The organism is Plantibacter sp. VKM Ac-2880 (assembly GCF_015351235.1).
Lineage (GTDB): Bacteria > Actinomycetota > Actinomycetes > Actinomycetales > Microbacteriaceae > Plantibacter.
In genome coordinates this window covers 1-893,516 of the sequence record NZ_JADKSJ010000001.1, presented here as the reverse complement: position 1 = coordinate 893,516, position 893,516 = coordinate 1, and the positions used below count along the sequence as shown (strand labels likewise).

General features: G+C 69.8%; 880 protein-coding genes, 4 tRNA genes and 4 pseudogenes (1 of these 888 running past the window's edge). 446 read left to right on the top strand and 442 right to left on the bottom strand.

Going from position 1 to position 893,516, the window contains the following annotated elements:
- Both ITJ57_RS04420 and thrC read left to right on the top strand, forming a co-directional pair.
- Window positions 1-845, top strand: partial view of a low specificity L-threonine aldolase gene (locus ITJ57_RS04420; RefSeq protein ID WP_194669028.1) — the 3' portion only. Its footprint begins 265 nt before the window's first position; 845 of the gene's 1,110 nt are visible here — the last part of the coding sequence; its start codon lies beyond the left edge, outside the window; it ends in the stop codon at window positions 843-845.
- An 86-nt stretch (window positions 846-931) separates the two neighbouring features.
- On the top strand, window positions 932-2,377 hold the full coding sequence (gene thrC / locus ITJ57_RS04415) for a threonine synthase (protein WP_194669027.1): 1,446 nt from the start codon (window positions 932-934) through the stop codon (window positions 2,375-2,377).
- 15 nt (window positions 2,378-2,392) lie between these two features.
- On the opposite strand, the gene ITJ57_RS04410 is transcribed toward thrC, so the two are convergent.
- On the bottom strand, window positions 2,393-3,841 hold the full coding sequence (locus ITJ57_RS04410; protein ID WP_194669026.1) for a lipase maturation factor family protein: 1,449 nt from the start codon (window positions 3,839-3,841) through the stop codon (window positions 2,393-2,395).
- 125 nt (window positions 3,842-3,966) lie between these two features.
- Here ITJ57_RS04410 and ITJ57_RS04405 point away from each other — a divergent pair, with 125 nt between their 5' ends.
- Window positions 3,967-4,344 (top strand): hypothetical protein, encoded by a 378-nt coding sequence (locus ITJ57_RS04405; protein ID WP_194669025.1) that lies wholly within the window; start codon window positions 3,967-3,969, stop codon window positions 4,342-4,344.
- A 61-nt stretch (window positions 4,345-4,405) separates the two neighbouring features.
- Entirely contained in the window at window positions 4,406-4,750 is a 345-nt protein-coding gene (locus ITJ57_RS04400) for a hypothetical protein (RefSeq protein ID WP_194669024.1), read from the top strand.
- A gap of 54 nt (window positions 4,751-4,804) precedes the next feature.
- On the opposite strand, the gene ITJ57_RS04395 is transcribed toward ITJ57_RS04400, so the two are convergent.
- Entirely contained in the window at window positions 4,805-5,761 is a 957-nt protein-coding gene (locus ITJ57_RS04395; protein ID WP_194669023.1) for an NADP-dependent oxidoreductase, read from the bottom strand.
- Between the two features lie 174 nt (window positions 5,762-5,935).
- Here ITJ57_RS04395 and acs point away from each other — a divergent pair, with 174 nt between their 5' ends.
- Together acs and ITJ57_RS04385 are read left to right on the top strand one after the other, a co-directional pair.
- Complete coding sequence (gene acs, locus ITJ57_RS04390) at window positions 5,936-8,032, top strand: acetate--CoA ligase (RefSeq protein WP_194669022.1); 2,097 nt, start codon at window positions 5,936-5,938, stop codon at window positions 8,030-8,032.
- Window positions 8,033-8,111: 79 nt separating this feature from the next.
- A complete protein-coding gene (locus tag ITJ57_RS04385; protein WP_056008984.1) occupies window positions 8,112-8,693 on the top strand; it encodes a nitroreductase family protein in 582 nt (193 codons plus the stop codon).
- A gap of 93 nt (window positions 8,694-8,786) precedes the next feature.
- Here ITJ57_RS04385 and ITJ57_RS04380 read toward each other — a convergent pair whose 3' ends face one another.
- From ITJ57_RS04380 to ITJ57_RS04370, 3 genes are all read right to left on the bottom strand, one after another.
- Window positions 8,787-9,413, bottom strand: a complete 627-nt coding sequence (locus tag ITJ57_RS04380) for a DUF1345 domain-containing protein (RefSeq protein WP_194669021.1) — start codon at window positions 9,411-9,413, stop codon at window positions 8,787-8,789.
- Window positions 9,414-9,500: 87 nt separating this feature from the next.
- Complete coding sequence (locus ITJ57_RS04375) at window positions 9,501-9,920, bottom strand: hypothetical protein (RefSeq protein WP_194669020.1); 420 nt, start codon at window positions 9,918-9,920, stop codon at window positions 9,501-9,503.
- 124 nt (window positions 9,921-10,044) lie between these two features.
- Window positions 10,045-12,207 carry an ATP-dependent Clp protease ATP-binding subunit gene (locus ITJ57_RS04370; protein WP_194669019.1) on the bottom strand — a complete coding sequence of 721 codons (2,163 nt, stop codon included), beginning with the start codon at window positions 12,205-12,207 and terminating at the stop codon, window positions 10,045-10,047.
- Between the two features lie 121 nt (window positions 12,208-12,328).
- On the opposite strand from ITJ57_RS04370, the gene ITJ57_RS04365 reads away from it, so the two are divergent.
- The 4 genes from ITJ57_RS04365 to ITJ57_RS04350 are packed head-to-tail and all read left to right on the top strand — an operon-like array spanning window position 12,329 to window position 16,199.
- Window positions 12,329-13,279, top strand: coding sequence for a siderophore-interacting protein (locus tag ITJ57_RS04365; RefSeq protein ID WP_082455934.1), 951 nt, complete (start codon window positions 12,329-12,331; stop codon window positions 13,277-13,279).
- Between the two features lie 4 nt (window positions 13,280-13,283).
- The gene (locus tag ITJ57_RS04360) at window positions 13,284-14,354 is read left to right on the top strand and encodes an iron chelate uptake ABC transporter family permease subunit (RefSeq protein WP_370582189.1); all 1,071 of its coding nucleotides are present in this window, start codon (window positions 13,284-13,286) and stop codon (window positions 14,352-14,354) included.
- Window positions 14,351-15,394, top strand: coding sequence for an iron chelate uptake ABC transporter family permease subunit (locus ITJ57_RS04355; RefSeq protein ID WP_194669018.1), 1,044 nt, complete (start codon window positions 14,351-14,353; stop codon window positions 15,392-15,394). Before ITJ57_RS04360 ends, ITJ57_RS04355 begins: the two co-directional genes overlap by 4 nt.
- Before the next feature lies 1 nt (window position 15,395).
- The gene (locus tag ITJ57_RS04350) at window positions 15,396-16,199 is read left to right on the top strand and encodes an ABC transporter ATP-binding protein (RefSeq protein ID WP_194669017.1); all 804 of its coding nucleotides are present in this window, start codon (window positions 15,396-15,398) and stop codon (window positions 16,197-16,199) included.
- Window positions 16,200-16,357: 158 nt separating this feature from the next.
- Here ITJ57_RS04350 and ITJ57_RS04345 read toward each other — a convergent pair whose 3' ends face one another.
- Window positions 16,358-17,203, bottom strand: a complete 846-nt coding sequence (locus tag ITJ57_RS04345) for a hypothetical protein (RefSeq protein WP_194669016.1) — start codon at window positions 17,201-17,203, stop codon at window positions 16,358-16,360.
- Complete coding sequence (locus ITJ57_RS04340; protein WP_194669015.1) at window positions 17,200-17,757, bottom strand: hypothetical protein; 558 nt, start codon at window positions 17,755-17,757, stop codon at window positions 17,200-17,202. Before ITJ57_RS04340 ends, ITJ57_RS04345 begins: the two co-directional genes overlap by 4 nt.
- 176 nt (window positions 17,758-17,933) lie before the next feature.
- Here ITJ57_RS04340 and ITJ57_RS04335 point away from each other — a divergent pair, with 176 nt between their 5' ends.
- Entirely contained in the window at window positions 17,934-18,935 is a 1,002-nt protein-coding gene (locus ITJ57_RS04335; RefSeq protein WP_228506475.1) for an iron-siderophore ABC transporter substrate-binding protein, read from the top strand.
- A 97-nt stretch (window positions 18,936-19,032) separates the two neighbouring features.
- Here ITJ57_RS04335 and ITJ57_RS04330 read toward each other — a convergent pair whose 3' ends face one another.
- Both ITJ57_RS04330 and ITJ57_RS04325 read right to left on the bottom strand, forming a co-directional pair.
- The gene (locus ITJ57_RS04330) at window positions 19,033-20,772 is read right to left on the bottom strand and encodes a hypothetical protein (RefSeq protein WP_194669013.1); all 1,740 of its coding nucleotides are present in this window, start codon (window positions 20,770-20,772) and stop codon (window positions 19,033-19,035) included.
- A complete protein-coding gene (locus ITJ57_RS04325) occupies window positions 20,769-21,437 on the bottom strand; it encodes an ABC transporter ATP-binding protein (protein ID WP_194669012.1) in 669 nt (222 codons plus the stop codon). The genes ITJ57_RS04330 and ITJ57_RS04325 overlap by 4 nt, the downstream gene beginning before the upstream one ends.
- A gap of 104 nt (window positions 21,438-21,541) precedes the next feature.
- Between ITJ57_RS04325 and ITJ57_RS04320 the strand changes: the two genes are divergently transcribed.
- The gene (locus ITJ57_RS04320) at window positions 21,542-23,794 is read left to right on the top strand and encodes a glycoside hydrolase family 3 protein (RefSeq protein WP_194669011.1); all 2,253 of its coding nucleotides are present in this window, start codon (window positions 21,542-21,544) and stop codon (window positions 23,792-23,794) included.
- An 18-nt stretch (window positions 23,795-23,812) separates the two neighbouring features.
- Here the strand turns inward: ITJ57_RS04320 and ITJ57_RS04315 are convergent, their stop codons facing one another.
- From ITJ57_RS04315 to lanKC (ITJ57_RS04240), 16 genes are all read right to left on the bottom strand, one after another.
- Window positions 23,813-25,273, bottom strand: coding sequence for a glycosyltransferase (locus tag ITJ57_RS04315; protein ID WP_194669010.1), 1,461 nt, complete (start codon window positions 25,271-25,273; stop codon window positions 23,813-23,815).
- 9 nt (window positions 25,274-25,282) lie between these two features.
- Window positions 25,283-26,488: a glycosyltransferase gene (locus tag ITJ57_RS04310; RefSeq protein ID WP_194669009.1), complete on the bottom strand. Its 1,206-nt coding sequence runs from the start codon at window positions 26,486-26,488 to the stop codon at window positions 25,283-25,285.
- A 36-nt stretch (window positions 26,489-26,524) separates the two neighbouring features.
- On the bottom strand, window positions 26,525-27,091 hold the full coding sequence (locus tag ITJ57_RS04305) for a DUF2017 family protein (RefSeq protein ID WP_194669008.1): 567 nt from the start codon (window positions 27,089-27,091) through the stop codon (window positions 26,525-26,527).
- Complete coding sequence (clpS, locus tag ITJ57_RS04300) at window positions 27,088-27,324, bottom strand: ATP-dependent Clp protease adapter ClpS (protein WP_370582358.1); 237 nt, start codon at window positions 27,322-27,324, stop codon at window positions 27,088-27,090. The genes ITJ57_RS04305 and clpS overlap by 4 nt, the downstream gene beginning before the upstream one ends.
- Window positions 27,325-27,424: 100 nt before the next feature.
- Window positions 27,425-29,224: a HAMP domain-containing sensor histidine kinase gene (locus ITJ57_RS04295; protein WP_194669007.1), complete on the bottom strand. Its 1,800-nt coding sequence runs from the start codon at window positions 29,222-29,224 to the stop codon at window positions 27,425-27,427.
- A 104-nt stretch (window positions 29,225-29,328) separates the two neighbouring features.
- Window positions 29,329-30,246, bottom strand: coding sequence for a DUF817 domain-containing protein (locus ITJ57_RS04290; RefSeq protein WP_194669006.1), 918 nt, complete (start codon window positions 30,244-30,246; stop codon window positions 29,329-29,331).
- A 107-nt stretch (window positions 30,247-30,353) separates the two neighbouring features.
- The gene (locus ITJ57_RS04285) at window positions 30,354-31,556 is read right to left on the bottom strand and encodes a methyltransferase (RefSeq protein ID WP_194669005.1); all 1,203 of its coding nucleotides are present in this window, start codon (window positions 31,554-31,556) and stop codon (window positions 30,354-30,356) included.
- Between the two features lie 42 nt (window positions 31,557-31,598).
- On the bottom strand, window positions 31,599-32,261 hold the full coding sequence (locus ITJ57_RS04280) for a hypothetical protein (RefSeq protein WP_194669004.1): 663 nt from the start codon (window positions 32,259-32,261) through the stop codon (window positions 31,599-31,601).
- A gap of 78 nt (window positions 32,262-32,339) precedes the next feature.
- Complete coding sequence (locus ITJ57_RS04275) at window positions 32,340-32,756, bottom strand: heat shock protein transcriptional repressor HspR (RefSeq protein WP_056009042.1); 417 nt, start codon at window positions 32,754-32,756, stop codon at window positions 32,340-32,342.
- A 24-nt stretch (window positions 32,757-32,780) separates the two neighbouring features.
- Complete coding sequence (locus tag ITJ57_RS04270) at window positions 32,781-33,782, bottom strand: DnaJ C-terminal domain-containing protein (RefSeq protein ID WP_194669003.1); 1,002 nt, start codon at window positions 33,780-33,782, stop codon at window positions 32,781-32,783.
- Window positions 33,783-33,784: 2 nt separating this feature from the next.
- On the bottom strand, window positions 33,785-34,459 hold the full coding sequence (locus ITJ57_RS04265; protein WP_194669002.1) for a nucleotide exchange factor GrpE: 675 nt from the start codon (window positions 34,457-34,459) through the stop codon (window positions 33,785-33,787).
- A 2-nt stretch (window positions 34,460-34,461) separates the two neighbouring features.
- Window positions 34,462-36,324 carry a molecular chaperone DnaK gene (gene dnaK, locus ITJ57_RS04260; RefSeq protein ID WP_194669001.1) on the bottom strand — a complete coding sequence of 621 codons (1,863 nt, stop codon included), beginning with the start codon at window positions 36,322-36,324 and terminating at the stop codon, window positions 34,462-34,464.
- Window positions 36,325-36,686: 362 nt separating this feature from the next.
- Window positions 36,687-39,269: an ATP-dependent Clp protease ATP-binding subunit gene (locus ITJ57_RS04255; protein WP_194669000.1), complete on the bottom strand. Its 2,583-nt coding sequence runs from the start codon at window positions 39,267-39,269 to the stop codon at window positions 36,687-36,689.
- A 97-nt stretch (window positions 39,270-39,366) separates the two neighbouring features.
- Window positions 39,367-40,740, bottom strand: coding sequence for an FtsX-like permease family protein (locus tag ITJ57_RS04250; protein ID WP_194668999.1), 1,374 nt, complete (start codon window positions 40,738-40,740; stop codon window positions 39,367-39,369).
- 2 nt (window positions 40,741-40,742) lie between these two features.
- Window positions 40,743-41,414, bottom strand: a complete 672-nt coding sequence (locus ITJ57_RS04245) for an ABC transporter ATP-binding protein (RefSeq protein ID WP_370582186.1) — start codon at window positions 41,412-41,414, stop codon at window positions 40,743-40,745.
- A 292-nt stretch (window positions 41,415-41,706) separates the two neighbouring features.
- On the bottom strand, window positions 41,707-44,361 hold the full coding sequence (gene lanKC / locus ITJ57_RS04240; protein ID WP_194668997.1) for a class III lanthionine synthetase LanKC: 2,655 nt from the start codon (window positions 44,359-44,361) through the stop codon (window positions 41,707-41,709).
- Between the two features lie 110 nt (window positions 44,362-44,471).
- Here lanKC (ITJ57_RS04240) and ITJ57_RS04235 point away from each other — a divergent pair, with 110 nt between their 5' ends.
- The 4 genes from ITJ57_RS04235 (at window position 44,472) to ITJ57_RS04220 (ending at window position 48,107) form a co-directional block, all read left to right on the top strand.
- Window positions 44,472-45,938, top strand: coding sequence for an MFS transporter (locus ITJ57_RS04235; protein ID WP_194668996.1), 1,467 nt, complete (start codon window positions 44,472-44,474; stop codon window positions 45,936-45,938).
- Window positions 45,939-46,003: 65 nt separating this feature from the next.
- A complete protein-coding gene (locus ITJ57_RS04230) occupies window positions 46,004-46,576 on the top strand; it encodes a winged helix-turn-helix domain-containing protein (RefSeq protein ID WP_194668995.1) in 573 nt (190 codons plus the stop codon).
- Window positions 46,577-46,602: 26 nt separating this feature from the next.
- The gene (locus ITJ57_RS04225; RefSeq protein ID WP_194668994.1) at window positions 46,603-47,700 is read left to right on the top strand and encodes a serine hydrolase; all 1,098 of its coding nucleotides are present in this window, start codon (window positions 46,603-46,605) and stop codon (window positions 47,698-47,700) included.
- Window positions 47,697-48,107, top strand: a complete 411-nt coding sequence (locus ITJ57_RS04220) for a hypothetical protein (protein ID WP_194668993.1) — start codon at window positions 47,697-47,699, stop codon at window positions 48,105-48,107. The genes ITJ57_RS04225 and ITJ57_RS04220 overlap by 4 nt, the downstream gene beginning before the upstream one ends.
- Window positions 48,108-48,125: 18 nt before the next feature.
- Here ITJ57_RS04220 and ITJ57_RS04215 read toward each other — a convergent pair whose 3' ends face one another.
- The 4 genes from ITJ57_RS04215 to ITJ57_RS04200 are packed head-to-tail and all read right to left on the bottom strand — an operon-like array spanning window position 48,126 to window position 51,666.
- Window positions 48,126-48,542, bottom strand: coding sequence for an RbsD/FucU family protein (locus tag ITJ57_RS04215; protein ID WP_194668992.1), 417 nt, complete (start codon window positions 48,540-48,542; stop codon window positions 48,126-48,128).
- A 49-nt stretch (window positions 48,543-48,591) separates the two neighbouring features.
- Window positions 48,592-49,431 carry an amidohydrolase gene (locus ITJ57_RS04210; RefSeq protein ID WP_194668991.1) on the bottom strand — a complete coding sequence of 280 codons (840 nt, stop codon included), beginning with the start codon at window positions 49,429-49,431 and terminating at the stop codon, window positions 48,592-48,594.
- The gene (locus ITJ57_RS04205; RefSeq protein ID WP_194668990.1) at window positions 49,431-50,384 is read right to left on the bottom strand and encodes an aldo/keto reductase; all 954 of its coding nucleotides are present in this window, start codon (window positions 50,382-50,384) and stop codon (window positions 49,431-49,433) included. The genes ITJ57_RS04210 and ITJ57_RS04205 overlap by 1 nt, the downstream gene beginning before the upstream one ends.
- Window positions 50,377-51,666, bottom strand: a complete 1,290-nt coding sequence (locus ITJ57_RS04200; protein ID WP_194668989.1) for an L-fuconate dehydratase — start codon at window positions 51,664-51,666, stop codon at window positions 50,377-50,379. The genes ITJ57_RS04205 and ITJ57_RS04200 overlap by 8 nt, the downstream gene beginning before the upstream one ends.
- Window positions 51,667-51,847: 181 nt before the next feature.
- Between ITJ57_RS04200 and ITJ57_RS04195 the strand changes: the two genes are divergently transcribed.
- Complete coding sequence (locus ITJ57_RS04195) at window positions 51,848-52,759, top strand: fumarylacetoacetate hydrolase family protein (protein ID WP_194668988.1); 912 nt, start codon at window positions 51,848-51,850, stop codon at window positions 52,757-52,759.
- Window positions 52,756-53,526: an SDR family NAD(P)-dependent oxidoreductase gene (locus ITJ57_RS04190; protein WP_194668987.1), complete on the top strand. Its 771-nt coding sequence runs from the start codon at window positions 52,756-52,758 to the stop codon at window positions 53,524-53,526. The genes ITJ57_RS04195 and ITJ57_RS04190 overlap by 4 nt, the downstream gene beginning before the upstream one ends.
- Window positions 53,527-53,650: 124 nt before the next feature.
- On the opposite strand, the gene ITJ57_RS19280 is transcribed toward ITJ57_RS04190, so the two are convergent.
- Window positions 53,651-54,313 (bottom strand): MarR family winged helix-turn-helix transcriptional regulator, encoded by a 663-nt coding sequence (locus ITJ57_RS19280; protein WP_228506471.1) that lies wholly within the window; start codon window positions 54,311-54,313, stop codon window positions 53,651-53,653.
- Between the two features lie 53 nt (window positions 54,314-54,366).
- On the opposite strand from ITJ57_RS19280, the gene ITJ57_RS04180 reads away from it, so the two are divergent.
- On the top strand, window positions 54,367-55,128 hold the full coding sequence (locus ITJ57_RS04180; protein WP_194668986.1) for a hypothetical protein: 762 nt from the start codon (window positions 54,367-54,369) through the stop codon (window positions 55,126-55,128).
- 295 nt (window positions 55,129-55,423) lie between these two features.
- Here ITJ57_RS04180 and ITJ57_RS04175 read toward each other — a convergent pair whose 3' ends face one another.
- The 6 genes from ITJ57_RS04175 to ITJ57_RS04150 all read right to left on the bottom strand — a co-directional run bounded on the left by ITJ57_RS04175 (window position 55,424) and on the right by ITJ57_RS04150 (window position 63,346).
- On the bottom strand, window positions 55,424-56,635 hold the full coding sequence (locus tag ITJ57_RS04175; RefSeq protein ID WP_194668985.1) for a family 1 glycosylhydrolase: 1,212 nt from the start codon (window positions 56,633-56,635) through the stop codon (window positions 55,424-55,426).
- Between the two features lie 97 nt (window positions 56,636-56,732).
- Complete coding sequence (locus ITJ57_RS04170) at window positions 56,733-58,502, bottom strand: ABC transporter ATP-binding protein (RefSeq protein ID WP_194668984.1); 1,770 nt, start codon at window positions 58,500-58,502, stop codon at window positions 56,733-56,735.
- Window positions 58,499-59,419 (bottom strand): ABC transporter permease, encoded by a 921-nt coding sequence (locus tag ITJ57_RS04165; RefSeq protein WP_194668983.1) that lies wholly within the window; start codon window positions 59,417-59,419, stop codon window positions 58,499-58,501. Before ITJ57_RS04165 ends, ITJ57_RS04170 begins: the two co-directional genes overlap by 4 nt.
- Window positions 59,416-60,387 (bottom strand): ABC transporter permease, encoded by a 972-nt coding sequence (locus ITJ57_RS04160; protein WP_056011596.1) that lies wholly within the window; start codon window positions 60,385-60,387, stop codon window positions 59,416-59,418. The genes ITJ57_RS04165 and ITJ57_RS04160 overlap by 4 nt, the downstream gene beginning before the upstream one ends.
- 8 nt (window positions 60,388-60,395) lie before the next feature.
- Window positions 60,396-62,072 carry an ABC transporter substrate-binding protein gene (locus ITJ57_RS04155; RefSeq protein ID WP_194668982.1) on the bottom strand — a complete coding sequence of 559 codons (1,677 nt, stop codon included), beginning with the start codon at window positions 62,070-62,072 and terminating at the stop codon, window positions 60,396-60,398.
- Window positions 62,073-62,224: 152 nt separating this feature from the next.
- Window positions 62,225-63,346 carry a LacI family DNA-binding transcriptional regulator gene (locus tag ITJ57_RS04150; protein ID WP_194668981.1) on the bottom strand — a complete coding sequence of 374 codons (1,122 nt, stop codon included), beginning with the start codon at window positions 63,344-63,346 and terminating at the stop codon, window positions 62,225-62,227.
- A 218-nt stretch (window positions 63,347-63,564) separates the two neighbouring features.
- Here ITJ57_RS04150 and ITJ57_RS04145 point away from each other — a divergent pair, with 218 nt between their 5' ends.
- Window positions 63,565-64,365, top strand: coding sequence for an isocitrate lyase/phosphoenolpyruvate mutase family protein (locus tag ITJ57_RS04145; RefSeq protein WP_194668980.1), 801 nt, complete (start codon window positions 63,565-63,567; stop codon window positions 64,363-64,365).
- Between the two features lie 129 nt (window positions 64,366-64,494).
- Here ITJ57_RS04145 and ITJ57_RS04140 read toward each other — a convergent pair whose 3' ends face one another.
- Genes ITJ57_RS04140 through ITJ57_RS04115 form a run of 6 tightly spaced genes read right to left on the bottom strand, consistent with a single transcriptional unit; the run spans window position 64,495 to window position 69,700 of the window.
- Entirely contained in the window at window positions 64,495-65,361 is an 867-nt protein-coding gene (locus ITJ57_RS04140; protein ID WP_194668979.1) for a prenyltransferase, read from the bottom strand.
- Entirely contained in the window at window positions 65,358-65,738 is a 381-nt protein-coding gene (locus ITJ57_RS04135; protein ID WP_194668978.1) for a lycopene cyclase domain-containing protein, read from the bottom strand. Before ITJ57_RS04135 ends, ITJ57_RS04140 begins: the two co-directional genes overlap by 4 nt.
- The gene (locus tag ITJ57_RS04130; protein ID WP_194668977.1) at window positions 65,735-66,088 is read right to left on the bottom strand and encodes a lycopene cyclase domain-containing protein; all 354 of its coding nucleotides are present in this window, start codon (window positions 66,086-66,088) and stop codon (window positions 65,735-65,737) included. Before ITJ57_RS04130 ends, ITJ57_RS04135 begins: the two co-directional genes overlap by 4 nt.
- Window positions 66,088-67,668: a phytoene desaturase family protein gene (gene crtI, locus ITJ57_RS04125; RefSeq protein ID WP_194668976.1), complete on the bottom strand. Its 1,581-nt coding sequence runs from the start codon at window positions 67,666-67,668 to the stop codon at window positions 66,088-66,090. The genes ITJ57_RS04130 and crtI overlap by 1 nt, the downstream gene beginning before the upstream one ends.
- Window positions 67,665-68,630, bottom strand: coding sequence for a phytoene/squalene synthase family protein (locus ITJ57_RS04120; RefSeq protein ID WP_194668975.1), 966 nt, complete (start codon window positions 68,628-68,630; stop codon window positions 67,665-67,667). The genes crtI and ITJ57_RS04120 overlap by 4 nt, the downstream gene beginning before the upstream one ends.
- Window positions 68,627-69,700 carry a polyprenyl synthetase family protein gene (locus ITJ57_RS04115; protein WP_194668974.1) on the bottom strand — a complete coding sequence of 358 codons (1,074 nt, stop codon included), beginning with the start codon at window positions 69,698-69,700 and terminating at the stop codon, window positions 68,627-68,629. The genes ITJ57_RS04120 and ITJ57_RS04115 overlap by 4 nt, the downstream gene beginning before the upstream one ends.
- An 85-nt stretch (window positions 69,701-69,785) precedes the next feature.
- Between ITJ57_RS04115 and idi the strand changes: the two genes are divergently transcribed.
- Window positions 69,786-70,331 (top strand): isopentenyl-diphosphate Delta-isomerase, encoded by a 546-nt coding sequence (idi, locus tag ITJ57_RS04110; RefSeq protein WP_194668973.1) that lies wholly within the window; start codon window positions 69,786-69,788, stop codon window positions 70,329-70,331.
- A 39-nt stretch (window positions 70,332-70,370) separates the two neighbouring features.
- On the opposite strand, the gene ITJ57_RS04105 is transcribed toward idi, so the two are convergent.
- Together ITJ57_RS04105 and ITJ57_RS04100 are read right to left on the bottom strand one after the other, a co-directional pair.
- Complete coding sequence (locus ITJ57_RS04105) at window positions 70,371-70,808, bottom strand: YdeI/OmpD-associated family protein (RefSeq protein WP_194668972.1); 438 nt, start codon at window positions 70,806-70,808, stop codon at window positions 70,371-70,373.
- Window positions 70,805-71,728 carry an EamA family transporter gene (locus ITJ57_RS04100; RefSeq protein WP_194668971.1) on the bottom strand — a complete coding sequence of 308 codons (924 nt, stop codon included), beginning with the start codon at window positions 71,726-71,728 and terminating at the stop codon, window positions 70,805-70,807. Before ITJ57_RS04100 ends, ITJ57_RS04105 begins: the two co-directional genes overlap by 4 nt.
- A gap of 45 nt (window positions 71,729-71,773) precedes the next feature.
- Between ITJ57_RS04100 and ITJ57_RS04095 the strand changes: the two genes are divergently transcribed.
- On the top strand, window positions 71,774-72,253 hold the full coding sequence (locus tag ITJ57_RS04095; RefSeq protein WP_194668970.1) for a MarR family winged helix-turn-helix transcriptional regulator: 480 nt from the start codon (window positions 71,774-71,776) through the stop codon (window positions 72,251-72,253).
- Between the two features lie 18 nt (window positions 72,254-72,271).
- Here the strand turns inward: ITJ57_RS04095 and ITJ57_RS04090 are convergent, their stop codons facing one another.
- The gene (locus ITJ57_RS04090; protein WP_194668969.1) at window positions 72,272-72,799 is read right to left on the bottom strand and encodes a hypothetical protein; all 528 of its coding nucleotides are present in this window, start codon (window positions 72,797-72,799) and stop codon (window positions 72,272-72,274) included.
- A gap of 63 nt (window positions 72,800-72,862) precedes the next feature.
- Window positions 72,863-73,453: a dCTP deaminase gene (gene dcd, locus ITJ57_RS04085; protein ID WP_056009122.1), complete on the bottom strand. Its 591-nt coding sequence runs from the start codon at window positions 73,451-73,453 to the stop codon at window positions 72,863-72,865.
- Between the two features lie 135 nt (window positions 73,454-73,588).
- On the opposite strand from dcd, the gene ITJ57_RS04080 reads away from it, so the two are divergent.
- Window positions 73,589-74,338, top strand: coding sequence for a type 1 glutamine amidotransferase (locus ITJ57_RS04080; RefSeq protein WP_194668968.1), 750 nt, complete (start codon window positions 73,589-73,591; stop codon window positions 74,336-74,338).
- Between the two features lie 91 nt (window positions 74,339-74,429).
- Here the strand turns inward: ITJ57_RS04080 and ITJ57_RS04075 are convergent, their stop codons facing one another.
- From ITJ57_RS04075 to hxlB, 5 genes are all read right to left on the bottom strand, one after another.
- Window positions 74,430-74,594: a hypothetical protein gene (locus tag ITJ57_RS04075; protein ID WP_162852292.1), complete on the bottom strand. Its 165-nt coding sequence runs from the start codon at window positions 74,592-74,594 to the stop codon at window positions 74,430-74,432.
- A 153-nt stretch (window positions 74,595-74,747) separates the two neighbouring features.
- Window positions 74,748-74,924 (bottom strand): hypothetical protein, encoded by a 177-nt coding sequence (locus ITJ57_RS04070; protein ID WP_194668967.1) that lies wholly within the window; start codon window positions 74,922-74,924, stop codon window positions 74,748-74,750.
- An 80-nt stretch (window positions 74,925-75,004) separates the two neighbouring features.
- On the bottom strand, window positions 75,005-76,537 hold the full coding sequence (locus ITJ57_RS04065; protein ID WP_194668966.1) for a carboxylesterase/lipase family protein: 1,533 nt from the start codon (window positions 76,535-76,537) through the stop codon (window positions 75,005-75,007).
- A 268-nt stretch (window positions 76,538-76,805) separates the two neighbouring features.
- The gene (gene hxlA / locus ITJ57_RS04060) at window positions 76,806-77,432 is read right to left on the bottom strand and encodes a 3-hexulose-6-phosphate synthase (RefSeq protein WP_056779385.1); all 627 of its coding nucleotides are present in this window, start codon (window positions 77,430-77,432) and stop codon (window positions 76,806-76,808) included.
- A 69-nt stretch (window positions 77,433-77,501) separates the two neighbouring features.
- Window positions 77,502-78,122: a 6-phospho-3-hexuloisomerase gene (gene hxlB / locus ITJ57_RS04055; RefSeq protein ID WP_194668965.1), complete on the bottom strand. Its 621-nt coding sequence runs from the start codon at window positions 78,120-78,122 to the stop codon at window positions 77,502-77,504.
- Window positions 78,123-78,223: 101 nt separating this feature from the next.
- Between hxlB and ITJ57_RS04050 the strand changes: the two genes are divergently transcribed.
- Entirely contained in the window at window positions 78,224-79,504 is a 1,281-nt protein-coding gene (locus ITJ57_RS04050) for a LuxR C-terminal-related transcriptional regulator (protein WP_194668964.1), read from the top strand.
- 42 nt (window positions 79,505-79,546) lie between these two features.
- Here the strand turns inward: ITJ57_RS04050 and ITJ57_RS04045 are convergent, their stop codons facing one another.
- The 7 genes from ITJ57_RS04045 to ITJ57_RS04015 all read right to left on the bottom strand — a co-directional run bounded on the left by ITJ57_RS04045 (window position 79,547) and on the right by ITJ57_RS04015 (window position 84,214).
- A complete protein-coding gene (locus tag ITJ57_RS04045) occupies window positions 79,547-80,140 on the bottom strand; it encodes a short chain dehydrogenase (RefSeq protein ID WP_194668963.1) in 594 nt (197 codons plus the stop codon).
- A gap of 38 nt (window positions 80,141-80,178) precedes the next feature.
- Window positions 80,179-80,802, bottom strand: coding sequence for a hypothetical protein (locus ITJ57_RS04040; protein ID WP_194668962.1), 624 nt, complete (start codon window positions 80,800-80,802; stop codon window positions 80,179-80,181).
- Entirely contained in the window at window positions 80,799-81,566 is a 768-nt protein-coding gene (locus ITJ57_RS04035; protein WP_194668961.1) for a hypothetical protein, read from the bottom strand. Before ITJ57_RS04035 ends, ITJ57_RS04040 begins: the two co-directional genes overlap by 4 nt.
- Entirely contained in the window at window positions 81,563-81,946 is a 384-nt protein-coding gene (locus tag ITJ57_RS04030; protein ID WP_194668960.1) for a PadR family transcriptional regulator, read from the bottom strand. Before ITJ57_RS04030 ends, ITJ57_RS04035 begins: the two co-directional genes overlap by 4 nt.
- A 79-nt stretch (window positions 81,947-82,025) precedes the next feature.
- Complete coding sequence (locus ITJ57_RS04025) at window positions 82,026-82,637, bottom strand: DUF1349 domain-containing protein (RefSeq protein WP_194668959.1); 612 nt, start codon at window positions 82,635-82,637, stop codon at window positions 82,026-82,028.
- 23 nt (window positions 82,638-82,660) lie between these two features.
- Entirely contained in the window at window positions 82,661-83,320 is a 660-nt protein-coding gene (locus ITJ57_RS04020; RefSeq protein WP_194668958.1) for a YigZ family protein, read from the bottom strand.
- Window positions 83,321-83,350: 30 nt separating this feature from the next.
- On the bottom strand, window positions 83,351-84,214 hold the full coding sequence (locus tag ITJ57_RS04015) for a CPBP family intramembrane glutamic endopeptidase (protein WP_194668957.1): 864 nt from the start codon (window positions 84,212-84,214) through the stop codon (window positions 83,351-83,353).
- Between the two features lie 132 nt (window positions 84,215-84,346).
- Here ITJ57_RS04015 and ITJ57_RS04010 point away from each other — a divergent pair, with 132 nt between their 5' ends.
- Both ITJ57_RS04010 and ITJ57_RS04005 read left to right on the top strand, forming a co-directional pair.
- Window positions 84,347-84,727 carry a metalloregulator ArsR/SmtB family transcription factor gene (locus ITJ57_RS04010; RefSeq protein ID WP_194668956.1) on the top strand — a complete coding sequence of 127 codons (381 nt, stop codon included), beginning with the start codon at window positions 84,347-84,349 and terminating at the stop codon, window positions 84,725-84,727.
- Between the two features lie 27 nt (window positions 84,728-84,754).
- Complete coding sequence (locus tag ITJ57_RS04005) at window positions 84,755-85,240, top strand: SRPBCC domain-containing protein (protein WP_194668955.1); 486 nt, start codon at window positions 84,755-84,757, stop codon at window positions 85,238-85,240.
- A 77-nt stretch (window positions 85,241-85,317) separates the two neighbouring features.
- On the opposite strand, the gene ITJ57_RS04000 is transcribed toward ITJ57_RS04005, so the two are convergent.
- Window positions 85,318-85,812 carry an FBP domain-containing protein gene (locus ITJ57_RS04000; RefSeq protein ID WP_194668954.1) on the bottom strand — a complete coding sequence of 165 codons (495 nt, stop codon included), beginning with the start codon at window positions 85,810-85,812 and terminating at the stop codon, window positions 85,318-85,320.
- A gap of 328 nt (window positions 85,813-86,140) precedes the next feature.
- Here ITJ57_RS04000 and ITJ57_RS03995 point away from each other — a divergent pair, with 328 nt between their 5' ends.
- Window positions 86,141-87,349, top strand: a complete 1,209-nt coding sequence (locus ITJ57_RS03995) for a cysteine desulfurase-like protein (RefSeq protein ID WP_194668953.1) — start codon at window positions 86,141-86,143, stop codon at window positions 87,347-87,349.
- 11 nt (window positions 87,350-87,360) lie between these two features.
- Here the strand turns inward: ITJ57_RS03995 and ITJ57_RS03990 are convergent, their stop codons facing one another.
- Complete coding sequence (locus ITJ57_RS03990; protein WP_194668952.1) at window positions 87,361-87,657, bottom strand: hypothetical protein; 297 nt, start codon at window positions 87,655-87,657, stop codon at window positions 87,361-87,363.
- Between the two features lie 98 nt (window positions 87,658-87,755).
- Window positions 87,756-88,238, bottom strand: coding sequence for a MarR family winged helix-turn-helix transcriptional regulator (locus ITJ57_RS03985; RefSeq protein ID WP_194668951.1), 483 nt, complete (start codon window positions 88,236-88,238; stop codon window positions 87,756-87,758).
- An 82-nt stretch (window positions 88,239-88,320) separates the two neighbouring features.
- Here ITJ57_RS03985 and ITJ57_RS03980 point away from each other — a divergent pair, with 82 nt between their 5' ends.
- A complete protein-coding gene (locus tag ITJ57_RS03980) occupies window positions 88,321-89,205 on the top strand; it encodes a PD40 domain-containing protein (protein WP_194668950.1) in 885 nt (294 codons plus the stop codon).
- 26 nt (window positions 89,206-89,231) lie between these two features.
- Window positions 89,232-89,930 (top strand): IclR family transcriptional regulator, encoded by a 699-nt coding sequence (locus ITJ57_RS03975; protein ID WP_194668949.1) that lies wholly within the window; start codon window positions 89,232-89,234, stop codon window positions 89,928-89,930.
- Window positions 89,931-89,936: 6 nt separating this feature from the next.
- Here ITJ57_RS03975 and ITJ57_RS03970 read toward each other — a convergent pair whose 3' ends face one another.
- Window positions 89,937-91,310 (bottom strand): MFS transporter, encoded by a 1,374-nt coding sequence (locus ITJ57_RS03970; protein ID WP_194668948.1) that lies wholly within the window; start codon window positions 91,308-91,310, stop codon window positions 89,937-89,939.
- Window positions 91,311-91,466: 156 nt separating this feature from the next.
- Here ITJ57_RS03970 and ITJ57_RS03965 point away from each other — a divergent pair, with 156 nt between their 5' ends.
- The 8 genes from ITJ57_RS03965 to ITJ57_RS03930 all read left to right on the top strand — a co-directional run bounded on the left by ITJ57_RS03965 (window position 91,467) and on the right by ITJ57_RS03930 (window position 99,379).
- Window positions 91,467-92,249, top strand: coding sequence for a 2-keto-4-pentenoate hydratase (locus ITJ57_RS03965; protein ID WP_194668947.1), 783 nt, complete (start codon window positions 91,467-91,469; stop codon window positions 92,247-92,249).
- A complete protein-coding gene (locus tag ITJ57_RS03960; RefSeq protein ID WP_194668946.1) occupies window positions 92,234-93,046 on the top strand; it encodes an HpcH/HpaI aldolase/citrate lyase family protein in 813 nt (270 codons plus the stop codon). Before ITJ57_RS03965 ends, ITJ57_RS03960 begins: the two co-directional genes overlap by 16 nt.
- 58 nt (window positions 93,047-93,104) lie before the next feature.
- Entirely contained in the window at window positions 93,105-94,643 is a 1,539-nt protein-coding gene (locus ITJ57_RS03955; RefSeq protein WP_194668945.1) for a fumarylacetoacetate hydrolase family protein, read from the top strand.
- Complete coding sequence (locus ITJ57_RS03950; RefSeq protein WP_194668944.1) at window positions 94,640-95,368, top strand: GntR family transcriptional regulator; 729 nt, start codon at window positions 94,640-94,642, stop codon at window positions 95,366-95,368. The genes ITJ57_RS03955 and ITJ57_RS03950 overlap by 4 nt, the downstream gene beginning before the upstream one ends.
- Entirely contained in the window at window positions 95,365-96,879 is a 1,515-nt protein-coding gene (hpaE, locus tag ITJ57_RS03945; RefSeq protein ID WP_194668943.1) for a 5-carboxymethyl-2-hydroxymuconate semialdehyde dehydrogenase, read from the top strand. The genes ITJ57_RS03950 and hpaE overlap by 4 nt, the downstream gene beginning before the upstream one ends.
- 52 nt (window positions 96,880-96,931) lie before the next feature.
- Window positions 96,932-98,071 (top strand): 3,4-dihydroxyphenylacetate 2,3-dioxygenase, encoded by a 1,140-nt coding sequence (gene hpaD / locus ITJ57_RS03940; RefSeq protein ID WP_194668942.1) that lies wholly within the window; start codon window positions 96,932-96,934, stop codon window positions 98,069-98,071.
- Window positions 98,072-98,165: 94 nt separating this feature from the next.
- Window positions 98,166-98,768 carry a GNAT family N-acetyltransferase gene (locus ITJ57_RS03935; RefSeq protein ID WP_194668941.1) on the top strand — a complete coding sequence of 201 codons (603 nt, stop codon included), beginning with the start codon at window positions 98,166-98,168 and terminating at the stop codon, window positions 98,766-98,768.
- Window positions 98,765-99,379 (top strand): DUF6578 domain-containing protein, encoded by a 615-nt coding sequence (locus ITJ57_RS03930; RefSeq protein WP_194668940.1) that lies wholly within the window; start codon window positions 98,765-98,767, stop codon window positions 99,377-99,379. Before ITJ57_RS03935 ends, ITJ57_RS03930 begins: the two co-directional genes overlap by 4 nt.
- A 44-nt stretch (window positions 99,380-99,423) precedes the next feature.
- Here the strand turns inward: ITJ57_RS03930 and ITJ57_RS03925 are convergent, their stop codons facing one another.
- Window positions 99,424-100,026 carry a TetR/AcrR family transcriptional regulator gene (locus tag ITJ57_RS03925; RefSeq protein ID WP_370582179.1) on the bottom strand — a complete coding sequence of 201 codons (603 nt, stop codon included), beginning with the start codon at window positions 100,024-100,026 and terminating at the stop codon, window positions 99,424-99,426.
- A gap of 21 nt (window positions 100,027-100,047) precedes the next feature.
- On the opposite strand from ITJ57_RS03925, the gene ITJ57_RS03920 reads away from it, so the two are divergent.
- The 4 genes from ITJ57_RS03920 to ITJ57_RS03905 all read left to right on the top strand — a co-directional run bounded on the left by ITJ57_RS03920 (window position 100,048) and on the right by ITJ57_RS03905 (window position 104,691).
- Complete coding sequence (locus ITJ57_RS03920) at window positions 100,048-101,244, top strand: DUF418 domain-containing protein (RefSeq protein ID WP_370582178.1); 1,197 nt, start codon at window positions 100,048-100,050, stop codon at window positions 101,242-101,244.
- Window positions 101,245-101,248: 4 nt separating this feature from the next.
- A complete protein-coding gene (locus tag ITJ57_RS03915) occupies window positions 101,249-102,646 on the top strand; it encodes an epoxide hydrolase N-terminal domain-containing protein (RefSeq protein WP_194668938.1) in 1,398 nt (465 codons plus the stop codon).
- 154 nt (window positions 102,647-102,800) lie between these two features.
- Window positions 102,801-104,036, top strand: coding sequence for an MFS transporter (locus ITJ57_RS03910; protein WP_194668937.1), 1,236 nt, complete (start codon window positions 102,801-102,803; stop codon window positions 104,034-104,036).
- Between the two features lie 61 nt (window positions 104,037-104,097).
- Window positions 104,098-104,691 carry a class I SAM-dependent methyltransferase gene (locus ITJ57_RS03905; RefSeq protein ID WP_194668936.1) on the top strand — a complete coding sequence of 198 codons (594 nt, stop codon included), beginning with the start codon at window positions 104,098-104,100 and terminating at the stop codon, window positions 104,689-104,691.
- 40 nt (window positions 104,692-104,731) lie between these two features.
- Here the strand turns inward: ITJ57_RS03905 and ITJ57_RS03900 are convergent, their stop codons facing one another.
- Entirely contained in the window at window positions 104,732-105,715 is a 984-nt protein-coding gene (locus tag ITJ57_RS03900; RefSeq protein WP_194668935.1) for an alpha/beta fold hydrolase, read from the bottom strand.
- A gap of 128 nt (window positions 105,716-105,843) precedes the next feature.
- On the opposite strand from ITJ57_RS03900, the gene ITJ57_RS03895 reads away from it, so the two are divergent.
- Together ITJ57_RS03895 and ITJ57_RS03890 are read left to right on the top strand one after the other, a co-directional pair.
- A complete protein-coding gene (locus ITJ57_RS03895) occupies window positions 105,844-107,073 on the top strand; it encodes an FAD-dependent monooxygenase (RefSeq protein WP_194668934.1) in 1,230 nt (409 codons plus the stop codon).
- Window positions 107,070-107,834 carry a YqjF family protein gene (locus ITJ57_RS03890; RefSeq protein WP_370582177.1) on the top strand — a complete coding sequence of 255 codons (765 nt, stop codon included), beginning with the start codon at window positions 107,070-107,072 and terminating at the stop codon, window positions 107,832-107,834. Before ITJ57_RS03895 ends, ITJ57_RS03890 begins: the two co-directional genes overlap by 4 nt.
- 6 nt (window positions 107,835-107,840) lie before the next feature.
- Here ITJ57_RS03890 and ITJ57_RS03885 read toward each other — a convergent pair whose 3' ends face one another.
- Window positions 107,841-108,326, bottom strand: a complete 486-nt coding sequence (locus ITJ57_RS03885) for an SRPBCC family protein (RefSeq protein ID WP_194668933.1) — start codon at window positions 108,324-108,326, stop codon at window positions 107,841-107,843.
- 57 nt (window positions 108,327-108,383) lie between these two features.
- Between ITJ57_RS03885 and ITJ57_RS03880 the strand changes: the two genes are divergently transcribed.
- Together ITJ57_RS03880 and ITJ57_RS03875 are read left to right on the top strand one after the other, a co-directional pair.
- Window positions 108,384-108,929, top strand: coding sequence for a TetR/AcrR family transcriptional regulator (locus tag ITJ57_RS03880; protein WP_194668932.1), 546 nt, complete (start codon window positions 108,384-108,386; stop codon window positions 108,927-108,929).
- 80 nt (window positions 108,930-109,009) lie between these two features.
- Window positions 109,010-110,062 carry a medium chain dehydrogenase/reductase family protein gene (locus tag ITJ57_RS03875; RefSeq protein ID WP_194668931.1) on the top strand — a complete coding sequence of 351 codons (1,053 nt, stop codon included), beginning with the start codon at window positions 109,010-109,012 and terminating at the stop codon, window positions 110,060-110,062.
- On the opposite strand, the gene ITJ57_RS03870 is transcribed toward ITJ57_RS03875, so the two are convergent.
- Window positions 110,034-110,750 (bottom strand): Pr6Pr family membrane protein, encoded by a 717-nt coding sequence (locus ITJ57_RS03870; protein WP_194668930.1) that lies wholly within the window; start codon window positions 110,748-110,750, stop codon window positions 110,034-110,036. The genes ITJ57_RS03875 and ITJ57_RS03870 overlap by 29 nt on opposite strands.
- 56 nt (window positions 110,751-110,806) lie before the next feature.
- Window positions 110,807-111,280 (bottom strand): DUF2000 domain-containing protein, encoded by a 474-nt coding sequence (locus ITJ57_RS03865; protein WP_194668929.1) that lies wholly within the window; start codon window positions 111,278-111,280, stop codon window positions 110,807-110,809.
- A gap of 106 nt (window positions 111,281-111,386) precedes the next feature.
- Here ITJ57_RS03865 and ITJ57_RS03860 point away from each other — a divergent pair, with 106 nt between their 5' ends.
- Window positions 111,387-111,851 (top strand): Lrp/AsnC family transcriptional regulator, encoded by a 465-nt coding sequence (locus ITJ57_RS03860; protein ID WP_194668928.1) that lies wholly within the window; start codon window positions 111,387-111,389, stop codon window positions 111,849-111,851.
- A 19-nt stretch (window positions 111,852-111,870) separates the two neighbouring features.
- Here ITJ57_RS03860 and ITJ57_RS03855 read toward each other — a convergent pair whose 3' ends face one another.
- On the bottom strand, window positions 111,871-112,503 hold the full coding sequence (locus ITJ57_RS03855) for an alpha/beta hydrolase (RefSeq protein ID WP_194668927.1): 633 nt from the start codon (window positions 112,501-112,503) through the stop codon (window positions 111,871-111,873).
- Window positions 112,500-113,414 (bottom strand): VOC family protein, encoded by a 915-nt coding sequence (locus ITJ57_RS03850; protein WP_194668926.1) that lies wholly within the window; start codon window positions 113,412-113,414, stop codon window positions 112,500-112,502. Before ITJ57_RS03850 ends, ITJ57_RS03855 begins: the two co-directional genes overlap by 4 nt.
- Window positions 113,415-113,580: 166 nt before the next feature.
- On the opposite strand from ITJ57_RS03850, the gene ITJ57_RS03845 reads away from it, so the two are divergent.
- Genes ITJ57_RS03845 through ITJ57_RS03835 form a run of 3 tightly spaced genes read left to right on the top strand, consistent with a single transcriptional unit; the run spans window position 113,581 to window position 115,347 of the window.
- Window positions 113,581-114,036 carry a phage holin family protein gene (locus tag ITJ57_RS03845; RefSeq protein WP_082455948.1) on the top strand — a complete coding sequence of 152 codons (456 nt, stop codon included), beginning with the start codon at window positions 113,581-113,583 and terminating at the stop codon, window positions 114,034-114,036.
- Window positions 114,033-114,275 carry a DUF3618 domain-containing protein gene (locus ITJ57_RS03840; protein ID WP_056009218.1) on the top strand — a complete coding sequence of 81 codons (243 nt, stop codon included), beginning with the start codon at window positions 114,033-114,035 and terminating at the stop codon, window positions 114,273-114,275. Before ITJ57_RS03845 ends, ITJ57_RS03840 begins: the two co-directional genes overlap by 4 nt.
- Entirely contained in the window at window positions 114,268-115,347 is a 1,080-nt protein-coding gene (locus ITJ57_RS03835; RefSeq protein ID WP_370582176.1) for a YihY/virulence factor BrkB family protein, read from the top strand. The genes ITJ57_RS03840 and ITJ57_RS03835 overlap by 8 nt, the downstream gene beginning before the upstream one ends.
- Window positions 115,348-115,429: 82 nt before the next feature.
- Here ITJ57_RS03835 and ITJ57_RS03830 read toward each other — a convergent pair whose 3' ends face one another.
- From ITJ57_RS03830 to ITJ57_RS03820, 3 genes are all read right to left on the bottom strand, one after another.
- The gene (locus ITJ57_RS03830) at window positions 115,430-116,326 is read right to left on the bottom strand and encodes an SDR family oxidoreductase (RefSeq protein ID WP_194668925.1); all 897 of its coding nucleotides are present in this window, start codon (window positions 116,324-116,326) and stop codon (window positions 115,430-115,432) included.
- A 49-nt stretch (window positions 116,327-116,375) separates the two neighbouring features.
- Entirely contained in the window at window positions 116,376-117,284 is a 909-nt protein-coding gene (locus tag ITJ57_RS03825) for an SMP-30/gluconolactonase/LRE family protein (protein ID WP_194668924.1), read from the bottom strand.
- A 108-nt stretch (window positions 117,285-117,392) separates the two neighbouring features.
- Window positions 117,393-119,177, bottom strand: a complete 1,785-nt coding sequence (locus tag ITJ57_RS03820) for a glycoside hydrolase family 15 protein (protein ID WP_194668923.1) — start codon at window positions 119,175-119,177, stop codon at window positions 117,393-117,395.
- A 187-nt stretch (window positions 119,178-119,364) separates the two neighbouring features.
- On the opposite strand from ITJ57_RS03820, the gene ITJ57_RS03815 reads away from it, so the two are divergent.
- Window positions 119,365-120,204, top strand: coding sequence for an SDR family oxidoreductase (locus ITJ57_RS03815; protein ID WP_194668922.1), 840 nt, complete (start codon window positions 119,365-119,367; stop codon window positions 120,202-120,204).
- Window positions 120,205-120,258: 54 nt separating this feature from the next.
- Here the strand turns inward: ITJ57_RS03815 and ITJ57_RS03810 are convergent, their stop codons facing one another.
- Window positions 120,259-121,455, bottom strand: coding sequence for an FUSC family protein (locus ITJ57_RS03810; protein WP_194668921.1), 1,197 nt, complete (start codon window positions 121,453-121,455; stop codon window positions 120,259-120,261).
- A 117-nt stretch (window positions 121,456-121,572) separates the two neighbouring features.
- On the opposite strand from ITJ57_RS03810, the gene ITJ57_RS19595 reads away from it, so the two are divergent.
- A complete protein-coding gene (locus ITJ57_RS19595; protein WP_255353626.1) occupies window positions 121,573-121,701 on the top strand; it encodes a hypothetical protein in 129 nt (42 codons plus the stop codon).
- A 74-nt stretch (window positions 121,702-121,775) separates the two neighbouring features.
- On the opposite strand, the gene ITJ57_RS03805 is transcribed toward ITJ57_RS19595, so the two are convergent.
- Complete coding sequence (locus ITJ57_RS03805) at window positions 121,776-122,327, bottom strand: Dps family protein (protein WP_194668920.1); 552 nt, start codon at window positions 122,325-122,327, stop codon at window positions 121,776-121,778.
- Between the two features lie 237 nt (window positions 122,328-122,564).
- Here ITJ57_RS03805 and ITJ57_RS03800 point away from each other — a divergent pair, with 237 nt between their 5' ends.
- The 3 genes from ITJ57_RS03800 (at window position 122,565) to ITJ57_RS03790 (ending at window position 123,630) form a co-directional block, all read left to right on the top strand.
- Window positions 122,565-122,885, top strand: coding sequence for a hypothetical protein (locus tag ITJ57_RS03800; RefSeq protein ID WP_056009234.1), 321 nt, complete (start codon window positions 122,565-122,567; stop codon window positions 122,883-122,885).
- Entirely contained in the window at window positions 122,882-123,148 is a 267-nt protein-coding gene (locus tag ITJ57_RS03795) for a hypothetical protein (protein ID WP_194668919.1), read from the top strand. The genes ITJ57_RS03800 and ITJ57_RS03795 overlap by 4 nt, the downstream gene beginning before the upstream one ends.
- 179 nt (window positions 123,149-123,327) lie before the next feature.
- Entirely contained in the window at window positions 123,328-123,630 is a 303-nt protein-coding gene (locus ITJ57_RS03790; protein WP_194668918.1) for a hypothetical protein, read from the top strand.
- A gap of 135 nt (window positions 123,631-123,765) precedes the next feature.
- Here ITJ57_RS03790 and ITJ57_RS03785 read toward each other — a convergent pair whose 3' ends face one another.
- From ITJ57_RS03785 to ITJ57_RS03760, 6 genes are all read right to left on the bottom strand, one after another.
- Complete coding sequence (locus ITJ57_RS03785) at window positions 123,766-126,060, bottom strand: glycoside hydrolase family 3 N-terminal domain-containing protein (protein WP_194668917.1); 2,295 nt, start codon at window positions 126,058-126,060, stop codon at window positions 123,766-123,768.
- The gene (locus ITJ57_RS03780; RefSeq protein ID WP_194668916.1) at window positions 126,057-127,154 is read right to left on the bottom strand and encodes an ABC transporter permease; all 1,098 of its coding nucleotides are present in this window, start codon (window positions 127,152-127,154) and stop codon (window positions 126,057-126,059) included. Before ITJ57_RS03780 ends, ITJ57_RS03785 begins: the two co-directional genes overlap by 4 nt.
- 1 nt (window position 127,155) lies before the next feature.
- Entirely contained in the window at window positions 127,156-128,139 is a 984-nt protein-coding gene (locus ITJ57_RS03775) for an ABC transporter permease (RefSeq protein WP_194668915.1), read from the bottom strand.
- Entirely contained in the window at window positions 128,136-128,951 is an 816-nt protein-coding gene (locus tag ITJ57_RS03770; protein ID WP_194668914.1) for an ABC transporter ATP-binding protein, read from the bottom strand. Before ITJ57_RS03770 ends, ITJ57_RS03775 begins: the two co-directional genes overlap by 4 nt.
- Complete coding sequence (locus tag ITJ57_RS03765) at window positions 128,948-129,799, bottom strand: ABC transporter ATP-binding protein (RefSeq protein WP_194668913.1); 852 nt, start codon at window positions 129,797-129,799, stop codon at window positions 128,948-128,950. Before ITJ57_RS03765 ends, ITJ57_RS03770 begins: the two co-directional genes overlap by 4 nt.
- 85 nt (window positions 129,800-129,884) lie before the next feature.
- Window positions 129,885-131,543 (bottom strand): ABC transporter substrate-binding protein, encoded by a 1,659-nt coding sequence (locus tag ITJ57_RS03760; protein WP_194668912.1) that lies wholly within the window; start codon window positions 131,541-131,543, stop codon window positions 129,885-129,887.
- A 132-nt stretch (window positions 131,544-131,675) separates the two neighbouring features.
- On the opposite strand from ITJ57_RS03760, the gene ITJ57_RS03755 reads away from it, so the two are divergent.
- The 3 genes from ITJ57_RS03755 (at window position 131,676) to ITJ57_RS03745 (ending at window position 134,486) form a co-directional block, all read left to right on the top strand.
- Window positions 131,676-132,323 (top strand): TetR/AcrR family transcriptional regulator, encoded by a 648-nt coding sequence (locus tag ITJ57_RS03755; RefSeq protein ID WP_194668911.1) that lies wholly within the window; start codon window positions 131,676-131,678, stop codon window positions 132,321-132,323.
- A 79-nt stretch (window positions 132,324-132,402) separates the two neighbouring features.
- Window positions 132,403-132,834 carry a hypothetical protein gene (locus tag ITJ57_RS03750; protein ID WP_194668910.1) on the top strand — a complete coding sequence of 144 codons (432 nt, stop codon included), beginning with the start codon at window positions 132,403-132,405 and terminating at the stop codon, window positions 132,832-132,834.
- Window positions 132,835-133,217: 383 nt separating this feature from the next.
- A complete protein-coding gene (locus ITJ57_RS03745; RefSeq protein WP_194668909.1) occupies window positions 133,218-134,486 on the top strand; it encodes an HNH endonuclease signature motif containing protein in 1,269 nt (422 codons plus the stop codon).
- Window positions 134,487-134,758: 272 nt separating this feature from the next.
- Here ITJ57_RS03745 and ITJ57_RS03740 read toward each other — a convergent pair whose 3' ends face one another.
- Together ITJ57_RS03740 and ITJ57_RS03735 are read right to left on the bottom strand one after the other, a co-directional pair.
- On the bottom strand, window positions 134,759-135,364 hold the full coding sequence (locus tag ITJ57_RS03740; RefSeq protein ID WP_194668908.1) for a maleylpyruvate isomerase family mycothiol-dependent enzyme: 606 nt from the start codon (window positions 135,362-135,364) through the stop codon (window positions 134,759-134,761).
- A 15-nt stretch (window positions 135,365-135,379) separates the two neighbouring features.
- Entirely contained in the window at window positions 135,380-135,952 is a 573-nt protein-coding gene (locus ITJ57_RS03735) for a YdeI/OmpD-associated family protein (protein WP_194668907.1), read from the bottom strand.
- Between the two features lie 102 nt (window positions 135,953-136,054).
- Between ITJ57_RS03735 and ITJ57_RS03730 the strand changes: the two genes are divergently transcribed.
- Entirely contained in the window at window positions 136,055-137,017 is a 963-nt protein-coding gene (locus tag ITJ57_RS03730; RefSeq protein WP_228506469.1) for a proline dehydrogenase family protein, read from the top strand.
- A 98-nt stretch (window positions 137,018-137,115) separates the two neighbouring features.
- Here ITJ57_RS03730 and ITJ57_RS03725 read toward each other — a convergent pair whose 3' ends face one another.
- The 7 genes from ITJ57_RS03725 to ITJ57_RS03695 form a co-directional block, all read right to left on the bottom strand.
- Window positions 137,116-137,655, bottom strand: a complete 540-nt coding sequence (locus ITJ57_RS03725) for a flavin reductase family protein (RefSeq protein ID WP_194668906.1) — start codon at window positions 137,653-137,655, stop codon at window positions 137,116-137,118.
- A 59-nt stretch (window positions 137,656-137,714) separates the two neighbouring features.
- Window positions 137,715-138,137: an HIT family protein gene (locus ITJ57_RS03720; RefSeq protein ID WP_194668905.1), complete on the bottom strand. Its 423-nt coding sequence runs from the start codon at window positions 138,135-138,137 to the stop codon at window positions 137,715-137,717.
- A 54-nt stretch (window positions 138,138-138,191) separates the two neighbouring features.
- Window positions 138,192-138,698 (bottom strand): DUF6328 family protein, encoded by a 507-nt coding sequence (locus ITJ57_RS03715; RefSeq protein WP_194668904.1) that lies wholly within the window; start codon window positions 138,696-138,698, stop codon window positions 138,192-138,194.
- Between the two features lie 89 nt (window positions 138,699-138,787).
- Window positions 138,788-140,131, bottom strand: coding sequence for an APC family permease (locus ITJ57_RS03710; RefSeq protein WP_194668903.1), 1,344 nt, complete (start codon window positions 140,129-140,131; stop codon window positions 138,788-138,790).
- Window positions 140,132-140,194: 63 nt separating this feature from the next.
- Complete coding sequence (locus tag ITJ57_RS03705; RefSeq protein ID WP_194668902.1) at window positions 140,195-140,782, bottom strand: SRPBCC family protein; 588 nt, start codon at window positions 140,780-140,782, stop codon at window positions 140,195-140,197.
- Window positions 140,783-140,838: 56 nt separating this feature from the next.
- Window positions 140,839-142,302, bottom strand: a complete 1,464-nt coding sequence (locus tag ITJ57_RS03700; protein WP_194668901.1) for an NAD(P)/FAD-dependent oxidoreductase — start codon at window positions 142,300-142,302, stop codon at window positions 140,839-140,841.
- A 17-nt stretch (window positions 142,303-142,319) separates the two neighbouring features.
- Window positions 142,320-143,318: an SDR family oxidoreductase gene (locus tag ITJ57_RS03695; RefSeq protein WP_194668900.1), complete on the bottom strand. Its 999-nt coding sequence runs from the start codon at window positions 143,316-143,318 to the stop codon at window positions 142,320-142,322.
- A gap of 379 nt (window positions 143,319-143,697) precedes the next feature.
- Between ITJ57_RS03695 and ITJ57_RS03690 the strand changes: the two genes are divergently transcribed.
- A complete protein-coding gene (locus ITJ57_RS03690; protein ID WP_194670288.1) occupies window positions 143,698-144,372 on the top strand; it encodes a DUF6766 family protein in 675 nt (224 codons plus the stop codon).
- A 4-nt stretch (window positions 144,373-144,376) separates the two neighbouring features.
- Here ITJ57_RS03690 and ITJ57_RS03685 read toward each other — a convergent pair whose 3' ends face one another.
- From ITJ57_RS03685 to ITJ57_RS03670, 4 genes are all read right to left on the bottom strand, one after another.
- Window positions 144,377-145,435 carry a YihY/virulence factor BrkB family protein gene (locus ITJ57_RS03685; protein ID WP_194668899.1) on the bottom strand — a complete coding sequence of 353 codons (1,059 nt, stop codon included), beginning with the start codon at window positions 145,433-145,435 and terminating at the stop codon, window positions 144,377-144,379.
- A 154-nt stretch (window positions 145,436-145,589) separates the two neighbouring features.
- On the bottom strand, window positions 145,590-146,222 hold the full coding sequence (locus ITJ57_RS03680; RefSeq protein WP_194668898.1) for a DUF3618 domain-containing protein: 633 nt from the start codon (window positions 146,220-146,222) through the stop codon (window positions 145,590-145,592).
- The gene (locus ITJ57_RS03675; RefSeq protein ID WP_194668897.1) at window positions 146,219-146,635 is read right to left on the bottom strand and encodes a phage holin family protein; all 417 of its coding nucleotides are present in this window, start codon (window positions 146,633-146,635) and stop codon (window positions 146,219-146,221) included. The genes ITJ57_RS03680 and ITJ57_RS03675 overlap by 4 nt, the downstream gene beginning before the upstream one ends.
- On the bottom strand, window positions 146,632-147,438 hold the full coding sequence (locus tag ITJ57_RS03670; RefSeq protein ID WP_194668896.1) for a hypothetical protein: 807 nt from the start codon (window positions 147,436-147,438) through the stop codon (window positions 146,632-146,634). The genes ITJ57_RS03675 and ITJ57_RS03670 overlap by 4 nt, the downstream gene beginning before the upstream one ends.
- A gap of 233 nt (window positions 147,439-147,671) precedes the next feature.
- On the opposite strand from ITJ57_RS03670, the gene ITJ57_RS03665 reads away from it, so the two are divergent.
- Both ITJ57_RS03665 and ITJ57_RS03660 read left to right on the top strand, forming a co-directional pair.
- Complete coding sequence (locus ITJ57_RS03665; protein ID WP_194668895.1) at window positions 147,672-148,376, top strand: GAF and ANTAR domain-containing protein; 705 nt, start codon at window positions 147,672-147,674, stop codon at window positions 148,374-148,376.
- The gene (locus ITJ57_RS03660) at window positions 148,373-149,104 is read left to right on the top strand and encodes a GAF and ANTAR domain-containing protein (protein ID WP_194668894.1); all 732 of its coding nucleotides are present in this window, start codon (window positions 148,373-148,375) and stop codon (window positions 149,102-149,104) included. Before ITJ57_RS03665 ends, ITJ57_RS03660 begins: the two co-directional genes overlap by 4 nt.
- Before the next feature lie 47 nt (window positions 149,105-149,151).
- On the opposite strand, the gene ITJ57_RS03655 is transcribed toward ITJ57_RS03660, so the two are convergent.
- The 4 genes from ITJ57_RS03655 to ITJ57_RS03640 form a co-directional block, all read right to left on the bottom strand.
- Complete coding sequence (locus tag ITJ57_RS03655; protein ID WP_194668893.1) at window positions 149,152-149,607, bottom strand: hypothetical protein; 456 nt, start codon at window positions 149,605-149,607, stop codon at window positions 149,152-149,154.
- A complete protein-coding gene (locus ITJ57_RS03650; protein WP_194668892.1) occupies window positions 149,604-149,924 on the bottom strand; it encodes a hypothetical protein in 321 nt (106 codons plus the stop codon). Before ITJ57_RS03650 ends, ITJ57_RS03655 begins: the two co-directional genes overlap by 4 nt.
- Before the next feature lie 110 nt (window positions 149,925-150,034).
- The gene (gene rfaE2 / locus ITJ57_RS03645) at window positions 150,035-151,552 is read right to left on the bottom strand and encodes a D-glycero-beta-D-manno-heptose 1-phosphate adenylyltransferase (RefSeq protein ID WP_370582173.1); all 1,518 of its coding nucleotides are present in this window, start codon (window positions 151,550-151,552) and stop codon (window positions 150,035-150,037) included.
- Complete coding sequence (locus ITJ57_RS03640) at window positions 151,549-152,952, bottom strand: aldehyde dehydrogenase (protein ID WP_194668891.1); 1,404 nt, start codon at window positions 152,950-152,952, stop codon at window positions 151,549-151,551. The genes rfaE2 and ITJ57_RS03640 overlap by 4 nt, the downstream gene beginning before the upstream one ends.
- A gap of 146 nt (window positions 152,953-153,098) precedes the next feature.
- On the opposite strand from ITJ57_RS03640, the gene ITJ57_RS03635 reads away from it, so the two are divergent.
- On the top strand, window positions 153,099-154,220 hold the full coding sequence (locus tag ITJ57_RS03635; protein ID WP_370582172.1) for a glycosyltransferase family 9 protein: 1,122 nt from the start codon (window positions 153,099-153,101) through the stop codon (window positions 154,218-154,220).
- A gap of 54 nt (window positions 154,221-154,274) precedes the next feature.
- Here the strand turns inward: ITJ57_RS03635 and ITJ57_RS03630 are convergent, their stop codons facing one another.
- From ITJ57_RS03630 to ITJ57_RS03600, 7 genes are read right to left on the bottom strand one after another with little or no spacing between them, the layout of a single operon-like run.
- Entirely contained in the window at window positions 154,275-154,970 is a 696-nt protein-coding gene (locus ITJ57_RS03630; protein ID WP_194668890.1) for an SDR family oxidoreductase, read from the bottom strand.
- A 60-nt stretch (window positions 154,971-155,030) separates the two neighbouring features.
- Window positions 155,031-156,482: a PfkB family carbohydrate kinase gene (locus tag ITJ57_RS03625; protein ID WP_194668889.1), complete on the bottom strand. Its 1,452-nt coding sequence runs from the start codon at window positions 156,480-156,482 to the stop codon at window positions 155,031-155,033.
- Window positions 156,479-157,162: an SIS domain-containing protein gene (locus ITJ57_RS03620; RefSeq protein WP_194668888.1), complete on the bottom strand. Its 684-nt coding sequence runs from the start codon at window positions 157,160-157,162 to the stop codon at window positions 156,479-156,481. The genes ITJ57_RS03625 and ITJ57_RS03620 overlap by 4 nt, the downstream gene beginning before the upstream one ends.
- A complete protein-coding gene (locus ITJ57_RS03615) occupies window positions 157,159-158,412 on the bottom strand; it encodes a glycosyltransferase (RefSeq protein WP_194668887.1) in 1,254 nt (417 codons plus the stop codon). Before ITJ57_RS03615 ends, ITJ57_RS03620 begins: the two co-directional genes overlap by 4 nt.
- Window positions 158,409-159,422 (bottom strand): glycosyltransferase, encoded by a 1,014-nt coding sequence (locus tag ITJ57_RS03610; RefSeq protein ID WP_194668886.1) that lies wholly within the window; start codon window positions 159,420-159,422, stop codon window positions 158,409-158,411. The genes ITJ57_RS03615 and ITJ57_RS03610 overlap by 4 nt, the downstream gene beginning before the upstream one ends.
- Window positions 159,419-160,522: a glycosyltransferase family 9 protein gene (locus tag ITJ57_RS03605; RefSeq protein ID WP_194668885.1), complete on the bottom strand. Its 1,104-nt coding sequence runs from the start codon at window positions 160,520-160,522 to the stop codon at window positions 159,419-159,421. The genes ITJ57_RS03610 and ITJ57_RS03605 overlap by 4 nt, the downstream gene beginning before the upstream one ends.
- The gene (locus ITJ57_RS03600) at window positions 160,519-161,082 is read right to left on the bottom strand and encodes an HAD-IIIA family hydrolase (RefSeq protein WP_228506465.1); all 564 of its coding nucleotides are present in this window, start codon (window positions 161,080-161,082) and stop codon (window positions 160,519-160,521) included. Before ITJ57_RS03600 ends, ITJ57_RS03605 begins: the two co-directional genes overlap by 4 nt.
- 88 nt (window positions 161,083-161,170) lie before the next feature.
- Between ITJ57_RS03600 and ITJ57_RS03595 the strand changes: the two genes are divergently transcribed.
- Window positions 161,171-162,181 carry a glycosyltransferase family 9 protein gene (locus ITJ57_RS03595; RefSeq protein ID WP_194668883.1) on the top strand — a complete coding sequence of 337 codons (1,011 nt, stop codon included), beginning with the start codon at window positions 161,171-161,173 and terminating at the stop codon, window positions 162,179-162,181.
- 5 nt (window positions 162,182-162,186) lie between these two features.
- Here the strand turns inward: ITJ57_RS03595 and ITJ57_RS03590 are convergent, their stop codons facing one another.
- From ITJ57_RS03590 to ITJ57_RS03565, 6 genes are all read right to left on the bottom strand, one after another.
- Complete coding sequence (locus ITJ57_RS03590; protein ID WP_194668882.1) at window positions 162,187-162,957, bottom strand: sigma-70 family RNA polymerase sigma factor; 771 nt, start codon at window positions 162,955-162,957, stop codon at window positions 162,187-162,189.
- A 108-nt stretch (window positions 162,958-163,065) separates the two neighbouring features.
- Window positions 163,066-163,923, bottom strand: a complete 858-nt coding sequence (locus ITJ57_RS03585) for a glycosyltransferase family 2 protein (RefSeq protein ID WP_194668881.1) — start codon at window positions 163,921-163,923, stop codon at window positions 163,066-163,068.
- The gene (locus tag ITJ57_RS03580) at window positions 163,924-164,118 is read right to left on the bottom strand and encodes a DUF2795 domain-containing protein (protein WP_194668880.1); all 195 of its coding nucleotides are present in this window, start codon (window positions 164,116-164,118) and stop codon (window positions 163,924-163,926) included.
- A 62-nt stretch (window positions 164,119-164,180) separates the two neighbouring features.
- Window positions 164,181-164,324 carry a hypothetical protein gene (locus tag ITJ57_RS03575; RefSeq protein WP_194668879.1) on the bottom strand — a complete coding sequence of 48 codons (144 nt, stop codon included), beginning with the start codon at window positions 164,322-164,324 and terminating at the stop codon, window positions 164,181-164,183.
- 75 nt (window positions 164,325-164,399) lie between these two features.
- Window positions 164,400-165,170, bottom strand: a complete 771-nt coding sequence (locus ITJ57_RS03570; RefSeq protein WP_194668878.1) for an MBL fold metallo-hydrolase — start codon at window positions 165,168-165,170, stop codon at window positions 164,400-164,402.
- Window positions 165,171-165,273: 103 nt separating this feature from the next.
- Window positions 165,274-166,155, bottom strand: a complete 882-nt coding sequence (locus tag ITJ57_RS03565; RefSeq protein ID WP_194668877.1) for a manganese catalase family protein — start codon at window positions 166,153-166,155, stop codon at window positions 165,274-165,276.
- 300 nt (window positions 166,156-166,455) lie between these two features.
- Here ITJ57_RS03565 and ITJ57_RS03560 point away from each other — a divergent pair, with 300 nt between their 5' ends.
- From ITJ57_RS03560 to ITJ57_RS03550, 3 genes are read left to right on the top strand one after another with little or no spacing between them, the layout of a single operon-like run.
- Window positions 166,456-166,869, top strand: coding sequence for a CBS domain-containing protein (locus ITJ57_RS03560; protein WP_194668876.1), 414 nt, complete (start codon window positions 166,456-166,458; stop codon window positions 166,867-166,869).
- A gap of 10 nt (window positions 166,870-166,879) precedes the next feature.
- Window positions 166,880-168,028, top strand: a complete 1,149-nt coding sequence (locus ITJ57_RS03555; RefSeq protein ID WP_194668875.1) for a zinc-dependent alcohol dehydrogenase — start codon at window positions 166,880-166,882, stop codon at window positions 168,026-168,028.
- A 22-nt stretch (window positions 168,029-168,050) separates the two neighbouring features.
- Window positions 168,051-168,626: a hypothetical protein gene (locus ITJ57_RS03550; protein WP_194668874.1), complete on the top strand. Its 576-nt coding sequence runs from the start codon at window positions 168,051-168,053 to the stop codon at window positions 168,624-168,626.
- A 38-nt stretch (window positions 168,627-168,664) separates the two neighbouring features.
- Here the strand turns inward: ITJ57_RS03550 and ITJ57_RS03545 are convergent, their stop codons facing one another.
- Genes ITJ57_RS03545 through ITJ57_RS03530 form a run of 4 tightly spaced genes read right to left on the bottom strand, consistent with a single transcriptional unit; the run spans window position 168,665 to window position 171,281 of the window.
- Window positions 168,665-169,327, bottom strand: coding sequence for a dihydrofolate reductase family protein (locus ITJ57_RS03545; RefSeq protein WP_194668873.1), 663 nt, complete (start codon window positions 169,325-169,327; stop codon window positions 168,665-168,667).
- Window positions 169,328-169,369: 42 nt separating this feature from the next.
- Window positions 169,370-170,314 (bottom strand): SDR family oxidoreductase, encoded by a 945-nt coding sequence (locus ITJ57_RS03540; protein WP_194668872.1) that lies wholly within the window; start codon window positions 170,312-170,314, stop codon window positions 169,370-169,372.
- Window positions 170,315-170,349: 35 nt separating this feature from the next.
- The gene (locus ITJ57_RS03535) at window positions 170,350-170,898 is read right to left on the bottom strand and encodes a DUF2231 domain-containing protein (protein ID WP_228506463.1); all 549 of its coding nucleotides are present in this window, start codon (window positions 170,896-170,898) and stop codon (window positions 170,350-170,352) included.
- The gene (locus ITJ57_RS03530; RefSeq protein ID WP_194668871.1) at window positions 170,895-171,281 is read right to left on the bottom strand and encodes a hypothetical protein; all 387 of its coding nucleotides are present in this window, start codon (window positions 171,279-171,281) and stop codon (window positions 170,895-170,897) included. The genes ITJ57_RS03535 and ITJ57_RS03530 overlap by 4 nt, the downstream gene beginning before the upstream one ends.
- A 206-nt stretch (window positions 171,282-171,487) precedes the next feature.
- Here ITJ57_RS03530 and ITJ57_RS03525 point away from each other — a divergent pair, with 206 nt between their 5' ends.
- On the top strand, window positions 171,488-171,778 hold the full coding sequence (locus ITJ57_RS03525; protein WP_194668870.1) for a hypothetical protein: 291 nt from the start codon (window positions 171,488-171,490) through the stop codon (window positions 171,776-171,778).
- A 71-nt stretch (window positions 171,779-171,849) separates the two neighbouring features.
- Window positions 171,850-173,523 (top strand): cytochrome c oxidase subunit I, encoded by a 1,674-nt coding sequence (gene ctaD / locus ITJ57_RS03520; protein ID WP_228506758.1) that lies wholly within the window; start codon window positions 171,850-171,852, stop codon window positions 173,521-173,523.
- Between the two features lie 35 nt (window positions 173,524-173,558).
- Here the strand turns inward: ctaD and ITJ57_RS03515 are convergent, their stop codons facing one another.
- Window positions 173,559-174,863, bottom strand: a complete 1,305-nt coding sequence (locus ITJ57_RS03515) for a cytochrome P450 (protein WP_194668868.1) — start codon at window positions 174,861-174,863, stop codon at window positions 173,559-173,561.
- Between the two features lie 249 nt (window positions 174,864-175,112).
- Between ITJ57_RS03515 and ITJ57_RS03510 the strand changes: the two genes are divergently transcribed.
- Window positions 175,113-175,313 carry a DUF2795 domain-containing protein gene (locus tag ITJ57_RS03510; protein WP_194668867.1) on the top strand — a complete coding sequence of 67 codons (201 nt, stop codon included), beginning with the start codon at window positions 175,113-175,115 and terminating at the stop codon, window positions 175,311-175,313.
- 69 nt (window positions 175,314-175,382) lie between these two features.
- Here the strand turns inward: ITJ57_RS03510 and ITJ57_RS03505 are convergent, their stop codons facing one another.
- Window positions 175,383-176,225 (bottom strand): SDR family oxidoreductase, encoded by an 843-nt coding sequence (locus ITJ57_RS03505; RefSeq protein WP_194668866.1) that lies wholly within the window; start codon window positions 176,223-176,225, stop codon window positions 175,383-175,385.
- A gap of 168 nt (window positions 176,226-176,393) precedes the next feature.
- Here ITJ57_RS03505 and ITJ57_RS03500 point away from each other — a divergent pair, with 168 nt between their 5' ends.
- The gene (locus ITJ57_RS03500) at window positions 176,394-176,699 is read left to right on the top strand and encodes an ATP-dependent DNA ligase (protein ID WP_194668865.1); all 306 of its coding nucleotides are present in this window, start codon (window positions 176,394-176,396) and stop codon (window positions 176,697-176,699) included.
- Between the two features lie 58 nt (window positions 176,700-176,757).
- Here the strand turns inward: ITJ57_RS03500 and ITJ57_RS03495 are convergent, their stop codons facing one another.
- Window positions 176,758-177,099 (bottom strand): hypothetical protein, encoded by a 342-nt coding sequence (locus tag ITJ57_RS03495; RefSeq protein ID WP_194668864.1) that lies wholly within the window; start codon window positions 177,097-177,099, stop codon window positions 176,758-176,760.
- A 103-nt stretch (window positions 177,100-177,202) separates the two neighbouring features.
- Here ITJ57_RS03495 and ITJ57_RS03490 point away from each other — a divergent pair, with 103 nt between their 5' ends.
- Complete coding sequence (locus tag ITJ57_RS03490; RefSeq protein ID WP_194668863.1) at window positions 177,203-177,403, top strand: hypothetical protein; 201 nt, start codon at window positions 177,203-177,205, stop codon at window positions 177,401-177,403.
- Between the two features lie 77 nt (window positions 177,404-177,480).
- Here ITJ57_RS03490 and ITJ57_RS03485 read toward each other — a convergent pair whose 3' ends face one another.
- Window positions 177,481-177,648 carry a hypothetical protein gene (locus ITJ57_RS03485; protein ID WP_157579867.1) on the bottom strand — a complete coding sequence of 56 codons (168 nt, stop codon included), beginning with the start codon at window positions 177,646-177,648 and terminating at the stop codon, window positions 177,481-177,483.
- 87 nt (window positions 177,649-177,735) lie between these two features.
- Window positions 177,736-178,017: a hypothetical protein gene (locus ITJ57_RS03480; protein ID WP_056009279.1), complete on the bottom strand. Its 282-nt coding sequence runs from the start codon at window positions 178,015-178,017 to the stop codon at window positions 177,736-177,738.
- 265 nt (window positions 178,018-178,282) lie between these two features.
- Here ITJ57_RS03480 and ITJ57_RS03475 point away from each other — a divergent pair, with 265 nt between their 5' ends.
- On the top strand, window positions 178,283-178,600 hold the full coding sequence (locus ITJ57_RS03475) for a hypothetical protein (protein WP_194668862.1): 318 nt from the start codon (window positions 178,283-178,285) through the stop codon (window positions 178,598-178,600).
- Between the two features lie 25 nt (window positions 178,601-178,625).
- On the opposite strand, the gene ITJ57_RS03470 is transcribed toward ITJ57_RS03475, so the two are convergent.
- Window positions 178,626-178,892 (bottom strand): Rho termination factor N-terminal domain-containing protein, encoded by a 267-nt coding sequence (locus ITJ57_RS03470; protein WP_194668861.1) that lies wholly within the window; start codon window positions 178,890-178,892, stop codon window positions 178,626-178,628.
- Between the two features lie 133 nt (window positions 178,893-179,025).
- On the opposite strand from ITJ57_RS03470, the gene ITJ57_RS03465 reads away from it, so the two are divergent.
- Window positions 179,026-179,457, top strand: a complete 432-nt coding sequence (locus ITJ57_RS03465) for a MepB family protein (RefSeq protein ID WP_194668860.1) — start codon at window positions 179,026-179,028, stop codon at window positions 179,455-179,457.
- Window positions 179,458-179,482: 25 nt separating this feature from the next.
- Here the strand turns inward: ITJ57_RS03465 and ITJ57_RS03460 are convergent, their stop codons facing one another.
- Together ITJ57_RS03460 and ITJ57_RS03455 are read right to left on the bottom strand one after the other, a co-directional pair.
- Window positions 179,483-180,229, bottom strand: coding sequence for a ThuA domain-containing protein (locus tag ITJ57_RS03460; protein WP_194668859.1), 747 nt, complete (start codon window positions 180,227-180,229; stop codon window positions 179,483-179,485).
- Window positions 180,226-181,362, bottom strand: coding sequence for a Gfo/Idh/MocA family protein (locus ITJ57_RS03455; RefSeq protein ID WP_194668858.1), 1,137 nt, complete (start codon window positions 181,360-181,362; stop codon window positions 180,226-180,228). The genes ITJ57_RS03460 and ITJ57_RS03455 overlap by 4 nt, the downstream gene beginning before the upstream one ends.
- 120 nt (window positions 181,363-181,482) lie before the next feature.
- On the opposite strand from ITJ57_RS03455, the gene ITJ57_RS03450 reads away from it, so the two are divergent.
- Window positions 181,483-182,679, top strand: coding sequence for an ROK family transcriptional regulator (locus ITJ57_RS03450; RefSeq protein WP_194668857.1), 1,197 nt, complete (start codon window positions 181,483-181,485; stop codon window positions 182,677-182,679).
- Between the two features lie 260 nt (window positions 182,680-182,939).
- On the opposite strand, the gene ITJ57_RS03445 is transcribed toward ITJ57_RS03450, so the two are convergent.
- Entirely contained in the window at window positions 182,940-183,944 is a 1,005-nt protein-coding gene (locus tag ITJ57_RS03445) for an SDR family NAD(P)-dependent oxidoreductase (RefSeq protein ID WP_194668856.1), read from the bottom strand.
- 172 nt (window positions 183,945-184,116) lie between these two features.
- Between ITJ57_RS03445 and ITJ57_RS03440 the strand changes: the two genes are divergently transcribed.
- From ITJ57_RS03440 to ITJ57_RS03430, 3 genes are all read left to right on the top strand, one after another.
- Window positions 184,117-184,674, top strand: coding sequence for a TetR/AcrR family transcriptional regulator (locus ITJ57_RS03440; RefSeq protein ID WP_194668855.1), 558 nt, complete (start codon window positions 184,117-184,119; stop codon window positions 184,672-184,674).
- A 107-nt stretch (window positions 184,675-184,781) separates the two neighbouring features.
- Window positions 184,782-185,408, top strand: a complete 627-nt coding sequence (locus ITJ57_RS03435; RefSeq protein ID WP_194668854.1) for an MSMEG_1061 family FMN-dependent PPOX-type flavoprotein — start codon at window positions 184,782-184,784, stop codon at window positions 185,406-185,408.
- Window positions 185,409-185,504: 96 nt separating this feature from the next.
- Window positions 185,505-186,449, top strand: coding sequence for a PDR/VanB family oxidoreductase (locus ITJ57_RS03430; protein ID WP_194668853.1), 945 nt, complete (start codon window positions 185,505-185,507; stop codon window positions 186,447-186,449).
- Between the two features lie 695 nt (window positions 186,450-187,144).
- Here ITJ57_RS03430 and ITJ57_RS03425 read toward each other — a convergent pair.
- Window positions 187,145-187,978 carry a MaoC family dehydratase N-terminal domain-containing protein gene (locus ITJ57_RS03425; protein WP_370582169.1) on the bottom strand — a complete coding sequence of 278 codons (834 nt, stop codon included), beginning with the start codon at window positions 187,976-187,978 and terminating at the stop codon, window positions 187,145-187,147.
- A complete protein-coding gene (locus ITJ57_RS03420) occupies window positions 187,979-189,256 on the bottom strand; it encodes a CaiB/BaiF CoA-transferase family protein (protein ID WP_194668852.1) in 1,278 nt (425 codons plus the stop codon).
- Between the two features lie 228 nt (window positions 189,257-189,484).
- Between ITJ57_RS03420 and ITJ57_RS03415 the strand changes: the two genes are divergently transcribed.
- The 5 genes from ITJ57_RS03415 (at window position 189,485) to ITJ57_RS03395 (ending at window position 194,948) form a co-directional block, all read left to right on the top strand.
- The gene (locus ITJ57_RS03415; RefSeq protein WP_194668851.1) at window positions 189,485-190,495 is read left to right on the top strand and encodes an iron ABC transporter permease; all 1,011 of its coding nucleotides are present in this window, start codon (window positions 189,485-189,487) and stop codon (window positions 190,493-190,495) included.
- Window positions 190,492-191,547 (top strand): FecCD family ABC transporter permease, encoded by a 1,056-nt coding sequence (locus tag ITJ57_RS03410; RefSeq protein WP_370582168.1) that lies wholly within the window; start codon window positions 190,492-190,494, stop codon window positions 191,545-191,547. The genes ITJ57_RS03415 and ITJ57_RS03410 overlap by 4 nt, the downstream gene beginning before the upstream one ends.
- Complete coding sequence (locus ITJ57_RS03405) at window positions 191,544-192,386, top strand: ABC transporter ATP-binding protein (protein WP_228506461.1); 843 nt, start codon at window positions 191,544-191,546, stop codon at window positions 192,384-192,386. Before ITJ57_RS03410 ends, ITJ57_RS03405 begins: the two co-directional genes overlap by 4 nt.
- 60 nt (window positions 192,387-192,446) lie before the next feature.
- Window positions 192,447-193,445 (top strand): ABC transporter substrate-binding protein, encoded by a 999-nt coding sequence (locus tag ITJ57_RS03400; RefSeq protein ID WP_194668850.1) that lies wholly within the window; start codon window positions 192,447-192,449, stop codon window positions 193,443-193,445.
- 141 nt (window positions 193,446-193,586) lie between these two features.
- Window positions 193,587-194,948: an MFS transporter gene (locus tag ITJ57_RS03395; RefSeq protein WP_194668849.1), complete on the top strand. Its 1,362-nt coding sequence runs from the start codon at window positions 193,587-193,589 to the stop codon at window positions 194,946-194,948.
- A 45-nt stretch (window positions 194,949-194,993) separates the two neighbouring features.
- Here ITJ57_RS03395 and ITJ57_RS03390 read toward each other — a convergent pair whose 3' ends face one another.
- The 6 genes from ITJ57_RS03390 to ITJ57_RS03365 all read right to left on the bottom strand — a co-directional run bounded on the left by ITJ57_RS03390 (window position 194,994) and on the right by ITJ57_RS03365 (window position 203,119).
- On the bottom strand, window positions 194,994-195,782 hold the full coding sequence (locus ITJ57_RS03390) for an ABC transporter ATP-binding protein (RefSeq protein ID WP_194668848.1): 789 nt from the start codon (window positions 195,780-195,782) through the stop codon (window positions 194,994-194,996).
- Window positions 195,779-197,602 (bottom strand): dipeptide/oligopeptide/nickel ABC transporter permease/ATP-binding protein, encoded by a 1,824-nt coding sequence (locus ITJ57_RS03385; RefSeq protein WP_194668847.1) that lies wholly within the window; start codon window positions 197,600-197,602, stop codon window positions 195,779-195,781. The genes ITJ57_RS03390 and ITJ57_RS03385 overlap by 4 nt, the downstream gene beginning before the upstream one ends.
- 4 nt (window positions 197,603-197,606) lie before the next feature.
- Entirely contained in the window at window positions 197,607-198,659 is a 1,053-nt protein-coding gene (locus ITJ57_RS03380; RefSeq protein WP_194668846.1) for an ABC transporter permease, read from the bottom strand.
- Window positions 198,660-198,661: 2 nt separating this feature from the next.
- Complete coding sequence (locus tag ITJ57_RS03375; protein WP_194668845.1) at window positions 198,662-200,248, bottom strand: ABC transporter substrate-binding protein; 1,587 nt, start codon at window positions 200,246-200,248, stop codon at window positions 198,662-198,664.
- 130 nt (window positions 200,249-200,378) lie between these two features.
- Window positions 200,379-201,983: a hydantoinase/oxoprolinase N-terminal domain-containing protein gene (locus ITJ57_RS03370; RefSeq protein WP_194668844.1), complete on the bottom strand. Its 1,605-nt coding sequence runs from the start codon at window positions 201,981-201,983 to the stop codon at window positions 200,379-200,381.
- Window positions 201,980-203,119, bottom strand: coding sequence for a DUF917 domain-containing protein (locus ITJ57_RS03365; RefSeq protein WP_194668843.1), 1,140 nt, complete (start codon window positions 203,117-203,119; stop codon window positions 201,980-201,982). Before ITJ57_RS03365 ends, ITJ57_RS03370 begins: the two co-directional genes overlap by 4 nt.
- 73 nt (window positions 203,120-203,192) lie before the next feature.
- Between ITJ57_RS03365 and ITJ57_RS03360 the strand changes: the two genes are divergently transcribed.
- Window positions 203,193-204,692: a CdaR family transcriptional regulator gene (locus tag ITJ57_RS03360; protein ID WP_194668842.1), complete on the top strand. Its 1,500-nt coding sequence runs from the start codon at window positions 203,193-203,195 to the stop codon at window positions 204,690-204,692.
- 129 nt (window positions 204,693-204,821) lie between these two features.
- Here the strand turns inward: ITJ57_RS03360 and ITJ57_RS03355 are convergent, their stop codons facing one another.
- Complete coding sequence (locus ITJ57_RS03355; protein ID WP_194668841.1) at window positions 204,822-205,679, bottom strand: alpha/beta fold hydrolase; 858 nt, start codon at window positions 205,677-205,679, stop codon at window positions 204,822-204,824.
- Window positions 205,680-205,823: 144 nt separating this feature from the next.
- Here ITJ57_RS03355 and ITJ57_RS03350 point away from each other — a divergent pair, with 144 nt between their 5' ends.
- The 3 genes from ITJ57_RS03350 to ITJ57_RS03340 are packed head-to-tail and all read left to right on the top strand — an operon-like array spanning window position 205,824 to window position 208,138.
- A complete protein-coding gene (locus ITJ57_RS03350; protein WP_194668840.1) occupies window positions 205,824-206,471 on the top strand; it encodes a pyridoxal 5'-phosphate synthase in 648 nt (215 codons plus the stop codon).
- Between the two features lie 30 nt (window positions 206,472-206,501).
- Window positions 206,502-206,891 carry a helix-turn-helix domain-containing protein gene (locus ITJ57_RS03345; RefSeq protein ID WP_228506459.1) on the top strand — a complete coding sequence of 130 codons (390 nt, stop codon included), beginning with the start codon at window positions 206,502-206,504 and terminating at the stop codon, window positions 206,889-206,891.
- A complete protein-coding gene (locus ITJ57_RS03340) occupies window positions 206,888-208,138 on the top strand; it encodes a type II toxin-antitoxin system HipA family toxin (protein WP_194668839.1) in 1,251 nt (416 codons plus the stop codon). Before ITJ57_RS03345 ends, ITJ57_RS03340 begins: the two co-directional genes overlap by 4 nt.
- Window positions 208,139-208,171: 33 nt before the next feature.
- Here the strand turns inward: ITJ57_RS03340 and ITJ57_RS03335 are convergent, their stop codons facing one another.
- Window positions 208,172-211,045, bottom strand: a complete 2,874-nt coding sequence (locus ITJ57_RS03335) for an MMPL family transporter (RefSeq protein WP_228506457.1) — start codon at window positions 211,043-211,045, stop codon at window positions 208,172-208,174.
- A 47-nt stretch (window positions 211,046-211,092) separates the two neighbouring features.
- Window positions 211,093-211,740 (bottom strand): TetR/AcrR family transcriptional regulator, encoded by a 648-nt coding sequence (locus ITJ57_RS03330; RefSeq protein ID WP_194668838.1) that lies wholly within the window; start codon window positions 211,738-211,740, stop codon window positions 211,093-211,095.
- A 158-nt stretch (window positions 211,741-211,898) separates the two neighbouring features.
- On the opposite strand from ITJ57_RS03330, the gene ITJ57_RS03325 reads away from it, so the two are divergent.
- Entirely contained in the window at window positions 211,899-213,110 is a 1,212-nt protein-coding gene (locus ITJ57_RS03325; protein ID WP_194668837.1) for an MFS transporter, read from the top strand.
- 40 nt (window positions 213,111-213,150) lie between these two features.
- Here the strand turns inward: ITJ57_RS03325 and ITJ57_RS19735 are convergent, their stop codons facing one another.
- Together ITJ57_RS19735 and ITJ57_RS03315 are read right to left on the bottom strand one after the other, a co-directional pair.
- Window positions 213,151-214,017, bottom strand: a complete 867-nt coding sequence (locus tag ITJ57_RS19735; protein WP_370582165.1) for a helix-turn-helix domain-containing protein — start codon at window positions 214,015-214,017, stop codon at window positions 213,151-213,153.
- Between the two features lie 54 nt (window positions 214,018-214,071).
- Window positions 214,072-215,250: a hypothetical protein gene (locus ITJ57_RS03315; protein WP_194668836.1), complete on the bottom strand. Its 1,179-nt coding sequence runs from the start codon at window positions 215,248-215,250 to the stop codon at window positions 214,072-214,074.
- A gap of 313 nt (window positions 215,251-215,563) precedes the next feature.
- Between ITJ57_RS03315 and kdpF the strand changes: the two genes are divergently transcribed.
- From kdpF to ITJ57_RS03270, 9 genes are all read left to right on the top strand, one after another.
- Window positions 215,564-215,653: a K(+)-transporting ATPase subunit F gene (gene kdpF, locus ITJ57_RS19590; protein ID WP_194668835.1), complete on the top strand. Its 90-nt coding sequence runs from the start codon at window positions 215,564-215,566 to the stop codon at window positions 215,651-215,653.
- Window positions 215,653-217,326 carry a potassium-transporting ATPase subunit KdpA gene (kdpA, locus tag ITJ57_RS03305; protein ID WP_194668834.1) on the top strand — a complete coding sequence of 558 codons (1,674 nt, stop codon included), beginning with the start codon at window positions 215,653-215,655 and terminating at the stop codon, window positions 217,324-217,326. The genes kdpF and kdpA overlap by 1 nt, the downstream gene beginning before the upstream one ends.
- A 3-nt stretch (window positions 217,327-217,329) precedes the next feature.
- On the top strand, window positions 217,330-219,495 hold the full coding sequence (kdpB, locus tag ITJ57_RS03300) for a potassium-transporting ATPase subunit KdpB (protein WP_194668833.1): 2,166 nt from the start codon (window positions 217,330-217,332) through the stop codon (window positions 219,493-219,495).
- 32 nt (window positions 219,496-219,527) lie between these two features.
- Window positions 219,528-220,136, top strand: coding sequence for a potassium-transporting ATPase subunit KdpC (gene kdpC, locus ITJ57_RS03295; RefSeq protein ID WP_194668832.1), 609 nt, complete (start codon window positions 219,528-219,530; stop codon window positions 220,134-220,136).
- Window positions 220,137-220,138: 2 nt separating this feature from the next.
- The gene (locus tag ITJ57_RS03290; protein ID WP_194668831.1) at window positions 220,139-222,634 is read left to right on the top strand and encodes a DUF4118 domain-containing protein; all 2,496 of its coding nucleotides are present in this window, start codon (window positions 220,139-220,141) and stop codon (window positions 222,632-222,634) included.
- The gene (locus ITJ57_RS03285) at window positions 222,631-223,317 is read left to right on the top strand and encodes a response regulator (RefSeq protein WP_194668830.1); all 687 of its coding nucleotides are present in this window, start codon (window positions 222,631-222,633) and stop codon (window positions 223,315-223,317) included. The genes ITJ57_RS03290 and ITJ57_RS03285 overlap by 4 nt, the downstream gene beginning before the upstream one ends.
- A 141-nt stretch (window positions 223,318-223,458) precedes the next feature.
- Window positions 223,459-223,911: an SRPBCC family protein gene (locus tag ITJ57_RS03280; protein ID WP_194668829.1), complete on the top strand. Its 453-nt coding sequence runs from the start codon at window positions 223,459-223,461 to the stop codon at window positions 223,909-223,911.
- A complete protein-coding gene (locus tag ITJ57_RS03275; RefSeq protein WP_194668828.1) occupies window positions 223,901-224,041 on the top strand; it encodes a hypothetical protein in 141 nt (46 codons plus the stop codon). The genes ITJ57_RS03280 and ITJ57_RS03275 overlap by 11 nt, the downstream gene beginning before the upstream one ends.
- Before the next feature lie 51 nt (window positions 224,042-224,092).
- Entirely contained in the window at window positions 224,093-225,322 is a 1,230-nt protein-coding gene (locus ITJ57_RS03270) for an MFS transporter (protein WP_194668827.1), read from the top strand.
- 189 nt (window positions 225,323-225,511) lie between these two features.
- On the opposite strand, the gene ITJ57_RS03265 is transcribed toward ITJ57_RS03270, so the two are convergent.
- The gene (locus ITJ57_RS03265) at window positions 225,512-226,966 is read right to left on the bottom strand and encodes a threonine/serine exporter ThrE family protein (protein WP_228506751.1); all 1,455 of its coding nucleotides are present in this window, start codon (window positions 226,964-226,966) and stop codon (window positions 225,512-225,514) included.
- Between the two features lie 148 nt (window positions 226,967-227,114).
- On the opposite strand from ITJ57_RS03265, the gene ITJ57_RS03260 reads away from it, so the two are divergent.
- The 3 genes from ITJ57_RS03260 (at window position 227,115) to ITJ57_RS03250 (ending at window position 231,521) form a co-directional block, all read left to right on the top strand.
- Entirely contained in the window at window positions 227,115-228,536 is a 1,422-nt protein-coding gene (locus ITJ57_RS03260; protein ID WP_194668825.1) for an HNH endonuclease signature motif containing protein, read from the top strand.
- Window positions 228,537-228,642: 106 nt separating this feature from the next.
- Window positions 228,643-230,067, top strand: coding sequence for an APC family permease (locus ITJ57_RS03255; RefSeq protein WP_194670280.1), 1,425 nt, complete (start codon window positions 228,643-228,645; stop codon window positions 230,065-230,067).
- 83 nt (window positions 230,068-230,150) lie between these two features.
- Window positions 230,151-231,521, top strand: a complete 1,371-nt coding sequence (locus ITJ57_RS03250; RefSeq protein ID WP_194668824.1) for an LLM class flavin-dependent oxidoreductase — start codon at window positions 230,151-230,153, stop codon at window positions 231,519-231,521.
- 257 nt (window positions 231,522-231,778) lie between these two features.
- Here the strand turns inward: ITJ57_RS03250 and ITJ57_RS03245 are convergent, their stop codons facing one another.
- On the bottom strand, window positions 231,779-232,075 hold the full coding sequence (locus ITJ57_RS03245) for a hypothetical protein (protein ID WP_194668823.1): 297 nt from the start codon (window positions 232,073-232,075) through the stop codon (window positions 231,779-231,781).
- Window positions 232,076-232,296: 221 nt separating this feature from the next.
- Between ITJ57_RS03245 and ITJ57_RS03240 the strand changes: the two genes are divergently transcribed.
- Window positions 232,297-232,370: transfer RNA gene (locus ITJ57_RS03240), tRNA-Gly, on the top strand.
- A 121-nt stretch (window positions 232,371-232,491) separates the two neighbouring features.
- On the top strand, window positions 232,492-232,875 hold the full coding sequence (locus tag ITJ57_RS03235; protein ID WP_194668822.1) for a thiol-disulfide oxidoreductase DCC family protein: 384 nt from the start codon (window positions 232,492-232,494) through the stop codon (window positions 232,873-232,875).
- A gap of 74 nt (window positions 232,876-232,949) precedes the next feature.
- Here the strand turns inward: ITJ57_RS03235 and ITJ57_RS03230 are convergent, their stop codons facing one another.
- Genes ITJ57_RS03230 through ITJ57_RS03220 form a run of 3 tightly spaced genes read right to left on the bottom strand, consistent with a single transcriptional unit; the run spans window position 232,950 to window position 236,423 of the window.
- Window positions 232,950-234,575 carry an L-lactate permease gene (locus ITJ57_RS03230; protein WP_194670279.1) on the bottom strand — a complete coding sequence of 542 codons (1,626 nt, stop codon included), beginning with the start codon at window positions 234,573-234,575 and terminating at the stop codon, window positions 232,950-232,952.
- Between the two features lie 5 nt (window positions 234,576-234,580).
- Window positions 234,581-235,534 carry an L-lactate dehydrogenase gene (locus tag ITJ57_RS03225; RefSeq protein WP_194668821.1) on the bottom strand — a complete coding sequence of 318 codons (954 nt, stop codon included), beginning with the start codon at window positions 235,532-235,534 and terminating at the stop codon, window positions 234,581-234,583.
- Between the two features lie 37 nt (window positions 235,535-235,571).
- On the bottom strand, window positions 235,572-236,423 hold the full coding sequence (locus ITJ57_RS03220; protein WP_194668820.1) for a universal stress protein: 852 nt from the start codon (window positions 236,421-236,423) through the stop codon (window positions 235,572-235,574).
- Between the two features lie 123 nt (window positions 236,424-236,546).
- Between ITJ57_RS03220 and ITJ57_RS03215 the strand changes: the two genes are divergently transcribed.
- Entirely contained in the window at window positions 236,547-238,286 is a 1,740-nt protein-coding gene (locus ITJ57_RS03215; protein ID WP_194668819.1) for a GAF domain-containing protein, read from the top strand.
- Entirely contained in the window at window positions 238,283-238,918 is a 636-nt protein-coding gene (locus ITJ57_RS03210; protein ID WP_194668818.1) for a response regulator transcription factor, read from the top strand. Before ITJ57_RS03215 ends, ITJ57_RS03210 begins: the two co-directional genes overlap by 4 nt.
- A gap of 28 nt (window positions 238,919-238,946) precedes the next feature.
- Here ITJ57_RS03210 and ITJ57_RS03205 read toward each other — a convergent pair whose 3' ends face one another.
- Entirely contained in the window at window positions 238,947-239,114 is a 168-nt protein-coding gene (locus ITJ57_RS03205; protein ID WP_194668817.1) for a hypothetical protein, read from the bottom strand.
- Window positions 239,115-239,320: 206 nt separating this feature from the next.
- Here ITJ57_RS03205 and ITJ57_RS03200 point away from each other — a divergent pair, with 206 nt between their 5' ends.
- The 3 genes from ITJ57_RS03200 (at window position 239,321) to ITJ57_RS03190 (ending at window position 240,988) form a co-directional block, all read left to right on the top strand.
- Entirely contained in the window at window positions 239,321-239,809 is a 489-nt protein-coding gene (locus tag ITJ57_RS03200) for an aromatic ring-opening dioxygenase LigA (RefSeq protein WP_194668816.1), read from the top strand.
- A 171-nt stretch (window positions 239,810-239,980) separates the two neighbouring features.
- Entirely contained in the window at window positions 239,981-240,541 is a 561-nt protein-coding gene (locus tag ITJ57_RS03195; RefSeq protein WP_194668815.1) for a GAD-like domain-containing protein, read from the top strand.
- 84 nt (window positions 240,542-240,625) lie between these two features.
- Window positions 240,626-240,988 (top strand): cupin domain-containing protein, encoded by a 363-nt coding sequence (locus ITJ57_RS03190; protein ID WP_194668814.1) that lies wholly within the window; start codon window positions 240,626-240,628, stop codon window positions 240,986-240,988.
- Between the two features lie 18 nt (window positions 240,989-241,006).
- Here the strand turns inward: ITJ57_RS03190 and ITJ57_RS03185 are convergent, their stop codons facing one another.
- Window positions 241,007-241,372: a VOC family protein gene (locus ITJ57_RS03185; protein WP_194668813.1), complete on the bottom strand. Its 366-nt coding sequence runs from the start codon at window positions 241,370-241,372 to the stop codon at window positions 241,007-241,009.
- A 90-nt stretch (window positions 241,373-241,462) separates the two neighbouring features.
- Here ITJ57_RS03185 and ITJ57_RS03180 point away from each other — a divergent pair, with 90 nt between their 5' ends.
- Together ITJ57_RS03180 and ITJ57_RS03175 are read left to right on the top strand one after the other, a co-directional pair.
- Entirely contained in the window at window positions 241,463-242,455 is a 993-nt protein-coding gene (locus tag ITJ57_RS03180) for a YafY family protein (protein ID WP_194668812.1), read from the top strand.
- 43 nt (window positions 242,456-242,498) lie between these two features.
- Window positions 242,499-243,503 (top strand): glycosyl hydrolase family 18 protein, encoded by a 1,005-nt coding sequence (locus ITJ57_RS03175; RefSeq protein ID WP_194668811.1) that lies wholly within the window; start codon window positions 242,499-242,501, stop codon window positions 243,501-243,503.
- Window positions 243,504-243,622: 119 nt separating this feature from the next.
- Here the strand turns inward: ITJ57_RS03175 and ITJ57_RS03170 are convergent, their stop codons facing one another.
- A complete protein-coding gene (locus ITJ57_RS03170; RefSeq protein ID WP_194668810.1) occupies window positions 243,623-244,372 on the bottom strand; it encodes an SDR family NAD(P)-dependent oxidoreductase in 750 nt (249 codons plus the stop codon).
- Between the two features lie 105 nt (window positions 244,373-244,477).
- Between ITJ57_RS03170 and ITJ57_RS03165 the strand changes: the two genes are divergently transcribed.
- Window positions 244,478-245,047, top strand: coding sequence for a TetR/AcrR family transcriptional regulator (locus ITJ57_RS03165; protein ID WP_194668809.1), 570 nt, complete (start codon window positions 244,478-244,480; stop codon window positions 245,045-245,047).
- Window positions 245,048-245,093: 46 nt separating this feature from the next.
- Window positions 245,094-246,128: a YafY family protein gene (locus ITJ57_RS03160; RefSeq protein ID WP_194668808.1), complete on the top strand. Its 1,035-nt coding sequence runs from the start codon at window positions 245,094-245,096 to the stop codon at window positions 246,126-246,128.
- Here ITJ57_RS03160 and ITJ57_RS03155 read toward each other — a convergent pair.
- Window positions 246,112-247,266: an epoxide hydrolase family protein gene (locus ITJ57_RS03155; protein WP_194668807.1), complete on the bottom strand. Its 1,155-nt coding sequence runs from the start codon at window positions 247,264-247,266 to the stop codon at window positions 246,112-246,114. The two genes, ITJ57_RS03160 and ITJ57_RS03155, sit on opposite strands and share 17 nt — an antisense overlap.
- A 152-nt stretch (window positions 247,267-247,418) precedes the next feature.
- On the opposite strand from ITJ57_RS03155, the gene ITJ57_RS03150 reads away from it, so the two are divergent.
- The 3 genes from ITJ57_RS03150 (at window position 247,419) to ITJ57_RS03140 (ending at window position 248,855) form a co-directional block, all read left to right on the top strand.
- Window positions 247,419-247,961 carry a GNAT family N-acetyltransferase gene (locus ITJ57_RS03150; protein WP_194668806.1) on the top strand — a complete coding sequence of 181 codons (543 nt, stop codon included), beginning with the start codon at window positions 247,419-247,421 and terminating at the stop codon, window positions 247,959-247,961.
- A gap of 67 nt (window positions 247,962-248,028) precedes the next feature.
- Window positions 248,029-248,541, top strand: coding sequence for a hypothetical protein (locus tag ITJ57_RS03145; protein WP_194668805.1), 513 nt, complete (start codon window positions 248,029-248,031; stop codon window positions 248,539-248,541).
- Window positions 248,538-248,855 (top strand): transcriptional regulator, encoded by a 318-nt coding sequence (locus tag ITJ57_RS03140; RefSeq protein WP_194668804.1) that lies wholly within the window; start codon window positions 248,538-248,540, stop codon window positions 248,853-248,855. The genes ITJ57_RS03145 and ITJ57_RS03140 overlap by 4 nt, the downstream gene beginning before the upstream one ends.
- A 64-nt stretch (window positions 248,856-248,919) precedes the next feature.
- Here ITJ57_RS03140 and ITJ57_RS03135 read toward each other — a convergent pair whose 3' ends face one another.
- The 5 genes from ITJ57_RS03135 to ITJ57_RS03115 all read right to left on the bottom strand — a co-directional run bounded on the left by ITJ57_RS03135 (window position 248,920) and on the right by ITJ57_RS03115 (window position 254,625).
- Complete coding sequence (locus ITJ57_RS03135) at window positions 248,920-250,743, bottom strand: iron ABC transporter permease (protein WP_194670278.1); 1,824 nt, start codon at window positions 250,741-250,743, stop codon at window positions 248,920-248,922.
- Window positions 250,744-250,846: 103 nt separating this feature from the next.
- Window positions 250,847-251,869 (bottom strand): ABC transporter ATP-binding protein, encoded by a 1,023-nt coding sequence (locus ITJ57_RS03130; protein ID WP_194668803.1) that lies wholly within the window; start codon window positions 251,867-251,869, stop codon window positions 250,847-250,849.
- Window positions 251,870-252,943 carry an extracellular solute-binding protein gene (locus tag ITJ57_RS03125; protein WP_194668802.1) on the bottom strand — a complete coding sequence of 358 codons (1,074 nt, stop codon included), beginning with the start codon at window positions 252,941-252,943 and terminating at the stop codon, window positions 251,870-251,872.
- Between the two features lie 289 nt (window positions 252,944-253,232).
- Complete coding sequence (locus tag ITJ57_RS03120; protein ID WP_194668801.1) at window positions 253,233-253,769, bottom strand: MOSC domain-containing protein; 537 nt, start codon at window positions 253,767-253,769, stop codon at window positions 253,233-253,235.
- Window positions 253,770-253,977: 208 nt separating this feature from the next.
- The gene (locus tag ITJ57_RS03115) at window positions 253,978-254,625 is read right to left on the bottom strand and encodes a TetR-like C-terminal domain-containing protein (protein ID WP_194668800.1); all 648 of its coding nucleotides are present in this window, start codon (window positions 254,623-254,625) and stop codon (window positions 253,978-253,980) included.
- A gap of 60 nt (window positions 254,626-254,685) precedes the next feature.
- Between ITJ57_RS03115 and ITJ57_RS03110 the strand changes: the two genes are divergently transcribed.
- The 4 genes from ITJ57_RS03110 to ITJ57_RS03095 all read left to right on the top strand — a co-directional run bounded on the left by ITJ57_RS03110 (window position 254,686) and on the right by ITJ57_RS03095 (window position 260,265).
- Window positions 254,686-256,095, top strand: a complete 1,410-nt coding sequence (locus ITJ57_RS03110; RefSeq protein WP_228506453.1) for an MFS transporter — start codon at window positions 254,686-254,688, stop codon at window positions 256,093-256,095.
- Between the two features lie 61 nt (window positions 256,096-256,156).
- Complete coding sequence (locus ITJ57_RS03105; RefSeq protein WP_194668799.1) at window positions 256,157-257,053, top strand: serine hydrolase; 897 nt, start codon at window positions 256,157-256,159, stop codon at window positions 257,051-257,053.
- A 139-nt stretch (window positions 257,054-257,192) separates the two neighbouring features.
- Window positions 257,193-258,464 (top strand): MFS transporter, encoded by a 1,272-nt coding sequence (locus tag ITJ57_RS03100; RefSeq protein ID WP_194668798.1) that lies wholly within the window; start codon window positions 257,193-257,195, stop codon window positions 258,462-258,464.
- A 145-nt stretch (window positions 258,465-258,609) separates the two neighbouring features.
- A complete protein-coding gene (locus ITJ57_RS03095) occupies window positions 258,610-260,265 on the top strand; it encodes an ATP-dependent DNA helicase RecQ (RefSeq protein WP_194668797.1) in 1,656 nt (551 codons plus the stop codon).
- Window positions 260,266-260,277: 12 nt separating this feature from the next.
- Here the strand turns inward: ITJ57_RS03095 and ITJ57_RS03090 are convergent, their stop codons facing one another.
- From ITJ57_RS03090 to ITJ57_RS03075, 4 genes are all read right to left on the bottom strand, one after another.
- Entirely contained in the window at window positions 260,278-260,748 is a 471-nt protein-coding gene (locus tag ITJ57_RS03090) for an NUDIX domain-containing protein (protein ID WP_194668796.1), read from the bottom strand.
- Window positions 260,749-260,784: 36 nt separating this feature from the next.
- The gene (locus ITJ57_RS03085; protein ID WP_370582160.1) at window positions 260,785-261,300 is read right to left on the bottom strand and encodes an ASCH domain-containing protein; all 516 of its coding nucleotides are present in this window, start codon (window positions 261,298-261,300) and stop codon (window positions 260,785-260,787) included.
- A 3-nt stretch (window positions 261,301-261,303) separates the two neighbouring features.
- Window positions 261,304-262,518: a M20/M25/M40 family metallo-hydrolase gene (locus ITJ57_RS03080; protein ID WP_194668795.1), complete on the bottom strand. Its 1,215-nt coding sequence runs from the start codon at window positions 262,516-262,518 to the stop codon at window positions 261,304-261,306.
- Between the two features lie 119 nt (window positions 262,519-262,637).
- Complete coding sequence (locus ITJ57_RS03075; protein WP_157579891.1) at window positions 262,638-262,784, bottom strand: hypothetical protein; 147 nt, start codon at window positions 262,782-262,784, stop codon at window positions 262,638-262,640.
- A 100-nt stretch (window positions 262,785-262,884) separates the two neighbouring features.
- Between ITJ57_RS03075 and ITJ57_RS03070 the strand changes: the two genes are divergently transcribed.
- Together ITJ57_RS03070 and ITJ57_RS03065 are read left to right on the top strand one after the other, a co-directional pair.
- Window positions 262,885-263,112: an RNA-binding S4 domain-containing protein gene (locus ITJ57_RS03070; protein WP_056009426.1), complete on the top strand. Its 228-nt coding sequence runs from the start codon at window positions 262,885-262,887 to the stop codon at window positions 263,110-263,112.
- 37 nt (window positions 263,113-263,149) lie between these two features.
- Window positions 263,150-264,007: an SDR family oxidoreductase gene (locus tag ITJ57_RS03065; RefSeq protein ID WP_194668794.1), complete on the top strand. Its 858-nt coding sequence runs from the start codon at window positions 263,150-263,152 to the stop codon at window positions 264,005-264,007.
- A gap of 48 nt (window positions 264,008-264,055) precedes the next feature.
- Here the strand turns inward: ITJ57_RS03065 and ITJ57_RS03060 are convergent, their stop codons facing one another.
- Window positions 264,056-264,349, bottom strand: coding sequence for a hypothetical protein (locus ITJ57_RS03060; RefSeq protein ID WP_194668793.1), 294 nt, complete (start codon window positions 264,347-264,349; stop codon window positions 264,056-264,058).
- 195 nt (window positions 264,350-264,544) lie between these two features.
- On the opposite strand from ITJ57_RS03060, the gene ITJ57_RS03055 reads away from it, so the two are divergent.
- On the top strand, window positions 264,545-264,709 hold the full coding sequence (locus ITJ57_RS03055) for a hypothetical protein (protein ID WP_194668792.1): 165 nt from the start codon (window positions 264,545-264,547) through the stop codon (window positions 264,707-264,709).
- Window positions 264,706-267,687: a helix-turn-helix transcriptional regulator gene (locus ITJ57_RS19660; protein ID WP_194668791.1), complete on the top strand. Its 2,982-nt coding sequence runs from the start codon at window positions 264,706-264,708 to the stop codon at window positions 267,685-267,687. The genes ITJ57_RS03055 and ITJ57_RS19660 overlap by 4 nt, the downstream gene beginning before the upstream one ends.
- Window positions 267,688-267,912: 225 nt before the next feature.
- Here ITJ57_RS19660 and ITJ57_RS03045 read toward each other — a convergent pair whose 3' ends face one another.
- The 5 genes from ITJ57_RS03045 to ITJ57_RS03025 all read right to left on the bottom strand — a co-directional run bounded on the left by ITJ57_RS03045 (window position 267,913) and on the right by ITJ57_RS03025 (window position 271,281).
- A complete protein-coding gene (locus ITJ57_RS03045) occupies window positions 267,913-268,743 on the bottom strand; it encodes a lipopolysaccharide assembly protein LapB (protein ID WP_194668790.1) in 831 nt (276 codons plus the stop codon).
- Between the two features lie 77 nt (window positions 268,744-268,820).
- Window positions 268,821-268,991: a hypothetical protein gene (locus ITJ57_RS03040; RefSeq protein ID WP_194668789.1), complete on the bottom strand. Its 171-nt coding sequence runs from the start codon at window positions 268,989-268,991 to the stop codon at window positions 268,821-268,823.
- A 100-nt stretch (window positions 268,992-269,091) separates the two neighbouring features.
- On the bottom strand, window positions 269,092-269,811 hold the full coding sequence (locus tag ITJ57_RS03035) for a tyrosine-protein phosphatase (RefSeq protein WP_194668788.1): 720 nt from the start codon (window positions 269,809-269,811) through the stop codon (window positions 269,092-269,094).
- Between the two features lie 44 nt (window positions 269,812-269,855).
- Window positions 269,856-270,017: a hypothetical protein gene (locus ITJ57_RS03030; protein ID WP_194668787.1), complete on the bottom strand. Its 162-nt coding sequence runs from the start codon at window positions 270,015-270,017 to the stop codon at window positions 269,856-269,858.
- A 46-nt stretch (window positions 270,018-270,063) separates the two neighbouring features.
- Complete coding sequence (locus tag ITJ57_RS03025) at window positions 270,064-271,281, bottom strand: acyl-CoA desaturase (RefSeq protein WP_194668786.1); 1,218 nt, start codon at window positions 271,279-271,281, stop codon at window positions 270,064-270,066.
- 177 nt (window positions 271,282-271,458) lie between these two features.
- Here ITJ57_RS03025 and ITJ57_RS03020 point away from each other — a divergent pair, with 177 nt between their 5' ends.
- Window positions 271,459-272,208: a GAF and ANTAR domain-containing protein gene (locus tag ITJ57_RS03020; RefSeq protein ID WP_194668785.1), complete on the top strand. Its 750-nt coding sequence runs from the start codon at window positions 271,459-271,461 to the stop codon at window positions 272,206-272,208.
- Between the two features lie 120 nt (window positions 272,209-272,328).
- Entirely contained in the window at window positions 272,329-272,907 is a 579-nt protein-coding gene (locus ITJ57_RS03015; protein WP_056009439.1) for a TerD family protein, read from the top strand.
- 49 nt (window positions 272,908-272,956) lie between these two features.
- Here ITJ57_RS03015 and ITJ57_RS03010 read toward each other — a convergent pair whose 3' ends face one another.
- The 3 genes from ITJ57_RS03010 to ITJ57_RS03000 all read right to left on the bottom strand — a co-directional run bounded on the left by ITJ57_RS03010 (window position 272,957) and on the right by ITJ57_RS03000 (window position 273,755).
- Window positions 272,957-273,127 carry a hypothetical protein gene (locus tag ITJ57_RS03010; protein WP_194668784.1) on the bottom strand — a complete coding sequence of 57 codons (171 nt, stop codon included), beginning with the start codon at window positions 273,125-273,127 and terminating at the stop codon, window positions 272,957-272,959.
- Window positions 273,120-273,416, bottom strand: coding sequence for a hypothetical protein (locus ITJ57_RS03005; protein WP_194668783.1), 297 nt, complete (start codon window positions 273,414-273,416; stop codon window positions 273,120-273,122). Before ITJ57_RS03005 ends, ITJ57_RS03010 begins: the two co-directional genes overlap by 8 nt.
- A gap of 120 nt (window positions 273,417-273,536) precedes the next feature.
- Window positions 273,537-273,755, bottom strand: a complete 219-nt coding sequence (locus tag ITJ57_RS03000) for a hypothetical protein (RefSeq protein ID WP_194668782.1) — start codon at window positions 273,753-273,755, stop codon at window positions 273,537-273,539.
- A 326-nt stretch (window positions 273,756-274,081) separates the two neighbouring features.
- Between ITJ57_RS03000 and ITJ57_RS02995 the strand changes: the two genes are divergently transcribed.
- The 3 genes from ITJ57_RS02995 (at window position 274,082) to ITJ57_RS02985 (ending at window position 276,630) form a co-directional block, all read left to right on the top strand.
- On the top strand, window positions 274,082-275,065 hold the full coding sequence (locus tag ITJ57_RS02995; protein ID WP_194668781.1) for a TerC family protein: 984 nt from the start codon (window positions 274,082-274,084) through the stop codon (window positions 275,063-275,065).
- A gap of 100 nt (window positions 275,066-275,165) precedes the next feature.
- Window positions 275,166-275,879, top strand: coding sequence for an SDR family oxidoreductase (locus tag ITJ57_RS02990; protein WP_194668780.1), 714 nt, complete (start codon window positions 275,166-275,168; stop codon window positions 275,877-275,879).
- 61 nt (window positions 275,880-275,940) lie between these two features.
- Window positions 275,941-276,630 carry an SOS response-associated peptidase gene (locus ITJ57_RS02985; protein ID WP_194668779.1) on the top strand — a complete coding sequence of 230 codons (690 nt, stop codon included), beginning with the start codon at window positions 275,941-275,943 and terminating at the stop codon, window positions 276,628-276,630.
- A 36-nt stretch (window positions 276,631-276,666) separates the two neighbouring features.
- On the opposite strand, the gene ITJ57_RS02980 is transcribed toward ITJ57_RS02985, so the two are convergent.
- The 3 genes from ITJ57_RS02980 to ITJ57_RS02970 form a co-directional block, all read right to left on the bottom strand.
- Window positions 276,667-277,527, bottom strand: coding sequence for an alpha/beta fold hydrolase (locus ITJ57_RS02980; RefSeq protein WP_194668778.1), 861 nt, complete (start codon window positions 277,525-277,527; stop codon window positions 276,667-276,669).
- A gap of 61 nt (window positions 277,528-277,588) precedes the next feature.
- Window positions 277,589-278,584 (bottom strand): NADP-dependent oxidoreductase, encoded by a 996-nt coding sequence (locus ITJ57_RS02975; protein WP_194668777.1) that lies wholly within the window; start codon window positions 278,582-278,584, stop codon window positions 277,589-277,591.
- A gap of 55 nt (window positions 278,585-278,639) precedes the next feature.
- A complete protein-coding gene (locus tag ITJ57_RS02970) occupies window positions 278,640-279,491 on the bottom strand; it encodes an alpha/beta fold hydrolase (protein ID WP_194668776.1) in 852 nt (283 codons plus the stop codon).
- Window positions 279,492-279,574: 83 nt separating this feature from the next.
- Between ITJ57_RS02970 and ITJ57_RS02965 the strand changes: the two genes are divergently transcribed.
- The 6 genes from ITJ57_RS02965 to ITJ57_RS02940 all read left to right on the top strand — a co-directional run bounded on the left by ITJ57_RS02965 (window position 279,575) and on the right by ITJ57_RS02940 (window position 284,284).
- Window positions 279,575-280,216, top strand: a complete 642-nt coding sequence (locus ITJ57_RS02965) for a TetR/AcrR family transcriptional regulator (protein WP_194668775.1) — start codon at window positions 279,575-279,577, stop codon at window positions 280,214-280,216.
- On the top strand, window positions 280,213-281,613 hold the full coding sequence (lpdA, locus tag ITJ57_RS02960; RefSeq protein ID WP_194668774.1) for a dihydrolipoyl dehydrogenase: 1,401 nt from the start codon (window positions 280,213-280,215) through the stop codon (window positions 281,611-281,613). Before ITJ57_RS02965 ends, lpdA begins: the two co-directional genes overlap by 4 nt.
- Before the next feature lie 143 nt (window positions 281,614-281,756).
- Complete coding sequence (locus ITJ57_RS02955; protein WP_194668773.1) at window positions 281,757-282,398, top strand: TetR/AcrR family transcriptional regulator; 642 nt, start codon at window positions 281,757-281,759, stop codon at window positions 282,396-282,398.
- Between the two features lie 56 nt (window positions 282,399-282,454).
- Window positions 282,455-283,255, top strand: a complete 801-nt coding sequence (locus ITJ57_RS02950; protein ID WP_194668772.1) for an MBL fold metallo-hydrolase — start codon at window positions 282,455-282,457, stop codon at window positions 283,253-283,255.
- 79 nt (window positions 283,256-283,334) lie between these two features.
- Window positions 283,335-283,871 (top strand): hypothetical protein, encoded by a 537-nt coding sequence (locus tag ITJ57_RS02945; protein WP_228506451.1) that lies wholly within the window; start codon window positions 283,335-283,337, stop codon window positions 283,869-283,871.
- Between the two features lie 23 nt (window positions 283,872-283,894).
- Window positions 283,895-284,284, top strand: coding sequence for an MmcQ/YjbR family DNA-binding protein (locus ITJ57_RS02940; RefSeq protein ID WP_194668771.1), 390 nt, complete (start codon window positions 283,895-283,897; stop codon window positions 284,282-284,284).
- A 16-nt stretch (window positions 284,285-284,300) separates the two neighbouring features.
- Here the strand turns inward: ITJ57_RS02940 and soxR are convergent, their stop codons facing one another.
- The gene (gene soxR / locus ITJ57_RS02935; RefSeq protein WP_194670274.1) at window positions 284,301-284,708 is read right to left on the bottom strand and encodes a redox-sensitive transcriptional activator SoxR; all 408 of its coding nucleotides are present in this window, start codon (window positions 284,706-284,708) and stop codon (window positions 284,301-284,303) included.
- 235 nt (window positions 284,709-284,943) lie between these two features.
- Here soxR and ITJ57_RS02930 point away from each other — a divergent pair, with 235 nt between their 5' ends.
- The 3 genes from ITJ57_RS02930 to ITJ57_RS02920 are packed head-to-tail and all read left to right on the top strand — an operon-like array spanning window position 284,944 to window position 288,235.
- On the top strand, window positions 284,944-286,173 hold the full coding sequence (locus ITJ57_RS02930) for an ATP-binding protein (protein ID WP_194668770.1): 1,230 nt from the start codon (window positions 284,944-284,946) through the stop codon (window positions 286,171-286,173).
- Window positions 286,170-287,468 (top strand): tetratricopeptide repeat protein, encoded by a 1,299-nt coding sequence (locus ITJ57_RS02925; RefSeq protein ID WP_194668769.1) that lies wholly within the window; start codon window positions 286,170-286,172, stop codon window positions 287,466-287,468. Before ITJ57_RS02930 ends, ITJ57_RS02925 begins: the two co-directional genes overlap by 4 nt.
- Window positions 287,465-288,235 (top strand): hypothetical protein, encoded by a 771-nt coding sequence (locus tag ITJ57_RS02920; protein ID WP_194668768.1) that lies wholly within the window; start codon window positions 287,465-287,467, stop codon window positions 288,233-288,235. Before ITJ57_RS02925 ends, ITJ57_RS02920 begins: the two co-directional genes overlap by 4 nt.
- On the opposite strand, the gene ITJ57_RS02915 is transcribed toward ITJ57_RS02920, so the two are convergent.
- Complete coding sequence (locus tag ITJ57_RS02915; protein WP_194668767.1) at window positions 288,223-288,822, bottom strand: hypothetical protein; 600 nt, start codon at window positions 288,820-288,822, stop codon at window positions 288,223-288,225. The genes ITJ57_RS02920 and ITJ57_RS02915 overlap by 13 nt on opposite strands.
- 46 nt (window positions 288,823-288,868) lie before the next feature.
- Here ITJ57_RS02915 and ITJ57_RS02910 point away from each other — a divergent pair, with 46 nt between their 5' ends.
- Window positions 288,869-289,168, top strand: coding sequence for a hypothetical protein (locus tag ITJ57_RS02910; RefSeq protein WP_194670411.1), 300 nt, complete (start codon window positions 288,869-288,871; stop codon window positions 289,166-289,168).
- 22 nt (window positions 289,169-289,190) lie between these two features.
- On the opposite strand, the gene ITJ57_RS02905 is transcribed toward ITJ57_RS02910, so the two are convergent.
- Window positions 289,191-289,793, bottom strand: coding sequence for a TetR/AcrR family transcriptional regulator (locus ITJ57_RS02905; RefSeq protein ID WP_194668766.1), 603 nt, complete (start codon window positions 289,791-289,793; stop codon window positions 289,191-289,193).
- A gap of 163 nt (window positions 289,794-289,956) precedes the next feature.
- Between ITJ57_RS02905 and ITJ57_RS02900 the strand changes: the two genes are divergently transcribed.
- Both ITJ57_RS02900 and ITJ57_RS02895 read left to right on the top strand, forming a co-directional pair.
- Window positions 289,957-290,940, top strand: coding sequence for a LacI family DNA-binding transcriptional regulator (locus ITJ57_RS02900; RefSeq protein WP_194668765.1), 984 nt, complete (start codon window positions 289,957-289,959; stop codon window positions 290,938-290,940).
- A gap of 114 nt (window positions 290,941-291,054) precedes the next feature.
- Entirely contained in the window at window positions 291,055-291,792 is a 738-nt protein-coding gene (locus tag ITJ57_RS02895; protein WP_194668764.1) for an SDR family oxidoreductase, read from the top strand.
- 45 nt (window positions 291,793-291,837) lie between these two features.
- Here the strand turns inward: ITJ57_RS02895 and ITJ57_RS02890 are convergent, their stop codons facing one another.
- From ITJ57_RS02890 to ITJ57_RS02880, 3 genes are all read right to left on the bottom strand, one after another.
- Entirely contained in the window at window positions 291,838-292,692 is an 855-nt protein-coding gene (locus ITJ57_RS02890; RefSeq protein WP_194668763.1) for a carbohydrate ABC transporter permease, read from the bottom strand.
- A complete protein-coding gene (locus ITJ57_RS02885; protein WP_194668762.1) occupies window positions 292,689-293,633 on the bottom strand; it encodes a carbohydrate ABC transporter permease in 945 nt (314 codons plus the stop codon). Before ITJ57_RS02885 ends, ITJ57_RS02890 begins: the two co-directional genes overlap by 4 nt.
- A gap of 69 nt (window positions 293,634-293,702) precedes the next feature.
- Complete coding sequence (locus ITJ57_RS02880; RefSeq protein WP_194668761.1) at window positions 293,703-295,058, bottom strand: sugar ABC transporter substrate-binding protein; 1,356 nt, start codon at window positions 295,056-295,058, stop codon at window positions 293,703-293,705.
- Between the two features lie 226 nt (window positions 295,059-295,284).
- On the opposite strand from ITJ57_RS02880, the gene ITJ57_RS02875 reads away from it, so the two are divergent.
- A complete protein-coding gene (locus tag ITJ57_RS02875; RefSeq protein WP_194668760.1) occupies window positions 295,285-296,304 on the top strand; it encodes a zinc-binding dehydrogenase in 1,020 nt (339 codons plus the stop codon).
- Between the two features lie 67 nt (window positions 296,305-296,371).
- Window positions 296,372-297,295 carry a PfkB family carbohydrate kinase gene (locus ITJ57_RS02870; protein ID WP_228506447.1) on the top strand — a complete coding sequence of 308 codons (924 nt, stop codon included), beginning with the start codon at window positions 296,372-296,374 and terminating at the stop codon, window positions 297,293-297,295.
- Window positions 297,296-297,312: 17 nt separating this feature from the next.
- On the opposite strand, the gene ITJ57_RS02865 is transcribed toward ITJ57_RS02870, so the two are convergent.
- The 7 genes from ITJ57_RS02865 to ITJ57_RS02835 all read right to left on the bottom strand — a co-directional run bounded on the left by ITJ57_RS02865 (window position 297,313) and on the right by ITJ57_RS02835 (window position 305,563).
- A complete protein-coding gene (locus tag ITJ57_RS02865) occupies window positions 297,313-298,410 on the bottom strand; it encodes a glycoside hydrolase family 172 protein (RefSeq protein WP_194668759.1) in 1,098 nt (365 codons plus the stop codon).
- A gap of 23 nt (window positions 298,411-298,433) precedes the next feature.
- On the bottom strand, window positions 298,434-299,291 hold the full coding sequence (locus ITJ57_RS02860; RefSeq protein WP_194668758.1) for a carbohydrate ABC transporter permease: 858 nt from the start codon (window positions 299,289-299,291) through the stop codon (window positions 298,434-298,436).
- A complete protein-coding gene (locus ITJ57_RS02855) occupies window positions 299,288-300,145 on the bottom strand; it encodes a carbohydrate ABC transporter permease (protein ID WP_194670272.1) in 858 nt (285 codons plus the stop codon). Before ITJ57_RS02855 ends, ITJ57_RS02860 begins: the two co-directional genes overlap by 4 nt.
- 210 nt (window positions 300,146-300,355) lie before the next feature.
- Window positions 300,356-301,690: an ABC transporter substrate-binding protein gene (locus ITJ57_RS02850; protein WP_194668757.1), complete on the bottom strand. Its 1,335-nt coding sequence runs from the start codon at window positions 301,688-301,690 to the stop codon at window positions 300,356-300,358.
- A 144-nt stretch (window positions 301,691-301,834) separates the two neighbouring features.
- Complete coding sequence (locus ITJ57_RS02845) at window positions 301,835-302,866, bottom strand: LacI family DNA-binding transcriptional regulator (RefSeq protein WP_194668756.1); 1,032 nt, start codon at window positions 302,864-302,866, stop codon at window positions 301,835-301,837.
- 145 nt (window positions 302,867-303,011) lie between these two features.
- Entirely contained in the window at window positions 303,012-303,242 is a 231-nt protein-coding gene (locus tag ITJ57_RS02840) for a YbdD/YjiX family protein (RefSeq protein ID WP_194668755.1), read from the bottom strand.
- A complete protein-coding gene (locus tag ITJ57_RS02835; protein WP_194668754.1) occupies window positions 303,242-305,563 on the bottom strand; it encodes a carbon starvation CstA family protein in 2,322 nt (773 codons plus the stop codon). The genes ITJ57_RS02840 and ITJ57_RS02835 overlap by 1 nt, the downstream gene beginning before the upstream one ends.
- A gap of 228 nt (window positions 305,564-305,791) precedes the next feature.
- On the opposite strand from ITJ57_RS02835, the gene ITJ57_RS02830 reads away from it, so the two are divergent.
- On the top strand, window positions 305,792-306,292 hold the full coding sequence (locus ITJ57_RS02830; RefSeq protein WP_194668753.1) for a hypothetical protein: 501 nt from the start codon (window positions 305,792-305,794) through the stop codon (window positions 306,290-306,292).
- Between the two features lie 14 nt (window positions 306,293-306,306).
- On the opposite strand, the gene ITJ57_RS02825 is transcribed toward ITJ57_RS02830, so the two are convergent.
- The 3 genes from ITJ57_RS02825 to ITJ57_RS02815 are packed head-to-tail and all read right to left on the bottom strand — an operon-like array spanning window position 306,307 to window position 308,884.
- A complete protein-coding gene (locus tag ITJ57_RS02825; protein WP_194668752.1) occupies window positions 306,307-307,533 on the bottom strand; it encodes a glycosyltransferase family 1 protein in 1,227 nt (408 codons plus the stop codon).
- Entirely contained in the window at window positions 307,530-308,738 is a 1,209-nt protein-coding gene (rffA, locus tag ITJ57_RS02820; protein WP_228506443.1) for a dTDP-4-amino-4,6-dideoxygalactose transaminase, read from the bottom strand. Before rffA ends, ITJ57_RS02825 begins: the two co-directional genes overlap by 4 nt.
- On the bottom strand, window positions 308,735-308,884 hold the full coding sequence (locus ITJ57_RS02815) for a hypothetical protein (RefSeq protein WP_194668751.1): 150 nt from the start codon (window positions 308,882-308,884) through the stop codon (window positions 308,735-308,737). Before ITJ57_RS02815 ends, rffA begins: the two co-directional genes overlap by 4 nt.
- Before the next feature lie 224 nt (window positions 308,885-309,108).
- Between ITJ57_RS02815 and ITJ57_RS19730 the strand changes: the two genes are divergently transcribed.
- Both ITJ57_RS19730 and ITJ57_RS02805 read left to right on the top strand, forming a co-directional pair.
- Window positions 309,109-309,765, top strand: a complete 657-nt coding sequence (locus ITJ57_RS19730) for a response regulator transcription factor (RefSeq protein ID WP_194668750.1) — start codon at window positions 309,109-309,111, stop codon at window positions 309,763-309,765.
- Window positions 309,762-310,844 carry a sensor histidine kinase gene (locus ITJ57_RS02805; RefSeq protein ID WP_194668749.1) on the top strand — a complete coding sequence of 361 codons (1,083 nt, stop codon included), beginning with the start codon at window positions 309,762-309,764 and terminating at the stop codon, window positions 310,842-310,844. Before ITJ57_RS19730 ends, ITJ57_RS02805 begins: the two co-directional genes overlap by 4 nt.
- Here ITJ57_RS02805 and ITJ57_RS02800 read toward each other — a convergent pair.
- Together ITJ57_RS02800 and ITJ57_RS02795 are read right to left on the bottom strand one after the other, a co-directional pair.
- A complete protein-coding gene (locus tag ITJ57_RS02800) occupies window positions 310,841-311,416 on the bottom strand; it encodes a GNAT family N-acetyltransferase (RefSeq protein ID WP_194668748.1) in 576 nt (191 codons plus the stop codon). The two genes, ITJ57_RS02805 and ITJ57_RS02800, sit on opposite strands and share 4 nt — an antisense overlap.
- On the bottom strand, window positions 311,413-311,745 hold the full coding sequence (locus ITJ57_RS02795; protein WP_194668747.1) for an NIPSNAP family protein: 333 nt from the start codon (window positions 311,743-311,745) through the stop codon (window positions 311,413-311,415). The genes ITJ57_RS02800 and ITJ57_RS02795 overlap by 4 nt, the downstream gene beginning before the upstream one ends.
- A gap of 107 nt (window positions 311,746-311,852) precedes the next feature.
- On the opposite strand from ITJ57_RS02795, the gene ITJ57_RS02790 reads away from it, so the two are divergent.
- The 3 genes from ITJ57_RS02790 to ITJ57_RS02780 are packed head-to-tail and all read left to right on the top strand — an operon-like array spanning window position 311,853 to window position 316,327.
- Window positions 311,853-312,488 (top strand): HEAT repeat domain-containing protein, encoded by a 636-nt coding sequence (locus ITJ57_RS02790; RefSeq protein ID WP_194668746.1) that lies wholly within the window; start codon window positions 311,853-311,855, stop codon window positions 312,486-312,488.
- Window positions 312,489-312,513: 25 nt separating this feature from the next.
- A complete protein-coding gene (locus tag ITJ57_RS02785) occupies window positions 312,514-315,405 on the top strand; it encodes a hypothetical protein (protein ID WP_194668745.1) in 2,892 nt (963 codons plus the stop codon).
- Between the two features lie 37 nt (window positions 315,406-315,442).
- Window positions 315,443-316,327, top strand: a complete 885-nt coding sequence (locus tag ITJ57_RS02780) for a PhzF family phenazine biosynthesis protein (RefSeq protein ID WP_194668744.1) — start codon at window positions 315,443-315,445, stop codon at window positions 316,325-316,327.
- A gap of 111 nt (window positions 316,328-316,438) precedes the next feature.
- Here ITJ57_RS02780 and ITJ57_RS02775 read toward each other — a convergent pair whose 3' ends face one another.
- The 9 genes from ITJ57_RS02775 to ITJ57_RS02735 all read right to left on the bottom strand — a co-directional run bounded on the left by ITJ57_RS02775 (window position 316,439) and on the right by ITJ57_RS02735 (window position 324,901).
- Window positions 316,439-317,206, bottom strand: a complete 768-nt coding sequence (locus tag ITJ57_RS02775) for an ABC transporter ATP-binding protein (protein ID WP_194668743.1) — start codon at window positions 317,204-317,206, stop codon at window positions 316,439-316,441.
- Window positions 317,203-318,279: a FecCD family ABC transporter permease gene (locus ITJ57_RS02770; protein WP_370582153.1), complete on the bottom strand. Its 1,077-nt coding sequence runs from the start codon at window positions 318,277-318,279 to the stop codon at window positions 317,203-317,205. The genes ITJ57_RS02775 and ITJ57_RS02770 overlap by 4 nt, the downstream gene beginning before the upstream one ends.
- An 11-nt stretch (window positions 318,280-318,290) precedes the next feature.
- Window positions 318,291-319,334 (bottom strand): ABC transporter substrate-binding protein, encoded by a 1,044-nt coding sequence (locus ITJ57_RS02765; protein WP_194668742.1) that lies wholly within the window; start codon window positions 319,332-319,334, stop codon window positions 318,291-318,293.
- Window positions 319,335-319,469: 135 nt separating this feature from the next.
- Window positions 319,470-320,084 carry a hypothetical protein gene (locus ITJ57_RS02760; protein ID WP_194668741.1) on the bottom strand — a complete coding sequence of 205 codons (615 nt, stop codon included), beginning with the start codon at window positions 320,082-320,084 and terminating at the stop codon, window positions 319,470-319,472.
- A 27-nt stretch (window positions 320,085-320,111) separates the two neighbouring features.
- On the bottom strand, window positions 320,112-320,774 hold the full coding sequence (locus ITJ57_RS02755) for a response regulator transcription factor (RefSeq protein ID WP_194668740.1): 663 nt from the start codon (window positions 320,772-320,774) through the stop codon (window positions 320,112-320,114).
- A complete protein-coding gene (locus ITJ57_RS02750; protein WP_194668739.1) occupies window positions 320,771-322,012 on the bottom strand; it encodes a sensor histidine kinase in 1,242 nt (413 codons plus the stop codon). Before ITJ57_RS02750 ends, ITJ57_RS02755 begins: the two co-directional genes overlap by 4 nt.
- 68 nt (window positions 322,013-322,080) lie before the next feature.
- The gene (locus tag ITJ57_RS02745) at window positions 322,081-323,313 is read right to left on the bottom strand and encodes a serine hydrolase (protein ID WP_194668738.1); all 1,233 of its coding nucleotides are present in this window, start codon (window positions 323,311-323,313) and stop codon (window positions 322,081-322,083) included.
- Window positions 323,314-323,327: 14 nt separating this feature from the next.
- The gene (locus tag ITJ57_RS02740) at window positions 323,328-324,152 is read right to left on the bottom strand and encodes a hypothetical protein (protein ID WP_194668737.1); all 825 of its coding nucleotides are present in this window, start codon (window positions 324,150-324,152) and stop codon (window positions 323,328-323,330) included.
- Window positions 324,152-324,901 (bottom strand): ABC transporter ATP-binding protein, encoded by a 750-nt coding sequence (locus tag ITJ57_RS02735; RefSeq protein WP_194668736.1) that lies wholly within the window; start codon window positions 324,899-324,901, stop codon window positions 324,152-324,154. Before ITJ57_RS02735 ends, ITJ57_RS02740 begins: the two co-directional genes overlap by 1 nt.
- A gap of 99 nt (window positions 324,902-325,000) precedes the next feature.
- Here ITJ57_RS02735 and ITJ57_RS02730 point away from each other — a divergent pair, with 99 nt between their 5' ends.
- Both ITJ57_RS02730 and ITJ57_RS02725 read left to right on the top strand, forming a co-directional pair.
- Window positions 325,001-325,525, top strand: coding sequence for a hypothetical protein (locus ITJ57_RS02730; protein WP_194668735.1), 525 nt, complete (start codon window positions 325,001-325,003; stop codon window positions 325,523-325,525).
- A gap of 92 nt (window positions 325,526-325,617) precedes the next feature.
- On the top strand, window positions 325,618-326,364 hold the full coding sequence (locus ITJ57_RS02725) for an HAD family hydrolase (RefSeq protein WP_194668734.1): 747 nt from the start codon (window positions 325,618-325,620) through the stop codon (window positions 326,362-326,364).
- A 19-nt stretch (window positions 326,365-326,383) separates the two neighbouring features.
- On the opposite strand, the gene ITJ57_RS02720 is transcribed toward ITJ57_RS02725, so the two are convergent.
- The 3 genes from ITJ57_RS02720 to ITJ57_RS02710 all read right to left on the bottom strand — a co-directional run bounded on the left by ITJ57_RS02720 (window position 326,384) and on the right by ITJ57_RS02710 (window position 329,288).
- Complete coding sequence (locus ITJ57_RS02720) at window positions 326,384-326,827, bottom strand: BLUF domain-containing protein (RefSeq protein WP_370582150.1); 444 nt, start codon at window positions 326,825-326,827, stop codon at window positions 326,384-326,386.
- A 283-nt stretch (window positions 326,828-327,110) separates the two neighbouring features.
- On the bottom strand, window positions 327,111-328,382 hold the full coding sequence (locus tag ITJ57_RS02715; RefSeq protein WP_194668733.1) for an HNH endonuclease signature motif containing protein: 1,272 nt from the start codon (window positions 328,380-328,382) through the stop codon (window positions 327,111-327,113).
- A 231-nt stretch (window positions 328,383-328,613) separates the two neighbouring features.
- On the bottom strand, window positions 328,614-329,288 hold the full coding sequence (locus ITJ57_RS02710) for a hypothetical protein (RefSeq protein WP_194668732.1): 675 nt from the start codon (window positions 329,286-329,288) through the stop codon (window positions 328,614-328,616).
- Here ITJ57_RS02710 and ITJ57_RS02705 point away from each other — a divergent pair.
- Window positions 329,269-330,588: an FAD-dependent oxidoreductase gene (locus tag ITJ57_RS02705; RefSeq protein WP_194668731.1), complete on the top strand. Its 1,320-nt coding sequence runs from the start codon at window positions 329,269-329,271 to the stop codon at window positions 330,586-330,588. The genes ITJ57_RS02710 and ITJ57_RS02705 overlap by 20 nt on opposite strands.
- Here the strand turns inward: ITJ57_RS02705 and ITJ57_RS02700 are convergent.
- Entirely contained in the window at window positions 330,579-331,889 is a 1,311-nt protein-coding gene (locus ITJ57_RS02700; protein WP_194668730.1) for an ABC transporter permease, read from the bottom strand. The two genes, ITJ57_RS02705 and ITJ57_RS02700, sit on opposite strands and share 10 nt — an antisense overlap.
- Window positions 331,886-332,593, bottom strand: a complete 708-nt coding sequence (locus ITJ57_RS02695) for an ABC transporter ATP-binding protein (protein ID WP_194668729.1) — start codon at window positions 332,591-332,593, stop codon at window positions 331,886-331,888. Before ITJ57_RS02695 ends, ITJ57_RS02700 begins: the two co-directional genes overlap by 4 nt.
- 166 nt (window positions 332,594-332,759) lie before the next feature.
- Between ITJ57_RS02695 and ITJ57_RS02690 the strand changes: the two genes are divergently transcribed.
- The 3 genes from ITJ57_RS02690 (at window position 332,760) to ITJ57_RS02680 (ending at window position 336,459) form a co-directional block, all read left to right on the top strand.
- Window positions 332,760-333,995 carry a sensor histidine kinase gene (locus ITJ57_RS02690; RefSeq protein ID WP_194668728.1) on the top strand — a complete coding sequence of 412 codons (1,236 nt, stop codon included), beginning with the start codon at window positions 332,760-332,762 and terminating at the stop codon, window positions 333,993-333,995.
- Window positions 333,992-334,669 (top strand): response regulator transcription factor, encoded by a 678-nt coding sequence (locus tag ITJ57_RS02685; protein ID WP_194668727.1) that lies wholly within the window; start codon window positions 333,992-333,994, stop codon window positions 334,667-334,669. Before ITJ57_RS02690 ends, ITJ57_RS02685 begins: the two co-directional genes overlap by 4 nt.
- Window positions 334,670-335,019: 350 nt before the next feature.
- On the top strand, window positions 335,020-336,459 hold the full coding sequence (locus ITJ57_RS02680; protein ID WP_194668726.1) for a sugar porter family MFS transporter: 1,440 nt from the start codon (window positions 335,020-335,022) through the stop codon (window positions 336,457-336,459).
- Here ITJ57_RS02680 and ITJ57_RS02675 read toward each other — a convergent pair.
- Complete coding sequence (locus ITJ57_RS02675) at window positions 336,446-337,012, bottom strand: manganese efflux pump MntP family protein (RefSeq protein ID WP_194668725.1); 567 nt, start codon at window positions 337,010-337,012, stop codon at window positions 336,446-336,448. The genes ITJ57_RS02680 and ITJ57_RS02675 overlap by 14 nt on opposite strands.
- 215 nt (window positions 337,013-337,227) lie before the next feature.
- Here ITJ57_RS02675 and ITJ57_RS02670 point away from each other — a divergent pair, with 215 nt between their 5' ends.
- Genes ITJ57_RS02670 through ITJ57_RS02655 form a run of 4 tightly spaced genes read left to right on the top strand, consistent with a single transcriptional unit; the run spans window position 337,228 to window position 340,070 of the window.
- Window positions 337,228-337,563 (top strand): helix-turn-helix transcriptional regulator, encoded by a 336-nt coding sequence (locus ITJ57_RS02670; RefSeq protein ID WP_056009546.1) that lies wholly within the window; start codon window positions 337,228-337,230, stop codon window positions 337,561-337,563.
- Window positions 337,560-338,252 (top strand): cation diffusion facilitator family transporter, encoded by a 693-nt coding sequence (locus tag ITJ57_RS02665; protein ID WP_194668724.1) that lies wholly within the window; start codon window positions 337,560-337,562, stop codon window positions 338,250-338,252. The genes ITJ57_RS02670 and ITJ57_RS02665 overlap by 4 nt, the downstream gene beginning before the upstream one ends.
- Before the next feature lie 40 nt (window positions 338,253-338,292).
- The gene (locus ITJ57_RS02660) at window positions 338,293-339,045 is read left to right on the top strand and encodes an enhanced serine sensitivity protein SseB C-terminal domain-containing protein (protein WP_194668723.1); all 753 of its coding nucleotides are present in this window, start codon (window positions 338,293-338,295) and stop codon (window positions 339,043-339,045) included.
- A gap of 38 nt (window positions 339,046-339,083) precedes the next feature.
- Window positions 339,084-340,070, top strand: coding sequence for a hypothetical protein (locus ITJ57_RS02655; protein ID WP_194668722.1), 987 nt, complete (start codon window positions 339,084-339,086; stop codon window positions 340,068-340,070).
- Window positions 340,071-340,096: 26 nt separating this feature from the next.
- Here ITJ57_RS02655 and ITJ57_RS02650 read toward each other — a convergent pair whose 3' ends face one another.
- Together ITJ57_RS02650 and ITJ57_RS02645 are read right to left on the bottom strand one after the other, a co-directional pair.
- Window positions 340,097-340,426: a hypothetical protein gene (locus tag ITJ57_RS02650; RefSeq protein WP_194668721.1), complete on the bottom strand. Its 330-nt coding sequence runs from the start codon at window positions 340,424-340,426 to the stop codon at window positions 340,097-340,099.
- A gap of 105 nt (window positions 340,427-340,531) precedes the next feature.
- Window positions 340,532-340,954 carry an Hsp20/alpha crystallin family protein gene (locus ITJ57_RS02645; protein WP_194668720.1) on the bottom strand — a complete coding sequence of 141 codons (423 nt, stop codon included), beginning with the start codon at window positions 340,952-340,954 and terminating at the stop codon, window positions 340,532-340,534.
- A gap of 159 nt (window positions 340,955-341,113) precedes the next feature.
- On the opposite strand from ITJ57_RS02645, the gene ITJ57_RS02640 reads away from it, so the two are divergent.
- Together ITJ57_RS02640 and ITJ57_RS02635 are read left to right on the top strand one after the other, a co-directional pair.
- Complete coding sequence (locus tag ITJ57_RS02640; protein ID WP_056009556.1) at window positions 341,114-341,398, top strand: MerR family transcriptional regulator; 285 nt, start codon at window positions 341,114-341,116, stop codon at window positions 341,396-341,398.
- Between the two features lie 46 nt (window positions 341,399-341,444).
- Window positions 341,445-342,929, top strand: coding sequence for a serine hydrolase (locus ITJ57_RS02635; RefSeq protein WP_194668719.1), 1,485 nt, complete (start codon window positions 341,445-341,447; stop codon window positions 342,927-342,929).
- Window positions 342,930-343,199: 270 nt separating this feature from the next.
- Here the strand turns inward: ITJ57_RS02635 and ITJ57_RS02630 are convergent, their stop codons facing one another.
- Complete coding sequence (locus ITJ57_RS02630; protein WP_194668718.1) at window positions 343,200-344,468, bottom strand: HNH endonuclease signature motif containing protein; 1,269 nt, start codon at window positions 344,466-344,468, stop codon at window positions 343,200-343,202.
- Between the two features lie 854 nt (window positions 344,469-345,322).
- Here ITJ57_RS02630 and ITJ57_RS02625 point away from each other — a divergent pair.
- Entirely contained in the window at window positions 345,323-346,327 is a 1,005-nt protein-coding gene (locus ITJ57_RS02625) for a zinc-binding dehydrogenase (RefSeq protein ID WP_194668717.1), read from the top strand.
- A 20-nt stretch (window positions 346,328-346,347) separates the two neighbouring features.
- Here the strand turns inward: ITJ57_RS02625 and ITJ57_RS02620 are convergent, their stop codons facing one another.
- The 4 genes from ITJ57_RS02620 to ITJ57_RS02605 all read right to left on the bottom strand — a co-directional run bounded on the left by ITJ57_RS02620 (window position 346,348) and on the right by ITJ57_RS02605 (window position 350,786).
- Window positions 346,348-347,328, bottom strand: coding sequence for a LacI family DNA-binding transcriptional regulator (locus ITJ57_RS02620; protein ID WP_370582357.1), 981 nt, complete (start codon window positions 347,326-347,328; stop codon window positions 346,348-346,350).
- A gap of 88 nt (window positions 347,329-347,416) precedes the next feature.
- Window positions 347,417-348,316 carry a carbohydrate ABC transporter permease gene (locus ITJ57_RS02615; protein WP_194668716.1) on the bottom strand — a complete coding sequence of 300 codons (900 nt, stop codon included), beginning with the start codon at window positions 348,314-348,316 and terminating at the stop codon, window positions 347,417-347,419.
- Window positions 348,313-349,395: a carbohydrate ABC transporter permease gene (locus ITJ57_RS02610; RefSeq protein WP_194668715.1), complete on the bottom strand. Its 1,083-nt coding sequence runs from the start codon at window positions 349,393-349,395 to the stop codon at window positions 348,313-348,315. Before ITJ57_RS02610 ends, ITJ57_RS02615 begins: the two co-directional genes overlap by 4 nt.
- An 89-nt stretch (window positions 349,396-349,484) precedes the next feature.
- Window positions 349,485-350,786, bottom strand: coding sequence for an extracellular solute-binding protein (locus tag ITJ57_RS02605; RefSeq protein ID WP_370582148.1), 1,302 nt, complete (start codon window positions 350,784-350,786; stop codon window positions 349,485-349,487).
- A 236-nt stretch (window positions 350,787-351,022) separates the two neighbouring features.
- Here ITJ57_RS02605 and ITJ57_RS02600 point away from each other — a divergent pair, with 236 nt between their 5' ends.
- Together ITJ57_RS02600 and ITJ57_RS02595 are read left to right on the top strand one after the other, a co-directional pair.
- Window positions 351,023-351,868, top strand: coding sequence for a DNA/RNA non-specific endonuclease (locus ITJ57_RS02600; RefSeq protein ID WP_194668713.1), 846 nt, complete (start codon window positions 351,023-351,025; stop codon window positions 351,866-351,868).
- Window positions 351,869-352,005: 137 nt separating this feature from the next.
- On the top strand, window positions 352,006-353,730 hold the full coding sequence (locus ITJ57_RS02595; RefSeq protein ID WP_194668712.1) for an FAD-dependent oxidoreductase: 1,725 nt from the start codon (window positions 352,006-352,008) through the stop codon (window positions 353,728-353,730).
- Between the two features lie 129 nt (window positions 353,731-353,859).
- Here ITJ57_RS02595 and ITJ57_RS02590 read toward each other — a convergent pair whose 3' ends face one another.
- Complete coding sequence (locus tag ITJ57_RS02590) at window positions 353,860-354,372, bottom strand: MarR family winged helix-turn-helix transcriptional regulator (RefSeq protein WP_228506441.1); 513 nt, start codon at window positions 354,370-354,372, stop codon at window positions 353,860-353,862.
- Between the two features lie 120 nt (window positions 354,373-354,492).
- Window positions 354,493-355,107, bottom strand: a complete 615-nt coding sequence (locus ITJ57_RS02585; RefSeq protein ID WP_194668711.1) for a TetR/AcrR family transcriptional regulator C-terminal domain-containing protein — start codon at window positions 355,105-355,107, stop codon at window positions 354,493-354,495.
- Between the two features lie 112 nt (window positions 355,108-355,219).
- On the opposite strand from ITJ57_RS02585, the gene ITJ57_RS02580 reads away from it, so the two are divergent.
- Genes ITJ57_RS02580 through ITJ57_RS02555 form a run of 6 tightly spaced genes read left to right on the top strand, consistent with a single transcriptional unit; the run spans window position 355,220 to window position 359,760 of the window.
- Window positions 355,220-355,825: a biotin transporter BioY gene (locus tag ITJ57_RS02580; protein WP_194668710.1), complete on the top strand. Its 606-nt coding sequence runs from the start codon at window positions 355,220-355,222 to the stop codon at window positions 355,823-355,825.
- The gene (locus tag ITJ57_RS02575) at window positions 355,822-356,979 is read left to right on the top strand and encodes a class I adenylate-forming enzyme family protein (RefSeq protein ID WP_194668709.1); all 1,158 of its coding nucleotides are present in this window, start codon (window positions 355,822-355,824) and stop codon (window positions 356,977-356,979) included. The genes ITJ57_RS02580 and ITJ57_RS02575 overlap by 4 nt, the downstream gene beginning before the upstream one ends.
- The gene (locus ITJ57_RS02570; protein WP_228506439.1) at window positions 356,969-358,138 is read left to right on the top strand and encodes a thiolase family protein; all 1,170 of its coding nucleotides are present in this window, start codon (window positions 356,969-356,971) and stop codon (window positions 358,136-358,138) included. Before ITJ57_RS02575 ends, ITJ57_RS02570 begins: the two co-directional genes overlap by 11 nt.
- Window positions 358,135-358,842, top strand: a complete 708-nt coding sequence (locus ITJ57_RS02565) for an energy-coupling factor ABC transporter ATP-binding protein (RefSeq protein WP_194668708.1) — start codon at window positions 358,135-358,137, stop codon at window positions 358,840-358,842. The genes ITJ57_RS02570 and ITJ57_RS02565 overlap by 4 nt, the downstream gene beginning before the upstream one ends.
- A 4-nt stretch (window positions 358,843-358,846) precedes the next feature.
- Window positions 358,847-359,443 carry an energy-coupling factor transporter transmembrane protein EcfT gene (locus ITJ57_RS02560; RefSeq protein WP_194668707.1) on the top strand — a complete coding sequence of 199 codons (597 nt, stop codon included), beginning with the start codon at window positions 358,847-358,849 and terminating at the stop codon, window positions 359,441-359,443.
- Window positions 359,440-359,760 carry a CHY zinc finger protein gene (locus tag ITJ57_RS02555; protein ID WP_370582147.1) on the top strand — a complete coding sequence of 107 codons (321 nt, stop codon included), beginning with the start codon at window positions 359,440-359,442 and terminating at the stop codon, window positions 359,758-359,760. Before ITJ57_RS02560 ends, ITJ57_RS02555 begins: the two co-directional genes overlap by 4 nt.
- On the opposite strand, the gene nhaA is transcribed toward ITJ57_RS02555, so the two are convergent.
- A complete protein-coding gene (gene nhaA, locus ITJ57_RS02550; protein ID WP_194668706.1) occupies window positions 359,714-361,030 on the bottom strand; it encodes a Na+/H+ antiporter NhaA in 1,317 nt (438 codons plus the stop codon). The two genes, ITJ57_RS02555 and nhaA, sit on opposite strands and share 47 nt — an antisense overlap.
- A 273-nt stretch (window positions 361,031-361,303) precedes the next feature.
- On the opposite strand from nhaA, the gene ITJ57_RS02545 reads away from it, so the two are divergent.
- Window positions 361,304-361,477, top strand: coding sequence for a CsbD family protein (locus ITJ57_RS02545; protein WP_086472763.1), 174 nt, complete (start codon window positions 361,304-361,306; stop codon window positions 361,475-361,477).
- Window positions 361,478-361,539: 62 nt separating this feature from the next.
- Here the strand turns inward: ITJ57_RS02545 and ITJ57_RS02540 are convergent, their stop codons facing one another.
- On the bottom strand, window positions 361,540-362,205 hold the full coding sequence (locus tag ITJ57_RS02540; RefSeq protein ID WP_194668705.1) for a hypothetical protein: 666 nt from the start codon (window positions 362,203-362,205) through the stop codon (window positions 361,540-361,542).
- A gap of 199 nt (window positions 362,206-362,404) precedes the next feature.
- Here ITJ57_RS02540 and ITJ57_RS02535 point away from each other — a divergent pair, with 199 nt between their 5' ends.
- Both ITJ57_RS02535 and ITJ57_RS02530 read left to right on the top strand, forming a co-directional pair.
- Window positions 362,405-363,925 carry a glycosyltransferase family 39 protein gene (locus tag ITJ57_RS02535; RefSeq protein ID WP_194668704.1) on the top strand — a complete coding sequence of 507 codons (1,521 nt, stop codon included), beginning with the start codon at window positions 362,405-362,407 and terminating at the stop codon, window positions 363,923-363,925.
- Window positions 363,926-363,929: 4 nt separating this feature from the next.
- Window positions 363,930-364,427, top strand: coding sequence for a GtrA family protein (locus ITJ57_RS02530; RefSeq protein ID WP_370582146.1), 498 nt, complete (start codon window positions 363,930-363,932; stop codon window positions 364,425-364,427).
- A 10-nt stretch (window positions 364,428-364,437) separates the two neighbouring features.
- Here ITJ57_RS02530 and ITJ57_RS02525 read toward each other — a convergent pair whose 3' ends face one another.
- Window positions 364,438-364,929 carry a MarR family winged helix-turn-helix transcriptional regulator gene (locus tag ITJ57_RS02525; protein ID WP_194668703.1) on the bottom strand — a complete coding sequence of 164 codons (492 nt, stop codon included), beginning with the start codon at window positions 364,927-364,929 and terminating at the stop codon, window positions 364,438-364,440.
- Between the two features lie 122 nt (window positions 364,930-365,051).
- Between ITJ57_RS02525 and ITJ57_RS02520 the strand changes: the two genes are divergently transcribed.
- From ITJ57_RS02520 to ITJ57_RS02470, 11 genes are all read left to right on the top strand, one after another.
- A complete protein-coding gene (locus ITJ57_RS02520; RefSeq protein ID WP_194668702.1) occupies window positions 365,052-366,278 on the top strand; it encodes a TerC family protein in 1,227 nt (408 codons plus the stop codon).
- A 129-nt stretch (window positions 366,279-366,407) separates the two neighbouring features.
- Window positions 366,408-366,998, top strand: a complete 591-nt coding sequence (locus ITJ57_RS02515; RefSeq protein WP_194668701.1) for a TerD family protein — start codon at window positions 366,408-366,410, stop codon at window positions 366,996-366,998.
- 61 nt (window positions 366,999-367,059) lie between these two features.
- Window positions 367,060-367,638: a TerD family protein gene (locus tag ITJ57_RS02510; RefSeq protein ID WP_194668700.1), complete on the top strand. Its 579-nt coding sequence runs from the start codon at window positions 367,060-367,062 to the stop codon at window positions 367,636-367,638.
- A 53-nt stretch (window positions 367,639-367,691) separates the two neighbouring features.
- The gene (locus tag ITJ57_RS02505; RefSeq protein ID WP_194668699.1) at window positions 367,692-368,903 is read left to right on the top strand and encodes a toxic anion resistance protein; all 1,212 of its coding nucleotides are present in this window, start codon (window positions 367,692-367,694) and stop codon (window positions 368,901-368,903) included.
- A 48-nt stretch (window positions 368,904-368,951) separates the two neighbouring features.
- Window positions 368,952-369,467 (top strand): hypothetical protein, encoded by a 516-nt coding sequence (locus tag ITJ57_RS02500; RefSeq protein WP_194668698.1) that lies wholly within the window; start codon window positions 368,952-368,954, stop codon window positions 369,465-369,467.
- Window positions 369,467-370,018 (top strand): TerD family protein, encoded by a 552-nt coding sequence (locus tag ITJ57_RS02495; RefSeq protein ID WP_194668697.1) that lies wholly within the window; start codon window positions 369,467-369,469, stop codon window positions 370,016-370,018. Before ITJ57_RS02500 ends, ITJ57_RS02495 begins: the two co-directional genes overlap by 1 nt.
- 3 nt (window positions 370,019-370,021) lie before the next feature.
- Window positions 370,022-370,858: a hypothetical protein gene (locus ITJ57_RS02490; RefSeq protein ID WP_194668696.1), complete on the top strand. Its 837-nt coding sequence runs from the start codon at window positions 370,022-370,024 to the stop codon at window positions 370,856-370,858.
- Between the two features lie 2 nt (window positions 370,859-370,860).
- Window positions 370,861-372,054: an HpcH/HpaI aldolase/citrate lyase family protein gene (locus ITJ57_RS02485; RefSeq protein ID WP_194668695.1), complete on the top strand. Its 1,194-nt coding sequence runs from the start codon at window positions 370,861-370,863 to the stop codon at window positions 372,052-372,054.
- A complete protein-coding gene (locus ITJ57_RS02480; protein WP_194668694.1) occupies window positions 372,051-373,442 on the top strand; it encodes a phosphoribosyltransferase domain-containing protein in 1,392 nt (463 codons plus the stop codon). Before ITJ57_RS02485 ends, ITJ57_RS02480 begins: the two co-directional genes overlap by 4 nt.
- A complete protein-coding gene (locus tag ITJ57_RS02475; RefSeq protein ID WP_194668693.1) occupies window positions 373,439-374,593 on the top strand; it encodes a cysteine protease StiP family protein in 1,155 nt (384 codons plus the stop codon). The genes ITJ57_RS02480 and ITJ57_RS02475 overlap by 4 nt, the downstream gene beginning before the upstream one ends.
- Complete coding sequence (locus ITJ57_RS02470; protein WP_194668692.1) at window positions 374,590-375,411, top strand: HAD family hydrolase; 822 nt, start codon at window positions 374,590-374,592, stop codon at window positions 375,409-375,411. Before ITJ57_RS02475 ends, ITJ57_RS02470 begins: the two co-directional genes overlap by 4 nt.
- Window positions 375,412-375,430: 19 nt before the next feature.
- On the opposite strand, the gene ITJ57_RS02465 is transcribed toward ITJ57_RS02470, so the two are convergent.
- Genes ITJ57_RS02465 through ITJ57_RS02455 form a run of 3 tightly spaced genes read right to left on the bottom strand, consistent with a single transcriptional unit; the run spans window position 375,431 to window position 377,698 of the window.
- Window positions 375,431-376,684, bottom strand: coding sequence for a molybdopterin molybdotransferase MoeA (locus ITJ57_RS02465; protein ID WP_194668691.1), 1,254 nt, complete (start codon window positions 376,682-376,684; stop codon window positions 375,431-375,433).
- Complete coding sequence (locus ITJ57_RS02460) at window positions 376,681-376,989, bottom strand: DUF6457 domain-containing protein (protein WP_194668690.1); 309 nt, start codon at window positions 376,987-376,989, stop codon at window positions 376,681-376,683. The genes ITJ57_RS02465 and ITJ57_RS02460 overlap by 4 nt, the downstream gene beginning before the upstream one ends.
- Window positions 376,979-377,698: a molybdenum cofactor guanylyltransferase gene (locus tag ITJ57_RS02455; protein WP_194668689.1), complete on the bottom strand. Its 720-nt coding sequence runs from the start codon at window positions 377,696-377,698 to the stop codon at window positions 376,979-376,981. The genes ITJ57_RS02460 and ITJ57_RS02455 overlap by 11 nt, the downstream gene beginning before the upstream one ends.
- A gap of 93 nt (window positions 377,699-377,791) precedes the next feature.
- Between ITJ57_RS02455 and fdhD the strand changes: the two genes are divergently transcribed.
- Both fdhD and ITJ57_RS02445 read left to right on the top strand, forming a co-directional pair.
- Window positions 377,792-378,685 carry a formate dehydrogenase accessory sulfurtransferase FdhD gene (gene fdhD, locus ITJ57_RS02450; protein WP_194668688.1) on the top strand — a complete coding sequence of 298 codons (894 nt, stop codon included), beginning with the start codon at window positions 377,792-377,794 and terminating at the stop codon, window positions 378,683-378,685.
- Window positions 378,682-380,985, top strand: coding sequence for an FdhF/YdeP family oxidoreductase (locus tag ITJ57_RS02445; RefSeq protein ID WP_194668687.1), 2,304 nt, complete (start codon window positions 378,682-378,684; stop codon window positions 380,983-380,985). The genes fdhD and ITJ57_RS02445 overlap by 4 nt, the downstream gene beginning before the upstream one ends.
- Window positions 380,986-380,998: 13 nt before the next feature.
- Here ITJ57_RS02445 and ITJ57_RS02440 read toward each other — a convergent pair whose 3' ends face one another.
- The 3 genes from ITJ57_RS02440 to ITJ57_RS02430 form a co-directional block, all read right to left on the bottom strand.
- Window positions 380,999-381,259 carry a hypothetical protein gene (locus ITJ57_RS02440; protein WP_194668686.1) on the bottom strand — a complete coding sequence of 87 codons (261 nt, stop codon included), beginning with the start codon at window positions 381,257-381,259 and terminating at the stop codon, window positions 380,999-381,001.
- Window positions 381,260-381,350: 91 nt separating this feature from the next.
- Window positions 381,351-382,295 carry an alpha/beta fold hydrolase gene (locus ITJ57_RS02435; protein ID WP_194668685.1) on the bottom strand — a complete coding sequence of 315 codons (945 nt, stop codon included), beginning with the start codon at window positions 382,293-382,295 and terminating at the stop codon, window positions 381,351-381,353.
- 192 nt (window positions 382,296-382,487) lie between these two features.
- On the bottom strand, window positions 382,488-383,711 hold the full coding sequence (locus ITJ57_RS02430) for a hypothetical protein (protein WP_194668684.1): 1,224 nt from the start codon (window positions 383,709-383,711) through the stop codon (window positions 382,488-382,490).
- Between the two features lie 205 nt (window positions 383,712-383,916).
- Here ITJ57_RS02430 and ITJ57_RS02425 point away from each other — a divergent pair, with 205 nt between their 5' ends.
- Window positions 383,917-384,810 carry a DUF808 domain-containing protein gene (locus tag ITJ57_RS02425; protein ID WP_194668683.1) on the top strand — a complete coding sequence of 298 codons (894 nt, stop codon included), beginning with the start codon at window positions 383,917-383,919 and terminating at the stop codon, window positions 384,808-384,810.
- A 25-nt stretch (window positions 384,811-384,835) separates the two neighbouring features.
- Here ITJ57_RS02425 and ITJ57_RS02420 read toward each other — a convergent pair whose 3' ends face one another.
- From ITJ57_RS02420 to ITJ57_RS02410, 3 genes are all read right to left on the bottom strand, one after another.
- A complete protein-coding gene (locus tag ITJ57_RS02420; RefSeq protein WP_194668682.1) occupies window positions 384,836-385,330 on the bottom strand; it encodes a GNAT family N-acetyltransferase in 495 nt (164 codons plus the stop codon).
- 136 nt (window positions 385,331-385,466) lie between these two features.
- Entirely contained in the window at window positions 385,467-385,799 is a 333-nt protein-coding gene (locus ITJ57_RS02415; RefSeq protein WP_228506437.1) for a DUF4333 domain-containing protein, read from the bottom strand.
- Between the two features lie 158 nt (window positions 385,800-385,957).
- Complete coding sequence (locus ITJ57_RS02410) at window positions 385,958-386,269, bottom strand: metalloregulator ArsR/SmtB family transcription factor (protein WP_056009664.1); 312 nt, start codon at window positions 386,267-386,269, stop codon at window positions 385,958-385,960.
- A gap of 65 nt (window positions 386,270-386,334) precedes the next feature.
- Here ITJ57_RS02410 and ITJ57_RS02405 point away from each other — a divergent pair, with 65 nt between their 5' ends.
- On the top strand, window positions 386,335-387,225 hold the full coding sequence (locus ITJ57_RS02405) for an NAD-dependent epimerase/dehydratase family protein (RefSeq protein ID WP_194668681.1): 891 nt from the start codon (window positions 386,335-386,337) through the stop codon (window positions 387,223-387,225).
- Here ITJ57_RS02405 and ITJ57_RS02400 read toward each other — a convergent pair whose 3' ends face one another.
- Entirely contained in the window at window positions 387,226-388,284 is a 1,059-nt protein-coding gene (locus ITJ57_RS02400) for a LacI family DNA-binding transcriptional regulator (protein ID WP_228506435.1), read from the bottom strand. It lies immediately after the preceding gene.
- Between the two features lie 154 nt (window positions 388,285-388,438).
- Here ITJ57_RS02400 and ITJ57_RS02395 point away from each other — a divergent pair, with 154 nt between their 5' ends.
- On the top strand, window positions 388,439-390,871 hold the full coding sequence (locus ITJ57_RS02395; RefSeq protein ID WP_194668680.1) for a glycoside hydrolase family 2 TIM barrel-domain containing protein: 2,433 nt from the start codon (window positions 388,439-388,441) through the stop codon (window positions 390,869-390,871).
- Window positions 390,872-390,884: 13 nt separating this feature from the next.
- Here ITJ57_RS02395 and ITJ57_RS02390 read toward each other — a convergent pair whose 3' ends face one another.
- Window positions 390,885-391,646 carry an SDR family oxidoreductase gene (locus ITJ57_RS02390; protein WP_194668679.1) on the bottom strand — a complete coding sequence of 254 codons (762 nt, stop codon included), beginning with the start codon at window positions 391,644-391,646 and terminating at the stop codon, window positions 390,885-390,887.
- Between the two features lie 100 nt (window positions 391,647-391,746).
- On the opposite strand from ITJ57_RS02390, the gene ITJ57_RS02385 reads away from it, so the two are divergent.
- Both ITJ57_RS02385 and ITJ57_RS02380 read left to right on the top strand, forming a co-directional pair.
- Complete coding sequence (locus tag ITJ57_RS02385) at window positions 391,747-392,592, top strand: helix-turn-helix transcriptional regulator (RefSeq protein WP_194668678.1); 846 nt, start codon at window positions 391,747-391,749, stop codon at window positions 392,590-392,592.
- 79 nt (window positions 392,593-392,671) lie between these two features.
- Window positions 392,672-393,241, top strand: a complete 570-nt coding sequence (locus ITJ57_RS02380) for a hypothetical protein (protein WP_194668677.1) — start codon at window positions 392,672-392,674, stop codon at window positions 393,239-393,241.
- Window positions 393,242-393,262: 21 nt separating this feature from the next.
- Here ITJ57_RS02380 and ITJ57_RS02375 read toward each other — a convergent pair whose 3' ends face one another.
- Both ITJ57_RS02375 and ITJ57_RS02370 read right to left on the bottom strand, forming a co-directional pair.
- The gene (locus tag ITJ57_RS02375) at window positions 393,263-393,676 is read right to left on the bottom strand and encodes a hypothetical protein (RefSeq protein WP_194668676.1); all 414 of its coding nucleotides are present in this window, start codon (window positions 393,674-393,676) and stop codon (window positions 393,263-393,265) included.
- A 73-nt stretch (window positions 393,677-393,749) separates the two neighbouring features.
- Window positions 393,750-394,451, bottom strand: a complete 702-nt coding sequence (locus tag ITJ57_RS02370; protein WP_194668675.1) for a FadR/GntR family transcriptional regulator — start codon at window positions 394,449-394,451, stop codon at window positions 393,750-393,752.
- 138 nt (window positions 394,452-394,589) lie between these two features.
- On the opposite strand from ITJ57_RS02370, the gene ITJ57_RS02365 reads away from it, so the two are divergent.
- The 4 genes from ITJ57_RS02365 to ITJ57_RS02350 all read left to right on the top strand — a co-directional run bounded on the left by ITJ57_RS02365 (window position 394,590) and on the right by ITJ57_RS02350 (window position 398,042).
- Entirely contained in the window at window positions 394,590-396,275 is a 1,686-nt protein-coding gene (locus ITJ57_RS02365; RefSeq protein WP_194670262.1) for a 2-isopropylmalate synthase, read from the top strand.
- A 52-nt stretch (window positions 396,276-396,327) separates the two neighbouring features.
- A complete protein-coding gene (locus ITJ57_RS02360) occupies window positions 396,328-396,924 on the top strand; it encodes an HAD-IA family hydrolase (RefSeq protein WP_194668674.1) in 597 nt (198 codons plus the stop codon).
- A 111-nt stretch (window positions 396,925-397,035) separates the two neighbouring features.
- On the top strand, window positions 397,036-397,605 hold the full coding sequence (locus ITJ57_RS02355; protein WP_194668673.1) for a dihydrofolate reductase family protein: 570 nt from the start codon (window positions 397,036-397,038) through the stop codon (window positions 397,603-397,605).
- A gap of 20 nt (window positions 397,606-397,625) precedes the next feature.
- Window positions 397,626-398,042, top strand: a complete 417-nt coding sequence (locus ITJ57_RS02350) for a VOC family protein (protein ID WP_194668672.1) — start codon at window positions 397,626-397,628, stop codon at window positions 398,040-398,042.
- 9 nt (window positions 398,043-398,051) lie between these two features.
- Here the strand turns inward: ITJ57_RS02350 and ITJ57_RS19260 are convergent, their stop codons facing one another.
- Window positions 398,052-399,173, bottom strand: coding sequence for an NUDIX domain-containing protein (locus tag ITJ57_RS19260; protein WP_228506433.1), 1,122 nt, complete (start codon window positions 399,171-399,173; stop codon window positions 398,052-398,054).
- A gap of 80 nt (window positions 399,174-399,253) precedes the next feature.
- Here ITJ57_RS19260 and ITJ57_RS02340 point away from each other — a divergent pair, with 80 nt between their 5' ends.
- The 4 genes from ITJ57_RS02340 to ITJ57_RS02325 all read left to right on the top strand — a co-directional run bounded on the left by ITJ57_RS02340 (window position 399,254) and on the right by ITJ57_RS02325 (window position 403,840).
- The gene (locus tag ITJ57_RS02340) at window positions 399,254-400,066 is read left to right on the top strand and encodes an isocitrate lyase/phosphoenolpyruvate mutase family protein (RefSeq protein WP_194668671.1); all 813 of its coding nucleotides are present in this window, start codon (window positions 399,254-399,256) and stop codon (window positions 400,064-400,066) included.
- A 266-nt stretch (window positions 400,067-400,332) separates the two neighbouring features.
- Window positions 400,333-401,229 carry a pentapeptide repeat-containing protein gene (locus tag ITJ57_RS02335; protein ID WP_194668670.1) on the top strand — a complete coding sequence of 299 codons (897 nt, stop codon included), beginning with the start codon at window positions 400,333-400,335 and terminating at the stop codon, window positions 401,227-401,229.
- Window positions 401,230-401,263: 34 nt separating this feature from the next.
- Window positions 401,264-401,800 carry a hypothetical protein gene (locus ITJ57_RS02330; RefSeq protein ID WP_194668669.1) on the top strand — a complete coding sequence of 179 codons (537 nt, stop codon included), beginning with the start codon at window positions 401,264-401,266 and terminating at the stop codon, window positions 401,798-401,800.
- A 126-nt stretch (window positions 401,801-401,926) separates the two neighbouring features.
- The gene (locus ITJ57_RS02325; RefSeq protein WP_194668668.1) at window positions 401,927-403,840 is read left to right on the top strand and encodes an FAD-binding monooxygenase; all 1,914 of its coding nucleotides are present in this window, start codon (window positions 401,927-401,929) and stop codon (window positions 403,838-403,840) included.
- 3 nt (window positions 403,841-403,843) lie between these two features.
- Here ITJ57_RS02325 and ITJ57_RS02320 read toward each other — a convergent pair whose 3' ends face one another.
- Window positions 403,844-404,914, bottom strand: coding sequence for an NAD(P)-dependent alcohol dehydrogenase (locus ITJ57_RS02320; RefSeq protein ID WP_194668667.1), 1,071 nt, complete (start codon window positions 404,912-404,914; stop codon window positions 403,844-403,846).
- Between the two features lie 45 nt (window positions 404,915-404,959).
- Here ITJ57_RS02320 and ITJ57_RS02315 point away from each other — a divergent pair, with 45 nt between their 5' ends.
- A complete protein-coding gene (locus tag ITJ57_RS02315; protein WP_194668666.1) occupies window positions 404,960-405,532 on the top strand; it encodes a TetR/AcrR family transcriptional regulator in 573 nt (190 codons plus the stop codon).
- Between the two features lie 21 nt (window positions 405,533-405,553).
- Here ITJ57_RS02315 and ITJ57_RS02310 read toward each other — a convergent pair whose 3' ends face one another.
- From ITJ57_RS02310 to ITJ57_RS02280, 7 genes are all read right to left on the bottom strand, one after another.
- Window positions 405,554-405,784 (bottom strand): hypothetical protein, encoded by a 231-nt coding sequence (locus tag ITJ57_RS02310; RefSeq protein ID WP_194668665.1) that lies wholly within the window; start codon window positions 405,782-405,784, stop codon window positions 405,554-405,556.
- A 9-nt stretch (window positions 405,785-405,793) separates the two neighbouring features.
- The gene (locus tag ITJ57_RS02305; protein ID WP_194668664.1) at window positions 405,794-407,158 is read right to left on the bottom strand and encodes an acyltransferase; all 1,365 of its coding nucleotides are present in this window, start codon (window positions 407,156-407,158) and stop codon (window positions 405,794-405,796) included.
- Between the two features lie 121 nt (window positions 407,159-407,279).
- Window positions 407,280-407,948, bottom strand: coding sequence for a response regulator transcription factor (locus ITJ57_RS02300; RefSeq protein ID WP_194668663.1), 669 nt, complete (start codon window positions 407,946-407,948; stop codon window positions 407,280-407,282).
- Window positions 407,945-409,186, bottom strand: coding sequence for a sensor histidine kinase (locus ITJ57_RS02295; protein WP_228506431.1), 1,242 nt, complete (start codon window positions 409,184-409,186; stop codon window positions 407,945-407,947). Before ITJ57_RS02295 ends, ITJ57_RS02300 begins: the two co-directional genes overlap by 4 nt.
- Before the next feature lie 5 nt (window positions 409,187-409,191).
- Window positions 409,192-409,869 (bottom strand): DedA family protein, encoded by a 678-nt coding sequence (locus tag ITJ57_RS02290; protein ID WP_194668661.1) that lies wholly within the window; start codon window positions 409,867-409,869, stop codon window positions 409,192-409,194.
- A 112-nt stretch (window positions 409,870-409,981) separates the two neighbouring features.
- Window positions 409,982-411,301 (bottom strand): ammonium transporter, encoded by a 1,320-nt coding sequence (locus ITJ57_RS02285; protein WP_194668660.1) that lies wholly within the window; start codon window positions 411,299-411,301, stop codon window positions 409,982-409,984.
- A 117-nt stretch (window positions 411,302-411,418) separates the two neighbouring features.
- Window positions 411,419-411,805 (bottom strand): hypothetical protein, encoded by a 387-nt coding sequence (locus tag ITJ57_RS02280; RefSeq protein ID WP_194668659.1) that lies wholly within the window; start codon window positions 411,803-411,805, stop codon window positions 411,419-411,421.
- Between the two features lie 181 nt (window positions 411,806-411,986).
- Here ITJ57_RS02280 and ITJ57_RS02275 point away from each other — a divergent pair, with 181 nt between their 5' ends.
- The 3 genes from ITJ57_RS02275 to ITJ57_RS02265 all read left to right on the top strand — a co-directional run bounded on the left by ITJ57_RS02275 (window position 411,987) and on the right by ITJ57_RS02265 (window position 413,401).
- Complete coding sequence (locus ITJ57_RS02275) at window positions 411,987-412,451, top strand: prevent-host-death protein (protein ID WP_194668658.1); 465 nt, start codon at window positions 411,987-411,989, stop codon at window positions 412,449-412,451.
- Between the two features lie 128 nt (window positions 412,452-412,579).
- Window positions 412,580-412,804: a hypothetical protein gene (locus ITJ57_RS19255; protein ID WP_228506429.1), complete on the top strand. Its 225-nt coding sequence runs from the start codon at window positions 412,580-412,582 to the stop codon at window positions 412,802-412,804.
- 39 nt (window positions 412,805-412,843) lie between these two features.
- Complete coding sequence (locus tag ITJ57_RS02265; RefSeq protein WP_194668656.1) at window positions 412,844-413,401, top strand: phosphoribosyltransferase family protein; 558 nt, start codon at window positions 412,844-412,846, stop codon at window positions 413,399-413,401.
- Here ITJ57_RS02265 and ITJ57_RS02260 read toward each other — a convergent pair.
- The 6 genes from ITJ57_RS02260 to ITJ57_RS02235 all read right to left on the bottom strand — a co-directional run bounded on the left by ITJ57_RS02260 (window position 413,398) and on the right by ITJ57_RS02235 (window position 418,885).
- Window positions 413,398-414,135, bottom strand: coding sequence for a TetR/AcrR family transcriptional regulator (locus tag ITJ57_RS02260; protein WP_194668655.1), 738 nt, complete (start codon window positions 414,133-414,135; stop codon window positions 413,398-413,400). The genes ITJ57_RS02265 and ITJ57_RS02260 overlap by 4 nt on opposite strands.
- A 53-nt stretch (window positions 414,136-414,188) precedes the next feature.
- On the bottom strand, window positions 414,189-415,187 hold the full coding sequence (locus tag ITJ57_RS02255) for an alpha/beta fold hydrolase (protein WP_194668654.1): 999 nt from the start codon (window positions 415,185-415,187) through the stop codon (window positions 414,189-414,191).
- Between the two features lie 5 nt (window positions 415,188-415,192).
- Window positions 415,193-416,554: a type III glutamate--ammonia ligase gene (gene glnT, locus ITJ57_RS02250; protein WP_056009729.1), complete on the bottom strand. Its 1,362-nt coding sequence runs from the start codon at window positions 416,552-416,554 to the stop codon at window positions 415,193-415,195.
- A gap of 170 nt (window positions 416,555-416,724) precedes the next feature.
- Entirely contained in the window at window positions 416,725-417,771 is a 1,047-nt protein-coding gene (locus tag ITJ57_RS02245) for an NAD(P)-dependent alcohol dehydrogenase (protein WP_194668653.1), read from the bottom strand.
- Between the two features lie 155 nt (window positions 417,772-417,926).
- Window positions 417,927-418,460: a hypothetical protein gene (locus ITJ57_RS02240; protein WP_194668652.1), complete on the bottom strand. Its 534-nt coding sequence runs from the start codon at window positions 418,458-418,460 to the stop codon at window positions 417,927-417,929.
- Between the two features lie 56 nt (window positions 418,461-418,516).
- Window positions 418,517-418,885, bottom strand: a complete 369-nt coding sequence (locus ITJ57_RS02235; RefSeq protein WP_194668651.1) for a VOC family protein — start codon at window positions 418,883-418,885, stop codon at window positions 418,517-418,519.
- 78 nt (window positions 418,886-418,963) lie between these two features.
- On the opposite strand from ITJ57_RS02235, the gene ITJ57_RS02230 reads away from it, so the two are divergent.
- On the top strand, window positions 418,964-419,410 hold the full coding sequence (locus ITJ57_RS02230; RefSeq protein WP_194668650.1) for a MarR family winged helix-turn-helix transcriptional regulator: 447 nt from the start codon (window positions 418,964-418,966) through the stop codon (window positions 419,408-419,410).
- Between the two features lie 20 nt (window positions 419,411-419,430).
- Here ITJ57_RS02230 and ITJ57_RS02225 read toward each other — a convergent pair whose 3' ends face one another.
- The 4 genes from ITJ57_RS02225 to ITJ57_RS02210 all read right to left on the bottom strand — a co-directional run bounded on the left by ITJ57_RS02225 (window position 419,431) and on the right by ITJ57_RS02210 (window position 425,280).
- A complete protein-coding gene (locus tag ITJ57_RS02225) occupies window positions 419,431-420,561 on the bottom strand; it encodes an epoxide hydrolase family protein (protein WP_194668649.1) in 1,131 nt (376 codons plus the stop codon).
- Between the two features lie 104 nt (window positions 420,562-420,665).
- On the bottom strand, window positions 420,666-421,634 hold the full coding sequence (locus tag ITJ57_RS02220; RefSeq protein WP_194668648.1) for an NAD-dependent epimerase/dehydratase family protein: 969 nt from the start codon (window positions 421,632-421,634) through the stop codon (window positions 420,666-420,668).
- Entirely contained in the window at window positions 421,631-424,300 is a 2,670-nt protein-coding gene (locus ITJ57_RS02215) for an alpha/beta fold hydrolase (RefSeq protein ID WP_370582142.1), read from the bottom strand. The genes ITJ57_RS02220 and ITJ57_RS02215 overlap by 4 nt, the downstream gene beginning before the upstream one ends.
- Window positions 424,294-425,280: a 3-oxoacyl-ACP synthase III gene (locus tag ITJ57_RS02210; RefSeq protein ID WP_255515293.1), complete on the bottom strand. Its 987-nt coding sequence runs from the start codon at window positions 425,278-425,280 to the stop codon at window positions 424,294-424,296. The genes ITJ57_RS02215 and ITJ57_RS02210 overlap by 7 nt, the downstream gene beginning before the upstream one ends.
- Window positions 425,281-425,533: 253 nt before the next feature.
- Between ITJ57_RS02210 and ITJ57_RS02205 the strand changes: the two genes are divergently transcribed.
- On the top strand, window positions 425,534-426,760 hold the full coding sequence (locus ITJ57_RS02205; RefSeq protein WP_194668646.1) for a pyridoxal phosphate-dependent aminotransferase: 1,227 nt from the start codon (window positions 425,534-425,536) through the stop codon (window positions 426,758-426,760).
- Between the two features lie 76 nt (window positions 426,761-426,836).
- Here the strand turns inward: ITJ57_RS02205 and ITJ57_RS02200 are convergent, their stop codons facing one another.
- Window positions 426,837-427,487, bottom strand: coding sequence for a YitT family protein (locus ITJ57_RS02200; protein WP_194668645.1), 651 nt, complete (start codon window positions 427,485-427,487; stop codon window positions 426,837-426,839).
- Window positions 427,488-427,579: 92 nt separating this feature from the next.
- Between ITJ57_RS02200 and ITJ57_RS02195 the strand changes: the two genes are divergently transcribed.
- Complete coding sequence (locus ITJ57_RS02195; RefSeq protein ID WP_194668644.1) at window positions 427,580-428,071, top strand: Lrp/AsnC family transcriptional regulator; 492 nt, start codon at window positions 427,580-427,582, stop codon at window positions 428,069-428,071.
- Window positions 428,072-428,076: 5 nt separating this feature from the next.
- On the opposite strand, the gene ITJ57_RS02190 is transcribed toward ITJ57_RS02195, so the two are convergent.
- Window positions 428,077-429,312, bottom strand: coding sequence for an MFS transporter (locus ITJ57_RS02190; RefSeq protein ID WP_370582141.1), 1,236 nt, complete (start codon window positions 429,310-429,312; stop codon window positions 428,077-428,079).
- An 82-nt stretch (window positions 429,313-429,394) separates the two neighbouring features.
- Between ITJ57_RS02190 and ITJ57_RS02185 the strand changes: the two genes are divergently transcribed.
- A complete protein-coding gene (locus ITJ57_RS02185; protein WP_194668643.1) occupies window positions 429,395-429,709 on the top strand; it encodes a helix-turn-helix transcriptional regulator in 315 nt (104 codons plus the stop codon).
- Window positions 429,710-429,806: 97 nt separating this feature from the next.
- A complete protein-coding gene (locus tag ITJ57_RS02180) occupies window positions 429,807-430,124 on the top strand; it encodes a hypothetical protein (protein ID WP_194668642.1) in 318 nt (105 codons plus the stop codon).
- A 255-nt stretch (window positions 430,125-430,379) separates the two neighbouring features.
- Here ITJ57_RS02180 and ITJ57_RS02175 read toward each other — a convergent pair whose 3' ends face one another.
- Window positions 430,380-430,904, bottom strand: a complete 525-nt coding sequence (locus ITJ57_RS02175; RefSeq protein ID WP_194668641.1) for a MarR family winged helix-turn-helix transcriptional regulator — start codon at window positions 430,902-430,904, stop codon at window positions 430,380-430,382.
- Window positions 430,905-431,035: 131 nt separating this feature from the next.
- Between ITJ57_RS02175 and ITJ57_RS02170 the strand changes: the two genes are divergently transcribed.
- The 4 genes from ITJ57_RS02170 to ITJ57_RS02155 are packed head-to-tail and all read left to right on the top strand — an operon-like array spanning window position 431,036 to window position 432,867.
- A complete protein-coding gene (locus ITJ57_RS02170; RefSeq protein WP_194668640.1) occupies window positions 431,036-431,338 on the top strand; it encodes a hypothetical protein in 303 nt (100 codons plus the stop codon).
- 7 nt (window positions 431,339-431,345) lie between these two features.
- Window positions 431,346-431,897: an RNA polymerase sigma factor gene (locus ITJ57_RS02165; protein WP_056780022.1), complete on the top strand. Its 552-nt coding sequence runs from the start codon at window positions 431,346-431,348 to the stop codon at window positions 431,895-431,897.
- Window positions 431,894-432,514: an Asp23/Gls24 family envelope stress response protein gene (locus ITJ57_RS02160; protein WP_194668639.1), complete on the top strand. Its 621-nt coding sequence runs from the start codon at window positions 431,894-431,896 to the stop codon at window positions 432,512-432,514. The genes ITJ57_RS02165 and ITJ57_RS02160 overlap by 4 nt, the downstream gene beginning before the upstream one ends.
- On the top strand, window positions 432,514-432,867 hold the full coding sequence (locus ITJ57_RS02155) for a hypothetical protein (RefSeq protein WP_194668638.1): 354 nt from the start codon (window positions 432,514-432,516) through the stop codon (window positions 432,865-432,867). The genes ITJ57_RS02160 and ITJ57_RS02155 overlap by 1 nt, the downstream gene beginning before the upstream one ends.
- Window positions 432,868-432,873: 6 nt before the next feature.
- On the opposite strand, the gene ITJ57_RS02150 is transcribed toward ITJ57_RS02155, so the two are convergent.
- The gene (locus ITJ57_RS02150; RefSeq protein ID WP_194668637.1) at window positions 432,874-433,812 is read right to left on the bottom strand and encodes a DMT family transporter; all 939 of its coding nucleotides are present in this window, start codon (window positions 433,810-433,812) and stop codon (window positions 432,874-432,876) included.
- A 72-nt stretch (window positions 433,813-433,884) separates the two neighbouring features.
- On the opposite strand from ITJ57_RS02150, the gene ITJ57_RS02145 reads away from it, so the two are divergent.
- Together ITJ57_RS02145 and ITJ57_RS02140 are read left to right on the top strand one after the other, a co-directional pair.
- Window positions 433,885-434,811: a LysR family transcriptional regulator gene (locus tag ITJ57_RS02145; RefSeq protein ID WP_194668636.1), complete on the top strand. Its 927-nt coding sequence runs from the start codon at window positions 433,885-433,887 to the stop codon at window positions 434,809-434,811.
- A 90-nt stretch (window positions 434,812-434,901) separates the two neighbouring features.
- Window positions 434,902-436,083, top strand: a complete 1,182-nt coding sequence (locus ITJ57_RS02140) for an alcohol dehydrogenase catalytic domain-containing protein (protein WP_194668635.1) — start codon at window positions 434,902-434,904, stop codon at window positions 436,081-436,083.
- Window positions 436,084-436,149: 66 nt separating this feature from the next.
- Here the strand turns inward: ITJ57_RS02140 and ITJ57_RS02135 are convergent, their stop codons facing one another.
- The 5 genes from ITJ57_RS02135 to ITJ57_RS02115 form a co-directional block, all read right to left on the bottom strand.
- Entirely contained in the window at window positions 436,150-437,586 is a 1,437-nt protein-coding gene (locus tag ITJ57_RS02135; RefSeq protein ID WP_194668634.1) for a glucose-6-phosphate dehydrogenase, read from the bottom strand.
- A gap of 110 nt (window positions 437,587-437,696) precedes the next feature.
- A complete protein-coding gene (locus ITJ57_RS02130) occupies window positions 437,697-438,710 on the bottom strand; it encodes a LacI family DNA-binding transcriptional regulator (protein ID WP_194668633.1) in 1,014 nt (337 codons plus the stop codon).
- A 94-nt stretch (window positions 438,711-438,804) separates the two neighbouring features.
- Window positions 438,805-439,710, bottom strand: coding sequence for a carbohydrate ABC transporter permease (locus ITJ57_RS02125; protein ID WP_194668632.1), 906 nt, complete (start codon window positions 439,708-439,710; stop codon window positions 438,805-438,807).
- 3 nt (window positions 439,711-439,713) lie between these two features.
- Complete coding sequence (locus tag ITJ57_RS02120; RefSeq protein ID WP_228506712.1) at window positions 439,714-440,583, bottom strand: carbohydrate ABC transporter permease; 870 nt, start codon at window positions 440,581-440,583, stop codon at window positions 439,714-439,716.
- A gap of 184 nt (window positions 440,584-440,767) precedes the next feature.
- Window positions 440,768-442,069, bottom strand: coding sequence for an ABC transporter substrate-binding protein (locus tag ITJ57_RS02115; RefSeq protein WP_194668630.1), 1,302 nt, complete (start codon window positions 442,067-442,069; stop codon window positions 440,768-440,770).
- Window positions 442,070-442,295: 226 nt separating this feature from the next.
- On the opposite strand from ITJ57_RS02115, the gene ITJ57_RS02110 reads away from it, so the two are divergent.
- Window positions 442,296-444,332 (top strand): beta-galactosidase, encoded by a 2,037-nt coding sequence (locus ITJ57_RS02110; protein ID WP_194668629.1) that lies wholly within the window; start codon window positions 442,296-442,298, stop codon window positions 444,330-444,332.
- 89 nt (window positions 444,333-444,421) lie between these two features.
- Here ITJ57_RS02110 and ITJ57_RS02105 read toward each other — a convergent pair whose 3' ends face one another.
- Both ITJ57_RS02105 and ITJ57_RS02100 read right to left on the bottom strand, forming a co-directional pair.
- Complete coding sequence (locus tag ITJ57_RS02105) at window positions 444,422-445,222, bottom strand: sugar phosphate isomerase/epimerase (protein ID WP_194668628.1); 801 nt, start codon at window positions 445,220-445,222, stop codon at window positions 444,422-444,424.
- Between the two features lie 152 nt (window positions 445,223-445,374).
- Complete coding sequence (locus ITJ57_RS02100; protein ID WP_056009776.1) at window positions 445,375-445,578, bottom strand: three-helix bundle dimerization domain-containing protein; 204 nt, start codon at window positions 445,576-445,578, stop codon at window positions 445,375-445,377.
- 213 nt (window positions 445,579-445,791) lie between these two features.
- On the opposite strand from ITJ57_RS02100, the gene ITJ57_RS02095 reads away from it, so the two are divergent.
- The gene (locus ITJ57_RS02095) at window positions 445,792-446,235 is read left to right on the top strand and encodes a YciI family protein (RefSeq protein WP_194668627.1); all 444 of its coding nucleotides are present in this window, start codon (window positions 445,792-445,794) and stop codon (window positions 446,233-446,235) included.
- 13 nt (window positions 446,236-446,248) lie between these two features.
- A complete protein-coding gene (locus ITJ57_RS02090) occupies window positions 446,249-447,487 on the top strand; it encodes an RNA polymerase sigma factor (RefSeq protein ID WP_194668626.1) in 1,239 nt (412 codons plus the stop codon).
- Window positions 447,488-447,495: 8 nt separating this feature from the next.
- Here ITJ57_RS02090 and ITJ57_RS02085 read toward each other — a convergent pair whose 3' ends face one another.
- The 6 genes from ITJ57_RS02085 to ITJ57_RS02060 form a co-directional block, all read right to left on the bottom strand.
- Window positions 447,496-448,278: a DUF805 domain-containing protein gene (locus tag ITJ57_RS02085; RefSeq protein ID WP_194668625.1), complete on the bottom strand. Its 783-nt coding sequence runs from the start codon at window positions 448,276-448,278 to the stop codon at window positions 447,496-447,498.
- A gap of 69 nt (window positions 448,279-448,347) precedes the next feature.
- Window positions 448,348-448,560 (bottom strand): helix-turn-helix transcriptional regulator, encoded by a 213-nt coding sequence (locus ITJ57_RS02080; RefSeq protein ID WP_194668624.1) that lies wholly within the window; start codon window positions 448,558-448,560, stop codon window positions 448,348-448,350.
- Entirely contained in the window at window positions 448,560-449,045 is a 486-nt protein-coding gene (locus ITJ57_RS02075; protein WP_194668623.1) for a DUF2975 domain-containing protein, read from the bottom strand. The genes ITJ57_RS02080 and ITJ57_RS02075 overlap by 1 nt, the downstream gene beginning before the upstream one ends.
- Window positions 449,046-449,329: 284 nt before the next feature.
- Window positions 449,330-450,475, bottom strand: a complete 1,146-nt coding sequence (locus ITJ57_RS02070) for a zinc-dependent alcohol dehydrogenase (protein ID WP_370582139.1) — start codon at window positions 450,473-450,475, stop codon at window positions 449,330-449,332.
- Window positions 450,476-450,495: 20 nt separating this feature from the next.
- Window positions 450,496-450,960, bottom strand: coding sequence for a hypothetical protein (locus tag ITJ57_RS02065; RefSeq protein WP_194668621.1), 465 nt, complete (start codon window positions 450,958-450,960; stop codon window positions 450,496-450,498).
- 2 nt (window positions 450,961-450,962) lie between these two features.
- Entirely contained in the window at window positions 450,963-452,114 is a 1,152-nt protein-coding gene (locus ITJ57_RS02060; protein ID WP_194668620.1) for a glutathione-independent formaldehyde dehydrogenase, read from the bottom strand.
- A 226-nt stretch (window positions 452,115-452,340) separates the two neighbouring features.
- Between ITJ57_RS02060 and ITJ57_RS19725 the strand changes: the two genes are divergently transcribed.
- Window positions 452,341-453,351, top strand: a complete 1,011-nt coding sequence (locus ITJ57_RS19725) for a LuxR C-terminal-related transcriptional regulator (RefSeq protein WP_194668619.1) — start codon at window positions 452,341-452,343, stop codon at window positions 453,349-453,351.
- Window positions 453,352-453,417: 66 nt separating this feature from the next.
- Window positions 453,418-454,047 (top strand): DUF1345 domain-containing protein, encoded by a 630-nt coding sequence (locus ITJ57_RS02050; RefSeq protein WP_194668618.1) that lies wholly within the window; start codon window positions 453,418-453,420, stop codon window positions 454,045-454,047.
- A gap of 170 nt (window positions 454,048-454,217) precedes the next feature.
- On the opposite strand, the gene ITJ57_RS02045 is transcribed toward ITJ57_RS02050, so the two are convergent.
- The 5 genes from ITJ57_RS02045 to ITJ57_RS02025 form a co-directional block, all read right to left on the bottom strand.
- Window positions 454,218-460,478 (bottom strand): Ig-like domain-containing protein, encoded by a 6,261-nt coding sequence (locus ITJ57_RS02045; protein WP_370582138.1) that lies wholly within the window; start codon window positions 460,476-460,478, stop codon window positions 454,218-454,220.
- Between the two features lie 203 nt (window positions 460,479-460,681).
- On the bottom strand, window positions 460,682-462,655 hold the full coding sequence (locus ITJ57_RS02040) for a glycoside hydrolase family 127 protein (RefSeq protein WP_194668617.1): 1,974 nt from the start codon (window positions 462,653-462,655) through the stop codon (window positions 460,682-460,684).
- A gap of 2 nt (window positions 462,656-462,657) precedes the next feature.
- Window positions 462,658-463,587 (bottom strand): carbohydrate ABC transporter permease, encoded by a 930-nt coding sequence (locus ITJ57_RS02035; RefSeq protein WP_370582137.1) that lies wholly within the window; start codon window positions 463,585-463,587, stop codon window positions 462,658-462,660.
- Window positions 463,588-463,589: 2 nt separating this feature from the next.
- The gene (locus ITJ57_RS02030; RefSeq protein ID WP_056009786.1) at window positions 463,590-464,507 is read right to left on the bottom strand and encodes a carbohydrate ABC transporter permease; all 918 of its coding nucleotides are present in this window, start codon (window positions 464,505-464,507) and stop codon (window positions 463,590-463,592) included.
- Window positions 464,508-464,583: 76 nt separating this feature from the next.
- Complete coding sequence (locus ITJ57_RS02025) at window positions 464,584-465,879, bottom strand: ABC transporter substrate-binding protein (protein ID WP_194668616.1); 1,296 nt, start codon at window positions 465,877-465,879, stop codon at window positions 464,584-464,586.
- A gap of 160 nt (window positions 465,880-466,039) precedes the next feature.
- Here ITJ57_RS02025 and ITJ57_RS02020 point away from each other — a divergent pair, with 160 nt between their 5' ends.
- The 4 genes from ITJ57_RS02020 to ITJ57_RS02005 all read left to right on the top strand — a co-directional run bounded on the left by ITJ57_RS02020 (window position 466,040) and on the right by ITJ57_RS02005 (window position 468,940).
- Window positions 466,040-467,086 (top strand): LacI family DNA-binding transcriptional regulator, encoded by a 1,047-nt coding sequence (locus ITJ57_RS02020; protein ID WP_228506427.1) that lies wholly within the window; start codon window positions 466,040-466,042, stop codon window positions 467,084-467,086.
- Between the two features lie 52 nt (window positions 467,087-467,138).
- Window positions 467,139-467,414 (top strand): hypothetical protein, encoded by a 276-nt coding sequence (locus ITJ57_RS02015; RefSeq protein WP_194668615.1) that lies wholly within the window; start codon window positions 467,139-467,141, stop codon window positions 467,412-467,414.
- Window positions 467,415-467,492: 78 nt separating this feature from the next.
- Window positions 467,493-468,638 carry a hypothetical protein gene (locus ITJ57_RS02010; RefSeq protein WP_194668614.1) on the top strand — a complete coding sequence of 382 codons (1,146 nt, stop codon included), beginning with the start codon at window positions 467,493-467,495 and terminating at the stop codon, window positions 468,636-468,638.
- A gap of 11 nt (window positions 468,639-468,649) precedes the next feature.
- Window positions 468,650-468,940 carry a hypothetical protein gene (locus tag ITJ57_RS02005; RefSeq protein WP_194668613.1) on the top strand — a complete coding sequence of 97 codons (291 nt, stop codon included), beginning with the start codon at window positions 468,650-468,652 and terminating at the stop codon, window positions 468,938-468,940.
- On the opposite strand, the gene ITJ57_RS02000 is transcribed toward ITJ57_RS02005, so the two are convergent.
- The gene (locus ITJ57_RS02000) at window positions 468,937-469,503 is read right to left on the bottom strand and encodes a TetR family transcriptional regulator (protein ID WP_194668612.1); all 567 of its coding nucleotides are present in this window, start codon (window positions 469,501-469,503) and stop codon (window positions 468,937-468,939) included. The two genes, ITJ57_RS02005 and ITJ57_RS02000, sit on opposite strands and share 4 nt — an antisense overlap.
- Window positions 469,504-469,603: 100 nt before the next feature.
- Between ITJ57_RS02000 and ITJ57_RS01995 the strand changes: the two genes are divergently transcribed.
- Complete coding sequence (locus ITJ57_RS01995; RefSeq protein ID WP_194668611.1) at window positions 469,604-470,719, top strand: zinc-binding alcohol dehydrogenase family protein; 1,116 nt, start codon at window positions 469,604-469,606, stop codon at window positions 470,717-470,719.
- Window positions 470,720-470,743: 24 nt separating this feature from the next.
- On the opposite strand, the gene ITJ57_RS01990 is transcribed toward ITJ57_RS01995, so the two are convergent.
- Entirely contained in the window at window positions 470,744-471,328 is a 585-nt protein-coding gene (locus tag ITJ57_RS01990; RefSeq protein WP_194668610.1) for an NADPH-dependent FMN reductase, read from the bottom strand.
- 57 nt (window positions 471,329-471,385) lie between these two features.
- On the opposite strand from ITJ57_RS01990, the gene ITJ57_RS19720 reads away from it, so the two are divergent.
- Window positions 471,386-472,474, top strand: coding sequence for a GrpB family protein (locus tag ITJ57_RS19720; RefSeq protein WP_370582136.1), 1,089 nt, complete (start codon window positions 471,386-471,388; stop codon window positions 472,472-472,474).
- On the opposite strand, the gene ITJ57_RS01980 is transcribed toward ITJ57_RS19720, so the two are convergent.
- Window positions 472,425-473,714 (bottom strand): threonine/serine exporter ThrE family protein, encoded by a 1,290-nt coding sequence (locus ITJ57_RS01980; protein WP_194668609.1) that lies wholly within the window; start codon window positions 473,712-473,714, stop codon window positions 472,425-472,427. The genes ITJ57_RS19720 and ITJ57_RS01980 overlap by 50 nt on opposite strands.
- Window positions 473,715-473,829: 115 nt before the next feature.
- Here ITJ57_RS01980 and ITJ57_RS01975 point away from each other — a divergent pair, with 115 nt between their 5' ends.
- The 3 genes from ITJ57_RS01975 (at window position 473,830) to ITJ57_RS01965 (ending at window position 475,701) form a co-directional block, all read left to right on the top strand.
- Entirely contained in the window at window positions 473,830-474,426 is a 597-nt protein-coding gene (locus ITJ57_RS01975; RefSeq protein ID WP_194668608.1) for a hypothetical protein, read from the top strand.
- Between the two features lie 107 nt (window positions 474,427-474,533).
- On the top strand, window positions 474,534-474,746 hold the full coding sequence (locus ITJ57_RS01970; RefSeq protein WP_194668607.1) for a DUF2945 domain-containing protein: 213 nt from the start codon (window positions 474,534-474,536) through the stop codon (window positions 474,744-474,746).
- 46 nt (window positions 474,747-474,792) lie between these two features.
- Window positions 474,793-475,701: a cation diffusion facilitator family transporter gene (locus ITJ57_RS01965; protein WP_194668606.1), complete on the top strand. Its 909-nt coding sequence runs from the start codon at window positions 474,793-474,795 to the stop codon at window positions 475,699-475,701.
- Between the two features lie 154 nt (window positions 475,702-475,855).
- Here the strand turns inward: ITJ57_RS01965 and ITJ57_RS01960 are convergent, their stop codons facing one another.
- From ITJ57_RS01960 to ITJ57_RS01945, 4 genes are all read right to left on the bottom strand, one after another.
- Window positions 475,856-476,653 carry a cytochrome c oxidase assembly protein gene (locus ITJ57_RS01960; protein ID WP_370582135.1) on the bottom strand — a complete coding sequence of 266 codons (798 nt, stop codon included), beginning with the start codon at window positions 476,651-476,653 and terminating at the stop codon, window positions 475,856-475,858.
- A 2-nt stretch (window positions 476,654-476,655) separates the two neighbouring features.
- The gene (locus tag ITJ57_RS01955; protein ID WP_194668605.1) at window positions 476,656-477,183 is read right to left on the bottom strand and encodes a DUF2243 domain-containing protein; all 528 of its coding nucleotides are present in this window, start codon (window positions 477,181-477,183) and stop codon (window positions 476,656-476,658) included.
- Between the two features lie 72 nt (window positions 477,184-477,255).
- Window positions 477,256-477,486, bottom strand: a complete 231-nt coding sequence (locus ITJ57_RS01950; RefSeq protein ID WP_194668604.1) for a hypothetical protein — start codon at window positions 477,484-477,486, stop codon at window positions 477,256-477,258.
- A 162-nt stretch (window positions 477,487-477,648) separates the two neighbouring features.
- Entirely contained in the window at window positions 477,649-478,206 is a 558-nt protein-coding gene (locus tag ITJ57_RS01945) for a GNAT family N-acetyltransferase (RefSeq protein WP_194668603.1), read from the bottom strand.
- A 102-nt stretch (window positions 478,207-478,308) separates the two neighbouring features.
- Here ITJ57_RS01945 and ITJ57_RS01940 point away from each other — a divergent pair, with 102 nt between their 5' ends.
- The 7 genes from ITJ57_RS01940 (at window position 478,309) to ITJ57_RS01910 (ending at window position 487,165) form a co-directional block, all read left to right on the top strand.
- Complete coding sequence (locus ITJ57_RS01940) at window positions 478,309-479,037, top strand: alpha/beta hydrolase family protein (RefSeq protein ID WP_194668602.1); 729 nt, start codon at window positions 478,309-478,311, stop codon at window positions 479,035-479,037.
- Window positions 479,038-479,386: 349 nt separating this feature from the next.
- A complete protein-coding gene (locus ITJ57_RS01935) occupies window positions 479,387-480,739 on the top strand; it encodes a cytosine permease (protein WP_194668601.1) in 1,353 nt (450 codons plus the stop codon).
- A gap of 57 nt (window positions 480,740-480,796) precedes the next feature.
- Window positions 480,797-482,350: a hydantoinase/oxoprolinase N-terminal domain-containing protein gene (locus tag ITJ57_RS01930; protein ID WP_194668600.1), complete on the top strand. Its 1,554-nt coding sequence runs from the start codon at window positions 480,797-480,799 to the stop codon at window positions 482,348-482,350.
- On the top strand, window positions 482,347-483,450 hold the full coding sequence (locus tag ITJ57_RS01925; RefSeq protein ID WP_194668599.1) for a DUF917 domain-containing protein: 1,104 nt from the start codon (window positions 482,347-482,349) through the stop codon (window positions 483,448-483,450). The genes ITJ57_RS01930 and ITJ57_RS01925 overlap by 4 nt, the downstream gene beginning before the upstream one ends.
- Window positions 483,447-484,595, top strand: coding sequence for a DUF917 domain-containing protein (locus ITJ57_RS01920; protein ID WP_194668598.1), 1,149 nt, complete (start codon window positions 483,447-483,449; stop codon window positions 484,593-484,595). The genes ITJ57_RS01925 and ITJ57_RS01920 overlap by 4 nt, the downstream gene beginning before the upstream one ends.
- 9 nt (window positions 484,596-484,604) lie before the next feature.
- Window positions 484,605-485,660 (top strand): DUF917 domain-containing protein, encoded by a 1,056-nt coding sequence (locus tag ITJ57_RS01915; RefSeq protein ID WP_194668597.1) that lies wholly within the window; start codon window positions 484,605-484,607, stop codon window positions 485,658-485,660.
- Window positions 485,657-487,165, top strand: a complete 1,509-nt coding sequence (locus ITJ57_RS01910; RefSeq protein WP_194668596.1) for a CdaR family transcriptional regulator — start codon at window positions 485,657-485,659, stop codon at window positions 487,163-487,165. Before ITJ57_RS01915 ends, ITJ57_RS01910 begins: the two co-directional genes overlap by 4 nt.
- A 250-nt stretch (window positions 487,166-487,415) precedes the next feature.
- On the opposite strand, the gene pdxY is transcribed toward ITJ57_RS01910, so the two are convergent.
- The gene (pdxY, locus tag ITJ57_RS01905) at window positions 487,416-488,264 is read right to left on the bottom strand and encodes a pyridoxal kinase PdxY (protein WP_194668595.1); all 849 of its coding nucleotides are present in this window, start codon (window positions 488,262-488,264) and stop codon (window positions 487,416-487,418) included.
- A 170-nt stretch (window positions 488,265-488,434) separates the two neighbouring features.
- Between pdxY and ITJ57_RS01900 the strand changes: the two genes are divergently transcribed.
- Complete coding sequence (locus ITJ57_RS01900) at window positions 488,435-489,445, top strand: diacylglycerol kinase family protein (RefSeq protein ID WP_194668594.1); 1,011 nt, start codon at window positions 488,435-488,437, stop codon at window positions 489,443-489,445.
- A gap of 12 nt (window positions 489,446-489,457) precedes the next feature.
- Here ITJ57_RS01900 and ITJ57_RS01895 read toward each other — a convergent pair whose 3' ends face one another.
- Both ITJ57_RS01895 and ITJ57_RS01890 read right to left on the bottom strand, forming a co-directional pair.
- Window positions 489,458-490,768: an MFS transporter gene (locus ITJ57_RS01895; protein WP_194668593.1), complete on the bottom strand. Its 1,311-nt coding sequence runs from the start codon at window positions 490,766-490,768 to the stop codon at window positions 489,458-489,460.
- Window positions 490,769-490,778: 10 nt separating this feature from the next.
- Entirely contained in the window at window positions 490,779-491,057 is a 279-nt protein-coding gene (locus ITJ57_RS01890; protein WP_194668592.1) for a hypothetical protein, read from the bottom strand.
- 206 nt (window positions 491,058-491,263) lie between these two features.
- On the opposite strand from ITJ57_RS01890, the gene ITJ57_RS01885 reads away from it, so the two are divergent.
- Window positions 491,264-491,779 (top strand): GNAT family N-acetyltransferase, encoded by a 516-nt coding sequence (locus ITJ57_RS01885; RefSeq protein WP_194668591.1) that lies wholly within the window; start codon window positions 491,264-491,266, stop codon window positions 491,777-491,779.
- Window positions 491,780-491,880: 101 nt separating this feature from the next.
- On the opposite strand, the gene ITJ57_RS01880 is transcribed toward ITJ57_RS01885, so the two are convergent.
- The 8 genes from ITJ57_RS01880 to ITJ57_RS01845 form a co-directional block, all read right to left on the bottom strand.
- Window positions 491,881-493,800: a hypothetical protein gene (locus ITJ57_RS01880; protein WP_194668590.1), complete on the bottom strand. Its 1,920-nt coding sequence runs from the start codon at window positions 493,798-493,800 to the stop codon at window positions 491,881-491,883.
- A gap of 7 nt (window positions 493,801-493,807) precedes the next feature.
- Window positions 493,808-494,560 carry an SDR family NAD(P)-dependent oxidoreductase gene (locus tag ITJ57_RS01875; RefSeq protein WP_194668589.1) on the bottom strand — a complete coding sequence of 251 codons (753 nt, stop codon included), beginning with the start codon at window positions 494,558-494,560 and terminating at the stop codon, window positions 493,808-493,810.
- A 223-nt stretch (window positions 494,561-494,783) separates the two neighbouring features.
- Window positions 494,784-495,656 carry a phosphogluconate dehydrogenase C-terminal domain-containing protein gene (locus ITJ57_RS01870; protein WP_082455984.1) on the bottom strand — a complete coding sequence of 291 codons (873 nt, stop codon included), beginning with the start codon at window positions 495,654-495,656 and terminating at the stop codon, window positions 494,784-494,786.
- Window positions 495,653-496,450, bottom strand: coding sequence for a sugar phosphate isomerase/epimerase (locus ITJ57_RS01865; protein WP_194668588.1), 798 nt, complete (start codon window positions 496,448-496,450; stop codon window positions 495,653-495,655). Before ITJ57_RS01865 ends, ITJ57_RS01870 begins: the two co-directional genes overlap by 4 nt.
- Complete coding sequence (locus tag ITJ57_RS01860) at window positions 496,447-497,229, bottom strand: triose-phosphate isomerase family protein (protein ID WP_194668587.1); 783 nt, start codon at window positions 497,227-497,229, stop codon at window positions 496,447-496,449. Before ITJ57_RS01860 ends, ITJ57_RS01865 begins: the two co-directional genes overlap by 4 nt.
- Window positions 497,229-497,699, bottom strand: a complete 471-nt coding sequence (locus ITJ57_RS01855; protein WP_056009848.1) for a ribose-5-phosphate isomerase — start codon at window positions 497,697-497,699, stop codon at window positions 497,229-497,231. The genes ITJ57_RS01860 and ITJ57_RS01855 overlap by 1 nt, the downstream gene beginning before the upstream one ends.
- Complete coding sequence (locus ITJ57_RS01850; RefSeq protein ID WP_194668586.1) at window positions 497,696-499,456, bottom strand: dihydroxyacetone kinase family protein; 1,761 nt, start codon at window positions 499,454-499,456, stop codon at window positions 497,696-497,698. The genes ITJ57_RS01855 and ITJ57_RS01850 overlap by 4 nt, the downstream gene beginning before the upstream one ends.
- A complete protein-coding gene (locus tag ITJ57_RS01845) occupies window positions 499,453-500,832 on the bottom strand; it encodes an MFS transporter (protein ID WP_370582134.1) in 1,380 nt (459 codons plus the stop codon). The genes ITJ57_RS01850 and ITJ57_RS01845 overlap by 4 nt, the downstream gene beginning before the upstream one ends.
- Window positions 500,833-501,044: 212 nt before the next feature.
- On the opposite strand from ITJ57_RS01845, the gene ITJ57_RS01840 reads away from it, so the two are divergent.
- Complete coding sequence (locus ITJ57_RS01840; protein WP_194668585.1) at window positions 501,045-501,782, top strand: FadR/GntR family transcriptional regulator; 738 nt, start codon at window positions 501,045-501,047, stop codon at window positions 501,780-501,782.
- Between the two features lie 71 nt (window positions 501,783-501,853).
- Here the strand turns inward: ITJ57_RS01840 and ITJ57_RS01835 are convergent, their stop codons facing one another.
- Window positions 501,854-502,441: an NAD(P)H-dependent oxidoreductase gene (locus ITJ57_RS01835; protein WP_194668584.1), complete on the bottom strand. Its 588-nt coding sequence runs from the start codon at window positions 502,439-502,441 to the stop codon at window positions 501,854-501,856.
- A gap of 225 nt (window positions 502,442-502,666) precedes the next feature.
- Between ITJ57_RS01835 and ITJ57_RS01830 the strand changes: the two genes are divergently transcribed.
- Complete coding sequence (locus ITJ57_RS01830) at window positions 502,667-502,969, top strand: hypothetical protein (protein WP_194668583.1); 303 nt, start codon at window positions 502,667-502,669, stop codon at window positions 502,967-502,969.
- A 5-nt stretch (window positions 502,970-502,974) separates the two neighbouring features.
- A complete protein-coding gene (locus ITJ57_RS01825; RefSeq protein ID WP_194668582.1) occupies window positions 502,975-503,328 on the top strand; it encodes a hypothetical protein in 354 nt (117 codons plus the stop codon).
- 8 nt (window positions 503,329-503,336) lie between these two features.
- Here ITJ57_RS01825 and ITJ57_RS01820 read toward each other — a convergent pair whose 3' ends face one another.
- Both ITJ57_RS01820 and ITJ57_RS01815 read right to left on the bottom strand, forming a co-directional pair.
- Window positions 503,337-503,588 (bottom strand): hypothetical protein, encoded by a 252-nt coding sequence (locus ITJ57_RS01820; protein WP_194668581.1) that lies wholly within the window; start codon window positions 503,586-503,588, stop codon window positions 503,337-503,339.
- On the bottom strand, window positions 503,585-503,893 hold the full coding sequence (locus tag ITJ57_RS01815; RefSeq protein WP_194668580.1) for an ATP-dependent DNA ligase: 309 nt from the start codon (window positions 503,891-503,893) through the stop codon (window positions 503,585-503,587). The genes ITJ57_RS01820 and ITJ57_RS01815 overlap by 4 nt, the downstream gene beginning before the upstream one ends.
- Window positions 503,894-504,085: 192 nt before the next feature.
- Between ITJ57_RS01815 and ITJ57_RS01810 the strand changes: the two genes are divergently transcribed.
- Together ITJ57_RS01810 and ITJ57_RS01805 are read left to right on the top strand one after the other, a co-directional pair.
- On the top strand, window positions 504,086-504,421 hold the full coding sequence (locus ITJ57_RS01810; protein WP_194668579.1) for a hypothetical protein: 336 nt from the start codon (window positions 504,086-504,088) through the stop codon (window positions 504,419-504,421).
- 73 nt (window positions 504,422-504,494) lie between these two features.
- Complete coding sequence (locus ITJ57_RS01805; RefSeq protein WP_194668578.1) at window positions 504,495-505,625, top strand: VanZ family protein; 1,131 nt, start codon at window positions 504,495-504,497, stop codon at window positions 505,623-505,625.
- An 8-nt stretch (window positions 505,626-505,633) separates the two neighbouring features.
- Here ITJ57_RS01805 and ITJ57_RS01800 read toward each other — a convergent pair whose 3' ends face one another.
- Window positions 505,634-506,194, bottom strand: coding sequence for a TetR/AcrR family transcriptional regulator (locus ITJ57_RS01800; RefSeq protein ID WP_228506425.1), 561 nt, complete (start codon window positions 506,192-506,194; stop codon window positions 505,634-505,636).
- A 248-nt stretch (window positions 506,195-506,442) separates the two neighbouring features.
- Between ITJ57_RS01800 and ITJ57_RS01795 the strand changes: the two genes are divergently transcribed.
- The 10 genes from ITJ57_RS01795 to ITJ57_RS01750 all read left to right on the top strand — a co-directional run bounded on the left by ITJ57_RS01795 (window position 506,443) and on the right by ITJ57_RS01750 (window position 522,203).
- Window positions 506,443-507,963 carry an ABC transporter substrate-binding protein gene (locus ITJ57_RS01795; protein ID WP_194668576.1) on the top strand — a complete coding sequence of 507 codons (1,521 nt, stop codon included), beginning with the start codon at window positions 506,443-506,445 and terminating at the stop codon, window positions 507,961-507,963.
- Between the two features lie 173 nt (window positions 507,964-508,136).
- Window positions 508,137-509,078 (top strand): ABC transporter permease, encoded by a 942-nt coding sequence (locus ITJ57_RS01790; RefSeq protein WP_194668575.1) that lies wholly within the window; start codon window positions 508,137-508,139, stop codon window positions 509,076-509,078.
- Window positions 509,075-510,934, top strand: coding sequence for a dipeptide/oligopeptide/nickel ABC transporter permease/ATP-binding protein (locus ITJ57_RS01785; protein ID WP_194668574.1), 1,860 nt, complete (start codon window positions 509,075-509,077; stop codon window positions 510,932-510,934). The genes ITJ57_RS01790 and ITJ57_RS01785 overlap by 4 nt, the downstream gene beginning before the upstream one ends.
- The gene (locus ITJ57_RS01780; protein ID WP_194668573.1) at window positions 510,931-511,782 is read left to right on the top strand and encodes an ATP-binding cassette domain-containing protein; all 852 of its coding nucleotides are present in this window, start codon (window positions 510,931-510,933) and stop codon (window positions 511,780-511,782) included. The genes ITJ57_RS01785 and ITJ57_RS01780 overlap by 4 nt, the downstream gene beginning before the upstream one ends.
- 202 nt (window positions 511,783-511,984) lie before the next feature.
- Window positions 511,985-514,462 (top strand): beta-glucosidase, encoded by a 2,478-nt coding sequence (locus tag ITJ57_RS01775; protein ID WP_194668572.1) that lies wholly within the window; start codon window positions 511,985-511,987, stop codon window positions 514,460-514,462.
- Window positions 514,459-517,287: a family 78 glycoside hydrolase catalytic domain gene (locus ITJ57_RS01770; protein WP_194668571.1), complete on the top strand. Its 2,829-nt coding sequence runs from the start codon at window positions 514,459-514,461 to the stop codon at window positions 517,285-517,287. Before ITJ57_RS01775 ends, ITJ57_RS01770 begins: the two co-directional genes overlap by 4 nt.
- A gap of 111 nt (window positions 517,288-517,398) precedes the next feature.
- A complete protein-coding gene (locus ITJ57_RS01765; RefSeq protein ID WP_194668570.1) occupies window positions 517,399-519,141 on the top strand; it encodes a DUF5605 domain-containing protein in 1,743 nt (580 codons plus the stop codon).
- Between the two features lie 149 nt (window positions 519,142-519,290).
- Entirely contained in the window at window positions 519,291-519,641 is a 351-nt protein-coding gene (locus ITJ57_RS01760; protein WP_194668569.1) for a hypothetical protein, read from the top strand.
- Window positions 519,642-519,666: 25 nt separating this feature from the next.
- On the top strand, window positions 519,667-521,313 hold the full coding sequence (locus ITJ57_RS01755; RefSeq protein WP_194668568.1) for a beta-N-acetylhexosaminidase: 1,647 nt from the start codon (window positions 519,667-519,669) through the stop codon (window positions 521,311-521,313).
- Window positions 521,314-521,459: 146 nt separating this feature from the next.
- Window positions 521,460-522,203, top strand: a complete 744-nt coding sequence (locus ITJ57_RS01750; RefSeq protein WP_194668567.1) for a dienelactone hydrolase family protein — start codon at window positions 521,460-521,462, stop codon at window positions 522,201-522,203.
- 97 nt (window positions 522,204-522,300) lie between these two features.
- Here the strand turns inward: ITJ57_RS01750 and ITJ57_RS01745 are convergent, their stop codons facing one another.
- Entirely contained in the window at window positions 522,301-523,692 is a 1,392-nt protein-coding gene (locus tag ITJ57_RS01745) for a glycine--tRNA ligase (RefSeq protein ID WP_056009877.1), read from the bottom strand.
- Between the two features lie 249 nt (window positions 523,693-523,941).
- Here ITJ57_RS01745 and ITJ57_RS01740 point away from each other — a divergent pair, with 249 nt between their 5' ends.
- Entirely contained in the window at window positions 523,942-526,524 is a 2,583-nt protein-coding gene (locus tag ITJ57_RS01740) for a bifunctional lysylphosphatidylglycerol flippase/synthetase MprF (RefSeq protein ID WP_194668566.1), read from the top strand.
- On the opposite strand, the gene ITJ57_RS01735 is transcribed toward ITJ57_RS01740, so the two are convergent.
- Window positions 526,514-527,554: a LacI family DNA-binding transcriptional regulator gene (locus ITJ57_RS01735; RefSeq protein WP_228506423.1), complete on the bottom strand. Its 1,041-nt coding sequence runs from the start codon at window positions 527,552-527,554 to the stop codon at window positions 526,514-526,516. The two genes, ITJ57_RS01740 and ITJ57_RS01735, sit on opposite strands and share 11 nt — an antisense overlap.
- A gap of 183 nt (window positions 527,555-527,737) precedes the next feature.
- Here ITJ57_RS01735 and ITJ57_RS01730 point away from each other — a divergent pair, with 183 nt between their 5' ends.
- From ITJ57_RS01730 to ITJ57_RS01705, 6 genes are all read left to right on the top strand, one after another.
- A complete protein-coding gene (locus ITJ57_RS01730; protein WP_194668565.1) occupies window positions 527,738-528,946 on the top strand; it encodes a Gfo/Idh/MocA family protein in 1,209 nt (402 codons plus the stop codon).
- 100 nt (window positions 528,947-529,046) lie between these two features.
- Window positions 529,047-530,306, top strand: a complete 1,260-nt coding sequence (locus tag ITJ57_RS01725) for an ABC transporter substrate-binding protein (RefSeq protein ID WP_194668564.1) — start codon at window positions 529,047-529,049, stop codon at window positions 530,304-530,306.
- Between the two features lie 5 nt (window positions 530,307-530,311).
- Window positions 530,312-531,310, top strand: a complete 999-nt coding sequence (locus tag ITJ57_RS01720) for a carbohydrate ABC transporter permease (RefSeq protein WP_194668563.1) — start codon at window positions 530,312-530,314, stop codon at window positions 531,308-531,310.
- 15 nt (window positions 531,311-531,325) lie between these two features.
- Window positions 531,326-532,207: a carbohydrate ABC transporter permease gene (locus ITJ57_RS01715; RefSeq protein WP_056009883.1), complete on the top strand. Its 882-nt coding sequence runs from the start codon at window positions 531,326-531,328 to the stop codon at window positions 532,205-532,207.
- 59 nt (window positions 532,208-532,266) lie between these two features.
- Window positions 532,267-533,046 carry a ThuA domain-containing protein gene (locus tag ITJ57_RS01710; RefSeq protein ID WP_194668562.1) on the top strand — a complete coding sequence of 260 codons (780 nt, stop codon included), beginning with the start codon at window positions 532,267-532,269 and terminating at the stop codon, window positions 533,044-533,046.
- Complete coding sequence (locus tag ITJ57_RS01705; RefSeq protein WP_194668561.1) at window positions 533,043-534,182, top strand: Gfo/Idh/MocA family protein; 1,140 nt, start codon at window positions 533,043-533,045, stop codon at window positions 534,180-534,182. The genes ITJ57_RS01710 and ITJ57_RS01705 overlap by 4 nt, the downstream gene beginning before the upstream one ends.
- A gap of 51 nt (window positions 534,183-534,233) precedes the next feature.
- Here the strand turns inward: ITJ57_RS01705 and ITJ57_RS01700 are convergent, their stop codons facing one another.
- A complete protein-coding gene (locus tag ITJ57_RS01700) occupies window positions 534,234-535,010 on the bottom strand; it encodes a hypothetical protein (RefSeq protein WP_194668560.1) in 777 nt (258 codons plus the stop codon).
- A gap of 87 nt (window positions 535,011-535,097) precedes the next feature.
- Here ITJ57_RS01700 and ITJ57_RS01695 point away from each other — a divergent pair, with 87 nt between their 5' ends.
- Together ITJ57_RS01695 and ITJ57_RS01690 are read left to right on the top strand one after the other, a co-directional pair.
- Window positions 535,098-536,642 (top strand): leucyl aminopeptidase, encoded by a 1,545-nt coding sequence (locus tag ITJ57_RS01695; protein WP_194668559.1) that lies wholly within the window; start codon window positions 535,098-535,100, stop codon window positions 536,640-536,642.
- A 450-nt stretch (window positions 536,643-537,092) separates the two neighbouring features.
- Window positions 537,093-537,737, top strand: a complete 645-nt coding sequence (locus ITJ57_RS01690; RefSeq protein WP_194668558.1) for a cyclopropane-fatty-acyl-phospholipid synthase family protein — start codon at window positions 537,093-537,095, stop codon at window positions 537,735-537,737.
- Between the two features lie 126 nt (window positions 537,738-537,863).
- Here ITJ57_RS01690 and ITJ57_RS01685 read toward each other — a convergent pair whose 3' ends face one another.
- A complete protein-coding gene (locus tag ITJ57_RS01685) occupies window positions 537,864-538,973 on the bottom strand; it encodes a LacI family DNA-binding transcriptional regulator (RefSeq protein WP_194668557.1) in 1,110 nt (369 codons plus the stop codon).
- A 209-nt stretch (window positions 538,974-539,182) separates the two neighbouring features.
- Between ITJ57_RS01685 and ITJ57_RS01680 the strand changes: the two genes are divergently transcribed.
- From ITJ57_RS01680 to ITJ57_RS01660, 5 genes are all read left to right on the top strand, one after another.
- A complete protein-coding gene (locus tag ITJ57_RS01680) occupies window positions 539,183-540,052 on the top strand; it encodes an ABC transporter substrate-binding protein (RefSeq protein ID WP_370582131.1) in 870 nt (289 codons plus the stop codon).
- 75 nt (window positions 540,053-540,127) lie between these two features.
- A complete protein-coding gene (locus ITJ57_RS01675) occupies window positions 540,128-540,916 on the top strand; it encodes an amino acid ABC transporter permease (protein WP_194668555.1) in 789 nt (262 codons plus the stop codon).
- Window positions 540,913-541,683 carry an amino acid ABC transporter ATP-binding protein gene (locus ITJ57_RS01670; protein ID WP_194668554.1) on the top strand — a complete coding sequence of 257 codons (771 nt, stop codon included), beginning with the start codon at window positions 540,913-540,915 and terminating at the stop codon, window positions 541,681-541,683. Before ITJ57_RS01675 ends, ITJ57_RS01670 begins: the two co-directional genes overlap by 4 nt.
- On the top strand, window positions 541,683-542,768 hold the full coding sequence (locus tag ITJ57_RS01665; protein WP_194668553.1) for a Gfo/Idh/MocA family oxidoreductase: 1,086 nt from the start codon (window positions 541,683-541,685) through the stop codon (window positions 542,766-542,768). Before ITJ57_RS01670 ends, ITJ57_RS01665 begins: the two co-directional genes overlap by 1 nt.
- A complete protein-coding gene (locus ITJ57_RS01660) occupies window positions 542,765-543,901 on the top strand; it encodes an FAD-binding oxidoreductase (protein WP_194668552.1) in 1,137 nt (378 codons plus the stop codon). The genes ITJ57_RS01665 and ITJ57_RS01660 overlap by 4 nt, the downstream gene beginning before the upstream one ends.
- A gap of 296 nt (window positions 543,902-544,197) precedes the next feature.
- Here ITJ57_RS01660 and argG read toward each other — a convergent pair whose 3' ends face one another.
- Both argG and ITJ57_RS01650 read right to left on the bottom strand, forming a co-directional pair.
- Window positions 544,198-545,637, bottom strand: coding sequence for an argininosuccinate synthase (gene argG, locus ITJ57_RS01655; protein WP_056009903.1), 1,440 nt, complete (start codon window positions 545,635-545,637; stop codon window positions 544,198-544,200).
- A 352-nt stretch (window positions 545,638-545,989) separates the two neighbouring features.
- Window positions 545,990-547,969 (bottom strand): M13 family metallopeptidase, encoded by a 1,980-nt coding sequence (locus ITJ57_RS01650; RefSeq protein WP_228506421.1) that lies wholly within the window; start codon window positions 547,967-547,969, stop codon window positions 545,990-545,992.
- A gap of 149 nt (window positions 547,970-548,118) precedes the next feature.
- Here ITJ57_RS01650 and ITJ57_RS01645 point away from each other — a divergent pair, with 149 nt between their 5' ends.
- The 7 genes from ITJ57_RS01645 (at window position 548,119) to ITJ57_RS01615 (ending at window position 556,998) form a co-directional block, all read left to right on the top strand.
- Complete coding sequence (locus ITJ57_RS01645; RefSeq protein WP_194668551.1) at window positions 548,119-551,067, top strand: rhomboid family intramembrane serine protease; 2,949 nt, start codon at window positions 548,119-548,121, stop codon at window positions 551,065-551,067.
- A 93-nt stretch (window positions 551,068-551,160) separates the two neighbouring features.
- Complete coding sequence (locus ITJ57_RS01640) at window positions 551,161-552,417, top strand: MATE family efflux transporter (protein WP_194670250.1); 1,257 nt, start codon at window positions 551,161-551,163, stop codon at window positions 552,415-552,417.
- Window positions 552,418-552,515: 98 nt separating this feature from the next.
- Window positions 552,516-553,091 (top strand): hypothetical protein, encoded by a 576-nt coding sequence (locus ITJ57_RS01635; RefSeq protein ID WP_194668550.1) that lies wholly within the window; start codon window positions 552,516-552,518, stop codon window positions 553,089-553,091.
- Window positions 553,092-553,278: 187 nt separating this feature from the next.
- On the top strand, window positions 553,279-554,196 hold the full coding sequence (locus tag ITJ57_RS01630; RefSeq protein WP_194668549.1) for an ABC transporter ATP-binding protein: 918 nt from the start codon (window positions 553,279-553,281) through the stop codon (window positions 554,194-554,196).
- Window positions 554,193-555,077, top strand: a complete 885-nt coding sequence (locus ITJ57_RS01625; RefSeq protein ID WP_194668548.1) for an ABC transporter permease — start codon at window positions 554,193-554,195, stop codon at window positions 555,075-555,077. The genes ITJ57_RS01630 and ITJ57_RS01625 overlap by 4 nt, the downstream gene beginning before the upstream one ends.
- A 35-nt stretch (window positions 555,078-555,112) precedes the next feature.
- Window positions 555,113-556,372 (top strand): sensor histidine kinase, encoded by a 1,260-nt coding sequence (locus ITJ57_RS01620; protein WP_194668547.1) that lies wholly within the window; start codon window positions 555,113-555,115, stop codon window positions 556,370-556,372.
- The gene (locus ITJ57_RS01615) at window positions 556,369-556,998 is read left to right on the top strand and encodes a response regulator transcription factor (RefSeq protein ID WP_285042223.1); all 630 of its coding nucleotides are present in this window, start codon (window positions 556,369-556,371) and stop codon (window positions 556,996-556,998) included. The genes ITJ57_RS01620 and ITJ57_RS01615 overlap by 4 nt, the downstream gene beginning before the upstream one ends.
- Window positions 556,999-557,047: 49 nt before the next feature.
- On the opposite strand, the gene ITJ57_RS01610 is transcribed toward ITJ57_RS01615, so the two are convergent.
- The 4 genes from ITJ57_RS01610 to ITJ57_RS19715 all read right to left on the bottom strand — a co-directional run bounded on the left by ITJ57_RS01610 (window position 557,048) and on the right by ITJ57_RS19715 (window position 561,222).
- On the bottom strand, window positions 557,048-558,352 hold the full coding sequence (locus ITJ57_RS01610; protein WP_194668546.1) for a glycoside hydrolase family 125 protein: 1,305 nt from the start codon (window positions 558,350-558,352) through the stop codon (window positions 557,048-557,050).
- 37 nt (window positions 558,353-558,389) lie between these two features.
- Window positions 558,390-558,791, bottom strand: a complete 402-nt coding sequence (locus ITJ57_RS01605) for a YbjQ family protein (protein ID WP_056009919.1) — start codon at window positions 558,789-558,791, stop codon at window positions 558,390-558,392.
- Entirely contained in the window at window positions 558,788-560,074 is a 1,287-nt protein-coding gene (locus ITJ57_RS01600) for an amidohydrolase (RefSeq protein ID WP_194668545.1), read from the bottom strand. The genes ITJ57_RS01605 and ITJ57_RS01600 overlap by 4 nt, the downstream gene beginning before the upstream one ends.
- Window positions 560,075-560,154: 80 nt before the next feature.
- Entirely contained in the window at window positions 560,155-561,222 is a 1,068-nt protein-coding gene (locus tag ITJ57_RS19715; RefSeq protein WP_370582129.1) for a LacI family DNA-binding transcriptional regulator, read from the bottom strand.
- A gap of 28 nt (window positions 561,223-561,250) precedes the next feature.
- Between ITJ57_RS19715 and ITJ57_RS01590 the strand changes: the two genes are divergently transcribed.
- Entirely contained in the window at window positions 561,251-562,588 is a 1,338-nt protein-coding gene (locus tag ITJ57_RS01590) for an MFS transporter (RefSeq protein WP_370582356.1), read from the top strand.
- Between the two features lie 22 nt (window positions 562,589-562,610).
- Here the strand turns inward: ITJ57_RS01590 and ITJ57_RS01585 are convergent, their stop codons facing one another.
- Window positions 562,611-563,060 carry a hypothetical protein gene (locus tag ITJ57_RS01585; protein ID WP_194668544.1) on the bottom strand — a complete coding sequence of 150 codons (450 nt, stop codon included), beginning with the start codon at window positions 563,058-563,060 and terminating at the stop codon, window positions 562,611-562,613.
- Between the two features lie 115 nt (window positions 563,061-563,175).
- Between ITJ57_RS01585 and nucS the strand changes: the two genes are divergently transcribed.
- The gene (gene nucS, locus ITJ57_RS01580) at window positions 563,176-563,871 is read left to right on the top strand and encodes an endonuclease NucS (protein ID WP_056009922.1); all 696 of its coding nucleotides are present in this window, start codon (window positions 563,176-563,178) and stop codon (window positions 563,869-563,871) included.
- Between the two features lie 200 nt (window positions 563,872-564,071).
- Here the strand turns inward: nucS and ITJ57_RS01575 are convergent, their stop codons facing one another.
- Genes ITJ57_RS01575 through ITJ57_RS01560 form a run of 4 tightly spaced genes read right to left on the bottom strand, consistent with a single transcriptional unit; the run spans window position 564,072 to window position 569,206 of the window.
- A complete protein-coding gene (locus ITJ57_RS01575) occupies window positions 564,072-565,544 on the bottom strand; it encodes a GntP family permease (protein ID WP_194668543.1) in 1,473 nt (490 codons plus the stop codon).
- 37 nt (window positions 565,545-565,581) lie between these two features.
- Window positions 565,582-567,222 carry an amidohydrolase family protein gene (locus tag ITJ57_RS01570; protein WP_370582128.1) on the bottom strand — a complete coding sequence of 547 codons (1,641 nt, stop codon included), beginning with the start codon at window positions 567,220-567,222 and terminating at the stop codon, window positions 565,582-565,584.
- Window positions 567,219-567,878: a bifunctional 4-hydroxy-2-oxoglutarate aldolase/2-dehydro-3-deoxy-phosphogluconate aldolase gene (locus ITJ57_RS01565; protein ID WP_194668542.1), complete on the bottom strand. Its 660-nt coding sequence runs from the start codon at window positions 567,876-567,878 to the stop codon at window positions 567,219-567,221. Before ITJ57_RS01565 ends, ITJ57_RS01570 begins: the two co-directional genes overlap by 4 nt.
- Window positions 567,879-567,901: 23 nt before the next feature.
- Window positions 567,902-569,206, bottom strand: coding sequence for an amino acid deaminase (locus ITJ57_RS01560; protein ID WP_194668541.1), 1,305 nt, complete (start codon window positions 569,204-569,206; stop codon window positions 567,902-567,904).
- Window positions 569,207-569,361: 155 nt separating this feature from the next.
- On the opposite strand from ITJ57_RS01560, the gene ITJ57_RS01555 reads away from it, so the two are divergent.
- The 3 genes from ITJ57_RS01555 to ITJ57_RS01545 all read left to right on the top strand — a co-directional run bounded on the left by ITJ57_RS01555 (window position 569,362) and on the right by ITJ57_RS01545 (window position 571,688).
- On the top strand, window positions 569,362-570,411 hold the full coding sequence (locus ITJ57_RS01555) for a sugar kinase (RefSeq protein ID WP_194668540.1): 1,050 nt from the start codon (window positions 569,362-569,364) through the stop codon (window positions 570,409-570,411).
- Window positions 570,408-571,172: an IclR family transcriptional regulator gene (locus tag ITJ57_RS01550; RefSeq protein WP_194668539.1), complete on the top strand. Its 765-nt coding sequence runs from the start codon at window positions 570,408-570,410 to the stop codon at window positions 571,170-571,172. Before ITJ57_RS01555 ends, ITJ57_RS01550 begins: the two co-directional genes overlap by 4 nt.
- A gap of 111 nt (window positions 571,173-571,283) precedes the next feature.
- On the top strand, window positions 571,284-571,688 hold the full coding sequence (locus ITJ57_RS01545; protein WP_194668538.1) for a RidA family protein: 405 nt from the start codon (window positions 571,284-571,286) through the stop codon (window positions 571,686-571,688).
- Window positions 571,689-571,949: 261 nt separating this feature from the next.
- Here ITJ57_RS01545 and manD (ITJ57_RS01540) read toward each other — a convergent pair whose 3' ends face one another.
- The 3 genes from manD (ITJ57_RS01540) to uxaC all read right to left on the bottom strand — a co-directional run bounded on the left by manD (ITJ57_RS01540) (window position 571,950) and on the right by uxaC (window position 576,129).
- Window positions 571,950-573,188, bottom strand: a complete 1,239-nt coding sequence (manD, locus tag ITJ57_RS01540) for a D-mannonate dehydratase ManD (protein WP_194668537.1) — start codon at window positions 573,186-573,188, stop codon at window positions 571,950-571,952.
- Window positions 573,189-573,250: 62 nt separating this feature from the next.
- A complete protein-coding gene (locus ITJ57_RS01535; protein WP_370582127.1) occupies window positions 573,251-574,720 on the bottom strand; it encodes a mannitol dehydrogenase family protein in 1,470 nt (489 codons plus the stop codon).
- Window positions 574,717-576,129 (bottom strand): glucuronate isomerase, encoded by a 1,413-nt coding sequence (gene uxaC / locus ITJ57_RS01530; protein ID WP_194668536.1) that lies wholly within the window; start codon window positions 576,127-576,129, stop codon window positions 574,717-574,719. Before uxaC ends, ITJ57_RS01535 begins: the two co-directional genes overlap by 4 nt.
- Before the next feature lie 190 nt (window positions 576,130-576,319).
- Between uxaC and ITJ57_RS01525 the strand changes: the two genes are divergently transcribed.
- From ITJ57_RS01525 to ITJ57_RS01490, 8 genes are all read left to right on the top strand, one after another.
- Entirely contained in the window at window positions 576,320-577,582 is a 1,263-nt protein-coding gene (locus ITJ57_RS01525; RefSeq protein ID WP_194668535.1) for a sugar ABC transporter substrate-binding protein, read from the top strand.
- Window positions 577,582-578,553 (top strand): carbohydrate ABC transporter permease, encoded by a 972-nt coding sequence (locus ITJ57_RS19710; RefSeq protein WP_370582126.1) that lies wholly within the window; start codon window positions 577,582-577,584, stop codon window positions 578,551-578,553. The genes ITJ57_RS01525 and ITJ57_RS19710 overlap by 1 nt, the downstream gene beginning before the upstream one ends.
- Window positions 578,550-579,494, top strand: coding sequence for a carbohydrate ABC transporter permease (locus ITJ57_RS01515; protein WP_194668533.1), 945 nt, complete (start codon window positions 578,550-578,552; stop codon window positions 579,492-579,494). Before ITJ57_RS19710 ends, ITJ57_RS01515 begins: the two co-directional genes overlap by 4 nt.
- A 35-nt stretch (window positions 579,495-579,529) precedes the next feature.
- Entirely contained in the window at window positions 579,530-580,348 is an 819-nt protein-coding gene (locus tag ITJ57_RS01510; protein ID WP_194668532.1) for a sugar phosphate isomerase/epimerase, read from the top strand.
- A 51-nt stretch (window positions 580,349-580,399) separates the two neighbouring features.
- The gene (locus ITJ57_RS01505; protein WP_194668531.1) at window positions 580,400-581,497 is read left to right on the top strand and encodes a Gfo/Idh/MocA family protein; all 1,098 of its coding nucleotides are present in this window, start codon (window positions 580,400-580,402) and stop codon (window positions 581,495-581,497) included.
- A complete protein-coding gene (locus ITJ57_RS01500) occupies window positions 581,494-582,375 on the top strand; it encodes a sugar phosphate isomerase/epimerase (protein WP_194668530.1) in 882 nt (293 codons plus the stop codon). Before ITJ57_RS01505 ends, ITJ57_RS01500 begins: the two co-directional genes overlap by 4 nt.
- Window positions 582,376-582,460: 85 nt before the next feature.
- Window positions 582,461-583,543 carry a LacI family DNA-binding transcriptional regulator gene (locus ITJ57_RS01495; RefSeq protein WP_194668529.1) on the top strand — a complete coding sequence of 361 codons (1,083 nt, stop codon included), beginning with the start codon at window positions 582,461-582,463 and terminating at the stop codon, window positions 583,541-583,543.
- On the top strand, window positions 583,540-584,067 hold the full coding sequence (locus ITJ57_RS01490; protein WP_194668528.1) for a GrpB family protein: 528 nt from the start codon (window positions 583,540-583,542) through the stop codon (window positions 584,065-584,067). The genes ITJ57_RS01495 and ITJ57_RS01490 overlap by 4 nt, the downstream gene beginning before the upstream one ends.
- Before the next feature lie 38 nt (window positions 584,068-584,105).
- On the opposite strand, the gene ITJ57_RS01485 is transcribed toward ITJ57_RS01490, so the two are convergent.
- From ITJ57_RS01485 to ITJ57_RS01475, 3 genes are all read right to left on the bottom strand, one after another.
- A complete protein-coding gene (locus tag ITJ57_RS01485; RefSeq protein WP_370582125.1) occupies window positions 584,106-584,861 on the bottom strand; it encodes an alpha/beta fold hydrolase in 756 nt (251 codons plus the stop codon).
- A gap of 153 nt (window positions 584,862-585,014) precedes the next feature.
- Window positions 585,015-585,986: a helix-turn-helix transcriptional regulator gene (locus ITJ57_RS01480; RefSeq protein WP_194668526.1), complete on the bottom strand. Its 972-nt coding sequence runs from the start codon at window positions 585,984-585,986 to the stop codon at window positions 585,015-585,017.
- 95 nt (window positions 585,987-586,081) lie between these two features.
- On the bottom strand, window positions 586,082-587,581 hold the full coding sequence (locus tag ITJ57_RS01475) for a glycoside hydrolase family 36 protein (RefSeq protein ID WP_194668525.1): 1,500 nt from the start codon (window positions 587,579-587,581) through the stop codon (window positions 586,082-586,084).
- Between the two features lie 147 nt (window positions 587,582-587,728).
- Here ITJ57_RS01475 and ITJ57_RS01470 point away from each other — a divergent pair, with 147 nt between their 5' ends.
- On the top strand, window positions 587,729-588,943 hold the full coding sequence (locus tag ITJ57_RS01470) for an ROK family protein (RefSeq protein WP_228506419.1): 1,215 nt from the start codon (window positions 587,729-587,731) through the stop codon (window positions 588,941-588,943).
- Window positions 588,944-588,973: 30 nt separating this feature from the next.
- On the opposite strand, the gene ITJ57_RS01465 is transcribed toward ITJ57_RS01470, so the two are convergent.
- Window positions 588,974-590,032, bottom strand: coding sequence for a Gfo/Idh/MocA family protein (locus ITJ57_RS01465; RefSeq protein ID WP_194668524.1), 1,059 nt, complete (start codon window positions 590,030-590,032; stop codon window positions 588,974-588,976).
- On the bottom strand, window positions 590,029-590,910 hold the full coding sequence (locus ITJ57_RS01460) for a sugar phosphate isomerase/epimerase (RefSeq protein WP_194668523.1): 882 nt from the start codon (window positions 590,908-590,910) through the stop codon (window positions 590,029-590,031). The genes ITJ57_RS01465 and ITJ57_RS01460 overlap by 4 nt, the downstream gene beginning before the upstream one ends.
- Before the next feature lie 107 nt (window positions 590,911-591,017).
- On the opposite strand from ITJ57_RS01460, the gene ITJ57_RS01455 reads away from it, so the two are divergent.
- The 12 genes from ITJ57_RS01455 (at window position 591,018) to ITJ57_RS01400 (ending at window position 599,822) form a co-directional block, all read left to right on the top strand.
- On the top strand, window positions 591,018-591,713 hold the full coding sequence (locus tag ITJ57_RS01455) for an HAD hydrolase-like protein (protein ID WP_370582124.1): 696 nt from the start codon (window positions 591,018-591,020) through the stop codon (window positions 591,711-591,713).
- A gap of 89 nt (window positions 591,714-591,802) precedes the next feature.
- A complete protein-coding gene (locus ITJ57_RS01450) occupies window positions 591,803-592,396 on the top strand; it encodes a sulfite oxidase-like oxidoreductase (RefSeq protein WP_056009970.1) in 594 nt (197 codons plus the stop codon).
- Window positions 592,393-593,121 (top strand): ferredoxin reductase, encoded by a 729-nt coding sequence (locus tag ITJ57_RS01445; protein ID WP_370582123.1) that lies wholly within the window; start codon window positions 592,393-592,395, stop codon window positions 593,119-593,121. Before ITJ57_RS01450 ends, ITJ57_RS01445 begins: the two co-directional genes overlap by 4 nt.
- Window positions 593,121-593,378 carry a DUF6510 family protein gene (locus ITJ57_RS01440; protein ID WP_056009974.1) on the top strand — a complete coding sequence of 86 codons (258 nt, stop codon included), beginning with the start codon at window positions 593,121-593,123 and terminating at the stop codon, window positions 593,376-593,378. Before ITJ57_RS01445 ends, ITJ57_RS01440 begins: the two co-directional genes overlap by 1 nt.
- A gap of 126 nt (window positions 593,379-593,504) precedes the next feature.
- Complete coding sequence (locus ITJ57_RS01435) at window positions 593,505-594,341, top strand: alpha/beta fold hydrolase (protein WP_194668521.1); 837 nt, start codon at window positions 593,505-593,507, stop codon at window positions 594,339-594,341.
- Entirely contained in the window at window positions 594,334-594,918 is a 585-nt protein-coding gene (locus ITJ57_RS19705; RefSeq protein WP_194668520.1) for a TetR-like C-terminal domain-containing protein, read from the top strand. Before ITJ57_RS01435 ends, ITJ57_RS19705 begins: the two co-directional genes overlap by 8 nt.
- 52 nt (window positions 594,919-594,970) lie before the next feature.
- The gene (locus ITJ57_RS01425) at window positions 594,971-595,348 is read left to right on the top strand and encodes a VOC family protein (RefSeq protein WP_194668519.1); all 378 of its coding nucleotides are present in this window, start codon (window positions 594,971-594,973) and stop codon (window positions 595,346-595,348) included.
- A 37-nt stretch (window positions 595,349-595,385) separates the two neighbouring features.
- Window positions 595,386-596,537 carry a ThiF family adenylyltransferase gene (locus tag ITJ57_RS01420; RefSeq protein ID WP_194668518.1) on the top strand — a complete coding sequence of 384 codons (1,152 nt, stop codon included), beginning with the start codon at window positions 595,386-595,388 and terminating at the stop codon, window positions 596,535-596,537.
- A 58-nt stretch (window positions 596,538-596,595) separates the two neighbouring features.
- Complete coding sequence (glp, locus tag ITJ57_RS01415; RefSeq protein ID WP_194668517.1) at window positions 596,596-597,831, top strand: gephyrin-like molybdotransferase Glp; 1,236 nt, start codon at window positions 596,596-596,598, stop codon at window positions 597,829-597,831.
- On the top strand, window positions 597,828-598,817 hold the full coding sequence (gene moaCB, locus ITJ57_RS01410; RefSeq protein ID WP_194668516.1) for a bifunctional molybdenum cofactor biosynthesis protein MoaC/MoaB: 990 nt from the start codon (window positions 597,828-597,830) through the stop codon (window positions 598,815-598,817). The genes glp and moaCB overlap by 4 nt, the downstream gene beginning before the upstream one ends.
- Window positions 598,810-599,238, top strand: coding sequence for a molybdenum cofactor biosynthesis protein MoaE (locus ITJ57_RS01405; protein ID WP_194668515.1), 429 nt, complete (start codon window positions 598,810-598,812; stop codon window positions 599,236-599,238). Before moaCB ends, ITJ57_RS01405 begins: the two co-directional genes overlap by 8 nt.
- A gap of 23 nt (window positions 599,239-599,261) precedes the next feature.
- The gene (locus tag ITJ57_RS01400; protein ID WP_194668514.1) at window positions 599,262-599,822 is read left to right on the top strand and encodes a hypothetical protein; all 561 of its coding nucleotides are present in this window, start codon (window positions 599,262-599,264) and stop codon (window positions 599,820-599,822) included.
- A gap of 52 nt (window positions 599,823-599,874) precedes the next feature.
- Here ITJ57_RS01400 and ITJ57_RS01395 read toward each other — a convergent pair whose 3' ends face one another.
- Window positions 599,875-600,447, bottom strand: a complete 573-nt coding sequence (locus ITJ57_RS01395) for a dihydrofolate reductase family protein (RefSeq protein ID WP_194668513.1) — start codon at window positions 600,445-600,447, stop codon at window positions 599,875-599,877.
- A gap of 64 nt (window positions 600,448-600,511) precedes the next feature.
- Between ITJ57_RS01395 and ITJ57_RS01390 the strand changes: the two genes are divergently transcribed.
- From ITJ57_RS01390 to ITJ57_RS01370, 5 genes are all read left to right on the top strand, one after another.
- Window positions 600,512-600,787, top strand: coding sequence for a DUF1778 domain-containing protein (locus ITJ57_RS01390; RefSeq protein WP_194668512.1), 276 nt, complete (start codon window positions 600,512-600,514; stop codon window positions 600,785-600,787).
- Window positions 600,780-601,283: a GNAT family N-acetyltransferase gene (locus ITJ57_RS01385; protein WP_194668511.1), complete on the top strand. Its 504-nt coding sequence runs from the start codon at window positions 600,780-600,782 to the stop codon at window positions 601,281-601,283. Before ITJ57_RS01390 ends, ITJ57_RS01385 begins: the two co-directional genes overlap by 8 nt.
- A gap of 112 nt (window positions 601,284-601,395) precedes the next feature.
- Complete coding sequence (locus ITJ57_RS01380) at window positions 601,396-603,996, top strand: excinuclease ABC subunit UvrA (RefSeq protein WP_194668510.1); 2,601 nt, start codon at window positions 601,396-601,398, stop codon at window positions 603,994-603,996.
- Window positions 603,997-604,031: 35 nt separating this feature from the next.
- Entirely contained in the window at window positions 604,032-604,574 is a 543-nt protein-coding gene (locus tag ITJ57_RS01375; protein WP_194668509.1) for a hypothetical protein, read from the top strand.
- Window positions 604,575-604,608: 34 nt separating this feature from the next.
- Window positions 604,609-605,082: a BLUF domain-containing protein gene (locus tag ITJ57_RS01370; protein WP_194668508.1), complete on the top strand. Its 474-nt coding sequence runs from the start codon at window positions 604,609-604,611 to the stop codon at window positions 605,080-605,082.
- Here the strand turns inward: ITJ57_RS01370 and ITJ57_RS01365 are convergent.
- Together ITJ57_RS01365 and moaA are read right to left on the bottom strand one after the other, a co-directional pair.
- Window positions 605,079-605,336 (bottom strand): MoaD/ThiS family protein, encoded by a 258-nt coding sequence (locus ITJ57_RS01365; protein ID WP_194668507.1) that lies wholly within the window; start codon window positions 605,334-605,336, stop codon window positions 605,079-605,081. The two genes, ITJ57_RS01370 and ITJ57_RS01365, sit on opposite strands and share 4 nt — an antisense overlap.
- Window positions 605,329-606,396 carry a GTP 3',8-cyclase MoaA gene (gene moaA / locus ITJ57_RS01360; protein WP_056009996.1) on the bottom strand — a complete coding sequence of 356 codons (1,068 nt, stop codon included), beginning with the start codon at window positions 606,394-606,396 and terminating at the stop codon, window positions 605,329-605,331. The genes ITJ57_RS01365 and moaA overlap by 8 nt, the downstream gene beginning before the upstream one ends.
- A 90-nt stretch (window positions 606,397-606,486) precedes the next feature.
- On the opposite strand from moaA, the gene ITJ57_RS01355 reads away from it, so the two are divergent.
- The 3 genes from ITJ57_RS01355 to ITJ57_RS01345 all read left to right on the top strand — a co-directional run bounded on the left by ITJ57_RS01355 (window position 606,487) and on the right by ITJ57_RS01345 (window position 612,148).
- A complete protein-coding gene (locus ITJ57_RS01355; protein ID WP_194668506.1) occupies window positions 606,487-608,052 on the top strand; it encodes a molybdopterin-dependent oxidoreductase in 1,566 nt (521 codons plus the stop codon).
- Between the two features lie 272 nt (window positions 608,053-608,324).
- Window positions 608,325-610,061, top strand: coding sequence for an ABC transporter ATP-binding protein (locus ITJ57_RS01350; RefSeq protein ID WP_194668505.1), 1,737 nt, complete (start codon window positions 608,325-608,327; stop codon window positions 610,059-610,061).
- A gap of 2 nt (window positions 610,062-610,063) precedes the next feature.
- On the top strand, window positions 610,064-612,148 hold the full coding sequence (locus tag ITJ57_RS01345; protein ID WP_370582121.1) for an ABC transporter ATP-binding protein: 2,085 nt from the start codon (window positions 610,064-610,066) through the stop codon (window positions 612,146-612,148).
- 54 nt (window positions 612,149-612,202) lie between these two features.
- Here the strand turns inward: ITJ57_RS01345 and ITJ57_RS01340 are convergent, their stop codons facing one another.
- On the bottom strand, window positions 612,203-613,987 hold the full coding sequence (locus tag ITJ57_RS01340; RefSeq protein ID WP_194668504.1) for a right-handed parallel beta-helix repeat-containing protein: 1,785 nt from the start codon (window positions 613,985-613,987) through the stop codon (window positions 612,203-612,205).
- Window positions 613,988-614,077: 90 nt separating this feature from the next.
- On the opposite strand from ITJ57_RS01340, the gene ITJ57_RS01335 reads away from it, so the two are divergent.
- Entirely contained in the window at window positions 614,078-615,328 is a 1,251-nt protein-coding gene (locus ITJ57_RS01335) for an acyltransferase (RefSeq protein ID WP_194668503.1), read from the top strand.
- Here ITJ57_RS01335 and ITJ57_RS01330 read toward each other — a convergent pair.
- Window positions 615,246-616,346: a hypothetical protein gene (locus tag ITJ57_RS01330; protein WP_194668502.1), complete on the bottom strand. Its 1,101-nt coding sequence runs from the start codon at window positions 616,344-616,346 to the stop codon at window positions 615,246-615,248. The genes ITJ57_RS01335 and ITJ57_RS01330 overlap by 83 nt on opposite strands.
- 10 nt (window positions 616,347-616,356) lie before the next feature.
- Window positions 616,357-616,824, bottom strand: a complete 468-nt coding sequence (locus ITJ57_RS01325; protein ID WP_370582119.1) for an NUDIX domain-containing protein — start codon at window positions 616,822-616,824, stop codon at window positions 616,357-616,359.
- A gap of 97 nt (window positions 616,825-616,921) precedes the next feature.
- Here ITJ57_RS01325 and ITJ57_RS01320 point away from each other — a divergent pair, with 97 nt between their 5' ends.
- Entirely contained in the window at window positions 616,922-617,926 is a 1,005-nt protein-coding gene (locus ITJ57_RS01320) for an aldo/keto reductase (protein ID WP_194670240.1), read from the top strand.
- 155 nt (window positions 617,927-618,081) lie between these two features.
- On the opposite strand, the gene ITJ57_RS01315 is transcribed toward ITJ57_RS01320, so the two are convergent.
- On the bottom strand, window positions 618,082-621,555 hold the full coding sequence (locus ITJ57_RS01315; protein WP_194668501.1) for a bifunctional proline dehydrogenase/L-glutamate gamma-semialdehyde dehydrogenase: 3,474 nt from the start codon (window positions 621,553-621,555) through the stop codon (window positions 618,082-618,084).
- Window positions 621,556-621,643: 88 nt separating this feature from the next.
- On the opposite strand from ITJ57_RS01315, the gene ITJ57_RS01310 reads away from it, so the two are divergent.
- The gene (locus ITJ57_RS01310) at window positions 621,644-622,537 is read left to right on the top strand and encodes a LysR family transcriptional regulator (RefSeq protein WP_194668500.1); all 894 of its coding nucleotides are present in this window, start codon (window positions 621,644-621,646) and stop codon (window positions 622,535-622,537) included.
- 121 nt (window positions 622,538-622,658) lie between these two features.
- On the top strand, window positions 622,659-623,528 hold the full coding sequence (locus ITJ57_RS01305; protein WP_194668499.1) for an aldo/keto reductase: 870 nt from the start codon (window positions 622,659-622,661) through the stop codon (window positions 623,526-623,528).
- Between the two features lie 225 nt (window positions 623,529-623,753).
- Here ITJ57_RS01305 and ITJ57_RS01300 read toward each other — a convergent pair whose 3' ends face one another.
- Window positions 623,754-624,503 carry an IclR family transcriptional regulator gene (locus ITJ57_RS01300; RefSeq protein ID WP_194670239.1) on the bottom strand — a complete coding sequence of 250 codons (750 nt, stop codon included), beginning with the start codon at window positions 624,501-624,503 and terminating at the stop codon, window positions 623,754-623,756.
- A gap of 196 nt (window positions 624,504-624,699) precedes the next feature.
- Here ITJ57_RS01300 and ITJ57_RS01295 point away from each other — a divergent pair, with 196 nt between their 5' ends.
- From ITJ57_RS01295 to ITJ57_RS01285, 3 genes are read left to right on the top strand one after another with little or no spacing between them, the layout of a single operon-like run.
- Window positions 624,700-625,425, top strand: coding sequence for a CoA transferase subunit A (locus tag ITJ57_RS01295; RefSeq protein ID WP_194668498.1), 726 nt, complete (start codon window positions 624,700-624,702; stop codon window positions 625,423-625,425).
- A gap of 5 nt (window positions 625,426-625,430) precedes the next feature.
- On the top strand, window positions 625,431-626,123 hold the full coding sequence (locus ITJ57_RS01290) for a CoA transferase subunit B (RefSeq protein ID WP_056780312.1): 693 nt from the start codon (window positions 625,431-625,433) through the stop codon (window positions 626,121-626,123).
- Window positions 626,120-627,292 (top strand): acetyl-CoA C-acyltransferase, encoded by a 1,173-nt coding sequence (locus tag ITJ57_RS01285; RefSeq protein ID WP_194668497.1) that lies wholly within the window; start codon window positions 626,120-626,122, stop codon window positions 627,290-627,292. The genes ITJ57_RS01290 and ITJ57_RS01285 overlap by 4 nt, the downstream gene beginning before the upstream one ends.
- 27 nt (window positions 627,293-627,319) lie before the next feature.
- Here the strand turns inward: ITJ57_RS01285 and ITJ57_RS01280 are convergent, their stop codons facing one another.
- Together ITJ57_RS01280 and ITJ57_RS01275 are read right to left on the bottom strand one after the other, a co-directional pair.
- A complete protein-coding gene (locus ITJ57_RS01280) occupies window positions 627,320-627,889 on the bottom strand; it encodes a dihydrofolate reductase family protein (RefSeq protein ID WP_194668496.1) in 570 nt (189 codons plus the stop codon).
- 98 nt (window positions 627,890-627,987) lie between these two features.
- Window positions 627,988-629,403 carry a glycoside hydrolase family 30 beta sandwich domain-containing protein gene (locus ITJ57_RS01275; RefSeq protein ID WP_194668495.1) on the bottom strand — a complete coding sequence of 472 codons (1,416 nt, stop codon included), beginning with the start codon at window positions 629,401-629,403 and terminating at the stop codon, window positions 627,988-627,990.
- A 168-nt stretch (window positions 629,404-629,571) separates the two neighbouring features.
- On the opposite strand from ITJ57_RS01275, the gene ITJ57_RS01270 reads away from it, so the two are divergent.
- Window positions 629,572-630,273: an NUDIX domain-containing protein gene (locus ITJ57_RS01270; RefSeq protein ID WP_194668494.1), complete on the top strand. Its 702-nt coding sequence runs from the start codon at window positions 629,572-629,574 to the stop codon at window positions 630,271-630,273.
- Between the two features lie 221 nt (window positions 630,274-630,494).
- Here ITJ57_RS01270 and ITJ57_RS01265 read toward each other — a convergent pair whose 3' ends face one another.
- From ITJ57_RS01265 to ITJ57_RS01255, 3 genes are read right to left on the bottom strand one after another with little or no spacing between them, the layout of a single operon-like run.
- A complete protein-coding gene (locus ITJ57_RS01265; RefSeq protein WP_194668493.1) occupies window positions 630,495-631,823 on the bottom strand; it encodes a M20/M25/M40 family metallo-hydrolase in 1,329 nt (442 codons plus the stop codon).
- Window positions 631,820-632,620 carry a carbon-nitrogen hydrolase family protein gene (locus ITJ57_RS01260; RefSeq protein ID WP_194668492.1) on the bottom strand — a complete coding sequence of 267 codons (801 nt, stop codon included), beginning with the start codon at window positions 632,618-632,620 and terminating at the stop codon, window positions 631,820-631,822. The genes ITJ57_RS01265 and ITJ57_RS01260 overlap by 4 nt, the downstream gene beginning before the upstream one ends.
- Before the next feature lie 58 nt (window positions 632,621-632,678).
- Complete coding sequence (locus ITJ57_RS01255) at window positions 632,679-633,644, bottom strand: DMT family transporter (RefSeq protein ID WP_194668491.1); 966 nt, start codon at window positions 633,642-633,644, stop codon at window positions 632,679-632,681.
- Window positions 633,645-633,715: 71 nt separating this feature from the next.
- Here ITJ57_RS01255 and ITJ57_RS01250 point away from each other — a divergent pair, with 71 nt between their 5' ends.
- The 3 genes from ITJ57_RS01250 to ITJ57_RS01240 all read left to right on the top strand — a co-directional run bounded on the left by ITJ57_RS01250 (window position 633,716) and on the right by ITJ57_RS01240 (window position 637,249).
- Entirely contained in the window at window positions 633,716-634,780 is a 1,065-nt protein-coding gene (locus tag ITJ57_RS01250; RefSeq protein WP_194668490.1) for a phosphotransferase family protein, read from the top strand.
- Window positions 634,781-635,170: 390 nt separating this feature from the next.
- A complete protein-coding gene (locus ITJ57_RS01245; RefSeq protein ID WP_194668489.1) occupies window positions 635,171-636,859 on the top strand; it encodes an ABC-F family ATP-binding cassette domain-containing protein in 1,689 nt (562 codons plus the stop codon).
- A gap of 114 nt (window positions 636,860-636,973) precedes the next feature.
- A complete protein-coding gene (locus ITJ57_RS01240) occupies window positions 636,974-637,249 on the top strand; it encodes a hypothetical protein (RefSeq protein WP_194668488.1) in 276 nt (91 codons plus the stop codon).
- Between the two features lie 18 nt (window positions 637,250-637,267).
- On the opposite strand, the gene ITJ57_RS01235 is transcribed toward ITJ57_RS01240, so the two are convergent.
- The 4 genes from ITJ57_RS01235 to ITJ57_RS01220 form a co-directional block, all read right to left on the bottom strand.
- A complete protein-coding gene (locus tag ITJ57_RS01235; RefSeq protein WP_194668487.1) occupies window positions 637,268-638,221 on the bottom strand; it encodes a helix-turn-helix transcriptional regulator in 954 nt (317 codons plus the stop codon).
- A 76-nt stretch (window positions 638,222-638,297) separates the two neighbouring features.
- Window positions 638,298-638,669 carry a hypothetical protein gene (locus tag ITJ57_RS01230; RefSeq protein ID WP_194668486.1) on the bottom strand — a complete coding sequence of 124 codons (372 nt, stop codon included), beginning with the start codon at window positions 638,667-638,669 and terminating at the stop codon, window positions 638,298-638,300.
- Window positions 638,670-638,757: 88 nt separating this feature from the next.
- The gene (locus ITJ57_RS01225; RefSeq protein WP_056010042.1) at window positions 638,758-639,090 is read right to left on the bottom strand and encodes a hypothetical protein; all 333 of its coding nucleotides are present in this window, start codon (window positions 639,088-639,090) and stop codon (window positions 638,758-638,760) included.
- 141 nt (window positions 639,091-639,231) lie between these two features.
- Window positions 639,232-640,782 carry a deoxyguanosinetriphosphate triphosphohydrolase family protein gene (locus tag ITJ57_RS01220; protein WP_194668485.1) on the bottom strand — a complete coding sequence of 517 codons (1,551 nt, stop codon included), beginning with the start codon at window positions 640,780-640,782 and terminating at the stop codon, window positions 639,232-639,234.
- A 39-nt stretch (window positions 640,783-640,821) separates the two neighbouring features.
- Between ITJ57_RS01220 and ITJ57_RS01215 the strand changes: the two genes are divergently transcribed.
- Both ITJ57_RS01215 and ITJ57_RS01210 read left to right on the top strand, forming a co-directional pair.
- Window positions 640,822-641,403 carry a uracil-DNA glycosylase family protein gene (locus ITJ57_RS01215; RefSeq protein ID WP_194668484.1) on the top strand — a complete coding sequence of 194 codons (582 nt, stop codon included), beginning with the start codon at window positions 640,822-640,824 and terminating at the stop codon, window positions 641,401-641,403.
- Window positions 641,404-641,466: 63 nt separating this feature from the next.
- The gene (locus ITJ57_RS01210) at window positions 641,467-641,931 is read left to right on the top strand and encodes a hypothetical protein (protein WP_194668483.1); all 465 of its coding nucleotides are present in this window, start codon (window positions 641,467-641,469) and stop codon (window positions 641,929-641,931) included.
- Between the two features lie 50 nt (window positions 641,932-641,981).
- Here the strand turns inward: ITJ57_RS01210 and ITJ57_RS01205 are convergent, their stop codons facing one another.
- Window positions 641,982-642,854 carry an alpha/beta fold hydrolase gene (locus ITJ57_RS01205; RefSeq protein WP_194668482.1) on the bottom strand — a complete coding sequence of 291 codons (873 nt, stop codon included), beginning with the start codon at window positions 642,852-642,854 and terminating at the stop codon, window positions 641,982-641,984.
- Between the two features lie 83 nt (window positions 642,855-642,937).
- Here ITJ57_RS01205 and ITJ57_RS01200 point away from each other — a divergent pair, with 83 nt between their 5' ends.
- Window positions 642,938-643,435 carry a CGNR zinc finger domain-containing protein gene (locus ITJ57_RS01200; protein WP_194668481.1) on the top strand — a complete coding sequence of 166 codons (498 nt, stop codon included), beginning with the start codon at window positions 642,938-642,940 and terminating at the stop codon, window positions 643,433-643,435.
- Between the two features lie 41 nt (window positions 643,436-643,476).
- Window positions 643,477-644,304, top strand: a complete 828-nt coding sequence (locus ITJ57_RS01195) for a MerR family transcriptional regulator (protein WP_194668480.1) — start codon at window positions 643,477-643,479, stop codon at window positions 644,302-644,304.
- A 240-nt stretch (window positions 644,305-644,544) separates the two neighbouring features.
- Here the strand turns inward: ITJ57_RS01195 and ITJ57_RS01190 are convergent, their stop codons facing one another.
- Together ITJ57_RS01190 and ITJ57_RS01185 are read right to left on the bottom strand one after the other, a co-directional pair.
- Window positions 644,545-644,997, bottom strand: coding sequence for an NUDIX domain-containing protein (locus ITJ57_RS01190; RefSeq protein ID WP_194668479.1), 453 nt, complete (start codon window positions 644,995-644,997; stop codon window positions 644,545-644,547).
- A gap of 191 nt (window positions 644,998-645,188) precedes the next feature.
- Window positions 645,189-645,611: an ankyrin repeat domain-containing protein gene (locus tag ITJ57_RS01185; protein WP_194668478.1), complete on the bottom strand. Its 423-nt coding sequence runs from the start codon at window positions 645,609-645,611 to the stop codon at window positions 645,189-645,191.
- Window positions 645,612-645,834: 223 nt separating this feature from the next.
- On the opposite strand from ITJ57_RS01185, the gene ITJ57_RS01180 reads away from it, so the two are divergent.
- Window positions 645,835-646,293: a putative immunity protein gene (locus tag ITJ57_RS01180; protein WP_228506417.1), complete on the top strand. Its 459-nt coding sequence runs from the start codon at window positions 645,835-645,837 to the stop codon at window positions 646,291-646,293.
- A gap of 18 nt (window positions 646,294-646,311) precedes the next feature.
- Here the strand turns inward: ITJ57_RS01180 and ITJ57_RS01175 are convergent, their stop codons facing one another.
- Window positions 646,312-646,947, bottom strand: coding sequence for a TetR/AcrR family transcriptional regulator (locus tag ITJ57_RS01175; RefSeq protein WP_194668477.1), 636 nt, complete (start codon window positions 646,945-646,947; stop codon window positions 646,312-646,314).
- A gap of 66 nt (window positions 646,948-647,013) precedes the next feature.
- Between ITJ57_RS01175 and ITJ57_RS01170 the strand changes: the two genes are divergently transcribed.
- On the top strand, window positions 647,014-647,721 hold the full coding sequence (locus tag ITJ57_RS01170; RefSeq protein ID WP_194668476.1) for an NAD(P)H-binding protein: 708 nt from the start codon (window positions 647,014-647,016) through the stop codon (window positions 647,719-647,721).
- On the opposite strand, the gene ITJ57_RS01165 is transcribed toward ITJ57_RS01170, so the two are convergent.
- Window positions 647,709-648,698 carry an aldo/keto reductase gene (locus ITJ57_RS01165; RefSeq protein ID WP_194668475.1) on the bottom strand — a complete coding sequence of 330 codons (990 nt, stop codon included), beginning with the start codon at window positions 648,696-648,698 and terminating at the stop codon, window positions 647,709-647,711. The genes ITJ57_RS01170 and ITJ57_RS01165 overlap by 13 nt on opposite strands.
- A 145-nt stretch (window positions 648,699-648,843) precedes the next feature.
- On the opposite strand from ITJ57_RS01165, the gene ITJ57_RS01160 reads away from it, so the two are divergent.
- Entirely contained in the window at window positions 648,844-649,494 is a 651-nt protein-coding gene (locus ITJ57_RS01160; RefSeq protein ID WP_194668474.1) for a GNAT family N-acetyltransferase, read from the top strand.
- Between the two features lie 94 nt (window positions 649,495-649,588).
- Here ITJ57_RS01160 and ctlX read toward each other — a convergent pair whose 3' ends face one another.
- Together ctlX and ITJ57_RS01150 are read right to left on the bottom strand one after the other, a co-directional pair.
- On the bottom strand, window positions 649,589-650,566 hold the full coding sequence (gene ctlX, locus ITJ57_RS01155; protein WP_194668473.1) for a citrulline utilization hydrolase CtlX: 978 nt from the start codon (window positions 650,564-650,566) through the stop codon (window positions 649,589-649,591).
- A gap of 7 nt (window positions 650,567-650,573) precedes the next feature.
- Window positions 650,574-651,602: an ornithine cyclodeaminase gene (locus tag ITJ57_RS01150; protein WP_194668472.1), complete on the bottom strand. Its 1,029-nt coding sequence runs from the start codon at window positions 651,600-651,602 to the stop codon at window positions 650,574-650,576.
- Between the two features lie 162 nt (window positions 651,603-651,764).
- On the opposite strand from ITJ57_RS01150, the gene ITJ57_RS01145 reads away from it, so the two are divergent.
- Window positions 651,765-652,196, top strand: coding sequence for an Lrp/AsnC family transcriptional regulator (locus ITJ57_RS01145; protein WP_194668471.1), 432 nt, complete (start codon window positions 651,765-651,767; stop codon window positions 652,194-652,196).
- A gap of 2 nt (window positions 652,197-652,198) precedes the next feature.
- Here the strand turns inward: ITJ57_RS01145 and ITJ57_RS01140 are convergent.
- The 9 genes and pseudogenes from ITJ57_RS01140 to ITJ57_RS01100 all read right to left on the bottom strand — a co-directional run bounded on the left by ITJ57_RS01140 (window position 652,199) and on the right by ITJ57_RS01100 (window position 664,698).
- A pseudogene (locus ITJ57_RS01140) lies at window positions 652,199-654,763 on the bottom strand (polynucleotide kinase-phosphatase).
- On the bottom strand, window positions 654,760-656,169 hold the full coding sequence (locus ITJ57_RS01135; RefSeq protein ID WP_194668470.1) for a 3' terminal RNA ribose 2'-O-methyltransferase Hen1: 1,410 nt from the start codon (window positions 656,167-656,169) through the stop codon (window positions 654,760-654,762). Before ITJ57_RS01135 ends, ITJ57_RS01140 begins: the two are co-directional and overlap by 4 nt.
- 82 nt (window positions 656,170-656,251) lie before the next feature.
- A complete protein-coding gene (locus tag ITJ57_RS01130; RefSeq protein WP_194668469.1) occupies window positions 656,252-656,863 on the bottom strand; it encodes a DUF624 domain-containing protein in 612 nt (203 codons plus the stop codon).
- 5 nt (window positions 656,864-656,868) lie between these two features.
- Window positions 656,869-658,836, bottom strand: coding sequence for a heparinase II/III family protein (locus ITJ57_RS01125; RefSeq protein ID WP_194668468.1), 1,968 nt, complete (start codon window positions 658,834-658,836; stop codon window positions 656,869-656,871).
- The gene (locus tag ITJ57_RS01120) at window positions 658,833-660,647 is read right to left on the bottom strand and encodes a heparinase II/III family protein (protein ID WP_194668467.1); all 1,815 of its coding nucleotides are present in this window, start codon (window positions 660,645-660,647) and stop codon (window positions 658,833-658,835) included. Before ITJ57_RS01120 ends, ITJ57_RS01125 begins: the two co-directional genes overlap by 4 nt.
- Window positions 660,644-661,408 (bottom strand): SDR family NAD(P)-dependent oxidoreductase, encoded by a 765-nt coding sequence (locus ITJ57_RS01115; RefSeq protein ID WP_194668466.1) that lies wholly within the window; start codon window positions 661,406-661,408, stop codon window positions 660,644-660,646. The genes ITJ57_RS01120 and ITJ57_RS01115 overlap by 4 nt, the downstream gene beginning before the upstream one ends.
- A gap of 58 nt (window positions 661,409-661,466) precedes the next feature.
- Window positions 661,467-662,411: a carbohydrate ABC transporter permease gene (locus tag ITJ57_RS01110; protein ID WP_194668465.1), complete on the bottom strand. Its 945-nt coding sequence runs from the start codon at window positions 662,409-662,411 to the stop codon at window positions 661,467-661,469.
- A complete protein-coding gene (locus ITJ57_RS01105) occupies window positions 662,408-663,358 on the bottom strand; it encodes a carbohydrate ABC transporter permease (protein ID WP_194668464.1) in 951 nt (316 codons plus the stop codon). Before ITJ57_RS01105 ends, ITJ57_RS01110 begins: the two co-directional genes overlap by 4 nt.
- A gap of 2 nt (window positions 663,359-663,360) precedes the next feature.
- Window positions 663,361-664,698, bottom strand: coding sequence for an extracellular solute-binding protein (locus tag ITJ57_RS01100; RefSeq protein ID WP_194668463.1), 1,338 nt, complete (start codon window positions 664,696-664,698; stop codon window positions 663,361-663,363).
- Between the two features lie 286 nt (window positions 664,699-664,984).
- Here ITJ57_RS01100 and ITJ57_RS01095 point away from each other — a divergent pair, with 286 nt between their 5' ends.
- Window positions 664,985-666,049 (top strand): LacI family DNA-binding transcriptional regulator, encoded by a 1,065-nt coding sequence (locus tag ITJ57_RS01095; protein ID WP_194668462.1) that lies wholly within the window; start codon window positions 664,985-664,987, stop codon window positions 666,047-666,049.
- On the opposite strand, the gene ITJ57_RS01090 is transcribed toward ITJ57_RS01095, so the two are convergent.
- Window positions 666,050-666,529: a hypothetical protein gene (locus tag ITJ57_RS01090; protein WP_194668461.1), complete on the bottom strand. Its 480-nt coding sequence runs from the start codon at window positions 666,527-666,529 to the stop codon at window positions 666,050-666,052.
- A 77-nt stretch (window positions 666,530-666,606) separates the two neighbouring features.
- Here ITJ57_RS01090 and ITJ57_RS01085 point away from each other — a divergent pair, with 77 nt between their 5' ends.
- Window positions 666,607-667,488 (top strand): endonuclease/exonuclease/phosphatase family protein, encoded by an 882-nt coding sequence (locus ITJ57_RS01085; RefSeq protein WP_194668460.1) that lies wholly within the window; start codon window positions 666,607-666,609, stop codon window positions 667,486-667,488.
- A 37-nt stretch (window positions 667,489-667,525) separates the two neighbouring features.
- A complete protein-coding gene (locus ITJ57_RS01080; RefSeq protein WP_194668459.1) occupies window positions 667,526-667,927 on the top strand; it encodes a RidA family protein in 402 nt (133 codons plus the stop codon).
- A 24-nt stretch (window positions 667,928-667,951) separates the two neighbouring features.
- On the opposite strand, the gene ITJ57_RS01075 is transcribed toward ITJ57_RS01080, so the two are convergent.
- From ITJ57_RS01075 to ITJ57_RS01060, 4 genes are read right to left on the bottom strand one after another with little or no spacing between them, the layout of a single operon-like run.
- Complete coding sequence (locus ITJ57_RS01075; RefSeq protein ID WP_194668458.1) at window positions 667,952-668,683, bottom strand: YoaK family protein; 732 nt, start codon at window positions 668,681-668,683, stop codon at window positions 667,952-667,954.
- A gap of 48 nt (window positions 668,684-668,731) precedes the next feature.
- Window positions 668,732-669,700 carry an acetylxylan esterase gene (locus ITJ57_RS01070; RefSeq protein ID WP_194668457.1) on the bottom strand — a complete coding sequence of 323 codons (969 nt, stop codon included), beginning with the start codon at window positions 669,698-669,700 and terminating at the stop codon, window positions 668,732-668,734.
- Between the two features lie 42 nt (window positions 669,701-669,742).
- On the bottom strand, window positions 669,743-670,525 hold the full coding sequence (locus ITJ57_RS01065) for an IclR family transcriptional regulator (RefSeq protein ID WP_194668456.1): 783 nt from the start codon (window positions 670,523-670,525) through the stop codon (window positions 669,743-669,745).
- 53 nt (window positions 670,526-670,578) lie between these two features.
- Window positions 670,579-672,936: an FAD-dependent oxidoreductase gene (locus ITJ57_RS01060; RefSeq protein WP_370582116.1), complete on the bottom strand. Its 2,358-nt coding sequence runs from the start codon at window positions 672,934-672,936 to the stop codon at window positions 670,579-670,581.
- 153 nt (window positions 672,937-673,089) lie between these two features.
- On the opposite strand from ITJ57_RS01060, the gene ITJ57_RS01055 reads away from it, so the two are divergent.
- On the top strand, window positions 673,090-674,439 hold the full coding sequence (locus ITJ57_RS01055) for an MFS transporter (protein WP_194668454.1): 1,350 nt from the start codon (window positions 673,090-673,092) through the stop codon (window positions 674,437-674,439).
- A 64-nt stretch (window positions 674,440-674,503) separates the two neighbouring features.
- Here the strand turns inward: ITJ57_RS01055 and ITJ57_RS19225 are convergent, their stop codons facing one another.
- The 3 genes from ITJ57_RS19225 to ITJ57_RS01040 all read right to left on the bottom strand — a co-directional run bounded on the left by ITJ57_RS19225 (window position 674,504) and on the right by ITJ57_RS01040 (window position 675,907).
- The gene (locus ITJ57_RS19225; protein ID WP_228506414.1) at window positions 674,504-674,878 is read right to left on the bottom strand and encodes a hypothetical protein; all 375 of its coding nucleotides are present in this window, start codon (window positions 674,876-674,878) and stop codon (window positions 674,504-674,506) included.
- 86 nt (window positions 674,879-674,964) lie between these two features.
- Window positions 674,965-675,384: a DoxX family membrane protein gene (locus tag ITJ57_RS01045; RefSeq protein WP_194668453.1), complete on the bottom strand. Its 420-nt coding sequence runs from the start codon at window positions 675,382-675,384 to the stop codon at window positions 674,965-674,967.
- Between the two features lies 1 nt (window position 675,385).
- Complete coding sequence (locus ITJ57_RS01040) at window positions 675,386-675,907, bottom strand: GNAT family N-acetyltransferase (protein WP_194668452.1); 522 nt, start codon at window positions 675,905-675,907, stop codon at window positions 675,386-675,388.
- 81 nt (window positions 675,908-675,988) lie between these two features.
- Here ITJ57_RS01040 and ITJ57_RS01035 point away from each other — a divergent pair, with 81 nt between their 5' ends.
- Both ITJ57_RS01035 and ITJ57_RS01030 read left to right on the top strand, forming a co-directional pair.
- Window positions 675,989-676,528, top strand: a complete 540-nt coding sequence (locus tag ITJ57_RS01035; protein WP_194668451.1) for a hypothetical protein — start codon at window positions 675,989-675,991, stop codon at window positions 676,526-676,528.
- A 97-nt stretch (window positions 676,529-676,625) separates the two neighbouring features.
- Window positions 676,626-677,039 carry a peptidoglycan-binding protein gene (locus ITJ57_RS01030; protein ID WP_194668450.1) on the top strand — a complete coding sequence of 138 codons (414 nt, stop codon included), beginning with the start codon at window positions 676,626-676,628 and terminating at the stop codon, window positions 677,037-677,039.
- Window positions 677,040-677,105: 66 nt separating this feature from the next.
- On the opposite strand, the gene ITJ57_RS01025 is transcribed toward ITJ57_RS01030, so the two are convergent.
- The 5 genes from ITJ57_RS01025 to ITJ57_RS01005 all read right to left on the bottom strand — a co-directional run bounded on the left by ITJ57_RS01025 (window position 677,106) and on the right by ITJ57_RS01005 (window position 684,434).
- On the bottom strand, window positions 677,106-679,208 hold the full coding sequence (locus ITJ57_RS01025) for an alpha-galactosidase (RefSeq protein WP_370582114.1): 2,103 nt from the start codon (window positions 679,206-679,208) through the stop codon (window positions 677,106-677,108).
- 7 nt (window positions 679,209-679,215) lie between these two features.
- Window positions 679,216-680,538 carry an ABC transporter substrate-binding protein gene (locus tag ITJ57_RS01020; protein WP_194668449.1) on the bottom strand — a complete coding sequence of 441 codons (1,323 nt, stop codon included), beginning with the start codon at window positions 680,536-680,538 and terminating at the stop codon, window positions 679,216-679,218.
- 79 nt (window positions 680,539-680,617) lie between these two features.
- A complete protein-coding gene (locus ITJ57_RS01015) occupies window positions 680,618-681,487 on the bottom strand; it encodes a carbohydrate ABC transporter permease (RefSeq protein ID WP_194668448.1) in 870 nt (289 codons plus the stop codon).
- The gene (locus ITJ57_RS01010; protein ID WP_194668447.1) at window positions 681,484-682,428 is read right to left on the bottom strand and encodes a carbohydrate ABC transporter permease; all 945 of its coding nucleotides are present in this window, start codon (window positions 682,426-682,428) and stop codon (window positions 681,484-681,486) included. Before ITJ57_RS01010 ends, ITJ57_RS01015 begins: the two co-directional genes overlap by 4 nt.
- Complete coding sequence (locus tag ITJ57_RS01005) at window positions 682,425-684,434, bottom strand: beta-galactosidase (RefSeq protein WP_194668446.1); 2,010 nt, start codon at window positions 684,432-684,434, stop codon at window positions 682,425-682,427. Before ITJ57_RS01005 ends, ITJ57_RS01010 begins: the two co-directional genes overlap by 4 nt.
- A 149-nt stretch (window positions 684,435-684,583) precedes the next feature.
- On the opposite strand from ITJ57_RS01005, the gene ITJ57_RS01000 reads away from it, so the two are divergent.
- Complete coding sequence (locus ITJ57_RS01000; protein ID WP_056010135.1) at window positions 684,584-685,606, top strand: LacI family DNA-binding transcriptional regulator; 1,023 nt, start codon at window positions 684,584-684,586, stop codon at window positions 685,604-685,606.
- 5 nt (window positions 685,607-685,611) lie between these two features.
- On the opposite strand, the gene ITJ57_RS00995 is transcribed toward ITJ57_RS01000, so the two are convergent.
- On the bottom strand, window positions 685,612-686,250 hold the full coding sequence (locus ITJ57_RS00995) for a hypothetical protein (RefSeq protein ID WP_194668445.1): 639 nt from the start codon (window positions 686,248-686,250) through the stop codon (window positions 685,612-685,614).
- Window positions 686,251-686,463: 213 nt separating this feature from the next.
- Between ITJ57_RS00995 and ITJ57_RS00990 the strand changes: the two genes are divergently transcribed.
- Window positions 686,464-687,078 (top strand): amidase domain-containing protein, encoded by a 615-nt coding sequence (locus ITJ57_RS00990; RefSeq protein ID WP_194668444.1) that lies wholly within the window; start codon window positions 686,464-686,466, stop codon window positions 687,076-687,078.
- Window positions 687,079-687,171: 93 nt separating this feature from the next.
- Here the strand turns inward: ITJ57_RS00990 and ITJ57_RS00985 are convergent, their stop codons facing one another.
- The 6 genes from ITJ57_RS00985 to ITJ57_RS00960 all read right to left on the bottom strand — a co-directional run bounded on the left by ITJ57_RS00985 (window position 687,172) and on the right by ITJ57_RS00960 (window position 693,759).
- Window positions 687,172-687,453 carry a hypothetical protein gene (locus ITJ57_RS00985; protein ID WP_194668443.1) on the bottom strand — a complete coding sequence of 94 codons (282 nt, stop codon included), beginning with the start codon at window positions 687,451-687,453 and terminating at the stop codon, window positions 687,172-687,174.
- Between the two features lie 85 nt (window positions 687,454-687,538).
- Entirely contained in the window at window positions 687,539-688,441 is a 903-nt protein-coding gene (gene rarD / locus ITJ57_RS00980; protein ID WP_194668442.1) for an EamA family transporter RarD, read from the bottom strand.
- A gap of 61 nt (window positions 688,442-688,502) precedes the next feature.
- Window positions 688,503-689,744: a D-mannonate dehydratase ManD gene (gene manD, locus ITJ57_RS00975; RefSeq protein WP_194668441.1), complete on the bottom strand. Its 1,242-nt coding sequence runs from the start codon at window positions 689,742-689,744 to the stop codon at window positions 688,503-688,505.
- 29 nt (window positions 689,745-689,773) lie between these two features.
- Complete coding sequence (locus ITJ57_RS00970; protein WP_194668440.1) at window positions 689,774-691,165, bottom strand: MFS transporter; 1,392 nt, start codon at window positions 691,163-691,165, stop codon at window positions 689,774-689,776.
- A gap of 75 nt (window positions 691,166-691,240) precedes the next feature.
- Complete coding sequence (locus tag ITJ57_RS00965; RefSeq protein WP_194668439.1) at window positions 691,241-692,245, bottom strand: L-idonate 5-dehydrogenase; 1,005 nt, start codon at window positions 692,243-692,245, stop codon at window positions 691,241-691,243.
- Window positions 692,242-693,759: a mannitol dehydrogenase family protein gene (locus ITJ57_RS00960; protein WP_194668438.1), complete on the bottom strand. Its 1,518-nt coding sequence runs from the start codon at window positions 693,757-693,759 to the stop codon at window positions 692,242-692,244. Before ITJ57_RS00960 ends, ITJ57_RS00965 begins: the two co-directional genes overlap by 4 nt.
- Window positions 693,760-693,913: 154 nt before the next feature.
- Between ITJ57_RS00960 and ITJ57_RS00955 the strand changes: the two genes are divergently transcribed.
- Entirely contained in the window at window positions 693,914-694,879 is a 966-nt protein-coding gene (locus ITJ57_RS00955; protein WP_194668437.1) for a LacI family DNA-binding transcriptional regulator, read from the top strand.
- A 10-nt stretch (window positions 694,880-694,889) separates the two neighbouring features.
- Here ITJ57_RS00955 and ITJ57_RS00950 read toward each other — a convergent pair whose 3' ends face one another.
- Window positions 694,890-695,210: an ABC transporter permease gene (locus ITJ57_RS00950; RefSeq protein ID WP_194670236.1), complete on the bottom strand. Its 321-nt coding sequence runs from the start codon at window positions 695,208-695,210 to the stop codon at window positions 694,890-694,892.
- Window positions 695,211-695,275: 65 nt separating this feature from the next.
- Here ITJ57_RS00950 and ITJ57_RS00945 point away from each other — a divergent pair, with 65 nt between their 5' ends.
- Window positions 695,276-696,445 (top strand): low temperature requirement protein A, encoded by a 1,170-nt coding sequence (locus ITJ57_RS00945; RefSeq protein ID WP_228506413.1) that lies wholly within the window; start codon window positions 695,276-695,278, stop codon window positions 696,443-696,445.
- 390 nt (window positions 696,446-696,835) lie between these two features.
- On the opposite strand, the gene ITJ57_RS00940 is transcribed toward ITJ57_RS00945, so the two are convergent.
- From ITJ57_RS00940 to lanKC (ITJ57_RS00925), 4 genes are all read right to left on the bottom strand, one after another.
- On the bottom strand, window positions 696,836-698,566 hold the full coding sequence (locus ITJ57_RS00940) for an ABC transporter ATP-binding protein (protein ID WP_194668436.1): 1,731 nt from the start codon (window positions 698,564-698,566) through the stop codon (window positions 696,836-696,838).
- Window positions 698,563-700,326 carry an ABC transporter permease gene (locus tag ITJ57_RS00935; protein ID WP_194668435.1) on the bottom strand — a complete coding sequence of 588 codons (1,764 nt, stop codon included), beginning with the start codon at window positions 700,324-700,326 and terminating at the stop codon, window positions 698,563-698,565. The genes ITJ57_RS00940 and ITJ57_RS00935 overlap by 4 nt, the downstream gene beginning before the upstream one ends.
- A gap of 161 nt (window positions 700,327-700,487) precedes the next feature.
- Complete coding sequence (locus ITJ57_RS00930) at window positions 700,488-701,210, bottom strand: ABC transporter ATP-binding protein (RefSeq protein WP_194668434.1); 723 nt, start codon at window positions 701,208-701,210, stop codon at window positions 700,488-700,490.
- A gap of 145 nt (window positions 701,211-701,355) precedes the next feature.
- Window positions 701,356-703,962 (bottom strand): class III lanthionine synthetase LanKC, encoded by a 2,607-nt coding sequence (gene lanKC, locus ITJ57_RS00925; protein ID WP_194668433.1) that lies wholly within the window; start codon window positions 703,960-703,962, stop codon window positions 701,356-701,358.
- 292 nt (window positions 703,963-704,254) lie between these two features.
- On the opposite strand from lanKC (ITJ57_RS00925), the gene ITJ57_RS00920 reads away from it, so the two are divergent.
- Both ITJ57_RS00920 and ITJ57_RS00915 read left to right on the top strand, forming a co-directional pair.
- Window positions 704,255-705,541, top strand: a complete 1,287-nt coding sequence (locus ITJ57_RS00920) for a sensor histidine kinase (RefSeq protein WP_194668432.1) — start codon at window positions 704,255-704,257, stop codon at window positions 705,539-705,541.
- Window positions 705,522-706,178: a response regulator transcription factor gene (locus ITJ57_RS00915; RefSeq protein WP_056780485.1), complete on the top strand. Its 657-nt coding sequence runs from the start codon at window positions 705,522-705,524 to the stop codon at window positions 706,176-706,178. Before ITJ57_RS00920 ends, ITJ57_RS00915 begins: the two co-directional genes overlap by 20 nt.
- A gap of 488 nt (window positions 706,179-706,666) precedes the next feature.
- On the opposite strand, the gene ITJ57_RS00910 is transcribed toward ITJ57_RS00915, so the two are convergent.
- Window positions 706,667-706,753 (bottom strand) — tRNA-Leu (locus ITJ57_RS00910).
- A gap of 238 nt (window positions 706,754-706,991) precedes the next feature.
- Here ITJ57_RS00910 and ITJ57_RS00905 point away from each other — a divergent pair.
- From ITJ57_RS00905 to pknB, 7 genes are all read left to right on the top strand, one after another.
- A complete protein-coding gene (locus ITJ57_RS00905; protein WP_194668431.1) occupies window positions 706,992-707,738 on the top strand; it encodes a DUF3662 and FHA domain-containing protein in 747 nt (248 codons plus the stop codon).
- Window positions 707,735-708,271 (top strand): FHA domain-containing protein, encoded by a 537-nt coding sequence (locus ITJ57_RS00900; protein WP_056780487.1) that lies wholly within the window; start codon window positions 707,735-707,737, stop codon window positions 708,269-708,271. Before ITJ57_RS00905 ends, ITJ57_RS00900 begins: the two co-directional genes overlap by 4 nt.
- A gap of 4 nt (window positions 708,272-708,275) precedes the next feature.
- Window positions 708,276-709,520, top strand: coding sequence for a Stp1/IreP family PP2C-type Ser/Thr phosphatase (locus ITJ57_RS00895; RefSeq protein ID WP_056010180.1), 1,245 nt, complete (start codon window positions 708,276-708,278; stop codon window positions 709,518-709,520).
- Window positions 709,510-710,907 (top strand): FtsW/RodA/SpoVE family cell cycle protein, encoded by a 1,398-nt coding sequence (locus tag ITJ57_RS00890; protein ID WP_056780493.1) that lies wholly within the window; start codon window positions 709,510-709,512, stop codon window positions 710,905-710,907. Before ITJ57_RS00895 ends, ITJ57_RS00890 begins: the two co-directional genes overlap by 11 nt.
- Window positions 710,904-712,379 (top strand): penicillin-binding protein 2, encoded by a 1,476-nt coding sequence (locus ITJ57_RS00885; protein ID WP_056010184.1) that lies wholly within the window; start codon window positions 710,904-710,906, stop codon window positions 712,377-712,379. Before ITJ57_RS00890 ends, ITJ57_RS00885 begins: the two co-directional genes overlap by 4 nt.
- Window positions 712,376-714,121 carry a protein kinase gene (locus tag ITJ57_RS00880; RefSeq protein WP_194668430.1) on the top strand — a complete coding sequence of 582 codons (1,746 nt, stop codon included), beginning with the start codon at window positions 712,376-712,378 and terminating at the stop codon, window positions 714,119-714,121. Before ITJ57_RS00885 ends, ITJ57_RS00880 begins: the two co-directional genes overlap by 4 nt.
- A gap of 104 nt (window positions 714,122-714,225) precedes the next feature.
- Window positions 714,226-715,917 (top strand): Stk1 family PASTA domain-containing Ser/Thr kinase, encoded by a 1,692-nt coding sequence (pknB, locus tag ITJ57_RS00875; protein ID WP_056010187.1) that lies wholly within the window; start codon window positions 714,226-714,228, stop codon window positions 715,915-715,917.
- Between the two features lie 80 nt (window positions 715,918-715,997).
- On the opposite strand, the gene ITJ57_RS00870 is transcribed toward pknB, so the two are convergent.
- The 3 genes from ITJ57_RS00870 to ITJ57_RS00860 are packed head-to-tail and all read right to left on the bottom strand — an operon-like array spanning window position 715,998 to window position 717,633.
- Window positions 715,998-716,666, bottom strand: coding sequence for an aminodeoxychorismate/anthranilate synthase component II (locus ITJ57_RS00870; protein WP_194668429.1), 669 nt, complete (start codon window positions 716,664-716,666; stop codon window positions 715,998-716,000).
- Window positions 716,663-716,824, bottom strand: coding sequence for a hypothetical protein (locus ITJ57_RS00865; RefSeq protein ID WP_164488336.1), 162 nt, complete (start codon window positions 716,822-716,824; stop codon window positions 716,663-716,665). The genes ITJ57_RS00870 and ITJ57_RS00865 overlap by 4 nt, the downstream gene beginning before the upstream one ends.
- 2 nt (window positions 716,825-716,826) lie before the next feature.
- Window positions 716,827-717,633 carry a class E sortase gene (locus tag ITJ57_RS00860; protein ID WP_370582112.1) on the bottom strand — a complete coding sequence of 269 codons (807 nt, stop codon included), beginning with the start codon at window positions 717,631-717,633 and terminating at the stop codon, window positions 716,827-716,829.
- A 78-nt stretch (window positions 717,634-717,711) separates the two neighbouring features.
- Here ITJ57_RS00860 and ITJ57_RS00855 point away from each other — a divergent pair, with 78 nt between their 5' ends.
- Window positions 717,712-717,957: a cell division protein CrgA gene (locus ITJ57_RS00855; RefSeq protein ID WP_056010191.1), complete on the top strand. Its 246-nt coding sequence runs from the start codon at window positions 717,712-717,714 to the stop codon at window positions 717,955-717,957.
- A gap of 371 nt (window positions 717,958-718,328) precedes the next feature.
- On the opposite strand, the gene ITJ57_RS00850 is transcribed toward ITJ57_RS00855, so the two are convergent.
- Both ITJ57_RS00850 and ITJ57_RS00845 read right to left on the bottom strand, forming a co-directional pair.
- Complete coding sequence (locus tag ITJ57_RS00850) at window positions 718,329-719,021, bottom strand: rhomboid family intramembrane serine protease (protein WP_228506411.1); 693 nt, start codon at window positions 719,019-719,021, stop codon at window positions 718,329-718,331.
- 165 nt (window positions 719,022-719,186) lie between these two features.
- On the bottom strand, window positions 719,187-719,744 hold the full coding sequence (locus tag ITJ57_RS00845) for a peptidylprolyl isomerase (protein ID WP_056010195.1): 558 nt from the start codon (window positions 719,742-719,744) through the stop codon (window positions 719,187-719,189).
- 104 nt (window positions 719,745-719,848) lie between these two features.
- Between ITJ57_RS00845 and ITJ57_RS00840 the strand changes: the two genes are divergently transcribed.
- Window positions 719,849-720,373 (top strand): hypothetical protein, encoded by a 525-nt coding sequence (locus ITJ57_RS00840; protein ID WP_056010197.1) that lies wholly within the window; start codon window positions 719,849-719,851, stop codon window positions 720,371-720,373.
- A gap of 88 nt (window positions 720,374-720,461) precedes the next feature.
- Here the strand turns inward: ITJ57_RS00840 and ITJ57_RS00835 are convergent, their stop codons facing one another.
- Window positions 720,462-720,884 carry an NUDIX hydrolase gene (locus ITJ57_RS00835; protein ID WP_194668427.1) on the bottom strand — a complete coding sequence of 141 codons (423 nt, stop codon included), beginning with the start codon at window positions 720,882-720,884 and terminating at the stop codon, window positions 720,462-720,464.
- A gap of 888 nt (window positions 720,885-721,772) precedes the next feature.
- Here ITJ57_RS00835 and ITJ57_RS00830 point away from each other — a divergent pair.
- From ITJ57_RS00830 to ITJ57_RS00815, 4 genes are read left to right on the top strand one after another with little or no spacing between them, the layout of a single operon-like run.
- Window positions 721,773-722,702: an ABC transporter ATP-binding protein gene (locus tag ITJ57_RS00830; protein WP_194670233.1), complete on the top strand. Its 930-nt coding sequence runs from the start codon at window positions 721,773-721,775 to the stop codon at window positions 722,700-722,702.
- Complete coding sequence (locus tag ITJ57_RS00825) at window positions 722,699-723,544, top strand: ABC transporter permease (RefSeq protein WP_194668426.1); 846 nt, start codon at window positions 722,699-722,701, stop codon at window positions 723,542-723,544. Before ITJ57_RS00830 ends, ITJ57_RS00825 begins: the two co-directional genes overlap by 4 nt.
- Before the next feature lie 38 nt (window positions 723,545-723,582).
- On the top strand, window positions 723,583-724,818 hold the full coding sequence (locus ITJ57_RS00820; protein ID WP_370582110.1) for a sensor histidine kinase: 1,236 nt from the start codon (window positions 723,583-723,585) through the stop codon (window positions 724,816-724,818).
- Window positions 724,811-725,476, top strand: a complete 666-nt coding sequence (locus tag ITJ57_RS00815) for a response regulator (RefSeq protein ID WP_370582109.1) — start codon at window positions 724,811-724,813, stop codon at window positions 725,474-725,476. Before ITJ57_RS00820 ends, ITJ57_RS00815 begins: the two co-directional genes overlap by 8 nt.
- Before the next feature lie 103 nt (window positions 725,477-725,579).
- Here ITJ57_RS00815 and ITJ57_RS00810 read toward each other — a convergent pair whose 3' ends face one another.
- From ITJ57_RS00810 to dnaA, 11 genes are all read right to left on the bottom strand, one after another.
- Window positions 725,580-727,193 carry a hypothetical protein gene (locus ITJ57_RS00810; RefSeq protein ID WP_194668424.1) on the bottom strand — a complete coding sequence of 538 codons (1,614 nt, stop codon included), beginning with the start codon at window positions 727,191-727,193 and terminating at the stop codon, window positions 725,580-725,582.
- Window positions 727,194-727,557: 364 nt separating this feature from the next.
- A tRNA-Ala gene (locus ITJ57_RS00805) sits at window positions 727,558-727,630 on the bottom strand.
- Window positions 727,631-727,686: 56 nt separating this feature from the next.
- Window positions 727,687-727,760, bottom strand: a tRNA-Ile gene (locus tag ITJ57_RS00800).
- Between the two features lie 73 nt (window positions 727,761-727,833).
- On the bottom strand, window positions 727,834-728,241 hold the full coding sequence (locus ITJ57_RS00795) for a DUF3566 domain-containing protein (protein WP_056010202.1): 408 nt from the start codon (window positions 728,239-728,241) through the stop codon (window positions 727,834-727,836).
- On the bottom strand, window positions 728,231-730,855 hold the full coding sequence (gyrA, locus tag ITJ57_RS00790; RefSeq protein ID WP_194668423.1) for a DNA gyrase subunit A: 2,625 nt from the start codon (window positions 730,853-730,855) through the stop codon (window positions 728,231-728,233). The genes ITJ57_RS00795 and gyrA overlap by 11 nt, the downstream gene beginning before the upstream one ends.
- A gap of 123 nt (window positions 730,856-730,978) precedes the next feature.
- Window positions 730,979-732,988: a DNA topoisomerase (ATP-hydrolyzing) subunit B gene (gyrB, locus tag ITJ57_RS00785; protein WP_194668422.1), complete on the bottom strand. Its 2,010-nt coding sequence runs from the start codon at window positions 732,986-732,988 to the stop codon at window positions 730,979-730,981.
- A 122-nt stretch (window positions 732,989-733,110) separates the two neighbouring features.
- Window positions 733,111-733,635: a DUF721 domain-containing protein gene (locus ITJ57_RS00780; protein WP_194668421.1), complete on the bottom strand. Its 525-nt coding sequence runs from the start codon at window positions 733,633-733,635 to the stop codon at window positions 733,111-733,113.
- Window positions 733,628-734,857 (bottom strand): DNA replication/repair protein RecF, encoded by a 1,230-nt coding sequence (gene recF / locus ITJ57_RS00775; protein WP_194668420.1) that lies wholly within the window; start codon window positions 734,855-734,857, stop codon window positions 733,628-733,630. Before recF ends, ITJ57_RS00780 begins: the two co-directional genes overlap by 8 nt.
- A 157-nt stretch (window positions 734,858-735,014) precedes the next feature.
- The gene (gene gnd / locus ITJ57_RS00770) at window positions 735,015-735,905 is read right to left on the bottom strand and encodes a phosphogluconate dehydrogenase (NAD(+)-dependent, decarboxylating) (protein ID WP_056010210.1); all 891 of its coding nucleotides are present in this window, start codon (window positions 735,903-735,905) and stop codon (window positions 735,015-735,017) included.
- A gap of 17 nt (window positions 735,906-735,922) precedes the next feature.
- Window positions 735,923-737,074: a DNA polymerase III subunit beta gene (dnaN, locus tag ITJ57_RS00765; RefSeq protein WP_056010213.1), complete on the bottom strand. Its 1,152-nt coding sequence runs from the start codon at window positions 737,072-737,074 to the stop codon at window positions 735,923-735,925.
- Window positions 737,075-737,559: 485 nt separating this feature from the next.
- Window positions 737,560-738,981 carry a chromosomal replication initiator protein DnaA gene (gene dnaA / locus ITJ57_RS00760; RefSeq protein WP_194668419.1) on the bottom strand — a complete coding sequence of 474 codons (1,422 nt, stop codon included), beginning with the start codon at window positions 738,979-738,981 and terminating at the stop codon, window positions 737,560-737,562.
- A 327-nt stretch (window positions 738,982-739,308) separates the two neighbouring features.
- Here dnaA and rpmH point away from each other — a divergent pair, with 327 nt between their 5' ends.
- The 8 genes from rpmH to ITJ57_RS00720 all read left to right on the top strand — a co-directional run bounded on the left by rpmH (window position 739,309) and on the right by ITJ57_RS00720 (window position 746,996).
- Window positions 739,309-739,446, top strand: a complete 138-nt coding sequence (rpmH, locus tag ITJ57_RS00755) for a 50S ribosomal protein L34 (RefSeq protein ID WP_056010217.1) — start codon at window positions 739,309-739,311, stop codon at window positions 739,444-739,446.
- On the top strand, window positions 739,385-739,816 hold the full coding sequence (rnpA, locus tag ITJ57_RS00750; protein WP_370582107.1) for a ribonuclease P protein component: 432 nt from the start codon (window positions 739,385-739,387) through the stop codon (window positions 739,814-739,816). The genes rpmH and rnpA overlap by 62 nt, the downstream gene beginning before the upstream one ends.
- Window positions 739,813-740,124 (top strand): membrane protein insertion efficiency factor YidD, encoded by a 312-nt coding sequence (yidD, locus tag ITJ57_RS00745; protein ID WP_082456005.1) that lies wholly within the window; start codon window positions 739,813-739,815, stop codon window positions 740,122-740,124. The genes rnpA and yidD overlap by 4 nt, the downstream gene beginning before the upstream one ends.
- Window positions 740,125-740,133: 9 nt before the next feature.
- The gene (gene yidC / locus ITJ57_RS00740) at window positions 740,134-741,117 is read left to right on the top strand and encodes a membrane protein insertase YidC (protein WP_194668417.1); all 984 of its coding nucleotides are present in this window, start codon (window positions 740,134-740,136) and stop codon (window positions 741,115-741,117) included.
- Between the two features lie 8 nt (window positions 741,118-741,125).
- Entirely contained in the window at window positions 741,126-741,632 is a 507-nt protein-coding gene (locus ITJ57_RS00735; protein ID WP_194668416.1) for a R3H domain-containing nucleic acid-binding protein, read from the top strand.
- Between the two features lie 25 nt (window positions 741,633-741,657).
- Window positions 741,658-742,305 carry a 16S rRNA (guanine(527)-N(7))-methyltransferase RsmG gene (gene rsmG, locus ITJ57_RS00730; protein WP_194668415.1) on the top strand — a complete coding sequence of 216 codons (648 nt, stop codon included), beginning with the start codon at window positions 741,658-741,660 and terminating at the stop codon, window positions 742,303-742,305.
- Between the two features lie 2,661 nt (window positions 742,306-744,966).
- Window positions 744,967-745,947: a ParA family protein gene (locus ITJ57_RS00725; RefSeq protein ID WP_194668414.1), complete on the top strand. Its 981-nt coding sequence runs from the start codon at window positions 744,967-744,969 to the stop codon at window positions 745,945-745,947.
- Window positions 745,947-746,996 carry a ParB/RepB/Spo0J family partition protein gene (locus ITJ57_RS00720; protein ID WP_194668413.1) on the top strand — a complete coding sequence of 350 codons (1,050 nt, stop codon included), beginning with the start codon at window positions 745,947-745,949 and terminating at the stop codon, window positions 746,994-746,996. Before ITJ57_RS00725 ends, ITJ57_RS00720 begins: the two co-directional genes overlap by 1 nt.
- Before the next feature lie 275 nt (window positions 746,997-747,271).
- Here the strand turns inward: ITJ57_RS00720 and trxA are convergent, their stop codons facing one another.
- The 6 genes from trxA to ITJ57_RS00690 form a co-directional block, all read right to left on the bottom strand.
- Window positions 747,272-747,592, bottom strand: a complete 321-nt coding sequence (trxA, locus tag ITJ57_RS00715) for a thioredoxin (RefSeq protein ID WP_056010228.1) — start codon at window positions 747,590-747,592, stop codon at window positions 747,272-747,274.
- A gap of 47 nt (window positions 747,593-747,639) precedes the next feature.
- Complete coding sequence (gene trxB, locus ITJ57_RS00710) at window positions 747,640-748,650, bottom strand: thioredoxin-disulfide reductase (RefSeq protein ID WP_194668412.1); 1,011 nt, start codon at window positions 748,648-748,650, stop codon at window positions 747,640-747,642.
- Window positions 748,651-748,799: 149 nt separating this feature from the next.
- Window positions 748,800-750,416: a murein biosynthesis integral membrane protein MurJ gene (murJ, locus tag ITJ57_RS00705; RefSeq protein WP_194668411.1), complete on the bottom strand. Its 1,617-nt coding sequence runs from the start codon at window positions 750,414-750,416 to the stop codon at window positions 748,800-748,802.
- The gene (locus ITJ57_RS00700; RefSeq protein WP_194668410.1) at window positions 750,409-752,742 is read right to left on the bottom strand and encodes a DUF6049 family protein; all 2,334 of its coding nucleotides are present in this window, start codon (window positions 752,740-752,742) and stop codon (window positions 750,409-750,411) included. The genes murJ and ITJ57_RS00700 overlap by 8 nt, the downstream gene beginning before the upstream one ends.
- A 128-nt stretch (window positions 752,743-752,870) precedes the next feature.
- Window positions 752,871-754,529, bottom strand: coding sequence for a DHA2 family efflux MFS transporter permease subunit (locus tag ITJ57_RS00695; protein ID WP_194668409.1), 1,659 nt, complete (start codon window positions 754,527-754,529; stop codon window positions 752,871-752,873).
- Window positions 754,530-754,656: 127 nt separating this feature from the next.
- A complete protein-coding gene (locus tag ITJ57_RS00690) occupies window positions 754,657-755,037 on the bottom strand; it encodes a hypothetical protein (RefSeq protein WP_194668408.1) in 381 nt (126 codons plus the stop codon).
- 255 nt (window positions 755,038-755,292) lie between these two features.
- Here ITJ57_RS00690 and ITJ57_RS00685 point away from each other — a divergent pair, with 255 nt between their 5' ends.
- The 6 genes from ITJ57_RS00685 to ITJ57_RS00660 all read left to right on the top strand — a co-directional run bounded on the left by ITJ57_RS00685 (window position 755,293) and on the right by ITJ57_RS00660 (window position 764,275).
- Window positions 755,293-758,868 (top strand): efflux RND transporter permease subunit, encoded by a 3,576-nt coding sequence (locus tag ITJ57_RS00685; RefSeq protein ID WP_194668407.1) that lies wholly within the window; start codon window positions 755,293-755,295, stop codon window positions 758,866-758,868.
- Between the two features lie 66 nt (window positions 758,869-758,934).
- The gene (locus tag ITJ57_RS00680; RefSeq protein ID WP_370582106.1) at window positions 758,935-760,467 is read left to right on the top strand and encodes a methyltransferase; all 1,533 of its coding nucleotides are present in this window, start codon (window positions 758,935-758,937) and stop codon (window positions 760,465-760,467) included.
- Between the two features lie 106 nt (window positions 760,468-760,573).
- Complete coding sequence (locus tag ITJ57_RS00675; RefSeq protein WP_194668406.1) at window positions 760,574-761,503, top strand: NAD-dependent epimerase/dehydratase family protein; 930 nt, start codon at window positions 760,574-760,576, stop codon at window positions 761,501-761,503.
- A gap of 116 nt (window positions 761,504-761,619) precedes the next feature.
- Window positions 761,620-762,564, top strand: a complete 945-nt coding sequence (locus ITJ57_RS00670) for a DnaJ domain-containing protein (RefSeq protein ID WP_194668405.1) — start codon at window positions 761,620-761,622, stop codon at window positions 762,562-762,564.
- 89 nt (window positions 762,565-762,653) lie between these two features.
- Window positions 762,654-763,613 (top strand): G5 domain-containing protein, encoded by a 960-nt coding sequence (locus ITJ57_RS00665; protein WP_194668404.1) that lies wholly within the window; start codon window positions 762,654-762,656, stop codon window positions 763,611-763,613.
- A gap of 110 nt (window positions 763,614-763,723) precedes the next feature.
- On the top strand, window positions 763,724-764,275 hold the full coding sequence (locus tag ITJ57_RS00660; protein ID WP_194668403.1) for a type 1 glutamine amidotransferase domain-containing protein: 552 nt from the start codon (window positions 763,724-763,726) through the stop codon (window positions 764,273-764,275).
- 82 nt (window positions 764,276-764,357) lie between these two features.
- On the opposite strand, the gene ITJ57_RS00655 is transcribed toward ITJ57_RS00660, so the two are convergent.
- Both ITJ57_RS00655 and ITJ57_RS00650 read right to left on the bottom strand, forming a co-directional pair.
- On the bottom strand, window positions 764,358-764,621 hold the full coding sequence (locus tag ITJ57_RS00655; protein ID WP_056010248.1) for a GlsB/YeaQ/YmgE family stress response membrane protein: 264 nt from the start codon (window positions 764,619-764,621) through the stop codon (window positions 764,358-764,360).
- A 96-nt stretch (window positions 764,622-764,717) separates the two neighbouring features.
- On the bottom strand, window positions 764,718-764,891 hold the full coding sequence (locus ITJ57_RS00650; protein WP_064294062.1) for a CsbD family protein: 174 nt from the start codon (window positions 764,889-764,891) through the stop codon (window positions 764,718-764,720).
- 195 nt (window positions 764,892-765,086) lie between these two features.
- On the opposite strand from ITJ57_RS00650, the gene ITJ57_RS00645 reads away from it, so the two are divergent.
- On the top strand, window positions 765,087-766,169 hold the full coding sequence (locus tag ITJ57_RS00645) for an alpha/beta hydrolase (protein ID WP_194668402.1): 1,083 nt from the start codon (window positions 765,087-765,089) through the stop codon (window positions 766,167-766,169).
- A gap of 10 nt (window positions 766,170-766,179) precedes the next feature.
- On the opposite strand, the gene ITJ57_RS00640 is transcribed toward ITJ57_RS00645, so the two are convergent.
- On the bottom strand, window positions 766,180-767,103 hold the full coding sequence (locus ITJ57_RS00640; protein WP_194668401.1) for a hypothetical protein: 924 nt from the start codon (window positions 767,101-767,103) through the stop codon (window positions 766,180-766,182).
- A 111-nt stretch (window positions 767,104-767,214) separates the two neighbouring features.
- Window positions 767,215-767,988 (bottom strand): 1-acyl-sn-glycerol-3-phosphate acyltransferase, encoded by a 774-nt coding sequence (locus ITJ57_RS00635; RefSeq protein WP_194668400.1) that lies wholly within the window; start codon window positions 767,986-767,988, stop codon window positions 767,215-767,217.
- 101 nt (window positions 767,989-768,089) lie between these two features.
- Here ITJ57_RS00635 and ITJ57_RS00630 point away from each other — a divergent pair, with 101 nt between their 5' ends.
- The 3 genes from ITJ57_RS00630 (at window position 768,090) to ITJ57_RS00620 (ending at window position 770,876) form a co-directional block, all read left to right on the top strand.
- Entirely contained in the window at window positions 768,090-768,701 is a 612-nt protein-coding gene (locus tag ITJ57_RS00630) for a TetR/AcrR family transcriptional regulator (RefSeq protein ID WP_194668399.1), read from the top strand.
- A gap of 154 nt (window positions 768,702-768,855) precedes the next feature.
- Window positions 768,856-769,302, top strand: coding sequence for a Fur family transcriptional regulator (locus tag ITJ57_RS00625; RefSeq protein WP_194668398.1), 447 nt, complete (start codon window positions 768,856-768,858; stop codon window positions 769,300-769,302).
- Window positions 769,303-769,418: 116 nt separating this feature from the next.
- The gene (locus tag ITJ57_RS00620) at window positions 769,419-770,876 is read left to right on the top strand and encodes a catalase (protein ID WP_194668397.1); all 1,458 of its coding nucleotides are present in this window, start codon (window positions 769,419-769,421) and stop codon (window positions 770,874-770,876) included.
- Between the two features lie 75 nt (window positions 770,877-770,951).
- Here the strand turns inward: ITJ57_RS00620 and ITJ57_RS00615 are convergent, their stop codons facing one another.
- A complete protein-coding gene (locus ITJ57_RS00615) occupies window positions 770,952-771,161 on the bottom strand; it encodes a hypothetical protein (RefSeq protein ID WP_194668396.1) in 210 nt (69 codons plus the stop codon).
- Window positions 771,162-771,266: 105 nt separating this feature from the next.
- Complete coding sequence (locus tag ITJ57_RS00610) at window positions 771,267-771,902, bottom strand: uracil-DNA glycosylase (protein ID WP_082456009.1); 636 nt, start codon at window positions 771,900-771,902, stop codon at window positions 771,267-771,269.
- A 135-nt stretch (window positions 771,903-772,037) separates the two neighbouring features.
- Here ITJ57_RS00610 and ITJ57_RS00605 point away from each other — a divergent pair, with 135 nt between their 5' ends.
- From ITJ57_RS00605 to ITJ57_RS00595, 3 genes are all read left to right on the top strand, one after another.
- A complete protein-coding gene (locus tag ITJ57_RS00605; protein ID WP_194668395.1) occupies window positions 772,038-773,516 on the top strand; it encodes an MFS transporter in 1,479 nt (492 codons plus the stop codon).
- A 63-nt stretch (window positions 773,517-773,579) separates the two neighbouring features.
- Window positions 773,580-774,413 (top strand): siderophore-interacting protein, encoded by an 834-nt coding sequence (locus ITJ57_RS00600; protein ID WP_194668394.1) that lies wholly within the window; start codon window positions 773,580-773,582, stop codon window positions 774,411-774,413.
- A gap of 101 nt (window positions 774,414-774,514) precedes the next feature.
- A complete protein-coding gene (locus ITJ57_RS00595; RefSeq protein ID WP_194668393.1) occupies window positions 774,515-775,384 on the top strand; it encodes a hypothetical protein in 870 nt (289 codons plus the stop codon).
- Window positions 775,385-775,401: 17 nt separating this feature from the next.
- Here ITJ57_RS00595 and ITJ57_RS00590 read toward each other — a convergent pair whose 3' ends face one another.
- A complete protein-coding gene (locus ITJ57_RS00590) occupies window positions 775,402-775,794 on the bottom strand; it encodes a (deoxy)nucleoside triphosphate pyrophosphohydrolase (protein WP_194668392.1) in 393 nt (130 codons plus the stop codon).
- A gap of 221 nt (window positions 775,795-776,015) precedes the next feature.
- On the opposite strand from ITJ57_RS00590, the gene ITJ57_RS00585 reads away from it, so the two are divergent.
- Complete coding sequence (locus ITJ57_RS00585) at window positions 776,016-779,549, top strand: bifunctional RecB family nuclease/DEAD/DEAH box helicase (protein WP_194668391.1); 3,534 nt, start codon at window positions 776,016-776,018, stop codon at window positions 779,547-779,549.
- On the opposite strand, the gene ITJ57_RS00580 is transcribed toward ITJ57_RS00585, so the two are convergent.
- Window positions 779,527-780,147 carry an NAD(P)H-dependent oxidoreductase gene (locus tag ITJ57_RS00580; RefSeq protein ID WP_194668390.1) on the bottom strand — a complete coding sequence of 207 codons (621 nt, stop codon included), beginning with the start codon at window positions 780,145-780,147 and terminating at the stop codon, window positions 779,527-779,529. The genes ITJ57_RS00585 and ITJ57_RS00580 overlap by 23 nt on opposite strands.
- A gap of 93 nt (window positions 780,148-780,240) precedes the next feature.
- Here ITJ57_RS00580 and ITJ57_RS00575 point away from each other — a divergent pair, with 93 nt between their 5' ends.
- The 3 genes from ITJ57_RS00575 to ITJ57_RS00565 all read left to right on the top strand — a co-directional run bounded on the left by ITJ57_RS00575 (window position 780,241) and on the right by ITJ57_RS00565 (window position 783,832).
- Complete coding sequence (locus ITJ57_RS00575) at window positions 780,241-780,822, top strand: TetR/AcrR family transcriptional regulator (RefSeq protein ID WP_370582102.1); 582 nt, start codon at window positions 780,241-780,243, stop codon at window positions 780,820-780,822.
- A gap of 182 nt (window positions 780,823-781,004) precedes the next feature.
- Window positions 781,005-782,486 carry a S1C family serine protease gene (locus ITJ57_RS19220; protein WP_228506405.1) on the top strand — a complete coding sequence of 494 codons (1,482 nt, stop codon included), beginning with the start codon at window positions 781,005-781,007 and terminating at the stop codon, window positions 782,484-782,486.
- 122 nt (window positions 782,487-782,608) lie between these two features.
- Window positions 782,609-783,832 carry a DUF429 domain-containing protein gene (locus tag ITJ57_RS00565; RefSeq protein WP_370582101.1) on the top strand — a complete coding sequence of 408 codons (1,224 nt, stop codon included), beginning with the start codon at window positions 782,609-782,611 and terminating at the stop codon, window positions 783,830-783,832.
- A 6-nt stretch (window positions 783,833-783,838) separates the two neighbouring features.
- Here ITJ57_RS00565 and ITJ57_RS00560 read toward each other — a convergent pair whose 3' ends face one another.
- Both ITJ57_RS00560 and ITJ57_RS00555 read right to left on the bottom strand, forming a co-directional pair.
- Window positions 783,839-784,345 (bottom strand): DUF2809 domain-containing protein, encoded by a 507-nt coding sequence (locus tag ITJ57_RS00560; RefSeq protein ID WP_194668388.1) that lies wholly within the window; start codon window positions 784,343-784,345, stop codon window positions 783,839-783,841.
- Window positions 784,342-785,703: an LssY C-terminal domain-containing protein gene (locus ITJ57_RS00555; RefSeq protein ID WP_370582100.1), complete on the bottom strand. Its 1,362-nt coding sequence runs from the start codon at window positions 785,701-785,703 to the stop codon at window positions 784,342-784,344. The genes ITJ57_RS00560 and ITJ57_RS00555 overlap by 4 nt, the downstream gene beginning before the upstream one ends.
- 64 nt (window positions 785,704-785,767) lie before the next feature.
- Here ITJ57_RS00555 and ITJ57_RS00550 point away from each other — a divergent pair, with 64 nt between their 5' ends.
- Complete coding sequence (locus ITJ57_RS00550) at window positions 785,768-787,051, top strand: M18 family aminopeptidase (RefSeq protein WP_194668387.1); 1,284 nt, start codon at window positions 785,768-785,770, stop codon at window positions 787,049-787,051.
- A 91-nt stretch (window positions 787,052-787,142) separates the two neighbouring features.
- On the opposite strand, the gene ITJ57_RS00545 is transcribed toward ITJ57_RS00550, so the two are convergent.
- The 3 genes from ITJ57_RS00545 to ITJ57_RS00535 form a co-directional block, all read right to left on the bottom strand.
- Window positions 787,143-788,243, bottom strand: a complete 1,101-nt coding sequence (locus tag ITJ57_RS00545) for an NYN domain-containing protein (protein WP_194668386.1) — start codon at window positions 788,241-788,243, stop codon at window positions 787,143-787,145.
- Window positions 788,244-788,309: 66 nt separating this feature from the next.
- Window positions 788,310-789,788, bottom strand: coding sequence for a SulP family inorganic anion transporter (locus tag ITJ57_RS00540; RefSeq protein ID WP_194670228.1), 1,479 nt, complete (start codon window positions 789,786-789,788; stop codon window positions 788,310-788,312).
- 91 nt (window positions 789,789-789,879) lie between these two features.
- Window positions 789,880-791,292 carry an aminopeptidase P family protein gene (locus tag ITJ57_RS00535; RefSeq protein WP_194668385.1) on the bottom strand — a complete coding sequence of 471 codons (1,413 nt, stop codon included), beginning with the start codon at window positions 791,290-791,292 and terminating at the stop codon, window positions 789,880-789,882.
- Between the two features lie 182 nt (window positions 791,293-791,474).
- On the opposite strand from ITJ57_RS00535, the gene ITJ57_RS00530 reads away from it, so the two are divergent.
- On the top strand, window positions 791,475-791,858 hold the full coding sequence (locus tag ITJ57_RS00530) for a hypothetical protein (protein ID WP_228506403.1): 384 nt from the start codon (window positions 791,475-791,477) through the stop codon (window positions 791,856-791,858).
- Between the two features lie 33 nt (window positions 791,859-791,891).
- Here ITJ57_RS00530 and ITJ57_RS00525 read toward each other — a convergent pair whose 3' ends face one another.
- Window positions 791,892-792,452 (bottom strand): Lrp/AsnC family transcriptional regulator, encoded by a 561-nt coding sequence (locus ITJ57_RS00525; protein ID WP_194668384.1) that lies wholly within the window; start codon window positions 792,450-792,452, stop codon window positions 791,892-791,894.
- A 174-nt stretch (window positions 792,453-792,626) separates the two neighbouring features.
- Here ITJ57_RS00525 and ITJ57_RS00520 point away from each other — a divergent pair, with 174 nt between their 5' ends.
- The 5 genes from ITJ57_RS00520 to ITJ57_RS00500 are packed head-to-tail and all read left to right on the top strand — an operon-like array spanning window position 792,627 to window position 797,793.
- Window positions 792,627-794,210, top strand: a complete 1,584-nt coding sequence (locus ITJ57_RS00520) for an ABC transporter substrate-binding protein (protein WP_228506401.1) — start codon at window positions 792,627-792,629, stop codon at window positions 794,208-794,210.
- On the top strand, window positions 794,194-795,267 hold the full coding sequence (locus ITJ57_RS00515; protein WP_056010295.1) for an ABC transporter permease: 1,074 nt from the start codon (window positions 794,194-794,196) through the stop codon (window positions 795,265-795,267). Before ITJ57_RS00520 ends, ITJ57_RS00515 begins: the two co-directional genes overlap by 17 nt.
- On the top strand, window positions 795,264-796,145 hold the full coding sequence (locus ITJ57_RS00510) for an ABC transporter permease (protein WP_056010297.1): 882 nt from the start codon (window positions 795,264-795,266) through the stop codon (window positions 796,143-796,145). Before ITJ57_RS00515 ends, ITJ57_RS00510 begins: the two co-directional genes overlap by 4 nt.
- Window positions 796,146-796,186: 41 nt before the next feature.
- A complete protein-coding gene (locus ITJ57_RS00505; protein WP_194668383.1) occupies window positions 796,187-797,017 on the top strand; it encodes an ABC transporter ATP-binding protein in 831 nt (276 codons plus the stop codon).
- A complete protein-coding gene (locus ITJ57_RS00500; protein ID WP_194668382.1) occupies window positions 797,014-797,793 on the top strand; it encodes an ABC transporter ATP-binding protein in 780 nt (259 codons plus the stop codon). The genes ITJ57_RS00505 and ITJ57_RS00500 overlap by 4 nt, the downstream gene beginning before the upstream one ends.
- A gap of 101 nt (window positions 797,794-797,894) precedes the next feature.
- On the opposite strand, the gene ITJ57_RS00495 is transcribed toward ITJ57_RS00500, so the two are convergent.
- Window positions 797,895-798,662: a DUF1353 domain-containing protein gene (locus ITJ57_RS00495; RefSeq protein WP_194668381.1), complete on the bottom strand. Its 768-nt coding sequence runs from the start codon at window positions 798,660-798,662 to the stop codon at window positions 797,895-797,897.
- Window positions 798,663-798,802: 140 nt separating this feature from the next.
- On the opposite strand from ITJ57_RS00495, the gene ITJ57_RS00490 reads away from it, so the two are divergent.
- Window positions 798,803-799,780 carry a phosphodiesterase gene (locus ITJ57_RS00490; RefSeq protein WP_194668380.1) on the top strand — a complete coding sequence of 326 codons (978 nt, stop codon included), beginning with the start codon at window positions 798,803-798,805 and terminating at the stop codon, window positions 799,778-799,780.
- Window positions 799,781-799,995: 215 nt separating this feature from the next.
- On the top strand, window positions 799,996-801,075 hold the full coding sequence (locus tag ITJ57_RS00485; protein WP_194668379.1) for an SDR family oxidoreductase: 1,080 nt from the start codon (window positions 799,996-799,998) through the stop codon (window positions 801,073-801,075).
- Between the two features lie 117 nt (window positions 801,076-801,192).
- Here ITJ57_RS00485 and ITJ57_RS00480 read toward each other — a convergent pair whose 3' ends face one another.
- Window positions 801,193-802,833, bottom strand: coding sequence for a stealth family protein (locus ITJ57_RS00480; protein WP_370582099.1), 1,641 nt, complete (start codon window positions 802,831-802,833; stop codon window positions 801,193-801,195).
- A 188-nt stretch (window positions 802,834-803,021) separates the two neighbouring features.
- Between ITJ57_RS00480 and ITJ57_RS00475 the strand changes: the two genes are divergently transcribed.
- The 9 genes from ITJ57_RS00475 (at window position 803,022) to ITJ57_RS00435 (ending at window position 814,982) form a co-directional block, all read left to right on the top strand.
- Window positions 803,022-804,473 carry a CCA tRNA nucleotidyltransferase gene (locus tag ITJ57_RS00475; protein ID WP_194668378.1) on the top strand — a complete coding sequence of 484 codons (1,452 nt, stop codon included), beginning with the start codon at window positions 803,022-803,024 and terminating at the stop codon, window positions 804,471-804,473.
- Between the two features lie 85 nt (window positions 804,474-804,558).
- Complete coding sequence (locus ITJ57_RS00470) at window positions 804,559-805,875, top strand: sugar ABC transporter substrate-binding protein (protein WP_194668377.1); 1,317 nt, start codon at window positions 804,559-804,561, stop codon at window positions 805,873-805,875.
- A 27-nt stretch (window positions 805,876-805,902) separates the two neighbouring features.
- Window positions 805,903-806,922, top strand: coding sequence for a D-2-hydroxyacid dehydrogenase (locus ITJ57_RS00465; RefSeq protein WP_194668376.1), 1,020 nt, complete (start codon window positions 805,903-805,905; stop codon window positions 806,920-806,922).
- 220 nt (window positions 806,923-807,142) lie between these two features.
- On the top strand, window positions 807,143-808,774 hold the full coding sequence (locus ITJ57_RS00460; protein ID WP_194668375.1) for an ABC transporter substrate-binding protein: 1,632 nt from the start codon (window positions 807,143-807,145) through the stop codon (window positions 808,772-808,774).
- A gap of 124 nt (window positions 808,775-808,898) precedes the next feature.
- Entirely contained in the window at window positions 808,899-809,972 is a 1,074-nt protein-coding gene (locus ITJ57_RS00455) for an ABC transporter permease (RefSeq protein ID WP_194668374.1), read from the top strand.
- A 2-nt stretch (window positions 809,973-809,974) separates the two neighbouring features.
- The gene (locus ITJ57_RS00450; RefSeq protein WP_194668373.1) at window positions 809,975-811,099 is read left to right on the top strand and encodes an ABC transporter permease; all 1,125 of its coding nucleotides are present in this window, start codon (window positions 809,975-809,977) and stop codon (window positions 811,097-811,099) included.
- Window positions 811,096-812,817: an ABC transporter ATP-binding protein gene (locus ITJ57_RS00445; RefSeq protein ID WP_194668372.1), complete on the top strand. Its 1,722-nt coding sequence runs from the start codon at window positions 811,096-811,098 to the stop codon at window positions 812,815-812,817. The genes ITJ57_RS00450 and ITJ57_RS00445 overlap by 4 nt, the downstream gene beginning before the upstream one ends.
- 135 nt (window positions 812,818-812,952) lie before the next feature.
- Window positions 812,953-814,671 (top strand): bifunctional 3'-5' exonuclease/DNA polymerase, encoded by a 1,719-nt coding sequence (locus ITJ57_RS00440; RefSeq protein ID WP_194668371.1) that lies wholly within the window; start codon window positions 812,953-812,955, stop codon window positions 814,669-814,671.
- Window positions 814,672-814,754: 83 nt separating this feature from the next.
- Window positions 814,755-814,982: a hypothetical protein gene (locus tag ITJ57_RS00435; RefSeq protein ID WP_194668370.1), complete on the top strand. Its 228-nt coding sequence runs from the start codon at window positions 814,755-814,757 to the stop codon at window positions 814,980-814,982.
- Here the strand turns inward: ITJ57_RS00435 and ITJ57_RS00430 are convergent.
- Window positions 814,979-816,322, bottom strand: a complete 1,344-nt coding sequence (locus ITJ57_RS00430) for a heparan-alpha-glucosaminide N-acetyltransferase domain-containing protein (RefSeq protein ID WP_194668369.1) — start codon at window positions 816,320-816,322, stop codon at window positions 814,979-814,981. The genes ITJ57_RS00435 and ITJ57_RS00430 overlap by 4 nt on opposite strands.
- A gap of 204 nt (window positions 816,323-816,526) precedes the next feature.
- Here ITJ57_RS00430 and rpsF point away from each other — a divergent pair, with 204 nt between their 5' ends.
- The 12 genes from rpsF (at window position 816,527) to ITJ57_RS00370 (ending at window position 826,466) form a co-directional block, all read left to right on the top strand.
- The gene (gene rpsF / locus ITJ57_RS00425; protein WP_228506624.1) at window positions 816,527-816,934 is read left to right on the top strand and encodes a 30S ribosomal protein S6; all 408 of its coding nucleotides are present in this window, start codon (window positions 816,527-816,529) and stop codon (window positions 816,932-816,934) included.
- A 5-nt stretch (window positions 816,935-816,939) separates the two neighbouring features.
- Window positions 816,940-817,458, top strand: coding sequence for a single-stranded DNA-binding protein (locus ITJ57_RS00420; protein WP_056010349.1), 519 nt, complete (start codon window positions 816,940-816,942; stop codon window positions 817,456-817,458).
- Between the two features lie 65 nt (window positions 817,459-817,523).
- Entirely contained in the window at window positions 817,524-817,787 is a 264-nt protein-coding gene (gene rpsR, locus ITJ57_RS00415) for a 30S ribosomal protein S18 (protein ID WP_056010351.1), read from the top strand.
- A gap of 12 nt (window positions 817,788-817,799) precedes the next feature.
- Window positions 817,800-818,252 carry a 50S ribosomal protein L9 gene (gene rplI / locus ITJ57_RS00410; protein ID WP_056010352.1) on the top strand — a complete coding sequence of 151 codons (453 nt, stop codon included), beginning with the start codon at window positions 817,800-817,802 and terminating at the stop codon, window positions 818,250-818,252.
- Window positions 818,253-818,828: 576 nt separating this feature from the next.
- Window positions 818,829-820,202, top strand: coding sequence for a replicative DNA helicase (gene dnaB / locus ITJ57_RS00405; protein ID WP_369796480.1), 1,374 nt, complete (start codon window positions 818,829-818,831; stop codon window positions 820,200-820,202).
- Window positions 820,203-820,679: 477 nt separating this feature from the next.
- Window positions 820,680-821,066 carry a MerR family transcriptional regulator gene (locus ITJ57_RS00400; RefSeq protein ID WP_194668368.1) on the top strand — a complete coding sequence of 129 codons (387 nt, stop codon included), beginning with the start codon at window positions 820,680-820,682 and terminating at the stop codon, window positions 821,064-821,066.
- A 132-nt stretch (window positions 821,067-821,198) separates the two neighbouring features.
- Window positions 821,199-821,726 carry a flavin reductase family protein gene (locus ITJ57_RS00395; protein WP_370582098.1) on the top strand — a complete coding sequence of 176 codons (528 nt, stop codon included), beginning with the start codon at window positions 821,199-821,201 and terminating at the stop codon, window positions 821,724-821,726.
- 21 nt (window positions 821,727-821,747) lie between these two features.
- A complete protein-coding gene (locus tag ITJ57_RS00390) occupies window positions 821,748-823,088 on the top strand; it encodes an NtaA/DmoA family FMN-dependent monooxygenase (RefSeq protein WP_194668366.1) in 1,341 nt (446 codons plus the stop codon).
- Between the two features lie 122 nt (window positions 823,089-823,210).
- A complete protein-coding gene (locus ITJ57_RS00385) occupies window positions 823,211-824,698 on the top strand; it encodes a DHA2 family efflux MFS transporter permease subunit (RefSeq protein WP_194668365.1) in 1,488 nt (495 codons plus the stop codon).
- Window positions 824,699-824,978: 280 nt separating this feature from the next.
- Entirely contained in the window at window positions 824,979-825,341 is a 363-nt protein-coding gene (locus ITJ57_RS00380; RefSeq protein ID WP_194668364.1) for a hypothetical protein, read from the top strand.
- A 57-nt stretch (window positions 825,342-825,398) separates the two neighbouring features.
- Window positions 825,399-826,163, top strand: a complete 765-nt coding sequence (locus ITJ57_RS00375) for an SDR family NAD(P)-dependent oxidoreductase (protein WP_194668363.1) — start codon at window positions 825,399-825,401, stop codon at window positions 826,161-826,163.
- 9 nt (window positions 826,164-826,172) lie between these two features.
- Window positions 826,173-826,466, top strand: coding sequence for a Dabb family protein (locus ITJ57_RS00370; protein ID WP_194668362.1), 294 nt, complete (start codon window positions 826,173-826,175; stop codon window positions 826,464-826,466).
- Window positions 826,467-826,542: 76 nt separating this feature from the next.
- On the opposite strand, the pseudogene ITJ57_RS00365 reads toward ITJ57_RS00370, so the two are convergent.
- Window positions 826,543-827,265: pseudogene (locus tag ITJ57_RS00365) on the bottom strand (NADPH-dependent F420 reductase); the annotation flags it as partial.
- 170 nt (window positions 827,266-827,435) lie between these two features.
- Between ITJ57_RS00365 and ITJ57_RS00360 the strand changes: the two are divergent.
- Window positions 827,436-827,621: a hypothetical protein gene (locus ITJ57_RS00360; protein WP_194668360.1), complete on the top strand. Its 186-nt coding sequence runs from the start codon at window positions 827,436-827,438 to the stop codon at window positions 827,619-827,621.
- 54 nt (window positions 827,622-827,675) lie between these two features.
- Here the strand turns inward: ITJ57_RS00360 and ITJ57_RS00355 are convergent.
- From ITJ57_RS00355 to ITJ57_RS00345, 3 genes and pseudogenes are all read right to left on the bottom strand, one after another.
- A pseudogene (locus tag ITJ57_RS00355) lies at window positions 827,676-828,011 on the bottom strand (recombinase family protein); the annotation flags it as partial.
- 113 nt (window positions 828,012-828,124) lie between these two features.
- The gene (locus ITJ57_RS00350; RefSeq protein ID WP_194668358.1) at window positions 828,125-828,448 is read right to left on the bottom strand and encodes a hypothetical protein; all 324 of its coding nucleotides are present in this window, start codon (window positions 828,446-828,448) and stop codon (window positions 828,125-828,127) included.
- 197 nt (window positions 828,449-828,645) lie between these two features.
- On the bottom strand, window positions 828,646-829,467 hold the full coding sequence (locus tag ITJ57_RS00345; protein WP_194668357.1) for an AraC family transcriptional regulator: 822 nt from the start codon (window positions 829,465-829,467) through the stop codon (window positions 828,646-828,648).
- Window positions 829,468-829,577: 110 nt separating this feature from the next.
- Between ITJ57_RS00345 and ITJ57_RS00340 the strand changes: the two genes are divergently transcribed.
- From ITJ57_RS00340 to ITJ57_RS00325, 5 genes are all read left to right on the top strand, one after another.
- Window positions 829,578-830,639, top strand: a complete 1,062-nt coding sequence (locus tag ITJ57_RS00340) for an iron-siderophore ABC transporter substrate-binding protein (protein WP_194668356.1) — start codon at window positions 829,578-829,580, stop codon at window positions 830,637-830,639.
- Window positions 830,602-831,654: a FecCD family ABC transporter permease gene (locus ITJ57_RS19215; protein ID WP_370582355.1), complete on the top strand. Its 1,053-nt coding sequence runs from the start codon at window positions 830,602-830,604 to the stop codon at window positions 831,652-831,654. The genes ITJ57_RS00340 and ITJ57_RS19215 overlap by 38 nt, the downstream gene beginning before the upstream one ends.
- Window positions 831,651-832,703 (top strand): FecCD family ABC transporter permease, encoded by a 1,053-nt coding sequence (locus ITJ57_RS00335; protein WP_370582096.1) that lies wholly within the window; start codon window positions 831,651-831,653, stop codon window positions 832,701-832,703. Before ITJ57_RS19215 ends, ITJ57_RS00335 begins: the two co-directional genes overlap by 4 nt.
- 337 nt (window positions 832,704-833,040) lie before the next feature.
- Entirely contained in the window at window positions 833,041-833,799 is a 759-nt protein-coding gene (locus tag ITJ57_RS00330) for a hypothetical protein (protein WP_194668354.1), read from the top strand.
- Between the two features lie 214 nt (window positions 833,800-834,013).
- Window positions 834,014-834,835 (top strand): ornithine carbamoyltransferase, encoded by an 822-nt coding sequence (locus tag ITJ57_RS00325; RefSeq protein WP_194668353.1) that lies wholly within the window; start codon window positions 834,014-834,016, stop codon window positions 834,833-834,835.
- Window positions 834,836-834,843: 8 nt separating this feature from the next.
- On the opposite strand, the gene ITJ57_RS00320 is transcribed toward ITJ57_RS00325, so the two are convergent.
- Window positions 834,844-835,218, bottom strand: a complete 375-nt coding sequence (locus tag ITJ57_RS00320; protein ID WP_194668352.1) for a hypothetical protein — start codon at window positions 835,216-835,218, stop codon at window positions 834,844-834,846.
- Between the two features lie 206 nt (window positions 835,219-835,424).
- On the opposite strand from ITJ57_RS00320, the gene ITJ57_RS00315 reads away from it, so the two are divergent.
- On the top strand, window positions 835,425-836,063 hold the full coding sequence (locus tag ITJ57_RS00315) for an SHOCT domain-containing protein (RefSeq protein WP_194668351.1): 639 nt from the start codon (window positions 835,425-835,427) through the stop codon (window positions 836,061-836,063).
- A 230-nt stretch (window positions 836,064-836,293) separates the two neighbouring features.
- Here the strand turns inward: ITJ57_RS00315 and ITJ57_RS00310 are convergent, their stop codons facing one another.
- The 6 genes from ITJ57_RS00310 to ITJ57_RS00285 all read right to left on the bottom strand — a co-directional run bounded on the left by ITJ57_RS00310 (window position 836,294) and on the right by ITJ57_RS00285 (window position 844,839).
- The gene (locus ITJ57_RS00310) at window positions 836,294-837,487 is read right to left on the bottom strand and encodes a Fic family protein (RefSeq protein ID WP_370582095.1); all 1,194 of its coding nucleotides are present in this window, start codon (window positions 837,485-837,487) and stop codon (window positions 836,294-836,296) included.
- A gap of 103 nt (window positions 837,488-837,590) precedes the next feature.
- On the bottom strand, window positions 837,591-840,446 hold the full coding sequence (locus ITJ57_RS00305; RefSeq protein WP_194668350.1) for an FAD-binding and (Fe-S)-binding domain-containing protein: 2,856 nt from the start codon (window positions 840,444-840,446) through the stop codon (window positions 837,591-837,593).
- 102 nt (window positions 840,447-840,548) lie between these two features.
- The gene (nagB, locus tag ITJ57_RS00300) at window positions 840,549-841,334 is read right to left on the bottom strand and encodes a glucosamine-6-phosphate deaminase (RefSeq protein WP_194668349.1); all 786 of its coding nucleotides are present in this window, start codon (window positions 841,332-841,334) and stop codon (window positions 840,549-840,551) included.
- Window positions 841,335-841,354: 20 nt separating this feature from the next.
- On the bottom strand, window positions 841,355-842,275 hold the full coding sequence (murQ, locus tag ITJ57_RS00295) for an N-acetylmuramic acid 6-phosphate etherase (protein WP_370582094.1): 921 nt from the start codon (window positions 842,273-842,275) through the stop codon (window positions 841,355-841,357).
- Window positions 842,276-842,341: 66 nt separating this feature from the next.
- Window positions 842,342-843,493 carry an anhydro-N-acetylmuramic acid kinase gene (locus ITJ57_RS00290; protein ID WP_194668348.1) on the bottom strand — a complete coding sequence of 384 codons (1,152 nt, stop codon included), beginning with the start codon at window positions 843,491-843,493 and terminating at the stop codon, window positions 842,342-842,344.
- A gap of 8 nt (window positions 843,494-843,501) precedes the next feature.
- Window positions 843,502-844,839, bottom strand: a complete 1,338-nt coding sequence (locus ITJ57_RS00285; RefSeq protein WP_194668347.1) for an MFS transporter — start codon at window positions 844,837-844,839, stop codon at window positions 843,502-843,504.
- Between the two features lie 164 nt (window positions 844,840-845,003).
- Here ITJ57_RS00285 and ITJ57_RS00280 point away from each other — a divergent pair, with 164 nt between their 5' ends.
- The gene (locus ITJ57_RS00280) at window positions 845,004-845,861 is read left to right on the top strand and encodes a MurR/RpiR family transcriptional regulator (protein ID WP_370582093.1); all 858 of its coding nucleotides are present in this window, start codon (window positions 845,004-845,006) and stop codon (window positions 845,859-845,861) included.
- Window positions 845,862-845,945: 84 nt separating this feature from the next.
- Window positions 845,946-846,392, top strand: coding sequence for a VOC family protein (locus ITJ57_RS00275; protein ID WP_194668345.1), 447 nt, complete (start codon window positions 845,946-845,948; stop codon window positions 846,390-846,392).
- A 50-nt stretch (window positions 846,393-846,442) separates the two neighbouring features.
- On the opposite strand, the gene ITJ57_RS00270 is transcribed toward ITJ57_RS00275, so the two are convergent.
- Entirely contained in the window at window positions 846,443-847,234 is a 792-nt protein-coding gene (locus ITJ57_RS00270) for an SDR family NAD(P)-dependent oxidoreductase (RefSeq protein WP_194668344.1), read from the bottom strand.
- Window positions 847,235-847,337: 103 nt separating this feature from the next.
- Here ITJ57_RS00270 and ITJ57_RS00265 point away from each other — a divergent pair, with 103 nt between their 5' ends.
- Together ITJ57_RS00265 and ITJ57_RS00260 are read left to right on the top strand one after the other, a co-directional pair.
- The gene (locus ITJ57_RS00265; RefSeq protein WP_370582092.1) at window positions 847,338-847,829 is read left to right on the top strand and encodes a MarR family winged helix-turn-helix transcriptional regulator; all 492 of its coding nucleotides are present in this window, start codon (window positions 847,338-847,340) and stop codon (window positions 847,827-847,829) included.
- A gap of 100 nt (window positions 847,830-847,929) precedes the next feature.
- The gene (locus ITJ57_RS00260) at window positions 847,930-848,334 is read left to right on the top strand and encodes a VOC family protein (RefSeq protein ID WP_194668342.1); all 405 of its coding nucleotides are present in this window, start codon (window positions 847,930-847,932) and stop codon (window positions 848,332-848,334) included.
- Here the strand turns inward: ITJ57_RS00260 and ITJ57_RS00255 are convergent.
- Window positions 848,289-848,813 (bottom strand): hypothetical protein, encoded by a 525-nt coding sequence (locus ITJ57_RS00255; RefSeq protein ID WP_194668341.1) that lies wholly within the window; start codon window positions 848,811-848,813, stop codon window positions 848,289-848,291. The genes ITJ57_RS00260 and ITJ57_RS00255 overlap by 46 nt on opposite strands.
- A gap of 120 nt (window positions 848,814-848,933) precedes the next feature.
- Window positions 848,934-849,695, bottom strand: a complete 762-nt coding sequence (locus ITJ57_RS00250) for an SDR family NAD(P)-dependent oxidoreductase (RefSeq protein ID WP_194668340.1) — start codon at window positions 849,693-849,695, stop codon at window positions 848,934-848,936.
- A gap of 176 nt (window positions 849,696-849,871) precedes the next feature.
- Between ITJ57_RS00250 and ITJ57_RS00245 the strand changes: the two genes are divergently transcribed.
- From ITJ57_RS00245 to ITJ57_RS00230, 4 genes are all read left to right on the top strand, one after another.
- Complete coding sequence (locus ITJ57_RS00245) at window positions 849,872-850,480, top strand: hypothetical protein (RefSeq protein ID WP_194668339.1); 609 nt, start codon at window positions 849,872-849,874, stop codon at window positions 850,478-850,480.
- A gap of 34 nt (window positions 850,481-850,514) precedes the next feature.
- Entirely contained in the window at window positions 850,515-851,222 is a 708-nt protein-coding gene (locus ITJ57_RS00240) for a hypothetical protein (RefSeq protein ID WP_194668338.1), read from the top strand.
- Between the two features lie 140 nt (window positions 851,223-851,362).
- Window positions 851,363-851,746 (top strand): cupin domain-containing protein, encoded by a 384-nt coding sequence (locus ITJ57_RS00235; protein WP_194668337.1) that lies wholly within the window; start codon window positions 851,363-851,365, stop codon window positions 851,744-851,746.
- Between the two features lie 112 nt (window positions 851,747-851,858).
- Window positions 851,859-852,326: a lipoprotein gene (locus ITJ57_RS00230; protein WP_194668336.1), complete on the top strand. Its 468-nt coding sequence runs from the start codon at window positions 851,859-851,861 to the stop codon at window positions 852,324-852,326.
- Window positions 852,327-852,392: 66 nt separating this feature from the next.
- Here ITJ57_RS00230 and ITJ57_RS00225 read toward each other — a convergent pair whose 3' ends face one another.
- A complete protein-coding gene (locus ITJ57_RS00225; protein WP_194668335.1) occupies window positions 852,393-853,238 on the bottom strand; it encodes a S41 family peptidase in 846 nt (281 codons plus the stop codon).
- 312 nt (window positions 853,239-853,550) lie between these two features.
- On the opposite strand from ITJ57_RS00225, the gene ITJ57_RS00220 reads away from it, so the two are divergent.
- The 3 genes from ITJ57_RS00220 to ITJ57_RS19570 all read left to right on the top strand — a co-directional run bounded on the left by ITJ57_RS00220 (window position 853,551) and on the right by ITJ57_RS19570 (window position 855,058).
- A complete protein-coding gene (locus tag ITJ57_RS00220; protein ID WP_194668334.1) occupies window positions 853,551-853,958 on the top strand; it encodes an SRPBCC family protein in 408 nt (135 codons plus the stop codon).
- Window positions 853,959-854,092: 134 nt separating this feature from the next.
- A complete protein-coding gene (gene bla, locus ITJ57_RS00215) occupies window positions 854,093-854,893 on the top strand; it encodes a class A beta-lactamase (RefSeq protein ID WP_370582089.1) in 801 nt (266 codons plus the stop codon).
- Between the two features lie 36 nt (window positions 854,894-854,929).
- On the top strand, window positions 854,930-855,058 hold the full coding sequence (locus ITJ57_RS19570; RefSeq protein WP_255515286.1) for a hypothetical protein: 129 nt from the start codon (window positions 854,930-854,932) through the stop codon (window positions 855,056-855,058).
- Here ITJ57_RS19570 and ITJ57_RS00210 read toward each other — a convergent pair.
- Window positions 855,048-856,097: an SDR family oxidoreductase gene (locus tag ITJ57_RS00210; protein ID WP_194668332.1), complete on the bottom strand. Its 1,050-nt coding sequence runs from the start codon at window positions 856,095-856,097 to the stop codon at window positions 855,048-855,050. The two genes, ITJ57_RS19570 and ITJ57_RS00210, sit on opposite strands and share 11 nt — an antisense overlap.
- Before the next feature lie 85 nt (window positions 856,098-856,182).
- Here ITJ57_RS00210 and ITJ57_RS00205 point away from each other — a divergent pair, with 85 nt between their 5' ends.
- From ITJ57_RS00205 to ITJ57_RS00180, 6 genes are all read left to right on the top strand, one after another.
- Window positions 856,183-856,497 (top strand): helix-turn-helix transcriptional regulator, encoded by a 315-nt coding sequence (locus tag ITJ57_RS00205; RefSeq protein ID WP_194668331.1) that lies wholly within the window; start codon window positions 856,183-856,185, stop codon window positions 856,495-856,497.
- A 106-nt stretch (window positions 856,498-856,603) separates the two neighbouring features.
- Window positions 856,604-856,861 carry a hypothetical protein gene (locus tag ITJ57_RS00200; RefSeq protein ID WP_194668330.1) on the top strand — a complete coding sequence of 86 codons (258 nt, stop codon included), beginning with the start codon at window positions 856,604-856,606 and terminating at the stop codon, window positions 856,859-856,861.
- Window positions 856,862-856,948: 87 nt separating this feature from the next.
- Window positions 856,949-857,392 (top strand): hypothetical protein, encoded by a 444-nt coding sequence (locus tag ITJ57_RS00195; RefSeq protein WP_194668329.1) that lies wholly within the window; start codon window positions 856,949-856,951, stop codon window positions 857,390-857,392.
- Window positions 857,385-857,711 carry a transcriptional regulator gene (locus tag ITJ57_RS00190; RefSeq protein ID WP_194668328.1) on the top strand — a complete coding sequence of 109 codons (327 nt, stop codon included), beginning with the start codon at window positions 857,385-857,387 and terminating at the stop codon, window positions 857,709-857,711. The genes ITJ57_RS00195 and ITJ57_RS00190 overlap by 8 nt, the downstream gene beginning before the upstream one ends.
- Window positions 857,712-857,833: 122 nt before the next feature.
- Complete coding sequence (locus tag ITJ57_RS00185; protein WP_194668327.1) at window positions 857,834-858,187, top strand: UBP-type zinc finger domain-containing protein; 354 nt, start codon at window positions 857,834-857,836, stop codon at window positions 858,185-858,187.
- Complete coding sequence (locus ITJ57_RS00180; protein ID WP_194668326.1) at window positions 858,184-859,443, top strand: FAD-dependent oxidoreductase; 1,260 nt, start codon at window positions 858,184-858,186, stop codon at window positions 859,441-859,443. Before ITJ57_RS00185 ends, ITJ57_RS00180 begins: the two co-directional genes overlap by 4 nt.
- A 46-nt stretch (window positions 859,444-859,489) precedes the next feature.
- On the opposite strand, the gene ITJ57_RS00175 is transcribed toward ITJ57_RS00180, so the two are convergent.
- Both ITJ57_RS00175 and ITJ57_RS00170 read right to left on the bottom strand, forming a co-directional pair.
- Complete coding sequence (locus ITJ57_RS00175; RefSeq protein WP_194668325.1) at window positions 859,490-860,710, bottom strand: MFS transporter; 1,221 nt, start codon at window positions 860,708-860,710, stop codon at window positions 859,490-859,492.
- Between the two features lie 31 nt (window positions 860,711-860,741).
- Window positions 860,742-861,557 carry an SDR family NAD(P)-dependent oxidoreductase gene (locus tag ITJ57_RS00170; protein ID WP_228506395.1) on the bottom strand — a complete coding sequence of 272 codons (816 nt, stop codon included), beginning with the start codon at window positions 861,555-861,557 and terminating at the stop codon, window positions 860,742-860,744.
- A gap of 171 nt (window positions 861,558-861,728) precedes the next feature.
- Between ITJ57_RS00170 and ITJ57_RS00165 the strand changes: the two genes are divergently transcribed.
- Entirely contained in the window at window positions 861,729-862,823 is a 1,095-nt protein-coding gene (locus tag ITJ57_RS00165; RefSeq protein ID WP_194668324.1) for a GlxA family transcriptional regulator, read from the top strand.
- On the opposite strand, the gene ITJ57_RS00160 is transcribed toward ITJ57_RS00165, so the two are convergent.
- The 5 genes from ITJ57_RS00160 to ITJ57_RS00140 all read right to left on the bottom strand — a co-directional run bounded on the left by ITJ57_RS00160 (window position 862,820) and on the right by ITJ57_RS00140 (window position 867,604).
- Window positions 862,820-863,620, bottom strand: coding sequence for a family 1 encapsulin nanocompartment shell protein (locus ITJ57_RS00160; RefSeq protein ID WP_194668323.1), 801 nt, complete (start codon window positions 863,618-863,620; stop codon window positions 862,820-862,822). The genes ITJ57_RS00165 and ITJ57_RS00160 overlap by 4 nt on opposite strands.
- Complete coding sequence (locus ITJ57_RS00155) at window positions 863,617-864,702, bottom strand: Dyp-type peroxidase (protein ID WP_194668322.1); 1,086 nt, start codon at window positions 864,700-864,702, stop codon at window positions 863,617-863,619. The genes ITJ57_RS00160 and ITJ57_RS00155 overlap by 4 nt, the downstream gene beginning before the upstream one ends.
- A complete protein-coding gene (locus tag ITJ57_RS00150; protein WP_194668321.1) occupies window positions 864,699-865,613 on the bottom strand; it encodes a CdaR family transcriptional regulator in 915 nt (304 codons plus the stop codon). Before ITJ57_RS00150 ends, ITJ57_RS00155 begins: the two co-directional genes overlap by 4 nt.
- Before the next feature lie 96 nt (window positions 865,614-865,709).
- Window positions 865,710-866,927, bottom strand: a complete 1,218-nt coding sequence (locus ITJ57_RS00145; protein WP_194668320.1) for a cupin domain-containing protein — start codon at window positions 866,925-866,927, stop codon at window positions 865,710-865,712.
- A 116-nt stretch (window positions 866,928-867,043) separates the two neighbouring features.
- Window positions 867,044-867,604 (bottom strand): hypothetical protein, encoded by a 561-nt coding sequence (locus tag ITJ57_RS00140; protein WP_194668319.1) that lies wholly within the window; start codon window positions 867,602-867,604, stop codon window positions 867,044-867,046.
- An 81-nt stretch (window positions 867,605-867,685) separates the two neighbouring features.
- Here ITJ57_RS00140 and ITJ57_RS00135 point away from each other — a divergent pair.
- A pseudogene (locus ITJ57_RS00135) lies at window positions 867,686-868,612 on the top strand (helix-turn-helix transcriptional regulator); the annotation flags it as partial.
- Between the two features lie 38 nt (window positions 868,613-868,650).
- Here ITJ57_RS00135 and ITJ57_RS19210 read toward each other — a convergent pair.
- The 6 genes from ITJ57_RS19210 to ITJ57_RS00110 form a co-directional block, all read right to left on the bottom strand.
- A complete protein-coding gene (locus tag ITJ57_RS19210) occupies window positions 868,651-869,220 on the bottom strand; it encodes a hypothetical protein (protein ID WP_370582088.1) in 570 nt (189 codons plus the stop codon).
- A gap of 114 nt (window positions 869,221-869,334) precedes the next feature.
- Window positions 869,335-870,171, bottom strand: a complete 837-nt coding sequence (locus ITJ57_RS00130) for a helix-turn-helix transcriptional regulator (RefSeq protein WP_194668317.1) — start codon at window positions 870,169-870,171, stop codon at window positions 869,335-869,337.
- A gap of 34 nt (window positions 870,172-870,205) precedes the next feature.
- Window positions 870,206-871,804, bottom strand: coding sequence for a chromosome partitioning protein ParA (locus ITJ57_RS00125; RefSeq protein WP_194668316.1), 1,599 nt, complete (start codon window positions 871,802-871,804; stop codon window positions 870,206-870,208).
- A 123-nt stretch (window positions 871,805-871,927) separates the two neighbouring features.
- Window positions 871,928-872,662, bottom strand: a complete 735-nt coding sequence (locus ITJ57_RS00120) for a FadR/GntR family transcriptional regulator (RefSeq protein WP_194668315.1) — start codon at window positions 872,660-872,662, stop codon at window positions 871,928-871,930.
- A gap of 41 nt (window positions 872,663-872,703) precedes the next feature.
- A complete protein-coding gene (locus ITJ57_RS00115; RefSeq protein WP_194668314.1) occupies window positions 872,704-874,167 on the bottom strand; it encodes an APC family permease in 1,464 nt (487 codons plus the stop codon).
- Window positions 874,168-874,222: 55 nt separating this feature from the next.
- Complete coding sequence (locus ITJ57_RS00110; protein WP_194668313.1) at window positions 874,223-875,002, bottom strand: carbon-nitrogen hydrolase family protein; 780 nt, start codon at window positions 875,000-875,002, stop codon at window positions 874,223-874,225.
- A 124-nt stretch (window positions 875,003-875,126) separates the two neighbouring features.
- Between ITJ57_RS00110 and ITJ57_RS00105 the strand changes: the two genes are divergently transcribed.
- From ITJ57_RS00105 to ITJ57_RS00095, 3 genes are all read left to right on the top strand, one after another.
- Complete coding sequence (locus tag ITJ57_RS00105) at window positions 875,127-876,182, top strand: nitronate monooxygenase (RefSeq protein WP_194668312.1); 1,056 nt, start codon at window positions 875,127-875,129, stop codon at window positions 876,180-876,182.
- Between the two features lie 70 nt (window positions 876,183-876,252).
- Entirely contained in the window at window positions 876,253-876,912 is a 660-nt protein-coding gene (locus ITJ57_RS00100; RefSeq protein WP_370582086.1) for a hypothetical protein, read from the top strand.
- Window positions 876,909-877,175, top strand: a complete 267-nt coding sequence (locus tag ITJ57_RS00095) for a hypothetical protein (protein WP_194668311.1) — start codon at window positions 876,909-876,911, stop codon at window positions 877,173-877,175. The genes ITJ57_RS00100 and ITJ57_RS00095 overlap by 4 nt, the downstream gene beginning before the upstream one ends.
- 217 nt (window positions 877,176-877,392) lie before the next feature.
- Here the strand turns inward: ITJ57_RS00095 and purB are convergent, their stop codons facing one another.
- Window positions 877,393-878,775 (bottom strand): adenylosuccinate lyase, encoded by a 1,383-nt coding sequence (gene purB / locus ITJ57_RS00090; protein WP_194668310.1) that lies wholly within the window; start codon window positions 878,773-878,775, stop codon window positions 877,393-877,395.
- Window positions 878,772-879,299, bottom strand: coding sequence for a low molecular weight protein-tyrosine-phosphatase (locus ITJ57_RS00085; RefSeq protein WP_056010486.1), 528 nt, complete (start codon window positions 879,297-879,299; stop codon window positions 878,772-878,774). The genes purB and ITJ57_RS00085 overlap by 4 nt, the downstream gene beginning before the upstream one ends.
- Window positions 879,300-879,475: 176 nt before the next feature.
- Here ITJ57_RS00085 and ITJ57_RS00080 point away from each other — a divergent pair, with 176 nt between their 5' ends.
- Both ITJ57_RS00080 and ITJ57_RS00075 read left to right on the top strand, forming a co-directional pair.
- A complete protein-coding gene (locus tag ITJ57_RS00080; protein WP_194668309.1) occupies window positions 879,476-879,772 on the top strand; it encodes a hypothetical protein in 297 nt (98 codons plus the stop codon).
- Window positions 879,769-880,044, top strand: a complete 276-nt coding sequence (locus tag ITJ57_RS00075) for a hypothetical protein (RefSeq protein ID WP_194668308.1) — start codon at window positions 879,769-879,771, stop codon at window positions 880,042-880,044. The genes ITJ57_RS00080 and ITJ57_RS00075 overlap by 4 nt, the downstream gene beginning before the upstream one ends.
- Before the next feature lie 242 nt (window positions 880,045-880,286).
- Here ITJ57_RS00075 and ITJ57_RS00070 read toward each other — a convergent pair whose 3' ends face one another.
- Window positions 880,287-880,463, bottom strand: coding sequence for a hypothetical protein (locus ITJ57_RS00070; RefSeq protein ID WP_194668307.1), 177 nt, complete (start codon window positions 880,461-880,463; stop codon window positions 880,287-880,289).
- A gap of 25 nt (window positions 880,464-880,488) precedes the next feature.
- Here ITJ57_RS00070 and ITJ57_RS00065 point away from each other — a divergent pair, with 25 nt between their 5' ends.
- Window positions 880,489-881,205, top strand: a complete 717-nt coding sequence (locus ITJ57_RS00065) for a hypothetical protein (protein WP_194668306.1) — start codon at window positions 880,489-880,491, stop codon at window positions 881,203-881,205.
- A gap of 18 nt (window positions 881,206-881,223) precedes the next feature.
- Here ITJ57_RS00065 and ITJ57_RS00060 read toward each other — a convergent pair whose 3' ends face one another.
- Entirely contained in the window at window positions 881,224-881,616 is a 393-nt protein-coding gene (locus ITJ57_RS00060; RefSeq protein ID WP_194668305.1) for a phage holin family protein, read from the bottom strand.
- Window positions 881,617-881,716: 100 nt separating this feature from the next.
- Here ITJ57_RS00060 and ITJ57_RS00055 point away from each other — a divergent pair, with 100 nt between their 5' ends.
- The 11 genes from ITJ57_RS00055 to ITJ57_RS00005 all read left to right on the top strand — a co-directional run bounded on the left by ITJ57_RS00055 (window position 881,717) and on the right by ITJ57_RS00005 (window position 893,124).
- Window positions 881,717-882,868 (top strand): histidinol-phosphate transaminase, encoded by a 1,152-nt coding sequence (locus tag ITJ57_RS00055; RefSeq protein ID WP_194668304.1) that lies wholly within the window; start codon window positions 881,717-881,719, stop codon window positions 882,866-882,868.
- Complete coding sequence (locus tag ITJ57_RS00050; RefSeq protein WP_194668303.1) at window positions 882,865-884,004, top strand: thiamine pyrophosphate-dependent enzyme; 1,140 nt, start codon at window positions 882,865-882,867, stop codon at window positions 884,002-884,004. Before ITJ57_RS00055 ends, ITJ57_RS00050 begins: the two co-directional genes overlap by 4 nt.
- Window positions 884,001-884,981 carry an alpha-ketoacid dehydrogenase subunit beta gene (locus ITJ57_RS00045; RefSeq protein ID WP_056780751.1) on the top strand — a complete coding sequence of 327 codons (981 nt, stop codon included), beginning with the start codon at window positions 884,001-884,003 and terminating at the stop codon, window positions 884,979-884,981. The genes ITJ57_RS00050 and ITJ57_RS00045 overlap by 4 nt, the downstream gene beginning before the upstream one ends.
- Before the next feature lie 26 nt (window positions 884,982-885,007).
- On the top strand, window positions 885,008-886,384 hold the full coding sequence (locus ITJ57_RS00040; protein ID WP_194668302.1) for a dihydrolipoamide acetyltransferase family protein: 1,377 nt from the start codon (window positions 885,008-885,010) through the stop codon (window positions 886,382-886,384).
- A 110-nt stretch (window positions 886,385-886,494) separates the two neighbouring features.
- On the top strand, window positions 886,495-887,484 hold the full coding sequence (locus ITJ57_RS00035; protein WP_194668301.1) for a metal ABC transporter solute-binding protein, Zn/Mn family: 990 nt from the start codon (window positions 886,495-886,497) through the stop codon (window positions 887,482-887,484).
- Window positions 887,481-888,356, top strand: a complete 876-nt coding sequence (locus ITJ57_RS00030; RefSeq protein WP_194668300.1) for a metal ABC transporter ATP-binding protein — start codon at window positions 887,481-887,483, stop codon at window positions 888,354-888,356. The genes ITJ57_RS00035 and ITJ57_RS00030 overlap by 4 nt, the downstream gene beginning before the upstream one ends.
- Window positions 888,353-889,273 (top strand): metal ABC transporter permease, encoded by a 921-nt coding sequence (locus ITJ57_RS00025; protein ID WP_194668299.1) that lies wholly within the window; start codon window positions 888,353-888,355, stop codon window positions 889,271-889,273. The genes ITJ57_RS00030 and ITJ57_RS00025 overlap by 4 nt, the downstream gene beginning before the upstream one ends.
- Before the next feature lie 92 nt (window positions 889,274-889,365).
- A complete protein-coding gene (locus tag ITJ57_RS00020; RefSeq protein WP_064296039.1) occupies window positions 889,366-889,767 on the top strand; it encodes a Fur family transcriptional regulator in 402 nt (133 codons plus the stop codon).
- A gap of 7 nt (window positions 889,768-889,774) precedes the next feature.
- Window positions 889,775-890,863 carry a permease gene (locus ITJ57_RS00015; protein WP_370582083.1) on the top strand — a complete coding sequence of 363 codons (1,089 nt, stop codon included), beginning with the start codon at window positions 889,775-889,777 and terminating at the stop codon, window positions 890,861-890,863.
- The gene (locus ITJ57_RS00010; protein ID WP_194668298.1) at window positions 890,856-891,668 is read left to right on the top strand and encodes a TIGR03943 family protein; all 813 of its coding nucleotides are present in this window, start codon (window positions 890,856-890,858) and stop codon (window positions 891,666-891,668) included. Before ITJ57_RS00015 ends, ITJ57_RS00010 begins: the two co-directional genes overlap by 8 nt.
- Window positions 891,658-893,124 (top strand): hypothetical protein, encoded by a 1,467-nt coding sequence (locus ITJ57_RS00005; RefSeq protein ID WP_194668297.1) that lies wholly within the window; start codon window positions 891,658-891,660, stop codon window positions 893,122-893,124. Before ITJ57_RS00010 ends, ITJ57_RS00005 begins: the two co-directional genes overlap by 11 nt.
- Window positions 893,125-893,516 lie beyond the last annotated feature (392 nt).

The window sequence follows — 893,516 nt, the reverse complement described above, 5'->3', positions numbered from 1 at the left end:
GCTGGGGAGCCGTCATCTCGGCGACGACCGCGCACATCAACTCCGACGAGGGCGGCGCACCCGAGCGGGTCGGCGGCATCAAGCTCCTCACGGTCGAGGCTCCGGACGGCAAGCTCACGCCTGAGCTGATCGACCGCGAAGCCTGGGGCTGGGGCGACGAGCACCGCGCGCAGCCCCTCGTCGTCTCCATCACCCAGACGAGCGAGCTCGGCACGCTGTACACGCCGGAGGAGATCCGGGCCATCGCCGACCACGCCCACGGGCACGGCATGAAGCTGCACCTCGACGGCGCTCGCATCGCCAACGCCGCGGCAGCCCTGGGGGTGCCGCTGCGGGCGTTCACCACCGATGCCGGCGTCGACGTGCTGTCGTTCGGCGGCACGAAGAACGGACTCATGTTCGGCGAGGCCATCGTCGTCCTCGAGCCCTCGGCGTCGGAGGGCTTGATCTACCTGCGCAAGCTCAACATGCAGTTGGCGTCGAAGATGCGCTTCGGAGCCGCGCAGCTCATCGCCCTGCTCGAACCGGCGGCGGACGGCGGCGACGGCCTGTGGCTGCGCTCGGCCTCCCACGCGAACGCGATGGCGGCTCGCCTGCGCTCCTCGCTCGAGGCCCTCATCGAAGCCGGCGAGGCACCCGGTCTCGGGTTCAGCCAGCCGACCCAGGCGAACGCGGTCTTCGCGACCCTGCCGGCCGGGGTGCCGGACCGCCTGCGCGAACGGTTCCGGTTCTACGACTGGGACGCCGCGAAGGGCGAGGTGCGGTGGATGTGCTCGTTCGACACCACCGAAGCGGACATCGACGCGTTCGTCGCCGCGATCCGAGACGAACTCGCGCGCGCCTAGCTCCTGCGTGACACCCGCCCACGCGCACCCAACCCCGATGTGGCAAGGTTGGTGGTCGGGCTTCCATCCGGATGAGAGAGACGGTCATGCACTATCAGTCGACGCGGGGACACGACCTGCCCCAGCACTTCTCGGACATCCTCCTCGGCGGGCTCGCACCCGACGGCGGGCTCTACCTGCCGGCGGAGTACCCGCAGCTGACGGCCGAGGAGCTCGAGTCGTGGCGCGAGCTCTCCTACGCCGACCTCGCCTTCGCGGTGCTGTCGAAGTTCGCGGACGACATCCCGGCCGCCGACCTCCAGGACATCACGCGCCGCACCTACACCGCCGAGGTCTACTCGAACGGTCGTCAGGGCGACGACGCTTCGCTGATCACCCCGCTGCGCACCCTCGGTGAAGAGGGCGGCACCGAACTCCGGCTCCTCGGTCTGTCCAACGGCCCGACGCTCGCCTTCAAGGACATGGCGATGCAGCTCCTCGGCAACCTCTTCGAGTACACGCTCGCGAAGAGCGGCGACGAGCTGAACATCCTCGGCGCGACCTCCGGCGACACGGGCAGCGCAGCCGAGCACGCCATGCGCGGCAAGACGGGCATCCGGGTCATCATGCTGAGCCCGCACGGCCGCATGAGCAGCTTCCAGCGCGCGCAGATGTTCAGCCTCCAGGACGACAACATCGTGAACCTCGCCGTCGAGGGCAACTTCGACGACTGCCAGGACATCGTGAAGGCCGTCTCGAAGGACGCCCCGTTCAAGGCGCTCCACGCCGTCGGCACCGTCAACTCGATCAACTGGGCCCGCGTCGTCGCCCAGGTCGTGTACTACGTGCACGGCTGGCTGCTCGCCACCGACGGTCCTGGCCAGAAGGTGTCGTTCTCGGTGCCGTCCGGCAACTTCGGGAACGTCTGCGCGGGCCACATCGCGCGCTCGATGGGGCTGCCGATCGACCAGCTCGTCGTCGCCACCAACGAGAACGACGTGCTCGACGAGTTCTTCCGCACCGGCGTGTACCGCCCGCGGTCCGCGGCCGAGACGCACCACACCTCGAGCCCGAGCATGGACATCTCGAAGGCGTCGAACTTCGAGCGCTTCCTCTACGACCTCGTCGGACAGGACGCCTCGCGACTCGGCGAGTTGTTCCGTGCGCTCGACGAGGAGGGCGGGTTCGACCTCTCCGGCACGCCCGAGTTCGAGCGCATCAGCGAGTTCGGGTTCGTCTCCGGCCGCAGCACGCACGCCGACCGGGTCGCGACGATCCGCGACGTGCACGAGCGCTACGGCGTCACGATCGATCCGCACACCGCGGACGGCGTCACGGTCGCCCGACGTCACCTGCGGGAGGGTGTCCCGATGCTCGTCCTCGAGACCGCGCTGCCCGCGAAGTTCGCCGAGATCGTCCGCGAGGCGCTCGGCGAGGAGCCGGAACGCCCGGCGGCGTTCGAGGGCATCGAGGGCCTGGAGCAGCGGTTCGAGATCGTGCCGGCCGACGTCGACCGCATCAAGGCGATCATCGCGGAGCACAGCGGCCGCTGACGCCGAACGGCGCGCTCACTCCCCGAGGGTCATCGGCTCCACCAGCACCCCGAGGCGCGTCCGCACCCACCACGCCCCGGTCTCGCGGCGTTCCCGTCGCGTCGTGAACCGGTACCGCCAGACCGTCACCCGGATCCACCTGGGCGGCCCGTCGGGGAACGGGTCGTCACGGAGCAACGCGAGGGCCGCCCGGTCACCCTGCAGGAGGCGTTCGAGGTACCGCTCGAACCAGGCGGTGTCGCGGACGCCGAGCGCCAGGAACCACAGCAGCCAGTCGAGTCGGAGATGGTACGGCGCGAACTGCGGCGGGCGACGCAGGGGGTCGCCCGGTTTGCCGCGGAACCCGTACTCGCGCCACCCGGTCTCCTCGTCCGGGTCGGCGGCGTCGGTGCCCTCCACGATCAGCTCTCGGCGGACCTTCGTCACCGTGCCGAACGCGCCGTAGGCGTTGACGAGGTGGTAGCGGTTGAAGCTCGCGTTCATCAGCTGTCGGCGCGAGAAGAGGTTGACCAACGGACGGATGCTGAGGAGGAGGAGCCCGGCGGTCACGGCGGTGACGAGGAGCACCCACCAGAGCGGCGACGATCCGGGCTCCGGCGTCGCCGCCCCATCGGGTGGCGGCAGCCAGGGCAGGACCGCACGGAAGCTCCGGTCGTCGACCGCGGCGAACGCGAGGACGACGGTGATCCAGTTCAGCCAGGCGAAGTTGCCGGTGACGATGAGCCAGAGCTGGCTGAGGATGACGAGACCTGCCGCCACCGAGGCGACCGGTTGCGGCGCGAACAGGAACCACGGCACCCCGAGCTGCACGACGTGGTTGCCGACGACCTCCACGCGGTGCGCCCAGCGGGGCAGCCGGTGCGCGTGCCAACTGAACGGGCCGGGCATCGGCTGCGTCTCGTGGTGGAACTCCATCGCCGTCAGGTCGCGCCACTCCCGCCCGCCGCGGATCTTGATCATCCCAGCACCGAACTCCAGCCGGAAGACGAGCCAGCAGAGGAAGAGCAGCACCGGGACCGGCGGCGCCACCGCACCGGAGCCGAGGAAGGCGACGATGAACCCGGCCTCGAGCAGGAGCGTCTCCCAGCCGAACGAGGTGAACGTCTGTCCGACGTTCACGATCGAGAGGTACCCCGCCCAGAGGAGCAGGAACGCCAGCATGGGCAGCCAGGGCGGTCCGAGCTGCGGCAGGCCGACGACGAGGGTCGCGGCGACGAGTGCCCCGCCCCAGGCGACCACCAGCAGCAGCCGGTCGGAGTAATGCCAGTGGAAGAGACTCGGCGACTGGCGGAACCGGATGCGGCGGAGGAAGGACGGGATCGGCAGCAGCCCGCGTTCGCCGAGCAACGCTGGGAACTGGTTCGCCGTCGACACGAATGCGACGAGGAAGATGGCGGCGACCCCTCGCTGCAGGACCTCGCGGGCGATGAACGAGTCACCGGCGTCGAACCAGCTCCAGGTCATCGGCGTCTCCCCTCGCTCCTCGGTCCCTCGGGAGGTCTCACGCTCCCGCGCGGACAGGATAGATCGGTCGGCCGGAGCACACCAGCCCTGCACGGCGCCCGATGCACCGACCTACGCTGGCGGGCATGACCGACACGACGCATGGACCAGACGACCCCACCAGCGCCCGCGAGGAGCCGATCAGCCAGGGCACGGGCGCTCCCCTCCTCGGCGAACCGATCGACGACGGCGGCGCGACCGTCCCCGACGGCACCGACGGCCCGCTCGTCACCGACGCGCAGGACGCCACCCCCGACGGACACGACGGATCCGATCTGGACGACACGGGCGACGAGGTCCCGATCGACCGTCCGACGGACGACCACGCCTTCGACCCCTTCGACGACACCCGCGTCGGCCCCGGCGACGACGAGCTCGCGGACGACATCGACGACGCCGACGACGATTCCGAACTGCAGGACGACGGCACGGCGCCGGAGCTCGGCGAGCAGCGCAGAGGATAGGCGTCCGAGCGCCGTCGGCCAAGCCCGAGCGGTGGGAGCAGGGGATGCCTAGGCTGCCCACATGACCGATCCCATGGATGCAGCAGCAGCAGATGCGCAGCGCGACGCGCTCGCGCACGGTGGACCCGGCGCTCAGGCACACGTGCCCGGCGAGGACGCGACCGACAGTTCCGTCGGCGGCGTCGTCCCAGACGGCGACGCGTTCGACCGCTCGGGCGACGACGCGGCCCCCGGTGACGGCGGCCTGAGCAACGCCGGCGACGGCGTCGGCGGGGACGACGTGGTCGGCGACGCCGGACTCGACGGAGCCGACGACACCGAGGCCTCGCTGGAGGACCTCGACGACGCCGACGACCTCGCGGACCACGCGCCGGTCGGCGACGACAACGGCGAGGGCCCCGAGTAGGAGGTCGCCGACCTCGGTCCCCTGGCATGTCGAGGGGCCGCGGTCAGCTCGTCGTCAGGGGACGAGGATCAGCTTCCCGCTCGGGTGCCCCGTCTCGCTCTCGCGGTGCGCCTCGGCGGCCTCGGCCAGCGGCCGGATCGTGCCGAGCTCGAAGCTGAACCGTCGGTGACCGTCCGATCCGGCCGTGGCGAGCTCGGCGACGGCCGGGATCGCCTCGGCACGCCACGCCTGCTCCTGCTCGGTGAGCGGCAGCGGATTGCCGCCGGACCACGCCTGGATCCCGAGCTCTGCCGCCTTCGCACCGACCACGATCGTCCCGATGTTCCGGCGGTCGTCGACGAGCTCGAAGGAGGTGTCGAGCGCTTCGTCGGTCCCGACGGCGTCCAGCACGCGGTCGATGCCCTGCGGCGCGACCTCGCGGACGCGCTCGACCAGGCCCGGTCCGTAGGCGACCGGGACGGCTCCGAGTTCGCGCAGACGCCCGTGGTTCCGCTCGCTGGCCGTCGCCACGACCGTCGCGCCCAATGCCACGGCGAACTGCACGGCCGCGTGCCCGACTGCGCCTGAGCCGCCGTGGATGAGGAGGGTCGTCCCCTCGGTCACCCCGAGCGAGCGCAGGGCCTGATACGCCGTGCTCACCGGGATGCCGATCGCCGCCGCCTCCTCGAAGCAGACGCCCGCCGGCTTGGCGATGATCTGCTGCGGCGTCACCACGACGTGCGTCGCGTAGGTCCCTGAGGCGTTCGTGATGACGACCTCGTCGCCCACCGACCATCCCTCGACCCCTTCGCCGACCTCGGCGACCACGCCGGAACCGTCGCTCCCGACTCGGCGCGTCCCGGTCAGCTCGCCGCCGCGGATGCCGCTGCGGAGCTTCCAATCGACGGGGTTCACCCCGGCGGCGCGGACCTCGATGACGAGTTCGCCCGGACCGGCGTGCGGGGTCGGAACCTCGACGGTCTCGAGGACGTCTGCGGATCCGAGCTCCCGATACTGGATGACGGTGGCCATGTCGTTCCCTTCTCGTGACGCGGCGGAGCGCCGCTCGTCGACGGTCGCCGCCCTGGAAGGCGGCGTTCCGAGGCTACTCCCGACCCTCCTCCACAGCGCCCCGGGGGTGGCCGAGCATGACGCCGGATGACCGCCGGATGGCAACGGTCGGTGCGGCCCCCGTAGCGTTGGAACATGCCTCCCACTGATGGATCGACGTCCGCCGCGGCCTCCGCGACCATCGCGAACCTGCTCGCCGAGACCCGCAGTTACGCGCCGCCCGCCGACATCGCGCGTGAGGCGAACGTCGGCCCGGGCGAGTGGGCGCGTGCCGCGGCCGACCCCGTCGCGTTCTGGGAGGAACAGGCACGCCGACTCGACTGGGTCACCCCCTGGGAGACGGCGCACACCTGGGAGCCTGCGCGCCCGGTCGACGGCTCCGATCCCGACGACCCCTCGCCGGAACTCACCGTCCCCGCCGCGACCTGGTTCGCCGGGGGCACGCTCAACGTCGCGGTCAACTGCGTCGACCGACACGTCGACGCCGGGCGGGGCGACAAGGTCGCGCTGCACTTCGAGGGCGAACCGGGCGACCGCCGCTCGATCACCTACGCCGAGTTGCAGCGCGAGGTCGCGAAGGCGGCGAACGCCCTCACGGAACTCGGCATCGGGCAGGGCGACCGCGTCGTCATCTACCTCCCCGTGATCCCGGAGACGGTCATCGCGACGCTCGCGGTCGCCCGTATCGGTGCCATCCACTCGCTCGTCTTCGGCGGGTTCTCGGCGGAGGCGCTGCGGTTCCGCGTCGAGGACACGGAGGCGAAGCTCCTCATCACCACCGACGGCCAGTACCGTCGCGGTGCTGCGGTGCCGGTGAAGCAGAACGCCGACGCGGCCGTCGACGGCGTCCCGTCGGTGGAGCACGTCGTCGTGGTGGCGCGGACGGGCGAGGAGACCCCGAACGTGCCATGGACGCCCGGGCGCGACGTCTGGTGGCATGACACGGTCGGCGTCGCCGCCGACACCCATGAGGCCCAGGCCTTCGACGCCGAGACCCCGCTGTTCATCATCTACACGAGCGGCACGACGGGGAAGCCGAAGGGCCTCGTCCACACCTCAGGCGGGTACCTCACCCAGGCTTCCTGGACCCACTGGGCGGTCTTCGACGCCAAGGAAGACGACGTCCACTGGTGCACGGCCGACCTCGCCTGGGTCACGGCGCACACCTACGAGATCTACGGGCCCCTCTCCAACGGCCTCACCCAGGTCATCTATGAGGGCACACCGAACACCCCGCATCAGGCGAGGCACTTCGAGATCATCGAGCGGTACGGGGTGACGACGTACTACACGGCCCCGACGCTCATTCGGACCCTCATGACCTGGTTCCCGGAGGGCCCGCCCCCGGAGCACGACCTCTCGAGCATCCGGCTCCTCGGCACCGTCGGCGAGGCGATCAACCCCGAGGCCTGGATGTGGTTCCGCGAGCGCATCGGGCGCGGTGAGGCCCCCGTCATCGACACCTGGTGGCAGTCGGAGACGGGGTCGGCCGTCATCGCGCCGCTACCCGGCGCGACCATCATCAAGCCGGGCTCAGGAAGTCGCGCCCTGCCGGGCCTGGAAGCGCTCGTCGTCGACGAAGCAGGTGAGACGGTGCCCTACGGTTCCGGCGGGTACCTCGTCGTGAGCCGGTTCGGACCCTCGATCGCGCGCACCGTCTGGGGCAACCCGGAGCGGTACCGCGACTCCTACTGGGCGACGTACTGGAAGCAGGGCTACTTCTTCTCCGGTGACGGCGCGAAGTGGGACGCCGACGGCGACATCTGGGTGCTCGGCCGGGTCGACGACGTCATCAACGTATCGGGCCACCGGCTGTCGACCATCGAGATCGAGTCGGCCCTCGTCTCGCACCCGCACGTCGGCGAGGCCGGCGTGGTCGGGGTGCACGACCCGATCACCGGCAGTGCGATCGCGGCCTTCGTCATCCCGTCCTCACGTTCGCACGGGCCCGAGGCCGACGAGGAGGCGTACTGGCTGGGGCGTTCCGCGAGCCTGGAGGCGGCGCTCCGCGCGCATGTGGCGAACGAGATCGGGCCGATCGCGAAACCGCGCGACGTCTTCGTCGTCCCCGACCTCCCGAAGACGAGGTCGGGCAAGATCATGCGCCGCCTCCTCGGCGACATCGTCGACCGCCGCCCGCTCGGCGACACCACGTCGCTCCAGGACGAGTCGGCCCCGCACCGGATCGCCGAGATCGTGAACGCCGCCCGAATCGAGCAGGCCGGGGAATAGCCCGCGGATCCATGCAGTTGCATCCATCGTCAATGGAGACGCCGACCCTGTTCCATTCCCCGTCCCCCTTTGGAGATCCATGTCCATCGTGACCCGCACCGCCCAGACCGATGCCCCCATCCTCGACGTCCTCGCCGACCGCTGGAGCCCCCGCGCCTTCGTCAGCGAGCCTGTCGACGCGGCGAAGCTGGCCTCCGCGCTCGAAGCCGCACGGTGGTCGCCGAGCGCCAACAACAGCCAGCCCTGGCGGTTCATCGTCGGCACGAAGGGCACGGAGACGTTCGACAAGATCGCCGAGCAGCTGGTGCCGTTCAACCGCGGGTGGGCCGCCCAGGCGGGCGCGCTCGTCGTCGCCGTCGCCGAGACCCTCGACGACGAGGGCAAGGAGCGCCCGTGGGCGATCTACGACCTCGGCCAGGCCATGGCGCACCTGAGCGTCCAGGCCCACAGCGACGGGCTCTTCGCCCACCAGATGGCCGGCTTCTCCGCCGATGGCCTCCGCGAGGCATTCTCCCTGCCGGACGGCCTGCTGCCCTTCACCGTCACGGCCCTCGGCGAACTCGGCGAGCCCGAGCTGCTGCCGGAAGGCATGCTCCGCGACCGCGAGAGCGCTCCGCGCGAGCGTCGCCCCATCGCCGACCTCGTCATCGTCCAGGAGTAGCCCGCTCGCTCCACCCTGCTGCGCAGTCCGGTCCGCCGGGCTGCGCAGTCGTCGTTCCGGGGCCCCTGTCCCGGCCCGTCGACGGGCCAGTCGCTACAGCCCGGCGACGAGGTTGATCACGGTCGCGAGGATCACGGAACCGAAGAGGTACGAGAGCAGCGTGTGCTTCAGCACCGTGCGCCGCAGCTCGCTCGTGCGGAGCGTCGTGTCGGACACCTGGTAGGTCATCCCGAGGTCGAAGGCGAGGTAGGCGAAGTCGCTGTACTGCGGAGCCTCCTCCTGGTTGAAGTCGATCCCGCCCTCCGGTGCCGCGAAGTACATGCGCGCGTACCGCAGCGTGTAGATCGTGTGGATGAGCGCCCAGGAGAGTGCCACGCTCAGCACGGCGAAGCCCGCGAGCACGCCCTGCTCGACGCCGGACGACGCCCGCGCCTGGAGGATGACGACGCTCAGCGCCACGAGGCTCCCGACACTCGCGAGCACGATGAGCACCTCGCTCGTCGTCCGCCCCGGCTCCTCGGATGTCGCGTGCTCCCGCGTCCGGTCCGGGCCCATCCGCCAGATCCTCACCCAGAGCGATCCGACGAAGACCACGCAGGTGGCACCCCAACCGGCGAGGATCGCACCCGCCCAGAACCACTGCAGACCGGCGACCACGCCGACGACCAGGCCGATGAGGGCGGAGACGGACAGCCGGAGTTTCGCGCCGTGCCGAACCATGATCGGTCCTGGTGTCGATGAGCTCACGAGCTGATCGTGGCATCGTCCGCCTGGCTCACGGCGCAGGCTCGCGGCCGACGACGCAGCTCACGCCGGTACGACGAACAGCTCCTCCAGCTCGGCGAAGACGCCGACGGCGAGGCGCTCGAACTGCTCGGCACCGAGCCGGATCGTCTCGTCGGGGACGAGGCCGGTGAACGAGCCCTCCACCGCGTACGTCAGGACGGTACCGACCGTGAACACCCGCTCGTGTTCGATGATCGATGCGACGATGAGTTCCAGCTCATTGAGAGCGCCCGGCCCTCGACCGAGGACCGAGCGCACCCGGTGGACGAAGGGTCGGTCGAGGACGAGCGTCAGGCCGGTGAAGAACTCCGGGTCGACCACGGCCACCGCCGCGGGGTCGGCTCCGGCCTCGGCGAGGGTCGCCCGTCCGGCGATGAGGGCGGCGATCATCGCCTTCGCCTGGTCGACCTCGCGTTGTTCGAAGGTCTTGCGTCCCAGCATGGGCGTCTCCTCGGGTGTCTCGGATCGGGTGCGCCTCACGCTACTCCGCTGTGCGGCCGGTGCGCTCACGACGCGGAACGTGGAGCGACCCGACCCCGGCCTCGCGGTTGATGCGAGCCCAAGGTTAGGCCGGGACCTCCGCGCGTTCGACCGTCAGGCCGTCGCCGTCGAGCGCCAACCCGACGTGGACCGTGTCGCCGTCGCGGATCGACCCGTCGAGGATCGACCGCGCCAGGCGGTCGTCGATCTCCCGCTGCATGAGTCGACGCAGCGGACGGGCACCGTACAGCGGGTCGTACCCGCGCTCCGCGAGCCAGGCCCGGGCATCGGGCGTCACGGCCAGGCGCAGTCGCCGTTCGCCGAGGCGACGCTGCAGGCGGTCGATGTAGAGCTCGACGATCTGGCCGAGCTCCTCCTCGCTGAGCGGCTGGAACACGACGATGTCGTCGAGCCGGTTCACGAACTCCGGTTTGAACGCCTGGCGGACGAGCTGCTGGACGGCCTCCTCCTTCTGCTCGAGGGAGAGCGAGGCGTCCATCAGGTACTGCGAGCCGAGGTTGGACGTCAGCACGAGGATCACGTTCCGGAAGTCGACCGTGCGCCCCTGACCGTCGGTCAGTCGTCCGTCGTCGAGCACCTGGAGCAGGATGTCGAACACCTCCGGGTGCGCCTTCTCCACCTCGTCGAGGAGCACCACCGAGTACGGCCGCCGACGTACGGCCTCGGTCAGCTGGCCGCCCTGCTCGTAGCCGACGTAGCCGGGAGGGGCGCCCACGAGTCGGGAGACCGAGTGCTTCTCGCCGTACTCGGACATGTCGATCCGGACCATGGCCTTCTCGTCGTCGAAGAGGAACTCGGCGAGCGCCTTCGCGAGCTCCGTCTTACCGACACCGGTGGGGCCGAGGAACATGAAGGACCCGGTCGGGCGGTCGGGGTCGGAGATACCGGCCCTGGTGCGGCGGACGGCGTCCGACACAGCGGCGACCGCGCGGTGCTGACCGATGAGGCGGCGGGAGAGTTCCTGCTCGAGGTGCAGCAATTTCTCCGTCTCGCCCTGCAGGAGCCGGCCGACGGGGATACCGGTCCACGCGGCGATCACGGCGGCGATGTCCTCCGCCGTCACCTGGTCGTTGACCATGCGCGGCTCGCCGTCGGCGTCCTGCTCGGCGGACTCCGCCATCGCCAATTCGCGTTCGAGCTGGGGGATGTCGGCGTAGAGGAGCTTCGAGGCCTGCTCGAGCTTGCCCTCGCGTTGCGCGCGTTCGGCCTTGCTGCGGGCGGCGTCGAGTTGCTTCTTGAGGTCGCCGACGCGGTTGAGGCTCGCGCGCTCCTTCTCCCACCGGGCCTGCAGCTCGCCGAGCGCCTGCCGGCGTGTGGCGAGGTCCTCCCGCAGGCGGGCGAGACGTTCCTTCGAGGCGTCGTCCTTCTCCCGTTTCAGCGCGAGTTCTTCGAGCTTCAGGCGGTCGACGCTGCGTCGGAGTTCGTCGATCTCCACCGGGGCGGAGTCGATCTCCATGCGGAGGCGGCTGGCCGCCTCGTCGATGAGGTCGATGGCCTTGTCGGGCAGCTGGCGCGACGTGATGTACCGGTTGGAGAGCGAGGCCGCGGCGACGAGCGCGTTGTCGGCGATGGCCACCTTGTGGTGGGCCTCGTAGCGTTCCTTCAACCCGCGGAGGATGGCGATGGTGTCCTCGACGCTGGGCTCGCCGACGAAGACCTGCTGGAACCGTCGTTCCATGGCGGCGTCCTTCTCGACGAACTCGCGGTACTCGTCGAGGGTGGTCGCGCCGATGAGTCGCAGTTCACCGCGGGCGAGCATGGGCTTGAGCATGTTCGCCGCAGCGACGGAGCCTTCACCACCACCGGCACCCATGAGCACGTGCAGCTCGTCGATGAAGGTGATGATCTGGCCGTCGGACTCGTCGATCTCCTTGAGCACCGCCTTGAGCCGCTCCTCGAACTGTCCGCGGTACATGGCACCTGCCACGAGGGCGGACAGGTCGAGCGACACGAGCTGCTTGCCCTTGAGACTCTCGGCGACGTCGCCCGCGACGATGCGCTGGGCGAGGCCCTCCACGACGGCGGTCTTGCCGACCCCGGGTTCGCCGATGAGGACGGGGTTGTTCTTGGTACGCCTGGTGAGCACCTGGCTCACACGACGGATCTCGGCGTCGCGGCCGATGACCGGGTCGAGCTTGCCCGACGCGGCGATCTCGGTCAGGTTGACGCCGTACTGCTCGAGCGCGCTGCGCTGATCCTCCTGCTGAGGCGTCTGGCCTGCTGGCATCGGTACGGTCTCCTGTTCAAACTTGAGTGAATCTGACTCAAGTTTACCACCGCACTGACCGGTCGACAAGGTCCGAACAGCAGGTGTCCTCCAGCTCATCGAAGGGTAGGCTTACCTATCGATGCCTCGCCTCAGTGAACAGACCCCCGACTCGATCTTCATCCTCCTCGCAGCCGTCGTCCGGCGGATCGAGCAGGTGAGCCCGAGCTATCGGCGGTTCACGTTCACCGGGCCCGAGGTCCAGCACATCGCGGACAACCGCCACGATCAGCGCATCAAACTCCTCTTCCCGCTGCCCGACACCGGGTTCGACGAGCTGCCCATGCACGACGACTGGTACCAGGCCTGGCGGATGCTGCCCAACGACAAGCGCCACCCGATGCGGACCTACACGATCCGCGAGGTCCGGCCGGAGCTCGCCGAGTTCGACGTCGACATCGCCATCCACGGCCGCGTCGGACCGGCCTCCTCCTGGGCGATGGACGCCGAGGTGGGAGACGAGCTGATCGTCAACGTCCCGAACGCGCGGTCCGCCGTGGCGGCGGGCGGCATCGACTGGCACGCACCAGCGACGGTCGATCAAGTCCTCCTCGCCGGCGACGAGACGGCGCTGCCGGCGATCGCCGGCATCCTCGAGAGCCTGCCGGACACCGCCCGCGGGATCGCGGTCGTCGAGCTCCCCCACGCCGACGACGTCGCCGCCCTGTCCACGAAGCCCGACGGCGTCGAGCTCATCGTGCTCCCCCGCGGAACGCAGCCCGTCGGCACCCTCCTCATCCCCGAGGTCGAGCGGATCGCCGGGCGCCTCGCGCCATCCGTCGACACCGCGACGATCGCCACGCAGCCCGCACTGGAGGACGTCGACGTCGACACCCAGCTGCTCTGGGAGGCGCCCGTCAACGCGACCGGAGGGCCGGTCCTCGAGAGCGCGCCGCTCTACGCCTGGCTGGCAGGGGAAGCCTCCGCCATCAAGACCCTCCGCAGGCACCTCGTCTCCGGCTGCGGCGTCGACCGCAAGTCGGTCGCGTTCATGGGCTACTGGCGCCACGGCAGGGCCGAAGACAACCGATGAGCCGGTGAGCGCCGACCTCGACAGCCTGCGGCTCCCGACCGCGGCCGCCCGCGCACGCGAGGCCTCCACCGGCATCGCTCGGACGACGACCGCGCGCTGCCTCCTGCTCGTCGCCGCGCTCCTCCTCCTCGCGGTCATCGCCGCGGGCAGTCTCTTCATCGGTTCCGGCACCATCAGCGCGTCGGAGGTGTGGCGGGCCCTCACGCAGGGCGGCGACGACACGAACGCCATCCTCGTGAGCGGGTTCCGCGTGCCACGCATGCTCCTCGCGATCGGCGTCGGTGCGGCGCTCGGACTCGCCGGGGCGATGATGCAGGCGGTCACCCGCAACCCGCTCGCCGACCCCGGCATCCTCGGCGTCAACGCGGGGGCGTACCTGGCGGTCGTCCTGGCCGTCGCCATCGCCGGGACGGCGGACCTCGGCTCGTACGTCTGGTGGTCGTTCGCCGGCGCGGGAGTCGCGTCCGTCGTGGTCTACGTGATCGGCTCGCGCGGTCGGGCTGGCGCCACCCCGGTTCGCCTCGTCCTGGCCGGAGTCGCCCTCTCCGCGACGCTGCAGGGCGTGACCTTCGCCATCACCATCCGGAACCCGGACATCTTCGACAAGATCCGCTTCTGGCAGGCCGGATCCTTGCAGAACCGCCAGTTGGACGTGTTCCTCGGGGTGCTGCCGTTCCTCGTCGTCGGCGCGCTGCTCGCGCTCGTCGTCTCCCGGTCGCTCAACGCCGTCGCCCTCGGGGACGACCTCGCGACCTCGCTCGGCACGAAGGTCCTCCGGACCCGCGTGCTGTCGGTCGTCGCGATCACCCTCCTGTGCGGTTCGGCCACCGCGGCGGCCGGGCCGATCGCGTTCCTCGGGCTGATGTCGCCCTACCTCGCCCGGGCCGTCGTCGGTCCGGACCAGCGCTGGACGCTGCCGTTCACGATGGCGTTCGCCCCGATCATCTTCCTGCTGTCCGACCTCCTCGGGCGGGTGGCCGTCCCCGGTGAGATGCCCGTCGGGATCGTGACCGCGTTCATCGGGGCGCCCGTGCTGATCGTGCTGATCCGCCGGTCGAAGGCGCAGGGGCTGTGACCGCGTTCGCCGAGCCGGGGCGCCGCACCGTGCGCCTCGGTCCGATCAGCTGGGTGGTGCATCGGCGCGAGCTCGTCGTCGTTGCGATCCTGTCCGTGATCGTCCTCACGGTCGGGGCGTTCGCGCTCACCCAGGGCGAGTACCGCATCCCGCTCGACAAGCTCCTCGCGGCGTTCGCGGGTGACGGTTCGGAGAGCGTGCTGCGGATCGTGCTGGAGTGGCGACTGCCCCGGGTGGTCATCGCGGTGGTCGGAGGCATCGCCCTCGGGCTGTCCGGGGCGATCTTCCAGTCGATCACCCGCAACCCGCTCGGCAGTCCGGACATCATCGGCTTCAACTCCGGGGCCTTCACGGGTGCACTGATCGTCACCCTCGTCGTCGGCGGTGGGTACGCCGCGACGGTCACCGGCGCGCTGGTCGGTGGGCTCGCGACCGCCCTCGTCGTGTACGTCCTCGCCTGGTCGCGGGGCGTCCAGGGGTTCCGGCTCATCGTGATCGGCATCGCGATCAGCGCCGTCCTCAATGCGTTCAACGACTACCTGCAGTTGCGCGCGGACCTCAACGCGGCGATCGCCGCAGCGAGCTGGGGCATGGGTTCCTTGGCCGACCTCGGCTGGAGCGACGTCGTCCCGGTGACGATCGCGGTCGCCGTCCTGGTGCCGCTGCTCGGGCTCCTGTCGCGTCGGCTCGGCATGCTCGAACTCGGTGACGACATCGCGAAGGCGCTCGGCATCCCGGTCGAGCGCACGCGACTGCTGCTGCTCGTCGTCGGGGTCGCCCTGACGGCGACGGTGACCGCGGTCGCCGGCCCGATCGTCTTCGTCGCCCTCGCCGCACCGCAACTCGCCCGACGGCTGACGAAGTCGGCCGGCATCACCCTCGTTCCCTCGGCCGCCATGGGTGCGGCGTTGCTCCTCGTGAGCGACGTCGTGGCCCAACGGATCATCGCCCCGGCCGCACTGCCGGTCGGCGCGGTGACCGTGACCCTCGGTGGCATCTACCTCATCGCCCTGCTCATCACGCAGGCGGGAAAGCGCTGACATGAAGACCGAATCCCCCTCCCCGAGACTCGCCGGCTCCGGCCTCCGCGTCGGATACGACCAGCGGACGATCATCCACGAGCTCGACCTCGCGATCCCCGACGACTCGTTCACCGTCATCGTCGGCCCGAACGCCTGCGGCAAGTCGACGCTCCTCCGCACCCTGGCGCGGTTGCTCAAGCCGACGCAGGGACACGTGCTGCTCGACGGTCAGGAGATCACCCGGTTCCCGTCGAAGGAGGTCGCGAAGCGCATCGGCCTGCTGCCGCAGACGTCGATCGCGCCCGACGGCATCTCGGTGATCGACCTCGTGTCGCGCGGGCGGTACCCGCATCAGTCGATCCTCAAGCGCTGGTCGGCGGCCGATGAAGCGGCCGTGATCGCGGCGATGGAGGCGACGAACGTCGTCGAGCTGTCCGGTCGTCTCGTGGACGAGCTGTCGGGTGGCCAGCGTCAACGCGTGTGGGTCGCGATGGCGCTCGCCCAGGACACCCCGTTGCTGTTGCTCGACGAGCCCACGACGTTCCTCGACATCACGCACCAGGTGGAGCTCCTCGACCTGTTCACCCGCCTCAACCAGGAGGGTGGCCGCACGCTCGTCGCGGTGCTGCACGACCTGAACCAGGCGGCCAGGTATGCGACCCACCTGATCGCGATGCGCGACGGTCGTGTGGTCGCGCAGGGGGCTCCGGCCGACATCGTGACCGCCGAGCTCGTGGAGGAGGTCTTCGGGCTCCGCTGCCGCATCATCGACGACCCCGAGTCGCACACGCCCCTGGTCATCCCACTCACGGGCGCGCACTGACGCGACTCGTCGATCGCGGTCGGTCGCTGCCGGCGCGGTGCGCTGGCCTGAGCGCGGTGCTGCGGGCACGGGCGCGCCCCGGTGACGTGAGCACGGGCCTCCGGAGAGGTGCGCTCACGCCGCCGGGGCTCGCCCACGGCGGTGAACGGGTGCCGGCTTCAGCAGCCGATGGTGGGTTTGCCGGGTCGGCAGGGTTTGTCGACGCCGACCGTCGCGTTGCGGACGATCTGGATGGGGTGCGGGGTGTCCGTCGGGATGCTGAGGGTTCCGCTGACGGGGAGCCACCCGCTGTCGCCGACCCGGTACTCGGCCGCGTACTCCACTTCGGCGGTGATGGTCTTGGTGCCGACGGTCGTGTAGCGGTGGCTGGTCGGGGTCTTGGAGAACTCCGGGAGACCGAGCGAGGCCCAGGTGGCACCGCCCGTGCTGCTGGTGGCGGTCGTGCCGTCGCCGTAATCGATGGTGAAGCCGACGGGGATGAAGTTCACCTCCGCCGTCTGCCCGAGGAGGGTCCCGGAGCGCGTGTGTCCTGATGCGCCGGCGATGACGTTGGTGTGGAGCCCGCGGACGCCCCAGGCGTCGGGTTCGGTGGTGATGGTCGGGGCGGCGGGCGCGAAGCTGATGAGCTCGCGGATGGTGACCGGCTGTGCGGCGGGTGTGGGTTCGAAGCCGGGGATCAGCTCACCGGGAGTGATCGTGTAGCAGTCGTCGGGGCGGATGAGGCTGCACACGGTCCGTTCGCCGTTGGGGCCGTCGGTCACGCCGGGCGGAAGCTCGGCCGAACCGCCGCCGCTTTCACCGCCGCCAGAGCCCCCGGAGCCGCCACCACCGGACCCGGGACGTTCGACGCTGCCGCCGATGTCGACCGAACCGCTGCCGATGCATGCGCCGTTGAGATAGTCCACCTCCGTACAACCGCTCGCGTGGGCGGCGGAGAGCGGCGCGGTGACAGTCATCGCGACCGCTAGGGAGATGACCATGGCTTGAAAGGCTTGCTTGATCATGCGCAGATGTCACTTTCCGAGATGGGGTTCTTGCTGGATATGAGAAGTGCCTCGTTCTCCGAGACCAATTGCATCTCCGTGGCGCGAAGCTCGTCCCGCCCCGGCCTGACAACCGACGCTCCGGTTGCGTCGAGAACATCGACGCCGGTGTAATCGATGCAAGCTCGCACGACCGCCACGACGTGGACAGCGTCCGGTCGGTCCCACCAGTGGACGAGTTCGACTCGCTTCAGTGAGGCCTCCCCCGTGGTGTGCCATCCGTTCGAGGACATCTCGGCGAAGCCCTCAGACTCTGCCTCGGACAGCTCGGGCGTGAATACCTCGTCGAGTTGCTCGAGGTCTTCGCCTGTCGCCCCGATCGTGTTGACGGCAAGGATGAAGGCATCGAGCTTCGCCGTCACAGCCGCCAACGCCTCCTCCTCGTTCGCGAACACCGGCGGCGGCGAACTGCTCGTCGGGGGTGTCGGATCGGGGGCGGTGCACGCGGTCAGGGCGAGGATCGACGCCACGAGGGTGAGGGCGGAGAGAGCGCGAGGTAGTTGAGTGACTGGCATCCATCGACGCTATGGGCGCTGTCCCACCCTCCCAGGGTTATCCACAGAGCAGATATGCCTACACCGACATATGCCGCGCAACGAGTCCTTCCACCAGTCGTTACCGGGACGTGACCCAGGAAGCTTAGGCTTACCTCATCCCCCGCACTCTCTACGGAAAGCAGAACATGCGCCGCATGCCCCGCACCCTCACCGCTGTCGCCGCACTCGCGGTCGCCGGCCTCGCCCTCGCCGGCTGCACCGCCGGGTCCTCCACCGACGACGCGTCCACGGGCACCCTCGGCACCGTCGACACGATGTTCGGCGAGGTGACGGTCCCCGAACCCGCCGGCGACCTCACCGTCGTCGCGCTCGGATGGTCCGACGCGGAGATGGCGCTCTCCCTCGGCGTCGTGCCCGTCGGCGTCTACGACTGGCAGTCCCTCGGAGCCGAGAACAAGGGCGTCGGCCCGTGGGCGACGGAGCTCTTCGGCGACGTCACTCCCGAGATCATCGAGGACAGCGGCGACACCGTCAACTACGAGCAGATCCAGGCCCTCGAGCCCGACCTCATCCTCAACACGCGTTCCGCGGGCGACGAGAAGCAGTACGAGCGGCTCTCCAAGATCGCCCCGACGGTGTTCGCGCCGAAGGGCACCGCCGCGTTCGCGACCCCGTGGGACGTCCAGCTCGAGCAGGTCGCAGCAGCGCTCGGCAAGACCCAGGAGGGCGACGCACTCGTGTCCGCGACGAAGCAGTCGATCAACGAGGCCGCAGACCTCCACCAGGAGTTCGCCGGCCTCACCGCGGTCGCGGCGACGAAGTTCGGCGACGCCTACGGCGCCTACCTCGAGGGTGACGGGCGCTTCGACATCCTCGCCGACCTCGGCTTCCGTCAGAACCCCGCCGTCCTCGACCTCGAGACGGCCGGCTTCTACGCAGCCGTGTCGGCCGAACAGGTCTCCGCCTTCGACGCCGACGTCGCGGTCATGCTCCCGATCGGCTTCACCGCCGCCGAGACGACCAGTGACCCCCTGCTCGCGAGCCTCCCCGTCGTGCAGGACGGCCGCGCCATCGTCCTCGACCCCACCGACGAGCTCACGCAGGCCTACAGCGCTGCATCGGTGCTGAGCATCCCCGTGGTCCTCGAGCAGCTCGTCCCGAAGCTCGCCGAGGCCGCCGCCAAGGTCGCGAAGTAGGCACAGCGGCACCCCGCAAGGGGCTGCACTCGAGAGCCGGACGGAACCGTGTGTTCCCTCCGGCTCTCGTGCTCTCCGCCTCCACCGCCCGCGTCGGTCAGGCCGGCCGCACCAGCGTCCGCAGCCGCATCGCGCCCAGCAACCCGACGAGGAGGAGGCCAGCGAGGAGCAGGGCGACGGCGACCCCTCCCGACACCGGGAAGAGCACGGTCAGCCCGCCACCGACGAGGAACGCCAGCAGGACGGCGTCCGACTGCCACATGAGGACGTTCAGGGACGAGACGTCACCGACGGGCGTCGGGATCGGCATAAGCAGGCCGATCGGCAACGGCCCCTTTGCAGCGTCGAAGACCCGCAGCACGACGAGCCAGGGCCCGAGCAGCAGCCACCACCCCAGTGGTTGCAGGAGCAGGGTCCCGCCGGACGTCGCGACTACCAGGAGGCCGAGCGCGGCTCCGACGCCGCCGAAGCCGAGGACGGCGATGAGGGGTGCGACGGCACCGGTGAGGACGAGCGCACGCGGGCTCCGACCGTAGAGGGTGGGAGCACCGGCGCTGTCGACCCCGTGCCGGACGGCATCGCACCACACACCGACCGCGAGGTAGGCGCCGAACACGGCCGGGAGGGCCAGCATCCATCGCACGCCGTCCGGAAGACCGAGCGCGATGACGACCGCGGCTCCCGACGCGACCAGCATCGACGAGCCGAGCAGCATCCGACCCGGCGTGCGGCGCGCGCCGACGACCGATCGGCGGAGGACGACGAGCCAGAACGGACCACTCATCCGCAGCGGGATCCGACGGCCTCGCGTCGGCGAGGCGCGCAAGCCGCCGACGGCACCGGAGGCGTCGCCGCTCTGCACCATCATCCCGACGCGCTGCCACCGCAGGGCCTGCTCGAGGAGGGGCCCGCTCCGGAGCCGGTCCAGTTCGCGCGGGACGAGCAGGAGCGCGAGGAGCCCGAGGAGGACCAGGGCGACCGCCGGCCACCACACGACCGGCACGCCGACCACCGCGAACCAGCCGCCGCCACCCCAGGTGAACAGCGCCGCCCAATCGCCGGTCGCGAGGGCGCTCCCGAGCACGAGACTCTCGACGCCACCCACGACGGGCGACCAGAGCAGTCCCAGCCATCCCCACGGGGAGAGGAGCAGCCCACCGGGGACGAGCAGCCCGAGGATCCCAGCACCACCGGCGACGGAGGCGATGACGGCGACGGCGCGCCGCGAGCCCTGCTGGCCCACCAGCCAGGCCACCGAGAGGAGGAGCGCGAACCCGAGGGCGCCGATGAGGAGGGCCACGACGGCGGCGGGTGAGGTCGGACCGGAGAGGCCGATCAGCGAGGTGCTCTCGACTGTCGCACCGACCGAGACGGCGGCGGGCTCCCCCGAGACCAGGAGGCGTGACAGCCCGACCACCCCTGCCGCCAGGACGGAGAGCCCCGTCAGCGCGAAGACGGAGGCGATGAAGGGCCTGCGCAGGGTCAGCCGCCTGGGCAGCGGCGAGTCCGCGAGGAACTGCACGGACATGGGGCGGGGCACGACCGGTCCACGCGACCGCCCGCCGAGCACGACGACGATCGTCGCGAGCGCCGCGATCAGCGCGACCACCCCGGGGCGGACGGCCGATACGACGCCGGCGGCATCGGGTTCGATCAGTCCGAGCACCGCGAACCGCACCAGTGGCGCACCCGCGATGAGGGCGGTCAGCAACCCGGCGTAGAGGACGAACGCGATGTCCGCGGCCCGTGGGCGACCGTCGCGCGCGGCGAGGACCGCGCGGCTCGCGCGGAAGATCCGGCGGTCCTCGCGCGCCGTGCCGACGTCGGGGGAAGTCACGGGGCTTCGACCGTGATCGCCTCGTCGGCGATCCGCTCGATGAGTCCGGGATCGTGGCTCGCGAAGACGACCGCCGCTCCGCGCTCCTTCGCGAGGACGATGCGATCGGCGACCAGGGCCCGCCGCTCGGCGTCGAGGCGCTGCTCGGGTTCATCGAGGATGAGCACGTCGAAGGGCCGCACGAGAGCCGTCGCGAGGGCGAACATCTGCGACTGGCCCGAGGAGAGCTCGGTCGTGAACCGTCGCGCGAGCGCGTCGATGCGCAGCTCGGCGAGCAGCTCGTCGGCGGCATCGTCGGCCGCTCCTCCGGTGACACCCCAGGTGGTGGAGATGTACCGCAGGTGTTCGCGGAGCGTCAGGTCGGGGGCATAAGCGGGGGTGCCGACGAGCGCGGACACCGACCGCCGGACCGAGCGGTCGCGGTCGTCGATCGTCCGGCAGCCGATCGTCGCGGTGCCGCTCGACGGGCGCATCCGGCCGCTCAGGATCCGGAGCAGGGTCGTCTTGCCCGAGCCGTTGCGCCCTCGGACGGCGAGCGCCATCCCCCGCTCGACCCGGATGTCCGTCGGCGCCAACAGCGTCTCGCCGTCGATCACGGCGCTGACCTCGTCGGCCTCGATCAGCGGCTGCGTCTCGGCAGCCGGTCCCCCCACGTGTGCCGACATCGTTCCATCCTGGCAGGCGGGTGCCCGGGTGTCCTCCGCCGCGCGACGGATCCGGGCGAGAGCCTCGCGCCGCAGGGGGCCGGCGAGGGTGCAGAATGCAGAGCATGGGAATCGTCACCGGGCGTCGCAACGCTCGTCCGCCGAGACAGCGCCGCGCAGGCGGATCACCCGACCCGGACGCTTACGACGAGGTCGTCCGGCAGATCCGCGACGGGCGGATCGACGCGGACGCCGGTGCCGAGCGGCTCATCGAGCGACTGACCGACCGGGAGCTCCTCGGGCTGCTCGACGGCGACTCCCCGCGGCGCATGCTGCCGCTGATCCCCCTCCTGCTCCACCGTCGGCCGTTCGTGGCAGGCGCGGTCCCGCGCCTCGGGATCCCGGGGATCCGCTTCAGCGACGGTGCTCGCGGTGTGGTCATCGGCTCGTCCACGGCCTTCCCCGTGACGATGGCGCGCGCGGCCACCTGGGATCCGGAGTTGGAGGAGCAGGTCGGGACGGCCATCGGGGCTGAGACCCGTGTGCGCGGCGCGAACTACTCTGCCTCCGTCTGCATCAACCTGCTCCGGCATCCCGCCTGGGGGCGCGCGCAGGAGTGCTACGGCGAGGATCCGGTGCTGACGGGCCGGATGGGTTCGGCGATGACCCGGGGCGTCCGGGTGCACACGATGGCCTGCGTGAAGCACTTCGCCCTCAACTCGATGGAGGACGAACGCTTCGAGGTCGACGTCTCGGTCGACGACCACGCACTGCATGAGGTCTACCTCCCCCACTTCAAGGCCGTGGTCGACGCCGGAGCCGACTCGGTCATGAGCGCCTACAACCGGGTGCGCGGGGAGTACATGGACGTCAACCGGCCACTCCTGACCGGGGTCCTCCGCGAGGAGTGGGGGTTCACCGGGTTCGTGACGAGTGACTGGGTCTTCGGCACCCACGACGCCGTCGGGAGCCTCGAGGCGGGGATGGACGTGGAGATGCCGCTCCGCCTGCGACGGGCGCACGAACTGCCCGCCGCTCTGCGGAAGGGCACCCTCGATCGTGCCACCGTGCTGCAGTCCGCGCGACGCATCCTGCGGACCACGCTCCTGCACGCCGCGACCCGCACCCCGGAGGAACCGCCAGCCGACATCGTGGCCGGGTCGGCGCACCGGGCCCTCGCGAGGCACGTGGCCGAGGAGTCCATCGTCCTCCTCGCCAACGCCCCGGTCGACGGCACACCGCTCCTCCCCCTGCCGTCGACGACGCGTCGGATCGCCGTGCTCGGTCGGCTGGCCGACCAGGAGAACCTCGGCGACCACGGCTCCTCCCGCGTCCGCCCGCCCTCCACGGTCTCGCCGCTGCAGGGGTTGCGGGACGCCCTGCCGCAGGCGGAGATCATGACGGTGCCGTCGCGGGACGTCCGGGCTGCCGTCGCGGCGGCAGCGGCGGCCGAGACGGCGATCGTCGTCGTCGGCTTCGATCAGCACGACGAGGGCGAGTCGGTCGTCACCGGTGGCGTCGACGTCGGCGTGCTGGGGGCGGCCCTCGACTCCGGCCGGCTGCGTGGCGCCATCACCGCGGTCGCCCACCTGGCCTCGCGCTTCGTGCGTGGCGGCGACCGCACCTCGCTCCGGCTCCGCCCCTCGGACGAACGACTCATCCTCGCCGTGACGGCCGCGAACCCGAGGACGGTCGTCGTCCTCGTCGGCGGCAGCGCGATCCTCACCGAGAGCTGGCGCCACCGCGTCCCCGCGCTCGTGCTCGCCTGGTACGGCGGAATGGAGGGCGGTCGAGCGCTGGCCGACGTCCTCACCGGCGTGGTCGAACCCGGCGGGCGACTGCCGTTCGTGATCCCGACCGATCCGGCGCACCTCCCACCGTTCGACCGCACGGCCAAGGCCGTCGTGTACGACGACCGCTGGGGCCAGCGCCGGTTGGACGACGAGGGCCGGAAGCCCGCCTTCCCGTTCGGGTTCGGGCTCGGCTACACGACCATCGACCACGACCTCCTCGGTCACCGATTCGACGCCTCGGGTGGGACCGCCGAGGTCCGCGTGACGAACACCGGCGAGCGTGAGGGGTCCACGGTCGTCCAGCTCTACGCCGCGGACATCGCCAGGGCGCGGCCGGTCTCCCAACTCCTGGGGTTCCGGAAGGTGACCCTGCGGGCAGGTGAGGAGCGGATCGTCCGCGTCAGCCTGGACCCGAACCCGACACTCGAGCGGGACCCGGTCACCCGACGCTGGTCGGCGCGACCGGGCGACTGGATGCTCCAGGCCGCCCAGCACAGCCCGGACGACTGGTCGTCGGCCGTGGCGCTCCGGCACGATGGCGCGGCAGCCGAGGACGACGTCGCGACGGAGGGCGCGGCCGGCTGAGCCGCGGCGGCCGGCCGCTCAGCGCGAGGACGGCGACCCGGACCCGGCGAGTCCGTCCACCCGGACGGCCAGCTCCTCGTCCCGGCCGAGCACGGCCCGCAGGAGTCGTTGCGTGTCGCGGCGGACCGACAGGACGGCGTCGTCGCGGCGCAGGACGAGCGTGCCGTCCGGACCGGTGTAGCGCTGCTGCAGCTCGTCCAGTTCGCGAGCGCGGAGCAGGGCGACCGTGCTCTCGGCGACCGGGTCGACGAGGCGGACGAGTGCCGCCTCCCCCGTCAACTCGCTCGCGACGACGCGACGTGCGCTCGCGTCGAAGATCGTCTTCTGCGCCGCCCTCGTCACGACGAACGGTCGCGACGGCCCGTCGAGCAACCGGCCGACGACGTCCCGCGCGGCGTCCGGGCGACCGATGCGCCGAGCGGCCGCCTGCATCCGCTGCAGCCGCCCCGGTTCGCGCAGGATCTCGTCGATCTTCCAGCCGATCGTCGTCGCGGTGTTGCACCGGACCGCGGCGCCCTGCTCCATGAGGTAGTCACCGTTGCGGACCTCCTGCCCGGGGATGGGGTTCACGAGCACCATCGGGAGCCCGGCCGCCATGCACTCCGACGCCGACAGGCCTCCCGGCTTGCCGACGAAGAGGTCCGCTCGGCGGAGGAGCTGCGGCATCTCGTCCGTGAAGCCGAGCACCGTGTACCGGTCGTCCGTTGGCGAGATGAGCTCCTCGACGCGGTGCCGGAGCGCGTCGTTCCGGCCACACACGATCATGGCGGTGAACGGCGAACGCAGATGCAGCGTCTGCCGGACGACCGCGAGCGCGTAGTCGCCGCCCGAGGCACCCGCGGAGACGAGCAGCGCGGGTGGAGCATCCGGATCGCGTTCGGCCGGGGTGCTGGGCTGGGCGGCGATGGGGATGCCCGTGGCGACGACCCGGTCGGGCGGGAGACCGAGGGCGGTCAGTTGCACACGTCCCTCCTCCCGCGCGAGCGACAGCGAGTGGAAGGCGCTCGTCAGCCACAGGCCCTGGAAGTCGTAGTCCGTCGTGACGACGGCGGTCCGTGCGTCCACGGTGCCGCGCAGGATGAGCGACGCGAGCAGCTGGGCCGGGAGGAAGTGGGTGCAGACGATGGCCGTCGGCTTGAACCGCTTGATCGCCGCGACGACGGGCATCGCGTTCGCCCGGGTCCACGGGTCGAGCGGGCCGCGACGCCGGAACGGCGCGTCGCTGATGTCGTAGCCCCACTCCACGAGCCACGGCGTCTCCTCGACGAGCACGAAGTAGCCCTTGCCGAGGACGTCGCGGTACAGCGAGGTGCTCGCCTGGAGCACGTCGAGGACCTGGACCTCACTGACGTCCGCACGCCCGAGGCAAGCCTGCTCCACGGCTGCGGCCGCACTGTTGTGTCCGGAACCGACCCCCGCCGACAGGATCAGGATGCGTTCGCCGCCCGTGGCGGGGTCCCGTGTCGTCGTCCGCTGCATGAGGCGATGCTAGCGCGCCACTCCATCCGCCACGGCGGCCTCGTAGAGGGCGACGAGCCGGGTGGTCTGGGCCGACTGACGGAGGGTGCGCGCGAGTTCCAGCGGGACGACGGGTGCCGTACCGGCGTCGATGTCGGTGACGGCGCGGCGGATCGATGCGGCGAGCGCCTCGACGCTGCCGTCCGTCGGCTGCCACATCGTGCCGGTGGGCAGTTCGGCGGCGATGTTCGGGTCGCTGATGATCGAGGGCGTGCCGAGGGCGGCGGCCTCGAACACGGTCATGCCCTGCGTCTCGAACCCGATCGAGGTCTGCACGAGGGCGTCGGCGTCGGCGATGGCGCGGAGGGAATCCGGGTAGGACACGCGCCCGGCGAAGACGATGTTGTCGGCGAGGTCGTGCTCCGCGACGAACGCCTGCGCTTTCGACAGCAGGAGGCCGGCCCCGTACAGGCGGAACACCGCGTCGACCTCGGCCAGCCGGACGGCCTCGAGGAACTCCATGAGCCGTTTCTCCTGGCTGAACCGACCGATCCACACGAAGGACGGCAGGCGGTGCGGCACCTGGAGCGTCGTGGCGCGTTCGTCGAGGATCTCATCGAGGACCGCGTCGTCCACACCCGTCGAGAGCACCTCGGCGTCCGCGGTCACGCCCTGCTCGCGGAGGACCCGGGCGAAGTGGTGGGACGGCGCGATGACGACGGCCGCGCGCTTGGCGAACTCCTGAAGGTAAGCCCACACGCCGGTGGGCAGGGTCGAGAGGCGCGGACGGAGCACTCGGCGCTGCCACCAGGAGAGGGCGCCGATGACGAGCTCAGGGGCCGGCATCGTCTGCTCGATCCCGACGTCCATCCGGTTGTGCATCGTGTGCACGGCCGGGATCCCGTGCCGCTCGGCGTACCGGTAGGCGGTGATCGCCTGCCAGAAGTCGGCCTGCACGTGCACGACGTCGACCGGTGGCAGCGCGGCCAGACGCGCGTCGAGCCACCGGTCGGTGAGCCGGCCGGGCACGGTCATGGAGTACTCGCGGTCGAGCGTGATGGGGATCGACGGGGTGTCGAGGTAGTGCGGGTCGTCGTCGTGGGTCTGGTGCATCCGCGGTGCACAGACCGTCACGGTGTGACCGGCCGCCTCCAGGAAGCGCCGCTGCAGACGGATCGAGACCTGGGCCCCGCCGGACGACTCGGGATGCTGGTCGCTGAAGACGAGGATGTGCATGGTCCCCAAGGCTACCCGTGGCGCTCGCGGAGCCGCTCAGGCTTCGTCGAGCACCGCGACGATCGACTCCTGCAGGTAGCCGAGCCAGGAGTAGATCGCGAGCATCAGCTGCGGGTCCTGCTCGTCGTCCGCTTCGGGCGTCGGCGGCTCGAAGCCCTCCGCGTCGTCCTCCTCGATCCCGAGCCGGGCGGCGATGGTGAGCCGGGTGTCGTTGAGGAACCGCAACCACGTCCACGCCGTCTCGCCCTCGAGCGTCACCGCTGCGCCGTCCTCGGGTCCGGTCGACGCGCCGGACACCGAGGCGTCACCGTCGTCCGTCGTGAGCGCGGCCAGCACGGTCCGGGCGGCGTTCACCTTCCCGCCGACGAGGTCGTCGGCGGTGAAGCGACGGAACTCGGCGGCCGCCTCCGGATCGTCGCGGTAGCCCTCCGGTACCAGACGGGCCATCGCGGGGTCGAGTTCGACGGCGTTCGCCAGGCCGGCACGGGTCGCGTCCTCGAGCATCTCGACGAGCTGCCCGGCCAGCTGGCCGAGGATCGAGGTCTCCTGCTCGTCGAGCCGTAGCACGACGGGCCCCGCCGGGGGCCGGACGAAGGCGCTCATGCGTCGGCCTTCGCGAGGGAGGCCCAGAGCCCGTACCCGTGCATGGCTTCGACGTGGCGTTCCATCTCCTCGCGGTTGCCGGTCGCGACGACGGCGCGGCCCTCGTGGTGCACGGCGAGCATGAGTCGTTCGGCCTCCTCGTGCGTGTAGCCGAAGTAGCTGCGGAACACGAGCGAGACGTAGGACATGAGGTTCACCGGATCGTTCCACACGATGGTGACCCACGGTTGCATGGTGAGGGTCGCCTCGTCGACGATCGGCTGGTCGAGGATCTGCGCCATCCTCCAAGCCTCCCACGATGCGTGCGGCGGCGCCTCCCTGCGGGCGGCCGATTCAGGCGGTGGCGGAGGTGCCGGCGCGCGGCTGGCGCAGTGGCAGGGTCACGGTGAAGGTGGAGCCGCGGCCGGGGCGGCTCGACACGGCGATCCACCCGTGGTGCGCTTCGGTGATCGACTTCACGATCGACAGCCCGAGCCCCACACCCGGCTGGGCCTCGTCGCGGACCTCCCTGGCCCGGAAGAAACGGTCGAAGAGCTGCCGCTGGTCGTCCGGCGAGATACCGATACCGGTGTCCGCGACGGTGACGGTGGAGGTGTCGTCGTCCGCGGAGACGGTCAGGACGACGCGACCACCGCGCGGGGTGTACTTCACCGCGTTCGAGAGCAGGTTGTCCAGGACCTGGCGGAGCCTCGACCCGTCACCCTCCAGTTCGACGTGCGGCGGGACCTCGGCGCGGACGGCGACCCCGGCCTCGGAGGCGCGCGGCATGATCGCGGCCACACTCTCCCTGGCGATGTCGCCGAGGTCGGTGAGCGCGATGCGCACCCGCATCTCCGCGTCTCCGGCCGCGAGGAGGTCACCGATGATCGCGTACAACTGCTCGGCGTTGCGCTGGATCGTGGCGACCTCGCGCTCGAGGCCGAGTCCCTTGAGGTCGTGCCCCTCGGTGAGGAGGTCGAGGTACCCGATGATCGAGGTCAGCGGGGTGCGGAGCTCGTGGGAGACGTCGATGAGGAAGGCCTCCCGGAGCGCCACCGCGTTGGCGAGGTCGGTGACGTCGTGACCGACGGTGATGGTCCCGAGGAAGGTGCCGTCCTCGGAGTGCACCTGTCGTGCATTCCCGATGATGGCGCGTTGGTCGCCCGGTTCCCCCACCCAGTACAGCTCGCCGCGGAAGCTCTCCCCGCGGAGCGCCCGGTTGATGACCTGCTGTTCGGGCCGCAACCTCGTGATCCGGTCGGCCGCGTACACGTGGACACCGGAGCGGGTCTTCGGGTCGAACCCTGCCAGCGCAGCCTGTTCGTAGGTCGCCTGGTTGCGGATCGCTGCCGAACCGTCGGGGCGGAAGAAGACCACGGCGGCGTCCACGGACTCCGCCACGGTCGTGGCGACGGCGGCCGCCTCGGTCGCCGCGGCGAGCGCGATGCGCGCGCGTCCCTCGTGCGCACGGAGTTGTCGGGCGGCCAGGTGCACGGTCACGGTGATGATGAGGACGAGCGCCGGCAGGATGCAGATGGCGCCCCAACCGCCGGGCGTCGTCGGCCAGGCTCCCGCGCGCGCCACCGGGACGAGGGAGACGAAGATCGCTCCGAACACCGGCACGGGCAGGGCCGAGACCCCGAACCCACCCGCCAGCCAGAGCACGGGGATCACGATCAGGAGACCGGACGTCGGCAGATTCGGCAGGGTGTCGCGGAAGAACCCCACAGCGAGCATGTCGATCGTCGGAACGAGCACGAGCAGCCCCCGGACCGCACCCGACGCCGGCACCGCGAAGAGCAGGGAGGTCGCCGCGGCAGTGAGGGAGAGCCCGATGAGGAAGTCGGGTGCCAGGAGCGTCCAGGTCGAGGTGAGGCCGATGTACCCACCGAGCATCACGATCGAGGCGATGAACGCGAACTGCGCGCCGGCGAAGAGGTGGTTCGTCCGGGGCAGGGGCGCGACGGCCGCAGCCGGGACGGTGATGCCGACGACCGGCATCGCGGAGGGGCGGGCGGCTTCCGGCCGAACGGGACCGGGCTGCGCGGATTGCGGCCGATCGGCACCCGGCTGCGCGGGACGCGCCTGAACGGGACGCGGCTGCGCGCCGGCACGTTCGCGGAACCGTGGGTCCTGGGGCTGACGCTGGGCCATGGCTGCTCTCCGGAATGGACGAGCGGGACACCGGGATCGGGCCGCTCACTTCGGAACCCTACCGGGTACCGGGACACGCCCGACAATCCCCGGTCCGCGGCGGTTCAGGCCGGACGGGGATCCGGCCGCTTCGGTGGGTAGACCCACGTCACCATCACGACGGAGATCATCATGAGCAGGAACCACGACACGAGCTTCGTCAGCGGCACGAGCTGCCACCCGTCCTCCTGGTTCGGGTAGAGCCAGGCGCCGGTGACGGTACCGATGTTCTCGGCGATCCAGATGAACCCGGCGACGAGGAGGAAGGCGAGCAGCACCGGCATCCGATACGTCCGGCGGAAGACCCGGAAGTGCATGATCGTCCGGGCGAACACGACGAGGACGGCCGCGAGGAGCACCCACCGCAGGTCGACGACGTAGTGCTGGCTGAAGAAGTTGACGTAGATGCCCGCGGCGATCAGGGTGGTCAGCCAGACGCGCGGGTAGCGGTCGAACCGGAGGTCGAACAGCCGGTACACGCGCACCAGGTACGAGCCCACCGCCGCGTACATGAACCCCGTGTACAGCGGCACGGCGCCGAGATGGAGGACCCCGCCGCCGTCGTACTCCCACGACCCGACGCCGGTCTTGAAGAGCTCCATGCCCGTCCCGACGAGGTGGAACAGGACGATCACCCACAGCTCGCGGCCGGTCTCCAGCCGGGTGGCGATCATGACCACCTGGATCACGACGGCGGCGACGACGAGGGCGTCGTTGCGGGCCAGCCAGACGTCGTCCGGGTACCAGAGTCGGGCGGCGACGATGACGAGGAGCATCGCGGCACCGAAGACGCACGCCCAGGCCTGCTTCGCTCCGAACACGAGGAACTCGACGAGCCGTGCGCGCACCCCGCCGCCGGGGGCGTCCCGCAGGAGCCGGTTCGCACGGTCGTCGATCCACCGCTCGACTGCCGTGAGCTCGTGTCCGCCCGCCCGGCGGGAGCCGCGACCCGCTGCGTCGGCTGGCAGGGACGGCTCGGACATCGGGCCAGCATACGGGCCAGTCCCGCACCTGGGCTGAGACCCGGGGCGCCCTCGACTCGGACGCCTCGAACGACTGGGCAGCGCCGCCCGACGTCGACCCTCCGAGGTCAGCTGGTGGTGCCGCCGGTGGCCCGGGGGTGCGAGAGCGTCACCGTGAACTTCTGGTTCCGCGCGAGCTGCGTGGTCGGACCGACGAGCCGTTCGAGCGCCGCCCGGTAGCCGAGGTGCGAGTTCCACACGACGGCGAGGGTGCCGCCCGGCTGCAGGACGCGAGCTGCCTCGGCGAAGAGGTCGTGTGCGACGCCGGTGTGGACGGTGGTGCCGCTGTGGAACGGCGGGTTCAGGACGATGAGGTCGGCTGACGCGTCCGGCTGCGTGGACAGGCCGTCGTCGCGGACGACCGTGATGCGCTCGGCCAACCGGCGGTCCGCGTCGTCGTTGGCGGCGATGGTCGCGGTCGTCGACGTGACCGCGGCGGCGGACTGATCGGTCGCGATGACTGCGAGCTCGGGTCGTTCGATGGCGAGTGACACCGCGAGGACGCCGGTGCCGCAGCCGAGGTCGATGGCCGTCCGGGCTGTCGGCGCGATGTCCGGCAGCAGCTCGAGCAGGAACCGGGTGCCGATGTCGAGCTTCGTGCCCGCGAACGCGGTGCCGGTGGCGGCGATGGTCAGGCCGATGTCGGCGTGGTGCTCGGTGCGCAGCGCGGTCGATGCCGTGGTGTCGGCGTCGGCAGGCCGGCCCTCGGCGCCGACGGCGACCACCGGTCCGCTCGCGCGGAGCACCCGGGACTTCTGCCGGGCCAGGCTCGCGGCGACGGTCGAGAAGCTCCGTCCCAGGACGTCGTTCATCGCGGGCGTCAGGTGCTTCACCCGCCCGCCGGCAAGCAGGCGGACGTCGGCCGTGCTCCAGCGGGCCACGGCGGCGGCGATCTCGTGCAGCGCTTCGAGGTGCTTCGGGAGCTGGAGGAGCACGAGCGATGCGCCCGCGAACAGCTCCTCGCCGAGCGGCAGGTTGCGGAAGCCGTCGTCGAAGCCGAGCCGTTCGGCGTTCGCCGCGAGGGCACGCTCGCCGACCGCGGCGTCCTGGTGGACCCGGACGTCCGTCGCCCCGAGCAGGGCGATCGCGCCGAGCGTCAGCGCGCCGTAGGCGTCACCGACGACGACGATCTCGCCGGCGCCGGGTACCCGCCCGTCGAGGGCCGCGGCCGCTTCGTCGAGCAGCAACCGGTCGGTCGCGTCGACGGCGAAGAGGTTCGATGCCTCGTGATCGGGGAACCGACGCAGGGCGTCGAAGGAGAACTCGGGCATCCCCTCAGCGTACCGGCGGGTCGTCGGCAGGGCTTCGCGGGCTCAGCCGCGGCGCCGCAAGCGCTTCCCCGGTCGCTGCGCCTTCGCGGGTTTCTCCGCCTTCACGGCTCGGAGGACGGCCGGGAAGATGAGGACGCCGAGGCCGGCGGAGACGAGGAGGTTCACGCCGGTCGCGATGGCGATCCCCTGACCGAACGCCCGCACGGTCTCGACCCCGCTCGCGTCCCCGGCCCGCAGGGAGGCGGTCGCTCCGACGACGACGAGGAGGCTGACGACGGCGAAGACGAGCTGCAACGGCACCGTCGCCCACATGCCCCAGTGCGTGACGGCCCCGGCACGACGCACGCCGTGGCTGCGCAGGATCCGCAGACTGAGGGCGATGCCGCCGAGGAAGGCGACGACGCCGACGGCGACGTAGCCCCACACCCAGGCGCCGAACGGCGGCGTCAGGAAGAGCAGGATGAACCCGAACGCGCGTGAGAAGCCGTCGACCCACTCCGCCTCGCCGGCGCCGAAGAGCACGCCGAACAGGATCGACGCACCGATCACGACGAGGGTGACGAGCGGGAGGACCCCGGCGATGACGCCGAAGTACATGAGCGGATAGGCCGAGAGTCCCGTCAGCCGGGCGCCACGTCGCCGCCGGGCGGTCGCCGGAGCGGTCTGTGCCGGATCCGGCTTCGTCACCACGGGCTGCGCGCTCATGCCCCAACCCTACGCATACGACAGCGCACCCGCGCCGTCATCCACTCGGGACGACGACCAGGGGTGCGCGGTGGTCGGTTATTCGGAGAGCGACGGTCGCCAGACGACGACCTCGGTGCGACGGCGGGTGCGGGTGCCGCTCCGCATCGGGACGACACTGCCCTCCATGCCGGCGGCGAACACCCGGTTGCCCGGGGACCGCAGCAGGGCGTTGGCGAGGGCGTGCTCCAGCTCGCGCACCCGACCCTGGAGCGAGGTGACCTCGTTCTCCAGGGTCAGGATGCGGGAGATGCCCTCCAGGCTGACGCCCTCGGCGCTCAGCCGGGAGACCTCCCGGAGCTGGGCGATGTCGCGCATCGAATACCGGCGCGACTTCCCGGCCGTCCTCGTGGGTGACACGAGGCCGAGCCGGTCGTACTGCCGGAGGGTCTGCGGGTGCATGCCGGCGAGCTCAGCAGCCATCGCGATCGCGAAGACCGGCGAGTTCTCGTCCATGCGCCCAATCCCTTCCGGTGGTGCCTAGCCCCGCGCGCGGGCGATGAGCTCGTCGCGGGGATTGTCCTTCGGCTCCAACTCGTGGAACCGTTCGAGTGCTTCCTTCGCCTCGCCGCCGAGGTGTGCCGGAACGACGATCTGCACGACGGCGAGCAGGTCGCCCGTGCCCTTCGTCGTCGCGACGCCCCGACCCTTGACGCGGAGCACGCGTCCGCTCGGCGTACCGGGGGCGACCCGCAGCTTGACGGGTTCGCCGCCGAGCGTCGGAACCTCGATCGTCGCGCCGAGCGCGGCCTCCACGAAAGTGACCGGCACGGTGACGCGGAGGTTCAGACCGTCGCGTTCGAACACGGGATGCTTGCGGACACTCACGGTGACCACGATATCGCCGGCCTCACCGCCGTCCGGACTCGGCTGTCCCTTGCCGCGCAGTCGGATCTTCTGGCCGTCGGACACCCCTGCCGGGATCTTCACCTTGATGGTGCGTCCCTCGGAGGTCTGCAGGGAGATGGTGTCGCCCTGGGTGGCCGTGATGAAGTCGATCGTCGTGTGCGCGGTGATGTCGCGTCCGGGTGTCGGTCCGCCGTAGCCGCGGAACCCGCCGGTCGTCTGGCCGAAGCCACCCTGGCCGAACATGCCGCCCAGGATGTCCTCGTAGCCCGGAGGGGCCTGCTGGTAGCTGTAGCTCTGGCGCCCGCCGCCACCGGCACCCCCACCGAACATCGACCCGAAGACGTCCTCGAAGCCGCCCTGACCGCCGCCGGCGCCCGGAGCGGTGAAGCGTGCTCCACCGCCCATCGCGCGCACGGCGTCGTACTCCTTGCGCTGCTCGGGGTCGCCGAGCACGGAGTGGGCCTCGCTGATCTCCTTGAACTTCGCCTCGGCTTTCGCATCGCCCGGGTTGGAGTCCGGGTGATACTGCCTGGCGAGCTTCCGGTAGACCTTCTTCAGCTCCGCCGGCGTGACATCCTTCGAGACGCCGAGGACCTTGTAGAAGTCCTTGTCGAACCAGTCCTGACTCGCCATGGCTAGCTCGCCGGGACCGCGACGACCACCTTCGCGGCGCGCAGCAGGGTGGAGCCCAGGGTGTATCCGGTCTCCACGACGTCGAGGACGGTCTCGCCCTCGGCGCCCGGGGTGGGCTGCTGGAAGATGGCCTCGTGCACGTTGGGATCGAAGGTCTCTCCGACCGCGCCGAAGGGCTTCAGACCGAGTCGCTCGGCGGAGGTGCGCAGCTTCGCCGCGATCTGCGCGAACGGGGAGTCGCCCTCCAGGTCGCCGTGCTTCTGGGCACGGTCGAGGTCGTCGAGCACTGGCAGCAGGACCTTCGCGACCTCGCCGGTGGTGCGCTCGCGCTCCACCTCGCGGCCGGACTCGGTGCGCTTGCGGTAGTTCGCGTACTCGGCCGTGACGCGCTGCAGGTCGCCGAGGCGTTCTGCGGCGAGCTGCTCGGCGGGCGAGAGCTCGCCTGCCTGCACGGGCTCCTCGGGAGCGGCGTTGAGGATGTCCTCGACGGTCAGCTCGTCCTCGGCACCCGACGCGGCGGCGTCGGCGGATTCGGCAGGTGCGCCCGAGGGGGCCGACGCGTCGGCGTCAGCCCCCTCGGTGCCAGGCTGACGAACCTCGCCGGTCTCCGGGTCGATCCGACGCTTGTCGCGAATGATGGGATCGTCCTGGTTCTGGTTCTGGTTCTCGTCAGTCATGGTTACTTCTTGTCCTTGTCGTCTTCGTCCTCGACGACCTCGGCGTCCACGACGTCCTCATCGGAGGTCGTGTCCTCGGCCGGGGCCTCGGTTCCTGCGGCGGACTCGGAGGCCTGCGCCTGGGCGTAGATGGCCTCACCGAGCTTGACCTGGCTCTCGTTGAGCTTGTCGAACGCGGTCTTCACCGCGTCCTCGTCGTCACCGGCGAGCGCGCTCTTCAGGGCGTCGACGTCGCCCTGGACGTCGGTCTTGACGTCCTCGGGGAGCTTGTCGTCGTTCTCCTTGATGAGCTTGTCGATCGAGTAGGCGAGCTGCTCGGCGCTGTTGCGGACCTCGGCCTGCTCGCGGCGGGCCTTGTCGTCCGCAGCGTGCTCCTCGGCCTCGCGGACCATGCGCTCGATGTCCTCCTTGCCGAGGGACGAGCCACCCGTGATGGTCATCGACTGCTCCTTGCCCGTGCCCTTGTCCTTGGCGGACACGTGCACGATGCCGTTGGCGTCGATGTCGAAGGTGACCTCGACCTGCGGCACACCGCGCGGAGCCGGAGCGATACCGGTCAGCTCGAAGGTGCCGAGGTTCTTGTTGTCGCGGGTGAACTCGCGCTCGCCCTGGAACACCTGGATCGCGACGGACGGCTGGTTGTCGTCGGCCGTGGTGAAGGTCTCGCTCCGCTTGGTGGGGATCGCGGTGTTGCGCTCAATGAGCTTCGTCATGATGCCACCCTTGGTCTCGATACCGAGCGACAGCGGGGTGACGTCGATGAGCAGCACGTCCTTGCGCTCACCCTTCAGCACGCCGGCCTGGAGGGCTGCGCCGACGGCGACGACCTCGTCAGGGTTGACGCCCTTGTTGGGCTCCTGACCACCGGTGAGCTTCTTGACGAGCTCCGCGACGGCGGGCATGCGGGTCGATCCACCGACGAGCACGACGTGCGCGATGTCGGAGACCTTCACGCCGGCCTCGGCGATGACGTCGTTGAACGGCTTGCGGGTGCGCTCGAGCAGGTCCTGCGTGAGCTCCTCGAACTTGGCGCGGCTGAGCGTCTCGTCGAGGTTGGCCGGGCCGTTCTCCGTGAGGGAGAGGTACGGGAGCTGGATCGAGGTCGACATCGAGGAGCTGAGCTCCTTCTTCGCCTGCTCGGCGGCTTCCTTGAGGCGCTGCTTCGCGATCTTGTCGCCCGAGACGTCGACACCGGTCGAGTCCTTGAAGCGCTTGATCAGGTAGTCGACGACGCGCTGGTCCCAGTCGTCGCCGCCGAGGCGGTTGTCACCGGAGGTGGAGCGCACCTGGATGGTGGAGAAGTCGTCGTCCTTGCCCACTTCGAGCAGCGAGACGTCGAAGGTACCGCCACCGAGGTCGAAGACGAGGATGAGCTCGTCCTCCTTGCCGCGGTCGAGGCCGTACGCGAGGGCGGCGGCCGTCGGCTCGTTGATGATGCGGAGCACGTTGAGGCCTGCGACCTCACCGGCCTCCTTCGTGGCCTGACGCTCGGCGTCGTTGAAGTAGGCGGGGACGGTGATGACCGCGTCGGTCACGGTGTCGCCCAGGTACTGCTCGGCGTCGCGCTTGAGCTTGGCCAGGATGCGGGCCGACAGCTCCTGCGGGGTGTACTTCTTGCCGTCGACGTCGAACTTCCAGTCGGTGCCCATGTGGCGCTTGACGCTCGCGATGGTGCGGTCGACGTTGGTGACGGCCTGGCGCTTCGCGGTCTCACCGACGAGCACCTCGCCGTCCTTCGTGAATGCGACGACGGAGGGGGTGGTGCGGAAGCCCTCGGCGTTGGCGATGACGGTGGGTTCTCCACCTTCGAGGACGGCGACCACCGAGTTGGTGGTACCGAGGTCGATGCCTACTGCACGTGCCATGTGTTGGTTCTCCTTGTGTTGACTGCCGGTTCAGAACTCGTCGACCCGGACGGCATGCTTGCCGCTTCCGGCCGACTCGACGAGCTCGGCACCGAGCTGATTGGATGGGTGTTGCCGATGATGCACGAGACTTGAGCCCCGATGACTCAATGTTAGCGAAGGCCCGTTTCGTCGTCAAGAAAGTTGAGTGCGGGCGGCTCAACTCCCAGCGGATGACCAGGGTGCCCTTCGACAAGCTCAGGGACCGGGACGACGACAGGCTCAGGAACCGCCCTTCGACAGGCGCAGGGATCGGGGGCCAGAGACGCCGACAGGCTCAGGGTCCGGAGATCCGGTCCCTGAGCCTGTCGAAGGGGTGATCCCTAGGCCGCGTCGGCGAGCACCGCGGTCTGCTCGGTGACGACGATCGCCCCGTCGCTCGCGCCGACGTGGATGCGGGAGCCCGCAGCGACCCCACCGGCGACGACGAGTTCGGCGATCCGGTCGTCGACCTCGCGCTGGATGAGGCGGCGCAGTGGACGAGCTCCGTACTCCGGCTCGTACCCGAGCTCGGCGAGGAGCGCGAGTGCCGCAGGCGTCGTCTCGAGGGACGCGCCCCGGGCGGCGAGACGCTCGCCGGTGCGGCCGAGCATGAGCCCGACGATCTCCTGCAGCTGTGCCTGGTCGAGCTTCCGGAACAGGACGATCTCGTCGATCCGGTTCAGGAACTCGGGCCGCATCGCCTCACGCAGCTTGCCCATGACCCGGGCACGGAGCGCCTCCTCCGAGCCGAAGCCCGTCGGGTCGTCCGCACCGCCGGCGACGAACCCCATCGCTCCCGACCGGGAGGCGAGGAACTCGGAACCGAGGTTCGAGGTCATGACGACGACCGTGTTGCGGAAGTCGATCGTCCGACCCTGGCCGTCGGTCAGGCGTCCGTCGTCGAGCACCTGCAGGAGCAGGTTGAAGACGTCAGGGTGGGCCTTCTCGATCTCGTCGAAGAGCACGATCGAGTACGGGTTGCGCCGCACACGCTCGGTGAGCTGGCCGGCCTCGTCGAAGCCGACGTACCCGGGAGGGGCACCGACGAGTCGCGACACCGTGTGGCGTTCACCGAACTCGCTCATGTCGAAGCGGATCACCGAGGTGTCGTCGGCGAACAGGGATCCGGCGAGCGCCTTGGCGAGCTCCGTCTTCCCCACACCGGTCGGGCCGAGGAAGAGGAAGCTGCCGACGGGGCGGTTCGCGTCGCCCATGCCGGTCCGGTTGCGACGCACGGCCTTCGAGACCGCGGCGACCGCGTCGTGCTGACCGATGACGCGGGCGTGGAGTTCGTCCTCGAGGCCGGCGAGACGCTCCCGCTCGCCCTCGGTGAGGCGGTTGACGGGGATGCCGGTCGCGCGGGAGACGACGCCGGTGATCTGCGTCTCGTCGACCACGGCGGCGCTGTCCGTCCGGGCACCCGGCCCGCTGGATGCGGCGTCGAGCTTGGCCTGCACCGCGGTGATCTCGTCGCGGACGCGCGAGGCCTCCTCGTAGTGCTCGGCCGAGACCGCGGCGTTCTTCGAGGCCTCGAGGGTCGCGAGCTCCTCGACGAGGGCGCTCACGTCGACCGTCTTGCCGAGCCGCAGCCGGAGCCTGGCGCCGGCCTGGTCGATGAGGTCGATGGCCTTGTCCGGGAGGACGCGGTCCGGCAGGTACCGGGCCGAGAGCTCCACCGCGGCGCGGAGGGCGTCGTCGGTGAAGCGGACGTCGTGGTGCTCCTCGTACGCGGGACGGAGGCCGCCCAGGATGAGGACGGCGTCCTCGATGGAGGGCTCACCGACGCGCACGGGCTGGAACCGACGCTCGAGCGCGGGGTCCTTCTCGATGCCGCGGTACTCGCGGAGCGTGGTCGCACCGATGAGGTGCAGCTCGCCGCGCGCGAGACGAGGCTTGAGGATGTTCCCCGCATCCATGCCGCCTTCGCCGGACCCGCCGGCACCGACGACCGTGTGCACCTCGTCGATGAACACGATGAGCTCGGAGCGGTTCGCCGCGATTTCGTCGAGCAGCCCGGTGAGGCGTTCCTCGAAGTCGCCGCGGTAGCGGGTGCCGGCGACCATGGCGGGCAGGTCGAGCGAGACGACGCGCTTGCCGCGCAGCTGCTCGGGCACGCTGCCGTCGACGATCGCCTGCGCGAGGCCTTCGACGACGGCGGTCTTGCCGACGCCGGCCTCGCCGACGAGCACCGGGTTGTTCTTGGTGCGGCGCGAGAGGATCTCGATGGTCTGCTCGATCTCGTCGGCACGGCCGATCACGGGGTCGAGCGAGCCACCGGCGGCCAGGGCCGTGAGGTCGGTACCGAAGCGGTCGAGCATCGGGGTGTCGGAATCGGTGTCGTCGTCATCCGCGTCGGTCCGGTCCTCGGTCGCCACGCCGGGGTCGCCGACGGTCTGGCGCATGCCCTGCGTGAGCGCGTCGGCCGTGACGCCGGCGCGCGCGAGCACCTCACCGGACGGCGAGTCCTGGTTGATGACGAGGGCGAAGAAGAGGTGTTCCGGGTCGACGTAGGTGGAGCCTGCGGCCCGGGCGACCTGGTAGGCGTGGAACAGGGCTCGCTGCGCGGACGGCGTGATCGCCGGGTCCTTGACGCTCGGCGACGACGCCTGCGGGAGCCGCTGTTCGGCGGCGCGGGCGATGGTCTTGGGGTCGACGCCGAGACGCGCGACGGCGTCCTTCGCGGGCTCCTCGCTCACGATGACGCGCAGGATGTGGAGCGCGTCGAGTTCGTTCTGTCCGCGTTCGAGCGCGAACCGACCGGCGCGCTGGAGGATCTCCTGCGTCCGTGAGGTGAGGAAGCGGCTGAGGTCGATGGTGCGCGCCGAACGCGCCCGCTCGCCCTCGAGGTATCGGGCGAGGAAGTCGTCGAACGACGACGATCCGCCGTCTGCTGCTGCGCCGCCCTGGGTGAAGTCTTCGGGCACGTGAACCTCCTGGATTCAAACTTGAGTGTCGTACGCTCAAGTCCAACGCGGAGCGGCCAAAGCTATTCCCGAGCGCCTTCCGCGTCCCAGCGACCTTTCAGTTAGCGAGCCTGTCCACCGCCGCCCGGCGATGCTCCAGCACCGCAGGCCAAGCAAGGGCGGCAGCCAGCACACAGAAGCCCCCAGCGCCGACCACGAGGCCTGGCCCGACGGCGAGCACCGGGGGCGCCCCCGCTTCGAGGCGGCCGAATGCCTCAGCCTCCACCACCGAGACAGCCGCTGCCGTCAGGAGCCCGAGGACCGTCGCGGTCACGGCATACATGAGGGCTTCGACGACGATGGCGCCGACGACCGACCGGGGACTGACGCCGGCCACAGACAGCAGGGCCCGCTCGTGCGCTCGCTCACGAGCGGCCATCGCCACGACCGTCGCTGTGCCGGCGATCGCCAGGACGACCGTCGGCCCGAGAATGGTCCAGACACCCGAGTGATTGATGCCCTGCTCGCCGGCGATCACGAGCCCGGCCGCCCTCCTGGCGGAATTGGCGGTCTCGAACACGGTGTAGATCGAACTCGCGAGGGCGATCGCGACGTAGAGCGGAACGAGGGAGACGCCGACACGATCCAAGTGGAAGGCGCAGCCGCGACGCGCGAGGTACCAAGCCGTCGAGCATCGACGCGGGACGATCCACGTCCACGCCGCGAGGAACAGCGTCGCGATCCGCGAGACGTGCAGTGCGATCAGCGGGATGATCAGCAACGACAGGAGCATCGCGAGGCCGACGAGGAGACCAAGCCGACTGAACACGTCGCCGCTCGCCGAAGAGACCATCCCAGCCGCCACTGCGAGGACCGCCGCCGACATGACCAGGCTGACCGCGAGCCTGAACGCGATCGGGCGACGGCGGACGACTTCCGCGCTCAGGACTGCGTCGACCGCCGGTACCCGGAGGACCGAGCCGACACCTCGCAGACCGGCGAGCAACAGGATGCCGATGAGCAGGGCCCAGGTCGACAGGAGGGCCGTCGTGCTCGCCGGAACGTCGACGATCGTGGTGACCGCATTGGCCTGCAGTATCCAGCCGGTGAACCGCGGAGCGACCAACATGGCCAGTGGCACCCCGAGCGCTCCGCCCACGGTCCCGAGCACGATCAGCTGCGACACCAGGACGGCGGCGATCCGCAGTGACGACATCCCCGCCAGCTTCCAGGTCGCGAACGGTCGACGCTGGAGTTGCACCGCCAGGGAGACCGCACTCGAGGTGATGACGAGGACGGCGATCGAGGCCATCCCGTACATCGGCGTGCTCAGATTCCGGACGATGCGCTGTTCCCGGACGGGGAGCCCATCGGCGGCCTCCACGAGTGCTCCCACGCTGACGAGGATCGCGTTCGCGAGTGCCAGGAACAGGAGCAGGGAGATCCACACCCGCCACTGTTGCAGGAGTGTGCGGAGGACGAGACCGGCCATCGTCACGCTTCGACGGACGAACGGACGCTGTCCGCGCGGGCCGTCTCGATGGCGGACAGGAGCGCTTCCGGGGTGGCCGATGTCAGCTCGGCGTGAACGGATCCGTCGCAGAGGACCAGCACACGATCCGCACGCGCAGCAGCGTCGAGGTCGTGGGTCACCATCACCATCGTGCGTTCGGGACCGAGCGATCCGAACAGGAGGTCGAGCACGATCCGTCCTGACGACGTGTCGAGTGCACCGGTCGGTTCGTCGGCGAAGACCAGTTCAGCCTGCGACAGCAACACCCGTCCGATCGCGACGCGCTGCCGTTCACCGCCTGACAGCTCATCCGGGCGATGCCGGAGGCGCGAAGACAGTCCGATGTCCGCGGCGACAACTGCGACCGCCTGACGTCCTACCACGCGACCGGCGAAGAGCGCTGGCAACGCGAGGTTGTCCCGCACGTTGAGGGAGGGGATCAGGTTGTAGTCCTGGAACACGAAGCCGACGGACCGCCGCCGGAACCGGGAACGCCCCCGCTCGGACAGGGATGACAGCTCCGCCCCCAACGCCACGACGCGTCCACGTGTCGGAGCGCGGAGACCAGACAAGCAGTGCAGGAGTGTCGACTTCCCGGACCCCGAGGGCCCGACGATGGCCAACGACTCACCGACGGCTACCGAGAGACTCACCCCTCGCAGGACAACGACCGGATCGCGGCGGCGCCGCGAATAGCTGAATGAGAGATCGTGTGCTTCCAGGCTCATCGCTGTGGTGTCTTTCGTCGTTCAGTCACGGTGTCTCCATCAGCACAGGTCGGTCGTGAGCATTGGAGCTGCTGCGCTCGATGTACTCGTGTGCGCAGCAGCCCCCGCTCATCAGCCGCCCGCGCACGCGAACAGGCTGGCCGAACTCTCCGGCTGGTTTTCGCCGCAGGCCCACCAGCTCCAGTTACTGCCTAGCGTTCCGATGCCCCGGTGCGCATCACGGCGCTGAAGGTCGAGAACCTTGTTCATGTTCATCACCTCCTCTCCAATCAGGACTTAGCGAACCCTGGGTTCGCTCGAACAGCCCGGGCTGCTGCATCAGCGGCAGCCAGGACAGGTCTCTTCGACGTTGTGCTGTCAGCGCGGCGAGGATACCTGCACTTCCAGTCGCCAAGTCGGCTGACAGTCGAAGGTAGTTCTCTCCCGCAAACTGCGCCGTTTGCCTCCAACTCAATGCGTCTTGAGCGAGAGCGCTTCGTTGAAGTTCGGCACCGTCTGGAGCGGTCGGAGCCCGGTCCGCGGCGAGCGCTGCGAGAATCCCCGCACGGCCGTTGAACAGGCCAGAAAACGCGTACGTGTGGCTCGTGCAGGCGCGACGTAGGCCGACTGCCGCAAGCGAGACTTGATTGCCGAGTTCGACTCGGTCCTGCAATTGCGCGATCGCCACGAGGACCCCTGCACTGCCTCGAGCAAGATAGGGAAGTGTCCTCGCGTTCTCCGCGTCGTCAATCCCCACGAGGCCATCCGCGTATGACCGCGTACGAGACAGGTCGCGCTCGACTGCTCGGATAGCGAGTCGCATCATGCCCGTGTCATCGCGGTGTCGCGCGAGTGTGGACAGGAACAAGGAGATGCCCGACCATCCAAACAGCAACCCTGCCCGACGGTCGAGTGCCTCAGATGCGCTGGACGCACCGTCGGAGAACAGCTGTGCCGAAATGCGGGCGGCGCACTCCAGCGCAATCTCGAAGTATTCCGAGTCTTCATACTCGAGCGCCGCGCCGACGGCTGAAAGGCCAATCCCCGCGAGTCCACCGAAGAGGTTGAGGCTACGTGTCTTGCCTCGCGCCTCCAGTGATCGATTGATATGGCGCCTCGCTGCATCGTGTGCACCAAGTTCGCTGAGTGCCGCAGCGACGCCCGCAAGGCCGTTGAACAAACCGGGTTTCGTGTCGGGAGGCGAGGTATCGGCCGCGGCGACGAGCCATTCAGAGAGGTCTGACGTGATGTCGACATCCGCTCGCGCAACGGAGAGCAACACTCCGGCAGCGCCGTTTGCAACATTCACCGTGCCGAATGGGTCAACTTGCGCCACATCGCCAGGAAAGAGTGCGCCGGGCGTTGCACGGAGGGACGCCAGAATGCCCTGAGCAAGTCGATCACGCGTGACGGGGTCTCCCAGCCGTTCGACGTCCCACACGGATGGCGACTCAGCCGGTGTCAGCTCGACCCGAGTCGTTAGTTGACACGGGAGTTTGACACAAGCGCGACGGACGATCTCCGCTGCCCTCGAGCCAAACGTCTCCGAGACCACATCTACAGTCCTGTACCAGTGGCTTGGGGCGAGTATCTCGATCGACCTGTTCATCTGAAAGAGAGACGCGGCGATGCGTGACACTGCGAACCAGTCAGCTTCTGCAGCGGTATACCCGTGCGGTGGAGCGTAACCCAGCGCGTTGAAGCTCGACCGCGTTCGACTATTCGGTTGCCGTCCGTCCTCGAGGTCGATGAGGCGAACCGACAGGTCGGCAAGCACAAGGACATTGCCGGGGTGCAGATCACCAGCAACCGCTCCCTGCTCATGAAGCATCGCAACGCACCGTTCGATCGAACTCATGATGCGATCCACACAATCGACGAAGCGCGACTGCTCATCACTGGCTAGGCGTTCCCGACTGAATGGAAAGTTCTTCGCCCCCCATGCACTCAGCGACTCACCCGGGATGTGCTCCATCTCGAGGAAGCGGTGTTCCCAAACGGTGAACATCCGGATGGGCCGTGGAGCAATCTCAAGATGTGCCACATGCGACAGCGTTTCACTCTCGACACTGAGCCGTTCGACTGCGTCGCGTCCGCGCGCATCTAGGCCAGCAAGGGGCCTTGCTTCCTTCACGATCGAGCGGATGGCCCCTCCACCTGACGACGCCTCATAGACTCCGCCGCTGTTCGAGAACTTCAACGGGGTGAGCGAGTCATAGTCATCGAGAGGTGATTGCTCGGCGGGCGCCTCACGGAAGACCTTGATGGCGTGTCGTACTTTGTCGGTCATCGGGACATTGGCAGGCATGTCGAAGTACGGCACGCGAAGGTCGGCGATCAATCGGAACTCGTCGCCGACGAGAGAAAGCACCGGCTCGTCGGTTGCATTGGGGACCATCAGGGGCATGAACCCGCCGTAGCGGAGATACAGCGGACCATCACCGATTCTCACGTCGCTGAGGATGAATGGTCCTGGCTGACCGTCGAGACATGCGGATAGTGAGTCGATCAGGCTATCCAGTTGACGGGAATCGCACGGATACACAGTCACGAACTTTCCGCTCGCAGCCCTGTCGGCGCTCTTCGAGTTTCGTGCCACGAGACCGTCCCGGGTCGGAACGAACTTGAACGACGCGGTCATCGCCACGCATACGTCAACCGTGGCCTGCAGGGTCTCCGCGGCCGTGTCCGGAGTTGCGGAGATGTGGATCTTCCAACCCTGAACGGGTAGGTCCACGTCTGGTGGAGCGCACATCTCCCAGCCGCTTTGCCGGAAGCGGCGCCAGTCGCTGGGGATACCTTCCGGCTGGAATCCGTCATCGCGCCGATGTGCCTTCGCAGCCGAGTAGAAGGGCAGCTCAGGATGACTGAACTGGAAGTACCGCTGGTCCACGGAGGGCCCTCTCTCTGTCTGGTATGTCAAATGTAGAGTTTAAGATGGTCGACCGCAAGGGCCGGTCCGTGCGCTACCGGCCGTTCACCGCGGAGCACTAGCCTCGGTGCATGAGCACGACACCCCCAGGTGGCACCGACGGCACCGGCAAGCGGAGCGGCACCGGCGACGACACGCCACGCCTCGGATCCCGCCCCCGCAACTTCCCGCCTCCACCGCTCGTCGATCCGGACGCGGCGGCGGCCACCGTGGACCTCGACACCTCGCAGGTCGCCGCCGTGAAGGCGCAGTCGGGACGCAAGGGACGCATCTTCGCGTGGAGCCTCTGGGACTGGGGTTCCGCCTCCTTCAACGCCGTCGTCACCACCTTCGTGTTCACCGTTTACCTGACGAGCGACGCCTTCGGCGAGGAGGCCGCGGTGTCCGCCTCGCTCGGATGGGCACTCGCCGCCGCCGGCTTGCTGATCGCGATCCTCGCGCCGGTCGTCGGGCAGCGGTCCGACTCGGCCGGCCGACGGAAGTTCTGGCTCGGCTTCAACACCTACGTCGTCGTCGCGATCACCGCGCTCCTCTTCTTCGTCGCACCCGATCCGAACTTCCTCTGGCTGGGCCTCGTGCTTCTCGCGGTCGGCAACATCGTGTTCGAATTCGCCGGCGTCAACTACAACGCGATGCTCGCGCAGGTCTCGACGCCGTCGTCCATCGGCAAGGTCTCGGGCCTCGGCTGGGGCATGGGGTACATCGGCGGCATCGTGCTGCTGCTCGTCGTGTACTTCGGCTTCATCTCCCCCGAGGTCGGCCTGTTCGGCGTGACGGGCGACGACGGCATGGACGTCCGGGTCGCGATGCTCGTCTCGGCCGCCTGGTTCGGGATCTTTGCCCTCCCGGTGCTGTTCGCGGTGCCCGAGTACCACGCACCCCAGGCCGTCGCCCGACCGCACGTCGGGTTCTTCGCCTCCTACGGCGTGCTCGCGAAGAGCATCGCGGAGCTCTGGCGCGACAGCCGGCAGACGCTGTACTTCCTGCTCGCGAGCGCCGTGTTCCGCGACGGCCTCGCGGGCGTCTTCACCTTCGGTGGTGTCCTGGCCGCAGGCACCTTCGGCTTCTCGCCCGGCGAGGTCATCATCTTCGCCATCGCCGCCAACGTCGTCGCCGGCATCGCGACCATCACGATCGGCCTGCTCGACGACAAGGTCGGCCCGAAGCCGGTCATCGTCGCGTCGCTCATCGGCCTCGTGATCGCCGGCAGCGCGGTCTTCGTCCTGCACGAGGGCGGTGCGACGATCTTCTGGATCTTCGGGCTCATGCTCTGCCTCTTCGTCGGCCCGGCACAGTCCGCGAGCCGCTCGTTCCTGGCACGGATCATCCCGGAGGGCCGTGAGGGCGAGGTCTTCGGCCTCTACGCCACGACCGGGCGCGCCGTCTCCTTCCTCGCACCGACCGCCTTCGCCCTGTTCGTCACCCTCGGCGGCGAGCAGTTCTGGGGCATCCTCGGCATCGTGCTCGTGCTCCTGGTGGGCCTCGGACTCCTCCTCCCGGTCCACGCGAAGCAGGGCCGGCTCTCCGCCCGCCAGTGAACCGAGGCGGGTGACACCGCCCCAGCCTCTTGATTTCGTAATTACGTTATTTGTACACTTGGGTCATGACGACCGTCGACCCTGATGATCACGAGGCACGCCTCCGTCGGCTCGAGGCCGCGGTCTTCGGAGGGCCGAACGGCGACGATCAGACCGCCGAGAACTCCGACGACGTCCCGCCGGACGCCACCTCCGACGACACGTTCTGGGCGCTCCGCGGACTCGAACAACGGACCGCGTCGCTCGAACACGGTGCCGTCCTGTTCACCGGATCCGTCGTCGCCGGCGGGGCACCGGTCAAGTGGCAGTACGCCAGGGCCACCGATGACCTCCTCTCGCTCGGCGAGGACGCCGGATCCGCCGACGTCGCAGCGTCCGTCCCGATCGCGACGACCGCCGCACGACTCGCGGCCATCGGGTCGCCCGTCCGCCTCCGGCTGCTCCTGGCCGTCGCGAACGGCACGACGGCCCTCACCGAGCTCGGCGAGCTCGAGGGCATCGGCACCACCGGCCAGATCTACCACCACGTCCGGGTGCTCACCGCGGCGGGGTGGCTGCAGGCCGCCGGACGAGGACGCGTCGCCGTCCCGCCCACGCGGCTGGTACCACTGCTCGTCGCCGTCGCCGCCATGGAATGACCACCGAACCACGGAGAGGACTCAGCATGACCACCCCAGCAAGCCGCGCGTCCCGATCCAGACGGGTCTGGATCATCGCAGCGGCCAGCACGGCCGTCGCCCTCGCGATCGGCCTCGTCTTCCGGCCGGGCCCGTCCACCCTCCCGGCCGAGGCGACGGGTGACGCGGAGCTCGCAGCGACCGTCCGCGAACTCGCCGGCTCGGATCACCGGGCCCTCCTGGCCGTCGTCGTCACCCCGGACGGCACCCGCACCACGACGATCGGCGCCCAGTCGGACACCCGGTTCGAGATCGGTTCGGTCAGCAAGGCCTTCACGGGGCTGCTGCTCGCCGACGCGATCGAGCGTGGCGAGGTCGCCCCGGACACCACGCTCGGCGAACTCCTCGAACTCGGCGACGCACCCGCCGCCGATGTGACCCTCGAGCAGCTCGCGACCCACAGCTCAGGGCTCCCCCGGCTCCCGATCGACCTCTCGACCATCCTCTCCTCGAGCTGGTTCGCGCTCACGACGGCGAACCCCTACGGCGAAGACCTCGACCAGCTCCTCGAGCAGGCCCGGTCCGCTTCCCTGGACACCCCGAAGGGCACCTACTCCAACCTCGGCTTCGAACTCCTCGGCGCGGCGCTCGGAGCGGCAGCCGGCACGAGCTACGCCGCACTGCTCGAGGAGCGGATCACCGGTCCGATGGGACTCGACTCGACGGCCCCCGTGGGCGATGCGGCCGAGCTCGGCGACCTCGACCTCCTCGGTGAGACCGCCGGCGGACGGACCGCCGACGCATGGACCGGCACGGCGATCGGACCTGCCGGTGGCATCCGCTCGGACACCGAGGATCTCGCCCGCTTCGCGGAACGTCTGGCCGACGGCAGCGCGCCGGGCATCGAGGCACTCGAGCCGAAGGCGGCGTTCGGCGATCGTGAGATCGGATGGGCCTGGATCGTCGACCGCGAGGCCATCGACGGCGACGACCTCGTGTGGCACAACGGCGCGACGGGCGGGTTCGCGTCCTTCGTCGGCGTCGTGCCGGCGACCGGCACCACGGTCGTCCTCGTCTCGGCCACCCAGCAGTCGGTCGACGCGGCAGGCGTCGCCCTCCTCGAGCAGATCGGAGCAGGACGATGACCGAGATCCTCATCCCCGTGGTCGTGTCACTCGTCATCGCCTGGTTCGTCGCCCTCCAGGTCGTCCATGCGTGGTCGACGGGCCGGTGGGCCACGACCGATCGCCATCGACTGGTCGTCGACGCGGTCGACAGCATCGTGATCCTCGCCCTCGTCCGTGCGCTCGCCTCGCCGGTCGGTGTCTGGTCGTGGGTCTGGGTGCTCGCGGTCGCGATCACCGGATTCGGGCTGGCCGGCGCAGCCCTGCGCTGGCGCTCACTCCCCTGGCACGCACCCAAGCCGAAGCGGTCGCTCGATGAACACGGCGCGACGATCGAGACCCCCGTCGAGCCGCGCACCCGCCGTCAGCAGATCACTGCAGGGATGTACGCGGCGGTGGGCATCGCGATCGTCGCGCTCTGCTGGTGAGTACGACGCGGGTCGGGCTCAGGCGCCGGGCGTCACGAGCCCCTTCCGCAGGGTCACGTTCCCGTACTTCCGGGTCTCACCGGTGCGGATGATGAGGAACGCCGTCGCCGCCTCGTCGTAGTAGGCGAAACGGTCGACGAAGCGCGCCGCGTCCTCGGTCGTGCCGGCGGCGGCGATGAGTTCGCGCTGCACCTCGAGCACCGTCCCGTCGGCGCTCGTCATGAGGTCGAGGACCGGCTCGTCGTCGAGCGGGATCACGGTCCGCACCGCCCGCAGCACTTCGGGTGTGGACAGCGTCGGCAGCACGACGACGCGCGCGCCGAGCCGTGCCGCAGGGAAGTGCGCGTCCGCGATCACCACCGCGTCCGAATGTCCCATCGCGTCGAGGTGCAGCAGCAGCTCGCCGCTCAGCATCGGATCGATCCCTGTCAACATGGTGACCTCCTCGTCGGTCTTTCGATCATGTCAGTCTGTCCGTCCACCGTCACGCCACGTCGTCCAGTCGGTACACCCGCGCGGCGGTTCCGCCGAGCAGCAGGTCCCGTTCAGCTGTCGAGAGCGTGCCGACCAGCTCGGTCAACGCCGCCCAGACGGGCGCATACCCGCCACTCGTGAGGGTGATCGGCCAGTCGCCACCGACCATGAGCCGATCGGGACCGAATCCGTCGAGTGCGACGTCCCACGCCCGCCGGGCATCATCGGCAGCGAACCGACGACCGGCCGTGCTGAGCCCCGACACCTTCGCGACGGTGTTCGGCAGCGCGGCGATCGCCCTCAGCTGCGCCGACCAGACGTCGAACCCCGCAGGGTCGGTCGGTGGTTTCGCGAGATGGTCGACGACGATCGTCAGGTCCGTCACCGCTGCTGCGAGCGCCGTGGCATCGGCGAGCAGCCGCGGGAAGGCGTTCGGCACGTCGAGCACGAGGTCGCGCTCAGCGAGCAGCACGGCCAGCCGACGCGCGTCCGGTGTGGCCAACAGGCCGTCGCGCGGGTCGTCGTGGAGGAGCTGGCGCACCCCGCGGAGCAGGCGTCGATCCGCCCAGCGGTCGAGCAGGCGCTCAGCGCGCACGGCATCGTCGATCGGCACCCAACCCACGACGCCTGCGACCCAGTCGTGCGCCTCGGCCGTGTCGAGCAAGAACTCCGTGTCGGCCTCCGTGTCGTCCGCCTGGACGAGGACCGCCGCGTCGACACCGGCCGCACGCAGCTCGGCTCCGGCCTCTTCGGCCGTGACATCCCGACGCAAGGCCTCATCGGCACCGTCGAGCCAGCGGTACCCGTCGGCGCGGTTCCAGAGGTGCAGGTGCGCGTCGACCGTGCGCATCAGCCGAGGAGTCCGCTGGCCTGGAGCTCTGCCCAGAACGTCCCGGGGATGGGCGCCTCGAAGCGCTCGATGTTCTGCACCATCTGCTCCGGGCGGGAGGCACCGACCGCGACCGTCCGCACGGCGGGATGCCGCAGGGGGAACTGGAGCGCGGCGGCGGGCAGCTCGACGTCGAACCGGCGACACACCTCGGCGATGGCGACCGCGCGGTCGAAGACCGCGGGTGGGACGGCGCCGTACTCGTACCGACCGTCCGGATCCGGCACCGAGCGTGCGAGCAGCCCGGAGTTGAACACCGAGGCGGCCACCACCCCGACCCCGTGGTCGAGACAGGCCGGGAGCACCTCCGCCGCGGCGGGCTGCTCGGCGAGCGTGAACCGACCGGCGATCATGATGAGGTCGGTCAGCCCGGTGCGGACGGCGGCGAGGAGCGCCTCGACGTCCATCGAGCCGATACCGACGGCTCCGACGAGCCCCTCGTCACGCAGGGCGGCGAGCGCCGGGATGCCCTCTGCGATCCCGGACTCCGGGTCATTGCGTTCGGGGTCGTGGAGATAGAGCACGTCGACGTGGTCGAGTCCCAGACGTTCGAGGGACTCGTCGAGGGAGCGACGCACACCCGACTCGCTCGCATCCCATTCGCGCCGCAGGGTCGCCGGGACGACGAAGTCGTTGTCGGTGTCGAGCGTCCCCGCGCCGTCCGGGTTCGGGACGAGCAGGCGCCCGACCTTGGTGGACAACACGTACTCGTCGCGCGGCTTCGTGCGGAGGAAGGCACCGAGTCGGCGCTCGGACAGGCCGAGTCCGTAGTGCGGTGCGGTGTCGTAGAACCGGACGCCGTGCTCCCAGGCCGCGTCGAGGATCGCCCAGGCCTCGTCGTCACCGAGCTCCCGGTAGAGGTTGCCGAGGTTGGCGGCGCCGTAGGCGAGGCGGGGGACGAGCAGCTCAGGCATCGGCAGCCCGGAACGTGAACTCGGCGATCGACGTCGCGAGCATCTCGGAGCCGCCACCCGGGGCGAGGGGCGCGCGGTACCGGCCGGCGACGATCTCCACCGGCTCGACGAAGTGCTCGTGGAGGTGGTCGACGAACTCGATCATGCGTCCATCCTCGCTGCCGGAGACGGCGATGAAGTCGAACATCGAGAGGTGTTGGACGGCCTCACAGAGACCGACGCCGCCGGCATGCGGGCACACGGGCACGCCGAACTTCGCCGCCAGCAGGAGGATCGTGACGTTCTCGTTGACCCCGGCCACGCGGGTCGAGTCGATCTGGAGGACCTGGAGGGCGTCCGCCTGCAGGAACTGCTTGAACATGATGCGGTTGGCCATGTGCTCGCCGGTCGCCACCGGGATCGGGGCGACGCCGCGAGCGATGGCCGCATGGCCGAGGATGTCGTCGGGGCTCGTCGGCTCCTCGATCCAGGCGATGTCGTACGGAGCGAGTCGCGCCATCCAGTCGATCGCCTCGGCGACGTCCCAGCGCTGGTTCGCATCGACCGCGATGCGGATGTCCGGACCCACCGCGTTCCGGGCGATGGCGAGGCGACGGACGTCGTCCTCCACGGCACCACCGACCTTGAGCTTCACCTGCGCGAAGCCGTCCGCGACGGCCTCCCGGCAGAGACGGTCGAGCTTCTCGTCGGAGTATCCGAGCCAGCCGGGCGTCGTCGTGTAGGCGGGGTAGCCGGCGGCGAGGAGGGCTTCGGTGCGGGCCGCGCGGCCGGGTTCCGCGTCCCGGAGGATCTCGAGCGCGTCGTCGCGAGTGAGGACGTCGCTCAGGTAGCGGAAGTCGACGAGTTCGACGAGCTGCTCCGGCGTCATGGTGGACAGCAGCTGCCAGAGCGGCAGACCCTCACGTTTCGCCTTGAGGTCCCAGAGGGCGTTCACGACGGCACCGATCGCCATGTGCATGACGCCCTTCTCCGGTCCGAGCCAGCGCAGCTGGGAGTCGTAGACGAGCTCACGCCAGAACGCGCCCATCGCGTCGAGGATCGGCTCGACCTCGCGCCCGAGGAGGTGCTCGCGGAGGGCATGGATGGCGGCCACCTCGACGTCGTTGCCCCGGCCGATCGTGAAGACGAAGCCGTGACCCTCGTGACCGTCGTCCGCGTCGGTGACGAGACGCAGGTACGCGGCCGAATAGTCGGGGTCCGGGTTCATGGCGTCTGAACCGTCGAGGGTGGTCGAGGTCGGGAAGCGGACGTCATGCGTCTCGAATCCGATGATGCTACTCACGGCGGTGTGCTCCTTCGGCTGGTGCCCCGAGCATAAACATCCGATGTCTGTGCTGTCAATGCTGGGATCGACCCGCGAATCCACTCCTATCGTCGACATCCTCGGGGTAGAGTTCAGACGTTATCGGCTAGGAGGCCGGGTCCCTCGCCTACGGACACCCGGCGGAACCGGAAGGATCAGCATGCGCTTCGCCAGACTCGGCCCCGTGGACGAGGAGATCCCCGTCGTGTATTCGGGCGACACCGCCCACGACCTCCGATCGATCACCGCCGACGTGGACGGGGTGTTCCTCGCCGGCGGCGGTGTCGAACGGGCTCGCGCCGCACTCGAGTCCGGCGCCCTCCCCGTGCTCGACGACGCGGGATCCCTCCGGATCGGCGCACCGATCGCGAGGCCGAGCGCCGTCGTCTGCATCGGGATGAACTACGCCGCGCACGCCGCCGAGTCGGGATCCGCGCCACCCGAGATCCCGATCATGTTCCTCAAGACGCCGAACACGGTCGTCGGCCCGAACGACGACGTCCGCATCCCCCGCGGCAGCACGAAGACCGACTGGGAGGTCGAGCTGGGCGTCGTCATCGGCGAACGCACCTCGTACCTCGACAGCCCGGACGAGGCCCTCGGGCGCATCGCCGGCTTCGTCACCGCGAACGACGTCTCGGAGCGGGACTTCCAACTGGCGGTGAGCGGCGGGCAGTGGTCGAAGGGCAAGAGCGCTCCTGGATTCAACCCGACCGGCCCCTGGCTCGTGACGCCGGACGAGGTCGACGCCGGCGCCCTCCGCCTGCGGAGCTGGGTCAACGGCGAACCGCGCCAGGACTCGACCACGGCCGACCTGATCTTCGACGTCGCCACCGTGATCTGGCACCTCAGCCAGTACCTGCAACTCGAACCCGGCGACCTCGTCCTCACCGGCACGCCGGAGGGGGTCGCCCTGTCGGGCCGGTTCCCCTACCTCTCGGCCGGCGACGTGTGCGAGATCGAGATCGAGGGGCTGGGCCGACAGCGGCAGCGCTTCGTCGATCCGGTTCCCGGGGTCGCACCGGCCGCGAAGCCTGCGGAAGCCCTCGCAGCAATGGAGGCCGGCCGATGAGCGACTCGGAGACGGGCGTGTTCGCCGGACTCGTGGCCGTCGTGACCGGCGGAGCCTCCGGCATCGGGGCGGCGATCGTCGACCGCCTGGCTGCGGACGGCGCGAAGGTCGCGATCCTCGACCTCAACCCCGCCGCAGACGGGGATTCCGAGAGCCGACTCTCGGTGCGCACGAACGTCGCCGACGACGCCTCCGTGCGAGCGGCCGTCGACGCCGTCGTCGCCCGGTTCGGTCGCCTCGACATCGTCGTGAACAACGCCGGGATCGGCGCGCAGGGCAGCGTGGAGGACAACGACGACGAGGAATGGCACCGTGTCTTCGACATCAACGTCGTCGGCATGGCCAGGGTCGCCCGGGCAGCGCTCCCCCACCTGCGCGAGTCGCCCGCCGCATCGATCGTGAACACCGCGTCGATCGCGGCGACCGCCGGACTCCCGCAACGCGCGCTCTACTCCGCGACGAAGGGTGCCGTCCTCTCGCTCACCCGGGCGATGGCCGCCGACCACCTGCGCGAGGGCGTGCGGGTGAACTGCGTCAACCCCGGCACGGCCGACACCCCGTGGGTCGGGCGTCTGCTCGACAGCGCCGACGACCCGGCCGCCGAACGCGCAGCCCTCGAAGCACGGCAGCCGCACGGCCGTCTGGTCTCGGCGACCGAGGTCGCGGACGCCGTGGCCTACCTCGCGAGTCCGCGGTCCGGCTCGACGACCGGCACCTCGATCGCCGTCGACGGCGGCATGCAGGAACTGCGCCTGCGTCCCCAGTAACGCGAGGTCGCGCTCGACTCGGTGGTCCAGAACTCAGGCGCGAGTCGGCGCGTCCGACCGCTGCGGAGACGATCCAGCTCGACCCGCCGGGACGCTCCTGAATGGTGAACCACGGAGTCGAGGCTCAGGCGGGCGGGTCCGCGACGTCGGGGCGTGGCCACGCGGCGACGAAACGCTCGAGGAAGGCGGCGAACTGCGCCGCCTCCTCGGACGTGAAGTCCGCGAGCGCCGTGGTCACCGCTTCACGCCGCCCCCGGTGCGCCTCCTGCAGGACCGCGCGACCGGCGGCACTCAGCTGCACCACACTCCGTCGTCCGTCGTTCGGGTCGACCGCGCGGGCGACCTCGCCCCGTTTCGTCGCCTCGGCCACGAGTCGGCTCGCGCGCGGCTGATCGACCCCGATCGCCTCGGCGAGCGCGCTGATACCCATGCCACCGGACGCCGCCTCACGAGCGAGCGCGTCCAGCATCCGGAACCGCGCAGCCTGGGCGATCGCCTGCTCGCGCGGATGCCGGGTGCCACCGCCGGAAGCCCAGGGCCCACCGACGCCGGGCCCGAAGCCCGGACCACGCCCGCGTCCGCGCTCGTCCCCGCCGCCGTGGGCTTCGTGGTGGTGGTCTCCTCCGTGCTCATCGTGATGACGATGCCCGGGGCCGCCACGCCCGCCGCGGCCGCCGAACCGACGGCCTGCCTGGTCCCGCCGGATCTGAGTGAGGGCCTGTTCGATCAGCTCCACCGGGTCGCTTGCTGTGGGTTCGCTGGGCTGCGCTTGACGATCGTCGGACATACATGTCATTATACATTTACATGTAACAGAGCATGCAAATAAGGAGACCACTCATGAACACCCCAACGACTTCCCCAGAGCAGTCCACCAGCCAGTCCGCCCAACGCCCGCTCGGCTTCTGGCTCCGCACCGTCGACCACGCGATCAAGCACTCGATGCACGATGTGCTCGCCGAGGACGGCCTCGGTCGCCGAAGCTGGCGCACCCTCGAGCTCATCGCCTCCGGCGCGACGGGCGTCGACGAGATCGACACGTCACTCCCGCACCGTCGCGGACCGCACGGCCCCGGAGGATCCGGTCGCCGCGGCGGGTTCGGCCCCGGTCGCGGATTCAGCCGTCCTGAGCACACCGCTGAGACGGCGACCGACACCGACGCGGCCGAGCGTCCGAGCGATCACGAGCACGGCCACTCCGGCCACGACCGTGCCTTCGGACACGGCAGGCCCGCCGGGCGCGACTTCGGCCGTGACCACCGCTCCGGCGGTGCACCGTTCGGCCCGGGCCACCACCGCGGACACCGCGGACCCCGTCGCTCGACCGCCGAGATCGTCATGGACTTCGCCGCGCGCGGCTGGGTCACCGTGGACGCCGACGGCATCACCCTGACGGACGCCGGCCGCGAGGCGCACGACGCGCTCCGCACCAAGGTCGACGCAGTCCGCCAGACCGTCGCCGACGCCGTCTCGCCCGAGGACCTCGCGACCACCGTCGCCAGCCTCGGAAGCATCGCCCGCGCGTTCGGCTGGGACGCGCGCACGGCCCGCGGACGCGGCCCAGGTGGTCGCTCCGGTCGCGGCCCTCGCGGCGACCGCTGATCGGTCGCCGGCGTCACCGGCCCATGCAGGCAGACCGCACCGGACCACCACCCGAAGAGCCCCGGGCAGCAACCGCTGCCCGGGGCTCACTCCGTTCGTCCCGCCTGTCCCTAACTCAGGACCTCACCGCGTGTCGGCACCCACCGGCACCCGGGGCCCTCCGACACGCCGCACCTCTCCTGAGTTGGAGAAAACGCGTTCCTCGCCAGACCCATCCGTCCCTAACTCAGGACTTCGCCGCGCGTCGCCGCCCTCCGGTACCCGGGGGCCTCCGACACGCCGCACGTCTCCTGAGTTAGGGACAGGACAGGGCAGCAGCGATACTCCGCTCGTCGGTCAGGCCGTTCGCCTTCGCGACGTTCCCGAGCCACGCGAGACTCGGCTTCGGCGTCCGTACGAAGGTCTCGCGGTCGACGGCGATGAGCCCGAAGGTCGGCCGGAATCCACTCGCCCACTCGTAGTTGTCGAGGGCACTCCAGTGGAGGTAGCCCTCGAGCTGGATGCCGTCCTGGATGCACGCGTGCAACTCGCGCAGCGCACCGTCGGTGTAGTCGATCCGACGCGTGTCGTCGGAGGTCGCGATGCCGTTCTCGGTGATCATGATCGGCACGCCACCAGACAGCTCCCACGCGCTCCGCACACCCTCGGCGGCAGCCGGCGGGTAGAACTCCCACCCGGTGAGGGTCGTCTCGACGCCGTCCTCGACGGGCAGCGGACCCTTCGGCCCGATGAACGTGCGCGTGTACGCCTGGACACCGAGGAAGTCGTCGCCTGCGGACTGCTCGAGGTACCAGTCGTCACGCGGGTAGCCGTACTCGCGGAGCATCTCGTCCGAACCGGGTTCACCGTTCGAGCGGAACGCCTGGGTGGCGATGGTCCAGCCGGACTTCAGTCCCGAGACCTGTGACAGGACCTCACGCGAACGCTTGTGCGATTCGAGCAGCGCGTCGGCGACGAAGAGGTCCGGATTGGGGAGCCCGTACGCGACGAGGTTCGCGGCGTCCTCACCACCGGCGAGCATCGCGGCGATGTTCGGCTCGTTGATCGTGCAGACGTGCTCGACGCCCTCGCCGACGATCGGCAGGGTCAGCTCGGTGTAGCGCGCGAACAGGTCGGCGGCGTCCTTCGCCCGCCAGAACCCGTCACGCTCGAACCAGCGCGGCACCGTGAAGTGCATGAGCGTGACGACCGGGTTGAGGCCGAGCTCGTGCGCGGTGTCGACCATACGCCGGTAGTGGTCGACCTCGGCGCGCGACACGACACCGCGTTCGGGCTCGATGCGTGCCCACTCGATGCTGAAGCGGTAGGTGTTGAGCCCCGCGTCGGCGAGCAGCTGCATGTCCTCGCGGTAGCGGTGGTAGCTGTCCATCGCGTCGCCCGAGGGCTCGACGATGTTCGTCCCGGCTTCGTGCTCGTGCACCCACCAGTTGCTGTTGATGTTGTTGCCCTCGATCTGGTGGGCGGCGGTGGCGGCGCCCCAGAGGAAGCCGTCGGGGAAGGTCAGCACGGGTGTTGCTCCTGTTTCGTGTTCGTGGTTGGGCCCTTCGACGAGCTCAGGGACCGGAAGTGGTGTGGCCCCTCGACAAGCTCAGGGACCAAGGGGCTCAGCGCTTGGCGCGCGCCGGGTTAGGGACCGCGTCGAGCAGCTGGATCGTGTACGGATCCTGCGGGTGCTGCAGGACGTGCGCGGTCTCGCCGCGCTCGACGACGCGACCCTGGTTGAGGACCATGATGTTGTCGGTCACGAGTCGCGCCGACAGCAGGTCGTGCGTGATGTAGAGCATCGACACGCCCCACTGCTCGCGCAGGTCCTCGAGCAGGGCGAGCACGCCGGCCCGGAGCGACACGTCGAGCATCGACACGGGCTCGTCGGCGATGAGCACCTGCGGGTCACTCGCGAGCGCCCGGGCGATCACGACACGCTGCCGCTGTCCACCCGACAACTGGTGCGGCAGCTTCGCCGCGAACTGCTCGACCGGCGAGAGGCCCACCGTCTCCAGGAGCTCGAGCACGCGCCTGCGGACCGCGTCGCCCTTCAGCCCCGTGAAGTTCACGACCGGGCGGGTGAGCGTGTACTCGACGGTGTGGAGCGGGTTCAGCGCCGCGTACGGGTCCTGGAAGATCATCTGCACGTTCTTGTGCAGGTTCCGGATGCCCTTCCGGTTCAGCTGGGCGACGTCGAGGTCGCCGAACCGGACCGCGCCGGACGTCGGCTTCTCGATGCCCGTGATGAGCTTCGCGATCGTCGACTTGCCGGAGCCCGAGGCGCCGACGAGGGCGAGCGACTGCCCGGGTTCCAGCGTGAACGACACGTCGTCGACGGCCGTGACCGCGGACTCTCCACGGCGCGGCGGCGGGTAGATCTTCGAGACGGCGTCCACGATGACCGCCGACTCCGCCGAACGACCGGCGCGCGACGAGGCCTTGCCCGACTCGGAGCTCGCGCTCGTCGCGGTCGGGACGCTCGTCGTGGTGCCGGAGACGGGAGCCGTCCCGCGGTTCGCCCGCGACGGGAAGCCGGGCAGTTCGACGACCGCGGCACGCGGGTCGGCGTAGTGGCTGAGCAGCATCCGGGTGTACGGATCCTGCGGACGCTCGAGGATGTCGCGACTCGGGGCGTCCTCGACGATCCGGCCCTCATGCATGACGAGGACCCGCTGCGTCGCTTCGAGGACGACGCCGAGGTCGTGGCTGATGAGGATGGCGGTGAAGCCCTCCGACTGCTGCAGCTCGGTGATCGTGTCCATGATCGCGTGCTGCACGAGCACGTCGAGCGCGGTGGTCGGCTCGTCGAACACCATGAGTCGCGGTTCGAGCGAGAGGGCGAGCGCGATGGACACGCGCTGGCGCATGCCGCCGGACAGCTCGCCCGGGAAGCGGGCGAGGACCTGCGGGGTGAGCCCGACCTTCTCGACGAGCTCCGCCATCCGTGCGTCCCAGCGGTCGCGGGAGACGTGCCCGTGGGCCTTGAAGATGTCGACGAAGTGGTTGCGGATCGTGCGGACCGGGTTGAGCGCGTTCATGCCCGACTGCAGCACCATGGCGAACCCGCCCTGACGCTGCTCGCGGAGCGCTTCCTCGCCGAGCTCGCGGATGTCGGATCCCCCGAAGAGGATCTGGCCACCGTTGATGCGGGCCGGCGGCTTCTGCAGCCGGGTGGCAGCGAAGCCGAGTGTGGACTTGCCCGAGCCCGACTCGCCGACGAGGCCGATGAACTCACCGGCACCGACGGAGAATGACACGTGGTCGACGGCCTGCACCGGTGCGGCACCGACGGACTCGTAGACGACGGACAGGTCACGGACCTCGAGCAGCGCTCCCGTGCCGGGGGCCGGAGCCGGTGCGCTGTCGGCCTGGAGGTTGACGGCGTTCATCGGGACTTCCCTTCACGGAGGCGCGGGTTGCTGATCGCGTCGACACCGAAGTTGATGAGGGTGAGGCTCATCGCGAGGAGCGCGATGCAGAGACCGGGGGCGAACAGGAGGATCCACTGACCGGTGAGCAGGGCGTTGGAGTTCTGCGCCCAGTAGAGGATCGTTCCCCAGCTGACGATCGACGAGTCGCCGAGTCCGAGGAACTCGAGGCCCGCCTCGGCCAGGATCGCGCTCGTCGCGGCACCGAAGAAGCCACCGGCGATGAGCGAGGTCATGTTCGGGAGGATCTCGTTGAACACGATGCGGAACGGGCGGTCGCCGGAGAAGCGGGCCGCCGTCACGAAGTCCCGCGAACGGAGCGACTGCGTCTGACTGCGGAGCACGCGGGCTCCCCACGCCCACCCGGTGATGACGATGACCGCGACGATCATCACCAGTCCACCGTTCTGGAGGTACGCGGCGATGACGATCATGAGCGGCAGACCCGGCACCACGAGGAACAGGTTGACGATGAAGTTCACGACCTCGGCGCCGAAGCCCTTGATGTAGCCCCAGCTGAGGCCGATCAGGACCGCGACGATCGTCGACAGGATGCCGGCGATGAAACCGACGGTGACGCTGATCTGCGAGCCGTAGATGAGCTGACTGAGGACGTCCTCGCCCGCCGCCGTCGTCCCGAACCAGTGCTCGGGGCTCGAGTCGGCGTTCCGCGGGAAGCCGTCCTGGCTGGCACCGTACGGGGCGAGGAGCGGCGCGAAGATCGCCACGAGGATGAAGAAGCCGAGGATGATCAGGCCGAGGCGAGACTTCCAGTTGGCCCAGAGCGTCGCCGCCGAGCGACCGATGAAGGCGAACTTCCTCGGCGGACGGACGGCCTCGTCGGACTGCAGTGTCTTGACGTGCTGTGTGGTGGTCATCGGCGGGTCCTTGGGTCGAGTACGCCGTACAGGATGTCGACGAGGAAGTTGGCGACGAGCACGCTCACCGTGATGAGCAGGAAGAGCGCCTGCATGAGCGGGTAGTCCTGACCGATCACCGCGTTGAACAGGAGGAAGCCGATACCGGGGTATCCGAACACCTGCTCCACGAGGATCGAGCCACCGACCACACCGCCGAGCGCGAGCCCGAAGCCGGTGAGGTTCGGGAGGATCGCGTTGCGGGCCGCGTACTTGACGGCCACCGTGCGACCGCGGAGCCCGTTCGCCTCGGCGAAGGTCACGTAGTCGTCACCGAGCGTGTTGATCATCGCGTTGCGCATGCCGATGATCCACCCGCCGAGGCTGGTGACGAGGATCGTCAGCGCCGGCAGCACCGCGTGGTACGCGACGTCGACGATGAAGTCCCAGGTGAAGGCCGGTGAGGCCGTCGGTCCGAAGGCGCCCGAGGTCGGGAACCAGTGGAGGACGTACCCGGCGAAGAACAGCAGGAGCAGCGCGGTCCAGAAGTACGGGAACGTGCTCGCGAAGGTACCGGTCAGGGTCGGCAGGGCGTCGAGCCAGGTGTTCCGTCGCCAGGCCGCCAGCACGCCGATGAGCGTGCCGAGGATGAACGCGACGATCGTGACGATGCCGAGCAGGATGATCGTGTACGGGAACGCCTGCCAGATGAGTTCACCGACGGACTGTGGGAAGAAGGTGTAGGAGACCCCGAAGTCGAGGGTGACGACCTGGTGGAGGTACGTGACGTACTGCTCCCACAGGTTGCCACCGGGGACACCGAGCTGCGCCTCGATCGCCGCCCGCGTCGCCGCGGAGACGGGACCGTTCTGCGCGAGCTTCGCGATCGCGGCGTCGGTCGGGGAACCCGGCATCAGCCGCGGCAGGAGGAAGTTCAGCGTGACGGCCGCCCACAGGGTGAGGACGAAGAGGCCGAGTTTGCGCACCATGTACACGGTCACTCACCGTCCTTCCGGAGCTTGAGGTGCGTGAACACGAGGAGCGGGGTCTGGTCGTAGGTCTGGAGCGGCGCGTACGGGTTGTCCGCGTCGGGCCAGCCGGTGAACTTCTTGTCGTTGTAGAGGCCCCAGAGTCCGCCGTAGTACATCCCGATGACCGGGAAGTCGCTGTAGACGATCTGCTGCATCTGGTGGCTCAGCCCCAGGCGGGTCGCCTCGTCGGTGGTCGCCTTGTACTGGGCGAGCAGCGCGTCCATCTGCGGGTTGCGGTAGCGACCGAAGTTGCTGGACGTCGTCTCGCCGAGCGGCTTCGCGAACTCGCTGTTGAAGCTGTTGTTGAAGCCCTGGAACATGATGCCGTTGCCCATGCCGCCCATCGCGACCTCGAAGGTGCCGCTCTGGATGGCCTGCTGGTAGCCCGGGGGCTGCGGCTGCTTGATCTGCACGTCGATGCCGAGGGCACCGAGTTCCTTGCGGACCTCCTGGACCGCGCGCAGCCAGTCGGCGTAGCCGTTGGCCGTCGTGATCGAGAAGCTGAACTGCTTGCCCGCCGCGTCGACGAGCTTGCCGTCCTGCTGTGTGTATCCGGCGGCGGCGAAGGCTTCGAGGGCCCCGGCGGTGTCCTGAGTGATCATGCCCTGGTTCGGCAGGGTCGGGTCGAGTTCGTCCTCCTGGTTCGGGAGCATGAGGCTCGACTGGCCGGCCGCGCCGAGGTAACCCTCCGTTGCCGCGTCGGCGATCTTGTCGCGATCGAGCGCCAGGGCGATGCCGCGACGGACGTCGACGTTGTCGAACGGGGCGACGTCCATGTTGGGCACGAGCCCGATCACGCCGCCCGGCGGGAACCAGAACTTGTTGTGGTCGTTGGCCGCACCCCAGGTGCCTTCGACGTTCGACAGGAACGAGTAGGCCCAGTCGAAGCCCTTCGTCACGATGTCGAGCTCGCCGGTGGCCGCGGGGATCACGAGGTGGTTGACCTCGATCTTGTCGGCCTGCCAGTACGTCTCGTTCTTGTCCATCGTGTACTGCTGGGAGGTGTAGTTGCCGAGGACGTAGGGGCCGGTGCCGACCGGGTTCGGGTTGCGCCAGGTGTCGGGGCTCTTGACGTCCTTCCAGATGTGTTCGGGGACGATGAGCGTCTGCGAGACGATGTCGGCCGCGGGGGCGTCGTCGTCGAGCAGGTGCATGATGACGTGCTGGCCCTTCACCTCGATCGTGTCGATGTGCTGCCAGGCGCCCTTCTGGTCGAGCGTCGGGTACTGCTTGATGAGGTCGAAGGTGAACTTGACGTCCTCAGGCGTGAAGGCCTCGCCGTCCGACCAGGTCGCACCCTCGCGGATCGTGTAGTCGATCGTGCGCGCGTCGGGGAGGTCGACCTTCTCGGCGAGCCACGGCGTCTCCTTGCCGTCGAGCACGTTGATGATCACGAGGGGCTCGTAGATGTAGCTCGAGGCCGAGCGCTTGTTCACGAGGTAGGGGTTGAAGTTCCGCTCGAGCATCGGGGTGCCCTTGTCGGAGGCCAGCAGCATCGTGTCGGCGGGGATCGAGGGATCCGGCTCGCTCTTGATCTGGATGCTGCAGCCGGAGACGAGCAGGGCCGCCGCGGCGATCATCGCCGCCGCTCCGAGTCGTCTGCGCCTGCGGACCTTGGTCCGCTCGTGCGTCGTGTGCGTCATCGCCACCGTCCTTGCTGAAGTCTGTACCCGTTGAGTGTAAGCGCATACATTGCCCTGTGCAACCCGTGTCGTATTTCCCTAACTCAGGAAGGGCTCGGCGTGTCCGCCAACGCACTCGCGCTCCGCGGGCGACACGCCGCTCACGTCCTGAGTTAGGGAAGGGACACGGTGACGCCCGACTCGGAGCTCTCCCGGAGGAGGACCTCGACCGGCAGGCGGACGGACATCGCCGGGAGCTTCGGTTCGGCCAGTCGGCGGGTGAGCGCCTGCACCGAGACCCGGCCGAGGGTCTCCATCGGCTGGCGCACGGTCGTGAGCCTCGGCGTCGAGAGGCGGCCGGCGTCGATGCCGTCGAAGCCCGTGACGATGAGCTCGTCCGGAACCGCCACCCCGGCGATCCGGGCGGCGTCGATGACCCCGAGCGCCATCTGGTCGTTGGCGCAGACGACCGCTCGCGGCAGGCCACCCCGGTTCAGCAGCTCCCGCCCCACCCGGCGACCGCCCTCCCGCGTGAAGTCGCCGCGCAGCGTCGGCGCCTCCGGGACGCTCAGTGAGCGCTCGGCGAGCGCCGCCTGGAAGCCGCTCCAGCGTTCCGCGTCGTCGGGCGAGCCGAGACTGCCCGACACGTACTCGAGCTCGCGGGCACCGAGGTCGTCGATGAGGTGCGCCGTGAGGGTCCGCATGCCCTCGGTGTTGCTCACCGAGACGTGGTCGAGGTCGTCGCCGCGACGGGGCCCGGCCATGACCACGATCGGGACGTGACGCGACAGCCTGGCGAGCTCCTCCTCGCTCGCGCTGCCGGCGAGGACCATCAGCCCGTCGACGCGCCCCGCCATGTCGCGCACGGTCTGCGTCGCCGTCGACCCACGGCCGACACCGACGAGGAGGGCGAAGCCGCTCCGCCAGGACTCGAGCTCGCACCCGCGCAGGACCTCGTCGAAGTACAGGTTCAGCGTCCTCGTGTCGGTCCGTTCGGGGATGTCGCGGACGACGCGGGCTCCCCCGGCAGCGGCCTCGTCACCTTCGAGCGCGATGTCGCCGAGGTCGTCCATGGCGTCGAGCCCCTGGAAGAACAGCCCGATGACACCGGTGCGCCGGGCTGCGAGCCCACGGGCGGCACCACTCGGGACGTACCCGAGTTCCGAGACCGAGGCCAGCACCTTGTCGCGGGTGGCCGGCTTCACGTCGTCCGGACGACCGAGGACCCGCGAGACGGTGGCGATGGAGACGCCCGCGTGGTGCGCGACGTCGTAGACCGTCGGCGGTTTCGTCATGGGAACGCCTTCCTTCGGGGACCAATGATACGCACGGCATCACGATCGCCCGGTCGGCGACGGCCCCGTGATGTCGTGCGGCGGAGGACCGTCTTCCGTGACGGGACACGGCTCTCCGCCCGGTTCGTGCCATCCCAGGACCGCATCGAACCCGAACGTTCGCTGAATTCCGGACGCTTGTCGGACAGCTGGTGGAGGGACGCTGCCAGACTGCGGAGATGACCGATCTGCAGGCGAAAGCCACCCTCCTCAACGCCCTCCACCAGCCGGGCACCCCGCTCATCGTGACCAACGTGTGGGACGCCATCACCGCCAAGGTCGTCTCCGAGGCGCCCGGCGTGGCCGCCCTCGCCTCGGCGAGCCACTCCGTCTCCAACGTGCGCGGCCTCGAAGACGGCGGCGGGCTCGACGTCGACGAGGCGATCGCCGCCGCGAAGATCATCGTGAGCGCCGTCGACCTGCCGGTGACGATCGACTTCGAGAAGGGCTACGCCGACGACGCCGCCGGTGTGCGCGAGAACGTCCGTCGCCTGATCGTCGAGGCCGGTGCCGTCGGCATCAACCTCGAGGACTCCGTCGGCGCCGCGAAGGCGCCCCAGTTCCCGATCGAGGAGGCAGCGGCCCGTGTCGCCGCCGCCCGCGCCGGAGCCGAGGACGCGGGTGTCCCGCTCGTCATCAATGCGCGCGTCGACACCCTCGCCGGCGACCCTGAGGCGTGGGACGAGGCCGTCGCACGCGCCAACGCCTACCTCGAGGCGGGTGCCGACGTGATCTTCTTCCTCGGACTCGGCACGGAGGAGCTCGTCGCGAAGGCGATCGAACAGGTCCACGGCCGCATCTCCGTCATCGGCCACCCGGGCGCCGTGCCGCTCAAGCGCCTGGCGGAGCTCGGCGTCTCCCGGGTCAGCTTCGGACCCGGCACGCTCGGCCTGACGCTCGCCGCCCTGCAGCGCGCCGCGACCGGCCTCACCGAGCTCGGCGAGTACCCCGACGACCTCGGCTTCTCCTTCGAGCTCTGAGCCTCGCGGGCACCTGACCCCACCCTTCCGTTCCCCTAACTCAGGACGCTCCCGGCGTGTCACACCGCTCCCGCCTGCGGGACCGGCGACGCGCCGTGGGGTTCCTGAGTTAGGGAGAGGAAAAAGACGTCAGGACGTCAGGAACCAGTACCAGATGATGAGCATCGTGACGAGGAACCCCGTCAGGAAGTTCAGGCGGAGGAACCGCTTCCAGCCCGCGTTGGCGCCCTCGGCGTCCTCCTCGCGGAGGTTCCAGAACGGCAGCACACTCGCGGCGTAGGGCAGCGCGAGCAGGCCCGCCAACGGGATGGGCCACGGCGTCACGAGCATCAGCGCACCACCGGCGAGGTAGGCGACGAACGCGAACCGAACCGTCGGGGCCGCTCCGATGACCGTCGCGATCGAGCCGATCCCGCCCTCGCGATCCGCGATGATGTCCTGCACCGCACCGAAGGCGTGGCTGGCGATGCCCCACAGGAAGTAGCCGACGAGCAGGGCCCAGAGCGCCGGGGTGAACACCGCGCCGGCCAGCACGAGTCCGTAGACCGCGGGACTCACGAAGTGCGTGCTCGAGGTGAGCGAGTCGAGGAACGGCCGTTCCTTGAACCGCAAGCCGGGCGCACTGTAGGCGACGAGTGCGAAGACGCTGATCGCGAGCACGAGCCAGGACAGCGGCGACCCGACGACGACGAGGTAGACGAGGAACGGGACGTTCGTCGCGATCGCCGCGACGATCGTCAGCCGGTGCATCCGCCGGTCGAGCACCGCGCCCTCCACGCCGCCCTTGCGCGGGTTCCGGAGGTCGGACTCGTAGTCGAACACGTCGTTGATCCCGTACATCGCCAAGTTGTACGGGATGAGGAAGTAGAGCGTCCCGAGCCAGAACGTGAGGTCGAGCTCTCGGGTCGTCAGCAGATAGGCCGCCGCGAACGGGTAGGCGGTGTTGATCCACGACAGCGGTCGTGAGGACAGCACGAGCTGGCCGAGTCGGTTCATGCCGGGTCCTCCTGGGACGGGGATGGGGAGACGGGAGACGGGGCACGACGTTCGAGCAGCACCCAGAGCGACGGGAGCAGGACGGCGGCGGCGATGGCGTAGGCGAAGTCCTCGAGCGGTGCGACACCGATGAAGGCGCCGGAGATGAGCGCGGGGTCGTAGCCGACGAGCCCGATCCCGATCATGACGTTGTCGAACAGGGCGGTCATGAGGAGCAGCACGACGAGCACGCCGCCGACACCGAGCAGCCAGGTGCCGGCCGTCGGGCCACTCGTCGGCGCGCCACGACGACGGCGGGCGTCCATCCGCACGACCGCGAGGAGGGCGACGACCGCCACGACGGCGAGGAACCATGCGTTGAGTCCGGCGTACGTCATCGTCCGCTCACCCCGGTGGCGGTGTCCGTCCGTCGGGCGAAGCGCGCGGTCAGGTGCCGTGCGGCCCCGAAGAGGTTCATCGTCAGGTAGCAGAGGAGGGTCAGGAAGAAGACCTCCTCGATCGGCAGCTCGGGAGCGACCTGCAGACCCGTCATGAACGAGGTCTCGCCGCGGAAGAAGATCCCCAGGCCGATGCCGAACAGGTCCCAGACGAGGAAGAACACGACGCCGACGGGCAGGATGACGGCAGCGCGACGTCGGTCGGCCCAGAAGAACAGGCGGAACCGGCGGTCGAGCATGATCATCCCGGTGATCGAGACGAGGAGTGCGAGCAGGTACAGCAGACCCATCAGTCGGCGGCCACGGGACGTCTGCGCAACGGCTCAGGCATCGGCCCGGTGGTGATGTCACCACGCATGCGCTTCACGACGAGTTCGGCGCTGATGAGGCACATGGGCAGTCCGATGCCGGGGATCGTGGAGCCGCCGGTGTAGTAGAGGCCGTCGACCTTCTTGCTCACGTTGCCGCTGCGGAACATGGCGCTCTGCGAGAGGATGTGCGCCGGCCCGAGGGAGGTGCCCTTCCACACGTTGAGGTCGTTCACGAAGTCGGCGGGACCGACGTCGCGGCGGACGACGATGCGGTCGGCGAGGTCGGGCACGCCGGCCCAGGCGGCGATCTGCGCGATGGCTGCGTCACCGATCTCGGTGACCTGGGCGTCACCGCCGCCGCCGATGGTGGGGTCGGCCGGAATGGGCACGAGGATGAACAGGTTCTCGTGTCCCTCAGGGGCGACGCCGGCGTCGGTGGCGCTCGGGCGGCAGACGTAGAGCGATGCCGGGTCGGGCACGCTCGTCACCTCACCGAAGATGCGGCCGAAGTTGTCGCGCCAGTCGGTGGTGAAGAACAGGCTGTGGTGGAGGAGTTCCGGCAGCTCACCGCGGACGCCGAGCATGACGAGCACCGCGCCGGGGCCGGCCGTCCGCTTCTCCCAGTACTCGGCCGGGTAGGTCTGCAGCTCCCGCGGGAGGAGCGTCGTCTCGGTGTGGTGGAGGTCTGCCGCGGACACGACGTTGTCGGCGTGCAGGAGCTGACGGCGACCGTCGGCGTCGAGGTAGTTGACCCCGGCGACGCGCGAGCGACGACCGGCGGGCATCGTCGTGATGCCCGTGACCTCCGCGCCGGTGACGATCTCGACGCCCTCGGCGCGCGCCAGCTCGGCGATCGTGTCGATGATTCGGGAGAACCCGCCCTGCGGGTAGAGCACGCCGTCCTCGAGGTCGAGGTAGCTCATCAGGTGGTACATGCTCGGTGCGTCGAACGGCGAGGATCCGAGGAAGACCGCCGGATACCCGAGGATCTGCTGCAGGCGGACGTCGGACACCGTACGGGCGGTCAGCGTGTCGAGGTCCTCGGTCAGGAGCTTCGCCAGCTTCGGCATGCGCGCGAGGACCTCGCGGCTCGCGAGCGTGCGGTACGACTCGAAGGTCGTGTAGAGGAAGCTCCGGATCGCGATCTCGTACGTCTCCTTGGCGCTGCGGAGGTACTCGTCCATCTTCGCGCCGGCGCCGGGCTCGACGGATTCGAACAGTGCCAGGTTGTCGGCGCGGTTCGCGGCGAGGTCGAGGTGGCCGTCGCGGCCCTCGGAGTAGACCCGGTAGGCCGGGTCGAGGCGGCCGAGGTCGAGCTGTTCCGCCGCCGAGGTGCCGAGGAGTCGGTAGAAGTGGTCGAAGACCTCCGGCATGAGGTACCAGCTCGGCCCCGTGTCGAAGGTGAACCCGTCCTGCTCCCAGGTGCCGGCCCGCCCGCCGAGCACGTCGCGGCGTTCGAGCAGGGTGACCTGCTGACCGTCGCGGGCGAGCAGGGCCGCGGTGGCGAGTCCGCTGATGCCGCCGCCGATGACGACGGTGCGGTTGGGAGAAGTGGTCATGACAGCGAGCTCTCGTCGATCGTCGGGATGGAGGCGGTGGTGCCGGTGGAGGTGGGCGTCCGGCCGGCGAGCGCGCCAGCGGCGATCCGCAGCTTCACGGGGTCGGGGACGCGCACGCGGGTGCGGACGAGGTCCGACGCGGGCGTCGTGCGGATCCGTCTCGCCAGCTCGGAGAACAGTTCCTGCGCGAGCGCGACGGCACGACGACTCGACTTCGGCAGCTGGGCGAGCACGGCGGCCGAGCGGTCGAGGTCGGCCTCGATGTCGTCGAGCAGGCTGTGCTTCTGTGCTTCGGAGAGGTCGTCGACGGCGACGCCCGGGAAGTAGCTGCGACCCAGTTCGTCGTGGTCGGCCGAGAGGTCTCGCAGGAAGTTGACCTTCTGGAACGCCGCACCGAGGCTCCTGGCCCCGACGACGAACGCAGCGCGCTGGGCGTCGTCGACGTCGTGGCCGCGCAGGAAGATCCGGAGGCACATGAGGCCGACGACCTCGGCGGAGCCGTACACGTAGTCGCGGAAGGTCTCGGGCGTGTGGACGGTCCGCGAGAGGTCCGCCCGCATGGACGCGAAGAACGGCCGGGTGAGGTCGGTCTCGATGCCCGCCGACCGCGCCGTGATGGCGAAGGCGTGCACGACGAGGTTGCTGCTGTACCCCGTCTGGACGGCGTCCTCGGTGTCGCGTTCGAGGGCGTCGAGCATGGCGAGGACCCGCTCGGGGCCCAGCCCGGCGGCCGCGGCGACCCCGTCGACGATCTCGTCGGCGATCCGGACGAGCGCGTAGACGTTCTCCACGTCCTGCCGGATCTCACCACCGAGGAGCCTGGCCGCAAGGCCGAAGGAGGTCGAGTAGCGCCGGATCACGATGCTGGCCGTCTCTTGCGCGACCCGGTCGTAGAGCCGTCGGGCGCCACCGACGGACGAGTCGTCGTTCGGGTGCTCCGCCCCGTTCCCGCCCGCGGTCATCGCGACCGCTCGAGCACCGTGGCCACGATGGGACGGAGTTCCTCCCGGAGCTGCTGCGGGATGCTCGGCGACGCCAGCTGCTCCCAGGCCCGGTTGGCGTAGTCCCCCGCGAGCAGCGTCGCGTGCTGGCGCGCACCCGTGGAGGTGAGGACCTCCCGCAACACGGCGGCACCGTCCTCGTCGAGGTCAGGGTCGCCGAAGAGGTGCTCCACGGCGTGCCATTCGGGCTGCTCGGCGGCGAAGGCCACCATGACCGTGAGCTTGCCCTCGCGGAGGTCGCCGATCGTGGTCTTGCCCGTGGTCTTCGCATCGCCGAAGACCCCGAGGACGTCGTCGATGATCTGGTAGGCGATGCCGATCTGCTGCCCGAACGCACCCAGGGCGTCGATCGTGGCCTCCGGCGCACCGGCAAGGACACCGCCGGACTGCAGCGGCGCCTCGAAGGAGTAGTACGCGGTCTTCAGGCGTTCCATGCGGATGATGTCGTCGACCGTCGGGACGACGCCGCCGACGGTGAAGTCGACGTCGGCGAGTTCACCGGCGGCCGACGCGGAGATGGCGTCGTCGAGGATCTCGCGGAGACGGGTGCGGACCGAGTCGGCGCTGCCGGCGCGGTCGATCAGCCGGTAGGACGCCGACAGGGCGAGGTCGCCGGCGATGACGGCGACGGACATGCCGCGGTGCTCGGCGAGCGGCAGGGGGATGCCGGCGGTCTGGGCGATGTCCCGGTAGCTGCCCGAGACGTTCGGACTGCCGCGCCGCACGAAGTCGCGGTCGATCACGTCGTCGTGCACGATGAGGGCGGTGTGGAGGAGCTCGTAGGCGGCGGCGACGTGGGCTGCGGCGACGACGTCGTCACCACCGAGCGCCTCGTACGCGGTCATGACCATACGGGGCCGGAAACGCTTGCCGCCGGCCATGCTGCGTTCGATGGTCTCCCAGAGCCGCAGGTACCCGGCGCCGCCGAACGACACCGCCTGCGTCTTCGCCAGTTCGAGGAACCGCTCGAGGGCATCCTCGACCTGGTGCTGTTGCCGGTAGGGCACGTCGACGACGTGGTGGGTCTCCATAGCACGAGGCTACTTCACCGAGCCTGGAGATTAGTACGCTAGCTGTCCATTCGCGTTCGTCCCGCTCGTCGGGGACAATGGACACATGTCGGTACCCGAAGAACTCGTCGTCCTGCTCGCCGAGGACGGCACCCGCATCGGCACTACGCCGAAGGCGACCGTCCACACGCAGGAGACGCCCCTCCACCTCGCGTTCTCCTGCCACGTCATCGGTCCCGACGGCCGCATCCTCGTGACCCGCCGCGCGCTGTCGAAGCTGACCTGGCCTGGCGTCTGGACGAACTCGTTCTGCGGACACCCGGGCCCCGACGAGGACAGCGTCGACGCGGTCCTCCGCCGCGCGAGCGCCGAGCTGGGCCTGCCGATCTCGGCTCCGCACCTCGTCCTGCCCGACTTCCGCTACCGCGCCGTCGACGCCTCGGGCGTGGTCGAGTACGAGATCTGTCCGGTCTACGTCGCCTACACCGACGCTGTGCCCGAGCCGAACCCGGCCGAGGTCATGGAATGGGCCTGGGCCGAGCCCGCCTCCCTCCTGGACTCGGTGGAGCGTGCGCCCTTCGCGTTCAGCCCGTGGCTCACGCTGCAGCTGCCGCTCGTCGTCCCGCTCCTCGCGGAGACGCCCGCGCGCTGAGTCCGGCCCCGACGCTGCTCCGGACGCCTCGGCTCGCCGTCACGCGCCGCGCAGCGCCTCCACGGCCACGGCGAGCCGCTTGTCGCGCGTCACGTCCGTCTTCGCGAGAGCGATCGGCTCGGCGAGCGCCCGCTGCCGACTGAACGACAGCGCCCCGTAGGCGGCGAGCGCCTGCCCGTCACCCGCGAGCGCCTGTTCGAGTTCCGGCGGGAGGGGGAAGACCCGGGGAGCCGTGTCGACCTCGAGTTCCACCTCGACCTCGTCACCGCCGGTGACCCCGGCCGCGGCCCGGTTCGCGGCGCTGAGCGCGATGAGGAAGCGGCCGCCCATCGGCGTGATCGTGCTGCGGTAGGTGGTCGCGCCGACGGTCACGACGACCGGGACGCGCTTGCCTGCGCCGAGCTCGTCGATGACGGCGTCGGGGACGAGGATGCCGGTGTTGTTGCCCTGCAGCTCGATGACGGTGTGGAACCTCATGCGCTCAGTATGGTCTTCGGCGCCCGCGCCGTGAAGACCAGGATGAGGGAGCCGGCGACGACCCCGATGCCGAGGAGCTGGCCGAGGCTCAGCCCCTCACCCAGCACGGCGACCCCCAGGAGCACGGCGACGACCGGGCTCAGCAGCCCGAGGAACGAGACGGAGCCGACCGGGAGGACGCCGATGCCTCGGAACCACAGGGCGTAGGCGAGCGCGGTGCCCACGACGGCAAGGTAGGCGTACCCCCCGACCGCGGCGGGATCGGGCGCATCCGTCGGCAGGCCCTCGACGAGGAGCAGCACCGGCACGAGGACGAGACCGCCGGCGACGAGCTGCCAGGCCGTGACCGCGAGCCCGGACACGGGGCTCGACGAACCTGGGCGTCGGCCACCGAGTCGCCGGCCCACCGACGGCCTGCCCCACCGTTTGCTCAGCACCGAGCCGAGCGACATGGACACTGCACCGGCGAGCGCGGCGGCGACCCCGACCGCGTCGAGGCGTGCATCCGCCTGCAGCACGATGAGCGCGACGCCGCCGATCCCCGCGAGGCCGGCCAGGATGCGGCGAAGGGTCAACGCCTCCCCCACGAGCAGACTGGCGAGCACTGCGACGAGGACCGGACCGATTGCGCCCGTGGTGGCTGCGACCCCGCCGGGCAGGCGGTAGGCGGCGAGGAAGAGGAAGGCGAAGAAGGCGCCGATGTTGAGGGTTCCGAGGACGAGGGACCGCCACCACCAGCCACCGACCGGAAGGGTGCGGGTGATCGCGAGCAGCAGCAGTCCGGCGGGCAACGCCCGGAGGACCGCGGCGAGCAGCGGGCGGCCAGGCGGGAGCAGTTCGCTCGTGACCAGGTAGGTGGTCCCCCAGCTGATGGGGGCGAGCGCGGTGATCGCGGTGACACGGAGGTTTTTACTTAGCACTGAGCAAATATAGCTCAGTGCTAAGCGAATCGCTAGAGTGGTCTCATGAGCACCCGCGTCGACGACATCCTGAGCCAGTGGCGAACCGAGCGACCCGACCTCGACGTCTCCCCCATGGCCGTGATCGGACGACTCTCGCGGGCCGCGACGACGGTGGACACCCGCCTCGCGGCGACCTTCGCGGAACACGGCCTCGACAGCGCCTCGTTCGACGTCCTGGCGACCCTCCTCCGCGCCGGCGCACCGCACGAGCTTCCCCCGAAGGACCTCGCCCACTGGTCCATGGTGACGTCGAGCGCGATCGCCCAGCGCGTCAACAAACTCGTCGACCGTGGCCTCGTGACCCGTCGACCGAGCGACCACGACGGACGCGGGACGGTCGTCGCCCTCACGCCGGCGGGGAAGGACCTCGTCGAACAGGCTCTGCCCGACCACCTCGCCGCCGAGGAACGGCTCCTGGCAGGCTTCTCCGCCACCGAACGCGAGCAGCTCGCGTCACTCCTCGAGCGCCTCGCGGGCGCCTGAGCCACCCTGGCGGGAGCCTCAGACGATGCGGCGTCCCTCGTTGTGCTCCTGCAGCCACCAGCTGGCGCCCTCGTCGTCGGACACCCAGCTCTCCCACGTGTAGGACGACTCGGTGATCGCGCTGAAGTTCCACCGGATCAACTTGTCGTCGTTGCGGGTGCCGTCCTGCCGGATGCCGTCCGATCGGTGCGGCGTCGCCACGAGCTGGCAGAACTCGCCACGGCGCGGCTCGACGTAGCTGACCCGCCACGCACCCATCAACCGGTCGTAGACCCGCAACGCAGTACCGACGGTCTCCCAGCCCGACGGCTCGTCGTCATTCACCACGAGCTGGACGTCCTGCACGGCCCGCCCTTCGAGGACGTACGACACGATCCAGCGGAAGTCGGACTCCACCCACTCGCCGGTCTCATCGTCCAGCCGCCTCGAGTGCACGTCCCAGGAGCCGACGAACTGCCCGAACCGCACCATCCGACGCGGGTAGAACGGGGTCGGCCCGTCGGCCGTGATCGCGCTGGCGAAGTCCGGACGCTCTGACGTGCTCATGGCGGAGCCTTTCTACTGGTCCACCAGCGGGCCCGCGGGAGAAACGCCCGCCTCAGACCTCCGTCAGCGCTGCGTCTCGCCGACGTCGGTCCGGTGGAAGTTCTGGAAGGAACGGGAGGCGGTGGGTCCACGCTGTCCCTGATACCGGGAACTGTACTCGCTCGACCCGTAGGGGCGCTCGGCCGGCGAGGTCAACCGGAAGAAGCACATCTGACCGATCTTCATGCCCGGCCACAGCTTGATCGGCAAGGTGGCGACGTTGCTGAGTTCGAGCGTGACGTGCCCCGTGAACCCGGGGTCGATGAAGCCGGCGGTCGAGTGCGTCAGCAGGCCGAGGCGGCCGAGCGAGCTCTTCCCCTCCAGCCGCGCGGCGACGTCGTCCGGGAGGGACACGCGCTCGTAGGTGGACCCGAGGACGAACTCGCCGGGGTGCAGGATGAACGGTTCGTTCGGCAGGGTCTCGATGAGCCGGGTGAGTTCCGGCTGGTCCTCGGCGGGATCGATGAACGGGTACTTGTGGTTGTCGAAGAGCCGGAAGAAGCGATCGAGCCGCACGTCGATCGACGAGGGCTGGATCATCTCCGGCGAGTACGGGTCGAGCGCGATGCGGGAGGCGTCGAGTTCGGCTTTGATGTCACGATCCGAGAGCAGCACGCTGTCAGTGTATCGGCCGGGAGCGCGGCGCCGAGGGCGGGTGCGCTCGCGTGGATTCGCTACGATGCTCGCACGGCGACGACTCCCCCGACCGGGCGGCGAGCAGTCGGCGCCGCAGCGACCCGGAGGCCTCTGATGACCAGACCGCACGTCCTGATCCTGCAACACGTCGCCTGGGAGCAGCCCGCCGTGCTCGGCGAGGTCCTCACGGCGTCCGGCATCGACTGGACGCTCGACACCGTCGTCTCGCGTCGCGAGCTCCCGCCGGAACGCGAGATCACCGGGTTCGACGGACTCGTCCTCCTCGGCGGTCCGATGGGCGCGCTCGACGTGGAGGAACACCCCGGTCTCGGTCTCGAGGCACAGCTCGTCCGCGACGCGACGGTGCTCGGCATCCCCGTGTTCGGCATCTGCCTCGGGCATCAACTCATCGCGACGGCCCTCGGGGCGACGCTCCACAGCGCGTCCGCGCATGAGGTGGGGGTCGGCGACGTCGAGCTGCTCGTGGACGGCGAACTCGGGATGCGAGGCGAACAGGTCCCCGTGCTGCACTGGCACGGCGACGTCGTCGAGGCACCGCACGGGGCCACCGTGTTGGCGTCCTCGCCCTCGACGCCCAACCAGGCGTTCCGGATCGATGACCGGGTGTTCGCAACCCAGTTCCACCTCGAGGTGGACCCGGCGACGCTCGACCACTGGCTCGAGGAGCCCGCGATGCTCCGCGATCTGCCGTTCGTGACGGGCACCGCCGCCGAGGCCGCCGATCGGTTGCGGGCGGAACTCGCCGCCATCGCGGAGCCGATGCGAGCGGCCGGCGAGCGACTGTTCGGAGCCTTCGCCGACGCGGTGCTGCGCCGGACGAGCGTCGACCCGTCGCTGCGCTGAGGACCGAGCCACCGGCGCGCGCCATGGCCGGGACACGGCGAAGCGGCCGGAACCCGGAGGTTCCGACCGCTTCGTGAAGCTCGAGTTCGAGCTAGAGGGCCTTGCGACCCGTGATCGTCCTGATCAAGAACGCGATGATCGCGATCGCGAGCAGCACGAGGCCGACCCACAGCAGGAAGTTGAGGGACTGGACGAACCCACCGGTGATGGCGAGAACGATGGCAACGACGATGACGATGATGAGAAGAATGTTCATGGTGAAGCTCCTTTCGCAGAACTGTGACCACCGTATTGGGGTGCGGTCATTCCGTCCTGGGGTTGACATCGTCCACCGCCGTTCCGATACGCGCGCGGAGCGCCCCCGCGTTGCACACCGCGCGGGGGCTGGGCGACGACGCTTCCGAAGGGGCTACAGCAGGCCCGGCTGGTCCGCCGGGTCGCCGTCGCCGGCTTCGGGACGCGGGTCGTCGTCCGTCGGCGCCGCCATCGGGTCGTCGCTCTCCGGGGCGTTGTCGGGCAGCGCTCGGGAGATGGCCTCCTGGGCGTCGCCGATCGCGTCGTCGATCTCGTCTCGTGGGTCGCTCATGCTGATTCCTTTCGTCGTGTGGAGACCGTAACGCGCGGCACGCGCTCGTGACAGCCCCTGGCGGGACCACCCGGGACGGCCTACGCGGTCGGCGACAGCGTCGGTGACCCGTCCGCGAGCCGTCTGGCTTCGGCGATCACCCGGGCGCTCGCGAACGGTAGCGTGGCCGGCGCGCCCGCGGCGTCGAACACCTCGATGTCCGACGCCGACCGCCCCGCGGGCGCCCAGCCCGGCGAGCCACTCCGGATGAAGGCGACGGCAGCACCGTGGAGTCGGTCCGCCAACTCCTGCGGCGCGGCGGGCCCGGCGACCCGCGTGACGTCCGGGTCGTCGAGGAGGTCGAAGAAGAAGGGGACGTCGAGACAGTGCTCGGCGATGCCGCTGACCGCCGACGGCCAGACGAAGTCGGAGACCCACGTCTCGGCGTCACCGCGCGCCGCCGCCCAACGGATGATGCGCTCACGGAACATGACGTCGCTGAGGAACCGTCCGGCCACGAGGCTGGTGGGCTCACCGGCCTGCGTCGCGACGTAGGCCTCGGCCAGCGCCTCCGGAGCCCCCATGAGGTGCACGGCACGGGCCGGTGGCACGGCGTCGAGGTCGGCCGGTCGCCCGGTGAAGAAGCCGGCGAACTCCTCCCGGGTCGCGCTGACGAGCAGGGGTTTGTCGGCCCCGCGTCCTGCGGCCAGGCCGGCGTCGACCGTGTCCACGAGGAGTTCGCCGTCGACCACGGGTCCGAGGCCCAGGCGGCCGTCCATGGTCGTCATCGCGCGGAGGATGGACTCCGCGTCGCGGGACCCGCCGACGGTCGCTTCGAAGCCCTGCGCCTCGATGAGCGTGGTCTCCGGCACGCTCGCGAAGCCGGCGGCCGTTGGTGCGACCCCGAGGTGGGCGGCGAAGCGCTCGGTCAGCGACCGGGCCTGCTCGACCGGCACGTCGCCGGGGACGCCGGACAGCGAGATCGCCCGGTGGAACAGCCGCTGGGCGGCAGGCGCGGTGAGCAGGGTCATCACCGAGCCACCGCCGGCGGACTGGCCGGCGATGGTCACCTGTCGGGGGTCGCCTCCGAAGGCTTGGATGTTGTCGCGGACCCATTCGAGGGCGAGGATCCAATCGAGGACTCCGCGGTTCGCCGGCGCGTCGGGCAGCCAGCCGAAGCCGTCGAATCCGAGCCGGTACGAGATCGACACGGTGACGACGCCGTCGCGGTTGAACGAGCGGCCGTCGTACCAGGGGCTGGCGGGGGAACCCGCGATGAAGCCGCCGCCGTGGATCCAGACGAGGACCGGGAGTCCGGCGTCGTCTGATGCGGGCGAGGGGTCCGGCGTGAAGACGTTGACGTTGAGGGTCGACTCGCCGGGGATGGACGGCTCGGGGATCGTGGTGATCTCGGCCATGGCCTTCCGCTGCGGCGTCGCGCCGAAGGCGGTGGCGTCGCGCACGCCCTCCCACGGGGCGGTCGGCTCGGGTGCCTGGAAGCGGCGGGCGCCGAACGGGGGTTCGGCGAACGGGATGCCGAGGAAGGCGGACGAGCCGTCTGGCCGACGAACGCCGCGGACCGCACCCGCGATCGTCTGGACGATGGGGTGCGCTGGGGTGGGATCGGGCGTCATCGGCAGGTCCTCCGGGAGCTCGTCCGGCACGATGTGCGACGGACGTCGGGCGGTGATCTGCTCAGTATGCCGCTCGGGACCCCGAATCCCGTCCAACGCTCGGGGTTCACTCAGCCAGCTGTCGGGGAGGCCAGCGCGGTGCTGCCACGTGGGCGCGCCCCGCACGCGTGAGCGCGGGTCTCTGGAGACCCGCGCTCACGTGCAGTGCACCGCGGCCGGCTCAGCGCACCGCGCTGGCCGAACCCGACGAGTGCTGAATTGCGAGAGGTTACGCGACGATCGCGGCGCGGAGCTCGGCGGCGGAAGCGGCCGGGTCGTCGGCCGAGTAGATGGCCCCACCGGCGACGGCGACCTGCGCACCGGCCTGCTGGACCGAGGCGATCGTCGAGGCGTTGACGCCTCCGGCGACCGAGAACGGCACGGCAGCGGCCTCACCGTCAGAGAGGAGCGTCTGGAAGGTGAAGCCCTCCTCCGCCTGCTCATCGAGACCGGCGTGCATCTCGACGAAGGCGGCGCCGAGAGCGGTGACCTCCTTGGCGCGCGCGACCTTGTCGGCGACGCCGATGAGGTCGACGACGACGGACTTGCCGTGCGCCTTGGCGGCCTTCACCGCGCCGACGATGGTGCTGTCGCCGGCGGTGCCGAGCACCGTGACGATGTCCGCACCGGCCGAGAACGCGATGTCGGCTTCGAGCTCGCCGGCGTCCATGGTCTTGAGGTCGGCGAAGACGATCTTGTCGGGGTGGGCGTCCTTGATCGCGGTGACGGCACGGAGGCCCTCGGCCTTGATCAGCGGGGTGCCGAGCTCGAGGATGTCGACGTAGGGCGCGACCTTCCCGGCGAGTTCGAGGGCTGCCTCGGTGGTGAGGACGTCCATGGCTACCTGGAGCTTCATGTGGTGCTGCTTTCTGTCGTGAGGGGAGACGACCGACGTCCGTCGGCCGCGTGGGGAGGATGGGGCGGACTATTCGAGGTTCGCGTGACGCGGCCACAGCTCCTCCGCGCTGACCCCGGCGGACTGCCAGAGGGCGTGGAAGATCGCGTCGCCGAGGAGCATGACCGTCTGCTCGAAGAGACCACCGGAGTACTGCACCGACCGCGTGCCGCCGTGGTCGGTCTTCTGGGCGGCCGGCACGACGACGACCACGGAGGCGAGCCCTGCCAGCTCGGAATCGCCGTCGGTCGTGAGGACGATGACGCCGGCACCGACGGACACCGCGGTCGTGGCCGCGCGGACGATGCCGGCGGTCGTTCCGGACCCACTGGCGACGAGCAGGACGTCGTCCGCGGCGATGGCCGGTGTCGTGGTCTCGCCGACGACGTGCACCGTGCGTCCGAGGTGCATGAGGCGCATGGCGGTCATCCGCAGCGCCAGGCCCGAACGACCGGCACCCAGGACGAAGATCCGCTCGGCCTCCTGGAGCCGCGTGAGGGTCTCTGCGAACGGTGCTGCATCGGCGGAGAGCAGCGCCGTGACGGTGCGATGCAGTTCCGTGTCGATGGCCTCGAGCGCACCCTGCACGGTCGTCGGGGGACGCTGCGGGTCGGTTCCGGGCTGGTGATCAGTGGGCGTCGTACTCGGCATCCATTCATCGTGTCCTCGAACGGGTAGGTACGCCGCTGGCCAGGAGGACGGTTTCGCCTACCCGAACGGGTGGGTTGAACGGGCTGGGGTAGGGTTCGACGATGGACGGACACCGAGACACCTACCCGATGGAACTGCTGCAGGGGATGGCCGTCGTCGCGTCCAGCTCGCTGCTCCGCATCGCCGGCGCCTTTCGGGCGGTCCTCGAACCCGTCGTCCAGCACTCTGCCCTCGTCATCTTCACCGAGGACTGCACCGGACGGCCGCGCAAGAAGGCGGGCGACCCGTCGATCGTCGAGGGCATCACCATCGCCGAGCTGGACGCCGTTCGGCAGCGCACGCCGCGTCGGCGGGACGTCTCAACGCAGGCGGCGCCGACCGCCCGCCCGACGTCCGCCGTCATCGCCGGAGCGGAACGGCCCATCGCGGCCTGGCTGGCCGACACCGGCGCCCTCCTCGTCCTGACCGACCCGCGTGGACCGATCGACGACGCCCTCATCGGCGCGCTCTGGGAGATCGTCGCAGCGGAGATCCGCCAACAGGTCACGACCGCGGCTCCCGACTACCTCCGCGACTCGCGCGCCGCATCGAGCGAGCGGGCGGACGCGATCGCCGAGCTGACCGACGCCCACGCGACGACCCTCGAGTCGATCCTCGCGGTCACCCGGTCGCGGCAGACCACCGCTGAGGACGCTCGCCGGGCGGTCACGGAGATCGCCTCGGCGGCCATGGTCCAGCTCCGCGCCGTCTCCGACCGCGACCGCCAGCTCGCCTCGGAACCCGTCGCGCAGGCGTTCGCGCGGCTGAAGGACGACCTCCGTCCGCTCGCCAGGTTCGGCGGACCGGAGGTGCAGTTCATCGAGCCGCCCGTCGACGGCCGCGCGTTGCCTGGCGAGGTCGCCCACGCCGGGCGCGCCATCGTCCGCGGGACGGTGCTCGCGCTGGTGGAGCAGTCGACCGTCGGGCGGGTGCGCGTGCAGTGGGACTGCGACGGGAGCAACCTCCTCATCGGCATCCGCGACGACGGCCCTGGCGAACTGACGATCGACACGCCGAGCGTGCAGCAGCTCGGTGCGCGCGTCACGGCGTTGCGTGGCGATCTGCAGCTGCAGGCGACGCCGGGCTGGGGCTCGGAGCTGCACGTGACGCTGCCGCTCGATCCACCTCCCGCGGCGCAGAACCGTTCCGGCGCGTCGGCGGCGCTGACGGAGCGGGAGTGGAGCGTGGCGGAGCTGGCGGCCGGCGGGGCACGGAACCGCGCGATCGCCGAAACCCTCACGATCAGCGAGAACACCGTGAAGTTCCACGTCGCCAACGTGCTCCGGAAGCTCGGTGTCGCGAGTCGCGTCGAACTGGCCGCCGCCCTGTCCGCCGGTCGCTGAGCACCCGTCGGATCACGGGCACCGGTCACCGCCTCGGCACCCTCAGTCGAGCGCGAGCACCCGGCCGGTTCCGACGCCCTCGACGGCCTTGACGAAGGCGAGGCCGACCACCTCGGAGGTGACCGGCAGGAAACCGGGGAAGGTGTCGTGGTACCCGGGGGCGTCGGCGAGGACCGTCGGGCTGACCGCGTTGATGCGGATGCCGCGAGGCAGCTCGACGGCGGCGCCGATCACGAACGACTCGAGCGCGCCGTTGGCCATCGACGCGGCGGCACCGCTCGCGATCGCCTCCCGGGCGAGGATGCCGGTGGTGAGGGTGAACGAGCCGCCGTCGCGGACGAACGGGGTCCCGATCCGCACGACGTCGAGCTGGCTCAACACCTTGCCGAGGAACGCGGCACGGTAGTCGTCGCGGCCGAGGGCGTCGAGCGGCTTGAACGGCACGGACCCGACGGCGACGATCACGGCGTCGACCTCGCCGACCTCCGCGAACAGCGCTTCGATCGAGGCCTCGTCGGTCGTGTCGACCGCTGGTGACGTGGACCGCGACACCGCGATCACCTCGTGCCGGTCCCGCAGCGCTGCCTCCGCCGCTCGTCCGATGTGTCCACTCGCGCCGATCAACAGGATTCTCATGCGGGCGACGCTAGCACCGTGCTCGGACAGCGTGCTCGTCAGTGGGCGTCGTCCATCCCGGTGGTGTGGACGGCGTAGCCGTCGCAGCCTCCCAGCCGCCAGTCGTAGGGCTGGTCATCGGGGTTCGTGCCCCAGAGCGCGAGCCGCGCGGCCTCGTCCTCGTCGGCGAGGATCATCCCGCTCGTCGGGTCGGCCAGCTTGGATCGATCGTTCGTCCACGCGTACCAGAACCCTTGATCCGCCATGCATTTCGCGGTGATCTGCCGCTGCTTCTCCCAGATCCCGGTGCTGGGCTCACCCCGGTCGTCGGTCGGCGGGATCACGACGTCGGCCGGGTCGGTCGTGGCGTCGAACCACCCCTCCGGGGTCTTCGAGTAGTCGACGCGGGCCGCGGGCGACTCGGGTGCTCCGGGGTCCTGCGTCGAGTCGGCGGGGACCACGGGCTCGACGGGTGGCAGGTCGTCGATCGACGCCGCCGCTTCTGCCACCGCCTCCATCGACCGCGCGTCATCGGCAGCCGCTCGGGTGTTCGCGACCCCGACGAACACGCCTCCGGCCACGACCGCGAGCACCCCGCTCATCGCGATGCCGAGTCCGATCCGGCGACGGATGGTGCCGGCCGCCCGAGGGGCCGGGGCGTCCTCGAACGTGTCGTGCGTCATGCCGACTCCCCCTGCATCCGTTCGGACCCGCCGGCGTCCCGTCCGATCACCCGTCGACCACCCGGCCACCACCACACGGCGGCGCCGATGAAGCCGAGCGCTGCACCGACGCCGATGGACAGACTCAGCACCCACCAGGGTTCGAGACCGCCATTGTGGGACGTCAGTCGGGAGATCAGGAGGACGCCCGTCGCGCTCACGCGGTACAGGATGTCGCCGGCGAGCAGGCCGACGAGCGCGGCGGCCGGGGCCAGCACGGCCGATCCGAGCCACCGCGACCGCTGACGGAGCGCGAGCAGGAGCCCGACCACCGCCAGCAGCGCGGCGAGCGCCACCCCGACCGCTCCGATCGGCGCTTCGACGACGTCCCCGATCCAGAGCGCACGGACCACGCGGACGAGGAGGAAGACCGCGGCTGCGGCGACCATGACGCCGCCGGTCAGGACGAGGGCGGTGAGGACGTTCCCGGTACGTCTCGTACCGAGCGACACGGGGTCCAGGCCGCGACCCGCGCGGAGCTGTCCGGAGCGCCAGGACAGGTCGTGCGGGATGCCGCGGACGGCACGCAGCAGGATGTCGCGGCGGAGTCGCGTCGGCGGGATCCCTTCCGCGTCCGCCCAGACGGCGTGCTCGTGGAGGTCGGACGCGATCTCGTCCCGACGCTCGCCGGCGACCTCTGGCACGAGGTCGCGGGTGTACCAGCCACACCAGCCGAGTACCCGCCGCGAGGCCGAGCGGTACTGGGGCGTCCGGAGGGCGCTCACGCGATGACCCCTGGCGTCTGCGACCAGGCGGCGCCGGCCGGGCGGGCTGTGGCAGCCGCTTCACTGGCGAGCCTTGCGTGCTCCCGGTCGCGGGCGGTCGCGCCTTCGCCCGTGATCCGGTAGAGCCGACGCCGTGGTCGTCCCTCCCCCTCGGCGACCGCCGGATCCTCCCAGCTCGCCTCGATGAGGCCGGCCTCGGTCATGCGCGACAACGCCTTGTACAGGGTGCCGTGGGCGGTGAGCCCGCCGTCGCCACCCGCGGCGAGCTGCTTGGCGAGCGCGAACCCGTAGAAGCTGCCGTCCGCGGACTGCAGCACCGTGCCGACGTCGAGGATGTCGAGCTCGAGCGGGAAGAGTGTGCCGGGTCGTCTGCGTGCCATGCGATCACTCTAGGAAGATAGGTTCCCAATCGCAAGCGGAGAGCCGCCGGAGCGACACCCGAGCGACACCGATCCTCCGTCAGCTGCCGTCGCGGAGGTCCGACGGCGGCTCGTCGCCGAGCACGATGTGGTCGAAGCGCGCGGTGCACGGCGGACCGACCGGTGCCTGCGACAGGAAGCCCACCTGCACCGGGGCATCGGTGTGGAGTCGGAACAGTCGGACGAAGTCCCAGCGCACCCCGTCCGTCGAGCTGTGGAACGCCCACGCCTCACCCAGCCGGCTGACGCGCATCCACACGGCGTCGTCGTCGACGGGCGTCGAGTTCACGTCGTCCGACCACGTGTTGGTCACGACGCTGACCACCATCGCCTGCCCCTGCGGCGACTGCTCGAAGCAGAGTTTCGCCCAGTGGTCGCCGTCCACCCAGAGCGCGATGGCCCCGGCGTCGAAGGTGCTGCGCTCACTCACGACCGCGATGCGGGCCGACAGCGTGAACCGTTCGGGTGCTGCGAACGCGAGCGCCGTCGCCCCGAGCTCCTGCGCGCCGCCGAGGGAGCTGTTGCTCCAGTCCACCTGCGCGGCGGAGGTCATCGTCAGCGCTCCGGCGTCGGCGTCGTAGTGGACCTGGCCGGCGGTGGAGGTCCAGGCGAGGTCGGGAAGCCCGGCGATGCGGGTCACGTCGGTGTGCATGCTGCGACCCTATCGGTGGGAGATCAGGACGCGCCCGGGACGTCGACGACCCGCTCTGCGCCCACCGTGACCGCGAGCGAGCCGTTGGAGGCCGACGCGATGTCCGCCTCGAGGCGCGCGAGGTGCGCCGGTGGCACCCACAGTTCCAACTCGGCCCGAGCCGCGTACCGCGTCTCGCCGAGCGTCGCGCCGTTGCTCTGCGCCCAGTCCCTGAGGAGGTGGTCGTAGCGACCGGCATCGGCGTGGGGCACGACGAGGGTCGCCTGCGTGAGCGTCTCCCGGCGGACGACCGCCGCGAGGTCGAGCGTCTCGGACGCCGCCGAGGAGTACGCCCGCACGAGGCCGCCGGCACCGAGCTTGACGCCCCCGAAGTACCTCGTGACGACCACGACGACGTCGGTCAACTCCCGCCGGCGCAGGACCTCGAGGATCGGCATGCCGGCGGTGCCGGACGGCTCGCCGTCGTCGGAGGAGCGCGCCTGGTCGCCGAGCAGCCCCGTGACCATCGCGACGCAGTGGTGCCGCGCATCCCAGGCCTGCTTCTTCACGCGGGCGATGACCTGCTCGGCGTCGTCCGGGGAGGCGACCGGGTGCGCCAGCCCGATGAACCGCGACTTCTTGACGACGAGTTCGTGCTCGACCGGCGCCGCGATCGTCGACGGGTACTGCCGCACGGTGGTCATCCTGTCGAGCGTACCGAGCGCGTCGCCGCGCTACGGCCGGAGCACGTCGTCGACGGGTCTGGCCTGCACGTGCCCGCGGACGAAGACGAGTCCGACGACGGCCACGAGCATGATCACGAGGTTCGCCGGCCCAGCGATGGTCAGGAAGACGTTCTGCCCGGCCGCCGCACCCGCGTGGTCGATGCCGCCGGTCGAGAGGAAGAGGGTGGGGTCGAAGAGGGCGTGGAGCAGCATCGGCCAGACGAGGTTGCCGGTCGCGCGCAGCGTCAGGTACATGCACACGCCGAAGCCGAAGGTGTAGACGACGGTGACGAGCACGGTGGTGACCGGTTGACCGGACAGCAGGTTGGCGGAGTGGAGCAGCGCGAACACCAGCGAGGAGATCACCATCACGATCCACTCGGAGCTTCCGGCATCGCGGAGCATCTTCACGATGATGCCGCGGGTGAGGATCTCCTCGGCGAACCCGATGAAGATCCCGGAGAGCATCGCGACCGCGACCACGGAGCCCTGGTAGCTCCCGTAGTCGATGCCGAGCAGTCGCAGGACGATGGCGGCGAGGATCAGAACGGGCGCGATCCACATCCACCAGCGGCCGCGGATCGGCTGCCGGGCGAACAGCTCGCGGAACCAGCCGACGGAGAGGACGAAGGCCGTGAGCAGGAGCGACCCGACGATGAGCGGCAGCATGAGCCCGAAGAACACGCTCTGCGGTGTCGCGAACAGGTCCGCCTCGATCTGGTCGCCGAACAGCTGCCCGACGAGCCAGCCCGCTCCGAGGTAGAGCGCCAGGTAGACGACGGCCAGCACGAACGAGCGCCAGATGCCGCCCTTCGCCCAGAAGTCGTGCCATCCCCGGGTCGTCAGTGTCCGCTGACGTCGCTGCTCGCCCATTCGTCCGCCCTCCCACCGCGCCGGTCCGCGTCGCACACCTGCTCGAACCGTAGTCGAGCGAGGCGCTCTCCGCACGGTCCGCAGTCGACAGGGGGTTGTGCCGACGACGCGAGCCACCTAACCTACAACCAAATGGTTGTACAAACTGACGCAGGACCGGAGCTGTCCACCGACGAGGTGGACCGCCTCTTCCACGCGCTCGCCGATGCGACCCGACGGGACATCCTCACGAGGGTGCTCGCCAGGGAGCAGTCGGTGACGGCACTCGCCGAGCAGTACGAGATGTCGTTCGCCGCCGTCCAGAAGCACGTCGCCGTCCTCGAACGGGCTGCACTCGTGGTGAAGGAACGACGTGGCCGACAGCAGATCGTGCACGGCGACGTCACGACCGTGCAGCGATCCGCCCGCCTCCTGGACGCCTACGCGGACGTCTGGAACCAACGGGCGCTGCGCATCGGGGCGATCCTCGCCGAGGACGGCCCGGAGCGCGGCGACACACCGAACACCCCCTGACACACCGACCGGAAGCAGGACTGGACCATGAGTACGCTCACCGCCGAGAAGGACCTCGACCAGCTCACCTTGACCTTCGTCGCCGAATTCGACGCACCGCCGACGCGTGTCTGGGAGATCTGGGAGGACCCGCGTCAGCTCGAGCGCTGGTGGGGACCGCCGACCTGGCCGGCCACGTTCACGCAGCACACCCTGACCCCGGGGTCCGAGTCCGCGTATTTCATGACCGGGCCGGACGGCGAGCGCGCACACGGCTGGTGGGAGATCACCGCGGCCCGGGCACCCGAATCCCTGAGCTACGAGGACGGGTTCGCCGACGAACACGGCGCACGCCAGGAGGGCATGGGCGTCGTGCACGCCACCGTCACGCTCGAGGCCCTCGGGACCGGCACGCGCATGACCATCGAGAACCGCTTCGACAGCCTCGAACACCTCGAGCAACTGCTGGCGATGGGCATGGAGGAGGGCATGGGGCAGGCGATGGGCCAGATCGACGCCCTCCTCGCGGCGTAGACCGCCCGGACGCCGAACCCTGTGGCAGGTCATCGCCCGCCGCCCCCGGTCACGGGGCGGCGGGCGATGCGGCCTGCTCAGCCGACGCCGTTGAGCACGGAGGAGGTGAACGCGACCGCACGCTGCTGCAGCGTCGCGATGCGCTCCTGCCGCGCAGCCTCAGCGTCGAATCCGACGTAGGCGAGCGGCGGCAGCTTGCGCACGTTGGCCGAGCACTGGAACTCGGCGCACACGAGCGTGCCGACCGTGTCACCGTTCTTCCCGGCCTGGCCGGCACGCTTGGCGCTGGAGAAGACGACGTCGTTGCTGAGGGTCACGTCCTGGCACCAGGCGCACTGGGGCCGGGTCCGTGGCATGGCGTCGGCCTGCCGGAGGAGGATGCCGACGGGCGCTCCGTCGACGATCGTCACGACATAGGCGCGCCGCGGCAGTTTCTTGTCGCGCCACCCGAGGAAGTCGCGGACCTCGAAGTCGATCGTCTCGAGCTCGGCGGGCAGCATCACGTCACTCACCTCTTTGCGTGAGGCGTTGACGAAGGAAGCTCTGATCTGGGAGTCGTTCAGGGGGATCATGTGGTTCACCGGTTTCGGCTGGGCCGTCGGAGCGACGGCGGAGGAACCCTCCGGGCGTTTGAGCGCCGCAGCGGGTACGTCGGGTGCGCGACCCCGTCGGCGGCTCGGATGAGCGCGCTGCACGGGGTCGACGTCCTCACCTGGTGGGTGAGGTGATCGACCGGATGGACTGTGCTCTCGGGCCGGCGTTGGAGACGCCGACGACCTCCAGACGCCCGACACGGGGCGGAGCGATGATCAGGGACACACAGGCACTGTATCAAGCGACGGCGCGCCTGCTCCCCCGTCGTTCCCACCCTCGAAGCTCAGCGCGCGGCAGGATGGACGCATGACCCTCGACGTCGCACGACTCCGGACCGCGTTCCCCTCCCTCGCCTCGGGCATCGCCCACTTCGACGGCCCGGGCGGCACGCAGACACCGCTCGCGGTGGGGCAGGCGATCCTCGACACGCTCACCGGCCCGCTCTCGAACCGCGGCACGTCGGTCGCCTCCGAGCGCCGCTCCGACGACGCGGTCACCGCCTTCCGAGCCGCCTGCGCCGACCTGCTCGCCGCGGACCCGCGCGGGATCGTCTTCGGACGCAGCGCGACCCAGCTCACCTACGACTTCGCGAAGCACTTGTCCCGCGACTGGTCGGCAGGTGACGAGGTCGTGGTGTCCCGCCTCGACCACGATGCGAACGTCCGGCCCTGGATCCAGGCCGCGGAACACACCGGGGCGACCGTCCGGTGGATCGAACTCGACGCCGCGACGGGCGAGCTCGACCTCGACTCGCTCGACGCGGCCCTCAGCGAGCGCACCCGCCTCGTCGCCGTGACGGCGGCGTCGAACCTCATCGGCACGATCCCGCCGGTCCGCACCATCGCAGACCGGGCGCACGCGGCAGGCGCGCTCGTCTGGGTGGACGGCGTCCACTACACGGCGCACCACGTCGTCGACGTCGAAGCGCTCGGCGCCGACTTCTTCGTCTGCTCGCCCTACAAGTTCTTCGGACCGCATTGCGGCGTCCTGGCCGCATCTCCGGCGCTCCTCGAATCGATCCACCCCGACAAACTGCAGCCGTCGACCAACGTGGTGCCGGAGCGCTTCGAGTTCGGCACCCTGCCCTACGAGCTCATGGCCGGCGTGACCGCGGCTGTCGGCGTGCTCGCCACCATCGACCCCGGCGACGCAGAGACCCGACGCGACCGCCTGGTCGCCTCCGCCGCGTCCGTCCACGAGCGGGAGCTCGCACTGCGGACCCGCATCGAGGAGGAACTCGCCGACCTCGCCCCCGACGTCGTGCTGCACTCCCGGGCCGCGGAGCGCACGGCGACCCTGTTCATGACCTTCCCTGGTCGCCGCTCGGCGGACGTCTCGGCGTTCCTCGCGGCCCGCGACGTCCTCGCACCGTCGGGCTCGTTCTACGCGGTCGAACCCTTCGCGGCGCTGGGCCTCGACGACGTCGGTGGCCTGCGGGTCGGCGTCGCCCCGTACACCTCGGACGAGGACGTGGACCGCCTGTTGGACGGTCTCCGCGCGTTCCTCGCGAGCTGACGCACCTCGGCTCAGGAGCGCTTGACGTTCTCCCGACGCCACACGATGACGCCGCTCACGAAGACGATGGCGCCGAGCACGAGGGTGAGGATGCGGAGGAACCCCATCTCGCCGAAGCCGAAGATCACGGGTCCGGCGAAGAGGAACGTCGCGCCGACGAAGAACCAGACGGCCGTGGTGCCGCCGGTGGAGGATCCGGGGCCGGTCGCAGCCGCGTCCGTTGCGGCCGGCTCGGCAGCGCCGGGGTTCGGGGGTGATCCGTCGCCGTGCGGTGCGGGCTCGGGCTCGGGCTCGGTCGATCCGGTCATGGTTCGCTCCGATCCGCCACGCGGTCGGTGGTGCGCGCGGCAACGATCTCCACGCTACGCCGAGCCTTCCGGGGCCGGAATCCCCCAATCGACGGAGATCAGGTCTCGCTGGCGAACATCCGCCCGTCGGGGTCGAGTCGCGTCAGGAGGGCCGCGGAGATCGCGCCGAGCTGCTCGACCTGCTCGGCGCTGAGTGCGTCGAGCACGAGCGACCGGACGTTCCCGACGTGCCCGGGCGCGGCCTGGACGACCTTGTCCCACCCGGCGTCGGTGAGCGTCACGTTCGTCGCGCGTCGGTCCTCCACCACCGGTGAGCGTGCAATGAAGCCCTCCCCCTCGAGACGGGTCAGTACCCGCGACAGTCGTGGGAGCGTCGCGTTCGTGCGGGCGGCCAACGCGGAGGTGCGGAGCGTGCGCTCGGGGGCCTCGGACAGCATCGCGAGGGTGAAGTAGTCGAAGTGCGTGAGGTGCTCGTCTCGCGTCAGCTGCAGGTCGAGGGCCGCAGGGAGGAGCTCGAGCACGGCCGCGAACCGCACCCAGTCCCGCTGCTCCGCGTCGCTCAGCCAGCGGGTGTCCGTCATGGTCCCAGCGTAATGCTTGCCGCTACAACGAAGGCCGCGATCCGACCGTGCGGGCGCCGTCTCGGAGGAGGACGATGGACCCATGACCTTCCGCGCCCTCACCCCCGGCCAGCGTTCCCGGGTCCTTCTCGGCAGCCCGTCCGATGCGGAGCCTGAGGTCCTGTTCGAGACGGACGAACTGCTCGTCGAGGCGCCGAACTGGTCCCTCGACGGAAGCACCCTGTACCTGAACGGGAACGGCCAGCTGTGGTCGCTGAGCGTGGAGGACCCTGGTGCGGGGCTGACCCGGATCGAGTTCACGGGTCTTCCGGAGCTCAACAACGACCACGTGCTCGATCCCGACGGTGACCACATCCTCCTCTCGGCCATGGACAGGCACATCTACCGTGCGGCCCTCTCCGGCGGCTCCGTCACGAAGCTCACCGCCGACGACGACCGCTGGCACTTCCTGCACGGCGTCTCGCCCGACGGCGCGCGCATCGCCTACGTCGAACTCGAGGGCTTCGAGCACCCCGGCCGGCTCGCGGTCGCCCCAGCGGTCGAGGGTGGCGGCCCGGTCACGGTCCTCGACACCGGCGACGGGCACCTCGACGGTCCGGAGTGGTCGCCCGACGGCCGATGGCTGGTCTGCAACACCGAGCACTTCGGCACGGAGCCCGGTCACGCACAGCTCGCCCGGATCCCCGACGGCGGGGGCACCCTCGAACACCTCGTGGCGAGCGACACCGTCGACTGGTTCCCGCACCTCTCCCCCGACGCCCGCCTCGCCTCCTACATCGCGTTCCCCGCCGGGACGATCGGACACCCGGCCGACCTCGACGTCGAGGTCCGGCTCGTCTCGATCGACGACTGGGCGACGCCGCTCCGCCGGTACCCGGTGTTCGGCGGCCAGGGCACGATCAACGTGAACAGCTGGGCACCCGACAGCACGCGCTTCGCGTTCGTCGCCTACCCGACCGCGCCCTGACCGTCGCCACTGGGTACTGTCGAGAGGTGACCGATGCCAGAAGCGCCCATTCGCAGACGCTCTCGCGCGGCATCCGCATCCTCGAGGTCCTCGCCGACGCCCGGGGCCCGCTGACGATCGACGAGCTGAGCACGGCGCTCGGCCTCCACCGCAGCGTCACCTACCGACTCCTCCGCACGCTGGAGGACCACCGACTCGTCGTTCGCGACACCGCCGGTCGAATCGCCCTCGGCTCCCGACTGGCCGCCCTCGCCGCCGGCGTCTCCCACGACCTGCAGGCGGCGGCCCTGCCGGAGCTGACGGCCGTCGCCAACGAACTCGGCATGACCTGCTTCCTCGCGGTGCTCGACGGCGACGAGATCGTCACGCTCGTCAGCGTCGAACCGCGGCACACGATGGGGTCGATCGCGCAGCGGCCGGGCACCCGACACCCGATCGGCGTGGGTGCGCCGGGCAAGGCGATCGCGTCCCGGCTGCCGCGCGCACAGTGGCCCCATACCCTCGACGACGCACATCGCGCCGAGCTGGCGGCGGCCGGCGAACAGGGCTGGGCGTCGAGCCACGACGAGGTCATCACGGGGCTACGGTCGGTCGCCGTGCCGCTCACCGTGCACGGGTCGCCGGCCGCGGCCCTCGCCGTCGTCTACGTCGCGAGCAGCCGCCCCGAGAACGAGATCGCGGCCCGCCTCATCGAGGGGGCCGCGACCATCGCGTCGTCGGTCTGAGCCCGCCTACATCCGCGTGCCGTACACCTGTCCGCGACCCTGCTGCTCCTCGGCCTCGCCACCGAGCGGGATGCCGGTGCGGTCGCGGAGGAGCAGTGTCGCCGCGAATGCGATGACGATCATGCCCGCGATGTAGAACGCGACGCTCGTCGCCGAGCCGGTGAGCTGCACGAGCCAGGTCGCGATCGTGGGCGCGAACGCACCGCCGAGGATCGCACCGATCGCGTACGTGACCGAGACGCCGGTGTACCGGATTGACGCTGGGAACAGTTCGGCGAAGTACGCCGCCTGGGGCCCGTAGGTGAAGCCGTTGCCGATCGTGAACAGCGCCAGTCCGAGGAACAGGAGGACCGGGTTGCCCGTGTTCACCAGGGGGAAGAGGACGAACACGGTGGCGAGGAAGGCGATCCAGCCGATGATGTACGTGTTGCGCCGCCCGATGCGGTCGGACAGCGAGCCGGCGAACCAGGTGACGATCAGCCAGACCACCGCCGAGCCGGTGACCGCGAGGAGGACCGGGGTGCGTTCCATCCCGACGAGTCCGCCGTCGGCGAGGGGCGTGGTCGCGTAGTTCTGGATGTACCCGCCGGTGGTCATGTACCCGGCGGCGTTGTTGCCCGCGAAGGTGAGGGCGGCGAGCAGGACGAGCAGCCAGTGGTGACGGAACAGCTCGACGATCGGGACGCGGCGGCGCTCCTTGTTCCGCGCGAGGGCGACGAAGACGGGGCTCTCGTCGACCTTGCGACGCACGACGTAGCCGACGATGATCAGCACGAAGCTCAGCAGGAACGGGATCCGCCAGCCCCACTCGAGGAACGCGGCACCGGGCGAGATCACACCGGTCATGAGCGCGAGCATGCCGGAGGCGAGCAGCAGCCCGATGGGCACGCCGATCTGCGGGAACGCGCCGAACCGCCCACGCCGGCCGGTGGGTGCGTGCTCGACGGCCATGAGGACCGCGCCACCCCACTCGCCACCGGTGGACAGCCCCTGGAGGATGCGGAGGAAGACGAGCAGTGCCGGCGCGAGGATGCCGATCTGGTCGTAGGTGGGCAACAGACCGATCAGCGTCGTGGCCGCGCCCATGAGGAAGAGCGTGATGACGAGCATGCGCTTGCGCCCGATGCGGTCGCCGAAGTGCCCGGCGACGAACGCCCCGAGTGGGCGGAACAGGAAGCTGACGCCGACGGTCGCGAACGACAGCAGCAGCGCCGCCTGCGGACCGGCCGGTTGGAAGAAGAGCTGCGAGAAGACGAGTCCAGCGGCACTCGCGTAGAGGAAGAAGTCGTACCACTCGACCGTGGTGCCGATGACGGTGGCGAAGGCCACCCGGCGGAGTTCCGCGGGCGTCGTCGCCCGCGCCAGAGATGCGGTTGTCATTGTCTCGAGACCCCTTTGTCCGTCGCGACCCACCGTTGGGCCACCAGAATGTACACCACATCGTATACAATCGTGGGGAACGCGCAAGAGGCAGTCGATGACGACGCACCGTATCGTGATCGCAGACCGCAGTCGACGCAGATGAGGACGGGACCGATGCACGATCACGAACGCCGGGCGATCGCCGCCGAGCTGGCTACCGCCCACGACGAGCGGAGCATCATCCCGCTCCTCACCGCCCGCCACCCCGACATGGGGATCGAGGACTCCTACGCCGTCCAGGCACTCTGGGCCGAGAGCCGGATCGCCGCGGGACACCACGTCGTCGGCCACAAGATCGGCCTCACTTCCAAGGCGATGCAGCAGGCCACCGGGATCACCGAGCCCGACTACGGCGTGATCTTCGACGACCAGGTGTTCGACTCCGGCGCCACCCTCGACTTCGACGCCTACTCGAACGTGCGGGTGGAGGTCGAACTCGCCTTCATCCTCGGCCGCCCACTCCAGGGCCCCGGCTGCTCCATCTTCGAGGTGCTCGACGCGACCGACTACGTCGTGCCGGCGCTCGAGGTCCTCAACTCCCACATCGAATTGGAAGGCCGCACGATCGTCGACACGATCGCCGACAACGCGGCACTCGGGGCGATGGTGCTCGGGGGCACTCCCGTCCGACCCGACGCGATCGACCCCCGCTGGGTGTCCGCGCTCCTCTATCGCAACCAGACGATCGAGGAGTCGGGTGTCGCTGGAGCCGTCCTGGGGCACCCTGCGCTCGGCGTCTCGTGGCTGGTGGGCAAGCTCGCCCAGCACGGCGGCAGCCTCGCAGCCGGGGAGATCATCCTCGCCGGGTCCTTCACGAGACCGATGTGGGTCGAGCGCGGCGACACCGTGCACGCCGAGTACCAGGGACTGGGAGCCGTGACATGCCGATTCGAATGACCTTGCCGCCGACGTTCGGCGAGCGCCTGCGCACCGCCGACCGCCCCCTGGTGGGCATGTGGGTGGTGTCGGGGAGTCCGGTCGCCGCGGAGATCGCCGCGGGCAGCGGCCTCGACCTGCTCCTCATCGACGGCGAGCACTCCGCGAACACGCTCGAGAGCATCCAGCTGCAGCTGCAGCTCGTCGCGGCGTTCCCGGTGTGCCCGCTCGTGCGGGTGCCGTTCGGCGATCCCGTCGTGATCAAGCAGGTCCTCGACCTCGGAGCCCAGAACCTCATCGTGCCCATGGTCGAGTCCGCCGCTCAGGCCGCCGAGCTCGTCCGGGCGGTGCGCTACCCGCCACAGGGTGTCCGCGGGGTCGGCAGCGCCCTGGCCCGATCGTCCCGCTGGAACCGGGTGGACGACTACCTGTCGCTGGCGAACGGTTCGGTGTCGCTGACGGTGCAGATCGAGTCGGTGGACGCCGTCGAGCACGCGGACGAGATCCTCGCGGTGGATGGTGTCGACGCGGTGTTCGTCGGGCCGGCAGACCTCTCGGCCTCGATGGGCCTCCTCGGCCAGCAGGGCCACCCGACGGTGATCGCGGCCGTCGAGCGAGTGCTCGACGCCGCTGCCGCCGCGGGGAAGCCGGCCGGCGTGAACGCCTTCGACCCCGCCGTGGCAGAGCACTACCTCGATCACGGTGCGTCGTTCGTCCTCGTCGGGGCCGACGTCTCGCTGCTCGCGCGGGCCTCAGAGGGCCTGGCTGAGCGCTTCATCGACGGCCGTCGTGCCACTCCTCGCAGCGACGGTTACTGACCCTTCCGCAATCCAAGCGGATCGTATACGATTACATATACCAAGCTGAGGACAGACGATGACGAACCACGATGACGAGGGCGATCTCCGGATCGCTGCGGGCGGCAAGATCATCGCCGTGCACCTCAACTACCCCTCGCGGGCCGCCCAACGCGGACGCACCCCCGCGCACCCCTCGTACTTCCTCAAGCCCTGGTCCTCCGTCGCCCGCAGTGGCGCCACCATCGAGCGGCCGGCCGGCGCGGAACTCCTCGCCTTCGAGGGTGAGATCGCGATCATCATCGGCACCGCGGCCCGGCGCGTCACGGTCGACGACGCCTGGCAGCACGTGTCCGGCGTGACCGCTGCCGACGACTTCGGCCTCTACGACCTACGCACCGCCGACAAGGGCTCGAACCTCCGGTCCAAGGGCGGCGACGGCTACACGCCCCTCGGCCCGGCCGTCATCCCCGCCGACCGCATCGACCCCGCGGCCCTCCGCGTCCGCACCTGGGTCAACGGCGCGCTCGTCCAAGAGGACACGAGCAGCACCCTCCTCTTCCCCTTCGCCCAGCTCATCGCCGACCTCTCGCAGTTGACGACGCTCGAACCCGGCGACGTGATCCTCACGGGCACGCCGGCCGGTTCCTCCGTCGTCGTCCCCGGCGACGTCGTCGAGGTCGAGGTCGATGCCCCGACCGCTCCCGGCGCGCCGACGAGCGGCCGACTCGTGACCACCGTCGTCGAAGGCACCGTGCCCTTCGGCGACGTCGGCTCGAAGCCGGCCGTCGACGACCGGCAGCGCGTCGAGGCCTGGGGCGACGCCGAGCTGGCGGGCGGGCCCTTCGACAAGCTCAGGGACCAGAACGCGCTCGGGGACCAGGGAGCGCTCGGGGACCAGGGGGCCACCTCCCGGGTGGCCGAACCGCTCGACCCTGCGGTAGCCGAGCAGCTCGCCTCGGTCTCGACCGCGACGCTCAGCGCCAAGCTCCGCGCACGCGGCTACACCGAGGTCTTCGTGGAGGGCGTGCACGCCTCACGTCCCGGGACGCGCATGGTCGGTGTCGCCCGCACGCTCCGCTTCGTCGCCCACCGGCCCGACCTCTTCGCCGAACGCGGCAACGGCTTCAACGCGCAGAAGCGCCTCTTCGACACGGTCGAGTCGGGCGAGGTCATCGTCATCGAGGCACGAGGCGAACGCGGGACCGGCACCGTCGGCGACGTCCTCGCCCTGCGCGCCCAGCAGCGCGGTGCGGCCGGGGTGGTCACCGACGGCGGGATCCGCGACGCCGAACAGGTCGCAGGCTTCACGCTCCCGACCTTCTCGCAGGGCCCGCACCCCTCCGTCCTCGGGCGTCGGCACGTGCCGTGGGAGATCGACGTCGCCATCACCTGCGGCGGCGCGACCGTCCTGCCGGGCGACGTGATCGTCGGCGACGGTGACGGGGTCATCGCGATCCCCCGGGCGCTCGCCGCCGAGGTCGCCGCCGAGGCCGTCACGCAGGAGGCCGAGGACGCCTGGATCGCCGAGCAGGTCCTCCAGGGCGCCGCGGTCGACGGCCTCTTCCCCCTGAACGCCGAGTGGCGCGCACGATATGAGAGCGAGCAGGGCCGATGACCGCCGAGCGACCCACCCTGAGCAAGTCCGAGCGGGCCTACCGCTTCATCCGCGAGGGCATCGACGAGGGTCGGTTCGTCCCCGGGTACCGTTTGGTGCTCGGGCAGATCGCCGGCGAGCTCGACATCAGCGTCGTCCCCGTGCGCGAGGCGATCCGCCGCCTCGAGGCGGAGGGGCTCGTCACCTTCGAGCGGAACGTCGGCGCGCAGGTCGCGCTGCTGCAGGAGACCGAGTACCTCTTCACCATGCAGACACTCGCGCTCGTCGAGGGCGCGGCGACGTCGATGAGTGCCGCCTACCTCACCGAGGACCACCTGGCCCGCGCCCACGAGATCAACGAGCGCATGCGCCGCACCCTCGAAGACTTCGACCCGCACGCGTTCACCGCACTCAACCTCGAGTTCCACGCCGTGCTCTTCGAGGAGTGCCCGAACCCCCACGTGCTCGACCTCGTGCACCGCGGTTGGAGCCGTCTCAACGCGCTCCGCGATTCGACGTTCAGCTTCGTGCCCGGCCGCGCGCGGGAGTCCGTCGCGGAACACGACGGCATCCTCGAGCTCATCGTCGCGGGAGCGCAGCCGCTCGAGATCGAGATCGCCGCGCGCGACCACCGCACGGCGACCCTCGACGCGATGCTCGCCTACCAGGCCGACCACAAGCCGCCGAGCGCGGCACCGTTGTCGTCATCGTCGTCATCCACCACCCACCGGAGGAACCACTCATGACCCAGCACGTTCCGGCAGCGCTGCCCGACCGTATCCGGCACTTCATCGACGGCGAGTTCGTCGACTCGGTCGACGGCGACACCTTCGACGTCCTCGACCCGGTGTCGAACGAGACCTACGTGCAGGCCGCTGCGGGCAAGCAGGCCGACATCGACCTCGCCGTCGCGGCCGCCAAGCGCGCCTTCGACGAAGGCCCATGGCCGAAGCTCCTCCCCCGCGAGCGGAGCCGCATCCTGCACCGCGTCGCCGACGCCGTCGAAGCCCAGGACGCCCGACTCGCGGAGCTGGAGAGCTTCGACACCGGCCTGCCGATCACGCAGGCACTCGGGCAGGCGAAGCGGGCCGCCGAGAACTTCCGGTTCTTCGCGGACCTGATCGTCGCCCAGCACGACGACACCTACAAGGTGCCCGGTCGCCAGGTGAACTACGTGAACCGCAAGCCGATCGGCGTCGCCGGGCTCATCACCCCGTGGAACACGCCGTTCATGCTCGAGAGCTGGAAACTCGCCCCTGCGCTCGCGACGGGCAACACGGTCGTGCTGAAGCCGGCCGAGTTCACGCCGCTGTCGGCCAGCCTCTGGGCGGACATCTTCCGTGGAGCCGGCGTGCCCGACGGCGTGTTCAATCTGGTGAACGGCCTCGGTGAGGACGCGGGCGACGCACTCGTGAAGCACCCGGACGTGCCGCTCATCTCCTTCACCGGCGAGAGCAGCACCGGTCAGCTCATCTTCGCGAACGCCGCACCCTTCCTGAAGGGGCTGTCGATGGAGCTCGGCGGCAAGTCGCCGGCGGTCGTGTTCGCCGACGCGGACCTCGACGACGCGATCGACGCGACCGTGTTCGGCGTCTTCTCCCTGAACGGCGAGCGCTGCACGGCGGGCAGCCGCATCCTCGTCGAGCGCAGTGTGTACGACGACTTCGTCGAGCGCTACGCGGAGCGGGCTCGCAACATCGTCGTCGGACACCCGAACGACCCAGCCACCGAGGTCGGTGCCCTCGTGCACCCGGAGCACTACGAGAAGGTCATGGGCTACGTGGAGATCGGCAAGGGCGAGGCCCGCCTCGTCGCCGGTGGCGGGCGGCCGGAGGGCTTCCCGACCGGCAACTACGTCGCACCCACCGTGTTCGCCGACGTCGCCCCCACCGCACGGATCTTCCAGGAGGAGATCTTCGGCCCGGTCGTGGCGATCACGCCGTTCGACTCCGACGAGGAGGCGCTCACGCTCGCGAACGACACGAAGTACGGGCTGGCGGCCTACATCTGGACGAACGACCTGAAGCGTGCGCACACCTTCTCGCAGAACGTGCAGGCCGGGATGGTGTGGCTGAACTCGAACAACGTCCGCGACCTGCGGACCCCGTTCGGCGGCGTGAAGGCGTCGGGGCTGGGGCACGAGGGCGGCTACCGCTCCATCGACTTCTACACCGACCAGCAGGCGGTCCACATCACCCTCAACCAGGCGCACTCCCCGCGCTTCGGCACGGGCGGGCCGCTGCAGCCCGCGCACTGACGCGCCACCCGCGACACCCCTCTCCCATCAGACATCACGCAAGGACGCATCCATGTCGAACCCCATCACCCCTGCCGGCCCCGAGCCCGTCGTGACCGACACCGACCCGATCCCCGCGCCCGGGAACCGGATCCCGACGCCCACCGCCACGCCACCGGACATCCTGCGGTGCGCGTACATGGAGATCGTCGTGACGGACCTCGCGGCGAGCCGGAAGTTCTACGTCGAGGTCCTCGACCTCGTGGTGACGGAGGAGGACGAGCACACGGTCTACCTGCGGAGTTTCGAGGAGTTCATCCACCACAACCTCGTGCTGCGGCAGGGTCCGGTGGCGGCCGTCGCGGCCTTCAGCTACCGGTTGCGGAGCCCGGAGGACCTCGATCGCGCGGTCGCGTTCTACACGGAGCTCGGCTGCCGCGTGGAGCGTCGTGCGGAGGGGTACGTGAGGGGGATCGGCGACTCGGTGCGGGTCGAGGATCCGCTCGGGTTCCCCATCGAGTTCTTCTACGACGTCGAGCACGTCGAGCGTCTGGCATGGCGGTACGAGCTGTACACGCCGGGTGCACTCGTGCGGCTCGACCACTTCAACCAGGTGACGCCGGACGTGCCCCGCGCGGTCGCCCACATGGAGGACCTCGGGTTCCGGGTGACGGAGGACATCCAGGACGAGGCCGGCACCACGTACGCCGCGTGGATGCGGCGGAAGCCGACCGTGCACGACACGGCGATGACGGGTGGCGACGGCCCGCGCATGCACCACGTGGCGTTCGCGACGCACGAGAAGCACAACATCATCGCGATCTGCGACAAGCTCGGCGCCCTGCGCATGTCGGACGTCATCGAGCGTGGGCCTGGTCGTCATGGGGTGTCGAATGCGTTCTACCTGTACATCCGCGACCCCGACGGCCACCGCATCGAGATCTACACGCAGGACTACTACACGGGCGACCCTGACAACCCGGTGGTCACGTGGGACGTGCACGACAACCAGCGTCGCGACTGGTGGGGCAACGCCGTCGTGCCGAGCTGGTACACGGACGCCTCGCTCGTGCTCGACCTCGACGGTGAGCCGAAGCCGGTCCTCTCCCGCACCGACGACTCTGAGCTCGAGGTCACCATCGGTGCCGACGGCTTCTCCTACACCCGCAAGGGCGACGAGGCGCAGGGCTTCAAGCTCGGCAACACGCTCTAGGGCGCGTTTCGTTCGCCCATCTTTGGGCGAACGAACGCCGCTTCGCCCAAAGATGGGCGAATGAACGGGGACTTCCCCTCCCTATGCTGGCCTGATGACGAACCCGGTCGCCTTGGAGAGTTTCACGGGATCCGCACCCGATGCCGTGTGGGACGACGTCACCGCACTGTTCGTGGAGGCGTTCACGGCCGAGCCCTACCTCGAGGACGCGCTCGACCTCGGGACCATCCGCCAGTGGGGTCCCGAACACCTCGGGCACCGTGGTGGGCGGCTCGTCACCGCGTCCACCGATGGACGCCTCGTGGGCTTCGCGCTCGCACACGGGCTCGACGCCGACCCTGCCTGGCTCGGCATCCTCGCGCAGCTCGCCGAGGGAAGCGATGCTGCGGGCGCAGCGCTCGCCCAGCCTGACGACGCGGTCGTCGTCCACGAGCTCGCTGTCACGGCGTCCGAACGCGGACGCGGCATCGGGCGCACCTGCCTCGCCGCGCTGCTGCAGGATCGCACGGAGTCACAGACCTTCATCGGCGTCTACGAGCGCGCGACCGCGGTCGCCGCGATGTACCGCCACTGGGGACTCGATGAGATCGGTCGGGTGCCGATGCCCGGCGATGCGATCGCGCTCCGGGTCCTCACGGCGCCCACCGCCGAGTTGGCGGCGGAGCTCAGCGTTCCGGACCCGGAGGTGGGCGGATGACCCGGCGGACCCTCTGGCTCACCCGCTGGGAGTGGGGCTGCTGCGGCGGCCCCCTGGCGACCGGGCAGCAGGCGACCCTGTCCGTCTGGCCCGTCGACGACGGACAGCGGACCTGGCTGATCGATGAGATCGGGGCCGATCTCGCGGCGCGGATCGACGGTGTCGAGAGGCACCACGAGGAGGAACCCGCTCCGGAGCGCTTGACGGGCACGCTGTCGAGGCTGTCGACGGTGTCCGTGCTCTCGCGCCTCATCCACAGCGAACGCCCTCCGCTGCCACTCGGAGCTCTGCCTGCGGCGAGACGCCTCGTGGGGCCTCCGGGCAGCGGCGAATACATCGGCGTACCGCACTCCCCGTTCGTGACGCACCACGAGACCGTGCCAGGGCCGCCCGTCGTGCAGGAGACGCCGCGGATCCCACCCGGGCGCGGGGCCGACCGCGCCGACGCCCGGTCGGCATCACGCGCCCGGTCAGCAGCACGAGCAGCGGCACACGCGGCCGCGGACGCGGAAGCCGAAGCACATGCAGCGCGCGGGACCGTCCCACCACCGGGTGAGGTCGAGCCCCGACTGGTCGGCTATCTCGTCGAGCTCGACGTCGACGAAGTCTGACGCTGGCGCGAAGCTAGCGCTTCCGCGAACCTGGCCCGCGCGCTTCAGCCCGCGCGCCCGAGGCTGCGCAGCGTCGCATCGATCAGGCGCTCGGCTCGTGACGGCGTCATCCGGTCGGACTGCTCCGCGGCACGCGCCACGGCGATGCCGTCGAGGACGGCCAGGAGAAGTGCCGCGTCGTCGTCGGTGAGGACAGCGTCGGGGAAGGCAGCGACGAGGAGGCGCAGCAGCACGTCTTCGGTGCGCGCCCAGTCCTCGGTGTGGATCGCCCGGATGTCGGCATCGGTGCTCGCGCGCGACGCGAACGCCACCCACACGATCCCGTCCGTGAGGTCCGCGCCCTCGATGCACGCGATCTCACGGCAGAAGACGCGGAGCCGCTCCTCGTCCGAGGTGACGGCCTCGAGACGCCCGGCTACCCGGGCCCGGAACCGCTCGTTCACCTCGGTCATCGCCGCGACGAGCAGGCGGTCCTTCGTCGCGAAATGATGCTGGACGGCACCCACGGAGACACCGGCCTCGCTCGCGACGGTGCGGATCGTCAGCGCGTCGGCGCCTTGCGACGACATGATCCGGAGGAGGGCGTCGACGATCCGAGCCCGACTGCCACCCTCGTCCGCCACCGTCTCCGCCTTCACTTGGTCCACTGGACAGGGTACGGTCTTCCCGTGACCAATACGAGCGTATTGCCGCCGTCGTCCCGACCCTCCGGACGCATCGCTGCCCTCGACGTCGTCCGCGGACTCGCGATCCTCGGCACGCTCGGGACGAACATCTGGGTCTTCTCGCACCCCTGGGGCCTGCTCGGCATGCTCGCCGCCCCGGTCACACCGGAGACCGGGCCCGCCGCCGAGGTGACCCAGCTCGCGCTGATGGCGCTCACCCAGGGCAAGTTCCTCGCCCTGCTCACCCTCATGTTCGGCGTCGGTCTCGTCATCCAGCACGACGCCGCCCGGCGCCGCGAACGCCGTTGGCCCGGCCGCTACCTCTGGCGGGCGACCCTGCTGCTCATCGACGGTGCGGTGAACTACGTCCTCATCGCGGAGTTCGACGTCCTCATGGGCTACGCGATCACCGGCGCGATCGTCGCCTGGCTCCTCCTCACGAGACCGAGGACGCAGCGGGTCATGATCGTCGTCTTCGGCACGCTCCACGTCCTCCTCATCACCGCGATCGTCGCGTTCATCGCCACGACACCGTCGGCGTCCGGTGATCTCGAGCTCCCAGCGGGGCCGAGCCCGTACGCCACCGACTCCTTCCTCGGATTGGCGGCTTTCCGCCTCGACAACCTCGCCGTGTTCCGTGCGGAACCGGTCCTCATCGGCTTCCTCACCCTGGCGATGTTCCTCGCCGGCGCGCACCTCTTCCGCGCCGGCGTCTTCGGTGAGACCGGTGGTCCGCTCCGACGCCGACTCATGATCATCGGCGCCTGCGCCCTGCCGGTCGACCTCGTGCTCGGCATCGCCGGAGGCACCGCTGGGCTTCTCGCCGAGCGCTACCTCGCCGCTCCACTCGTCGCCCTCGGTGTCCTCGGGGCGACCGTCGAGCTGTGCCGGCGCTTCGGCACGGACGGATGGGTCGCACGACGCCTCCAGGAACTCGGCAAGGTCGCCCTGAGTGCGTACCTCCTGCAGAACCTCCTCGGTGGTGCGGTCTTCTATGGCTGGGGCTTCGGCCTCGCCGAGTTCACGGCCGAGTGGCGGGTCCCGGTCACGGTCGCCGCGTTCGTCGTGGTCGCCGCCCTCGTGACCGGCTTCGCCCACCTCTGGCTCCGTCGCTTCGCCCTCGGCCCCGTCGAGTGGCTCTGGAAACGCGGCGCCGAGCTCGGAACGAAACGCTCGGGCGACCGACCCTCGCTACGGTGAGACCATGACCACCGTGCACCTGACCGGCCAGTTGATCTGCGCGACACCGACCGAGGCGGCGACCGTCGAAGCGCATCTCGCGCAGCACCTCGCGCTCACTCGTGCCGAACCGGGCTGCGTGTCGTTCGAGGTGACGCGGTCGCACGACCCGCTCGTCTGGGACGTCGCCGAGGTCTTCGACGGCGACCAGGCGTTCGAAGCGCACCAGACGCGCGTCGCGTCGAGCGAGTGGGGCCGCGCGACCGCCGGCATCGAGCGCCGCTACCAGGTGACGCGGTCGCCAGCGGGTCAGAGCGTCATTGACGTCAGCGCCGACGAGCTCGCCGACCTCCGCCGCCGACTCCGCGACACCCGCTGGCCCGAACGGTGGCCGACGGAGGGCTGGGAGGCCGGCACCGACCAGGACGAGCTGCGGCGGCTCGTCACCTACTGGGCGGACGGCTTCGACTGGACGGCACAGCAGGCGGCGATCAACGCCCTGCCGTGGCACCGGGTCGAGATCGACGGGGCGGACATCAGCTACCTCCGGTTCGACGCCGAGGCTCCGGGTGGGATCCCCATCGTCCTCACGAACGGATGGCCGAGCACCGCCCTCGAACTCGTCGAACTCGCCAGGCGCCTCGCGACGCCGTCCCACTTCGGCGGCGATCCGGCGAGCGCCGTGACCGTCATCGTCCCCGCTCTGCCCGGGCTGCCGTTCTCGCCGCAGCGGCCGACCTTCGGCCAGCAGACTCATGAGCTGTGGCACACCCTGATGACGGAGCACCTCGGTTTCGCCCGGTACGCGGCGCACGGCGGTGACCTCGGGGCGGGGATCACCTCGCGTCTCGGGCAGGCCCACCCCGAGGCCGTCGCCGGCATCCACCTCCTCGCGGTCGCCGCACCGCGCGAGGTCGATGCCGAGACCCTCACCGCGGAGGAGCGGGCACACGTCGCCCGGGTGGAGGTCTGGGACGCCGAGGAGGGTGCGTACGAGCATCAGCACCACACGCGTCCGCTCACCCTGGCCCCGGCGCTGTCCGACTCCCCCGTCGGCCTGCTCTCGTGGATCCTCGAGAAGCACCGGGCCTGGAGCGACTGCGACGGCGACGTCTCGTCCCGCTTCAGCGACGACTACCTCGCGACGCTCGCCTCCGTCTACTGGTTCACGAACGCGATCGGTACCTCGCTCCGCCCGTACTACGAGTTCGCGACCGGGACCACGACGCGTATCGACCGGGTGGACGTGCCGACCGCGGTCGCGCTCTTCCCGCACGATCTGGCGAGCCCGCCGCGCAGCTGGGCAGAGCGGAGCTACGACGTGCGTCGGTACACGGTCCTGCCCCGCGGCGGTCACTTCGCGCCCCATGAAGAGCCCGAGCTCCTCGCGGACGACATCCGGGCGTTCCTGGCGACGCTGTAGCGCACGAAGGTGCGACAGGCGCTGTCACCGGTAGGCTGCCCCACATGTCTCCAGTTCGTGATTGATCGGCCCGTGCGTCGTTCCCGACGCCCGTCGTACCGATCCTGATCACCCGCGCGCCGTTCGGCGTGCCCTTTTCCTGGAGTCTTTCCACTTGTCTGCGACCCCGACAGCACGGTATCTCGACGTGCTCGCTCTCCCCCATGTCCGGCTGACCTTCGGGTCGGCACTCGTCGGCAGATCCGCGTACACGCTGGTCCTGCTCCCCCTGCTCTACGCCGTGTCCGATGCGACCGGTTCGATCGCCCTCGCCGGTGGTGCGGTGGCCGTCTACGGCGCCACGGCGAGCTTCCTCGCCCCGGTCCGGGCCTGGTTCATCGACCGCTTCGGCGCACGTCGCGTCCTGACCGTCCTGATCCTTGTCTTCGGTGCCGCCATCGCGGCCCTGGCCATCGCCTCACTCACCGCAGCCCCCGGAGCGTCGTTGATCGCGCTCGCCGGGCTCGCGGGGGCCTTCGCTCCGCCGCTCGGGCCGACGATGCGCGTCGCGTGGGGTCGACTCACCCCGGACGGCGCCCTCCTCCGGAAAGCGCTCAGCCTGGATGCGGTCGTCGAGGAGCTCCTCTACCTCGCAGGACCCGCGGCAGCCGGGTTGGCCCTCGCCGTCATCGCCCCGGGGACGGCGCTCCTCGTGCCAGCCGCATTCGTCCTCATCGGTGGGCTCCTCTTCGTGAGCACGTCGACCGTCGGTGGTATGGCACCGCAGGATCGCTGCGTCCCCCGGAAGGACCGAGGGCGATCGCTCCTCCTCGATGCACGGTTCATCGCCGTGCTCCTGCCGGTGCTGGTCGCGGGCGCGGTCTCCGGCACGATCAGCGTCGCCGTGCCGGTCGTCCTCGCGGAGCACGGCGGTGCGGCGGCCGCCGGCATCGCCCTCGGCCTCTTCGCCGGCGGGAGCGCCCTCGGCGGATTGCTCTACGGCGCGCTCTCAGTGCCGGGGTCCGCCATCCGCCAGCTGGTCACGCTCGCGGGGGCCCTTCTCGTCGCGGCGTCGCTCATCGCCGCGGTGACCGGGTTCCTCGCCGTCAGCATCGTGCTGGCGGTCGCCGGTCTGTTCTTCTCGCCCATCATGATCGTGTCCTATGTCGCCGCGCACGCGGCCGGCGGGCGGTACCAGCAGAACGCCGCGACGACCTGGGTGAACACGGGTCACAACATCGGTGCGGCGACGGGGAGCGCGCTCGCCGGTGTCCTCATCCAAGCGGCTGGGGCACCCACCGCGGTCGTCGGCATCTGCGCGGCCGCGGTCGCCCTCGTCGTCGTCGCGGCAGCGCTCTCCCGGCTCGCCCCGCGTCGGGTGAGCGCCGCGGACGGATCAGCAGCCTCGTGATCTGGTGCCGGTCAGAGCTCGCCGTCGCGGGGCTCTGGCCGGCACGCGTTACGGTGGCCGGATGAGCACCGTCCGAGACGCCTATGCGGACCGCGCCGCCGAGTACGCGGACGTCCTCGGATCGATGGCCTCGGTGCACCCGTCGGACGTGCAACTCGTGACCTCCTGGGCCGATCGGATCACCGGTCCCGCGATCGACGCCGGCTGTGGGCCGGGTCACTGGACGGCGCACCTCGCCGCACGTGGACTCGACATCCGCGGGGTCGACCTGGTCCCCGACTTCGTCGAGTTTGCCCGCACCCACCACCCGGAGACCCGGTTCGACCTCGGCAGTGTCGACGCCCTCGACGCCGAGACCGACTCGATGGGTGGGGTGCTCGCGTGGTACTCGCTGATCCACCACGATCCCGAGACGATCGGAACGCCGCTCGCGGAGTTCGCGCGCGTCCTCCGGCCGGGCGGCGAGCTGCTCATCGGCTGCTTCGAGGGGCCGACGGTCGAGGCGTTCGACCACGCCGTCGTCACCGCCTATCGGTGGCCGCTCGCAGAGCTGGGCGAACGAATGCGGGACGCTGGCTTCGAGGTCGTGGAGACCCACACGCGGACGACGCTGGATCACCGCCCCCACGGCGCGATCCTCGCCAGGCGCCTCTGAACCGGGCGGATCACCCCGCCCGGCGCACCGCGGCAAAGGCTCAGTCGTGGTCGATCGAGGCGACCGCGTCGGCCACCTGCGATTTGCCTTCCGCCACGCGGTCGTCGTCGTCCGTGACGATGCCGATGGTCTCCACGATCCGCCCCTGCACGGCCTGGAGGACCGCGGCGGGCTGCGGCGCCTCCGGCTCATGGTCGTCGCTCCGGTCCTCGTCCTCCGGGAAGACCTGGAGGCGGTCGTCGTCGCCGTCCGCCACCGTGCGCCTGGCGTGATCGACGCAGAGTTTGGCGACCTCCTCCGCGTGCGCGTACATGACGGAGTGCGCCGCGCCCGGGATCTCCCAGAGCCGTGAGGAGGGGAGCAGTTCACCGACCCGCTCCACCCATTCGCGTGGAGCGACCGCGTCGTACTCGCCACGGATCACGAGCGTGTGCGCTTCGACCTTCGGCAGCGCCTCCTCGATGGGGTAGCTGAGCATCTCCGGGAGGACCCGCGAGAACCACTTGAAGCCGCAGAAGACGTAGGCGCTGATGGCGAGCACCTTGACGGTGAACGGCTCGTGCCAACTCGACTGCAGGAACCGCACCGCCTGGGTGAACACGCGCCGCTGGCCGGGCACGACCACCGGGCCGATGAGGATGAGCGTCGACAGCTCGGGACGACGCGAGACGAGGTCGCTGACGACCTGGCTGCCCATCGAGTGACCGACGATGATCGGATCCTTCAGGTCGAGCTCGTCGATGACCCGGCCGACGAGGTCGGCGTACTCGCGGATCGTGAGCGTCGACGTCGGGTGCGGGACGCCACCGAAACCGGGCAGGTCGAGGGCGTGCACGGGACCGAACTCGTTGAGGTGCGGGGCGAGCCGCTCGAAGTAGGTCGAGGAGACACCGATGCCGGGGATGAGGATGAAGGAGCGGTCGCCGCTGGAGCCCACGGAGTTGACGCGGACGTAGACGTCGCCGTCGTACACGCGATCGACCCGCACACTCCGCTTGCGACGCTTGCGCTCGATCCTCGACATGCCCCAAGCGTACAAGTGGTGGGCACCCGGATGACCGGAGCTGTCAACCGTGCGGGATCCGGCCAGGCGGGCGCGAAGATGGGAGTGACCGGAGCGGCCATCCCTCGCTCCTCGAGAGGTGCACCATCATGACCGTCCCCCGCGTCCTCATCTCCGGAGCCAGCATCGCCGGCCCCTCCCTCGCCTTCTGGCTGAACCGCTACGGCTGGGACACCACCGTCATCGAGCGGGCTCCCGCGTTCCGCGACGGCGGCCAGAACATCGACGTGCGCGGGGCGGCCCGCGAAGTCCTGCGACGTGCCCGCCTCGAGGACGCCGCGAAGGAGGCGACGACCGGTGAACGCGGCACCCGGTTCGTGGGCGACGCCGGCGAGACGATCGCCGAGTTCCCGGTGTCCGAGTCCTCGGAGACCGACGGCGCGACGGCCGAGGTCGAGATCCTCCGCGGCGACCTGGCGCGCATCTTCGTCGACGCGACCGAGGGCGCGACCACCTACCGGTACGGCGACCACATCACCGGGCTCGACGACGACGGCGAGCGGGTGCGCGTGTCGTTCGCGCACGGCGACGAGGAGGACTTCGACCTCGTCGTCGCTGCGGACGGCGTCCGCTCCTCGACGCGCGAGGTGGCGTTCCCTGGCGAAGCGGTCATCAGGTCCCTCGGGCTCGAGATGACGTACCTCACCATCCCCCGCGACGACGCGGACGTCCCCTGGTGGCAGTGGTACTCGGGCATCGGCGGCCGGAGTGTCACCCTGCGTCCGGACCGGCACGGCACCACCCGGGCCGTCCTGACGGAGGTGACCTCCGATCGCGGCGACGGCGTCATGCCGGCACGCCGCGACCTCGAGGCGCAGCGACGGCACCTGCGCAATCGGTTCGCCGGGCTCCCGTGGCAGGCGAACCGGGTCCTCGACGCCCTGGACCACGCCGACGACGTCTACTACGAGTCCATCGGTCAGGTCCGGACGCCGCGCTGGGCGTCCGGCCGGGTCGCCCTGCTCGGTGACGCCGCCTGGTGCGCGTCGCCGGTGAGCGGCATGGGGACGAGCCTGTCGATCGTGGGCGCCTACGTCCTCGCCGGCGAGCTGGCCGCGCACGTGCACCACCGGGACGCGTTCCGCGGGTACGAGCGGATCATGCGTCCGTACGTCGAACAGGCGCAGACGCTCCCGCCGGGCACGCCGCAGCTCGCCAACCCGACCTCGAAGGCCGGTGTCACCGCCTTCCGCACGGCGCTGCGAGTGGCCGGCTCGAAGCCGGCGAAGTTCGTCGGCGCACAGCTCTTCTCGCCGCCGGCCGACACGATCGGTCTGCCGGAGTACGAGCACCTCGAACCCCTCCGGGACCGCGCGTGACCGACGCACCCGGCGTCCGCCTCGCCACCATCTCCCCCACGGCGACGGCGCTCGCAGGTCCCGTCGTGGCGGCCCAGGAGTGGCGACACCTCGCCTTCGTGCACTGGCGGGTCCCGGCGAGCGCCGTCGCTCCGCTCCTTCCGCCTGGTGTCGTCCCTGACGTCTTCGACGGCTCCACCTGGGTCGGGCTGATCGCGTTCGAGCTGGGCGACGCCCGTATCGGACCACTGCCGCCGTCGCCGATCGGCGGGTCGTTCACGGAGGTGAACGTGCGGCTGTACGGGGTCGACGCCGAGGGGCGCCGCGGGGTCGTGTTCCGCTCGCTCGAGGCGTCGAGCCTGCCGGCGGTCCTCGCGGCCCGCGCGATGTTCGGTCTGCCCTACGAGTGGGCGCGGACCGCGCAGCGGCCGACGACGAACGGCTGGGAGTACGCGTCCCGCCGGATCACCGCGTCACCGACGAAGCGCGGTCCCGGGTTCCGGCTCGGGGTCGACGTGGACGGCACCACGACCGTCGACGACGAGCTGTCGCAGTTCCTCACCGCGCGCTGGGGTCTGTTCCAGAGCCGCTTCGGACGGACGCAGTGGTTGCCGAACGAGCATGAGCCGTGGGTGCTCCACCCGGCGCGGGTGACCGCCGTGCGCGACGAGCTGACGGCGGCGGCGGGCCTCCCCGGGATCGTGACACGGGAGCCCGACTCCGTCCTGTTCAGCCCGGGCGTCAACGCCCGCTTCGGGATCGGGTCGTTCCTGCGCCCGTGAACCCGGTCAGTCGGTGGTGGTGACCGCGGCGACGACCACCGGGTCCTCGCACCCGCGCGCGAACCCGCGGATCCGACGGTCGATGTCGCGCTGGAGGACGAACGCACCGATGCGTTCGGCGATGGGAGCCAACCAGCGTGGCTGGCAGGTGAAGTTGTACCGCCACACGGCGAGCGTGCTCCCCTCGTCGCCCTCGACCGCGCTGAACCGCCAACCGCCGGCGAGCCGCTCGAAGAACCACGAGCCCTTCGTCATCTTCATGCCGACGTTGGTGGGCGGGTGGTACGACACGTACTCGCTGACCATGCGGAACCCGAAGCGCTGCACGGTGAAGGTGCGCACGCCCTTCGCCGCGGCCGTCGCGCCGTCGAGGAAGTACTGGCGCCGGATGAACGGGTCCCAGCGCAGCCTGGTCGCGCCGGTGGTCTGGGAGATCGCGAAGGCGACGTCCGGGGTGACGGGCACGGTGCAGCGGGATTCGACGACGGGCATGCCCCATCCTGACACGGGTGCTTGACATCCATCGCTTGTTTGTGTTCAATCAGTCACATGAGCCGATCGACCGCAGAAGACCAGCGCGTGCGCACCATCGCGAGCGCTGTCGAGGTCTTCGCGATCGCGGGCTACCGGGCCACCCCCGTCACGGACGTGGCCAAGGCGGCCAAGATCTCCCCCGCCTACGTCTTCCGCCTCTTCGACGGCAAGCTCGGCCTCTTCGTCGCCGCCGTCGAGCACTGCTACGAGCAGGTGGCGGCCGCCATGTCGGGCGCCGTGGCCGACCACCCCGAGTGGAGCCCGACGGACAGGCTCGACGCGATGACCCAGGCGTACATCGAACTCATCGGCGATCGCAGCCTCATCGCCCTCCAGGTGCACGCTCAGAGCGCGTGCGACGTCCCAGAGATCCAGGAGGCCGTCCGCGCCGGCCTCGCACTCGTCGTCCGCGTGATGTCCCGCGACTCGGGGGCGGACGCGGTCTCCGTGCAGCGCAGTCTCGCCTACGGCCAGCTCTGCCACCTCGTGGTCCAGGCGGGGCTCGGCGACGTCGACGCCGACTGGGCTCGCGTCGTGGACCACGGCATCCGACACGACTGACCCACGACGACCGCCGGTCGTCATCGTTCCATACCCATCGAAGTGACTGTCCAGTCACACACAAAAGAAAGCAGCCCATCATGAACACCACACCGACCCCCGCATCCGAGCTCGCCACCACCCAGGTCGTCCTCCCCGGCCTCGTCGAACCGTCCGGACTCGTCGTCACGACGGGCACCGCGCCGTCGCCCGGCCGCGGACAGATCCTCGTCGAGATGGAGGCGACCGGCATCTCCTTCGCGGAGCAGTCCATGCGGAAGGGCCGCTACCTCGGCCAGCCGGCCTTCCCCTTCGTCCCCGGATACGACCTCGTCGGACGCGTGCTCGCCGTCGGCGACGGTGGCGACCGGAACCTGCTCGGCAAGCGCGTCGCCACCCTGACCAAGACGGGCGCCTGGGCGACCCACGCCCTCGTCGCCGCCCGCGACAGCATCCTCGTGCCCGACGGCGTCAGCTCGGAGGACGCCGAGACGGTCGTCGTGAACGGCGTCACCGCCTGGCAGATGCTCCACCGCACCGCGCGGGTGCGGCCGGGCCAGACGATCCTCCTCTTCGGCGCGAACGGCGGCGTCGGCGGCATCCTCATCCAGCTGGCTCGACTCCACGGCGTGCGGATCATCGGCGCCGCCTCACCACGACACCACGAGGCCCTGCGCGCCGCGGGCGTCATCCCCGTCGACTACGCGGACCCGGCACTCGCCGACCGCGTGCGCGAACTGGCTCCTGACGGCGTCGACGCCGTGTTCGACAACGTCGGCGGGGCGACCACCCGGATGGCGTTCCGGCTCCTCGCCCGTGGTGGTTCACTCGTGACCTACTCGATCATCTCCGTGATGGGCGGTTCCGGTGCCCTGATGACGCCGTTCCTCAAGGCCATCGGGCAGGCGGTGCTGTGGTCCGCCCTTCCGAACGGCCGCAGTGCGACGTTCTACGACCTATGGGCGGGCCACCGACTCCGCCCGGCCCGCTTCCGCCGCCACCTCGAGGCGGACCTCGGCGAGCTCTTCCGGCTCCTCGAGCGCGGCGACCTCACAGCGAACATCGCGGCCCGGTTCCCGCTCAGCGACATCGTCCCCGCAATGGAGCTCGCCGAGTCCCGGACGCTCAACGGCAAGGTCGTGCTGCACCCTTGAGGATCGCCGGCAGCACGCGGTCGACGAGCTTGAGGAGCACGGCGAACACGATCGCGACGACGAGCACCAGCAGTGCGTTCCGCACGGCCCCCGGGAGACCGAGCTGGGTCACGTCGAGGAAGGGGTACGGGTACCAGCCGGTGATCCCGCCGCGGACGAAGGTGAAGACCACCCAGGTGAGCGGCCAGATGAACGCCCAGGCGACCGTGCCCCAGGTGAACCGCGGGCGTGGGCCGAACACGAGCCACGCACCGAGCGTCAGCCAGGGCGAGAGGTAGTGGAACCCGATCGTGATGACGAGCGCCCAGCCGGTGAGGTCCACCTGCGGCGCGAGCACCACGGCGTAGACGATGCCGGTGATGACGATGCTGAGCAGGGCGTCGAGTCGCGCGACCCGCCACAGTCGTCCGTCGCGGAGGGGATCGATGGCGAGGAGGACGGAGACCGTGAGCACGATGAGGTTGCTCAGGATCGTGAAGGCACTGAAGATCCGGGCGAAGCGGGTTGCCAGGCCGACGGACATGTCCACGCCGCCCGAGCGTGCGTCGGCTCCGCCGGTGATGACGAGGACGATCTGGATGACGAGTGAGATCGCGATGATGACGGCGATCAGCAGGTACACCACGCGACTCGTGGCGATGGCCGCGGCGGACGGCGCGCGCTCGGCAGACTGGACAGGGGAACGCACCCGACAACCCTAACCAGCGCCTGGCACCCGTTCCTCCGTAGCGACTGGGCTTGCGCTCAGGCGAGCAACGGCAACCTGCCGACGATGCGGTCCACCCGGTTGCGGGGGCCGACGAGCGCGACCGCCAGCGGGGCGAGGGCCGCGGACGGCGTCTCGGCGACCGCCTGCCGGTACTCGTCGTAGACCCGGGTCAGCTGAGCCACCTCCGGCATGTCGACGACGAGCACCCCGTCGGAGCCGGCCGCTTTGCCCCGGATCGCCGTCAGCTGCTCGACCGATGCAGCGAGCACACTGCATCCCGCCCAGGGCAGGCCGGCATGGCTGGATCCGTCGGCATCGACGGCATCCGGGCCGAGGAGGCCGCGCACCCGGGCACCGATCGCGGCGGAGACGCAGGCAGCAGCGTTCACCGCCCGACCGGCGGGCAGATCCTCCTGGACGACGACGACCCACTTCAGGCGCGCGGACCGGGTGGGTGCGGCCGTGTCGATCTCCTCCGGCGCGAAGCCGACGAGCTGCTCTTCTGTCATGTCTCTCCCTGATGTCGTGCGTGGAACGGCCATCAGGCTATGTCGATCGGCACCGGCTCCGAACTCTGCCCGTACGTCATACGGGGATGCTGCGAGAATCGACCACATGGACGAACTTGATACGGCGATCCTGCGCGAACTGCAACGCGATGCGCGGCGCACCAATCGCGACATCGCGGCGGCAGTCGGCGTCTCCCCCACCACGGCACTCGACCGGACCCGCGGCCTCTTCCGCCGAGGCGTCATCCGCGGTGCACGACTCGACGTCGACCTGCCGTCCATCGGTCGCTCGGTCGAAGCGCTCATCGCGATCCGGATCCGCCCGCCGTCGCGGGTCAACATCGACGCGTTCCGGAGCTGGGCGATCACCCTCCCTGAGACGATCGGGGTCTTCGTCGTGTCCGGGAACGAGGACTTCCTGCTCCAGGTCGCCGTGGCCGACAACGACGCGCTCTACGCGTTCGTGATCGACAAGCTCACGGAGCGCGAGGAGGTGGCCGACGTCCGGACGAGTGTCGTGTACGAACACGTCCGGCCCCAGGTGGTGTCGCCGGCCCAGCCGTCCGACTGAGGAAGCGCTCCGTAAACCGCTAGCGCGCGTGCTCGTCGAGGAAAGCCCGGACGTCGGTGATCTCGGCCTGATCGATGCCGTGCGCGAGCCCGGGATAGGTCCGTTCGGTGAGCGTGGTGTGCAGCGGCAACCAGGCTGCGGTGCGCGCGACGGCCGGCGCGGCGATGACGCGGTCCTCGAGACCACGTCCCCAGAACACCGCGGGCTTCGCGGCGGCGAGCACCTCGTCGCCGGGCTGCGGGGCGCTCAGCACGAACCCGGCGAGGATCACCGGAGCCACGACCCGCTCAGGGCGTGTACGCAGCAGCTGCGAGGCCATGAAGCCGCCCTGCGAGAAGCCGATCGGCACGATGCGCGCCTCAGCGGGGACGTGCTCGTCGATCCAGGCCCAGACCTCGTCCGTGGCGCGGGCGATCGGCTCAGGGTCGGGGTTGCCCGGCGTCGTGATCTCGAACCACGCGGCACCGCCGTGGCCCATTTCGAGCGGCGCACGCAGCGACGCCCACGGCATCCCGAGCGCGAGCGGCTCGACGAGCCCCGTCAGGTCGTGTTCGTGGGAGCCGTAGCCGTGGAGGAGCACGGCGACGGTCGGCGCGGAGGCGGCGGTGTCCGACCAGTCGGCGGATCGGACGTCGCGCAGGGTGGTGGTCATCGGGACAGCAGCTCCTCGGTCGAGAGGTCGGGCAGGGCGACGGTGACGCGCGTGCCCCACGGGTCGGACACGCTCACGGACCGGCCGTCCGCGTCGAACGGGATCGCGTGCGAACGCAGTCGTGCGGTCAGCGTATCGAGGTTCGCGAGGTCGGGGACGGTGATGGCGACGTCCCCGAGGCCGAGCGCGGCCGCCCGCGGGCCGGCGCCCTGGCTGTTCCACACGTTCATCGCGACGTGGTGGTGGTAGCCGCCGGCGGAGGCGAAGACCGCTCCGGGATATTCGGTCTGCGTCGTCTCGAAGCCGAGGGCGTCGACGTAGAACGCGCGGGCCGTCGCGAGGTCGCCGACCTGCAGGTGCACGTGCCCGACGGCGCCGGCGCGGGAGGGGCCGGCGCCGAGGGCGTCCTCGGTGAGGTGCCGCTGCAGGTAGGCGTTGGGATCGAGGTACGTCGTCGTCATGGCGATCTGGTCGCCGGACCGCACCCAGGTGCTGCGCGGGCGGTCCGTGTACAGCTCGACGCCGTTGCCCTCGGGGTCGGTGAAGTAGAACGCCTCGCTCACGAAGTGGTCGCTCGACCCGACGAACTGGCCGCGGGGGTCCTGCGCGGCGCGGTACACGGTCGCCGAGAGACTCGCCTCGTCCTCGAAGAGGAACGCGGTGTGGAAGAGACCGGCCTGGCGGCGGTCCACGGCCGGCAGGTCCGGTGTGTGCACGAGACGCACGAGCGGGGTGTCGCCGCGCCCGAGGACCCGGTGCACCTCGCGGGCACGGCTCCGCTCCTCCAGCGGCTCCATCGCGAACGCGTTGGCGTAGTACCCGGACATGAGGTCCAGATCGCCGACGCGCAGCGTGACCGCGCCCATGGTCGTCTCCGGGGCGAGCAGTCGCTCGTCGAGCACAGTGGACATGCGGTCTCCGTTCGGTGGTGCGGCGATGCGCACGGGGTCGATATTACTTGTAGCTATAACCATTTCGGGGGCACGGTATTCCGGATCACCGGACACGCCTGTCAAGCCCTTGCCTCGCGCGCGCGAGGGGTGTGGGCTGGAGGACCACAACGAGAAGAGTGCTGACATGACCGATGCCAGAAGCGCGGCCGACCGCAGACGGAGTCGCCGCGGACTTCCCCCGATGAAGACCCTCCTCACCGATCTCCGCGAGGACGTCGTCCGCCTCGTCACGGGCGAGATCGCCCTCTTCAAGGCCGAGATGACGAAGAAGGCGAAGGACCTCGGGATCGGGGCCGGCCTGCTCGTCGCAGCCCTCGTGCTCGTCCTCTTCGGATTCGGGACCCTGATCGCCGCGGCCGTCCTCGGCCTCGCGACGGTCCTCCCGGCGTGGCTGGCCGCACTGATCGTCGGCGTCGTCCTGATCCTCGTCGCCGTCATCCTCGCCCTCGTGGGCGTCAAGAAGCTCAAGGCCGGTGCCAAGCCCGTCCCGGAGCGCAGCGTCGAAGCCCTCACCGGCGACCACGTCGCCGACCAGCCGCACCACGACTCGAAGCACGACCGCAAGGAGGCCGCAGCATGAGCGACCAGGACCTCACCCGCCCCACCCCGCCCGAGGGCGCCGGTCTGAACAGCCTCCAGCTCGAGGTCGAGGAGACACGGGAGCACCTCGCGCAGACGCTCGACCTCCTGTTCCGCAAGTTCGACGTCCGCACCGCGGTCGCCTACCACCTCCGGACCACGGCGATCGTCGTCGCCTCGGTGGCCGTCGTCGGTGCCGGCGTGCTGCTCTGGCGCGCGAACCGGGGGCACCGTGTCTGAGAGCACCAAGCAGGGCCGTGAGCGCAGCGACGCGAGCCAGCCGGACGACCCGGAGAACCGGAACGCGGACGACGGCGAGGAGACGATGCGGCCGCAGCGCATCCCTGTCCCGAAGGGCTACGTGCTGAAGCGCACGCTGCACTCCTTCCTCTCCAACCAGTGCACCGACCTGGCCGCAGGACTCACCTACTTCGCGATCCTGTCGCTCTTCCCGGCGGTCCTCGCGCTCGTCTCGATCCTCGGCCTGTTCGGGCAGAGCCGCAGCGGCACCGACGCCCTCCTCGAGATCGTCGGCAACCTCGCACCCGGCGACAGCCTCGGATTCCTGACGGACGCGGTGAACCAGTTCGTCGAGTCGCCCGCCATCGGCTTCGCCCTGATCGCCGGTATCGCCGGTGCCATCTGGTCGGCCTCCGGCTACGTCGGCGGGTTCGGACGCGCGCTCAACCGGATGTACGGCGTGGAGGAGGGCCGCACGATCTGGACCCTGCGGCCCACGCAGCTCATCGTGACCCTCGTGGTCCTGCTCGTCGTGTCGCTGATCGCGATCGCCCTCATCGTCTCCGGCCCGGTCGCCCAGGCCATCGGGCAGGCGGTCGGTCTCGGCGAGACCGGCCTCACCGTCTGGTCGATCGCGAAGTGGCCCGTCATGGCCGTGGCGCTCGTCTTCGTCCTCGCCGTGCTGTATTCGGCCACGCCGAACGTGAAGCCCGCCAAGTTCCGTTGGATCAGCATCGGCGCGCTCGTCGCCCTCGTGATCCTGCTCGTCGCCTCGCTCGGCTTCGGGTTCTACATCGCGAACTTCGGCAACTACGACGCCACCTACGGTTCGCTCGCCGGCATCGTGATCTTCCTGTTGTGGATCTGGATCGCGAACCTGGCGCTGCTGTTCGGCGCCCAGCTCGACATCGAGATCCAGCGTGGTCGCCAGCTGGCGGCGGGGGTCGCGGCGGAGACGGAGTTGCAGCTCCCCCTGCGGTCGGACGCCGCCATCAAGGCCGTCGCCGAGCGCGACGCCAAGGACGTCCTCGAGGGACGTCGGGTCCGCCGCGCCGCAGACCGCGCCGACTGACGACGAGCTGCACGACACGCACAACACACACGACGAAGCGCACGGCCCCGAGGGACCGTGCGCTTCGTCGTATCGCCGACGGTTACGGCGTCGGCATGCCGCCGTTGACGTTGAGCGTCTCGCCGAGCACGTAGCTCGACTCCGGGGAGGCGAGGAAGACGTACGCCGGGGCGAGCTCGGCCGGCTGGCCCATGCGACCGAGCGGGGTGTCCTCGCCGAACTCCGCGATCTTCTCCTGCGGCTGACCGTCGGAGACCTGCAGCGGGGTCCAGATGGGCCCCGGAGCGACCGCGTTGACGCGGATGCCCTTCGGCGCGAGCTGCTGGGCGAGCGCCTTCGTGAAGGCGTTGATGGTCGCCTTCGTAGACGCGTAGTCCACGAGGATGTCCGAGGGCGAGTACGCCTGGATCGATGTGGTGTTGATGATCGACGAACCGGCCGGCAGGTGCGGCAGGGCGGCCTTCGTGATCCAGAACATCGCGTAGACGTTGGTCTTGAAGGTGTCGTCGAACTGCTCGTCGGTGAGGGTGGTGAGGTCCTCGTTGAACTTCTGCTTGCCGCCGTTGTTCACGAGGATGTCGAGGCCGCCGAGGCCCTCGACCGTCTTGGCGACGAGGTCGCGGCAGTAGGCGGGGTCGCGCAGGTCGCCAGGAAGGGTGAGGACTGTCGCGCCGGCGTCCTGGAGGATACCGGCGATGCGCTGCGCGTCCTCCTCCTCCTCGGGGAGGTAGGAGAGCGCCACGGAGGCACCCTCGCGGGCGAAGGCGATCGCGGTGGCGGCACCGATGCCGGAGTCGCCGCCGGTGATGAGCGCCTTGCGGCCGGTGAGCCGCCCGGTGCCCCGGTAGCTCTCCTCACCGAGGTCGGCCTTGGGGTCGAGCTCCGCGTCGAGCCCCGGCTCGGGCTGGTGCTGCTGCTCGGCGGAGATGTGGGCATAGAGCTTCGCCGGGTCGGTGAAGGTGTACTGGTCGTCGGCCATGGTGATGGTCCTCTCGTTCAGTGTGCGGTCGGTGGGTGGTCGGGGTGGGTCAGGTCGGGGTGCCGGCGGGGGCGGCTGCCGAGGTCGACCGACGTCCGTAGGTGTTGACGGGTCGGCCGGTCGCCAGTCCGTCGAATCGGAAGATGGCACCGCTCAGCGGGGCGCGCTCGAGCTCGTCCTCGGAGAGGCCGTCGCGGGACGTGCCGACGAAGAGCGTCGAGAGGTCAGGCCCGCCGAAGGCGACGGAGGTGACGCCGGGCACCGGGACCGCGAGGCGGTCCTCGACGGCGCCGTCCGGGCCCCAACGGAGAACCGTTCCGGCTCCGGAGACGCCGTTCCAGAACCGGCCCTCGGTGTCCAGGGCGAGCCCGTCGGAGTCGTAGTCGACGAGGAAGGGCTCGAGCGGTCCCAGGCGACCGTCCTCGCCGTAGGCGGCACGGTAGACCGTCTTGACGGCGGTGTCGGTGAGGTAGACCGTGCGCCCGTCGTCGGACCATTCGAAGCCGTTGGCGACCCCGAAACCGCCGAGGAGCGTGCGGAGCCCGGTGTCGTCGAGGAGGTACAGCGCCGCGTCGGGCTCGCCGGTGGTCGCGTTCATCGACCCGACGAGGAACCGTCCGAACGGATCGACCTTCGCCTCGTTGCTCCGCATGCCGGCGTGGGCGTGGTCGAGCCAGGCGAGGGTCTCGTCGATGCGTCCGTCCTCATCGAGGGTGGCGATGCGGTCACCGAGCGCGGCGATGTACCCGCTCCCGACACGTGGCTGCACGGCGCTCAGGGGTGGAGGGAGCTCCGTGACGCGGTCGTCGCTCCCGTCGACGGCCCCGTCGATCGGGCCGCGGTGGAGCGTGCCGGCAGCGATGTCGACCCACACGAGCTCGTCTGTGCGGTCGTCCCACCAGATGCTCTCGACGAGGATGGCGGGTGTGTCTCGGAAGACCTGCGGTTGAACATCCATCGCTGCAACGGTACGGATTCCTCGGGCTCCGACCCCGGGGCTTGCAATCCCGAGGCCGAGGGGTTACTCCCGTGCGCGACCGTGCCGCTCGGCGCTGGTCAGCACCGGTCAGCGCCGATCGGTGACCTCCGCGATCGTGAGCGCCGTGTTGATGAGCGCGAGGTGGCTGAGCGCCTGCGGCAGGTTGCCCCAGTGCGCGCCGTTCGCCGGGTCGATCATCTCCGCGAGGATGCCGACATCGTTCGTCATGCCGACGAGTTCGTCCATGGCGTCGATCGCCTCCTCGTGGCGGCCGACGCAGGCGAGGGCGGAGGCTCGCCAGAACGCGCACGCGACGAAGGTGAACTCCTCCTGCTGCACCCCGGAGTAGCGGTACAGCAGTGCGCCGTCGCCCAGCTCGGCCGTCAGCGCGTCGATCGTCGAGGACATGCGCTCGCCCTGGTCGAAGCCGCTCATGGCGTGGAGGAGCACCGAGGCGTCGAGGTCGTCGCTGCCCGGGTGCATGACGTACGCGCCGCGCTCCTCCGACCAGCCGTGCTCGTCGATCCACTCGCGGATCCTCGCCTGCTCGGCCCGCCAACGGTCGGCGCTACCCGCCACCTGCCCGAGCTCCGCCAGGTGCACGGCGTCGCCGAGCGCCTGCCAGCAGCCCATCTTGGACGAGACGTAGTGCTCGTCGTCCGGCAGCTCCCACATGCCGGCGTCGCGGTTGCGCCACAGGTCGCAGGTGCGGTCCGCGACCTCGGCCAGCAACCGACCCGTCTCGACGTCGAGTACGTTGCCGGCGTCGACGTAGGTGCGGCAGATCGCGATCAGGTCCCCGTAGACGCCGAGTTGCAGCTGCCCCTGGGCCGGGTTCCCGCTGACCACCGGGCCGATGCCGCGCCACCCGGCGACGTCGTGCTCGACCACCCCGTCGGGTACACCGCCCTCGAGGCCGTAGAAGATGTGCAGCTCCGGCCCGTTCTCGCGGATGGTCCTGAGCAGCCACGAGACCGCGGCGTGCGTCTCCTCGCGGAGGCCGAAGCGGACGAGCGCGTGCGCGGTGTACGCGAGGTCGCGCACCCAGGCGAACCGATAGTCCCAGTTCTTCGCCCCACGAGGGTTCTCCGGCAGGGACGTCGTCGCCGCGGCGGCGATCGCGCCCGTCGGGCTGAAGATCAGCAGCTTGAGGGCGAGTGCGCTGCGCTGCACCTGCTCGCCCCACGGGCCGTCGTAGGAGAACGCCCGCGACCACGCACGCCAGTTCTCGATCGTCCGGTCGATGCCGGCGTCGACGTTGGCGGGCACCGGCAGGTGGATGGGCTCGCCGTGGGTGGCGACGACGATCAGGAGATGACGGGAGTCCTCGCTCGTGGTGAACCGGCCGGTGAGCTCCGTGGCGCCGGATCCGTCGCCGTCGACCGGTGCCGGGCCGTGCTCGTCGCCGACGACCGCGATCGTCGTGGCCCCGGAGCGGATGATCGGACCGCGGGTGCTGTCCTCGATCCACGGGGACGCCGTGCCGAGCGCGGTCCCCGGTCGCACCCGCCACCGGAACTCGACGCTGCCGGAGATGCCGTCGATGCGGCGGGCGAGCTCGGCCCACGGGAGGCGCCCCGCGATGCCGGTGACGAGGGCGTCGGTGATGGACGCACGCCCGCGCTCGGTGGTGAACGTCGTCCGCAGCACGTTCGTGTTGGCGACATAGCGCCGCTTCACGGTGTACTCGCCCACCGGCTCGAGTTCGATGCACCCGCCGGTGTCGTCGTCGAGGAGCCTCGCGAACACGGGCATCGAACTCAGGTCGGGGATCGGCAGCCAGTCGACCTGACCTCGCATGCCGATGAGGGCGACGGTGCGCCCGTCGCCGATCGGTGCGTACGAACGGAGGTCTTCGCCAGCTGCGGTCATGCGATTCACCCTACGAGCCGCATCCCGGATCCATCGGGGCTGGCGGGGTCCCCACCCGACTGCTAGCACTGTCCACCTCGCCCTGGCCGGGCGTCAACCCCTGGAGGCGGATCTCTCGGATCGGCTTGGGTGGAAGGACCGCACACCGCAGCATGCCCACATCCACAGCAGCACAGGGAGGAACACCATGAATCAGCCCGCTCAGCAGCAGCAGCCGCCCGGAACCGAAGGAGCGCTCACTCCGGAGGCCGACCACGGCGAGACCAGCTATCAGGGCTCCGGCAAGCTCGAGGGCAAGGTCGCCATCATCACGGGTGGTGACAGCGGCATCGGGAAGGCCGTCGCCATCGCCTACGCGCGGGAGGGCGCCGACGTCGTCGTCAGCTACCTCGACGAGGACGAGGATGCGGCCGACACGGTTCGCTGGGTCGAGGAGGCCGGGCGGACCGCGCTCAGCATCGGCGGCGACCTGACGAGCCCCGAGCACTGCCGCGAGATCGTCCGCGCGACCGTCGAGCGCTTCGGCAAGGTCGACATCCTCGTGAGCAATGCGGCGTACCAGATGACCCGCGAGAGCCTCGCCGAGATCCCGGACGAGGAGTGGGACCACACGCTCGCCACGAACCTGAGCGCCTTCTTCCACCTGAGCAAGGCGGCCGTCCCGCACATGGCACCGGGATCGTCGATCATCGCCACCAGCTCGGTGCAGGCCGATGCGCCGACGCCGCAGCTCATGCCGTACGCCATGACGAAGGCCGGTCTCGCGAGCATGACCTCGTCGCTCGCGCAGATGCTGGGCGGCGACGGTATCCGGGTGAACGCCGTCGCCCCCGGCCCCATCTGGACGCCGCTCATCCCGTCCACGATGCCGCCGGAGAAGGTCGAGTCGTTCGGGACGGACACCCCGCTCGGGCGCCCGGGACAGCCCGCCGAGGTCGCGCCACCGTACGTGCTGCTCGCCTCGGACGAGGGCAGCTACATCTCGGGTGCCGTGATCGCGGTCACGGGCGGCAAGCCGATCCTCTGACCGGCGACCGGGCCGACGGGACGTCCCAGATGGGCGTTCCGTCGGCCCCTCCCGTCACTCCGCCTGGTCGGTCCGCTTCGAGCTCTCGACCTCGGCGTAGATGCGTCGGAGTGCGAAGAGCAGGTTCTCCCCGCCAGGGTCGTCGGCCGGGTCGTCGGCCGATCCACTGGCCGATCCACCGTCTGGTCCTGCTCGGTTCACCGCGTCGACGTGGGCCGACCTGACCGCACGCCGAAGCGCGACGAGCGTCCGATCCGAGGTCTCGAGGGCCTCCGGGAGCCGTTCGTCGTCGATCGCGGCGTCGACGAGATTGGCCGCGGCGTCCAAGGCGTCGGCCAGCGTCCCGCGAACCTCCGTCCCGAGCCGCACGGGCACGGGGATCCCCCAGAGGGCAGCGCGGAGCGCGTCGCCGAGTTCCACGACCGCTGGGGCGATCCGCTCGAGCGCCTCCAGCGCACCCTGGTCGCCACGGAAGTCGTGCTTGTTCCATCTGGTCCGCGGGTTGGCACGACGGCTCTCCGCCGCGTCGCGCACGAGTCCCCGTGCGGCGTCGATGTCGTGCCGCAGCGACGTCACGGATCCCTCCCACGGTGGCGGGTCGTCGGGCGCCGGCTCCGTCTCGGACGACAGGGTCGTCGACATGGTGCGGAGGGCGTCGACCATGCGGGCGCGCGCCGCGGTGATGCCCGCGGCCGATTCCCGGACGAACAGTGGCGGCATGATGAGCAGGTTCACGAGCAATCCGACGAGCACGCCGAGCGCCATCTGCACGAGGTAGCCGAGCGAGAACTCGTTCGCGTTGGCACCGCCGATGATGATGACGAAGAGGGCGGCGATGGGCACGTAGTCGCGTCCCTGTCCGAGGCCGGGCAGACCGGCGAGGATCGTGCCGAGCCCGACGGAGAGGGCGACGGACACCCAGCCCGGTGCCGGTGAGACGATGAGCGCCCAGGCGAGGCCGATGCCGAGTCCCAGCCCGATGAGGGTCTGGAAGCTCGACCGCACGGAGTCCATGAGCGTCGGCGTGAGACTCACGAGCGCGCCGAGCGGTGCGTAGTAGGAGAACTCTCCCAGCTCGCCGGGGATGAAGCCGCCGAGGAACCAGGCGGCCGTCGCGGCGATGGCGGTCTTCAGCGCGAGCATCAGCCGCCACGGGCGAAGCGCAGGCGTGATCCAGGCACGGAGCCGCTGCCGGGGTGTGCGGATGCTCCCCGTGCTCGTCTCGCGGGCCTTCACCGGATCATCGCTCATCACAGCCGCCATGCTGGTCTCGCCCTGTCAGGGCGTCAACCCCCACCCGCCGATCAGCTCTGCGGCCTAGCGTTGGTGTCGTCATCTCCGATGGCGACAACCAGGAAGGAAGCGAACATGACGAACGCATCTGCATCATCCTCACGTCCCGACGCGGAGGAGATCCCCGACGGTTCGAGCTCGGACGGCTCCGAATCCACCGATGGTGAGGACACGGCCTCGGGTGGCGGCGCCGAAGACGAGTAGTCGCTGAACCTGGGCGCACGACCTCGGGTGGCGGCGTACGAAGACGAGTGATCGTCTCCGGACGCCGCCCCTGGTCATCGACTGCGGGTCGCCGTCCGGTTCTCCGCGCTGATCATCCACGCGAACTGTTCCAGCTGCTGGATGATCGCGTGGAGGACGTCCGCGCTCGTCGGGTCCTCTTCGTCGACGTCGTCGTGGACCCGACGCATCGTGCCGACGGTCGCTTCCAGTCGGACGGTGATCAGGTCGATCGTCTCGGTCGTGTCGATCTCGCCCTGCGGGTACTCGGGCAGCGTGGTCGTCTCGGCGACGATGTCGCTGCGGCCGTCCGGCACGGCGTGCAGGGCCCGCATCCGCTCGGCGACGGTGTCGCTGAACTCGCGGGCTGCGTCGATGATCTCGTCGAGCTGCAGGTGGGTGTCGCGGAAGTTGCGTCCGACGACGTTCCAGTGGGCCTGCTTGCCCTGGATCGACAATTCGATCAGGTCGACGAGGACCGCCTGCATGTTCTCGTCGAGGGCCTTCGACGCGACGAAGCCCTTCTCCGCGTTCTGACGGCGGGTGGGCTTCGCACCGGTTCCTCCGGCAGCCGATCGGGTCGTGCTGGTCTTCTCTGCTGTTGCCATGGTTTGGCACCTCCTCCACGGGAGGGTACGCACCTCGGGTGAGGATTCCGGGCCCCTTGACACGACCTCCGGATCGTTCCACTCGCGCTCGGGCGTGGGCAGCGGGTGGGCCCTGATTGTGCATCACGCGCGTGCCGAATGTGCACTGGCTGGGAATTCACGGCCTGGAGTCTTATGGTGAAGCATCACATCGCGCGAGACTCCGCGCGACGCACGATGAGGAGAGCACGACCCGCCATGGGAAAACTGATCTACGGTTCCGAGGTCTCGATCACGTTCGAGGATCGGCTGCTGGCTCACCTGCAGTTCGTCATCGGAGGCAAGCTCCGACGGAACGAGGCGTTCTACTTCGGGTGGAAGGACGACCCGCGGGCCGGCGACGGACGCAGCGTGATCTGGATCCACCCCTCGGTGCCGTTGCGCTTCAAGTACTCGGGCAGCGTCCCGATCGACCTCAATCGCGCGTGGATCGACGCGTTGAACGTCACGGCGAACTCGGCGCACGGCCTGTCGGTCATCGCCGAGCCCGCTCCGAACCGGACAGGACAGAACGCATGAGCCGTATGGAGATCGTCTACCAGGGCCTCCCGTATTCCATCGCCGTCACCGACCCGGACGCGTTCCGCGCCGAGGTCCTCGACAGCATCGCCTCCGGAACGTTCCGGTGGTTGCAAGTCGATCGCGGGGAGGGGCAGCTCGAGCCCATCAACCTGCTCATCGGCCCGGGTATCGGCATCGCCATGGGGACGCCCGACGGTGAGTCACAAGACACCCCGGCAGCGACGATGCCCCTGACGGCGGATTCCGACCTCCTCTCCTGACCCCACTGAGCCCCACCGCGCATAGCGCAGATGACCCGTCGAAGGCAACAGTTTCGATCGACGATTTCAAGCTTCCTAGACTTGTCCGGCGGACATTGAAGTGGGTCTCCAGGCTGGCCGCTCGACACCGACGCATCTCGTCGCGTCGATCGACGGAGGTCCGGAGAAGGGCAGACACCATGGGCGCGATCGTCTACGGAACGGGCGAGAACCGTTTCCACCTCGAAGACCGGATGTTGGCTCATGTGAAGACCATCACCCTCATGAAGCTCCGCCGGAACGAGTCGTTCTCGGTGACGCTGCGCGACACCTCGACGGAGCGCGGTCGGGTCACGCTCTGGTTGCACCCGTCGATCCCGTTGCAGTTCAGCTTCGAGTCGGATGAGACGTTCGAGATGGACCGCCCGTTGTTGGAAGACCTCATGCACGGCGCCAACGGCGGCGAAGTCACCGTCCGCTCGGACGTCGAAGAACTGGCCTGACGGACCGTGCACGCGGCATGAAGCCGCTCCGATGGGCCGCACGAACCAGGAGGGGCTTCGTGTGGCCCATCGGAGCGGCTTCACGCCGTCCGAGCGAGTGGATGCAGTGCTGCGGCGCCCCGGTGCGGCAGCGCCTCAGTCCACGACGGTGAAGCGGACCGCGTGCAGCGCCTCGGCCCGTGATGAGCCGCCTACACGCAGCTCGAAGTCCCCGGCCTCGACCACGCGGCGCCCGCGAGTGTCGACGATCGTGCACTCGGCGACCGGCAGCTCGATCGTGACCACCGCGGTCTCGCCCGGCTGGATGGCGACCTGACGGAACGTCTTCAGTTCCTGGTCCGCCCAGCTGACCGACGTGACCAGGTCGCTGACGTACACCTGCACCGTCTCGAGCACAGGACGGGTCCCGGTGTTCCGCACCTCGATCTCCGCACGCACGGTGTCCGTGCGCTCGTGGACGACCTGGTCGAGGCGGGGCTCCCCATACTCGACGGTCGAGTACGACAGGCCGTCGCCGAACGCGAACGCCGGGTCCTGGGTGAGGTCGGCGTAGCGATCGCCGTGCTGGCCGCGGATCTGGTTGTAGTACGTCGGCTGCTGGCCGGCGTGCCGGGCGAACGAGATCGGGAGGCGTCCGGTCGGCTCGATGAGGCCGAGCAGGAGTTCGGCGATCGCTCGACCGCCCTGCATGCCGGGGCTCGCCGCCCACACGATCGCGTCCGCCGCGAGCGCGGACGGCGGGAGGACGAGCGGCTTCGAGGCGAGCAGTACCACCACGAGCGGGGTACCGGTGGCCGCCAGGGCGTCGAGGAGGGCGATCTGACCACCGACGAGTTCGAGGGTCGCGGTGGAGCGGCCTTCGCCCACGAGTTCGATCCGGTCGCCGACCACGGCGACCACCACGTCGGCCTGCTCGGCCTGGGCGACGGCTTCCGCGATGAGTGCCGCGTCCGGCTCGGCCGGGGTGACGAGCGGTGGACGAGGTTGTCCGTCGGGGAAGGTCGCTCCGGTCGGATCCGGCGAGAGCGTGAGGATGCCGGCCCCGAACGCGGTCGTGACCGTGCTGCCCGCCGGTGTCATCGCCCGCAGGCCGTCCAGCACGGTCGTGATCAGCTCGCGCGGCTGGCCGTCGGGCAGCCACCCCGCCTGACCGGAGTTGCCCGCCCAGTCGCCCAACTGCATCTGCGCGTCGTCGGCGAGTGGGCCGACGACGGCGACGCGCACCGGTCCGACCGCGGACGGTGCGACCGCACGGCCGGTCTCGTCGGCACGGTAGCCGCCACTGATCGGCAGGACGCCCTCGTTGCGGAGCAGGACGAGCGAGCGACGAGCGGTCTCGAGGTTGAGGTCGGTGTGTGCCGGCGAACCGATCACCGCGAGTTGCTCGGCCGGGTCCGGGTGCCGTGGGTGTTCGAAGAGCCCGAGGGCGAACTTCAACGTGAGGATGCGACGGACGGCGCGGTCGAGGTCGGACTCCTCGAGCATGCCGCGGTCGAGTGCTTCGAGGGCTCCGTCGAAGAAGCCGGGCGTGTTCATCACCATGTCGTTGCCGGCGCGGATCGCTGCGGCGGAGGCGTGGACGCGGTCGGGGCTCACCTGCTGCTCCCACACCATGCGCCCGACGTTGTCCCAGTCGGTGATGAGGGTCCCCTCGTAGCCCCACTCGTCGCGGAGGACGTCGTTCAGCAACCATTCGTTGACCGTGATCGGGACGCCGTCGATCGACTGGTAGCCGAGCATGAAGCTGGCGCACCCCTCGCGGGCGACGCGCTCGAAGGGCGGCAGGAACCAGGACCGAAGCTTGCGCGGCGAGATGTCGGCTTCGCTCGCGTCCCGGCCGCCCTGCGTCTCGGAGTACCCGGCGAAGTGCTTCGCGGTGGCGAGGATGGCGGTCGGGTCCGTGAGGCCGTCGCCCTGGTAGCCGCGGACCATCGCCGAGGCGAGCTCGCCGATGAGGAACGGGTCCTCGCCGAAGGTCTCCCCCACGCGTCCCCAGCGGAGGTCGCGGGCGATGCAGAGCACGGGCGAGAACGTCCAGTGCACGCCGGTCGCGGCGACCTCGACGGCTGTGGCCCTCGCAACACGTTCGAGCAGCCCGGCGTCCCAGCTGGCGGCCATGGCCAACTGCGTCGGGAAGATCGTCGCACCGAGGTGGAAGGAGTGGCCGTGGATGCAGTCCTCCCCCACGATCAGCGGGATCTGGAGTCGTGTGCGCCTGGTCAACGCATGGGCCGTCGCGAGCCGCTCGGGCGACGCGTGCAGGATCGAGCCCACCTGGGTCTCGAGGACGTGTGCCTCGATGTCGTCGCGCGCGTCGAGCTGCATCATCTGCCCGACCTTCTCGCGCACGGTCATGCGACCGACGAGGTCGTCGACCCGCGCGGCGATCGGCAGGGTGGCGTCGAGGTAGCGGGCGGTCTCGGTCTTCATCGTTCGGTCGCTCCAGCGCGTTCGGGGTCGGTCGTGTCGGGTCGGTCGGTCGTCGGGGTCGTGCGGGCTCGTGTGACCGCTTCGGTACGGACGGCGGTGACGCTCGCCCCCGGCTTGATGCCGCGCTTCCGCAGCGCCCTGGCGCGCTCGCCCGCCGACCGCAGCCGCGGGTTGACGTACTCGTCGATGCCGAAGTTGATGAGCGACAGCGCGACGCCGAGGAGCGCGATGCACACACCGGCTGGCACGTACCACCACCAGAAGTCGGGGAACGCGCCGTTCTGCTGCGCCCAGAACAGGATGGTTCCCCAGTTGAGGTTCGTGATGGGGATGACACCGATGAAGGCGAGCGTGGTGAGGCCGAGGACCGCCGCGGTGACCGTGCCGACGAAGCTCGACGCGATGATGGCGGTGAGGTTCGGCAGCATCTCGACGGTGATGATCCGGAAGAGGGACTCGCCGTTCGCCTTCGCCGCCTGGACGAAGTCCCGGTTCCGCAGAGACATCGTCTGCGCGCGGAGGACCCGGCCGCCCCACGCCCACCCGGTGAGGGCGAGCACGCCGGCGATGAGGAACAGGCTCGGGTCGTCGTACTGCGACGCCACGATGATCATGAGCGGCAGGCCGGGGATGACGAGGAACACGTTCGTCAGGGCCGACAAGGACTCGCTCGTGAACCCGGACACGTACCCGGCGGTGACGCCGATGGCGACCGCGATGATCGTCGCGAAGACCCCGGCCAGGAACCCGACGACCAGAACGCCGCGGGTGCCGTAGATGAGCTGGCTGAGGACGTCCTCGCCCATGTGGGTCGTCCCGAGGAGATGCGCGGCCGACGGCGCCTGCCGGAGCGCGGTGAAGTCCTTCTCCAGCGGTCCGTACGGGGCGAGCAGGTCGCCGAAGACCGCGACGAGGACGAAGAACCCGAGGATGCACAGGCCGGTGATCGACTTGCCGTTGCGGAACATCGCGAACGACGCACCGAACCGGGCGCCCAACGAGCGACCTCGCGGGTTCGGCTTCGGAGCGGTGGCGAGGGCCTCGGTCGTGGCGCGGGCGTCTGCAGTGACGGCCTGGGTGGTGGGGATGGTCATGTCAGGACTCCATCTGGCGGGTGCGGGGGTCGAGCACCGCGTAGGCGACGTCGGCCAGGATGTTCGCGACGAGGACGGTGAGCGTGATGACGAGGAACAGGCCCTGCATGAGCGGGTAGTCCTTCGCCGTCGTGGCGTCGAGCAGGAGTTTGCCGACGCCCGGGTAGGAGAAGACCATCTCCATGACGATCGTGCCGCCGACGATGAAGCCGAGCGAGAGCGCGAAGCTCGACAGCTGCGGCAGCATCGCGTTGCGGGCGGCGTAGTCCACGAGCACCCGGCGGGTGGGGAGGCCCTTCGCCTGCGCGACCGTGACGTAGTCCTCGTCGAGGACGGTCACCATCATGTTGCGCATGCCGAGGATCCACCCGCCGAGCGAGGCGAGCACGATCGTCGCCGCCGGGAGGAAGCCGTGCGCGATCACCTGCCCGATGAAGTCGAGCGTGAACTCCGGTCTCGACCCCTTGCCGTAGGCGTGGGAGGCGGGGAACCAGCCGAGGAGGGTGGAGAACACCGCGATCGCGATGAGTCCCATCCAGAAGTACGGCACGGTGGAGAAGAAGGTGGAGAGCGGGACGATGAAGTCCGCCTTGCTCCCCCGCCGCCAGCCGATGAGGGCGCCGATGGACGTGCCGAGGACGAAGGAGAGGATCGTCGCGATGCCGACGAGGCCGACCGTCCAGGGCAGCGCCGCCGCGATCACGTCGGTGACGGGTGCGAGGCCCTTCGAGAAGGACCGACCGAGGTCGCCCGAGAAGAGCAGCCGCCAGTAGTCGAGGTACTGCTCGAGCAGCGACTTGTCGGCGTCGAGGCCGAACAGGGTGCGGAGCGAGTCGGCGGCCTCGGGGCTGATGCGGCCCTGGTTCTTCGCGATGTACGCCGACACCGGGTCGCCCTTGAGCATGCGTGGCAGGAAGAAGTTGATCGTGATCGCGGCCCAGGCGGTGAACGCGTAGAAGGCGGCGCGGCGGAGGAAGAAGGTCATGGTCGGCTCCCTGCCGATTCGGAGAGCTGCTCGCCGGCGAAGTGGCGGTCCGGGTCTGGTGACGCGTTGCGCAGCGCGAGCGTGTAGGGGTGCTGGGGGCGGAGGATGACGTCGTCGGCGGGACCGCGCTCGACCACCTCGCCGTGGTGCAGGACCATGATCTCGTCGCTGAAGTGGCGCGCGGTCGCGAGGTCGTGCGTGATGTACAGGACCCCCAGCTGCGACTCGCGCTGCAACTCGGCGAGCAGGTTGAGGACCCCGAGTCGGATGGAGACGTCGAGCATCGAGACGGGTTCGTCGGCGATGAGCAGGGAGGGTCGCGAGGCGAGCGCGCGGGCGATGGCGACCCGCTGCCGCTGACCGCCCGACAGCTCGTGTGGGCGCCGGTCGATGGTGCCGGCGGGGTCGAGCTGCACGCGCTCGAGGAGCCGGTGCACCTCGTCTTCGACCTCCGCCTCCGGCACGACGTGGTCGAGGCGCAGCGGACGCTCCAGGTGATGCCGGATCGTGTGCGAGGGGTTCAGCGAGGCGAACGGGTCCTGGAAGACCATGCGGACCTGCTGCCGGTAGCGGCGGAGTGCGCGACCTCGCCGTGGGATGGCCTTCCCGTCGAGCAGGATGTCGCCGCTCGTCGCCCGTTCCAACTGGGTGAGGATCTTCGCGATCGTGGACTTGCCGCTGCCGGACTGCCCGACGAGCGCGAGGGTCTGGCCGGAGCGCAGGGTGAAGCTCACGTCGTCGAGTGCGAGCATGTGGCCGGAGCCGCGCACCCGGTAGCGCTTGGAGACGTGGGAGAACTCGAGGGTGGTCATGCGGTCACTCCGGTCTGTGCGCCGCGGACGAAGTCGCCGCGTTCGCCGGTGAGGCTCGGGAAGGAGGCGAGGAGCTTCCGGGTGTACGGGTCCTTCGCCTGACGGTAGATGCGCTCGGCCGTGTCGATCTCGACGAGGCGGCCGGCGCGCATGACGGCGATGCGGTCGGAGATCTCGAGGAGCAACGGCAGGTCGTGGGTGATGAAGATGACGGAGAAGCCGAACTCGGTGCGCAGCTCGGAGATCTGCTGGAGGATCTCGCGCTGCACGAGCACGTCGAGCGCGGTGGTCGGCTCGTCCATGATCATGAGCTGCGGCTTCAGGGCGAGTGCCATCGCGATCATGACGCGCTGGCGCATGCCGCCGGAGAGTTCGTGCGGGTAGGACTTCAGCCGGTCGCGGCCGACGCCGACGATGTCGAGCAGCTTGCCGGTCTCCTCCCGGCGCTCGGGCCGGGTCATCCCTCGGCGGTGGGTGGTGAAGACGTCGTCCAACTGGCGGCCGATCGAGGTCACCGGGTTCAGGGCGTTCATCGCGCCCTGGAACACCATGGAGGCCTTGTCCCAGCGGAACGCGCGCATCTCCTCCTCGCCGAGCGTGCCGAGGTCGACGTCCTCGCCCGATTCGTCGTGGAAGACGGCGCTGCCACCCGTGATGACGGCCGGTGGTTTGAGGAGCCGTTGCAGGCCATAGGCGAGGGTCGTCTTGCCACAACCGGATTCACCGGCCAGGCCGAGGATCTCGCCGCGACGAAGGGTGAGCGAGACGTCGCGCACGGCTTCGACCGGGGGTTCGACGTCGTAGGTGACGCTGAAGTTGGACACTGTCAGCAGGTCGTCGTTGGTCACTGCGTGAGTCCGTTCTGTGCTGATGAGATGCGGGAGGTGACGGGCGGGGCGGATGAGCGCCCCGCCCGTCGGTGTGTGGGTACCCCTACTTCGCGGCCTTGAGCTGCGTGAGGATGTACACGGCGGTCGGCTGCGTCGGGTCGGCCGGGGCGTACGGGTCGTCCTCGCTCGGCCACCCGGTGTAGTTGCGGGTGTTGTACGAACCGATGAACGGGCGCGTGCCGATCGGCATCGCGGGGACGTCGGAGACGAACAGCTTCTGGACCGTCTCGAGCGCTGCGGCCCGCGTGGCGTCGTCCGTCGCGTTGGCGTAGGCCGAGAGCGCCGCGGTGGCCTCGGGGCTGTCGTAGCGGCCGAAGTTGAAGTCGGCGGCCTCACCCTCGGCGACGAGCCAGCGGCCGTCCATGATGTCGGAGTACAGGTCGTACGGCGTCGAGCCGGTGTCGGTCCAGTGGAGGATCGCCTGGAAGTCGCCGTCCGACTTCGCCGCCCACCAGGTGTCCTGGTCGGGGGTGTCGACGGTGGCGGTGACCCCGAGCGACTTCACCGAGTCGGCGATGAGGCTGATGCCGGTGACGTAGTCGTTCCACCCCTGCGGGACGGACAGGGTGAAGGTGACGACCTCGCCCGAGGGGTCGGTGAGCACGTCGTCGTTCCAGGTGTACCCGGCGTCGGTCAGGACCTGCTTCGCGGCCTTCGCGTCGACGGTGTAGTCCTCGCCCTGGAACTCGGCGGGGATGAACGCGTCGCCGGCCGGTGTCGGCAGTCCGGTGACCGAGCTGAGCTCCGGGACGCCGCCCTCGCGGGCGATCTGCTGGTGCTGTTCGCGGTCGATGACGAGGTTGACGGCCTGCCGGAACGCGGGGTCGTTGAAGGGCTTCGTCTGCGTGTTCACGAACATCGCGTCGACGGCGAGACCGGCGGCCGCCCAGTAGACGTTGTGCTCCTTGTCCTTGTCGAGGTATGCGGACTGCACGTTCGGGATGAAGGCCTGCGCCCAGTCGGCGTCGCCGTTCGCGAGGGCCGTGGTGAGGGCCGTGTTGTCGTTGTACGAGACGTAGTACAGCGTCGGCACGGCCGGCTGCTCGCCCCAGTAGTCGTCGCGGGCGGAGAGTTCGACGCTCTCCGTGCTGAAGCTCGTCAGCGTGTACGGGCCGGTGCCGACGGGCTCGGGGTTCTCGAAGGTGGCCGGGTCGTCGACGGACTCCCAGATGTGCTTCGGGACGATCTGCTTGAGGAGGACCTTGTCCTGCTTCACGAACATCGGGTTCGTGAACGACAGGGTGACGGTGTCGCCCTCGGTCGCGACGCCGGTGAGTCCGAGGGCCGAGTTGTCGAGCTCGGGGTGGTCGATGAACTGCTGGAAGGTGAAGGCGATGTCGTCGGCGCTGAACGCCTCGCCGTCGTTCCAGGTGACGCCGTCGCGAGCGGTCAGGGCGACGGAGGTGTAGTCGTCGGTCCAGGCGATCTCGGACGCGAGCCACGGCTTGGCCTCGGCGCTCGGGTCGACGAGGTTGATGATCGCGAGCGGCTCGAGGATCGCGTTGATGTACCCGAGTTTCATGGCGGACGAGTCGCCGACGTAGGGGTTGTTGGACTCGGTGGCGATCGAGCCGTCGGGCTTCGCGATCGTCAGTGCGGCACCCTTCTCGGGGCCGTCGCTCGACCCGCCGCCACCGGTGCATCCGGTGAGCAGCAGGGCTGTGGCCGCGAACGCGGCCAGCAGTGGGGTTCTCAGCTTCATCGCTTTCTCCTCTTGGGTGTGCGCTGCGGCAGTGCGGCGCAAGTCGGGATTCGGTGATAACTTACTGACCATTCAGTAAGTTGGCAAGCGCGGTATCCTCTCCGCATCGAGGCTCATCGCGGAACGGACGGCATGACCACTGTGAAACGACCCAGCACGGTGAAGCGACAACCGCAGCCGCGTCCCGCGACGGTCGCGCGACGGGCGGAGGTCGTGCGGTCGGCGCTCGACGTCTTCGGTGCGAAGGGGTACGCGAACGGCACGCTCATCGACATCGCGGAACTCGTCGACATGACGCCGGCCGGCATCCTGCACCACTTCGGCTCGAAGGACCAGTTGCTCCTCGAGGTGCTCAGCTACCGCGATGCGACCGACGTCGAGAACCTCGACGACCAGCACATCCCGGGCGGCATCGAACTGTTCAAGCACCTCATCCGTACGGCGGCGACGAACGCGCAGCGGGCGGGGATCGTGCAGGCGTTCGTCGTCCTGTCCGCGGAGTCGGTGACGGAGGACCACCCGGCCAGACACTACTTCGACGACCGCTATCGGACCCTGCGGCGTGAGATCGCCGAGGCGTTCCAGGCGGTGTGTGCTGAGCGCGGCGTCGACGCGCCCGAGACGATCCATCGTGCTGCGGCGTCGATCCTGGCGGTCATGGACGGCCTGCAGGTGCAGTGGCTCATCGACCCCGCCGACGTCGACCTCGCCGAGACGAGTGCCTACGCCATCCGTGTCATCGTGGAGTCGGTGCTCGGCCCGGGGGCGCTGGACGACTGAGCGGGATTCGAGCAGCGCCGTGGGGCTCGCCGGGCTACCGTGAGAGGCGGACCACAACCCAGAGCGGAAGGACGTCGAGATGGCCGAGCGGCAGTCGAGCACGAAGAGTGGATTCAGCGCTGAAGAGCGTGCGGCGATGAAGGAGCGGGCGAAGGAGCTCAAGGCGGCGGCGAACCGCGAGGAGGCGCTGCAGGGTGTCGTCGACGCGATCGCGGACATGGAGGACGCCGACCGGGCGATCGCCGAGCCGCTGCACGAGCTGATCATGGGTGGCGACTACGGTCTCGCTGCGAAGACCTGGTACGGCATGCCCGCCTACGTCGGCGCCGACGGTAAGGCGGTCGTGTTCTTCCAGGCCGCGGCGAAATTCAAGGCGCGCTACGCGACCCTCGGGTTCAACGACTCGGCGAAGCTCGACGACGGCGAGATGTGGCCGACCGCGTTCGGCATCACCGCCTGGAACGACGCCGTCGCGAAGCGGGTCACGGAGCTGCTGGCTCGAGCCGTCTGATCGGAGGCGGTGGCGGCTTCAGGGCCTGTCGCACCGTCGACGAGTCCCACCAACCAGCCCCGGTCACTGAGCCCCATCTGGTCACTGAGCCTGTCGAAGTGCGCCGAGCGGCAGGCTCGCCACCCGACAGAACCCCGCCGACCAGCCCCGGTCACTGAGCTTGTCGAAGTGCTCCGCGCGACAGGCCCCGGACCCGACAAAACCCCGCCAACCAGCCCCGGTCACTGAGCTTGTCGAAGTGCGCCGCACGACAAGCCCCGGACCCGACAAAACCCCGCCAACCAGCCCCGGTCACTGAGCTTGTCGAAGTGCTCACAGAGATGCCTCCACATCCGCCCCCGCTCAGCATCTGGAATGTCAGTGGTCCATGGTGGACTGGAGTCATGACCGAGACCCCCACCGCGGCCCGCGCGAGCGACGAATACGCCGCGCGCCTCGCCGAGTTCTCGGATGAGTACGCGGAGATCAGTCGACTGCGCGCCGTGCTCGACGCGCGTGAAGCGCGATTGCTCGCCCGCTCGGCCGCGTATGCGGATGCGCTCGCGGACGCCGTCGTCCCGGCGATCTATCCACCAGCCGAGCGGCGCGCGCTGTCGCGCCGCTCGACGTGCGCGATGCTCGCGATGGCGACGCGTTCTTCGGAGCGGACGGTCCTGCAGGCGACGGACGATGCCGAGCGGCTGGTGAGCGAGGCGCCCACCGTCCTGGCCGCGCTCGAGACTGGCCGCATCTCGGGCCGGCACGCGCGCACGATCACCGACCAACTCCGCGAGGTGCCCACCGCCGGTCGCGCTTCGTTCCTCGCCGAGGTGCTCCCCCTTGCCGAGCGATCGACCGCCGCCCGCCTGAAGAAGCGCGCGAAAGACCTCCGCGAGCGACTCCACCCGGAGTCCATCACCGCCCGCGCGGTCCGTTCCGAAGCGGACCGCCGCGTCGAGTTCGAGCCCGCCTCGGACGGTATGGCATGGGTCCACCTCTTCACCACCGCGCCCATCGCGCAGGGCATCGTCGAGCGCCTCGAGGCCGCGGCGGCCGAATCACGCAAAGCCGGCGACGCCCGCACGTGCGGCCAGCTCCAAGCCGACGCCCTCGCGGCACTGGCCCTCGCCGGTGTCACCCCAGATGACGTTGCCTCGAACCCCGTCCTCCCGCACCCGATCGAGGTCCAGGAGCACATTAAGCCGACCGTGCAGATCACCGTCCCCGCGCTCAGCATGGCCGGCGTCTCCGACGCACCCGCAACGCTCGACGGGTACGGGCCGATCGATCCCGAGACCGCAGCCCGCATCGCGGTCAACGCGCCCAGCCTGACCCGGATCCTCGTCCAACCGGAAACCGGCGCTGTCCTCTCCGTTGGCCGCGGCCAGTATCGCGTTCCCGCCGACCTGCAGCGGGCGGTGCGCCTCCGAGACGGCACCTGTCGCGCACCCGGCTGCGGGAGACGCGCCAGAGCATGCGACCTCGATCACTCGGTCGCCTGGCAAGACGGCGGAACGACAGACATCGGGAATCTCGCCTGCCTCTGCCGCCATCACCACCGGATGAAGCACCTGCCGGGCTGGAACCTCGACCATGGCCCCGGCGGCGTGCTCGACTGGACCACACCCGACGGCAAACACCACCGCACAGCGCCAGACCCCGCGCCGTTCTAAGCACTTCCGTTCCCTGTCGAAGGGTTCCTCGTGCGCGCTTCGACAAACTCAGTGACCGGGCGTGGTCCGTCGGGAACGATTCGGCCCCTGAGCTTTCCGAAGGGGTTGTCGTGCGCACTTCGACAGGCTCAGTGACCGGCCCAGGTGCGCCCGGAACACGCTGATCCCCGAGCTTGTCGAAGGGCGCCACCCTGTCCCCCGCCGTAGCACTCCCGGTCCCGCAGACTCTCGATCCCTGAGCTTGTCGAAGGGCACATGCCCGCTTCTCCCCCTCAGAATCCCGGCAGGGTGACCCCGGTTGGGCGGCCCGAGACCGCAAGCAGGAGGTCCAGCGCAGAACCGCGGACCTCGGGCCCGCCACCCCAGCTCATGCTGGTGTCGTCAGCGACGAGTCGGACACCCTGCCAGCGTTCCTTGCCGCCGCCCATCGAGACGCGCGTCCGAAGCTGATACTCCAACGCCTGTACGACAGCCGTCGTCGGGTAGCTCGAGCGAAGACGGAGCGGCCGGCGGATGTCCTCGCCGTGCACGACGGCTTCGACGAGCCTGGTCGTGAGGCGCGCCGGCGGCGTGTGGCTCAGCTCGGCGGCAGCGGCCAGGGCTGCAAGCGTCTCCGATGGACGGCCGCGCCGCTCCCGCTCGATGCCGCGTTCGTTGTCGAGGTCGAAGTCGAACCGGGCGGAGATGAGCCGTCGAGCGAATCCCAGACGTGTCGTCTTCGCCGAATCGACGAGGTGCGCCACGACGTCGTGCACATCCCATCCCGCGCAGAGCGACGGGGTGGCCCACTGTGCCTCGCTGAGTCCGGCCAGGTCGGCGACGAGCTTCCGACGCTCGGCATGGACCACCGTCCACACCATCCTCGGTGAAACCGTCATCCGTGCTCCTCCCCGTCACCGATAGTGCTGCTCGCCGAGCGCCGCCTTCGTGACGACGTCGACGATACGAGCGGCCCGGACGGCGGGCGTCTTGATGCCGTTCAATCGGAAGAAGACCCGGAACCGTTCGGTACGACCGAGGGTGGCGAAGTACGCCGCCGCAGCCGGATCGGCATCGAGTGCGGCCTGGAGGTCGGCCGGCATGACCGCATCCTTCTGCCGGTAGGCGGCGTCCCACCGACCGTCTGCCTTCGCCCGGTCGACCTCGGCGAGCCCACCCGGACGCATCCGCCCCTCGTCGATGAGCCGGGCGACGTGCTCCCGGTTGATCTGCGACCACGGACTGTTCTTCCGTCGCGGAGTGAACGCCTGCAAGGTGTAGTCGTCGTCGAGGCGCTTGCTCTGCCCGTCGATCCAGCCATGACAGAGCGCCACGTCGAGCGCCTCCGACCAGGTGATACCCGGTGCCTTCGAGGTCTTCTTGCGCAGCTTCAGCCGCACCCCCGCATCGCTCGGCGCACCGACGAGGTAGGCCTCCCACTCCTCGAGCGTGAGGTCCAGGATCGGTTTCTCCTCGAAGCTCGCCACGTCAGCGAGCGTAGCGCGCACCGCCCACACCGCACAGGTGCTCCTACCGAGCCGGGCACGCAGACGAGATGGGCACGCAGACGGACTAGATAGGGTCGGACCATGCTGATGAACGACGAGACCCTTTCACGCGCCGCCGACACCCTGCGCGCCTGGGCCCTCGACGAGGACCTCAAAGCACGGGTCCTCGCCCACCCGGAGGCCGCCGCCATCGCCCGACGGGTCGCCGTCCGGTACATCGCCGGAGACGATGCCGCTTCGGCGTTGCGACTCCTCGCCGCGAACTCCGACCGCGGGCACCTCGGCAGCATCGAACTCGTCGGCGAGTCCATCCGCGACGCCTGCATCGCCGACGAACAGACGGTCGAGTTCGTCGACCTCGCGCGACGCATCGGCGCGGCAGAGCAGACCGCCACGATCTCCCTGGACCTCTCGCACATCGGCTCGGTGGTCTCCGCCGAGCTCGGTCTCCGGAACGGTCTGACGCTCGCGCAGGCGGCCAGAGACGCCGACACCTCGATCATGATCTCCGCGGAGGGCTCGGACCGCACCGATCTCGTCCTCTCGATCTTCGAGCAGATCGCCGACCGGTTCCCGGAGACTGGCATCACCCTGCAGGCGAGACTCCACCGCACCCCAGCCGATCTCGAGCGCGTGCTCACCCGTCCAGGGCCGGTGCGCGTCGTGAAGGGCGCCTTCCTCGAATCGACCGAGGTGGCTCACCCGCGCGACGCCGCACCGATGACGGCGGCGTACATCGCGATGATCACGCGTCTCGTCCGGGCCGGCCACCGCGTCAACATCGCCACACACGACCCGCACCTGATCGCGGCGCTCGAGGCCGCACTCGGTGATGAGCTGCGCCAGCCGCACGTGGAGTTCGAGATGCTCCAGGGACTCGGCACGGCGTTGCTCGACGATCTCCGCCGCCGCGGCTTCACCACACGCGAGTACCTCGTCTACGGACCCGAGTGGTGGCTCTACGTCCTCAACCGGATCGCAGAGCACCCCGAGCGGGTCATCGAAGCGATCGCGGACATCGGCGCGGTCGCGGCGAGCGTCTGAGGCTCAGCCGGATCGGGAGTCACGGTTTCGGGAGACCCGCGCCGGCGGCTCCGACTGTCAGCTGAGCGCGTCTGAGGCTCATCCCGCCCGGCCGACGCTCAACCGAGCGGGTCGGACTCCAGACGGTGGAAGTTGCGGTTCTGGTAGACGAGTGCCGGCGCGTCCGTCCCGGGCGGGATGACCTCGAGCACCTCGGCGATGACGAGCATCGAGCTGCCGGCCGGCACGCTCTGGACGATCCGGCAGCGCAACGCGGCACGGGCGCTCGGCAGGTAGGGCTCACCGGTCGGGAGCCGTTCCCAGTGCTGCTCCGGCGTGAACCGCGGTTCGCCGGTCTTCGCGAACGCCTTCGCGACCTCCAGGTGGTGATCCGCCAGGAGGTGCACGACGACGGTCCCCGCACTGAGGAGCCCGCCGGCGGAACCCGTCGCGCGGGTGACGGAGAACGACAGCATGGGCGGGTCGACGGCGACGGACGCGACGGATGACGCCGTCAGGCCGACGTCGCCTCGATCGGTTGCGGCACTGATGAGCGCGACGCCGGCCGGGTGGTCGCGGAACGCCGTCTTGAACCCGTCGACGGTCGCGGCACGGGCGAGGGCGTCGGGATCGGTGGACGGCGTGGTGGGAATGGTCATGCTTCAACCGTAGAACCTCAATCGGCCTTGAGGTCAACCCAAGGCGCAGCGAGTTCCAGCTACTCGAACATCTCCGCCAGGAGCTCGTACGGGTCACCGTCGACCCGATGCTGCGACAGCCCATCGGGCCAGAAGGTGACCCCGTCGTCGTCCCAGCAGGGCACGACATGCAGGTGGTAGTGCGGGACGCTCTGGCCGGCATCGGCACCCGACGCACTCAACACGACGACCCCGTTCGCACCGAGCGCCGCCCGCATCGCGCGACCCACCCGCTGCACCAGCGCCGTCGTCGCCTGCAACGCCCGCGGGTCAGCGTCGAGCAGGCCGACACTGTGCGCCCGCGGCACGACGAGCGTGTGCCCCGGTGCGAGCGCCGACTCGGGCAACGGCCGGAACGCGACGGCCTCGTCTTCGCGCTCCACCCAGACGACGTCGGCGGGCTCGTCGCGTATGAGCTGGCAGAAGATACAGGTGTCGGACATCACCCCATTGTCCGGTCGGTCACCAGGCACAGTCGCCCAACACGCGTCGACGACTCAGGCCGCGCGGTCGCGAGCCGCCCGGATCCACCGCGGGCCGACGATCCACACCAGACCGATGAGCACCACGACAGCCCCACCGGCCCACGCCCCGACGGCGGGCGAGGTGACGAAGTCGAACACGAACATCACGATCCCGGCGAACAACAGGGACGCCGCCGCCAGACACACCATGAGGATCCTGCTCGACACCTGCACGAGCTGCGGCTTCGCCCCCTGCCGGAACACGAGCCGGTGCATGGTGACCGGCGCCAACGCGAGCAGCGTCACCGTCACGGCGAGCACGACGAGGATCAGGTAGAGCACGTGGTCGAAGGCGTTCAACTCCCCGAACCGCGGCTGGAACGGCAGCGTGAGGAGGAACCCCGCGAGGATCTGGGTGCCCGTCTGGAGCACCCGGAACTCCTGCAGCAGCTCCGACCAGTTGCGGTCGGAACGCTCATTGAGCGTCTCGTCGCGACCGTCCTCAGGCCGGGCGGCGGCGGTGTCACGGGCGGCGGACATCAGCCGATCCCGTCACCCGACACACGTCGTCCTGTTCGCATGGAGGGATGCTACCGCCGAAGCCGCGAGCGGGCCAAGCGGGCACAGGGTCACTGTGCGGTGACGTCCGAACCGCTCTTCCGACGACGGACCACCCGCGTGATCACGTACAGGACCACACCCACCGCGACGATGATGCCACCGCGCAACCACACCTCGCCGCTCTGCTGCGTGAGGAGGATGAGGCACGACAGGACGGCGAGCACCGGCAGCACCGTCCAGGCACGGAAGTGCTGGTGCTCGACCCGCTCGCGTCGCAACACGAGCACCGCGATGTTCGTGCTCAGGAACACGATGAGGAGGAGCAGGACGACGGTTTCGGCGAGGGTGGCGATGCTGCCCGTCGCGGTGAGGACCATCGCGACACCGGTGGTGACGAGGATCGCGACCCACGGCGTCCCACGCTTTGGCAGCACCTTCGTGAACGCGCTCGGAAGCAGCCCCTGCGACCCCATGCCGTAGGCGAGGCGGCTCGACATGATCATCGTGAGCAATGCGCCGTTCGCGACGGCCACGAGCGCGATGAGGCTGAACAGCCACGCCGGGATGCCCACGCCGGTCGCCTGGATGACCGTCAGCAGCGGGCCGGTCGACTCACCGAGTTCGTCTGCCGGCACGGCGATCGACGCCGCGGTGCCCACGAGGACGTAGAGGACACCGGCCGTCGCGAGCGCACCGAACAGCGCCTTCGGGTACACCCGCGACGGGTCGCGCACCTCCTCGATGACGTTCGCACTCGTCTCGAAGCCGACGAAGGAGTAGTACGCGAGCAGAGCCGCGCCGAACACCGCGATGACGGGGCTGGCACCCTCGGGGAACTGCGTCGCGCGGCCGAGGTCGCCGTTGCCACCACCGAGCATGATCGCGACGGCGACCACCACGAGGACGAGGCCGGTGGTCTCGATCATCGTCATCACGAGATTCGTCCGCACGGACTCCTTGATGCCCCGGGCGTTGATGAGGGCGATGACGATGAGGAACAGCACGGCGCCGAGCACCGGCGGGAGCTCGACGAAGGTCGCGAGGTAGTCGCCGGCGAACGCCAACGCCAGCCCGGAGGCACTCACGACGCCCGCCGCCAGCATGCAGTAGCCGACGAGGAAGGAGACCACCGGCCGCTTGTACGCCCGCTCCGCGAACACGGCCGAGCCGCCCGCCCTCGGGTACTTCGTGACGAGTTCGGCGTACGACGCCGCCGTGAGCAGCGCCAGCAGGAGCGCCACGATCATGGGAACCCAGGTGACCCCGCCGACCTCACCGGCGATCTGACCGATGAGGGCGTAGATCCCGGCACCCAGCACATCGCCGAGGATGAAGAGGTAGAGCATCTTCCCCGAGATGTCCCGTTTCAGGCCGGCCGGTGATTCCTTCGTCGCAGGTTCAGTGGTGCTCATGCTGACACGGTATGGGAGCGGCGAAGAGCGGCGGCGGACCTTGCACCGGCCGCCGCTCATGCGCTACAGGCGGCGCTGGAGCCGACCCGCCAGGAAGAGCAGGGGCGCGGCGACCACCACGAGTGACGCCGTCCTCGCAGCGAACGACCGCTTCGGGAACTCGGCCGGCGCACGGTCCGCCTCCGTCGGTTCGGCCGCGTCCACCGGGTGCGTCCCGCCCGCGCCGCCCTCCGCGAGGTGCGCGAGCCGACGCAGGGTCTCGATGTTCCGGAGGTGCAGGCCGATGTCGAGCAGCCAGACGGGGATCAGGGCACCCGGCCCGGTGACGGCCTGCTCGTGGAGGTGGACGACGCAGCCTCGCTCGTGTGGTTCGACCTCGACCGCGACCCGCGCCTCGCCGATCGGCCAGCCCTTCGGCTGGATGACGAAGCGGTGCGGCGGATCCCACTGCAACACGGTCGTCTCGTCGTTCAACACGGCCGGCCAGACGCCGAAGGAATGGTGCAGCTTGCCGCCGACATGCGGCCAGCGGTCGCCGACGGCACGCATGCGGGACGCACCGACCACCCACGACGGGAAGAGCCACCCGTCGGCGAAGACGGCGAACACCCGATCGGGCGGGCAATCGAGGATGCGGGTGGTGTGGGACACGATGAGGTTCCTTTCGGTGGACAGGTGGCGGCGGTCGGTGATCGGCGGGGTGGTGCTCAATCCGGAGCGAGCGAGGGCATCCGGTCGCGCCCGAAGACGGAGCGGAGCGCGCTGCGGGCGGCGTGCCACCCGGCCAGCCCGTGGACGCCTGGGCCGGGTGGCGTCGAGGACGAGCAGAGGAAGATGCCGGGCGTCGGCGTCCGCCACGGGTCGTTCGACAGCACCGGTCTCGCGACGAGCTGCGCGAAGCTCGCGGCACCGGCGGCGATGTCGCCGAGCACGTAGTTCGGGTTGTACCGCGCCATGTCGCGAGCGGTCATCGATGCGGACGTCAGGATCACGTCGCGGAAGCCCGGGGCGAACCGTTCGATCTGCCGGGTGATCGCCTCCGTCTGGTCGAGCGCGGAGCCACTCGGCACGTGCGTGTACGCCCAGAGGACCTGCGCATCGCCCGGCGCACGTCCCGGGTCGCCGACCGCGGGCTGCGAGATGAGGACGTAGGGCGATCCGCTGTGCCGACCACGAGCGACGTCCCGCTCGGCCGCGGCGATCTCCGGCCGGCTCCCGCCCAGATGGAGGGTCCCCGCCTTCGCGAGTTCGGGGTTCGTCCAGGGGACCGGACCGGACAGGGCGAAGTCGACCTTCGCGACGCCGTCGCCGTACCGGAAGCGGGAGAGGCGGCGGAGGTAGGTGTCGGGGAGCCGGGAACCGGCGATCTCGGCGAGCGCCTTCGGCGTCGTGTCGAACAGCACCGCACGCGCGGACGGGAGCTCGTCGATGGAGCGCACCTCGGTGCCGGTGACGATCTCGCCGCCGTGGGCGAGGAGGTCTGCGGCGAGCGCGTCGACGATCGCCTGGCTGCCGCCGATGGGGATCGGCCAGCCGCGGGCGTGGGCGTAGGCGCCGAGCGACAGGGCCGCCGCCGAGGTGGCGAGGCTCGGCATGGGCCGGATCGAGTGCGCGGCCACCCCGCTCAGCATCGCCGGGGCGGTGTCCTCGCGGAACCGGAGGTTCCAGGCGGGACTCCCCTGCTCGAGCGCCCGCAGGCCGAACCTGGCGACCGTGACCGGGTGACGGGGTACCTGCAGCAGCTTGCCGCCGGTGAACTGCGACACGCGGTCGGCGTCCGCGGCGAGCGGCCCCATGAGCGAGCGCCACGCCGGTCCGTCGCGGCCGAGCGCCTCGGCGGTGCGGTCGATGTCGCGGTAGGCGATACCCGCGCGGCCGTCGTCGAGGGGGTGCGCGTAGGAGATCTCCGGCACCATCAGCTCGATCCGGCGTTCGAGGCCGAAGGAGCGGAAGAACCCCGAAGCGAGCGCCATCGGGTGGACCGCCGAGCAGATGTCGTGGTGGAAGCCCGGGAGGGTGAGTTCCGCGGTCCTGGCCCCGCCGCCGATGGTGTCGCCCCGCTCCACCACCTGCACGTGCAGGCCGGCCCGCGCGAGGGTCACCGCCGCGGCGAGCCCGTTCGGGCCGGCACCGACGACCACCGCATCGAACTCCTCCGTCGACCTGCGCATGCCTGCCCCCACGACGGTCAGCGTCGCTTCGCCGCGCCGGTCACCAGGGCGACACCCGCTGCGACGGCGCCCACCGCGGTCGCGTACACGGCCGGACGGTGCCGGATCGCCCAGGTCTGCGGACTCCAGGAGCGCGCCTTGTCGCTGAACACCCCGCGAGCACCGTGGTCGCCGGGGGCGGGCGTGTAGACGTTGTCGGGCATGCGCGGGTCGTCCTTGTCGGGGGCGAGCTGTCCCGAGTAGCCCGTCCTGGCGAGGAACCAGTCGAGGAACGAACCGGCGAAGCGGTCGCCGAGGATGGTACCGACGGTGGACTCCCCCACCCAGGTGCGTCGTCGCGGCTTGTCGGCGACGTCGGCGATGGCGGTGGCACCCACCTCGGGCTGGTAGATCGGCGGCACGGGCTGCGGGTGCTCGGGCAGCTGCGACTTCACCCAGCTGAACTGGATGGTGTTCAGCGCCGGCATGTCGACCGTCGAGAGCTTGACGGCACTGCCGGCGTGGATGAGTTCCGCGGTCACGGACTCGGTGAACCCGCGCGCACCGAACTTGGACCCGCAGTACGCCGCCTGCAGCGGAATGCCGCGGTGCGCGAGCGCCGAGCCCACCTGGATGACGTGTCCGCGATCGCGCGGGACCATGCGCGAGAGCGCTGCGCGCGTGCCGTTGACGAAGCCGAAGAAGTTGACGGCGACGGCGCGTTCGAAGTCCTTCGGCTCGGTCGTCAGGAAGTCGCCGAACACGCCGACCATGGCGCAGTTGACCCACAGCTCGATGGGTCCGAGCTCGGTCTCGACGCGATCGGCGGCACGTTCGACCGCTTCACGGTCGGCCACGTCGGTCGGCACGGCCAGCGCTCGTCGCCCGGCCTGCTCGACCTCGGCGACGGTCGCCGCGAGTCCGTCCTCACCGCGTGCCAGCACGGCGACGTCCCAGCCACGCTTCGCGAGTTCACGGACCGTCGCCCGGCCGAGCCCTGCCGTACCGCCCGTGACGACTGCGACACCCCGGCTCATCGCACGAACCGTTCGATGGCGGCGGAACATGGAGCTGAGAGGACTCGAGGGGTTGCGATGGTCTGGGGCATGACGCCACGTTAGGGGAGGTCGGCTGTTCGACGCCGCCCCTTGCATTCCCAGGGTCGGCATTCCCAGGGAGGGCGAATCACACACGCTTCCGAGGGGAATCGCAAGCGCGGCGACCGGCCCGGGGATCGGCGTAGTGTCTCGGCCATGAAAATCGTCTTCACCGCGTGGGCATTCGTCGTCGTGATCGGACTGGTCTACCTGTTCGCCATCGGGCTGTCGGGCCGGTGAACGCCATGCGACACCTTCGCGACCACGCCCTGAGCACCGCCCTCATGTCCACCACAGGAATCTGGAATCGGTGAACGCCATGCGACACCTCCGCGACCACGCCCTCAGTATCTTCTTCGGCGCGATCTTCGCCCTCGCCCTCCTCGGCCAGTCCCTCGTCGGGCTCGCCGCGTTCAACGACGACCAGCGCTCCCACGGACTCGCGCCGGTCGGCTTCCTCGAGTTCGTCACGTCCTCGGCGTTCGTCGTCGACGTGGCCGAGAACTGGCAGTCGGAGTTCCTGCAGTTCTTCCTCTTCATCCTCGCCACCGTGTGGCTCGTTCAGCGGGGCTCACCCGAGTCGAAACAGCCTGGCGACGAAGGAATCGGCAGCGACGAGGAACAACTCCTCGGTGAGCACGCACCAGCGGACGCACCGAAGTGGGCGCGCGTGGCCGGGTGGCGGCGGACGCTGTACTCGAACTCGCTGTTGCTCGTCATGGGCGCCGTCTTCCTCGCCTCATGGGCCGCCCAGGCGGTCGCCGGACGGGTCACCTACAACGCCGAGCAACAGGAACACGGGCAACCCCCGGTCGACCTCCTCGGCTACCTCGCCTCCCCCGACTTCTGGAACCGGACCCTGCAGAACTGGCAGTCGGAGTTCCTCGCCGTCGGGTGCATGGTGGTCTTCTCGATCTACCTGCGTCAGCGGGGGTCGTCGGAGTCGAAGCCCGTGGGGACGCCGCACGACGAGACGAGCACGGAGGCGGAGTAGCGGGCTACTCCCCTCCGCGCCCCGCACGCTGCCGGATGCGGCGACCCTCCGCTTCGTCACGCGACTCGGTCCGCTCGGCCTTGTCGCTCGCCCGGGTGTCCCGCGGCGGCAACTGGATCCGCTTCTCGGCCCGGATGCCGGCCTGCAACTCTCGGCCCCGCTCGAGTTCGGCGTCGAACTCGGCCCCGAACAGCAGTGCCAGGTTCGCGATCCACAACCACAGGAGGAACACGATCACCCCGGCGAGGGAGCCGTAGGTCTTGTCGTAGTTCGCGAAGGTGGCGAGGTAGAGGGCGAACGCGCCCGAGGCGATCACGAGCACGACGATCGCGATGACCGCGCCGAGGCTCAGCCAGCGGAACTTCGGCTGTTTGGCGTTCGGCGTCGCGTGGTACAGCACGGCGATGATGAGGACGACCGCCAGGGCGATGACCGGCCACTTGGCGATCGACCACACGAGCTGCACCGTCTCACCGAGGCCGAGCGCGTCGCCGACGGCCTCCGTGACCGGACCGGAGACCACGAGGAGCAACGCGACGAGGAGGATGAGCACCACCGCGACCACGGTGACGATCAGCTGCATCGGTCGGAGCTTCCAGAACGGCCGTCCCTCGTCGATCTCGTAGATACGGTTCATGGCCCGGCTGAACGCGCCGACATAGCCGGACGCGGACCAGAGCGCGACGAGGACACCGGTGAGGAGGGCGAGGCCGGCCCCCGGTGACGACGAGATCGACTCGAGCGGCCCACGGAGCGTGTCGAGCACCTCGGCCGGGCCGACGCTCTGCGCGATACCGAGCACCTGCTCGAGCGCCTCCTCGCTCTGCCCGAACACGCCGAGCAGCGACACGACGGCGATGAGCCCGGGGAACAGGGCGAGGACACCGTAGTAGGTGAGCGCCGCAGCGATGTCGAAGCACTGGTCGGACGTGAACTCGTGGACGGTCTTCTTGAGGACGAACGACCAGGACGGCTTGCGGAGGTCCGTCGGCCCGTCGGGTTTGCGGCGGTCCTCCGGGTCGGGTGCGTCGGTGCGATCGGTACTCCGGACGGTCTCGGCCATGGTGACTCCTTCGGGCCGGTCGGGGCGGTGGACTGGGGCTGGTGCTGGGGGCGGGCTGGTGCTGGTGGTGGGCTGGTGCTGGGGGAACACCACGGCCGGGCCACTCCGCGGATGCGTCGTGGCCCGGCCGTGGTGTCGCCGGCGGCGTCAGTCGCTACTGGTTGGAGTCCTGGACGGCGTGCTTCGCCTGGCTCGCCTCGTCCTTGACGTCCTGGACGGCTCCGCTGGCCTCGGTGCGCACCTGGCCAGCGGCCTCGGTGGCCTCCGACTTCACGGCGTCGACCGCGTCCATCGCCGGCTCACGCAGGTGCTCGGCGGCCTCCTTCGCCGCGTCCGTCACGTCGTCCACGAGCGGCTGCGCCGCGTCCTTGACGGACGACGCCAGGTGGCGCTCCTTGGTGCTGGACGGGAGGAGGGCCGAGACGAGGAGTCCCGCGCCGAAGGCCATGAGCCCGACGGCGATGGGCGCTCCCTCCAGCTTCTCCACCGCCCGCTTCGGAGCTGCGGAGATGGAGCCGCCCGCAGAACCCACCGCGCCGGAAGCCGTGTCGGAGAGGTCCGAGGCGACGCCGAAGACCCGGTCCTTGACGGAGCCGAGGGCGTCCTTCGCCTTGGCCTTCTCCCGATCCATGATCTTCGACGGCGTGACCTTGTCGGCCAGGGCGTCGACATCGCTGCCGAGTTCTGCCCTGGTGCGTTCGATGTCGGCCCGGATCCGGTCCGGGTCGCTGCTGTCGGTCGGTCCTGCGCCACCCGCGGGACCCGTGGTGTTGCTGATGTCGCTCATCGGTTCTCCTCGTTCTTCTTGAGCGTGTCTGGAATGTGCTTCACGGTGTCGATGGTCTGCGGCATGCCCTTCACCTTCTGCATCGCCGACCTGCCGACCACGAACAGGATCGTCGCGACGATCGCCCACACCCCGGCGACGATCAGCGCGGACCAGCCGTTGCCGACCAGGGTGCCGAGCGCCCACCAGAGGGCGATGGAGAGGAAGAACACCGTCATGAGGGCGGCGTACCCGGCACCGCCCATGAGGCCGGCACCGGTTCCCGCGCGCTTCGCGGACTCCCGGACCTCGGCCTTCGCGAGCTCGACCTCCTGACGCATGAGCGTCGAGATGTCGCGCGAGACCTCGCCGAGCAGATCGCCGAGCGAGGTGTTCGCCGCCTGCTGCTCCGAGGGCGTCGGATGATCGGTCATGGTCTGGTCCCCTCGGTGTCACCCACGCCCGCGTCGCCGGCCCCCGTCCCGCCGACGGCGAGGTCGTCGGAGCCGAACTGGTTCGTGGTCTCACCGACACGGCCGGTCGGGTCGCCGACGGGACTCGTCGTGTCGAAGACGGGGTCGCCGACGTTCGGACCGGCAGAGGGCGACGGTACGACCGGCACGCTCGCAGGGGCGAGCTCGACGTCGGCATCGGTGGGATCGGTGGTGACCGGTGCCGGTGGCACGGTCGTCGAGGACGCTGTCGATCGCGGACCCGACGACCCGGTGTCCGACGAGCTCTCCTTCGCCTCGGCGGCCAGGTTCTTCGTCAGCCGACCGGCGACGATCCCTGCGAGCGCCGCGAGGCCGATGAACGTGCCTGGGCTGCGGCGGGCGAAGTCCTTGACCTCGCCGAGGAGCGACCCGGGATCACGCGCGTCGAGCCAGGAGGCGACGGCGTCGGCACGGCTCGCGGCCTGCGACACGAGGTCGGCGGCGATGCCCGGCTGATCGCTCGAACGCGCCATGCCGCCGAGCTCCTCACCGAGCGATCGCAGTCCGGCCGCGACGCGCTGCTGCTGCTGGCCGGCCTGCTCGACGAGTTCGCTGCGGGATTCGTGCAGCAGATCCTTCGCCTGTCGGCGGGCCTCGCCGGCGACCTGGGTGGCCGCGTCCTTCGCGGTTCCGGCGACGTCCCCGGCCGACGCCTTCGCACTGGCCGCGAGGTCGCCCGCCTGTTCCCTGGCCGTGTCGACGGCTCCGCCGTGCCCCGAGGAGGGCGAATCGATATCAGTCATGGGTGAGCCCTTTCTTCATCGAGGCCGCTTCGCTGAGATGCGTGTGCGGCCATGCCATCCAGCCTGCGGAATCCTCCGGGAGGGCGATCGAAGCTGGTCACATGGACCCGACAGGCGTATGCTCTGCGTCCCCGCGCGCGACCGTTCGCAAATCGGATCAACCCGGCACGGACGAGGCGATGCGTTTTACGATGGTGGGCAGAACCCTCGTCGATCGTGGAAGGAGCGGCGTCATGAGCGACACCTTCGCCGTCGTGTACAGCGCGCTCGAACGGGTCGACGACGACGACCAACTCGTCGAGCCGATCCTGCGCCTGCTGCCGCTCTCCGGGGTCTCCATCGCCACCCTCGGCGACGCCCTCAGCGCGGAGACGATCGCGGCGAGCGACTCCCAGGTGGCCCTGCTCGACGAGATCCAGTTCGACCTGACCGAGGGACCCTGCTGGGATGCGGTCGGCAGCGGGCACCCCGTGCTCGAGGCCGCCATCCAGCGCAACGGCTACGCCTTCTGGCCATCGTTCACGGAGGCGATCCGCGGGCACGCGGTCGGCTCGGTCTTCGCCTTCCCGCTGCGCGTCGGCCCGTTGCAGGTGGGCGCCGTCGAGCTCTACGACACCGAGGAGCGCACGCTCGGCGAGCAGGCGGTCGAGGAGATGATGTCGCTGACGCGCCCGCTCAGCCGGTACGTCCTCCGCCGCACGCTCGAGCACGCGAGCCAGCCCGAAACGGAGCAGCTGAAGCCGCACGCACGACGCCGGATCCACCAGGCGACGGGGTTCGTCATCGCCCAGCTCGGACTCGGTGCCGACGACGCCCACCTGTTCATCCAGGCCCAGGCCTTCGCCCAAAACCGGTCCATGGCCGACGTCGCCGAGGACATCCTCGAGCGGCGCACCGGCTACCTGCTGCGCGACGACACGATCGAAGACGATCGATGAGCGGGGAGGGCAGCGGCACAGCGCTCGGTCACGGCGCCGAACTGCTCGAGGTCTTCGCGACACTCGCCGACACCCTCGTCGACGACTACGACGTCGTCGACCTCCTGCAGACCCTCGTGGACGCGAGCGTCGACCTCCTCGACGTCGACGCATCCGGCATCCTGCTCGCCGATCAGCACGGCGACCTCGACCTCATCGCGTCGACGAGCGAGTCGAGCCGGCTCGTCGAGCTGATCCAGCTGAGCGCCGACGAGGGACCGTGCATCGAGAGCTTCCGCGGCGGGACCGCCGTCGCCGTACCGGACATCGGCGCCGTCTCCGCCCGATGGCCGCGGTTCGCCGAGGCTGCGGCCGAGGCCCGGTTCACCTCGGTGTACGCGGTGCCGCTCCGGCTGCGGCGCACCACCATCGGCACCCTCAACCTCTTCCGGACGGCGGGCGAGGATCTGGACGAGCTCGAGACGCGCGCCGCGCAGGCCATGGCCGACGTCGCGACCATCGGCATCCTGCATGAGCGCACGCTGCGGGCGAGCGATGTCGCTCGCGACCAGTTGGAGCGCGCCCTGCAGTCCCGCGTCATCATCGAGCAGGCGAAGGGCGTCGTCGCCTACACGGCCTCGATCTCCGTCGAGGACGCGTTCGACCGGCTCCGGAAGCACGCACGCGGTGCACGTCGGCCGCTCGTGGACGTCGCGCGCGACGTCGTCGAACTGCGCCTGACGCTGTAGCTGGAACTGCAGCGAATCGGAGCAACGGCCCAGCCCAGCCGCAGCGGTCAGCCCGCCTCTGCGGGGTCCTCCTGGTCCGCCGTGCGTCTGCTTCCACGGATCCCGGCCCGGAGCAACAGGACCCCGAGAGCGGTCGTGACGAGCAGGTCGACGGGCGTGAACGAGCTGGGCACGAGCCCGAACAGCTGACGGTCGACGAGGCCGCTCACCGCCACCATCAGCAGGAGGATCCCTGCGGCGACGATCCATCGGTCGCGTCGCTCGCGATCGGTCCTGCCGAGGGTGATGACGAGCAGCGCCCCACCGATACACCCGCGCACGAGGTCGAGCGGCGCATCGACGGCCATGAGACCGTAGAGGTGGCGCCCCTCCATCGGAGCCCCCACGACGGCGAGCACCACGAGCACGATCCCCACCGCACGACCCGTGCGGGCCACAGCGTCGAGGGGGACGGCGGCCCCCGGGTCTCCGAAGGCGTCGGGGAGGCGGATCGGCGGGCTCATCGGCCGGTCCCCGTCCACGCGACGCCGACGAGGACGAGGACCGCGACGAGGCTGAGGGCCACCATCGCGCCATAGAGCGCCGCGAGCGAGCGCAGGCGCCGACGTCCAGCGGTACCCCGCGTCCGTACGACCACCATGGCCGCGTACACGAGGAGCACGGTCGCCGCCGTCCCCCACGCGATCACGGGCTGCACGGTCCCGAGGAGGGCGTACATCCCGACGAGGAGCGCGGCGGTGATGCCTCCGATGACGACCCACGCGTCCCCTCGCGTGGTCGTGAGTGCCGGTTGGTCCCGCATGCGGTTCGAGTCGTCCATCACCCCGACGCTAGGCGTCGCTGACCGTCGGCGATCGAACCTTGACAGCCGCGGGGGGAACGTGGTGCGCTGCGGTGTCGGCACACTGCGATCCGGGGACATGACACCCGTCACGACGTCGGAGCCGTCGACCGGATACGGTCCACGACCCGGGTCGTCGAATGGTCGGGGAGGAAGTCGAGGATGCGCACCTCACCGCCGGCGGCACGGACGACCTCCGTCTCCGCGAGCATCTCGGGGGTGTAGTCGCCGCCCTTCGCGTAGACGTCCGGACGGAGCGCCTCCAGGAGCGCGATCGGGGTGTCGTCGCCGAACGTCGTGAGGTAGTCGATGCAGTCGAGCGCCTCCAGCACGGCGACCCGATCCCCGAGCGGGTTCACGGGCCGTTCCGGGCCCTTGAGCCGGCGGACGGACGCGTCGTCGTTCAGGGCCACCACGAGGACGTCCCCGAGTGCCTTCGCCTGCCGGAGGTGCGTCGTATGCCCGCGATGGATGACGTCGAAGCACCCGTTGGTGAAGACGATGCGGCCCCCTGCCGCACGCCGGTCCGCGAGTGCCTCGACGAGGTCCGGTGCATCGAGGAACCGCGTGCTGCCGCCCCCGCCCGGGTCGCCGAGCGCGCGTTCGACCTCGGCGAGTCGCGCGACCGCGGTGCCCGGTCGCGCCGTGACGACGTCCGCCGCAGCCTGAGCGAACCGGGCACCCACGTCGAGGGGTGCGCCGACGGCGACGGCCGTGGCGAGTGCGGCGACGAAGGTGTCCCCGGCACCCGACGCCTGATGTTCGGGGGCGATCCTCGCTCTGGTGCGCGTCGGCGGATCGCCTGGTCGGAGGACGACGGTGCCGTCGCGGTCGAGCGTGACGACGGCACGCGACGCGCCGGCGGCCGCCAGCAGCTCCTCCTGGGACTCGGCGACGGCCTCGGCCCGCGGAGCACCGGGCCCGAGCGGGTGCCCGAGGAGCAGGCCGGCTTCGAGGGCGTTCGGGGTCACGAGGTCCGGGTGCATCGGCGCCCACCGTCGGCCGTCGTGGGCGTCGACGATCAGGGTGCGGGCCGGCGGCCGATGCCGTGCGAGCCAGGCGACCGTGTCGTCGTCGAAGCACCCGGTGCCGTAGTCGCAGACGATGAGGACGTCGTCCTCGCCCACCGTCGCGAGCGCCTGCCGGAGCGCCGCGCGGTGCGCGTCCGACGGCCCGCCCTTGGGCAGGTGGTCCACCCGCACGACGATCTGGTCGGCACCCACCACGCGGGTCTTGGAGGCCGTGCACACCCCCTCCCGCACCAGGGTGCGGGAGGTGTCCACGCCGGCTCGCCGCAGCAGGGCGTCGAGCGCCCGACCGTCCTCGTCGGCGCCGAGGACCGCGATGAGCGACACCGAGGCTCCGAGTGCCGCGAGGTTCACGGCGGTGTTCGCGGCACCGCCGGCGCACAGCTCCGGCTCGTCGACCTCGACGACCGGTACCGGCGCCTCGCGACTCACCCGGGTGACGTCACCCCGCAACCACCGGTCGAGGATGGCGTCGCCGGCGACGACGACGCGCGGTGCTGCGGCGCGGATCCGGCCCGCGACGTCGAGCAAGGCGACGCGGTCGACGTGCTGGTCGGCGCCACGACCGTCGTCGGTCACGGCGCAGCCTCGAGGTGCACGACCTTCGTCAGGGTCATCTCGTCGAGCAGGCCGGGTCCGTATCCGAAGCCGGAGCCGCTCTCCCCGCGCGGTTCGGCCGAACCACCGGGCGCCCCACCGAACACGGCGTTGACCTTCACCGTGCCGACCGGTAGGTCTGCGACCGCCCGGTGCGCGTGGTCCATCGAACCGGTGAGGACCGTCGCGGCGAGCCCGTACGGGTCGGCTCCGGCGAGACGGACGGCCTCGTCGAAGCTCCCGACGACCATCACCGGCGCCACCGGACCGAAGGTCTCCTCCCGCATCACCCGCATGCCGGGGCGGCAGTCGGCGAGGACCGTCGCCGGGTAGAACGCGCCCGGCCCCTCGGGGACGGTGCCCCCGGTCAGGAGTCTGGCCCCGTCCTCCACCGCGTCGACGACATGCCCGTGCACGATGCCCCGCAACTCGCGGTCGACCAGCGGCCCGGACGCCGTGTCCGCCGTCCACCGCTCCGCCTCGGCGACGAGGGCGGCGAGGAACCGTTCGGCGATGTCGGCGTGCACGAACACGCGTTCCACCGAGGTGCAGATCTGGCCGGCGTTCGCGAAGGCACCGAGCGCCGTCTGGGCCGCCGCCCACGCCGGGTCGACATCGGCGTCGATGAGGATGGCGTCGTTCCCGCCGTTCTCGCGGATCACGTGGGCACCGGTGAGGACGGCGGCGCGGGCGATCCGCGCTCCGGTCGCCGACGACCCGACGTGGGCGATCATCGCCACACCCACGGAGGAGGTGAGCGCCGCGCCCGTGCGTCCGTCCCCCGAGATCGTCACGACGACGCCCGGTGGCAACGCGTCCGCCAACACCGATCCGAGCAGTTCACCCACGTGCGGACAGCGCTCACTCGGCTTGTGCACGACCGTGTTCCCCGTCACCACCGCTGCCGCGATGAGACCGACGGCCACGGCGACCGGGTCGTTCCAGGGGGTGATCACCGCGACGACTCCGCGCGGCTCGGCGACCGTGAAGTCGACGGCCGTCGACGGCCCGCGCAGCGCACGTCCGGCGTGCAACGGGCCGAGTTCCGCAACCTGCCGCGCGGTCGCGATGGCGGCACGGACACCGCCGAGTGCGTCCGCCAACGGCTTGCCCGTCTCCCGGTGGTTCAGCTCGGCCAGCTCCTCCTCGCGGGCGACGAGCGCATCGGCCACGGCGTGGAGCGCCGCGCCCCGCTCGGCAGGCGACTGCGCCGTCCACGCCGGGAAGGAGGCCCCGGCCACCACGACGGCGTCGGCGACCTCGTGCGCGGTCGCGATGCGGACGGACCCCACGGACTCGCCGGTGCGCGGGTCGGTGATGGAGAGGGCGTCGGGCTGCTCGAACCGGTCGGACTCGGTTGCGGCCATCAGGTGGGCGGTCATAGACGCCTCGTACCCAGGCGAACGACCGTTTACACGTGGTGGGCGGGAAGCGTGCAAACGGTTTCGGACGGTGCTCCGCGGGGAACGGTGAAGCCATCGGTGCAGTGAGGCTTCGACGGTCACCGCGATGGAGAGGACGTGAGCACGTGCGACGGACAGGGCTGCAGGAGGACGCGCGGTTCACGGGGGTTCTGAAGATCGCCGTCCTGCGGGGCGGCGGCCTCGGGGACCTCCTGTTCGCGATGCCGGCACTCGACGCACTCGCCGAGGCCTACCCGGAGGCGGAGATCGTGTTGCTCGGCACCCCGCTGCACCGACGACTGCTCGACCAGCGACCCGGTCCGGTCTCACGGGTGGAGGTCCTGCCGACGACCGCCGGGGTGCACAGCGCCGACGGTTCGACCGACGAGGAGGGTACGCGCAGTTTCCTCGAACGTATGCGGTCAGAGGGCTTCGACCTCGCGTGCCAGCTGCACGGCGGCGGCCGCAACTCCAACCCGTTCCTCCTCGGCCTCGGAGCCAAGCACACCGTCGGCACCGCGACCCCGGACGCCGAGCCACTCGAACGCATGCTGCCCTACGTCTACTACCAGCACGAGGTCGTCCGCTGGTTGGAGACCGTCGCTCTCGCGGGCGCGCTCCCGGTGGCCGGCGAGCCCAGGGTGGTGGTGAGCCGCGCCGAACGCGCGCGCGGTCGGTCCCTGCTCGGACGCCGCGGCTCGGGCGTCGTCGTCATCCATCCCGGAGCGACCGACCCGCGGCGACGCTGGCCGACGGAACGGTTCGCAGAACTCGCCCGACGTGCGGCGGCCAGAGGCAACACCGTGGTCTGCGTCGGTGACGCCGGCGATGCGCCGCTCGCGGACCGCATCGCGCAGCAGGCTGCGGCCGACGGCCGGACCGAGGTCGTGTCGCTCGCCGGCAAGCTGTCCCTCTCCGACCTCGTCGGCGTGCTCTCCCGCGCCGACGTGTTCGTCGGCAACGACAGCGGGCCGCGCCACCTGGCGCAGGCGGTCGGCACCTCGACGGTGGGGATCTACTGGGTCGGGAACGTCATCAACGGCGGGCCGCTCAGCCGCGCGACGCAGCGGGTGCACCTGTCCTGGACCACCAGATGCCCGGTGTGCGACCGCGATGTGACGCAGGTGGGGTGGACCGCCGAGCGGTGCGAGCACGACGACTCCTTCGTCGCCGAGGTCGGAGTCGACGAGGTGGACGCCGACGTCGAGGCGCTCCTCAACGCCCGGACCCTCCGCAGCGTCGCCTGAGCCGAGTGCAAGGGCGGGCGCAGGACGCGTCGACAGCTCACCTCGGCCAGCAGCTCACGGCCAGGACGGCTCCTCCTCCGGGCAGACGACGAGCTCACGCAGCTCGACCCCGCGTGGGCGCTCGAGCGCGAAGACGATGGCCGCGGCGACCTCGGCCGGGTCGATGAGCTTGGCGTCGGGTCCCGGCTTGTACTGCTCGTCGCGCCCGTCGAAGAAGCGCGTGTCCATGCCGGCGGGGATCACCGTCGTGACGCCGAGGCGTCCCTTCGACTCCGCCGCCAGCGAGCGCGAGAAACCGAGGACGGCGAACTTCGACGCACAGTAGGCGGTCGCGTCGCCGAGCGCACGGAGGGCGAGCGAGGACGCGATCGTGACCACCCGCCCGTGTGCTGCCTCGAGCGCGGGGAGGGCCCCGCGGACGACGGCCGCCGTACCGAGCAGGTTCACCGCGACGATCCGCTCCCACTCAGCGCCGGGCAGCGCACCGAACGGTGCCGGGCGGTCGATGCCCGCAGCGGTCACCACCGCGTCGAGGCCGCCGACCTCCGTGGCGATGCGGGCGACGAGCTCCTCGGTCGCCCGGGTGTCGGAGACGTCGACGGCGTAGGCGTCGACCGCGTCGGGGTCGACTCGGAGGTCGAGCACGATGGGCCGGCCGCCGTGCTCGCGGACGGCGGCGGCGACCGCGGCGCCGAGGCCGGCGGAGCCGCCGCTGATGAGGACGTTGCCGAGGGGGCGGGTGGAGGTCATGGGGTCCTTTCGGGGTTGATGTCTCAGAGACGTGGTCGTGCAGGGTGCTCGTGCAGCCGGTCAGCCGACGCGGGCGAGGGCTCCGGCGAGGCGGGTGCTCGACCGACCGGGGTGGTACGGGACCGTGACGGTCCGGCCACCCCAGGCCGCGATCACACCGGTCTCAGGCAGGTCGGCAGCGACGTAGTCGCCGCCCTTCACCCAGACGTCCGGCTGGATCCTCCGGAGGACGGCCTCCGGGGTGTCCTCGTCGAACACCACGACGGCGTCGACGCACTCGAGCGCCAGCAGGAGGTCCGACCGGTCGTCCTCGGCCATGATCGGTCGCTCCGGCCCCTTGAGCCGCCGGACGGAGTCGTCGCTGTTGACGCACACGATGAGGCAGTCCCCGAGGGCCCGGGCGGCGGCCAGCGTGCGCGCATGACCGGCGTGGAGGAGGTCGAAGCAGCCGCCGGTCGCGACGACGACACCGCCGCGTTCGCGCGTGGCGTGGGCGACGGCGAGCGCGTCTGCGGAGTCCCCGGGCAGCCGGCTCGTGTTCGCGGGCCGGTCCAGCGAGGCGACCCCACCGCTCGCGACGAACCGCGCCGCGGCGGCGACACCGGCGGCCACCGCGTCGCCGAGCGGTTGCCCGGCGGCGAGTGCGGACGCGACGGTCGCGGCCAGGCGGTCTCCGGCGCCACAGGGATCGGTGGCGTCCGACGGGGTGGCCGGCACGAGGTGCGGGACCGCCGGGGTGCCCCGGTCTCGCCGACGGAGGAGCGCGCCCTTCGCACCGAGGGTCACCAAGACGGCCCCGCATCCCCACGCGTCGAGCAGCGTACCGGCGACGGTGTCCACTCCGGCGATGTCGTCAGCGGAGGACGCGCCTCCCTCGGCCAGCGTGAACGCCTCGCTCCGGTTCGGCGTCACGACCGTGGCGGTCCGCACCGGCGGCGAGCCGTTCTTGTGCGGGTCCCAGACGACGGGGATCCGGCGTCCCGCCGCCTCGAGTGCCTCCCGGAGTCGGGGGTCTGCGGCCACACCGCGGCCGTAGTCGGCGACGACGACCGCGTCCACGGCGTCGAGCGCTGCGAGCATGTCGGCCGTGACCGTCGGCGCTCCTGGTGCTTCGCAGCCCTCGTCGATCCGCACGATGGCCTGCCCGTCGCCACGGACCCGGGTCTTCACCGGCGTCGGCGCCCCGGACGGGCCGGCTAGGACGGTGATGGTCCCGGCACCGGCCGACGACGCGGTCGTGTCGAGTGCAGCGCGCAGCTCCCCCACCCGGTCGTCGTCGCCGAGGGCGGTCACGAGGACGACGTCGACGCCGTCGCGCGCCAGCAGGGTGGCGACGAGTCCGGCCCCACCGGCCCGCGGGACGGACCGGGCGACCGACACCACCGGCACCGGGGCGTCGGGGCTCAGGCGGTCGGCTCGCCCGAGCAGGTCGACGTCGAGCAGCACGTCGCCGACGACGGCGATCCGTGGCCCCCGGTCCCGGGTGCCCGTGATGGGTGGTGTGATGTTCATGCAGTCCTCCCGTTCCCAGCGCTGTCGCGCCGCGCGATGCGATCGTCGAAGACCCGGCACAGCAGGTGCAAGGCGACGAGGTGCGCCTCCTGCGCACCGGCGGCGGGGCCGGGGAGGGCGAGGTGCTCGTCGCACGCCTCGCACAACGGGTTCGGCCCGGTGCCGGTCACGGCCCAGCTCCGCGCACCGACACGTCGTGCGGCCTCCGCGGCCCGGAGGAGGTTGCGACTCCGGCCGCTCGTGGAGAACAGCATGACGACGTCGCCGGCCCTCGCGTGGGCGAGCACCTGCCGCGCGAACACCTCGTCGTAGCCGTAGTCGTTCGCGATGGCGGTGACGCTGGAGCTCTCCGCGTGGAGGGAGACGGCGGAGAACGGACGTCGCTCCCCGTCGAAGCGCCCGACGAGTTCGGCGGTGAGGTGTTGTGCCTCAGCCGCCGAGCCGCCGTTCCCCGCTGCCAGCAGTCGTTGCCCGTGCAGCAGTCGGTCGGCGAGCTCATCGCCCCAGGCCGTGATCCGCGGGAGCTGGTCGCGGAGCGCCTGGATCGCACCGAGGTGGTCGTCGAGGTGGCCGTGCAGGATCCGATCGATCGACGGGGCCGTGGGGTCGGAGACCGTCGGGGCCGATGCTGCGGCGGTCGCCGCCGCAGCGGCCGCCGTCGTCGTGGTGAGGGCGTTCATCGGGTCACCACCGCACCGCTCGACCGGGCGGACCGTCTCGCGCGCCCCAGCACCCGCCGGTAACCGCGTTCGGTGTCGGCCGCGACCCTCGCCCAGGAGTAGCGCGACCTGGTCCGCTCGACACCGGCCGCGCCGAGCGAGGCGAGCAGCTCGGCGTCGTCGAGCAGCACGGCGACGGCGTCCGCGATCGCTCCCGCATCCCGCGGCGGGACGTGCAAGCCGGTCCGGCCGTGGACGACGCTGTCGATGAGCCCGCCGACGGCCGCGGCGACCACCGGGGTACCCGTCGCCATCGCCTCGAGCGGGACGATGCCGAACGGTTCGTACCAGGGCGCGCAGACCACCACATGGGCCGAGCGCAGAGCGGCGGGCAGCTCGTCCTGTCGCACCTGCCCGCGGAACACCACGCGGTCGTCGACACCCAGGGAGCGGGCGTGGGCGAGGAGTCGCTGCACGTCCGGGTCCTCCTGGATGCGGTCGGGGCCACTCGAGCCGCCGAGGACGACGAGTTCGACGTCGTCACGACCGGCGGCGACGAGGGTCGCCAAGGCCGAGATCGTCAGCCCGACGCCCTTCCGCGGCACCAGCCGGCCGACGGTCATGATCCGGAAGCGACGGTCGGCCGTCTCCGAGGGACCGTTCGGGGAGAAGAGTCGCGTGTCCACGCCGCAGGGCACCACGGTGATCCGCGAGCCGGGGACCCCGAGCGCCTTCAGCTCGAAGGCCTCGTCCGAGCAGGTCGCGATGACCTGGTCGACCGAGCGCCCCACCATCGGTTCGAGGTCGACGCGTTCGATCGGGCTCGTGTCCTCGGCCCCCTGGTGCCGACGCTTCACCGTCCCGAGGGCGTGGAAGGTGTGGACGACGGGCGGACGGGATCCGTCGGCACGATCGGCACCCCGCAGGGCGGCGAGACCCGACATCCAGAAGTGGCTGTGCACGATGTCCGGGGTCTCGCGGCTCCAGTCCTCGGCCAGGCGGTCGCCGAACGCGTCCATGTACGGCAGCAGCTCGTCCTTCGGCACGCGCTCCGGCGGTCCCGCGTCCACGTGCACGACCTCCACCCCGTCGCAGAGGCGCACGCGCTCGTCGACCGAGCGGTCCTCCCGCCTGGTGTACACGGTCACCTCGTGCCCGCGGGCGGCGAGCGCCGAGGACAGCTCGGCGACGTGCACGTTCTGCCCGCCGGCGTCGACACCGCCGAGCACGGCGAGTGGACTGGCGTGCTCCGACACCATCGAGATCTTCATCGCAGTCTCCTTTCGAGAGCCGACAGCGGGGTCGGGTGGACGGTCCCGGTCTCCCGGACCTCGGCGAGGACCCGGTCCCAGGTGTGCAGGAAGGCGGGCAGTCCGTAGTGGGCGAGGGCGTGGGCGCGGGCCGCTTCGCCGGTCGCCCTGGCGAGGTCGGGATCGGCGAGGTATCGCCGGGCGGCGTCGCGCAGGGCGTCGAGGTCGTTCGAGACGAGGCCGGCCGCAGGCGGGACGGCTCGGGGTGCCTCGGTGGTCGCGAGCGCGAGGACGGGCATCCCGAGGTGCATCGCCTCGAGGAGTGCGAGACCGAGCGACGTCCAGCGCAGGGGGTGCAGGTACACGCGTCGGCGGGCGAGTTCGCGGTGCAGCTCACCCGTGCGGAGGTCGCCGACCGGGCGGATGCGCTCGGCCGAGGTGCCGAGCGCGGTCGGCAGACCGTCGCCGCCCATGCCGAAGACGTCGACCGGGGCGAGCTCGGTGAAGGCGGGCAAGAGGTCCGTGCCCGTGACCCGCCAGCGGCGGACGGGCTCGTTGATGACGACGCCGAGGCGCTCGAGGGCGCCCGTGTACCGGTGGCCTGGGTCCGCGACGCCGTGCTCGACGACGGTGGTGGGTGCCCGGCCGGTATCCCAGAACATCCGGTTGAAGTGGGTGACGTGCACGACCGGGATGTCCTCGCGATCCGCGAGCGGGTGCACGGCGTCGGTGATCGAGGTCTTCGGGGTGTTGTGCTCGACGAACACGGCGGGCAGGTCCCGCCCCGGCCGCCGCCCGGTGAGGCGCTCGACCGCGTCGACCTCGTCGGGCCGCTGGAGGACGACGACGTCGACGTCCGTCTCCCGGAGCTCTCCGACGGGGATCTCGACGACCGACGCCGGCCAGTCGCGATCGGCGCGGCCGAGTCCCCAGCCGTCGCGCGCGTCGTTCACCGGGAGGAGGTAGTCGTGCCCGCCGCGGACGAAGGCGTCGGTCCAGCCGCCGTGCACGTGCCAGAGGAGGATCCTCATCGCAGGACCTCCTGGGCGTGCCGCCGGCCGGGCGTGGAGCGGACCGCCTCGAACAGCCGTGGGGCGAGTCGTCGGCAGGCGTCGACCACCTCGGCGGGCCGGACGCTCGTCAGGCACGGGTGCCCGGGGATCGGGCAGTCCGTCGCCCGCGTGCCGGCGCAGGCGGCGTGCTGATCACCGAGGAGCACGGTGGGCACGCCGTACGGCGCCCAGCGCACGGCCGGCACCACCGGCGAGAACAGGCTGACCACGGCGGTGCCGACCGCTGCGGCGAGGTGCGCCGGACCGGTGTTGCCGGTGACGACGACGTCGGCCTGCGCCAGGATCGTGGCGAGGGCACCGAGGCCCGTTCCGCCGCCGAGGTCGCGGCCCGCGGTCCCGGCGACGCGACGTGTGAGGGCGGTCTCGGCCGGTCCACCGGTCACGACGACCTCGACCCCGGCCTCGTGCAGGAGGCCGACGGTCTCGGCGTGCAGCTCCTCATGCCACCGTCGCGATGCCACGGAGGCGCCAGGGTGGACGACGACGAAGTGCTCGGGGAGGGTGTGCGGTGCGGGTTCGTCGAGCCGTGCCCGGTCGAGCCGCGCCTGGTCGAGGTGCAGCCGGCCGTCGTCCTCCGACGGCAGGGCGAAGCCACCGGCCGCGGCGATGGCGATGGCACGCTCCGGCTCGGGTTGGTCCTCCGCGAGGTCCTCCCCGGGCCGCAGCCGCACGTCGAGCAGCGAGCCGGCGAAGTCGACGGAGGCTCCGACGATGCGCGGGACACCGTGCGACCGCAGCAGGAGCGCGAGCGGGAGCGGCGACTGATGGAACGAGGTCAGGATGATCGCGGTCTCCGGGCGGCAGTCGTCGATGATCGCGGCGAGCGCCGCCAGGTGCTCCGGGGTGGCCGGCGGGGCGGACTGGGTGATCCACGGGCAGTCCCAGACCACGACGCGGTCGACGCCAGGGAGGAGCCGGGCCGCCGAGGCGCCGATCGAGCTGCACAGGAGCCAGACCTCGTCGACGTCCGGTGACGCCGCGACCGCCCGCACGGCGGGGCCGCTGAGCAGGACGTCGCCGACGCTGTCGAGCCTCGCCACGAGCGCGCGCCGCGTCATCGCCCACCCCGTGCGTCGTGCCCGGCGACGACCGCGGTGAGCACGAGCTCGGCGGCGGCGAGGAGGTCCAGGGCGCGCCGCGGCGCGGCGTCGACCTCCTCGGGGAGGGTCACGGCGGTCGGGACGAGGATCGACATGGCGCCGGCCGCCTCGGCCGCGCCGACGTCGGCACCGATGTCGCCGATGACGACGCAGTGGCCGGGTTCCACGCCGAGTCGCCCCGCAGCCTCGAGGACGAGTCCGGGGGCCGGCTTCCGGCAGTCGCAGCCGGCCTCAGGCGCGTGCGGGCAGATGCACCAGACGTCGAACGGGCCGAGCAGCTCGTCGAGGCGGGCGTTGACGGCGTCGACCTGCTCACGCGTCACGATGCCGCGCCCGATCCCCGACTGGTTGGACACGACTCCGAGCGGCAACCCGCTGCGCCGCAGCAGTTCGACGGCGGCGTGCGCGGTCGGCATCGGCACCACGCGTGCGGGGTCACCGTTGTAGGGCTCGTCGACGACGAGGGTGCCGTCGCGGTCGAAGAGGACCGCGTCGATCGGGGCGGGCAGATCGGTCATGCTTCTGCTCGTCCCCACTTCTCCGACGACGTAAACGTCCTGCTGCGGGGCTCGACCACTCGGTGCCCGACGTGCAATGGTGAGGCGCATGCTGCACCTCGACCCCGAAGACGACGACCGCACCGACGACCGCCCGGAGCTGCTCGCCCTCCGGACCCTGAAACTCGGCGACCTGCTCGTGGCGGTCCCGGCGATCCACGGTCTGCGGCGCGCGTTCCCCGGGCACCGCCTCGTGCTGGCGGTGCCCGGCTGGCTGGAACCCGTCGTCGAGCTGGTGGACGGGGTGGACGCCCTCCTCCCGACGCCGGGACTCGACCACCTCCTGCCCCTCGCACCCGGCCGGGTCGACGTCGCGGTGAACCTGCACGGGAGCGGTCCGGAGAGTCGGCGGCTCATCGACGCGCTCGAAGCGAGGGTCTCGATGGTCCACCACGTGCCCGAGATCGACGGTCCGGAGGTCGACGGCCCTGTCCCGCCGGCGTGGTCACCGCACCTCGGCGAGCGCGCACGGTGGGTGCGCCTCCTCTCCGCCTACGGGGTGGCCGCCGACCCCGACGACGTCGGACTCCGCTCCTCGACGGAGCGCGTCGACGTCGTCGGCGCGGCGGTGGTGCACGTCGGCGCGTTCTACGAGTCGCGGCGCTGGCCGGTCGAGCGCTTCGCCGCCGTCGCCAGGTCCCTGGCCGATGAGGGGCGCCGCGTGGTGTTCACGGGCAGCGCCGGCGAACGCGACCGCGCCCTGCGGGTGGCGGAGCTCGCACGCCTCGACGAGTCCTCGGTGCTGGCCGGACGGATCGGCCTGGCCGAGTTCGCCGGGGTGGTCGAGGACGCGTCGGTGGTCGTGTCGGCGGACACCGGTGCGGCGCATCTGGCGTCGGCCTACCGACGACCGTCGGTCGTCCTGTTCGGGCCGGCGGCCCCGGAGCACTGGGGTCCGCCGCCCGGGCCGCACATCGTGCTCACCGACGCGAGCGTCCGTCGTGGCGACGCGTTCGCGGACACCCCCGATCCGGCCATCCTCGCGGTCGGCGTCGACGACGTCCTGGACGCGGTGGTCCGTGCCGAGCGCACCGCAGCCCGAGGTGACGCCACCGCCTGACCCCGTCAGGCGATCCGACGCCGCCCGGCTTGCTCCGCGCTCGGCTCACCGTGGACGATCCGGTCCCGGAGCAACTCCAGCGAGCGCTTCAGGATGCGCGACACCTGCATCTGCGTGACCCCGACCTCCTTGGCGATCTCCTGCTGGGTGAGGTCCTCCGCGAACCGCAGCTGCAGCACCCGCCGGTCGCGGGGGCTCAGCACCCGGAGCGCCGTCGACAGGATGGCGGCCGACTCGGCGCGCTCCAGGGCGCCGTCCTCGGCGGGGATGATGTCACCGAGGCTCGTCTCATGGTCGAACCCGACGAGGGCGTCGAGCGACGCCGGCCGCAGGTGGTTCTGGCACGCGATGGCCTCCCGCACGAGTTCGTCGCTCGCCCCGAGGTCGGCGGTCAGTTCCGGTACCGACGGGCCGTGCCCGAGCTCCTGGGCGAGGCGCGGTACCGCTTCGGCGACCCGTGCGCGGAGTTCCTGGACCGGCCGTGGCGGCCTGACGAACCAGCCGTGGTCGCGGAGGTGACGCTTGATCTCCCCGGAGATCGTCGGCGAGGCGAACGCCGCGAACGGGCCGCCACGTTCGACGTCGAACCGGCGCGCGGCCTTCACCAGACCGATGTAGGCGACCTGGACCAGGTCCTCGTCCCGCGCGGGGTCGCGCCGGAAGTACCGGCGAGCGATCGCCTCGGCGAGTGACAGGTGCTCCAGCACGAGCGCCTCGGCCTCCTCGCGTCCGAGCACCTCACCAGGGAGCCGTGTGTCCGTTCGATCCATCGTCATGTGCTCCAGGTTCCGAGAAGCGAGGAGGGCACGATCAACGCTTGCCTTCTCCGGGCGGCTGGGGCAGAATCGCGCACCCGTCCGCGAGCACCCGTCCGCGAGCGCGACTCACGCGCGCACCACGTCGAACGCGTCCACCGGTCGGTCCGGGATCGTCGTCGGTGCTTCCAGATGCACGGCACCGCTCGGCAGGATGCCGGCCCCGCCGAAGCGCTCCATCACCCGCCATTGGGCGAGCACGTCCTCCCCGGAGTGCATCGGGGGCAGCTCCTCCCAGAAGCTGAAGCCGCCGGCGGCGAGGAGCGCGTCGCGTCGGTAGAGCACGCAGCCGCCCACCCAGGCGACCTTGTACGCCGACCAACCCCGTTCCGGGATCGGCACGTCCCGCGCGATGTGCGCCAGGTTCGCGGCGTTGTGCAGCGGCCAGCGGTCGAAGGCCGCCGTCCCGCGACGCACCCGCTCCGGGACGACCTCGCCGTCCCAGAGTTCGAACGGCCGTTGCTGCTCGGGCCGTTCGTCGTCCAGGTAGGACAGCCCTTGCACGGCGGCGCCGACGAACCCGCAGTCGAGGGTCCGCAGGGCGTCGTGCAAGCGTTGCAGCTGGCCCGGTTCGAGCCACACGTCGTCGTCGAGGAACAGGACCGCCGGTGCGGTGGCGCGGTCGAGCAGCGACTGGCGGTGCTCCGCGAGCCCCCGGCGCGGGAGGTGCCGGACGAGCCGGACCTCCCGCCCCTGGGCGCGGAGCACCCGCACCATGGCCTGGGTGCTCGGTTGGAGCACGCCGGACCCGTCGTCGGATTGGTCGCTCACGATCACCCGGAACGACGGGTCGTCCTGGGCGGCGAGTCCCGCCAGCGTCACCGCCAGCTCTGCCGCACGCCCGGCCGTCGGGACGAGCACGTCGATCGCGACGTCGTCGTCGACCTCACCGGCCGCCCACCGCTCGGATGGTCGCCGGCTCGTCATTCAGTCTCCCGAGACCGCGCTCGAGACGGCGGTCGGGCCGTCGAACTCGTCCTGGTCGGCCTGTTCGAGCGCCTCGATCACGTCGTCCGGCGCGCCCTGGTCACGGGCGGTCCGGACGAGATCGTCCTTGCTCGCCGGGTAGTCGACCCCCGACAGGTACTTCTGCAGTTCGATGGCGGTGGGCTTCTCAGCCATGGTGTCCCCTGTTCTGTGTGTGATCCGGTGGTGATGTCGGTGTCGGGCGGTTCCCGCCTCGGTCAGCCGACCGCGTCGTCCTCATTCGGCTCGGCAGCGTCGGGCACCTGGTCCTCGGAGCCCTCCGCCTGCGAGGGCTTGTCGACGCCGGCGTCGTCGACCAGGTCGTGGTTCTGCGGGTTGTCCTGCGGTCCGGTGGTCGTCATGGTCCGCTCCTTTCGATGTCGATCGGCGACGGTCGCCGACCGGGGTGTGGTGGGGTCGTTCAGGCGGCGACGTCCTCAGGCGACGCCGGCACGGTTGGCCGCCTCGACGGCCTCGCGGAGATCCCCTCGCCAGGGGGCGCCGTGGCCGGGGAGGAGGGTCCTGGAGCCGAGGGCGGCGAGCACCTCCAGCGATTCGAACGCGAGTCGCGAGTTCGCCGTCGCCGCTCCGGCGACCACACGCGGTCCGGTCTCGCCGGTGTACGGGTCGAGGGTGACGAGCGCGTCACCCGCGATGACGGCACCCCGGTCGGGGAAGTCGAGGGCGCAGTGCCCGAAGGTGTGGCCCGGCGTGAACACGACGGTGGGCGAGCCGGGGACGTCGAGCGTGCCGGATCCGGGCAGCGCCTCCGTCCGCGTCGTGCCCCGCACCCACAGCGCGCCGGCGGCCGTCATCGACGCGAGCGCCGGGAGCGCCGCCGGGTAGCGCAGCGGGTAGCGGGACCGAGGCCGTTCGTGGAGGTACCGGTAGGGGTGCTCCGCGAGCGACGCGTCCTCGTCATGGACGAGCACCCGGCAGCCCAGCTCGTCTCGCAGCCTGGCGGCCGTGCCCAGGTGGTCGAAGTGGGCGTGCGTGATGACGAGCGCCACGACGTCCTCCGGTCGACGGCCGATCGCCGCGAGCGCCTGGAGCAGGTAGCCGTGGGTCGCCGGCAGGCCCGCGTCGACGAGGGTCAGACGGTCCTCATCCTCCACGAGGTAGGTGTTCGTGTACGCGTGCTCGAGCCGGTGGACGCCGGGCGCGACCGATCGGTGGAGGGTCGCGCGTGGGCGACGGGCTCCGGGCATGGGCGGTCCTTCCGGTCGGGGTCGGCGTGCAGGAGTGCGTGCGGTGGCGCGAGCCGCGGTCGACCGTGGGTTCCGGCACGACCGCGGGCCCGCTCCGCGGCGCTCACTCCTTGTGGAGCTTGTCCTGCACGCGTCCCGCGAGCTTCTCGACGGGGTTCGGCAGCTCCGTCGTGCCGTAGAGGCGCGAGTCGGGGTGCGTGGGCGGCGGCATCGGCACGCCGGCCTGGGGCTCGGGCACGTAGGTGAACTCGCCCTTGCCGTCCGGCGTCGGCCCGCTCGCCCAACGTCCGTCGGCCGCAGCCTGTCCGTCGGAGAAGTTGATGTACTGGTAGGAGACGTCCCGATGCTCCTTCTCGATCGGGAAGTTGCTCGGCACCGGCAGATCCTCCACGCCTTCCTCCCGGAGTTCCGCAGCGGCGGCTAGCCACTGGTTCTGATGCATCGTGTCGCGGGCGAGCAGGAACGCCAGCAGGTCTCGCACCCCCGAGTCGTCGGTCATGTGGTACAGCCGCGCCACCTGCACGCGGCCCTGCATCTCCGCGTTCGCGTTCGCGGTGAAGTCGGCGAGCAGGTTTCCACTACTCGTGATGAAGCTGCCCTGCCACGGGTTGCCCATGCTGTCCACGGGTCGTGCTCCGGCGCCGGCGACGATGGCGTGCTGCACGTCGGTGCCACCGATGATCGCCGCGACGGTCGGGTCGTCCTGGACCGCGTCCTCGGTGATCCCCAGCGGCGACTTCTCGAGCAGTTGGGCGATCATCACCGCCAGCATCTCGACGTGTCCCATCTCCTCCGCGCCGATCCCGAACACGAGGTCGCGGTACTTGCCGGGGATGTGCATGTTCCACCCCTGGAACTGGTACTGCAACGCCACGGTGATCTCGCCGTACTGGCCGCCGAGCACCTCCTGCAGCTTCCTCGCGTAGACGGCGTCTGGCTTGTCGGGTGTGGCCGTGTGCTGTAGTTCCTGTCGATGGAAGAACATTGTTCACCTCCTGCACCGCCGGACGGATTCGGGCCGACGTCCCTCGTCGACTCGGCTCGGCGGAACGGCCAGTCAACGCTCCCGGCGCGGCCGGCTCGCGGCACTGGACTTCCTGGTCCGGCGTGTGGACAATACGCGCGCGCGTCGCCGGGACGGTCCCCGCCGTCGCCATCGCCCGCGGGCGCGAAGTCTGCGCCACCGGCCGGGGAATCGCAATGCCCGATCCGCATCCCGTGCGGCTGTCTAGCCTCGGATCACCTGCCGCCCGTCGGGGGTGGCCGATCAGGACGGAGCACGACCATGACGACCGCACGAGACATCATGACGCCAGGCGCCGAGTGTGTGGGCGAACGGGACACCCTCGTCGACGCCGCACGCCGCATGCGCGACCTCGACGTCGGCGCCCTCCCGATCTGCGGCGAGGACGGACGGCTCAAGGGCGTGGTGACCGATCGCGACATCGTCGTCAAGGCTCTCGCCGAGGGACAGGACCCGACCACGGTCGAGGCCGGCACCTTCGGCCAGGGCAAGCCCGTCACCATCGGCGCCGACGACGACGTCCGCGAAGCGCTGCGCACCATGGAGGAGCACCAGGTGCGTCGCCTGCCGGTGATCGACGGCCACGACCTCGTCGGCATGCTCAGCCAGGCCGACGTCGCCCGCCGCCTGAGCGCGACGGAGACCGGCGAGACCGTCGCCGGGATCTCGGAGTGACGGGCGCCGCATGCGAGCGATGACCTACCGCGGGCCGTACAAGGTCCGCGCCGAGGAGAAGGCCGACCCGCGGCTGGAGCACCCGAACGACGCGATCATCCGCGTCACGAGGGCTGCCATCTGCGGGTCCGACCTGCACCTGTACCACGGCATGATGCCGGACACCCGGGTCGGCTCCACCTTCGGCCACGAGTTCGTCGGGGTGGTCGAGTCCGTCGGTTCCAGCGTCGAGCACCTCGCCGTGGGCGACCGGGTGATGGTCCCGTTCCACATCTCGTGCGGCACCTGCTACTTCTGCGCCCGCGGCCTGTTCTCGAACTGCCACAACGTCAACCCGAATGCGACGGCTGTTGGCGGCATCTTCGGGTACTCCCACACCTGCGGCGGCTACGACGGCGGCCAGGCGGAACTCGTCCGGGTGCCGTTCGCCGACGTCGGCCCGCAGCGCATCCCCGACGACATCGACGAGGACGACGCGCTGCTCATGACCGACGCGCTCGCGACCGGGTACTTCGGCGCGCAGCTCGCCGATATCACCGAGGGGCAGACCGTGGTGGTGTTCGGCGCGGGACCGGTCGGGCTGTTCGCGGCCCGCTCGGCCTGGCTCATGGGTGCGGGCCGGGTGATCGTCGTCGACCACCTCGAGTACCGGCTCGCGAAGGCCCGCGAGTTCGCCTTCGCCGAGACGATCAACTTCGGCGAGGTGGACGACATCGTCCTCCGGCTCAAACTCGAGACCGACGGACTCGGCGCCGACACGGTGATCGACGCGGTCGGGGCGGAGGCCGACGGCAACCTCACGCAGCACATCACGGCCGCGAAACTCAAGCTGCAGGGTGGCTCGCCGGTCGCGCTCAACTGGGCGATCGACGCCGTCCGCAAAGGTGGGGTCGTCTCGGTGATGGGCGCGTACGGGCCCATGTTCAGTGCTGTGAAGTTCGGTGACGCCATGAACAAGGGGCTGACATTGCGGATGAACCAGTGCCCCGCGAAACGCCAATGGCCTCGGCTGTTCGAGCACATCAGGGCCGGTCATCTGAAGCCGAGCGAGATCATCACCCACCGCATCCCGCTCGAGCACATCGCGGAGGGGTACCACCTGTTCTCCGCGAAGCTCGACGACTGCATCAAGCCCGTCATCGTGCCGAGCGCGGCCTGAGCGACGGAGGAAGGATCCGACCATGCCCTACACCGCAGACGGCGGACGCCCCACCCCGAGCAGCGAGGAACTCCGCGCGAGGATCCCCGGCTGGGGAGCCGACCTCGACCCGGCCGACCGCCCGTCGGTCCCCCGGGAGTGGCCGCCGACGCCCGCGCCCGGATCGCACTGGGTGAAGCCGGAACCGCAGGAGCAGCACGGGCCTCGCGAGCGGTCGATCGAGCACCTCGAACTCACCCCCGTCTTCGGCACGAGCGTGCCGCTGCGGGGGCTGTCGGGTGCGATCAAGCGCCTGGCCTACCGACGCTACAGCGAGGGCCGCGCCGCGCACTGGCTCCTGCTGCTCCTCGGTGACCGCGTGGACGCCGCCGGGAGCCATGCGCGGTCGTTCCTGACGGTCCGGCCCGACAACCCGATCACCGAGACGGGCGTGCTCGCGGAGACGATGTACTCCGGCTGGAGTTCACGCTTCCGCCGTGGGCGCGTCGATGTCAAGCACCAGTGGATCGACCCGATCCTCGTCGGCGGGCCGTGGCTGCTCGCGCTCGGCCTCGTGTTCCTCGGCGGCCGCCGCGCGGTGCGGATGCTGCGCGGCTGAACCACGACCTGCGGGCCCGCCTCACCCGAGGCGGGCCCTCAGCGTGTCTTCCTCGTGAAGACGTAGTGGACCACGCCGCTCGGCGCCGCCGTCACCTCCACCGTGAAGCAATCCTCCAGGCCTTCGAGCCCGTCCCACAGGCGCACCCCGCGGCCGAGCAGGATCGGGACGACGACGACGTGGAGGTGGTCGACGAGGTCGGCTTCGAGGAAGGCCCGGACGGTCGTCGGGCCCCCGCCGAGCCGGACGTCGAGTCCGTCGGCGAGGGAGGTGGCGAGCGCCAGGGCGTCGACCGGCGACAGCTCGCGGAAGAGGAATGTCGTCCGCCCCACGACGAGGTCCGGTCGCTCGTGGTGCGTGAGGACGACCACCGGACTGTGGAACGGCGGCTCCTCACCCCACCACCCGCGCCAGCTCTCGTCCTCCCAGGGCCCGAGCTGCGGGCCGAACTTCCGGCGGCCCATGATCTCCACACCGATGCGGTCGCCGGTGGCGGACGCGAACGCGTCGTCGACGCCGCGCGTCCCCGCGCCCACCGACTCGTCCTCATGCCCGCTCATCGCCACGAAGGTGTTGGTCGGCAGGAACCAGTGCATGAGCCGGTGTTCCGCATGGCCGAAGGGCGTCTCGAAGGACTGCCCCTCGCCGGTCGCGAAGCCGTCGAGGGAGACGGCGAGATTGTGGACCCTGAGCTTCGTCATGCGCTCACGCTAGCGGCGAGGCATCCGGGTGTCGACGGCGGATCAGGCCGCCGGTGACCGCGGGTCCGGGTCGGCGGGCTCCTCGGAACGCATCCGTTCGCGCACCCCGCCGTCGACGGTGATGCCGGCGGGTCCGGGCACGTGGATCGTCCCGGTGGTCGGCCGAGCCGCAGATGCCCGGGCGAGCTCCCCGTCGATCACCTTCGCCGACACCCGTTTCGTCACGTCGGGCATGAGCTGATGGGAGATCGCAGCCGTGCGGGCCTTCATGCCGGCGGTCTGGTGCTCCTTCGGGTCCGAGCAGGCGGCGACGAGGGCGTCGATGACCACGGAGGGGTCGTCGAGCGCCGCCATCCGCGGCGCTTTCCCCGTGTAGTTGGCCGCGTGGGTCCACCACGGCGTGTCGACCGCCCAGGGCAGTACCGTGCCGACCCGGATGTCGGTGAGGCCGGCCAGGCGGAGTTCCTCGTTGAGCGACCGCGACAGGCTGAGGACGGCGGCCTTCGTCGCCGCGTAGACGGCCTGGTATGCGAGCGGCACCTCGCTGTCGACGGAACCGACGTTGACGACCGTTCCACGACCCTGCTCCCGGAACAACCGCAATGCCACGTGTGCACCGAGGATCAGGCCGGACAGGTTGACGTCGACCGTGCGGAGGTGGTCCTCGACGGGGACGTCCCAGAAATGTCCGAGCGCCCCGATCCCGGCGTTGTTGATCCACACGTCGATCCGACCGAAGCGGTCGGTGGCGGCAGCACGCAACGCGAGGACGTGGTCGGGTCGACTCACGTCGACGGGGACGGCGAGCGCCGTGCCCCCGGCGGCGGTGATCTCTCCGACGAGGCCGTCGAGCACGTCCCCGCGCCTGGCGGCGACGACGACGTTCGCGCCGAGTTGGGCCAGCCGGAGCGCCGTGCCCCGGCCGATCCCGCTGGATGCGCCGGTGATGACGATGACCTGCTCGGCCACCGGATGACGATCGGTCATGGTGCGTCCTTCCTCGGTGACACGTCCAGCCTTCGCTAACGGCGTTCGGCGGCGGGTGCGAGGAACCCGTTGCGCTGCGTCTGTTCCTCGGCCACGCGGACGCCGAACCGATAGGACAGTTCGCCGCCGAGGAAACCGGAGACACCGACGAGTAGGAACGCGGCCCACGCGAGCCCGAGGCCGAGGACGCTCAGTTCGCCCTCCGGCCCGGCCGCGCGGACGATCCAGCTCAGGGCGAACAGCACCACCGCGGCGAGGTTGAACCCCAGGTGCGTGAGCGCGGTCTTGCGGGCCCTCGTGCCCGGGGCGATGACCCGCAGGTCCATGAGGCCGAACACGGCGGCCAACACCGCTCCGACGACCCCGATGCCGATGAGCCACTGCGCACCGACGACGAACGGCTCTCGGTCGTCGGTGAACAGCGACACGATGTCGAAGACGACGCTCGCCGTCCAGGCCCCGATCGGGATCAGCACCACCATCGCGTGGAACGGGTGACCGTAGGGTCCGGCGAGGATCGTCGCCGGGTGCTTCGACCGGACGAGGTCGTCCGCGCCGTTCCGACGGGCGGTCCCGGCGCTCAACGGCGGGCCGTGGTCGCCGGCTGCTCCCGCCGGGTCGGCACGAACGCGACGATCAGGGAGCCGAGACCGACGACGAGGTGGAAGCCGATGTCGAAGCCGGTGAACCCGGTGGGCAGCAGACCGAACATGGTCGGGTCGGCGAAGGCGAGCAGACCCATCACCACGTAGAGCGCACCGCCGATGGCGACCACCGCCCGGACGGCGCCGAGCGGGACGCGGCCGAACCCGACGACGAGCAGGGCGACGGCGAGGACGGTGCGCAGGATGTCGAGCGTCAGGTCGACGTTCATGAGGCCGAAGAGGTGTTCCCCCTCGACGAAGAAGCCGGCGATGGCCAGGATGGCGACGATGATCCCGAGGATGCGGGCGACGTTCCGAATCATGGTTCCTCCTCGATGCGTAGGGAGCCGATCGGCTCGCCATCCACGCTAGGTCGGCCGTTCCGGTCGCTCGGATTGCTTGACTTCCCCGCGGAGCGCGGGTTAGAACGTGCGTCGCGCGGCCCTGGGTGACGGCACGGTTTTTACCAGGTGAGCACTCGGATCGCAAGCGCCGAGAGCGCCCGGAACCGCCGACATAGCGTGCCCGTGTGCAACCAGAACAGTCCGCGACGCCACCGTGCCGAGGTGAGTGGTTCTGCTATCGGCTCCCCGACGGCACCGTCCACTTCTTCACCGACGTCCCTCCCCATACGGAGTGGGTCGTCCATGTCGGCGCGGCCGTCGGGATGCTGAGTTTCCGCCGACTGACACCGATCGGGTGGGGCTGGAGTTACACCATCGAGGACGACCGGCGGGTGATCCTCCCGGGTCGCTCGCACGACTGGGAGGCGACGGCCCAGGCGCTGCTCGCCGGACTGCACGCACGGACGAGGGGTTGAGGGGTGCCATGAGTGCGACGGAGAAGACGACACCGGTCGGGGTGCCCACGGAGGGGAGCCCTCGTGCCGCCATGCGACGCAGCCGACTGCTGGAGGCGGTGACCTCCACCGACCACAAGACGATCGGGTACCTCTACATCGCCACGGCGTTCCTCTACTTCTGCTTCGGTGGCGTCCTCGCGCTGCTCATCCGTGCGGAGCTCTTCGCCCCCGGCATGCAGGTCATCCAGACGAAGGAGCAGTACAACCAGCTGTTCACCATGCACGGCACGATCATGATGCTCATGTTCGCGACCCCGTTGTTCGCCGGCTTCGCGAACGCGCTCATGCCGCTGCAGATCGGTGCACCGGACGTCGCCTTCCCGCGTCTCAACGCGTTCTCGTTCTGGCTGTTCTTCGTCGGCTCGGCCATCGCCGTCAGCGGATACCTCACGCCAGGCGGTGCCGCGGCGTTCGGCTGGACCGCTTACACACCACTGTCGACGGAGACCTTCAGTCCCGAGCTCGGCGGCACCCTCTGGACGATGGGGCTGTTCCTCACGGGCTTCTCGACCATCCTCGGCGCCGTCAACTTCATCACCACGATCATCACGATGCGCGCTCCCGGTATGACCATGTTCCGCATGCCGATCTTCACCTGGAACACGCTCGTCACGTCGATCCTCGTGCTCATGGCGTTCCCGGTGCTCGCTGCGGCGCTCGCGGGGCTCGCCGCCGACCGCATCTTCGGCAGCCACATCTTCGATCCGGGCTTCGGCGGCGCGATCCTCTGGCAGCACCTGTTCTGGTTCTTCGGGCACCCCGAGGTGTACGTGATCGCCCTGCCGTTCTTCGGCATCGTGAGCGAGGTGTTCCCGGCGTTCAGCCGGAAGCCGCTGTTCGGGTACAAGACGATCATCTACGCGACCATCGCCATCGCCGCGCTCTCCGTGACGGTCTGGGCCCACCACATGTACGCGACCGGGTCCGTCCTGCTCCCGTTCTTCGCGCTGATGACCATGCTCATCGCGGTTCCGACGGGGGTGAAGATCTTCAACTGGGTCGGCACGATGTGGCGCGGATCGGTCACCTTCGAGACGCCGATGCTGTGGTCGCTCGGGTTCCTCATCACCTTCGTGTTCGGCGGGCTCACCGGCGTGATCCTGGCGTCACCGCCGCTCGACTTCCACACGCACGACACGTACTTCGTCGTCGCGCACTTCCACTACGTCGTGTTCGGCACGGTCGTGTTCGCCATGTTCGCCGGCTTCTACTTCTGGTGGCCGAAGTGGACGGGCCGGATGCTCGACGAACGGCTCGGGTACTGGCACTTCTGGTTGTTGTTCATCGGGTTCCACACGACGTTCCTCATCCACCACTGGCTCGGCGTCGTCGGCATGCCCCGGCGGTACGCGACCTACAGCCCGCAGGACGGGTTCACGTGGATGCATCAGCTGTCGACCGCGGGTTCGGCGCTCCTCGCGCTCTCGATGCTCCCCTTCTTCTGGAACGTCCTGAAGACGGCCCGGCGAGGCGCGAAGGTCACGGAGGACGATCCGTGGGGTACCGCACGCTCCTTGGAGTGGGCGACCTCCTGCCCGCCACCGCGCCACAACTTCACCTCGATCCCGCGCATCCGCTCGGAGGCGCCGGCCTGGGATCTGCACCACCCGGAGGCTCCGCCGCCCGAGGGCCGTGGTCCGGGGATCGACGCACCCGACGCGGGGACGTCGAAGGACGCGAGGCCTGGCGGCCTCCCGCGCTGAGATGAGGCGGCGGGGCTGCGTGGCCCCGCCGCCACTCAGTGGAACGGACAGCGCGACGCGCCACCGGCCTTCCGCACCCGCCCACCCGACGACGGCATCGTCGGCAGTCGCCGCCGGTTCACCTCGAGGCCTGCGTCGAGGATCGTGACCCGCGGATCGCTCATCACCGCGATCCCGGCGCTCAGACCGGCGATCGCCAGCTTCTCACCCGGGCACCGATGCCCGGTCGCGACCTGCGCACCACCGTGCGGGATGAAGGTCGTCACGGCCTCGTAGTCCTCCACCCCCACGAACCGGCCGGGCGCGAACACGTCCGCCCCCGGCCCCCAAGAGCGGGTGTCGGTGTCGGTGCCGAGGATGTCGAGCAGCACCCGACCGCCCGCAGGAAGCCGCTCGCCGTCGAACTCGATGTCGGTGAGCGCCCAGCCGGGCAGCATCGGGACGAAGGGGGCCGTGCGTCGGATCTCCTGCGCGAAGGCCGTGGCGAACAGCCCGCCGACGAACACACCGCGGTCCGCGGTCTCGGTCGCGATCCGCTCGCGCGACTCGGGGTGATCGTGCAGGGCCTTCGCGGCGAACGCGACGAACCGGGCGACCGCGATCATGGGCCGGAGGACGTTCTGGAGTTCGACGCCCGCGAGGCGTGGTTCGAGCAGCTCCCCCTCCGGGTCCCGGTGCCACGCCCACTCGTGCAGCGCGGTCCCGCGGGACGGCTGCAACGAGCCGTCGCGCACGGCGACGATGAGGCGGCGCGCGTGCCGATCCGACCAGACGCGGTTCCCGATCGCCATGAGGTACGCCGGCGAGTACGGTGCGCCGAAGCCGTCGACGATCTGCGCGAGGCGGGCAGCCCAGCGCGTCCTCGCGGCGGCGGTCCCCGGCACCCCGGCCCATCGCATCACCGCGCGGCCCAACGCCCCGACGGCCGCCTCGTACGCCGAGCGATCGCCGCCGGCGATCCAGGCGTCGAGCTCGCGGCCCCACTCCTCCTCGAGGAGCGGGCGCAGCCGCTCGACCTGCTCGTCCTCGTAGGCGACGTCGACGAAGGTCGCCTTCCGATGCCGGTGCTCCTCGCCGTCGAGGCTGTGCACCGAGCCGTGCCCGAAGAGCGTCTCCTGCACGATGGCCGGCATCGCACCGTGCCTGGCGATCCGCCCCTCGTCGTAGAAGAGGGACACGGCGTCCTCGCCGCGGACGAGGAGCGCCTCGTCGCCGAGAAGCCGCAGCGGGACCGCCCTCGCACCGGCCGGTCGACGCCGCCAGAGACGGGCGCCGAACCCGTACCCACGGGTGAGGAGCGAGAGGGATTCGTCTTGGAGGAGGGCACCGAACTTGGACATGCCTCCATGGTGGCAAGCCCCGCCGAGCTCCCCCAGGGCTTCGCCCCAGGGCGTCGACGTGGTACGCACCTGCACTCCGGGAACGGGTCCGGAGCAGTACCACGTCGTTCACCGGATCGCAAGAGCGCGGTCACCTCCCCGAGCACGAAGGACACTCGAAGAGGGGGAACGGCGCGACCGGACGATCTGTCGGAAGGGCCTACCCGCACGACATCGGGCGCCGCGCCGCGCCCAGAGAGAGGAGCAACGATGTTCACCGAGCTCGATCACTTCCTGCGCAGCATGGAGTACCCGTGCCGGCCGGGCGACCTCGTCCGCGAGGCTCGCCGCGACCTGCTGCCGACGGACCTCGTGGAGGCGCTGGGCTCACTCCCCGAGCGCAGTTACACGAGCCGCTGGGACGTCCTGCACCGCACCTCGATCGCCGAGGCCTTGCCGATCAGCGCCTGAATGCGCGGCAGGCGAGCGGCACCGGTCGAGCACCGGTGCCGCTCTCGTGCGCGCCGCCACTGTCCAGCGCTACTGGCTGTGGGCGGATCGCCAGTCCTGGGCGGTGATGTGCGAGCCGGCCTGCGGCCCCATGAGGAGCATGCCGCCGTCCACGGGGATGGACGCCCCGGTGAGGTAGCTGGAACCCGGCGACGCGAGGAACGCGATGACGGAGGCGATCTCCCGCGCATCGCCCGGACGACCCACGGGGATCCCGGGGCGCTCGGTGTCATGCGGGTCCTCGTCGGTCTGGCCCGTCATGGGCGTCGCGATCTCACCCGGAGCGACGGAGTTCACGGTGATGCCGAACGGGGCGAGTTCGATGGCGGCCGTCTTCACCAGACCGCCGAGCCCGTGCTTCGCCGCGTCGTAAGCGGTGGACCCGACGCGTGGCTGGTGTTCGTGCACGCTCGTGACGGCGATGATCCGTCCGCCGGATCCACCCTCGGCGAGGTGTCGGGCTGCGCGCTGGATGCAGACGAACGCGCCGTCGAGATCGGCGGCGACGACCTCGCGCCACTCCTCGAGCTCGATCTCGAGGAACGGCGTCGAGGCACCGGTTCCGGCGTTGTTCACGAAGACGTCGAGGCCACCGAGCTCGTCACAGAGCCGGTCGACGGCGTCACCGCAGGAGGCGAGGTCGGTGGTGTCGAGCTGGGCGACGACGGCACGGCGGCCGAGGGCACGCACCTCTTCGGCCGTGGCTTCGGCGCCCTCCTCGTCGGTGTACCAGGTGATGCCGACGTCCATCCCGGCTTCGGCGAGCGCGACGGCGGTCGCGCGGCCGATACCGGAGTCGGAGGCGGTGACGATCGCCCGGGTGGGCGAGAAGGCGGTGTCGAGACGGTTGGGCGGGGTCGGAGTGTCAGTCATGACGTCACGGTAGATCGCCCGTCGGGTCCGCTGCGAAGGCTTGCGATCGGGCCCCGGGTGTTGCACCATTCGTGCCCGATCGGTGATTCCGCAACCCCCAAGGACACCGTGGCGCTTCCGGCGACACAGGCCTACCGTGGAAGGACGGGCGTGAGGACAGGAGGACCCATGGGCAAGATGATCTACGACGCAGACGTCAGCGTGACGTTCGACGACCGGGTGCTCGCGCACCTGCAGCACGTGATCGGAGCGAAGCTCCGCCGAGGCGAGGGGTTCTACTTCGGTTGGAAGGACGACCCACGCGCGGGCGACGGCCGCACCACCATCTGGTTGCACCCCGCGATGTCGCTGCGCTTCAAGTACGCGGGCAGTGTCCCGGTCGACTTGAACCGCGCCTGGCTCGAGGTGCTCGCGATCAGCGCGGACTCGACGCACGGGCTCGTCCTCATGCCGGAGCCGGGACCGCGCGTCTGACGCGCACAGACGACAGCGGGCCGACGGTTCCCCGTCGGCCCGCTGTCGTGTGCGGAACTCATCTGGAGCGTTCGTCGAACTCCAGGTCGTCGATGTCGGTCAGCTCCGTCGCCCATTCGGGTCGGGCCGGTTGCAGTTCGGCGGTGCGCTGTTCCAGTTCGATGATGACGGCTTCGTCGAGCGGTTCCTCCGACGCGTTCTCGACGGGCGTCGAGAACAACTGACTCGCTGGGCCGATGAGGAGGTGCGCGAAGCCGATGCTCCCTCCTTCGTTGATCGTCGGCACGGTGACGATGTCGGACTCGCCGGTCTGGGCGAGGGCGCGCGCGTAGCGCAGCAGGGCTTTGCAGGTCTGGTCGGCCATCAGCAGATAGCCGCTCGCGTAATACAGCTTTCTCATACGACCATTCTCGGAAACCGCGCCGGCGGCTCGGCAGACCTTGAATCCCGGGCCGGAAAGGTATACCGGGAGTGGCGCGCGTCCCGTGCGCTATCGTCTGGGCATGACCGACAGCGACCAGACTCCGCACACGCACGACGAGAACCGCCACGACCAGCTGACCACGGCACCGAACGCGACCGAAGCGGACGCGGCTCCCCGCATCGACGTGACCGAACAGGGCGACGGGGTCACGAGGATCGACATCCGCGACGACGCGCAGGTCCGCCCGGGTGCCGACCCCGAGGACACCGACGAGGCCTGAGCCAGGGCCGTCAGCACGACGAAGCGCCGCCGACCCTGGGGTCGGCGGCGCTTCGTCGTTCTGCGGGTTCTGGGGGCTCAGTGGCCGTCCGCGTCGTGCAGTGGTGCGGCGTCCGGCTGCTCGAGCACGTCCGGCTCGTCCTCGGTGTCCTCACCCGTCGGCTCGTCCGGGATCTCGGTCGGAGGGGTGCCCGCGACCATGTCGGGGTCGGTGCCCAATGCGTCTGCTCCGGTGAAGTCGCTCATGTCGCTCCTGCTTCCTGTCGTGTTCGCGGTCCAGCCACCGTAGTCCGGCGGGCCGCTGTACGACCCCCGCTTGACTTCCCATCGCGATCAGGCGACGACGACGTGGAGCCCGCCGGTGATCTCGATCTCCTCGAGCATCTCGGCCGCCATCCGCTCGTCGATCGGCGGCTCGAACTCGGCGTCGAAGGCGAACACGATCGGTTGCTCCGGCGACACCGTGACGGGTTCCGAGGAATGGAACCGCCCACGGTGGAGCTGCAGACGGAACGACTGATCGTCGAGCATGCGCGTCAGGATCACGTGTTCGAGCTGGGCGAGTGTCTGGTCGTCGACCTGTGATCGGAGCGCACCGAGGCGTAGGAATCCCATCGTCAGCTCCCCTCTCAGGTGTGCCACGCTAGCGCGGCGGGCGAGGGCGGCAGGGGCCATTGCGCGGAACGCCCGAGGGGCGGAGAATACGCGCAGGCTGACCGATCAGGTCGGTCGACCGACGCGGTCTGTGGAAAATCGGGCGAACCCCACGGATGTCTCGTATCCTGGCTGTGCGCGGCTCCGACCTGGACCCCGTCGGTTGCGCGCAGATGTCGGCCGTCCGCCGACGGCTGTCTCCCGGGGTCGGAAGTCGAGGGTTCCCATGGGACAACTGGTCTACGGTATGGGCGACGCTCGCGTGCGTCTCGACGACCGCATGCTCGCCCACGTCAAAACGATCGCGTTGATGAAGCTCCGCCGCAACGAGTCGTTCGCGCTGACGGTGCGACAGGATTCCACCTCCGAGGGGCGGACGACGCTCTGGCTGCACCCGTCGATCGCGCTGCAGTTCTCCTTCGACACCGACGAGGTCAGCGAGATGGACCGTTCCTTGCTCGAGTCGTTCATGCACGAGGCGAACACGGGCGAAGTCGTCGTGCATGCGTCGAGCGACGACGGCACCGCCCCCCGGTCGGAGTGACCCAGCCGGTGGCGGCGCCGCGTGCTCAGCTGTTCCGGAGCATCGAGACGAGTTCGCTCTTGCGCTTGCCCGAATACCCGCTCAGGCCGATCTCCTTCGCACGGTCACGGAGCTCGGCGACCGTCCAGTCCTCGTAGGAGCCGGACTCCCCGCCCTTCTCACCGATCGTCGAGCGTCCCTGTTTCGCCGCGGCGTTCGAGATGCGAGCAGCCTTGCTCTTGGACGCTCCGTCGTCGCGCAGCTTCTCGTAGAGTTCCGGGTCCTTCAGTGACGGGTTCTGCTTCCCTGGCATCGGTTCCTCCCTCGGTGGGCGGTCGGCTCGGCGGTCACCGACCTTGTTCCACTGTCCCGCGACCGCCCGCCACGCGCACGGGGTGGTGGATCGCGTGCCCACGCGCTACGCCCGACTGGGATACCGTGGCCGGATGCCGTTCGAAGCGTTCAGGAGCTACGCGACCACGATGGGCATACCGATGCTCGTGACCCCGGAGCCGCAGAACAGCGAGTACGAGTCGGGACTCGCGCAGCTCGGTGCCGAGACCTGGCATCTGCGGACGGCGCGGAACACGCCGACCAAGCCGGGGGCGTTCGTCGCCTTCTGGCGGCGCGACGCGGACGGGGCGACGGCTCCGTTCCGCGACGACGACCGCGCAGCGGGTCTCCTCGTCTTCGTCGAACAGGAGGGCGCACGCGGTGTGTTCCGCTTCACCGGTGCCCACCTCGCCGCGCTCGGCGTCACCTCCGGGAGGCGACCAGGCAAGCGCGGGTTTCGGGTGTACCCGAGTTGGTGTGCTGGTCTGAACGCGCAGGCCACGGCCACGCAACGAGCCCAAGCCCCTGCCTTCCAGGAGTACTGAGCGCTCGGCCGCGGCCTGCGTCGGATCAGGCCAGGAACCAATCCCTCGGGTGCTGGTCGGCGGTCGGCGGGGTGCGCTCGATCGTCGGACGCGCCCACTCGGCGGCGTTCGCCAGCACCCGACGGATGTCGGGGTGGTGGTAGACCGGGTACTCCTGGTCGCCGGGCGAGAAGTAGAAGACCCGCCCACGCCCGCGGTGGTAGGCCACACCCGAGCGGAAGACCTCACCTCCGGCGAAGGTGGAGAGGAACACCTCCTCGTCGGGTCGGGGGATGTCGAAGTGCTCGCCGTACATCTCCTGCCGGTCGATGACGATCGGGTGCGGGACCCCCTGGGCGATCGGGTGGTCGGGCAGCACGGTCCAGACGAGTTCGCGTTCGCCGTCGTTGCGCCACTTGAGCGCGCACGACGTCCCCATCAGGCGCTGGAAGACGCGGGAGTAGTGGCCCGAGTGCAGGACGACGATGCCCATGCCGGCGTGGACATGCCTGACGACGCGTTCGACGACCTCGTCCGACACCTGGTCGTGGGCGATGTGGCCCCACCAGAAGAGGACGTCGGTGTTCGCGAGCGCTTCCTCCGTGAGCCCGTGCTCCGGCTCCTGGAGCGTCGCCGTCGTCACGCTGACGGCCTCGCCGAGCGACTCCTCGAGTCCGTCGGCGATGACCCGGTGGATGCCGTCGGGGTAGTGCCCGAGGACGACCGCGTCACCGCGGGACTCGTGGACGAACTCGTTCCAGACGCGGATACGGATCGGGGACGTGGTGCTCATGCGGGGACCTCCAGTTCGTGCCCGGCGGCAGCCGAGGCGTAGGCGGCGTCGATGACGCGGCTGCGGTGCAGGGCGTACTCGCCGTGGTGACCGGCGAACCGCAGTTCGCCGCCGGCGGACTCGCCCGCACGGATGGTCTCGAGGAACTCCGCGATGACCGACTGGTGGTGGCCGGCCGGTACGTGTACGGCGGGTCGCTCGATCGTCGGCGCACCGGCGACGTCGCGGTAGATCGTCACGGTGCCGTCGGTGTTGTAGTTGTCGACGTGGAGGCGGACGCCGCCCTCGGAGCCGAGGAGTTCGACCGAGATGTCCTCGTGGGCCTTCGAGTAGGACGCCCACGACGCCTCGAGGTGGAGGCTGCCGCCGTCCTCGAAGCGCAGGAGGGCCGACGCGAAGTCCTCGACGTCGAACGCGTGCGTGGACCGACTCGAGACCGGACCGCCGCCCGAGGAGCCACCACGGCCGGCGCGGCCGAGCTCGTTGTAGGCGACCGCGGAGACGTGCGTCACGCGCGGTTCGCCGAGCAGTGACAGGGCGATGTCGAGGACGTGGGAGCCGAGGTCGATGAGCGGTCCGCCGCCCGCGGCCGCTTTGTTCGTGAACCAGGAGTCGATGCCGGGGACGCCCTGCCGACGCAGCCAGGACGCCCGCGAGTGGTAGACGCGGCCGATGGGTTCCTCGGCGAGGTAGCGGGCGAGGTAGGCGACGTCGGCACGACGCCGGTGGTTGTAGGCGACCTCGAGCACGCGGTCGGCGGCCGTCGCCGCCTCCACCATCTCGGCGGCGAGGTCGGCGGTGGTCGCGAGCGGCTTCTCGCAGAAGACGTGCTTCCCGCTGCGGAGTGCAGCGACGGCGATCGGGTGGTGCAGGGCGTTCGGCACGCCGATCGAGACGATGTCGAGGTCGTCGCGGGCGACGAGGTCCTCCCAGTCGGCGTACGTGTCCGGGACGCCGCGGCTCTCGGCGAGTTCGGCGAGCCTGGCCGGTTCCTGGCCCGACAGGGCGACGACCGTCGCGCCGGGGAGGGCGGTGAAGGCGTCGAGGTGGGTGGTCCCGGCGAAGCCGAGGCCGATGACGCCGACCCGGAGGTCCGGAGCCTTCGACGATGACGTGGTGGTGCTCGTGTCCATGCTCGGGCGGATCCTTTCGGGGTGCGGATGCCGGGCACGGAGTCATGACCGGCGGTGGTCGACCTTCGCCACTAAATATAGCGACCATATCTAGTTTTGCAACCCTGCTACAGTCGCCCCATGGTCGAACCGGGGGTCGAGACGGGCCGAGCGAGTGTCGAACTCGTCGCCGCGTACGCCTTCGATCACGGCCCATTCACCGCCAGCGAGGTGATGGACGAGACCGGGCTGACCCGCGCGACCGTCCTCAACGCCTGCGACATCCTCGCCGACCGTGGCTGGATCCGCGAGCTCGACGACGCCCGAGCCGCGGGCGACTACCGGCGGGGCCGGCCCGCGCGGCGCTACGAATTGGCCGCCGACACGGCGTTCGTCGTCGGCCTCGACGTGGGACAGCACCGGGTCGCCGCGCTCGTCGCGACGCTGCGCGGCGACGTCATCGGCCGGGCGGAACTCCCGATCGTGGGCGGCGACGAGGATCCCGACCTCCGCCTCGCGACCGCTCGGGCCGTCGTCGAGCAGGCGACCACCCAGGCCGGCACGACGGCTGGCCAGGTGCTCGTGACGGCGGTCGGGGTCCCGGCTCCGGTCGACGCGCACGGCCGGTCCCCGCGCGGCGACCACGACTACTGGGCTCGGATGAACCCCGACTTCGCGACCCGGCTCGGCCCCTGGGGCGAGGTGGTGCTTGAGAACGACGCCAATCTGGCGGCATCCGCTGAGCGGGCCCTCGGGGCCGTGGCCCGCGAGTCCATCGCCGTCCTCCTCGCGGGTGTGAGCTTCGGCGCCGGCCTCATCGTCGACGGCGTCCTGCTGCACGGCGGCGCCGGTGGTGCCGGCGAGCTCCGCGTGCTCGGCATGGTCGAGGGCGTCGGCTCTTCGGAGGGACTCGACGGCGCGGCCCGGTCCTGGCTGGAGGAGGACCGCCGGACGGGACGGGTGCCCGCGGCGTCGCCGCTCGCCCTGACGCCCGTCGACGCCCTCGACGTGAGCCACATCGTGGACGCCGCCACCCGGGGCGACGCCTACGCGGAAGCGCTCGTCGAGCGACTCGGCGAGCGCCTCGGCCGCGTGTGCGTCGTGCTCGGCAGCCTGCTCGACGTCGAGGAGGTCGTCGTCGCCGGTGGTGTGGCGCGGGTCGCCTCCTCCGTCATCGCCGCCGCCCACCGCTGGCTCGACCAGGGCGTCTACGCGCCGACCCCGCTCGTCCGAGCCTCCGAACTCGGGGCGGACGTCGTGGCGCTCGGCGCCATCACCCGTGCGATCTCGACGATCCGCTCGCAGCCGTGGCGGTTCGCCGCACCGATCACGCACTGAACGGGCGTGCTCGGGGCCTGCGGGGACCGGACTCCGGACACAGCGCAGGGCCCCACCTTCCGCCAAGATCGGTGGGGCCCTGAGTGCGGTGTTACCGCGCTGCGACGGTCGTTCCGGCCGTACTCGTGCAGACCGTTCGCAGGTGACGGGCGACGCTGAGCGCGCCTGTGTCCTTCAACCGTTGCAGAACTCGAGCGCGCACCCGGCCCGAATCGAGCGTTAAGAACCAGGGTTCTTATCAGATCGTCAAGAGCGTCCTCCTACTGCACCGACCACCCACCGTCGGACGGCAGGATCACGCCGTTGACGTTCACCCCGTCGTCGCTCAGGAGGAAGGTGATGGAGGCGGCGAGCTGCTCCGCCGTCGCGATCGTCGGGATCGCCGCCTGGAACGGGCCGAGCCGCGCGGAACCCGCCTCGGACACGTTCGGCGGGAACGGGATACCGGTGGCCACGCCGCCGGGGGCCACGGCGTTCACGCGCACGCCGTGCGGCCCATACATGAACGCGGCGCTCTTGGTCATGCCGACGACCGCGTGCTTGGAGGTCGTGTACGCGTTCCCGGAGGCGTTGCCGCGGAGCCCGGCCTCGGAGGCGATGTTGACGACCGAACCCGAGCCGGCAGCGACCATCGCCGGCAGGACCGCCCTGGTGAGCTTGAAGGCGCCCGTCACGTTCACCCCCATGACGCGGTCCCAGGTCGCGTCGCTCGTCTCGTGCAGCGGTGAGAAGTCGTCGTTGATGCCGGCGACGTTGGCGAGCGCGTCCACGCGGTCACCTGCGGCGGCGACGATCGCGTCGATGTCGCCCTGCTTCGTGATGTCGCCGGCGACGGTCACCACGTCGGCGTCCGGCAGGCTCGCGGCGAGGTCGGCGAGCTTGTCCTCGAACAGGTCGACGGCGACGACCCGGCCACCCTCCCGGGCGACGCGCGACGCCGTCGCCCGACCGATGCCGGAGGCAGCGCCGGTGACGATCACCGTCTTCCCGGCGAACCGTCCGGCGGTGATGCGCTCCTGCCACCCCTCGGGCGCCGCATCGACCGGCGTGACGCCGTCGTTCGCCGCGAGGACGAGCTCGTCGATGAGCGACTGCGGCAGCTTGCCCTGGCTCAGGGCAACCAGCTGCTGGAGCGGCAGGCCGGCGATGGGCGCCAGCTGCGACTCCTCGGTGCCGAGCTGGACGAGGAGCCCGCGGATGAGCGGACCACCGGTGGGGTCGGCGAGCCAGGCGGCGATCGGGGTGTTGGCGGTGAGGACGCTCATGGGGTTCCTTCGTTCTCGGGATGGTGACGCACGGCGGGGTCGCATGGGCCTCGATCCATACCGGACATCATTGTCCGGTACACGTTACGCCGCGCACGGCACGGCCGCCACCCCTCACGGTCGGCTCCCAGCCGGGTGCACCGGAGGCGCCGCGCGGCGTTACGCTACCGGGATGTCGTCCACGCCCCCGAAGCCGAATCGCGGCCCGAGCGCAGGACCCGAGAACCGCCGGGCGCTCGTCGCCGCGGCGCGTCAGGTGTTCGCCGCGGACGGCTTCAGCGCTCCGCTGAGCGCGGTCGCGAAGCGGGCGGGCGTCGGACAGGGCAGCCTGTACCGGCACTTCCCCGACCGACTCTCCCTCGCGCTCGCGGTCCTCGACGAGAACGTCGGCGAGCTGGAGGAGCACGCCGGACTGCCCGAGGCGACCCTCGACACCCTGCTCGACGTGGTGATCGACCAGGCCCTCGTCACCTCACCCTTCGTCGAGGCGATCCTCGGCGAGGGCGACGACCCGCGGGTGATCGCACTCGGCACCCGCCTCGACCGGCTCGCGCACGCCCTGCATGCGAAGGAACTGGCTGCCCACCGCATCGCCGACCACGTCGAGCCCGACGACATCCTCATGGCCATCTCGATGGTGGGTGCGACCCTCACGCGGATCCCCGCATCCCATCGCGCGGACACCGCGGCACGCGCGAAGGCGATGTTCCGTCGATCCTTCAGCCGATGACCCGGCTTGGGACGATGGCACAGGAACCACCCGAACCGTGTGTTGACGGACCATTGATGCGGACGGGGGCCGACCGTAGGGTCGGAGGGACAGAGAAGGGGTCCGCCATGCCGGCCAACGCGTTCGCATCCATCGACGTCGACGCCATCCGTCGCTCGCTCGGCGAACCGGACCCGGCGGCGACGGCCAAGATCATGGATGAGCTGGACGAGAACTGCCTCGCCTTCCTCGCCCACTCGCCGTTCTGCACCATCGCGACCTCCGACGCCGCAGGCACCTGCGACAACTCGCCTCGCGGCGACTACCCGGGGTTCGTCCGCGCACTCGACCCGAGCACCCTCGTCATCCCGGAACGCCTCGGCAACCGGCTCGCCGACTCCCTCCAGAACATCGTGCAGAACGGCCACATCGGCATGCTGTGCTTCGTGCCCGGCATGAGCGAGACCCTGCGCATCAACGGCACCGCCATCGTCACCGACGACCCGGCGCTCATGGCGATGCTCGAGCAGGACCACGTGACACCGCAGCTCGCGATCGTGGTGCGCACCGAGGAGGTCTACCTGCACTGCGGTCGGGCGCTTCTCCGCGGTGGGATCTGGGACGCCGAGATGCAGGAGCTCGCGGACGAGGTGCCGAGCGCCGGCCGCATCTGGGCGAGCATGTCCGGGCTGAGCACCGAGGTCGGCGACGCGATCGACGAGGCCGTCGCCGTCGGCAACCAGAGCCTGTACTGATGGCTGGAAGCAAGAGGAACACCTGATGCGCAACCGCGCGGGCATGACCGGTCCGAATCTCCAGATCGACGACGCCATCGACACAAGGGATCACTGATGCGCAACCGCGCGGGCATGACCCCGCTCATCGTCCAGGAGATCGTGCGCGAGACGCCCACGATCGTCAGTGTGGTGCTCGCCGACCCGGAGGGTCGCCGTCTGCCCGCGTGGGACCCCGGCGCCCACATCGACCTGCAGCTCATCACCCGCCACGAACGGCAGTACTCGCTCTGCGGCGATCCCGCCGACGAGTTCCACTACCGGATCGCGGTCCTCCGCGAACAGCACTCGCGGGGCGCGTCCCACTACATCCACACCTTCCTCCGCGTGGGCAGGAAGGTCTTCATCCGGCCCCCGCGGAACCTGTTCCCGCTCTCCGACGCAAAACGCCACCTGCTCCTCGCCGCCGGCATCGGGATCACGCCGCTGCTCACGATGGCGAGACGACTCGCCGCAGGCGATGCCGACTGGACGCTCGTGTACGCGGTGCGCACCCGCGAGGACGTCGCGTTCGGCCCGGAGCTCGAAGCCCTCGGCGACCACGTGCGGATCCACGTCAGCGGGGAGAGCGGACGGCTCGACCTCGCCGGGCTCCTCGCAGGGCTCGAGCCGGGCACCGACGTGTCCGCCTGCGGCCCGCGCGGCTTCACCGACACCCTCACCGACCTCGCGGAGACCCTGCCGGAGGGCTGCCGACTGCACCTTGAACGGTTCGAACCGAAGCCACGCGCCTACCTGCCGAACACGGCGTTCACCGTGGAGTGCTCGCGCTCCGAGCGCACCGTCGAGGTCACGGCCGGGCAGACGATGCTGCAGGCGATGCAGGCCGAGCGGGTCGGCATCCCCGGCTCGTGCCTACGGGGCGTCTGCGGCTCGTGTGCGGTGCAGGTGGTCGACGGGACGCCGGAGCACCGCGACTCGCTGACGACCGACGACGCATCGATGATCATGTACCCGTGCGTCTCGCGGTCGCTGACGCCGACGCTCGTGATCGACGCCTAGGACGCACGGGAGGCCGGTCCGGTCCCTGAGCCTGTCGAAGGGCGACGCCACCCGGAAGCACTTCGACAAGCTCAGTGACCGAAGCGGGTGCTCCGAGACCGAAGCGAGCGGCACGCCGAACCAAGCACACCGGTCCCTGAGCCTGTCGAAGGGCGACGCCACCCCGGAAGCACTTCGACAAGCTCAGTGACCCAAGCGGGTGCTCCGAGACCGAAGCGAGCGGCACGCCGAACCAAGCACCCCGGTCCCTGAGCCTGTGAAAGGGCGACGCCACCCCGGAAGCACTTCGACAAGCTCAGTGACCCAAGCGGGCGCTCAGTCACCGAAGCGAGCAGCACGCCGAACCAAGCACACCGGCCCCTGAGCCTGCCGAAGGGCAACGCCACCCAGGAAGCACGTCGACAAGCCCAGTGACCCAAGCGGGTGCTCCGAGACCGAAGCGAGCGGCACGCCGAACCAAGCACCCCGGCCCCTGAGCCTGCCGAAGGGCAACGCCACCCCGGAAGCACTTCGACAAGCTCAGTGACCCAAGCGGGTGCTCCGAGACCGAAGCGAGCGGCACGCCGAACCAAGCACACCGGTCCCTGAGCCTGTCGAAGGGCAACGCCACCCCGGAAGCACTTCGACAAGCCCAGTAACCCAAGCGGGCGCGCAGAGACCGAAAGCGGGCGCTCAGCGACCGGCCTGCGCTCCTGTCACGGGCGCCAGGCGGCCTCGGCGGAGGCCAGCACCGTGCCGTCGGTGGCACGCACGACGACCGAGGTGCCCGCAGCGTCATCCGTGCCGACGATGCTGAACGTCGTGTCCACGAGCACCGGCGCCTTCGCCCGGAACCGCACCGACGCGAGTCGGCGACCGTCGGCGTGCGCCGCAAGGGCGTCGAGCACGAGGATGCGGGTCAGCGGACCGTGCACGAGCAGGTCGTCGAGTCCCTCGACGTCGCGCGCCCAGCGGCGGTCGTAGTGGATCCGGTGCGTGTTGCCGGTGACGGCCGAGAACCGGAACAGCTGTCGGGAGTCGAGCGACTGGCGCTCCGACCAGTCGGCACCCTCATCGGGATCGGCCGCGTCCTCCGGAGCCGGTGCCGGTGCCGACACCCGCGGCGACGGGACCGCCGGTTGCGCCTCCAGGAACACGTCGTGCCAGGTGCTGCGCACGGCGACCTCGCCGTCGACGAGGTACTCGCGGACGAGGTCCGCGAAGACGAGACGGCCCGCCCGCCCCTGCTTCTCGACGAGCGAACCGAGACTCGTGCGCTGCGTCACCGGTTCGCCGTAGTGGAGCGGTCGGAGGAACTCCGTGTCCTCCCCCGCGTACATGCGGCGTGGCAGGTCGATGGTCGGCAGCACCCCGTCCTCGGCCGGCGAGCCGTCCTCACGGAGCTGGGCGAACGGCGTCGTGAACGGGAAGTAGACGCCCTCCCACCCGGCGGGGAGCTCCTCGCCGGCGACCGGTTCCGGCATCCCGGTCGCGAAGGTGGTCCGGTACCAGGACGCCGCCCCCGGCTCCAGCCGTTCCTCGCGTTCCACTCAGATCACTCCGTCGGCGCGCAGCCCGGCGATGCGCTCGGCGTCGTACCCGGCGAGCGCCGCGAGGATGTCGTCGGCGTGTTCGCCCATGTGGTTCGCCGGACGGTCGGTGGTCGCGGGGGTGGCGCTCAGCTTGATGGGCTGGCCGAAGGAGCGGAGCGTGCCGAAGGAGCCGTAGTCGGTCTCGACGACCATGTCGCGTTCTGCGGTGCCCGGGTCCTCGACGACCTCGCCGATCGTCTTCACCGCGGTGAGCGGCACGACGTCGCCGGCGAGTTCCTCCAGCTCGGCGCGGGTGCGGTCGGCGAACCAGGAGACGACGAGCGGCTTCACCCGTCGGGCGTAGACCTCCTCGTCGAAGCGCTTCCGCATGGTGTCGATCTCCGGGTCGGCGATCGCCTCGGGTGTCCCGAAGAGTTCGCAGCTCGCCTTCCAGAGTTTGTCGGTGTAGGCGCCGAAGAACACCTGGCCGTCGGCGCAGGGGAACAGTTCGTAGGGGCGCACCCAGGCGTGCTCGTTGCCGGAGGGCGAGGCGACGGTTCCGTCGACGGTGTAGTCGACGACAGCGGTCTCGGTCATGGCGATGATGCTGTCGACCTGGGCGACGTCGACGAGCTGGCCGACCCCGGTGCGCTCGGCGTGCCGGAGGGCCGCGAGCGTGCCGATGACGCCGAACATGGTCGCCGAGAGGTCGCCGATGGTCACGCCGACGCGGACGGGTGGCTGGTCGGCGTAGCCGTTCATCGACCAGAGACCGCCCGCGGCCTGTGCCGTGTTGTCGAACGCCGGGCGACGGCTGCGCGAGCCGGTCTGTCCGTAGCCGGAGATCGCGGTGTAGACGAGCTTCGGGTTGATGGCGGCGAGCGCCTCGTAGGGCAGTCCGAGCTTCGCCATCGTCCCTGGACGGAAGTTCTCGACGAGGACGTCGGCGCTCGCGACGAGGTCGCGCAGCACCTCCTTGCCGGCCTCGCTGGCGAGGTCGAGCGCGAGGCCGAACTTGCCGCGGTTGTACTGGCCGTAGTATCCGCTGAACTCCTCATCGCCGTGGCGGAGGTAGGGCGGGAAGCCACGGGAGACGTCGGGGTCGTTCGGATTCTCGATCTTGATGACGGTGGCGCCGAGGTCGGCGAGCATCGATGCGGCGTAGGGGCCGGCGAGCACGCGGGAGAGGTCGAGGACGACGACGCCTTCGAGGGAGCCGGGCGGGACGGCGAGTCGTTCCGTGGCCGCGAGGATGGTCGCGGTGTCGGCGCCGTTCGGCTGCTGCTGCTCGGTCATGCGTGTCCTCCTGGGCATCGGGCGTGCCGCGTTCCGGCGTCGCGGGAGCACCTTCGCCGTGCTGCATCCGTCTCCATCAACGGTATCGGGCGCTGGAGGATCGACCCATGTGTGAACCGCACACGTGCGCCCGACTTCCATGGGCCGCGACTCCGTCGCGTGCCGGGCTCCGTCCGATACCAGGCGCCCGTGCACGACGACGAGGATAGGTGAGGCTAGGCTTACTTCATGCGCAGCGCGACCCTCCTCCGATCGAGACGCGCGCTCGCCGTCGGCTCCCTCGGAGCCGCCCTGCTCGTGATCGCCCTCGCGAGCCTCATGCTCGGCAGCAACCTCATCAGCCCGGTGGCGGTCGTCACCGCCCTGTTCGACCCGGCCCAGGACACCGGTGCCGTCGTCTGGGGCTCGCGGGTGCCACGGACCGTGCTCGGGATCCTCGTCGGCACGTGCCTCGGGATCGCCGGGGCGGTCATGCAGGGGCAGACCCGGAACCCGCTCGCCGACCCCGGCCTCTTCGGCGTCTCGGCCGGGGCGAGCCTCGCCGTCGTCGTCGGGGTCTACGTCCTCGGCACGAGCTCGGTGGTCACCACCCTCTGGCTGGCCTTGCTCGGTGCCACCGTCGCCAGCGTCGTCGTGTTCTCCGTCGCCGCACTCGGCCGCGGACTCTCGAGCCCCGTGCCGCTCGCGATCGCCGGCACCGCCGTCTCGGCCCTGCTCGTCGCCCTCACCTCCTACCTGGTGCTGTCGGACGAGACGACGCTCGCGGCCTACCGCATCTGGGTGGTCGGCTCGCTCTCCGGGCGGTCGCTCACCGGTGTCGACGCGGCGCTCGTCTTCGCCGGGCTCGGCCTCGTGTTCGCTATCGCGAACGTGCGATCCTTGAACGCCCTGGCGCTCGGGACCGAACTCGCGAACGGACTCGGCGAGAACCTCCTCCGGGCACGCCTCGTCGGGCTCGCGGCGATCACCCTGCTCACGGCGGCGGCCGTCGCGCTGACCGGACCGATCGCCTTCGTCGGACTGACGGCTCCCCACATCGCCCGGACCCTCGTCGGCGGGCATCACGGCTGGCTCCTCGCCGCGTCGGGACTCGTCGGGGCGAGCGTGCTCCTGGCCTGCGACGTGATCGGACGCCTGATCGGCGGCACGGCCGAGGTGCCCGTGGGCGTCGTCCTCACCGTCATCGGTGGCGCGGCCTTCATCATGATCGTGCGGCGCGGACGGATGGCCGAGCTGTGAGCGTCGGTCAGGAGGGGAGCCGGGTGTTCGGCCGCCTGTGGCGCGGTCGGGTCGTCGTCGTCACGAGCGTCTGCCTCGTCGTCGCGCTGGTGTTCGCGCTCCTCGGCATCGTCGCGGGATCCTCCTCGCTGACGATCCCCGACGTCATCACCACCCTGCTCGGCGGCGGGACCGGTGGGCAGGAGCTCATCGTCTTCGAACTCCGCCTCCCCCGCGTCGTCGGCGGCCTGCTCGTCGGCGCCGCCCTCGGCCTCGCCGGGGCGCTCACCCAGACCTTCGCCCGCAACCCACTCGCCACCCCGGACATCCTCGGCGTCACCTCCGGTGCCGCGCTCGGGGCCGTGGCCGCGATCGTCCTCGTCGGCGGCAGCTACTCCGTCGGTGCCGGCGCGCTCAGTCTCGGCCTACCCGCCATGGCCGCGATCGGCGCGCTCGTCACTTCCGCCGCCGTCTACGCGCTGTCCTGGCGCGGCGGGGTGGACAGCTTCCGACTGATCCTCATCGGCATCGGCGCCACCGCGACCCTCGGTGGCATCACGAGTTACCTCATCGCCCGCGCGCAGATCACCGAAGCGGCGGCCGCCGCGCAGTGGCTCGTCGGCAGCCTCTCGGGCATCTCGTGGTCGAGCGTGTGGCCGGTGCTCGTCGCGCTCGTCATCCTCACCCCGATCGCGGTCCTGCAGACGAGCAGCCTCGACATCAGCCAGCTCGGCGACGAGCTGTCGACCGGCCTCGGCGTCGCCGTCCAACGGCACCGGATCATCGTCATCGCGTGCGCGGTCCTGCTCGTCGCCGCGGCCGTGTCGGCTGCGGGGCCGATCGAGTTCGTCGCCTTCGTCGCACCGCAACTCGCCCGCCGGATCGCCCGCACCGGCCGTCCGCCGCTGCTCGCCTCGGCGCTGCTCGGCGCTGTCATCGTGACGGGCGGCGACGCGCTCGTCCGTGGCGTCCTGCCGGGTGAGATCCCGGTGGGCATCATCACCGCGATCGTCGGCGCGCCCTATCTCATCTGGTTGCTGACGCGCCGCAAGGAACGGGAGACCACCGCATGACCAAGCCCGTCATGACCACGAACCAGCACCCGGCCCCCGCCCTCGAGGCCCGCGGCGTCTCGCTCGCCTACGAGCAGACGGTGGTGTTCGAGCAGCTCGACCTCCGCATTGAGTCCGGGCAGGTCACGACCCTCATCGGCGCGAACGGGTGCGGCAAGTCGACCCTGCTGAAGGCGTTCGGTCGGCTCCTCACGCCGACGGCCGGGACCGTCGAGCTCGACGGACGTGCCGTGCGCTCGATCCCGACCCGCGAGGTCGCGCGCCGGCTGGCGATCCTCCCGCAGAAGCCGCTGACGCCGTCCGCGACGACCGTCCGCGACCTCGTCTCCCGCGGGCGGCACCCGCACCAGAGCCTGCTCAAGCCGTGGACGCCCGCCGACACGATCGCCGTCGACGAGGCCCTCGCCGCCACCGGCCTCGAGACGCTCGCCGACCGCGACACCGCCTCACTGTCCGGCGGGCAGCTCCAGCGCGCGTGGATCGCCCTGGTCCTCGCGCAGCGGGCACCGACCATCCTGCTCGACGAGCCGACGACCTTCCTCGACCTCAGCCACCAGCTGGACGTGCTGCGGCTCGTGCGGTCGATCAACCGCGAACGTGGCGCCACCGTCGTCATGGTCCTGCACGACCTCACGCTCGCCGGCCGGTACTCCGACCGCCTCGTCGTCGTGGGCGGCGGTCGGATCATCGCCGACGGCACCCCCTGGGAAGTCCTCACCCCGGCCGTCCTCCGGGAGGCGTTCGACCTCGACGCGATCGTCATCCCCGACCCGAGCAGCGGTTCCCCCCTCATCGTGCCCGTCGACCCCGACGACGCGATCGCCCTCGACGCCGGGTGATCCCGGCGAGCAGGGATTCCGATATCGTTTTGTAACTTAGGTTCGGCTACCCTAAGTATTATGACGATCTCCTCACGCCTCCGCCGCGCCGCACTCGTGCTCGTGCCGGCGCTCGCCCTGGTCGGCCTCGCCGGCTGCTCCCCCTCCGCCGCATCCGACGCCGACAACAGCGGCGCCTGGAGCTACACCGACGACACCGGCACCACCGTCAAGCTCGACAAGCAGCCGGAACGCATCGCGAGCTTCGCCGACTACGCGCTCGGCCTGCACGGCAACGGCGTCGACCCCGTCGCGGTCTTCGGACGCGTCGACGTGGCGACCGACCCGCGCTTCGCGGACTACGACCTCGGCGACACCGCGATCGTCGGCAACAGCTACGGCGAGATCGACCTGGAAGCCCTCGCCGAGGCCGCTCCCGACCTCATCGTGACCGGCCTCTACCCGACCGACCGCGAGGGCACCCTCGACCTCAAGGGCCCGTACTACGGGGTCGCCGACGTCGAGCAGCAGGAGCAGCTCGAGAAGATCGCACCGGTCGTCGCCATCAAGGTCGGCGGCAAGGGCGCCGACGTCATCGCCTCGCTCAACAAGCTGTCCGAGGCGCTCGGAGCCGACGACGACACCATCGCCGCAGCCAAGGAGCGGTACGACGCCGCTGCCGCCGACCTGACCGCCGCCGCGAAGGAGACCGACCTCGAAGTCACGCAGATGTACGCGGACGCCGACGGTGTCTACGTCGTGAAGCCGCAGGACGAGCCGGAGACCGAGCTCTACAGCGAACTCGGCGTGAAGTACACGAACGCGAACCCGGACGGCTACTACTACTGGGACATCTACAGCTGGGAGAACGCGGCCCAGATGATGACCGGTGACGTCCTCCTCGTCAACGTCGAGGGCTTCCAGCAGAGCGACCTCGAGGCGCAGGCGACCTTCGCCTCGCACCCGGCCCTCGTCGCCGGTCAGATCCACTCCTGGAACACCGCCGCCCTCGACTACACCTCGCAGGCGAAGCAGATGGAGAAGCTCGCCGGCGTCCTCCGCGAGTCGAAGGCGCTGTAACCCCGACCGTTCCGCCCATGTGACCTCGACGCACCGAAGCCCCATCGGAGTGTGTCGAGGGCACATGGGCGGTCCTCATGGCAGCCGGTAGCCTCTTCAGGCGTCCGGGCCGTCCCGGTGCGCCCAACACGAAGGAGTGCCATGGCCATCGACAGCGCGCGCGAGAGCGCCCCCCGCGGAACGGACACCGCCCGAGGACAGAGCGACATCGATCGCGACGGGCTCGACTCCCGGGTGCAGCGCCGGCGGGCCATCCTCGCCAGCTCCGTCGGCACGGTCATCGAGTGGTACGACTTCACCCTCTACGGTCTGGCGTCGGCACTCGTGTTCGCCCCACTGTTCTTCCCGGGCGCCGGCGACCTCGCCGGGCTGCTCGGGGCGTTCGCCGGCTTCGCGGTCGGCTTCGGTGCACGCCCCATCGGCGGGCTCATCTTCGCCCACTACGGCGACAAGCTCGGTCGCAAACCCACGCTCCTCATCACGCTGCTCTTCATGGGCGTCGCGACGACGTTCATCGGGCTGCTGCCCACCGCCGAGACCATCGGCATCTGGGCGCCGATCCTCCTCATCGTCCTGCGGATCTTCCAGGGCATGGGATCGGGTGCCGAGTTCGCCGGCGCGATCACGATGGCGAGCGAGTCCGCCGACGTGAAGCACCGCGCGTTCGCAGCCTCCTTCCCCGGCGCCTCCGTCTACGTCGGCATGGCCCTCGCGACGACCGTGTTCGCCGTGGTGAGCGCGCTGCCGACCGAGCAGTTCCAGAGCTGGGGCTGGCGCCTCCCGTTCCTCGCGAGCGTCGTCATCGTCGCCTTCGCGCTCTACTTCCGCCTGCGGGTGAAAGAGACGAAGGCCTTCGAGAGTGCCGAGGAGCGCGGTTCGACCAGCTCCGCACCGCTCGTCGGCGCGATCCGCTCGCACTGGCGCGTGATCATCTGCGGGATGGCGCTGTTCGCGTTCGCGCTGCCGTGGGTCTACGTGGTGCAGGTGTTCTCGCTGTCGTACGTCACGGGCACCCTGACGGTGAACCCGACGGAGGCGCTCATCGGCCTCATCGTCGCCGAGGTCCTCACCATCCCGACGGCGCTGCTCTTCGGCCGCCTCGCCGACCGCATCGGCCGGAAGCCCGTCCTGATGGGCGCTGCGATCTTCGGCGTCCTGTACGCGTTCCCGATGTTCCTGCTCTACAACACGGAACAGTCGGTCGTCGTCGCGCTCGGCCTGATCCTCGGCCTGGCGGTCATCCAGGGCTCCACGATCGGCACCTCAGGGGCACTGCTCGCGGAGATCTTCCCGACGTCGATGCGCTGGAGCGGCATCGCGCTCTCCCGCGAGATCCCAGCGGCGCTCGTCGGCGGCACTGTCCCCCTCGTCGCCACGGCCCTCGTCGCCGCGAGCGGCGGAGCCCCGTGGCTCGTGGCCGCCTACCTGCTCGTGCTCAGTGCGATCGGCATCGTCGGCATCGCGTTCCTCCCGGAGACCCTGCCGCGCAAGCAGCGGGGCTGACCTGAGAGCTGACGACAGGAGCGGCCCGGCCCGACGGCCGGGCCGCTACTCCTCGTCCCAGGTCATGCGGCGGCCCATCACGGGCACGGAGGCCAGGAGCTCACGGGTGTACGCGTCCTCCGGTGCGGCGAGGACCGTCGAGGTCGGGCCCGCCTCCACCACCCGGCCGGCCTGCATGACGCTCACCGAGTCGCACATGTAGTTGACGACGGCGAGGTTGTGGGAGATGAACAGCACCGTGAGGTCGAGTTCGCGCTGCAGCTCGCGCAGCAGGTTGAGGACGATGCCCTGCACCGAGACGTCGAGTGCCGAGGTGATCTCGTCCGCGATGAGCACCTCGGGTTCGGCGGCGAGCGCTCGGGCGATCGTGATGCGCTGCCGCTGACCGCCCGAGAAGGCGGACGGCAGCTCCGAGGCCCGGTCCGGGTCGATCTGCACCCGTTCGAGGAGCTCGCCGACGCGTGACCGCTGCTCCGCGCGACTCCAGGAGCGCCCGGTGGCGCGGGAGCCCTCGGCGATCGACAGGCCGATCGGCATGCGCGGGTCGAGTGCGGAGTACGGGTCTTGGAAGACGAGCTGCACGCGGCGGCGGGCCCGACGAGCGGCGGCGGAGCGTCCGACGATGTCGGCGCCGTTCAGGCGGATGCTCCCGGCCGTCGGGAGGACGAGGCCGACGGCGGCCGCCGCGACGGTCGACTTCCCGGAGCCCGACTCCCCGACGAGCCCGTGGGAGGTGCCGGGCCGGACCGTGAGGTCGAAGCCGTCGACCGCCGTGTGCGCCGAAGCGCCGTGGCCGTAGCGGACGGTGAGGCCGGAGAACTCGAGACCGGTCATGCGCGCTGCCCTTCGGTGGTGGTGATGGGCCCTTCGACAAACGGTTCCTGAGCCTGTCGAAGGGCAGGGACCAGGAACGACTCGCCGATGACCGGGAGCGGCATGGTGCGGTCCGAGGTCATGTCCGGTACGCAGGCGATGAGCCCCTGGGTGTACGGGTGGCGGGCCTCGTGGAGGCGGTCGGCGTCGAGGGACTCGACGATGCGGCCGTCCTTCATGACGAGGATGCGGTCGCAGAAGCCGCTCACGAGGGCGATGTCGTGCGAGATGAGCAGGATCGCGGCGCCGGTCTGGACCTGTGCCTCGTGGAGCACCCGGAGGACCTGCCGTTGCACGGTCACGTCGAGTGCCGTCGTGGGCTCGTCGGCGATGAGCAGCTTGGGGCGTCCCATCAGGCCCATCCCGATCATGGCCCGCTGGCGCATGCCGCCGGACAGTTCGTGCGGGAACTGCTTGAGCCGTTTCGCGGGGAGCGGGATGCGCACCGACTCGAGCGCGGCCTCGGCCCGCTTCGTCGCTTCGGCCGTCGACAGGCCCTCGTGGACCTCGACGGTCTCGCGGAGCTGCTTGCCGATGGTGAGCGAGGGGTTCAACGAGGTGAGCGGGTCCTGGAAGACCATCGCGAGTTCGAGGCCCAGGCGGCTGCGCTCCCCCGCGGTGAGGGGTGCGGTCATGTCGATCCCGCGGAACGTCAGTTCAGACGCCTGCACCGACGAGTCCGGTCCGAGCAGGGCGGCGATCGCCATCGCGCTCACCGACTTGCCGGATCCGGACTCCCCGACGACGCCGACGACCTCGCCGGGCATGATCGTGAGGCTGATCCCGTGGACGCGCTCGACGAGCCGGCCGTCGCGGTCGGGGAACGCGACGCGGAGGTCGCGGACCTCGACGACCGGCGCCTCCTCGGTGGGGACGGCGGCCGTGGCGGCCTCGGCCGCAGCACGCGAGCCGCGTCGTCTGGCGGGCGCCGGCAGGCCGAGCAGCCGCTTCGACGACTCGTTCCAGAGCTCGCCGAGCTGGGTGAAGATGACGCCGCACACGACGAGCGCGATGCCGGGGCCGATCGCGGCCATCGGGTTGCCGTAGATGCGGGCGATGCCGAGGCCGAGCAGGCGACCCCAGTCGTACTCGGGTGCCTGCACACCGAGGCCGAGGAAGGACAGGCCGGCGAACGCGAGGAGTGTGCCGGAGGCCGAGACGGCCGCGTTCACGAGCATCGGCGGCAGCATGTTCGGCATCACGTGCCGGACGAGCACCTCGGCCTGGCCGACGCCGGCGATGCGCGCGGCCTTCACGTAGTCGCGGCCGATGAGCGAGGAGGCGAGCGTGTAGGTGAGGCGTGCAAAGGTCGGCACGCCGGCGAAGCCGACGGCGAGCATCGCCCCGGTCGCGCTGGCACCCCAGATGACGGAGAAGAACAGCGCCATCAGCAGCCACGGGAACGACAGGAGGATGTCGATGAGCGCCGTGACGAGGCGACGCAGCGGGCGCGGCAGCACCGTCGCGACGGCGCCGAGCAGCACGCCGCCGACGACGGAGATCGCCGTCGCGCCGAGCGTCAGCAGCACGGACACCCGCGTCGCGACCATGACCCGCGCGAACACGTCGCGACCGAGCTCGTCGGTGCCGAAGGGGTGGGCGAGGCTCGCGGTGGCGAGGCGGTCGGCGACGGAGGTCGTGTCGGCCGCCGTCCCCCACACGCTCGGGGCGACGACCGCGACCGCGATGATGAGGAGCGCTCCGAGGGCGCCGGTCAGCCCGCGCGGGGTGCGGAGGCGGTCGAGCAGCGGCGAGCGACGGGTGCGGGTGGGTGTGCTCATGGGCTCAGCCCTCCGTGATCGACGAGCGCGGATCGATCGTCGCGAGCGCGACGTCGATGAGGAGGTTGAGGCCGAGGACGAGCATCGCGTACACGAGCACGATGCCCTGGATCATCGGGTAGTCCTTCGACGTGATCGACGACACGATGCTCGTGCCGAGGCCGGGGATCGCGAACACCGTCTCGATGAGCACGGTGCCGGCGACCATGCCCGTGAGGATGATGCCGCCGATCGTGAGCGTCGACGTCACCATGTTCGGCAGCGCGTGCCGCAGGTAGACGAGGTGGGTCGGTAGCCGTTTGCTGCGGGCCGTCGTCATGTACGGCATCTCGAGGACCGCGAGCATCTCGACGTGCACGATGCGCGCCAGGTAGGCCATGGGGCCGACGGCGAGCGCGACCACCGGCAGGATCGCCTGGTCGAACGAGCCCCAACCGGCCGCCGGCAGCACCTTGAGCCCGATGCTGAACACGGCGATGAGACCGACGGCGAGCAGCAGGCTCGGGATAGCGATGAGGACCCCGAGGAGCCCGGAGACCCCGAGGTCGGCGAGGCGGCGACGGCCGGTCCGCGAGGACACCGCGGTGGCGACACCGATGGGGAAGGCGCCGATCGCCGCGAGGAGGAAGGACGCGACCGCGAGGGTGAGGGTCACCGGGAAGCGTTGCGCGATCGTGTCGGCGACCGGACGCTGCGAGCCGATCGCCGTGCCGAAGTCGCCGCGGAACAGGCCGCTGACGTAGTTGACGAACTGCTCCGGGACCGGCACGTTCAGGCCGAGGTCGGCCCTGGTGCGCTCCACGAGCTCGGGGGTCGCGCTGTTCCCGAGTGCCGCCCGCACCGGGTCGCCCGGCACGAGCTGCACGATGAGGAACGTCGCGACGATGACGATGGCGAGGGAGACGAGCACCCGGCCCAGTCGTCGGAGGATGAAGGACGTCCGCGGCGAGAGTCCGCCGAGGACACCACGACCCCCTCGACGCGCGACCGCCGGGCCGCCGGGGCCCGTGGCCTGGTCGGTGGCCTGTCCGGTGGTCACGGTCGAGGGGATCGCCATGATCAGCCGACCATCCGGATGCTCGTCGGGCGGATGAAGTTCGGACGCTCGACCTCGGCGCCGTTCAGGTACAGGAAGTCCTGCGCGTCGGCGATGGGGAACACGTCCGTCCGCTCGATGAGCTTCGCCTCGGCCTGCTGCCACAGGTCGCAGGTCTCCTCAGGTGAGGCCGTCTTGGCCTGCTCGGCCAGGGCCTCGTACTCGGGGTTGTCGACGAACATGAAGTTGTTGCCGCCCTTGTCGGGGGTCTCGCCACCGAAGAAGGTGTTCACGATGACCGGTCCGCCCGGGGCGATCTGGACGAAGCCGGTGTCCCAGTCGAAGGTCGAGAACAGCTGCTCGGACCAGGCGTTCGCGTCGTTGCCCGAGAGCTCCGTCGTGACGCCCAGCTCGTCCCAGGTCTGCTGCACGAGCTCGGCCGCTGCCGCGTGGCTCGGGGTCGCCGCGTCGTAGATGAACTTGATCGTCAGCGGCTCGCCGTCCTTCGAGCGCTTGCCGTCGGAGCCGAGCGTCCAGCCGGCCTCGTCGAGCAGTTCGCCGGACTTCTCGACGTCGGTCTCGGGGAGCGTCCACTGCGGGCCGTCCGCGACGCAGAGGTACGGGCTCTTCACGACGAGCGACTTGGACTCCTCGGCGGTGCCGTCGGTGACGACCTCGCCGACCTGCTCGCGGTCGATCGCGGTGACGAGGGCCTCACGGACGAGCGGGTCGGAGGTGGGGCGTTCCGGGCGCTCGTTGAAGAGCATCTCGCCGATCGGGTTGCGCACGCCCTCGCTGCCGAGACCGGCGGCCTCGACGCGGTCCTGGTCGGCACCGCCGATGCTCGCGGCGTTCACGTCGCCGGAGAGCAGCAGGTTCGCCGCAGTCCCCGGGTCGGTGACGACCCGGACCTCGAAGGTGTCGGGCAGGCCCTTGGTGTCGCTCGTGACATCCCCTGGACCCCAGGTGTAGTCGTCACGCTTCGTGAAGGTGTAGCTGGAGCCGGGCGTCGCCTTGTCCAGCGCGAAGAGGCCGGTTCCGTTCATCGTCTCGACGAGGGAGTCCGGGTCGTCGAGGCCGGCCTGGCAGACCATTTCCACGGTGCCGGTGTTGGCGAGGATGAACGGGTCGGGCGTCGTGCTCGTGACGGTGAGCTGGTTGCCGTCGGCGGTCGCGGTCATCCGCTCGGAGACCTGCGCACCGTAGTAGAAGGTCGCGTTGGCCGGGTCGGCGTTGTAGGTGATGTTCGCCGCGGCCGTCTCAGCGGTGAACGGGGTGCCGTCGGCGCAGGTGATGCCGTCCTTCAGCGTGTACGTGATGGAGGTGGCGTCCTCCTCCCAGCTCTCGGCCAGCCACGGGACGAGCTCGCCGTCGGCGTCGACGTACACGAGCGATTCGTAGTGGAAGCTGATGATCTCGCGGGCCTCGAGGCTGATCCCCGTCATGGGGACGAGGCTGCCGGGGTCGCCACTCATCGCGGTGACGAAGGTGCCGCCGGAGACGTACTCGCCGGAGGAATCCGAGGATTGCGAGGAGGTACACGCGGTGAGGGCCACCGCGGTGAGCGCCGCGGTGGCGAGGGCCGCCGCGGCTTTCTGCTTGCTGTTCATGCTGGATCCTTCGTACTCGGTGGCCGTGGTGCGCGGGTGGCCGGATCAGATGGGGTGAGGTGCGGTGCTGGAATGGCTGTGATGCGTGGTGCCCGGTGCGGTGGTGCGGGGAATCGGCTGGTGCTGCCCGTCAGACGGGTTGTCTCGTCGCGGTCCCGATCCTGGCGAGCGGACCCGCCGCCTTCACGGAGACCTTGAGGGTGGGACGGGTCGCGTACGAGACGGGGGTCTCGAGCACGTCGACGATCTCGACCGTGCGCGGGTCTGCGCCGGCCTGGATCGCCTTCTCGATCGCGGAGCGTCCTGCCTCCTCGATGGCGGCTGCGCGGTCGGCGAAGTCGCAGAGCTGGTCGGAACGCCCGCCGGCGAGCGCGATGGCCGCGCCGACCGCGTTGGCGACGTTGCCGCGCGCGGGGCGGAGCACCTCGCTCGCTCCGAGGACCGAGTCCGGCACGAGGAAGCCGCCACCACCGACCACGACGAGCGGGAGGCCCGTGCGACCGAGCGACATGCGTTCCACGGCGGATTCGATGCGTTCGTGGGCGACCCCGAGGGCGTGTTCGAGCGCCTGGCGGGTCGCGCGGTCGAGCGGCGGCAGCTCCCGGTCGGCGATGCCGAACTGGAGCGATGCGGCGTCGGTGAGCGTCGGGGTGGAGCCGCCGAAGAGCAGGGCCTCCTCGGTGAGCCGGTAGCCGACCGAGTCGTGCCGCGGGACGCCCGTCGCGGTGTCGACGATCGTGCCACCGCCGAGACCGACGCTCAGGATGTCGGGCATGCGGAAGTTCGTGCGCACGCCGCCGACCTCGCGCGGCAGGGTCGACTCGCGGGGGAAGCGGTCGACGAGCACGCCGAGGTCGCTCGTGGTGCCACCGACGTCGATGATGATCGCGTTGTCGGCACCCGAGAGGAACGCGGCACCGCGGATGGAGTTCGCCGGGCCCGAGCCGATCGTCAGGACCGGGTAGCGTGCCGCGTACTCGACGGCCATGAGCGTGCCGTCGTTCTGGGCGAAGTAGGTGGTCGCGTCGAGCTGCTCCTCGGCGACGACCGTGGTGAGGGCGGCCGTGACGTCGCGGGCGACGGCGTAGAGGGCGGCGTTCAGGACGGTCGCGTTCTCCCGCTCAAGGAGCCCGAGCGCGCCGATCTCGTGGCTGAGCGACACCGGGACGTCGACCCCGACGTGGTCCTGGACGAGCGCCTCGACCTCGAGCTCCTGCTCGGGGAAGGACGGGCTGAAGATGCCGCAGACGGCGACCGCGTCGAAGGTGCCGGCCAGGGCGTCGAGTTCGCGCCGGATGAGGTCGCGGTCGAGCGGTGCGATCGGGTAGCCGTCGACGAGGTGGCCGCCGCCCGCGAGGACGCTGCCGGCGAGGACCACGTCGCGCAGCTCCCGCGGCCACCCGGCGAGGGGCGGGAGCGAGGTGGCGGCGGGCGAGCCCAACCTGATGACGACGACCCGACCGAGGTCACGGCGGTTGACGATCGCGTTCGTCGCGTGGGTCGTGCCGAGCATGACGCGCGTCACGAGGCCACGGGCGTCGCCCAGTTGCTCCAGGACGTCGGCGAGGGCGGCGCGGATGCCGCCGGTGACGTCGCGGGTGGTCGGCTGCTTCGTCCACGAGACGACCTCGCCGTCGCCTGCGAGCGCGACGGCGTCGGTGTTGGTCCCGCCGACGTCGATGCCGATGGCGAGTTCGCCCGAGGTGTCCGTGACGGTGCTGGTGCCGGCGTTCATCGGGTCGCTCCCAGGGTCTCGGCCGCACTCGTCGTGCCGAACGGTTCGTAGTCGAGGTCGTAGCCGAACGCCCGGGGGCCGGCGAGTTCGAGGCCGCGCGGTGTCCGCCACAGCGGGTCGCACGCCCAGGCGAGCACGCTCACCCGCTGGCCGAAGCGCAGCATCTCGGTCGAGATCGCGTCGCCCGTCTCCGAGTCGACGATCGTCACGAGGTCGGGCACGCTCACGATGACCGCGCCGTCCTCCATGACCACGAGGTTCTCGTTCTGGATCTCCACCCGGGTGAGGCGACCTCGGTGCTCGCCGATGCCCTCGACCGTCACGGAACCGCGGGTGAAGCCGCCCTCGGTGCGCCGTTCGATGTCGACGACCTTGCCGCCGGTGATGAGCGCGGCTCCGAGTTCGTCGGTGAGCGCCTCGACCGGGTCGGTGGCCGTGAGCAGCCGTCGCCCGACCTGCACGGCCCGGCTCACGCTGCCCTCGATGACGGCGCCGCGGATGGTGTCGCGGTCCATGACGTAGTTCGCGCCGATCGAGATGGCGCCGCTCGCGACCGTGAGGGCGCGGGCGTGACGCTCGAGCCACGACAGGCTGACGGGCCGCAGGATCGAGACGTTGCCGATCACGTCGCTGAGGACGGCGTACCCGGGCGGGAGGTTCGCGACGTTCATCGCCGTCATCGGCGCCTCAGGGAACGCGCGGCCCATGCCGTCGGCGTCGAGGATGCTCAGACCGAGGCTCGCCGCCCACCCGACCGGACCGACGCCGTTGCTGCCGCCGATCTCCGTCGCCATGATCGTCGTGATGCGCTTGCCGGTGAGCCGCTGGATCTCCTCGACGATGATCTCGGCCTGCCCGGTCGCCGCGAGCATCTCGAAGCCCACAGAGGGGGCGCCGATGCCGGACATCGCGACGACGACGTCGTGCTCGTCGAGGTCGGCGACCTGTTTGACCGGCACCGGGCCGTACTGCTCGAGCGCGATCTCGACGCCGAGCTGCGGGGTCTGCACCGCGCCGCCGCCACCGGTGCCGAAGACGGCGCAACCGGCCGCGAGGGCGGGCACGTCGGCCAGGGTGATGCTCGTGACCGGGGTGGCCGACGCCGCGGACCGCGCGGCGGGGTGGTTCGTTGACATGTACCGAGCGTAGGCAGGGGTCGGAATCACGACAATGTTCCCGCAGCCCACACAATCGGGGCAGAATGTGCTCATGGCCCAAGTCACCGTCGCCGACGTCATCCTCCAAGCCGAACATCTCGGCGCTCGCTGCGTCGCCGGCTCACCGGCCGACGTCCTCGTCACCGGTGTGGAGATCCTCGCCCTCGACGAGCTCAATGACGCGACCGAGCACGCCATCGCCGTCGTCACCACCCCGGACGGTGCCGTCCCCCGGCCCTACCAGGTGGACATCGCCATCCGCCGGGCCATCGCGGCGGGGTGTGCGGCGCTCGTGTTCGTCGGCGAGTTCCCCATCGCCGAGACCTCGCGTGCGCTCGCGGGGCGCGGCGGCCTGCCCGTCATCATGAGCCAGGGCATCGCATCCGACCTCGCCGTGCTCATGGACCGCACCATCCGCGGCGGGGCGGAGGAGGCTATGTCGCGCGCCGAGTTCGCGATCCAGCGCGTGATCGCCGCCTCGGCGGCCGAGACGGAGCAGGCCTCCGGTGTCGGGGTCCGCGAGGCGATCCTCGAGGTCGCGAGCACCACGCTCGGCGTCCCGGTCACCCTCGTCGAGGACGCCGGTGCGAGCTGGCTCGAACCCGACGCCGTGTGCATCGGCGAGATCCCCATCGGCCGGGTGCACGCCGAACGCGACGACCCGGCCGCCGCCATCGCGCTCCCCGTCATCGCCTCGGTGTTGTCGCGGGCGCTGCAACGCGAGCTCCACGGCCGGTTCGGGTCGGTGCGCTCCCGGGCGGAGCTCATCATCGAGTTGATCTTCGCGGAGTCCTCCCGCATCGACGGTTTCGCGATGGACGCCGTGCGCGCCGGCCTCCCCCTGCAGCTGTCGCATGCGGTCGCGTGGTTGACGCCGAAGCACGTGAGCGACCCGGACCGCCGTGCGCCGACGGTGCTCGCCCCATCCGTGGAACTGTTCGCCCTGCAGCTCGTCGACCAACGCGACGAGCAGTGGCACCTGGCCATGCGTCGCGACGAGATCGTCGTCATCGCCTCGGAGGAGCTCGGGGCACCGGACCACCAGCGGCGGCTCCGCGACGTCATGGAGCGCATCGTCGCGCACGCCTCGTCGGTGGCCGGGCCGGAGTGGACGTTCACCGTCGGCCTCGGCACGCCGCAGAGCGGGGCCGCGGGGCTGCGGCAGTCGGCGACGGAGGCCAGGGTCGCTGCGGAGGCGGCGATCGCGGGTGGGCGGTTCGGCACGATGGAGGCGACCGACGTCACCGGGCTGCGCCGGGTGCTCCTCGACTTCTACGCGTCACCGCTCAGCCGGACGCTGCTCGACGACATCCTGTCGCCACTCGACGACCTCGGGCCGGAGCGCGCGGCGATCGCGGTCCGCACGCTCCTCGCCTACCTCAGTCATCGGAACTCGCTCGTGCGTGCGGGCGCCGAGCTGAACCTCCACCCGAACGCGGTGAACTACCGGATCCGCCGCATCGAGCAGTCGCTCGAGCTCGACCTCGCGGATCCCGACGTGCGTTTCGCGGCCGAGCTCGCCTGTCGGGTGCGCCTCATCGGCATGCCGTAGGAAACCCCGGTCCCTGTCCCGCCCCGCACGGCCCCTGAGCGTGTCGAAGGGCAACCCCGGTCCCTGTCCCGCCCCGCACGGCCCCTGAGCTTGTCGAAGGGCAGCCCCGGTCCCTGCATTCCGACAAGCTCAATGACCGGACGAAACCTTCTCTGCGTGCCGCGCCACGCGCACGATGCCCGCGGCGAGCGTCGGCCACACCCCCGCCGGGATGAGGTGCCCCATATCGGGCAGGACGTGGAGTTCGGCTGCCGGCATGGCTTCGGCGATGTCCACGGCCGAGCTCCAGTGCAGCACGTCGTCCTCGCGTCCGTGGAGCACGAGGGTGGGCACGGTGACCTCGCGCAACCGGTCGAGTCGCTCGGGCGCGCGGCGCAGGGCCGCCCACTGCCGACTGAAGCCCTCCGGCGCGTAGCCGCGGTCGTACGCCTCGCCCGTGGCCCACACCTCCCACGCGGTGTCCGGCTGGTAGCGGGCGCCGGGGACGGGTGCGGCCAGCTCGGCCATGGCGGCGACGGACTCCTCGCGGCTGTACCGGACGGGGTCGACGAGCAGTTCCGGCCGCTCGCCGTGCAGGATGTAGCGCGGGTCCTGGCCGGGGATCGTCGACAACAGGCCGAGGCTCAGCACGCGCTCGGGGTGCTCGAGGGCGACCATCTGCGCCATCATCCCGCCCATCGAGTGGCCGACGAGGTGCGCCGCTGCGACCCCGAGGTGGTCGAGCACACGGAGGACGTCGTCACCCATGTCGCCGAGCGAGTAGCCGCCGTCGACGTCGTGTTCGCCGCCGAAGCGCTGGGAGAACCCGACGTCGCGGTTGTCGAACCACACCGCCCGGAAGCCCTCGTCCACGAGCATCGCGCGGAATTCGGGGCGCCACGCGATCATCTGCGCGCCACCACCGGCGATGAGCACGATCACCGGGTCGGCGGGGTCACCCTCGACCTCGTAGTAGATCGAGACGTCGTCGGTGTCGGTGTACGGCATGCGGTGCCCACTCTCCTCGTGATCGGCTCCGAGGCTAACCCGCGCCCCGAGCCCGCACCATGTGTCGGTGCACCACGCTTCAAGCGGGGACTGTGCCGGGCACCCAAGGCTCCGGAGCCCGAGCGGCGCGGGTAGGCTCGCGCCATGAGCGCTGAACCCCTCTCCGGAGACGACTCCCTGCACCTGCCCGAGTTCGAGACCCCGCCGACCGAGCCGATGCCGCTCGCCCAGGCGTGGTTGGCCTCGGCCGTGGAGCGCGAGGTGAGCGAGCCCCGTTCGATGACCCTCGCCACTGCAACCGCCGTCGGCGTGGTCAGCGCGCGGACCGTGGACGTGAAGACGATCGACGACCGCGGCCTCGTGTTCGGCACCTCGACCGAGAGTCGCAAGGGCGGGCAGTTGGCGGAGAACCCGAGCGCAGCCCTGCAGGTGTACTGGCGCGAGACGATGCAGCAGCTCCGCTTCGAGGGCCGGGTCGAGCGGTTGAGCGACGAGGAGTCGGACGCGCTGTTCGCCGACCGCTCACCGAAGTCCCGGGCCGCCACAGCGGTCGCGCACCAGTCGACGCCGTTCGCCGACGGCCCGGAGGAGACGCTCGACGCGCTCATCGCCCAGGCGAACGAGCTCCTCGAGCGTTCGGGTGACGACGTGCCGCGACCGGCCACGTGGGTCGGCTACCGGCTCGTCCCCGACATGGTCGAGTTCTGGCACGCCAGCCGCGACCGCATGCACCGGCGCCTCCGCTACCTCGCGGCCGACGGCGGCTGGGTCGTCGACCGCCTGCAGCCGTAACGGGGAGGCGACCACCGGCCGTCTCTCCGTATGGAGAGCATTTCCGCCATTAACGCATATAATGACGAACATGATCGCCATTATCGAGAAGACGCCATCATGGCCGCCGGTCCAGGTCTGAGTCGGGAGATGGTCCGTCTCGGATCGAACGTCCGAGCCTGGCGCAAGATCGTCGGCCTGACGGCGGACATCGTCGCTGAGCGCGCCGGCATTTCGCGGGACACGCTGCGCGCCATCGAGAACGGACGGTCGACCTCCTCCGAGAACCTGTTCGCAGCACTCCGAGCTGTCGGGATCCTGTCCCAGGTCGTCGACGCATCAGATCCTCTGGCGAGTGATTTCGGCTCGCGGAACTTCGCTCGAGCTGGCGTCGAGCGCGTCCGGATTCCTGCACCGACGCCCGCAGACGATCAACGATGACCGTCGACCTGGCGCCCGACCACCTGGTCGAGGCGAACGTGAGCATCGTCCTGCCAGACGGAGTCGAAGTCCCGGCTGGCCGGGTGGCGACCGACGGGCTCCCGGGGTCGGCCGCGCCGGGCATCGTCTTCCGATACGCGGACTCGTTCCTCCTCGAGCCACGCGGCTACGACCTGTCGCCCGACATGCCCCGAAGCGCTGGTCCGCTCCGCGCATGGTCCGGCCGCGAAGCGCTCGGCGCACTCGGCGACGCCATGCCCGACAGCTGGGGGCGTCGGATCATCCGCGCCGGAACGCAGGCGCGAAGCGGTCTGGACTACCTGCTGCACGTGAACGACGAGACCCGTCAGGGCGCCTTACGTTTCGCGGTGGAAGGCACGTTCCTCGGGCGACGCACCCATCCCGTGGCCCAGGTGCACGACCTGCCCCGGATCCTCGCAGCAGCACGGGCATTCGAGACGGGCACCGAGTCCGACGATGAGCTCGCGGTGCTGATCGAGGCAGGGACCAGTGCCGGAGGAGCGCGACCGAAGGCGGTCGTCCGTCATCACGACGCACTCTGGATGGCGAAGTTCGCTCGCGACACCGAATACTCCGACCCGATGGCCTGGGAGGCGACCGCACTCGCGCTCGCGCGTCAGTCGGGTGTCGAGACACCGGACTTCGAGCTGGAACGGATCGCCGAGGGCCGGTCGATCCTGCTCACCAAACGGTTCGACCGCATCGGCGAGCAGCGCATCGGGTATCTCAGTGCTCACTCGCTCACGACGAAACCGGAGAACCAGCCCCTGTCGTACGTCCACCTGGCCGAGGCAGTCGCATTCGCCAGTCCGACCCCGCGAGTGGATCTCGCCGAACTGTTCCGACGAGTCGCGCTCAGCCTGCTCATCGGCAACGTGGACGACCATTTCCGGAACCACGGATTCCTCCGGCAACACACCGGCTGGAAGCTGTCACCCGTCTACGACCTGGAACCGAACAAGCGCCCCGACCGGGTGGAAGCCACTCCCATCACCGAAGGAGGCGAACGATACGGTCGTGACATCCGCGAACTCTGCGAGGTGCACGACGCGTTCCGCCTCTCGGCGACGGCCGCCGCTTCGATCATCCGCGACACAGCGGAGCGCACGATGGACTGGCGGACGGTCGCGATCGGTTACGGCATCTCGCCTGAGGCCGCGGTCGTCGCCGAGCGTGCGTTCGACGGTGACAACCGGCGTCGCGCGTTGGAGATACAGGCTCGGTGACCGGAGGCGCCGGTCACCGAGCCTGGCGAGGCGCTACCTGGGCGCCCGGACGATGACGACGCCGCCGGCGGGCGGCTCGACGACGGCCGTCCCGTTGTCGGCGTCCACCGCGATCACGTAGGCACCGACGGCGACCCGCTGCACGCCGGCCGAGGCCGGGTGCACGATGACGTCGAGGCCCGGCTCCACCCGGGAGACCTGCTGCTCGCCCGGGTCCGGGTCCGTCGTCAGCACGTGCGCCGGGTGCGGCCGCTCGGCGGCAGCCGCTGCCTCACGCCGGGTCAGCTCGCTGGAGGGCGACGCCACGTGGGCGGCGGTCGCCGCGGTCACGCCGGCACCGAGCGCAGCCGTCTCCGCACCGTCGACCGCGCTCCGCGGGGTGTCCTGCTGCGGCGCCGTCGTGACCGAACCGGTGTGGTGGGGGTGGCTGCGTTCGAGCGCGGCGCCCTCCACGTCGACGTTCGGCAGGATGCGGTCGAGCCACTTCGGGATCCACCAGGCGCTCGTTCCGAGGAGATGCATGATCGCCGGGATGAGCAGCATGCGGACGACGAACGCGTCGACGAGCACGCCGAACGCGAGACCGAAGCCGATCGACCGGATCATCGCCGAGTGGGAGAAGATGAACCCGCCGAAGACGGAGATCATGATGATCGCTGCGGCCACGACCACCGTACGACCGGCGTGGAGACCGCGGCGCACCGCGAGTCGGGCCGGAGCGCCGTGGGCGTACGCCTCGCGCATGCCGGACACGAGGAACAGCTGGTAGTCCATCGCGAGGCCGAACAGGATGCCGATCAGGATCGTCGGCAGGAAGCTCAGGATGGGCCCCGGGTCGTGGACGCCGAACACCGGACCGAGCCAGCCCCACTGGAAGATCGCCGTGATGCCACCGAAGGTCGCCGCGAGCGACAGCATGAAGCCGAGCGTCGCGGTGACGGGCACGAGGATCGAGCGGAACACCAGGATCATGATGATGAGCGACAACCCGACCACGAGGGCGAGGTAGAGCGGCAGGGCGTCGGACAGCTGCTTCGAGACGTCGATGTTGCCGCTCGCGCTGCCGGCCACGCCGAGGTCGACGTCGCCTGACAACGGCGACAGGTCGCGGAGGTCGCGGACGAGCTGCTCCGTGGAGACCGCGTTCGGGCCCTCCTCGGGGATCACCTGGAACGCGAGGACGGAGTTGTCGTCCGAGGCGCCGACGGGGGCGACGGCCTTCACGTCCTGCACGTCGGCGATCTTCTGACCGATGCGCACCTGCTCCTCGAGCACCTCGTCGTCGGTCGCGGCGTCCGGCAGGGTCGCGACGAGCAGCGGGCCGTTGACGCCGGCACCGAACTTGTCCTCGATGAGCGTGTAGGACTTGTACTGGGTCGAGTCGACGGCCTCTGAGCTGCCGTCGGGGAGGCCGAGCCGCATGTCGAGGGCCGGCAGGGCGACGACGCCGAGGACGACGAGCCCGGCCACCAGGGTGCCGATCGCGCGGATCGTGCCCATCGGCTTGGTGGGGACGGCGTCGGGGCGCGGGGTGCCGATGGAGGCGCGGGCCTTGCGGCTGAGGATCCGCAGTCCGAGCAGCGACAGCAGCGCCGGCGTGAGGGTGACGGCGAGGAGGATGGCGACGGCCACGCAGATCGCGCCGACGGTGCCCATCATGCCGAGGAACGGGATCCCGGTGACGTTGAGCGCGAGGAGCGCGACGAGCACCGTGGACCCGGCGAACACGACCGCGTTGCCCGAGGTGCCGTTCGCGAGGCCGATGGACTCGTGGAGGTCGACGCCGTCGAGCAGCTGCTTGCGGTGGCGGTTGAGGATGAACAGCGAGTAGTCGATCCCGACGGCGAGCCCGAGCATGACCCCGAGCACCGGCGTGATGGACAGCATGTCGACGACACCGGACATCGCGAGCGAGGCGGTGACGCCCACGCCGACGCCGACGATCGCAGAGACGAGTGGGAGCGATGCGGCGATGACGGTGCCGAGCATGACGAGCAGGGTGATCGCGGCGATGATCAGACCGATGGCCTCACCGACGCCGAACAGCTGCGGGAGGCTCTGCGCGAGCTCGTTGGAGAACTCGACCTCGACGCCTGAGGGCACGTCGTCGGAGACCTGGTCGATGACCGACTGCTTCGTCTCGGGCGTGACCTCCTGCTGGCGCTCCTCGAACACGACGTTCGCGACCGCGGTGGTGTCGTCGGTCGACACGGTGCGGATGCCGGAGGAGAGGTCCAGCAGCTGCGAGGAGAGTTCGAGCTTCGTGCTCTGCTCGTCGAGGGTCGCGAGGTTGTCGGTGATCGTGGTCTGCTGGGCGTCGAGCGCGGCCTGCTGCTGGGTGATCGCCGCCTGCTGCGTGTCGAACTGGGCCTGTGCCGCGGCGGGGAGCGTGCCGCCGGCCGCCTGCTGCGCCTGGGCGAGCGCGGCGCTCAGCTGCGTCTGCGCGGCGGTCAGCTGCTGCTGGCCGGCGTCGAGCTGCGCCTGTCCGTCGGTCAGCTGCGTGCGACCGGCGTCGACCTGCGCCTTGCCGTCGGAGATCTGCTTCGCCTGGTCGGCGATCGTCTCCTGGGTCTCGAAGGGGTTGACCGTGGAGTCGACGCCCTTGAGGTCGGCGGTCTCGTCGAGCAGCTCACCGATCGCGGTCTTCTGCGACTCGGTGAAGGCGTCGCCGTCCTTGGTGTGGAACACCATCGCCCCGGTGCCGCCGGACGCGCTCGGGAACGACTCGGACAGCTGGTCGGTGACCTTCGCCGTCGGCGTGCCGGGGATGGTCACCGCGCTCGAGAGCGTGCCGCCGAACGCGAGGAACGCGCCGACCGAGATGCCGAGGATCACGATCCAGGAGATGAGGACGGCCCACGCGCGGCGCGCGGAGAAGCGTCCGAGGCGATACAGCAGTTCAGCCAAGGGAGTCTCGATTCTTCGGGAGAGGTGCGGGGACGGGGGGGATGGGATCAGTGCGTGGAGCCGTAGCCTGTGCGGACGCTCGCGATGAGCCGTTCCAGCAGGGTGGTCCAGAGTGCACGGGCATCATCGTCCGTGGTGGCGCCGGTGCTCGCGATCCAGTGGTGCGCGAGCACTTCGACGCCGTGCATGAGGGAGGACACGAGGAAGGCGGCCTCGAGTTCGTCGACATCGGTGTTGCGCTCGGCCAGTTCGTGGGCGAGCTCCTGGGTGGTGCGGGAGAAGGTGGCTTGGAAGAGCTGCTGCGGCCGCGAGTCCTCGGGGGCGAAGCCGCCGAGCGCGTTCCAGAGGAAGGCGATGACGCGCGGGATGTCCGTGGTGCGGAGGGCCGCTGCGACGTCCTCGAACATGGAGACCCGCGACCCTGGGCCGGCCGGGCGCGCGTTGACGGCGGCGCGGAAGCTCTCGATCACGACGGCCAGCTCCTCGGTGCAGGAGGTGGTGACGAGGTCGTCGACGGAGGAGAAGTGGTTGAACACCGTACGCCTCGAGACGTCGGCGCGCTCGGCGATGAGGTCGACGTTGAAGCCCGCGATGCCATGCTCCGCGATCATGACGCGGGCAGCGTCGAGGATCGCGCGATGGTGGCGCGCACGCAGGGCGGCGCGTCGATCCTCAGCAGGGGCGGTGGTGGACACGTGGGTACACTACGTGCACCGATGCACGGAGTGCAACTTCTTGACAGCGGGTTCCCCGAGTTGCCAGCAACGCGACACCAGAGCGTCGGCGGACGAACGGTCGGGCCCCGCGGACGGAGCGTCGGGCGGGCGAGGTCAGGCCCCGTCAGACTGGGAGCATGAGCACCCCAGACACCCTCGACTCACCGCGCACCGGCTCCGTCCCCGTCGCCGGCACCCCGCGCGACCGCACCGCCTGGGCGTCCGTCGCCGTGATGATGGCGACGAGCTTCGTGCTCGTGCTCGCCGAGTTCCTCCCGCCGAGTCTCCTGCCGTCCATGGCCGCGTCGCTCGGCATCTCCGAGGGGCAGGCCGGTCAAGCCGTCACGGCGACGGCCTTCGTCGGGTTCCTGACGGCGCCGACCATCGGCATCCTCGTCCCCCGCCTCGACCGCCGCCTGCTGCTCGTGCTCCTCGCAGCCGGTGCCGCGGTCTCGAGTGCGCTCGTCGCGATCTCCGCCGACTTCGTCATGCTGCTCATCGCCCGCCTGCTCCTCGGTGCGGCGCTCGGCGCGTTCTGGGCCATGTCCATCGCGATCGCCGCCCGACTCTCGGCCCCGAAGCACCTCGGTCGCGCGATCATGCTCGTGAACACCGGGACGACCGTCGCGACCGTCGCCGGCGTCCCCGTGGGCACCTACCTCGGGTCGATCATGGACTGGCGGCTCATCTTCGCGGCCGTCGCCGTGATCACCGCCGTCGTCGCCGTCGCGCTGCGGCTCGTCCTCCCACCCGTCGCGCCGGCACCGTCGAGCGGCGGGCTGCGGTCGCTCGTCGACACCCTCCGCGTCCCGGGCATCCGTATGGGCCTGACGGGTCACATCCTCACCGTGCTCGGGCACTTCATCGCGTTCACCTACATCCGGCTCGCGATCGAGCGGGTGCCCGACCTCGACGCGGCCGGCGTCGCCGTGCTGCTCGCCGCCTTCGGGCTCGGCGGCGTGGTCGGCAACTTCGTCATCGGCCTGCTCGTCGACCGACACCTGGCCGCACTCCGCTACGTGGTCCCGGCGCTCATCGGCGTCTCGATCGCCCTCGTGACGGCGTTCCCCGGGCAGCCGTGGATCGTGACCATCGCGATCACCACCTGGGGCATGGGGTTCGGCGCGTGGCTCACGACGCTGAGCACCTGGATGGGCCGGCTCGTCCCCGACCGCATGGAGTCCGGCGGCGGGCTCGTGGTCGCCGGGTTCCAGCTCGCGATCACCGTCGGTGCTGGTGTGGGCGGCATCCTCGTCGACGCGGTCGGCATCGTGCCGGCGCTCATCGTCGCCGCGAGCTCCACGATCGTCGGTGGGGTCATCTTCGGTTCGGCGCGCACCGCCCGCTGATGCAGCAGCGACGTCGGCGCCGAAGGCCGGGGCTCGACGCCTACGCGGCGGCGGCCTCGGCTCGCCAGCGGGCGGGCGTCAGGCCCGTGTACCGCTGGAAGGCACGCGCGAAGCCGTCCTCGGAGGCGTAGCCGAGCTCGCCGGCCAGCTCCGCGACCGTCGCTCCGCCCGTGACGATGAGTCCCTTCGCGGTCTCCATCCGGACCGTCGTGAGATAGGCGCGCGGGGTGTGACCGACGACCTGCCTGAACCGCTCGGCGAACGCGGAGCGCGACATCATGGCGATGCGGGCGAGGCTCTCGAACGTCCACGGGCGACCGGGTTCGGCGTGCAGGGCGTCGAGCACGGCGGCGATGTGCGGGTCGCCGATGCGCTGCAGCCAGCGCTCGGGCGCGCACCCGGCCTCGTTCCAGGACCGGAGGGCGGCGGAGACGATCGTGGTCGCGATCCGGCTGCAGATGACGGCGTCGCCGGGGCGTGCGCGGCCGCTCGGGCCGGGGCACCCCATGCCCTCGATGAGCGCCACCATGGACCGCTCCTGACCGGCGAAGTCCCGCACGGTCAGCGTCTCGGGCAGCGTGTCGGCGACCGCCTGCCGCTGCCGCGACGGTTCGAGACCGACCTCGAGCACCTCGGCGTCGCCGAGCGACAGCAGGACGGTCGTGTGCGCGCGGGGGAAGAACACGAGGTCGCCGGCGTCGAGGTCGAGCGCATCCTCCGGGGTGGTGAGCCGTGCACGCCCGCTCGACACGTACAGGAAGCCAGAGGCCGGGTGCCCCCGATCGAGGCAGGTACCGGCCGCGAGGCGGTCGCGGTACGTGCCGTGGATCGTCCATTCGAGGCTCGCGAGCGCGCGGTCGAGGGTGTCTGGTGCGGACTCGGCGACAGCCGGCAGCGTGAGGGTCACACCTGGCCGAACGCGATCACGCCCGGCGATGTTCCACAGGCGTCCGATTCCGCCTCAGCGACCGTCGACGACGGACATGATCCCGGCGAAGGCGAACGCTCCGGGGATGATGTACAGCAGCGTGCGGGTGATGAGCCAGGTGGCCGCCCCGACGACGCCCCACAGGGCGTGGAAGCGGGCGCGGACCCGGAGTCGTCGGCCTTCCTCGGAGACGACCGTCCGCCCCTTCGTCCACTGCTGCTCGGCCTCCATGGCCTTCCGGGCGGCGTCGAGGACGCTCTCGGCATCCTGACCCACCACCCGTTCGTCGCGGTACCGCTCGGCCTTGCGGACGAGCCGCGGAACGAGGTCGGTGAGGATGGCGTCGACGGCGGTCCACGGTGCCGGGTAGGCGAAGTCGGCGGCGGGCTTGCTGAAGAACACGACCCGGTCGTCGAGGATCTCGACGTTGTAGTACGCGGCGGTGCTGATGAGCGACGACATCACGTCCGGCGTCAGGACGTACCGGGCGTCGACCCCGTAGCCGGAGGGCGCGTAGACGCGGAACCAGCGGTCGAAGTCACCCTCGAGCGAGATCCGACCGCCGCGGTCGAGGCCTGGTGGCAGGTCGCTGCGGACGGTGTCGTTCCTCGTCGCGTCGAGGAGGAGGTGCGGCAGCGGCGCCGGCAGCCGGACCACGAGGTAGTGCCAGTCCCCCGAGCGCTTCGCCTCGTCGAGGAGGTTGCCGAACTCGACCTCGTCGCGGACGAACCGGGGGTCCGACACGAACTGCGGTCCGGGAGTGGAGATGAACGCGTTGTGGTACTTCCCGGTCGTGGTGATGAGCGAGGAGAACATCGCGCGCGACTTCGGCTCCTCGGTGAAGCCGTTCTCCACCGCGGTCAGGTGTCGACGCCACTCCGCCAGGCGAGCCTTCGGTGACGGCGGGCGTTGCGACCAGCGCAGCAGGAACCAGGCGCCGGCGAGCAACCCGACGAGGATGAGCGCGGCGACGACCAGGCCGATGACGTCATCGGGTTCGACGCGACTGTCGTGGTACTCGTCGACACTGATGCCGACCGACACGAGGGCGATCGCGAGGTACCAGAGGACGAGGCTGAAGTAGAGGTGGAAGACCACTCTCCGCCCGGTGGGCACGCCCTTGGACCGGGCCGAGCGGCGCTCCTCCGCGATGGCGGCGGCGACCTCGTCCTCGGGCGCCGTCAGCCACCGCAGGTCCATCGACTCCGTCACCGACACCGACACCGTTCCCCCGTCACCCTCGACCTCCAAGCGTATTGCAGCCGCGGACGCGCGGCGGATCGCGCCGTCCCTGCACACGCACCGTAGGGAGGTCGTGAGGATCGACGCGGAAGGCGTATGGAAACCGTGAGGACCGCCGATCCGGGCTGCTGACGGGTGTTGGCTCTGAGCTGTCCCGAACGGGATGCATCAGCACCACGCACCATTCACACACTGGAGTCCTCTTGCTCGACCTCGTCTACGTGCTCGGCATCATCGCCGTGTTCGCTGTGGTCGGCCTCGTCGCCCGGGGAGTGGAGAGACTGTGATCGTCTTCGAACTCCTCGCCGCCGTCCTGGCCACAGCCGCCGTCGTGTACCTCGTGTACGCGCTCGTGAAACCCGAGAGGTTCTGATGCAGACCCTCTTCGCGGTCCTCCAGGTCTCGACCCTCGTCCTGGTCCTCGTGCTGCTCTACCGTCCGCTCGGCGAGTACCTCGCCCGCGTGTACACCTCCGGGAAGGACTTCGCCGTCGAGCGCGGCTTCTACCGCGTGATCGGTGTCGACGCCCGCTCCGAGCAGACCTGGCAGGCCTACCTCCGGGGGGTGCTCGCCTTCTCGCTCGTCGGCGTCCTCCTCGTCTACGCCCTCCAGCGGGCGCAGGCCGTCCTGCCCTTCGCGCTCGGCCTCCCCGCCGTGCCCGAGGGTCTGTCGTTCAACACGGCCGCGTCCTTCGTCGCCAACACCAACTGGCAGTCGTACTCCCCCGAGGTCACGATGGGCTACACCGTGCAGCTCACGGGCCTCGCGGTGCAGAACTTCGTCTCCGCCGCCGTCGGCATCGCGGTCGCCATCGCCCTCGTCCGCGGCTTCGCGAGCCGGCGCAGCGGCACCATCGGCAACTTCTGGGTCGACCTCACCCGCGGCGCCCTCCGCGTGCTGCTGCCGCTCTCCGTCGTCATGGCGGTCGTGCTCATCGCGGGCGGCACCATCCAGAACCTCAACGGCTTCACCGACGTCACGACCATCACGGGCGCGACGCAGACCATCCCCGGCGGCCCGGTCGCCTCGCAGGAGGCCATCAAGCTCCTCGGCACCAACGGTGGCGGGTTCTTCAACGCGAACTCCGCGCACCCCTTCGAGAACCCGACCGCCTGGACGAGTCTCGTCCAGAACATCCTCATGCTCGCGATCCCGTTCTCCCTGCCGCGCACCTTCGGCCGCATGGTCGGCGACCACAAGCAGGGCTACACGATCCTCGCGGTCATGGGCGTCATCTTCCTCGCGTCGTTCTCGATCCTCACGGCGCTCGAAGCCCGTGGCCTCGGAGCGGCACCGATGGCGGCCGGTGGCGCGATGGAGGGCAAGGAGCAGCGCTTCGGCATCTTCGCCTCGACGCTGTTCGGCTCGACGTCGACGCTCACCTCCACCGGTGCCGTCAACTCGATGCACGACTCCTACACGGCACTCGGCGGCATGATGCCGATGATCAACATGATGCTCGGCGAGATCGCCCCCGGTGGCGTCGGCTCGGGCCTGTACGGCATGCTCGTGCTCGCCGTCATCGCCGTCTTCATCGGTGGGCTGCTCGTCGGCCGAACCCCGGAGTACCTCGGCAAGAAGATCGGCCCGCGGGAGATCAAACTCGCCAGCCTGTACATCCTCGTGACGCCGACGCTCGTCCTCACCGGCACCGCCCTGAGCTTCGCCATCCCCGGCGTCCGCTCGGATGTGGAGACCACGTCGATCTGGAACCCGGGCCTCCATGGCCTCGCCGAGGTGCTCTACGCCTTCACCTCCGCCGCGAACAACAACGGTTCCGCGTTCGCAGGCCTCACGGCGAACACCCCGTGGTTCAACACGGCCCTCGGTGTCGCGATGCTCCTCGGTCGTTTCGTCCCGATCGTGCTCGTCCTCGCGCTCGCCGGTTCGCTGGCCGCGCAGGACCGGGTGCCGTCGACGGCCGGGACACTCCCGACCAACCGGCCGCAGTTCGTCGGCCTCCTCACCGGTGTCGCCGTGATCATCACCGCACTCACCTACTTCCCCGTACTCGCGCTGGGTCCCCTGGCGGAAGGGCTGTCATAAACCATGTCCACCACGCACACGCTTCCCGCCCCGGCGGAACCCGAGCAGGAGCAGGACCACCACCACGAGCCCGCGAAGGCCGCGTTCGGTCCGGCGCAGCTGCTCGCCGCGACACCCGGCGCGTTCCGCAAACTCGACCCGCGGCTCATGGTCAAGAACCCGGTCATGTTCATCGTCGAGGTCGGGGCCGCGCTGACCACCGTCCTCGCGATCGCCGAACCGTTCCTCGGTGGCGCGCAGGAGTCGGGCGGCTCGGCCGTGCCGGCGTCGTTCACCTGGGGCATCGCGATCTGGCTGTGGCTCACGGTCGTGTTCGCGAACCTCGCGGAATCCGTCGCCGAGGGCCGAGGCAAGGCCCAGGCCGACAGCCTCCGCAAGACGCGCACCTCGACGCTCGCCAACCAGGTGACGGCCTACGAACCCGACACCGACCCCTCGGCCGAGCACGCGGCGATCGGGCAGGTCTCCTCCGCCGACCTCACGCTCGGTGACGTCGTCGTCGTGACCGCCGGCGAACTCGTCCCGGGTGACGGCGACATCGTCTGGGGTATCGCCTCGGTCGACGAGTCGGCCATCACGGGCGAGTCGGCCCCGGTCGTCCGCGAGTCCGGTGGCGACCGCAGCGCCGTCACCGGCGGTACCCGGGTGCTGTCCGACCGCATCGTCGTCCGCATCACCTCGAAGCCCGGCGAGACCTTCGTCGACCGCATGATCGGCCTCGTCGAGGGTGCGGCGCGGCAGAAGACGCCGAACGAGATCGCGCTCAACATCCTCCTCGCGAGCCTGTCGATCGTGTTCGTCATCGTCGCGCTCACACTCAACCCGATCGCCTCCTACGCGGCGGCCCCCGTCAGCGTCCCGGTACTCATCGCCCTCCTCGTCTGCCTCATCCCCACGACCATCGGTGCCCTGCTCTCCGCGATCGGCATCGCCGGCATGGACCGCCTCGTGCAGCGGAACGTGCTCGCGATGTCGGGCCGTGCGGTCGAAGCGGCCGGCGACGTCACGACCCTGCTGCTCGACAAGACCGGCACCATCACCTACGGCAACCGTCAGGCGGTCGAGTTCATCGCCCTCCGCGGTGTCACCCCGGACGAGCTCGCGCAGGCCGCCGCCCGGTCCTCGCTCAGCGACCCGACGCCCGAGGGCAAGTCGATCGTCGACCTCGCCGCCGAGCGGGGTGTCCACCTCGGCGGATCCGTCGCCGGTGAGATCGTCCCGTTCACCGCGCAGACCCGCATGAGCGGTCTCGACCAGCCGGACGGCGCGCAGATCCGTAAGGGCGCCGGCTCGGCCGTGCTCGCCTGGGTGCAGGAGTCGACCGCGCTCGACGAGGCGATCCGCGCCGAGCTCCAGGAGCACGTCGAAGCGGTGTCCGCCGGCGGTGGCACCCCGCTGGTGGTGGCGCAGACCGACACCACCGGCACCGCCCGGGTCCTCGGTGTCGTCCGGTTGAAGGACGTCGTCAAGGCCGGCATCGCGGAACGCTTCGCCGAGCTGCGCGCGATGGGCATCCGCACCGTCATGATCACGGGTGACAACCCGCTCACGGCGAAGGCGATCGCCGCGGAGGCCGGGGTCGACGACTTCCTCGCCGAGGCGACGCCCGAGCAGAAGCTCGAACTCATCCGCAAGGAGCAAGAGGGCGGCAACCTCGTCGCGATGACCGGCGACGGCACGAACGACGCCCCGGCGCTCGCGCAGGCCGACGTCGGTGTCGCGATGAACACGGGCACCTCGGCAGCGAAGGAGGCCGGCAACATGGTCGACCTCGACTCCGACCCGACGAAGCTCATCGACATCGTGCGGATCGGCAAGCAGCTGCTCATCACGCGAGGCGCCCTCACGACGTTCTCCATCGCGAACGACGTCGCCAAGTACTTCGCGATCATCCCCGCCATGTTCGCCGGGGTGTTCCCGGGGCTCGCCCTGCTCAACGTCATGCAGCTGCACTCCCCGGCGTCGGCGATCCTCTCGGCGATCATCTTCAACGCGATCATCATCGTGATCCTGATCCCGCTCGCCCTTCGCGGCGTGAAGTACCGACCGCTCAGCGCCTCGAAGGTCCTCAGCCGGAACCTGTTGATCTACGGGCTCGGCGGTGTGATCGCGCCGTTCATCGGCATCAAGCTCATCGACCTCGTCGTGACGCTCATCCCCGGTTTCTAACCCCTCCAGCACACGAAAGCAGACAGAACATCATGAGTGCATCCCGCAGCGGCATCGCCCAGTACTGGGTCGCCATCAGGGCCATGCTCGCCCTCACCGTCGTCCTCGGCGTCGGCTACCCCCTCATCGTCACCGGGATCGGACAGGCGACGATGTCGTGGCAGGCGAACGGATCGGCCGTCACGGAGGGTGGGAAGACGGTCGGCTCGGCGCTCATCGGGCAGTCGTTCACCGACGCCGACGGCAAGCCGCTGCCGCAGTGGTTCCAGTCGCGTCCGTCTGCAGCGGGCGACGGCTACGACGGCGGCGCGTCGAGCGGCAGCAACCTCGGGCCGGAGAACACCGACCTCGTCGCCTCGATCGAGGAGCGCCGGGCGGCCATCGCCGACTTCGAGGGTGTCGACCCGGCGAGCGTCCCGGCCGACGCGCTCACGGCCTCCGCGTCCGGCCTCGACCCGCACATCAGCCCGGCGTACGCGCTGCTGCAGGTGCCCCGCGTCGCCGCCGAACGCGGCCTCGACGAGGACGAGGTCCGCGCCCTCGTCGAGCGCCTGACGCAGGGTCCCGACCTCGGCTACCTTGGGGAGTCCACGGTCAACGTCCTGCAGCTCAACCTCGCCGTGGCAGGACTGGACGGATAACCATGCAGCGCGGACGACTCCGGGTGCTCCTCGGCGCGGCCCCCGGGGTCGGCAAGACCTACGCCATGCTCGAGGAGGGCCACCGCCTCGCCGCGGAGGGCGTCGACGTGGTGGTCGCGGTCGTCGAGACCCACGGTCGGGCCGCGACGGCCGCTCTGACGGAGGGCCTCGAGACGCTGCCGCGTCGAGGCGTCGAGCACCGGGGTGTGACGCTCGACGAGATGGACCTCGAGGCCGTCCTCGCGCGCCGCCCCGGACTCGCCCTCGTCGACGAACTCGCCCACACGAACGCGCCGGGCTCCACGAACGACAAGCGCTGGCAGGACGTCGAAGCCCTGCTCGCCGCCGGCATCCCGGTGCTGTCGACGGTGAACATCCAGCACATCGAGTCGCTCAACGACGTCGTGCGGCAGATCACCGGGGCGCCGCAGCGGGAGACGATCCCGGACGCTGTCCTGCGGGCCGCCGATCAGATCGAGCTCATCGACCTCGCTCCACAGGCCCTCCGCGATCGGCTGGCCGGTGGTCGGGTCTACCCGGCCGAGCGTATCGACGCCGCCCTGTCCAACTACTTCCGCCTCGGCAACCTCACCGCGCTCCGCGAGCTGGCGTTGCTCTGGCTCGCCGACGAGGTCGACTCCGCCCTCCGCGACTACCGCGCCGAACACGGCATCGACAGCACCTGGGAGGCGCGCGAACGGGTCGTCGTGGCCCTCACCGGCGGCCCGGAGGGCGAGACGCTGCTCCGACGCGGCGCCCGGATCGCCGCCCGCTCCTCCGGCGGGGAGCTCATCGCGGTGCACGTGACGACGCAGGACGGCCTCCGCACCGCGAACCCCGGTGCGCTCGCGCAGCAGCGGGCACTCGTCGACACCCTCGGCGGCACCTTCCACCAGGTCGTCGGCGACGACGTGCCTCGAGCCCTCGTGGATTTCGCGAAGGCCGCCAACGCGACCCAGCTCGTCATCGGGGTCAGCCGGCGCAGTCGGCTCTCGGCCGCCGTCACCGGCCCCGGCATCGGCAACACGGTCATCCGCGAGTCCGGCAACATCGACGTCCACATCGTCAACCACGAGGCGGCGGGCGGGCGGTTCCGGCTGCCGAAGCTCGGCGGTGCGCTGAGTGCGCGGCGCCACATCGCCGGCTTCGCCCTCGCGCTGATCGGCGGGCCGCTCGTCACCTGGCTCCTCCACCTCGCGCGCACCGAGGAGTCGATCACGAGCGAGGTGCTGTCCTACCAGCTCCTCGTCGTGCTCGTCGCCCTCGTCGGCGGGTTCTGGCCGGCGGTGTTCGCCGCCGTCCTCTCGGGCGTCACGCTCGACTTCGTCTTCGTCCAACCGCTCTACACCGTGACCATCGACGATCCGGCGCACCTCGTCGCGCTCGTGCTCTACGTCGTCATCGCGGTGATCGTGAGCGGCGTGGTCGACCTCTCGGCGCGTCGTGCCCGGGTGTCGAGGCGCGCGGCGGCGGAGTCCGAACTGCTCGCGACGGTCGCGGGCAGCGTGCTCCGCGGCGAGGGCGCCCTGCAGGCGCTCGTCAGTCGGACCCGCGAGTCGTTCTCGCTGGCGGGGGTCCGGCTCGTGGCGGGCGAGCAGGTCCTCGCGGTCGACGGCGAACCGATCCGCGGCGGCGAGTTCACGAGCATCCCGATCGGCACCCGAGCGGTGCTCGAGCTGCACGGCGGCGTGCTGGCGGCCTCCGACCGCCGACTGCTCGCCGTCATCGCGGCGCAGCTCGACGCCTCGCTCGAGCACACCGATCTGCGCGCCACCGCCCAGGAGGTCGGTCCGCTCGCCGCGACCGACCGGGTGCGGAGCGCGCTGCTCTCCGCGGTCAGTCACGACCTCCGCCGCCCGCTCGCCGCCGCCACCGCCGCGGTGACCGGCCTGCGTGCGACCGACGTCGAGCTGACCACGGCGGACCGCCGCGACCTCCTCGAGACCGCCGACGACAGCCTGCGCACGCTCGCCGCCCTCGTCACGAACCTCCTCGACGTCAGCCGTCTCCAGGCCGGCGTCCTCGCGGTGACGGTCGCGCCGATCGACGTCGAGGACGCGATCCTCCCCGCCTTCGACGAGCTCGGCATCGGGCCGCAGGACGCCGAGCTCGACCTCGCGCCCGACCTCCCGCCCGTCCTCGCCGACGCAGGCCTCCTGCAGCGCGTCATCGTCAACCTCCTGACGAACGCGCAGCGCTTCAGCCCGGACGACACCCCCGTCCGGATCGCGACGAGTGCGTTCCGCGGTGCCGTGGAGATCCGCATCGTCGATCACGGCCCGGGGATCGCACCGGACCGACGTGAAGACGTGTTCGTCCCCTTCCAGCGGCTCGGCGACACCGACAACCTCACGGGCCTCGGCCTCGGTCTCGCCCTCTCCAAGGGCTTCGTGGAGGGGATGGGTGGCACACTCGAACCCGAGGACACCCCGGGCGGAGGTCTCACCATGGTGGTGTCGCTGCCGGCCGTGCCGACCGAGGAGCCAGCAGCCCGATGAAGATCCTGATCGCCGACGACGACCCGCAGATCCTCCGCGCGCTCCGTATCACCCTCACCGCGCGCGGCTACGAGATCATCACCGCCGAGGACGGCACCGCAGCCCTCAACGCCGCGACGGAGCACCGCCCCGACCTCTACCTGCTCGACCTCGGCATGCCGGGACTCGACGGCAAGCAGGTGATCGAGGGGCTGCGCGGGTGGACCGACGCGCCCATCCTCGTGGTGTCCGGGCGGGCCGGATCGACGGACAAGGTCGAGGCGCTCGACGCCGGGGCCGACGACTACGTGACGAAGCCGTTCGCGATCGACGAGCTGCTGGCGCGGATCCGTGCGCTCACCCGGCGGGTGCCGGGAGCCGAGGCGGAACCGACCGTGCAGTTCGACGACATCGTGGTCGACCTCGCCGCGAAGCAGGTCACCCGGCAGGTCCCCGGCGCCACACCGGTCACCGTCCGCCTGACGCCGACGGAGTGGCAGGTGCTCGAACTCCTCCTCCGGAATGCCGGCAAACTCGTCACCCGGCAGATGCTGCTCACGGAGATCTGGGGGCCGACGCACGTGACCGACACCGGCTACCTGCGGCTGTACATCGCCCAGCTGCGGAAGAAGCTCGAGCCTGAGCCGGGCACGCCACGCCATCTGCTCACCGAGGCCGGCATGGGGTACCGCTTCCAGCTCTGAGCCGAGGCCGGGCAGGGTAACAGGTTGCCGCGTCTCCGGCTACGCCCCCGGAATCGCAGCTTGCACGCGTACCGTCGCAATCGCGTTCGGGCTTTCCGGACGAGACACACGCAGGTACCGCAAGCAGAGAGGATGGCTCCCATGACGCAGGTCATCGAAACCATCGACGTGGACGTTCCCGTCTCCGTCGCCTACAACCAGTGGACCCGCTTCGAGGACTTCCCCAAGTTCCTCGACGAGGTCGAGTCCATCACCCAGGTCACCGACGTCCTCACCGAGTGGACCGTCAACGTCGCCGGACAGACCCGCACCTTCGAGGCGGAGATCACCGAGCAGCACCCGGACGAGCGCGTCGCGTGGACGAGCACCGGTGGCGAGGTCGATCACGCCGGCGTCGTCACGTTCCACCGTCTCGAGGACGCGAAGACCCGCGTCACCGTGCAGCTCGACTGGGAGCCCAAGGGCCTCCTCGAGCACCTCGGATCGGCGCTCGGTGTGGACAACCACGCCATCAAGAAGGACCTTGGCAACTTCAAGCAGCTCGTCGAGACCGAGGGTCAGACCGGACAGGGATGGCGTGGCGATGTCGAGTGACGGCCCCCGCCCCGGTCCCCCGCACACGCACGACGACGACGTGAAGGACGCCGTGCCGAACCCCGAGGAGGTCGACCCCGAGACGGGGACCGACGCCGAGGGCGACCCGGTCGAGAACCCTTCGGGCTAGCGACACGGCCCTCCAACCGCATCACCGCCTCACCGCCTCTAGGCTCGGAGCATGAGTGCCCGCGCCGGTCAGGCGAACCCCCGCCCCGCGCTGTCCGCCGATCTCCGGCGGCGGCGCGGGGCGATCTTCGTCTTCATGCTGACGGTCGGGGTCGGCCTGTCGTCGTTCATCGTCCGCACGCCCGCCGTCCGAGACCTCGTCCACGCGAGCACCGCCGAGATGGGCCTCATCCTCTTCGGGATCTCCGTCGGGTCGATGACGGGCATCCTGTCGTCCGCGGCCCTCGTCCGTCGGTTCGGCGCGCGTCGACCGATCGTCATCGGCGGGGCGGCTTTCGTCACGGGGCTGGCTCTGCTCGCCATCACGGCGGGCGCCGGGCAGGGCATCGGTGTCTTCCTCGGTCTCGTCGGCATCGGGCTGGGCTTCGGCCTCGCGGAGATCGCGATCAACATCGAGGGTGCGCTCATCGAGCAGTTGTCCGGCCGATCGATCCTGCCCGTCCTCCACGGCTGCTACAGCCTCGGTTCCGTCATCGGCTCCGTAGCCGGCATCGCACTCACGGCGATCGCCTTCCCCGTGACGATCCACCTGCTGATCGTCGCGGCCGTCGCGCTGGCGGCGTTGGTGTGGGCGATGCCGAAGATCCCGGCCGAGACCGGACGGCAGTCCGACACGGGCGCCGGCTCCCCCGGGATCCGCGCGCAGCTCGCGGTCTGGCGGCAGCAGCGGGTCATCTTCCTCGGCCTCATCGTGCTCGCCCTCGCCCTCGCGGAGGGTGCCGCCGGCGACTGGTTGCCGCTCATCATGGTCGACGGGCACGGCACCACGGCTGCCGTCGGGTCCATCGTCTTCGCCGGGTTCGCGCTCGCCATGACGATCGGTCGGTTCTCCGGCGAGCCGTTGATCGCCCGGTTCGGCAAGGCGAACGTGCTGCGGGTGAGCGCGATCGTCTCAGCCGTCGGCATCGCCCTCGTCGTCTTCTCCGACAACGTGCTCGTCGCGGGGCTCGCGGTCTTGCTGTGGGGACTCGGTGCGGCGCTCGGCTTCCCGGTGACGCTGTCGGCTGCGGGCGAGAGCGACGACCCGACCACGACGGTCGGCGCAGTCGCTTCGGCCGGCTATGTCGCGTTCCTCGTCGGGCCGCCCTTGCTCGGCTTCCTCGGGGAGCACTTCGGGCTGCGGGGTGCGATGATCGTGGTGCTCGCCGTCGTCGTCCTGGCGTCGTTCCTGACGTCCGCGGCGAAGCCGCAGCAGCGGACGGCCATGCCGACCGGGCACTGAGCCTGTCACCCGGTCCCTGAACCGCAACCCCCGGTCCCTGAACCGCAACCCCCGGTTCCTGAGCCGCAACCACCCGGTCCCTGAACCGCACCCCCCGGTCCCTGAACCGCACCCCCCGGTCCCTGAACCGCACCCCCCGGTCCCTGAGCCTGTCGAAGGGCAGCTCCGCTCCCCCGCACCCTCCTCCGCTCAGCGCGGATGCCGCTTGGAACGCCGGATGTACCCGGGCAGCAGCACGCGGCCCGAGACGCCAGTGCGGCGGGCGAGGATCTCGCCGAGGGTGACACCGGCGGCGAGGGCGAGGCCGGTCAGTCCCGCCTGCAGCAGCTGCTCGACCCCTTCGGAACCCTGCTCGCCGTTCACGAGCGCGAGCATGCCGCGGTAGATCGCGAGCCCAGGCAGCAGCGGGACGATCCCGCAGATGGTGAGGATGATCGCCGGGATCCGTAGCCGCGGGCCGAGCGCCTCCGCGGCGAAGCCGATGATGAGCGCGGCGAGCGCACTGGCCGCCGCGGGAGCGACGCCACTGCCGGAGACGAACACGAAGACGGAGAACGCGACCGCGCCGGTGATCCCCGCGAAGAACGCCGCGCGGAGGGCCGCCTGCGAGGCCATCGCCCAGGCGGCCGAGGCCACCGCCGCGCCGACGATCTGCACGGCTACGGGCCAGGGGCTGACGGGGAGGTCGAACAGCACGAGGGAGATGCCGAGGCGCCGGGCGAGGTCGAGGACGCCACCGATGCCGACCACGATCCCGATGGTCAGGAGCATCACCTCGACGAGCCGTCCGCTCGCGGTGACCGGGAACCCGTTGATCGCGTCGTCGGCCGCCCCGACGAGCGACGCGCCGGCGAGGAGGACGACGATGCCCGACGCGACGATGAGGGCGGGCGGCAGGGCCGAGAGGTCGTCAGGTACGTAGGGACTGAGGATCGAGATGAGGACGGCGACGGTCGTGGCGATGGCCGCCCCGGTGAGTTGGAGGAAGAAGACCGGCAGCTTCCAGACGTTCAAGGCGCGGAACGCGCTGTCGATGAGCGCAGTGGTGGCGGCGGCGAGCAGCATCGAGACCACGCCGCCCCCGAGGAGGACGGCGACGGCCGCTGCCATCGTCGACAGGAGCACGGTGACGAAACCTCGCCGGTAGGTGCGGCGTGCGGTGAGGATGCGGTCGAGGTCGCGGTGGGCGGCGCCCAGGCGGGCGTGGAGTTCGTCGCGGACGTCGGCCTCCTCGTCGGGGGCGACGTCGGTGACCGTCATGATCGGTTCGGATCGGTTGGTGATGCCCTCGGCGACCACGACGACCTTGGCGAGCCGGTCGAAGTCGGCGGAGGGCGAGCGCACCACGCGGAGCACGGTGACACCCGGCGACAGCTCGGACCCGTCGTGCGCGATGAGGATCGAGGTGAACGTGAGGTCCACCTGGCACTCGAGGTCGAACGCCCGGCAGACCCGGCGGATGGCATCGGTGACCTCGGCCGCTGCGGCTCCGAGGGCCAGCATCGACTCGCCGATCCGGCCGGCCAGCTCGAGGACTTCACGCACGGGCCGTTCGGCATTGAGGCGGACGACCGTCTGCTCGTCGACGCCGTCCGGCGCCGCTCCTCGGACTCCCCCGGCCAGCTGACTCAGCAGCGAACGCATACCCACTAGCTCATCGTACGAGTCACGGGTGACGGTGCTGTCGCTCTGGCGTTCGGGGCCGGGCTGTGCGAGGTGGTCGGTCCGCGCTGACGCCGGGCCCGGCGAACTGGTCATCTCGAATGTCAGTGGTCCGTGATGGACTGGATCCATGACCGAGAACGACGCGATCCAGGGGCCCGAGGCGCCCGGATCGCCGGGAGTGCCCGCGCACCAGGCGCACCCGAGCGATGCCTTCGCGGCCCGCATCGCGTCGTTCACCGACCGCTTCGTCGACCTCACCCGCCGCCGCGCGGCACTCGACGCCGAGGAGGCACGGCTCCTCGCCGAGGCCTGCTCTTATGCCGATGCGACCGCGTCCGCCCTGGTCTCCTCGGGCACCTCCTCCACCGAGGCCCGCGACCTCGCGCGGCGGTCGATGTGCGCGTCGCTCGCGATCGCCACGAGGATGTCGGAACCGACCCTCCAGGCGCGCATTGGCGACGCCGAAACCCTCGTCCATCACGCGCCCGCCGTGCTCGAGGCGCTCGCGCGGGGCGCCATCAGTGGCGGTCACGCCCGAGCCATCACCGACCAACTCCGCGACGTCCCAGCCGAGGGCCGCGTGGTGTTCCTCGAGCAGGTGCTGCCCGTCGCCACCCGGTCCACGGCCGCTCGCCTCCGGCAGCGCGCGAGGGTGGTGCGCGAGCGGCTGCACCCCGAATCGTTCACCGCTCGGCGCGCACGGTCGATCACCGACCGCCGTGTCGAGCTCGAGGCGGCGGCCGACGGCATGGCCTGGGTGCACCTCTTCACCACGGCCCCGCTGGCGCATGAGATCAGGAACCGGCTCGACGCCGTCGCGGTCCCGGCACGCGTCGCCGGCGACCCTCGAACGCTCGCGCAGCTGCGCGCCGACGCCCTCGCCTCGCTCGCCGTCGCCGGCACGGTGCAGGACGACGCCGACCCCATCCCCGTCGACCCGGAGACGACCGGGACGTTCACGTGGCTCCCCGGTTCCGCGCCGCTCGACGACGCCGCCAGGATCGCCGAGGAGGCGGTCGCCGCCGGGGCCACGCCCTTGCTCGCCGAGCCGGTCGGCATCGAGGCCCGCATCCGGGCCACCGTGCAGATGACCGTTCCGGCACTGTCCGCCCTCGGCGTCACCGATGAACCCGGCGAGCTCGACGGGTACGGCCCGATCGACCCCGACACCGCCGCCCGCCTCGCCGTCACCGCTCCGTCGATGACCCGCATCCTCACGCAGCCGGAAACGGGAGCCGTGTTGTCCGTCGGACGCGGCCAGTACCGGGTGCCGGCAGACCTCGCGCGTGCCGTCCGCCTGCGAGACACCACGTGTCGGGCTCCGGGCTGCGGGCGAGCCGCCCGGAGCTGCGACCTCGACCACTCGGTCGCCTGGCAGGACGGCGGGAGCACGGCGATCGACAACCTCGCCTGTCTCTGCCGGCACCATCACCGACTCAAACATCTGCCGGGCTGGAATCTCGAGCACCATCCAGGCGGCATCCTCACCTGGACCACACCCGACGGCCGACGACACGAGACCAGACCGGAGCTCGCCGAGACGGGTTGAGCGAACCGCATCATCCCGCCTCGGCGAGCGCCCCTGCCTCCCGCGTCTACCATGGGTACCCGTGACTGATCGCCGACTCCCGCTCCTCGCGCAGCTGCGCCGGCGCATGCCGCTCGTCCGCCTCGGTACGGATCCGGCGGAGTCGGGTGGATCCCTCCGCCGCTCGCTCGGGGTGTGGCAGCTCACGATGATCAGCGTCGGTGCCACGCTCGGCACCGGCATCTTCGTCGTACTCGGCACCGCGGTCCCGCTCGCCGGGCCTGCCGTGTGGATCGCCTTCGCGGTCGCCGGGCTCGCAGCGCTCCTGTCGGCACTGTCCTACGCCGAGATGGCCGGCTCGGTGCCCGTCTCCGGGTCCAGCTACTCCTACGCCTACGCGACGATGGGCGAAGGGGTCGCCTGGGTGTGCGGGTGGTGCCTCGTGCTCGAATACGGGGTCTCCGTCGCAGCCGTCGCGGTTGGCGCAGGCCAGTACGTGAACGAGGCGCTCGCGGTGTTCGGCCTCGGCCTCCCGCCCGCACTCGCGAACCCCATCGGTGTCGCCGACGGCCTGATCAACCTGCCGGCCGCAGCCCTCGTGCTGCTGGCCATGCTGCTGCTCGTCCGTGGCGCGAAGGACAGTGCGTGGGCGAACACGGTCATGGTGTTCGTGAAGCTCGCCGTCCTGCTCGTGTTCGTCGTCATCGCGTTCTCGGCGTTCTCCCTCGGCAACTTCGAGCCGCTCGCACCCATGGGTGTCGCCGGGATCGCCGCAGCGTCCAGCCGCCTGTTCTTCTCCTACATCGGCTTCGATGCGGCGTCCACGGCGGGCGACGAGGCGACGAACCCGCGCCGCGACCTGCCGCGCGCGATCATCCTGTCGATGGTCATCGTCACCGCCGTCTACATCCTCGTCGCCATCGCCGCGATCGGGGCCCGCCCGTGGACCGAGTTCGCCGACGACGAGTCCGCGTTCGTCGGGATCCTCACCGAGATCACGGGGCAACCGATCGTCGCGCTCTTCTTCTCGATCGGTGCCGTCATCGCGATCGCGAGCGTCGTCCTCACCGTCTACTACGGCCAGACCCGCATCCTGTACCGCATGGCGCAGGACGGCATGGTGCCTCGGGTGTTCGCTCGGGTCGGTCGCCGCAGCGGCACGCCCGTCGCCGGAACGGTCATCGTCGGCGCGGTCGTCGCCGTGGTCGCCGCGCTCATCCCCCTCGGTGAACTCGCCGACGCCACCAGCATCGGCACCCTGTTCGCGTTCGCGCTCGTGAACCTGTCGGTGATCCTGCTCCGCCGGCTGCGTCCGGACCTCGACCGCAGCTACTCGGTCCCCCTCTTCCCGGTCGTACCGGCGCTCGGCATCGTCATGTGCCTGGGGCTCATGGTGTCGCTCGGCGGGACGACCTGGCTCGTCTTCCTCGTGTGGATGCTCGCCGGGGCGGCCCTGTACCTCGCGTACGGCCGCCGGCACTCCACGGTCGGAGCGCTGAGCGACACGGAGTACGCCGAGGCGCTCGCGGCGGAGGAACCCACCCGGAGCTAATGCGCGCAGCGCAGATGACGCCCTGTTACGGCGATCCCGGATTGCCAGGCGGCGTCCGGGACGGGTGATGCAGGATCGTCCTCATGACTCGTCAGATCCGTTTCAACGCCTTCGACATGAACTGCGTCGCCCACCAGGCGTCGGGCATGTGGCGTCACCCCGACGACCGGTCGAGCACCTACAAGGACCTCTCCTACTGGACGGATCTCGCCCAGTTGTTGGAGCGTGGGAACTTCGACGGCATCTTCATCGCCGACGTCCTCGGCACCTACGACGTGTACGGCGACAGCAATGAGGCCGCGATCCGCAACGGCGCGCAGGTGCCGGTGAACGACCCGATCCTGCTCGTCTCGGCGATGGCCGCGGTGACGAAGCACCTCGGGTTCGGGGTCACCGCGGGCACCGCCTACGAGCACCCGTACCCGTTCGCGCGGCGCATGTCGACGCTCGACCACCTGACCAAGGGTCGCGTGGGCTGGAACGTCGTCACCGGGTACCTGCCGAGCGCGGCACGCAACATGGGGCACGACGACCAGCTCGAGCACGACGAGCGGTACGACGTCGCCGACGAGTACCTCGAGGTCCTCTACAAGCTGTGGGAGGGCTCGTGGGAGGACGACGCGGTGGTGCGCGATCGGGAGACGGGCGTGTTCACCGACCCGACGAAGGTGCACGAGATCGGCCACTTCGGCAAGCACTACACCGTGCCAGGCATCCACCTGTCGGAGCCGTCCACCCAGCGCACGCCCGTGATCTACCAGGCGGGCGCGTCGCCGCGCGGCATCCAGTTCGCAGCGGGCAACGCGGAGGCGATCTTCGTCGGTGCGTCGACGAAGGCGGGGCTGAAGGCGACCGTCAGTCGGATCCGCGACGCGCTGGAGGCGGCCGGTCGCGACCGGTACTCGGCGAAGATCTACACGCTCGTCACGATCATCACCGATGAGACGAGCGAGAAGGCCCAGGCGAAGCACGAGGACTACCTGCAGTACGCGTCGCAGGAGGGTGCGCTCGTGTTCATGTCGGGTTGGATGGGCATCGACCTGTCGCAGTACGACCCCGAGGAGCCGATCGGCAACGTCGAGAGCAACGCCATCCAGTCGGCGGTCGCCAATTACCAGGCGGCCAACGAGGAGGGCGGCGAGTTCAAGGTGAAGGACATCGCGCGTATGGGGGCGATCGGTGGTCTCGGGCCGCGGATCGTCGGGAGTGCGTCGGAGATCGCCGACACTCTGCAGGAGTGGGTGGAGGAGACCGATGTCGACGGCTTCAACCTCGCGTACGCGATCACGCCGGGCACCTTCGAGGACATCGTCGAGTTCGTGATCCCCGAGCTCCGTCGCCGCGGTGCCTACCCGGAGGAGTACGTCGAGGGCAGCCTGCGGCACAAGCTCCACGGTCGTGGAGACCGCCTCCCCGAGGAGCACACGGGTGCCCGCTACCGCTACGCGAAGTAGGTTCTGCTCCCCGGTCCCTGAGCCTGTCGAAGGGCCCACGCACCCACCCAAGCCGATTCCCCGAACCAACCACCCCGGTCCCTGAGCCTGTCGAAGGGCCCGCGCAACCACGCCAGCCGATCACGCAAGCCAACCACCCCGGTCCCTGAGCCTGTCGAAGGGCACCACGCACCCACCCAAGCCGATCCCGCAAACCAACCACCCCGGTCCCTGAGCCTGTCGAAGGGCCCACGGATGCACCCCGCCCTTCGACAAGCTCAGAGACCCAGGATCGCCCGACGCATCACGGAACCGTCCGTGGTTTCGCGGCCGATGACCGGGCCGACGATGGCCCGGGAGCCGTCGTCGAACTCGAGCCCGTAGCGTCCTGGCAGGCCGGTGGCCGCGTTCCGATCGAGGCGCACGGTGATCGGAGACGAGCTCGGCAGCAGGTCGCTGTAATGCACCCGTCCTGCGGAGATGACGCGGCGGGCCACCATGGCGCTCGCCACCCCGAATCCCGCGGCGGCCGCGGTCGCGAGGCCGGCCAGGACGATACCCGCGGTGCGCTGCACGTCGCCTCCTCAGTCCCGTCCCACGCGGGGAACGGTGAACCAGCCTAGCTTCGTGCGCCCCATTGACCGAGCCGATCCCGCTCGCCGACCCGGCGCGGTTCAGTTCCGGTCCCTGAGCTTGTCGAAGGGCGCACGAGAACACCCCGCCCGTCGACAACCCCCAGGGGCCGAACGGGGGCCCGCCGGTTCATGTACGATTACTGAGGACGCTCCGGCGCCACGCGGATGTAGTTCAATGGTAGAACTTCAGCTTCCCAAGCTGATAGCGCGGGTTCGATTCCCGTCATCCGCTCCAAACTACCTGGTCAGGCCGGCGATCTCGTCGCTGAGGCCGATCAGGTACTGCTCTCTCGACGCCCACGGTCATGCGCAGCATCTGTCGCCCATCGCGCGCCCTCGATCTATGATCGACAGTCATGGACCTGAACCGCTCACTGCTCGTGTACGACGGCGACTGCGCCTTCTGCACCACCTGGGTGGAGCGACTCAAGAAGGTCTTGGATGTCTTCCCGGAGGCACAGCCGTGGCAGTGGCTCGACCTGGACGAGGTCGGCCTCACGAACAGCGATGTCACGACCGCCGCCTGGTTCCTGTCGGGCGAGCAGCGGCACCGCGGGCACGCCGCCTTCGCCGCACTGTTGCGCATGCAGCCGGCGTTCGGCTGGCGGTTCCTCGGCAACCTGCTGGTCACACCGCCGTTCTCGTGGGCGGCGCGAGTCGGCTACTTCCTCATCGCCCGCTACCGGCATCGTCTCCCCGGCGGCACGCCCGCCTGCGCACTGCCCCGGCCGACGAGCTAGGCGCCCGGCGGAGCGCTCGTCCAGTGTCGGTCAGCCCGCTCGCCGGCGGCGATGCCCACCTGGACCCCGCCGGCTCAAGCGACCACCACAAACGACAGCACCAACGTCCAGACGCTCAACACGGCGAGGATGCCGACGCTGTAGACGATGGAAGCGCGCAGGATCTCGCTCTCACGACCGGACAAGCCGACCGCACCCGCGGCGATGGCGATCGACTGCGGGGAGATGACCTTGGCTGCGGCACCCCCGGCCGTGTTCGCCGCCACCAGGAGCGTCGCGTCGACGGCGATGCGTCCGGCTGTCGTCGCCTGGAGCTGGGCGAACAAGGTGTTGTTGTTGACGACGGAACCGGTGAGGAAGACGCCGACCCACCCGATGACGGGAGCCAGCAAGGGGAAGAGCGCCCCCGCCCCGGCGAGAGCGGTGCCGATGCTGGCCGAGCCGCCCGACAGGTTCGCGATCTGCGCGAGGACGAGGATCGCGGCGATGAGGATCAACGCCCGCCAGAGGTCCGCAAGGGTGGAGCGGAGTTCCGCCCAGACGACCGCCGCGGTCAGCGACCGTGTGGTCAGGGCGGTGACGATCACCGCGAGGAGGATCGCCGTACCGGTGGCTCCGAGTGGGGACCAGCTCCACACGGTCTGGACCACCGTCCCTCCCGCGGTCGTGATCCGTCCCGTCACCTCCGGGATAGGCACGTCGACCACCGACCACGCCAACCCGCCCCCGGGTGCGAACAGGGCCTTGAACGCCGGTGTGCTCCACACGAACACGAGCACCGTCAGGACGTAGAACGGACTCCACGCCTCAAGGACCTCCCGAGGGGTGTGACGATCCATCTCGACGACCGCGGCGCCGTCCTCACGGAACACGCGGCGCGGCGACCAGACGAACCGCAGCGCGGCGAGGGTGAGCATGCCGAGGAGCCCCGGCAGGATCGCCGCGAGTTCCGGGCCCAAGAAGAGGAGGACGGCGGCCTGGCTGCCACTGAAGACCACGCTGACGGCGAGGGTCGCAGGCCAGGTCTCGCGGAGTCCGCGGAACCCGTCCAGGATCACGACCAGGAGGAACGGGATCAAGAACGTCACCGGCTGCAGGATGAAGGTGAGATCGCGGGAGAGGTCCATGACGTCGACGCCGCCGACCTGAGCACCCACGATGACGGGGATGCCCACCGCGCCGTACGCGCCCGCCGCGAAGTTCGCGACGAGGCTGACCATCGCCGCTCGGACCGGCCGGAACCCCAGCTGGACGAGCATCGCGGCGCAGATCGCGATGGGGACCCCGAAGCCGGCGACACCCTCGAGGAACGCTCCGAAACAGAGACTGATGAGGAGCACCTGGATGCGCTGATCGGGCGAGATCAGCGCGATCGACGAGCGGATGACCGTGAACTTCCCGCTCGCGACCGCCATGCGGTACAACCACACCGACATGACGATGATGTACGCGATCGGCCAGACGGCGTTCAGCACGCCGAGGAGTCCGGCACCCGCGGCCGAGGGAGCGGGCATACCGAACACGCCGATGGCGACGACGAGCTCGGCGGCGAGCGCGACGCCTGCCGCCTGGAGCCCCGTCAGCTTGAAGACGACGAGGCAGAGCAGGAAGATCACGATGGGGACGGCGGCGACGAGGGCGGACAGCCACGGCGCACCGAGCGGGTCGAGGCCTTGGAGCCAGGTGTCCTGAGGTGACATGGTCGTCACCGGTCCAGTCCGGCGATGACCGACGACAACGCTTCTGCGGAGCGCCCGAGCAGCGTCAGTTCCGAGTCGGAGAAGGGGGTGTTCCTCACGGGTTCGGCGCCGGTGGCGCCCACGATCGACGGCACCGACAGCGCGACACCGTCGATCCCGTGGAAGTCCGTCAACACGGTGCTCACCGGCAGCACCGCTCGTTCGTCCTGCAGGACGGCCTCGACGATCCGGGCACTGGAGAGACCGATCGCGTGGTTGGTGGCACCCTTGCCCTTGATCACCCGGTACGCGGCGTCGCGCACGTCGATGGCGATCCGGTCAAGTTCCTCCACCGTCATCCTCGGGCATGTGTCGGTCTCCCATTCGAGGATCGGCACCGGCCCGATCATCGCCTCCGACCAGAGCGGGAACTCCGTGTCGCCGTGTTCTCCGACGATGTTGGCGTGCACGCTGCTCGTCGACACGCCTGCGCGCTGCGCGAGCTTCCACCTCAGACGCGACGTGTCGAGCACGGTGCCCGAGGAGAAGATCCGATGGTGCGGCAGGCCGGACGCCTCGGCGGCGATGACGGTGAGCACATCGCATGGATTGGTGACGAGCATGAACACCGCGTCGGGCGCGACGTCGAGCAGGCCGGGCATCATGCCCTCGATGATCCCCGCGTTCACGTCGGCGAGTTCGGTGCGCGACTGCCCGGGACGCTGCTTGGCCCCGGCGGTGATGACCACGACGTGCGAGCCCTCAGCGACGGCGAGGTCCGAGCCGCCGGTGATCTCACTCGCGCCGACGAACTGGGTGCCGTGCGCCAGGTCCAGCACCTCGGCTTCGACCTTGTCCGTCGCGATGTCGTAGAGCGCGACGTGCCGTGCGGATCCTCGGATCAAGGCCGCGTAGGCGACGCTCGCGCCGACGCTTCCGGCGCCGACGACGGTCAGTTTGCTGTTCTCTCGGGTGGCCATGTTCATTCCTGTCGTTGCGCTGGTGGAGGGACGGATGTCAGGGCAGGACCATGACGGGGACGTTCGCGTTGATGAGCACCTCGTGCAGGGTGCCCCCGACTCCGGGCGCGGCGTTGCGACGGGAACGACCCATGACGAGGAGCGCACGATCCCGTGCGAGGTTGAGCATCGCCTCAGCGGGTCGCCGGTTGGCCAGGTGGCGGCTGATCTGGAGCCCGGGTGCCACTGCTCGAGCCGCCTCGAACGCCTCACGCAGGACAGCCTCGCCCAGCTGCCGTCGCTCGGACGTGGCGTCGACGGCGATGGCATGGACGAGGGCGACGGCGCACTGTCGAGCCACGGCCTCCTCGGCACCGGCGCGGGCCAGACGCGAGGACTCCGGCGTCCCGTCGATCGCCACGAGGACGCCGGCTCGGAATCGGAGATCCGCTGCGGGGACGACCGTGAGCGGACCGGGTACGAGGGCGGCGAGCTGAACACTGCGAGCGCCGAAGAGTCGTCCGTGCGCGTATCCCGTCTTGTCCGACCCGATCACGACGAGGTCGCCGGGTCGAGCGGCGGCCGCCAGCGATGCAGCGACCGGCCCGGTGATGAGCCGGGTTGTGACGGTGATTCCGGGGTGCTGCTGCGTCAAGAGCGCGACCGTCTCCGACAACAACTGTGCACGTGCGTGGTCGCTGTCGCTCGCGCTGGTGCCACTCATGGTTCCGGCGTCGTCGTCGACGACCCCCACCAGGTGCAGGTCACGGTGGTTCCGCGCTGCCCAGGTGACGGCCCAGTCGAGCGCCGCGACCCCTGCCGAGGATCCGTCGAACCCGACGACGCATCGACCGCGTCCTTCGCTCGGCGGTCCGCTCACCGTCATCTGTGCCCGCTGCGGCAGCGTCATTGCCTCTTCCACAGTCGTTCTCCCCTCGTTCTGACGGTGCTGGTAGATTCAACTCTTCAGCGACGCGAGCGCCTGCCATAGGGCCGGAAGTCCCATCGGATCGAACCCTTCCCAAGGAGCCCTGTGCGCACGGACCCATCCATCGGCTTTCCGGAGCTGCCGAGGTCGGAACTCGAGAAGGCCATCGACGAGCTGGTCCAGAAGGCGCAGAGCGTGCTCCAGACGCAGGGGCGGCTCCGCGACCTCCTCTCGGCCACACGCGCGATCTCCGAAGACCTCGATGTGGAGGTCGTGTTGCGGCGCATCACGCAAGCGGCCGTCGATCTCGCCGGCGCACGGTTCGGTGCTCTCGGGGTCATCGGGCCGGATGGGATGCTCGAACAGTTCATCCACGTCGGCATCGACCCGGAGGCGGCACGGTCGATCGGTCATCTCCCCCGCGGGCTCGGTGTCCTGGGCGCGCTCATCGACGACCCGAGCCCGGTGCGTCTCGACCACCTCGCCGACCACGACCGGTTCGTCGGCTTCCCCGACGGGCACCCCCCGATGGAGAGTTTCCTGGGTGTGCCGATCCAGGTCCGAGGACAGGTGTTCGGCAATCTCTACCTCACCGAGCGGGCGGACGGCCCGTTCAGCGCTGAGGACGAGGAGCTCCTGCAGGCCTTGGCCGGCGCTGCAGGCGTCGCGATCGACAACGCGCGGCTGTTCGGCGAATCGCAACGCCGACAGCGCTGGGCGCTCGCTTCGGCCGAAGTGTCCTCCGCGCTCCTCGATCAGGACGGTGCGGACCCGCTCGGGTTGATCGCCGCCTCCGTCATACGCCTGACCGGGGCCGCCGTGGTGGCGCTGGTCGCCCGCACCGACTCCGACGCGTTCGCCACCGACATGGCGTGGGGTGACGACGCGGAGGCGTACCTCGGACGCGTCTTCAGTGCCGCATCGACACCGGCAGCACAGGTCATCGCCTCGGGGAACCCGGCCCTGTCCCTCGGCCTTCCCCGTCCCGGGTCACCAGACCAGAGCGACTTCACCGGCAGTGCCATGATCGTGCCCCTGGCCCGGCCAGGCGGTGCCGACTCCGTCCTCCTCGTGGCCCGCCCCACCGGTTCTGCGCGGTTCGTCGAGCTGGACCTCGACATGATCACGGACTTCGCCGCACAAGCGAGTGTCGCTCTGGAGCTCCGAAGCGCCCGTGAGTCACGGGAACGCGTCACGCTCCTGGAGGATCGGGAGCGGATCGCCCGCGACCTGCACGACAACGTCATCCAACGGTTGTTCGGGGCCGGCCTGGCGCTCAACGGCTTGGACCTGCACGCCCTCCCGACGTCGGCGCGCGCTCGCGTGGACGGGATCTCCGACCTCCTCGACGAGGCGATCTCCGAGATACGGACCTCCGTGTTCGCCCTCCGATCGACACGTCGACCGGAAGCCGTCGCGCGTCACCGTCTCCTCGATGTCGTCGGTGAAGCGGCCGGTTCCTTCCCGACGTCGCCGCGCATCATCTTCGACGGGGAGGTGGACCTCCTGGTGTCGGGCGTGCTGCTCGACGACGTCGAGGCGGTCGTCCGCGAGGGGTTGTCGAACGCCGCTCGTCACGCTCAGGCGACCTCGGTCGCCGTCTCGATCATGATCGAACCGAGTGCGACGCGATCGGCGAGCTCGTCCGTCCTCGTGGTGCGCGTCACCGATGACGGGCTCGGGCTCGGCGACGACGGTCCTCGCGCGGCGAGCGGTATCGCCAATCTCGCCGCGAGGGCGGCCTCGCACGGCGGATCGAGCGACCTGACCCCCGGCGCCGAGCGCGGCAGCGTCCTGATCTGGCGAGCGCCGCTCCCTGAACCCTCGAAGGAATCCTCCCGATGATCCGTGTCTTCCTCCTCGACGACCACGAGCTGGTGCGACGGGGCGTCATCGACGTCATCGAACGCGAACCGGACCTGACGGTGGTCGGAGAAGCCGGCACGGTCCACGACGCGGTCTCCCGGGTCGACGCGACGACCCCCGACGTGGTGGTGCTCGATGTGCGGCTTCCGGACGGATCGGGGGTGGACGCCTGCCGCGACATCCGCTCGGCTCATCCGGAACTCCCCTGCATCATGCTCACCGCGTTCGACGACGACGACGCCCAGCAGGCCGCCGTGCTCGCGGGAGCGCAGGGGTGGCTCTTGAAGGACATCCGCGGCGCCGGTCTCGTGAGCGCCATCCGCCAGGTGAGCGCCGGCGCCCAGCTCATGGACGCGGAACTCGTGCTTCGTGCACGCAGACGACTGCTCGATCACCCCGCGACCGACGAGGCGCGTCTCACGTTGCGCGAGAGTCAGGTGCTGTCGCGCATCACCGAAGGCATGACGAACCGGCAGATCGGGGTGGATCTCGGTCTCGCCGAGAAGACGGTGAAGAACTACGTGTCGGGGTTGCTCGGCAAGATCGGTGTGGAGCGGCGGACTCAGGCTGCGGTGTACGGGCTCACGCACACCAATCGTCCGAGGCCCTGAGGTGGGCGGCCTCGAAGGGTAAGCGCGGTCACGGAGCTGAACGGCGGCCGATCTCCGGCGGAGGACCGTCTGGCGCCGCGGCCCCGTCGATCTTGCCGTCGCGGTGTCGGTCGAGCGTGCCCTTGCGTGCGAGTCGCTCGCGGGTGGCGTGGCACAGCTGCTGCCATCGTGCGGTGTCCACCGTTCGTACCGTCATGCGTTCCTCGATCTGTCGTCGTGTCCTCTCAGGCAACCGCGCGCGGACCTGCCGCGGTAGGGCCGTTCGACCCTCCGCCCCGTCGAACAGCGTCCGAAAACCCATGGGACTTTCGGCCCTCACCTCGCGAACGACGAGCGACGACGATGGTCTTCGAAGGCGCCGCCCCTCCCCCGTCCGCGCAGAACGAACAGGAAGCACACACCATGAGCACCACGACCACCAACAGCGCTGCAGCCACCACGCTCACGTCCCGCACTCGCCTGCTCGCCCGGTGGGCTGGAATCCTCGCCATCGTCGCCGGAATCGTCATGATCGTCGCAGGCGGCGTGGTGTGGGGCGTCGTCAGTTCACAGCTCGCCGACCAGCACATCACGGTGAGCGAGGACGCAGCGTTCCTCGCCAACGCACCGGTGACGGGCCCGTTCAGCGCGTTGGCGCAGGCTGACGCGATCAACATGCACGCCACCGCGATGGCGGACGGCAAGACGTACGCACAGCTCGAGAAGGACGACCCGATCCGAGCGACCGTGATGGACGCCTCGTTCCTCCGCGCTTCGCTCTTCACCTCGGTCGTGTCGTTCGGCGTCGCCGTCTTCGCCATCGGGGTCGGCATCATCCTCGCCCTCCTGGGCTGGGCCACGACGGCACTCAGCCGTGCCGTCCAGGTGGCGGCACCGCAGACGAACCTCTGAGGCCTGTCCCCTCGTCAGTCGTGGCGGAGCCAGTCGTGGCGGAGCGCGGCACCCTCGACGGGTGTCGCGTTCCGCTGTCCTGTTCCGATGCCCTGGCGGATGCGGTCGGGGCGCCGTAGGAGGCCTGGTCCCGCGGACCGCCACGGGCACGCGCCCGGTAACTTGGACATCATGGTTGAGATCTCCGACTTCGTCACGCACGGCCCCGTCCCGGAAGAGCTCATCGAGGAGTATCGGGGCCGCGTCCCGGAGGAACTCGTCGAGGTGTGGGAACGCTACGGGTACGGCACCTTCGGTCACGGCTTCCTGCGCGTCATCGACCCGAGGCGCTACGAGGATCAGGTCGGCGACTGCATCGGTAAGACGCAGGGTGACGGCATCGCCATCCCGATCATGGTCACCGGTCTCGGCGACCTCATCACCTGGGAGCCGAGCATCGGTGTCGTCGGCATCCTCTTCCGCGAGGGGAGAACGGTGGGACTGAACACCTCCGTCGACAACTTCCTCTTCATGGTGGATCTCGACGGCCCCGACGAGCTGTCCGACACCCTGCACTGGGACATCTTCCCGGAGGCGGTCGCGACGCACGGTGACCTCCCCTACGAGCAGTCGTTCGTCTTCGAGCCACTGCTCTCGTTGGGCGGCACGGCCACGGTCGAGAACCTGCGCAAGCGCGAGACCATCGCCTCCATCCAGGTCGCCGTCGACCTCCAGGGCGTCATCGGCCACTGACGAACAGCCGAACGCTCCGCTTGCCCCGGATCGTCACCACTCGTGTGCCTGGTCCACCGCACCTCGCGATGACATCATCGACCCATGAGCACTCCGTCGATCACCCGCGAAACGCTGGCCACCGTGGAGCTGGAGGGTGCGCCGTCCTTCGCCTCCGTCGAGGTGCGCCGCATCACCATCCCCGCGGACGTCCACCCCGGCGCGCACTGGCACAACGGGCCCGTCTTCGGCGTGGTCGAATCGGGTTCCGTGTTCTTCCAAGTGGGCTCCGGAGAGCAGACCGTCCTGCGCGCCGGCGACACCTTCCACGAACCGGCGAACGAGACGATCACCCGCTTCGACGCGACCGACGAGGGCGTCACCTTCCTCGCCTGGTTCCCGGTGCCAGCCGGCATCGAACCGGAGCTCACCATGGGCGAGCCGCCCACCGCGGGCTCCTCGTCCTGACAGCGAGGAAGACGACCGTCAATCGACGGGCGACACGCGGATCACGTTCCCGTCAGGATCCGTCACGACGAACGTCCGGCCGAAGACGTCGTCGTACGGCGGTTCGACGACCGTGACGCCCTTGGCCGTCCACTCCTCGAACAGCTGGTCGACGGCGGACCCCGAGCCGGGGACCATGAGCCCCACTTCGGACGTGCGCGGCGTGCCGGGTACCGCGTGCTCGTTGCGACCCGTCCAGAGCGCGAACAGGACACCCGGAGCCACTGGGAACGCCACGTACCGCGGGCTCGTGAAGACCGGCTCGATCTCGAACAGTTCGCTGTAGAAGGCGGTGGCGGCTCGGGCGTCCTGAACCTGGATCAGAAAGAGGTTCGGTGCAGACATGGAGATCTCCTATCGGTGTGTATCGAGGTGTTCCCAGCCAATCGGCGAATCACGACAGGGCCTGTCAGGTTTCACGAGAACATTGATCCTATGAAGGCCGCCCGACTCCTGAGCCTCCTGCTCCTCCTCCAGACCCGGCAGCGCATGACCACCGTCGAGCTGGCCGAGCGGCTGGAGGTCTCCACGCGGACGATCCTCCGCGACGTCGAAGCCCTCTCGACCGCGGGCGTGCCCGTGTACGCCGAACGCGGCAGATACGGCGGCATCGTGCTCCTTCCCGGCGCTCGGCTGAACGCATCACATCTGGATCCCGCCGAGATGGATTCGCTGGCGGTCGCCGGGCTCGACGACACGCAGCGCGAACAGCTGGGGATCGCGGCCGCTCACGACATGGCCCTGCGGAAGATCGCCGCCCGCCGCACCGGGGACGAAGGCGCGAACCTGGCCGAGCTCGTCATCGTCGAGAACTCGGGGTGGCTCGCCGCCGAGACTCGAGAGCCGGACGTCGCGGATCTGGCGATGACCTTGCGCTCCCGCCCACGGCTTCGGATCCACTACCGCCGAAGCGGTGCCGAACACGCCACCACCCGCGATGTCGACCCCTATGGGCTGGTGTCGAAGTCCGGCCGCTGGTACCTCGTCGCCGATGACGACCGGACGCCGAAGCTCTTCGCGCTCGATCGCCTCGAACGGTACGAGGCACTCCACGGACGGGCAGTGACGCCCGACGGACAAGACCTGCGCTCGGTCTGGACCCGACTCCGCGAGCGCACGGAAGCCCCAGGGCAGGTCGTGGTGACCATCCGACTCCGAGCAAGCCGACTCGACCTCGCCGCACGCATCCTGGGAAGTCGACTACACCCAGCCGGACCGGTCGACGGCGACGGCTGGCAGACCCTGACCGTCACCTATCCCGAGGTCGAAGCCGTGCGTCAGCTGCTGCAATTCGGGGATCACATCGACGTGCTCGCCCCGGCAGCCGCCCGTCGACGCATCGCGGAACTCGCGGCAGACCTCGCCCGCCGGCACGACGACGGACCCGCTTCGAGTCCGGCAGGAGCGCACGAACCGACGCCGCAGTGAGACGCCGGTGCCCGATCGCGTCCGAGGACCGAGAGAATCAGACATGCACACCCGACGGAACCGCCGGAGCGTCCTCGTCGCGCTGACGGTCGCGGCGCTCGCGGTCCCCCTCCTCGTGTCCACCCCCGCGAACGCCGCCGCGGGGCTGCCGATCGAGGGATACCTCATGACGGGGTCAGGCGCGCAGCACCTCGCCCCGAGTGCCGCAGCCCTCTCGCTCGTCGGGATCGACGGCGTCAACCTGTCCTCCAACGGCGCGAAGGTCACAGCGACCCCGAGGGAAGCCGCGGCCATGGTCACCGAGGCGAAGCGGCACGGCCTGAAGACCGAACTCCTCTTCGGCAACTTCGACGCATCCGCGGGCGACTTCTCCCCCGCCGTCGCCACCAAGCTCCTCAGCAGCATGGCGAACCGGAAAGCCGTCATCGCGTCGCTCGTGTCCAGGGTCGAGCGGGGCGGGTTCGACGGCGTGCAGGTCGACCTCGAATCGCTCGACCACACGCACACGGCCGGTCTCACGAGCTTCATGACGGAACTGCGTGCCGCGCTCCCGGCCACGTCGACCATCTCGATGGCCCTCATGGCGACCGACACCGCAGCGGGCTACGCGGACGAGGGCTACGAGCTGAGCGCCCTGAACGCCTCCGTCGGGCGATTCGTCCTCATGGCCTACGACCAGCACGGCCCCACCTGGACCAAGGCAGGCCCCATCGGTGGTGCCCCCTGGGTGAAGAGCGTCCTCACCGCGTTCATCGCGACCGGGGTCCCGAAAGACAAGATCGACCTCGGTGTCGCCGAGTACGCGTACACCTGGCCGGGAGACGGCACCGACGGTGTGCAGCTGACCGTCGCCCAAGCCCGCGCCAAGGCCGGGAAGCGTGCGACGTTCGACGCGAAGCAGCAGGAGTGGACCGCGAAGCTCGCCGACGGCACGGTCATCTGGTGGTCCGACGCCAAGACCCTCGGCCTGCGGAAGGCCCTCGCGACACAGCAGGGCGTGCACGGTCTCGCCGTGTGGGAGCTGAGCCTCGGCGACCCGATCAGCTGACCCGTGGGCGGGCGGCATCAGGGCGACGAACGCGATGACGCTCCCTCCCCCGGAAACGTTGCTGGCGCGCCAGCTCCAGCTGAGGCCACCCGCGTCATCACCGCTCGCGGAGACCAGGCTCAGACCATGCGGCGCATCATCCGTTCGGCGATCCGCAGACCGAACCGCTTCGACAAGACGCGCGAGGACACCAGGGCGAGGATGCTGTTCGCGGCACCGTCGACCACCGACGGTGCCGCCCCGCGCATCGCGCGCCACGCGGTGTCGACGACCTGCTCGGGCGTGCGCTTGTTGGTCGAGGGATTGGACCCCATGCCGGTGTCGGTGTCGCCTGGGGAGACCGCGAAGATCCGGAGCCCGAACGGCCGATTCTCCTCGGACAGCGCCTCGGAGAGGTTGATCACGTAGGACTTCGTCGCGGAGTACGCGGCGAAGTGCGGCATCGCTTGATAGCCGGCCGCACTGCCGATGTTGATGATCGTGCCCGTGCGCTGCGCCCGCATGCGGACGACCGCCGCACGGTTCAGGAGCGTGAGCGCCGTCACGTTCAGCGCCACCAGGTCGCGAAGGTCACGCTCTGCAGTGTCCGAGAGATCCCCCTCGGGCGCGATTCCGGCTGAGTTGACGAGGTGGTCGACGCGCACGAGGCCATCGCTCAGCTCCGCGACCAGCGCATCGACGTCGGCAGTGCGGGTCAGGTCGGCGACGTGCACCTGCGCGACGATCTGGTGGGCCGAGGCGAGCTCGTCCGCCAGGGTCCGCAACGCCTGGCCGGAGCGGGCGACCAGGACGAGGTCGAACCCTTCGGCGGCATACCTGCGTGCGAATTGCGCGCCGATGCCGGAACTGGCCCCGGTGATGACGGCCACGGGGCGAGAGGAGTGAGGCACGATGGGCCTTTCAGTCAGAAACGGATAACCTATCCGCACGGATACTCTATCCGCACCAGACGGTGGTCCGGGTACGCTGTGACGATGGCTACCCCTCGGCGAGACGTTGCTCGGACACGGCTGCACATCCTCGAGGCGGCTCGCTCCCTGGTCGCCGCAGGGGAGACGCCCGCCCTCAACACGGTCGCCCACGCGGCCGACGTCGGTGTCGGGACGGTCTATCGCCACTTCGCGACGGTCGCCGAACTCGAAGAGGCACTGGTCTGGGACCGGTTCGACGCCCTTGCGACGATCCTCCACCAGGCCGGTCCGGAGCACCTCGATCGGGCGCTCTCCGCGCATTTCCGCCTCCTCGTGGAAGACCCCCTGTTCGAGAAGGTCGTCTCGAGACGGGAGACGGCACTGGAACGGACGACGCAGTTGCAGACGGCGTTGATCGAGGACCTCGGGACGCTGATGCAGCGCGCCGCCGCGCTCGGTCACCTGCGGCCGGACGTCGGCCCGGGCCAGGTGCTGCTGCTCCTGTGCGGCATCGCCCACGCCGCTCGTATGGCCCGAATGACGAGCGACGACCCCGACAGTTCGGTGATGTTGCAGATCGTGCTCGAGGGCCTCCGCCCTGACCTGGCCGTGACAGGACACCCCGCCGCCTGACCCCACGAGGACAGGGCGTGTCCTCGGCCTGGAGCATGCTTGGTCCATGTGGGATACGACGTCACGGACGTTCCGACTGCTGGAGCTGCTCCAGCGGAACGGGTTCATGGCCACCGAGCGCTTGGCCGACGACCTCGGCGTGACGACGAGGACCGTGCGCCGCGACGTGGCACGGCTCCGCGATCTCGGGTACCCGGTCGACACGCGCCTCGGTGTCGACGGCGGGTATTCGATCGAACCGGGCGCTGTGCTGCCACCGATCCACCTGACCACCGAGGAGGCGCTCGCCTGCGCACTTGCGCTCCGGCGCTGGCAGGACGACGTCGAAGGGACCCTCGCAGCCGGTTCACTCACGAAGGTCGTCGCATCACTGCCGCCTCGAGCCCGATGGATCGTCGACGCGATCGCAGCCGTCACCCTCGACGCACCCGTGGACGCCCTGGAGCCGATCGACCACCCGACGGTCGACATCAGCCTCCTCGGCGACCTCGCGAGGACATGCCTGGTGCGGCGCCGAGTCGGGTTCGCGTACACGGGGCGGGACGACACCTCGACCCCGCGCCGCGTCGACCCGCACCGACTCGTCAACACGGCACGGCGCTGGTACCTGGTCGCCTTCGACCTCGACGCCGACGCGTGGCGCACGTTCCGCGTCGACCGCATCTCGGAGTTCGCGGCCACTGAGCTGCCCACGAGGGAACGCCAGCTCCCCGATCGGGATGTCGAGGGATGGGTCACCCGACAGCTCACCGTCGGCTGGCAGCAGGTCACCGGCACCGTCCGCGTCCACGCCCCGATCGAGGCGGTGGCCAGGTGGGTCGCGCCGGCGTGGGGCAGCGTCGAAGCGGTGTCCCCCGAGGTCACGGTGGTGCGCGCCGGCGCAGACGGCTACGACGCGATCGCCCGGTGGTTGCTCCTGGTGCAGGCAGACGTGGAGGTCATCGAACCCGACGGCCTGCGGGCCGCATTCGGCAGGGTGGCGGAGCAGGCGGGCCGGGCGGCCAGGTCGAACCCGGCCCCATCGCTTCCGGACGGGCCGGCCCAGGAGACCGACCCGCGACCGGTCACCGGAGCGGTCTGAAGAACGCGGTCAGATCGTCGATGAGCGCCTCCGGTTCCTCGAGGGCGGCGAAGTGGCCACCGCGGTCGGGGACGTCGCTCCACCGGGTGATGGTGTGCTCCCGTTCGGCGTAGGCACGGATGCCGACGTCGTGGGCGAACATGATGACGCCGGTGGGAACGCCGGACGGTTCGTCGACCGCACCCCACGCCGCCTGCTGCGCGTACCCGACGTAGGCGGCGGTGCCGGCGGTCTCGGTGAACCAGTACAGCGAGACGTTCGTCAGCAGGCGATCGAGCGGGACGATCGCCTCAGGGAGCGCCTCGTGCGGCACCGTCCACGCGTGGAACTTGTCGAACATCCACGCGAGGAGGCCGACGGGTGAGTCGACGAGCGCCGCTCCGATCGTCTGCGGCCGGGTGGACTGGATCGCGATGTAGCCGTACTCGTCCCGCATGAAGGCCTGGACCCGTGCGAGGCCGTCGTGTTCCAGCGGGGTGAACCTCGCCAGCTCGGCCTCGCTCGGTGCCTGCAGCGGCATCCCCACCGAGCCGTTGACGTGCACGCCGACCGCGCGCGTCGGCGCTGCCCTCGCCACCTGTGGCGACACCGCCGCGCCGATATCGCTGCCCTGCACGCCGTACCGCTCGTAGCCGAGCCGCTCCATGAGCGTCGCCCACGCCCGCCCGATCCGCGCCGCATCCCAACCGCCCTCGACGACGGGGGTCGAGAACCCGAAGCCGGGCAGCGAGGGGATGACCACGTCGAAGGCGTCAGCCGCCTCTCGCCCGTGAGCCTCGGGGTCACTGAGTGGGCCGATGAGGTCCAGGAACTCGACGAACGATCCCGGCCAGCCGTGGGTGAGCATCAGTGGGAGCGCGCCGTCGACCGCCGAGCGGACGTGGAGGAAGTGGATGGTCTGCCCGTCGATGACCGTCGTGAACTGCGGGAGCCCGTTCAGCGCCTCCTGCTGCGCACGCCAATCGAAGGAATCCGTCCAGTACTCGACCACGCGGCGGAGGTAGTCGACCGGAACCCCCGTCGACCAGTCGTCGCCCGGCAGCGGCGGCGGGAAGCGGGTGGCCCGGAGTCGACACGTGAGCTCGTCGATCGCGTCCTCCGGGATGTCGATCCGGAACGGGTGGATGTCGGTGTGCATCATGGTTTCCTTCCCTCGCGGGTGGGCTCCGATGAGCCGCACCACGCCGGCGACGATAGGGAGGAACGAGGACAGCACCTGTCCGCCGCGAAACGCGCAGAGGTTCGCAGGGCCGGCACGCCCGTCCACCAGGAGACTGCCAAGCTCGACGCATGCCCCTCCCCGTGATCGAATCGCTGACGTCGGAACGCCTCACGCTGGAGGCGCTCTCGGTCGACCATGCCGCGGCGATGGTCGACGTGCTCGCCGACCCGGCCCTGTACACCTTCACGGGTGGGGAAGCGCCGTCGCTCGCCACGCTCACGGCGCGGTACCGGTCGCAGCTGCGCGGACCGGCGGACGGTTCCGAAGCATGGCTCAACTGGATGGTGCGCCGCCACGACACCGACACCCTCATCGGCTTCGTCCAGGCCACGGTGCGCGCAGCGGACGAGGGTGATGTGGACGAGGCCATGCTCGCCGAGATCGCCTGGGTGATCGACCCGACCCACCAGCGGCTCGGGTTCGCAGCCGAGGCCGCCGGCCGGATGGTCACCTGGCTGCAGGCCAACGGGGTGGAGCGGTTCGCCGCGTCGATCCACCCGGAGCACACGGCCTCCCAGCGTGTGGCGCAGCGGCAGGGCCTCCGGCCAACGGCGACGATCGAGGACGGCGAAGTCCGGTGGGAGTCGTCCGCCCCGGAGGCACGCCGGTAGCCAGGCCGAGCGCGCCCGCGGCACAGTCACTTGCGATGATCGCAACCCTCGGCGTAGAGTTGCGACCATGGAAAGTCACTTCGAGGACCCCGTGCCGGACCGACGCCCGGCATCATCCAGCACGTCGCCGTCCGAGGCGCAGACCGCGCTCGACGACATGACCCGCGATCAGGAGCACCTCGCCTCCCGCATCATCACGCCCTGGTGGTACCACCCGGCGCTCGGACTCATCACCGCCGTCTTCGCCGGTGCGCACGCCCTCCCCGGGGCGTGGCCGCTGGGTGCGATCGCCCTCGGGATCGCCGCGATCCCCGTCCTGACCACGACGTACGCCCGGACGGCTGGTGTCGTGGTGACGAAGCCGGCCGGCCCGCGGAGCCGACGGCTGCTCCTGGCCACGCTCCTCGTGCTCGTCGCCGCCATGTCCTGCAGCATCGCGTTCAAGTTCCTCGACGTCTCGCCCTGGTGGGCGCTCGTCCCGGCCGGCGTGACCTTCGTGGCGACCGTCGTCCTCGGACGCCGATACGACGAGGCGCTCCGCCAGGAGATCGCCGCCCCGACGGTGCGACCCGCACGATGAGCACACCGGCACCCGCCTTCAACGAGGTGATCCATGCGCCCCTGCGGCTCCGGATCTGCGGACTGCTCCGCTCTGTCGACGAACTGGAGTTCTCGGTGGTCCGCGACGCCCTCGCCATCGACGACGCCAAGCTCTCGAAGCATCTGAAGGTGCTGGCCGACGCCGAGCTGATCGCCCTCCGCAAGGAACGGTCGTCGACACGCACCGATTCCCGCCGCCTCACCTGGATCGCCCTCACCCCCGCCGGTTCGGCCGCCCTCGAAGCCCACCTCGCCGCCCTGTCGAGCATCGCCGCCGGGGTCCCGGTGGAGTGAGCCGGAGCCCGGCCAGGTCCCTCAGGCGGCGCGATCCGTCAGGATCGGCCCGCACAGCCACACCTCACCGGCGGTCGAAGCCGGGATCCTCCTCGGGGCGGCTCGCGCCGACCGTCGGCGCCGTCGTCGTCGCGGTGGTGGGCGTCGACGCCGTGGCCGCCGCGGCGACCGGACGCACCCGGGATCCGCGCGACCCGTTCCGCGATCGACGCCCGCCGGCCGAGCGCCCGTAGACGAGGTACATGGCGACACCCATGATGATCATGAGCAGCACCGTGTAGACGAAGGTGATCGACATCGAGTCGAGGTTGTTCTCGCCCTCGGTGCTCGCCTTGATCGCGATACCGAGCGGTTCGAACAGCGGCTGATACAGGAACACCGCGGCGTCGTAGTCGTCGAGCAGGCTGTTGAAGTTCAGCGCCGTGATGGCCGCGGCCGTCGGCAGCACGAGCGGGAAGAGCACCTTGCGGAAGGTGAACAGCGACTTCGCGCCGAGGATCCGGGCGGCGTCCTCGAGTGAGTCGGGGATCCCGGCGAACGCGGCCTTCAGCAGGCGGAGCGTGAACGGGATCTTCACGATGATGTACGCGACGAGGAGCAGCACGGTCGTGCCCGTCAGGACGGCACCGCCGAGCAGCGGGTTCGGCCGATCGAAGGTCATGATGAGCCCGAGCGCGATCAGGATCGTCGGCAGGATCCACGGGATGTGCAGCAGGTACTCGAACGTCGCCGTGACCCGGTTGCGGTAGCGCTGGATGATCCGGGAGACGAAGAGCAGCCCGCCGACGACGATCACGGAGGCGAGGGCGCTGTAGACGATGCTGACGATGAACGGTCGGAGCACCGACGGGGTCCCGAACACGGTCACGTAGTTCGCCAGCGTGAAGTCACCGGGGGTGATCACGCCGCGCTGGATCGCTGTCGAATCGAGGAAGGAGAAGAGCACGATGAGCAGCACCGGCGTCACGTACAGGAGGAAGAGCAGGTAGGCCACGACGTGCACGACCACGCTGCCGAGGCGACTCTGGATCCGTTGCTTCTGCAGTGGGGTCGCGACCTTCGCCACCGAGAAGTACACGCCGGACTTCTCCACGCGGTTCATGATCGCCAGCAGCACGATCGTCGCCAGGCCGAGGATGATCGCGAGCAGCGCGGCGAGGTCCTGCGAGCTGGAACTCTTCGAGAACGTGACGATCATCGGCGCGACGGTCTGGAAGTCGGGACCGCCGAGCACGAGTGGCGCGGTGAGTGCCCCGAGGCCGATGAGGAACGTCAGCACCGTCACCGCGAAGATCATCGGTCGGAGTGCCGGGAGCACGATGCGCCACAGGATCGTCCACGTCGACGCGCCCATGTTCCGGGCGGCTTCGATGGTCTGGTAGTCGATCTTGGCGAGCGCCGAGGAGAGGAAGAGCATGTGGTTCGTCGTCGTCGCGAACGTCATCACGATGACGACGGCGAAGAAGCCCGAGAACCAGTTCGGGTCGATGTCCGGGAACACGTTCCGCACCGCGTTGGTGACGAAGCCGTAGCGACCGTAGATGAAGTTGTACCCGGCGGCGAGCACGATGCCGCCGTAGATGAGGGTCGTCGCGTACCCGAGCCAGAGCACTCGCGCCCCGCGCACGACGAAGTACTTCGTCACGAGGACGATGAAGATCCCGACCACGTTCACCGTGACCGACAGCGTCACAGCCAGGAGGAAGCTGTTCGCGAGCGCCTTGAGGGCCCGCTCGGAGCTGAACAGCTTCTCCACCGCGCGGGCGCTGAAGTTCCCGTCGGGGAAGAAGGTCCCCACCAGGAGGTTGAGGTTCGGGAACAGCAGGAACGTGACGACGAACCAGGTGAGGACGACGATCACGATGATGGCGAGCGGCGAGCGGAACATCGGTCCGAGCGTCGAGGGCTTCGCCGAACGTCGGCGACGACGGGGCTTGCCGGCGCCCGCGTCCGTGGCTGCTGCAGGACGGGTCGAGGTGGTCATGTCGGCCTCAGTACTGGAGCACGTGGCTCGGGTCGATGCGCAGCTCGGCGGGCGACCCGGGGCTCAAGGCGTCGGTGCCGCTCTCCACGACCATGGCACGGATCCGACCACCGACGGCCTCGACCGTGTAGGTCGAGTACGCGCCGTGGTAGGAGCGTTCCACGATAGTGCCCTGCAATGCGACCAGACCGGGCGGCGGCGTGCGGTGGTCGTCCGCCGCCACCACGGCGACCTTCTCGAGCCGCAGGTACGCCGACGCCGACGGGTCGAGGGGCGCACCAGCACCCGCCAGCGCCCGGACCGTCTCCGGGGAGAGCTGGTTGATCGCGCCGATGAACGTGCCCACGAACTCGGTGGCGGAGTGGTTGTAGATCTCCTCCGGCGTGCCCAGCTGTTCCACGACGCCCTGGTTGAACACGGCGATCCGGTCGCTCATCGTGAGCGCCTCTTCCTGGTCGTGCGTCACGTACATCGTCGTGATGCCGAGCTCGCTCTGCAGTCGCTTCAGCTGCTCGCGCAACTGCACGCGCAGCTTCGCGTCGAGGTTCGAGAGCGGCTCGTCCAGCAGCAGGATGCGCGGCTTGAGGACGAGCGCGCGGGCGATGGCGACGCGCTGCTGCTGCCCACCGGAGAGCTCGGCGACGTTCTTCTCGAGCTGTTCCGGGGTGAGTTCGACCTGCTCGGCGATCTCGTCGACGAGCTTCGTCGTCTCCGGCCGCTTCGTCTTCCGCACCTGGAGCCCGAACGCGATGTTCTCCCGAACGCTCATGCTCGGGAAGAGGGCGTAGTTCTGGAACACCATCCCGACGCGTCGCTGCTCGCTCGGCAGCCGGGTGACGGTCTTGCCGCCGATGATCAGCTCGCCCGCCGTCGGCTGGATGAAACCGGCGAGGGTGCGCAACGCGGTCGTCTTGCCACAGCCCGACGGGCCGAGGAGGGTGAAGAACTCACCCTCCTCGATCGTCAGGTTGAGGTCCGGGATCGCCAGGTGGTCGCCGAACGCGACCTGGATGCCGTCGTAGGTGATCATCTACGGGAGGTACTCGAGCTCGGTCTTCTCGACCCAGGCTCCGATGTTCTCGCGGACGAACTCGAAGTCGATGTCCTGCTTGGGCAGCGAGTCGATGAGCGCGACGACCTCCGGGAGGGCCTCGGCCTTCGCCTTCTCGTTCACCGGGTAGGCGGAGAACTCCTTCGCGAACGCACCCTGCGTCTCGGCGCTGCCGAACCAGTCGATGAACTTCTGCGCCTGCTGCTCACGCTTCGTGCCCGTGATCTCGGCGATCTGCTCGGTCACGTACGGCACGCCCGACTTCGGGGCGATGACGCCGGTCTTCGTGCCGTACTCGGCGTCGCGGCTCGTGATGCCACTGCTCGGGATCGTGCCGAAGTCGACCTCGCCACGGGTGAGCCGGGCGTACAGGTCGGTGCCCTCGACGGCGGGCGAACCGTTCTTGAAGTACTCCTCGACGACCTTCCAACCCTTGTCGGAGATGCCCAGGTCGCCGTCCGCGTCCTTGTACGGGGCGAGCAGTCCGGCGAGGACGAGCTGCGGGGTGGCCTGGCCGAGGACGGTGTTGACCTCGTACTTGCCCTGGTACTTCGAGTCCTCCCAGAGCTCGGAGAGCTCGGTCGGCGCGTCGGCCTCGGGGATGGTGTTCGTGTCGTAGACGGTGACGATCGCCTGCTCGACGAGCGGCCAGAACGCACCGTCCTTCGGGTCGCCCGAGGCCTGGTCGACCTCGCCGGACCAGGCCGGCTTGTAGGCGGTGATGGCCTTCTCGGCCTTGAGGGTCTCGAAGAACATGTTGTTCAGCCCGAACACGACGTCGCCGACGGGGTTGTTCTTCTCGGCCACGATGCGGTTCGCGAGGTCGGCGCCGCCGAGGCCGACGATCTCGATGTCGATGCCGGCCTTCTTCGCCTCAGCGGTGACCCACTCGCCGCGACCGTCGCCGTTGGAGTTCGTGTAGACGATCAGGGGGCCGGAGGCGTCGCCCCCACCGTCGGATCCAGCGTCGCCTCCCGCGGAGCAGGCACTGAGGCCGAGCGCACCGATGACGAGGGCTGCGATGGCGAGGGAACGGGGCGCTGAACGCTTCACGGGATTCCTTTCGGGACGAACGCCCGGGGTTGCCGGGGTCGCCGCGCATGAGTAACGACGTTGTGACCGCTGATGCAGTCTTCAACCTAGCGTGACGTTTCCCGGTGAACGGGAATTGAACGGATCTACCGTGCCCACTTGACGGGTGACCCGAAATGTCGCAGTCCGACCCGATCCGACCGAAGCCGGCACCGCCCGAGCGGGCACCACCACGGCCGAGCTCCTCCGCGATCGCATCGTGTGGGAGCGGTGCCCGAACGGCTTCATCGCCGCCGGCGGTGGCCTGCCGCTACACCGGTGCGAGCGGTTCCCCGACGCCGTCCGGGAGCTCGACGACGACGTCGTCACCGGGACGCACGACGCCCCCGGCGAGGACGACGCCCATGACCCCCGCCTTGCGGACGGTGCGACCCTCGGCGTCCGTGCCCACCAGCTGCTTGAGGAGGCCGGGTTCGAAGCGGTCGATCTGGACGCACGGGTTGCGGAGGCCGGTCACCTGGACGACGGCGTCCGATCCGAGCCGGAGCACCGCGCCGGTGGGGAGGGCGAGCAGGTCCAGCCCCTCGGTGGTCACGTTCTCACCCAGCTCCCCCGGCGCTACATCGGCGTCGACCTCCTCGAACAGTTCGCGGTGGATCAGGTGCACCTGGCGGAGATTGGGTTGCGTGGGGTCGCGTCGCACACGGGACCGGTGCTGGACCGTCGCCCCGAAGTGCGCATCCCCATCGACACCGAGACCGGCGACGAGCGTGATCGCCTCGCGTCGAGGCTTGGAGAAGCGGTGCTCATCGTCGCTGCTGACCGAGACGATCCGGGCGTGTGTCATCACCCCAGTGTGCACCCGGACGGTCAGCGGCGCAGGATCACCTGATACAGCTTGTGGTCCTGCACCGCCCGATGCGACGTCCGTTTCCCGCCGGCTCCGGGGGACGCGAACGGGGAGGCTGGACCGCTCCGGCGGATCTCCGGCAGCTCGTCACATCGACCTGAGGGCCGCGACCGCCGGGCGGAGTTCCGGGCGCCCAGGTTCTCGGTCAGGAGCGCGACGCCCGGTGGTGACGCTGCCAGTCTGCGGTCGCGACGCCGTTCAGGACGCTCAACACCGTCCGTTCGGCCAGGCCGTCGTCGATCGGCTGGTGCCCGAAGAACGCGCGGTAGTAGATCGGCGCGGCGAGGAGGTCCAGGGTGAGCTCCAGGTCGAGGCCGTCCTGGAGCTCGCCACGCTCGACCGCATGCTCGAGCACCGCACGGGAGGTCGCTCGTCGCGCCTCGAAGTAGTCCCGACGGAACACCTCGCGCAACTCCGGATCCGCTTCGAGGTCGGAGACGAGCCCCGGCAGAGCCCTGGTGATCGGGGAGGCCTGGAAGGTGTCCGACAGGGTGGAGATGCCGGCAATGAGGTCGCAGTGGACACAACCGGTGTCGGGTGTCGGGGTCGTCCCGAGCACGGAGATGAGCGTGTGCACGACCACCCCGGGCAGACTCCCCCAGCGCCGACGCACCGCCGGCTTGCTCGTGCCGGCGGCGGCGGCGACACCCTCGAGCGTCAGCGCACTGTAGGGCACGGTGGCGAGCAGCTCCACGACGGCGCCGGTCACCCTCGCGTCGATCGTGGTGTCTCGCGGGCGGCCCGGTGCCGCCGACGACGACGGCGACCCCTCCGCACGGTCTATTTGCTCCATGCCACCATCGTACTCTAGATTCATTACGTTCCGGAGTGGAATGAAATAAAAGGAGTGGCGATGGACGACGACATGATGACCGACGACACGGGCGGGGTGTTCTCACCGAGGTTCCGTGGCTTCACGATCGGTCTGCTCGCGAGCGTCGGGTCGGTGGCGTTCGAATCCCTCGGGGTCGCGACGATCCTGCCGTCCGTGGCGACCGAGCTCGGCGGCCTGGGCGGGTACGGCTGGGGGCTCTCGGCGCTCATGCTCGCGAACATCGTCGGCACCGTGATCGCGGGCGTCGACATCGACCGTCGAGGACCCGCCAGGACGGTCCTGGTCGGAACCCTCGTCTTCGCATTCGGCTGCCTGCTCGCCGGCCTCGCGCCAGGGTGGGGCGTCTTCATCGTGGCCCGCGCTCTCCAGGGACTGGGCATCGGGGCGATCATGGCCTACGCCTACAGCCTCGTCGGCATCGCGTACCCGGCACGGTTGCAGGCCGTGATGTTCGCGTTCCTCTCCTCGGCGTGGACCATCCCCTCGCTCGTCGGGCCGGTGTTCGCCGGAGCACTCGCATCGCTCCTCGACTGGCGGGTGGTCTTCTGGTCGATCGCGCCGCTCACGTTGCTCCTCCTCCCCCTCGTGCTCCCGGACGCACGACGGTTGGCATCCACTGCGCCGCGTCCGGCCTCGGGCCCGCGCCGACGGATCCCGGCGCCCGTGTGGTTCTCGATCCTGCTCGCCGCCGGCACCGGCGCCGTCCTCCTCGGACTCGAACTCGACGCCCTCCTCGCACTCGTCGCACTCGTGATCGGCGGGCTCGTCGGCGCGATCGTGGCACTGCGATGGATCCTGCCGACCGGAACCCTCCGCCTCCGTCGCGGCGCCCCGACCGGCCTCGTCATCCGGTTCGTCCTGTGCGGCGTCTACTTCGGATCCGAGGCCTTCCTCCCCCTCGGCCTGACGAGCGTCCACGGACTCGGCATCACCCTCGCCGGCCTGGGGCTCGCCGCCGGTGCGCTCGCCTGGACCGCGGGTTCCTTCGCGCAGGCACGCATCGACGCCGTGCGTCCCGGACGGCGCGCACTGGCGACACGCCTCGGCATTCTCGCCCTCGTGGGCGGAGAGCTCATCATGGGCGTCGCCGTCGCGCTGCCCGAGGTGTGGGCCGGATGGGCGGTCATCGGTTGGACCATCGCCGGGATCGGCATGGGTGTCGCTTTCAACGCCGCGACCTCGGCGACGATGTCGACGACGCCGGCCGACAGCGCGGGCAGGGTCAGCGCCAGTCTGCAACTCGCCCAGACGCTCGCCACTGCGACCGTCGCCGGTGTCGGCGGGGCCATCGTCGCCCGGCTCGGAGCGACGACCCCGGCCTTCCTCGCGGTGTTCGGACTGACCGCAGCACTCGGACTCCTCGGCGTCCTGCTCGCCGGACGACTCGACACGGCGCAGGCGGGCGACGGCGAAGGCGGGCACCGGTGAGCGCAGCGTGCGATCGGCTCACCGACGTGATCAGCGGACGCCCGTCGGGCAGACTGGACCGATGAGCCGAGCCGACACCGCCGGAGCGGGCACCACCAGGGCCGAGCTCCTCCGCGACCGCATCGTGTGGGAGGTCGCCGAGCAGGGCTTCGGCGCCCACGGCCTGCACGTGCTCGTCGGCGACGACGAGGCCGGGCACCGGTGGACCGAAGATGTCCGCGAGGACGTCCACTCGGCGGCCAAGGGTGTCTGCGTGCTCGCTGTGGGCTTCGCCGTCGACGAGGGGCTCATCACGATGGACACGACGCTCGGCTCCGTCTTCCCAGACGCTGAGTTCGGCGACGGCACGGCCGACGTCACCCTCCGACGCCTCCTGAACATGACGAGCGGCGTCGACCTCCCCTGGTCGCCGACGCTGCTCACCGACTGGCCCGACCTGACCCTCGAGTTCCTCCGCCGACCGTCACGGGGAGCGGTCTTCCAGTACTCGAACGCCAGCTCCTACACCGCGATGCGCGCGCTGGAGACCCGCGTCGGCGACGTCGGCGCGTACCTCGACCTGCGCCTGCTCGCACCGCTCGGTATCCACGACGCCGAGTGGGAGCGATGCCCGAACGGGTTCATCGCCGCCGGCGGTGGCCTACCACTGCGCACGACGGAGCTCGCGCGCATCGGACGTCTCATCCGCGACCGTGGCCGCTGGCACGACGTGCAGCTCCTCGCATCGGACTGGGTCGACGCGATGCACACCGAGTGGGTGCCGGCCGGCACCGGTCCCGGCTACGAGCGGTACGCGCTCGCCGGGTGGGACGGCCCGGGTGCCGCCTGGCGACTCCACGGCGCCTACGGGCAGCTCCTCGTCTTCGCCGGCGACGCCGTCGTGACCATCACCGCCGAGGACCACGAGGGAGCGGACCGCATCGCGACCTCCGTGTCCGCGTTCCTCGCCGACGCCTAGGCGCGGTCGCCCGTCCTCCTTGCGCGGGGGCCTGCGCAGCGGGCATCATGGCGGGGAACCGCGGCGCCGTGGTGATCGTCGAAGCCCAGGCCGACTTGTCTGCCGACGGATCCCCCGCACCGCCTCGGAGGCATCGTCCATGACGACTGCACGCTCACTCCTGCCCTCGATCCGCGGATCGTTCCGCTCTGCCACCCGCCGGTACGGTGACGTCCTCCGCCATCCCGGGGCGCTGCCGTTCTTCCTCGCCGCAGCGGTCGCCAGACTCGGCGTTGCGATGACCGGGCTCGCGCTGCTGTTCACGATCCACCATGCGACGGGGTCGTTCGCCACCGCGGGCGCGGCCACGGGACTGTTCGCCCTCGCGGAGGCCACCGCAGGGCCGCAGCTCGCACGGATCGTCGACCGGTGGGGCCAGACGGCCACGGTTCCGGCGGCCGTCCTCGTCCACCTCGGCGCGATCGCCGTGGCGATCACGACCGCCGGACACGCGCCGATCTGGGTCACCCTCGCGAGCGTCGTCGTCGCGGGCGCTGCGATCCCGCAGCCCGGCGCGCTGTCCGCTGCGCGCTGGTCCGGGCTCATCCCCGACCCCCTGGCGCTGCGGACCGCGTTCTCCCTGGAGGCGAACGTCAACGACCTCGTGTTCCTGACCGGGCCGATCCTCGCCACGCTCGCCGGCACCCTGCTCCTGCCGGCGGCGGGGTCGGCGGTGGCGGCGACGCTCGTCGCGGTCGGCTGCGTGGTCCTCAGTCTGCAGCGCCGCACGGCACCGGAACCGCGTGGCGCGCGAGCGCCCGTCGAGGGACGCGGCAGGAGCACCCTCCTCGCCCCGCCGTTCCTCGCGACCCTGGGCGTCAACCTCGGGCTGGGATGCTTCTTCGGCGCGGTGCCGCTCCTCGTGACCGCAGCGGCGGCGGCGCAGGGGCTGCAACCGCTGACCGGTGTCGTCCTCGCCTGCTCGAGCGCGGCGAGCATCGCCGCCGGCACGCTCTACGGCGCCGTCCGATCGGTCCCGCGCCCCCAGACGGTGCAGCTGGCGGCGGCGGTCCTGCTCGTCCTGGCCGCACTCGTCGGCGCCGTCTGGCCGGTGCTGACCGGGCTCACGGTCATGCTCGTCGTCGGCGGCGGGGCGGCCATCGCGCCGTTGCTCGCCTCGTCCTCGCAGATCGTGCAGGCGTCGGTCGCTCCGGCGGAGCTCACGCAAGGCTTCACGTGGATCAACTCCGCCTCGGCCTCCGGTATCGCGGCGAGCGCCGCACTCACCGGGGTCCTCATCGCGGGAGGTGGTGTCGGGGCCGCGACACCGCCGCTCGTGATCATGACGTCGGTGGCCCTCGTGTGCGCGGCGGGGGCTCGGGCGAGGTCGGGCCGACGTCGCGAAGATGTCTCGCTCAACCCTCACCGGTGAGGACCGAGGACTGTCAGCTGGGGATGCGACGTCGACCACGTCCGAGCGTAGATCGAGCCTCCGACACCACGGCACCGTGTTGCAGACGCCGTCGCACCCGTCAAGAGGAATCACGACGTCGGTGCCCGGAGGTACCGTCCTGGACATGGGTACTTCACGTCCGGCCGCCGGTTCCATCGATCGCATCGCGCGCGAGGATTTCGGCTGGGACACGCTCCTGCCGGGGCAGCGTGAGGCGATCCAGTCGGCCGTCGCCGGCCGCGACACCCTCGTGGTCCTCGCCACCGGTGGCGGGAAGTCGGCGGTGTACCAGATCGCCGGCGCCCAGCGCGGCGGGGTGACCCTCGTCGTCTCGCCGCTCGTCGCCCTGCAGGCCGATCAGCTCGCCTCGATCGAGGCCGCACCGGCCGCCCCTCCCGCGGTCGCGCTCAACGCCTCGCTCGGTACAGCGGCCATCGAGGCGGCGTGGGAACGCATCGACGAGGGCGGCCCGGTCTACGTGCTGCTGGCTCCGGAACAGCTCGCGAACGAGGAGACCGTCGCGCGGCTCGCGGCGGCCGGTGTCTCCCTGTTCGTCGTCGACGAGGCCCACTGCGTGTCGTCGTGGGGAACCGACTTCCGGCCCGACTACCTGCGGTTGGCGGACGCGCGTCGCGAGCTCGGCGACCCACCCGTGCTCGCCATGACGGCCACCGCCTCGGGCCCCGTGCGCGCGGAGATCATCGAGCGGTTGCGCATGCACGACCCGGACGTGCAGGTGCACGGGGTCGACCGCCCGGAGATCCGCCTGGTCGTGCACCGCCATGAGCGCGAGCCAGAGAAGCGGGCGGCGGTCGTCGAGGAGGCCCGTAGCTGGACCGCCCCCGGACTGGTCTACGTGGCGACGCGCCGGGAGACGGAGCGGTATGCCGAGGAGATCGCCGCCGATGGACGCCGGGTCGCCGCGTACCACGCCGGCTTGAAGCCCAAGGATCGGCGTGCGGTCCACGACCGGTGGCGGGCCGGTGAGCTCGACGTCGTCGTCGCGACCTCCGCGTTCGGCATGGGGATCGACCGCGCCGATGTGCGGTTCGTCCTGCACGCCACGACGACGGAGTCGCTCGACGCGTACTACCAGGAGGTCGGCCGCGCGGGCCGCGACGGCGAGCCCGCCACGACGGTCCTGCACTACCGCGCGGAGGACCTCGGGCTCAGACGGTTCTTCACGAAACGCTCGGTGTCGGAGTCGGCGGTGCGCTCGGTGTGGCGGACGGTCCGTTCCACGCCCGGACTGAGCATCTCCGATCTGGCGGCACAGCTCGATCAGCCGCGACGCACGATCACCCGGGTCGTGAACGACCTCGCGGACGCTCAGCTGGTGGACACCACCGACGGCGTCCGGGCGGTCGACGACATCGGTCCGAAGCGTGCCATCCGAGCCGTCCAAGAGATGCTCGAATCACGGGAACGCATCGCCGAATCGCGGTTGGCGATGATGCGCGCCTACGCCGAGACCTCCCACTGCCGCCGCCGGATGCTGCTCGAGTACTTCGGGGTCGACGCCCCCGAGTGGTGCGGGAACTGCGACGGCTGCGAGCGACACGAGGCGCAGCAGGAACAGGAGCGCCTCGGTTCCGCCACCGGCACGGCCCCACTCCACGTCGACCAGGAGGTGCACCACCGGGAGTGGGGGCCGGGGACCGTCATGGGCGTCGAACCCGACCGCGTCACCATCTTCTTCGAGGCCGAGGGCTACAAGGTCGTGGCCCTCTCGGCACTCGAGACCGGGGTCCTCACCGCTCAGGAGCTCGCCTCGGCCTGAGCGCTGCGCCGGTCAGGCCTCGTCCGCCGGTGCGCGACCGGGGGCGTCGGCGATGACGCGGTCGATCCAGTCGCGTCGTGACAGGTACTGGATGTCGTCCCTGGCGAACCAACCGAGTTCGAGGAGCTCCTCCTGATCGGGGTTCGCCTCGCTCAGCGGCTCGCAGTCGTAGGCGGTGGTCACGTAGCCCACGTGGTCGCCGTTCGGGTAGCGCACCATCATCGGTTCACCGCCGTACACCCCGACGATGCCGCGGATGCGGATGCGGGCACCCGTCTCCTCCAGGACCTCGCGCAGCAGCGCGTCGGCCGGTTCCTCGCCGGGCTCGACGCCGCCACCGATCAGACTCCAGAGGCCGGAGTGGCGATGGCGGGCGAGCAGGAACCGGTCGCCGTCCCTGATGACGGCGGTGACCCCGGGGAGCATGAGGAACGCGGTTCCGATGTGGGAGCGGATCGAGGCGACGTAGTCGGACATCGGCATGCGGGGAGTCTACGGAACGGGCCTGACCGGAACGTGTCAGTCGGCGTGCTCCGGCGGCCACACCACGGCGAAGTACTCGAACACGATCTCCTCGGACTCGGACCACACGGCACCGCGCGCCGCACTGGTCCGCTCCCAGTAGCGCCGGTGTTCGCGCTGCCAGCTCACCAGGGTGCGGTCGTCCTCGCCCTCCGCGAACGCGAAGGCGGCGTCGGCACTCGCGAACGGGCCGACGCGGAGCGAGGTGCTGCGGATGACGATCCGTGGAGCCCCGGTGCTGTCGCAGGCGATCCAATGCGAGCCGATCCGAGGGAGCGGATCGCCGCGATGGGCGAACTCCGACACGAGTTCGGCGGTGGCCCGCTTCGTGCCGCTGAGCACCACGTCGAGGAGCTCGTCGGCGAGGCGCGCCGTGTCGCCGAAGTGCTCGACGGTGTGGTCGGCGTCGTCTGCGTCAACGCCGTCATGATGCGCGGCGTACGCCCGCCACATCGCCCTGGCGGCGTCGAGGTCGGGTGCGGCGACCGGTGCGTCGTCCTGGTTCGGGTCCATGCGTCATTCCTCCCGTGCATCAGCGTTCGTGCGGGCATCGGCGAGCGCATCGCGGGTCGCGGCCATGACCGCCTCAGGGAAGCGACGAAGCTGCTCGACGTCCACCCACTCCTCGGCCGCGTGCAGTCCTCCGCCGGCGGGGCCGCACACGACGGTCGCGATCCCCGCCGCCTGCCACAGCGCCGACTCCATCCAGTAGGGAGCGCCGATCGCGGCTGGCACGGTCTCACCATCGCGGGTGAGCGCGGCCGCCAGGAACTCGGCGAATCGCGCGGCCGGGCCCTGCTCGTCGGCTTCCCAGGCCTCGCGATGATGGGTGAGCCGGGCATCCGTCCGGAGTCCGGGCGTTCGCGCCGCGACCGCGCCGAGCATGGCCCGCACCTCGACGAGGGCGTCCTCGGCGCGTTCGCCGGGCAGCGTGCGTCGTTCGACGACGACAGTGGCCTCGGCGGCGATCGTGAACGGCGCGGTGCCCGCCCGAACGACGGTCGCCGTGAACGAACCGGATTCGAGCAGCGGGTGCGCCGGCCGCTGACGGAGCTCCTGGTCGGCCAGCTCCACCTCCTGCAGCACGTGGCCGAGGGCACGGAGTGCATCAACGCTCAACGCCGGTTGCGAGGAGTGCCCGGCCGTCCCCTGCAGGGTGGCCTCGACGACCGCGTAGCCCCGGTGCGCCGCGACCCGGTCCAGCCAGGTGGGTTCGGCGATGAGGCACACCTCGGCGGTCACACCGCGGTCGGCGAGGTGCTGCAGGACGGCCGCGGCCCCGACGCTCGCATCCTCCTCGTCCGCGACGGCGGTGAAGACGACGGTGCCGGGGTGGCCCTCGCCGGCGAGTCGCTCCGCAGCCACGATCAGCCCCGCAAGCCCCGCCTTCATGTCGCTGGTGCCACGCCCGAAGAGCTTTCCGTCCTCGACGCGCGGCGTGAAGGGGGCGTCCATCCCCTCCACGCCGACGGTGTCGAGGTGCCCGTTGAACACGACAGTGCGTCCCGGCTCCGAGCCTTCGTGGACGGCGACGACACTGACGCGTCGCGGGTCCTCCGGTGCCGGCACGAGGTCGACCGCGAAGCCGGCACCCTCGAGCCGCTGCGCGATGACGGCCGCGATCGCCCCCTCGCCGGGTGCACCGGGCACGAGGCTCGGACTGACGGAGTCGATCGAGACGAGCAGGCGGGCGAGCTCGAGCGCGTCGTCGCCGGGGCTGAGGTCGGACATGCCACGACGATAGCGGGGCGGATCGTCCGGGAACCGCCCGAAGACCAGAACAGGCGCCCGTCTCCCTGAGGGGACTGGTGCCTGAGCTCTTCGCCGACCGCGAGGGTCGTCGATCGGGACTAGCGGTTCTTGACCCGCGTGACCGCGTCGGTGTTCTCCGAACGCGCGTTGCCGGCCTTCTTGTCGGCCTTCGCGGTCCGCTTCTCCTTCAGCGTCTTCGCCGGTGCGGTCTTGCCGCCCTCTTTACGTGCTGACTTCTCGCCCATGTTGGTGCTCCTTTGCGAGCCACGGTGACCCTGTACCGCTGAGGGTACAGCCACATGCCGCCTGCGGACCCCACCCCCAGGACCTTGTTAGCATTCGGGGATGACGAACCCGGCAGAGATCACCGACGTCCCGATCGGCGGCGAGGGCATCCGACTCGGGCAGTTCCTGAAGTTCGCGGGTCTGCTCGACTCCGGCGGAGATGTGAAGGCCGCGATCGCCGACGGCGCCGTGCAGGTCAACGGCGAGGTCGATCGCCGACGCGGTCGGCAGTTGCAGCTCGACGACGTCGTGTCGCTCGAAGGGCGCAGCGTCCGCGTCCGTCCCTGATCGCCCCGCCCTGCATCGCCGCGTCGAGAGGAACCCCGTGAACCCGAGCACACCCCGGCCCATCGCCGTCACCGGATCGACCGGCGCGCTCGGCAGCCTCGTGGCGCAGGACCTCGCCGCCCGCGGGACCGCGCAACGCCTGCTGGTCCGCACCCCCGCGAAGGCGCCGCAGCATCCCCGCAGCACCGTGCACCGGTTCACCTACACCGACCAGGCGGCGGCCCGCGCCGCACTCGAGGGCGTCGACACCCTCTTCATGGTGTCGGGGGCGGAGAGCGCCGACCGCGTCGACCAGCACCGCTCGTTCATCGATGCCGCGGCCGCCGCCGGCGTGCAGCACCTGGTGTACACCTCGTTCGCTGCTGCGGCGCCGGATGCCGTGTTCACGCTGGCGCGCGACCACCACGCGACCGAGGAGCACATCCGAGCGTCGGGTATGCGGTGGACGTTCCTCCGGGACGGCTTCTACCTCGACATCATGGAGGCCCTCGTCGGTGAGGACGGCGTCATCCGTGGGCCGGCCGGCGACGGTCGCGCGTCCTTCGTCGCCCGCGCCGACATCGCCCGGGCCGCCGCGGCGATCCTCGTCGACCCGGCGCCCCACGCCGGTCGCACCTACGACCTCACCGGCCCGGAAGCACTCACGATGGCGGAGGTCGCCGCGACGATCAGCCGCGTCCGCGATCGCGAGGTCACCTTCCACGACGAGACGATCGAGGAGGCCTACGCGTCGCGCGCCTCCTACGGCGCACCCGACTGGGAGGTCGACGCCTGGGTGAGCACCTACACGGCCATCGGCAGCGGCGCGATGGCTGAGGTGAGCCCGGCGATCGAGGACATCACCGGCGTGCCACCGATGGACATGGAGACCTACCTTCGGTCGAACGCGGACTGATCCCGCCTCCGCATCCGTCCCTGAGCGTCGGCCGCCCGGCCGCCCGGATCAGAGGCCGTAGAAGCCGAGCTCCCAGTCGACCGCCTCGGTCGCACTGAGGGCGACCCCGGAGGGCTCGCGCGGACGGACCGGGCGCGGTCCGCGGCGTTCGTTGGTCGTGAAGTAGATCGACGTCCCCGGACTGACGAAGACACTCGCCGAGTCCTCGCCGACGACGTCCAGATCGACGAAGCCGCCGCCCGAGAGCGCTGCCCGCTCCATCGTGTCCTTCAGCTTCGTGATGACGGTGTTCGGGGCCAGGTCGTAGACGAGCCCGCCGAGGGTGAGAGTGCTGCTTTCCATCGTGATGTCCTCAATGAGGTCATGGTGCGTGAACGGCAACCGTACGCCCTCCGCAGCCGGGACGTGCCCCTCATCGCGAAGCCCGCCGCGCCCCACGGCCGGAATAGGGCAGGTGCCCGAGGTAGTGGGGGTACCTCAGAGCGGAACGTTGGTGTCCGAGCACGGCATCCGCAGCCGGCTCGTGGAGGGACAGCCATGATGATCACGAGCGCGACCTACAGCTCGGCCATGTCGGCCGAGACGAGACGGTTCTTCGAGCACCAGCTCGAGCAGGACCTCGAACGGCGGCGGCGACACCGCGAGCGCCTGCTCGACGAGGGCGCTCCCCACCACGACCAGGGTGGGACCATGGAGAGGTGACCCTGCCCGCGACGAGCCCGACGATGATCGGGCGCGCGTCCGACCTCGCTGCGATGCGGTCCGTCTTCGACACCGTCGCCGCGGACGGATCGCGCAGTATGGTCCTGAGCGGCGAAGCCGGGATCGGGAAGACCCGACTATTGACGGAGTTCACCCGGTCGGTCCGCTCGTCGGCGCTCGTGATCACGGGGCAGTGCGTCGACCTCGGCGACGTCGCCGCGCCGTACGCACCCGTGCTGGGCCTCATGAAGGACCTCGTCGCACGACGGAGCCGCGAGGCCGTGCTCGACGCCGCCGGGCCCGGCCGGGCCTCGCTCGAGACCCTCCTGCCGTCGCCCGGTGTGGAGCCGGAGGACCAGCGCGACGGCGGCGTGGGGCGGCTCCACGAGACCGTCGCCGTCCTGCTCGAGGCGCTCTCCCGAGAGCAGCCCGTGGTCGTCGCGATCGAGGACGTCCACTGGGCCGACGGCGCGACCCTCAGCCTGCTCGCGTTCCTCGTGCGCGTCCTGACCGATGCCCACGTGATGATCGTGCTCACCGTCCGCAACGAGGACGTGTCGCGCGGACACCCCCTGCGCGGGTTTCTGGCCGAACTCGACCGCACGAGGCGGGTCGAACGGCACGGCCTCGAGCGTCTGAGCCGCGGCGATGTGCTGCGTCAGGCCATCGCCATCCGCGGCAGCTCGCTCGACACGGTCTCCATCGACAGCGTGTACGCCCGCAGCGAGGGCGTCCCCTTCTTCGTGGAGGAACTCCTGGGACTCGGCGACGACCGCGACGGCGATGATGACGGCGACGATCTGCCCGACACCCTCCGCGAGCTCCTCCTCGCCCGCTACGAACGGCTCACGCCCACCACCCAACAGTTGCTGCGCGTGATCTCCGCCGGCGGTGTCCGCGTCGAGCACGCGCTCCTGGAACGGGTGTTCACCGGCGACCACCACGCCCTCGACGCCGGCGTGCGGGAGGCCATCGGGGCGAACGTCCTCGTCGCGGACGCGACCACCTACGCGTTCCGTCACGCGCTCGTCCGGGAGGCGATCCACGACGACCTGCTGCCGGGCGAACGGACCCGCTTCCACGCCGGGTTCGCCGAGGCCCTGGAGGCCGCGGCCGGGGTCGAACCAGTCGCGGCCGAGGTGTCCTACCACTGGATGCTCGCTCGCGACGTCGGGCGGGCGTTCCCGGCCACCGTGCGAGCCATGGAGCAGGCGCATGCCGCCTTCGCGTACAGCACGGAGGCGCAGCTCGGGGAACGCCTGCTCGAGATCTGGGACCAGATCCCCGAGGCGCAGGACCTCGTCGGCCGCTCACGGTCGGAACTCATGCGACGGACGGCGAGCGCCCTCCGGAACGCGGGCTGGACGGACCGGGCGATCGCCATGGTCGACGAGGTGCTCGCCACGCCGGAGGACCGCGACGACCTCGATCAGGCCAAGCTGCTGCGCGACAAGGCGTTCTACCTCGCGAACCTCGGGCGGCCAGGGTCGGTGGAGCTTCTCGAACAGGCCCTGGCCCGCGTCCCCGCCGACACCCCGGGCGAGCTGCGCGGTGTGCTGCTCACGAGCCTCGCCGCACGACACATGATCATCGGTCGACTGGAGCGGGCGATCGAGTACGCCGACGCCGCCGCGCAGGAGGCCGCGCGCACCGGCTCGGCGCGGAACGCCTCGGTCGCGGCGAACATCGGCGGCATCGCCCGCATCCACCGTGGTGAGCTGGACGCCGGAAGGCCGATGCTCGCGACCGCGGAGTCGCTGGCCGACGGCGACGGCAGCGCGCTCCTCCGGTACCGGGTGAACGCCTCCGACATGGCGAACCTGCTCGGTTCGTACGAGGAGGCGCTCGCATCGGCGCTGGAAGGTGTCGCGCGGGCGAGGGCACTGGGCGTCGAGCGCAGCTCTGGGCTCATCCTGTCGTCGAACGCGGTCGACCCCCTGGTGGCGCTCGGTCGATGGGACGAGGCGGAGGAACGGGTGCACCGCGCGCTTGCGCTGCAGCCGCCGCTCGCGTTCTCCGTGTACCTCCGCCAGTCGCTCATCCTCCTCATGCTGTGGCGTGGCGATGCCGAGACCGCAGCGACGCTCTACCGCCGGTGGCGGAAGGGGATGCTCTCACTGTCTGGCCTGGAGGTGCAGACCCGGTTCGGCGTCGCGCGGGTCGTGATGCAGGTCGGTCTCGCCACCGGCGACCTCGCCGGAGCGTGGTCGCCCGCCGGCGTCGGCGTGTTCGACGCCCCCGACCACCGCCCGATGCCGGCCTACGACCTTCCTGCGCTGGCGGACGCAGCTCGGGTCCTGGCCCAGGTGCGCATCGCCCGGGCAGCTGGCACCCTGGATCTCGAATCCGGGCCGTTCGCCGGCCTCGACGACGCACGCCTCCGGGAGCAGGCGACGCGCTGGCGGGCGCTCATCGCGAAAGAGCGGTTCTGGCCGACCGCACCGCTGTGGAGTGCCCTGGTCGACGCCGAACTCGGCGGGCCGGACGGCACCGGCGAGGACTCCGCAGCCTGGGAGACGGCTCGCGCGATGGCCGAGCGCCCGTTCGCACCGGCGGTGCTCGCGCCGTACACGGCGCTGCGGCTGGCGGAGGCGCTGGTGGCCGCCGGCGATCGTCCCCGGGCGCAGGATGCCCTCATCACGGCCGTCTCGGAGGCGACGACACTCGGCGCCGGGCTCGTCCTCGACGGTGCTCGGGCATTGGCGGCGCGGGCATCGCTGAACCTCGACGGCCGACCTCGGGCACGCACGTCGGGCGGGTCGGTGGAGCTGACCGCGCGCGAACGCCAGGTGCTGCAGCTCGTCGCGGAGGGCCTCAGCAACCCGCAGATCGGTGAGCGCCTGTTCATCAGCGCGAAGACGGCCAGCGTCCACGTCTCGGCCATCCTGCGGAAGCTCGGCGTGTCGACCCGGACCGAGGCCGCGATGGTCGCCGGAGCGAGCGGATTACTCGCGGCGAGCGCCGAGCGACCCGACTGACCCAGCTGGCCCAGCTGGCCCAGCTGGCCCGGACGGCCGTCCTCGCGGCGGGGTGGGTCCCGGCCGAAATCGAGGGAACGTCGGCCGGGAACCCCGACAGGGCGAAAGGGTCCTGTCGGCATCAGCGTAATCACGGACCCGAAAGCGGGACGGGCTGTTGCGTTCTCTGGACAACGGGTGCGTTCGGGAGGGAGACGCCGCTGCCCGGCCCCGGGCGCTCCACCGTCAGCCGGGGAGCTCCCACAGCGGATCGCGCAGCAGCTCGGTCGCGTACCCGTCGCCGCGCGCTGCGGCGATCTCGTAGGCCTGCCTCGCCGCAGCATCGTCGCCGAGCGTGTGGAGCAAGTTGCCGAGCATCCGTGCCGAGCGGGCATCTCCGACGGCAATCGCCCGGAGATAGGCGTCCTGCGCCCGGCCCACATCGTCCGCCCAGTGGTGGATGTCCCCGAGCACGGCCAACGCGTCCGGGCCGTCCGCTGTCACCTGGTCGCGCAACAGTGCGATCGCATCCTCGACGTGGCCGAGCTTCGCGATCGCCAAGGCGCGCCAACACACCCAGATGTCCTCGCTGTCACCGACACGGTCGAGACAGGCGAGCGCCTCGTCCATGTGCTCCTCGTCGTCGTATTGGTCCGCGATGAGACCGCCGAGGATCCCGAAGAGCCTGGGATCCTCCCAGTCGGGGTGGAGCGATACGAAGTCGCGGAGCACCGCCTCGGTGCGAGGATCGCCGAGCCAGTCGAGCGCCTGCGCCAAGGCGAATCCGGCGAGCTCGAGCCCAGCGGCTGCAGAGGCCTCGAACGCGAGGATGGCCGCCTGCGGACGGATGTCGTCCCGATCGGACCAGTCGAGCTCCCACAGGGCGGTGCCGCAGTCATACATCGCATTGGCGAAGGACTCCTCCGGGTCGAAGAAGGTCTCCCAGTGCTCTTCGGTGAACGGGTGCCCGAGCGCAGCCAGAGATGCCCGGACGAGTGCGCACGCGCGTTCCGGTCGACCCTTCGCCCTGAGGTCGAGGAGCGCGGCGATGAGCGCTTCCGACGATTCGAATCGCATCAGCCACCCCATTCCACGTCGCCCGCCACGAGTTGACATCATGGCAGCATCGCCGTGCGCGCTGTGGCGCTCCTGGCTTACCGCCGGTTGTTCAGCGAGCGCTGGACGGCTCCGAATGCGATGGTGCCGACGATGAGGACGAGGCCGATGACGCCGAGCCAGAACAGCCCCTTCAGCACGAAGCCGACGATGGAGAGGACCGCCCAGAGGGCGAGGAGGACGACGATGACGACGGCGAACTTCTGCACGGGTGTGGGTTTCCTGTTCTGGGGGTGATGGCGGCTGGCGGGATCGGGTGACGATCAGGCAGGACCCTAGCAGGACGGCATTTGCGTCGGCCGGAACCGGTCACTCGACGAGGAGCCGACGCAGGCGGATTCGGACCGCCTCGTCGACACCCAGGATGTCGAAGACGGCGTCGACCTCGGCGACGAACGCGCGCACGTGCGGGGTGACCTCGTCGAGGAAGGCGTCGACCTGCTCCGCCGTCCAGGAGGCCTGGCGATCGTGCGTCGGTCCTCCGTGCGGCGCAGCTCCCGCCATGGCACGCACCGACGCCGCGTAGTCGTCGACGATGGCGTCCTCGGGCACACCGGCGTTGGCGAGGAGGAGCGCGCTGACCAGGCCGGTGCGGTCTCGGCCGGCCGCGCAGTGCACGAGGACCCCGGGTTCACTCGAGGCGACCGTCTCCAGCGCGACACGGACAAGGCCCGGCAGGATGCGTACGTTGTGCTGCCAGTACTCGGGCGAATCGAGGATCGGAAGGCAGACCTCGCGGAACTCGGGATCCGCCTGGTCCTCGGTCGGCGCCAGCGTGATGACGAGATCCGCCGGGGGCCGGGCGTCCGGGTCGGCGTCTCGTGCACCGACCTCGTCGGCACTCCGGATATCGACCACGGAGCGCAGCCCCCATCGCGTCGCCGCCGCCCACCCGGCTTCGGTGAGCAGCTCCCGTCGTGGTCCTCGCGCGATCCGCCCGCTGACGGTCACGCCGGTGGACGAGAGCGGCGTCGGCAGGCCGCCGAGGTCTCTCAGGTTGCGCAGGCCGTCCCAGTCCAGGTTCCGCATCCGGCAGAGCGTACCCGACCCGCCTGTGCCGTGCGGCTCAGTCGCTACAGCTTGCGCTTGCTCGCAGCGCGGCGGAGTGCACCGAAGACGATCGTCCCGATGAGGAGGACGATGCCGATGATGCCGAGCCAGAGCAGGCCCTTCAACGCGAACCCGACGATGGAGAGGATCGCCCAGAGGACGAGGAGGACGATGATGATCTGCATGGGGTGGGTTCCTGATTCGTGCGGAGATGGAGCGTGGTGATGGGGCTCAGTGGATGCGGAGCTCGGCGACGAGCGGACACGCGAACGGATCGCGGGCCCCGAGGCCGACCCGGTTGAGGTAGCGGATGACGATGCCGTACGACCGCAGCAGCGTGGTCTCCGTGTACGGCACGTCGAGCGCGGCACAGTGGTCACGCACGAGCCGCCGCGCCTCCTTCAGCGCGGGCCGCGGCATCGACGGGAACAGGTGGTGCTCCACCTGGTAGTTCAGGCCACCCATGAGGAATGACACCCACAGGCCACCGGTGACGTTCCGCGAGGTGCGCACCTGGCGGGAGAAGAAGTCGACGTTCGCGTCGTGGGCGATCGTCGGCATGCCCTTGTGGTTCGGCGCGAAGGACGCGCCCATCATGACGCCGAACACCGCGAACTGCACCCCGAGGAACGCGCACGCCATACCGAACGGCAGGAAGGTGAACACGACGCCGAGGAGGAGACCGAACCGCGCGACGAGCAGCACCCCCTCGAGCAGCCGGTCGCGCCCGCCGGCCCTCGTGCCGACCCCGCTCACGACCGAGCGGATCGCGAGCCAGTGCAGGTTGAGGCCCTCGAGGGTGAGGAGCGGGAAGAACAGCCAGCCCTGGTGGCGGTAGAAGAGCTTCGCCGCCCGGTTGTGCACCGCGCTGACGTCCTCCGGCAGGAAGCGGATCGTGTCGGGCTCGATGTCGGGGTCCTTGCCGACCGTGTTCGGGTTGCCGTGATGACGGGTGTGCTTGTTCATCCACCACGAGTAGCTGAGGCCCACGAGGAAGGTCCCGAGGAAGCGCCCGGCCCGGTCGTTCCAGGCGCGCGACTCGAACACCTGCCGGTGCGCGGCCTCGTGCGAGAGGAACGCGAACTGCGTGAACAGCACGCCGAGGGCCGCGGCCACGAGCAGCTGCCACCAGGACGCCCCGAGCAGGGCGAAGGCCACCCAGCAGCCGGCGGTCGCGAGGACGAGCACGGCGAAGAGGGTCCAGTAGAACGCGTACCGCCGCCGGAGGAGACCGGCTGACTTCACCTGCGCGAGGATCGCGGAGTAACTCGACGTACCGCCGGCCCGCGGCGTGCTGCTCGGACCGGTCTTGCGGAACCCGGTGCTGCGTTCGACCGTCACCGGACCCGCTCCGGCGGGTGGACGGGCGGTGTCGTCGAGGTCGATGATCGCCGACGGCGCGTGGAGGACGGGCCTGATCGGTGCGTGCGCATGATGCTCCCTGGGCATGAACGGATGTGGAGGGATTGTCCGGCGACCGGGGTCTAGGGCAGCGCCCGTTCAGCGTAGGACGGCCCCGGCGACCGATGCAAATCAGAGCGAAACCGATGCGTCCAGGGTGTCTCCGAGGGGTTCCAGCTCGGTTACGGTTGATCCGCTACTCGACAGTTGAGGACGAACCCAGCCATGGACCACACACGCGAAGCACGACTCATCGAAACGTTCGTGACGCTCACCGACAGCCTCATCGACACCTATGACGTCGTCGAGATCCTGCAGCTCCTCGTCGACCGCGCCGTCGAACTCTTCGACGCCGCGGCCGGGGCGATCCACCTCACGGACCGCGACGGCACCCTGAAGGTCGTCGCCTCCACGAGCGAGCGCAGCAGCTTCTTCGGGCTCCTCCAGTTGAACGCCGGTGAGGGACCCTGCATCGCCGCGGTCACCTCGGGCCACCTGGTGACGGTGGAGACGGCCGAGGAACTCCACATCTATTGGCCGAGGTTCGCGGAGGCCGCGAACGAGAGCGGGTACGTCGGTGTCCACGCGATCCCCTTGCGCCTCCGCGACACCATCGTCGGGTCGCTGAACCTGTTCCGTGAGACCGAGGGCGCACTCAACGGTGCCGACGCCCTGGCCGCCCAGGCGCTGGCCGACGTCGCGACGATCAGCCTCCTGCAGCAGCGGTCCATCGAGAACGCGACCCTCGCCACCGCACAACTCCAGCGGGCCCTTGACAGCCGCATCGCGATCGAGCAGGCGAAGGGGTACCTGGCGCGGGCGGCGGGCGTCGACATGGACACCGCGTTCGGCATGATCCGGCAGTACGCCCGGACCCGGCAACGGCGGCTCGGCGATGTCGCCGCCGCGGTCGCCCGCGAAGAGGTGCCGCTCGAGGAGGTCGTCGGCGGGACACCCGTGGCCGCGGACGAGTAGTCCGCCGCCGCTCACGGGGCTTCGTCGTCGGGAAATCGGTCGCAACCCCCTCCACTCTCAGCCGGAACACGGCAGGATGGAGGTTCGAACACCAGACGAGCACTCCCGAAGGAACAACCCATGGCAGGCCTCAGCCTCTCCAAAGGCAGCAACCTCTCACTCACGAAGACCAGCCCTGGTCTGACGATCGCCACGGTCGGCCTCGGCTGGGATCCGCGCACCACCGTCGGCGTGGCGTTCGACCTCGACGCCTCGGCGATCCTCGTCGCGGAGAACGGCAAGATCCGGAGCCCAGCGGACTTCATCTTCTACAACCAGATGTCGACGCCGGACGGCTCGGTCGTGCACCAGGGCGACAACCGCACCGGTGAGGGCGACGGAGACGACGAGCAGATCACGATCGACCTCCGCACCGTCGAAGCCGACGTCTCGCGCATCGTCATCGCGGTCTCCATCCACGACGCCGACAACCGTCGCCAGAACTTCGGTCAGGTCCGCGACGCCTTCTGCCGCGTGCTCGACCAGGACCAGCAGGAGATCGTCCGCTACGACCTCACCGAGGACGCCTCGCAGGAGACGGCGATGCTGTTCGCCGAGATCTACCGCCACAACGGCGAGTGGAAGTTCCGCGCCGTCGGGCAGGGCTATACGACCGGCCTCGCCGGGATCGCCGGCGACTTCGGCGTCCCGCTCGACTGAGGAGCGTGTCCTGCCCTCGGACGTCGGTGCTGGTTGCCGACGTCGGCTGTCAGTCCGCTGCGCCGCCGGACGCGAGATGCGTCCTGAGCACGTCGGCCCGTTGCGCCTCCTGGAAGGACGGGTACGGGCCGGTGCCTGGCGCGTCGTCGAAGATCGACAAGTCGAACTGGTCGTCGATGACGAAGCCCGTCCCGGAGGGCCGGATGTTCGCGTCAGTCATGACCGACACCCCTCGCTCCGGTCGATCGCGCCGGGCCGCCGTTCCAGCTCGGCATCAGCACCGCCTCGATCGTCGCTCGGGCGTCGTCCAGCGAGCCGACCTCCGTGACGCTGCCGATCGGCGGCACCAGTGACGTCACGAGATACCGGCCGGCCACCGCTTCCACGTAGGCCAACAGACTCCGCGCATCCGTCAGCGGATACGACGGATCGGTCGCCCTCCACCCGGCCTCGCCCGTCGGCGACAACAGCACCGCGGCAGGGGCACCGCGCACATCCATCCGGTCCATCCTGGACCCCCTTCCCCGAACGTTGAACATCGACCGTACGTCCGCAGAAGTTTCCTCGAGCGGGTGTTGACAGCAGGAGCAGGAGGAGTCCGTTCTCGCCGATGACGCACCGTGCGCCACTCATCCTGAGCGGTGATCGCGGAGCCGGTTGATGCTTCGGGAGACGGCCGCGGACGACCCACCGGTCATCTTCGTGATCTGGGACATCGAGAAGCCGGCCTCGTGGAGCGCCGCCACCGTCGCATCGAACTGCTCCTCGACCCTGGCCTCCGCTCGGGCCAATTGGTCGTATGCCGCACGCAGCAGACCCATCTCCCGGAACAACGATTGTTCATTCATCCGGCCACCGTAGATTCGGCGGAGAAACGGCCCGGAACGCTTGACTTCATCTCCCCGGAGACCGGCAGCTGACGTCCCCGTCGAACTGAGGCTGGGAAGAACCTGGAGTCGGGTGGGAAACCCTGGGGAGTCCGACCCCCGCGCCGAAGCCGGACTCCCCACCGCCCGTAAGCTGGACGGAGCAAGGGGAGTACTCCTTCGCGGCATGCTCGTCAATACGGACCCACCGTCGGGATCCCGGGGTGCCGGCTCTCATCGAGAGCGGAGAAGACCTTGTTCCGGCGCCGTCGCCGGAACTTCGTGTCCCTCGACCCCTTGGAGCCGTCATGGCCGTCACCCCGCTCATCTGGATCATCACCATCGGTGTCACGATCCTCTTCTTCGTCTACGAGTTCTTCGCGCACGTGCGGAAGCCGCACGAGCCGACGATCGCCGAGTCCGCCCGCTGGTCGATCTTCTACGTCAGCCTCGCGCTGCTCTTCGGCGTCGGCATCGGCATCGTCTCCGGCTGGACGTACGGCGGCGAGTACTTCGCCGGCTACCTGACGGAGAAGGCGTTGTCGATCGACAACCTGTTCGTCTTCCTGATCGTGATGGCCGGCTTCGCCGTGCCGAAGGCGTACCAGCAGAAGGTGCTGATGATCGGTATCATCATCGCCCTCATCATGCGTGGCGCGTTCATCGCCGTCGGCGCCGCCCTCATCGAGAACTACTCCTGGATCTTCTACCTGATGGGCGCGCTGCTGCTGTTCCTCGCGTACCGCCAGGCGTTCAGCGACCACGAGAGCGACCCGGCGAACGGCAAGCTCGTGCGCTTCGCCCGCCGCATCCTCCCCATCACCGACACGTATCACGGCGACCGCCTCTCGGTGAAGATCGACGGCAAGCGCTTCTTCACCCCGATGCTGCTCACCATCGTCGCGATCGGCTTCATCGACCTCGTCTTCGCGGTCGACTCCATCCCGGCGATCTACGGCCTCACCGAGCAGGCGTACATCGTGTTCACGGCGAACGCCTTCGCGCTCATGGGTCTGCGCCAGCTGTTCTTCCTCATCGGCGGCCTGCTCGAGCGACTCGTCTACCTGGCGCAGGGCCTCGCCGTCATCCTCGCCTTCATCGGCGTGAAGCTCGTGTTCCACGCCCTCCACGTCAACGAGCTCCCGTTCATCAACGGCGGGCAGCACATCGACTGGATCCCCGACATCCCGATCTGGTTCTCGCTGCTGTTCATCGCACTGACGATCACGGTGGCGACGGTCGCCTCGCTCGCGAAGACCCGCCGCGACGCACGGGCGGGTCTCGAGCAGTAGTCGCATCCGCAGTACCTGACGGCTACGGGACGACTGTGCTCAGTATCTGACTAGAGTCAGTATTGAGCACAGTCGTCATCGAACGGAAAGCAGACCCACCATGCCCTCACTCACTGGAGCAGTCGTCCTCGTCACCGGCGCGAACGGCGGCATCGGCACCCACTTCGTCCACGAAGCCCTCGCCAGGGGCGCCGCGAAGGTCTACGCGACCGCCCGCACCCCGCGCACGTGGGACGACGAGCGGGTCGTGCCCCTCACCCTCGACGTGACCGACCCGACCTCGATCGCCGCGCTCGTCGAGGCGGCCCCCGACGTCACCGTCCTCATCAACAACGCCGGTGTCGCCGTCGCGACCCCCGGCATCCTCACCCAGACCGATGAGGAGATCCGCAGCAACGTGGAGACCAACTTCCTCGGCCCGCTGTTCCTCGCCCGCGCCTACGCACCCCTGCTCTCGGGGCGCGAGGGCGCGACCATCATCGACCTGCACTCGGCCCTCAGCTGGTACGCGGTCAACGGGATCTACAGTGCGACGAAGGCGGCCCTGTGGTCGGTGACGAACTCGCTCCGCCTCGAACTCCTCCCCGCGGGCGTCCACGTCATCGGCGTGCACGTCGGCTGGGTCGACACCGCGATGGCAGCGCACACCACCGATCCGAAGCTCGACCCGGCGCTGCTCGTCGCGCAGGTCTACGACGCGATGGCCGCCGGAGAGTACGAGGTCCTCGCGGACGACACCTCCCGCCAGGCCCGCGCCGGGCTCAGCGCGCCGCTCGAGGCCGTGTACCCGCGGCTCGCGAAGACCGCCGAGTAGTCGACGCACCAGCACCGCACCAGGGGTCGACCGGCCGCACGTGCGCTCCTATGCTGAGCGCATGTGCGGTCGTTTCGTCGTCACCGATTCCACGTCCACCCTCCTCGCGGACCTCGTGGACGAGTTCGAGGCGCCCGCGCCCGACTACAACGTCGCGCCCACCACGGCGGTGACCGTCGTCAGGACCCGGCACGACGAACGGACCGCGACCGCCGCCCGATGGGGCTTCGTACCGGGCTGGGCGAAGGACTTCGCCAAGCAACGGCCGCAGCCCATCAACGCGCGCATGGAGACGGTCGCGACGGCGTCGATGTTCCGGAAGGCGTTCGCCTCGGCCCGCTGCATCGTTCCCGCCAGCGGGTACTACGAGTGGGTGGTGACCGAGACGGGCAAGCAGCCGCACTTCATCCACGACCCCGATACGGAGCTGGCCATGGCCGGCATCATCAGCGCCTGGCCCGACCCGGGCAAGGCGGAGGACGATCCTGACAAGTGGCGGCTGTCGATGGCGATCATCACCCGCGACGCCCACGTCTCACCGGGGGAGGTCCACGACCGCATGCCCGCCTGCCTCACCCCCGACGGCTACGACGACTGGCTCGGCGACCATCTCGACACCGACCAGCTCCTGCAGCTGCTCGACCGTGAGTCCTTCGCGGTCGCCCACGACCTCACCCACTACGAGGTCACGCGAGACGTGAACAATGTCCGCAACACCGGGCCGCACCTCATCGAGCCACTCCCGGCCTGAGCCGCGCGCTCCCGACAGCCGTCAGCGGGCCGGCGGTCAGCGGGTGAGGAACTCGACCGCGACCGGCACGAACCGCTCGTGGTACTGGAAGATGCCACCGTGACCGCTGTTCGGGTAGATCACCAGTTCGGAGCCGGCGATACGGCGATGCAGGTCGTTCGACAGCACCGAGGGCACCATGCGGTCGTTGTCGCCGTTCGCGATGAGGGTCGGCTGGGTGAGCTTCGACAGATCGGACGGCGCTGAGCGGCCGAAGCGCTGGATCGCCTTCAGCTGCGTCTGGAACGCCTTCGTGCCGATCGGCTTGTCGCGGTCGACGGTGCGCTCGCTCAACCGCTCGACGAACGCCTTCGCGGCACGCTTCCCCTCGGCGTCACGGTTGAAGAACAGGAACTCCTTCGGGTCGGAGCGGGTCAACGTCGCGCGGAGGATGTCGGAGTACGTGGTGCCGACGAGCTTGTCCATGTCCTTCCCACCCCGCGGGCCGGTGCCGGTGAGGACGAGCCGACGCACGAGGTCCGGGTGCTTGACCACGAGGTCCTGGGCGATCATGCCGCCCATCGAGAAGGAGAACACGTCGATCGTCTTGTACCCGAGCGCGCTGATGAAGTCGTACGCGTCGTCGGCCGCGGCCTCGATCGTGGCGGGGACCGTCCCGCTGGACGCGCCGACCCCCTGCTGGTCGAAGGTGATGACGTGGCGGTGCGCCGCGATGGGATCGATGACGCGCGGGTCCCAGTTGTCGAGGGTCGCCGCGAGGTGCACGAAGAACACGACGGGGATCCCGCCCTTCGGCCCGAGCTCGCGGTACGCGTACGTGACGCCGTTCGCGGAGATGGTCTTCGCCGGCGCCTGCGCGTACGAGGTGATGGTCGGTTCGTTCGATGAGCTGCTCATGATGATGCTCCTTCTGGAGGGATGCGGTGTGGTTTCGGGGACGGCTGACGCCGGGTGGCGGTCAGGGATTCCTGATGACGGCCTTGCCTCGGATACCACCGGACGCCAGCGACTCGAGCGCCCGGACGGTGTCGTCGAACGGGAAGATGCGCCCGACGACGGGCCGGAGCACGCCGCGCTCGACGAGCGCCGTGATCTCGCGGAGCTGATCACCGCTCGCGTGCATCCAGAGGAACCGGTACTGCACGTCGAGGCGCTTCGCCTGCTTGCGGACCTTCGCACTGAGGGCGGCGATCGCGAGCCGCAGCACCGCGTTCAGCCCGGCCGCCTTCGCGAACTCCGGCGTCGGAGGACCCGAGATGCCGACGACCGTGCCACCCGGACGCAGCACCCGGAGCGACTTCTCCAGGTTGTCGCCGCCGAGGCTGTCGAGCACGAAATCGTAGTCGGACAACCGCTCGGCGAAATCCTCCGAGCGGTAGTCGACCACGACATCGGCGCCCAGTGACCGGACGAATCCCGCATTGGCGGCGCTGGCCGTGGTCGCGACCTCGGCCCCGAGCTGCTTCGCGAGCTGGATCGCGATCGACCCGACTCCGCCGGCACCCGCGTGGATGAGGACCTTCTGACCGGTCTGCACGTTCCCGATCTCGACGAGTGCCTGCCATGCCGTCAACGCCACGAGCGGGAGGGACCCGGCCTCCTCCATCGTGATCGACGCGGGCTTCAGGGCGACGTCCGCCTCGTCGATGGCGATGCGCTCGGCGAAGGTGCCGATGCGGTGATCGCGGGGGCGGGCGTAGACCTCGTCACCGGGCTTGAACGCTCGGACCGATCCGCCGACGCGGACGACGGTACCGGCGACGTCGTGGCCGAGCACGAGCGGCAGGCGGTACGGCAGGATCTGCTTGAACTCGCCGAGGCGGATCTTCTCGTCGAGTTGGTTGACTCCGGCGGCCTGCACCTGGACGAGGACGTCGTGGTCGCCGACGGTCGGCTCAGGCACCTCGGCTTCGTGCAGTGCGGTCTTGTAGCTCGAGACGGCGAACGCTCTCATGGGGTGGTGCTCCTTGGTCTGGACGGGGTGGGTGAGGTGGGAGGGAGGTCGACGGTCAGCGCTGCAGGAACGAACGCACAGCGGTGACGACCTCGCGGTGGTGCTGGAACACGGCACCATGACCGGCGTCGGGGAGGACGGTGACCGATGCGCCGGGAAAGACCTCGGCGAGCGCCGCGGCGTTGGCGAGCGGCACCATGCGGTCGCTGTCGCCGTGGAGGATCGCCACCGGGCCGTCGAAGGTCGACCTCGCGGGGCGAGGCTGCTTGCCGTAGCGGTGGACGGCGGACAGTTGGGCGCGGAGGACGTTCGGGACTACGGCGCGGTCGCGGTCGCGGGTGCGTTCCTGGAGCCGAGCGGTGTAGTCCTGTGCAGCCTGGCGCCCCGCCGCGGTGCGGGTGAAGAAGAGGCTCGCCTTGGGGTCGGCGCGCCCGAGGATGGCCCGGACGGTGCCGCCGATCATCACGCGGGTCAGGTCGACGAGTTCGGGGCCGCCCGTGGGGCCGCTGCTGATGAGGACCAGTCGCTCGACGGATTCGGGGCCCTTGGCCACCAGTCGCTGTGCGACCATCCCGCCCATCGACAGCCCGAACAGGTCGAAGCGCGTGAGGCCGAGGGCGCGGACGGCGGCGAGCGCGTCATCCGCCATCTCGTCGATGGAGGCGCGGACCGCGCCGTCCGATCGGCCGACGCCGCGGTAGCCGAGCAGGATGACCCGTCGACCCGCGGCGAGGCCGTCGGCGATGCGTGGGTCCCAGTCGTCGAGGTTGGCTCCGAGGTGGTTGAGGGCCACGAGCGGGGTCCCCTCCGCCGGTCCGAGCTCGCGGTAGGCGATCTCGGCTCCGTCGACGGCGATCCTCTCCGTGTCCACCTCGGTGAAGCGGGCGGTGCCTGCCTGCTCGGTCATCTCGTGTCCTTCGGTCGCGTTCCCCGGTTTATCCGAGTAAGCTCAATCATGAGTCAGCTCAGTTCTTTTGTCAAGGAGGTTCCATGCAGACCGATCACCGACCGCCCGGCCGGCGGGAACGCGCCAAACAGGACAAGCGTGAACGGATCATGCTCGCCGCCAAACGCCTCTTCGCACGACACGGCGTGGGCGGGGTGACCACCCAGCAGATCGCCGATGCCGCGGACGTCGCCATCGGCACGCTCTACCTGTACGCCTCGACGAAGGCGGAGCTGCTGATCATGGTCCAGAACCAGAAGTTCGCCGAAGCGATCGACGACGGCCTCGCCGCCGCCCAGGCACCGCGTGACGTCGTGTCGCGGGTGATGGCGCTCATCACGCCCGTCGTCACGTGCGTCCGCGAGCACCCCGAGAACGGCCGCACCTACCTGCATGAACTCGTGTTCGGCGATCCGACGGAGCCGTTCCGTCGCGACGGACTCGCACTCGCCTGGCGGTTGGAGGAGGGTGTCGCAGCGATCCTCCGGCCGGACACCCACGCCGCACCTCATCCCACCGCGGACGCGCCCGCGATCCTCGCCCGCGTGATCTCGGCGATCATGCACGTCACCACCACGGCCACCATCCACCTCCGTCGCCCCGACACCGAGATCCTCGCCGACATCCGCGCGCAGATCTCAGCCGTCCTCATCCGTTCCACCGACATCTCAAGGAGCACCTCATGAGCACCCACTACGACCTCGTCGTCCTCGGAGCCGGACCCGGCGGCTACGTGGCCGCGATCCGCGCCGCCCAGCTCGGCAGGAACGTCGCCGTCATCGAGCAGCAGTACTGGGGTGGCGTGTGCCTCAACGTCGGCTGCATCCCCTCGAAGGCGCTGCTGCGGAACGCCGAGCTCGCCCACACCTTCACCCACCAGGCGGAGCAGTTCGGCATCTCGAGTGAGGTCACCTTCGACTACGGCGCGGCCTTCGACCGGAGTCGCCGCGTCGCCGACGGTCGAGTGAAGGGCGTGCACTTCCTGATGCGGAAGAACGCGATCACTGAGATCGACGGCCGCGGCATCTTCCGCGACGCCGGCACGATCGACGTCGCCCTGACCGCCGGCGGGACCGAGACGGTGACCTTCGACGACGCCATTATCGCGACCGGGTCGACCGTGCGCCTCCTCCCCGGCGTCGAGCTCAGCGAGCGGGTCGTCACCTACGAGTCGCAGATCCTCTCGCGCGAGCTGCCGGCGTCCATCGTCATCGTCGGCGCCGGCGCGATCGGGATGGAGTTCGCCTACGTCCTCGTGAACTACGGCGTGCGGGTGACCATCGTCGAGTACCTGGACCGGGCACTCCCGAACGAGGACGAGGAGGTGTCGAAGGAGATCGCTCGGCAGTATCGGAAGCTCGGCGTCGACCTCGTGACCAGTGCGCGGGTCGACACGATCGTCGACGACGGTGCCGGCGTCACCGTGTCCTACACCGCCGCGAACGGGGCGGCCGAGACCCTGCGCGCAGACAAGGTCCTGATGTCGGTGGGCTTCGCACCGAGGGTCGAGGGCTACGGGTTGGAGCACACCGGTGTGGACCTCACGGAGCGCGGCGCGATCGCCATCGACTCGGTCATGCGCACCTCGGTCCCCCACCTGTACGCGATCGGCGACGTCACCGCGAAATTGCAGCTCGCGCACGTCGCCGAAGCGCAGGGCGTCGTGGCCGCCGAGACGATCGCCGGAGCCGAGACGATGCCCATCGAGGACTACCGGATGATGCCCCGGGCGACCTTCAGCCAGCCGCAGGTCGCCTCCTTCGGACTCACCGAACAGCAGGCGCGCGCCGAGGGCCGCGAGATCGTGGTGTCGACGTTCCCGTTCGTCGCCAACGGCAAGGCGCAGGGGCTCGGCGATCCGAGCGGGTTCGTGAAGCTGATCGCCGACGCGGAGTACGGCGAACTCATCGGTGGCCACCTCATCGGTGCCGATGTCGCCGAGCTGCTCCCCGAACTGACCCTCGCCCAGCGGTGGGACCTCACGGCGACGGAGCTCGCTCGGAACGTCCACACGCACCCGACGCTCGGCGAAGCCCTTCAGGAGGCGATCCACGGGCTGACTGGTCACATGATCAACCTCTGAGCGGTCGGACGGGAGGGCTTCGGAGCCCCTCAGGTTCTTCCCAGACGATCGTCTAAGCTGGACGGCGTCCTCCTCAGACGATCGTCTGATCAGGCCTCAGACACCCACCAGACCGGATGGTCACCCACTTCGAAGGAGCGCCGGTGAGCGGTCTGCGCCAGTACGCGATGAACCAGGTCCGCGACGAGATCATCGACGCCGCCGGCCTCGAGTTCGGGCGGAACGGCTACGCGGGGACCTCGTTCTCCGGCATCGCCGCCGTCATGGGCAAACCGAAGTCGGTCATCGGGTACCACCTCTTCCCGTCCAAGCGGAGCCTCGCGCACGCCGTCATCGCGGAGCAGGACGAACGGTGGCAGGCGGCGGACGCGACCATCGGCGTGCCCTACGGCGCGCTCCGGTGGGTGACGATGATCCTCGCTTCGGCTCGGGAGGCTCAGCGGTCCCCGATCGCCATGGGCGCCATCCGGCTGCTGCACGAACTCCCCCGCATGGACGACCCGGTCTACACGGTGTTCGACTGGCGCGCCTACACGCGCACGAACCTCCGCATGGAGGCCGCCGCGCACGACCTCGACCTGCCCGACCTCGACGGCGTCTCCGACGTCCTGCTCGACGCCTGCTTCGGCCTCGTCACCACGACGGTGGGCGACGACGACGCGGCCGAGCTCCGTTCCCGACTGATCACGCTCATCCGCCCGATCCTCGCGACCGTCGACCCGGCGGGAGCCGCGGCCACGACCGCCGCCGCCGCCGCGCACGAGCTCGTGAGCGGACCGGCCTGACGGTGACCTCCTCAGAATCTGCCTCCGCACCAGTCTCCGCACCCGGAAGGACGCCCATGTCCCAGCGTGAACCAGCGCAGCGCGAAGCCGCACCGGCACCGACCACGCGCAGCACCACCGTCACCGACGGCGTCCACTTCGTCCAGGGCCCGGCGGTCAACTGGATCATCGTCGAGGGCGAACTCGGGCCGATCCTCATCGACACCGGCTACCCGGGCGACGGCGCCGCCGTCACCGCGACCCTCGGCGCCCTCGGCTACGCGGTCGAAGACGTCCGGGCGATCCTCCTCACCCACGGACACGGCGACCACATCGGCAACGCCGCCTTCATCGCCGGGCTCGCCGACTGCGACGTCCTCGCCGCACGCGACGAGATCCCGAACGTGCGACGAGACGTGCTCGAGCAGGTCGGACTCGCCGACGTCCAGCCCCACCTGGAGCGTCCGGGCGTCGCGACCTGGTTGAACCACGCCGTGGAGGCCGGCGGACTCGAGGTCGTGCCGCCCACCGCGGTCGTGGCGGTCGAAGCGGTCCCCGAACTCCGAGGCGCCCTCGGCGTCGAGATCCGGCCGATCCCCCTTCCCGGGCACACGCGCGGCCACCTGGGATTCCTGCTCGTCGAGCGCGGGGTCCTCGTCGCCGGCGACGCCCTGATCACCGCGCACCCGACGAGCCCGCACGACGGACCGCAGCTGCTCCCGGAGATGTTCCACGGCGACCTGCCGCGCGCCCGACAGTCGCTGACGAAGTTGGCCGGGCTCCCGGCGTCGATCGTGCTGCCCGGGCATGGGCCGGCGTTCTTCGGCTCGCCCGCCCAGGCGGCGGCGGAAGCGCTGGCGTTCGGCAGCGCGTTCTGAGCCGCTGGTCGCCGGTGGAACGCCTGCGCTAGCGTTGGCGGGGTCCTGAACCCGTACGCCGAGCCACGAGGAAGTGACCATGCAGAACCCGTTCCGCCGCGACGGCAGCCCGTCCGATGATCGCCCGTCCGACACCAGCCCGAGCGATGAGCAGACGGACGCCACGGACCAGCCGAACCAGGGCCGAACCCTCGAACCGAGTCCCGACGTCCTGGCGCAGCTCGACGCACTCGACGCGGCCTGCCGCACAGCACCAGACGAGATCGACCCGCAGATCCGGCTCTGGCAGGCGGTCGCGTCCCTCGACCGCTGGGTCTTCATCAACCGCGGCACCGACGACGAGCCGCGTCCCTACGCGCTCGCAGCTCAGCCGGGGAACCTCCTCTGCGTATACAGCAGCGGGACGCGGGCCCAGGAGGCGGCCTACGCGAACGGCCTCGTCCCTCCGGACGCCACGGTCTCGCTCCTGGCGGTCCCGATCCCCGCGGCGATCGACTGGGTCCTCTCCTTCGGCGAACGCGGCGTCGTCGGCGTAGCCCTGGACTACCCGCGGCTCGGCTCGTGGGTCCCGCTGCCGAACCTGGCGCGGTTCCGGCCGGCGTCCGAACAGCTCTGAGACGTCCACCCGGGAGGATCACGATGCACGGTGTCGAGCTGCAGGAGCGCGCCGCCCGCCGGACCGACGAGCTGCCGGGGGCGGAGCTCACCCACCCCTTCGGTGAGGAGTGGGACGTGTACAAGGTGCGTGGCAAGGTGTTCATGCTCCAGACCGGGGCCACGGGCGAACCGCTCGTGACCCTGAAGGCGCGCCCCGAGGACAGCCGCAGCCTGCGCGAGGCGTTCCCCGACATCGTCCCCGGCTACCACATGAACAAGCGGCACTGGATCTCGCTCAAGCCGGACGGCGGGCTCGAACCGGCGTTCGTCGACGACCTCGTGACCGAGTCGTACCTCCTCGTCGTCGAGGGCTTGCCGAAACGCCTGCGGCCGGTCGACCCCGCCACCTTCGGGCAGCGCGGCGACGCCTGAGCTCCCGGCAGCGCGCTCAGACCGGGATGCGGCGAGCGCCCGTGCCGGTGTCGCCGAGTTCGTCGTCCGGGTTGAGGAGGGTGCAGGCCTTCATCGAGAGGCAGCCGCACCCGATGCAACCGGTGAGTTCGCGTTCGAGCTGTTCGATGCCGCGTCGGCGCTGTTCGAGGACCTTCTGCCACCGGCGTGAGGCTCGTTGCCAGTCGTCGTGGCTGGGAGTGCTGGTGAGCGGGACGTCGGCGAACGCTTCGGCGACGTCCTCGAGCGGGATGCCGAGGCGTTTCGCGACCGAGATGAGGGCGACACGGCGCAGCATGTGTCGTGGGTACCGGCGCTGGTTTCCGGCCGACCGCTCGGACGCGATGAGGCCGAGGCGCTCGTAGTAGTGGAGGGCTGAGACGGCGACGCCGGTGCGGCGGCTCATCTCGCCGACGCTGAGCAACTCGTCCGGCTGGTGCACGTCGCCTCACCCGCCCTTTCACCAACCGACCTCAAGCCACCTTCAGGTTCGGCCCGCTGTCGACGGTACACCAGCCCGGGGTGACGGATGGGGACCACTCCCCATGCTCGAGCGGGACCGATTCTGACCGGCGACTGTCGCTCATCGGCACCACGCTGGCAGGATGGTCGACATCTGACACGGACCGTGGGGGGACGAGATGACACAGGACGGGGACTTCCTCGAGGTGATCGCCGCCGAGGTGGCGCAGGATCCGCAGAACGCGGCGCTGCGCGAGGACTTCGTCACGCTGCTGCTCCAGCACGACGTGGATCGCGCGGCGGAGGAGGTGTCGACCTTCGAACGGTACGGCGGAGATCCGGCGCGGGTGCGGCTGCTCCGAGCGCGGGTGATGGCGGCGCGGTTGCGCGGTGGCACGACGGGAGGCACCCCGAGTGAGATGCATCCGAACGAGTCGGCACCGGGCTCCTCGACACCGACCCGGCCGGCGGCGGTCCCGACCGCGTCGGCGCCCGACCCGGCACTCGTGCGGATCGGACAACCGAGCCTCTGGGACGCGGAGCGGCCCGCGATCACCCTGGCGGACGTCGCGGGTCTCGCCGACGTCAAGCAGCACCTCGACTCGACGTTCCTCGCTCCGCTGCGCAACCCGGAACTCGCCGCAGCGTTCGGGCAGAAGCCGGGCGGGTCACTCCTCATGTACGGCCCACCCGGGTGCGGGAAGACCTTCATCGCGAAAGCGATCGCCGGAGACCTCGGCGCCTCCTTCATCCACGTCACCCTCGCCGACCTGCTGAGCAAATGGCTGGGCGACAGCGAGAAGGCCATCCAGAGCGTCTTCCACGACGCCCGCGCAGCCGCACCCTGCGTCATCTTCTTCGACGAGTTCGACGCCCTGGGCGGCCGACGCACCTCGGGCGGCGGGTCGCAGTCGATGCGCACGATCGTGACCCAGCTACTCGAAGAGCTCGACGGTGTCGCGAACGAGAACGACGGCGTGTACTTCCTGGCCGCGACCAACCGTCCCTGGGACATCGACCCGGCGCTCCGTCGTCCGGGGCGGATCGACAAGACGGTCCTCGTGCTCCCACCGGACGCCGTGGCTCGGGCCGCCATCCTCCAGGGCGACCTCGAGGGCAAGCCTGCCGAGGGGGTCGACGTCATCGCAGTGGCCGCGGCGACCGAGGGATTCTCCGGTGCCGACATCGCGCAGGTCTCACGGGTCGCCCTGCAGCGGTCGTTGTCGGCGTCGATGGAGTCGGGCGCGATCGTGCCCGTCACCACCGAGGGCTTGCTCGAGGCCGCGGCCGGCCTCATCCCGTCCACGGCGTCCTGGTTCGACCAGGTCGCGCCCGTGCTCGAATACGGGGTCGACGACGGCACGTTCGCCCAACTCCGGACCTACCGCGTGCAGCACGGTCTCCGATGAACGAGCCGATCGGCGTCGAACGCGAGGCCATCGAACACGACCGCGACCTCGCCTGGGAACTCTTCGAGTTCCAGCCACAGCACCCGCGGATCCCCGAACTCGCGATGAGCGTCCTGGCCCGGGCGCCGCAGTTCACCGGGATGATCATCCTGCTGTCCATGCACCGCCAGGCGTGCGGCGACGTCGACGAAGCACGGCGACTCCTCCGGGAGCTGCTCGGACGTCGGGACCGGCAGTTCCTCGGCGCGCTCCGGCGCCTCCGCGACCTCGAGGCGTCCGCCGGTGACTTCGCGGAGGCCATGCGCCTCGGCGAGCTCGTGCTCCGCGAGGATCCCGACGCGGACTGGTTCGACCGCATGGACCTCGCGGCAGCCGTCTCGATGACCGCCGACCCCGAACGGGGTTGGGCGTTGATGGACGAGGCCGTCGAGCTGGCTGGTCGCACCGCGCCGGAGGCGTATGCCGGGGCGCTGGGGCTCCGTGCCCTCCACTTCCTGTCGACCGGCGCCCCGCCCACCCGGTTCCTCGTGGCCGCCCAGCAAGCGATCGAAGCCGACCCGAGCGAGACGACCCTGTCGACCGCCCTGGCCTTCGCCTACCTCTACGACTACCGCCCGCAGGAGGCGGCCGAGCTGCTGGCCCGCGTGCTCCGCGAGGATCCGACGGACGAGGTGGCCCAGGGTGGGATGATCGTCGCCCGCGGGTTCCTCGACCCCATCGAACGCGGGGCCGGCACCATGGACGACCTGCGCCGGGCCGGCATGGGCGAGATCGCGTGGCGGATCCTGCGCGACAAGGTGTTCGAAGCGGGGCTCGCCGAAGCACTCGCCGCGCTGGACCCGCTGCTTCCGGCGGAGCTGGCGTCGTCGCTGCGTCCGCCCCTCGACCGTGATGCCGCGCGTGCCAGCGGCGGAGACGACAAGGTTCTCGCCTGGCGCGACGGACAGCATCCCGGCTCCGGCGGCCTGTGGGGTGACGGGCGGCCCTTCCGACTGCTGAGCGGCGCCGAGGTCGCAGCCCTGGACGAGGCGATCGAACGGGATCCTGAGGCCTGGCCGCAGTGGGACGCCGAGCACGAGTACTTCACCCTGCTCTTCAGCGACGATGCGGACGCCTACCTCTTCGAGGGTGCCGGTGGCCGTCTGTACCGACGCGGCGTGGGCCGCGACGACGAGGAGGTCGCGTCGAGCCTGACGGACTGGCTGTGGGACCGTGTCGCCGCGTTCGGCGGCGTCGATGCCCGCCCGGGACGATCCGCGGTCGCGACGGGCCGACCGCTGACGGAGGAGTCGTGAAGCGGGAGGAGTTGACGGCGCTCGGCGTCGCGGCTGCCGACCGGGGGAACGCGCTGTTCCTCGACGAGGGCGACACGGTCGCGCCGCGGTCGGTGGTGTTCGCACCGATGGACGGTGGGTGGACGGTCTACACGACCGACCATACGGCGAGCCCCGTCGGGAGCACCCGGCGATGGTTCACGACCGAGGAGGCGGCGTTCGACGACATGTACGAGCAACTCCGCGAGCAGTCGAAGCAGCGGATCCGGCCGAGCGTCGTCGAGAGCTATCGACGCATCGGCGTGCTCGGCACGGTGACGGCCATCATGTGGCTCGTGACGGGAGCAGGGTGGCTGTGGATGTCGCCGTTCACCTTCTCCCGGGCAGAGACGCGAGGCACCGGGAACTCGGGTGACCTGGGCGAATTCATCTTCCCGGCGGAGAGGGGCCTCCCGGTCGTCGCGGTCTGCTACGGCCTCGCGTTCATCAACGTCCTCCTCCAGTGGGGCATCGGGCGTCGCGACCATGGCGCCGTCCGCACCCGAGCCATGCAGATCGCCGGCGGAACCGCCTTCTTCGCCGCGGTCGCACTCGTGTGCTTGGCCATCCGCGCCGGTGAGATCGAGGATCTGTCGTTCTGGTTCCCGCCCATCCTCGCCCTGGTGGCCGGGATCGTGGTGTCGCTCGCGCTCTTCGCCGCTCGTACCGCCGACGCCGAGCGGGATGCGGAACTGAACGGATCGACTCCACCGGACCAACCGCGTGGAGCCGCCGGTCAGGGGGCCTGAGCCAGGTCGGGCGCCGGCCAGGACCAGACGACGTCCACCGCCGCCTGCTCCTTCACCGCGGACCGGCGACGGGACGCCTCGCGCTTGGTCGCGGGTGTGGACGGCCCATTCCAGATCCAGTCCTTCGGCACCAGGTGGAAGGCGAGCGTCGCCTGCCCGCGGGGCTCGTCGACCACGAGGACGAGTGCCGCACCGCGATCGCGGACGCGCCACACCACCACGCCTCGCGGTGTCGTGTCATGGGCTCCCACCTCGGCGAGCCGTCGTCCGTACGGATCCTCTTCGGGGTCGAGCGTGGTCTCCCCGTGGAAGTGGTCTCCGCCGTAGAAGTGGATGCACTCCTGCTGGAGGGCGGCGCACACCTCGCGCAGCCGCTCGAGCGCGGATCGGTCCGTCGCACTGATCGTGGCGACGGCCAGGGGGAAGATCACGAGCGCGCCCCGGTCGATCGCCGGGACACCGAGCAGCGGCCAGAAAGAGGGGTGCGTCGCCGCCTGGCGAGGTGAGAGGCCGGCGATCGTGTCGAGGATCCGGGGGCCGTCAGCGAGCAGTTCGAGCCCCGGTGCTTCGGCGATCGGTTCAGTCATCCGCCCAGGCTACCGAGCCGTCGGCGGTGTTCCGTAGGCTTGAGGGGTGAAGCTCATCGCCACCCTCCGCGACCGCGCGACCATCACCACGGAAGCCGCCGCACCCGATGTCGCTGGTCTGCGCGCCGCCGTCCTCGCCGCCACCCCGCCCGGGCACACGCTCGCCGCGCTGCACGGGGGCGGGCGCGTGAACGGCGACCTCGTCGGCACCGCCGTCTACCGGCCCGTCGCGACACGGACGATCGAGGCCGAGGGTCGCGACTACCCGAGTGCGCGGAAGGCCATCGAGGCGTTGGTCCCCGAGGAGCAGGTCGTGCTCTTCGTCCACGCTGTGGACGAAGGCTGACCGGCGACGAGCAGGGAACCGATCAACCGGGCAGGATCGCACGGACCTGCGCGGCGATCTCGTCCACGATCTCGTCGACCGTCCGGGCCGCGTTCACCGTCGCCGCCATGCTCACGAACATGATGGCGGAGACGACGTGGGCGAGCGTGCTCGCGATCTCGGCGGGGACACCGCCGCGGTCGACGAGGACCTCGGCGATGAGCGCCTCGGTCTGCTGGGTGAGGTCGAGCGCCACGCGGTGGTGCGGTTCCTCCGGGTCGCCGAACACGATCTCCCGGAGGTAGGTGCGGCCGTTGTCGATCTGCTTGCGGTTGCACTCGACGACGGGCCGGATCACGGCGAGGACCCCGTCCGTCATCGTCCCGGCGGCGGCCGCAGCCTCACGTCCCTCGGCGAGCGCGTCGGCGTACGTCGAGTTCTGCACGAGCAGCAGCAGCTCGCCCTTCGTCTTCGCGTAGAGGAAGAGCGTCCCGGTACCGATGTCCGCGCGGTCGGCGATCTCCTGCGTCGTCACGTCGTCGACCCCCCGTTCGGTGAAGAGCTCGCCTGCCGCCGCCGTGATGCGGGCCAGCTTGTCGAGCTTGTTCCGTTCGCGTCGGCCGATCGTGCGGTCGTCGATGCTCATGAGGGTTCCTTCGGCATGGGGCGTGGTGGAGGTCCGGCCCCATTGTCCCAGGTCGGCACCAGCGGATCCTCGGGTTGGCAGGAATAGAGTTGGTGCCGCAGCGCCGCCGGAACCAGGCGGTGCGGGGCGATGCGATCGGAGCGGAATGGTCACCATGCGGGATGTGGCTGCGCACGCAGGCGTCAGCGCGAAGACGGTCTCCCGCGTGTTCCGCAATGAGCAGCATGTCTCCGAGTCCGTACGCGAGCGGGTGAACATCTCGATGCGCGAACTGCACTTCGTCCCGAACATGCTCGCACGCACCTTCCGCGAGGGCCGGGCCGCGATGATCGGTGTCGCGATCCCCAACCTGTCGGATTCCTTCTTCGCCTCAGTCGTCGAGGCGGTCGACGAGGTCGCCAAGACGCACGGACACACGATCGCCGTCACGAACCTCGGCAGCGACCCGGAGCACGAGCGCTCGGTCGTGGAGGGGCTGCTCCGGACGCAGATCGATGCGCTGATCATCGCTCCGACGAGCGACGACCAGCGCTATCTCGAGGCATGGTCGTCGAGGACTCCGATCGTCGTGATCGACCGCGAGCCGACGGGGCTCGTGACGGATGTGTTCCTGGAGAACGACCGCCGCGGCGGCGAGCTCGCCGTGCACCACCTGTTCGAGCTGGGGCACCGCCGGATCGCCTTCCTGGGCGCCGACGACGCCGTCGCTACCACGACGCAGCGACTGCTCGGCTTCTGCACCGCGCGCGACGATCTCGGACTGCCGACCGATGAGCGCCTGGTGGCGTTCGCCGGTCCTGGCGAAGCCGGCGGCGCCCTGTCCGGACTCCTCGAACTCTCCGATCCGCCGACAGCCCTGTTCTCCTCGAATGCCCGCACCTCGGTGGAGCTGATCCCCGCACTCCAGCGCCTCGATCGCGACGACCTCGCGTTGGTGAGCTTCGGCGACTTCCCCATGGCCGACCTCCTGAGGCCGTCCATCTCCGTCATCGACCAGAACCCTGGCCGGTTGGGTCGAGCCGCCACGGAACGGGCTCTGCTCCGAGTCGCCGACCCCGACGGCGATTACGAATTGCGGACGGTGTACGACGTCGGGCTCATCGTCCGGGGTTCGTCCGTCGCCCCACCGACGCCGACGACCACCTGATTCCGACCTCGAAGACATCCCCGTCGTCGCGCAGATGACATCGATGTCACAGCCGCCCTAGACTGGGCGCGGGTCGCGCCACGGACGTCGCGACCGGAGAAGGAGCGGTACTCCATGACCATCACAGGCGGACTCACCGGCAAGCGCATCGTCGTGACCGGAGGTGGAGGCGGAATCGGCAGCGAGATCGTCAGGCACCTCGTCGACGCCGACGCACACGTGATCGCCACCGGACGGACGGCCGAGGAGGTCGCCGGCGTCCGGGACGCCTACGGCGTGGAGACGATGGTGTTCGACGTCTCGGTCGAGACCGAAGTCGCGGAGGCCCTGACCGGGTTCGACATCGATGGGCTGGTGAACTGCGCCGGCTTCGGTGGCACCGTGGCGCCGCTCGTCGACGCCGATGCGGACCTGTTCGACCGGGTGATGGGCGTCAACGCGCGCGGGACCTTCCTCACCACCAAGCACGCCGCCAGGTCGATGATCCGTGCCGGGCGAGGCGGATCCATCGTCAACATCTCGAGCCAGGCAGCCTTGGTCGGTCTCGACGGACATGCCTCCTACGCGGCGTCGAAGGCCGCGGTCGACGGATTCACCCGCACGGCCGCCCTCGAACTCGGTCGGCATGGGATCCGGGTGAACGCCGTGAACCCCACCGTCGTCATGACGCCCATGTCGGCGTCGTATTGGGGCCAGCCGGAGATCCAGGATCCGTTCCTCGCGGCCATGCCCCTCGGCCGGTGGGCCACCGAGGCAGACATCGCCGCCCCGGTCGTCTTCCTGCTCGGCGACGGGGCGGCGATGATCACCGGGGTGTCGCTGCCGATCGACGGCGGCTACACGTCCCGCTGATCAGATCGCGAGCCCGGGTCCGGGTCCAGGTCCGGCTCCGGGTCCTCACTTCACCGCGCCCATGGCCAGTCCGCGGACGAGCCGCTTCTGCGCGACCCAACCGGCGATCACCACGGGCAACACCGCGAGGGTGGACGCGGCGCTGAGGGCCGCGAGGAACTGCCCGCGTCCGTCCACGAAGCTCCCGAGGAATGGCGGTGCCGTCCGCGCGGTCGACGCCGTGAGGATGGTCGCCAGGAAGTACTCGTTCCACGCGAAGATGAAGCAGATCAGCGCAGCTGCCGCCAAGCCCGGCGCGACGATGGGCAGGACGATCCGGATGATCTCCGTCCGGACGCCGGCTCCGTCCACGCGCGCCGCCTCCACGATCTCCAGCGGCACCTCGGAGAAGAACGACCGCATCATCCAGATCGCGATCGGCAGGTTGATGCCGATGTACAGCACGGACAGGACGGTGACGTTGTCGAGTCCGCCGATGGTCTTCAGGATCAGATAGAGCGGGATGATCGATGCCGCAACCGGCATGAACCGTGTGGAGATGAAGAAGAACAGCAGATCGCGCCATCCCTTCACCGGTCGGATCGACAGACCGTAGGCAGCTGGGATCGCCAGCAGGAGCACGAAGACGGTCGAGAGCACGCTCACGGTCAACGAGTTGATCAGGTACGGGGCGATCCCCCGACTGAAGACCCCCGCGTACTGGTCGAACGACAGCTCAACGAAGAACGTCGGCGGGCTGGAGGCCGCGTCACGCTCGCTCTTCAGCGAGGTGAAGACCATCCAGAGGATCGGGAAGAACATGGCGAACGCCACGATCCAGGTCAGGATCGTGAGCAGGCTGCCGCGGACGGTGCCGCGACGGCGACGGGTCGGTGGCTTGGCCTGGACGTGAGCGGTCATTTGATTCCTTGCTGCGAGAAGATCCTGAACAACGTGCGGAGCGCGACCGACGCGACGATGATCGTCAGGATGACGGTCACGACGCCGTACGCCGCCGCTTCCCCGACGTTCAGGCCGATGAAGGCGCGTTCGTAGAGCAGGTACGGCAGCGTCTTCGAGCCGCCCGTCCCCTTCGTCATGATGTGGACCGGGTCGAAGACCTGCAGCATGAAGATCGCGCCGAGAAGCACCGACAACTCGATGTACTGCCGGAGGTGGGGAAGCGTGAGCGCCCGGAAGATCCGGAGCGGTCCGGCGCCGTCGACCTGGGCCGCCTCGAGCACGTCCTGACTCTGCCCCTGCAGTCCGGCAAGCAGGATGAGCATCATGAACGGCGTGTACTGCCAGGTGAGGACGCAGATGATCGTGAGAGCCGGATAGTCGGTGTTCCACGCCACCGGGTCGATGCCGACGATGGACAGCAGCCAGTTGAAGATCCCGCTGTTGGCGTCGAAGAGCGACCACTTCCAGATGAGGGCGGCTGCCGCGGGCATCATGAGGAATGGTGTGATGAGCAGCGTCCTGGCGAATCCCTGACCGTGGAACTTCCGGTCGAGCAGGAGCGCGATGAGGAGCCCGAACACGACGGACAGCACCACCGAGCTCCCGGTGATGACGACGGTCGCCCACAGCGAGCTGAAGAAGTCGCCCTTGGTGAACAGGGTGACGTAGTTGTCGATCCCGGCGAACCCGACGTCCGCTGGTTTCAGGAGGTTCCACCGCTGGAAGGAGTAGTAGATGGTGATGAGGAAGGGGATCTGCGTGAGGAGTACGGCGACGATGAGCGCCGGAAGCACGAGCGCCCGGGAGATGGTGGCCTCTCGGCGACTTCGGACGCGGAGGGAGGCCTCGCGGTCCGGGTTCGCGATGGGCGGGGTGGTGACGGTGGTCGATGCCGACATGGGGGTCCCTTGATCGAGGAGCCGGGCGGGTGGGCCGACGGCCGCGTCGACCCACCCACCCGGGCTGGGTCACTTCTTCTGGGCGTCCCCGGCGGCCTGGGCCAGCTTCTGCACGGCGGCCAGAGCGTCGGCGACGCTCGCCCGGCCGGCGTAGACGTCGGCGAAGGACTGCGACGCCTGGTTGCCGAGATCTTGCCACTCCGGGATGCCGATGTACTGGATACCGACGTAGGGCTGTGGCGCGACACCTGGTTGCGCGGGATCGACGGCGAGCATCGACTCACGGGTGATGTCGGCGAACGCCGCCGCAGCCTCCTGGTACTCCGGCAGGTCGTAGGTCGAGACCCGGGTTCCCGGTGGTACGCGACTCCAACCCATCTCGGTTCCGACGAGCTTGGCGTAGTCCTTGTTCGTCGCCCAGTCGATGAACTCCCACGCGGCGTCCTTCTTCTCCGAGGTGGCGGGCACGGCGAGGTTCCACGACCACAGCCAACCGGACGCCTCGGTCTCCTTCACCGGAGCGGGGACGTATCCGACCTTGCCTGCGACACTGCTGGCCTCCGGGTCTTCGACGGTGCCGGCGGCCGACGTCGCGTCGTACCACATGGCCGCCTTGCCCTGCGTGAACAGGTTCAGGCACTCCGTGAAGCCGTAGGAGACGGGGTCCGCCTCACCGGCGTCCTGCACGAGGCTGGAGAAGAACGTCAGCGCTTCGGTGAACCCGGGCTGGTCGATCTGCGCGTTCCAGTCCTCGTCGAACCACGCGCCGCCGAAGGTGTGCACCACGGTGTTGAGCGAGGCGATGCCCTCGCCCCAGCCGGGCTTGCCCCGGAGGCAGATGCCCGCCTGCTCAGGCGTCTTCAGCTGGCGTGCCAGCTCGGCGATCTGGTCCCAGGTGGGGTTGTCCGGCATGGTGAGGCCGGCGGCCGCGAAGATGTCCTTGTTGTACATCATGAAGGAGCTCTCCCCGTAGAACGGGGCGGCGTACAGCTTGTCGTCGACCGAGACGGAGGTGCGGACCGGCTCGAACAGGTCGTCGACGTCGTAGGCGTCGTCGGTGTATTCCGACAGGGAGGTGAGCCAGCCGTTCTCAGCCCAGAGCGGCACCTCGTAGGCACCGATCGTGACGACATCGTATTGGCCGCCCTGGGTCGCGACGTCCTTCGTGACCGCGTCGCGGAGGTCGTTCTCCTCCATCTGGATGAAGTTGACGGTGATGTCGGGGTGCTCGGCTTCGAACTTGTCCTTCAGCTGCTCCATGTCCTTCATCTGGGGATTGCTGACGGTCGCCAGGTTGAGCGTGACCTTGCCGCCGGCGGCTCCTCCACCGCCTCCGGCTCCGGAGCAGCCTGCGAGCGCGACCGCCACCCCGATTGCTGCAGCGCCCGCCACCACCCGCCTGATGTGTTTCGCTGTGTGCGTCATTGGTGAAAAACCTCTCTGTTTTTCGGCGGCCTCTACACCACCGAGGTCAACGTAGCTCGGCGTTGACATCGATGTCAATGGCGTTTTTCCGCGGCCTCTTGTGTGACTGTCATCGATGTCATACGGTGAGCGCATTCGCCGCGGGCGGTCCCGTCGAACCGAACACCCGACGCGGACCGTCCCGCGGAATCACGCACACCCCGGACCGGAGGCGACCATGCCCCAGATGATGCAACGCACGATCGTGCGCGCAGACGAGATCACGTTGATCGAGGTCGAGCGCCCGGAACCCTCGGCAGGCGAGGTGCTCGTCGAGACGATGGTCAGCGGCGTGTGCGGGTCCGACACCCACGCGGCCGCCGGCCATCACCCGTTCATCTCGTTCCCGTACTTCCCCGGGCACGAGGTGGTCGGGGTCGTCCGCGAGGTCGGGGAGGGCGTCGAGGGCGTCGCTGAGGGCGACCATGTGACGGTCGAACCGACGCTGCCGTGCGGTGCGTGCAAGATGTGCCGCACCGAGCGCGGCAACCTCTGCGAGCGTCTCGACTTCTTCGGCTGCGGCCACCCGCAGGGCGGGATGGCCGACTTCTTCACGATCCGGGCCGATCGGCTCCACGTCATCCCGGCCGGTATGTCGGACTGGGACGCGGCGCTCATCGAGCCGCTCGCAACCCCGGTCCACGCGGTCCGACTGGCGGGTGACGTCTCGGGGAGGGCCGTGGTGATCATCGGCGCCGGCACCATCGGCCTGCTGACGCTCGCGGCGGCTCGTCACGCGGGCGCCGCACGGATCGTCATGACCGACGTCCGTGCTGACAAACGGGAGCGGGCGCTGCGGCTCGGTGCCGATGCCGTCGTCGACGGCACGAGGACGGACGCGGTCGAGGCGATCCGCGCCGAGCTGGGCGAGAGCGCTGATGTGGTCTTTGACTGCGTCTCCGTCCAATCGACGGTCGACCAGGCGGTCGCGCTCGCCATGAAGGCTGGGACCGTCGTCATCGTCGGCGTCCCCGCGCGGCCGGTGACCGTGCCGCTCCCCGAGATCCAGGATCGTCAGGTGCGCGTCCAGGGCAGTGCCACCTACCTGGCCGAGGACTTCGAGACCGCAGCTCGGATCATCGCCGCCGGCGAGGTGCGAGCCGCGGACTTCATCACCGCGCGGTATCCGCTGGCGGACGTCGCCGAGGCGTTCGCCGCCGCGATCGACGGCGCGAACGTGAAAGTGGTGGTGACTCGCGAGCCGTGACGATCGACGGGGCGCAAGCCTCCGGCGCCGCGCACGTCCGCCACCTCGGGGAGTACCGTGGTGGCCCATGAAGGAATCAGCGCAGGGTGGGGCGTCACCGGTGGAGGTCGTCGTCGTCGGACAGCTCGGGCGGGACGTCGTCCTGCGGGTCGATCGACACCCGGAAGCGGACGGCAGCGCCGACGTGCTCGAGCGCGTGGAGGTGCTCGGCGGGAAAGGTGCCAACCAGGCGATCGGTCTGCAGCAGCTCGGGGTCCGCGCAGGCCTTGTCGCGGTCGCCGGCGAGGACGACGGCGGAGAGCTGATCCGTCAGCTCGAGGCGGACGGCGTCACCGCCACCGGCGTCGTCCGGCGTGGGCGATCGGCCCTGCTCGTCGACATCGTGGACGGCGGAGGCACCCGCCGGCTCTACGAACACGTTCCGGAGTCGTCCCTCGTCACGGCGGCGGACCTCGAGCGCGCCGCCGCCTCCGGCCTCCTCGACCAGGCGGACACGATGTGCATCCAACTGCAGCAGCCACCGGCGGTGACGCTGGCCGCCGCAGAACTCGCCCGTGCGCGGTCGCTCCGGATCGTGCTGGACGGGGCCGCCACCCAGCACATCCGAGCGCTCCTGCACCTCGCGAACGTCGTGCGTGCCGACGCACCGGAGGCGGAACTGCTGACCGGCCGCACGCTGCACACCGTCGACGCCGCCCGGGCCGCAGCGGAGGAACTGCTCTCCGCCGGGCCCGACCTCGTCGTCCTCACGGTCGCCGGCCAGGGCGAGATGGTCGTGTGGCCGTCGGGCGCCGAATTCATCCCCCTCCGGGACGTCCCGGTCGTCGACCGCACCGGTGCCGGCGACGCGTTCGTCGCCGCCCTCGTCACCGGGCTGCGCGACGGCCTGGGCCCGGCGGCCGCCGCCGACCTCGGTTCACGGGCGGCGGCGCGCACCATCGGCCACCTGGGTGGGCGGCCCGACCTCGGGGGTCTGGCGGCCGCACGATAGGTGGCCCGACGGCGCCCTCACCGCGGGACGCGACCAGCCACATCCGGCAGGGTCGGGAACGGGGTGTGCGGTTCGCTCTGATACCAGTAGGCGACCGAACAGATGTCGTCGGAGCGTTCGAACAGCCCGTGGTCCCACGTGCCGATCTGCTGCACCGTGACCTTGAGCTCGCGCTCGAAGAAGATCGGGTCGGGCAGGTGCCAGCGGTAGACGGCGCGCATCGGTGCCGTCGCGTGGATGAATTCCGAGGCGCCCGTGACATCGGTCGTACTGAAGAACGGGTAGCCGCAGTACGGAGCGCTGAACGGGATCGGGCGGGGCTCAGGGTCACGGCGGAGGGCGTCCTGGAACGCCCACGCGCCGCCCGCGTAGTCCTCGAGGCCGGTGCTGCACAGGGTCGGGAGGTCCGTGTCGCCGTCGAGGAAGAACTTCACCTCCCCCTCCCCCCACCAGAACCGCGACAGCGCCGCGACACCGATGTACGTGCCGAGATAGCGACCGCGTCCGGTGATCCCGTCCACGATCGTGTGGTCCTCGCCGAGCGCGGTCGACGCGTTGGACCGTCGCCACTGCGCGTGGAAGTAGGGGGTGTCCTCCGGGACCTCGTCACCGACGGTGTAGTCCACCTGGAAGAAGACGTGCTCGATGTCGACCGCGTGGTCGCTGTCGATCACGATGCGCGCCCTGCGCCGGAACGGCATGGGGATGTAGCTGTTCATCCCGCCCGTCGGTGCGACGACGATCGGCTCCGAGGTGACGAGCGCCCGCGCAGCGAACCCGTTGCAGAAGAAGTCGCCGAGCGGCGCTTCGACCGACGGTTCGGTCTCGTCGTCCCAGTACATCCGCAACACGAGGTCGCGGAGGACGAACGGGCCGCCCTCGGTGCGGTCGGGGACGGTGATCCAGATGTGACGGATCATGCCGGGGCCGGCGATGTCCGCCAGCTCCAGCCGACCGCCGGCCGGTACGGGGCGCCAGGCGCTCCCCTTGCGTCCGGGTCCGAGATCCGATGCGGTCGCGGCGCCGAGGCCCGGCGCCCCCGTCGGATTCTCAGCGTTGATGGACCGGGACCGGACACCTGTCGGCGCCTGCAGTTCGGTGATGGTGGGAAGCATGGTTCTCCTCGGGTTGGGGTCGGTCACTTGATCGAGCCGACGGTGACACCGCGGCTCAGGGTGCGTTGGAAGATGATGAAGAAGACGAGGGTGGGCAGCAGCGACAGGAGCGACCCGGCGTTCAGCGCCGTGATGTCGATGGAGTTCTGCCCCTGCAGGGTCGCGAGCGCGATCGGGACGGTCTGCACGGACTGGTCCGAGAGGAGGATCAGCGGGATGTAGAACTCGTTCCAGGTCCAGACGAAGAAGAAGACCATCAGGACGGAGAGCGTCGGCCGCATGAGCGGGAACACGACCGACCAGAGGATCCGCCACCGACCGGCACCGTCCAGCGCGGCCGCTTCCAGGAGCCCCGGCGGCAGGGTGGAGATCACACTCGCGAGCAGGTAGGTGCCGAAGGCCGCCTGCAGGACGGTGAACACGATGATGACGCTCCACACGGTGTTGAACGTCCCGGTCGCCTGCGCTCCGTAGAAGAGCGGGTAGATGAGTGCTTCCTGCGGCAGCATGGTCGCGAGCAGGAAGACAGCCAACAGCGCCGTGCTGCCCCTGACCTTGCCGATCCCGATCGCGTAGGCGCTCAGCAGGGAGATCCCCGCGGCGAGCACCGCGACGGAACCGGAGATCACGATGGAGTTCACGAGCGCCCGCGGGTAGTCGACACGCTGCAGGTAGGAGGTGAACGAATCGAGGGTGAAGGCCGTCGGCCAGGCGAGCGGGCCGTGAGCCGAATAGTCGGCTCCGGTCTTGAACGCGTTGAGCACGAGGAGGAGGAGCGGCGCGAGCATCACCGCTGCGACGACGATCGCGAGCGCGAGGATCACCCATCGGAGCGGCCTCGGCCGTCGCACACGCTGCACGGTCGACGTCGGCGCGGTCATGAGCGGGCTCCGTCCGAGGCATCCCGACGCTGCAACCAGAGCATGACGCCCGCGACCACGAAGATCACGATCGACATGGCCGTCGCGATGGCCGAGCCGTAGCCGACCTTCGAGAGCTCGAAGAAGTTGCGGTACGAGTAGTAGGAGGGCACGATCGTCGACCCCTCCGGGCCACCACCCGTGAGGATCAGCACCGGGGCGAACACCTTGAGGGCGCCGACGGTCGCGGTGATCACGACCACGAAGAGTTCCGGCCGGATCTGCGGGATCGTGATGGCGGAGAACCGCCGCCACCAGCCGGCCCCGTCGAGCGCGGCCGCCTCGTAGAGTTCCGGGTCGACCCGTTGGAGTGCGGCCATGAAGATGACCACGGGGTACCCGATCTGGAGCCAGATCAGCATGAGCATCACCGCGTAGATGGCGATGTCCGCGTTCCCGAGCCAGTCCGGAGGATCGGTGACGCCGATCGCCTCGATCACGCTGTTCAGCAGCCCGTTCTGCGTGGCGAGCACCCAGCTCCAGATGAACCCGGCCACGGCGATGGGCAGGATCTGCGGCAGGTAGTAGGTGGCCCGGAGGAACGCAGCCGCCCGGGCACCGAACTCGCGGCCGATGTAGTCGAACAGCATCGCGGCGAGGAGGAGACCGAGCACCGTCGGGATGACGACGATGCCGACGATCATGAAGACGGTGTTCTTGAAGGCGAGCCAGAACTGCGCGTCGCCGAGCAGCTCGGCGTAGTTCCCGAGCCCGTTCCAGCGCATGGGCGAGAGCCCGCCCTTCCACCGGAAGAGACTGACGACGACGTTGACGGCGAAGGGCACGAGGACGATGGCGACGGTGCCGACGATCATCGGCGCCAGGTACCACCAGTAACCCCGGCTACTCGGGCGTCGTCTGCTGGTGCGGTTCGGATGGTGCCGGTCTGGTGGGCGGACCGGCGCTGGGGTGGTGATGGTCATGGGGTTGATCTCCTGGGGTCCAAGCAGCGGATGTCGTGGGAGTGGGGCTCGCTGGGCCGAGGTCGCGACGGGTGCGACCCCGGCCCGGCGTCCGATCCTCGGTCAGCCCTCGTCGACGGCGCGCTTGCCGTCGTCGTAGAACTCCTGGAGCTTCTTCGTGTACTCGGCGGCGGTCTCGTTGCCGTTCGACATCGCGGCCATGTTCGTCTGGATGAAGTCCAGGAAGCCCGGCACCGGGTAGTCGGGGTAGAAGGTCAGGGCGTCGTCGGCGACGAGCTGGTCGAATCGCTCCGTGTAGGCGCGGGTGACCGGATCCGTGATGGTGGAGGAATCTCCCGCCAGCGGCAGGCCACCGTTCTCACCGATGAGGTTCTGGACCTCGGGACTCAGGGTGATGTCGATCCAGTCGTAGGCGAGCTCCTTGTTCGCCGCCTTCGCCGGCACACCCCACAGGTGACCCGACGATCCCATCGACATGTCGGCGCCCGGCAGCGTGAAGTACCCCCAGTCGAACGACGACTGGTCCTTCACGCGGGAGAACGCCCCGTTGTTCCAGATGAGCATGCCGGTGGAGCCGCTCAGGAAGTTGACGATGGCCTGTTCGTAGGTCAGGCCGGCGAGGTCCTCACCGAGGTACCCCTGCTGGATCCAGTCCTCGAATTGGTCGACACCCTGCTTCCAGGGCCCCGTCGAGAAGTCGACGTCACCCTGCAGGAACATGAAGTCGTCGATCTGCTGACGGTCGGCGTACGCCGAGACGAGCGAGTACCAGACCCACATCTGGTTGAACCCCTGGTTCGTCGAGGCCGAGGATGACACCGGGGTGATCCCGGCGGCCTGCAGCTTCGCCATGTCTGCGACGAACTCGTCCATCGTCGTCGGCTCCGCCGTGATGCCGGCCTGCGCGAACAGGTCCTTGTTGTAGTAGAGCGTGACGTACTCGCCGATGTTGGGGATGCCGTACCAGTCGCCCGACCCGGCCTTGCCGGACTCGTCGTACTTGGCGAAGGACTGCATGCCTCCGGTGATCTTGTCGTCCCAGCCGTACTGCTCGACCTGTTCGGTCAACGGCTGCAGCAGCCCTTGGCTCGCGAGTTGGCCGCCGTCCGCGTTGCCCTTGTTGAACTCGACGACGTCGGGAACGGAGTTGCCGCCGAGGACGAGCTTGGCGTTCTTGCGGACCGCGTCGAAGCTGGTCGTCTGGAAGTCGACCTTCACGTCGGGGTGCCGCTCCTGGAACAGCTCCACGGCTCGCGCCCAGCCTTTGCCCTGAGCGGTGGTCGGGTCCTCGTACTGCAGGATCGTGAAGGTCTTGCCGGCGTCGCCGCCGTCGGCGCTGCACGCGGCGAGACTCGTCGCGGTGATGGCGATCACCGCCGTCGTGGCGGCGAGGCGGACCCAGGATCGGGGCCGAGCGGGGGTTCGGGATGGTGCCATGGCGTTGCTCCTTTGCATCGGGTGTTGGGGTGGGACGGGTAGGTGTGGGCAGGATCCGGGGCGGATCCGGGCAGGCTCCCGCCAGCGTGGGGCGCCTCCGTCCGGGACGGAGGCGTCACCCTGCGCGAGGTGGCTGCCGCCGGGTCAGGTGGGAGGGGGTCCGATCGAGTGTCGGATGACGGGCGCGCAGGGCATGAGGCACCCTTCCCGTCCGACACCGTCCAGCGTGCCGTCGAGCCGTTCGATGACCCGATTCACCGCCCATTCACCCATCTGGCGGTGGGGAAGTTGCACGGTGGTCAATCCGGGGTCGAGGGCGTCGTCGACGAACTCCTGGTTGTCGAAGCCGGTGATGGACAGGTCATGCGGGATGGCGAGGCCGAGCCGCCGCGCGACGTGGAAGAAGCCCATCGCCGTCTGGTCGCTGAACGCGAAGACCGCCGTCGGTCGGTCCGGCCGGTCGAGCAAGGCCTCGGCGGGCGCGATCGCGTGACGGGTCGCCGCGTCCTCGGCCACGACGGTGAGCGCCGGGTCCCGCTCGATACCGGCTTCCGCCAGCGCACCGGCGTAGCCCCGCTCCCGCAACCGCGAGGCGATCGGGTACGCGGCCACGTTGCAGAAGCCGATCCGACGGTGTCCCGCGTCGATGAGGAGCTTCGTCGAGGTGTACGCACCGCGCTCCTCGTCGGGCACCACGAAATCGACGGTGGCGTCGCCCTCCCGCTCCGGTCGACCGTCGAGGATGACGACGGGCAGCTTGGCGGGCACGAACGGCACGTCCACCAGCTGGTGGAAGTTGGTCGCGACGATGAGCGCCTCGATGTTCCGTTGCAGCAGCGACTGCACGGCCGGCGTCTGCACCGCCTCGTTGCCGGAGGTGTCGATCAGCATGAGCATGAAGCCGGCGTCCCAGGCCGCCTGCTGGGCGCCCGCGAGCATCTGGCCGGAGAACGGCACGGTGGCGACCTGATCGGACACGACGCCGATCGTCCGGCTCTGCTTCGTCTTCAGGGAGCGCGCGAGGTGGTTGGGCACGTAGCCGAGTTCGTCGGCCACCGCCTGGATCCGGGCCGCCGTCTCAGCGTTCACCCGCCCTGAACCGCGGCCGCTCAGGACGAGGGAGACCGCGGAGACGGAGACGCCGACGTGCAGCGCGACATCCTTCATCGTCAGCATCGCGCCTCCATCGGTCCGAGTGTCAATCGTTTGACTGCAAACGATTGACGTCACGGTATGAGCGTCAAACGCGTTGACGCAACGCGCTGTTATCCAACCGTGACATCTGCCTCTGGACCGGCTGTCGGCGACACTCGCCGGGGGCTCAGCAGCACCGCGAACCGGGCGTGCGGTCCTGCTCCGCGAAGCGCTCCCGCCAGAAGGTGCGCTCGTCGGGGACCGGGGTGTCCGGGTGAACACGTCGGTGGTGCTCGACATAGGTGGCGTAGGCGGTGTCGCCCATCAGCGAGGTGACGAACCACCGCACCGACGCCCAGCCCCGCCGGACCGCGAGCCCCACCGTCCCAGGGCCGGCGGCCGAGCCCGTGCCGGACATCAGTGCCCCGACCGAGCTGGACGCTGGTCGTCGTCCACGGTCGACCACTCGCGCTCGAGCGCCTTCTCCGCCTTCGTCGCGACGATCCCCGATGGTGCGAAGCGACGCGACGGGAGCGCCGGATCCTCCGAACTCGGCCCACCACCCGTGCGGAACGACCGCACGGTGTGGAGGATCGCGAAGAAGATGACGATGATCGCGAGGGTCACGAACAGGATCGACAGCACGCCCTGCACGGTGGTGTTCCGCACGACGGCCTCCATCGCCGCCCGCGTCGGTGCGTTCCCGAAGCTGTCCTCACCGGCGGCGAGCGCCTCGCGGAACGCCGCGTTCTGCGCCCAGTACCCGACGGCGGGGACGGGCGAGAAGATCTTGAACATCGACGCGGTGATCGTCACGACCGCGGTGAAAGCCAACGGCACGGCGACGATCCACAGCCACCGGAAGTTCCCGCGTTTCGCCACGATCGCCATGCAGACCGCGAGCGCGATCGCCGCGAGCAGCTGGTTCGCGATGCCGAACAACGGGAACAGGGTGTTGATGCCGCCGAGCGGATCGGTGACGCCCATGATGAGGATCGCTCCCCATGCAGCGACCATCACGGCCGTGCAGATCCAGGCACCGAGCCGCCAGTCGGGGTCACGGAACTTCGGGATGATGTTGCCGAAGGTGTCCTGCAGCATGAAGCGGGCCACGCGCGTGCCGGCGTCGACGGCGGTGAGGATGAACAGGGCCTCGAACATGATCGCGAAGTGGTACCAGAACGACATGAGCGCGGTGCCGCCGATGAGCTGCTGCATGATGTGCGCGAGGCCGAGGGCGAGTGTCGGTGCACCGCCGGTGCGGGACACGATCGACTCCTCCCCCACGTTCGCGGCGGTCTGCGTGAGCACATCGGGGGTGAGGTTCACCCCGGCGAGCCCGAGCGAGTTCACGAAGGCGACGGCGCCCTCGACCGTGCCGCCGGTCGCCGCGGCGGAGGAGTTCATCGCGAAGTAGATGCCGCGGTCGATGGACAGGGCTGCGACGAGGGCCATGATCGCGACGAACGACTCCATGAGCATGCCGCCGTAACCGATGAAGCGGGTCTGGCGTTCCTTCTCGACGAGTTTCGGCGTGGTGCCTGAGGCGATGAGCGCGTGGAAGCCGGAGAGGGCGCCGCACGCGATCGTGACGAAGAGGAACGGGAAGAGCGAACCACTGACCACCGGACCGGCGTCACCGCCGGCGAACTCGCTGAACGCCGGCACCGTGATCTCCGGACGCACGAGGACGATCGCCCCAGCGAGCATCACGATCGTGCCGATCTTCATGAACGTCGAGAGGTAGTCGCGGGGTGCGAGCAGGAGCCACACGGGGAGGATCGCGGCGACGAAGCCGTAGACGATGATGCCGACGGCGATGACGGTGCGGTCGAGGGTGAACGCCGCGGCGCCCCACTCCGTCTCGGCGACCCAGCCGCCCGCGACGATCGCGAACATGAGGAGGACGAAGCCGATGATGGAGATCTCCGTGATCTTGCCCGGCCGGATGAACCTCAGGTACACACCCATGAACAGCGCGATCGGGATCGTCATCGACACGCTGAAGACACCCCAGGGGCTCTCGCCGAGGGCGTTGACGACGACGAGGGCGAGGATCGCGACGATGATGACCATGATCGCGAGCGTCGCGATGATCGCGGCCGTCCCACCGATCACGCCGAGCTCGTCACGCGCCATCTGGCCGAGGGAGCGGCCGCCGCGGCGCATCGAGAAGAAGAGGACGAGGTAGTCCTGCACGGCACCCGCCAGGATCACCCCGATGATGATCCAGATCGTGCCGGGCAGGTAACCCATCTGCGCGGCGAGCACAGGGCCGACGAGCGGGCCGGCTCCGGCGATCGCGGCGAAGTGGTGCCCGTAGAGGACCCGCCGGTCCGTTGGGACGAAATCCTTGCCGTTGGCGAGGTACTCGGCCGGGGTCGCCCGGCGGTCGTCGGGGCGGAGCAGTTTCCGTTCGATGAGCTTCGAGTAGAAGCGGTAGGCGATGAGATAGGTGCAGACGGCCGCGAACACGAACCAGATGGCGTTGACCGTCTCGCCGCGGACGAGTGCCAGCATCGTCCACGCGAAGCCGCCGAGGAGGGCGATGGCTACCCAGAGGACCACCTTGGCCGGGGTCCAGCGCGGGGCGTGGTCGGCCTCGTCGACCGCAGTGGGTGGGAGCTCCGGATCCTGGACGAGGATGGGTTCCGCCTCGCCCCCACCGGCGGGCTGCCGTGCTCCGCCCCGGTTCGATCCTGCACGTGCTCGGTCCTGTCGTCCGGCGTCGTTGCCCATGACGATTCCTCCCTCAACGGTGGTGTTCGTGCGTCGAGGCTAACAGCGACCCGGCGGTGGGCGCACGTGGGTTCCAGGCCGGGCCCGCGCGATCGAGGTCAAGCACTTGCAGGGTTGGTTCCGGGGTGGTTTCCAGCCGCCGGACGCCTTGGGCCCAGGGTTCGGCGCAAGACTGTTCCAGTCTTTGCTGTTCCGATCGACCGCCCGCCCCATGACCACCGGATCCCCATGACCCTGACGTTCCCCGCTTCGTCCGACGACAGCGTGCAGCGACGTGGGTTGCGTTCGGCGCTCTCCGATGCCGTGCTGCAGGACTTCATCGACGACCTCCCGGTCCCGACCCGACCGTCGGACCTCGCGACCCGCCTGCTGTACCCGCGCTGGCAGGTGTACTCGGACATCCACGAGGGGAAGCTCGTCGCCGAGCGGGTGCGGCGCAACACCCGCCTGCTGAAGGTCGACGTGGAGCGCAACCGTGCATGGATCGCTCACGGGCTCGCCACCCGTCGTGCACGGGCCGGCTCCGTCGTCGACGCGCCCGAGCAGGAGACGCCCGTCTCCGTCGTCATCGTGGACCCCGAGGCCTTGGCGCAGCTGCACGCGATCACCGCGAGCGGTCGGAGTATCCGCGAGGCGGTCGAACACGCGCTGCGGTCGATCGCCACCCCACCGGTGTCGGAGATGCTCCCCGACCTCGACGCCCACCGTCGGCAGGCGCGGGTGGGCTGACGCCGCGCCGGGCGTCAGATGGACGAGCGCATCGCCCGCTCGAACTGCTCGACGAACTGCGCGCCGGGGTCCGACCAGTCGGCGGCTGTGATCGACGCCGAGATGCGCTTGGCGTGCTCGATCGCGTCGGGACGCTCGGCGATGTCGACGAGTCGCCTGGCGATCGCGGCGGGCGACAGGGGCACGTACTCGATGTGCTGACTGTCGAGGACGCCGGTGGTGTTCGGGCTGTCGTTCACGACGGGCACCACCCCGGAGGACATGATCTCCAGCGGGAGCAGCGACATGTCGGTGAGCGACAGCACGAGCCCTGCGGCGCAGCGGTTGTAGACGGCGTTCAGCTCGGAGATGTCCATGGCCGAGCGGTTCACGAACGGGAAGCCCGTCTCATAGCCCGACATGTCCCAGCCGACGAGGTTGATCGTGATGTCGGGGCGCAGCCGGTGGAACTCCGTCAACGCGAGTTCGCCGATCTCCCACCCGCGCCGAGGCGTTGGGGGACGGGCGTAGAAGAGGATCTCGGTGCGCGGTGCGTCGTTCACGTGCGAGTAGTGCTGCTTGTCGACCGAGTAGTCGAAGTGGTCGCAGCTCATGCCGTACTCGTCGGCGACCTTCCTGGCCAACCACGGTCCGGCCGAGAACCCGTGGAACCCGAAGCGGTAGGTGTTCTCGGCGAGGACGTACTCGCTGCTGGCTGGGTAGAACCACGGCTCGAAGTCCTGCACGAACGAGAACCGCTTCGCCGGCCCCTGGTAGCGGAACGCCGGGTAGGCCGTCTGCCAGTCGGAGGACACGACGACGTCCGCGCCAGGCGCGATGCCGGTTGCGGGGTCGTACCGGACGATGTCGGCCTGCAGCTCCGGGTAGGCGCTGCTGGCCGCCATCATCGCCCGGATCCCGGGGATGTCGACGGCGGGCTGCGCTGACGCCTGATACAGGTAGATCGTGAGGCGGTGACCGGCGCGCTCGAGGAACTCCATGAAGCGGAACGCGTTCTGGTGCCCGCCGGAGGTGCGGCTCGGCGGCGAGATCAGCCACGCCACGTCGTAGGGGCGCCTGGGGAACTCGGCGGCGTTGAAGTGCTTCGGCACCGTCCAGTCGGCGGCGATCGCGTCGCTCGGGTACAGGTCGGTCGGCTTCCGGCGCATCGGATTGAACCGTCCGTCGGCGAAGTGCGCGGCACGCCAGAGCGTCGACCGGACACCCTCGCCACGGATGGCGCGGAGCCCCTGCTCGATCATGCCCATATGGAATCCTGTCCCGTCGATGCCGTCATCGCCGTCGTGAGGTCGGGGGTCGCACCGAACGCGCGGACCGCGGCGACGACCCGGTCCACCTCGCCGTCGGTCATCGCCGGCCACAGCGGCAGCCGGACGAGGCGTTCGGCGAACCGGACCGCATGCTGCGGTTCCGACACCACCCGACCGTAGCGCCGACCGGCGGCGCTCGAGTGGAGCGGCACGTAGTGGAAGGCGGCACCGATGCCGTGCGCCTGCAGGTGGCGGAGGAACTCCTGCTGCACCTCCGCGTCCGGGAGCAGGAGGAAGAAGAGGTGTGCGGCGTGGACGCCGCCGGGCGGGTCCATGAGCGTCGCACCGCGATCGTGCGCCCACTCAGCGAGTTCGGCCGCGTACCGGTCCCAGATCCGGTGGCGGTGCGCCTGGATGACGTCGAAGTCACGGAGTTGGGTGTCGAGCACCGCGGCGTTCAGCTCGCTCGGCAGGTAGCTGGAGCCGAGGTCGGCCCAGCTGTACTTGTCGACCTGGCCGCGGAGGAACTGTGCGCGGTCGGTCCCCTTCTCACGCATGATCTCGGCTCGGAGCAGCACGGACTCGTCGTTGATGAGCAGCGCACCGCCCTCGCCGCAGTGCACGTTCTTCGTGTCGTGGAAGCTCTGCGCGGCCATCGTCCCGACCGTTCCGAGCCGGACGCCTGCGCCGGCGACGCCGAGGCCGTGCGCGTTGTCCTCGAGCAGGTGCAGCCCGTGCACAGCGGCGAGACCGAGGAAGGCGGGCACGTCGACGGGGACTCCGCCGTAGTGCATGACCGAGATCGCCCGGGTGCGGGGTCCGATGGCGTCGGCGACGTGCTGCGGGTCCAGGTTGCCCGTCGCCGGGTCGCTGTCGACGAAGACCGGGGTCGCTCCGGCGAGGACGACCGCGTTCGCCGCGGAGGGGAACGTGAAGCTCGGGAGGATCACCTCGTCGCCGGGTCCGATGCCGATCAGCCGGGTCATCATCTCGAGCGCGTGGGTCCCCGAGGTGGTGAGGAGGACGTGCGGGGCGCCCGTGAGCTGCCGGAGTCGGTCGGAGGCCGACGCCGTGAACCGGCCGTCGCCGTGGACGTGGTCCGAGGCGAGCACCTGTTCGAGCTGGTCGAGTTCACCGGCGGCACGGTAGGGCTTCGACAGCGGGATCCGCGGCGAGATCCCGACCTCGGCCATCATCGGCCACCCAGCAGCAGCGCGACGATGAAGACCGCCGCGACGATCACGACCGCGACGATGACGATGGTGGCGATGATCCCGATACCGACGATCGGCGAGTCCTCGACGGTGGCGCGACGCTCACCGTCCCGTCGTCTTGCGCTCACGTGTCGTCCCTCATGCTGATCCCCCCGGATGTCGATCGGGCGGTTCGCACCGACCCACCGGGCATGTTGGAGCCCGCCCGGGTGGTCAAGTATCAGTCGCACGACGATCGTCGCGCATCCTGCTGCGGGCTACTCCACCCCCGCCACCTGGCGGGTTCCCGAACCGGACCGTCACCGCTCCATCCCCGGTGCTCGTAGGGTGAGAGTCGAGCTGAGGAGACCCCGTGATCAGAGTGGCCGTCGTCGACGACGAGGCGTTGGTGCGATCCGGGTTCGAACTCATCCTCGGCGCCGTCGAGGACATCGAGGTCGTCGCCTCCGTCGACGGGGTGGAGGCCGTCGACGCCATCCGCGCGAGTGGTCCCGACGTCGTCCTCCTCGACGTCCGCATGCCGGGCCGGAACGGGCTCGACATCCTCGACGAACTGCAGACGTGGGACGATCCGCCCGTCGTCGCGATCCTGACGACCTTCGACTCCGACGACTACATCGCGCGCGCCCTGCGCAGTGGCGCCGCGGGGTTCCTCGTGAAGGACACCGACCCGGAGCAGCTCCCCATGCTGCTCCGCTCACTGTCGGCAGGCGGCATCGTGCTCTCGCCGCAGGTGTCCCGGACACTCGTCGGCGGTTTCGCCCGAAGTGCCGACCGCGAGGCGGCCCGGCGGCTGTCGGCCTTGACCGGCCGCGAGCAGGACGTGTTGGCGGCGCTGCGGACGGGCGCGTCGAACACGGAGATCGGCGAGGCGCTGCACCTCAGTCGGGCGACGGTGAAGGACCACGTGAGTGCGATCCTCGGCAAGCTCGACGTCACGACCCGGCTCGAGGCGGCGATCATCGCAGAGCGCGCCGGTGTCCGCGCCGACGAGACGGACCACGCATGACCCGTCGCTCCCGGCTCTGGTCGGTCCTCGTCGAACTCGCCATCATCGCGGCGGCCGTCGTCGAGAGCCTCACGACGCTCGAATGGGCGACTCCCTGGGAGTCGGGGCTGGCGATCGCGGCGGCGGTCGGATTGATCTTCCGACGACGGTGGCCGTGGATCGCCCTCCTCTTCGCCGTGCCTGCCTTCACCCTCAACCTCGCGACGCTCGCCGGCCTCGCGTCGCTGTTCTCCGTCGCGGTCCGCGAGCGCCGACGCTGGCGGCTGGTCGCGACGGGCGTCGTCGTCTTCGTCCTCGCGGCCGTGCCGTGGTGGGGTTGGAACTCGGCCAACTACACGATCCTGGCCATCGTCTACGCCGGCCTGTACGCGGCGGCGCCGATCGCGTTGGGCCTGCTCGTGCGCACGAGACGGGAGCTGTTCGACCGGATCCGCGATCTCGAGCAGGTCCGTCGGACCGAGCGGGCGCGCATCGCCTCCGACGTCCTCGTCGAGGAGCGCACGCGCATCGCGAGGGAGATGCACGACGTCGTCTCCCACCAGGTCAGCCTCATCGCCGTCCAGGCGGGGGCGATCCAGGTGCAGACCGAGGAGCCGGGGACGAAGCGGATGGCGGTCACGATCCGTTCGCTCGCCTCGCGCACCCTCGACGAGCTCCGGGACATGGTCACCCTGCTCCGTGCGGAGACGGGGCACGCACCGTTGGCGCCGCAACCGACGGTCGAGGACCTGAGTCGGCTGATCGCCGACAGTGGCATCGACGTCACCGCAGGGATCGAGCTGCCGGACGGGCTCCCGGCCCCGCTGCAGCGTGCGATCTACCGGACGGTGCAGGAGGGCCTCACGAACGCCCGCAAGCACGCGCCTGGAGCACCCGTCGAGCTCCGGGCCAGCGCCTCACCCGACGAGGTCACCGTCGTGATCCGGAACGCCCGTCCGGCTCGGTCGGCGACGACCACGTGGTCGTCGGCGGGCCACGGGCTCGTCGGCCTCACCGAGCGCGCGGAACTCCTCAACGGGACGCTCCTCACCGAGGATGCACCCACCTCCTTCACGCTGACGTTCCGCGCTCCGTACTAGTGGGTGCTCGCGCGGTCGTCAGTGGCGAGCACCGACATCAGGATCGAGTCGACCCATTCGCCGTCCCAGTGGAGGGTGTGGCGCTGACGCCCCTCGACCACGAACCCCGCCTTGACGTAGGAGCGCTCCGCCCGAGGATTGAACGAGTACACGTCGAGGACCACCCGGTGCAGTTTGAGGACGGAGAACGCGTGGTCGAGCACCGCCGTCGTCGCCTCCGTCCCGAAGCCCTGACCGGTCCGGCCGGGAGCCAACGCGATCCGGAAGTTCATCGAGGCGTTGTCCTCGTCGAGCTCGTTGAGCACCACCTCACCGAGGTACTCGCCCGAATCGCTCGCTGTGATGGCCCAGTCGGCCCGGTCGTCCCGCGCGCCGACGGTCGCGAGGTGCCGCTCGATCGCTTCGCGCGGGATGGGTCCACGCGTCCCAGTGAGACGCAGGGTCTCCGGGTCGGCCAGGCCGCGAAGGGTCGGCTCGAGGTGGACCGGGCCGAGCGGGACCAACCGGAGCCTCGGGGTCGTGAGGGTGTCGAGCTTCGAGAGCTTCGAGGTGTCCACCGTCAGAACGGTCATGCCTCCACCCCCTCGTCGCGCTCGTCGCCGAACAGCGGCCGCTGGAACCGGCGCTCGAACCGCAGGATGCAGCCGGTACCGCGGACCAGCTCGTAGGCCTCGATGCACTCCGGGTCCGTCTCGGCCGCGATGCGGTACTGCTCGTACGCGGCGAGCGACGGGAAGGTGAACAGCGCGAACGCCTCGTCGTTGTCGCCCTCCGCGGGGAGGAAGTAACCGTGGTGGTCGCCGCCGAGTCGGTTGACGAGACGGATCCAGCGCCGGCCGTACTCGCTGAAGGTGTCGAGCTGCTCCGGGTCGATCCGGTAGCGCAGGTGGATGGTGATCATGGGTCCCAGTCTGGCGGTTCCCCGACGACCGTCGTCATACGGGGCTTCCGGGACCACCCGACGCCTACGCTGGAACGGTCCCCAGAACGCCACGGAAGGTGATCGAGATGAGTTCCGAGTACGACGACGCGGCCGCGAACGGGCTCGCCCGCGCCCTGCGTGTGCCGGCCTCCTCGGACCGGCTCCAGGCTGCGCTCGCAGCCGGTACCACACCCAAGCCCGCCTACATCGAGGTGCTCGTCGACCGATGCGCCGTCGAACCCGACTTCTTCGTGCGCGACATGCTCACCTGGGCCCTCGTGCGCCACGACCCCGAGGTCACCGTGCCGCGCCTCATCGAGGAACTCGGCTCGGTCTTCCCGCAGGCCCGCAGCCAGGCGCTCCACACCCTGTCGAAGACGGGCGACCCGCGCACCTGGTCGGCGATCACCCTCGCGCTGCTGGAGGACGACGAGGACCAGGTCGCGCGTGCCGCGTGGCGCACCGCCGCCGGTGTCGTCCCCGAGCGCGAGGCACCGGCGCTCGCCGAATTGCTCGCACGCCAGTTCGGGCGCGGCGACCGCGAGGTGCGACTCAGCCTGACCCGCGCGTTCCTCTCCATCGGCGAGCTGGGACGCGACGCGGCCGAGGCAGCGACCACCGACGTCACCCCGGAGCCGGCGCGTTCGCACGCCCGAGCCACCCTCCGCATACTCGACGACCCGGAACTCGACTTCGACGAGGCCCTCACGACCAGCCGCTAGGCGTCTCGCGGATACACTCGACGACGTGATCGGATCGGACGGAACGGGCGAGCTCGACGCACCTGACAGCACCGGCGCATCCGACAGCACCGACACCCGCATCGCGGACCCGGCCCCGAAACACACGCCGCTGTGGACCGTCCTGTCCGCCTGGCTGCTGCGCGTCGAGCGATGGTTACAGTCCCGCGGCGGTTCCCGACTGCGGGGCGTGCTGTGGCAGCTCTGGGGGCTCGTCGCGATCGGCGGCATCCTGCTCCTCGTCGGCCCGGTCATCAACCCGCCGCTGACCCTCGACGACCTCACCGACGAGGCGCCCGACGTCACGGACAGCTGGATCGCCCGCTCCTTCTCCGCCGACTACCACGTCACCACCGACGAGGACGGACGGCTCGTCACCGACGTCGAGGAGCGCATCGACGCCTTCTTCCCGAAGGACCTCGAGGACTCCACCATCGAACGGGTGCTCGCCACCGAGTACGAGGGGCACGCCCTCGACCCGTCCGGCATCACGGTGACCCTCGACGGTGTGGAGCAGGACGTGACCCGGGAGCGGGCGGCGGTCTTCCTGCGACTCGTCGTCGACCCCGGCGAGCGGCTCTCGGGCGACCATGACCTCGTCATCCGGTACCGGCTCTCGGATCTCGCCTACGTCACCCAGGACACCGCCACCGGGCAGCCCGTCGACCTGCTCCGGTGGGACGTCTTCGGACCCGACCTGCAGCAGGCCGTGGCGAAAATCGATGTGCGGGTGACCATCCCGCAGGAGCTCGACGACCGGCTCGTCCGGCAACCGCGCGGCTCCTTCGCCTGGACCCTCGTGGGTGCCGGGCAGTGGCTCACCCCCGAGCCCGACGCGGCACCAGGCGAGGTCACCTACGGCTTCACGGTCGACGACACGGCCCCGCCGCACTCGCAGGCGCGGTTCACGATGCACTTCGAGGCGGGTTCGATCACGATGCCCCCGCAGTCCTGGATCTTCTGGCTGCAGACCTTCGGTCCGGTCCTCCCGATGCTCGTCCTCGCCGCGACGCTCCTCCTGTCGTTCGCCGCCCGGGCCGTCGCGTGGGGCGACGCCCGCGGACGCCCGTGGTACGTCGCCCAGTCGGAGCCGCCTGCCGGCATCTCGCCGCGCATGGCCGCTCACCTCCTCCGGTCGCCCGCGACGATGGAGCTCGCCGAACGGCTCAAGGACGCCGCGATCAGCGGAACGAAGCAGCAGGCCAAGCGACAGGCGCGCCTCATCGCCGCGGCGGGTGCCGCCAAGCGGGCCGGCCGGCTGGGTGATCGACCCCGTGCCCTGCGCCGGTACCTCACGGGGCCGGAACGAGCCGGGCAGGTGCGCGAGGGCCTCCGCCGGGTGCCGAAGGGCTTCGTCCGTGACTGGTTCATCGCCGCACCGATCGCCCTGACGCTCCTCCAGTGGGGCATCGTCAGGCAGCTGTCGCACCAGACCGTCCTGGCGGTGGTGTGGTGGCCGCTCGCCTTCGTCGCGCTCTCGACCGCCTTCGCCGTCATCGTCCTCGCGATCGCGCTGACCGCCAGGCCGTTGACCCGCAAGGGCGCGCTCGTGAAGCAGCATCTCCTCGGCATCCGGGTGTTCGCGGAGCGCACGCAGCTGCTCGACCGCGCCAGCCTCCGCGACCGGCTCCTCCCCTACGCCGTGCTCGGCGCGTCGCCCCGCGCGACCGGCCGACGGGTGGCCGCACTGATCGCCCCGGAGATCACCATGCCGGCCGCCGCGGCCGATCGTGCCTCGCGTGCCGAGGGATCGCGGACCGGCTTCCTCACCGCACCCCGCATCGCCGTCCGCGTGCTCGCCCTGCTCCTCGTGGCAGGCGCGATCGTAGCGGTGAACGTGCTGCCCGCACCCTCGACGGACTCCGCGACGCCTCGTTCGTACACCGGGGACATCGCCGGATCGACCCTCACGCGGATCGCCTCGGCCGAGTTCGACGCGGTCCTGGAGCGGACCGATCGCGACGGCGCCCGACTGCGCACGACCGAACGGCTGGGCGTCGACTTCTCCGACGAGGGCGCGGTGCCCGGACAGGTGGTCCGTGAGTGGCCCGCCGTCGTCGACGGACAGGACCTGGGTCTCACCGTGGACACTGTGACGATCGATGGTGAGGACGCACCCTTCACGACGGAACAGGAGGACGGTCGGCTGCTGCTCCGCACGACCTTCGGCGAGGTGCTCACCGGTCTGCACGACGTCGTGATCCAGACGACCGCCACGACGCCCGCGACAGCGAGCTCCCTCAACGGCCGCGACGTCGACCGGATCCGCTGGGTCGCCCTCCTCGACGGCTGGTCGAGCAGTGCCTCGTTCGACGAGGACGACCCGCCGGAACCGTTCCGGTTCAGTTTCACGGCCGATGACGCGTTCCTCGACGACGCCGTCAGCGCCGGCTGGACCCCGGACGAGGCCGCGCCCTGGCGACCGTCGGCGGCCGAAGACGGATCCGGGCAGGAGACGGCCACGCTCGACCTCGCGCCGGACGACGGACGGTGGCCGCCCGACGCCCGCTACGACGACCTCGGGGCGACCCTCGACCTCCCGGCCGGCACGGTCGCCGGAACCGACGCCGATGCCGCGGCCTGGTCCAGGACGGCGGCGCTGGCACCAGGGCTCCTCACCCTCGTCTTCGCCGGCGTCTCGATCCTCGGAGCCGTGATCGGCGCGATCGGCACCGCGCGGGGCCGCGACCGGGTGCGGGAGCCGGGATTCCTGCGTGATGCGGTGCGCTGGCTGACCCCGGCAGCGCTCGTCGCTGCGATGATGCTCGGTATCCGTGAGCTGGACGCCATCGACGGTGACGACCCCTTCGGCGGCCTGCTGCTCGGCGCCCTCGTCGCCGACGTCGTGGCGGTCCTCGCGTGGTACTTCGTCGCCCTGCGGGGAGGGAAGCGCGCCTGACCTGCGAGGGTCGCAGGCTGCGGGATAGCATCGTCGGATGTCGACCACCGCACCTCTCGAGATCCTGCGCCTCACGGCCTTCGCCGCCGAACCGGGTGGTGGGAATCCGGCCGGAATCGTCGTCGACGCCTCGCAGCTGTCGGACGCCGAGATGCAGACGATCGCCACCGAGGTCGCGTACCCCGAGACGGCGTTCGTCGTCGACACGGGTATCGACGGCGACGACCGCCACGTGCGGCTGCGCTACTTCTCCCCCGGTGCCGAGGTGCCGTTCTGCGGCCATGCCACCATCGCGACGGCCGTCGTCCTCGCCGAGCGCCGAGGTGTCGGTCGGTTCACGCTCGAGACGAACGTCGGACCCCTCGTCGTCGAGACGCATGACGACCCCGAGACCAACTCGATCACCGCGTCGTTCACGAGCGTCGAGCCGACCGTGCGCGATCTCGATCCCGAGGTCGCCGACCGGCTGCTGTCGATCCTCGGGCTCGAGCGGTCGGACCTCGATGAGCGGTGGCCGCTCCGCGAGTCGTTCGCCGGCAACCGGCACCCGGTCGTCGCGGTCCGCGAGCAGGACGTCTTCGACGCCTTCACCTTCGACCCGTCCGCGCTGCGCCGGCTGATGGACGAGCAGGGGTGGGCCGGAACCGTGACGGTCGTGCACTGCCACGGACTCGACGAAGCCGGCATCCTGCTCGTCGAGGCTCGCAACCTCTTCCCCGTCGGGGACATCACCGAGGATCCGGCCACCGGCTCCGCGGCGGCTTCCCTCGGCGGTTACCTGCGCGTGCTCGGTCTCATCGCGCCGCCGGCGCGGATCCTCGTCCGGCAGGGCCACCACGTCGGTGCCCCCAGCCTGCTGACCGTCGACGTCCCGGCCACCGGCGGCATCACCGTGTCGGGGACGGCGAGCCCGATCGGGTGAACAACAGATCGCCCTCCAGCTTTACATCACAGCGGTGTGAATTAAAGCCCAGAGCGATTTGCTTTACTCGGGCGACACGTCGTTCAAGTTTGCTTGAAAGGACGAGTCACTTCAGCCCGATCGGGTGAAGGTGACCACCGGATACCCGCGCTCGGCGTCCATGGTCACCTCGGCTGCCACGCCGTAGACGTCGGCGATGAGTTCCGCGGTGAGCACTGCGCTCGGTGCCCCGGCGGCGACCACCCGGCCGGCGCGGAGCACGACCACGCTGTCGCAGTACATCGCGGCGAGGTTGAGGTCGTGGATGGCGATCACGGTGGTCAGTGGAAGGGCGCAGACGAGGTCGAGGAGCTCCAGCTGGTGCCGGATGTCGAGGTGGTTCGTCGGTTCGTCGAGGAGGAGCTCGCGCGGCTCCTGCGCGAGGGCCCGCGCGATCTGCGCGCGTTGACGCTCGCCTCCGGAGAGGGTGTGCCAGAGGCGCCCGGCCTGGTCGAGCAGGCCGACATGCGCGAGCGCGCGCTCGACGGCGGCATCGTCGGTCGCGGTGTCGCCGCCGAGTCCCGAGCGGTGCGGGATCCGTCCGAGCCGGGCGATGTCCCGCACGGTGATGTCGACGTCGGTCTCGGCGTGCTGGGTCACCGAGGCCACCGAACGCGCGATGCGACGCCGACCGACCGACACGAGGTCGACGCCGTCGAGCGTCACGAGTCCGGCCGTCGGCTTCACGAGGCCGTGGAGCACCCGCAGGAGTGACGACTTGCCCGAACCGTTCGGACCGAGGAGGCCGACGGTCTGTCCCGGTTCCGGGTGCAGGGTGACGCCGTCGACGACGAGCGCACCGCCGCGGTTCCAGGTCACGTTCTCGGCGTGGAGGGTCATACCCGCTTCCTCCTCCGCGCCAGCAGCGCGATGAACACCGGCACCCCGACGAGTGCCGTCCCGACACCGACCGGCAGGGGCGTCGGCGAGAACGCGACCCGCGAGCCGGCGTCCACCCACACCATGAAGATGGCGCCGATGATCGCGGTCGCCGGGATGAGCCGACCGTGCCGCGGGCCGACGAGTAGGCGGGCGGCGTGCGGGAGGACGAGTCCGACGAAGCCGATCGCCCCCGCGACGCTCACGAGGGTCGCCGTCATGAGGGCGGTCGCGACGAGGAGGACCGCGCGCGTCCGCCCCACGTGGATGCCGAGGGACGCGGCGACGTCCTCGCCGAACGCGAAGGCGTCGAGCGCGTGGGCGTACCGCAGGCACAGGAGGGAGCCGGCGACGACGACGATCGCGCACAGGATCACGTCGTCCCAGCGCACGCCTTCGAGCGAGCCGAGCAACCAGAACATCACGCCGCGGGTCTCGTCGGAGTCCGCGAAGGCGAAGATGACCAGTGACGTCAGCGCCGAGAACAGTTGGGTGCTGGCGACGCCGGCGAGCACGACCCGGTCGGTCCCGCCGCCCGACAGCCGGGCCAGCAGGAGCACGAGTCCGAACGCGACGAGGGCTCCGATGAACGCACCACCCGAGAGCCCGATCGATGCGCCGCCGAGTCCGAGGATCCCGATGGCGACCGCCCCGGTCGACGCACCGGAGGAGATCCCGAGGATGAACGGGTCGGCGAGGGGGTTCCGGAGCAGCGACTGCATGATGACGCCGCACAGCCCGAGTCCGGCTCCGCATGCGGCGGCGACGAACGCCCTGGGCAGGCGCTCCTCCCACACGATCGCGTCCTTCGACAGCTTCACCGGGATGTCGGTGAGGCCGAGGTGGTTGGTGACGATGTCGCGCACGTTGACGAGCAGGATGTCGGCCGGACCGAGGGTGATGGCTGCGCCTACGGAGACGAGGAGCAGCAGCACGCCGGCGAGGACGAGGACCCCGGCGATCACCGCGCGGCGGGCTCGGGGCGCGGGCCGCCGGGCGGTGTCGACGTTCGTCGCTGTATCCGGTTTCGTCACCGTGTCGGGGTTCAGAGCTCGTCCTCGTGCTCGACCCACCACGCCTTGATCTTCTCGAGGCCGTCGACGAAGCGGATGGACGGGTTCAGCTCGGCACCGTGGAGGGCGATGTACCGCTGGTTGCGGACCGCGTCCATCGTCTTCGTGAGTGGGTCGGACTCGAGGAACGCGATCTTGTCGTCGAGCCGGTCGCCGGGGAACCGGTCGCGTTGCAGGTCGCCGAGGACGAGCACCTTCGGGTCGCGGTCGACGAGGTCCTCCCAGGTGGTCGCCGGCCAGTCGTCGGTGGCCTCGGTGAAGACGTTCTCGAGGCCTGTGGTCGAGGCGAGGAGCGCGGCCGAGCCGAGCCCGCCACCGACGTAGGGCGTCTTCGTGTCGGCGAACCAGAACGCGACGGTCGTGCCGTCGAAGTCGACACCTTCGGTCGCCTTCGTGGCCCGGGCCTGCAGATCGGCGACGAGTGTCGCCGCGCGGTCGGACACGTCGAAGACCTCGCCCATCTCGGTGATCTCCTGGTACAGCGCGTCGATGGTGAGCGGTGTCGTGCGTGTGCCGCCGCCGTTGATGCTCGTGCCGTTGTCGCAATCGGTGGGCGAGAGGTAGCTGGCGACGCCGGTCTCGGCGAAGCGCTCGCGTGGGGCGACGCCGCCCTCGTTGAAGTGGCGGCCGAAGGAGGCGGTGACGAAGTCCGGGTCCGCGCCGAGGACGACCTCGTACGTGGGGGCGTTGTCGGCCAGCCGCGGGACATCGGTGTTGGCGTCCGCGAGCGAGTCGAGGACGGGGTCCGTCCAGGAGGCGGTGCCGACGATCCGGTCCTCGAGTCCGAGGGAGAGCAGGATCTCGGTCGAGTTCTGGTCGAGGGAGACGACCCGCTGTGGTGCGGCGTCGATCGTGACCTCGGTGCCGCAGTTGTCGAGCGTGAGCGGGTACTCCGTCGCTCCTTGGCCTGCGGCGGCGGTCGCCTCCGGCTCGACGGCTTCGGAGGCACCACAGGCGGAGAGTCCGATGGCGAGGACGGCTGCGAGGGCGAGACTGCTGGCGGCGCGCTGGTGCACGTCGACTCCTTCATTCAGGGCGGGGACCCAGGAAGGATAGCCTTACCTGACTGGAGGGCGCGAATCGGGAGCGGTCTGAACGGTCGAGCCGAAGGATGACCCGTATGACACGCGCTCAACGCGGAGGGTCTGCTGTCAGCAGGTCTGTGGCAGTTCGGATGCGAGCGCATCGAGCAGGTGAACGTCGTACCGGTCTTCGTCCTGAACCGCTGGCACGAGATCTTCCGCCCCCGTTCGTGGCAGTTCCCAGATCACGGTACCGGGACGGAGCTGATCCACCGTGCGATACCACTCCTCGAGGGGGCCGCGTAAGCGGACATGCAGGTCGAAGGTGCGCCGGGACCGTGTCCTGTCGCCGTTCTTCTGACGCCGCAGAGCAGGTTCGTCGGGGAGGGTCAGGAGGACGGCGTCAGCGAACCCGATCTGGCATCGCAGCATCGCCGCGCGGACAGCGGCCAGTTCATGGAGAAAGCGCGCGACCGGAGCCTCGCCGATGCGCGCCAAGCACCATGAATAGTGCAGTTTGAGAGGATCGCTGTCGCACAGAGCCACTCCCACTCGCCGCTCGAGAGCGATCGCTTGCGACCAGCGATCTCCATTCACCCCGGTCCAATACCTCGCCTGAGCCTCCGGGTCGCTTCCATCAGGTTCTTCCCCCGTCGGCGCATACTCGGCGACGAACTCGGCCGCTGCCGCTCGACACCAGGTCGTCTTGCCGGCAGCGCTCGGACCCTCAACCGCAACGATCATTCGACGATCGTAAACGTCCACTGCAGCTCACCGCGGGTCGACCAGCCCGGCGCGGATACCCCACAGCACGGCCTGGAGGCGGTCGCGTGCGCCGGTCTTCTGCAGCAGTCCGGCGAGGTGGTACTTCACCGTGGTGGGTTCGACGAAGAGCCGCTCGGCGATCTCCGCGTTGGACAGGCCCTCCGACAACAGGTGGAGCACGTCGAACTCGCGGTCGGTGAGCGGTGACTCGGCCGGAGCCGTGGCGGCCGGCGCGGTCGTGCTGCGGCGCTCGGAGAACTCGCGCAGGATACGACGGGTGAGCCGTTGGTCGAGCGTGCCTTCCCCCGCGGCGACGGACCGGATAGCGGCAAGCAGCGTCGCCTCGTCCGCCCCCTTCAGCAGGAAGCCCGCCGCCCCGGCCTCAAGCGCGGCGAATACATCCGCGTCGACATCGAAGGTCGTGAGGATGAGCACGTCGGCGTCGAGTTCCGGGTCGGCCGTGATCGTGCGGGTCGCCGCGATGCCGTCGGTGCCCGGCATGCGGATGTCCATGCAGACGAGGTCCGGCCGCAGCTCGCGGGTCAGGCGGATCGCGTCGGCACCGTCGATGGCCTCACCCACGACCTCGATGTCCGCCTCAGCGCCGAGGATCACCGAGAGGCCGGCGCGGACGACGGCCTGGTCGTCGGCGATCAGGAGGCGGATCATGAATCGCTCCGCTGCTCGTCGGGGATGGTCAGGCGGTTGCGCCATCCGCCGTCGTCTGTCGGCGCCGAGGTCAATCGCGCCCCGATGAGCTCGGCCCGCTCGCGCATGCCCCACAGGCCGTAGCCGTCACGGGACGGAGCCGCAGGCCGCTGCGACGACGGGGCGTTCGTCACGGTGAGCTCGATCGTGTCCGCGTCGAACCGCACCAGGACGTGAGCGGTGGCTCCGGGAGCATGCCGGGCGGCGTTCGCCAGCGACTCCTGGACCGTCCGGTACGCGGCCGTCTCCGCGAGCGGACCCAGCACGCGAGGCTCGCCGGTCACGGTGTACGCGACGTGCTGTCCCCGGGACCGCGCCGCCTCGACGAGTTCCGGGATCGCCGCGATCGTCGGGATGGTCGCCGGCCCGAGGGTCGATCCGTCTCCGCCGCCCTGGGCGTCCGCGTCGTCGCTCCGCAGCAGGCCGACCGTCCGCCGCAGGTCGACGAGGGTGGTGCGAGCGTCGGACTGCACCGTCTGGAGCATCGCCCGAGCACGTTCCGGGTCGCGCTCCATCAGCGCGGTGGCCGCCTGTGCACTGACGATGATCCCCGACAGGTGATGCCCGGCGATGTCGTGCAGCTCTCGGGCGAGGGCGGTGCGTTCGGAGCGGAGGTCGTTGAGGGCGCTGATCCGGCGCTCGTTCTCCGCCATGCGCGCCTGGTCCTCGATCGCCGACAGCAACCGCTCGCGCCCCCTGGCGTACTCGGCGACGCCCGCCGGGAGCACGTACTGCAGCACGATCCGCGCGACGGCTGCGAACACGAGGATGAGCGGCTGCTCGGACGACCCGAATGCCATGGCGATGCCGCCGACGACCGTCGTGGCCGCCGCGCCTGTCACCAGCGCGGTCATCACCGTGCGACGCTCCTCGTGACGAGCGAGCGCATAGGTGGCGAGGATCACGCCGAACGAGCCGATCCCGAGTTCTCCACCACTGGACCCGAGGATCACGAGGTCGAGGAGGACCGCCACGCCGAACACCGCGACAGGGTGCCGACGCCGGAAGAGCAGAGCGACGGCCTGGAGCACGACCAGAGCCGCGTGCGCCCACGGCGACACCTGTCCCGGCACGGCGTGCAGCTCGTCGACCCACGGGACGACCCCGAGATACCCCACCGCGCCGGCGAGGACCAGGACCGGCGGGAGCGCCGAGCGCAACCGTGCCGCGACAGGTGCGGGCCGTGCGGACGAGGTCATGGGTCGAGTCAACCACGCCGAGCGCCGACCCCGGCGGGGGTCGACGCTCGGCTGCCGGTGGGAGACGGTCATCGCTCGCAGAGGCTCGCGTCGAGGGCGTCGACGACGATCCGGTACTGCTCCATCAGTCGCTCGTTGTCGTCGGGCGAGACGACCGCCCACGGCAGCGACGTGACGGCGATGGTGACCGCTGTACCGTCGGGGCCGACCGCGTTGCGCGTCTGGGTTCCGGGGATGTCGCCACCGTGCCCCCAGGCGACGCCGCCGCAGCTCAGGGGGTAGCTCTGCAGGCCGAGCCCGTAACCGGCTCCCGGCCAGAGTTCGTCGCCCGCCGGGACCGTGGTCTGCATCTCGGCGAGGGTCTCCTCGTTCAGCAGTTCCCCGTCGAGCAGCGCCTTCATGAAGACGTTGAGCTCGTGCGGCGTCGAGACGAGCGCACCGGCGGACCAGGCGAACGAGGTGTCGAGGGCGGTGAAGTCCACGAGGTCGCCGACGGTCTTCGCGTGGTACCCCTTGGGGTGCTCGCCGCGCAGCTCGCGTTCGCCCGGCGCCGGGAAGTACGTGTGCTCGAGGTCGAGCGGCTTGACGATGCGCTCGTCGATCTGCTGGCCGAGCGCCCGGTCGGTGACGCTCTCGATCATGAGCCCCAGCACGAGGTAGTTCGTGTTGCTGTACTCCCAGCGCTCCCCCGGTGCGAACACGGCCGGCTTCGCGAGGGCGATGTCGAGCATCTCGCGGGGCGAGGTGTAGCGCTCCTGCGCGGCGAACGCGTCAGCGGCGATCTGATCGGCGTACTCGGGGAGCCCCGCCGTGTGCTGCAGCAGCTGCCGGACGGTGATGCGGGTGCCGTCGATCCCGTCGCCGGTGATGAGCCCCGGGAGGTAGGTGTCGATCGGGACGTCGAGGGCGACCTTCCCCTCCTCGACCAGCTGGAGGACGACGGTCGAGACGAACATCTTCGTGTTGCTCGCGATCCGCACCTCGCCGTCGACTTGGGCGGGCTCGTCGGTCGCGAGGTCGCCGATGCCGGCCGCGACGTCGGTCGACGTGCCGTCGGGGCCGATCACCGAAGCGAGCGCCGCGGGGTAGCCGGCGTCGACGAGCGACTGCATCCGGTCCTGCAGCGGGCCGGACTCGGAGCCGGGCCCGGCGGTCTGCTCCGTGGCACTGGTGCAGGCGCTGAGGGAGACGGTCCCGGCGAGGAGGGCGGCGGCGGCCGAAACGGCGATGAGGGTACGGTGACGGTTCTGGGTCTGGTGCTGCGTCTTGGTCGAGGTCTCGGTCTGGTTCTGGTCGTTCATGTGGGTGGGTCCTTTCAGATGTCGCGGCGCGAGAGCGCAGCGGAGGCGGCCGCGGTCAGGGCGGCGGTGAGGGCGACGACGGCGATGATGACGACGGACGGTCCGAGCCCGCCCGTTCCGCCGTGGATGACGCCCTGCGCCAGGGCGACGGGCAGGAACTGGGTCCAGACGGGCAGCACCCCGCCGGTGACGAGCTGGAACATGGAGACGACGACCGGTTCGAGGAAGAGGATCGCGATCATCGTCAGGACGCCGGCGAGTTGTGTGCGGACGATGAGTCCGACCGCGAGGCCGATGACCGACAGGGCGGTGACCGCGAGGACACCGAGCCCGAAGCGTGCTGCGAGGGCCGGGAGACCGAGGACGAACGGCGTCCCGGTCGCTGCCAGGGTGATCACGAGCGTGACGAGGCTCACGAGGGCGAGCACGACACCGAGGGCGGCGCCGATCAGTGCTACCGCGCCGGCCTTCGCGGCGACGATGCGGAACCGCTTCGGCGAGGCGAGGACAGCGCCGACGATGCCGCCGTAGCGGTCGTCACTCGTGCCGGCGAGCACGCCGAGCAGGGTGATCGCCAGCAGTGCGACGCCGATGGAGCCGCTGCCCATCGACGCACCGAGGGGGTTGAGCGCGTCGAGTTGGACGGCGCGGGACGCGAGGTCCAGGACGGGGAAGTCGCTCCCGAGGGCGTCGAGCCCCGGCCCGATGTCACCATCGGCGAGGGCGGGCATGAGGGTGACGAAGGCGAGTTGCGTGACGATCAGTCCGACGACGGCCACCAGGGCGGTGACCTTCGTGGCGGTCGTGGTGACCAGCCCGAGGAGTTCGGCGCGGAACATCAGCGCACCTCCCCGTGCTCGGCGAGCTGGGCGGTTCCGGTGACCCGGAGGTAGTAGGCCTCGAGGTCACCTCCCGTCGCAGCGAGGATCTCACCCATCGACGACTGGGCCAGGACGCGCCCGTCCGCGATGATGACCACGTCGTCCGCGATGTCCTGCACGTCGGAGAGCAGGTGCGACGACAACAGCACCGTGCCGCCCGCGTCGGCGAAGGTGCGGAGGCGGTGTCGCAGCCACTGCATGCCGGCGGGATCGAGGCCGTTGGAGGGCTCGTCGAGGATGAGCACCGAGGGGTTGCCGAGGAGAGCTGCGGCGATCGCGATGCGCTGGCGCATGCCGAGCGAGTACCCGCCGGCGGGGCGGTCGGCGTCGCGGCTCATCCCCACCTCGGTGAGGACCGCGTCGATCCGGGAGGCGTCGACTCCGATGCGCGCTGCGGCGATACGGAGGTGCTGTCGCCCGGTGCGAGCCGGGTGGAGCCCACCGGCGTCGAGCACGGCTCCGACGGCGCGCGCCGGCTGGTCCAGCTCGCGGTACGGCCGGCCGAGGATGAGGCTCTCCCCGGCGTCGGCGCGGGCGAGGCCGAGCAGCAGTCTGATGGTGGTGGTCTTCCCAGCGCCGTTCGGGCCGAGGAGTCCGACGACCCGGCCAGGGTCGACGGTGAAGGAGACGTCGTCGACGCGGGGGCGGCCGTGGAAGGTCTTCCGGAGCCCGCGCGCCTCGATCGAGTGAGGGTATGTCGTGTTCATGCCTTCAGCCTCCGCGCTGGCGGCTTCCGGCACCCCCGCCCGACGTCCAGTCCCGGGCTGGCCGAATGGACAGTCGTCGTCGACCTCTAGGCTGCTGGCATGGATGCTCCCACTCGTCGCTTCGCCCTGCGTGGGGCCGTCCTCGCGGTCGCGCTGAGCTGTCTCCTGGCAGGCTGCGCGCCGTCGCCGTCGCCGGACCGCACGACCGCGCCATCCGCATCGGCGTCGGATGCAGCCGCCCGCTCGGGCACCGGGGATATCCGGCACGACCTCGGCCCGCTCACCGAGCGGTTCCCGCAGCTCGAGGGGGCGACGGACGCGACCTGGATGTCCGGGACCCTCGGCGACGACCGGGTACCCGGGCCCAGCACGTACTGGATCGATGCCGTCGTGACCCTCGACGAGGCGAACTACGCCGCGGTGCGCGCGCAGGCGGGGTCGTCGGAACTCGACGAGGATGCCCAGCTTCCCGAGCTCGACCCCGGCCTCGGCGATGCACTGCCGAGCGGACCGTTCGTGCGCTCGCAGGCCATCGACGACGCGTTCTCGGTGGACGGGCGCTCGACGGTCGTGGTCCTCGACGACGCGACCCGGACCGTGATCCTGACGAGCCGGTTCCAGTAGCGGCCGGCCCGGATCAGCTCGGGCACGATCGCATGTTCTCCGTCTGATCGCCACCGCTTCACAGCACGGATGTGGAGGAGTTGACTGGGGGCATGGCCGACACCACTGATTCCACCGACACTGCTGACACCACCGTCCCCGACAACACCGTCCCCGACAACGCCGACGACCGCATCGCGGTGCTCTTCGACATCGACGGCACGCTCGTCGACTCGAACTATCTGCACGTCGACGCATGGGATCGCGCGTTCGCCGATGCCGGCAGACCGGTCGACGCCTGGCGGATCCACCGGTCGATCGGGAAGGACGGTGGTGAACTCCTCGAGTCCCTGCTGGACGGTTCCGAGGAGGTCGAGCAGTACGGCGAGCGGGCGAAGGAGCTGCACAGCGAGTACTACCTGCAGAACACGTCCCGGCTGCGGGTGATCGGTGGGGCGCGCGAGCTGCTCGGCGAGCTGGCTGAGCGCGGGATCGCGGTCGTCCTGGCGACCTCGGCGCCGGAGAACGAGCTGGAGATCCTGCGGGAGCTGCTCGACGTCGACGAGGCGGTCTTCGCCGCGACGTCCTCCGGTGACGTCGAGACGGCGAAGCCCGAACCCGACATCGTCGAGGTCGCTCTCGACCGCGCAGGGGTGCCGGCTTCGCGGGCGGTCATGGTCGGCGATGCCGTCTGGGACATCGAGGCGGCCGCTCGGGCCGGTGTGGAATGCATCGGTGTGCGGAGCGGCGGGTTCGGCGAGCAGGAGTTGCGTGATGCGGGTGCGGTCGCGGTCTACGGCGACGTCGCCGAGCTGCTCGCGAAGCTCGACGACAGCCCGATCGGCAAGCTCGAGCGCTGACCGAGGGCTCGAGCGGGGCTCAGCTCCGCGTGGCGCGGCTGCGGAACCAGCGGGCGAGTTCCTGCAACGCCCGCATGGTGGCGGTCGGGTCGTCGCGGTCGAGGTCGTCGAAGGTGTCGCGGTAGCCGTCGAGGTCTGGGGCGGATCCGCTGTCGGCGCGTTCGAAGCCCATGGTCCAGTCGGCGAACTGGCGTTCGCGGATGGGTTCTTCGAACATCACCCGGATGCCGGTGTGGCGGGGGTCGGCGCTGAGGGTGTCCATGAGCCCGCGGACGGCGGCCTCCGGTCCTTCGAGGACCTGCAGGAACCGGCCGTCGCGGTGGACGAGCATGCCGGTGAGCCCACTGCGGGCGTTGTTCTCGCGGCTGGTGGCGAGCAGGGCGGTGAGGTCCTCGTCGCTGAACGGCTGTGTCGCCGTGCTCGCATACACGAGTGACAGCATCTGATCTTCGTCGGTGCCCACCGTTGGAGCCTACCCGGCGGGGTCGGAGGTGGTCCCGGAAGCGCGTCCGGCGAACCTCTTCCGTTCACGGAGCCTGTCGAAGTGCCCACGAAGAACCCTTCGACAAGCTCAGGAACCGAAGCGCGTCCGGCGAACTTCCTCCGGTCACTGAGCCTGTCGAAGTGCGCACGAGAAACCCTTCGACAAGCTCAGGGACCGAAGCGCGTCTGGTGCCCCCTCCGATCACTGAGCTTGTCGAAGTGCCCACGAAGAACCCTTCGACAGGCTCAGGGACCGGGGGTGGTCAGAACGGCGCGGGATCCGGTTCGGTTCGGTGGCGTTTTCCGTCGGGTGTGGTCCAGTCGAGGACCCCGCCGGGCTGGTGGTCGAGGTCCCACCCGGGAAGATGCTTCATCCGGTGATGATGTCGACACAGGCAGGCGAGATTCCCGACATCTGTCGTGCCTCCGTCCTGCCAGGCGACCGAATGGTCCAAGTCGCAGGCCCTGGCTCGGCGCCCGCAGCCGGGTGCCCGACAAGTGCCGTCCCGGAGGCGCACAGCGCGCTGCAGATCGGCGGGCACCCGGTACTGGTCCCGACTCACGGACAGGACGGCGCCGGTTTCCGGCTGGACCAGGATGCGCGTCATGCCGGGCGCGTTGACCGCGAGGCGGGCCGCGGTCTCGGGGTCGATCGGCCCGTAGCCGTCGAGCGTGGCGGGTGCGTCGGAGACACCGGCCAGGCTCAGCGCCGGCACCGTGATCTGCACGGTGGGCGTGATGTGCTCCTGGACCTCGATCGGGTGCGGGAGTACCGGGCTCGATGCGACGTCGTCGGGCGTGACGCCGGTGAGGGCCAGGGCTGCGAGGGCGTCCGCCTGGAGTTGCGCGCAGGTGCGGGTGTCTCCCGCTCTGCGCGACTCCGCGGCCGCCGCCTCGACCCGCTCGATGATGCCCTGCGCGATGGGTGCCGTGGTGAAGAGGTGCACCCACGCCATGCCGTCCGCTGCGGGCTCGAACTCCACCCGCCGGTCTGCCTCGGACCGCCGGGCCCGAGCCGTGATGGACTCCGGGTGGAGGCGCTCCCGCAGGACGCGGGCACGCTTCCGCAGGTTCGCGTTGGTCGTCGCTTCGGCGACCGGCAAGACCGCATCCAGAAACGCCGCCCGCCCCGCGGTCGGCACATCGCGCAGCTGATCCGTGATGGTCTGTGCGTGCCGTGCCGAGATGCGGCCGGCCTCGAGCGACGCCAGCACGGCCGGAGCCTCGTTCACGAGGCGTTCCGCGTCGTTCGTCGCCCGCTGGACGGTCTGCTCGGACCTCCGCGTAGCCATGGCGAGCGCAGCGCAGGTAGACCGGCGGGAGAGCGCCTGGCGCTCAGCCGGCGGGTACACGGCCGGGACGACCGAGTCTGCGAGGGCGTCGGCGTACGCCGCCGAGCGGGCGAGGAGTCGCGCCGCCCGAGCGGCCAGCACGGCCTGTTGCCGACAGATCTCCGCGTACTCATCCGAGAACTCCGCGAGCTGCGCTGCGTACGCATCGCCGGCTCGAACTGCGGAGGTGATGGTCTCGGTCATGACTTCAGTCCACCATGGACCACTGACATTCCAGATGGTGAGCCGTGTCGGCGGTGGATGTCCGGGTGCGCCCTTCGACAAGCTCAGGGACCGGAGGGGGTACTCAGGGACCGGAGGGGGTACTCAGGGACCGGAGGGGGCACCCAGGGACCGGAGGGGGTCACCCAGGGACCGGAGGGGGGCACCCAGGGACCGGTGGAGGCTTCCTCAGGGTCACGGAGAACCCTACCCTCACCGACCCATGAGCGCCTTCACGACCTCCACCGCCGCCGGCCCGTCCAGCGACGGATGGTTTACCCACTGCCCACCCGTGACCGACACCTCGGTTTCCGGCAAAACCACCGTCGTGACGATCACCGCGGCGACACCGGCCTCGACCGTCGCGCTGTAGGCGATCCCTCCGGCGGCCTCGATCGTCGCATCCGGGATCGGCGTCAGCCCGGCCGCGGTCAGCTCGTCAGCGGACAGCATCTCGCTCGATTCGGGAGAGACGACGACCTCCACCGATCGGATGTCCGCCGTATCGATCGTCCCCTCCGGCGCCTCCCAGCCGCAGATGGCCCCGTATTCGTCGGCCCCGTTGTCCTCCCGCGCGACGAGTCCCTCGATGTACGGCGCGACGGCTGCCTCTACCACTGCGCAGTCGACCTGCACGGACGAGCCGCCTCCCGAGCCTCCGCTTGACGACTCCGCCGGCACCGACGCAGCGGGTGACGCACTGCCGGCGGCCCCACCACCGGGGTCCCCAGCGGAGGTGCAGGCCGACAGCGCCAGCACGATCGTTCCGGACACGAGAAGAGGCAGTCCTGCCCGCTGCAACAGACGCATGACGTCGACGATATGGGTTCCGGGGTAGTGTCCGGAAGAGACCGACGGGAGCAGCGCGATGGAACCGACGACCCGCACCGACAGCGATCACGGCGACCGCACCGCCGACCACACCGCAGCCCGCGACTGCGTCATCGCGGGCGGCGGCCCTGCCGGCATGGTGCTCGGCTACCTCCTCGCCCGGGCGGGCCTCACCGTGACCGTGCTCGAGAAGCACGTCGACTTCTTCCGGGACTTCCGCGGCGACACGATCCACCCGTCGACCATCACCCTGCTCGGCGAGCTCGGCCTGCGCGAGCGGTTCCTGCGGCTGCCGCACAACCGGCTGCAGACGATGGACGCCGTGATCGACGGCATACGGATGACGATGGTCGACTTCGGCACCCTGCCGGCACCCGACCGCTTCCTCGTCCTCGCCCCGCAGTGGGACTTCCTGAACTTCCTCGCCGACGAGGCCGCCGCACTGCCGAACTTCGAGCTCCTCCGGCGCACCGAGGCGACCGGCCTGATCGTGGAGCAGGGCCGAGTGCGCGGCCTGCGCGCGACCGCCACGACCGACACCACCCCACCCGCCGACACCCATCCGACAGCCGACACCTCCACCGACATCGAGATCCGCGCCACCCTCACCGTCGCGGCGGACGGACGCACCTCGGCACTCCGCGACGCCGCCGGACTCATCCCCGACGAGAGCGGCGTCCCGATCGACGTCCTCTGGTTCAGCCTGCCGAAGCCGGCTGACCCGCCACCGCCAACCCTCGCCTACCTCTCACCACGCGGCATGGTGCTCACGATCGACCGGGGTGACCGGTACCAGTCCGGCATGGTCATCCGGAAGGGTGGCGCCGACCGGCTCCGAGCCGATGGCCTACCGGCGCTCCGGCAGCGGATCGTCGATGCCGCACCCGTCCTGCGTCCGGTCGTCGACACCCTGACCGACTGGGACCAGATCAAGCTCCTCTCGGTGCAGCTCAATCGACTCGACCGCTGGCACCGCCCGGGCTTCATCGCCATCGGCGACGCCGCGCACGCCATGTCGCCGATGTTCGGTGTGGGCGTCAACTACGCGATCCAGGACGCGGTCGCCCTGTCCAACGCGATCGCGCGCCACCTCGCCGCAGGAGACGCACCGTCCGAGGTGCTCGCGGCGGTCCAACGCCGCCGCGAGCGACCGGTCAGGATCATGCAGCGCATCCAGCGGGCCGGGCATCGGGTCATCTCCCGCACCACCACCGGCGACCGCATCGCGCCGCGGTGGGCGATCCGACTCCTGCGGCTCGCAACACCCCTCGTCCGACCGCTTGCGGCGAGGTTCATCGGGATCGGACTCCGACCCGAGCACGTCACCGCCGACCCGCCACGCGCACATCACTCGTAGCGGAGCGACTCCACCGGATCGGCCTTGGCGGCACGGGCGGCGGGCAGGGTTCCGGCGAGGAACGCGATCACCATGACGACCAGGACGATGATCGCGAGCGACGCCGGATCGAACGCGATGAGGTCGAGGCCCGGTAGGTCGGCGAGGAGCGATCCGGAGAGCGCGGCGCTGATGCCGGTACCGGCGAGCACCGCGATGCCTACGCCGATCGCGCTGCCGAGGAATCCGATGAACGCGGCTTCGAGGCTGAACAGCCCGAAGACCTTGCCGCTGCCCATCCCCATGGCCTTCATCAGCCCGATCTCGCGGGTGCGTTCCTGCACGGACATGAGCAGGGTGTTCACGATCCCGAAGCTCGCGGCGAGGAGGGCGATGATCGCGAAGGCGTTGAGGACGAGCACGATGCCGTCGATCACCGTCTTGATGGTGCCGAGCTGGTCCGCGACGGTCGTGCCCGTGTAGCCCGCGTCGGTCAGGCGATCCTTCAACGCCGTGACCTGCTCGTCGGTGGCGTCCGCGCTGAACCGGATGGACGCCTGCGCGTACCGCTCGACCTGATCGGACGGGACACCGATGTTCTGCGTCTCGTAGAGGAGGTCGGTGAGCGCGGCGTTCGGCACGATCGAGGCACCGGTGGGCGAGGCGAGGCTCTCCTCGGCGACCCCGACGACGGTCGCGTCCACGGTGTGCTGCGTGCGCTGCGCATCGGTGATCGCGACGGTGACGGTCTTCCCGACCGCGGCGGCGTCGCTTCCGAAGCCGAGCGGTTCGACATAGGACGTGGGGAGCACGAGCTGGAGCGTGTCGGTATCATCGTCGGGCTGAGCACCGTCCAGCAGCGTGACGCTCTGCCCGGAGATGAGTCCGCCGACACCGACGACGTACTTCGTGCCGCTGCCCGCCTCGATGTAGTCGGTCGAGATCGACTTCACGGCCTGCACGTCGAGGACGCCGTCGATCCCGCCGAGCTCGTCGAGATCGGCCGGCGTGAGGGCGACGACGGTCGATCCCGGCGCTCCGGCACCGCTGGCGGCGACCGTGTCCGGGTCGTACTCCTTCGGACCGCTCGTCGCCGCGCCGATGCCCGACCCGGTGTCGGCCGTCTTCGTGACGGTCATCGTGTCGGACGCGCCGACGCTCGACACCGTGTCGTCGATGTAGGCGTTGATGCCGGTGCCGAGCCCGTTCGTCAGGGTGAGCGTGAAGGCTCCGACGAAGATCGCCAGGATGGTCAGGATGGTGCGGGTCTTCGATCGGAAGGTGTTCGCGACGGCGGTCCCGATGAGGTCGACGGTTCTCATGCGGCCACCGCCTCGTCCTCGACGAGCAGTCCGTCGCGGATGAGGATCCGCCGATCGCAGCGTGCTGCCAGCTCCTCGTCGTGCGTCACGACGATGAGCGTGATGCCGCCCTCCCGGTTTAGGGAGAAGAGGATGTCCTCCACGACGGCGCCGGTCGCCGTGTCGAGGTTGCCGGTCGGCTCGTCGGCGAAGATGATCCGCGGGTTGTTCACGAGCGCACGGGCGATCACCGTCCGCTGCTTCTGCCCACCGGACAGGTTCACCGCGCGGTTTCGCGCCTTGTCCTCGAGCTGGAGCTGCGCGAGTGCGGCGAGCGCCCGGCGACGTCGGTCTCCACGGCGGACGCCGGCGATCTTCATCGGGAGGAGGACGTTCTCGAGCACCGTCGCGTTGGCGGTGAGGAAGAACTGTTGGAACACGAACCCGAAGGTCTTGTTCCTGGTCGTGTTGAGGCGGCGTCCGCGGAGGGTGCTCGTGTCGACCCCTTCGAGTTCGACGGTGCCGGAGCTCGGTGCTTCGAGGAGCGCGAGCACGTGCATGAGCGTGGACTTGCCGGAGCCGCTCTTCCCGACGATCGCGACGCTCTCGCCCGCGTGGATGTCGAAGCTCACCCCTTTCAGCGCGTCGAACCGGTTCTGACCGCGACCGTAGGACCGCCGGACGTCCCGGACCGAGATGATCGGCGGCGCTGTGGTGCTCTGCATGGTGTCTCCTCGTCTGGGGCCGGATGCTCCGGCACCAGTCCAGACTCGCCGCGACGCGGGGCCGGCGCGTCCCCCACCGGCGGACACCCGCGTACCGCGTCCGTGGTACCGCGGAATGCCACGTGCGGAGGAGTCGCCGGGCGCGGGTTCGCGGCAGACTGGGCCCATGACCATCGCGACGCAGGATCGCCGGATGCGCGATCCGCGTCCTCGACCTCCGGCGTGGGTGGGCGACGTGGTCGCCGCGGTCCTCATCATCGCCTCCGCCTTCATCCCGTTCCCGAACGCGGAGTTCCGGCCGGGCAGCCCACTCGTCGTCGCCCTGGTCGTCGCGCCGGCGCTCCTGCTCCCGCTCCGTCGACGCTGGCCCATCCCGGTGCTCGCGGCCGTCGTCGCCTGTTACGGGGCGGCGGCGATCACGGGGACCCTCGCTCCCGGTGTCGTGATCGCGGCCGCCATCGCGATGTTCGGGGTGGCCGTGCGCTCCGGGCGGCGGACGACCCTGATCACGGCCGTCTCGACGATGGTCGCCGTCGCGCTCCTCAGCCTGCTCGCGTCGATCGGCAGCTTCGATCCGCGGACGGTCCAGTTCGCGGTGATGATCGCGTTCGCCGCTGCGGCCGGGGACGGGACGCGCTCGCGCCGCGCGTACATCGTGGCGATCACGGAGCGTGCGGAGCGGGCCGAGCAGACCCGCGAGGCCGAGGCGCGGCGGCGGGTGACCGAGGAGCGACTCAGGATCGCCCGCGATCTTCACGACACCGTCGCCCATCAGATCTCGGTGATCAGCTTGAACGCCGGGGTGGCGTCGAGCTCCCTGGAGTCGCGGCCGGAGAAGGCGAAGGAGGCGCTCGTCTCGATCCGACGGGCGTCGCGGACGGTGCTCGGCGAGATCGGTGATCTGCTCGAGGTCCTCCGGAGCGACGGCGGGGACGCTGGCGAAGGCTTCCGTGGAACGCTGCCGCAGCCGGGACTCGACCGACTCGACGCGTTGATCGCCGAATTCACCACCGCAGGCCTCGACATCACGACACGGATCGCCCCCGACGTACCGGAGCTTTCGACCGCCACAGACACAGTCGCGTACCGCGTCGTCCAGGAGGGGCTGACGAACGCTTTGAAGCACGGTCCTGAGCGTCGTGCACACGTGCTCGTCGAGAGCGGCGACGGCGGGATCGTCGTCAGCGTGAGCAACCCGACGACGCCCGGCGTCCCGAGCGGGCGGCTCGACACGACGCCGACCACCGGGCACGGGCTCCTCGGCATCCGCGAGCGCGTCGCCGCCGTCCGCGGGACCGTCGACGTCGGCGCGACCCCTGGCGGCTGGCGACTGTCCGCGACGCTCCCGACCACTGATCCGACGCACCCTGATCCGACACACCACGAGGAGTCCCGCGCATGACCACCGTGCTCATCGTCGACGACCAGTCGCTCATCCGCCAGGCCGTGTCCGACATCCTCGCGTCGGAGTCCGACCTCGACGTCGTCGGCGAAGCCGTGGACGGTGCTCAGGCGGTGGCGCTCGCCCGGGAGTTGCGGCCGGACGTCGTGCTCATGGACATCCGCATGCCCGTGCTGGACGGTATCGGCGCGACCGCTGCGATCTGCGCGGACCCCGGGCTCACGGACACGCGCGTCCTCATCCTCACCACGTTCGAGGAGGACGAGAACCTCATCGCGACGCTGCGGGCCGGTGCGAGCGGGTTCATCGGCAAGGGCTCGGAGCCCGAGGAGATCGTCCGTGCTGTGCGCGCGGTGCACGTTGGGGACGCACTCCTCTCCCCCGCGGCCACCCGGAGCCTCATCACCAGGTACGTCGTCGCCGAGGAAGGACCGTCGAGTCCGCGCACGGTCCCAGCCGAGCTGACGCTGCTCACCGAGCGGGAACTCGAGGTACTGCTCCTCGTCGCCCGCGGACGCTCCAACCAGCAGATCGCCGACGAACTCGTCATCTCACCGCACACCTCGAAGACCCACGTGAACCGCATCATGACGAAGGTCGCCGCCCATGATCGCGCTCAGCTCGTCATCCTGGCGTACGAGAGCGGTCTGCTCCGGCCTGGCGCCGACGACTGAACGGCGCCATCACACCGACCACGAACAGTCTGCTGCGGCCGGGCGCCGACGACTGAACGAGGGCTCCGGGTACCTCCAGGAGCGAACCGTATGTCAAACCGCTCGGATCTCCAAACGTTCACCGGCATCGGACCGCGCTCATACCGTGGACGAGGCAGATGAGACCCGAACCATCTGTGCCGACGCAGCTCCCTCAGCCTGGTGCCGGCGACGGCTGCGAGGTGCGCGCTGAGGCAGCACCTCGCAGCCGTTCACGCGGCCGTGCACTGCGAGTCGCCGGACCCCGACCGGTACGCTCATGAGGTCCGTGGCGCCGTCCGGCACGAGGACCGAGCAGACGAGGAAGCAGCATGTCCGGATCCCCCACCGCCCGTCGCGCCTCGCGCCCACTCCCGGCCCTGACACCGGGCCCGCACCGGCGACACCTCGGCCTCATCTCGATCGTCGCCTGCTTCGGCGGTCTGCTCTTCGGCTACGACACCGGGGTCATCAACGGTGCTCTGCGTCCGATGACGGCGGAGCTCGGGCTCACCCCGCTCACCGAGGGCGTCGTCACCAGTTCGCTCGTCTTCGCCGCTGCCGTGGGCGCACTGCTCGGCGGTCGGGTGTCCGACGCGTGGGGCCGCCGCCCGAGCATCGTCGCGCTGGCCGTCCTCTTCTTTGTCGGCACGCTCGCGGTCGTCTGCTCGCCGAACGTCGAACTGCTCGTCGCCGGCCGCATCCTGCTCGGCCTCGCCGTGGGCGGCGCGTCGGCCGTGGTCCCGGTCTACCTCGCCGAGCTCGCGCCGTACGAGATCCGCGGGTCCATCACCGGGCGGAACGAGGTCGCGATCGTCATCGGCCAGTTGTCGGCCTTCGTGATCAACGCGGTGATCGGGAACCTCTTCGGCGGACACCCGAGCGTGTGGCGGATCATGTTCGCCGTCTGCGCCCTCCCAGCGGTCGCGCTCTTCGTCGGGATGTTGCGGATGCCCGAATCACCGCGATGGCTCGTCGACCACGGACGCCGTGATGAGGCGCTGGAGGTCCTGCGGACCGTCCGTTCCGACGAGCGGGCGGCGGCCGAGCTCGAGGACGTCGAGGCGGCCTCGATCGAGCACCGGAACGAACAGCGGATCGGGCTGCGGGCCGTCCTCCGCAACCCGTGGCTCGTCCGCATCCTGCTCGTCGGCGTCGGAGTGGGCATCGCCCAACAGCTCACCGGCATCAACTCGATCATGTACTACGGCCAGACCGTGCTCGTGGAGTCCGGCTTCGACGAGAGCAGCGCGCTCATCGCCAACATCGCCCCGGGGATCATCGCCGTGATCGGCGGGTTCATCGCCCTCACCTACATGGACCGACTCGACCGACGGAAGACCTTCATCATCGGGTTCTCCCTCACCACCGCCTGCCATCTGCTCATCGGCTGCGCGTCGATGCTGCTCGCGCCCGGCGACCCGGCCCGCCCGTGGGTCATCCTGTTCCTCGTGGTGGTGTTCGTCGGCTCCATGCAGACGTTCCTCAACGTGGCGGTGTGGGTCTACCTGGCCGAGGTGTTCCCGCTCGGGATGCGCGGCCTGGGCATGGGCGTCTCGATCTTCATGCTCTGGGTCGGCAACGGGTTCCTGTCGCTGTACTTCCCGTCGCTGGTCGACGGGCTCGGCATCACGGGCACCTTCTTCCTGTTCGCCGGCGTCGGGGTGCTCGCGCTCCTGTTCGTCGCCACCCAGGTCCCCGAGACGCGGGGACGCAGCCTCGAGGCGCTCGGTGCCGACGTGACGACGGGGGCGATCTTCACCCGGCGGTGAGGTGGTCGATCAGGATCTTGGTGCCGATGAGGATCAGGATGACGCCGCCGGCGATCTCGGCGGGCTTCCCGAAGCGCTCCCCCACCCGGCGTCCGATGAAGACGCCGAGGAAGGCGAGCACGAACGTCGTGAGTCCGATGAGGACGACGGCCTCGATGATGGAACCGGGCAGGAACGCGAGCGTGATGCCGATGGCGAGCGCGTCGATGCTCGTCGCCAACGCCAGGACGAGCAGTCGGCGGACGTCGATGCGGTCGGAGTCGACCTCGGTGTCCTCGTGGCTCGAGAACGCCTCCCAGAGCATCTTCCCGCCGACGAGGGCGAGCAGGCCGAAGGCGACCCAGTGGTCGATCTCCCTGATCGAGGGCGCGAACTGCGTGCCGAGCGCCCATCCGATGAGCGGCATGACGGCTTGGAAGACGCCGAAGGTGCCGGCGATCACGAGCGCGTGCCGCACGTCGAACCGCCGCATGTGCAGGCCCTTGGTGAGGGCGACGGCGAAGGCGTCGGCTGAGACGCCGAGCGCGATGAGGAGCAGCGGCCAGAACGTCATGTCGCGGGGGTCTTTCTCTGCGGAGCGTCCTGCACGCGGAACCGTGGTCGGGCGGATCGCCTCGAGGACCCGTCAACGTTGCCAGGGCGGCGGGTGTGCGGCAAGCCGAGGTGCGTGATTGTCAGCGTTTCGGGTCGCCTAACGCGGCAGTTCGGGCGGTCGGGAGCTGATGTCAATACAGCCAATCGTGTACTGTTTTCTCCGTGACCGACACCATGACACCGACCGCGACCTTGACGCACACCGCTGCGCTCGCGAGGCTCGGGCACGCCCTGTCCGACGAGACGCGGGCCCGCATCCTCCTCACGCTCCGAGAAGCCCCGGCGTTCCCGTCCGATCTCGCCGACGCGCTGGGCGTCTCGCGGCAGGTCATGTCGAACCAGCTCGCCTGCCTCCGTGGCTGCGGGCTCGTCGAGGGCGTCCGCGAGGGACGGAACACCTGGTACCGCCTGGCGGACCCGCATCTCGCACCCGCGCTCGACGACCTCCTGCGCCTCGTGTTGGTCGTCGACCCCGACTGCTGCTCCGGCGAGCAGTGCACCTGCGCATGAGTGCCGTCGGCGTGCCGAGCCCACGCCTCCGCGCCCAGCTGACCCCCGCCAGACGCGCGACCCTGCAGCGGCGCATCCGGTGGATCGTGGCCGCGACGATCGCCTACAACGTCGTCGAGGCGATCGTCGCCCTGTCCGCCGGGGCCGTTGCGTCGTCGACGGCACTCATCGGATTCGGTCTCGACTCGATCGTCGAGGTGCTGTCCGCCGCAGCGGTCGCCTGGCAGTTCTCAAGCCCTGAGCCTCATCGTCGCGAACGGCTCGCCCTCCGGGTGATCGCCGTGTCGTTCTTCGGCCTCGCGGCCTTCGTCACCGTCGACGCGGTGCGGTCGCTCGCCGGCTTCTCCACCGCCGAGCACTCGACCGTCGGCATCGTCCTCGCCGCGATCAGCGTCGTCATCATGCCCGCGTTCTCACTGTTCGAGCGCCGGACCGGGAGGGAGCTCGGCTCCGCGTCCGCCGTCGCCGATTCGAAGCAGACGCTCATCTGCTCCTACCTGTCGGCCGCGGTCCTCATCGGTCTCGTCCTCAACAGCACCCTCGGCTGGGCATGGGCGGACGCCGTGGCCACCCTCGTGATCGCCGTCTTCGCCGTCAAGGAGGGGCTTGAAGCGTGGCGAGGTGACGCGTGCAAGCGACCGGTCTCCTCGCTCACCTCAGAGGGCTCGGACGCCTGCGACTGCTGCTGAGCGCGTGCGACACGTCACCGGGGCGGGATAGCCTGCAAGCATGCCAGCAGCCGACGCCGCAGACGCTCCCGACATCGAAGCCCTCCTCGCCGCCGCGGCGAGCGACCGCTCCCAGGCGCCGGCCTTCGTGACGGCACTGCTCGAGAGCACGGTGATCGTAGCGGGCACCGTGACCGACGACGGCATGGCCACCCTGGCAGACCTCCTCGACGCGGAAGGCAGCTCGGTGCAGCCGTTCTACACCTCGAAGGAGCGCTTCCAGGAGACCCTCCAGGTCGTTCCGACGTTCGAACAGCACCTTCTCGCCCTTCCCTGCCGCGTCCTCTGGCAGATGACCCGAGGCCGCAGGCTCGTCCTCAACCCGCACTCCGCGCACGGCAAGGAGTTCCTCCCGGGCGAGATCGCCCAGCTGCTCGACGGGGAAGCGGTGCTCACCCCGCGCGTGATCGAGCGCGAGACCGAGGTCATGGTGGGACAGCCGGCCCGCGTGCCACCGGGGATGACCGAGGCGCTGACGGCGACCCTCGCCGAGCACCGCGAGGTCGACGAAGCGATCCTGGGCTGGAAGGTCACGCCGCAGGAGGGCGGGTCGTTCGACGAGAGCTACCTGCTCGTCATCGTCGGCGCCCCGAACGCGCGCGAGGTCGTCAGTGGTCCCCTCGCCCGGACGCTCGCGACGTACTCGGCCAGCGTGCCGATCGACGTGATGTACGCGGCACCGGGTGCCAAGCATCTGCTGCAGGGCGTCCCGCCGTTCCACCGCCGCAAGCGCGGACTGTTCCGGCGAGGATGAGCGACGAGCGGACCGGGAGGCCCAGGACGGTCGGACGCGTGGGACGGGCGGCACTGGTCGCCATCGTCACCATCGCGGCCCTCACCGCGTGCGTCGGTCCGTCGCCACATCCGGCATCCGGGGGCCCGACGGCAGGGTCGACTCCCCCGACGTCCTCGTCGCGCGACCTCCCGGACCTGCCGGTCGCCGACTTCCCCGGACTCGCGTGCGAGCAACTCGCCAGGCCCGACGTCGTCGCCGGGCTCCTCGGCGACGGTGCCGCCACGGTGGCGCCGTCCATCGCGGAAGCTCCCGTCCTCCAGGACGGCGGCACCGTCTGCGCGTGGGCGGACGACACGACCGGCGCCAGCCTGACGATCCGCCTCGTCGGCGAGGGCGTCGACCACTGGGCAGCGTTCAACCACTGGTACGAACACACCGACTGGACCGACACCGTCGGCGAGATCAACGGGACGAGGTGCTCGGACGACGGTTGCTCCATTCATGCGCTCGACGGCGAACGGTTCATCGAGGTGGATTCCGTCGGCCTCGACGACCCGGACGGGCAGCGCACGGAGGACGTCGCGCGGGCCGCGCTCGCCGCCGCTCCGGCACCCACCCCGCATCCGGTGGCGTCCGGCAGCGGCTCGGCTCCCGGCACCGGTTCGCGGTCCTGCACGGCCACGCTGCCCGAGGCATCGGTGCAGACGATCCTCGGCACGGGTGCGGCGGGAGCGAGCTATGTCAGCACCGCCACCCCGAGCTACCACCTCGTTCAGGACGCTCTCACACGCGTCGGCGGCCTCGATTGCCGGCTGCTCTCCGCGGACTCGCGCGAACTGCTCCGCTTCACCGTGTTGCCCGGGGGCGCATGGCTGTTCCGTGACGACGCTCCGATCGACGGGGCTGGGATCGACGACGCTGGGTCGGCGGGCGACGAGGATGCGTCTGAGACGGCGCAGCGCGGTGACGACTGGGTCAATCTCCGGGCGCCCGGAGCGGACGAGGAGACCACACGGGCCCTGCTGGCCGAGCTGCTCCGCTGAGGGCGGCGCGAGAGAGCCGACGCTCGCTAGCCCGTGGGGCGGTCCGCGAAGGACACGACGACGGCGGCGACCACCGTGGCGACGACGAGGACGACGGCGACGACCCACTGGATCCGAGGTGCCGCCCGCCGGATCACGACGACCAGATGCGTCAGCAGTGCCAGGACCGCCACCGCGCCGATGACGGTGCCGACCACGCCCGGCTCGAACGCGACGACGCGCTCGATGGCGAAGCTGTCGTCATCCGCCGGGGGCAGGTAGTACGTCGTGGTGATCTGGGTCGCCACGACCAGCAGACCGAACGCGGCGATCACGAGCAGGACGGAGGCCACGACGATGCGCTGGGCACGGGACATGCCACCAGTATGGCGAGCGTCGGGTCCTGGGCAGACGAACGCCCCACCCAAGGAGCTGTGGGTGGGGCGTTCTGGCCGTTCGTTCGGACGAGTGCCGGTCGCTGCTCAGGCGTTGATCGCCTCCGGGTGGTCGACCGAGTCGACGGTGATCTTCCGGGGCTTCGCCCGCTCGCTCACCGGGATGATCACGGAGAGCACGCCGCTGTCGTACGACGCCGTGATGCCGTCGAGGTCGAGGCCGTCGCCGAGCGTGAACTGCCGGAGGAAGTGTCCGCCGCCTCGCTCACGGGCGAGCCAGCGCACGCCCTCGCGGCTGTCGGCCGTGCGCTGGGCGCGGATGGTGAGCTGGCCGCCGTCGACGTCGACGTCGATGGAACCGGGGTCGATGCCGGGCAGGTCGGCCACCATCACGTAGCGGTCGCCGTCACGGTAGAGGTCCACCGGCATGGGCCGGGGTGCGCGAACGGAGTCCAGCACGGAGGCTGCGAAGCGGTCCAGCTGACTGATCGGATCGAGGGTCATTGCCATGAGTGTTCTCCTTCCCTGTCGCCCGATGACGGTCGGGCTCATCGGTTGTCGCTGTCCAGGAGGTGGAGATCCGGGGCTTTGGATCTGCACTTCGTGGTGTAGATTTTTTATACATCGAACGCAGATTCCGTGGCAACTCGTTTTCAGGAGATTTCAAGCATGGCTGAGCGTGACTCGACGACACCCGTCTACGGCATCGCCGTCGCGGCCCAACTCGCAGGTGTGCCCGAGGCGACCCTGCGGCTGTTCGAGAGCAAGGGACTGCTTACGCCGTCGCGGACGGAGGGTGGCACCCGGCGGTACAGCGAGGACGACCTCGAACGACTCAAACGCGTGACGGACCTGCGTGACGACGGCGTCAACATCGCGGGGATCGCCCGGGTGCTCGATCTCGAGGACGCCAATCGAGGACTCCAGGATCGGCTCGACGCCGTCGAGGACTGAGCGCGGAAGCTGCGCGACAGGTGGCGGCAAGTGGCAGCATGGAGGGATGAGCCTGCAGCGAAGCACTCCGTCAGCCCAGCACGTCGACGCCTCCGGGATCGAAGCCTTCATCGACGCCCTCGAGCATCTGCCGAACGTCGAACCCCACAGCCTCATGCTGCTGCGGTCGGGCCAGGTCGTCGCTGAGGGGTGGTGGGCGCCGTACTCCGCGGAGCGCGTGCACCTCCTGTACTCCTTGAGCAAGAGCTTCACCTCCACCGCCGTCGGCTTCGCCGTCGAGGAGGGACTCCTCAGCCTCGACGACACCGTCATCAGCCACTTCCCGGAACTCGACGCCGAGGTGACCGACCCCCGGAGCCGCGCCATGCTCGTGCGGCACGTGCTCGCGATGGCGAGTGGTCACCGGGAGGAGACGATCATGCGGGCGGCGGCGATCGACCCGACGAACCTCGTCCGCGGGTTCCTGCTCCTGCCGCCGGACGAGGACCCTGGCACCGTCTTCGCGTACAACCAACCGTGCACCTACACGGCCGCGGCGATCATCCAGCGCATCACGGGCGGGACGCTCACCGACTACCTGCGTCCGCGCCTGCTCGACCCGCTCGGCATCGGCGACTTCGACTGGCAGCGGGACGACCAGGGCTTCGAGCTCGGGTACAGCGGCCTGCACGCGCGGACGGAGGCGATCGCGTCGCTCGGGCAGCTCTACCTGCAGGGCGGCGTCTGGGAGGGTCGGCAGCTGTTGCCCGAGTCCTGGGTGGCCGAGGCGACGAGGTCGCACATCGCGAACGGTGACGACCCGGAGTCCGATTGGGCGCAGGGGTACGGTTTCCAGTTCTGGATCGCGCGCCACGGGTTCCGAGGCGATGGTGCGTACGGCCAGTACTGCGTCGTACTGCCGGAGCACGACGTCGTCCTGGCGGTGACCGGTCAGAGCCTCGACATGCAGGCCGTCCTGAACGCTGCGTGGGAGCACCTGTTGCCGGCGTTCGGGCGTGGTGATGAGACGGAGTCGGTGGAGGGCGCGAGCGGGGATGCGGACCAGGCATTGCTCGAGCGACTCGCAGGGCTCGCGCTGCCGCCAGTCGGGGTGGCGGGAGGTCAGGGTGTTCCTGACGCGGAGCCCGGGGCATCGGAGGCTTCGTTCCGGGACCTCGTCGGGCGGACGTTCACTGCCGATCCCGGTTCAGCGCTCCCGCAGTTGACGGCGCTGGAGGTGGCGGCCGGTGACGGAGAGCAGGTGCTGCTGGTCGTGCACGAGGGTGACGACCGAGTGGAGATCGTGCCCGGTTTCGGCGAGTGGCGGACGCACGGTCCGGTCGTGGCGAGTGCCGCGTGGGGTGTCGATGGTGGCGTGCTGCGGGTCGAGGCGATCTTCGTCGAGACCCCGCATCGGATGCATCTCGTCGTCGATCCGACGGCGGGCACGTTCGACGCTTGGTGGGAGACGACGCCACTCCGGACGTCGCGGCTCGCCGAGGTGCGGCGCCCCAGCGAGGTCGTCGACGGTAGCGGTTCGTCCGTCTGGTGACCTGACGCCGGCGGCGGGCCGGGGAGTCGAGGGGCAGGCTGAGCGCCCTTCGACAAGCTCAGGGACCGAGCTGATCCGGCCACACCTCGGCCGATCACCGAGCACACCTCCCGCCGGTCACTGAGCACACCTCCCGCCGGTCACTGAGCACACCTCCCGCCGGTCACTGAGCACACCTCCCGCCGGTCACTGAGCCTGTCGAAGTGCCCACGAGAACCCATTCGACACTTCGACAGGCGCAGTGCGGCGCAGCTCAGGGAACGGAAGTACTCAGAACGGCGCGGGGTCCGGCGCTGTGCGGCGGTGTTTGCCGTCGGGTGTCGTCCAGTCGAGGACCCCGCCCGGGCCGTGTTTGAGCTTCCAGCCCGGCAGGTGCTTCATTCGGTGGTGATGTCGACATAAACAGGCAAGATTCCCGACATCCGTTGTCCCGCCGTCCTGCCAGGCGACCGAATGGTCCAGGTCGCAGGCCCTGGCCCTCCGCCCGCACCCTGGTGCGCGACAGGTGCCGTCTCGGAGACGCACCGCCCGCTGCAGGTCGGCTGGAACGCGATACTGGCCGCGGCCAACGGAGAGGACCGCTCCGGTTTCGGGCTGGACGAGGATCCGGGTCAGGCTGGGCGCGTTGACCGCGATGCGAGCCGCGGTCTCGGGGTCGATCGGCCCATAGCCGTCGAGCGTCGCCGGAGCGTCACTCACCCCGGCCATGCTGAGCGCCGGGACCGTGATCTGCACGGTGGGCCTGATGTGCTCCTGCACCTCGATCGGGTGCGGGAGCACGGGGTTCGAAGCGACATCCTCGGGCGTGACGCCGGTCAGGGCCAGGGCGGCGAGGGCATCGGCCTGGAGCTGAGCGCAGGTGCGCTGATCGCCAGCGCGACGCGCTTCCGACGCTGCGGTCTCGACGCGCTCGACGATACCCTGCGCGATCGGCGCCGTCGTGAAGAGGTGCACCCAAGCCATACCGTCCGAGGCCGGCTCGAATTCGACGCGTCGGTCCGCCTCGGAACGGATCGCGCGCGCCGTGATGGACTCCGGGTGCAACCGCTCGCGGAGGTCCTTCGCGCGCTTCTTGAGTCGCGTCGCGGTCAATCGCTCAGCCATCGGAAGCACCTCGGCGAGGAACGAAGCGCGACCAGCGGTGGGGACCTCGCGGAGTTGGTCGGTGATCGTGCGCGCATGACGGCCGGAGATGCGGCCCGCCTCGAGCGCCGCCAACACCGCGGGCGCCTCGCTCACCAGGCGCTCGGCGTCGTCCGTCGCCTGCAGGACCGTCCGCTCCGAAGAACGCGTCGCCATCGCGAGCATCGCGCACGTCGAGCGGCGCGACAGCGCGCGCCGCTCGGCTGGTGGATAGATCGCCGGGACGACGGCGTCCGCGAGCGCATCCGCATACGCGGCCGAGCGGGCGAGCAACCGCGCTTCACGCGCGTCGAGCACGGCGCGCAGTCGACTGATCTCCGCGTACTCATCCGAGAACTCGGCGAGGCGCGCGGCGTATTCGTCGCTCGCGCGGATCGCGGTGGGGCTCTTGGTCATGACTCCAGTCCACCATGGACCACTGACATTCCAGATGCTGAGTTCGAGTGGGTGTGGAGGCATCTCTGTGAGCACTTCGACAAGCTCAGTGACCGGGGCTGGTCGGCGGGGTTTTGTCGGGTCCGGGGCCTGTCGTGCGGAGCACTTCGACAAGCTCAGTGAACGGGGCTGGTTGGTCGGATTCGGTCGGGTCGCGAGCCTGCCACTCGGCACACCTCGACAAGCCCGGCGACCGAGGCTTGGCCCGGGTGCGGACGCATCTCGTGAGCACTTCGACAAGCTCAGTGACCGGGTCTGGCCGGCAGGATTCGGTAAGGTCGCGGGCCTGCCGCTCGGCACACCTCGACAAGCCCGGCGACCGAGGCTTGGCCCGGGTGCGGACGCATCTCGTGAGCACTTCGACAAGCTCAGTGACCGGGGCTGGTCGGCAGGATTCGGTCGGGTCGTGGGCCTGCCACTCGGCACACCTCGACAAGCCCAGCGACCGAGGCTTGGCCCGGGTGCGGACGCATCTCGTGAGCACTTCGACAAGCTCAGTGACCGGGGCTAGTCGGCAGGATTCGGTCGAGTCGCGGGCCCGCCACTCGGCACACCTCGACAAGCCCGGCGACCGAGGCTTAGCCCGGGTGTGGACGCATCTCGCGAGCACTTCGACAAGCTCAGTGACCGGGTCTGGTCGGCGGGATTCGGTCGAGTCGCGGGCCCGCCACTCGGCACACCTCGACACGCTCGGCGACCGGGACTGGCGGGTTCGACGAGCCTGGCGCGGGCCACACGGCCGCGCCCGAGGCACGCCGGACGACCCACCGACGCTACGCTGCTGAGCACACACGCCGTCACGATGGAGCGACCGCATGAGAGCCCTACGCATCACCGCCCCGAACACGGCGACGGTCCTCGACCGACCGGACCCACAGCCCGGCCCCGGCGACGTCCTCGTCCGCATCGAACGCGCCGGACTCTGCGGCACGGACGTCGCCCTCTTCCGCGGCACGATGCCCTACCTCGCCGACGGACGCACCACCCTGCCCCTCCAACCAGGCCACGAGTGGGCGGGTCGCGTGGTCGCGGTGGGCGACGGCGTCACCACGACAACCGCGGGCGATCTCGTCACGGGCGACACCTTCATCGGCTGCGGACACTGCGACCGCTGCGCAGCCGGACGCCACCACCTCTGCCCGGAACACCTCGAGCTCGGCGTGCTCGGCCAGCTCGACGGCGCCCTCGCGGAACTCCTCGTCCTCCCCGAACGCGCCGTGCACCGCCTCCCGGCAGGCGTGGACGCCGACCTCGGCGCGATGGTCGAGCCGGCCTCCTGCTCACTCCGTGGCGTCCGACTCACCGAGGTCGGCCCCGGCGACCGCGTGCTCGTGTGGGGCGCAGGAACCCTCGGGATGTTCGCCGCACTCTTCGCCGCCCAGACCGGAGCCACCGTCACCGTGGCCGCCCGACGCGAGTCCGATCGGGCGTTCGCAGCCGGGTTCGACCTCGACACCCGGGATCCGGCGGAGCTCGGGGACGAACGGTTCGACGTGATCATCGAGGCCACCGGCTCCGGCGACGTCACCCGCCGCCTGCTCGACAACGCGACCGCGGGTGTCCGCATCGCCCTCCTCGGGGTGCCCGCCGGTGACGCCGGTCTCCCCTCCGGCACGCTCATCGCCCGCGATGCGACCGTCCATGCCGTCCTCGGCGGTTCGGCGTCCATCGACGAAGCCGCCAGCCGGTTCGTCACCATGCCCGACACCGTCCGACGCCTGATCGGCACCGTGATCACCCTCGACGAGGTCCCCCAGGTCCTCGCCGACGGACTCCCCCGCGCGACCGGAGCGGGACCGAAGACGCAGATCCGATTCTGAGGGGCTGGAGCCCCGCACCCTCACACCGAGTCGCGCTCCACCAGCCCACACGGGATCGTCGTCATCTCGGGGACGTCCTCACCGGCGATCAGCCGGTGGAGGGTCTGCACGAGCAACGCGCCCTTCTCGGCGGTGCGGAGGTCGACGGTCGTCAACGCCGGGTAGGCGTCCGCCGCGAACACGTTGTCGTCGACGGACGTCATCGCGATCCGCACGGGCACCGGGATCCCCCGGTCGCGCAGCACCCCGAGCGCCCCCGTCGCCATCTGCGCGGAGGCCGCGAACACCGCGTCGACCGGTCGCCCGTCGGCCAGCAACCGCTCCATCGCGCGGGCACCACTCGTCGGCGTGAAGTCGCCCTCCTCCTGCAGCCCCGGCTCGAGCCCCGCGGCAGCCAAGGCGCGTCGCCACCCGGCCAGGCGGTCGACGCCGGCCGCGGTGTCGAGCGGACCGGTGATCGTCGCGATGTCACGCCGCCCCGCCTCGACGAGCCGCTGCGTCGCGAGCGCCCCCGCTTCCACGTTGTCGACGTCGACGACGTGCCCTGGCGGGTCCGTCGGTTCGAGCCCGCGGACCCCGAAGACCACCGGGAGCGAGGCCGCGAGCTTGGCGTACGCCTGCATGCTCGTGTGGTGGGACAGGACCAGCGCCCCGTCGACGTTGCCTCCAGTGAGGAACCGACGCGTCTTGTCGGGGTCGACGTCGGACTCGATCAGGAGCGTCAGCGTGTAGTCGGTCGACGACGCGTACATGGCCGCCCCCTGGATGACCTCGGCGAAGTACGGGTCGGCGAAGAACTCCGCCGTGCGCTGCGGGATGACCATGGCGATCGTCTGCGCCCGCCGGCGGACGAGGCTACGGGCCGCGCGGTTGGGCACGTAGTGCAGCTGCTCGACGGCGGCGTTCACGGAGGCCACCGCCTCCGGGGTCACCTGGGAGGACCCGTTGATGACCCGCGAGGCGGTGGACTTCGAGACGCCGGCGAGCGCCGCGACCGCGATGAGTGTGGGGACGGTGATGTCCGCATCGGTGTCGATGGTCTGTCTCCTCAGTCGTGCCGGTGTGAAGACACCTTATGCGGCGCGGGCGTCACCCCTTGACCGCGCCCTGCATGATCCCGGCGACCAACTGCTTGCCCGCGAGGATGAAGAGGATCAGCAGGGGGATGACCGACAGCACGGCACCGGCGAGTACGAGCGAGTGGTCTGGTGTCTGGCCCCCGCTGGCGCTCAGTGCGGCGAGCGCGGTCTGCACGCTCGGGTTCCGTGGGCCGAGCACGAGGAGCGGCCAGAGGAAGTCCGTCCATGCGGCCATGAAGGTGAAGAGCGCGAGGACCGCCATCGCCGGGCGTGCGGCCGGGAGGGCGACGTGCCAGAAGGTGCCCCACATGGACGCGCCGTCGACCCGGGCCGCTTCGATGAGTTCGTCGGGGATGACGTCGACGAGGTACTGGCGCATGAAGAACACACCGAACGCGGTGACCAGTCCGGGGATGATGACGGCCTGCAGCGTCCCGACCCACTGCCACTCGGCCATGAGCATGAACAGCGGGATGATGCCGAGCTGCGTGGGGATGGCCATGGTGGCGATCACGGCGAGCAGTAGGCCGTTGCTGGCCCGGAACTTCAGCTTCGCGAAGGAGTAGCCGGCGAGCGTGGAGAAGAAGACCACGGAGACGGTGATCGCGCCCGAGATGATGACACTGTTCGCGAGGGCCTGGAGGAAGGGCGCCGACTCGAACACCTTCGTCGCGTTGCTGAGGAAGTTCGGGCCGGGGAGGATCGCTGGTGGCACCAGGTTGGTGTCGGACGACTGCCGGCTGGAGATGACGAACGACCACCACAGCGGGAACGCCGAGATCGCGAAGAAGGCGATGAGGATGGCGTAGGTGAGGACACCGGGGCGTTCGTGGTCCTTCCCCTTCCGGTACTGCGGTGCCGCTGGCGTCACGGGTGGCGCGGTCCGGGTGCGTTCCATCAGGGTGCTCATGCTCGTCCGCCTCGCTGCTCGGTGGTGCTCGTGGTGTCCACACGGCTCGTGGTGTTGGCACGGCGCTTGGTCGACGTCGTGGTGATCGCCCGCGTCGTGATGAGGGGGTCGCGCACCTTCGGGATGCGCACCGGGCGCGCGTCGTTCGTGCGGATCGCCCGGGTGATCGCGAAGTTGATCAGCCCGGCGAGGATGATCACGAGGAACAGGATCCACGCCGTCGCGGAGGCTCGCCCGAAGTCGCGCCTCGGGAAGGCGAGCTCGTACAGGTAGAGCACGATCGTCTGGAACTGCCGGTCCGATCCCCCGTTGCTGCGTGGGTCGAAGAGCTTCGGTTCCGTGAAGATCTGGAGCCCGCCGATCGTCGAGGTGATGACGACGAAGATGAGCGTCGGGCGGATCATCGGGATCGTGATCGACCAGAACCGTCGGATCTTGTTCGCGCCGTCGAGGGCGGCCGACTCGTATACGTCGCGCGGGATGGCCTGCATCGCCGCGAGGAGGATGAGGGCGTTGTAGCCGGTCCAGCGCCAGTTCACCATGCTCGCGATGGCGACATGGGACGGGAAGACGTCGAACGCCCAGCGGATCGGGTCGAGCCCGATGAGCTCGAGGAGCCCGGCGATCGGTCCGTGGTACTGGTTGAAGATCTGCAGGAAGATGACGGCGACGGCGACCGGCGCGACGATGTACGGCAGCAGGATGCTCATCCGCCAGAAGGTGCGCCCGCGGAGCGTCTGGTCGAGGAGGGCAGCGATCACCGTCGCGATGACGAGCTGCGGGACGGCCGACAGCAGGAAGATGCTGATCGTGTTGCCGAACGCGTTCCAGAAGAACGGGTCGGAGAGGACCGAGGCGTAGTTGTCGAGTCCGACGAAGTCGCCCTGCCCCTTCAGCAGGTGCCACTCGTAGAGCGACACGTTGAAGGTGTAGACGATCGGGAAGATGCCGATGAGGGCGAAGAGGATGAAGAACGGCGCGATGTACAGGTACGGCGACGCTCGGTAGTCGAAGCGGTTCAGCTTCTGTTTGAAGGTCAGGGCGGCCGGTGGCCGGCGGACGGTTGCGGTGCTGGTCATGGCTCTGCCAATCCGGAGGAGGGAGCGGGAGGGGTGCCGGGGCGTCCGCGTGCGAACGGACGCCCCGGCGAGCTGCGTCGGAGAGGAGGTCAGCCGACGAGCTGGTCGAGCAGCTTGACCGCTTCGTTCCAGGCGGTCTCACCGTCGGTGATCTCACCCTGGCTCACGCGGTCGAGGATCGGACCGAACACGTTGTCCTGGATGTTGGAGTCCTCAGGACCCTTCACCTGGGCGACGACGCCTTCGGATCGTGCGGCGAAGATCTCACCGACCGGTGCGTCGTTGAAGAACGGGTTGGTGGAGCCCTTCACGAGCTCCTGCCCGTCGAGCGTGCTCGGGAACGGTCCGGCGAGTTCGAACGACGCCGCCTGCGCCTCGGGGGACGCGAGCCAGAGGGCGAGCTCGGCCGCCTCCTCCTTGTGCTCGGAGTTCTCGGCGACACCGAGGAACGCGCCACCCCAGTTGGCCGCACCGCCGGGCATCACATCGGCGAAGTCCCAGCCGCTGTCGGTCGTGCCCTCGTCGTAGTAGCCCTGGACGATGCCGAGCATCCAGCTCGGGCACATGTAGGTGGCGAACTTGCCCTCCTTGGCCTCCGGACCGACGTCCCAGCCGGGGAGCCCGGCACCGAGGCCGGCGTTCTCCGCCTCGACGATCTTCTCGAACTGCTCCTTGAGCACGTCGTTGCCCTCGATGTTCAGGGTCTCGCCGTCGGCCTTGTAGTAGCCCTCCTCCTGCTGGTTCACGAACGAGTTCCAGAAGAATCGGGGGCTGTGGTAGAACGCCTTGCCGGTCGCGGCGACGTACTCCTCACCGACCTCGAAGAAGCGGTCCCAGGTCGCGTCCTCGCCGCCGAGGTACTCGGCGACGGCGGCCCGGTCGCTCGGCAGGCCGGCTGCGGCGAACAGGTCACCGCGGTAGCAGATGCCCTGCGGGCCGATGTCGAGACCGGCGCCGATGACACGGCCCTCGGCGTCGGTGCCCTGCTCGTACTTCCAGTCGAGCCAGGTGTCCTTGACGTCCTCGATGCCGTAGTCACGGAGGTCGACGAAGGAGTCGCTCACCTCGGAGATGGTGCCGAGCCAGCCCTCCTCGATGGCGACGACGTCGCTGAGGCCGGTGCCTGCGGCGATCTTCGCGTAGGCGTCGTCACGGGCCGCGCCACCGCCCTCGAGGTTGGTCGCCTCGATGGTGATGTTCGGGTGCTCCTCCATGTACTTCTCGTAGTTGGCGTCGACGCCCATGGTGCCGAAGGTGGTGATCGAGAGGGTGATCTTCTCGTCACCGCCGCCGGCGGCGGGCGAGCTGCACCCGGTGGCCAGGACGGCGAGGATCGAGGCCCCCGCGATGGATGCGGCGGCGATGCCGCGGCGCGTGCTGTTCACAGTCACTCCTTTGTGTGTGCGCTTCGGTGGCCGCTGAACCCGTCTGCAGGGTCCGCGGCGCGATTCCGTGGGAACGTTCCCACGGGCATGCAGGACACACTAAGCGCTCGTTCGGACGAGGTCAAGAGAGCGCTCTCATTTGTTGCAGAACCGGTTGCCCGACGATGAACGGTCGGAGACGGGGAGATGCGGGCGGCCGTTCCGCGTTCCGATCCGGTCAGAATCATGATCGACTCATACCCATGACCGGCTTTGATTCAGGCTTCCTCGACCTCGACGAACCGCTCGCGCTCCCCGCCCCGGCGGACCCGCAGGGACGCGCTCGACTCCGGCGCCTCGACTACACGCACTTCTCCGTCCTCCTCGATCCCGACCGCCGGCTCGCGGCGGCCACGGCGGTGAACATCGACGGCGCCGCCCTGCTCGACCTGGGTCGGGGTGACGACTGGCACCTCGACGAGCGCATCCCGGCCGACGAGCAGGCCGGGCCGGAGCTCTACGCGCGGAACGACCTCGACCGCGGCCACCTCGTGCGCCGCCGGGACCCGGTGTGGGGTCCCGCGGATGTCGCCCGCCGCGCCAACGTCGACACCTTCTGCTACACGAACGCCGCTCCGCAGGCCGCGGACTTCAACCAGTCCCTCGAGCTGTGGAACGGCCTCGAGGACCTCGTCCTCGAGTACGCCTCGGCCGGGCGCCTGCGACTGTCCGTCTTCACGGGCCCCGTGTTCGAGGGCGACGATCCGCTCTACCGCGGCATCCGTATCCCCACGCGGTTCTGGAAGGTGGCGGCGTGGTCGTCGGGGGGTGCACTCGCGGCCTCCGGCTACCTCCTCGACCAGTCCGCGCAGCTCGACGACATCGAGCTCGACGAGCCGACGGCCACGGGTGACCGCGACGACGAGGCCGTTCCCCCACTCGGCCCGTTCCGCACGTTCCAGCTGCCGATCCTCGACCTCGCGAGCATCACGGGCCTCGACTTCGGGCCGTTGAGCCGGGCGGACGTCCTGGAAGCCGCCCCGGCGACGGTCCGACCCGACATCGACACCTGGATCGAGCTGGAACGGCCCGGCGATCTGCGGTTCTGAGCCGACACGACCAGCCCTGGCATTCCCCGACTACCGATAAGGCGAGCCTCAGTTAGGGTTCCCTTGGTTCCCCGCATCGGCGTGCCTATGCTGCACGGGTGAGCGCATCATGCGCCCCACCGCCGAAGGAGTCTCCCGTGCACGAGCAACGCCTGTCCACCTCCGTCCTCGTCATCGGAACGGGCGGCTCCGGCCTCCGCGCAGCGATCGAACTCGCGGAACGCGGCGTCGACGTCATCGCCGTCGGCAAGCGCCAGAAGGCCGACGCGCACACCTCGCTCGCGGCCGGCGGCATCAACGCGGCCCTTGCGACGATCGACCCCGAGGACTCCTGGCAGCAGCACGCCGCCGACACCCTCAAGGAGAGCTACCTGCTCGCCAACCCGCACACCGTGCAGATCGTGACCGAGGGGGCCGCCCGCGGGATCGAGGACCTCGAGCGGTACGGCATGCCCTTCGCCCGTGAGGAGGACGGCCGGATCTCGCAGCGGTTCTTCGGTGCCCACACCTTCCGGCGCACCGCCTTCGCCGGCGACTACACCGGACTCGAGATCCAGCGCACACTCGTGAACCGCGCGGCGCAGCTGGACATCCCGATCCTCGACACCGTCTACATCACGAGGCTCCTCGTGCGCGACAACGTCATCTTCGGCGCGTACGGCTTCGACCTCGAGACCGGGACCCGCTACCTCATCCACGCCGACGCCGTGATCCTGGCCGCGGGTGGCCACAACCGCATCTGGCGACGCACCTCCTCGCGCCGAGACGAGAACACCGGTGACTCGTTCCGCCTCGCGGTCGAGGCCGGCGGCCGGATCCGCGACCCCGAGCTCGTCCAGTTCCACCCCTCAGGCCTCATCGAGCCCGAGAACGCCGCGGGCACCCTGGTCTCCGAGGCGGCACGCGGCGAGGGCGGCATCCTCCGCAACGGGCTCGGCGAGCGCTTCATGGCGCGGTACGACCCGGAGCGCATGGAGCTGTCGACCCGTGACCGCGTCGCCCTGGCCGCGTACACCGAGATCAAGGAGGGGCGCGGCACCCCGAACGGCGGCGTGCTCCTCGACGTCTCGCACCTGCCGCGCGAGACGATCATGCGGCGACTGCCGCGGGTCTACCAGACGCTGCTGGAGCTGCAGATGCTCGACATCACCACCACCCCGATCGAGATCGCCCCGACGGCGCACTACTCGATGGGCGGCGTGTGGGTGCGGCCCGAGGACCACGGGACGGACGTCGACGGGCTGTACGCGATCGGCGAGGCGTCGTCCGGATTGCACGGCGCGAACCGGCTCGGCGGCAACTCCCTCATCGAACTACTCGTGTTCGGGCGCATCGTCGGCGAGGCCGCGGCCGCGTACTCGGCGGGTCTCGAGGCCCACGTCCGTTCCGCGGAGGCGGTCGACGAGGCTCGGGCGGAGATCGACGGGCTCCTCGCCAGTGACGGGCCGGAGAACGTCCGCGCCCTGCAGCGTGGGATCCGGAACACGATGACCGAGCACGCGGGGGTCGTCCGCGACGAAGCCGGGCTCCTCGCCGGGCTCGCCGAGCTGGATGCGATCGAGGCGCGGATCGCGGACGTCGGCGTCCACCCGGACATCGCGGGGTTCCAGGACCTCGCCCATGCGTTCGACCTGAAGTCGGCCGCCCTCGCAGCCCGCGCCACGCTCGAAGCGGCGCTCGAACGCCGCGAGACCCGCGGGTGCCACAACCGGTCCGACTTCCCGGAGCTCGACGAGGAGCTGCAGGTGAACCTCGTCTGGTCGGGGCCGGGTCGCATCGAGCGCGAGGCGATCCCCGCCATCCCGGCGGAGATCCAGGAGCTCATGCAGGACGTCTCCGTCGTCGGCAAGCTCGTGGAGTAGGGGCGGGCCCGGTCCCTGAGCCCCACCCCGGTCCCTGACCCCTACCCCGGTCCCCGAGCCCCACCCCGGTCCCTGAGCCCTACCCCGGTCCCCGAGCCCCACCCCGGTCCCTGAGCTTGTCGAAGGGCGCTAGCCGCGCCCCTCGCCACGTTCGAGGGTCGCGCCGATCACGCGGAGGCTCTCGATGAGCACCGAGATCTGGTCACGGCTGAGGCCGGACAGCATCGCGTTCTCATCGGCCACCAGGCGGCGCATCGCCTCGTCCACCCGCTGCCGGCCGAGCGTCGTGAGGACGACGATCTTGCTCCGGCCGTCGGCGGCGTTCTTCTGGCGCACGACGAGCGAGCGGGCCGCCAGGCGGTCGAGCTGGCTCGCGAGATTGCCGCTGGTGACATGGAGTCGCGCGGCGAGCATCGACGGGGTCATCCCCTCGGCGCCGTGCTGTCGGAGCATGGAGAGGAACTCGAACTCCCACGGCCGGAGCTTGCTCGCCGCGAAGGACACCCGACGGACCTCCTGGAGGTGCGGGACGAGGCGGCGCAGGCGCGACACGACGTCGAGCGGCGCGAAGTCCACGTCGGGCAACGCCGCGGCCCAGGCGTCGATGACGATGTCCACATCGTCGTCATCACCCATCGCCATCGTCGGTCCTCCTCGTGTCCTCGCCAACGCTACCCTGGGCTCCGCCACAGCTGGAGGATAGGCGTCCGCTCACGCCGCTGTGGTAAGCGATCCACCTCGGTGAGCCACCGGTCATTCGACTCAGCGGACCACCAGTGCCCCGAGTCCGTCGACGAGCAGTCCGACACCGAAGGCGAACCCCTCCGCCTGCTCGTCGGGGCCTCGCGGATCGGACGTCGCGCCGGCACCGAGGACGCCGACGCTGTCGTACTGCAGGCGCTGCTGCTCGTGGGACACGTGGCCGAGGACGAAGTGCAGGAGCGCGGTGCCCGCGCGTCGGGTGGTCGCCTCGTCGAGACCGGCGAGCGCCACGGCGTCGGTCAGCCGGCGGAGCACGCGTCCTGAGCCGAGCCCGAGCGCATAGGTGCTGGAGACGACCTCGGCGCCGTCGCGGTAGGCGAGCAGGGCGTCTCGGAGCGCTGCTGCCTCGATCCGCGTCCGCTCCCGCCAGTCGCCACCGGCGTCCGTCACCGCGTCGACCGGGGCCGGGTGGGCGTCGACGATGCGGTCGGCGAGTTCCGCGATGAGGGTCTGCTTGTTCTCGAAGTGCCAGTAGAGCGCGCTCGGTTGGACGTCGAGGGAGGCGGCGAGGCGACGCATGGTGAGGTCGGCCAGGCCGTGGTCGTCGAGGATCCGGAGGGCGACCTCGGCCACGTCGTCGCGCCGATGACGACGGGTGGTTGCGGAACCGGACATGGTTCCAACTATAGTGAACGCTGTTCAGGTGAACAGTGTTCAGGTGGGATTCGACCCGCCAGGACCACCTGGACGGATCGACCATCAACCCTCCCCGAGACAGAGGCACCACATGAGCAGGCTGCGCATCGACGCGACCGACATCGCCCGCATCGCCGTGTTCGCCGCGATCGTCGCCGCCCTGGGCCTGCCGGGCGCGTTCTCCGTCCTGGGGGCCGTCCCGATCACGGCGCAGACGCTCGGGGTCATGCTCGCCGGGGCGGTCCTCGGTCCGTGGCGCGGGATGCTCTCGATGCTCGTCCTCCTCGCCCTCGTCGCGATCGGGCTGCCACTGCTGTCGGGCGGCCGAGGCGGGGTCGGCGTCTTCGTCGGTCCGAGCGCCGGCTACCTCTTCGGCTGGATCGTCGGCGCCTTCGTCATCGGTCTCATCGTGCACGCCGGCGGCCGACGGCTGCGCTGGTGGCGGACGGCCCTCGGCGTCCTCCTCGGCGGCATCGTCGTGATCTACGCCGTCGGTGTCCCCGTCCAGTCCCTCGTCACCCGGTTGTCGCTCGGCGAGACCGTGCTGCAGAGCCTCGTCTTCCTGCCCGGCGACCTCGTCAAGGCGGTGCTCGCGACGGTCATCACGATGACGCTCGCCCGCGCCTACCCCCGGGCGTTCCGTCATGCCGCCGGTGTCGGGTCGACGCGACCGGGTGAGCCCGCCAGGGTCGTATGACGACGGACGCCGGACGCATCGTCCCGTTGCGCGGAGAGGTTCCGACGGAGCTCGTCCGACGCGCGCTGGAGGTGCGCGCGGCGGGTGACGTCCCGTTACTCGGCGACGACCGGTGGAGCGAGCCGTACTGGCGCGCCGTCTGCGATCGCGCCAGCGCTGCGGGACCGCAGACCGGCCAGGCGTGGGCGACGACGACCTCGGGCACGACGGGCGCCCCGCGCATCGTGCTGCGGACCGCCGAGTCCTGGGCGAGCTCGTTCGCGCCGGTCGCGCAGTTCCTGGGCGCCGGTCCGGACGATGTGCTCGCCCTCGCCTCGCCGCCCGCCTCCTCCCTCTCACTCTTCTCGATCGCGCACACTGCGGCGGCCGGGTTCGCGCTGATCCTCCCGACCCGTCACGTCCTCACCGCCGACGAGGCGCAGGACGCGACGCTCTTCCACGGCACCCCGAGCGGTCTGCGACGACTCCTCGACGACGGGCGGCCCCCTCGGTTGCGTGCGGCCCTCGTCGGCGGCGCCTCCCTCGATCCCGCGCTGCGCGCACGGGCGACCGAGCACGGCGTCCGCGTGGTCTCGTACTACGGCGCCGCCGAGCTCTCCTTCGTCGCGGTCGACGACGGCGCCGACCCGGAGCAGCCGGGCCTCCGCGCCTTCCCCGGGGTCGAGTTCGAGGTGCGCGACGAGGTGCTCTGGGTCCGGTCGCCCTACCTCGCCAGCAGCACCCTCGGCGGGTCGGGGCCGCTGCATCGCGACGGCGACTGGGCCACCGTCGGTGATCGTGCCCGCCTCGACGGCGCTCGGCTCTCCCTCCTCGGACGCCGTGACGACGCGATCCTGACGGCCGCCGCGACGGTCATCCCGTCCGACGTCGAGGAGGCACTGCGGCTGGTGGACGACATCACGGACGCCGTCGTGTTCGGGCTCCCCAACGAGGGCGTCGGCGAACTCGTGACCGCCGTCGTCGAGACGCGGTCCGGCGCCCGTCCGACGCGCGCCGAGCTGCGGGCCGCCGTCGCTGGCCTCCTCCCGCCGTCGCACCGCCCGCGCCGGTGGTTCATCGTCGACGAGCTGCCCCGGACGACCACGGGGAAGGCCGCGCGAGCCGCCCTCATCGAGCGGGTTCGCGCCGGGGAGGTGGCCACCCTTGCGCCCTGAGGACAGCACCAGCCCCACCGTCCGCACCCGCCCGGTGGTCGTCGCCGCCCGCCGCACCCCCATCGCGACGCGTGGCCGGGCCCTCGCGGCGCTGACCGTCGAGCAGCTCGCCGTCCCGGTCGTCCGCGCCGTGCACGAGGACGCAGGTGCGGTGCTCGGCCGGACAACCGACATCGCGGACGTCGTGCTCGGCAACTGCATGGGCCCCGGTGGCAACCCGGCCCGCGTCGCCGCCCTCGGCGCCGGGCTCGGGTTCGCGGTCCCCGGCCTCACGGTCGACCGCCAGTGCGGCAGCGGGCTCGCAGCGATCATCGAGGCGGCCACCGCGATCGAGGCCGGCGACGACCGACCCCGGATCGCGGGCGGCGTCGAGAGCGCGTCGACCGCCCCGGTGCGCTCCGTCGACGGCATCGCCTACGCCCGGGCCCCGTTCGCGCCGGCGGGCTGGCACGACCCCGACATGACGCGGGCGGCGGAGGACCTCGCGCGCCACGACGGGGTCTCCCGTGAGCGCCAGGACGCGTACGCGGCACGGAGCACGCAGCGTGCCGCGCAGGCGGAAGCAGCCGGCCGCTTCACCGCCGAGCTGGTCCCGCTGCCCGGCGCGGCCGACGATGACGAGCCGACCACGCGGCACCTCGACCGCCTGCTCCCCCGTTTCACTCCGCTGTTCGCGGACGGATCACTCACCGCCGGCAACACCTGCCGCGTCAGCGACGGCGCGGCAGCGGTCCTCCTCGTTCCGGGCGGCGCCTCCTCACGGGGCGCTGCACCAGGCCTCGCGCTCCGTGGGCACGCCGTCGTCGGATGCGACCCGTCCCTCCCCGGGATCGGCGCCGCCCCGGCGATCCTCGAGGCCCTCGAGCGGGCGGACGTCGACCTCACCTCCGTCCAGGCGATCGAGCTCGTGGAGGCGTTCGCCGCGCAGACCCTCGCGGTCCTCGACCGCTTGGGCGTCGCCGAGGACGACGAGCGGCTCTGCGCCGACGGCGGCGCCCTCGCGCTCGGCCACCCCTGGGGTGCCAGCGGCGCGGTGTCCGTCGTCCGGCTCTTCTCCCGGCTCGTCCGCGGCGGAGCCCCGGCCGGCACCCTCGGCCTCGCCGCAGCCTCGGTCGGCGGTGGCCTCGGCGTCGCCGCCGTGTTCGAGGTCGTGCGATGATCGAGGACATCGAACCCCCAGCCATCCGACTCGACCGCGTCACCGCGCGTCTCGGCGACACCGTCGCCCTCGACGACGTGACGCTCCAGCTCGACAGCCCCCGCATCGCGGTCATCGGGGCGAACGGTTCGGGCAAGTCGACCTTCGCCCGCCTGCTCGGCGGCCTCAGCCGACCGACGTCGGGCACCGTCCATGTCCACGGCGTCGACACCGCGCGGGAGACGGCCAGACTGCGACGCCTCGTGAGCATCGTGTTCAGCAATCCGGACGCGCAGATCGTCATGCCGACCGTCGCCGAGGACGTCGCGTTCTCCCTCCGCGGCACGTCGGGTTCGAAGGCCGAGACGGCCGAGCGGGTCGTCAGGGCGCTCGACGAGTTCGGACTGTCGGCGCTGGCCGATCGCTCGGCCCACGAGCTGTCCGGCGGCCAGAAGCAGCTCCTGGCGTTGTGCGGCGCGGTCATCCGCCGACCGGCGCTCCTCATCGCCGACGAACCGACCGCCTACCTCGATGCCCGCAACAGTGCCGCCGTGGCGGGCCACCTCCTGCGACCGGAGGCCGGGCACCAGCTCGTGCTCGTGACGCACGACCTGGAGCTCGCCGCACGCTGTGACGTCGCGCTCCTCTTCGACGGCGGCCGGGTCACGGCGCAGGGCGACCCGGCCGAGGTCATCGCGAGCTATCGCGCCAGTCTGGCGACGTGACGTCGTGATCACCCTGTATCGACCGGGGACCGGCTGGCTGCATCGGGCACCCGCCGGGCCGAAGGCGCTCGGCATTCTCCTCGTCGTCCTCGCCATCTCATTCCTCCCCACCAGCTGGTGGACGGCGGGGATCGCGGCGGCGGTCACGGTGCTCGCCTACCTCGTCTCAGGACTGGGCCTCGCGGAGCTCGGTCGTCAGCTCGTGCTCATCCGCTGGATCATCACGATCACCGTCGTCGGCCAGCTGCTCTTCGTCGACCTCGAGTCGGCCGTCTCCAACACCGCGCGCATCGTCGCGGCCATCCTCCTCGCGGCCCTGCTGGTGCTCAGCACGCGCGTCGCCGAGCTGCTCGACGCCTTCGAGCGCGCCCTCCGACCGTTCGGCCGGTTCGGGGTCGACCCGGCCAGGATCGCCCTCATGCTCGCCGTCGCGATCAACACCATCCCGGTGCTCGCCCGCCTCGCGGCCGGCGTGCGGGACGCCCAGCGGGCCCGCGGGGTGCGCTCCAACCCGGTGACCTTCGTCGTCCCGTTCCTCGTGGTGTCGCTCAAGCACGCCGACGAACTCGGCGACGCCCTCACCGCACGGGGCGTCCGGTGAGCGGGGTGCGGGTGCTCGGCCGGACGGTCGACGACGAGACGCGCTGCGTGCACTACGCGACGCCGCTCGACGTCATCGCCATCCGCTTCGCCTGCTGCGGCGAGTACTACCCGTGCCACCGCTGCCACGCCGAGTGCGTCGACCATCCGGCCGAGCAGTGGCCGCGCGAGCAGCGCGACCGCGAGGCGATCCTCTGCGGCGTGTGCTCGAGCGAGCTGACGATCGAGCGCTACCTCACGGTCGACGCGTGCCCGAACTGCTCGGCGGCGTTCAACCCCGGCTGCCGGCTCCACTCGGCGTATTACTTCCAGGCGTGACCTCCCGGCGGTAGACCCGGTTCCGGCCGCTGAGGATCGCCGCACCGATGGCCGCCGCGATGAGCGAACCGGCGAGTACGCCCACCTTCACGTGGTCGTCGGACTCGCTGCCGACGCCGAAGGAGAGCTCACCGACGAGCAGCGACACCGTGAACCCGATCCCGGCCACGAAGGCCATGCCCACGAGGTCGACCCACCGGATCGACGGGTCGAGCCGCAGCCCGGGCAGCCGGGTGACGAGGAGCGTCGTCAGGGTGATGCCGATCGGCTTCCCGAGGACGAGACCCGCGACGATGCCGAGCGCGATCGTGTCCTGGAACGACTCGACGAGGCCGGAGAGACCGCCGATGACGACACCGGCGGAGAAGAACGCGAAGACCGGCACGGCGACGGCGGTCGACACGACGCTCCAGCGGTCGGCGAAGTGCGCGGCCAGGCCGTCGTAGATCGGCTTGCCGCTCGCGTCCTCCCCGACGCGGACGCGTGCGCGCTTCGTCGCGACGACGGGCACCATGAAGCCGAGCAGCACACCGGCGACGGTCGCGTGGATCCCCGAAGCGTGGATGAGGGCCCAGGTGGCGAGCCCGAGCGGGATGAGGATCCACCAGGCCCGCACGCCGCGCTGGACGAGCACGGCGAAGATCGCGAGCGGCACCGCGGCGAGCGCGAGCGGGACGAACTCGATGTGGTCGGTGTAGAAGATCGCGATGATGCTGATGGCGATGAGGTCGTCGACGACGGCGAGGGTGAGCAGGAAGGTGCGGAGCGCCGGCGGGAGGAACTTCCCGACCACGGCGATGACGGCGACGGCGAACGCGATGTCGGTCGCCGCGGGGATCGCCCACCCCTGGAGCGCGTCCGGGCCGGACCGCAGGTTGACGAGCACGTAGATGAGCGCGGGGACGGCGACACCACCGACCGCGGCGGCGATCGGGAGCGCGGCGGTCTTCGGGTTCCGGAGTTTGCCGGCGACGAACTCCTCCTTGAGCTCGAGTCCCACGACGAAGAAGAAGATCGCGAGGAGACCGTCGGCGGCCCAGGCACCCACGGAGAGGTTCAAGTGGAGCGCCTCGGGGCCGAAGGTGAAGTCTCGGACGCTCAGGTAGAACTCGGAGGCGCCGGTGTTCGCGAGGACGAGGGCGAGGGCGGTGGCGACGACGAGGAGGGCTCCGCCGACGGTGTCCTGTTGGAGTGTCTGGTGGATGCCACGCCAGATGGAGTGCGGCGCCTGGTCGGCCGGCAGCTCGTGGGAGCGATGTGCGTCGGTCATGGGGTCCTTCGGGGCGGGTTCGGTCGAGGATCAGAGCGGTCATCATGACCACCCGCCGACCAGACTTCCCGGCACACCGGCACCCAGTCTACGCGGAGCACGGGCGCGGTGCTCGGTCGGACTATCCACTGCGCGTAGGACTGTCTGGGAGTCTCCTGGCCCTCAGCCATGAGGCGCCGTGTGGGGTGTAGACCTGACGTGCGTCCACCAGGTCGCCCTGTCCGATTCGATCGATGCGGATCGACAGCCCGGAGAACATGTGAGGAGCAGCATATGAGCGCAGCAGACAAGATCAAGAACGCCGCAGAAGACCTCGCTGGCAAGGCCAAGGAGGCCGTCGGTAAGGCGACCGACAACGACAAGCTCGTCGCGGAGGGCAAGGCCGATCAGGCCAAGTCCGACGTGAAGCAGGCCGGTGAGAACGTGAAGGACGCGTTCAAGAACTGACCTCCAGATCACACGAACGCCGGTGACCCCACGGGTCACCGGCGTTCGTCTGTCTGCGGCGGTCAGTCCTTGATGAGGAGGATCGGCTCGCCGTCGTAGGAGTCGTACGGGTTCGGCTCGGTGAACCCGCCGTCGTACATGAGGCCGGCCGGGGCGTTGCCGCCCGAGGGTGCCGCCGCGACGTAGCACTGGGTGATCGGTGCCCCACCGTCGAACTCCTCGGTGAACGACTCGGAGCCGCACTCGTCCCAACCGATGAGCGTGACCTCCTGGACCTTCTCGCCGTCGGCGTCGACCGGGGCGAAGGAGGTCGCGTCGCTGTTGAACGCCACCGGGTCGCCCGAGACCTTCGTCATCTCGAGCCGGATGAGCGTGAGGTTGAGGCCGTCGAGCTCTCCGCCGTCGAACTGCGACTTCAGGAACGAGACCTGCTCGGGCGTCGCGGGTGTGACCTCGGTCAGCTTGGCGCTGATGAGTGCGGTGACGTCGTCGGTCCCCTGCGACTCGTAGACGATCTCCTCGTCGATGCCGACCTTGGCACCGGGCTCGGTGACCTCACCGTCGGCGGATCCCGACGCCTTCGGCTTCTCGGACGGGGTCACGGACGCCGATGCGGACGCCGTCTCCTTCGGCTTCGCCTCAGGGCCCGGCAGCATGCCGCATCCGGCGAGCACGAGGGCAGCGGCGATCGGGACGGTGATCAGGGCGGTGACGCGGGAGAGCTGCATCGGAGTTCCTTTCGACAGCGGACTCCTGCAGTCTGTCCACCCCTGCCCGTCGGCGCGATGGGCACAACTCCCCACCGAGGTCGGCCCAGCAGCCGGACCCGCCGATCCCCCACCCCCTCACAGGATTCTCTCTGCTGGCGTTCATCCGCCCGGCGGACGATGAGACGACGCGCCAGGTTGTCGCGTCCGAGGGGAACCCATGACCGCGACGATCACCGTGCCGACCGCGCGATCGCGACCTCGCCGCGACGCGCTCCGCACCCTGCTGGGTGGCCGCGCCGCACCCTGGGCCGTCGGCCTGTTCGCCACGACGGTGTCGCTCATCGGCATCGGGACGCCGTCCTACTGGGGCGACGAGGCCGCCAGCGTCCTCGCCGCCGAGCGCCCGCTGCCCGTCCTGTTCGGGATGATCGGCCATATCGACGCGGTCCACGGCCTGTACTACGTGTTCCTCCATGTCTGGACCGGCGCCTTCGGGACCGCCGAAGCCGTCACGCGGTTCCCGAGTGCGATCGGGGTCGGTCTGGCCGCAGCCGGCACGGTCGTGCTCGCGAGGTCGCTCTTCACCCCGGCGGTCGGTGTCACCGCGGGCCTCATCTTCGCCGTCATTCCGCAGGTGATACGGATGGGCGCCGAGACACGCTCCTACGCGCTGGGCATGGCGGCGGTCGTCTGGCTGACGGTCTGGTTCGTGTCGCTCGTCCGACGCCGGTCCACGTCCCGCCGGAGCTGGGCGCTCTTCGCGGTCGCGAGCGCCGCCTCGATGTACCTGTTCCTGTACCTCGCGATGCTCCTCATCGTGCACGCCACCTGGATGCTGCTCCGACGCCCCGGGCCGCGGGTCGTCCGGGCGTGGGGCTGGTCCCTCGCCGGCGCATTGGTCCTCGGGGCTCCGATCGTGATCGCCGGCATCGCGCAACGCGAGCAGATCGCGTTCCTGGGCCGGCGGGACTACGCGACACCGGAGTCGGTGCTCGTCGGGCAGTGGTTCCAGACGCCGGCCTTCGCGGTGCTCGCCTGGCTGCTCATCGTGCTCGCACCCATCGGCGTCCTCGTGGTGCGCCGATCGTCCCGACAGCGGCGTGCACTGGCGATGATCGCCGTCTGGGCACTCGCCCCGACCGTCCTGCTCATCGTCGGCAATGCCCTCGTGACCCCGATGTACAACCTGCGCTACGTCACCTTCTGCGTCCCGGCCGTCGCCATCATGATGGCGCTCGGCCTCCGGACGATCGTCGACCTCCTGCCGAAGCGGGTGGATCACGCGGTATCGACCGCGGCCGGTGTCGCACTCGTCCTGGCGCTCGCCGCGCCCGTCCTCGTCGAGCAACGCGGACCGTTCGCGAAGGACGACGGCAGCGACCTCCGGCAGACCGCGGAGGTCGTCGAGGCGCACGCCTCGCCGGGCGACGCCGTCGTCTTCGACCAGTCGGTGAAACCCTCGCGGAAGTCGCGGCTCGCGATCGACCTCTACCCACAGGCCTTCGCCGGCCTCGACGACGTGGCGCTCGTGACGAGCTACCGCGACCGCCCGGAGCTCTGGGATCTGGCCGCGCCGCTGTCCGAGATCCACGACCGACTCATCGGCCACGACACCGTCTGGGTCGTCGAAGGGTCGAGCACCTCTCCGAACGTGGCGGATCTGGAGGCGCTCGGCTACCACGTCGAGCAGCGGATCCCCGTCCACCGCAGCATCGTCTTCGAGCTGGTCAGGTCGTGACGACGTGGTGATCCGACCCCTCACGCATCCGCGCGCTCTGCTCCGGCGACCGATCGTCCGCGAGGTCGCCGCCTTCGGCCTCGTCGGCGGCGCCGGGTTCCTCGTCGACATCGGGGTCTTCAACCTCCTCGCGTACACGGTGTTCCTCCACACCGGCACCTCCGGGCTGCTCGTGGCGAAGGGCGTCTCCACGACGCTCGCCATCGTGGCCAACTGGGTGGGCAACCGGCTTCTCACCTTCCGCGCGCATCGGCGGCCGGACGTCGCCCGCGAAGCGCTCGAGTTCGGTCTGGTGAGTCTGGCCGGCGGGGCGATCGCCCTGGCCTGTCTCTGGGTGTCCCACGACGCGTTGCACCTGACGACGCCGCTGGCGGACAACCTGTCGGCGAACCTCGTCGGCCTGGCCCTCGGTTCCGCGTTCCGCTTCGTGCTCTACCGCTTCTGGGTGTACGGGCCGCGGGCGGAGCGGACGGAACCGATCCCGGTACGCGTCGAGCCCTGAGGCCCGCCCGTCAGCGACTCGCGTTGTGCTGCGACACGGCGTCGCTGACCCAGGAGAACTCGTCCACGAAGCGGGACAGGAGCCGGGCGAGTTCGGTGCGGTCGCGTTCGCTCCACTTGCCGACGAGCGTGTTGTAGACCTGCTGGGCCGCCTCCCGGTGCCGGTCGAGGGCAATCCGCCCCTCCTCGGTGGCGCTCACGAGGACGGCACGGCGGTCGCTCGGGTCGGTCACGCGTTCGACGAGCCCGCCCTGCTCGAGACGGCGGACCTCGGCGGTGGCGGTCGACTTGTCGACGGACATCCAGCCGGCGACGGCGGACATGCGGATCGGCCCGGCCGAGAGCACGTAGTCGAGAAGCCAGGCGTCCGTGCTCGTGAGTGCCGCGCCGTCGGCGTCGTGGAGCGTCCGTCGGTTGTCGGCCCGGCTCGACCAGCGCAACACCGTCGCGAGCGAGGCTTCGATGACCGCGCCGGCGTCGTCTGGGCCGAGATCCTCGCTCATAGCTGAATTCTTTCTGAATACGGGCGTTCGGGTGTTCGTTGGACCATACCAACTATATAGTGGGACAGCACCAACTAACCCTCAACTGTCCCCCACCTCGAGCGCTGCGGAGAACACAGCCCATGGAAATCCCCGGATACGTCTGGCTGCTGACGATCGTCGGCATTCTGGCCCTCCTCGCCTTCGACTTCATCTTCCACGTGCGGAAGGCCCACGAGCCGACCCTGCCGGAAGCCGCGAAGTGGTCGGCCCTCTACGTCGGGTTCGCCCTCATCTTCGGCGTCGGCGTGCTCATCTTCGGCGGCGGGACGCTCGGCTCCGAGTACTTCGCCGGCTACATCACGGAGAAGGCCCTGTCGGTCGACAACCTCTTCGTCTTCCTCATCATCATGTCGAGCTTCCGCGTCCCGCGCGCCGACCAGCAGAAGGTGCTCCTCTTCGGCATCGTCTTCGCGCTCATCGCCCGCACCGGCTTCATCTTCCTCGGTGCAGCCGCGGTCAACGCGTGGTCCTGGCTGTTCTACATCTTCGGTGGATTCCTCATCTTCACCGCCGTCAAGCTGCTCCGTCCGGAGGAGGAGAACGAGGACGAGGCGAACAACTTCGTCATCCGTCTCGCCAAGCGCCTGTTCAAGACCACGGACCGCTACGACGGCGACAAGCTCGTCACCATCGAGAACGGCAAGAAGGTCCTCACGCCGATGCTGCTCGTCATGGTCGCCATCGGTGGCACCGACCTGCTCTTCGCGCTCGACTCGATCCCCGCGATCTTCGGCCTCACGCAGAACCCGTACATCGTCTTCACCGCGACGGCGTTCTCGCTCCTCGGCCTCCGTCAGCTCTACTTCCTCATCGACGGCCTGCTCGACCGCCTCATCTTCCTCAGCTACGGCCTGGCGGCGATCCTCGGCTTCATCGGTGTGAAGCTCGTCCTGCACGCGCTCCACGAGAACACCCTGCCGTTCATCAACGGTGGCGAGCACGTCCCGGTCTTCGAGATCGAGACCGGCCTGTCGCTCGCGGTCATCGTCGGCATCCTCATCGTCACGGTGCTCCTCTCGCTGCTCAGCCCGGCCGGCCGCGCCCACACGATCATCAGCGACGCCCGCAGCCAGGCGAAGAAGATCGTGCTCCACGCCGACTCCCCGGAGGACATCCCGGACGGACACCACGTGGACGAGGTCGAGCTGGAGACGAGCTACACCCGCATGGTCGAGCGTCAGAAGTCCTTCGCGAACCTCAAGCCGAAGCACCAGGCCAAGGCGGCGGACGATGAGGAGCTCCAGCGACTGCTCTCGCGGGCGCACGAGCTCCACGCCAAGAACTCCGATTCGCGCGGTCTGCTCTGAACGGACCGGGAATCCGGGCGTTCACCTCGCTGAACCGATAACGTTGACGTGCGCTCCCAGCTTCGGCCGGGGGCGCACGTCGGACACCTCACCACCCGCAACACGATGATGCATCTAGGAGACGGAACCATGGGTCTGAGTCTGGAAAAGGGCCAGTCGCTCTCACTGACGAAGCAGGACGGTGGCGCACTCACGCGGATCCGTCTGGGCCTCGGCTGGGACGGCGTCGCACCGGTGAAGCGCGGCCTCTTCGGTCGCTCCTCCGCTCCCGACATCGACCTCGACGCCTCGGCGATCTTCTTCGACGCGACCGGCAAGGTGCTCGACACCATCTGGTTCCAGCAGCTCGCCAGCAAGGACGGCTCAGCCTCCCACACCGGCGACAACCTCACGGGTGCCGGCGACGGCGACGACGAGACCATCCTGGTCGACCTCTCGCGCGTGGCCCCGTCGGTCCAGCAGATCGTCTTCGTGATCAGCAGCTACAGCCGCCAGACCTTCGACACCGTGCAGAACGCGTTCAGCCGCATCATCGACGACTCGACCCCGGGCTCGCCCGAGGTCGCCCGCTACCAGCTGACCGACTCCGGCCCGCACACCGCGATGATCATGTCGAAGGTGTCGCGCGAGGCGAACGGCTGGGCGTTCAAGGCCATCGGCGAGCGCGCCAACGGCCGCTCCGTCATGGACCTCCTCGGCCCCGCCGCCCAGGTCCTCTAGCACCACCCCCAGCAGTCCCCGGCGCGTCAGCGCGTGTTCCATCGAAGGAGAAGCGATCACCATGGCAGGACTCACCCTCGAAAAGGGCAACAACCTCTCGCTCACCAAGACCAGCCCGGGCCTCACGGTCGCGACGGTCGGCCTCGGTTGGGACCCGCGCACGACGAGCGGTGAGGCCTTCGACCTCGACGCCTCGGCCCTGCTCATCGGAGCAGACGGCAAGGTGCGCTCCTCGGCGGACTTCATCTTCTACAACCAGCCCGCCGCTGCGGACGGCTCCGTGAAGCACCTCGGCGACAACCGCACGGGTGACGGTGCCGGCGACGACGAGCAGATCTCCGTCGACCTGAACGCGGTCGCGGCCGACGTCGAGCGCGTGGTCATCGCCGTGTCGATCGACAAGGCCGACGAGCGTCGCCAGAACTTCGGGCAGGTGCGCGGCGCGTACTGCCGCGTCGTCGACCAGGACGGCACTGAGATCGTGCGCTTCGACCTCAGCGAGGACGCGGCCCCCGAGACCGCCATGCTGTTCTCGGAGCTGTACCGCAACGGATCCGAGTGGAAGTTCAAGGCCCTCGGTCAGGGCTACACCACCGGTCTCGCCGGCATCGCCGGTGACTTCGGCGTCCCGCTCGGCTGAGCACCCGACGCACCCCATCACGAGCAGTCACACACGAGAGCAAGGTCGAAGCCATGAGCACGCCACTCACTCCGCCGGACGCCAACGATCAGGCCGCTGCCTCCCTCGTGCTGCACGCACCGGACGCACCGGACGTCGTGCAAGCCGAAGAGGCGCCCGGCATGGTGCCCGTCCCCGCTGAGCGCCAGACCGAGATCCAGCAGCAGGCGCGGTCCTTCGTGACCGAGGTGGCGACGCTCGACCCGCGCTCGCCCGAGTTCACGCAGAAGATCGAGGGGATCAACCAGATCGGCGGCAAGGAGATGGTGCAGTCCAGCGGCTACTCCTCCCGCATGCTCGAACGCTCCTCGACCTCGGTGGCCGGCGCGAAGCGTTCCGGCGACAGCGCGCAGATCAAGGTCGCGACGACGCTCGGCGACCTCCGCAGCACCGTCGAAGACCTGACGCCGAACCAGGCCGACCTCGGCGTCGGCCGGAAGATCCTCGGCTTCATCCCGGGTGGCAACAAGCTCGCGAAGTACTTCCAGAAGTACGAGTCCGCGCAGACCCAGCTCGACAAGATCATCAAGTCGCTCATGGCCGGCCAGGACGAACTCCTCAAGGACAACGCCGCACTCGCCGGCGAGAAGGTCCAGCTGTGGGAGACGATGCAGGCGCTCAGTGAGTACGCCGTCTTCGCCAAGGCGCTCGACGCCGCGTGCGTCGAGAAGATCGACCAGGCGCGCTCCGCCGGCCGTGTCGAGGAGGCGCAGAAGCTCGAGGCCGACGTCCTCTTCCCCGTGCGCCAGCGCCACCAGGACATCCTCACCCAGCTGGCCGTGTCGGTGCAGGGCTACCTCGCGATGGACCTCATCCGGAAGAACAACCTCGAACTCATCAAGGGTGTCGACCGGGCCCGCACCACGACGATCGCCGCCCTGCGGACCGCCGTCATCGTCGCGCAGGCGCTCGCGAACCAGAAGATGGTCCTCGACCAGATCGACGCGATCAACACCACGACGAACAACATGATCCTGCAGACCAGCGAGATGCTGAAGGACCAGACGACGCGGATCCACCAGCAGGCCTCCACCGCCGGCGTCAGCGTCGACACCCTGCAGCGCGCGTTCGACAACGTGTTCCAGACCATGGACGCGATCGACACCTTCCGTGCCGAAGCCGCGAAGAACATGGAGGGCACGGTCACCGCCCTGGAGACCGGCCTCGAGAAGGCGAAGCCGTACCTCGAGCGCAGCCGTCAGGCTGAGCAGCGCGAACTCCGCTAGTCTCGGCTCGCTGCGAGGTCAGGGCGCCGAGGACGAGGGGGACGAGAGATGGCATTCGGACGACTGCTGAACGCACTGCGGACCGGTGGGACCGATCCGCTGGGCGTCGTCGACGCCGCGCCGGCACCGGTCGGCGAGACGGAGGACGAAGCGACCGCCCGGCACCTCGACGAGCTCCGTGACTCGGTCCGCTCCGTGGGGCGCGACCTCCCGACGCTGCTCACCTCGCAGCTGCGGCAGATCGACGACCAACTGCGGCTCGTGGTCGCGACGATCGCCGAGCAGGGCGCTTCGACGGAGCAGCGGGTGCTCCTCGACGCGATGATCACCGACTACCTGCCGACGCCGCTGCGCTCGTTCCTCGCCCTCCCCGCCGAGGACCGCAGCGACGACTCCCGCAGCACGATCGTCTTCGCGCGGCAGTTGGAGCTCATCGAGGAGACCATCCGCGACCTCCTCAACCAGATCCGCATCGGCGCGATCGCCGAACTCTCCACCCACGGCCGGTTCCTCTCCGACAAATTCCAGGAGCCCGACGCCGGGCTCGTGCTGGGCGAGCACTGATGGCGTCGCTCATCGCGGGCGCGAACGCCGCGCTCACCGCTGAGAACCCCGGCCTCGACAAGCTCCTCGTCGGGTTCGGCTGGGACGTCATCGCGAGCCGCGGCCCGCAGAGTGAACCCGTACCGCTGGCGATCATGTGCGGCGACGACGGCAAAGCCCTCTCCGACGACCACCTCGTGTTCTTCAACCAGGTCGAGAGCCAGGACGGCGCGGTCACGTTCGCCTCCGAAGCCGACGACGAGGAGATCGACGTCGACCTGTCGCGTGTTCCGGATGCGGTCACGAAGATCGCCTTCCTGCTGTACATCGACCCCGACGTCCGTGGGCCGGGTGACTTCTCCCCCGTCCGCTCCGCCTTCGTCCGCGTCGCCACCGCCGACGACCGCGAGCTCGTGCGCTTCGACATCCCGATGTCCGAGGTGCGCTCCAGCCAGGCGCTGCTACTCGCCGAGCTGTACCGGCACCGCGACGACTGGAAGTTCCGCGCCCTCGGTCAGGGCTACGCCGGCGGGCTCGCCGGTGTCGCGCGCGACTTCCGAATCGACCTCTGAGCCGTGCCGCTCAACACCTCCCAGGTGCGACGGGACATCGACTACCTCCGCCGTCGGGTGAAGCCGCGGCCTGAACCGGTGGCTGCTGCGGCTCAGCCGGAAGCGGCTGCGGCACCGGTTGCCCCGCAGGCCGCACCACCCGCAGCCGCGGCGCCGTCGACGGGGCTCACGCTCGGCGGGCCGTCGAGTCCTGCGCCGTCGGTACCGGCTCCCACGACCACGCGTCCGGCGTCGACGGGACTCACGCTGGGTGGATCGTCCGAGCCAACCGCAGCTCCGGCCACATCGTCGGCGCGCCCAGCCGCCCCCGCAGCACCGAGCACCCCGCAGCCGTTCCCGGCCCCGACGGCCGAGGAGGTCCGCGTCCTCGACGACGAGACCCCGCTCGTACGGCTGGATCCACGGCAGTCGGCGATCGGCAGCCTCATCGTCGGCGGCGCGACGGCGATCGTCTGGGAGACCGTCGAACGCGTCACGGGCGTCGCATCGTCGGACGGCGGAGCCGACGGGACACCCGTGACCACGCCGGGCAACCGGCCGCTGTTGGGCTTCGACGGCGGCGACGCGATCCTCGCCCTCCGACACGTGCACCTCATCCGACGCGCCCTGTTCGTCGGAGCGCCGGGACAGCCCCTCACCGTGCAGCTCTTCGACGACGAGAACTTCGCCGCCGCCGACGAGGCGGGCGGCGTGCCGGTCGTCTCCCTGCTCCGCATCGGGTCCCGTCTCGAGCTGCGCCTCGAACCACTCCCAGCAGACATCCCCCTCAAGACGCTTGTCCGGCAGTTCGGCTTCGAGCCGACGCCGTACGTCGTCGGCCGCGAACCCCGGAGACGATGACCATGCGCCACTTCAGCTACGTGGACGGCAAGCGCGCCGCGAAACTGTTCCACAAGCTCCCCGAGCCCATCAGCATCGACTCGCCCCCCGAGCATCTCGCGGCCGCACTGGGCGCGACGCTGTACAGCCCTGGCACGCGCACCACCCTCGCGAAGGACGTCGTGAAGCAGGCGAAGCACGGCTGCCTGAGCATGGTCCTGTGCCTCGAGGACTCGGTCCCCGACGACGCTGTCGAGGTCGCCGAGACGAACGTCGCGGAGGCGATGCAACAGCTCGCCGCGAAGCGCGCTGGGTCCAAGCGGCTCGTGCTGCCGCTGCTCTTCATCCGCGTCCGCACGCCGGAGCAGCTCGAGCGGATCGCCGGCCTCCTCGGCCCGGGCCTCGACCTCCTGAGCGGCTTCGTCATCCCCAAGTACGAGAACAGCGACGGGGTGGCCGACCGCTTCTTCGAGGCGCTCGGCCGGGTGCAGCGCGACTACGGGCAGGACGGCTCGAACGGCGCGCGACGACTCCGCGTCATGCCGATCCTCGAGTCGCCGCGGATGATCCACCGCGAAACCCGCGACGACACCCTCTCGGGCATCGTCGACGTCACCAAGGCCCACCGCGAGGACGTGCTCGCCGTCCGCATCGGTGCCACCGACCTCGCGAGTGCCTTCTCGCTCCGGCGCTCCCGTGACCTCACCGTGTACGACGTGAAGCTCGTCTCCTCGGTCATCGCCGACGTCGTCAACGTCTTCGGTCGCCCCGGCGACGACTTCGTCATCACCGGAACCGTCTGGGAGCACTTCCAGACGGCGGAGCGCCTCATGCGCCCGCAGTTGCGTATGACCCCGTTCGAGGACGCCAACGAGGCGCAGCTGCGGCAGAAGCTGCTGTTGAAGGGACTCGACGGTCTCATCCGCGAGATCGCCCTCGACCAGGCGAACGGCCTGCTCGGGAAGACGGTCATCCACCCGAGCCACGTCCCGGTCGTCCACGCGATGTCGGTGGTCAGCCACGAGGAGTACGTCGACGCCCTGTCCGTGGTGGGCGACGTCGGTGGCGGCGCGAACGCCTCGCCGTACCGGAACAAGATGAACGAGATGAAGCCCCACCAGGCCTGGGCCCGGAAGACCCTGCTGCGCGCGGACGCCTTCGGCGTCGCCGCCGAGGAGACGACGTTCGTCGACCTCCTCGAGACGAGCATGCGGTGACGGTCTGGACAGGCGGCTTCGTCAGCGAGGCCGTGGGCATCCGCCTGCGCTCGGACGAGCACCGGAGCCTGATCCCCGTTGAGGACCTCGTCGGGCTGGCCCTGCGCGACAACCCGAAGCGCGCGCAGCTGCTCGTCTCGACGGTCCTCGCCAAGCACGTCCCGACGGTGCCGGCGCTCGCCCTCGCGGCGGGTGAGCTCCTCGGCCTCCTCGTGCGGTGCGCGCTCGACGGCACCGCACCCGACCCGACCCCGTACGAGACGGTCGCGAGGCTCCTGGCCCGTCGCGATCGACCGGACGCAGCCGGGCTCGCTGAGCTCCGCGCCGTCCGACAGCAGCTGGCGGACCTCCGTGACGCGGCACCGGAACCCGGCCCCGAGCTCGTCACCATCGGCTACGCCGAGACGGCCACCGGGCTCGGCCACGTCGTCGCCGACGCGCTCCGCTCGCCCTATCTCCACTCGACGCGCCACGAGGAGGACGCCCCCTTCACGCCCTTCGAGGAGGAGCACTCCCACGCGAGCGACCACCGGCTGTACCCGAGCGATCCCGACTGGGCCACCACCGGCGGGACGACGGTGCTCGTCGACGACGAGCTGAGCACCGGGCGCACGGTCCGGAACACCATCACCGCGCTCCACGCGAGCACCCCGCAGTCCCGCTGGGTCGTCGCCGCCCTGATCGACCTCCGATCCGAGGAGGACCGGCGGGCGTTCGACGAGCTCGCCGCCCGCCTCGGCACGACGATCACCGTGGTGGCGCTCGGCGCGGGTGCCGTCGACCTCCCCGGCGACGTGCTGTCGCTCGCCCGGCAGGTCATCGACGCCGCACCGTCGGCCGCCAGCACCGAGCGGGCCGCCGGGGTGTTCGACCTCGTCGACGCCTCGGACCTCCCGCCGGTGCGGAGCGCCCGGTTCGGCACCGCCGGCCGGTTCGACGAGGCGGCGGTCCGGGCGGTCGCCGAACGGGTCCTGCCGTCGCTCCCCGCCGGCGAGGTCCTCGTCCTCGGCTCCGAGGAGTTCATCGCGGTGCCGCTCGCCGTCGCCGACCGACTCGACGAGGCTCGCGGGGCAACCCGCTTCTCGACCACCACGAGGTCGCCCATCGCGGTGATCGACCGCGACGACTACGCCGTCGCGAGCGCCGTGTCCTTCACGAGCCACGACCGCACCATCGACGGCCGTGGTCCCCGATTCGCCTACAACCTCTCGCGCGGCGGATCCCGCTTCGCGGCGGTGGTCCTGTTCCCCGAACCGGGCGCCGACCGCGAGCTGCTGCTCGAGGCCGGCGGCGTCGTCGAGGCACTCCGGACCGTCACCGACGTCGTCCTCGTCGTCCTGCTCGCCGAATCCGTCCCCACCCCAGCCGAATGGAACCCCGCACCGTGACCATCGACGCCGCCGCCCTGCCCGAGCCGCTCACCGGCCCCGCCTTCGGGTCGTACGACGCGAGCGAGGTGCAGTGGCTCCTCACCGACCTCGGCGACACCCGCCTCGAAGCCGACGCGTCCGAACGCGAGGCCGCGATCCAGAGCGGTCGCGCACACTACGCCGAGTCCCTGCCCATCGAGTACCTGCCGTCGCCCGAGTACGAGGAGCTGTACCGGGACGCCCTCGTGCGGTCGAGCCGCCGTCTGGCCGTGGCCGTCGGCGTCGTCACCGACCTCGTCCTGGCGTCCCGGGCGAACCGTCCCGTGCTGGTGTCGCTCGCCCGCGCCGGCACGCCCATCGGCATCCTCATGCGCCGCTGGGCGAAGGAGGTCCGCGGGATCGACGTCCCGCACTACACGATGAGCATCGTCCGCGGCGTCGGCGTCGACGGGACCGCGCTCCGCTATCTCGCCGCCCACCACGACCCCGAGCAGATCGCCTTCGTCGACGGTTGGACCGGCAAGGGCGCCATCGCGCGTGAACTCACGGAGGCGCTGGAGCTGTTCGCCCGGACCGACGGCATCCGCTTCTCCGACGAGCTGGCCGTCCTCGCAGATCCTGGTCACTGCGTCCCCGTGTACGGCACCCGCGACGACTACCTCATCCCGTCGGCCTGCCTGAACTCCACCGTCTCCGGGCTCGTCTCCCGCACCGTCTACAACCGCGATCTCCTCTCCGACGACCAGTTCCACGGCGCGAAGTTCTACCGGGAGCTGAGCAGCCACGACGTCTCCGGGGACTTCCTCGACGCCGTGTCGGGCCGCTTCTCCGAGGTGATCGACGACGTCGCCGCCGGCGTGCAGGAGGCCTCCACCGCCGACCGTGAGCCGAGTTGGATCGGGTGGGCCGCCGTCGAGCGCATCCGCGAGCAGTACGACATCCCGAGCGTCAACCTGGTGAAGCCCGGCGTCGGCGAGACCACGCGCGTCCTCCTCCGCCGGGTGCCGTGGAAGGTCCTCGTGTCGCCCGACGCCCTCGACGACGTCGCGCACGTGCTCCTCCTCGCCGAGCAACGCGGCGTGCCGGTCGAGGTCGTGCCCGGCCTGCCCTACAGCTGTGTCGGACTGATCAACCCGCTGAGCGACGCCGCCGCCGGAGACGCCCAGTGAGCGCCCTCGTCGCCTGCGACCTCGACCGCACCCTGATCTACTCGCCGAAGGCGTTCTGGCTCGAGACCCCGGACCCTGAGGCGCCGTCGATCGTCGTCTCCGAGCTCTGGAACGGTGTCCCGATCTCGTTCATGACGCGCGAATCGGAGCGCCTGCTCATCGAGCTGCGGACGCAGGCCGTGTTCATGCCGGTGACGACCCGGACCGTGGCGCAGTACCAGCGGGTGCAGTTGCCGGGCGGTGCCCCCGACTACGCGATCACGAGCAACGGCGGCGAGATCCTCGTCGACGGCGTCCCGGATGCCGACTGGCGTGAGCGCGTGCGGACGCACCTCACCGACCACACCGCACCGTTGGACGAGGCGCTCGCGCGCTTCGAGGAGCTGGCGTCGCCGACGTGGATCCACAAGACGAACGTGGCGGACGCCCTGTTCTTCTACTCGATCGTCGAACGCGACGCGATCCCCGCGGGCTGGTTGGAGCAGGTCGAGCAGGAGTGCGAACGGCTCGGGTGGACGGTGTCCCTGCAGGGGCGCAAGCTCTACTGCGTGCCGCGGACGCTCACGAAGCACGACGCCGTCAGCGAGGTCGCCCGTCGCCTCGACGGCCCGCTCGTCCTCGCCGCCGGAGACTCCCTCCTCGACCAGTCGATGCTCGAGACCGCCGACCTCGCCTTCCGACCGGCGCACGGCGAACTCGACGACGAGGGCTTCACGATGGACACGCTCACCGTCACCGGTCGACGTGGCATCCTCGCCGGCGAGGAGCTGCTCCGGCTCATGACGGCCGCGGCGCAGGGCGGGCGAGCAAGCCGCTGATCCGCTGACCGCGCGCTCGCTACCAGGGCAGGTCGAGGGACGGCACCACCGTGCCCGCCGTCACGCCGGTGCCCGGGCACACGAGCACGCCGTCGGCGTCGGCCAGGCCGCGGAGCATGGCGGCTCCGTGCCACGGTGACGGCTCCGCGGTGACGGCCGCCGTCTCGGCGTCAAGCACCGCCCGGAACGGACGCAGCACCGTCTCGGACCGGGTCGGGTCGACGGGCGACGCGAGCACCACTGGCCGGAGGGCCGGAAGCCCGAGCCCCTGCCGGCCGGCGAGCAGCGGCTGCACCAGCGTGAGGACGCTGAGCAACGCGGCGAGCGGATTACCCGGCAAGCCGACGACGAGCCGCCCGTCCGGTAGCCGGGCGAGCAAGGCCGGACCACCCGGGCGCACGTCGACGCCGTCGACGAGGAACTCCGCTCCCGCGTCGCGCAGGAGCGCTCGGACGTGGTCGGCTCGCGACCCGCCGGTCCCGCCCGTGGTGACGATGACCTCGCCTGGCCGTCTCGTGTGCGTCTCGGTGAGCGCTGTGGTGCCGAGCGTCGTGGTGCCGAGGGCCTCGGCCGTCGCCGACGCGTCGTCCCGCACCCGGACGCTGGCGGTGACGACACCACCGAGCGACGCGATCACGCCAGGCAGCGACGGGCCGAAGCTGTCGCGCACGAAGCCGGCACCGGGCACCCCGCTCGTCACGACCTCGTCACCGGTGAGGACGAGCCGGACCTTCGGCCGAGGCACCACCGGCACGCGATCGAACCCGCCGCCGGCCGCGACCGCGAGGTGCACTGGGCCGAGCCGGGTGCCTTGGTCCAGCAGAGTCGCCCCGGCCGGAGACTCGCTCCCGGCGTCGCGGATGTGGCGACCAGGTGCAGGCTCCTCTCGCGGAGCCTGCGGGGAGAGCCCGAGTCTCGGGGCGTCGGCGGTCTCCTCCACGACGCCGTGTTCCCGTTGCAGCACGGCGACGGCACCGGTCGGGATGAGCCCGCCGGTCAGGACCTCGACCGCGGTTCCGAGCTCCAGGCCGACCGAGCGCGCGCGCTCCGCTGCGACCCCGCGGAGCAGCTCCCACGGCCCTGCTCCGCCGACGGCCCACCCGTCCATCGCCGAGGAGGCGTAGTGCGGGATCGCGATGGGCGACACGAGTGGCGCGGCGAGGACGTGACCGAGCGCGGAGGCGAGCTCGACGCTGTCGACGACCTGCGGTCGCTGCTCGGCCCCGGCCGCGTGGGCGATCCGCCGGGCGTCCCACCACGACGACCTCGTCATGCCGTGCCGCTCGTGTGGGGAGTATCGCTGTCGGGTTCGTCGGACGCCTCGGCGGCCAGCCGTTCGACCACCACCGTCGCCGCCTGCGCGACGGCCGCCGGGTCGGCCCCCGCGGCGAGGGCCTTCCCGACAGCGATACCGACGAGGTAGGTGGTCAGCGGCGCCGCAGGACGGCGGACCGCGTGGGCCGCGGTGCCGGCGAGTCCCAGGACGGCGCCGATGTCGACCGGGACGTCACCGAGCTCGAGCGCCGCAGACACCCGGTCGCTCCACTCGGCGAGGACGGCGTGCAGGTCATCGGTCATGGGAGCTCCTGGGGGTGCTGGACGTGGTGGTGGTCGTCGAGGTGGGCGCTGGGCCCGTTGCCGGCGTTGGAAAGGGGGCGTCGCTCGCGACGACTCCCAACTCGGCAGCGTCGGCCCAGGTGTCGACGTCGGCGGAGCCGCCCTCGGGGACGGCGACGCGTCGGAGCTCGAGTCCGGACAGGAGGTGACGCACGGCGACCCCCGTGAGGTCGCCGCTCGGCTGGGCGGCCTCCAGCTCGGCGACCCGACGTTCGAGGGCGTCGCTCCGGTAGACGCCGAGCAGCGGTTGGTCGCGGCCGCCAGCGTCGACCGCGATCCAACCGTCGACGCCGGGCTCCGGGTCGGTCGCCAGCGCTGCGGTCTCGAGGAGCACGGCGAGCGCCGGGGCCGCGCCCGGCATGTCGCAGGCGAGGATGGCGACGCCCCTCGACCGGCCCAGGGACGGGAGGGAACCGGGCTCGCGGAGCACGTCCAGTCCCGCGGCGATGGCGGCGGCGGGACCACCGAAGGCGGGGTGCTCGCGGACGAAGCGGACGGGACCGGTCGTCTCAACGTCGGGGCCGACGACCACGATCGCGCCGTCGGTGAGGCGCGCGGCCTCGATCGCGAGCTGGAGCAGCGTCCGTCCGTCGTGCAGCAGCGAGGCCTTCGCGACCCCGCCGAGACGGGACGACCGCCCTCCCGCGAGGATGATCGCGTCGACGGGCATGGCACCAGCCTAGGCCGCTCGTCAGCCTCACCGGGGGCTGCGGATCCAGTGAGGCACCTTGCCCTCGTCGGGAGGTGGTGATAGCCATGAGCCATGACTCGCATCACGGCGCGCAGACGCGTCACCCGGATCACCGTGGGACAGCCCGCACGCACTCGCGAGGACGTCCTCGCCGTCGAGGAGCCGCTGGAGATCCGCGTCGGTGGCCGTTCGCTCGCCATCACCATGCGGACGCCCGGTCACGACGTCGACCTCGCCATCGGGTTCCTCGTCTCGGAGGGCGTCGTCGCTCGGGGTGACGAGGTCAGGACCGCCCGGTACTGCGCCGGCGCGACCGACGAGGGCGTCAACACCTACAACGTGCTCGACGTCGCCCTCGCTCCCGGCGTCCCCGCCCCAGACCCGAGCCTCGAACGGAACTTCTTCACCACGAGTTCGTGCGGGCTCTGCGGGAAGGCGAGCATCGACGCCGTCCGGACGAGTTCGCGGTACCGGGTGGCCGACGACGCGTTCGTCCTCGACCCAGCAGTCCTCGTCACCTTCCCCGACCGCCTCCGCGCCCAGCAGGCGGTGTTCGAACGGACCGGCGGCCTCCATGCTGCGGGCCTGTTCGACGCCACGACCGGAGAGATGCTCGCGCTCCGGGAGGATGTCGGTCGGCACAACGCGGTCGACAAGGTCGTCGGCTGGGCGGCGAAGGAGGGCCTGCTCCCGCTGCGGTCCATGGTGCTCATGGTGTCCGGTCGGGCGAGTTTCGAGCTCACCCAGAAGGCCTCGATGGCCGGCATCCCGATGCTCGCCGCGGTCTCCGCGCCGTCGTCGCTCGCCGCCGAGTTGGCGACCGAACTCGGGATGACGCTCGTCGGGTTCCTCCGCGGCGACTCCATGGTCGTCTACAGCGGGGCACACCGACTGGCGTCGCCGGACCCGGCGGTCGTCCACGAGGTCGTCGAACACGGCGTGGTCGAGCACGGGGTCAGCGCATGAGCGCGGAGCCGCCCGTCGAGGACGTCACCGACGCTGCGATCAAGGTCTCCGAGCCGAAGCACGTGGCCGTCGGGCTCCCCGGCATCCTGCACTCCATGGAGCCGGCGCTCCGCCAGCTCGGGCCACTGCGGACCGCCGAGCTCCTGACGTCGATCAACCAGCGCGGCGGCTTCGACTGCATGAGCTGCGCCTGGCCCGACCCCGACGACCGCAAGAAGCTGGAGTTCTGCGAGAACGGGGCGAAGGCCGTGATCTGGGAGGCGACCCCGATCGTCATCCCGAGCGCGTTCTGGGCGGAGCACTCGCTCACCGACCTCGCCGACAAGTCGGAGTACTGGCTCGGCATGCAGGGCCGACTCTCGGAACCGGTCTACAAGCCGGCTGGCTCCGACCACTACCGGCCGGTCAGCTGGGAGGAGGCGTTCGCGCTCGTCGGTGAGCAACTGCGCGGGCAGGAGTCGCCCGACCAGGCCGCGTTCTACACGAGCGGACGGGCGTCCAACGAGGCCGCGTTCGCCTACCAGCTGTTCGTGCGGGCGTTCGGCACCAACAACCTGCCGGACTGCTCGAACATGTGCCACGAGTCCACGGGCACCGCGCTCGGCGAGGTGATCGGCATCGGGAAGTCCACGATCGCCTACGACGACTTCGAGCAGGCGGACCTCATCGTCGTCATGGGCCAGAACCCGGGCACGAACCACCCGCGCATGCTCACAGCCCTCGAGGACGCGAAGCGTGCCGGGGCGACCATCGTCTCCGTGAATCCGCTCCCCGAGGCCGCGCTCGAACGGTACAAGAACCCGCAGACGGTGCGGGGCATGGTCGGACGGGGCACGGTCATCTCGGACCAGTTCCTGCAGATCCGGCTCGGTGGTGACATGGCGCTCCTGCAGGCCGTATCGAAGCGGGTTCTGGCAGCCGAGGCCGCCGCGCCCGGGACCGTGCTCGACCACGCCTTCCTCACGGAGCACTGCCTCGGGCTCGAGGAGCTCACGGCGCACCTGGCCGACCTCGACGAGGCCGAGGTGCTCGAGGCGACCGGACTCACGAGCGAGCAGATCGACGAGTTCGCCCAGCGCTACATCGACTCGAACGCGACCATCGTCACCTGGGCCATGGGGCTGACGCAGCACAAGGCCGCCGTGAACGGGATCAAGGAGATCATCAATCTGCTCCTGCTCCGCGGCAACATCGGCAAGCCCGGTGCCGGCGCCTCGCCGATCCGTGGGCACAGCAACGTGCAGGGCGACCGGACCATGGGCATCTGGGAGCAGATGCCGGAGTCCTTCCTCGCCGCGATGGAGGACGAGTTCGGCGTACCGATGCCGCGAGCACACGGGGTCGACGCGGTGAACGCGATCCGAGCCATGCAACGCGGTGAGATCCGCACCTGGGTGTCGCTCGGCGGCAACTTCGTCGCCGCGATCTCCGACACCGCCGCCGCCGAGGCGGCGATCCGTGGAACCGGCATGTCGGTACAGATCTCCACGAAGCTCAATCGCTCGCACGTGGTCACGGGCGACGCCGCGATCATCCTGCCGACGCTCGGGCGCACCGAGATCGACCTCCAGGCGAGCGGCCCGCAGATGGTCAGCGTCGAGGACTCCGTCTGTGCCGTCCACGCCTCACACGGACGGATCCCGCCCGCAGCGCCCGGGCTGCTCTCCGAGGTCGCGATCATCACGCGACTCGCGCGCGCGACCCTCGGCGAGGACTCCGGGATCGCCTGGCAGGCGTTCGAGGACGACTACGACACCATCCGCGAGCACATCGGGCGGGTCATCCCGGGGTGCGAGGACTACAACGAGCAGATCCGCCGCGAGGACGGGTTCGTGCTGCCGAACGGGCCCCGCGACTCCCGCACGTTCACGAACCCCGAGGGTCGTGCGCTCCTGACGGTGAACGAGCTGGAACCGCTCCGCTGCCCGCCGGGCCGCCTGCTCCTGCAGACGCTGCGGTCGCACGACCAGTTCAACACGACGATCTACAGCCTGAACGACCGGTACCGGGGGATCAAGCAGGGACGCAACGTCGTGTTCGTGAACCCGGACGACCTCGCGGAACTCGGCCTGGAGGATGGTCAGACGATCGACGTCTTCAGCGAGTGGCCCGGGCAGCCGGACCGGGAGCTCCTGGGGTTCCGCGCCGTCTCCTATCCGACGGCCAGAGGGTGCGCCGCGGCGTACTTCCCCGAGGCGAACGTCCTCGTTCCGCTCGACTCGACCGCCGACCGCAGCAACACCCCGGTCTCGAAGGCCATCGTGGTGCGGCTGCAGCCGGCCGGCGCTCGGCTGTCATGACCGGCGACGCGGGTCATTCGTAGGCCCGCAGGAGCTGCCAGCGGCCTCGGACCACGTCGAGTCGGATGTCGAAGACGAAGGTCCGGCCGTCGGTGGCGGTCGCCTGGAACCGCCAGGCCGGCGTGGCCGCCGGCGGGTGGGTGAGGAAGGCGACGTTCGGCTCGAGCGGGGTCGGAGTGTCGGTCACGAGGTACCGTGCCCCTTCCCAGAACAACCGCTCCGGCACACCCGCTGGCGTCGTCCAGACCGCGATCTCGGTGCTCGTGATCAACATGAATGGCCTCCCGTCGTTCGAACATATGTTCGATAGACAGCGAGCCTAACCCGACATCCGACGACACGCCAGCCCCGATCCTCCCGGGTCGTCAGCCGGTCGGCGTGTCGCTGAGGAACCGCTTGATGTCCACGCCCATCTGCGGTGACTCGGTGTGATGCAGGTAGTGTCCGCCGTCGAGGAGGACGAGCTCGGACCGGTCGATCCCGGCGAGCTGGGCCTCGTGGAGGGACACCCAGTCGGCGAGTTCCGGGTCGTCGCCGACGACGAACATGAGGATCGGGAGGTCGGCCGGGAACGACTGCGACCGGGCGGCGCGGAAGTTGGCGGGGGTGTGCGCGATCTCGTCGAGCAGCGTCGGGTTCATGGCGTTGCGGTTCGCGAGGATCGCGAGTTGTCGCTTCGTCGCAGTGTCGTAGGGCAGCCCTGCGGTCGGGTCGGGCGCGATCGCGGTGAGCACCCGGAGGATCCCGAGCGACTTCAGGGCCTCGAGGCCGTCGGTCGGCGTGGCCTCGTCCGCACCCGGTTGCGTGGGGACGCTCGTGTCGATGCCGATGAACGCGGTGACCTCGTCGCGGTACCGCTGCAGGTACTCCAGGGCGGTGATGCCGGCGATCGAGTGTCCGGCGAGCGCGTAGCGGTGGATGCCGAGGCTGTGGAGGGCGGTGTGGACCTCGTCGGCGATGTTGGCCGAGGTTCGGGGGACGTCGGTCTGATCACTGAGGCCGTATCCGAAGGGTTCGACGACGACCACGCGGTATTGGTCGCGGAGTTCGGCGACGAGCGGCTGGAAGTCGAGCCCGGGTGCGGCGGTGCCCTGCCCGGGCAGGAGGACGATGGTCTCGGGTGCGTCGCCGCTGATGACGACGTTCATCCGTTTGCCGTCGACGTCGACCAGTTGCCCGTACGGGTGCAGTTCCGCCTCCTCCGAGGCGTTGGCGACGGCGTTGACGATACTCGTGGTGGCGAGGGTCGCTCCGATCAGCCCGGCGATCGTGGCGATCGTGATCAGTGGAACCTTCAGGAGCTTGCGCATCGTCACCCGTCGTGTGGAGCCGGCGGCGGGCGGTCGCACCGCGCCGATTCCATCCTCGCGGGAGGCCGTTCGTCGCACATCCGCCGTGAGGCGAGGATGCCCCGTCCGGCCGTACGCGGATCTGCGCAGGACGGCACACATGACAGAACCGGCTGGAAGCGAGGACTTCCAGCCGGTTCATCGTGCGTTCGCCTACTCGGCGGGCGGCGTCGGCCGCTCGGGCGGCGCCACCTCTTCCGGAGGAGCGGGCGGCTGCACCTGCTGCGGCTCCTGCTGCGGCGGAACAGTCGGCTGCTGCGCGGGAGCGGGCGGCTGCTGCGGGTTCGACGGCTGTCCTGGCGCCTGCGACGCGGCCTGCGGCGGCCCCCACTGCTGCGGTGCCGCGTTCGGCGTCGGCCCCTGCTGACCGGGCGCCGAGCCCTGCCACGCGGGTGCCGACCACTGCTGGCCGGGCTGCGGTGCGGGCTGCCCCTGCGGCTGCCCGTACTGCCCCTGTGACGGCGCAGCCTGGTACCCCTGGCCCTGCTGACCCTGCCCCTGACCGTGGCTCGGCTGCCCCTGGTAGGGCTGACCGGGATACGGCTGACCCTGGTACCCCTGCTGCGGCTGGTTCTGGTAGCCCTGACCCTGGTACCCCTGCTGCGGCTGCCCCTGATAGCCCTGCTGCGGCTGCCCCTGGTAGGGCGGCTGGTGCGGCTGGTGCTGACCGGGGTGACCCTGGACCGGGTACGCGGGCGCGCTCTGGTACACCTCGGGACGGTAGGGCTGCTGGCCGTAGTTCACCGGTTCGCCCTCCGGCTTCGGCGAGAACGCACGGACGATCACCGGGATCACGGCGGAGATCGCCGCAGCGAGCGTCGTCGCCGCAGCGATGCGCCACCACCAGTCCGCCCAGGTGCCCTCGGGGAACGCCATCGGCAGCACGAGCACGAGGACCGTCGCGATGATGAGTGTGATCGTCACGATGCCGGTGGCCCTGATCACGGTGGAGGAGGCGCGCGTGACGAAGTGCAGGAAGTACACCTGGATGATGATCAGTGCCACGCGGGTGATGATGACGATGCCGAAGAACAGCATGATCTGTCCGGACCAGACGAAGCCGTCGTCGGTGTTCGGGGGCTGGAGCCACCCGTTCCACAGCTTCAGCAACCCGACCGTGACGAGGAAGATGTTCACCAGGGTCGAGACGGCCAGGTACCACTTGTTGGGCCCGTGTCCGGCTGCCGCGTCGAGGGAGACGGCACCCACGAACGCCGCGAGCAACAGCAGTGTGAGCCAGACGCGTCCGGCGATGTCGGCCTGATCGCCGACGATGATGAAGTACCCGCCGATGATCGCCGCCGCGACGAGCGTTCCGATCGTCAAGGTCAGCGCGAGCACGGCCGACCGTGAGCGGCGCGGTGTGGTCTCGACCATTCGAAATCCCCTATCTGTCGTGAGTGCCAACAGTACCGGGGTGGTATCCGAGCGGAAGGGAGCAGCCCCTACCCGATGGAAGACGCCCGCGCCAGGGTGCTTGTGATGCGCGCTCGACAGCCTGCGACGCCGTGGATCCGCACTACTCTGGACTCCGTCCCTGCCGAGCCCGCGGTGGCGCGACACCCGAGTCAAGGAGAAGCACATGTCGGTCGGCCTGCTCGCCGTTGTCGATGACATCCTCAGCGCCGCTCTGAAGGCGAGCGCGAAGACCGCGGGCGTCGTCATCGACGATGCCGCCGTCACCCCGCAGTATGTGCAGGGGCTCACGCCGGCGCGGGAACTGCCGGTCGTCTGGCGCATCGCCCGCGGCAGCCTGATCAACAAGTTCGTCATCATCATCCCGATCGCCCTGTTGCTCACCGCCTTCGCACCCTGGGTCCTGCCGTTCCTCCTCATCATCGGCGGCACCTACCTCTGCTTCGAGGGCGCCGAGAAGGTCATGGAGTGGTTCGGCGTCCACCACGAGGCGGCTGAGGAGGACGTCCGCGACGAGAAGAAGCTCGTCTCCGGCGCCGTCCGCACGGACCTCATCCTCAGCACCGAGATCATGCTGATCTCACTGGCCAGCCTCGACGCGGACATCGGCATCTGGATGACCCTGGGCGCACTCCTCGTCATCGGCCTCGTCATGACGGCCGTCGTCTACGGCGCGGTCGCGCTCCTCGTGAAGATCGACGACATCGGACTCCGGCTCATGAAGAACCCCTCGCGCGGCGTCCGCCGCACCGGCGCGCGCATCGTCGCCTCGATGCCCGCCGTCTTCCGCGTGATCAGCATCGTCGGCACGGTCGCGATGCTGTGGGTGGGTGGCCACCTCGTCGTCGCGAATCTCGCCGAGACGATCTGGCACGGCCCGCTGGACCTCTTCCACGTCGTCACGCACGCCATCGAAGCGGCCGGACCCGTCGTCGTCTGGATCGCCGACACCGCGATGTCGGCCGTGTTCGGACTCGTGCTCGGCCTGATCGTGGTCGGGACCGTCCTCGGCATCTCTCGCCTGCGCTCCGGCAAGCGGCCGGCGGCCACGTCGCACTGACGGTGGCGGCCGGACGACGTGGCCGCTAGTGCAGCTGCCGCGCGTAGCAGAGCGACATCGGGATGACCTCGTACGGCGGGTAGATGGGGATCGACTCGTACCCGAGCCACTCGTAGAGGCGGACGGCCTCCGGCTGCCGGTCGCCGGTCTGCAGGATGAGTCGCGAGGCCCCCTCGGCCCGCGCGGCATCTTCGACGGCCGCGATGAGCCGGCGGGAGACACCCCGGCCACGGTGGCCGGGGAGCGTGACGACGCGCTTCAGCTCCCACTCCTCGCCGAGCCGTCGCAGCGCGGCATGGCCGACCGGCTCGCCGTCGACGAGCGCGAGGAAGGTCGCCCGGATGTCCGCGGGATCCACGGTGAACGCCGCCTGCGCCCGCTGGGCTGCCTCGGAATCCCAGTCCTCCCAGGCGGAGGCGTAGCGCGCACCCATCTCCTCGTCCATCGCGGCTCGCAGGCGTACGGCCCGTTCGTCGTCCCAGGAGACGGACTCGATGCTGGCTGGGGTCACGACGGTCATGCGCTTCTTCCGGGGCGGGCTGCGACGGCGTGATCGAGCGACCGACGCCGTCTGCCAGTCTCCCACGCAGCGCGGGGCCCGAGCGCGTCAGGAGGGCACCGATGCGACCCGAGCAAGCCCAGGACCGATCGCGTGATCAGTTCGCGGTGTCGGCCACCTGCACGGCCACGTGGTACTTCGTGCCCTCGACGTCACTGATCGTGACGACGGCGTCGTACTCGGAGCCCGAGGACGGGTCGGTGAGCGTGCAGTCGACGGTGGTCTCGTCGATGAGCTTGACGCGCTCGTCCCCGCAGTCGAGGTCGGGCCGGGTGCCGACCTGCTCCTCGAGGGCGCCGGCCGCGGCGTCCGCGATGTCCGAGGCGGGGACGGTGAGACCGGCGCTGGCGCTGAAGCTGCAACCGGTGAGCAGGAGTCCCATCGGCAGCAGAGCGATGGCGACGGATGGGAGGAAGCGGCGACGGGGCATGCCGTCAGTCTGTCCGCTCTCCGGCACGTGAGCGATGGGGAGCTCTCCCCAGCGGGCGCTACTGCCGACCCGCTCGGGGAAGGCGGCGACGCAGACGATCGTCCGGAGCGTCGCCCGTGGCCCGCGCTGATCCGACCGGGAGACGACCGGTCCCGCGGCTAGGCGGTGCGGCGCTTGCGCACCTCACGGAGCACCATCTGCTCCGGGCACACGGTCGACAGGAAGTCGCCGACCGACAGGGCGAGGCGTTCGCCGACGAGCGAGTAGAGGATCCGGTTGGCGTCGCGGCGCTCGGAGACGAGCCCGGCCTGCCGCAGCACACTGAGGTGGCGGGAGATGGTCGGTCCCGTGGCGTCGAACCGCGACGCGATCTCGCCCGCGGCCAGCTCGCCGTCCTTGAGGTCCTGGAGGATCTGTCGTCGCGTCGGGTGCGCGAGTGCGGCGAAGATGTCCGATGCCGTATCTGCCATGGTTGCAATCTAGCACAATTGCGATATACGGTTTAGCTCTATTGCTAACAAGCGAAGGAGTCATCATGCGCATCGCCATCACCGGCGGCACCGGGTTCGTCGGCCGGCACCTCGTCGAACGCCTGCAGGGAGACGGCCACGAGACGGTGGTCGTCTCGCGGCGCACCGGCGTCGACATCGACGACACCGAGGCACTCGCGGCGGCGTTCGCGGGCTGCGACGCCGTCGCGCACTGCGCCGGGATCAACCGGGAGATCGGCGAGCAGACCTTCGAGCGCGTGCACGTGCGTGGCACCCGGGCCGTCGTGGACGCGGCCCGCCGCGCCGGCGTCGGTCGCCTCGTCCTCGTGAGCTTCCTCCGCGCCCGGCCCGACTGCGGCTCGGGCTACCACGAGACGAAATGGGCGGCCGAGGAGCTCGTCCGCGGCTCGGGCGTCCCGCACACGGTCCTGAAGTTCGGGATGATCTACGGGGCCGGCGACCACATGATCGACCACGTGACGAAGGCCGTCCGCACCTTCCCCGTGTTCGCGACCGTCGGCTACCGCGAACGCCTCGTGCGCCCGGTGCCGGTCGCCGACGCGGTCGACGTCCTCGTCGCCGCCCTCGAGGGTCGGATCACCGAGCCGACGGTCGCGGTCATGGGTGCCGAGACGCTGCCGTTGGGGGCGGCCGTCCGGCGGATCGCACGGGTCGCCGGCCGACGACCGCTCTACATCCCGGTGCCGGTCTGGACGATCCGACTCCTCGCGCGCCTGACCGAGCGACTCATGGTGACGCCGCTCGTCGCGAAAGCGCAGGCGCAGATGCTCGCGGAGGGCGTCAGCGCCGCAGCCCCGCCGACACCGGAACTGCCCGAGTCGCTGCGCCCCAAGCACCGGTTCGACGAGGCACGCATCCGCGCGGCGCTCCCCGCCGGGCGGTTCACGCTCGCCGACCTGCGACGCTTCCGCTGATCAGCGCCCGGCTGGCCGACGAGGACCGGTCGACTCCCGCTCGATGAGCGTCGTCGCGAGCTCCAGGTGGTGCGAGAACGGCCGCTCGCCCGACTGCAGCCGCAGGAGCGTGTCGATGGCCGCGCGGCCGATGTCGTGCATCGAGGTGTGCACCGTGGTCAGGCGCGGAACGGTGAGCATGGCCGAGTACGTGTCGTCGTAGCCGACGACGCTGACGTCCTCCGGCACGCGGAGCCCCGCCTGCAGCAGGCTGCGGATGACGGCGAAGGCGTCGGCGTCGTTGGTCGCGAAGACGGCCGTGGGTGGGTCCTCGAGTGCGAGCATGCGCTCCACGGCCGGCGCCGACGTTCCCATCCCCTCCTCCGACACGAGCTCCGGGTCGAGCGGGATCCCCGCTGAGCGGAGCGCCTCGCGGTACCCGACCGCCCGCGCTCGCAGTCCAGGGTTCGCCGGGTGGCCACCCACGAAGGCGATCCGCCGATGGCCGAGGCCGATGAGATGCTCGACGGCCTGCTGCCCGCCGACCGCGTGACTGGAGCCGATACTCGCCACCGACCGGGCGAGCGGATCCGGCGAATCGACCGCGACGAGCGCGACGCCCGCATCGAGGCAGGCGTCCACCACGTCGGCGTCGATCGGTGTGGTCACGACGATCATGCCGAGCGCACCCCTCGCGGCGACCCGCTCGACGAAGGCGCGGTCGAGCGGCACCTCGTCACCGGTCATGCCGTCGGTCCCGAACCCCGAGGCGGGCGACAGCACCCGGGTGACGAGGTCGACGTCGAGGCGCTGCGCGGCCGCGACCATGCCGTCGAGCACGCGCAGGGAGTACACGCTGTGCAGGGTGTCGAACACGACGTGGACCTGACGTGGACCGCCGCCACCCGAGCGCGCGGCCGGGCGGTACCCGAGCTCGCGGACGGCCGCCTCCACGCGCGCCCGCGTCGCCTCGGACATGCCTTGGCGGCCGTTGACGACCTTGGAGACGGTCGCGACGGAGACCCCGGCGTGTTCCGCGATCGACGCCAGGGTCGGGCCGGTCATCGGCGTGCGCGCCATGCGTCTCCTCCAGCGTCGGGGTCACGAGTCGATCCAGCGTAGCGAAACTGTTTCGCACCCGTCGCGTTGACCAGCGCTGACGCTCTCGCATACCGTGAGCGAACCGTCGACCGCCGACGAAAGACTTTCGCATCGAACCACGCTGGAGCCCACCATGACCATCACCTCGTTCACCGACGGCTGGATCGTCCGAGCCCCGCGAGGGCCCTTCGCGGCTGTCCAGGGCGGAGCCGACGACTCGGTGGCCGTGACGCTTCCGCACGACGCACTCCGCGATGCCGACCGCTCCCCCGACGCTCCAGCGAAGGGTGGCGCCGCCTACTTCCCGGCCGGGGCCTTCAGCTACGTGAAGACGTTCGAGGCCCCCGCCGCGTGGGCTGGGCGGATCGTGCGACTCGAGGTCCAGGGCGCGTTCCGCCACGCGATGGTGTACCTCAACGACGAGTTCGCGGGCAACCGGTCCGACGGCTTCGCCCGGTTCTTCGTCGACCTCACGCCCTACCTCCGAGCCGGCGCGACGAACACCCTGCGCATCGAGGTCCGCTCCGGCCAGGACTCGCGGTGGTACGCCGGTGCCGGCCTCCACCGGCCGGTCCTCCTGCACGTGGACGAGCCGACGCACATCGTGCCCGACGGCGTCCGCATCACGACGGTCCGCATCGAGGACGACCAGGCCGTGCTCGAGGTCACCACCACCGTCACCAACCGCGGCCTCGCGACGAGTTCCCGGGTCCTCACCACCGAGCTCACCTCCCCCGAGGGGGTCGTCGTCGAACAGGACCGCACACCCGTCACGGTCGCGCCCGCCGGCACGGCGACCATCCGGCAGCGGCTCTACGTCCAGGATCCGGCACGCTGGAGCGTCGAGTCCCCGTCGCTGTACACCGCGAAGACCACGCTGGCACCCGCCGATGACGACTCGGACCCCGGCCAGACCGTGCGCACCGTCCACGGCATCCGCACGGTCACCGTCGACCCCCGGAAGGGACTCCGGATCAACGGCGAACCCGTCCTGCTGCGGGGTGCCTGCATCCACAGCGACAACGGCCCGCTCGGAGCCGCTTCGATCGCCCGTGCTGAGGAGCGTCGCATCCAACTCCTCAAGGACGCCGGGTTCAACGCCATCCGTGCCGCCCACAACCCCGCCTCACCGGCAATGCTCGACGCCTGCGACCGCCTCGGGATGCTCGTGATGGACGAGGCCTTCGACCAGTGGCACCGCGGCAAGACCACCTTCGACCCGTCCCTCGACTTCGAGCAGTGGTGGCGGTCCGACCTCGAGTCGATGGTGGCCAAGGACGGCAACCACCCGAGCGTCATCATGTACTCGATCGGCAACGAGATCGTCGAGGTCGGGACCCCGCACGGTGCGATCCTGGCCCGAGAGCTCGCCGAGCACGTGCGCGCACTCGACCCGACCCGACCGGTCACCAACGGCGTGAACGCGACCCTGTCGGTGCTCGACGAACTCGACGACATCATGGCGTCGGACCAGGGGCTGAACGAACTGATGGGCGAGGCCGGCGCCAACATGATGAGCCTCATCGGCTCCTCCGACGCCGTCACGACTCGCACGGAGGAGTCCAGCGCAGCGCTCGACGTGCTCGGCCTCAACTACGCGGACGGCCGCTACGCGAGCGACGCCGAACGGTTCCCCCACCGCGTGATCGTGGGTTCTGAGACCTTCCCCACGCAGATCGGCGAGCTCTGGCCGCTCGTCAAGGCCAACCCGAACGTCATCGGCGACTTCACCTGGACGGGCTGGGACTACCTCGGCGAGGTCGGCATCGGGGCGACGTCCTACGCCGAGGACCCCGAGGCGAACGGGGCGCTCGAACGCGAGTTCCCGTACCTCACCGCCTGGTGCGGCGACCTCGACCTCACGGGCTGGCGCCGCCCCGCGTCGTACTACCGGGAGATCGTCTTCGGCTTGCGCACCGAGCCGGCGATCGCTGTACTGCGCCCCGAGCGTCACGGTCAGACGGTGACGATGCAGTCGCCGTGGGCGTGGAGCGATTCGGTGGGCTCGTGGACGTGGCCGGGCTTCGAGGGCGCTCCGGTCACGGTCGAGGTCGCGGCCGACGCCGACGAGGTCGCGCTGCTTCTCGACGGGACGGAGGTCGCGCGGGGGCCGGTGGGTGGACGCCGTCCGATGCTCGCGTCGTTCGAGACCGTCTACCGGCCGGGCACGCTCGAAGCCGTCGCCTACCGCGCGGGAGCGGAGGTCGGCCGCACCTCGCTCGTCTCCGCCGCCGGCCCGACCAGGCTGACCGCCACCGCCGACCGCACGGTCATCCGCGCCGACGACACCGACCTATCCTTCGTCGCGATCGAGCTGCGCGACGCGGCCGGGGTGCTCGTGTCGGGCGCCGACCGCCAGGTCTCGGTCACCGTCTCCGGTGTCGGCGTCCTGGCCGGGTTCGGCACCGGCACGCCGAGCACGACCGAGCGGTTCGACGCCACCACCCGCACCACCTTCGACGGGCGGGCGCTCGCGATCATCCGCCCCACCGGCCCCGGTGTCGTGACGGCGACCGTCTCCTCAGCGGGCATGACGGACGTCGTCGTCGAGATCGAGGCGCGGTAGGGCTCGGTCCGACTCAGTTCCCGTGCGGGTCGAGCTGGTTGACCGTCGCGACGGTCTGCGCGTAGTCGCCTCGCGCCTCGGCGAACCGGAGGAACTTGACGTTCTCCACCAGGATCTCGGACGCGTCGGGCTGGGCCTCGATGAGCTCCATGACCTCGTCGACGTAGGCGTCGAGCGGCATCGCGAAGTCGCTCGTCTCCTGTCCCGGCATGAGCGAGGTGCGGACGGCGGGCGGCACGAGTTCGACGACGTGCACGCTCGTCGAGGCGAGCTGCAGGCGGATTGACTCGCTCAGCATGTGGATCGCGGCCTTGCTCGCGTTGTACGTCGGGGTGACGCGCAACGGCGTGAACGCGAGGCCCGAGGAGACGGTCATGATGGTGGCGTCAGGCCGGCTGCGGAGGTGCTCGATGAACGCACCGATCAGCCGGATGGGGCCGAGGACGTTCGTCGTGATGATCTCCTCCGCGGTCGCGACGAAGTCCGGAGCCGTCCAGTCCTCGCCGCGCATGACGCCCGCCATGGTGATGAGGACGTTGAGCTCGGGGTGTTCGGCGATGACCTGTGCCGCCGCCGCCTCGATGCTCGCCGGGTCGGCGGTATCGATGCGCACGGTGTGGAGTCCGGGCTCCTCGGCGGCGATCGATTCGAGGAGTTCCGTGCGGCGCCCGCCGACGATGACGGTGTTGCCGGCCGAGTGGAGGCGTCGTGCGAGAGCGAGGCCGATGCCGCTCGTCGCGCCGGGGATGAAGACGGTGTTTCCGGTGATCTGCATGGGTCGAGTCTGCGGCCGTCCGACTGGCGCCACCAGGGTTCGCCGATCCAGGGATCCGCGGTCCCTGGATCGCTGGACCTCAGGGGCGGATACTGGCGGGATGGATCGCCCAGCGCTCGCAGACTTCCTCCTCCGTCACCGATCAGCCTTGCAGCCCGCGGATGTCGGCTTGAGTGCCGGTCCGCGACGACGGACGGCGGGGCTCCGACGCGAGGAGGTCGCTCAGCTCGCCGCGATGTCGACCGACTACTACGCGCGACTCGAGCAGCAGCGCGGCCCACAGCCGAGCACGCAGATGCTGGGTTCGCTCGCCCGTGCGCTGCGGTTGAGCGCCGAGGAACGCGACTACCTGTACCGGATCGCCGGCCAGAACGCACCCACGCGCCTCGCGACGTCGGACTACGTCGCCCCAGCGCTCCTCCGCGTCCTCGACCGGCTCACGGACACGCCGGCGCTCATCCTGTCGGCCCTCGGCGAGACCCTCGTCCAGAACGATCCCGCCCGTGCACTGTTCGGCGATGCAAGCCGGTACCAGGGCCTCGAACGCAGCGCGATCTACCGCTGGTTCGTCCGGCCTGAGGAGCGACTCCGCTACCCGGAGGAGGACCGCGAGCGACAGAGTCGATCCCAGGTCGCCTCCCTCCGGGCGGCGTACGGTTCGCTCGGCGCCCAGTCGCCGGCGGGTGAGATCGTCGACGACCTCACTGAGCGCAGCGAAGAGTTCCGACGCCTGTGGGCGACGCACGAGGTCGGGCGACGGTTCGAGGACCACAAGGTGCTCGTCCATCCTGAGATCGGCCCCATCGAGCTCGACTGCCAGGCGCTCTTCACGGAGGACCAGTCGCAGTCCCTGCTCGTGCTCACCGCAGCACCACATACGCCGGCGGAGGGCAAGCTGAAGTTGCTCGCCGTGCTCGGCACGCAGACGTTCGAGGGTGCGCGGTGAACGCCAGACGCGGATGAGGAGACCGCCGAGGGGAGGACTCCCCATTCAGCGGTCGGCGACCGCCCGGTACGGTCGAGGGATGACCGACGACGAACGCACCGGGGCCGGCGAGCCACGGAACCTGCCGGAGCAAGACAGCGCGCTGCTCGAATGGCTGGCGATGATGCACCCGCGTCTGGCGCGATTCGAGGACTTCCTCACCCCGCGCGAGGTCGTCACCGACTACACGCGAGAGTCGCTCGTGTCCCTCGAGCAGCTCATCATCGACCGTTGGCCGGACCGCCACGCCTTCGCACAGGAGCAGGACACCGATTTCAACGATGGCGCGACGCGATACATCGGAGAGACCTACCTGCGGATCGGCGGCGGCGGGTGGTTCGTGAACCACGATCCGAAGTTCCTGTACTCGGGTCGGCTCTGCATCCTGCTCGACGTCGAGATGCCCGTTCCGATCTCGCCGCTCAACCTGATCACCACCATGCTGAGCCGGCGCACCGGCAATGTCCTCACCCGGATCTGGGACGGGCAGACGAAGAAGATCGCCGAGCGGCGTCTCGCCGAACCAGGCTGGGAGCCGGTGCGTGCGCAGTTCCCGGGCGCGATCCCACTGTCCCGATTGGGTTCAGCGCTCACCCCGTCCGTCCGTTGAGTTCGGAGCGCAGCTGGTCGGTCAGACGGTCGCCGTGCGGAGTTTCCGCCGACGGACCGCACCCCCGATCGCGAGACCGACGGCGGCGATGATCGCGGGGACGACGAGTCCGAGCACGACCACCGCGACGATCGCCAGGGCGAGACTCGGCATCAGCCCGCCACCGAGCAGGTAGACCACGAGCAGCGGGATGAACGCCAGGAGCATCAGCCAGGCGAGGCCGGGCTGACGCGACACGGCGAGGACGCCTGCGACGAAGAGCAGCGACGCGAACCACAGCAGGACGCCGAGCAGGAACCGCCAAGAGTCGTACGCCACAGCCGGCAGCAGTTGCGGCCCCGGCGACGCGAGATCGGGGTTGCCGAAGAGCAGCAGCACCCCGACCACCAGGCCGAGCGCCGCCAGGACGATGGCGATCACACCGAAGACACGCATAGGACCTCCCCAAGGAACACTGGAGATCCTGCCGGTCGAACCCCCGGAAGGCAAGGGCTGACGCCGAGGTCGTTCAGGACCCGGCGGACGCTCCTCCCGCACCGTGGCCGACGACGGCGTCGCGCAGCGCGGAGAGGTGAGCACGGCTCAGGGCGGACGCGACCTCGCCATCACGGTCTGCGACGGCGTCGACGATGCGCTCGTGCACCTGCTGATCGTGATCGGTCCCCGGCTCACCACTGAGCCGCAACATCTGGATCATGGCGTCGCGGCTGCGCTCGGCGAAGGTGTCGAACAGTTCGGTCAGGATCGGGTTGCCAGAGGCGGCCACGATGCTCCGGTGGAGCGCGGTGTCGGCGTCCACCCTCGACGGGATCGTCGCCCGCTCGACGTTCCGGCGGTCGAGCGCTTCCCGGATGACGCGCAGGTCGGCTGGCGTGTGGCGCTGTGCCGCGAGCGCCGCTGCCTCGCTCTCGATGGCGAGGCGTGCTTCCAGGATCGAGGCGATGTTCGTCCGGAGCACGAGCGCCTCCCAGTCCTGCTGTGGCGCGAGCGCCTGCAGGAAGATCCCCGACCCCTGGCGACTCGTCAGGATGCCTTGTCCCGCCAGCTGCCGGATCGCCTCGCGCATGGTGGATCGGCCGACCCCGAGCTGCGGGCCGAGTGTCGTCTCGCCGGGGAGCTTCTGGCCGATCGCCCACTCGCCGGTCTGGATCCGTGCCAGCAGGAGGCGGGCCGCCTGGTCCGAGAGGGATTCGCGTCGCACGGTGGTCATGGATCGATCATAGTCCTCAGCTTGTCTGACAAGTTGTGTTACCGTGGCCGCGTGATCCTCTCCCACTCCCGCCTCGCCACCCCCGCCGGCCCCGTTCCGCCGCACGCTCCCGCCTGGAACCGCCAGCGGCATTCACAGATGCCGTCCGACCGCTACCAGGACCTGTTCTCCCGCGTCGACGTGCCACTCGTCGATCGCGAGTGGCCGGCACGACGCCTCACCGAAGCCCCGCTCTGGGTGCCGGTCGACCTGCGCGACGGCAACCAGGCGCTGGCCGAGCCGATGGACCCCGCGCGCAAGCGGAACTTCTTCGAGCTCATGGTCACCATGGGCTACAAGGAGATCGAGGTCGGCTACCCCTCCGCCTCGCAGACGGACTACGACTTCGTCCGCCTCATCGCGGACACCGACATCGCCCCCGAGGACGTCACCATCGTGGTGTTCACCCCGGCCCGCCGGGACCTCATCGAGCGGACCGTCGAGTCGATCCGCGGCATCCGCAACCCGGTCGTCATCCACATGTACACGGCGACCGCTCCGCTCTGGCGCGAGGTCGTCCTCGGCCACGACCGGGACTCGCTGCGGTCGCTGATCCTCCAGGGCGGATCGGATGTGCTCGAGTTCGCCGGCGACCTCGACGGCGTCAGGTTCGAGTTCTCACCCGAGGTGTTCAATCTGACCGAGCCCGACTACGCGTTGGAGCTCTGCGATGCCGTCACCACCCTCTGGGACGCCACTGAAGACCGACCGGTGATCCTCAACCTGCCGGCGACCGTCGAGGCGGCGACGCCGAACGTGTACGCGGATCAGATCGAGTACATGCACCGGAACCTCGCCCGACGGTCGTCGGTCATCCTGTCCGTGCACCCGCACAACGACCGCGGCACCGGCATCGCGTGCGCGGAACTCGCGGTGCTGGCCGGCGCCCAACGCGTCGAGGGCTGCATCTTCGGGAACGGCGAGCGCACCGGCAACGTCGACATCGCGACGCTGGCGTTGAACCTCCACACGCAGGGCGTCGATCCCATGATCGACTTCTCCGACATCGACCACATCCGTCGGGTCGTGGAGCACAGCAACCGCATCGACGTCCACCCGCGTCATCCCTATGTCGGCGAGTTGGTGCACACGGCGTTCTCCGGCACACACCAGGACGCGATCAAGAAGGGCTTCGCCGAGCACCGTGCCCGGGCCGAAGCGAGCGGCAGCCGGGCCGAGGACCTCCCGTGGCGGGTGCCGTACCTGCCGGTCGATCCGGGAGATCTGGGGCGGAGTTACGAGGCCGTCATCCGTGTGAACTCGCAGTCGGGTAAGGGCGGCATCGCCTACCTGCTGGAGCGTGACTACGGCATCGAGATGCCGAGGCGTCTGCAGGTCGACTTCTCCCGCCGGGTCCAGCAGCACGCGGACGACTCCGGGCGCGAACTCGATGCCCAGGCGCTGTTCGGGATCTTCGAGCGCGACTATCTCGCGCAGCCCGAGTCGGTACGCCTGGTCGAGCTCGACACGGCCAGCGCGAACGGGACGACCAGGACGTCGCTGCGGATCGACGTCGGCGGCTCGATCCGCGCCGCGACGTTCCCCGACGTCGGTCCGGTGGAGGCGACGACCCTCCTCCTCGCCGAGCACGGCCTGCCGGTCGAGATCGTCTCCCTGCACCAGACCTCGCTGACAGCGGGGAGTGATGCGCAGGCGCTCACCCTCGTCGAGTACCGCCTCGGCCACCGGACGGGCTGGGCAGCGGGCCGCGACCGCTCCGTCCTCGAGGCGAGCGTGCAGGCGGTCCTCAACGCCGCAGTCGCCGCGAACCGCTCCGTCGACTGAGCGATCCCTCTCAGAGGCTGCGGTCGACCACGGAATCGGGGAGGATGGCCGGATGATCCACGTCGTCCTCTTCGATCTCGACGGCCTCGTCCGGCACTTCGACCCTGCATTCATGACGGATCTCGAACACCGTCGCGGCGTGAACCCAGGGTCGATCGAGCGGGTCGCCTTCTCCAAGCCGCTGATCGAGGAGGTCACCACCGGACGGATCACGCGCGACGAGTGGGTGAGGCGCGTGGGCGAGACACTCGGCGATCACGCTGCCGCTGAAGAGTGGGGTCGGCACCCGTCGATCGTGGACGACGAGGTTCTCGACCTCTCAGATGAGATCCGAGGACTGGGCCTCAGGACCGCGATCCTGACGAACGGCACCGACACCATTGCGGCCGAGGTCGACGCTCATGGCTTCGCTGGGCGGTTCGACGCGATCTTCAACTCGGCCGTCATCGGCTTCGCGAAGCCCGACGTCCGGGCGTTCCAGCACGTGCTCGAGGCGCTCGACGTCACCGGTGACGAGGTGTTCTTCACCGACGACACCGCGTCGAAACTCGTCGGCGCCGACGCCGTCGGCATGCGTACGCACCACTTCCACGGTGTCCGCGCACTCCGCGCTGCACTCTCCGCGGCGGGCGTGCCGGTCGGGCACTGAACCGCGGCGCGGCGACGATGCCCATCACCCCTCCCCACGGCCGGCGGATCGTCCTACAGTGGGGGCGTCAGGGCACCCCATGCGCCCGAGCCATCACGAGGGAGCGATGCGATGCGACCACTCCGGTATTCGATCAACGTCACGCTCGACGGCTGCTGCCATCACGAGGCCGGGCTTCCACCGGACGAGCAGTCGATGCGCTTCTGGACGGCCGAACTGGAGCGAGCCGACGCCCTCCTCTTCGGACGGGTCACCTACGAGATGATGGAGTCCACCTGGCGGCGGCCACCCGACGGCGTCTGGCCCGACTGGATGGGCGCCTCGGAGATCGCGTTCGCGGAGGCCATCGACCGAGCGCAGAAGATCGTGGTGTCGAGCACGTTGGCGTCGGTCGACTGGAACGCCGAGCTGCTCCGCGGGGACGTCGGTGCAGCCGTGCAGCGGTTCAAGGCGGAGCCCGGCGCGGGCCTGTGGGTGGGTGGTGTGACGCTCCCCCGCGCGCTGGCCGACTTGGGGCTCATCGACGAGTACGCGTTCGTCGTGCAGCCGGTCATCGCCGGCCACGGACCGACCCTGCTCGCCGGGTTGAGCGAACAGATCCAGCTCGAATTGGTGCACCGCGAACCGTTCGGCTCGGGTGCGGTCGCCATGCGGTACCGGCCGATGCCTTCGGCCGACTGAACCACACGAAGGAGCGTCCCATGCACTGGAATCTCGAAGTCGTCCCCGTCAGTGTCTCCGACGTCGACCGGGCGAAAGCCTTCTACGACGAGCAGGTCGGGTTCCATCTCGACCTCGACCATCGGGTCAGCGACGATCTCCGCATCGTGCAGCTCACCCCACCCGGCTCGGCCAGCAGCATCCAACTGAAGGCCGGCGACTCCCGCCTCGAAGGCCTGCAGCTCGTCGTCGTCGACGTCGACGCGGCCCGGGCCGAACTCGCCGAGCGCGGCGTCGACGTGACACCGGTCATGCACTTCGAAGACGGTGTCCGCCTGGAGGGCCGGGGCGGCGACTGGAACTCGTTCGTCTTCTTCGCCGACCCGGACGGCAACACCTGGGTGATCCAGGAGCGGCCGCCGGCGGTCTCAGGGCGCGCAAGCGCCGTCAGGAGCTGAGCGCCTCCGTCACCCGGCGATCGGCCCGAGCGGCGGGAGCAGACCACGGGCGGCCGCAACCGCTCGCGCCACCATGAGCGGCGGATCGACGATCGTCCCGTTCGTGATCAGCTGGTCGAGCTCGATCAGCGACATGCGCACGAGGCGGACCTGTTCGCCGGGGTCGGATGTGTCGGCACGCCCCGCTCGCAAGCCCGACGTGGAGATGAAGAGATGCGTCGGCCACGCCGCACGCCCCGGGTTCATGAAGAAGGTGTGGAGCGGTCGAAGATCATCCGCGATCAGCCCCAGCTCTTCCTCGAGCTCGCGCCGAGCAGCATCGAGCGGTTGCTCCTCGCTCCGGCCTCCGCCACCCGGCAGATCGTGGATCCATCGGTCGAGGGGATATCGGTACTGCCGCGTCAGGATCACGTCGTCCCCATCGAGGATGAGTGACGCGACCGAGAAGGGCACACTCTCGTCGACGAGGTAGCCGAGATGGGAACCATCCGGGAGCTGTACCTCGTGCTCGACCAAGGTGGCCCGGCCCTCGAAGACCGTCCTTGTCGAGCGCGTGCTCCAACCCGTCTCGATCTCCCGGTCCGCCCGTTCCCGTCCGTCGTGCGGATCGGGAGACGGAACACGCCCGTCTGTCTGCAGCGAAGCCCATACGTCGCGAATCGCCTCGAGCTGCTGATCGACCGTCATGCCACTGACGTCGATGACGTGATCGACCTCCGGCGGGGGCGTCAGCAGGTCGTGCAGCAGGTCGAACTCGTCCTCGGACAAGTAGACGGCACGGGTCGTGGCGCGCCGATGCGCCTCCTCGAGTGGGAGCGCCAGGTGTATGACGAGGCTGTCCGGGAGTTCCGCCCGGTAGACCGCGAGGGCCTCCGGCGTGACGACGTCGGCGATGACGACCGCGAAGCCGTCTGCGATGAGGTTCCTGGCCATGGCCGACGCGTTCCGGGCCGCGAGGAGGTGTTGGGACACCCCTTCGTCTCCGCTCCACAGCGTGGCCTCACCCGACACCACCAGTTGCCGGATGTCGTCGACATCGATGAAGGCGGCGCGGGCGAGATCCCGGGCCAGCAGGCGCCCGCACGTCGACTTCCCGACCGCTGGGCCGCCTGACAACACCACTGGACGCATGAACCCGCCTTCGATCGACGCCCACGCTAGCAAGCGGCGGCGCGGTCGGCGACACCTCGGTCATGTGCTGGACTGGGAGGATGACCGATCACCTCCAACGCGCCCTCGCCCTTCACTCGATGCACGTCCAGGGCGACCCGCTGATCCTCCCCAACGCGTGGGACGTCGCCTCAGCCCGTGCCGTGCTCGCGGCGGGCGCGCAGGCCATCGCGACCACGAGCGCCGGTGTGGCCTGGTCGCTCGGGCACCGCGACGGGAACGAGCTCAGCCGCGAGACGGCTCTCGACGCCGTGCGTCGGATCGCCGCCGCCGTGCCGGTGCCGGTCACCGCCGACATCGAGGGCGGTTACGGCGACACCTCGGCCCAGGTCGCCCGCACCGTCGCCGCCTGCATCGAGGCGGGCGCCTCAGGGGTGAACCTCGAGGACTCGCTCCGCCCGGTCGGCGAACAGGAGCAACGGATCGCTGCCGCACGAAGTGCAGCCGACGAGGCCCGGATCCCCCTCTTCATCAATGCGCGGATCGACACGCATCGACTCGGTGACATCGGTGGCGACCGCTGGTTCGACGAGACCGTGACCCGTGCCGCCGCGTACGCGCGGGCAGGTGCGAGCGGCATCTTCGTGCTCGGCGCCCTCCGCGCCGACACGATCCAACGACTCGCGGACGCGACCACCCTCCCGGTCAACGTCGCCTTCGGTCCAGGAACCCTGTCGATCAGCGACCTCGCGAAGGCCGGGGCGAGCCGGATCAGCGCGGGCTCATCGATCGCCGAGGCCGCCTACAGCCTCGCGCACCAGTGGGCCTCGTCGATGCTCGACTCCCCCGACGCGACATCGGCGCAGCCTCCCGCACTCGGCTGGGCCGCGATGAACGGCCTGATCCGGGACTGAGACGCAGCGGAGTCATCCGTCGAACTGGACGCGCTGTTCCGACGTCGGCGTCCGGATCGTGAAGGACACCGGGAAGTGGCGGACCGGCGATATTCTGTTCGGCAGTGAACCGTTCTTTCCCTCTGTGACCCAGAGCCCCTCCAGCGACATCCGTTCGCTCCTCCGACGAGGGGCGGTGATTTCGTGCGCCCGGAAGGGGAGCTCCCTGCGGAGTTCCCCCGCATCCCGGCCATCACTCGAAACCACTCCGGAAAGACCACCCACGCATGCCTACCAACGACACTTCCGTCACCCCTCCCGACGCCCGCTCGGCACTCCGCGCGAACTGCGCTGACTGCTTCGCGCTCTGCTGCACCGCCTTCGGGTTCCAACGATCCGCGGACTTCCCGATCGACAAACCGGCCGGCACGCCCTGCCAAAACCTGGCCGACGACTTCTCCTGCACCATCCACGAGTCCCTCCGCCCGCGAGGCTTCCGCGGCTGCACCGTGTTCGACTGCTTCGGCGCAGGCCAGCTCGTGTCGCAAGAGCTGTACGGCGGGACGAGCTGGCGGGAACGCCCCGACACGAGCGCCGAGATGTTCCGCACGTTCGGCGTCGTCCGGCAGCTGCAGGAGATGCGCTGGTACCTCGTCGAGGCATCGGAGCGCGCGAGCGACACCGACCTCGCTGAACCGGTCGATCAGCTCCGCGCGGAGATCATGCGGGTCCTCGACGGCGGGACGGCCGAGATCCTCGCTGCTGACGTCGACCGGCTCCGCGCCGCCGTCCGGACGGTGTTGGTCGACATCAGCGAGGAGGCGCGCGGCGGGTACCTGGCGAGCGCGGACGGCGAGCCGGACGACACGCTCCAGCCCTCGGCGGACTTGGTCGGCCGGGACCTCCGCGATCGGCGGTTGTGCGGAGCCGAACTGCGCGGGGCGCTGCTCATCGGCGCCGATCTCCGCGGAACGGACCTGGCGGGCGTCGACCTCCTGGGTGCCGACCTCCGCGGTGCGCGACTCGACGGAGCCGACCTCACGGACACCCTGTTCCTCACGCAGGCGCAGGTGAACGCCGCGCGGGGTGATGCGGCGACCCTGCTTCCCACCACCATCGACCGGCCGGGGCACTGGACGAGGCCCGCATCCACCTCGACGATGGATGGGGAGTTGTCCCCGTAGGCGCGGGCGTACCGTCCCCGATAGCGTCGAGGACATGACCCGCTCCCGCCGCGCCCTCACGTTGACCGCCCTCGTCGCCGCGACCCTCGGGGTCGCCCTGACCGGATGCTCCGCCGGCTCTCAGCAGGCTCCCGATGACGCTTTGGCGATCGGCACGGGCGTGGCCGTCGAGGTCGGGACCGGGGTCGAGATGTCGTTCTCGATCGACGACGTCCGGGAGGGGAAGCTCAGCGACCTCGCGGAGATGGGCTTGCAGTCGACGCCGTCGGACGACGGCAAGGTCCCGTACTTCGTCACGTACTCGGTCACGCTCACCGACGGCGAGATCGCGGACGCCGACCGCTCGGCCCTGCCGGTGCCGAAGACCGACGAGTGGAAGCTCACCGGCAAGGGCACCTACCGGCCCATCCAGGTGATCGGTCAGTTCGACTGCACGCCGGACGGCAACGCGACCCCCGGGGTCGCACCCGATGCGCCGCTCGTCGCCTGCCAGGCCTTCCTCGGTGACGCCGACGCGCTCCCCACGGCCATCGAGGTGAAGGACCTCGGCACCTGGGCGACCAAGGACTGAGCGCGCCACATCGCCCTGCATCGGCGTCCGGCCTTCCGCCGTGCGTCGACGCAGGGTAGTGTCTGCCGTGCGATAAGCGAACACTGTGTTCCATTATCGAATTCTTGACGACGAAGTGAGGAATCGATGCAGTTCCACCACCATGGCTATGTCTCCGGCGATCCACGCGTGCTCCCCGCCGCAGGGGTCGGGATCGACCGGCCCGACGAGCTGCCGGACGAGGTCGACGTCCTCATCGTCGGCAGTGGGCCCGCCGGCATGATCGCCGCCGCGCAGCTCTCCCGGTTCCCCACGATCACCACGCGGATCGTCGAGCGACGACCGGGACGCCTCGCGATCGGCCAAGCGGACGGCATCCAGGCGCGCAGCGTCGAGACGTTCAACGCGTTCGGCTTCGCTGAGCGCATCACCGCCGAGGCGTACCGGATCACCGAGATGGCGTTCTGGAAGCCCGACATCGACAACCCGAGCCGCATCGTCCGCGGCGCCCGCCCCCTCGACGACACGACGGGCGTCAGCGAGTACCCGCACCTCATCGTGAACCAGGCGCGCGTGCTCGACTACTTCGCCGAGTACATGGCCAACGCACCCACGCGCATGCGACCCGACTACGGATGGGCGTTCCAGGGCCTCGAGATCGACGACACCGCCGAGTACCCGGTGGCGGTGACCCTCCTCGACAGCAGCGATGACTCGACCGGCGGCACCAGGACGGTGCGCGCCAAGACGGTGCGCGCCAAATACGTCATCGGGGCGGACGGCGCCAGGAGCGGCGTACGCCAGGCGATCGGCTGCACCCTCGCCGGCGACCAGGCGAACCACGCCTGGGGTGTCATGGACGCCCTCGCCGTCACCGACTTCCCGGACATCCGGACGAAGTGCGCGATCCAGTCGGGCTCGGGCGGCAGCATCCTGCTCATCCCCCGCGAGGGTGGGCACCTGTTCCGCATGTACGTCGACCTCGGCGAGGTGCCGGCGGGTGGCGGCGCAGCGGTCCGGTCCACCTCCATCGAGCAGATCATCGAGCACGCGAACGCGATCCTCAGCCCCTACCGGCTCGACGTGAAGCACGTCGCCTGGCACAGCGTCTACGAGGTCGGCCACCGACTGACCGACCGCTTCGACGACGTCCCGCTCGACGAGCTCGGCACGCGCACGCCGCGCGTGTTCATCACCGGCGACGCCTGCCACACCCACAGCGCGAAGGCCGGGCAGGGCATGAACGTGTCGATGCAGGACGGCTTCAACCTCGCCTGGAAGCTCGGACATGTGCTGGAGGGCCGCAGCCCGGAGAGCCTGCTCGCCACCTACTCGGCCGAGCGGCAGGTCGTCGCACAGGACCTCATCGACTTCGACCGCGAGTGGTCGACGCTCATGGCGAAGCGACCGGAGGAGTTCGCCGACCCCTCGGAGCTCGCCGACTTCTACGTGCGGACGGCCGAGTTCCCGGCGGGGTTCATGACCGAGTACGCGGCGTCGGCCATCGTCGGCGAGGCGACGCACCAGCACCTCGCGACCGGCTTCCCGCTCGGCAAACGGTTCAAGTCCGTCCTGACCTCGCGGGTCGCCGACGCGAACCACGTCCACCTCGGCCACCACGCCACGGCCGACGGTCGGTGGCGGCTCTACGTGTTCGCCGACGGCGCCTCTCCCGTCGCCGGGCGGTCGGCGGAGCTGGCGGCCTGGCTCCAGGACGCACCGGAATCGCCACTGAACCACGTGCCCGACGGCGTGCGGGCGGACGACTGGTTCGACGTGAAGGTGGTCTACCAGGAGCACCACACGGACATCGATCTCGGGACCGTGCCGCAGGTCTTCCTCCCGCGGGTCGGCCCCTTCGACCTCGTCGACTACGAGAAGGTCTACGCGGTGCACCCCGAGGTCGACATCTTCGAGGAGCGCGGGATCGACCGCGACGGCGCGATCGTCGTGGTTCGGCCCGACCAGTACGTCGCCCACGTCCTGCCACTGACCGCCACGGCGGAACTCGCCGCGTTCTTCGACGGCGTGATGGGACGCGAGGCGACGACACCCGCTTGATCGTCAGGCGGGCCGGGTGTCCCGCTCCGCGCCCAGCTCGGCGTCGATGTCGGCGAGGTCCAGCACGAAGCGGTACCGGACGTCGTTCCGCGCGAGCCGGTCGAGAGCCACGTCCACGTCGGCGGATCGGACGACCTCGACGTCGGCCGTCACGCCGTGGGTGCCGCAGAAGTCGAGGAGGTCCTGCGTCCACGGGCGACCGCCGCTGCCCGACGAGGTCAGACGCTTCCGGCCGAGGAGCAGGTCCATGGTCTCGACGGAGATCGGACCGAGGGTGCCGAGCGAGCAGAGCGTCCCATCGAGGTCGAGGACGCGGAGGTACGGCGCGAGATCGTGCTCGGCGGAGACCGTGTCGATGACCACGTCGAGACTGCCGGCCGCCGCGGCCATCGCGGCCGCGTCGGTCGAGACGACCACCCGCGACGCCCCGAGCCGCTCGGCGTCGCTCGCCTTACCTTCGGAGGTGGTGAAGACGGTGACGTCGGCACCGAGCGCACGACCGAGCCGGACCGCGAGGTGTCCGAGACCGCCGAGGCCGACGACCCCGAGTCGCGTGCCCTCCCCCACCGCGTTGCTCCGGAGCGGTTCCCAGACGGTGATGCCCGCGCACATGAGGGGAGCGACACCGGCCGGGTCGAGGGCGAGCGGACGGTGGTAGACGAAGCTGTCGCGCACGATGTAGCGACCGGCGTAGCCGCCGAGCGTCGTGCTCCCGTCGACGCGGTCCCGCCCGCCGTAGGTGAGGGTCGGGAACTCCGCGCAGTAGTTCTCCTGGCCACGCAGACACATGGCGCAGGTGCCGCAGGAGTCGACGATGTTGCCGACGGCGACCGGGTCTCCGGGAGCGAACGACGTCACCGCGGAGCCGACGGCGACGACCTCGCCGACGAACTCGTGGCCGGGCACGAGTCCGGCTGAGGGCCCCGCCGAGTCGAGCGCGTGCAGGTCGCTGTGGCAGACCCCGCAGTAGGTGACCCTGACGTCGACGTCGTGGGGCCGGAGGTCGCGGCGTTCGATCGTGGTCGGTCGGAGCGACCGGGGCGTGGCGGTGGACATGAGGGCGGTTGTGCGCATGGCCTGATACTACCTACTAGTCGGTAGGTTCGATACACTCGATCGATGACCACCGCGGAGCAGACTCGCCAGCGCATCCTCGACGCAGCGACCGAGGAGTTCGCCACCCATGGCATCGCGGGTGCCCGGGTGGACCGGATCGCCCGTCGGTCCGGGATGAGCAAGCCCATGATCTACGCGTACTACGGGGCGAAGGACCAGCTCTTCGACGCCGTGTTCCACGCCCATGTCATCGCCAACGGCGACCGCGTCCCGTTCACCGCGGCCGAGCTTCCCGAGTACGCGGCCCGGCTGTACGACGACTATCTCGCCGACCCGGCGCTCGCCCGCCTCGTCATGTGGAAGCGCCTCGAGCGCGAGAGCACCGGCTACCTCTACCCCAGCCTCGAAGACCACGACGTCCAGCACATCCGCGACATCGAGGCCGAACAGCGCGCGGGGTCGATCCGCCCCGACCTCGACCCGGCCGACATCTGGTCGTTGCTCATCTCGACCGCGGCGACCTGGGCGCAGGCGTCGATGACGGTCGTCGCCACGTCGGCGGATGCGCCCGAGGTCCACGACCGTCGACGCACCGCGCTGGCTGCCACCGTCCGCGACGGCCTCTGCACGCGCTGACGCGGCGGCGGCCCGAGGTCATCAGGTGTTCGGCGTCCGCTGGCGGTTGGTCAGACCGTCCTTGTAGACACGACCACGCTGCGACTGATACCCGCCGGCGTGCCGAGCTGCCGGATCGCCGTACCGCTCCTGGCGGCGCCGGGCGTCGTGCTGCCCCCGGATACGGTTCCATACGAGCACGAGGATGAACAGGGGCACGAGCCGCACCACGAACACGATGCCGATGACGAGCAGCACGGTCGAGGAGTCCATGGACTCACCCTAGGCCGCCCTCGTCAGCGCCCCACCGCCTGCGGGACGCGGCAGCCGGATCGCCGGTCGCGCTGATCTCGATGACGACCGCGACACGTGCAGCGCGGCGAGGATCATCAGCACGGCGAGCGTCCCCGTCATCACCGAGGTCCCGACGACGAGGAGGAGCGTCACCGCGGTCACCCCGAGGAGGACGGCGACCGTGATCCGATGGCGGGAGGGCGTCGCGACCGGCATCGTGACCGCCTCGACGCGCGCGAACACCGTGGCCACGGCAGCGGTCAGCCCGAGCGCTGCAGCGAGCCAGAACGGCCGGCCGAGCCACCACGCGGCGCTGCTCGGTTCGGGGAGCGCGACGCCCGTGGTGAGGGCGAACACCGCGGACGCTCCCGCCATCGCCAGCAGGACCGGCATGTGCCAGAGGTAGACCGTCATGGCCCGTGTGGTGACGAAGGCCGTCACGCTCGCGACCCCGGACCGCCGACTGAGTCGGGTCAGACGGTCGCGCAGCAGCGAGAGCAGCGCGGTGTGCGCGACCCCGACGAGGAGGAGGGCGGCCGTCGGTGGGTTGATGTTGGCGATGAGGTCTACCGAGTACACCCCGGCGCACCACAGGACGACGAGCACGACGACGGCCCCGACACCGGCTGCGATCCGGACCCGCTTGGCCAGCGCGTCGATCGAGCCGTCCGCCAGGAAGAACCCGAGCTGCTGGAGCGCGGTCCACACGAAGACGAGGTTGAGGAACCCGAGGGCGTCGACGCCGGTGGAGGCCCGCAGGACGTCGACGAGGACGGCAGCGGCGACGAGCGCCGCGATCGCCCGCATCGGAGCGCGCTCATGGACTGCGGCGAGCGCGGGCAGGAGCGCCTGGCAGAGCAGGAAGACCGCGAGGAACCAGAGCGGTTGCCCGAACCGGAAGCCGGCGGTGGCGATGAGGTCGGCTGGGACGCCGGCCAGGGTCAGCGTCGCGAGGGCCACGACTGTGCAGCCGATGGTGACGACCGCCGGGAGGAGGAGGCGGTGCAGCCGTGCCGCGACGAACGCCGACGCCGGCACACCTCGGGCTCGATGCCGCCGGAAGGCGAGCAGCCCCGCGAATCCGCCGATCACGAAGAAGAGCGGCATGACCTGCAGGACCCAGCTGAGGGGTGCGATCCACGCGGTGCCGTCGCTCGCGTTCTCGAACACCGGGCCGGCGGACGTCACCGTCACGCCGACCATCATCGCGTGGAGCACGACGACGCCGATGATGCAGCATGCGCGCACGAGGTCGATGCCGGTGTCGCGCGTGCTCGTGGCGACGGCTGCGGGCGCGAGCACGGGTCTCGGCGCGGATCCGGCGTGCTGCGGCGGGGTGTGGGTGATGGCCATGGCGGTCCTCCTCGGTGGTGGTCCGAGGAGGCTACGAACGGGGCACGGGGAGGCACATCACCCGACGGTGTCGACCCGCCCCGTACCGAGGGGTGAGGTGGAGCGTCGCGGGCGGAGCCGGTCAGGCGGGCGCGACGAGTCCGGTGTCGTAGGCGAAGATGACGGCCTGGACGCGGTCGCGGGCGCCGACCTTGGCGAGCACCTTGCCGACGTGGGTCTTGACCGTCTGCTCGGCGATGAAGAGGCTCGCGGCGATCTCGCTGTTGGAGTGGCCGTTGCCGATGAGCACGAGCACCTCGCGTTCGCGGTCCGTGAGCTCTGCGAGCCGGGCGGCTCCCTGGCCGGCCCGCGGCTTCTGTGCGGCGAACTGCGCGATCATCCGGCGGGTCACGCTCGGCGCCAACAGGGCGTCGCCGGCCGCGACAACGCGTACGGCATGGACGAGGTCTTCGGGGAGCGCGTCCTTCAGGAGGAACCCGCTCGCGCCGGCCTGCAGTGCGTCGTAGACGTAGTCGTCGATGTCGAAGGTGGTGAGCATGATGATCCTCGGGACCTTCGCCGCCGGATACGACGGCCCGAGGATGCGTTTGGTCGCCTCGATCCCGTCGAGCTCCGGCATGCGGACGTCCATGAGGATCACGTCTGGATCGAGACGTGCGGACAGCTTCACGGCTTCCGCGCCGTTCGCCGCCTGACCGGTCACCCGGATGCCCTCGTGCGCGTCGAGGAGGGCGCCGAACCCTGCGCGGACCATGGCCTGGTCGTCGGCGATGAGGACGTCGATGGTCACTGGGGATCCTTCGTGGAGACGGGTCGGGCGGAGGAGGTGGCGTCGAGCGACCGGGCCGGCGCGGCGACGGGCAGTGTCGCGACGACGAGCCAGCCGCCCTCGCCGTCCGGGCCGGCACTCAGGCTGCCGTCGAGGAGTGCGGCGCGTTCGAGCATGCCACGGAGCCCGTGTCCGGCGCCGTGCTCCCCAGCGGATCGGGCAGCCCCGTTGTGGATGCGCAGGCGGACCGCATCGGGGTCGACGCCGACGACCACCGTGACGTGCGCTCCGGGCGCGTGCCGCACCGCGTTGCTCATAGCCTCCTGGACGATGCGGAAGGCCGCGATCTGCACCGATGGCGGGACGATGGTGTGGCCGGGGTCGCCGACCTCGAGGGCGATGTCGGCTCCCACCCGCCGCAGGCCCTCCACGAGAGCCGGGAGGTCGTCGATGCCCTGCTGCGGCGCGAGCTCGGCCGCCTGGTCCTCCGTGCGCAGGACGCCGAGCAGGCGCCGCATCTCCACGAGCGACGCACGGGCGGTCGCCGCGATGTCGTCGAACTCCGCCGTGGCGTCGTCCGCAAGACCTGGCACCCGGTACTTGGCGGTCGAGGCCTGCACCTGGATGACGGACATGCTGTGCGCGACGACGTCGTGCAGCTCGCGGGCGATCCGCGTGCGCTCCTCGACCAGCATCCGCCGGGACTGCTCGGACGCCGAGACCTCACGTTCCCGGGTGAGCTCCTCCCCGATGCGGACGCGCCCGGAGACGAGCAGCGCCACGAGGAACGCCACCGCGGCGATGGAGGACGCGACGATGAGGTCGGCGGCCATGGCTGTCGCGTCGGCCGCGGACGGGAGGAGCAGCGCCGCGACGAGCGAGCCGGCGACGTTCACGAGCAGGGTGATGAGCCCGGGCAGCCAGCCGTGCAGGAAGGTGACGGCCCCGACGAGGACGGCGAACGCGATGAGCGCCGGAACCGACCACGGCCACGGCCAGACCGGGTCGTGATCGGCTGAGGCGACGAGCGGGAGCACGAACGCGGCGGCGGAGAACAGCGCGATCGCGACCCGGGGAAGCACGACGGAGAGGACCGGTGCACCGCAGATCGCGGCTCCGAGGAGGAACGATGCCGGGAGCACCGTGCCGTAGAGCAGGCTCTGGATCGGCACGAGGACGCTGAGCAAGACCACCCCGACGCCCGCGAGGACGATGAGGATGACGGTCCGGCGAGTGATGCCGGGCGACGTGCGATCCATGATCGTCATTCTCCCACCGGCACCAGCACCGGTCGGGCGTCGATGTCCGCCTCCACGCTGTCGGGTGCCGCGGTGGCCGCCGAGCGCTCCCGGCGGCGCCGGCGGGCTGTGGCGACCCGGTCGACCACGAGGCCGAGGACCAGGGCGACCGCGACCCCGATGACGGAGCTGAGGAGCGGCTGGTCCTCAAAGAGCTTCCCGGCGACGATGCCGATGAGCGCGCTGTAGGCGGCCCAGGTCGCCCCGCCGATGAGACTCAGCGGGACGAACCGTCGCCACGGGTAGTGGAGGGCGCCCGCTGTCATGTTGACGACCACGCGGCCGACGGGGATGTAGCGTGCGCCGAGGATCAGCGGCGCACCGCGGTGGCCGAGGGTGCGGCCGGCCCGGTCGAAACCTGCGGCGATACGAGGTCGTCGCATCCAGGCGAAGCGGGTCGTGCCGACGCCCCGACCGATGAGGTACGCGAGGTTGTCGCCGATCGCGGCACCCAGCGCCGCGACCACGACGAGGAGCGGCAGGTTGGATCCGCCGGTCGAGACCGCGACGGCCGCCGCGGCGACGAGCACCGTCTCACTCGGGACCGGTGGGAAGAAGCCGTCGATCACGGCCACCAGGAACATCACCACGTACAGCCACGGCGAGGTCACAGCGGTGAGGATGAGTTCGTTGATGACGTCCATGCTTCGACGCTACGAAGCGGGCGGCGCCGCAGCATCACCCCGAGGTATCCGGTACCCCCTACCCCGGTGGTGTTCTGCGGCGCCGCCCGGACCAGTCCGCGGCGGCCCAGGCTCAGTCGACGACGGCCGGGACCTTCGGTTCTGCGTGCCCGCGCGGGGAGAGCGCCTCGTGCGTGCTGATCTCGTAGGCGTTCTCGGCGTGGAGCACGACGTCGAGACCTTGGGCCTCCGTCTGGGCCGACACCCGGATGCCCATCGTCTTGTCGAGGACCTTCGCGAGCACCCAGGTGATGGAGAAGGTGTAGACGAAGACGGCGACGATCGCGAGGGCCTGCTTGCCGAGGAGGAGGAAGCCGCCGCCGGCGAGGAGCCCCTCACCACCGCTGGGTGCGAGTGGCACCGCGAGGATGCCGATGAGCAGACCTCCGACGACCCCGCCGACGAAGTGGAGGGCGGTGACGTCGAGGGCGTCGTCGAAGCCGAAGCGGACCTTGAGGCTGACGGCGAAGTAGCAGACGACCGCTGCGGCGGCACCGATCGCGAGCGAGCCGAGCGGGGTCACCGCACCGCAGGAGGGCGTGATGGCTACGAGTGCGGCGATCGCACCGGAGCAGGCGCCGAGGGTGGACGGGTGTCCGTCGCGCAGCTTCTCGACGACGAGCCAGACGATGACGCCGGCGCAGGTCGCGGCGACGGTGTTGAAGACGGCGACGGCGGCGTTGTTGTCTGCGGCACCGAGCGCGCTGCCGTCGAAGCCGATCCAGCCGACGAAGAGCAGTCCGGCGCCGAGCAGGGTGAGCGGGAGGCTGTGCGCCTTCGGCTGCGAGGGGAACCCGTTGCGCTTGCCGAGGACGATGGCGAGCGCGAGGGCCGCGACCCCGGAGTTGACGTGGATCGCCGTGCTGCCCGCGTAGTCGATCGATCCGATGGTGTTCGCGAGCCAACCGCCCTGCACACTGCCGTCGGCGGAGTCGAACGCGAAGACCCAGTGGGCGACGGGGAAGTAGACGAGCGTCGACCAGACACCCGCGAAGACCATCCACGCGCTGAACTTCATCCTGCCGGCGGCGGCACCGGCGACGATCCCGATGGTGAGGCCGGCGAACATGAGGTGGAGGGCGGCGAGCGCGAGGGGCGGCAGGGCGCTCCCCTCGGGTGCGACGAGGAGTTGGCCGAGGCCCGGGTACTCGGTCGGGTCGCCGACGAGTCCGAGGCCGCCGACGCTGTCGCCGAACACCATGGAGTAGCCGAACGCCACCCAGAGGATTCCGACGAGGCAGAACGACGCGAAGATCATCATCATCATGTTCATGGTGACGCGGCGGCTGACCATCCCGCCGTAGAACATGGCGAGGCCGGGCAGCATGAGTGCGACGGCGACCACCGCCGTCAGGAGCCATGCCGTGTTGCCCGCGATTGCAGCCGTGTCCATTCGGACCTCCAGGGTTCGCGCGGGATCCGAAACGGACGACCGCATTTTCAATAGGTCATCCAATTGTCGCGACGACCGGTTTCGATGCAGTATCGAATCCGTTTCGTGTTCGTTACATCAGAGGGGCCAGTCGTCGGGGTGCCGGAACGGAACGGCGACGACCTGCACATCGTCCTCGTAGGTGAGATGGCCCGGTGTCTTGGTGCGGAGTTCGACCCACGGGATGTCGTATCGATCGAGGAGTAGGAGATAGTCGCCAGCGAGCGCGAGCAGGTCGACGGCGTCGGCTTTGAACCAGGAGCATGCGTCGGGGTGGTCGTAACTCCCCGCCAAGGCAACCGTGGGGTCGGCGTAGGCGGCATTCGCACGGTCGTTGCTCTGACGCCACCAGGCGTCGTCCTCCTCCGAGAGTCGCCCGGCGGCATGCAAGCCGTTCGCCATCGCGAACACCCCGGGGTATCGGCCGTGCCGATTCGGAACGGCGCTCTGGAAACGGACGAACATGGTTCGACCATACGCCGGTGGACGACTCCCACCGGATGAATGTGTCGATGCCTGGGAGCACGTCAGAGGCGGTGCACGATCCAGTGCGCACGTCCTCCGCCACGGCAGCTCCAGCTCCGCCTCGACTCCCCCTTGAGCGCTGGCGCTGGACTTCCGAATACATTCCGAATACCATCGATGCATGGCCACCTCGACATTCCTCCCGACGCTCAGTCGCCGATCCTCCGATCTGAGCAAGCACTCGGCCGAGGTGTTCGCCGAGGCTGACGACCACCCGGTGACGGTGACTCGCCGCGACGGCGAGCCCCTCGTCCTCATGTCACAGCGCGAAGCCGAAGCGCGCGCCCACCTCCTGGACTTCGCCGCGCAACTCATCACAGTGACTCTCGACGACAGGGGGACCCTCGCAGAGCGGATGTCGCGAGCGTTCCCGTGGATGCTCGCGCTCTCGAACGCCGACCGGACGACGTGTGCGCAGGACCTCGTCGACGCCGCCCGTGCTTCGATCGCGACCGATCAGCCGCACCTGGCGATCACGCGACTGACGTCCTGGAAGGAGACGGCCACGGCCCTGGCTGCGGGTCTCGGCGCGGTCGATCTCGTCTGGCTCGAGACCGACGACGACGAGCCCGTGGCGCGTCCCTGACTGTGGCTGCATCCAAGAAGGGCGAGCTGGTCCCGCGCCCACCGAGAAAGGTCGAGTACGAGATTCGGTTCGCCACCGCAGAGGCCAGCCGCGGGTGGCAGGATCTTGTCGCGACCGTTCGGAACGCCATGTCGGACACCTGGGACTTCCTCACCACGACACCATTGGAGACCACGCTCACCAACTACCGGCTCATGGGCGAACTCGGGACGATCACTCGAGCTGGACGAACCCACCAGCGCTGGCAGCACAAGCCGACCGCGAAGGGCTCGGCGCGCGTCTGGTACTACGTCGATGGACGAACCGTCTACCTGGAACAGGTGCATACGAACCACCCGAACGAAACGAAGTAGCGCTGCACGCGACGGTCAGTACGTCGCTACGGTGGTCGGATGAATGAGCCGATCACCGACGCAGCCCGCGCTCACGTGCGGAGCTCCTTCCGGTGGCTCGACGGCGAAGCCGATATGTGGAGCATGCTGACTGATGGCGCCTCTCTTCACGCGATCGTGGCCGGCCTCTCGTCCATGGCGGCGAGCGACCGTCCAGACCGGATCGTCGGCATCGAATCACGGGGATTCGTTCTCGGTCCCGCCGTCGCGCTGCAGCTCGGAGTCGGTTTCGTCGCGGTCCGGAAGGACGGAGCTGTCTTCCCCGGCCCTGTCGCGCGCCGACGGACGGGCCCGGACTACCGCGGCAAGCAACGGACGCTCTCCATCCGTCGCGACCACGTCAGCCCTGGGGCACGATTGGTCTTCGTCGACGACTGGGTGGAGACCGGCAGCCAGGCCATGGCGGTCAGCCAGATGGTCGAGGAACTCGGGGCCGAAGTCGTCTCCCTCGTGACGATGATCGACGAGACGACCGACGTGGCCCGCCGTCAACTCCCTCCCGTCCGAAGCCTGCTGCGTGCGGCTGATCTTCCCGGAGATGAACCGCCGATGCGTTAGCCGACGGCGAGGTCCAGCGCCAGGGCGTCGCGCTCCACGTCGGCGAGCGCCGCGCGGTCGACGAGGAGGCTGTGCACCGTCGCGGCAGCCGTGCGGCGGGCGAAGGCCCGGATGCGGTCCGCGTCGCCCGCACCCTCGGCTGCCTCGACGGGCGGGTACTGGGCGGCGATGTCGCCGGAGCCGTAGCGGTAGGCCTTCTGCATGCCCTCGTTCGCGTGGAGCGCCGCGGCCGCCGCCCATTCGGGCGTCTCGCTACCACCGAGGACGAGCGTGCCTTGCTCGACGCCGTCGCGGATGAGTCCGGCGATGAAAGTGAAGAGCGCGCGGTAGTCGTCCCAGAAGGAGGCGAGGTCGTCCGGGTGCTCAGCCGCGAGCCGTTCGATCTCGTTGTAGTCGAAGGGTGCCTCGCAGATCGCGACACCGTCCTCATACAACACCCGGTACAGCTTCGCGGGGGTCCCGGCCTCGATCGAGCCGAGGGCCTCCGCAGCGCCGACCGACTGGCGGTTCGAGGCGGCGGTCGCCCGCAGCACCTCACGCTTGTTCGCGAACCAGTAGTAGAGCGACGACTGCTTCATCCCGCACGCCTCGGCGAGCATCGTCATGCTCGTGCGCTCGTAGCCGCGCTCGGCGAACAACCGGGTCGCGACCTGGATGATCTCCTCGCGCGGATCCTCGGTGGCGATCCCACTCGCGCGCGGACGGCCCGGCGATGCTCCTGTGCGGCCGGCCATCGATCACCACTCCCTGCTCGCGGACACCTCCGCCAATCCTACGGGCGGGCGGCTCAGCGATCCGCGAGCAGCTCCCGCATCGCCGCCTCGATCACAGTCGTCTCGGCAGCACGAACACCGGGTCGACCGGCGACATGACCGAGGTCGGACCTGATGACCCGCACCTCGCTCCGAGACATCATCGCCGACTCGAGCACGTTGTCCTCGACCGTGAAGTAGAGGTCGGTCGACGACGGCATCACGATGCTCCTCGCCCGCACCCCGCCGAGCGCCGCAGCGAGACCACCGTCGACACCTCGTCCTGGGTCCGCCTGCTGCCAGGTGCGCAGCATGGCGAGCAGGTCGTTCGCGTCCCACCGCTCGTGGTCGGCAGCCCAATCCTCGAGCAGGGCGTCGACGTCGGGATAGCCGAGCTCGCGGTACACGCCGTCGCGGAAGAAGGCCTGCGAGTACGCCCAACCCGCGTAGACCGTCCCGAAGGCCCGGAGCCCGGCGCGCGGCGGGACCGCGTATCGACCACCCTCGAACACCTTGTCTGCACGCAGAGCGGCCTCGACACCGGCCAGGAAGACGGCGTTGTGCGGGGAACAGCGGGCGGCCCCGGCGATGGGAAGGAACGCGTCGATGAGCTCGGGGTACCGGACCGCCCACTCGTAGGCCTGCAGCGCCCCCATCGACCACCCGACGACCAGCCGCCACCGTCGCACGCCGAGCTGTTCGGCCAGCCGATGCTGGGCGCGCACGTTGTCACCGATCGACACCGTGGGGAATGCGGCCCCGCGAACCTCCGTCACGGCGTTCGACGGCGAGGTCGAGACCCCGTTGCCGAACAGGTCCACCGACACGATGAACCACTCCGCCGGGTCGAGCGCCCTGCCTGCCCCGATCCACGGCTCGGCGCTCGCGTGCGTGCCGGTGTAGTAGCTCGGGACCAGCACCGCGTTGTCACCGGCGGCGTTCAGCACACCGTGCGTCGTATACGCAAGCCGGGCCTCGGGGAGGTCCGCGCCGGACTCCAGCGCGAACCTCCCGAGGTCGAGGACCTGGTGCATCGGGATCAGAAGAACTTCAGGTAGCGGGCGGTCTCCCAGTCGGAGACGTGCGCCTGGTACTCGTTCCACTCCTGGCGCTTGTAGTCGATGAACGCGTCGTACATCGCCTCACCGAACACCGACCGCGACAGCGAGTCCGTGGCGAACTCGTCGACCGCTTCACCCAGGCTGCGCGGCAGCATGCCGATTCCGAGCTGCGCGACCTCCGCCTCGGTGTAGTCGTACATATTCTCGGTGTGCGGCGCACCCGGGTCGAGGTCCTCACGGATGCCCTCGAGGCCCGCGGCGAGGATGAGCGCGGCGCCGAGATACGGGTTGCAGCTGATGTCAGCCGCGCGGCACTCCACACGCCCACCCTGCAGCGGCACGCGGAGCATGTTGGTGCGGTTGTTGTTGCCGTAGCTCACGAACACGGGCGCCCAGGTCGAACCGGACATGCTGCCCTGACGGACGAGGCGCTTGTAGCTGTTCACGGTCGGCGCGATGACGGCCGACAGGGCGGGTGCGTGCTTGAGGACACCGGCGATGAACTTGTAGCCGAGCTCCGAGATGCCGCAGCCGCGCGGGTCGTCGTCGGTCTCAAAGAGGTTCTCGCCGGTCTCGATGTCGGCCAGCGACATGTTGAAGTGCGCGCCGGAACCACTGCGGTCGGCGAAGGGCTTCGGCATGAAGGTGGCGAAGTAGCCGTGCTTGCGGACGATCTCGTTCGCCATGAGGCGGAAGAACACGGCGCGGTCGGCCATGGTGAGGGCGTCGGAGTAGTTGAAGTCGATCTCGAACTGCCCGGGGGCGTCCTCGTGGTCGAAGGAGTAGACGCCCCAGCCCATCTCGGTCATCGCCTCGACGAGTTCGGTGAGCCAGTCCAGGTTGTCGAGTGCTGCGGTGGCTGTGTAGCAGGGCTTCGCGAGGTCGTCGCGGTCGCTGACCTCGGTCACGCCCTCGGGGGTGTCCTTCAGGACGAAGAACTCGGTCTCGATGCCGAGGTTGAAGGTGAAGCCCATCTCGGCGGCCGCGTCGAGCTGACGCTTGAGGATGTTGCGCGAGGCCGCTTCGAACGGTTCGCCCTTCGTGTAGAGGTCGCTCGCGAAGAAGGCGACGTCCTTCCGCCACGGCAGCTGGACGGCGCTGTCGAGGTCGGGGCGGGCCGAGAGCTCCTCGTCGCTGATGGCCTGCGGGAGGCCGTCGAGCGCGGCGCCGGTGAAGAGCTCCGATCCCCCGGCCATGCGCTCGAGGTGCGACAGCGGGACGAACTTGGTCTTGATGCTGCCGTGCATGTCGACGAAGCTCGCCATGGCGTACTTGACGCCGGCTTCCTGCAGGCGGGCGCGGACGGACTCCACGGTGGTAACGGTCTCGACGACGGTCATGGGATGCTCCTCCGGTTGCGTCGCTGCAGTCGCTGCGACTCATTTCGATACTGTATTGAAAGTATGCGCGCGCGCAGTTTCAATAGGGTGTCGAAAATGTTTCCGGGGTGTGAACCCTGCAATGAAGGACCGGCGCGTGCCGCAGCACACGCCGGTCCTCGGGGACAGCACTACGGGACGATGACCGCCCGTCCGCGGATCGTACCGGCGTGCAGGTCCTCGTAGGCCTTCGGGGCGTCGTCGAGGGAGTAGCGCTGCACCTCGACGTCGACCTTGCCCGCCTTCGCGAGCTCGAAGACCTCGATCAGCTCGCTGCGCGAACCCCAGTACGGGATCCGGACGGCCGCGTCGTAGGCGATCGAACCGAAGCCGATAGTGGTCGAACCGCCGCCGATACCCACGATCGTCACGTCGGCCTCCGTCGCGGCGACCGCGGTGGCCGTCGCGATGGTCGGGTTCGCGCCGACGAAGTCGAACACGGCATCCACCCCGACACCGCCGGTCAGCTCGCGGATCTTCCCCGCCGCCGACTCGTCGCTGATGAGGGTGACATCGGCACCGACGTGCTTCGCCAGCTCGAGCTTCTCGTCGTTGACGTCGAGCACGATGACGGTGGCACCGGAGAGCGCCTTCAGCATCTGGATGCCGACGTGCCCGAGGCCGCCTGAGCCGATGACGACCGCGTAGGTGCCGGCGCCGAGCTTCGGCAGGCTGCGCTTGATCGCGTGGTACGGAGTGAGGCCCGCGTCGGTGAGCGACACGTTCTTCACCGGGTCGAGGTCACCGATCGGCACGAGGTGACGGACGTCGTCGACGATCATGTACTCGGCCATCGAGCCCTGGGCGCCGAGCCCGGGAGGGCGGATGCCCTCCGCCGCCGCGTTCGTGCAGTAGTTCTCCTTGCCCTGAGAGCAGTTCAGGCAGTGCCCGCAGCCCCACGGGCCGTAGACGGCGACGGCCTCGCCCAACTGCAGGCTCGTCTCCACGCCGGGCCCGAACTCCTCGATGACGCCCGCCCCCTCGTGACCGAGCGTGAGCGGCAACGGGTATTGCTGGTCGAGGTAGTCCTGCTCGGGCAGGCTCATGACGTAGTCGTCGGAGTGGCAGACGCCGGCGGCGGTGACCTTCAGGAGGATCTCACCCGGCCCCGGCGTCGGCTTCTCGATCTCGACGACCTCAGGGGCCGAGCCGATCTTCGTGTACCGCAGTGCCTTCATGGTGGGACATCCTCCTCGAGCGTCGGAACCGCACGCCGCTGTCGCTCACTAAGCGACGTGTGTCAGATAAGTCTGACCGTTCCAGCATGCGCCTCCCGTCGGCAAGTGGGCGCGCGGTTGACAACGCCGACGCCCGGCTCCTCACGAACCGTCGCTCAGCTCGGATCCCAGGCCAGCACCGCCTCGATGAGCTGGGACCTCGACATCGCGCTGTCGACCTGGAGGACGGGCTGCGGCAGGGTCGCCAGCCACGCCTCGTGCGAGGCCCGGCTGCGTCCGTCGAACGCGGGGTCGTCGTAGCCGCTCGCCCACTCCCGGAACGTCTCCCAGGCCGCCTCGTCGAACCGCTCGCCCGCCCGCCGCTCGACCTCGCGGGCCTCGAGCCGACGCAGGCGCTCGGCCGGATCGAGCACCACGAAGACCACGGCGTCGCACTCGGCCACGATCTCGTCGCCCCAGCCGGGCATCGAGCCCGACAGGACCCAGGCCTCTCGCGGCACGAACATCTCCCGCATGAGCCGCACCCGTTCGGCATCCGCCCGCTTCGTGACGTAGGGCGGGTCGGTCGGCACCCAGAAGTAGTCGTCGGCGTCCGCGTGCGGCACCGACCAGTGGTCGGCGAGCGCCCGCCCGAGCGTCGTCACGCCACTGCCACTGGCCCCCATCACGTGCACTCTCGAACGTCGCATCCGTCCATTCTGACGCGTCAGGCGGCTCTCGGGTCGAGTGCTTTGGCGGGGTGCGGTCAGGCGCGGTCGTGGAGGGTCAGCTGGTAGCCGTCGGGGTCGGCGAAGGTGAAGGTGCGCCCGAACGGTCCGTCGATCGGAGCCGAGACGATCGTGTGGCCGTCGGCGGCGAGGGCGTCGTGGATCTCCTGGACACCGGTGGCGTGGAACCAGATCGCGGCCCCGACACCGGGCTGATCGATGACGGCGAGGTCGGTTCCGGGGATGATGTCGCGCAGGGCGAAGGCGGTGGGCGTGGTCTCGAAGACGACCGCGTGCGGCGGGCCGGCCTGCGAACGGACGAGGCCGAGGTACTGCTCGTAGAAGGCCTGCGAGGCGTCGAGGTCGGTGACCTGGAGGGAGATGAAGTCGGGTCCGGTGATGGGCATGGTGTGTTCCTGTTCTCCTGGTTACGGCGACTGGTGTGTCAGTTGCCTGACACACGCAGCCTATGTCAGAATGCTGACATGAGTCAAGACGGGATCGAACTGGACACCTCGCTCGGGTATCTCCTCAAGGAAGCGTCGAGCGCGCTTCGCTCCGCGATGGAGGCGGTCCTCCGACCGCTCGGCATGACGATCACGCACTACTCGTGCCTGGAACTCCTCGCGCAGCGGCCCGGCCTGTCGAACTCGGAGCTCGCGCGCGGTGCCTTCGTGACCAGGCAGTCGATGAACGTCCTCCTGCAGGCGCTCGAACGGGACGGCTTCGTCAGCCGCCCCGAACAGGCGCCCGTCGGGAAGGCCCTGCCCACGCAACTCACCCCGCTCGGCCGCGCGCACCTCGCGCAGGCGACCGCTGCCGTGCGATCGGTCGAGGTGCGGATGCTGAACGGCCTGACCCCGGACGAGCAGCAGGCGGCGCTCACCATCCTGCGCAGCATGATCCGCTCACTCCGCGCCGCAGAAGCCTGACACCCAGCGGCTTCCCCAGGTCAGTGAGCGAGCAGGCTCGTCGCGAACGCCTCGATCCGGTCGGCGACCACGACCGGCACCTGCCAGGCGGTGAAGTGGGCTCCCTCGTCGAGCTCGGTCCAACTGCGGATGTCGGTGTAGGTCCGCGCCGCATAGGAGCGCGGGAGCCCACGCTCTCCGGTCTGCACGGCGACGGCGACTGGCACCTCGATCAGTGGCAGTTCCGGCTGTTTCGGGTGGTCGCGGTAGGGGCGGAACGAGGACCCGATACTCTGCGTGAACCAGTACAAGGAGACGGTCGTCAGCAGCTCGTCGTCCGTCCACCACGCGCCGTCACCAGCCCAGGCGAGGAGCTTCTCGACGATCCAGGCGGCGAGCCCGATGGGTGAGTCGTTGAGCGCCGCGGCGAGGATCTCGGGTCGGGTCGCCTGGACGCGCGCGTAGGCGAGCCCGCGAGCCCACTCCTGATCGTGGCGGTCGAGCCACTCCTGCTCGGGCACCGAAAGGTCTTGCGCCCGGGACGCCGCGGGGAAGGCGGCATGCGTCGCGAACTGCCCGATGACCGCTTCCGGGTGCAGCGCGGCGAGCCAGTCGCTCGTCGTCGATCCGACATCCTCGCCGTAGCTGAGGTACCGCGCGTGGCCGAGCACCTCGGTCATGAGCCCGTGCATGAGCTCGGCGACCACCGGGCCGGTGAACGGGCGGTCAGCGGTGAGGGGCGCGGAGAACCCGTATCCCGGGAGCGACGGGACGACCACCTCGAACCCGAGCATCCGGCCACCGCCGAGGTCGACGGCCCGGCCGGCGAGCGCCGTCGCGAGCGGCAGCATCTCGACGAACGAGTAGGGCCACCCGTGGAACAGGATGACCGGGACCGTCTCCGTGACCCCTGCAGCCGCCGGTAGCCGCGCCATGTGGAGTCGCTGGCCGTCGACCTCCGCTTCGAACTGCGGGACGGCCGCCAGATCTCGCTCCACCCGCCGCCAGTCGAAGCCGTCGCGCCAGTGGTCGACGAGCGTCCGGAGTCGATCGAGCGACAGCGCGCTTTCATCGGCGGCGTCGCCGATCACCCCCGGCAGGCGGGCTCCCTCGAGTCGCCGACGCAGCTCGTCGAGGTCGGCATCGGGCACCTGGATCCGGAACGAACGCATGCGCTCGAACCTAGAGCACGCCTCCGACAGGGTGAGGCACGAACTGGCAAACGGCGCGGCGCGGCAACGCGCCTTTACCCACGCCCGGCGTCCGGCGTCAGGCGTCAGGCCCGGTAGTGGTCCGCCAGGCGCTCGAGGCCCTCGTCGATCGAGACCGCCGGCGTCCAGTGGAGGGCCTCGCGGGTGTCGCGCTGGTCGAACCAGTGCGCGGTCGAGAGCTGCTCCGCGAGGAACCGTGTCATCGGCGGCTCGTCCGCACCCGGACGGATGCTCCAGAGGCGCTCGACCAGGCCACCGGCAGCCCGAGCGATGCCCGCCGGGACGCTGAAGGACGGCGGTTTCACGCCGGCGGCACGGCAGATGCCCGCGAGCAACTCGCCGACCGGCCGCGGCTCCCCGTTCGTCACGACGAACGCCCGCCCATGCGCCGTCTCGGCATGCTCGTGCGCCGCCACGATGGCCGACGCCGCGTTCACGATGTAGGTGCTGTCGATGAGGGCGGTCCCGTCGTCGAGCAGCGGCAGCCGTCCGCGACGCGCACGGTCGACGATGCGCTCCACGAGCTGCGGATCGCCGGGACCCCAGACGAGGTGCGGCCGCACGACGACGACCGCGAAGCCGCGACGATCCCGCTCGAGGGCGAGCAACTCCCCCTGCGCCTTCGTCCGCGCGTACTCACCACGCGCAGCCCCGGGGTCGGCCGGTTCCGCGCCGACGCCCACGAGTGCCGAACCGCCGTGGGCGACGGACGGCGAGGAGATGTGGACGAACCGCGACACCCCGGCCGTCTCCGCGGCGTCGAGGACGACTTCGGTCCCGCCGACGTTCACCTGTTCGAACTCGGCCGGGTCACCGGCCAACGAGACCTTGGCTGCCAGGTGGACGACGGCGTCGACACCCTGCATCGCCCGACCGACCGCGGCCGCATCGGTGATCGACCCGCGGACCTCCTCGACGCCGTCGAGCCCTGCCGGACCACGCTGCAACACCCGGACCCGGTGACCCGCGCGAAGCAGCTCCAGGGCGACCTCGCGGCCGAGCATGCCGCTCGCACCGGTGACGAGGACGGTCACGGCGCGCTCAGCCGTTCGCCGGCCAGGACGCGGTCGGCCCACTCGGAGAGCCTCGTGCGGTCGATCTTCGAGTTGTGTCGGATGTCCGTCGGCAGCTCCGGCACCACGAAGACGGCGACGAGCGGCTGCGGCGAAGCCGCCCGCACCGCAGCGGCGAGCGCAGCGTCGGCGAGCCGGACCCGCTTCGAGCCGGGGGTGGTCTCCACGATCGCGACGCACTGCCGGAGGCCGTCCGGGCCGACACCGACGACCGCGGCACGACGCACGAGCGGCACCGTCTCGATCGCCTGCTCCGGTCCGACCGGCGCGACCGGGCCGTCCTGCGTGGTGATGACGTGCGGCAGGCGACCCTCGATCCAGAGGCGTCCGTCGGTGTCGAGATGCCCGACGTCGCCCGTGCGGTGCCACCGGCCGTCCTCGGTGACGTCGCGCACGGCGGCGCGGTCGGTCAGCCAGAGGCGGTCGTACTGCGACTTGAGGTGCGCCGCCGAGATGATGACCTCACCGAGGCAGTCGGCGTCCTGCGTCAGCTCGCCAGTGGCCCGGCCTGCCGCGTCGAGCGGGCTGATACGCACGTCGACGCCGCCGATCGGCGTCCCGACGCACACGCCCGTGTGCTCGGAGTCGTCGCCGGGCATCGTGTCGAGCGTGATGTCGGAGACCAACAGGCACTCGGTCATGCCGTAGACGGCGTGCGCCGACGCGTTCGGGAGCACCCCGACGAGCGCGGTGAGCAACTGACGGCTCACCGGTGCACCCGTCGAGAGCACCGTGCGGACGCCCTGCAGGGCCCGACGATCGGCGTCGTCGAGCTCGCCGGCCGTCGCCACGACGTTGAGGATGGCGGCCGGTGAGAGGAACACGATGTCGGCGTCCGCCTCGGCCACGGCGGCGGCGACCGCGCGGGCCGTGAGCGTGCGCGGGGCCGAGATGTCCATCTCCGGCGTGGAGGAGCGGGCACCGAGTGCCGGGCCGAGGAGCGCGAACGGTGCGAAGCCGGTGACGAGGCCGGACTCGGCGGTGATCCCGAAGTGGGCGGACAGGACGTCCCTGAGGGAGGACAGCTGCGCGTGCGAGTACCGGACCCCCTTCGCCGGGCCGGTCGAACCCGAGGTGTACAGGATCGCGGCGAGGTCCTCCGGACCGGGCTCCGACGGGAGCGCAGGGGCCGCGCTCTCGTCGAGGAGGTCCTTGAGGCTGTGCGAGACGCCGAGGGCGGCCGCGGTCGCGCCGGGGAGTCGTGCGGCGGAGATCTTGACCCCGGGCCAGCCGAGCGCACGCGCGGCGGCGAGGCCCTTCGTCTCGCCGATGACATAGGCCGGCCACGCGCCACGGACGGCCTGCGACAGCCCACGGACACCGAGCCCCGCGTCCGCGACGACCACGACCGCGCCGATGCGCAGGCACGCGTAGATGACCGCGGTGAGCGTGGCCCCCGGCGTCACGAGCAACGACACGCGGTCGCCGCGGCGGACACCGATGCGGTGGAGGCCGGCGGCGAGGCGGGTCACGCGGTCGTCGAGCTGGCGCCAGCTGACGCGACGGGTGGAGCCTGAGCCCCGCTGTTCGACGATGGCGTCGGCGTCGTCCGCACGGCGCTCGTCGAGGCGTCGCCAGAGCGGTTCGAAGTCGGCGTCGGCCGCCGGAGCGTCAGCGGTGACGGCCGTGGTCGCCCGACCCTGCGGGAGGTGCTCGTCGAGCCAGGACAGCAGTGACTCGGCGACCGGGGCGTCCTCGATGACGAGGTGCCCGGCGCCGGCGAAGCGGTGCACCTGCGCATGGGGCAGGCGGTCGGCGAGGTCGTCGAGGTACCGGTCGCTGAAGATCGGGTCGCGCGGGCCCCACAGCATGAGGGCCGGGACGCGGAGCTCCGCGACGTCGGCCGCGAGCCGCTCCAACCGGGGGAAGCTGACGTGCTCGGGCGTCGCCGGGATGTCGGCGACGAACGCGCCGATCCCGCGGCGCCGAGCGGGAGCCGAGTACGGGCTGCGATAGGCGTCGCGGACTTCGCTCGCGAGCGGCGGGGCGGCGAGCGCCAGGGTGGTGTCGAGGAACGCGGTGGTCTGGACCGAGCCGGCACCGAGCATGCCCCGGGCTCCGGCGAGCCGCAGCGGTGCGGGGATGGGCGTGCCGTCCGGGTGGTGCACGGCCGTGTTGAGGAGCATCGATCCGATGAGGACGTCGGGGTGCTCGGTGGCCCACCCGAGCGAGATCACGCCGCCCCAGTCGTGGCCGAGGGTGACGACGGGGCCGGTGAGCCCGAGCGTCTCGGTGAAGGCGGCGAGGTCGGCGATCCGCTGTTCCAGGGTCCGCGTGAGCTCGGTGCGCTCCGACCAGCCCATCTCGATCTGGTCGACGGCGACGACGCGCCAAGCGGTACCGCCCTCGCGGGCCTGCTCCACGGACTGCGTGACGAGCGAGCGCCACAGGTACGACCAGGTCGGGTTGCCGTGGACGGCGAGCACGGTACCGACGGGTTCGACTCCGGCTTCGGTGAGCGCCTCGGCGGTGTCGAGGTAGTGCCAGTTGCGCGTGTTGCCCTCGTCCGCGAGCCGGCCGGGGACGTCGATGCGCTGCGAGTACCGGGCGGGGAGTCCGGGGAGCCCTGCGGCGCGGACGCCCGTGGTGCGGAGCCCGATGTTCGCGGCGACGGTGCCCGCTACCACGCGAGTTCCATGAGGCCGGTGTTCAACCCCGAGCCGACGCCCATGAGCAGGACGCGGTCGCCCTTGGTGAGGGTCGATTGCTGGTCGGCGAGCGTGATCGGGATCGACGCGGGGCCGACGTTGCCGAGGTAGGGGTAGGTGACGGGCACGCGGCTGCGGTCGAGCGACGCGGCCTTCACCATGGAGTCGGTGTGGATGGACGACACCTGGTGGGTGATGTAGCGGTCCATTTTCGACCAGCGCCACTCGTCGCCGGCTGCTTCCTTCCACGCCGACACGACGAGGTCGAGGCCACCCTTGAGGAGGGCGCGTGCGTCGGTGAACATGCCGTCGACGCTGCCGACGCACAGGTGGTTGAACTCGGTCGCGGCGCGGGTGACGCCGCCGAGGATGCGGTGACCCTCCGGGTGGCGGTCGGCCGGGCCGATGACGGCGGCTGCCGCCCCTGAGCCGAGCGTGAGGGAGGCGAACTCGCTCATGAAGTCGTCGCGGTCGATCGTGCTGCCGCTCAGCCGTTCGATCGTGTTCGCGTGGACCTCGCTCGCGTCCTCACCGTTGACGATGAGGGCGTACTCGATCTGTCCGGACTGGATCATCGCGGCGGCCATCGTCATGCCGGTGACGAACCCGAGGCAGGCGTTGGCGATGTCGAAGTTGATGGCGGAGCTCGGGAGCCCGAGGCCGTCGTGGATGCGCACGGCGACGGACGGTTCGAGGTGCTGCCTCGTGACCGAGGTGTTGATCATGAGCCCGATCTGCGACGGCGACACACCGGCCTCGGCGAGCGCGCGGCGACCGGCGGACACCGTGGCGTCGTCCGAGTTCTCACCGGGTCCCCAGTGTCGTCGCTCGACGACGCCGGCGACGCGTCGCAGGATGCCCTTCGGGAGCCGCGCGCGTTTCATCGCGGCGGCGAGGCCCTCTTCGATCTCCACCGAGGTCACCACTGCGGACGGCAGCGTGCTCGCCACCGACAACATGGCCACATTGTCGAATCGGGTAGTTGCGTTTCCGGTCACGATTCCTCCGTGCCTCTGACCAGGCAGTCTTGACCACCAGCGTCTGACGGTACTCCTCTACCCTGAACGTGGACGAATCGTGTCCCCGGCGTTGACAGCGGGGGCTCAGCGAAGCAGCGCATCGAGGCGCGGACACGGGGTCGATGCGGCGGAGGAGCCGCGATCCCGCAATCGGCACTGCCGCCCGCTCGACCCGCCGCAGTAGCCTGTGGGGATGACCACCCGCCGCACCCTCGACCAGTCCTCCAAGCTGAAAAGCGTCCTCTATGAGATCCGGGGGAAGGCCCTCGTCGAGGCCGTGCGACTGGAGGCCGACGGGCACCGCATCCTCAAGCTCAACACGGGCAACCCCGCCATCTTCGACTTCGAGGCACCGCACCAGATCGTCCGCGACATGATCGCGGCGCTCCCCCACTCCCACGGGTACAGCGACAGCCGCGGCATCCTCTCCGCCCGGCAGGCCGTCACCTACCGCTACGAGGAGATGGAAGGCTTCCCCCGGGTCGACCCCGAATGGGTGTTCCTCGGCAACGGCGTCTCCGAGCTCATCACGATGACGATGCAGGCGCTCCTCGACGACGGCGACGAGGTCCTCATCCCGGCACCCGACTACCCGCTGTGGACGGCGATGACGAGCCTCGCGGGTGGCACCCCGGTGCACTACCGCTGTGACGAGGAAGCCGACTGGGCGCCGGACATCGAGGACATCCGTTCCAAGATCACGCCGAACACCAAGGCGATCGTCATCATCAACCCGAACAACCCCACGGGCGCGGTGTACTCCCGCGAGGTGCTCGAACAGATCGCCGGGATCGCGCGCGAGCACGGACTGCTGCTGCTCGCCGACGAGATCTACGACCGCATCCTGTACGAGGACGCCGTCCACATCCCGATGGCGACGGTCGCTCCGGATCTGCTCTGCCTCACCTTCAACGGTCTGTCGAAGACGTACCGGGTCGCCGGGTACCGTTCGGGCTGGCTCGTCATCACCGGGCCGCGCGACCACGCGAGCGGTTTCCTCGAGGGCATCACCCTCTTGGCGTCCACGCGCCTCTGCCCGAACGTGCCCGCGCAGCATGCGGTGCAGGCGGCACTCTCCGGGGTGCAGTCGATCGACGCCCTGATCGCGCCGAGCGGTCGCCTCCTCGAGCAGCGCGACGCCACCTGGGCCGGCCTCAACTCGATCCCCGGCGTCTCCTGCACCAAGCCGATGGGCGCGCTGTACGCGTTCCCGCGCCTCGATCCCGAGGTCCACGAGATCCACGACGACGCGCAACTCGTCCACGACCTGCTGGTGGCGGAGCACATCCTGCTCGTGCAGGGCACCGGGTTCAACTGGCCGGACCCCGACCACCTGCGCGTCGTCACCCTCCCGGAGGAGCGCGTCCTCACCGATGCGATCGAGCGCCTCGGCAACTTCCTCTCCTCCTACAAGCAGTAGGCGCGACAGCAGGACATCAGCGCGGTGGCAGGACGGTGTCGAGCAGAGCGTCCTGCTGCCGGGCGTATCTCCTGCGCTAGACGCCGAGGTACCGACCCGGCCGGTGGTTGAGCGCGAGGATCAGGTTGAGGAGCACCGCGCCGAGCGCGGAGACGAGCACGTTGAGCGGCGGGACCGCGACGAGCGAGACGAGCACGACGACGGTGTCCACGGCCATGAGGACATAGCCGGCACGGAGGCCGAAGCGGTCCTGCAGGATGAGCGCGACGATGTTGAACCCGCCGAGGCTCGCGCGATGCCGGAACAGGATGAGGATGCCGACACCGCAGAGCACGTTGCCGACGACGGCCGCGTAGAACGGGTCGAGGTGCGCGACCGGCAGGAACAACGGGTGCACGCCGGACAGCACCGAGACGAGCACGATCGCGCCACCGCTCCGCAGCGTGAAGACCCACCCCTTGCCGCGGATCGCGAGCAGGAAGAACGGCAGGTTGATCGCGATGAACAGCACCGGGAACGGCACGGGCGCGAGGTAGCTGACGAGCAACGAGAGCCCCGCCGTCCCACCCGTGACCGCCGACCCGGCCTTGAGGATGAACAGCCCGAAGGACACGACCGTCACCCCGACGAGCAACCCGAGGATGTCCTCCACCACACCGTGTCGGACGGGAGACGGTGCTGGCGTCTGCTGAGCGGCGGGCGGCGCGCTCGGCTGCGGAGTGGTCATTCCGCCAACGATGCGACAGCCCGACGTCCTGCGCAACACGGGTAGAGTGCAGTGGGCTTCCTGCTCAACCACACACCAGGAGGGTGAGCATCATGCTTCATGCCGCGACCGTCGACCAGCTCGACGCCCGCATCCTGAACCAGCTGGACACCGACCCGACGATGACCGCCCTCGCCCTGTCGCGCGCACTCGGTGTGGCGAGGAACACCGTCCACGCCCGCCTGCGGCGGCTGGAGACGAGCGGTGCACTCGCCGCGCCCAGCCGTCGGGTACGTCTGTCGGCGCTCGGCTACCCACTCACCGCCTTCATCGAGATCTCCATCCGGCAGGACCTCGCGACCGAGGCCTATGCGGCGCTCGAGTCGATCCCGGAGATCGTGGAGGTGCACGCGACCACCGGTGACGCCGATCTCTTCGCGAAGGTGGTCGCGCACGACACTGAGGACCTGCACCGGATCGCCGGCGTGCTGCTCGCCGCACCGGGGGTCGTGCGGACGAACACGAAGGTGTCCCTCATCGAGGTGATCCCCTACCGCCCGTCGAGCCTCCTCGCCCGCCTGGTCGAGGAACCGTCAGCGCGCTGAAGTCGTCAGCGCGCCGATCGGGCGCGCACCACGGCGGCCGTGCCCGCGGCGATCGCGACGACCGTCCCGTAGCCGAGCACCGTGGCGTGGAGCCCGATCGCCGATGCGAGGAGCCCCGCGATGACGGCCGGGACCCCGAAGGACAGGTAGGCGACGATGTAGAGCGCCGCGAACAGCTCGGCCCGTTCGTCGGCCGGCGCGAGCGGGACGAGTGAGGCGATCGTGCCCATGAACGCGGTCCCGAAGCCGGTGCCGGCGATCACGACGGCGACCACCGCGATCGGGAGCGAGCCGAGGACGAGGGCGACGAGCAGGACGATCGTGCCCACGGCGAGCGCGGTGGCACCGTAGACGGCTGCGACGACCGGTCGGCGCCGGTGCAGGACCGCGGCGGCGACGGCACCGGTGGCCGGCAGGAGGCCGATGAGGAGCGCACCTCCGAGCTGGCCGTCCACCCCGAGTTCGGTGTGCATGATGCTCGGCCCGAGCGAGAGGAAGAGCCCGCCGGTCGCCCAGCCGCCGAGGACGATCGGGATGCTGACGATGAAGAGCCGTCTGGCCTCGGCGGGCACGGCGGCACGAGGCCGGATCGCCCGGGCCCACCCGGGAGCGAGGGCCGAGGTCTCCGGGACGAGCCGGATGAGCCCGGCGATGAGCAGGTAGGCGACCGCCAGCGGCAGGAAGGTCCAGCTCGACGCGTCGGCGACCGTCTGCAGGAGGATGCCCGCGAGGATGGTGCCGGCGGCGAGGCCGATCATGGGCGCGATGGCGTTCAACAGCGTCGCTGCTCGCGGGCGGCCGGGCGGCGCGAGGTCGATGATGGTCGCCGACAGGGTGGACAGGAGCGCCCCGCTCGCCAGCCCCTGCAGGATGCGGGCGAGGTAGAGCAGCGAGCCGGAGTCGACGTGCCAGAGGAGCAGCATGCTCCCAGCGAGGACGATGAACCCGACGGTGATGACCGGGCGGCGGCCGATGTGGTCGGAGAGGGAACCGATCGTCAGCAGGGCGATGAGGAGCGCGAGGGCGTAGACCGAGAACGCGATGGTGACGCCGATCGGGCCGATACCCAGCCGCTCCTGGAGCTCCGGGTAGAACGGCGACGGCGCACTGGCACCGGCGAGCATGAGCGTGCTACCGAGCCCCGCGAGCACGAAGCCGAAGCGGCGGCGGGGCAGCGCGGGCGCGCCGGCGACAGAGGTGGGCACGGGTCGGGTCGGGGGTGACGGGGTCGTCGTGTGCACGGGGCGCTTTCCTTCGGTTCCAAAAAAGTCGAACGGTTGGACGATACGCGCTCAGCGACGATTGTTCAACTATTATCGAACCATGCCAGCAGCCGCCGACCTCGTGCACCCCGACCGCGAAGCGATCGAGTTGCCGGCCGTCCTCTTCGCCCTGAGCGACCCTGATCGACTCGAGATGGTGCGCCAGCTCCGCGACGGCCCCATGGACGCGGCGAACTGCACCGCACTCGACCCGACGATCCCGAAGTCGACCAAGTCCCACCTCATGAAGGTGCTGCGCGAGGCCGGCATCATCCGGAACGAACCCAACGGCCGCCGTCGGACCCTCACCCTGCGGCGCGACGATCTCGACACGCGGTTCCCAGGCCTCCTGGACGCCGTCCTCGACGCGGACTGATCGGATCCGACTGAAGAAGGCGCCCACCTCACTCTGGGGGAACTGTCAGAATTGACGGGCGGGGAGACCCGCTCACACGACGACTCCGAGGGGGAACATGGGAACGCTGCGCTACGGGAACGAAGCACTGGAGCTCGAGGATCGGACGCTCGCCCATGTGCAGATGGTCGTCGTCTCGAAGCTCCGAAAGGGTGAGGCGTTCCTGCTGTCCTGGACGATCGACCCGGCTCACGGCTCCGGCCGGTACGCGATCTGGATCGAGACGGGCGTGCCCATCGTGTTCCGGTTCACGGGTTCCCGGCCGGTCGCCCTCAACCGCGCGTGGCTGCAGGCCATGCTCGACCGCACCTACACGCCGGCAGGTCTCGAGCTGATGCCCGAGGGCGAGTACCCGGAGAACTCCGGCGACCACTGAGTCGGCCGGAAGGACACGGCTGCGAGTAGCACAGCGGCTCGGGCGGTTCAAGCGTCAGCTGCCCGACAGGCGCTCGATTACCATCGAGACCATCGAAGGTCGGGGACTTCTGAGAGTCGGCTCGAGCGGTGCCTGGAGGGCCCGCAGCGCGCAGTCGAAATCGTCGAAGACATTCGGAGGCGGGTCGCACGGATCAGACCGTGCGGCCCGCCTCGTACATCTCACCACCGATGCGGCGGCCAGTCGGGGCGACGGTCAGTGCTGCGCTTCGTCGACATCCTCCGGCGACCGGTCGATCGAGTCGACGGCCTCGCGCATGCGGTCGAGGAAGTCCACGATGCCGGCCGCGATCTCGGGCTCGATCCCGGTGGTCGCCTCCATCATGCGGTGGTGCATGTGACTGAGCGTCTTGCGGACCTCGGCGTCGGCGAAATCGGTGGTCGAGACGGTCACGCGACGACGGTCTGTCTCGCTCGGCCGTCGGACCACGTGGCCCGCCGCCTCCAAGCGATCGAGCATGACGGTGACCGATGACGTCTTGATGCCGAGGTAGGCACCGAGATCCGTCGGGCTGACGAGGCGCTGCTCCTGCTTGGCGCGCAGCATGAAGCGCAGGGCCAGCAGGTCGTTCTCGCCCATGTGCATCTCGTCGCGGGTCCGGCGACGCATGGCGGCCTCTGCAGCGCGGTACAGACGCATGGCTTCGAGCATGCGGCGTCCGCGCTCGTGCTCGTCCTGGTCGTACCAGTAGTGCTGTGCTGCGACGGCTTGGGCGCTCATGAAATCCAACAGTAGTCGTTCTGGTAACGAGAACGTCTAGCGGAGTCCGGATCGTGATGTCAAGTGGGGTACATGCAGACGCATGGATCGCTAGATTCTCTAACAATACCTACCCTGAGCAAGGAGCAGTCATGAGCACGGTGCTGGAGCGAGGCGCGACGACCACGGTCGCTTGGGCCGAGCCGGACGCGACCCTCTGGGTCGCCTCGATCGACGGCGAGTACGCCGGCATGGTCGAGTTCCGGGAGGGCCGGTTCGTGGCCGCCTCGAGCACCGGGAAGGACCTCGGGATCTTCGTCTCCCTGCTCCGCGCGAAGGAAGCGGTGGAGAACGGTCCGGCGAAGTCGCTCCCCTTTCCGTACGTCGCCACGGTCGCCGCGTCCGCGCTCGTGTCCGCGACCGCCGTCGCCGTCACCGCGTTCGCCGTCCTCTGACCCTTCCGTGAAGCGCTCACTCGAGCTCCTCCCGGACGGCATCCTCGCCGAACGCGCGGCCGACGGAGACGTCGCCGCCTTCGAGGTCATCGTGTTCCGACACGGTTCCCTCATGCGTGCGTACGCCGTGCGTGTGCTCGGTGAACGGTCCGAGGCGGAGGACGTCGTCCAGGACGTGCTCATCCAGGCCTGGGGACAATTGGACCGGCTGAACGACCCGAACGCCGTGAAGTCCTGGCTCATGCGCATGGTCTCCAATCGCGCGATCGACCGCCTCCGACGCCGACGCGAACACAGCGACATCGAGGATTGGAATGCACCCGCACCGTCCCATCAGTCCCCGGAGCGCGTCGTCGAAGTGCGCATGCAGATGAGCGCCCTCGCCGCGGTCCTCGACGGCCTCCCCGCCATGCAGCGCGAGTGCTGGATGCTCAAGGAGACGGGCGGCCTCTCCTATGTGGAGATCGCCGAGTCGCTGGGCGTGCCGGCGTCGACGGTCCGTGGGCAGCTCGCCAGAGCCCGACAAACCGTCCTGCGCGAGATGGAGGTGTGGCGATGAATGACGACGTCGACCCCGAGGCGACCCTCGACGGCCTCGACGGCGCGGACCTCGACGGGCACACGATCGACGAGCTCTCCGAATACCTCGACCGCGGCCGCGAACCGCGCGATCCGAGCATCGAGGACTCCCCCGGCTGCCAGCTCGCCTTGGACGCCCTGCTCCGGCTCCGCACCCAGACCTGGGCGCTCCTCAAGTCCGAAGCCGCGACCCGCTCCGAGCACGACCGCTCCTGGATGCACGCCGTGCTGCAGAACATCTCGCTCGAGGCGCACGCCGGTCGCGACATCCCCCTGAGACACCCGGATCCCGAGGTGCGACTGCACCTGACCGAGGGCTCGGTCCGCACCCTGATCCGCGGGGTCGGGGACGACGTCGGGGGCGCCATCATCGGACGCGTCCGCCTCGACGGCGACGTGACTGTCCTCGACGCACCGGTCACGGTCGCGATCACGGCCTCGGCGGCGTTCGGCAACAACCTGGAGCAGCTGTCGCAGCGGATCCGCGATCGCGTCACCGCGGAACTCGCGATCCACACCGAGCTCAACGTCACCGCCGTCGACGTCACGATCATCGACATCCACACGCAGCGCCTCATGCGGCCGGAGGACTCCTGATGGACACCGAGGTCGAGCTCTCACGCCTGCTGACCACCGCCGTCGCCGCAACACCGGGCGTGACCGCCGTGTACGCGTCAGGATCGCCGATCCGGGCCGTGTTGCGTGTCGCCGCCGAGGTCTTCGGCCGAGAGGACGAACCCGCGAAGGTGACCGTCGCCCGTGAGGACGACGGCGCCGTCGTGGTGGGCGTGACGATCGGCGTGACCGACGGGGCGCCCGTTCCGACGACCATGCGGCTCGTCGGTGACGCCGTCCGCGCGGTCCTGCTCGAACGGGACGGCGCGGCCACGATCACCGGGATCGACGTGCGGGTGTGCCGGATCGAGGAGGGCGCGACCGCCGCACGGTGACCGGCCTCAGACCGGCGCCGGCTCCTGCTGCGCCGGCGGTGCGGTGCCGACGGTGCGCTGCCGGTGGCGTCGCTCGATCGCCTGGCCCGCGTAGCTCGCGATGATGATGAGGGCGGCGCCCAACGCCCCCAGCGGCCCGATCGCCTCGCCCGCGACGAGCACCCCGACGAGGAGCGCCCAGACGGGTTCCGTCCCCATGAGGATGCTCGCGCGGGACGCCGACGTCCGGCGGACGGCCCAGAGCTGGACGACGAACGCGAACACGGAGCACAACAGGCCGAGGAAGAGCACGTCCACCCAGCCGCGGGTGTCGAGCCGGGAGACAGCCGTCGCGAGCCCGCCACCGGCCAGGAGCGAGAAGGCTCCGGCACAGACGACCATCTGCACGAGGACCACACCGAGGGTGCTCTCCCGACGGCCCCGCGTCAGGTGCGCGCTCGACGTCACGTGGACGGCGCGAACGACCGCGGCGGCGATCACGAGCGCATCACCCGCGGTGGGCGCCCGGAGACCGCCGTCGGAGACGAGCAGGGCCACCCCGACCACGGCGGCGACCGCCGCCACGAAGTAGGAGCGCGGCAGCCAGGACCGTGAGGCCACGCCGTCGAGGACGGGGGTCATGACGAGCGCGAGACTGATGAGCAGACCGGCGTTGGTTGCGGACGTCAGGTGCACGCCCCAGGTCTCGAGACCGATGATCGCCGCCTGCGAGCACCCGAGTCCAGCAGCGATCAGCAATCCGCGGCCGCGCGGCAACCGTTCCCGGCGCACCAGGCAGATGAGTCCGACCGCGACCACCGCGACGAGGAAGCGCAGGGCCACGGCGGACGGCACGCCCGTGACCGCCGCGAGGTCCTTGGCGGCGAGGAAGCTCGCGCCCCAGACGGCCGCGACACCGACGAGCAGGATGTCGACGAGGAGTTCAGCGGGTGCGCGGCGGGCCATGCCGCTACTCTCCAGGAGACGGACCCGGTAGAACAACCACCGGCGTCTGGATCGACGATGAAGGAGATGCGCATGGATCCGGCTCGACTCCGCCTGCTCCGCGAACTCGGCGACCGCGGCAGCGTGGTCGCCGTCGCCCAGGCACTCCACGTGAGCCCCTCCGCCGTGTCGCAGCAGCTCGCCGCGCTGCAGGCGACCCTGCCGGTGCCGCTCACCGAGAAACGAGGCCGGCGGCTCGTGCTGACCGAGGCCGGTGCGGCCCTCGCCGTCGCAGCCGCACGGGTGGAGGAGGCGCTCGCGGAGGCGCGGGAGGCCGTCGACTCCTTCCTCCAGCACGAGCAGCGCCCGGTCAGCGTGTCCGCGTTCCACAGCGCCGGGCTCGCGCTCTTCGGCCCCCTGCTGACCACGGTCGGGGTCACCGGGAGCGCTGGACCGGGCGGCACCCTCCCACCCCTCCTCCTCGCCGACGCCGATGTCGCCCAGGACCGCTTCGCCAGTCTCACCGCCGACTACGACCTCGTGGTCGCCCACCGCCTCCCCCACGAACCGGCCTGGCCGCTCGACCGGCTGGTCGTGACCCCGCTGCTCGTCGAGCCACTCGACATCGCCATGCACGAGGCGCACCCGCTCGCCGCGCAGCCCGAGGTCCGTCCGGAGGATCTCCGCGACGAACGCTGGATCTCGACGCACGAGGGCTTCCCGCTCGCCGGGGTGCTGCACCACCTCGGCGCCATGAGCGGGCAGGCGCCGAGGATCGACCACCGCATCAACGAGTTCTCGGTCGCCGCCCAGGTGGTCCGAACCGGCGCCGCGATGGCGGTGATGCCACGGACGACGGCCGCACCCCTGGCGGTCGACGGCATGGTCCTCCGCCCGGTCGCGGGAGCCGCCATCGTCCGCCATGTCGACGTCCTGGCACGGCCAGAGGCGATGGCGCGCTCCACGGTCCGGACGGTGCTCGCCGCGCTCCTGCGAGTGGCGGCCGACGCGGCCCACTGACCCCGTATCAGCCCTCCGAGGAGACGTCCACCCCCGGCCATCCGACCCCCGGAAGGCGCAGGGTGGAAGGACGACCACGAAGGAGCATCCATGCGCGCACTCACGTACCAGGGTCGCCGTTCGGTGTCGGTGGAGACCGTCCCGGACCCAGCGATCATCGAACCGACCGACGCGATCATCCGCGTCACCTCGGCCGCCATCTGCGGCTCAGACCTCCACCTCTACGAACTCTTCGGCCCGTTCCTCGACCGTGGTGACATCCTCGGCCACGAGACGATGGGCGTCATCGAAGCCGTCGGCTCGGGCGTCAACCGCCTCGCCGTCGGCGACCGCGTCGTCATCCCCTTCACGATCGCCTGCGGTGAATGCTTCATGTGCAAGCGCGGCCTGCACTCGCAGTGCGAGACCACCCAGGTGACCGAGTACGGCAGCGGCGCCTCCCTCTACGGCTACACGAAGCTCTACGGCCAGGTGCCAGGCGGGCAGGCCGAATTCCTCCGGGTGCGACTCGCCGACGCGAACTGCATCAACGTCGGCCGTGACCTGCCCGACGAGTCCTACCTGTATTTGAGCGACATCCTCCCGACCGCCTGGCAGGGCGTCGAGTACGCCGAGGTGCCCGAGGGCGGTTCCATCACCGTGCTCGGCCTCGGCCCCGTCGGACAGCTGGCCGCCCGCATCGCCAAGCACCGCGGACTCGAGGTCTTCGCCGTCGATCCGGTCCCCGAGCGTCGTGCGCTCGCCGAGCGACACGGCATCCGGGCCCTCGACCTGTCGGACGACGTGGTCGCGGAACTCCGTGACGCCACCGGCGGCCGCGGTCCCGACGGCGTCGTCGACGCGGTCGGCATGGAGGCGCACGGTTCACCGGTGGCCGCCGCCGCACAGACCGCGGTCGGGCTGCTCCCCGATGCGGTCGCACGCCCGGCGATGGAGCACGCGGGCATCGACCGCCTCGCCGCCCTGCACACGGCGCTCGACCTCGTCCGCCGTGGCGGTGTCGCCTCGCTCAGCGGCGTCTACGCCGGTGAAGCGGACATCATGCCGATGAAGTCGATGTTCGACAAGCAGGTGTCGCTCCGCATGGGCCAGTGCAACGTCGCCCGCTGGATCCCGAGTCTGCTTCCCCTGGTGGAGGACAGCGCCGACCCGCTCGGCGTCCTCGACCTCGCGACGCACCGGGTACCGCTCGACGAGGCCCCCGACATGTACGAGAAGTTCCAGAAGAAGGAGGACGGCTGCATCAAGGTCGTCCTGAAGCCCTCGGCGTAACCGCTGACCGCACGAAAACGACCCGCGCCGATCACTCGGCGCGGGTCGTGTCGTCTCAGAGCGGCGTCACCAGTCGCGCGGACCGGCGCTTCCCGCCTCGTACTCCTCGAGCGTCGTCTCGCCCGCGGCCCACGCGTTCACCACGGGGGTGACGATGCGCCAGCACTGCTCGGCGATGTCGCCGCGGACCGACAGCAGGGTGTTCTCCTGCAGCAGACCGGCGAGCACCTGCGCGTAGGCGCTCAGGGTTGCAGCACCCGGGTCGGCCTCCAGCTCGACCCGGCGCAGCCCGTCCACGTCGTCGGCCCCGGTGACGATGAGGTCCAGGTGCACCGCGCCACCCTTGAGCGACATACGGAGGACGGTGTCGGACGGTCCATCGGGCGCGTCCAAGCCGGTCGGCACCGCGGAACGCCGGAAGTGCACCGCGACCTCACGACGCGGGTCGCCGATGCCCTTGCCGGAGCGCAGGACGAACGGCACGCCCTGCCAGCGCGGGGTGTCGACCTGCAGGAGGATCTGCGCGAGCGTCTCCGTGTCGCGCGAGGGGTCGACGTCGGGCTCGTCCACGTAGGAGGGGAAGAAGCGCTCGCCCACCCGACCCTCGGTGTAACGCGCGCGACGGGCGGTGGACGGGTCGTCCTTCCAGAGGCGTACCGCCCCGAGGACCTCGGCGATGCGGTCGTGGACGTCCGTCGGCGTCACTGCGTCCGGCCGCTCCATCGCCGTGAGCGCGAGCACCATGAGGAGGTGGCTCTGCAGCATGTCGCGCAACGCCCCCGTCTGGTCGTAGAACTTGGCGCGCCCCTCGAGGCCGAGCTCCTCGTCGTAGAAGATCTCGACCTTCTCGATCTGCTCCGCGTTCCAGCCCGCCTCGAGCAGTCGGTTGCCGAAGCGCAGGCCGAGCATCCCGAGGACGGTCGCGTTGCCGAGGAAGTGGTCGATCCGCCACAGCCGCTCCTCGGGCACGACGTCGGCGAGCGCCCCGTTGAGCGCCTGTGCGTCTGCGAGGTCGTCACCGAACGGCTTCTCGATGGCGACGAGGAGGTCGTCGGGCAGGTCGATCTGCGCGAGGGCTTCGGCGACCTTGCGTCCGGCCGAAGGTGGCAGGGCGACGTAGAGGATCGGCGAGCCGGTGCACGCGTCGAGGAGTGCACGGAGTTCGTCCGGGTCGGAGGCGTCGGTCGGGATGAACTCGGTGGTCGACACGAGCGCGTCGACGGTCCGGTCACCGACACCGGCGTCCTCGAGGCTCGTCCGCACGGTGGCCCGCCACTCCTCGTTCGACTGCGGTGTGCGGGCGGCTCCGATGATCTGCAGGGAGACACCGCGCGCGGCGTCTACGACCTCGCCGAGGCCGGGAATCAGGAGCCGCTTCGCCAGGTCGCCGTTGGCGCCGAGGATCGCGATGGTGCGCTTCGTGGGCTCGAGGGACTCCGCATCGGGGATACCGGGCTGGTCGTCGGGATCGGGCTGATTGGTGGTCTCGGACTGATCGCTCATGGTCCCATCCTCACCGAAGCGGCTGCGAGACGCGCGGGGGTTGCGGTGGCCCGACCCCCGGCCCCTGAGCTTGTCGAAGGGCACGCCGGCCACTGAGCTTGTCGAAGGGCTCACGCCGAGTCGCGGACCACGAGTTCCGTCGGGAGGGTGATCGCCGCGGGGCGCTCGCCCTCGATGACCTGCAGCAGCAACCGCACCATCTCGGCGCTGATCCGCTCGAACGGCTGCCGCATGGTCGTCAACGCCGGCTCGGTGCCGAGCGCGATGCTCGAGTCGTCGAAGCCGCCGACGGCGACGTCCTCGGGGACCCGCTTCCCGGCGGCGTGCAGGGCGTCGATCGCGCCGGCGGCCATGCGGTCGTTGGCGACGAACACGGCGTCGATCGTGGGGTCGGCCGCCAGCAGCTCGCGCATCGCGGCCTCGCCGCTCGCCCGACCGTAGTCGCCGTGCCGCACGAGCCGTTCGTCGAACGCCTCGCCGAGTTCCAGCCGGTAGCCCTCGAGCCGCGTCACCCCGCCCGGGGTGTCGGCCGGGCCGGCGACGGTCGCGATGCGCTCGCGACCGAGGCTCCGCAGGTGCTCCACCATCTCGCGCGCCCCCTCGAGGTCGTCGGCGGCCACGTAGCCGAGGCGCTTCTGGAAGCCCAGCGGGATGCCACAGGCAATCGCCGGCACCTTCGAGTCGACGATGTCGCTGATGAGTCGCTGCCCGCTGTGCGCCGAGACCAGCAGCACGCCGTCGACGTGTCCGGCCTCGATGTACGCGAGAGCACGCTCCTGCTCGGCCGCACTGCCCGCCATGATGAGCACGAGCGACAGCTGCCGTTCGGCGAGCGCCTGGGCGGCCCCTGTCAGCAGCATGGAGAAGTTGGGGTCTTCGAAGAGCAGTTGGTGGTCCTCGGTGAGGAGGAACGCGACGGAGCCGGTGCGGTTCGTGGCGAGGCTGCGCGCGTGGGGGTTGACCCGGTACCCGGTCTTGCGGATGGCCGCGTCGACCGCCGCCTTCGCGTCCTGACTCACCCACCGGCCGCCGTTCAGCACCCGCGAGACCGTGCCTCGCGAGACGCCGGCCGCCTCCGCGACGTCGTCGATCGTCGGGCGCCGACGGGACGGGACGGTGGTCATCCCGTCAGCCTAGTGCGGGGGCGTTCCGCGGTCCGATGGGCGTTGCACCGCGTGCCACCATGCCTCATGCCACCGCGCCTCACGCCACCGTGCCTCACGCCTTCACGGCGCCGGCCGCGAGGTCGACCCGCCAGAACCGCTGCAGGATGAGGAAGATGAGGATGAGCGGGACGATCGCGAGCAGCGCACCGGTGATCACGAGCGTGTAGAGCGCCGGTGCCGAGGCGCCCTGGTTGAGGAGCCCGTTGAGCCCCACGGTGATGGGGAACAGCGAGTCGTCGCCGAGCATGATGTACGGCAGCATGAAGTTGTTCCAGATGGCGACGAACTGGAACAGGAAGATCGTGACGAGGCCGGGCAGCATCATCGGCATCGCGATCCGTCCGAAGATCCGGAACTCACCGGCACCCTCGGTGCGGGCGGCTTCGATGACGTCGGTCGGCACGGCTGCGGCCGCGTAGATCCGGGCGAGGTAGATGCCGTACGGACTGATGATCTGCGGCAGCAGCACACCCCAGAACGTGTTCGTGAGGCCGACGTTCGCGAGCAGGAAGTACTGCGGGATCGCGAGGATGACGCCCGGCACGAGGACGCCCATGAGCAGGATGCTGAAGACGGTCCGCTTGCCCGGGAAGTCGAACTTCGCGAGCACGTAGCCGGAGATCGCGGAGACCCACGTGGAGGCGATCGCACCGATGCCCGCGTACAGCGCCGTGTTGACCATCCAGCGCCAGAACAGTCCGTCCCGGTACTGGGTGAGTTCGACGATGTTGTCGAACAGGTGGGTGCTCGGCATGAGGGTGAAGGTGGAGAACAGCTCGCCGCTGCTCTTCGTCGACGCCATGAGCACCCAGAACACGGGGAACAGGCAGTAGATCGCGCCGAGGATGAGGATGCCGGTCGAGATCCCGCTGGGGCGGTCGGATCGCATGGTCGTGCTGCCGGCGCGCTCGCGGCGGCGCGGCCTGGCCGTCCTGTCGGGTCGAAGGGTGGTCGTCATGTGTCAGTCCTCCTGACCGAAGGCTCGCTTCTGCACGACCCGGAGGAAGAGGAAGGAGACGATGAAGGTGGCGACGGCGATGATGATCGAGGTCGCGGCGGCCGAGTAGATGTCGTCGCGGGTGAACGCGTCGCGGTAGACGAGCATGAGTGGCGACCAGCTCGTGGACAGGCTGTTGGTGAGCGGTCGGAGCGTGGTGGGTTCGGCGAACACCTGCAGCGTCGCGACCATGGAGAACAGCGCGGTCATCACGAGGGCCGGGGCGACGATCGGGATCTTGATCCGCAGGGCGATCTGCACCTCGCTCGCACCGTCGATGCGGGCGGCTTCGTAGACCTCGCTCGGAACGGCCTTGAGCGAGGTGTAGATGACGATCATGTTGAAGCCGACGCCACCCCAGAGGGCGATGTTCGCGATGCCGAAGATGATCGTGCCGGAGGACAGGATCTCGGGGGCGTTCCACCCGAGGCTGTCGAAGATCGCATAGAAGGGACTCACGGCGGGCAGGTAGAGGAAGCCCCAGAGCAGCGAGCTGATCACGGCGGGCACCGCGTAGGGCAGGAAGATCGAGATCCGCGAGAAGGAGACCGCCCGCGTGCGACGCGAGTCGAGCAGCAACGCGAAGAGGAGTGCGAGGCCGAGCATGCACGGGATGAGGATGAGGCCGTACAGCAGCACCCGGCCGACACTCGCCGCGAACTCCGCATCGCCGAAGGCGCCGAGGTAGTTCTCGAAACCGGCGAACGCGGTCGTGCGTCCACCGGAGCCGAGGCCGAGGCCCGTCACCTGCTTCTTCTGGAAGCTGAGGAAGAGCGTGTACACGATGGGCGCGGCCATGAACACGAGGAACAGGATGATGCCGGGGGCGAGCATCGCGTACGGGATGAGGACCCGGTTCTTCAGGTTCTTGCGCGACCGGACCGGTCGGCGCGAGCCGCGCGGTGGGTCCTGGGTGGGCCGGATCGTGTCCAGCGTCGATGGTGCAGCCATGCCGGGTCCTTGGGTCGAGTGCGGGAACGGGGAGCGGGGCCGACTCGGTGAGCCGGCCCCGCGGGGACTACTTGACCGAGAAGCCGCTCTTCTTCAGGTCGTCGATGGTGATGGACTGCATCGCGGCCACGGCGTCGGAGAAGGCCTGCGCGGTCTTCGCCTCGGCGGCCTTCGCGAACTCGTCGTTGTAGGCACTGAAGGCGACGTTGACGTTCGGGCCGTAGGTGAACGGCGAGACCGACTCGGACGCCTTCGACGCGATGTCGTAGAAGTCGCTCTGCTGGCTGAAGAACTCCGGCGACGTCTGGAGCGCGTCGGCGGCGACCTTCGTGGCGGCGGGGTAGACGCCCGAGACGTCGGCGAGTGCCGCAACGGCCTTCGGGTCGGTGTTCAGCCAGGTGGCGAACTCGACGGCGGCGGCCGCGTGCTTCGACTGCGTGGTCACCGCGGTGGACGAACCACCCCAGTTGCCGTTGGACGGCTTCGAGGCGTCCCACTGCGGGAGTTCCGCTGCGGTCCACTTGCCCGCGGTGTCGGGAGCGTTGCCGCCGAGCACCCCGGGGGCCCAGACGGAGGAGATCCAGCCGACCTGCGAGCCGTCGTTCAGTCCGGCGTTCCACTCGGGCGTGTACATCGGCTTGTTGTCGATGGCGCCCTCTTCGACGAGCTTGCCCCAGTAGGACGCGACCTGCTCGGTCGGGCCGGCGTCGATGTCGACGCCCCAGCTGTCACCGTCGATGGACCACCAGGAGGCGCCGGCCTGCTGCGCGAGTCCGGCGAACCAGCCCGCGTCGTTCGCGGAGAAGGTGCCGAGGTACTTCGTCGGGTCGGCCTGGTGCACGGCGCGGGCGACCTCGGCGTACTCGTCCCACGTGGTCGGGACGCTGAGGCCGAGGCTGTCGAGGATGTCGGTGCGGTAGTACGCCATCATCGGGCCGGAGTCCTGCGGGACGGCGTAGACGGCGTCGCCACCGAGCGTCACGGAGTTCCAGACGCCGTCGGAGAAGTCGTCCTTGAGGTCTGCGGCGCCTTGCTCCGAGATGTCGGCGAGGGCGTCCGATGCGACGAGCGTCGGGATCTTCTGGTACTCGGCCTGGATGAGGTCGGGGGCGCCGCTGCCGGCCTTGATCGCGGTGAGCAGCTTGGTGATGGCCGGGTCGCCGCCGTCCTGCTTCTGCACGACCACCTGGATGTCGGGGTGGTCCTCGTTCCAGAGCTCGACGACCTGTTCGAGGTTGGGCGCCCAGGCCCAGTAGGTGAGTTTCACGGGGCCGGACTCGGTGCCGCCCGAGGATGCCGAGCATCCGGAGAGCAGTAGAGCCGTCGTGGCGACCGTGGCGATGCCGATGTGGCGAAGCGTGCTGCGCATTCGTCCTCCTTGTCGAAAGCTGGGGCGCTCTGGTGCGGGGCAGCGACGCTTCGATGGAGAACGTCGTTGTACCTGTGAGCGGTTACAGTTATTCACACGTCGCTCAGCTTGTCAACAGAGAAATTGCCGCCACTGCGAGCGGTTTTGCTGTGATAGAACTGGGAGCGCACACAGCCAGGTGATCGACCGGATCCCTCTCGGCCCACTGAGTCACAGGAGACGCAGCATGACCATCGAGCTCGACCCGCTCACCGCCCAGGCCACCTGGATCCCCGGCAGCACCGGCCTCCGCTACGGCGGCGACTACAACCCCGAGCAGTGGCCGCGTGAGACCTGGCTCGAGGACATCGCCCTCATGCAGGCCGCCGGTGTCGACCTCGTGAGCGTCGGCATCTTCTCCTGGGCGGTCCTCGAACCGCGCGAGGGCGAGTACGACTTCACCTTCCTCGACGAGATCATCGGCCTGCTGCACGACGCGGGGATCTCGGTCGACCTCGCGACCCCGACGACCGTCCCGCCCGCCTGGTTCTGGAAGCGGTACCCCGAGGCGCACCCCGTGACCCGCGAAGGACTGCGGCTCGGCCACGGCTCGCGCGGCATCGCGAGCCCGAGCTCCCCCGCCTATCGCCGGGCGGCCGCGGCCATCACCGAGCAGCTCGCCACGCGCTACGGAGCACACCCCGCCGTGGTGCTGTGGCACGTGCACAACGAGTACGGCGCGCCGATCAGCGAGGACTATTCCGACGGGTCCGTGCTCGCCTTCCGCGCCTGGCTGCAGCGACGGTACGGATCCGTCGCCGCCCTCAACGCCGCCTGGGGCACCCGGTTCTGGGGCCAGGACTACGGCGAGTGGGACGAGATCGACGCCCCGCGCGTGTCCGCCTCCGTCGTCAACCAGACGCAGCGACTCGACTTCGCGCGGTACACCTCCGACACCCTGCTCGAGTGCTACGTCGCCGAACGCGACATCATCAAGCGCCACGCGCCGGACGTGCCGGTCACGACGAACTTCATGGCCACCAACTGCCGGTCGATCGACTACTGGGCCTGGAGTCGCGAGGTGGACATCGTCGCCAACGACTACTACCTCGTCGCCGAGCGCGCGGACAACCACATCCTGCTCGCCCTCGACTCCGACCTGACCCGCTCCCTCGCCGGCGGCGACCCGTGGATCCTCATGGAGCACTCGACGTCGGCCGTCAACTGGCAGCCGCGGAACATCGCGAAGCGCGCCGGGGAGCTCGCCCGCAACAGCATGAGCCACCTCGCCCGCGGCGCCGATGCGATCCTGTACTTCCAGTTCCGCGCCTCCCGCTCCGGTGCGGAGAAGTTCCACTCGGCGATGCTCCCCCACGCCGGGACCGAGAGCCGGATCTGGCGCGAGGTCGTCGCGCTCGGACAGGACCTCGTCCGTCTCGACGAGATGCTCGGTTCACGCGTTCGCAGCGAGGTCGCGATCCTCTGGGACGTGGAGTCGTTCTGGGCCCAGGACCTGGAGTGGCGCCCCTCCGTCGAGCTCGACCACCGCGAGCGCGTCGAGGCCTACTACGCGGCCCTCTGGCGGGCCGGCGTCACGGTCGACTTCGTCCACCCGCACGCCGACCTGAGCGGCTACCGTCTCGTGCTCGCGCCGTCGCTGTACCTCGCCGACCACGAGACCTCCGAGAACCTCACCCGCTACGTCGAGGACGGCGGCAGCTTCGTGGTGTCGTACTTCTCGGGCGTCGTCGACGAACACGACGCGGTGTGGGAGGGCGGCGCGCCGGGTGCGTTCCGCCGGGTGCTGGGGCTGTCCGTCCCCGAGTTCCTCCCGCTCCACGAGCACGAGACCGTCGAGCTCGACAACGGCCGCACCGGATCGAGCTGGACCGACGACATCGTCCTGGAGGGTGCCGAAGCCGTCTCCTCGTACCGCTCGGGACCGGCGGCCGGGAGCCCGGCGGTGACCCGCAACCGCTTCGGCGCGGGGACCGCCTGGTACGTCTCGACGAAGCTCGACGAGGCGGGGCTGTCGGAGCTGCTGTCCGAGGCGTTGGAGCAGGCCGGCGTCGACGCACCGCCGGTGCCGGCCCTCGGGCTGGAGGTCGTCACCCGCTGGGGCGACGAGGCGTCGTTCACCGTCGCGATCAACCATGGCGACACGGACGCGGAACTCGCGACCGAGGGGACGGTCGAGCTGCTGACCGGCGAGCCGGTGGTCGCGGGCGCGGTGCGGATCCCGGCCGGTGCCGTGCGGGTGGTGCGGACGCCGCTGCGCGGGTAGGGCGGGCACCCTTCGACAGGCTCAGGGACCGGTGATTGGCCACCGGGCTTGTCCCGGTCACTGAGCCTGTCGAAGTGTCGAGGTGCGTGCTACTGGTCGTGCTCGGCGAGCCAGGCGAAGGACTCGGCGACGCCGCCGAAGATCTCCTTGCTGTAGCCGTCGAACTCCACCACGCGGGTCGCGTGCGGCGCGGCGGCGAGGATCGCCGGGATGTCGACCTGACCCTGGCCGGCGGGCTGCTGGTTCGCGAACGCCTGCGCGAGGGCGTCGGGCACGACGAGTGCACTCTCGCTGCTCGGCAGTGCGGTGGCGATGTCGCCGGAGATGATGCCGTCCTTGATGTGCAGGAACTGCACGCGGTCGCCGAGCGAACGCAGGAACGCGGGGGTGTCCGCGCCGCCGACGGTCGACCAGAAGGTGTCGATCTCGAGGACGACCTCGGGCGACAGCTGCTCGACGAACAGGTCGAAGATGGGGCGGCCGTCGACGTGGGTCGAGAACTCCCAGTTGTGGTTGTGGTACCCGAACGTCAGGCCCGATGCAGCTGCCTGGACGGCGAGCTCGTTGACCCGTTCGGCGAGGCGAGCGGCGTCGTCAGCGGTCTGCCAACGGTCGGTCGGGATGAACGGGTCGATGACCGTGCCGATGCCGAGCCGCGAGGCGGCATCGAACGCGACGGCCGGGTCAGCGGCATCGATCACGGGCGCGTGGCCGGACGGCGCCGTCACGCCGGCGGCGGCGAACGCGGTCTCGAACTCGGCGGCCCGCTCGACGAACGCGTAGGGCTCGACCTTGGTGAAGCCGATCTCGGCGATGCGGGCGACGGCGCCCTGCAGGTCCTCGGCGATGGCGTCGCGGACGGTGTACAGCTGCACGGACGGTGCGCTCATGGGTACTCCTTCGTAGCTTCGGGCGGGCACCGACCGGCGCTCCGCCGCGTCACCGACGCCGGCCGAACCGCTTCTGTCGACGGATCGACAAAAGTACCCGGGCCGAGTCTATCGACTGCGGCTGGGCGCGAGCGAGCCGATGCGTCCCGCCGCTACTTTTCGGAGCGCTTCAGCGTCTTCTTGACCGCACGCTCGGCGAGCACGGTGACGTAGTCCTGCACCGGACGCTCGGCGAGGGCGCTGACCTCTTCGCGGACGAGTGCGCCGATGCGGGCGGAATCGACCCCCGAGTACTTGTCGCTCAGCTTCTCGGTGAGCTGACGGATGATCTCTTCGTGGTCGATGTCGGTTGCCATGCACCCAGTATCGGCCCACAGGTGTTGCCCGGGCTGTGAACCTCGGCTTCCGTCCGCCGCTGTTCGCGCACCGGACACCTCCCGGCAGCACCCCGTTCACCCTCCCCACGGCGTGCCCGCCGGAGATATCCTGACCGCGATGTCGATTTCCGCATCCACCGTTCGACGTCGTAGTGAGGCGGGCGATCACGCCCCGGAAACCAGGAGAAGACGATGTCGAAATACATGCTCATCATGCGCAACAGCGGATCCGTCGAGAAGCTCGAGGACATGGATTTCGAAGCGGTCATCAACGCGATGGGCGCCTACAACGAGTCGATGATCACCGCCGGCGTCATGGTCGGCGGCGACGGCCTCACCGACGCCGCGCAGGGTGCCGTCGTCGAGTTCACGACGGAGGCCCCGATCGTGACCGATGGCCCTTATGGCGAACTGCACGAGCTCTTCAACGGGTTCTGGACCATCGAGGTCGCGACCCGTGAGGAGGCGATCGAGTGGGCCACCCGCGCGCCACTCGCCCCCGGGAACAAGATCGAGGTGCGCCGCATCACCGACATGTCGGACTTCGCCGACCACGCCGACAACGAGTACCTCCAGAAGGAGGAGGAGTGGCGCGCCCAGGAGGGCGCACCGAAGCCCGCTGCCGACCCTGCCTGAGCCGAGCGCGACCATGACCGACGACGCCGTCCGCCGCAGTGTCGAGGGCGTCTGGCGGATCGAGAGCGCCCAGATCGTCGCGACGCTGACCAAGCTGACCGGCGATCTCGGGCTCGCCGAGGACCTGGCCCAGGAGGCGTTGCTCGAGGCGCTCGAACAGTGGCCGCGCGACGGCGTGCCGCGCGTCCCCGGCGCCTGGCTGACGATGGTCGCCAAACGCCGGGCGATCGACGGCTGGCGGCGGCGCGCGGCCCTCGACGAGCGGTACCGGGCGCTCGCCCGCGACCTCGAACAGGCCGGTGACGACGACTGGGAACCGATCGGCGACGATGTGCTCCGGCTCGTGTTCACGGCCTGCCACCCCATGCTGTCGCGGGAGTCGCAGGTGGCGCTCACCCTCCGGGTGGTCAGTGGCCTGACCACCCGGGAGATCGCCCGGATGCTCCTCGTCCCGGTGCCGACCGTGCAGGCGAGGATCACCCGGGCGAAGCAGACCCTCGCGGCCGCGGACGTCCCGTTCGAGGCGCCAGACCCTGCCGAGTGGCGGCAACGGTTGTCGGCAGTGCTCGGCGTCGTGTACCTCCTGTTCACCGAGGGGTACGCGGCGACGAGCGGGTCGTCGTGGATCCGTGCCGAGCTCGCGAACGAGGCACTCCGGCTCGGCCGCCGACTCGTCGCGCTCGTGCCCCGCGAACCGGAGGCGCACGCCCTCGTCGCCCTCATGGAGTTCCAGGCCTCGCGCTTCGCCGCCCGCGTGGCGCCCGACGGCTCGGCGATCCTCCTCGCGGACCAGCACCGCGACCGCTGGGATCGCGCACAGATCGTCCGGGGTTCGACGGCACTCGACCGGGCCGACGCACTCGGTCGCGGCCGGGGCGCCTACGGAGTCCAGGCCGCGATCGCGCAGTGCCACTCGGTGGCCCCGAGCGTCGCGGCGACGGACTGGGAGCGGATCGTGATCCTCTACGAGGCCCTTGGCAGGATCGCCCCGAACCCCGTGGTCGAGCTCAACCGGGCCATCGCGGTGTCGAAGGCGACCGGCCCGGCAACCGCCCTCCGCATCGTCGATTCCCTCGCCGACGTCCCCGTCTTCCGTGGCTCTCACCTGCTCCCGAGCGTGCGTGGGGAACTGCTCGCGCAGCTCGGTCGCACCGACGAGGCACGGTCGGAGCTCACGGCCGCCGCCCACCTCGCCATGAACGACCGCGAGCGCGACGTCCTCCTCCGGAAGGTCGCCGCCCTGCCAGCGTGAGGTTCGGTTCAGCCCCTGGCCGGCACCTGGGACGGCACGTGGGCCGGTACGTCGAACCGCTGGCCTTCCGGCTTCGAGGGCAACAGCACCATGACGAGCAGGATCACGCTGCCGACCGACGGCACGAGGGTGAAGAAGTAATAGGTGCCGGGGAAACCGGCGTCGTGCAGGCGCCGCCACGTGATCGCGAGGCTCGGCACGAAGATCGCCACCCAGGCGATGAGCATCAGGACTACCCCGACGATCAGGACGATCGCGCTGACACCGATGCCCGTGGCGCCCAGGTCGACCCCGTCGAACTCCCCGGTGTACCCGTTGTCGTACCGGGACTGCTCTTGTACGGCCGTCGTCGTGGCGGTGACCGCGACGAGGAGCGCACCGATGGTCACCAACAACGTCGGGACGAGCATGATGAGGGTGGTGAACAGGCTGGCCCACCAGTACTCGCTGAGCGATGCACGACCCGAGAAGTTCGCGTACTGCTTGAAGAACCGTCTCCTCGCCTGAGTGAACGTGGCACCGTAGAGCGGCAGGGACAGGTCGTCCGGCGAGGAGGCCCCGCGGGGCGCGGGTGCCTGGTACTGGGGCTGGCCGTAGGGCTGCTGACCGTAGGGCTGCTGACCGTAGGGCTGCTGACCGTAGGGCTGCTGACCGTAGGGCTGCTGGCCGAACGGCGCCTGGCCGAACGGCGCCTGGCCGAACGGCGCCTGGCCGAACGGCGCCTGGCCGTACGGCGGCTGGCCGTACGGCGGCTGGCCGGAGGATGCCTGAGGGTTCGGAGGATACGTCATGACTGCTTCCGGATCGCGGGTCGAGGAGACACCAGTATGCCCGTCGCGGCGACCGGGCCGTCGGGGCGTTCAGCCGGACTCCGCCTCCCAGCGCAGGAGGTCGCCAGGCTGGCAGTCGAGCGCGACGCACAGCGCTTCGAGCGTCGTGAACCGCACGGCCTTCGCACGGCCGTTCTTCAACACCGCAAGGTTCGCCGGCGTCACACCGACGAGCTCCGACAGTGCGCCGACCGACATCTTGCGGCGCGCCAACATGACGTCGATGTCCACGATGATCGGCATCAGATCACGTCGTCCAACTCGGAACGCAGCTCCTGCGCCTCGATCTCCCGGTCGACCGCCTGTCGCAGGAGCGACCGCATGACCACGACGACGAGCGCGACGCCCGCAGTCACCAGCGCGGCACCGCAGAGGAGACCGACGACCCCTGGTGCGATCCCGCCCGGCGCGAGGAGCACCGCCAAGCCGAAGGTGAGCAGCGCAGACACCGCGATCGCACCGATGATCACGTCGACGAAGCGGAACGAGCGAGCCGAGAACACCCGGCCACGGCGGACCAGGTCGAGCAGCGCCCAGACGCAGACCGCGCAGAGCTGGAAGGTGATGATCTCGGCGATCACGATGATCACGAACAGGGCCCGCGGCACCTCGTCCACGCCGTCGAGGTCCGCCCAGAGCAACGGCACCATCACCACCTGCACCACCAGCGAACCCACCAGGGCGATCGCGAGGATCACCCGCAACACCGAGACCGTCACTCCGCGCATCGCGCACCTCCATCGAAGAACAATGGAAAGCTATCGTTATTCGATAGATTGCGCAAGCCGGCTCCATCCGGTCCCCGAGCTCATCCGGTCCCCGGGCTCATCCCGGTCCCCGAGCTCATCCCGGTCCCCGGGCTCATCCCGGTCCCTGAGCCTGTCGAAGGGTGTGGACTTCGCCGTTTCGTGGCGGTGTTCCGTTCACGGGACGCGGCGAAGCTCCCGCTCGAGCGAACCGCTCCTCCTCGGGCCGTGAGGGCGGAGGAGGAGCGGCTTGCTCGACGGAACGGTCAGGGTCGGAAGACGGCCCGCACGCACCCGTCGGTCTTCTCCTTGAACATGGTGTACCCGGCGGGGCCGTCCTCGAGCGGCATCACGTGCGTGGCGAGGTGCTCGGTGACGATCTCGTCTCGCGCCATCCTCTCGAGGAGCATTGGGATGTACCGGTGCCCGTGCTGCTGAGCGGACCGGAGCGTGAGGCCCTTGTTCATCACCGCCCCGAGGGGGAACTTGTCGACGAAGCCGCCGAAGACGCCCAACACGAAGAGGCTGCCGCCCTTGCGCGCGGCGAAGATCGCCTCACGGACGGCGGTGGGTCTGTCCGTCTGCAGCCGCAGCTGCTGCTTCAGCTGGTCGTAGGCGAAGTCGGGTCCGTCGCGGTGCGCCTCCATGCCGACCGCCTCGATGCACACGTCGGGGCCGCGTCCTCCCGTCAGCTCACGGAGCTCGGCCGTCACCTCGCTGGTCTCGTAGTTCATGGTCTCCGCGCCGATGACCTGCTCGACCTGGGTCAGCCGCTCCTGGAAGCGGTCGATCACGATGACGCGCTCGGCGCCGAGCAGCAGCGACGCGCGCGCCGCCATCTGCCCGACACCGCCGGCGCCCCAGACCGCGACGGTGTCTCCGGGCCGGACGCCGCCGAGGTCCGCTCCCATCCATCCTGTCGGAGCGGCATCGGAGGCGAAGAGCGCCCGCTCGTCGCTGATCCCGTCAGGAACGGCGAAGGCGCCCTGGTCGGCGTACGGCACGCGGATGTACTCGGCGTGGCTGCCGGCCCACCCGCCCAACGCGTGGGAGTAGCCGTAGCAGCCGCCGGGCGCTTGGCCCCAGAGCATCTCGGGGATCCCCGCGTTCGGGTTGCCGTTGTCGCACAGGGAGTAGAGCTCGTTGCGGCAGTACCAGCACTTCCCGCAGCTGATGAACGAGCAGACCACCACCCGGTCGCCGACCCGGTGCTTCGTGACGGCCGATCCGACCTCGACGATCTCGCCGATGAACTCGTGCCCGAGCACGTCACCCGCTCGCATGGTCGGGACGTACCCGCCGAGGAGGTGGAGATCGGACCCGCAGCTCGTACTCAGGGTCACCTTGACGATCGCGTCCTGAGCATTGAGGATCCCGGGATCCTCCACAGTCTCGACCGAGAGCTCGTTCACTCCGGTCCAACACAGAGCCTTCACAGCACACCCTCGCCTTTCGCCTCGTCCTCCGCTTCATCGACCTCGCCACCGAGCAGGGTGCGCGGTCGTTCTCCGTGCGGTCTCGGGGTGGCCTGCAGGACCTCACCCGTCTCGAAGATCTGCTTGGCGTCGCGCAGAGCCTCACGCAGCGCCCGCTCCAGATCGTCGTCCACCCCGGCGTCGGCACCCTCGCGGACCCGGGCGTGCACCTCGAAGCCCTTGTCCCCGGGGGCCGGATCGATCCGGATCTCGAGCGACTCCGCCAGACGCGCCAGTGGCTCGGGATACCCGCCGCTCTCGAAGTCCCGGGCCTCGCCGAGGACGGTGACCGCCTTCCACCCTTCCGGGTGCGCCCCGTCCCCGTCGGACTCCCGTTCCTGCTTCACGAGGGAACGGGCGACGAGGCCCACCGCGACCCCTGCGATGCCGATTCCGACTGCCCCAGCCGCTCTTCCTGCCATGATCACGCCACCTTTCCTGGTTTGAGGACGACCTTGGTCCACCCGTCGTCCCGGTTGTCGAAGTGCTCATACGCGTCCGGTGCCTGCTCGAGCGGCAGTTCGTGACTGACGACGAACGACGGCGTCGCCTTTCCCGCGGCGATCAGGTCGCGGAGCGGGCGGTTGTACTTCTTGACGGGCGCCTGTCCGGTTCCCATGGTCTGGCCCTTGAACCAGTGCAAGCCGATGTCGAAGGCGATCCGCCCCTCCTTCGCGAGCTCGTCGGGGCCCCCGGGATCCTTCGGCACGAAGACACCGACGGTGCCGATCCGTCCGGTGAATCGCACCGACTGCACCAGGCGGTTGAGCGTGAGGTTCGGCTGCTCGTCCCCGCCGGGGTCGTGCGCCTGATAGCCGACGCACTCGCACCCGTTGTCGGCGCCGAGCCCCATCGTGTGCTCGAGCACCGCCTCCACCGGGTCGACCTTCGAGTCGTCGATCGCGATCGCACCGATGGACTCCGCCAGTCGAAGTCGATCCGGATGCCGATCCACGACCATGACGCTGCTCGCGCCCCGGATGGTGGCCGACAGCGCGGCCATCAGGCCGACGGGGCCGGCACCGTAGATGACGGTCTGGTCCCCGGGCTTCACCCCCGCCATCTCCGTCGCGTGATAGCCGGTCGGGAAGATGTCGGCGAGCATCACGTAGTCGGCGGACTTCTCCTCCGCATCCTCTCCCAGCCGGAGGCAGTTGAAGTCGCCCCAAGGCACCCGCAACAGCTCGGCCTGGCCTCCGGCCCACGGTCCCATGTCGGCGAAGCCGTACGCCGCACCGGCCCACTCGGGGACGGGCTGAGCGGTGAGGCAGTAGTTGGTCAGCCCGCGCTCGCAGTTCTTGCAGTGCCCGCACGCCACGTTGAACGGCAGGACGACGTGATCCCCCACCGCGACCTTGTCGACGCCGTCGCCGACTTCGATCACCTCGCCCAGGTTCTCGTGACCGAACCACCGCCCGGTCTCGAAGCTGGTGCGACCCTCGTACATGTGCAGGTCGGACCCGCAGATGTTGGTCGTCGTGATGCGCACCAGCACGTCGGTGGAGCGCTCGATGCGCGCATCCGGGACGTTCTTCACCGCGACGGTGCGCGGCCCCTCGTACACCACTGCTCTCATGCTCGTTTCCCTTCCGTGGGCGATGTTCCGTCGAAGCCGCCTCTGTTCGGTCGACCCGGCGACGGTTCAATCTGACGCCCTGCTGACGGGCAGACACCATCGGCAGATCTGCCGATCCGGTCTGCCGTCAATGGGCGCATCTGACGAAGTTCACTGTGGTACTCCGGTAGGTACCGGTCTTCGGACGATTCCTTCGTTTCCCCTTCTCCTGAGGTGGTCGAGTCCCGTGTCACGCACAGCTGCGCTCCAACTCGCCGAGACGGCCGCGCGCCCGGGCCCGGTCCGCGAGCGGGCGCAGGCGATGCTGGAGGAGCTGCACCACCACATCCCCTTCGACGGCGCGTGGTTGGCGCTGGCCGAGCCGAACGGCACGGGATACCGCTCGGTCGCGAGCACCGACCTCGACGAGTCCTGCGTCCGCTACCTGAGCGGTCCGCAGATGGCGCTCGACATCGGGAGGACCGGTGCGGATCGCGAACGGCCCCCCATCAGCCTGTCGGACGTCCCCTACTCGCCGAGGGACCTGCAGACCTGGGCGGAGTGCCTGCTCCCCGCTGGATTCCACGAGACTCTGTCCGTCGCCCTGTTCGAGGACGGGGGCCGGCACGTGGGCTTCATGACGGTGCTGTTCCGAAGCGCGGAACCGCCGTCGCCGGCGGTCCGCCGACGCCTCGCTCGAATCGTGCCGACGCTCGCCGCGGGCATCGACCCCGTCCGCTCACTCGCTGCGTCGGCCTCGGTCCTCGGCGGAGCCGGAGCAGGCGTGGTCCTCCTCCCCGACCACGGCGTCACCTCCCTTCCGGGTCTCTCCGCGGACGAGCTGCTCAGCGCCGATTCGACTCTGATCGACGCCGCGAGGGACGCCATCGCCGAGGGGCGGAACTATGCCTCGTTCCTGTGGCCCCGCGGACGCCGGCAGTCGCCGGACAGCTACGCGCGGGTGACGGTGCTGGCCTGCGAGAGAGAACTCGCCGCGGTGACCCGCGGAGTCGTCGTGCTCTCCCCCGCGACGCGACTGCGGGGCCTGACACCGCGGGAGCTCGAGGTGCTGGGCCACGTGATCGAGGGGTGCTCCAATCTCGAGATCGCCCGGGCGCTGAGCGTCGCTCCACGCACGGTCGCCGCTCACCTCGAGCACATCCTGGTCAAGCTGGACGCCACGTCGCGCACGCTCGCGGCCGTCCGCGCCGAGCGCGCCGGCCTCTACGTCCCCCTCTCGCGAGTCCGGCCCGGATGAGATCCGCGCGGAGCATCACTGCACCGCCCGACCAGACGACGAACCACCGTTCAGAAAGGAACCGTCATGTCCCACCTGTCAATCAAGGCCGGTGTCGCCGCACTCGTCGGCGCAGCCGTCGCGGCGATCGCCGCGCTCCTCGGTTTCCCCGATCTGTCGCCTCTGCTCGGCTGGGCGATCGCCGCGGCGGTGTTCCTCGTCTGGTCCTGGTCGACGGCGTGGCCGGCCGGCCCCGAACGCACCCGCGACCTTGCCCGCCACGAGGACCGGTCCCGGAAGCTGGTCGACTCGCTCATCATCGCCGCCACCTTCCTCAGCCTCGTCCTCGTGGTCATCGCGCTCATCCGCAGCCAGCAGAAGGACCCCGTCGGATCCGCGGCCGCGATCCTCGCGGTCGTCGGGGTCGTCGCGGCCTGGGCGCTCATCAACACCGTCTACGCCTTCAAATACGCGCGCATGTACTACCTCGACGAGCGCCACCGCTTCGACTTCGACCAGGACGAGGACCCGTCCTACAGCGACTTCGCCTACACAGCCTTCTCGATCGGCATGGCGTACAGCGCGAGCAACATCACCCAGTCCTCCACCCCCTCACGCCGCATCGCCCTGGCCCACGCTCTGCTCTCCTACTTCTTCGGCGCCTTCGTGGTGGCCGTCGCCATCAACCTGATCACCGGCCTCACCCAGGGAGGGTGAGGAGCGCGGAAGCGGGGGACCTGGGGCTACCACCGCCTCGTCCCCGGCGCCCTCGCCTCCCGTGCAGCCCTCAATGGGGCTCAGGGACCGGGGTGATGGGGCTCACGGACCGGGGCCGGGACGGGGCAGGCCCGGGGAGCGGGATGCGCTCCCCGGGCCTGCCGAGGGGATCAGCCGAGCGGTCCCGCCGGTCCGCGCTCGAGTGGCGTGCGTCCAGCCCGTTGGCGGGCGATCAGCACGGCGGCGGCTCCGAGGAGCACCGCGAGGGCGGCGAGGCGACCGAAGGTACCGGCCTCCTCGGGCACACCGGTCGACGCGATGGCGTCCGGCGTGCTGGCACCCGGCGTGATGACGGTCACCTGCGCCGTCACCTCACCACCCGGCAGGACCAGGGCGAGCGTGTGGACGCCGGCCGTGATCGTGTACGGGACGGTGAAGACCGCGTTCGCCGTGCCATCGGCGCCCACCGTGAGCGTGCCCAGCGTCACCGGCGTCGACCGCAGCTCGACGCGGAACACCGCGCCGGGCTGGGCTCCCGTCAGCGACACCGGCAATGCTCCGCCGGGGGCCACGCTCGTGACACCGAGTCGCAGCACCTCGTCACCGGTCAGCGAACCGCTCGGCTCACTGGGGCCGGGTGTCGGCTCCGGGTCGACCGGGGTCGGTGTCGGCTCCGGCGTGACGGGTTTCGCGGGGACGTCGACGGAGACGGACTCCGAGACGTTACCGGCGACGTCGGTGGCACGGACGGCCACCGTGGTCGCCGCGTCACCGACCGCGACCGGAGCGGTGAACGTCGCCCACGCCCCGTCGCCGACCCGGACCTCCGTGAACGCGACACCGGAGTGCGCGTCCTCGGCGGTCACCGTGACGGTGCGGGCGGTCTGGTCGACCGTCACGGCGGCCGTCGGGACGGTCGCATCGCGCCGCACCTCGACCACCGACGGCTCCGACACGTTGCCGGCGGCGTCCGTCCCGCGGAAGGAGACCGTGGTGGCCCCGTCAGCGCTCACGACGACCGGACCGGTGTAGGCCGCCCACTCGCCGGCTCCGACCCGGACCTCGAGGGTCGCGATGAGGTCGCGGTCGTCGACGGCGGTCGCCGAGACGCTCACGTCCTCGCGGAACCAGCCGGAAGCGGGTCGCTCGGGGGTGACCGCCGTGGTCACGACCGGAGCGGTGACGTCCGGGACCGGCTGGTCGGCCGCCTCGAACACCTGCCACTCCTTGATCCCGAGGCTCCCCTTGCCGCTCTCGGTGCCACTGGCCTCGAGGAGCAGACGCAGCTTCGTCGTCGTCACCGGGGTGAAGGCGACCGCGTTGAACGCGTCGACCTCGGTCCCGTAGGCGCCGAGCGCCTCGACGTCGACCCACGCGCCGGCGCCGTCTCCGGCCTCGGCGTCCCAGTACTGCGCCTTCCAGGACTCGGGAACCTCGATGCCGAGTCCTGCGTCGTCGAGGTTCGAGACGAAGTACGCCCCGGTCTCGCCGACGGTGACCGCCTGGGCCCAGTCGTACTGCACCCACTGCTGACCGATCTGCGGCCAGGCACCCCAGACGTTCGCGTTGTCGTTCGGCGTGACGTCACCCGACGAGGTCGGAGCGACGTCGTCGTTGAGACCGTCCACCGTATTCCAGGCGGCCGTGAACGAGGCCGTGGGGACGGCTCCGATCGCGACGTTCCGGCGCAGCTGGCCGTCACTCTTCGGCACGACGACACTCGTCTCGGCGGAGACGTTGCCGGCGGTGTCGGTGGCACGGAGGTGGACCGTGGTCTCCTCCAGGCCCACGAGGACCGCCTTGGTGTAGGGCGTCCATTCCGGCGCGTCGCCGATGCGGACCTCGATGGAGGCGAGGCCTGAACCGGCGTCCGTCGCGGTCGCCTTGACCGTGCGGGCCGCAGCGTCGGCGACCGGGGTCACCTGCGGTGCGGTCGCGTCGATCCGGACGGTGACGTCGGAGGCGGCGGAGCGGTTGCCGGTGGCGTCGGTCGCGCGGGCGGCGACGGTGTGGACACCATCCCCACTCACGGCGATCGGGCCGGTGTACGGCACCCAGGCGGCGGCGTCGACCGACACCTCGACGACGGGCGCCGAGTCGCGGTCGTCGGTTGCGGTGACCGCGACGGTCGCCGCTCCCGTGTGCCAACCCGAAGCCGGAGCCGCTGGGTCGACGGTGAGCGCGACCACCGGAGCAGTGTCGTCCTCCTCGCCGCCGCCGGCACCGACGGTCACCGTGGCGGTGGCCGCCTTCACGCCAGGGATGGCCGAGTCGACCGTTCCCGCGACCTCGAAGACGCCTTCGGCCGCATACGCCGCCGGGTCGACGGTCGCCCACGTCACCGGCAGGTCCTCGCGGGACCCGTCGTTGTAGAGGACGCCGAGCGAGGCCGGCAGGGCCGGGGCGACCCCGGCTGCGGTGGTGACCGCGACGGGATCGACGGCGTTGATCTGGCCCGGAGCGGTCGCCCGCACCCAGACGGTCGCCTTCGCGGGCACCGCTGAACCGGTCACGAGACCGACGACCGAGAAGCTGCCCTCACCCGCGACCTGCTCGGGTGGGATCGACGCCCACGAGACCGGGAGGTCGGCGTGGCTGCCGTCCGCGAACGTCGCGTCGACCGTCGACGGCAGCGTCGGCACGACACCGGTGGTGGTGCGTACGTCGATGGGTTCGATCGCCGTCGGGGCGACCGCGAACACCTCCCATTCGCTGACCGCGACACCGGCGTACGGGTCGGCCCCGGTGCCGGGACCGGCCGCGCTCAGCACGAGGCGGAGCTTGGTCGTGGTCACCGCGTCGAACTCGACGGCGTTCGGTGCATCGCGCTCGACGCCGTACGCGGACGCGCCCGTGACGTCGGCCCAGGCGTCGCCGGTCCAGTACTGCGCCTTCCAGGCCTTCGGCACGTTCACGCCGGAGCCTGCGGCGGGGTTCGTCTGGTCGGCCCAGAACGACACCGTCGCGGAGTCGACCCTGACCGGGTTCGCCCAGTCGTACTGCAGCCACCTCGTGGCCGGACGACTGCCCGACCAGGTGCCCCAGATGTCGGCCTGCGACCCACCGCTGTGGAGCACGGTGCCGTCGTTCACCGCGTTGACGTTGTTCCATCCCGCCGTGAACTCACCCGTCGGCGTCGCTTCACGGGCGACGTTCTGACCACCCGCGGACACCGCACCCTGGACGACGAGGTCCTTCGTGCTGGTGAGTTCGCCGTCACTCGCGGTGAGGCGCAGTGTGTACGCCCCCTCGGCGGTGAAGCTCGCGGTCGTCGATGCCGAGGTGGCGTCGCCGAAGATGACGAGCCCGTCCTGCGGCGCGTCGACCACGCTCCACGAGGAGGTCACGTCACCGAGCGGCAGCCCGTCGTCCTTGACCTCGCCGACGAGCGCGAGCGTGCCACCGGCCGAGTTCGCCTGGTCGACCCAGGCGTTCACCGATGGAGCCTGGTTGGTGGACGCCGGCGCCTCCACGCCGGTCGCGAAGAGCTGGAGCTCCTTCACCCCCGTCTTGAATCCGGCGGCGTGGTTGACCGTCAGTCGCACGGCGTCGCCGGTGACCTCGGGGAACTGGACGCGGTTGTAGTTGGCTCGCGGGTAGACGGGGCCACGGGCCTGGGCCGGGATCGCCGTCCAGGTGTCGCCGTTCCGGACCTCGAGCGAGTACGTCGTCGGCTCCGAGTACCCCTGCACGGTGGCGGTGGACGAGGAGTTGTAGAAGTACACCCTGGCGTCGTCGAAGGTCTCCGTGCCTCCGAGCTCGACCACGAGCGAGTCCTTCGCGTTCGGCGACCCAGCGGTGCCCCAGAAGGGCTCGTTGGCGGTCGTGCCGTCCACCGCCGCGGTGGCGGGGCGGCTCGGTGCCGAGAAGCTCGCGCTGACCTCAGCACCCTCGGCGGCGTTCGCGGATCCGGCACTGGCCGGGTCCACGTCGGCGCCGGCCTTGGCGAACAGGTCGACGACCCGGTCACCGGCGGCGAAGGAGACGTCCTGCGGTGCCTGCAGCGAGGCGGTCGTCGAGGACAGGACGGTGACGTCGTCCGCCACCTCGACCGTGCCCGTCTCGGGGTCGTAGACGACCTTGCTCAGGGAGTCGATGGTGAAGGCGAGCTTGCCGTCGAGGAACACCGAGTAGCCCTCGGGGACGCTGTCGCCGTAGTGGCGCTCACCGCCCGGAGCATCCCAGGTGATCGTGAGGTCCTGGTCGCGGAAGGCGATGTTGTTCGCCGTGAAGTGGTCCCAGTCGATGTCGATCGGGTCGAGCTCGATCTTCGCGTCGCTCCGCGGACGGAGGCCCATGGTGTCCTCGATCATCGTGAAGTTCGTCGCGCCGAGGATCGTGTGGTGGATCCAGGAGCGGTAGCCGATGTTCTGCGGGTCGGCGTCGCCGTCGGACCAGAACTCGTTCTGGTCGGGCAGGCGGTTGTCGCCACCGTTCTGGTAGTGCGACCAGGCGTTCCAGTACAGGAGCTTCTTGTACCACTCGGCGTCGATCGCCTCCGTGGGGTAGTCGCGTAGCACCTTCGCCAGCATGCGGAACGTCACGGTGGAGTTGATCACCGAGAAGTTGTTGCTGCCCGGCCCGCCGTAGTCCGCCTGGTCGGCCTGGTTCGCCGTGTAGAAGGGGAAGATCGGGTACTGGGCGTCGTCCGCGAAGAGGTCGAGCGCCTTGACGTAGTCGTCGTCGTAGTCCGCGTCGCCCGGCTTCGGCATGAGGCCGACGGTGAAGGGGTAGAAGTTGTTGATCTCCTTCCACTTCGCCAGCTTGCCATCGGACGTGAACCGGTGCTTCAGGACCTTCGCGTCGGCGTCCCAGAGGAGCTCGACGACCTTGTCCTTGATGCCCTGGGCGAACTCGTCCATCTCGACGGCCTTCGCCTCGTTGCCGGCCGTCCGGTAGGCGGCGGCCGAAGCGAGCGCGTTGGAGTACAGGTACGCGTTCTCGGTGCGGTCCATGTACGCGTTCGGACGTTCGTGGAACGACACCGCGTCGGCGTCGTTGCCCGTCATCGCACCCCAGTTGTAGTCGATGAGGCCGCTGTCGTCGGTGTCGTAGGCGTCGAGGAGGCCCTTCACATCGTCCTCGGCGTACTCCGCCAGGTTCTCGGCGATCGCCGTCGGTCCGCCGTGCAGCTGGTACGAGCGCCACGCGGCCTCGGAGATGTACTGCGTGTAGCTGTTCGACCAGTTCGCCGGGTCGCCCGGGTTGTCGACGAACTTGTAGCTCTTCGAGGTCTCCCCCGCCGACACCCACGGGCCGTAGGAGTAGATCGGATTGCGGAAGTACTTGAGGTCGTCGATGAACATGCCTGTGGTGAGCACGATCGCGTTGTTGTACCCGAGCACGCCCTCCATCGAGGTGGGGAACTGGTAGTCGTTGCCGGGGATGTCCGCGTCGAGGAAGTTGAAGCGCATGAGCCACCAGCGGTAGTACAGCGTCTTGTCGATGTTGTCCTCGGGCGTGTCCAGGAAGGGCACGTTGTCGGCCCACCACTGGTTGTACGCGGTGACCTGCGCCGTGTACGAGGCGTCGGGCGCGAGGCCGCGGACGGCGTCGTACTGCGTGCGCGACTCGGCGATCTCGTCGGTGACGAAGCCGAGCTGCACCTTCGTGGAGACGGTGCCGCCTGCCGGGACGGCGAGGCTGGTCGTGATGCCGCCGCCGTCCGGGGTGAAGCCGTCTCCGGAGAGCCGCGGGAAGATCGTCGTGAGCTTGTTCGCCGCCGTGACGACGCCCGTCAGCTCGTCGCCCTCGACGGTCGTCGTGTAGGCGGAGGTCGCGGTGAGCTGCACGGTGTGTGCACCGTTCGTGCTGCGGACCTCGAGGCCGGTGACGGCCACGTTCGCGTCGGTGATGTACTTCGTCTGGACGACCTCGATCCCCGTGGCGGCGTGACGGTGCACACTGCGCCAGTAGCTCGGCGTCTGCACGCGGCTCGCGGTGTCCTCGGTGAGGGTGACGTCGGTGCCGTCGACCTTCGCGGTGATCGTGTACGCCGCCTTGCCGTCGATGGCCTCCCAGTAGGCGACCTGACCGCCGAACCCCAGCTTCGAGGGGTCGTGCTCCTTCATGAACACCGCGCGACCACGGCTGAACAGCCACTGGTTGTCATCGCCGAAGCTGCCCGTGGTGCCGGTGCGCTGGAGCATCCGGTCCATCCAGAAGTCGGGGCCGCCGAGGGCTCCGGCTCCGGCCGCGACGTCCGCGTCGAAGATGGCCTGCAGTTGGTTGCCGGCCGTGTACCCCGTGCCGGTCGCCGGGATGGGGGTGTCGCTACCCGAGAACGTCGGGTAGCCGATGTCGGCGTTCGCGGCTTGTGCCGGCGCCGTGAGGAAGGTCGTGCCGATGACGGCGAGAGCGGCTGTCGCCGCGATCCCACCGCGCCATCTGCGCGTCCCCCGCTCGGGGGTGGTGTGCTGTGTTCTGACCACGCTGTCTGATTCCCTCTCGTCGGTGAGTAGGACACTCCCGGGGAGGTTATCGGGACACTCACAGCTGCCGCAAGGCTTTTCGGAAGTTTCGGAACGCGCCGCGGAGAACGGACGATCGGGCACGCGGAATCGCCCGACGCCGCCCCGAAATCCTTGTGATCCGGGGTGGTGTCGGGCGATCCGAGTGGCCTGTCGAGCGCCGGTCAGCTCCGCGTCGTGGGGATCCAGACGCGCATGGTGGACGGGCCCCGCTCGGCCCACGAGTGGTACGGCGCGATGGTCGCGGTGAACGGCTCGGCGTCGCGTGGTGCGTCGAACCGCTCGGCGTAGGGCCAGGCCGCGTCGACGACCGGGCGGGCACGGAGCGCGACCGTCAGGCGCCCGTCGCCCGCCTCCTCGACACCGGCATCCGGATCGATCTCGATCTCGGCCAGCGACTCGTCGCCACCCGGCAGATCGACCGACTCGACGCAGTACACCTCCGGGCCCCGCTCGATCGCGACGGCGCCGCGGATGGCGTCGACGCGCGGGTCCGGGTGCGTGACGCGCGGCCGCATGCCGAAGGACAGCTCGACGACGTCGCCTGCGGCGAACACCCGGGCGAGGTCGGCGTACCCGGGGGCCACCTCCTGCGCGTCCCGCGCGTCTTCGCCGTCCGCCGGAGCGACCGACAGACTCGCGTCGTCGGCCCAGGACGGCACCCGGATCGAGACGGTCACCGCCTCCCGCGGTGCCTCGAGGATCCGCAGCGACACGACTCCGGAGCGCGGGTAGTCGGTCTCCAGCTCGGCACGGAACCGCCCGCCGTGCGCCCCACCGATGATCGTGTCGATCGTGGCCGACGCGAACTGGTGGATCTGCACCCCGTGGTCGTCGCTCGTGGCGACGAAGGCGGCGAGGCTCGCAAGGGTGCGGGCGACGTTCGGTGGGCAGCAGGAGACGTCGAACCAGGGCGCGCGTTCGGACGACGACGCGCGTGGCGACACCTCGTCGGCCGGGCTCGACTCCCCCGGCGTGCGCTGGTGCAGCGTGTTGGCGTAGAAGAACGCGGTGCCCGCGGCCGACGGCGACGTGGCGACGACGTTGTAGAGGACGCGTTCGATGTGGTCGGCGTAGCGGACGTCCCGGTCCTCGAGGAGGAGCCGCCAGCTGAACATGATCGACGCGATACCGGCGCAGGTCTCGGAGTAGGCGCGGTCGGACGGCAGCTCGAAGTCCTCGCCGAACGCCTCGTCCTGGTGGTGCGAGCCCTGCCCGCCGGTCAGGTAGGTGCGGCGCGCGATCGTGCGGTCCCACTGGCCGCGGAGGGCCTCGAGGAGGCCGGTGTCGCCGTGCTCGACGGCGATGTCCGTCGCCCCCGCGGCGAGGTAGTTGGCACGGACGGCGTGACCCCGCAGCGCTTCGGCCTCGCGGATCGGGAGGTCGTCTTGGAAGTACGCCCGGCCGTATTCGATGTCCGCGAGGACGCCGTTGCCGCGCCGCTCGACGAAGAGCGACGCGAGGTCGAGGTACCGTGACTCCCCCGTGACCCGGGCGAGCTCCGCGAGACCGACCTCCACCTCGGCGTGCCCGCACACCGACTGGATGCCGTCGGCACCGAAGACCTCGCAGATGAGGTCGGCGGCGCGCGTCGCGATCCCGAGCAGGCCGTCGTCGGCGCCCGGGCTCGTCCGCTCGCGGGCGACCGCCGCCTGGAAGAGGTGACCGAGGCAGTACAGCTCGTGACCCCACTCGAGGTCGGACCAGCGCTCACCCTGCCCGGGGCGCCCGAAGCGGGTGTTGAGGTAGCCGTCCGCCTCCTGGGCTGCGGCCACCCGGTCGACGACGCTGCGGAACCGCGACTCCAGGGCATCGTCACCGCCGAGCCGTCCGAGCTCCCACGCGACGGCCTCGAGGTACTTGTAGACCTCGGAGTCGGCGAACTCCCGGCCGCGGCGACCCTCGGGGAGCGTGCCGGCCGCGGCGAGGTCGAAGTTGCGGAGCCATCCCTCGCGCTCGAGCCAGTGCTCGACGTGCGGCAGGGTCGCGCTGCCGTTCACGCGCTGGCGGTCGGCCCAGAACCCGTCCGTGATCCGGACCTCGTCCAGCCCGAGTGGCGTGAGGGCACCGGTGGTGGGGACGACCGGAGCCATGCTCAGGCCGGTGTGCGTCGACGTGTTGCTGATGGTGGTGCTCATGGTTACCCCTTGAAGGCGCCGGACATGAAGCCGCGCACGTAGTGACGTTGGAGGATGAGGAAGAGGAGGATGCACGGCAACGCGAGCACGACGACGCCGGCTTCGGTCGCGCCGTAGTCGACGACGCCCTGCACCTGACCGCGCAGGTTCGAGACGGCGAGCGGCAGCGTCATCTTCGCCGAGTCGTTGATGAGGATGAGGGGCGCCATGAAGTCGTTCCACGCCGCGAGGAACGCGAACAGTCCGACCGTGATGAGGCCCGGCTTCACCGCCGGCACGAGCACCTTCCACAGCACGGTCCACGAGGTGCAGCCGTCGACCATCGCCGCCTCGTCGAGCTCCTTCGGGATCGACTCGAACGCGATGCGCATCATGAAGGTCGAGAACGGCAGTTGGAACATGGTGAGCACGAGCGCCACCCCGACGAGCGAGTTGGAGAGCCCGACCAGGTTGAGCAGCACGTACAGCGGGATGAGCAGCGTGGCGTACGGGACCATGAGGATCGCGATGGTCGCGAGGAACAGGGCGTTCTTGCCGCGGAACTGGAACCGGGCGAACGCGTACCCGCCGAAGAGCGAGATGACGAGCGTCAGGATGACGGTGAGCAACGAGACGAACACCGAGTTGCCGATGTACTGCAGGATGCCGTCCTGGTAGCCGGCGAGCGTGATGTAGTTGCCGAGCCCCCAGCCCTCGGTCTGGTTCGTGCCGGCGAGCGGGGAGACCGATCGCACGGCGGTCCAGACGAGCGGGTAGAGGAAGATGACGGCGAGCGCCGCGGTGAAGATCCAGAACGGCATCTTGATGGCGATGCCGAAGAAGTTCGTCGGCTTGGCCTCGCGGGAGCGAGAGCGAGAGCGAGCGCGTCCGTGTCCGCGGACGTCGGGCATCGTCGAGGTGACGGTGGCCGGTTCCTTCCGGGTGATGGTCATGCTCAGTCCTCGACCTTCTTGCTGAACGCGCGGATCTGCACGATGTTGATGACGATGAGTGCGGCGAGCACGAGGACCGACAGGGCGCCGGCGACGCCGAGGTTGTTGGGGCCCTGGAACGCCACGTTGTAGATGAGCTGGACGACGGTGATTGTGCTGTTGTCCGGCCCGCCCTTGGTGAGGATGTAGAACTGCTCGAACGCGAGCAGGGAGCCGGTGACGCACATCACCGTGGTGAGCGCGAGGGTGGGCTTCAGCAGCGGGACGGTGATGTCGCGGAAGGTCTGCCAACGGGACGCGCCGTCGATGCGGGCCGCCTCGTACACCTCCTCGGGGATCCCCTGGAGACCGACGAGCATGAGCAGCATGTAGAAGCCGGCGAAGCGCCAGACGATGAGGAACACCGTCGACCAGAGCGCCGCGTCGGGTGTGCCGAGGAAGGTGAAGCCCATGGCCTTGGTGAGGTCCGCGAAGGGGCCGGCGATCGGCGAGTACAGCACGTAGAAGAGGAGCGACGCCGAGGCGAGGCCGAGGGCGCTCGGGATGAGGAAGGCGGTGCGGAGGAAGCCCTTCCACCGGCTGGACTCCTGCACGAGGAGCGCGAGACCGAGACCGAGACCGATGAGGAGGACGGTCGCGATGACCGTGTACTTCAGCGTGAAGACGACCGAGTCGAGGAAGAAGCGGTTGTCGATCGCCTTCGGGAAGTTCTCGGGGAAGTTCACACCCTGGTTCCCTCCGAGGAGGGGCCAGTCGGACGCGGCCATCTGGAACACGAGTCCGAGCGGGACGAGGAACAGCAGGATGACGAAGACGGCCGTCGGGAGCGCGAAGAGCCAACCGGTGCGGGCGTGCACGGCTCGACGTCTCCGGGCACCGACCGAGTCCGTCGGGCCTCGTCTGGCGAGGGTGGTACTCATGGGTGGACCTTTCGAAGCGGGTGGGTGCGGGTGCGCCGTCACAGCGGGGGATGCGACGGCGCACCCGCGGGTCGGACTACTGCGAGAGCACGTCCGTGATCGCGTCGCTGTCGGCGTCGACCGTGTCGGTGCCTTCGAGGACCGCGTTCCGCACGAGCGTCAGCCAGGGGCTGGTCGGCGAGTTGAAGGCCTCCTGGAAGTTCAGCGAGTACGGGGTGTCACCCTTCGAGGCGACCTCGTTGATCGTGACCAGTCGCGGGTCCTTGCTCGAGTACTCGTTGTTCGCGAGGTCCGAGCGGGAGACGACGTCGTTGTTCTTCGCGAGGACATCGACCTGGGCGTCCTCGGACATCAGCCAGCTGAGGAAGTTCCACGACTGCGCGGCCTTCTCGCTGTCCTTCGAGACGCCGATGCCGTCGCCGCCGACGAAGGTCGAGTCGCCGCCCTTCGGGCCGGGGATGCCGGACACGCCGACGTCGAACGGGGTGGAGGACAACAGGGTCGCCGGGTACGGCATGACGCCGACCTTGCCCTCGGTGAAGCCCGCGGTCCAGGTGGGCCCGGCCTCGTCCTTCGAGGAGGGGAGCACCGCGCCCGACTTCCACAGGTCGGCCCACGTGCTGTAGACCTCCTTGGCGCCGTCCTCGGCGAGGAGCGACTCGGTGCCGTCCTCGTTCATGACCTGCTCGCCGTCGGCCCAGACGCTCGGGAACCAGGTGAACACGAGGCAGCCGCCGCAGTTGAGGCCGGTGGCGGTGCCGTAGGTGTCGGGCTTGTTGAGCGCCTGCACGGCCTTGGCGTCCTCGGCGAACTCGGCGAGGGTCGTCGGGCCCTGCTCGGGGTCGAGGCCGGCCTCCTTGTACAGCTCCTTGTTCCAGAAGAGCATCGAGAGGTCGAGCACGAACGGGAGGACGTGCTCCTTGTCGTCGGAGGTACCGGCGGCCAGGTGGCCCTGGTTGATCTCGTCCTTGAAGTCGAGTCCGTCGATGTTGGCGGTGAGGTCCTGGAAGAGGCCCTGCTCGACCCAGTTGGGGACGTAGACGATGTCGGCGGCGAACAGGTCGGGGAGGCTGTCGGAACCCGCTGCCGCGCCGACCTTCGCGACGTAGTCGTCGTTCGGGACGACGGTGAGCTTGACCTGGTTCTCGTGCGAGGCGTTGTAGGCCTCGACGAGGAGCTTGGCCTGCTTCTCGAGTGGCGCGCGGGTCCAGAGCGTGAGCTCGGAACCGTCGTCGACGCCCTCGGGGCCGGCGCTGGCGAGCGGCGAGCTCCCGCCGCCGCCGGAGGAACAGGCGGCGAGGCCGACGAGGAGGGCGCCGGCGGCGACCACTCCTCCGACCCGCTGCATCCGTCTGATGTGCGTGCTGCGCATGGTGACTCCTCTGACTCGTCGTTGAGCGGACCGGTCGGGCCCGGCGGTGCGGGGGGAAGTTTCGAAACTGTCGAAACGCCTTTCGGTAAAGCTAGCCTGGGATCACGGTAGCGTCAAGAGTGGGATCCGGTAACGTTTCCGGAACGAGAAGGGGGGCGTCATGACCGATGCAGACGCCATGGCCGCAGGCGGGGCCACGAGCGGCAGGGCGGCGACGCTCGGAGACGTCGCCCGCATCGCCGGTGTCTCGATCGCGACGGCCTCGAAGGCCATCAACGGACGCAGCGAGGTCGCACCCAAGACCCGCCAGCGCGTGCTCGACGCCGCGAAGACCGTGTCCTTCACCCCCAACGAACTCGCCAGGAGCCTCATCAACGGCCGCACCGGCACCGTCGGCCTCCTCACGAGCGACCTCGAGGGTCGCTTCGTGATCCCGATCCTCATGGGCGCCGAGGACGCGTTCGGCGCCGGACAGGTGAACGTGTTCCTCTGCGACGCGCGCGGGGACGCGATCCGCGAACAGCACCACCTGAACGCCCTCCTCACCCGGCGCGTCGACGGCATCATCGTCGTGGGCCGGACGACCGACCCGCGGCCGTCGCTCGGTCACAAGCTGCCCGTTCCGGTCGTGTACGCCTACGCGCCGTCCGACGACCCGACCGACGTCTCGATCACGCCCGACAACCGCGACGGCGGTCGGCTCGCCGTCGAGCATCTGATCGCCTGCGGGCGGTCCCGCATCGCGATGATCACCGGCGAGCCGCAATACGCCGCAGCCAGAGACCGCGTGGCAGGAGTGCAGCACGCCCTCGCTGCCGCGGGCCTGGAGCTCATCGGCACCCCGATGTTCTCGGAGTGGACCGAACACTGGGGCCGTGATGCCGCGGCCATGCTCCTCGCCCAGCACCCCGAGATCGACGGCATCGTGGCCGGATCCGACCAGATCGCGCGCGGCGTCCTCGACACCGTCCGCGACCTCGGGCGCGATGTCCCCTCCGACGTGGCGGTCGTCAGCTTCGACAACTGGGAGATCCTGGCGACCAACTCTCGCCCGGAACTGTCGTCGATCGATGCCAACCTGCAACAGCTCGGCCGACTCGCCGCCACGCGCATCTTCGAGGCGATCGAGGGCACGGAGGTCGCACAGGGTGTCGAGTACCTGCCGGGCCGACTCGTCCTCCGCGGCTCCACGATCCCGAGGCGCTGAGGTTCGACCCGCGGGTGATGCGACAAGCGTCGGACATCGCTACGGTCGAGCCATGAACAGCACCGGTGTCGCCACACTCGTCGTCGTCGCGGCCGTCGCGGTCATCATCTTCACGATCACCGTCCAGGCCAGACGGAGGCGTCCTCCCGCATCGAAGCGTCGGGGAGGATCGTCTTCGGATGCCGGAGGACCGTACATCGTGGATGGTGACAACCACCACGGCGGCGGGCACCACGGCAGTGGGCACGACTCCGGCGGCTGGGACGGAGGCGGCGGCGGCGACTCCGGGGGCGGCGGAGACGGGGGTGGCGGCGGCGGCGGCGACTGAGCGGTCGACTCCGTGACCACTCACCTCAGACCGTCAGCGGCGGCGGGACGATAGCGCGGCCCGCGCTACCCTCCCTGCATGGGGGAATCACGAGGCACGCGCGCGCGCCGGAACACACGCCGGGCGATCGCCATCGGACTCGGCGCAGTCACAGCCGCGGTCCTGCTCACCGGGTGCGGTTCGAGCGCCGGCGCGGACACGGCGCGGGCGTCGATCGTCGAGGCCGTCGAGGACCTGCCCGATGTCGCGGACGTCAGCGGAACGGTCGAGGCGTCGAACGGCGGCGGGCTCGAGACGTACTACAACGCCAGGATCACCGTCGAGATGGCCGACGGCGCTCCGCCCGAGTCCTACAGCGACGTCGCGACGGCGGCTGCCCAGGCGACCGACGGCAAGGAATCCGGCGAGGTCATCGTGGAGGACACCGCAGGTGGTTCGGTCACATTCGACACCGGTGCGCCGCGGAAGACGATCGATGCGACCGTGACGGCCTGGCGCGACTGGGCGGCCGACACGGATCCGGCAGAGGTCGATGCGGTCCGGGTCGCATCCGTCGAGGTCGAGCTCATCGCGTTCTCCGCCCGAGAGAACCGGCCGGCATCGTCCGAACTCAAGGTCCTGTTCCGGTACGCGGACCCGCTGACGCCGACGGATGCCGCGCGACTCGTGGGCGGATTCCAGGCAGAGCTCCCGAAGCCGCTGGCATCGGCGGAGACCTCGCTCGTGTTGTCCAACCCCGACCCCGGATCCGCCGGCGTGCACGTCCTGGCCTGGGGCCTGCCGGTGCCGGCATCCGTGCTGGAGACCATCGCGGCGATCGAGGGGACGACCGCCGTCCTCGCACCCCTCGGCGGCTCGGTGGCCGGCATCGACTGGTACGCGGAGCAGCACGATCGCGGCCTCGACCGGCCCGACGAGCTCCTCCTCGCGGTGGCGTTCCCCGAGGACACGCGACTCGGAGGAGTGCCGCTCGCGGAGCTGCAGGCGAGTCCGCAGTGGGCGGCCTACCAGCAGGTGACGACGCTCGCAAACACCTCGGCGACGGCGATCTCGTTCTCGATGAGCGCCGACAATCCGCGGATCGCCGGCTTCACGGCCCAGCCGTGCGGGAGCGCAGACGACGAGCTGGATCCACCACGCGACCCCAGCGAGGCCGACCAGGCGATCGCCGCCTGGTGGCTGGCTCAGGCACCCGCCTGCCCCGGCGTCGGCCGCCACGAGTGAGCGGCAGCGCGATGAAGAGCACCTCAGCACGCTCTCGAGCCTGGTTGGCGCTGTCCTGGAGCACCTCCGCACTGAGTGCGGCGTGCCTCGCGGCGGGCGTCGTGAGCATCTCGACCTACGCGTCGTTCCTCGACTTCCCACAGGACGATCCCAGCTGGATCACCCACCACGAGTGGCTCGCCTCGACCGGTACCGCCGCCCTGGTGATCGGCGCCGTGCTCGCGGTGTGCAGCGTGACCGCGTTCATCCTGTGGCAGGTGGGGCTCCGGGCGAAACAGGCAAGCGGCTGGGACGTGCCCTAGCGCCCGGCCAGCTCCCCGAGGCGCTCGCGCATCGTGCGGAGGACGTCGATGAGGAGCACGTCGTCCGGGCCGGCCAACCACTGCTCGAGGGCGGCGTCGAAGAGGGCGGAGCCGATGGATGCGGCGAGCGCCGCGTCGGCCGGGGTGACCCCGCTCGCCACCAGGGCGTCGCGCATGGCGTCGGAGAGCACGGCGGACTTCAACCGTTCCCGCTCGCGCAGCTGCGGTTCCGAGCGGATGATCGTCCGACGGGCGGCGATGTCGTCCCGCCAGCGTTGCAACTCACCGGCCGCGACCGTCTCGAGGCCCGTCATCACGAGCGCGAGCGGGTCGAGCCCCGGCGGCGCCATCGCGACCAGCCGACCGACGACCGCCGGCAGCTCCCGTTCGCGGAGGAAGAGGACGTCGCGTTTGTCGGCGAAGTGCCGGAAGAAGGTGCGCGTCGTGAGGCCGGCGGCTTCGGCGATCTCGGGGACCGTCGTCGCCGCGAAGCCGCGCTCGGCGAAGAGCTCCATCGCGGCGCTCTCGAGTCGGAGAGCCGCATCGGGTGCCCAGCGTGCCATGCGATCAGGCTAGCGGATGACACGACGTGTCGTCAGGTGTACAGTGATGGCACGTCGTGTCATCAACCGGATGCCCGTCGTCCCGATCCTTGGAGTCCGCATGTCGACGAACACCGCAGCCTGGCTGCCAGCACACCGCGCAGACCTCGTCGTCGGTCCCGCCGCGATGCACGAGCCCGGCCCGGGAGAGGTCCTCCTCCGGAACCGCGCGGTCGCCGTGAACCCGCTCGACGAGGTGAAGCAGTGGACCGGGAACCTCATGTACCGCTGGCTCCCCAGCCCCGCCGTGCTCGGCGAGGACGTCGCCGGCGAGGTCGTCGCCGTCGGGCAGGGCGTCCACCGCTTCGCGGTCGGCGATCGGGTCGTCGCCTACGCCGTCGGCATGGAACGAGGCCGACGCCACGAGGCCGAGGGCGGGTTCCAGCAGTACACCGTCGTCCGGGCCGACCTCGCAGCCCCCATCCCGGCGGACCTCCGCGACGAGGACGCCGTCGTCCTCCCACTCGCGATCTCCACCGCAGCGACCGCCCTCTTCCAGGCCGACCACCTGGCGCTCCCCCACCCCTCCGAGCACCCCCTCCCGACGGGGACGACCGTCGTCGTGTGGGGAGGCGCCACGAGCGTCGGGAGCAACGCCATCCAGCTCGCCGTCGCCTCCGGCCATCGCGTCGCCACGACTGCGTCACCCCACAACCACGACCGGATGCGCGCCCTCGGGGCCGAGATCGTCCTCGACTACCGCAGCCCGACCGTCGTGGCCGACCTCATCGATGCTCTGGCCGGCTCGGACGTCGCCGGCGTCCTGGCCGTCGGCACCGGCTCAGCGGAACCGTCGGTCGGGGTGGCCGCAGCGACCGGCGCCCGACGCGTCGCGCTTGCCAGCCCCTCGGTGTCCTTCGGTTCCCTGCCGCGTCGCGGCGGCCCGAGCCTCGCGTTCGTGCGCACCATGAGCCGACTGGTGGCCGCGAACGTCTCCCTCCAGCTCCGCGCACGCCGCGCCGGTGTCACCGCCCGCTACGTCTGGGGAAGCTCGCTCATGACCAACGAGGTCGGCCCGATGCTCTGGGAGGACTATCTGCCGGGCGCACTCGCCGCGGGCCGGCACGTCTGCGCACCCGCGCCGGAGGTGGTCGGAGAGGGCCTCGAGGCGATCCAGCCCGCCCTCGACCGCGTCCGCGCCGGTGTCTCGGCGCGCAAGCTCGTCGTCCGCCTCTGAGACGTCCGGCTCCGTCGCGCGGGCTCACACCTCCCAGACGGAGCGGTACGTCCGCGCGGCCAGGAGGCCCGAGAGTTCCGCGTGGACGGTCATCGTCTTGGCGAGCCGCTCGGCGCGGTCCACCCGCAGCACCTCGGGCTGTTCCCAGTCCCGCTCGGACAGGTAGGCGGTGTACGGGTTGATGACGCACTTGAAGTCGAGCATGAGCGACTGCCCGAGCGTGCCGGTCGCCATGAAGCTGTGCGGCAGGCCCGCGGCGCAGACGAAGGTCACGACCTTGTCGAACCAGGCGGCGACCCTGCCGTCCTCGCCGGTCGCGCCCGTCGCCTCGATGAGTGACTTCACCGTGGCCGCCGGAGCCCAGTTGTAGATCGGGAACGCGAGGACGACACCGTCCGCGGCGGAGATGACGTCGTGCAGCCGACGGAAGACGGGGCTGTCGAAGACCCGGTCGTTGTCGAAGGCGGGCAGCTCCAGCTCGGCCAGATCGATGACGGACGACTCATGGCCCTGTTCGCGGAGCAGCCCGCTGCTCATCGACGCGAGCGTCCTGCTCCGACTCGCCGGATCGAGGCTGCAGGAGATCACGGGCAGGTTCAGGGCGGCCATCCGTCTACGCTAACCCGACACCCGGCGGGAATCCGCGGCGGCGTGCGAAGGTGGAGCATGCTCTCGCCGCAGTCACTCCCCGAAGCCGACCGCCGCCTCGTCGCCGCCTGGGCCGCCGATTGCGCCGAACGGGTCCTGCCACTCTTCGAGGCGGAGGCGCCCGACGACGACCGTCCGCGTGACGCCATCGCGCGGGCACGGGCCTTCTCGGCCGGCGAGCTGGATGTGGCCGGCGAGATCCGCCGACGGTTCGTCGCCAACCGGGCCTCGCAGGTGGTGACCTCCCCCGCCGCGAAGGCCGCAGCGTGGGCGGCCGGGCAGGCGGCCGGCGTCGCGCACATGGGCGCGCACGCGCTGGGCGCCGCCGCCTACGCCGCGAAGGCCGCCGAGCTGGACCACCCCGGCGCCGGTGCGACCGAGCTCCTCTGGCAGCTCGAGCACGCGAGTGGCCCGGTCCGGTCGGCCCTCCATCGCCTCCCCGCGCTCGGCACCGACCCGTCGGGCCCGCTCGGCTCCGGACTCCTGGCCTCCGGCGTCCTCGGCGCGAACATCCGCGCCCTCCAGGAGGGTCTGCACCGACGCCCACGCCGCCCGGACGTCACGGCGCTCGAACTCGTCGGTGGCCCCGAGCCGGTCCGGGTCGAACTGCACGACGCCGACCCGCGGTGGCCCGAGCGGTACGGCAAGCACCGGCAGCACATCCTCGACGCTCTGGGGGCCGGCGCGGTCGCGATCGAGCACATCGGCTCGACCTCGGTGCCCGGACTCGCCGCGAAGCCGATCGTCGACCTCGTGGTCGCCGTGGAGGACATCACGGCGGAGGAGGACTACCTCGACCCGCTGCTGGCCGCAGGCTACGTGCTGCGCGTCCGCGAGCCCCGCCATCGGATGGTCCGGACGCCGGAGCGCGACGTCCACGTGCACCTCTACGAACAGGGCGCTCCGGAGATCGACGAGTACCTGCTCCTCCGCGACCACCTGCGCGCCGACGCCGCCGACCGCGCGCTGTACGAGCGCACCAAACGGGAGCTGCTGAGCCGGTCGTGGGACGACATGAACGACTACGCCGACGCGAAGACCGAGGTCATCCTCGCGATCAAGGCGCGGGCGAGGGCGAGTCGGACCGGGGACGCACCGGCGGGATGACGACCCCGGTCACGACCGCCGCCGTCTTGACGCCGACGCAGAGGCTGATGAAGACGGTCAGCGCAGCGGTGACCGCCGAGCCCTCGAGCGTCGCGAGGGAGACGAGCCCCACGGTGCCCGGTACGAGCATGAGCAGCGCCGGCTGGAACGTGACGTTGGACGGCACCGCCGCCGAGTAGCGCTCGACGATGCGCGCGACGACGAACACGAGGCCGGCGGTGAGCCCCGTCGCGACCGCGTTCCCCACGAGGGGCGCGAACAGGACGATGCCCGCATAGGTCAGCGCCATCACGCAGATCGTCAGCAGCGTCAGGGAGCGACCGGAACCGAACGCGATCCCGATGCCGGCCGCGAGCATCACGACCCCGATCCAGGTGAACCAGAGCGGCGGGATCGCCTCCCAGCCGACGAGGTCCGTGGTGCCGCGGCCGAGTTGGCCGACGAGCGCTGTGGAGTCGGGGTCGATCGACAGGCCGGTGAGCAGCGCCCCGGCCGAGATGCCGGCTGCCATGAAGGCGAGGACGATCAACCCGTACATGAGGCGTGCCGAACCCGTCACGATGTCGGTCGCGGTCAGTTCCAGCAGGGCGTTCGTGATGAGCGCACCGGGAACGAGGATGGCGATGGGCGCGCAGACGGCGAACAGCGGCACGGGGCCGAGGTCCATCGCCGACGCGAGTGTGCCGACGAGCGTCGTCGACACGAACGCCGTCACGAACGGGGCGATCGCGACCGCTCCCCGCCACCGCGCCAGCAGGGTGATGACGAGGCCGACGAACGCGCCGACGAGCATCGAGGCGACGATCGCCCACCACGGGCAGCGGAACAGCAGGGCGAGCCCACCCGCGAGCAGCAGGTTCCCGACCACCCAGTGCATCGACGCGTGGGGTCGAGGCGTCTCCCGGATCGATTGGACCCGGGCCGGCAGGTCGCCCACAGGCCAGTGCCCGAGCTCGAGTTCGCGCATGAGCCGGTTCGCCCGGGCCGCGCCGCGGAACGACAGCTCACCGTGGGTGTTGCCGACGGCGAGCACCGCGCCGGTGTGCAGATCGTTGACGATGATGAGCTGAGGCAGCACCGAGAAGGCCAGGCCGTCGTCGCCCGATGCGGCCGTCGCCCGCTCCAGGGAATCGCGGACGTCGGTGACGGAGGTGCCCGCGTCGAGGAGCAGGCAGCCGAGCGCACTGTAGGCGTGCGCAGCGGTCCTGCGGTGTTCCTCGGTAGCGGCGTCGTCACTCATCCCGCCAACGCTACGCGAGATGGGGAGGTGTCCCCATCGCGGTGGCGCCACCGCCCCCGCTAGCGTTGATCAGGCGGTCCGGGGGTCGGGCCGCGATGAGACGGTGGGGGCGGCAATGCGCAGGTTCGGGACGGCAGCGATCGCAGGGGCCGCCATGATGATGGCGTTGACGGGATGCGCGGGGGGCGCCGATGACGCAGGCGACTCGGGCGACAACGCCGCTTTCGCGAAGGAGGCCTGCACGGGCTGGAGCGAGATGCTCGCCGCGGACGACGCCGACGACGACGTCCTCAGCTCGCTCATGGACGTCCGCAGCGCGGACCGCACGGCGGAGGACGGCCCGGTCCAGAAGCAGGCGATCCTCGACGCCGCGAACGCGCACGTCGCCACCATCCAGGCCGCACGGGACGCCGTCGCCGACAACCCGCCCGCGGGCGAGGACGCGAAGGCGATCGTCAAGGCCTTCACCGACCACTACGACGCCCGCATCGAGATCGCCGAAGCGCGCATCGCCGAGTTCGAGGAGTTCCCCACCGTCCTGGAACGCAACTACGACCAGGTCATCACGGAATCGCAGGAGGTCCTGAAGGACATCGGCGAGTACGGCGACGGCCAGCCCGACGGCTTCCCGTTCGGCGACATCGAGGACCAGAAGGTCATCACCGCGCTCGACGAGGAGAGCAGCTGCAAGGACGTCATCAACGTCTTCTAGGAGTCGGCCTCGGAGTGGACTGGGCGCAAGCCCTTGTCGGCGCGTGACCGGTCCTGGCATCGTCATCGGCACGTCGCACCTGCGGCGCCTGGCGACGAGGAGGCAGCATGGCAGACGTGCGAGTGGGTGACCGGGTGTCCTGGGGCACCTCGCAGGGTCGGACGCAGGGGAAGGTCGTCGAGCGGAAGACCGCCGACTTCCAGTTCGACGGCCAGCACTTCACGGCGTCGACCGACGAGCCCTCGTTCATCGTGGAGTCGGAGAAGACGGGCGCGAAGGCCGCTCACCAGGGCTCGGCGCTGCGCGTCCTGAAGTCCTAGGCGTCCCTCGCGCACACGGCGGCCCGGCTGGGCGTAGCGTTGCCCCATGACCGTCGTGATCGCCTTCCTGGCCAACGTCATCGTCGCCATCGCGAAGTCCATCGTCGCCGCACTGACCGGTTCGGCCTCGATGCTCGCGGAGGCGGCACACTCGTGGGCCGACGCGGGGAACGAGATCTTCCTGCTCATCGCCGACAAACGCGCCGACAAGCAGCGGGACGCCGCCCACCCGCTCGGCTACGGCCGCGATGCCTACATCTTCTCGCTGTTCGCGGCGTTCGGGATCTTCACCGTCGGTGCCGTCGTCTCGATCCAGCACGGCATCCAGAGCCTCACCGCACCGGAGGCGATGGAGAACTACGCCCTCAGCTACCTCGTGCTCGGCGTCGCGTTCCTCCTGGAGGGCTTCTCGTTCACGCAGTCGATCCTCGAGGGCCGTCGTACGGCGAAGAAGTACGGCCGCGGGTTCTTCGACTACATCGTGAACGGCTCCAACACGACGCTCCGCTCGGTGTTCTTCGAGGACTCCGCGGCACTCCTCGGCCTCATCATCGCCGGTGCCGGCATCGGCCTCCACCAGGTGACCGGCGACCCGGTCTGGGACGCGATCGGCTCGATCGCGATCGGCGTGCTCCTCGGCGGCGTCGCGCTCCTGCTCATCAACCGCAACCGTCGCTACCTCCTCGGGGCCTCCCCGAGCCCCGCGTATCGGGCGCAGACGATCAGCGCGCTCCTGGCGCACCCCGAGATCGAGCGGGTGACGGCGCTGTACCTCGAGTTCAGTGGTCCGGAACGCCTCTTCCTCGTCGCGTCCGTCGACCTCGTCGGCGACGACCACGAGAACGACGTCGCGCGTCAGCTCCGCCGACTCGAGGGCGACCTGGAGCAGGACGCCCTCATCGGCAAGGCCGTGCTCACGCTCTCCGTGAGCGACGAGGCCTCGATCACCGCCTGAGCACCCCGCCCGCACCCTCGCTCTCACCCGCGCGGGTCGGCGACGGGTCAGGCGCCGAACAACCGCTTCGAGGCGACCGCCGCGCCCTCGACGAGCGCGATGCCGCATCGCCCAGCGGGCCGCCAGCCCTCATGACGTTCCGCGAAGCCGACGCTCACGCGACCACCCGGCGGCCCTCACGGACGCCCAGTCCGGCACGGCGACCCGCCGCCCGGTACCACTGGGCGCAGAGGACGGTGACGATCGCGATGTCGACGAGGTCGCCGCCGACGAACATCACCTGGCTGCCGAGGAGAGCGTCGGCGGCCCCCACCCCGACGGGTGGGTCGGCGTAGAGCGTCTTCGCGAGGACGCCGTGGGCCGCGAAGGCGAGGACCGCGACGATCGCCCGGTGGAGGAAGCCGGCACGGTGCGGTGTCGGATCGGTGGGGATGATCGCGGCGGTGAAGACGAACCCGGCCAGCAGCACATGCGTCATGACCACGACGTGGAGCAGCAGGTTGTCCTGCATGGCCTCGTACAGCGGGGTCATGTACAGCACCCACAGGCCACCGACGTTGAGGAGGGCCGCGACGATCGGGGTGGTGACGAACCGCACCGGGCGCGCGCGCAGGAGTCGGGAGAGCCGGCGCGCGGGGACGACGTGCAGGGAGCGCAGGGCGAGCGTGACGGGTGCACCCCACACGAGGAACAGGGGTGCGGCCATGCCGACCAGGAGGTGCACCCACATGTGCGCGACGAAATCCCCGTGCGATGCGGTGGCGAGTGGCCCGACGAACCCGGTCGACGCGAGGACCACGCCGGCGGACCAGGACACACTGCGGTACCAGGGCCACCGCCGACCGCGACGGCGCTGAGCGAGCACCCCGACTGCGTACCCGAGGAGCGCGGCGAGGAACGGTACGGCGAGGATGAGTTCGAAGCTCGTCGACGCCGACGCGTGGGCGTGCACGGCTATGCCGCGGACACCGTGCGGCGTCGTGTCCTGACGGTCAACACGGCACCCGCGACGAGCAGGACGGCCGCGACCACGTTCCAGGTGACGTCGTACGGCAACAGGTCGGGGACGGGGCGGATCTGGTGGATGCCGAGCACCTTGTGCTGGACGATGCCGTCGTACAACTGGAACGCGCCCGCACCGAGGAGGACACCGCCCCACCAGCGCAGCTGCCAGAACGCCTGCCGTCTGCGGAGGTCCGCGACGAGGAACAGGCCGCCGATCGTCGCCAGCCAGCTGAAGGCGTGGAAGAACCCGTCGGACACGAGGCCGAGGTCCGGCGTGCCGAGGTCGTAGAAATGATGCCAGTGGAGGATTTGATGGAACACCGCCTCGTCGACGAACGCGACGAGCCCGATGCCGAAGAGGACACCCGACCACAGGTTCCGTTTCGAGAACCTGGATCGCTGGGTCAGCTGGTCCACCGGGCGCTGGTCGACGTCGGGCCCGTCATCGGTTCGGTCGTGTCTCCTGCGCGTGTCCATCCGACCAGCCAAGCAAAGGTGCCGGATGTCGCCGCAGACATTGACAAGCCGCAGACGGGGTGACCGGATCGGTCACGCCATGCAGGGAGCCCACTCCTGGTTGGAGAGTTCGCGCTGCTCGTCGTCCGTCTGGAGGATCCACCCGGTCTTCGTCGCGCCGCGGTACTGGCCGCTCACGAGGTCCGCGCACCACGCGCGTCCGTCGAACGCCCACCGCACGAAGCTCGCCTCGCTGCCCTTGCGCAGGAGCGGACGTTCGCGTTCTACCTGACTCAGGTGTTCCATCTCGACGGTGGCTGACATATCTTCCCACCGTATCGAGGAATGCCGTCGGTGAACAGACTCGGTGAAGCTCCTTGCGTTTCGGGGCCGGTTGGCCGAAAATACCCGGTCGCGCCCGGAAGCAGCGGACCGCTCGGAGCTCCCGGACCGACCATCCGACCACCGGGCCCGTCGGCTCAGGGCTCAGTTCAGGAACACCCGCAGCGCCTCGTCGGCGAGCGGACGGTCCGCGAACACGAGCCGCACGGCATCGGGATCCGGGTTGCCCGCGTCGAGGCCGCGCCAGACGACCTCCAGACCCGCACGCTCTGCAGCCCGCCGGGACCCCTCGTTGTGCTCCAGGAGGAAGGCGACGACCGGCAGATCCGACGCCGACGCCGATGCCGCCGCCCGCGCTGCCGCGATGAGCTCCTGGGCGTATCCGCGCCCCCAAGCAGCGGGCGCCAGGCGGTAGTACAGGTTCCAAGCGACCCCACCGCGAAGACTCGGGCCGCCGATGCCGACCAGCGAACCCGTCGCGGTGTCGCGCGCCACCCACACGTCGAGCCCGTTGGCGTCCCATCCGGCCTGATAGCGGTCGATCAGTTCCCGGGTCTCCGCGAGCGAGGTGTGGCGAGCGGAGGGCAGATGCGTCCACACCGCGGGGTCGGCGTGGAGTTCGTGGAGCTCGGGCAGGTCGTGCTCGGAGGGGCGCGCGAGCGTCAATCGTTCCGTCAGGGTCGGCGAAGTCGCGTCGGTCATGCCATCCATTCTGCTCTGGTCGGTGTCCACCCCGACTCGATACTCTGAGCGCATGGCCGCGTAGAGTCGTCCCACCGTCACCACCACCATCGGAAGAGGCCCATGCGTCTGCACGTCGAGGAACGCGGGCACGGACCCGTCCGCATCGCCCTCGTCCACGGGTTCCTGGCCGACGGCGCCGCCTGGACCGATGTCGTCGCCGCCTCCGATCCGGAGCAGTACACCTTCCTCCTCGTCGACCTGCGCGGCCACGGCGCCAGCCCTCGCGCCGATCGGACACGCGGCGAGCACTACGACCTCGCCTCACTCGCGGCCGACCTCGTCGAGACCCTGCCGATCGGCCTCGACGCGATCGTGGGACACTCCCTCGGCGGTCGGGTCCTCGCCGACATCGTGGAACCGCTCCGCCCGGCACGCGCGATCTACCTCGACCCGGGATTCGGACTGAAACTCCCCGGCCGCGGCCTCGGGGCCCGACTGTTCTGGAGCATCCCCGGGCTGCCGGGGCTCCTGGCCTGGCTCTACGATCGCACCGATCCCGCGACGGGTCCCGCGAACGTCGCGCTCGCGGAGGCCGCCCATGCCGCGTGGGACCGGTCGATGGTCGCCGAGGTGCTGCAGGATGTCGCCGCGAACCCCGTGACGCCGGCCGCGCCGGTCGTCCCCTCGACGCTGGTGCTGTCCGACGACGCCAAGCTCGTCGTCCCGAGCAGCCACGTGCCCCGCTACGCACAGCTGGGCTGGACGGTGACCCGCTTCCCGGCGATCCGCCACGACATGGCGGCCCTCGACGGGGCACGGACCTTCGAGGTCATCCGGCGCGCGCTCTGAGGCGGCAAGGCTCCCATCACCGCCCCCGGTCATTGAGCCCCCTTCGGACACTGAGCCCCCTCCGGTCACTGAGCCCCCCCGGTCACTGAGCCCCCCCCCCCCCCGGTCACTGACCCCCCTCCGGTCACTGAGCCTGTCGAAGTGCGCACGGAGAACGTCACCCTTCGACAAGCTCAGGGACCGGAGCGGGAGAGCTCAGGGACCGGAGCGGGAGAGCTCCGGCACCGGATTGTGCAGAGTGCTGATTTCGGGAGGTAATTCCTGCAGGATGCACATCGTGCTGTGAGGAGGACGTCAGTACCGTTGCGGCAACCCGCACCGCTCCTTCCCCCACCTTCAGGAGATCTCCATGGCTCGCATGGCACACGCAGACGACTTCGCCCTGTCCCGCGTCCGTCCCGACGCACAGAAACCCTGGTTCGGCATCGCCGTCCAGCGGTTCGGCCAGGTGTCGGCTTTGTCCCAGTTCCTCCTCGGCGCGACCCTCGGCTACAGCATGACCTTCGGCGAGGCATTCCTCGCCCTCCTCCTCGGCTCGATCATCCTCGAGGTCATCATGTGCATCGTCGGCATCATCGGCCAGAAGGAGGGCCTCAACACCGCCCTCCTCGCCCGATGGACCGGCTTCGGCGAGGTGGGCGCCTCGCTCGTCGGCCTCGCGATCGGCATCAGCCTCATCGGCTGGTTCGGCATCCAGAGCGCCATCTCCGCAGAGTCGCTCGACGCCCTCCTGCCGGGCTTCATGCCGGTGTGGGCCTGGAGCCTCATCTTCGGACTCGCCGTCACCGCGATCGTCGCCTACGGGTTCAAGGGCATGCAGTGGCTCGCGAACATCACCGTGCCGCTCTTCCTCATCCTCGTCGGCTGGTCGATCATCAGCGAACTCACCCAGCACGACTTCATGGAGCTCGTCACCGGCCCGGCACCCGGCCCGACCATGAGCGTCTGGGCAGGCACCGGGATCGTCGCCGGTGGCCTCATCGTCGGCGCGATCATCACCGCCGACATGACCCGATTCAACCGCTCCCGCGCCGACGTCATCAAGCAGACCGTCGTGGGCGTCTCGCTCGGCGAGTTCGTCATCGGCCTCTCGGGCGTCCTGCTCGCCCACGCCGCCGCCTCCGGCAACGTCGTCGCGATCGTCACGTCGTCGGTCGGCCTCATCGGGCTCATCATCGTCATCACCGGAACCCTGAAGATCAACGACTGGAACCTGTACTCCTCGACCCTCGGCCTGGTCAACTTCATCTCCACGGCCTTCGGCAAGAACCTCAACCGGGTGACCACGACGATCGTCCTCGGCGTCGTCGGCTCGATCCTCGCCGCCGTCGGCATCCTCGGACAGTTCTCCGGCTTCCTCATCATCCTCGGCGTCGCGTTCCCGCCCATCGCGGGCATCATGGTCGCCGAGTACTTCATCGTGAAGCGTTGGCGCGGCGAGCTCGACGAGACCCGCGCGTCCGGTCGCCTCCCCAAGACGGCGCCGCGCATCGTCCCCGCGACGATCATCATCTGGGCCGTGTCCGCCGTCACCGGCTACTTCGTCACCTGGGGCATCCCCGCCGTCCTCTCCCTCATCCTCTCGATGGTCCTGTACATCGCCGCCGGGAAGCTCGGCTGGGTCCGCGGCGTCGGCGTCGCCCACACCTCGCAGATCGCAGCCGACGTGCCGACGGACAGCCCCGCCACCGCCTCCAACTGACCCACCGCGCACCCACCGCGCACGTTCCACCGCACCGACAGAAAGCGAACCCCTCATATGCACATCGGTATCGATGTCGGCGGCACCAACACCGACGCCGTGCTCATGGACGGCACCACCACCCTGGCTGCCGTGAAGCACGCGACCACCCCGGACGTGACCGACGGGATCGTCCAGGCGATCGGCGAACTGCGGGGCGGCCACCACTTCGACGGTGAGCAGATCACCGCGGTGATGATCGGGACGACGCACTTCATCAACGCCCTCGTGCAGGCCAAGCGGCTGGCCCCCACGGCGGCGCTCCGGCTCGGCCTGCCGGCGACGCGGGCACTCCCGCCGCTCGTCGACTGGCCGGCGGAGCTCGTCGAGGCGATCAGTGCACGCAGCTACCTCGCGCACGGCGGCTACGAGTTCGACGGGCGCCCCATCTCCCCGATCGATCCCGACGAACTGCGGGCGCACGCCGAGGACATGCGGGCGAACGGCATCCGCTCCGTCGCGATCTCCTCCGTCTTCAGTCCGGTCAACCACGACCTCGAGGTCGAGGCGGCACGGATCGTCGGCGAGGTCCTCGGACCCGACGTCGCCATCTCGCTCTCCCACGAGATCGGGCGGATCGGCCTCCTGGAGCGCGAGAACGCGACCATCATCAACGCGGCGCTACGCGAACTCGCCTCCGAGATCGTCGACGGCCTCACCGCCGCCGTCCGGAAGCAGGGCATCGAGGCGCCCATCTTCCTCAGCCAGAACGACGGCACGCTCATGGACGAGGACTACGTGCGCCTCTACCCGGTCGCCACGTTCGCCTCCGGCCCGACCAACTCGATGCGCGGCGCCGCCCTGACGAGCGGCCTCGCGACGTGCGCGGTCGTCGACATCGGCGGCACCACGGCCGACATCGGCCTCCTCATCAACGGCTTCCCCCGCGAGACGGCGAACGAGGTGAAGGTGGCGGGCATCCGCACGAACTTCCGCATGCCCGACGTGCTCTCGATCGGCATCGGCGGCGGCAGCATCGTCGACGAGGAGACGGCCGAGGTCGGGCCGGCGTCCGTGGGCTACAAGCTCATGACGGAGGCCCTCGTCTTCGGCGGCGACACCCTCACGGCGACCGACATCGCGGTGGCCGCCGGTCGCGCCTCCATCGGTGACGCCTCGAAGGTCGCGCACCTCGATCCCGCCTTCGTGGCGCGCGTGCTCGCCCGCATCGGCGAGCGCATCGCCGAGGCCGTCGACCGCATGCGGACCTCCCCCGAGCCCATCCCCGTGGTGGCGGTCGGCGGCGGGTCGATCCTGTTGTCCGACGAACTCCCCATCTTCGGCGCCGTCCACCGGCCCGACAACTACGCCGTGGCCAATGCCATCGGTGCTTCCATCGCGCAGGTCGGCGGCGAGATCGACAAGGTCTACGCCATCGAGCCCGGTCGGCGCGAGGAGGCGATCGCCGAGGTCCGTACCGAGGCGATCGACAAGGCGATCGCGGCCGGCGCCTCCCCCGCGTCGGTCGCGATCGTCGATTTCGACGAGGTCCCCATCCCGTACCTGCCGGGCAACGCGACCCGGATCCGCGTGAAGGCCGTCGGCGACCTCGACATGGGAGGCCTCCGATGAGCTGGACGATCACCGCCGAGCTCATCCGCGGCCTCGCCCGCGGGGCCGCGGTCCTCGGGACCGGCGGCGGCGGCGACCCGTACATCGGCGCCTTGCTCGCCGCGCAAGCCCTCCGCGAGCACGGCGACGTCACCGTCGTGACCCTCGACGAGGTCCCCGACGACGCGCTCGTCCTCACCGTCGCGATGATGGGGGCACCGACCGTCATGGTCGAGAAGCTGCCGAGCCTCACCGAGGTGGTCGCGCCCGTCCACGCCCTGAGCGCCTCGCTCGGTCGCCCCGTCACGCACGTCGCCTGCGCGGAGGTCGGTGGCGTCAACTCGACCATCCCGATCGCCGCAGCGGCCGCCCTCGGCCTCCCACTCATCGACGCCGACGGCATGGGCCGGGCCTTCCCCGAACTGCAGATGGTCCTCCCCACGCTGTACGGGATCGATGCCTCGCCGTTGGCGTTCAGCGACGAGAAGGGCAACACCGGCGTCCTCACCACCGTCGACAACAGCTGGACGGAGCGCATCGCCCGCGTCGCCTGCGTGGAGATGGGGTGCTCGGTGATGATCTCCGGCTTCCCCATGTCGGGTACCCAGGCCCGCGAGGCGCTCGTCGCCGACTCGTTGTCGCTGTGCCGCGAGATCGGCGACGGCATCGCGGCGGCGCGCGAGGAGAAGGCCGACGCCGTCACCCGGACCGTCGAGCTGCTCGGCGGACGCGAACTGTTCTCCGGCAAGGTCGTCGACGTCGAGCGCGCGACCACGACGGGGTTCGCCCGCGGACGCGCCCGGATCGACGGTGCGGATACCAGCCTGGAACTCTCCTTCCAGAACGAGCACCTGATCGCCGCCCTGGACGGCGTCACGCTCGTGACGACCCCCGACCTCATCATGGTGCTCGAGCACGACTCCGGTGAGCCGATCACGACGGAGGGCCTGCGCTACGGCCAGCGCGTCCGGGTGATCGCCGCCCCGAGCGACGAACGCTGGCACACCCCGGCGGCCCTCGCGATGGTCGGTCCTGGCTACTTCGGCTACGACGTGGCCTCGCACCGCTTCGACGGCACGACGGAGACCCCGGTCGACGAGACCCCGGAGGTCGCCGCATGAGCTGGACCCTGACCGCCGCAGACCTCCCCGACCTCGCCCGCGGTGCCACGCTCCTCGGCACAGGCGGCGGCGGCGACCCGTACATCGGCATGATGCTCGTCAAGCAGGTGCTCGGTGATCGCAGCATCACGATCCTCGACCCCGACGAGCTCGACGACGACCTGTTCGTCATCCCCACCGCGCAGATGGGCGCACCGACCGTCATGGTGGAGAAGATCCCCGCCGGGTTCGAGCCGACGCTCGCGCTCCGCACGCTCGAGGAGCACCTCGGCCGCACCGCCGACGCGACCATGCCGATCGAGTGCGGCGGCATCAATTCGATGATCCCGCTGATCGTCGCCGCCGAGACCGGACTGCCGGTCGTCGACGCCGACGGCATGGGTCGGGCGTTCCCGGAGCTCTCCATGGAGACCTTCGCGGTCTACGGGGTGCACGGATCGCCGCTCGCCATCGCCGGTGAGCGCGGCGAGCGCGTGATCATCGACACCGGCGACGACGACCGGCAGATGGAGTGGTTGGCACGTGGCATCGCCATCCGGCTCGGCGGCGTCGCCCACATCGCCGAGTACGCGATGAGCGGGGCCGACGTCCGGCGCACCGCGGTGCCGAGGACCATCTCGATGGCGCTCGCCCTCGGCCGCGCGATCCGGGTCGCGCGCGAGGAGCACCGGTCGCCGTTCACCGCCATCGCGGACACGCTGTCCACGACGCTCTACTCGCACATGCGCGAGTTGTTCGTGGGGAAGGTCGCCGACGTGGAGCGCCGCACCACGGAGGGTTTCGCGAAGGGCACGGCCGTCATCTGGTCGACGGATCCGGCGAGTACTGAACGCCTCGAGATCTCCTTCCAGAACGAGAACCTCATCGCCCGGTGGAACGGTGAGGTCGTGGCGATCGTGCCGGACCTCATCTGCATCGTCGACCACGAGACCGCGGAGCCGATCACCACGGAGGGTCTGCGCTACGGCCAACGGGTGCGGGTGCTCGGGATCTCGACGCCGGCGCTCATGCGCACCCCCGACGCCATCCGCGCGTTCGGTCCGAGCGCCTTCGGGCTGTCGGAGCCGTTCGTCCCCGTGGAGGGCGAGGCGGCTGCCGCAGAAGCCGCTGAGGCGTTCGGCGGCGGGCAGGCGGTCCGAGCCTAGGCTGGTGCCATGCCGACCACCCTCGAGCACGATCGACTCCGCGCGCTGGCGACGGGGTTCGCGATCCTGGGCTCCGGCGGTGGCGGCGCGACCACGATGCTCGAACTGGTGCTGGCGGACCCCCGCGTCTGGCCGTTCGAGCTGCATGCGGTCGACGACCTCGACCCGGCGACACCATGCCTCGCCCTCGGCTTCGTCGGATCCACGCTGCTCCTCGGCGAACGGCTGCCGGGCACCGACCCGTTCGGGCGCCTGATCGGCGCCGCCGAACGCTGGCTCGGCCACCGGATCCCGGCGATCTGTTCCCTCGAAGGCGGCGGGGTCAACGGGCTCACCCCGTTCGCGTTCGCCGCCGACCGCCTGATCGTCGACGCCGACCTCACCGGTCGGGCCGTACCGTCGCTCGACCAGATGTCGTTGCTCGTCGACGAGGTCCCCGGCATCCTCGCGACCTGCGACACGGGCGGCGGCGGTGTCGCCCTCGTCGAGACGGAGCGCGCCATCGACATCGAACGGGTCGTGCGCGCCGCCATCGTGCAGGCGGGTGGGAGCGGCGGGATGGTCTACGCGGGCTTCACCGTCGGCGACCTCCGGGAGCATGCGATCGTCGGGAACGCCACCCGCGCCGTGCAGCTCGGCGCGGCCTTCCTCGGTGCCGCGTCCGGCTCCCTCGACGAGCTCGCCGGGTCCATGGGTGGTCGTCTGCTCGCCGAAGGACGCATCAGCGCGATCGAGGCCGACCGGAACGACCCGCACGTGCTCGCATTCGGCATCGACGGTGGTGGCGGACAGGTGCACCGACTCGTCGCGAGGTCGGAGACGCTCGCCCTCATGACCGACGGCCGCGTCGAGGCCGCCGCGCCGGACCTCATCGTCGTCCTCGACACCGTCTCCCGGGACATCCTGGAGGTCTCCGCCATCTCGATGGCCAGGCAGGTCGCCGTCATCCGCATCGACGGCCCCGACTGGTGGTCGCGGACGCCGGAGCGGCTCAGTCGGGTGCTCCCCTCGGCCTACGGCCTGGACGAACTCGACGAGGTCCACATCGACGGGGTCCCCGTATGAGCGATCGTCTGCAGTCAGGCGCCCTCCTCGCGCACCCCGACAACGGCGGCGTGCGGCTCGTCGCCGGCCCGGCCGACGCCAACTGGGCCGGTGTCGTGGTCGAGACGGACGAGGCGGCCCTCCCCGAGGACGACGCCGGCCGGCTCGCCGTGCTGACCGGCGTCCCACCCGCGCGCCCCTGGCAGCAGGACGCGCTCGTGCGTCGGATCAGGGACCGCGGGTTCCGGGCGCTCGCGATGCAGCAGGCCGACGGTTTCGGTGCGGGCACGCGCGCCCTCGCCGACCGCCTCGGGTTCACGCTCCTGCACGTCGACCGGCCGATGCTGCTCGCGAAGGCGTGCTGGCAGCTGGTCGAGGCGCGCGACTCGTTGACGCTCGGCTACGTGCGCAAGGTGGCGCAGTCCATCGAGTACCACGCCGAAGGCCTCCCGGACCTGCTGCGGCACCTCTCGTCCAGCGTCGGCCACGGCATCGCGCTCATCGACAGCGAGGGCGTGCTGCTCGAGGCTGGCGGGCGGCTGACGCCGGAGGTCCACGCCGCGATCGACTTCTCCCCGTGGACGGACCTGACCCGCGCCGGGTCCGGCACCGCGGCGTCCGTCCGGGTCGACAGCCCCAGCCGCGAGGGGCTCCGGCTCGCGTTCTTCGGTGACGGCCTCGACGAACGGCAGGTGAGCGCACTCGCGGTCGCAGCCGAGGTCGCCATGCCCGCCGTCGCCGCCAGGATCCTCATCGACGAGGTCGCGGAGGTCAGCGACGCCTCGGTGTCCTCCGGCGTCCTCCGCGACTTCGTCGACCTGCGCGGCCGGCCCGACCCGGAGGTCGAGCGGCGCATGCTCGAACGCGGTTGGCGGACCACCGGGTACCACCTCGCGTTCCGCACGGTCGGTCGGAGCCGGGTCGACGCCCTCCAGCTCCTCCGGTTCGTGACGAGCGCGCTCGGCCGGATCGCCGCCGACTCCCACGCGACGACCAGCGGTCGAGGGGTGAGTGGGTGGCTCACCTTCACGGAGCCGCCGCCGCCGTCACAGGTGGAGCGGTACGTCGGTGCCCTGCGCGAGCTGCACGTCGAGGCGCGTCGATCGTTCAACGTGGCGACCGCCGTCGGTTCACTGGCGAGCGGTTCGGCCGGACTCACCTCGTCGCTCAGCGAGGCGGCGGACGCGGTCCGGATCGCGGTGAACCGGTCGACGACGGGGTGGTTCGTGCGGGTCGACGGGCTCGGCCTCGAGCAACTCCTCCTCGCCTGGACCGGCAACGACATCTTCGTGCCGGCCGCGCGGTCGTTGCTCGCGCCCCTGCAGGCCGGGCAGGGTGAGCTGTTGACGACGCTGTCCGCCTACCTCGACCACGAGTCGGCGGTCGGGCCGACTGCCGCCGCGCTCGGGCTCCACCGCAACACCGTCGCGACGCGCATCACCCGGGCGCAGGAGCTCCTCGGCGTCGACATGGCGGACCCGGAGGTGCGCCTCGCGCTACACCTCGCCTGCCGCGCGGTGCGCTGAGCGTGCTTGGTCACTGAGCCACGTCTGGTCACTGAGCCACCCTGGTCACTGAGCCACCCTGGTCACTGAGCCACCCTGGTCACTGAGCTTGTCGAAGTGCCGCCCTTCGACAAGCTCAGGGACCGGAAACTGCTCGCGAAACCGACACCGACACTGGTCACTGAGCCTGTCGAAGTGCACACGGACAACGCCGCCCTTCGACAAGCTCAGGGACCGGAACGGGAACTCAGGGACCGGGCGCGCGCCCTCCTCAGACCGCCGTCGCGGTGAACTGCATCCGCGGGTTCGCGTAGAACTCCTGCGCCTCGACGAGCTGCAGCTCGCGCTGGCCCGACCGGTACGTCAGCTCGACCAGGTCGAACACGCTCGACGCCGTCCGCTCCAGCGCCAGCTTCGCATCGCGCGTCTCGCCGTAGTGCGCGGCGAACAGCGCCGCCGTGACGTCGCCTGAACCGTTCGCCTTGAACGGCAGCAACGGCGTCTGCACGATCCACCGGCCGGCGTCGTCGACGACGAGCATCTCGATCGTCTCGGGGTCGCGGTCGGGTCGCTCGACACTCGTCACGAGGACCACCGACGGGCCCATCGCGCGCGCCAGCTCGACGGATGCCAGCGTCGACTCCAGCGAGCCGGGCTCGGTGCCCGTGAGGAAGCCGAGCTCGAACTGGTTCGGCGTGATGATGTCGGCGTTCGGAACGACGCGGTCGCGCAGGAGGTCCGGGATCTCGGGGGCGACGAAGCATCCCGACTTCGCGTTACCCATGACGGGGTCGCACGCGTACAGGGCGTCGGGGTTCGCCGCCTTGACCCGCTGGACCGCGTCGACGATGACGTCGCCGATGCCGACACCGCCCTGGTAGCCCGAGAGCACCACGTCGATCTGCGGGAACGCGCCGCGCTCCTCGACACCCGTGATGACCTCGCCCACCTGCTCCGGCGAGATGAGCGGGCCACGCCAGGCGCCGTAGCCGGTGTGGTTCGAGAAGTTCACGGTGTTCACCGGGATCACCTCGACGCCGATGCGCTGGAGGGGGAACACGGCTGCGGAGTTGCCGACGTGCCCGTAGGCCACGGCGGACTGGATGCTGAGGATCTTCACGATGTCGCAATCACGATGGGGAGGCCGCCGCGGACACTGCGTTCGTGGCGGGCATGGACGGTGCCTGCAAGGACTCAACGATACTCTTCCGCCGCCTGCAGAACCCACGTGCCGCGTCAACCCGCGAGCGGGATCTCCCTCCCCAGGGCCCCCGCTCCTATGCTGATCGGATGACGACTCCTGACAGCACGACCACGCCGAGCGACACCACGGCGACCAAGACCGCCGCCGTCATCTACAACCCGGTGAAGGTCGACCTCGATGCGCTCCGCGAGTCGGTCGAGCGCTCCGCCGCCGAAGCCGGCTGGGCCGAGTCGCTGTGGTTCGAGACGAGTGTCGAGGACGTCGGCCAGGGCGTTACCGCCGAGGCGATCGCTGCGAAGGTCGACCTCGTCATCGCGGCCGGCGGCGACGGCACGGTCCGTGCGGTCTCCGAGGCGTTGCGCGGCAGCGGCATCCCCCTCGCGCTCCTGCCCTCTGGCACCGGCAACCTGCTCGCCCGCAACCTCGACCTCACGCTCAACGACCTGCCCGGTTCCGTCATCACCGCGTTCACGGGCGAGGACAAAGCGATCGACCTCGGTGTCATCGACATCGAACGCGCCGACCACTCCCGCGACCGCCACGTGTTCGTCGTCATGGCCGGTATGGGCATCGACGCGAAGATGATCAAGAACACCGACGACGACCTCAAGGCGAAGGCCGGCTGGGCCGCCTACGTCGACGCGATCGTGAAGTCGCTGCGCGATCCGGACGAGCTGCACCTGCGGTTCCGCATCGACGACGAGCCGCAGGTCCGTGCCAACGTGCACACGGTCATCATCGGCAACTGCGGTTCGCTGCCGGCCAACATCCTGCTCCTGCCGGACGCGGTCGTCGACGACGGTCTGTTCGACCTCATGTTCATGCGCCCCGGCGGGATCCTCGGCTGGATCCGGATCTGGGCGAAGGTCGCCTGGGTGAACGGCGTCCTCCGCCGGACCAAGACCGGCCGGGCCCTCGCCGGCAAGCAGAAGGACGACGGCGAGCTCCGCTACGGCACGGCGAAGCGCTTCGTCGCCCGGATGTCGAAGCCGGAGGAGATCGAGCTCGACGGTGACGGCTTCGGCAAGGCGGTCGCGATCAACACCTGGATCGAGCCAGGCGCCCTCACCGTGCGCGTGCCCGCCGCAGCCGAGTAGCGGCGAGCGGGCTCACCCGCGAGGCGCGACCCGGCGGGCCCAGAGCAGCACGGGGATGAGCAGGAGCGCGAGGACCCCGCCCGCGATCGATAGCGCCTCGTAGCCGACGCCCGCCATCACGACACCCGACATGACACCCGCGCCGGCACCCGCGAGGGCGATCAGGACGTCGAGCGTGCCCTGCGTGCGTGCGCGGTTGGCGGGCACGGTGTGGTCGACGACGAGCGCCGTGCCCGCGATGAGGCCGAAGTTCCAGCCGAGGCCGAGGAGCGCGAGCGCGAGGATCAGCAGGCCCAGCGAATCCGCCGGTGCGAGGGCTCCCGTCACGCCCGCGAGGAGGAGCGTCACCCCCGCGGCGATCGCCATCGGGGTGCGGCCGATGCGGTCGACGAGGATGCCGGTGACGAGCGACGGCAGGTACATCGCCGCGATGTGGATGCCGATCACGAGCCCGACCTCCCCCAAGCCGTGGTGGTGCGCCCGCATGTGCACGGGCGTCATGGTCATGACCGCGACCATCGCGATCTGCGTGACCACCATCACCGCCGCTCCGACGTAGGCACCCACCCCGGGGCGCGGGCGCGGACCCGCGCTCGACGGCCCCTGGCTGCTCGCCGCACCTACCGAGACCGACTCCAGCTTCGCGAGCTCGGCGTCGAGCCGACGGGCGAGGAGGAACGGGTCCGGACGCAGCAACACGAGGAACGCCGTGCCGGCGGCGAGGTAAGCGACGGCCGCGAGGAGGAACGGGCCCGCGAGCGCCGGCAGCCCGAGGCCGGTCGCGAACACTCCCAACGGCTCGACAAGGTTCGGCCCGGCCACGGCGCCGAGCGTGGTCGACACCATCGCGACACTGATCGCGGTTCCGCGGCGTGCCGGGGTCGCGAGGTCGGTGCCGGCGTACCGGGCCTGCAGGTTGGTGGCGGTCCCGGCACCGTAGACGAACAATGACAGGAACAGCAGCGGGACCTGGGCCGTCGTCGCAGCCAGGACGACGCCGATCGCGCCGACCCCACCCGCGACGAAGCCGATCCCGAGCCCGATCCGCCGGCCGAGGCGTTGCGTGACGCGGCCGACGAGGAACGCGGTGAGCGCGGACCCCAGGGTGAGGAGTGCGGCCGCGACGCCCGCGAGGCTCGTGCTCCCGAGGACGTCCTGCACGAGCAGCGCACCGACCGTCACGCCGGCGGCGAGGCCGGCTCCGCCGAGCACCTGGCTGATGACGACGACGGTGAGTGTCCGCCGCTGCACCCGCGCGCGTTCGGCGGCGATGCCCGCGGTCGTCGCCGCCCTGCTCGTGTCGGGCTCCGCGTTGTCGGTCATGCTCCGGCCGTCAGCGGCGCGTGGAGATGCGGCCGTAGGCGTCGACCGTGACGATCAGGGACTCGATCTTCCGGTTCACGACGCGGATGATCACGACGATGAGCCAGAGCCCACCGGTGATGAGCGTGAGGACGAGGTTCCAGAACCAGCCGATGCGCTTCTGCCGTTGCAGGACCGCCTGCTGCCCCTGGACCGACGACACAGACCAGCCTCGGGCCGCGTAGCGGGCGACCTCGGCGTTGAGCACGGCGGTGAGCTGCTCCATCGGGAGCGGATTGGAGGAGGACATGCATCGAATCTACTCTGCGCCAGTTGCCACGCCCCGGTCCCTGAGCCGGTCTACGGGCGCACCTCGCCGGTCCCTGAGCCTGTCGAAGGGCGCACCTCGCCGGTCCCTGAGCCTGTCGAAGGGCGCACCCCGCCGGTCCCTGAGCCTGTCGAAGGGCGCACCCCGCCGGTCCCTGAGCCTGTCGAAGGGCGCTCTACGATCGATGTATGCGCATCCGTCCCGCCGAACCCGCCGACCTGCCTGGCGTCCTCGCCATCCACACCGACGCCGTCGCGAACGGTGTCGCCATCTGGACCGAGGTCACCCCCGACCTCGCCGAGCGTGAGGCCTGGCTCGCCCGCCATCAGGAGCCCGGTCGGGTCGCGCTCGTCGCCGTCGCCGACGGCCCCGACGACGGGCTTGCAGAGGGCAGCGTCCTCGCCTACGCGAGCTACGGGCCGTACGCGACGAAGGAGGGCTACCGCCACACCGTCGAGAACTCGGTCTATGTGCACCCCGACGCCCAGGGGCGCGGGCTCGGCAAGGCGTTGCTCGTCGAACTGATCGACCGTGCGACCGCCGACGGCCACCACGTCATGCTCGCCCTCATCGAGGCCGGCAACACGGCGTCGATCGCCCTGCACACGAAGCTCGGCTTCGAGCAGGTCGGCCTGCTGCCGGAGGTCGGGACGAAGTTCGGTCGCTGGCTGGACCTCGCCATCCTCCGGCGCCCGCTCGCCTGAGCCCGGGTCCTGCGCACAACTTCGGTTCGCAACTCCTGCTGCATCGACCGTGCAGGGTCTGAACCGGCCCTTGCGAGACGACCGAGCGTCTCGAGCAGGAGTTACGAACCCGACCCGGCGATCTCGACCCGGACGACCGCGCCGGACGCGAGGTCGACGGCGCGGGGTTCCGACGCGCCGACGAGACTGATCCGCACCGGCGCCTCGGCCAGGTTGCCGAGGATCACGACGGTCCGTCCGGCAGGATCCACGGCGGCGAACGCGGTCACCCCCTCGGGTGAGACGGGCGAGCTGTCACCGAGGCGGTGACCCCCGATCTCGACCCCGACGCGTCGGCTTCCGCTGAGCTCCGCGATCCACCCGAGCGCCCGACCGGCGGCTGCGACCGTGCCGTCGGCGACGACGAGTCCGCGCGGCCCAGTGGCCTCGAAGTAGGACAGCGACTCGACGCCGGGGGCGGCCAGCGCGGCGACACTCGCGACCACCCACGCACCGAGGGCCTCCGCCGACTGCCGGTCGTCCGTGGCACCCGGCACCAGCTCCGCGCCGAACCCCGCGCGGAGGTCCGGGTCGGCCGTGGCTCCCGCGCCCGCCCTCGTGGTGGCGACCGCGTTGTAGCGGGCGCCGAGCGTGACCGGGCCGACGTGCAGCGACCGGCCGTCGGCGATCCGGACGGCGTCGGCCACGACGACGGCCTGCACGGCGAGCGACTCGACCAGCTGGTGGCCCGCGCGGTCATGCATGAACGGCGTGACGCTGAAGGCCACCGGGCCGGTCCAACGATCGAGGCGCGCGTGGTTGCGGTTGAGCTCGGTGAAGTGCGCCCGCGTGCCGCCGACGAGCTCCGGGGACGGCGCATCGACGTCCGCCCACAGGCGCTGCAGCAGCTCATCGAGCGCGGTCAGGAGGGCGCTCTCCGAGAGGTGGGTCCGGCGGTGGAACGCCCCGACACGCACGACGTGGACGCCCGCGTCGCGGAGCCGCCGCAGCACCGGCTCGGCCTCGTCGCCGGTGCCGAGCACGAGTCGCAGGTCGAGGGCTCGGGTGCCGGCCTGCCGGACCGCGCGATGGAGGATGGCCGGCCAGTCCACGGCCGCCGGGTCGATCTCGACGAGGAGCTCGGTGATCGCGTCGGGCGGTACCGCTCCCTGCCGTCCGCCGTCGGGGTCGCTCGACACCGAGGTCGAGATCGTGGGGACGAGGCTGTCGAGCGGCGCACCGATCCGCGCTTCGACCGGCTCGGGGACCGGGCGTTCGAGGTCCGTCTCGGGCGCGACGGTCACAGCGAGTGGTGTCGCGAGCGGAGCTGCGGCAGGCTCGACACCGCCGACGCGCGAACAGGAGAGCTCGACGGACTGCTCCACGACGTCGCCGACCGCCAGCGCGACCGGGAACGGCAGCGAGAGCGGCGTCGAATAGGTCTTGAACGAGGCGTCGGTCCAGTTCCGCTGGTCCTCCATCTCGAAGACGTCGCCGGCGAACCGTGCGGTGGTCGTGATGCGGTCGCCGGTCCAGGTGAGGGACTCGATGCGGATCGCCGGCTGGTGCGGCGCGATGTGCTCCGGCAGGCGGGTCGTCGTCGTGGACCCCTCGGGGTGACCGACGACGAGCTCGGTGCCCGCGAGCGCCGGGGCCTGCAGCACGATGAGTCCGATGCGCGCACGACGGAAGGCCGCCGTCACCTCGGCCTGGACCGCCACCCGGAGGGTCGAGGCACCGAGGTCGACGGACAGCGACCAGGCGACCGTCTCGCCGTCGTCGCCGACCCTGCCGCGGAGCTGCAGGCCGCTGGTCGTCTGGTCGACGGCGTCCACGACGACGGGCAACGTCTTCCAGTCCTGGTCGCGGACGACGAAGCGGATGCTCCGCAGCACCGTCTCGCCGTCGAAGGCGATGTCGTCGAGGTCCGAGCCGCGGAGCGACAGCGACCAGGGCCCGCGCGTCACGGCACGGGCGGCGCGTTCCTGCTCGAGGAGCAGGTCCGGTGCGACGCGGAAAGTGGTTCCGAAGCGCGAGGTCATCGTCGGCTCAGAGGCTCGTCATGCCGCCGTCGACCCGGAACGTCGCTCCGGTGGCGAAACTCGACTCGTCGCTCGCGAGGTAGACCATGATGCCCTCGACGTCTTCGGCCCGACCGGGCCGGCCGAGCGGGATGCGCCCGACGATGGCGGCGCGCGACTCGGGGTCGTCCGAGATCGCCGTGACGAGCGGGGTCTCCGTGTAGCCCGGGACGACGGTGTTCACGCGGATGCCCTGGTCGGCGTAGGCCGCGGCGACGGTGCGTCCGAGGCCGTGGATGCCGGCCTTCGTGGAGCTGTAGGCGGTGAAGTCCGCCCCCTCGCCGTTGAGGCCCGTCGGACTGCCGGTGAGGATGATCGATCCGCCCGTGCCGAGCATCGCCCGGACGGCGTGCTTGGTGGTGAGGAAGGTGCCCGTGAGGTTGATGTCGACGGTGCGCCGCCACACCTCGAGGTCGAGCTCGGCGATCTTCGCGTCCTGACCGAAGAGCTGCACGCCGGCGTTGGCGACGACGACGTCCGGTGTCTTGCCGGTCGCGTCCATCACGGCGAAGGCGGCTTCGACACTCGCCTCGTCGGCGATGTCGAGACGCACGGCCATGGCCGAGGGGAAGGGCGCGGCGGCCTCCCGTGCGGCCTGGATGTCGCGGTCGGAGAAGATCACGACGGCGTCCTCGCGGGCGAAGCGCTCGGCGACCGAGCGGCCGATCCCCGATCCGGCGCCCGTCACGAGCGCGGTCTTTCCTGCAAGTCGTCCAGTCATCGTCGCCTGTCTCTCGTGCGGTGTCGCGGGGGTGGAGCCGTGGGTGCTGCGGGTTGCTGTCGCGGGTGCTGCGTCGGGTCGTCTGCAGCCTATCCGGCACAACCGGTTGACCGCATGTGACGCAGGTGCAGATTCCCTAACTCAGGAGCGGGTGGGCGTGTCGGACCACCAGAGGGGGTCAGCGGCCCGACACGCCACAGCGCTCCTGAGTTGGGGAAGTGGCCTAGCGCTCGATCTTGTCGAGGTGGAGCATGGCGGCGAGGTTCTTGTCGAGCTCGTCGTCCTGGAAGACCTTCTTCCAGTCGTCCTTGATGATCGCGCTGCGGCCGTAGTCCATCGCGATGAGGCACGCGTCGGAGAACGGGTTGTCGCCCTTCAGCGAGTTCGCGAGCGCGACCTGCGTGTGGCCGAGGAGGATCGCACGAGCGGCCGGCTCCGGCACACCCATCGTGTTCACGGCCTCGTCGAGCGACTCCTTGAGCAGCGCGCCGATCATGCAGGCGATGGTCTCGACGAGCGTCGGCTCGAGCTGCGCGAGCTGCTTGACGGTGACCCAGTGGACCTCGCCGACGGGAGCGAAGATCGCCCGGACGACGGCCTCGACCTGCGCCTGCTTGGCGGCGTCGTCGGACTCGATCGCCGCGATGGCGTCCTGGAGGGCCGCGATGCCACCGAAGGTGTCCGCGTACTCCTCGGGCGTGTGGCGCTCGACGAACACGGAGGGGTGGCAGGGGTGCGTGACTGCCTGGATGACGTCGTCACGACGCGTGAGCAGTCCGGCGTAGGCGGCGGCCGGGTCGAGCGTGAGGAGCACGGCGCCCGACTTCATGAGCGGGACGACGCCTGCGGACACGGCTTTGAGGGCCAGGTCGGGGACGGCGAGGATGACGACGTCGGCGTCGGTGACGGCCGCGTCGGTCTCGGTGAGCTCGCGACCCGCTTCGGTCACGCGCTCCTGGCCGGCGGGCGAGACCTCGCTGTAGAAGACGGTGTGGCTGGTCTTCACGAGGTTGTTGGAGACGCGCATGCCCATCTTGCCGCCGGCGCCGATGACGGCGATGGTGAGCTGGTCCGCGACGGTGGTGGTGTCGGTCATGATCTTCCTTCTCTCAGGTACTGCAGGTTGTGTGCGGTCCACGTGCGCTCGAGCTCGATGGTCTCCGTGATGGAGTCGCCGAGCGGGAGCCAGTGTTCGATGATCTGGTTGACGCCGCGTTCGTCCGGACGGACGGCGGCGGTGAGGGCGGGGTAGTCGAGCAGGCCGGTGCCGAGCGGCGCACCCTCGAGGGTGAAGCCGACCCAGCCGCCCCGGCGGGTGAACGCGAAGTCCTTGACGTGGATGTTGCGCACGTGCGGGGCGGTGCGGGCGATGACGTCGCTCGGGTGTTCGAGTCGCGCGACGGTGTTGGCCGGGTCGAGGCAGATGCCGAGGTTCGGGTGGTCGACGGCGGTGACGAGGTCGACGAGCTCCTGCGACGACAACTGTTCGTAGGTCTCGAGCGCGATGGTCACGCCGGTGGCCTCGAACGCCGGGAGCACCTGGCGGAGGCGCTCGACGGCTTCGGCATGGGTCGGGCGGTCGTCGCCCGAGGTGACCATGCTGCGCAGGAGGGTCGCGCCCAGCAGGGTCGCGATGTGGAGGAAGCGTTCGAGGTGCGCGACCGCGATCCCCTTGGTGCCGAGTTCGAGCACCACCCCGAGCGAGCGGGCCGCCTCGGCGACCCGGCGCAGCTCGTCGTCGGACATCGCCTCGATGCGGCCGTCGTCGCAGATCTGGAAGACCCCCACGCCGGCCTCGGCCGTGCGCTCGATCATCCCGATGACGCTCAGGCGCTCGGGGGCGAGTTCCGATCCCTCCCAGAAGAAGGTGTACGTGCCGAAGCCGATCATGCGCGACCCGCCTCGTCGAGCACGGCTTCGAGCGCCGCGACTTCGTGGGCGAAGCGTCCGAGGAAGACGCCGTCGACGTCGTCACCGAGCGCGGTGAGCAGGCCGGGTCCGGCGCTGCCGCCGTAGATCACCGAGCTGCCGACGCGGTCGGGAAGCTCGGCCACCGCGTCCTTCAGGCGGGCAGCGACGGCACGGACGTACGCGGGCTCCGCCGGTTCCGCCGCGCCGATCGCCCACACGGGCTCGTACGCCACGATGACCGGGCCGGCGACGGCGTCCGCGAGCGCGGAGTCGAGCTGACGCAGGCACTCCGCCGCGGCGTCCTCCGGGGTCATCCGCTCCCGCTCACCGATGCAGAGCACGGGCGAGATGCCGTTGCGGAGCGCGGCGGCGGTCTTCTCGGCGACGACCTCGTCGGTCTCGCCGAAGAGTGAGCGGCGCTCCGCGTGGCCGACCTCGACGACGCTCACACCGACCTCGGCGAGCTCCGGCCCGCCGACCTCACCCGTGAAAGCGCCGCGGTCGGCGCTCGCGAGGTCCTGCGCACCGACGAGCACGCCCGTCCCCGCCAGCGCCGTCACCGACGCGGCGACCGAGAGGTAGCCGGGGATGACGAACAGCCGCACCCGACCGTCGACGACGGCCTCGTGCCGACGGGCGAGGGCGCCCACCTGCTCGATCCAGTCGAGGGTCTGCGCGTGGCCGAAGTACATCTTCAGGCTCACACCGACCACGCGGGGCGCGGTCGACGTGCTCGCGGTCGACGGGGAGGCGGTCATCAGCAGGAGCCCGTCGCCTCGTACTCGCCGATGACGGCGACCTTCTCGGCGCTCGCGCTGGACTCGTCGAAGCGGTACGTCAGCCACTCGCGCACCAGGCGGCGGGCGAGCTCGATGCCGATGACGCGCTGGCCCATGGTGAGCACCTGGGCGTTGTTGCTCAGCACGCCGCGCTCGACCGAGAAGCTGTCATGGGCCGTGACGGCACGGATACCGGGGACCTTGTTGGCGGCGATGGCGACACCGAGGCCGGTGCCGCAGAAGAGCAGCGCGCGGTCGGCCTGTCCGGAGGCCACGAGCTCGGCGGCGGCGATGGCCACGCGCGGGTAGGCGGTGTGGCCGTCGGCGTCGACCCCCACGTCGACGAGCGAGGCGACGCCGTCGTGCTGTTCGAGGTCGCGCTTGACGATCTCCTTGTAGTCGAACCCGGCGTCATCCGAGCCGATGACGATGCGCAACTGATCGGTCATGCGGGTACTCCTTCTGTGGTGGTGCTGGTGGATGCGGCGGATCCCAGGACGGGGACGATCGCCTGGACGATGAGGCCGAACGAGTATGCACCCGCGTCGACGGTGCCGAGGCTCTTCTCGGCGTGCGGACGGGCGCGGCCCATCTTCGGCAGCAGGTCGGCGGTCTCCGCCGCGGCCGTGGAGGCGGCTGCGGCGGCGGTCGTCCACGCGGCGAGGAGGTCGGCCCCGTCGGCGACGGCGGCACTGAGCGTCGTCGTGAACGGCACGAGGGCGTCGACCATCGTCTTCTGTCCGACCTCGGCCTTGCCGAACGACATGATGCCGTCGACGGCGGCCTGCACGCCGGCCGCGACCTCGCTGCGGGAGGGAGCGGTCTCGTCGCCGAGCGACGTGCCGACCGAGCGGAGCGCGAGGCCCCAGAGGGCGCCCGAGGTGCCGCCGGCGCGGTCCGCCCAGGCGTCACCGGCGAGGTGGAGGACGGTGCGGGCTCCGGCTCCGGCGTCGGCGGCCGCGTGGGCCGCGGCGACGGCCGCGCGGGCTCCCCGCTGCATGCCGATGCCGTGGTCGCCGTCGCCGGCCACCGCGTCGATCCGGCCGAGCTCCTCGACGTTCGTCTCGATCACGCCGACGAGGGCGTCGAGCGCGGCGACGACGGTCACCGCGGCTTCGCGGGAGGCCGGGGTGGAAGCCGGGATCGCCGCGGCGACCTCTGCGACGAGCTCCGAAGGGTCGAGCTGCTCGGCGGCTGCGACGACGCCCTTGCGGTACGCGGGGGTGTCGGCACCGGCTGCCCAGAAGCCTTCGAGCTCCTCGTCCAACCAGAACAGGGTGAGGGAGACGCCCGCCATGTCGAAGCTCGTGACGAGCTCGCCGACCTCGGGGTCGACGATCTCCACGCCCGCGGCCTCCAGCTGAGCGGCGACCGCGCGGTAGACGACGAAGAGCTCCTCGTACTTCACGGAACCGAGTCCGTTGAGGATGACGCCGACGCGCGCGCCGTGGGCCTCGATCACGCCCTCCGGCAGTTCCGCGAGCAGCGAGGAGACGAGCAGCGTGGCGAGGCCGTCGGCGGTCGGCACGTCGGTCTCGTCGATGCCGGGCTCACCGTGGATGCCCATCCCGACCGCCATGCGACCCTCCGGCACGGAGAACAGCGGCTCCGTCGCGCCCGGCAGCGTGCAGCCGCTGAAGGCGACGCCGAACGAGCGGGTGCGCTCGTTCGCGTGGGTGGCGACCCGGACGACCTCGTCGAGGTCGTAGCCCGCCTCGGCCGCGGCGGCAGCCGACTTGAACACGGTGAGGTCGCCGGCGATCCCGCGACGCTTGTGCTGCTCGGAGACCGGCGCGCTCGAGATGTCGTCGGTGACGGCGACGCTGCGGGTGGGGATGCCCGCCGCGTTCAGGGCGTCCTGCGCCTGGGTGAAGTGGAGGACGTCACCGGCGTAGTTGCCGTAGCTGAGGAGCACGCCGCCGCCGCGCTCGGCGGCCTTCGCGACCGACTCCACCTGGTGCGCGGACGGCGAGGCGAACAGGTTGCCCATCGCCGCACCGTGCGCGAGACCCTGGCCGACGATGCCGCCGAAGGCCGGGTAGTGGCCGGACCCGCCGCCGATGACGACCGCGACGGAGCCCTCGGGGGTGCGGGTGCTCCGCACGACCCCGCCGGTCACGCGCCGGACCTGGTGACGGTTCGCCGCGACGAAGCCGTCGATCATCTCGTCGGCGAAGTCCGCCGGGTCGTTGAAGAGGCGGGTCATCGCGTCTTGCCGGTCAGGTCGTCGTGCGAGACCCGCAGCTCCTTCGAGCTGCGCTGCTTCGACAGGATCACCATGAGGGTCGCGGAGATCATCATGAAGCCGCCGACGATGAACATCGGGACGACGTACTGCGGGGTGTCGCCGACCTTCGTGAGGTCCGCGACCGCACCGGTGATGTACGGCGCGGAGAAGCCGGCGAGGTTGCCGACGGTGTTGATGAGCGCGATACCGGCGGCGGCTGCAGCACCCGTCAGGAACTGCGTGGGCAGCGTCCAGAAGTTGGGCAGCGCGGCGAAGATCGCCATGGCGGTGACCGCGATGATCGCGATCGTGAGCGCGGGCGAGTTCGCGAAGAGGGCGAGCGGGATGCTCACGGCGCCGACGATCGCGGGGATCACGATGTGCCAGGTCTTCAGGCCACGACGCGTCGCGTCACGCGACCAGAAGTACAGGGCGATCGCGGCGGGCACGTACGGGATCGCCGTGATGAGGCCCTTCTGCATGACGTCGAACTCGGTGCCGAAGCTCTCCTGGAAGCCCTCGATGATCGTGGGGAGGAAGAAGCCGAGCGCGTAGAGACCGTAGATGAAGCCGAAGTAGATGAAGGCGAGCATCCAGACGCGGCCGCTCGTGAAGGCGTGCTTGATGCTGACGTGGCCCTGCTGCTGCTCGGTCGAGGACTTCTCGTGGGCGAGGGCGGCCGTGAGCCACACCTGCTCCTCAGTGGTCAGCCACTTGGCGTCGGCCGGGCGGTCCTTCAGGTAGAACCAGGCGACGAGACCGATGATGATGGCCGGCAGACCCACGCCGAGGAACATGAAGCGCCAGCCCTCGAGACCGAAGAAGACGCCGTGCTGGCCGATGAGCCACCCGGCGAGCGGGGCGCCGATGACGGTGGTGAGCGGCTGCGCCAGGTAGAAGAGCGCGAGGATCTTGCTGCGGTGCTTGGCCGGGACCCAGAGGCTCAGGAAGAGGATGGCGCCCGGGAAGAAGCCGGCCTCGGCGACACCGAGCACGAAGCGCAGGATGGCGAGCTGCTCGAAGTTGGCGACCCAGGTGAACAGGACCGCGACGATGCCCCAGGTGACCATGATGCGGGCGAGCCAGCGGCGGGCACCGAACTTGTTGAGCGCGAGGTTGCTCGGCACCTCCAAGAGGATGTAGCCGATGAAGAAGACGCCGGACGCGAAGCCGAACTGGGCGGCGGAGAGCGCGAGGTCCTCGTTCATGCCGTTGGGGGCGGCGAACCCGATCGCGGTGCGGTCCAGGTAGTTGATGAAGAACATCAGCGCCACGAACGGCACGAGGCGGATCGAGACCTTCCGGATGGCTGATCGCTCGACAGCCGGATTGGCCGCGGGGGCGGTGGTGTCCACTATGACTCCTCGTCTGGGCGGCATCGATGCCGCGGGCAGGGCGTGGTCCGGTCCGGACCGGAATGAACGATACATCAACCGGTTGACCAATTCAACAGCTGGTCGATAGACGCGGGATTCCCGGAGCCCCCTTCGACAGGCTCAGGGACCGAGGTGGTCCCGGCACCCTCACGGTCCCTGAGCTTGTCGAAGGGCCGCGATACAGTGAAGGCATGCCCGCGTTCCCGGATCGACCGACCGACGACATCTCGTCCAGCCTCGGTCCCGTCGCCGTCGGATCCGCGGTCTCGGCCGTCGCGAAACGCCTGCTCGACCACTTCACGAGCGGCGACATCGCGCCAGGCACCCGGCTTCCTCCGGAGCGCCAACTCGCCGCGTCGCTCGGCATCGGGCGGTCAGCCGTCCGGGAGGCCCTGGCGGCCCTCGAGATCCTCGGCGTGGTCGACGTCCGCCCCGGCAGCGGCACCTACCTGCGCGGCAGCGTGTCCGAGCTCCTCCCCGAGACCCTCAGCTGGGGCCTCATGCTCGGTGAGCCGCGCACCCGCGAACTCATCGAGGTGCGCGGGCAGCTCGAGGTGTTCGCCGCCGGGCTCGCCGCGACCCGCATGGACGACATGGCCCGCAACCGGCTGCGCAACCACCTCACCGCCATGCGCGAGGCCGGCGCGAACCGCACGAAGTTCATCGAGGCCGACCTCAAGTTCCACCTCGAACTCGCCGCCGCCACCGGGAACCGCGTGCTGTCCGACCTCCTGCAGAGCATCCGGTCCCTGCTGCGCATCTGGGTGGAGCGCGGCATCCACGAGGACGTCGATGCGAGGCTCGCCTTCGAGGAGCACGAGGCCGTCTACGAGGCGATCATGTCGGGCGACCCCGCCGCAGCGACGGCTGCGATGCAGCACCACATGGACACCGCGACCGAGCGCCTGAACCGCACGCTCACGGCGTAGCCCTTCGACAGGCTCAGGAACCGGACCGCCTCCTCGGCGTAACCCCGGTCCCTGAGCTTGTCGAAGGACGGTCAGGCGCGGATCGCCGCGACCACCGCATTCACCGCATCCTCCACCGCGGCCTCACGCCCCTCGGCGTCCTCCCGCTCGGAGTCGTGCACGAAGGCCGTCACGCCGCGGCGGGCACCGCAGAAGTCGACGATGCCGTGCTCGATCTGCGTCCGCATCGCGTGCTCGTAGCCGTGGCGGTCATAGACGCCCGCATCGTCGCCGGCGACCGGCACGAGATGGATCCGCAGCCGGTCGAGCTGCCGCACGATCCTGCCGTCGGCGTCGAGGCCGAACGCCCAACCGTTGACGAACACGCGGTCGAACCAGCCCTTGAGGAGGGCGGGCATCGACCACCAGTACACGGGGAACACGAGCACGAGGTCGCTCGCGCGGTCGAGCCGCTCTTGTTCGCGGGCGACGTCGGGCGTGTACTCGCCAGCCACCCGGTACGTGTGCCGGTCGCCGAGCGTGTACCGCGGGTCGAAGCCCTCCGCGGCCAGGTCCGCGAGCTCGGAGGTGCCGGCGTGGAGCGCGCCAACCAGCCGATCGGCGAGGTGCTGCACGAGGGAGTCGGGGTCGGGATGGGCGGTCACGATGAGCGTCGGCACACTCCATCATCGCCTGGATGGGGACGGCTCGCGAGCCACACCGAAGGTCGCAGCGCTGACCCCGAAGTGTAGTCGCGCTACGGTCGCGTAGCCAGAGTTCCGCGCAGATCGTCCACGTTTTCTACCCTGGAAGCACGTGCCTTCGACCCGGACCCCGTCGGATCGTGCGTGTGTGTTCGGCGTACCCGTCGACACCTCAACTGGGGTCGAGGGGATGAACACACCATGGGGACACTCGTCTACGGCATATCGAGCGCTCAGGTGCAGATCGCGGATCCGGAGCTGGCGCACGTGAAGGCGATCGCGCTGTTGAAACTGCGGAGGAACGAGTCCTTCGCCCTGATGATCCGCTTCGACGGCTGCGATTCAGGTCGCACCACCCTGTGGCTGCACCCGGCGATCCCCCTGCAGTTCCGGTTCGAGAGCGACGAGCGCAGCGAGATGGACCGCAAGCTCCTCGAAGCGCTCATGCAGAAGGCCAACGCCGGGGAGCTGACGATCAACGCGTCATCCCCCGCGCCGCTCTGACGATCATGGGCAGGCTCATCTACGGCTCCGAGTTCAGCATCGTGATCCCGGACCGCGCACTGCGGCATCTCCAGATCGCCACCGGCATCAAGCTGCGGCGCGGCGAACCGTTCTTCTTCACGTGGCGCGTCCACACGGTCGGCGAAGGCCGGGAGACCATCTGGATCCATCCAGCCCTGCCGCTGCACTTCGTGATCGACGACGCCAACGTCGCCGACGAGATCAATCAAGACTGGATCACGCAGCTGCTCGACGCCGCCTCCTCGCCGGCCGGACTGTTCCTCAGTCGGGAACCCGGCCCGCGCGGCACGGTGTCGGACACCGGACGCGGCGACCCCTCCTCACCCCCGCTGGGCTGAGTACCGCGTCACGGCTCCTCGACATGCGCGGTGTACTCGCCGTCGTCGGCGCGCGGGTGGGGTTCGAGGGCACCGATCGCGATGGGGATCCCCGGCCCGATCAAGAGGCTGATGGGCTCCAGCCGGCCCTCACCCCGGTTCACCTCGAGCCAGTGGAATCCGCCGTCGGAGACGAGCTCGAGCACCTTCGCGCGGTAGGCGCTCTCGTCCGCAGGGACGGTGTACAGCTCGCCGTCGTACAGGATCTCGAGCCGGCTCATGCTGGGCGCTCCGCCGGCTCGGGGAGGACCCCGAGCCCCTGTGACGAATCCGCGCTCACGGCGAGGAGGTCCAGCCACGCACGGTTGAACTCGACCGGGACGCTCCCGGCGTACTTGAACCGCAACGACATCGCCGGGTGCAACCAGATCGCGCTCCGACCGTCGCCGGCGCGCGGGTCGTCCTTCCAGCTGAAGAAGAAACTCTCTGAGCGGCGGAGTTTGGCGCCGATGACGTGCTGCAGGTGCGCCATGACTCGGTCGTCGAACGTGATCGTCACGTCGGCGTCGTAGATGATCTTTCCCATGCGGGCCTCCCAGCGGTGTGCTGGCGACGACGGTACGCCGCGGCCCGACGTAGGAGAAACACCGCGCGATCGCTTGCATTTCCGGCCGTCGTTCCGGTCTGATCCGGTACCCCCGTCAGCGCCCGCGTTCCCCGACCCTGCCGGAATTGCAAGCGTTCACACCGATTTCCTGTCCCGCATAGCGTCGAAACCATGAAGCATCTCACCTATTCGGACAAAGCCCTCCTCATCGACGACGCCACGGCCGACGCGCTGCTGGAGTATGCGGCGCTGCTCGCCCGCGCGGGTGACGCCGACTCGGTCTCCGTGACCGCCTACAGCGGTGACGGTCAGACGGTCGAAGCGACGTTCCTCCTCGACGCGGGTGCGCCACTCATGTGCGAGACCACCCACTCGACGATGAACGAACCCGACAACGCGATCCCCTTGTCGTACCTCCGCGAGCAGATCGCGCTCCGGTCTTCGCCGCCCTCCATCGCATCGGAGGAACGGCACCCGACCGACCACGGGAACGCGTACGACCTCTGAGTGACCGCCGACCCTCCTGGTTCCATCCGACGACTGATGCCGTGAGCCGTCCGCTCGCCCTACTGTTGTCGGAATGAGCGGATGGACCTGGCAAGCCTGGATCGGACTCGTCGGCGGCACGGCGATCTTCCTCGCCGTGCTCGGGCCGATCCTGCTCGTACAGGTGCGCCGGTACGGCCAGATGTCCCTCCCGCGGGTCCTCGGGGCGGCGGCCGTCAGCATCTACGCCGTCGCACTCGTCGCCTACACCCTGCTCCCACTCCCCGACGAGCGTGCGAACTGTGCCACCGCCCACGGGGCACTCGAGCTCGTCCCCGGGCACTCGATCGGCGACATCGCACGTGAGACCGCCGGCTTCTCGGTCATCAGCACGCTCACCAGCCACGCATTCCTCCAGGTCGTCCTGAACGTCGTCCTGTTCATCCCCTTCGGCGCCATCGCCCGACGGTACTGGAACCGTGGCCTCGGCGTCTCGATCCTGCTCGGTGCACTCGTCTCCCTGCTCATCGAGTCGACGCAGTACACCGGCATCTGGGGCCTGTACGAGTGCGCCTACCGGGTGGCCGACGTCGACGACGTCATCACGAACACCATGGGCGCGGCGATCGGTGCCCTCATCGCACCGATCGTGCTGGGCTGGATGCCGAGCGCCCGGGCGCTGCGGGCGACCCGCGGCCGCGCGCGCCCGGTGACCGTCTGGCGCCGGTGGTTCGGCATGGTGCTCGACGCGGTCGCCGTGAACCTGTCGATCACCGTGCTGTCGCTCGTGTTCGTCGTCCCCCGTGTGCTCCTCACCGGCGCGACCGGGACCGCGAACGACCCGACGCTCGCCGAGGTGCTCAGCATCGGTGCGGGAACGGTCGTCCTCGTGATCGCCCTCCCGGCGCTCATCGGAAGCGGCGCCTCGATCGGTCAGCGGCTCGTCTGGTTGACGCCCGAGTGGCCCGACGGTCGGGGGTCGGTCGCCCGACGCCTGTACCGCGGGTCCGTCGTCGCCCTGCCGTACATCGCGACCACGACCGCCGCGCAGATACCCGACGCCACCAGTGGCCTCGCGCAGACGATCGTCGGGGTCGTCGGAATCCTCAGCTTCGTCATCGTGACGGTCGCCGTCGTGTCGGTACCCTTCACCCGCGCCCACCGCGGAATCTCCTACGCCTCGGCTGGGACGGCGCTGAGCGACGCCCGCTCGCCCAAGCCGTAGCGCGGTGCCTACAGCTCGGAGCCGAGGAGCCCCGAGAGGAACGCGTGGAGTTCGTCCGCCATGTCCACCGACTCCGGCGCGAGCAACCACTGCACCTGGAGGCCGTCCATGAGGGCGAGCGTCATGAAGGCCGCGCTCGTCACCGAGAAGCCCCGCGGGACCCGCTCGGCGGAGACGAGCATGCCGAAGGTGCGCTCGAGCCGGCCACGGGTGCTCTCGTACCGGTCGACGAAGTACTCGTGGGCCGGGTGGTCGGGCGAGGTCGCCTCGGCCGAGAGGGTGCAGTAGAGCGCGACCACGCCGGGCACGGAAGCGTTGTAGCGAGCCAACGCGACGAGCCCCCGAAGGGTCTCGATCGGGTCGTCGCCGTCCATCGGCACGAGGGTCGCCGAGAGGTCGTCGCGGTGCGAGAGCACGGCCGCGAGCAGGGCGCTCTTGTTCGGGAAGTGGTGCAAGAGCCCAGCCTCGCTCATGCCCACCTGGGCCGCCACTTCGCGCAGTGAACCCGCGCGGTATCCCCCGTTCGCGAACACGGCGAGCGCGGCGTCGAGGATCGCGACGCGCTTCATCCCCGTTTTGGCATATGCACCGCGTGGCTTCCCCTGCGGCTTGTTCCCGGTCTTGGCCGATGTCATCGGACGACCTCCCCCTTCGGACGGCTTCACGATAGCGCGTTCGTCGTCGAACACCCGCGGCCTGGTCGTGATCCAACTGTGACATGGGCGAAAACAAAAAGCTAGTGACCACTCGGGTTTCGTGCTAGCGTCCTCAATCACCAGCGATCCGATGAGGGATTGCTCACAGCGATAGGACAAAGATGTTCCGATGGAAGACGACCGCAGCCGTCGCGGTCACCGCCGCTGCACTCGTGCTCACCGGATGCTCCGGTAGCCCCTCCGGCTCGGACGGCGGCTCCGGTGGCACCCTGATCATTGGTGCGATCACTCCCCCCACCACCTTCGACCCCGCCGGCTCCGAGTGGGGCAACCGCTCGCCCTTCTACCAGGCCGTCTTCGACACGCTGCTCGTCGCCACCGCCGACGGCAAGATCGTCCCCTCGCTCGCTACCTCCTACGAGTACAACGAGGACAACACCGTCCTGACGCTCAAGATCCGCGACGACGTCACCTTCACCGACGACTCGAAGCTCACCGCCGACGTCGTCCAGCAGAACCTCGAACGCTTCAAGACCGGCACCTCCCCCGACGCCGGCTACTTCGCGGGCGTCGCCTCCGTCGAGGCGCCCGACGACACCACCGTCGTCATCACCCTGAGTGCACCCGACCCGGCCATGCTCAACTACCTCACCCGGGACCCGGGCCTCGTCGCCAGCGCCGAGTCGTTCGACAGCCCGGACCTCGCGACCAACCCGGTCGGCTCCGGTCCCTACGTCCTCGACACCGCGGCCACCGTCACCGGCACGAGCTACACGTACACCGCGAACCCCGACTACTGGAACAAGGACTGGCAGCACTACGACAAGCTGACCATCAACGTCCTCCAGGACGCGACCGCCGGCCTCAACGCCGTCAAGTCCGGCGAGGTCAACGGCATCAAGCTCGCCAACAACGACAACCTCGCCGAGGTGGAGGGTGCCGGCTGGACCGTCAACGCCAACGAGCTCGACTTCCAGGGCATGCTCCTCCTCGACCGCGCCGGCACCATGAACCCTGCCATCGCCGACGTCCGCGTCCGCCAGGCCATCAACTACGCGTTCGACCGCCCGGCACTGCTCAAGGCGCTGCAGGGCGACAACGGCACCGTCACCGGCCAGGTCTTCCCGGAGAACTCCCCGGCCTTCGACAAGGCCCTCGACGACCGCTACGGGTACGACCCCGAGAAGGCGAAGGAACTCCTCGCCGAGGCCGGATACGCCGACGGCCTCACCCTCTCGATGCCGTCCTCCGCCGTGCTTGGTGCCACCACCTACACGCTCATCTCGCAGCAGCTCGCCGACGTCGGCATCACCGCCGAGTACGTGGACCCGGGCAACAACTTCATCGCCGACCTCCTGGCCCCGAAGTTCCCCGTGTCGTTCATGGCGCTCGAGCAGAACCCCGACTGGCAGCTCATCCAGTTCATGATCGCCCCGAACGCGGTGTTCAACCCGTTCAAGTACTCGGACCCCAAGGTCGACGAGTACATCAAGCAGATCCAGTACGGCGATGAGGCGACGCAGGGCACGGTCGCGAAGGAACTCAACGAGTACATCGTCGAGCAGGCCTGGTTCGCACCGTTCTACCGGGTGCAGGGCAGCTTCGCCACCGACGCGAACACGACGGTCAAGATGATCCCGACGAACGCCTACCCGTCGATCTACGACATCCAGCCGAAGTAGTCCGCTGGTCCTGAGCCTGTCGAGGGGTGCCGCCCTTCGACAGGCTCAGGGACCGGGACCGGGCCGGTCGAGGGTGCCGCCCTTCGACAGGCTCAGGGACCGGAACGGCCAGTCGCACGTCGGTTCCATCCCGGCCCCAACACCCCTCGCTCACCCACTTCCTGGAGTGACCCATGCTCGGATTCATCCTCAGACGCCTGGTTTCCGGTGTCGTCCTCATCTTCGTGATCTCCGTGATCGCGTACTCCCTCCTCTACCTCGGCGGCGGCGACATCGCCCGCCGCATCCTCGGCCAGAGCGCCACCGCCGAGACCGTCGCCAAGAAGTCCGCGGAGCTCGGCCTCGACCGCCCGCTCCCCGTGCAGTACGTCGACTGGCTCACCTCGGCCTTCCAGGGCGACCTCGGCCGGTCCTGGTTCACCGGCCAGCTCGTCTCCTCCGGCGTCTCCGGTCGCCTCGCGGTCACGCTCTCGATCGTGCTCGGCGCGACGATCATCGCCGCGATCGTCTCGGTCATCCTCGGTGTCCTCGCCGCCCGACGCGGTGGATGGATCGACAACGTCGTCCAGTTCATCTCCGTCATCGGGTTCGCGATCCCCAGCTTCCTCATCGCCCTCGTGCTCGTCATCACCTTCGCGATCAACCTGCGCCTGTTCAAGGCGACCGGGTACATCCCGATCACCACCTCCTTCGGCGGCTGGGTCACCTCCGTGACGCTGCCGATCATCGCGCTCGCCATCGGCGCCATCGCGACGGTGTCGCAGCAGGTGCGCGGCTCGGTCGTCGACGCGATGTCGAAGGACTACGTGCGCACCCTCCGCAGTCGTGGTCTCGGCACCAATCGCGTGATCTACAAGCACGTGCTCCGGAACGCCGGCGGCCCGGCCCTCGCCGTCCTCGCCGTGCAGTTCATCGGCCTCCTCGGCGGCGCCGTCATCATCGAGCAGATCTTCGCCCTTCCCGGCATCGGTCAGCTCGCCGTGCAGGCGACGACCTCCGGCGACATCCCCATCGTGATGGGCGTCGTCATCGCGACGGCGATCATCGTCGTCGTCGTCAACCTGCTCATCGACCTCGCGCAGGCTGCGCTCAACCCGAAGGTGCGACTGTCATGACCGCCATCGAAACCCCGCTGACCGTCCCGACCCCGCAGGTCCGTGTCAACCTCCTGCGCCGGCTCCTCAAGCGTCCGATCGGCGCCGCGTCGCTCGTGTTCCTCGCCATCGTCGGCGTGATCGCGATCTTCGGACCGCTCATCGCCCCGCAGGACCCGAACCTCGCCTCCCTGCAGCTCGTGCTCGCACCGCCGAGCGCCGACCACCTCCTCGGAGCGGACAGCGCCGGACGCGACGTGCTCTCCCGGCTGCTCGCGGCGACCCAGATCAGCGTCGCCGCGGCGCTCCTCGCCCTCGTCGTCGCGATCGTCATCGGTGTCGTCGCAGGCCTGATCGCCGGGTACTACCAGGGCTGGTTCGACTCCGTGTCGTCCTGGTTCACCGGCCTCATCATGGCGCTGCCCGGCATCGTCGTCCTGCTCGCCGCCCGCGCCGTCCTCGGTCCGTCGGTGTGGATCTCGATGGCGATCTTCGGCATCCTGCTGTCGCCCTCGTACTTCCGGCTCGTGTACGCGGCGGTCACGGCGGTGCGGTCGGAGCTGTACGTCGACGCCGCCCGGGTCTCCGGCCTCAGCGACCCGCGCATCATCGGCAAGCACATCCTGTCGGTCGTCCGCGCACCGATCATCATCCAGTCGGCGATCATCGCCGGCATCGCGATCGCCATCCAGTCCGGCCTCGAGTTCCTCGGACTCGGCGACCTGTCGGTCCCCACCTGGGGTTCGATGCTGAACGACGGCTTCACGAACATCTACAAGGCCCCGATCCTCATGGTGTGGCCGTCGCTCGCGATCGCGCTCACCTGCATCGCGCTCACCCTGCTCGCCAACGCGATGCGCGACGAGCTGGAGCGCACCGTCAGTGTGCGTCGCCGTCGTCGCAAGATCGTGACGACCTCGAAGACGGGCTCGAACACGATCGTCACCCAGTCGATCAGCACCTCGGGCATCTCGGAGGACGAGATCGTCGGAGTGCCGCCCATCCGTCACGACGACGACGCCCGCGCCGCCGTCCGTGCCGAGGAACTCGTCCTCAGCGTCCGCGACCTCCGAGTCGGGTACGACCAGGAGGGTGGCCAGGTCACCGAGGTCGTCCACGGCGTCGACCTCGACATCCGTCGCGGCGAGGTCCACGGTCTCATCGGCGAATCCGGCTCGGGCAAGACCCAGACCGCGTGGGGTGTCCTCGGACTCCTGCCCCGCGGTGGCCGGGTCACCGACGGCACCATCAGCTACGAGGGCACGCGCCTCGACACCCTCGGCGAGCGCGAGTACACGGCCATCCGCGGCAAGCGCATCGGCTACATCCCGCAGGAGCCGATGTCGAACCTCGACCCCGCGTTCACGATCGGCAGCCAGCTGGTCGAACCACTCCGGGTCGCCCTCGGCCTCAGCAAGAAGGACGCGACCGACAAGGCCCTCGCCCTCCTCGAGCGGGTCGGAATCCCCAACCCGAAGCGCACCTTCGCGGCGTACCCGCACGAGGTGTCCGGCGGCATGGCCCAGCGTGTGCTCATCGCCGGCGCCGTGTCCACCGACCCGGACATCATCATCGCGGACGAGCCCACCACGGCGCTCGATGTGACGGTGCAGGCCGAAGTCCTCGACCTGCTGCGCGACCTGCAGGCCGAGCGGCACATGGCGATGCTCCTCGTGACGCACAACTTCGGGGTCGTCGCCGACCTCTGCGACCGGGTCTCGGTCATGCAGAACGGCCTCATCGTCGAGACCGGGCCCGTGCGCTCGATCTTCAACGACGCCCAGCACCCGTACACCCAGTCGCTGCTCGGCGCGATCCTCGACGAGGGTCCCGCCCGGCCGGCGCTCGCGACGAACCTGACAGGAGAGACCCGATGACGACGTCACTGCTCGAGGTGAAGGACCTCGAAGTCGAATACCCGGGCAAGGGGCTCCGCGCCCAGTCCTTCAGTGCGCTCAAGGGGGTCTCGATCGACATCAAGCCCGGCGAGACCGTCGGCCTCGTCGGCGAGTCCGGTTCCGGCAAGACCACCCTCGGCCGTGCCGTGCTTGGCCTCGCCCCGGTGACGGGCGGCAGCATCCGCTACCGCGACCGCGAGATCGGTCACCTGAAGCGCAAGGAGCGCCGGGCGTTGAGCTCGGAGATCCAGGTGGTGTTCCAGGACCCGTACTCCTCGCTGAACCCCTCGCTCACGATCGAGCAGATCCTCACCGAGCCGCTCACCGTCCGTGGGGTCTCCGGAGCGGACGCCCGCAAGCGCGTCGGCACGCTGCTCGACCAGGTGCAACTGCCGACCGGCGCCGCGTCGCGCCTGCCCCGGGAGTTCTCCGGCGGGCAGCGGCAGCGCATCGCGATCGCCCGTGCTCTGGCGCTCGACCCGAAGCTCATCGTCTGCGACGAGCCGGTGTCGGCGCTCGACCTGTCGACGCAGGCCCGCGTGCTCGACCTGTTCATCGACATCCAGGAGCAGACGGGCGTCGCCTACCTCTTCATCTCGCACGACCTCGCGGTCGTCCGGCACATCAGCCACCGGGTGGCGGTCATGTACCACGGCGAGATCGTGGAGTCCGGCGACGGCGACCAGGTGACCGCGCGTCCCGCCCACCCCTACACGCAGCGCCTGTTCATGGCCGCGCCGATCCCGGACCCCGACCGTCAGGAGGACCGCCGCGTCGAGCGTCGCCGCCTCATCGACGAGCAGCGGGCCGCCGAGTCCGCCGCCTGATCCGTCCGGATCACCACGACCGCCCGGTCGGCCGGGGCCAGGAACCTGGCCGGCCGGGCGCACCACCTCCACCCGCCTCGACAGGCTCCGCGACCGGGCTCCGGTCCCTGAGACCCACATCCGGTCCCAGGGACCCACATCCGGTCCCCACATCCGGTCCCTGAGCTTGTCGAAGGGCCACCCCAGAACGGACCCACATCGCATGACCATCACCACTCCCCGCCACGCCGCTCCCACGAAGGCGGTCGACACCGACGCGATCGACGCCCTCGTCGCCCGCCTCGACCTCGAGGAGAAGGTCGCGCTCGTCTCGGGTGCCGACTTCTGGACGACGGTGCCGCTCGAGAAGATCGGCCTGCGGGCCATGGTCCTGTCCGACGGGCCGGCCGGTGTCCGTGGGCCCGTCTGGGACGAGCGCTCGCCCTCGATCAACCTCCCGTCGGCCACCGCATTGGCGTCGTCCTGGGACCCGTCGTTCGCCTACCGCTACGGTGCGGTCGCCGCCGCGGAGGCCCGCCGGAAGGGCGTCGACGTCGTCCTCGGCCCGACCATCAACCTCCACCGCTCGCCCCTCGGCGGCCGCCACTTCGAAGCCTTCAGCGAGGACCCGGAGCTCACCGGCTCCCTCGCCGCCGCCTATGTCAGCGGGCTGCAGGACAACGGGGTCGCCGCGACCCCCAAGCACTACGTCGCGAACGACTCCGAGACCGACCGGTTCACGGTCGACGTGCGGGCCAGTGAACGCGCCCTGCGCGAGCTCTACCTCGCGCCGTTCGAACGCACCGTCACCGAGGCCGGCACCTGGGCGATCATGAGTGCCTACAACTCCGTCGACGGCGTCACGATGAGCGAGAACGACCTCCTCGAGACGCCGCTCAACTCGGAGTGGGGCTTCGACGGCGTCGTCGTCAGCGACTGGACCGGCGTGCGCAGCCTCGGATCCGCGCCGGCCTCGCAGGACCTCGCGATGCCCGGCCCAGCCCCCGCGTGGAGCGAGGCCCTCGTCGCCGCCGTCCGTGACGGCCGGGTGGCCGAGGCCGCCGTCGATCGCAAGGTCGCCCGACTCCTCGCGCTCGCGGTGCGGGTCGGCGCGCTCGGCGAGGAGGCGCTCGCCCCGGCCTCGGTCGACGGCGTCGCCTTCTCGCGGGAGGCGGAGACCGAGGGCGTGGTGCTGCTCACCAACGACGGCACCCTGCCGCTCGAAGCCGCCTCCGTCAACCGGGTCGCCGTCATCGGGCACAACGCCCGCGACTCCCGCACCCAGGGCGGCGGCAGCGCGACGGTGCTCCCCGAGCACACGGTCAGCCCGCTCGAGGGCCTCACGCTCGCCCTCCCCGACGCGACCATCGACTACGCCGTCGGCGCCATCGTGCAGGAGGGGGTCGCCGAACTGCCGCTCGACCGACTCACCAACCCGCGGACGGGTGAGCCGGGTCTCCTCGCCTCCTTCGTCGACGCGACAGGCGCCGAACTCTTCGCCGAGGACCGCCGCTCCACGGCGCTCGTCTGGTTCGGCGGCGACGCCCCGATCGGCACGGCGGCGCAGCTCGTACTCACCACGACGTACACCCCGGAGACCTCCGAGCAGCTCAAGCTCGGCTTCGCCACGGGCCTCCACGGCCGTCTCTTCGTCGACGGCGTCCTCCTCGTGGACGAGCAGCCCGTCATCGTCGGCAACGACCTCGGTGCGGCGCTCCTCGCTCCGCCCTCGGCGACCGGCGCCTTCTCCGCGCAGGCTGAGGTGCCTGTCGAGATCCGGGCCGAGTTCGACCTCACCCCGAGCGAGAACGGCCTCGGGGCGATCAGCGTGACCGTCGGTCGGGCACCCGACGACTCCGACCCGGACGCCCTCATCGCGCAGGCTGTCGAGGCGGCACGTGCTGCGGACGTCGCGGTGGTCGTCGTCGGCACCAACGCGAAGGTCGAGTCCGAGGGGTGGGACCGCAGCGACCTCTCCCTGCCCGGCCGCCAGGACGAGCTCGTGCGCGCCGTCGCCGCGGTGAACCCGCGCACGGTCGTGGTCGTGAACTCCGGCGCACCGGTCCTGCTCCCCTGGAGCGACGACGTCGCCGCCGTGGTCCTCGGTTGGTTCGGTGGCCAGGAGATGGGCAACGCCCTCGCCGACGTCCTCCTCGGTGTCGCGGAGCCGGGTGGGCGCCTGAGCACGACCTGGGCCGCGTCGTTCGACGACGTCCCCGTCCTCGACGTCACGCCGGTGGACGGCGTGCTCCGCTACGAGGAGGGCATCCACATCGGGTACCGGGCGTGGCTGCGCTCGGGTGCTCAGCCCGCGTTCTGGTTCGGTCACGGCCTCGGGTACACGAGCTGGACCATCGACGAAGGCACCGTCTCCGGTGCGGTCGACGCCGGGACCGCCGTCCTCGCCGGCACCGCGACGAACACCGGCGATCGCGCCGGCAAGCACGTCGTCCAGGTGTACGCGGAGCGCGCCGACTCCGCGATCGACCGGCCGGTGCGGTGGCTGGTCGGATCCGCCGTGGTCCGTGCCGAGGCCGGCGAGACCGTCTCCTGGGAGGTCCCGTTGCCCGCTCGCGTGTTCGCCCACTGGGCCGACGGCTGGCAGGTCGAGGCCGGGGACGTCACGCTCCGCATCGGTTCCTCGGTGGTCGACCTCGTCCACGAGACGGTCGTCTCGATCGGCGCGGGGACCGTCCGATGACGGCCGCGGCGACCGGCGCGCGGATCGGGCGGCTGCGGGCGGAGGCCCGCGACGACAGCCCGGCGGTCGCGACGCCGACCCCGCGACTGAGCTGGACGGTCGAGACGCCGGGCACCGACTGGGTGCAGGCCTGGGCCGAGCTGCGCGACGACACCGGCGCGACGGCCCGGGTGGAGGGCCGCGAGTCGGTCCTCGTCGCGTGGCCGTTCGAGCCGCTGGCAGCGCATACGACCCGCACTCTCCAGGTCCGGGCGGGTTCGACGAGCGGTGAGGAGACCCCGTGGAGCACGCCGCTCACCGTCGAGGCCGCGTTCCTCGAGGACGGCGCCTGGGCCGCCGGCTTCATCGGGCTGGCCGCGCCGGAACGGCCCGCGCAGCCCATGCGGGTCCGCCGGTCGTTCACCGTCGACCGACCCGTCCGTCGTGCCCGGCTCTTCTGGACGGCCCTCGGCGCGGCCGAGCCACAGCTGAACGGCACCCTCGTCTCGGCCGACGTCCTCTCCCCCGGCTGGACCGCCTACGGTGACCGGCTCGTGCACGAGACGGTCGACGTCACCGCGCTCATCGAGCCGGGCGAGAACGTCGTCGCAGCGACCGTCGCGGGCGCCTGGTACACGGAACGGTACGGGTTCTTCCAGTTCGCGAAGCGCATCTACGGGGAGCAGCCGCTCGTCGCCGCCCAGCTGCAACTCGACTACACCGACGGCACCTCCGCGACCATCGTCACCGACGACAGTTGGTCGGCCGCAGACGGCGCCGACCTCGTCGACAGCGGGATCTACGCCGGTGAGGCGATCGACACCACGCTCGCCGAACCCGGCTGGGCCACCACGGACTTCGACGCGTCCGGGTGGCCCGCGGCCCTGGTCGACGACGCAGCACGCCCCGTGCCGGAGGCCCGCATCGCCGCGCCCGTCCGCCGTATCGAGGAACGGGCGGTGGCCGAGGTGCTCACGGCGCCGTCCGGTGCGACGATCCTCGACTTCGGGCAGAACCTCGTCGGCCGACTCCGCATCACGGTCTCCGGTCCGCGCGGGACGGTCCTCACCCTCCGGCACGCCGAAGTGCTCGACGCGGGCGAGCTCGCCCTCCGACCACTCCGCAACGCCGCGGCAACCGACCACCTCACCCTCTCGGGCGACGGCGAGCAGACCATCGAGCCGCGCTTCACCTTCCACGGCTTCCGATACGCACAGATCGACGGCTGGCCGGGCGACCTCGACCCGTCGGCGGTCACCGCGGTCGTCCTCCACAGCGACCTCACGCGCACGGGCTGGTTCTCGTCGTCGCACGAGCTGCTCGACCGCCTGCACGAGAACGTCGTCTGGGGCATGCGCGGCAACTTCCTCAGCATCCCCACCGACTGCCCGCAGCGCGACGAGCGCCTGGGCTGGACCGGCGACCTGCAGGTGTTCGCGCCCACCGCGAGCTTCCTCTACGACAGCTCCGCCTTCCTCGACTCCTGGCTGCGCGACCTCGCGCTCGAGCAGGGTCACCAGGACGGCGTCGTCCCGATGGTCGTCCCGGCCGCGCTCTCCGGGTTCGCCGGTGGCGGTCCGACCGCCGCGTGGGGTGACGCCGCGACCGTCGTGCCGTGGGTGCTCCACGAGCGCTACGGCGACCTCTGCGTGCTCCGCGAGCAGTACGCGTCCATGCGGTCGTGGGTCGAGGCCGTCCTCCGCGTCAGCACCGACGGACTCTGGTCGAACACCTTCCAACTCGGCGACTGGCTCGACCCGAGCGCACCGCCGGACCAGCCCGCGAAGGCCCGGGTCGACTCCGACATCGTCGCGAGCGCGTACCACGCCAGGTCGTTGCGGATCCTGTCCGACACCGCCGCCCTCCTCGGCGAAACGGCGGACGCCGAGCACTACGGCGCCCTGGCCGACCGGAGCCGAGCCGCGTTCGGCGCCGAGTACGTGACGCCGGCCGGCCGCATGATGTCGGACGCACCGACCGCGTACGCCCTCGCCCTCCGGTTCGACCTCGTGGACGACCCCGAGGTGCGGCAGCGGCTCGCCGACCGGCTCGCGGACCTCGTGCGCGCCGACGGCTACCGCATCGGCACCGGGTTCGTCGGGACGCCGCTCATCACCGACGCCCTCACCGACGGCGGTCACCTCCGCGCCGCCGGCCGCCTCATGCTGCAGACCGAGAACCCGTCGTGGTTGTCGCCCGTCACGAAGGGCGCGACCACGATCTGGGAACGCTGGGACAGCCTGCTGGAGGACGGCTCGGTGAACCCCGGCGAGATGACCTCCTTCAACCACTACGCCCTTGGTGCCGTCGCCGACTGGCTGCACCGCACGGTCGCGGGGCTCGCTCCCGCAGCTCCCGGCTACCGGGAGCTGCGCATCGCCCCACAGCCGATCGACGGGCTCGACCACGCCGAGGCCCGGCACCTCACCCCGTACGGACCGGCGTCCGTCGCCTGGCGCCGCGAGGGCTCGTCGCTCGTGGTCACGGCGGAGGTCCCGCCGAACACGACGGCGACGGTCGAGCTGCCCGGCGCACCGGGCGAGACGGTGGGCTCGGGTCGGCACGAGTGGACCGTGCCGGTGGTCGAGACGGTCGCGGTCGACGACACCGTCGAGCTCGGCCTCGAGTCACCGCTTTCGGAGATCATCGACCGGCCGGCCGCCTACGACGCCCTCCTGACGGCGGTGGCCCGGCACGATCAGGCCAAGGCCGAGGAGATCCGGCGTGGGACGCAGTGGAGCCGCGGTCGGACCGTCCGGCAGCTCCTCATGTTCACGCCGCCGACCATGCTCGACGACGTCGCGGCCGACCTGGCCGCCGTGTCCGCCGCGGAGGTTGCGCGATAAACGCCACCCGGCTGTTTCACGTGCAACACTCGCACCACCTGTCCCACCAGCACCGTGACCAGCACCACCGTTCACCCACCGCCGACCTGGTCGGCTGATCACTGGAGATCCATGTTCGACCGCAGCTCAGCTTTCGGAGACGTCCTCACCAGCCCGGCCGGCCGTGCCGTCCTGGAGGTGTTCCTGCCCGGGATCGCGGCATCGCCGATGGCGAAGCAGTTCACGAGCATCCGTCTCGGCCAGCTCTCGGCGATCGTCCCCGAGCTCGCCGACGACGAGGCGAAGGAACGCCTGTGGGCGGCGTTGGCCGAGGTCGACGACGGCCCGGACGCACGCGCACCCTACGGTCAGGCGATCGAGCCGGACACCGAGTACGAGAGCGAGGAGGTCGAGCGCGGCTCGGCGGTCGTGACGGTGCCGGGCACCGTCCCGCAGTACGGTGTGGTCGAGGTCCGGCTGGACGGCCCGTCGCACGGCAACCCGTTCGTCGACGTCGAGCTCGGTGCGACGTTGACGGACGGCTCACGTGAACTCACCGTCGGCGGCTTCTACGACGGCGACGGCCGCTACCTCCTGCGACTGCTCGCCGAGGAGCCGGGCGAGTGGACGTTCACGACGACCTCGACCGCGCGATCGCTCGACGGGATCACCGGGACGGTGACGGTCGGTGCCGCCGAGCCGGGGCACCACGGCCCGGTCCGGGTGGACGGGTTCCACTTCGCGCACGCCGACGGCACCCGGCACCGGCCGCTCGGGACGACCGCGTACGCCTGGACGCACCAGACGGAGGAACTCCAGGAGGCGACGCTCGCCACCCTGGCCGATGCGCCGTTCACGAAGATCCGCATGTGCGTGTTCCCGAAGTCGTACCTCTACAACGCGAACGAACCCACGTCGTTCCCCTTCGTCGGTTCCCTGGCCGAGGGCTTCGACGTCGAGCGGTTCGACCCGGCGTACTGGGCCAACCTGGAGCACCGCATCGCCCAGCTCGGGGCATTGGGCATCGAGGCGGACCTCATCCTCTTCCACGCCTACGACCGGTGGGGCTTCGCCGACCTCGGCCCGGCCGTCGACGAGCGGTACCTCCGCTACGCGGTCCGCCGGCTCGCCGCCTTCGCCAACGTGTGGTGGTCCATGGCGAACGAGTACGACCTCCTGTGGGCGAAGACGACCGACGACTGGGAGCGCTTGGCCGCGGTCGTCGGCGACGAGGACCCGCACGGGCACCTCAACTCGATCCACAACTGCCAGGGCTTCTACGACTATACGAAGCCGTGGATCACGCACTGCAGCGTACAGCGGGTGGACGTGTACCGCACCGCCGAGAACACCGACCTCTGGCGGCAGCAGTGGGGCAAGCCGATCGTCATCGACGAGTGCGCGTACGAGGGCGACATCGACCAGGGGTGGGGCAACATCACCGGCGAGGAGATGGTGCGACGGTTCTGGGAGGGCGCGATCCGCGGCGGGTACGTCGGTCACGGCGAGACGTACCTCAACGAGCGCGAGGAGCTGTTCTGGTCGAAGGGCGGACCGCTCATCGGATCGAGCCCGGACCGCATCGCGTTCCTCGAGCGCATCTCGGCGGAGTCCCCGACGGGGGTGCTCGACCCGCTCCCGGGCGACTGGGATGTGCCGTGGGGCGGGGTCGCCGGACGTTACGTGATCGGGTACTTCGGGTTCAACCGTCCGCGGTTCCGGAACGTGTTCCTCCCGGAGGGCGAGTTCCACGTCGACGTGCTCGACACCTGGAACATGACCGTGGAGACGCTGCCCGGCACGTTCTCCGGGACCGTCCGTGTCGACCTCCCCGGCCGGCAGTTCATGGCGGTGCGTCTCCGTCGCGTGGAGTGACCCCCGGTCGGTGACCCGCTCCTCCTCCGGTCACTGAGCCTGTCGAAGTGCCCCCGTTGACAGGTTTGTTCGGACCACTTACAGTTGTCGGGCATTCGCGCAACCTGCGTTGCATTATGCGCAACCGCTCGACGACTGGAGTGCGACCCATGGACGACGGAACCGGCACCATCCTGCTGCGCAGCGTCCTCCGCGGCACGGCGCTCACGGCGCTGCTGCCGAGCTGGGTGACCGGCGGCGGGGGCGACGCGGTCCTCGACCGCCTGCGCGACGACGCCGTCGTCGCCGAGCTCGAGCGCTCCTTCGCCGAGCCGCCCGTCGCCGAGCGCGTCGACTGGTCGGCCGTGCGGATCGCCCAGGTCTCGCACCCCGATCTGCAGGAGCTCGTCGGCCGCAGCATCGCCGACCTCGCCGTCGAAGCGGGTCAGACGCCGCTCACGGTCGTCTCGGATACGCTGATCGCCGACCGCCTCACCACGCTCGTCGACACCCGCGCCTGAGCACGTCCACCCGAGGAGACCACCGATGCTTCCCCTGCCGACGACCGTCCACCAGCACGACGGCGCGTTCACGCTCCGCGACACGACCGGCCTCGGCGGGGACCGCCGCTTCACGGCGGCGAGCCGCTGGTTGCGCGAGGTCCTGCAGGCATCGACGGGCTACGACCTCGACGCCCGCATCGACCTGCGGACCGACAGCATCGCGTTCATCCACGAGGACGGCCTGGCCGCCGGCGGCTACCGTCTGACGGTGAGCGAGGCGGGTGTGCGGATCGTCGCATCCGACGCGTCGGGGGCCTTCTCCGGAGCGGTGACCCTCACCCAGCTCCTGCCGCCCGCCGTCAACCGCCGGGCGCTCGTGCAGGGCGTCGACTGGACCGTGCCGGCCACGACGATCGAGGACGCACCCCGCTTCGGCTGGCGCGGCGTCATGCTCGACGTCGCCCGGCACTTCCTCCCGAAGGCCGACGTCCTCCGCTTCATCGACCTCGCCGCGCGACACAAGCTGAACGTCCTCCACTTCCACCTGACCGACGACCAGGGGTGGCGTATCCAGATCGACGCCTTCCCGAAGCTCACCGAGGTGGGCGGTTGGCGAACGGAGAGCCAGCACGGCGCCGCACGGCACGCACCGGGCGATGGCCGGCCCCACGGCGGCTTCTACACGAAGGACGACCTCCGCGAGATCGTCGCCTACGCCGCAGCCCGCTCGATCACCGTCGTCCCCGAGGTCGATCTGCCCGGCCACGCGCGAGCCATCATCGCCGCCTATCCGGAACTCGCGGTCCCCGACGTCGCCCAGGACCCCGACGAGCCGTCGGTGTGGACGCGCTGGGGCATCAACGAGGCGATCCTCGACATGGGCGAGGCGACCGTCGACTTCTTCCGCACGGTGTTCGACGAGGTGATGGAGCTGTTCCCCTCCACCTTCATCGGTGTCGGCGGCGACGAGGCGAAGAAGACCCGCTGGGCGGCGAGCCCGAGCACGCAGGCCCTCATGGCCGAGCGCGGGCTCGCCTCCGTGGAAGAGCTGCAGGCCTGGTTCATCCGCCAGCTCGAGACGCACCTGTCCGCGGCCGGCCGGCGGCTCTACGGTTGGGACGAGATCCTCGAGGGCGGCGGGCTGCCGAAGGACGCGACCGTCGCCTCGTGGCGCGGTGAGTTCGGTGCGGTCGTGGCCGCGCGCCAGGGCTACGACGTCATCGCCTGCCCGGACGACCGCGTGTACCTCGACTACCGGGAGTCCGACGACCCGCGCGAGCCCATCCCGGTCGGCCCGCCGCTCACCGTCGCCGAGGTCTACACCTTCGAGCCCGTGCCCGCTGAGCTCACGGAGGCGGAGGGCGCGCACGTCATCGGCGTGCAGGCGAACATCTGGACCGAGCACATGGACTCGGCGCGGGTGATCGACTACCACGCGTACCCGCGACTGTGCGCGCTCGCGGAGGTGGCGTGGGTCGGTCGGGAACGCGACCTCGCGGGGTTCGAGGAACGTCTCGGGCAGCACCTGGCCCGGCTCGACGCGCTCGGGGTCGAGTACCGGCGGGCGTCGGGTCCGCTGCCGTGGCAGGAACGTCCCGACGCCGAGGGCCGTCCTTCCACGCGCGAGCAGCGTGCCGCCCTCGTCGAGGAACTCACGAAGGACATCCGCGCCGAGCGCGCCGACCCCTGAGCCAGCACCTCGGTCCCTGAGCTTGTCGAAGGGCCCGGTCCCTGAGCTTGTCGAAGGGCCCGGTCCCTGAGCTTGTCGAAGGGCGCCCACTGTCCACCCAGCGCAACCCCCAGGTGTCGCGGAGGGTCGGCTGGAACACTGGCGACATGACCACCATCACGCTGACCAAGGGCGTCACCGCCTACCGCGCCGACCCTCCGAAGGGCGTCGAACTCCGCGGCGGGCTCGTCCTCATCCACGAGATCTGGGGGCTCGTCCCGCACATCATCGACGTCGCCGACCGCTTCGCCGCGGAGGGCTACATCGTCGTCGCGCCCGACATCCTGAGCGGCGCCGGGGTCACTCCCGAGATCGGTACGGAGCTGCAGGAGCTGGTGTTCAGTGGCGACGAGGCGACCCGCACGGCCGCCCAGCCGCGGTTCCGCGAGGCACTGTCGGTGGCGAAGTCGCCGGAGTACGCCGAGGAGGCGCTCGGGTACCTCGGCAAGGCCGTCGACGTCCTGTTCGACGAGGACGGTGTCGACGGACGCGTCGCCGTGGTCGGGTTCTGCTTCGGTGGCGGGTACAGCTTCGCGCTCGCGGCCGCCGACCGTCGCATCCGCGCCGCCGTCCCGTTCTACGGGTACCCGCCGGAGCCCGAGGCCGTCACGTCGATCGCCTGCCCGGTGCTCGCGTTCTACGGCGACCAGGACGAGGACCTCATGAAGAGCCTCCCCGACCTCACGACCACGATGGAGGACGCGCGCGTCGAGTTCACGGCCACCGTCTACCCCGAGGCCGGACACGCGTTCTTCAACGACACCAACACGATCACCTACCGCGAGGACGCGGCCGCCGACGCCTGGGTCAAGACGCTCGCGTTCCTCGACACCTCGCTCGGCAACGCCTAGCCCCGAGCAATCGGCCCCCGTTCGCCCATTCCTGGGCGAACGAACGCCCGCTCGCCCAGGAATGGGCGAGCGGGCGTTCGTGTGGAGCGGTGGAGTCCTACGCGCCCTTGAGGCGCGTGGCGAGGTAGGCGTACAGCTCGTCGATCGCGACGCGCTCCTGCTGCATGCTGTCGCGGTCACGGACCGTCACCGCGTTGTCCTCGAGGGAGTCGAAGTCCACCGTGACGCAGAACGGGGTGCCGATCTCGTCCTGACGGCGATAGCGGCGCCCGATCGCGCCCGAGTCGTCGAAGTCGATGTTCCAGGAGCCACGCAGCTCGTCGCCGATCTGGCGGGCGAGCGGCGAGAGCGCCTCGTTGCGAGACAACGGCAGCACGGCGACCTTCACCGGTGCGAGGCGCGGGTCGAGGTGCAGCACGGTGCGCTTCTCGATCTTGCCCTTGGCGTTCGGCGGCAGCTCCTGCTCCTCGTAGGCGTCGACGAGGAAGGCCATGAGCGCACGCGTCAGGCCGAAGGACGGCTCGATGACGTACGGGATGTACCGCTCGTTCTTGGCCTGGTCGAAGTAGCTGAGGTCCTTGCCCGAGCTCTCAGCGTGCACCTTGAGGTCGTAGTCGGTGCGGTTCGCGACGCCCATGAGCTCGCCCCACTCGCTGCCGGCGAAGCCGAACTTGTACTCGATGTCGACGGTGCGCTTCGAGTAGTGTGCGAGCTTCTCCTGCGGGTGCTCGAACCAACGGATGTTGTCGGGCGTCATGCCGAGGTCGATGAACCACGCCCAGCAGAGGTCCATCCACGTCTGCTGCCACTCGTCGTCCGTGCCGGGCTCGACGAAGAACTCGATCTCCATCTGCTCGAACTCGCGGGTCCGGAAGATGAAGTTGCCGGGGGTGATCTCGTTGCGGAACGCCTTGCCGATCTGGCCGATGCCGAACGGCGGCTTCTTGCGTGCCGTCTGCAGGACGTTCGAGAAGTTGGTGAAGATGCCCTGCGCGGTCTCCGGGCGCAGGTAGTGCAGGCCCGACTCGTCGTCGACGACACCGAGGAACGTCTTCAACAGACCGGACATCTGGCGGATCTCGGTCCACTGGCCGATCTTCGACGGGTGCTCAGGGTCGGGGATGTCGGCGAGGCCGTTCTCCGGCGGGTGGCCGTGCTCGGCCTCGTACGCCTCGAAGAGGTGGTCGGCCCGGTAGCGCTTGTGGGTGATGAGCGATTCGGTCAGCGGGTCGCTGAAGACCTTGACGTGACCGGACGCCTCCCAGACGGCGGTGGGGAGGATGACGGCGGAGTCGAGACCCACCATGTCGCCGCGGCCGCGCACGAAGGCGTTCCACCACTGCTTCTTGATGTTCTCCTTGAGCTCCACGCCGAGGGGCCCGTAGTCCCACGCCGACCGGGTTCCGCCGTAGATGTCGCCGGAGGGGAAGACGAACCCTCGGTGCTGCGCCAGGGTGACGACGGAATCGAGTCGGGACTGCTCTGCCATGTGGACCTCTCCATGCCGCTACTCGCGGCGGTGTCTTCGGTGCTGACGCCTGGCTGGCGCCCGCTCCCGGAACCCTCCAATCCTACGGGCGCGTCGCTGAGCACCACCAAACCGGGCACGAGCGGCGGACCCGCGGCCCCACGGCGCGCACCTCCGCCGTGAAGCCGCCCGGCGGACTCGCCAAGTCAGCTCCCCGCAGGCCATGATCGTGAGGAGTGGCACGCCGGACAGCACGGCGGAAGGGACATCATGAGCTCGAGCGAGACACCGGGGACGGGCGCACCTCCCACAGCGACGGGCACGACATCGACGGAGTCGCGGCGATCACGCACCGCCGCACGGCTCGCGGGCTTCCAGGCGTCAGCCGTCCGGTTCGTCCGAGGGACGCCCGTGAGCTTCGGGCTCGCAGCGATCATCCTCGTCCTCGCGGTCCTGACCGGCACGGCGACCGGACCCGCTTCGACGGCGGTCCAGGAGCAGTGGGCCGCCGGGTTCGCGACGACCGTCCAGGCCGGGCACTGGTGGACGCCGCTCAGCGCCCTGGTCATCGCCTGGGACCCCTTCCAACTCGTCTTCGCCGTCCTCGGCGCCGTCGGGCTGCTCGGGGTCGCCGAACGCCTCATGGGTTCGCGGCGCACCCTCTGGATCTTCCTCGTCCTCGGGGTGGCCGGCACGCTCGTGGGCATCGGCCTGCAGGCGATCGGGGCCGCCATCGGCGAACTCTGGGCGATCACCGTGGAGCTCGACCTGACGCTCGACCCCTTCGTCGGCATCGTGGGTGCGCTGCTCGCGGCGAGCGCCTTCGCCCTCCCCCTCTGGCGACGACGCATCCGGGTGATCACGATCGGGTTCATCCTCATGTTCGTGCTCTACAACGGCGACACGACCGACGTGTACCGGCTCATCGCCGCCATGCTCGGGCTCGTGCTCGGGCGGGTGCTCGCGCGGGCCCTGGGCCGGCAGCGCACCCGCTGGAACCGCAGCTCGCACCAGGAGACGAGGACACTGCTGGCGGCGACGATCTCGGTGTCGGCGATCGGGCCGCTCATCTCGATCATCTCCCCCAACGCGATCGGCCTGCTCTCCTACCTCGGGAACGTGTTCAGCGACACCGTCCCGGACTACGACGAGGTCATGGGCCGCTGCGCAGCGAGCTTCACCGACGAGTGCAACCGTGAGATCGCGATCGCGAGCCAGGCCGGGACGGGGTCCCTCGTGCTGACCTTCGTGCCGCTCGTGCTCCTCGTCGTCGCGGCGATCGGCCTGCGCAACGGCCGGCGGTTCGCGCTCATCCTCACGATCGTCGTGAAGTTCGCCCTCGCCGTCATCGGCGCGTTCGCGTTCGTGTACGCGCTCCGCTTCGACCAGAACGGGACGGACCTGTGGGAGATCCTGCTGTGGGGTGCCGCCGCGCTCGTCGTCCCGTTGGCGCTCGCCCTGCTGCTCATCGCGCAGCGCCGGCACTTCCAAGTGCGTGCGCCCCGTGACGCCCGTCGCGAGTTCGTGTTCACCGTCGTGTTCGCGTTCGTCGTACTGCTCGTCGGCGAGCTGCTCATCGGGTGGATCAACCGCGCCACGTTCCTCCCGGAGCCGGCGGGTGTCGACACCCTCCTGTCCGACGTGCCTCGCCGGTTCCTGCCCGGGGTGTTCCTCGGCTCGCTCGGGAGCCCCACCTTCCCCACGGACGGGCTCACCGTGTTCGCGTTCGAGTGGGTCGGCCCCATCTTCTGGGCGGTGTTCCTGCTCGCGATGCTCCGGCTGTTCGCCGCGACCGGACCGGCGACGCACCAGGGGGACGGCGCCCGCATCCGGCAGCTCCTCAAGCAGGGCGGCGGCGGCACCATGGGGTTCATGGCGACCTGGCCGGGCAACGACTACTGGTTCGCCGACGACGGCCGCAGCGCGGTCGCGTACCGGGTGATCAACGGCATCGCGATCACGATGTCCGATCCGATCGCGCCAGGGTCCGACGGCCGCTCCACGATCCGCGGGTTCGCCGAGTTCTGCGACGCGAACAGCTGGATCCCGGTGTTCTACAGCGTCCACGAGCAGTACCTGCCGGTGTTCGCGGAGCTCGACTGGCAGGTCATGTCGGTCGGCGAGGAGACCCTCATGCACCCGCCGACCTTCGAGCTCACCGGGAAGCCGTGGCAGAAGGTGCGGCAGGCCCTCAACCGTGGCATCAAGGAGGGGCTGACGACGCTCTGGACCACCTGGGACGAGCTGCCGTTGGCGATGGTCAACGAGATCACGTCGATCTCCGAGCAGTGGGTGGCGGAGAAGGAGCTCCCGGAGATGGGCTTCACGCTCGGGGCCGTGGAGGAGCTGAAGGACCCGGAGGTCGCCCTCATGCTCGCGATCGGGCCCGACGGACGACTGCAGGCGATCACGAGCTGGTTGCCGTCCTACCGCGACGGGCGCGTCGTCGGGTGGACGATCGACTTCATGCGCCGCGCCGACGGCAGCCTGAACGGGGTCATGGAGTTCCTCATCGCCTCGGCCGCGCTGCACATGCGCGAGACGGGGGTCGAGGTGCTGTCGCTCTCCGGCGCTCCGCTGGCCACGAAACCGCTCCGGCCGGGTGAGACGCCGCCGCCGGCGACCGCGATGACGCGCCTGATGGACTTCCTCGCGAAGACCCTCGAGCCCGCCTACGGGTTCTCCTCGCTGTTCCGGTTCAAGGCGAAGTTCAACCCGACGTACGAGACCATCTACATGACCTACTCGGACCCGCTCGCGCTCCCGCTCATCGGCACGGCCGTCGGCAAGGCCTACCTCCCCGACGTCTCCCCGAAGGAGGCCATCGCGCTCGTCCGCACCCTCAGCCGCTGAGCCGGGCTCGCCCGTTCGCCACCGGCGGCGGAGCGAGTGACTCGCCTTCGAGGAACGGACCCTTCACGAGCTCGTGGCGGAGTTCGCCGAGCGTGCCGTCGAGGCGGCCGACGAGCGTCTCCACGCCCATGCGTCCGAGTTCCGTTGCGGGGAGCAGTGTGACGGCGAGCGCCGGATCGGCCGCCTCCGACACCTCGCGCGTCGAGCCGATGAGGACGACGGACAGCTCATCCGGGATCGAGACGCCGAGCTTGCCGAGTTCGCTCACGAGGCCGAGGGCCGCCCGGTCGTTGAGGACGAGGATCGCCGTGACCTCGGGGGCCTCGGCCACGAGGGTCGCCGCGAGCGCGCGACCGCCGGCGGGATCCGGGGCGCACCGGAGGGTCCGGCCGCGGAGGCCGCGCTCGTCGCAGACGGCGTGGAACGTCTCCTGCACGCGCACGACCGGGCCGTAGCCGTCGAGCCCCTCGCGTTCCACCTCTTCGACGAGGACGAACTCCCGATGCCCGAGCTCCTGGAGCCGGTCGATCGACTGCTCCACCATGCCTTCGAAGTCGACGTCGACGTAGTCGAGGCCGGAGGGGTCGCGCGTGCGGCCGATGAGCGTCAGCGGGGTCCGCGCCGCCAGCAACCTGTCGACCCGGTGGTCGTCGAGCCGCACCTCCATGAGGATCACGCCGTCGATGAGGCCGTCCGAGGTGAGTTCACGGAGCGCTCCGGGGTCGCTCGGCTCCGGCCAGAGGACAACGGTATACCCGAGCTCCGAGGCCGCCTCGGCGGCACCGGTGAAGAAGCGGGCCGCGGTGTCCGACAGTCGGTGCTGCAGGACGGGGAAGAGCAGCGCGATCATGCGGGTGCGTCGGCTCGCGAGCGCCCTGGCGACCGCGTTCCGTCGGAAGTCCAGCTCGACCATGGCCGACTCGACCCGGAGGCGGGTGGCCGGGGACACGGGCTTCGAGTCGTTGACGACGAACGAGACGGTGGCGACGGAGACTCCGGCGAGCCGCGCGACGTCACGCATCGTTGCCATGGGTCCCCGCTCACGTGCTCTGGTGTCCGGCAAGTCTCTCACGGATCACGATTCGGTAAACCGGTTAAATTCATCCTTGACGGCGGGCGGAGACGGAGGCATGCTGGTTCCCGAAGCGCGCAGTAAACCGGTTAACTCTGGGCGATGCGCGATCCGACCTCGACCGGCGAAGGAGCCGTGAAGATGCCTGCAGCCACCACCGTCGACGACCGTCCGGCGCAGCCGCTCCGCGTCGCGATCGTCGGATACAGCTTCATGGGATCGATCCACGCCCAGGCCTGGACAACCGCTCCGCGCTTCTTCGACCTCGGCCCCGGCGTCGAACTCGTCGCCGTCAGCGGTCGGGACGCCGAAGCCACCCGTGCCTTCGCCGACCGCTTCGGCATCGCCGACGTCGAGACCGACTGGCGCACCCTCCTCACCCGGGGCGACGTCGACGTCATCGACATCTGCACGCCGGGCCACCTCCACGCCGAGATCGCGATCGCCGCACTCGACGCCGGCATCCACGTCCTCTGCGAGAAGCCGCTCGCCAACACGCTCGAGGAGGCGGAGCGGATGGTCGCGGCCTCCGAGCGTGCCGCCGCCCACGGCGTGCAGGCGATGGTCGGCTTCAGCTACCGCCGCACCCCCGCACTCGCCTACGCGCAGCGCCTCGTCGCCGACGGCCGGCTCGGGACCATCCGTCACATCCGGGCGCAGTACCTGCAGGACTGGATCGTCGACCCCGACTTCCCCCTCGTCTGGCGGTTGGACGCCGAGCAGGCCGGCTCAGGAGCGCTCGGCGACCTCGGTGCCCACATCATCGATCTGGTCGGCTTCGTGACCGGGCAGGAGCTGACCGGGGTCAGCGCCCTCAGCTCGACCTTCGTCACCGAACGTCCGCTCCCCGAAGCGTCGAGCGGACTCAGCGCCACCGCGACCGCCGCCACCCGGCGCACCGGCACGGTCACCGTCGACGACGCCGTCGTGTTCATCGGCCGGACGGACGGCGGGGCGCTCGCGACCTTCGAAGCCACCCGCTTCGCCACCGGCCGGAAGAACGCGATGCGGCTCGAGGTAGACGGCTCCGACGGCTCGATCACCTTCGACTTCGAGCGCATGAACGAACTCGAGTTCCACGACCACACGCTCCCGGCGGAGGAGGCGGGCTTCCGACGCATCCTCGTCACCGAGCCCGGCCACCCCTACGCGGGCGCCTGGTGGCCGGCCGGGCACGGCCTCGGCTACGAGCACACCTTCGTCCACGAGGTCGCCGACCTCGCCCGCGACCTCGCGGCCGGCCGGCGACCCGAACCGGGTTTCGCCGACGGCCTCCGCGTGCAGCGCATCCTCACCGCCGTCGCCGAGAGCGCCGCGACGAACGCCGGCTGGGTCGCGCTCGACCACTGACCTCCCCGCCCCACCACCACCGACCGATCCGACCACCATCCAGCGCACCACGATCAGCACCGCACCACGATCACCACTCACCAGGCAAAGGAGCCATGACATGCGATCCACGACCACCCGCGACACGAAGCAGCGCCTCATCCGGCGGCCGCACGTGCTCGGTTCACTCGCGATCCTCGCGATCACCCCGTTCGCCCTCACCGCGTGCAGCGGCGGCGGTGGCGCTGCGGCCGGCGGCGACGCCGACACCCTGACGATCCTCGACTACTACAACAACGAGCCCGACAAGACCCTCGTCGGCGAAGCCCTCGACCGCTGCGCCACGGAGCTCGACGTCAAGATCAAGCGCGAGAACGTCCCCGGCAAGGACCTCATCCAGAAGGTCCTGCAGCAGTCGTCGTCCAAGACGCTGCCGGACGTGCTCATGCTCGACAACCCGGACGTGCAGGAGATCGCGGCCACCGGCGGCCTCTCGCCGCTCAGCGACTACGACGTCGACACCTCCGGCTTCGCGAAGGGCATCCTCGACGCCGCCAGCTACGAGGGCGAGGTGTACGGCCTCGCGCCGACGGTCAACACCCTCGGCCTGTTCTACAACGAGGACCTCCTCGCCGCGAAGGGCATCACCCCGCCCACCACGTGGGACGAGCTGAAGACGGCGGCGGCCGCACTCACCGAGGGCGACACCTACGGGCTCGCGTTCAGCTCCATCGCCACCTATGAGGGCAGCTGGCAGTTCCTGCCGTTCATGTGGACCAACGGGGGCGACGAGACCGACCTCACCACGCCGGCGGTCGCCGAGGCCCTGCAACTGCAGGTCGACCTCGTGAACTCCGGCTCCGCGTCGAAGAGCGTCATCAACTGGTCGCAGGCCGACGTCAACGACCAGTTCATGGCCGGCAAGGCCGCGATGATGATCAACGGCCCGTGGCAGATCCCGGCCCTCAGCGCCGACACGGACCTCAAGTACGGCAGCGTGCAGGTTCCGGTGAACAAGGCCGGTCAGACGCCCGTCGCCCCGCTCGGTGGCGAGGTCTGGACCGTCCCGGTGACCGGCAACAAGGACAAGCAGGCGAAGGCCGCGAAGTTCGTCGAGTGCATCTCGAGCGACGAGAACCAGCTCGCTCTCGCCGAGGCACGCTTCACCGTCCCGACGAAGACGGCCCTGGCCGAGCAGTACGTCGCCAAGGTGCCCGAGATGGCCGCGTTCACCGAGCAGGTCGCCAACGCCCGCTCGCGCACCGGCGAACTCGGTGAGGAATGGCCCGAGGCCGCGACCGAGATCTACACCGCCATCCAGCTCGCCCTGACCGGGCAGGCGACGCCTGAAGAGGCGTTCAAGCAGGCGGCCGCGGGCTGATCCCGATGAGCAGCGGCATCGCCGGAGCCTCGCTCCAGGACCGGAAGACCGACCGACGTCCCGATGGCACCGACGGGGGTGCGCCCCTGAAGCGCACCCCCGCCGGGGCCGCCCGCCGGCGCCGACGCGTCCGTCGGGAAGACCTCGTCAAGCTCGGCTTCGTCGCCCCGGCAGCGCTCTACATCGTGCTGTTCTTCGGCTACCCGGTCGTCAAGAACGTCACGATGAGCTTCCAGGAGTACACGACGAAGACCTTCTTCACGGGCGAGGCACCGTGGGTCGGGTTCGCGAACTACGTGACCGTGTTCAGCTCCCAGCTGTTCACGCCGGCGCTCCTCAACACGGCGCTGTTCACGATCGGCTCCATCGCCGGTCAGTTCGTGATCGGGCTCGCCCTCGCGGTGTTCTTCAAGCGACGCTTCCCGCTGAGCTCGTTCCTCCGGGCGATGCTGCTGCTCCCCTGGCTCCTCCCCCTGATCGTGTCGAGCGCCACCTGGCGGTCGATCCTCGATCAGGACAGCGGTGTCCTGAACACCGCCCTCGGCACCATCGGGCTCGGCGGGGTCCCGTGGCTCACGAGCCCCTCGGTCGCCCTGTTCGCGGTCGTGCTCGTGAACATCTGGATCGGCATCCCGTTCAACGTCACGATCCTCTACGGAGGCCTGCAGGACATCCCCGACGAACTGTACGAGGCGGGCGCGCTCGACGGCGCGACGGGGTGGAAGGCCTTCCGCCACATCACGTGGCCGAACCTCCGCCCGGTGGTGAGCGTCGTGCTCGTGCTCGGCGTCGTCTACACGATCAAGGTGCTCGACATCATCCTCGGCCTGACGAACGGCGGGCCGGCGAACGCCACCCAGACGCTGTCCGTGCGGTCGTATCAGGAGTCGTTCGTGAACTTCGAGTTCGGCGTCGGCGCCGCGTTCAGCAACATCCTGATCGTCATCTCGCTCCTCTTCGCGATCGTCTACCTCCGCGTCAACCGACGCGCGGTCGACGAGTAAGGACACCGACCCCTCATGACCACGACCAGCATCGTGACCGGCGGCCGACAGACCCGCCGCTTCGCCCCGGTCGGCCCGTCGCGCCGCCGTGGCGACCGACGACGCCTCGGCTCCACCGTCCTCGGCGTCCTCATCCTCGCGATCATGCTCTTCCCCGTCTACTGGATGGTGAACGCGTCGCTGCAGCCGTCGGGCAACACCCTCACCGGCGACTTCTTCCCCGTGAACCCGAGCTTCGCCGGGTACGAGAAGGCGATCGCCGACCAGGGCGGGCACCTCGTGACGAGCCTCGTCATCTCGCTCGGGACCGTCGTGCTGACCCTGGCGATCGCCGCACCCGCGGCCTACGCGCTCGCCCAGTTCCGGTTCCGCTGGATCAGCATCGCCCTGCTCGTGATCCTCATCGCGCAGATGATCCCCGGCATCGTGATCGCCAACGCCCTCTACTCCGCCTACAACGACCTCGGCCTGCTCAACTCGATCCCCGGGCTGATCCTCGCCGACGCGTCCCACGCCATCCCGTTCGCGATCCTCATCCTGCGGGCGTCGATGCAGACCATCCCACCCTCGATCGTCGAGGCGGCACGGGTCGACGGCGCCGGGCTGGTGCGGGCGTTCGTCTCGATCGTCCTGCCCGTGAGCCGCAACGTGCTCATCACCGCCGGACTGTTCGCGTTCCTGTTCTCCTGGAGCGACTTCCTGTTCGCCCTGACCCTGACGACGACCGAGGACGTGCGCCCGGTCACCCTCGGCATCTACCAGTACCTCGGCTCGCAGGTGTCGAACTGGAGCGCGGTCATGGCGACCGCGGTCCTCTCGTCCCTGCCTGCCATCATCCTGCTCGTCATCGCCCAACGCTTCATCGCCGCCGGGGCGACGGGCGGCGCCGTCAAATGACCGACCAGCACCCAGACACCCTCTCCGACCACGCAACGCATCCTCGAAGGAGCACCACCATGTCCGACAGCACCACCCCCGTCCGCGTCCTCGTCTGGGGAGAGAACCGTCACGAGCAGATCGAGGAGAAGGTCCGCGCGATCTATCCCGACGGCATGCACACCACCATCAAGGAGGGCATCGAGGAGCACCTCGGCGCCGATGCGGTCGTCACGACGACGACGCTCGACGAGCCGGAGCACGGCCTGACCGAGGAGGTCCTCGCCGCGACCGACGTGCTCGTGTGGTGGGGTCACGCCGCGCACGACGAGGTCGCCGACGAGGTCGTCGAACGGGTCCACCAGCACGTCCTCGCCGGCATGGGGCTGCTCGTGCTGCACTCCGGCCACTGGTCGAAGATCTTCGGCAAGCTCATGGGCACCACCTGCACGCTGCGGTGGCGGTCGGAGGAGGACCGGGAGATCGTGTGGACGGTCGATCCGACCCACCCCATCGCCCAGGGCGTCCCCCACCCGTTCATCATCCCCGCGCAGGAGATGTACGGCGAGTTCTTCGACGTCCCGGCCCCCGACGAGCTGATCTTCCTCTCGACGTTCACGGGCGGCGAGGTGTTCCGCTCCGGCATGACCTACAAGCGCGGCTTCGGCAAGATCTTCTTCTTCTCCCCAGGCGACCAGGACTACCCCGTCTACCACCACGAGCACGTCCGACGCGTCCTCGCGAACGGTGTCCGCTGGGCGCACACCCTGCGGCCGGAGCGCGCGGTGCCGGTCCTGCTCCGGTACGAGACCGAGGACTTCTACAACGGTCGCGGCTACCAGGGAGCGCTCGAACGATGAGTGCACCTGTCGACGGCGGCTTCGCGGTGCTCGCGGACGCCGCGGCCCCGGTGCGGCTCGTCCTCGTGGGAGCCGGCGGCATGGGTCGGGCCTGGCTCCGGACGATCCTCGCGAACCCGGACACGGAACTCGTCGGGGTCGTCGACCTCGACACGGCCCTCGCCGAGTCGGCCGTGGCCGAGGCCGGCCTGCAGGTGGGCCCCGACGGTGTCGTCGTCGGGACCAGCGTCTCGGTCGTCGCCCGGGCCACCGGGGCGCACGCGGTCGTGAACGTCACCGTGCCCGCAGCGCACCACCCGGTGAACACCGAGGCGCTCTTCGCCGGGCTGCCCGTGCTGTGCGAGAAGCCGATCGCCCCCACGGTGGCGCAAGCGCTCTCCCTCGCCGCCACGGCCGAGGCCAGCGGGCAGCTGCTGATGACGAGTCAGTCGCGCCGCTACTACGCGTCGATCGCCGCGTTCCGGGAGCAGGTCGCTTCGCTGGGCCGCCTGGGCTCGGCGACCACCGAGTTCTTCAAGGCGCCGCACTTCGGTGGGTTCCGCGAGGAGATGCCGCACGTGCTGCTCGTCGACATGGCCATCCACGCCTTCGACGCCGCCCGCTACGTCCTCGGGAGCGACCCGATCGCCGTGTACTGCGAGGAGTTCAATCCGTCCTGGAGCTGGTTCTCGGCCGATGCCGCCGCGACCGCGGTCTTCGAGTTCGCGAACGGCGTCCGGTACACCTACAGCGGCAGCTGGTGCGCCGACGGCGTGGAGACGTCCTGGAACGGCAGCTGGCGCGTCAACGGCGAGCACGGCACCGCGGTCTGGGACGGCGACTCCGCGCCCCGGAGACAGCTCGCACCGACGGACGGGGTGGCCGCCGAGGTCGAGACTGCGACGCTCGAGGCCGACGTGCCGGAGGAGATCGCCGGTTCGCTCGTCGAGTTCGTCGGAGCGATCCGGACGGGACGGGTGCCCTCGGGCGAGGTCCACGCGAACGTCCTGAGTCTCGCGATGGTCGAGGCCGCCGTGCGGTCCGCTGAGACCGGCGAGCGGGTGTCCATCGCGGACGTGCTCGCCCAGGCGCACGCGCAGGCGATCGAGGCCGAACCGCGCGACGACGTCCGAGCGGCGCTCGTCCCCACCAGCTGAGGTGGGGCGGATCGTCGTCGTCGCGTGCTGCGGACGACGATCCGCCTCAGCTCACCACGTGCCGTCCTGGAGGTTGCGGGCCACGCTCAGGCTGAACGCCCGCCAGAGGCCGGAGTGGCCCGGCGTCCGCTCTGGCCTACTCGGCCACCCCGCGAAGCGCGCGACGCGGACGAAGCCGACCTCGTGCCATTGCTCGTCGGTCTTGCGGAAGCGGTCCGGCTGCCAGACGACCGGTCGCTCCGGCAGGTTGAACGAGGCCGTCGCACGCTTCGCCCGGAGCCCGGACAGGGTCTCCGGCTCGGGGACGTGCTCGCCCACCCAGTCGAGCACGTCGAGTTCTGGCGAGTCGCCGGACCGGGACCGGTGGATGCCGACCACCCGGAACAGCGCCGTCCGCCCGTTCGGTGCTGTGAACGCGAGGACGTCGCCTGGCGTCAGGTCGTCCTCCACATGGCGCCACGATCGACGGAGGCGTTTCGGCGCGGGCTGCGGGCCGAGGAGCTGCTCGCGCAGGCGCTGCAGGGCGGCGGTGCGGCGGGTGAGTTCCGTCCGGCCCGCCTCCGCCCACAGCTTGAGGTCGGCTCCCCCGTCGATCGCCGCGATCGCCCGCGCTTGCACGTCGGGATCGAGCCGGCCCACCTCGCTCTGCGCGGCCGCGAGCGGGATCCACAGCTCGCCGTCGTCGCGGTCCACCAGGTGGGCGAAGGAGGCGATGGTCCGTCGCGTCGCCTCGTCGTCGGGCACCCGGTCCTGGACGAGCTCGCGGTACTCCGTGCGGATGTCCGACGCCGTGTCGTTCGAGAAGATCGCCGTTCCCCATGCGCCCATCCCGGCATCCTCGCAGACCACGCCCATCCGCGGCCAGGTCCGGCCCATACGATGGACGGAGCCCCACTCCGAGACGAAGGACGCTGCATGCCATCCCGCCCCACCAAGTTGATCCCGCCGACCTTCTCCCGCACGCCGTCGCTCGACGCCGAGACGGTCGAGCTGGAGGTGGCGATCGATTTCCCCGAGGGTGTCGAGGCCATCGGTCTCGCCGTCGCCCCCGCGCTCGACGGCGTCGACGACGAGATCCCCGCGGCTCTCGGCCTCGACCGTGCGGCCCTGACCCGCGCCGGCTTCACCGGCGAGCTCGGTCAGACGCTCGTGGTCCCCAGCCAGGACGCACCCACGTTCATCGCCGTCGGTGTCGGCGCCCCCGAGAAGCGCACGGCCGCCGCACTCCGCGACGTCGCCGCAGCGTTCGCGCGCGCCGCCTCCTCCTTCGCGAGCATCGGCCTCGACGTCGCGCACGCGTTCGACCTCGACGCCGCATCGGCCGGACAGCTCGTCGTGGAGGGCGCGTTGCTCGCCCGCTACCGCTACACGGAACTCAAGCGCGAGGCGAAGCGCACGCCGCTCGTCGCGCTCCACCTCGTCGCAGCCGGCGACGACCTCCCGGAGACCGCGACCGGCGCCCACCGCGGCGAGGTCCTCGCCCGCTCGGCGAACCTGGCCCGCGACCTCGCGAACACCCCGCCCGGCCACCTCACGGCGACCGACCTCGCCGAGGTCGCGCAGCTGCTCGGCGCCGCCAACGGCTTCGACGTCGAGGTCTTCGACAAGGACGCGCTCGTCGAGCTCGGCCTCGGCGGCCTGCTCGGCGTCAACGCGGGCAGCGTCGAAGAGCCCCGCATGATCAAGCTGCGGTACACCCCGAAGGACGCCGACGGGTCGTCCGTCGAACCGGCCGGACACCTCGCGCTCGTCGGCAAGGGCATCATGTACGACTCGGGCGGCATCTCGCTCAAGCCGTCCGACCCGTCGCACGCCGCGATGAAGATGGACATGGCTGGTGCGGGCGCGATCCTCTCCGCCATGACCGCGCTGGACGAGCTGCACTGCGCGAGCAGCGTCACGGCGTTCCTCATGTGCACGGACAACATGCCGTCCGGCTCGGCGACGATGCTCGGCGACGTGCTGACGTTCCGCAACGGCACGACCGTCGAGATCAAGAACACGGACGCCGAGGGTCGCCTCGTCCTCGCCGACGGGCTGAGCCTGGCGGTCGAGGAGGGCCCCGACGCGATCGTCGACATCGCGACGCTGACGGGTGCCGCGATCATGGCCCTCGGCACGAAGACCGCCGCGGTGCACGGGACCGAGCAGGGCATCGTCGACCGGACGCTCGCCTCGGCAAAGGCCACCGACGAGCAGCTGTGGCAACTGCCCCTCGAACGCAGCTACCGGAAGCAGCTCGACTCCGACGTCGCCGACCTCGCCAACATCGGTGGTCGCTACGCCGGTTCGACGCTCGCCGCGCTGTTCCTCGCCGAGTTCGTCGGCGAGGTGCCGTGGGCGCACCTCGACATCGCCGGGACCATGCTCGTGGAGTCCGACGAGTCGTGGCGTTCGAAGGGTGCGACCGGGTACGGCACGCGTCTCCTCGTCGACCTGGCGCTGAACTTCAGCGCCTGACCTCGATCGGCCGGTCCCTGAGCTTCCACCCGGGTCCCTGAGCTTCCACCCGGGTCCCTGAGCTTCCACCCGGGTCCCTGAGCTTGTCGAAGGGCAGTGATCGAGCCGCCCAGTCGCGCCTCGGTCGCTGAGCTTGTCGAAGGGCAGCCACCGACCCACCCAGTCGCGCCTCGGCCCCTGAGCCTGTCGAAGGGCACTGACGGACCCGCCTCCCCCGAGCGCGCTGGTCCCTGAGCTTGTCGAAGGGCAGCCACCGACCCGCCCCGCCGCTCCCACTTCGACAAGCTCAGTGACCAAACCCGCCCACCCGCACCTCGGTCCCTGAGCCTGTCGAAGGGCAGCCACCGACCCGCCCGCCCGCACCTCGGTCCCTGAGCCTGTCGAAGGGCCCGCGTTGCCGTTCCGGCAAGAAACCACCGCCTGACGCTCGTCGCAGGGCAGGCTGGGCGGATGACCTCCGAGCACGAACCCACCCTCACCGATCCCGCCGAGTTCTGGGAGGACCGCTACCGCAGCCGCGGCCAGGTGTGGAGCGGTCGGCCGAACGCCGCCCTCGAGCGCGAGGTCGCCGACCTCCACCCCGGTACCGCGCTCGAGCTCGGGAGCGGCGAGGGTGCCGACGCGGTCTGGCTCGCGCAGCAGGGCTGGTCCGTCACGGCCGTCGACATCTCCCCGACCGCGCTGGCCCTCGGCCGCTCCACGGCGGAGGCCGCCGGGGTCGCCGATCGCATCACGTGGGTCGAGGCCGATCTCGCCGCCTGGGAACCGTCGGGCGGATTCGACCTCGTGACCGCGACGTTCCTGCACTCCCCGGTCGCGTTCCCGCGGGAGGAGGTCCTCCGGCGGGCCGCAGCAGCGGTCGCGCCCGGCGGCACCCTGCTCGTCGTGGGTCACGCCGGCCCGCCGCCCTGGGCGACCGAGCACATCGCGCACGCCCACTTCCCGACACCCGATGAAGTGCGCACCTCCCTGGAGCTGGAGGCGAACAACTGGGAGGTCGTCATCGCAGCCCTCGTCCCGCGCGCTGCGGTCGGGCCCGACGGCGAGCCCGCCGAACTCGACGACAGCGTCCTCCACCTCCGCCGCCGCCCCTAACTCAGGAGACTTCCGGCGCGTCGCGCCGCGCGACCGGCGCGTCGCACCCGACACACCGCTGCACTCCTGAGTTGGGAACAGAACCACACCTGCCGGGCACCGGACCGACACCCGTTCCCACCGTCCCTAACTCAGGAGACTTCCGGCGTGTCCCGACGCGCGACCGGCGCGTCGCGGCGGCGCGCCCACCGATCCGCGCTCGATGAGCGTCTGCGCGAGCACGAACTCCTCCGCTGCGAAGCCCGTCCCCCCGATCCGGGCGATGAGCCGACGCGCGGACTCCGCGCCGAGCTCGTAGATCGGCTGGGACACGACGGTGATCGGCGGCGTCGTCAGGCTCGTCCAGTCGGCGTCGTCGAAGACGATGAGCGACACGTCGCCGGGGATCGACAGTCCGAGTTCCCGGACGGTCCGGAACACGGCGGAGCCGACGAGGCTGTCGGAGGCGACGATCGCGGTGACGGCGTCGGGACCACCGAGCACCTTCCGCGTGATGACGTCGATCCCCTCCGCGCGGGCGTTGAGGTGGACGAAGGAGGCGGGATCCTCGACCCCGGCCTCGCCGAGCGCTGCCGTGAACCCGTCGATGCGGTCGCCAACCGAGGAGGACCCCACGACGTCTCCGGAGACGTAGGGGTGCTCGTGGGCGAGCGTCGAGACGAAGGCGATGCGCCGATGACCGGCGGCGAGGAGATGCCGGGTCGCCATCGCCGCTCCCGAGGCGTTGTCGGCGACGACCGTGTCGGCCTCCATGCCTGCCGCGCGGCGGTCGAGGAGCACCACGGGACGCCCTTCGGCGAGCGCCGTTTGTAAACTTCTCGTTTCGATCGAGGACGCCGGGGTCACGATGAACCCGTCCACGCGCTTGTCGAGGAGGAGCTCGATCGCGGCTGTCTCGGCGTCCACCTCCTCGTCGGAATTGGCGAGGATGAGGTCGAATCCGGCGGCTCGCGCGACGTCGGAGATGCCTCGGGTCGCGCGAGCGAAGAAGGGGTTCTCGATGTCGCCGATGACCACCCCGATGGTGTTCGACTTCCCCGTGTTCATGCTCTTCGCAAGGGCGTTCGGGCGGTAGCCGAGGCGTTCGGCCGCAGCCTGCACGCGGTCCCTGACGTCATCGCTCACGGCCCCGTAGTCGCCGAGCGCTCGGGCCGCCGTGGCCTTGGAGACCTTGGCGGCTTTCGCGACGTCGGACACCGTCGTCTCGCGTCGTCCGGTGGCCGGATCCGTTGCCATGTGCCCTCCGATGGGGTTCTGCTTCGTCGTTGACGTCGTTCCGGAACCAGGGTACTGTCCTGGACAACCTGTTGAGACCGGTCTCAAGCTACTCGATTGAGACCGGTCTCACCAGCAGAACGACAGCAACGGAGCTGACGGCGTCCACAAGACACGAGCCGACGGTTCCCTCCACGCACCACGAACTCCTCCCCATGATTGGACTCGCCGTGACGAATCGCTCCACCCTCCGCAGGACGGCCCTTCTGGCCGTCGCTGCGGCGACCGCCCTCATCCTCTCCGCGTGCTCCGGTGGTGCCGGCGCCGCGAGCAGCACCGAGGACAACCCCTACGGACTCATCACCCCCGGACAGATCCGCGTCGCCAGCCTCGGCGACTCGAAGCCGTACACCTTCACGGACGCCGACGGGACGTTCACCGGATTCGACGTCGAACTCTTCACCGACGTCGCCAAGCGGATCGGGATCGACGACGTCGCCTTCACCGGTCAGGACTTCTCCGGCCTGCTCTCCGCCGTCGCGAACGGGCAGTTCGACGTCGGCGTGGCCGCCATCGGCATCACCAAGGAACGCGAGCAGACCGTCGACTTCTCCGACGGCTACCTCGCCGGGTACCTCACGGTCATGGCGTCGAAGGACTCCGGCATCACCGACGCGGGCAGCCTCGACGGCAAGCGTCTCGGCGTCGTCCAGGGGACGCTCCAGGAGGCGTACGCGGTCAAGAACTTCACCAAGACCGAACTCGTCCGCTTCCCCGACAACAACTCGGCGATCTCCGCGGTCAACAGCGGCAGTATCGACGCCCACTTCCTCGATTACGAGGCGGCGAAGGAGTACGCGGCCCAGTACGGCCTCGTGAACGCCATCGACATCCCGTCCTTCGACGCACCGGCCGGCTTCGCGATCGCGAAGGACAAGCCCGAGTTCAAGAAGGCCCTGGACAAGGCCCTCGCCGAGGCGATGGAGGACGGCACCTGGAAGAAGCTCTACCAGAAGTGGTTCCCGGGCTCTCCGATGCCCGAGCAGTACCTCCCGAAGGCGGAACAGACGTCCAGCCCCAGCCCGAGCGCGTCCGAGTAGCCCCCAGCCCCGTCTCGTGGTGCGGGTCGCACGCCGGCCCGCACCACACCATCCCACCCCTCAGGAGCAGACAGCATGGACTGGCTCGACAGCATCATCAAGACCTTCTTCGACTTCGACGCGATGTGGCAGGTGTTCCCGCAACTGCTCGGCGTGGGACTCGTCAACACTCTCGTCATCTCGATCGCCGCCACGGTGATCGGCGTCGTCCTCGGCATGATCATCGCGATCATGGGCATCTCGCCCTCGCGCTGGCTCCGGGTGCCCGCGCGGATCTACACCGACGTGTTCCGCGGCCTGCCGGCGATCCTCACCATCCTCCTCATCGGCCAGGGCTTCGCCCGCTTCAGCCAGCAGCTGTTCGGCCCCTCCCCCTACCCCCTCGGCATCCTCGCCCTCAGCCTCATCGCCTCCGCATACATCGGCGAGATCTTCCGCGCCGGCATCCAGAGCGTCGACCGCGGCCAGCTGGAGGCCTGCCGGGCACTCGGCATGAGCTACGGCAAGGCCATGCGGCTCGTCGTGGTGCCGCAGGGCATCCGCCGGGTGCTGCCGGCGCTCGTCAACCAGTTCATCGCCATCGTGAAGGACTCGAGCCTCGTCTACTTCCTCGGGCTCCTCGTCAGCGAGCGGGAGCTGTTCCGGGTCGGTCAGGACGCCGCCGTCCTCACCGGCAACCTCTCACCGCTCGTCATGGCGGGTCTGTTCTACCTCGTGATCACCGTGCCCCTCACCCACCTCGTCAACTTCTTCGACAACCGTTTCCGCACCGGGCGCCGCAAGGCCACCCCGCCGAAGAGCGGCCTCGACGAGCTCAACGAGGTGCAGCCACCCCTGCCAGCCACCACCGGGAGCAACACATGACCTACACCTCTCCCCTGCCCGTCACCGACGGACACTTCTACCGCGGCTCCAGCCTGGAGCTCCGCGACGTCTCGATGGCGTACGGCGACATCGAGGTCATCCGCGAGGTCAGCATCGACGTCGAGCCGGGCACCACGACGTGCATCATCGGGCCGTCCGGTTCCGGCAAGTCCACGTTGCTCCGCGGGGTGAACCGGCTGCATGAGCCCACCTCCGGAGACGTGCTGCTCGCCGGCGAGAGCGCCCTGAAGATGAAGCCCGAGCGGCTTCGGACGCGGGTCGGGCTCGTGTTCCAGCACTTCAACCTGTTCCCCGACCACACCGCACTCGAGAACGTCGCCCTCGCGCTCCGGAACGTGAAGGGGATGTCGAAGAGCGAGTCGCTCCGAGTCGCCGCTGCTCGACTGGATGACGTCGGGCTCGGCGAACGGTCCGACCACCGGCCGCGTGACCTCTCGGGCGGTCAGCAGCAGCGGGTCGCGATCGCCAGGGCCCTCGCGATGGAACCCGAGGTCATGCTGTTCGACGAGGCCACGAGTGCGCTCGACCCCGAACTCGTGAAGGGCGTCCTCAACCTCATGGCCGGGCTCGCGCAGCGCGGCATGACGATGCTCGTGGTCACCCACGAGATGGGCTTCGCGCGGAAGGTCGCCGACCAGGTCGTGTTCATGGACGAGGGTCGCGTCGTCGAGGCGGGCACGCCCTCGCAACTGTTCGACGCACCGGAGAGTCCCCGCCTGCAGCGGTTCCTCTCCGAGGTCCTCTGATGGCGGCGCGCGTCACCGGCGCGATCCGGACGGGTGTCATCGGCTTCGGCACCTCCGGCGCGGTGTTCCATGCGCCGTTCCTCGCGGCGGATCCCGACTACTCGCTCGACCTCGTCGTGACCTCCGACCCGGATCGTCGTGCTGAGGCGCTCCGCCGGTACCCGGGTGTCGAGGTGGTGTCGACGGTCGAGGAGCTCTTCGCCCGGGCCGACGAGCTCGACCTCGTCGTCATCGGATCGCCGTCCGGCACGCACGCCGCGCTTGCGACAGCCGCCCTGGACGCCGGGCTGCACGTCGTGGTCGACAAGCCGTTCGCCGTCACCGCTGCCGAGGGCCGGGCCGTCGTCGACCGCGCGGCGGCGGCCGGTCGACTCGTCACCGTCTTCCAGAACCGCCGATGGGACGGCGACTTCCTGACCGTGCGACGCCTGCTCGACGACGGCGCGCTCGGCCGCGTGCATCGTTTCGAGTCGCGCTTCGAGTGGTGGAAGCCGGACCCGCCCGCATCGTGGAAGACGGCCACCACCGCAGCGGACGGCGGCGGCATCCTCTACGACCTCGGCACGCACGTGATCGATCAGGCGATCCAGCTGTTCGGGGAGGTCGAGGACGTCCACGCCGAGCTCGGGGTCGTCCGGCCGGGCGCGGTCGCCGACGACGACGCCTTCGTCGCCCTCCACCACCGCTCCGGGGTGCGGTCGCACCTGTGGATGGGATCGCTCGTCGCGCAGGCCGGCCCGCGGTTCCGCCTCCTCGGGTCCTCCGGTGCCTACACCTCGTGGGGACTCGACGGCCAGGAGCCCGCGCTCAAGGCGGGCGCCGATCCCCGAGACGAGGGGTTCGGGCGGCGCGACCCGTCGGGCTGGGGCTCCCTCGGCGTCGACGGCAGTACCGAGCGCGTCCCGATGGCCGAGGGCGACTACGCCGCCTTCACGCGCCTCCTCGCGACGGCGCTCCACGACGGCGGGCCACCACCGGTCGACCCGGCCGACGCCATCGTCGTCCTCGAGATCATCGAAGCCATCCACGCGGCAGCAGCAGCTTCAGCACCCAGCACTCCAGAACAGAAAGAGCAGACAGCATGAGCACCAGCACCCAGACCAGCCGTCGCGTCGTCGTGATCGGCGGAGGCATCCTCGGAACGTCCAGCGCCGTCGCCCTCGCCCGCCGCGGCGCCGAGGTGACCCTCGTCACCGACCGAACGCTCGCCAGCGGGGCCTCCGGGCGGTCGCTCGCCTGGCTGAACTCTGCGGCTCGGCGTTCGAGCGAGTACCACGCGCTCCGCGTCCTCGGGATCGACCGGTGGCGGACCTTCGCCGCGCAGGTGCCGAGCGCGGACTTCCTCCGCTTCGACGGCGGGCTCATGTGGGCACCGGAGGGCGAGTCCTACGCCGACACCTTCGCCTACGAGCGCGGCATCGGCTACGACGCCCGGTGGCTGGCGCCCGAGGACATCGCTTCGGTCACGCCCGGTGTCGACCCGGCCGCCGTTGCCGCCGAGGGTGCCATCTTCAACCCGGGCGAGGGGTGGGTCGAGCTGCCGTCGGTCATCGAGATCCTGTCCCGTGAGTTCGTCGCCCGCGGCGGACGGATCGTGACGGACGCCGGAGCCGAGATCGCCACCGCCGGTGGTCGTGCGGTGGGCGCGGTCCTCGCGAACGGCGACCGCATCGACGCCGACGCCGTCCTGCTGGCCACGGGCCCGGACGTCCCGGCGCAGCTCGCCGCGCTCGGCATCACGATCGGCGACCAGAGCCCGGCCGCGTTCGTCGCGTTCACGAAGCCGGTCGCGTCCGAGCTCGTCGCCGTGCTCAACACGCCGAACGTGGCCGTCCGCCGCACTCGGGACGGCGGCTTCGCGCTGGACTCCGCGTGGTCGGAGGAGGAGATCGAGGTCCGGGACGACGGCTCGCTGCACATCGCCGACTCGACGGTGGAGCAGCTGCTGGCCGAGGGCTCGCGGGTGCTCGCCGGCAACCCGAGCCTCGAGCTCGACCACATCGGCGCCGGGTACAAGCCGATCCCGGGTGATGGCGAGCCGGTCTTCGGCGCGGTCCCGCAGCTGCCGGGGTTGTTCACGGCGTTCAGCCACAGCGGGGCGACGCTCGGGCTCATCGCCGGTGAACTCCTCGCCGACGAGATCGTCGACGGCGAGCCCTCGCCGCTCCTCGCGACGTTCCGCCCCGAGCGGTACGCCGAGTCGCCCGTCCCCGCGTAGGCCGGGTCGCTTCACAACTCAGGTCGGCCCCGGCGGGTCACGTCAACCGCCCGGCGTGTCCGGCGGGACGCACCGCACCGGTCCTGAGTTGTGAACACCGCGCCGTCCCCCTGCCCGATCGCCCTAACTCAGGAGACCTCCGGTGTGTCGCGGGAGCAGCAGCCCGACATGCCGCAGTACTCCTGAGAAAAGTCATGACACACCGCACCGGTCCTGAGTTGGGGACGGGAGGGACCACGACAGAACGCCCGCCGCACTCCTGGAGTGCGGCGGGCGTTCGGCGTTACGGGGTGCGACTAGTCGGTGCCGGAGTCGAACGCGGCGCCTTCGGACGCGAGGTCCGTCGCGCGCTCGAGGGCGTCGGCCGTCGGGTCGAGGAGTTCGCCGCCGAGGATCTCCTGCGCCTCACCCTGCTCGAGCTTGCCGACGAGCTCAGCCGTCGCGCCACCGACGATGCCGGCGGCGGCGTACTGCTCGAGCCGCGAACGCGAGTCGGCGATGTCGAGGTTGCGCATGGTGAGCTGCCCGATGCGGTCATCCGGACCGAACGCGGCGTCGCCGACGCGCTCCATCGAGAGCTTGTCGGGGTGGTAGCTGAGGCCGGGGCCCGAGGTGTCGAGGATCGTGTAGTCGTCACCGCGGCGCAGACGGATCGAGACCTCGCCGGAGACAGCGGAACCGACCCAACGCTGGATCGACTCGCGCAGCATGAGCGACTGCGGGTCGAGCCAACGGCCCTCGTACATGAGGCGACCGAGACGGCGACCCTCGTTGTGGTAGTTCGCGACCGTGTCCTCGTTGTGGATCGCGTTGAGCAGACGCTCGTACGCGATGTGCAGGAGGGCCATGCCGGGAGCCTCGTAGATGCCGCGGCTCTTCGCCTCGATGATGCGGTTCTCGATCTGGTCGCTCATGCCGAGGCCGTGACGACCACCGATGGCGTTGGCCTCGAGGACGAGCGCGACCGCGTCGTCGTACTCGACGCCGTTGAGCGCGACCGGGCGGCCGGCCTCGAACGTGACGGTGACGACCTCGGAGGCGATCGCGACGTCTTCACGCCAGAACGGCACGCCCATGATCGGCTCGACGAGTTCCATACCGGAGCTGAGCTCCTCGAGACGCTTGGCCTCGTGGGTGGCGCCCCAGATGTTGGCGTCGGTGCTGTACGCCTTCTCGGTGGAGTCGCGGTACGGGAAGTCGCGGGCGACGAGCCACTCGCTCATCTCCTTGCGGCCACCGAGCTCGTTGACGAAGTCGACGTCGAGCCACGGCTTGTAGATGCGCAGGCGCGGGTTCGCGAGCAGGCCGTAGCGGTAGAACCGCTCGATGTCGTTGCCCTTGTAGGTGGAACCGTCGCCCCAGATGTCGACGCCGTCCTCCTTCATGGCGCGGACGAGCATGGTGCCCGTCACCGCACGGCCGAGAGGCGTCGTGTTGAAGTAGGTCTTGCCGGCGTTGCGGATGTGGAACGCACCGCACTGCAGCGCGACGAGTCCCTCTTCCACGAGCGCGGACTTCGCGTCGACGAGCCGAGCGATCTCCGCGCCGTACTCCTTCGCACGATCGGGGACGGCACCGATGTTCGGTTCGTCGGCCTGGCCGATGTCGGCGGTGTAGGTGCACGGGACGGCACCCTTCTCGCGCATCCAGGCGACGGCGACGGAGGTGTCGAGACCTCCGGAGAAGGCGATGCCGACGCGCTCGCCGACGGGGAGGCTGCTCAAGACTTTAGACACGCCTGCGATTCTACGGGTTCGCGGGGAGCGGAGCACGTCACCGCCGGTACCGCCGAACGCCCGCCGGGGGACGGCGGGCGTTCAGGCGGCATCGACGGTGACGCTGCTGTGAACCGGACGGATCGGACCAGGTCCACCCAGGCGCTGTTCGGGTCTCGCGCCGTGGGCTTCACGGGTGCATCGGGATGACGATTCGTCGACTCCAGAGCGATTCTGACAGTGACCGACGCCCCTCCACAGGTCCCAATAGAGGGGACATCGAGGAGGGGCGACAAGCGTGGGTGGCCCGTCGACAAGCGGATCCTGCCCTTCGACAAGCTCAGGGACCAGCAACGGGACCGGGGAACGGGTGCTACCAGATGGTGACGCGCTCCTCAGGGGCGAGCCAGGCCGCGTCGGACTCCGTCACACCGAACGTCTCGTAGAACGCGTCGATGTTGCGCACGATCTGGTTGCAGCGGAATTCGTTCGGCGAGTGCGGGTCGATCGACAGGAGGCGGATGACCTCGGCGTCGCGGCCCTTCTGCTGCCAAGCCTGGGCCCAGGAGAGGAAGAACCGCTCCGCACCCGTGAGGCCGTCGACGACCGGCGGCTCCGCACCCTCGAGCGAGAGGAGGTACGCCTTCCAGGCGATGCCGAGCCCGCCGAGGTCGCCGATGTTCTCGCCGATCGTGAGCGCACCGTTGACGTGGTGGTCGGGCACCTGTGCGGGCGCAAGGGCGTTGTACTGCTCGATGAGCGACGCGGTGCGCTCCTCGAAGGCGGCGCGGTCGGCCTCGGTCCACCAGTCGGTGAGTCGGCCGTCGCCGTCGAACTTGGAACCCTGGTCGTCGAAGCCGTGGCCGATCTCGTGACCGATGACGGCTCCGATGGCCCCGTAGTTGGCGGCGGCATCGCGGCCGGCGTCGAAGAACGGGTACTGGAGGATGGCGGCGGGGAAGACGATCTCGTTGAAGCCGGGGTTGTAGTAGGCGTTGATCGTCTGCGGCGTCATGAACCACTCGTCGCGGTCGAGCGGCTTACCGATCTTCCCGAGCTCCCGGTCCATCTCGAAGCGGCTGGCGCGACGGACGTTGCCGAGCAGGTCGTCGGCCTCGAGCTCGAGCGCCGAGTAGTCGCGCCACTTCACGGGGAAGCCGATCTTCGGCGTGAACTTGTCGAGCTTCTCGAGCGCACGGGTGCGGGTCTCGGGGCTCATCCACTCGAGGTGCTCGATGCTGTCGCGGTACGCCTCGACGAGGAACCCGACGAGGACGTCCATCTCATCCTTCGCGGAGGTGCCGAAGTGGCGGTCGACGTAGATGCGTCCGACGGCCTCACCGAGCATGCCCTCGACGAGCGAGACGCCGCGCTTCCACCGCTCGCGCTGCTGCGGCGTGCCGGTGAGCGTCTTGCCGTAGAAGTCGAAGTTGGCCCGGCCGAACTCCTCGGAGAGATAGGGAGCGGCACCGTGGACGACCTTCCAGGCCAGCCAGTCCTTCCACGACTCGAGCTGCTCGCCGACGAGGAGCTCGCCGAGGCCCTCGAGGAAGCTCGGCTCGCGGACGACGAGCTCGGCGAACACTTCGTCGGCGGCACCGATCGCGTCGCGCCAGACAGCGAGGTTCGGGCCGTCGAGGTCGGCACCGGCCGCCAGGGCCGCCGCTTCATCCCAGCTGTAGAGGTTGTAGGTCTTCTCGCTGTCGCGGGTGGCGACGTTGTCCCAGTGCTTGGACGCGATCGCGGTCTCGAGCGCGAAGACGCGGTCGGCGCGCCCTGCGGCGTCGTCGAGGCCGGCGAGTTCGAACATCGTCTGGAGGTGGGCCCGGTAGGCGTCGCGGATCTCGGCGAAGGTGTCCTCACGGAAGTAGGACTCGTCGGGGAGTGTGATGCCACCCTGCTCAGCGAAGACGAGGTAGCGCTCGGGGTTGCCCGGGTCGTTGTCGACGAAGAGCTGCAGGAAGCCGCCGACGCCCTCGGCCTCGAACTCACCGGACAGCCGCAGGAAGGCCTCGATGGAGTCGACGGCCGCGACGCGGGCGAGCTGGTCGGCGAGCGGGGCGGCACCGAGTGCGTTGGCACGGTCGACGTCCATGAAGCTGGCGTACAGGGCGCCGATCTTCACGCCCTCCGGGCCGTCGGGGTTCGTCTGCGACTCCTCGATGATGGCGCGGACCGCGTTCTCCGCATCCTCCGCGAGCTGGTGGAACGAGCCCCACCGGGCCTTGTCGTCGGGGATCTCGGTCCGGTCGATCCACTTGCCGTTCACGTGCCGGAAGAGGTCGTCCTGCGGCCGGACGGCCGGGTCGAGTTCGGAGCGGTCGATGCCGGAGGCGAGCTGCGCGTCAATCATGCGGTTCAGCCTAGCGACGGCTCCTGACGACGGGACGGGAGTTCTCTCAGAGCTGGACGACGGCTCGGGTCCACCACCGGTGGAGCGGTGTCGGACGTGGGTCGACAGGTGAGGGACTACCGTTGACGCACCGGTCGGAAGGAGCCCGCGTGGACTGGTTGTCCGAGTTCCCGCCCGGAGTCCTCCTGCTGGTCGTCTTCCTGGTCGTCGCGGTCGAGAGCCTCGGCGTCCCCCTGCCGGGCGAGACGGTCCTGATCGGCGCGACGCTCCTCGCGGCGACGAGCGGCTTGAACCCCGTGTTCGTCGCAGCGGCCGCCGCGGCAGGGGCGATCCTCGGCGACTCGGTCGGGTACTGGATCGGTAAGCGCTACGGGCGACGACTCCTCTCGGTTCTCAACCGTCGGTTCCCGAAGCAGGTGGGGCCGAAACGGCTCGGTGCCGCGGTGCACCTCATGCGTCGTTGGGGGCCGTGGGCGGTGTTCGTCGGACGGTTCATCGCCGTCCTCCGCATCTTCTCCGGGCCGCTGGCGGGCATGTTCCGCATGACCTACCCGCACTTCCTGCTCGCGAACGCCGCCGGCGGCATCGCCTGGGCATCGCTCGTCGTCACCGTGGTGACGCTGCTCGGGAGTGCGGCGACCGAGTTCCTCCACCGCTTCTCCTGGGCGGCACTCGCCCTCGCGGGTGCGGCTGCGGTCGTGATCGCCGTCGTCCTCGTCTTCCGCGCACGTCGGCGCGCCGCCCGGCCGGTCGAGGAGCGCACCCCGGTCTCGCTGACCGAAGCCGAGCTCGACGAGCTGCTGTCGCCGTCCGGCTCGGCGGCCCTCGCGCCGGCGGCCCCGCGGAACCCTCCGACCGCGCCGCCGTCCAGCGCCGCTCCCGTCCGGACCGACCTGCGCGCAGCGATCGCCGCGGTCTTCACCCCGTTGCGCTGGGCACTCAGGACGACACCGGCGACCGCCGCCTTCGTCACCGTCTTCGTCGTGCTCGGGGTCGTCACCGGCGGGCTGTGGCGCCCGATCGACCAGGCCGCCTGGTACCCCTCGTTCGCCTACGGGGTCCCGAGTCTCGAGGCTGGTCGTTGGTGGACGGTCCTCACGGGCATGTTCATCACCGCCGACCCGCTCACCTACCTCATCGCGATCCTCGGCGCCGCGGTGTTCGGCGGTTGGGTCGAGGCGCGCTTCGGCACCCTGCGGGCGTCGGCGATCTTCCTGTCCGGGCACCTCGTCGGCATCCTCGGCGCGCTCGGGGCCGCCACCGCGCTGGCGCAGCTCGACTGGCCGTGGGCGCAATCGCTCGCGACGGCCCTCGACGTCGGCCCGAGTTGCGGCATCCTCGCCTGTGTGGCCACAGCCACCGCCTTCATGCGGTCCCCGTACCGGCTGCGCTGGCGACTTCTCCTGCTGTCGTGGGTGTCGATCGCCCTCCTCTACGTCGGGAAGATCGACGACCTCGAGCACTGGATCGCGACGGTCGTGTTCGTCGTCGTCGCCCGACTCCTCATCGGGGAGCACCGTTCGACGCCGCGACCGACGATGCGGGATTGGCGGCTCTTCGCGGTCGCCGGGCTGCTCGTCATCGGCGCGGTGCAACTGCTCGTCACCCTCCTGCCGCTCGACGGACCGCTCGGCTCCACCACGCTGACGCAGGAGTCCATCCTCGACGTCGGGCTCGACACGGTGGCGATCCTGCTGATCGCGAACTGGCTCCGGCGCGGACATCGCTGGGCGTGGTGGGCGGCGATGGTCCTGACCGTCGGCAACCTGCTCACGACCCTCGCACTCGTCGCGTTCACGTGGCTGGCGATGGTGCCGCTCGTGGCGTCGACGATCTGGATCTCGGCGAGCGTGCTCTGGGTGGGGCAGGCGGTGGCGCTGGTGCTCTCGCGGCACGCGTTCCGGGTGGCGGCGAACCAGACCAGGCGGCGACTCCCCGGCGCGGTCGGGCCGGGGGCACGGCGAGCGAGGGCGCGGGCCGCGGAACTGCTCCGCGAGGACGGCGGCGGACCGTTGTCGGCATCGGCGCTCCGACCGGAGAACCGGATCTTCATCACGGCCGACGGCGGCCACGCAGTGGTCTACCAACAGCACGCGGGCGTCGCCCTGGCACTCGGTGAACCGATCGGCGCAGGCGATGGCGCCTCAGACGCGGTGCTGGCGTTCGCGGCGGCGGCCGAGCAGGCGGGGCTGACCCCGGCCGCGTTCGCCGTGCGGGAGCCGAGTGTCGTTCCCGATGGGTGGCGTGTGTCGCCGCTCGGGCGGGACCTCGTGCTCGAGCTGTCTGCGGTGGACGACTCGGGCGCCGACGCCAGCGATCCGGCCGGCGACGGTCCTGCCGCGGAGCCCGCGTGGTCATCGATCCTGCTGCCGTCGGACGAGCTGCCCTGGGAGCTGCGCAGCCAGATCCGCGCGCTGACCTCGGTGTGGGTCTCGGACCGGCGGGTGCCCGAACTGGGTCTCACCGTGGGCGCGAGTGTCGAGACCGCCCGTGGCGCAGGGCAGGGTCAGGCGGTGGCTCGCAGCTCCGTCGTGACCGACGCCCGCGGTGCGGTGCTGGCGGCACTGACGTGGCTGCCGATGCCCGGACCCGGCGGCACGGTCGGCGGCTGGGCCCTCGACACGGTCCTGCGCGCGGTGACGCCCGACACCGCAGACGGTCCCGACACGCCGTCCTCCTCTCAGCTCAGTCGCGCCGTCGAACGGGCGCTGACCGACGCCTGCCGTCGGTTCGCCGCGGAGGGGGCGTCGACGGTCTCCTTCGCGGCGTCGGGCCTGGCGCGGGACGGTTCGGAGCCCGACGGTGTCGCCGTGCGCACGGTGGCGGGCATCGCCCACCGCGTCGATCCGCTCCACGGTTTCGCCGAGATCGCCGCCGTCGCCAGACGCCTCGGTGCCACGCACGTCCCGCTGTTCCTCGCCTGCCGTGAGGACGCCGACCAGCCGCGGGTCGCCTACGCCGCAGCCGCCGGGTTCCTCACCGGCATCCGCCTCCGCGACCTCCCCGCGCTGAGCGGCTCGCTCCTCGTGCGGGAGCCGGACGGGCGGTCCGGAGCGCTGTCCGACGACCCGGGTGGGCGCGTCGGTGGCCGCGACTAGGCTCGGCGGGTGACCACGGGACAGGACAAACGACGACTCCGGCCGGTCGATCGCGACATCCTCCGGCTCGCGGTCCCGGCGCTCGGAGCGCTCATGGCGGAGCCGCTGTTCCTCCTCGCCGATTCGGCGATGATCGGGCACCTCGGGGTCGTGCCGCTGGCCGGCCTCGGCGTCGCGAGCGCGGTCCTGCAGACGATCATCGGGCTCATGGTGTTCCTCGCCTACGCGACGACCCCGGCGGTCGCCCGCCGACTCGGCCACGGCGACGAACGCGGCGCGGTCTCGCTCGGCGTCGACGGACTCTGGCTGTCACTCGGCCTCGGTGTCGTGATCGGAGCGGCCGGCTGGTTCCTCTCCCCCACCCTCGTCGGATTGTTCGGCGCGACCGACGCCGTCGCCCAGCAGGCCGACACCTACCTCGGCATCTCGATGCTCGGCATCCCCGCGATGCTGCTCGTGTTCGGCGCGACCGGTCTCCTGCGCGGCCTCCAGGACACCACCACACCCCTCGTCGTGGCCGGCGCCGGGTTCGCCGCGAACATCGGCCTCAACTTCCTCTTCATCTACGGTCTCGGCCTCGGGATCGCCGGCTCGGCCATCGGCACCGTCATCGCCCAGTGGGGCATGGTCGTCGCCTACCTCGTCGTCGTCCTGCGCCACGCACGACGGACCGGGGCCAGCCTGCGCCCGCACCGCGCCGGGCTCGGCGGAGCGGCCCGTTCCGGTGGCTGGCTGTTCCTCCGCACCGTCAGCCTTCGCGCGGCGATGCTGATCGCCGTGTTCGTCGCGACCGACCTCGGCACCGACGAACTCGCCGGCTTCCAGCTCGTCATGACGCTCTTCGCCACCCTCGCCTTCGCACTCGACGCCCTCGCGATCGCCGCCCAGGCACTCGTCGGCAAAGGTCTCGGTGCGGGCGACGTGGGCGGGGTCCGCGCCGTCCTCGTCCGATGCCTGCAGTGGGGGGTCGGGTCGGGGATCATCCTCGGCCTCGCCGTCGCGCTCGCGAGCCCGATCATCGGGCTCGTGTTCACGAGCGACCCCGAGCTCGCAGCCCTGATCGTGCCCGCGCTCATCGTGCTCGCCGTCACCACGCCGCTCGGCGGCATCGTGTTCGTCCTCGACGGCGTCCTCATCGGCGCCGGCGACGCGAAGTACCTCGCGATCACCGGCCTGCTCAACACGGTCGTGTTCCTCCCGTTCGCCCTCGCCGTCCTCGCCTGGGGCCCCGGCGGATCCGCCGGCCTCACCTGGTTGGCCCTCGCCTTCTTCGTCGGATACCTCGGCGCACGAGCGACCACGCTCGGACTCCGCGCACGCACGAGCGGCTGGATGCGCACCGGGATCTGACCGACCCTTGGGGAGTCCTCCCCATTGAAACGGCGGCCTCCGTGCACGATCCTGGCCTGAGAGCATCCATCCGCGCTCACGATTCCAGGGGGAACCACATGTCCATCGCCACCGCCAGCCACCGTCTCCGCGTGTCCACCGTGACCGCCGTCGCCGTCCTGGGCCTGTTCGGGCTCGCCGCCTGCAGCAGCGGAGAAGCGCCCGCCGACTCCGAGCCGAAGGCGAGCGCCACGTCGGAGGCGGAGGCCACCGAGGACACCACCGAGGAGGCACCGGCGTCCGGCGCGACCAAGTGCACCGAGGAGCAGGTCAACACGCTCAGCGCGGCCAGCGGTGTCGCGGTCCCGGCCGCCGGTGTCGCCGCCGCGAAGGCCTCGTTCGCGCCCGCCGCCGTCATCGACGGGCTGACGACCGTGTGCGTGCTGAGCTTCGAAGCCGGCGCGGTGTCCGGCAGCTACGCCGTCGTCTCCGGTGGCGCGGCGAGCCTCACCGCCGCCGCCGCGAACGCCACCAACGCGGGTGGCCAGATCACCGAGGCCGCTGGCACGTTCACCGGATCCCTCGAGGACCTGACGATCGTCGGCGTCCCGTTCACCCAGCTCACGAAGGAGACCGCCGGGTTCGAGAACGTCGAGGACCTCGTGGTCATCGCCTCGACGGCCGCACTCGGCTAGCACCGGGTTCCGCACCGGCTCGTCCCGCCCGCGCCCATCCGCCCTGCTCGGGCGGGTGGGCGCTCGTGCGTCGCAGGCGTCAGCGTTTGACCGGTACCAGCGTCGACGGCATCAACCGATCGGTGGATGCCAGGATCAACCGCTCCACCGCTACCGGCCGACGACGGCCCGGGCGAGCATGGACACCATGAGCACACGACCGATCATCGAGGTCCGCGACCTGCGCAAGCAGTACGGCGACTTCACCGCCGTCGACGGCATCAGCTTCGACATCCACGAGGGCGAGACGTTCGCGCTCCTCGGCCCGAACGGCGCCGGGAAGAGCACCACCATCGAGATCCTCGAGGGCTACCGGCATCGCACGGGCGGGTCGGCGAGCGTCCTCGGCGTCGACCCTGCACGCGGCGGCCTGGACTGGAAGGCCCGTCTCGGGATCGTCCTGCAGTCGAGCGCCGAAGCCTCGAACGTGACCGTCCGGGAACAGCTCACCCAGTTCTCCCGGTACTACCCCGCGCCACGCGACGTCGACGAGGTCATCGACGCCGTCGGCCTCACCGCCGCGGCCGGCACGCGCATCGGCAAGCTCTCGGGCGGTCAACGCCGACGGGTCGACGTGGCGCTCGGCGTGATCGGCCGCCCCGCGCTCCTCTTCTTGGACGAGCCGACCACGGGCTTCGACCCCGAGGCCCGGCGGCAATTCTGGGACCTCATCCGCTCCCTCAAGCGGGACGGCACCACCATCCTCCTCACGACGCACTACCTCGACGAGGCCGCGCAGCTCGCCGACCGGGTCGCCGTCATCGCCGGCGGACGACTCGTCGAGATCGGCGCGGTCGACGAAATCGGCGGTGCGGCGGCACGGATCCCGGTGGTCCGGTGGCGGGACGGCGACGGGCTCCATGAAGAGCGCACCCAGACACCGGCAGCAAGGGTCGCCGAGCTCACCGCCTCGACCGGCGGGGAACCACGCGACCTCGAGGTCATCCGCCCGAGCCTCGAGGACATCTACCTCGGCCTCGTCCACGCGGCGAGCGCCGGACACCCCGCGACGACCACCGACGTCGCCGATCCACGCGTCATCCTCCAGACGGGAGCAGGAGCATGAGCCTGACCACCGACACGACCACGACGTCCACCGACCGAGCCGCCTCCCCGTTCGTCCCGCCCCTGCCCCGTGGCCGGACGCTCCGCCTGGGGCTGAGCCGGATCGGCTACGAGACGCGCATCTACTTCCGTTCCGGCGACCAGGTGTTCTTCACCTTCCTGTTCCCGGTCGTGATGTTGGCGATCTTCTCCGCGGCGTTCAGCGCGATGGGGAACGTCGGCGAGGCGCCGGACGGGACGGGTGGGGTCACCCAGGCCGCGTACACCCTGCCCGGCATGATCGCCGCCGGCATCCTCCTCTCCGGTGTCCAGAACCTGGCCACGGACATCGCGACGGAGAAGAGCGACGGCACGCTGAAGCGGCTCGGCGGTAGTCCACTTCCCGTGGTCAGCTACTTCCTCGGAAAGATGGGGCAGGTGCTCGTGACCTCGATGCTCCAGCTCGCATTGCTCCTCCTCGTCGCGCACCTGGTCTTCAGCGTCGCCCTGCCGACGGAACCCGAGCGGTGGGTCACCTTCGCCTGGATCTACCTCCTCGGGATCGCGACGTCGGCCGTCCTCGGGATCGCGCTGTCGGCGGTGCCGCGGAGCGGGAAGAGCGCAACGGCCGTCATCATCCCCATCGTGCTCGTGCTGCAGTTCATCTCCGGCGTGTACTTGTCGTTCGCGATGCTCCCGGACTGGCTGCAGAACGTCGCGAGCGTGTTCCCGGTGAAGTGGATCGCGCAGGGCATGCGGTCCGTGTTCCTCCCGGACTCCTTCGCCGCGCAGGAGCAGTCGGGCGGCTGGGACCTGACGACCGTCGCGCTCGTCCTCGTCGTCTGGGCGGTCGTCGGACTCGTCTTGACGCGCCTCTCCTTCCGCTGGGTCCGTCGCTCCTGACGGCGGTTCGCGAGCGGAAGTGGGAGGGTGAGGACATGGACGGACGACGGTGGTGGGATGTCGCGTTCGGCGCGGGATGCGTGATCGTGGGCGCGCTCGTGAGCGTCAGCGCGGCCGGAGCGCCGGAGCGGGTGATCGGTGTCTGGGTGGTGCTGGCGGTGCTCTGCCTCGTCTACTACACGGCCGGGCGACGGACCCTCGAGCGTCCACAGGGCGGGCTCTGGTTCGCGATCACCCTCATCGCGCTCACCGCCGTCGGAACGGCGTTCTCACCGAACGTCCTGACCCTGCAGTGCCTCGTGTTCCCGCTGCTGTGGGTGCTGACCCCGGAGACGCGGAACGCGATCATCCTCAACGTCGCGAGCGCGGCGACGCTCGCCAGCGGCTTCATCATCGGTCAAGGCGCCACACCGGACGCGATCGTGCAGGGGCTCGCGATCCAGAGCGTCTCGCTCGTCTTCGCCCTGTCGCTCGGCCTGTGGATCACCCGGATCGCCGAGCTCGGCGACGAGAAGGCACGGCTCCTGGTGAGCCTGCAGGCCGCCCAGGCCGAGTCGGAACGGGCGAGCCGGGAGGCCGGTGCAGCTGCCGAACGCGAACGCCTGGCCCGCGACATCCACGACACGATCGCCCAGAGCCTCACGAGCGTGGTGCTGCTCGCGCAACGAGCCCGATCCGAGGTCGGCTTGGCCGTCGCAGGCACACCGGACGCCGCTCCGCTGGACGGTCGCCCGGTCGCCGCCCTCGAGAGCATCGACCTCATCGAGTCCACCGCGCGCGACGCGCTCGGCGAGGCGCGGGCGCTCGTGGCGACGATGGCGGCCATGCCGACGGCGGACACCACCCTCGGCGACAGTCTCCGTCGCCTCGGCACCCGCTTCGAACGGGAGACGGGCGTCCAGGTGCGCGTGGCCGTGGCGGCGGAGCACCTGCCCCGGGTGGCGGAAGTGGTGCTGCTACGGTGCGCGCAGGAGGGGTTGGCGAACATCCGGAAGCACGCTGGCGCGTCGCATGCGGCCATCGAGCTGTCGGTCGCGGACGGCTCGGCGCTACTGCGACTCTCGGACGACGGTGTCGGGATCCCCGACGCCGCCGGCGCCCTCCTCGGCACGGCACCCGGCGCGGGCTTCGGCCTCCACGGCCTGCACGACCGCGTCGCCCTGCTGGGCGGTACGGTCGAGATCGTGAGCGAACACGGGGCTGGGACGATGCTGGTGGTGCGCGTGCCGGTCGCGGTGGCCGAACCGGTCGGTGTCGGTCCGTCTGCCGGCGTCGGGGACGAGGTCGGCGGGTGACGCGGATCAGGATCATCGTCGCCGACGACCACCCCATCGTCCGGTCCGGGATCGTCGCTCTGCTGGGTCGCGCCGACGACCTCGAGGTCGTGGCCGAGGTCGCCGACGGCGCCGCCGCGGTCGAAGCGGCCGAGGCGCACCACCCCGACCTCGTCCTCATGGACCTCCGCATGCCGGTCCTCGGTGGCGTGGAGGCGACCGCCCGCATCGTGCAGCGCCTGCCCGGGGTGCGGGTGCTCGTGCTCACCACCTACGAGACCGACGACGACATCCTCGGCGCCATCGAGGCCGGTGCCAGCGGGTACCTGTTGAAGGCGGCGCCGGAACAGGAGATCCTTGCCGGCATCCGTTCGGTCGTGTCCGGCCAGACGGTCCTCGCGCCCACGATCGCGGCGACCCTCGTCGGCCGTGTCCAGGGCGGTTCGTCACCGCGCCCGCAGTTGAGCGCCCGCGAGTTGGAGGTCCTCGCGCTCGTCGCCGCCGGCAACAGCAACCGGGCGATCGCCGCCGGACTCTTCATCTCGGAGTCGACGGTGAAGACCCACCTGCTCCATGTGTTCGAGAAGCTCGAGGTCGCCGACCGCACCCGAGCCGTCACCCGGGCGCAGGAGCTCCGGCTGCTCTGAGCTCGGTGCGCTGAGCTCCGAACACGGTGCGCGGGCCTCGGTGGCCGGTTCAGGCTCCGCGCGGGACGGGACGCCGCACGTGGGTGCGCAGACCCACGACGTCGAGGACGAACTCGCAGAACATCGCGTTGGCCCAGGAGAACCACGGGCGGGTGAAGGTGGCGGGGTCGTCCTTGTGGAAGGACTCGTGCATGACCCCGGTGCCGGCGTCGGTGCGCAGGAGGGTGTCGAGGAGGCGGGCGCGCTCCGCGTCGTCCGTCGAGGTGAGCCCCTCCATGGCGAGCGCGATCGGCCAGATGTGGTCGGGTGGCGTGTGCGGGCTGCCGATCCCGCGAGCGGCGGATCCGATGAAGAAGCTCGGGTCGTCGTCGCTCAGGAGGAACCGCCGGGTGGCGAGGTACCGGGCGTCGTCCGGTGCACACCAGCCGAGGAACGGCAGCGAGAGCAGGCTCGGCACGTTCGCGTCGTCCATGAGCAGGGCGTTGCCGAACCCGTCGACCTCGTAGGCGTAGACATCGCCGTACCGGTCGGTCGACACGACCCCGTGGGCGTCGATCGCCGCCTCGATCTCGAGGCGGAGCGAGCGGGCGTCCGCGGCGAGCACCTCGTCGTCGAGCACGTCCACCGCGATCGTCTCGACCCCGGCGAGCGTCACCGCGGCGAAGAGGTTGCCCGGCACGTTGTACCCGTACCGCGCCGCGTCGTCACTCGGCCGGAACCCCGACCACGAGAGCCCCGTGAACGCGGTCTCGGGGCCGAGTCCGTTGCGGACGAGGGTGTCGGAGAGCGGCGCGTCGAACCGTTGGAACCGGTAGGGCGAGCGCTCCTCGTGGTGCTGCTCGGTGCGCCAGACACCCATCGCTGCGGTGACGGCGGCGTGATACCGGTCGTCGAGGTGGTCGGAACGGCCCGTCGCCAGCCAGAGGTCGTGTGCGAGCTGGAGCGGGTAGCAGAGTGAGTCGATCTCGTACTTGCGTTCCCACACCCAGGCTGACGCGTCGGTGCGGTCGTCGTGGTGGCCGTGTCCGTTCGGTTCGGCGTTGAACGCGTTCGCGTAGGGGTCGAGGGCGATCGCGTCGAGCTGCCGGCGGTTGACCGCGACGAGGAGGTCGGCCAGCTCGGGCCGGTCGGCCGCGAAGTGGAGGTACGGCGCGAGCTGGGCGCTCGAGTCGCGCAACCACATCGCGGGGATGTCGCCGGTGAGCATGAACACGGTGCCGTCCGGCATGGGGGTCATGGTGCTGTGCAGGGTGTCGGCGAAGCAGCGTTCGAACCGCTCCGCCACCCGCTGATCGCTGCGCTCGCGCACGGCTGCGGTCGCCTCGGCGATCAGCTCGTCGATCCACGCGGTCATGGTGATCCCTCCTCGGTGGCGGCCGACCTGCCGATGATCAGACGCCGCCGCGGGGCTTGGGGGCGTCGGGCTGCGCCGCCGCGTAGGCCGACTGCCCCGTCGCGCCGGGCTCCCCCTCGGGGATCGGGACGAGGTACGCGGCGGTGCCGTAGGCGGTCAGCTGCGTCCAGGCACCACCGATGTCGGTCGTCTCGAGGCGCATGGCCAGCACCGCGTTGGCGCCGCGCTGCTCCGCGTCCGCGACCAGGCGCCGCATGACCTCCTGGCGGGACTCGAACAGCAGCTGCGTCATGCCGGGGACCTCGCCGCCGCCGAGTGCCGAGAACCCGATGGACATCGAGGAGCCCCAGTCGCGGGCCCGCACCGTGAGGCCGACGACCTCGCCGAGGACGGCGTCGATGCGGTGTCCGGCCACCGTGTCGGTCGTGACGACGATCATGCGCCGGCCTCCGTTCCGGTCAGGCGGGACAACGCGGCGAGCGAGAGCGCCGCGATGCCGGTGTCGAGGGTGGGGTGGATGAGCGGCGCGAACTTCGCGGAGTGGTTGCCGGGGAGGTCCTGCTCCATGCGCCCTGACGCGTAGGCCGCGGCGAAGGCCTGTGGGTCGGCACCGCCGAGGATCCAATAGACGATCGGTGCGTCGGCGGCCGTCGCCAGCATCCCGACGTCTTCGCTGCCCGTGACGAGCCCCGGGTCGACGACACGGTTGGCACCGAACGCCTCACTGAAGACCGCCGTCACCTCCGCGGTGGCGGCCGGGTCGTTCACGAGCACCGGGAACGCCTCCGTGTGCTCGATCACCGGTTCGCGCTCGGCGCCGGACGCCGCCGCTTCGGCGCGGATGATGCGCTCCATGGACCCCACGACGCGGTTGCGCACGTGCGGTTCGTAACTGCGGATGTTGACGCCGATCTGCGCCGTGTCGGGGATGATGTTGTTCTTCGTCCCGGCGTGCATGGTGCCGACCGTGAGCACCGCGGTGTCGGTGCCGGCGACCTCGCGCGAGACGATCGACTGGAGCCGGACGACCGCCGACGCCGCCATCACGATCGGGTCGATGGTGGACTGGGGCCGGGAGCCGTGCCCGCCTCGGCCGTGGAAGGTGACGCGGTAGGCGTCCGTCGCGGCGAACGAGGGGCCGGCGTGTGTGCCGACCACACCGGCGGGCAGCGGGCCGACGTGCTGACCGAACACGATGTCGGGCTTCGGCACCCGGGTGTACAGCTCGTCGTCGATCATCGCCTGCGCGCCTCCCCCGGCCTCCTCGGCCGGCTGGAAGAGCACCACGAGCGTGCCCGACCAGGTTGCGCGCCGGGCGGCGAGTAGTTCGGCGGCGCCCAGGAGGCAGGTGACGTGGACGTCGTGACCACAGGCGTGCATGACAGGGACGTCGTTGCCCTCGGGGTCGACCCCGCGCACGACGCTCGCGTAGTCGAGGCCGGTCTCCTCCAGCACGGGCAGGCCGTCCATGTCGGCTCGGAGGAGCACCGTCGGCCCCGCACCGTTCTCCAGGACGCCGACGACACCCGTGCCGCCGATCCCCGTCGCGACGGCGTACCCGAGGCCCGTGATCCGATCGGCCACGAGCGCCGCGGTGCGATGCTCAGCGAAGGAGAGCTCCGGGTGGGCGTGGAGGTCCTGGTAGACGGGGGCGAGGGAGACGGCCAGCGACGCCGCCTCCTGCTGGACGAGTGCTGCGGTGGCGATGGGCTGGTCGGTCATGGGTCTCCTTCGAGCGTCGTCCTCAACCCTACGGGCCTGGTCCGTCGCGCGGCAGGGGCCCGGGAGACCCCGTGTCGACCTCAGCCCTGTGGAGCGGGGACCGGCGCCGTCGTCGCGCCACGGTGGAAGCGCACCGCGAACTGCTCGGAGTCCGCCTCACGGCCGTCCAGCATCGCGACGATCGCCCGGCCGGCCGCCGAGCCCTTCTCCCGAGAGGGCTGCCAGACGGTCGTCAGGTCGTAGTCGAGCCCCTCGACCCGGATGCCGTCGAACCCGACGACGCTGAGTTCGCCCGGCACGGCGATGCCGAGCTCCTCTGCCGCGCGGATGACCCCGGCCGCGAGCAGGTCGCTCTGAGCGGCAACGGCCGTTGGGCGCTCACCCGCCGGGACGTCGAGGATGGCGTGGCCGGCGATGCGACCCTCCTCCAGCGACGATCCCGTGGAGACGAACCCGCTGGCACCGGGGAAGACGTCGCGCAGGCCCTGCAGACGTTCGATCGCGGGGACGGTCGTCGCACCGCCCTCCCACTCGGGCGTCAGCGGGCCACGGCGTTCGGTCGGATCCAGGTTGAGGGTGACGACGGCGACGCGCTCGTGCCCGAGGTCTGCGAGGTGCTGCGCCTCCTGACGAACGCCGCCGCGGTTGTCGACCGCGATGTCCGGGACCCCGAGTGCCGCGAGCCCCTCGATCGAGACGATGGGCATCCCGCGGCGACTGAGCACCGCGACCGAGCTGTCGAGGTTCGGGCTGCAGCCGATGAGCACGACCCCGTCCATCGGCGCGTTGCTCAGCTGGAGGGTGCCCTCCTGGGCGTCGTTCAGGAGGAGGAGACCCGCGCCGACCGCCCCCAGTTCGTCCGCGAGCCCGTCGAGCGTCTGCACCATGACCGGGTCGCGGAACGAGTGCCCGATCCGACCGGCGACGACCGCACCCACGATGCCGCTCCTGCCCTGACGGAGCGAGCGGGCACGGGGGTCCGGGCCGCCGTAGTCGAGGTCGGCCGCGGCCTGCAGCACGCGTCGCTTGGTCGCCTCGGAGACCGGCCCGGCGCCGCTGAACGCGAGGGAGGCGGTCGACGGGGACACCCCGGCGCGCTCGGCGACATCGGCGAGCGTCGGTCGTGAGGGGCGTGATTCCTGGTCCACGATCTGCTAGCTTAGTCGACGGAATCGAATCGATTCGACTCCGCGCGGATCCACACCGATCCGCCGACGACCCACCCCTTCCACGCAGCGCTCCGGCGCCCGCAGCACCGACCCTGAGGACCTCGTGTCAGAGCCGACCACCCCGCGCACCGCCCCCGTCGCCCTGCGTCCCCGCCGCGAACTCCTCGCCTGGCGGAACGCGATCTTCGTGATCTTCGCCCTCAGCGGCCTCAGCATCGCCACCTGGGTCGCGCGCTTGCCCGCGATTCGCGACAACCTCGACCTCACCACCGGAACGGTCGGCCTCCTCATCCTCGGCATGTCGATCGGGTCGATCATCGGCCTCGTCGCCTCCCAGCACCTGCTCGCCCGGCTCGGCCCGCGGAACGGGATGCGACTGACGCTCGGCCTCGTCGCGGCCGGCCTGCTGCTCATCGGCGTCGGGGCGAGCCTCGTGCCGCTCGAGGGGATCGTCCTCGTCGGGCTCATCATCTTCGGCTTCGGCAACGGTGCGCTTGACGTCATGATGAACGTCGAGGGCGCCGCGGCGGAACAGGAACTCGGCAAGACGGTCATGCCGCTCATGCACGCGTGCTTCAGCTTCGGGACCGTGGCAGGCGCCGGACTCGGTGCCCTCGCATCGGCCGCCGGTGTCGAGGTGTTCTGGCACGCACTGATCCTGGCTGCCGTCATCGCCGTCGCCGCCGTCATCGCCGTCCGCTTCGTCCCGGCGGAGCAGGCGGTCGTCGACCTCGACGACACCCCGAAGGCCCCCTGGCGCGAACGGCTGCGCGAAAGCCTGTCCGTCTGGGCGGACGGCCGACTCATCCTCATCGGCGTCATCATGCTCGGCATGGCGTTCGCCGAGGGCAGCGCCAACGACTGGCTAGCCCTCGCCGTGGTCGACGGCCACGAGCAGAGCAACACGACGGGCGCGCTCGTCTACGGCGTGTTCGTCACCGCGATGACCGTCGGCCGCATCGTCGGCGGGCCGCTCATCGACCGCTTCGGCCGCGTGCCGGTGCTGCAGGTGTCGGCGGGTGCCGCGATCGCAGGGCTCGTGCTGTTCATCCTGACGCCGGTGACCGGCCTCATGGTCCTCGGCACCGTGCTGTGGGGGCTCGGCGCCTCGCTCGGCTTCCCGGTCGGCATGTCCGCCGCGGCCGATGACTCCAAGCACGCGGCGGCACGGGTGAGCGCCGTCGCGATGATCGGGTACTGCGCGTTCCTCGTCGGGCCGCCGCTCATCGGCATCCTCGGCGACGGCATCGGACTCCTCAACGCCCTGTTCGTCGTCCTCGTCCTCATCGTGCTCGCCGGGCTGGCCTCCCCCGCTGCGCGCGAGAGCAACCGCCGGAAGCGCTGAGCAGGCCGTTCCGGCGGGCGGCTCAGGTGACGCTGGCGACGCCGACGGCGGCCACGACGGCGACGATGATCGCGACCGCGCCCAGGGACACCAACCAGATGTGCCCGAGGGAGAAGTACCGCACCCGCACGCCGCGGGCACGGAACGCCGCCAGCCACGGGTAGATGCCGCTCTCCTTGAGGATCGGCCCGACCGCCAACACGCCGCCCGGACGCGCCATCGCTGCGCGGGCGGCGAACGAGAAGTCGACCCGGCGCTTGAGGTCGCCGACCCGGAAGGTCAGGAGCGCCATCGAACCACCGACCTGCAGCCCGCTGAGGGGCGTGTCCATCACGGTCTCGGACGGCTGGCCGGTTCGATCGAGGACGCTGAGGACGAACCGGTCCTCGAACAGCTCGATCCTGGCCGGCACCCCGCTCATCTGGGTGACGCCGCGGAACATCGTGACGTCATGCGTGAGGAGGGGCTTCATCCGGCTCACTCTACGGGCGAGCCGGAGGCCGCCCGACCAGCTGCACCCGCGACTCGGACCCCGTTCGTCGCCATCGAGTCACCCGCTGGCGAGGCTCGCCTCCTAGACTCGTCTGGTGCGTCTCGTCATAGCCCGCTGTTCCGTCGATTACGCCGGACGCCTCAGTGCCCATCTGCCCCTCGCCACCCGACTCCTCATGGTGAAGAACGACGGCAGCCTTCTCGTCCACTCCGACGGTGGTTCCTACAAGCCGCTCAACTGGATGAGTCCGCCCTGCACCCTCACCACCGTCGAGCCCGACGAGACGCAGGCGGCCGCCGGGATCACCGAACTGTGGAAGGTCACCCACAAGAAGACGGGTGACGCGCTCATCGTCTCGATCCACGAGGTCCAGCACGACAGCGCGCACGAGCTGGGCGTCGACCCCGGCCTCCAGAAGGACGGCGTCGAGGCGCACCTGCAGAAGCTCCTCGCCGAACAGATCGAACTCCTCGGCGACGGCTACCGGCTCATCCGCCGCGAGTACATGACCGCCATCGGCCCGGTCGACATCCTCGCCACCGACGCGAGCGGCGCCTCGGTCGCGGTCGAGCTGAAGCGCCGTGGCGACATCGACGGTGTCGAGCAGCTCACGCGGTACCTCGAACTCATGAACCGCGACCCCCTCCTCGCTCCCGTGCAGGGTGTGTTCGCCGCACAGGAGATCAAGCCGCAGGCGCGCACCCTCGCGCAGGACCGCGGGATCCGTTGCGTCGTCCTCGACTACGACGCGATGCGCGGCCTCGACGACAGCGACTCCCGCCTCTTCTGAGCGTCCACAATTCAGGACGGCCTCGGCGCGTCGGACACGACACACCGAGGCCGCTCGCGGACACGCCGCAGCCGTCCTGAATTGCGAACGGCACCATCTCGCGTCGGCTCCGTCCCTCACTCAGGACGGGCCCGGCGCGTCGGACGCGACACACCGAGACCCCACCCGGACACACCAGGGCCGTCCTGAGTTCGGGGCGGTCAGACGAAGAGCCAGATGAGGGCGACCATCCCGAAGCCGACGACCGAGAGGATCGTCTCGAGGACGGTCCAGGTCGCGAGCGTCTGCTTGACCGACATGTTGAAGTACTTCGCGATGATCCAGAACCCGCCGTCGTTGACGTGCGAGAGCGTGATCGATCCGGCCGCGATCGCGATGCCGATGAGCGCCAACTGCGGCTGCGAGTAGTCACCGGCGAGGACGACCGGCTGCAGGATGCCGGCGGTGATGACGATCGCCGCCGTCGCCGACCCTTGCGCGATGCGGAGTCCGGAGCTGATGAGGTACGCCGACACGATGATCGGCAGGCCGAGCGAACCGAGCACCTCGGCCAGTGCCGCCCCGACACCCGTCGCCGAGATGACGGCACCGAAGAACGCACCGGCGCCGACCACGAGCAGGATCATACCGATGGGACGCAGCGACTGCCCGGAGAGCTCACCCAGCTCGGCGAGCGTCATGCCGCGCCGCACGCCCAGGACGTAGTACGCGAGGCAGACGGCGATCGTCAGCGCGACCGCGGGGTTCCCGATGAGCGTCAACGCCTCGAGCAGCGGGCCGCTCGGCAGGGCGAGAGCTCCGAAGGTAGCGGCGAGGATGAGCAGGATCGGCGTGATGATGATGAGCCCGACCGCCCACAGCGAGACGTCCTTGCGGTCCGGGGCGTCGTCCTCGGGCTCGAGCACGTACTCCTCGGGCACGGACACCATGACGCGCTTGCCGATCCACAGCGGCCAGGCGATACCGGACGCGATGAACGCGGGGATACCGCAGAGGAAGCCCATCAGGATGAGCCAGCCGAGCCCGACCTCGAAGGTGCCGGCGAGCGCCGTCGGTCCCGGGTGCGGGGGCAGGAACGCGTGCGTCATCGAGAGGCCGGCGAGCATCGGCAGGGCGTAGAGCACGAGCGACTTCCCGCCACGGCGCGCGGTGATGTAGACGAGGGGCGCGAGGACGAAGATGCCGACGTCGAAGAACACGGGGATGCCGAAGATGAGCCCGGTGAGCCCCATCGCGATCGGTGCGCCACGCTCACCGAAGCGGCCGAGGAGCTTGCGGATGAGGACGTCGGCGCCGCCGGAGCGTTCCAGGATCGCGCCGAGCACGGTGCCGAGGCCGATGATGATGGTGATGTGCCCGAGGATGCCGCCGAAACCGGTCTCGAGGAGTGACGCGCCCGGCTTGATCTGCTCGTCGTCGAACGGGTCGGGGACGGCGACGCCGACGATCTGGTAGATGCTCGTACCCGTCGCCAGCGCCAGGCCGATGCCGACGATGAACAGGGAGATGAAGGGCTCGAGCTTCACCCGGATGATGAGGAACAGCAGCACCGCGATGGCGACGGCGCACAGGATGAGCAGGCCGGGCGTGGTCTGCTGCAACCAGCCGATGGGGTCGCTCGGGGCTGGTGCGGCAGCGGCGACGACGCGGCTCGCGAGGGCGTGGATGGGCATGGGAGGACCTTCTGTGTCGACGGGGAGGGGGAACGGGTCAGGACGGGCGACGACGGAGCGAGCGGCCGGGGACGGCGTCGGTGCGACGACCGTCGGCCATGACGGCGACGCCGTTCACGAAGACCCACGGGATGCCGGCGGCCTGTTGCCGCGGTTCGGCGAAGGTCGCGCGGTCGGCGATCGTCTCGGGATCGAAGAGCACGACGTCGGCGACGGCACCGACGCGGAGGACGCCGCGTTCGGTGAGCCCGAGTCGGGCGGCTGGACGGGAGGTGAGGTGGGCGACGGCGTCCTCGAGCCCGAGCACGTCGGCTTCACGGACGTAGTGCCCGAGGTAGCGCGGGAAGGTGCCCCAGGCGCGAGGGTGGGGTTTCGCGCCGACGAGGATGCCGTCGCTGCCGCCCGTGTGGGCCGGGTGCACCATCATCGTGCGCACGTTGGCCTCGTCGCCGACGTGCTGGAGGATGCCGGTCGCGAGGCGGTCGGCCTCGAGGAGCTCGAAGAACAGGGCGGTGGGGTCGCCCGACCAGGCGTGGCCGGTGTCCTCGGCGGCGATGGCGGAGACGGTCCGGCCGACGAAACCGGCGAGCTCGGGGTTCGCGACACCGGAGATCTCGATCGTCGCCCAGTCGGTGACGACGCCGTGGCAGCCGTCCGTGCCGAGCACTTCGAGCTCGTACCGCACCCGCGCGCGGACGTCGTCGTCGCCGAGTCGCTCGAGCGTCGCTTCCGGCCCGCCGACGGCCGCCCAGCTCGGGAGGAGTGCCGAGAGTGTGGTCGACCCCGGAAGGTAGGGGTAGGTGTCGAGCGTGAGGTCGACACCGTCGGCGATGGCGTCGTCGATGAGCGCCACGAGCTCGGCCGCACGACCTGCGTTGACGCCGAAGTTCATCGTCGCGTGCGTGAGGTGCAGCGCACAGCCGGAGCGACGACTGACGTCGATCATCTCCGCATAGGCCTCGAGAGCACCCTTCCCGTAGGAGCGCTGGTGCGGTGCGTAGAAGCCGCCGTGCTCCGCGACCGTGCGGCAGAGCGCGACAAGTTCGTCGGTGTCGGCGAACATCCCGGGCACGTAGGTGAGGCCGGAGGACATGCCGACGGCACCCTCCCGAAGCCCTGCAGCGACGAGCTCCCGCATGCGCATGATCTCGTCCGGGGTCGCAGCCCGGTTCTCGGTGCCGACCACGAGCATGCGCACGGAGCCCTGCGGGACGAGGTAGGCGACGTTCAGCGCGGCTCCGCGGTCGACGCGGTCGAGGTACTCGCCGACGCTCCGCCAGGCGAAGTCCACGTCGTCGGGTTGCCCGTTCCAGCCGGCGATCTGCTGCCGGACGATCGCCATGGTGCGGTCGTCGGTCGGCGCGTAGGAGAGGCCGTCCTGCCCGAGCACTTCGGTGGTGACGCCCTGCGAGACCTTCGCGAGGTGGTCGTGGTCGCGGAGCACGGCGAGGTCGGAGTGCGCGTGCATGTCGATGAACCCCGGTGCGGCGACGAGCCCAGCCGCGTCGACGACGAGCGCATCGGCCGGCGCGCTGGCGGCGGCGTCAGCGCCGATCGCGACGATGCGGCCGCCGTCGATGAGCACCGAGCCGAGCGCGCTCGGACCACCGGTGCCGTCGACGATGCGCGCATCGCGGAGGAGCACCGCGCGCGCATCGCCCGTCGGCCGTGAACTCACGGAAGCAGGGCCGCCGCGGTGAACGCGGCCGCGCGCTCGGTGACGCCGGCCCAGTCCGCGGCGGCGACGTCGGCCGCTCCGACCACGCTGGAGCCCGCGGTCACGGCGGCGGCACCGGCCTGGATGTAGTCGCGGGCGTTGCCGGCGTGCAGGCCGCCGGAGGGCACCAGCCGGAGACCGGGGAACGGGCCGGACAGGTCTTTGAGGAACCCGGGCCCCATGGCGGCGGCCGGGAAGATCTTCACCGCGTGGGAGCCGAGTGCCGCGGCACGCATGACCTCGCTGGGCGTCATCGCCCCGAGCAGGAACGGGACGCCGGCGGCGGTCGCGACCTCGGCGACCTCCTCGCTCAGGCCGGGGGTGACGAGGAACTGCGCGCCGGCGTCGATGGCGCGCTGCGCGGTGTCGCGGTCCACGACCGTCCCGGCACCGATCATCGCCCCGTGGTCAGCGGCCGCATCGGCGGCGGCCCGGATCAGCGCCTCGACACCGGGGGTGGTGAAGGTGAACTCGACGCTGCGGATGCCGCCCGCGGCGAGCGCCCGGCAGAGTTCGACCGGGTCGGGGATGACGGGCACGCGCACGACGGCGATGGCGCGGTCGGCGTAGAGCGCGTCGAGGGCGTGCGGGGTGGACGGAGGGGTCTCGAGCGTCATGCGGGTCTCCTGTTCGGGTCGGCTCAGCCGAAGGTCGTGGTGACGGCGTCGACGGCGTGCGGTTCGGCGAGACGGACGTCGTCGACGACGATGAGCGCACGCCACTTGTCGAAGGTGGTGCAGGGGTGGGAGAGGCCGAGGCGGATCACGTCGCCGACCTCGACGTCGCTGCCGGGCGGCAGGGAGACGAAGGTGTGCTGGTCGTTCATGGCCGTGGTCGTCGCACCCGCCAGCGGTTCGACGATGCTGGACCCGGCACGACGGACACCCTGCACCTCAGGCAGCCCCTCGTCGAAGGGGAAGTCGCGCTTGCCGCCGTCGATGAGCGCGAGACCGGGCTCGGGGCGGGAGACGACCGTGGCCCAGCCGTGGATCGCCGAGCGGAACGCACCGACGCCTTCGTGCCGTCCGAGGGGCGTGATGCCGCGGTAGAAGCCGTCGTCGTGGGTGATGTAGGCGCCGGAGCGCAGCAGGACGTCGACGCGCCGACCGCGTGCACCGTCGAGGTCGCGCAGGCCGGCGAGGACCTCGGCGACGACGTCGAAGTAGGCGCTGCCGCCGGCGGTCACGATGACGGTGTCGACGCGCTCGTCGTAGCGGCCGCTGGCGAGCAACTCGGTGTGCAGCGCCGCGAGGGACTCGAGGTAGTCGCGGACGATCCGGAGCGAACCCTCGTCGCCGTGGTGCGCGAGCGCGCCCTCGTACCCGCTGACACCGGCGAGCGCGAGCTCTGGCGAGGCGACGACGGCGTCGACGATCTCCCGAGCGGTGGCGTGGTCGCGGGCCCCCGTCCGGCCGCCCGGTGCTCCCAGTTCGACGAGCACGTGCAGTGGACGATGTGGCGGCTGCTCGGCGAGCACGCGGGCCATGATCTCGACCGCGCGGACCGAGTCGGCCCACACGACGATCTCGGTGTCGCCCTCGTCCAACGCGCGCCCGACGGCGCGGAGGTGCTCAGGCTGCACCAGCGCGTTGGCGAGCATGACGCGGGGGATCGACCAGTCGAGGGCGATCGAGAGCTGCCACGGCGTCGCGACGGTGACACCCCAGCTACCGGCGTCGAGCTGGCGTTGCCAGAGAGCACGGTTCATCGTCGTCTTGCCGTGCGGGGCGAGCCCGACGCCGGCGCGCTCGCACCACTGCCGCATGGTCTCGACGTTGTCGGCGACCGCCGAGCGGTCGAGGGTGACGAGGGGCGTCGTGAAGTCGGCGAGCGCCGGGCGAGCTCCGAGGAACGTGGCCGCATCCGTTCCGACGGAGGCCGGCGGGAAGCCCTTGAGGCTGCCGTCGAGCACCCCGAGGTCGGCGGCGTCGAAGTCGTCCGTCATGGTCTCCTCGTTTCGGGTCCGAGCGTTGCACCACCGCGAACCGGCGAGGCAGGTTGCAACATGTGCAACGTCTATTGCACGGATTGCTACGTCTGTTCTAGCATTGCGACCACAGGCCGTCAACCGGACAGGGCCGCGACACGAGGGGAACCGTGATGACGACGTCACCGTCCACCGTGAGCACGATCGGCGAGGCGATGGTGGTCCTCCTCCCCGAGGGGCAGCTCCCCGTCGCCGAGGCGCGCGAGTACCGCACGGGCGTCGGGGGTGCGGAGTTCAACGTCGCGTCCAGCCTCGCTCGCCTGGGCGTCCCCACCCACTGGATCTCGCGCGTCGGCGACGACGGCTTCGGCGATTACATCCTCGAGACGGCCCGCAACGACGGCGTGCTCACCGACGCCGTCGAGCGCGACGACCACCGACCCACCGGGCTCTACGTGAAGGAGACGGTCGTCGGTGCCGACGGCGATCGACGACCGCGGATGCACTACTACCGCAGCGGCTCGGCCGCGTCGGCGCTCGGTGCCGACACCCTCCTGCATGACGCGACGCGTGCGGCCGTCACCGCGTCGGCCATCGTGCACACCTCGGGGATCACGCCCGCGCTGTCCGACTCGACCGCGGAACTCGTCGGCGAGCTGGGTGGAGCCCTCCCCGACGGCGCCGTCCTGAGCGTCGACCTCAACTTCCGGCCGCGCCTGTGGGAGCGCCGGTCCACGGCCGCACTCCACCGTCTGCTCGACCAGGCCTCGGTCCTCTTCCTCGGCACCGACGAGGCGGAGCTGTTCTTCGGGCATGCGGACGCCGAGCGGCTCTTCGCGGATCTGCCCACCCTGCAGCGCATCGTCCTGAAGGACGAAGAGAACGCCGCGACGACGGTCCACCGGGGCGTCGCGGAGCACTGCGTGGTGCGGTCCCTCTCGGTCGACGTCGTCGAGACGGTCGGCGCGGGCGATGCGTTCGCCGCCGGCTACCTCGCCGGCCTGGCCCACGGACTCGACGACGCCGCCTGCACGCGGCTCGGCCACGCGGTCGCGGCATCGACGCTCATCTGCCACGGTGACCGCCCGGAGTCCGTCCCCGACGCACCCGGCGTCCGGACCATCGTCGAGGCGGACGACGAGGCATGGGCCTCATGGCGGATCGCCGCCGATCGACCCTTGCCCTGGTCGACCGCCGGATCACCGGGGACGGTGGGCGCATGAGCCAGTCACTCTCCCGCGCGCTCGACCTCCTCCGCGAGATCGTCTCCGGCACGAACTCCCTCGACGCACTCGCGGCGACGGCCGGTGTGCACAAGACCACGGTGCTGCGCCTCCTGAACACGCTCGAGGAGCACGGCTTCGTCACCCGCGACGCCTCGTACCGCTACCACCTCGGGCGGGCGATGTTCGAACTGACGCAGACCGCCCTCGACGAGCAGGACGTGCGCGGAGTCGCGGCCCCGCACCTCCGCGCGCTCGGCGCGGCGACCGGCCAGACGGTCCATCTCGCCGCGTACGAGAACGGTTCAGTGTTCTACATCGACAAGGTCGAGTCGCGCCAACCGCTCCGGATGTACTCGCGCGTCGGCCTGCCAGCCTCGCTGTATGCGACCGGCGTGGCCAAGGTGCTCCTCGGTGGACTCGACGAGGCCGAGCGTCGGCGCGTCGTCACCGGCATCGTCTTCGAGCGGTACACGGACAAGACCATCACCGACGCCGACGCCCTCCTCGCAGAGATCGAGCGCTCCAACGGACGCGGGTGGGCCGAGGACCACGAGGAGCACGAGAGCTTCATGAACTGCGTCGCCGCGCCGGTGTTCGGGCCGGACGGCCGCGTCGCCGCCGCCGTGTCGATCTCGGTCCCGACGATGGTGCTCCCCCACAGCGGCGTCCGCGCCCTGCTGCCACAGCTGCTCGCCACCACGGAGTCGATCTCCGCCGAGCTCGGCTACGCGCCTCCGCCGCCGACCCCCACTCCCTGACCACTCCCCGGTCCCTGACCATCCACCCCGCCCCCTGACCACTCCCCGGTCGCTGACCCCCACCCCGGTCCCTGAGCTTGTCGAAGGGCCACCCACACGAAGGACACCCCCATGACCGCACGCACCGCCATCTCCACGACCGACGCTCCGGCTCCCGCGCACACCTTCTCGCAGGGGGTCCGCAAGGGCAACTTCGTCCAGGTCTCCGGCCAGGGCCCCGTCGACCCAGCGACGAACGAGTACCTGTTCCCGGGTGACGTCGCCGCGCAGACCACCCGCACCCTGCAGAACGTCGAGGCGATCCTCGCAGCCGGCGGTGCGACCTTCGACGACGTCATGATGCTGCGCGTCTACCTCACGAAGCGCGAGGACTTCGCGATCATGAACGACGCCTACGGCGAGTTCGTCGGCTCGCGCGTCACGGGCGGCGTCCTGCCGTCGCGCACCACGGTCTTCACCGGCCTCCCCCGCGAGGAGATGCTCGTCGAGATCGACGCGATCGCCATCGTCGACTGACCCCGTCCTACCGCGCGAGGTCCTGCGAAGGGAGCAAGCCAGAGCGACGCCGCGGCCATTTTCAGAGTCTCGGTCCAGCTCTTGAGTCAGCTCGTGTACTGACGGCAAGCCCTAGGCTCTTCCCCATTTGCCAGTTGGTGCAGCTGGGAAAACTCGTCGAATATTCGTCAACAGCTCCAAGTCAACGTGAACGCGGGCCTGCGGAGGGGCGCACTCACGCCGCATCGGGTTAGCGAGCCGCGCGCTACGCCCGGCCCACGATCACCAGTCGTGGACGGTGCCGTCGGCCAGGCGGTTGTAGGGCAGGTAGGCGCGCTGGTACGGGTACTTGCCGGCCTCGTCGACGTCGAGCTCGACACCGAGACCGGGAGCCTCGCCCGGGTGCAGCATGCCGTCGGCCCACGTGTAGGACTGCTGGAACACGGCATCGGTCTTCTCGCCGTGCTTCATGTACTCCTGGATCCCGAAGTTGTGGATCGCGAGCCCGAGATGCATCGCGGCCGCCATGCCCACCGGGGAGATGTCCGTCGGCCCGTGCATGCCCGACTTGATCTGGTACTGCGAGGCGTAGTCGAGCACCTTCTTCAGATGCGTGATCCCGCCCGTGTGCGTCACCGCGCTGCGGACGTAGTCGATGAGCTGCTCGCGGATGATCTGCTGGTAGTCCCACACCGTGTTGAAGATCTCGCCGATCGCGAGCGGGGTCGTCGTGTGCTGCCGCACGAGGCGCAGGGCCTCCGGGTTCTCCGCGGGCGTGCAGTCCTCCAGCCAGAACAGGTCGTACGGCTCCAGCGACTTCCCGAGCTTCGCCGCCTGGATCGGCGTCATCCGGTGGTGCCCGTCGTGCAGCAACGGCAACTCCGGCCCGAACTCGTTCCGCACCGCCTCGAACACCGTCGGCAGGTGACGCAGGTACGACCGGGTGTCCCAATCCTCCTCGTTCGGCAGGCCGCCCCGCTGAGCCGGCTCGTGGTCGTAGCGCACGCCCGTGTTGCCCTCGAAGGTGGCGTTGGAGGCGATCCCGTAGATCGACTTCAGCCCGGGCACCGCGGTCTGGATGCGGATCGCCTTATAGCCCTGCGCCTGATGCTCGCGGACGCTGTCGAACAGCTCCTCGTTCGTCTTGCCCGACGCGTGCCCGTACGCGAGCAGCCCCGTCCGCGACGCCCCACCGAGCAGCTGGTACACGGGCATGCCCGCCGCCTTGCCCTTGATGTCCCACAGCGCCATGTCGACCGCAGCGATCGCCGCCATCGTCACCGGACCGCGACGCCAGTACGCCGAGCGGTACAGGAACTGCCAGGTGTCCTCGATCCGAGCCGCATCGCGCCCGAGCAGCAGCGGCACGACGTGCTCCGCGAGGTACGCGACCACGGCCTGCTCGCGCCCGTTCAGGGTGGCGTCACCGAGCCCGGTGAGCCCGTCGTCCGTCGTGAGCTTCAGGGTCACGAAGTTCCGGTCGGGACTCGTGACGATGACCTCGGCCTTGTCGATGTTCATCGGTGCTACTCCTTCGTACGGTGCGACCGAGGTGGCCGCGCGGGGGTCGAGCGGATGTGGTGTCAGGGCCGCGGGCGGATTCGGACCAGGTCGGCACCGAGGCGTTCGACCTCGGCGACGAGCGCCGGGCCCCCACCCCTCGACGGATCGAGCAGGCGTGGGTCGATCAGGCGGACGAGTGCGGTCGTGCGCTCGGTGCCCGGCAGGCGCAGGGCCTCGGTGATGGCGTCCGCGGCCGCGTCCCCCGGGCGGTCGTCCGTCTGCACGGCGCGCACCCAGGCGGCGACGACGCGGAGCGAACCGGTCCCGGGGCGACCGGCTGCCAGCTCACCGAGGAGGGTCGAGACGATCCGGACGCGCAGCTTCGTCACGCCTTCGAGCGCGATCTGCTGCAGCCGGTGTTCGATGCGGGCGTTGTCGAAGCGCTCCAGCAGCGCACGTCGGTAGGCCGCCAGGTCGAGGTCCTCCGGGAGGTGGCGCTCCGTCTCGTCCCAGTACTCCTCGACCCAGGCTCGGCACGCGGAGTCGCCGACGGCTTCGGCGACCGTGGCGTGCCCGCGGAGCGGTCCGGCGTAGGCGAGCAGGCTGTGCGCACCGTTGAGCAGGCGGAGTTTGCGTTGCTCGAAGGGCTCGAGGTCGTCGACGAAGCGGACCCCGGCCCGCTCCCACGCCGGTCGTCCAGCGGGGAAGTCGCCGCTCAGCACCCAGTCGGTGAAGGGCTCGGTGACGACGGGCACCGCATCGGAGCAGCCGGTGAGGGCGGCGGCCGCCACCTCGTCCGCGGGGGTCGGCCGCGGCGTGATGCGGTCGACCGAGGCCGAGACGAACGACACCTGTTCGGCGATCCACGCCGCGGTCGCCGGGTCGACCCGCTCGGCGAGCGCGAGCACCGCGCCCCGGACGAGCGCGCCGCCGTCGGCGATGTTGTCGCACGGGACGATCGCGATCGGGCCGGCTCCAGAGCGACGGCGCGCCTCGAGACCGAGCACCAGCCGACCGAGGGCCGTCGTCGGTCGGGCCTCCGCGAGCGCCTCCTCGGCGCGGCAGGCGGCGGACAGGATGGCGACGTCCTGCTCGACCGCCGGATCCGACGCGTCCGGTCGGCCGTCGGTGTCGAGGCGGTACCCGGACTCGGTCACGGTGAGCGTGACGATCGCGGTCGACTCCAGGGCGAGGAGGTCGAGCAGGCGCGGGAGGTCGGCTCCGTCCCTGGCCTCGACGATGGAGCCGACGACGGTCGCCGTATCGCCTGCGGCCGACCGCTCGACGACGGTGTACAGGCAGTCCTGAGCGCTCAGCTCGGTCGCGGCCTGTGGGCTTCGGCCGGTGAACGCGGCGATACCCCACTCGTGCTCGGGGTCGGCGAGCTGCGTGTACCAGGCCTGGTGCGCGCGGTGGAAGGCGCCGAGTCCGAGGTGGACGATCCTGACCGGCGCCGTCGGGAAGCCGGGCAGCAGCGCACGCGACAGCCGGGGGGCCGTCTCCGCTCCGTGGTCCGCGTCGACGGGACGCTCAGCCGATGGCGCCCTCACAGCTTGAACACCCGTCGCGGCTGGTCGACCACGAGGTCGTGGATGGTCCGCTCGGCCGTCACCCGGTCGACACGCCCCTCCCGGACGAGCCTCGCGAGGAACGCCGCGTCGAGGCGTCGCGACATGTCGTGGCGCGCCGGGATCGAGAGGTACGCCCGGGTGTCGTCGATGAACCCGGACCCTCGCGAGAAGCCCGCGGTCTCCGTCACGGCCGCTCGGAAGCGGAGCACGGCGTCGGGTGCGTCGAGGAACCACCACGGTGCGCCGATGAAGACGCTCGGGTAGAACCCGGCGAGCGGGGCGATCTCCCGCGAGTAGCTCGTCTCGTCCACGCTGAAGAGGACAAGGTGGAATCCGGGAGCCGTCCCGAAGCGTTCGAGCAGTGGGCGGAGGGGCTGCACGTAGTCGGTGCGCACCGGCAGGTCGTGGCCGGTGTCCGGCCCGAAGCGTCCGCGCGTGGCCGAGTGGTGGTCACGGAAGACGCCCGGATGGACGGTCATGACGAGACCGTCCTCGACGCTCATCCGAGCGCTCTCGAACAGCATGTGGGCGGCGAAGCGCTCGAGCTCGGCGGCGTCGGCGGTCCCCGACAGCGCCCGGTCGAAGAGGGTCTGCGCCTCGGCGGCGTCGAGCTCCACGGTGCGCGGTTCCAGGACCCCGTGGTCGGCGGACACCGCGCCGTGCTCGATGAAGTGCCGACGACGGCCGGCGAGGGCCTCGAGATACCCGCGGTGGCTCCCCTCCGGCGTCCCGTTCCAGGCGGCGAGCGCGGCGACACGTTCCGGCCAGCCGGGCTTCGACGGGTCGAGGTACGCGTCGGGGCGGAACGTCGGGAGCACGCGCCCCCGGAACCCGGGATCGGCCGCGAGCGCGGCATGGGCTGCGAGGTCGTCCATCGGGTCGTCGGTGGTCGCGAGCACCTCGATGCGGAAGCGGTCGAAGAGCGCACGCGGGCGGAACGCCGGCTGCTGGAGGGCCTCCTCGATCGTGGTGAAGAGTCGGTCCGCGTTCGCCGCGTCGGGCTGTTCCGTGACACCGAACTGCTCACCGAGGATCGTGCTCAGCCAATACCCGGAGGCGGTGCCGGCGAAGCGGGGCCACTCCTCGCAGAACCGACGCCAGGCGTCGCGCGGGGCGGCGACGGCCCCACCGTCCGTGGCGTCGGGCACGCCCACCTCGGCGAGCGAGTGACCGGAGGCGTGCAGCAGGCGGGTCACGTAGTGGTCGTGACGGAGGAAGAGCTGGGTGGCGTCCGTGAACGGGGTGTCGTCGACGAGGATCGCCGGGTCGACGTGGCCGTGGGGGGAGATGATCGGCAGCTCGGCGACGGAGCGGTAGAGCTCGCGGGCGACGTCGCGCGTCCCCGGATCGGCGGGGAGCAGGCGGTCTGGATCGTTCTGCAGCGTCATTGGCACGCCTCCATTGAAGCCAGCGACCGACACCCTGTCAACCGATTGCCACCACTTGGTGGCAATCGCTTGCCACGTCGCGGACCTTCTGCGAGACTGATCCCGCTTCCGCCCAGGACGTCACGGTCAACCACCGCTGAAACGCTTCACTGCCGCGAGGAGCGCACCCCCGCTATCAAAGGAGATTGCAGTGGCAAGCAGCATTCGTTTCGGAATCGCGACCGCGGGAATCCTCGCCCTCGCACTGACCGCCTGCTCAGGGCCGGGCGGCGACGACTCGGCCGACGGCCCGGTGACGCTCGAGTTCTGGGCCTGGGGCTCCAACATCGACAAACGCGTCGAGGTGTGGAACGAGGCCAACCCCGACATCCAGGTGAACATCTCGGCCCCTGCGAGCGGCGCCGACATGCCCGTCCGCGTGCTGAGCGCCGTCCGCGCCGGCGACGGACCCGACATCGCCCAGGCCGAGTACACGCAGATGCCCACCTACGTCTCCGCCGGGGTACTCGCCCCGCTCGACAGTGCGAAGGCGGAGCTCGAGGAGGCCTACTCCCCCACGGTGCTCGACACCGTCTCCTTCGACGACACGATCTACGGCGTCCCCCAGGACCTCGGGCCGGCGCTGTTCGTCTACCGCAACGACCTCTTCGCCCAGTACGGCCTCACACCGGCGGCCAGCTGGGACGACTTCCGCGCCCTCGCCGAGCAGGTCCGCACGCTCGACGGCGACCGGTACCTCTTCAACTTCAGCTCCATCGACGCCGACCAGTTCATGGGTCTCGCCCTGCAGAACGGGGCCGAGTGGTGGGACTACTCCGACGAGGAGTGGAGCGTCGACATCGCCAGCGCGCAGACGCAGGAGGTCCTCGACTTCTGGCAGGGCATGGTCGAGGACGACCTCGTGAGCACCTACCAGACCGGCAGCCCGGAGCAGATCGAGGCGACCGCGAGCGGCCGCGTGCTCGGCACGATCGCCGGGGCGTGGGCGCCTGGTCCGCTGCTCAACCAGTACCCCGACACGGTCGGCCTGTGGTCGGCCGCGCAGATCCCGCAGTGGGACACCGCCGACCCGAGGGTCTTCGCCCGCGGCGGCTCCGCCAACGTCATCCTCAAGGAGAGCCCGCACTACGAGCAGGCCCTCGAATTCATCACCTGGTTGAACGCCTCCGAAGAGGGAGCCGAGGGGCTCGTCGAGGTCAACAAGTTCACCGGGGCACTCCACGGCCAGGAGATCGACCGCACGCCGCCGGACCTCATGCCGGAGGACACCACGTACTGGCCGAGCGCCACCGAGGCCGCCTCGAAGCTCGTGTCCGTGCAGTGGGGACCGAACACGCAGGTCGCCTTCACCGCGATCACCGACGAGCTCGGCAACGCGATCGAGGGGACGAGCCCATGGGCCGACGTCCTCCCGAAGGTGCAGGACATCGTCCAGAAGGACCTGGCCGGGTAGTGACCGTGCCGACCATCGAGCAGCCCCGTGCCCGCGGCACCGCCGCGGGCACGGCCCCCACCGGACGGCGCGTCTCGCTGACGCGCCCGCACCACCTGTTCGCCTGGGGACTCATCGCACCCGCGGTCGTGCTCTTCGTGTTCGTCTTCATCATCCCGATCGTCTATTCCGGCGGCCTCAGCCTCATGGGGACGGCGGCCGGAGCGAGCGCCTACGGCGTGCGTGAGGAGGTCTTCGTCGGGCTCGGCAACTACGTGAAGGTCCTCGAGGACCCGACGTTCTGGACCAGCCTCGGCAACCTCGCCGTGTACGCGCTGTTCCTCGTCCCGATCATGATGCTGACGGCCATGCTGCTGGCGCTCCTCCTCGACCTGCCCCGCGCCCACCTCCGGGCGTTCAGCCGCATGGCGATCTTCCTGCCGTACGGCGTCCCGAGCGTCATCGCGGCACTCATGTGGGGCTTCCTGTACGTGCCGGAGATCAGCCCGATCTACCAGCTCGCGGAGACCTTCGGCCTGCAGTTCCCGACGCTGTTGCGCGGCGACCTCGTCATGACGGCGATCATCAACGTGGTGCTGTGGGGTGGGATCGGGTTCAACACGATCATCCTGTACACCTCGCTGCAGTCGCTGCCGAAGGAGCAGATCGACGCCGCCCGCATCGACGGCTGCGACGAGCCCCGGATCGCCTGGTACATCAAGCTGCCGCACATCGTGCCCGCGACGATCCTGACGGGCCTGTTCTCGATCATCGGCGCGCTGCAGGTGTACAGCGAACCGCAGATGCTCTCGAGTCTCACGCCGGCCATCAACTCGACCTACTTCCCGCTCATGCGGGTGTACCGGGACGCCTTCGCCCACGACGACCTCAACTCGGCGTCGGCGGCTTCCATCATCCTCGCCCTCGCCACCGTGCTGCTGTCGCTCCTGGTGCTCGGTGGGCAACGCCTCGCCGCTCGGAGGAACGCATGACCACCACCGCACGCACCCCGGAACGGGTCGAGGAGGACCGACGTGCCAGGGAGACCTCGCGCCGGAGCCACCGCGAGCACGACCGCAAGCCGCAGGGTGGTCCGAGCCTCGTCCGGAAGCTCGGCGGCCTCCTGCCCACGATCGTCCTGCTCATCGCCGTCGTCTACTTCCTGCTCCCCATGGTCTGGGTCGTGTTCGCCGCGACGAAGAGCACCGGCGAGCTGTTCTCGACGGGCGCCTTCTCCGTCGGGTCGAGCCTCGTCGACAACCTGGTCGACCTCTTCGAGTACGAGAACGGCTCGTTCACCCGCTGGTTGGGCAACAGCTTCATCTACTCGATCGGCGGAGCGCTGCTGTCGACGGTGATCTCGGCGGCCGCCGGGTACGCGCTCGCGCTCTACCGGTTCCCCGGCAAGAAGGCCGTGATGGTGGGGCTGCTCGCCGGTGTCCTCCTGCCGACGATCACGCTCGCGATCCCGCAGTACATGCTGTTCGCGCAGCTCAATCTCACCAACACCTACTGGGCGGTGCTCATCCCGATCTCGATCACGCCGTTCGGGATCTACCTCTCCTACGTGTTCGCGCGGGGGTCCGTCCCGCAGGAGCTCCTCGAAGCCGCACGCGTGGACGGGTCGAACGAGGGGCGCACCTTCGTCTCGATCGGCCTCCCGCTGCTGTTCCCCGGCCTCGTCACCGTGTTCCTGCTGCAGTTCATCGGCGCCTGGAACAACTTCCTGCTGCCGTACATCATGCAGTCGAAGTCGGAGCTGTCCCCGATCACCGTCGCCATGTTCCTCATGCTCAACCGCGGCGGCAGCGAACCGGTGCTCTACTCGGTGGCCATCGCGGGCGCGCTCGTCGCCGTCATCCCCGTCGTGATCTTCGTCCTGGTGTTGCAGCGCTTCTGGCGCCTGGACCTCATCTCGGGAAGCCTGAAGTAGCCATGACCCTCCACTCCACGAACGGAAGGACCCCCATGTCCGACACGGACACGCGATCCGCCACGAACCCGACGACTCAGCGGTACCCGCTCAGCGGCTACGGCGTGATCGTGCCGAGCGAGCGCATCGCCGGAGCGTTCGCCGCCGGCGCCGATTACGCCGAGTCGACCATCGTCGGCAACCTCGTCATGGCCGAGGGCGAGGGCTGGGTGCGCAACCCCGCGTACGACGCGACGGTCCGCCGCGGTTCCTTCGCGATCCTGTTCCCCGCCGAGCTGTCCCTGGCGGACCCTGGCGTCCCGGCGGACCGCGTCACCGCCTACCTCGACGCCGCCATGCCCATCATCGGCTCGGTCGCGGAGCCGGGCGCGAAGATCGTCTTCGGAAGCGGGACCGCGCGCACCATCCCCGACGGGGTCGACCTCGCGGCCGCACGGGCGCGGTTCGCGGAGGTCGTCGTCGAGACCCGCGACGCCGCCGAGCGGAACGAGCTGCAGATCGTCCTGGAACCGCTGAACCGACGCGAGACGAACCTCCTGAACTCCCTCGAGGAGACGGTCGCGTTCCTCGACGAGTTCGGCATCGAGCGCGTCCCCGTCGTCGCCGACCTCTTCCACATCATGCTCGAGGCCGAGTCGCTGTCGGTCGTCCGGGACCTCGGGCCGCGCATCGGTCACGCGCACATCGCCGATGCCGAGCGACGACCCCCTGGGCAGGGTGACTGGCCGCTCGCACCCTTCGTCGAGGCCCTCCGGGAGGGCGGCTACGACGGCCCCGTCACCGTCGAGTGCCTCTTCGAGGACTTCCAACCGGAACTCGAAGCCGCCCTCGCGCACCTCCGCCGACTTGCCTGAGCCGGCACGACCGCACCCCGCATCACCCACCGAACTGGAGCGAACCCCCGCATGACCCGACCGCACCGCATCGCCATCGCCGGCGCCGGCATCATCTCGAAGCAGCACGGCATCGTCATCGACCAGCTGCGCGACGAGTTGGAGCTCGTCGCCGTCGCAGACCCCGAACTCGCGAAGGCGGAGGCCCTCGTCACCGAGCGCGGCGGACGGGCGTTCGTGAGCCTCACCGAGGCGCTGGCGCAGACCGACCCGGACATCGTCGTCGTCTGCACGCCCACCGGACTGCACGCCGATCTCGCCATCGAGGCGCTCGAGGCCGGGAAGCACGTCATCATCGAGAAACCGGCCGACGTCACCGTCTCGCGGACCGACGACATCATCGCCGCCCAGGAGCGAGCCGGGACGCTCGTCACCGTCATCTCGCAGCACCGGTTCGACCCCTCGACCGAGATCATCCTCGACGCGGTCGAGCGCGGCGACTTCGGTCGGCTCACCTCGGGCATCGCGTCCGTCGACTGGTGGCGCGGTCAGAGCTACTACGACTCCGGGGACTGGCGCGGCACGTGGGCGCTCGACGGCGGCGGTGCACTCATGAACCAGGGCGTGCACACGGTCGACCTCCTCGTCGCGGTGCTCGGGCGTCCGGTCGAGGTCTTCGGCTACACCGCGCTGCTCGCCCACGAACGGATCGAGACCGAGGACGTCGCGGTCGGTGTCGTGCGGTTCGCCTCGGGCGCGCTCGGCGTCCTCCACGGCTCCACCGCCGTCTACCCGGGCCTCATGGCCAGGCTGCAGGTGCACGGCGATCGCGGGTCGGCGGTCATCGAGAACGACCAGCTCACCTACTTCCACGCCACCCCAGCCGGCACGGAGCGCGCCGAGGCGTTCTTCGGTTCGCAGGGCGCCGGCACCAACCAGGCCGAGCAGTTCACCGAGCAGACCCAGGCCGGTTCCAGCGTCGCCGGCCAGATGTCGGACGCGCATCTGCGGCAGTACCGGAACGTGCTCGCCGCGATCCGCGGCGAGGAGCCGTTGCGGGTGACCCTCGCGGAGAACCGCCAGGCGATCTCGATCATCACCGGCCTCTACGAATCGGCCCGCACCGGAGCGCCCGTCCGCCTCGACACCGTTCCGGCGGTGGCCCGATGAACGCCCGGCAGCCCCGGGTGGCGGCGAACCCCATCCCCTACTGGAGCGCACGCGGCAAGACACGCGAGGTGTTCGAGGAGGCCTTCGCCGACTTCCAGCGCATCGGCTTCACCGCGGTGAAGGCCGACATCCCCGAGGACATGACCGCCGACGAGTACCGGTCCTGGATCGACGGCTACGGACTGGCGCCGTCGCTCAGCCTGTTCAGCAACTCGTTCGACGAGACCGTCGACCTGGCCGAGGTCCTGGAGGCCGCCAAGGCGTTCGGTGCCGCACAGGCATCACTCGGACTCGACCGGACGATGATCTCCTCCATGTCGGTCCCGGCCCGCATGGCCACCCCGGCCGTGGGAGCGGACTTCTCCCAGGAGCGCCTCGACCGCGCCATCGACTACGCCGGCCGCACCTGCGAGGTCCTCCTCGCCGAGGGGATCCGTCCGCTGCACCACTCCCACGTCGGCGGGGTGTTCGAGACCGAGCACGAGATCCGCAGCCTGCTCGACACCCTGGGGCCGGACCTCATCGGCTTCGGTCCCGACACCGGTCACCTGCGCTGGGCGGGTGCCGACCCCGTCGCCATGATCACCGACTACCGCGACCGGGTCGGGGGCATCCACATCAAGGACGTCTACGCCGACCACCTCGACGGCGCCGGTGACGGCACGCTGTCGTACCACGAGACCTCCCAGACGAAGCGCCTGTGGGCGGAGCCCGGGCTCGGCGTGCTGGACTTCGACGCCATCGTCGCGGCGATGCCGGAAGACTACGACGGCGACTACATGATCGAGGTCGACTTCCCGAGCGTCGAGAGCGTCTTCGAGTCGCACCGACTGTCCTACGAATGGGCGAGCCACGCGCTCGAGGACGGGCGCCGCTGAGGGCCCGGGGTGACCCCGCGAGCCACGAACACGGCAGTACGATGGCTCAGGTCGCCGACGGCGGCGCTGGAGAGGAGCGAGCCCCATGAGCACCTCTGACGCGTCAGCCGAAGTCGTCCTGCCGGTACCCGACACCGAAGCGCCCGACGTCGAGGTGCCCGAAGCCGCCGCCGCGCCCGCGAAGACGAAGCGAGCCGCGACCATCTACGACATCGCGCAGCTCGCGGGCGTCAACCCGTCGACGGTGTCACGAGCACTGAGCCGCCCTGGCCGGATCAACGAGAAGACGGCGCAGAAGATCCACGACGCCGCGAGGCAGCTCAACTACGTCGCCAACCCGGCCGCCCGCGCGCTCCCCACCGGACGCACCGGCACCCTCGGCCTCATCGTCGCCGACATCACCAACCCGATGTTCTTCGACGTCGTCCGCGGCGCTGAGCGGGAGGCGGCGGAGCGCAACTACACGCTCGTGCTCGCGGAGTTCAAGGAGTCGGCGGAGATGGAACTGCTGACCGCCAGACGGCTCATGCCGTCGGTCGACGGGCTCATCCTCGCGACCTCGAGACTCCTGCCCGACGACGTCCGTGCGCTCGGCCAGGTGAAACCCGTCGTCGTGATCAACCGCCAGGTCGACGACGTCGACAGCATCGTCGCCGACATCGACCCCGGCCTCACCGCGGCGATCGACCATCTCGTCGGGCTCGGGCACCGCCGTCTCGCGTTCGTCTCCGGCCCCGGCCGGTCCTGGATGTCCCGGCATCGGTGGAGCCGGACCCGGGAGCTGTGCGCCGAGCGCGGGATCGAGACGGTGCGGGTGCCGTCGACGCAGCCCGACATGGCCGCGGGCAGGGCGGCGGCCACGTCCGTGCTCGAGACGGGTGCCACGGCGGTCCTGGCGTACAACGACCTCCTGGCCATCGGCATCATGCTGGAGCTGCGCTCGCGCGGCGTCGAGATGCCCGCCCAGCTGAGCCTCATCGGCTTCGACGACATCTTCGGTTCGGACTTCACGACCCCGGCGCTCACCTCGATCCGCAGCCCGCACATCGCCTCCGGCTCCTACGCCGTGCAGACCCTCTTCGCGCACCTCGGGGGCACCGACGTCCCGGTCATCACCGACCTCGCGACCACGCTCATCATGCGCGAGTCGACCGCCCCGCCGCGATGATCGAGCTGAGCGGACACCGGACGGCGTGGGCCGAGGCGTTCCAGCTCGAGGCGGCGCGGCTCACGGCGGCCCTGCACACCGAGGTCGACGCGATCGAGCACATCGGCAGCACCGCCGTTCCGGGACTCGTCGCCAAACCGATCATCGACCTCGCCGCGCGGGCGTCGGACGGCACCGATCCCCGCACCCTCGGTCCGCTGCTGGTGAAGCTCGGCTACGACCCGAAACCCGCCGGCCCCACCACGCACGCCGTCTACGCCCGGTCGGACGGCAGCAGGCGCACGCACCTCCTCCACGTGTTCACCGCCGCCGACTGGGAGCACTGCAACCAGCGGCTGTTCCGCGACAAGCTGCTGCACGACGCGTCCGCCGTGCGCCGCTATCAGGACCTCAAACTCGGCCTGGCCGCGGCGCACGACGACGGCCGCGCCTACACCGCGGCGAAGCTCCCCCTCATCGAGGAGCTGCTGAACGAGGAGCGCGCGGCGCGAGGCCTCCCGCCGACGACCGCCTGGGACAAGTAGCGCCCGAGGTCCGCCGGCCGGCCCGAGGGGTGGGCGTCTCAGTCGGCCCCGTCGACGAAGGCGCGGATCGCCGATGCGACCGCCCGCGGCGCCGTGTGCTGCACGACGTGGCGGTGACCGGGCACCACGGCCATCGAACCCCGCGCCGCGCGATCACGGAGCAGACGGCTCCAGTCGGCACGCGCGATCGGATCGTTCCCGCCTCGGATGACGAGCACGGGAGCGGCGACCTCGGCGAGGCGGTCCTCGATCGGGTAGTCGATCATCCGCCGGACGTGCCGCAGGTACCAGGACGGTCCGGCGCGGAGGTAGTCGGCGAACACCCGCTGGTTGACGCCGGGCGTCTCGCCGACCGTGTCGTGTGCCAGCGCCAGGGCCTGCAGGGGCATCGAGCGACGACGACGATCGGTCACCGGCCCGATGAGCACCAGGGCCTGGACGAGGTCCGGTCGCTGCGCGGCCAGCTCGACGACCCACTGGGTCCCCATGGAGTGGCCGACGAGGACCGCGGGCCCGGCGCCGAGCGCGTCGAGCACCTGCGCGAGCCCCGAGGCCGTCTCGGCGACCTCGAGCGCATGGTCGGGTTTCGCCACGCCGCCGAACCCGGGGAGGTCGACGGAGACGGTGTCGCCGTCGGCCGCGAGCTCGTCGTGCAGCCTGGCGAAGTACCGGTGCGAGGTGCCGACCCCGTGGACGAGGACGAAACGGACGGCACCGGTGTCGCGCTCCGCGGTCGTCGAGATGACCCGGTAGGAGCGGCCGTCGAGCACGAACTGCTCGTCGCGGCGCGTCACCCCTGACCGCTTCGGGAATCGCTGTGTCGCTCTGTCGCCATGCGGACACGGTATCGGTCGGCCCGGCCCACCCATGACCCCTTGCGCACCAGGTCGGCGCCCTTCGACAAGCTCAGGGACCGGGGTGGGGCTCAGGGACCGGGGGGACGGGGCTCAGGGAACAGGGCGGACGCTCGACGCCAGCGTGACGCTCGGGTACTCGCCGAAGCGGCTGGCGTAGAACGCTGCGAACCGCCCGAGATGGGAGAACCCCCACCGCCGGGCGAGCTCGGCGACGGTCGCCAGGCCCGGCTCGGCGTCCCGCAGCTCCTGCCGGACCCGGTCGAGGCGGATCGAGCGGAGGTAGTCGGTGGCGGTGAGGTCGTACTCCCGACGGAACGCCGTCTGCAGGCTGCGCGGGCTGAGCCCGGCTGCAGCGGCGATCTGCTCGGTCCGGATGGGGCGGTGGGCGTTGGCGATCATGAACTCGACCGCAGCCGCCGTCTTCCGACCGGACGCCGCGACGCGGTCCCGCCGTGGCTGCACGGCCAGATGCGGGAAGGTCTCGAGTAACGCGACCGCTGCCGTTCGGTTCGCCTCAGCACGGAGCACGTCCGAACTGCCGTCGTCGTAGATCACCCGACCGGTGTTCGTCACCGTCTCCGTCCATCGCTGCAGCGCCTCGCCCTGTGGCCGGAAGGTCGTGTCGAAGGTGATCGGGCCGACGGAGCCCTCGAGCTCATCGGCGACGCCCTCGAGGTACGTTCCGCCGAAGTGCATCATGTTGAGGCGGTAGTCGATGAGGTCGAACTGTGACGGGCGGTCGTTCGCGAACATCGCCGGCAGCCCGTGGTGGAGCTCCATCGGCGAGCCGAGCAGATCGGTGACGCCGTCGCCCCGGGTCAGCCAGGACACCACGTACTCGCCCTGCGTGAGGGAAGCGCCCGTGATGCGCCCGTCCACCTGCGACGCGCGCAGCGCAAGATCGTCGTCGCCGACGGAGGTGAAGCGGTACCGGAACTCGCCGGCGGTCGGTTCGACCGTCATCCGCCCGATGTTGTAGGCGGCACCGTACAGCTCCCGAGCCTGATCCACATCGGTCCCGGCGGCCTCGAACCGCTGCGCGGACCCTGGTTTCGCGCTCATCCTGCCCAGAATCTCACGACTCCGGCGCAGCTCCTCCATCGGGCGAGCACGCTTCGTTTTGTGGATAACGCGTGGCGACCGACGAACGGTGCGTGTCAGCCGATGAACGAGGTGTCGGAGACGGGCTCACCGGCCACGATCGCCGTCAGATCCACGTCCCGGCCGTCGAGGCGGAACGTGAACCGGCCCGTCTGCTCGACGACGGGCGTCTCCGACAGGTACCGCCGCAGCTCCTCGCGTTCGTCCTCCTGCAACCAACTCACCGGGTCGGAGGTGGACTTGAACTCCAGGATGGCGGCGACGTCCTGGAGGATCCCGCGCTCGGTGGGGTCGAGGAGGTTCCGGGCGCTGCGGAAGTAGACGGCGTCGGGGTCGACCTCGTAGACGTCCTTCAGCCAGACGCGGTTGACGGAGTCGACGATCGAGTTCCAGGCGCCGACGCCCGAGGGGTCGCCGATCCGTTCGGCGTTGTCCCAGAACGGGCCGACGTCCGGGCCCACGCGGGCGCCGTCGAACACGCCGACCGACGGGATCATGGGTACCCCGCAGCCCAGCAGGTACACCTCGTCGCCGACGGTCTCACGGATGAGCGAGATCGCGTCGCGGTAGGCCGTCTCGCGGTGCACGTCCTGATGGCGACGGCCGGCGACGGCACCCGCGTACATGAAGTCGAGCTTGAGGTAGCTGAAGCCCCAGCCGGTGACGCGTTCGAAGACCTCACGGAGGTGGTCCTGCACCTCGCGCTGCGTGGTGTCGAGCGAGTAGTAGTGCGACTCCCAGTTGTAGCCGGTCGCGAGGGGCCGACCAGCGTCGTCCTGCACGAGGAGGTCAGGGCGTTCGCGGGCGATCGTGGAGTCCGGCAGCGCGATCATCGGTGCGAGCCACAGCCCCGGGCGGAAGCCGGCTGCGGAGATCCGCTCGGCGGTCGCCCGCATGCCGGACGGGAAGTCAGGTCCGGCGGTCCAGTCGCCGACGATCGGCTCCCAGCCGTCGTCGAGCTGGAAGACGTCGACCGGGTATCCGGCGAGGTCCGTCACCGTCCGGGAGATCAGGTCTTCGTCGATGCCCTCGTAGAAGGAGTACCAGCTGCTCCAGACCCGACCGGCCCGCTGCGTGCGCCGACCGAGCCGTTCGGACAGCACCGCGGCGTAGTCGGCGAACGCCTGCCGTTCAGGCCCGAAGGTCACGAACCACTCGGCTTCGTCGGTCTCGCTCCGCGCCCAGATGGTGTTGCGGTCCGCGCCGACGCGTGGGTTGCCGAGGCCGAGGGTGCCGATCAGCAGCACGGTGCCGTCGGGCCCCGCGATCGCGCCGACACCGCTGCCGGAATGGTGGTGCGGGGTCTCGTTGAGCGCGTCGTCGGCGGTGAGGAGTCGGTTCGGGCTGTTCTTGATGCCGATGGTCTCGCCGTCGGTCGTGGTCCAGCCGCTCGGGCTCCACGAGTTCCAGCCGTGCCGGTAGAACCCGGTGTCGCCGAACGGGTGGAGGAGCGCGACGGGGCCGGCCGGCACGATGAAGCCGGTGCGCGTCGCGACGGGTGCGCCGGGAAGGTTCGCGGGGACGCGGAGGTCGCCGAAGGTGAAGGTGTGCAGCATGGTGGAGGCCCTCTCGTGGGTGTTCGACCGCCCGACGGCGGCTTCCGGTCGGTCGACGTGGGTAGAGTCGGACCGACGAGCAGTTAATACTGCAACGTGGCGTGATAAGTCGCAAGAGGTCCCTGGACATCGAGAGAGAGGACGGCCATGGCTCCCGAGGCGATGATCGATTCGACCGGCGGGTCGATGGGCAGCCGCTCCCTGCTCCGCCGCATGAACTCCCTCGGGATCCTGCGTGCGGTCCTCCAGGCCCCCTCGACCCTGCGGACCCTGGCGAACGACTCGGGTCTCTCCCGGACGGCCGTCGACGCGATCGTCACCGACCTCGTCGGGCTCGGGTGGTTGGAACCCGCTGAGGCGACCGCGACCTCGAGGATCGGCAGGCCGGCCGCGGCCTACCGGATCCGCGCCGGACTCGGGCACCTCCTGTCGATCGACATCGGCGCGAACCACATCCAGGTCGTCGTCGCCGAACTCTCGGGTGCCGTGCTCGGGCAGCGCACCGCGCACCTCGACGAGGACACCGAGGCCGCGGAACGCCTCGCGACGGCGCTCGCGACCGGCGATGCGGCCCTCGCCGACCTCGACCTCGACCGCCGTTCGGTCTGGGTCACGACCATCGGCTCGCCGGGCGCGATCGGGCGGAACGGCGAGGTGCTGTACTTCGGCGGAACGGGCCTCCCCGGCTGGGTCGGACTCGACCTCCAAGACTGGTTCGGGCGTGAGTTCGACGGTGCCGTGCTGGTGGAGGGCGACGTCGCCCTCGGCGCCAACGCGGAGCTCGCCCTCGGTGCGGCACGGGGCCGACGTGACGTCGTCTACCTGCTCTGCGGGGTGCGGACGAGCGGCTCGTCGATCATCGACGGCAGGGTGCACCGCGGCGTGCACGGTGCCGCGGGCATCGTCGGCGAGATGCCCGAACTCCGCTGGTCGCGGCTCGACGAGGAATACGGCGGCTCGGTCCTCGGCACGCCGCGGCCGTCCCGCGAGGAGATCTTCGACGCGGCGCGTGCCGGCGATCGGATCGCGGGCATCGCCGTCGCGGAGTTCGCCGACGACCTCGCCACGGGCGCGGCGGCCCTCACCCTGGCGGTCGATCCGGAGCTGCTCGTGATCGGTGGTGGCAGCGCGCCCGGTGCCGACGTCTTCCTCCCGCGCTTCATCGAGACACTCGGTACGATCTGCCCGCTCCCGCCGGAGGTGGTCGTCTCAGCGCTGGGCTCCGAGGCGGTGGCGCTCGGCGGCATCAGCCTGGCGTCGCAGCGGCTCGACTGGGTGCTCGAAGTCGCCGTCCGCGAGCGGGAGCGGTTCCCCGGCCCGGAGGAGGCTCGCCGCCTCGCCCGGCAGGCACCGGTCTCCTGAGCCTCCGCCCCGCCCGCCCGGAGCGCGTCGTCAGGCGGTGGCGTCCGCTGCGGGCAGGTCCGTGGCCGGCGTGACACGGTCCGGGATCGCGTCGTCGTAGACGTCCTGGATCACGTCGAAGGCCTTCCGCGCCTCGGCCGGGTGGAGCCAGAAGGCACCGGGCTCATCGAGTCCGGCGTAGAAGTCCTGGATCAGTCGCTCGTGGGACACCCCCCAGTACGCGCGCTCACCACTGGCGGTGGCCCGCTCGGCCGTGGTCTCGACCCGGCCGTCGGCGAAGCGTGCCGTGAGCTCGGCGCCGAGGCTCAACGTCCCCCGCTCGCAGACGACGTCAATCGTCACGGGTAGGTTCGCGACGCCGGCGACCGTCGCGTAGACGGTGCTCGTCGCGCCGCCTGCGTGCACGACGCGCAGCTCGGCCGTGTCCTCGACTTCGATCACCTCCGCGAGCGCGCGGGTCGCGATCGATCCCGTCGCGGCGATCGGGTCGCCCACCAGCCACTGCACGAGGTCGATCGTGTGGATGGCCTGGTTCATGAGCAGCCCGCCACCGCCCGTGGCCCAGCGGCCCCGCCACGGGCGGTCCTCGTAGTAGGCGGCGGTGCGATGCCAGGGGACGACCGCGGAGGCGCCGAGCACCGCCCCGAGCTCACCGGAATCGAGGAGTTCCTTGGCGCGTTCCGCCGGTCGGTTGTAGCGGTTCTGGAAGCACACCGCGATCTTCGCCCGGCTGTGCTCCGCGGCCGCCACGAGCCGGTCGGCCTCCGCACGCGTGTGGGCGAGCGGTTTCTCCAGGACGACGTCGATCCCCCGTTCGAGCGCACGAACGGCCTGATCGGCGTGCAGATGGTGGGGCGTGCAGAGGTGGACGACGTCCGGTCGCGCCTCGTCGAAGAGGCGGTCGAGGTCGGTGTACCCGGGGACGCCGGTCGCCACGCTCACCGCGTCGAGCCGGCCGGCGTCGACGTCGCACACCGCCACCAGCCGGGCACCCGGCACCGTCGCGATGGCAGCGAGGTGGAGGGCGGAGATGTCCCCGCACCCGACCACGGCGACGCGGCGGACGACGGGCTGCGGCTCGCGGGTCATCGCAGCCCGATCCCCAGCTCGTCGGTGAGTCGGCGGAACGCCCGGGCCGCGACGCCGAACGAGGCCGGCCCGGAGAAGCCGCCGAGCGCATGCGTCTCGGACAGGTGCGGCTCGAGCGAGGCGAAGCCGGTGTAGCCGTCGTCACGCAGGGCGGTGAGCGTCTCGCGGAGTTGGCCGTCGCCCTCCCCCGCCGGGACCACCTGACCCGACTCGGCGACCGCGTCCTTCACCTGCAGGTAGTCGACGTACGGGCGGAGCATCGCGTAGGCGTCGTCGAACGGCGCGACACCGCACTGGACGAAGTTCGCGTTGTCCCACGCCAAACGGAGCGCCGGCGATCCGACCGACTCGACGAGGTCGAGGATCCGTTCGGGCACGTCGCCGTAGATGTCCTTCTCGTTCTCGTGGAGGAGCACGACCCCCTCGCGCTCCGCCAGCTCGGCGAGGAGCCGCATGCGGACGAGGACGTCGTCGCGGGTGTCCTCGACGCGGACGTCCGCACCGCGGAAGAACGAGAAGATGCGGATGTTGGTGGTTCCGAGCGTGTGGGCGACGGCGATCGCGCGGGCGAGGCGGGCGACCTCGAGCTCGGCGTCGAGGGCCACGTCCACCTTGCCGATGGGCGAGCCGATGGCGGAGACCCCCATCCCCGCCTGCTCCAGCTGGGCGGCGAGGCGGGCCGACTGCTCGGTGTCGAGGTCGATGACGTTCGTGCCCCAGACGCTCCGCACCTCGATGTGGGAGGCGCCGAGTGCTTCGAGCACGGCGATCTGCGTGGTCGGGTCCGCGTCGATCTCGTCGCCGAATCCCGACAGGGTCCAGGTCACCGGGTGCTGTGCATTCACGTGCGCTTCCGCCTTCGCGTTCGTTCTCGTCATCGGGAACCGGGCAGTCGCACTGCCGGTCATGCCAGCCTAGAAGGTTGGCAACCGGTTGACAACCCCGCTAGCGAGACCGTTCACGGGCGGACCTTAGGATGGACGGCGTGACCGACCTCTATCTCGCGAGCACGACCGTGTCCTTCCACCGCAGCTGGTCCTGTGTGCTGTTCGACCTCGACGGCACGATCGTGGACTCCGCCCCCGGCATCATCTCCCGCATGAAGACGACCCTGGCGAACGTCGGCGCCGCCGTGCCCTCCGACGAATCGCTGCTGCGGTGGGTCGGTCCACCACTCCTCGACTCCTTCCGCGACTTCGCCGGGATGGACCCGCTGCAGTCGCAGCTCGCCCTCGCCGAGTACCGACGCCAGGTCGCCATCGAGGGTGCCGAGGTCGGGACCGCCGTGTTCCCCGGGATCGCCGGGCTCCTCGCCCGCATCTCCGAGGCCGGCATCCCGCTCGGCCTCGCCACGTCGAAGCCGGAGTCGCAGGCGAACACGATCCTCGACCACTTCGGCCTCAGCCAGTACTTCACGGTCGTCACGGGCGCATCCGAGGACGAGGTCCGCAGCAGCAAGGCCGACGTCATCGGCGAGGCGCTGCGGCGCCTCACGGCCGCCGGCGTCGACACCTCGCGGACCGTGCTCGTCGGCGACCGCCTCCACGACATCGAGGGCGCGACCGCCCACGGCATCCCGACCATCCTCGTCGAGTGGGGCTACGGCTCACCGGCGGAGGCGGCGGACGCCCTCGCCGTCGTCCACTCCATCGACGCGCTGTCGAGTCTCATCACCGGCTGACCGAGGTCGGAGCCGCTTGGTGGCCCCAGGAGGGCCTGGCTTCATCGACACCTGCTCACTAGGGTGATGACCATCCTGAGGAGGTCGACATGGCGGTGTTCACGCGCGGTTTCGGAGGACGGGCACGGGAGCAGGACGACCGACTCCCACCCGGTCAGTTCCTCACCGAGGACTTCCCGGTCCTGTCCGCCGGCCCCACGCCGCGGATCGACACGGATGAGTGGGAGTTCCAGATCCGCACCGAGGCGGGCGAGACCCATCGCTGGGACTGGGACGCCCTCCAGGCCCTGCAGCAGGACGACATCACCCGCGACATCCACTGCGTGACCCGCTGGACGAAGCTCGGCACCAGCTGGCAGGGCGTCTCGCTCGACACCCTCTTCGCCGACGTCGAGAGCAGCTACGACTTCGTCATGGCCCACTCCTACGGTGGATACACGACCAACATCCCGCTCGAGGACCTCCTCGACGGCAAAGCGTGGATCGCCACCGGATTCAACGGCGAACCCCTCGAAGCCGAGCACGGCGGACCGGCACGCCTCCTCATCCCGCACCTCTACTTCTGGAAGAGCGCGAAGTGGGTCCGCGGCCTCGTCATGCAGCAGGACGACGAACCGGGCTTCTGGGAGCAGAACGGGTATCACGCTTACGGTGATCCCTGGCTCGAGCAGCGCTACTCGTGAGGCGCACGGGTCATGTCGACATCTGGAAGACGGCCACCGTGGTCTCGGCGACGCAGCTGACGCCGTCGGGCCGGAGCCTCGTGCTCGACGTTCCGGGCTGGGGAGGCAACCTCGCCGGGCAGCACGCCGATGTCCGGCTCACCGCACCCGACGGCTATCAGGCCGTGCGGTCGTACTCCATCGCCTCGGCGGACGCCGGCGACCGCCTCGAGATCGCCGTGGACCGCGTGCCGGACGGCGAGGTGTCGCCGTTCCTCGTGGACGCGATCGAGGTCGGCGATCAGGTCGAGGTCCGCGGACCACTTGGCGGCTGGTTCGTCTGGCGACCCGAGGAGACCGAACCGGTGCTCCTCGTCGGCGGTGGTTCGGGCATCGTGCCGCTCATGGCGATGGTGCGCGCCCACGAGGCTTCCGGGAGCACGGCCCCGTTCCGCCTCGTGTACTCGGTGCGCTCCCCTGAGGACGCCTTCTTCGCCGAGGAGCTCGCGGCGGCGACCGGCGTGGAGGTGACCTGGATCTACACGCGGCGAGCGCCCGACGGGTGGCCGCGTCCCGCAGGGCGATTGGCGGCAGCGGACCTGCGGGCCCTCGAGTCGGCCGGGGGTGAGGCGCCGTCGGTGTTCGTGTGTGGCCCGACCGGCTTCGTCGAGGCCGTCGCCGACACCCTGGTCACGATCGGCCACGACCCCGTCCGCATCAAGACCGAGCGGTTCGGAGGGGCCTGATGACCACGCATCTCGACGGCAACGTCCTCGCCGGCACCCTGTCCGAACTGACGGGCACCGATCCGACCGACACCATGTCGCAATGCCTCGGCTGCGAGGACGTCGCCCCGCTCGCCGCGGAGTTCGTGTTCGGCACGCCTGACGCCTGGGTGCTGCGCTGCCGCCATTGCGACGACGTCCTCCTGGTCGTCCTCCATCACGGCGAGACCACGCTGGTCACCCTCGACGGCGTGCGGTGGTGGACCGAGCTCGGCTGACCCGTCACCCCCTCGATTCGTTCGCCCATGTTCGGGCGAACGAACACCCCGTCGCCCAAACATGGGCGAATGAACCACTACACCAAAGCTATTGACATTAGCCAAGCGGCGAGTCAAGATAGCCACATGAACACGAACCCGGCGTCCGCAGGATCCGCCACCCGCCACCTCCTCCGCCCGGAGGGCAAGATCGCCTACGAGCTGCAGGGCGAAGGCCCCCTCGTCATCCTCGTCCCCGGCATGGGCGAGCTCCGCTCCTCCTACCGCTCCCTCGCACCCGAGCTCGTCGCCGCCGGCTACCGGGTCGCCTCCACCGACCTCCGTGGTCACGGCGACAGCGACACCACGTTCTCCAGCTACGGCGACGTCGCGACCGCCTCGGACGTCCACGCCCTCATCCGCGAGCTCGGCGCACCGGCGGTCATCGTCGGCAACTCCCTCGCAGCGGGCGCCGGCGTGATCGTCGCCGCTGAGCACCCCGAAGACGTCAGCGCCCTCGTCCTCATCGGGCCGTTCGTCCGCAACCCGAAGGCGGGAGCCGTCCTGCAGGCGCTCTTCCGCGCGATGACCGCGCCGCTCTGGGTCGCGCGGGTCTGGAAGGCCTACCTCCCCACGCTCAACGCCGGTCGGAAGCCGGTCGACTTCGACGACTACCGCGACGCCGTCTACACGAGCCTGCGCCGCCCCGCCTACGGGAAGGCGTTCTCGCAGACCACGAGGCAGACCGACCATGCCCCGGCCGAGGCGGTCCTCGGCCGCGTGAGCGCACCGACGCTGGTCGTCATGGGCGTCAAGGACCCCGACTTCTCCGACCCGACGGGCGAGGCCAAGTGGATCGGTGACACCCTGCGCGCGGAGGTCGTCCTCGTCGAGGACGCCGGTCACTACCCGCAGGCGCAGCAGCCCGAGGTCACCTCGCGTGCCGTCCTCGGCTTCCTCCAGTCGGCGCTGCACCGTGCCTAGGGCGGGGCTCAGTCGCGAGCGGGTCGTCGACGAGGCGGCGGTGCTCGCCGACGAGGTCGGCCTCCAGTCCCTGACCCTCGCCGCACTGGCCGAACGACTCGGGGTCCGGCAACCGTCGCTCTACAAGCACCTCGACTCCCTGGCCGGTCTCCGTCGTAGCATCTCGCTGCAGGCCAAGGCCGAGCTCGGCGACGTCCTGCGTCGTGCCGCGGTCGGCCGCTCGGGTGCGGACGCGATCCACGGCATGGCTCTCGCCTACCGGCAGTGGGCGCTCGACCACCCGGCGCGCTACACCGCCGCGCAATGGATCGCAGGGCCGGACGACGAGGAGGACGCCACAGCATCGCTCGACGCCATCCAGGTCATCTCCGACGTCCTCACCGCCTACGAGCTGCGCGGGGACGACGCCATCGACGCGATCCGCGCCTTCCGCTCCACCCTGCACGGCTTCGTCTCCCTCGAGGCCGCCGGCTCGTTCGGGCTCGACCGCGACCTCGATCGCAGCTTCGACCGACTCGTCCGCGGCTTCACGATGACGCTCGAGCGCTGGGCGGAGACCTCCGTCGAGGCGTCGTAGCGGAATCCGCAACGGGTTCCGCTCAGTGGAGGCAGCTCGGTACAGTGCCGCCATGTCATGTCGAATCAGTGAACTCGTCCTGGACTGCCGCGACCCGGAAGCGCTGGCCCGCTTCTGGTGCGAGGTGCTGGACTTCGTCGTGCTCGACCGCGACGAGGACGGCGTGGAGATCGGCGCGCGCGACGGCTTCGGCGGATCGCAGCCGACGATCATCCTCAGCCGGAGCGACGACCCGCCGCAGCAGAAGTCACGCCTCCACATCGACGTCAGCCCCACCGACGGCGACCAGGACGCGGAACTCACCCGACTGCTCGCGCTCGGCGCACGACCGGCGGACATCGGGCAGACCGGCGACGAGTCCTGGCACGTGCTCGCCGATCCGGAGGGCAACGCCTTCTGCCTCCTGCGCTCGCGCGTGAACCCGGTCTGAGGGGCGGCGGTCACGGAGCCGGTGGGATAATCGGCGCATGTCCTCGACCGCGCGGTACGCCAGGCAGCTCGCCCTCCCCGGCTTCGGTCTGGCGGCGCAACGACGCCTGGCCGACGCCCGCGTCCTGATCGTCGGTGCCGGGGGTCTCGGCAGCATCGTGATCCCCGCCCTCGCCGCAGCAGGCGTCGGCGACGGCGACGGCGACGGCGACGGCGCGATCCACCTCGTGGACGACGACGAGGTCGAGCTCAGCAACCTGCACCGGCAGACGGTCCACAGCACCACCGACATCGGCCGACCCAAAGTCGACTCCGCCGCCGACCGCGCGCTGGCGATCAACACCGACGCGACGATCGTCCGCCACCGGCTCCGACTCGGGCCGGGCGAGATCATGGGGCTCCTGGCCGACGCACGGATCGACCTCGTCATCGACGGCAGCGACAACTTCGAGACCAGGTACCTCGTCGACGACGCGGCCACCCTCGCGGACGTCCCGCTCGTCTGGGGCGCCGTGTCGCAGTACGGCGGGCAGGCAGGGCTCAGCTGGGCGAGCCGCGGCCCCCGCTACCGCGACCTCTTCCCGCACCCGCCGACCGACGGTTCGATCCTCTCCTGTGAAGCGGGCGGCGTCCTGCCCACCACGGTCGGCGTCATCGGTTCGATCATGGCGACCGAGGCGATCAAGGTCCTCACGGGCGTCGGAACGCCGTCGCTCGGGCGTGTGACGATGTTCGACGGCCTGAGCGGCGGCTTCCGCGAACTCCGCTACGAGCGCGACCCTGCCGGTGCACGGCAGGTGTCGCTCGACGAACATCTGCATCGGACGCCGGGAGAGGATGCGGCGAGCACGACGTCGGCAGCGCCGCACGCTCCCCGGCACGCCGGCCGCACGATCACCGCCGAGCAGCTGGCCGCGAGCGACGACGAAGCCGTCCTCCTCGACGTCCGGGAGCCCTGGGAGGCGGAGATCGCGCGCCTGCCCGGGTCGACGCTCATGCCGCTCGGCTCCCTGCCCGAGACGCTCCACAGCCTGGACCCGCAGACACCGGTGGTCGTCTACTGCCACCACGGCATCCGTTCCGAGTCCGCGCTCCGGCTGCTGCTCGAGCGCGGCTACGCCGCCGTCCACCTCGAGGGCGGCATCGACGCCTGGTCGCGGCTCGTGGACCCGACCGTCCCCCGGTACTGACCACCGCTCCGAACACCCCGTGCACCCCCACCGACCGACCTCGACGACGGGATCCACCATGACAACGCCATCGCCCCCGAGCCGGAAGCGGGTCGAGGAGCATGCCTCCGACGTCGCAGCCATCCTCGGACCCGTGACGAGCACCGGCGCCGAATCCGTGCCGATCGACGACGCCGCTGGTCGGGTGACGGCGGTCGCCGTGACCTCCCCCGTCGAGCTGCCGCTGTTCCGCAACTCGCAGATGGACGGGTTCGCGGCGCGATCCGCCGACCTCACCGCGGGCGAGACGCGACTCCGGGTGGTCGGGGAGATCGCCGCTCGGCCGATCGAACCGGCCGAGCTCGTGGCCGGCACCTCGGTGCGGATCATGACGGGGGCGGTCGTGCCGCCCGGCGCGGACATCGTGGTGCCCGTCGAGGAGTCGGCGGTCGAGATCGCGCCGGGCGGCGGCGAGACCGTCGTCCTCGGAGCTCCGCGCTCCGGTGTCATGCGCTCGCCCGGGCTCTTCGTCCGCGAACGCGGCAGTGATGTCCACGCGGGTGACGAACTGCTCCCCGCCGGGATCCGTCTCGCCTCGCGGCACCTGGCCGTCCTGGCGGCGGCCGGGATCACGACGGTCGAGGTGCGGCGGCGGGCGCGCATCGCGATCGTCACCACCGGTGCGGAACTCGTCGAACCCGGTGAGACGCCGACGCTCGGCCAGACCTTCGACTCGAACGGGACCGCGTTGGCGGCCGCGGTCGTCGCGGTGGGAGCCGAGGTCGTCCGGCGGGCTCGGGTGGTCGACGACCGCAACGCCCTGCTCGCGCTCCTCGACGAGCTGCACGGCGACGCCGACCTCATCCTCACCTCCGGCGGCATCTCGATGGGCGATCACGAGGTCGTCCGCGACGTGCTCGGGCCGCTCGACGGGTGGATCGGATCGGTCGCGATGCAGCCGGGCGGGCCGCAAGCACTCGGCGCATACCGTGGCGTCCCGATCATCGCGTTCCCCGGCAACCCGGTGAGCACCCAGCTCTCGTTCGAGGTCTTCGTCGCCCCGGTCCTGCGGCGGGTGGCCGGACTGCCCCAGGCGGCTCGCGGACCGGCGGAGCTCGCCGTCGCGGTGCAGTCGGTGCCGGGCAAGCGACAGTTCCTCCGCGGGCGCCGACTCGACGACGGCCGCGTCGAACCCGTCGCCGGTCCGGGCTCGCATCTCGTCGCCGGGCTCGCCGCGTCCGACGTCCTCCTCGTGATCCCCGAGGACGTCCTCGCGCTCGAGGCCGGGGACGCTGTGGAAGCATGGACGCTATGACCGGGCTCACGCATCTCGACGACGATGGCCGCGCACGGATGGTCGACGTGGGCGACAAGGCCACGACGAAGCGGGTCGCGACGGCGACCGCGACCTTCACCACGCGGCCGGACGTCATCGCCCTCGTCCAGGCCGACGGTCTCCCGAAGGCCGACGTCATCGCGACCGCGCGTATCGCCGGCATCGCGGGGGCGAAGCGGACGAGCGAGCTCATCCCGCTCTGCCACCAGCTCGCGCTCTCCTCCGTGAGTCTCGACTTCGCGTTCACCGAGGACTCGATCGTGATCACGGCGACCGCGAAGACGACCGGGCAGACGGGCGTCGAGATGGAGGCGCTCACCGCTGCCTCGATCGCCGGTCTGACCCTCCACGACATGACGAAGGCCGTCGATCCCGCCTCCGTCCTCGGTGACATCCGCCTGCTGGAGAAGTCCGGTGGGAAGCGCGGCGACTGGACGCCCGACGCGCAGGACCCGGCAACGGTCGCGGCGGCGACGGAGCGAGTGGTCCGTCCGGGGACTGCAGCCGTCATCGTCGCCTCAACCGCTGGTGCAGCGGGCACTCGTGAGGACCTCACCGGCCCGCGCATCTCGGCTTGGCTCGCCGATCGCGGATACGTGGTCGACGCGGTGACGGTCGTGCCGGACGCCGAGGTGCACCTCGCGATCGCAGCGGCACTGGACGCCACGCCCGCGGTGCTCATCACGACTGGCGGAACCGGCCTCTCGCCGAGCGACCGCACCCCGGAGGCGACCCGGCCGCACCTCGACCGCGAGTTGCCCGGCATCGCGGAGGCGATCCGCACCCTCGGTTCGACCAAGACCCCCACTGCAGCGCTCAGCCGCGGGCTCGCGGGCGTCGCCGCAGGAACCGTCGTGGTGAACCTGCCCGGCTCGACGGGCGGCGTGAAGGACGGCCTCAGCGTCCTCGACGGATTGCTCGACCACCTGGTCGCCCAGATCGCCGGAGGTGGCGCGCATGAGTGAGTCGACGGTCCCCGAAGTCCTCGCCCTCATCTCCGAGTCGCCCCTCGACGCGCACGCGATCGAGGACTTCGTCGCCGCCCCGGCGAATGGTGCGCTGGTGGCGTTCCGCGGCATCGTCCGCGACCACGATCACGGTGAGGCGGTCGACGCGCTCGACTACCGGGCGCACCCCGACGCCCAGCGGTTCCTGGAGGACTGCTGCCGCACCGTCGCCGCGGAGACCGGCCTGCGGGTGGCCGCCGCCCACCGGGTCGGTTCCCTCGTCGTGGGTGACCTGGCGCTCGTCGCCGCCGTCGCGGCCGCCCACCGTGCCGAGGCCTTCGGCGCCTGTGAGCGCCTCGTCGAGGAGATCAAGCGCACCGTCCCCATCTGGAAGCGTCAGCACCTCGCCGACGGCGAGACGGAGTGGGTCGGTCTGTGACCGATCGGCTCGATGAGGGCCAGGTGCAGCCTCCGACCGGCGACCTCTCGACGCTGGGTTGGGCGTGGTCGAGCTACGAACAGACGGACACCGTCACGCGACAGTTTCGAAAGGACCTCAGCACGACGCGACAGGTGGCCGTCGTCGAGTGGTTGATCGACGGCGAGCCGTTGACCGAGCGCATGCGATTCCCGAACGGCACCCCGTGCGACGACCTGACGCTCATGCATGATGCACCGAACTTCCCTCCCGCGGCGGTCGCGAGCCTTCGCGCGCTCCTTCTGCTGGCAGGCGCGGAGCAGGAGCCCGTCCAGTTCTCGGACGGCCGGGTCGGCATCTTGTTCTGCCCGTGCGGCGACCTGTACTGCGGCGCGGTCTCGGCGAACGTCGTGACCTCCGACAGCACCGTGGAATGGCGGGACATCGCCTACCAGGACGGCAACACCGAGCAGATCGGTGTCTCGGAGGTCGCAGCGTTCACGCTGATGTTCGAGCGCGCACCCTACGAGTCGACGATCACCGCGCTCCTCGAGGACTGGGCAGCCCGGGCGGAGGATCCGCGCGCCGGCACAACCACCCCGTAGGAATCGCGTTGTATCGGGCTGTATTGCGAAAACGCAATAATCGTGATCGCGCCTAGGCGTCCTTCGCCAGCACGTCGTAGGTGATGCGCACGAGCCCGTCTTCGGGCGTCGCGTGGGTACCTCGGAGCCGGAGGAGGACGTCGGCGTCGAGGTCGCCGAAGAGGCGTGCGCCGGAACCGATGAGGACCGGTGCGACCGACACCGTCAGCTCGTCGACGAGGCCGGCGCCCAGGAACGCCTGGATCGTCCTGCCACCGTCGATGTAGACGCGCCCGGCACCGGCCTCGTCGAGCAAGGCCACCGCGTCGTCGAGCGATCCGGCGATCGTGACGCGGTCGTCCCCGGCCTCGAGCGTGGTGCTCAGCACGAGCACCCGCTTGCCCTCGAACGGCCACTCGTCGAAGCCGCGAACGGTCTCGTAGGTGGTCCGGCCCATCACGAGGGTGTCGACGTCCGGGAAGAACGTCTCCCAGACGAGTGCCGGGTGCGCCCCCGGCGCATCCGCGGCGTGCCCCCGCGGCGCGAGTCCGGTGAGCCAGTCGAGGTCGCCGTCGGGCTTGGCGATGAATCCGTCGAGGCTCACGCCGATGAAGACGCAGCCGCGCCAGGAACGTTCACGAGTCATGCGTCGATTCTGCCGTCGGCCACCGACAGTGCTCCCGTACGGATATTTGCCGTACACTGGGGACATGCCTGGCCCACTGAAAGACAAGCGCATCGAGGTCCGCGTGACCAGCGCGCAGAAGGACGCGATCGCTGCGGCTGCCGCGATCGAAGGGCGCTCCATCACCGACTTCACCACGTCTGCAGCGACCGAACGGGCGGCGGACGTCATCAGGCGTGAGCGCGACATCCGCCTCGACGCGGCTGCCCTCGAGCAGTTCGAAGCGATCCTGGAACGCCCAGCGCGTTCGATCGACGGGCTCCGCGACCTCCTGAACCGACCCTCGATCTTCGTTGACTGAGTTCCGGACGCCCCGGCCCCTCGCCACTGGAGACGTCCTCTCGGAGTTCCGGTGCGGCGTGGAAGCCCTCGACAGCTGGCTCCGCGGATACGCACGGAACAACGACCGCAGTGGCGGGTCGAGGACGATGGTCTCGGTGACGACCGAGGGTCGAGTCGCGGGCTACTACTGCCTCTCCGCGAGTTCGCTCGTCCGGGAGGAGGCGCCACAGCAACTGGCGCGCCGAGCGCCCGACCCGATCCCCGTCGTCCTGATCGGGCGGCTCGCCATCGATCAGGACTTCGCCGGCCACGGCCTCGGAACCGCCCTCCTGCAGCATGCCGTCCTCCAGGCGATCAGCGCGGCGGAGATCATCGGGATGCGAGCGATCCTGGTCCACGCCCTCACCGACGAGGTCATCCCGTTCTACGAACGATTCGGTTTCGAACGGTTCCCCGGCTCGAGTCGCGCGCTGTACCTGTTGGCTTCCGACGCGCGCGCAACCCTCGACAGCTGATCCTCACCCGACGGCGCACGGCTCGCGGCGGATCCAGCGCCGCGCGCCCGCACACCTGCTCAGACGCGTCAACCACCCCTCGCCCGAGCGGCGGGCGACGTAGGGTGATCTGATGCCCGAACACGCCCCCGAAGCATCCGACCCGTTCGTCCGCGTCCGGGGAGCCAACGAGAACAACCTCCGCAACGTGGACGTCGACGTCCCCCGCGACGCGATCGTCGCCTTCACGGGCGTCTCGGGTTCCGGGAAGTCGTCGCTCGCGTTCGGAACCATCTTCACCGAGGCGCAACGGCGCTACCTGGAGTCCGTCGCCCCCTACGCCCGGCGACTGATCCAGCAGGGCCACGACCCGCACGTCGACTCCATCTCGGGCCTCCCGCCCGCGGTCGCCCTGCAGCAGCGCCGCGGTGCCCCGAGCTCGCGCTCCAGCGTCGGCACCGTCACCACGCTCTCGAACTCCCTCCGCATGCTCTTCTCGCGTGCCGGCACCTTCCCCGAGGGCTTCACGACCCGGCTCGACTCCGACGCGTTCTCCCCGAACACCGCCGTCGGTGCCTGCCCCGAGTGCCACGGGATCGGTGTCGCACACACCGTCACGGAGGACTCCCTCGTGCCCGACCCGTCGCTCAGCATCCGCGAGGGCGCGATCGCCGCCTGGCCGGGAGCCTGGCAGGCGAAGAACCTCCGCGACATCACGATCGCGCTCGGCTACGACGTCGATCGGCCGTGGCGCGAGCTCGATCAGGAGGACCGCGACTGGATCCTCTTCACCGAGGAGCAGCCGGTGGTGCAGATCACCCCGCAACGCGACCGGGTCGCGAAGCCGTACAACGGCATGTTCTGGAGCGCGAAGCAGTACGTCTTCCACACCCTCTCCGACTCGAAGAGCCAGATGATGCGGAACAAGGTGCTGCAGTTCGTCCGCTCCGGCCCATGCCCGCTGTGCCACGGCACGGGGCTCCGCCGGGAGGCGCTCGCCGTCACCTTCGCCGGGCGGACGATCGCCGAACTCAACGCCCTCCCGATGACGGAGCTCGCCGAGGTCATCCGGCCGACGACTCAGCTGACCGACGCCGCACCGGCGCTCCCCACCACGCTCTCCGGCGAGCGCACCGACGTGGCCGTCGCCATCACGACCGACCTCCTCGCGCGTATCGGGGTCCTCACCGACCTCGGCCTCGGCTATCTGGGGCTCGGTCGGGTGACGACGACGCTGTCCCCTGGCGAGATGCAGCGGCTCCGCCTGGCGACCCAGCTGCGGTCCGGGCTCTTCGGGGTCGTCTACGTGCTCGACGAGCCGTCGGCCGGCCTCCACCCGGCCGATGCTGAACCCCTGCTCGACGTGCTGGAGCAGCTCAAGCGCTCGGGCAACTCGGTCTACGTCGTCGAGCACAACATGGACGTCGTCCGGAACGCGGACTGGATCGTCGACGTCGGACCGGGTGCCGGCGAGGGCGGCGGCGAGGTGCTCTACAGCGGTGCGGTCTCAGGGCTCGCCGACATCGAGGCCTCGGCGACGCGCCCGTTCCTCTTCCCCGAAGCGGAAGGATCGACCGACGCTCGTCGTGCGCTGCGGGAACCGCGCGGGTGGCTCGGCGTCGAGGGCATCACGCTGCACAACCTCGCCGGTGTCGACGCGGAGATCCCCCTGGGCACCTTCGTTGCGGTCACGGGCGTCTCGGGGTCCGGTAAGTCGACGCTCGTGAGCCGGGTGCTCCGGGACGTCGTCCGTGACCACCTGCGCGCGGGCGGCGACCGTGACGACGTACTCGACGAGGACGACGGCACGGACGAGCCGGATGCGACCGGCGACGGCCTGGCCGAAGCGACCGTCCCCGACGGGCACGCGGACACCCTGTCCGTCCGCCGCACGAAGGGCCTCGAGCACATCGACCGCCTCGTGCGGGTGGACCAGAAGCCGATCGGTCGCACACCGCGGTCGAACCTCGCGACGTACACCGGGCTCTTCGACGCCGTCCGCGCGGCCTTCGCCGCCACGGACCTGGCCCGCGAGCGCGGCTACACGGCCGGCCGGTTCTCGTTCAACGTCGCAGGTGGCCGCTGCGAGACCTGCCTCGGTGAAGGGTTCGTGTCCGTCGAGCTCCTGTTCCTTCCCGGCAGCTACGGGAAGTGCCCCACCTGTGGCGGCGCCCGCTACAACGCGGAGACCCTCGAGGTCACCTACGACGGGAAGTCGATCGCCGACGTCCTCGCGCTCACCGTGGAGCAGGCGGCCGAGTTCCTCGCCTCGGTCCCGGCGGCAGCACGCAGCCTCCGTACCCTGCTCGAGGTCGGGCTCGGGTACCTGCGCCTCGGCCAGCCTGCCACCGAGCTGTCGGGCGGCGAGGCGCAGCGCATCAAGCTCGCGACGGAACTGCAGCGCGTGCGCCGCGGGCACACCCTCTACCTCCTGGACGAGCCGACGACCGGTCTGCACCCGTCCGACGTCCGGCGTCTGCTCGCCCAGTTGAACGCGCTGGTCGACTCCGGCGACACGGTCGTCGTGGTCGAGCACGAGATGGACGTCGTCGCGGCGGCGGACTGGGTGATCGACCTCGGGCCGTCCGGGGGCGACGCGGGCGGACGGATCGTGTCCGCCGGCACTCCGGACGCCGTCGCCGCGGACCCGGCCAGCCGGACGGCGCCGTACCTCGCGAAGCGGTTGGCGCTCCTCGGCGAGGCACCGTCGCCCGAGGACACCTCGGCAGGATGACGCCCTGACGTCGTCGAGCGCCTAGCGTGGAGTCCATGCAGACGCCCGACGCACGCCGCGACCTCCGCCCGCAGCGCATCGCCGTGATCGTCTCGGCGGTCGCCGCGACGGTGATGCTGGTGCTGGCACCCATCGAGGAGCTCATCTGGGCACCGCTCGCGATGACGGACGACTCGTACGGCCTCGAGGCCATCTACGGCGTCTTCAGCCCGACCGCCCTCGCCGTCGGTCTCGTCGGCGTCGCGGTCGCGTTCCTCCTCGGCCTCACCGCCATCCTGGTGTTCACGTCCTTCGGCTGGCGCGGGCGCCTCGGCACCCACTGGGTCCACGTCGCCACCCTCGGATCGATGCTCGTCTGGCTGGGACTCCTGGCCATGTTCTTCGCCGGTTTCGGGATCGGGAACACCGTGTCGGACGAGATCCCGCCGTACATCGGCCGATCGTCGTCGGTCGGCGAACTCCTCCAGATGCTCGCGTTCGTGGCCTTCCTGACCACCGTCGTCGGCGCGATCGCCTCGCTCGTCCTGGCGTTCCGATCGGCGGCGGTGGCTCGCCGCGCATGGCACGCAACCCGGTGACCTATTCGACACCTGGCGTGTAAGGTCGCGGAGTATGACGCAGCCCGAAACCGCGTTGCTCTCCGTCACGTACGTGAGCACCTCCTCCGCCCCGTTGACCCGGCCGGCTCTGGACGCACTGCTCCGACAATCGCGCGAGAACAATGAGCGCTCGGGCCTGACCGGGATGCTCGCCGTGAAGGCCGACGACTTCTTCCAGGTCATCGAGGGCCCTCGGGTGGTCGTCCAGGACGTGCTGGCGAAGCTGCTGAGGGACCGGAGGCACCGCGACATGCGGATCCTGCTCGAGGAGGAGATCCCCTACCGCCGCTTCCCCGACTGGACGATGCGCTCCGAACGGCTCGCCGACTATCCGGACGGACCGATCCCGGGATACGACGAGCCCGGTGACGACCGCGAGGACGCCACGGCGAAACACCACCGCATCCGGAGCGTCGTCCGATGGTTCCAACAGCGGGCCGCCCGTGCGGGCTCGGATCGCGGCCCCTCGGAGGCGTCGCCCTCCTAGCCGCCGGCGAACGGCGGCAGCACGTCCACGCGTGCACCGAGCGGACGTTCGTCGTCGCGACTGACGACCCCGTCGACGAGGAACGACCCCGACGCGAGCACCCGCACCATCGCGTCGCCGTAGCGTTCCGACAGCACCGACTTCAGCTCGCCCACCGTCGCCACGGCGGGGAAGGACTCCTCCGGGACACCGGCGGCCTCCTCGGCCGCGGCGAAGTAGCGGACGAGCACCTGCTGGGTCGTCGTCTCAGCCACCGATCGCCCCCATGCTCCGCTCCGGGCGGACGAAGTCGGCCGACGCGATGCGGTGCCCGGCCTGCTTGTGCCACATGGCGGCGCGCCAGCGGTCGGCGATCTCGACGTCCTCGACGCCCGAGCGCAGCATGCCGCGGAGGTCGGTCTCGTCGTCGCCGAAGAGGCAGGACCGGATCGTGCCCTCGGCGGTGAGCCGCGTGCGGTCGCAATCGTCGCAGAACGAGCGCGTGACCGAGGCGATGATGCCCACCGTCGCCGGGCCGCCGTCGACGAGCCACTCCTCGGCCGGAGCCGACGGGTCTTCGCGGTGCGGGGCCGTCAACGTGAACCGCGAGCCGAGCACGTCGAGCAGCTCGGCCGCGTCGACCATGTTCTCGCGCACCCATTGCTCGTCGGCGTCGAGCGGCATCTGCTCGATGAACCGGAGCCGGCACCCGTTCTCGATGGCCCAGGACAGCAGGGCGACCGCCCCGTCGAGGGTGTCGCGCATGAGGACCGCGTTGATCTTCAGCGGCGTCAGCCCGGCCCGCTTGGCGGCCTCGATCCCGGCGAGCACCGCGGGGAGACGGTCGCGACGGGTGAGCCGCGCGAAGTGGTCGCGGTCGACGGTGTCGAGCGAGATGTTCACGCGCGTGAGCCCCGCGGCGACGAGCTCGTCGACCCGCTTGTCGAGGCCGATGCCGTTCGTGGTCATGGAGATCGACGCGTCGCCGGCCACGGCGGAACTGCGGGAGATGATCTCGGCGAGGTCGGGTCGCATGAGCGGCTCGCCACCGGTGAAGCGGATGTCGTGCACGCCGAGGTCGCGGACGGCGATCTCGACGAGGCGACCGATCTCCGTCGGTGTGAGGAGGTCCTCGCGAGCGATCGCCGGGAGCCCCTGCTCCGGCATGCAGTAGGTGCATCGCAGGGAGCACTTCTCCGTGATCGACACTCGGAGGTCGCGAGCGACGCGGCCGAAGCGGTCGATGAGGCCGTCGACGTCGGGGCGTCCGGCAGCGTCCGGGATACGCCTGAGTGGCGACCCGATACGAGGGATTCCGAGCCCGACTGCGGTCATCCCCCCAGGCTACGGGCATGGGCGCCCGAGTCACCCCTCTAGGGCCGGTTCCGGGAGGAATGCCCAGCGGGCGCGCGTAGCATGACGGGCATGGAGCCTCGCCGTCGTACCCTGCTCGCCGGCGCGTCCGGCATCGTCGCAGCCGTCGCCACCCTCGGGTCGGCCGAGGCCGTCGCAGCGTTCGTGGCGCCGGCGAGTTCGCCGCTCCTCGCGGTCGGCTCCCTCGTCATCGACCTCGTGCCCGGCTGGGTGAAGGACCTCGTCATCGCCCTGTTCGGCACGAACGACAAGCTCGTGCTGCTCATCGTGCTCGGTGTCCTGGTCGCGGCACTCGCGGTCGGCATCGGCGTCCTCGAGGAGCGCCGCCCGGTCGTCGGCTGTCTCGCGCTCGCGCTGGTCGGCGGCGTCGCGGTCGTCGCGGCGATCACCCGCGCGGACGCCGGGCTCGACTGGGCGTTCCCGAGCATCGTCGGCACGGCGGTCGGCATCCTGATCCTGCGTCTCCTCGTGGCCCGCCTCCGCACCTGGGACGACGCGACGCTCGCGGACGCCGCCCGCCCGGTCGTGGGCGCCTCCCGCACAGAACTCCCCCGGCGATCATTCCTCGTGCTGCTCGGCGGCACGGCGGTCGGCGCCCTCGTCGTCGGCGTCGGCGCCCGCGTGGCGTCGGCCGGAGCCGTCGCCGTGGAGACCATCCGGAAGGCGCTGAAGCTCCCGAAGGCCGCCGTCGCCGCACCGCCGGTCCCGGCCGGAGCGGAACTCGGTATCGACGGACTCACCCCGGTCGTGTCGGCCAACGACTCCTTCTACCGGATCGACACCGCCCTGCAGGTGCCGAACGTCGACCCCTCGACGTGGAGCCTCAAGATCACCGGCATGGTCGAGCAGGAACTCGAGATCGACTTCGCGGAGCTGTTGGCCCTCCCCCTGCAGGAGTCGATCATCACGCTGACGTGCGTCTCCAACCCCGTCGGCGGCGACCTCATCGGCAACGCGCTGTGGCTCGGCCACCCCATCCGCGAGCTGCTCGCCCGCGCCAAACCGCTGGCCGGCGCCGACATGGTCCTGTCGCGGAGCATCGACGGCTTCACGGCTGGGACTCCGCTCGAGGTGCTGCAGGACGAGAACCGTGACAGCCTCCTCGCCGTCGGGATGAACGGCGAGCCGCTGCCACTGCAGCACGGCTTCCCCGTACGCATGGTGGTCCCCGGCCTCTACGGCTACGTCTCCGCCACGAAGTGGGTCGTCGAGCTGGAGGTCACCCGCTACGCCGACGCCCGCGCCTACTGGACCGATCGCGGCTGGTCCGAGCGCGGACCGATCAAGACGGAGTCGCGCATCGACGTGCCCCGCGACGGCGGACGGGTCACGGCTGGCACCGTCGCCGTCGCCGGTGTCGCCTGGGCCCCGCACACCGGTGTCGAACGCGTCCAGGTGCGGATCGACGACGGCGACTGGGTCGACACGACACTCGCCTCAGCCATCTCCGACGACACCTGGGTGCAATGGGTGCTCGAGTGGGACGCCCCGGCCGGCGACCACACCATCGCCGTCCGAGCCACCGACGCGAGCGGGAAGACGCAGAGCGAGACCCCCGTCGACGTGGTCCCGAACGGCGCCGAGGGCTGGCACACCATCACCGTGGGCGTCGACTGAGCCGAGCCGCTCGAACCCGTCGATTGGCGGACTGGTCGTCTGGAATATATGCTGGACCGTCGCTCGCTGATGGGTGGTCGCGTCGGCGATGATCACGATTCCGAACCAGGACACCACGGTGTCACCGGCGCGGAGTATCGTCACACGGGCACCACCCTCTCCCGCCGACCGTGCATCGCCGGGAGTACTGGCGTCCTCGCCAGGCCGGCTCCACCTCTCCTCCGTCCGCGCGCCCTCCCGCGCACCGGACACGAAACGTCAAAGGACCTCACATGGCCCTCCTCGCCCTCGCGCTCCGACACGCCAAGCCGTACGCGGCGTGGGTCGTCGCGGTCTTCGTGCTGCAACTCGTCTCGACGATCGCGGCCCTCTACCTCCCCAGCCTGAACGCGCAGATCATCGATCAGGGCGTCTCGCGGGGCGACACCGACTTCATCTGGTCCACGGGCATGACGATGCTGGTCGTCTGTCTCGTCCAGGTGGCCGCGGCCATCGGCGGCGTCTACTTCGGCGCCCGCACCGCGATGGCGATCGGCCGCGACCTGCGCCGCGAGTTCTACCGCAAGGTCGACTCGCTCGGCGCGCTCGAGATCAGCGGGTTCGGCAGCGCGACGCTCATCACGCGCGGCACGAACGACGTGCAGCAGGTGCAGATGCTCGTGCTCATGACCCTCAACTTCATGGTGTCCGCACCGATCATGTGCGTCGGCGGCATCATCATGGCCCTCCGCGAGGATGCCGGGCTCTCCTGGCTCGTGTGGGTGTCGGTGCCCGTGCTGTTCATCATCGTCGGCTTCCTCGTCTACCTGCTCATGCCCCTGTTCCGGCAGATGCAAGACCGCATCGACGGCATCAACAGCGTCCTGCGTGAGCAGATCATCGGCATCCGCGTCGTCCGCGCCTTCGTCCGCGAGCCGTTCGAGTCCGAGCGCTACAACCGGGCCAACGAGTCCCTCACCCGGGTGTCGGTCAAGGTCGGCAACATCTTCGTACTCATGTTCCCCGTCATCATGATGGTCCTCCACCTCGCCACCGCGGCCGTGCTGTGGTTCGGTGGCCACCGGGTGGACGCCGGACAGATGCAGGTCGGCTCGCTCACCGCCTTCCTCCAGTACCTGCTCCAGATCCTCACCTCGGTGATGATGGGCGTGTTCATGGTGATGATGATCCCGCGCGCCGTCGTCTGCGCCGAGCGCATCCAGAGCGTCCTCGACACCGAACCGAGCCTCGCCGTCCCGACGAGCACCGACATCCGCGTGCCGTCGGTCGGTCGCGTCGAGTTCACCGGCGTCACCTTCGGATACCCGGGGGCCGAGCGCCCCGTGCTGTCGAACATCACCTTCACGGCCGAACCCGGCAAGACCACGGCGATCGTGGGATCCACCGGTTCCGGCAAGACGACCCTGCTGTCGCTCATCCCCCGCCTCTACGACCCGCAGCAGGGACACGTCACGATCGACGGGGTGCCCGTCTCGCAGCTCACCCGGCAGCAGATCGCCGGCGTGGTCGGCATCGTGCCGCAGAAGCCCTACCTCTTCTCCGGCACGATCGCGTCGAACCTCCGCTTCGGCCGCCCCGACGCCACCGACGAGGAACTGTGGAGCGCACTCGAGGTCGCCCAGGCCGAGGACTTCGTCCGCGCGAAGCCGAAGATGCTGAACGACGGCGTCGCACAGGGTGGTACGAACGTCTCCGGCGGTCAGCGGCAGCGCCTCTGCATCGCGCGCGCCCTCGTCGCGAAGCCCCGGGTCTACCTGTTCGACGACTCCTTCTCGGCCCTCGACGTCTCGACCGACGCCCGCCTCCGCGCGGCCCTCGGCGAGAGCACCGCCGACGCGACCGTCATCATCGTCGCCCAGCGGATCGCCACGATCCGCGAGGCCGACCACATCATCGTCATGGACGACGGCGGCATCGTCGGCCGCGGCACCCACGACGACCTCATCGAATCCAACGAGACGTATCGCGAGATCGTCCAATCGCAGCTCGCTGTGGAAGGGGTGGCGTGATCATGGCCCGTTCACCACGAGACAAGCGCTCCTCCGGCGCGTCGAAGGACACCGCGCAAGCTCCCGAGCTGAACGCCGTCGAAGAGGAAGCCCTCTCGCCGGAGTTCACGCCGAGCGAGGCCGACGGCGACATGTTCGGTGGCACCCCCTCGAAGAAGGCCGAGCAGTTCTGGCCGTCCGCGAAGCGGCTCGTCGGACTGCTCGCCCCCGAGAAGCTGAAGATGAGCCTCGTCGTGGGACTCGTCGTGCTGTCGGTCGTCCTCACCGTCATCGCACCGAAGATCCTCGGGCTCGCGATGGACGCGATCTTCAACGGCGTCATCGGCTCGCAGTTGCCGACGGGTGTGCCGCTCGACCAGATCGTCGACGAAGCGCGGGCCTCCGGCAACGACCAGTACGCCGACATGCTCGTGAAGTCCGACATCACACCCGGTCAGGGCATCGACTTCACCCTGCTCGGCCGGCTCATCATCATCGTGCTCGCCATGTACGTCATCGCCTCGATCCTCAACTGGGCGCAGGGCTACATCCTCAACGGCCTCGTCATGCGGGTCGTCTACAACCTCCGCCAGGACATCGAGCGGAAGCTCAACCGCCTCCCGCTCAGCTACTTCGACACCCGCCAGCGCGGCGACCTCATGTCGCGCGTCACGAACGACGTCGACAACATCCAGACGGCGCTCCAGCAGGCGTTCTCGCAGCTCGTCCAGTCGGCGCTCACCGTCCTCGGCATCACGGCGATGATGTTCATCGTGTCGTGGCAGCTCGCCCTCATCGCGCTCATCGCCCTGCCGCTGTCGGCGTTGATCGCCGGGGTCATCGGCTCCCGCTCGCAGAAGCTGTTCACCGCGCAGTGGAAGAACACCGGTTCGCTCAACGGGCACATCGAGGAGTCGTTCTCCGGCCTCGAGCTGGTCCGCGTGTTCGGTCGCGACAAGGAGATGCTCGCCGAGTTCGACGAGCGCAACGAGAAGCTCTTCTCGGCCGCATTCGGCGCGCAGTTCGTGTCCGGCATGATCATGCCGGCGATGACCTTCGTTTCCTACCTGTCGTACGTGCTCATCGCCGTGGTCGGCGGGCTGCGCGTCGCGTCTGGGCAGATGACGCTCGGCGACGCGACCGCGTTCATCCAGTACTCGCGCGAGTTCTCGCAGCCGCTCGGCCAGATCGCCGGCATGGCGAACCAGTTGCAGTCCGGCGTCGCCTCCGCCGAGCGCACCTTCGAGCTGCTCGACGCCGAGGAACAGGACCCGGAGACGGCGACGGCGCACCTGCCCGAGCACACCGACGGCCACGTCGAGTTCGACGGCGTCTCCTTCAGCTACGACGCCGAGAAGCCCCTCATCGAGGATCTCTCCCTCTCCGCCCAGCCAGGTCAGACGGTCGCGATCGTCGGCCCGACCGGCGCCGGCAAGACGACGCTCGTCAACCTGGTGATGCGGTTCTACGAGCTGACCGGGGGGCGCATCCTCCTCGACGGCGTCGACATCACCGCGCTGACGCGTGCCGAGCTGCGGTCACAGGTCGGCATGGTCCTGCAGGACGCCTGGCTGTTCGATGGCACCATCCGAGAGAACATCCGGTACGGCCGACTCGACGCGAGCGACGAGGAGGTCGTCGAAGCGGCCGAGGCGACGATGGTGGACCGCTTCGTGCGGCAGCTGCCCGACGGCTACGACACCGTCCTCGACGCCGACGGCGGCAGCGTGTCGGCGGGTGAGCGGCAGCTCATCACGATCGCCCGTGCGTTCATCGCGAAGCCGAAACTCCTCATCCTCGATGAGGCGACGTCGTCCGTCGACACCCGCACGGAGCTCCTCGTGCAGCACGCGATGGCGGCGCTGCGGAGCGACCGGACGTCCTTCGTGATCGCCCACCGGCTCTCGACGATCCGCGACGCCGACACGATCCTCGTGATGGAGAACGGTCGCATCGTCGAGCAGGGCTCGCACGCGCAGCTGCTCGAGGTCGACGGCGCGTATGCCGAGCTGTACCGCACGCAGTTCCGTGGTGGCGAGCAGGCGTCGGCGGCCGACGAGACCGTGCCCGCGGACGGAGCCGACGCGACGCATGCACCCCGCAGCTGACACCGCACCACCACCACGGGCGGGCTCTCGGACACCGAGGGCCCGCCCGTCGGTTCAGCTCAGGGTGGCCGAGCGCCAGGTGCCCTGGTCGTTCACCCACAGACGGCCGTTGCCGACGAGGAGGTCGCCCGACGCGCCGCCGTACGGACGGGCGAGCCCCATGTGCCTCGTCGACAGGTAGCTCGTGTTCGGCTGTGCGTTGGCGTGGGCGGTGTTCGTCACCTCCCAGCGGTTGCCGTACACCACCGAGCGCCCCGTCGAGCCGAAGGTGTCGAGCCCGTACTCGCAGTCACGCGCGGTGTTGGTGGCGATCGTGGCACCCCCGCTGCAGTTGGCCACGGAGACGGCGACCCGGATGTGGTCGATCCGGTTCCCGGTGATCACGACGGAGCCGGGCCCCTCGTGCAACACGCCGAACCCGTGCGAGGTCGCGGAGCCGGTGATGGAGTTGTCGGAGATGACGGCGTCTTCGGCGAAGTAGGCCACGATGCCGCCCACTGACCCCGACCCACGGGTGACCGTGATGCGATTGCCCGTGACGACCGGTTGCTTCGCCCGATCGAGGGAGATCCCGACGGGGCAGGTGCCGTCGGCGATGCGGACCACGTTGTCGGTGATGAGGGCGTCGCTGGCCCCGACGACGGTGGCCGACCCGGGTGCCCCCGCCGCCTGTGCCATGATCGCGGCGCTCGCGACCCCACGGACGTCGATGACGTTGTTCGCGACCACCGTCCCCCGGGCGTTGCGGTAGATCATGATGGGGCCGCGTTTCGGCGTCCAGGCCGACCCCTGGTCGTCGGCGGCCGTGCGCGTCCAGCACACCGTGTTCGCGACCAGGGCGACGGAGCGGCTGTCGATGGCGGCGATGCCCCACCAGGTCGCGTCGGAGACCGTGTTGCCGGTGACCACGGTGTGGGCCATGCCCTCCACGGCGATGGACCGCCGGAACGGCCCGGTCACGACGTTGCCCTCGATCGTGACGAGGGAATCGGCCCAGTCACCAGGCTCGGCCGCATATGCGGGCAGGCTCTCGGCATGGATGCCGACGCGGGCGTCCGTGCCGGCCGCCGCCGACACGACGTTGCCGACCACGGTGGCTCGAGCTCCCCAGACGGTGATGCCGTCGCCCCGGTCCTCGCCCGCCGAAGAGGCGGAACCACGGCCGCCGCCCGAGCCGGTGACGTTGAGGATGTGGCATCCGGAGACGATCACGCCTTCGAACTCGCCGGTCGGCTGGACGGCGACCCCGTTCTGGAAGCCGTCGACGGTGACCCCGCTGACGGTCACGTCGTCGGCCCAGATGCCGATGCCGGTGCTGCGGCCGCCGGTGGCCGGAGCGGCCGGCCCGGTGTAGGTGATCCGGATGCCGGTGACCGTGCTGCCGTCGCCGACGAGTTTCAGTGCAGGCGTCGTGCTGACACCACCGCCGAACCGGAGCTCGCCATGCCCGCGGAGATGGATGCGACGCGGGATCCGGAGCGTCGCGTCGAGGGCGATGACGTCGCCGCCGCGCACCACGACGGTGCTTCCGGCGGGGACCGCGGCGAACCACGCGAGGACCGCCTCCGTACTCACCGTCGCGCCGGTCGGGTCGATCCCCGGCCCTTCGAGGACCAGCTCGGCTGGTGACGAAGCCGGAACCGCGTCGGTGCCGACGGGGGCGGGAGCCGGCTCGGGCGTCGGCTCGGGCGCCGGGTCGTCGCCTGGAGGGGGCGGGAGCGGATCCGCTGGTTCCGGGGCGTCCGGAGGCTCGGGGGTGTTCGTCGGTTCGGGAGTCGGTTCGGGCGGCACCGCGTCCATCCGTCGATTCGCCCGGCCCGTCGTCGAGATCGTCTTCACACCTCACAGAGTACAGAAACATGAGGTACAGAAGCACTCTAGACTGACATTCCTGCGATGAACCTCGCCTCTCGACCGACCAGGAGCACTATGACCTCGACCGCGGACCGCGAGCCCCCACCCGACCCGAGCCTCGAGGTCGCCACGCCACGCGCGGACCTCACCGCGTTCGCGGGCGCCCGGGCTCTCGCCGCCTGGTGGGTGGTCTTCTCCCACTCGGCCGACTGGCTGTTCAGCGTGCTGCCGGAACTCTCCTGGCTCGCCCCACTGGCGCACACCGGCCTCGCCGTCGACGTCTTCTTCGTCCTCAGCGGGTACTCGATCGCCCAGGCGTACGGCGCGAGGCGCTGGACCTGGCGCAGCTACGGCCGCTACCTCCGGAACCGCGTGGCGCGCCTGTACCCGGCGCACGTGGCGGTCCTCCTCGCCTTCCTGGCGCTCTGCCTCGGCGGGGCACTCGTCGGCATCGAATCCGAACCCGGCGCGTTCCCGCCCATCGGCATCCTCGCCGAGCTCACGCTGACCCGTGCCTGGTTCGGCGACGCGCTGTGGTGGAACCCGCCGGCCTGGTCGTTGTCCGCCCAGTTCCTCGCCTTCCTCCTGTTCCCGATGATGGCCCTGGCCATCCGCGGTCGGTCCCGTCGCCGATCGACCACGGCCCTGCTCGTCCTCGCCGGCGCGACGATCGCCGTGTCGACGCTCATGGCCGGGCTCGCGCCGTCGGCCATGAACGGCATGGCGCCCCCGGTCGTCCGCGTGCTGTGCGGCTTCGCACTGGGCGTCTGCGTGGCACAGCTGACCTCACGGCTTCCGGTCACCCGTCGCGCGGCCTGGGTCGCCGCGGGTGGTGGCCTCGGGCTCCTGATCGCCGCCGTCGTCCTCGAACCCGGTGCCCCGCGCGCGTGGGCGGCGATCACCTTCGCGGCGGTCGTCGTCGGCGGTCTGGCGGTCGCGAGCCCACGGACGACCGTCGCGTTGCGGAGCCGACCGGCGCAGGTGCTCGGCCGCCTGTCGTTCAGCACCTACCTCGTGCACGTGTTCGTGCTCATCCTGCTGGCGAAGACGATCACGCCGGCAGCGGTCGGCGCGTTTCCCGTCCTCCTCCGTGCGCTCGTCCTCCTGGTCTGGTTCGGGTCGATCCTCGGCGCGTCATGGCTGCTCCACACCCTCGTGGAGGCACCGGCCCACCGGAAGCTCGCGGCGCCCCGGCGAGACCACGCTTGCCACCTCGAGCGCCCGTCCGGCGGGCAGCGGTCGGTCAGGCGTTCGGACGAGGGAGCGGACGCCTCGACGCCCGGACGCCACCGGCGACTCGCTGAGGGAGACGGAGCGCGGCACTGACGAACGCAAGGACGGCGACCCCGAGCGACACCCACAGCACGATCCACGCCGAGTCGGTCGGCGGGCCGAGGAGCAACGAGGCCGCGGCCTCACCGACCCCGCCGGAGATGACCGTCGCGACCGCGACGATGAACGCGAGTCGGGCCGCGCCGAGCAGGACGAGGGCCACGCCGGCTCCGACGACGGCACCCATGGCCCCCGCTGCCACGGTCCGGCTCGGATCACGGCGCCCGAGCAGCAGGAGCACCACCCCGAGCACGAGCAGCCCGGGGGCGAGCCACGGCGACCATCCCGCGGTCGTCTCGATCGCCCGGACCACGCCGAGCACCGGCGCGACCTGATCGGCCGGGACGACGTCGACCACGCGGTCGACATCCGGGATCTGCGCGGCGAACCCGAACCCCGCGTCGACGAGCCAGCCGCGTGTGGCGGAGACGATCGGACCGAGCTGGATCCCGAGCCCCTGCTCGGCGGAGACGTCGATCACCGCGCCGTCGGCTCCGGACACCCCCGCGACGAGCTGCTGGTGGGTGACCCGCAGGGCGTCCGTCCAGGCGGTCGCGAAGGTGGGTGACGCCGCGAACTCGGCCACGTTCCGCCGCAGCACCTCGCGCAACGCGTCGGCGGTGTCGCCTCCGATCGCGGCGAGCACCTCCGAGATCACGGGCGGGAGGCCGAGCGCTGCGGCGAGGTCCGACGAACCCGCCGCGGCCGCATCGAGGTCGACCTGACTCTCGAGCGCGGCGAGCGCCTGCTCACCGACGAAGGCCTGCACCGCTGGTTCCGTGGCGAGCGGGGCGAGGGTGCCCACGAAGGCGTCCGTGTCCCGGAGCAGGGTGTCGGCCCACGTGCTCATGAGAGCGACGGGGACGAGCAGCGCACCGATCAGGATCGCGACGGTGCCGAAGAAGCCCCACGCTCCCGCGCCGCGCCGCACGGGTCGTTCGACCGCTTCCGCTCGGAGCGCGTCGAACGTCACGAACTGGTGGTGGGCGTCGGACGATCGCGAATCGGTCACGCGCCCGAGTCTACGAGTCGGTGTCGCCGTGCCGCCCGGGTCCCCGACGCCGACCGATCGCTTCGACCGCCGCCCGGGTGGAGACCGTCACGCGCTCGGGCAGGTGGTCGAGCGGGAACCAGCGCAAGTCGCCGTGCTTGTCCGGTTCACGGAGCACCGGCTCCCCCTGCGACGTCTCCGCGAGGTACACGGGCGAGATCCAGTGCTGTTGCAGCCGTTCCTCGAAGTGGTCGACGACGCAGACCAACTCGACGGGCCCGAGCTCCAGGCCGGTCTCCTCGCGGGTCTCGCGGCGGACCGCGTCCTCGAGGCGTTCCATCCAGTCGACCTTGCCGCCCGGGATGCCCCATGACCCGGCCTCGGGCTCCCGGAGGCGTTCGAGCAGCAGGATCCGACCGTCACGGACGATGGCCGCACCGCATCCGGATCGCGGCTGGAGCGCGGGCGTGATCGGGTCTGACGAGGAGGTGGACGGCACCAGCTCACGCTAGTCCACGTCGCCCCTGTCGTCACCGTGAACGGTCACGGTACGCTGACTCCGGCACCACGACGATTCGACGATGAAAGCGCAGACCATGCCCTACGAAGCAGCCGAAACCCGTTACGACGACATGACCTACCGCCGCGTCGGCCGCAGCGGACTGCGCCTCCCCGCGCTGTCCCTCGGCCTCTGGCACAACTTCGGCGAGAGCCGCAGCATCGAGGTGCAGCGCGCGATCGTGCGTCGCGCCTTCGACCTCGGGATCACCCACTTCGACCTCGCCAACAACTACGGCCCGCCCGCCGGGTCCGCCGAGACCGCCTTCGGCAAGATCTTCGCCGACGACCTCTCAGCCCACCGCGACGAGATCATCATCACCTCGAAGGCCGGCTATTACATGTGGCAGGGCCCCTACGGCGAGTGGGGCTCCCGCAAGACGATGCTGTCGTCGCTCGACCAGAGCCTCACGCGCATCGGCGTCGAGTACGTCGACGTGTTCTACTCGCACCGTCCCGACCCGGAGACGCCGATCGAGGAGACGATGGGCGCGCTCGCCTCGGCCGTGCAGTCGGGCAAGGCGTTGTACGCGGGCATCTCGAACTACTCGCCGGAGCAGACCGTCGCCGCAGCCGCCGCGATCCGTGAGTTCGGTGTGCCGTTGCTCGTGCACCAGCCGCGGTACTCGATGTTCTCCCGCGAGGTCGAGGACGGCCTCCTCGACACCCTCGACGAGCTCGGTCTCGGCGCCGTCGTGTTCAGCCCGCTCGCACAGGGCATGCTGACCGACCGCTACCTCGGCGGCTCCGTTCCGTCGGACTCGCGTGCGGCGACGAGCCACTTCCTCAACGAGGAGTCGATCACCGACACGTACCTCGAGCGCGCACGCGGCCTGCAGGCGATCGCCGAGGAGCGTGGCCAGACCCTCGCGCAGCTCGCGCTCTCGTGGGTGCTGCGTCGGAACACGGTCACGTCGGCGATCATCGGTGCCAGCTCGGTCGAGCAGCTCGAGGGCAACTACGCGGCGATCCACCGCCTCGACTTCGACGACGCCGAGCTCGCCCGCATCGACGAGTTCGCCGTCCACGGCACCCTCCGCTAGCCCGCCCCTCCCGGTCCACAACGCAGGACGGTTGCGGCGCGGCGACGGGGCCGTCCTTCCCTAACTCAGGACGCCTCCGGCGTGTCGCGCAGAACGCCCCGGCGTGTCGAGATGACACGCCGGGGCGTTCCTGAGTTGGGGAAGCAGCGGTCGGATCAGATGAGGTCGTCCGAGAGGTGGTTCGGCGTGCCGAACCGGTGCGCCGTGATCGAGACCGCCTGCTCCTGGAGGAACGGCAGCAGCTCGATGCGGCCGGCCTCGGTGACGTCGCCCGCGTAGATCGCGACGTCGGGGCTGCCGGAGGTCGCCTGGGCGACACCCTCCGTGGTGCCACCGATGATCCGCACGCGCGCGCCGGCCTTCGTCCCGACGAGCGATGAGGCCGTCACGTACCAGCGGTCCTCGCTCTCGACCGTGATCGTGCCGGTGATCGCCTCGACCGCCGGCACGAGCTTCGGTGCCAGGGCCACAGCGGACGACACGTGCACGGTCGCACCCGCGGTCGCACCGGCGGCGACGACACGCAGCAGCTCGGCGACGGACCCGCCGTCAACCAGGCGCACATGGACCTCACGCGGCACGTATCGGAACACGTTGCGCTCAGCCGTCAGCTTCGAGACGTCCTTCGCGACCCCGAACTCCTCGGCCCACGCCGCCGTGTCACTCACGACGGACCGACGCAGGAACGCGAACTCCTCGGCGGGCAGCACCGCGTCGGCGGCACGCAACAGCGAGGCGACGACGGGCTTCGGCCCACGACGCTCCGCCGAGCGACCGACGGTGCGCTCGGCCGTGCTCTCGGCGCTCGACCACGAGCCGAGCCCGATGAGGTAGTTCGGCCCACCAGCCTTGGTTCCGGCACCGACGGCCGACTTCTTCCATCCGCCGAACGGCTGCCGCTGCACGATCGCGCCGGTGATGCCGCGGTTCACGTACAGGTTGCCGGCCTGGATGCCGTCGAGCCACAAGCGCAGCTCCGCTGGGTTGAGCGAGTGCAGACCGGCGGTGAGGCCGTAGTCGATCTCGTTCTGGATCGCGATGGCCTCCTCGAGGGTCTCGGCCGTCATGACGCCGAGGATGGGGCCGAAGTACTCGGTGAGGTGGTACTCGGAACCACGCGCGACGCCCGCACGGACGCCGGGGCTCCACAGCTTGCCCGTGTCGTCGAGCTGCTTCGGCTCGACGAGCCAGGACTCACCGGCACCGAGCGTCGTCAGGCCGCCGAGCAGCTTGCCCTTCGCGGGTTCGATGATCGGGCCCATCTGCGTGGTGGGGTCGACCGGGTAGCCGACCTTCAGCGAGGTCACCGCGTCGACGAGCTGGTGACGGAACCGGCGCGAGGAGGCGACCGAGCCGACCAGGATCACGAGCGACGCCGCCGAGCACTTCTGGCCGGCGTGACCGAAGGCCGAGGCGACGACGTCCTTCACGGCGAGGTCGAGGTCGGCGCTCGGCGTGACGATGATCGCGTTCTTGCCCGAGGTCTCCGCGAGCAGCGGCAGCTCGGGACGGAAGGAGCGGAACAGCTCCGCCGTCTCGTAGCCACCGGTGAGGATGACGCGCTCCACCGCGGGGTGAGCGATGAGGCGCTCACCGAGCGAGTTGTCGGCCAGCTGCGCGAAACGGAGGACCTCGCGCGGTACCCCGGCCTCCCACAGCGCCTCGATCATGACGGCGCCGCTGCGGCGGGCCTGGCGGGCGGGCTTGATGATGACCGGCGAACCTGCGGCGAGCGCCGCGAGGGTCGACCCGGCCGGGATGGCGACGGGGAAGTTCCACGGCGGGGTGACGACGGTGAGCTTCGCCGGGGTGAAGGTCGCGCCGTCGACGTGGTCGAGTTCGCGCGCCCGCTCGGCGTAGTAGTGGGCGAAGTCGATCGCCTCGGACACCTCGGGGTCGGACTGGTCGAGGGTCTTGCCGGTCTCTGCGGCCATGACCTCCATGAGGTCGGCGCGGCGCTGCTCGAGCACGTCGCCGGCGCGGTGCAGGATGACCGCGCGCTCCGCTCCGGAGAGCGATCCCCACGCGGCACCGGCAGCCGTCGCACCGTCGATGACGGCGTCGAGGGCCTCGGTGCTGTCGAGGATGGAGGCTGCGACGGTGTCGTTCCCGAGCCGCGAGTCGGCGACGCGGGTGAGGATGTCGCGTCCCCACACGCGGTTGGCGGGGAGCGACGGGTCGGTGTCCGGAGTGTTCTCGAACGCGTCGACCGGGGAGGGCTCCGCAGGCTTCGTGCGGTCCTGCTGGCGGTTGGGCGCGGGGACGGTGGTGTCGAGCTCGGCGAGGGAGGCGAGGAAGCGCTCCTGCTCACGGGCGAAGAGGGTCTCGTTCTCGCTCAGCTCGAACACGGCGGACATGAAGTTGTCCTGGCTCGCGCCCTCCTCCAGACGGCGGATGAGGTAGGCGATCGCGACGTCGAACTCCTGCGGGTGCACGACCGGCGTGTAGAGCAGCAGCTCGCCGACGTCGCGCTTCACGGCTTCGGCCTGGCCCTGCGCCATGCCGAGGAGCATCTCGAACTCGACCCCGCGCTCGACACCACGCTGCTTCGCGAGCAGCCAGGCGAACGCGATGTCGAACAGGTTGTGGCCGGCGACGCCGATACGCACGTTGTCGATGCGGTCGGGGTGCAGGGCGTACTCGACGACGCGCTTGTAGTTGGTGTCGGAGTCCTGCTTCGTCGACCAGGTGGCGAGCGGCCAGTCGTGGAGGGAGGCCTCGACCTGCTCCATCGGCAGGTTGGCGCCCTTGACGATGCGCACCTTGATGCCCGCGCCGCCGGCGGCCCGGCGACCGGCCGACCACTCCTGCAGCCGGATCATCGCCGACAGGGCGTCGGGCAGGTAGGCCTGGAGCACGATGCCGGCCTCGAGGTCGTGGAACTGCGGGAGGTCGAGGAGCTTCGTGAAGACCGCGATGGTGAGGTCGAGGTCCTTGTACTCCTCCATGTCGAGGTTGATGAACTTCGCAGGTGTGGCCTTGGCGGCACGCTCGAAGAGGGGCGTGAGGCTCGTGACGACGTGGTCGACGGCTTCGTCGAACGCCCACACCGAGTGGGGGCTGACCGTGGAGGACACCTTGATCGACACGTAGTCGACGTCGGGGCGCGCGAGCAGCTTGTGGGTGCCCTCGAGGCGACGCGCCGCCTCACCGGTGCCGAGGACGGCCTCGCCGAGCAGGTTGACGTTCAGCCGGGTGCCGGGGGTCTTGATCTTCGCGATCGCCGGGCCGAGCTTCTTGTCCGTCGCATCGACGACGAGGTGGCCGACCATGTTGCGGAGCACCTTGCGCGAGATGGGGATGACGACGCCCGGGAGGATGGGGGCGAACGCGCCACCGCATCGAACGGCCGCCTTGAGGTACCAGGGCAGGAACGCGGGCACCTTCGGCGCGATGGTCTGCAGCGTGCGGGCGGCGACGCGGAGGTCCTCGGGGCGGACGACGCCGTCGACGAACCCGACGGTGAACTCGAGACCGGTCGGGTCCTTCAAGACACCGGCGAGCTGCTGGGCGGAGGCGTCGGCGGGGATCGTCGAGGCGGTCTGGAGCCAGCGACGGACGAGGGTGATCGCGTCGGTTGCGAGGGCGTCGCGGTCGAGCTGCTGCGTCGATGCAAGAGTGTCGGTCATGGTGCCAGTATCAGTGGCAGGACGCATAAGATACAGCGAAGGTTTTCGAACGATACGCATCGGCTGAGCCGATGGATTGGAGTCCGCCGTGCTGGACGTCCGCCGCCTCCGACTCCTCCGCGAACTGCGGATCCGGGGCACCATCGCCGGAGTGGCCACAGCGCTCAACTTCAGCCCGTCCTCGGTGTCGCAGCAGTTGTCGGTGCTGGAACAGGAGACGGGCATCGAACTGCTCCGCAAGGTCGGTCGCCGCGTGCAGCTCACACCGCAGGCGGAGATCCTCGTCGGACACACCGACGCCCTCCTCGACACCCTCGAACGCGCCGAGGCCGACCTCGGTGCATCGCTCACGACGGTGTCGGGCACCATCCGCGTGGCCGTGTTCCAATCGGCGGCGCTCGCCCTCATGCCGGCGGCCCTCAGCTCGATGCGTCGGGACCACCCGCAGGTGCGGGTCGAGATGGTGCAGCACGAACCGGAGACGGCCCTCGCGGAGACCTGGGCGCGCGACTTCGACGTGGTCGTCGCGGAGCAGTACCCGGCGCACGCCGCCCCGCGGCACCCCGGCCTCGACCGCCGGCAGCTCGCGACGGACCCGATCCGGCTCGCCTGCCCACCGGTCGCGAACGAGATCCACCCGGTGCTGCGCATCGAGGACGCCGCCGACCTGCCCTGGGTGATGGAACCGCACGGCGCCGCGTCACGCCACTTCGCCGAACAGCTGTGCCGTCGCGCCGGTTTCGAGCCCGACGTCCGCTACCAGACCGCCGACCTGCAGGCGCAGATCCGGCTCATCGAATCGGGGAATGCCGTCGCCCTCATCCCCGACCTCCAGTGGGCCGGGCGCGAGGCGAGCTGCCGCCTCGTCGATCTGCCCGACCTCCCCGAGCGCACCATCTTCACCTCGGCGCGCGAGTCGGGCGTCGCACGGCCGGCGATCGTCGCCTTCCGCGAGGCCCTCGAGGCCGCCGCGACGAGCTGAGCCCTTCGACAGGCTCAGGGACCGGACAGGGAGCGCGGAGGAAGCGTGCACGCAAGGGGGGTGCATCTCCCAGCCTCCGGTGCTTCGCTGGACCTCCCGCATTCTCCGAAGGAGCACACGCATGACCGATACCACCGCTCGTCCCGCAACCGCCGCCGGCACCTTCGACCTGGGCGGCGACCTCACGGTCAACCGCCTCGGCTACGGCACCATGCAGCTCACCGGCGAGGGCGTCTGGGGTGAACCCGACGACCGCGACGGCGCCATCAGCCTCATCAAGCGAGCCGCCGAGCTCGGCGTGAACTTCTTCGACAGCGCCGACGCCTACGGCCCGGACGTCACCGACACCCTCCTCCGCGAGGCTCTGTACCCCTATGACGGCATCGTGATCGCCACGAAGGTCGGCCAGACGCGTCAGGGCCCCGGCGAGTGGACGCCCACCGGTGTCCCGGCGTACCTCCGCCAGCAGGTCGAGCTCGGCCTCCGCCGCCTCGCGGTCGACCGCATCGACCTGCTGCAGCTGCACCGCATCGACCCGACCGTGCCGTTCGAGGACCAGATCGGCGAACTCCGCAAACTCCAGGACGAGGGCAAGATCCGCCACATCGGGCTCAGCCAGGTGAGCGTTGCCGAGGTCGAGGCCGCCCAGCAGATCGCCCCGATCGCGTCCGTCCAGAACCTCTACAACCTCACGGACCGTTCCTCTGAGGACCTCCTCGACTGGTCGGCCGAGCACGGCGTGGCCTTCATCCCGTGGTTCCCGCTCGCCACCGGCGCCCTGAGCAAGCAGGACGGGCCGCTCACGCAGCTCGCCGAGCGCCACGACGCGACGCCCTCCCAGCTCGCGCTGGCCTGGCTGCTGAAGCGCTCGCCCGTGATGCTTCCGATCCCCGGCACCTCGAGTGTCGAGCACCTGGAGGACAACCTGCAGGGCGCGACCATCGAGCTCACCGACGACGAGTTCGAGGAGCTCTCCGCCGTCTCGGAGTAGCGCTCCACCGCCCTTCGACAGGCTCAGGGACCGACCCGGTCACCGAGCGCCGCATCGACCTGCTGCAGCTGCACCGGTCACCGAGCGCCACACCGGTCACTGAGCGCCACACCGGTCACTGAGCTTGTCGAAGTGCCCCCTTCGACAGGCTCAGTGACCGGGGGTTGCCGGCACCGCCCTTCGACACTTCGACAGGCTCAGTGCGGCGCCGCTCAGGGACCGAGGTCAGCGCAGGCGCTTCGACAGCTCGTGCGCCTGTTCGAGGAGCAGCCCGCCGAGGAACGCTTGGCGCTCAGGCCGGAACCGGGATTCGATCCCGGTGAGACTGAGCGCCCAGGCGGGCTTCCCCGCGGCGTCGAAGACCGCCGCGCCCATGCCCCAGCTGCCCTCGAGGATCAGTGCCGGGTTCACCGCGTACCCGCGCTCGCGGGTCTCCTGGATCCGCTCCCGGACCCGCTCGGCGGCGTGGGCCTCGCCCCATCGCTCGACGAGGTCGGCGCGCACGAGGTAGTCGTCGATCTCCGCATCCGTCGCGAACGCCAGGATCGCCAGCCCCGCCGAGGCCACGCCCAGCGGGAACCGGACCCCCTCCGTCAGCACGAAGGAGCGGACCGGGAAGCTGCCCTCCTCGCGCAGCAGGCACACGGTCTCGAAACCGCGACGCACCGAGAGGAACGCGCTCTCCCCGCTCTCATGGGCGAGGATGCGGACGCTCTCGCGGGCCAGCTCGGCGACGTCGTAACGTTCTGCGGCGAGCGAGCCGAGGAGGAACAGTTCGGGTCCGAGGTGCCAGCGGGCCGCCCGTGCGTCGTGGTCGAGGAACCCCTCGGCCGCGAGCGAGGCGAGCAGGCGGTGCGCCGTCGGCCTCGTGAGACCGGCGGCCGCAGCCACGGCCGAGGACGACGCCCCACCGGGGTGCTCCGACACGATCTTCAGGATGCGGCTCACGCGTGAGACGACCTGCGCGCCGCGCATCGCGTCAGCCACCTCGCACCGTCCGATTGTCCACATGGTGAGCCTACGCCGCAGTCGGGACCACGTCATGAGCGAATCCGGGATCCGGCCCGACGCCACCTTTGACAGCGCAGGACGGCTGTGACTGACTACCAGAGAGACGAACGGCCACCACCACCATGTGGGCAGGCCGGTCCGCCATCCACGAAGGAGTGACATGACGAAACGTTGGTCGAGTGCCGCCGAAGCGCTGCGCGAGGTCGTCCAGGACGGCGCCACCATCGCGGTCGGGGGGTTCGGCCTGAGCGGCAACCCGACCGACCTCATCGAAGCCCTGCGTGACACCGGCGCCACCGACCTCACGATCGTCTCCAACAACATGGGCGTCGACGGCAAGGGCCTCGGGATCCTGCTGGAGAACCGTCAGGTTCGGAAGGTGGTCGCCTCCTACGTCGGCGAGAACAAACTCTTCGCGAAGCAGTTCCTCGACGGCGAGCTGGAGGTCGAGTTCACGCCGCAGGGCACCCTCGCCGAGCGACTGCGCGCCGGCGGTGCGGGCATCGCCGGGTTCTACACGAAGACCGGTGTCGGCACCCCCGTCGCCGAGGGCAAGCCGACGGAGGTCTTCGACGGCGAGACCTACGTGCTCGAACGGGGCATCGTCGCCGACGTGGCACTCGTGCACGCCTTCCGCGCCGACCGCGAGGGCAACCTCGTGTTCCGGCACACGGCGAGGAACTTCAACCCCATCGTCGCGACCGCCGGCCGCCTGACGATCGCGGAGGCGGAGGAGGTGCTCGAGGACGGCTACCTCGACCCGAACACCGTCGTCACCCCCGGCATCTACGTCCAGCGCCTCGTGACGGCGGCCCCACGGGTGAAGGACATCGAACAGCGCACGGTGCGACCCGCCGCCGCGACGAGCGAAGCAGCGAGGAGCTGATCATCATGTGGACGAGAGACGACATGGCCGCGATCGCGGCGACGGAACTCCACGACGGCGAGTACGTGAACCTCGGCATCGGCATCCCGACGCTCGTCGCGAACCACGTCCCGCCCGGGGTGCACGTCACCCTGCAGAGCGAGAACGGCCTGCTCGGTATGGGCCCGTTCCCGATCGAGGGAGAGGAGGACGCGGACCTCATCAACGCCGGCAAGCAGACCGTCACGCTGCTCGACGGCGGCAGCTACTTCGACTCGGCGACCTCGTTCGGCATGATCCGCGGCGGCCACGTGCAGCTCGCGATCCTCGGGGCACTGCAGGTCTCGGGCGCCGGCGACCTCGCGAACTGGACCATCCCGGGCAAGCTCGTCAAGGGCATGGGCGGCGCCATGGACCTCGTCGCCGGCACACCACGGGTCGTCGTCGTGACCGAGCACGTCGCGAAGGACGGCAGCCCGAAGATCGTCGCGGCGTGCGACCTGCCACTCACCGGCGTCGGCGTCGTCGACCGGATCATCAGCGACCGTGCCGTGTTCGATATCGTCGAGGGGGCGCTCGTGCTGCGAGCGTTCGCCCCCGATACGAGCGTCGACGAACTGCGCTCGCTGACGGGCGCGGAGTTCACCGTCGAACTCGATCCCACCACCACCGGCGGCGTGCCGACCGCACCCGCCACGCCTCAGGAGGCACGAGCATGAGCACCGTCATCGTCGGGTACGCCCGCACCCCGTTCGTGAAGTTCAACGGGGCGTTCGCGTCCGTCCCCGCCACCGAGCTCGGCGCTCACGCCGTCCGTGCCGCGCTGTCCCGTGCGGGGGTCGACGCCACCGAGGTGCAGCAGGTCATCGGCGGTCAGGTCCTGCAGGGCGCCGCAGGCCAGAACCCCGCCAGGCAGTCCGCCGTCGGTGCCGACATCCCCTTCACCGTCCCCGCCATCACGGTCAACGCCGTGTGCCTCTCCGGCATGGAGGCGATCGTCACGGGCACGCGTCTCATCGACGCCGGCGAGGTCGAGGTCGTCGTCGCCCTCGGCCAGGAGTCCATGAGCCTCGCCCCGCACGCCTGGTCGGGGTCGCGCGCCGGCAAGCGGTACGGCGCCATCGAGCTCATCGACACCCTCGACCACGACGGGTTGACCGACGCCTTCGAGCACCGCTCGATGGGGTCGTCGACGGAGGAGCGCAACGGCTCGCTCGGTATCGCCCGCGGCGAGCAGGACGCGTGGGCGGCCGGGTCGCACCAGCGTTTGGCGGCCGCCGCGGACATCCAGGCCGAGGAGATCGAACCGTTCTCCGTGCCTGGTAGGAAGGGTCCGACGGTCGTGAGCGCCGACGACGGGCTCCGTGCCGACACCACCGCCGAATCGCTCGCTGGACTCCGACCGGCGTTCGGGGGCGAGGGCACCATCACCGCCGGCAACTCCTCGCAGATCACCGACGGCGCGGCTGCGATCGTGCTCATGAGCGAGGAGGCGGCCGCCGCCCGCGGGCTCACCCCGATCGCCCGGGTCGTCGCGCACGCCTTCGTCGCCGGTCCCGACGTGGGGCTGCACGCCCAGCCGTCGAACGCGATCCTCGCGGCCCTCGCGAAGACCGAGCTCACGACGGAGGACCTCGCCGCGGTCGAGATCAACGAGGCGTTCGCCGCCGTGTCGGTGCACTCCACGTCGGAGCTCGGCGTGGACCCGGCGATCGTGAACGCGAACGGCGGCGCGATCGCCCTCGGTCACCCCATCGGTGCATCCGGCACGCGGATCGTCGGCCACCTCGCCCGCCGTCTCGCGGCCGTCGGGCCCGGTGCCGTGGGTGCGGCCGGCATCTGCGGTGGTGGCGGCCAGGGCTCCGCGATCGTCCTCGAGGCTCTCTAGCCAGAGCGTGGGGTCGGCTCGGTCTCCTCAGACGGGATCGCCGGTGACCGTGTAGCGGAGGTGGACGACCCCGGCCGCGAACCGGCGCTCGTCGACGAACTCCAGACGCCGCCGGAGGTTGGCCGGCAGCGCGTGGAGGCCGCCGCCGACGATCACCGGGGTGAGGAAGAGCTGTACCTCGTCGACGAGCCCGGCGGCCATCGCCTCCGCAGCGAGGTGGGGGCCACCGACGCTGAGGTCGCGGTCCGACTCAGCCTTCCAGCGACGCACGGCCTCGGGGTCGAACGACCGCTCGATGCGGGTCCTACTCGTCGAGACCGCGTCGAGCGTCGTCGAATAGACGACCTTGTCGGCCGCCAGCCACATCGCGGCGAAGTCGGTGATCTCGACCGGTTCGTCCGGGAGCTCGTCCGCGGTCTCCCAGAACGTCATGATCTCGTACATACGACGACCGAAGAGGTAGGTGCCGATCGGTCGCGCGAGCTCGTTGACGAATGCGTGCACCTCCGCGTCGGGCGCGCTCCAGTCGAAGCGACCCTCCTCATCGGCGAGGTAACCGTCGAGCGACGTGATCGCCGAGTAGATGAGCCTGCCCATGAGTCCTCCGTCGCCGATGCCGGTACGCCAGAGGCTAGGCCGCCGTCACGATCGAGCACAAGGGTCTCCACGCCGGCCGATCCGTGTGCTCGCGTTGATCAGGCCGGCGGGATGACGAGGGTCGCGAAGGAGTCGGCCGACAGCGTCGGGGTGATGACGTCACCGCCGATGACGATCTGGACGGGCAGCGGCTCAGCGAGGTCGTTCTGCATCACGAGCACGACACCGCCGTCCGGGTTGCGGAACGCGAGCAGGTTCTCGTGCCCGGTCCAACTCATCGTCGCGAGACGCTGCGCGCCCGGCTGCAGGAAGTGCCCCAGGTGCCGCATGAGGAAGTACTCGTGCGTGTACCGGAAGGTGCCCTGCTCGGGATCGACGACGACGAGCGAGTTCTGCGCCCACCCCCACCGACTGACGCCTCCCTCGGTGAGCGCCAGGTTCCAGTAGGTGTACGCCTCCGCGCCGTGCGTGAAGAAGTGGCGCATGAGTCCCCAGCTGTACCGGGCGAACCGCCAGTCGTTGCGACCATCGCCGCACTCCTGCTCGGTCTGGTACAACGCCAACTCGGGATGGGCGTGGTGCACGGCGGCGATCGCGCCCTTGCCGGCCCATTGGAACCCGACCCCCTGCACCCACGGGCCTGCCGCGGGGTCGGCGAGCACGGACTCGATCTGCGCGTCGTGCGGGCGCTCCTCGGTGCCGAGGAACACGCGCACCCCCAGCCGGTCCATCTCCGGCCCGAGCACGGCGATGAAGCGGGCGAGTCCCTCGGCCGTCCAGACGCAGCTCGGGAACACCTGCGCCGAGTTGAACTCGTTCTGGGGCATCACCATCTCCACCCGGATGCCCTCCTCCCCGTAGGCCTCGACGAATCGGGCGAAGTAGCGGGCGTAGGCCTCGAGGTACCGGTCCTCGAGGATGAACATGTCGGTCCCCTCGGCGCCCAGCTGGTCGTCGCGGATGCCGTTGTCGACGTCGGACCCGTCCCAGGGGCGCGCGGCGGCGTAGTGACCGTTCGTCTTCATCCATGTCGGCGGGCTCCACGGCGACGCCCAGAGCCGGAGATCGCCCCGATACCGCTGTGCCGCCTGGATGAACGGGACGAGCGTCGCGCGGTCGTGGTCGATGCTGAAGTGCTCGAGCCCGAAGTCGGCGTCGACCTCGTCGTAGGAGTACCAGTCGGTGGAGAAGTCGTTGGCCCCCACGGGCATGCGGCAGAGCGAGAGGTTGAGCCCCGCACCCGGAGTGAACAGGTCCGACAGGATGCCCTCGCGGTCCCCCTCGGACAGGAGCCCGAGCGCCGTCCAGCCGAGCTCGTTGAAGCATCCGCCGATGCCGTCGACCGTCTGCTTGGGGGAGGCGGTGTCGACGATGACGTTCGGCATACCCGTCACTCGGCCGAAGTCGAGCGGCGGCTGCTCCCGCCAGGGCGCGTCCTGGGTGGTGACGACCCACGAGACCGCCCGCGCGTCCGTGACCGCGGTTCCAGGGTTGGCGGGGCTGCTGCTCGTCATCGAGTGCCTTTCGACGGGGGTCCTCCGTGGACCGCGACCGGTGCTCACCCCAGTATGTTGCAGAACCCGCGAAAACCGAAGAGTGCTCTGCATTGGCTTGCAGCGGGCGCTGCACACTCGGACTGAGCACCCGTGGAACGGCTCGCGGAACCGCCCTAGGCTCGGAACATGCCCGACTCCCCCGCGCCCCGCCCGCCGCAACCCGGAGCCGAGCTCCCCGACGCCCGCGGACGCACCGGCCTGCACCGCACCGGCCTCGACCTCACCGGCAACCCGCGGGTCCAGGTGACCGACGTCGAGCTGGTCGCCGCCGCATGGCACGTGCTCCGCCGGACCACCCTCCGAGTGCAGGATCGCTCGGGCGCCTGGTCCGTCCAGCAGCGGGAAACCTACGACCGCGGCAACGGCGCCACCATCCTGCTCTACCACGGCGACTCGCGGAAGGTCCTCGTCACCAGGCAGTTCCGGTACCCGGCGTACGTCAACGGCCACCCGACCGGCGAACTCATCGAGACCGCCGCCGGCCTCCTCGACGACGACGACCCCGAGACCGCCGTGGCCCGCGAGGCGCTGGAGGAGACCGGGTTCGCGGTCGAGGCCGTCGAGCACGTGTTCGACGCCTTCATGAGCCCGGGCTCCGTCACCGAACGACTCCACTTCTACGCCGCCGAGTACGACCCGGCCGCCCGCTCGGGTGATTGGGGTGGGCTCGCCGAGGAGGGCGAGGAGATCGAGCTGCTCGAACTCGACATCGACGACGCCATCGCACGGATCGGTGTCGACATCATCGACGCGAAGACGATCATGCTGCTGCAGTGGGCGAGGCTGACCGGCCCCTTCGCCGGGCCGGCCCCGCGCTCCGACCGCTGAGCAGCGGTGCCCCGGTCCCGGAGCGCCACCTCGCCGGTCCCAGAGCCGCACCCCGCCGGTCCCTGAGCTTGTCGAAGGGCGTCCGCCCCGCCCTTCGACAGGCTCAGGGACCGAGATGGGGACCGCCCTTCGACAGGCTCAGGGACCGGAATGGGGACCGCCCTTCGACAAGCTCAGGGACCGCGCGCTCAGGGGCCGGGACCTCGGTAGGCAGCGGGCCGTCAGGCCGAGCGGATGATGTCCGTGAGCACCGCGCAGCCGAAGTCCAGCGCGTCGAGCGGCACACGCTCGTCTACCCCGTGGAACATCCCGGGGAAGTCGAAGTCGGCGGGCAGCCGGAGCGGGATGAACCCGTACCCGATGATCCCCAGACGGCTGAGCGCCTTGGCGTCAGTGCCTCCCGGGATGAGGTGCGGCAGCACGGTCGCGCCGGGGTCGTGGCGTTCGATGGCGGCCTCGATGACGGACACGAGCTCCCCGTCGTTCGGTGACTCCATCGCGATGAGCTCCAGCTCGACCTCGATCTCGACCTCGGCACCGGCGGCCTCCCGAAGACGCGCGAGGACCTCGTCGCGTTGCCCGGGCAGGAACCGTGCGTCGACCGTCGCCGTCGCCGACTCGGGGATCACGTTCTCCTTGTAGCCGCCGGAGATCATCGTGACGTTCGCCACGTTCTGCAGGCCGGCCCGGAGCCGGGACGCACTGGGCCCGACGAGCGCGGCGAGGTCGAACGGCGACAGCTCGGGGGCGGCGCCGGTCAGTTCCCGGAGTCGCTGGAACAGGTGTGTCGTGGTCTCGGTGAAGGACACCGGCCAGTCGAGCGCGCCGATGCGTCCGACGGCGGCGGCGAGTTTCACGATCGCCGAGTCGCGGCTCGCGAGGGAGGCGTGACCGGCGGCGCCGTGTGCCGTCAACCGCAGCCACAACACGCCCTTCTCGCCGGTGTTCAGGAGGTAGGCGCGGCTGTCGGCCCGAGCTCCGAGCGCGACGCTGTACCCACCGCCTTCGCTGATCGCGTGGCCGACCCCCGCGAACTGCTCGGGGTGATGCTCGACCATCCATTGCGAGCCGAGCACGCAACCGGCCTCCTCGTCGGCGAAGAACGCGAGGACGACGTCCCGTTCTGGTTGTTCGCCGGCGGTGACCATGCGTCGCACCGCGGCGACGATCATCGCGACCATGTTCTTCATGTCGACGGCGCCTCGACCCCACAGCATGCCGTCGGCGATCTCACCGCCGAACGGGTCGACGGTCCATGCCGCCGCGTCCACGGGCACCACGTCGAGGTGTCCGTGCAGCAGCAGGCCGGGGAGGCTGCGGTCCCGGCCTGGCCAGCGGGCGATGAGGTTGGTCCGGCCCGGTTCCGCCTCGAAGCGTTCGCAGAGGATCCCGACCTCACCCAGCAGGCGTTCGACGAGGTCGGCGGCCCGGGACTCGCCGACCGCCCGGCCGCCACCGAAGTTGGAGGTGTCGATCCGAATGAGGTCGCGGGTGATCGACACGACCTCCGACAGGGCGGCAGGGTCGGCGACGCGCACGTCCGGGCTCATTCTGCGGTCCGCGGGACCACGGTGAACCGTCGGTTGGCGAGCGAGGGCACTCGCGCCCGGACGTCGTCGAGTCTGGCCGAGTCGAGCTCGGCGAAGATCACGCCGGGTGCCTCACCGGCGGACGCGATGACGACGCCCGCGGGATCGACGACGATCGAGTTGCCCGTCGCGAGCGGCCCCGTCTGGTTGGCGCTCACGACGTAGGCGGTGTTCTCGATCGCCCTGGCACGGACGAGCGTGGTCCACGTGTCCTCCTTTCCCGGGCCGACGATCCACATGGCGGGCAGGAGGATGACGTCAGCCCCCGCGTCGACCAGACGTCTGGCGCTCTCGGGGAAGCGGAGGTCGTAACAGGTGAAGGCGCCGAAGCGGAGGCCGCCCAGCTCGAGGACGAACGGCTCGGTGATCTCACCGGCGGCGATACCGTCGCTCTCGGCGTACCCGAAGGCGTCGTAGAGGTGCACCTTGCGGTACGTCGCGACGATCTCGCCCTCCGCGTCGATGGCCACGAGGGTGTTGTAGGGCAGCCCGTCGGGGTTCGCCTCGATGGTGCCGACGACGGTCGGGAGGGAGCGCGCGGCGGCTGCGGCGGCGACGCCCGTGATGAACGGCCCGTCGAGGGGCTGGGCGATCGCGGCGAGCACGCTCGGCGGCTCGGACGTCGCGTACCCGCTCATCTCCGGGAGCACGAGCAGCTCGGCTCCGCCGGCGGCGGCTTCACCGAGGAGCGCGACCACGCTGGCGAGGTTCTCGTCGGTGTCCGTTCCGGCGGAGAACTGCCCGGATGCGATGCGCATGTGAATCCTCGTTCCGTGGTGGGGACGCCGACCGGCGGGGTACGGCCGTCCAGCCACCCTATGCCGAGATCGGTGCGGGACGCCGCCTGAACCGGAGCCGGCCCTGGCTCACGAGGATGCCGAGGACGACGATCACGCCACCGACGGGTTCGTTCCAGTGGAGGACCTCGCCGAGGACGAGGATGCCGAGCACGACGCCGACGAGCGGCGTGAGGTAGGTGACGGTCGGCGCCGCGGTCGCGCCCCAGGAGTCGACGATCATCGTCATCCAGATGTACGCGACGCCGGTCCCGAGTGCGCCCAGCGCCAGCATGCTGAGGACCACTGGGGGGTCGAGCGACACGGGCTGCATCGCAATGAACGGCGAGAGGATGAGCATGATGACGGCGGCGAGGGAGATCTCCATCGCCGAGATGACGACGGCGTCGTAGCTGTGGGTGCCGAGGACGAACTTGCGCAGGTAGACGAAGGCGGTGCCGTAGCAGAGGGTCGCCCCGAGGCAGGCGAGCTGCGCGGGCACGGACTCCACGATCGCCGGGTCGCCGAGCACCCGCCAGGGCCCGACGACCATGGCGACGCCGAGCGCTCCGACGAAGATCCCGAACACTTGCAAGCCGTTGAGCCGTTCCTTGGGGAGGAACAGGGCGCCGACCGCGAGCGTCATGATGGGCGTCGTCGCGTTGAGGATGCTGGAGAGCCCGGACGGCAGGAACTGCCCCGCCCAGGAGAACAGGAGGAACGGGGCGACGCAGAGGAACACCGAGACGACCGCGAGGTGCGCCCACAGTCGTCGCTCGCGCGGCCAGCGTCGTCGGGTGACGACCATGATGATGCAGAGCGTGATGGCGCCGAGCAGCACCCTGGACAGCGCGACCTGCGACGGCGAGAGGCCGGTCAGCCCCGTCTTCATGAACAGGAAGCTGGACCCCCAGATGAGCGCGGCGCCGAGGTAGGCGAAGAGCACCCTGCGGGATCCCGGTGCGACGAGCGCGGTGACGCGGGTGGTCGGTGCTGCGGCGCTCATCGTGCTCCCTCGATTCGGACGCCTCAGCTTGGCACGAGCCGCCGACGCGCGCGTGGCGCTACCGTGGGCGGATGAGCCGTTCCCCCTCCCCCAGTTCCACGCTGGTCGCCCTCGCCGAGCACTGGGCGGCCGAGCGGCCGGCCATGCAGCCGGGCAGCCCCACCATCACGATGCTCGGGGAGGGTACGGCGAACGAGGTCGCCGCCGTGGAACTCGACGGTGGCGAGCGCGCCATCGTGAAACTCTCGCCCGCGGAGGTCGAGGGCCTCACCTACGAGCGGGAGCTCATGCACACGGAGGCACTCGCCCTCCGAATCCTGGGCCGAGCGGACGTCCCGCAACCGGAGATCGTCCTCGCAACCGACCTCGACGGCCGCGACGCCCTCATCATGACCGAGCTCACCGGCCGTCCGGCGAACAGCACCGAGACCGTCCCGCTCGCGCGCGACGTGATGGGACGGACCCTCGCCCGCCTCCACGCCGCCGGCCGCACACCGTTCCACGTGGAACCAGGCGACGACGAGGACGCCGCGCTCTCCCCCTCCACCGGGCTCGACGACGGGAACCGGTTCGGGTATCCGTTCCGCCCTGAGCTGCAGGCGCCGACGGCGGGCGAGGCGTACCGGGTCCTCCTCGACGCGGTCCTCGCGGATGCCGCGCGCTTCGAGGTGGATCTGCCGGTCGACGCCGCTCGGCTCCTCGGGCTCGTCGACGACGCACTCCCGGCCTTCGACCGCGTGACCGAAGCGACCCTCGTGCACTTCGACCTCTGGGACGGCAACCTCTTGATCATGCCCGAGCACGGCGCGGAGGCCGCCCAGCTCACCGGGGTCATCGACCACGAGCGTGCGCACTGGGCGGACCCGACCGCCGACCTCGTCTCGCTCGCCCTGTTCACCGACGTCCCCGCGACGATCGCCGACGATGCCGAGCTGCTCCGCACCTACCGGGAGGAGTCCGGCCAGGAGCTCCTCCCGGACGAGTCGGCGTGGACCCGCGCCCGCCTCTGGTCGCTGTACCTGGCGTTGATCATGGTGGTGGAGGGCGTTCCGCGCGGCTACGAGGGCGACTGGTTCGTCGAGCACGACGCCACCGTCCGCACCTGGATCGTCGACATCGCCGCCTCGCTCGCTTGATGGTCCCTGAGCTTTCCCCCTTCGGTCCCTGAGCTTGTCGAACGGCGGTCCCTGAGCTTGTCGAAGGGCGGTCCCTGAGCCTCCCCCTCGGTCCCTGAGCTTGTCGAAGGGCGGCCCCTGAGCCTCCCCCTCGGTCCCTGAGCCTGTCGAAGGGCGGCCCCTGAGCCTGTCGAACGGCGGTCCCTGAGCCTCCCCCTCGGTCCCTGAGCCTGTCGAAGGGCACGCGTGCACTTCGACAAGCTCAGTGACCGGGACACCAGCTCAGGGACCAGGAGTTGCGCGCAGCCGAATCGCCCCGGCTAGACTGGTCGGCTCGCCAGGCGGTGGGCGGCCTCGCACATCGACGCGGGGTCCGTTCGGGAGCGACCGGCTCCCCGGGGAGTGCACACCATGGGCTACATCGACGTCAGTGATCTCAGTTACACGCTGAGCGACGGACGGACGCTGCTGGACGAGGTGTCGTTCCGCGTCGGCGAAGGCGCGATCGCCGCGCTCATCGGGGCGAACGGTGCCGGCAAGACGACGCTCCTCCGGATCATCCGCGGCGAGCTGCAGCCCGATTCCGGCGTCGTCTCCATCGACGGCGGGCTCGGCGTCATGGACCAGTTCGTCGGGCGGGGCGACGACGACCGCACGGTGCGTGACCTCCTCGTGCAGGTCGCGCCGCCGCGGGTCCGGGCGGCGGCCGAGGCGGTGGACCGTGCCGAGCTCGCGCTCATGGAGGACGACGTCGAGGCCACGCAGATGGCGTACGCGACGACGCTCGCCGAGTACGCCGACGCCGGCGGCTACGACCAGGAGGTCCTCTGGGACAGCTGCAGCGAGGCCGCACTCGGCATCCCTTACGACCGAGCGCAGTGGCGGACGCTCGGCACGCTCTCGGGAGGTGAGCAGAAGCGGCTCGTCCTCGAGGCGCTCTTCCGCGGTCCGGAACAGGTGCTGCTCCTCGACGAACCGGACAACTCCCTCGACGTCCCCACGAAGCGTTGGCTGGAGGGCATGCTCGCCGAGACCCGGAAGACCGTCCTCCTCGTCTCCCACGACCGCGAGCTCCTGGCGCAGGCCGCGACCCGGATCATCACGCTCGAGGTCGGAGCGGCCGGGAGCACGACGTGGACGCACGGTGCGAGCTTCCGCAGCTATCACGAGGCCCGCGAGGCACGGCTCGACCGACTCGACGAGCTCCGCCGACGCTGGGACGAGGATCGCGTGAAGCTGCGCGCGCTCGTCCTGCGGCTCCGCGAGCAGGCGAAATTCAACGATTCCATGGCCTCCCGGTACCGGGCCGCGCAGACCCGACTCGCGAAGTTCGAGGAGGTCGGTCCGCCGGAGGAGCGCCCGAAGGACCAGCAGGTCACGATGCGACTGCGCGGCGCCCGCACCGGACGACGCGCGCTCGTGTGCTCCTCGCTCGAACTGACCGGGCTCATGCAGCCCTTCGACGCGGAGATCTGGTTCGGCGAGCGCATCGGCGTGCTGGGCTCGAACGGTTCGGGGAAGTCCCACTTCCTCCGGCTGCTCGCCGGCGGTGGGACCGATCCGGATCCGGGCGCTGGTCATCTGGCGGCGGCCGGTGGCACACTCGAGCCGGTGCTGCACGACGGTGTCGCGAAGCTGGGCGCCCGTGTGCAGCCGGGGTGGTTCGCGCAGTCGCACCGGCATCCGGAGCTCCTCGGCCGGACGCTGCTCGACATCCTGCATCGGGGTGACGAGCACCGGACGGGCTTACCTCGGGAGGCCGCGAGCCGGGTGCTGGACCGCTACGGTCTCGCCGCCGCCGCGGAGCAGTCCTTCGAGTCGCTCTCCGGTGGTCAGCAGGCGCGACTGCAGATCCTGCTCCTCGAGCTGTCGGGCGCGACCCTGCTCCTCCTCGACGAACCGACCGACAACCTCGACCTCATCTCGGCGGAGGCACTCGAGCAGGGGCTGGACGGCTTCGAGGGCACCGTGATCGCCGTGACCCACGACCGCTGGTTCGCCCGCGGCTTCGACCGGTTCCTCGTCTTCGGCTCCGACGGTCGAGTCCAGACCTCCGACGAGCCCGTCTGGGAGGAGACGCGGGTCGATCGCGCCCGGTGACCGGCGACTCGTGCAGGACCCCCCTGCATGAGTCGCGGGGTTGGTCAACCCACCGTCGTCCCAGGGTGCGTTGCTTACGCTTGCCAGGACGAACCGATCCCGGAGGTGATGGTCATGCACCACAGCATCGCCATCGGGCGCGCTTTTTACGACATCGACGCATCCGTCGACGTCCAGGAGCTCATGACGGAGATCGAGTCCGCCGTCCAGGCGGGCGGCCGCTTCGTGCGGGTTCCGCTCTCATCGGACCGCAGTGTCGACGTCCTCGTCAGCCCAGGTCTCCAGGTCAGCATCGAGTCGTTCGCGCATCGGCCCCTCGAGATCGTGCCGTCCCTCGAGACCGAGCCGCTGTCGGGTCTCGACGAATACGACGAGTTCGACGAGTTCTGAGTCGGGGCGAGCCGGCGGTCAGGAGCCGAGCGTCGTGCTCGGATACTCGCCGAAGCGGTTCGTGTACGAGGCGGAGAACCGTCCAAGATGGGCGAAGCCCCACCGTTGCGCGATCTCGGCGACGGTGACTCGCCCGGGATCGGACCTGCTGAGCTCCTCCTGCACGCGGTCGAGTCGTACCCGTCGGAGGTAGTCGATCGCGGTGATGTCGTGCTCGCGGCGGAAGGCCGCCTGCAGGCTCCGCTGACTCATCCCGACTGCTTCAGCGACCTCCTCGGTCCGGATGGGCAGGTGCGCATTGGCGATCATGTACTCGACGGCGGCGCGGGTCTTCCCGCCCGACGGCACCCCGATCTCGACCGGTGCGTGCAGCGCGGTATGCGGGAAGGTCTCCAAGAGGGCGATCGCGGCCGCACGGTTCGCCTCCGCACGGAGGAGCGCCGGGCTGGTGTCGTCGTACACGACGCTCGCGACGGTGGTGACCGAGGCCGCCCAGCGTCGGAGCTGCTCGCCGCTGGGTCGCGCCGTCGTGTCGAACAGGATCGGACCGCTGGTGCCCTCGACCTCCCCCGCGACCCGTTCGAGGAACGACCCGTCGAAGTGCATGAGGTTCTGGCGGTAGTCGGCGAAGTCGAACTCGGCGGCCCGATCGTTCGCGAACATCGCAGGTTGGCCGTTCTCCAGCTTGACCGGTGCGCCGGCGAGGTCGGTCGCACCCTCCCCGGCCGTCAGCCACGACACGATGTACTCGCCCTGCGTCAGCACCGTCCCGGTGACGTGGCCTGCGAACTGGCTGGCACGCAGCGTCAGCTCGTCGTCGCCGATCGCGGTGTAGCGGAAGGTGAACGCGGACGAGGTGGGTTCGATGACCATCTCGCCGGCGTTGTACTCGCCGGCGAACAGGTTCCGCGCCTCATCGACGTCTCGACCTGCGACCTCGGACCGCTCTGCGGGCCCACCGTGTTCGCTCATCGCTCATAGAATCTCACGCCGATCCCGAACTGTCACCTTCAACGAGGCGTTCGGGGGCAGAGCAGTCCACGGCTTGTCAGGCGGTCCCTTGCAGGAACCCGTGTTCAGCACCGAGGACACCGGTCAGCGCCGACGACGCCATCGGCGCGAAGCGTGGCAGCATCGTCGTCTCGTGCACGGCGGTCGGGCGCTTCGACCAGATCGTCAGCACCGTCAACCCACCCTCGGCGCGGAGTGACCAGGCGACGATGTGTTGCGCCGGGACACGGACGGTGTCGCCGTCGACGTCCAGGGCGATGGCGGTCCGACTGAGGGACAGACCACCTGCCGTTTCGGCGTCGGCATGGGAGGTCTCGAAGACGAGGTCGGTGCGGTCGAGCAACCGCCCGACGGTGCGCGCATCATCCAACTCGAAGAAGTCGGGCGCGCCAGGGATCCAGGTCGACATGGTCCCACCCCCAACTGGTGTTTCGTGGATGCCGGACGGCCGGAGCTCGTCGTGGCGGTGTTCGTTGCGCGGTCGCGGAGCCGCGTGCCTAGGCTGCGGACTCGACGCGCTTGGTGGCGCCGGCGGCGGGCTCAGGGACGACGCGCATGCCCTTCGCGCTGTTGGCCTGCTCGAGGAGCGCGGCGAGCCATTCCCGGTTGAGCTCCGGTGCACGGCTGCCGTAGAAGGAGAACTGGAGGGGGATCATCGGGTTCAGCCACAACGACTGACGACCCGTTCCACGACCGGGGACGGCTTCGAGGTGGAAGGCGAAGCTCTCGTTGCGGCGGAACTTCGTGAAGATCACCGTCTGCAGGTGCGCAAGCAGCCGGTCTTCGATCTCGTGCGGAGTCGGAGGGGTTCCGTAGAGGAGGTTTCCCATGAGCGCGCCATCCCTTCTGTTTCGGGACCGAGGTGATTCCCGGTGCCGGGGATAACGCTAGATGTTCTAGTAATCCCGCGCTCGGAACTATCCGAATTGCGCCAGGGGCATCCGGACAGGCGTCCGCCGCTCAGCTGACCCTCAGCTGCCGAAGGCCCAGGCCTCGCGGTCTCCGCGCAGTCTCGCGGCGAGCGCCGTCGCCTGTTCGTCGGTGAGTGAGGCGACGTAGTCGAGGATCCCGCGGGCCCGGCCGAGGCGTCCGAGAGCGCTCGGGTCGGCCTGAGGGCGTCCGGTCTCCGGGTCATCGGGCAGCCAGTCCGGGTTGTCGGCTCGCAGGCGGAAGTAGCCGTCGGTGGCCAGTTCGACGAAGTCGAGGAGCTTCTGCGGGGCACGCGGGCCGTCGCGGGGATCGTCGAGCCATCGGTCGAGTTCGCTGACGAGCACGTCGAGGACGCGTGATTGTCCGCGCTGGTAGGTGGCGAAGTCGGGCCGGTCGATCACGAAGCGCGTGTGGACGAACTTGAGCACGGTGACGTCGTGCCAGGCCTCGGGGAGGAGCGAAACGTGACCGGAGCGCACGTTGGGCTCTTCGACGACGAGGACAGAGCGCTGGAGGCGGCCGATCCAGGAGGAGACGAACGACTCGATGGCGCGTTCGGTACGACTCGAACCGTCGAAGGGGACGGCGAGGAGGCCTTCGACGAGTTCGGTCGCGACCCGCTGCACGGAGGCGCGGAAGTGCTCGTCGCTGGCGATCCACGGGTCGCGTGAGACGATCCGCCGGCGCAGCAGCTCGAGCGAGTGGCCGGGGGCCCTGTTCCACAGCTCGTCGGCGTCGAGCGCGGCGAGGGCCCGCTGATCCCGGAGGAAGGTGCGGAACTCGACGGCGACGGCCGCCTGCTGCAGGACGCCGGCCCGGTAGAAGTCGTCGAGGTCGTGCAGGGAGTACGCGATGTCGTCGGCGACGTCCATCACGGAGCACTCGACGGTCTGCTGCCAGGGGGCGATCGCGGCGAACGCACTGCGGGCGTCGAGCATGTCGTCGAGGTCGAGCGTGTACGCGGAGAACTTCGGTGGCGCCGTCTCCCAACGACTCGCGGTCGAGCCGCGTGGCATCCGCGTGGGGTCCGCCGGGTCGAGGTCGGGGCGGTGGACGATGCGACCCCACGGGTACTTGAGCACGGCGGCGCGGGAGGCGGCAGTGAGGTTGAGGCCCTCCTTCACCGTCTCGCACACGTCGAGTGCGGAGAGGATGCGGAACGACTGCGCGTTGCCTTCGAAGCCCTCGGCGAGCCCCAGGCGCTCCCGTGCGAGGCGGTCGAGGACCTGCTCACCGAGGTGGCCGAAGGGCGGGTGGCCGAGGTCGTGGGCGCTGGCGGCGGCCTGCACGACGACGGGGTCGCAGCCGCCGAGCCGCTCGACGATCGCGGCCTGTGCGGGGTCCGTCGTCGTCAGTTGCATCGCGATCGCGCGGGCGACGGCGGTGACCTTGATCGAGTGCGTGAGCCGGTTGTGGACCACCTGGCCGACGCCGGACGGCGACACGACCTGCGTCACGGCCGACAGCCGGGCGAAGTACGGGGAGAAGCGGATCCGTTCGAGGTCGACCCGGTACTCCGGGTACTCCTCGCCGGTCGCGAACCGGTCCACCGGCTCGGGGATGAGGCGCCGTCGCCGCTGTTCATCGTCCATCCCCTCACCCTATTGCGCGCTCGGTGGAAGACTGCAGGGATGCATCCGATCGATCGTCTCCGTGCCGAGGTCGCCGCCCACGAGTCGAACGCCTGGGCCCGCGAGCTCGGATGGGAGCCGCTCTTCGTCGCCTCCCCCGAAGCACGGGTGCTCATCATCAGTCAGGCGCCAGGACGACTGGCGCAGGAGTCTGGCATCCCGTGGAACGATCCGAGTGGTGTCCTGCTCCGGTCGTGGATGGGCGTGACGCCCGAGGAGTTCTACGACCCGGCGAACGTGGCGATCATCCCGATGGACTTCTACTTCCCCGGCAAGGGGAGGAGCGGCGACCTGCCGCCGCGCCGCGACTTCGCCGCGCGCTGGCATCCGCGCGTCCTCGAGCAGTTGACCGAGGTGCGCCTCACGATCCTCATCGGCGCCTACGCGCAGCGCGCCTACCTCGGCCCGCGGGCCGGGCGCACCCTCACGGAGAACGTCAGGGCTGCGGAGTCCCACCTCCCGTTCTTCCCGATCGTGCACCCGTCACCGCTCGCGCGCGGCTGGCGTACGAAGAACCCGTGGTTCCAGGAGGAGACGGTGCCGCTGCTCTCCGCCCAGGTGCGCGCGGCCCTGGCGGGGTGAGGCGACATAGGCTGGCGACGATGCCGGGACGCCGGCGTCCGATCGACTGACGAGGGGTGAGCCGTGAGTGATGACCAGCGCGCGGGCGACGAGGTGCGACCGACCGTGCAACCGCCGTCGGGGTCGAACTCCGGCGCAACGCCTGACGGGCCGGATGAGGCATCCTGGCTCACCGAGCAGGAGGGACCGGTCACCGGTCGAGCCGCCGGCATCGGGATCACCCTGCTCCTGTTCGCGCTGCTGGTGGCGAGCTGGTTCGTCCAACTGTCGTTCGCCCTGCAGGGCGAGTTCGGTCCATCCGAGGACCGGCTGAGCGGGGGCGGGATGCTCGGCGGGTTCATCCTCGGCGCGGTGGTCGCGATCGCTCCGCCCGTCGTCACGCTCGTCCTCCAGGCGAAGGTCCACAAGCGGACGCCTCGGCACTCGATCATCGCCGCCATCGGAGCGATCTCCGTGCTCGTCATCGCCGTGCCGGTCAACGCCGTGGTCGTGGGCCTCCAAGCCGTGAGCTTCGCGAGCGGACGGTAGCCGATTGATCCGCCCCGGATTGTCGCAGGCGGATCGGTCAACCCACCGGGCTATGCGCTGCGGTCGTTCGTCGCGAGCCAGCTCGTGATGGCGTCGGCGACGAGGTCGAGGTCGGATTCGAGGAGGAAGTGTCCGCCGTCGACGAGTTCGATGCGAGCGTGCGGGGCGTCGCGCGTGAACGCCGTGGCGCCTGCAGCAGCGAAGATCTCGTCGTTCCGCCCCCAGATCGCCAGCACCGGCACCTGCGAGGTGCGGAGCCACTCGTGCACCGCCGGGTACAGCTCGCGGTTGGTCGTGTAGTCGCGGAAGAGCGCCAGCTGCACGTCGTCCTGGCCCGGTCGGGCGAGGAGCGCGAGGTCGTGCTCCCAGGCGTCGGGGTCGACGGTGGTCGGGTCCGGCACACCGTGGGTGTACTGCCATTCGACGGCTTCCCGGCCGAGGGCGGGACGGAGTGCGTCGCGCGTCTCGGTGGTGCGTTCGGCGGCGTCGGCCCAGATCGGGTCCCAGAAACCGGGCACGAAGCCCTCTTCGTAGGCGTTGCCGTTCTGGGAGATGACCCCGACGACGGCAGCGGGGTCAGCGAGCGCCAGTCGCCACCCGACCGGCGCGCCGTAGTCCTGGACGTAGATCGTGTACTGCGTCACGCCGATGGTCGAGAGGAACCGGTCGGTCACGCCGGCGAGGGCCGCGAAGGTGTACTCGAACTCGTCGACCGAGGGGGCGGCGGAGCGACCGAAGCCGATGTGGTCCGGAGCGATGACGCGGTAGCGGTCGGCTAGGGCGGGGATGAGGTGGCGGAACATGTGCGAGCTGCTCGGGTACCCGTGCAGGAGCAGGAGCACGGGGGCGTCGGCAGGACCGGCTTCGCGGTAGAAGACGTCGAGCCCATCGACGGAGACGGTGCGGTGGTGGACGGTGACCATTGCTAACCCCTTTAGATTGTTTTACTGGTTAGCCAGACGGTAGCATGGATTCATGGCGCCACACGGCGCGAGAACGGAGAACGATGCTTCGCGACGAGGAGCTGCTGCTGAACGTGCTGAACAGCGCGCCGGTCATCGAGGGCACCCCGACGGACCGCCTCGAGGGCGCCGCCGGGCGAGACCTCGCGCGCAGTTGGGGCGGCACCGGGTCCGCGGACGAGGTGGCCCGACTTCGACGCGCGCGGCAGGCCCTCCAGGCTGTCGTCCGCGGCGAGGACGGCGGGGCGACCAGAGAACTCGCGGGCCTCCTCGGGGATGCGGTTCGGACGCCGCGCGTCACGCCCGACGGTGTGGTCTGGGAGCTGCAGGTCCCTGACGACGACCGCCTCGTGGCGGGCGTGGTCCTGGCTTGGTCGAGCGTGATCGCGGAGTTCCCCGGGCGACTCCGTCCGTGCGCGAATGATGAATGCAGCCTGTTCCTCGTCGACCACAGTCGCCCCGGAACCGCGAAGTGGTGCTCGATGGCGGTGTGCGGCAACCGGATGAAGGCGCGCACCCACGCGCGACGCGCTCAGAACTGAATGCTTGACTCTGACACCGTGTGAGGAGGGAGAACTGACACATGTTGTCCATCGGAGCGTTCGCGCAGATCGGCCAGGTGACCCACCGGATGCTCCGGCATTGGGACACCGCAGGTCTGCTCGTGCCTGCCCATGTGGATGAGTCCAGCGGCTACCGCTCGTACGATCCTTCGCAGTTGGAACGGCTGCATCGGATCGTGGCACTTCGCCATCTCGGCTTCGGTCTCGAAGACATCGCCCTGATCCTCGACCAAGGGGTGGATGCCGCGCGCATCGCCCGGTTGTTGCAGGTGCGTCGAGCCGAGGTCGAACGCGAGCATCGCATCGCGGCCGCACGACTCATCGATGTGGAACGGCGGCTCCACCTCATCGAAAGAGAGCATCACATGTCGGAGATCGAGATCATCGAGAAGCCCCTGCCCGCCGTTCGCCTGGCCGCCCGCCGTGGCGTCATCCCCTCCCAGCCGGACATCGCGGACTTCGTCGGCCCCTCGTTCGACGCGGTCGCGTCCATCATCGGCGACGAGAGCGGGTCGCTGACCACGCCGATCGCGCAGTACCACGCGAGCGAGGACGGCACCGAAGTCATCGTCGGCTACGCCTACAACGGCGCGCCCCGTGAGGGCTTCGAGGTCGTCACGTTGCCGGCCGAGCGCCTGGCGATCTGCGGCATCCACCTCGGGTCGATGGACCGCATCGCCGAGAGCTGGCAGTCCATCCACGCCGAGATCATCGCCCGGGGGTTCGTGCCCTCGGGGCCGTGCCGCGAGCTCTATGTGCGAGCGGTGTCGGAGGATCAGTCCGACTGGGTCACCGAACTGCAGCAGCCGGTAGCTGCCGCCGCGGTGCTCCGCGACAGCAGGACATAGGGCGGCCGTCCGGCGTCGTCGGTGACGGTCGCGTGTGGCTCGAACCCGACGGCTCGCCAGAACCGGACGCCGCGCTCGTTCCGGACCTCCGGGTCGACGGTGAGTCGAGCGATGTTCCTGGCTCTAACAGACGACGCAGCGCGTCGAAATCGTCCGCGGATGTGGGTTGCAGCCTCATCGAAGACAGTCTGCCCGGGTGGTCGGGGGGCGTCTATGACAGCGATCGATGAGGGCAGCTGGTCAGAACCCGTACGTGAGGACCGCTGACCGGCGCCCCTCGCGCAGGGCGTCCAGTGCAAGCCGCTCGTGAGCGGGCAAATTGACCGGCAGATCGTCGAGGCGGAACCACGACAGTTCTGCGCACTTGATCGGTTCTCGGATCAGTGGTTCGCCACCCCAGACGTCACAGACGAAGAACCAGTCGACGCGCTGTTCCAGCGGGTTCTCCGTACCATCGGTGCGCTGCATGACACCCACGGCCGAGAGCGCCTCGAGTGCCACCTGCACGCCGAGTTCTTCCCTCGCCTCACGGATTGCCGCAGATGCCGCAGTTTCACCGAGCTCGACATGACCGGCGGCACCCGCTGACCAGCAATCGTCCATATAGCCGGTGTTCTGCCGTCGTTGCAGCAGGACCGATCGATCGCGGCGCAGGAAGACATACGACGCGGGAACAACGGAGAAGTGACCCATGAGTAGTCACACCCTATGCCGCTGACCGGAGATCACCATGCCCGCCGTACTCGACGGCGGGCTCGACGGGACAACGCACTCGTCACGAAGCCGCAGGTCGCAACGCGTCAGAACTGCCGTCCACGAAATCACCCAGGATCACGATCCGGGCAGCAGCTTCGACCGGCGGGGAGGCAGATGAGAACGCTTGTTCACCGGGAGTTGTCGAGGAGAGTGATCAGGTCGGAGGGGTAGGCGCGATTTCCCATCGCGTCGTATGTATCGCGCGCACGTTCGAGCGCTCGGGGAGTCACGACTGCGCCTCGGGCCACCAGTTCTCGCACGATCTCGATGGTGGCCGGCCGAGTGCGGTTACTCCCCGAAATGAACGCGGCTTCGAGTGGGGTCCGCCCCATCGGATCCGGATTGTTGATGTCTGCTCCGGCATCGAGGAGCGCTCTGATGCTCTCGATGCGCTTGACCTCGACCGCAAGCGTCAACGGCGTGCACTGGTGGCGAGGAAGTGTGTGTACTGCTCCCTCCAGCGGCACGCCTTCTGCGACGAGCTGCAGGATCATCGCTGTATCCCCTTCCTTCACAGGGCTACTCAGCGGGCGTGACAGTGCCTGGGTCATGTCGCAATCCCTCCGTCTTGCTCAGGCGACTACCTGTGGTGGATGTAGGCGTCGATATGCGGATCCAGCATCTTGGCAGCCTACTGTTGCCGTTCCCGTCGCGGCTTCCCGAGGTCGAAAACCATGTCGGTCTCAACGGATTCCATGACGTACGCTCGCACCCTTCCGAAACAAGCTGCGTCGGGCTGATCTTTCTCTGCTCCATCCCTGGGACGATCGAGGCGTGAGCGAGGAAACGAAACCGAAGTGGGCGAACCCTGAACCGCCGATCCATCACGCGATCGCGCTGTGGGCCGCGCGCTGCGCCGAGCGCGCTCTCCCGATCTTCGAGGAACAGCGCCCCGGTGATGATCGACCACGTGCAGCGATCGTGGCGCTCCACGCGTGGGAACGCGGGGAACTGCCGATGACGGCTTGGCGCGCAGCGGCGTTCGCAGCTCACGCGGCTGCGCGCGACGCGACGGAAGCAGGAGCGACCGCGGCCGTCGCCGCCGCTCGTGCCGCCGGCCAGGCATGCGCGGTAGCCCACATGTTCGACCATGCCCCGCACGCCGCGAGCTACGCGGCGAAAGCCGTGGGGCTCCACGGAGGCGGAAAGGCCGGTCAGGAAGTGGAGCGAACCTGGCAGTGGGAAAACCTGGCACCCGAGCTGCGCTCGATCGGCTTCCCCAACGGGCTGTAGTGGAAGCGGAGCGTTCGTTCAGGTTGCGCGACCACCCGGCCGAGCACTCGGGACAGCCGAGGCCAGGGCGACGGCTTGAATCACTACGGCAAGGGTCTCGCAGGCACGAGCCGTCGACATCGACCCGGACATGGCGTTCCGCGCGAGGGCGTCCCCGGCGCCGGGGATGGCACTCAACGGCGCCGGGTCGAGGGGGCCGGTGAAGGGCTCCAGCGCTTCACGACAGATCTCGAGATACGCCAGCTCCGCCTCCGCCCGGAGCACACTCAACGTCGCCGAGCCACTGAGTGCGGACACCACGGCCGCGAGCTCGACCCCCTCGGCGATGCAGCAGCCGATGTAGGCCCCCGCGACCAGGGCCGACACCGCGGCGAGATCCGGCGGCGCTTGAGCGAGCGCCTGCAGCAGGGCGTCCCGCTGATGAGCCTCGAACGCCCGGTACGCCTCCGCCAACAAGCCCGAGCGGTCGCCGAAGTGGTCGTAGGCCACCGGCTTCGTCACCCCTGCATGCGCGGCCACCCTCGCCAGCGTGACGTCGTCCATGTCGTGCGTGCGGACGAGATCGCGGAAGGCGTCGAGCAACTGGGCGTGCCGGTCGTCCCAGGAGAGACGACGCCTTGTGGTCGGTGCGCCGACGTTTGGAGTGGATTCCATCCCTCGATCTTACCTACGTACAGTAAGTTACTTATCGTAGGTTGATCGACAACGGAAGGACCACCCATGACGTCACCGACCACCCCAGCCACCGCCACGAGCGGAGAACCACTGCCACGCGTCTTCATCGTCGGGATCTCGGGCCGGGTCGGTCGGCTCCTCGCGAGCCGCCTCCGCGCGCGAGGGATGGCCGTCTCAGGCCTCACGAGATCGTCGCAGCAGGCCGCCGTCCTCCAAGCCGACGGCGTGACGAGCATCTCAGGCGAACTCGCTCACGCCGGCACGGAGGAGATCGCGGCGATGGTCTCGGACTCGGACATCGTCGTCTTCGCCGCCGGTTCGAATGCGGGGCGCCCGGACGTGACGGACGCCATCGACGACGCCGCCCTCGGCCGCGTGTCGAAGGCGCTCAGAGGCACGCGGACGCGCCTGATCCTGCTCTCCGTCCTGCCCGAAGCGTGGCGCGAGCGACCACTGAGCGACGAGGAGGAGCACTACTTCGCGGTCAAGAAACGGGCGGAGGTCGCGCTCACCCGCCAGCCGATCGATTGGCTCATCCTGCGACCATCCCTGCTGACCGACGACCCGGGTCGGGGGACGGTCGCCCTGGGGCCGGCCGAACTCCACGACGAGATCACCCGCGACGACGTGGCGGCCGTCCTCGAGGCGCTCGTGCTCGAGCCGACCATCAGCCGACGGATCCTCGAACTGAACGAAGGGCCGACCGCCGTCACCGAGGCGGTCGGCCGCTTCGCACGCTTCTACCAGGCGTAGGCCTCAGGCGCCTGGCCGCCCGGGCCGGGGAACAGCTCGTCGAGGGCGGTGAGATCGTCCGCGCTCAGCTCGATGTCGACCGCGGCGACCGCAGACTCCAGCTGCTCGACCGTGCGCGGTCCGATGATCGGGCCGGTCACCCCGGGCTGGTGCAGGAGCCACGCGAGCCCGAGCGACGCCGAGGACCACCCACGCTCGGCGGCGAAGCGGTCGTACTGTTCGAGCTGGTCCTGCTGCTTGGCGCGAGCCTCCGTGATGCGGGCCTCGCCGGATCGCGCGCCCTTGTCGGACGAGCCACCGCTCAGCAGGCCACCGGACAGCGGCGACCAGGGCAGGATGCCGAGGCCGTAGTGCTGCGCCGCGGGGATGACCTCGAGTTCGATGGAGCGCTGCGCGAGGTTGTAGAGCGACTGCTCGCTGACGAGACCGAGGAAGTGCCGCTGCTGAGCGACCTCGTTGGCCTGCGCGATGTTCCAGGCGGCGAAGTTCGAGCTGCCCGTGTAGACGACCTCGCCGCGCGCGACGAGCACCTCCATCGCCTGCCACAGCTCCTGCCACGAGATGTGCCGGTCGATGTGGTGGAACTGGTAGAGGTCGATCCGGTCCGTCTGCAGGCGCTCGAGCGAACCGATGGCCTCCCGGCGCACCTGCCACGCCGACGCGCCGCGGGCGTTCACGACGTCCGAGCCGTCGTCGTTCGGCGCGACCATCGGCGAGTGCACCTTCGTGGCGAGGACGATGTCGTCGCGCACCCCCGGCCGCGCCGCGAACCACCGGCCGATGATCTCCTCCGTCGCGCCACGACCCGCGCTGCCGCCGTAGGCGTTCGCGGTGTCGAAGAAGTTGACGCCGAGCTCCAGCGCCCGGTCCATGATCGAGAACGAGTCCTCCTCGCTCGTGCGGTCACCGAAGTTCATGGTGCCGAGCACGATCCGGGAGACCGACGTCCCCGTGCGTCCGAGGTGCGTGTACTTCATGGTTGAGCCCTTCTCATCGTCGAACGGGGCCGTCGACCGGCACCGCGACGAGTGTCGCACCGACCCCGGGCGCCGTACACCGGCTCGACAGCCCGACCCGGACCGGCTACAGCGCTACCCGGCATCCGACGGGTAGCGTGGGCGGATGCTCAAGCTCACCGACGTCTGGCCGTTGTTCGACCTCGAGATTCGCACGCCCCGCCTCGTGCTGCGCCAGGTCCGCGACGAGGACCTCCCCGGCCTCGTGGACGCCGCCCTCGCCGGCATCCACGACCCGGACGTCATGCCGTTCTCCACGCCCTGGACCGACCAGCCGCGCGACCAGCTCATGCGAGAGACCGCCAAGCACCTCTGGACGCAGCGGGCCGGCGTGACCCCGGCGTCCTGGACGCTCAACCTCGCGATCCTCCTCGACGGCGTGCCGATCGGCCTGCAGGACGTCGGCGCCCGCGACTTCGCCGTCACCCGCTCGGTCGGCAGTGGTTCCTGGCTCACGCAGTCGCAGCAGGGCAAGGGACTCGGCGTCGAGATGCGAGCGGGCATGCTCCAGTTCGCCTTCGACCATCTCGGCGCGCACGTCGCCGTGTCCGACGCGGCCGTCTGGAACGGCGCCTCGCTCGGCGTCTCGCGTCGGCTCGGTTACCGCGACAACGGCGTGCTCCGCTTCGTCGGCCGTCCGGGCGAGCTCGTCGAGTCGCAGGGCTTGCGCGTGACCCGTGACGAGTTCGTGCGTCCCGAATGGACCGCGACGGTCACCGGTCTGGAGGCGGCACGGCCGATGCTCCTCGGCGAGTGACATCAGGCCGACCCGTCGGTCGGCCACAACTCCTGCTGGAAGCTCACGAGCGTTGCCGGAACCGCAAGGGATCAGCGCCCCCGGCACACGCAGATCAGGCGACGGCAGGAGTCGTGGACGGCTGAAGTGTCGGAGCACTCGCCACCGGTCGCCGGTCCAGATGGACCCCGGCGATCATGCAGCGCACGGAGCCGCCCGCGAGTTCGATCGTCGGGACGTCCAGCGGGAGGATCCGGCAGCTGCGTTCGATGACCGCCAGCTGGTCCGCGCGGAGGCTCTGGACGGCCCGACTCGAGATCGCCAGGAGACGCTCCCCCGACGCCGACCGCAGCTCGATCGCATTGCCCGCGAAGTCGCAGACCTGACCGTAGTCGAGGTCGACGATCGTGCGGCCGTGGGAGGTCAGTCGTTCGACGACCTGATCGCGTCGCGCGGGTGAGGCGATGAGGTCGAGTCCCACGAGGGCGAACTCGGTCGCCACGCCCATCATGACGTTGGTGTGGTAGATCGGGACCCCGTGCGGGTCGATGGCGTCGAAGACGAGCGGTTCGTAGCCGAAGTTGGTGCAGAACCGCTCGAGCGCGATCGGGTCGGCCCGGTGCGAGCGTGCGACGAACGCCACCCGCGCCGCATGGTCGAGCACCATCGCACCGGTGCCCTCCAGGAACACCTCGTCCAGTTCGAGGCCCGAGTAGTCGATGACGTCCTGCACGCGGTACTCGCGCTTCAACATCTCGACGATGTCCCAGCGACGCTCACGACGACGGTTGGCCGCGTACATCGGGTAGACGGCCAGGTGCCCACCGGCGTGCGTCGACAGCCAGTTGTTCGGGAACACGCTGTCGGGTCGGTCGGGGTCGTCGTCGTCGAAGAGGTGCACCCGGACACCGGCGGCGTCGAGCGCGTGCGCGACCTGGGTGACCTCGTCGAACGCGGCGTGCGCCACCCCGACGGCCGCAGCCGACGGGACACCCTCAGCCACTTGGAACACGTTGTCGGCCGCGGTCAGCGGGTTCGGCGTGAAGCGATGCGGCCGGATGAGGACGACCGCTGACGGCGCCTGCACGGACATGTCGGACTCAGCCGACCGGTGAAAGCGCGCCGACGAGCCCGAACAGGTCCTTCGGGTCGTCGGGGGCTGCGACGAGGTCGATCTCCTCGAAGTACTCGCTGCCGTCGACGGCGTCGTTGAGGAACCGCAGCGCCGTGAAGTCCTCGATCGCGAAGCCGACGGAGTCGAACAGGGTGATCTGCTCCCGCGAGGTGCGGCCGGGGACGGCGCCCGTGAGGACCTGCCAGAACTCGATCACCGGGAAGTCGGGCGCCATCTGCTGGATCTCGCCCTCGATGCGGGTCTGCGGCGGGAACTCGACGAACACGTCGGCGCGGTCGAGGATCGACGCCTCGAGCTCCGTCTTACCGGGGCAATCCCCACCGATGGCGTTGAGGTGCACGCCGGGCTCGACGAGGTCGTTCGTGAGCACCGTCGCGAGGGCCTTGTCGGCCGTGCAGGTCGTGATGACGTCGGCCCCGGCCACGGCGTCGGCGGCGCTCGTCCCGATGACGACCTCGAAGCCGAGCGGCTCCAGGTTGCGCGCGAACTTGTCCATCGCGAGCGGGTCGACGTCCCAGATGCGGACGGTGCTGATGCCCAGCGCAGCGCGCATGCCGAGGGCCTGGAATTCGGCCTGGCTGCCGGCGCCGATGAGCGCGTGGACGGTGGAGTCCGGCCGGGCGAGGTGCTTGGCGACCATGCCGGACGTCGCGGCGGTGCGGAGGGCCGTGAGGAGCGTCATCTCCGCCAGGAAGGTCGGGTAGCCGTTGTGCACGTCGGCGAGGACGCCGAACGCGGTCACCGTCTGGTAGCCGCGCGCCGGGTTCGAGGGGTGGCCGTTCACGTACTTGAAGGCGTAGGTCTCGTGGTCGCTCGTCGGCATGAGCTCGATGACGCCGAACGGCGTGTGGCTCGCGACGCGAGGGCTCTTGTCGAACGAGGGCCAGCGACGGAAGTCCGCCTCGAGGTAGCCGATCATGCCGGCGATGATGCGCTCGGGGCCTCGGTCGGCGGTCCAGCGGACCATGTTGCGGACATCGACGAAACGCGTCATGACGTTCCCTTCCAGACGGAGTCGGGCTCGGAGCCGGCCGGAGCGGAGTGCTCCCGGCTGCTTCGAGCCTAGGTTTCGTCGATCTGCACTCTCTACGCCACCTCTGCGCGATTTGTGCACAGGTTATGCACAATGTGAGTAACGTCGTTGTACATTGTGTGCATGGCGGCACTCGACGATCTGGACCGACGGCTGTTGGCCGCGCTCCGAGCCGACGGCCGTGCATCGGTCGCGAGTCTGGCCAGATCGCTCGACGTCGCCAGGGCGACCGTGAACAGTCGTCTGGAGCGACTCGTCTCCTCGGGCACCGTCGTCGGGTTCTCCGTCCGGGTGCGCGACGAACTCGACCCGGGCACCGTCCGCGCGATCGCGTTCATCGAGGTCGAGGGCCGCACCACCGACCACGTCATCCGGCAGTTGCGTGGCTTCCCCGAGATCAGTGCGCTCCACACGACCAATGGCGGCTGGGACCTCGTCGCGGAGCTCCGCACCGAGACCCTGACGGACTTCGACCGCGTCCTCGGCGGGATCCGCCGCATCGAGGGCGTCGTCAACAGCGAGACGAGCCTCCTGCTGAGTTCCGTCCTGCGCTGACGCTACAGGCGCGGGTCGATCGGCTCGGACTCCATGGCGAGGACGCCGAAGACGGCCTGGTGCACCCGCCAGGTCGGTTCGCCGGCGACGAGGCGCTCCACCGCCTCCACACCGAGCGCGTACTCGCGCAGCGCCATCGAGCGTTTGTGCCCGATGTCGCGATCGCGGAGTCGCGACAGGTTCTCCGGCTCGGTGTAGTCGGGCCCGTAGATGATCCGCAGGTACTCGCGCCCACGCACCTTGATGCCGGGCTGAGCGAGCGACTTCCCCCCACGGAGCAGACCGGCCGTCGGCTTCACGACCATGCCCTCGCCACCTGCGCCAGTGAGCTCCTCCCACCAGGTGGTCGCAGCCTCCTCCGAGGCCGGCGACGTGAGGTCGACCTCGATCGACCGCGTCCGGCGGATGAGCTCGGGGTCGGCGTCAGCCAACCGATCGGCGAGCGAGAGGTGCCAGATGTGGTCGCGACCGAGATGACTCGTTCCCGTGGACGCGAGGAGCTAGAACGGCGCGAGCTGCACCCCGTTCAGCCCGTCCGAGGGCGCGGTGTACGGCCGGTAGGCCTCGACGTACGCCTCGGCGTTCACCGCCCGTCGACGCGTCCGATCGAGCAATCCGGTGACGTCGACGCCGGTCGCTGCGGCCTGCTCCAGCACGCGGACGGCCGCCGGGACCGCCGCGGTCGCCGCTGCTCCGACTGAGGCGTACTGCTCGCGGATCATGCGCTCCGCCTTGATCGACCACGGGAGCAGCTCGCTGTCGAAGAGCAGCCACGAGGCGTCGAGTTCCTCCCACAGGCCGGCCCGCTCGACGGCGGCGTCGAGCCGGGTCAGCAGCTGCTGCGTCGTGGCCTCGTCGAAGAACGGCCGACCGGTGCGGGTGTGGACGGTGCCGCGCCAACCGGCGGGCGCACCGAAGGGAGCCGGGTCGCGCGTGAGCAGGACGACGGCGCGGGAACCCATGTGCTTCTCCTCGCACACCACCCGGTCGAGCCCCTCCCGGCGATACGCCTCGAACGCCTCGGCGGGGTGCTCCAGGAGGTCCTTCCGCTGCGAGGTGCTCGGTGGGCTCATCGTGGGCGGCAGGTAGACGAGGCGCCGCGGGTCGATCGCATAGCGACTCATCACCTCGAGCGCGCCCGCCGCTGCGTCCTCGCGGATGCCCACCCGACCCGAGACGCGGGTCTCCACGATCTGCTTGCCGAGGACGTCGTCGATGCGCAGCAGTCCCGGGTCCCGCTGCTCGCCAGCGGGTCCGGCCGGCCGGCCGAGCGGCACGACGGGCTCGTACCAGACCTGCTCGGCCGGGACGTCGACGACCTCGCGCTCCGGCCAGCGCAACGCACTCAGCTTCCCGCCGAAGACGACGCCGGTGTCCAGGCACATCGTGTTGTTGACCCATTCGGCCTCGAGGGTCGGCACGTGCCCGTAGAGGACGGTCGCCTTGCCCCGGTACTCCTCCGCCCAAGGCAGTCGGACGGGCAGACCGTACTCGTCGGTCTCCCCCGTGGTGTCGCCGTACAGCGCGAACGACCGCACGCGCCCGGAGGCACGCCCGTGATACTGCTCGATCAGGCCGGCGTGCGCGACGACGAGCTTCCCGTCGTCGAGGACGAGGTGCGCGACGAGCTCACGACAGAAGCGCTCGACCTCGGCCCGGAACGCCTCCGGCTCCTCGGCCAGTTGGGCGAGCGACTCGGCGAGCCCGTGCGTGGTCTGCACCCGCTTGCCCTGCAGGGCGCGGACGAGCTTCGACTCGTGGTTCCCGGGCACGGCCAGCGCGTGTCCGGCGCCCACCATCCCCATCGCGAGCCGCAGGACGCCGGGAGTGTCCGGTCCGCGGTCGACGAGGTCGCCGAGGAAGATCGCGCGTCGTCCCTCGGGGTGCGCAGCATCGACCGCACGTCCCTCGGCGTCGCGCTCGATGACGTACCCGAGCTTCGTGAGCAGCGTCTCGAGCTCGCTCCGGCAGCCGTGGACGTCGCCGATGGCGTCGAACGGCCCGCGCTCCTGGCGGCGGTCGTTGAGGAGCGGTTCGCGGACGAACGACGCCTCGGCGATCGCGTCGAGCCCGGACAGGACGTGGACCTTCCGGAACCCCTCCTTGCCGAGGTGCCGCAGTGACCGCCGCAACTGGTCCTGCTGGCGGGTGATGACGGCCGACCCGAACGACCGGTCCTGACGAGCCTCGTTGCGCTCGATGCACACCCGCTCCGGGACGTCGAGGACGACGGCGACGGGCAGGACGTCGTGACTGCGCGCCAGGTCGATCAGCGACTTCCGCGAGGCGGGCTGGACGTTGGTCGCGTCGATGACGGTCAGGAGTCCGGCGTCGAGACGACGGGCGGCGACGTCGCGGAGGGCGGCGAACGCATCGGCGCTGGCGGCCTGGTTGTTCTCGTCGTTGGACACGAGCCCGCGGAAGAAGTCACTCGAGAGGGTCTCGAACCGACCGAAGTGCTCAGCGGCGAAGGTCGACTTGCCGGAACCGCTCACACCGATGAGCACCACGAGCGAAAGCTCGGGGATCGGGAGCGGCGCCGTCTGAGGCTGTGCAAGGTCGCTCATGAGATGCCCTTCCGGAAGACGGCCAGTTGCGTGGGCGAACCCAGGTCGGGGTCGACGTCACCGACCGTGCGGTACTCCACGTCGTAGCCGTGGCGTGCGGCGAGCGCCGTGCACCACGACGCGAACTCCTGTCGGTCCCATTCGAAGCGGTGGTCGGGGTGCCGGAACGCGCCTGCCGGCAGGGAGGGGTAGAGCGCGTTGTACTCCCGGTTCGGTGTCGTGACGATCACCGTCTCGGGAGCCGCCGCGCCGAAGATCGAGGCTTCGAGTGCGTCGAGGCGCTCGGCGTCGATGTGTTCGACGACCTCCATGAGGACGATCGCGTCGAGCCCGTGCAGCCGGGAGTCGGCGTAGGTCGCCGAGGACTGCAGCAGTTGGATGCGTTCGCGGACGCGGTCGCTCGCATCGTGGAGCCCGAGGCGTTCCGACGCGGTCGTGAGCGCGCGGGCGGAGACGTCGGTGCCGATCACGGCGGTGAACTGCGGATCAGCGATCAGGCGGGTGAGGAGGGCGCCCTCGCCGCAGCCGACGTCGGCGACCGAGCGCGCCCGGACGTCGGCGAGCGCCTGGAGCACTGCTTCGGCGCGGAGCCCGGCCAGCGCCGGGGAGCGTGTTGCACGCACCGTGGCGGTCTCGGCACCCTCCTCGACCTCGGCACCGTCCCCCGACGCACCCGGGTCGAGGAGCGCCTGCGCGTCGGTGACCATCCGCGACTGATGCGCGAGGTAGCGCTTCGTGATCAGGTCCCGATCGGGGTGGTCGGCCAGCCATCCTTCGCCCGCACGGAGCAGATTGCCGACCTCGTCGTCGGACACCCAGTAGTGCTTCGCGTCGTCGAGGACGGGCAGCAGCACGTAGAGCTGGCGGAGTGCGTCCGAGAGCCGCAGGTGCCCGGTGAGTTCGAGGTCGACGTACCGCGAGTCGCCCCAGGCGGGCACCGTCGGGTCGAGCGGGATCGCCCGTTCGGTGACGTCCCAGCCGAGCGGGCTGAACAGCCGCGTGGCCAGCTGGTCCAGGCCTCGGGACGGTACCGCCGCGACCGTGATCGTCAGCGGGAGGTCGGCGGCGGCGAGCTCGGGGCGGGAGTCGCTGCGGCCGGTCATGGCGCTGCGGAACACCTGCCCGAGTGCGACGGCGACCATCGACGACGACGCATACGGCCGGTCGTTCACATACTGCGAGAGCGACGCGATGTCGCCGCCGCCGAAGCGCTTCTGCCGGACGAGCGCGATCGCGTCGACCTCGAGGAGCAGCGCGATGGTGCACCGTTCGTCGGTCGCCTCGGGGTAGAACACGTGGGCGCGCCCGACGCTGAGGTCGAAGCTCTGCGCCCGCGCGGGGTGCTTGCGGACGAGGTGACCGAGGTCGGCGGCCGACGGCGCGGTCGAGGTGATGGTGACGAGCACAGGTCCATCCGTCCGGTCGGCGTCGAGGTTCCTGAAAGCCTAGCGGCGGCCGTCCTGAACGCCTCTGCGGCACCTGCCAGGGTCAGCGCGGCAGACCGGCCCGCCCCCAGACGAGGAGCGCGAGGTACGCCGGGAGGGAGAGACCGAAGAACGGCAGAAGCGTCGGGAACAGATAGCAGAGCAGGGCGAACGTCGCCACGCCGAGGAGGAGCAGCAGGGCCGTGAACGGCCGACGCGCGACGAGTGCGCCGGCGCCGGCGAGCCACGCCCGAGCCGAGGCGTCCGGTTGCAGGGCCGCCGACGCGGGGAGCGCGAGCAGCAGCAGCCCGAGGGCGAGCGCCACGGGCACGGTGGCGGCGAGCAGGGCGATCGCGATCGCCGATCCCTCGTCGAGCTGTGCGGTCAGGAAGGCGACGTCGACGACGAGCATCGCCACCACGGCGACCACCCCGACACCGAGCGGGAGCGACCGCCGCCAGCTTGCCGCGAACTCCCGGAAGACGCCGGTGAAGACCGCCTGGTCCTCCCCCGCGAGCCAGCGACGCATCGAACGACCGGCGGCGATGACGGCGGGGACGGCGGTCACGACACCGAGCGACAGGACGGCGGCGGCCAGGCCCGCCGCAGCGAGGTTCATCGGGTGGACGAGCGCTCCCAGCAGTCGGCCTTCCCAGCCGGTGCGCTTCACTGCCATGCCGCTCATCCTTCCAGCCTCCGTCCCGCGAAGCCGTTGCCGGCCGCGTCCATCCCCTCATGACATGGTCGCGCTCTGTCGAGCCGCACGACCACCTGTTCCACGTCCGTCAGCCCGGGGATCGTGACCATCAGTCCCTCGTCGTCCTCGGTCATCGTCGCGGCCGGCGGCGCGGGCTCACCGAACCGCACGGGCTGGAGCACGGACACGAACCGCGTCGAGTGCGACGGGGACGAGGTCCGGCGTAGCGTGTGCTGCACCCGCTCGATCTCGAGCCCCGGTGTCGACGAGGTCGGGTTCGCCTGGACCGCCGTCGGGTGGACGACGTCGACCGAGTCGACGTCGTCGAGCGAGGTCACCAGGAGCCCCGCGGCACCGGCGGGGGCGAGCCGTCGGCCGTCGGCGAGCAGCGCCGCCGGGTTCGTCGTCTGCAGCAGCCAGGTCCACGTCCGCTCGGTGTCGGCCTCGAGGTCGTCGACGAGGACGAGCGCACCGTTCGGTGTCCGCACGAGGTGACGCCGGAGCCTGCGGATCCCGAGAGTCGGCGCGTACAGGGCACCGATCTCGCTGACGGTGTGCACCCAGTCCCCGGTGAGCGTGACCTCGAGCATCTCGCCGACGCGATCCTCCGCGAGACCGGCGTGGACGTCGTAGTGCCCTTCACGGCCGTACCCGACCCCGTCGACGAGCACCCCGTTGTGGTGCTCGGTCCGCTTCCGGGAGGAGTAGCCCTCGTCGATCGCGAGGTACTCGCCGCCGCCGAGGAGGACGAACGCGCCAGCGTCGGGGTGGTGGTGACCGGTGTTCAGCGTCGTCCAGCCCCGTTCGCGCCACAGACGGTGCGACTCCCGCCACGCCCGCCAGCCGCCACCGGGCGACGCCTTGACCGAGACGAGCGTCGCATCCGCCGCCCACGACGTCCGTCCGGCCACGAGACCCAGATCGGGGAAGTACCTGGACGTGGAGACCTCTTCCAGGCCGACCGGCTCGACCGTGGGGTCGAACCAGAGCAGCTCCTGGTAGGCCTCTGGCAGCACCCCCGGGCGCACACCGCTCTGCGACGCCTCCCGCCAGAAGAAGTCGGTCGACACACGATCGGCCAACCATTGGGCCTGCGGGATCCGGTACTCGGCGGCCAGCTTCCGGTACAGCGCGACCGAGTGCCCACTGCGGTGGTCGTGGCAGTCGCCGTGGTCGACGATGCGCTCGAGGTCCGGAGCCGCCTGGTGGAGGCGGAACCAGAAGGTCTCCCGAAGGTGCTCGCTGCGCGGGAACCAGTCGATCTCCTCGGCGGCGCGCAGCACGTCGAGATAGCTCGCCAGCCACGGTTCGCCGTAGCGCCAGTACACGACGCCCTCGTGGTTCGAGCCGTCGGCGGGGAGGAGGTCGAGGACCTCGTCGAAGTTGGCCTTCGCGCGCTCGGTCCACGCCAGCGCGCCGGGATGCTCATCGGCCAGCACGTACCCGGCGGTGGCGAGCCCGGTGAAGCAGATCCAGTTGTGGTTCTGCCAGTACGACGACGACCACCAGTCGCCCTCGGTCTCCACGGCGAAGTCGAACAGGCGGGTCCCCTGCAGGATCAGGCGATCGCGGAGTCGGGTCCGCTCCCCCTCGTCGAGTGCATCGCCCGCCCAGGCGAGGGCCAGCGACAGGCCGTGGAGCAGCCAACCGGCATCGAGGTCGTGGTCCGGCAGATGGGCGCGCCCCCAGTGCTCGAAGGCCAGTGGCGGTATGAGCCAGCGTCGCAGCTCGTCGAGGTACTGCGGCTGCCCGGTCAGCCGGTGGGCGAGCGCGAGGTTCGCGGCGGCCGGACCGAAGTACGTGATCGAGGCCAGTGGGTGCTCCGACGGAAGCTCGATCCCCCGCAGCCGTTCGCACTCGTCGAGGAGGCGACGGAACTCGCGATGCCGCACGCCGGTCAGCTCGGCGCGGAGGCGGTCCTCCCGCCCGTCGAGGAGCAGTGCCGGGATCACGGCAGCAGCTCCCGTTCAAGGGTTCGTCCGTCGGTCAGGGCGATGACCAGACGCCCGGCGTCGAGACCGACGGACGCGATCGGCGAGACCTCGCCCTCGGCGAAGACCGACACGAAGGTGACGCGCGGCGCCGTCGCCGTCCAGTCACCGACGGCGAGGGGCACGGTCGGGTCATCCGACGGCCCTCTGCCAGGGGCGTCCACGAGCACGGAGGCGACGTCCGCGACGTGGTGCCCGTGCAGCCGGCGCCCTGCGGGACCGGACCAGCCGGTGCGCCAACCGTCACTCTGCTGGACGACCTCGAACGGCACGGCGGGCCGGAACGCGGCGGTGAAGCTGCGGGCGGAGCCGTCGTCGGTCGTCGCACGGACGACGTCCACGAGGATCCCCCCGATGGACTCGACCCGCCGTTCGAGGAGGACGCCGTCGATCGCCGCGTCGGAGGACGCCTGGACGAGCGTCGTGTCGGTGGCGGGGTCGACCTCCCAGCGCTCCACACGGGCGGAGCTCTCGAGCTGATCCGCATCGTCCGCCCGGACCGTCGGGTGCGCGGTCGTCCTCGCGTAGTGGCCGCGCCGCAGCGCACTGCCGTAGGGCGGGACGCCGGGAGCGGGCTGCCACGCGACACCGTCGCCGTAGAGGTACAGGGCGAGCGTGTCGAGATGCCCGTGCGAGCCGCCGTGCGGTCCGGCGTCGAGCACCGCCAGCAGGGAGCTCGCCTCGGAGCGTACGACCGCGTACCCGACGTCGGCGAAGAGCACCGAGCCGCGGTCGAGGACGTCGCCCGGGGCAGGGAGCGGTGTTCCGGAGAACCACCCGTCGAGGAGGTCCTCGAGTCCGTCGTGACGCTCGCCGATCCGCCGCCGGGCCCAGGCCTCGACAGTGTCGAGACCGGTCCGATCCCAGAGCTGCCCGGCGAGGACGCAGATCTCCAGCACCTCGAGGTGGACGCCGAGTCGGTCGTAGGGGCCGTCGTGCAGCATCGGCAGCCGACCGTCCGGTCCTGCGAAGCCGACGAGCACGTCGACCATCCGGCGCAGCCGCCCGACGAGGGCCGGGTCGAGCGCCGCCTGGTCGGCTCCGGCGAGGGTGAGGAGATAGGCGCGGAGCACGAACAGGTGGTAGTACGTGGACCCCTCCCACTCCCAGCCGTCCTGGCCGAGGGCCACGGCCGAGTGTTCGACGGCCTGCTCGATCCAACGGGCCTGATCGCCGTGCGGCGCGACTCCGCCCAATGCGGCGAGCGCCAGGGTGGCCAGGCCACCGGCGGCGTCGAGCCAGGCGACGTAGTTGCTCGTGAGGTCATCGCGCTCGATGACGAGCACCCGACGGGACTCCACGATGGTCTCCAGCAGGGCCTCGAGCATCGTCGCGACGGGTGCGCCCATCGCCTCCCGGGCCGCCTCGTCCTCGGCGAGCACGACGACCGCGTCGGCGATCTGTGTCGCCCAGATCGCCTCCGTCAGCGCCTGCTTGAAGAGCTTGCCCTGGAGCATCCAGCTCTCGCTGTCGCGGTTCCACTCGGCCGTGATCTCGGCGGAGTAGTCGGCGAACTCGCGCACGACGGCGAGCGCCTGTGCCTGGTCGGCGGGGTCGCCGTGTCGTCGGAAGCGGCGCGCCGCCGTGCGCGCGAGTCGGGCCGCCACCTGATGTTCGAGCACCATCCAGGCCGAGGCGTACGGCTCACCGCGCAGTTCGCAGCCGTAGGTGCAGACGAAGGCGTCGCCGCGCGCTTCGAGCAGCTCGGTGCCGTGGGTGGGGCAGACGAAGTCGTGCCACCACCCGCCTCGCGCCCGGGTGACGGTGGTCATCGGAAGTTGGCCCCTCCGTTGATGTCGACGACCTGCCCGGTCACGAAGGAGGACAGCTCGGAGGCGAGGAACAGGGCGACCCCGGCCACGTCGTCGACGGTGCCGGCACGGCCGAGCGGAATGCCGGCGACGATCCCCTCCTGCGCCTTTGTGGGGGTGAAGGTGTTGTGGAACGCCGTGTCGCCGATGAACCCGGGGGCGACCGCGTTCACCGTCACGCCGGCGGGCGCGATCTCCTTCGCGAGCGCCCGGGTGAACCCGATGACGCCGGCTTTCGCCGCGGCGTAGGGCACCGAGCCCGCTCCGCCACCGTTCTCGCTGGCGAGGGACGACATGAGGATCACGCGGCCGGCACCGGAGGCCGTGAGCGCGGGGAGCGCCGCACGGGTGACGGCGAAACTGCTCGTGAGGTTCACGTCGAGCACCTGGTGCCAGTGCTCGTCGGTCATCTCGGCGATCGTGGCCCGCCCGACGAGGTGGCCGGCGTTGTTGACGAGGATGTCGAGGCCGCCGAGCGCCTCGGTCGCCTGCCGCACCACCGCGTCCGCCTGAGCCGAGTCCGTCAGGTCGCCCTGGACCGCGACAGCCGTCCGACCGACGGCGGTGAGCTCGTCCACGACCGAGGCCGCTCCGTCGGCACTCGACGCGTAGTGCACGGCGACGTCCGCTCCGCTGGCTCCGAGGGCCCTGGCGATCGCGGCTCCGATGCCGGCGCCGCCGCCGGTGACGAGGGCGCGGCGGCCGGTGAGGTCGATCTGCATGGTGATTCCTTTGCTGGTGTTCGGTCCGCTCGGGGTGAGCGGTGGGCGGGGTCGCCGACTACTTGATGCCGGCGTTCGTGAACCCCTGGATGAAGTACTTCTGGCAGAACAGGAAGAGGAGGACCATCGGGATGGTCGCCATCGTGGTGCCGGCCATCAGGTACTGCCACTGCGTCCCGTCGAGCTGCTGGAACACGGCGAGCCCGACCTGGATCACCCTGAGGTCGTCCCTCGTCGTGACGAGGAGCGGCCAGAGGAAGTTGTTCCAGCTCTCCTGGAAGGTCAGGAGCGCGACCGTCGCGATCGCCGGCTTGATGAGCGGCGTGTAGATCCGGGAGAAGATGCGGAACTCGCTGAGTCCGTCGATCCGCGCGGCCTCCGCGAGCTCCGTCGGGAGGGAGAGGTAGAACTGGCGGAACAGGAAGATCGCGGTCGCGCTCAGACCTCCGGGGATGATGAGCGCCCACCAGGTGTTGAGCCACCCGGACCCGCCCTGCCCGAGGATGTCGTTCCCGCCGAAGAGGGGCATGAACTTCACGAGCAGGAACTGCGGCACGATCTTCGTGTAGGTCGGGATCATGAGCATCGCGACGAAGCCGAGGAAGACCAGCTCGCGACCGCGGAACCGGATGCGGGCCAGCGAGTAGCCGGCCATCGCGGCGAAGATCAGCGTGATGATCGTGTGCGACGCCGAGATGATGAAGCTGTTCCGGAAGTAGGTGGCGAACGGCGCCGCCTGGAGGGCCTCGGGATAGTTGCTCCATTCCCAGACCTTGGGCAGGAACGTCGGGGGGAACTCGGCGAGCTCGGCCGGGGACTTCAACGACGTCGCGATCATCCAGATGAACGGCACCACCATGGTGAGCGCGCCGAGCGTGAGGGCGAGGTTGAGGACGAGCCGTCCGATCCATCGACGGTTCCGACGCCGCCCGGCCGGCTTCGGCGCGAAGTCCTCGTGGGCACCGGTGACGAGCGACCTCGTTGTGAGCGGTTCGGCGGTCATCCCTCGTCACCCTTCGTCGCGCGACGGCCGATGACGGTCATCACGAGGAGCATCAGGAACAGCAGCACCGACTGCGCCGAGGCCATCCCCATCTCGAAGTTCTGGAACGCGGAGCGGTAGACCTCGTAGGTCATCATCGTCGTGGAGTTGGCGGGCCCGCCGTCGGTCAGGACGTAGATCTGGTCGAACACTTGGAACGCTCCGATGATCGAGATGATGAGCACGAAGAAGGTGGCGGGCTTCAGCATCGGCACGGTGATCGCGAAGAACTTCCGGATCGGGCCCGCACCGTCGACAGCGGCGGCCTCGTACAGCGACGGATCGACATTCTGGAGCGCCGCGATGTAGATGAGCATCTTGATGCCGATGCCCTGCCACGCGCCGACGAGGATCACCGAGGGGAGCGCCCACTCCGGGTCGGCCAGCCAGGCCTGACCGGGGATGCCGACCACCGAGAGGATCCCGTTCAGGAGGCCCTGCTGCGGGTTGAAGATCCACAGCCAGACCATCGCGATGGCGACCGTGGCCGTCACCTGCGGCAGGAAGAACGCGGTCCGGAACCAGGTGCGGAGACGCAGGTTCTGGTTGAGGGCGACGGCGATGACCATCGCGATCGCCATCGAGGCGGGCACGGTCCAGAAGGTGTAGACGATCGTGTTCCACGTGGCCTGGCCGAACACCGGGTCCTGGAAGATCTCCACGTAGTTGTCGAGACCGATCCACGCGGGTGCGTCGAAGATGTCGTAATCGGTGAAGCTCAGGGCGATCGTCGCGAGGACGGGGATCGCGGTCCAGAGGCCGATGTGGAACACGGCCGGAGCGACCATGAGCCAGCCGAACAGGCCGCTCTTCCGAGCCGCACGCTTGCTGGCGGCCCGCCGTGGGACGGGTGGCGGTTGCCGGGGGTCGAGCGTCCTGGGGACGTCGGGGGTGCGCGTCGCGGTCATGATCACCGGTCCAACTTCTTCTGGAAGGCCGCAGCGAGGTCGGTGAGTGCCGCCTTCGCCGTCTTCTTGCGGAGGATCGCGTTCTCGATCGCCGGGGCGACGTCGCCGCGGAGTCCGAGCCACTTGGGGGGCCCGCCCTCACGCTTGGCGACCGAGAGGTTCTCCATCGCGAACTGCACGAGACGGTCGTCCTGCACGTAGTCGCTCTCGAGGAGCTCGGTCAGGGCGGGCACGTTGCCGCGCTGCTGGTTGGCCGCCAGCGCCGGGCCGGGGCTCGCCAGGAACTCGACGAGCTTCTGCGCCGCCCGTTCATGAGCCGAGGTGGCGGAGACCGCCGCCATCGTCCCGCCGACGAACATGCTGGGCGAGTCGCCGGGGATGAGGAACGGTTCGAGGTCGTCCAGCACCTCCGGGTCGGCCGCCTCGGCCTGGGTCCAGACGTTGTTGTGGGCGATCGCCATCGCCGCCCGACCGTTGATGAGCGGGTTGACGGTCGCGTTGGGCGCGGAGAACCCGGTGTCCTCCACCTTCTCGTCGTGGAAGAGGTCGACGATCCGTTGCAGCGCCTCGACTCCCTGCTCGGAGTCGAACGCCGGCGAGCTGTTGTCCTCGGAGAAGAGCGACCCGCCGTTCGAGAACAGGGCCGTCTCGAACATCTGGCGCGGTTCGATCGTCAACATGTCGAAGCCGGTGCGCGTCAGCTTGCCCTTCGCGTCGCGCTCGGTGAGCGCGTCGGCCATCTCGACGAGTTCGTCCCAGGTCCGAGGGGTGTGGTCGTAGCCGGCTTCCCGGAGGAGGTCCATCCTGGCCACGCCGAAGCGGGCGTCGAGCATGATCGGGACGCCGTACACGTCGCCGTTCCAGAGCCCGGCCTCGACGATCTCCGGCGTCATGGTCTCCTCCAGCGACTCGGCGGTGAGGCCTCCGTCGCTCAGGTTGGCCAGGACGCCGCGATCGGCGAAGGCCTCGATCCAGCCGACGCCCATCATCATCACGTCCGGCACCAGGCCGGAGACGACGCCGGTGGTCAGCTTCTCGTTGAGTCGGGCGTAGTTGGTGTAGTCGACGGACACCGTCACGTCGGGGTACATCGCCGTGAACTGCGGCAGCAGCTCCTCCTCCAGCAGTTTCTGCCCCGCGGAGCCCTCGAAGATCGGGGTCAGCATCGTCAGGTCGCCGCTGATGGCGTTCGGATCGGCGTCCTGCTCGGCCGCCGGGGTCGAGCACGCGCCGAGCGCCAGGGTGAGCGCGCTCGCGGTGAGCAGTCCGGTGGCGAGACGGGCAGCCCTGCGGAGGCCGGTGGTCCGCCGGTGGCGTGGCCTCATGGTCCGGGTGGTCATGCGTTGGTTCCCTTCACGGGTATCGATTCGGGGCGACGATGCCGCGAGTCCGTGACGTCGTCGTCATCGGTATCCAGGATCGGCGATGATCTTGTGTATCGATTTACCGACCATAACCACCGATCATGGCGACGTCAACCGACGCAGCAGCACTGGCCCCGCCCGATACCAGTGACCGCGCGGAAGAATTGATCTCAGCTTGGCGGCGCGAGCGCTGTATCGATACACTGGATCAAGGCACCGCTGCCGGAATCCCGGTCGACGCGGAGGCTCGAAAGGGGCGGTCATGGCCGACAAGGTGACGATCCAACAGGTCGCCGCAGCAGCGGGCGTCTCCACCAGCACCGTCTCGAACGTCCTCAACAGTCGTTCCGACCGCATGCAACCCGAGACCCGCGATCGGGTCTTCGCGGCCATCCGAGCGCTCGACTACCGCCCCAACCGGGCTGCACGGCAACTGCGCACCGGCCAGACGAAGACGATCGGCCTCATCGTGCCGTCGGTCAGCAACCCGTTCTGGGGTGCGTTCGCCCGGGAGCTCGAGCAGGCGGCACTCGGCCACGGCTACAACGTCCTCCTCGGCAACAGCGAGCGCGACCCCGGACGGGAGCTCGGCTACGTGGAGGAGCTGTGGGACAACGGCGTCCGCGACATCGTCCTCTGCACCTCACTGCCGTCGCTCGACCACCTGGCGGCCTTCGTCGAGCGCGGCCTCAACCTCATCCTGTTCGACCGTCCCGTCCAGCCCGGCGATCCGCCCCTCGTCGCGAGCATCGGGATCGACAACCACCTCGGCGGCAGCGTCGCCGCATCCCACCTGACCGATCTCGGGCACCGGAGGATCGCGTTCGTGTCCGGGTCGCAGCGTTCGGTGAACCGGACCGTCCGACACGCGGGGTTCCTCGCCGCGGTGCAGGCGGCGGGTCTCGACGCATCGGAGTTGCCGGTGTGGGCGGGACTCCCGGCGGGCGCCGACGAACTCGAGGCCCCCGAGGTCGGCCGACGAGCCGTGCACGAGCTGTTCAGCGCAGGTCCAGCGCCGACGGCCATCATCGCGATCAACGACATGACGGCCCTCGGGGTCTGCAAGGGCATCCGCGATCTGGGGCTCGGCATCGGCACGGACGTCTCCGTCGTCGGCTTCGACGACATCCCTCTCGCCGATCTCGTGTCGCCGTCGCTGACGACCGTCCGCCAGCCCATCGCCCGCATGGCCGCGCTGGCGGTCGAGCAGGTGGTCACGCGTGAAAGGACCGACGACCGGGAATCGACCCCGGCCATCCTGCTGCGGCCCGAACTCGTCGTCCGCGACTCGACCGGTGCAGCGCCCGCCGAGGCGGCTCGCGGCTGATCAGCCGCCGAAGAGCTTGCCGAAGAACCCCTTGCGCGGCTTCCAGCCGGCGGCGGTGAGGGCGTCGATGACGGGCTGCTTGACCTCGTCGGTGGTGAAGTCATACCCCATGAACTGGCCGGTCGTCGTGCCGTCGCGGTCCGTGGACTGCGCAATCGGGGCAACGCTCCGCCCGAAAGTGAAGGTCTTCTGCGGCCCCGACTGCCAGGTGCGCTTCGTCGAGAGGCCGTCCAGCCCGAGCGTCGTCTTCGAGGAGGAGGACTCCTCGTGGAACTCCCACTCGCCGTCCTCCGGGTGCAACTCCACCCGCAGCTCGTACTCCGCACTGAACATCCCCGCGCCGAGGAAGCCGAGCCACCGCTGGTCGGCGTACCGCCAGTGGGCGACCACACCGTCGGGCGTCGGGTCGTAGATGAAGGGGAGGTCTTCACTGTTGAGGGCGAGGATCCGGGCCTGAGCATCGCGGAGGTCGAAGGTCATGGGGTGAGTCTAGGCAGACCGCCGCGCCCGCGACATGGGGACAGCTCCCCTGCATCCGTCTCCCCTACGCTGACCGGGTGAGCGAAACCATCCTGGCCCGGAACCTCCTGACCGTCATGAGTTACAACATCCGCACCGCGGTCGCCCAACCCGGTCACGAGTGGGTGGACCGGGCTCCGCTCGTCTCGCAGGTCATCGCCCGCAACGGGCCCGACCTCCTCGGCCTGCAGGAGGTCCGTGGGAACCAACTCAGCGACCTCCTCCCCGGCCTCACCGAGTACGACTGGTTCGGGCAGGGTCGCGACGGCGGCACCGCGGGCGAGTACGGGCCGGTGTTCTTCCGTCGCTCACGGTTCGAGCGGCTCGACGCCGGTGACTTCTGGCTCTCCGACACCCCCGACGCCCCGGGCTCGAACACCTGGCCGTCGCTGCACGCCCGGTTCGTGACCTGGGTGCGGCTCCGGGAGCGACAGACCGGGGACGAGCTGGTCTTCGCCAACACGCACCTCGACCACGAGGCCACACCCCACGGCGACGACGTCCGGACGAAGAGCGCCGAACTCATCGCGGACCGCTTCGCCGAGGTGGACACGCCGATCCTCCTCACGGGCGACTTCAACACCCCACGCGGATCCGAGGCGCACGTCGCCTTCGAGCGAGCCGGCTTCGTCGACCTGTCGCCGGCGGTCGAGGGCACGGACGTCGGCACCTTCCACGGGTACGGCCCACAGCGTCCCGGGAACGCGCGCATCGACTGGGTGCTCGGCCGTTCGGGCGCACCCGGCCCGCACGCCAACCTGGAGCCGATCGACACCCTCGTCGACGATCAGCCGCCGACCTCTGAGGCGAGCGACCACTTCCCGGTGGTCATCCGGGCGCAGCTCACGCGCGGCGCTCAGCTCCCCGAGCTGGCCTCGGCGTCGAACCCGGGCGACGCCGTGGGGCACGATGGAGCGTGAGTCGCCCCGCGACCGAACCGCACCACGAGGAGGAACCATGTCCGTCGTCAGCCTGATCCGCGCCGAGCATCTCTCCGATGCGGCCGAATACGCCTACGCCTCGTCCGTCCCGGCGAGCGCGAAGCTGCTGTTCCTCGCCGGGTCGTGCCCGCTGAACCTCGACGGCTCGACGGCCGCCGTCGGTGACGTCGCCGGGCAGGCGGCGAAGTGCGTCGAGAACCTCGTCATCGCCCTCGAGGCTGCCGGGGCGACCCTCGCCGACGTGGCGAGCACCAGGGTCCTCGTCGCCTCGTCGCAGCAGTCCGATCTCGTGACGGCGTGGGAGGTCGTGCGCGCCGCCTTCGGCGATCACGACGTGCCGTCGACGCTGCTCGGTGTCACCGTCCTCGGCTACGACGACCAGCTCGTCGAGATCGAGGCGACCGCCGCGATCGCCTGACCGGTTCGGTGGCGACGCTCGTCGTCAGTCCGCGGAGGCCTGTGGCGCCAGCCGGAGGAGCACCAGCCCGACGATCGACGGAACGAGGGGCAGCGCCGCACCGAACACCGGGTCGACGCCCGTGAGGAGCGAGCCGCAGAGGGCGCCCGCCACGAGCAGCACGATCGCGCCGACGCGGATCAGGTGGTGGTCGTGGACACCGTCGGCGAGGCTCTGCATGAGGCTGGTGAGCGTGCCGGTCACGAACGTGGTCGTCACGCCCGAGCGTTCGATGCGACGCGCGACGGCCGTCTGCCCGGCCATCGCGAGGGTGGACAGCGCGATGAGGGCGCAGACCACGGGCATGGTGCGGTGGTCGGAGGACACGATCCACCCGAGGAGGACACACGACTGCGCGACCACCGCCCCGCCGAGCACCAGGACGAGCCGGCGCTGCGGTGCCTCCGGGGTCGACCGGTCGGTGGTGGCGACGGGCCTCGTGAATCGGAAGGCCAGGAACGTCCCGACAGAGAACAGCAGCACCGCGACCGACGCCCCGAGCAGGACCTCGGCGAAGTCCGGGCGGCTCGTGAGGCCGGCCAGCACGAAGTTGCCGGTCATGTTGGCGGTGAAGACGCCACCGAGCTGGAGGAACGCGAAGGCGTCGGTCGCCCCGGCCGCGGAGGAGAGCACGAGCGCCATCGCCGCGATCATGCCGGCCCGCGTCCGACGTCGGCCGGCCTGCAGGGTCGGGTCGGTGCCGTCGGTCTCGCTCACGTGCACATCGTCCCACGACCGTCCGCCCGGAGGTGGACGGACGGCGCGTCAGACGAAGAGGTCCGCGAGGTACTCGAGCTGCCGTTGCTGCTGCACCGGGCCCCCGCCCTCGTGCCCGTTGTACGGGTACACGGCGATATCCTTCTGCGCACCCGCGTAGTGGTTGAACGCCGCGTACACGGTCGAGGGTGGGCACACGGCGTCGCACAGCGCGACCGAGAAGAGCGTCGGTGCGGTCGCCCTGGCCGCGAAGTTCGTCGCGTCGAAGTAGGAGAGGGTGCGGAACACCTGCTCCTCCTGGCCGCGGCGACTGATGAGGAACGTCTTCAGCTCCGCGAACGGGCTCGCGTCGGTGATCTGGAGGGCACGTCGGTAGTGCGACAGGAACGGGACGTCGACGAGCGCGCCGGCGAGGCCCTCGCTGAGCCCGGCCGCGGCGAGCGCGATGCCGCCACCCTGGCTGACCCCGGCGACGACGACGCGAGCCGGATCCACCTCGGGGAAGCTGCGGACCACGTCGACGGCGAGCGCGGCGTCCGTGAACACCCGGCGGTAGTAGTACGTCTCCCGGCTGTCGAGCCCGGCGCTCATCTTGCCGGCGACCTGGGGTCCGCTACCGACGGGGTCCGCGGTCGCGCCGGGCAGGTTCGCACTGCCCTGGCCGCGGGTGTCCATCACGAACACCGCGTACCCGGCGGAGGGGAGCATCGTCCACTGGTGGGCGAACCCGCGGCCGCCGCTGTAGCCGATGTAGTGCACGACGCACGGGAGCGGTCCGGTCGCGCCCGCAGGACGGATGAACCAACCCTTGATCGGGTCGCCGCCGAAGCCGGAGAACGTGACGTCTTCGACGATGAGACCGCTCAGCTCGGGGTTGGAGCGCTCACGCTCAGTCGGCTGGGCGAGTGCATGCGCTTCGGCGATCGTGTCCGACCAGAAGGCGTCGAAGTCGGCGGCCTCCTCGCGGTCGGGCAGGTACTGCTGGAGCTGGGCGAGGGGCAGGTCGAATTGCGCCACGGGTCACCTTCGGGTTCGGGAGATCGGATACGGGAGGACGGGTCAGGAGGACGGGATCGCGGAGATGAGGCCGAGTCCGACACTGATGCGGTCGGCCACCTCGATGAGGTCCTCGGTGAGCACATCGAGGTCGCGCTCGCGCATGAGGCTCAGGCGGCCGGAGATGGAGATCGCGGCGACCACCCTGGCGTTGGCGTCGCGGATGGGCGCCGCGATGCCGAGACGCCCCAGCGCGAGCTCCTGATCCTCGGTGCAGACGCCGCGTTCCCGAGCCGTCGCGAGTTCGGCGGCGAGCGCCGCGTGCTCCGTGATCGTGTTGGCCGTGTAGCGGGCGAGCGGTCCCTCGCCGAGCAGCGCCCGGAGGCCGTCGGGGTCGAGGTCGAGCAGGAGGCACTTACCGAGGGCCGACGCGTGCAGCGGCTGCCGGAGCCCGATCATGGAGTGCGACTTGGGAGCGAGCGCGCCCTCGAAGTGACAGAGGTAGATGAGGCTGGAGCCGTCGAGGACCCCGACGTTCACACTGAGGCCGATGCGTTGCGCGAGCTCCTGCGCCGGGGCCCGGGACTCCCGGTGGACCGGGTTCTGGTTGAGGCCCTCGCTCGCCAGCGCGAGGATCGTCGCACCGATCGCGTACGACGGGCTGTCGGCCGACTTGGACACGTAGCCGAGCTCCTCGAGGGTGCCGAGGAGCCGGGCGGTCGTCGAGGTGCCGAGGCCGGTCGCGCGGGCGATGTCGGAGGCCCGCAGCGGCCCGGTCGTCGAGGCACCGAGCACGGCGAGCACCGATGCCGCACGACCGATGCCCTGCTGGATCTCGCCTGCCACGGGTCCTCCACGGTGTCGCTGTCGGTTCGGGGTCCGGCCTCGGGAGGCCGTGTTCAGCGTAGCGGTCGGGCTCGGCGCGGCCGGGTGGTGCGCCCGCTCGGCTGCTCGAAGACCTTCACGCTCGCGACGCTGACGTACGGCGAACCGTTGGTGGCCGTCACGACGAGCCGGAGCGCGTCGACCCGCACGGGTGCGACGTCGTGGATCCGGTGTCGGTGCCGGTTCCCCTCGACCTCGGCCAGGACCGTCCATGTGCCCTCAGCCGCGCCCGCTGATCGCGCTTCGAGCCGGTACGCGGCGACGAGCTCCGGTACCGCCTCGAAGTCGGTGCGGTGGTGGTGCAGATTGATGAGGTCGGCGTCGACGTCGTCGTTGAAGACGATCCGGACGGAGGCCACGTCGATGGGCTCGTCCCACACGAGCGTGAGGACCTCGGGTTCCGCGACCAGGTCGCGGCCCTCGTCGAGTCGGTCGGAGGACCACAGGTGCGGGCCGCCGTAGGGGCGCTGATAGCCGTCGAGCACGCGCTCGGGGCGGTACGCCGTGGTGTCCCCGCCCACGGTCAGCCCGACGCTTCGACCCCGGAGCTTCCGGGCGTTCCAGTCGAGGATCGCCTGGTCCTGCTCCTCGGGGATGTGGTCGTCGAACACCTCGTCCGACGCGTGCCTGGCCGTGAGGACGAGGAGCCCGTAGGGGTGGCCGTCGGTGAGCAGCAGGCTGATGTCGGGGTTCGCCCGGACGACGACCACGGCGTTCTGCTCCACGTCGGGCGTCCACCCGAACCGGACGGTGGCCGGGACACCGGCTCCGGCGGCGACCTCCACGGAGCCGTCGAGGAGGTGCTCGACCGGCACGGCGTTCTGGCGCTTGCCCGCGCTCCACAGTTCCACGCGGAGGGTCGTGTCACGCGCGGCGTCGACCAGCAGGGTGATCTGGTCCAGCGTCGGGGCGACGGGTACGAGGATCGCGACGTCGCGGTCGAGGGCGAACCGCTCGCCGTCGCCGAGGTGCTCCAGCGTCGAGATCGTGTCAAGCGCGCTCGACGCGGAGACGGTCGCGCGCGGAGCCAGGTCGTCCGGGTCGTCGACGGTGACGCCGATGACGGGGGCGTCCTCGCGGAGGAGGGTGCGCTGCAGGAGCGGCAGCGCCTCGCCGGCGAGCCCTCGCGGAGTCAGGCCATCACGGGCGATGAGCGCCGCTGCCGTCCCCACCGCCTGGCCCTGGGTCGCGCAGGTCGCCATGACCCGCGTGGACCCGAACGCGACGTGGGACGCGGAGATGTTGCGACCGGCGAACAGGAGGTTGCCGACGTCCCGTGAGTAGAGGCTGCGGAACGGGATGCCGTAGGTGCCGTTGCTGAACCGCTGCTGGGCGCCGGCGGTCTCGGCGTAGACACCCTCCACCGGGTGCAGGTCGATCGACCATCCACCGAAGGCGACGGTGTCCTCGAAGTCGACCTGGTCGAGGAGGTCGTTCTGCGTGAGGGTGTGGTCGCCCAACAGCCGGCGATACTCGCGCTTGCCCGGAATCGACCCGACCCACTCGAGCGTGAGGGTGTCCGCGTCGAACTCGCCGGAGTTCTTGATGTAGTCCCAGATCCCGAAGACGACGCTCCACAGCTCGTCGCGGATCTGTTCGTTCTCGGCGACGGTGTCGAGCTCGCCACCCCACTCGATCCACCAGTAGTTGCAACCATTGTCGCCGGTGCGGATGATCCGGTTGGTGAGGATCGGGGTGTCGCGGATGTCTCGGGCGATGTCGGGGGCGACGAACCGCTCCGGGCGGCCGGTGTCCTTCGTGTAGAAGAAGATCGAGCTGCCGAGGAGCTCGTCGTCCGCCACCTCGGGCGCCCACGGCTCGCCGTGCTCGGCGCGGCTCTCCCGGCCGATCCGTGACGTCGCACCGGCCAGGTGGCCGACGAGTCCGTCGCCGGTGCAGTCGATGAAGACCGGGGCGACGAACTCGGTCTCGAGCTCGCTCCCCATCGTCCAGCCGGTGACGGACGCGATCCGCGGTGCCTCCGCTGACTCCGCTCCCGTCGGCTCCGCCATCGTGACGATGCGGACGTCCGTGTTGAGGTGCAGCTGCACGTTCGGCTCGGCGCGCACGAGGTCGAGGACCGTCTGATCCCAGTAGTACGGGTTGCCCTCGGGGTTGCGGTACTGGTTCTCCAGGAAGAGCTCGCCCATGATGCCGGTCTCGCGCGCGAACCGCTGGTGGCCGTGCGCGGTCGCGCCGACGACCCACACGCGCACCTCGCTCGAGGAGTTGCCCCCGAGGACGGGCCGGTTGGTGATGAGCGAGACCCGGGAACCGAGACGGGCGGCAGCGACGGCGGCGGAGACCCCTGCAAGACCTCCGCCGATGACGACGACGTCGGCGGACTGGGTGCGGTGCTGCATGGACGACACTCCTTCGTGATGCGTGATCCTGGAAGCCGTCAGATCGGTGTCGACCTGCGGGCTGCTCCCACGCTACCATTCAGCGGTACGAGTTTCCCATTGAGTGGGTATGCTACGTCAGCAGGTGAACTTCCAGACACCCCGACAACGATGTGAGGACCGATGGACGACAGCAGGACACAGGCCGAAACCCTGGCGGAGGCCGCCGCGCATAGCGCGCAGACCCCGTACGACGACGCGGAGCGCTCGCGACGCATGCGGAAGGTCATCTGGGCCGCGGGAGCCGGCCACTTCGTGGAGTGGTTCGACTTCGGCCTCTACGGCACCCTCGCGACGGTCATCAGCCTCAACTTCTTCGAGCAGGGCAACCCGCAGGCCGCGCTCCTGTCCGCATTCGCGGTGTTCGGAGCCGGCTTCGTGATGCGCCCGCTCGGCGGCCTCTTCTGGGGATCGCTCGGCGACCGGCTCGGACGCAAGACCATCCTTGCGACGGTGATCCTCGTGACGTCCGGGGCGACCGTCGTCATGGGTCTCCTGCCGACGTTCGACATGATCGGCCTGTGGGCACCGATCCTGCTCGTGATCGTCCGGCTCGTCCAAGGGTTCGCCGCCGGCGGCGAGAGCTCGGGCGCCACCACGCTCCTCGCGGAGTACGCTCCGTCCAACCGGCGTGGCTTCGTGACGAGCTTCATCGACGTGTTCGGGTTCGCGGCCTTCGTCGTCGGTGCGGGTCTCGTGCTCCTCTTCACCTCGACGCTCGGCACCGACGCGCTCAACGACTGGGGCTGGCGCGCCCTCTTCTTCCTCGCACTCCCCCTCGGGCTCGCGGGGCTCTACCTCCGGAACAAGCTCGAGGACACCCCGGAGTTCCAGGCGATCCAGGCCAAGGGCGCCGTCTCGAAGTCACCGCTGCGGACGTCGTTGCGCACCTCGTGGAAGGCCCTGCTCTTCTGCGTCGGCTTCGTCGTGATCAAGGCAGTCGGCCACTGGATCCTGCAGACCTTCATGCCGTCATACCTGCAGACCGACCTCGGGTACTCACAACCGCTCAGCTACGGCGTCACAGTCCTCGGGCTCCTCGCGATCGCGATCCTCGTGCCATTCATGGGCCTGCTGAGCGACCGGATCGGACGCAAGCCGGTGATGATCGCGGGCTGCGTCGGATTCCTCGTCCTGACGTACCCGACGCTCATGCTCATGAGCGCCGGCAACTTCGCCGCTGCAGCGGTCGCGATGGTCATCCTCGGCGTGTTCATGGCCGCGTACGACGGTGCGTCGAGTGCAGCAATGGCGGAGCTGTTCCCGACGAACATCCGCTACGGCTCGATGGCGATCGCGTACAACCTGTCGGTCGCCGTGTTCGGCGGGATCACCCCGTATTTCGCGACGTTCCTCATCGCCTCGACCGGAAACCGCTTCGCCCCTGCGTTCTACGTGATGGCGGCGGCGCTCATCACGCTGATCGTCGTGCTGCGGGCCCGGGAGACGGCCAAGCTGCCGCTGCCGCGCTGATCGACCGTGCAAACGCCGGCGTCGACCCGAGGGGTCGGCGCCGGCGTCGCCGTGACGGGATGACTCAGCGGGCGAAGTCGCGCAGGTCGAGGTCTGGGTCCTCGAGGACGTCGGAGGTCTCGATGGAGTCAAGCGGGTCGTACGTCGCCGTGGAAGGACGGATGTCCTCCAGGTAGCCCTGGAGGCGGTCGCGGCCTTCGCTGAAGTCGGGGACGTCCTCGTTCCAGCTGTGCGGCACTGACAGGACGTCGTTGCCGAGTCCGATGACGAGCTGCGCGGAGGCTGGGCCGTCCTCGTCGCCGTCGTGCTCGACGACGATCGGGATGGTGACCGCTTCAGCGCGGCCCCGCTTGGCCAGTTCGGCGGTCAGCTCGACGAGGAGCCCCGCGACCTCATCGGTGGTCACGACGTTCTCGCCGGCGTAGGTAATGCATCGCATGCTTCAACTCTGCCGGAGGGTGCCTGGAAACCAGGGCCCCTTGACAGGCGACCGGGCTGGATGACTAGACGAACTAGCGACCGTGCTCAGTGTGCGCTGTCGCGGTGGCGTCGCTCCCGCCACGCGCGCCAGGCGCCGGTGGACCACAGGGCCCAGATCACGAGGACGGGCTGGAAGACCAGACGGACGGCGCGGGCGACGTCGCTGTCGAGCCCGAAGGCGTCGGTTCCGCGGATGAACTGCTCGATGTTGCCGGGGAACACGGCGACGAAGAAGGCGGCCACGACCCAGCCGACCACCACCCGATACCGTCCGAGGAGCAGGAGCGAGAGGCCGAGCAGTATCTCGACGACTCCTGACGCCAGCACGACGAAGTCGACCGGCAGGGGCAACCACTGCGGCACCTGCGCGACGAACGACTGCCTGGCGAACGTGAGGTGACCGACACCGGCGAAGACGAGCGCTGCTCCGAGGAGCCAGCGGGCGAGGGTGCGGACAACGCCCATCTCAGTTCGCCGCCGTCACGGCGTACTTGAATCCGCGGTGCGAGCCGACGAAGCCGAGGCGTTCGTAGAAGCGGTGGGCGTCCACCCGGGCCTCGTCGGAGGTCAGCTGCACGATCGACGATCCTGTCACCGGGGCGGCGACGTCCGTCACCCAGCGCATCATCGCCGAACCGACGCCGCCGGACCGCAGCGCGGAGGAGACCCGCACCGCCTCGACGAGCAGTCGGGTCGAGCCGCGGCGGGCCATGCCGGGGATGCGGGTCAGCTGCATCGTCGCGATCACGGCACCGGCGGCGTCCTCGACGAGCAGGATCTCGTTCGACGGGTCGCCGATGAGGTCTGCGAGCGCGCGCTCGTAGGCGGGCAGGTCGCTCTCCTGGGCCTGGTCGCCTCGCGCGGCACTGATCGGGTCGTCGGCGAGCAACGCCATCAGGGCGTCGAGGTCGCCGAGGCCGGCCCCGCGGAGGACGAGCGTCTGCTCACGGGCGGTCAGGGTGGCGGGGAGTTCGAGTGCGGCGATCACCACCCCAGCCTCCCATCTCCCGTGAACTCGCGGGACGAAGCCGGACCGACATGGGTGGCCGCGATCTGCGAGAGTTGACGGGTGAACTACGACCTCAGCGCTCCTGCTCGCCGCGACATCAAGGGCCTCACGGCCGCCATCGAGTCGGCCGAGGACAGCGCTTCCCTGCAAGCGCGCCTGAGTGTGCCCCGGTACGGCGTGTTCGACCTCGTCGGCCGAGCCCGTCGGTCACCGATCATCGGCGGCCTCCTCCTGGCGGGGACGGCGCTCGATCAGAACGGCAAGCCGACGAAGCCCCTGCAGGTGCTCGAGACGATCCCCGAGCTGGATCCCGTCGACCCCGACCCGGGCGCCGTCGCCGCCCAGCTCGCCGAGCTCACCCACGGCGACCTCGTCACGGTGCGGTTCTCCGACGGCGCCTACGGCGACTTCGGCGTGACGGGGATCGCCGTGTGGTCCGTCCCGGGCACGACGTTCCTCGTCGGTGGCTGGCTCATCGGTGAGGCCGGCGCTCCGGCCCCTCGGGTCACCGAGCTCGTCCGCCTCGCGCCGGTCGGCGACCACCCGTGGCCGGTGCCGGCGCAGATCACCGTCGTCGGCGAGGACATCGGCATCGACTGAGCGGCGATGCCGGTCGGATGGGCACTCCTCCCCATTCGGTGTTCGAGGCGCTCGACCTACGCTCGTGATGTCCGAGCAGTCGAACGAGAGGAACATCATGACCACACGAACGATGCGCAGCAGGATCACCCTCGCGGGGGCCGCCCTCGGCCTCGCGATCGCCGGCTCCGTGGGCGGTGTCGCGACCGCCGCTCCGGCGTCCGCCGCGGGCCAGTGCGTCGACTACCAGTACTCCGTCGGCGGCGACGGTGGGTGCGTCGCCAACATCCAGACGCTCCTCAACGCCTTCGGGCCCAGGATCCCCGGGGGCGTGTCCAACCTGGAGGTCGACGGCCAGTTCGGCGAGCAGACCCGAGCAGCCGTCGTCGCCTTCCAGACCTACTGGGGCATGCAGGTCGACGGTGTCGTGGGTGCCGAGACCTGGAACATCCTGTGCGGGCCGCAGATGGGTCCCGGCCCCATCGACTGGTACCCCTACGACGCGGCTCGTGGCTCAGGCTGCAACGTCTGACCGAAGCTCACGCGACCGGGGACTCCCCCGCCTGAACCTGGGCGAGGGAGTCCTCGGTCGTTGCGGCTAGTCCGCGTCGAGCGTGAAGAGCTGCGCCTGCTCGGGGGCGAGGAGCGGCATCGCGATCCCGACCTCGGCCAGCACGCGGCCGGTGAGCACGATCGACCCCTCGGCCAGCCACGACGGCGGTGCGTCCTGGATCGACCGGGCGGGCGCGCCGAGGTCGAGCGGGCTGACCCGGTACGAACGCTCGGGATCGAGGCCCGGCACGCGCAGTGGAGCGGGGACGGCCGTCCGAGGCGCGGCGAGCGCCACCTGCGCGACGATCGCGGACGAGCGGTCCTGGGCGATTACTCCGTGCGCCTGCAGCGCGGGGTCCGCACCGTCCATGCGGACGACGGCACCCGTGTGCAGCAACGGCCGGAGGCGCTTGTAGTGGCCGATCCACGCCGCGATGAGGTCGAGCTCGTCCTCGCTCGCCTCGTTGAGGTTCCACTCGATGCCCGCACTGCCGAAGAGGGCCGTGGCGAGCCGGAATGCGAGGTCCGAGGTCCGCCAGGTGGTGTGCGAGCGGGCGGCGCCCAGGTGTCCACCGAGATACTCCGGCGGGATCACGAGGCCGGTGTACCGCTGGATCGACTGGCGCTCCAGCGGGTCGTTCGTGTCGCTCGTCCACACCCGCTCGACCCGCTCCAGGATGCCGAGGTCGATCCGCGCGCCACCCGAGGCGCACGACTCGATGTCGACCCCGGGGTGCAACGCTCGCACCTCGTCGAGCAGCCGGTAGAGCGCCGCGGTCTGCCGGTGCGCCGAACCGCCGAGCAGGTCGCGGTTGTGGTCCCACTTGAGGAACGCGATGTCGTACTCGGTCAGCAGCGCGTCGAGTCGGCCGAGGAGGTAGGCGAACGCGTCCGGGTGGTCGAGGTCGAGCACCCGTTGGAAGCGCCAGGTCGGTGCGTCCGGGTGCCCCAGCACCCAGTCGGGGTGGGTGCGCGCGAGCTCGGAGTCGGGGTTCACCATCTCGGGTTCGACCCACAGCCCGAAGTCCATGCCGGCAGCGGTGACCGCGTCGATGAGCGGCGACAGCCCGCCGGCCCAGCGTTCCGGGTCGACGAACCAGTCGCCGAGCGCGCGTCGGTCGTCGGTCCGGCCCGTGAACCAACCGTCGTCCAACACGAACCGCTCGACCCCGACACGCTGCGCCTGCTCGACGAGCGACAGCAGGGTGGGCAGGTCGTGGTCGAAGTACACGGCCTCCCAGGTGTTCAGTACCACCGGGCGGGGCTTCGTGATCGTGCTCCAGGAACGGATCCAGGGGTGCAGTCGGGCGGAGACGCCGTCGAGGCCCGCGTCGGAGTAGACGGCGACCGTCCACGGCGATTCGTAGCGCTCGCCCGGTGCCAGGACGACCTCGCCGGGGGCGAGCAGTTCGCCGGAGCCGGTGGCGGCTGGTCCGAGCGCCGAACGCTCGGTCCAGAGCACCTGGTCGCCGCTCCAGGCGAGGTGGGTCGCCCACACCTCACCCGTGCGGAAGCCGAAGCCGGGCGCGCCGACGACGGACAGGAATGCGTCGTCGTGCCCCGGTCGGCCGTGACGGTGCTCGCGGGTCCAGGCGCCCTGTCCGAGGCGGTGCCGCTGGGGCGTGCGCTCGTGGGTCCAGAGGCCCGTGAAATCGAGGAGTTCGGTGGCGCGGTCCGGGACCGGCAGCACGACGGCGAGGGCGTCGACGGCGAGCGGGCCGTCGACCTCGGCGTCGTTGCGCACGGCGTGCCTGACTCGCAGAACGCCCTGCGGGGTCAGCTCGATCGTGGAGACGACCGTCACCGCGGCGCGCTCGTCGGCCGTCGTCAGGATCAGCGAGGTGTCGGTGGCCTGCTGGTCGATCAGCCGCAGCGCGAGCAGGTTCGAGGCGTCCGGTCCACCCGGACGGTGCACGCCGACACCCGGGCGGCCGCTCCAACCGTCGAACACGGTGGGCAGCAGGCTGAGGCGTGGTGGGGCGTCGATGGACGACGGCGGGATCGCGGGCGTCAGGCCATCGGCGAGTGCGGTGAGGGAGGCGGCGGCGAGTTCGCCGACATCGGCTCCCCAGTGGAGGATGGTGGGCACCTTCGTGCCGCGGGCGTCGACGATCAGGCTGACGCCCGCGGCACGAAGGTGATGGATCACGGTGGTTCTACTCCTTGACGGGGATGGACTGCGCCTTCAGGGCGTCGATCGTCGCCGACTGGCCCTTGGTGAGGGCGTCGAGCAGGGTGCCGTTGCCGGACACCGCCGCCTTGAAGCCGTCGGACACGTCGTTGTACGTCTGCGTCATCGTCGGACCCCAGGCGAAGTCCTCGGACACCTCGGAGGACGCCTCCGCGAAGACATCGTAGATCGGCTGGCCGCCGTAGAAGTCGACGCCCTCCTTCAGGACGGGGAGGTTCAGGCCGTCCTTCGTCGCCGGGTAGATGTTCGCGCTCTTGTTAAGCATGGTGAGCGCCTCGTCAGAGGTGTTCAGCCACAGGGCGAACTTCGCAGCCTCGTAGGGGTGCTCGGAACCGGTGAAGACCGCGGTGGACGAACCACCCCAGTTGCCGGCGGCGGAGTCGCCGGCCTTCCACTGCGGCGCCTTCGCGACGGCCCACTTGCCGGCGGTGTCGGGCGCACCGGAAGCGATGGAGTTCGCACCCCAGACCGCCGAGTTCCAGGTCCAGGCGGCGCTGGAGTTGTAGGCGTTGTCCCACTCGGTCGTCCACGTCGGCACGGTCGAGACGAGGTCCTCGTCGATCAGGTCCTGCCAGTAGTCGGCGACCTGCTTGGACGCGGGGTCGGTCAGGTCGACGGTCCAGTCGCTGCCGTCGTTCTTGAACCAGCTGCCGCCGGCCTGCCAGACGAGACCCGCGAACTGGTTGATGTCACCCTGCGAGAAGTTGGTGATGTAGGCGCCGGTGGCACGCACCTGCTTGGCGGCCTCCTTGTACTCGGCCCACGTCGTCGGGATGGCGATCCCGTTCTGCTCGAAGAGGTCGGCGCGGTAGAACATGGCCATCGGGCCGGAGTCCTGCGGGACCGCGTAGACCGAGTCGGACTCGCCGAGCGAGACCTGACCCCAGGTCCAGTCGACGAAGTCGTCCTTCGCGGCCATGACCTCGTCGCACGCACCGAGGTCCATGAGGCCGTTCTGCACGCGGAAGTTCGGGAGGGCGTCGTACTCGATCTGACCGAGGTCGGGCGCGTTGCCGGCCTTCAGCTGGTTGAAGAAGTTCTGGTACGTGCCGCTGTTGCCGTTCGGGCCGGTCTGGACCTTGACCTGGATGTCGGGGTTCTCCGTGTTCCAGACGTCGACGACCTCTTCGATGCCGGGGATCCAGGAGGTGAAGCTGAGGTCGACCTTGCCCTCCGCCGGGGCACAGGACGCAGCAGCACTGCCGCCGTCCGACCCGGTGGAGGAGCAGCCGCTCAGGACGACGGCCGACAGCACCGCTGCGGCGACCGCTGTTCTCTTGAGGTTCATTGCGAATCCGTTCTTCTGTGAATGGTGAGGGATGGTGTTGCTGGTGCGGGTGATTCGGGAGGTGCTGATCGTCGGGCGGTCACTTCACGGCGCCGGCACCGAGGCCGGAACGCCAGAACCGCTGGAGCAGGAGGAAGGTGATGACGAGCGGGATGATCGACAGGAACGCGCCGACGAGGACGTACAGGCGCAGTTCGGGGATCTGGTTGACCTGCGAGTTCCACGAGTAGAGCCCGAGGGTGACGGGGAACAGGGCTTCGTCGCGCAGCATGATGAGCGGCAGGAAGAAGTTGTTCCAGATGGCGACGAACTGGAACAGGAATACGGTGACGAGCGCCGGGAACATCAGTCGCACGGAGATGGTGAAGAAGGTCCGGACCTCCCCCGCCCCGTCGAGCCGCGAGGCCTCGAGTAGTTCCTCCGGCACACTCGACGCCGCGAAGATGCGGGTGAGGTAGACGCCGAAGGGGCTGACGAGCGACGGCAGGAAGACGGCCCAGAAAGTGTTCGTGAGGCCCACCTGGCTGAAGATCAGGAACAGCGGGAGGGCGAGCGCCGTGGCCGGCACGAGCACACCGCCGAGCACGACGTTGAAGATCAGGTCGCGGCCCGGGAACCGGTACTTGGCGAGCGCGTACCCGCACATCGCCGCGAACAGGGTGCCGAGGAGCGCGCCGAGTCCGGCGTACAGCACCGAGTTCAGCATCCACTTCAGGTAGACGCCGTCACGGTAGGCGACGAGCTGTCCGATGTTCTCGAAGAGGTTGAAGTCCGCGAACCAGAGCGGGGCAGTGTTCGAGAACTGCGACGACGACTTGGTCGACGCGATGAACAACCACCAGATCGGGATGAGGAAGTAGAGCGTGAAGACGAGCATCACGATGAGCGCGCCGGCACGCGACAGGCGGCTCTCCTGCGGGCCGCGGCCGGTGGACAGGATGGCGGTCATTTGCCTTCCTTTCGCTGCGTGAACTTCAGGAACCCGAACGAGAGGACGAAGGTCGCCAGCGCGAGCACGACCGAGAAGGCGGCTGCGAGGTTCACGTTCGGGATGGACGAGGTGGTGTAGACGGTGAGGTTCGGCGTGAAGGTGCTGCTCACGGCCGAGCTGAACGACCGGAACACCTGCGGTTCGGCGAGGAGCTGGAGTGTGCCGATGATCGAGAAGATCGCGGTGAGGACGATCGCGGGCATCACCAGCGGGATCTTGATCGACCAGGCGATGCGGGCCTGGCCGGCGCCGTCGAGCCGCGCAGCCTCGTAGATCTCCGTCGGGATGGAGAGGAGCGAGGAGTAGATGATGAGCATGTTGTAGCCGACGAACACCCAGGTGACGACGTTCGCGATCGCCCACAGCACGAGGTCGGCGGAGAGGAAGTCGACGTTCTGCGTGATCGCGGTGAACGGCGACAGGTTGGGCGAGTAGAGGAAGCCCCACATGATGGCGGCGATGACGCCGGGGACCGCGTACGGCACGAAGAACGCGAGGCGGAAGAAGCGCTTGCCGCGGAGCAGCGGCGAGTCGAGCAGCAGGGCGAACAGGAGCGCGAGCCCGAGCATCACTGGAACCTGGACGACACCGAAGAGGAGCACTCGACCGACCGACTGCCAGAACGGCCCGTTCTGGAAGACCTGAACGTACTGGGCGAACCCGCCGAACACCTCACGGGCCTGGCCGAAGGTGCCGTCGCGCTCGATCACCAGCAGCGACTGGTACACGGCGTAACCGATCGGCACGAGGTAGAACAGGGCGAAGAGGACGGCGAACGGGACGATGAAGAAGGCGATCGCCCGCTTGTGCTGCACCACCGCCTTCGGCAGTCGCGCTGCCGTCCGCCGGCGGGTCGGACGTGGTGACGTCGCCCCTGCCGTCTCGATGTTGACGCTCATCGCGTGCGGTCCTCTCTGATGACGCGCACGGCACCGGCTGGCACGCGTGCGATGGAGTCGACGGGTTCGCCGGTGACGAGCTCGTGCCCGGTCGCCGGCAGCTCGACGTCGTGCGTCGAGTGGTTGATGAGGAAGCGGTAGCTGCGGTCGTCGCCGACACGACGGATGACCTCGAGGCCCTGCAGCCGCTCGTCTCCCTGCGGCACGGCGCCCGCGCCGGCTGCGGCGTCGCGCAGGACGTCGTCGAGCGCGTCGGCGTCGAGGTTCGTCGCGAGGTACCAGGCGTCCCCGCCGCCCGCGATGCGGTTGCGGGTGATCGCCGGTCGACCGATCGAGGGGCCGTCGGCGAAGGTGTCGAGGACCTCGGCGCCGCGGGCGCGGGTGCGCTCGGACCAGGCGGTCGCGGTCTTCCCGGAGGCGAGCGTGAGGGTCCGCCCCGGCAGGACGGGCGCGAACTCCTCCGTGTTGACGCCGAGCAGCTCTCGGAACGCGCCCGGGTACCCGCCGGGACGGACGCGATCCTCTTCGTCGGCGATCCCGCTGAAGAAGGTGATCACCGCGTGACCGCCGCCTGCGACGAAGTCGGCGATGACCGCCGCCTCGGTGTCCCGCACGAGATAGAGGTTGGGGACGACGACGAGTCGGTACGCCGAGAGGTCTGCTCCCGGACGGACGACGTCGACGGTGTGGCCGAGTCGACGCAGCGAGGCGTGCACCGCGTGCACCTGCGAGAGGTAGTCGACCGCGTGGGTCGGGCGGCTCTCACCGTCGGCGGCCCACCAGTTCTCCCACGAGAACACGAGTGCGACGTCGGCCTGCACGCGCGTCCCGACGACCTCGTCGAGTCGGTCGAGGGTGCCGCCGAGGGCGACGACCTCCCGCCAGACGTCGGAGTCGGTGCCGGCGTGGGGCAGCAGGGCCGAGTGGAACTTCTCCGAGCCCTGCAGGGAGGCGCGCCACTGGAAGAAGCAGACGGCTTCGGCTCCCTTGGCGACGTGCGTCAGCGAGTTGCGGGTCATCTCGCCGGGCGCCTTCGCGAGGTTCTGCGGCTGCCAGTTGACGGCACCGGTCGACTGCTCCATGAGCAGCCAGGAACCGCCGCCGGCCAGGCCGCGCGTGAGGTCGCTCGCGAAGGAGAGTTCCGCCGTCGGGTCGGCGAGCCGGTTGTCGAGGTAGTGGTCGTTGGCGACGACGTCCATCTCGGGGGCCCACTGCCAGTAGTCCATGTTCCGGATGTGCGCGGTGACCATGAAGTTGGTGGTGACGGGCACCGTGCTGTGGCGGCGCAGCACCTCCAGCTCGGCGCGGTAGTAGTCGAGCAGCTCGTCGGAGGAGAAGCGGTGGAAGTCGATGACCTGGCTGGGGTTGCGGCTCGACAGCGTGAGGCGGGGCGGAAGGATCTCGGCGAAGTCGCTGTACTGCTGGCTCCAGAACGAGGTGCCCCAGGCGGTGTTCAGGCGTTCGATCGTGCCGTAGCGTCCGCGGAGCCAGCCGCGGAACGCCTCGGCGGACTCGTCGTCGTAGCAGAGCGCGTTGTGGCAGCCGAGCTCGTTCGAGACATGCCAGAGTTCGACGGCCGGGTGGGCGCCGTACCGCGCGGCGACCCGCTCGACCAGTTCCAACGCGTACCGGCGGAAGACGGCGGACGAAGGGCACCAGGCCTGGCGGCCGCCGGGGAAGCGTGTCGTGCCGTCCTCGGTCTCGGGGAGGATCTCGGGGTGGCGGAAGGTCAGCCACGGTGGAGCGGAGGCGGTGCCGGTTCCGAGGTTGACCCGGATGCCCGCTGCGTGGAGCAGGTCGAGGATCTCGTCGAGGCCGGAGAAGTCGAACTCGCCCGGACGGGGCTCGAGGTGGGACCACCCGAAGATGTTGAGGGCGACGAGGTCGACGCCGGCTTCCTGCATGAGGGCGACGTCTTCGTGCCAGACGGACCGATCCCACTGCTCGGGGTTGTAGTCGCAGCCGTAGGCGATGCCGTCGTGGCTGAACGTGGGGGTGGTGCTCATGGTGCTCCGGATTCTGTGAACGTGCACAGATCGGAGAGCGACAACTCTTCGTTGAGAGTCTGTGAACGTACACAGAGTACGTTTGCTCTTCTGAATCTGTCAACACAGCGAACGAGGTGAGCGGTTCAGCGCGGCGCTAGGGTGGAGCCGTGACCCCTCCGCCGACTCGCCGCAAACGGGCCACCGTGCACGATGTCGCGGTCGAGGCCGGCGTCTCCCGCGGCACCGTCAGCCGGGTCGTCAACGGCGAGCGGTACGTGTCGGCCGAGGCCCGCGAGGCGATCGAGGCCGCGATCGAGAAGGTCGGCTATGTGCCGAATACGGCCGCCCGAAACCTCGTCATGCAGCGCACGCAGGCCGTCGGGTTCGTCGTCCACGAGCCGCACAGTCTCTTCGTCGACGACCCCAACATCGGCAACATCCTGCTCGGCGCGAACGAGGCCCTCTCGCAGGCGGACCACCAGCTCGTCTGCCTGGTCGTCGACTCGGAGCGCGACACCGACCGCATCACCCGGTACCTCTCCGGCGGCTTCGTCGACGGGGTCATCATGGTGTCCGCCCGCGAGAACGACCCGATCACCCGGGTGATCGAACGCCTCGGGCTCCCGGCGACGTTCGTCGGCCACCCGCCCGACCTCCGCGAACTCCCGTTCGTCGGGATCGACAACCGCGCCGCGTCGGCCGACATCACGCGCGAGCTGATCGGTGCCGGCCGCGGACGTATCGGCATGATCGCGGCGGCGCTCGACCGCGACTCCGGCTCAGATCGGCTCGCCGGCTTCCGTGACGCCCTCGGCGACCGGTTCGACGAGCGGCTCGTCGTCGAGGTCCCGTTCTACTCCCATCAGGATGGCTTCTCCGGCATGACCGAACTCCTCGCACGAGTACCGGAGATCGACGGCCTCTTCGCGGCGTCCGACGCGGTCGCGGCAGGTGCCCTCGAGGCGTTGCGCGCCGCCGGTCGGCGGGTTCCGGAGGACGTGTCGGTCGTCGGCTTCGACGACTCGGCCTGGGCCCTGCGCTGTCACCCGCCGCTCACGACCGTCCATCAGCCGGCAGCGGCCGTCGGTCAGCGCGCGGCCGAGGTCCTACTTGCGCAGTTGCGGGGCGAGACCATCTCCCCCACCGGCTCGTTCGTCCCCACGTCGATCGTGCGTCGCGGGAGCGTCTGATCCCGTCAGCGGTAGCAGCCCTCGTCGGAGATCAGCACCACGTACTCCCGGTCCCCCTCGGTGTACGCCTGCACACCGAGGGCATCGTCGAAGCTCTGCAGGTCGATCGCATCGGCCGACTCCGAGAGGTCGAAGCTGACCCAGGTGGGCTCGTCGGTACCGCCGAGGGAGACCGGCCAGCCTTCGTCTGCGAACGAGTCGGCGATCGTCTGCTCCGACGACTCGCTCGTGCCGGGAGAGACCTCGAACGTCTTCATCGAGCGCGCGAAGGAGACCTCGCTTCCGTCCGAAGCAGCTGAGGAGCACGCCAGTTCCTCCCATTCGCCCTCTTCGCTGATGATCGTGTTGAACGGGATGAGCGACGAGGCCGCGGTGAGCGTGGCGTTCGCCTGTGCACGAGCTTCTGCAGGCGAGGGCATCAGGTCGTCGATGTACCCGTCCTCGAGCAGGTCTTCACCGGTGAAGCCTTGAGCGTTCAGCTCGTCTTCGACGGCCGCCGCGAATGGAGCGGTGCCGGCACCGATCAGCAGCGCGAGCGGCGCCGCGTAGCCGACGATCTGCAGCATGAACGCCGCGATGATCACCGTCACCAGGCCTGCGCCGAGCGCTGGTCGAGTCGCGGACGACTGCGAGTTCTGGGTCACGGGGAGCCCTTTCGTCCGGGCGCGGTTCACGCGGCTGCTCCCGGAGCAGGCAACCGCGTCGTGCTTCGGAACGGGACACGACGGATCGCGCGCCGTCGAGGCGACACTGCATGATCTCAGATGTCACCGCGACCGATGAACGACCCCGCGCCATCGTGTCGAGCGGACCGACCCACACGGTTCCCCCAGCAGGCCACGCCTAACGTTGGTCTGATGATCGGCTCGGAAATCACGCGGCGCCTTCGCGCCATCCTCGCGGCGGTCACCGTGGCGGCCGCGGCGATCGGCCTGTCGGGATGCTCGCCCGAGCAGATCGAGCAGCGCTCCGACGACGCGTCGATCCAGGCGCAGCTCGACTACGTGCACGCGCACTGGAATTCGTACAACGACGCCGAGTTCGGCTCGCTGCCGGACTCCGACTGCGTCAACTTCGCCAGTCAGTCACTCATCGCTCGCGGGTGGCAGATGGATGACGACTGGTCGTTCGACACCGATGCCGACGGCGACCACGAGTATTCGGACGCATGGGTGAGCTCGACACTGTTCGAGCGCTATCTCCGGGCCCACCCCGAACGTGCGACGGAAGTCGCCGCCGCCGACCTCAGCACGTTGCAGCTCGGCGACATCGTCCAGTTCGATTGGGATGACTCCGGCGACGAGGATCACACCGGCATCGTGACGAGGATCGTGGGCGATGGTGCCGACCGACAGGTGTACTTCGCCGGCCACACGCTCGACAGCCACTACCGGTCCGTGACGAACGCGATCACCGAGACCTATCCGGGAGCGCGCGTGACCTACTGGCACCTCGCAGCGCCCGCGAGCTGAAGCTCCGCTCGCGCATCCCCTTCGTTCGCCCATCTTTGGGCGAACGAACACTCCGTCGCCCAAGAATGGGCGAATGAACGTTGGTGGAGCGACTCAGAGCAGGACGGACGGGCGCCGGACGGCAGCCCGCTTCGCCTCGTCGAACGTGTCGACGTGGAGCCATTCGGGCGGGCTGGGCGCCACGATGAGGACGTCGTACCCGCTGCCCTGCGCCTCCACGTAGGCGAGACGACATTCGGGCGATGACGGGTCGGCGTCGTTCGAGATCCGCCACTGGCGGGTCCCGATCGGGACGACATGATGACGCTCGGCCGAATCCTCGACACGTGGGAACGGCGACTCGAGCGACACTGCTGGAGCATGCTTCGTAACCATGCCCTCAGGCTAGGCGGCCGAGTGGAAGACGCCTGGAGGCTTGACTTCACAGGTTCGTGACGACGCGCCGGTGGCGGACCGGTGCTCAGCGTGTCGGACGGCGCGCGGTCTCGAGGCCCAGCAGCACGAGGGCGAGCACGATCGGCCCGTAGACGAACACGTCGGTGAGCGTCAGGGACTCCCCGAGGAGCAGCACCGCGACGAGCACCAGCAGCACCGGTTCCAGGTAGCTCAGCAGCCCGAAGACGCCGAACGACAGCAGCCGGCTCGCGACGAGGTAGAGCACGAGGGCGACGCCGCCGATCACGCCGAGGAGGAGGATCCCCCACCCCAGCTGCGGGTGGTCGGTCAGGACGTCGAGCGACGACGGTTGCAGCGCGAGCACCACCGCGACGGGCACCAGGACGAGCAGCTCGAAGCAGAACGCTCCTATGGAGTCGATCCCGGCGCGGCGACGGATCGCGAAGTACACCGGGTACCCGACCGCGACCGCGATGGTCGCCCAGGACAGTCCTCCGGCGACCACGATCGCCGCAGTGACCCCGACGGCCGCGGCGACGACCGCGGCGATGCGCAGTGGGGCGAGGCGTTCCCGGTGCAGGACGACGCCGACCACGACCATGGCCAGCGGCATCAGCAGGTAGCCGAGCGCGAGCTCGAGCCCGTGGCCCGTCTGCGGTGCCCAGCCGAACAGCCACAGCTGTACCGACAGCAGAAGCCCGTCGAGCACGATCACCAGGACGAGGAGCGGCCGGCGGACGAGACGGACCGCGATGTCGCGGACGTCCCGCCACCAGCCGAACGCACCCACGAGCGCGGCGAGCACCGGCACCGTGGCGATCACCCGCCAGGCGAAGATCTCGTTCGCCTCGAACGGTTCCAGCAGCGGCGGCAGGAAGAAGAGCGCTGCGAACAGGAACGAGGCGACGACGGAGACGAGGACCCCGCGAGGCGTCGTCTCGCGGTGCTCAGGGGGAAGGGCGGCCATCACGGGTCCTCACCCTATCGTCGGCCGCGCACCGGAGATCCGGCGCCGCCGAGGGCGCCACTCACCAGTCGTGGACGGTACCGTCCGTCAGCCGGTTCACCGGGAGGTACGCCTTCGTGTACGGGAACGCCGCAGCCGCGTCCTCGTCGAGTTCGACGCCGAGTCCGGGCTGCTCGCCTGGGTGCAGGAACCCGTCGTCGAAGGTGAACGACGTCCGGAACACCTCCAGGGTCTGCTCGTTGTGCGGCATGTACTCCTGGATCCCGAAGTTGTGGATCGCGAGGTCGAGGTGCAGGGCCGCGGCCATCCCGATGGGCGAGATGTCGGTGGGGCCGTGGATGCCGGACCGGATCCCGTAGATCGCCGCGAAGTCGAGCAGTTTCTTCATCGCCGTGATGCCGCCGGTGTGCGTCACCGCTGAGCGCACGTAGTCGATGAGGCGCTCGGTGATGAGGGTCTGGTAGTCGTACACCGAGTTGAAGACCTCGCCGATCGCCAACGGCGTGGTCGAGTGCTGGCGGACGAGTCGCAGGGCGGTCTGGTCCTCCCCCGGGGTGCAGTCCTCGAGCCAGAAGAGCTTGTACGGTTCGATGTCCTTCGCGAACCGTGCGGCCTCGATCGGCGACATGCGGTGGTGTCCGTCGTGCAGGATCCGCAGTCCGGTCCCGAAGTCCTGACGGATCTGCTCGAACACGCCCGGCATGTGCGCGAGGTACCCGGCCGTGTCCCAGGACTCCTCGGTCGGTGCCGTCGCGGCCGAGCCGTCGGACGCTCGCTTCGCCGGCTCGTAGTCGTAGCGGACGCCGGGACCTGCGGCTGACACCCCGTAGACCTGCCCGAGCCCCGGCACGCCGGTCTGCACGCGCACGGCGGTGAAGCCGAGCTCCTGATAGCCGGTGATCGCGTTCGCGAGCGCCTGGTAGTCCGTGCCGGAGGCGTGGGCGTACGCCCGGATGCCCGACCGGCTCGCCCCGCCGAGCAACTGGTACAGCGGCACGCCGGCCTTCTTCGCCTTGATGTCCCAAAGGGCCATGTCGACCGCCGCGATGGCCGCCATCGTGACCGGTCCACGACGCCAGTACGGCCCGCGGTACAGGTACTGCCAGGTGTCCTCGATGCGGTCCTCGTCGCGCCCGATCAGCATCGACGCGACGTGGTCGCCGAGATACGACGCGACGGCGAGCTCGCGCCCGTTGAGAGTCGCGTCGCCCCAGCCGACCACCCCGTCACTGGTGGTGATCTTCAGGGTGACGAAGTTCCGGCCGGGACTCGTGACGATGACGTCCGCGCGTTCGATGCTCATGGGGTTCCTTTCGAGGAGGTCGAGGCTTTTCAGATGGCGTCGCGCGGGTCGGTGAGGTCGCGACCGGCGACCTCCGGCATCCAGATGGACGCGATCAGCGCGCAGAGGGTGAAGACGCCGAGCATGATGATGATCGGGATGAAGGAGCCGGTGGCGGCGGACACCCAGGCGGCGGCGATGACGGGGCCGGCGCCGGTCGCGACGATCGCCGCGATCTCCCGGGCCATCGCCGTGTACGTGTAGCGGTTCCGGGCACCGAAGAGTTCCGGCAGGGTCAGGTTCTCGAGCGATGCGAAGCTCATCACGGCCAGGTTGTGCAGGACGACGTAGCCGACGAACACGAGGGCGGTCTCCTTGCTGTGGATCATGAGCATGGTCGGGACGATGACGATGAGCGCGATGATCGCCCACACCATGTACATGCGCTTCCGTCCGTAGCGGTCACCGAGCCAGCCGGAGAGCGGCACGGTGATGAAGGCGACGAGCGAGGAGACGATGACAGCGTTCACACCGATCGACCGGTCGAGCAGCAGGACGACGGTGATGTAGCTGATGAGGTACGTCTGCACGAGTCCCGAGTTGCCCGCCTGACCGAAGCGCAGCAGGAGCGCGATGCTGAACGCCTTGATCGGCTTGCGGTTCATCGCCTCGAGGGTGCGGAGGTTGCCGGTCTCGGTCGCGAGGGCGATCGTCTCCTGCTTGGTGAGCGCCTTGCCGTCGACGACGTCGTCGCGCTCCTCGAAGACCGGGCTCTCCTTGAGGTTGAAGCGGACCCAGACCGCGAACAGCATGATCACGACGCTGCCGATGAACGGGATGCGCCAGGCCCAGGCGATGACCTCGTCCTCGCTGAACGCCAGGAGCAGGCCGGCCCAGAGCGCCGAGGCGAGCAGGGTGCCGCAGTTGGTACCGAGTGCGACGAGCGAGGCGATGATGCCGCGTCGTTTCGCCGGAGCGTATTCGGCGAGCATGACGCCGGCACCCGAGATCTCCGCGCCCGCTCCGAAGCCCTGCGCGATCCGCAGGAGCACCAGGAGGATCGGCGCCAGGAGACCCACCTGCGAGTAGGTGGGCAGGAAGCCGATGAGCGTCGTCGACAGGCCCATGAGCAGGATCGTGTAGAAGAGGACTTTCGTCCGGCCGGTCTTGTCGCCGAGCCGGGCGAAGAAGAAGGCCCCGACCGGGCGGGCGACGTACCCGACGCCGTAGGTCGCCATCGCGGCGACGACGGCCATGGCCGGGTCCTCGTTGGAGAAGAAGAGGTCGGCGAACACGAGCGCGGCGGCCAGCGAGTAGAGCTGGTAGTCCATGAACTCGAGCGCGGTGCCGAGCCAGCCGGAGATGGCCGCCCGGACGAGGTCGCGGACGGAACGGTTCGCGGTCGGGTCGCCGGTGGCGACTGCTGATTTCGGGTCTGACATGAGGTACTCCTTCGGACCTACGGGATGAAGCGGGAGTGGAGGTGGAGCGGTGGGGGTGGAGCGGTCGGGTGGGGCTCAGAAGGCGAGGAGCACCTTGGCGGAACGGGAGGAGTCGCGGGCGACGGCGAACGCGTCGACCGCCTCCTCGGCGGGGAGGACGTGGGTCACGACGCTGTCGAGGAGGTCGCTCTCGGTGAGGAAGGCGATCGCGTCCTCGATCTCGGTCGAGAACCGGAACGCACCACGGATGGTGAGCTCCTTGGCGAGCATCGGCGCGAGGTTGATCGGGCTGTCGGCGTCGGGGAGCATGCCGACCTGGACGATCGTTCCGGCTCGCTTCGCGGCACGCACCGCCTGGGTGAGGGCGACGGGCGCACCGGAGCACTCGAAGACGACGTCGGCGGACTCGTCGGCGACGGGATCGCGCCCCACGAGGAGCAGGGATTCCGCCCCGACCGTGGCGGCGCGGTGGAGGGCCTCCTCCCGCATGTCGCTCGCCGTGACCGCGGTCGCTCCGGCACGCACGGCGGCGGCGATCACGAGCAGGCCGATGGGGCCGGCGCCGAGGACGAGGACCCGGGAACCGCGGAGGTCCCCGGCGAGCCCGACCGCGTGCATGGCCACGGCCAGGGGTTCGGCGAGCGCCGCGCGCTGGAGCGGGAGCGCTTCGGGCAGGACCCGCACCATCGACCGTTCGACGATCAGGTACTCCGCTGCGCCGCCCTGTCGGTGCGGGTCCGCTGCGGCGCTGCCGAGGTAGTCGCCTCCCCGTCGCAGGTGTGGGCGGTCCTCGAGTCCGGGCAGGCTCGGGCCGTAGCGAGCGGGGTGCACGGTGACGCGGGTGCCGGAGGCGAGCTGACCGGACGGGTCCGCGTCGACCTCGGCGGAGAGTTCGTGGCCGGGTGTGAGGGGTTCGCGGATGACGTACTCGCCGTTCGCGCCGTGGAAGTAGTAGTGCAGGTCGGATCCGCAGATGCCGACGTACCGCACCCGCAAGCGGACCTCGCCGTCGCGCGGTTCCGGGGTGTCGGTGTCCTCCCAGCGGATGTCCTCTGCGCCGTGGATCGCGAGCGTCTTCATCGGTGGGCTCCTGTCGTGGTGGTCGGTCGGACCGTGGCGGCGACGCTGTCGTGGATCGCCGCGTCGACGCCGTGTCGCGCGATGGTGTCGATCAGCTCGCCGACTCGGGCGATGAACGTCGGCCGCTCGGCGAGGTCCTGCCCGAAGAGGTGGAGCCCGGCGATCACCCGGTCGGCGAGCTGCGCGCCGTCGGTCGAGGCCTCCGCGAGCCGGGCGAGTTCCTCGCGGGCCGGGTCGACCATGGCCCGCGCGTGCGGACCGGGGTCGAATCCGGGCATCGGGGCGATGCAGGACAGGTAGGCCGCGACGGTGAGCGCGATCAGATGCGGTGTCGAGCCACTGTCGAGGCTGCGGAGGACGGGCTCCGGAATGCGCTGGCGGAGTTTCACCGAGCCGTCGGTGCCGACCTGCGCGGTGCGGTGCCCGAGGGCGTGGTTCGCCCATCGGTCGAAGAGCTGCGCCTCGTAGGTGTCCACGTCGACCCCGGCTGGGAACCGCACCGAGGGTTCGTACTCGTGGTGGAGGATCGACCGCGCGGCCGATTCCACGTCGGGCATGGCGATCGCCTCCGAGATCGTGGCGGCCCCGCGGAGCGCGCCGAGGTAGGCGATGAGTGAGTGCGTCCCGTTCAGCAACCGCACCTTCATCTGCTCGTACGCTCCGACCTCGTCGGTGAACACCGCACCGCCGGCCTCCCAGGCGGGGCGTGCGGCGGCGAAGCGGTCCTCGATCGCCCACATGGTGAACGGTTCGGCGGAGACGGGCGCTTCGTCACGGACGCCGAGGCGCGCGGACACGAGGTCGCGCAGCTGGGCGGTCGTGGCGGGCACGATGCGGTCGACCATGCTGGAGGGGAAGGCGACGGCACTGTCGAGGTAGGCGAGCGCCTCCGCACCCTCCGAGCCGGGCAGTTCGCCGAGGAAGGTCCGGACGAGCGCCTCGGTGCGGGCCCCGTTCTCGCTGAGGTTGTCGCAGCTGAGGATCGTCACGGGGGCACCGCTTCCGGATGCGCGCCGCTGCAGTCCGCGGGCGAGCTGGCCGATGGTGGTCCGGGGTGCACCGCCGCGCAGGTCGGCGGCGATGAGCGGGTCAGCGAGGTCCAGCAGGCCGGTCGATGGCGCGGTGCTGTACCCGTGCTCCGTCACGGTCAGCGTCACGACCCGGATGCGCTCGTCGGCGAGACCGGCGACGACCCGCTCGGGGTCTGCTGCGGCGACGAAGACGTCGGTGTGCACGGCGGGCACGGTGATCGCCGTCCCGCCGGGCGAGATCTCGGCGACGGTGTAGCGGAGGTCCTGCGCATGCATGGCGTCGACGACCGTGCGGGAGCGCGAGGCGACACCGATGATGCCCCAGTCGTCGCCCCCGGCTCGGAGGGCTGCAGCCGTGTACACGGCCTGGTGGGCCCGGTGGAAGTTGCCGAGGCCGAGGTGCAGGACACCGGCGGCGGAGGGTGCGGGGTGTCCGGCCTGCGGGGCGGAACCGGCACCGAGTCGCCCGATCGGGCCCGTCATCGCGTAGCCTCGGGGCGCTGCAGCATCGGCTGGCGGAGATCCGCATCGATCGTCATGAAAGCGATTCTGATTGGTTTGTACAAAGTTTGTCAAGTAGTTTCATGGCGCGGGCATGCCGCATCATGAGTAGACCAGACCCCGCGAAGGATCAACCGTGACCGCCACCCTGACCGATGTCGCCCGTCACGCCGGCGTCTCCATCGCCACCGCATCGCGGGCCTTCGGCGAACCGGACCGGCTCGCCGACGCGACGCTCGAACGGGTCCTGAGCGCGGCGGCGGACCTCGGGTATGCCAACCCGAACGGCGCGACGGCCGAGAAGACCTTCGGCGTCATCGTCCCCGACGTCGCGAGCCCCGTGTACGCGACGCTCCTCAAAGGCGTCCACGCCCAGGCCTGGCAGGGGCGGCACCGACCGGTACTCTTCGACACCGACGAGGACCTGCACCGGGAGCACGAGCAGCTCGAACTGGCGCGGAAGCTCAACGGCATGCTCCTCTGCTCCCCCCGACTCCCGGACGACGAGATCCGTGCACTCGTGGGCGACACCCCCGTCGTGGTGGTCAACCGAATCATCGAGGGACTGCCCTACGTGGTGATGGACACGGAGAGCGGCCCTCGGCAAGCGGTCGAGCACCTGGCCGCGCTGGGACACCGGCACATCGCCTACGCCGCCGGGCCCGAGCACTCCTGGGCGGATCTGCGTCGTGGGGACGCAGTCGCCGCAGCCTGCGCCGTCCTCGACATCGAGTTCACCCGCCTGGGCCATCAGGCGGCATCGATCCAGGGCGGTCTGGCCGCAGCGGCGACGATCGTCGCGAGCGGTGCGACCGCGGTCATCGCCTACAACGACCTCGTCGCCCTCGGCATCGAATCCGGCGTCAGGACCCTGGGCAAGCGGTGCCCGGAGGACCTCAGCATCATCGGGACAGACGACATCGAGATGGCCTCGATCCGTCAGCCCGGGCTGACGACCGTCCGGCTCGCGATCAACCGTTGCGGATCACTCGCGGTCGAGGTCCTCGTGCGAGCCATGACCGGTGCCGCCCCGCGGTCGGTCGCGAGTCTCGATTCGCAACTCATCGTCCGCGAGTCGACGGCGCCACCGCGTCGGTCCTGACCCGCCGGCATCACGCCACGCGTTCGCGCCCGCCCCACCGGTGGAGCCGTCCGACGGCGAGACCCGCCACGAGCGCGCAGGCCGCGAGCAGCCCCCACATCACCGCGAGCGGTGCCGGTGGCGGCGTCTGCGAGAGGATCGCGTCGAGCGTGCCGACGATCCAGGTCGTGGGGAGGACACGGAAGAGCCCAGCGACCCACTCGGGGAGCACCGTGAGCGGGAAGAGCGCCCCCGACGTCACGAGCGCCAGCATCGGCAGCAGGTACGCCAACTGCATCGCGACATCCGGGTTCGACAGCCGGGTCGCGAGCAGGTATCCGAACCCGAGCAGCTTGACACCGCCGAGCGGGACCGTGACTGCGCCCTTGGCATGCGGAGAGGGGGCACACTGAGACCATGTTGAACCGACTGGGCCTCCTCCGCATGTCCGGCCGCGACCCCGGCGAGGGCCACCGCGTCGCGAGTCCGCTCGAGTTGCTCTTCGACCTCGTCTTCGTCGTCGCCGTCTCGCAGGCCTCGCAGAACCTCCACCACGGCATCGTCGAGGGCCACGCCGCGGAGACGACCATCTCCTACGCGATGATCTTCTTCGCCATCTGGTGGGCGTGGATGAACTTCACCTGGTTCGCGTCCGCGTTCGACACCGACGACTGGCTCTACCGGCTGACCACCATCGTGCAGATGGCGGGTGTCCTCGTCCTCGCGGCCGGCGTGCACGACGCCATGGCGGAAGGCCATTGGGCGATCATCACCGTCGGCTACGTCATCATGCGCCTCGCGATGGTGGCGCAGTGGGTCAGGCTCGCGTTGTCCGACCCGGAGCAGCGGGCCGTCGCCCTCCGGTTCGCCATCGGCATCAGCCTGGTGCAGGTGCTCTGGGTGGCACGCCTGGCCCTGCCGATCGAGGGGCAGTTCTGGACCTTCTGGCCCGCGATGCTCCTCGAGGTGCTGGTGCCCGTGTGGGCCGAGCGGGTCCACCGCACGCCGTGGCACCCCCACCACGTCGCGGAACGGTACGGACTCTTCACCTTGATCCTGCTCGGTGAGAGCCTGCTCGGCTCGGCGAACGCCATCATCGACGCCGCCAACGCCGACCGCCGCATCGATGGCCTCGTGGGCCTCGCCGTCGCCGGGATCGTCCTCGCCGCCGGCATGTGGTGGATGTACTTCAGTCGCGAGCAGGCGGATCGACTGACGTCAGCACGGCAGGGCTTCGCCTTCGGGTACGCGCACTACTTCGTCTTCGCCGCCGCCGGCGCCGTCTCGGCGGGGATCGAGGTGGAGCTCGACCTCCTGACCGAGGCCGGTGAGGATCTCACCGCAGCCGACGCATCGTTCTCGCTCACGGTGCCGGTCACCGTGTTCATGGTCGCGGTGTGGTTCGTACTCCTCCGCGGGCGGATCTCCACCGGAGCCTCCGCGCTGTTCCTCGTCGCTGCGGCGATCGTCCTCGCGTCGGCGGCACTCCCGATCGTGACCGTGCTCGGGACGGCGACGGCGGTCGGGGTCGCGGTCGTCGTCCTCGAGGTGCAACGAGTCCGCGAGCGACGGGAGCCTGCTCGCTGAGCGACCCCGGACACGACGAAGGCCCCCGATTCCTCGGGGGCCTTCGTGTCACATCCACTGGTTGCCGACCATCATCTCGGACATGATTGTCGGTCAGAAGGTCGATGACAAGTTCCCCCTCGTACGGGTTGCTCGCCGCCGATGTTGCCGAGGCAGTGGAGAAGCACGTCGAGTTCCCCGAGGTGGACATCCCTTCCATCGACGTTCTGGCTGTAGAAGATGACACCGCGCCAGAAGAGGCTGCGCGGCAAGTGCGGAACGAATGGGGGCTCGAGTCCGGCCCAATGAAGCACCTCGTGCGCGCTCTCGAGAGTCACGGGGTGCTCGTCGTCTCTCGGTCATGACGCTCATGCCCTGGGTCGTGTGCTCATGCTGCCATGAACGTTGCCTTCACGCAGGAACGTGTTGCTGCGCGCACAGCGTCCGGTAGAGCTCGCATCTGTCGAGGAGCTCGTCGTGCGCACCGACGTCCACGACGCGTCCGTGCTCCATCACGATGATCTTGTCGAAGTCGCGTACCTCCGCCAGACGGTGGGAGGCCATAACGATGGTCTTCGACTGCGCACGCTCCCGCAGCAGCGACGACAGTCCCTCGGCGGAGATGGCGTCAAGGCTCGATGTCGGTTCGTCAAGGAGCAGCATCTCTCGGTCAGAGAGCAACGCTCGGGCAACACCCAGCCGCTGCCGCTCACCTCCTGAGAGGTTGCTACCTGACACTGCGACAGGTCGGTCGAGGACGTCCCCGCCTATGCTGGCGAACAGCCCCACGTCCGCCAACGTCTGCAAGAGCGCACTGTCCGGAAGGCCGCGGTGCTCGATGTCGAGATTGTCTCGAACGGTTCCCCCCACCGGCGGCGAGTTCTGCGGCACCCACGCCATACGAGCTCGGTAATCACCGAGCGGGCCGTCGTGAGCCGGCACTCCACGCATCCGTATGGTGCCACTGCTGGGTTCGTAGAACCTCTCGAGAAGAGCGAACACGGTGGACTTCCCAGACCCGGACGGGCCCACGAGAGCGACGTGCTCACCGTCACGGATCGTGACATCGAGCGGCCCGATGCGAGTCGCCGACCCGGCCGACGCTTGCGGATACTCGAAAGTAACGCTCTCGAGTTCGACGAGCACCTCATCCGCGCACCCCAAGTCGGCGTGAGTGCCATCCGACAGGAGATCGCTCTCTTGCGGCGCGGAGACAATTTCATCGACGCGGTCTATCGCCGCAAGTCCCGTCTGAATGCTCACGAACGTCGAACCGACCTGAGAGACCGGTCCGACCATCATCATGAGGTACATCATGAACGCGATCAGCCCTCCGAGTGACAGGCTGCCCTCAGCGACTCGGACGCCACCGAGAGCAAGCGTGACGATGAGGAGTGCTTGGGTGGCGAGGGTCATGACTGGTTGCATGTATGCACCCAACCGCGCCACCTTGATTGCGTTCGTCCTGACGTCACTAGCGTCGGCTGCGATGAGGGCAAGCTGCTGTCCGCCCACTCCGTAGGCTCGGATCAGCGGCAGCGCAGTCAGCGTGCGTTCGAAGCTGCCTGCGAGCGTCGCGGTCGCCGCCTGAGTTCTCCCGGACGCTGAGCGCACCAGTCGCCCCATGACGGTGGACAGCACCGTAGCAACAACGGTGATCACCAACGACAGAGCGAACAGAATCGGGTCGATGGTGGCCATGAGGACGGCCGCGACCGCGAAGGTGACGACCGCAGCGAGGAGTTTGAATACACCCGTCGTCAGAACGGATGATGAGGCGGCGGTGTCGGAGATCATTCGAGAGAGGAACTCACCCTGTGGCACCCGTTGCACGCGACTCATTGGCAACGACACGATGCGTGCCGACACGCGTGTCCGCAGTTCGAGGATGAGGTCGTGTGCGGTGCGAGCAAGAGCATACGACTCCACCCCGGCGAGTAGCGCCTGAGCGACAACCACCGTAGTCAGGATCAGCACCGCAGGAAGCGGCACTGACCCGGAAGTCAAGGCATCGAACATCTGTTGCAGCAGCAACGGTTGGGCAAGCCCCAGCCCCGCCCCCACGAGGGACAGCGCCACCAGTCCTCCGAGTCGCCAACGATGGCGTCGGATGAAGTCTCGGAGGGTGTTGCTTCGGATCATCGCTGGGTGTTCCTGGTCGCGACCACGGCGGCGATGAAAACTGTGGCGGTGAAAAGGAGACCCATACCCACAAACGTGAGAGCGATGTCGCCCCATGGAATGGCGCCGACAGCGGTGGCCATCTTCGTCGGGTCTTGCGCGAGATATCGCCATGCAATGAAGGCGAACGCGCCGGCAAGCAGCACACCGCTGGACACGATGAGAACGAGGGCTTCTGAGAGCAGTGTGCCTATCGTCCGAGCGCGGGATATCCCGAGCAGGCTCAGGAGTCGGAACTCGCCCCGGCGATTCATGACGGACGCGGTGAGGCCTTGGATCATGGCGACGATGGCGAGACCATAGATGGTGCCGAACAAGGCGATGTTTCCGGTGGCGGCGTTGCTCTGGCGAAGCTCGACACGCGTCTGGATGAACTCGTCTTTCGTCATCGTCGGGGCGAGGTCGTCGACGCGCGCGGTGATGTCGGAGACGGCGGCGGAGTCCGCACTCACGAACACACGGATGTCCCACACCTCCGGGTCCAGGGTCTGCAGCATCTCCCAGTCGACGAGGAGTCCGGTGTAGATCCGGGAGGTGATGACGGCGGCGACGGTGAGGGTGGCCGTGGTTCCGCTCGGTGCCTCGACCGTGACGGTGTCTCCGACCTTGTCGCTCTCCCGTGTGGAGACGACGGCCGCGCCACCGGCGCTGTCGAAGTCGCCTGTTGTAACGTCCGTCTCGAAGACGTCCTGGTAAGCGTCGAGGTCTACGAAGTTGAAAACGGTGAGGAAGGTGCCGTCCGCGCGCCCCTGTTCGATGAGCCGGGTAGTTGCTGCGGAACGTACCACCGCGTTCACGCCCTGCATATTCCCGATGTCGCCGGTGACGGTGTCGGCGTCCTTGACGGATGACGGCTCGACGATGAGGTCAGCATCCAGCTTGGAGTGATAGTCATCCTGCATGGTCGCCTGATCAGGCCCTGCACCGATGGCGAACCCGCCCATGACGCCCATCAGGATGAGCAGCGGGAGGACGTTGGATGCGAACCGTTGCGAGTCGCGGGAGGCGCGCTGCGCGACTAGGACACCCGAGCCGCCGATCAGGGGCCTGAGGAGCCAGCCCAACGCTCGCGCGACCACCGGAACGAGGACTGGTGCAAGTGCGCCGAGGGGGAAGATGATCAGCAGCGGGACGATGATTGAGGCGACAGGGTTCTCGCTCCCGGTGTCCGGCATGAAAATGAGGAATGCGGCGAGCCCGACGACGGACGCGGCTGCGATGACGATACGAATCGCGCTCATCTTCTTGCCCTGTGTGCCCGTAGCAGACGCCTCGAGAGCGGCGAGAACATCGTTGGTCTGCTTGGAGCGAAGACTCAACCACGCGGCGACCATAGAGCAGAGGATCATCCCTCCCGCGACCAGGGCCAGAGTGAGGACCGGGAAACCGAAATCCACCCGCAGGGTCTTCCCGAACACGCCCACGGCCTGGAGCAGGAGATAGAAGGGGTGGGCGAGCAGCCCACCGATGAGGACACTCGGGATCACGACCAACGTGGCGAAGACGAACGCCTCACCGGTAACCATCACGCGAACGCGCAACACACTCGCTCCTGCGAGACGAAGCTGGCCGAGTTCTCTGCGCCGCAAGGCGAGCATGTTCCGGAAGCCCAAGTAGACCAGCACGAGTGCGATCACCACCGTGGTGAAGCACATGACCTGCAGGATGCCCTGCGATGCGCTGACAGCAGCCCGAACGACGCGGGCATCGAACTCCGACATCGAATCGATCCGGACCGCCTGCCCGCTTGCAAGGCCGGTGAACAAGACCATCTCCGCAGTCGCGACGACCGTGGCGATACTGAGAAGGATGGCGACCCCGACATACGCCGCTCGATGGCGACGCACGAACGCCAGAGAGACGGGTAGCTGCTGAGCCACAGTCATCGCGCGGCGCTTTCCAGCCCCGTCATGCGAGAGCTGACGGCCTCCGCAGTCGGGGCGTCCATCGTGTCCACGAGTCGCCCGTCGACAAGGAACAGGACCCGGTCGGCGTATGCAGCGATCTGGGGATCATGAGTGACCATGACAACAGCAGTGCCGACGTCCCGGAACCGACGAAGCTGGTCCATCACCAGGAAACCGCTCTTGCGGTCCAGCGCTCCAGTCGGTTCATCGGCGAAGATCACGCGCCTGGTCTGAGCGAGGGCGCGTGCGATGGCCACGCGTTGCTGCTGCCCACCGGAAAGCTCTGCCGGGTACGACTTGACCTTCTCAGAGAGCCCAACGTTGGCCAGGGCATTTGCGGCCTGCTCACGCGGTATCGCCGCTCCCCCAAAGAGGGAGGGCAGTGTGACGTTCTGCAACGCTGTCAGAGCATCGATGAGATTGAAGCTCTGAAAAATGAAACCGAACTCGTCACGTCGGAGAAGATCGAGCTGACGTTGCTTCGCGGTGGTCATTTCCGTGGCGTCGAAGGTGACGGATCCCGCTGACGCGCGGATGAGACCGGCGAGGCAGTAGAGGAGGGTGGACTTCCCGGAGCCAGACGGGCCCATGATGGCGGTGAACGAACCAGGCTCGAATGCGCAGCTGACACCGTCAAGCGCGAGCGTCTCCACCCGCCCGTTCGAGAACGTGTGCCCGAGTCCGGTTGCTGTGAGCATGTGCTGCCCTTTCGTAGAAGAAGGGTGGGACGCGCGTTGCCGCGCGCCCCACACGTCCGTGTATCAGTTCGGTCCGCAGGAGATGCTGATACCGCGGTTGTCGCCGTCACACCACATGCTGATGCCGGATCCGAAGACACCGACCTCAGGCCCGGACTCGTTCGACAGGCCCTGCAAAGAAAGCAATGCGCTCATTGTGTTCACCTCCTTCCATGTCATCGTCAAGTGGTCTGGGAAGAGTCACCGGGAACCAGTCGTCCGGGTTCTCTTCGAATAAGGCGAGGAGCGCGCCGACGTAGCCGGCAGCTCCCGTGGAGTAGTCCGCGGAGAGGTGGTATCCGTTGTCTCCGAGCATCACCAGCACGTCAGGGTCGCTCCCACGGAAGAGGAAGTTCTCGGCGGTGAAGGACATCAACCGGACCCGTTCGCTGCCCCCATAAGAGAGCGGAGCGGACAGGAGCGCGCAGGCGATGCCAGCAGTCCCCCGAAACAGGCCGCCGTTCATGCTGATGATGCCGTCGACCGTCTGAGCGAGTCGTGCGATCTCGTCCCGGTAGTGGGTCGGCGCGCACTGTGCGAGAGCGAACGCGATCCCCGCGGCACCCTCCGACAGGTAGCCGTAGGAGACACGCGAGTAGTCCACTCGAAGGGTCCCGTTGTCCGCTTCGGTGAGCTGCTGCAGCTCGCGCTGGAAGCAGAGGTGCATCAGGTGATCCCAGGAGGCGTCCCCGGTGACTTCCGCGAGCTGGCGGCAGACCATTCCGACACCCGACCACCCGTCGAACAACCCGATGGTGTTACCGGTTTCCGAGTGAGGGCTACGGAGGTCCCCTCCGCCTGTGACACGGGCGGCGAGCAACGAGGCGTATCGGTCGCGCATGTCGCGAGCGGAGTCTGTGTCCGCGAAGGCAGCATCGCACAGAGCGAGGATCGTGCCTGCCAAGCCACTCCGCACGGATAAGTCAAGTCCGGGGTCGGCGCTTACCTCTCCAGCCGCGAGGATCACTTCGGCACTTGCAGTGTCGCCGAGCTGGGCGAGTGCGGCCGCGATGCCCACGGTTCCGCGGAGGAGACCGTGAAACGGAATGTCCTCCACTTCTCGAAGGCGCGCGCTCAACCATCTGTGGTCCTGCGTGACGTCGCGGCCGGCTCTTGCGAGCATGAGGATCACGCCTGCGGCTCCCGTCTCGATGTTCAGTAAGGCGCCGGCTCCGTCTGCGAACTGTGTCGCGTCCCCGGGGAATCGGCGGGGTCCGTCACGTCGGGTTCCTTCGATGCCGTTGCACACCTGCTCCAAGACTTGTCTCCCTGGAGTGAGAGCAAGGCCTGTGGCGTGGCGGTACGGGTGCGACGTTGCCATCGCGTCCGGGGGCACAGCGTCGACCAAGGTGTTGACGAGGTCCGCGACGTCTTCCGGGAATTGCTCCGCAACCTTCTGTGCCCGGTAGGTCAGCACGGACGGGTCGAACGCCCCGGCCAGCGACGGCCAGAACAAGTGCAGGACAACGGCAGCGAGCGCGTACCTGTCGCGGTCACGGTTCGAAGTCTGCGCGTGGGGTATGAAGCCCGGGGTGCCGATACTGCCGACCGCCGAGGCATCCATCTCACGGGCGGCTTCGAGGTCGATGAGTCGGACACGATCGCCGTCGACCAGGATGTTCTTCGGCTGCAGGTCGAGAATGCTCCAGCCTGCATCATGAATCTGATCGACCGCGGTGATCACCTGCCGGGCGAGTGGCAGAGCTCGTGCAGCGTAGTCGGCGAGGACAGTCTCCTCCGTGCTGAACGGATAGTTGCTGGCTGCCCAGGATTGGAGCGTGAGCCCGGGAATGTACTCCTCGACGAGAAACTCATGGTCGCCGACAACCCGGTACTCGATGGCGTTGACGACGGCGCCCACGCTGGCGAGCTGCTTCAGAGCCCGGTGTTCACTCCGCAGCCGCGAGGTCGCGTCGGCGGAGTCCGAGCTGTACGCTGACCATCGCCGCGCCTCCTTCAAGACCACCTGACTTGATCCGGCGTCAGCAAGGTACACACCGCCGGCATTGCTGAAATGCAAGCTGGAGCGCACGACGTACGGATGCAGAAGTTCTTCCAACACCCCCGGCGTCGGACTGAGTCGCTCCTCGACAAGTTCACGGATCAGGGCCGGGGGATCAACGAAGCTCGGCAGCGTGAAGACGGCGGCGCGACTGTCGTGAACTTTCTCTCCGTCTGGGCTCTGAATGGCGTAGCCCGCCGAACCGTCCGCATGCTCGAAGCGGTCCAGGAAGAAGGCGCCGTAACGGAAGTAGACGGGACTCTCGCCGAACTTCACATCCGACAGAATGTATGGGCCGTCGAATCCGCGAAGAGCCTCATCGAACAGTGGCAGGAGTTCGCAAAATTCTTCATCGGTGCGGGGGAAGACAGTGATGAACTTGCCTGCCGACCCACGGTTGGCGTACTTCATGCTGGTTCGGCGCAGTTCGGTCTCGTCAGAGAGGTACTTGAAGGGGACACCACGCTCGACGCAGATGTCGCCGACGATGCGGAGCGCGTCTCGCGCCTGCTCCGGGCGAGTGCTGACGTGTACCTTCCACCCCTGGCGCGGGAGAACGCCACCATCGTCCGGGTGAAGCGTCGCCCATGGGCCGAACTTCGAGAGCGACCAGGTGGGGGGCGCGGGGTGTGAGAAGTGGCGAACCGATGCAGCGGTGGTCGACTGTTCGTAGTACGCCTCGCCGGGCGTGCAGTGCTGCAACCGCAGCATGGAGTGATTGCGGTACATCAGGCCTCACCTGGCTGACTGGTCCGGGCGACCCGCACCGGCTCTGTCGCTGAGGCCCCGAGCGTTGACGATGCCTGACATCGGCTGTCTGTCATGGCATCTCCTTCCGCTGCGTTCCTGGCTGACTCCTCCTGGTGGGTGGCGCCTGACGTCCATCGAATCTCAGCCCTGGGCACCCGCACGATGAGTCCTGCCCTACTCTTCGAGGTAGGGCTGGCTATACCTTTCGGTGCCGCTGGCGATGCCCGGCGTGGGGGATCCCTAGGCTGGACCCATGACGACGGCGGGTCACGTGTGGAAGGCGATGAGGTTGCCCCCGTGGCGCTTCGTTCTCAGCCGCTGGCCGTGGCGGGCACTCATCTACCTGATGCTGAGTGTGCTCGTTGGAGCAGCTCTCGTCCCGCTTGTGATCTTAACATTCCTACTGTTGCCGTTCTGGGGTCTCGTCCTCGGATCCATGGAGCGCCGACGCACACGCCTCCTCGGGTTCCCCGTGCAGATGAGCGACCACGCCGCGGTCGATGCCAGCGAGCGTCACCACTGGATCAACATCCGCCTCACAGAACGTGCGACGTGGCGCGAGGCACTGGCGCTCATCTGGGACCTTGTCTGCGCTCTCCTCGCACTCATCGTGCTGTTTTTCGAGGCCATCACACTTCTGGCGCTCGGCATGGTCGCTGCCGCCGGTATCACCGGACCCACACCGACCCAGTTTTTCGGAGACGCCGAAGGGGTTATGACCCCCACAAACTGGTGGCCAGTCGCGCTCATCACCCTCGTCGTGCTGATCCTGTTCGGCTACATCAACGCGTGTCTCGCAACTGGTCAAGCATGTGTGTTGCGACTCCTGTGCGGGCCGAAAGCACGCGGCGTCGACGCGAACATTCAGCGTCTCATCAACTCGCGCCGTGCTCTCGCCGAGTCGTCAGACGCGGAGCGCCGTCGCATCGAACGGGACCTGCACGACGGCGTACAGCAAGAACTCATCGCACTCGGCGCACGACTGGGGATGATCGGCCTCGAAGTGGACGAGCTCGCCGCGAGAGGCACTGACACCACTCAGCTATTGCGAGCGGTCGACGAAGCCCAGGTTCAGGCGGAGCATGCGATGACGACCCTCCGTGACACGGTCCGCGGGATCCACCCTTCAGTACTCACCGATTACGGACTCCGCGCGGCCCTCGAGGAGCTCGCTGAGCGCAGCGACATTCGAGTGACCGTCGAAGGGAACCCCAGCGTTCATCTCCCCGCCGCACACGAGACCACCGTCTACTATCTGGTCGCAGAGGCCCTCACGAACATCGCCAAGCACGCATCCGCCTCCTCCGTCGTGGTCGCCACCGGCACCGATGGCAAGACGTTCATCGTCACCGTGACCGACAACGGAACAGGCGGTGCCGACAAACGGAACGGAACCGGACTACGAGGACTCACCGAACGTGCAGAGGCTCTCAACGGTCATCTGAAAGTCACAAGCCCCGCCGGCGGACCCACCGTCCTGCGAATGGACCTCCCCCTACCCGAAGAAGGGAACGCCTTGCATGCGAATACTGATCGCTGAGGACTCAGCGCTACTGCGTGAAGCACTCATCGCTCTGCTCGAGCGGCTGGGCCACACGGTGGTGGGCGCCGCCGAGACGGCACCCCAGCTGGAGGAAGCGTACGCGCGACTGGACAGTGCTCCCGACATCATCATCACCGACGTCCGCATGCCACCCGCGAACAAGGACGACGGCCTGCAGGCCGCCCTTCGCATCCGGGAGCAGCACCCGCACCAGCCGATCCTCGTCCTTTCGCAGTACCTCGCGGACATGAACGCCCGCCGTCTCCTCACACTGCCCGAAGGTGCCGTCGGGTATCTGCTCAAGGACCGCATTAACCGGGTGCGTGACTTCGCCGGCGCACTGCAGAACATCGCCAGCGGGGGGACGACTATCGACCCTCATGTGGTCCAGCACCTCCTCAGCAGCGCACACCCCGGCCCGTTGGATACGCTCACGCCACGGGAGACCGAAGTCCTCATTCTCATGGCGGACGGCCAATCAAACGCCGCCATCGCCGAGAAGCTCGTGCTCAGCGACCCCGCGGTCGGTAAGCACGTCGGACGCATCTTCCAGAAGCTCGGCCTGAGCCCCGTAGATGAGAACCGGCGTGTGAAAGCAGTGCTCACGTACCTGCAGGCATCACGTACCCCCTGATCTCCCCGACAGCGCCGCAGAAAGAGGCACGATGTTCCTGGAAAGACTCACGCTCCAGAACTTTCAGAGCTTTGGCCCCGACCCGGAGTCCATCCGCTTGCGGTCGGCTGTGGCGTGCCGCGCAATGGTCCGATGCGTTCGGTGAGCATCTCACGAAAGCAGCCGACGAGCTCTCGGAGAAGTTCAAGAAGGAGAAGGTCGTCCGCTCAGTCACCAACGTCATCACCGAGCGCTGGCGCGAGCTCCACCACATGAAGAAGGAAACCACCCCCACCTTCGAGGCGATCACTCGGGAGTTGCGGGTCCCGGTATCAATCACGGAACTGTTGTTCGAGCCGTCGCCGACTGTGCGGACGCGTCCTGCAGCAGAACTCAGTCACGAACCACGCTGAGGCCCGAAAATGAAGCGGCGGTTGCCTCGATTTTCACCGAGGCAACCGCCGAACTCGAATTTCATGAACTGATTCGCGTTTTTACGTGAACCGCCCTGGTGCGCGAGGCGGGACTTGAACCCGCACGCCCTTTCGAGCACTGGCACCTGAAGCCAGCGCGTCTGCCAATTCCGCCACTCGCGCGAGACACCAGACGTCACCGCTCTCGCGGCAACTTATCGAGGATAGCACGCGGAACCCACGGCGGAGAACACCGGAGATCCGCGCCAGAGCGGGACGAAACGGCCACGAGGCTCCTCCACAGGGCCCGATCCCGGCCTGCCGAGCGGGTGAACACCTGGCGTCGGCACCGGCGTCGATTGGCCTCCTGTACAGCCAAACCGTCTAACATTGCCAGGACACCGACACGAATCGAGAGACCGTGGGCATTCTGGACAACTTCGAGAAGGGACTCGAACGCGCCGTCAACGGCGCCTTCGCGAAGACCTTCAAGTCCGGACTCCAGCCGGTCGAGATCACGAGCGCCCTCCGACGCGAACTCGACACCAAGGCCGCCGTCGTCTCCCGCGACCGCATCCTCGTGCCCAACAAGTTCACCGTCCGCATGTCGCCCACCGACTTCGAGCGCATGGACGCCATCGGGCCCTCGCTCATCGACGAGCTCGATTCGCTCGTCCAGAAGCACGCCAAGAGCCAGGGCTACTCCTTCCCCGGCGCGGTGACCATCCGACTGTCCGGCGACCGCTCCCTGCCCGACGGCCTCGTCCAGATCGACAGCGTCAACCTCAAGGGCTCCGTCACCTGGGCGCCCGTGCTCGACATCGGCGGCAAGCGCTACCCGATCACCCAGGCCCGCACCGTCATCGGCCGTGGCACCGAGGCCGACATCACCATCCCCGACACGGGCACGTCGCGGAAGCACGTCGAGATCCTCTGGGACGGCAACGCCGGACAGGCGCGGGACCTCGGCTCCACCAACGGCTCGAAGCTCAACGGCCAGCCCTTCCGCCAGGCGGCACTCTCCCCCGACGCCGTCATCGAGATCGGCCGCACCAGGATCGTCTTCCGGGTCGTGGCCCAGGCCGCCGGATCGGACCGACGGATGAGCGACGCGACCCGGCGTCACGACGTGTCGTCCTTCAGCGACTCGTGGGGAGACGGCGCGTGAGCGAACTGACCCTGCTGGTCCTCCGCATCGGCTTCCTGCTCCTGCTCTGGACGTTCGTCTTCGGCATCGTCTACGCCCTCCGCACCGACCTCTTCGGTCCGCGCACCCGCAAGCCGCAACCGCAGTCGTCCAACGGTGCGCCGGCCACGCCGCCGCAGCCGATGCGGGCGGCGACCGCGCCGGCTCCCAGCCGGCCGGCACCGAGCGGCTCGAACGGCACACCCGCGCGTGCGACCGTCGACAACACGTCCCGCCTCGTCATCGTCTCCGGTCCGAAACAGGGCACCGAGCTGCCCCTCGGCCGCGAGCCGATCACCATCGGCCGGTCGGCCGACTCGGGGCTCATCATCCGCGACGACTACACCTCGACCCATCACGCACGGCTCATGCTCTGGAACGACGAGTGGATGGTCCAGGACCTGGATTCCACCAACGGCACCTTCCTCGCCGGCAAGCGCGTGAGTGTCCCGACGCAGATCCCGCTCGACACCCCTGTCAAGGTCGGCCAGACCAGTTTCGAGCTGCGGCGGTAACCCGGTGACGACCAGCGGCGCCGGCGCGGCGCTCTCCCATGTGGGTAAAGTGCGCTCAAACAACCAGGACTCCGGGTATTCCGGGCGTCACCTGTTCGTCGTCGCCGACGGCATGGGTGGCCACGCCGGAGGCGACGTCGCCTCCGCGATGGCACTGAACCGCATCATCGAAGCAGACGAGCCGTATCCCTCGTCGGAAGCGGCAGAGGCGACGCTGCAGGCGGCCATCCTCGCGGCCAACTCCATCCTCGGCGAGACGGTCTCGAAGCACCGGGAACTCACGGGCATGGGCACCACGGTGTCCGCCCTCGCGGTCATCGGCAACGAGGTCGCCATCGCCCACATCGGTGACTCCCGCATCTACCTGTTCCGCGAGGGCGAGCTCAGCCAGATCACGGTCGACCACACCTTCGTCCAGCGCCTCGTCGACTCCGGCCGGATCACGGCGGAGGAGGCGATGGTGCACCCGCGCCGATCCGTGCTCATGCGCGTCCTCGGTGACGTCGACGCTTCGCCCGAGATCGACACGATGACGCTCGGCACGCAGCCGGGCGATCGCTGGATCCTCTGCTCAGACGGCCTCTCGGGCGTCGTCGACGAGCCGCACATCGCCGCCACGCTCACTGAGGAGTTGTCGGCGCAGCGGACCGCCGAGAAGCTCGTCCGACAGAGCCTCGACCGCGGCGCACCCGACAACGTGACCGTCGTCGTCGTCGACATCGTCGACCAGCCGGTCGGCGACGCCGATCCGGTCGTCGTCGGTTCCGCCTCGAAGCCCGTCGCCTTCGCGCTCACCCCCTCGGTGAAGAAACCCTCGCTCATCCCGAACAGCTGGCTGCACCCGGGGCGCGTCACCTCGCTCGGCAACTCCCACTTCGAGCCGGCGTCGGAGGACTACCTCGACGAGCTGATCGAGGAGGACGAGCGCCGTGCGAGGCGCCGCCGCATCACCTGGCTCGTCGGACTCATCGTCGTCATCGTCGCTATCGTCGGTGGCGTCGTGCTCGGATACGCCTGGACCCAGACGCGCTACTTCGTCGGTGGCGACACCGACACAGTCGTCATCTACCAGGGGATCCAGCAGGACGTCGGGCCGATCCAGCTGTCGAGCGTCAAGGAGGACACTGGCATCCCGCTCGGTTCGCTCTCCGACTTCGACCGCCAGGCCGTCGACCAGACCATCAGCGCCTCCTCGTTCTCCGAGGCCCTCGACATCGTGAAACGTCTGCGGGTGACCGATGACCAGTGACGTCGCAGCCCCGATCCAGGCCGACACCGGCGTCATCAAGACGATGCGTCGGCTCCGGCTCCCGAAGAAGCTCCGCAACCTCGAGTTGGCCCTGCTCATCTTCGCCTTCGCGATCAACGCGGTCGCCGTCATGCTCGTGCAGCTCGGCGCGCTCGGCCATCTCGACTTCGCCCTGATCACCTTCGGCTCCGGACTGTCCCTCCTCGTCCTCGCGTTCCACATCGTGCTCCGCTACACCGCGGCGGAGGCCGACCCGTTCCTCCTGCCGATCGCCACCGTGCTCGGCGGGATCGGCATCGCGGAGATCTACCGGATCGACATCGCCCTCGGCGACGCCGGCTGGGAGAGCGCGGCCGTCCGGCAGATGGTTTGGAGTGCGATCGCCATCGGCGGGGCCATCGCGGTCGTCCTCATCATCCGGAACCACCGCATCCTCTTCAAGTACACCTACGTCGCCGGCCTCTTCGCGTTCGTCCTCCTCCTCCTGCCGCTGCTCCCGGGCATCGGTCGAGAGGTCAACGGTGCGCGCGTCTGGATCGGGATCGGCGACGCGGTCACGTTCCAGCCCGGTGAGATCGCGAAGATCGCCCTCGCCGTCTTCTTCGCCGGGTACCTCGTCCGCACCCGCGACAGCCTGTCGATGGTCGGGAAGAAGTTCCTCGGTGTGCAGTTCCCCCGCCTGCGCGACCTGGGCCCGATCCTCGTCGTCTGGGCGATGGCGATGGGCGTGATCGTGTTCCAGCGCGACCTCGGAACGGGTCTGCTCTACTTCGGCATGTTCCTCGTCATGCTGTACGTCGCGACCAGCCGTGCCAGTTGGATCATCATCGGCCTCACGATGTTCTTCGCCGGGGCGTTCATCGCCGGCCAGACGCTGTCCTACGTCGCCGGTCGGTTCCACAACTGGTGGGACGCCTTCAACCCAGAGGTCTTCGACCGCGACGGCGGCAGCTACCAGCTCGTCCAGGGCATCTTCGGTCTCGCCCACGGCGGCCTCCTCGGTACCGGTCTCGGCCAGGGCATGCCGGAGATCACGCCGGTCCCGCAGAGCGACTACATCATCGCCAGCCTCGGTGAGGAGCTCGGTCTCGCCGGTCTGTTCGCCATCTTCGCGCTCTACCTGTTGCTCGTCTCCCGCGGGTTCCGGGTCGGCTACGCGGGCACCGACGACTTCGGCAAGCTGCTCTCCATCGGCCTGGCGTTCACAGTCGCCCTCCAGGTCTTCGTCGTCGTCGGCGGCGTGACGCGCATCATCCCGCTCACCGGTCTCACCACGCCGTTCCTGGCCGCCGGTGGATCGTCCCTCGTCGCGAACTGGATCATCATCGCCGTGCTGCTCCGCATCTCCGATACGGTCCGAACCCAACCCAAGGCGGTGGTCTCATGAATCGTGAACTCAAGCGGGTGAGCATCGTCGTGCTGGCGATGTTCCTGGCCCTGTTCGGGTCGACGACCATCATCCAGATGTTCCAGGCCGACACCCTCAACGCCGACGGCCGCAACACGCGCACGCTGTACGACAGCTACCGCACGGAACGCGGCCCCATCCTCCTGACGGACGGCACCGCGATCGCCTCATCGGTCGCGAGCGACGACGAGTACAAGTACCAGCGCGTCTACGCGAACGGTCCGTTGTACGCGCCCGTCACCGGTTACTTCTCGCCGACGCAGGGATCCTCCGGGCTCGAGCTGGCGACGAACGACTACCTGAGCGGTACGTCGAACTCGCAGTTCCTCGACTCCATCAACCGGCTCATCTCCGGGCAAGCTCCCAAGGGTGCCGCCGTCGAGGTCACGCTCGACCCCGTCGTGCAGCAGGCCGCGTTCGACGCCCTCGGCGACCAGGAGGGCGCGATCGTCGCGATCGAGCCGAAGACCGGCAAGATCCTCGCGTCCGTGTCGAGCCCCGGCTACGACCCGAACGTGCTCGCGAGCCACGACAACGCCGCCGTCCTCGACGCCTACCGCGCCCTCGACGACGACGACCGTCAGCCGCTGCTGAACAAGGGCGTCGACGGCGATCTCGATCCGCCCGGGTCCACGTTCAAGCTCGTCACCGCGGCGGCCGCGTTCGCCTCCGGCCAGTACACGCCGGAGTCGGAGTTCCCGAACCCGTCGACATACACCCTCCCCGGCACGAGCACCGTGATCCGCAACTCGGAGGGCGGCAGCTGCGGCGGTGGGGCGACCGTCTCCATCGCGACGGCCGTCCAACTCAGCTGCAACATCCCGCTGGCCGAGCTCGGTGTCGAGCTCGGGTACGAGAAGATCCGCGACATGGCGCAGAGCTTCGGCTTCAACATGGACGTGAACATCACGGGGACCGGCCTCAACCCCATGCCGATGCAGCCGAGCACGTTCCCCAACGCGCTGAGTGACGACCAGACCGCCATGGCCGCCTTCGGGCAGTACACGGTCCGGGCCTCGGCGCTCCAGATGGCCATGGTCTCGGCGGGCATCGCGAACGGCGGTGTCGTCTGCAACCCGCAGCTCGTCAACCGCGTCGTGAACCCGGATCTGAGCGTGCTGAAGGAGTTCGAACCGGCGCAGTTGTCGCAGCCGATCACGAGCGAGGTGGCCAAGGAGATCACGGACATCATGGTCCAGGGCGTCCAGAGCGGTGCTGCGACTAATGCAAGAATAGATGGGGTCGATGTGGCTGGAAAGACAGGCACGGCACAGAACGGATCGGACGATCCGTACACGCTGTGGTTCACCGGTTTCGCGCCCGCGGACGACCCCAAGGTCGCCGTGGCGGTCGTTGTTGAAGATGGCGGTGGACTCGGACAGGACGGTTACGGCAACCTCGTGGCCGCGCCGATCGCGAAGAAAGTACTAGAGGCGGTGCTGAATAAATGAGACCGACAGCCGGGCTGACCTTCGGAGGTCGCTACGAACTGCAATCTCGTATTGCGATCGGTGGAATGGGCGAGGTGTGGCAGGCCACTGACCTCGTCATCGGCCGTACCATCGCCATCAAGATCCTCAAGGACGAGTACATGGGGGACCCCGGGTTCCTCGAGCGCTTCCGTGCAGAGGCTCGGCACGCCGCCCTGGTGAACCACGAGGGCATCGCCAACGTCTTCGACTACGGCGAGGAGGATGGCAGCGCCTTCCTCGTCATGGAACTCGTCCCCGGCGAGGCGCTCTCGACGGTGCTCGAGCGCGAGCGCGTGCTCCCCACCGACAAGGTGCTCGACATCGTCGCGCAGACCTCGTCGGCCCTGCAGGCCGCGCACGCAGCCGGCCTCGTCCACCGCGACATCAAGCCGGGCAACCTGCTGATCACGCCCGACGGCCGCGTCAAGATCACCGACTTCGGCATCGCCCGCATCGCCGACCAGGTGCCGCTCACCGCGACCGGTCAGGTCATGGGCACGGTCCAGTACCTCTCGCCGGAGCAGGCGAGCGGGCACCCGGCGTCGCCGTCGACCGACATCTACTCCCTCGGCATCGTCGCGTACGAGTGCCTGGCCGGACGCCGTCCGTTCACGGGCGAGTCGCAGGTCGCCATCGCGATGGCCCAGATCAACGAGGCCCCGCCAGAGCTCCCGGTCACGATCGCCGAGCCGGTCCGCCGTTTCGTCATGTCGATGATCGCCAAGAACCCGGTCGATCGCCCCGCGTCCTCCGCGCACGTCGCCCGGGCCGCCCAGGCCCTCCGCCGTGGCGACCTCAACGCTGCGGCCGCAGCCGTCCCGATGATCCTCGGTGGAGCCGGCGAAGCCGCGACCACCGTGATGGACCAGACGCGCCGCATGCCGGCCGCCGACGACGCCACCACGCAGTTGCTGTCGGCAGCAGAGGCCGAGCAGCTCGAGGACGACCCAGCGGTCGAGGGCGAGAAGAAGAAGCGCAGCAAGTGGACCTGGCCGCTCATCGGTCTGGTCGCGCTCCTCGTCATCGTGCTGGTGGGTTCGCTCATCGCCGTGTTCGCGAACCAGGGGAACGACGCCGGCGGGACCACGCCGACGGCCACCGCCAGCTCCGCCGCACCGACGAAGACCAAGACCCCGACGCCGACACCCACCCCGACGCCGACGATCTTCCCGATCAACCTCAGCGACCTCCAGGGTCGGTCCTTCGAAGAGCTCAACACCATCTTCAGTGCACCGCCCTACAACTTCAGCGTCTCGAAGAACGTCGGCAACCCGGCGACGACTCCGGAGCAGGTCGACACCGTCTACGACGTGAACCCCACGGGCAACGTCAAGACGGGTTCCGCCATCACGCTGACCGTCTACGACGAGGTCGCCGTCATCGACCCGCCGACCGAGGCTCCGAAGCTCGACCAGTCCTCCCTCGACGACGGCTCGCTCGTCATCCCGAAGGACGCGACCTCGACCACGATCAAGGTCGACTGGCTCGCGCTGCAGAACGCCTGCCCGACCGGTGCTGACTTCCTGGGCTACACCGTCGCCGTCTCCGGTGGGTACTTCCAGAACAACTCCTCCGGGCAGTTCGACGCGAACACCACCACCGGCACCATCACGGTCGACGCCGTGGGGCAGCTGACCGTGTCGTACGCGGTCCGGTGCAGCACCGGCACCTCGTCCGGATCGCCGTCGTCGACCCCCGTCAACGTCATCAAGGAACAGTAGGCCGATGCCTTCGCGAGTGCTCTCAGGGTCATCCCTGAGAGCGCTCGAAGGGCGCGCGAGTAAGCTGTTAGTGTTTGTCCTCCAAGCGAATTCAGGGGTGGTACGTGGCTGACGATCAACGCCTGCTCGCAGGTCGATACGTCGTCGGCGACCTCATCGGTCGCGGAGGCATGTCCAACGTCTTCCGCGGCGTCGACACCAAGCTCGGGCGCACCGTGGCCATCAAGGTCTTGAAGTCGACGCTCGCCACCGACCCGGCGTTCCGGTCCCGCTTCCGCCAGGAGGCACAAGCCGCGTCGCGCATGGCGCACCCCACGATCGTCCGCGTGTACGACGCCGGCGAGGAGCGCGTGAAGGACGGCTCCGGCCACGATCTCATCGAACCGTTCATCGTCATGGAGTACGTCGAAGGGCGAATGCTCAAAGACCTCATCGCCGAGGGCCCGGTCGCTGCGGACGAAGCGGTGCGGATTGCGCATAGCATCCTCACCGCGCTCGAGTACTCGCACCGTGCAGGCGTCGTCCACCGCGACATCAAGCCGGGCAACGTCATGATCACGACGGCCGGCGACGTCAAGGTCACCGACTTCGGCATCGCCCGCGCCGTCTCCGACTCGTCGACCACCGTCGCTCAGACCACCGCCATCCTCGGTACGGCGGCCTACTTCTCCCCGGAGCAGGCCAAGGGCGAGACGGTCGACGCACGGACCGACCTCTACTCGACCGGTGTCGTCCTCTTCGAGATGCTGACGGGGAAGGCGCCGTTCCGCGGCGACACCGCCGTCGCCGTCGCGTACCAGCACGTCAGCGAGCGTCCGGTGAAGCCGAGCTCGATCAACCCGAAGGTGTCTCCCGCCCTCGACCAGGTGGTGCTGCGCGGCCTCGCCAAGGACCGCTTCGAGCGGTACCAGAGCGCCGTGGAGTTCCGCGAGGACCTCGACGAGGCGGGTGCCGGTCATGTGCCGGTCCGTCGCGACGACCACGACTCCCTGTTCGGGCCGTCTCCCACGGCCGCCTCGAGCACCGAGCAGGCGATCCGCCAGCTCACCTCCGACGACACCGTTACGCGCACTCAGCGCCGGCCACCGGTCGTGTGGATCTGGGCTGCGGTCGCCGGTATCGCGGTCATCCTCTTCTCGCTGGTGTTCTGGGTCGTGCAGCTCCCGCCGGCCACGAGCATCTCCACCGACTCCCGCGAGGTCCCCGATCTCGTCGACGCCACGTGGGAGAGTGCCAACAGCACGATCGAACAGCTCGAGCTCGTGCCCACGAAGTTCGACGAGGCCAGTAGCGACTACGAGGCCGGGCACGTGATCCGCACCGATCCGCCGAGCGGCACGACGGTGACGAAGAACACGCAGATCAAGGTCTACGTGTCGACCGGCCGTGTTCAGGTCGAGATCCCGGACGTCACCAACCAGTCGTCCGAGGCCGCCTGGGCCGCCATCGCCGCCGCAGGACTCACCCAGGGCTCCGTGACGCGCGAGAACTCGCCGACCGTGCCGGCCGGTGTGGTGCTCCGGATGGATCCGGCAGCGGGGACCTCGGTCGATCAGGGTTCAGCGGTGAACCTCGTCGTTTCGAGCGGCAACGTGACGCTGACGGACGTCGTCGGCCAGCCGCTCGTCGATGCGACCAACTACCTGCAGGACTCGACGAGGCAGTTCGTCGTGCAGCCGCAGGCGGACGCGACCTGTAAGGCCGTCGCCGGCGATCCGGTGAAGGCGATGTCACCTGGCCCGGGAGACGTCCCGCAGAAGTCCGTCATCACCCTGACGTACTGCACCGGCCCGTAGGCCACCCCAGCATCTGGGCCGCACCCGGTGGTCAATGTCCCAGAGCCGCAGCTCCGGTCACTGAGCCTGTCGAAGTGCCCTCAGCGAACCCCGGTCCCTGAGCTTGTCGAAGGGTTTCGCTCCATGAGTGGGCTGAGTCCCGCCGCCCGCTGCCGGGCGCCCTGGAGTCCGGCTGTCTCGAGCCAGTTCGCCAGGAGGCGATAGCCTCCCTCGGACAGCACCGACTCCGGGTGGAACTGGACGCCGTGGATGGGCGCCTCGCGGTGGCGCAGGCCCATGATGACGCCGCCGACCGTCCGGCTGGTGACCTCGAGGTCGTTGGGGACGGTGCCGTCGACGACGGCGAGGGAGTGGTAGCGAGTGGCGCTGAAGGGGTGGGGAACGCCGTCGTAGAGCATGCTGCCGTCGTGCTCGATCGACGAGGTCTGGCCGTGCATGAGCTCTTCCGCGGTGCCGACGGTTGCCCCGAACGCTTCGGCGATCGCCTGGTGCCCGAGGCACACGCCCAGGAGCGGTGTGCCGGTGGTGTGCGCGGCCAGTACGGCGGCGATGGAGATGCCGGCGTCCGAGGGGCTTCCTGGTCCGGGTGAGACGAGGACACCGTCCACCTCGCGGATGCGGTCCTCGAGATCGCCGACGTCGATGCCGTCGTTCCGCACCATGGTGGTCTCAGCACCCAGTTGTTCGACGTATCCGATCAGCGTGTAGACGAAGCTGTCGTAGTTGTCGATGACCAGGATGCGGGTCATTCCTCGCCGACGGTCACGTTCTGATCGACGATGAACGAGTCCACGTAGGGGAAGACCCAGGTAAAGAGCGCGGCGACCACGGCCACGAACAGGACGATGAGGATGATGATCCTCAGCCACACGGGTCCGGGCAGGACCCTCCAGAGTGCGCCGTACATCGTCAGCCTCCTGCAGCCGCGACGGACGCGGCGATCTCGGCGGGCGGTCCGGCAGACAGCGGCTGCCAGGACTCGTACACCGCGTAAGCGATACTGCGTTCCGCCGTCGAGTAGAGCGGGTTGCAGGTGGTCAGGGTGAGGATGCGTTGCGTGGGCGCGACGCCGTCCAACTGGGGAACCGGGTTCAACACCTCGACCTGGGTGGGCAGGACGTAGGTGATGTTCCGGAACACGTAGGTGTAGTAACCGTCGGCCGTCTGCACGTAGACCCGGTCGCCGATCTGCAGGTCGCTGATCAGCGTCATCGCGCCACCGTAGGCCTTGCGGTGCCCGGCCACCACGAAGTTGCCGACCTCACCCGGCATCTGCGTGCTGGGGTAGTGGCCGACGCCGAGGTCGAAGCTGTTGAGCACGGTCGCCGTGTCGACGCCTTCGGCGACGACGCGACGGTAGTCCGCTCCGTACCGGGGCACGTAGAGCACGGCGAAGGGATCGCCGGGGGCCGGGCGGGCCGTCACCGGCGGTTCTCCGTAGTCGGGGGTGCCGCTCGCGTCGACGGTGGGCTCCGGAGCGGGTTCCGTCTCGGCGTTCGCGATCCACTGCTGTGACTGGCTGGATGCGGCGTTCGCCTGGCTACCGGCCATGATCATGTCGTTCCACCAGAGCTGCCATGCCAGGAACAGTAGGACGACCATGCCTGCGGTGATGAGGAGCTCTCCCGCGACGCCGAAGACGCTGACGCGGTGCTTCGCCGGGGCGCGGCGCTCGGCGGCGCGTGCGCTCGCTCGCGAGGGAAGGTCGTCTGTCACCCATGGATTCTACCCAGAAGAACCTCCGTTCGGCTGATCCTCAAGGCAGCGATTGAGCTGAACAGGTAGAATGTCGGCATGGCACGCACGAAGGCACGCACCAAACCGTCCCGCGAACCCGAGCAGCGCAGCGGCGAGCCCGCTCCGAACGCCGTCTGGTTCAAGCCGGTCATGTTCGGGTTCATGCTCCTCGGCCTGGCCTGGATCGTCGTCTACTACCTGAGCGGCACGCTGCTGCCGGTGCAGTCCCTCGGGCCGTGGAACATCCTCGTCGGTTTCGGCATCGCCTTCATCGGGTTCCTCATGACCACCAGGTGGCGCTAGCCCCACCCCAATACTTCGTGCACAGCGGGTCGTCCTTCGGACGGCCCGCTGTTTCGTGTGCGGAGGACCCACCGGGCCGAGTTCTCCACAGGAATGTGGAGAACTTCCCGGTTATCCACACCGTGCTGTGGAGAACTCCTGAGGCCCCCGGAAACACGGGGAATGACAACCGTGTAATTATCCCCAATGTTCATAACTCTGTGGATAACTCCCGCAACCTTCAACGTCGGCTGCATGGTTGAGTCTTCACGGGCTTCGCGAACGCGAACGCTACGGCAGCCCGATCGACGGACGCTCAATGGGTGTGGCCCGGGATCGCCGCTGAGCACTGTGACCGAGCCGAACCCGGTCGCCGAGCCTGTCGAGGTGCGTCAGACCAGCGCGGGGACCAGGCTCGCGCCGACCAGCAGGACGCTGACGGCGCCGATGAGGATCACCTGGAGGGGCTGCTGCGTGCGCTTCCGGGTGTTGACGAGGATGAGGCCGATGAGCGCGCCACCGATGAGGCCGCCCAGGTGGGCCTGCCAGGCGATGTTCACGCCAGGAATGAACCCGATCACGAGGTTGATGCCGAGGAGCACCAGGAGACCGCGGGTGTCCGCCCCCATCCGTCGTTGGATGACGAGGAAGGCACCGAGCAGGCCGAAGATCGCTCCGGACGCACCGACGACGGCAGTCTGCGGGGCGGAGAGGAACAGGACGCCGAGCGAGCCGGCGAACCCGGCGACGAGGTACAGCGCCAGGAATCGCCAGTGTCCGAGCATGGTCTCGAGGATCCGGCCGAAGATCCAGAGCGTGTACATGTTCAGCAGGATGTGGAAGATGAACCCCTGCGAGTGCACGAAGACCGCGGTGAGCATCCGCCAGGGCTGGAACGCTCCGTAGGCGGGGTCCGAATACACGCCTGCGTACAGCAGCGCGTTGGTGACGCCGAGCCCAGGAATCCATTGCAGCAGGAACACGAACGCCGTGACGGCGATGATCGCGTAGGTGACGATCGGGGAGGAGTTGCTGATCCTCGCGCCGATCCGGTTGCGCGGAGCGCTCTGGCGTTGCGCCTTCATGTCCTCAGGGCAGATGAAACCGACTGCCCCGGGCGTCTGGCATTCGCCGCAGATCGTCCGACCGCAGCGCTGGCAGAGCACGAAGCTCTGACGGTCTGGGTGGCGATAGCAGACGTTGGCCGACGGATCCCGGGGCAGGGTCACGGTCTGTCCTCCGAGTCGGGTCTACGCCTCGGAAATGGTGACGCTCTGCAGCACGACCGGCTCGATCGGCTTGTCGCCGGCACCGGTCGGGACAGCCTGGATGGCGTCGACCACGGCGCGGGAGTCAGCGTCGGCGACCTCACCGAAGATGGTGTGCTTGCCCTGGAGCCACTGCGTCGGAACGGTGGTGATGAAGAACTGCGAGCCGTTGGTGCCTTCGACGGCACCGGTGATCGCGTTGCGGCGCTTGCCGGCGTTCGCCATGGCGAGGATGTAGGGCTCGTCGAAGGTGAGCTCCGGGTGGATCTCGTCGTCGAAGTTGTAGCCCGGGCCGCCGGTGCCGGTGCCGAGCGGGTCGCCGCCCTGGATCATGAAGGCCGGGATGATGCGGTGGAAGATGAGGTCGCTGTACAGCGCGTCGTTCCGGGTCTGGCCCGTCTTCGAGTCCGTCCACTCGCGCCCGCCGGTCGCCAGGTCGGTGAAGTTCTTGACCGTCTTGGGAGCGTGGTCTCCGAAGAGGTTGACCTTGATCTCACCGTGGTTGGTGTGCAACGTGGCGACTGCGGTGTGCTTTGACATACAGACAATTCTTGCACAAGGGTTCGGGACTCTCGGATGGTATCCAGGGGTCTAAGTGGCAAGATGGAGGTTACGTTGTTGCCGCGATCATTGGAGATGACCACATGAGCCTGTCACGCAAGCGCCGGAAAGAGCTCAAGAAGCTCAAGGGTTCCGCTGCCGACCTCTGGGACTCCCAGCAGGATGTTCTCAACCACGCCAACGAGGTCGCTCGTGAGGTGAGCCGTCAGCTCGGGAACTTCTCGAAGGAGCAGGTGGCGCCTGTCGTCCGCGACACCTACGAGCACCGCGTCGTCCCCACGGTCGACCGCGGCATCAAGTACTCGCGGAACGCCGTCGACGGCGTGAAGCACGGCATCTCGCACGGCGTCGTCCCCGCTGTCGGCGGCGTCGTCGGCACAGTGCTGAGCATCGGCGACATCGCGAAGGACACGCGCGTGCAGTCTGCGCTGCGCCGCCTCCACGTCCCCGAGCAGGTGCTGCCCGCCAAGAAGGGTGCCGGCGCCGGTACCGTCATCGCGATCGGCCTGGGCGTCCTCGCCGCCGCCGGTGTCGCGTACGCCGTCTGGCAGACGTTCCGTGCCGATGACGAGCTCTGGGTCTCCGACGAGGAGCCCGCGGCTTCCTGAGTTCGCTTCGCACGACGCAGCCCCTCACCGGTTCCGACCGGGGAGGGGCTTCGTGTTGGGCGGGCCGCGTGTGGTGAGGCCGGTTCGCTCAGATGAGGCCGGCGAAGCGTCGACCGACGTCGACGAGGCTGACGCGGTCGAGCGAGCCGATCTCGTCGAGCGGGTACCAGGCGGCATAGTCGGTGCTGCCGTCGGCCTCGTAGGTCAGGGTGCCGCCGGTGAGGTGCGCCCGGTAGACGATCCGCAGGGTGTGGAGCGGCCCGGTGGCCGTCGAGCTGAGGCGACGCTCCGCCGGCACGACCTGCGAGTCGACGCCGATCAGCTCGTCGAGCTGCGCGTGGTAGCCGGTCTCCTCGAACACCTCACGCACGGCCGCGTCTGCCGGGTCCTCACCGGGGTCGATCCCGCCGCCTGGGAGGGTCCACCCGCTGTGTCCGCTCTCGTTCCAGTGGGAGAGCAGCATGCCCCGTTCGTCGACGATGACGGCATATGCAGCGACGCGGATGTCCATGCCGCCAGCTTAACCGCCGTCGCTTGGGGCATGGCTATATGCCCGGCGCTTGTCCGGGTCTGGCGGACCGCTCGAGAAGCGGCTGCTCAGGGATACACCATTGGGGAGTCACTCTCAGATGGCACCGTGTTGGTCAAGTCGAGCTCGCGCATCTGAACCTTCGATCAACATCGAGGCGGTTCAAGGTGCCGTAGAGGAGGTGAAGGCGTGTCTCCACGGCTGGCCAACCAGGCATCATCCGCCCGCTGAAAATCCGTGGCTCAACGAATTGCGAGGAATCGAACATCCATTGCGCGTTGAAGGGGAAACGCTAGCCCCTGCAGATCAGGCTTCCCACCAGCCTCGGGGCGCACCGAGGGCGCACGCTGCCCGTTCCTCCATAATTCATGACAGAAACCGACGCATCATCGACGATCAGACGGCGGCCATTGTCGGCGCTGGTGCGAGTAGAACGGCTCGAGCTGACGACGAGGGAGGCCGCCCCCCGCGAACCTGGTCATTCGTCCAGTAGGTCGAATCAAGCAGATTCCATTGCACTTCGGTGAGGCCATCAGTGCCGCTATGCGGGCAGCCGTTCTGCCGGCCGTCATGTAGCTCTCCGACGGCCGTTTGCTTCGACGACAGGTCGAACCCGCTCGGCCACTGATCCTGACTGACGAACCCGAGCGGATCCGAACCGACACGGACGACATACTTCGGTACACCGACACCCAAAGCCCAGTTTCGGCTGGCATGAGGCAGATGCTCTGGAGGTCAGATCTGAACGTGGGGTTGCTGAGAGCCCCGCGCGCGGTACCTGGGTGCTGGTCGTCTGGAAGCGCGGTACTCCCGTCCAATGCGTCGTGGGGTGTGCCTTCCTACGCTCGTGAGTATGCGAAAGGTACTGAAATGATCGTGGCCGAGGCGCTGGTGAAGCGCTACGGCGCCAAGGTCGCCGTCGGTGGGATCGACTTCACGGTGAGGCCCGGCCAGGTGACCGGATTCCTCGGCCCGAACGGTGCGGGCAAGTCCACGACCATGCGGATGGCGGTCGGTCTCGACCGGCCGACCGCAGGCTCTGTCCAGGTGAACGGTCGCGCGTACCACGAGCACAGAGCTCCTCTTCGCGAGGTCGGTGTGCTCCTGGACGCGAAGGCGGCGCATAGCGGCAGAACGGCGTACAAGCACCTGCTCGCGATCGCGGCGACGCACCGGATCGGCGCCGCCCGTGTTCGTGAGGTCCTCGGGCTGACGGGACTGGACTCGGTCGCGGGCAAACGGATCGGTGGCTTCTCGCTTGGAATGGGGCAGCGGCTGGGGATCGCGGCGGCTCTTCTCGGCGATCCCGCGACGATCATCCTCGATGAACCGGTGAACGGCCTCGACCCGGAGGGGGTGCGGTGGGTGCGCACGCTCATGAAGAGCCTGGCCGCCGAGGGACGAACCGTGCTGCTCTCCTCCCACCTGATGAGCGAGATGGCGCAGACAGCCGACCACCTCCTGGTGCTCGGCCGCGGCAAGATCCTTGCTGACGGTCCGATCAGCGACGTCATCTCCCGAGCCGCGCCCTCGGTGGTCCGGGTTCGAACACGAGATAGCGGTCGACTCGTGCCAGCGATCGCCGGACCTGATGTCTCGGTGTCCCTTCTGGCGGATGGAACGCTCCAGGTGACGGGCCTCACGGCCGATGAGGTCGCAACCGCAGCCTCGGCGGCCGAGGTGGTTCTGCAAGAGGCCGTCGCGGTCTCGGGATCGCTCGAGGAAGCGTACATCGCCCTCACAGCCGGCGACGTCGAGTACCGTGCGTCGGCCACACCCCAGACAGGAGTTTCCGCATGACTATGCTCGACAAGAAGCGCGTGACCTTCATTCCCGACCCGCAGGGCGTGTCGTTCTCGGGGACCTTGCGATCGGAGTTCATCAAGATCACCAGCCTCCGGTCGACCGTCGCCCTCCTGCTGGCGATCATCGTGTTCGGCATCGGTGTCAGCGTCGCGCTGGCTTTCACGATGGAAGGCGCCGGAATTCCGGACCAGGCCTCTGCACCCTTCATGCTCGACCAGGTCACCCTGGGCACGGTGCTGTTCGGTCAGCTCATCACCGCCGTGCTCGGGGTGCTCATCATCAGCGGAGAGTACTCCAGCGGGACGATCCAGCCCACCCTGATTGCCGTTCCGACACGGCTCCCCGTGCTCGGGGCGAAGGCCCTGGTGTTGTTCCTGCTGACCACAGCATCGGGGCTGATCGCGACGTTCGGGTCGTGGGCCGCCACGTATCCCCTGTTCGCCGGACTCGATCTCGCGGCAGGGCTGACCACGCCGGGCGTGCTGATGTCGTTCATCGGGGCGTCGGTCTACGTGGGCCTTTCAGCTATCCTCGGATTAGGGGTCGGTGCGCTGCTGCGCAGTGTCGCTGCGAGCGTCGCGACCGCGATGTCCGTGATTCTTCTGCTTCCCATCGTCTTGTCGGTGTTGCCGGCTTCACAGGTGGTGCGCAATCTTCAGCTCCTGTCGATGTCGAAGGCTGGTGATGCCATGAGCAATCCTGTGGACAGTCACGACGGGTTCGTGGATCTCGCGGCCGGGCACGTCAGTACCGGTGCGGGTTGGGCGATCGCTGTCATCTGGGCCATCGGGTTCCTCGTGCTCGGAGCCGTCCGCCTGCGCCGGGGGGACGCCTGAGTATCCGGCTCGGCAGCTCGCGTGGCGCCTCGCCGGGGGTGCCACGCGATCGCCGCACCTTCAGAGGAGAGCGGGAGCCGTTCGGGAAGCTCGCAGACGTCGTGATACTGGCGCTGTACGCCGTGCTCGTCGCCGGGCTCGCGGTTCTCTCGTCAGAACCGCCGTACGTGACGCCACTGTGGGCGATGCTGGTGTTGGCCTTGGGCGGCGTGGGCGCGATCGTCGCCCGTCACCGCTACCCCCGCGCGGCATTCGCCGCGGTGATGGTCCTGTTCATCGCTACCTTCACTGTGGGCTCCGGCGCCGAGTCGGTACTCGTCTTGCTGGCGCTCTATACGGCGGGGGTTCGTCGCCCGGCGTCCGCGGCGTGGCAGTGCTTCGCCATCGCCGTGGCGTGCGGTTCGGTTGCCGCTGTCACTCTCCCTCTGCGCGGACACCTGGGACCGCCGATCCTGGGGGTGCAGCCGTCGATCGCGCCCCGTGACTCGCTGGTGGACTGGGCGAACGCGTTCTCGGTGATCGCAGCGATCCTGCTGATCGTGACTCTGCTGGGCACGAACGTCGGCCATCGGCGGCGATACATCGGTGAGCTGGTGCTCCGCGCAGAGCAGCTGGCGCGAGAGCGGGATCAGCAGACGGAGACGGCACGCGCCCACGAGCGTGAGCGGATCGCTCGGGAGATGCACGACGTCATCGCGCACAGCCTCGCCGTCATGATCGCGATCTCCGACGGCGCACATGAGGCGATCGACGAGCGTCCGAAGGAGGCGAAGGTGGCGATCGGACGCGTCGCGGAGACAGGGCGGAAGACCCTCGGTGAAGTGCGGCGCCTACTGGGAACAGTGTGGGGGGACGGCGAAGCGTCGGCGACCGAGCACGCTCCGCAACCCGACTCCTCCCGACTGGCCGCTCTCGTGCAGGAGTTCACCGCGGCGGGGCTGCCGGTGCGGTTCACGATGACAGGCCGCCCGTCGACGGACCCTGGTCTCGGGCTCACCGTGTACCGCATCGTGCAGGAGTCGCTCACCAACGTCCTCCGCCACGCCAGGGACGTCCGATCGGCGGAAGTGACGGTGGCGTGGCTGGACGGCGAGGTCACCGTAGTCGTGCAGGATGCCTCGACGCGAGCGAGCGCGACGCCATCCGCCGGACGAGGTCTCGTGGGGATGCGGGAGCGCGTGGCGCTGTACGACGGCGAGCTGGAGGCGGGCCCGGAGGAGAATGGATGGCGCGTGTTCGCGCGCCTGCGATGGGAGACTGAAACCAGTGAGTGACGATGTTCGAGTGCTCCTCGTCGACGACCAGGAGCTCGTCCGCTACGGCTTCCGACTGCTGCTCGACGCACGACCCGGCATCGTCGTCGTGGGCGAAGCGGATGACGGAGAGCGCGCGATCGGCGCCACCGCTCGACTGCAACCTGACGTCATCCTGATGGACATCCGCATGCCCGGCGTCGGCGGGATCGAAGCAACACGGCACATCACCCGCGCGTTTCCCACAGCCCGCATCCTCGTGCTCACCACCTACGACCTGGACGAGTATGCCTTCGACGCCCTCAAAGCCGGGGCCGCCGGCTTCCTGCTGAAGAACACCCGGCCGGACGAACTCGTCGCAGCCATCCGCGCGGTGCACGCCGGGGACGCCGTCGTTTCGCCACGCATCACCGCGAAGCTGATTGAAGCCGCCGCTCCCCATCTCGGAGTCCGGCAGAACGCCAGCACGGAGGAGGCGCTGTCCGAGCTCACTGCTCGCGAGCGCGAGGTCCTCATCCTCATCGGGCAGGGAGAGACGAACACCGAGATCGCCGCCCGGCTCTTCCTCAGTGAATCGACCGTCAAGGCCCACGTCGGCCGGGTGCTTGCCAAGCTCGACCTGCGTAACCGCGTCGAAGCGGTCATCCGGGCGTACGAACTCGGCCTCGTCGCTCCCTGATTTGGGTCCAATCGGGACCGGACGGCGGAGAAGGGGCCTGCCCAAAACACTGTCCGCTCAGAGTGCGAGCTCGCGAAGGGCGGCGGCGACTTCCCGCACAGTGTCAGCTGTGTGCCCCGACCACCGCGATGAGTTCGCGGGACTGGGCGATGATGGCGTCCCGCCATGCCTCGAACGTCGGATCCGTCACGGCGAACTCGTGGTCGAAGTGTTGCATGTCGGGGGTATGGATGTGCCCTGCCGGGATGTCGAGCCCTGCTCGATCGCGTAGCAGTGTGTTGCGATAGGCAGACTCATTCGAGAGGTAGGCGCCACCTCCGCCGCCGCGTGCGCAGGAGTCCTGTGGCGGGGGTGTCGGCTGATGGGCGGGCGGGTATGTGTCCTCGCGCTGAGATACGTACGTCTCCTCACCAGCATCGCAATCGGGGAAATACCTGTAGTCCGTGTTCCACAGCACGCCGAACGCAACCGACTCGTCCTCCCAATCGTCACCCGGCGGACGGGGAACGTCGGAACCCGTTCTCGCCACGATCATCTGCTCGATCGGAAGGGTCGACGCGGTCCACTGCGGCGGATCCATCAATGTGTCGCCGCCACCCCAACGCTCCAGCACCTGGGTGCTGCAGCCAAGATTGTCCTTCGCCAGCTGCGGCGCCCCCGTCAGTCCACCAGGCGGGCAGGGCGCGAAGTTGTCGTTGCCGGCGACATCGCCGTGATAGCGGCCGTTCCACTGCTCCAGCGCGAAGCGCGAGCCACCTGCCTGGCTCATGGTGATCGACGCATCCAATCGGTCATCACCGGGCTCCAGCAGCGGCCCCACGGTGTCTTCCAGGTATCCGCGCTCGAACTCCGGGTAGTTCACGGGCAGCGTGTAAGCCTCGTAGTGCACCATGGTGCCGTCGGGAGCCGTCGTCCTCGTTCCGTCGAGCGCCAGGGCGGTCGCGGCCGAAGGGTTGCCGTAGCGAATCTGATTGCCGACGGTTCCCGCGGCGCTGCCCGTAGCGCCACCGTCGAGGCTGAACGGATCGAACCCGCTCACCAGCACCCGCCTCACGTGATCGCCCACCGGCAGATCGATATCGTTCATGCCGCGGGCCGCACGGTCGAAGACATCCACCAATGATGCCCGCGCGGCGGCAGACAGCGCGAAGTCCGGGCTCCACTGATGCAACACCGACACGGCCTCAAGTCGCACCCAGTACAGCGGTCGGTCATCACTTGCCGGCAGGTCCCCGGAGACGCCCTCCGCCGACTGAGCTCGAGCAACAGCGTCCTGCCACAGCTGGGTGCCGAGCCGCTCGGCGACGGCCGTCGCATCCGCAACAGACCCCTGTCGGCACAGCACATCGGTGAAGGCTGCGGTATATCCGGCGAATCCGGCGCCCTCGACCATCGTGCGCGCGAACGTGCGGTCGGCGGGCCGTGACGGGTCGGCCTCGTTCGGCAAGACAGCCGTCAGGCGTTCCTCTTCGACCGTGACGGGCAGCGAGGAATCGGTGCAGCCCTCTCGCGCGAACTCGGCGACGATGGCGCTCAGTTCGTCGGATGCCGGATGGAGGGCGGTCGTCGACCGCTGCTCCGGCGTAGCGGGTGCAGGCGAGCATCCGGCCAGCGGTGCGCAGCCAAGCATCAGTACCAGACCGACAGCGACAGGCGCCGTCCGGCGCGACTGAGCACGCGGCCGAGCGTGCCGAGAGCGGCGAGACAGGGGACGCATGCAGGATCTCCTTCCGCGGCCGCGAGGCGGCAGAGGACTTGGTTCGAGTGAACTCGACTCATCACAAGTCCCGTTCACCCACAACCCTACGAACCAAGCCGCAGGTGCACATCGGACCCCGGTCTCGAAGAGAGGACAAGGCAGTACCAGAGTCCATACCGCTGCAGCGGGTCCACTCGCGCCCCTGAGCCTCAGACGGCGAGTCCCGCCGCACCTTACTATCGACGTCCTCCCGCAGGTCCAGGGAATGCCTGTAGGCACGAGGGCGACGGAAGTACGGGAAACCGCGATTTTCCGGCCTTCTCGGGAACGTCGCTCACAGCAAAACAGCCCCCGTCGAGTGACGGAGGCTGCTTCTCGATTGTGGAGCCTGGGAGAATCGAACTCCCGACATCCTGCTTGCAAAGCAGGCGCTCTACCAACTGAGCTAAGGCCCCGAACAGATCCGGATGCGAGATCCTGATCCATCGAGTGTGTTGCGTGTCGTGCAGGGTGGGGCTACCAGGACTTGAACCTGGGACCTCTTCGTTATCAGCGAAGCGCTCTAACCGCCTGAGCTATAGCCCCGTTTTGAACCTTGATGAGACTACCCGATTCCCAGCGCAACGCATAATCGAGCTGCGCTGGGACCGGAGGAAGGTCAGTTGTTGGTGAACCCGACGAGGAGACCACCCGTGATCTTCACGCTGAGGTTGTAGAGCCCGGCGAGCAGAGCACCCATCAGCGTGATGACGATCAGGTTGAGCAGCGCCACGATGCCGGCGAAGGCCATGACCTGCGGCAGGTTGACGTACTGGAGGATGTTGTTCCCGGGGCCGGCGATGTCGGTGAAGAGCCCGCCCACCTTCGTGAAGACACCCGTGGTGTTCAGCACGGTGTACACCAGGAAGAAGAACACCACGATGACCACGGCGACCGCGATCGCCGCCAGGAACGACAGCTTCACCGCCGACCAGAAGTCGATGTACACCAGCTTGAGGCGCACCTGCTTGGTGCTGGTGCGTTTGGTCGACTTCTTGGCCAACTTCTCTGCGACGCTACTGCTCATCTACTTCTTCCTTCATCGCCGGAGTCTCGTCCGGCACGGATGCTTCGGGTTCTGCACCCTCCAGAGCCGCTGCGTCTGCAACCGTCTCCGGAACATCCTGGGTCTCAAGGTTTCGGTCACTGTTCTTGGCCAGCGCGATGATTCGGTCGCTCTCCGCGAAACGTGCGAAGACGACGCCCATCGTGTCGCGCCCCTTCGCTGGAACTTCGGCCACGGCAGACCTTACCACCTTGCCACTGGCAAGAACCACAAGGACCTCGTCGCCCTCATCGACGATCAGGGCGCCGGCGAGCGTGCCTCGATCGTCGTTCAGCTTGGCCACCTTGATGCCCAGACCGCCGCGGTTCTGGCCGCGGTACTGGTCGATGTTGGTGCGCTTGGCGAACCCGCCTTCGGTGACGACGAAGACGAACGCCTCCCGTTCCTCGCCCTCGAGGGAGGGCAGGACTGAGGCGGACAACAGCTTGTCCTCGTCGCGGAAGTGCATCCCGATGACGCCGCTGGTGGCGCGTCCCATCGGCCGCAGCGTCTCGTCGCTCGCCGTGAAGCGGATCGACATGCCCTTGCGGGAGACCAGCAGGATGTCGCTGTCGTTCTCCACGAGGAGAGCGGACGTGAGCTCGTCGCCCTCGCGCAGGTTGATCGCGATGATGCCGCCCGAGCGGTTCGTGTCGTACTCCGACAGGGCCGTCTTCTTGACGAGACCGTCGTGCGTCGCGAGGACGAGGTAGGTGGCCGCCTCGTAGTCGCGGATGTCGAGGATCTCAGCGATCTCCTCGTCCGGCTGCATGGCGAGCAGGTTCGCGACGTGCTGGCCCTTCGCGTCGCGGCCGGCCTCCTGCAGCTCGTACGCCTTCGCGCGGTACACACGACCCTTGGTGGTGAAGAAGAGGAGCCAGTGGTGCGTCGTCGTGACGAAGAAGTGGTCGACCACGTCGTCCGCGCGCAGCTGGGCACCCTTCACGCCCTTGCCGCCGCGGTGCTGCTGACGGTAGTTGTCGCTCCGCGTCCGCTTGATGTATCCGCCGCGGGTGACGGTGATGACCATCTCCTCCTCGGGGATGAGGTCTTCCATGTTCATGTCGCCGTCGAAGCCGAACATGATCTCGGTGCGGCGGTCATCGCCGTACCGGTCGACGATCGCCGTGAGCTCCTCGCTGACGATCTGACGCTGGCGCTCCGGCTTCGCGAGGATGTCCTTGAGGTCGGCGATCTGCGCCTCGATCTCCGCAGCCTCGTCGATGATCTTCTGACGTTCCAGCGCGGCGAGACGACGCAGCTGCATGTCGAGGATGGCGCTGGCCTGGAGCTCGTCGATCTCGAGGAGGTCCATCAGGCCGGTCCGCGCCTCGTCGGCGGAGGGCGAGCGACGGATGAGGGCGATGACCTCGTCCAAGGCGTCGAGCGCCTTGAGATAGCCGCGCAGGATGTGCGCGCGCTCCTCCTTTTTCCGAAGGCGGAACACGGTACGGCGGACGATGACCTCGACCTGGTGGGTGACCCAGTTGGTGATGAAGCCGTCCAGCGGCAGGGTGCGCGGGATGCCGTCGACGATCGCGAGCATGTTCGCACCGAAGTTGTCCTGCAGCTGCGTGTGCTTGTAGAGGTTGTTGAGGACGACCTTGGCGACCGCGTCGCGCTTGAGCACGATCACGAGCCGCTGGCCGGTGCGGCCGGAGGTCTCGTCGCGGATGTCGGCGACACCGCCGAGACGACCCTCCTTGACGAGGTCGGCGATTTTCAGCGCCAGGTTGTCGGGGTTCACCTGATACGGCAGCTCGGTGACGACCAGGCAGGTCCGGCCCTGGATCTCCTCGACGTTCACGACGGCGCGCATCGTGATGGAGCCGCGGCCCGTCCGATACGCGTCCTGGATGCCCTTGATGCCGAGGATCTGGGCGCCGGTCGGGAAGTCCGGTCCCTTGATGCGCTGCATGAGCGCCTCGAGGAGCTCCTCACGGGTGGCCTCGGGGTTCGACAGGTGCCACAAGGCTCCGTCGGCGACCTCGCGCAGGTTGTGCGGCGGGATGTTGGTGGCCATGCCGACCGCGATGCCGACGGAACCGTTGACGAGCAGGTTCGGGAACCGCGCCGGCAGGACGACCGGCTCCTGCGATTCGCCGTCGTAGTTCGGCTGGAAGTCGACGGTCTCCTCGTCGATGTCGCGCACCATCTCCATCGCGAGCGGCGCCATCTTCGTCTCGGTGTACCGAGGAGCCGCAGCGCCGTCGTTCCCGGGCGAACCGAAGTTGCCCTGGCCGAGCGCGAGCGGGTAGCGGAGGCTCCACGGCTGGACGAGACGCACCAGGGCGTCGTAGATCGCGGTGTCGCCGTGGGGGTGGAACTGGCCCATGACGTCGCCGACCACACGCGCGCACTTGGAGAAGGAACGGTCGGGACGGTATCCGCCGTCGTACATCGCGTAGATGACCCGGCGGTGGACGGGCTTCAGGCCGTCGCGGACGTCCGGGAGCGCGCGGCCGACGATGACACTCATCGCGTAGTCGAGGTAGCTGCGCTGCATCTCGAGCTGGAGGTCGACCTGGTCGATGCGGCCGTGTACGCCGTGGTCCTCGTCGGGGACCACTACCTCGTCGTTGGTTTCGTCTGCCATGTTCTCTACGTTCTCTCGATCCTGAAGCGGTTCGAGTGTTGATCAGTGTCGTTGCGCGGTGACAGGGCTCTGGCCCCGGTCCCTGAGCCTGCCGAAGGGCGGTCCCTGAGCCTGCCGAAGGGGCTAGATGTCGAGGAAGCGGACGTCTTTCGCGTTCTTCTGGATGAAGGTGCGGCGGGACTCGACGTCTTCACCCATGAGGGTGGAGAAGATCTCGTCGGCAGCCGCGGCGTCGTCGAGCGTGACCTGGAGGAGCGTCCGCGTCTGCGGGTCCATCGTGGTCTCCCACAGCTCCTTGTAGTTCATCTCGCCGAGACCCTTGTAGCGCTGGATCCCGTTCTCCTTCGGGATGCGCTTGCCGGAGGCGACACCGTCGGTGAGGAGGGCGTCGCGTTCGCGGTCGCTGTACACGTACTGGTGATCGGCGTTCGACCACTTCAGGCGGTAGAGCGGCGGCTGTGCGAGGTACACGTACCCGAGGTCGACCAGGGGCCGCATGTACCGGAACAGCAGGGTCAGCAGCAGGGTGGTGATGTGCTGGCCGTCGACGTCGGCATCGGCCATGAGCACGATCTTGTGGTACCGCACCTTGTCGGGGTTGAAGTCCTCGCCGATGCCGGCACCGAACGCCGTGATCATCGCCTGGACCTCGTTGTTCGCGAGTGCGCGGTCGAGGCGCGCCTTCTCGACGTTCAGGATCTTGCCTCGGAGCGGGAGGATCGCCTGCGTCTCGGGGTTGCGACCCTGGACAGCGGATCCGCCAGCGGAGTCACCCTCGACGATGAAGATCTCGGAGAGCGAGGGGTCCTTCGACTGGCAGTCCTTGAGCTTGCCGGGCATGCCGCCGCCCTCGAGGAGTCCCTTGCGTCGGGCCGTCTCCCGGGCCTTGCGAGCCGCGAGCCGGGCGGTCGCCGCCTGGAGCGCCTTCCGGATGATCTCCTTGGCCTGGTTCGGGTTGCGGTCGAACCAGTCGTTGAGCTGCTCACTCACGACCTTCTGCACGAAGGCCTTCGCCTCGGTGTTACCGAGCTTCGTCTTCGTCTGGCCCTCGAACTGCGGCTCGGACAGCTTGACGGAGATGACCGCGGTGAGACCCTCGCGGACGTCGTCACCGGAGAGGTTGTCGTCCTTCTCCTTGAGGATGCCCTTCTCGCGGGCGTAGCGGTTCACGAGCGTGGTGAGCGCTGCGCGGAACCCCTCCTCATGCGTCCCGCCCTCGTGCGTGTTGATCGTGTTCGCGTAGGTGTGGACGCTCTCGTTGTACGCCGTGGTCCACTGCATCGCGACCTCGAGCGCGATCTTGCGCTCGGTGTTCTCCGACTCGAAGGAGATGATCTCGTCGTGGACGAGCTCGGCACGCTTCGCCTTGTTCAGGTACTCGACGTAGTCCTCGAGACCGCGCTCGTACAAGAACACGTCCTTCCGCTGCGAGTGCGCAGCCGAGTTGTCGTCGACGTCCTCGGCCTCGATCGCGTCGCGCAACGGTCGCTCATCGGCGAGTTCGATGCGGAGACCCTTGTTGAGGAAGGCCATCTGCTGGAAGCGCGTGCGGAGCGTCTCGTAGTCGAACTCGGTGGTCTCGAACGTGTCGGGACTCGGCCAGAAGGTGATCGTGGTGCCGGTCTCCGAGGAGGGCTCGCCCTGCTCGAGCGGCGCATCCGGCACACCGTGCTGGAAGCTCTGGCGCCAGACCGACCCCTGTCGGCGGACCTCGACCGACAGGCGGGTGGACAGCGCGTTCACGACGGACGACCCGACACCGTGCAGACCACCGGAGACCGCGTAGCCGCTGCCGCCGAACTTGCCGCCGGCGTGGAGGATCGTGAGGACGACCTCGACCGTGGACTTCTTCTCGACCGGGTGGATGTCCACCGGGATGCCTCGACCGTTGTCGACGACGCGGACGCCACCGTCTTCGAGGATGGTCACGAGGATCGTGTCGCAGTAGCCGGCGAGGGCTTCGTCCACGGAGTTGTCGACGATCTCGTAGACCAGGTGGTGCAGACCACGTGGACCGGTGGACCCGATGTACATACCGGGCCGCTTCCGGACGGCTTCGAGACCTTCGAGAACCTGGATGGCACTTGCGCCGTAGTCAGACTCGTCGGCGTGCGTATTCGGTTCTGATGTCATTGAAAAGAGAGCTCCAAACCGTCGAGATTCGACCGTTCCATCCTACCAAACAGAGCTCGTCAGGCCGCGAGAAAACGCCCGTTTGAGACAGGTTTCCGAGCCTGGAGGGCGTATTTGCCTTCCTAGCCGTAAGTATCGCGTGGACCACGCCCTGGAATCGACCTGGGGCCTCTTTTCCAGGAGGGTGCTCCGGGGCCCTGAAAACGGATCGTGTCGACCCCTGCCTCCGGGTACCGTTCGGCGATGCGGACGAGGATCTCGTGACGCATGTGGCGCAACTGCGTCGCCCAGGCCGTCGACTGGCACTGCACGAGCAGCACGCCGTCGGAGATCGACACCGGTTCGGAGTATCTGGCGGTGTCCTCACCGCACAACTCCGCCCAGTTGCCGAGGAGGTCGTGTTGCGCGAGCGGCGAGTTCCAGCCGAGGCCCGCCGTCAGCGAATCGATGACCGACCCGAGCCCCTTGGGGTCGCGACCGACGCCGTAGGGGACGGAGTCCTGCGGGGTGGCGGCCGATCGTTCGCGCCGTTTGCGGTCGCGCGAGACGCGCTCACCGCCGAAGATCTCCTTGAACCGGAGGTAGACCGCCGCCGACAGCTCGCCGGCCGGATCGGCGTCGCGACCGAGTCGTCTCGGCTCAGTCATGGGTCGACTCCGGAACCGGTGACTCAGCGGGGAGCGACGTCGGATCGTCGGTGTCCTCGACGATCCGACCGGCCTCGATGCGGACCACGTGGGCGGTGAATCGTTCCGGGACGTCGTCGAAGACCGCAGCGGTGATGATCACCTGGTCGTACTCGGCGACGGCCGCCGCCAGCCGTTCGCGACGACGCGAATCGAGTTCCGCGAAGACGTCGTCGAGGATCAGCACCGGGTCGCCGAGGGAGGAGTCCGCACGGAGCAACTCGGCGGAGGCCAGCTTCGCCGCGAGTGCGAACGACCAGGACTCGCCGTGACTGGCATAGCCCTTCACCGGCAGACCGTTGAGGCCGAAGAAGACGTCGTCACGGTGGGGCCCGACGAGTGTCAGGCCGCGCTCGAGCTCGGCGGAACGACGGTTCGTCAACGCAGCACGGAACCGTTCCGCGATGAGCGCCGAATCGACCGGCGCACCCGGTTCCGGGGTCTCCGTCGGATCCGCCACGGCGGACTCGTCTTCGGCGTCCGTCCCGGAAATGCTGAGGACCGGCAGCAGGACGGGCCGGTGATCGTCGCCGGCGACGGCTCGGTACGCGGCACGGAGCGGGCCCCCGAGCATCGCGATGAGCTGCAGGCGTTCCGCGATGATCTCGGTGCCGTACTGCACGAGTCGGTCGTCCCACAGGTCGAGCGTCGCCAACGGGCCCGATTTCAGGCCCCGCGCCCGCGCAGACTTCAGGAGCGAGTTGCGTTGCTTCAGTGAGCGGTCGTAGTCGGCCATGACACCGGCGAGCCGCGGGATGCGCTGGACGAGCAGTTGGTCGATGAACCGCCGTCGCGCGGAGGGGTCGCCGCGCACGATCAGGAGGTCTTCCGGAGCGAACAGGACGGTCGAGACGTACCGTGGGAGCTCACGTGGCTTGATCTGCGAGCGGTTGACCTGCGCCCGGTTCGCCGCACCGCGGTTGAGCTGCACTTCGGCGAGGAGTTCGCGACCGTCGTGCACGATCCGCGCCCTGATGATCGCAGCATCCGCACCGTGCCTGATGAGCGCCTGCTCGGACGAGACCCGGTGCGACCCGAGACTGCTCAGGTAGCCGATCGCCTCGACGAGATTGGTCTTGCCCTGACCGTTCCGCCCGACGAACAGATTGGGGCCGGGTTCGAGCGCCACATCGACCACCGCGTAGTTGCGGTAGTCGGTGAGATTCAAGTGCCGCACGATCACCACGTCACCCTACCGTCTCGCCCCGACGCCGGCCTCCTGCGCACTCGACGACACCGGCGACACCGGCGACTGAAGAGCGCATGGTGAACGAAAGCGACCCTCCCGGCGAGCATAGAGCCGCGGGAGGGTCGTCTCGTTCGTCAGGAGGCGTCGTGAATCAGTCGTCGGCCTTCTTGACCGCGTGTCCACCGAACTGGTTCCGGAGGGCTGCGACGGCCTTCATCGCCGGCGAGTCCTCCTGGCGCGAGACGAACCGGGCGAAGATCGACGCGGAGATCGTCGGGACGGGCACCGCGTTGGCGATGGCTTCCTCGATCGTCCAGCGACCCTCACCGGAGTCCTCGACGTACCCTTCGATCTGCTCGAAGTCCGGGTCCTCCTCGAGGGCGCGGACGAGGAGCTCGAGCAGCCAGGACCGCACGACGGTGCCGCGCTGCCAGGCCTTGAAGGTGCCCGGGACGTCCTTGATGATGTCCTCGCGCTTGTCGAGGAGCTCGAAGCCCTCGGCGTACGCCTGCATGAGGGCGTACTCGATGCCGTTGTGGACCATCTTGGCGTAGTGGCCGGCGCCGACCTCGCCGACGTGGACGAAGCCCTCGTCACGCGGACCTTCGGGCCGAAGCGCGTCGAAGACCGGCATGACCCGCTCGACCTGCTCCTTGGAGCCGCCGACCATGAGGCCGTAACCGTTGTCGACACCCCAGACACCGCCCGAGACGCCGGCATCGATGTAGTCGATGCCCTTGGCGGAGAGCAGTTCGGCGTGCTTGAAGTCGTCGGTGAACCGGCTGTTGCCACCGTCGATGACGAGGTCACCGGCTTCCAGCAGACCGTTGAGTTCCTCGACGACCGAATCGGTGATCGCTCCCGCGGGAACCATCACCCAGACCGTGCGAGGTGCCGGGAGTGCAGCGACGAGGTCGCTGATCGTCGCGACGTCCGTGACATCCGGGTTCCGGTCGAAACCAGTGACCTCGATGCCGTTCGCACGCAGACGCGTGCGCATGTTGTTGCCCATCTTGCCGAGACCGACGAGACCGATGTGCATGGTAAATCCTTTGCGTGTCAGCGCAGCAGCAGGTTCGGCTGCAGCAGGTACTTGTAGCTGTCGGCACCCGGCTGATCCTTGGAGGATTGGCTCGTGATGAGCATGGGTCCCGGCTTGTTCGTGTTCTCCGTCTTGGTGAACGAGAAGCGCACGTACTCGCTCCGGACCGCGGTCAGACCGTCGATCAGGAACTGCGGCTTCAGGGAGAGCACGATGTCGTCGCCGGTGAGGAGGGCGTCGATGCCTTCCGATGCCTGCGCCTGCTCGGATCCGACGGCCTCGAGCGTGAGCCCGTCGATGGTGAAGGTGAAGCGGAGGGCCGCTTCGCGCTCGAGAACCAGCGACATGCGTCGGGTCGCCTCGATGAGTTCCGCGGTGTTGATGATCGCGTAGTTGTCCGTCGTCTCGGGGAAGAGTCGCTTGACCGGCGGGAAGTTGCCCTTGATCAGGAGCGAGGTGACCGTCTTGCGGTCGGCCCGGAAAGCGATGAGCTCGCGGTCGTCGCGGTTCGTGATCGCGACGTTGATGTTCCCGCTGTGCCCGAACGTCTTGCCGACCTCCTGCAGGGTCCGGGCGGGCACGAGCGCCGTGACCGTCTCGCTGGATCCGTCGCCCTGACCGGAGTCCCAGTCGATCTCGCGGACCGCGACCCGGTAGCGGTCGGTGGCGACGAGGCTGAGGCTCGTCTTCGAGACCTCCAGCTGCACGCCGGTGATGACCGGGGTGACGTCGTCGCGGCTCGCCGCGACGGCGACCTGGCTGACTGCCGTCGCGAACTCGTCGGCGGGGACGAGTCCGAACTCGGCATCGACCTGCGGGATGGTCGGGTACTCCTCGACGGGCATCGAACCGAGCGTGAACCGTGCGGAACCGCAGGTGACCTCGATGCGGTTCTCGACCTTGCTGAACCGGACCGGCGCATTGGGGAGTCGGCTGGCGATCTCGGAGAGCAGACGGCCGTTGACGAGCGCGGTGCCGGACTCCTCGACCTCTGCTGCGATGCCGGTCTGGCTCGAGACCTCGTAGTCGAACGAGGACAGGATGAGACCGTCGTCGCCGGCTTCGATGAGGATGCCGTTGAGGATCGGCAGCGTCGGGCGCTGCGGGAGCAGCTTCACTGCGAACGAGACGGCTTCGCTGAATACATCCCGGTTGACGCTGAATCGCACGACAAGTCCCCTGTCTCTGGTTCTCGATGACGTCACCAATGCTAGTGGGTCGGCCTCCGGCGTCGAGTGGCGTCGAGGCTGTGGAGAAGCGAGCCTGGGGAAAGGTTGTTTGGCGGAGAGATCATTGAATTAACGGTTAACAGTCTTAACCGGTGTGGAAACTGTGGATAAGTCGCTCGAACCCGCTCGAACACAGGGAACTACATGTGTGTAACTTGGTGGCGGCCTGTGGAGAGAGTGCAGCGGGTGTGTGGGACTCGATCGCCGGTGAATGATGTTCACTCACAAGGCGGTCCGATGCTTCCACATCTCTCCACAGGTTATCCACAGGGCTGAGACGGTGGAATGTGGACAGATCCGAGGCCGGTCCGAGCGGTGGCGTCCTGCTCGTCGACGCGTGATGAACGAAAACGGCCCCTCGAGCCCGTCACGGGTGTCGAGAGGCCGGAAACGTTCATCAGGACGCGTCAGGACGGACGCGGGGCTCAGGAGCCGTAGCGGAGGTTCTGCTTGATCCGGCTCGTGAGCTCGGTGACCTGGTTGTAGATCGAGCGCTTCTCCTGCATGAGGTCCGTGATCTTCCGGTTGGCGTACATGACCGTGGTGTGGTCGCGGTTGCCGAACAGCTGTCCGATCTTGGGCAGGGACAGGTTGGTCAGCTCACGGCACAGGTACATCGCGATCTGCCGTGCCGTCGCGACGGCCTGAGAGCGACTCGAGCCGTACAGGTCGTCGACCGAGAGCTTGAAGTAGTCCGCGGTCGTGTTGATGATGTCGATGGGCGAGATGACGTTGTCGTCGTCGAGGCTGATGACGTCCTTCAGGACCGTCTGGGCCAGCGTCATGTCGACCGCCGTCCGATTCAGGCTCGCGAAGGCGACCACACGGATGAGGGTGCCCTCGAGCTCGCGGATGTTGCTCGACACCTTCGTCGCGATGAACTCGAGCACCTCGTCCGGGATGTGGAGTTTCTCGTTCTGCGCCTTCTTGCGCAGGATGGCGATCCGTGTCTCGAGGTCGGGTGCCTGGACGTCGGTGATGAGACCCCACTCGAAGCGCGAACGCATGCGCTCCTCGAAGCCTGTCAGCGCCTTCGGCGGCAGGTCGCTCGTGATGACGACCTGCTTGTTGTGGTCGTGCAGGGTGTTGAAGGTGTGGAAGAACGCCTCCTGCGTCTCCGCCTTGCCCTGGAGGAACTGGATGTCGTCGATCAGGAGGATGTCGATGTCCCGGTACCGCGACTGGAAGAAGGATCCGCGGTTGTTCGCGATCGAGTTGATGAAGTCATTCGTGAACTCCTCACTCGAGACGTACCGCACGCGGATGCCGGCGTAGAGGTTCATGGCGTAGTGGCCGATGGCATGGAGGAGGTGTGTCTTGCCGAGGCCGGAGTCGCCATACACGAACAGCGGGTTGTAGGCCTTCGCCGGCGCTTCGGCCACCGCGACGGCGGCCGCGTGCGCGAACCGGTTGGACTGACCGATGACGAAGTTGTCGAAGCTGTACTTCGGGTTGAGTCGGGTGTCGTTCTCCCGCGCCGGCAGGGTCGGTGTCGGGGTCAACTGCGGCTGCGGTGACTCGAGCGGTGCCGGATCGATGTGCTGGAAGCCGGCCTGCTCGTACCGCTCCTCGACGATGTCGGGGTTGACGACGATCGCGTAGTTGCTGACGGGGCCGCCTTCGACGATCGAACCGAGGGCGGCGAGGATGGGCGCGCGCATGCGCTGGTTCAACATCCCCATCGTGAACTCGTTCGGGACCTCGAGGTAGAAGGTGCCGCCCATGATGCCCTTGGGCACGATGAGGTTCAGGAACCCTCGCAGCGGCGGGGTGATGCGGTCGTCGACGGAGAGGATCCCGAGCACCGTTTGCCAGGTCTCAGCGATCGCATCGTCGGCGTCCGACATAGTTCTCCCCACACATACTCACAGGTTCATCCACAGGCTCTCCCCTGAGTATGCGGGGCTGAACACGGTGCTATCCACACGCTGTGCATAACCCGGGGACTCACGCTAACAACACGTCGCCCCAGGCCCAAATCACTGTACGGCGGGCCTGCGTGTCACTGCTACAATTTCTGGGAATCCTGTGGATAATCAGTCGTTTGGCCGCACCTGGTTTGACCTTCGACCGTCGACCCCGTAGTTTGAATCAGTTGACTTCTGCCCACGGGCACCCTTCCGTACCCTGCTGCCACCTGTGCAGTGGTTGGTCATGATCCGGAGATCGTAATTATGAGCAAGAGAACCTTCCAGCCGAACAACCGCCGTCGCGCCAAGAAGCACGGCTTCCGTCTGCGCATGCGCACGCGTGCCGGCCGTGGCATCCTGTCGGCTCGTCGCGCCAAGGGCCGCACCGAACTCTCCGCGTAGAGCCGTCGTGCTCGAGCGTGGGAGCCGGATCACGTCCGGCGACGACTACCGAGGGGTAGTCCGTCGCGGATCCCGGTTCGTCGGCGAGCACACGGTCACCTACGTACGTATGAACCCGAAGGGCGGACAGCCGCGCTTCGGGTTCATCGTTGCGAAAACGGTCGGAAACGCAGTGACACGCAATCTCGTCAGACGGCGCCTCAAGGCCATTTGCCACGACAGCGTCGATTCCGCTGCCCGCGGGAGCGACGTCGTGATCCGCGCGTTGCCGTCGGCCGCGACCGCGCCGTTCGCCGCGCTCCACGACGAACTCGACCGCGCGTTCGCCAAGCGAGGCGTCACCCCGGTCCGGACGGATGCACGCCGATGAACGGTGTTCTCGCTGCTGCCTGCCTCGCGCCCCGCAATGCCGCGGTGCTGGCGCTTCGCGGGTATCGAGCCACCGTGTCACCGCTCTACGGTGACGTCTGCCGGTATTACCCCAGCTGCTCCGCGTACGCTCTGGGAGCGGTACAACAGCACGGCGTCGTCGTCGGCGCAGGCCTGGCCGCAGCGCGGATCGCGCGCTGCCACCCGTGGGCGGCACCGCGCTTCGACGAGGTCCCTCCCAAGAAGAACTTCCGCTACAGCGTCACGCCTCACGGATTTGTAGTGCAACCGAGCCACGGAAAGGGCTGACCCGCACCTATGGACATCATCGGCACAATTCTCTGGCCGCTCAAGTGGGCGGTCGAGCTGCTTCTCGTGGGTTGGCACCTGCTGTGGACGGCCGTCGGACTCGACCCGGCAGCCGGCCTCACCTGGGTCCTCTCGATCGTCGGCCTCGTCCTCGTCGTCCGTGCGGCGCTCATCCCCCTGTTCATCAAGCAGATCAAGAGCCAGCGCAAGATGCTCGAGATCGCACCGCAGATGAAGAAGGTGCAGGAGAAGTACAAGGGCAAGCGCGACCAGGCCAGCCGCGAGGCCATGTCCCGCGAGACCATGGAGCTGTACAAGAAGCACGGCACCTCCCCCGTCAGCGGATGTCTGCCCCTCCTGGTCCAGATGCCGATCTTCTTCGCCCTGTTCTCCGTGCTGAACGACGCCCAGAAGAGCAAGGCAGGCGTCGGTCCACTGAACGAGACGCTCGCCGTCCAGTTCGGCGACGCGAACCTCTTCGGTATCGCCCCCCTGCACACCAGCATGCAGGCCGCGCTGGCCGGCAACCCGGTCAACTGGGCCGTCGTCATCATCGCCGCGGTCATGGTGATCCTGATGTGCGCCTCGCAGTTCATCACCCAGCTGCAGATCGTCTCGAAGAACATGTCCGCTGAGACGAAGGCCAGCCCGCAGTTCAAGCAGCAGCGCATCCTCCTCTACATCCTCCCGTTCGTCTTCCTGTTCTCCGGTTTCGCGTTCCCGCTCGGCGTCATGTTCTACTGGCTGACCTCCAACGCGTGGACGATGGTGCAGCAGTTCCTCGTCATCCGGAACATGCCGACGCCCGGATCCGACGCGGCGAAGGCCCGCGAGGAGCGCCTCGCCCGCAAGGGCAAGCTGATGACGCCGAACGGTGACGTCATCTCGATCTCCGAGGCCCCCGTGCCGGAGAAGAAGGTCCCGGCTCAGCGCCAGCAGCCCATGGGCAAGGCGCGCGCCAAGAAGCAGCAGTCCGACGGACGAGACAAGTAGGAGTATCGGTGACTGACCAGGAACTGGCCGTAGCCCAGGACGAAGAAGCCCCCACGATCAGCCAACTCGAAGAAGAGGGCGACGTCGCGGCGGACTACATCGAGGAGTTCCTCGACATCTGCGACATCGACGGTGACATCGACATCGATGCCCGCAACGGTCGTGCGTACGTGTCGATCGACTCCCCCACCGAGAGCAACCTCCGTCTCCTGTCCCGTCCCGACACCGTGAACGCGTTGCAGGAGCTGACGCGTCTCGCTGTGCAGAACCGCACGGGTGGGTTCTCACGTCTCATCCTCGACATCGGTGGGTCCCGCGAGGCTCGTCAGCAGGAGCTCGGCGCTCTGGTCGAGCGTGCTGTCGAGCGTATCGAAGCCGGATCGACCGAGGCGGCACTTCCTCCCATGTCGAGCTACGAGCGTAAGTTGGTGCACGACATTGTCTCCGCTCGTGGGTTCGTGTCCGAATCGCACGGCGAGGGACGCGATCGCCACACCGTGATCACGCGCGGCTGACGCGCGCGTTTCACGTGAAACTGCGATGACTGACGCACAAGACGCTGCTGTCCTCGAGCCGGAGCCGGCCGAGGCTGCCCAACTGTTCGGTGAGCAGATCGAGGTCGGTCGCTCGTTCGCCAGGAATCTGGCGACGCACGGGGAACCCCTTGGGCTTATCGGCCCGTTGGAGCTCCCTCGCTTGTGGACGCGACACATCTTGAACAGCGCTATCGTCGCGCCGTTGCTTCGTCCCGGACGAGTCGGCGATGTCGGCACGGGTGCTGGGCTTCCCGGATTGGTCCTGGCGATCGCACGACCTGATGTCGACTTCGTCCTCATCGAGCCGATGGAGCGTCGCGTCGCGTGGTTGAACGACCAGGTGGGGGCGCTCGGATTGCGGAACGTCGAGGTCGTGCGGGCGAGAGCGGAAGAGGTCCGACTCGCGGAGCAGCTCGACCAGGTGACGGCTCGGGCGGTCAGCGCGCTCCGCAAGTTGTTGCCGCTCACCGCTCCCCTGCTTCGTGACGGTGGCGAGCTTGTGCTGATGAAGGGTGCCGGCGCGCAAGCTGAGGTCGATGCTTCGACGAAGGAGCTGCGCAAGTACAAGGTGTCCGGCGTCGAGGTACGCACGCTCGGCGAGGGTGTGCTCGCGGAGCCAACGCGAGTCATCCTAGGCGTTGTTCGCGGCTGACTCGATTCGTCAGGGCGCCGAGTGCTCCGCCGGCGCCTCTGAGCTCGGCGATCAAGCCGATCCGCACTCGCCAGGAGAATGCGTCCTGACGAACTCGGCCTAGCTGAGGCCGCCTCATAGGGAGCCTGAGTTCGTCAGGAGCGATTCTCCGGTCATATCGGGCATCAATTTAGCCTGATTCGCCGGCTGATGACGCTCCGATTCGTGTTGAGTCAGCTTCCGCTGATGCTGATATGAAGCATTTTACAGCCAATCACTGCGCGAGGTCGGCTGTGCCGCTACAGGTCACTCGGCCGCTGGTCTTGGCGCGACACCATGATCTGCGTGCCAAGGGACGTACCGCGAGCACCGAGAGCCTCGTCGATCGTTGACCGCCACGCGTGTTCCGGTTCATACGCGCGGCGAGCTGCAGGAGTCTCCACACGGCCGACTCTTCGGACGGGTGTGCTCATCCGGCGAATCCTTCTGGTTGTGATCGCGCGCTGGTTACCGCGGGCATCAACCGGTGGGTGGGTCGAGGCAACTTCCCCGGCGTGTGTAGCGTGCCAGCGAACATCGCCAGCACAGGAGTTCGCACCGACCGGCAAAGTGGATACAGCTGATCTTGATCGGCAGAGTGCTCGATGAAGGCCGCTGGCGGTCAGCGCAGCAGGGTCGCGGGGAGGGCTCCGCGGGATCCGGGTGCCGCCACGGACAATGATGGCGGCGGTGCGGCATCGACGCGACCGGACCGATTCGGCGAGGGTAAGCGGCATCAGTGGTGCGTACCGCAGCCCCGCTACAGATGAACCTCACTGAGCGAGTTGCGAGTTTCGGAGCTTCAGCGGAGCGCGCGGGCGGTGGCCGAAGTACCGTGTGCATCACGTGAGCGGCCCCGGTGTGCGGGACTGGTGATGCCGGAATGCAGGCGGCCACGCGTGAGTGGGTGCCCGAGACGGCCGGCCGCGACAGGTCGGCTCCTCCCCCGGCACGCTCATACGCAAGAGTCTGCGGAAGGAGCCCCGAGAAGGGTGGGTTCGCTGCCTCATCGTATGCTGTAGGCGCCTTGCGCGGCGCGATGAACAGCCGTACTGAGGTCTGTTTCACGTGAAACGCCCGTCGAACACGCCGTGGCGCGTCTCTCCGGCGAAACCGGAGCACCAATGGACCATCTGCGATGTTTCACGTGGAACGGTGAGTATCTTCGCACGCTATCGCCCGGCCCGGGAAGGGCCTGTCGTCGAGCAACCGGCCAATCCGGTGAAGAAACCTAGCCTGAAACTCGTCGGCGCGGCATCGCCTCCGATACCGGCGGGGCGCTGTGATCGGACCGAGGCGCGGATGGCCGTTGTCACCGTGTCCCGATTTTGGCCTCGGTCTCGCTGGGGTGCTCGACACGGATGACGGCTTGAATCCGAGGGTTCCACGGATCCGGGATGAAGCCACTCCCGCGTTCAGCGCGAACGCTGCTCGCTGAAGAATCCAGAACCAGGCGCCGGGGCGTGCCTTGCTGGCCTCACGAGGATCTAGTGAAGAACTGGGGTCGATGTTTCACGTGAAACAGCATGGTCGATCCGCAGAACGCCGACACAGCTGCACCGCCACGGCAGTCGGCTGTGTGCGCACCATCACGCGTGGTCATTGACGCAGGTCACTGTCGTGCCACGCGGTCAACGGCAGTAAGACACACCCCGGCGACGCCACAGAGTGTGGCTCAAAGCTGCACTGGGCGTCAGTGGACGACGAGCGCAAGTAGCGGATGTCTGACGGGTCTGAGACGCGATCAATCCGTGAGGCGCACATCCCGCGTCGCTGACTCGTAGTTCATCGACCTCGAGGCTAGCCATTGAGGGGGTGTTCCACGTGAAACACTGGTGTGGCGATACGGGCCGCGTACCTGGCACGGTTCTGCTCCGGCCCTCCAGGCGCTTGCTCCTTCCGGCGGTCTCTCAGTTGTGTCAGGACACCACTCATGATGAGTGGGCCGCATTGGTCCTCATAAGAAGCGCCATTCGCGCAAGGAAACCCACCGGCGCTGCGGCGGTCGTGCTGATGCCGTGTCGGATGGCCGAGTAGTGCAATGTTCCACGTGAAACACTGGCGCAGAATGCACGCGACACTCGTGATGATCCATCACACCTGCCGCACCTGCTGACTGTGGATAACTCTGTGGACAGTCCGAGGTCGTTGGCGCGAATCATCGGTCAACACAACACTTCCCTGAACGAGCTCCGAGTCATAGGCGGCCGACGTAGGCAGCCCGCACGCAGGGGCTGTGTGGTCGCGGTGCTCGTCTAGTCACGGCCGAACGACCCGAAGTTCCGCGTATTTCCGCGGAACTGTCGAGGACTTACGTCCTTCGGCGGGGTTCCGTCGAGTTCGGGCACTCGCCGAGCACGGCGATCGGGCGAGTGCCAGCGGAGCGACAGCGCTGGACATGAGTGGCTCGGCAGAGGACGCGCGGGATCCGCAAGAGCCTGTGGATAACCGTGTGCACAACTCCGGTCCTCGGGAGCGTCGGCTCCGGTGCACTCAGTCCTTCGTGGTGCTGATGGCGGAGGATGAACTCGAAGTCGACGGCCCGAGACGATCGGATCAGTCGTGCTTGCGGGAGATCTCCGTCCCCTGCGTCAGCCTGCGCTGGTACGGTTGAAGAACACGTTTCGAGCGAGAAGGTTTCACGTGAAACAACCCGAACCAACGCATTCCGCAGCATCCGCGCGAGACTCCGTTGGTAGCGCCTTCGACGCATCGACTCCCCTGGCTCGCGAACTTCACCATCTGACTGAGAGGCGCAAAGCCTTGGCTCACGCAACGCTGCCGACTCCAGACCACACGCGGGTGTTCACGGTTTCCAATCAGAAGGGCGGCGTGGGCAAGACGACGACGACCGTCAACATCGGCGCTGCTCTCGCCCGCTCCGGCGCACGCGTGCTGGTCATCGACCTCGACCCGCAGGGGAACGCCTCCACGGCGCTCGGCGTTGAGCACCACTCGGACGTCCCCAGCGTGTACGACGTCCTGATCGACGACTTCCCGCTCGCCGACGTGGTGCAGCAGAGCCCGGAGTTCCCCACCCTCTTCTGCGCTCCCTCCACCATCCACCTGGCCGGCGCTGAAATCGAGCTCGTCTCTCAAGTGGCTCGTGAACACCGGCTGCGCACCGCGCTCGAGCAGTTCATCCAAGATGCCGAGGAGCCGTTCCACTACGTTCTGATCGACTGCCCGCCGTCACTCGGCTTGCTGACGATCAACGCCTTCGTCGCGGCGAAGGAGGTGCTCATCCCGATCCAGTGCGAGTACTACGCGCTGGAAGGGCTCAGCCAGTTGTTGAGCAGTATCCAGTTGATCCAGCGCCATCTGAATCCCGGTCTCGCCGTGAGCACCATCCTGCTCACGATGTACGACGGGCGCACCAACCTTGCGCAGCAGGTCGCACAGGATGTCCGTGACCACTTCACCGGTCAGGTCCTCGAGTCCATCATCCCCCGCGCCGTGCGCATCTCGGAGGCGCCCAGCTTCGGGCAGAGCGTCATCAGCTACGACCCGACGTCTCTGGGTGCCGTCTCCTACCTCGAGGCCGCTGCAGAGATAGCGAACCGCTGGGCTGCACAGCAGCACGCGTCACCCGATACGAACCACCCTGAGGGAGTCAGTCACTGATGGCAACGAAACGAACCGGACTCGGCCGTGGGATCGGTGCCCTCATCCCGACCACGAGCTCCGATACCCAGGCGAACCGGCCCGTCGACGTCTTCTTCCCCGACAACCAGGGGACGGCTCGGAAAGCTGCAAAGGATGCGGCTACGGCGGCAGCCGACGCCGCGGCTGCGGCCGCCGAGTCCTCAGCGCCGTCGTCGGACGCTGTCCCGGCCGAGGAGGGCCCACAGCTCGTCGCCGTGCCCGGTGCACGACTCGCCTACCTCTCCCCCGGGCTGATCGTTCCGAACGCAAACCAGCCCCGTACCGTGTTCGATGAGGACCACCTCGCCGAGCTGGTGACCAGCATCCGCGAGGTCGGCGTACTCCAGCCCATCGTCGTGCGCCCCATCCCCGGTGACGATGAGCAGTACGAGCTCATCATGGGTGAGCGACGTCTCCGCGCCTCGAAGGAGGTCGGACTCGACCGGATCCCGGCGATCATCAAGGACACTGCGGACGAGGACATGCTTCGGGACGCGCTCCTCGAGAACCTCCATCGCTCCGAGCTGAACCCGCTGGAAGAGGCCTCTGCGTACCAGCAGCTCCTCGCGGACTTCGGGATCACCCAGGATGAGCTCGCGAACCGGATCGGCCGCTCACGGCCCCAGATCAGCAACACCATCCGTCTGCTCAAGCTGCCCGCGGCGGTCCAGCAGCGGGTCGCAGCGGGCGTGCTGAGTGCCGGCCACGCACGGGCCATCCTGTCCCTGACTGATCCCGAAGCGCAGCAGCGTCTCGCCGACAAGATCGTCAACGAAGACCTCTCCGTTCGTGCGGCAGAAGCCGCCGCCGCTCAAGGCGTCCAGGCGAAGAAGCCGAGGCCGATCGCAGGCTCCCGCCGTGGCCAGCTCGACGAGATCGCCGACCGCCTCGGTGACCGCCTGAACACTCGCGTGAAGGTCACGCTCGGAGCGAAGAAGGGCCAGATGGTGGTCGAGTTCGCGACGATCGCAGATCTGAACCGCATCCTCAGTGAGCTCGGCGAGTCCGGCTTCGGACAGTCTTCCTAGCGACGTTTCACGTGAAACGCGGGGATTGCTCATCGAGCGGTCCCCGCGTTTGCGTTCTTCCGAGTTGTTGCGACACCATCCGTCCCGTGCCGCGACCGGCGCGCACGAGATGGGGAAAGTCCTGATCCGAGCCGGAATTGACAGCGATCGTCCGACGTTTCACGTGAAACGCTAGCGCTGAAGCTTGCCTTTCGTACCTAGCCGCGGTGATCCATAAACGAAGAACCGCCCGGCTCCGGAGAGTCGGGCGGTTCTGAGCGAGGATGATCTCCTGGTCAGCCGATGAAAGCTGCGAGGTCCTTCTCGAGTGCTGCCTTCGGCTTTGCGCCGATGACGGTCTGGACGACCTCGCCGCCCTTGAAGACCTTCATGGCCGGGATGGAGGTGATCTGGTACTTCATCGCGAGGTTCGGGTTCTCGTCGACGTTCAGCTTGAGGACGGTGATCTTGTCACTGTTCTCGGAGCCGATGGTGTCGAGGATCGGGCCGACGGCGCGACACGGACCGCACCAGGCGGCCCAGAAGTCGACCAGGACGGGCTTGTCGCTGTTGATGACCAGCTCGTCGAACGTGGCTTCGGTGACTGCATCTGACATGAGTGTTCTCCTTCGTGGTGCGCGCGTCGAGGTGGGCGCGCGGTCGATCAAACGGTGGTGGCGAGGACCGGGTCGGAAGGCTGGGGGCGGCCCGCGGTCTGAGCCTCGCCGATGGCGGCCAACTCGCCTGCAGCCTGCTCGCGGTCGGCGAGGTAGTGCTCCGCGTCGAGGGCCGCGATGGTGCCACTGCCGGCAGCCGTGATGGCCTGACGGTAGGTGGGGTCGATGACGTCACCGGCGGCGAAGACGCCGGGCAGGTTGGTCTTCGACGAGCGACCCTTGACCGCGATGGTGCCTTCGGGAGCGAGGTCCAACTGTCCGTGGATCAGGTGCGTGCGCGGGTCGTTGCCGATCGCGATGAACAGTCCGCCGAGCGGCAGGTGCGTCTCGGTGCCGTCGGTGGTCGACCGCAGCGTCACGCCGTCCACCGCGTCGGCGCCGGTGATGCCTGCGACCTCGCTATTCCAGATGAACTCGATCTTGTCGTTCGCGAATGCGCGGTCCTGCATGATCTTCGACGCGCGGAGGGTGTCCTTGCGGTGGATGACATAGACCTTCGACGCGAAGCGCGTGAGGAAGGTGGCCTCCTCCATCGCACTGTCGCCGCCGCCGATGACCGCGATGGTCTTCTCCTTGAAGAAGAAGCCGTCGCACGTCGCACACCAGGAGACGCCGTGACCGGAGAGGCGCTCCTCGTCGGCTAGTCCGAGCTTGCGGTACGCGGAACCGGTGGCGAAGATGACGGTGTGTGCCTCGTGGACCTGACCGTTGCCGAGGGTGACGGTCTTCACGTCGCCCTCGAGCTTGAGGTCGGTGACGTCGTCGTAGAGCACCTCGGTGCCGAACTTCTCTGCCTGCTCCTGCAGCTTCATCATGAGCTCAGGGCCCTGGATGCCGTCGGGGAAACCCGGGAAGTTCTCGATCTCGGTGGTGTTCATGAGCTCGCCGCCCGCCTCGACCGACGACGCGACGAGCAACGGCTGCAACGAGGCGCGCGCAGCGTAGATCGCCGCCGTGTAGCCGGCGGGTCCTGATCCGATGATGATGACCTGACGCACGATGCTCCTCAGTGGTTCGTGGACTCCCGGACCAGGTGGGTTCCGGGCTTCCGAGTGGTGTAACACATCCTAACCGGCGCCTATTCCGCTGCTGTGGGGCCTCGGACAGCTCTCAGGTGCGCGCGATGCGCTCGTCCGGCAGACGGCGATCAGCGGCCGAGGCGAGCGAGGACGGGTGCCAGAGCGGCCTTGAGTTCCGGCGTCCGCAGGAGGGCGAGGACGGCCAGGTAGACCGCGGCCATGACGGTGCCGACGACCGCCATCGTGATGATGGCTCCGGGGATCGTCGCCGTGGTGAACCCCTCCTCCCCGATGCCGCCCAACAGCGACAGCACGACGACGCCGACCGCGGCGGCGGGAACGGCGGCCGCGACGTATCGCAGGAGGCTGAGGAGGATCCGCTTCGTGTCCAGGCCACCCAGCCGACGACGGAGCAACCATGCGGCGACCACCGTCTGAGCGATGCACGCGACCGTGATGGCGAGGGCGACGCCGGCACCCACCAGGTGCTTCGGCAGGACGAGCAGGACGACGATCGCGAGCAGCACGAAGAGCAGCGTCTGGAACAGCGTGAAGAAGAACGGTGTCTTCGTGTCACCCAGGGCGTAGAACGCGCGCTGCAGGACGAAGAGGATACAGAACGGGACCAGGCCGATGACGAAGGCGATGATGATGCCCCCCATGGCCTGCGCCTGCTCGAAGGTCTCCGCGAACACGCTTCCGAAGGGGACGGCCACCACGATGATGACCGCGGCGGCGAGGACGATGAGGACGCTCACGACGCGGATCGCCGCCGAGATGTCGGCCTGCAGTCGAGGGAGGTCACGCCCGTGCTCCCGGGTGCCCTGCGCGTGTTCGCTCATGCGGGTGAAGTACGCCGTCGCGATCGAGACGGTGATGATCGAGTGCGGCAGCATGAAGATCAGCCACGCGTAGTTGAGGATCGCGACGGACGGCCCCTGATCACTGACGGAGGCGACGATCTGGGTTTCGATGATCCCCGCGCCGGTCGTCAGCAGCAGCATGCCGAAGGTCCAGCTGGCGATCCGACCGGTGGCCCGGAGTCCCACCCCCCGCCACTGGAAGTCAGGTCGGAAGCGCAGCCCGGCCTTCCGCCAGAAGACCATGAGGAACGCGGCCTGGACCACGACGCCGAGCGTGGCGGACCCGGCGAGCAGGACGGTCCTACCGTCGGTCCACTCGAGCACGGCGAGGTCACCGCTGCCGTACACGCCGATGAAGGCGACCAGGCCGGCGATCGCGATGACGTTGTTGAGGACGGGCGCCCAGGTGAACGGCCCGAACATCTTGCGGGCGTTGAGGACCTCGCCGAGCACGGTGTACAGGGCGTAGAACAGGATCTGCGGGAGGCACCAGTAGGCGAACGCCGTCGCGAGCGCGAACTGGTCCGGCGGCAGGGTGGCAGCCACGATGAACACGAAGACCGGCGCCAGCAGGGTGATGACCGCTGTGGCTCCCCCGATGAACACCAGGGTGATGGTCACGAGCTTGTTGATGTACGCGTTGCCACCGTCGGCATGGATACCGGCTCGGACGATCTGCGGCACCAGCACGGCGCTGAGGACGCCGCCGCCGATGATGACGTAGATGGTGTTCGGCAACTGGTTCGCGATGGCGAAGGTGTCGCCGATGACGACGACACCGATCGCCTGTGCCACGAGGATGGCCTTGACGAAGCCGAGGAGCCGGGAGACCAGCGTCCCCGAGGCGAGGAGGGCGCTCGCCCTACCGATGCCGTCAGCCATTCGTCTCCCGTCGTCCGGGTGACGACTCTACCGGGGGCTCTCCGTCCGCACGCTCATCGTCGTCCGGCGCGATGCCCGCGGGGGCGGCGAGAGCACGACGCTTCGCCCGACGGCCGAGCACCATGCGGACGACCCCGCTGACGAACAGCAGGGCGACGAGCAGAGCGAGGACGACAGCGCCGATGCCCTCCCAGTCGGCGCGGACGTTCACGCCGACGAACGACTGCTCACCGATGGCCTGACCACCCGTGCTGAACAGTTGCACTCGGAGGGTGGCGTCACCGTTCCCGATCTGCGCCTGGACGGGGACGAGGACAGTCGCCCGCGAGTCCGCGGCGATCTCCTGCGTGACGGAACCGGAGATGCTGAGACGACCGTTGCTCGGCGACGCCTGCATCACGACGGTGACGGGGTACGGCAGGTCGTTCCGAACCGCGAACGGCAACGACACCTCACCGCCCACCATGTTGATTCGGCTGCTGTCCGTCACGCGGACCGATGCGAGGACGGTGTCGGTGCGCTCCTGCTGCGCCGTGACCGCGGCGCCCCAGCCCTCCGCCGTGGAGAGCCACCCGGCTGCGAGGCTGGAGAGCAGCGTGGCGCGCTCACGCCCGGTCAACAGCTCGGGCTCGTTCAACACGGAGGAGAACTCGGTGACGAGTCGTTCGTCGTCGAGGAGGACCCGGACGTCCGAAACCCGGTCGTCGTTCGGGGCCATCGCACCGAGGGTGACCGCGGCCGGCGGTTCCGTGAGGGTGCTCGCGAGGGACGTCCGAGCGGTGGCCGGCAACGAGCGGAGTGCGTTGACCGTGTCGCCCAGGGCCGGGAGCGTGGAGTCGACGGCGCGCGGGAGGACTGCGACGACCGTTCCGCCGGTCGACCCCTCCGTACCGATGGCGGCGGCCCGGGCGTTCACGTCCGCGATGGCGTTCTGGAACGCGCTGTCCGTTGACGCCGAGGCGGCGGCGCTCAGTGAGTCGGCGAGACCGTGGTCGACCAGGAGGGTCGGTGTGGTCCCGGCAGTCGCCGACGCGCGGAGCGTCTGACCGCTCGTGGAGGTGTTGGCTGAGTCCACCATCGCGACCGCGCCACCGGACGAGGTGAAGACGGAGAGGTCGGCATCGGTCACCGCGCCGCTCGCCCACACGATGTTCGGGAGTGAGTAGCTCCATTCGAGCAGCTCGGCCATCGTCGGAACGGTCGGGACCGGTTGGGCGGGCGTCTGGGAGGGTGACGGTGTGGGGGTGGACCCGTCGGACGGCGTGGCGGTCGGGGACGCCTCATCGGTCGCCGTCGCGGGTGACGGGCCCGTCTCCGGGCTCGGCTGGACGCCGTCGGGGCCCGTGGTCGGTGTATCGGACGGCGTCGGAGTCTCGGTGGGCTGCACCACAGGGAAGTCGGCGACGTCCAGGGCGAAGCCGAACGAGGTTGGCGCCATCAACTGCCCGAGCCCAGCCTCGGCTTGGACGGCAGGCTCCGCGTCGCCGTACTGGAGGGCGAACGTCTCGTTCGGTGCGGCCTCGAGGCGGGCGAGCCAGGCCACGGCCCCCTCAGGCGCTCGAGTGCCGAGCGCTCTGATGGAGGCGATGATCCGAGGATCGATCCCGAGGGCGATCTGCTCACCGAAGTACGCGTCGAGCTGCGTCGTGAGTGCACCGTCGTCGTCGGTGAGCTCGGTGAGCTCGTCGGCGTCGAGGAGCCCGCCGTAGCTGATCGGCACAGTGAGTGGGGCGACGACGGCGAGCGAGGCCGCCGTGGGCTGTCCCTGGGACCGCCAGACCAACGCAGTCCGTCCCCCGGCGGCCGTGTCCCCCGCCGTATAGCCCGCGGAGACGCCGTAGGAGCCCCAGCTGTCCGCGTCGTCGAAGCCGAGTGCCGGCGGGGTGAAGTCGAGGCCACTCACGACGTACTGCTGCCCGGCGATGAGTTCCGGGATCTCGATGGTGCGGACCACGGTCGTCCCGCTCGGTGTCGTCGCCGCGTCGGCACCCGAGGTGTCGAGCCACGCGTCGAGCGCCGCCGTCCCGGTGATGCGCGCGGTGGTGACGGCCAGCAAGAGGGAACCGGCCGGCAGGTCGTCGTCGGTCCCGTTCGTCAAGGTGATGCCGAAGGAGGTGATCGACGACTGCTCGACCGCTCCCCCGTCGCTGGGGCTCACCTCGACCGACACGAGACCGTCCGGCGTCGTGGCTGCATGCGCTGTCTGCAGGGGTGCGGCAGCGGCGAGTGACACCGGCGAGGAGAGCCCGGAGGACACGACGGCGAACGACAGCGCGGCTGCTGCGAGGGCGCTGAGGAGGCGTGGGAGGCGGCTTGGTCGTGTCATGGGCTGATGGACCACGTCGCTCAGGCGGAGTGGTCCGCTCACGATTCTACGGTGGCGCTCCAAACGAACCTGGGTGCTTGTGCACCGGGAGGTCACGGCTTCCGCAGGGAGCGCCACCGAACGTCGGGCTACGACCCGTCTGACACGATGCGATCGGCGTCGCCCTCGTCCGGCGCACCCTCGTCCTCCCGCCGGCCGTGACCGAGCGAGAGGGTCGCGAGGAAGCCGACGACGAGGAACGCCGCGGCGGCGAAGGCCGCGTATCGCGTGCCGTCCGAGAGCGCGACCTTGGCGTCCTCGGCGACCGCGGCCGTCGCGGGGTCTGCGGCGAGTCCGGCGATGGACGCCCCGGCGCTGTCGACCACGCTCGAGACCAGGGCATCGCGCTGGGCCACCGGGATCCCGGCGTCGTCGAGTCGTGCGTCGAGCACGGAGGCGGTGCTGATGAACAGCACGGTGCCGAGGACGGCGATGCCGAGCGCCGATCCGATCTGCCGGGCCGTGCTCTGCGTCCCGGAGCCCTGCCCGCTCTGCTCGATCGGGACGTCCTTGAGGACGACGCCGGTCAGCTGCGCGGTCGCGAGCCCGACTCCGAACCCGTAGACGAAGAGGGACACCGCGATCGCGAACCACGGGGTGTCGGTTCCGACCGCGAACCCGATGCCGACGACACCGGCGATCTCCGCGAGGATGCCCACCCGCACGATCGTCACCGGCGCGACGCGGTTCCCGAAGGCTCCGGCGAAGCCGCTCGCGACGAACGATCCGATCGCCAGCGCCAAGAGGACCACGCCCGTCTGCAGTGCGCTGTATCCGAGGACGTTCTGCAGCCAGATCGGGAGCGACAGGATGATGCCGAACTCGCCCAGGGAGACGATGAGTGCAGCGATGTTGCCGTTGCGGAACGACGGCAGGGAGAAGAGCGAGAAGGCGATGATGGTGCTCTGCCCCTGCCGCATGCGTCGGCGGCCCCAGAGCACGAACGCGACCGCACCGATCACGGTCACCACCAGTGCGATGGGCACCGGGGAGAGCGTGAACGGCCACGTCCAGTCGCCGACGACCAGCGGGGCCTCGGTCGTCCACCAGCCGAGGCTGCGGCCCTCGATCAGTCCGAACACGAGCGACGAGCTCGTGATGATCGACAGCGCAGCACCGACACCGTCGATGCGTCCGGTCGTCACGTCGCGCGACTCGGAGACGAACAGGAGCAGTCCGATGACGATGACGACACCGAGCGGCACGTTGATGCCGAACGCCCAGCGCCACGAGAAGTCGGTCGTCAGCCAGCCGCCCAGGAGCGGCCCGACCGCGACCATGCCGCCGATCGTCGATCCCCAGACGGCGAAGGCGATCGCTCGGTCGCGGCCTCGGAACGTCGCGTTGATGATCGACAGGGTCGTGGGAAGGATCATCGCCCCGCCGACGCCCTGGACGACCCGCGCGAGGATCAGGAGCTCGCCGGTCGCTGCGAGTGCGGCGAACACCGACGCCGCGACGAAGACGACGACGCCGAGGAGGAGCATCCTCCGGCGACCCACCCGGTCCGCGAGGGTCCCGAACACGATGAGGAGCGCGGCGAAGACGAGGGTGTAGGACTCCTGGACCCACTGGACCTGTGTCGACGAGATGCCGAGGTCGTCCACGATCGACGGGATCGCGACGTTGACGATGGTGGAGTCGACGATGATGAGCGCGACGGCGACGCTGATGGCGACGAGTCCGAACCATTTGCGGCGGTCGGCGGTGCTTCGTCCAGGCGTCTCGGACAGGTTGGATTCCGTCATGCGCGGAAACGATCAGCTAGCTGCATATTGTGAGTATGCGCCCGCGATCAGCGGTTGTCACCCACCATGTGTCGTATTCAAATTCGGGCATACGACTGCCCGACAGATGCCGTCGAGCCAGGCGGTGTCACTCCGCGTCGTCGCCCTCCCATGGCGGTCGAGCCACCTTGCCCGACATCCGCCAGACCGCACGCGTCAGTTCCGGATGCACTCGGGCGATCTCCCGGAGCACCTCGTACTCCAAGTGGTCCGCATTGTCGCGGTGATCCTGGGCGTCCTCCAGCGAGGAGTACCCCGCGAGCCGTGCCATGGCGTGCTGAGCGGCGAGCCCTCGAGCGTGCAGCGCGTCGTCCCGGAGTACGGCGACGACGAGCTCGTCGACCGTCGGCATCGACGGCAGGAAGTCCCACGGGTCCTCGCCGTCTCGGGCGCGATGCTCGATGATGACCTCGCGTTCGAGCTGCGCATCACGCCGCAGTTTCGGAAGGTCGACCGCCTGCAGATCCACGTACCCTCCTCGCTCCGGCGCACCGGCGGCGCGCACTCGGGTATCAAGGGTACGCCTCGTATCGGTGGACCTCGCCGTCAAGACGGCCTCGGACCGATGGACGCACCTGGTACCCCAGGACCATCGGCGTCGTCCGATCGGCGGATGGGCGGGCCGCGGAGGTCCATCATCGTGCGGATGTGCCGGCGGACGGCACTCCCTAGCGTGGACTGGGGCGACTCGCGCCCACTCCGCGACCGAGAGGCCAGCCGTCCCATGTCATTCCTCACGAGGCTCAGTCTCGCCAACCGATTGATCGTGGGCCTGATCACCGCCGCCATCGTCGTGTTCGGCCTCTTCGCCGTCGGCTCCCTGAAGCAGGAGCTGCTGCCGTCCGTGCAGCAACCCGGCGCGTTCGTGTCCGCCACCTACCCGGGTGCATCGCCCGCATCCGTGGAGCGGGAGGTGACCGAGCCGGTCGAGCAGGCGGTGCAGGGCATCAAGGGCGTGACCGGCGTGACCTCCACCTCGGTCGGCGGCTCCACCTCCTTGCAGGTGAGCTGGGACTTCGGCCAGGACGACGAGAAGATCGTCGGGGACATCCGGAGCGCGCTCGCCGGTCTGAAGAGCACCCTCCCAAGCGACACGACCACCGAGGTCTTCGCCGGGGGCAGCGACGACATCCCCGTCCTCCAACTCGCCATCGCGTCCGAAGACGAGTCCGGGGAGTTCGCGGGCCGGGTCGAGAGCACCGTCCTTCCCGCCCTCCGCGGCATCAGTGGCGTCCGCCAGGTCGACCTGGCCGGACAGAACGCCACCCAGCTCGTCATCACGATGCGCCCGGCCGACCTCGCGGCCAAGAAGGTCACGGCTGAGGAGGTCGTGGCTGCGGTGCAGGCGAGCGGCGCGGTGACCGCGGCGGGGACGAGCGTCGACGCCGGCAAGGAACTGTCGATCGAGGTCGGCTCGGCGGTCGGCTCGCTCGAGGAGTTGCAGGCGCTCCCCATCCAGCACGAGGACGGGCCGTTCGCGCTCTCCGCCGTCGCCGACGTCGAGCTCGTGCCCGCGGCGGAGACCTCCATCGCGCGAGCGGACGGCCTCCCCTCGCTCTCCCTCACGATCCTCAAGGACCCGTCGGCGAACGCCGTCCAACTCGCTCACGCGATCCGCGACGCCCTGCCCGGGCTCGAGCAGGAACTGGGATCCGGCGCCAAGTTCACCGTGGTCTTCGACCAGTCGCCGATGGTGGAGCAGTCGATCCACGACCTCTCCGTGGAGGGTGGGCTCGGGCTCCTGTTCGCCATCATCGTGATCCTCGTGTTCCTGCTGTCGATCCGCTCGACGATCATCACCGCCGTCTCGATCCCCCTGTCGCTGCTCATCGCGATGATCGGGTTGTGGATCGGCGACTACTCGCTGAACATCTTCACCCTCGCCGCCCTGACGGTGGCGGTCGGGCGAGTGGTCGACGACTCGATCGTCGTCATCGAGAACATCAAGCGTCGCCACAGCGGTCGCGGCATGACCGCATCGAGTGTCGTCGAGGCGGTCCGCGAGGTGGCCGGTGCGGTGACGGCGTCGACCATCACCACGGTCGCGGTGTTCCTCCCAGTCGCCTTCGTCGGAGGCACGGTCGGCGAGCTGTTCAGGCCCTTCGCAGTCACCGTCTCCGTGGCGCTCATCGCCTCCCTCGTGGTGTCGCTCACCATCGTCCCGGTCCTCGCCTATTGGTTCATGCGCGGCTCCTCCTCGCCGGCAGCGGCCTCCGACCTTGCTCCGGCCGTCGACGAGGACGAGTCGGAGGCGTACTCCAAACTCCAGCGCGCCTACCTTCCGGTCCTCACCACGGCGCTCAAGCGGCCGGTGGTCACCCTGCTGATCGCGGCCGTCGTGTTCGCCGGGACGATCGTCTCGGCCGGGTTCCTGAAGACCGACTACCTCGGAGACATCGGGGGCGAGAACACGGTGACCGTCACCCAGGAGCTCCCTGAGGGGACGAGTCTGGACGTGACCAGTGATGCGGCGGCGACCGTCGAGGCCGTCCTCGCGAAGACCGCCGGGGTGTCGGGGTACCTCACCACCGTCGGCGGGAGCGGATCGAGCAACACGGCGCAGATCAGCGTGACCGTGGGCAAGGAGAGTTCGCGGGAGGCCGTGGCCGACACCATCCGCGACGCCGTGGCGAAGCTCGACGACGTCGGCGAGATCACCGTCGGTGACGCCGGTGCAGGACTCGCCGGTGGTGGTGGCGGCATGGAGGTGACGCTCCAGGGCGAGGACCCTATGGCCCTGGCGACGGCCGCCGCGGCCGTCCAGGAGATGCTCGGCACGACGGACGGTCTGCGGGATGCGACGAGTGACCTCGCCGACGAGCAGGGATTGCTGAAGGTGAACGTGGACCGCGCCGCCGCAGCCCGCTACGGCTTCACCCAGGAACAGGTCGGGCAGGCCATCGCCAGCGCACTCCGTGGCACGCCGACGGGCTCGGTCATCCTCGAGGGCGCTTCTCGGGACATCATCGTGCGCTCGCAGCGCGTGGGGACGACGCCGGCGGAGATCGCAGCACTCCCACTCCCGGTCAGCGCGTTGCAGCAGGCTGCGGCGCAGAAGGCCGCGACCGATGCGCTCACGGCCGAGCAGGACCAGGCCACGCAGCAGGCGAAGGACGAGGCCGCGTCCCAGGCCACGAAGCAACGCTCCGAACTCCAGGAGGCGCGGTCGACGGCCGCGTCACAGCTCGACGCGCTCCGAGCGCAGTTGAGCGCGCTGCAGGCGGCGCCGGTCGAGGTTCCTCCGGTCACTCCCACCACGCCGGAGGAGGAGGCCGCGCAGCAGGCCTACGAGGCCCGTGCCGCGCAGCTCGCCGGGTTGAGTGACGCCATCACCCAGCTCCAGGGTTCCATCACGACGATCGACGAGCAGTTGACCGCGATGCGAGACGCGGAGGCGGAAGCGGCCGAGCAGCAGGCCGAGGCCGACCGTCTCACCCAGGCGCAGAAGGACCTCGCCAACGTCAGTGCCGTCCCGATCCCCGTGAGCGCCGTGGCGCAGGTGGTGGAGGAACAGGCTCCGGCGGCCATCACCCGCATCGACGGCGTGCGGACGGTGACCGTTTCGGCCACCCCGACCGGGGACGACCTCAGCGCGACGACCCTCGCCGTGCGGCAGGGGCTGAACGGCCTGGACCTCCCGAGCGGCGTCACGGCCTCGGTCGGCGGCGTAGCCCAGGATCAGGAGGAGTCGTTCGCGCAGCTCGGCCTCGCCATGCTCATCGCGATCGTCCTCGTCTTCATCGTGATGGTGGCGACGTTCAAGAGCCTGCTCCAACCGCTCATCCTGCTCGTCTCGGTGCCGTTCGCGGCGACCGGAGCGATCGCCGCGCTGCTCATCACGGGCACCCCGCTCGGCATCCCGTCGATGATCGGCCTGCTCATGCTCATCGGGATCGTCGTCACGAACGCGATCGTGCTGATCGACCTCGTCAACTCGTATCGTGCGCGGGGTGACGGCATCGACGACGCCGTCCTGCACGGGGCGAGACTCCGACTGCGACCGATCATCATGACCGCCTGCGCGACGATCTTCGCCCTGGTGCCCATGTCCCTCGGCCTCACCGGCGGCGGCGTCTTCATCTCGCAGTCGCTCGCGATCGTGGTGATCGGCGGTCTCGTCTCCTCGACGTTGCTGACGCTCATCCTCGTGCCGGTGCTCTACCTGCTCCTGGAGCGGCGCACCGAGCGACGTCTCGCGAAGCGGGAGCGGAAGCGTGCGGCCAAGGCCGAGCAGGCCGCCGCGTCCGCCGACCAGGACGCGGACGAGGACCTGGAATCGATCATGGCGGCTGACCGCTGATCGGCCGGTGGGGTGAGTGGGGCCGCTTCGCGGAAGCGCTCGCCCCGCAGCTGGCACACTGGGGGCGTGGACCAGCGACTGATCGACCTCCTCCGTGCCGACCTCACGACCGCCGGGTACACCGTGGAACGGGTGCGCGGCCTGTGGGGTGAGATGGCCGAGGCGGCCCTGCACCGATCGAACCGGGTCGTGGCGATCCGAGCGCTCGACGCCCGAGAGGGCACGGAGGGCGTGGAGCCGGTCGCGACCTTGGCGAGGCTGTTCATCCTCGGGCTGCCGGCGGACGTCGACGCGGTCTCCCGCGCCCTGCCGACGCTCGGTGCCGACGGAGCGGTGGAGCTCGGCCTCCTCAGCCGGTTCGACGACCGCGGCCTCCGCCCGGCCCTCGACCTCCGCCCCTATGCCTGGGTGGACGCGAACGGGAGCGGGGCCTGGTGGATCGCCTCCGACCTCGGCGAACTCGCCCTCGGCCACGAACTCGGCGAGGAGCACGTGCTCGGCGTCGGTGGTGCGTCGATGACCCTCAGCGGCATCATCCTGCCTGAGCGGGTCGGATCGGCACTCGACCTCGGCACGGGGTGCGGGATCCAGGCACTCCACCTGTCGCGGATCGCGGATCGTGTGGTCGCGACGGACATCTCGGAGCGGGCGCTCGAACTCGCAGCGCTCAACGCACGCCTCAACGGGATCGACTCGATCGAGTTCCGTCTCGGCAGCATGTTCGAGCCGGTGACCGGCGAGCGGTTCGACCGCATCGTCTCGAACCCGCCGTTCGTGATCACACCACGGATGGAGGGGGTCCCGAACTACGAGTACCGGGACGGCGGGCTCGTCGGTGACGCCCTCGTCGAGTCGGTCTTCATCGAGGCGGCCCGGCATCTGACGGAGGACGGGGTGGCCCAGTTCCTCGGCAACTGGGAGTACCGCGCACGGACGGACGGACTCGATCGCGTCGCGGACTGGGTGGAGCACAGCCGGGAGACGGTGGACGCCTGGGTGATCGAACGCGAGGTGCAGGATCCGGCGGAGTACGCCGAGACCTGGATCCGGGACGGTGGCACGAGGGCCGGCACCGCCGAGTTCGAACGCCTCGCGGCAGCCTGGCTCGACGACTTCGCATCGCGGTCGGTGACGGGCGTCGGCTTCGGCTACGTCCTGCTCCGGCGGACCGACTCCCCCACCTCGCTGCGCCGGCTCGAGCGTCTCCACGGCCATGCGGGATCCAACTCGGCGGGCCTCGGAGCCCACCTCGCCGTCTGCCTCGCCGCGCACGACTGGCAGGTCGCGCTCGACGACCAGGCCCTGCTCCGTGAGCGCGTCGTCCTCGCCGGCGACGTCACGGAGGAGCGTCACTACTGGCCGGGCGACGAGGACCCGACGGCGATGCACCTGCGCCAGGGTGGCGGGCTGGCCAGGTCCGTCGGCGTCGACACGGGACTCGCCGGACTCGTCGGTGCGTGCGATGGCGAACTCGCCCTCGGTGCCATCGTCGACGCGATCGCGCAACTCGTCGAGGTCGACGCCGGCGAGCTCGGCGACGAACTCCTCCCCCGCGTGCGTGCGCTCATCGACGACGGGATCCTGCTTCCTGCTGTCTGAACGGTGACCGTTCGCGGAACGGATCCCCAACTGGATAGTGAAACTATCCGATAGTGCTACTCTCCAACTGGGACGACGAACCGCGTCGCTCAGAATCGAGACCAGCATGAGCACCACCCACGTCATCCTCGGCGGCAACGGCGTCATCGGACGGGAGACCGCGCAAGCGCTCCTCGCGACCGGCGTATCCGTCGGCTCGGTCGGCCGCCGGGCGTCCACGGTGCCGGGCGTCACCTCGGTCATCGCCGACCTCCTCGATCGGGATGCGGTCAGGACCGCGCTCGACGGAGCGGACGTCGCCTACCTCACCGCTGGTCTGCCCTACTCCGCCGCTCTCTGGGAGCAGCGCTGGCCCCGCATCGTCGAGAACGTCATCGAGGCGGCAGTGGCGACCGGGACGCACCTCGTCTCCCTCGACAACGTCTATGCGTACGGCGCGGTGGATGGCCCGATGACGGAGGGGACTCCGCTGGCACCCGTCAGCCGGAAGGGCCGGGTCCGTGCTCGTGCTGCGGCCGCGCTCGCAGCGGCGGTGGCGGAACGCGGTCTGGTCTCGACGGTGGGACGGAGCGCCGACTTCTTCGGCCCCGGTGCATCGACCAGTGTGTTCAACAGCTTCGGGATCGACCCGATCGCCGCAGGACGGCCGGGCACCTGGCTGTACGACGCCGACCTGCCGCACTCGCTCACCTACACCCCCGATGTCGGTCGTGGACTGGCCATCCTCGGCACGGACACCGCCGCGCGCGGACGCCTCTGGCACCTGCCCACCGGTCCGGCGCTGACAGGACGCGACTACCTCCGTCTCGCCGGAGGGCATGACGGCCCGATCAAGATCATGGGTGCGGCCATGATGCGGATCGGGTCCCTCTTCAACGCCGGTGCGCGCGAGACGCGCGAGATGAGCTACCAGTACACGGCTCCGTACCGGTTCGACTCCAGTGCGTTCGAGCTCGCCTTCGGCGTGCGACCGACGCCGATCGCCGATGCCGTCGCCGAGACCGTCCGAGCCGCCGGCGCCGGTGTCCGGGCCTGAGCGGAGGGCACCCGGGTGGCACGGTCGGCGAGCGGCACTTCGGCGCTCTGCCAGCTGACCGCGATAGTCTCCCGTGTCGGAGACACCGACCCCGCCGACGAAAGCGACCACCCTCGATGCCGGAGAGCCCACTCTCAGCCAGCCCGTACGAGGTGCTCGGTGTGAGCACGACGGCGTCCCAGGACGAGCTCCGACGGGCGTATCGCCGGCTGATGCGCGAGACGCACCCCGACCTCGGCGGCAGCGCCCCGCAGTTCAACGCGGTGCAACTGGCGTGGGAGCGTGTCGGCACGGTCGACGGTCGCGCCGCGTACGACCGCGGACGGAACGTCCCGTCCGGCGGCGTCGACGCGGACGACGAGCCCACCTGGTCCGCGTCCACCACCGGACGTTCCGGCACCCAGCGTGCGGACTCCCGTCCTCGAGCGCGGGCCTACGGGCATCCCGGCGGCGACTCGCGGGAGGCCTACCTCGAGCTCATCAGGGAGTGGGTCGGCCGTGGCGTCCCGCTCGACGACCCCTACGACCCGAAGCTCGTCCGCTCCGCCCCGCGCGAGATCCGGCACCAGCTCGCCAACGCGCTGGCGGAGGAGCAGACGGCCCGCACGGTGGCGACGCTCGGCATCGGGTACACCGTGTGGCACGACGTCCTGGCTCCCGGCGAGGCGAAGATCGATCACGTCGTCCTCGGCCCGACCGGGCTGTTCGCGGTGAAGTCCGAGGACTGGGGCGGGCCGGTGAGCGTGCATCGAGGTGAGGTCGTCGGCGAGACGCTCGGTGTCCGAGAGGAGCCTGTGCGTTCGCTCGTCCGCTCGGCGCGCACGGTCGCGAAGGCGGCCCGCGTGAAGTTCACCGCCTCGGTCATCGTCGTGCCCGACGGTGCCGTCGAGGAGTCCGTCGAGTTCATCGGCCGGAAGCACCCCGTCACCGTCCTCGTGGAGCGCTCGCGGCTCGCCGACCTGCTCCGTACGGGTCTTCCGGGCATCGAACGCATGGGTGGCAACCAGCTGTTCGACATCCGCACCAGGCTCCAGCAGACCATTCGCTTCGTGGGCGTTTAAGTCGCGCAAGACGACACCTGTGGGTGAAACCCCCCACCGCCCCAATCGGGGTTCTTGTGCGGATGGGCTCCAGGCACCACCATCAGGGCATGAGCACTCCATCCGGCTGGTATCCCGATCCTGAACGACCGGGCGGGCAGCGGTGGTGGACCGGCTTCGCCTGGGGTGGGGCGCGATTCCCGGCGACGATGCCCGCCACCGCGACCGCGACGTCCACCGCCGCGGTGCCCAGGCCGCCCATCGAGACCCATCCGAGCCGACTTCGGCCACTGCACGTCATCCTGATCAGTCTCGTCGTCGCGCTGGTGCTCCTCAGCGCGATCGGCGGTGCGTTCTGGGGTGCCCTGCTCGCGCTCGTCGCTATCGTCGCAGCGGCCGTCGGCGTGATCGCCCTCGTTCGCGGTCACGCCAGCCGGCTCGGCATCCGGAACCGGGGTACCGCGCTCGCCGTGGTCGCCGCAGCCCTCTGCCTCGTCGTCGTCGGTGGCGGTGCGAGTGCTGCGACGCTTCCGGCGCCGGATCGGCCTGCGGCGCTACTGACGGCTCAAGACGCCGCCACCCCCGCTCCGAAGCGGACCCCGGTGGCGACCCCCACCCCGACCGACGTCGTCACCGAGGTGACGGAGGTCGTCGCGGTGCCGTTCACGGCGACCGAGGTGCAGGACCCGAACCTCGACGTCGGTCAGGTCGCCGTCACCACCGTCGGAGTCGACGGTCAGCAGACGAACACCTACCGCGTGACGACACGGGCCGGCACCGAGGTCGCCCGCGAGGTCGTCTCCCAGGTCGTCACGGTGCAGCCCGTCACGCAGGTGACCTCGGTCGGCACCCGGCAACCCGCGCCCGTGGCTCCAGCACCTGTCGCCGACCCCGTCGGCGGCGGCTGCGACCCGAACTACGAGGGGCAGTGCGTCCCGATCGCGAGCGACGTCGACTGCGCCGGCGGCAGCGGGAACGGACCGGCCTACACGCCGGGACCGGTGTACGTCGTCGGAAGCGACGTGTACGACCTCGACCGTGACGGCGACGGCATCGCCTGCGACGCCTGAGCAAGCCCGTTCGCGCTCGGCGGAAGGCCGGGCCGTCACTTCGGGGCTGCGCGTAACGTCGCTGGCGGGTCGCCGGACGGCGTCCCTGACGCTGATGGATTGGAGCGACGATGAGTGCAGAACTCGACGGCAAGCAGGTGGCCTTCCTCCTGACGGACGGCTACGAGGACAGCGAACTGACCAGCCCATGGGAGGCGGTCACCGGTGCAGGCGCGACGGCCCGACTGATCTCCCCCGCGACGCAGGACGTGACCGGCAAGAACGGGCATGTCCAGCCGGTCGACGTGGCCGTCACCGAGGCGTCCTCCGACGACTACCACGCGCTCGTGCTGCCCGGTGGTGTCGTCAACGCCGACGACCTCCGCCTGGATGAGGCGTCGATCGCCTTCGCGAAGGCCTTCTTCGAGCAGGGCAAGCCGGTCGGCGTGATCTGCCACGGCGCGTGGATCCTGGTCGAGGCCGACGTCGTCCGCGGGCGCGAACTGACCAGCTACCCGAGCCTCAAGACGGACCTGCGGAACGCAGGAGCCTCGTGGGTCGACGAGGAGGTCGTCGTCGACCAGGGTCTGGTGTCGAGCCGGACGCCCGACGACCTGCCGGCGTTCAACGCCAAGCTCGTCGAAGAGATCGGCGAGGGCGAGCATGAAGGCCAGCACGCCTGACCGCCTGACCGTTTGACCCGAACAACGACGAACGCCCGGCCCCTCGAGAGGGACCGGGCGTTCGCGTGCTGTGGAGCTGGTGTTAAGCCTTCTTGTTGCGGGTCAGTGCACCGTAGATGAGGAGCACGACGATGGAACCGCCGATGGCGAGGAGCCACGTCTGCAGCGAGAAGAACTCCTGGAGGTTCGCGCCGAAGAGGAGGCCGCCGAGCCAACCGCCGAGGAGCGCCCCGACGACGCCGAGCAGCAGCGTGATCAACCAGCCGCCGCCCTGACGACCCGGAAGGATGGCCTTGGCGATGGCGCCGGCGATGAGGCCGAGCAGCAGGAAGCCGAGAAAACTCATGATGTCTCCAAATGTGATTGCTGGATCGAGCGGGGTGCCGACCGATCGTGGTGCTACCCCCGCCGGTGAGCGGGGCCAGCCACTGTATCGCGAGGACTAGTGCTTGAAGGCGTCCTTGACATTCTCGCCGGCCTTCTTGGCGTCAGCCTTGGTCTGGTCGGCCTTGCCCTCCGCGACCTTGCTGTCGTCGCCGGTGACCTTGCCCAGGGCTTCCTTCGCCTTGCCCGCGAGGTCTTCAGCGGCGTTCTGGATCTTGTCCGATGCACTCATGGCGTACTCCTTCTTCTGCGTTGGAAACCGGCGGTGATGACCGGTTCATGAAGTAAGACGCAGCTCGCCTCGCATTCGTCACGGAATCCGTCGAAAACCTTCGACGGCACCGGTGGCGCGCCGTCGGATGCGACACTGGATGTTCGTGTTCCGCCAGGCAGTGCCGCCGTCCAGACCCGCCGGGAGGTGAATCGCTTGAGGACAGACCGCCCTCGTTCCGGCTTCTCGCGGTTCCTGCGCATCGTCCGCAACACCATGTTCTGGATCATCGGCGTGATCCTCGCCATCGCACTGGTCATCTTCGTCTGGCTGCAGTTGACGCCCTGGCCTGGGTCGATGGTCATCAGGATGGCGTTCGACGAGCGGGCGAAGGTCGTGCAGTCGGACCTCGAGAAGTTCGTGCCGGACGGTGTCGACGTGCGACGCGACATCCCGTACCGCTCCGGCGACGCCGACGCCCTCCTCGACGTCTACACGCCCGACGGCGTCCGCGGGAGCGGTGCCGCGCTCCCGACCATCGTCTGGGTGCACGGCGGCGCCTGGATCTCCGGAAGCAAGGAACTCATCTCCAACTACATGCGCGTGCTCGCCGGTGAGGGGTACACGGCGGTCGCGGTGGAGTACACGATCGCTCCGGAGGGGCAGTATCCGCTGCCGATCGAGCAGGTCGCCGACTCCCTCGGCTACCTCGACGCCAATGCGCGGGCGCTCAACGTCGACTCCTCCAAGCTGATCCTCGCCGGTGACTCCGCCGGTGCGCAGATCGCCGCTCAGGTCGCGAACGTCGTGACGAGCTCCGAGTACGCCAGCTCGATCGAGGTCGAGTCGCCGATCGAACCGCAGCAGTTGGCCGGAGTCGTGCTGGCCTGCGGCGCGTACGACCTCAGCCTGGTCAATGCCGAGGGCAGCTTCGGGTGGTTCCTCGACACCGTGCTGTGGTCCTACTTCGGCGCGCGCGACTACAAGACGCGGCCTGAGGTCGCCTCAGCGTCGGTCGTCGACTACCTCACGGCGAAGTATCCGCCGACCTACATCACGGTGGGCAACTGGGACCCGCTCTACCCGCAGTCGGTCGAGTTCAAGGCGAGACTCCAGGGGCTCGGGGTCGACGTGCAGTCGATGATCTTCAACCCGGACTTCCGGCCCGGGCTCGAGCATGAGTACCAGTTCCTGCTCAACGATCAGGGGCGGTTCAATCTGCAGCGCATGGACGCCTTCATCGACGGCGTCACCGACACGAGCCTCCCCTACGGGCAGCAGGGTCCGCCCGTCCGCTGACGAACCGGTCTCACGGGAGACGGATGCGCTCGCCGTCCTCGACGAGACGGCCGTGGAGCACCGCCTGGTCGAGCGTCAGATCCAGCCAGCGACGAGCGGTCTCGCCGAGGCGCCCGTAGCCGAGGACGGAGGCCGCCTGCATCGGCAGCTGCTCGCGGTCCACCTCCTGCTCAGGGCTCGCGGCGATGACGAGCTCCATGGCGTTGCAGATCTCGGCGGGGCTGATGTCCGTGACCGCACGGTGGTCGCGATGGACGACCCTGCGGACACCGCGCCAGGTGACGACGTCGAGTCCGGTCGGCCAGGCGAAACCGTTCTGCACGACGAACGCCTCGGTCACCAGTGCGGACAGCTCCGTCCGGCTCTCCTCGGACAGCCGGTCCACGCCGAAGCGGCGGGCGACGATCGTGACGAGCCGTGGGACGGCGATGGGCCCCTCCGTCGAGAGGATCGCCGCTGCGACCCTGGTCACGGCAGCTTTCGTGAGTTCCAGGTTGTCGAGGACCGAGGCAGGCCCGATCACGGAGTCGTCGGCCAGTTCGAAGTCGGTGATGGCGACGCTCAGTGGGACGACCGGGGCCGACGCCGTGACGGGGAGGGCGACCGGGTCCATGATTCGCACCGACTCCTGGCCGGTGGCGGTGTCGGACGCCGTACCGGAGTCGGAGGCAGGCGTGTGCGGCTGCGGGTGCCCCGTGGTGTTCCGGGCCTCCGCAGTCTCGGTCTCGACGGGAGCCGTCGTAGCGGGCGCCGGACCGGTCGACGCATCGGCTGTCCGTCCGGAAGCCGTGGGGTGCGAGTCCGTCGAGGACGACTGGTCGGCGCCCGACGGGCCCGTCGTCGATTCCTCGCTCAGCGCGCGCTCAGCGCGTTCCCGCCAGGCCTTGGGCAGCCAGGCCGACTTCGCCACGAAGCCGTTCCACCCGCGACTCACGCTCTCACCGTCCACGCGCAGCATGGGGAGGCGGAGCGACGGTGCTCCACGGGGAGGGTCTGCGAGGTCAGAGGTGGCACCTCCACAGGATAGACCGCGGCGGACGTGGGCTCAGCTCGCCGACTGCCGACGCGCCGCGCGTCGGCGTTCGCGCTCGAGGTCGGCCGCGGCGGCTTCGGCGGGTGTCGGTGCCGTGCCGCCGAGCGAGCGTGGCTGCCACCAGGCTCCGGTGCCGTCGACCGGATAGTCGCGCTGCAGCTCGTCGACCATGCCCTGCAGGCGGTCGCGCAGCTGTTCGGTGCTCGTCGCCACGTCGTCCTCGGGGTGGACCTGGATCGGCTCACCGAAGGAGAAGTGCACCGGCACGCCGAAGCGCTCGCGGAAGCCGACCTTGTGGTTCTTGGTGAGGAGCCGGTGGCCGCCCCACACGGCGACGGGGATGATCGGGACGCCGGCCTCCTGAGCGAGGCGGACGGCGCCGGACTTCAGCTCGCGAACGGTGAACGAGGCGCTGACGCCCGCCTCCGGGAAGACCCCGACGAGTTCTCCACTGCGGAGTGCCGCGACGGCGTTCGCATAGGCGGCACCGCCGGCGCGCATGTCCACGGCGATGTGGCGCATGCTCCGCAGGAGTCGGCCGACAAGCGGCTTGTCGAACGCGCCCTGCTTGGCCATGAAGCGGATGCGGCGCCGGTTGTGGAGCACGGTCGCCCACTCGACGAGGGCGAACTCGAGGTACCCGAAGTGGGTCATCGCGATCACCGCCCCGCCGTCGTCAGGGAGGTGTTCGACACCGGTGGTGTGACGGCGCAGGCGCCAGACACCGAACAGGGAGCGACCGACACCGACGGCGGTGTCGTATACGGGCTCGATGGGGCGTTTCATGGCGACACCGTACGACAGACACCTGAGGAAGTGCCGGAGCGCGGAGTGCAGCGGTGAGCCGGTCCGTCTCGCGATGCCCGACCGGGCGATACGATCGCGGGATGACGGCAACGCAGACCGGTCGCCCCCGTGGCAGCTACGCCAAGACGGCGGCCAGGCGCCGGGAGATCCTCGAGGCGGGCATGGACGTCTTCGCGGAACAGGGCTTCCGCAGTGGCTCGCTCCGGGAGGTCGCGGAACGCGTCGGCATGAGCCAGGCCGGTCTGCTCCACCACTTCTCGACCAAGAACGACCTCCTCGCCGCGATCCTCGACTTCCGTGACGACCGGGACCGTGAGCAGTCCGCGATCGAGATCGGCAGCGGTCTCGAGGGCATCCGGGGGCTCCTGCGTCTCGTCGAGCACAACATGCGCGTGCCGGGTCTCGTCGAACTCCACTGCGTCCTGTCCGCGGAGGCGACGTCACCGGACCACCCGGCACACGATCATTTCGTGCGGCGGTACAGCTGGTTGATCGACGGCATGACCCTCTCGTTCCAGGTGATGGCTCGCGAGGGTCAGTTGGTGCCGGGCATCGAGCCGGCGAGTGCGGCGCGCATGCTCATCGCGATGATGGACGGCCTGCAGTTGCAGTGGCTGCTCGATCGCGACGCTGTCGACATGGCCGAGGAGACGCGCCGCTCCCTGCGCCCGCTGCTCACGGTCGAGTTGTAGCGGGAGACCTCCTCCACAGCCCTCGCGCTTCTCCACAATCGTCGTGCCGTCCGGCTCCTGTGCATATCAGATATTAGAGTGGTGGGGGCTGCGGGAAGACCTGAGGGGAAGTCCTTATTTTGATAAATTCAAAACAACTCGATACGGTGGGGGCATGAACGGATCGGGGGTGGCGTCGGCGGCGAACGACTTCAACGCCAAGATCCGCGCCGCCGGTCTGCGCGTGACCACGGGGCGCCTCGCCGTGCTCGAGATCCTGGCGAGCACGCCGCACGCCGACGTGGAGCAGGTGGTGGCGAGCCTGCGACCACGCGCTCCGCAGACGTCTCCGCAGGCCGTCTACAGCGTCCTCAACGCCTTCGTGGCCGCCGGTCTGGTGCGTCGCATCGAGCCCGACGGCCATCCCGGCCGCTACGAGCTCCGCGTCGACGACAACCACCACCACCTGGTCTGCAGCTCGTGCGGCGCCGTCGTCGACGTCGACTGCACGCAGGGTTCGGCTCCGTGCCTCCACCCTGACGACACGGCGGGCTACCTCGTCGACGCGGCCGAGATCACGTTCTGGGGCGTCTGTCCCGCGTGCCAGGCGGATGCGTCCTGACGCCGTTCCACAGATCATTCGACGCCACTTCCATGCCGATCGTCAGCTGCCACCGACATGGTGGCAGTGCTGAAGCCAACCGACCGTCCGACCAGCCCCACCCCTCGAGGAGAGACATGTCCGAGCCCAGCTACACCACCACCAACAGCGGAGCGCCCGTCGCCAGCGACGACCACTCCCAGAGTGTCGGCGCCGACGGCGCGATCGCACTCCACGACCACTACCTGGTCGAGAAGCTCGCCCAGTTCAACCGCGAGCGCGTGCCGGAGCGCGTCGTCCACGCGAAGGGCGGTGGCGCGTTCGGTCACTTCGTCACGACCGGGGACGTCTCCCAGTACACCCGCGCGGCGCTGTTCCAGCCGGGCGTCGAGACCGAGATGCTCGCCCGCTTCTCCACCGTCGCCGGCGAGCAGGGCAGCCCCGACACCTGGCGCGACCCCCGCGGGTTCGCCCTGAAGTTCTACACGAGCGAGGGCAACTACGACCTCGTCGGCAACAACACGCCGGTCTTCTTCATCCGCGACGGCATCAAGTTCCCCGACTTCATCCGCTCGCAGAAGCGCCTCCCGGGCTCGCACCTCCGCGACCACGACATGCAGTGGGACTTCTGGACCCTCTCGCCCGAGAGCGCCCACCAGGTCACCTGGCTCATGGGCGACCGGGGTCTGCCGGGCTCGTGGCGGCACATGGACGGCTTCGGTTCGCACACCTACCAGTGGATCAACGCGAGCGGCGAGCGCTTCTGGGTGAAGTACCACTTCAAGACCGACCAGGGCATCGAGATCCTCACGCAGGACCAGGCCGACCAGATCGCCGGTGAGGATGCCGACTTCCACATCCGTGACCTCTCCGAGGCCATCACCCGCGGCGAGCACCCCAGCTGGACCCTGTCCGTGCAGGTCATGCCGTACGCCGACGCCGCGAACTACCGGTTCAACCCGTTCGACCTCACCAAGGTCTGGCCGCACAGCGACTACCCGCTGATCGAGGTCGGGAAGATGACGTTGGACCGCAACCCGGAGAACTACTTCGCCCAGATCGAGCAGGCGACCTTCGCCCCGTCGAACTTCGTCCCCGGCATCGCAGCGAGCCCCGACAAGATGCTGCTGGCCCGCATCTTCAGCTACGCGGACGCACACCGCTACCGCGTCGGCACCAACCACGCGCAGCTGCCGGTCAACGCCCCGCACTCGCCCGTGCACTCCTACTCGAAGGAAGGGGCGATGACGTACACCTTCAACGACGCGAACGCCCCGGTGTACGCGCCGAACTCGGTCGGCGGAGCCCACGCCGACCCGGCCCGCGCGGCCGAGTCCTCGGGCTGGCAGTCCGACGGCGAGCTCGTCCGGGCGGCCGCGACGCTCCACGCCGAGGACGACGACTTCGGTCAGGCTGGCACCCTCGTCCGTGAGGTGCTCGACGATGCAGCCCGCGATCGCCTCGTCGGCAACATCGTCGGCCACGTCTCCAAGGTGACCCGCCCGGATCTCCGTGCCCGGGTCATCGCGTACTGGACAGCCGTCGACCAGACGCTCGGCGCGCGCGTCTCGGCGGGGCTCCCGCCGCTCGTCTAGAGCGAGGGCCTCACGCCCGCGACGACGGTCGTCATCCTGTACGGATGGCGACCGTCGTCGTCTGTGGGCGAGATGTCAGACGCCGGTGGGCCCGCCTCCCCGACGGATGACCCCCGTCGACTGGGCGCGGGCCTTCGCCATCTCGCGGACGTGCTCAGCCTCACCCTCGGCGGAGTGGTGTTGATCCGTGGTGTGCGCTGCACGGTCGCGCCGCACGACGTACCAGACGGCGCCGACCGCCAGGAGGACGAGCGCGGCGAGGATGACGATGGTTCCGATGTCCATGTGGTGCTCCTCTCCTCGTCCGCTCGACGCTAGCAAGCGCTCAGACGCACGCAACCCCCTCGCCGACCGGGGCGAGGGGGTTGCGGATGACTCGAGGTGCGGGAGTCAGCCGGCGACCTGCTTGGCGCGAGCGAAGACCTTCTCGATCTCCTCGCGGCGGCCCGGCTGCTTCAACGACAACGGCGACGGGTGCGGGGCGTTGAACGCGCTGTAGGTGTTCCCGAGCAGCGGCTCGACGTGCTTCCACCAACCGTCCTGGGCGTGCGGTCCGCAGAGGACCACGACGCGGAGGTTGCGCAGCAGCGGGAGCAGTGCGCGCAGCTCCATGGCGCCCTGGGCGACCTCGGGGGCGTTCGGCTTCTTGCGTCCGGCGCTCAGGTACCACGGGACGATGTTCCAGACCATGACGTCGTCGAAGCCGATGTCGTTCCGCAGGTTCCAGAGGCTCTCGGCGACCGGGTCGTCGTTGTCGACCGAGGCGAACCCCGATCCGGGTGCGTCGAGGCTGTCCGGAGCGAGGGTGCCCGGGGCGTCGAGGAGGATGAGGGTCTTCGCGTTGACGGCTGCATCGGCCGGGTCGACGAGCGGGAGCACGAGGTCGCTCTGCCGCCGTCCTCGGCGGGCCATCATCGCGTCCGCCCAGTCGCGCAGCGGCGCGAGTGCCGGCGACTCGGCCAGCATGCGGTGTCGTTCGGCCAGTTCGTCCGGGTCCTGCAGCCCTCGCGGGGCGTCCATGTGCATCTTCCGAGCGTAGCCCGTGACGGGTGTCCCGTCATCGTCTGAGGCCGTTCCGACCCCCGAACCCACCGCGATGACGGCGAATCCGTGCTCGTCAACCGGGGGTGGCGACGCCGACGCGGGCATAGGCTGACCAGGATGACCACCGAGCCCACCGCCCCCGACGACCGGACCAAGTGGCGCGCCTTCGCGGTCTGCGTCTCCGTCGCCGCCCTCACGATCCTCGACCTGTCGAAGGTGAACGTCGGCCTCCCGTCCATCGAGCAGGCCCTCGACGCCGGCCCGACCGCATTGCAGCTGATCGTCGCCGGGTACGCGTTGGCGTTCGGCCTGATCCTCGTGCCCGCCGGCCGCTACGGCGACCTCCACTCCCGTCGACAGATGTTCATGATCGGCCTGAGCGTGTTCGGTGCGGCGAGCCTCGTGTGCGCGATCGCCCCGAGCGTCGCCATCCTGATCGGCGGTCGGATCCTGCAGGGCGTCGCCGCCGGATTCCTCATGCCGCAGGTGATCGGCCTCATCCAACAGCTCTTCGTGGGCAAGGAGCGCGGACGTGCCTTCGGGCTGTTCGGTGCCATCATCGGGCTGTCGACGGCGTTCGGTCCGACGCTCGGTGGCTTGCTCATCGCCATCGGTGGTCCTGAGGACGGCTGGCGGCTGCTCTTCTGGATGAACGTGCCCCTCGCGATCATCCTGCTGCCGATCGCGGCCCGCCTGCTGCCCAAGCAGCAGCCGCGCGAGGCGGGGACCGGTTCGCTGGACCCCGTCGGCATCGTGCTCCTCGGTCTCGCGGTGCTGTCACTCATGCTGCCATTCGTGCTGACGACGGGTTCGCCGGACGATGACCCGGCACGCTGGTGGCTCCTGCTCGGGTTCGCCGTGTTCGCCGGCCTGTTCGCCTGGTGGGAGGGTCGGTACCAGCGCGCCGGACAGACGCCCGTCGTCGACTTCTCGCTCTTCTCCCTCGGCAGTTACCGGAACGGCGTCCTCATCTCGACGACGTACTTCGCGGCCATGCCGGCCACCTTCCTCACCCTCACACTGTTCGTCCAGCAGGGCCTCGGCCTCGAACCCGTCTTCGCGGGCATGATCACGATCCCCTTCGCACTCGCCTCGGCGGTCAGCTCGTGGTTGAGCGGCCGGGTCGTCGACCGGCTCGGACGTCCGCTCGTCGTGGGCGGGCTCGTGCTGGTGGTGGTCGGCTTCACCCTGAACTCGGTGCTCGCATTCATCACTCCCCCGGAGGTCACCCCGTACGCCATGGGTGCGGCGATGCTCCTGGCGGGCATCGGTGGCGGCGCCGTGATCTCGCCGAACCAGACGCTGATGCTGGCGGACATCCCGGTCGCGTCCGGCGGTGTCGCCGGGTCCATCGGTCAGCTCGGTCAGCGCATCGGCACCGCCGTCGGGCTCGCGGCGGCGACGGCGACCTTCTACGCGACGGTGTACTCGGAGAACGACGGCGGTGCTTCGGGTGCCTCGCTCGACGTCTACCACGACGCCTACCGCAACAGCACCATCGTCACGATCGGCTTCGTCGTGATCGCCCTGGTCTTCGCGCTGCTCGACACGCGATCCCGCAAGGTAGCCGATGTCGACTCCGGACCTTCAAAGTAAGGGTCACCTGAGTTAGGGTTACCTCAGTAGCGGCTGACGGGGCCGCTGGACGGAGGAGACCCGATGGCGCGGACGAACGCTGAGGCGTCGAGGATCAAGCCCGAGGCGGCGCGCCTGTTGACCCTCCGGGTGCTGCGGCGGGCCACGATCTCCCCGAACTACGCCCGGGTCACACTCGGCGGTGGAGACATCGCCGACTTCACCTTCCTCGGCTACGACCAGTGGTTCCGCTTCTTCATCCCTGTCTCGGACGGCGGCCTCGATCGGCTCCCGACCAAGCTCGACATGATCGCCTACGCGAAATACCTGGCGATCTCGAAGTCGGTCAGGCCGGTGCTGCGCAACTACACCGTCCGCGACTACCGCGCGGACGGACCGGAGGGTCCGGAACTCGACGTCGACTTCGTCATCCACGGCTCGGCAGCCGACGGGACCGCCGGACCCGCGGCCGGCTGGGCGCAGACGTGCCGACCGGGAGACCCGGTCGCGCTGCTCGACGAGGGTCGGATGTTCAACCCACCGCCCGGTACGGACCGGATCGTGCTCGTGGCCGATGAGACGGGAATGCCTGCCGTCGCCGGGATTCTCGCGCACCTTCCGGCCGACACGATCGGGACCGCGATCGTCGAGGTGCCGTCGGCAGCGGACGTCCAGTCGCTCGAGGCGCCGCCCGGGGTCGAGGTCCGATGGGTCGTCCGGGACGATGCGCATGCCGTCCCTGGCCGCGCGGCGCTCGCGGCGGCGGAAGCAGTCGAGGCGCCCGGACATTCGGCGTACGGATGGGTCGTGGGCGAGCAGGCGCTCGCTGCGGCGGTGCGTCGCTCCTGGGTCCGCAGCGGTACACCCAAGGAACGCGTCATGTTCTGCGGGTATTGGAAGGTCGGCAAGGCGCACTGAGCTCAGGGACGGACTGGCTGAGTGCCCGAAAAACTCGGTTGATCAACCGAATACGGGGTGTCCCCGATGCCGCGGGAGCGAGCCTCGACTAGCCTCACGACATGCCCTCTCCCGCCGGCTCAGCCGGAAACACCATCGGCGCGCTGCCGGTCGGTGCGGTCGCAGGGCTCAGACGCCCCGGCTCGATGCGCTCGAGCGCGGCCGACCCCGAGGACGCCCGCACGGATGCCCTCTCCACCGAGGACGGACGGCGATCGCCCGGCCCGCTCGCCACGTGGGACGGTGTCCGCTCGCGGTTCCAACCCGGCGAGGAACTCACCTTCGACGAGCGGTACCGGTACGCCCAGCTCCCGCTCATCGACGCGGACCACCCCCTGGCGCTCGCCACGAGTCCCGACGGCAGCTACCGGGCGGGCCGGTACGTGGAACCGCGCGTCGCCGTCGTCGTCCCCGTGCCGGTGGAGCGGTTGTTCGTCGACCCCATCTTCCTGAGCTACGAGGCGGACCTCGCCTCCGCGCCGTTCGCTGCGAAGCTCGCGCGAGGCATCGAGCTGCGTCGCGCCCACCGGCTGCACGCCACGCTCGCCTCCGTCGACGCCTCCGACGACCTCCTCACCGGTCTGCGATCTGCGGTCGGCGCGTTCGCTCCGTTCCGAGCCAGACTCGCCGGACCCGTGATCGGCGGGTTCAATCGCGGCCGCTGTTACCTCCCTGCCACCGCTGACGCCTTCGAACCGATCCAGCGGGCGGTCGGCGGACGCGCCGTGCCGCTCGTCGGGGTCGGCATGCACCACTTCCGGGACGAGCTCGACCCGGCGGAGACGGCTGCACTCGCGGCCTTCCTGGAACGCTGGCAGGACGCGACCCTGTTCGAGTGGACGGTCGACGAACTGGCGGTCACCTCGACCCACGACGACCTGGTGCTCAGCGGCCGCACCCTGGCCCGGATCCCGCTTCGGGCTGCGGCCTGACGCGTCGGACCGTCGACTCAGCCTTCGGTGAGCAGCCGGACCATGGGGAGGTCCGGCGACGCCCAGTCCAGCTCGGCCAAGCGGTTCCGCGGCACCCACCGCAGCTCATCGTGATCGGTGCTGCTCGCCGGTGGACCGTCGCGGAAGGTGACGGCGTAACATGCCAGATCGATCCGCAGTGCGCCGACCGCGACGACGGATCGGTCGAGGAGACGACCGACGGCGACATCGGCTCCGAGTTCCTCCCGCAGCTCCCGCGCGAGTGCCTCCTCGGGGCGTTCGCCGACCTCGACCTTGCCTCCGGGGAACTCCCACCGGCCACCCGAGGACCGCTCAGGGGAGCGGCGGCATGCGAAGACGGTGTCGGCCTGGGAGGCGACGCCCGCCACGACCTCGATCGTGGTGACCATACCGGTCCGACCCCCTCGCTCGTGTCGTCGTCGGAGACTCCAGGGTAGGGGACCGGGCGCGAGGGTCGGCGTGACCGTGCTCCCCAACGAGGCGTCGCACGGGGTCCGCTCATGGCATGGCGGACGGGCGACCGCGGGTCGGTGGTGCGTGCCAGACTGACAGCGATCGGGGGCGATGGTCCCCCGCCGCAGCGTTGTCTCGAAAGGCACCCACCGCACCGATGTTCCTCCTCGACGGTTCCGCCATCACGAGCGCCAGCGACCTCTCCAACGCGTCGTACTGCGAGTTCGCCTTCCTGCGCTCCATCGACGCGAAGCTCAAACGGATCGACCCGATCGACGAGCCCGAAGACGAGATGCTCATGCGCACCTCGAAGCTGGGCGATCAGCATGAACTCCGCGTGCTCGAGTCCTACCGGGCCGAGTTCGGCGCAGGCGTGGTCGAGCTCGAGCGCCCCGACGTCCGGGATGCCGACGCGCTCGCCGAAGCCGTCGCGTCGACGCTCGTCGCCTTCCGGGACGGCGCGCCGATCGTCTTCCAGGCCGCGTTCTTCGACGGCTCCTTCATCGGCTTCGCCGACTTCATCGTCCGCAGGCCCGACGGCCGGTATCGGGTCCAGGACACCAAGCTGGCCCGCTCGCCGAAGGTGACGGCGCTGTTGCAGCTCGCGGCCTACGTGGAACAGCTCAGTACTGCCGGGGTGCCGGTCGACGACGATGTCGACCTCATCCTGGGTGACGGGACGATCAGCACGCACGCCGTCGCCGACATCCTCCCGGTCTACCGGCGTCGCCGCGCGAGGCTCGTGCAGATCGTCGCGGAGCGGCTGCAGGACACGGACGCGGTGCAGTGGGGCGACCAGCGGTACAGCGTCTGCGGACACTGCACCTGGTGCGACGCGGAGATCACCGCTGCACGCGACGTCCTGCTGGTGGCCGGTCTGCGGCTGACCCAGCGCGACCGCCTGTTGGCCGCCGGGATCCGCACCATCGACGACCTCGCCACGCTCACCCTCACCGGGTCGGCTCCCGACGGCGCGCTCCACGGTCACCCGGCCACCGGTGGCGGCACCGTCGACGGCGTGTCGGAGACGACGCTCGCCGCCCTCCGGGATCAAGCCCGTCTGCAACTCGAACCCGCGTCTGAGCCCGGCGTCCCGGCGTTCCGCGTCCACGACGCCGCGGCACTCGGGCTCCTCCCGCAGCCCGATCCCGGCGACATCTTCTTCGACTTCGAGGGAGACCCGCTGTACACGGAAGGCGAGCCGGGCGACGCTCGGCGAGGCGATCGCACCCGCTGGGGCATCGACTACCTGTTCGGGCTGGTCGACACCGACGGCGTCTTCCGATTCTGGTGGGCGCACGACTTCCACGAGGAGCGCATCGCGTTCATCGACTTCCTCGAGTACCTCACCGCGCGCCGGGCGGAGTACCCGGGCATGCACGTCTACCACTACGCGGCCTACGAACGGACGCATCTGCTCGCCCTGGCCGCCCGACACGGCGTCGGCGAGCAGGTCGTCGACGACCTCCTGCGGGAGGCCGTGCTCTTCGACCTCTACCCGTTCGTCCGCAAGACGGTCCGCGTGGGCTCTCGGTCGTACTCGATCAAGAAGCTCGAACCCCTCTACATGGGCGACGACCACCGCGACAGCGAGGTCACCAACGCGGCCGCGTCGATCACCGAGTACGCCGATGCCCGCGAGCTCAGCCGCAGCGAGGACCCGGCGCTCATCGCGGAGGGCGAGCGGAAGCTGGCGGAGATCGCCGAGTACAACCAGTACGACTGCGAGTCCACGCGCCGACTCCGCAACTGGCTCCTCGCCCTGGGCGAGGAGCGGGGTGTGCTCCCCGGCACCTTCGTGAACGATGCGCAGGAGCCGCTCATCGACGACCCGACGCCGTTGCACGACGCGTTGACGGCCCTGGCCGGCGACCCCCTCGACCCCAAGCGTTCCGACGACGCGGCGGCGTACGCCCTGGCTGCGGCCGCGATCGACTACCACCGCAGGGAACACAAGTCGTTCTGGCAGGAGCACTTCTCACGGCTCATCGCCGCGCGCGACGACTGGGAGGACACCCGGAACGTGTTCACGGTCACCGCCGGCGACGTCGAGCGCGACTGGTTCCGGGAGGGCCGGCAGCGGAGCGATCGCCGACACGTCCGCCTCTTCGGCCGCTGGGCTCCGGGCAGTAGCGTGAAGGTCGGCGCCGACCCCTTCGCCGTCTACGAGTACCCGGGCCCGTACACGGTCCCCCGCGCCGAGCCCGGCTCCCGTCCCGCCGGGCAGATCACCGTGCTCGAGGTCGACGACGACTCCGTGCTCATCCAGGAGACGCTGAAGACCGACCGGGATCCCTACACCGAGCTGCCGGTCGCGCTCACGCCCTCTCCCCCACCCCGGCCGGGAACCCAGGTCGACGCCATCGCCGAATGGGGGCAGGCCATCGTCGACGCATCGCCCGACTGGCCGAGCGACGGTGTCGTCGACATCCTCCGCCGCAGGCCGCCGCGCACCGGTTCGGGTGGTCCACTCCCCCACCAGGGCGACCGCGAGACGATCGAGGACGTCACCGCCGCCCTGCTCGACCTCGACGACTCCGCGCTCGCGGTCCAGGGCCCGCCAGGGACGGGCAAGACCTACGTCGCCTCGCACGTCATCACCGCGCTGGTGCAGCAGCACGGGTGGCGGATCGGCGTGGTGGCCCAGTCCCACGACGTCGTGGAGAACCTCCTCGAGCGCATCGTGAAGGCCGGCCTCACCCCGGGCCTCGTGGCGAAGACGCTGCGGACCGGTGCCGACCCGGACGCCGACCGCGGATACACGATCCTGCCGTCCAACGGCCACGCGGCCTACGCGGGCGAGCAGGCCGGCGGGTTCGTCGTGGGCGGCACCGCCTGGGACTTCAGCAACCCCAACCGGTTCCCGCGCCGGTCACTCGACCTGCTGGTCGTCGACGAAGCGGGTCAGTTCTCCCTGGCCTACACGATCGCGGCGAGCGTCGCCGCCCGGAACCTGCTGCTCCTCGGCGATCCACAACAGCTCCCCCAGGTGAGCCAGGGTACGCACCCGGAGCCTATCGACACCTCCGCCCTCGGGTTCGTCGCCGATGGACGAGACGTGTTGCCGCCGGAACTCGGCTACTTCCTGCACGAGACATGGCGGATGGACGCGGCGGTCACCGAGCCGGTGTCCCGCCTGTCGTACGGCGGTGAGCTGCGATCGGCGGCGGCCACGGCGAACCGCAGCCTCGTCGGCTGCGAGCCAGGCCTCCACATCGTCGACGTCCGTCACGTCGGCAACGCCACGAGCTCGGTCGAGGAGGCCGAACGCGTCGTCGAGCTCGTCCGCTCGAGCATCGGCCTGCTCTGGACCGACCCAGACTCCCGTCGCGTGGACTCTCCCCTGATGCAAGCCGACATCATCGTGGTCTGCCCGTACAACGCGCATGTGGCGGTGGTGCGGGAGGCGCTCGACCAGGCCGGATTCGATGCCGTCCGGGTCGGGACGGTCGACAAGTTCCAGGGCCAGGAGGCGGTCATCGCGATCGTGACCTTGGCCGCGTCCGCGCCGGCCGAGGTACCGCGCGGGATGTCCTTCCTCCTGATGAAGAACCGGCTGAACGTCGGCATCTCGAGGGCGCAGTGGGCGGCCTACCTCGTCTCCTCCCCCGCGCTCACCGAATACCTCCCGACGACCCCGGAGGGCGTCGCCGAGCTCAGCGCCTTCATCAGGCTCGTGGACGGGCGCTGACCGACGCTGCGGACGACCCGATGTCGCCGGCTGGCCGACGCGAGGCGTCCGCGATCCCGAGCCGGGCCGCCTTCGTGATCCACGCCTGTCGCTGGGCGTCGCTCGACCCCTTGACCGGGCCGAACCGGCTCACAGCGACGGACCGGATCCCGCAGAAGCGGAGGGTCGTGGTGCGGAGCTGCTTCACGGTCGTGTCTCCCACCAGCGGGAGGTACCACCAAGGCGAGTCGGTCGTGACGATCACGCGGCCCGAGCGCCCCGTGAGCAGGCCCTCCGGGAGGCCGTTGTCCTTTGTCCGGTAGGCGCGACGCGGCAGGAGGACCCGATCGAAGAAGCCTTTGAGGAGCGCCGGGACGGAGCCCCACCAGACCGGGGCCACGACGACGAGGTGGTCAGCGGCCAGGATCTGCTGCCACGCGAGCTCCAGGTCGGGCTCCAGTTCCTGCCTGTGGGTGTAGCCGAGCCGCAGGTTCGGGTCGAAGACGAGGTCGCGGACGGCGAGGACCGTCGCGTCGCCGTGGGCATCCGCATACGCCGACGCCAGAGCGGCGCACAGGGAGTCGGGATTGGGATGGCCGTCGATGACGAGGGTGCTCATGGGTGCTCCAGAGGTCGTAGGTTTTGACAGTGTCCAGAATCTGGACACTGCCCACATCGGTACGGGTTCGACCGTACGGGTACGATGTTGCTTGTGTCAAGATCGACGACGGCCTATCACCACGGCAACCTCGGACCCGTGCTGGAAGACGCTGCGCTCGACCTCATGCGGACACAGGGACACGTCTCGCTGAGCCTGCGCGAGGTCGCCCGCCGTGCCGGCGTCAGTCACAACGCGCCGTACCATCACTTCGGCGACCGGACGGCGCTGCTGAAGCGCTTGAGTGAACGGTCGATGTCAGAACTTCTGGAGTCGATGCGCGCAGAGCGGGCGGCCGCTGCCGCGGGCACGCCGCAGGAGATCGCCATCCAGGTCGGCGCGAGCTATGTGGCGTACGCAGCCCACCATCCCGAACGGTTCCGCGTCATCTACGACCCGGACGTCTGTGCTCCGGGCGCGCCGAGCGAGGCGATGACGCCGCTCATCACCGCGGTCGAAGGGATCCTCGCCGAGACCACCGCGTCCCTCGCGCCCGATGCGCCGGACGAGGTCCTCGCCGCCCTCACCACGGCGGTCTGGGCGACGGTGCACGGCTTGGCCGAGCTCGTCGTCGCCGGTCACATCTCGGAGGCCGAGGCTCGACCCGCGCTCGAGGCCTTGCTGTCCCGGTCCTGATGGCGCGGCGCGTCACCTGGCTCCCGTGCTCCGAATGCGCAGGGCGCCCTCTCTCAGGCTGTACACAAACCACACCCGGTGAACGGTCGGGAACCTCAAAGGCGGCTCATGGCCCCAGGTGACGATTCCCTCGGGTAGCAGGAGTCAGATGATCTCAGCACTCGCCGCCGAGAGGAACCTCCATGACGAACACCGCAGGCCCGGACACCCCGGAACCCGATACGACCGACCCCGCCACCGCAGACCCGACCACCACAACCCCCGCCTACGAGCAGCCGACCGGTTCGTACCAGCCGGCCCCGGGCACCGATGTCACTCCCCCACCCGGATACCCGGGGAACACAGCCGGACCCGTTCGGCCGTGGACCGACACGACCCCGTACGGGTACGCCACGGCGCCGCACCAGCGCTTCGGCGGCGGCTCCGTCACTCCTCCCCTGCCGCACACGGCGCAGACCCTGCCGCAGCCGCCGACGGCGGCGAAGCAGCAGCCGACGGCGGCGAAGCAGCAGCCGATCGGCTGGATCATCGCGGCCGCGACCGCAGCGACCGTCGTCTCCCTCGTCACCGGCGGGCTGGGCATCGCCTCCCTGGCAGCGGGCGCCTTCCACAGCGTCGCAGCGTCCTCGCAGGTGGCCGAGACGGTGCCCGACGAGAGCGGTCAGAGCTTCCGGGCGCCGGGTGGTCTCACCCCGCCCGAGCAGCAGGCGACCCCGGACGCGGCCACCGCGGACACCAGGAGCGCGACCGCGGCCGAATCGGTCGGTGTCGTCGACATCGAGACCGAGCTCGGCTACCAGGGTGCCGCCGCCGCCGGCACCGGGATGGTCCTCACGGCCGACGGCCAGATCCTGACGAACAACCATGTCGTCGCGGGAGCGACCAGCATCGTGGTCACGGTCGTCAGCACGGGTCAGCAGTACACGGCACGCGTGATCGGGACGGATGCCACGGACGACGTCGCGCTCCTGCAACTCGACGGCGCCGCAGGGCTCGACACCGTGACGATCGACGATGACGGAGGAGCGGCCGTCGGCGACGCGGTCACCGGCGTGGGCAATGCGGGCGGGACGGGCGGCACCCCGAGTGCCGCCGACGGATCGGTCACCGCGCTCGACCAGGACATCACCGTGCAGGACGAGACGACGGGTGCCGGCAAGCAACTCACGGGCTTGATCCAGACCGACGCGGACATCCAGGCCGGAGACTCCGGCGGCCCGCTGTACGACGCGGAGGGTGAGGTCGTCGGGATCGACACTGCGGCGTCCTCCGGTGGCACGGACATCGACGGCTTCGCGATCCCGATCGACGATGCGCTGTCGATCGTCGATCAGATCCGCAGCGGCGTCGAGACCCAGACGGTCTCGATCGGCTACCCCGCCTTCATCGGTATCGGGCTGAGCTCGGCCGCGGACGGTGCGGCGCAGGCCGGCACGGGCGCCGTCGTCGGATCGGTGATCGAGAACACACCCGCCGCCTCGGTGGGTCTCGCCGCGGGCGACGTCATCACCGGGCTGAACGGGACGCCCATCGACTCCGCGCAGACCCTCACCGCGACCATGGCCTCGCTCGAGCCCGGTCAGACGGTCACGATCACGTGGACGACACCCGCCGGCGCGAGCCAGACGGCCGACATCGCACTGATCGAGGGCCCGGTCGCCTGACGAGACCGTCCAGCTGCTCGGCTCCTCCGATCCGGCCCGCCGCCGGATCGGAGGAGCCGACGGCGCTCGGCCAGTAGGCTCGGGTCCGCGGTGCCCGCCGCGTCCACCGGAAGGATCCGCCCGTGACCCGCTACCTCGGAGTCGACCTCGCCTGGGGCGAGGGGACCGAGCGGCGGGTGGCGAACGAGTCGGGCGTCGTCTGCATCGACGAGACCGGGACGGTGATCGACGCCGGTTGGGCCATCGGTATCGACGCGGTGGTCTCGTGGATCCTCGCGACCGCCGAACCCGGATCGGTCATCGCGGTCGACGCGCCCCTGCTCGTCGAGAACGCCACAGGCATGCGCCTCTGCGAGCGGGAGGTCGGGCAGCGTTACGGCCGCTGGCAGGTCTCCGCCTACCCGTCGAACCTCGGCCTCCCGGCACTCGGTGGCGTGGCCTTGTTCCGAGCGCTCGAGGCAGCCGGGCTGCACTACTTCGACGGCCTGAGCACACCTGCCGAAGGGGACATCGTCTTCTTCGAGGCGTACCCGCACACGACCCTCGTCGGTGCTGAGGAACTCGGCTACACCGAAGCACGTCCGCGCTACAAGAAGCTCGACGCTTCGCTCCCGGTGACCGAGCGACGGCAGGGGCGCGCTGACGTGTGCGATGACCTGATCGAGCGACTCGACCGCCTGGCGACCGCCAGCCCCCCGCTGCTGCTGCGCTCGCATCCGGTGACCACGCTCCTCCTGGACGTACCCTCCCCGACGAAGGAGACCGCACACAAACATCGTGAGGACCTCATCGACGCCGCCCTCTGTGCCTGGACGGCTTCGTCCTGGGGCGAACACGGCCTGGAGCGGTTCCAGATCCTCGGTGCCACGGACGCGCCGGATGGCCAGGGGCGCGTCCCGACCCTGCTCGCGATGGCGCGGCTCGAACAACGGCATCCGGATCACATTCCGCCGAATGCATACGAGCCACCAGCCTCACTCCCCCGTGAAACCAGTGCAATCGCGCACGACCCAGCCCGCGCAGAACCGCAGTCGACGACACCCGAAGGACATATGAACAAGCAGGCATACTCAAAGACCGAGACGCCCACAGCGGATGCGATCGAGTTCGTCGAGGGCGGCGCCGCCGGCTCAACCGCCGCCGAGGGCCAGCCGTCCGGCTCGACCCGGGCGCCCTCCCCGGCCCCGACCACGGTGGACCTCCTGCGGAGCGCGACCTGGCACCTCGAACACGCCCGGGTGACCGCGGACGCCGACGACGTGGCGTTCGAGGCAGCGCGCTCGGCACTCGCCGAGGCCGTCTTCGACCTCGAGGCCGTGCAGTACGGCGAGTCGACGCGGGGCTGACGCGCCTCAGACCGGATCGAGATCCGAACGGCTCTCTGATCGACGGGCTTCGCGCTCGGCGCGCGCCCGACGTTCAAGGAGGTCGGTGCGGATCCACCGGATCGCGAGGGAGATCGCGAGCGACAGGAACAGGAACGCCGCCGCACCGAGGGCGTACGAGATGAAGTCCGTGGGGATGAAGGTCGTGCCGAGCAGCAGGGCCGACGGCGCCCACTGATCCGCCAATGCCGCCGGGACGCCGGTCGCCTGGAAGCATTCGATCGCCGCGGAGAACCCGAACGCGCCGATGGCGACCTGCCACAGCGGGAGCCGTGGCGCCGCGAACGCCAGCAGCAGGGCGACGAGCACGGTGTAGAGGGCGTTCGTGACCGGGTTGGCCCAGACGGCGGTGACCGACCAGTGCACGGTCAGCCCGGCGACGATCGTCACGATGGCGGCACCGAGCAGGAGTGCCCGCTTCAGGGAGGTCGCCGGCCGCGGCCCGTCAGGGTTCGGCTCCGGGAGGTCGCTCATGCTCTGGTCCTTCTCGTGCGTCGTTGTCGCCCACGGGCCCAGTCACGGGCCTCGGTTCCTGAGAGGGCGAGGATGATGGAGCAGTCGACGGCGAAGCCGATCAGGTTGGTCTGCAGGGTGAGGCCGCCGGCGCCCGCGAGGTAGGTCGCGGTCAGGGTGGCGATCGAGGTGGAACTGAAGGCCATGGCGAGCAGGCGTGCCAGGTTGCCGCCGAGGTGGACCCGCCAGGCGAGCACCAGATAGCTCAACGTCACGGCTGCGGACAGGCCGATGACGAACCCGACGACCCACGGCACCAGGACGGCATCGTCCGCCGTGGTGACGGTCGCGGTCGCCTCGGCCATCACGTGCTTCGAGTCGGTGACGAGGAGGACGCCGGAGAGGATCGACGACAACGACGCGACGACCATGAGCAGGACGCCGACGGTGGTGTCGAGCGGGCGCGGTTCCCCCGCTCGGATGAGTGAGCGGGTCGGTGGGGCGTCGGCCGGAGGGAGCGTCGCGGTCGCCGGGACGACGACGGCGGTGAGGTCGACGATCGGGAGGTCACCGTCCGTCATGATCGCGTCGCCACCACCGTTGCGCGAGTGGTACCCCGTCGAGAAGTTCTCGATCACGGAGGTGGAGGCACCGACCCCGGCGCCCTCGATCGATCCGACGATGTGGTCGCGTTCGTCGTCCACGTCGTCGGCGATGCGGTGGGTGACCTGGAGCGTGAAGACGCTGATACCGACCGAGCGGTCGTAGGTCCCGGCCGCCAGCCAGTCGGCCTGGTACCCGCCGGGGAGCAGCCAGCCCTTAGGGGTCGGCCAGAACCGGACGTGGTGCCGCTTGCCCGGGCTGCCGTCGACCTCCTGCTGGTAGCAGAACGCCTGCGGACGGCCGAACAGGTACAGGGAGGAGACGGGAGCCTCCGGATAGCTGCGTCGCGTCAGGGTGGACGACACGATCCGCAGGTCGGCGCGGAGGCTGAGGTCATCGGCGAGGGTCCATCCGGCCCGCAGCATCGCCGTGTGGACCTGTTCCTCGCTGCCGCGGAACCCGAGGTTGACGGGGTCGCCGAGGATGCCCTCTCGGGTGCGTGTGCGTCCGATGAAGTAGTCGGGCAGGTAGACGCGCGAGAGCACCGTGTGCAGCCGCGGCAGGATCAGGTAGGCGATGACGAGGTAGATGACGAGGATGAACCAGGCCTGGGCCCACCCGCGGGCGAAGGCCTCCGTCAGCAGGACGTAGGCGAGGAAGACGGCCGCGGCTGTTCCGAAGGCGAAGAACCAGCCGTCGACGATGCGCGCGATGCGCCCGCGTCGATCCTCGGACAGGCCGCTGGCGGGCCCGAGGAGCGTCCCGGTCTTCGTCACCCGTCCAGGGTAGGGCCTCGCGGCTCACCGCGTCCGGCGCACCGGCTGGTGGGAGGATGGAGGCATGGATTCCGTCGCGCACATCACCGATCTCGCCGATTTCATCGTCGCCTCGCCGACCTCGTATCACGCGGTCGCGGAGAGTGCGCGGCGGCTGGAGGCGGCCGGGTTCACCCGCAGGCTCGAAACCGGATCCTGGGATGGCGGCGGTGGCCGGTTCTTCGTCGAACGCGAGGGAGCGATCATCGCCTGGGTGCAGCCGGAAGGTGCCACCCCGACCTCGCCGTTCCGGATCCTCGGCTCCCACACGGATTCGCCGAGCTTCAAGCTGAAGCCGAAGCCGACCATCGGTGCGCACGCGTGGCTGCAAGCCGGCGTGGAGGTCTACGGCGGCCCGCTCCTCAACTCCTGGCTCGACCGCGAGCTGGAGCTGGCCGGTCGACTCGTGACGCTCGACGGCAGCGTCCACCTCGTGCGCACCGGGCCGTTCCTGCGCATTCCACAGCTCGCCATCCACCTCGACCGCGCGGTCAACGACGGCCTCGTCCTCGACCGCCAACGCCACCTGCAGCCGGTCTACGGGGTCGGTGACCTCGCCCACGCGGACGTCCTCGCGCATCTGGCGGCGATCGCAGGCATCGACACCACCGCGATCGCGGGGTACGACGTGCTCGTCGCCGACACGCAGGAGCCGCGCCGGTTCGGCCTCGACGGCCAGCTGTTCGCCGCCGGGCGCATGGACAATCTGACCTCGGTCCACGCGGGACTCGCGGCGTTGTTGGCCGCGAGCGACGGGGGAGCGACGGCGGAAGCCGACCACATCACGGTCTTCGCCGCGTTCGACCACGAGGAACTCGGTTCGGCCTCCACCTCCGGCGCCAGCGGTCCGTTCCTCGATGACGTCCTCACCCGGATCGGCGCCGGCCTGGGAGCGACGACCAGCGAGCGACTGCAGGCCTATGCGGGGTCGTGGTGCCTGTCGGCGGACGCCGGCCACGCGATCCACCCCAACTACCCCGAGCGCCATGACCCCGCGAACCGGCCGATCGCCGGTGGAGGGCCGCTCCTCAAGATCAACGCCAACCAGCGCTACGCCACGGACGCCCTCGGGGCGGCACTGTGGGCGCGGAGCTGCGCCGCGGCCGGAGTGACCTCGCAGGACTTCGTGTCGAACAACACGGTGCCCTGCGGATCGACCATCGGCCCGCTCACCGCGACGCGACTCGGTATCCGGACGGTCGACGTCGGGACGCCTCTGCTGTCGATGCACTCCGCACGCGAGCTGTGCCACATCGACGACCCGACCGCCCTGAGCGCGGCGGTCCAGGCGTTCTTCCGAGGCGCCTGAGCCGCGCCGCAGCAGGAGATCGACCTGGGAGCAGGAGGCCGTTCGACGGTCGGTCCTCCTGTGCCGCTGATCTCCTACTGCGGGGCCGGGCTCAGCCCAGTTCGCGCAACCGCAGTCGTCGCCCGTCGGGGCTCGCGTCGGGGTTGACCTCGACGAGGTCCGAGCGTGAGTTGATGAAGTCGCTGAACGAGCGGTGGCCGAGCGGCTTCTCCTTGAACGCCGGATCCATCCGGATCATCTGGTTCTTCACCTCGGCGTTCAGCAGCCAGTCCTCGTCGTCGTTCTTCGCGTGGACGAGGCGGAGCGCGCGGACCAGCAGTTCGGTCGCCGCTCGCTGGGCGTCGGGTCCGGACGGGTCGGCCGTCTCCTCGTCCGCGTCGTCCAGGTCGTCGGCCTCGCGGTGGCTGAAGACGGGTTCGGTGAACAGGCCGCCGATCCGAGGCGGTGCCTGCGTCGCGGGCGCATCGGGCGCCGCGGCCGGCGCGGAGGAGGCGCGTCGACGCCCACCGGACTTCGATGCTGACTTCGGGGTCTCCTCAGCGGGGGTCTCCGCCTTGGCACCGGACGTGGTGGTGTCGACGGCGGCAGGGGTGCGCGGCGTCCTGCTGACGACGGGGCGGACGATGCCCGGCAGGTCGTCGTAGTCCGAGAACTCGTCGCATGCGGCCATGAGGGCGCGGCTCGTCGCGCCGGCCACGCCGATGCCGATCACGTGACGTCCGAGACGGCGGCAGCGCTGGGCGAGGGAGATGTAGTCGGAGTCACCCGCGACGATGACGATGTGCGTGAGGTCCGGCAGACGGAAGAGATCCTCGACGACGTCGACCGCGAGGCGGATGTCCGCGCCGTTCTTCATCGCCTTGGTCGTCGGGAACATCTGGGTGAGGTCGACGGCGCGGTCGACGAGGTCCTTCTGGTAGGCCGAGTTGACAGGCTCCGACCAGTCGGCGTACGAGCGGCTGATGACGATGTTGCCGAACGAGGAGGTGTAGTCGAGGATCGCACCGACGTCGACGCGGGCCGCCTGGAGACGCTCGGAGATCTCGTCGCCCTCCGGTGCGGTGGACGGCACGTGGGAGCGTGCGCGATCGCGGCTGAACGCCGCCTTCCCGTAGAGCTGGTTGTAGCGCGAGATGACGATGTTGTCGAAGTCGATGTAGACCGCGACTCTGGGCGTTCCGGTTTCTGCCATACCCCCATCATCCTCCGACGCCCTGCGAATCGGCGACTCCGGAGCCGTCCTGACAGGCCCCCTGGCTCAGAGGTGGCCGGTGAGCTTCCCGTGGAAGGCCGAGCTGCGCTCGTCGAGGCCGGTGAACACGACCTGTTTGCCGTGCTCGGCGTATTTCTCCTGCACGGAGTCGAGGACGGCGACGCTCGAGGCGTCCCAGATCTGGGAGGCGGTGAAGTCGACGACCACCTCCGCCGGGTCCGCGGCGTAGTCGAACTGCTCGACGAGGTCGTTGCTGCTCCCGAAGAACAGCGGGCCGATCACGGTGTACCGCACCGAGGTGCCGTCCTCCGACGGCACCCGCCGGACCCGGATGACATGGGCGACCCGACGGGCGAACAGCACCATGGCGAGCACCGCACCTGCCGCCACACCGATCGCGAGGTTGTGCGTGACCACCACGACGGCGACGGTCACGACCATGACGAGCGTCTCGGGGATCGGCATCCGTCGCAGGGTCGCCGGGCGCACGCTGTGCCAGTTGACGGTCTTGATCGCGACGATCATCATGACCGCGGCGAGGGCGACCATCGGGATCTGCGCCATCACCGGGCTGAGGGCGGTCACGAGCAGGAGGAGGAAGATCCCGGCGACGAAGGTGGAGATCCGGGTCCTGGCCCGACCGAGCTTCACGTTGACGACGGTCTGACCGATCATGGCGCACCCGGCGATCCCGCCGTACCAACCGGCGAGGATGTTGGCGACACCGAGCGCCCACGACTCGCGCCCCTTCGACGACGTCGTGTCCGTGATGTCGTCGACGAGCTTCGCCGTGAGCAGCGTCTCCATGAGTCCCACGAACGCGACGCTGAGGGCGGTCGGCCAGATGATCCCGAGCGTCTCCAGGTTCACCGGGACGAGGAGTGCGGTGAGGCCGGGCAGCCCGCCGGAGACGTCGCCCTGGTCACCGACGGTCGGCACGGCCGCGTGGGCGATCATCGTGATCGCGGTGACCACGACGATCGCGACGAGCGGCGCGGGGACCGCCGTGGTGAGCTTCGGCAGGAGGAGCACGATGAGCACCGTGATGACGAAGAGCGGGTACACGAGCCACGGGACGCCGAGCAGGTGGGGCACCTGGGCGACGAAGATCAGGATGCCGAGCGCGTTGACGAAGCCGATCATCACGGAGCGGGGGATGAAGCGCATGAGCCGCGAGAGCCCGGTGACGCCGAAGAGGATCTGGATGAGCCCGGCGAGGACGACCGCGGGCAGCAGGTACTCGACACCCTGCTCCTTCACGAGTGGCGCGACCACGAGCGCGACGGCTCCGGCGGCGGCCGTGATCATGGCCGGGCGGCCGCCGAGGATCGACATCGAGATCGCGAGGACCACGGAGGCGATGAGGCTGACCTTGGGGTCGACGCCGGCGATGATCGAGAAGGAGATGACCTCGGGGATGAGCGCGAGCGTCGTCACGATCCCCGCGAGGATCTCGACGCTGAACGCCTTCGGGTTGCGCAGGGTCGCGATGACACCGGGGCTCGGGCGGACGGCGGTGCGCATGGGGGCGTCGGGCTGAGTCACCGTGCCAGCCTAGGCGCGTTCGGAACGCCATCGGCCGCCGCTCGCATGTCCGGGGAGCGGGAGGGAGGGATCAGCTCCGCAGCCAGGCCTCCAGCCCGTCCGCGCTGATCGGCAGTGCCGACGAGAGCACCTCGTGGCCCGTCGGCGTCACGAGCAGGTCGTCCTCGATGCGGACCCCGATCCCGCGCAGCTCGGGTGGGACCGTCAGGTCGTTCGCGTGGAAGTACAGTCCGGGCTCGACGGTCAGCACCGCTCCCGGCTGCAACGGCTCGTCGAGGTACCGCTCGTCACCGATGCGGGCGCAGTCGTGGACGTCGAGACCGAGGTGGTGCCCGGTGCCGCTCGGCAGGTAGCGCCGATGCTGCTGGCCGTTCGGGGACATCGCCTCGTCGACCGAGACCTGCAGGATCCCGAGCTCGACGAGGCTCGTCGCGATGTGCTCGTATGCGGTGTTGCGCATCTCGAGGAACGAGCGTCCCGGGCCGACCTGGGCCATGGCGGCCCGGTGGGCGCGTTCCACGTGGTCGTGCACCTCGCGCTGGGCCGCGGTGAACGTCCCGCCGGCCGGGAAGGTGCGCGTGACGTCCGCGGTGTAGAGCGATCGGGCCTCGACCCCGGCGTCCATGAGGATGAGGTGCTCGGGCAGTACCGGCCCGTCGCAGCGGGTCCAGTGCAGCGTGGGGGCGTGGGGGCCGCTACCGATGATGGTTGAGTAGCCGACGCCGTTCCCGAAGGTGCGGGCATGGCGTTCGAAGGTCGACTGCAGCCAGCGTTCGCCACCGAAGTCGATCGCGGCGGGCAGCTCGTGCACGACCGAGCGGAACCCGCCGACCGTCGCGTCCACCGCCGCCCGCAGCTGCGCGATCTCCCAGTCGTCCTTGACGAGCTTCGCCGCGGACAGGGCGACGAGCAGTTCGCGGGAGGCGCCGAAGCGACCGTCGACGCGGGGTTCTGCGGCTCCCGCCCTGGCGGCCTCGCTCGGAACGAGCGCCAGCGCCTCGTCCAGGGCCTCCAGGGACCGCACCTCGACCTCGAGTGCCTCGGCCCACTGCCGGAGTCCGGCGGACGGGCCGATCCAGAGCTCGCCGCGCATGGCGTCCGCGTAGAACGCCTCTTCACCGGGGCCGACGGGCTCCGGCAGGTACAGCGTCGCGTCATGACCGCCGGCGGTCGGGCGCATGATCAGGACGGCGCCCTCGGCCTGACAGGACGTCAACCACGCGAAGTCACTGTCCGGCCGGAACGGGAACTCGGTGTCGTTCGCGCGGGTGACGGCGCGTCCTGCGGTGACCACGATCCAACGACCGGCGAACTGGTCTCCGACGATCGCGCGGTGTCGTCCGGCGGCCGCACCGGCACCGTCCGCGAGGTCGACGGAGCGGTCGACCTCGCCCCAGCCGCTCGCCAGGAAGTCCCGGAAGGCGTCGTCCTGGGGGAGTGGCTGCGTGCGGGGGTCGCGGAAGGCGAAGCTGTCTGGACACATGGAGATCAGTTAGCCACCGTGCGTGGACGGCGTCAAGGCGGCACGATGCCACGCAGCGGAACATCCTGTCCGGTCCGCCCGAACCGACGATTCGTCCCGAAGGCCGGGCGACGATCGTGGCGTTGGTGGACGGATCGTCGACGGATTGACACCTGTTCGGGCCCCTCCGCACAATGATCGGCATGACAGGAACCGCCGACGCCGGCACCACCACCCCGCTCGATGTCGACCTCGATGCGCGGGTGTTCGACATGGTGTCCTCGTCGGCGAGTGTCGTCGACGCCGACGCCCCGACCCGCTTCGTCTACCACGAGGCGCACGGGGTGCTGTGGGGGGAGTACGTCGGGGACACCGTCTCCGTCGGTCGCTTCTGCGGCGTCCGGACGGGCGAGCGGATCGACATCTCGTTCGTCCACCGCAACCGTGCCGGAGACCGCACCACGAGGGGCGAGGCCAGCTCGATCATCTCCCGCGCCGAGGATGGGGCGTTGATCCTCACGGAGGACTTCATCGGCCCTGATGGCCAGGCCCACGTCAGTGTGTGCCGGGAGATCGTCGCGGCCTGACACCTCCGCACGAGGTCGTCGCGGCTCCGGTCGTCAACGGCCGCGTCGCTCAGGAACCCGCTGGGCCCGCTCGTCGCTCGTGCGGACGAACCGCGTCATGCCGAAGCGCTCGCCGGAGTCCTCGACGCTCGTCCGCTCCGACCGCGCCATGCGGAGCGACACGTCCGAGCGTTCCTCATCCATGAGGAACACGGTCGTCGTGGCCTTGATCGACGGCCACTGGGCCAGCCTCGTGGCGACGAGCTCGTGGATCGCCGCGACGTCGGGGGCGCGGATGAGCATCATGGCGTCGTGCTCGCCGGTGGTGACCGCGAAGTACTCCAACTCAGGGACCGAGGAGAGCCGCGCGCGGAAGTCCGCCCACTGGCTCTGCCGCAGGGTGATGAACACCATCGCCGCGACCCCGAGCCCGACGGTCGCCGGTTCGATCTCGGCGTGGACGCCCTTCAGTACGCCGGCCCTGACCATCGCCTCGTACCGCGCGTAGGCGTTGGAGCGGGAGATCCCGAGGTGCTCGGCGAGGGCCGCCACCGAGGCCCTGCCATCCTCGCGGAGGAGCTCCAACATGCGGATGTGGGTGTCGTCGAGTTGCATCGATTGCTCCAAACGTCCAGATTCAGCGGTGGTCCTGGCGGCTGATTGAGAGGATATGCCACTTCGCGTCCGAGATCGAGACAATTCTTCTTTGGTAACGGCTTGTAGATTGACGAATGATCGCTGATGACACTACTTTCAGCTCATCCCTCCAAGCAGATAAGGAGCTCCACCTTGTCACGATCCTTCAGCCGCACCAGTCGGCGCGGCATGGCGGCCCTCGGCCTCGCCCTCGCCGCCGGCCTCGCGCTCGCCGCCTGCTCCCCCTCAGGTGGCTCCGACTCCTCGGCAGGCAAGTCGCTCGTCGTCGACGCGTCCTTCGACCTCAAGACCGCCGACCCGAACCGCGAGTACGAGACGACCGGCTCGATCGTCGCCAAGGCGCTCTACGAGACGTTGCTCACCTTCAAGGGCGACGACGTGACTGCTCCCGTCGACGGCCTCGCGAGCTACGAGATGAACGCCGACAACACGGTGATGACGCTCACGATGAAAGACGGCAAGAAGTTCTCCGACGGATCCGACGTGACCGTCGACGACGCCGTGTTCTCGCTGCAGCGCGTCCAGGGCGTGAAGGGCAACCCGTCCTTCCTCCTCGACGGCGTCACCATCGCGAAGACCTCGGACACGACCCTCACGCTCACCTCGGCGACGCCGAACCCCGCGCTGCCCTTCATCCTCCCGAACCCGGCCCTCGGCGTGGTCAACAAGAAGGTCGTCGAGGAGAACGGTGGCACCGCGACCGCCGACGACGCCGCCGAGTCCTTCCTGAACACGACGTCCGCCGGCTCCGGCCCGTACAAGCTCGAGTCGTTCGACGCCGCCTCACAGGTCGTCTTCACGGCGAACCCCGAGTACACCGGCACGAAGCCCGCCTACGAGCGCGTCGTCCTCCGGAACGTGCAGGGACCCACTCAGAAGCTCAACGTGGAGGCCGGTGACTCGCAGGTCGCCCTCGACCTCAACCCCGACCAGGTCGCCGAACTCGACGACTCGAAGGTCAAGATCATCGCGAACCCCTCGCGGTACATGATCTTCCTCCTGCTCAACCAGGACTCCGCGGTCAGCGACATCACGAGCAACCCGAAGTTCCTCGAAGCCGTGAAGCTCGGCATCGACTACGACAAGATCGTCGACCTCGCCGGTGACGGTTCGGTCCGCCCCGGCGGGTTCATCCCGTCGATCTTCAACGGTGCACTCGACGCGGCCGACGGCAACCAGTTCGACGCCGATGCCGCGAAGGCGGCGCTGAAGGAGTCCGGCTACGCGGGGGAGGCGGTCACGCTCAACTTCCCCAACGACATCACCGTGCAGGGCCTGTCGCTCCAGAGCATCGCCGAGTCCGTCCAGGCGCAGCTGAAGTCGGTCGGCATCACCGTCACGCTCGCCCCGGCGCCGGTCGCCACCGAGCTCGACGCCTACCGGGACGGCAAGGAGACCGTCGGCCTCTGGTACTGGGGCCCGGACTTCCCGGACCCGTCCAACTACCTCGCGTTCACCCCGGGTGAACTCGTCGGCCTCCGTGCCGGCTGGGCAGCAGGTGCCGACCCGACCGTGACGGACCTGGCGAACGCCGCGCTCGCCGCGACCGACACCGACGCCCGTGCCGCCGCGTACCAGGAGCTCCAGAAGGCGCAGAACGCGAGCGGACCGTTCATCCCGCTCCTGCAGCCGGCGCAGAACGTGGTCACCGCGACCACGATCACCGAGGTTCCGCTGAACCCGACGTGGACCGTCGATCTTGCCGGAATCAAGTAGCGTCGCACCGACGACGTCGAGCGCGCGAGCGGGTCTCCACCCGCTCGCGCGCTACCTCGGCATCCGGCTCGGACTCACGGTCCTCCTGATGTTCGGGGTGACGCTCGTCACCTTCACGCTGACCAACCTCGTCCCCGCCGACCCGGTGCAGGCGGCCCTCGGCGAGCAGGCTGCGGCGGATCCCGCGATCGTGGCGCAGTTCCGCGAGAACGCCGGCCTCGACAAGCCGCTGCCGGTCCAGTACGTCACGTATGTCGCGAACCTGTTCCAGGGCGACCTCGGGACCTCGCAGCAGACCCGCGGCGCCGTCGCTGACGAACTCGGACGGGCCTTCCCGGCGACCGCCGAGCTCGCGCTCACGGCCATCGTCATCTCGATCATCATCGGCGTTGGCCTCGGCATGTGGGCCGCGCTGCGCCGGAAGACGATCACCGACCAGGTCATCCGCGTCGTGAGCCTCATCGGCATCTCGGTGCCGTCGTTCTGGCTCGCGCTCGTCGTCTACTTCGTCTTCTTCTCGCAGTTGCACTGGTTCCCGGGTTCCGGCCGGCTCTCGCCCGCCGCGATCCCGCCGCCCAAGGTCACGGGGATGTACACGATCGACGCCCTGCTCGCCGGGCAGTGGTCGACCTTCGGCGACGCGATCGCCCACCTGATCCTGCCCGCGTCTGTGCTGGCGCTGTACACGATCGGTCTGCTCACGCGCTTCGCGCGCTCGGCGATCCTCGAGGTCCTCGACCTCGACTACGTGCGGGCCGCCCGGGCGAAGGGCCTGCCGGGGCACGTCGTCGTGACCAGGTACGTCCTCCGCGGGGCCCTCGTCCCGATCATCACCGTGCTCGGTGTGGCCTTCGGTTCGCTCCTGTCCGGCACGGTGCTCGTCGAGAAGGTGTACTCGTGGCACGGGCTCGGTGAGTACGCGTACTCGGCAGCGACCAAACTCGACCTGCCCGCGATCATGGGCGTCGGGCTCATCGTCGGCTTCGTGTACATCGGCCTGAACTTCCTCGTCGACGTGTTGTACGGCTTCATCGACCCGAGAGTGAGGGTGGCATGACCGACGTCCTCGCCGTCCAGACCAGGCGCAAGGGCCGCTTCCGCGTCTCGAAGCAGTTGCGCACCCCGCTCGCCGTCGCGGGTGGCGTCATCGTGCTCTTCTGGCTGCTCGTCGCGGTGCTCGCACCGTGGATCCGCCCGTTCGACCCGCTCGCGCAGGACTTCGACCGACTGCAGGCACCGAGCGCCGAGCACTGGTTCGGCACCGACCAGGTGGGCCGTGACGTCCTGTCGCGGGTCATCAGCGGTGCCCAGGTCTCGATCCCGCTCGCCCTCATGCTCGTGGTCTTCGCCATGCTCATCGGGTCCCTGCTCGGGGCGATCGCCGGATACTTCGGCAAGGCGCTCGACGAGACGATCATGCGGATCGCCGACCTCGTGTTCGCGTTCCCGACGATCATCCTCGCGATGGTCATCGCCGCCTCGCTCGGCCCGAGCCTCACGAACGCCGTCATCGCGATGCTCATCGTCTCCTGGCCGGCCTACGCCCGCGTCACCCGCTCGCTCGTCATCGGCGCGCGCGGTGCCGAATACGTCATCGCCGGTCGGCTGCTCGGCAACGGGCCGTTCACCTCGCTCGGCAAGGACATCCTGCCGAACGTCGTCTCGCCCGTCGTGGTCCTCGCGACCCTCGACGTCGGCACGGCCATCCTGTTGCTGTCCGGGCTGTCCTTCCTCGGTCTCGGCGCGGTGCCGCCCACGCCCGACTGGGGTGCGATGGTGTCCGACGGCGTGCAGAACTTCTCCTCCTGGTGGATCGCGGTCTTCCCGGGACTCGCCATCCTCACGGTGGTGCTCGCCTTCAACTTCCTCGGCGACGCCCTCCGCGACGCCCTCGACCCGCGGTCGCAGGAAGCCGTCCAGGGGCGTGCCCTGTGAGCGGCCGGCACGGCGGGACCGACGCACCGAAGGGACACGACATGACACCCGGCGCGAGCGCGGCTGACGGAACGGGCGGCGGCATCGTGATCGAGGGGCTCACCCTCGGCTTCGGTCGCGGTGCCGCGGCCAAGCGGATCCTGCGGGGCATCGACCTCGACGTCCCCGCCGGGCGGATCACCGGACTCGCCGGTGAATCCGGTTCGGGGAAGACCATGACCGGCCTCGCCATTTGCGGCCTGCTGCCGGCCGGCGCCGTCCTCGGCGGGAGCATCCGCTTCGACGGAACCGAACTCGTCGGGTTGAAGCAGCGCACGATGAACCGGTACCGCGGCACGGAGATCGCGATGATCTTCCAGGACCCCACCGCGAGCCTGCACCCGATGCTCACCGTCGAGGCACAGCTCGTCGACCACTACCGGCACCACACCGGGGCGTCGAAGGCGGCGGCGCGCGCGCGGGCGCTCGAGATGCTCGGCCTGGTCGCGGTCCCGAATCCGGAGGCGGCGCTGCGCAAGTACCCGCACCAGTTCTCGGGCGGACAGCTGCAGCGCATCGCGATCGCCTCGGCACTCATGTGCGACCCGTCGGTCCTCATCGCAGACGAGCCGACCACGGCGCTCGACGTGACGGTGCAGGCCGGCATCCTGCGGCTGCTGCGCAAGCTGTGCGACGAGCTCGGGATCGCGATCATCCTCGTCACCCACGACCTCGGGGTGATGTCGGCGCTCGCCGACACGATCGCGGTCATGCGCCTCGGCGAGATCGTGGAGCACGGTAGCCGCTTCCAGGTGATCACCGATCCGCAGCACGAGTACACGAAGGCGCTCATCGACGCGCTGCCCGACACGGGAACGGAGGCGGCGTCATGACGCTGCTGCACCTCGACGACGTCCGTGTGACGTACAAGCTGCCCGGTCGTGGCTCGCTCAACGCGGTCGACGGCGTGAGCTTCGAGCTGGAACCGCGCCAGGTGCTGGGGCTCGTGGGGGAGTCGGGCTGCGGCAAGTCGACGCTCGCCCGTGCCGTGTGCGGGCTCGAACCCACCTCGGGCGGCTCGATCACCTTCAACGGGACGCCGATCGGCAAGCTCGGTCTCCGCAAGCGCCCGTCGGAGCTGCTGCGGATCCAGATGGTCTTCCAGAACCCCTACGCCTCGCTCAACCCGCGGCGGACGATCGGGAGTCAGATCGAGGACGGCCTCCGGGTGAACCCGGTCCGCGACGCCTGGGACGTCGGTCAGCTCCTCGAACACGTGGAGCTCGACGCCGCCAGCCGGACCCGCTACCCCCACCAGTTCTCCGGCGGGCAGCGGCAGCGCATCGCGATCGCCAGGGCCATCGCGGCGGGGCCGGAGCTGCTCATCGGCGACGAACCGATCGCCTCGCTCGACGCGTCGCTGCAGGCGCGCGTCGCGAAGCTCATGCGGACGTTGGCGGTCGAGACCGGGGCGGCGCTGCTGTTCATCAGTCACGACCTGTCCGTCGTCCGCGTGATCGCCGACGACGTCGCCGTGATGAGTGCGGGACGCATCGTCGAGCACGGGCCGGTGGACCGCGTCTGGTCGGACCCGCAGGACCCGTACACGCAGCGCCTGCTGGCGGCCATCCCGGTCGTCGACGGGCTCGGTACGCTCCCGGGCGCTTAGGCCGCGCTCCTTGTCTCAGGTGCGTCCCGGCGTGTCGGACCCCCCCTCTCCGGCACGCCGGGGCGTTCCTGAGACAGGGAGCACTGCTCGCCCGGCGCGGGTCAGCGGAGGGTCGGCGAGACGACCGGGCCGGGGGTGTCGTCGAGGAACGGGCGGTCGATCGTCTCCCGCACGAGCAGCTCGAGCAGGCGGAAGCCCCCGACCGCGGCGAGCTGGACGAGCAGCAGCGGTGCCAGCAGCGCACCCGCATAGGGCAACCAGACGAGCAGCCTGCGTTCCTCGCGCCAGAACACCGCCAGGGCGGCGGGTGCGATCGCGAGGGCGAGCCACCCGGGGCTCTGTGCACCGAGCAACGGGGTGACGAGTCCGATCGTCGCGGTCGCGATCGCCAGGATGCCGAGGACCGACTGTCCGATCAGCACGGCGGCGAGGCGCGGGGCGTGCCGGACGTACCGTTCCACCGAGACGACGGCCCACATCAGCCAGGCACGCAGGAGCGGCACCCGCTGCTGGCGGAGACCGACCCGGAATTGCCGGTCATCCTCGAAGCGCTGGACGAGCGCTTCCTCAGGGCGCAGTCCGAGCGCGAGGGACACGCGGTGGTCGTGCACGATCGCCGGCGCTGACTGGCGGCCGTAGCTGCCGATGAAGCTCCAGAGCACGCCGGGGACGGACGCGAGATCCGTCCGTCGACGTGCGTCGTCCACGTCGTCCGCCTCGTCGTGCGCGGGTGCCCAGACGACGGGGCCGTCGGGCGCGTGCTCCTGGAACCCGATGCGACGTTCGAGCCGGAACAGGCGGCCGGTCGGGGGGATCTGCGCGAGGTCGATCCGCTGCAGCGGCTGCTCGTCGTCGTCGAGATACGGCATGCGGACATCATCCCGCAGGCCACCGTCAGGTGTGAGTCACCTGGATGTCGGCCCCTCCGCTTGCCGATGCGTTTCCCACGTCGTAGCGTGGCGTTCCGTTGTCGTTCAACAGAGTCTGGTCAGATGGTCGAACAGCTGCGATGCGGTTCGGAGAGCATCGCTCGAACGAGAGTTGTCACGTGAGTCTTCGCACGGCCGAGTACCCGAGGCCTGATCACTTCCTGCTCCATGTGAGCGACACGCACCTCCTCGCCGGTGGGGGGAGCCTGTACGGAGCGGTCGACAGTGAAACGCACCTGCGGCAGCTCTTCGCGGAGTTCGAGGCGTCCGGGGGGCGTCCGGAGGCGATCATCTTCACCGGCGACCTCGCCGACAAGGGCGAACCTGACGCGTACGACCGCATCCGCGCGATCGTGGAACCGGTCGCCGCGCGTCTCGGTTCCCAGATCATCTGGGTCATGGGCAACCACGACGACCGCCAGGCGTTCCGCGCCGGCCTGTTCGGCGAGGTCCCCACGACCCGCCCCGTCGACCGCGTCTACGACGTCAACGGCCTCCGGGTCATCAGCCTCGACTCGAGCGTCCCCGGCCACCACCACGGCGAGGTGTCCGACGCCCAGCTCGACTGGCTCGCCGAGGAGCTCGCGACCACGGCCCCGCACGGGACGATCCTGGCGATGCACCACCCGCCCGTGCCGAGCGTGCTCGACCTGGCCGTGAGCGTGGAGCTGCGCGACCAGCCGAAGCTCGCGGAGGTCCTGGAGGGCTCGGACGTCCGCAGCATCCTTGCCGGGCACCTCCACTACTCCTCGACCGCGACCTTCGCCGGCATCCCCGTCTCGGTCGCGTCCGCGACGTGTTACACGCAGGACCTCAACGTGCCCGTCGGTGGAACCAGAGGACGCGACGGCGCCCGGGCCTTCAACCTCGTGCACGTGTACGGGTCCACGGTGCTGCACTCCGTCGTCCCGCTCGGCGAGACGCCTCCACTCCACTACATCGACCCCGAGGAGAGCGCGCGCCGCCTCGCGCTCGCGGGCGTCGAGCTCCCCGAGTCGGACACGGTCCGGGTCGAGCCGGAGCCGCCGCTCACGATGCCGATCGGCGTGATGGTCTAGACCCTCCTGGTCCCTGAGCCTGTCGAAGGGCCGCAGCCGGGCCACCCCCTTCGGTCCCTGAGCCTGTCGAAGGGCTGCGGCCGGGCCACCCCCTTCGGTCCCTGAGCCTGTCGAAGGGCTGCGGCCGGGCCACCCCCTGGTCCCTGAGCCTGTCGAAGGGCTGCGACCTCACCGTTCCGGGAGGACCCCGACTCCGACGCGCCTATCGTTGACGGATGACTTCTTCACCGAACCGTCGCACCGCACTCGTCGTCGGCGCCAGCGGCATCACCGGCGCCGCGATCGTGTCACACCTCCTGGCCGACGGCGACTGGCGCATCCTGGCCCTCTCGCGCAGTGCTCCCGTCTCCCACCCGCAGGTCGAGCACGTCGTCGCCGACCTCCGGAACGCGGACGACCTCCGTCGGGTCCTCGGTGGCAGCGGGGTCTCCCACGTGTTCTTCACGGCCTGGTCGCGGCAGGACTCCGAGGCCGAGAACATCCGGGTGAACGGCGGCATGGTCCGCGACCTCCTCGCCGCGCTGTCGGACGAGCCGGTGCAGCACGTCGCCCTGGTCACCGGCCTCAAGCACTACCTCGGTCCGTTCGAGGCCTACGCGGCGGGCGAGATGCCCGACACCCCGTTCCACGAGGACGAGCCGCGGCTCGACACGCCCAACTTCTACTACGAGCAGGAGGACGAGCTGTTCGCGGCGGCTGCGCGGTCGGGCTTCACCTGGTCGGTGCACCGCTCGCACACGGTGATCGGGCACGCGGTCGGCAACGCGATGAACATGGCGTCGACGATCGCGGTGCAGGCCTCGCTCTGCAAGCGACTCGGTCGGCCGTTCGTGTTCCCCGGCTCCGAGACCCAGTGGAACGGGCTCACCGACATGACCGACGCCGGACTCCTCGCCGAGCAGATGCTGTGGGCGGCGACCTCGCCGGCCGGAGCGGACGAGGCGTTCAACATCGTCAACGGCGACGTCTTCCGCTGGCGTTGGATGTGGCCTCGGCTGGCCGCGTACTTCGGCGTCGAAGCCGAGGGGTTCCGCGACGCACCGCGTCCGCTCGAGCAGCAGATGGTCGGGCTCGAAGGCGAGTGGGCCGAGCTGGTGGCCGAACACGGTCTGGTCGAGGCCGACCTCGCACGGGTGGCGTCCTGGTGGCACACCGACGGAGACCTGGGGCGCGACATCGAGGTCGTCACCGACATGAGCAAGAGCCGCCTCGCCGGGTTCACCGGCTACCGGCGCACCCTGGACGCGTTCACGGCGATCTTCGACCGCCTCCGCGAGGAGCGTATCGTCCCCTGAGCGCCCTTCGACAGGCTCAGGGATCGGTTCGCGGCGCGGTCGCCCGCTGGTCACTGGCTCGTCGACCGGCTCGGTGACCGCCTCGGTCCCTGAGCCTGTCGAAGGGCGGCCCTCCGCTCAGCTGAGCTTGGCGGGCTCGATCTCCAGCGTGCTCGGCACGGCGGCCTCGCGTTCCCACGGAGCCGGGAACGGGAAGTAACGGTCGAGGAAGTCGATCACCGCGGTCGTGCGCTCCTCGACGGAGATCTCCGGGCGGCTGCCGTCGTTCAGGCAGAACATGTCCTGATCGCGTCGCTTCAGGAGTCGCTCCATCTGTCCGATCGACTGCTTGAGCGTGGTCTCGATGTAGCGGACCTTCGCCTGGGTCTGCTGCACCGCTCGCCCGGTCATGAGCCCGTAGTAGTGGTAGAACGAGTTCGTCACCGAGATGTTGTCGGCGGCGCGGAAGGCGCTGTGGGCCGTCGAGCGGAACTCCTCGGCGAACTCCTGCTCCATCTCCGCCATGATGCTGCGGCGGAGCGGTGCGGCGCAGTGCTCGAGGTGCCTCGTGGTGACGCGTCCGAAGCGCTCGTGCAGGAGGCGACGGTTCACGCGGGCGGCGTTCTCGAAGCCGCTGCGGGACGGGTCGTTCGCGCCGAGGCCGATGCGGGTCGTCGCCTCGACGAACTTGCTGATCCCGCCGGGTGAGAAGAACAGCTCGGGGCTGATCGGTCGGCCGAGGAACATGTCGTCGTTGGAGTACAGGAAGTGCTCGGACAGCCCCTCGATGCGGTGGAGCTGGCTCTCGACGGCCATGGAGTTGTGCGTCGGCAGGGCGTCGAGGTCGGCGAAGAACTCCTCGCTGCGCACGATGGTGACCTTGGGGTGCTCCGCCAGCCATTCGGGCGCGGGGGAGTCGGTCGCGATGAAGATGCGCCGGATCCACGGGGCGAAGGTGTGGACGCTGCGGAGCGCGTACTTCAGCTCGTTGATCTGGCGGAAGCGGGCGTCGGAGTCGTCGCCGTCCCCGACGACGTAGCTCTGCATGCGCTTCGCCCGGGCGCGCTGGAACTCCTCCGACGAGCCGTCGACCCAGGAGAACACGAGGTCGATGTCGAAGGTGACGTCGCTCGCGAGCGCGCCGAACATGTGCTCGAGGGTGCGCCAGGTGCGGCCGTACCGTTCGACGGTGGTCTCGACCGCCTCCGTGCGCGGCATGTAGGTGCGCATGAGGACGTTCTCGACCGGAGCCGTGATCTCTTCGTCGCCGAACCGCCAGAACTCGAGCTGCAGCGCCGTCTCCATGCCGTAGCGGAGGCGGCCGAGCGGTTCGATGCGCGGGCGGTAGAGGCGGAAGACCTCGGCCTTGCGTGAGCCGGCGAGCAGGCCGTCGGAGAGGAGGTGCGGTTCGCCTGCGGGCTTCATCGAGTCCATGCGCGCCTTGAGCGGGACGCTGTAGAACGGTTCGTCGGCGAACGCCTCGGCGAGGGCGGCCTGCAGGCGCTTCCGGAGCGAGCGGTCGATGACGATGACGGGGCGGTCGTGCTCCCCGCGGATGAGGAGGTACTCGATCTCCGCCGCGTCGAGCGCCTCGGCGACGGCGAGGAGGTCTTCGACCATAGACTGCTGCGGCGTCAGGTGCCCGTTGATGAGCGTGTAGATGCCCTTGCGCTGGACCACGTCGGGGCGCTCGAACCGCGGTGAGCGGGAGCCGCCGGTGACGAGGACGAGTTCCGGAGCTGTGGTGAACGGGAGTTCCGGCGGATTGGAGTCCTTCACGGTACTGGTGAAGGCCGTCGGTGCCTGAGTGCCGACGGTGATCCGCTGGTCGTCGAGTTCGTTCGTGATCGTGTCCGCCTCTGGTCTGCTGGGGAGTGGGTTCCTCGTTATTGTACGGCCGTCGTCCACTCGCGGCGTCAGCTCGACGTCGACGGGGCCTCCGGTGCCGTCCGGCTACGATTGATCCCATGGTGAGCGTGGCGGAATCCTTGGTACGCCTGCGGGACTTGGCCTCGTCGCCCGTGGTCGCCCGGGTCGCGACGGTGTTCGCCGAAGCCGGCTTCGAGCTGGCCCTCGTCGGTGGTCCGGTCCGCGATGCGATGCTCGGTCGGCCGGTCAGCGACCTCGACTTCACCTCGAACGCCTCACCCGATCAGATCCTCTCCGTGCTGAAGCCGATCGCGAGCGCGTGGTGGGACGTCGGCCGTGACTTCGGCACGATCGGTGCGAAGGTGTCCGTCGTCGACGACGCCGGGGTCGAGCACGCCGACACGGTCGAGATCACGACCTACCGGGCCGACGCGTACGACGGCGTGACGCGGAAGCCGGTCGTCGCGTTCGGCGACACGCTCGAGGACGATCTGCGGCGACGCGACTTCACCGTCAACTCGATGGCGCTCCGCGTGCCCGAGATCACCCTGGTGGACCCGTCCGGCGGCGTCGAGGACCTCGTCGCCCAGCTGCTGCGGACGCCTAGCGCCCCGGAGGTCTCCTTCGGCGACGACCCGCTGCGCATGCTCCGGGCCGCACGGTTCGCGTCGCAGCTCGGGTTCCACCCGGCGGACGACGTCGTGCAGGCGATGGAGGAGCGTCGCGAGACGATCTCCATCGTGAGCCCGGAACGCATCCAGGCCGAGCTCGGCAAACTGCTCGCGACCGACCGTCCGCGCGCCGGCCTCGAGCTGCTCGTCGACACCGGTATCGCCGACCTCGTGCTCCCCGAGCTGCCCGCGCTCCGGCTGGAGCCCGACGAGCACCACCACCACAAGGACGTCTACCAGCACTCGCTCACGGTGCTCGAGCAGGCGATCGGCTACGAGCACGCGCGCCACCCCGGTGAGGCGCCGGACCTCGTCCTCCGCTGGGCGGCGCTCCTGCACGACATCGGCAAGCCGGCGACCAAGAAGATCGGCCCCGGCGCCGCGGTGACCTTCTATCACCACGACCTCGTCGGTGCGAAGCTCGCGAAGAAGCGCCTCACCGCGCTCCGCTACGACGGTGACACGATCAAGAGCGTCGCCCGGCTCGTCGAGCTGCACATGCGGTTCTTCGGATATTCGGAGGGCGTGTGGGCGGACTCCGCGGTGCGGCGGTACGTGCGCGACGCCGGCCCGCTGCTCGAACGGCTCCACATGCTCGTCCGGGCCGACGTCACGACCCGCAACCGCCGCAAGGCCGACCGCCTCGGTTTCGCCTACGACGACCTGGAGCAGCGCATCGTCGAGCTCCAGGAGCAGGAGGAGCTGGAATCGGTCCGACCGGACCTCGACGGCAACCGCATCCAGGAGGTGCTCGGCATCGCGCCCGGTCGCGAGGTCGGAGAGGCCTACCGCTGGCTGCTGGAGCTGCGCCTCGACGAGGGCCCGCTCGGCGAGGAGGAGGCCACCCGCCGACTCCTCGAGTGGTGGGCCTCACGCTGACCCCGTCCCACCCCGTCCGCGGCACTTCGCGGGCCTTCAGACTGAACTGCTAGCCTCCCTGAGGTCCCCGGAACGAAGGATGCTCATGCACAAGCGACACGCCGCCCTTGCGATCGCGGGCGCTTCGGCCCTGCTGTTGAGCGGGTGTGCCGCCGGGTCGACGGAGCGCACGACCGTGACCGTGCGGGTCTGGGACTCGGCCGTCGCCGACGCCTACGAGACCTCCTTCGCCGCCTTCGAGCGCGAGAACCCCGACATCCGCGTCCGGGTGGACGTCGTGGAGTGGGCCGACTACTGGACGAAGCTCCGCACCGACGTCGCGGCGGACACCGCACCGGACGTCTTCTGGCTGAACAACACCTACCTCGCCGGATACGCCGACAGCGGCAGCCTCCTCGATGTCGGGCAGACCCTCGGCGACGACGCCTCGAAGGCCTGGGCGCCGAGCGTCGTCGATCAGTTCACCCGCGACGACAAGCTCTGGGCGGTGCCCCAGCTGTCGGACGCCGGTATCGCGGTCTACTACAACGCCGACCTGCTCGACGCGGCCGGCGTGAAGCCCGAGGAACTCACGAAGGCGACCTGGTCGCCCGACACGGCGAAGGACACGTTCCTGCCCTTGGCCAAGAAGCTGACGAAGGACGCGGCCGGTGTCTCGGCCGACCAGCCTGGCTTCAACCCGGCGGCGCCCGCCACCTACGGCACCGGCCTCGGCTACGACCTGCAGGCGGTACTGCTGCCCTTCATCGGTTCGAACGGCGGCACGTACCAGGACGGCGACGACTTCGCGTTCAACGACCCGAAGACCAGTGAGTCCATCAGCTACCTCGTCAACGCGATCAACGGTGCCAAGGTCGCCCCTCCGGCCGCCTCGACCAACGCCGACGGCGATTTCGCGCGCGACGCGTTCATCCAGGGCAAGGTCGCGATGTTCCAGTCGGGGCTCTACAGCCTGAAGGCCGTGCACGACGGCGCCGACTTCCGCTGGGGCGTGGCCGAGCTCCCGTCCGGTCCGGCGGGTCGGGTGAGCGTGACGAACGGCATCGCGGCAGCGGGCAACGCGGCGACGGAACACCGCGACCAGGTGAAGAAGGTGCTCGCCTGGCTCGGCAGCACCGAGGGCAACGCGCCCGTCGGTTCGTCCGGCGCGGCCGTCCCAGCGGTGACCGCCGCCCAGAAGCAGTACTTCTCGTACTGGAAGGGTGAGGACGTCGACGTGCAGCCCTTCTTCGACGTGATCGACGACGACGCGAAGACGATCGCACCCCCGACGGGCGCCAGCTACGCCAAGGGCCTCGCGGCGTACGACCCGATCTTCAAGGAGATCTTCGCGGGGACGACGCCGGTGGCCGACGGACTGAAGAAGGCGCAGGACGCGGCGAACGCCGCCATGAACGACTGATCCTCGGTCACGGCATGATGGAACATCATGCGGATCCTCATCGCGAGTCACCTCGAACCGGAGCACGTCGAGGCGATCGCCGCCTCCCATCCCGACGTGGAGGTCCTGTACGACCCGGCGCTCGTCGCGGTGCCGCAGTACGTCGCTGATCACCGCGGCCCGACGCCGGAGCTGTCCGCCACGGACCAGTGGCGCTGGGAGGACATGCTCGCGCGAGCCGAGGTCGCCTTCGACTTCGACTGGCAGGATCCGGCGGCCCTCCCGCAGCGTGCACCGAACCTGCGGTGGATCCAGGCGACGAGTGCCGGCATCGGCGCGTTCATGCGGAGCACCGGACTCGACCGCAGCGACCTCACCGTCACCACGGCCGGTGGTGTGCACGCCGTGCCGCTCGCTGAGTTCGCCCTCACCGGCGCGCTCTTCGTCGCGAAGGGCCTGCCCGACCTGCAGCGGCGGAAGCGCGAGCGTCGGTTCGAGCGCTTCACGACCAGGCAGCTCGCCGGCATGCGCGTCACGGTCGTCGGCGTAGGCGGCATGGGGGCGAACGTGGTGCGGACCTTCGACGCCATCGGTGCCCGGGTGACCGCGGTGGGTCGCGTCGGCGGGAGCTACGAGCTGCCGGAGGGAGTCGAGCTGAGCGACGTGGAGCGGCTCGACGAGGTGCTGCCGGGCACCGACGTGCTCGTGCTCTGCACGGCGCTCACACCCGAGACCGAGGGACTCATCAGCGCCGAACGCATCGCGCTCCTCCCGGAGCACGCCGCCGTGGTCAACCTCGCACGCGGGCAGGTGATCGACGAGGACGCCCTCATCGAGGCCCTTCGCTCGGGTCGGCTGGGTGGCGCGGCCCTGGACGTCTTCCGCGAGGAGCCGCTGCCCGCCGACTCACCGCTCTGGGACCTCGAGAACGTCCTCATCTCGCCGCACTCGGCGTCGACGGTGGAGAGCGAGAACGCTACCCTCACGGCGCTGTTCCTCGACAACCTCGCGCGGTATCGCGAGGGTCGGCCGCTCCTCAACCGCTACGACACCGTCCGAGGGTACTGAGCAGGCGCGATCACCGATGGCGTGAGAGCGCGGCCCTACGCCGCGACGTTGCGCTGCAGCTGTCATACGCGCACGTTTCGTGCTCGTAACGAATCTGCACCGGAAGCCCGCTGGGTTTGAGGGATTTGTTCGGATCGTGCTGTAATCCTCTACAAGCACGTGCGAAGAACCTGCACACAGCCGTGCCGTCTCTCACACACAGAAAATGAGGTCGACATCCATGTCATCCCCACGTAGTGGATTCCGGAAGAGCGCCGTTGCGCTCGCGGGTCTCTCCATCTCCGCTCTCGCCCTCGCCGGCTGCGCCGCCGGTGGTGGCAGCGGCTCCAGCAGCGGTGCCAGCGGCACGATCGTCATCGGTACGACCGACAAGGTCACCACGCTCGACCCGGCCGGCTCCTACGACAACGGTTCGTTCGCCGTCATGAACCAGGTCTTCCCCTTCCTCCTGAACACGCCGTACAACAGCCCCGACGTCGAGCCCGACATCGCCGAGTCGGCCGAGTTCACCTCGCCGACGGAGTACACGGTGAAGCTCAAGGAGGGCCTCAAGTGGGCCAACGGCAACGAGCTCACCTCCTCCGACGTGAAGTTCAGCTTCGACCGCCAGCTCGCCATCGCCGACGACAACGGTCCGTCGTCGCTCCTCAGCAACCTCGAGAAGACCGACGCACCGGACGACCTGACCGTCGTCTTCACGCTCAAGACCGAGAACGACCAGACCTTCCCGCAGGTGCTCTCCAGCCCCGTCGGACCGATCGTCGACGAGGACGTCTTCTCCGCCACCGAGATCACGCCGGACGCGGACATCGTCAAGGGCAAGGCGTTCGCCGGTCAATACACGATCGACAGCTACAAGTTCAACGAGCTCATCTCGTACAAGAAGTACGACGGCTACCAGGGCCTCCTCGGTGAGGCGAAGAACGACACCGTCAACGTGAAGTACTACACCGACGAGTCCAACCTGAAGCTCGACGTCAAGCAGGGCAACATCGACGTCGCATCGCGCAGCCTCTCCTCGACCGACATCGAAGACCTGAAGAAGGACAAGAACGTCAAGGTCGTCGACGGCCCCGGTGGCGAGATCCGCTACTTCGTCTTCAACTTCGACACCATGCCGTACGGTGCGACCACCGCTGACGCCGACCCCGCGAAGGCACTCGCTGTCCGCCAGGCCGCCGCCGGCCTCATCGACCGCGCTGCGATCGCCAAGGACGTCTACAAGGACACCTACACTCCGCTCTACTCCTACGTGCCCGCCGGCCTGACCGGTGCCACCGAGTCCCTCAAGGGCCTCTACGGCGACGGCGACGGCGGCCCGGACGCGGCGAAGGCCAAGGAGACGCTCGAGGCAGCCGGTGTGACCGTTCCGGTCGCGCTGAACCTCCAGTACAACGGTGACCACTACGGTTCCGGCTCCGGCGACGAATACGCGCTCATCAAGGACCAGCTCGAGGCGGACGGCCTGTTCACCGTCAACCTGCAGCAGACCGAGTGGGTGCAGTACTCGAAGGACCGTACGACGGACGTCTACCCGGCCTACCAGCTGGGTTGGTTCCCGGACTACTCCGACGCCGACAACTACCTGTCGCCGTTCTTCGCCACGGACAACTTCCTCGCGAACCACTACGACAACCCGGCCGTCAACGACCTGATCAACCAGCAGCGCTCGACGACGGACGCCGACGCACGGACGAAGATCATCGAGCAGATCCAGGACCTCGAGGCGGCCGACCTGTCGACCATCCCGCTGCTCCAGGGCGCTCAGGTGGCCGTCGTCGGCAAGGACGTCGAGGGCACCGTCCTCGACGCGTCGTTCAAGTTCCGCTACGCACCCATCAGCAAGGGCTGAGTAGCCTGACCAACTGATATCCGACTACAGTAAGTCGGACGTCGCGATCGGGGCGGCTCCACAGAGCCGCCCCGATCGTCTGTCCGGGCTCTACCGAGTCGGTGATCGAGGAGGATCCACTGCAATGACGGCAGCTGTCGCAACCCCACCCCCAAAGGCGGCCAGACGTTCCGGAGGTGGCGGACTCTGGCGGTACCTCGTCATCCGCTTCCTGTTGATCATCCCGACGGTGTTCATCCTCGTCACCATGGTCTTCTTCCTCATGCGCCTGACCGGTGACCCGATCACCGCGGCGCTCGGAGGGCGGCTCCCGGCCGACCAGCTCGCGGAACGCATCAGCGCCGCCGGCTACGACCGGCCGCTCTTCGTCCAGTACTTCGAGTTCCTCGGACAGATCGCGGTCGGCAACTTCGGCACGACGATCTCCGACAACCGGCCCGTCATCGAGGTCCTCCTCACCTACGGTTCCGCCACGCTCGAACTCGCGATCTACGCGCTCATCGTCGCGTTCATCGTCGGCATCCCGCTCGGCATGCTCGCCGCCGCACGTCGCGACCGCTGGCAGGACGCCGGCCTCCGCGTCTTCGCCATCCTCAGCTACGCCACCCCGGTGTTCTTCGCCGGCCTGCTGCTCAAGCTCATCTTCTCCGTGTGGCTCGGTGTCCTCCCGGTCGCTGGTCGAGCGAGCACCGGCACCGAGCTGACGCTCCAGACCATCTCGAGCCCCTCCGGCATCTATCTCGTCGACGCGATCCGTCTCGGTGACCCGACGGCGATCAGCGACGTCCTCGCGCACGCGGTGCTGCCGGCGATCGCCCTCGGTCTGCTGACGGCCGGTGTCTTCCTGCGTCTCGTCCGCACCAACGTCATCGGCACGCTCGGCTCCGGCTACGTCGACGCGGCCCGCTCGCGCGGGGTCAGCGAGTTCCGACTGGTGACCAAGCACGCGTACCGTCCGGCGCTCATCCCGATCATCACCGTCATCGGCCTGCAGATCGCGCTGCTCCTCGCGGGCGCGGTCCTCACCGAGACGACGTTCGAGTGGAAGGGCCTCGGCTTCATGCTGAGCGAGTACCTCAAGGCCCGCGACTTCGTGGCCGTCCAGGGCATCGTCGCGCTCCTCGCCGTGATCGTCGCCCTGACCAACTTCATCGTCGACATCATCGCGGCGATCATCGACCCGAGGGTGAGGTACTGAGCATGAGTGCTCCGACAGCCACCACCGCCGCGCACACCGCGCCTGCGAAGCGTCCGCTGCGCGACCGCCTGCCCGTCGTCAAGCAGTTCCGCCAGTCGGTGGGGCTGCAGCGGGCGATGCTCGTCATCGGTCTCGTCGTCACCGGCGTCTTCGTGCTCATCGCGATCCTCGCGCCGCTCGTCGCGCCCTACCGGTACAACCAGTTGCGCGGCGACGACGGGTCCTTCGGCACACAGCAGGCACCGAACGCGACCAACCTGCTCGGCACGACCGTCGGTGGCTACGACGTCCTGTCCCGGGTGCTCTGGGGCGCCCAGACCGCGCTCTTCGTCATCGTGTCCGCGATCATCCTGTCGATCTTCATCGGCGTCCTGCTCGGGCTCGTCGCCGGATACTTCGGCGGCTGGCTCGACCGCGTGCTCGTTGTCGTGTGCGACGCCGTCTACGCGTTCCCGTCGCTGCTGCTCGCCATCGTCATGTCGATCGTGATCAGCCGTGGCCAGTCCAGCCTGTGGGGCGGCATCCTCGCCGCCGCGATCTCGATCACCGTGGTGTTCATCCCGCAGTACTTCCGAGTGATCCGCTCCGAGGTCGTCCGCATCAAGAGCGAGGCGTTCGTCGAGTCGGCGAAGGTGATCGGTGCGTCCAGCTCGCGCATCATGTTCCGCCACGTGCTGCGGAACGCGACGAGGACCCTGCCGCTCATCATCACGCTGAACGCCTCTGAGGCGATCCTCACGCTCGCCGGCCTGGGCTTCCTCGGCTTCGGCATCGAGCCGACCGCCGCGGCCGAGTGGGGGTACGACCTGAACCGGTCCGTCTCCGACGTCACGAGCGGCATCTGGTGGACCGCGCTGTTCCCCGGTCTCGCGATCGTGCTCGTCGTGCTCGGCATCACGCTCGTCGGTGAGAGCCTCAACGACCTCTCCGACCCGCGTCTGCGCAGCCGTCGTCGCGTCGGTGCGTCGAGCGGCTCCGTGGCCGCGACCTCGAGCATCACCACCACCGGTGGCACGCCGGACAGCCCCGGTGGCGCCGGGATGATGGACGCCGAGTCGCTGGGTGCCGTGAGCGACGCCGCGGCCGACAGCGATCTGGAGAACCGACGAGAGGACGAGCGCTCATGAGCCTGTCGAAGCCGACCACCGGTCCACGCGACCTCGGTACCAGGGACATCGTCAGCATCCGCGACCTCGGCGTCTCGTTCTCGACCGACGCCGGCGCGGTGAAGGCGATCAACGACATCTCCCTGTCGGTCGCACCGCGCGAGATCGTCGCGATCGTGGGCGAGTCCGGGTCGGGCAAGACCGTCACGGCGAAGACCATCCTCGGTCTCCTCCCCGAGACGGCGACGGCGTCCGGCGCGGTCGTGCTGCGTTCGCGCGACGGTTCGACGGAGCAGGACGTCGTCACGGCGTCGGCCGAGCAGCTGCGGTCGATCCGCGGCAGTGACGCGGCGATGGTGTTCCAGGAGCCGTCGACGGCGCTCAACCCCGTCTACAAGGTGGGATGGCAGATCGCCGAGGGCCTCAGAGCGCACGGGACGTACACGAAGGCCGAGGCGCGGGCGAAGGCGATCGACATCCTGCGACGTGTCGGCATCCCGGAGCCCGAGGAGCGGGTCGACTACTTCCCGCACCAGTTCTCCGGTGGGCAGAAGCAGCGCATCGTCATCGCGATGGCGCTCGTGCTCGACCCGGGCCTCATCGTCGCCGACGAGCCGACGACGGCCCTCGACGTCACCGTGCAGGCGGAGATCCTCGACCTGCTGCGTCGGTGCCGCGACGAGTTCGGGACGGCCATCGTCCTCATCACGCACAACATGGGCGTCGTCGCCGATCTCGCCGACCGCGTCGTGGTCATGTACCAGGGCGACATCGTCGAGGAGGCTCCCGTGCAGGAGCTGTTCTCCTCACCGAAGGCCGAGTACACGAAGAAGCTGCTGTCCTCCGTGCCGCACGTGGGCCGCGGCAAGAGTTCCGCGCCGGCCGAGGTCGAGCGCGGCAAGCAGCTGCAGCTCGGCGAGCCGGTGGTCGTCGCGAAGGGACTCGAGATCGAGTACCCCGGGCGCTTCGGTCGTGCCGGTTTCCGCGCGGTGAAGGGTGTGGACTTCACGATCCACGCCGGTGAGGTCCTCGGGCTCGTGGGCGAGTCCGGTTCGGGCAAGACCACGATCGGCCGCGCGATCGCCGGGCTCACGAAGGTCACCGGCGGCTCGCTGTCGGTGCTGGGTGTGGAGATGAACCGGGTGAAGGAGCGCGAGTTCGCGCCGAAGCGGCGCGAGATCGGGTTCGTGTTCCAGGACCCGGCCACGAGCTTCAACCCGCTGCTCACGATCGCGGAGTGCGTCGCCGAACCGCTCGTCGTCCACGGTCGCTTCGGTGATGCGCGGGCGGCTCGCCGCCGGGTGGACGAGCTGCTCGAGGCGGTCCAGCTGCCGAAGGCGTTCGGGGATCGCTTCCCGCACGAACTCTCCGGCGGACAGCGCCAGCGTGCGTCCCTCGCCCGGGCGCTCGCGCTCGAGCCGGCCCTGCTCGTGGCGGACGAACCGACCTCGGCGCTCGACGTCTCGGTCCAGGCGCGCGTGCTGGAGCTCTTCGCCGAGTTGCAGCGCGAGTTCGGGTTCGCCTCGCTGTTCATCAGCCACGACCTCGCGGTGGTCGACATCCTCGCCGACCGCATCGTCGTGCTGTACCGCGGCGACATCGTGGAGGAGGGTCCCGGTTCTGCGGTGCTCGGTGCGCCGAGCGACGTGTACACGCGCCGCCTGCTCGCGTCGTTGCCCGTGCCGGATCCGGCCGAGCAGGCCGTCCGTCGCGAGGAGCTCCGCCGCCTCCGCGCCTGAGAGCAGGAGATCTGCACGAGGGCAGGGTCGAACGTCGTGTTCGGTCCTGCCCTCAGGCGTTTCTCCGGTCGGGTCTCGTGCATGGAGCGAGGAGGGGCGTCCTGCGGGGTCGGCGGGTGACGGCAGACTGGGGTGGTGCACATCGTCCTCCAGCAGCTCGACGGCGCCCGCGTGCGCGTCGTGCACCTCGAGGACCGCCCGGCATCGCCCGGCGAGTCGAGTCCCGCGCCCGAGGCCACCATCGCGCGCGCCGAACTCCCCGCGCTGGTCCGACGCCTCGAGGCCGACCCGAATCCGCCGCGTTGGGTCTGGGACGACACCTCGCTCTGGTACCCGGCGCTCCTCGCCGCGGGTGTCCGCGTCTCGCGCTGCGTCGATCTCCGGCTCTGCCACAACATCCTCCGCAACGCCGCCTTCACCGCTGACTCCGCACTCGCCACCGCACCGCCCGGCCCCTGGGACGAGGTCCTCGACCCGCGTGTCGCCCAGCGCGCGGAGGCGGTCGGCACGCTCTTCGACCTCGACCTCCCTGGTGGCGAACGCGACACCGTCGCCGAGTTCGCCCTGCAGCGAGCCGCGGTCGACGGGGCGACGCCGCAGGGGCGCTCGCAGCTCGGGCTGCTCCTGGCCGCCGAGTCCGCCGGGGCGCTCATCGCGTCCGAGATGACCTTCGCCGGCCTGCCGTGGAACGCGGAGGTGCACGACCGCATCCTCGCCGACGCCCTCGGCCCGAAGGTGCCGCCAGGCGTCCGCCCGGCCAAGCTGGTCGAGGTCCTCGACGAGGTGAAGGCCGCTCTCGGGGTGCAGGAGCTCAGCCCCGAGTCGCCCGGCGAACTCCTCAAGGCCCTCCAACGGGCCGGCATCCAGGCCACCTCCACCCGCCAGTGGGAGCTGCAGGAGATCGAGCACCCCGTCATCGAGCCGTTGCTCCGCTACAAGAAGCTGTCGCGCCTGCTCACGGCCAACGGCTGGACCTGGGTCGAGACCTGGGTGAAGGACGGCCGGTTCCGCCCCACGTACGTTCCCGGTGGGGTCGTCACCGGCCGGTGGGCCTCGGACGGCGGCGGAGCCCTGCAGCTCCCGCACCAGGTTCGTGGCGCGGTTCTCGCGGACGAGGGGTGGCGGTTCGTCGTCGCCGACGCCGCACAGCTCGAGCCACGTATCCTGACCGCGATGTCCGGCGACCGCGCGATGGCCGACGCGGGCCGCGGAGTCGACCTCTACCAGGGCATGGTCGACGTCGGCGCGGTCGACACCAGGCCCCACGCCAAGATCGCCATGCTCGGAGCCATGTACGGCGCGACGACGGGGGAGAGCGGGCGCCTGTTGCCCCGGCTCACGCGGGCGTTCCCGCGGGCGATCGAGTTCGTCGAGACGGCTGCCAGAGCCGGTGAACGCGGGGAACGGGTCAGCACCCGACTCGGACGCACCTCACCGCTGCCCGGCGAGACCTGGCGCGAGATCCAGTCGGCCGCATCGATGGAGGGCGCCAACGCCGCGGCGACCCAGCGCGCCCGCATGGAGGCGCGCAGCTGGGGGCGCTTCACCCGCAACTTCGTCGTGCAGGGCACCGCCGCCGAATGGGCCCTGTGCTGGATGGCCGGCCTCCGCACGCGGCTGCAGGCGCTCGCCGCAGAGACCGGGGGCGCGAACGCGGCGCTCACCGGATCGGCGCACCTCGTCTTCTTCCTCCACGACGAGATCGTCGTCCACTGCCCCGAGGGGCAGACCGAGCGCGTGGTCGCCCTCGTGCGCGAAGCCGCGGCCGAGGCCGGTCGCCTCATCTTCGGGGCGGCACCCGTCGAGTTCCCGGTCACCACGGCCGTCGTCACCTCCTACGCAGACGCCAAGTAACCGGCCGTCCCGTTCGCGGTTGACGCTGGCGAAACGGTCCGAGTAATGGACTGGTGTGCATCACCCTGTCGGAAGGATGCACCATGACGGTCGAACACGTCTCCCTCAGCCCGCAATCCACCACCCCCGACGACACCGTGGAGTCGCGGGACCGGCCGATCGCGAACGTCCTGGAGACGGGCGGCGCGGTCGCCGGGTGCGTCGCCGGCTGGGTGGTCGTCACGGGGATCTTCGTCGGAGCCGTCGCCTTCGGGACGGTCTGCATCGGCGGGGTGGCGGCCGTGCTGGCTGCCGCCTTCCTCGCGCCCTAGCGGTCCGGGTGCCGCGGAAGCGTCGGTCGCTCCGGCGACGTCGGCGGAGGCTGGACCGACGCCTGGACCTGCGCCTGCGCAGGCGCGGCGACCGACCCGGCACCGAGCCGAGCGAGCGCCCTCCCCGACGCGTGCACGAGCGTCTCCAGCGGGCCGCGGCGACGGGTCAGCGCGATGATCCAGCCGAGCAATAGGGCACCGGCGACGTGGAGGGCCCAGAGCTGGGGGCTCGAGATCAGCCAGATCTTGTCCTCCGTGATGCCGAGGCCGATCGCCGCGATGAGCGCGCCGACCGACGCCATGAAGACGTGCGCCGAGTAGACGGTGAGCGGCGCTGCGCCGGCCCCGGTCGCAGGCATGAGCACGCGCGACCAGCCGCGGTTCAAGACGGTGCCGAGGGCCAGGCACAGGCCGATGACGACCGCGGCGATGCCGATCGTGAAGACGAGGTCGAGCGTGGTGCCGGAGTGCGGTGAGCGGGCGACGAGCCACCAGAACGAGTCCGCCGGACTCGTGCCGTACATCCCCTCCGTGAGGGCGTCCTCGACGGCGGTGATCGTCGTCGGGTCGGGGTCGAGACCGCCGGTCATGCCGCGGGCGATGCCCTGGACGCCGCCCAGCGGGCCGAGGAGGAGGGCGGCGATCCGGTCGGCCGCAATCGCGACCCCGAGCCCGATTGCGGCGAGCAGCAGGGCGAAGCGGCGGAGCGTCCCACCGGCTCGTGCATCCATGAGCATCCGACCGATCGCCATCCCGACGAGGACGTAGACGATCCACGTGAGCGCCGGGTACACGCCGGTGATGAGGAGCCCGCGGGCGAATCCTCCGGTCGCGACATCGAACCAGGACGCGCTCCCGATCTCCGGTGAGTCCACCCCGTCGAGCGGCATGCGGAGCGCCTGGGAACAGATCGGCCAGACGATCGCCCAGATCCCGGCGACGATGAGCAGGGTGCGCGGCCGCCAGGTGACGGCCGGGATCGCCAACCAGAACGTGACGCCGTAGTAGGCGATGATCACGTAAATGCCACCGGGGATGACACCGAGGGTGAGGCCGAGGACGAGGAGGGTGAAGCCGCGCCCGAAGAGGTTGAGCCGCGCGGCGGCGGGGGAGCCGGCGGCGAGGTCACGCCGACTGGTGAGCACGATGCCGATGCCGGCGAGGACGGCGAACAGGGCGGCGGCCTTGCCCGACAGCAGCTGCGTGATCGGGGTGTCGCCGCCGGTCGAGATGTCGTACGCCCAGACGTGCGTGGCCATCATGCCGATGAGGGCGAGGAAGCGGGCGAGGTCGAGGCCGACGAGTCGGTCGGCTCGGGATCGGCTGGCTGGCGTGCTCATCCGGACCAGCATCCCACGTGCACGGCCCGCGCGACAGGCCCGCGGTGGCGGTCGCAGTCCCCGTCCGGTACACTATGAAGGTTGCCCGGGCGCGTCCGCTCTGTTCTCGGCCGGTAGCAACGATGCTTACACCCTCCTGCCACAGAAAGTCTGTGGCCGTTCGAGTCCGAAGGAGGTGGGTTAGTGACGCATCAGTACGAACTCATGGTCATCCTCGACCCCGAGATTGACGAGCGCACGGTTGCACCGAGCCTCGACAAGTTCCTCAACGTCATCCGCAACGATGGTGGAACCATCGACAAGGTCGACATCTGGGGCCGTCGTCGTCTCGCTTACGAGATCAACAAGAAGACCGAAGGCATCTACGCCGTCGTGGACTTCACTGCATCGAGCACTGCCACGCAGGAGCTCGACCGTCAGCTGAAGCTCTCCGAGGCCGTCATGCGCACCAAGGTGCTGCGTGCCGAAGAGGCCATCGCTCAGGTCGCCACCGAGACGAAGCGCAGCGAAGAGAAGGCCGCCCGCAAGGCTGCCGCCAAGCCCGCTGCCGCTGTCGCCGCGGCTCCCAAGGCAGACGCGGCTCCGGCTGCGGCTGAGACCAAGGAAGCCTAGGGCTCATGGCCGGCGAGACCGTCATCACCGTGGTGGGCAACCTGACCAGCGATCCGGAACTGCGTTTCACGCAGAACGGCCTGGCTGTCGCCAACTTCACCATCGCTTCCACGCCGCGCAACTTCGATCGTGCGGCGAACGAATGGAAGGACGGCGAAGCGCTGTTCCTGCGCGCGAGCGTCTGGCGTGAATTCGCCGAGCACGTGGCCGGATCGCTCACCAAGGGAAGCCGTGTCATCGCGACCGGGCGTCTCAAGCAGCGTTCCTACGAGACGAAGGAAGGCGAGAAGCGGACTTCGATGGAACTCGAAGTCGACGAGATCGGCCCTTCGCTCCGGTACGCGACCGCGACCATCAGCCGTGCACCCTCGGGTGGCGGCGGCGGTGGACAGCGCGGCGGCGGAGCTCCGCAGGTGCAGCAGAACGAGCCCTGGGCTCAGAGCGCACCCGCAGCTTCCGGCGGCAACGGCGGTGCAGATGCCTGGAACACTCCGGGTAGCTACAGCGACGAGACCCCCTTCTAAACAGATTCGATCGGTCCGGTTCTGCCGGCTCAGCCGATCACTCCATTACACGCAAAGGAACAACCATGGCTGGAAAGTCGAGCGGCGACCGCCGCAAGCCTGCCCGCGGTGCTAAGGGCGGCAAGAACGTCGCTCCCGCGAAGGCGATCCGCGTTGGTGTCATCGATTACAAGGATGTCGCCACGCTTCGCAAGTTCATCTCCGAGCGGGGAAAGATCCGTGCTCGTCGTATCACCGGTGTCAACGTTCAGGAGCAGCGACTCATCGCCCGCGCGGTCAAGAACGCGCGCGAGATGGCGCTCCTGCCCTACGCCGGCTCTGGCCGCTAGGAGGCGCCGCACATGTCGAAAGTGATTCTGACGCACGAGGTCTCCGGCCTCGGCTCCGCTGGTGACGTCGTCGACGTCAAGAACGGCTACGCTCGCAACTTCCTCGTGCCCCAGGGTTTCGCGACCCCGTGGACCCGCGGTGGCGAGAAGCAGGTCGAGCAGATCAAGTCGGCCCGCGCTGCGCGCGAGCACGCCACGATCGAAGAGGCCCAGGACCTGAAGGCTCGCCTCCAGGCAACCAAGGTCAAGCTCACGGTCAAGACGGGTGGCGAAGGCCGTCTGTTCGGTTCCGTGAAGCCTGCCGACATCGCGAAGGCCGTGGCGGAAGCCGGGCTGGGCGAGGTCGACAAGCGCAAGATCGAGATCCACACCCCGATCAAGTACGTCGGCGAGCACGAGGCCACCATCAGCCTCCGCGACGAGATCGTCGCCACGATCACCCTTCAGGTGGTCGCGGCCAAGTAGTACCGCCGTGCGGTGCCCCGACCCTCGGGTCGGGGCATCTCATGCACGTCGCGTGAAGCGCGATGGCGGTGGACCGAGAGGTCTGCCACCATCGCGCTTTTTCTGTGCCCTGAACGGGGGCGAGGTGCCCGTCTCGAGGCCGATCGCTACACCGTTTTCGGTCTCTGCGTCAAGCAAGTTGTACACAGGTGACCCCCGTTCTCCCCAACGTTCGACACAGGATCGAGAGAACTTTCCACACACAGCCTGTGGAATCGGAAACACCTGGTCAGGCTGGTTTTGTCCGACAAAAATACTTCTCTGTCCACAGGGTTTCCCACAGCTTGTGCACACGACACGCGGCGTTTCCCCCGATCTGTCCACAGAGTTATCCACAGGCAGAGTTGGTTGTGGAGACGAGTGGCCCTATCGTGGGTCATCGGCGTCTCGGAACAGCCGGGCGAGCAGGCTTCGAAGCCCTCGCCCGTGGCTCGCGAGTGCCGCGCGGCGGCCCGAATGTCCTCCGCCCCTGATACACCTGAATCGTCACCACCCGCTGCACCCGAGTCCACATCGAGAAGGGATGTCCACTTGTCGATCGCTCACCTCAACCGCTCAGAAGGCGGCGGTTCGTATGATGAGCCGCGGAGCAACGAGCGGGTCCCTCCGCACGATCTGCTGGCCGAGCAGAGCGCACTCGGCGGCATGCTGCTGTCGAAGGACGCCGTCGCCGATGTGGTCGAGACGCTTCGCGGTGTGGACTTCTACATCCCCAAGCACGAGGTCATCTACGACGCGCTGCTGACGCTGTACTCGCACGGTGAGCCGACGGATGTCATCACCGTCACCGATGAGCTCGTCAAGACGGGCGAGCTGTCGCGGGCCGGCGGTGCCGACTACCTGCACACGCTCACGAGCCTGGTGCCGACCGCGGCGAACGCCGGCTACTACGCCCGCATCGTCGCTGAGCGCGCGCTGTTGCGTCGTCTGGTCGAGGCCGGCACCCGGATCGTGCAGATGGGCTATGCGGCGGAGGGTGAGGCCGTCGAGCTCGTGAACTCCGCACAGGCGGAGATCTACGCCGTCTCCGGCAACCAGGAGGTCGAGGACTACGTCCCGCTGACCGACGCGGTGAGTGCGGCGATCGACGAGATCGAGGCTGCGAAGCACACCGACGGTTCGATGACCGGTGTGCCGACGGGCTTCCGTGAGCTCGACGAACTGACGAACGGTCTGCACCCGGGTCAGCTCATCATCGTCGCCGCTCGACCCGCTATCGGTAAGTCGACGCTCGCGCTCGACTTCGCCCGTGCGGCGTCGGTCCACTACAACCAGCCGTCGATCTTCTTCTCGCTCGAAATGGGTCGCAGCGAGATCGCGATGCGTCTCATGAGTGCGGAGGCGTCGGTGCCGCTGCAGCTCATGCGTAAGGGAACGGTCGATTCGCAGGACTGGACGAAGATCGCGCAGGTTCGTGGCCGCATCAACGACGCCCCGCTCTACATCGACGACAGCCCGAACATGACGCTCGTGGAGATCCGGGCGAAGTGCCGTCGGCTCAAGCAGCGTGTGGGGCTGAAGATGGTCGTCATCGACTACCTGCAGCTGCTCACGTCGGGTAAGCGTGTCGAGAGCCGCCAGCAGGAGGTCTCGGAGTTCTCCCGTGCGCTGAAGCTCATGGCGAAAGAGCTCCAGGTCCCGGTCATCGCGCTGTCACAGCTGAACCGTGGTGCGGAGCAGCGTGCCGACAAGATGCCGGCGCTGTCCGACCTCCGCGAGTCGGGCTCGATCGAGCAGGACGCCGACATGGTCGTGCTCCTGCACCGTGAATCCGCCTACGAGAAGGACAGCCCGCGTGCCGGCGAGGCCGACCTCATCATCGCCAAGCACCGTAACGGCCCCACCCGCACGATCACCGTCGGCTTCCACGGCCACTTCAGCCGCTTCGCGGACATGGCGCCGGGGCAGTAGGGCGAGTAGGTTCCAGGTGAACATGACCTATTCCGCGGATAGGTGGCAGACGTTTGGCAAATATGTCATGTCCCACGGAATCAACCCGCACCCTGCTGGGAAACGATCGGCCGCCAGGGCGTGCGTACACCGCTCGATCAGGCGCTGCGACGGGTGAGGACGAGCGCCCCCCGAGACCGATGAGCGCGGTGCCAGAGGCGTCGAGGCTGATGCGTGCTCGGCGTCGCTGGAGCCCGCGTCGAGCAGTGGAATGACGGCGAGCACCCCGCACTCGACCGCCGGGCAGGCCAGGAGGAGATGGCCTGCCCGGAAGCGGCGGGTGAGGACTGGCGTGAGCGCCGCGGCCACGAGTGCGCCGACGGCGAGCGAGACCTTTGCGCTCGTGATCAGACCTTTATTGTTGCAACTCATTGATCTTGGGCGGCCGCCTTCACAATGGTTCTAAGCTTCACATGGCTGGCATAGTGGAGGGATATCGTGAAGATCAGTGAACTGTCGAAGAGAACCGGGGTCGCTCCGCGCCTGCTGCGCTACTACGAGGAGCAGGGGTTGATCGCACCCCGCCGTCTTGACAACGGCTACCGCGAGTACGATTCGTACCTCCTCGAGCGGGTGGTGAAGATCCGCGGATTGCTCGATGCGGGGATCCCGACCCGCATCATCGGGGACATGCTGCCGTGCTTGGATCAATCGCAGGAGATCGTTGTGACCGACCCTGATCCGGAGCTGAAGGCCGTGCTTGTTCGAGAGCATGAGCGGATGGCGGAACGCATTCTGTTCCTGCAGCACAGCCATGAAGCGCTCACTCGCTACCTCGAGGCGATGGATGTCGCCGACGGGCACCCTCGCTCGCTCGCTTCCTAAGGGGTCGATGCCGACAGGGGGGATCGGTGTGGGCTCACCGCTCTCGTTCGTGAGTCGTTGTGGTCCGCCTTCGGCGAACAACGCAACACCGATTTGACTTTCACATAGATGTGAAGGTCCGAAGATGTGTCTATGACACTGACGAACAATCGGACTTGGGCCCTGGAGGCTCCAGGAGGACGACCCGCGCCGAGTCCGGAGGCGTTGCGGCGGACCATGGCCGGGTTCCCGACGGGAATCGCGGTCGTCGCAGCACACGTCGAGGGTCGGGTTGTCGGGATGCCCGCGAACTCGCTGGTCTCGGTGTCTCTGGACCCGCCATTGGTCTCCATTTCGTTCGCTCGAACCTCGACCACCTGGCCGGCACTTCGCCGCGCCCCGCACTGGGGCATCAGCATTCTCGAGGAGGGCCAGGAGCCAGTCCTCCAGCGTCTCCGCAGATCAGCTGACGAGCGCTTCGATGACATCGACCTGGACATCGGCGATGACGGGCAGGTGCTCCTGCAGGGCAGCCTCGCGACGCTCACTGGCACCCGATACGCCGAGGTCGACGCCGGCGACCATGTCCTCACGCTACTCGACGTCCGCCAACTCGACCGGGGCACCGCCTCGCGCCCGTTGGTGTTCTTCGACAGCACCATCCACCAGCTCGCTCACTGACCCTCGAACGGAGAACCCCTGATGTCTTCACACAACATGTTGCTGGGTATGCAGTTCGGCAACGGATACGGCGCTCAGGTGACGTCGTGGCGCGCGCCGAACGTCAACCCACGGAACTACACCGACTTCGACGCCATGGTGCGCTACGCCCAGGCTGCCGAACGCGGGAAGATCCAGTTCCTCTTCCTCCCCGACACCCCTGCGCTCTCGAGCGATCTCACCCGTGAAGCGCCGCAGATGACGCTCGATCCGCTCCTGACCCTTGCGGCCGTCGCCCGGGCCACGGAACGGATCGGTCTGGTCTCCACCGGGTCCACGACGTTCACCGAGCCGTACAACCTGGCGCGTCAGTTCAAGGCCCTGGACGTCATGAGCCACGGCCGCGTCGGTTGGAACCCGGCCACGACCAGCGACCCGAACGCCGCTGCGAACTTCGGGCAGCAGATCGCCGAACGCCCAGAGCGCTACGGGCGAGCCCACGAGGTGATCCAGATCGTGCAAGCACTGTGGGGAAGCTGGGAAGAAGACGCGTGGATCGCGAATCCGTCATCCGGTCACTTCGCTGACCCGGCGAAGGTCCGGCCCGTGAACCTGCAGGGTCAGTACGTCGCCTCTCGCGGGCCATTGCCGATCCCGCCCTCCGAGCAGGGACAACCCGTGCTGTTCTCAGCCGGCGGCGGTGACTACGGCCTCACGATCGCCGGGCGCTATGCGTCTGGCGTGATCGGGTCGACGTTCTCCATCGATGACGCACGTGCCCAGCGGGAAGCGGCGCGTCGAGCCGCCTCGGACGCGGGCCGCAACCCCGACGAGATCAAGTTCTTCGCCGGGATCATGCCCGCGATCGCACCGACCGTGCGGGAGGCCGTCGATCGCCGACTGGCGCTCGGGGTGGACACGTTCCCGCAGCGTGTTCCGTATCTGGGGCAGATGCTCGGCTTGCGTCTCGACCCACGCCGGATCGACGACCCGCTGACCGACGACGAGCTCGACGTCGCCCGCGCCAATCCCTACGATCCGCGCGCACCCCGAGCGCTCGAGATCGCCAGGCAGGGCTGGACGATCCGGGAGATCCTCGCCCACGGCGTCATCGACTACCACCCGACACCTGTTGGCCCTGCCTCCGTCACCGCGGATCACATGCAGGAGTGGTTCGAGGCCGGTGCCGTCGACGGGTTCTGGGTCTCCATCGACACGTACGAGGACGGCATCGACACCTTCGTCGACCAGGTCGTTCCGATCCTCCAACAACGGGGCCTCTTCCACGACGACTACGACGGCTCCACGCTCCGCGACCATCTCGGTGCCCCGCCGCAGTACGGCCTCGATCCCCGCATCACCGGAACCTCAGACCAGGCCTGACCCCTCGCGCCGCACGAGCCGCGATCCTGGCGACGATTCTCCAGCCGAGATGTCGTCGCCGCCGACCGGATACCGGCCCTCACCAGCGCCTTCACCCTTTGCCTTCACTTGGAGAACACCACATGACCAATACGACCTCGGCCGAACCTGCGGCGTCGCCGCCGTCCACCAAACCATCCCGCATCGAGCGGCTCGCCCCGGGGAGCGCCCTCGTCATCGGCCTCCTGATGGGTTCGACGTTCCTCGTCCTCCTCAACGAGATGCTGCTGGGCGTCGCACTGCCAACCCTGATCACCGACCTCGGCATCACCCCCTCGACCGGCCAGTGGCTCACAACGGGCTACCTGTTGACGCTGGCCGTCCTGATCCCCGCCACCGGCTACGTGATGCGACGCTTCCACCTGCGGACGATCTTCCTCACCGCCCTGACGCTCTTCATCATCGGCACCGCGATCGCCGCTGTTGCTCCCGGCTTCGGCATCCTCCTCGCCGGCCGGATCATCCAGGCTGCGGGAACCGCGGTCTTCGTGCCACTGCTGATGACCACCGCGATGCGACTGGTCCCCGAATCGCGCCGAGGCAGCATCATGGCGCTCGTCACCGCAGTGCCGGCGCTCGCTCCCGCCCTGGGCCCAGGAATCTCTGGACTCGTCCTGTCGTTCCTACCGTGGCGCTGGCTGTTCATCCTCGTCCTGCCTCTCGCCGCCATCGCACTCGTGCTGGGGGCCATCAAGTTGAAGAACATCACGACGCCGGAACCGGCCACGCTCGACGTTCTCTCGCTGCTTCTGTCCGCGCTCGGCTTCGGCTCCCTCATCTTCGGGCTTGCTTCGATCGGAGAGTCCGCCTCCGGCCACGCACTGCTCCCACCAGCGCTCCCGATCGTCATCGGCATCATCGGCGTCGCCGCCTTCGCCTACCGCCAGATCACACTCCGCCGCCGCGGCGGCGACCCGTTCCTCGACATGCGGATCTTCCGAACCAGCTCGTTCGTCGTGCCGCTGCTGATCATGGTGTTCATCGGCCTGAACGCCTTCGGCATCGGCCTCGTCCTCCCACTCGTCCTCACCGGAACACTCGGACTGGACACCCTCTCGATCGGGCTGTTCCTCGTCCCCGGCGGTGCGGTGATCGCAATCGTCTCCGCAGTGGGCGGACGGATCTACGACCGTTTCGGCCCCCGGCCACTCATCATCCCCGGTGGCATCATCTGGGCCGCGAGCATCTGGTTCCTCAGCACACTCAACGACACCCACAGCGTCTGGATCTACCTCGCGACGTACCTTGTCGTCTCCGCCTCCCAAGCGATGATGTGGGCTCCCATCACCACCCTCGCCCTGTCGTCGCTCCGCGCCGAGCTCTACCCCTACGGAAGCGCCGCATTCACCACAGCCCAGCAACTCGCCGGAGCCGCCGGTGGTGCCATTCTCGTCTCCGCCTACACGATCGGCGCGAACGCAGCACACGTCGGCTCCCTGTCTGTCGCGCAGACCGTTGACGCAGGTCACGCTGCGTTCACCACAGCGTTCTTCGTCGCCCTCGCCGCAGTGCTCGGCACCTTCTTCCTCGTGAAGCGCCGACAGGCACCCGCGGAAGCCGCGGCTCAATGAGGAGCCCGCAGCCTCCATCGCGGCGGCCCGCTGCACACTCCCGGCTAACGTCACTCGGTGATGTAAGGCAGGGCGCACAGAGCCAGAGGCGCGGCGGAGTCCGTCAGGCGGTGTCGGGACTCGGGCTCCCCACCTCAGCCATCACGAGTGGGATGAGTCCGGGGGACCGTCGCTCGAGCTCCTCGGTGCGGACTCCGTCCAGCCGCAGCTCGCCGAGCTCCTCGCCTCGGCAGGACCGGAGACCATCGTCGTCGACACGTCGAACTACTACCCGCAGTTCATGGGTCCGGTCGCGGCCGTCGACGAAGGCAAGGCGGAGACTGTCTGGAGCCAGGAGCAGCTCGGTCGCCCCGTCGTGAAGGAGTGGAATGCAGCTCTTGCTGAGACGCAGCGTGAACGAGCCCTGCCCGTGGGTGCTCCGGACCGCGTGGCGATCCCTGTAGCCGCCGACTCGGAGGCGCATCGCCGGATCGTGATGGGACTTGTCGAGGAGACGGGTTTCGACGCCCTCGACGCTGGCGTTCTCGCCGAATCCTGGGGGCAGCAGCCGGGTACTCCGGCCTATTGCACGGAGCTGGGGCTCGAGGATCTCGAAGCAGCTCTCGCTGCCGCCGATCGCGATTCACAGGCACCGACGCGCTGATATCAGCACACCAACAACCGCCCGCCCGACAACGGCGGATCAATGAAGGAGGACGTCATGGGACGTTTGGACAACAAGGTCGCGATCATCACCGGGGCCGCCGGAGGACAGGGAAAGGTCGAAGCCAAACTGTTCGCAGAACAGGGCGCGCGGGTCGTGGCGACAGACCTCAACGACGCGCTCCTCGCAGAGTCCGTCGACGAGATCAACGCGGAGATCGGTTCGAACGCGGTCATCGGGGTGCGCCACAACATCGCCGTTGAGAGCGATTGGGCCGACGTCGTCGCGAAGGCCCTGGACGCCTTCGGCACCGTCGACATCCTGATCAACAACGCCGCGATCCCGGGGAAGACGCGCGACGACGTCTGGGACATCGATCCCGCCGAAGTGACCCGCATCCTCGATGTGAACATCACCGGGACGCTCCTGGGCATCAAGGCGGTCATGCCCACGATGCAACAGAACGGTGCGGGTTCGATCGTCAACATCTCGTCCGCAGCCGGCCTCGTGGGCGGGATCAGTGGCGGATCGGTCGCCTACTCGTCGACGAAGGGTGCTCTCCGTGCGATCACGAAGGAGATCGCGCTCGACGTCGCCGCAGCGGGGGTGCGCGTGAACACGCTCTACCCAGGCCTCATCAACACCCCCATCATGCGGTCGTTCTCGAAGGAAGTCACCGAAGCCGTCCTCGCGAAGATCCCCGTCGGCTTCGCCGCCGAGCCGATCGACATCGCCTACGGAGTGCTCTACCTCGCCAGCGACGAGGCACGATTCGTCACCGGCACGGACATCGTCATCGACGGCGGCTACACCGCCCAGTAAGGAATCAACGTGATCAAGCACATCGTTCTCTTCCGCGTCACGGAGGGCACACCGCAGGACCGCATCGAGGACGCCATCCAACGTCTCGAAGCTCTCGTCGGCGTCATCCCTGGGCTGCGGTCGCTCGACGCCGGAATCGACATCGGAGTGGCGGGCAACATGAGCTTCGGACTGGTCGCCGAACTCGACGACCGCGAATCGTTGGATGCGTTCTCGACCGACCCACGGCACATGGAGGTCGCGCTGTCCATCCTCGAACTCCGGAGCGAAGCGGATATCGCCGTTCTCGATCTCGAGGTCTGACGACATGCGGAAGGGGCCCGACGCGTTTGCGTCGGGCCCCTTCCGCATGTCAGGAATCCGCTTTCGCCTGCTTTGCTCAGAACTGGCGGGCGGCCACGTCCGGCCGGTGGGATGCGGCGAGGAGTTCGCGCAGGCGGTCGGCGGAGAGCGGAGCGCCCTGGTCGGCGAGGTAGTCCTCGCTGAATCCGTTTCGGCTGGAAGCGTAGATCGCCGTGTAGGCGCCCGACTCCGGTTCGAAGGTCCACGATTCGGCGAGCGTGCCAGCATCGACTGCGTCGAAGCCCAGGTCCTGCACCATGGACGCGGCAGCCACCTTCGCGTCGGCGTCATCTCCTGCGATCGGCAGGGCCGTGCGGGGCTCTGAGGCGGCCAGGAGGGGGATGTGGTGCGCGACGATGTTGTTGAACGCCTTCACGATGCGTGTCTCCGGGAGGAGGGTCTGCTCGTACTCGGCCGTCGTCGCCTCGAGGGAATCAAGTTGCGCGATCCGTCCGTCGCGGGACGGGTAGTAGTTGCCCGTCGAGAGGATCGTCCGGCCGGTGAGTGCCGCCACCGGCAAGTTGGCATACGCAGCGAGCGGTACTGCGAGCACCGGGATGTCACTGAACGCGACTGCCTCCTGAACATCGCCGGCCTGTGCGCGGGGACCGAGTTCCGCGACAAGGTCTACGAGGGACTTCGGCCCTCGCGAGTTGGCGATGAGGACGTCGTAGTCGGCCGCGACTGCGAGTCGAGCGATCGCCGCTCCGATCGCTCCGCTGCCGATGATGCCGATGCGCTTCATGTGGTCCTCTTTCTTGGGTTGGGGCGTGTTCTTGGTTGTCCGGCCGGTCTATGAGAACCGTCGACATCTCGATCGCGTCGTGGTGTCGTGGCCTGGGAAATCAGGTGCAAACATGCGTCTCACGGGCCTGGATGTGTCGTGCTCGCGGGTGCCCTGCCCATTCTCGATGCTTCACACTGATGTGAATGTCAAATCGAGTCGGCGTCGATGAAACCCTGCGTCGCGACGGAGCCAGACGTGACCGTCGCAGCACCGAACGAGGGCGACAGCACCGCCACGGGCTGGCCGTCGGCTTGACCATCGGCACTGTCATCATCGCAGCAGCAGCAGCAGTCGGCACGACACTGCTGATCCGCCGCATGCGCCGCTGAGCAACACTGTTCGAGGGTCTGCCGTGCAGGCACTCGAACAGGCTTGAAGCCATCTCAGCTCGAGGCGCCGGTCTGGTGGCGGTAGAGCGTTGCTCTGCTCCAACCGACGAGTGCGGCGGCTTCTGCTGCGGTTCGGCCGCGATCGCGGGCTTCGGTGACGATCGCGAGCTTCTCGGCGATGATGTCGGGATTCACGGGCGGGCGCCCAAACCGGGTGCCTGATTCGCGTGCTGCGGCGATACCAGCGTTCACGCGTTCGACAATGAGTTCGCGCTCGTACTCTGCCAGGGTGGCGAGCATGTGAAGCATAAGCCGGCCCGTCGACGTCGCGGGGTCGATCCCATCTGAGAGCGATCGCACGTGGATGCCGCGACCGCGGAGGAGCTCAACGTGTGGTGAACGCGCAGCTGGAACGCTTGTATGCACGTTCCGTGAAGATCCAGCGACGTATGCCTAGAGACCGACGAGCCGTAGGAATCGAGCGTTCGTTCGGCGACAGGCGGTCAGAACGGTCGACGGCCGTGGGCTCGTTCAAAGGCCCGGAACCAGCGTGCGCGCGCTATCGCGACAATGAGCATGAAGACTCCGGCGCCGCCCGCGATGACGAAGATGCCAAGGCCCACCACCACGACGCCGGTGGAGCCACCACCTATCGCTGTCAAGAAGAAGCAGAAAGCCATCACCAGCAGAAACGACCCCAGCAGCGCCTCACTGAGCGGAGTCCTCAGGGTCATCCGATACGGCCCGGAGGGTCGATTCGTACTCATCCACGGGAAGGGTTCCGGCGGCAGGTCGTTCGGAGGTGCTGTGGGAGGGTGGTTGCTCATGGGCTCATCTAAGCAGCGCCGTGGCCGATCAGCCGGGGTTTCTGGGCTCGACCATCTGGCCAGTGCCCGGTTGCTCAGTTGGGACACTGCCTCTCGTATTGTGCGCGGACGCGGCGGTTGGGGTGCCCGATGGGCAAGAGAAACGCGAACGCGCCAACGCCACGAAGCGGTCAATGACGCTTTCGCGCCGGCAGGCCTCACGCCCCGACCCGGCTCTCCCTGCTGCGCACGGCGTAGACGGCGGGGGTCACCGAGAAACGAGTTCGGAACGCCCCGATGAAGCCGCCCACCGACTCGTAGCCCACGGCTGGCGCGACGTCCTGCACCGCGGTACCCCGCACGAGCATGCCCGCCGCAGTGTGCAGGCGCACGCGCACCCGCCACTCGCGGAAGGTCCACCCCGTACCGTCCACGAACGCCCGAGCGATCGTCTTCGGGCTGACACCCGCATCCGCGGCCCATTCGTCGAGCCCGCGCGGGTCCGCAGGGTCGGCCATCAGGGCCGACGCGATGGCACGCGCGCGGGGCTCACGAGGGAGGGCCAACGCCTCATCGTCGCGAGCGGCCGACGACAGCAGATCGACCAGGAGTGACCAGCAGCGCCACCGCCGCGGGCCGGTCGGGGCAGCGTCGACCAGGTGCAGGAGCAGCGCGCCCGCGAGGTCGTCGACCACGACGGTCCGTGCGCCGTTCCAGCGACCACCTCGAGGTCGGAGCACCGGATCGGCATAGACGCAGATGAGTTCTCCCGGCTCACTGAAGCGCATCTCGTGCACCATGCCCGCCGGGATCCAGGCGAGGTGATCGCGACGCAACTGCCGGTGATCGCCGAGCAGCACCAACTCCATCGAGCCGGAGCTCATCCACGCCAGCTGGTCCTCCTGATGCGAGTGCTCGTCGAACCGGGTCGTCGCGTCGACGCGAGAGCGCGAAACGCGGAATCTCCCCAATGTCTCTTCGGCGTCATCGATGGCGTCGAAGAGGCCGGTGTCACGGTCCAGATGGTCGTGAACAGACATGCGGCTGTCTCCTTCCGAGCATTCCTGTCCACTCAGAGCGATGGCGCAGAAGATTAGGCAAGGCTAACCTGACGGACGTCATCCCACCACTCGAATCGATGAAGGACCCCATGATCGTCCCGAAGCTCCACCGCGCCACGACAGCCGCCCGCCTGCTCGCCGCGGTGAGCGCCCTCGCCCTCGTCGGCGTCGCACTCACCGCCTGTTCGAGCACCGCCGCGGCAGTCGCGGAGAACCCGAACTACACGACCGAACCCAGCGACACGTTCCCGGTGACGATCGAGCACGAGTACGGAGAGGCGGTCATCCCGTCGGAGCCGCAGCGGATCGTCGTGGTCGGCCTGACCGAGCAGGACATCCTCCTCGAGCTCGGCGTCACCCCGATCGCGACGACCGAGTGGTACGGCAAGCAGCCCTTCGCGGTCTGGCCGTGGGCCACCGAGCTGCTGGGCGACGCCGAACCGACCGTCCTCAGCACGACCGACGGCTTGGAGTACGAGAAGATCGCGTCGCTCAAGCCGGACCTGATCATCGGCACGAACTCCGGCATGACCGAGGAGAACTACGAGAAGCTCGCCCAGATCGCACCGACCGTGACCAACGAGGAGGGCGCCGGGCTCTACTTCGCCGACTGGCAGGACCAGACGAGGACCGTCGCACGGGCCGTCGGCCGCTCGGCAGAGGGCGAGGCGCTCATCACGGGCGTCCAGGAGGCCTACGCGTCAGCCGCAGCGGAGCACCCGGAGTTCGCGGGCCTCACCGCGTCGTTCTCGCAGGGTGGGCCGTGGGACGGCAACATGTGGGTGTACCCCGACGGTCTCAACACCGACTTCCTGACGGATCTCGGGTTCACGATCACGCCCGGGCTGGAGCAATACGTCCCGAGCGAGGGCGGTCAGGCGCAGATCGCCGCCGAGAACATGGGCGTCATCGATGCCGACGTGATCGTGTTCGCGACGGAGTCGCCCGACGCCGTCCAGGAGGTGCTGGACTTCGGGACCACCTCGAGCCTGAGCGCCGTGACCGGCGGGCACGCGGTGTTCACCGACGACGTCCTCGCCGGCGCGATCTACTTCCTCACCCCCCTCAGCCAGAAGTACGTCCTCGAGAAGCTGGTGCCGCGCCTGGCCGATGCTGTCCGCGGTGAAGCTCCCCAAAGCACCGACGGCTGAGCCGTCCGTGACCTCGCGCACCTCGCACGCGCGTCGGTTGCGGGGACTCGGGATCGCGGTCGCGGGACTCGCGGCCGCGATCCTGCTCAGCGTCCTCGTGGGTTCCCACCCCATCGGCCCGGCCGAGGTGTGGCATGCACTCACGACGCCCGACGGCTCCGTCACCGACCTGGTCGTCCTCGACCTGCGGATCCCCCGCACGGTGGCGGGGGCCGTCGTCGGCGTCGGGCTGGGCGTCTCGGGCGCCCTGATCCAGGGCCTCACCCGGAACCCGCTCGGCGACCCCGGCATCCTCGGTGTCGATGCAGGCGCGGCGCTCTTCGTCGCGATCGGCGTCGTGCTCGGTGCGCGCACGCCTGTGCAGTACCTCCCGTTCGCGTTCGTGGGCGCCCTGCTCGTGACGGCCGCCGTGTACCTGATCGGTTCAGCAGGGCGAGGCGGGGCGGACCCGGTCCGGCTGACGCTCGCCGGTGTCGCCCTGGCCGCAGTGCTCTCCGGCATCACGACCGCGATGATGCTCCTCGATCCGGTCACGTTCAACACCCTGCGCGGATGGAACGCCGGTTCCTTCGTCGAGCGCGGCTACGACGTCGTCCTGCCGGCGCTGCCGTTCGTCGTCGCCGGCGTCGTCATCGCGCTGTACAGCGCACGGTCGCTGAACGCGCTGGCGCTCGGCGACGATCTCGCCTCCTCACTCGGTTCACGCCTCGCGAGCACCCGTGTCCTGTCGATCGTCGCGATCACCCTGTTGGCGGGCGCGGCGACCGCCATCGCCGGGCCCATCGGCTTCGTCGGTCTCATGGTGCCGCACATCGCGCGCTGGATCGTCGGCCCCGACCAACGATGGATCATCGCCTACTCGACCCTGATCGCGCCGACCGTGCTGCTCGGATCCGACGTGATCGGCCGGGTCATCCTCTGGCCGAGCGACGTCCCGGTGGGCATCGTCACCGCGTTCGTCGGCGCGCCCGTGCTGATCCACCTCGTGCGGCGAGCGAAAGCGAGCGCGCTGTGAACGGGGTCGACGCAGGACCCCGCACGATCGCCTGGCGGTGTCGCGGGCTCTCCCTCCGCTTCCGTCTGCGCACCGTCGTGGTGTGCAGCGTGTTCGGCGGCGTCGTGCTCGCCCTGGCGTTGCTCGCCCTGTGTCTCGGCGACCTGCCCCTGTCCGTCGGCGAGGTCGCATCGGCGTTCCTCCGCGGCCAGGGCGACCTGGTGCAGACGGTCGTGCTCGAATGGCGCCTTCCGCCGGTCATCGCAGCCGTCCTCTTCGGTGCAGCGCTCGGACTCTCGGGCGCGATCTTCCAGTCCCTCACCCGCAACCCGCTCGCGAGCCCGGACATCATCGGACTCACCGCGGGATCGTACGCCGGGGGCCTCGTCATGATCATCCTGGTCGGCGCAGGTGCCGGGTCGGCCGTCGTCGCGGGCGGTGCCATCGGCGGTGGTCTGATCGCCGCGGCTCTCGTCTACGTCCTCGCCTACCGCAGGGGCATCCAGGGGTTCCGCCTCATCGTCGTGGGCATTGGCGTCTCGGCGATGCTCCAAGCGCTCAGCTCATACCTCGTGTTGCGGGCGAAGCTCGAGGTCGCGATGCTGGCCTCCGTCTGGGGCGCCGGCTCGTTGAACTCGGTCGGCTGGGCGCATCTCCTCCCCGCGGCAGCGGTGATCGCGGTCGTCGTCATCGCTCTCGGCACGCTGGGCGGGTCGCTCCGCCAGCTCGAGCTCGGCGACGACGCGGCGAAGGCCCTGGGGTCGCGGGTCGAGCGCTCGCAGCTCGGTCTCGTGGCATGCGCCGTCGTCCTGACAGCCGTCGTCACGGGAGCAGCCGGCCCCATCGCGTTCGTCGCCCTTGCTGCCCCGCAGATCGCGCAGCGGATCACCCGCACGGCCGGTATCGCGCTGGTCCCGTCCGCCCTCCTCGGGGCCGTCGTCCTGCTGGCGTCCGACATCGTCGCGCAGCATGTGCTGCCCACCTCGCTCCCGGTCGGTGTCGTCACCGTGGTCGTGGGTGGCTGCTACCTCATCTGGCTCCTCATCCACGAAGTGCGGAGGAGGCGGTAGGTGACGGAACAATGCACGCTACTGGGCGTTCGTAGCGCAGTCGCCGGGTGAACGGCTGGTGTCCGATCGTGTATTCATGACGTCGGGTACGCTGACCGCCGACCCGAACACGTGCCGGTGCCACCTCGCGGGTTCTGGGGAGTCTGGCCGGCTGACGCTCACTACCCGCGGTTCGCGCTGCGCGGCTGCCGCCTCGGCACGGTTAACCTCCTCGCGGGCCCGGAACTCTCGCCGTCGATCGACCCTGGGCGACGACCATGTGCTCCACCCGGAAGGGTTGCGGGAACGACTTACGGAAGCTATCTTCCTATAAACACGTTCTGCTGAGGTTGGAGAGATGATGACTCGCAAGAAGATCCTGGTGCTGCTCGCGTCCGGGCTGGTGGTCGCCGGCGGACTCGGCGGCGTCGCGGCGCAGGCGGTGGCGAACGCCTCGGAGATCAGAGCGGCATCGACCGCGACCTCCACAGAGACGCCGTCGGCATCGCCCACCGCGACGCCGACCGCGACCCCCACGACCCCGACGCCGACGACCCCGCCGGCCGCGTCCACACACATCGACGAGTTCTACCTCCAGGACCTGTGGCTGCGATTCCGTGAGGCGGGCCAGGTCGCGATGGCGTCCTGCATGGCGGAAGCAGGGTTCGGATTCGACCAGACCACCTTCGACGGGATGCCGCCGGCACTCAGCGAAGCCGATCAGGCCGCGTGGCAGACCGCCGCAGAGCCCTGCCGGGAGGTGCGCGACGCCGCCGTAGCCGCAGCCGAGGCCGCCTACGTCCCGACCGAGGAGGAACGTGCGACGGCGTTGGCGTTCGCGACGCAGTACCAGGGCTGGATCGATGCGATGCGCTCGTGCATGGCCGACCGCGGACACCAGTTCGTCGGCGCCGTCGACCTGACGCTGCAGGTCGGCCCGTACCCCGAGGGTCAGCAGGCGACCGGGATGCCCGACGGACTCTCTCCTGACGAGGCCCACCAGTGGCGACTCGACTCGTCCGGCTACGACTCCAGCTACCCCGAGTCTGAGCAGAGCACGTGGGAGGCGTCCTGCGGAGCTGTCGCCGACGCCGCCTACGGAGGCCCCGGGCACTGACCGGGCTCTTGTCGGCCACAGCTCGCGATCGGCTGCGACGCGCATGTCGGAACACCATCCCGCAACCGGGGTCGACATGCGCGTCGTGGTCGCGCGGCACCGCCATCACCGGGTTCGGCATCCGCCTCGCCGTCGTGCGATGAGCTGCGCCTCCTGACGATCCGAGTCTCACCACCGGCATCCGGGGCCCTCGAATCATCCCTAGGCTTGAGCGATGCGCAACCTGCTTCGATTGGACGATTGGTCACCGGCGGACGTCGAGGAGGTCTTCCGGCTCGCCGACGCCTACCGTGACGGTTCCGGACCGACCTTCGACGGATCCGCCGTCATGTTCTTCCCGCCGACGAGTCTGCGCACACGTGTCTCCTTCGAGCGTGGGGCCGCGTTGATGGGACTGCAACCGATCGTGTTCCCCAGCGAGACCCTCGACAAGTCGGAAGCGCTCGCCGATGTCGCCCGGTACCTGGAGCCCTGGGCCGACGTCCTGATCGTGCGGCACGGCGACATCGACGTCCTGGAACAGTTGGCCGAAGCGGCAGCGCTCCCCGTCGTGAATGCAATGACCGACGTCAACCACCCCTGTGAAGTGCTGTCGGACCTCTACGCCATCCGTGAGCGAAGCGAGCTCGACGGACAACGGTTCCTCTTCGTCGGCGGCGACGGCAACGTCGCCAGGGCGTGGCAGGAGGCCGCGCAGATGCTGGGCCTCGATCTGACGCAATGCTGCCCCGTTGACCTCGCTGTTCCCGGTGCGGTGTGGACCGACGATCTGGACACGGCTGTCCGCACCGCCGACGTCATCCTCACCGACGGGTTCGGCGAGCACGCGGCGGAGTTGCGGCCCTACCAGGTGACCGCCGCCCACCTCGACAGTGCTCCGGCAGGCGTCCTGTTGAACCCTTGCCCGCCGTTCACGCGCGGCGAGGAGGTCAGCGCTGACGCCGACGAACACCCCGCGTTCGTCGGGCACCGGTTCAAGGCGGCACTGCTCCCCGTCCAGCAGGCGATCATGGCTTTCGCCATCGGATCGTCCTGAGGGGTCGTTCAGCGGCGGGCCGGGCGAACGGCGCCCCCGGCGAGCACGAGGAGCGCGCTGGCCGGCACGGCGAGCACGGCCATCCCCGCGGCCGAGAGGGTGCGGCGGTTCGCGCAGACGTCGTAGGGCGGCTCCGAGGTGTCCGTCGAGAGGATCCCGCGAGCGACCATCCGGTCTTCGCCAGTGCCCAGATCGCGTGGCCCGCCGGCGACGACCACGGACGAGCACACGGTCGTGTATCCGGGATGATCGTCGCCGTCGACCCGTTCGTGCACGGTCGACGGGAGGAACGCGAGCACTCCCATCGCTACGACGGACGCCAACCCGACCGCGAGCAGCACCCACCACGAAACCGAACGTCGAAGCTTCCCCGTGTCGTCCATGCCGGTATTGTCGCGCATCACCTATCCCTAGTCGTCATCGCAACGACTCGACGGGATAGCCAACAATTCAACGGCCGCTTCCTCTCGCCAGGCGGACGGACAACGTTCTTGCTCCATGCGAAGACTCCGTCAGCGTTGTCACAAGATTGGCCTGTGAGGCTCCGAGCGGCCGGAATGGCCTGCATTCGAACGAGTAGAGTCACCCCATGAGTTCTTTCGGCCGCGTTATCGGTGGCGCTTACCTTGACGCCGGCGTTACGACCGCGACCTTCGGAAGCGATCTCGTGATCCAGACCGGTATCAAAGGGCGCAAACTCACGTCTGAGACGATCGAGTCTTGGCAGGAGATTCCGGTCGAAGTGAAGGACGGGGCCTTCACCGCGATGGGGAAGGCTGCGGCTGGAGTTGCCCTTCCTGGTCGGTTCGGCAGGGCGGCGTCAGCTGCCGTGGGAGCGGCATTTGACTCGAAGAAGCCCGACCATCACGTACGCGTCGTCTGGAACGACGGCAAGCAGTCCCTCTTGAAGCTGCCGGAGTCGCTCTTCACGCACCTCGATCTGGTTCTTTCGGATCATCGCCTTGCCGATGCCGAGCCGAAAGTCGTTTCGCGGCCGGAGTCGGATGAAGCGCAGCCCACCATCGTGGACAAGACCTTCGACCTGGTATCAGGCCTGGTCAAGGATCGTTTTCCCGCACAGCCGCAGGCCGTGACCGAGGTCTCGACCCCTGCGGCTCAAAGCGACATAACCGAGCAGCTTCATAAACTGGGTTCTTTGAGAGATGCAGGCATCCTTACCGATGCCGAATTCACATCGAAGAAGGCTGAGTTGCTCGCCCGGCTCTGACCTATCGCTGGCAGTTCGGAAGATTGAGCCGAGCTTACGATTCCACGAGTCGAGGGCTTCAGGCGGCTTGTGCCTCGCATGGTGGGCCAGGCGAACGTCCGCCTCGGTCCCGGTTACCTATTGAACACCCGCCGTACGCGGCGCTGACGTCATCCTCGCCGACTGATTCGGCGAGCGCCCGCCCGCGCTGTAGCTCCACCGATTGACCGCTGCTCCATCGGTCGGCCTGCTCAAGGGGCTGTGCGGAGTCGAGTCATCCGCGATCGGATCCGCTCGTCGAGGTCTTCGAACTCGTCGAGCACGTCAGTGACGGCGAACACCCGGTCGCGCTTGCGGTTCGTGACCTCGGCGATGACCCGAGACGCTTCGAGTTGTTCGATGGCCCGGTACACCGCCCGATCCGCCAGCCCCGAACGTTCGGCGAGCTGCTCGGCATTGAAGACCGGCATGGCCACCAGTACGTCGAGGAGGAGATCGGCGGTGCTCCCGGCACGTACGCCGGTCTCCTGGCGCCAGGACTCGGCGTAGCGAGCGAACGACCTCGCGGTTCCGCGAGCCTCCCGGGCCGCGACTTCCACGCTGAGAGCCACATCGGTGATGATCGCCTCGGCGTCCCCCGCCCGGTAAGCGGTGAGGAGTTGGAAGTAGTGGTCGGTGTCGGCCGCGAGTGCCGATGCGATCGGCAGCACGGTTCCCGGAGTCACGCCACGCCTGCGAAGCACCGCACCGATGAGGGCTCGGCCGATTCGACCGTTGCCGTCCGTGAATGGATGGATGCTCTCGAACTGCGCGTGCACGAGAGCAGCTTGGGTGATCGGATCGATGTCCTCTCGGTTCGCGAAAGCGAGAAGATCGGCGAGATAGTCCGCCACGAGTTCCGGGGGCGGAGGCACGTAGAGTGCATTGCGCGGTGAGAAGTGTGATCCGCCGATCCAGTTCTGGACATCGCGCACTCGGCCCGCGTAGCGACGTTCTTCGGGGTCGTCCTGCATGAGTAACTCGTGCGCATGGAGCACGTCGTCGAGGTCGATGGTCGTTTCGGATGCGCTGATCAGTGCGGTGATGGCACTGCCGGCAGAAACCATCGACACCGCAGAGGAATTCTCCTTCAGGCCGCCGAGGGCGCGCGCGAACGCGGTGGTGCTGGCTTCAACCTGTTCGATGCGCGAGGACGCTACGGATTCCATTCGAATCAAGAAGCCGGCTAGCGGCTGCAGCGCATTGCCGGCGACGCGCTCGAGTTCCTCGGTTTCGTATCGGGCGCGGAGGAGCTCGCGCGGCGTCGTCTGTGGAACGGTAAGGCTGGCGATGTGCGGCGGCAACGACACCGTGATCTCCGTGAGCATGCGGTCGTCACGGTTGCCGCGCCTGCCGGTGGCTTGCCACGCGACCGTGCGGAGTTCATGCTTCGGCCAACCGTTCACGTAAACCTGTCTCTATCGCGCAACGTAGTGTCACTTAACACGTATAAGTGACACTATCAGGTGAGTTGGCGACAAGCACGTGGCCGACCCGTGACTCAGTGAGTCAGCGCAGGCGTGCTCCCACCCCATCCGCAGAGCCGGCGGACGCGGCGTCGAGCAGCTCAAGCACGTGGCGGTAGTCCTCGCCGGTCGCTCGGGTCATGCCGAGTTCGCAGGTGCGGTTGCACGACGCGTGCGCATCGGCACCGATGGCTGCGACCTCGGCGGCCTCGGCCTTCGTCGCCGATGCGGTGAGCTCCGGGTGCAGCATGCCGCGGTCGCCCGCGAACGCGCAGCAACCCCAGTCGTCGGGCACATGGACGCGCTCGGCGACGGCCTCGCCGATCAGCACCAGGTCAGGATCGAGCCCCATCTGCCGTGAGGAGCAGGTGGGGTGCAGGACCAACCGCTCGATGCGGGCGTCGACCTCGACCCGCGGCAGGATCTCGCGAGCGGCGAACGCCACCGCATCCTCCACCACGACGCCACTCGCGCTGAGCAGCTTCGCGAAACCCTCCGTGCAACTGGACGCGTCGCTCACGACCACCAGACCACTGTCGGCGACCGCCGCTCGGACGCGCTCGACCGTCCGCTGCTCGTTCACGGCCGCCCCGGACGCGAAGCCCTTCGACGACCACGGCGTCCCGCAACAGATCGACTCGACACCGTCGGGCACGACCATCTGCAGGCCCGCCCGCTCCAAGAGCCGCGTGAAGGCGCCCATGACACCGTCGCCGCCGTCCGCCGCACCGAACATGCTGTTGACGCACGCCGGAACGTAGATGCCGACCGTGGGGCCGTCCGTGGCACCGACCGTCCGACCGAGCGCCTTCCGCGAGCGCCCGCCGCCCGGCAGGTCGCCCGAGTACTTCGGCACGGTGTCCGCGCCGAGCACGGCCCTGGCGACATCCGTCACCGCGCCGACCACGGGAGCAGGCAACAACTTGGCGCCCGAGAGCGCGACCGAACCGATCCTCGTGGCTGGCCCCCAGCCGACAGCTGCCGCCTTCCACCCCGCGGCGGGGACCGGAGCCGCATCCTCGCGCCGCAGCCGCTTGACCAGGGCACCGGTGTTGATCTGGACCGGGCACGCGGTCTGACACATGCCGTCGACCGCGCAGGTCTGCACGCCGGCGTAGTCGTAGTCGTCCGCCAACTCCGCGGCGAGTGCGAGGTCGCCGCGGGCGCGGGCGGACTCCTCGGCCCGGCGCACGACGATGCGCTGCCGCGGCGTGAGCGTCAGGTCGCGACTCGGGCAGACGGGCTCGCAGTACCCGCACTCCACGCAGCGGTCCACTTCCTCCTCGACCGTCGGCTGCAGCTTGATCCCGCGGAGGTGCGCCTCGGGGTCCTCATCGATGAGCACGCCGGGGTTCATCACACCGGCCGGATCCACGAGCCGCTTGAGCTCGAGCATGACGCCGTACAACTCGTCGCCGTACTGCCGACGGACGTACGGTGCCATGGCGCGCCCCGTGCCGTGCTCCGCCTTCAGGTTGCCGCCCGCGTCGAGGACGAGGTCGACCATCTGCTCCGTGAACGCCAGGAACCGACCGAGCGCGGCGTCGCCCTCGAAGCGGTCGGTGAGCATGAAGTGGATGTTGCCGTCCTTCGCATGGCCGAAGATGACCGAGTCGCGATACGCGTGCTGCTCGAAGAGCTCCTGCAGGCTGGCGCAGGTGTCGGCGAGGGCCGCGGTGGGGACGACGATGTCCTCGAGCAGCGCCGTCGTGCCGGAGGGACGGGCGCCGGCGACCGAGGCGTAGAGGCCTTTGCGGAGGGCCCACGCACGCGCACGCTGCGACGCGTCGCTGCTGAACGCCACCGGCGCATGCACGTCGAGGCCGTTGAGGAACGTTCCGCCGGCGGTCGCACGGTCCCTGAGCTCCACGGCATCGCCGGACCGGTACTCGACGAGGAGGGCGGCGTGATCCTGCGGCGTGAACCCCTGGATCTCCGCCGGGCTGCCCGGAAGTCGCTGTCCGACCGTCAACGAGGTCGCGTCCATGAGTTCGAGCGTCGCGGCGCCGGACGCCACCAGCTCCGGCAGTGCGCGCGTCGCCGCGTCGAGCGAGGGGAACACGGCCAGCGCCGTGGACACCAGCGGGAGGACGGGGACGGTGCGGAAGGTCGCCTCGGCGACGAACGCGAGCGTGCCCTCCGAACCGATGAGGAGGTGCTGGAGGACGTCGACGGGGGAGTCGAAGTCGAGGAAGGCGTTGATCCCGTAGCCCATGGTGTTCTTCAGCGAGAACTGCCGCTCGATGGACGCGACCGACGCCGGGTCGGACCGGACGCGCCGCTGCAGCCGTTCGATGCCCTCGGCGAGCTCCGGTTCGGCGTCGTGCAGCTGACGGTCGGCCGCGGGATCGGCCGTGTCGATCGTCGTGCCGGACGGGAGCACGAACACCATCGACTCGAGCGTCCGGTAGGTGTTCTCGTTGATCCCGCAGGCCATGCCGCTCGAGTTGTTCGCGATGACACCGCCGATCGTGCACGCCACCTCACTCGCCGGGTCGGGGCCGAGCCGGTAGCCGAGTCGCGTCAACCGGGCGTTCACCTGGGCCACCGTCGCCCCGGGCTGCACGCGGACGCGCTTCCCGCCGTCGAGGACCTCGATGGACTTGAACCGCTGCCTCGTGTCGATGACGAAACCGGAGCCCGACGCCTGGCCGGAGAGGCTGGTACCACCGGACCGGAACGTGACGCGGGCGGCGGAACGGCTCGCCGCCCGCAGGATCGCGGCGACCTCGGCCGCACTCTCCGCGATGACGACGGCCTCCGGCGTGAGGAGGTAGTGCGACGCGTCACCGGCGTAGGCGGCGCGGTCGATCGCGCGGGTGCGGATGCGAGCCGGATCGCCGACGGCCTCGCCGATGGCCTGGGTGGCGGGGGATGGGACGGTGGTCGGGTGGGCCACGAGGCTTCCTTCTCGAGATCGGGCGTCAGCGGCGTGCGGGGATGCGGGTGCGGGAACGCGACGCCTCAGCTGGATGGAGCGTCGTCGGCCATCGCCCGACCATCATTCGAAGCGTTGCCACTCCGGCAGATTGTCGTAGGTGTAGCGATAGTAGTCCGCCAGCTTGAGACGCGACGCCGCGGCCTCGTCGACGATGACGGTCGCGTGCTCGTGCAGCTGCAGAGCGGACCCGGGAACGAAAGAACTCAGCGGTCCTTCGACCGACGCCGCGATGGCCTCCGCTTTCCCGGCACCCTGCGCGACCAGCACGAGTTCGCGGGCCTCGAGGATGGTGCCGAGCCCCTGGGTCATGCAGTGGGTGGGCACCTGGTCGAGCGAGTCGAAGAACCTGGCGTTGTCCTCGCGGGTTTTCGGCGCCAGGGTCTTGATGCGCGTGCGCGAGGCGAACGACGACGTGGGTTCGTTGAACCCGATGTGCCCGTTCGCACCGATGCCGAGGATCTGCACGTCGATACCGCCGGCCTCGGCGATGGCCCGGTCGTACTCCTGCGCGGCGGCCTCGAGGTCGGCTGCGCGGCCGTCGGGGACGCGGACGCGCGACGGGTCGAAGCCGAGCGGACCGACCACCTCGCGGGCGATCACGCTGGCGTACGACTCGGGGTGCTCGGCCGGGATGCCGACGTACTCGTCCAGGGCGAACCCGCGGGCGCCAGCGAACGACAGCGAGCCCGCTGCGACGCGACGCGCCAGCTCGGTGTAGATGCCCTGCGGGCTCGAGCCGGTCGCCAGGCCGATGACCGGCTCAGGCCGCCCGGCCACGATCGACGCGATCTTCGCGCCGGCGACCCGACCCACCTCGGCGGCGTCGGGAAGGATGATGATCTCCACGGTGGTCCTCTCGTTCCTGTTCAGGCGCCCGCAGCAGCGGACACGGCCGCGCGGACGTCGCCGTCGTTCGCTGCGAGCAGGCTTGTCGCCGTAGCGGCGTCGACGTCTGCGAGGAGCATGACGACGGCGGTCTTGGCATGTGACCCGGCCTCTTCCAGGGCGGCGTCCGCGACGGCGCGATCCGCTCCGGTGGCGTCGGCGACGATCCGCTGCGCGCGGTCGACGAGCTTCTCGTTCGTGGGCCGCACGTCCACCATGAGGTTGGAGTACACCTTGCCCGAGCGCACCATGCTCGCGGTGGAGAGCATGTTGCACACGAGCTTCTGCGCGGTCCCGGCCTTGAGTCGGGTCGACCCCGTCAATGCCTCGGGGCCGGTCATGACCTCGATGGCGATCTCCGCCTCGGCGCCGATCCGCGAACCCGTGTTGCAGGACACAGCGATGGTCGCGGCGCCCAGCTCGCGGGCGTAGCGCAGGCCGCCGATGACGTAGGGGGTGCGTCCGCTGGCCGCGAGCCCGACGACCACGTCGGCGGGTCGGAGCTCGGCTGCGCGGAGTTCCGCGGCACCCAACTCGATGTCGTCCTCAGCGCCTTCAACGGCGACCACGAACGCGTGCTCACCACCGGCGATGAGCCCGATCACCTCGGAGGGGTCGGTCCCGAACGTCGGCGGGCACTCGACCGCGTCGAGCAGGCCGATCCGACCGCTGGTCCCGGCACCCAGGTAGATGAGGCGTCCGCCGTTCCTTCGTGCCTCAGTGATGCGTTCCACGGCGTGGGCGATATCCGGCAGTTCCGCGCGGACCGCATCCGCGACGAGCCGATCCTCGTCGTTGATGACCTCGAGTAGCCGAAGCGTGTCGAGCGTGTCGAGGTCGATCGTGCGCGGGTTGCGTCCCTCCGTGGAGAGCGCGGCCAGGGTACTCGAGGCTTCAGGCACGATGGGCCCTCCGTTCTGGGTCGGACGGTGTGAGGCCGTCGCGGGGATCCGTTGTGGCGTCGGCGCTCATGCTTCGAACCGTAGCCCCTGCGGCGGCCCGTCGAGGGTCCGAGCCGGGAGGACGCGTCCGGGGACGATCGCGCCGAGCACGCTGCCGTGGGAGGCGCCGGTGGCGGAGGGCAGGGATCCCGCCTGTCCGTTCACCGTCAGGAAGCCGAGGACGGCGAAGGCGAGCGCCTCCTTCGCGTCGGACGGGAGCCCGGCGTCGTCGCTGATGACGACCTCGGCCTCGGGGAGCGCAGCACGGATGCGTGCGACGAGCCGCGGGTTGCGGACGCCGCCACCGGCGAGGATGACGCGCTCGACCCCGCGGACCGCGTCGGCCACGGTCCGGGCGGTCAGCTCGGTCAGGGTCGCGACCAGGTCTTCGACGGGCAGTGCCGGTCGGCCGGCGAGCTGCTGCCGCAGGTACGCGAGGTGGAAGAGTTCCTTGCCCGTCGACTTCGGTGCGGGACGCCGGTAGTACGGCTCGCGGAGCAGCAGTTCGAGGGTCTCCTCATGGACGGTGCCGCGCGCGGCGAGCTCGCCGTCGGCGTCGTACTGCCGGGCGCCACCCGTGTGCTCGGCGACGACCGCGTCGATGAGGGCGTTCGCGGGCCCGCTGTCGAACGCGATCGGATCGCTGCCCGGGCGCACGATGGTCGCGTTGGCGATGCCGCCGAGGTTGACGGCTGCGGCGGTCTCGCCCGCGAGCCAGAGGGCGTCGATCATGCTCACGAGTGGGGCGCCCTGGCCGCCGGCCGCGACGTCGCGCGAGCGGAGGTCGGCGACGACGGTCACGCCGGTGCGTTCAGCGATCCAGGCGGGCTGCCCGAGCTGGAGGGTGCCCTCCACCCGGCCGTCCGCGACCCAGTGGTACATGGTCTGGCCGTGGGAGACGATCAGATCTGCCTCCCCATCGCAGAGCTCGGTGACAGCGCGGACCGCGAGGCCGGCGAACGCCTGGCCGATCCGGGTGTCCAGACGGCAGACGTCATCGACGCTCGTGGCCGCGGGCGGGAGGGCTGCCGTGATCATGGCCCGCAGCTCCGGGGTGTACCCGGCGGTGATGAGGCCGAGCGGGCGGACGACGAGGGTGTCGCCGTCGACACTGATCTCGGCGGCGGCCGCGTCGATCGCATCGTGTGACGTGCCCGACATGAGGCCTATGACGCGCATGGGCCGGGTCACTTGCGCAGCTCCGTCCGGTGCGCGTTGCCTCGGAGGGTGCCGATCGCGATCGCGCTCACCACGCACGTCGCCATCACGTAGTACGCGGGCACGTCGAGGTCGCCGGTGGAGGCGATCAACGAGGTGATGATGAGGCCGGCGCTGCCCGAGAACACGGCGTTCGAGATCGAGTACGACAAACCGAGGCCGGTGTAACGGACGGAGGTGGGGAACATCTCGGCGAGCATGGCCGGGCCGGGGCCCGCGATCATGCCGACGACGGCGCCCGCGACGAACACCGCGAGCCCGTGGATGCCGACTCCGAGGTCCGGGTTCTGCAGCACGTTGAGCAGGGGCAGCGCGAGGATGACGATGAGGCCGGTGCCGGTGAGCATCACCCAGCGGCGACCGATCTTGTCCGACAGCCAACCGGCCGGGAGGATCGTCGCGGCGAAGCCGGCGTTCGCGAGCACGGTCGAGATCAGGGCCTCCTGGAACGACGCGTTGAGGCTGCTCTGCAGGTACGACGGCATGACGACGAGGAAGGTGTACCCCGCGGCGGACCAGCCCATCAGCCGCCCGATGCCGAGGAGGATCGCCTTCGCGGTCGCTGCGGCGCCGGCGCGGACCACCGGCTGGGTCGCGGCCTTGGCGGTGTCGGAGCCGTCGGCGCCCGAGGCGGTGATCTGCTGGAACTCCGGCGTCTCCTCGAGCTTGAGGCGGAGGAACAGGGCGACCGCGCCGAGCGGGATCGCGAGAAGGAAGGCGATCCGCCAGCCCCATGCCGCCAGATCTGCTTCGGACAGGACGGCCGACAGCAGGGCGACGGTGCCGGCGCCGCCCAGGAGGCCGAGCGCGACGGTGAACGACTGCCAGGAGCCGTAGAGCCCGCGCTTGCCCGCAGGTGCGAACTCGGTCATGACCGACACGGCCCCGCCGAACTCGCCACCCGCGGAGAGCCCCTGGAGGATCCGTACGAGCGTGAGCAGGATCGGAGCCGCGACACCGATCGACGCGTAGGTCGGGAGGATGCCGATGAGGGCGGTCGCTCCGGACATCAGCACGAGGACGAGGATGAGCGTCGGCTTCCGACCGATCCGGTCGCCGATCCGGCCGAACAGGGCCGCGCCGACCGGACGGAAGAAGAAGGCGATCGCGAAGGACGCGTACGTCGCGATGAGCGACTCGATGCCCGTCTGCTGGCCGTCGCTGAAGAACTGGGCCGCGAGGATCGTGGCGAGGAATCCGTAGATCCCGAACTCGTACCACTCGATGAAGTTGCCGACGCTGCCGGCCACGATGGCGCGACGCCGGGCGGCGCTGCTGATCGTGATGGGCGGTGTGGAGCTGGTCACGGGACCTCCCTTGGTTCCTGGATCGTGCTCAGAGCTTTGCCACAAAGATACACGGTTAGGCGAGGGATGGTACTTTCCATACCTGGTGCCGGCCGGTGCCGACGGTACAGTGATGACCGACGAGGGGAGCACGCATGGGAGCTGACGGCCGCAGAGCGCGGGCTGTGTCCACCGAGGTGCGCGCTCGACTCGAAGAACTCCGCCCCTCGGAGCGCCGGATCGCGGAGTCCCTCCTGGCCGACCCGGGCGCGTTCGCGACGCGGTCCGTGGCGGAGATCGCCGAGGAGGCGTCCACCTCGACGACGACGGTCGTGCGGTTCACGCGGAAGATCGGCTACGACCGCTTCAAGGACTTCCGGCACGACCTGACCGAGGAGAACCTCCGCGAGCGACTCGCGCTGGCCGGCACGAACGCGCAATCGCCCGACATCGTCGCCGGCGACAGTCTCGACGACATCGTCGCGAAGGTGGCCGCGAACGAGTCCCTCTCGATCGCCGACACCGCCCAGGCCCTCGACACCGAAGCCCTCACACGCGCAGCGGCAGCGGTTGCCGGCGCTCGCCGGGTCGACATCTTCGGCGTCGGAGCGAGCTCGATCGTCGCCGTCGACCTCCAGCGCAAGCTCTCACGCATCGGACGTGTCGCGCTCGAGTGGCCCGACTCGCACGCGGCCTGGACGGCCGCCGCGATCCTCGACGAGCAGTCGGTCGCCGTCGCCATCTCGCACTCCGGCGCGACCGCCGACACCGTCGACTTCCTGCGTCTCGCCGCTCGCTCAGGGGCGACCACGATCGCGATCACGAACCATGCGGAGTCCGCCCTGGCGAGCGGCGCGGACATCGTGCTCCAGACGGCCGCCCGGGAGACCGCGTTCCGGTCGGGAGCGCTCGGAAGCCGGATCGCGCAGCTCATGGTCGTCGACTGCCTCTTCATCGGCGTCGCCCAGGTCGACTATGACGCGTCCACGGCGGCCCTGCAGCGCACCTTCGACGCGGTGCGGGAGCGTCGCACCTCGGAGTGACGTCCGCTCCGGCCGCATGTCGGTCGGCGCCGAGGTTCGTTCCCGGAGGGTGTGAACGCTCGACCCGTGAGTAGCATGCGGGTCATGGTCATCAAGCTGGAGAACGTCGGGATCGCCGTCCGGGACATCGAGGAGGCCATCTCCTTCTTCGTCGACCTCGGGCTCGAGGTCGCGGGGCGGGACACCATCAGTGGCGACTGGGCGGACACCGCGGTCGGTCTCGACGGTAACCACGCCAAGATCGCCGTCCTCAAGACGCCGGATGGTCACGGGCAGATCGAGCTGTTCGAGTACCTGCACCCGGACGCGATCGAGACGGAACCGACGGCGCCCAACGAGATCGGCATGCACCGCGTGGCCTTCTCCGTCGATGACATCGACGTCGCGCTCGCCACGGCGGCCCGGCACGGGTGCTACCCGCTTCGTGGTGTGGCGAACTATGAGGACGTCTACAAACTCACCTACCTGCGTGGCCCGAGCGGCATCCTGGTGATGCTCGCCCAGGACCTCACGAAGACCGAACGGCGCTGAGCTGCTCCCTGCCGGACGGCGGTGCAGGCGTCTGACCCCGCCAGGTCGCCCTAGAGCATCCCGGTCAGCACCCCGCCGTCGACCCGCACGGCGGCACCGTTCGTCGCCGACGCCAGCGGGCTGGCGAGGTAGGCCGCCATCGAGGCGATCTCCGCGGGGTCGATGAAGCGTTCGAGGAGCGTGGTGTGGTTGCGGCCGATGATCGAGGCCTTCACCGCTTCGACGGGGGCGGACTGCTCGGCGGCGATGGACTCGACCACAGCGGCGACGCCGTCCGAGTAGCTCGGGCCGCCGAGGATCGTGTTGACCGTCACCGCCGTACCGCGGGTCCGCTTGGCGAGGCCGTTCCCGAGCGCGATCATCGCGGCCTTCGTGACGCCGTAGTGGATCATGTCGGCCGGCACATCGACGCCCGACTCGCTGCTGACGAAGAGGACCCGTCCCCAGCCGCGTTCCAACATGCTTGGCAGGACGTGGCGGGACAGGCGGACGCCGCTCATCAGGTTCACTTCGAGCAGGTGGGACCACTCGTCGTCTGAGACGGACTCGAACGACGTGAGGCCGAACAGGCCGACGTTGTTGACGAGGATGTCGACGTCGCCGAACTCGGCGAGCAGCCGCTCGACCGATGCGGGATCGGCGAAGTCGGCGGCGATCCCGTCGTGCGGCGCGTCGGGGTGCGCGCGCCGGAGCTCGGCGACCGCGCGTCCTACTGCCTGCTCGCTTCGGCCGTTCACGATGACGCGCGCGCCCTCCGCGGCGAGGGTCGAGGCGATGGCTGCGCCGATGCCACGGGTCGATCCGCTGATGAACGCCGTCTTGCCGCGGAGTTGCAGGTCCATGTCTTCTCCTGTTCCTGGCGCGCATCACGCACCTCGATCACTTGCTCAGGAAAGTCACACTAGGGCGCGTTGCTTGCTCAGGCAAGTTGTCTACGCTGTTCTCGTGACCGATCACCTCGACCAACCCGGCCTCAGCGGCGAACGGCTCGCGGCCTGGGCGTCCGTCGCCACCCTCCTCGAGCGGCTTCCCGCAGCGCTCGACGCGCAGCTGCAACGCGACAGCGGTCTGAGCCACTACGAGCACGGACTGCTGTTCGCGCTCGACACCGCCCCCGGTCGCACGCTCCGCATGAGCACCCTCGCCGGCTACGCCAGCAGCACGCTCTCGAGGCTCTCCCGGGCGATCTCGCGGATGGAGCGGAACGGCTGGGTGCGGCGGGAGGTCGACCCGGCCGACGGCCGGTTCACCCTCGCCGTCCTCACCGAGGACGGACACGCACATGTCGCCCGGTCGACACCCGCGCACCACGCGCTCGTCGAAGAGCTCGTCTTCGGTTCGCTCACGAAGGCGCAGGTGCGGCAGTTGGCCGAGATCAGCGCGCGCATCGCGACGACGATCGACCCGGCCGCTCCGTGGACACCGCCGGACGCCTGAGGTTCGACCATTGGGGTCGTTGGGACCATGCGTCGCCCGTCACGGCCGCAGCGCGGAGATCGTCCTTGTGGCTGGTTCGTGCCGGGCGTAGCTTGACCGCATGAGCCTCTTCATCACCTGTCCGGTCGAGAGCGTCGAACGCGCGACCGCCTTCTACGACGCCCTCGGCTGGACGCGCAACGCGGCGATGTCCTCCGAGCAGGTGTCCTGCTTCGAGATCGCGCCCGAGCAGTTCGTCATGCTCGGCAGCCGCGAGATGTATGCCGGGGTCGGCGGCACTGAAGACCTCATCGGCGGACCGGAGACCCCGTCGAAGGTCACGGTCTCGTTCGACCTCAGCAGCCGCGAGGCGGTCGATGAACTCGTCGAGCGTGCTGGTGCCGCGGGTGGCCGGATCGGCGACACCGACGACTATCCGTTCATGTACCAGCGCCAGTTCGACGACCCGGACGGCTACCACTACTCACCGTTCTGGATGAAACCGGACACCGAGCCGACCGCCTGAGCGACCCCACCTCGACACGGTACGGCGAGCAGGTCTCCAGGCGCGAGGTCGCGCGGGAGCTGCACGCGCCGCTCGTCGTCCGCCGGATCGACGGAGGACGCGCTGTCGACGTGGAAAGCGACGGAGTGCGTCGTGGACGCCCGACCGATCAAGCGAAGTTCCGACCAGCACACGTCGGCGTCCGGCAGGTGGGCGGCGAGGGTGAGGTGGTGGCCGTCGTCACCGGTGGCCACCGCGACAACACGGGTGACGACCACAGAGGTCCGCTCGGTGGAGGAGGGGCATCCGCCGGTGCCAGGGATCACCGCTGCGGCCGTGTGCACCAAGGGCGTTCCCTGCCGCGCGACCAGGTGCAGCATCGGGACGTCGGTGACGATCACGTCCGTGATGCTGAGGCTGGTGTGTGCCGGCCAATGGTCGGGGACGAACGGGTCCGGGATGCTGCGCCGGAGCGAGGGCAGGATGGTCGTGAGGGTCATGACGACCGGTCTACGCCTCACGAACCCGCCGCGCGCCGGTCCTCACGGGATCAATACGTCGAACAGCGGAACCCCGACGGTCTCCTCACGCTCCGACCTACGGAGCTGCGCGTGCTCGCGTCAGTCGATGGTGTGGCCGCCGTTGACGGTGATGCGCTGGCCCGTGATGAACCCGGTCCGGTCGGAGGCGAGGAACGCGACGGTGTCGGCGATGTCGTCGATCGTGCCCATGCGCCCCATCGGCACCTCGGCCAAATATGCCGCGATGTCGTCTGCTGATGCATCGGCGTGACGCTCGACGGGGATCCACCCGGGGGCGACCAGGTTCACGGTGATGCCGTCCGGCCCGAGCTCGCGCGCCCACGACCTGGTCAACCCGAGCTGGGCACCCTTCGCCGCGACGTAGGCGGACATCTCGGGGAGCGCACGCTCGAACATGTCCGAGCCGATCTGGACGATCCGACCGAACCGCTGTTCCCGCATGTGCGGGGCGATGGCCCGCACGAGGAGGGTCGGGCTCTTCACGAAGAACGCCAGCTGAGCGACGTGGTCGTCCCAGCCGAGCCGGTCTATCGGCACCGACGGCTGCGGGCCCGTCGCATTGGCGACGAGCACGGAGATGGGCGCGGCTGCCTCGGTGATGCGCTCGACGAGCGAGGCCACCGACTCCTCGTCCGTCACGTCCGCGCTGAACGCCTCGGCTGCACCACCGGCCTGCCGGATCGACTCGACGACGTCAGCCGCCTGCTCGGCACCGGATCGGTAGTTGACGGCGACGAAGTACCCGTCAGCACCCAGCCGGCGGGCGATCCCGGCGCCGAGCCCTCTCGACGCACCGGTCACCAATGCGACTCGTTGACCCGCGAACCCGAGTGAGGTCATCGCCGTGCTCCGTTCGATCGTCGGCTCGAACGCCGAAGGATGGGACGCCACTCCGCGCTGCCGTTCAGGGTCGGCGGCGCGTCTGCCCTGACCTTCACGAGGATAGTCGGCCGTTCGACCGGGTCGACGCCCGACGACATGACTCGGCCACCACCCAGGGGCACTACCGTCGAGGGATGCGTCCTGCTCCCCGCTCCACCGGCAGCCTCCGAGTCGCCCAGGTGGTCTCGGAGGTCTTCGGGCCCGCGCCGCTCCTGACGTTCGCCCTGGTCCAGGCCGGTGTCGGCACCGCACCGCGTGGGGTCTGGACGGCCCTGCTCGCGTCGCTGCTGATCGCGGTCCTGCCCTACGCGGCGCTCATCCTGTTGGCGCGCTCCGGGCGGGTCAGCGGGCGGTTCGTCTCCGAGCGACGGCAGCGGGGACCGATCCTCGCGTGCGTGCTCGTGTCGGTGCTGCTGGGCGTGTCACTGCTCGTCTGGCTCGGCGCCGACGCCCGGTTGTTGGCCGTCGGGATCGCCGCGATCATCGGCTTGCTCGTCGTCACGGCGGTGAACCTGGTGTGGAAGTTGTCGATTCATGCGGCCATCGCCGCCTTCGTCGCCATCCTGCAGTTCGGGTCCCTGCCCGTGGCGCTCGCCGCGGCTCTGCTCCTCGTGCCGATCGTCGTCGGCTGGGCCCGCGTCCGCGAGGGGGCGCACACCACGGCGCAGGTCATCGCCGGATTCGGTGCCGGTGGGGCGGTCTTCCTCGCGTACCTGCCGATCCTCGCCGCGCTCCAGGGGTAGCGGGAGCCCACCCGTCTCCGGCCAGAATGGTCGCATGACGACACACCCACTCGCCGACGACCACTGGCGCACCTGCCTCATCTCGCCATACCTCCAGGCTCCGGGCAGTGCCGAGGCTGCGGCGTTCTTCGTGCGCACGTATGCTCGCGACCTCGTGTTCCCCGGGTTCGTGTCGATCGACGAAGCGCGGCCCGTCGTCCGCAGGTATGCCGAAGTCCTCGGCCTCGACGAGGGCCCGGCGGACCGGGTCCTCGCGGAGGTCGTCGACGCCCGGATCGCCGAGACCGCCACCGGGCCCGGCTCCGAGGTCCCGTTCGCCACCGCGCTCGACCACCTGCGCGATCAGGGTGTGGTGGTGCGGGTCGGTCTCGACTGCTGTCGGGATCGGGCGCTCGAACGCGTCGAGCGCGAGCACGGCGATCGCGATCGCTCCTTCGCGGTGGCAGCGATCGACGATCTCATGAAGGTCGCGCGCGCGGCCCGGATCGACGTCAGTTTCTCCTATCTCGACGGCGCGATGGTCGACGTCCTGACGCCTGAGCTCAACGCGCGAGCAGCCGGGGGCGATCGTGAGGCGCAGGCGACCTGGCTTCGGACGGTGGACGATGCGGAGCGCGTGGCCGGCGGACTGATCGCGTCGGCGATGCAGGATGTGGCCGGTCTCGACGTGACGTGGAACGGCACCGCCCAGGACACGGTCGGTGTGCACGTGCCGGGCTGGAGCCGTCCGCTCCCGGTGTGATCCGATCGGCCGGGTGTGCGCGAGGCGCGGCGACTCACGGGCGTCGAGGCATGCGCCGGCCGCTCGTCCTCCAATTCGGCGTCCGGAACGTTGGAGGTGTCGTGTGGTACTCCGCGCATCCGGTCCGGGACGATGGTCGTATGACAGCTCTGAACGGGATCGACATCGCGGCTGAACTCCGACAGGTCGAGGCCCACTGGACCCCACGAGTGGTCGGACGGGTCAACGATCAGTACGTGAAGGTCGCCAAGCTCCTCGGCCAACTGGTCTGGCACGACCATGCGAATGAGGACGAGATGTTCCTCGTCGTCTCCGGCACCCTCCGGATCCAGCTCCCCGAGGATCAGGAGGTGGTGCTGACCCCAGGGCAGTTCTTCGTCGTACCGCGAGGCGTGCAGCACAACCCCATCGCCGAGGAGGAGGTCGAGATCGTCCTCATCGAGACCGTCACGACCGCGCACACCGGCGATGTTGTCAGCGAGCGCACCGTGCCCGTCGAGCGCCAGCTGGGCGACTTCCGCTGAGGCCAGGCGCCTGACACCTCGGGAACGCCGCCGGTCAGGATCCCGGGGGCGGCGGTTGGAGGACGTTCCTCGCGAGTCCACCGGGCCGGACCTTCGTGGTATGAAGGTCGCCATGCGCCGCGCCGTCAGCACCCTCCTCGCCATCTGCCTCGTCGGGTCCCTCGCGGGGTGTGGGGCGTTCCAACGAGGGCCCAGCTACGAGTCCGCCAAGGAGGCGGCGATCTCCCTGCGTCACGAGTTCGAAGCGACGTTGCCGGACGGAGCGTCGACGGTGAGCGAGGACGAGATCGACATCGCATGCAACGGCGGTGCCGTCGAGTTCAACGGCATCGTCACGGTGAGCGTCGCCGAGGACTTCGACCGGAACGCCTGGTTGGACGAAGCTGCCGCGATGTATGCCGACCGAGCGGCGTGGAGGGTCGAGAAGAAAGTCGCAGCCGACAACTCCTCGGACGCCACCACCGCCGTCTCGTTCTTCTCCGAGAACGGCTACTACATGCGTCTTGGCGAGTTCGCGACAACGCCCGAGTGGGGGCCGGTCATCGTGATATCCGCATCCGGTCCGTGTGTGCGTCGCTGAGCCGAGCGTCCGACCACGCCCGTCGAGCGGCAGCTGGGCGACTTCCGCTGACGGGGTGGTCGCCGCTCAGCGGAACGCCGCAAGCCAGTCGGCGACCGCGGTCGGCAGCTGCGCGTCGTCGACGACGGTGTCCGGCTGGATCGGGACCCCGTACCGTTTCCCGGTGCGATCGGCGTCGACGGCGACGGTCAGGTTCACGACCGCTCCGTCGTACAGACGCAGAGGCTGGTTGGCGGTACTGAAACCGTAGCTCGGCTGCCCGAACACGTGCACGTCCGCTTGGCCGATGAACGCGATCGCTACCGCTTCCGCGGAGCTGCCGGTCATCCCGTCGATCAGCACGGCGACGGGGCCGTCCACCTTCGGCTGCGGACTCGTCGCCGCGGCTTGCTGCGCGCCGTCCGTGGAGACCGCGCCGCCCTCCACCGACACCACGGTGGATCGGTCGACGGCTTCGAAGGTCTCGACCGTGCCGTCGTCCAACAGCGGTGCGACGGCCGCGAGCATCGGCCAGATGTTGCCGCCGTGGTTGTCGCGGAGGTCGACCACCCAGTCGGTGGTGCTGGAGGCCGCGTCTGCGATGGCCGTCGTCACCGTGTCGACGTACCGCTGGCCGAAGGAGTCCGGCCCCGTCCCGCCGCCGATCAGGGTCGGCAGGCGGATGGTCGTCACGCCATCGGTGCTGGTGACGGTCGGGAGCTCGTTGTCCGCCTCCTGCCCCGAGGACGGCCCGAACTGCTCCGCCGCCGCAACGGGATCAGCGAACGTCGTGTGGGGACCGCCCAGTTCGGAGGCTGCTGCAGCGAGTGGCCCATAGGTGTCGGTGTACGCGTCGGCGTCGGCGACCGCGGAGAGCACCCGCGCGCGGACCGTGGCGTACCGCTCGGGCGTCGCCTCGATGCCCTGACGCATGCCGTCGAGGTCTGCGGCGACGGCGGGACGAGGTAGATCCCGTACGACCGCAGGAGCGGCGCGGCGACGACGGCGCCGCCGACGATCACCACGAGGAGCGATGCCGTGACGACGCCGGCGACGAGGCCCCGCCGTCGTCTCCGAGCCGCGGTCGGTTGCTGCAGGGGAGTGTCGTCACGGGTGGTTCGGGGCATGCTTCCACGCTACGAGCCGCTGCCGTCCGAGGCGTCCGTCCGCAGGACGATCCGGCCTCGTGGACGTCATCCGCGGGCGGGATCGCGGTCCGGCCGTCAGGGCTGGCATGATGCCACGATGAGAAGCCACCACGTCAGTCGGGTCATAGCGGCATCGCCCGAAGCCGTCTACGACTACGCGTCGGACGTGGACAACCTCCCGCGCTGGGCCGCCGGGCTCGCGCAGGCCGCAGTGGTGCGCGAGGGCGACTCGCTGTTCGTCGAATCGCCGATGGGCCGCGTGGAGGTCCGGTTCGTCGAGCGAAACCGGTTCGGTGTGCTCGACCACGACGTCACCCTCCCCACTGGCAAGATGGTCACGAACCCCGTCCGGGTCCTGTCGCACCCGGACGGCGCGGAGGTCGTCTTCACGGTCCGCCAGATCGAGCTCGATGACGACGAGTTCGCCCGCGACATCGAGCTCGTCGCGAAGGACCTCGAGCGGCTCGACCAGCAGATCACCGGGACCGATCGTCCTCGTTCATGACCGGGCGTCGGTTCGACCTTCGGACCGTAGCCCTGGCCGGAGCGCTCCTACTCGGCGTCGTCGGCTGCAGCCCTTCCGCTCCGGTGCCGTCCAGCGGCCCGAGCGCGACATCGCCGTCGTCGTCGGCACCCGCGGTGATCCCCGCACCCGACCGCTCGGCGGAGTTCCAAGCGCTGGAGGCCGAGTTCGGTGCACGCGTCGGGGTCAGCGCGATCGACAAGGGGTCCGGAGCCCGCTTGTCCTATCGAGCCGATGAGCGCTTCGGATACGCCTCCACGATCAAGGCGCTGGCCGCAGCCGTCTTCCTGCACGAGGTGCCCGCCGCGGCGCGGGAGGAGCTCGTCACCTGGTCGGCGGAGGACGTCGAGGCGGCCGGCTACTCGCCGGTGACGAGCGAGCACGTCGACACCGGCCTCACCCTGTCACAACTCGCCGAAGCTGCGGTCCGCCGGAGCGACAACACGGCGCTCAACCTCGTCCTCGCCCGGATCGGCGGGCCGAGCGGACTGGACGCGGCGCTCGCCGCCCTCGGTGACGAGACGATCGAGGTCGTCAACGCGGAGCCGACGCTCAACGTCATCGAGCCCGGCAGCACCGAGGACACCAGCACGCCCGCCGCGTTCGCCGACGACCTCTCCCGGCTCATCGACAGTTCCGTGCTGGAGCCCGCCGACCAGGAGATGCTCCTCAGCTGGATGAGCGGGAACGCGACCGGTGACACCCTGATCCGAGCCGGTGCACCCGCCGACTGGCCGGTGGCCGACAAGTCGGGTGGCGCCGGCGGCATCCGAAACGATGTCGCGATCGTCCGTCCGCCGGGTCGGGAGCCGATCATCCTGTCGATCTTCACCACCACGCTGGACCCCGAGGCCGACTATGACGACGCGCTCGTCGCGGCGGTCGCGAAGGCCGCGCTCTCCGCGTTCGCCTCCTGACCGCTCGTTCCCAGCTCGGTCGGGCATCATGCCCGCATGACGACACCGGTGCTCGCCCTCATCTGCTTCCTCGGCGTCGCGATGCCCATGGCGCTGGGGCTGTTGCGGAGCCAGCGTCATCAGGCCCACCGCGCGAGTGATCACGGGTCCTCCGCTAGGGGATGAGCCGCTGCTCGCGCAGCTCCTGGAAGATGCCGAGGAACATCGCCTCGGTGTCGACGTACTCGTGGAACCCGGCTCGGCGGGACTTCGAGGTGTCCGCGATGACGTCGTAGTCCCACGAGAACACGAAGTCCCCGAACGTCCATGAGGACACGTCCCGATAGGGCGTGGCGACGAGCCCGTGCCGGTCGACCATCGCATTCCACAGCAACTCCTTGTCGGCCATGACCTCGGCGAGCTGCATCTCCAATGGTGGCGCGACCTCGAGGTCGAAGAACGCGGCGATCTTCGGCCACATCGACGACCACCGGAACAGGTCGCCGTTCGTGATGTTGAACGCCTGGTCTCGGGCATCTTCTGTGGTCGCCGCCCACACCGTCGCCTTCGCGAGGAGGTCCGCATCGGTCATCTCGATGAGGCTCGTGTAGGCGCTGGGTCGGCCGGGGAACCGCAACGGGATGCCGAGTTCCTTGCTCATCGAGGCGTAGACGGCGATGACCATGGCGAGGTTCATGGGGTTGCCCAGGCCGATCCCGGCGACGACCGAGGGGCGCAGTGCTGACCAGGACCAGCTCGCCCCGTCGCGCCGGCGTTCGAGGAACTGCTGCTGGTCGACGTTGAACTCGGGTGGCATGTGCGGCAGGTCGGACTCCTTCGCCGGTGTCGCGAAGGGTCCGAGGTGCGCGCCGTAGACCTTGTAACCCTGCATGAGGCTGATGTGCTCGAGGTGCGTCGCGACGGGTTCGACGGCGTCGACGACGTTCGTGAGCATCGCGAGGTTCGGGGCGACGAGTTCGGCCCAGCTCGGGCGGTCCTGGTAGGCGGCGTAGAAGACGTGGGTCACCTCGGTCAGGCCGCGGAGGGCCTGCATGGTCGCGTCGCGGTCGAGCAGGTCGACGGCGATGTGGCGGACGGCACCTCGGTCCGTTCCGCCGCGGCGCGACAGACCGATGACGTCCCATCCGAGCGTCTCGAGGTGGGCGATGAGGTTCCCGCCGATGACGCCGCGGGCGCCGACGACGAGTGCAGTGTGTTGGGTCATGTCTTCTCCATCGTTAGATCGTGATTTACCGATGCACAGTCTCACACAACATCGGTGAATCGCGATATAGCGATAGACTTGGGTCATGGTGAACGCTGACGAGTCTGACCTGGTGGCGGTGTTCAAGGCGCTCGGGCATCCGACGCGCCTCGCGATCCTCGGGTGGCTGAAGGACCCGGACTCGTTCCCGCCCCAGGATTGGCCGGCGAGTGAGGTGGGTGTCTGCCTCAAGCACATCCAGGCGAGGGCGGAGGTCTCTCAGTCGACTGCCTCGCAGTTCATGGCGACCCTCCAGCGTGCCGGCCTGGTGACGTGCACCCGCATCGGCCAGTGGTCGCACTATCAGCGCGACGAGGCCGCGATCGAAGCGCTCGGCCGACGGCTGTCGCTCGACCTCTAGCGGCAGCCGGCTGCAGGTATCACCATGGTCGGCCGAGGGCAAGAGTGCGGAGCGCCTTCGTGCGCGCGCATACGCTCCTGGGATCCGGCTCATCGAAAGGAACCCCATGGACCTCGGAGCACTCGGCGGCTACCGCCTGCCCACCGCCATCAGCAACGCGTACGGCGTCACCACCGCCCAGGAACTCGCCGACCAGCTCGGCGTGACGAAGGCGCCGACGCCGGCGCTTGGCCCTGCCGCGGATTCGGCGTACCAAGCTCTGCGCCGGGGTGACTCCGGGCCTGCGCGGCGACTGCTCGTCGACGACCTGGGCATCAGGGAGACGAAGGCTGACGAGGCGCTCGCGAAGCTCCCGGCGCTCTGACCCGGGCCGCCGCGACCTCGCAGTCGGTTGTTTCCTTTGGGGAAACGCTGTGATAGTTTCTTCAGACGCAACGACTGGAGGTCGATCATGGATCATGAAGACGCACAGGACCGCTTGAACCAGGCGCGAGACGCCTCACGCCGCTCCGCCCGCCAAGGAGCACTCACCACCGCCATCCTCACCGCGGTGCTCATCATCGCGCTCGGGGTCGTCGTCGACCTCGACATGGTCTGGCTGCTCGGACTCGTCGCCATCGGGTTCGTCGCGATGTCCCTCGCGCGGCCGGTGCGACTCCGTCTCGACTGGTCGGACCGGACCGGCGTCCTGCTGCTCACCGCGAGCGGTGTGGCGGTCGCCGTGGTCTACGTCGTCACCCAGTGGATCGCCCGATCCGCAGGCGTCCCCGTACCCAACACGGTGTCGGCGGTCGTCGCAGCCGTGGTCGTGTTCGCCGCCTGCCTGCCCGCGCTGGCGCGGCTCGCGAACGGCTCCGCGACGCGCGGCGGACGCTTGGGGTCGCGCGATGCCTGAGGACGACCGAGCCGAAGACGCCGACGTCAGCCGTCCAGCGCTGAACCCGCTCTTCCACGAGCCCGCCCGCCTCGCCCTGCTGTCGGCGCTCGCGCCCGCCGAGTACTCCGATTTCGCCTCGCTGCTGCGCATCACCGGCGTCAGCAAGTCGGCGCTCTCGAAGCACCTCTCGGTGCTCGCCGAGGCCGGGGTGGTCGAGGTGGGGAAGAGCGACACCGACCGACGCGGTCGCCGCATTGCCCTCACCGCCGAGGGCCGGGTCGCTTTCGAGTCCTATCTCGACGCCCTCGCCGCCATCGTCGAGCGCGCCCGGCGCTGACGCTGACGCACCGCCGGTCCGGCGCTCCTGCGGACTTCCGACGCCCGTCGAAGGCCAGTCCATCCCGGCCGACGTACGGTGGGTCCACGTCGTCGGACGACGAGACGAGGAAGGGATCCACCATGGACGATGTCGAGCAGTTCATCAAGCCGGACGTCGCGGCGTCCGGCCCCGGCTGCGTCGAGTGCGAGGCGACCGACAGCTGGTGGCTGCACTTGCGCCGCTGCACGTTCTGCGGCCACATCGGGTGCTGCGACGACTCCTTGAACAAGCACGCCACGAAGCACGCGACCGCGACCGGCCACCGGGTGATCCGCAGCTACGAACCGGGCGAGGACTGGTTCTACGACTACGGCACGGAGGAGTCGTTCGCCGGTCCCACGCTCGCGCCCCCGCTCAGCCACCCGCGGTCGCAGACGGTCCCCGGCCCGCGCGAGCGGGTGCCTGCCGACTGGGAACGTCTGCTCGGTTCATGACCGCCGTGGGTGAGGTGGCGACGGCGCCGTTGCTCGTGTTCGAGCGGTCGTTCGGGCGCGAGGCGTTCGCGATCCGTGACTACCTCACGCGGAGCGGTGTCCCGTTCGAGACGGTCCTCATCGAGACGGAGGAGGACTGCCGCGACCAGCTCGGCGCCGGGTTGACGGAGACCAGCCTCCCGCTCGTCGTCTTCCCGGACGGCACCCGGCTCGCCGATCCGACCCCGGCGCAGATCGCGGAGCACTTCGGCTGGATCAAACGCCCGAAGCGCAGCGAGTACGACGTCCTGGTCTACGGCGCGGGCCCGGCCGGGCTCTCCGCAGCCGTCTATGCGGCGTCCGAGGGCCTCGACGTCGCCGTCGTCGAACGCGACGCGGTCGGTGGGCAGGCCGGTTCGAGCAGCCTCATCGAGAACTACCTCGGGTTCGCGCACGGTATCTCCGGGGCCGCGCTCGCCGAACAAGCGCGCCGACAGGCGATCGCGTTCGGCGCCGAACTCCTCGTCATGCGGCACAGCCTCAGCCGCAGTTTCGGCGACCACCACATGCAGGCCGAGTTGGCAGACGGCTCCCACCTCTCGGCGCGAGCGGTCATCTGCGCCACCGGGGTGCAGTGGCGTCGGTTGGGACTGCCGCTCGAGGACGAGCTCGAGGGCTCCGGGGTGTTCTACGGCGCCGGCACGAGCGAGGCGTCGTCCTGCGTCGGTGAGCACGTCTACATCGTCGGGGGCGCGAACTCGGCGGGCCAGGCGGCGATGAACCTCGCGGCGCACGCCGAGCGGGTCACGGTCCTCGTCCGTGGTCCGTCGCTGTCGTCGACCATGTCGACCTACCTCCTCCGTCGCCTGCTCGCGGCTCCGAACGTCGAGATCCTCGTCGACACCAGGGTCACGGCGCTCCACGGCGACGACCGTCTCCGCGCGCTCACCGTCGAGTCCGCGGGGACGACCACCGAGGTGCCGGCCGCGCGCCTGTTCATCTGCATCGGCGGTCGGCCCAACACCGCCTGGGCGGAGGACTCGGCGGTGGCGCTCGACAGCCGTGGCTTCCTGCTGACCGGCGGAGACCTCCTACCGGAGCACCTCACCCGGTGGCCGCTCGCGCGTCAGCCGATGCACCTGGAGACGAACCAACCCGGGGTGTTCGCCGCGGGGGACGTCCGTGCCAACTCGATCAAGCGCGTCGCCTCCGCGGTCGGCGAGGGCGCCATGGCGGTCTCGCTCACCCACCGCTATCTGGCCGAGACGTACGGGTAGGCGCGGGTAGACGCAAGGCCGGGACCCCGGTGGCCGCTCCGGGTCGTCAGGCCCGCCGGGCCGCCCGCCGCGTCATCGCGACGCCGGCGAGCACCGTCGTCACGAGGACGAGCGAGACGAAGATGAGGAGCACCTCGATCTCGGGCGCGAAGGTCAGCGCGAACCCGATGGCGAGCACCGGGAGCGCGAGCCCGCAGTAGGCGATGAGGAAGACGAGCGACAGGGTCTCGCCGCGACGGGCCGGGTCGGCGAGGGACGCGGCCGTGGCGATGGCCGACTTGAACAGGACGCCGACGCCGAGACCGGCGATGATCCCGCCGACGATGAAGACGCCCAGCTGCGGGAGCACCGCGCCGGCGGCGACCGCGGCGAGACCGATGCCGCAGCTGACGGTCGCGATGAGGAGCTGGCGCTGCAAGGGCAGTCGAGCGAGGAGCACCTGTCCGACGGCCGCCGCTCCGAACACGGAGAACGTCGTCGCTCCGGCGAGGAGGTGGTCCGGTTCGTCGAAGGTGCCGATGAGGATGGTGGGCGCGAGCGAGGTGAACAGGCCGAGCAGCGCGAAGCCGGCGAAGGCCCCGAAGCCGGCCGCGATGAAGGCTCCCCGGGAGGACGCCGGCACCGCGAGCCGCTGCGGTCGATACCGTCGCTTCGGCTCGCTCTGCTCGACGGTCTCCGGGACGGCGGCGATCACGATCCCCGCGACGATGAGTGCGACCAGGAACACGGCGTGGGGGAGGATCAGCGGGTTCGGGAGGAACTCGGCGAAGAGACCACCGATGAGCGGACCGAGCGCCAGGCCTCCCAGGTTGCTGGCCCCGGCAACGGACGCGGCGACCACCGCGTTCTCGTCCGGTTTGGCCACTGCTCGCAGCTCGCCGAGGTGCGCCGTCGCGGTCGCGGTGAGGACGCCGATGCTGACACCGTTGACCACGCGGGCGACGATCAGCCCCTCCACGCTGTTCCACAGGAGGAACAGCACGGCCGAGAGGGCGGAGATGAGGATCGCGATGAGCAGCATGCGCCGTCGTCCGACCCAGTCGCTGATGTGGCCCACGAAGAACAGACTGAAGACGACCCCCACGGCGTACGCGGCGAAGATGACCGTGATGGTCGAGACGGGGAAGCCGTCCTTCGCCTGATACAGCGCGTACAACGGGGTCGGGACGGTCGAGTACGCCATCACGAGGAGGAAGGTGGTCGCGACGATCCAGAATCCGGCGCCGTGCGAGAGGCGGGATGCGGTCGGGACGGAGGAGGTCGTCATCGGGTCGCCAGGCTCTCGACCGTCGTGGTGGTCACGGGAGGATCGAGTCGACGTAACCGCCGTCGACGCGGAGGGCGCCGCCGGTGGTCCCCGAGGCGAGGGGCGACGACAGGTAGACGACGAGGTTGGCGATCTCGATCGGTTCGAGGAGCCGTCCGATGAGCGACTGCGGACGGTGCAGCCGCATGAACTCGCGCTGGGCGTCGTCCCAGGCGAGTTCGTCGCCGACGAGCTGCCGCACGAAGGTCTCGACGCCGGGCGTGTGCGTCGGGCCCGCGATCACCGAGTTGACCGTCACCCCGGTGCCGGCCGCCGCTTTCGCGAAGCCGCGGCTCACGGCGAGCAGCGCGGTCTTGGACACGCCGTAGTGGATCATCTCCTCGGGGATGACCACGGCCGAGTCGCTGGCGATGTTGATCACGCGACCCCAACCGCGGGCGGACATGCCGGGGAGCAGGAGCCGGGTGAGGCGTGCGGCAGCCAGCACGTTGACCTCGAGCATCGACCGCCACTGTTCGTCGGTGATGTCGAGCGGCGGCACCGCTTCGAAGATCCCCAGGTTGTTGACGAGGATGTCGACGTGGCCGGCCTCGGCGACGAGTTGCTCGGCACCCTCGGAGGTGCTCGCATCGGCGGTGATCCCGCGGACCGACTCGACCGACTCCTCGTCGAGCGACAGGACGGCCGCTTCGAGCCGGTCGGCGTCGCGCCCGTTGATGATGACGTCCGCACCGGCCTCCACGAGTCGTGCCGCGATCGCGTAGCCGATGCCGCTCGTCGAACCGGTCACGAGCGCGGTGCGGCCCGTCAGGTCGAGGGGGATGGATCCTGCGCGTTCGAGTCGCATGGGAGAGCTCCTTGGGCGTCGTGACGGTGGTCGGCAGCCCGGGTCGCGGACCTGCCGGTCCGAGCGTACGCCGCGATCGGAGGGCCGTCATCGGACGTTCGTCGCCGAGGTCTTCGACAGACGTCGAAACCGGTGGTGGTCGTGCCGGGGATCGTCGGGCAGGATGAGGGGATGAGCCCGCCCCAGCAGGTGCCCCGACCACGGGACGGGCTCGGTACGCCTCCACGACGGCGCCGGGTCGGGGTCTTCCTGTTCGACCAGGTGAAGACGCTCGATTTCGTCGGACCGGCGGAGGTGTTCACCGAGGCGAATCAGCGCGTCGACGGCTACGACGTCCGGTTCTTCTCCCACGACGGACGCGACGTCGTCACCTCCATGGGCCTGCGCGTCGGGGTGGACGCAGCCGCTGCCGACAGCGGACCGCTCGACCTCGTGATCGTCCCCGGGAGCGAGTCGGCACCGCAGGTGTACCGACCGGACGAGGTGCAGGACGCGGTCCGGCTCCTCGCGTCGCGCGCCGACCGGGTGGCGTCGATCTGCAGCGGCGCCTTCGCCCTCGCGGTCACGGGACTCCTCGACGGCAAGTCGGCGACGACCCACTGGAAGTTCACCGGCGCCCTGGCGGCCGCCTACCCGTCGATCGACGTGCGACCCGACTCGATCTTCGTCCGCGACGGCGACACCTACTCCTCCGCCGGGGTCGCCGCCGGGATCGACCTCGCGCTCGCGATCGTGGAGGAGGACCACGGTGCGGACGTCGCCCGGTCCATCGCCCAGCTGTTGCTCGTCTACATGCGGCGTTCCGGTGGACAGTCGCAGTTCTCCGCCTCCGTCCGGGCGAAGCCGGCGCGGACCTCGATCGCGAAGGCCGTCGCCGACTACATCCACGGCGACCCGACCCGAGCGGGGTCGCTGGCCGACATCGCCGCCCACGCGAACGTCGGCGTCCGCCATCTCAACCGGGTCATCCGGGACGAGCTCGGCATGACCCCGATCCAGTACGTGGGATCGCTCCGGCTCGACGTCGCGCTCGGAATGCTGGAGGCGGGCGACACGGTGGGCGAGGTGGCGGCGGCCGCCGGGTACGCCAGCCCCATCGCATTCCGTCGTGCGTTCGCCGCCCGCTACAACACGACGCCCTCGGAGTACCAGCGGCGGTTCCGGACGACCGGGGCCGGAGCGGTGGAGACGTCCCTCCCGTCGCAGGGACACCAGGCCGGCACGGCAGCCGGAGCCGGTCCGCCGCTCCAGCGCTCGCCGCTCTAGCGGATCACGATGGCCGCTTCCGGGGTCACGACCCGGAAGCTGAACGACTCCTCGAGGTAGAGACTGACCGAGTCCGCGGTGTGCGCCGCATACCCGAGGGCGATGTCCTGACCGGACTCGAAGAGGAAGTCGCCGCCGCGGCGGCTGATGACGACGGCCCCCTCGATGCCCGGCGTCCAGACGATCCCGCCGCCGAGGATCGACTCCAGGTGGGACGAGAGTCGTGCGCCACCGGTGTCGTTCCCACCCGCGACGGACACCCAGCCGGGCGTGTCCAGGGCCAGCGCGTAGGGGCCGCCGATCCTGGCGCGGGCGAGCGTCTCCACGGCCGCCGCGACCACCTGGGCGAAGCGGGCGGGATCGTCCTCGCGCGGCAACGGCTGGTGCGGCGAGGCCGCCGAGACCCCCGTGTACCCCGCCGCAGGCCACTCGGCGAGGATCGCCGTGTTCTCGACGGTCGAGAGGCTCGTGACGGCGTCGTCGAGCGGCGAGAGGTCCACGTCGAGCGCGCCTCGGGCGGCGCTGTCGAGTTCGCCACGGGAGAGGACGAAGTCGGCACGCACCTCGGTCAGCGGGAGGACGGTGCGCCGGCGGGCGATCACCCCGTCGAGCGGGGCGTCGACGACCGCGCCGACGCGCCCGACGTCGGTGCTCGAGTGCTCCCAGCCGAGCGGCCCGGCGAAGTCGACGACGCGCCGACCACCGAGGACCGGGGTCAGTCTCGTGCGCGCCTCGTCGTCGAGCATCTGCCAGGTCTCCTCCGTGATCGGGGCGAGGTGGCGGAAGAGGTGGTTCATGACGTCGTCCTTTCGTCGGCCGGGCGGAGCGACCCGAGGCCGAGTGAGCCGTCGGCCGGGGCCGTCGGCGTCGCGGGGGTGGTCGCGGTCGTGGGCACGGTGGTCGGGGCGTCGGGCGCGGCCGGGTCCGGATCGTCGCCCATCGCCTCGAGGAACGCGGCGCTCGGTGCGAAGAACACCGAACCGGTCTCCGCGGTCGAGAAGTCGAGGAGCCGGTCGTGCAGGCCGGGAGGATCACCGATGAACATGCGCTGCAGCATCCGCTCGATCACCCAGAGCCGTCGGGCGTACCCGATGAAGTACGTGCCGAACTCGCCGTGGGCCGGGCTGCCGAACGGCATGTTGTCTCGGAGGATGTCGTGTTCGGTGCCGTCGACCACGATCGTCGACAGGGTCTTGTGCGACTTCTGGCCGCTCTCGGCGTCGTCGAGCTCGATGTTCTCGGCCTTCGTACGGCCGATGATCGCCTCCTGCTGCTCGGTCGTGAGCGCACGCCACCGGTCCAAGGGGTGCGTGTACTTCTGCACGACGACGTAGCTGCCGCCCGCGAACGCGGGATCCTCGTCGCCGACGAGCGTCGCGTCGGGGAGGTCCTGTCCGACGGGGTTCGCGGTGCCGTCGACGAACCCGAGCAGGTCCCGCACGTCGAAGGACCGGAAGCCGACGGTCTCGTCCACGACCTCGACGGCGTCGCCGAACAGGTCGAGGAGCTGCCGCTCGAACTCGAAGCAGAGGTCTCTTCGCGCGGCTCGGATGTGGAGCAGCACGTCTCCGGGCGTCGACGGCGCGGTGTGCCGGTCACCGACGACCGTCGGGAACACGTGGAGTTCGCTGGGCAGTGGACCTCGGGTGAGTTCGCCCCAAACCCGTGCCCCGATCCCGACGGTGCACGACAGGGCGGCGTCGAGGTCTCGGAAGGCGACGTTCTTGAGCACGTCTGCGACGCTCGCCAGGGTGCTGCGGACGGTGTCCACGGCACCCACCGCGTCGCTCACGGTCAGCACGAGGAACACGGCCGTCCCGCTGAGCGGTGCGTCGACGGCCTGCGGCTCGATCGGGACCCGGCGAGAGGAACTCGTCATCCCGGCACCTCTTCGGCACCGGCGGTGCGCGGATGCAGCTGCCGGACCGGGGCGATCGCCCGCCGGGTGTCCCCCGCTCGCCGGGTCCCGGACCGGGCGGACGGGCGACCGGACGCCGGCGTCCGGTCGTCCCACAGGCGCAGCAGCTTCAGCGTCAGGTGCAGCGTGCTCCGTTTCCAGCCGTCGGCGAGTGCCTCCCGCACGACCTCCGGCATCGTGTCCAGGCGGTAGTAGAGCGTCGTGCGGTGGATGTGCAGGCGCTCGCAGGCGGCGACGACGTTGCAGCCGGCGTCGAGGTAGGTCTCGACGGTCTCCAGGCGGACGGGGTCGGCGTGCCGCAACTCGTCCGCGGCCGGAGACACCGCGGAGATGAGCGAGGGGTCCGCCTCGATCGCGTGCAGCAACCGCCAACCGCCGAGCTCCTCGGCGCGGGTCGAACCGACCGCCTGCCCGACCTGCCCCACGATGTCGGCCGCCGTGCGCGCCTCGTCGACCGCGCGCAGCAGATCGTCCTCGTCGGCGTGCAGGGAGGCGGACCCGATCGCGGACACCCGGACCCCCGTCGGGACGACGGAGCCGATCCAGTCGGCGACGGTCTCCGGCGCCCGGCGTTCCGAGGTCACCAGGACGAACTCGCCGAGCTGCTCGAGCACGATCGTGTGGTCCCGGCCGCCATGTCGGAGCGCGCGGGCGAACTCGTCGCGCTGTTGGATGCTCGTCGCGGAGAGCAGGACGGAGCGCACGACGACGTCGCCGTAGGCGTCGAGCCAGCGTCGGGTTCGAGCAGTGTGCAGGGCGCGCCGCCGCCGGTCGCGGTGGTCGCAGAGCAGGTCGCCGAGGACGAAGGCCCGGTCGTCGGGGACGGACCAGGCGCTGTCCATGGTGTCGCTCGTGCTGCGTTCGCTGTTCATCGGTGCCCCTCCGCGCGGCTGGTGACGAGTGCCGTCCCGCTCAAGCTAGGGCGGTGGGCGCCGGCGAGCGTGGCCCGCCGAGAACCACCCTGCGGCTCAGGGCCGGAGTGGCGTGATGCCCTGCGCCTCCCTCGGGAAGGTCGCCAGGGTCGCCGCGTCGATGTTCAGGTGCGCGGCGACGAGCGACGGCGGGACGTGCGCCAACCAGTTCGCGAGCGAGACCTCCTCGTACCGGTCGGTGCGGAACACCTCGAGGAACTGGAGGACGTCGTCGCCGGTGTTCTCGACGTAGTGCCCGAGGTTCTTCTTCACGACGCCGATGTCGCCGGGTCGGAAGTCGGTCGTGTTCGCGTGCGGGCCGGTGTTGAAGACGGTCATGCGGGCGGATCCACGCAGGTAGTACTGCCACTCGTCGGCGTTGGGGTGCCAGTGCAGCTCACGCATCGAGCCCGGCTCGACGGTGACCAGCGCGGCGGCGACGGACTGCGACAGCGGGAAGTTGGTGCTGTCGCCGATCTGGATGCTGCCGCCGCTGTTGCGGTGGAGGGGTTTCGACCGGGAGAGGCGGAAGATGATCGGTTCGGAGGCGCCCCACTCGACGCCGGCGTCCTCCTGGTCCTTCGCGAGCGGGCCAGGCTCGTCACCGGGGAAGATCCACAGGTTGTGCAGCGGGATGTCCGAGAAGGTCTCCTGTGCGACCCCGAAGTTCTTGGACAGGACGTCCGGGGGCGTGTGCGCGAACCAGTCCGTGAGGAGCAGGGTGTTCGACTCCGACTGCTCGCCGTCGTCGAAGGCGAGCACGAACTCGGCGCCGTCGGGCCCGAGGCCCTGCAGGGAGTGCGGCGTGCCCGCGGGGAAGAACCAGAGGTCGCCCTCCTCGACGTCCTCCACGCTCGGCAGCCCGGATCGGCTCAGCGTGGTCACCCGGCACTTCCCCCGGGTCATGACGGCCCACTCCGCCGTCTGGTGCCAGTGGAGCTCGCGGATGCCGCCGGCCTCGAGGTACATGTTGACGCCGGCGATCTCGTCGGAGATCGCGAAGTCCTGCTTCGTCACCTCGCGCGCCCAACCGCCGTCCTGCACGCGACGGGGCGAGATGTTGAAGGACGACCAGAAGAACGCCTGCGTGCTGATGTCGGTGCCGGGCGCGTCGATCTGGTTCGGGAACTGACTCGCGATGGCCGGGTTCTGCGGTCCGGTCATCCGCGTGCTCTGCGGATGGAGGAGGGTGTTCTCCTCGCCCTCCGCCGGAAGGTCCGGGTTGCCCAACCGTGGGGCGTCGTGGTGGGGGACGGTGGCGTCCGTCGAATCCATGGTGATCCTCCTCATACTGCCGCGGCGCGGGGCCGATGCCCTCCAGCAGACCAGCAGGCGGCGGAGCCGGCTTCCTGCGGACGTCGGAACCTCGTCCGACACGGGTTCCGGACGGATCAGTCCTCGTCCGGCGGGGCCTCGTCCGACACCCGCTCGGCGAGGCGCGCCAGCAGGGCTTCGGAGTCCTCGTCGCATGCCCGCCAGATGACCAGACTCAGACCGAAGTGGTCGGGGACCTGGAGTTGCAGGTACCGCAGTTCGAGTGGACCCACTTCGGCGAGGACGAAGGTGAACGTCTCCGTGGCGCCCGGTTCGGCCCCGGGATCGAGGTCGACCCAGGCCTGCGCGAACCCTCGGTTGCCGGCGCGGAGCTCATCCACGAGGCGCTCGAAGACGTCATCCCACTCATGCGTGCCGAGCGAGCTGCGGAGCGCGCCGACGACGTGGTCGGTGACGAGCTCGGGCTCCGGGCTCGCCCGGAGGACCTCCGGTCGGAGGAAAGTCGATCGCAGCAGGTTGGCCCCCGGACGGAACGCCACCGACAGCGACCGCGCGAGCCGGTTCGCATGGAGCACGGTGAAGTGCCGATCGTGGACGAACGCCGGAACCGCGGACCAGGCGTCGACGAGGTCCACCAGGTCCCGCGGGAGCTGTTCGGACGGTTCGGGCCCAGCCATGCGACCACGATAGTGACGGTCCGCGGAACCCGGGTGGGACGCGCAGGGCCACGATCGCGACACGGCTGAGAACGTCCGGACATGTCCAGAAACAGCCCAGAACGGACCGGGAACGGATCCATCGGTCGGCCCGGGATCGGCGATGATGGGCTTCGACTCCATATGCTCTCTCAGACGGACGTGGTGATGCCCTCAGCTCGGTTGTCGAATGCGCTCGGCGAGTTCCTGCGCGCTCGCCGCGAGGTCGTGCAGCCCGAACAGGTCGGGATCCGGGGCGGAGCCAGCCGTCGGGTGCCCGGGTTGCGTCGCGAGGAGGTCGCCCACCTCGCCAGCATCAGTCCGGAGTACTACCTACGGATCGAGCAGGGGCGCGTGCATCGGCCCTCCGAACAGGTGCTGCTGGGTCTCGCCAGGGCGTTGCTGCTCGACGACAACGGACGGCGGTACCTGCTCCGCCTCGTCAGTCCGAGGCCGTTCATCCGAGCGGTCGACGAGCGCGCGTTCAAGGTGGACGAACGGGTGGCACGGTTGCTCACGCACTGGTCGGCCACGCCGGCGTACGTGAGCGACAGCAACCAGTACGTCCTCGCGGCGAACCCGCTCGCCCGGGCGTGGGTTCCCGCAGGCATGCTCGACCCCGGGGTCAACCTGCTCGTGTCCGCGTTCGAGCAGTACGCCGACTTCCGGGCGAGCACCGCGCCCGAAGCGCCGGAGTACGACCGCATCCACCAGGAGTGGGAGGGGACGCTCCGCGACCTCACCGCCCCGCTGCGCTACTACGGCCGTCCGGACGATCCGCGCCTGCAGGAGATCGTCGGCATGTTGTCGGCGAGGCATCCGGTGTTCCGGACCATCTGGGCCGAGCACCTCGTCAAACCGCAGACGTCGAAGCGGACGCGCACGTTCATCGAGCCGCTCGGCTGGGTCGACTTCCGGTCGCAGACCTTCGAGGTCCCCCAGACCGACCAGTTCCTCACGGTGTTCTTCGGTGAGCGCGGTTCAGCGGCTGCGGCGGCCATCGCCTACCTCGCCGCCGGTGAGGCGGCTCAGGGGGCCGACACCGGATCGCTCGGCGAGACCGCGTCGTCTCCGCTGACGTCCGCGGAGAGTCGCCGCAACGCCGCTCGCGCGGCCGGCCCGGACGGGACGAACACCATCAGGAGGTCGCCCTCCGGGCCTGGGGCACTCAGCACGTTGTAGACCATCCGGATGTCGCCGACCGGTGTCGGGAAGTGGATGGGCCCGGAGGTCTCGACCGTCTGCTCCGACGTGGCCCAGGTCCGGGCGAAGTCACGCGACATCGCCGAGAGCTCGCCGACGATCCGTGCCGACGCCCGATCGGTGTCGTGTTCGTCGACCGAGCGCTTGAGGAGCACCGCCGTCGTCGCGGACATACGGTCCCAGACGGCGTCCTCGGCCACGCGGTCTGGCGAGAGGAAGGCGAAGCGGGCCAGGTTGACGCCGGCTTGGAACGCGGGCGACAGGCGTGACGCGGCAGGGTTGGCCTCGATGACGTCGAGGGTGCGGTCGCACAGCACGACGGGCACCTCGCGCCAGGAGGCGATGAAGTCCCTGACCCGGTCCCGGCGTGCTCGGACGCCCTCGTTCGCGATCATGGGTCAACGGTAGGCCTTGGCGTCACCGTCGACCAGCCCCCGGAGGACACGGTTCCGTCGCGGTCTGACGCGCTCTCGGCGGGCCGGCCGGTGGCGGTCCACCGGCGGCTGCGGTCAGTCGGCTCGGACGGCGAGGTAGGCGAGCACCGCAGAACCCGGCGTCCCCGGCTCGGCGAAGATCGTCGTCAGCTGATGACCGGGCCAGTCGGGGACGACGAGGTGCTGGTACTGCAGTTCGACGGTGCCGAAGTCGTCGATCGAGGCCCGGAGCGGAGCGCCCGCGAGCGGCCGGGCGTCGTGCCGCGCCCAGAGGCGGGTGAACAGGGGACTGCGGCGCGTCAATTCTTCGACGATCTCCTGCAGGCGCGGGCTGCTCGGATCGCTGGTGTAGCGGAGCGCTGCGACCACGTTCGGGGCGTACGCCTCCCACTCCGGCGCGACGGCACGGATGCGGTCGTCGAAGTACCCGAGCACGTCGTTCTGCCCGACGTCGAGGAGGCCGCCGCCCACGTGCCGGGCCAGGGCGTTGGACGCGACGATGTCACGGTTGCCGTCGGTGATGTAGGCACCTGTGTCGGACCAGTGGTCGAGCAGTGTCGTGTCGGGCACCGGCCGCTCGGCGGACGCGGGCGGGTGCGACTCCGACGGCAGGTGCTCGGCCGGGAAGAGGTCGACGTCGTAGGCGAGTCGGAAGAGGTAGTCCATGGCGTGCTCGTCCAACTGGAGGGCGCGCCCGATGCCCGCCAGCACGGCTTCCGACGGGCGCTGGTCCCGGCCCTGCTCGAGGCGGAGGTAGTAGTCGGCGCTGACGTCGGCGAGCGCGGCCACCTCGGTACGCCGGAGGCCGCTCACCCGTCGGCCGTCCTCACGGGGGAGGCCGGCGTCTTCCGGCCGGACCAGGCCCCGTCGAGTGGTGAGGTATCGGCCGAGGGCCACTGCCCGGGTGATCACGTCGTCCGCTCCTGCACGGGGTCCGGGCGGCCGGTCAGAGTCCGCGGGACACGGCGGCGGCCGCGGCGAGCCAGGCGCGCTGGGTGTTCGACCGGAGGGCGTCGTGGCGGATGACCCCGTTCTTCAAGGCAGGGTCGAACGGGACGACGACGACGTCGCGGACGTAGGGACGGAAGTCCTCGGCGTACGCGTTGGCGATGGAGGTGTCCTTCGCCTCGGCCTCGGAGACGATGACGACGGCGTTGCGCGCGAGTTCCGCACCCCGCTCGCTCACCCGGCTCACGGCGGTCAGGGTGAGCCGAGCGCCCTCCTTCTTGTCCTCGACGGTCGTGGTCGGGATGACGAGCTGGTCGGTGAGTTCCACCATGCGCCGCCAGTTGGGGGCGCCGGCGGAGTTGCCCGAGTCCATGACGATCAAGCGGTAGTACTTGGCGAGGACGCGGTGGACGAGGTCGACCTCGTCGGCGGTGACGACGTGTTCGCCGTCGGCCGCGGAACGGAGGACCTCGTACTTGTCACCGGGCTGGTGGTGCACGAAGCGGGACAGGTCGGCGCGCTCCGCACCGGGGGAGAGGAGGTCCCCGGCCGCGGCGAGGAGGTCGAGCACCGTCGAGTCGTGTCCGCCGTGCTCGGTCCGCCAGCCGAGCGTGCCCATCGTCTCGTTGTTGTCCCAGGCGGCGACACCGCCACCGCCGTAGCGGGCGAACACCGATGACAGGTTGACGACGGTGGGCGTCTTGTTGGCCCCGCCCTTCTGGTTCGCGACGGAGATGGTGCGCCGCCTCGGGAAGTGGCGCGAGACGGCGTTGACGTCGTCGCGTTCGGCGCGCTCGTTCGCGGACGGCGGCATGGAGAACCCGAGCTTGTTGAGCAGGCCGGCGAGTCCGTGCTGGGCCGGACCGATGGTCGGCGGGGCGAGGAAGGACGGTGCGTCGCGCAGGTCCCGGCGGGCGGCGGGCGCTGGCGCCTGCACGCCCGTGGGCTGCTGCGGGGCGACGGGCGGCTGGTGCTGCGGCGCCTGCGGCGCGGGGGCCGGCTGGCGCTGGGTGGGCGTGGTCGGCGCGGCCTGCTGCGTGGGGACGGAGCGCTGCGCCGACATCGGCTGCGGCGGGCTCGGCTGCGGCGCGCTGGGCTGTGACGCGCTGGGCTGTGACGCGCTGGGCTGGCTCGGCATCGGCTGGAACGGCGGGGCGTCGAGCCGTTGCTGCTGCACGGCTGGCCGCTGGGGCGGGGTGGGCTGCGCCGGTGGCGTCGTCGTCGCCGGTCCGGCCTGCGGGGGCACCCCGGGCGGAGCCTGGATCAGCGTCACCCGACGACTCGCCATGGGTGGTGCGGGCGCCGCAGGTGTGCCGCCCCGAGCCGGTGCCACCGACTGCGGCTCCTCCTGCAGTTCGCCGTCGACGCCGACCAGGAGCACGGTGACACTCGTGGGATCGGTCACGGTCACCCGGATCGGCCGACCGGACGTCCTGGCCTCGGCCTGCATCAGTTCGACGAGCTGGCGGCGGGCCGTTCCAGCGTCGGTGGCGGAGAGGTATCGCTCGGCGGTGCCCACCCGGAACACGCCGGAGTTGTCCGCCAGCAGCGAGGCCGTCATCGGCGGGAAGTCCTGTATGGAGGTCTTGTCGATCATGCTCAGCTCCTTCGCGGCGGGTGTGAACCCGTCACCACTATGCCTTAGTACGCCGCATGTCGGATATTTGAGCGGAACGGTGGCCCGGTCACCGAGCGTGCCGGCCGGCCCGCTCCGAGCGCTTCAGGGAGCAGGTCGTGCCCTGTCGATGCGCCCTCCGAGACCGACGTACATCGATCGATGGAGCTCGGCGACGTGCTCGGAGGCGAGGCGACTCGCGGTGGCCACATCGCCGCGGCGGAGGGCGTCGACGAGGAGGGCGTGCTCCTCGTTCGATGCGCGCAGGTACTCGATCCGATAGGGGATGAAGTAGGAGTACAGCTCGCGGGACACCCGGTCGTGGAGCTCCGCCGCTCCCGGTACGCCTGCCGACGCGGCCAGCTCGGCATGGAAGGCCGCGTCCGCCTCGCGGAACCGACTCCAGTCGGGCTCGGTCCGCATGGCCGCCACGAGTTCGTCGAGCCGTCGCACCGACGCCACCTCCGGCGCGGCCGCAGCCAGCGCCGCCAGCCCGGCCTCGAGTGTCGCCCGCTGGTCGATGAGCGCATGCACGTGGACGGCGTCCTCGCGGTAGGCGGCGATCTCGGGCACGGTGCCCACTGCCGGCGTATCCGCGATGAACGTGCCACCCGTGTTGCCCTGCCGCCGGACGACGATGCCCTCCTCGCTCAACGCCCGGTACGCGCGGCGCACCGACATCTCGCTGACACCGAACGCCCGGGCCGCCTCCTCGGGTGCCGGGAGCCGCTGACCTGGCGCCAGCATCCCGAGCTCGACCGCCAGCGAGATCCGCGCGCGGACGGTGTCGACGGCGGTCGTGCGTCGGATCGCGCCGAGCGAGGGCGAACCCAGATCCATGTCGCCCTCGTCTCGTGTGGTGCCCGCCCGGCGGCGCTGCGTCAGCTCGCGGTCGGCTGCTCGGCGCCCGTCGTCGTCGCGCCGTCCGGCTCGGCGTCCAAGGAGAACCGCTTCCCCATCACGATACCGACCAGCATCGCGACCACGGGGATGAGGGCGAGGACAACGCTCACGGCGACGCTTCCGCCCGTGACGAGCGTGAAGTTCGAGAGGACGAGCCACAGCGCGAAGGCGAGACCCACCACCGCGAGGATCGGGAACACCCGTGCGCCCCAGGTGCGGCCGGCGACGAGCTCGGGTCGGCGTGCGAAGAAGACCAGCACGGCGATCGAGGTCGTCAGCATCAGCAGCACCATCCCGACGGTCGCCACCCCGGCCATGGATCCGAAGACCCCGACGAGCGGGTCGAGGCCGGCGAGGGCGAGTGCGGCGAGGACGATGGCCGCCGTCACCGTCTGCACGATCGAGGAGGTCGAGGGTGAGTGGTGTGCGGGGTGGCGTCGACCGAGACGGGCGGGCAGCACCGACTTCTGCGCGAGGGTGAACTGGTACCGCGCGATGACGTTGTGGAACGAGAGGACGCACGCGAACAGGCTCGTGATGAGCAGGACCTGGACGACGTCGCGCATGATCGGGCCGAGGTAGGTGGTCGTCGTGTCGAGCAGGAGGTTGCCTTCGCCGGCGAGCGTCTGCTGGGCGACGGCGACGGCGTTCCCCGCACCGATGCCCGTCACGAGGGCCCAGCACGAGATCGCGTAGAAGACGCCGATGATGATCACAGCCAGGTAGGTGGCCCGTGGGATGGTTCGCTCCGGGGTGCGTGCCTCGTCCCGGAAGACGGCGGTGGCCTCGAAGCCGATGAAGCCCGTCAGTGCGAAGAGGACGGCGACCCCGATCCCGCCGGTGAAGATGTTGGACGGTTCGAAGGTCTCGACCGCGATGCCGTCCGCGCCACCGGTCGCGAAGATGACGACGTCGAGCACGACGACCACGAGGATCTCGAGGGTCAGGGCGATGCCCAGCACCTTCGCGCTCAGGTCGATGTGGCGGTAGCCGAGCACCGCGACGATCGCCATCGTCGCGAAGGAGTAGAGCCACCAGGGCAGGCTCGGTCCGCCGAAGAAGGTGACGAGGTCGTCGAGCGCCCAACCCATGTAGCCGTAGACGCCGACCTGGATCGCCGTATAGGCGATGAGCGCAGTGAACGCTGATCCGAGGCCGAGCCGTGAGCCGAGCCCGGCCGTGACGTAGGAGAAGAACGCACCGGCCTCGCGGACGAACGGCGTCATGGTGACGAAGCCGACGGAGAAGACGAGGAGGATGACGGCGGCGAGTGCGAAGCCGATCGGAGCCCCGGCGCCGTTGCCGGTGCCGATCGCGATGGGGACGTTGCCGCCGATGACAGTGAGGGGTGCGGCGGCGGCGATCACCATGAAGACGATGGAACCGGTGCCGAGCTGGCCGTCGAGGCGCTGGCGCGGCTCGGCGATGGGGTTGACGGTCATGAGGTCACTTTCCGGGGGAGTCGGGGGACTCGGGAGGGGGAGCGGACGGGGTCGTTCAGTACAGCTCGGCGCGGCGGTCGGCGAGGTAGGGGGTCTCCTGCCTGGCGCGCCTGGTGGCCTCCGGATCGATCGTGGCGATCATGAGACCGGTGGAGTCCGCGTCGAGGGCGTCGAGGATGACGCCGTCCGGGCCGACGATGCTGCTGCGGCCGACGTAGGTGAGGTCGCCTTCGGACCCGACGCGGTTGACGTAGACGAGGGGGGTCTGGTTCTCCCAGGCGCGCACCGGGATGAGGCGCTCGGCGATGTGCGCGTACGGCTCCATCTGCGCGGTCGGGACGATCACGACGTCGGCGCCGTCGAGGGCCGCCGCGCGGACGGTCTCGGGGAACTCGACGTCGTAACAGATGAGCACGGCGATGCGGACGCCGTGCAGCTCGACGATCGGCGGCAGGGTGTCGCCGGCGACGAAGAGGTGTCGGTCCAGGTCGCCGAAGAGGTGCGTCTTCCGATACCGGAGCAGCTCCGTGCCGTCGGCGTCGATGAGGACGAGCGCGTTCGCGACGCCGCCGCCCGGGACGGGTTCCGGCAGACCGGCGAGGATCGCGATGCCGACCTCCACGGCGATGGACGTGACCCGGTCGACCAGCTCCGGCGTGGCGAGCGGGGCCAGGCGGTCGCCGAGGTTGTAGCCGGTGACGAACATCTCCGGGGTGACGAGCAGGTCGGCGCCGCGTTCCGACGCGTGCCGCGCGGCGTCGGCGATGAGGTCGAGGTTCGCCTCGACGTCTCCGAGGATGCCGTGGTGCTGCAGTCCGGCGACGGTCAGGGTCATGGCGGTGGAACTCCTCGAGTGGGACGGGCGGTTGCATCCAGTAAACAGCTCAAAGTGATCTGTTTGATGTCCATCGTGTTGCAATCGGGTTTCGCCCACAAGAGGCGGGCGACATACTGGGGGCGTGTTCCCCCTCCCTGTCGACGTCCCGATCGTGCTCGGCCCCTTCGGCGGTCTGTCCTCGGTGGAGCTGACCGCGACCGTGAGTGAGCTGGGTGGCCTCGGCTCCTTCGGGCTCTACGGCTACGACGCCGAGCGCATCGAGCAGACGGCCGCCGCGCTCCGTCGGCGGACCGATGCCCCCTTCGCCCTGAACCTGTGGCTGCCGACGGGGGACGAGGTGGGTGCCGAGGGCTCCGACGCCGCATTCCAAGCCGCCGTCGCAGCGCTCCGGCCCGTGTTCGACGAACTCTCCCTGGACGAACCCGCGCGCCCGACGCAGTACACCCCGCCGTTCGACGAGCAGATCGAGGCGGTCCTGGAGGCGCGACCGGCCGTGGTCAGCTTCGTCTTCGGGGTCCCGCCGCGTCGGGTGGTGGAGGCCGCACACGAGCGAGGGATCGCCGTCGTCGGCACGGCGACCACGGTCGCCGAAGGACTCGCCCTGCAGGACGGCGGCGTCGATGTCGTCGTCGGTACCGGCATGGAAGCCGGCGGGCACCGTGTCTCGTTCCTGCGCCCGGCCGAGGACTCCCTCGTCGGGCTCGTCGCCCTCATCCCGCAGCTCGTCGATGCCCTTGACGTCCCGGTGATCGCGGCCGGCGGCATCGCCGACCGGCGCGGTGTCGCCGCCGCACACGCGCTCGGTGCGTCCGGCGTCCAGGTCGGCACCGCGTTCCTCCGCACGGGTGTCTCCGCCGCGACCGACGAGCATCGTGCGGCCATCGTCTCGACACCGGCTGACGGCACGGTCCTCACCCGGGCGATGAGCGGTCGGCTCGCGCGGGGCATCCGGAATCGCGTGCTGCGGGAGATCGAGGCGTCGGGAGCCATCGGTCCGTTCCCGATCCAGAACTGGCTGACCGGCCGGTTCCGCACCGTCGCGTCCGAGCGTGGCCTCGCCGACCTCCAGGGGTTCTGGTCAGGTCAGGCGGCGCTCCTCACACGCGACCGGGCCGACGCCTCGGCGGTCTTCGCGGAACTCGCGGCGGGTCTGCCGGTCCCACCCAGGGCACCCTGACCCCGGTCGGCACCGCACGCAGGACCGCGTAAGCTGGAGAGGACTTCCTGCAAGAGATGAGACGTTCACCGTGCCCAGCATCCCGTTCGACGGCGCCAAGCACGATCGGTACTGGATGGTCCCGATCCTGCGCGCGGTGGTCGCGCTCGCCACGGCAGGGGTCGTCACGTTCACGCAGGGTCACTCCTCGCAGTTCGGGCTGATCGTCTTCGGCGTCTTCGCGCTGCTCTCCGGCGCGATCGTCGCGGTGTCCGCCTTCCCGAACTTCTCCGACACCGTCACCCGGGCGTTCTTCCTCGGCCAGGGCGTGATCGGCGTCGTCACGGGCGTCTTCGCGCTCATGGTCAGTGGCGGTGGCCTGAGCATCTTCCTCTACGTCGTCACCCTGTGGGCCGCGCTGACCGGGTTCCTCGAGCTGTACAGCGGCATCCGTTGGCGCGGACGCCTCGCTGCGGCGAAGGACTGGACGGCTGTCGGCGCCTTCACGGTGCTGCTGGCCCTCGCGACGCTCCTCGTCCCGCCTGGCCTCGAGCAGCGTTTCGCCGCCCCGGGAGGTGTCGAGGGTGTCCTCCGTGCGGACATCGTCGTCGTCGGCCTCGTCGGGGCCTACGCCGCCATCATCGGCGTCTACCTCGTCATCGGCGGGCTCTCGCTGCGGTGGGCGGGCAACCGTTCCGCTGCCGCTCCGGCCTCCGACGACACCAACGGCACGGTTGGAGCCGCATCATGAGCAAGCCCAACCGAGACGACGTCCTGCGTCCCATCGAACTCCTCGTGCTCTCGGGCGTGATGGGCGTCTTCACGGGCGTCGTCGTCCTGATGTCCACCCGCGAGATCGTCCTGTCGCTGATCGGTCTCGGCATCGCGTTCATCGCCTCGCTCGTCGTGCTGGCGATGCTGGCGCTGGCCGTGAAGCCCGACTTCCAGGAGAAGCTCGACCTCGACGAGCAGGACGGCGACGACAAGCGTCCGCCGCAGCCCTCCGGCCACTGACCCGCCGGCGCCCCGGTCCCTGAGGCGCACCCCGGTCCCTGAGGCGCACCCCGGTCCCTGAGGCGCACCCCGGTCCCTGAGGCGCACCCCGGTCCCTGAGCCTGTCGAAGGGCGTCGCACCCGGTCCCTGAGACTTCTTGGTCCCTGAGCGTGTCGAAAAGCCGCCCCGTAGCAGGCTCGGCACCCGGTCTCCCGGCGCCGAGCCCGTCCGCGTGTCCTACGGCAGGTAGTCCACGAGGTCGTCGGACAGCCCGAGGTACGTCGCCGGGGTGAGCTCCAGCAGGCGCCGCTTGGCGGCGTCCCCGATGTCGAGTCGGCCGACGAACTCGACGAGTTCCGCCTGGCCGAGCCGCTTCCCGCGGGTCAGCTCCTTGAGCAGCGCGTACGGGTCCTCGATGTTCGAGCGGCCGGCGGTCACTTCGGCGCGGATGACCGTCTGGATCGCTTCGGCGAGCACCTCCCAGTTGTGGTCGAGGTCGTTCGCGAGCACGTCTTCCGCGAGGTCGATCTGGCCGAGTCCGCCGAGGATGTTGTCGAGCGCCAGCAGCGAGTGGCCGAAGCCGACGCCGATGTTGCGCTGGGCGCTCGAGTCGGTGAGGTCGCGCTGCAGGCGGGAGGTGACGAGGGTCGCGGCGAGGGAGTCCAGGATCGCGCTCGACAGCTCGAGGTTCGCCTCGGCGTTCTCGAAGCGGATCGGGTTCACCTTGTGCGGCATGGTCGACGAGCCGGTGGCTCCGGCGACGGGGATCTGGCGGAAGTAGCCGATGGAGATGTAGGTCCAGATGTCCGTCGCGAGGTTGTGGAGCACGCGGTTCGCGTGGGAGATCTTGCCGTAGAGCTCCGCCTGCCAGTCGTGGGACTCGATCTGCGTGGTCAGCGGGTTCCAGTCGAGGCCGAGACCCTCGACGAACTCGCGGGAGATGGTCGGCCAGTCGGCTTCGGGGTCGGCGACCACGTGCGCGGCGAAGGTGCCGGTGGCTCCGGAGAACTTGCCGAGGTACTCGTTCGCCGCGATCTGCCGGGCGATGCGCTCGAGCCGGTACACGGTGACGGCGAGTTCGCGACCCATCGTCGTCGGGGTCGCGGGCTGGCCGTGCGTGCGGGCGAGCATGGGGACGGCGCGGAAGTCGACGGCCTTGGTGCGCAGGGCGTCGAGCACGAGCCGGAGCTTCGGCAGCCAGATGGACTGGACGGCCTGCGACACGGTGAGTGCGTAGGAGAGGTTGTTGATGTCCTCGCTCGTGCAGGCGATGTGGGTGAGTTCCGCGATGCGGTCGAGTCCCAGCTCGGACAGCCGGTGGCGGACGAGGTACTCGACGGCCTTCACGTCGTGGCGCGTGACGGCTTCCTTCTCGGCCAGCCAGTCGATGTCGGCCTGACCGAAGTCGAGGTAGAGGGCTCGGAGGCGCTCGATCTCCGTCGGCGAGAGCGGGGCGGACCCGAACATGGAGTGCTCGGTGAGGTAGATGAGCCACTCGACCTCGACCTGCACGCGTGCGCGGTTCAGGCCGGCCTCCGACAGGTATTCGCCGAGTGCCGTGACGGCGGGGCGGTAGCGGCCGTCGAGTGGGCTGAGCGGCTGGGCGGGGAATTCGGTCATGGGGTGGCTCCCTGGGTCAGTGCTGGTTCGAGCTGGTGGAAGAGGGATCGGCAGGCGTGGTCGATCATGCCGAGGACGGTTTCGAACATCTGCTCGTCCGAGTAGTAGGGGTCTGGAACGTCGCGGGTTCCTGCGGTGTTGTCGAAACTCAGCAGCAGATGCACCTTGGAACGGTCGGCGTCGTCGCTCGCCCAGGCGCGGAGGATGCGTTCGTGGCTGCGATCGAGGGCGACGACGAGGTCGTAGCTGTGGAAGCGGTCGGGGTCGAACTGCTTGGCGCGGTGGGCGGTGGCGTCGTGGCCGTGGGCCCGGAGGGCGGCGACGGTCCGATGATCGGCGTGCTCGCCGACGTGCCAATCGCCGGTGCCCGCGGAGGAGACCTCGACGAGCTGTTCCAGACCGGCGGCCGCGACGAGGTCGGTGAAGACGCTCTCCGCCATCGGGGATCGACAGATGTTGCCCGCGCAGACGAAGCACACGCGGAACGGGGTGGTACCGGGGTCGGCCTCCCCGAGGGTGTTCATGCGTCTATTCTGGCCGACCGCGCCCGGGCCGTCGAACTGTTCCCGCCAGACTCCTCCACACCTCGCCGCCAGCCCGGCCGCTCCACAACGTGCGGTCGCGCCGGCATGGCCGTCCGATCGGTTCGGCAGAGTCGACGACAGCGCCGGCAGCCGTCCGGGTGGAGAGGAGGTTCCCGATGGGAGACGTCACGGAGACCATGTGCAGTGTCGATCGCGGGGCGGAGGACGCGACCGCGGTCCTCGAAGGGCGAGCCCGATGTCTCGAGGATGTGCTGTTCGGAGTGAACACGGAGCTCTTCCGGTTCGTGCAGGCGCGCGCTGGTCAGGAGTGGGTCGGATCGGCGGCCACGCAGTTCTCCTGGTCGGCGGACGAACTCACCACCGTGCTCCGTGAGGCGGCCTCGGCACTAGACGAGGGGCTGAGAAGTACCCGTGGGGCGGCCTCGTCCATGGTCGACGGGGGCGGGGCATGAGCGACGACATCACCATTCGCGGCGGCGGCGTCGTGGCGGTGGACACGGAGGAGCACCTCCGCTTCGCCGGCCTGCTCCTGGAACTCGGCGATGCGTGCGCGAGCTGGGCGGACCGCGCCGAGTCCGTGTCGACCGATGACTTCTCCGTGTGCAGCTCGGCCCATCCGTCGTCCCCCAAGCAGACGCCAGGGCGGGGAGTGAGGCGGCGGCGAGGGCGGCCGCTCACCTCCGCCATGCGAGTGAGGACGCGACGCGGTTGGGAGGGAACCTGATCCTCACAGCGGAGAACTACGGACAGATCGAGCGGCAGGTGCAAGCACTGTTCACCTTCGCCGGAGGTGTCGCCGGGTGGGCCATGGGCGCCTCGCCGCTGATCCCGCTCGCGATCCTGACCGCCGTCGGGGAGGTCGCGCTCGTCAGAGCAGCGTTCCGTGCGATCGTCGGGCTCTTCTCATCGGAGGCCGTGGAGGACATCGACGAGGCCTCGGCTCGGTCGATGCGCGAGCTGGTCTCGTCACCCGCGTTCGTCGCCCTCGTGCGCGGGGTGGTCTCGGGATCCGACGAGTTCCTCATCGGGTTGTTCGGCCTCCCGGTCATGCTCGACGCCAATCGCTTGCGCGAGCAGGATCACCGGTGTCGCGTTCGCCGCATCGGTTGCGGCCAGCGCTGCCCAGTACGCCGGGGTGTTCACGCCTGCCCCGGTCCAGACGGTCGAGGTGAAGACCAAGGGGGCGGAGCAGCGACCCTCCCCTCCGACCACCTACGAGGAACTGGTCGAGCGCATGCCCCACGGCGGCGCCGATTCTCCGCAGATCCGCATCGAGCGCTACCAGGACGCTTCAGGAGCCGACCAATGGATCGTCTGGACGGGCGGGACGATCGAGGCCGGCTTCCCCGAGTCGTCGACCGAGCCCTGGGACAATCGCAGCAATGTGACCGCCGTCGCCCACACGGATGCCGAGAGTCTGGAGGCGACGATGCAGGCCATGCGACTGGCAGGTATCCCCGAGGGCGCCTCCGTGCTCCACGTCGGCTACTCCCAAGGGGGCATCGTGGCGTCCGGGATCGCCGCCAGCGGCCTCTTCGACTCCACGCTCGTCACGTTCGGGTCACCCGTCGAATCGTTCGAGTTCGATGACGACCTCGCACGCACCCATGTCGAACACACCGAGGACGTCATTCCGGCGGTCTCCGGCGAACGACGCGACTCGCTCAACGGAGGTACCGTCGTTCAGCGGTCCTTGTACGACGGCGGAACGCCGCCTCCCGGCGACGACCCGCTCCCCGCGCACAACCTCGATCGCTACCGCGAGACGGCACGCCTCATCGATCAGTCCTCGGAGGAACGGCTCGCACCGGCGATCGATCCACTCGCCGGGCTCACGGGCACCGGTGAGGTCCACCAGTACCGGGCCGACAAGGTCCTGCCGTGACCGTGGCGTCCGCGCAGGTCAGTCGCGCTTCTTCGGGCGGATGACGATGCCGAGCAGCCAGTTCACGATGAAGATGACGATCGCGCCGAGGACACCCCACCAGAACCCGTCGACGCTCAGGCCGAACCCGAACCATCCGCTGATGCCCGCGGTGATGAGGAGGAGGAGCCCGTTGATGAGCAGGCCGATCAACCCGAGCGTGAGGATGTACAGCGGGAACGCGAGCACCTTGATGACCGAGCCGATGATCGTGTTGACGATCGCGAAGATCAGCGCGACCAGCGCATAGGTGAGGACTATCTCGAGCGTGCCGCCCGGCGCGTAGGGGGTCATGTGCACGCCCGAGACCAGCAGGGTCGTGACCCAGATGGCGAAGGCGTTGGCGAGCAGGTTCAGCAGAAAACGTCCCATGGGGGCCATCCTTCCACTCCCGCAGCGGCCTCGACAGGGCCGATCTGGGCAAGCGCACTGCATTCCGCCGCGGGTATCCGTCGCGCCCTAGACTCGTCGGGTGAGTGAGAACCCGCCTACCACCGCCCAGCCGGCCGCTCAGCCGGGCCGGAGCCCGGTCCGTCTCCGCCCCGAGATCGCCGATCTGCCGCCCTACCGACAGGGCAAGCCCGCAGCGCCCGACGCGTTCAAGCTCTCCAGCAACGAGGTCCCGTTCCCGCCGCTCGAAGCCGTCCTCACGGCGATCACCGACACCGCGGCACACGCCCACCGCTACCCCGACGGTGCGGCCCTGGCGCTGCGCACGGCGCTCGCCGAAGCCAACGGCGTGACACCCGAACGCATCCACATCGGTGCCGGTTCGGTCGCGCTGCTCAGCCAGTTCATCACCGCGACCGCAGGTCCGGGCGACGAGGTCGTCTTCGCCTGGCGGTCCTTCGAGGCCTACCCGGGTCTCGTCACCGTCGCCGGAGCCACCTCCGTCCCCGTCCCGAACCGGGCCGACGGCTCCCATGACCTCGACGCGATCGCCGCCGCCGTCACCGAGCGCACCCGGGTCGTCATCGTCTGCACCCCGAACAACCCGACGGGCACCGTCGTCGGACGAGAGGCCTTCGAGACGTTCCTCGACGCGATCCCCTCCGACGTCCTCGTCCTCCTCGACGAGGCCTACCGCGAGTTCGTCACCGACGATGACGCGGTCAACGGCATCCCGCTCCTCGACGCCCACCCGAACCTCGTCGTGCTCCGTACCTTCTCCAAGGCCTACGGACTCGCCGGCCTGCGCGTCGGCTGGGCGATCGGCCACGAGCTCGTCCTCGACGGCGCCCGCAACGCAGCCATCCCGCTCTCGAGCACGGCCCCCGCGCAGCAGGCGGCCATCGCCGGACTCGCGAACGCCGATGACATCCGTGCGCGCGTCGCCGTCATCACCGAGCGACGCGACGCGCTCGCCGAGTCACTGCGCGAGCAGGGCTGGTTCATCCCCGAGGCCCAGGGCAACTTCGTCTGGTTCGGCCTCGGGTCGCACGCTGCGGCGGCGAACGAGGTCTTCCTCGCCCACGGCATCGTGGGACGCGCCTTCCCCGGCGACGGCGTCCGCATCTCCATCGGCGAGGCGGAGTCGATCGAGCCGCTCCTCGCCGCGACCGCCGAGATCCTCGCCGCACTGCCGGCCGACCACCCGACACGAGAGGGAGTGCGCTCACGATGAGCCGTTCCGGAGACGACCCCACCGTGCCCAGCGTCCAGTTCATCGACGCCGCCGGCACCTTCGCGCCGAACGAGCACGCGGAGCGATACCAACCGTTCGTCGATCGCCTCACCGAGACCGATCTGCAGCAGTTCTACCGCGACATGGCGAACGTCCGCGCCTTCGACATCGAGGCGACGAACCTGCAGCGTCAGGGACAGATGGCGCTGTGGCCGCCGTCCCACGGCCAGGAGGCCGCACAGGTCGGTTCCGCTCGGGCGGCGCGCGCGCAGGACCACATCTTCCCCTCCTACCGGGAGCACGTCGTCGCCATGATCCGCGGTGTCGACCCGATCGACATCGTCCGGCTCATGCGCGGCAACACCCACGGCGGATGGGACCCGGCAGACCCGTCGAACGGCAACATGCACCTCTACACCCTGGTGCTCGCCGCGCAGACCCTGCACGCGACCGGCTACGCCATGGGCATGACCTTCGACAAGGTCGTCGGCACCGGCGACCCCGAGCGCGACGCCGCGGTCCTCGTCTACTTCGGCGACGGCTCGAGCTCGGAGGGCGACGCGAACGAGGCGTACATCTACGCCGCCAGCTACCAGACCCCGCAGGTGTTCTTCCTCCAGAACAACCAGTGGGCGATCTCCGTCCCGGTCTCGCGTCAGGCACGCGAGCCGCTGTACCAGCGCGCGGCGGGCTTCGGCCTGGACAGCGTCCGCATCGACGGCAACGACGTCCTGGCGAGCTACGCCGCGGCGGCGAAGCACCTCGACGACGCGCGTGCCGGCCGCGGGCCGAGCCTCATCGAGGCGATGACCTACCGCATCGGTGCGCACACCACGAGCGACGACCCGACCAAGTACCGGACGGACGACGAGCTGCAGTCGTGGATCGCCCGCGACCCCATCATCCGGTTCAAGACGTACCTGCGCGGCCGCGGGGCCACCGACGCCTTCTTCGCCGAGGTCGACGAGGAGGCCGCTGCCCTCGCCGAGGACACCCGTGTCAGGACCCTGGCCCTCGAAGCCCCGGGCCGCGGGCTCATCTTCGACGGTGTCTACTCCGAACCGCACCCGTTGATGGCCGAGCAGCAGGCTTGGCTCGAACGCTACGAGGCCTCGCTCGAAGGGGGCAACGCATGACGATCACCACCATGCCGATGGCGAAGGCGCTGAACGCCGGTCTCCGCAAGGCGATGACCGAGAACGACAAGGTCCTGCTCATGGGCGAGGACATCGGCCCGCTCGGCGGTGTCTTCCGCGTCACCGAGGGGCTGCACGCCGAGTTCGGCGGCGACCGCGTGCTCGACACCCCGCTCGCGGAGTCCGGCATCGTCGGGACGGCGATCGGTCTGGCGATGCGCGGCTACCGGCCCGTGTGCGAGATCCAGTTCGACGGCTTCGTGTTCCCGGCCTTCAACCAGATCACGACGCAGCTCGCGAAACTCACCAACCGTCACGAGGGCAAGCTGCAGATGCCCGTCGTCATCCGGATCCCGTACGGCGGGCACATCGGCGCGGTGGAGCACCACCAGGAGAGCCCGGAAGCCTACTTCGCGCACACGGCCGGCCTCCGGGTCGTGAGCCCGTCGACGCCGAACGACGCGTACTGGATGATCCAGGAGGCGATCGCGTCGAACGACCCCGTCGTCTTCCTCGAGCCGAAGAGCCGTTACTGGCCCAAGGGCGAGGTCGACCTCGACGGCTCGGCCGCCCCGCTGCACGGCAGCCGCGTCGTCCGCACCGGCACCGAGGTCACGCTCGCCGGCCACGGCGCCATCGTGAGCGTCATGCTCCAGGCCGCCGAGCTCGCCGCAGCCGAGGGGACGAGCGTCGAGGTCGTCGACATGCGATCGCTGTCACCCGTCGACTACGACCCGCTCGTCGAGTCCGTCCGCCGCACCGGCCGTCTGGTCTACGTGCAGGAGGCGCCCGGTTTCACGAGCGTCGGCTCGGAGATCGCGGCAACGGTCACCGAGCGCGCGTTCTATTCACTCGAAGCACCCGTCCTGCGGGTGTCCGGGTTCGACACCCCGTTCCCGCCGGCGAAGCTCGAAGGCGTCTACCTCCCGGATGCCGACCGCATCCTCGAGGCGGTCGACCGCTCGTTGGCCTACTGAACATCGAAGGAAGACGAGGAACCACGATGAGTGATCTCCAGTTCGAACTGCCGGACGTCGGCGAGGGCCTGACCGAGGCCGAGATCGTCGCTTGGAAGGTCGCGCCCGGCGACACCGTGACGGTGAACCAGGTGCTGGTCGAGATCGAGACCGCGAAGTCGCTCGTCGAACTCCCGTCCCCGTTCGCCGGCACCGTCGGCGCGCTGCTGGTAGACGAGGGGCAGACCGTCGATGTCGGGACGCCGATCATCAGCGTGAGCTCGGGTGGAGCCACGGCACCCGACGAGTCGACCGCCCCCGCACCCGCCGGAGCGACCGAGTCGGAGGCCGCCACTCTGGCCGCAGACACCGCCGCGAGCGTGTCGCCGGCTGAGGAACCGCGCCCGGGTGCCGTGCTCGTCGGGTACGGCAGCGCAGGTGCGACGTCCAGTCGTCGTCGTGGACGCGGCGCGACCCCGGTGATCGAGCCGGCGAGCCCTGCCGTCACCCCGACGCCGCCGGTGCGCCGTCAGCCTCCGACGAGCATCCCGGCAGCCTCGGCGCTGCCGGTCATCGCGAAGCCACCGATCCGGAAGCTCGCGAAGGACCTCGAGGTCGACCTCACGACGATCGAGGGCACCGGACTCGCGGGCGAGATCACCCGCGACGACGTCATCCGCGAGGCCAGCCAGGCGAGCGTCTTCCGCAACATCGAGACGCCGGAGTGGGCGGACGAGCGCGAGGAGCGGATTCCCGTCAAGGGTGTCCGCAAGGCGATCGCGACCGCCATGACCCGCAGTGCGTTCACCGCGCCGCACGTCTCCCTCTTCGTCGACGTCGACGCGACCCGCACGATGGAGTTCGTCAAGCGCCTCAAGAACTCGACGGACTTCGCGGGCGTGAAGGTCTCGCCGCTCCTCATCATGGCGAAGGCGATGATCTGGGCCGTGCGTCGCAACCCGACCGTCAACAGTGAGTGGACGGATCAGGAGATCATCGTCCGCCACTACGTGAACCTCGGTGTGGCCGCCGCGACCCCCCGTGGGCTCATCGTGCCGAACGTCAAGGAGGCGCAGGCGATGAGTCTGCTCGAGCTCGCACGGGCCCTCGAGACCCTGACGCTCACGGCCCGCGACGGGAAGACGCCGCCGGCCGATCAGCAGAACGGCACGATCACGGTGACGAACATCGGTGTCTTCGGCATGGACACGGGAACCCCGATCCTCAACCCGGGCGAGGTCGGCATCGTGGCTCTCGGCACGATCAAGCAGAAGCCGTGGGTTGTCGACGGTGAGGTGCGCAGTCGCTTCGTCACGACGCTCGGTGCGTCCTTCGACCACCGGGTCGTCGACGGCGACGTCGCGAGCCGCTTCCTGGCCGATGTGGCCTCGATCATCGAGGAGCCGGCGCTGCTGCTCGACTGACTCCTCGGGCCTCGGACCACACGGTCCCTGAGACTCCGATGGTCGATTTTGAGAATCAGTATCAATAGGCGTAGCGTTGGGGCTCTCACCCCGATCGAGAAGGTTCATCAATGCGCGCTCGCACCCTGCTTCCGGCTCTCGCCGTCCTCCCGGCAGCCGCCCTCGTCCTCGCGGGCTGCTCCGGCAGTCCCGCCGCGAGCTCGACCGACGACGGCAAGATCAGCATCGTCGCCTCCACCAACGTCTACGGCGACATCGCCTCGAAGATCGGCGGGAAGGACGTCGAGGTCACGTCACTGATCACCTCGGCCGCCCAGGACCCGCACTCCTACGAGGCGAGCACGCAGGACCAGCTCTCCATCAAGAACGCGGACGTCGTCATCGAGAACGGTGGCGGCTACGACCCCTTCGTCGACACCCTCCTCGACGCCGCGAAGAACACCTCCGTCGAGGTCGTGAACGTCGTCGACCTGTCGGGCCTCGCCCCGGACGACGACCACGCCGACGCCGAGCACACGGAAGCGGCGCACACCGACGAGGCCCACGCCGATGAGGACGGCCACGACCACATCGAGGGCTTCAACGAGCACGTCTGGTACAGCCTGCCCACGATGGCGAAGCTCGCGGACGAGCTGGCGAAGGAACTCGGCGAGCTCGACAGCGCCAACGCCGACACCTACACGGCCAACGCGAAGTCCTTCACCGACTCGCTCGCGACGATCGAGACGGCACAGGCAGCCATCAAGACCGCGCACGCCGGCGAGGGTGTCGCCATCACCGAGCCCGTCCCGCTCTACCTGCTCGAGGCCGCCGGCCTGAAGAACCGCACGCCGGAAGCCTTCAGCGAGGCCATCGAGGAGGGCACGGACGTGTCCCCGACCGTCCTCAAGGAGACGCTCGACCTCTTCGGCAGCGGGACCGTCGCCCTGCTTGCCTACAATGAGCAGACGAGCGGCGCGGAGACCGAACAGGTCAAGACCGCCGCGGAGAACGCAGGCGTACCGGTGCTGTCATTCACCGAGACCCTCCCGGACGGCAAGGACTACCTCTCGTGGATGACCGAGAACGTCGACGCCGTGGCGGACGCCCTGGGTCGATGACGAGCGGATCCACGGATTCATCCGGCCCCGTCGACGTCCTCGCGCTCGCCGGGGCCGAGCTCGGTTTCGGCGGACGCACCCTCTGGAACGGTCTCGACCTCTCCGTGCGTCCGGGTGAGTTCCTCGCGGTGCTCGGTCCGAACGGTTCCGGGAAGACGAGTCTGTTGCGGACCATCCTCGGGCAGCAGCAGCTGGATCGAGGGACGATCAGCGTCGCCGGCGGACCGGTGCATCGCGGAGACCGCCGCATCGGGTACATCCCGCAGCAGAAGCTCATCCCCGCGGGCACACCGATGCGTGGCCGCGACCTCGTCGCGCTCGGCGTCGACGGCCACCGCTTCGGACTGCCCATCCGCTCAGCCGCGACGAGGCGCCGGGTCGACGAACTCATCGCGTCGGTCGGGGCGAGTTCGTACGCAGACGGACCGGTCGGCACCCTGTCCGGCGGCGAACAGCAGCGGCTCCGGGTCGCTCAGGCGCTCGCGGACGACCCGATCCTGTTGCTCTGCGACGAGCCGCTCCTCAGCCTCGACCTCCAGCACCAGCGCGGTGTCAGCGAACTCATCGACCGCCGTCGCCGGGAGCAGGACACCGCGGTGGTGTTCGTGACGCACGACGTCAACCCGGTGCTCCACATGGTGGACCGCATCCTGTATCTCGCCGGCGGCAGCTTCCGGGAGGGGACGCCGGACGAGGTCCTGCGGAGCGACGTGCTCTCCGAGCTCTACGGCACGCCGGTCGACGTACTGCGCAGTCACGGACGTGTCGTCGTCGTCGGCATCCCCGACAGCGAGACGCACCATCACCATCACCATCACCATCACCATCACCATGAGGATCCACGCACCGGCGCCGTGGGGGTGGGCGCATGACCGCCGACGACCTCTGGGGACGGCTCTTCAACTTCCAGGACTACGGCGCGCTGCTCGAGCTCGTGCAGAACTCCATCATCGCGGGCGCGGTGCTCGGCATCGTCGGCGGGCTGATCGGTGTGTTCGTCATGCAGCGCGACATGGCGTTCGCGGTGCACGGCATCAGCGAGCTGTCGTTCGCCGGTGCCGCCGGCGCACTGCTGTTCGGGGCGAACGTCGTCATCGGGTCGCTCGCGGGCTCGCTCGTCGCGGCGATCCTCATCGGGCTGCTCGGCGCGAAGGCTCGCGACCGCAACTCGATCATCGGCGTGCTCATGCCCTTCGGTCTCGGGCTGGGGATCCTCTTCCTCGCGCTCTATCCCGGCCGCAGTGCGAACAAGTTCGGGCTCCTGACCGGGCAGATCGTGTCCGTCGACGACCCGCAGCTGGGATTGCTCATCGTCATCAGCATCGTCGTCCTGGTCGCGCTCCTCGTGCTCTGGCGGCCGTTGAGCTTCGACAGCCTCGACCCGGACGTCGCCGCGGCGCGCGGGGTGCCGAGCCGGTTCGTATCACTCGCCTTCATGGTCCTGCTCGGGCTCACGGTCGCGGTGTCGGTGCAGATCATCGGGGCGCTCCTCGTGCTCGCCCTCCTCGTGACACCCGCGGCCGCCGCGCTCCGGGTCTCCTCGTCGCCGTTGCTCGTGCCGCTGCTGAGCATGCTCTTCGGCTTCGTGTCGGCCGTCGGCGGCATCCTGCTGGCCATCGGCGGGTCATTGCCCATCAGCCCGTACATCACGACGATCTCCTTCCTGATCTACCTCGTCTGCCGCATCCTCGGTTCCCGCGGTTCCCGGAGCCGCGGGCGGGTGTCCCGTGGAGGCGAGGCTCGGAGCGAGGTCGGTCCCGTCGGTGACCGCGTCGAGGTCGCGCCGTGAAGGTGAACGGCACGCCCGGAACGCAGCACCCGCCTTCGGAGCGTCCTCCAAGTGGTTCCCGGGTACCCTTGAAGCGACAGGCAGGAGCACCCGTGGCGAAGCGCAACACCTGGCAGCGTGAAGCTGTCCGCGAGGCCCTCGGCGGCAACGACGGATTCGTGAGCGCCCAGGGGCTGCACGCCGAACTCCGCGACACCGGCTCCCCGATCGGGCTCGCCACCGTCTACCGCGCCCTGTCCGACCTCGCGGTCGAGGGCGAGGCCGACTCGCTGCAGTCGCCGGAAGGCGAGAACCTCTACCGCGCCTGCACGCCGGGCACCCACCACCACCACCTCATCTGTCGCAATTGCGGTCTCACGATCGAGATCGAGGCCGACGAGGTCGAGGCGTGGGCGCGCTCGGTCGCATCACAGCACGGGTTCACCGAGGCCAAGCACGTCGTCGACGTCTTCGGCCTTTGCGAGAACTGCTCGGCGGCGGCCCAGCGCGCGTGAGGCCGCAGTGAGCAGGACGACCGGCACCCTCGGGGTCGACGACGACTGGACCGCACCCGACGACGACGGTGCGGAGCACTGGGGTCGCACGGAAGGCCGCGATCCACGGAACATCCGCACCCCGCTCCTCATCGGCGCGGCACTCGCGGTCGTCGTCGGGCTGTTCGTCCTCCGCGCGCTCATGCCGCTCGGCGAAGCGCTCACCCCACCGACGGCCGTCCGCGACTTCGTCACCCTGACGCTCAGCGTCGTCGTGGAGTCCCTGCCGTTCGTCGTCCTCGGCATCGTGCTGTCGATCCTCGTGCAGATCTGGTTGCCGGACGGCTGGCTCGAGCGGTGGCTCCCGTCGCAGCCCATCCTCCGCCGTGCCTGCATCTCGCTCCTCGGCATGTTCCTCCCGGTGTGCGAGTGCGGCAACGTCCCGCTCGCCCGCGGGCTCATCGTGCGCGGGTTCACGGTGCCGGAGTCGATCACGTTCCTGCTCGCCGCGCCGATCCTCAATCCGATCGTCATCGTGACGACGCATCAGGCCTTCGGCTGGGACGGCGGCATTCTCGTCGCCCGCCTCGTCGGTGGCTTCCTCCTCGCGAACCTCATCGGCTGGCTGTTCAGCAAGCACCCCGACCCGAGTTCGCTCCTCACCCCGACCTTCCAGGCCAGCTGCGAGGTGACGGAGCAGCACGGGCATGAGCACACGAAGGTCGAGCGCAGCCTGCAGCAGTTCGTCGCCGAAGCGCGCGCGATCATGCCCGCGCTGCTGATCGGTTCCGCGGTCGCGGGTGCCGTCCAGGTACTCGTGCCGAGGGAGGTGCTGGTCACGCTCGGCGCGAACCCGGTGTGGTCGGTGCTCGCCATGATGACGCTGGCCGTCATCGTGTCGATCTGCTCGAACGTCGACGCCTTCTTCGTGCTGTCCTTCGGCTCGACGTTCATGCCCGGCTCCATCGTCGCCTTCCTCGTCCTCGGCCCGGTCGTCGACGTCAAGATGCTCGCGCTCATGCGCACGACGTACACGACCAGGACCCTCGTGATCATCACCGCGGTCGCCCTGCTGTTCTCGGCGGCCCTCGGATTCGGAGTGAACGCCCTTGCCTGATCAGACCTCGACCCACGACCACGCGCAGATCCGGGACTCGGCGGGAGCGGACCCGCGGACGGTCTCGCTGCTCGAGCGGCTGCGGCAACGATGGTGGGGCGTCCTCCTCCTCGTCACCGCAGCGGTCTGCATCCTCTGGCTCGCGATGACCGATCGCCTCGGGCTCTACATCCACCCGCGCTACTTCGTGTTCACGGTCATCATGGCGCTCATCGCCGTGGCGCTCGGCATCGTGAGCGTCCTCGTCCACGTCGACACCGAAGCGGTGCCGAGGCGCCGTGGCCGCACGGTGCTGCAGCTCGCCTCGGTGGTCGGCAGCCTCGCCGTGGTGGGTTCGATGGTCGTCCTCCCGCCGTCGACGCTGTCGGTGGCGACGGCGGATCAGCGCTCCGTGAACTCCGGCACGCTCGCCGGCGAGGTGCAGGGTCAGGACGCTCAGACGGTCCTCACCTCGAACCCGGACTTCAGCACCTTCGGCATCAAGGACTGGGCGACCCTGTTGCGCCAGACCACCCGACCCGCAGACCTCGAGGGGCGGGCGTTCACCGGCGTCGGCTTCGTGATCGCCGATCCGGACGCGGCGGGCGTCTTCTACGTCTCGCGGTTCGTCGTGAACTGTTGCGCCGTCGACGCGCAGCCGGTCGGTGTCCCGGTGGAGCTCGACGGGTGGTCGCAGGAGCTGAAGGCCGGAGACTGGGTCGAGGTCTCGGGCACCCTGACCGCCGGCGACGCCACCCACCCGTTGGTGGTCGGCACGGCGAAGGTCGACAAGGTCGCTGAGCCGGCGGACCCGTATGACTACTGATCGACGTTCCGCCGTGCGCGGTCGATCGACGCGGGCGGACGGAGACCTGAGCGGCTTCGGCCGGCTGGTCGCGATCGTGCTCGTGGCGCTCGTCGTCATCGGTGGCGGTGCAGCCGTCGTCGGTCTCACGCAGGGGCCGAAGCTGGTGCGCACGGTGGTGGACCCGACCGGTCTCGTCGAGTCGCGCGGTCAGCGCGTCGTCATGGCGGTGAACCAGCCGATCGCCGATCTCGGAGCGGACCGGGTCAGCGTCGAGCCGGCGGCGGACTTCGACGTCAGTACGGGCGACGGCGGGATCACGCTGGTCTTCCCGGAGCCGCTCGCGTACGGGACGGACTACCGGATCACCGTCGACGGCGTGACCGCTCCGGGCGGCGGGCCGTCGGCGAAGCTGACGACGTCGTTCTCGACGCCGCCGGTCGAGGGCTTCTCGCTCGTGCGGGGTGAGGCGAAACAAGGTGGTTCGGCGGCGACGAAGCCCGAGGACCGGGTCATGCGACTCGCGCTCGACGGCGGGGAGCGACAGACGGTCTACCGCGCGGCGAAGATCCAGGAGTTCGCGACGATCGGGGATTCCCTCATCGTCGTGGAGCAGGACTCGGGCGGGCTGGGTCGCATCGTCGTGGTGGACACGAGGGACGGCGGTACCCAGGAGGTGAAGCTCCCCATGGGAGGCATGATCACCTCGTTGCAGACGGCTCCGGCGCAGAGTCGCGTCGGGTTCCTCTTCACGGAGCAGTCGTTCGGTCGGGACGGCGGCGACAATCTGACGCTGTACTCGTTCGAACTGCGCTCGGGGAAGCCGACGGGTCCGGAACGGGTGGGCGGGATCGACGGAGCCGCGGTCGAAGCGGCCGAGTGGTCGTTCGTGCCGCGCACGTCGTCGATGCTCGTGAGGACCGTGGACAACTCGCTGGAGTTGCTGGATCCGGCGGCGACCACCGCTCCGGTGCTCCTCGGTCGAGCCGCCCTGATCTCGAGCTACATCCCGGGAACCACCAAGGTCGTCATCGAACAGATCGACGGCGTGGTGGTGCTCGACCTCGCCACGGGGAAGAGCGAGCCGTTCGTGCTCCCCTCGGTGGCGCCCACCGAGATCCCCGGTCAGCTCGTCGCCCTGACGGAATCCTTGTCCGCTCGCATCTACGCGGACTACGACCGTGCGGCGGGGACCACGCAGCAACGGGTGTTGGCGATCAAGGACGGGGCGACGGCTGTGCTCTACACACCGGAGCCCGGTGCGGTCATCTGGTCGTTGTGCGCGAGCCCGAACGCGGAGTACGTGGCGGTCGTCGTGGTCCCCGACTTCGCCGATGCCGGCTTCGACGGGTACGCGAACGCGCCGATGCCGAACGGTCCGCAGATCGAGGTCGTCGAGGCCCGCACGGGGAAGGTCGTCGGCACGCAGCCCGGATTCGACCTGTCCTGGTGCGCCGGTACGGGCATCGCGCAATGACCCGTCGACGTGGCCGTTTCGCCTCGGCAGGCGAAAACCGCGTCTTTCCGCGCGACACGCCCGGGATGCAAGCGCAATTTGCCACGATCCCGAGACACACGTAGAGTAATCACTCGTCACCCCAAAGGTGCGGGAAGCGGAAGAGCTTCTCGGCCTCAAGCGGGGACAATCCCCAGCCAAAAGCGAGAACATTTCGATGTTATCGTTTCAAGTCTCGGTTGGATGATCTCCTCCTGGTGTCACTCGTGCTCAGCATGACTCTGTTCGCAGAGCGGCTGAAACGCCGAGTTGACAACAAGCCGGGAAGATGTAAGATAGAGAAGTTGCCCTGCAGGGCGGTCGTGATGGCCAAAGGCAGGAGCATCCGATCCTTGAGAACTCAACAGCGTGCA

Coding starts and splice junctions, on each gene's coding strand:
- thrC (WP_194669027.1), top strand. CDS start 932: ATGCACTATCAGTCGACGCGGGGACACGACCTGCCCCAGCACTTCTCG.
- ITJ57_RS04410 (WP_194669026.1), bottom strand. CDS start 3,841: ATGACCTGGAGCTGGTTCGACGCCGGTGACTCGTTCATCGCCCGCGAG.
- ITJ57_RS04405 (WP_194669025.1), top strand. CDS start 3,967: ATGACCGACACGACGCATGGACCAGACGACCCCACCAGCGCCCGCGAG.
- ITJ57_RS04400 (WP_194669024.1), top strand. CDS start 4,406: ATGACCGATCCCATGGATGCAGCAGCAGCAGATGCGCAGCGCGACGCG.
- ITJ57_RS04395 (WP_194669023.1), bottom strand. CDS start 5,761: ATGGCCACCGTCATCCAGTATCGGGAGCTCGGATCCGCAGACGTCCTC.
- acs (WP_194669022.1), top strand. CDS start 5,936: ATGCCTCCCACTGATGGATCGACGTCCGCCGCGGCCTCCGCGACCATC.
- ITJ57_RS04385 (WP_056008984.1), top strand. CDS start 8,112: ATGTCCATCGTGACCCGCACCGCCCAGACCGATGCCCCCATCCTCGAC.
- ITJ57_RS04380 (WP_194669021.1), bottom strand. CDS start 9,413: ATGGTTCGGCACGGCGCGAAACTCCGGCTGTCCGTCTCCGCCCTCATC.
- ITJ57_RS04375 (WP_194669020.1), bottom strand. CDS start 9,920: ATGCTGGGACGCAAGACCTTCGAACAACGCGAGGTCGACCAGGCGAAG.
- ITJ57_RS04370 (WP_194669019.1), bottom strand. CDS start 12,207: ATGCCAGCAGGCCAGACGCCTCAGCAGGAGGATCAGCGCAGCGCGCTC.
- ITJ57_RS04365 (WP_082455934.1), top strand. CDS start 12,329: ATGCCTCGCCTCAGTGAACAGACCCCCGACTCGATCTTCATCCTCCTC.
- ITJ57_RS04350 (WP_194669017.1), top strand. CDS start 15,396: ATGAAGACCGAATCCCCCTCCCCGAGACTCGCCGGCTCCGGCCTCCGC.
- ITJ57_RS04345 (WP_194669016.1), bottom strand. CDS start 17,203: ATGATCAAGCAAGCCTTTCAAGCCATGGTCATCTCCCTAGCGGTCGCG.
- ITJ57_RS04340 (WP_194669015.1), bottom strand. CDS start 17,757: ATGCCAGTCACTCAACTACCTCGCGCTCTCTCCGCCCTCACCCTCGTG.
- ITJ57_RS04335 (WP_228506475.1), top strand. CDS start 17,934: ATGCCCCGCACCCTCACCGCTGTCGCCGCACTCGCGGTCGCCGGCCTC.
- ITJ57_RS04325 (WP_194669012.1), bottom strand. CDS start 21,437: ATGTCGGCACACGTGGGGGGACCGGCTGCCGAGACGCAGCCGCTGATC.
- ITJ57_RS04320 (WP_194669011.1), top strand. CDS start 21,542: ATGGGAATCGTCACCGGGCGTCGCAACGCTCGTCCGCCGAGACAGCGC.
- ITJ57_RS04315 (WP_194669010.1), bottom strand. CDS start 25,273: ATGCAGCGGACGACGACACGGGACCCCGCCACGGGCGGCGAACGCATC.
- ITJ57_RS04310 (WP_194669009.1), bottom strand. CDS start 26,488: ATGCACATCCTCGTCTTCAGCGACCAGCATCCCGAGTCGTCCGGCGGG.
- ITJ57_RS04305 (WP_194669008.1), bottom strand. CDS start 27,091: ATGAGCGCCTTCGTCCGGCCCCCGGCGGGGCCCGTCGTGCTACGGCTC.
- clpS (WP_370582358.1), bottom strand. CDS start 27,324: ATGCAACCGTGGGTCACCATCGTGTGGAACGATCCGGTGAACCTCATG.
- ITJ57_RS04295 (WP_194669007.1), bottom strand. CDS start 29,224: ATGGCCCAGCGTCAGCCCCAGGACCCACGGTTCCGCGAACGTGCCGGC.
- ITJ57_RS04290 (WP_194669006.1), bottom strand. CDS start 30,246: ATGTCCGAGCCGTCCCTGCCAGCCGACGCAGCGGGTCGCGGCTCCCGC.
- ITJ57_RS04285 (WP_194669005.1), bottom strand. CDS start 31,556: ATGCCCGAGTTCTCCTTCGACGCCCTGCGTCGGTTCCCCGATCACGAG.
- ITJ57_RS04280 (WP_194669004.1), bottom strand. CDS start 32,261: ATGAGCGCGCAGCCCGTGGTGACGAAGCCGGATCCGGCACAGACCGCT.
- ITJ57_RS04275 (WP_056009042.1), bottom strand. CDS start 32,756: ATGGACGAGAACTCGCCGGTCTTCGCGATCGCGATGGCTGCTGAGCTC.
- ITJ57_RS04270 (WP_194669003.1), bottom strand. CDS start 33,782: ATGGCGAGTCAGGACTGGTTCGACAAGGACTTCTACAAGGTCCTCGGC.
- ITJ57_RS04265 (WP_194669002.1), bottom strand. CDS start 34,459: ATGACTGACGAGAACCAGAACCAGAACCAGGACGATCCCATCATTCGC.
- dnaK (WP_194669001.1), bottom strand. CDS start 36,324: ATGGCACGTGCAGTAGGCATCGACCTCGGTACCACCAACTCGGTGGTC.
- ITJ57_RS04250 (WP_194668999.1), bottom strand. CDS start 40,740: ATGGCCGGTCTCGTCCTCCGCACACTCCTGCAACAGTGGCGGGTGTGG.
- ITJ57_RS04235 (WP_194668996.1), top strand. CDS start 44,472: ATGAGCACGACACCCCCAGGTGGCACCGACGGCACCGGCAAGCGGAGC.
- ITJ57_RS04230 (WP_194668995.1), top strand. CDS start 46,004: ATGACGACCGTCGACCCTGATGATCACGAGGCACGCCTCCGTCGGCTC.
- ITJ57_RS04225 (WP_194668994.1), top strand. CDS start 46,603: ATGACCACCCCAGCAAGCCGCGCGTCCCGATCCAGACGGGTCTGGATC.
- ITJ57_RS04220 (WP_194668993.1), top strand. CDS start 47,697: ATGACCGAGATCCTCATCCCCGTGGTCGTGTCACTCGTCATCGCCTGG.
- ITJ57_RS04215 (WP_194668992.1), bottom strand. CDS start 48,542: ATGTTGACAGGGATCGATCCGATGCTGAGCGGCGAGCTGCTGCTGCAC.
- ITJ57_RS04210 (WP_194668991.1), bottom strand. CDS start 49,431: ATGCGCACGGTCGACGCGCACCTGCACCTCTGGAACCGCGCCGACGGG.
- ITJ57_RS04205 (WP_194668990.1), bottom strand. CDS start 50,384: ATGCCTGAGCTGCTCGTCCCCCGCCTCGCCTACGGCGCCGCCAACCTC.
- ITJ57_RS04195 (WP_194668988.1), top strand. CDS start 51,848: ATGCGCTTCGCCAGACTCGGCCCCGTGGACGAGGAGATCCCCGTCGTG.
- ITJ57_RS04190 (WP_194668987.1), top strand. CDS start 52,756: ATGAGCGACTCGGAGACGGGCGTGTTCGCCGGACTCGTGGCCGTCGTG.
- ITJ57_RS19280 (WP_228506471.1), bottom strand. CDS start 54,313: ATGTCCGACGATCGTCAAGCGCAGCCCAGCGAACCCACAGCAAGCGAC.
- ITJ57_RS04180 (WP_194668986.1), top strand. CDS start 54,367: ATGAACACCCCAACGACTTCCCCAGAGCAGTCCACCAGCCAGTCCGCC.
- ITJ57_RS04170 (WP_194668984.1), bottom strand. CDS start 58,502: ATGAACGCCGTCAACCTCCAGGCCGACAGCGCACCGGCTCCGGCCCCC.
- ITJ57_RS04165 (WP_194668983.1), bottom strand. CDS start 59,419: ATGACCACCACACAGCACGTCAAGACACTGCAGTCCGACGAGGCCGTC.
- ITJ57_RS04160 (WP_056011596.1), bottom strand. CDS start 60,387: ATGGTGCGCAAACTCGGCCTCTTCGTCCTCACCCTGTGGGCGGCCGTC.
- ITJ57_RS04155 (WP_194668982.1), bottom strand. CDS start 62,072: ATGACGCACACGACGCACGAGCGGACCAAGGTCCGCAGGCGCAGACGA.
- ITJ57_RS04150 (WP_194668981.1), bottom strand. CDS start 63,346: ATGACGAAACCGCCGACGGTCTACGACGTCGCGCACCACGCGGGCGTC.
- ITJ57_RS04145 (WP_194668980.1), top strand. CDS start 63,565: ATGACCGATCTGCAGGCGAAAGCCACCCTCCTCAACGCCCTCCACCAG.
- ITJ57_RS04140 (WP_194668979.1), bottom strand. CDS start 65,361: ATGAACCGACTCGGCCAGCTCGTGCTGTCCTCACGACCGCTGTCGTGG.
- ITJ57_RS04135 (WP_194668978.1), bottom strand. CDS start 65,738: ATGACGTACGCCGGACTCAACGCATGGTTCCTCGCCGTCGTGGCGGTC.
- ITJ57_RS04130 (WP_194668977.1), bottom strand. CDS start 66,088: ATGGGTCTGCTGTACCTGCTCGCACTCCTCGTCTCGATCACCGGGATG.
- crtI (WP_194668976.1), bottom strand. CDS start 67,668: ATGACCACTTCTCCCAACCGCACCGTCGTCATCGGCGGCGGCATCAGC.
- ITJ57_RS04120 (WP_194668975.1), bottom strand. CDS start 68,630: ATGACCGCGGGCGGGAACGGGGCGGAGCACCCGAACGACGACTCGTCC.
- ITJ57_RS04115 (WP_194668974.1), bottom strand. CDS start 69,700: ATGGAGACCCACCACGTCGTCGACGTGCCCTACCGGCAACAGCACCAG.
- idi (WP_194668973.1), top strand. CDS start 69,786: ATGTCGGTACCCGAAGAACTCGTCGTCCTGCTCGCCGAGGACGGCACC.
- ITJ57_RS04105 (WP_194668972.1), bottom strand. CDS start 70,808: ATGAGGTTCCACACCGTCATCGAGCTGCAGGGCAACAACACCGGCATC.
- ITJ57_RS04095 (WP_194668970.1), top strand. CDS start 71,774: ATGAGCACCCGCGTCGACGACATCCTGAGCCAGTGGCGAACCGAGCGA.
- ITJ57_RS04090 (WP_194668969.1), bottom strand. CDS start 72,799: ATGAGCACGTCAGAGCGTCCGGACTTCGCCAGCGCGATCACGGCCGAC.
- ITJ57_RS04080 (WP_194668968.1), top strand. CDS start 73,589: ATGACCAGACCGCACGTCCTGATCCTGCAACACGTCGCCTGGGAGCAG.
- ITJ57_RS04075 (WP_162852292.1), bottom strand. CDS start 74,594: ATGAACATTCTTCTCATCATCGTCATCGTCGTTGCCATCGTTCTCGCC.
- ITJ57_RS04070 (WP_194668967.1), bottom strand. CDS start 74,924: ATGAGCGACCCACGAGACGAGATCGACGACGCGATCGGCGACGCCCAG.
- ITJ57_RS04065 (WP_194668966.1), bottom strand. CDS start 76,537: ATGACGCCCGATCCCACCCCAGCGCACCCCATCGTCCAGACGATCGCG.
- hxlA (WP_056779385.1), bottom strand. CDS start 77,432: ATGAAGCTCCAGGTAGCCATGGACGTCCTCACCACCGAGGCAGCCCTC.
- hxlB (WP_194668965.1), bottom strand. CDS start 78,122: ATGCCGAGTACGACGCCCACTGATCACCAGCCCGGAACCGACCCGCAG.
- ITJ57_RS04050 (WP_194668964.1), top strand. CDS start 78,224: ATGGACGGACACCGAGACACCTACCCGATGGAACTGCTGCAGGGGATG.
- ITJ57_RS04045 (WP_194668963.1), bottom strand. CDS start 80,140: ATGAGAATCCTGTTGATCGGCGCGAGTGGACACATCGGACGAGCGGCG.
- ITJ57_RS04040 (WP_194668962.1), bottom strand. CDS start 80,802: ATGACGCACGACACGTTCGAGGACGCCCCGGCCCCTCGGGCGGCCGGC.
- ITJ57_RS04030 (WP_194668960.1), bottom strand. CDS start 81,946: ATGGCACGCAGACGACCCGGCACACTCTTCCCGCTCGAGCTCGACATC.
- ITJ57_RS04025 (WP_194668959.1), bottom strand. CDS start 82,637: ATGCACACCGACGTGACCCGCATCGCCGGGCTTCCCGACCTCGCCTGG.
- ITJ57_RS04020 (WP_194668958.1), bottom strand. CDS start 83,320: ATGACCACCGTGCGGCAGTACCCGTCGACGATCGCGGCGCCGGTCGAG.
- ITJ57_RS04015 (WP_194668957.1), bottom strand. CDS start 84,214: ATGGGCGAGCAGCGACGTCAGCGGACACTGACGACCCGGGGATGGCAC.
- ITJ57_RS04010 (WP_194668956.1), top strand. CDS start 84,347: ATGGTTGTACAAACTGACGCAGGACCGGAGCTGTCCACCGACGAGGTG.
- ITJ57_RS04005 (WP_194668955.1), top strand. CDS start 84,755: ATGAGTACGCTCACCGCCGAGAAGGACCTCGACCAGCTCACCTTGACC.
- ITJ57_RS04000 (WP_194668954.1), bottom strand. CDS start 85,812: ATGATCCCCCTGAACGACTCCCAGATCAGAGCTTCCTTCGTCAACGCC.
- ITJ57_RS03995 (WP_194668953.1), top strand. CDS start 86,141: ATGACCCTCGACGTCGCACGACTCCGGACCGCGTTCCCCTCCCTCGCC.
- ITJ57_RS03990 (WP_194668952.1), bottom strand. CDS start 87,657: ATGACCGGATCGACCGAGCCCGAGCCCGAGCCCGCACCGCACGGCGAC.
- ITJ57_RS03985 (WP_194668951.1), bottom strand. CDS start 88,238: ATGACGGACACCCGCTGGCTGAGCGACGCGGAGCAGCGGGACTGGGTG.
- ITJ57_RS03980 (WP_194668950.1), top strand. CDS start 88,321: ATGACCTTCCGCGCCCTCACCCCCGGCCAGCGTTCCCGGGTCCTTCTC.
- ITJ57_RS03970 (WP_194668948.1), bottom strand. CDS start 91,310: ATGACAACCGCATCTCTGGCGCGGGCGACGACGCCCGCGGAACTCCGC.
- ITJ57_RS03965 (WP_194668947.1), top strand. CDS start 91,467: ATGCACGATCACGAACGCCGGGCGATCGCCGCCGAGCTGGCTACCGCC.
- ITJ57_RS03960 (WP_194668946.1), top strand. CDS start 92,234: ATGCCGATTCGAATGACCTTGCCGCCGACGTTCGGCGAGCGCCTGCGC.
- ITJ57_RS03955 (WP_194668945.1), top strand. CDS start 93,105: ATGACGAACCACGATGACGAGGGCGATCTCCGGATCGCTGCGGGCGGC.
- ITJ57_RS03950 (WP_194668944.1), top strand. CDS start 94,640: ATGACCGCCGAGCGACCCACCCTGAGCAAGTCCGAGCGGGCCTACCGC.
- hpaE (WP_194668943.1), top strand. CDS start 95,365: ATGACCCAGCACGTTCCGGCAGCGCTGCCCGACCGTATCCGGCACTTC.
- hpaD (WP_194668942.1), top strand. CDS start 96,932: ATGTCGAACCCCATCACCCCTGCCGGCCCCGAGCCCGTCGTGACCGAC.
- ITJ57_RS03935 (WP_194668941.1), top strand. CDS start 98,166: ATGACGAACCCGGTCGCCTTGGAGAGTTTCACGGGATCCGCACCCGAT.
- ITJ57_RS03930 (WP_194668940.1), top strand. CDS start 98,765: ATGACCCGGCGGACCCTCTGGCTCACCCGCTGGGAGTGGGGCTGCTGC.
- ITJ57_RS03915 (WP_194668938.1), top strand. CDS start 101,249: ATGACCACCGTGCACCTGACCGGCCAGTTGATCTGCGCGACACCGACC.
- ITJ57_RS03905 (WP_194668936.1), top strand. CDS start 104,098: ATGAGCACCGTCCGAGACGCCTATGCGGACCGCGCCGCCGAGTACGCG.
- ITJ57_RS03900 (WP_194668935.1), bottom strand. CDS start 105,715: ATGTCGAGGATCGAGCGCAAGCGTCGCAAGCGGAGTGTGCGGGTCGAT.
- ITJ57_RS03895 (WP_194668934.1), top strand. CDS start 105,844: ATGACCGTCCCCCGCGTCCTCATCTCCGGAGCCAGCATCGCCGGCCCC.
- ITJ57_RS03885 (WP_194668933.1), bottom strand. CDS start 108,326: ATGCCCGTCGTCGAATCCCGCTGCACCGTGCCCGTCACCCCGGACGTC.
- ITJ57_RS03880 (WP_194668932.1), top strand. CDS start 108,384: ATGAGCCGATCGACCGCAGAAGACCAGCGCGTGCGCACCATCGCGAGC.
- ITJ57_RS03875 (WP_194668931.1), top strand. CDS start 109,010: ATGAACACCACACCGACCCCCGCATCCGAGCTCGCCACCACCCAGGTC.
- ITJ57_RS03865 (WP_194668929.1), bottom strand. CDS start 111,280: ATGACAGAAGAGCAGCTCGTCGGCTTCGCGCCGGAGGAGATCGACACG.
- ITJ57_RS03860 (WP_194668928.1), top strand. CDS start 111,387: ATGGACGAACTTGATACGGCGATCCTGCGCGAACTGCAACGCGATGCG.
- ITJ57_RS03855 (WP_194668927.1), bottom strand. CDS start 112,503: ATGACCACCACCCTGCGCGACGTCCGATCCGCCGACTGGTCGGACACC.
- ITJ57_RS03850 (WP_194668926.1), bottom strand. CDS start 113,414: ATGTCCACTGTGCTCGACGAGCGACTGCTCGCCCCGGAGACGACCATG.
- ITJ57_RS03845 (WP_082455948.1), top strand. CDS start 113,581: ATGACCGATGCCAGAAGCGCGGCCGACCGCAGACGGAGTCGCCGCGGA.
- ITJ57_RS03840 (WP_056009218.1), top strand. CDS start 114,033: ATGAGCGACCAGGACCTCACCCGCCCCACCCCGCCCGAGGGCGCCGGT.
- ITJ57_RS03830 (WP_194668925.1), bottom strand. CDS start 116,326: ATGGCCGACGACCAGTACACCTTCACCGACCCGGCGAAGCTCTATGCC.
- ITJ57_RS03825 (WP_194668924.1), bottom strand. CDS start 117,284: ATGGATGTTCAACCGCAGGTCTTCCGAGACACACCCGCCATCCTCGTC.
- ITJ57_RS03820 (WP_194668923.1), bottom strand. CDS start 119,177: ATGACCGCAGCTGGCGAAGACCTCCGTTCGTACGCACCGATCGGCGAC.
- ITJ57_RS03815 (WP_194668922.1), top strand. CDS start 119,365: ATGAATCAGCCCGCTCAGCAGCAGCAGCCGCCCGGAACCGAAGGAGCG.
- ITJ57_RS03810 (WP_194668921.1), bottom strand. CDS start 121,455: ATGAGCGATGATCCGGTGAAGGCCCGCGAGACGAGCACGGGGAGCATC.
- ITJ57_RS19595 (WP_255353626.1), top strand. CDS start 121,573: ATGACGAACGCATCTGCATCATCCTCACGTCCCGACGCGGAGGAGATC.
- ITJ57_RS03805 (WP_194668920.1), bottom strand. CDS start 122,327: ATGGCAACAGCAGAGAAGACCAGCACGACCCGATCGGCTGCCGGAGGA.
- ITJ57_RS03800 (WP_056009234.1), top strand. CDS start 122,565: ATGGGAAAACTGATCTACGGTTCCGAGGTCTCGATCACGTTCGAGGAT.
- ITJ57_RS03795 (WP_194668919.1), top strand. CDS start 122,882: ATGAGCCGTATGGAGATCGTCTACCAGGGCCTCCCGTATTCCATCGCC.
- ITJ57_RS03790 (WP_194668918.1), top strand. CDS start 123,328: ATGGGCGCGATCGTCTACGGAACGGGCGAGAACCGTTTCCACCTCGAA.
- ITJ57_RS03785 (WP_194668917.1), bottom strand. CDS start 126,060: ATGAAGACCGAGACCGCCCGCTACCTCGACGCCACCCTGCCGATCGCC.
- ITJ57_RS03780 (WP_194668916.1), bottom strand. CDS start 127,154: ATGACCATCCCCACCACCCAGGCCGTCACTGCAGACGCCCGCGCCACG.
- ITJ57_RS03775 (WP_194668915.1), bottom strand. CDS start 128,139: ATGACCTTCTTCCTCCGCCGCGCCGCCTTCTACGCGTTCACCGCCTGG.
- ITJ57_RS03770 (WP_194668914.1), bottom strand. CDS start 128,951: ATGACCACCCTCGAGTTCTCCCACGTCTCCAAGCGCTACCGGGTGCGC.
- ITJ57_RS03760 (WP_194668912.1), bottom strand. CDS start 131,543: ATGAAGCTGAGAACCCCACTGCTGGCCGCGTTCGCGGCCACAGCCCTG.
- ITJ57_RS03755 (WP_194668911.1), top strand. CDS start 131,676: ATGACCACTGTGAAACGACCCAGCACGGTGAAGCGACAACCGCAGCCG.
- ITJ57_RS03750 (WP_194668910.1), top strand. CDS start 132,403: ATGGCCGAGCGGCAGTCGAGCACGAAGAGTGGATTCAGCGCTGAAGAG.
- ITJ57_RS03745 (WP_194668909.1), top strand. CDS start 133,218: ATGACCGAGACCCCCACCGCGGCCCGCGCGAGCGACGAATACGCCGCG.
- ITJ57_RS03740 (WP_194668908.1), bottom strand. CDS start 135,364: ATGACGGTTTCACCGAGGATGGTGTGGACGGTGGTCCATGCCGAGCGT.
- ITJ57_RS03730 (WP_228506469.1), top strand. CDS start 136,055: ATGCTGATGAACGACGAGACCCTTTCACGCGCCGCCGACACCCTGCGC.
- ITJ57_RS03725 (WP_194668906.1), bottom strand. CDS start 137,655: ATGACCATTCCCACCACGCCGTCCACCGATCCCGACGCCCTCGCCCGT.
- ITJ57_RS03720 (WP_194668905.1), bottom strand. CDS start 138,137: ATGTCCGACACCTGTATCTTCTGCCAGCTCATACGCGACGAGCCCGCC.
- ITJ57_RS03715 (WP_194668904.1), bottom strand. CDS start 138,698: ATGTCCGCCGCCCGTGACACCGCCGCCGCCCGGCCTGAGGACGGTCGC.
- ITJ57_RS03710 (WP_194668903.1), bottom strand. CDS start 140,131: ATGAGCACCACTGAACCTGCGACGAAGGAATCACCGGCCGGCCTGAAA.
- ITJ57_RS03700 (WP_194668901.1), bottom strand. CDS start 142,302: ATGCGCAGGTCGACGGAGGAGTTCGATGCGGTGGTCGTCGGTGCCGGC.
- ITJ57_RS03695 (WP_194668900.1), bottom strand. CDS start 143,318: ATGAGCCGGGGTGTCGCAGTCGTCACGGGCGGTACGGCAGGGCTCGGC.
- ITJ57_RS03690 (WP_194670288.1), top strand. CDS start 143,698: ATGCGACACCTCCGCGACCACGCCCTCAGTATCTTCTTCGGCGCGATC.
- ITJ57_RS03685 (WP_194668899.1), bottom strand. CDS start 145,435: ATGGCCGAGACCGTCCGGAGTACCGATCGCACCGACGCACCCGACCCG.
- ITJ57_RS03680 (WP_194668898.1), bottom strand. CDS start 146,222: ATGAGCGACATCAGCAACACCACGGGTCCCGCGGGTGGCGCAGGACCG.
- ITJ57_RS03675 (WP_194668897.1), bottom strand. CDS start 146,635: ATGACCGATCATCCGACGCCCTCGGAGCAGCAGGCGGCGAACACCTCG.
- ITJ57_RS03670 (WP_194668896.1), bottom strand. CDS start 147,438: ATGACTGATATCGATTCGCCCTCCTCGGGGCACGGCGGAGCCGTCGAC.
- ITJ57_RS03665 (WP_194668895.1), top strand. CDS start 147,672: ATGAGCGACACCTTCGCCGTCGTGTACAGCGCGCTCGAACGGGTCGAC.
- ITJ57_RS03660 (WP_194668894.1), top strand. CDS start 148,373: ATGAGCGGGGAGGGCAGCGGCACAGCGCTCGGTCACGGCGCCGAACTG.
- ITJ57_RS03655 (WP_194668893.1), bottom strand. CDS start 149,607: ATGAGCCCGCCGATCCGCCTCCCCGACGCCTTCGGAGACCCGGGGGCC.
- ITJ57_RS03650 (WP_194668892.1), bottom strand. CDS start 149,924: ATGGACGACTCGAACCGCATGCGGGACCAACCGGCACTCACGACCACG.
- ITJ57_RS03640 (WP_194668891.1), bottom strand. CDS start 152,952: ATGACCGCCCACCTGATGGCCGCAACCGAGTCCGACCGGTTCGAGCAG.
- ITJ57_RS03630 (WP_194668890.1), bottom strand. CDS start 154,970: ATGACCTCCACCCGCCCCCTCGGCAACGTCCTCATCAGCGGCGGCTCC.
- ITJ57_RS03625 (WP_194668889.1), bottom strand. CDS start 156,482: ATGAACATCACACCACCCATCACGGGCACCCGGGACCGGGGGCCACGG.
- ITJ57_RS03620 (WP_194668888.1), bottom strand. CDS start 157,162: ATGAACGCCCTCACCACGACGACGGCGGCCGCTGCGGCGGCGACCGCC.
- ITJ57_RS03615 (WP_194668887.1), bottom strand. CDS start 158,412: ATGAAGATCTCGATGGTGTCGGAGCACGCCAGTCCACTCGCCGTGCTC.
- ITJ57_RS03610 (WP_194668886.1), bottom strand. CDS start 159,422: ATGAGGATCCTCCTCTGGCACGTGCACGGCGGCTGGACCGACGCCTTC.
- ITJ57_RS03605 (WP_194668885.1), bottom strand. CDS start 160,522: ATGACGCGGCGCGCGCTCGTGGCGAGGCTCGACAGCGTCGGCGACGTC.
- ITJ57_RS03600 (WP_228506465.1), bottom strand. CDS start 161,082: ATGACCGATCTGCCCGCCCCGATCGACGCGGTCCTCTTCGACCGCGAC.
- ITJ57_RS03595 (WP_194668883.1), top strand. CDS start 161,171: ATGCTGCACCTCGACCCCGAAGACGACGACCGCACCGACGACCGCCCG.
- ITJ57_RS03590 (WP_194668882.1), bottom strand. CDS start 162,957: ATGACGATGGATCGAACGGACACACGGCTCCCTGGTGAGGTGCTCGGA.
- ITJ57_RS03585 (WP_194668881.1), bottom strand. CDS start 163,923: ATGACGAGCCGGCGACCATCCGAGCGGTGGGCGGCCGGTGAGGTCGAC.
- ITJ57_RS03580 (WP_194668880.1), bottom strand. CDS start 164,118: ATGGCTGAGAAGCCCACCGCCATCGAACTGCAGAAGTACCTGTCGGGG.
- ITJ57_RS03575 (WP_194668879.1), bottom strand. CDS start 164,324: ATGACGACCACCGGACCGCAGGACAACCCGCAGAACCACGACCTGGTC.
- ITJ57_RS03570 (WP_194668878.1), bottom strand. CDS start 165,170: ATGCCCGGAGCCCGTCGCCCACGCGCGACCCTCCACCGATCGGTCGCG.
- ITJ57_RS03565 (WP_194668877.1), bottom strand. CDS start 166,155: ATGTTCTTCCATCGACAGGAACTACAGCACACGGCCACACCCGACAAG.
- ITJ57_RS03560 (WP_194668876.1), top strand. CDS start 166,456: ATGACGACCGCACGAGACATCATGACGCCAGGCGCCGAGTGTGTGGGC.
- ITJ57_RS03555 (WP_194668875.1), top strand. CDS start 166,880: ATGCGAGCGATGACCTACCGCGGGCCGTACAAGGTCCGCGCCGAGGAG.
- ITJ57_RS03550 (WP_194668874.1), top strand. CDS start 168,051: ATGCCCTACACCGCAGACGGCGGACGCCCCACCCCGAGCAGCGAGGAA.
- ITJ57_RS03545 (WP_194668873.1), bottom strand. CDS start 169,327: ATGACGAAGCTCAGGGTCCACAATCTCGCCGTCTCCCTCGACGGCTTC.
- ITJ57_RS03540 (WP_194668872.1), bottom strand. CDS start 170,314: ATGACCGATCGTCATCCGGTGGCCGAGCAGGTCATCGTCATCACCGGC.
- ITJ57_RS03530 (WP_194668871.1), bottom strand. CDS start 171,281: ATGATTCGGAACGTCGCCCGCATCCTCGGGATCATCGTCGCCATCCTG.
- ctaD (WP_228506758.1), top strand. CDS start 171,850: ATGCGACGCAGCCGACTGCTGGAGGCGGTGACCTCCACCGACCACAAG.
- ITJ57_RS03515 (WP_194668868.1), bottom strand. CDS start 174,863: ATGTCCAAGTTCGGTGCCCTCCTCCAAGACGAATCCCTCTCGCTCCTC.
- ITJ57_RS03510 (WP_194668867.1), top strand. CDS start 175,113: ATGTTCACCGAGCTCGATCACTTCCTGCGCAGCATGGAGTACCCGTGC.
- ITJ57_RS03505 (WP_194668866.1), bottom strand. CDS start 176,225: ATGACTGACACTCCGACCCCGCCCAACCGTCTCGACACCGCCTTCTCG.
- ITJ57_RS03500 (WP_194668865.1), top strand. CDS start 176,394: ATGGGCAAGATGATCTACGACGCAGACGTCAGCGTGACGTTCGACGAC.
- ITJ57_RS03495 (WP_194668864.1), bottom strand. CDS start 177,099: ATGAGAAAGCTGTATTACGCGAGCGGCTATCTGCTGATGGCCGACCAG.
- ITJ57_RS03490 (WP_194668863.1), top strand. CDS start 177,203: ATGACCGACAGCGACCAGACTCCGCACACGCACGACGAGAACCGCCAC.
- ITJ57_RS03485 (WP_157579867.1), bottom strand. CDS start 177,648: ATGAGCGACTTCACCGGAGCAGACGCATTGGGCACCGACCCCGACATG.
- ITJ57_RS03480 (WP_056009279.1), bottom strand. CDS start 178,017: ATGGGATTCCTACGCCTCGGTGCGCTCCGATCACAGGTCGACGACCAG.
- ITJ57_RS03475 (WP_194668862.1), top strand. CDS start 178,283: ATGGGACAACTGGTCTACGGTATGGGCGACGCTCGCGTGCGTCTCGAC.
- ITJ57_RS03470 (WP_194668861.1), bottom strand. CDS start 178,892: ATGCCAGGGAAGCAGAACCCGTCACTGAAGGACCCGGAACTCTACGAG.
- ITJ57_RS03465 (WP_194668860.1), top strand. CDS start 179,026: ATGCCGTTCGAAGCGTTCAGGAGCTACGCGACCACGATGGGCATACCG.
- ITJ57_RS03460 (WP_194668859.1), bottom strand. CDS start 180,229: ATGAGCACCACGTCCCCGATCCGTATCCGCGTCTGGAACGAGTTCGTC.
- ITJ57_RS03455 (WP_194668858.1), bottom strand. CDS start 181,362: ATGGACACGAGCACCACCACGTCATCGTCGAAGGCTCCGGACCTCCGG.
- ITJ57_RS03450 (WP_194668857.1), top strand. CDS start 181,483: ATGGTCGAACCGGGGGTCGAGACGGGCCGAGCGAGTGTCGAACTCGTC.
- ITJ57_RS03445 (WP_194668856.1), bottom strand. CDS start 183,944: ATGAGCGTCCTCACCGCCAACACCCCGATCGCCGCCTGGCTCGCCGAC.
- ITJ57_RS03440 (WP_194668855.1), top strand. CDS start 184,117: ATGTCGTCCACGCCCCCGAAGCCGAATCGCGGCCCGAGCGCAGGACCC.
- ITJ57_RS03435 (WP_194668854.1), top strand. CDS start 184,782: ATGCCGGCCAACGCGTTCGCATCCATCGACGTCGACGCCATCCGTCGC.
- ITJ57_RS03430 (WP_194668853.1), top strand. CDS start 185,505: ATGCGCAACCGCGCGGGCATGACCCCGCTCATCGTCCAGGAGATCGTG.
- ITJ57_RS03420 (WP_194668852.1), bottom strand. CDS start 189,256: ATGACCGAGCAGCAGCAGCCGAACGGCGCCGACACCGCGACCATCCTC.
- ITJ57_RS03415 (WP_194668851.1), top strand. CDS start 189,485: ATGCGCAGCGCGACCCTCCTCCGATCGAGACGCGCGCTCGCCGTCGGC.
- ITJ57_RS03405 (WP_228506461.1), top strand. CDS start 191,544: ATGACCAAGCCCGTCATGACCACGAACCAGCACCCGGCCCCCGCCCTC.
- ITJ57_RS03400 (WP_194668850.1), top strand. CDS start 192,447: ATGACGATCTCCTCACGCCTCCGCCGCGCCGCACTCGTGCTCGTGCCG.
- ITJ57_RS03395 (WP_194668849.1), top strand. CDS start 193,587: ATGGCCATCGACAGCGCGCGCGAGAGCGCCCCCCGCGGAACGGACACC.
- ITJ57_RS03390 (WP_194668848.1), bottom strand. CDS start 195,782: ATGACCGGTCTCGAGTTCTCCGGCCTCACCGTCCGCTACGGCCACGGC.
- ITJ57_RS03385 (WP_194668847.1), bottom strand. CDS start 197,602: ATGAGCACACCCACCCGCACCCGTCGCTCGCCGCTGCTCGACCGCCTC.
- ITJ57_RS03380 (WP_194668846.1), bottom strand. CDS start 198,659: ATGGCGATCCCCTCGACCGTGACCACCGGACAGGCCACCGACCAGGCC.
- ITJ57_RS03375 (WP_194668845.1), bottom strand. CDS start 200,248: ATGAACAGCAAGCAGAAAGCCGCGGCGGCCCTCGCCACCGCGGCGCTC.
- ITJ57_RS03370 (WP_194668844.1), bottom strand. CDS start 201,983: ATGAACGCCGGCACCAGCACCGTCACGGACACCTCGGGCGAACTCGCC.
- ITJ57_RS03365 (WP_194668843.1), bottom strand. CDS start 203,119: ATGTCAACGAACCACCCCGCCGCGCGGTCCGCGGCGTCGGCCACCCCG.
- ITJ57_RS03360 (WP_194668842.1), top strand. CDS start 203,193: ATGGCCCAAGTCACCGTCGCCGACGTCATCCTCCAAGCCGAACATCTC.
- ITJ57_RS03355 (WP_194668841.1), bottom strand. CDS start 205,679: ATGCCGTACACCGACACCGACGACGTCTCGATCTACTACGAGGTCGAG.
- ITJ57_RS03350 (WP_194668840.1), top strand. CDS start 205,824: ATGAGCGCTGAACCCCTCTCCGGAGACGACTCCCTGCACCTGCCCGAG.
- ITJ57_RS03345 (WP_228506459.1), top strand. CDS start 206,502: ATGGAGAGCATTTCCGCCATTAACGCATATAATGACGAACATGATCGC.
- ITJ57_RS03340 (WP_194668839.1), top strand. CDS start 206,888: ATGACCGTCGACCTGGCGCCCGACCACCTGGTCGAGGCGAACGTGAGC.
- ITJ57_RS03325 (WP_194668837.1), top strand. CDS start 211,899: ATGAGCACCCCAGACACCCTCGACTCACCGCGCACCGGCTCCGTCCCC.
- kdpA (WP_194668834.1), top strand. CDS start 215,653: ATGCAGACCCTCTTCGCGGTCCTCCAGGTCTCGACCCTCGTCCTGGTC.
- kdpB (WP_194668833.1), top strand. CDS start 217,330: ATGTCCACCACGCACACGCTTCCCGCCCCGGCGGAACCCGAGCAGGAG.
- kdpC (WP_194668832.1), top strand. CDS start 219,528: ATGAGTGCATCCCGCAGCGGCATCGCCCAGTACTGGGTCGCCATCAGG.
- ITJ57_RS03290 (WP_194668831.1), top strand. CDS start 220,139: ATGCAGCGCGGACGACTCCGGGTGCTCCTCGGCGCGGCCCCCGGGGTC.
- ITJ57_RS03285 (WP_194668830.1), top strand. CDS start 222,631: ATGAAGATCCTGATCGCCGACGACGACCCGCAGATCCTCCGCGCGCTC.
- ITJ57_RS03280 (WP_194668829.1), top strand. CDS start 223,459: ATGACGCAGGTCATCGAAACCATCGACGTGGACGTTCCCGTCTCCGTC.
- ITJ57_RS03275 (WP_194668828.1), top strand. CDS start 223,901: ATGTCGAGTGACGGCCCCCGCCCCGGTCCCCCGCACACGCACGACGAC.
- ITJ57_RS03270 (WP_194668827.1), top strand. CDS start 224,093: ATGAGTGCCCGCGCCGGTCAGGCGAACCCCCGCCCCGCGCTGTCCGCC.
- ITJ57_RS03265 (WP_228506751.1), bottom strand. CDS start 226,966: ATGCGTTCGCTGCTGAGTCAGCTGGCCGGGGGAGTCCGAGGAGCGGCG.
- ITJ57_RS03260 (WP_194668825.1), top strand. CDS start 227,115: ATGACCGAGAACGACGCGATCCAGGGGCCCGAGGCGCCCGGATCGCCG.
- ITJ57_RS03255 (WP_194670280.1), top strand. CDS start 228,643: ATGCCGCTCGTCCGCCTCGGTACGGATCCGGCGGAGTCGGGTGGATCC.
- ITJ57_RS03250 (WP_194668824.1), top strand. CDS start 230,151: ATGACTCGTCAGATCCGTTTCAACGCCTTCGACATGAACTGCGTCGCC.
- ITJ57_RS03235 (WP_194668822.1), top strand. CDS start 232,492: ATGGACCTGAACCGCTCACTGCTCGTGTACGACGGCGACTGCGCCTTC.
- ITJ57_RS03230 (WP_194670279.1), bottom strand. CDS start 234,575: ATGTCACCTCAGGACACCTGGCTCCAAGGCCTCGACCCGCTCGGTGCG.
- ITJ57_RS03225 (WP_194668821.1), bottom strand. CDS start 235,534: ATGGCCACCCGAGAGAACAGCAAACTGACCGTCGTCGGCGCCGGAAGC.
- ITJ57_RS03220 (WP_194668820.1), bottom strand. CDS start 236,423: ATGACGCTGCCGCAGCGGGCACAGATGACGGTGAGCGGACCGCCGAGC.
- ITJ57_RS03210 (WP_194668818.1), top strand. CDS start 238,283: ATGATCCGTGTCTTCCTCCTCGACGACCACGAGCTGGTGCGACGGGGC.
- ITJ57_RS03205 (WP_194668817.1), bottom strand. CDS start 239,114: ATGACGGTACGAACGGTGGACACCGCACGATGGCAGCAGCTGTGCCAC.
- ITJ57_RS03200 (WP_194668816.1), top strand. CDS start 239,321: ATGAGCACCACGACCACCAACAGCGCTGCAGCCACCACGCTCACGTCC.
- ITJ57_RS03195 (WP_194668815.1), top strand. CDS start 239,981: ATGGTTGAGATCTCCGACTTCGTCACGCACGGCCCCGTCCCGGAAGAG.
- ITJ57_RS03190 (WP_194668814.1), top strand. CDS start 240,626: ATGAGCACTCCGTCGATCACCCGCGAAACGCTGGCCACCGTGGAGCTG.
- ITJ57_RS03185 (WP_194668813.1), bottom strand. CDS start 241,372: ATGTCTGCACCGAACCTCTTTCTGATCCAGGTTCAGGACGCCCGAGCC.
- ITJ57_RS03180 (WP_194668812.1), top strand. CDS start 241,463: ATGAAGGCCGCCCGACTCCTGAGCCTCCTGCTCCTCCTCCAGACCCGG.
- ITJ57_RS03175 (WP_194668811.1), top strand. CDS start 242,499: ATGCACACCCGACGGAACCGCCGGAGCGTCCTCGTCGCGCTGACGGTC.
- ITJ57_RS03165 (WP_194668809.1), top strand. CDS start 244,478: ATGGCTACCCCTCGGCGAGACGTTGCTCGGACACGGCTGCACATCCTC.
- ITJ57_RS03160 (WP_194668808.1), top strand. CDS start 245,094: ATGTGGGATACGACGTCACGGACGTTCCGACTGCTGGAGCTGCTCCAG.
- ITJ57_RS03155 (WP_194668807.1), bottom strand. CDS start 247,266: ATGCACACCGACATCCACCCGTTCCGGATCGACATCCCGGAGGACGCG.
- ITJ57_RS03150 (WP_194668806.1), top strand. CDS start 247,419: ATGCCCCTCCCCGTGATCGAATCGCTGACGTCGGAACGCCTCACGCTG.
- ITJ57_RS03145 (WP_194668805.1), top strand. CDS start 248,029: ATGGAAAGTCACTTCGAGGACCCCGTGCCGGACCGACGCCCGGCATCA.
- ITJ57_RS03140 (WP_194668804.1), top strand. CDS start 248,538: ATGAGCACACCGGCACCCGCCTTCAACGAGGTGATCCATGCGCCCCTG.
- ITJ57_RS03135 (WP_194670278.1), bottom strand. CDS start 250,743: ATGTTCCGCTCGCCGCTCGCCATCATCGTGATCGTCGTCCTCACCTGG.
- ITJ57_RS03130 (WP_194668803.1), bottom strand. CDS start 251,869: ATGATCACCTACGACGGCATCCAGGTCGCGTTCGGCGACCACCTGGCG.
- ITJ57_RS03120 (WP_194668801.1), bottom strand. CDS start 253,769: ATGACACACGCCCGGATCGTCTCGGTCAGCAGCGACGATGAGCACCGC.
- ITJ57_RS03115 (WP_194668800.1), bottom strand. CDS start 254,625: ATGGAGCAAATAGACCGTGCGGAGGGGTCGCCGTCGTCGTCGGCGGCA.
- ITJ57_RS03110 (WP_228506453.1), top strand. CDS start 254,686: ATGGACGACGACATGATGACCGACGACACGGGCGGGGTGTTCTCACCG.
- ITJ57_RS03105 (WP_194668799.1), top strand. CDS start 256,157: ATGAGCCGAGCCGACACCGCCGGAGCGGGCACCACCAGGGCCGAGCTC.
- ITJ57_RS03100 (WP_194668798.1), top strand. CDS start 257,193: ATGACGACTGCACGCTCACTCCTGCCCTCGATCCGCGGATCGTTCCGC.
- ITJ57_RS03095 (WP_194668797.1), top strand. CDS start 258,610: ATGGGTACTTCACGTCCGGCCGCCGGTTCCATCGATCGCATCGCGCGC.
- ITJ57_RS03090 (WP_194668796.1), bottom strand. CDS start 260,748: ATGCCGATGTCCGACTACGTCGCCTCGATCCGCTCCCACATCGGAACC.
- ITJ57_RS03085 (WP_370582160.1), bottom strand. CDS start 261,300: ATGGACCCGAACCAGGACGACGCACCGGTCGCCGCACCCGACCTCGAC.
- ITJ57_RS03080 (WP_194668795.1), bottom strand. CDS start 262,518: ATGTCCGACCTCAGCCCCGGCGACGACGCGCTCGAGCTCGCCCGCCTG.
- ITJ57_RS03075 (WP_157579891.1), bottom strand. CDS start 262,784: ATGGGCGAGAAGTCAGCACGTAAAGAGGGCGGCAAGACCGCACCGGCG.
- ITJ57_RS03070 (WP_056009426.1), top strand. CDS start 262,885: ATGACGAACCCGGCAGAGATCACCGACGTCCCGATCGGCGGCGAGGGC.
- ITJ57_RS03060 (WP_194668793.1), bottom strand. CDS start 264,349: ATGGAAAGCAGCACTCTCACCCTCGGCGGGCTCGTCTACGACCTGGCC.
- ITJ57_RS03055 (WP_194668792.1), top strand. CDS start 264,545: ATGATGATCACGAGCGCGACCTACAGCTCGGCCATGTCGGCCGAGACG.
- ITJ57_RS03045 (WP_194668790.1), bottom strand. CDS start 268,743: ATGCGATTCGAATCGTCGGAAGCGCTCATCGCCGCGCTCCTCGACCTC.
- ITJ57_RS03035 (WP_194668788.1), bottom strand. CDS start 269,811: ATGCGGAACCTGGACTGGGACGGCCTGCGCAACCTGAGAGACCTCGGC.
- ITJ57_RS03030 (WP_194668787.1), bottom strand. CDS start 270,017: ATGCAGATCATCATCGTCCTCCTCGTCCTCTGGGCGATCCTCTCCATC.
- ITJ57_RS03025 (WP_194668786.1), bottom strand. CDS start 271,281: ATGCCCAGGGAGCATCATGCGCACGCACCGATCAGGCCCGTCCTCCAC.
- ITJ57_RS03020 (WP_194668785.1), top strand. CDS start 271,459: ATGGACCACACACGCGAAGCACGACTCATCGAAACGTTCGTGACGCTC.
- ITJ57_RS03015 (WP_056009439.1), top strand. CDS start 272,329: ATGGCAGGCCTCAGCCTCTCCAAAGGCAGCAACCTCTCACTCACGAAG.
- ITJ57_RS03010 (WP_194668784.1), bottom strand. CDS start 273,127: ATGACTGACGCGAACATCCGGCCCTCCGGGACGGGCTTCGTCATCGAC.
- ITJ57_RS03005 (WP_194668783.1), bottom strand. CDS start 273,416: ATGGACCGGATGGATGTGCGCGGTGCCCCTGCCGCGGTGCTGTTGTCG.
- ITJ57_RS03000 (WP_194668782.1), bottom strand. CDS start 273,755: ATGAATGAACAATCGTTGTTCCGGGAGATGGGTCTGCTGCGTGCGGCA.
- ITJ57_RS02995 (WP_194668781.1), top strand. CDS start 274,082: ATGGCCGTCACCCCGCTCATCTGGATCATCACCATCGGTGTCACGATC.
- ITJ57_RS02990 (WP_194668780.1), top strand. CDS start 275,166: ATGCCCTCACTCACTGGAGCAGTCGTCCTCGTCACCGGCGCGAACGGC.
- ITJ57_RS02985 (WP_194668779.1), top strand. CDS start 275,941: ATGTGCGGTCGTTTCGTCGTCACCGATTCCACGTCCACCCTCCTCGCG.
- ITJ57_RS02980 (WP_194668778.1), bottom strand. CDS start 277,527: ATGAGCAGCTCATCGAACGAACCGACCATCACCTCGTACGCGCAGGCG.
- ITJ57_RS02975 (WP_194668777.1), bottom strand. CDS start 278,584: ATGAGAGCGTTCGCCGTCTCGAGCTACAAGACCGCACTGCACGAAGCC.
- ITJ57_RS02970 (WP_194668776.1), bottom strand. CDS start 279,491: ATGACCGAGCAGGCAGGCACCGCCCGCTTCACCGAGGTGGACACGGAG.
- ITJ57_RS02965 (WP_194668775.1), top strand. CDS start 279,575: ATGCAGACCGATCACCGACCGCCCGGCCGGCGGGAACGCGCCAAACAG.
- lpdA (WP_194668774.1), top strand. CDS start 280,213: ATGAGCACCCACTACGACCTCGTCGTCCTCGGAGCCGGACCCGGCGGC.
- ITJ57_RS02950 (WP_194668772.1), top strand. CDS start 282,455: ATGTCCCAGCGTGAACCAGCGCAGCGCGAAGCCGCACCGGCACCGACC.
- ITJ57_RS02945 (WP_228506451.1), top strand. CDS start 283,335: ATGCAGAACCCGTTCCGCCGCGACGGCAGCCCGTCCGATGATCGCCCG.
- ITJ57_RS02940 (WP_194668771.1), top strand. CDS start 283,895: ATGCACGGTGTCGAGCTGCAGGAGCGCGCCGCCCGCCGGACCGACGAG.
- soxR (WP_194670274.1), bottom strand. CDS start 284,708: ATGAGCCGCCGCACCGGCGTCGCCGTCTCAGCCCTCCACTACTACGAG.
- ITJ57_RS02930 (WP_194668770.1), top strand. CDS start 284,944: ATGACACAGGACGGGGACTTCCTCGAGGTGATCGCCGCCGAGGTGGCG.
- ITJ57_RS02925 (WP_194668769.1), top strand. CDS start 286,170: ATGAACGAGCCGATCGGCGTCGAACGCGAGGCCATCGAACACGACCGC.
- ITJ57_RS02915 (WP_194668767.1), bottom strand. CDS start 288,822: ATGACTGAACCGATCGCCGAAGCACCGGGGCTCGAACTGCTCGCTGAC.
- ITJ57_RS02905 (WP_194668766.1), bottom strand. CDS start 289,793: ATGAGCATCGACGACCGCACGATCGGCCGACGCGAACGGAACAAGCTC.
- ITJ57_RS02895 (WP_194668764.1), top strand. CDS start 291,055: ATGACCATCACAGGCGGACTCACCGGCAAGCGCATCGTCGTGACCGGA.
- ITJ57_RS02890 (WP_194668763.1), bottom strand. CDS start 292,692: ATGACCGCTCACGTCCAGGCCAAGCCACCGACCCGTCGCCGTCGCGGC.
- ITJ57_RS02885 (WP_194668762.1), bottom strand. CDS start 293,633: ATGTCGGCATCGACCACCGTCACCACCCCGCCCATCGCGAACCCGGAC.
- ITJ57_RS02880 (WP_194668761.1), bottom strand. CDS start 295,058: ATGACGCACACAGCGAAACACATCAGGCGGGTGGTGGCGGGCGCTGCA.
- ITJ57_RS02875 (WP_194668760.1), top strand. CDS start 295,285: ATGATGCAACGCACGATCGTGCGCGCAGACGAGATCACGTTGATCGAG.
- ITJ57_RS02870 (WP_228506447.1), top strand. CDS start 296,372: ATGAAGGAATCAGCGCAGGGTGGGGCGTCACCGGTGGAGGTCGTCGTC.
- ITJ57_RS02865 (WP_194668759.1), bottom strand. CDS start 298,410: ATGCTTCCCACCATCACCGAACTGCAGGCGCCGACAGGTGTCCGGTCC.
- ITJ57_RS02860 (WP_194668758.1), bottom strand. CDS start 299,291: ATGACCGCGCCGACGTCGACCGTGCAGCGTGTGCGACGGCCGAGGCCG.
- ITJ57_RS02855 (WP_194670272.1), bottom strand. CDS start 300,145: ATGATCGTCGGCACCGTCGCCATCGTCCTCGTGCCCTTCGCCGTCAAC.
- ITJ57_RS02850 (WP_194668757.1), bottom strand. CDS start 301,690: ATGGCACCATCCCGAACCCCCGCTCGGCCCCGATCCTGGGTCCGCCTC.
- ITJ57_RS02845 (WP_194668756.1), bottom strand. CDS start 302,866: ATGCTGACGATGAAGGATGTCGCGCTGCACGTCGGCGTCTCCGTCTCC.
- ITJ57_RS02840 (WP_194668755.1), bottom strand. CDS start 303,242: ATGTCCGGCACGGGCTCGGCCGCCGGCCCTGGGACGGTGGGGCTCGCG.
- ITJ57_RS02835 (WP_194668754.1), bottom strand. CDS start 305,563: ATGGGCAACGACGCCGGACGACAGGACCGAGCACGTGCAGGATCGAAC.
- ITJ57_RS02830 (WP_194668753.1), top strand. CDS start 305,792: ATGACCCTGACGTTCCCCGCTTCGTCCGACGACAGCGTGCAGCGACGT.
- ITJ57_RS02825 (WP_194668752.1), bottom strand. CDS start 307,533: ATGATCGAGCAGGGGCTCCGCGCCATCCGTGGCGAGGGTGTCCGGTCG.
- rffA (WP_228506443.1), bottom strand. CDS start 308,738: ATGATGGCCGAGGTCGGGATCTCGCCGCGGATCCCGCTGTCGAAGCCC.
- ITJ57_RS02805 (WP_194668749.1), top strand. CDS start 309,762: ATGACCCGTCGCTCCCGGCTCTGGTCGGTCCTCGTCGAACTCGCCATC.
- ITJ57_RS02800 (WP_194668748.1), bottom strand. CDS start 311,416: ATGACCGTTCTGACGGTGGACACCTCGAAGCTCTCGAAGCTCGACACC.
- ITJ57_RS02795 (WP_194668747.1), bottom strand. CDS start 311,745: ATGATCACCATCCACCTGCGCTACCGGATCGACCCGGAGCAGCTCGAC.
- ITJ57_RS02790 (WP_194668746.1), top strand. CDS start 311,853: ATGAGTTCCGAGTACGACGACGCGGCCGCGAACGGGCTCGCCCGCGCC.
- ITJ57_RS02780 (WP_194668744.1), top strand. CDS start 315,443: ATGTCGACCACCGCACCTCTCGAGATCCTGCGCCTCACGGCCTTCGCC.
- ITJ57_RS02775 (WP_194668743.1), bottom strand. CDS start 317,206: ATGACCCTCCACGCCGAGAACGTGACCTGGAACCGCGGCGGTGCGCTC.
- ITJ57_RS02760 (WP_194668741.1), bottom strand. CDS start 320,084: ATGATCGTTGCGGTTGAGGGTCCGAGCGCTGCCGGCAAGACGACCTGG.
- ITJ57_RS02755 (WP_194668740.1), bottom strand. CDS start 320,774: ATGATCCGCCTCCTGATCGCCGACGACCAGGCCGTCGTCCGCGCCGGC.
- ITJ57_RS02750 (WP_194668739.1), bottom strand. CDS start 322,012: ATGACCTCGTCCGCACGGCCCGCACCTGTCGCGGCACGGTTGCGCTCG.
- ITJ57_RS02745 (WP_194668738.1), bottom strand. CDS start 323,313: ATGAACGACCAGAACCAGACCGAGACCTCGACCAAGACGCAGCACCAG.
- ITJ57_RS02740 (WP_194668737.1), bottom strand. CDS start 324,152: ATGTTCCGCGCCGAACTCCTCGGGCTGGTCACCACGACCGCCACGAAG.
- ITJ57_RS02735 (WP_194668736.1), bottom strand. CDS start 324,901: ATGAACACGACATACCCTCACTCGATCGAGGCGCGCGGGCTCCGGAAG.
- ITJ57_RS02730 (WP_194668735.1), top strand. CDS start 325,001: ATGGATGCTCCCACTCGTCGCTTCGCCCTGCGTGGGGCCGTCCTCGCG.
- ITJ57_RS02725 (WP_194668734.1), top strand. CDS start 325,618: ATGGCCGACACCACTGATTCCACCGACACTGCTGACACCACCGTCCCC.
- ITJ57_RS02715 (WP_194668733.1), bottom strand. CDS start 328,382: ATGACCGAGACCATCACCTCCGCAGTTCGAGCCGGCGATGCGTACGCA.
- ITJ57_RS02705 (WP_194668731.1), top strand. CDS start 329,269: ATGGAACCGACGACCCGCACCGACAGCGATCACGGCGACCGCACCGCC.
- ITJ57_RS02700 (WP_194668730.1), bottom strand. CDS start 331,889: ATGAGAACCGTCGACCTCATCGGGACCGCCGTCGCGAACACCTTCCGA.
- ITJ57_RS02695 (WP_194668729.1), bottom strand. CDS start 332,593: ATGCAGAGCACCACAGCGCCGCCGATCATCTCGGTCCGGGACGTCCGG.
- ITJ57_RS02690 (WP_194668728.1), top strand. CDS start 332,760: ATGACCATCGCGACGCAGGATCGCCGGATGCGCGATCCGCGTCCTCGA.
- ITJ57_RS02685 (WP_194668727.1), top strand. CDS start 333,992: ATGACCACCGTGCTCATCGTCGACGACCAGTCGCTCATCCGCCAGGCC.
- ITJ57_RS02680 (WP_194668726.1), top strand. CDS start 335,020: ATGTCCGGATCCCCCACCGCCCGTCGCGCCTCGCGCCCACTCCCGGCC.
- ITJ57_RS02675 (WP_194668725.1), bottom strand. CDS start 337,012: ATGACGTTCTGGCCGCTGCTCCTCATCGCGCTCGGCGTCTCAGCCGAC.
- ITJ57_RS02670 (WP_056009546.1), top strand. CDS start 337,228: ATGACACCGACCGCGACCTTGACGCACACCGCTGCGCTCGCGAGGCTC.
- ITJ57_RS02665 (WP_194668724.1), top strand. CDS start 337,560: ATGAGTGCCGTCGGCGTGCCGAGCCCACGCCTCCGCGCCCAGCTGACC.
- ITJ57_RS02660 (WP_194668723.1), top strand. CDS start 338,293: ATGCCAGCAGCCGACGCCGCAGACGCTCCCGACATCGAAGCCCTCCTC.
- ITJ57_RS02650 (WP_194668721.1), bottom strand. CDS start 340,426: ATGTCCCGTGCCCAGCGCATCGTCGTGGCCTCCGTCCTGCTCGTGATC.
- ITJ57_RS02645 (WP_194668720.1), bottom strand. CDS start 340,954: ATGGCAATGACCCTCGATCCGATCAGTCAGCTGGACCGCTTCGCAGCC.
- ITJ57_RS02640 (WP_056009556.1), top strand. CDS start 341,114: ATGGCTGAGCGTGACTCGACGACACCCGTCTACGGCATCGCCGTCGCG.
- ITJ57_RS02635 (WP_194668719.1), top strand. CDS start 341,445: ATGAGCCTGCAGCGAAGCACTCCGTCAGCCCAGCACGTCGACGCCTCC.
- ITJ57_RS02630 (WP_194668718.1), bottom strand. CDS start 344,468: ATGACCAAGAGCCCCACCGCGATCCGCGCGAGCGACGAATACGCCGCG.
- ITJ57_RS02625 (WP_194668717.1), top strand. CDS start 345,323: ATGAGAGCCCTACGCATCACCGCCCCGAACACGGCGACGGTCCTCGAC.
- ITJ57_RS02615 (WP_194668716.1), bottom strand. CDS start 348,316: ATGAGCACCCTGATGGAACGCACCCGGACCGCGCCACCCGTGACGCCA.
- ITJ57_RS02610 (WP_194668715.1), bottom strand. CDS start 349,395: ATGACCAGCACCGCAACCGTCCGCCGGCCACCGGCCGCCCTGACCTTC.
- ITJ57_RS02600 (WP_194668713.1), top strand. CDS start 351,023: ATGACCGGCTTTGATTCAGGCTTCCTCGACCTCGACGAACCGCTCGCG.
- ITJ57_RS02590 (WP_228506441.1), bottom strand. CDS start 354,372: ATGGCGATGGGTGATGACGACGATGTGGACATCGTCATCGACGCCTGG.
- ITJ57_RS02585 (WP_194668711.1), bottom strand. CDS start 355,107: ATGTCCGGTTCCGCAACCACCCGTCGTCATCGGCGCGACGACGTGGCC.
- ITJ57_RS02580 (WP_194668710.1), top strand. CDS start 355,220: ATGAGCAGGCTGCGCATCGACGCGACCGACATCGCCCGCATCGCCGTG.
- ITJ57_RS02575 (WP_194668709.1), top strand. CDS start 355,822: ATGACGACGGACGCCGGACGCATCGTCCCGTTGCGCGGAGAGGTTCCG.
- ITJ57_RS02565 (WP_194668708.1), top strand. CDS start 358,135: ATGATCGAGGACATCGAACCCCCAGCCATCCGACTCGACCGCGTCACC.
- nhaA (WP_194668706.1), bottom strand. CDS start 361,030: ATGACCGACGCACATCGCTCCCACGAGCTGCCGGCCGACCAGGCGCCG.
- ITJ57_RS02545 (WP_086472763.1), top strand. CDS start 361,304: ATGAGCGCAGCAGACAAGATCAAGAACGCCGCAGAAGACCTCGCTGGC.
- ITJ57_RS02540 (WP_194668705.1), bottom strand. CDS start 362,205: ATGCAGCTCTCCCGCGTCACCGCCCTGATCACCGTCCCGATCGCCGCT.
- ITJ57_RS02535 (WP_194668704.1), top strand. CDS start 362,405: ATGACCGCGACGATCACCGTGCCGACCGCGCGATCGCGACCTCGCCGC.
- ITJ57_RS02525 (WP_194668703.1), bottom strand. CDS start 364,929: ATGAGCGAGGATCTCGGCCCAGACGACGCCGGCGCGGTCATCGAAGCC.
- ITJ57_RS02520 (WP_194668702.1), top strand. CDS start 365,052: ATGGAAATCCCCGGATACGTCTGGCTGCTGACGATCGTCGGCATTCTG.
- ITJ57_RS02515 (WP_194668701.1), top strand. CDS start 366,408: ATGGGTCTGAGTCTGGAAAAGGGCCAGTCGCTCTCACTGACGAAGCAG.
- ITJ57_RS02510 (WP_194668700.1), top strand. CDS start 367,060: ATGGCAGGACTCACCCTCGAAAAGGGCAACAACCTCTCGCTCACCAAG.
- ITJ57_RS02505 (WP_194668699.1), top strand. CDS start 367,692: ATGAGCACGCCACTCACTCCGCCGGACGCCAACGATCAGGCCGCTGCC.
- ITJ57_RS02500 (WP_194668698.1), top strand. CDS start 368,952: ATGGCATTCGGACGACTGCTGAACGCACTGCGGACCGGTGGGACCGAT.
- ITJ57_RS02495 (WP_194668697.1), top strand. CDS start 369,467: ATGGCGTCGCTCATCGCGGGCGCGAACGCCGCGCTCACCGCTGAGAAC.
- ITJ57_RS02485 (WP_194668695.1), top strand. CDS start 370,861: ATGCGCCACTTCAGCTACGTGGACGGCAAGCGCGCCGCGAAACTGTTC.
- ITJ57_RS02465 (WP_194668691.1), bottom strand. CDS start 376,684: ATGACGAGGTCGTCGTGGTGGGACGCCCGGCGGATCGCCCACGCGGCC.
- ITJ57_RS02460 (WP_194668690.1), bottom strand. CDS start 376,989: ATGACCGATGACCTGCACGCCGTCCTCGCCGAGTGGAGCGACCGGGTG.
- ITJ57_RS02455 (WP_194668689.1), bottom strand. CDS start 377,698: ATGCCCGTCGACGCGATCATCCTCGCGGGAGGGCGGTCGTCCCGTCTC.
- fdhD (WP_194668688.1), top strand. CDS start 377,792: ATGACTCGCATCACGGCGCGCAGACGCGTCACCCGGATCACCGTGGGA.
- ITJ57_RS02445 (WP_194668687.1), top strand. CDS start 378,682: ATGAGCGCGGAGCCGCCCGTCGAGGACGTCACCGACGCTGCGATCAAG.
- ITJ57_RS02440 (WP_194668686.1), bottom strand. CDS start 381,259: ATGTTGATCACGAGCACCGAGATCGCGGTCTGGACGACGCCAGCGGGT.
- ITJ57_RS02435 (WP_194668685.1), bottom strand. CDS start 382,295: ATGCGCAAGCTCCTGAAGGTTCCACTGATCACGATCGCCACGATCGCC.
- ITJ57_RS02430 (WP_194668684.1), bottom strand. CDS start 383,711: ATGGTCGAGACCACACCGCGCCGCTCACGGTCGGCCGTGCTCGCGCTG.
- ITJ57_RS02425 (WP_194668683.1), top strand. CDS start 383,917: ATGTCGGTCGGCCTGCTCGCCGTTGTCGATGACATCCTCAGCGCCGCT.
- ITJ57_RS02420 (WP_194668682.1), bottom strand. CDS start 385,330: ATGACCGTCGTGACCCCAGCCAGCATCGAGTCCGTCTCCTGGGACGAC.
- ITJ57_RS02415 (WP_228506437.1), bottom strand. CDS start 385,799: ATGCCCCGTCGCCGCTTCCTCCCATCCGTCGCCATCGCTCTGCTGCCG.
- ITJ57_RS02410 (WP_056009664.1), bottom strand. CDS start 386,269: ATGGCAGATACGGCATCGGACATCTTCGCCGCACTCGCGCACCCGACG.
- ITJ57_RS02405 (WP_194668681.1), top strand. CDS start 386,335: ATGCGCATCGCCATCACCGGCGGCACCGGGTTCGTCGGCCGGCACCTC.
- ITJ57_RS02400 (WP_228506435.1), bottom strand. CDS start 388,284: ATGGCGCGCACGCCGATGACCGGCCCGACCCTGGCGTCGATCGCGGAA.
- ITJ57_RS02395 (WP_194668680.1), top strand. CDS start 388,439: ATGACCATCACCTCGTTCACCGACGGCTGGATCGTCCGAGCCCCGCGA.
- ITJ57_RS02390 (WP_194668679.1), bottom strand. CDS start 391,646: ATGCAGATCACCGGAAACACCGTCTTCATCCCCGGCGCGACGAGCGGC.
- ITJ57_RS02385 (WP_194668678.1), top strand. CDS start 391,747: ATGGATCGCCCAGCGCTCGCAGACTTCCTCCTCCGTCACCGATCAGCC.
- ITJ57_RS02380 (WP_194668677.1), top strand. CDS start 392,672: ATGACCGACGACGAACGCACCGGGGCCGGCGAGCCACGGAACCTGCCG.
- ITJ57_RS02375 (WP_194668676.1), bottom strand. CDS start 393,676: ATGCGTGTCTTCGGTGTGATCGCCATCGTCCTGGCGGCGCTCGGCCTG.
- ITJ57_RS02370 (WP_194668675.1), bottom strand. CDS start 394,451: ATGACCACCGTGCGACGCGAATCCCTCTCGGACCAGGCGGCCCGCCTC.
- ITJ57_RS02365 (WP_194670262.1), top strand. CDS start 394,590: ATGCCGTCCGACCGCTACCAGGACCTGTTCTCCCGCGTCGACGTGCCA.
- ITJ57_RS02360 (WP_194668674.1), top strand. CDS start 396,328: ATGATCCACGTCGTCCTCTTCGATCTCGACGGCCTCGTCCGGCACTTC.
- ITJ57_RS02355 (WP_194668673.1), top strand. CDS start 397,036: ATGCGACCACTCCGGTATTCGATCAACGTCACGCTCGACGGCTGCTGC.
- ITJ57_RS02350 (WP_194668672.1), top strand. CDS start 397,626: ATGCACTGGAATCTCGAAGTCGTCCCCGTCAGTGTCTCCGACGTCGAC.
- ITJ57_RS19260 (WP_228506433.1), bottom strand. CDS start 399,173: ATGCGTCCAGTGGTGTTGTCAGGCGGCCCAGCGGTCGGGAAGTCGACG.
- ITJ57_RS02340 (WP_194668671.1), top strand. CDS start 399,254: ATGACCGATCACCTCCAACGCGCCCTCGCCCTTCACTCGATGCACGTC.
- ITJ57_RS02335 (WP_194668670.1), top strand. CDS start 400,333: ATGCCTACCAACGACACTTCCGTCACCCCTCCCGACGCCCGCTCGGCA.
- ITJ57_RS02330 (WP_194668669.1), top strand. CDS start 401,264: ATGACCCGCTCCCGCCGCGCCCTCACGTTGACCGCCCTCGTCGCCGCG.
- ITJ57_RS02325 (WP_194668668.1), top strand. CDS start 401,927: ATGCAGTTCCACCACCATGGCTATGTCTCCGGCGATCCACGCGTGCTC.
- ITJ57_RS02320 (WP_194668667.1), bottom strand. CDS start 404,914: ATGCGCACAACCGCCCTCATGTCCACCGCCACGCCCCGGTCGCTCCGA.
- ITJ57_RS02315 (WP_194668666.1), top strand. CDS start 404,960: ATGACCACCGCGGAGCAGACTCGCCAGCGCATCCTCGACGCAGCGACC.
- ITJ57_RS02310 (WP_194668665.1), bottom strand. CDS start 405,784: ATGGACTCCTCGACCGTGCTGCTCGTCATCGGCATCGTGTTCGTGGTG.
- ITJ57_RS02305 (WP_194668664.1), bottom strand. CDS start 407,158: ATGGCCATCACCCACACCCCGCCGCAGCACGCCGGATCCGCGCCGAGA.
- ITJ57_RS02295 (WP_228506431.1), bottom strand. CDS start 409,186: ATGGATCGCACGTCGCCCGGCATCACTCGCCGGACCGTCATCCTCATC.
- ITJ57_RS02290 (WP_194668661.1), bottom strand. CDS start 409,869: ATGGACGTCATCAACGAACTCATCCTCACCGCTGTGACCTCGCCGTGG.
- ITJ57_RS02285 (WP_194668660.1), bottom strand. CDS start 411,301: ATGGACACGGCTGCAATCGCGGGCAACACGGCATGGCTCCTGACGGCG.
- ITJ57_RS02280 (WP_194668659.1), bottom strand. CDS start 411,805: ATGTTCGTCCGTTTCCAGAGCGCCGTTCCGAATCGGCACGGCCGATAC.
- ITJ57_RS02275 (WP_194668658.1), top strand. CDS start 411,987: ATGGCCACCTCGACATTCCTCCCGACGCTCAGTCGCCGATCCTCCGAT.
- ITJ57_RS19255 (WP_228506429.1), top strand. CDS start 412,580: ATGTCGGACACCTGGGACTTCCTCACCACGACACCATTGGAGACCACG.
- ITJ57_RS02265 (WP_194668656.1), top strand. CDS start 412,844: ATGAATGAGCCGATCACCGACGCAGCCCGCGCTCACGTGCGGAGCTCC.
- ITJ57_RS02260 (WP_194668655.1), bottom strand. CDS start 414,135: ATGGCCGGCCGCACAGGAGCATCGCCGGGCCGTCCGCGCGCGAGTGGG.
- ITJ57_RS02255 (WP_194668654.1), bottom strand. CDS start 415,187: ATGCACCAGGTCCTCGACCTCGGGAGGTTCGCGCTGGAGTCCGGCGCG.
- glnT (WP_056009729.1), bottom strand. CDS start 416,554: ATGACCGTCGTCGAGACCGTTACCACCGTGGAGTCCGTCCGCGCCCGC.
- ITJ57_RS02245 (WP_194668653.1), bottom strand. CDS start 417,771: ATGAAGGCACTGCGGTACACGAAGATCGGCTCGGCCCCTGAGGTCGTC.
- ITJ57_RS02240 (WP_194668652.1), bottom strand. CDS start 418,460: ATGCGACGTTCGAGAGTGCACGTGATGGGGGCCAGTGGCAGTGGCGTG.
- ITJ57_RS02235 (WP_194668651.1), bottom strand. CDS start 418,885: ATGCCCATCACCGGACCCGACTTCATCTCCCTCCAGGTCACCGACCTC.
- ITJ57_RS02230 (WP_194668650.1), top strand. CDS start 418,964: ATGAGTCAAGACGGGATCGAACTGGACACCTCGCTCGGGTATCTCCTC.
- ITJ57_RS02225 (WP_194668649.1), bottom strand. CDS start 420,561: ATGCGTTCGTTCCGGATCCAGGTGCCCGATGCCGACCTCGACGAGCTG.
- ITJ57_RS02210 (WP_255515293.1), bottom strand. CDS start 425,280: ATGTTGTCGGTGGCGAGCACGCTGCCGTCCGCAGTGGTGACCTCGGTG.
- ITJ57_RS02205 (WP_194668646.1), top strand. CDS start 425,534: ATGACCACCCGCCGCACCCTCGACCAGTCCTCCAAGCTGAAAAGCGTC.
- ITJ57_RS02200 (WP_194668645.1), bottom strand. CDS start 427,487: ATGACCACTCCGCAGCCGAGCGCGCCGCCCGCCGCTCAGCAGACGCCA.
- ITJ57_RS02195 (WP_194668644.1), top strand. CDS start 427,580: ATGCTTCATGCCGCGACCGTCGACCAGCTCGACGCCCGCATCCTGAAC.
- ITJ57_RS02185 (WP_194668643.1), top strand. CDS start 429,395: ATGCCAGCAGCCGCCGACCTCGTGCACCCCGACCGCGAAGCGATCGAG.
- ITJ57_RS02180 (WP_194668642.1), top strand. CDS start 429,807: ATGGGAACGCTGCGCTACGGGAACGAAGCACTGGAGCTCGAGGATCGG.
- ITJ57_RS02175 (WP_194668641.1), bottom strand. CDS start 430,904: ATGAGCGCCCAAGCCGTCGCAGCACAGCACTACTGGTACGACCAGGAC.
- ITJ57_RS02170 (WP_194668640.1), top strand. CDS start 431,036: ATGAGCACGGTGCTGGAGCGAGGCGCGACGACCACGGTCGCTTGGGCC.
- ITJ57_RS02160 (WP_194668639.1), top strand. CDS start 431,894: ATGAATGACGACGTCGACCCCGAGGCGACCCTCGACGGCCTCGACGGC.
- ITJ57_RS02155 (WP_194668638.1), top strand. CDS start 432,514: ATGGACACCGAGGTCGAGCTCTCACGCCTGCTGACCACCGCCGTCGCC.
- ITJ57_RS02150 (WP_194668637.1), bottom strand. CDS start 433,812: ATGGCCCGCCGCGCACCCGCTGAACTCCTCGTCGACATCCTGCTCGTC.
- ITJ57_RS02145 (WP_194668636.1), top strand. CDS start 433,885: ATGGATCCGGCTCGACTCCGCCTGCTCCGCGAACTCGGCGACCGCGGC.
- ITJ57_RS02140 (WP_194668635.1), top strand. CDS start 434,902: ATGCGCGCACTCACGTACCAGGGTCGCCGTTCGGTGTCGGTGGAGACC.
- ITJ57_RS02135 (WP_194668634.1), bottom strand. CDS start 437,586: ATGAGCGATCAGTCCGAGACCACCAATCAGCCCGATCCCGACGACCAG.
- ITJ57_RS02130 (WP_194668633.1), bottom strand. CDS start 438,710: ATGACCACCGTCCCGTCCCGTCGGCGCCCGACGATCGACGACGTCGCG.
- ITJ57_RS02125 (WP_194668632.1), bottom strand. CDS start 439,710: ATGACGACCACCCTTCGACCCGACAGGACGGCCAGGCCGCGCCGCCGC.
- ITJ57_RS02120 (WP_228506712.1), bottom strand. CDS start 440,583: ATGCTCGCCCCCGGCATCATCCTGTTCCTCGTGTTCATGGCCGCGCCC.
- ITJ57_RS02115 (WP_194668630.1), bottom strand. CDS start 442,069: ATGCGCAGCACGCTTCGCCACATCGGCATCGCCACGGTCGCCACGACG.
- ITJ57_RS02110 (WP_194668629.1), top strand. CDS start 442,296: ATGACCATCGAGCTCGACCCGCTCACCGCCCAGGCCACCTGGATCCCC.
- ITJ57_RS02105 (WP_194668628.1), bottom strand. CDS start 445,222: ATGAGCGCACCGTCCGTGCAGCTGTACACCGTCCGCGACGCCATCGCC.
- ITJ57_RS02100 (WP_056009776.1), bottom strand. CDS start 445,578: ATGGCAACCGACATCGACCACGAAGAGATCATCCGTCAGCTCACCGAG.
- ITJ57_RS02095 (WP_194668627.1), top strand. CDS start 445,792: ATGTCGAAATACATGCTCATCATGCGCAACAGCGGATCCGTCGAGAAG.
- ITJ57_RS02090 (WP_194668626.1), top strand. CDS start 446,249: ATGACCGACGACGCCGTCCGCCGCAGTGTCGAGGGCGTCTGGCGGATC.
- ITJ57_RS02085 (WP_194668625.1), bottom strand. CDS start 448,278: ATGACGTATCCTCCGAACCCTCAGGCATCCTCCGGCCAGCCGCCGTAC.
- ITJ57_RS02080 (WP_194668624.1), bottom strand. CDS start 448,560: ATGCCGATCATCGTGGACATCGACGTCATGTTGGCGCGCCGCAAGATG.
- ITJ57_RS02075 (WP_194668623.1), bottom strand. CDS start 449,045: ATGCGCGGAGTGACGGTCTCGGTGTTGCGGGTGATCCTCGCGATCGCC.
- ITJ57_RS02065 (WP_194668621.1), bottom strand. CDS start 450,960: ATGGCAGGAAGAGCGGCTGGGGCAGTCGGAATCGGCATCGCAGGGGTC.
- ITJ57_RS02060 (WP_194668620.1), bottom strand. CDS start 452,114: ATGAGAGCAGTGGTGTACGAGGGGCCGCGCACCGTCGCGGTGAAGAAC.
- ITJ57_RS02050 (WP_194668618.1), top strand. CDS start 453,418: ATGTCCCACCTGTCAATCAAGGCCGGTGTCGCCGCACTCGTCGGCGCA.
- ITJ57_RS02040 (WP_194668617.1), bottom strand. CDS start 462,655: ATGAGCACCACCATCAGCAACACGTCGACGCACACCGGCCTGAGCATG.
- ITJ57_RS02035 (WP_370582137.1), bottom strand. CDS start 463,587: ATGACCATCACCCGGAAGGAACCGGCCACCGTCACCTCGACGATGCCC.
- ITJ57_RS02030 (WP_056009786.1), bottom strand. CDS start 464,507: ATGAGTACCACCCTCGCCAGACGAGGCCCGACGGACTCGGTCGGTGCC.
- ITJ57_RS02025 (WP_194668616.1), bottom strand. CDS start 465,879: ATGCGCAGCACGCACATCAGACGGATGCAGCGGGTCGGAGGAGTGGTC.
- ITJ57_RS02020 (WP_228506427.1), top strand. CDS start 466,040: ATGACCGATGCAGACGCCATGGCCGCAGGCGGGGCCACGAGCGGCAGG.
- ITJ57_RS02015 (WP_194668615.1), top strand. CDS start 467,139: ATGAACAGCACCGGTGTCGCCACACTCGTCGTCGTCGCGGCCGTCGCG.
- ITJ57_RS02010 (WP_194668614.1), top strand. CDS start 467,493: ATGGGGGAATCACGAGGCACGCGCGCGCGCCGGAACACACGCCGGGCG.
- ITJ57_RS02005 (WP_194668613.1), top strand. CDS start 468,650: ATGAAGAGCACCTCAGCACGCTCTCGAGCCTGGTTGGCGCTGTCCTGG.
- ITJ57_RS02000 (WP_194668612.1), bottom strand. CDS start 469,503: ATGGCACGCTGGGCACCCGATGCGGCTCTCCGACTCGAGAGCGCCGCG.
- ITJ57_RS01995 (WP_194668611.1), top strand. CDS start 469,604: ATGTCGACGAACACCGCAGCCTGGCTGCCAGCACACCGCGCAGACCTC.
- ITJ57_RS01990 (WP_194668610.1), bottom strand. CDS start 471,328: ATGGCCGCCCTGAACCTGCCCGTGATCTCCTGCAGCCTCGATCCGGCG.
- ITJ57_RS19720 (WP_370582136.1), top strand. CDS start 471,386: ATGCTCTCGCCGCAGTCACTCCCCGAAGCCGACCGCCGCCTCGTCGCC.
- ITJ57_RS01980 (WP_194668609.1), bottom strand. CDS start 473,714: ATGAGTGACGACGCCGCTACCGAGGAACACCGCAGGACCGCTGCGCAC.
- ITJ57_RS01975 (WP_194668608.1), top strand. CDS start 473,830: ATGCGCAGGTTCGGGACGGCAGCGATCGCAGGGGCCGCCATGATGATG.
- ITJ57_RS01970 (WP_194668607.1), top strand. CDS start 474,534: ATGGCAGACGTGCGAGTGGGTGACCGGGTGTCCTGGGGCACCTCGCAG.
- ITJ57_RS01965 (WP_194668606.1), top strand. CDS start 474,793: ATGACCGTCGTGATCGCCTTCCTGGCCAACGTCATCGTCGCCATCGCG.
- ITJ57_RS01955 (WP_194668605.1), bottom strand. CDS start 477,183: ATGGACACGCGCAGGAGACACGACCGAACCGATGACGGGCCCGACGTC.
- ITJ57_RS01950 (WP_194668604.1), bottom strand. CDS start 477,486: ATGTCAGCCACCGTCGAGATGGAACACCTGAGTCAGGTAGAACGCGAA.
- ITJ57_RS01945 (WP_194668603.1), bottom strand. CDS start 478,206: ATGACCGACGCGACTTCGCCGACCCTGACGGAACGATTGACGCTCGCG.
- ITJ57_RS01940 (WP_194668602.1), top strand. CDS start 478,309: ATGCGTCTGCACGTCGAGGAACGCGGGCACGGACCCGTCCGCATCGCC.
- ITJ57_RS01935 (WP_194668601.1), top strand. CDS start 479,387: ATGGCTCGCATGGCACACGCAGACGACTTCGCCCTGTCCCGCGTCCGT.
- ITJ57_RS01930 (WP_194668600.1), top strand. CDS start 480,797: ATGCACATCGGTATCGATGTCGGCGGCACCAACACCGACGCCGTGCTC.
- ITJ57_RS01925 (WP_194668599.1), top strand. CDS start 482,347: ATGAGCTGGACGATCACCGCCGAGCTCATCCGCGGCCTCGCCCGCGGG.
- ITJ57_RS01920 (WP_194668598.1), top strand. CDS start 483,447: ATGAGCTGGACCCTGACCGCCGCAGACCTCCCCGACCTCGCCCGCGGT.
- ITJ57_RS01915 (WP_194668597.1), top strand. CDS start 484,605: ATGCCGACCACCCTCGAGCACGATCGACTCCGCGCGCTGGCGACGGGG.
- ITJ57_RS01910 (WP_194668596.1), top strand. CDS start 485,657: ATGAGCGATCGTCTGCAGTCAGGCGCCCTCCTCGCGCACCCCGACAAC.
- ITJ57_RS01900 (WP_194668594.1), top strand. CDS start 488,435: ATGACGACTCCTGACAGCACGACCACGCCGAGCGACACCACGGCGACC.
- ITJ57_RS01895 (WP_194668593.1), bottom strand. CDS start 490,768: ATGACCGACAACGCGGAGCCCGACACGAGCAGGGCGGCGACGACCGCG.
- ITJ57_RS01890 (WP_194668592.1), bottom strand. CDS start 491,057: ATGTCCTCCTCCAATCCGCTCCCGATGGAGCAGCTCACCGCCGTGCTC.
- ITJ57_RS01885 (WP_194668591.1), top strand. CDS start 491,264: ATGCGCATCCGTCCCGCCGAACCCGCCGACCTGCCTGGCGTCCTCGCC.
- ITJ57_RS01880 (WP_194668590.1), bottom strand. CDS start 493,800: ATGACCTCGCGCTTCGGAACCACTTTCCGCGTCGCACCGGACCTGCTC.
- ITJ57_RS01875 (WP_194668589.1), bottom strand. CDS start 494,560: ATGACTGGACGACTTGCAGGAAAGACCGCGCTCGTGACGGGCGCCGGA.
- ITJ57_RS01870 (WP_082455984.1), bottom strand. CDS start 495,656: ATGACCGACACCACCACCGTCGCGGACCAGCTCACCATCGCCGTCATC.
- ITJ57_RS01865 (WP_194668588.1), bottom strand. CDS start 496,450: ATGATCGGCTTCGGCACGTACACCTTCTTCTGGGAGGGATCGGAACTC.
- ITJ57_RS01860 (WP_194668587.1), bottom strand. CDS start 497,229: ATGACCGCCTCCCCGTCGACCGCGAGCACGTCGACCGCGCCCCGCGTG.
- ITJ57_RS01855 (WP_056009848.1), bottom strand. CDS start 497,699: ATGACCGATCAGTTGCGCATCGTCATCGGCTCGGATGACGCCGGGTTC.
- ITJ57_RS01850 (WP_194668586.1), bottom strand. CDS start 499,456: ATGACCCGCCTCTTCAACGACCCGGCGGACTTCGCCGACGAGATGATC.
- ITJ57_RS01840 (WP_194668585.1), top strand. CDS start 501,045: ATGCCCGCGTTCCCGGATCGACCGACCGACGACATCTCGTCCAGCCTC.
- ITJ57_RS01830 (WP_194668583.1), top strand. CDS start 502,667: ATGGGGACACTCGTCTACGGCATATCGAGCGCTCAGGTGCAGATCGCG.
- ITJ57_RS01825 (WP_194668582.1), top strand. CDS start 502,975: ATGGGCAGGCTCATCTACGGCTCCGAGTTCAGCATCGTGATCCCGGAC.
- ITJ57_RS01820 (WP_194668581.1), bottom strand. CDS start 503,588: ATGAGCCGGCTCGAGATCCTGTACGACGGCGAGCTGTACACCGTCCCT.
- ITJ57_RS01815 (WP_194668580.1), bottom strand. CDS start 503,893: ATGGGAAAGATCATCTACGACGCCGACGTGACGATCACGTTCGACGAC.
- ITJ57_RS01810 (WP_194668579.1), top strand. CDS start 504,086: ATGAAGCATCTCACCTATTCGGACAAAGCCCTCCTCATCGACGACGCC.
- ITJ57_RS01805 (WP_194668578.1), top strand. CDS start 504,495: ATGAGCGGATGGACCTGGCAAGCCTGGATCGGACTCGTCGGCGGCACG.
- ITJ57_RS01800 (WP_228506425.1), bottom strand. CDS start 506,194: ATGAAGCGCGTCGCGATCCTCGACGCCGCGCTCGCCGTGTTCGCGAAC.
- ITJ57_RS01795 (WP_194668576.1), top strand. CDS start 506,443: ATGTTCCGATGGAAGACGACCGCAGCCGTCGCGGTCACCGCCGCTGCA.
- ITJ57_RS01790 (WP_194668575.1), top strand. CDS start 508,137: ATGCTCGGATTCATCCTCAGACGCCTGGTTTCCGGTGTCGTCCTCATC.
- ITJ57_RS01785 (WP_194668574.1), top strand. CDS start 509,075: ATGACCGCCATCGAAACCCCGCTGACCGTCCCGACCCCGCAGGTCCGT.
- ITJ57_RS01780 (WP_194668573.1), top strand. CDS start 510,931: ATGACGACGTCACTGCTCGAGGTGAAGGACCTCGAAGTCGAATACCCG.
- ITJ57_RS01775 (WP_194668572.1), top strand. CDS start 511,985: ATGACCATCACCACTCCCCGCCACGCCGCTCCCACGAAGGCGGTCGAC.
- ITJ57_RS01770 (WP_194668571.1), top strand. CDS start 514,459: ATGACGGCCGCGGCGACCGGCGCGCGGATCGGGCGGCTGCGGGCGGAG.
- ITJ57_RS01765 (WP_194668570.1), top strand. CDS start 517,399: ATGTTCGACCGCAGCTCAGCTTTCGGAGACGTCCTCACCAGCCCGGCC.
- ITJ57_RS01760 (WP_194668569.1), top strand. CDS start 519,291: ATGGACGACGGAACCGGCACCATCCTGCTGCGCAGCGTCCTCCGCGGC.
- ITJ57_RS01755 (WP_194668568.1), top strand. CDS start 519,667: ATGCTTCCCCTGCCGACGACCGTCCACCAGCACGACGGCGCGTTCACG.
- ITJ57_RS01750 (WP_194668567.1), top strand. CDS start 521,460: ATGACCACCATCACGCTGACCAAGGGCGTCACCGCCTACCGCGCCGAC.
- ITJ57_RS01745 (WP_056009877.1), bottom strand. CDS start 523,692: ATGGCAGAGCAGTCCCGACTCGATTCCGTCGTCACCCTGGCGCAGCAC.
- ITJ57_RS01740 (WP_194668566.1), top strand. CDS start 523,942: ATGAGCTCGAGCGAGACACCGGGGACGGGCGCACCTCCCACAGCGACG.
- ITJ57_RS01735 (WP_228506423.1), bottom strand. CDS start 527,554: ATGGCAACGATGCGTGACGTCGCGCGGCTCGCCGGAGTCTCCGTCGCC.
- ITJ57_RS01730 (WP_194668565.1), top strand. CDS start 527,738: ATGCCTGCAGCCACCACCGTCGACGACCGTCCGGCGCAGCCGCTCCGC.
- ITJ57_RS01725 (WP_194668564.1), top strand. CDS start 529,047: ATGCGATCCACGACCACCCGCGACACGAAGCAGCGCCTCATCCGGCGG.
- ITJ57_RS01720 (WP_194668563.1), top strand. CDS start 530,312: ATGAGCAGCGGCATCGCCGGAGCCTCGCTCCAGGACCGGAAGACCGAC.
- ITJ57_RS01715 (WP_056009883.1), top strand. CDS start 531,326: ATGACCACGACCAGCATCGTGACCGGCGGCCGACAGACCCGCCGCTTC.
- ITJ57_RS01710 (WP_194668562.1), top strand. CDS start 532,267: ATGTCCGACAGCACCACCCCCGTCCGCGTCCTCGTCTGGGGAGAGAAC.
- ITJ57_RS01705 (WP_194668561.1), top strand. CDS start 533,043: ATGAGTGCACCTGTCGACGGCGGCTTCGCGGTGCTCGCGGACGCCGCG.
- ITJ57_RS01700 (WP_194668560.1), bottom strand. CDS start 535,010: ATGGGCGCATGGGGAACGGCGATCTTCTCGAACGACACGGCGTCGGAC.
- ITJ57_RS01695 (WP_194668559.1), top strand. CDS start 535,098: ATGCCATCCCGCCCCACCAAGTTGATCCCGCCGACCTTCTCCCGCACG.
- ITJ57_RS01690 (WP_194668558.1), top strand. CDS start 537,093: ATGACCTCCGAGCACGAACCCACCCTCACCGATCCCGCCGAGTTCTGG.
- ITJ57_RS01685 (WP_194668557.1), bottom strand. CDS start 538,973: ATGGCAACGGATCCGGCCACCGGACGACGCGAGACGACGGTGTCCGAC.
- ITJ57_RS01675 (WP_194668555.1), top strand. CDS start 540,128: ATGGACTGGCTCGACAGCATCATCAAGACCTTCTTCGACTTCGACGCG.
- ITJ57_RS01670 (WP_194668554.1), top strand. CDS start 540,913: ATGACCTACACCTCTCCCCTGCCCGTCACCGACGGACACTTCTACCGC.
- ITJ57_RS01665 (WP_194668553.1), top strand. CDS start 541,683: ATGGCGGCGCGCGTCACCGGCGCGATCCGGACGGGTGTCATCGGCTTC.
- ITJ57_RS01660 (WP_194668552.1), top strand. CDS start 542,765: ATGAGCACCAGCACCCAGACCAGCCGTCGCGTCGTCGTGATCGGCGGA.
- ITJ57_RS01650 (WP_228506421.1), bottom strand. CDS start 547,969: ATGATTGACGCGCAGCTCGCCTCCGGCATCGACCGCTCCGAACTCGAC.
- ITJ57_RS01640 (WP_194670250.1), top strand. CDS start 551,161: ATGGCGGAGCCGCTGTTCCTCCTCGCCGATTCGGCGATGATCGGGCAC.
- ITJ57_RS01635 (WP_194668550.1), top strand. CDS start 552,516: ATGTCCATCGCCACCGCCAGCCACCGTCTCCGCGTGTCCACCGTGACC.
- ITJ57_RS01630 (WP_194668549.1), top strand. CDS start 553,279: ATGAGCACACGACCGATCATCGAGGTCCGCGACCTGCGCAAGCAGTAC.
- ITJ57_RS01625 (WP_194668548.1), top strand. CDS start 554,193: ATGAGCCTGACCACCGACACGACCACGACGTCCACCGACCGAGCCGCC.
- ITJ57_RS01620 (WP_194668547.1), top strand. CDS start 555,113: ATGGACGGACGACGGTGGTGGGATGTCGCGTTCGGCGCGGGATGCGTG.
- ITJ57_RS01610 (WP_194668546.1), bottom strand. CDS start 558,352: ATGACCGCGTGGATCGACGAGCTGATCGCCGAGGCGACCGCAGCCGTG.
- ITJ57_RS01605 (WP_056009919.1), bottom strand. CDS start 558,791: ATGATCGTCGTCACGACCGACACGGTGGCCGGACACCGCATCGACGCC.
- ITJ57_RS01600 (WP_194668545.1), bottom strand. CDS start 560,074: ATGACCGACCAGCCCATCGCCACCGCAGCACTCGTCCAGCAGGAGGCG.
- ITJ57_RS01585 (WP_194668544.1), bottom strand. CDS start 563,060: ATGAAGCCCCTCCTCACGCATGACGTCACGATGTTCCGCGGCGTCACC.
- ITJ57_RS01575 (WP_194668543.1), bottom strand. CDS start 565,544: ATGCCCATCCACGCCCTCGCGAGCCGCGTCGTCGCCGCTGCCGCACCA.
- ITJ57_RS01565 (WP_194668542.1), bottom strand. CDS start 567,878: ATGACGCTCGAGACCCCTCCGTCCACCCCGCACGCCCTCGACGCGCTC.
- ITJ57_RS01560 (WP_194668541.1), bottom strand. CDS start 569,206: ATGACGGACGACTTCGACGCCGCCGACCTCGGGGTGCTCGACGGCAGC.
- ITJ57_RS01555 (WP_194668540.1), top strand. CDS start 569,362: ATGACGACGTCACCGTCCACCGTGAGCACGATCGGCGAGGCGATGGTG.
- ITJ57_RS01550 (WP_194668539.1), top strand. CDS start 570,408: ATGAGCCAGTCACTCTCCCGCGCGCTCGACCTCCTCCGCGAGATCGTC.
- ITJ57_RS01545 (WP_194668538.1), top strand. CDS start 571,284: ATGACCGCACGCACCGCCATCTCCACGACCGACGCTCCGGCTCCCGCG.
- manD (WP_194668537.1), bottom strand. CDS start 573,188: ATGAACATCGACAAGGCCGAGGTCATCGTCACGAGTCCCGACCGGAAC.
- uxaC (WP_194668536.1), bottom strand. CDS start 576,129: ATGACGCTGCAGAACGATCCAGACCGCCTGCTCCCCGCCGATCCGGGG.
- ITJ57_RS01515 (WP_194668533.1), top strand. CDS start 578,550: ATGACCACCACCGCACGCACCCCGGAACGGGTCGAGGAGGACCGACGT.
- ITJ57_RS01510 (WP_194668532.1), top strand. CDS start 579,530: ATGTCCGACACGGACACGCGATCCGCCACGAACCCGACGACTCAGCGG.
- ITJ57_RS01505 (WP_194668531.1), top strand. CDS start 580,400: ATGACCCGACCGCACCGCATCGCCATCGCCGGCGCCGGCATCATCTCG.
- ITJ57_RS01500 (WP_194668530.1), top strand. CDS start 581,494: ATGAACGCCCGGCAGCCCCGGGTGGCGGCGAACCCCATCCCCTACTGG.
- ITJ57_RS01495 (WP_194668529.1), top strand. CDS start 582,461: ATGAGCACCTCTGACGCGTCAGCCGAAGTCGTCCTGCCGGTACCCGAC.
- ITJ57_RS01490 (WP_194668528.1), top strand. CDS start 583,540: ATGATCGAGCTGAGCGGACACCGGACGGCGTGGGCCGAGGCGTTCCAG.
- ITJ57_RS01480 (WP_194668526.1), bottom strand. CDS start 585,986: ATGAGCGCGAAACCAGGGTCCGCGCAGCGGTTCGAGGCCGCCGGGACC.
- ITJ57_RS01475 (WP_194668525.1), bottom strand. CDS start 587,581: ATGCTGCACACCTTCACCTTCGGCGACCTCCGCGTCCCCGCGAACCTT.
- ITJ57_RS01470 (WP_228506419.1), top strand. CDS start 587,729: ATGGCTCCCGAGGCGATGATCGATTCGACCGGCGGGTCGATGGGCAGC.
- ITJ57_RS01465 (WP_194668524.1), bottom strand. CDS start 590,032: ATGACCCGCGAGCCGCAGCCCGTCGTCCGCCGCGTCGCCGTGGTCGGG.
- ITJ57_RS01460 (WP_194668523.1), bottom strand. CDS start 590,910: ATGACGAGAACGAACGCGAAGGCGGAAGCGCACGTGAATGCACAGCAC.
- ITJ57_RS01450 (WP_056009970.1), top strand. CDS start 591,803: ATGGCGGTGTTCACGCGCGGTTTCGGAGGACGGGCACGGGAGCAGGAC.
- ITJ57_RS01440 (WP_056009974.1), top strand. CDS start 593,121: ATGACCACGCATCTCGACGGCAACGTCCTCGCCGGCACCCTGTCCGAA.
- ITJ57_RS01435 (WP_194668521.1), top strand. CDS start 593,505: ATGAACACGAACCCGGCGTCCGCAGGATCCGCCACCCGCCACCTCCTC.
- ITJ57_RS01425 (WP_194668519.1), top strand. CDS start 594,971: ATGTCATGTCGAATCAGTGAACTCGTCCTGGACTGCCGCGACCCGGAA.
- ITJ57_RS01420 (WP_194668518.1), top strand. CDS start 595,386: ATGTCCTCGACCGCGCGGTACGCCAGGCAGCTCGCCCTCCCCGGCTTC.
- glp (WP_194668517.1), top strand. CDS start 596,596: ATGACAACGCCATCGCCCCCGAGCCGGAAGCGGGTCGAGGAGCATGCC.
- moaCB (WP_194668516.1), top strand. CDS start 597,828: ATGACCGGGCTCACGCATCTCGACGACGATGGCCGCGCACGGATGGTC.
- ITJ57_RS01405 (WP_194668515.1), top strand. CDS start 598,810: ATGAGTGAGTCGACGGTCCCCGAAGTCCTCGCCCTCATCTCCGAGTCG.
- ITJ57_RS01395 (WP_194668513.1), bottom strand. CDS start 600,447: ATGACTCGTGAACGTTCCTGGCGCGGCTGCGTCTTCATCGGCGTGAGC.
- ITJ57_RS01390 (WP_194668512.1), top strand. CDS start 600,512: ATGCCTGGCCCACTGAAAGACAAGCGCATCGAGGTCCGCGTGACCAGC.
- ITJ57_RS01380 (WP_194668510.1), top strand. CDS start 601,396: ATGCCCGAACACGCCCCCGAAGCATCCGACCCGTTCGTCCGCGTCCGG.
- ITJ57_RS01375 (WP_194668509.1), top strand. CDS start 604,032: ATGCAGACGCCCGACGCACGCCGCGACCTCCGCCCGCAGCGCATCGCC.
- ITJ57_RS01370 (WP_194668508.1), top strand. CDS start 604,609: ATGACGCAGCCCGAAACCGCGTTGCTCTCCGTCACGTACGTGAGCACC.
- moaA (WP_056009996.1), bottom strand. CDS start 606,396: ATGACCGCAGTCGGGCTCGGAATCCCTCGTATCGGGTCGCCACTCAGG.
- ITJ57_RS01355 (WP_194668506.1), top strand. CDS start 606,487: ATGGAGCCTCGCCGTCGTACCCTGCTCGCCGGCGCGTCCGGCATCGTC.
- ITJ57_RS01350 (WP_194668505.1), top strand. CDS start 608,325: ATGGCCCTCCTCGCCCTCGCGCTCCGACACGCCAAGCCGTACGCGGCG.
- ITJ57_RS01345 (WP_370582121.1), top strand. CDS start 610,064: ATGGCCCGTTCACCACGAGACAAGCGCTCCTCCGGCGCGTCGAAGGAC.
- ITJ57_RS01335 (WP_194668503.1), top strand. CDS start 614,078: ATGACCTCGACCGCGGACCGCGAGCCCCCACCCGACCCGAGCCTCGAG.
- ITJ57_RS01320 (WP_194670240.1), top strand. CDS start 616,922: ATGCCCTACGAAGCAGCCGAAACCCGTTACGACGACATGACCTACCGC.
- ITJ57_RS01315 (WP_194668501.1), bottom strand. CDS start 621,555: ATGACCGACACTCTTGCATCGACGCAGCAGCTCGACCGCGACGCCCTC.
- ITJ57_RS01305 (WP_194668499.1), top strand. CDS start 622,659: ATGACCGATACCACCGCTCGTCCCGCAACCGCCGCCGGCACCTTCGAC.
- ITJ57_RS01300 (WP_194670239.1), bottom strand. CDS start 624,503: ATGCGCGGCGCGCAGGTCGTCTCACGCGTGAGCCGCATCCTGAAGATC.
- ITJ57_RS01295 (WP_194668498.1), top strand. CDS start 624,700: ATGACGAAACGTTGGTCGAGTGCCGCCGAAGCGCTGCGCGAGGTCGTC.
- ITJ57_RS01290 (WP_056780312.1), top strand. CDS start 625,431: ATGTGGACGAGAGACGACATGGCCGCGATCGCGGCGACGGAACTCCAC.
- ITJ57_RS01285 (WP_194668497.1), top strand. CDS start 626,120: ATGAGCACCGTCATCGTCGGGTACGCCCGCACCCCGTTCGTGAAGTTC.
- ITJ57_RS01280 (WP_194668496.1), bottom strand. CDS start 627,889: ATGGGCAGGCTCATCTACTCGGCGATCACGTCGCTCGACGGTTACCTC.
- ITJ57_RS01275 (WP_194668495.1), bottom strand. CDS start 629,403: ATGACGAGCAGCAGCCCCGCCAACCCTGGAACCGCGGTCACGGACGCG.
- ITJ57_RS01270 (WP_194668494.1), top strand. CDS start 629,572: ATGCCCGACTCCCCCGCGCCCCGCCCGCCGCAACCCGGAGCCGAGCTC.
- ITJ57_RS01265 (WP_194668493.1), bottom strand. CDS start 631,823: ATGAGCCCGGACGTGCGCGTCGCCGACCCTGCCGCCCTGTCGGAGGTC.
- ITJ57_RS01260 (WP_194668492.1), bottom strand. CDS start 632,620: ATGCGCATCGCATCCGGGCAGTTCTCCGCCGGAACGGACACCGACGAG.
- ITJ57_RS01255 (WP_194668491.1), bottom strand. CDS start 633,644: ATGAGCGCCGCAGCACCGACCACCCGCGTCACCGCGCTCGTCGCACCG.
- ITJ57_RS01250 (WP_194668490.1), top strand. CDS start 633,716: ATGAGCCGTTCCCCCTCCCCCAGTTCCACGCTGGTCGCCCTCGCCGAG.
- ITJ57_RS01245 (WP_194668489.1), top strand. CDS start 635,171: ATGGGCTACATCGACGTCAGTGATCTCAGTTACACGCTGAGCGACGGA.
- ITJ57_RS01240 (WP_194668488.1), top strand. CDS start 636,974: ATGCACCACAGCATCGCCATCGGGCGCGCTTTTTACGACATCGACGCA.
- ITJ57_RS01235 (WP_194668487.1), bottom strand. CDS start 638,221: ATGAGCGAACACGGTGGGCCCGCAGAGCGGTCCGAGGTCGCAGGTCGA.
- ITJ57_RS01230 (WP_194668486.1), bottom strand. CDS start 638,669: ATGTCGACCTGGATCCCTGGCGCGCCCGACTTCTTCGAGTTGGATGAT.
- ITJ57_RS01225 (WP_056010042.1), bottom strand. CDS start 639,090: ATGGGAAACCTCCTCTACGGAACCCCTCCGACTCCGCACGAGATCGAA.
- ITJ57_RS01220 (WP_194668485.1), bottom strand. CDS start 640,782: ATGGACGATGAACAGCGGCGACGGCGCCTCATCCCCGAGCCGGTGGAC.
- ITJ57_RS01215 (WP_194668484.1), top strand. CDS start 640,822: ATGCATCCGATCGATCGTCTCCGTGCCGAGGTCGCCGCCCACGAGTCG.
- ITJ57_RS01205 (WP_194668482.1), bottom strand. CDS start 642,854: ATGGTCACCGTCCACCACCGCACCGTCTCCGTCGATGGGCTCGACGTC.
- ITJ57_RS01200 (WP_194668481.1), top strand. CDS start 642,938: ATGCTTCGCGACGAGGAGCTGCTGCTGAACGTGCTGAACAGCGCGCCG.
- ITJ57_RS01195 (WP_194668480.1), top strand. CDS start 643,477: ATGTTGTCCATCGGAGCGTTCGCGCAGATCGGCCAGGTGACCCACCGG.
- ITJ57_RS01190 (WP_194668479.1), bottom strand. CDS start 644,997: ATGGGTCACTTCTCCGTTGTTCCCGCGTCGTATGTCTTCCTGCGCCGC.
- ITJ57_RS01185 (WP_194668478.1), bottom strand. CDS start 645,611: ATGACCCAGGCACTGTCACGCCCGCTGAGTAGCCCTGTGAAGGAAGGG.
- ITJ57_RS01175 (WP_194668477.1), bottom strand. CDS start 646,947: ATGGAATCCACTCCAAACGTCGGCGCACCGACCACAAGGCGTCGTCTC.
- ITJ57_RS01170 (WP_194668476.1), top strand. CDS start 647,014: ATGACGTCACCGACCACCCCAGCCACCGCCACGAGCGGAGAACCACTG.
- ITJ57_RS01165 (WP_194668475.1), bottom strand. CDS start 648,698: ATGAAGTACACGCACCTCGGACGCACGGGGACGTCGGTCTCCCGGATC.
- ITJ57_RS01160 (WP_194668474.1), top strand. CDS start 648,844: ATGCTCAAGCTCACCGACGTCTGGCCGTTGTTCGACCTCGAGATTCGC.
- ctlX (WP_194668473.1), bottom strand. CDS start 650,566: ATGTCCGTGCAGGCGCCGTCAGCGGTCGTCCTCATCCGGCCGCATCGC.
- ITJ57_RS01150 (WP_194668472.1), bottom strand. CDS start 651,602: ATGACGCGTTTCGTCGATGTCCGCAACATGGTCCGCTGGACCGCCGAC.
- ITJ57_RS01145 (WP_194668471.1), top strand. CDS start 651,765: ATGGCGGCACTCGACGATCTGGACCGACGGCTGTTGGCCGCGCTCCGA.
- ITJ57_RS01130 (WP_194668469.1), bottom strand. CDS start 656,863: ATGGCAGTGAAGCGCACCGGCTGGGAAGGCCGACTGCTGGGAGCGCTC.
- ITJ57_RS01120 (WP_194668467.1), bottom strand. CDS start 660,647: ATGACCACCGTCACCCGGGCGCGAGGCGGGTGGTGGCACGACTTCGTC.
- ITJ57_RS01115 (WP_194668466.1), bottom strand. CDS start 661,408: ATGCAGATCGACCTCACCGGCCGCCGCGCCCTCGTCACCGGCGGCGGC.
- ITJ57_RS01110 (WP_194668465.1), bottom strand. CDS start 662,411: ATGACCGCCGAACCGCTCACAACGAGGTCGCTCGTCACCGGTGCCCAC.
- ITJ57_RS01105 (WP_194668464.1), bottom strand. CDS start 663,358: ATGACCGCGACGCGCACCCCCGACGTCCCCAGGACGCTCGACCCCCGG.
- ITJ57_RS01100 (WP_194668463.1), bottom strand. CDS start 664,698: ATGACCACCCGGACCATGAGGCCACGCCACCGGCGGACCACCGGCCTC.
- ITJ57_RS01095 (WP_194668462.1), top strand. CDS start 664,985: ATGGCCGACAAGGTGACGATCCAACAGGTCGCCGCAGCAGCGGGCGTC.
- ITJ57_RS01090 (WP_194668461.1), bottom strand. CDS start 666,529: ATGACCTTCGACCTCCGCGATGCTCAGGCCCGGATCCTCGCCCTCAAC.
- ITJ57_RS01080 (WP_194668459.1), top strand. CDS start 667,526: ATGTCCGTCGTCAGCCTGATCCGCGCCGAGCATCTCTCCGATGCGGCC.
- ITJ57_RS01055 (WP_194668454.1), top strand. CDS start 673,090: ATGGACGACAGCAGGACACAGGCCGAAACCCTGGCGGAGGCCGCCGCG.
- ITJ57_RS19225 (WP_228506414.1), bottom strand. CDS start 674,878: ATGCGATGCATTACCTACGCCGGCGAGAACGTCGTGACCACCGATGAG.
- ITJ57_RS01045 (WP_194668453.1), bottom strand. CDS start 675,384: ATGGGCGTTGTCCGCACCCTCGCCCGCTGGCTCCTCGGAGCAGCGCTC.
- ITJ57_RS01030 (WP_194668450.1), top strand. CDS start 676,626: ATGACCACACGAACGATGCGCAGCAGGATCACCCTCGCGGGGGCCGCC.
- ITJ57_RS01020 (WP_194668449.1), bottom strand. CDS start 680,538: ATGAACCTCAAGAGAACAGCGGTCGCCGCAGCGGTGCTGTCGGCCGTC.
- ITJ57_RS01015 (WP_194668448.1), bottom strand. CDS start 681,487: ATGACCGCCATCCTGTCCACCGGCCGCGGCCCGCAGGAGAGCCGCCTG.
- ITJ57_RS01010 (WP_194668447.1), bottom strand. CDS start 682,428: ATGAGCGTCAACATCGAGACGGCAGGGGCGACGTCACCACGTCCGACC.
- ITJ57_RS01005 (WP_194668446.1), bottom strand. CDS start 684,434: ATGAGCACCACCCCCACGTTCAGCCACGACGGCATCGCCTACGGCTGC.
- ITJ57_RS00990 (WP_194668444.1), top strand. CDS start 686,464: ATGATCGGCTCGGAAATCACGCGGCGCCTTCGCGCCATCCTCGCGGCG.
- ITJ57_RS00985 (WP_194668443.1), bottom strand. CDS start 687,453: ATGGTTACGAAGCATGCTCCAGCAGTGTCGCTCGAGTCGCCGTTCCCA.
- rarD (WP_194668442.1), bottom strand. CDS start 688,441: ATGGCCGCCCTTCCCCCTGAGCACCGCGAGACGACGCCTCGCGGGGTC.
- manD (WP_194668441.1), bottom strand. CDS start 689,744: ATGAGCATCGAACGCGCGGACGTCATCGTCACGAGTCCCGGCCGGAAC.
- ITJ57_RS00970 (WP_194668440.1), bottom strand. CDS start 691,165: ATGTCAGACCCGAAATCAGCAGTCGCCACCGGCGACCCGACCGCGAAC.
- ITJ57_RS00965 (WP_194668439.1), bottom strand. CDS start 692,245: ATGAAGACGCTCGCGATCCACGGCGCAGAGGACATCCGCTGGGAGGAC.
- ITJ57_RS00960 (WP_194668438.1), bottom strand. CDS start 693,759: ATGACGGGCCCGATCGGGCGACTCGGTGCCGGTTCCGCCCCGCAGGCC.
- ITJ57_RS00945 (WP_228506413.1), top strand. CDS start 695,276: ATGTTGAACCGACTGGGCCTCCTCCGCATGTCCGGCCGCGACCCCGGC.
- ITJ57_RS00940 (WP_194668436.1), bottom strand. CDS start 698,566: ATGATCCGAAGCAACACCCTCCGAGACTTCATCCGACGCCATCGTTGG.
- ITJ57_RS00935 (WP_194668435.1), bottom strand. CDS start 700,326: ATGTCGGAGTTCGATGCCCGCGTCGTTCGGGCTGCTGTCAGCGCATCG.
- ITJ57_RS00930 (WP_194668434.1), bottom strand. CDS start 701,210: ATGCTCACAGCAACCGGACTCGGGCACACGTTCTCGAACGGGCGGGTG.
- lanKC (WP_194668433.1), bottom strand. CDS start 703,962: ATGCTGCGGTTGCAGCACTGCACGCCCGGCGAGGCGTACTACGAACAG.
- ITJ57_RS00920 (WP_194668432.1), top strand. CDS start 704,255: ATGACGACGGCGGGTCACGTGTGGAAGGCGATGAGGTTGCCCCCGTGG.
- ITJ57_RS00915 (WP_056780485.1), top strand. CDS start 705,522: ATGCGAATACTGATCGCTGAGGACTCAGCGCTACTGCGTGAAGCACTC.
- ITJ57_RS00890 (WP_056780493.1), top strand. CDS start 709,510: ATGACCAGTGACGTCGCAGCCCCGATCCAGGCCGACACCGGCGTCATC.
- ITJ57_RS00885 (WP_056010184.1), top strand. CDS start 710,904: ATGAATCGTGAACTCAAGCGGGTGAGCATCGTCGTGCTGGCGATGTTC.
- ITJ57_RS00880 (WP_194668430.1), top strand. CDS start 712,376: ATGAGACCGACAGCCGGGCTGACCTTCGGAGGTCGCTACGAACTGCAA.
- ITJ57_RS00870 (WP_194668429.1), bottom strand. CDS start 716,666: ATGACCCGCATCCTGGTCATCGACAACTACGACAGCTTCGTCTACACG.
- ITJ57_RS00865 (WP_164488336.1), bottom strand. CDS start 716,824: ATGTACGGCGCACTCTGGAGGGTCCTGCCCGGACCCGTGTGGCTGAGG.
- ITJ57_RS00855 (WP_056010191.1), top strand. CDS start 717,712: ATGGCACGCACGAAGGCACGCACCAAACCGTCCCGCGAACCCGAGCAG.
- ITJ57_RS00850 (WP_228506411.1), bottom strand. CDS start 719,021: ATGAAGGCGCAACGCCAGAGCGCTCCGCGCAACCGGATCGGCGCGAGG.
- ITJ57_RS00845 (WP_056010195.1), bottom strand. CDS start 719,744: ATGTCAAAGCACACCGCAGTCGCCACGTTGCACACCAACCACGGTGAG.
- ITJ57_RS00840 (WP_056010197.1), top strand. CDS start 719,849: ATGAGCCTGTCACGCAAGCGCCGGAAAGAGCTCAAGAAGCTCAAGGGT.
- ITJ57_RS00835 (WP_194668427.1), bottom strand. CDS start 720,884: ATGGACATCCGCGTCGCTGCATATGCCGTCATCGTCGACGAACGGGGC.
- ITJ57_RS00830 (WP_194670233.1), top strand. CDS start 721,773: ATGATCGTGGCCGAGGCGCTGGTGAAGCGCTACGGCGCCAAGGTCGCC.
- ITJ57_RS00825 (WP_194668426.1), top strand. CDS start 722,699: ATGACTATGCTCGACAAGAAGCGCGTGACCTTCATTCCCGACCCGCAG.
- ITJ57_RS00810 (WP_194668424.1), bottom strand. CDS start 727,193: ATGCGTCCCCTGTCTCGCCGCTCTCGGCACGCTCGGCCGCGTGCTCAG.
- ITJ57_RS00795 (WP_056010202.1), bottom strand. CDS start 728,241: ATGAGCAGTAGCGTCGCAGAGAAGTTGGCCAAGAAGTCGACCAAACGC.
- gyrA (WP_194668423.1), bottom strand. CDS start 730,855: ATGGCAGACGAAACCAACGACGAGGTAGTGGTCCCCGACGAGGACCAC.
- gyrB (WP_194668422.1), bottom strand. CDS start 732,988: ATGACATCAGAACCGAATACGCACGCCGACGAGTCTGACTACGGCGCA.
- ITJ57_RS00780 (WP_194668421.1), bottom strand. CDS start 733,635: ATGACTGAGCCGAGACGACTCGGTCGCGACGCCGATCCGGCCGGCGAG.
- gnd (WP_056010210.1), bottom strand. CDS start 735,905: ATGCACATCGGTCTCGTCGGTCTCGGCAAGATGGGCAACAACATGCGC.
- dnaA (WP_194668419.1), bottom strand. CDS start 738,981: ATGTCGGACGCCGACGATGCGATCGCTGAGACCTGGCAAACGGTGCTC.
- rpmH (WP_056010217.1), top strand. CDS start 739,309: ATGAGCAAGAGAACCTTCCAGCCGAACAACCGCCGTCGCGCCAAGAAG.
- yidD (WP_082456005.1), top strand. CDS start 739,813: ATGAACGGTGTTCTCGCTGCTGCCTGCCTCGCGCCCCGCAATGCCGCG.
- yidC (WP_194668417.1), top strand. CDS start 740,134: ATGGACATCATCGGCACAATTCTCTGGCCGCTCAAGTGGGCGGTCGAG.
- rsmG (WP_194668415.1), top strand. CDS start 741,658: ATGACTGACGCACAAGACGCTGCTGTCCTCGAGCCGGAGCCGGCCGAG.
- ITJ57_RS00720 (WP_194668413.1), top strand. CDS start 745,947: ATGGCAACGAAACGAACCGGACTCGGCCGTGGGATCGGTGCCCTCATC.
- trxA (WP_056010228.1), bottom strand. CDS start 747,592: ATGTCAGATGCAGTCACCGAAGCCACGTTCGACGAGCTGGTCATCAAC.
- murJ (WP_194668411.1), bottom strand. CDS start 750,416: ATGGCTGACGGCATCGGTAGGGCGAGCGCCCTCCTCGCCTCGGGGACG.
- ITJ57_RS00700 (WP_194668410.1), bottom strand. CDS start 752,742: ATGACACGACCAAGCCGCCTCCCACGCCTCCTCAGCGCCCTCGCAGCA.
- ITJ57_RS00695 (WP_194668409.1), bottom strand. CDS start 754,529: ATGACGGAATCCAACCTGTCCGAGACGCCTGGACGAAGCACCGCCGAC.
- ITJ57_RS00685 (WP_194668407.1), top strand. CDS start 755,293: ATGTCATTCCTCACGAGGCTCAGTCTCGCCAACCGATTGATCGTGGGC.
- ITJ57_RS00675 (WP_194668406.1), top strand. CDS start 760,574: ATGAGCACCACCCACGTCATCCTCGGCGGCAACGGCGTCATCGGACGG.
- ITJ57_RS00670 (WP_194668405.1), top strand. CDS start 761,620: ATGCCGGAGAGCCCACTCTCAGCCAGCCCGTACGAGGTGCTCGGTGTG.
- ITJ57_RS00665 (WP_194668404.1), top strand. CDS start 762,654: ATGAGCACTCCATCCGGCTGGTATCCCGATCCTGAACGACCGGGCGGG.
- ITJ57_RS00660 (WP_194668403.1), top strand. CDS start 763,724: ATGAGTGCAGAACTCGACGGCAAGCAGGTGGCCTTCCTCCTGACGGAC.
- ITJ57_RS00655 (WP_056010248.1), bottom strand. CDS start 764,621: ATGAGTTTTCTCGGCTTCCTGCTGCTCGGCCTCATCGCCGGCGCCATC.
- ITJ57_RS00650 (WP_064294062.1), bottom strand. CDS start 764,891: ATGAGTGCATCGGACAAGATCCAGAACGCCGCTGAAGACCTCGCGGGC.
- ITJ57_RS00635 (WP_194668400.1), bottom strand. CDS start 767,988: ATGAAACGCCCCATCGAGCCCGTATACGACACCGCCGTCGGTGTCGGT.
- ITJ57_RS00630 (WP_194668399.1), top strand. CDS start 768,090: ATGACGGCAACGCAGACCGGTCGCCCCCGTGGCAGCTACGCCAAGACG.
- ITJ57_RS00625 (WP_194668398.1), top strand. CDS start 768,856: ATGAACGGATCGGGGGTGGCGTCGGCGGCGAACGACTTCAACGCCAAG.
- ITJ57_RS00620 (WP_194668397.1), top strand. CDS start 769,419: ATGTCCGAGCCCAGCTACACCACCACCAACAGCGGAGCGCCCGTCGCC.
- ITJ57_RS00615 (WP_194668396.1), bottom strand. CDS start 771,161: ATGGACATCGGAACCATCGTCATCCTCGCCGCGCTCGTCCTCCTGGCG.
- ITJ57_RS00610 (WP_082456009.1), bottom strand. CDS start 771,902: ATGCACATGGACGCCCCGCGAGGGCTGCAGGACCCGGACGAACTGGCC.
- ITJ57_RS00605 (WP_194668395.1), top strand. CDS start 772,038: ATGACCACCGAGCCCACCGCCCCCGACGACCGGACCAAGTGGCGCGCC.
- ITJ57_RS00600 (WP_194668394.1), top strand. CDS start 773,580: ATGGCGCGGACGAACGCTGAGGCGTCGAGGATCAAGCCCGAGGCGGCG.
- ITJ57_RS00595 (WP_194668393.1), top strand. CDS start 774,515: ATGCCCTCTCCCGCCGGCTCAGCCGGAAACACCATCGGCGCGCTGCCG.
- ITJ57_RS00590 (WP_194668392.1), bottom strand. CDS start 775,794: ATGGTCACCACGATCGAGGTCGTGGCGGGCGTCGCCTCCCAGGCCGAC.
- ITJ57_RS00585 (WP_194668391.1), top strand. CDS start 776,016: ATGTTCCTCCTCGACGGTTCCGCCATCACGAGCGCCAGCGACCTCTCC.
- ITJ57_RS00580 (WP_194668390.1), bottom strand. CDS start 780,147: ATGAGCACCCTCGTCATCGACGGCCATCCCAATCCCGACTCCCTGTGC.
- ITJ57_RS19220 (WP_228506405.1), top strand. CDS start 781,005: ATGACGAACACCGCAGGCCCGGACACCCCGGAACCCGATACGACCGAC.
- ITJ57_RS00560 (WP_194668388.1), bottom strand. CDS start 784,345: ATGAGCGACCTCCCGGAGCCGAACCCTGACGGGCCGCGGCCGGCGACC.
- ITJ57_RS00550 (WP_194668387.1), top strand. CDS start 785,768: ATGGATTCCGTCGCGCACATCACCGATCTCGCCGATTTCATCGTCGCC.
- ITJ57_RS00545 (WP_194668386.1), bottom strand. CDS start 788,243: ATGGCAGAAACCGGAACGCCCAGAGTCGCGGTCTACATCGACTTCGAC.
- ITJ57_RS00540 (WP_194670228.1), bottom strand. CDS start 789,788: ATGCGCACCGCCGTCCGCCCGAGCCCCGGTGTCATCGCGACCCTGCGC.
- ITJ57_RS00535 (WP_194668385.1), bottom strand. CDS start 791,292: ATGTGTCCAGACAGCTTCGCCTTCCGCGACCCCCGCACGCAGCCACTC.
- ITJ57_RS00530 (WP_228506403.1), top strand. CDS start 791,475: ATGACAGGAACCGCCGACGCCGGCACCACCACCCCGCTCGATGTCGAC.
- ITJ57_RS00525 (WP_194668384.1), bottom strand. CDS start 792,452: ATGCAACTCGACGACACCCACATCCGCATGTTGGAGCTCCTCCGCGAG.
- ITJ57_RS00510 (WP_056010297.1), top strand. CDS start 795,264: ATGACCGACGTCCTCGCCGTCCAGACCAGGCGCAAGGGCCGCTTCCGC.
- ITJ57_RS00505 (WP_194668383.1), top strand. CDS start 796,187: ATGACACCCGGCGCGAGCGCGGCTGACGGAACGGGCGGCGGCATCGTG.
- ITJ57_RS00500 (WP_194668382.1), top strand. CDS start 797,014: ATGACGCTGCTGCACCTCGACGACGTCCGTGTGACGTACAAGCTGCCC.
- ITJ57_RS00495 (WP_194668381.1), bottom strand. CDS start 798,662: ATGCCGTATCTCGACGACGACGAGCAGCCGCTGCAGCGGATCGACCTC.
- ITJ57_RS00490 (WP_194668380.1), top strand. CDS start 798,803: ATGCGGTTCGGAGAGCATCGCTCGAACGAGAGTTGTCACGTGAGTCTT.
- ITJ57_RS00485 (WP_194668379.1), top strand. CDS start 799,996: ATGACTTCTTCACCGAACCGTCGCACCGCACTCGTCGTCGGCGCCAGC.
- ITJ57_RS00475 (WP_194668378.1), top strand. CDS start 803,022: ATGGTGAGCGTGGCGGAATCCTTGGTACGCCTGCGGGACTTGGCCTCG.
- ITJ57_RS00470 (WP_194668377.1), top strand. CDS start 804,559: ATGCACAAGCGACACGCCGCCCTTGCGATCGCGGGCGCTTCGGCCCTG.
- ITJ57_RS00465 (WP_194668376.1), top strand. CDS start 805,903: ATGCGGATCCTCATCGCGAGTCACCTCGAACCGGAGCACGTCGAGGCG.
- ITJ57_RS00460 (WP_194668375.1), top strand. CDS start 807,143: ATGTCATCCCCACGTAGTGGATTCCGGAAGAGCGCCGTTGCGCTCGCG.
- ITJ57_RS00455 (WP_194668374.1), top strand. CDS start 808,899: ATGACGGCAGCTGTCGCAACCCCACCCCCAAAGGCGGCCAGACGTTCC.
- ITJ57_RS00450 (WP_194668373.1), top strand. CDS start 809,975: ATGAGTGCTCCGACAGCCACCACCGCCGCGCACACCGCGCCTGCGAAG.
- ITJ57_RS00445 (WP_194668372.1), top strand. CDS start 811,096: ATGAGCCTGTCGAAGCCGACCACCGGTCCACGCGACCTCGGTACCAGG.
- ITJ57_RS00435 (WP_194668370.1), top strand. CDS start 814,755: ATGACGGTCGAACACGTCTCCCTCAGCCCGCAATCCACCACCCCCGAC.
- ITJ57_RS00430 (WP_194668369.1), bottom strand. CDS start 816,322: ATGAGCACGCCAGCCAGCCGATCCCGAGCCGACCGACTCGTCGGCCTC.
- rpsF (WP_228506624.1), top strand. CDS start 816,527: ATGGTCATCCTCGACCCCGAGATTGACGAGCGCACGGTTGCACCGAGC.
- ITJ57_RS00420 (WP_056010349.1), top strand. CDS start 816,940: ATGGCCGGCGAGACCGTCATCACCGTGGTGGGCAACCTGACCAGCGAT.
- rpsR (WP_056010351.1), top strand. CDS start 817,524: ATGGCTGGAAAGTCGAGCGGCGACCGCCGCAAGCCTGCCCGCGGTGCT.
- rplI (WP_056010352.1), top strand. CDS start 817,800: ATGTCGAAAGTGATTCTGACGCACGAGGTCTCCGGCCTCGGCTCCGCT.
- ITJ57_RS00395 (WP_370582098.1), top strand. CDS start 821,199: ATGACACTGACGAACAATCGGACTTGGGCCCTGGAGGCTCCAGGAGGA.
- ITJ57_RS00390 (WP_194668366.1), top strand. CDS start 821,748: ATGTCTTCACACAACATGTTGCTGGGTATGCAGTTCGGCAACGGATAC.
- ITJ57_RS00385 (WP_194668365.1), top strand. CDS start 823,211: ATGACCAATACGACCTCGGCCGAACCTGCGGCGTCGCCGCCGTCCACC.
- ITJ57_RS00380 (WP_194668364.1), top strand. CDS start 824,979: ATGGGTCCGGTCGCGGCCGTCGACGAAGGCAAGGCGGAGACTGTCTGG.
- ITJ57_RS00375 (WP_194668363.1), top strand. CDS start 825,399: ATGGGACGTTTGGACAACAAGGTCGCGATCATCACCGGGGCCGCCGGA.
- ITJ57_RS00360 (WP_194668360.1), top strand. CDS start 827,436: ATGTCAAATCGAGTCGGCGTCGATGAAACCCTGCGTCGCGACGGAGCC.
- ITJ57_RS00350 (WP_194668358.1), bottom strand. CDS start 828,448: ATGAGCAACCACCCTCCCACAGCACCTCCGAACGACCTGCCGCCGGAA.
- ITJ57_RS00345 (WP_194668357.1), bottom strand. CDS start 829,467: ATGTCTGTTCACGACCATCTGGACCGTGACACCGGCCTCTTCGACGCC.
- ITJ57_RS00340 (WP_194668356.1), top strand. CDS start 829,578: ATGATCGTCCCGAAGCTCCACCGCGCCACGACAGCCGCCCGCCTGCTC.
- ITJ57_RS00330 (WP_194668354.1), top strand. CDS start 833,041: ATGATGACTCGCAAGAAGATCCTGGTGCTGCTCGCGTCCGGGCTGGTG.
- ITJ57_RS00325 (WP_194668353.1), top strand. CDS start 834,014: ATGCGCAACCTGCTTCGATTGGACGATTGGTCACCGGCGGACGTCGAG.
- ITJ57_RS00320 (WP_194668352.1), bottom strand. CDS start 835,218: ATGGACGACACGGGGAAGCTTCGACGTTCGGTTTCGTGGTGGGTGCTG.
- ITJ57_RS00315 (WP_194668351.1), top strand. CDS start 835,425: ATGAGTTCTTTCGGCCGCGTTATCGGTGGCGCTTACCTTGACGCCGGC.
- ITJ57_RS00290 (WP_194668348.1), bottom strand. CDS start 843,493: ATGCGCGTCATAGGCCTCATGTCGGGCACGTCACACGATGCGATCGAC.
- ITJ57_RS00275 (WP_194668345.1), top strand. CDS start 845,946: ATGGTCATCAAGCTGGAGAACGTCGGGATCGCCGTCCGGGACATCGAG.
- ITJ57_RS00270 (WP_194668344.1), bottom strand. CDS start 847,234: ATGGACCTGCAACTCCGCGGCAAGACGGCGTTCATCAGCGGATCGACC.
- ITJ57_RS00260 (WP_194668342.1), top strand. CDS start 847,930: ATGAGCCTCTTCATCACCTGTCCGGTCGAGAGCGTCGAACGCGCGACC.
- ITJ57_RS00255 (WP_194668341.1), bottom strand. CDS start 848,813: ATGACCCTCACGACCATCCTGCCCTCGCTCCGGCGCAGCATCCCGGAC.
- ITJ57_RS00250 (WP_194668340.1), bottom strand. CDS start 849,695: ATGACCTCACTCGGGTTCGCGGGTCAACGAGTCGCATTGGTGACCGGT.
- ITJ57_RS00245 (WP_194668339.1), top strand. CDS start 849,872: ATGCGTCCTGCTCCCCGCTCCACCGGCAGCCTCCGAGTCGCCCAGGTG.
- ITJ57_RS00240 (WP_194668338.1), top strand. CDS start 850,515: ATGACGACACACCCACTCGCCGACGACCACTGGCGCACCTGCCTCATC.
- ITJ57_RS00235 (WP_194668337.1), top strand. CDS start 851,363: ATGACAGCTCTGAACGGGATCGACATCGCGGCTGAACTCCGACAGGTC.
- ITJ57_RS00230 (WP_194668336.1), top strand. CDS start 851,859: ATGCGCCGCGCCGTCAGCACCCTCCTCGCCATCTGCCTCGTCGGGTCC.
- ITJ57_RS00225 (WP_194668335.1), bottom strand. CDS start 853,238: ATGCGTCAGGGCATCGAGGCGACGCCCGAGCGGTACGCCACGGTCCGC.
- ITJ57_RS00220 (WP_194668334.1), top strand. CDS start 853,551: ATGAGAAGCCACCACGTCAGTCGGGTCATAGCGGCATCGCCCGAAGCC.
- ITJ57_RS19570 (WP_255515286.1), top strand. CDS start 854,930: ATGACGACACCGGTGCTCGCCCTCATCTGCTTCCTCGGCGTCGCGATG.
- ITJ57_RS00210 (WP_194668332.1), bottom strand. CDS start 856,097: ATGACCCAACACACTGCACTCGTCGTCGGCGCCCGCGGCGTCATCGGC.
- ITJ57_RS00205 (WP_194668331.1), top strand. CDS start 856,183: ATGGTGAACGCTGACGAGTCTGACCTGGTGGCGGTGTTCAAGGCGCTC.
- ITJ57_RS00200 (WP_194668330.1), top strand. CDS start 856,604: ATGGACCTCGGAGCACTCGGCGGCTACCGCCTGCCCACCGCCATCAGC.
- ITJ57_RS00195 (WP_194668329.1), top strand. CDS start 856,949: ATGGATCATGAAGACGCACAGGACCGCTTGAACCAGGCGCGAGACGCC.
- ITJ57_RS00190 (WP_194668328.1), top strand. CDS start 857,385: ATGCCTGAGGACGACCGAGCCGAAGACGCCGACGTCAGCCGTCCAGCG.
- ITJ57_RS00185 (WP_194668327.1), top strand. CDS start 857,834: ATGGACGATGTCGAGCAGTTCATCAAGCCGGACGTCGCGGCGTCCGGC.
- ITJ57_RS00180 (WP_194668326.1), top strand. CDS start 858,184: ATGACCGCCGTGGGTGAGGTGGCGACGGCGCCGTTGCTCGTGTTCGAG.
- ITJ57_RS00175 (WP_194668325.1), bottom strand. CDS start 860,710: ATGACGACCTCCTCCGTCCCGACCGCATCCCGCCTCTCGCACGGCGCC.
- ITJ57_RS00170 (WP_228506395.1), bottom strand. CDS start 861,557: ATGCGACTCGAACGCGCAGGATCCATCCCCCTCGACCTGACGGGCCGC.
- ITJ57_RS00165 (WP_194668324.1), top strand. CDS start 861,729: ATGAGCCCGCCCCAGCAGGTGCCCCGACCACGGGACGGGCTCGGTACG.
- ITJ57_RS00160 (WP_194668323.1), bottom strand. CDS start 863,620: ATGAACCACCTCTTCCGCCACCTCGCCCCGATCACGGAGGAGACCTGG.
- ITJ57_RS00155 (WP_194668322.1), bottom strand. CDS start 864,702: ATGACGAGTTCCTCTCGCCGGGTCCCGATCGAGCCGCAGGCCGTCGAC.
- ITJ57_RS00150 (WP_194668321.1), bottom strand. CDS start 865,613: ATGAACAGCGAACGCAGCACGAGCGACACCATGGACAGCGCCTGGTCC.
- ITJ57_RS00145 (WP_194668320.1), bottom strand. CDS start 866,927: ATGGATTCGACGGACGCCACCGTCCCCCACCACGACGCCCCACGGTTG.
- ITJ57_RS00140 (WP_194668319.1), bottom strand. CDS start 867,604: ATGGCTGGGCCCGAACCGTCCGAACAGCTCCCGCGGGACCTGGTGGAC.
- ITJ57_RS19210 (WP_370582088.1), bottom strand. CDS start 869,220: ATGATCGCGAACGAGGGCGTCCGAGCACGCCGGGACCGGGTCAGGGAC.
- ITJ57_RS00125 (WP_194668316.1), bottom strand. CDS start 871,804: ATGATCGACAAGACCTCCATACAGGACTTCCCGCCGATGACGGCCTCG.
- ITJ57_RS00120 (WP_194668315.1), bottom strand. CDS start 872,662: ATGGATCTGGGTTCGCCCTCGCTCGGCGCGATCCGACGCACGACCGCC.
- ITJ57_RS00115 (WP_194668314.1), bottom strand. CDS start 874,167: ATGACCGTCAACCCCATCGCCGAGCCGCGCCAGCGCCTCGACGGCCAG.
- ITJ57_RS00110 (WP_194668313.1), bottom strand. CDS start 875,002: ATGACCCTGACCGTCGCCGGACTGCAGCACCACGGCATCCTCGGAGAC.
- ITJ57_RS00095 (WP_194668311.1), top strand. CDS start 876,909: ATGAGCAAGCCCAACCGAGACGACGTCCTGCGTCCCATCGAACTCCTC.
- purB (WP_194668310.1), bottom strand. CDS start 878,775: ATGACCGAATTCCCCGCCCAGCCGCTCAGCCCACTCGACGGCCGCTAC.
- ITJ57_RS00085 (WP_056010486.1), bottom strand. CDS start 879,299: ATGAACACCCTCGGGGAGGCCGACCCCGGTACCACCCCGTTCCGCGTG.
- ITJ57_RS00080 (WP_194668309.1), top strand. CDS start 879,476: ATGGGAGACGTCACGGAGACCATGTGCAGTGTCGATCGCGGGGCGGAG.
- ITJ57_RS00075 (WP_194668308.1), top strand. CDS start 879,769: ATGAGCGACGACATCACCATTCGCGGCGGCGGCGTCGTGGCGGTGGAC.
- ITJ57_RS00060 (WP_194668305.1), bottom strand. CDS start 881,616: ATGGGACGTTTTCTGCTGAACCTGCTCGCCAACGCCTTCGCCATCTGG.
- ITJ57_RS00050 (WP_194668303.1), top strand. CDS start 882,865: ATGAGCCGTTCCGGAGACGACCCCACCGTGCCCAGCGTCCAGTTCATC.
- ITJ57_RS00045 (WP_056780751.1), top strand. CDS start 884,001: ATGACGATCACCACCATGCCGATGGCGAAGGCGCTGAACGCCGGTCTC.
- ITJ57_RS00040 (WP_194668302.1), top strand. CDS start 885,008: ATGAGTGATCTCCAGTTCGAACTGCCGGACGTCGGCGAGGGCCTGACC.
- ITJ57_RS00035 (WP_194668301.1), top strand. CDS start 886,495: ATGCGCGCTCGCACCCTGCTTCCGGCTCTCGCCGTCCTCCCGGCAGCC.
- ITJ57_RS00030 (WP_194668300.1), top strand. CDS start 887,481: ATGACGAGCGGATCCACGGATTCATCCGGCCCCGTCGACGTCCTCGCG.
- ITJ57_RS00025 (WP_194668299.1), top strand. CDS start 888,353: ATGACCGCCGACGACCTCTGGGGACGGCTCTTCAACTTCCAGGACTAC.
- ITJ57_RS00005 (WP_194668297.1), top strand. CDS start 891,658: ATGACTACTGATCGACGTTCCGCCGTGCGCGGTCGATCGACGCGGGCG.